The following is a 922746-nucleotide window of genomic DNA, read 5'->3' as shown; positions in this document are numbered from 1 at the left end:
GCAGGCCAGCGAGCGGTTGCGACAGGTTATTAAGCAGCGTGATGACGCCGACGGTCTTGCCGAAGTCCTGGGGTGGAATGACTTGTTGGCGCAGGGTGCGGAAGTAGACGTTGAACATTTTGTCGAAACCGACGATCAGCAAGAAACCGACGACGTAGCCCCCTGTGTTCGGGCTGAGGGCGGTGATGAAGGCGCCGACGGCGATCAGCGTGTAGGAGAGGGCCCCCAGCAGCTTCAACGGCAAGGTCACCCGGGCCAGGATAAACAGGATGACGATGGTGGTCACCGCACCGGCCGCCTGCAACCCGGCGTAATCATCCTTTCCAGCGCCGTAGTGGCCGATGACCATGGCCGCCGACGTGGCGAGGGTGACACCGATGATCAGGTTGACGCCCACCGCCAGGCTGATGATTTTTTTCAGTTCCGCCAGGTTGCGAATGTGACCGAAGGCAACGCGCAGCGGGTTCAGCCAGAGGTCGTGATGTTGCTCGAAGGCTTCCAGGGTGACCGAGCTGGTGCGTTGCCAGTACCCCATGGCCAGGTCCGCCAGCAGGAACAGCCCGGCAATCGCCAGCACCACCCAATGCCACGCCCACACTTCAAGCAGCAGCGCAGCGATCAGCGGGCCCAGCACCAAGCCGGTCTGGTCGGCGATTTGCGAGTAGGACAGGGTCTTGGTGTAGGTGTAGTGCTTGAAGATGTACGGCATCACCACTTCGCGGGCCATGATGCCTTGCGTGGTCAATACGCCGCACAGGGCCGAGAGCGCCACTATCCAATAGATGCCGCCGAAGACGCCATACAGCACGACCGCCACGCCGCAGGCCGCGGCGCGATAGACCTGGCTGATGTGCAGGATGCGAATCGGAGGGAACTTGTCGCACAGTGCGCCGCAGATCGGGAACGCCAAATAGCGTGGCAAGGATTCGACGAAAAAGGCCAGGCCTGCCCAGGCGACGCTGTTAGTGGTTTGGAAAACAATCAGCGGGACGATGAACAGCAAGATCTGGTCGGCCAACCGGGAGAGGAACATCGAGGCGAAAAAAGCCAGGTAATCCTTGCGCATGGCGCTCCTTGATTGTTGTGTTCTGGTGTCATCCGGTTCAGGCACGCGGCGCGCAGTGTGATATGGAACTAATATCACGGTGAGTCTCTATATCTTTACAGGGGACATCCCTTTTTTGAGAGAACTGCCATGTTCAAATCGCGCTCGTTGATTGCTGCAGTGACCTGTTTCGCCCTGGTGGCGGGCCCTGGCATTGTTGTCGCAGACCCGGGCAACGGCAAGGGAAACGCTCAATTCGATCAAGGCCCCGGTCATGGACAGGGAGGTAAAGGCGGGCAGGGCAACAAGGGCGGTCAAGGAAACCCCGGTAACAAGGGCAATCAGGGCGGCAAGGGAAACCAAGGCGGTGGCGGCGATTGGCATAACGGTCCGAGCATCGACCGTGGCGGTATTTTGGGTGTGATTGGTGGCTATCGCGATTATTGGAGCCCCGGTCCGGCATTGCCGCCGGGCATCCAGAAAAACCTCGCCCGCGGCAAACCGTTGCCACCTGGCATCGCCAAGAAGCTCGACGGCCGGTTGCTGGGGCGGTTGCCGCACTATGACGGTTATGAATGGCAGCAGGTTGGCACGGACCTGATCCTGGTGGCGATCGCCACTGGCATCATCTATGAAGTGCTCAATGGCGCGTTCGACTGACCTGGTGCTTCAATAAAAGGTAAAGGGTGGCCTCTTCGGAGTGGTGCCCGTCAGTGAAACGAACCTCCTGTGGGAGCGAGCCTGCTCCCACGGGTCTTGTATCAGCTTTCGAGTTGTCGCAGGCGCTTGTACAAGGTGTTGCGGCTGACCCCCAGTCGGCGCGCCAGGTGGGAAATATTGCCGCCCACTGCCTGCAATTGACGGTTCAGGTCTTCGGCATCGTTGAGGTCCACGGTCAGCGGCTCCGGTGTTTCCACCGGTTCCATTTCCAGGTCGACAAAAAAATCATCGGGCAGGTGCTCCGGGCGGATCGGCTGTTCCTCGGCCATCGCCAAGGCCACTTGCAGCACGCTGCTGACCTGTCGCAGGTTGCCCGGCCACGGATGGCGTTCGAACAGGTCCAGCACCTCACGGCTCAGGCCGGCCCATTGGGTCGGTTCGCGGTGGTGTTCCCACAGGCGTTTGAACAGCGCCTGCTTGTCGCTGCGTTCGCGCAGGGGCGGCAGCTCCAGGGTCAGGCCGCCGATGCGGTAGTACAGATCTTCGCGAAACCGCCCCAACTGCACCTGTTCACGCAGCGAGCGGTTGGTGGCGGAGATGATGCGGATGTCCACCGGGAACAGCTCGGCGCTGCCCACCGGTTGCACGCAACGCTCCTGCAGGACCCGCAGCAGTCGGGCCTGGGTCGGCAGGGGCATGTCGCCGATTTCGTCGAGGAACAGCGTACCGCGGTCGGCCTTGCGGATCAGGCCTATGCTGCCTTTCTGGTTGGCGCCGGTGAACGCGCCTTTTTCATAACCGAACAGTTCCGATTCCACCAACTCGGCGGGGATCGCCGCGCAGTTGACGGCAATGAACGGCTGTTTGCAGCGCGAACTGGCCTGGTGCAGGGCTTTGACGAACACTTCCTTGCCGACGCCGGTCTCGCCATGGATCAGCAGCGGAATGTCCTTCTCCAGCAAACGCTCGGCCTGGCGCACGGCTTTCTCCACACGGCTGTCACCGAAGTGCAGGGTGTTGAGGCTGATGGCATTGCTGGCGGGCGCCGGCGCAGGCGTCGCCTCGGTGAAGACGCGGGCCCTGATCGACACCTGGCTCGGGCGCCTGAGCAAGCACTGGAATCGATTGCTGCCGGACGCTTGCAGGGCGAACGGCAGGCCGTCGGGTTGGTTCAGCAGTTCCAGCAGCGAGACCTTGAACAGGCTTTCGATACTGACCCGTGACAGGCTCAGGCCCAGCAGGTTGTCGGCCCGGCGGTTGGCGGACAGGACCTGGCCGCTCTCGTCGAAGATCAGCAGCCCGGCCCACTGGCTGTCGAGGTTGTTCAAGCCGGTATTGAACGTCAACTGGAAGTGTTCACCGCGAAACAGGTTGAGGATCAGCCGGTTTTCCACGGTCTGGCTCATCATTTTGACCATGCCCAGGGTGTGGGACGGCGGCAGGTAGCTGTCGCTGGAGACGTCCAGCACGGCGATGACCTTGCGCTCGGCATCGAAGATCGGCGCGGCGGAGCCGGTCATGAAGCGGTTGGCCTTGAGGAAGTGTTCATCGTGTTCGATGTGCACCGCCTGTTCGCAGGCCAGCGCGGTGCCGATGGCGTTGGTGCCGGTACAGCGCTCCATCCAGCTCGCCCCGGCGCTGAAGCCATGGGCCAGTTTCGGCTCGATGAAGCGCTGGGTGCCCCAGGAGGTCAGCACCTGGCCCTGGTTGTCGGCCAGCATGATCAAGCAGTTGGAGTTGCTCAGGATGTTCTCGTAATACGGCAAGACCTCCTGATGAGTGGTCTGCACCAGCGAATGCTGGCTCTCCAGCAATTGGGCGATGCCTTGGGCGGGCACCTGATCGAAGGCCGGCACGCTCTGGTGATTCAGGCCAAAGGCGCGGCAACGGGACCAGGAGGCCTGGATGATGGCCTCGTGGGACAAGGCAGGAGCTGGTGCGGCCATGGGGCACTCTCGCAGGAGCTGTTTTTATTGTTGTGGCAAGTCTCGCACAGACTCCTTGTGCTGGGGCAGATCCAGGCACTACTTAATATGCACCGACCCTGTGGGAGCGAGCTTGCTCGCGATAGCGGTGGATCAGTCACATTGATTCAACTGACCCACCGCTATCGCGAGCAAGCTCGCTCCCACAGGTCCTATTCAGTGTTGTTCAAAATTGTTCATTGTCAACCCGCGAATTGTTCAGTTGTTCAGTCATGGTTGTTCACTTGTGTTCATCAACGAACGTATTTTTCTGAAGGATTTTATAAAAAACCAATAAGATCAAAGGCTTTTGATTTATGGCACGGCTTTCGCTTTTAGATTCGGGTCGCTTGACTCCAAATAATAAAAAGGCCGAGCCATGTCATTAAAGCTTGAGCACATCTGTCGCACCGTCGAAGGCCAGACCTGGATCGACGATGCCAATCTGAGTTTCGAACCCGGATCCTTCAACGTCCTGTTGGGCCGCACGCTGTCCGGCAAGACCAGCCTCATGCGCCTGATGGCCGGTCTGGACAAGCCCGACAGCGGCCGCATCCTGATGAACGGCGTCGATGTCACCAACCGCCCGGTGCGGTTGCGCAACGTGTCGATGGTTTACCAGCAGTTCATCAACTACCCGACCATGACCGTTTTCGAAAACATCGCCTCGCCGTTGCGCCAGGGCGGGGTGTCCGAAGAGGTCATCCAGAGCAAGGTCCTGGAAACCGCAAAAATGTTGCGGATCGAGAAATTCCTCAAGCGTCATCCACTGGAATTGTCCGGCGGCCAGCAGCAGCGCACGGCCATGGCCCGGGCGCTGGTCAAGGACGCCGAGCTGATTCTGTTCGACGAGCCACTGGTGAACCTGGACTACAAGCTGCGTGAAGAGCTGCGTCAGGAAATGCGCGAGCTGTTCCAGGCCCGCCACACCATCGCCGTCTACGCCACCACCGAGCCTAACGAAGCGCTGGCTTTGGGCGGCACCACGACGATCCTGCATGAGGGTCGGGTGATTCAGAGCGGCAAGTCGTCCTCGGTCTATCACCAGCCACAAACCGTGTTGGCCGCCGAGTTGTTTTCCGAACCACCGATCAACCTCATGCCAGGGCGTATCGCCGGCAATGAAGTCAGCTTCGCCAACTTTGTCCACTTTCCGTTGAACGTCGACCTGCGCCCGGTGGGCGAGGGTGAGTTCCGCTTCGGCGTGCGCCCCAGCCATATTTCCCTGGTGCCGAGCAACGATGACGACCTCGAACTGGCGGTGACCGTCGAGGTGGCCGAGATCAGCGGCTCGGAGACGTTCCTGCACGTGCGCAACGAGCATTTCCTGCTGGTGCTGCACTTGCCAGGGGTGCATGAGTACGACGTGGACACGCCGATTCGCATCTACATTCCGACCCATAAACTGTTTGTCTTCGACGCCCAGGGCAAGTTGGTCCAAGCCCCTGGCCAGCGTATCGCGAGGGTTGCCTGATGGCCGAAATTCGTTTGCAGAACCTCGCCCACAGCTACACCAGTACCCCGGCGGGCCCCGAGGACTACGCGATCCGCGAGATGAACCACATCTGGGAGCAGGGCGGCGCCTATGCGCTGCTCGGGCCTTCGGGCTGCGGTAAGTCCACCTTGCTCAACATCATTTCCGGCTTGCTCAGCCCCTCCGAAGGGCAGGTGATGTTCGACAGCAAAGTCGTCAACGACCTGACCCCGGAACACCGCAACATCGCCCAGGTGTTCCAGTTCCCGGTGGTGTACGACACCATGACGGTGTTCGACAACCTGGCGTTCCCGCTGCGCAACCAGGGCATGGCCGAAGCGCGGATCCACACCAAGGTGCAGGAAATCGCCGAGGTCCTGGACCTGCAGAACCTGCTGGACAAAAAAGCCCGCAACCTCACCGCCGATGAGAAGCAGAAAGTCTCCATGGGCCGCGGGCTGGTGCGCGACGATGTGTCGGCGATCCTGTTCGACGAACCGCTGACGGTGATCGACCCGCACCTGAAATGGAAACTGCGGCGCAAGCTCAAGCAGATCCATGAGCAGTTCAACATCACCATGGTCTACGTCACCCACGACCAGTTGGAAGCCTCGACGTTCGCCGACAAGATCGCGGTGATGTACGGCGGCCAGATCGTGCAGTTCGGCACGCCTCGGGATTTGTTCGAGCGCCCGAGCCACACCTTTGTCGGCTACTTCATCGGCAGCCCGGGGATGAACCTGATCGAGGTCACGGCGCAGCCCGGTGGCGTCGGTTTCGCCTCGACTCACTTGCCGCTGTCGGACGCCTTGCAACGGCGGGTCGCCGAAGCCGAAGGCAAAAGCCTGAAGGTCGGTATCCGCCCCGAGTTCGTGCATGTCTGGGATGGCCCTTACGACGACGCGATGCGGGCTGACGTGGTTCACGTCGAAGACCTGGGCACCTACAAGATCCTGACCCTCAACCTCGATGGCGCACCGCTGAAGGTCCGCCTGGCCGAAGACAAGCCGGTGCCCGAAGGCACGGCGTATATCAGTTTTCCGGCCCAATGGCTGATGGTCTATGCCGATGAGTATTTGCTGGAACCGTTGAGCGAGGTGCAGCCATGAACAAGGTGCAGAACAACAAGGCCTGGTGGCTGGTGTTGCCGGTGTTCCTGCTGGTGGCTTTCAGCGCCGTGATCCCGATGATGACCGTGGTCAACTATTCGGTGCAGGACATCTTCGACCAGTCCAGCCGCTACTTCGTCGGCGCCGACTGGTACAAGCAGGTGCTGCTCGATCCACGTTTGCACGACTCGTTGCTGCGCCAGTTCATCTACTCGGCGTGCGTGCTGCTGATTGAAATTCCCTTGGGCATCGCCATCGCCCTGACCATGCCGACCAAGGGCAAATGGTCGTCCCTGGTGCTGATCATCCTGGCCATTCCGCTGCTGATCCCGTGGAACGTGGTGGGCACCATCTGGCAGATCTTCGGCCGCGCCGACATCGGTTTGCTGGGCTCGACCCTCAACGGCCTGGGCATCAACTACAACTATGCGGCCAACACCATGGACGCCTGGGTCACCGTGCTGGTGATGGACGTCTGGCACTGGACGTCGTTGGTGGCGCTGCTGTGCTATTCGGGGCTGCGGGCAATTCCCGACGTGTACTACCAGGCCGCGCGGATCGACCGGGCATCGAACTGGGCAGTGTTCCGTCACATCCAGTTGCCGAAGATGAAGAGCGTGCTGCTGATCGCCGTGATGCTGCGCTTCATGGACAGCTTCATGATCTACACCGAGCCGTTCGTACTCACCGGCGGCGGCCCGGGCAACGCCACCACGTTCCTCAGCCAGACCCTGACGCAGATGGCAATCGGCCAATTCGACCTGGGCCCGGCGGCGGCGTTTTCCCTGGTGTATTTCCTGATCATTCTGTTGGTGTCCTGGCTGTTCTACACCGCCATGACGCACTCCGACGCCAACCGTTGAGGCCCGCACGATGAGCAAGAGAAAGCTGATTCCGTTGCTGATCTACATTCTGTTCCTGCTGGTGCCGATCTACTGGCTGCTGAACATGTCGTTCAAGAGCAACACCGAGATCCTTGGCGGCCTGACCCTGTGGCCGCACGATTTCACCTTCCACAACTACAAGGTGATCTTCACCGACCCGAGCTGGTACACCGGTTACCTGAACTCGCTGTACTACGTGAGCCTGAACACGGTGATTTCCCTGGGCGTCGCGCTGCCGGCGGCCTATGCGTTCTCCCGCTATCGGTTCCTGGGGGACAAGCACCTGTTCTTCTGGCTGCTGACCAACCGCATGGCGCCACCGGCGGTGTTCCTGTTGCCGTTCTTCCAGCTGTACTCGTCGATTGGGCTGTTCGACACCCATATCGCCGTGGCCCTGGCCCACTGTCTGTTCAACGTGCCGCTGGCGGTGTGGATCCTCGAAGGGTTCATGTCCGGGGTGCCGAAAGAAATTGACGAGACCGCCTACATTGACGGCTACAGTTTCCCCAAGTTCTTCGCCAAGATCTTCATTCCGTTGATCGGCTCCGGCATCGGTGTCACGGCATTTTTCTGCTTCATGTTTTCCTGGGTCGAACTGTTGCTGGCGCGCACGCTCACCTCGGTGAATGCCAAGCCGATCGCGGCGGTCATGACCCGCACGGTGTCGGCGTCCGGTATCGACTGGGGTGTGCTGGCGGCGGCGGGGGTGTTGACCATCCTGCCGGGCATGCTGGTGATCTGGTTCGTTCGCAACCACGTGGCCAAGGGCTTTGCCCTGGGCCGGGTCTGAGGAGTCGATGATGGAATGGATGAACTGGACCGGCCCGACGGCGGCTTTTTTTGCGGTCATCGCCTTGCTGCTGGCGGGCATGACCACCTGGGAACTGCGTTCGCCGAGCATCCCTCGGCGCGGTTTCCTGCCGATTGCCACCACCCGTGGCGATCGGTTGTTTATCGGTCTTCTCGGTAGCGCCTACCTGCATCTGCTGGTGATCGGCGCCACCGACTGGAGCATCTGGATAGCGTTCGCGTTGTCTTGGGTGTGGCTGTTGGCAGTGATGCGGTGGGGCTAGTCGCAAAGGTTCGACGAAAGCTCTTAAACCCAAACAGGAGGTCTCTATGTTCGATAAAAACAATAAGCTGCGACATAGCGTTTCATTGGCAGCCATGCTGGCACTCAGCGGGCTGAGCGCTACGGCCTGGGCCGACGCCTATGAAGACGCCGCTAAAAAATGGATCGGCAGTGAATTCAAGCCGTCGACCCTGACAGCCGAGCAGCAGCTCGAAGAACTCAAGTGGTTCATCAAGGCCGCCCAGCCGTTTCGCGGGATGAAAATCAACGTGGTGTCGGAAACCATCGCCACCCACGAATATGAATCCAAAGTGCTGGCCAAGGCCTTCAGCGAAATCACTGGGATCCAGCTGACCCACGACCTGCTCCAGGAAGGCGACGTGGTGGAGAAGCTGCAGACCCAGATGCAATCGGACAAGAATATCTATGACGGCTGGGTCAACGACTCGGACTTGATCGGTACGCATTTCCGCTACGGCAAGACCGAATCGATCACTGACCTGATGGCCAATGAAGGCAAGGATTACACCTCGCCGACCCTCGACCTGAAGGATTTCATCGGCATTTCCTTCACCACCGCGCCGGACGGCAAGATCTATCAACTGCCTGACCAGCAATTCGCCAACTTGTACTGGTTCCGCGCCGACTGGTTCGAGCGTGCGGACCTGAAGGCCAAGTTCAAGGAGAAGTACGGCTACGAGTTGGGTGTGCCGGTGAACTGGTCGGCTTATGAAGACATCGCCAAGTTCTTCTCCGAAGACGTCAAGGAGATCGACGGCAAGCGCGTCTACGGTCACATGGACTACGGCAAGAAAGACCCGTCCCTGGGCTGGCGCTTTACCGATGCCTGGTTCTCCATGGCCGGTGGCGGCGACAAGGGCCTGCCCAACGGTTTGCCGGTGGACGAGTGGGGCATTCGCGTCGAAGACTGCCATCCGGTCGGTTCCAGCGTGACCCGTGGCGGCGACACCAACGGTCCCGCGGCCGTGTTCGCCACCACCAAATACGTGGACTGGATGAAGAAATACGCGCCACCGGAAGCGGCGGGCATGACCTTCTCCGAGTCCGGTCCGGTGCCGTCCCAGGGCAACATCGCCCAGCAGATCTTCTGGTACACCGCTTTCACTGCCGACATGACCAAGCCGGGCCTGCCGGTGATGAACGCCGATGGCACGCCGAAATGGCGCATGGCACCTTCGCCACGCGGTCCGTATTGGGAAGAGGGCATGAAGCTGGGGTATCAGGACGTGGGTTCCTGGACGTTCATGAAGTCCACGCCTGAGAAGCAAAAACTCGCGGCCTGGCTCTATGCGCAGTTCGTGACGTCCAAGACCGTGTCGCTGAAGAAGACCATCGTGGGCCTGACGCCGATTCGTGAGTCGGACATCAACTCCCAGGCGCTGACCGACCTGGCGCCGAAACTCGGTGGCCTGGTGGAGTTCTACCGCAGCCCGGCCCGCGTGCAATGGACCCCGACCGGGACCAACGTGCCGGACTACCCACGCCTGGCGCAACTGTGGTGGAGCCACATCGCCGAAGCCGCCAGTGGCGAGAAGACCCCGCAGCAGGCCCTCGACGGTTTGGCCAAGGATCAGGACGCGATCATGACCCGTCTGGAACGCTCCAAGGCCCAAGCCACTTGCGCACCTAAGATGAACCCTGAGCGCGACGCGCAATACTGGTTCGATCAACCGGGCGCACCGAAGCCGAAACTGGCGAACGAGAAGCCTAAAGGCGAAACCGTGAGCTACACCGAGCTGTTGAAATCATGGGAGGCGGCACGCAAGTAAAGCCCCGAATGTGAAAACGAACGGCACCGAAAGGTGCCGTTTTTTTGTCTGGGCTTACCGCGGCAGACAGACCGCCGCCATCGCGAGCAAGCTCGGCTCCCACAGGGTTTTGTGGCGAGCATAGAGGTTGTGTACCCCCTGGCCCCCTGTGGGAGCGGGCTTGCTCGCGAAAGCGGTGTATCTGTCACTGGGAGGCTGAATGTACCGCCGCCATCGCGGGCAAGCCCGGCTCCCACAGGGTTTTGTGGCGAACATAGAGGTTGTGTACTCCCTGGTCCCCTGTGGGAGCTTGCTCGCGAAAGCGGTGTATCTGTCACTGGGAGGCTGAATGTACCGCCGCCTTCGCGAGCAAGCCCGGCTCCCACAGGGTTTTGTGGCGAGCATAGAGGTTGTGTACCCCCTGGTCCCCTGTGGGAGCTTGCTCGCGAAAGCGGTGTATCTGTCACTGGGAGGCTGAATGTACCGCCGCCATCGCGGACAAGCCCGGCTCCCACAGGGTTTTGTGGCGAGCATAGAGGTTGTGTACCCCCTGGCCCCCTGTGGGAGCGGGCTTGCTTGCGAAAGCGGTGTATCTGTCACTGGGAGGCTGAATGTACCGCCGCCATCGCGAGCAAGCTCGGCTCCCACAGGGTTTTGTGGCGAACATAGAGGTTGTGTACCCCTGGTCCCCTGTGGGAGCGGGCTTGCTTGCGAAAACGGTGTATCTGTCACTGGGAGGCTGAATGTACCGCCGCCATCGCGGGCAAGCCCGGCTCCCACAGGGTTTTGTGGCGAACATAGAGGTTGTGTACCCCTGGTCCATTGTGGGAGCGAGCTTGCTCGCGAAAGCGGTGTATCTGGCACTGGGAGGCTGAATGTACCGCCGCCATCGCGAGCAAGCTCGGCTCCCACAGGGTTTTGTGGCGAACATAGAGGTTGTGTACCCCTGGTCCCCTGTGGGAGCGGGCTTGCTCGCGAAAGCGGTGTATCTGTCACTGGAAGGCTGAATGTACCGCCGCCATCGCGAGCAAGCTCGGCTCCCACAGGGTTTTGTGGCGAACATAGAGGTTGTGTACCCCTGGTCCCCTGTGGGAGCGGGCTTGCTTGCGAAAACGGTGTATCTGTCACTGGGAGGCTGAATGTACCGCCGCCATCGCGGGCAAGCCCGGCTCCCACAGGGTTTTGTGGCGAACATAGAGGTTGTGTACCCCCTGGTCCCCTGTGGGAGCGGGCTTGCTCGCGAAAGCGGTGTATCTGTCACTGGGAGGCTGAATGTACCGCCGCCATCGCGGGCAAGCCCGGCTCCCACAGGGTTTTGTGGCGAACATAGAGGTTGTGTACCCCTGGTCCCCTGTGGGAGCGAGCTTGCTCGCGATGGGGTCGGCAAGCCATGCACATAAACCAGCAGACAAAAAAAAACCGGCGCAACCGAGGTCGCGCCGGTGGTGGTGCCAGTGGCTGCGCGGATATTCGTGGGTCCGTGCAGCCACCGTTGTACCCGTGTCGGTTATGCTCGCTCCAGTGCCAGGGCCACGCCTTGGCCGCCGCCGATGCACAGGGTCGCGAGGCCTTTCTTGGCGTCGCGCTTGATCATTTCATGCAGCAGCGACACCAGGACCCGGCAACCCGAGGCACCGATAGGGTGGCCCAGGGCGATGGCGCCGCCATTGACGTTGACCTTGTTCATGTCCCATTTCAGTTCCCGGGCTACGGCCAGCGACTGGGCGGCGAAGGCTTCGTTGGCTTCGATCAGGTCAAGCTGCTCCAGCGACCAGCCAGCCTTGTCCAGGCAGCGACGGGTGGCCGAGACCGGGCCAATGCCCATGATGGCCGGGTCGACGCCGGCATTGGCGTATGCACTGATTTTCGCCAGGACCGGCAGGCCGAGGGCCTTGGCTTTTTCCGCGCTCATCAGGATCACGGCGGCGGCGCCATCATTCAGCGAGGACGCATTACCCGCAGTGACGCTGCCGTCCTTCTTGAAGGCCGGCTTGAGCTTGCCCAGGGATTCAGCGGTGGTACCGGCGCGCGGCTGTTCATCCGTGGCGAACGCCACGGGATCGCCTTTGCGCTGGGGAATCAGGATCGGCGTGATCTCATCGGCGAACCGACCGCCTTCAACGGCGGCGACGGCTTTCTGCTGGGACGCGGCGGCGAAGGCGTCCTGCTCCTCGCGACTGATCTCGTACTTGTCCACCAGGTTCTCGGCGGTGATGCCCATGTGGTAATCGTTGAAGGCATCCCACAAACCGTCGGTGATCATGCTGTCGATCATCTTCGCGTGGCCCATGCGCAGGCCGGTACGGGCGACCGGCAACACGTACGGAGCCAGGCTCATGTTTTCCATGCCGCCAGCGATGATGACCTCGGCATCGCCACAGCGGATCGCCTGGGCGCCCAGGTGCAACGCCTTGAGCCCTGAGCCGCAGACCTTGTTCAAAGTCAGCGCCGGCACGGCGTGGGGCAGGCCAGCGAGGATCGACGCCTGGCGCGCCGGGTTTTGCCCAGAACCTGCGGTCAGCACCTGGCCAAGAATCACTTCATCGACCTGCTCGCCGGACAAACCGGTCTGCTCCAGCAGGCGACGAATCACCGCCGCACCGAGTTCCGGGGCGGGAATGGCAGCCAGCGAACCCTGGAAGCTGCCGATGGCGGTACGGGTAGCGGCGACAATCACGACTTCTTGCATCGAATCTCTCCTCACTGGGCAGCGAACTGCATTTCAGGCACGTGGTCCGGCACGATCAACTTGCCGGCGGTCTTGGCGACGATTTCCTCGACGCTGACGCCTGGAGCGCGTTCTTTCAGGATGAAGGCGCCGTCCTGGATTTCCAGGTAGGCCAGGTCGGTCAGCACGCGCTTGATGCACCCGGCACCGGTCAGCGGCAGGCTGCAGCGCGGCAGCAGTTTCGACTCACCGTCCTTGGACGCATGGGTCATGGTGACGATGATGTTCTCGGCACCGGCCACCAGGTCCATCGCGCCGCCCATGCCCTTGACCAGCTTGCCGGGGATCATCCACGAGGCAATGTTACCTTCGACATCCACCTCGAATGCGCCGAGCACGGTCAGGTCGATGTGGCCGCCACGGATCATGGCAAACGATTCGGCCGAAGAGAAGATCGACGCGCCGATGCGTGCGGTGACGGTCTGCTTGCCGGCGTTGATCATGTCAGCGTCGACTTCGGCTTCGGTGGGAAACGCGCCCATGCCGAGCAGGCCGTTTTCCGATTGCAGCATGACTTCCATACCTTCGGGAATGTAGTTGGCGACCAGGGTCGGAATGCCGATGCCCAGGTTCACGTAGTAGCCGTCCTGCATTTCGCGGGCGACGCGTTGAGCCATTTGTTCGCGGGAAAGTGCCATGTTCTTATTCCTTCATTCGGGCCGGGGGCAGGGGGTCACTTGCGCACGGTGCGCTGTTCGATGCGTTTTTCGAACGTGCCGCAAATGACCCGGTCGACGTAGATGCCAGGGGTGTGGATCTGCGTCGGGTCCAGCTCGCCGGGTTCGACGATTTCTTCGACTTCCACCACGGTGATCTTGCCCGCTGTGGCGGCCAGCGGGTTGAAGTTCTGGGCGGTGTGGCGATAGATCACGTTGCCGAAATGGTCAGCCTTCCAGCCTTTGACGATGGCGAAGTCGCCAGTGATGGATTCTTCCATCAGGTACTGGCGGCCATGGAATTCACGCACTTCCTTGCCTTCGGCCACGGGGGTGCCGACGCCGGTGGCGGTGAAGAAGGCCGGGATGCCTGCGCCACCGGCGCGCATTTTTTCGGCGAGGGTGCCTTGGGGGGTGAGCACGACTTCGATTTCGCCGCTCAGCAGCTGCTTCTCGAACAGGGCGTTCTCGCCCACGTAGGAGGCGACCACCTTGCGGATCTGCCGGTCTTCCAGCAGCACGCCGAGGCCGAAACCGTCCACGCCGCAGTTGTTGGACACCACGGTGAGGTCGCGGATGCCCTTGCGCTTGATCTCGGCGATCAGGTTTTCCGGGATACCGCACAGGCCGAAGCCGCCGGCGATGACGGTCATGCCGTCCTTCAAGCCTTCCAGCGCTTGCTCATAAGAGCTCACGCGTTTGTCGAAACCTGCCATAGACACCTCTTTTATTCTTGATGGGGTCGCAATGGAATGCAGTGTTGCGCCAAGTCATATATTTGTTAAGTTGATTTTTAGATTGAATTAATTGATAAAACTCAATAGTTGCCTCCTTCCGTAGGAGCTGTCGAGTGCAACGAGGCTGCGATCTTTCCAATAACGCGTGAATCTCAAGCGAAAGATCAAAAGATCGCAGCCTTCGACAGCTCCTACCCAACCGGACACAAAACGACCATGACCCTCAAGCAAGTTCGCGCCTTCCTCGCCGTGGCCCAGAGTCTGAGTTTCGCCGTGGCCTGCGAGCGGCTGCACCTCTCCCAATCGGCCCTGAGCTTGACCATCAAGGCCCTGGAAGAAGGCCTCGGTGGCCGCTTGTTCAGCCGCAATACCCGCAACGTGGCGTTGACCCCCGAAGGTGAGTCGCTGCTGCCCCTGGCCCGCCGACTGGTGGCCGACTGGGACAACGCCGAGGACGAAATGCGCCAGCGCTTCACCTTGCAGCGCGGTCGCGTGACGCTGGCGGCGATGCCTTCGTTTGCCGGCAACCTGTTGCCGCCGATCCTCAAGACCTTCCGCGCCCGCTATCCGAATGTCAACGTCACGGTCAACGATGTGATCAATGAACAGGTGCTGGAAATGGTCCGTGATCGCCATGTCGAACTGGGCGTGGCGTTCGAGCCGATGCAGGGTTCGTCTTTGGCGTTCACGCCTTTGTACCTCGATCGCTTCGTCGCGGTGGTGCCGCTGGACTCACCGTTTGCCCAGCACGACGAAATCCACTGGGAAACCCTGCTGGAGCAGCCCTTCATCACGCTGCAACGGCCCTCCACCGTGCGGGTGATGTTGGAAGAGCATCTGCAGGCCCGAGGGATGAAGCTGCCCGTGGAGTTCGAGAGCCACCAGTTGGCGACCGTCGGGCGGATGGTCGCCAGTGGGCTGGGGGTGAGTGCCGTGCCGGCGCTGTGTGTCGGGCAGATGCATGAGCTGGGGGCCCGCTGCATCACCTTGAGCGATCCGGTGATCGAGCGAGCCATCGGGGTGCTGACCAAGCCGGGGCATGAACTGTCAGCGGCGGCGCAGGCGTTGTTCGATACGCTCAGGGATCAGGATATAGGGGCGCAGTTGACCGCGAAGTAGCCACAATTCCTGTGGGAGCGGGCTTGCTCGCGAAGGCGTCGGATCAGCCAGCATGGATATTGACTGACACACCGCCTTCGCGAGCAAGCCCGCTCCCACAGGGGGATTGCGTGGTGTCAGATCAATAGCGGTAACAGTTTCTCACAGGGTTCTTCCAGCTTGAGGTCCAACAGCTCATCAGCCCGGGTCTTGCCTCGGTTGATCGCCAGCAGCGGCTTGCCCTGGTCCTTGATGGCCCGGCACAGGCGAAACGCTGAATACGCCATCAGCGACGAACCCACCACCAGCAGGCCGTCCGCGTGCTCGACGGCTTGCATGGCGCGGGTCGCGGTGAGGGGGGCGACGTTCTCGCCGAAAAACACCACGTCGGGTTTTAACCGCTCGCCGCCGCAATGGGGGCAATGGGGGACTTGGAAGCGCGCCTCGAACGCGGGGTCGAGCAGGGTGTCGCCATCAGGTGCCTGTACCGCATCGACGCCGGCCAGGTAAGGGTTTTGGGTTTCCATCAATCGCTGAATCTGCTGTCGCTCGCTGCGCTGGCCGCAATCCAGGCACAACACGCGATGCAGGCTGCCGTGCAGTTCGATGACGTCCTGGCTGCCGGCCTGGTCATGCAGGGTGTCGACATTCTGGGTAATCAGGCCGGTGATGCGTTGCTGCGCCTGCAACTCGGCCAAGGCTTCGTGAGCGACGTTCGGCCTGGCCTGCCTGACCCGTGGCCAGCCCAGCATCGCCCTGGCCCAATAGCGCCGTCGTGCCTCGGCCTGGGCGAGGAACTCCTGGTACATCATCGGCTGTCGACCCCGACGCACGCCGTCGCTGTCGCGATAATCGGGGATGCCCGAAGGGGTGCTGATGCCGGCGCCGGTGAGCACGAGGAAGCGGCGCCCGGCGGTGTACGCCAGTAACTGATCGATGGGGGCTTGGTGAAAGTCGTCGGGCATGGAAGGTGTCTGCGCTGGCCTTGAGCCGTTGAGGTTAGCACCTGGAGCGAGCAGACGCCTTTCGTCGCCCTGGCTGCTGGTTTGTTCAAACTTTCCCCCGCGCCGCGATATCCACCTTTATGTGCGGTATTTCAGAACCGTCGCGCTGCGCCGCAGTGGCGACCAGGGCTAAGGAGAAGGAAATGGCAACGCCTAAAGAGAACCTGTTGGATTGGCTCAACGATGCCCATGCCATGGAACAGCAAGCGGAAAAAATGCTCAAGGCCCAGGCCGCGCGGCTCGAGCATTACCCGGCGCTCAAGACCCGGATCGAACAGCACCTGGAAGAGACGCTCGGGCAGCAGAAGCTCGTGGAGCAATGCATCCAGCGCCTGGGCGGCAGTACGTCGACGCTCAAGGACCTGGCCGGCAAACTCATGGCCTTTGGTCAAGCGGTGGGCGGGATGACGATGAGCGACGAAGTGGTCAAGGGCGCCATGAGTGGCTACGTGTTCGAGAACCTCGAGATTGCCTCCTACACCGTGTTGATCGAGGCCGCGAAAATGGCCGGCGATGTGGAGACGCAACGGGCCTGCGAACAGATCCTGCCACAGGAAATCGCCATGGCCGATTGGTTGCGCGACCACCTGCCGCAGATTACCGCGGCGTTCCTGGAGCGTTCGGCTACCCCACATACCGAAGCCAAACGCTGAGCAGCAAAGAGCGGTCGGCCCTGTGGTGTGGCTGCTCCTGAAACTGCCGAGAGAGGAAACGTATGAAGCGGACCCAGGGTGAAGTACGGGCCATCAATCGAGAGAGCTCAATGGTGGGTGTGTATGTGAAGCAAGAGGACCGCCATACGGTGCTGAAGCTGAGTTCAGCCAATGACATCGATATTGGCGACATTCTGGCGTGGGACAGCGGCACGGCCCTGGGCACCCAGTCCTATCACAACCTGACCAAGGGCTGGACTGCCGATGTGTATGTGGCCAACCACGGTGTAGCAACGGCGAACCTCGATGTCCAGTTTTGACGGCGCCTTCAACCCGTTACCTCGGGAGAAAGAGCATGAGCAAAGTAAAGTGCGGTTGCCCCGATTGCCAATGCGAGGTGGATCCGCAACGGATGTTCAACCACGACGGCGAGGCGTATTGCAGCCAGGCCTGCGCCGAACAACATCCCAACGGTGAACCTTGTCCTTCACCCGATTGCCATTGCGAGCGCAGCGGTAAGGTGGGGGATCGGAATGTCACCAACAACCAACTGGACGACGCGCTGGAGGAAACGTTTCCGGCGAGCGATCCGATTTCACCCTGAGCATTCTTGAATCCGGGTATCGGCGACAGGGTATCCGGACGCCGCAAGCCGGTCAGTGCGGTGGTGCAGGACAACACCGGCAGCCCGCGAGTTTTGGCTTCCTGGAACGGCGCGAGGCCAGGGTGACGAGACCGGTGCAATGGGGTGCCGGCGTGGCCCGGCCTTTGGCGGACAGCGTGGAAAGACACGCACTGTTTTTCCGTAGATCCATGTGGGAGCAAGCTTGCTCGCGATAGCGATCAATCACTCACTATCACTATCGCCTGATACACCGCTACCGCGAGCAAGCTCGCTCCCACAGGTTTTTCGTTGGATGAAGTTTTAGCGTTAAGACTGTTAATCGGTCGCCGCTTGTTTAATAGCCTGTTGCAATAAATATCAAGGGTACAGGTGTAAATAGAAGCGTTGACCATTCGTCGCCGTTTGCCGCGTTTCCTTAAAACCTTGGCGGCGTCATGTTTTCCGAATAAGACGAGTCAGCAAGATTCGTTGATATCAATTTAACGAGGTGAATGAAATGGCTAACACAGGTAATAACAACCCTGGCAATTTCGCTAACGATCGTGAAAAGGCATCGCAAGCCGGGAAAAAGGGCGGCCAGGCATCAGGTGGTAATTTTGCCAATAATCCTGAGCGCGCTTCCGAGGCTGGGCGCAAGGGTGGCCAGGCCTCGGGCGGCAATTTTGCCAACGACCCGCAACGCGCCGCAGAAGCCGGACGCAAAGGCGGACAAGCCTCGGGGGGTAACTTTGCCAACGACCCTGAACGGGCTTCTGAAGCCGGCAGAAAAGGTGGTCAGGCCTCGGGCGGCAACGTTACCAACGACCGGGATAAAGCCTCTGAAGCCGGCAAGAAAGGCGCTGAAAACAGCCGCGGTGGCGGTCGTAATTCGTAATGTTTCGCGGTCTCGCAGGTCCCGTGCCATTGGGCAGGGACCTGTTTCGGCGGTGATATTAAGTCGGGTATTCATGCCCGACTTCGCTGATGGATTTTATTGTTTGAAAATAAGCGAGTGTGCTTGAGTTGCAATAGACCACTCGTCCTCTGTTCTGAATAAAAACTAAATTTTATTCGTTTAACTTCTTCAGACTTTCATGGGCCTGCCGTCGGCAGTGTTCTCATGCCGTGTACCTGAACGAGGAGTTCAATCATGTTTTTACATAACAAAAGATTGCAGTACACCGTGCGTGTCGCTGAGCCTAATCCTGGCCTCGCCAACCTGCTGCTCGAGCAGTTCGGTGGGGCCCAAGGGGAACTGGCGGCGGCGTCGCGTTATTTCACCCAGGCCTTGTCCGAGGACGATCCGGGCCGCAAGGATCTGCTGATGGACATCGCCACCGAAGAGCTCAGCCACTTGGAAGTGATCGGTTCGATCATCGTGATGTTGAACAAGGGTGCCAAGGGCAGGATGGCCGAAGGGGTGGAGAAGGAAGGGCAACTGTACCGGGACATCAACGGTGCCGGTAACGACTCTCACATCACCAGCCTCTTGTATGGCGCCGGCTCGCCGCTGACCAACTCTGCCGGTGTGCCCTGGACTGCCGCCTATGTCGACACCATCGGCGAACCTACGGCGGACATGCGCTCTAACATCGCCGCCGAGGCCCGGGCGAAAATCATCTATGAACGGCTGATGAACCTCACTGACGATCCCGGCGTAAAAGAAGCACTGGGCTTTTTGATGACTCGTGAAATCGCGCACCAGTTGTCGTTCGAAAAAGCCCTGCATTCGATCCAGCCCAATTTCCCCCAAGGCAAATTGCCCGGTATGCCAGAATTCAGCCATGTGTATTTCAACATGTCCCAAGGCGAACCTTCCGTGCGCGGTCCATGGAACCAGGGCGACGATTGGGAGTTCGTTGAAAACCCAACGCCCGCCGTGGACGGCGGCGATGGGCTCGCCAGTGTACAGTTGAGTAAAAAAGACGAAGCGTTGTTGATGGACATGAAGGCACGGACGATGTCCAACCCCGATAGCGACCCCACCACAGGTGCCGACTTGGGTTCAGGGTTACAAGGTGACAAACTTTAGGAAACCGGCGAGGGGGCTTGGCTCCCTCGCCTGAACATTGCGTTTGATCGTTCAAGCCGTGGCGCGAACGACCAGACTTGGCCTGGCTAACCCCAGTAAGGACATTCGATGGACCAGCCCACCTCCCGGATCCGGTCGCCCTGGCGTACCTGGCTGGATCCTGTGCAAAACAATCTAGTGCTAGGGGTGACCTTCTGGCTGGGGCTGGCGGTGATTGCCGGGCTATTGCTCTACAGCGGTTACAACGCACTGGTGGGAGCAGACCGGCAAAACCTGGGCTACGCCGTGCTGGGCGGTACATCGGGTTTTGCCGCCACCGCCTTGGGCGCGTTGATGGCAGTGGTATTGCGGGACATCTCGTCCCGAACCCAGGACATCATGCTGGGTTTCGCCGCGGGCATGATGCTCGCAGCCAGTTCATTCTCACTGATTTTGCCGGGGATCGAGGCTGCACAGGTCATTTGTGGCAATCAATTGCTCGCCGCGTTTGTCGTCGTGGTCGGCCTGGGGTTGGGCGTCGCCTTGATGATCGGCCTCGACCGTTTCGTCCCCCATGAGCACGAGTTGAGTGGTCGGCGCGGCCCGCAAGCCGAGCGCATCAATCGCGTCTGGCTGTTCGTGCTTGCCATCACCTTGCACAACTTGCCGGAAGGCATGGCCATCGGCGTCAGTTTTGCCGATGGCGATTTCAAGGTCGGTTTGCCCCTGACCACCGCCATCGCCATCCAGGACATCCCCGAGGGCCTGGCCATCGCCATGGCGCTGCGCGTCACCGGCATCAGCACCTTGCGTGCTGCGCTCATCGCGGTCGGCTCGGGGCTGATGGAGCCACTGGGGGCGGTGATCGGCCTGGGCATGTCGTCGGGTGTGGCCGTCGCGTACCCCATCAGCTTGGGGCTGGCGGCGGGGGCGATGATCTTCGTGGTCTCCCACGAGGTGATTCCCGAGACCCATCGCAATGGCCATGAAACCCCGGCCACTCTGGGGTTGATGATGGGCTTTGCGGTGATGATGTTTCTCGACACGGCGTTGGGTTGAAGGCCTGCCAGATACCTGTTGGATTAGATCCTGTGGGAGCGAGCCTGCTCGCGATAGCGGTGGGTCAGTAGCGTTGATAGCAACTGATACACCGTTATCGCGAGCAAGCTCGCTCCCACATTGGTTTTGTGTGTTTAACCCGGATCCCTGTTCCTCACGACCTATACTCAACCCCGTGGATCACATGAATCCGGGGTGGCGCGACTGTGCTGCGTTCGCTGATGTTGGCCGTTGTGCTCGTTCTGGCGGGGTGCGCCGCGCCACAGCGCGGTCAATCGGTCGCCACGGTAGTGATTGCCCAGGACACGTGGCGGCAGGTGGACCAACAGATCATCGCGGCATCGAAAAGCGCCGTCGAACAGGCGGCACTCTACGCCCGTGGGTCGATGGAGCATTGGCGCGTGTTGGTCTACGAGCGCACCGAGGTTGAATTCATCCCCTGGTTCAGCAGCTATTGGACCCAGGAGTGGCTGGCGGTGAAGGTCAGTTGGTATGCCGCCAGCGCCGAAGGCGAGGCGGATTCCTCGGCCAGGCGCCTGGCGGTTTACCTGCAGGAACAGTATCGCGATCAGGTGCTGGAACCGGTGGCGGTGGAAATCGATCCCGAAGCGATCAGGGCCAACGCAATGGACTACTACCTGCGCCAGCTCAATCAGCAGGTCCAGGTCATCGCCCTGCGGCATCGCATCCCGAACGAACTGATGAACCGGCGCCTGCACGGCATCCCGGCCATCCGCCTGGGGCCGCCGGCGGCGCGTGACGCTTCGTTGTACGAGATGGTCCACACCGAACCGTTGACCACCCTGCCGGCCTATGCGGCCCTGATCGATCACGTCAACAAGGCTGCAACCACAGGTGCCGGGCCATCGGAGGCAGTGATCGCCACGGTGGCGCAACGCACCAGCGAAAAAATCGAGGCCCAGTTCGCCACGCGTGGGGCAACCGGTGCGGCGGCGGCCGTGGCCGGGAAGGCGGCCGGGGCGTTGATCTCGGTGGGCGTGGCGGGTATTCGCGCGATCATCCATGAGGGCGAGCGGCCGGAAATGGAGGCGCAGATCCGCAAAAGCCTGAGCGCTGCGTTCGACGAGGCGTGGTCCAAGTCACTCAAGCATCCCCTCAGCGGGGTGATGGCACCGGTGTACTACCTGGACGAAGAAATAGGGGGCAGCCTGGTGGAGGCTGACCTGGCCAATCGGGCGGTGGCACTGCCGGACATCAAACCGTGACGGGCCGGTTCATTCTGAGCCGAGGGTGACGCGACAGCCCTTGCGATGGCGGATCTGCTCGTCCGATGGACGTTCCTTGATGAATTCGAAACGTGGCTCGCCTTCGCTGTAGATCACCAGCCAACCCCATTCCAGCTCGCTTTCATCCTGCCCTGGCTTGGGCGGCGAGGCCCACCAGGGTTCTTTTTGCATGATCTGACGCATCGTCTGCTCCTGCCGATTGATCCTTTGAACTATAGACCGCTCGATTTGATGACCAGCGCCCATGAAAACGCTTGCTCCCACAAAGTCTGCACCCACAGATCCCCTTGCTACAGGGTTGTATGCCTGAAGCTTGATAATCAGTGTGCTCTGACCCCGTCCACCAGCGTCTAGCGTCTGTATCCCCGCACTCGAACGGGGAGTGACTGGACCCCGCGCGTATGCAAGCACTGTTGAACGAGATCCTCGATGCGGTTCGCCCCCTGATTGGTCAGGGCAAGGTAGCCGATTACATTCCTGCCCTGGGCACCGTGGTGCCCAACCAGTTGGGTATTGCCGTGTATGGCAATGATGGCGAGTTGTATTGCGCTGGCGACGCCGACACAGCGTTTTCGGTGCAGAGTATTTCCAAGGTGTTCAGCCTGGTGCAGGCCATCGGGCATTCCGGCGAAGCGATCTGGGAACGTCTGGGCCATGAGCCATCTGGCCAGCCCTTCAATTCCCTGGTGCAACTGGAGTTCGAGCGTGGTCGGCCGCGTAACCCGTTCATCAATGCCGGCGCGTTGGTGATCTGCGATATCAACCAGTCGCGTTTTGCGGCTCCGGCGCTGTCGATGCGTGATTTCGTGCGCCGTCTGTCGGGTAACCCGCAGGTGATGGTGGACGGCAAGGTCGCCGAGTCGGAATACCAGCACCGCGCCCGCAACGCGGCGATGGCGTACCTGATGCAATCGTTCGGCAACTTCCATAACGACGTGGAAGCCGTGCTGCGCAGTTATTTCAGCCACTGTGCCTTGCGGATGAGCTGCATCGACCTGGCGCGGGCATTCTGCTTCCTGGCCAACGATGGGTTCTGCAAGCACAGCGGCGAACAGATTCTCAGCGCCCGGCAGACCCAGCAGGTCAATTCCATCATGGCCACCAGCGGCTTGTACGATGAGGCCGGCAACTTCGCTTATCGCGTCGGCCTCCCGGGCAAGAGCGGTGTCGGTGGCGGGATTGTCGCCGTGGTGCCAGGAAGGTTCACCGTCTGCGTCTGGTCGCCCGAACTCAACGTCGCCGGCAACTCCCTGGCCGGCATGGCGGCGCTGGAAATGATGAGCCAGCGAATCGGCTGGTCGGTGTTCTAGTTTCCGGTCTCACAAAAAAGGGCCCGCTCCTGATCCAGGAGCGGGCCCTTTTGTTAGGGGATATCAGCAGAGGCGGTCGATGACCCGGACCTCGGACGTGTTCTGCATCGACTGCCAGGCCTGGGTCAGCGTTTGCAACACGCGGCCCATGAAGTCTTTGTCAGCGGCGGCCTTCTTGCCAACGTAGCCCTGGCCACGGCGGTACATCTTCAGCCGGGCACACAGCTCTTGCGTGTTCTTTTCGAACTCGTCTTCTTGGGTGTAGGGCGACAGGCAGTCCATGTGGACCTGGCCAGTCTTGCTGATCCACAGGATATGGCTGTCGAGTGTGTCCTTGTGTGCGGCGAACATGCGAGCCAGTTCATCAATAGATGGTTGATTATTCAGATTCATGTGTAAGCCCCTTGACCATTTGGTTGATCTGTCTGGTGGTTCGCAAAAACTTCGCTACTCGGTAAGTGCCTGCCTGCTACCGAAACCAGGCCGTCAGCGTTCGTCCGTCGAACTTCGACGGGGTCGTGCATCGGTTGTGTAGTGTTATCGAAGGGCTGCTACGCAAATGCGCTACAACGAAGAGAAACAGCGAAGAATCATCAGGCAGTGTCAACTTTCGAGGGTCGACCACGCGCGTCATGAGGATCTTCGCCGACGTTTCTCGTCCTTGTTACCGGACGGTCATGCCAGGTCAGCACCTTCAATCTGCCTTGTGGGCAGTCCCTTATCCATAAAACAGCTCGGCGGTCAGACGAGCTTGCTCAAACAGTTGCCTGTACTCCCGATCGGGGAGACGTCTGCATCATGCAAGGGCAAATCGGAGGCGTCAACGGTTTTGTAGTGATTATTTTTGCTCACTACATATTGTCGGACAAAATGGTTTGGGTATGAAGATTTTCAGTCAGACCTCGTCAATGTGGGAGCGAGCTTGCTCGCGATAGCGGTGGATCAGCCAACAGATAATTGACTGACACGCCGCTATCGCGAGCAAGCTCGCTCCCACAGGAGGAATCAGGGTGGGCCTGATTTTTGTTCAGGTGGCCTTGCTCGCCTTGCGCGGTGCGCCGCCGGTCTTGCGCTTGGCCGGCTTGCGTTTGTTTTTCCATGGCGTTGCGCCACGCCCGGCGGGGCTGGCCGGGCCGCTGATGGTCAGGCTCATGCCCTGGCAGCGGGCGACGTGCTTGCTCATCCAGGCGGCTTGCCGGGTGACGAACTCTTCAAGGCTCATTTCCCCGCTCTGCACCATGTCCAGGGCTTGCTCCCAGATGGCGGTGGTGCCCGGGTCGGCGATGGCCCGGGGCACGGCGTCGATGAGGCTGAAGGCCGCCGGTGTGGCGGACAGGGCCTTGCCGTTTTTCACCAGGTAACCGCGGTCGAGCAGCCCCTGGATGATCGAGGCTCGGGTCGCTTCGGTGCCGATGCCGGTGGTGTCCTTGAGCTTCTGTTTGAGCAACGGGTCTTCCACTAGCTTGGCGACGTTCTTCATCGCCTTGATCAGGTCGCCTTCGGTGAACGGCTTGGGCGGCTGGGTCCACAGGTCTTTGGGTTTCACCTCGTCCACCGCGCAATCGCGACCTTCGGCCAGTGCCGGTAAGGTTTGCGGCGCCGGTGCTTCACGGCCCTTTGCCGGCGCCAGAGCTTCGGGCAGGGCGCGTTTCCAGCCGGGTTCGACGATCTGCTTACCCACGGCACGCAGCGCCTGGCCGGCACAGTTGAAGTCAGCCTGGGTCCGGTCGTATTCGTGGTTGGGCAGGAACTGCGCCAGGTAGCGCGCGCGAATCAACGTATAGACCGCACGCGGCTTGCCGGTGAGTTTGTCGAGGTTCTTGGCGGCTGCGGTGGGAATGATGCCGTGGTGAGCACTGACCTTGGCGTCGTTCCAGGCCCGGGATTTGCGCTGCGGCTGCAAATGTTCGCGCAGCGGCGCCAGGCTTGGGTCGGCCTGGGCGAGTGCGGCCAGGATGGCCGGTGCTTCGCTGTGCTGGCTCAAGGGCAGGAAACCGCAATCGCTGCGGGGGTAGGTGATGAGCTTGTAGGTCTCATAGAGCGACTGGGCAATGTCCAGGGTTTCCTGGGCGCCGAGGCCGAGTTTCTTCGAGCAGACTTCCTGCAGGGTGCCCAGGTCGAAGGGTAACGGCGCCGCTTCGCGCAGGCGCTCGGTACGCACCTTCAGCGTCCGGGCGGTGGCGGCGTTGCTCATGGCCTGGGCGGCGTCCCGGGCCAGGGCCTGGTTCAGGCAGCGTTCCTGGTCGTCGCAGGCATCCGGGTCGGCGCGCCACTGGGCAGTGAACGCCGTGCCTTCGTGGCTCAGTTGCACGTCGATGGCCCAATAGGCCACCGGCACGAAGTTGGCGATGCTGCGGTCGCGGTCCACCACCAGTCGCAGCGTCGGTGTCTGCACGCGGCCTACCGGCAACACGCCTTGGTAGCCGGACTGGCGCCCCAGCAAGGTGAACAGGCGACTCATGTTCATGCCGATCAGCCAGTCGGCCCGGGAGCGCCCCAGGGCCGAGTGATACAGGTTGAAGGTTTCGACGCCCGGCTTGAGGGCGGCCAGGGCCTTGCGGATCGACGCTTCGTCCAGGGCCGACAGCCATAGCCGCCGGATCGGTCCGCGATACCGGCAATGTTCCACCAGCTCCCGGGCGATCATTTCGCCTTCGCGGTCGGCGTCGGTGGCGATCACCAATTCCTTCGCTTCCCCCAACAGGCGCTTGACCGCCTTGTACTGGCTGGCGGTTTTCGGCTTGACGGTCATTTTCCATTGCGCGGGCACGATGGGCAGGTCGGCCAGGACCCAGCGCTTGTAACGCGCGTCGTAGGCGTCGGGTGGGGCGGTTTCCAGCAGGTGGCCGATGCACCAGGTGACCGTGACGCCAGGGCCCAGCCAGCAACCGTCGCCACGGCGCGTGGCACCGAGCACGGTGGCGATGTCCTTGGCCTGGGACGGCTTTTCACACAGGTACAGCTGCATAGCGCCCTTTTCCTGAGCAGATTTCTTGGGGCTGTAGCATGGTCATAGATGGGCGCCGGGGCAAGTTTTATCTGTATGGATATACAGATAAAAGCGTTGCGCTGCGTTGCCAAGGAGGGGGCTGGCGTGACATTCGGCGGTCTGTCGGCACGCAGAATGAATTTCTCGCAGGGGGATGGCTCATAACTTCAAGGCGGTTGAAACCGCAAAGAAAGTTTATGAGGTCAAGGAGAGTCACTTTCATGAATTCGATGCCAAATGGCAACGGCCAGGCGACTACACGTTTGATTCTCGTGGTGGAAGATGATCCAACTATCCTGGAATTTCTCTGTGAAATCCTTGAGGAAGAAGGATTTGTCGTGGAGCCTCAGAAAAACGCTGATGATGCCTTGGAGTTCCTCGAAAAGAGCGCCCATTTCGTCGATCTGTTGCTCACCGACATCACCATGCCCGGCAAGATCGACGGCGCGGACCTGGCCAACCTGACCGGAGACCGCTGGCCGCAGATCCCGCTGCTGATCATGTCCGGCTTCGAGACGCCGGAAAGCGCCGGGATCAAGCACCACGCGTCGTTCATCGCCAAGCCCTGGGCCCTGGGACAGATGCTGGATCTGGTTGAGAGCACGGTGAAAAATCACGCCATCCACTAAAGTGATGCCAGAGGATGGAGGCGGCCGGGCACGTTTGGGTTGCAAGCGGCGATGGGCTCTATGACAATGCGAGTCATTATCAGTCGCGAATTATTCCATTGCCATGCCCGCCCACGATCTGTCCCTACGCAGTGCTGTCGACGTTCTGTACAGTGATCATCACAGTTGGCTCCAGGGCTGGTTGCGCAAGCGCTTGGGCAACACGTTCGATGCCGCCGACCTGACCCAGGATACGTTTGTGCGGGTCATCAAGGCGCGCACCGCGCTGGATATCCGTGAGCCGAGACCGTACTTGTCGATGATCGCCAAAGGGCTGCTGATCGACCTGTTTCGTCGGCGCTCGCTGGAGCAATCCTACCTCGAAGCCTTGGCCGCCATGCCGCAAGAGCAGCACCCATCGCTGGAAGAGCAGGCGATCCTGCTCCAGGCCCTGATGGAGATCGACCGTCTGCTCCAGGGGTTGGGGCCGCGCGTCAGGCAAGCGTTCATCCTGTCGCAGTTCGATGGCTTGACGTACCCGCAAATTGCCGAGCGCTTGGGCGTCAGCGTCCGCACGGTCAACAATCACATGGCCAAGGCCATGGAACATTGCTGCCTGATGCAGATTCAATTGCAGCTTTCATGAACCTGCCGCCCGAAGAGTTGCAAGCCATCCGTGTGGCGGCGCGCTGGTACGCCCGGCTGCATTCCGGCATTACGACCGACGCGGACCGGGCCGACTGGCGCGCCTGGCTCGCCGCCGATCCGTTGCACGGCCAGGCCTGGCAGCGCATGGCCGCGGTGGCCGAGCAGATGGCGAGTGTGCCGGGCGCCCTGGCGGCACCGACCTTGAGCGACACCCACCAGCGATCCCGGCGGCAGGTGCTGCGCAGCGCCTTGCTGCTGACGTCCGCCGGCGGCCTGGGCTGGTTGGGTTGGCGCAGTCAGGCGACGCAGAACCTGCTTTGCGATTACCGCACTGCGGTGGGTGAGCGTCGCGAGTTTCAGTTGGCCGATGGCAGCACGCTCATGCTCAACACCGACACCTCGATCAATGTTCGTTTCGATGGGCAGCAGCGGCGTCTGGAACTGTTGCGCGGTGAGGTGCTCGTGACGACGGCGGTCGATCCCTTGCGACGTCCGTTCAAGGTGGTCACGGGGCCGGCCGAGGTGCTGGCGCTGGGCACGCGTTTCATCGTCCGTAGCCAGGCGCGGGGCGGCGAAGTGGCGGTGCTGGAGAAAGCGGTCGAGGTGAGCCTGCCGGCGAGTGGCTCAAAGATGCGGGTCGAGGCCGGCCAGCGCCTGGATTTCAATGAGCGGTCGTTGGGGGCGCTGCGCGGCAACGATGTGTCGGTGGGTGCCTGGCAGAAGGGAAGCATCATCGCCATTGACCGGCCTCTGGCAGCGCTGCTGGGTGAACTGTCGCGCTATCGACCCGGTGTTCTGCGCTGGGATCCGGCGATTGGCGACTTGAAGGTGTCCGGTGTGTTTCCCGTCGATAACACCGATCTCGCCCTGGCCGCGCTGGAAAGTGGCTTTTCGTTGCGGGTGACCCGCTACAGCCGCTTCTGGGTCCAGGTCTCCGCTGGCGTCGGTGGTAATGCTGCGTAATAAAAAAACCAGCCCCTGCACTTTTCATCCTCATCGTTCGGCTCTTCCTCAGTGAGTTTTTATCGACCGTTTGGGGGAGGGGAAGTATGACGTGGGTGAGCGCGCCAGGCCGTCTGGTGTTTGCAGTGAAAATCGGTTTGCTGGCGGTCACGACTGCCGGTGCCACGGTCGTGAACGCCGGGTCGGCTCCAACGGCTGTGGCGCAGCAGCGTGCGGTGCAGGCCTACGATATCGGCGCCGGTAGCCTGGTGGATGTGCTGACCCGTTTCTCCAGCGCCGCCGGTGTCGCCATTTCGTTTGATGCCCGGCAACTCGAAGGTTTGCGATCGCCCGGCCTGAAAGGTTCTTTCGGCGTGGGCGACGGCTTTGCGCGCATTCTGGGGGGTAGCGGTCTGCAAGCTGCCCTCCAGGCTAACGGCACGTACGTGCTGCGCTCCGTGCCGGTCAGCGGTTCGGCACTGGAGCTGGATGCCACCACCATCGAGGCTCAGCGACTCGGGGCAACCACTGAGCAGAGCAATTCCTACACGACGGGCGCGGTCACCATCAGCAAGGGTGCGCACTCCCTGCGTGAAACGCCGCAATCGGTGACGGTGATCACTCGCAAGATGCTCGATGACCAGAACCTCAATACCATCGAACAGGTCATGGAAAAGACCCCCGGCATCACCGTCTACGACTCGACCATGGGCGGCAAGTATTTTTACTCCCGCGGGTTCCGCATGTCTGGCCAGTATCAATACGACGGCGTTCCGCTGGACATGGGCAACAGCTATGTCCAGGCCGACAGTTTCAGCAGCGACATGGCCTATTACGACCGTGTCGAAGTGCTGCGCGGCGCCGCCGGGATGATGAAGGGGGCGGGCGGCACGTCCGGCGGCGTCAACTTCGTCCGTAAACGGGGGCAGACCACGGCCCAGACCGAGCTCAGCCTTTCGGGCGGCACCTGGGACAACTACCGTGGGCAGGTCGATACCGGTGGCCCGTTGAATGATTCTGGCACCGTGCGGGGCAGGGCGGTGATCGCCGAACAGAGCCGGCATTATTTCTACGACGATGCTCGGCGCAAGGACCAGATCTATTACGGTGCCCTGGACTTCGATCTGTCGCCCGACACGACGCTCGGCTTGGGCATCGCCTATGAAGACGTCGATGCCAGCCCCTGCTGGGGCGGCCTTCCTCGCTACCGGGACGGCAGTGATCTGAAACTCAGTCGCTCCACCTGCCTGGACCCCTCGTGGAACACTTGGCGCAGCCAGCGGACCACGGTGTTCGGCGATATCGCGCATCAGCTCAATGACGACTGGGCCGTGAAGGTCGCCGGGGTCTATACGAAAAATACCCAGGACATCAAATACGCCTTTGCATCGGGCTCGGTGGCGCCCGGCACCTCGACCACCAACATGCTGGGCAGCATGTATGACTATGACCAGGTCGATTACGGCCTCGATGCCTACCTGGACGGCAAGTTCGACGCCCTGGGGCAGCAACATGAGTTGATCATCGGTTTTAACGCCAGTCGTTCGGACAAGGATGATTTCTTCTCAGTGGCACTGCTGCCACAGAAGCAGAATGTGTTCGATCCGGACCGACATATTCCCGAACCGGACGACAGTTACTTCATCGAAAACTCGACGCGCGGTGGTCCGGTCAAGACCGTGACCGAGCAGCAAGGGATGTATTCGACCCTGCGCCTGAAACTGGCGGACCCGTTGACGTTTGTCGTGGGCAGCCGGGTGAGCTGGTACAGCTCCAAGACCGACTCGGTGTTCCTCACCGGCGGTACGGAACACGCCAAGAGCACGGAGACGGGGCAAGTCACGCCGTTTGCCGCGGTGTTGCTGGACCTCAATGAGCACCTGACCGCCTACGCCAGCTATTCGGATATCTTCACGCCCCAGGGCAACTATCGCTCCGCAAGCGGCTCGGCGCTCAAGCCCCTGGTGGGCGAGAGTTATGAGCTGGGGATCAAGGGCGAGTGGTTCGAAGGACGCCTGAACAGCGCCTTCAACCTGTTCCGCACGCTGCAGAAAGACCAGGCCCAGACTGATTACTTCTCCAGTTGTGCGTCCTCGGACGGTTTTTGCTATGAGAACGCCGGCAAGGTGCGCGCCCAGGGTTTCGAAGCCGAGATCAGCGGTGAAGTCATCGAGCGTCTGCAACTGCTGGCCGGCTATACCTACACCCAGACCAAGACCCTCAACGACATTGATACCAGCCTCAACGGCGGCTCGTTCAACAGCTACGTGCCGCGACATGTGCTGCGCCTGTGGGGCGATTATGCCCTCGGCGGGGCGTTGGAGCGGTTCAGTGTCGGTGCCGGGGTCAATGCCCAAAGCGACAACTTCCGGGTATCGCCGGCGACCGGCGAGAAGATCACCCAGGCCGGTTATGCCGTGTGGAACGGTCGCGTTGGCTACCGCATCGATGACACCTGGTCGGTGGCCCTCAATGGCAACAACCTGTTCGACAAGCGCTACTACACCACGATTGGCACCGAGAGTTTCGGTAACTATTACGGTGAGCCGCGCAACTTCACCATGACTGTGAAGGCGCACTTCTGAGGCAGTGGCGAGGGCGCCAAGGCCCTCGCCACGGTGTTGCCCTCAGTTGGTATCCAAGTCCACGTTGCGGGTTTCCCGCAGGCAGATCATGCCCACCACCAAGCTCACCCCGGTAATCACCACCGGGTACCACAGCCCGTAGAAAATATCCCCGGTGTAGACCACCAGGGCGAACGACACGGTGGGCAGGAAACCGCCGAACCAGCCGTTGCCGATGTGGTAGGGCAGGGACATGGAGGTGTAGCGGATCCGGGTCGGGAACAGTTCGACCATCAACGCCGCCAGCGGTCCGTAGCACATCGCCGAGATGATGATCAGCGCCACGATCAAGGCCACGATCATCGGCCGGTTGATCTGCTGGGCGTCGGCTTGCTGCGGGTAGCCGGCCAGGGTCACCGCACCGCGCAGGGCGGCTTCGTCGTACCCTTCGAGTTTCACGTCACCGACGCTGATCTGTACCGTGCTGCCGGCCGGAGCCGCGACGCTGCTGTAGGGCAGGCCTTGCTTGACCAGGAAGGTCTTGACCTTGTCGCATGGGCTGTCGAAACGCGCCTTGCCCACCGGGTCGAACTGGAAGGTGCAGGTGGCCGGGTCGGCGACCACGGTGATCGGTGCCTGGCGGCTTGCTTGATCGATGGCCGGGTTGGCGTAGTGGGCCAGGGTCTTGAAGATCGGGAAGTACAGGGCGGTGGCCAGCAGCAGGCCGATCATCAGCACCGGTTTGCGCCCGACCTTGTCTGACAGCCAACCAAAAAAGATAAAGAACGGCGCGCCGATCACCACGCTGACGATCAGCAGGCTGTTGGCCAGGGCTGGGTCCATCTTCAGGAACTGGGTGAGGAAAAACAGCACATAGAACTGCGCGGCGTAGAAGGTCACCGCTTGCCCGGCGTTGATGCTGAACAGGGCGATCAGCACCACCTTCAAGTTTTCCCATTTGCCAAACGACTCGCGGATCGGCGCCTTGCAGCACTTGCCTTCCTCTTTCATTTTCAGGAAGGCCGGCGACTCATGCAGGCTCAGGCGAATCCAGGTGGAGATGCCCAACAGCAGGATCGACAGCAGGAACGGAATGCGCCAGCCCCAGACTTCGAATTGATCGCCGGTGAAGTAGCGGCAGCCCAGCACCACCAGCAGCGAGAGCAACAGCCCCAACGTGGCGGTGGACTGAATCCAACTGGTATGGAAACCGCGCTTGCCCATTGGCGCGTGCTCGGCCACATAAGTCGCCGCGCCACCGTATTCACCGCCCAAGGCCAAGCCCTGGAGCATGCGCAACACCACCAGGATGATCGGCGCGGCGATGCCGATGCTGGCGTAGTTGGGCAGCAGGCCGACGCAGAACGTCGCCAGGCCCATGAGGATGATGGTGGCCAGGAACGTGTACTTGCGCCCGATCATGTCCCCCAACCGACCGAACACCAGGGCCCCGAACGGCCGCACGATGAAACCGGCGGCGAAGGCCATCAGGGCGAAGATAAACGCGGTGGTGTCGTTGACCCCGGCAAAGAACTGCTTGCTGATCACCGCCGCCAGGGCGCCATAGAGGAAAAAGTCGTACCACTCGAACACCGTCCCCAGGGACGAGGCGAAGATGACTTTCTGGGTTTCCTGGCTGGTGCCGGCGCTACGCGTGGCTTCCAGGGGCTGAACATGCTCGGACATAGCGGTATCCCTCACAGTGATTGTTTTTGTTGTTCCACTGCGACGCCGGGGTGGCGTCTCCTGATTTGATACGTTCCTTTTGCTTACACATTTCCCCCTGTGGGAGCGGGCTTGCTCGCGAAAGCGGTGCGCCAGTCGACATCATCGTTAGCTGACACACCGCCTTCGCGAGCAAGCCCGCTCCCACAGGGGGGCTCTGTTGTTTTTCAGACCGTGGCAGGCTCCTTTTGGGGCGTGGTGATTCTTGTGTCCGCCTCAAGCATCATCTGCGCTGCCTTCTCGGCAATCATCAGCGTCGGCGAGCAGGTGTTGCCCGAGGTGATGCGCGGCATGATCGAGGCATCGGCGATGCGCAGGCCCTTGATGCCGTGGACGCGCAGTTGCGCGTCCACCACCGCGTCGCGATCCTGGCCCATGCGGCACGTGCCCACCGGGTGGAAAATCGTCGTGCCGATGCGGGCGGCGGCCTGGTGCAGTTCCTCTTCGGTTTGCAGGCCGGGGCCCGGCAGGTATTCCACCGGTTTGAACGCGCTCAGGGCCGGGGCCGCGACGATGCGCCGGGTCAGGCGGATGGCGTCGGCGGCGACCCGCAAGTCTTCGGGGTGGCTCAAGTAATTGGGTTGGATCAGCGGCGCTTCGTGCGGGTCGGCCGAACGAATGTCCACCCGACCACGGCTTTGCGGGCGCAGGTCGCAGACCGACGCGGTGAAGGCCGGGAAGCTGTGTAGCGGTTCGCCGAAGCGTTCCAGGGACAACGGCTGCACGTGGTATTCGAGGTTGGCCGAGGTCTGCTCCGGGCCCGAGCGGGCGAACGCGCCGAGTTGGCTGGGGGCCATGGACAGCGGGCCGCTGCGGTCGTACAGGTAGCGCAGGCCCATGCCCATCTTGCCCCACAGGGTGCCGGCGATCTGGTTCAGGGTGCGGGCGTTTTCCAATTGGTAGATCAGCCGTAGTTGCAGGTGATCCTGCAAGTTGCCACCGACACCGGGCAGCTCATGGGTCACGCCGATGCCCAGGCGTTGCAGCAGGCTGCGCGGGCCGATCCCGGAACGTTGCAGGATCCCCGGCGAGCCGACGGCCCCGGCGCACAGGACAATTTCCTTGCGGGCCTTGAAGGTCATGCCCTTGCCTTGCCAGCGCGCGCTGACGGCGTGGGCGCGGTCATCACGCAGCAACACGCGGTCGACCTCGACGTCGGTCAACACCGTGAGGTTGGCGCGCTGGCGAACCGGCTTGAGGAACGCCTTGGCCGCGTTCCAGCGCACCCCGGCTTTCTGGTTGACCTGGAAGTATCCGCAGCCTTCATTGTCGCCGCTGTTGAAGTCGTCGACGTTGGGGATGCCGCTCTGCTCGGCGGCGCTGCGGAAGGCATCGAGAATCGGCCATGACAGGCGCTGGCGTTCGACCCGCCATTCGCCGCCGGAGCCATGGAATTCGGATGCGCCGGCAAAGTGGTTTTCGCTCTGGCGGAACAGCGGTAGCACGTTTTCCCAGGCCCAGCCGGGATTGCCCTCGGCGGCCCAGCCATCATAGTCCGCGGCTTGGCCGCGCATGTAGATCATGCCGTTGATGGAGGAGCAACCGCCCAGGACCTTGCCGCGCGGATAGCTCAGCGCGCGCCCTTGCAGGCCTGGTTGTGCTTCGGTCTTGAAGCACCAGTCGGTGCGCGGGTTGCCGATGCAGAACAGGTAGCCGACCGGGATGTGAATCCACGGATAGTTGTCGCGCCCGCCGGCTTCGAGCAGCAGCACCCGGTGTTGCGGGTTGGCCGACAGTCGATTGGCCAGCAAGCACCCGGCAGGGCCGGCGCCCACGATCACGTAATCGTATTCATCGACGACAGGTTGCATTCGCGACCTCATTCTTGTTGTTGTGGGATCCATCCTAGTTGTTAGTTTTCGTCAAAAGAATGTTAGTTTTTGCGCAGCTGCTGTGTGTTTATAAACAGTCATGCCTTTCAGGCGTGTTCAAGGATCGCCTCATGTTCGACTGGAATGACCTGCGCTATTTCCTGGAACTGCAACGCAGTGGGCGTCTGTTGACGGCTGCACGACGGCTGAACACCACCCACGCCACGGTGGCCCGGCACATCGAGGCCATCGAGAAAAGCCTGGGCACCGCGTTGTTCGTCCAGCATGCCCAGGGTTATGAACTGACCCCTGCCGGCGAGACATTGCTCAAGCACGCCGAAGCCATGGAGAACGTGGCGTTGCTGGCCCAGGAGGACATCACCCAGTCCAGTGCGCCCTTGGGCAAGATCCGTTTGGGGGTGACCGAAGGTCTGGGCATCATGTTTCTGGCCAGTCGCATGGACGGGTTGTTCCAGCGTTATCCGGGGCTGGAGGTGGAACTGGTGGCGGTGCCGCGCTTTGTCAGCATCCTCAACCGTGAGGCGGAAATCAGCATCCACCTCGAACGCCCGGCGGCCGACCTGCTGGTGACGCGAAAACTCACCGACTACAGCCTGGCGCTGTACGCCAGCCAGGTCTACCTGGACCGCTCGCCAGCCTTGCGCAGCCGCGAAGACCTGGCCCGCCACGCCTGGATCGGTTATGTCGACGACCTGCTGTTCAGCCAGGAACTGATGTTCCTCAACAGCTTTTGCCGCAATCCCCGGGTGGTGTTCCACAGCACCAGCGTCATCGCTCAGCAGCAGGCCGCGCGCTCGGGCCTGGGGATCGCCGTGTTGCCGTGCTACATGGCCAGCGGGGACCCGACGCTGGTGCCGTTGCTGCCGGACGAAACCATCCGCCGCAGCTACTGGATCAGCACCCGCCGCGAACTGCACAAATCCGTACGCCTGCGGGTGTTGTGGGATTACGTGGTGCAGTTGTGCGAGCGCGAGCAGGGGTTATTACTCCCCTGAGCACGCAATGCCCGTGTGGCGAGCCGCTCTGGGGGAACAAGGCTCTGTGGGAGCAAGGCTTGCCCGCGATGAAGAACACACGGTCTATCTGTAACCGAGTCGCCTGCTTCGCGGGCAAGCCTTGCTCCCACAGAACCCATAGAGCCCACAGATAAAGCCCCTCGCCACAAAGGTCATTGATAGGCCGGCAACTGGCCGCCCAAGCCCCCTTTTCTGGCCCCCAATGACCTCAAGCCGACGTGCTGGCGTGCCTTAGTGTTGACCCACAACAAGAAAAGCGCAGCCAAGAGGGCCCCATGCCGGCAACGACACCTTCCACCTGGCTCAACCCAGCCGTCATCCTCCTGCTTGGCACCTTGCTCGCCGGCTGCGGCGAAGAAGCCAAGCCGCCCATGCCCACGGTGTTCACGGCCATGCCCAGCGATGCGGCACTGGCCCAGGTCTATGACAGCAGCTGCAAGCTCTGCCACGCCAACCCCAGCGCCGGGGCACCGTTGACCGGCGACACGAACGCCTGGGCCCCGCGGATCGCCCAGGGCGCCGAGACCCTGCTGGACCATGCGATCAACGGCTACAACGGCATGCCGCCGATGGGCCTGTGCATGCACTGTTCCGAAGAGCAGTTCCTGGCCTTGATCGCCTTCATGTCCGGTCAACACTTCCAATAATGAATACGGGTACTACGGCATGACGATGGACTACTCACGGCGTCGGTTGCTGCAACAGGCCGGCGTTGTCGCCGCCTTCACGGCGCTGGGCAGCCAGGGCGCCCTGGCCGAGCTGATGCGTGCGCCGCGGTTGATCCCGTGGCGCAACTGGTCCGGTGCGCAGAGTTGCCTGCCGGCGGCGCGGCTGGCGCCCAAGGACCTCGATGAACTGGTGCAGGTGGTGCGCCGCGCCGAAGGGCGGATTCGCCCGGTGGGTTCCGGTCATTCCTTCAGCGCCCTGGTGCCCACCGATGGCACCTTGTTGTCGCTGAGTTTTTTCAGTGGCCTGCTGGATCACGACGAGGCCAGCCTGCAAGCCGAGTTTGGCGGTGGCACGCCTATGTCCCGCATGGGCCCGGCGCTCAAGGCCATCGGCCAGGCGCTGCCGAACATGGCCGACGTGGATTACCAGACTCTGGCCGGAGCTATCGCCACCTCGACCCACGGCACCGGCAAGGCCTTTGGCTCGTACGCGTCCCAAGTGGTCGGCCTGCAACTGGTGACGGCCAGCGGCGAGGTGCTCGATTGCGATGCCCAGCGTCATTCCGACGTGTTCAAGGCCGGCCGGGTGTCCCTTGGCGCGCTGGGGCTGGTGACCCGCGTGCGCCTGCAGAACCGCGCCGCCTATCGCTTGCGCGAGCACCAGTGGGTGGCGAAGACCGAGGAGTTGCTCGAGGACGTAGACGCCAACACCCGGGACAACCAGCACTGGGAGATGCAAGTCGTCACCCATTCCGACTATGCGCTGTCGATCACCCTGAACGAGACCACGGATCCGGCCACGCCGCCGATCAGCCCCGAGGAGGAGGGCGGCAACGAATTCGTATCCCTGATCGAAAACCTCGACAAGTACGGCAGCGATTTTCCCGCGATCCGGCGAGCGCTGCTCAACAGCCTGCGGCTGGTGGCCGATTTCGATGACCGCGTCGGGGATTCCCATGACATCTACGCCAACGCCCGCACCGTGCGCTTCAACGAGATGGAGTACTCGATGCCGGCCGAACACGGCCCGGCGTGCCTGCGGGAGATCCTCGCACTGATCCGCGACAAGGACCTGCGTACGTGGTTTCCCATCGAATACCGCTACGTGAAGGCCGACGACATTGCCTTGAGCATGTTCGAAGGCCGGGACAGTTGCTCGATCTCGGTGCACCAGCATTACCAGATGGACCACCACAATTTCTTTGCCGCTATCGAGCCGATCTTCTGGAAGTACCAGGGCCGTCCGCACTGGGGGAAACTGCACTCCCTGAACGCCAAGGCCCTCCAGGTGCTATACCCGCGCTGGACTGAATTCATCCAGGTGCGCCAGGCGCTGGACCCTGGTGGCAAGTTCCTCAATGGGCATCTTTCATCGATTCTGGGGGTGAGCTGATTGGCTTCGATCGTCGCGGGTCGAGCGCTGGCTGGCCTGCAGCTGATGCATTTCTGTCAAACACAAAACCTGTGGCGAGGGGACTTATCTGTGGGAGCAAGGCTCTGTGGGAGCAAGGCTTGCCCGCGATGAAGAACACACGGTCTATCTGGAACCGAGTCGCCTGTTTCGCGGGCAAGCCTTGCTCCCACAGAGTGGCTCGCCACAGGTGCTGTGAAACACTCTAGAACGCAAACGGAATACTGATCTTGGCCCAGAGCATCTCGCCTTCGGGGCGGTTTTCCACGTCGAACTCCTTGGCCCAGCGAATTTCGGCGCTGGCGTACTTGAGGAAGGTGAAATGCAGCGCCGGACCTATGGCGAAGACCTGGCCGCGTACGCCATCGTCCACGTCCTGCCCGGCGAATTGCACGTTGCGACCGTACTGTTTGTCGTCGGTGGTCTGCTTGAGGTAGTAGCCGTTGAGCCCCAACCTCAGGTTGTCGGTCACGCGGTAGCTGGCGGAATAGTCGAAGTGGAAAATCTGCCCCGAACGGTAGTCGGTGTCCTTGTTCTTGCGGTTGAAGCTGTAGGTGCTTTTCATCGACACCTCGGTGTCTTCCGTGGGCAACCAGGTGAAGGAGAACAGCGGCTTGTAGGTGTAGAAATTGTTGCTGGTGTTGGCCAGTCGATCGGTGCTGTATTCGCCGGTCGGTACGGTGATTTCCACCGCCGCGGCCAGGGTCAGATTCTTGCCCATGTCCCAGAGCACGATGGGCGAAATGGTGGTGTCGCCCATGCCCTCGCGGGTGTCATGCAGGCCGAACACCGAAACTTCCTGCTTGATCCAGGGCTGGGCGATGTAGATCCCCGCGCGCCCACCGGCCACCCGCAATGGGCTCAGGTAATCGATACGCGGGACCACTGCCGTGGATTCGATTTCGACATCCGGCAGCTCGCCACCCAACGAACTGATGTTGAATTTCCGGGCTTTGTAATGGTTGTAGTAGAGGTTGAACGCGACCATGTGGTCGGGAAGGCTGTCGACTTCCAGCGGCAATACGAAAAAGCCGTCGGTGCCGGGGCCGATGTTGTCCACCCCCGATTCGGTAGCCAAGGCGGGCAGGGCATAGCCGCAGGCCAGGCCGAGGGTCAGTTGCAAGGCGAATTTCGTGCGGATCGGGTTCATGGGAGGGCTCATTATTATTGTTGGAAATGCACCGGAGGTCCGAGTCATACAAATAAGCCGTTCGCCGCCGACAGGGCAGGGTATTGGCGGCCAGACAGGGGACTTGGGCGGCCAGATTTTTATGCCTCCCAACCCAGCGGCTCATGCTAACTTTGTGAAATAACCGGTTACAAAAACGCCACCTAACGTGCTCCGGAATTCGCCCCATGCAGATGAAAGTCATCGACCCCACCTATGAATTGGCGCTGGTATCGCCCTTCCTGCTGCAAACCCTGGCCGAGGTGGTGGCGAACAAGGGTTTCGATGCCGCCAGCCTGTGTCGCGGCCTGGGCTTCGACCTCGATGACCTGCAAGATCCCGCCCAGCGCATTTCCTACCGCCAGGCCGTGGTCATGATCCAACGGGCGCTCAAGCTGTTGCCCGACCAAGGCCTGGGGTTGTGGGTGGGTGACCGCAACGTGCTCGGCACCCTCGGCCTGCTGGGCCACGTCTTGTCGTTGTGCGAAACCCTGCGCGATGCCTTCGCCCTGGGGGTTCGTTACCAGCACACCACCGGCGGCATCGCCGTGACCCGGGTCGAAGAAGCCACTGACCGGATCATGGTCGAGGCCACGTGCCGCCTGCCTTTCGCCGAGATCCAGGTGTTTGCCGTGGAAGAATTCTTCGCCAGCCTGATGGTCTACGGCCGGGCGCTGGCAGGCCCCGATTTCAAACCCAAGGCCGTGGAGTTCATGCACGCTGCGCCGTCCTATGCCCAGGAATATCAGCGGATCTTGGGACCGGATGTGCGTTTCGGTTGCCGGCACAACCGCATGCTGATCGATGTGCGTTGGCTGGATATGCGCCTGCCCAATCATCATCCGTTGGCCCTGCGCCAGGCATTGGCCTTGCTCGAGCAGGAGGCCTGCGAGGTCCACCAGAAGATCGACCTGATCCAGACCGTGGAACGGGCAATTGCCCGGGACCTGACCCGGGGCAGCCACATCGAGAAAATCGCCGGTGACCTCAACATGAGCAGCCGCACCCTACGTCGACGCCTGACCGAACACAGCCTGACCTTCGAGGCCTTGCTCGAACAAGTGCGCCGCGGCCGCACCCTGAACCTGCTGGCCAACCCAGAGCTGTCCATCGAGCGCATTACCGAAGAAGTCGGCTACAGCGATGTGCGCAGTTTCCGCCGGGCGTTTCGGCGCTGGACAGGCATGAGCCCGAGCGCGTTTCGCAATGAGAGTGCCGACGCTCGGCTCTAGTATTTCTCAAGCTGGGTCGGCTTCCCTAAGGTCCCGTCCTAACTCGTTATGACAAGTGATAAGGCCATGCCCGACAACGTGCTTTCCCTCAGCAGCGTGCCGCTGCACACGCAACTGCGAGACGTGCTGCGTGCAATACCCTCAAGGCAGCCAGGTGCCCTCGGAAAGCAAGCTCGGTGCGCTGTTTAGTGTCAGCCGTACAGACCACCATAGGGATTGGTGATGGGCTCTGAGTCTGTGAACTGACTGGCGGCGCTTGTCAGAAAAATCCCGGAAGAGTACAAATGTACTCCATGACGACTCTCACGCCCCGCCGTACCGCCATCCTGACTTTTATCCGCGAACGCATCGCTGATCAGGGTCAGCCTCCCAGTCTCGCTGAAATCAGCGAGGCGTTTGGTTTTGCCTCCCGCAGCGTGGCGCGCAAGCATGTGCTGGCGTTGACCGAGGCTGGTTTCATCGAAGTCAATCCGCACCAGGCCCGGGGCATCCGGCTGCTGAACCAGCCGCCACGGCCCGAGTTGCTGGACGTGCCGGTGCTGGGGCGAGTGGCGGCGGGCCTGCCGATTGGCGCCGATGCCGAGGTCCACAGCCGCCTGATGCTGGACCCGGCGATTTTCACCAAGGCGCCGGATTACCTGCTGCGGGTCCAGGGCGACTCGATGATCGAGGACGGCATTCTCGACGGTGACCTGGTGGGCGTGCAGCGCACCCCCCAGGCTGCCAACGGCCAGATCGTCGTGGCGCGCCTGGACGGTGAAGTCACCATCAAGCGCTTCGAGCGCATCGGCGAGCGGGTGCGTTTGCTGCCGCGCAACCCGGCCTATCAGCCGATCATCGTCGAGGCCGACCAGGACCTGGCGATAGAAGGGGTGTTCTGTGGCTTGGTGAGGCAAGGGTGATGGGCGCTGTTGTTGCGCTGGATACGCTGTTCAACGGCGGCCAGGTCTGGAAGGGCCGGCCTGCGCCGCCCGCCGCCAGTCCGCAACCCACTGGCCATGGAGCACTGGACGCGGCGTTGCCCAGTGGCGGTTGGCCGGAAGCGGCGTTGACGGAGCTGCTCATCGCTGCGCCGGGCGTGGGCGAGTTGCAATTGGTGTGGCCGACCCTGGCGCGGCTGTCGGCGGCGGGGGAGCGGATCGTGCTGGTGGCGCCGCCGTTCGTGCCTTATCCCCAGGCCTGGCAGAACGCGGGTATCGACCTGCGTCAGTTATCGGTGATCCGCGCCGATGAGCGCGAGGCCCTGTGGGCCACCGAACAATGCCTGCGTTCGGGCAGTTGTGGCGCGGTGCTGTGCTGGCCCCGACAGGCGGACGACCGGGCCTTGCGCCGTTTGCAAGTGGCGGCGGAAACCGGCCAGACCCTGGCGTTCGCCTGGCGCTCCATCCAGGAAGCCATCAACCCATCGCCGGCGGCCCTGCGCATTGCCATCGATACCCGGCCTGCGCAGTTGCGTGTGCTCAAGTGCCGGGGCGGGCTGGCCCGTTCGGCGCCGATTGCCTTTGCCACGCTCGCCCCACAAACCGGGCATTGAGGTTGCGATGCGCTGGGTCTGTATTCTCTTCCCGCAATTGGCGCTGGACGCCGCGCTGCGTCAGCGCCCCGATCCCGACCAACCCCTGGCATTGCTGACCGGCCCGGCCCAGCGTCGGGTGCTGCAAGCGGTGAACGCGCCGGCCCGGGCCCTGGGCTTGCGGCCCGGCCAGACCATGACCGCCGCCCAGGCCTTGAGCAAAGGCTTTGCCACCGCCGAATACGACGCGGCGCAGATCGAACATTGGCAACAGTTCCTGGCGGCCTGGGCCTACCGTTTCAGCTCCCAGGTCAGCGTGCATTACCCGCGAACGTTGCTGTTCGAGATCGAGTCGAGTCTGGGCCTGTTCGGACCCTGGCCGGTGTTCGAGGCGCGCTTGCGGGCCGAGCTGACCGAGCTGGGCTTTCGTCATCGCATCGTCGCCGCTCCCAATCCGGTGGCGGCACGGGTGTTGGCCAATGCCTATGACGCCCTGGTGGTGCCCGATGTCGAGACCTTGCAACAGTACCTGGGACACATGCCCGTGGAGCGAGTCGGCCTGGAGCCCGATGTCGCCACGGCGCTGTCGCGCATGGGCCTGCGCCGCCTGAGCCAGGTCCAGGCCTTGCCCCGGCAGACCCTGGCACGGCGCTTCGAGGCCCAGGTGCTCAAGCACCTCGATGCGCTGACGGGCAATCGCACCCTGGCGCTGTCGTTCTACCTGCCACCGGACCGTTTCGATGTGCGCATCGAACTCAACTATGACGTGCAATCCCACCAGGCACTGTTGTTCCCGTTGCGTCGCCTGACCGGTGACCTGTCGGCCTTCCTCTGCGGGCGCGACAGCGGCGTGCAGCGCTTCGACCTGCACCTGGAACACGCCGGGTTGCCGGATACCGTGATCAAGGTCGGTCTGCTCAGCGCCGAACGGGACCCGGCGATGCTCTTCGAGCTGGCCCGCGGTCGCTTGGAACAGGTGCAGGTCGAGGCCCCGGTGCGGGGCTTTCGCTTGTGTGCCGAAGACTTGCCGAGTTTCGTGCCCCAGCGCATGGAGCTGTTCGACGAACGCCCGCAACAGTCATTGCCCTGGGAGCAATTGCGCGAACGTCTGCGAGCCCGGTTGGGGGATGACGCCGTGCAGGGCTTGGGGTTTCGCGACGACCATCGGCCTGAGTGCGCCTGGCAGATGACGTCCCAACCCAAATCCCAGACGTGTCCGGTGCGCGACGGCGTGCAGCGTCCCGGTTGGTTGCTGGATGCGCCCCAGGCATTGGCGCAAGGCCAGGCGCAGATCCTCATGGGCCCCGAGCGTATCGAGACCGGTTGGTGGGACGGTGCGGATGTGCGCCGCGACTATTACCTGATCGAAACCCGTAGCGGGCAACGGGGCTGGGCCTATCGACCGGTGGGCGAGGGCGGGCCGCTGTGGCTGCAGGGTTGGTTTGCATGAGCATTGAGTATGCCGAGCTGCATTGCCTGTCGAACTTCAGCTTCCAGCGCGGCGCCTCCAGTGCCCTGGAGTTATGCCGTCGCGCCAAGCAGCAGGGCTATCAGGCCCTGGCGATCACCGACGAATGCACCCTGGCCGGGATCGTCCGGGCCTGGCAGGCGGCCAAGGAACTGGCGCTGCAACTGATCGTCGGCAGCGAAGTCCAGGTCGAGAACGGTCCGAAACTGGTGTTGCTGGTGGAGAACCTGGACGGTTATCAAACCTTGTGCCGGTTGATCACCCGCGCCCGGCGTCGCAGCGAGAAGGGCCACTATCGCATCGTGCGAGAGGACTTCGACCAACCCTTGCCGGGGCTGCTGGCCTTGTGGGTCGCCGAGGGCAAAGACGCCGAGGAACACGGGCGTTGGCTCCAGCCGATCTTTGCCGGGCGCCTGTGGCTGACGGTCCAGTTGCATTGCGGGCAGGACGACCGTCACCGGTTGGCAGAGTCGTTGGCGCTGGCCGAGTGCTTGGCTCTTCCGGCCGTGGCCAGCGGCGACGTGCACATGCACGTGCGTGGCCGTCGCGCCTTGCAGGACACCATGACCGCCATCCGTCATCACGTCACGGTGGCCGAGGCCGGCCAGCGCTTGCACCCCAACGGCGAGCGCCACTTGCGCAGCCGCAAGGATCTGGCCGAGCTCTATCCGCGGGCCTTGCTCGATGAAACCCTGGACATCGCCCGGCGCTGCACCTTCGACCTCGGCCAACTGCGCTACCAATACCCCCGCGAGCTGGTGCCCGAGGGGCATGACCCGGCGTCCTGGCTGCGGGAACTGACCGAGCGCGGCATGCGTGAGCGCTGGGACAAAGGTGTACCAGACAAGGTCCGGGTGCAGATCGACAAGGAACTGAGCCTGATCGCCGAGTTGGGCTATGACAGCTATTTCCTCACCGTGCAGGACATCGTCAGCTTCGCCCGCAGCCGCCATATCCTTTGCCAGGGGCGCGGCTCGGCGGCCAACTCGGCGGTGTGCTACGCCTTGGGCATCACCGAAATCGACCCCAGCCTCACCAGCCTGTTGTTCGAACGCTTCCTGTCCCGGGAGCGCAACGAGCCGCCGGACATCGATGTCGATTTTGAACATGACCGTCGCGAGGAAGTGCTGCAGTACGTGTTCCAGCGCTACGGTCGTCATCGTGCGGCCTTGACGGCGGTGGTCAGCAGCTACCACGGCGCCGGGGCGGTGCGCGATGTGGCCAAGGCCCTGGGCCTGCCACCGGATCAGGTCAACGCCCTGGCCGATTGCTGTGGCCGTTGGAGCGACGAAGCGCCGCCGGTGGAGCGTTTGCGTGAAGGCGGTTTCGACCCGGACAGCCCGGTGTTGCGCCGGGTCCTGGGCCTGACCCAGCAATTGATCGGTTTTCCCCGGCATTTGTCCCAACACCCTGGCGGTTTCGTGATTTCCGAACAGCCCCTGGACACCCTGGTGCCGGTGGAAAACGCCGCCATGGCCGAGCGCACCATCATCCAGTGGGACAAAGACGACCTGGATGCGGTGGGCTTGCTCAAGGTGGACATCCTGGCCCTGGGCATGCTCAGTGCGATTCGCCGGTGTTTCGACTTGATCGAGCAGTACCGGGGGCAGCGTTATGCCTTGGCGTCGTTGCCCAAGGAGGATCGGGCGACCTACGAAATGATCAGCCGCGCTGACACCATCGGTGTGTTCCAGATCGAGTCCCGGGCGCAGATGTCGATGTTGCCTCGGCTGAGACCCGAGACGTTCTACGACTTGGTCATCGAAGTGGCGATTGTGCGGCCCGGGCCGATCCAGGGTGGGATGGTGCATCCGTACCTGCGGCGTAGAAACGATGAAGAGGCGGTGACTTATCCCTCTGAAGCATTGAAGGAAGTGCTCAACCGAACCTTGGGTGTTCCCTTGTTCCAGGAACAGGTCATGCAGATCGCCATCGTCGCGGCCGACTACACCCCGGGTGAAGCCGACCAGTTGCGGCGTTCCATGGCCGCCTGGAAACGTCACGGCGGGTTGGAGCCCCATCGGGAGCGCCTGGCGCAGGGGATGAAGAACAACGGCTACACCGCTGAGTTCGCCGCGCAAATCTTCGAACAGATCAAAGGCTTCGGCAATTACGGTTTTCCCGAATCCCACGCCGCCAGTTTCGCCTTGCTGACCTACGCCAGCAGTTGGCTCAAATGCCACGAACCGGCGGCGTTCGCCTGTGCCCTGATCAACAGCTGGCCCATGGGCTTCTACAGTCCGGACCAGATCCTCCAGGATGCCCGCCGGCATCAACTGTCGATCCACCCGGTGGACGTGCGCGCTAGCGCTTGGGAGTGCAGCCTCGAGCCCATGGACGGCCGGCAACCGGCGATTCGCATGGGCCTGCGCCTGGTCAAGGGCTTTCGCGAAGAGGATGCCCGCCGTATCGAAGCGGCGCGCCGGCATCGACCCTTCAGCGACGTGGCCGACCTGGGCGAACGCGCGCAACTCGATGCCCGGGCCCAGGCGCAACTGGCCGACGCGGGGGCCTTGCAGGGCTTGGCGGGGGATCGCCATCGGGCCCGCTGGGAAGTGGCCGGGGTGCAGAAACAACTGGGCTTGTTCGCCGGTTTGCCCAGCCAGGAAGAACTGCCCGTGGCCTTGCCCGAACCCACGCTGGGAGAAAATCTGTTTGCCGATTACGCCACGCTGGGCACGACACTCGGGCCTCATCCGCTGGCCCTGCTGCGTTCCGAGCTGCGCGCCCGGCGCTGTCGCAGCTCCCGGGAATTGCAGGACGTGGAGCATGGCCGCAACGTCAGCGTCGCCGGGCTGGTCACCGGCCGCCAACGTCCGGGCACGGCCAGCGGCGTGACCTTCGTCACCCTGGAAGATGAATTTGGCAACCTCAACGTGGTGGTCTGGCGCGACCTGGCCGAGCGCCAACGCAAGACCCTGGTGGGCTCGCAATTGCTCAGGGTCGACGGGCGCTGGGAAAGCGTCGGCGAGGTCCGTCACTTGATCGCCGGGCGCTTGAGCGACCTGACTGAATTGCTGGCGGGTATCCAGGTGCAGAGTCGCGATTTCCGTTGAGCTCGCAAATCCTGTTTGGATCCGGGACATGATTCCTGTGGCAAACAAAGAACTCTGTGGCGAGGGGATTTATCCCCGCTGGGTTGCGAAGCAGCCCCATGTTTCATCAGCCACAGTGATGTGCCAGGCAGGACGCAGGGGGTTGCTGCGCAACCCGGCGGGGATAAATCCCCTCGCCACAGGTCATTCCTTTTGCCCCAGAAAGCATGTCCCCAGTCCAGACAGGTCGTCATCATGACCTCACCATGAAACCAAACGCCAACCCGGCGCTCGAAGCTCTGATCGCAAGGGGTTTGTGTAGGCCGATTCCCTGCAGGCATTTTGAGGTTCAGAGTCGACCATGGAGTTTCTATCCCAGAATCACGGCTGCCCTGGATGGGGCGGTGAGATGGCCGGGCGTATCCGGGCGTTCGATTGGAGCCGGACCGAGTTAGGCGCCATCGAGCACTGGTCCGCCAGCTTGCGCAGCGCTGTCCAATTGTTGCTGGCTTCGCCCCTGCCGATGGTGATGTTGTGGGGCCGCCAGGGCTTCATGATTTACAACGATGCCTATGCCGAGTTCGCCGGCGGCCGCCATCCTTACTTGCTGGGGTGCGCGGTGGAGTTGGGCTGGCCGGAGGTCGCCGAATTCAATCGCCATGTGCTGGACGTCTGTCTGGCCGGCGGCACCTTGTCCTACCGCAGCAAAGAGCTGGTCCTGCTGCGTGATGGCAAGCCTGAAGACGTGTGGATGGACCTCTACTACAGCCCGGTGCCCGATGACGACCAGTCCCCGGCGGGCGTGCTGGCGATTGTGGTGGAAACCACCGAGCACGTATTGACCGAGCGCGCCCGGCAAGCGGCCGAACGCAGTTACCGCGCGGTCAATGAGCGCATCCAACTGGCGCTCTCGGCCGGGCCCTTGCTGGGGTCGTTCGTCTGGGACATCCAGGCCGACACGCTGTCGGGGGATGAGCGTTTTGCCCGCACCTTCAACTACCCACCCGATTGTTCGCTGGACGCACTGCCCATCGAGATTGCCCGCCAGGGCATCCACCCGGATGACCTTGACGAGGTCAACCAGCGGGTCGAACTGACCGTGCGCACAGGCACGCCTTACAGCGCTGAGTATCGGGTGCGCCGCCTGGGCGGTGACTACCGGTGGGTGCTGGCCAGCGGTCGATGCGAGTTCGACGGGACGGGCCGGCCCCTGCGGTTTCCGGGGGTGTTGATTGATATCAACGAGCGCAAGACGGCCGAAGCTTCGCTGCTCAAATTCACTCGCGACCTGGAACAACGGGTCGCCAACGAGGTGCAGGCGCGGTTGGCTGCGGAAGAGCAGTTGCGCCAGTCGCAGAAGCTCGAGGCCATTGGCGGCCTCACCGGTGGCGTGGCCCATGACTTCAACAATTTGCTGCAGGTGATCGCCGGCAACCTGCATTTGCTGGCCCGCCACGAACGGGACAACGCCAATGTGCAACGGCGGGTCAGCGCCTCCATCGAAGCCGTAGAGCGGGGCGCAAAATTGTCATCGCAGTTGCTGGCTTTTGCCCGGCGTCAGCCATTGTCACCGGCGGTCTACAACCCTCGGCGCATCTACGAGGGCATGGGTGAACTGCTGCAACGGGCCTTGGGCGAAACCATCCTGATTGAAGTGAGCCTGCCCCAGGAGCCTTGGCGCATTCACGTCGATCGCAATCAACTGGAAAATGCCTTGTTGAACCTGGCGATCAATGCGCGTGATGCCATGGGCGGCGAGGGCACCATCCATCTGATTGGCGAGAACATTGTGCTCGATGACGCGTTCTGCGCCGGCAAGGGGATCCCGGCCGGCGATTATGTCCGGCTGTCGGTGATCGATCGCGGTGCCGGCATGCCGCCCGATGTCCTGCAGCAGGTGTTCGAACCGTTTTTCACCACCAAGACCGATGGCCAGGGCACCGGGCTTGGATTGAGCATGGTGTTCGGGTTCGTCAAGCAGAGTGGCGGCCATATCGAGGTATCCAGTGACCTGGGCGAGGGCACGCGAGTACGGATGTATTTCCCTCGAAGTCTTGCACCCGAAGTAGGGGAAGCCGAGCAACACGACGCGCTTCAGTCCGGTCGGCAAGAGACGATTCTAGTGGTGGAGGATAACGACGAGGTGCGCAGCGCGTCGGTGGAACTGCTGGAACAGTCCGGCTATCGGACCCTCACGGCCGCCAACGGTGATGAGGCGATGAAGTTGCTGCTGGACGGCACCTCGGTCGACCTGATCTTCACCGACGTGGTCATGCCCGGCCTGATCAAGAGCTCCGACCTGGCCGCCTGGGCCAAGGTACAGAATCCGCCGGTCCCCGTGCTGTTCACTTCGGGGCACACTCGGGACATCATTTCCCGGAACCATCAATTGAGCCCCGACACCCATTTGTTGAGCAAACCCTACGGCCCGGACGCACTCGCCCGGATGGTGAGGAGCGTGCTGGGCGGTTGAGCGCGACGCTGCAAACAAATGGAACCGAAGCCGTCGCGTCACCTTCGAATGATCAAGACCGGTCATCCATCCGGCCCTGCCATGAACGAGGTGCCCATGAACGACGATCCCGCAAACACTCAGCAACAAGGCCAGGCACAGACGCCATCCCCGCGTAACGATCCGGCCATCGATCCCCAGGTCCCGGGCCAGCCGTCGAGCGCCGAGCCAGCCAGTCCCGCCGGGGCGGATCAGGCTGACAGCGCCGCCACTGAGGTCGATCAGAAGCAGCATCATCAGGACAATGACAACACCTTCAGCCCTGGCTTCAAGCCTGACCCGGACCGGCCGAAATCCAGTGACGACACGGATGCCGATATCGATACCGATGGGGGCTAGCCTGTTTGCCAAAGCGGTGGGGTAGCTTTAATCGATGTTGATTGTGCCGCCGTCATCGCGAGCAAGCTCGCTCCCACAAGGGTACTGTGGTGGATGCAAAACTCATGAGCTTCCAAGATCCCTGTGGGAGCGAGCTTGCTCGCGATAGCGGTGGGTCAGCCTGTTTATTCAGCCTTGAAGCAATAAATGGCATAGCAGCCCTTGATTACAAAGTCTGTGCTGACAGGAAAAAGTCCCTCTGATTGCAACGCCGTTGACTTCCGCGACTCCGTCCCAGTAGTCCAACAGCTGTGTTGCAGTCCGGTGCCCTTGGCCAGGCGTGAAGGGTTTCGGCTGTATCGATGGGCGTAAAGCAGTACTCTCAAACCACGGCCCAGGTTTGGGCTGCCTAAGCTAATGCAGTCCGGCTCAGGATGGATTCGAAACCGATGATAAACAGTACCGAGCACTTATCGTTGAGACAGGATGTGATTGCCAGCGGGAAGTCACTTCAGCGTTCACTTCATGCGGTTCTATTGAATCGGGTTCGCAATGGCGCGCTGGATTCGATACAGGCGCATGCGAGTGCCCTGGAGACTGCCCGATGGACCTTGAAACAAACATTGGAAACGCCACGTGCGTTACCAGAGGCCCTGGCGCCCAGTTTGTCCCAGGCACTCAATGTTGCACCCAGAACCCACCCGCATCTCGTGTCGATACTGGATGCGTTGAGCACACTCTTGCCCCATCTCACCTGGATAAATCGCCAAGCCCGGGCTGACCAGGACAGCGCTTTCGTGGAGCGGCATCGTCACGGGATGATCACCGGCCCCGAAGGGCTATTTGAGTGTCCCACCTTGACCTTGGGATTGGCGCTCATGCTGCCCGAGACCTGCTACCCCTACCACCAACACCCGCCTGCCGAGTTCTACCTCGTTCTGTCACCGGGCGAGTGGTATCGGGAGGATGTGGGGTGGTGGAGTCCCGGGCCGGGGGGCCTTGTATTCAATCCGCCGTCCTGTGTCCACGCGATGAAATCGAGGCAGGCTCCATTGCTGGCGTTGTGGGGCTTGCTTCATTCAGAAGCTGAGTTATGTCGGTAACAACACTGGGTATCAAATTGGATGAGCAAACGCGTGCCAGGCTGAAGTTGGCATCGGCAAAGTTGGATCGCACCTCAAACGGGTTCAGAAAGGGTAGTTGCGGGTGTCGATCTAGCCGCGAGCCGTCCCTGGCCTCGGCTATACCGCTTAGAACTTGAAGCGCCCAACCAAACCCTTGAGCTGCCCGGAAATATCCGTCAAACGCCCCGAACCGGTCTGCGCCGAGTGGGCGTATTCCTCCACCAGCTGTGCATCGGTATGGATCTGCGCGATGTGCCGGTTGATGTCTTCGGCCACTTGGTGCTGTTCCTCTGCCGCCGTGGCGATCTGGGTGTTCTGGTCGCGAATCGAGTCCACCGAGTTGCGGATCTTGTCGAAGCTGTCACGGGCTTGCTGAATGCGCTCGACGCTGGTGTGCGACACCTGCAGGCTGCTTTGCATCTGCTGGGTGACTTCCTGGGTGCGCCGTGCGAGGTTACCCAGCAGGCTGTCGATCTCGCCGGTGGAGTCGGCGGTACGGCGGGCCAGGGCCCGCACTTCGTCGGCCACCACGGCGAACCCACGACCTTGATCGCCGGCCCGTGCGGCTTCGATGGCGGCGTTGAGAGCCAGCAGGTTGGTCTGTTCGGCAATCGAGCGAATGGTGTCGAGGATGGTGTTGATGTTCTTGCTGTCCTGCTCCAACGCCTGCATGGTCTGGGTCGACTTTTGCAGGTCCTCGCTCAGTTTCATCACGCTGCCGGTGGCTTCACCGATGTGATGCTGGCCGTCGTGCACGTCGCGGTAGCCTTCGTCCGCACTGGAGGCGGCCTGGCTGCAAGAGCGGGCCACTTCGTTGGCGGTGGCGACCATTTCGTTGAATGCCGTGCTCACCAATTCAACGGCCTGGCGCTGGCGTCCGGCCGCATCGTTCATGTTCTGGGCCACGTGGCTGGTATCGGCCGCGGCGGTTTGCAAGTCGGAGGAAGCGCTGCCGATGCGCTGCATCAGTTGCGCGATCATGCCCAGGAACTGGTTGAACCAGCCCGCCAGGGTGGCGGTTTCGTCCTTGCCTTGCACCGAGAGCTTACGGGTGAGGTCGCCTTCACCTTCGGCGATTTCCTGCAGGCCATTGGCAACACCACGAATCGGCCGCACGATGACGCTGGCGAAACTGGCGCCCACCACGGCGAAGACCACGGCCAGCACGGCAGCGATGGCGGCGATCAGCCAAGTCAGGCTCGAAGCCTCGGCCATCACTTCATCGCGCTTGATCAGGCCGATGAAGCGCCAGCCCAACCCTTTGGAGCTGACCACGTTGGCCATGTAGGGCACGCCGTCGATTTCGATCTGGGTCACGCCATCGCTGCTTTTGGCCAGCTCGGCATAGTTGGGGCCCAGGTCGGCCAGCGGCTTGAAGTTGTGCTTGGCATCGGCAGGGTCCACCAGGACGTTGCCGTTGGCTTCCACCAGCATCAGGTAGCCGCTCTCGCCCAGCTTGATGTTCTTGACCAGTTCGGTCAGTTGTTTGAGCGACACGTCCAGGCCGACCACACCCACCAGTTTGCCGGCGGCGTCTGAAACCGTATGCACGATGCCGATCAGTGACACATCATCTGGCGCCCAGTAATACGCGTCTGTGCGCACGGTGGTGCCCGGCGCGGCGATGGCGGCCTTGTACCATGGACGCACCCGTGGGTCGTAGTTGGAGATTTTCGGGTCGTCCGGCCAACTGGCATAGCCGCCGTCGGCCAGGCCTACGGAAAGATAGGCGGTGGTCGGATGGCTCTTGGCGAATCTGTCGAAGATCTCCAAAAGCTGTTTGTTGTTCTCGGGGAGAGGGATTTGTGCGGCGTCGGCACCCGAGTAGTTTTTCAGATCCTTGGCGGCGACGATCCGTGGATCCTTGGCGAAGAATTCGACGTTCTGGCTGATCCCGTCGAAAAACTGCTTCATGCCGTTGTCGATCTGGCGGATTTCACGGCCGCTGCTGTCCAGGAAGTTGGCCTTTGCGGCGTCGCGCAAGTTCAGTACGACAAGCACCGCCACCAGGATAACCGGGAGGCAGGCGATGGTCGCGAACGCCCATGTCAGCTTCTGTTTGATATTCATGACTTCTCCCGCGGAATATTTTAAGTGTTGGAACGGCGGAAACAGCAGTGGTTGGCGTTGCGAGTCTCTGGAAGGGAAAAGCGCCCATGCCTACTGCCAGTGTATCGACCAAAGTCGTAGGCACTTGAGGCTTGCCATTTTGGCGCGGGACGATCGGTAGACGGCGCAGGCGCGATTGCAGCCGGCTTGACTAGTCTGGAAGATAGCGTGGTTTGCCCTGGGCCTTCGCCCTGGGGTTCAGGGCACCCACGTGCAGCAAATCCTCATCGTCTTTAATGTATTAACGAGGCCCTATGCCAAGCGCATTCGAGAGCGTACTCAAAAACAAGAACATGGCTTATCGCCCGCTCGGCGCGGCGCCCGCCAGCCAGGCGCCGATCCGCGTCGCGTTCGTATTGATGGACAACTTCTCGATGATGTCCTTCACCGGCGCGGTGGACGCGCTGGTGACCGCCAACCTGATGAGCGACATGCCCCTCTATGAGGTGCTGACGGTGGGGGTTTCAGGTGGGCAGGTGACGAGCGACCTGGGCATTGTCATCTCGACGGACATCGAACTGGCGCAGATGCCGGAAAACCACGACGTGCTGATCGTCGCAGGGGGCTTTCGAGTGAAGTTGCAAGGCCATCCCTTGCTGCGCCGCAAGCTGCGTGCGAATGCGGCGTCCGGGGCGATCCTGGGCGGGTTGTGGAACGGTGCCTTTTTCGTGGGCCGATGCCAATCTGCTGGATGGTTTCGAGTGCGCCGTCCACCCGGAAAGCCGCGCCATGATGGCGGAGGTGTTTCCTCATGTGAAGGTGTCCAGCCGGGCCTATGTGGTTGACCGGGAGCGGGTCAGTTGCGCCGGCGCCAACAGTTCGCTGCGCATGATGCTCCAGTTGATTCGCCAGACGGGCGGAGCGGCGCTGGTGGGGGCCATCGAGGAAATTCTGCGTTGCGATGAGTCAGGCGACGATGCGACGGACTTGCCGCCGGTTTTCGTCGAGACCGACCCGACGCTGCCGGAAAGCCTCAAGTTGGCGTTGGAGCTGATGTGGCAGAACGTAGAGGAGCCTTTGACCATCGATGAGCTGGCGGCGTGCGTGAAGATTTCCAAGCGCCAGTTGGAGCGACGGTTCTGCAGTTTTCTCGGCGCGACCCCCAACGCGCTATTACCTGGAGCTGCGCCTGACGCGTGCGCGCCAACTCATCCAGCAAACCAATCGGTCCGTGACCGAAATCGCCGTGGCGACAGGCTTCGTCAGCTCGCCGCACTTCCAGCGTCGTTTTCGGGATTTCTTTGGTGTGCCGCCTGGCAGTTACCGCTCGAAATCGGAGCGCAAACAAGCCTTGCGATAAAACCGCTGTTCGATCAGGGATGAGTTTTTAGGGCGGGGAGAGGCGTTGCCGCCGCGCTATAGCGCGGGACCTGTGTGGGAGCAAGCTTTGCTCCCACACAGGTCCCGCGTCAGCTGTTATCGTCGGTTTGTGCTTCGGTGGGCAGGTCTTCAGTCTGCGGAGCGGCTTGCGACGCGGTCAAGGTCGTCTCCTTGCACAGCACCTTACCTACTTCATCGGCTATCGAGCCGTCGATGATTCGCCCTTGCATCTGGTCGAACTCGGCTTTCTCCACCCCAGCGAGACTGTTGTACATCCCCATGTGCCGTACATTGCGACTGGTGCAGTCGAGTTCCAGTTTCGTGTAGTTGGTGAAGTAGGTGCCCGTTCTCTGCACGGTGGCCTGGATGGCTGAACCGCTGTGGACAGACGAGACGATGGAGTACACGGCATCCGAATCATCGTAAAGGTATTTGATGTTCTGGACATCCGCGGCCGCACTGCACGCAATCGAGATTAAAGCGAGGGATATGACGGTTTTCATGCTTTCTTCCGTGAATAAGCAAGTCAGGAGAGAATTAATGGCAAAGTGAGATCATTTTGCCTAGGCTCTTGCGTCGGGTCAATTTGCTTCAGGCGGTATCAATGACCGTCGGTCAGAAACGAAATCCTTTCGGGAACTTTATAGATTGACCCGCCTCGTGGCAACAGATGAGCGCATTTCAGGTGCGCAATGAGCCTGCCCGAGGCGCGTCGCAGCTCCATTAGATCAAAGCTTGAATTTGACCAAACGCCTGACTTTTTTTAGAAGTTTTTCGTCTGAGTTACCTTCGTAATCATGACTTCAAGACTTTCGAGCGACTGTTACCCATGAATGGGAAATCGAGCAGCATTGAACAGTGCCGAGTAGGCAAACCCGGCCACTGCCTGGAAGGTGGCGAACAATGAGTGAAGCGCCGGGGGCGGCCACCCATTCAATGTGGAGGCTCCGTTGTGAAAGACCCACTATTAAAAATCCATTGTGGGAGCGAGCTTGCTCGCGATGGCGGAGTGTCAGCTACATGAATATTGGCTGACCTGAAGCCATCGCGAGCAAGCTCGCTCCCACAGGGTTTACAGGTAACTTCATAGCATCTGTGACAGTTTCTCCCACAGAGGTTAAAGGGTGCTTCATGGCATCTGTGGCAGTTCCTGCGGCCGCAGATCGAACACCAGTACCTCGGCATCCTGGCCATTGCTTAAGTTCAGGACCTGCTCCTCGCGCACCCGCACGCCAATCACCTTCGCGCAGTTGCACGCCGTTGAGCTCGACAGCGCCTCGGGCCACGTGCACGTAGGCATAACGATCCGGTGGCAGGGTCAGGGTGGCGCTTTGCTCGCCATCGAATAACCCGGCGTAGACCCGCGCATCCTGGCGCACCTGGAGCGAGCCGTCGGCGCCGTCCGGGGAGATGATCAATTGCAGGCGACCCTGTTTCTGCTCGCGACGAAAGTGCTCCTGTTGATAACGGGGGGTGGCACCGCTGACGTCGGGCACGATCCAGATCTGCAGGAAGTGCACCGGCTCGTCCGCACTGTGGTTGAACTCGCTGTGGGCCACGCCGCTGCCGGCGCTCATCAATTGCACGTCACCGGGGCGAATGACCGAGCCCGTGCCCAGGGTGTCCTTGTGTTCCAGCGCCCCTTCGAGCACATAGGAAAAGATCTCCATGTCCCGGTGGGGATGCTGGGCCGAAACCCTTGGCGGCGGCGACCCGGTCGTCGTTGATGACCAGCAGGTCGGAGAAACCCTGCTCGTTGAGGTCACGGTAACTGGCGAACGAGAAGGTGTGGAACGAGGTCAGCCAGCCGTGACGGGCAATGCCGCGGTCCGAAGCTTTGCGAAGGGTCAGCATGATGAGTTCTCCTGATATTCAAGGGCGGCGGCTGGGGCCGTTCGCCGGGTTCAGAAGAAGGTTAATGGTTATCCGTAGGTTCAATAAGAAGATGAAAAACGAAAGACTGTCCGTTTTGAGTGGACAATGCTCAAATGTCACCAGCAGTCGCTTCGCTTCGCCATAATGCTGAGGCGTTTACGCTACACAACACCTGTGGGAGCGAGCTTGCTCGCGATAGGGGATGCCAGTCACCTTGATGCTGGCTGATCCAACGCTATCGTGAGCAAGCTCGCTCCCACAGGGGGCATTTACAGTTTCTGGATTTTTTGGCGTCTTTTTTAATGAAAACCGTTGCAATGGTGCTGTTCCCGGATTTTTTGCTGCTCGACATGGCCGGGCCTCTCGAAGTGTTTTCCATCGCCAATCGTTACCTCGAACCGGACCTGCGTTATCAACTGCTGACCCTGGGCACCGATCGCGGGCCGTTGCGAGCGTCCAACGGCGTGTCGGTGCAGGCTGATATCCATATCGACCAGGCGTGGGCGGCGTATGACGTGTTGCTGGTGCCGGGCGGGCCGGGGGCCTATAACAACCAGCATCCGGGGTTGTACACCTGGCTGCGGGCCGCGGCGCAGCGGGCTACACGCTATGGTTCTATCTGCACCGGTGCCTTTATGCTCGGTGAGGCGGGCTTGCTCGACGGTTATCGCGTCACCACCCACTGGCATTACACCGAACGCCTGATACAACGTTTCCCCAAGGCCCTGGTGGAAACCGACAAGATCTTCCTGCAGGACCGCCGCCTGATCACCTCGGGCGGCGTCACGGCCGGGATCGACTTGGCCCTGGCCATCGTCGCCCAGGACCATGGCCGCAAAGTCGCGTTGGACGTGGCCAAGGTGCTGCTGGTGGTGATGAAGCGCCAGGGCGGACAAGCGCAGTTCAGCCCCTTGGTGGCGGCGGTGTCGACGCAGGAATCGGCCATTACCCGGGTGCAGAACCACGTGATGGAGCATCTGGAAGAACCGTTCACCATTGAGCGCATGGCTGCCTTGGCCGCCATGAGCGCGCGGCATTTCGCCCGGGTCTTTGCCCGTGAAGTGAAGATGACGCCTATGGAATTCCTGCAAGGCGCGCGCATCGACCGGGCGCGTCATCTGCTGGAAACCACCGATCTGCCGCTCAAGACCGTGGCGTTTCGCAGCGGTTTCGGCAGTGTGCGGCACATGCGGTTTTTGTTCGGTGAAAAGCTCGGCCTGACCCCGGTGCAATATCGTCAGCAGTTCAGTTGAGCCGTCGGTGTCCGTCCAGGGCACCGTGATGTCCGTGGCGCTCCCAGTGCCAGCATTGTCCTGAAGCCTGTGCCTGCCAAGATAACGGCGAACCCTTTGGAAAGGATGCGCAGGAGCCAGGGCAAACGTGTTCGGTGATCCGCACGCTGACGCCCGCACCGGTTATCCGGCGCTGGATCGCATGAATAGTTTCGTCAAACCCGATAGTGAGCCGGCGGTGAGCTTTGGTCCGTTCGCCTTCTACCGCCAGCAGCGGCTGGTCACCCGTGACGGCCAACCCCTCGCGCTGGGTGGCCGGGCCCTGGATGTTCTGCAGGTGCTGGTGGAGCACGCCGGCCATTACGTCAGCAAGCAAACCCTCATCGCCCACGTCTGGCCTGACAGCGTCGTGGAAGCCATCAACCTGCGGGTGCACATCGCGGCGCTGCGGCGGGCCTTCGGCGACGGGCGGGACGGCGCTCGTTATATCCTCAACCATCCGCGACAAGGCTATTGCCTGGCGATGCCCCTGGTGGTGCAAGGAGGCGTTGAGTCGCCTTTCAGACCCAGGGCCGAGCGACACAACCTGCCCACGCGCTTGAGCCCGGTGGTCGGCCGCGACAGAGTCCTGGGACGGCTGTTGGCGCAAGTGCCCCGTCAAGCCCTGACCACCGTGACCGGCCCGGGCGGGAGCGGCAAGACCACCGTGGTGTTGCGGGTGGCGGAGCTGCTGCTCGAGCACTTTGAGGACGGGGCCTGGTTTGTCGACCTGGCGGCCGTCAGTAATCCCTCGCAGGTGACGGCGCAGGTGGCCAGCACGCTGGGCCTGGAACCCGGTTCGTTGGGCCGGCGCCTTGAGTCCTGCCACCTATTGCTGGTGCTCGACGGGTGCGAGCACGTCCTCGATGCCTGTCGGGAGTTGGCCCAGGCACTGGCTACGGCAGCGCCGGGGGTGGCGCTGTTGTGCAGCAGCCGCGAGCCCCTGGCCCTGCCGGGCGAAAAAATCGTGCCGCTGTCGGGCCTGGCCGTGGCCTCGCCCCTGGAGCCCGAGCACCAGATCGTCGCGTGCCCGGCGGTGCAGTTGTTGGTCGAGCGGGTGGGTGCCCGGCTGCAGGGGTTCCAGCCCCATGGCCGCGACTGGCTGATCCTGGCACAGATCTGCCAGCGCCTGGACGGCTTGCCGTTGGCGTTGGAACTGGCGGCGGCCCAAGTCGACGCCTTGGGGCTGGCCGGGGTCCTCGAACAATTGGATTACGGTCTGTCACTCTTGAGTCACGGGCGGCGTACGGCGGTGGCCCGGCATCGAAGCCTGGAGGCCGTGCTGGATTCGAGTGTCGAGCGTTTGAGCGCTGACGAACAAACCGCGTTCCAGCGCCTGGCGGTGTTCGAAGGGTCGTTTACGCTCAAGGCGGCGCTGGCAGTGATCAGTTGCGCTGAACTGAGTGTCGGGCAATTGCCCTCGTTGCTGTCGCGGCTGGCGAGTGTGTCATTGCTGATGGTCGAACCGCTGGCCGAAGGAGGGCGTTTTAGACTGCTGCACACCACGCGCGCCTATGCCATGGACAAGCTGCGGCGCAGTGGTCAGTGGCCTACGTTCCATCGGCGTTACGTTCTGCAAGGTGCTTGGGGGGCGCGTCACTCAAGGCCCCAACCGGTAACTCAGCGCCTGGAGCAGGGCGCCGGCCTCCAATAAGTCGGGGGTGTCGAACCCCTCGCTGAAGCGTCGATAGACCGGCCCGAGCAGTTCCTGCGCGGCGTGCACTTGCCCGCGACGTTGCCACAAGCGGGCCAGGGACGTGGCGCTGCGCAGTTCCCAAGCCAGGGCATGCTGACGACGGGCGACGTTCAGGGCGGCCAGCAGTTGCGCTTCGGCGGCGTCTTCCAGGGAGGGTTCGTTCCGGGCCAGCCAGGTTTCGGCGCCGGCTCGCAGGATCTCCGCCGAACACCAGCCTGCGGCGCCACTGCGGGCCCGTTCCAGTTGCGCCGGGCTGACGAATTCCGGGCGCAGGGTGACGGCGATGTCCTGGATCAGCCCGTTTGTCGGGCTCATCTCCAGGGGCTGGCCATTGAATGCGCTGTCGTAATGGCAGGCCCAGTCATGGAACAGCATCACCGAATGTTTCTTGGCCTGCTGCTTCAACAGGTCGAGCCTTTCCCAGGCGGTCGGATGATCGCCGTTGTAGTGGGCGATCACGCAACCGGTTATCGCCAGGGTGTAGCAGATCGAAATGCCGTGGTTGATCTGCAAGGCGATCTGCAACGCCAGGTTGGCGGTGCGCCGGGCTTTCTCGGCGAACCCTTGCAGCCAGAGGATGCGCGCCAGAATCGTCAGTGCAGCCACGCTCTGATCGTATTGCACACCGAAACCGTGGCTGAAGCGGCTGAGGTGGCCGCTCTGGGCCAGGCGCTGGATCACCTGTTCGGCTTCGCGCCGCGCCGCGCCCTGGTCGCCGGTGAAGTGCAGCGCCAGCACCCGCAGGCGTTGGGCGCTCAAGGACAGGGTCGGGTCGCCCTGCAAACCCAGCCGGTCGAAATCCAGGCTGTGTGCCAGGGCCTGTTGGTAGTTGCCGCAGCTGAGGTCGACCGTCATTTGCCCGGACACGGCCCGCAGTTCGCTGGCCAGGTCTTGGCATTGCCGGGCCCGTTGCCGGGCGGTGGCGAAGGCTCGGACCGTGGCCGGCGTGCCGCCCTCGGTATGGTAGTTGAAACTGGCGTGGGCCAGTTCCAGGGCCAGGGTCAAGCGTGGGCATGGCATGGGGCTGGCCTGCAACCATTTCAGCGCCTTGTTGACGTAGAGGCCGTGCTCCTTGAGCAGCGACAGTTCCTGCCAAAGGGGCAGGGTGCGGGCGGTCAGGCGGATCGCCACGGCATGTGAACCCTGCGGGCCCAGGCCTCGGTCGAGTGCCGCACGGATGTCGTCGCGATAGTCGGCGTAGCGGGCGATCCACAGTCGGGTGGGGGTGTTTTCCCAATCATTTTCCGCTTGCCCCATGAGCGCCAGGCAGCGTTCGGCGTGGCGTTCCTGGCTGGCCGCCAGTTCCCCGGCTTCGGCCAGTTTTTCCAAGGCGTAGCGGCGGGTGGTGTCCAGCAGGCGATAGCGCACCTCTTCATCGCCGATCTCGACGTTGAGCAACGATTTGGCGACCAACTGGCTGACCGACACCAGCACCTGTTCGGGCGCGACATTCTGGCCGACGATCACCGCCGCGGCCGAGGCCAGGTTGAAACTGCCCATGAACACCGCCAGCCGCCGCAGGCAGGTTTGCTCGCAGGCCGTGAGCAGCGCGAAGCTCCAGTCCAACGTGGCGCGCAGGGTCTGCTGGCGCGGAGCGGCGTCGGTGTCGTTGTGAAGCAGGGCGACGCTGTCTTGCAGTTGCCGGTGCAGTGCTTCGAGGTTGAAGCGGCCGAGTTGTCCGGCAGCCAGTTCGATGGCCAGGGGAATGCCGTCCAGGCGCTGGCAGATGTCGACCACCAACGGCACCTCGCGGTCGGTCAGTTCGAAGTCGTCACGGTTGGCCATCGCGCGTTCGGCAAACAGTTGCAACGCCGGGTACTCCAGGGCGGGATAACCCTCGACGGGCATTTCCCGGGGCGGGAATGCCAGGGCGTCCAGGCGTTGCACGTGTTCGCCTTCGGCGCGCAGGCCTTCGCGGCTGGTGGCCAGGATGTGCAGGTGAGGGGCGCCGCGCAGCAAGGTTTCGCTGAGCTGGGCGATGGCGTCGATCAGGTGCTCGCAGTTGTCGATCACCAGCAGCAGATGCCGCTCCCTGAGTTGCCGGGCGATGGTGTCCGGCTGGTCACCGTCGTGCAGTGGCAGATCCAGCACTGCGCATAGGTTGGGGACGATCATGGCCGGATCGTTGAGCGATGCCAGGTCCAGTAGGTAAGTGCCGTCGTAGTAGTGGCCGATCAACCGTTCAGCGACCCGCAGGGCAACGGTGGTCTTGCCGATGCCGCCGGTGCCGACCAGGGTAATGAAACGCTTTCGCGGCAACTGGGCCACTAGGTTGTCCACCAGGGCCTGGCGTCCGATCAGGCGCGTGCGCTGCAGTGGCAGGTTGCGCGCCAGGGATGGATGAGGGATGCGCGCCAACGGGTCGAGGGATTCGAATGACAGTGGCGCGACAAAGCTGTAGCCGCGCTGCGCCACGGTGACGATGTAGCGCTGCCCGGCCTGGCCGTCCCCGAGAGCCTTGCGCAGGGCCGCGACGTGCACGCGCAGGTTGGTGTCTTCCACCACGCTCCTGGGCCAGACCCGGGCGATCAGTTGCTGCTTGCTCACCACTTCGCCGGCGTGTTCGAGCAACACCAGCAGAATCTCCACGGCCCGCCGTCCCAGGCGCAACGGTTGCTCGCCCTCCAGCACCAGGCGCTGGCGCGGATGGACTCGGTAAGGGCCGAAATGCACCGTCTGTTCGACGGGCAGGCTGAGGTATTGGCTCATGGTGCTCTCAATGTTCTGGTCCCGATGCCTGGGCTTTACCCGAGCATATTCCTCAGGTTTGGCTTCAAGCGCAACGGCGCAGGCTCTACTCCCAGCCTTCCAGCCGCCGAGCTCTGTGGCGAAGGAGCTTGCTCCCGCTGGGTCGCGAAGCGGCCCCAAAAGGTTTCCAGCCCAATCAATCTGGCACACCAAAGTGACAGTCCTGGGGCTGCTGCGCAGCCCAGCGGGAGCGGGCTCCCTCGCCACAAAAGCACGCCAGTTCCAAAAAAATTAACAACGTTTAACTCACGCAAATGCTTCCTCTGACCGGACCATAAAGCGATCCACCCATCTCAAGGAATCCTGTCATGAGCACCTTCATCACCCGCGACGGCACCGAGATCTACTACAAGGATTGGGGCAGTGGTCAACCAGTGGTCTTCAGCCACGGCTGGCCGTTGAACTCGGACAGTTGGGAGGCGCAGATGATGTTCCTGGCGTCCAACGGCTATCGGGTGATCGCCCATGACCGCCGTGGGCACGGGCGTTCCAGTCAGCCCTGGGACGGCAACGACATGGACACCTACGCCGATGATCTGGCCGAGCTGATCGAACGCCTGGACTTGAAAGAGGCGGTGCTGCTTGGTTTCTCCACCGGCGGTGGCGAAGTGGCGCGCTACATCGGCCGTCATGGCGCCGCCCGTGTCGCCAAGCTCGGCCTGATCTCGGCGGTGACGCCGCTGATGGTCCGGACCGCGGCCAACCCTGGCGGCTTGCCCATCGAAGTGTTCGACGGTTTCCGCCAGGCCTCCCTGGCCGACCGTTCTCAGCTATACAAAGATGTGGCCAGCGCGTTTTTCGGCGCCAACCGTCCGGGCGCCAAAGTCTCCCAAGGCATGATCGACTGGTTCTGGATGCAGGGCATGCTCGCCGGCCACAAGAACACCTACGACTGCATCAAGGCGTTCTCGGAGACCGACCTGTCCGAAGACCTGCGCAACATCGACGTGCCGACCCTGGTGGTCCACGGCGATGACGACCAGGTGGTCCCCATCGAAACTGCCGGCATCGCCGCCGCCAAGTTGCTGAAGAATTCGCAGCTGCTGGTCTACCCGGGTGCGCCCCATGGCCTGACCGACACCCACAAGGATCGGCTGAACGCCGACCTGTTGGCGTTCATCCAGGGTTGATCAAGCACTAACCTGTGGGAGCGAGCTTGCTCGCGAAGAGGCCGGTACAGCAAACATCAATGCCAGCTGACCCACCGCTATCGCGAGCAAGCTCGCTCCCACAGGACCGATAGGACTCACACCCATGAACCGCAACGATTTACGCCGTCTCGACATGAACCTGCTGGTGATCTTCGAGGCGCTGATGTTCGAGAAAAACCTGACCCGCGTCGCCGAAAAGCTGTTCATGGGCCAGCCGGCGGTGAGCGCGGCGCTGGGGCGGCTGCGGGACCTGTTCGATGATCCGTTGCTGATCCGTCACGGTCGTGGCATGGAACCGACCCCGCGTGCCCTGGCGATCCTGCGAGAGCTGCAACCGGCCATGGACACCATCTCCGGCGCGGTCAGCCGGGCCAAGGCGTTCGACCCCTCCACCAGTTGCGACGTGTTTCGCATCGGGCTGTCCGACGACGCCGAATTCGGCCTGTTTCCTCCATTGTTGAGTCAACTGCGCGAAGAGGCGCCGGGGATCATCGTGGTGGTGCGACGGGCCAATTTCCTGCTGATGTCATCGCTGCTGGCCAGCGGTGAAATCAGCGTCGGCGTGAGCTACACCACCGATCTGCCGGCCAACGCCAAGCGCAAGAAACTGCGGGACATTCCTTGCAAGGTCTTGCGTGGCGACAAGCGCCCGGGGCCGCTGACCCTGGACGAGTACTGCTCGCGGCCCCACGCCATGGTTTCGTTCTCGGGTGACTTGAGCGGCAACATCGACCTGGACCTGGCCCGCATCGGCCGCAGCCGCAAAGTGGTGTTGGCGGTGCCGCAATTCAGCGGCCTGCGGGCCTTGCTGGCCGGCACCGAACTGATCGCCACCGTGCCCGACTATGCCGCCTGCGCGCTGGTGGAAGGCTGCGCGCTGCGTGCCGAGGACCCGCCGTTCGAGATCAATGCCGCCGAACTGTCGATGGTCTGGAGCGGCGTGCATGACAACGACCCGGCCGAACGCTGGCTGCGCTCGCGCATTGCCAGCCACATGTCCCAACCATTGCCGGCCGAAGCCTCGGCCGCCCCGGAAGGAGCCCACCGATGAACATGACCGATGAGCGCCCATTGCAGGACCTGGGCTTGTTGTTCCTGCGCCTGAGCGGCGGGTTGTTCCTGCTGTGGGTTCATGGGCTGCCGAAGCTGTTGCACTACAGCGTCGAGCTGACCCGCATCGAAGACCCGTTTCACCTCGGCGCGGCGCCAACCCTGATCCTGGCGATTTTCGCCGAAGTGCTGTGTCCGCTGCTGATCATGGCCGGTGTGCTGGTGCGCCTGGCGTGCCTGCCGATCCTGTTTTTGCTGGCCGTGGCGCTGCTGGTGGTGCACCCACAGTGGAGCCTGGAGGAAGGCCAGTTCGGTTGGTTGCTGTTGATTGTATTTACCAGCGTGTTCATTGCCGGGCCTGGGCGCCTGGCGCTGAACGCGCGTTTTGATGGAGTGCTGCGCCATGCCTGAATCTCAAGCTGTTGAATCCACCGCGAGCCCATCCCGGCCCGGCTTCGACGAAATCGTCACCCTGGTGGTCAAGCACCGGATCAAGGCCGGACAGGACGGTGCCTATGAAGCCTGGTTGCGGCGCATTGTCAGCGTGGCTGGCCAGTGGCCGGGCCATCTGGGGGTGGATGTGGTGCGGGGCAAGCAGGGTGGTTTGTCGCTGTTCACCTGTGTGCTGCGGTTCTGCTCCACCGAGGCCATGCAACGCTGGCTGGATTCGCCCGAGCGCCGTGAGCTGGTGGAAGAGGCCGCGCCTCTGCTGGCCGACGGCGACCAGACCGAAGTCGCCTCGCACAAGGAGTTCTGGTTCGCCCCGCTGGCCGATGCCGCCACGCCACCACCGCGCTGGAAGCAATCGGTGGTGACGCTGCTGGTCATCCTGCCGCACACCTTGCTGGTGCCGTTGCTCTGGGGCCCGCTGCTGCAACTCCACGCGTTTCTGTCCAACTATGTGGTCGCCACGTTTCTGATCACCGTGACCATCGTGCTTTCGGTGGTGTACGTGTGCATGCCGCTGGCGACCCGTCTGTTCGCGCCGTGGCTGGAAGCGTCCAAGGCTCATGAACACCTGGAGTCCGGCCATGGCCAATAAGGACGATCCAACCGATCCGCTGCGCCGCCAGTTGCTGGCCGCCGGCTCCTTGCTCAGCGCCGCCGCGGCTTTCTGGCCACGCCTGTCACTTGCCTCTTCCCATTCAGAAGGAAATCCCATGAACGCCGATCTGATTCTGTTCAATGGCCAGTTCCATACCGTCGACCGTGAGAAACCCCGCGCCAGCGCAGTAGCCATCAGCCAGGGGCGCTTCGTCGCGGTAGGCACCGACGCCGAGGCCATGGCCCTGCGCGGCAGCGGCACCCAGGTCATCGACCTCAAGGGCCGCACGGTCATTCCCGGCCTCAACGACTCGCACTTGCACCTGATTCGTGGCGGCCTGAACTACAACCTGGAGCTGCGCTGGGAAGGCGTGCCGTCCCTGGCCGATGCCTTGCGCATGCTCAAGGACCAGGCCGACCGCACACCGACACCGCAGTGGGTGCGCGTGGTGGGGGGGTGGAATGAATTCCAGTTCGCCGAAAAACGCATGCCGACCCTGGAAGAACTCAACCAGGCGGCCCCCGATACGCCGGTGTTCGTGTTGCACCTGTATGACCGAGCCTTGCTCAACCGCGCCGCGCTGCGGGTGGCAGGTTACACCCGCGACACGCCGAACCCGCCAGGTGGCGAGATCGTGCGGGACAGCAAGGGCGAGCCCACCGGCATGCTGGTAGCGCGGCCCAACGCAATGATCCTTTACTCGACGCTGGCCAAAGGGCCGAAGTTGCCACTGGAGTACCAGGTCAACTCCACCCGCCAGTTCATGCGTGAACTCAATCGCCTGGGCCTGACCAGCGCCATCGACGCTGGCGGCGGTTTCCAGAACTACCCGGACGACTACGCGGTGATCGAGCAGTTGGCCCGCGAGCAGCAGTTGACGGTGCGCATCGCCTACAACCTGTTCACCCAGAAGCCCAAGGAAGAACTCAGCGACTTCAAGAACTGGACCGGCAGCGTCAAGCTGCACCAGGGCGACGACTTCCTGCGGCACAACGGTGCCGGGGAAATGCTGGTGTTCTCGGCGGCGGATTTCGAGGACTTCCTCGAGCCACGTCCGGACCTGCCACCGGGCATGGAGCAGGACCTGGAGCCGGTGGTCCGGCACCTGGTGGAGCAGCGCTGGCCATTCCGCCTGCACGCCACCTATGACGAATCCATCAGCCGCATGCTCGACGTGTTCGAGAAGGTCAACCGCGACATTCCGTTCAACGGCCTGCCGTGGTTCTTCGACCACGCCGAGACCATCACGCCGAAGAACATCGAACGCGTGCGGGCGCTGGGTGGCGGCATTGCGATCCAGGATCGCATGGCCTTCCAAGGCGAATACTTCGTCGACCGCTACGGTGCCAAGGCCGCCGAAGCCACGCCACCGATCAAGCGCATGCTGGCCGAAGGCGTACCGGTGGGGGCTGGTACCGACGCTACTCGGGTGTCGAGCTACAACCCCTGGACCTCGCTGTACTGGATGGTCAGCGGCCGCACGGTCGGTGGTCTTTCGTTGCACGAAGAGGGCCTGCCGCGCCTGACCGCGTTGGAATTGTTCACCCATGGCAGCGCCTGGTTCTCCTCGGAGCAGGGCAAGAAAGGCCAGATCAAGGTCGGCCAACTGGCGGACCTGGCGGCCCTGAGCGCGGACTTCTTCAGTGTCGAGGAAGAAGCCATCAAGTGGATCGAGTCCGTGCTGACGGTGGTCGACGGCAAGGTGGTGTACGCCGCTGGCGACTTTGAAAAGCTAGGGCCGGCCAGTGTGCCGGTGCTGCCGGACTGGTCACCGGTGGTCAAGGTCCCGGGGCACTGGCGTCCGACATCACCGTTGCAGGCCCAGGTCCACCAGTGCAGCGGTCCGTGCACGGTGCACTCCCACAGCCATGAACGCGCACGACTGTCGAACGTCCCGGTCAGCGATTTCCAAGGTTTCTGGGGCGCGTTTGGCTGTTCCTGTTTTGCTTTCTGACTAACGCACCGATTTTCTCCTGTGGGAGCGAGCTTGCTCGCGATGGCGGCGGAACATTCAACATCGCCTCCCCCTGACATTCCGCTATCGCGAGCAAGCTCGCTCCCACAGGGTTTTGTCACAAACCATCCCAAAGGAGTCATCCCATGAGCAACGTTCCCGCTTACAACCGTCTGAACAAAGACGACGCGGTCGTCCTGCTGGTCGATCACCAGACCGGCCTGATTTCCCTGGTCCAGGACTTCTCGCCCAACGAGTTCAAGAACAACGTGTTGGCCTTGGCCGACCTGGCGAAGTTCTTCGAACTGCCGACCATCCTGACCACCAGCTTCGAACAAGGCCCCAACGGCCCGATCGTGCCGGAACTCAAGGAAATGTTCCCGGACGCGCCGTACATCCCGCGTCCAGGCCAGATCAATGCCTGGGACAACGAAGACTTCGTCAAGGCGATCAAGGCCACCGGCCGCAAGCAATTGATCATCGCGGGCGTGGTCACCGATGTCTGCGTGGCGTTCCCGACCCTGTCGGCGCTGGCTGAAGGTTTCGACGTGTTCGTCGTGACCGACGCTTCGGGCACGTTCAACGAAACCGTGCAACAGGCCGCCTGGGTCCGCATGACCGCTGCCGGCGCGCAGATGATGAACTGGTTCTCGGTGGCCTGTGAGTTGCACCGCGACTGGCGCAACGACATCGAAGGCCTGGGCAACCTGCTGTCCCAGCGCATTCCGAACTACCGCAACCTGATGAACAGCTACTCGGCGTTGACGGCCAAGTAAGCGGTTCATGCTGGATGGCGCCCGCCTTGTGCGGGCGTTTTTGTGTCTGGCATTAGGTTTTTGCAAGCTGTACCGCCGCTATCGCGAGCAAGCTCGCTCCCACAGGGTTCCCGGTGATTACAAGATTCGAGTACACCCACGAACCTTGTGGGAGCGAGCTTGCTCGCGATGGCGTCGGCACATTCAACAGCTAGGCAATCAGACTCATCAAGACCACAATGCCCAACTCATCCCCCTGACTGTCCACCCCAGGAATGACAATGAACCCCTTCGAAGAAATGCGCATCTTTGCCCAGGTCATGGAGTCAGGCAGTTTCACCGCCGCGGCGGATAAGCTGGGGCTGTCCAAGCAGTTTGTCAGCCGCAAGCTCATGGCCTTGGAACAACGCCTGGGCGTGCGCCTGCTCAACCGCTCGACCCGCCGGCTGGACGTCACCCCGTTGGGCCAGCGCTATTACGAAGCGGCGCTGCGCCTGCTCAATGACGTCGAACAGGTGGAGCAGGGCATCAGCGGCCAGACCAGTGAGCCCCGCGGTACCGTCCGGCTCAGCGCGCCGCTGTCTTTCGCCGTGGCGCACTTGGGCAGCCTGTTGCCGCTGTTTCTGCAGCGGTATCCAGGCGTCAGCGTCGAAGTGGACCTGAGCGACCGTTCGGTGGACTTGCTGGGGGAGGGCTATGACCTGGCGCTGCGCATCGGCGTGCTGGAGGATTCGACGCTGATTGCCCGGCGCATCGCGGCCATCGAGCGGGTGTACTGCGCCAGTCCCGCCTACCTGGCGCAAAAAGGCCCGCCCACGCGACCTGAAGACCTGCGCCATCACGACTGCCTGCCCTATGGTCACAGCCGCCAGGTGCAATGGCGTTTCGCAGGCGCCGGCAAACCGTTGACCCTGGAGGTCACGGGACGCATGCGCGCCAATAACGGTGATTTGCTCAGGGACGCGGCCATTGCCGGGATGGGGATCACCTACTTGCCCACCTTCATCCTCGGCGATGCCTTGAAGGACGGTCGGTTGATCCAGGTGTTGGCGGGGTTTGAAACCGAGCCCTTGGCGTTGTCGGCGGTCTACCCGCAACATCGCCAAGGCTCACGCCCTGTGCAGGCGTTCGTGGAATTCTTGCGTGAACACATGCAGTAAAGCGTTAAAGCGTCGCAACGCATTCAGCCGTCACATGACGGCTGAAGCATCCACGGCGCTTTGATCAGGCGGCGAGATTGGCGCTGCTCAGTTCTTTTTTGTACTGCGCTTTCATGGCTTCCATGTCCGCACCCAAGGCGTCCAGTTTGGCTTTGCCCAGCAGTTTTTTCGCTTGGGGGAACATTTCCTTTTCTTCCTCCTCGATGTGGTGCTCAAGCAGCTCCTTGACCACTTTCACGCGACCGGCGAACTCCGGCTGGGTCGGATCGGTGGTTTTCAGATCCGGCAGCACCAGCGAGTCGACGGTACGGTGTTCTTCCTTGGCCTCGTAATACATTTCGGCCTCGTCTTTTCCGCCTGCTTGTTTGAAAGCCGGGTACAGAATCTCTTCTTCCAGGCGGGTATGGATGGAAATTTCCATTTCAAGTTTCGCCAACAGGTCGGTGCGTTTTTTCACGGCGCGGTCGGTCGACTCGCTCAGTTGAGTCAGGATGGCTTTGACACGTTCGTGGTCGGCTTTCAACAGATCGATGGCATTCATGTGTAGCTCCTCGGCAATTCACGGATGCGGGCAGGCTTTGAGCGCCGACGCCGCGTAAAGGTTGAATTGCATCAGCCGTGCCAGCCGAGACGGGTTTTAAAACTCTTTAAAAACAATGGGTTGAGACGCTCAGGATTTTCAGTGTCGTGCAAGCTGCATGAGCCGGGTAGGAAACGCGTTGCACTTTGCGCTGATGGTCTGCGGCGACGCTTCACTCTCGAGACTCATCTGAGCGGATCTGCGGATGGAAAAAGCCACTGCGCTTTGGCAATCAGGCGGGTCGAGCCGAAGTTATCGATCCCCGCTGAGACTATCGGCCCAAGCCTGGACTGCCTGGTGGTCAATCACTCGGCCAGCGTCAACATCGGCCAAGGCTTCATGAGTCAGGAGACTTGCGCTTGTTTGACGATCCAGTCCCTGGAGCGCCCAAGGTTCTCGGTCATCAGATCGACTTTTTCGGCCAGGTGCACCGGGACCTGAACGGTGACGGACCGAGTTTTTGCGAGGGTTGTCATGACGGATTTCTCCTTTGGCAATTGGCAATGCTAGCCAGTCTTCTAAAGCAGTCGCTTCTGAGCGGTGATTCGTTCTGGCCCTCAGGGCAGCAAAATAAATCATATTGAATAAGGTGCTGCGCCGGGGATTTATCCCACCCCTTGTGAGAGCAAGCCGTGCTCCCACAGATAGATCCTCTCGCCACAATGGCTCAAACATCAGCCAGGGTTGGTAATTTAATCGGCAAAAAAAATGCCCGTATCTCGCGATACGGGCATTCTCAGTGGTTACAACGCTTGGACGATCAACCCGTCAAGCCAGCCTGCTGGACCAGGGTCAGCAACGGCTGCGGGTACACACCGAGGAAGAACGCCAATACGGCGATGGCCAGCAGCATCACGCCGCCTGCTTTCTGTTCCCAGTGCAACTCGGCATCGTGGCGACGCAGGTTCGGTTCCATCAGGTACAGGGTGACCATGACGCGCAGGTAGTAGAACACGCCGATGGCACTGCCCAGCACCAGGGAGCCGACCAGCCACCATTGGTGGGCCTCGACGCCGGTGGCGATGATGTAGAACTTGCCGATGAAGCCAGCAGTCAGCGGGATGCCGGCCAGGGACAGCATCATCACGGTCAGCACGGCGGTCAGGTACGGACGGCGCCAGAACAGGCCGCGGTATTCGTACAGGGCGTCGGCGTCGCGGCCGTTGTACGGCGAGGACATCAGGGTGATCACGCCGAAGGCGCCGAGGCTGGTGATCACGTAGGTGACCAGGTACACGCCGATGGCTTCCACGGCCAGGCCTTTACTGGCGATCAGGGCGATCAGCAGGTAGCCGAAGTGGGCGATGGACGAGTAACCCAGCAGACGCTTGAGGTTGCTCTGGGTCAGTGCCAGCAGGTTACCGAACAGGATCGACGCGATGGCGATGATGGTCAGCACGTTGCTCAGCACACCGCTGCTGGCCACGGGCGAGATCTGGAACAAACGCACCATGACCGCGAACACCGCCACTTTCGACGCGGTGGCCAGGAACGCCGCCACTGGCGCCGGGGCGCCTTCGTAGACGTCCGGGGTCCAGAGGTGGAACGGGACCAGCGACAGCTTGAACGCCAGGCCGATCAGCATCATGCCCAGGCCCAGTTGTGCGATCGGGCTAGGCAGGCCGGTGGCCGCCAGGGCCTGGCCGATGCCGATGAAGCTCAGGGTGCCGGCTTCGGCGTAGAGCAGGGCCATGCCGAACAACAGGAACGCGGAACCGGCCGCCGACAGCACCATGTACTTGATGCCGGCTTCCAGGGAGCGCTTGTTGAAGAAGGCGTAGGCCACCAGGCCGTAGACCGGTACCGACAGCAGTTCCAGGCCGATGAACAGGCTGGCCAGGTGCTGCGCGCTGACCAGCACCAGGCCACCGGCGGCGGCCATCAGGATCAGCAGGTACAGTTCTTCGCGGTTGCCCGGGTAACCCGAACCGCCATCGCCGAGGTAGGCGTGGGCGAGGGTGACGCAGGCCAGGGTGGCGACCAGGATCAACGCCATGTAGAGGCAGGCGAAGCTGTCCACCTGCATCAGCGGCGTGACCGCCAGTGGCGCGACTTTCAGGGCCGGCAAAATCGACAGCAAGGCCAGGTTCAGCCCTGCCACCGACAGCAGGAAGGTCTGCGAGTGATTGCGCCGCCAGGCGATCGCCAGCATCACCACGATGATCGTGGCGCTGGTGATCAACAGCGGCGCAAGCGCGATAAAGTGTTGAATCGTGAATTCCATAGCGCTCTTACCGGGCCGAAGCGAGTTGAGAGAAGGCGGTGCCGAGCCACTGCTGCACGCCATGCATCGTGGCGGCAGAGGTGTCGAGGAACGGTTGCGGGTACACGCCGAGGTAAACCAGCAGCACCGCAAGGCCGAGCACCATGATCAGTTCGCGACCGTCCATGCCACGCAACACTTCATCCGACTTGGTCGGACCGAAGTAGGCGCGGTGGATCATGATCAGCGAGTAGACCGAACCGAACACCAGGCCGGACGTAGCGATCGCCGTGATCCATGGCGCGCTGACGAACGAGCCGATCAGGATCAGGAACTCGCCGACGAAGTTGCCGGTGCCCGGCAGGCCCAGGGAAGCGGCCGCGAAGAACAGGCTGATGGCCGGCAGGTAGGCGATGCGCGACCAGATGCCACCCATTTCACGCATGTCCCGGGTATGCAGGCGCTCGTACAACTGACCGCTGAGGATAAACAGTGCGGCGGCCGACAGACCGTGGGCGAGCATCTGGATCACCGCGCCTTGCAGGGCGAGCTGGCTGCCGGAGTAGATCCCGATCAGCACGAAGCCCATGTGCGAAACGCTGGAGAAGGCGATCAGGCGCTTGATGTCGGTCTGGGCGAACGCCAGGAACGCACCGTAGAAAATCCCGATCAGGCCCAGGGTCATGGCGATCGGCGCGAACTCGGCCGAGGCATTCGGGAACAGCGGCAGGGCAAAGCGCAGCAGGCCATAGGCCGCAGTCTTGAGCAAGATACCGGCCAGGTCCACGGAACCGGCGGTCGGCGCCTGGGCGTGGGCGTCCGGCAGCCAGGAGTGGAACGGCACCACCGGCAGCTTCACCGCGAAGGCGATGAAGAAGCCGAGCATCAGCACGTACTCGGTGGTCTTGGACATCTGCACTTTCAACAGGTCGGCGTAGTTGAAGGTGATCACGCCGGTGTTGTTGAAGTTGACCAGTACCAGACCGAGGATCGCCACCAACATGATCAGGCCGGACGCCTGGGTGAAGATGAAGAACTTGGTCGCCGCGTAGATCCGGGTTTTCTTGCCGTCCGAAGAACTGTGACCCCAGAGCGCGATGAGGAAGTACATCGGCACCAGCATCATTTCCCAGAAGAAGAAGAACATGAACAGGTCCAGCGCCAGGAACACGCCGACGACACCGCCCAGGATCCACATCAGGTTCAGGTGGAAGAAACCGACGTGACGCTGGATCTCTTTCCAGGAGCAGAGGACCGAGAGGATACCCAGCAGGCCGGTCAGCAGGATCATCAGCAGCGACAGACCGTCGAGGGCCAGGTGCACGCTGATGCCAAAGCGCGCGATCCAGGCGTGCTTGAATTCAAGCGCCCAGGTCGGATCGGCGCCAGGGGCCGGAGCGAATGAATAGTCGCCGGTCGCCCACAGCCAGAGGCCGAGCGCGAGTTCCAGGGACATGGTCAGCAGCGCAATCCAGCGCGGGAGCGTGGAGCTGGAGCGCTCCGCGATCCAGCACAGCAGGCCGCCGATGAAGGGGATCAGGATTAGCCAGGGCAGAATCATGACGGGCTCGTTTCCTTTCGCAAGTTCGCAAGGTTCATATCAGACCGCTACCAGCACGATGGCGCCGATAACCAGCACGGCGCCAGCCGCCATGGAAGCCGCATACCAACGCAGTTGACCGGTCTCGGTACGGCTCAGGGCAGTGTGGCCGCCCTTGGCCATGCGCGGGATCAGGCCAATGGTCTGGTCGAGCGGGTCTTTGCGCAGAATGTGGCTGATCGCAAGGTATGGCTTGACGAACAGTTTGTCGTAGATCCAATCGAAGCCCCAGGCGGCGAACCACCAGGCCGAAAGGAAACGCCCGATGCCGCTGTTGGCGATCGCCGTGACGAAACGACGCTTGCCCAGGAACAGCAGGGCGGCCAGCAGGATACCGGCCAGGGCGATGGCACCCGAGGCGATTTCCAGGCTGTGCTTGGCTTCGCCGCCGGCATGGCCGACGCTTTGCGGCAGTACATCGGCCAGCGGTGGGGTGATCAGGGCGCCGACGAAGGTCGACAGCACGATCAGCACCGACAGTGGCAGCCAGTGGGCAATGCCGTGGCCGGCGTGGGCTTCGGTCTTGGCCTCACCGTGGAACGCGATGAAGATCAGGCGGAAGGTGTACAGCGAGGTCATGAACGCACCCACCAGGCCGGCATACAGCAGGCCTTGGTTACCGCTGGCGAACGCTTCCCAGAGGATTTCGTCCTTGGAGTAGAAACCGGCGGTGACCAGTGGCAGGGCCGCCAGGGCCGCGCCGCCGACGATGAAGCTGGCATAGGCCAGCGGCAGTTTCTTCCACAGGCCGCCCATCTTGAAGATGTTCTGCTCGTGGTGGCAGGCGACGATCACCGCACCGGAGGCAAGGAACAGCAGGGCCTTGAAGAAGGCGTGGGTCATCAGGTGGAAGATCGCGCCTTCCCAGGCACCGACGCCCAGGGCCAGGAACATGTAGCCGATCTGGCTCATGGTCGAGTAGGCGAGGATGCGCTTGATGTCGGTCTGCACCAGGGCGGCAAAACCGGCCAGCACCAGGGTCACACCGCCGACGATGCCCACCAGGTGCAGGATGTCCGGCGCCAGGGCGAACAGCCCGTGGGTACGGGCGATCAGGTAGACACCGGCGGTCACCATGGTCGCGGCGTGGATCAGTGCCGAGACCGGGGTAGGGCCGGCCATCGCGTCCGCCAACCAGGTTTGCAGCGGCAGTTGCGCGGATTTACCGACGGCACCGCCCAGCAGCATCAGGGTCGCCAGGACGATCCAGAAGTCGCCGACCTTGAAGTGCTCGGGTGCCTTGACCAGCAGTTCCTGGATGTTCAGCGTGCCCAGTTGTTGGAACAGGATGAACAGGCCGATGGCCATGAACACGTCGCCGATCCGGGTCACGATGAACGCCTTGAGTGCGGCGTTCCCGTTGTTGCGGTTGCTGTAGTAGAAACCGATCAACAGGTACGAGCACAGGCCCACGCCTTCCCAGCCGAAGTACAGGAACAACAGGTTATCGCCGAGCACCAGGAACAGCATGCTGGCGATAAACAGGTTGGTGTAGGCGAAGAAGCGCGAGTAACCGGCTTCACCACGCATGTACCAGGAGGCGAATAGGTGGATCAGGAAACCCACGCCGACCACCACGCCGAGCATGGTCACCGACAGGCCGTCCAGATACAGGGCGAAGTTCGGCGTGAAGCCTTCCACCGCCATCCACTGCCACAGCACCTGCACGTACCGGCCACCTTCCGGCGGGGCGACGTTGAATTGCCAGATCACGTAGGCCGTGACGATGGCAGACAGGCCGATGGAGCCCACGCCAACCAGGGCCGAGAGGTTTTCCGACCAGCGTCCACGGGAGAACGACAGCAGCAGGAAACCGACAAGGGGAAATATGAAAGTCAGGAAGAGAAGGTTCATCCGCGCATCTCGCTGGCAGCGTCAATATCGAGAGTGTGGAAGCGGCGATACAGCTGCAACAGGATCGCCAGGCCGATACTGGCCTCGGCGGCTGCCAGGCTGATCACCAGGATGAACATGATCTGTCCATCCGGCTGTGCCCAGCGAGCGCCCGCGACGATGAAGGCCAGGGCGGAGGCATTCATCATGACCTCCAGGCTCATCAGCACGAACAGAATGTTGCGGCGGACCATCAGGCCGACCAGACCGAGACAGAACAGGATGCCGGCAACCGCCAGACCATGCTCGAGAGGGATAGCAGGCATGTGATTACTCCTTCGCCTCGTTACGGCCCAAATGGAACGCCGTGACGGCTGCGGCAAGCAGCAGCATCGAGGCGAGTTCGACCACCAGCAGGTACGGACCGAACAGGCTGATGCCCACGGCCTTGGCGCCTACGGTGGTGTGGCCGATGGCCTGGCCGCTCTGGTGAGCGAACAGCACATACAGCAGTTCACCCAGCAACAGGGCGGACAGGATCACCGGCCCCGCCCATATGCCGGGCTTGAGCCAGGAGCGTTCCTGCTGGACCGCGGCCGGGCCGAGGTTGAGCATCATCACCACGAACACGAACAGCACCATGATGGCGCCGGCGTAGGCGATCACTTCCAGGGCACCGGCGAACGGCGCGCCGAGGGCGAAGAAGGTCATGGCCACGGCGATCAGCGAAATGATCAGGTAGAGCAGGGCGTGCACAGGGTTGGTGTTGGTGACCACACGAAGCGTGGACACCACCGCGATACCCGATGCGAAATAGAAAGCGAATTCCATCTTTCTTCCTTAAGGCAGCAAGCTCTTCACGTTGATCGGTTCGGCTTCGTTCTGCGCGGCGCCTTTTGGCTTACCGGCAATGGCCATACCTGCAACACGATAGAAGTTGTAATCAGGGTTTTTACCGGGACCGGAAATCAGCAGATCTTCTTTCTCGTACACCAGGTCCTGACGTTTGAACTCGGCCATTTCGAAATCCGGCGTGAGCTGGATCGCGGTGGTCGGGCACGCTTCCTCGCAGAGGCCGCAGAAAATGCAGCGCGAGAAGTTGATGCGGAAGAAGTCCGGGTACCAGCGACCGTCTTCGGTTTCAGCTTTCTGCAGCGAGATGCAACCCAACCGGGCACGCCACGGCGCACAGGTTGCAGGCCACGCAGCGTTCTTCGCCGTCGGGGTCGCGGGTCAGGACGATGCGGCCACGGTAGCGGGGCGCCAGGTAGACCGGCTCTTCCGGGTATTGCAGGGTGTCGCGCTTGCGAAAGCCATGGCCGAAGATCATGACCAGGCTTCGCAGTTGGGTACCGGTACCCTTAACGATGTCGCCAATATATATTTGAACATGGGTCAAATCCTCACTGAACCGCGGCCGCAGGCGCGTTCATCAAAACGATCGCAGCGGTCACCAGCATGTTGATCAGGGTCAGCGGCAGGCAGAATTTCCAGCTGAAGTCCATCACCTGGTCGTAGCGTGGGCGCGGGATCGAGGCGCGCAGCAGGACGAACAGCATGATGAAGAACGCGGTCTTCAGGGCGAACCAGACGAAGGACAGTTGCGGCAGGATGCCGAACGGACCGTGCCAGCCACCGAAGAACAGCGTCACCAGCAGTGCCGAGATCAGGATGATGCCGATGTATTCACCGACGAAGAACATGCCCCATTTCATGCCGGCATATTCAATGTGGTAACCGTCGGCCAGTTCCTGTTCCGCTTCCGGCTGGTCGAAGGGGTGACGGTGAGTCACGGCCACGCCGGCGATGAAGAAGGTACAGAAACCGAAGAACTGCGGAATGATGAACCACAGGTTCTGGGCCTGGTACTCGACGATGTCGCGCATGTTGAACGAGCCGGCCTGGATCACGATGCCCATGAGCGCCAGGCCCATGAACACTTCGTAGGACACGGTTTGGGCCGAGGCCCGCAGGCTGCCCAGCAGGGCGAACTTGTTGTTGCTCGACCAGCCGGCGAACAGCACCGCGTACACCGACAGGCCGGCCATGGCGAAGAAGAACAGCAGGCCGATGTTCAGGTCCGCCACGCCCCAGGTCGGGGTGATCGGGATGATCGCGAAGGCGATCAGCAAGGCGCTCATGGCCACCACCGGTGCCAGGGTGAAGATCACCTTGTCGGCAAACGGTGGTGTCCAGTCTTCCTTGAAGAACATCTTGATCATGTCGGCGGCGATCTGGAACATGCCGAACGGGCCAACGCGGTTCGGACCGTAGCGGTCCTGCCACCAGCCCAGCAGGCGACGTTCGACGAAGCTCAGCAACGCGCCGCAGACCACCACGGCCAGCAGGATCACGATGGCCTTGAGGACCGTCAGGATCACATCGATCACTTCAGGGGTGAACCAGCTCATTGCGCTGCCTCCTGCAGACCGTCGACGGTTTTGCCGAAAATCGCCGGTGGAATACCCGCCAGGCCAGCCGGCAGGGCCACCAGGCCAGCGCCCAGTTCTTCATTGATGCGCAGCGGCAGACGCAAGGTCTGGCCGGCCACGTTCAGGCTCAGCAGGGCGCCGTCGTTGACGCCCAGGCGATCGGCTTCGGACTTGGCCAGCGCCACGTAGGCGGCCGGGATACGTTCCTGCACCGGTGCGGCCTTGGAAGAGTTCTCTTCGCTGCCGAACAGGTGATGGAACGGCACGACCTGCCAGGTGCCCGGTGCCGGGTTGAAGGCGCGTGGCACGCTGGCGAACCAGCTCAGGCCATCGCCCTGGCTTTCGATCAGGCGGGTGCCCGGATCACCGGCACGCAGGTGACCACCGACTTCGTCCTGGAACTTGTTCCAGGCCTGCGGCGAGTTCCAGCCCGGCGACCAGGCGAACGGCACTTGCGAGCGCGGTTCGGCGGAGCCCGAGTAACCTTCCATGGAGAACGAGAACGCCGTGTCGTTGTCCTGGGAGGTCCGTGGTTCGTGGACGCTGATGTTGGCGCGCATGGCGGTGCGACCGGAGTAGCGCAGCGGTTCGCGCGCCAGTTTCAGGCCCTTGATGCGGAACGCGGCCGATGGCGCGGCATCGACGATGCGCGCCAGTTGCGGGCTGCTCGAAGCGACGGCGGCGGTGACGTGGTCCAGTTGCGTCCAGTCGATCGGCTGGTCCAGCAGGGTGGCGCGCAGGGCATGCAGCCAGCGCCAGCCTTCGTGGACCAGGATGCTGGCGTCCAGGTAAGTCGGGTCGAACACCTGGAAGAAGCGTTGGGCGCGACCTTCCTGGCTGACCAGCGTACCGTCGCCTTCGGCGAAGCTTGCCGCCGGCAGCACCAGGTGGGCGCGGTCGGTGGTGGCGGTTTTCTGATGGTCGGCGACGATCAGCACTTTCGCGGCGTTCAGGGCGGCGTCCACCCGGGCTTTGTCGGTGCGGGTATAGAGGTCGTTTTCCAGCACGACGATGGCGTCGGCGCTGCCGTCGATCACCGCTTGCAGGGCCGCGTCCAGCGATTCGCCACCGAGCATGGCCAGGCCGAGGCTGTTGGCTTCCGGCACGATCAGGCTGATGGAACCGTTCTTCTCACGCAGCTTCAAGGCCTTGGCAATGTTGGCGGCGGCTTCGATCAAGGCTTTGGAACCCAGGGAGGTGCCGGCGATGATCAATGGGCGCTTGGCCGCCAGCAGGGCGTCGGCAATGCGTTGGGCGAGGGCGGCCGCTTCGCTGTCCAGGCCGTCGACGGCCGGGGCGCTGGCGTCCAGGGCGTGGGCCACGGCGAAACCGATGCGGGCCAGGTCGTCCGGGGCGGCGTGGACACATTCTTCGGCCACGTCGTCGAGCTTGGTTTCAGCGAGGCTGGCGATGAACAGCGGGTTCAGTGCGTCCTGGCCGATGTTCTTCACGGCGGCGTCGAGCCACGGCTGCACGCGCATGGCGTCGGCCATGTCCTCGGCCTTGCCCTTGACCGACTGGCGCAGGGCCAGGGCCATGCGGGCGGCGGTCTGGGTCAGGTCTTCGCCAAGGACGAACACCGCGTCGTGGTCTTCGATGTCGCGCATCGTCGGCACGGGCAGCGGGCTGTCCTTGAGCACTTGCAGCACCAGGCGGATGCGTTCCAGCTCGCCGGCTTCGATGCCACTGTAGAAGTGCTCGGCGCCGACCAGCTCACGCAGGGCGTAGTTGCTTTCCAGGCTGGCCCGTGGAGAACCGATGCCGACGATGTTGCGTCCGCGCAGCAGCTCGGCGGCCTTGTCCAGCGCTTCGTCCAGGCTCAGCTTGGCGCCATTGGCCAGCAGCGGTTGGCGTGGACGATCGGTGCGGTTGACGTAGCCATAGCCGAAACGGCCACGGTCACACAGGAAGTACTGGTTGACCGAACCGTTGAAGCGGTTTTCGATGCGCCGCAGTTCACCGTAGCGCTCACCCGGGGAGATGTTGCAACCGCTGGAGCAGCCATGGCAGATGCTCGGCGAGAACTGCATGTCCCACTTGCGGTTGTAGCGCTCGGAGTGGGTCTTGTCGGTGAAAACACCGGTCGGGCAGACCTCGGTGAGGTTGCCGGAGAACTCGCTTTCCAGGGTGCCGTCTTCAACGCGACCGAAGTACACGTTGTCGTGGGCACCGAACACGCCCAGGTCGGTGCCGCCGGCGTAGTCCTTGTAGAAGCGCACGCAGCGGTAGCAGGCGATGCAGCGGTTCATCTCGTGGGAGATGAATGGCCCCAGTTGCTGGTTCTGGTGGGTGCGCTTGGTGAAGCGATAACGGCGCTCGTTGTGGCCGGTCATCACGGTCATGTCTTGCAGGTGGCAGTGGCCGCCTTCCTCACAGACCGGGCAGTCGTGAGGGTGGTTGGTCATCAGCCATTCGACGACGCTGGCGCGAAACACTTTCGCTTCTTCGTCGTCGATGGAGATCCAGCTGCCGTCGGTGGCGGGGGTCATGCAGGACATGACGATCCGACCACGCTTGTCGTTTTCGTCGGTGTACTGCTTGACCGCGCATTGGCGACAGGCGCCTACGCTGCCAAGGGCGGGGTGCCAGCAGAAATAAGGAATGTCGAGGCCCAGGGACAGACATGCCTGTAACAGGTTGTCTGCGCCATCGACTTCGAGCTCTTTGCCGTCTACGTGGATAGTGGCCATGGTTCAAAGTTCTTCGTTGGCCCGGTGTCAGCGGGCGTGGCTAATGGAATCTTGTTGTTCGTCCGAATCCAAACAGCCTGGGTAAAAGGCGTCATCGGACGAAAGGCGAAGGGCACGGACCCTTCGCCTTTTAAAGCGTCATTACGCGCCGACCATGGTCGGCGTGACCACCTGATTGAGGTCGCCCGCGCGGGTTGGCGCGATGCCGGCCTCGAATTCAGGGCGGAAGTATTTGATCGCGCTGCCCAACGGCTCCACGGCACCCGGTGCGTGAGCACAGAAGGTCTTGCCTGGGCCGAGGAAACCCACCAGACCCAGCAGGGTCTCGATGTCGCCGGCCTGGCCTTCGCCGTTTTCAATGGCTCGCAGCAGCTTGACGCTCCACGGCAGGCCATCGCGGCAAGGGGTGCAGAAGCCGCACGACTCACGGGAGAAGAACTCTTCCATGTTGCGCAGCAACGAGACCATGTTGACGCTGTCGTCTACCGCCATGGCCAGGCCGGTGCCCATGCGGGTGCCGACCTTGGCGATGCCGCCGGCGTACATTTGGGCGTCCAGGTGTTCCGGCAACAGGAAACCGGTACCGGCGCCGCCGGGCTGCCAGCACTTGAGTTTGTAGCCGTCGCGCATGCCGCCGGCGTAGTCTTCGAACAGTTCGCGGCCAGTGACGCCGAATGGCAGTTCCCACAGGCCGGGATTCTTGACCTTGCCGGAGAAGCCCATGAGCTTGGTGCCCATATCTTCGCTGCCGTCGCGGGCCAGGGATTTGTACCAGTCCACGCCGTCGGCGATGATCGCCGGTACGTTGCACAGGGTCTCGACGTTGTTCACGCAGGTCGGTTTGCCCCACACGCCGACGGCGGCAGGGAAGGGCGGCTTGGAACGTGGGTTGGCGCGTCGGCCTTCGAGGGAGTTGATCAGCGCGGTTTCTTCACCGCAGATGTAGCGCCCGGCGCCGGTGTGGACGAACAGCTCGAAATCAAAACCGGAGCCCAGGATGTTCTTGCCCAACAGGCCGGCGGCCTTGGCTTCTTCCACGGCACGGTTCAGGTGCTTGGCGGCGGTGGTGTATTCGCCGCGCAGGAAGATGTAGCCACGGTAGGTCTTCAGCGCACGGGCGCTGATCAGCATGCCTTCGATCAGCAGATGGGGCAGTTGCTCCATCAGCATGCGGTCCTTCCAGGTGTTGGGTTCCATTTCATCCGCGTTGCACAGCAGGTAGCGGATGTTGATGGATTCGTCCTTGGGCATCAGGCCCCACTTCACGCCGGTGGGGAAGCCCGCACCGCCGCGACCCTTGAGACCGGAGTCTTTCACGGTCTGGACGATGTCGTCGCCGGCCATGTCGGCGAAGGCCTTGCGCGCGGCGGCGTAGCCGTTCTTGGCCTGGTACTCGTCCAGCCACACCGCTTCGCCGTCGTCACGCAGACGCCAGGTCAGGGGGTGGGTTTCGGCCGAACGCTGGATGCGGTTGGCGGGCCCGAAGGAAGTCAGGGTCATACGTAGCCCTCCAGCAGTTTGGCGACGCCGTCAGGCTGGACGTCACCGAAGGTGTCGTCGTCGATCATCAGCGCCGGTGCCTTGTCGCAGTTGCCCAGGCAGCACACCGGCAGCAGGGTGAAGCGGCCGTCGGCGGTGGTTTGGCCCAGGCCGATGCCCAGCTTGCCTTGGATCTCGCTGACGACAGATTCGTGGCCGCCGATGTAGCAGACCATGCTGTCGCAGACACGAATGATGTGACGGCCTACTGGCTGGCGGAAAAACTGGCTGTAGAAAGTGGCGACGCCTTCGACGTCGCTGGCCGGGATGCCGAGGATCTCGCCGATGGCGTAGAGCGCGCCGTCGGGCACCCAGCCACGTTCCTTCTGGACGATCTTCAGGGCTTCGATCGACGCCGCGCGCGGGTCTTCGTAGTGATGCAGCTCGTGCTCGATGGCCGAGCGCTCGGTTTCGCTCAGGGCGAAACGGTCAGTCTGGATAAGCGTGCTGTTCATGCTTAGCGGTCCACGTCGGCCATAACGAAATCGATACTACCCAGGTACGCGATCAAGTCCGCGACCATGCTGCCTTTGATCACGGAAGGGATCTGCTGCAGGTGCGGGTAGCTTGGGGTGCGAATCCGGGTGCGGTAGCTCATGGTGCCGCCATCGCTCGTCAGGTAATAACTGTTGATGCCCTTGGTCGCTTCGATCATCTGGAAGGACTCGTTGGCCGGCATGACCGGGCCCCACGAAACCTGCAGGAAGTGCGTGATCAGGGTCTCGATGTGCTGCAGCGTGCGCTCTTTGGGCGGCGGCGTGGTCAGCGGGTGATCCGCCTTGTACGGGCCTTCCGGCATGTTGCGCATGCACTGGTCGATGATCTTGATGCTCTGGCGCATTTCCTCGACGCGAACCATGCAGCGGTCGTAGGCGTCACCGTTGGCGGCCAGTGGTACTTCGAATTCGAAGTTCTCGTAGCCGGAGTAAGGACGCGCCTTGCGCAGGTCGAAGTCGCAACCGGTGGAGCGCAGGCCGGCACCGGTGACGCCCCATTCCAGGGCTTCCTTGGTGTTGTAGGCGGCGACCCCGATGGTACGACCCTTGAGGATGCTGTTCTGCAGGGCGGCCTTGGTGTATTCGTCCAGGCGCTTGGGCATCCACTCGACGAAGTCCTTGACCAGCTTTTCCCAGCCGCGCGGCAGGTCGTGGGCCACGCCACCGATGCGGTACCAGGCCGGGTGCAGGCGGAAACCGGTGATGGCTTCGATCACCGTGTAGGCCTTCTGACGGTCGGTGAAGGTGAAGAACACCGGGGTCATGGCGCCGACGTCCTGGATGTAGGTACCCAGGAACAGCAGGTGGCTGGTGATACGGAAGAACTCGGCCATCATGATGCGGATGACGTCGACCTTCTCCGGGACCTTGATCCCGGCCAGTTTCTCCACCGACAGCACGTACGGCAGGTTGTTCATCACGCCGCCGAGGTAGTCGATACGGTCGGTGTACGGGATGAAGCTGTGCCAGGACTGGCGCTCGGCCATTTTCTCGGCGCCACGGTGGTGGTAGCCGATGTCCGGCACGCAGTCGACGATCTCTTCGCCGTCCAGCTGCAGGATGATGCGGAACGCACCGTGGGCCGAAGGGTGGTTCGGGCCCAGGTTGAGGAACATGTAGTCCTCGTTGGCGCCCGAGCGCTTCATGCCCCAGTCTTCAGGCTTGAAGCGCGCGGCTTCTTCCTCGAGTTGTTGCTTGGCCAGGGACAGGCTGAACGGGTCGAACTCGGTGGCACGGGCCGGGAAGTCCTTGCGCAGCGGGTGACCTTCCCAGGTCGGCGGCATCATGATGCGGGTCAGGTGCGGGTGGCCGGGAAAGTCGATCCCGTACATGTCCCACACTTCACGCTCGTACCAGTTGGCGTTCGGCCAGATGCCGGTCACGGTCGGTACGCTGAGGTCGCTCTCGGACAAGGCGACCTTGATCATCACGTCACTATTACGTTCGATCGACATCAGGTGATAGAACACGGTGAAGTCGACGCCGTCGGGCAGCCCTTGACGCTTGGTGCGCAGGCGCTCGTCCACGCCGTGCAGGTCATAGAGCATGACGTACGGCTTGGGCAGGTTGCGCAGGAAAGTCAGGACTTCGACGAGTTTGGCGCGGGCGACCCAAAGCACCGGCATGCCGGTACGGGTCGGCTGGGCGGTGAACGCCTCGGGGCCAAAACGGTTGTTCAGTTCGACGACCACATCCTGGTCGTCTGCCTTGTAAGGCGGGATGTACAGAGCACTGCCTGTAGTCATGGTTATTTATCGCTTTCGGTCAACGTAAAGAATGAAGCCAGGTTCTCGTTTCTTGTACAGAAGCAGAGCTGGATCAGACTTCGTCGGGGCTGCGCAGGTTGGTGACTGCGATACGCTGTTCGCGGCGCTGTTCCTTTTGCGAGGGCATCTCGGCGCGATAGACGCCTTGATCGCCAACGACCCAGGACAGAGGGCGACGCTCCTGGCCAATCGACTCCTGCAACAGCATCAAGCCTTGCAGGAACGCTTCAGGGCGAGGGGGGCAGCCGGGCACGTAGACGTCCACGGGCAGGAACTTGTCCACCCCTTGAACGACAGAGTAGATGTCGTACATGCCACCGGAGTTGGCGCACGACCCCATGGAGATGACCCACTTGGGCTCGAGCATTTGCTCGTAGAGACGCTGGATGATCGGCGCCATCTTGATGAAGCAGGTACCGGCGATAACCATGAAATCCGCCTGGCGCGGCGAAGCCCGGATCACCTCGGCGCCAAAGCGCGCGATGTCGTGGGGCGCCGTGAAGGCGGTGGTCATTTCCACGTAGCAGCACGAAAGGCCGAAGTTGTACGGCCACAGGGAGTTCTTGCGACCCCAGTTGACCGTGCTGTTCAGCACGTCTTCGAGCTTGCCCATGAAGATGTTTTTGTGGACTTGATCTTCTAACGGATCGGCGACGGTTTCCCGTTCGCCAATCGGATACTGCTCGTTAGGAGCATCGGGGTCGATCCTGGTGAGATTGTATTGCATTGCCAAAGCCTCATTGTTTCAGCTTCGCTTGCCGCTTGCGCCGAGCTTCCGGAGCCCAATCAAGTGCCCCCACCCGGTAAAGGTAGACAAGACCTGCCAACAGAATTGCTATGAAAACGAGAGCTTCGACGAATCCGGTCCAGCCGCTTTCGCGGACGGACACAGACCATGCAAAGAGAAAGAGGGCTTCGATATCGAAGATCACGAACAGCATCGCGACCAGATAGAATTTGGCTGAGAGCCGCAAGCGGGCGCCACCGGTAGGCAGCATGCCGGACTCGAACGGTTCATTTTTGCTGCGGCCCCAGGCTTTTGACCCAAGCAGGCTCGAAACGCCGAGCATGAAAGCACACAGGCCAACAACGCCCAGAAGGAAAATGGCAAAGCCCCAATTGTGGGCCATGAGTCCTGTCGCTTCGGACATGCTGGAAATCCTTAACAGAGAGCAAAGGTCTCTGAGCTTGAATGAAATAACGCAGTGACGATATGTCGCAGCAATCAATCGCGGTGATTTTATGGCTAAACACCGGGCAAGTAAAATTCCTATAGCGAAATTATTTATTGGAATAAGGACATAGCGCTCCCCCAGGCCCCTGCGGCCCCGGCCCCGTGGGCGTTGGCCGGCTATTGATCAATAATATTTCGTGCGGATGTAACAATGATAATGACTTCCAAATGATAATTATTGTTATCTGTGGCGGCTTTTCTGCGCTGCACTTAGTGTTGTGTCTTAAGGGCTGTCTTACATCGCCGCTACTGCAATTGTCAGCGCCGCACGTTTTACTCCTTTTCGGACTGCCCAATACTGCGTTCGATCAATTTTTCTATCCATGCGCCGAAGTTTTGTGGGGAAGGTCTTGATGAAGGTTGGATTGGCATGAGGGCTGCTCCTGTGGGAACCAAAGCTTGCTCGCGATGCCGGCAAAGCGGTCCCGAGGCAGACTGCCTTATCGTTCATCGCGGCCAAGCCTGGCTCCCACAGGTGCAGCCTTGCTCTTACAGAGTAGGTCGCTTCAAAAAAAACGGGTGAAAAAACCAAGGGTCGTCAGCTCAATGTCGAACGGTCAAGTCAACCACAGAACCTGTGGCCAAGGGATTCGCGTTTAGGCGACACCCGCCTTGCGAGCAAAAATCGGCACGAGGCCAGGCTTAAAGCCTTGAAGGATTGATGGCAAATAGCTATCTTTGCGGCTCATTCATCTAATCATATATATCAATATTGATTGGATTCTCGCCCCTTCTCAGATAAACCGCGTCAGTTTTCATCGTTCGCGGCTGATAACCAAAGGAATGTCATGAACTCTTGGATCGCGAATATGAGCGTTATGCTCAAGCTGGCTTTGGGTTTTGCCGTTGTGCTGATTCTGACCGCTATCCTCGCCGCGACAGGCTGGTTCAGCCTGGGAAAAATGATCGAGCGTACGGATCGAATGACCAGCATTACCGAACTCGGCAACCGTCTCGATCACTTGCGCAGGGCTCGCTTGCAATACCAGCTGGACAGGGGCGATGAACAAAAGGGGGCAATGATCCAGGCGTCGCTGGAGCAGTTTGTCGCCAAGCAAAAAAGCCTCGCGAACGAGTTGAGAAAACCTGAAAACCAGAAAAAACTTGCGCTGATCGAGCAGGCCAGCACGCAGTATCAAGTGGCGCTGAATACGATGCGCGAGGCTTATCGCAATGACGCAGCCATGCGCAAGGAGATGGGCGTCAATGCGGTCAAGGGCGCTGCGCTGATTGCCAAGGTCATCAGTGACGTAGAAGCGATGCCCGCTTCGGATGAGCGCCGCTTTGACCTTTATAAGCTAATCCTCAAGGCCAAAGAGGACGTGGCGCTGGTGCGTTATGAAGTGCGTGGCTATACCGGCAACCCCAACAGCACCACCGAACAAGCCGCCACCCGCCAGCTCGAAAATGCGCTCAAGAGCATCGAAGCCCTCAACAACGCTTTCGGCTCGACCTATGCCGACACCATCCAGCAGCTGGAAACCGCGCTGACTGCTTACCGCCGTTCGGTGCAGGACTTCACTGCCAGCAATCAGGCCATTGGCAAGGCCGTGCAGGACACTGTCGATTTGGGTGAAACCATCACTCGTCTGTCTGACGAAATGTATGCCAGCCAACTGGTCTCCCGGGATGAAGACAGCGCCCAGGCTCGCATCCTGCAGCTGAGTTGTACGGCCTTGGCGATGTTGTTGGGGATTTTTGCCGCCTTGATCATCACCCGCCAGATTACACGGCCGTTGCAGGACACATTGGCTGTGGTCGATCGCATTGCAGCAGGCGACCTCACGCAACACATGATCGTGACCCGTCGTGATGAGCTGGGTGCCTTGCAGCAGGGTATTCAACGCATGGGCATCACCTTGCGCGATCTGATCGGTGGCATCCGCGATGGCGTCACCCAAATCGCCAGTGCCGCCGAAGAGCTATCGGCTGTCACTGAGCAGACCAGTGCCGGGGTCAATAGTCAGAAGACCGAGACCGATCAGGTGGCGACTGCCATGCACGAAATGTCGGTCACCGTGCATGAAGTCGCGCGTAATGCCGAACAAGCTCGCGCAGCCGCATCGGAGGCCGATGCACAGGCCCGTATTGGCGACCAAGTGGTCGCGCAAGCCATCGTTCAGATTGAGCGCTTGGCCAGCGAGGTCGGGCGCTCGGTCGAGGCCATGAACGAGCTGGAACAAGAAAGCGGGCGCATCGGCAAGATCATGGACGTGATCAGGGCGGTGGCTGAGCAGACCAACTTGCTGGCCCTTAACGCCGCCATTGAGGCCGCTCGCGCGGGTGACGCCGGGCGCGGTTTTGCCGTGGTCGCCGACGAAGTACGCGGGTTGGCCCAGCGTACCCAGCATTCCACCGAAGAGATTGAAAGCCTGGTGGCGGGCTTGCAGAACGGCACGCGCCAGGTATCGACTATCATGCAAAATAGCCGCGAGCTGACCGACAGCAGCGTGGCGTTGGCATCCAAAGCCGGCACATCTCTGGGTAGCATCACCCAGGCGGTTTCTGGCATTCAGGCCATGAACCAACAGATTGCTGCCGCCGCGGTGCAACAAAGCTCGGTGGCCGAGGAAATCAGCCGCAGTATCCTGAGCGTGCGCGATGTATCCGAGCAGACCGCCTCAGCCAGCGAAGAAACCGCAGCCTCCAGCATCGAGCTGGCGCGCCTGGGCAACCAGTTGCAGCAGTTGGTCAGTCATTTCAAGGTGTAAAAAGCGAACCGGGTAAAGGCGGCAAAAAAAAGCCCCGAACCAGTCGGGGCGTCAGATCGTCGGCTTTGCGGTTAGCTTTTATTCGGTCCGCAAGGGCCGTTTACCTCAAGGATCAGTGGAACTGTTCTTCTTCGGTGGAGCCGGTCAGTGCGGTCACCGACGAAGTGCCACCCTGGATCACGGTGGTCATGTCGTCGAAGTAGCCGGTGCCCACTTCCTGCTGGTGAGCCACGAAGGTGTAGCCCTTGGCGGCGTCAGCGAACTCCTGCTCTTGCAGTTTCACGTAGGCGGTCATGTCGTTGCGGGCGTAGTCGTGCGCCAGGTTGAACATGCTGTGCCACATGTTGTGAATGCCGGCCAGGGTGATGAACTGGTGCTTGTAGCCCATGGCGGACAGTTCGCGCTGGAACTTGGCGATGGTCGCGTCGTCCAGGTTTTTCTTCCAGTTGAAGGAAGGCGAGCAGTTGTACGACAGCAGTTGGTCCGGGTATTCCTTTTTGATCGCTTCGGCGAAGCGACGGGCTTCGTCCAGGTCCGGCTTGGCGGTTTCGCACCAGATCAGATCGGCGTACGGCGCGTAGGCCAGGCCACGGGCGATGGCCTGGTCGAGGCCGGCGCGCACCTTGTAGAAGCCTTCCTGGGTGCGGGTACCGGTCACGAACGGCTGGTCGTACGGGTCGCAGTCGGAAGTCAGCAGGTCGGCGGCGTTGGCGTCGGTACGGGCCAGGATGATGGTCGGTACACCGGCAACGTCGGCGGCCAGGCGAGCAGCGGTCAGCTTCTGCACGGCTTCCTGGGTTGGAACCAGTACCTTGCCGCCCATGTGGCCGCATTTCTTCACCGAAGCCAGTTGGTCTTCGAAGTGAACGCCGGCGGCGCCTGCTTCGATCATGCTCTTCATCAGCTCGTAGGCGTTCAGGACACCACCGAAACCAGCTTCGGCGTCAGCCACGATCGGCGCGAAGTAGTCGATGTAGCCTTCGTCGCCCGGGTTCTTGCCGGCTTTCCACTGGATCTGGTCGGCGCGACGGAACGAGTTGTTGATGCGCTTGACCACGGTTGGAACCGAATCCACCGGGTACAGCGACTGGTCGGGGTACATCGATTCGGCGGAGTTGTTGTCCGCGGCCACTTGCCAGCCCGACAGGTAGATCGCCTGGATGCCGGCCTTGACTTGCTGCACAGCCTGGCCGCCGGTCAGGGCGCCCATGCAGTTGACGAAATCTTTCTCGGGACGGAAGGCTGGCTTGGCGCCCTGGGTGACCAGGTTCCACAGCTTCTCGGCGCCCATTTTCGCAAAGGTGTGCTCAGGTTGAACCGAGCCACGCAGACGGACGACGTCAGCAGCGGAATAATTGCGCTTCACGCCTTTCCAGCGCGGGTTTTCAGCCCAGTCTTTTTCAAGGGCTGCAATTTGCTGTTCGCGTGTCAGTGCCATGGAGATAAACCTCGTCGCATAGGTCTTGGTGGAAAATTCCTGCTCCTGCCGACCAGGGGTTGGCGTACAAGTCGGTTCAGGCGGGGCGGCGACGGGAAGAACGATGGGCTCGAGGGGAAAGTGAGCAGGTAGGGGCGAACTGCGGGCGCATTCGGGCGTCGTGGGCCTTGATACGAACTCAGAGTGATGCCGGGTTACCTAGTTACGCTTCCGTCCCTCGGGACAACTTCGTTCCAGTCGCAACCTCGTCAAACACACCTTGTGGGCGGTACAGACACGAATCGGCTCGCAGGGTAGTTGCAAGCGTCGACCCGAAGGCCCTTGCCAGGGCCCCTGATTAGCGGGAGCGAGGCCATCATGCCTTCGGTTTTTTGGCTCGTCAAACGTTTTGTAGTGCTTTTTTTATAGCACTACATCTTTGGTCTAATACGACTCATCAGTCAGTTTTTGGTGCTTCAGTTCAGGGTGTCGACCTTGACCCGCAAAATCATGTCATCGCGGCCCTGGGTCGAGTAGCTGCGGGTCAGGCCTTGTTTGTCGGCCTGAGTCTGGCGATTCACGCCGGCCAGGGTGATCCATTCGCCCAGGCGTCCGCTGACAGTTGTGTCGGTACTCTGAACGTTCACTACATCTGGACGTTCCTGGCTCATACGGTCACGGTTGGTACTGATGCTCAGATGAACGGTCTCGCCGGTGACGCTGGCCGTGACATAGAAACCTTGGGTGACGTTGCGGTATTCGGTCTGGCTTTGCATGCGCCCGTAGTTGTCGGTCTGGTTGCTGGTGAACGGCACGCTCTGGCCCACCTGGATCAGCGCTGGCTGGCCCTCGCTGGCCTGCACCTGCTGCACGCCGCCGTCACGGCTGGCGGTGCTGCGGTTGATGATGCGGGTCTGGCTGGGGGCTGCACCGTTGACCGAGTAACCCTGGTTGCCCTGCAGGTTGTTTTCGTTGGTGTCGACCGTGATCAGCAGGCGCTTGGGGGCGGTGTCCAGTTGGGCGAGGAATTGCCGGAGTTCTTCGATCTTGCCCGGATCGGCATTGACGATCAGTTGGTTGCCGTAGGCGCTGACCTGGCCGTCCTTGCCGATGAAATTCTGTGCCACCGGCAACAGGTCGGCGCTGGTGCGGTAGTTCAGCGGCACGATTTGCGTGTCCGCCATGACCGACAGGCTGCAGCCGAGCAGCAGGGTGGTCAGCAGGGTGCGTAAGGACATGTCCATTTCTCCGCGAGACAAAGGCTTGATATTGCCAGTTTGTCGGCCTGGGGTGGGGCAAGTTGAATGGTAGACGGCAAAACGCCCCGGCATCGGAGGATGGCGGGGCGTTTTGTGGTGTTCTTCAGGGCCTCATCGCGAGCAAGCTCGCTCCCACATTGGAATAGTGATGTACACGAAATCTCTGTTCACCGCAGGTCCCTGTGGGAGCGAGCTTGCTCGCGATGGCTGCGCTGCGGTGTCAGGCCGAATGGCGAACCATGTCCACATGAGGAATTCCGGCTTCCAGGAACTCCTCGCTGACCACCGCAAACCCCAACCGCTCATAGAACGGCGTGGCATGCACCTGGGCGCTGAGCATCTGCTGCTGGAGCCCACGCTTCTCGGCTTCTGCGATCACCGCATGCATCAGCGCATCGCCCACCTTCAGGCCGCGCCAGTCCTTGAGGACCGAGACTCGGCCGATGTGGCCGTCGGTCAATAGACGAGCGGTGCCAATGGGAAAATCGCCTTCGAACGCCAGGAAATGCACTGCGCTCTGGTCATCGGCATCCCATTCCAGCTCGGGCGGAACGGACTGCTCGGCGATGAACACGGTCTCACGAATGCGCCGGATCTCGGCGTTATCCTTTTGCCAGTCTGCGACACGAACGTGAATTTTATTCATCGGCGAACCCCAGGCTGCCTTGCTTGACCAGCTCGCAGACCAGGCCGCGACCGTCTTCGTCGGCCAACCACGGGCCAAGGTTCTCGATGTGCAGGGCGTCGGCGGCACAGATCATCTTCAGCAATTCGCGCAGCTTGCCCGGCAGGTAACGGCTCTGGCCGCTGGCGAACAGCAGCAGGTCATCATCGACTTCCGACCAGGCAAGGCGCGCGCTCGGGTTGCGGATGATCACGGCGCCTTGTTCCAGGCTGGCCAGCAGGTCGTCTTCTTCCAGTTCCGGGCCCACCACCAGTTCCGGGTAGCGCGGCTCGGTCATGAACTGGCCGAACCAGGTCAGCAGCAGGCGTTCGTCGCTCATGTGCTCGGCCAGCAGGCCCTTGAGGCGGTCGAGGGCGTCGTGCTGGATCTGGTGCGGGTCGGCCACCGGGCGCGCGTCGGCATCGGTGTAGCGTTCTTCGTCCGGCAGGAACTGGCTGAGGAAGTCGGTGAAGTGGGTCAGCACTTCGGCGGCGCTCGGCGCGCGGAAGCCTACCGAGTAGGTCATGCAGTCGTCCACGGCCACGCCGCAGTGCGCCAGGCGCGGCGGCAGGTAGAGCATGTCGCCCGGTTCAAGGACCCACTCGTCGGTGGCTTCGAAGTCGGCGAGGATGCGCAGGTCTGCGTGCTGCAGCAGCGGGCTTTCGGAGTCGCACATCTGGCCGATCTTCCAGTTGCGCTGGCCATGGCCCTGCAGCAGGAACACGTCATAGTTATCGAAATGCGGACCCACGCTGCCACCCGGGGCGGCGAAGCTGATCATCACATCGTCGATGCGCCAGCTCGGCAGGAAACGGAAGTTCTCCAGCAGTTCGCTGACTTCCGGCACGAACTGGTCGACCGCCTGCACCAGCAGGGTCCACTCGCGCTCCGGCAACTTGCTGAATTCGTCTTCGGCGAATGGGCCGCGACGCAGTTCCCAGGGACGCTCGCCGTGCTCGATCACCAGGCGCGATTCGACTTCTTCTTCCAAGGCCAGGCCAGCCAGTTCATCGGCATCGATCGGGCTTTGGAAGTCAGGAATCGCCTGACGGATCAGCAGGGGTTTTTTCTGCCAGTAGTCGCGCAGGAACTCCCGTGCCGTGATGCCGCCCAGGAGTTGCAGAGGAATATCAGGATTCATGTGTAACCTATTGAAAAAATATACTTTTCAGACGCGAATAAAAACGCCCGGCGCGGCCGGGCGTCTCAAAGGTAAAGCCGTGGATCAGATGCGCTTGGCTTGTGCCGCCGCGTTGCCGATGTAGCTGGCCGGCGTGAGCTTCTTCAGCTCCGCCTTGGCCTCGGCAGGCATGTCCAGGCCATCGATGAAAGTCTGCAGCGCTTCAGGGCTGATGCCCTTGCCACGGGTCAGCTCTTTCAGCTTTTCATACGGGTTTTCGATGTTGTAGCGACGCATCACGGTCTGGATCGGCTCGGCCAGGACTTCCCAGCAGGCGTCCAGGTCGGCGGCGATCTTCTGCTCGTTCAGTTCCAGCTTGCTGATGCCCTTGAGGCTGGCTTCGTAGGCAATGACGCTATGGGCAAAGCCCACGCCCAGGTTGCGCAGCACCGTGGAGTCGGTCAGGTCACGCTGCCAGCGGGAGATCGGCAGTTTGCTCGCCAGGTGCTGGAACAGCGCGTTGGCGATGCCCAGGTTGCCTTCGGAGTTTTCGAAGTCGATCGGGTTGACCTTGTGCGGCATGGTCGAGGAACCGATTTCGCCGGCGATGGTGCGCTGCTTGAAGTAACCCAGGGAGATGTAGCCCCAGATGTCACGGTCGAAGTCGATCAGGATGGTGTTGAAACGGGCGATTGCATCGAACAGCTCGGCGATGTAGTCGTGCGGTTCGATCTGGGTGGTGTACGGGTTGAAGCTCAGGCCCAGCTCGTCTTCGATGAAGGCGCGGGCATTGGCTTCCCAGTCGATGTCCGGGTAGGCCGACAGGTGGGCGTTGTAGTTGCCCACGGCGCCGTTGATCTTGCCCAGCAGCGGCACGGCGGCCACCTGGGCGATCTGGCGCTCCAGGCGATAGACCACGTTCGCCAGCTCCTTGCCCAGGGTGGTCGGCGATGCCGGTTGACCGTGGGTGCGCGACAGCATCGGCACGTCGGCGAAGCGGATCGCCAGTTCGCGGATGGCCTGGGCGGTCTGGCGCATCAGGGGCAGCATCACTTCATCACGGCCTTCGCGCAGCATCAGGGCGTGGGACAGGTTGTTGATGTCCTCGCTGGTGCAGGCAAAGTGGATGAACTCGCTGACATTGGCCAGCTCCGGCAGCTTGGCCGCCTGCTCCTTGAGCAGGTATTCGATGGCCTTGACGTCGTGGTTGGTGGTGCGCTCGATCTCTTTGACGCGCTCGGCGTGTTCCAGCACGAAGTTTTCGGCCAGGGCGTTCAACACCGCGTTGGCTTCGGCCGAGAACGCCGGCACTTCGCCGATGGCAGGGTGGGCGGCCAGGCGCTGGAGCCAGCGCACTTCAACCAGGACGCGGGCACGGATCAGGCCGTACTCGCTGAAAATCGGGCGCAGGGCCTGGGTTTTGCCGGCGTAGCGGCCGTCAACAGGGGAAACCGCAGTGAGCGAAGAGAGCTGCATAGGGTGTTCTCGGACAGTCGGGCAACGAAATGGGGCGCGTATCATACATGAAAACAATCGCCGGTCCGTCGCCAACTGACCGGCGTGTTACGCGTAACAAGCTAAAAAATGGGTTGAGGCGACTTATTCGTTGCGCATCAACGGGTAAAGCTCTTTCAGCAATTTGCGTCGGCTGATCACCAGTTGCCAGCGATGGCCACCCAACTGCCGCCACAGCCGTGCCGAGCGAATCCCGGCCAGCAGCAGGGCGCGGATCTTCGAGGCATTGCTCGGCTGTTGCAGGTTGCGCATGTCGCCATGCACCTGGATGCGCTGGCGCAAGGTGCTCAGGGTGTCCTGGTACAGCGAACCGCAGGCCGCGACGACGTTTTCGTGAGCCGGGCCGAAGTGCTCGACCTGGGACTGGATCTGCGGCAAGCGTTTGCCGATGGTCTCCAGCAGGTCGTCGCGCTTGGCCAACTGGCGCTCAAGGCCCAGCATCGACAGGGCATAGCGCAGCGGCTCGCGTTGCAAGGCGCTGGGATCGCGCTCCAAGGCGCCGATCAGCGCACGATAGCCTTCGCGCAGGTTCAGGTCGTCGCCGCCATAGACTTCCAGTGTGTCCTTGGGGTCGCGAACCAGCAGGCTGCCGAGCATGCAGGCCACGCCCGCTTCGGTGGCCTGGCCGGTCTTGGCGATCCTGTCCACCAGCACGGCGGCGAGAAACACGCCGCCCAATGCCGTCAGTTGTTCCTGGATGGGGTTCATGCCTTGCTGCTCCAGGGCTCTGCGACTTCGATCACGCCGCCGCCCAGGCAGATGTCGCCGTCGTAGAACACCACCGACTGGCCGGGTGTGACCGCCCGCTGCGGGTCGTCGAAGGTGGCACGGTAGCCTGTGGCGGTTTTTTCCAGGGTGCAGGGCTGGTCGCTCTGGCGGTAGCGAACCTTGGCCGTCAGGCGGCGTGGTTCGCTGAGGTCGACCGGGTTGACCCAGTAGATGTCGGAGGCGAGCAGGGCACGGGAAAACAGCCAGGGATGGTCGTTGCCCTGGCCGACGATCAGCTCGTTGTGTTCCAGGTCCTTGACCAGCACGTACCACGGCTCTTCCCCAGCGTCTTTCAGCCCACCGATGCCCAGGCCCTGGCGCTGGCCGATGGTGTGGTACATCAGACCATGGTGACGGCCGATGACTTCACCTTCGGTGGTCTTGATCTCGCCTGGCTGGGCTGGCAGGTATTGCTTGAGGAAATCGCTGAAACGGCGCTCGCCAATGAAGCAGATCCCGGTGGAATCCTTCTTTTTGGCGGTGGCGAGCTGGTGTTTCTCCGCAATTGCGCGCACTTCGGGCTTTTCCAGTTCACCTACCGGGAACAGTGTCTTGGCGATCTGCTCGCCGCCGACGGCATGCAGGAAGTAGCTCTGGTCCTTGTTTGGGTCCAGGCCCTTGAGCAGTTCGGTGCGGCCGTCGATGTCGCGACGGCGCACGTAGTGGCCGGTGGCGATTAGGTCGGCGCCGAGCATCATGGCGTAGTCGAGGAACGCCTTGAACTTGATTTCGCGGTTGCAGAGGATGTCCGGGTTCGGCGTGCGCCCGGCCTTGTATTCGGCCAGGAAGTGCTCGAACACGTTGTCCCAGTACTCGGCGGCGAAGTTGGCGGTGTGCAGCTTGATGCCGATCTTGTCGCACACGGCCTGGGCGTCCGCCAGGTCATCCATGGCGGTGCAGTATTCGGTTCCGTCGTCTTCTTCCCAGTTCTTCATGAACAGGCCTTCCACCTCATAACCCTGCTCGATCAGCAGAAGGGCGGAAACGGAAGAGTCCACGCCGCCGGACATGCCGACAATGACGCGCTTCTTGGGTGTGTCAGAAGGGGCTGGATCACGCATAGGAATTCAATGAGTGTCTTGAAAAAGGACGCGATTCTATCAGGCCCGGGCGCGCAAGGCTAAAGAGAAGGACGGATCAGCGTCAGACTGTGGTGGTGGCCGTCCAGATAATCGTCGATGCAGCGGATGATCAGCTCGCTGCGCCAGTGCTCGCGCTGTTCGAGCAGTTCGTCGCGGCTCAGCCATCTGGCGCCCAGGATGCCGTCGTCCAGTTGATACTCAGGGTGGTGTTTCAAGGCCTTGGCGGCGAAACAGACCCGCTGGTACGTCACGCCGTTGCTGGGGGCGGTGTACAGATAAATGCCCACCACGCCGGTGGGCTCGACGTCCCAGCCGGTTTCTTCCAGGGTTTCGCGCACGGCGGCTTCGATCAGCGTTTCGTTGGGGTCCAGGTGTCCGGCGGGCTGGTTGAGCACCGCGCGTCCGCCTTTGGATTCTTCCACCATCAGGAAGCGGCCGTGGTCTTCGACGATGGTGGCGACGGTGATGTGGGGTTGCCAGTCCATGGGGTTCTCTATTTTCAGATTGGAATATGGGCCACTGTGGGAGCGAGCTTGCTCGCGATGGCGGTGGATCAGTCGATATTAAATGAACGATGGATCGCCGTCCCGAGCAAGGGCCCCTACAGGCAATTACGTCCTCCTTTTCAGCGAGGCTGGTCTTGAACGTAAATTGCAGTAGCCCTTCGCAGGCCTGTGCGGGTTCTGATCATCCTTAAAGAGCAATGCATATCGCATTCGGAAATGGTTTGTTGCTGAGTGAGAAGTCTCGGATGTCACAAAGCTTGCTCGTAAATGATTCGATTGTCATGGTGACCTGTTTTTTTGATGCGTCGTGGTCAAATTTGACGATGGCGGTTGCCTCCGAAAATCCATTTTTTATCGTCAGGGTTGTGACTCCTGGTGGATAACCCTTTTCCGGTGTGAGGTAGCAGTCGGTAGATGCCCCAGCTCGTTTGTCAACTTTGTGCATTTCACCTGGAGGGAACTCTTGGTATACATCGCAGCCCGAGAAATAGAGGTTGACATTGAATAGCAGCGAGAATTTATCTGTGTTTTTGATAACGACTTGTGAGGCCTTTTTTTGCGGAGCAGGATGCACGGGGTCGTTTGAAGCATATTGAAGGACCTGATCGTAAGTCTGGGCCTCGAGTCGCCTGTTGGTCTTATCTGTCTTTCGGTCGGCCTTTGTACCTGGCTCACGCATTTCAAGCTGAATTTTCATGGAGAAGTCATCGAAAATCCAAGGATTGGCCGTGACGCTAGCACCTGGAGAATTGGTTGAATAGGTGACCTGGTTTCCAAATTTGTTCAAATTGAATCTGTATTCGGCATGTGCGCTTTTAAATAGAAGCTCCTGGGAAGCTGTGATGTAGTTGTATCTCTGTCCGTGGTCGTTGTGGCGAACATCTGTAGAGCAGTAAAGGGTATACGTATCGGTGAATTCATCTATTTTAGGATATTCAAAAGGCTCGCCCTGGCCCTCTCTCTTGTATAGGGCGGGAGCGCCTAGCAGCTGTTGATTGTCGATATTTGCAATGCTGAAAGGCATTTGAGCGGTCATAGTAATTTGCGCATTCTTCTTCACAATGTGGACCCTCAGTGTATGAGCTGGGTGCTGAGTTTTAAGCATGTGTTGCTCGCTGAAAAACTCAAACCCTGGACAAGGATTGCTATCGCTACGTAGCGGATTCAGCAACCCGGTTTCGCTCCGCTTGAGGTCGCTACATCTTTAGGTAATCAGGATGACACCTGATCCGACGCTCTCTCGTTCTCTTGCCGAGACATCCCGCATCCCAAAAGGCTGAAAGGAGCGTGTTTGGGTCACGCCGGGGCCTTCAATCTTCATGGTCTATTTCATGCGCCTTCAGTGAAGAGGGCGTACTTAGAACGATGCTGTCAAGCCTAGGCTGCCTCCTGATTCTGTCAAGCTGATGCCGCGCACAGGAACAATGCCCCTATCTTGCTATGCGTTGGCCGCCACCCGTCTGCCGTTGCATCCACGTCATCTGAAAACGGCCTTGGTCCTCAGCGAGGGGGGCGGTAATGTGGGATTGCCAGTTCATGGGGGCCTTTATTTCTCAGATTGGAATTGGGCCATTGTGGGAGCGAGCTTGCTCGCGATAGCGGTGGGTCAGTCGATAATGAATGACCACTCGCCGTCCCGAGCAAGTCCCGCAGGCGGGTGCAAGATCCGGAGATCCTTAAAGCGCGATACATATCGCATTGGGAAAGTATTGTTCGAGGTATGAAAAGTCTCGGATGTCACACAGTCTGCTGGTGAACGATTTGATGGTCACGGTTACCTGTTTATTGAATGTGTCGTGATCGAACTCGACGACAGCCGTTGCTTCCGAGAACCCGTCTTTTATAGTAAGAATTGTGATGCCAGGGGGATAGCCCTTGTCCGGTGTGAGGTAGTAATCGGTGGCCGCGCTGGGATTGCCCTCGCCGTGTCGGTCAACCTTTTTTATTTTTTCTGGCGGATATTCTTGGTATACATCGCAGCCCGAAAAATAGATATTTACATTGGATAAAAAAGAAAATCTATCCGTGTCTGCGATAACGATTTGTGACACCTTTTTTTTAGGAGCGGGATGCACAGGGTCCCCTGTAGAACATTGAATGATCTGACCGTTGAGCTGAACTTCGTACTCCCTGTTGGACTCATCTATTTTATGGTCGACGGGATCATCTGATTTACGCATCGTAAGTTCAATCACGCGTAGAAAATCATCGAAGATCCAATAAAAAGCTTCGACGGAGGCGCCCGGTGAGCTGGTTGAGTAGGTGACTTGGTTTCCGAATTTGTTCGCATTGAATCTGTATTCGGCAGATGCGCTTTTAAACAGTAATTCATGGGAGGCGGTGGCGTAGCTGTATCTCTGGCCATGGTCATTGGTGCGAACATCTGTAGAGTATCTTCCACCCGAAGAGCTAAGCTTATTTATTTCGCGATATGCAAAGGGTTCGTTGTCGCGATCTCTAGCATATAGGGTTGGGGAAACTGTCAGCTCCAGAAAGCTCCAGTTCCCAATAGAGAAGTGCCGTTGAGCAGGTATGGTTACTTGCGCTTTTTTTTCCATTACGTGTTTCCTCAATGTACGCGAGTCAGGTGATGAGTTGTCAGCGCTTGTTGTTCGTTGAAAAAACTCAAACCTTGTTCACGGATTGCTATCGCTACGTAGGCGATTTCAGCAACCCGGTTTCGCTCCACTTGAGGTCGACACTGCTGCAGGCCCTTCCAGTTTCAGAATGACACCTGATCCGACGCTCTCTCGTTCTCTTGCCGAGACATCCCGCATCCCAAAAGGTGAAAGGAGCGTGTTTGGGTCACGCCGGGGCCTTCAGCCTTCATGGTCTATTTCATGCGCCTTCAGTGAAGAGGGCGTACTTAGAACGATGCCATTGAGCCTAGGCTGCCTCCTGACGCTGTCAAGCAGTCTCTCTAACGCACGGTCCGTGGACAGCAAGTGTCCTCGATTCAATAGTCAAGCACGGTCAACTGTGGGAGCGAGCTTGCTCGCGATAGCGGTGGGTCAGTCAATATCAATGTTGAATGCTACATCGCTATCGCGAGCAAGCTCGCTCCCACAGGGTCGGGTTCTGTCTGATGAATGGTGTAAATGCCAGAAACACAAACCCCGGCACAAGGCCGGGGTTCGTGGTGCTTCCTTACAACTTTATACCAGCGCAGCGATCGCCGCGTTGAAGGTGTTGCTTGGGCGCATGGCCTTGCTGGTCAGCTCCGGGTTGGCGAAGTAGTAACCGCCGATGTCCACGGGCTTGCCTTGGACGGCATTGAGTTCGGCAACGATTTTTTCTTCGTTGTCGGTCAATGTCTTGGCCAGGGTCGCGAACTGGGCCTTGAGGGCTGCGTCGTCGTCCTGGGCGGCCAGTGCCTGGGCCCAGAACAGGGTCAGGTAGAAGTGGCTGCCGCGGTTGTCGATGCCGCCGACCTTGCGCGATGGCGATTTGTTGCGGTCCAGGAACTCACCGGTAGCCTGGTCCAGGGTCTTGGCCAGCACCAGGGCTTTCGGGTTGTTGTAGGTCACACCCAGGTGCTCGAGGGACGCGGCCAGGGCCAGGAACTCGCCCAGGGAATCCCAGCGCAGGAAGTTTTCTTCCAGCAGCTGCTGGACGTGCTTGGGTGCCGAGCCGCCGGCGCCGGTTTCGAACAGGCCGCCGCCGTTCATCAGCGGCACGATCGACAGCATCTTGGCGCTGGTGCCCAGTTCCATGATCGGGAACAGGTCGGTCAGGTAGTCACGCAGCACGTTGCCGGTCACCGAGATGGTGTCCTTGCCTTCGCGGGTGCGGCCCAGGGTGAACTTCATCGCGTCGACCGGCGACATGATGCGGATGTCCAGACCGCTGGTGTCGTGGTCCTTCAGGTAGGTCTGGACTTTCTCGATGACCACGCCGTCGTGGGCGCGCATCGGGTCCAGCCAGAAGATCGCCGGGGTGCTGCTGGCGCGGGCACGGTTGACGGCCAGTTTGACCCAATCCTGGATCGGCGCGTCCTTGGTCTGGCACATGCGGAAGATATCGCCAGCCTCGACGTTCTGCTCCAGCAGAGTGCGGCCGTTGCTGTCGGAAACGCGCACCACGCCGTTGGCCTTGATCTGGAAGGTCTTGTCGTGGGAACCGTATTCCTCGGCTTTCTTGGCCATCAGGCCAACGTTCGGCACGCTGCCCATGGTGGTTGGGTCGAAGGCGCCGTGTTGCTTGCAGTCTTCGATCACCGCCTGGTAGATGGTGGCGTAGCAGCGATCCGGGATCACAGCCTTGGTGTCGTGCAACTGGCCATCGGTGCCCCACATCTTGCCGGAGTCACGAATCATGGCCGGCATCGAGGCGTCGACGATCACGTCGCTCGGCACGTGCAGGTTGGTGATGCCTTTGTCGGAGTTGACCATCGCCAGGGATGGGCGCGCCGCGTAGACCGCCTGGATGTCGGCTTCGATCTGCGCCTGCTGCTCGGCCGGCAGGGCCTTGATGCGGGCGTACAGGTCGCCGATGCCGTTGTTCAGGTTGAAGCCGATCTGCTCCAGCACTTGAGCGTGCTTGGCCAAGGCGTCTTTATAGAACTCGGCAACGATCTGGCCGAACATGATCGGGTCGGAGACCTTCATCATGGTGGCCTTGAGGTGAACCGACAGCAGCACGCCTTTTTGCTTGGCGTCTTCGATTTCAGCGGCGATGAAGTCGCGCAGGGCGTTTTTGCTCATCACTGCGCAGTCGAGGATCTCACCGGCTTGTACGGTGGTTTTTTCCTTCAGGACAGTGGCGGTGCCGTCCTGGGCGATCAGCTCGATTTTCACGCTGCCGGCGGCGTCGATCAGGGCGGCTTTTTCGCTGCCGTAGAAATCGCCGGTGCTCATGTGGGCCACGTGGGACTTGGAGTCCGCGGCCCAGGCGCCCATCTTGTGCGGGTGCTTGCGAGCGTAGTTCTTGACCGACAGCGGCGCGCGACGGTCGGAGTTGCCTTCGCGCAGGACCGGGTTCACGGCGCTGCCCTTGACCTTGTCGTAACGGGCGCGTGCATCTTTCTCGGCATCGCTGGTCACGGTTTCCGGGTAGTCCGGCAGTGCGTAGCCCTGGGCCTGCAATTCCTTGATCGCGGCCTGCAGTTGCGGCACCGAGGCGCTGATGTTCGGCAGCTTGATGATGTTGGCTTCTGGCGTAACGGCCAGGTCGCCCAGTTCGGCGAGGTGGTCGGCTACGGCTTTGTCACCCAGTTGCTCGGGGAAGCTGGCCAGGATGCGCCCCGCGAGGGAGATATCGCGGGTTTCCACGGCGATATCGGCCGAAGCGGTAAAGGCTTCGACGATCGGCAGCAGCGAATAGGTGGCGAGGGCAGGCGCTTCGTCGGTGAAGGTGTAGATGATCTTCGAGCGGGTGGGCATATTCGGATTAACTCTCTTCTTTGCTAAAGCATGCGCAGAAACTCGAGGGGCGCCGGGTAAGCGCGTTCGTTCAAAGTCATCCGTGAGCCGAATGTCGAGGTTTCTTCGCGGTGATGTTGGGTGCATCAGTCGAGCGTCAAGCGGTCGGGCCGCGGTAACGGTCCGGCTTTTAAGTTGGCGGAAAGTCCTGTGATAGAGCCGTCAGCCGTCGTGACCCTGTGGTCAGCGGCGGCATTATACATAGGTAGCTGGCGATCTGCCGATGGTTCATAGACTTCCGTACACGTCCATTGGTCTAAACGTCGCAGTACTCCTGGGGCAAACTATGCTCATGTTTGGCGCTTTTCCCTTGGTTTTCGCAGGTTGTACGCGGCGAAGTGCAAGACTTTGCCGCTGATGGGCCTAACGTAGGGTTTGCGCGCCGATTCAACTGGGGTACGCTCGAACGCAGCCAGATGTTCAATCCAAGCAATGGAGTTCAGCATGGGGTATCAAAAGATTCAGGTTCCAGCCGTCGGTGACAAAATCACCGTCAATGCAGACCATTCTCTTAATGTTCCCGACAACCCGATCATCCCCTTCATCGAAGGCGACGGCATTGGCGTCGATATCAGTCCGGTCATGATCAAGGTTGTGGACGCTGCGGTTCAGAAGGCCTATGGCGGCAAGCGCAAGATTTCCTGGATGGAAGTCTATGCCGGTGAGAAAGCGACCCAGGTCTACGACCAGGATACCTGGCTGCCCCAGGAAACCCTGGACGCGGTCAAGGACTACGTGGTGTCCATCAAGGGCCCGCTGACCACGCCGGTCGGTGGCGGTATCCGTTCGTTGAACGTAGCGCTGCGCCAGCAGCTCGACTTGTATGTCTGCCTGCGCCCGGTGCGCTGGTTCGAAGGCGTGCCAAGCCCGGTCAAGAAGCCTGGCGACGTGGACATGACGATCTTCCGTGAGAACTCCGAGGATATCTACGCCGGCATCGAGTGGAAGGCCGGTTCGGCCGAAGCCACCAAGGTCATCAAGTTCCTGAAAGAAGAAATGGGCGTGACCAAGATCCGTTTCGACGAGGATTGCGGCATCGGCGTCAAGCCGGTTTCCAAGCAGGGCACCAAGCGCCTGGCTCGCAAGGCCCTGCAATATGTGGTCGACAACGATCGCGATTCGCTGACCATCGTGCATAAAGGCAACATCATGAAGTTCACCGAAGGTGCCTTCAAGGAATGGGCCTACGAAGTGGCGGCCGAAGAGTTCGGTGCGACCCTGCTCGACGGCGGGCCGTGGATGCAGTTCAAGAACCCGCGGACCGGCAAGAACGTCATCGTCAAGGACGCCATCGCCGATGCGATGTTGCAGCAGATCCTGTTGCGTCCGGCTGAATATGACGTGATCGCCACCCTGAACCTGAACGGTGACTACCTGTCCGACGCTCTGGCGGCGGAAGTGGGCGGTATCGGCATCGCGCCGGGCGCCAACCTGTCCGACACCGTGGCGATGTTCGAGGCCACCCACGGTACTGCGCCCAAGTATGCCGGCAAAGACCAGGTCAACCCGGGCTCGCTGATCCTGTCGGCGGAAATGATGCTGCGCCACATGGGTTGGACCGAAGCGGCCGACCTGATCATCAAGGGCACCAATGGCGCGATTTCGGCCAAGACCGTGACCTATGACTTCGAACGGCTGATGGAGGGCGCCAAGCTGGTGTCGTCCTCGGGCTTCGGTGATGCCCTGATCTCGCACATGTAAGCGAATCGGCGCTCAGCGCGAATGCCCGGCTAGAGTGATCGAGCCGGGCATTTTCATATCATGCAGGGCGGTGATGATCGGTCAATGGGGCTCGGTGACCCTGGCATGGGTATGAACAAGGGGGGCGGCGTCTTCGACGACGATTACCTTGATGTTGGTGGCGTGCAGGCCCTTGGGTCCCTGGATGACTTCGCAAGTCACCGGCTGCCCGGCTTTCAGGGTTTTATAGCCCTCCATCTGGATGGTTGAGTAATGGGCGAAAAGGTCTTCATCCACCCCGTCGACGATAACGAAACCAAAGCCCTTGGCGTTGTTGAACCATTTAACCCTGCCATTCTTGACGAGCGACATAACCCATTTCCCTCTGCAACGCACTCCATCACTGGAGTATCATCCAGTCCATCCGCAGGCTAATCTTGTTAACAGGATAGATTCCACGGACCTTTTTAACCCACGATGGGCTCTATTGGTTGTAACACCGTTTTCCCGATAGTCAAGGTGGCTCCGGTGGTCGTGGTTGAAATCGCCCACAAGCGCCCCCATCACTGTATTCGCCAACTAAACGAACCTTTCTTTCCATGCATGCAGTCAGCCAGATTCGACTAACATTCAATCAGGATCGCCCGGATCTACACGACGACGATTCCGCAGGCATTGCTGTTCAGGAAGCAAAGCCCGCATTACAGGCGCCACCGATGTACAAGGTGGTTTTGTTCAACGATGACTACACACCGATGGATTTCGTCGTCGAAGTGCTCGAGGTGTTTTTTAACCTGAATCGTGAGCTGGCGACCAAGGTCATGCTGGCCGTCCATACAGAGGGACGGGCAGTATGTGGAGTGTTTACCCGCGACATCGCCGAGACGAAGGCCATGCAGGTCAACCAGTACGCCCGGGAAAGCCAGCATCCGCTACTCTGTGAAATCGAGAAGGACGGTTAACGCCGACCACTTGGGTATGAGGTGAAGCTATGTTAAACCGCGAGCTCGAAGTCACCCTCAATCTTGCCTTCAAGGAGGCTCGTTCGAAGCGTCATGAATTCATGACCGTCGAACACCTGCTGCTGGCCCTATTGGATAACGAGGCTGCCGCCACCGTTTTGCGTGCCTGCGGCGCGAACCTCGATAAACTCAAGCATGATCTGCAGGAGTTCATCGACTCCACCACGCCATTGATCCCCGTGCATGACGAGGATCGCGAAACCCAGCCAACCCTGGGCTTCCAGCGTGTCCTGCAGCGTGCTGTCTTCCACGTACAGAGCTCGGGCAAGCGTGAAGTCACCGGCGCCAACGTGCTGGTTGCCATCTTCAGCGAGCAGGAAAGCCAAGCGGTGTTCCTGCTCAAGCAGCAGAGCGTTGCGCGTATCGATGTCGTCAACTACATCGCCCATGGCATCTCCAAGGTGCCGGGGCATGGCGATCATTCCGAGGGTGAGCAGGATATGCAGGACGACGAGGGCGGTGAGTCTTCTTCTTCAGGCAACCCATTGGATGCCTATGCCAGCAACCTGAACGAACTGGCGCGCCAGGGGCGGATCGATCCGTTGGTCGGGCGCGAGGCGGAAGTCGAGCGCGTGGCCCAGATCTTGGCCCGACGTCGCAAGAACAACCCATTGCTGGTGGGCGAGGCAGGCGTGGGCAAGACCGCGATTGCCGAAGGCCTGGCCAAGCGCATCGTCGACAACCAGGTGCCGGACCTGCTGGCCAACAGCGTGGTGTATTCCCTTGACCTGGGTGCCTTGCTGGCCGGTACCAAATACCGCGGTGATTTCGAGAAGCGCTTCAAGGCGTTGCTCGGCGAACTGAAAAAACGTCCGCAGGCGATCCTGTTTATCGACGAAATCCACACCATCATCGGTGCCGGGGCGGCGTCGGGCGGGGTCATGGATGCGTCGAACCTGCTCAAGCCGCTGCTGTCCTCGGGTGATATCCGTTGCATCGGCTCGACCACGTTCCAGGAATTCCGCGGGATCTTCGAGAAAGACCGTGCCCTGGCCCGGCGTTTCCAGAAAGTCGATGTGTCGGAGCCCTCGGTGGAAGACACCATTGGCATCCTGCGCGGCCTGAAGGGGCGTTTCGAGCTGCACCACAACATCGAATACAGCGATGAAGCCCTGCGCGCGGCGGCTGAACTGGCCTCGCGCTACATCAACGATCGGCACATGCCGGACAAGGCCATCGACGTCATCGACGAAGCGGGTGCCTACCAGCGCCTGCAACCCGTGGAGAAACGCGTCAAGCGTATCGAAGTGCCTCAGGTCGAGGATATCGTGGCGAAAATCGCGCGGATTCCGCCCAAGCACGTCACCAGTTCCGACAAGGAACTGCTGCGTAACCTGGAGCGTGACCTGAAGCTGACGGTGTTCGGCCAGGATGCGGCCATCGACTCGCTGTCGACCGCCATCAAGCTGTCCCGCGCCGGTCTCAAGTCGCCGGACAAGCCGGTGGGCTCGTTCCTGTTCGCCGGTCCTACCGGTGTCGGCAAGACCGAGGCGGCGCGGCAATTGGCCAAGGCGATGGGCATCGAGCTGGTGCGCTTCGACATGTCCGAGTACATGGAGCGCCACACCGTATCGCGTCTGATCGGTGCGCCTCCGGGCTATGTCGGTTTCGACCAGGGCGGCCTGTTGACCGAAGCCATCACCAAGCAACCGCACTGCGTATTGCTGCTCGACGAGATCGAGAAGGCGCATCCGGAAGTCTTCAACCTGCTCCTGCAGGTGATGGACCACGGTACGCTGACCGATAACAACGGGCGCAAGGCGGATTTCCGCAACGTGATCGTCATCATGACCACGAACGCCGGTGCCGAAACCGCGGCTCGCGCTTCGATCGGTTTCACCCATCAGGACCACTCGTCCGATGCGATGGAAGTGATCAAGAAGAGCTTCACGCCTGAGTTCCGCAATCGCCTGGACACCATTATCCAGTTCGGTCGCCTCAGCCATGAAGTCATCAAGAGCGTGGTGGACAAGTTCCTTACCGAACTTCAGGCGCAACTCGAAGACAAGCGTGTGTTGCTGGAGGTGACCGATGCGGCCCGCAGTTGGCTGGCCGAAGGTGGTTACGATGTGACGATGGGCGCGCGGCCGATGGCTCGCTTGATCCAGGACAAGATCAAGCGTCCACTGGCGGAGGAGATCCTCTTTGGCGAGCTGGCCGAACATGGCGGTGTGGTTCACATCGACATCAAGGACGGCGAACTGACCTTCGACTTCGAAACCACGGCCGAAATGGCCTGACCGTTAGTTGCAATAAAGCAAAAGGCGCCGAAAGGCGCCTTTTTGCTGTTCCAGACTCACGCCAATCGCCCCCTTGTGGGAGCGAGCTTGCTCGCGATGGCGGCGGCACACTCAGCATCGATGCAAGCTGACCCACCGCTATCGCGAGCAAACTCGCTCACAGTTTGTTTGGGTAAGGCACAAGATTGGCGTTCCACCGCCAAGTCCCTGTGGGAGCCGAGCTTGCTCGCGATGGCGTCGGTTCAGTCGACATCGATGTTGTCTGATGCTCCGCTATCGCGAGCAAGCTTAGCTCCCACAAACAAAAACGCCCGGCATCAGCCGGGCGTCTTGTATTGACTTGTTAGCGAGCGCGGTAAGTGATGCGCCCTTTGCTCAAGTCATAGGGCGTCAGCTCGACGCGCACTTTGTCACCGGTAAGAATACGAATGTAGTTCTTGCGCATCTTGCCGGAGATATGCGCGGTTACGACGTGCCCATTTTCCAACTCCACACGAAACATGGTGTTGGGCAGGGTGTCGACGACAGTGCCTTCCATTTCGAAGCTGTCTTCTTTCGACATGCAGTAAAGCCCTCGGTATCCAGTGAATGGCCCGGTGCAACTGCGCCAGGCAAAAGCGGCGTGCATTGTGCCCGAAAAAGGGGGGGCAAGCCAAGGGGTTCTAGCTTTTAAGCCGAAGGGTTCTAACTCAGGACGACCCATCGCTGGTTAATCAGCAATTCAATCGGGCGATATTGGGTCTTGTAGTTCATTTTCTTGCAGTTCTTGATCCAGTAGCCCAAGTACACCGCTTCCAGTCCCAGGCGCCGGGCTTCGTTGATTTGCCAGAGAATGGCAAAGCGCCCCAGGCTGCGCCGTTCTTCTTCCGGCTCATAGAAGGTGTACACCGCTGAAAGGCCGTTGGGCAGCAGGTCCGTCACGGCGATGGCGACCAGTCGCCCCTCCAGCCGGAACTCATAGAAGCGGGAAAACGGCAGGTCACGCACCAGGAACGTCGAGAACTGATCCCGACTTGGCGGGTACATGTCGCCGTCGGCGTGGCGTTGTTCGATGTAGCGTTGGTACAGGTCGAAGTATTCTTCGGTGAACTGCGGCTTGGCCGGGCGCACCTGAAGGTCGGCGTTGCGCTTGAAAATGCGTTTCTGCTGGCGATTGGGTAAAAATTGCGCCACGGGAATGCGCGCCGGGACGCAAGCGTTGCAGTGTTGGCAATGGGGCCGATAAAGGTGATCGCCGCTACGACGAAAGCCCATTTCCGACAGGTCTGCGTAGACATGCACATCCATGGGCTGGCTCGGGTCGAGGAACAGCGTCGTGGCCTGCTCCTCCGGCAGGTAACTGCAAGAGTGGGGCTGAGTGGCATAGAACTTCAAACGCGCCAACTCGGTCATGATCGACCCTCGGGATAAGCTTTGAATTTAATTGTAAGCCAGGAGCGCGAATGTCGCTCAGCAAACCCATGTCGCATGGTTGGGTTGGTCCAGATGTGCCTTTAGATAATCGGCAAATTCACTGCGTGGGATCGACCGTGCACCCAGGCTGTGCAGGTGCTCGGTGGGCATCTGGCAGTCGATCAGCACGAAACCGGCGGCCTTGAGGTGTTGGACCAGAGTGGCGAAGCCGAATTTCGACGCATTGTCGGCCCGGCTGAACATGGACTCGCCAAAGAACAGCTGCCCCATGGCCAAGCCATACAAGCCGCCCACCAGCACCCCCTGGTCCCAGACTTCCACCGAATGGGCAAAGCCGCGTCGGTGCAGTTCCAGATAAGCGGTTTGCATGGCGTCGGTGATCCACGTGCCGTCGGCATAGTCCCGCGGCGCGGCGCAGGCCTGGATGACCGCGGCAAAATCCCGATCGAACGTCACTTTATAGCGCTGCTTGCGCAACAGTTTGCCCAGGCTGCGGGATACATGCAGTTCGTCGGGAAACAACACCGTGCGTGGGTCCGGCGACCACCACAGGATCGGTTGCCCCTCGGAAAACCACGGGAAGCAGCCGTGGCGATAGGCCTGGATCAGACGGTCGGCGGATAGATCGCCACCGGCGGCCAATAATCCGTTGGGATCGCGCATGGCTTTTGCCAGTGGCGGGAATTCGAGGCTGTTGCGTTGTAACCAAGTCAGCATGAGTGTCCGGCTTGTAGAAGGGGAGGGCGGCGGATGCGGGTCTCGCCCGTCAGCGAGTACCCGCCGGGAAGGTTAACCGTCAAACGGCAGGGATGTCATCGAGATACTTCTCCGCGTCGAGTGCGGCCATGCAGCCGGCGCCGGCGGAGGTGATCGCCTGGCGATAGACATGGTCGGCCACATCACCTGCGGCGAATACGCCCTCGATAGCGGTCGCGGTGGCGTTGCCTTCGCTGCCGCCGCGCACGCGCAGGTAGCCGTCGCGCATCGTCAACTGGCCCTGGAACAGATCGGTGTTGGGTTTATGGCCGATGGCAATGAACACCCCGGCGAGGGACAAGGTGCTGGTTTCGCCGGTCTCGCTGTGCCGCAGGCGCGCGCCGGTCACGCCGCTGGCGTCGCCCAGGACTTCATCCAGGTTCTGGTTCCAGTGCAGCTTGATATTGCCGCTGGTGGCCTTTTCGAAGAGTTTGTCCTGGAGGATTTTCTCGGCGCGCAGCTTGTCGCGGCGGTGGATCAGGTGCACTTCCCTGGCGATGTTCGACAGGTACAGGGCTTCCTCGACCGCGGTATTGCCGCCGCCGACCACCGCCACCACCTGGTTGCGATAGAAAAAGCCATCGCAGGTCGCGCACGCGGAAACCCCTTTGCCGGCGAAGCTTTCTTCCGAGGGCAGCCCCAGGTACTGGGCCGAGGCGCCGGTGGCAATGATCAGCGCATCACAGGTGTAGGTGCCGCTGTCGCCGATCAATTCAAACGGGCGCTGCTGCAACTTGGCCGTGTGAACATGGTCGTAGACGATCTGCGTGTCGAAACGCTCGGCGTGCCGCTGCATGCGCTCCATCAGAACCGGGCCGGTCAGGCCTTCGACATCGCCGGGCCAGTTATCGACTTCCACGGTGGTGGTGAGCTGGCCACCGGCCTGCACGCCAGTAATGACTACGGGTTTGAGGTTGGCGCGGGCGGCATAGACCGCCGCGCTGTACCCCGCGGGGCCGGAACCGAGAATGATCAGGCGTGAATGCTTCACTTCGCTCATAAAAAACACCTCATAAGCCTTTGTCACAAAAGAGAATGCATGGTCCAATTGGCGCTTGTGCACCCTGTATCCGGCGATGCTGTCACTCAGCGAGCGGGCAATGCCTTGGCGTCGACAAACCCGTACAATGCTTGGGTTTTGAACGCAGGATGGGCTAAAGATCAAATTTTCGGCCACGCCTGCAGTTTTCTGGATGCACCTCACAGTGGTAAAAGTAGTACCGGTTGTGCACATTCACTTTTTTACCTGCTCGTCATGGGCAGTTTTTTATAGTCATTCAACAGATGGACGCGCCATTGGCGCAGGAAAAGAAGCGTTTTGAAGAAATCCACCGCAGCACCTAAACCAGTCGTTCCGCTCTGGCGCCAGCAATTGCACTACCGGCTCAAGGAAGGTGCATTGATCGCCATCGGTGCCCTGTGCCTGTTCCTGATGATGGCCCTGCTGACCTACGGCAAGGACGATCCGGGCTGGAGCCATAACAGCAAGATCGACGACGTGCAGAATTTCGGCGGTCCGGCCGGTTCCTACAGCGCCGACATCCTGTTCATGGTGCTGGGCTATTTCGCCTACATTTTCCCGTTGCTGCTGGCGATCAAGGCCTACCAGATCTTCCGTCAGCGCCATGAACCGTGGCAGTGGAGCGGCTGGCTGTTCTCCTGGCGCCTGATCGGCCTGGTGTTCCTGGTGCTGTCGGGGGCCGCGCTGGCCCATATCCATTTCCATGCGCCCACCGGCTTGCCGGCCGGGGCGGGCGGGGCGCTGGGGGAAAGCCTCGGCGACCTGGCCAGGAACGCCCTGAACATCCAGGGCAGCACGTTGTTGTTCATCGCCCTGTTCCTGTTCGGCCTGACGGTATTCACCGACCTGTCCTGGTTCAAGGTCATGGACGTCACCGGCAAGATCACCCTCGACCTGATCGAACTGATCCAGGGCGCCATGAACCGCTGGTGGGCGGCGCGCACCGAGCGTAAGCAACTGGTGGCGCAACTGCGTGAAGTCGACGACCGGGTCCACGACGTGGTGGCCCCGACTACGCCGGACAAGCGCGAGCAGGCCAAGGTCAAGGAGCGCCTGATCGAGCGTGAGCAGGCGTTGAGCAAGCACATGTCCGAGCGCGAGAAGCAGGTGCCGCCGGTCATCACCATGGCCCCGGCCAAGCCGCCGGAGCAAAGCAAGCGCGTACAGAAAGAGAAACAAGCGCCGCTGTTCGTCGACAGTGCGGTGGAAGGCACCTTGCCGCCGATCTCGATCCTGGACCCGGCCGAGAAGAAACAGCTCAACTATTCCCCTGAATCCCTGGCGGCCGTCGGCCATTTGCTGGAGATCAAGCTCAAGGAGTTCGGCGTCGAGGTGTCGGTGGACTCGATCCACCCGGGCCCGGTGATTACCCGCTACGAAATCCAGCCGGCCGCCGGCGTGAAGGTCAGTCGCATCGCCAACCTGGCGAAGGACCTGGCGCGTTCCCTGGCCGTGACCAGCGTGCGGGTGGTGGAAGTGATTCCCGGCAAGACCACCGTGGGTATCGAGATTCCCAACGAAGACCGGCAGATCGTGCGCTTCTCTGAAGTGCTGTCGACGCCTGAGTATGACAACCACAAATCGCCGGTCACCCTGGCCCTGGGCCATGACATCGGCGGCAAGCCGGTCATCACCGACCTGGCGAAGATGCCCCACCTGCTGGTGGCCGGTACTACCGGTTCCGGTAAGTCGGTGGGGGTGAACGCGATGATCCTGTCGATTCTGTTCAAGTCTGGCCCGGAAGACGCCAAGCTGATCATGATCGACCCGAAAATGCTCGAACTGTCGATCTACGAAGGCATTCCGCACCTGCTGTGCCCGGTGGTCACCGACATGAAGGACGCCGCTAACGCCTTGCGCTGGAGCGTCGCCGAGATGGAGCGCCGTTACAAGCTGATGGCGAAGATGGGCGTGCGCAACCTGTCGGGCTTCAACGCCAAGGTCAAGGAAGCCGAAGAGGCCGGTACGCCATTGAGCGATCCGTTGTATCACCGCGAAAATATCCACGATGAAGCGCCGCTGCTGCACAAGTTGCCGACCATCGTGGTGGTGGTGGACGAATTCGCCGACATGATGATGATCGTCGGCAAGAAGGTCGAAGAGCTGATCGCCCGTATCGCCCAGAAGGCGCGGGCGGCCGGTATCCACTTGATTCTCGCCACGCAGCGGCCGTCGGTGGACGTGATCACCGGCCTGATCAAGGCCAACATCCCGACCCGAATGGCGTTCCAGGTGTCGAGCAAGATCGACTCGCGGACCATCATTGACCAAGGCGGCGCCGAGCAGTTGCTCGGTCATGGTGACATGCTCTACATGCCGCCGGGTACCAGCCTGCCGATCCGTGTCCACGGTGCGTTCGTTTCCGACGACGAAGTGCACCGCGTGGTGGAGGCCTGGAAGTTGCGCGGCGCCCCTGAATATAACGACGATATCCTCAACGGTGTCGAAGAAGCCGGCAGCGGTTTCGAGGGCAGCAGTGGCGGCGGTGACGACGATGCTGAAACCGATGCGCTCTATGACGAAGCGGTGCAGTTCGTCCTGGAGAGCCGCCGGGCCTCGATTTCCGCCGTTCAGCGCAAGCTGAAGATCGGCTACAACCGCGCCGCCCGCATGATCGAAGCCATGGAAATGGCCGGGGTGGTGACGGCCATGAACACCAACGGCTCGCGCGAAGTACTGGCGCCGGGCCCGATGCGCGACTAATGACCCGGGCGGCCTGCTGAAGCGCCGCTCGACCCCCCACGACTTCATGAGGACTCCCATGCGCCTGATTCGCATGTTGCTGTTGCCCGTACTGGCCCTGACCACCTTGTCGGCCCACGCCGATGAAAAGGACGTGGCCCGCCTGACCCAGTTGCTGGAGCGTTCCCAGACCCTGACGGCACGCTTTTCCCAACTGACCCTCGACGGCAGCGGCACCCAGTTGCAGGAAACTGCCGGCGACATGGCCCTGCAGCGTCCAGGCCTGTTTTACTGGCACACCGATGCACCGGCCGAACAACTGATGGTGTCCGACGGCAAGAAAGTCTCGCTGTGGGACCCGGACCTGGAGCAGGTCACCATCAAGACCCTCGACCAGCGCCTGACCCAGACCCCGGCATTGCTGCTCTCCGGTGACGTTTCCAAGATCAGCCAGAGCTTCGACATCAGCTCCAAAGAGGCGGGCGGCGTGATTGACTTCACCCTCAAGCCCAAGACCAAGGACAGCCTGTTCGACAGCCTGCGCCTGTCGTTCCGCAATGGCCTGGTCAACGACATGCAACTGATCGACAGTGTCGGCCAGCGCACCAATATCCTGTTCACCGGGGTCAAGGCCAACGAGCCGATCGCCGCGTCCAAGTTCAAGTTCGACATCCCCAAGGGTGCGGATGTGATCCAGGAGTAAACCCAAGCCCCCTGTGGAGCGAGCTTGCTCGCGATAGCTGCATCACATTCAACATCTCCGTTGATTGACACACCGCTATCGCGAGCAAGCTCGCTCCCACAGGGGAACTGTGTTGTTCGTTGTTTAACTGATCGGCAACAGGACCCAGCGGAGGTTTTGTAGTAATCATGGACCTGTTTCGAAGCGCCCCGATTGCCCAGCCATTGGCCGCCCGCCTGCGCGCGACCAACCTGGATGAGTACGTCGGCCAGGAACATGTGCTCGCCCGCGGCAAGCCCCTGCGCGAAGCGCTGGAGCAGGGCGCGCTGCATTCGATGATCTTCTGGGGCCCGCCGGGTGTGGGCAAGACCACCCTGGCGCGACTGCTGGCGGAAGTCTCGGACGCCCACTTCGAAACGGTGTCGGCGGTGCTGGCCGGGGTCAAGGAAATCCGCCAGGCGGTGGAAGTGGCCAAGCAGCAGGCCGGCCAGTACGGCAAACGCACCATCCTGTTCGTCGACGAAGTGCACCGCTTCAACAAATCCCAGCAGGACGCCTTCCTGCCCTACGTCGAAGACGGCACGCTGATTTTCATCGGCGCCACCACTGAAAATCCTTCGTTCGAACTCAACAACGCCTTGCTCTCGCGGGCGCGGGTCTATGTGCTCAAGAGCCTCGACGAAACGGCGATGCGTAAGCTGGTGCACCGTGCGCTGACCGAGGAACGCGGCCTGGGCAAGCGGCAGTTGAGCCTTAGCGATGAAGGCTTCCAGATCCTGTTTTCCGCCGCCGATGGCGATGGCCGGCGCTTGCTCAACCTGCTCGAAAACGCCTCGGACCTGGCCGAAGACGACAGTGAGATTGGCGTCGAACTGCTGCAAAGCCTGTTGGGCGATACCCGCCGGCGTTTCGACAAGGGCGGCGAGGCGTTCTACGACCAGATTTCGGCGCTGCACAAATCCATCCGTGGCTCCAACCCCGACGCGGCCTTGTACTGGTTTGCGCGCATGATCGACGGCGGCTGCGATCCCCTGTACCTGGCGCGCCGGGTGGTGCGCATGGCCAGCGAAGACATCGGCAACGCCGACCCCCGGGCCCTGAGCCTGTGCCTGGCGGCGTGGGACGTGCAGGAGCGCCTCGGCAGCCCGGAAGGTGAGCTCGCCGTGGCCCAGGCCATCACTTACCTGGCCTGCGCGCCGAAGAGCAATGCGGTGTACATGGGCTTCAAGGCGGCGATGCGCAGCGCCACCGAGCACGGTTCCCTCGAAGTGCCGCTGCACCTGCGCAACGCGCCGACCAAGCTCATGAAGCAGTTGGGCTATGGCGAAGAATACCGTTACGCCCACGACGAGCCGGACGCTTATGCCGCCGGCGAAGACTATTTTCCTGATGAACTTGAACCCCAGCGCTTCTATCAGCCGGTGCCTCGTGGCCTTGAGCTGAAGATCGGCGAGAAGCTCAACCACTTGGCGCAACTGGACCGCTTGAGTCCACGGCAGCGGAGAAAACCTTGATCCCCTTGATACTGGCTGTTTCCGCTGGCGGCGTCGCCGGCACGTTACTGCGTTTCGCCACGGGCAACTGGATCAACGCAAATTGGCCCCGGCACTTCTATACCGCGACGCTGGCCGTTAATATCGTGGGCTGTCTGCTGATCGGCGTTCTATACGGTCTGTTTTTGATTCGCCCGGAAGTGCCCATCGAGGTACGCGCGGGGCTGATGGTCGGCTTTCTCGGCGGCCTGACGACTTTTTCATCCTTTTCACTGGATACGGTGCGCCTGCTGGAAAGCGGGCAGGTGCCGCTGGCCCTGGGCTATGCGGCCATCAGCGTATTCGGCGGGCTGCTCGCCACGTGGGCCGGCCTGTCCCTGACCAAACTTTGATAACGAGAGACCGACATGCTCGATTCCAAACTGTTACGTAGCAACCTTCAGGACGTAGCGGACCGCCTGGCTTCCCGTGGCTTTGCCCTGGACGTCGCGCGCATCGAAGCGCTGGAAGAACAGCGCAAGACCGTCCAGACCCGCACCGAAGCCCTGCAGGCTGAACGTAACGCGCGCTCCAAGTCCATTGGTCAGGCCAAGCAGCGTGGCGAAGACATCGCGCCGCTGATGGCCGATGTCGAGCGCATGGCGGGCGAATTGAGTGCCGGCAAGGTCGAGCTGGACGCGATCCAGACCGAGCTGGATTCGATCCTGCTGGGCATCCCGAACCTGCCTCACGAATCGGTGCCAGTCGGTGCAGACGAAGACGGCAACGTCGAAGTGCGCCGCTGGGGCACGCCGACAACCTTCGATTTCCCGGTGCAGGACCACGTGGCCCTGGGCGAGAAGTTCGGTTGGCTCGACTTCGAAACCGCCGCCAAGCTGTCGGGCGCCCGTTTCGCCCTGCTGCGTGGGCCGATCGCCCGTCTGCATCGGGCCCTGGCGCAGTTCATGATCAACCTGCACGTCACTGAGCATGGCTACGAAGAAGCCTACACGCCGTACCTGGTCCAGGCCCCGGCGCTGCAAGGCACCGGCCAGTTGCCCAAGTTCGAGGAAGACCTGTTCAAGATCAGCCGCGACGGCGAGGCTGACCTGTACCTGATCCCGACCGCCGAAGTCTCGCTGACCAACATCGTCGCTGGCGAGATCGTCGACGCCAAGCAACTGCCGATCAAGTTCGTCGCCCACACGCCGTGCTTCCGCAGTGAAGCCGGGGCGTCGGGCCGTGATACCCGCGGCATGATCCGCCAGCACCAGTTCGACAAAGTCGAGATGGTCCAGATTGTCGAGCCTTCGAAGTCCATGGAAGCCCTGGAAAGCCTGACCGCCAACGCCGAGAAAGTCTTGCAACTGCTGGAACTGCCGTATCGCACCCTGGCGCTGTGCACCGGCGACATGGGCTTCAGCGCAGTCAAGACCTACGACCTGGAAGTCTGGATCCCGAGCCAGGACAAATACCGCGAGATTTCCTCGTGCTCCAACTGCGGCGACTTCCAGGCCCGCCGCATGCAGGCGCGTTTCCGCAACCCGGAAACCGGCAAGCCGGAACTGGTCCACACCCTCAACGGTTCCGGCCTGGCGGTGGGCCGGACCTTGGTGGCAGTGCTGGAAAACTACCAGCAGGCCGACGGTTCGATCCGGGTACCCGAGGTGTTGAAACCCTACATGGGCGGCATCGAGGTCATCGGCTAAATGGACTATTTGCCACTGTTCCACAACCTGCGCGGCAGCCGCGTGCTGGTGGTTGGCGGCGGGGAGATTGCCTTGCGCAAGTCCCGCCTGCTGGCCGATGCCGGCGCGTTGCTGCGGGTGGTCGCACCCGACATCGAACCGCAGTTGCGGGAGCTGGTCAGTGGCAGCGGCGGCGAGTGTGTCCAGCGCGGTTACCTCGAGACGGATCTGGACGGGTGCGGGCTGATCATTGCCGCCACCGACGACGAACCGCTCAATGCCCAGGTCTCGGCCGACGCCCACAAGCGTTGCGTGCCGGTCAACGTGGTGGACGCGCCGGCCCTGTGCAGCGTGATCTTTCCGGCGATTGTCGACCGCTCTCCATTAGTGATCGCGGTGTCCAGCGGCGGGGATGCGCCGGTGCTGGCGCGGCTGATCCGGGCCAAGCTGGAAACCTGGATTCCATCGACCTACGGGCAACTGGCCGGGCTGGCGGCGCGCTTTCGCAATCAGGTCAAGCAACTGTTTCCCGATGTCCAGCAGCGCCGGGCGTTTTGGGAAGAGGTGTTCCAAGGCCCTATCGCCGACCGCCAACTGGCCGGGCAGGGCGGCGAAGCCGAGCGCTTGCTGCGGGAAAAGATCGACGGCCAGGCGCCGAACGCGCCGGGCGAAGTCTACTTGGTGGGAGCCGGGCCGGGGGATCCGGACCTGCTGACCTTCCGCGCCTTGCGCTTGATGCAGCAGGCGGACGTGGTGCTGTACGACCGCCTGGTGGCACCGGCAATCCTCGAACTGTGCCGGCGCGACGCTGAACGCATCTACGTCGGCAAGCGCCGCGCCGACCACGCCGTACCCCAGGATCAGATCAACCAGCAATTGGTGGACCTGGCCCGCCAGGGCAAGCGTGTGGTGCGATTGAAGGGCGGCGATCCGTTCATCTTCGGCCGTGGTGGCGAGGAGATCGAAGAGCTGGCGGCCCATGGCATCCCGTTCCAGGTCGTCCCGGGCATCACCGCCGCCAGTGGTTGCGCGGCCTACGCCGGGATCCCGCTGACCCATCGCGACTACGCCCAGTCGGTGCGTTTCATCACTGGCCATCTCAAGGACGGCACCAGCGACTTGCCGTGGGCCGACCTGGTGTCGCCGGCGCAGACGCTGGTGTTCTACATGGGCTTGGTCGGCTTGCCGATGATCTGCAACGAGCTGATCAAGCACGGTCGCGCGGCGGATACGCCGGCGGCGTTGATCCAGCAGGGTACGACGTCCAACCAACGGGTGTTTACCGGCACTTTGGCGGACTTGCCACGGCTGGTGGCCGAGCACGAGGTGCATGCGCCGACGCTGGTGATCGTTGGGGAAGTGGTGCAACTGCGCGAGAAACTGGCGTGGTTTGAAGGGGCTCAGGGGCAGGTCTAGAAAGACCGTGTCGCCTCCAATCGCGAGCAAGCTCGCTCCCACAATTGATCGTGTTCAACCATGAATCTGCGGTTGCACACAGTCCACTGTGGGAGCGAGCTTGCTCGCGATGAGGCCCTCAAATACAGCGAAAATCCCGGATCAGCCCCTAACCCCACGCCAAATCCCTTTCCCACTCAACCTTCCCCGATCATGGGCGAGCGTAAAGTCCTGCTTCGGCCCCTTGGGCACGATCCCATTGGGGTTGATGGTCTTGTGGCTGCCATAGTAATGGCCTTGGATGTGGGTGAAATCCACGGTCTCGGCAATGCCCGGCCACTGGTACAGCTCCCGCAGCCAGTTCGACAGGTTCGGATAATCGGCGATGCGCCGCAGGTTGCATTTGAAGTGACCGAAGTACACCGCGTCGAAGCGGATGATCGTGGTGAACAGGCGGATATCCGCCTCGGTCAGGTATTCGCCGGCCAAGTAGCGCTGGGTCGCCAGCAAGGCCTCCAGCCGGTCCAGTTCGGCGAATAAACCGTCGAATGCTTCTTCGTAGGCCGCTTGGGTCGTAGCGAATCCGGCCCGGTAGACACCGTTGTTCACCGCCGGGTAGATCCGCTCGTTCAGCGCGTCGATATCGCGGCGCAGGTGCTCGGGATACAGGTCCAGGTCGTTGCCGGTCAAGCCATCGAAGGCGCTGTTGAACATGCGGATGATTTCCGCCGATTCGTTGTTGACGATGCGCTGTTGCTGTTTGTCCCACAGCGCCGGCACGGTGACGCGACCAGTGTAGTCTGGCGTGTCGGCGGTGTAGCGCTGATGCAGGAATTGCAGATCGTCGAGTTTGTCGCCTGTGGAGCCGTGGGCCTTGTCGAAGGTCCAGCCATTTTCCAGCATCAGGTAGCTGACCACCGAGACATCGATCAAGTCTTCCAGGCCCTTGAGCTTGCGAAAGATCAGCGTGCGGTGGGCCCAGGGGCAGGCCAGGGAGACATACAAATGGTAGCGCCCGGCCTCGGCGGCAAACCCGCTCTCGCCCGAGGGGCCGGCACTGCCGTCGGCGGTGACCGAGTGACGGCGCTGCGCCTGTTCGCGCTGGAAGGTGCCGTCCTTGCTTTCATACCACTGGTCCTGCCAGCGGCCCTCGACTAACAAACCCATCTCGATCTCCTCGGCCAATAAACGTTGGAGGCGAGTCTATTCCGATAGGTTCGAACTAAAAGCGCAAAGGTTGGGCGTTAATGATCGGTTAAATCGAACGGTCTCGGGCATCCCAATACTGCCGGGCTTTGTCGAACGCTTCGTCGCGGGTATCGCCCAGGCCACGCAGGGCCAATGCCATGGTGGCGATCAGCGCCAGTTGCGGGTAGCTGTCCTCGACCTCACCACGCCAGATCGCCTTCAAATGCTCGGGGTCGAGGCTCTCCGGTTTGACATGGCGCTGTTCGGCCAGGCGCGGCCATTCTTCGTCCCAACTGGCGCCGCCAGTGGTGCCGTACAGGTGACTGTCGGCGTCCGGGTTGATCTCGATCTCGCCGCCGTCGCCCTTGATCACGATGGCGGTGTCACCGAGCAAGCCGCTGGCATCGCGATGCACGGCCTGGTAGCCCGGGTGGAAGATGCTTTGCAAGCCGCAACGGGCGGCCAGTGGGTTGAGGATCCGCGCCAGGGAGTGGATCGGCGAGCGCAGGCCCAGGGTGTTGCGCAGGTCGATCATGCGCTGCATCTGCGGCGCCCAGTCCACCAGCGGCATGAAGGCCAGGCCGCCGTTGTCCAGCGCACTGCCGACCTGCTGCCAGTCCCGGCATAGTGGGATCTGCAACAGGCCCAGCAATTGTTCGGTGTAGAGGCGACCGGCGGTGTGGGCGCCGCCGCCGTGCATGAAAATCCGCACGCCGTTCTGCCCCAGGCACTTGGCCGCCAGCAGGTACCACGGCAAATGGCGCTTCTTGCCGGCGTAGGTCGGCCAGTCGAGGTCCACCGTCAACGTCGGGACCACCAGGCGTTCGCGCAGGGCTTCGGTGAAGCCGGCCATTTCCTCGGCGCTTTCTTCCTTGTGCCGCAGCAGCATCAGGAAGGCGCCCAGCTGGGTGTCCTCAACCTGTTCGTCGAGCACCATGCCCATGGCTTCGCGGGCCTCTTCGCGGGTCAGGTTGCGGGCGCCGCGCTTGCCTTTGCCAAGGATACGCACGAATTGGGCGAACGGGTGTTCGGCCGGGGTCTCAAGGGTCAGTGCTGGAAAGTCGGTCATAAGCAATTCGTCGGTTTGGGCAGGCCCGCCAGCTTGGCGGCGAGTTTGGCGGGAGTGCCTTTGAACAATCGGTTCAGGTGCAGGCTGTTGCCTTTGTCCGCCCCCAGTTTCAACGCCGTGTACTTGATCAGCGGCCGGGTCGCGGGGGAGAGCTGGAATTCGTCGTAGAAACCGCGCAGCAGTTCGAGGATTTCCCAGTGTTCGGGACTCAACTCGATGTCCTCGGCGGTGGCCAGGGCCGTGGCGACTTCGGCCGACCAGTCGTCCAGGTCGGCCAGGTAGCCGTCCTTGTCCAGCGCGATGGCGCGGTCGCCCACGTTCAGCGTGTTCATAGCCAGGTGTTGACCTTGTCGTGCTCGATCGATAGCTCGACGAAACCTGAGTAGTTGATGGCTTCGGCCCAGTCTGGCGTGTCCAGGGCGCGGGCCTGGAGGTCTTCGGCGAGCACGAACAGGTTCACGCCGGCGGCCTGCAGCACTGCAAACGGTGGGCTGCCCGGCTGCAACGCATACGTCGCGTCGCCGCACAGCAGCAGCGCATCCTGATTGCCCAGTACTCGTAGGCAACTGGCGAGGCGGTTATCGCCGAAGGGCGAATGAGACAACACATGCAAAGTCGACATCAGAGGGTGATCACCTGGTCGTAACGGTCGATGAGCGCGGCGATGTCCGGCGCGTTCAGTACTTTCACCTCGCCCAGCGCCAGGGCAGCGCTGGCAACGCCACGTTCGGCGGCGCTGTCGGCGCAGAGGAACAGTTCCTCGACGCCGAACATAGGCAATGCCTGCAGGTTGGCGCTCAGGTCCTTTTGCTGGACTGCCTTGGCGTTTTGGCCGGCGCTGAGCTGGAACACCCCGTCATCGAGAAACAGCAGGCCGATGGGCAGGTCGAACGCCCCGCCGGCGAGGACGATGTCCAGCGCTTCACGGGCACCCGGGCCCGACCAGGGGGCCTGGCGGCTGATGAGTAATAAAGACTTGGCCATCACGCGCCTCCAAAACAGATCAAGCGGTCGGCGTCCTGGATCGCATCGTGCAACTGGCCCAGTCCGGACAAGGCCCAGGGCGCTTCGACGCTGGCCGCCGAACGCTGGTAGCGCTGGGCTTCTTCCTCGTTCAACACGCCACGACGCAACGCCGCCGCGATGCAGACCACGCCGTCGAGCTGGTTTTCGCTGACAAAGGCGCGCCATTGTTGGGGCAGGTCCTGTTCGTCCTGGGGCGTGACGACACTGGCGCAGGCGTTATAGACGCCGTCCTGATAGAAAAACAGCCGCACGATCTCATGCCCACCCGCCAGCGCCGCTTGGGCAAACAGCAAGGCACGGCGCGAGGAGGGCGCATGGGCGGCGGAAAACAGCGCAATGGCGAACTTCATGACAGACCCGATCAGCAAAACTGCGGCCATGATAAAGCTTTATGGGCGGGGGGGCGATTGTGTATGCCTGTGTGGGAGCAAGGCTTGTGCAGCGAGGTCTGTGTGGGAGCAAGGCTTGCCCGCGATGAGGGCCATGCGGTCTCCGGAAAACCGAGGCGCCTGTATCGCGAGCAAGCTTTGCTCCCACAGATGGGCGTGTGATCAGGCTACTGCTTGAGGCCATGCAACTCGCAATACTCCACCCATTCCATCCCGGCCATTTCCGCCACTTCCCTGTGCACCTCCAGGCGCTGGGCCTGGTACTCCTCAGGCGAGGCGGCGGTCAGTTGCAGGGTCAGTTCCCAGGCAAACAGGCCCAGGCGCTCGGCCTCGGCTTCGAACGCTTCATGCAAGCGCTCGGCACGGTACTGCGCGGTGGTCTCGCCCTTGGCCTGGGCCAGCAGTGGGTTGAGGTGGTCCAGTTCGAGGCGCAGTTCGGGGCGCTCATCGAGAAACATTTCCAAGGCCCGTTCGTGTTGCTGTTCGGTTGCCGCCATGGTCACTCCTTGGGAGACGAGGACTGTTTCTTGCTGGCCTTGGCCGCAGCCGCCAGGCATTCGAGGGCGAATTGTTCGGTGTAGGTCATCTGGATCGGCGTGGTTTCGCCCTTGACGGTACGTTCGCCGTCGAGGATGTAGCGAATCCGTTTGTCGGTGACGCCGATTCGCTTGGCGATCCAGGAAGGTGTCTGGCCGATCTGGCTGATCAGTTTGTCGGCATATTCCGGGGTGGGCTTGTAGAACTCGGCGTTGGGGGTCATGGGGTGTTCCGCGTGGCTGGTGGCAATGGCGCGACAGATTGCGTGAATCGGTGCTCGCTGTCGCGGGTAAATTTCAGTAAAGCAGCACGATGGCTTGGGCCGCAGTGCTACAGTCCGTTTTTTTCTCGATGAGTGATCGCAATGCGAATGTTGACGGTGGCCCTGGCCGCCACTTTGCTGGCCGGCTGCGCGGGCTCGGCGATGAACGAGGCTCGGACCCAGGCCCCTTACAAGACCCTGACCTCGGACAAACCGGAACAGGTCGTGGCCCAGTGTGTGCAATTTTCCTGGCAGGACGAAGCGGTATTCGGTGTCGATGCCGGCGCCTACCTGCAAACGGGCAAGAAGGGCGGCTCGACGGTCTATACCCGCTCCGCCGAGTCGTTTGTCGACTTGCACGCCGGTGCGACGGGCACCGAGTTGAGCTATTACGCCAAACATGACGACTTCGTGGCCAAGCGCCGGTTGGCGGCGTTGGCGACGTGTCTATAAGCAACTCGAGTTGAACACCGGATCGAATGTGGGAGCGGGCTTGCTCGCGAAAGCGATTAACCATTCAACATTTTTGTCGACTGATGCTCCGCTTTCGCGAGCAAGCCCGCTCCCACACTGGTCCTGGGTGGCCGAAAGATTGCCATCCACCGCAATCCCCCTGTGGGAGCGAGCTTGCTCGCGATAGCCATCCTACAGTCAACATGTCTGTCGACTGACCCACCGCCATCGCGAGCAAGCTCGCTCCCACAGGGGTTGGGTTTCAGTCAGAGGGCGTCAGGCGTTTCTGGAAGAAGAAGCGCTGGTGGCCCGGCGGGTAGTCGTCGATCTGGCCGCACTCGATGAAACCGTGTTTGCGGTAGAACTCCGGGGCCTGGAAGTCGAAGGTGTCCAGCCAGATGCCCACGCAGTTCTTCTCCCGGGCCAGTTCTTCGGCCATCTGCATCAGGGTCGAGCCGGTGCCCTGGCCCCGGGCCTGCTCTGGCACCACCAGCAGCTCGATATACAGCCAGCGAAAAAACACTCGGCCGTAGAGCCCGCCGACAATTTCGCCCTGTTCATCCCGGACCAGCCAGGCCACCAGTTCTGGTGCACTTCCACCGGTTTGGGCCGTGTTATAGGCGCGTAGCGGGGCGAGGATGGCTTGGCGTTCTTCGTCGGTGGGCGTGTCGGTGCGTTCGATTCGTAGCGTCATCGGCGATGTCCTTATGCGTTGAGGGATGAACCGCAGGAGCCTATCCCAAAGGTTGTCGTGACGTCATCCGGTCGACGAGCGAACAGGCGCATTACGCAAATCGGGCCATACTGCCTAATGCTTTTGAAGCGATCCCTATCCCTAAAAACAAGAAGAGACCGACTCATGAAGTTCGAATCCTTAGCTCGAACGCTCATCGCTACGTCATTGACCCTCGGTTGCTTATCGACGTACGCCGCTTCCCAAGCGCCGGTGGCCGCCGAGAACGGCATGGTGGTCACCGCCCAGCACCTGGCGACCCATGTCGGGGTCGACGTGCTCAAGAACGGCGGCAATGCCGTGGATGCGGCGGTGGCGGTGGGCTATGCCCTGGCCGTGGTGTATCCGGCGGCGGGCAACCTGGGTGGGGGTGGTTTCATGACCCTGCAACTGGCCGATGGTCGCAAGACGTTCCTGGATTTCCGCGAAAAAGCCCCTCTGGCCGCTACCGCCAACATGTACCTGGACAAGGACGGCAACGTCGTGCCCGAGCTCAGTACCCGCGGCCACCTGGCGGTAGGCGTGCCCGGCACCGTGTCCGGCATGGAACTGGCGTTGAGCAAGTACGGCAGTAAACCCCGGGCGGAACTGATCGCCCCGGCCATCAAGTTCGCCGAGGAAGGCTTCACCCTGGAACAGGGCGATGTCGATCTGCTGGAAACCGCCACCGATGTGTTCAAGAAGGACATGCGCGACTCCGGGGCGATCTTCCTGAGCAACGGCGAGCCCATGCAGGTCGGCCAGAAGCTGGTGCAAAAAGACCTCGCCAAGACCCTGCGGGAAATCTCCGCCAAGGGCGCCGACGGCTTCTACAAGGGCTGGGTCGCCGATGCCCTGGTCACCTCCAGCCAGGCCAACAAAGGCATCATCACCCAGGCCGACCTGGACAAGTACAAGACCCGCGAGCTGGCCCCGGTGGAGTGCGACTACCGCGGCTACCACATCATCTCGGCACCGCCGCCCAGTTCCGGCGGGGTGGTGCTGTGCCAGATCATGAACATCCTCGACGGCTATCCGATGAAGGAGTTGGGGTTCCACTCGGCCCAGGGCATGCACTATCAGATCGAAGCCATGCGCCACGCCTACGTGGACCGCAACAGCTACCTGGGTGATCCGGACTTCGTGAAGAACCCCATCGACCACCTGCTGGATAAAAACTATGCCGCCAAGCTGCGGGCCGCGATCGAACCGCAGAAGGCCGGCGACTCGCAGAAGATCAAGCCCGGCGTGGCGCCCCACGAGGGCAGCAACACCACCCATTACTCCATCGTCGACAAGTGGGGCAACGCCGTTTCGGTTACCTACACCCTGAACGACTGGTTTGGTGCCGGCGTCATGGCCAGCAAGACCGGGGTGATCCTCAACGATGAAATGGACGACTTCACCGCCAAGGTCGGCGTGCCCAACATGTATGGCCTGGTGCAGGGCGAGGCCAACGCCATCGCGCCAGGGAAGGCGCCGCTGTCGTCCATGAGCCCGACCATCGTCACCAAGGACGGCAAGACAGTCATGGTGGTGGGCACCCCGGGCGGCAGCCGGATCATCACCGCGACGTTGCTGACCATCCTCAACGTGATCGACTACGGCATGAGCCTCCAGGAAGCAGTCGATGCGCCGCGTTTCCATCAACAGTGGATGCCGGAGGAGACCAACCTGGAGACGTTCGCGGCCAGCCCTGATACCCAGAAGCTGCTGGAGAGCTGGGGGCACAAGTTTGCCGGCCCGCAGGATCCCAACCACATTGCCGCGATTCTGGTTGGAGCGCCGTCATTGGGCGGCAAGCCCGTGGGCAAGAACCGCTTCTATGGCGCCAACGACCCCCGTCGCAACACCGGGTTGTCGCTGGGTTATTGAGGGAGTGCGCGGCTCCAACACGGTTTGAAGAGGGAAGGTCATGAACACCGCATTGCTGATCATCGATGTCCAGAACGCGCTGTGCAGCGGCGAAGAGGAGTGCTTCGACAGCCAGCGCATCATCCGGACCATCAGTGACCTCGGTGCCAGGGCCAGGGCGCTCGGCCGGACGGTGATCCTGATCCAGCATGAAGAGCTGGAAGGGGCGCTGACCCATGGCGCTGTCGGCTGGCAACTGGCCGACGGCCTGTCGACTGCGGTGGATGACCTGCGGGTGCGCAAGACCACGCCCGATGCCTTCTACCAGACAGACCTGCAACCCTTGCTGCAGGCACGAGGCATTGACCGCCTGGTGATCTGCGGGCTGCAAACCGACTGTTGCGTCAACGCCACCGTGCGCCAGGCCCATGCCCTGGGGTACGACGTGGTCCTGGCGGCCGACGCCCACTCCACCGTGGACAATGGCAGCATGGCGGCCGAGCAGATCATCGCCAACCACAACAACCGGCTGGGGCGGCTGAGCAGTGCGGTGTCGCGGATTGATGTTATGCCGGCTGCTGAGATCCGCCTGTAACCGATTACCCACAGCCTGAGTGCGGCGCAGGTTTGGGCTGGGGCAAGCCTGTGGCGAGGGAGCTTGCTCCCGCTCGAGCGCGAAGCGGTCGCAAATGCCTTGGGCCTGCTTCGCAGTCCAGCGGGAGCAAGCTCCCTCGCCACAAAGGTTATCGTTCATGAATGACGAGATCACCACGGCAGCGCAAGCATTGGCAGCGGGCGATCCCGTGGCCGCGCTCAATCGCGTGGCCTTGCGCAACGATGCCCCGGCCCTCGCGCTTCGCGGCATCGCCATGGCGCAGTTGGGCGATCTGGCCAAGGCCCGGGCCCTGATGCGTCGGGCGAGCGCGGCCTTCGGGCCCAAGGAGGCCGTGGCACGGGCGCGCTGTGTAATCGCCGAAGGCGAGATTGCCCTGGCGTCCCGCGACCTGACTTGGCCGATGAAACGCCTCGACGCCGCGCGGGCGGTGCTCGAAACCCACGGCGATCGAGCCAACGTCGCGCATGCCCGCACGATCGAAATCCGCCGGCTGTTGTTGATCGGTCGACTTGACGAGGCCGAGCTCAAACTCGTCGAGCTGGATATTGCCTGCCTGCCCTTGGCATCACGGGCGGCTTGCGAGTTAGTGGCCGCGGGAATCGCCATGCGGCGGTTGCAAACACAGACCGCCCACGCCGCCCTCGAACGGGCCGGGCACGCCGCACGGCAAGCGGGAATCGGCGCGCTGAGCGCCGAAATTGACAGCGCCTGGCAACTGCTGCACACGCCCGTCGCGCGTCTGATCGCCCGAGGCGAAGAGCGTTTGCTCGTGCTGGAAGAGGTACAAGCGCTGTTGGCCGGGACGGCGCTGGTGGTGGACGCATGCCGCTATGGGGTCAGTGGCGCTGGCATTCAGCTCAACCTGTCCCGGCGCCCGGTGTTGTTCGCCCTGATATGTGGGCTGGCGCAAGCTTGGCCCGACGATGTGTCGAGGGCAGCGCTCATGGCCCAGGCCTTTGGCTTGAAGCTGACGGATGAGTCCCATCGCGCCCGGCTGCGGGTCGAGATGGGCCGGTTGCGAGCGATGCTTCGCCCGTTGGCGGAGGTGAAGGCTACCCCGCGCGGTTTTACCCTGGTGCCGCGGCAGGCCGATGAGGTCGTGGTGCTCACGCGCCCCGTCGAGGAACCCTACGGGGCGGTGTTGGCGTTGCTGGCCGACGGCGAAGCCTGGTCCAGTTCGGCCCTGGCGTTGGCCCTGGACATCAGCCAGCGTAGCGTGCAGCGGGCCTTGGAAACCCTGGCCGCCGCCGGCAAGACGCAGTCGTTCGGGCGCGCCAGGGCCCGGCGCTGGATGGCGCCACCGATGCCTGGATTCGCGACGGTATTGTTACTCACTGCACTGCCATCCGATGGCTAGGATGCACTCAACCCCCACCGATGAGGCGAGTGAGATGAAACGTTCAGAGGCACAAATCCTGCGTGAATACGGCCCGTTTCCGGGCGTTGATTGCGTGCACGGCGTGAGCCATGACGGCGAGCGCGTCTGGTTCGCGTCGGGCGACAAACTGCACGCGCTCGATCCCGCCAGCGGCCAGACCGTGCATTCCCTCGATGTCCCGGCGAATGCGGGCACGGCGTTCGATGGCGAACATCTGTTCCAGATCGCCGGTGACAGCATCCGCAAGATCGACCCCCGCACCGGCCAGGTCTTGGCGACGATCCCGGCCCCCAACAGCGGGGACGATTCCGGCCTGGCGTGGGCCGAAGGGTCGCTCTGGGTCGGTCAGTACAAAGCGCGCAAGATCCTGCAGATCGATCCCGCCGACGGCAGAATTCTGCGCACTATCGAGTCCAACCGCTTCGTCACGGGCGTGACCTGGGTCGATGGCGAGCTTTGGCATGGCACCTGGGAAAACGACGAGAGTGACCTGCGGCGCATCGATCCGCAAACGGCGCAAGTGCTGGAAAGCGTGACGATGCCGCCAGGGATCGGTGTGTCGGGACTGGAGTCCGACGGGGCCGATCGGTTTTTCTGTGGCGGCGGTGGCAGTGGCAAGGTGAGGGCGGTGCGTCGGCCGGCGTGAATGCTGGCAGATTTGTCATAGCCCCCCTGTGGCGAGGGAGCTTGCTCCCGCTCGAGCGCGAAGCGGTCGCAAATGCCTTGGGCCTGCTTCGCAAGCCAGCGGGAGCAAGCTCCCTCGCCACAACAGCCGATGGCTCAACAGCGGGAATGGTTTTTCATGGCGCGCCAAGCACCATCGTCCAGTACACCCCCGCATCGCTGCGTGAATCGCTGGCGGACGCTGCGCCCATCTGGGTGAACATCGGGTTCATCAGGTTGGCGCAGTGCCCGGGGCTGGCGAGCCAATCGTGCAGGGCCTGGCTCGGTGAGCGTTGGCCGGCGGCGATGTTTTCGCCCAATTTACGTCCGCGAAAGCCGGCGCTCTTGGCGCGATCGGAGGTGGAACGCCCGTTCGGGTCGCGATGGGCAAAATAATTGTCCCGTGCCATCGACCGACTGTGGGCTTGGGCAGCGGTGCCCAACGCGGCGTTCCAGCTCACCGGCCGAGTTGCCGCAAAGCGCTGGCGTCCGCACATCCGGGGCTTGGCCCTGGCGGCATTGACCTGGGCCAGCAGCGTCTTGTCCGCCGAGCTCACGTCGCTCATCCGCGTGCCGCCCATGGGCTGCGCCAGCACCACGCGCCATTCATCACCGACTCGATTGACGCCGATGTCGGCGTATTGGTTGTCCAGCAGCGCCGCGCAATGCTGGTCGGCCAGCATCTCGAAGGCCTCTTCGGCATCCCGCGCATCGGTCAGGCGGATGCTGCGCACGGCCCGGGCTTGATAGCCGGCGTCGTGCAAGGTTTCCCGCAGGCCACCGCGAAAGCCGATCGGCAAACCCAGGCTCGAACGCAGCACCAGCGGCGGCGTGGCCCGCACCGTGCGCCATTCACAGCGGCGGGACTCACTACGGAAGTCGTTGATAGCCTCCACCAACTGCCCTTCGCCACGGGCATGGGCGGGGCTGGTGAATAGGGGAAGCAGGGTCAGCAGGCACAGCGAAACGAAACGGCAAGAGCGAACAGGGTGGCGCATGGGACGAGCGGCTCAAGAGGGGGAGTTGCTTTAGCGCCAGGCTTGGCGCCGATCAGCTGGAAAACCCGTGGCTGCAGGTTGGCGAGGTTTTCACGGCTGGGGTAGGACTGTGGGGTTGGGAACAAGTTTCAGGACGGTGAAGACTTAATCCTCAACTGCGCACGGGGCTATCTGGGAACCATGACAGGGCGGACGCTGGGGCACGGACTGAACACACCCTTGTGGCGAGGGAGCTTGCTCCCGCTGTGCCTGCGGAGCAGGCCCAAGGATTTGCGACCGCTTCGCGCTCGAGCGGGAGCAAGCTCCCTCGCCACAAAGGCGTTCAGTCAGTTCAGTTCGCCGTTTCAGCCACAGACGCCTTGACCCGCTCAACCTTGCGATAGGTCAGCAGCACGATGCCCGTCACCACAATCGCACCGCCCATCACCTGGCCCGGGTTGAGCATCTGGTCCAGTACCAGCCAGCCGATCAGCAGCGTCGCCAGCGGTTCGATATTCATCACCGGGGCGTTGCGCGGCATGTCCAGGCGGGGCACGGAAATGAACAGCACGATGAACCCGGTGCCATAGAGCACCACCAAGGTCGCCAGGGCGATCCACCCGGTGCTGCTGGCCGGCAGGTCGAAACCGCCGGGCAGGGCACCGGTCAGGCCGGCGAGGTTGACGCTGCTGAATACGATGAAAATCGTCAACAGGCTGCGTACCGAACCGCGCACTTGGGACAACTTGTGATCGGTGATCCACAGCGCGCAGGCGAACACGCAGGCGGCGCAGAACGCCAGGCCCACCCCGAGCAGCCACTGCGGGCCGACGTCCTGCCCGGACGATAAGCGTGTCGGCACTTCCAGCACGAACACCAGCCCCACCAGGATCATGCCCATCAACGCGGCGGTGCGAGCCGTCGGGCGCGGCCCGCCTAGCGCCCAGGTCAGCAGGGCCAGCAGGATCGGAAACACGTTGCCGACCAACAGCGCCAACGCCACCGGCACTCTCGCCACGGCGGAGTACAGGCACAGGCTCTGGGCGCCGATCAACAGCCCCAGGGTCAATTGCCAACGCCACGCGCCGGGCGGCAAGCGCAGGCTCTGTCGCTGCCAGAGCACCATCGCCGCCAACACCAGCAGCGTCCCGCCCGAACGCAGCAGGATCGCCAGCAGCACCCCGGCACCGTCGTCGAAGGCGGCCCGGGCGGCGACATGGTTACCTGCGAAGGCACAGCCCATGCACAGCAGGACGAGCACCGCGAGGTGGCGGGGTAACGGGGTGGGGGTATCCGGTGTGGCAGTGGAACGGGTCATGGCAGGTGTCTCGAAGGCGGCCGCCAAGGCAAAAGGCCTCGGATCAGCTATTTTATAGTTATAGGTTGTCGTACAACTTTAAGGTTTCTGCCTCATGGGTTGCAAGGGATAAGGTCTGCAGGCCTGTACGCTGTGTTGCAGCGGTGCCGTCACCTCGCAATATCTACACGAGGCGGCCTTATAGCCGATCTGGTTCTTGATGAGACCGCGTGTCCCCTGTGGGAGCGAGCTTGCTCGCGATGGCGGTGGTTCAGTCACATGGATGTTGGGTTTGCTGGCCTCATCGCGAGCAAGCTCGCTCCCACAGGTTTTGCGGTATACATAAGTTTTGTGTCTGCTGAAGATCCAATGTGGGAGCGAGCTTGCTCGCGATGGTGGTGGCTCAGTCACATCGATGTCGGCATGTGTCCCGCTCTTGCTCTTGCTCTTGCTCTTGCTTTGGATCTTGATCTGGACGCCCCGTTAACCACGCTGGCCGAACGCAGGCATTGCGCAGTGGGCATCCCGGCATGGATGCCGGGATAGCCGCGCTGGGCCATGGATGGCCCTTCGCGGCGGGCCCACGGAGCAATGCCGGAGTGAGGGCATGCCGAGCCTAGGCGAGGCACCAAGTGGTGGGGCAAAAGCGTTTTGGTTACTTTTGCGCTTTTCAAAAGTGACCCGCTGTAAGAGCGGAACCCTAAGCAGCCGTTACCGCAGAAACGGATATACACACCAATCCAACTAAAAACGACGCCACTCGAAACGGAAAATCAAAACCATGGTAAGCACCTTAAGTGAACAGCATTCCGCACATTGCCCAGCGCTTTGCTGTACAACAATCTGACCCCTGTGTCGTTTACAGCCTTACCCTTCCAGCGGAACCACTCATGCGCCTGGCTGATTTCATTCTCGACAATATCGAGCCGATTCTTCAGGCGTGGGAAGACTTCGCCAAAACCATCACCCCCGCATCCATTGGCATGGATTCCGTGGCCCTGCGCGACCACGCCGAGCAGATGCTGCGCACCATCGCCGCTGACCTGTGCACCTCGCAAACGCGCAAGGAGCAGATTGCCAAGTCCCACGGGGAGGCGCCGGCGGCTGATGCCGAAACCGCCGCCGAAACCCATGCGGTCATCCGTCAGTCCTCGGGTTTTACCGTGGAGCAAATGGTTTCCGAATATCGGGCCCTGCGCACCAGCGTGCTCATGCTCTGGATGCCGCACACGCAGCTGGATCACAAGCAGGTCATGGACGATCTGATTCGATTCAACGAGGCGGTGGACCAGGCCTTGGCCGAGTCCGTCGTCAGCTACTCGGGGGCGGTGGATGCGTCGCGCAACATCTTTCTCGGGATTCTCGGGCACGATCTGCGCAGTCCCTTGGGCGCGATCCTGCTGAGTTCCGAGGTGCTGCTGCGGGCGGGGGACCTGCCCGCCAAAGCCACCAAGATCACGTCGCGCATCTACACCAGCGTCAAGCGGGCCAACAAAATCGTTGGCGATCTGCTGGATTTCACCCGTACGCAACTGGGCTCGGGCATTCCGGTGCAGCGCTTCAACGGCGATCTGGTGGCCGCCTGCGAAGGCATGGTGGAGGAGGCGCGGGCCTATCACCCGGAAAACAGAATCCTCTTTGAAACCACCGGTCCCTTGGAAGGGTTGTTTGACCAGGCACGCATGGAGCAGGTGTTCTCCAACCTGATCGGCAATGCCGTCCAGCATGGTACCGAGGGCACGCCGATTACCGTTTCGTTGAGCGCTGAAGAGGATATGGCAGTGATTGCGATCAACAACCAGGGCAAGCCTATCGAGAAAGAGGCCATTGCCAGCATCTTCAACCCGATGGTCCGAAATCTGCGTGAAACGCAGTACGGTTCCACGGCCGGGCTCGGACTGGGCCTGCACATCGCTTCGGCAATCGTATTGGCCCATAAGGGCACCATCGAGGTGCATTCGAAGGCGCGAGTTGGCACGACCTTTACCGTTCGCATACCGCTGCACCCGGACTGATTGACTGTACGGATGGACCATTTCATATGCTTGTACGATGTCTTATCACGGAGTAAAACTGTCGTCCCGTCCAATAATAATTAACGGAGACGCACGATGGATGCTTCGCAATCTGCAACCGCCGCCGATCAGGGCCGCCGGGTGTTCCTGAAAAAATCCCTGGTGGTCTCGGCCGCCGCCGCCACCCTTGGTAACTTGCCCGGGCTCGCCCAGGCCGAGCCCTTGAGCCAGCGTTACCCGGACCCACTGATCAATATCCTTGACCCCAGCTTCATGGACTTGCGCCTCTTCAACGCCAGCGTGGAGAAGCTCGCCACCGGCCTGCGTTGGCCGGAAGGGCCGGTATGGGTCGGTGATGGGCGTTACTTGCTGGTCAGTGATATTCCCAACAACCGCATCGTGCGCTGGGATGAAATCACCGGCGGCCTGTCGGTGTACCGCGAGAACTCCAATTTTTCCAACGGCATGTGCCGCGATCGCCAGGGCCGATTACTGGTGTGCGAAGGCTCCACCACCGCCAGCGAGGGCCGGCGCATTACCCGCACCGAGCACAACGGCACGCTCACCGTGCTGGCGGACAGTTTCGAGGGCAAGCCTTTCAACTCGCCCAACGACATCGTCTGCAAGCGGGACGGTTCGGTCTGGTTCACCGATCCGCCGTTCCAGACCGGCAACAACTACGAAGGGCACAAAGTCACACCGGTCCAGCCCCACGCGGTGTACCGCATCGACGGCGAAACCGGCAAGGTCAGCCGGGTGATCGACGACCTGGCGGGGCCGAACGGGTTGTGTTTTTCCCCGGACGAGAAAACCCTCTATGTGGTCGAAGGCCGGGCCAAGCCCAACCGCTTGATCTGGGCCATCGCCGTCAAGGACGACGGCACCCTGGGCGAGCGGCGCAAGCACATCGAGGGCCTGGATTACGCGGCGATCGACGGGATCAAGTGCGATGAAAGCGGCAACCTGTGGTGCGGTTGGGGCGGCAATGGCGACCCCAAGGCCGACCTGGAAAAGCTCGACGGCGTGCGGGTGTTCAACCCCGAAGGCAAGGCCATCGGGCACATCTCTCTGCCGGAGCGCTGCCCCAACGTCTGCTTCGGCGGCCGGGAAGGCAATCGGTTGTTCATGGCCGGCAGCCACTCGTTGTATTCACTGTTCGTGAATACCCGAGGGGCGACGTTTGCCTGAGTGAATAACTGATCTTCAGGTTGTTAACCATTGTGGCGAGGGGATTTATCCCCGCTGGGCTGCGAAGCAGCCCTAAGCTCAGTCAACCTCATGAGCCTGACACACCGAGATGTCAGGTTTTAGGGCCGCTTCGCAGCCCAGCGGGGATAAATCCCCTCGCCACAGATGCGTCAACTCTTTGGTGATTCACAACCCCACAGTTCCACGGTCGGCCCGCCCGCCGTCGGCGGCCCCAACCAATGGCTCATCGGCCGACAACCACCTTCGAAACACAATTGATAATCGCCAGCCTGGGGCGTGCGGCCCAGTTTCAGCGGTTGCAGGGGCGGCACCTGGCGCCGATAGTGCCAGCTGCCATTCTCCAGCCGGGCATTGTCGGGAATCTCCATGCCCGCGCCATTGCCTTTGACCCTGGCTTCACCCAGGACCAGCCCCTGTTCGGTCACGCGATAGTCCTCCTCCCAGCGGACCTTCTCGATGGTGTGGTTCCACGCCAGCGTGAAATCGGCAACCGCAAGCTGGGCCCAGACCACGCCGGACAGGCCCAGGCACAAGCCGATCACGCCAAGGCCCGCCCATTGCGTCGCGCGCGCCAGACGTGCTGGACAATCAGCAGCCCACCCAGCACGAAGCCAATCTCATCAGTCAGGGGCAGGGCAACCACCAGCAATGCGCCGGCGGCAAAGCACAGCAGGCGTTCCCAAACCGGCATTTTCTGTTGCAGGTAACCGGTGGATGCCATCCCCCAGAGTCCAACCGCCAACAACGTCTTGATCAGCATGTACGCCGTCATCCACAGGTTGTCGCCCTGGAGCATCAGGGCCGGGTTATAGACCGTCATGAACGGAATGACGAAGCCGGCGAGGGCGATGCGCACCGCCCAGAAACTGATTTTCAGACCACTTTCCCGGGCAATGGGGGCGGCGGCGAAACACGCCAGTGCCACCGGTGGTGTCAGGTCAGCGAGGATGCCGAAATAGAACACGAACATGTGCGACACGATCAGCGGCACGCCCAGTTCCAACAGGGCCGGCGCGGCGATGGAACTGGTGATGATGTAGTTGGGAATGGTCGGGATACCCATGCCCAACACCAGGCAGGTGAGCATGGTGAGGATCAGCGACAGCAACAGGTTGTCCCGGCCGATGGCGAGGATGTAGCCGGCAAAGGTGGAGGCCACGCCGGTCAGCGAGACCACCGCGATGATGCTGCCCACCAGGGCGCAGGCGATCCCCACCGGAACGGCGTGACGCGCGCCGTCCACCAAGGCATGCAAGCAGATGACAAGGGTTTCCCGTGTGCCTTGCATGAACCAGCAGGCCACCACCAATACGCCGATCACCGCAAACACCACACCGATGCCCAGCCGGAAAAAACCGACGCACAGTAGCCCCAAGGCGATCCAGAAGGCACAGCGCAACGCGTAGTTCGAGACCTTGAAAATGATCGCCGAGCCGAGAATCACGATGGCCGTCAGCGCCAGGCCCACCATGCCGGAAAACAGCGGTGTGCGTCCGGAAAACAGCAGATAGACCAACACCCCGAGTGGGATCAGCAGGTACCAGCTTTCCTTGACCGCGCCCCAGGCGCTGGGGCACTGGTCCTTGGGCAGGCCTTTGAGGTCGGAGCGCTTGGCCTCCAGGTGAACCATCCAGAACACCGAGCCGAAGTACAGGCACGCCGGTATCAGCGCCGCCTTGGCGATTTCAACGAACGGCACATTGATGGTTTCGGCCATGATGAACGCCACCGCGCCCATGACCGGCGGCATGATCTGGCTGCCCATGCTGGACGTGGCTTCCACACCGCCGGCAAACGCCGCCTTGTAGCCGAAGCGCTTCATCAGCGGGATGGTGAATTGCCCGGTGGTGACCACGTTGGCGATGCCCGAGCCGGTGATGGTGCCCATCAGTGCCGATGACACCACGGCCACTTTCGCCGGCCCGCCCAGTTTGTGACCGAACAGGCCCATGGCGAAATCGGTGAAGAGCTTGATCATGCCGGCCTTCTCCAGGAAGGCGCCGAACAGGATGAACAAGAAGATATAGGTGGCCGACACGTAGGTTGGCGTGCCGTACAGCCCTTCGGTGCCGAACGACAGTTGGTTGATGATTTGATCGACGCCATAGCCGCGATGGGCCAAGTCGCCCGGCAAGTATTCGCCCAACAGGCCATAGGCCAGGAATACGCCACAAATGATCGGCAGCGCGATGCCCATCACCCGTCGCGCGGCTTCGAAGACCAGCACCATCAGGACCACGCCAATGATCATGTCGGCGGTGGTCAGGTCGCCGGAGCGCTGGATCAGGTCGGCTTCGAACACCCATTGATAGAGCGCCGTCGCCACGCCCCCCAGGCTCAAGACCCAGGCCAAGGGTTGCCAGGGACGCTGCTTGCCATAGGCCGGGTAGCTGAGGAATACCACCCACAGCAGGAAGCCGACATGCACCGCCCGCAGCACGATGCTGGAGACCGGCGAAAACGCGGCGGTGACGATCTGAAACACTGAAAACAGCAAAGCCACGTAGAACAATGTCTTGGGCCAGTCTCGCGGGTTCGTGGCGATACCGTGCGGGTCTTCACTCATGAGGTGCCTGCCTTCTGTTCACATTCAAGGGGCGAAAACACGACCCATCAACGGCGCCATGCGCCGTTGATGGGTAGGGGTTACAGCGCGCCCACTTCCTTGTAGTAGCGCTCGGCACCGGGGTGGAGTGCGATCGGCAGGTTTTTCGCGGCGTTTTTCAGGCTGATGTCCTTGGCCGCTGAATGGGAGGTGCCCAGGCGAGTGAGGTTCTCAAACAGCAGCTTGGTCATCTGGTACGCCACCTCATCCGGGACATCTTCGCGGGTGACCAGGATGTTGGTGATGGCTACCGTGGGTACGGCGTCGGTCTGGCCGTCGTAGGTATTGGCCGGAATTATTGCGCTCTGGTAGGCCGGGTTACCGATTTTCTCCACCACATCGGTGGGCACCGCTACGTAGCTCAGCGCCATGGTCGAGGCCAGGTCACGAATGGCCGCCATTCCCAGGCCCGAGGATTGAAGCGTGGCGTCCAGTTGGCGGTTCTTGATCAGGTCCACCGACTCGGCGAATGGCAGGTACTGGACCTTCATGTCCTGGTAGGTCAGCCCCGCAGCCTTGAAGATTGCCCGGGCATTGAGCTCGGTGCCGGATTTTGCCGCGCCGACGGAAACGGTCTTGCCTTTGAGGTCGGCTAATGTCTTGATGCCGGACTCCTGGCTGGCGACGATCTGGATGTAATTGGGATAAGCGCCAGCGATGGCGCGCAACTTGGTCAATGGCGCCTTGAAACCGGCGTCTTCCACGCCGTTCTTGGCATCCGCCACCGAGTCGCCCAAGGCCAGGGCCAGCTCCCCACGCCCGGCTTGCAGTAGATTGAGGTTTTCCACCGAGGCCTTGGTGGCTTGTACCGAGGTCTTGGCGTCCTGGATGCCGGTGCTGTAGATCTGTGAAAGCCCGACCCCGATCGGGTAATAAACGCCGCTGGTGCCTCCCGTCAGGATGTTGATGTACACCGGGCCTGCTTGGGCCGCAGTCGTAACCGCCAAGGCTGCCGCAGCGGCCAGGAGGGTGAAGCGCTGGTTGACTCGCATGGGGAACTCTCCGTCTTGTTATGGCTTTATGCAGAGTCCTTCCACTGTAGTTCAAACGCGGGTGATGGCGAGTCGAGCGGCCGTAAAGGCTTTTTGTGGCAAGGGAGCTTGCTCCCGCTGGGCTGCGCAGCAGCCCTGAAACCAGGCAGCCCGGTATGTCTGTTTGATTCAATCAGCTTCATTCGGGACCGCTTCGCGCCCCAGCGGGAGCAAGCTCCGGGTTCCATTCACTGTCTGGCTCTAGGGGCCGTACTGCCACGCACCGTCAACCCAAACGGCAACACTACATGGCGTTCGGCAATCGGCTTCTTCTCGATCAGGGCGATCAGCATCTCCACCGCTTTTTGACCAAACGTTTCGGCAGGCTGTGAAATGGTGGTCAGGGGTGGGTCGCAGTAGGCGGCGAACGGGATGTCGTCAAAACCCACCAGGGAAATATCCTCGGGCACCCGCAGGCCCATTTGCTTGATGCGCCTGAGCGCGCCGATGGCCATTTCGTCGTTTTCACAGAACAGCGCGCTGGGACGGTCGGCCAACTCCAGCATCGCGCCGGCGCCGTCGTCACCGGCCTTCAAGGTGAAGTCGCCATGGCAGATCAGGCTGGGGTCGACGGCGATGCCAGCCTGGCGCAGGGCATCCTGGTAGCCGGCCACGCGGTCCAGGGTCAGGGGGCTGCTGCGCGGCCCCTTGATGATGCCGATGCGGCGGTGGCCGAGGCCGATCAGGTGCTCGGTCATGGCTTGAGCGGCGGCCCGGTTGTCGAGGCTGATGGTCGGGTAGGGGGCACCTTTGACCACTTCGCAGGCGTTGACCAGCGGCAGGCTTTCGGCGCCCGTGGGCATCGATTCGAAAGGATCGCTGGCGCGCAACTGGATCACCCCGTCGGCCTGGTGGGCGTAGACCAGGGCGGCGAATTCCCGCTCGATCTGCGCCCGGCCCTGGGTGTCGCACAGCAGCAATCGATAACCTGCTGCCTGCGCGGCCTGCTGCGCGCCACTGATGACCCGGGCGAAAAACGTGTTGGCAATGGCCGGCACCAGGATCACCAGGTTGCCAGTGCGGCGGGAGCGAAACTGCACCGCCATCAGGTTGGGCCGATAGCCGGCCTGTTCCACTGCCGCGTTGACCTTGTCCCGCGTCTCGGGAAGCACCCGCTCGGGCGATTTCAGCGTTCTGGACACCGTGGCCACCGAAACACCCGCCAGCCGGGCCACTTCACGAATGTTGGACAAAATCACCTCAGGGGACAGGGGTTACGGTGGGGGAGCTTACCGCAGGTTGAGCGCCTCACAAATATTGCGCGGTGAACCCTTTGGGTTTGACACGCGGGAAAACTGAGCCTAGATTTCCGCCATGATGTAACCGGTTACATCATCATTCTGACAGGAAGAGAATCGCGATGAATCCTGTAGCACCGAAAATAAGAATGGGCTTCGTCGGCGGTGGAGAGGGCGCGTTCATCGGCCAGGCCCACCGTCAGGCCGCGGGCCTGGACGGCGGTTTCGAACTGGTGTGCGGTGCGTTCAGCCGCGACGCCCACAACAATCGGCAGACCGGCGCGGCCCTGGGCCTGCCAGCGTTCCGTTGCTACCACGACTGGCAGCAGATGCTCGACACCGAAGCGCTGCTGCCGCTCGACCAGCGCATGGAACTGCTGGTGATCGTCACCCCCAATCATCTTCATGCACCCATCGCCAGCCAGGCCTTGAAAGCCGGTTTCCATGTGTTCAGCGAGAAACCCGCCGCACTGGACCTCAACGAGTTGCTGGCCTTGCGGGAGGTGCTGCAAGGCAGCCGTTGCCTCTACGGCCTGGCTCACACCTACCTGGGCTATCCCATGGTGTGGCAGGCCCGGGACATGGTGCGTTCGGGCGTGATCGGTCAGGTGCGCAAAGTGCTGGTCGAGTACCCCCAAGGCTGGCTCAGCCAGGATGTCGCGGCCCAAGGCAATAAACAGGCCGAATGGCGCGACGACCCGGGGCAGTCCGGGTTGGGCGGTTGCATTGGCGACATTGGCACCCATGCGTTTTCCCTGGCCGAGTTCGTCGCGGACCAACCGATCCAGCAGCTCTGCGCCACATTGGGCACCCACGTCCCGGGCCGGCAATTGGATGACGATGCGGCGATGCTGTTCAAGATGGCGGGTGGCGCCAGCGGTGTGTTGATCGCAAGCCAGGTCTGCACCGGCGAAGAGAACCCGCTGAAGATTCGCGTCTACGGCGACAAGGGTGCCTTGGAGTGGCGCCAGGAAGAAACCGGCGAGCCTGATCCATCGCGCCTTCGATCAACCCCTGCACATCCTGCGTAGCGGTGTCGGCCAGCCGTGGCTGTGCGAGGCGGCCACGCGGCGCATGCGCCTGCCGGCCGGGCATCCCGAAGGTTATCTGGAAGCCATGGCCAACCTCTACGGCGATTTCGCCCAGGCCATTCGCAGCCATATCGAAGGCCCTGACGCCCCAGGCGTACCCGGCATCGAAACCGGCTTGCGGGGCATGGCGTTCATCGAGGCCGCCATCCTCAACCACCGTGGCGACGCGAAATGGACCGCCGTGCAAACCGGAGCATCCTTGTTGTGAATACCTCCAATAAAACACCGAGCGGCCTGCGCGGCCCGGGCATTTTCCTGGCGCAGTTCATGTCCGCCGAAGCCCCGTTCGACACTCTGGCCAACATCGCCCAATGGGCCGCTTCACTAGGCTACAAGGCCATTCAACTGCCAACATCTGGCACCCAATACATCGACCTGGCCCGGGCCGCCGAGAGCCAGGCTTATTGCGATGAGCTCAAGGCCACCTGTGCCCAGGCCGGTGTCGAAATCAGCGAACTATCGACGCACCTGCAAGGCCAGTTGGTGGCGGTGCACCCGGCGTTCGACGCGCTGTTCGACGACTTCGCCCCGGCCCATCTGCGCGGCCAGCCCCAGGCGCGGACCGAGTGGGCGGTCGAGCAACTCAAGCTGGCCGCCCGCGCCAGCCAGCGGCTGGGGCTGAAGGCCCATGCGACGTTTTCCGGCGCGCTGCTGTGGCCGTATTTCTACCCCTGGCCGCAGCGCCCGACGGGCCTGGTGGAACAGGGTTTCGCCGAACTGGCGCGGCGCTGGTTGCCGATTCTCGAATGCTTCGATGCGGCCGGCGTGGACCTGTGCTACGAAATCCACCCCGGCGAAGACCTCCACGACGGCGCCTCCTTCGAGCGTTTCCTGGAGGCGGTCGATCATCACCCTCGGGCGGCGATTCTCTACGACCCCAGCCATCTGCTGCTGCAACAGATGGACTACCTGGGCTTCATCGACCGTTACCACGAACGCATCCGCATGTTCCACGTCAAGGACGCCGAATTCCGCCCCGATGCCCGTTCCGGGGTGTACGGCCGGCTACCAGGGCTGGGTCGATCGCCCTGGGCGGTTCCGTTCGTTGGGCGATGGCCAGATCGATTTCAAATCGATCTTCAGCAAGCTGACTCAATACGATTTCAGCGGGTGGGCGGTCCTGGAATGGGAATGTTGCCTGAAGGATTCGCAACAGGGTGCGGCAGAAGGCGCGGCGTTCATCCAGCGGCACATGATCAGCAAGACCGGCAAGGCGTTCGATGATTTCGCCAGCGTTACGGCGGATGAGGACTCCAACCGGCGGTTGTTGGGTTTGTTGAGGTAGCTGGCGCAAAGCAAACCCCTGTGGCGAGGAAACTCATTGTGGGAGCAAGGCTTGCCCGCGATGAACGAATACGCGGTTCAAACTGTGAGACGGCGGCGCGGCCATCGCGGGCAAGCCTTGCTCCCACAGTTGAGGTCCCTTTGTAACAAAAGCGGTGCGGCTTTTTTTCACAAGAACAACAATAAAACGGTGACTGTCATGACCACGATGAACGCACGCCTCAGCGTGATGATGTTCTTGCAATTCTTTATCTGGGGTGGCTGGTTCGTCACCCTCGGCACCTTTCTGTCCAGCACCCTGGGCGCCAGCGGTGGGCAGATCGGCATGGCGTTCTCCACACAATCGTGGGGGGCGATCATTGCGCCGTTCGTCATCGGCCTGATCGCCGATCGCTTCTTCAACGCCGAACGGATCCTGGCGGTGCTGCACCTGCTGGGTGCGGTGTTGCTGTATCAGCTGTATTCGGCGGCGGATTTCAGCGTGTTCTACCCGTACGTGCTGGTGTACATGGTGGTTTACATGCCGACGCTGGCGCTGGTCAATTCCGTGGCGTTCCGGCAGATGCGCGACCCGGCGCTGGAGTTCTCCCGCATCCGGGTGTGGGGCACCATCGGCTGGATCGTCGCCGGCGTGGTGATCAGCTTCGTGTTCGCTTGGGATTCGCGCGAAGCGATCGCGGCAGGCGGCTTGCGCAATACGTTCCTGATGGCGGGCATCGCGTCCCTGGTCCTGGGGCTCTACAGCTTCACGCTACCGGCCACGGCACCGCTCAAGGAACAGGCCGGCACGGGCGGCGTCAAGCAACTGCTGGGGCTGGACGCGTTGGGGCTCCTGAAGGATCGCAGCTACCTGGTGTTCTTCATCGCCTCGATCCTGATCTGCATTCCCCTGGCGTTCTATTACCAGAATGCCAACCCGTTCCTGGCCGAAACCGGGATGACCAACCCAACGGCGAAGATGGCCATCGGGCAGGTCTCGGAAGTGTTGTTCATGCTGCTGTTGCCGCTGTTCATCCAGCGCTTCGGCATCAAGCTGGCACTGTTGGTGGGTATGGCGGCGTGGGCCTTGCGCTACCTGCTGTTCGCCTACGGCAATAACGGCGACCTGGCGTTCATGCTGTTCACTGGCATCGCCTTGCACGGTATCTGCTACGACTTCTTTTTTGTCTCGGGGCAGATCTACACCGATGCCAAGGCACCGGAGCGCTTTCGCAGTTCGGCCCAGGGCCTGATTACCCTGGCGACCTATGGCGTGGGGATGCTGATCGGCTTCTGGTTGGCGGGGCAGGTGACCGATCACTTTGTCGTGGCTGGCGGTCATGACTGGCAGAGCATCTGGTTGTTCCCGGCCGGTTTCGCGTTGCTGGTATTGGTCTGCTTCCTGTTTACCCTTCCGTGGCCAGCAGGCGCTCGTTGCGCCGTCAAAGGCCTGAAGCAGCGCCGGGCGTCAGTCATTTGTGGCTGACGTCCAGTTTGGTGTAGGTCACTTTTCCGCCTTCGTTGGAATACCCCTTGTTATCCAGCGTGTAGACGCCGGCCTTGAAGTAGAAGTTATAGCCGTACCAGGACGGGTCCAGCTTCACCTGTTTGCCCGTGCTGCCGATCAGCACCGAGAGCTTGCCTTGCTTGTCCATTTGCAGCGAGTAGGAGAAGGCCTTGTTCAGCGGCACGTTTGGCACGGTGTAGATCACCGGGCTCTTTTTGTCCTTGGGTTTGACCCGGTATTCCACGTCGATATTGCCGGTGCCCTTGGCGTAGCGGTACACCAGCTTCAAACAAAGGCGTGGGGGCGTCCTTGGCGTGGATCTGCGCCACCACCACGCGGCCTTCGGAAGGGACCTGGTTCACCGCCAGGGTGCCCTTGAGGGTGTTGGTGCCGCTGTTGTAGCGCCAGTTGCGCAGCTTGCCGTCTTTACTGGTTTCCCGCAGCTCGGAGCGCGGGTATTCGCTTTTGCCGGTATGGGAGCCGGTGACCGGCGCCCAGAAGACGATCCGCTGGCCGTTATTGTCGAAATACTTGTTTTTCAGGGCCGGCATGGCTTTGGTCGCCACGACCTGCGCCGGCGTTTGCACGGGCAGGGTAATGTTCCAGACAGTCAGGTCAATCATGATAAAAACCCTCCAACGGGACCGGCCGTTACCTAGCGGCCGTCAAGACAAGAACTGCCTTCCGTGGCGCAGTTTTCATGTTATCGACGAGGGGCTGTTTCGCTGGAGGTGCACCTGACGGATGGCTCTGCGATGAGCCTTTGAGGCACTGAATCGGGCGGATTATGGTGTGTCAATTTATTGCTGATCGGTTAGAGTACGCGCCGCCCGAGAGACGGATCCCGGGCGTCTTCCTATGGAGCTTCAAATGAATCACATCAGCAAAGTTGTTGCCTGCGCCCTGTTTGGTCTGGCCCTGGCGGGTTGCACCGGCACCCCGATGAAAACCCAGCAATACGACAGCACCCAATACACTGTTGTCGGCCACAGTGAAGCCAAGGCCACCGGCCTGCTGCTGTTCGGCCTGATCCCGATCCAGCAGAACAACCGTTTCGTGCGCGCCCAGACCGCCGCGATCAAGGCCAAGGGCGGCGACGCCATGATCAACACCCAAGTCCAGGAAAACTGGTTCTGGGCCTGGGTCCTGACCGGCTACACCACCTCGGTGTCCGGTGATGTGGTCAAGCTGAAAAACGTTCAGTAACACCCTGCTTGAAAGGCAAGCCTGCCGGTTGTAAAGGCGCTTGTCTGTGGCGAGGGAGCTTGCTCCCGCTCGATCGCGCAGCGATCGCAAAAGGGGCCGCTTCGCAGCCCAGCGGGAGCAAGCTCCCTTGCCACAACAGCCCCGATCATGCCTGACCCTCGATTACTGTCCTCCCACCACCATATGCGTGAACGGCGCCACATACGCCTGCAACGTCACCAGCCCGCCCACCAGAATCGCCAGCACCACCGAGTGGAAAAACACGTAGCGCAGGATTTCGCCTTCGTGACCGTACCAACGGGTCGCGGTGGAGGCGACCACGATCGACTGGGCGTCGACCATCTTGCCCATGACGCCGCCGGAGCTGTTGGCCGCGGCCATCAACACCGGGCTGATGCCCAACTGTTCCGCCGTCACCCGTTGCAACCCACCGAACAACACGTTGGAGGCCGTATCCGAGCCGGTCAGCGCCACGCCGAGCCAGCCCAGCAGGGTGCCGAACATCGGATAGAAAATGCCCGTGGCGGCGAAGGCCAGGCCCATGGTCGCGTCCAGGCCTGAATATCGCGTGAGAAATCCCAAAGCCAACATCGCCACGATGGTGATCAGCGAGTAGCGGACCACCCACAGCGTTCGCAGGTAGTGGCGCACCAATTGCGGGATGGAATAGCCCATCAGCAAGCCACCGAGAATCGCCGCCAGGAAGATGCCGCTACCGGTGGCGGTGAACCAGTTGAATTTGTAGACCGCTTCCTCGGTTTTAGGTTGGGGTACCACGGGCGGGACTTTTTCGATCTGCTGGTGGATGGTGCCGAAGGTCACCAAGGGCGAGAAGATCGGATTGGCCTCGCGCATTGGCTTGCCTTGGGGGTCAAGCTTGGCCGATTGAGTTTGTGGGTCCAGCGCCGGACGGGTGTCGAACAGATTCTTGAAGCCCTGGGTGCCCCAGGCGAATACGAATACCGTGAGGATGATCCATGGCATCCAGGCCCGTAGCACGGCGGGGCGGTTGTCGCTGCCGAAAGCGCCGGTGGTGACCGGTTGTTGTTGCTCGCTCGCCTCGATCTTCGAGTCATCGTGCCGACCCGTCAACGCCGCCGACGTATGCACCGTGGCCGGTTTCCAGACCTTGAGGAAACCGGTGAGGCAGGCCATGGAAATCAGCGCGGCGATGACGTCCACCAGCATCGGCCCGTGGTAGTTGGACACCAGGAACTGCGGGATGGCGAAGCTGACGCCGGCCACCAGGATCGCCGGCCAGACCTCCAGCATCTTGCGCCACCCGGCGAAGGCCCAAATCAACCAGAACGGCACCAGCACCGAGAAAAACGGCAACTGCCGACCGACCATCATCGACAGCTCCATTTCATCCAGCCCGGTGACTTTGGCCAGGGTGTTGATGGGTGTACCCAGGGCGCCGAAGGCCACGGGCGCGGTGTTGGCGATCAGCGCCAGGCCCGAGGCGGCCAGGGGCGAGAAGCCCAGCCCGATCAGGATCGCCCCGGTCACCGCCACCGGCGTGCCGAAGCCCGCCGCGCCCTCGAAGAATGCGCCGAAGCAAAACGCGATCAGCAGCAATTGCAGGCGCCGGTCGTCGGTGATGCGGGCGAGGGAGTCCTGCAGGACCTTGAACGAACCGTTCTCGGTGGTCAGCCGGTGCAGGAAAATGATGTTGAGCACGATCCAGCCGATGGGCAGCAACCCATTGGCCGCGCCATACAAAGCCGCAGAACCGGCCATGTCGGCCGGCATGCCGAAGGCGAAAATCGCAATGAGCAACGCCGAGGCCAGGGCGTACAACGCCGCCAGGTGCGCTTTGACATGAAAGAAGGCGAGGGACGCCAGCATCACCACCACCGGAACCGCCGCCAGGAGCGTCGACAGCACCGCATTACCGAAGGGATCGTAGACTTGTTGCCAGACCATGTTCCACCTCTGCTTTTTATTGTTGGAAGTGCAGGCCCCCAGGGGGATTGGCAGAGAAGTATAGGCGGGGATTGGGGAAGGGGATTGGGACCTTATGGCCCTGGTAACCAAGTGTGGGAGCGAGCTTGCTCGCGATAGCGGTGGGTCAGTCAGCATTATCGGCAACTGACCCACCGCTATCGCGAGCAAGCTCGCTCCCACAGGTTTTTTGTGATGAGGGCTAGCGTGCTTCGACGTTGTCCAGCGCGCGGTTCGCCAGCATTGCGCTCAGTTCGATCAGTTGCTGGATGCCCAAGGCAATGTGACGCCTGGGACCTTCCAGGTCGAAGGCCAGGTCATTGACCATGGCATTGGCCGAGGCCAGGTTTTCGCTGAGGTTGGCGAGCAGGGTTTCGGTATCGACGCCATGGGCGACGGTGAACAGTTGGCCCGGATCGGCCTCGGGTTTGTTGGGTTTGGGCTTGAGGTAGTGATCGAGGATGCGGTCGGCGGCTTTGTCGAATGCTTTTGAGTTGGCTGGATCGGTGTCCGGTGGGTTGGGTGTTGGTTTGAACATAGATGAAACTCCAGATAAGAAATTGGAGCCATCACTCTCGCTACCAAACGAAGGGTGGTGGCCATACGAAGGTTGGTAGACCGGTTACCTGGCAACCCGGCGCGTCCGAGAACGCCCTGCGCATGACCACCATAAAACAGAGGACGTAGAAGTCCCTTGCATCAGGATTGCACGTGCGCCAGGAAACCGGGCTACCAAACCCGATCGCTGATTCGTCAGCGACCCGGAAACGATAGAGCCCGGCCCCCAGGCGCACAAGCCGGCGGATTCTGGCGCAGTTGTAGGGAATGGCGCAAGACAACGTAGCCCGATCCTGAACGCTCCTACACCGGGATAAACACAGTCATTTGAATAAACACAATCCCCCTTGTGGCGAGGGAGCTTGCTCCCGCTGGGTCGCGAAGCGGCCCCAAAATTTCTGCATTGAGCAAAAAACCTGGGCCTGCTTCGCAGTCCAGCGGGAGCAAGCTCCCTCGCCACAAAAGCGCTTACTCAGGCCAACAGAGCAGCGCCCCCGTTCAGCCCTTCGCCGCCATCGCCGTCACTTCCACTTTCATTCCCTCGACCGCCAGCGCGGCCACGCCCACCGCTGCACGAACCGGCCAGGGCTTGGCGAAGAAGCGTTTGTAGACTTCGTTGAACGCGGCGCGATCGGCCATGTCGGTCAGGTAGATGGTCAGGTGCAGGACCCGGTCCATGGAACTGCCGGCGCCCTCCAGGGCGGTCTTGAGGGCTTGCAGCGTGCATTCGCTCTGCAACGTGATGTCGCCCAGCTCCAGGCTGCCATCGGCGCGGGTGGGGATTTGCGTGGAGACCAGCAGGCCGCCGAAACCGGCGACGTCGGAGGAAATGGAATCGGCATCTGGATCTGGAATAAACGTGATGTCTGGGTTGCTCATGCAAAGCCTCATGCAGGAAAAGTAAAAAGACCGCCGCAGTTTACCGTCCCTTGCTGCGCTGTTCCTGCATTCCTTTGGCCGTGCGCTTCCAGTCCGCTGTTCCCAGCATCAAAGCCCTTGGGCCGGACGTTGGGTTGTCATCGTCGGTTCAAGGGGCGGTTGCGCGCCGTTCAGGCGGGCGGCCAGTTGTTGTGCCTGCTCCCATCCGAGCTCGGGCGCCAGCCAGTCGAGTGCCTCTTCGGCGCTGAAGGCCAGCACCCGCTGTTGCTGGTTGGCGATGTCGCCGTACGTGATCAGAGCCAGGCCGTCACAGCCAAACGGCGTCTCGCTGGCCTGGGCCAGGGCGGCCAGGAAGATCGGGGTCGACTGCCGGGCGGTGGTGTAGGTGAGGCGTTGCGCCTGGGAGGGCGAGGAGGACGCTTGCGCCTCATACCAGCCCTCCACGGCGACCAGTACGCGGCCTTCGTGCTTGATGGGATCGAAGACTTTGGAGCGCATGACCAGATGCAAGGGCAGATGCGTCAGTGGCGGCATCGTTCCCACCGACCAGATCGGCGACCAGCCCCAGCGAACCTTGATGCACTCCAAGTGCCCGCCGCGACGGCGAATGGCACTGACCTGCATGTTTGGCTTGATCAGGCTGTGCTGCTCCTGGGTCTTGGGCGGCGTTGTCACGCACAGCTCCAGGGGCGTCACGCTTGTACCGAAACGGCTGCCGGGCGAGTCTCGTTGGGCGAAATACGCCAGGGAGTCTTTTGAAGAACCGTGTTGAACAAGACCGTCACACATAACGAAAACTCCCGGCAGTGAAGCGCAAAGAAGCCTTGATCTACCCGCTGTTCAAGCCATGACGTAGAAGCGCGTCAGCGTGGCTTTCAGCGGTGTCATGTAGGTCCGAACCGTGGCGAAACGCTTGGTTCGAAAATCCTCGTGGTGGGGAGACGAGCGGGCCATTGGGGTGGATGCACTACCGCTATCGCGAGCAAGCTCGCTCCCACAGAGATTTGTGGTGGGCGGGATTTTCAGCTACACCGCCGAACCCTTGTGGGAGCGAGCTTGCTCGCGATGGCGGTGTGTCAGTTTACAAAGATGCCGGCTGTGCCGACGCCTTCGCGAGCAGGCTCGTCTCCACCCCGTTGTGCATGGATGAAGTCCACGAAAGCCCTCAACGGCGAGGGCAGGTAGCGGCGGCCGGGGTAGTAGAGGAACGGCCCGGTAAAACGCTGCCACCAGGGTTCGAGTACCGGTTCGAGGGCGCCGCTGTCCAGGTGGGGCCGTAGCCAGTCCTCGAACAGGTGGACAACGCCCAAGCCATCCACCGCGGCCTGTACCGCCAGGTCCATCGCACCGCCGATGCGCACGATCAACGGGCCGCTCGGGTCGACGCTCACGGTTTCGCCGTCACGTTCATATTCCCACAGGGGCAGGGCACCGCTGGGAAACTTGCCCGTCAGGCAGGCATGCCCCAGCAGGTCCCGTGGATGTTCGGGCCGGCCCCTGACATCAAGGTACGCCGGTGCCGCGGCCGTGGCGAAGCGCTGGAACCGGGGGCCGATGGGGATGGCGATCATGTCCTGCTCAAGGCGCTCGTCGTAGCGAATGCCCGCGTCACAGCCGGCCGCGAGCATGTCGACGAAACTCTCTTCGGTGACCACTTCCAGGCGGATGTCGGGATAGCTTTTCAGGAACGGCGTGATGATCGCCGGCAACACCAGCCGAGCCGCGCTGACCGGCACATTCAACCTGAGGGTGCCGGAAGGACGGTCGCGAAAATCGTTGACCACGTCCATCGCCGCCTCGACTTCGCCCAGGGCCGGGACGATGCGTTCCATCAACCGGGCACCGGCCTCGGTCGGTACCACGCTGCGGGTGGTGCGGTTGAGCAGGCGCACGCCGAGCCGGCTTTCCATCCGGCGTACGGCATCGCTGAGGCTCGACGCGGACTTGCCGCTCACCCGCGCGCCTTCACGAAAGCCCTTTGCATTGACCACGGCCACAAAGGCCAGCAAGTCTTGAATATCCGTCGCCATTGTTCTCTCCCCCGTACAACCCGTGCTGATTGCACCTGATTATCAAGGAAATGGTCAACGCCTATAGTCGGCCCACTTACATTGATCCGAGGGCTACGAGATGAACATTGCAGGCAAGGCGGGCAGTTTTTTACTGGGTGATCGCACGGTCAATCGCATGGGGTATGGCGCGATGCAGTTGGCGGGGCCCCAGGTCTTCGGGCCGCCCAAAGATCCGGTGGCCGCCGTCGCCGTGCTGCGCGAAGCATTGGCGAGCGGGGTCAACCACATCGACACCGCAGACTTCTACGGGCCCCATGTCACCAACCAATTGGTCCGCGAAGCGCTGCACCCTTATGCCCAGGATCTGGTCATTGTGACCAAGGTCGGTGCCGTGCGCGGTGTCGATGCGTCCTGGAACCCGGCCCACAGCCCCGCCGAGCTGACCCGTGCGGTCCACGACAATCTGCGCAACCTCGGCGTGGAGGTTCTGGACGTGGTCAACCTGCGGGTGTGGGGCGACCTGCATTCGCCTTCGGAGGCTTCCATCGAGGAATCGTTCACGGCACTGGCCGAGTTGCAGCGCCAGGGCCTCATCCGCCACCTGGGCCTGAGCAACGTCACGGCCACGCAGGTCAAGCAGGCCCAAGGCATCGCCCAGGTGGTCTGCGTGCAGAACCACTACAACCTGACCCATCGCGACGACGAGCAGCTCATCGCCGACCTGGGCCGGCAGGGCATCGCCTACGTGCCGTTCTTCCCCCTGGGCGGCTTCACACCGCTGCAATCGGAAACCCTTTCCAGCGTGGCGGCGCGCTTGCAGGCGTCACCGCTGTGCGTGGCCCTGGCGTGGTTGCTGCAACGTGCGCCGAATCTCCTGCTGATTCCCGGTACATCGTCCCTGGCGCACCTGCGTGAAAACCTCTCGGCCAGTGAGCTGAAGATCCCGGCGCCGATGCTCGCCGAGCTGGACGCATTGGTCTAGGCCGCCTGGAAAACCAACGTCTCGCCATCTTCCGGTATCAACAACCGGCCCCCAACACCGCCCTTCACGGCGGCTGCAGCCAGGGCCTGGCGTGTCGTCGGGCAATGGCTGATCGCTTCCAGGTGATTGGCCACCACGGTCACGCGGGACAAACGGGTGAATTCCAGCGTCTCGTCGATGCCCATGATGATGTCGCCGCCGATATCGAACCGTGCCCCACCGGCCGGCACCACGCTGACCTGCGGCTGGTGACGCAAGACGAACTCGCACACGGTGGGGGTGAGCACGGTGTCGCCGGTGAGGTAGACACTCGGTTCGCCGGGCAGCTCGATCAGGTAGCCGACACCGTGCTCCATCAACTTGCCCACCAGGCCCAACCCATGGGTGCATCGGACCGAGCGAATAGTGCCGCCCAGAAACGGGTGGGGTTGATCATGGGCCTGGGCAAGCGCCTGGACATTCAAACCACGCTTGGCTAGGTACGGGGCGTCATGGGGTGTGCAGATGACCGGGATCTGTTTTTCCCTCAGCCACCGCTTGGCCGCGCGGTCCAGATGGTCGAAATGGCCTTTCTGGCAGTGGGTGATCAGGCAATGGGTGACGGTCTCGAGGGCCTGCGCTGTCGAGGCCGGAAGCGCCACCAGCGGATTGCGTTGTGTGGCGCCAAACAGGCGAAGCGGCGGCAGCGTGCCCTTGCCAGCCAGCATCGGGTCGACGAGCACGCGATACGGGCCGAATTCAAGAATGATCGTGGCGTTACGGATCTGCTGGATGTTCATGAGGCGTTCCTGTTGAGCGAGCGCTTCATGGTGCCGATCCGGCTCCGTGTGCATAATGGCCGGATCTGACATCTTTGATTCGTTTCAAGCCATGATCAAAAAACTTCGAGTCGGTCTGCTCCTGTTTCCCGGCTGCATGCCTGCGGGCCTGTTCGCCTTCGCCGATCTGCTGCATGCCGCCAACCGCAGGAGAGGGCAGGCGCTGTTCGAGGCGCGCTACATCGCCTTGCAGGCCGGCCCCGTGGTGTGTGCCCATGGCGTGACCTTGCACGCGGAAGCGGCCTTGGGCAGCACCAGGCTGGATGCCGTTCTGGTTCCCGGTTTCTGGGCCGAATCGGCGGAGCAGGTGAATGCGCTGCTGGCTGATCAGGCAGCCCTCGTGAGCGCGCTGTCGAAGCCTGCCCGAGCACTGAAGCTCTGGTCCTACTGCACCGGCGTCTGCCTGCTGGCCGCCAGTGGCCGCCTGGACGGGCAGGGCGCGACGGTGACCTGGTGGCTGGCGCAAGCGATGCAGCAGCAGTATCGAAAAGTCCTTTGGCAAAGCGAGCAGAACTGCGTGTTCAATGAACGCACGGCGACGGCGTCCGGGGTGAACGGCTACCTGCCCATCGCCGAAAAACTCATCGAGCGCAGCGTCAGCAGCGACGTCCTGCGGGACATCACCCGGCTCATGGTGCTGCCGCGCCCGGCCATTGCCCATGTGGCGTTCCAGGGCAGCACGCTGATCGAGCAACCCAGTGGATGGTTGCGACAGTTGCATGGGTTGATCGAACAGATGCCGGCCGAGGGGATCACCGCCCAGGTGCTGGCCAGCGCGCTGGCGGTGTCCGAGCGCACCTTGGCGCGCAAGGTTAGCCGTGAAACAGGTCAGCCCGTCGCAGCCTATGCCCGGCGCATCAAGTTGAATCAGGTCAGCGAGCGCCTGATGTTGACGGCGCTGCCCCTCGCCAGCATCGGCGCCGAGCTGGGTTTCAGCAGCAGCTCCAACTTGCAGCGGATGTTCAAGGCACTGACCGGACTGACGCCGATGGAATACCGGCGCAAGTTCGGGCGTGTATGACGCCGGTCAACTCGGCGTCTTGTCGGTTTCGTTGCGATGGTGTTCCGGCCAGCTGTCGACGGGGTGGGCACGGTCTTCGTTGAACATCTCCGTGAGCAGCGCATTGGCGCGGCGGTAGGCGTCGTGGCGGAACTTGAGGTCGTCTTCCGGCTGGGCGACGATTTCCTCCAGCATCTTGAGGTTCAGCCGCCGGAACTGATCCGCCCGCTCACGGGCTTCGTAAGCCCCGACCCCCATGCGTTCCAGCGCACTGCGACCCAAGGACAGCGCGCTTTCGAAGGTTTCGCGCTCGGCCGCTTCCACGCCCATCTGCCGCAGGGTGATGAGGTGCCCCATGTCCCGCGCCCGCACGATCAACTGCAACGCGGGGAAGTGTTCCTGGGCCAGCCGGGTCAGCGTGAGGTTGTCTTCCTGATTGTCGATCGCATTGATCAACACCACCGCTTGGGCCGCACCGGCCGCATGCAGCAAGTCGAGGCGCGTGGCATCGCCATAAAAGACTTTCACGCCGAACTTGCGCAGCGTCTCGATGTTGTCGGGGTCGTGATCCAGTACCACCACCTCGACGCCGCAGGACATCAGCAGGCGTCCGGCGATCTGCCCGAAGCGGCCGAACCCGGCGATGATCACCCGTGGGTTCTGCTGGTCGACGAGGTCGGATTCGCGTTTGTTTTTCCGGGTGACGGACTCGAAGCGATCCAGCAGCAGGATCAACAAGGGCGTCAGGCACATGGACAAGGCCACTGCCAGGGTCAGGCTCTTGCCCCATTGATCGGTCAAGATGCCGGCCACGGTCGCCGCGCCAAACACCACGAAAGCGAATTCGCTGCCCTGGCCCAGCAACACCGCCTGCCAGGAACGCTGGCCGGCGGGGACGTTGAGGAACCGGCCCGCCAACTTGATCACCAGCAGCTTGATCAGAATGAAGCCCAGGGTCAGGGTGATGACTTTGAGCGGGGCGTTGACCAGGGTGCCGAAATCGATCGACATGCCGACGCCGATGAAAAACAGACCCAACAGTAGGCCCTTGAAGGGCTCAATGTCGCTCTCCAGGGCATGTCGATATTCAGAGCTGGCGAGCAACACCCCGGCGAGGAATGCGCCCATGGCCATCGACAAGCCGGCTTCCTCCAACAAGAAGCCGAAGCCGAACACCAGGAACAGCGCGACGGCACTGAAAATCTCCCGCAAGCCTGAGCGGGCGGCGAAGCGCAGCAGTGGTCGCGTCACGTAGCGGCCCAACAGCACGACGATGGCGATGGCGGCGACGATTTTGCCAATCGATAGCAACAGCGCGGTGCCCGAAGGCGTGTCGCCGTGGGCCGACAACAGCGGGATCATCGCCACCAGGGGAATGGCCGCGATGTCCTGGAACAGCAGCACGGCAAAGCTGCTGCGGCCGACGGCGGTGGCGGTCAGGTTGCGTTCGCTCATGGCCTGCATGGCGATGGCCGTGGAGGACAGGCTCAGGGTCAGGCCGACCAACAGCGCTGCCGTCCAGTTCAGGCCCAGGGCTGTGCAGAACAAGCCAATGGCGGCGCCACAGGCGAGCATCTGCAGGGCTCCGCCACCAAATACCATCCGGCGCAGGGCCCAGAGCCGTTTGGGGTCGAGCTCAAGGCCGATGATGAACAGCATCAGGACCACGCCGATTTCAGCGAACTCCAGGATCGCCTTGACGTCGGTAATCAGCTTCAACCCCCACGGGCCGATGATGCACCCGGCGAGCAGGTAACCCAACACCGGGCCAAGGCCAAACCGAACGGCAATCGGTACGATCAGCGTCGCTGAGGCCAGGTAGATGAGCATTTCAATCAGGCTGTGAGTCTCCATTTCAATCTTCCTTCCAGGCGGCCAGGCGTTCGCCGTAATGTTCGATTTGGGTGCGTTGGGCCTCGGACTCGGCGGCATACGCGCCATGCACGACTACGGGTTCCAGCCAGCGCATGCCGCAATAAATGGCCGTGGCGTGGAGAGGTTGGGCCAACGCCGAAAAGCCCGGGTAGGCGCCGATCTGGAAATGATCCTGTTCGCCGCCGGTGGTCACGGCCCACAACAAGCTTTTTCCCTTGAGGACCGTGGCGCCTTTACCGTAGGCCCAGCCGTGGGTGAGGACTTTATCGATCCACAATTTCAGCAGGGGCGGGGTGCTGTACCAGTACATCGGGTGCTGGAGGACGACCAGCTCTGCTTGTTCCACCGCACGCTGTTCCGCCTCGACGTCGATATCGAAGTTGGGGTAAAGCGCGTAGAGCGAACGTATGACGACGTCCGGGTTGCTGGATGCTTGCGTGAGCATCTGCTGGTTCACCCGCGATTTGTCGGGGTAGGGGTGCGCATAAATGATAAGAATCATCGGTGAATTCCTTGGTTTGGCTCCGTCGATTCTTGTCTGTCGTGAGCGCGAACGATGGCGCTTGGAGCCGAGCGATACAAACAAGAGCGCCTTCCCGGGACAGGGTCGAGGCCGGAAAGGCCGGACATCCTACCGAGGAAGGCGCGGATTGTTTAGCGCGGATCGATACATCCGGGGCTTCAGTCAAGCGGCAAGGAGATTCTGGCCTCCAATCCGCCGTCCTTTCGATTCCTCAGGGTCAGCGTCCCGCCATGTTCCAGCACCGTCGCCCGGGCCGCCGACAGGCCCAGCCCGACGCCGCCGGTGTGCTTGTTGCGCGAGCCTTCGATGCGAAAGAACGGCGTGAAGACCTGCTCAAGGTATTGGGCGGCGATGCCCGGTCCGCGGTCCAGGATGCGAATGTCCACACGGTGGGCGTCGGCTTTGAGTCGAACCGTCGGCTCGCCGCCGTACTTGATCGCGTTGTCGATCAGGTTGACCAAGGCGCGCTTGATGCCGATGGGCCGACCAACATAGACGAAACGCTGGGCGCCTTCGAACCCAACCTCGATGCCCGCGTCCTTGAGGTCATCGACGATGGTGTGCAGCAGCTCGGCCAGGTCGAACGCGGTGGCATGTTCAAGCCGGGTATCGTCGCGGAAGAATTCCAGGGCGGAGTTGACCATCGCCTGCATCTCGTCCACGTCCCTGAACAAGCGCGATTGTTGCTCGGCATCCTCGATGAACTCCCCGCGCAGGCGCATGCGGGTCAACGGCGCGCGCAGATCATGGGAGATGGCGGCGAGCATCTGCGTGCGATCCTGCAGGAAGTGCTTGAGCTGGGCCTGCATGGCATTGAAGGCGAGGCTCGCCTGGCGGATTTCGTGGGGGCCGATGACCGGAATCGGCGGCGCCTGGTGGTCGACGCCAAAGCGCCGGGCGCCTTCGGCAAAGCGCTCCAGCGGCGCGGCCAGGTGCCGGGTGGCGATCAGCGCGACGATCAATGTCGAGAGCAGGATCAGCGCGATGATGATCCCGTTGCGCGCCCATTCGCTCAGCCCCCAACTGCGCGAAGGCACGGAGAAGATCACCCAGGAATGGTCAGCCAGTTCGATGACCACGGCGTAGCGCGCATCCGGTGGGTCGGCCGGCCAGTCGCCCGGTTCGTAAGCCTCGATCCTGGCGTCCGGTCGGCCTAGTTGCTGGCGCAGGAACGCCGAACCTTCACGGAACTCCGGGTCGTCGATCATTGGCAAGCGCGCCTCTTCACGACGCTTCAACCATTGCGCGTTGAACGCCTGGTCGCTGGCGGCCGCGGCAATCGCCGGGCGTTGTGCGGGGGCGACGGAGTCGATGATGCGGGTGATGGCGGCGGCCTTTTCCATCAGGCCGGTCTCCATCAGGGGAGGGCGTGCCCAGGCACCGGCCAGCAGGCTGAACAGCTGGTTGAGGGCCAGTAAGGTCAGCATGGCGATCAGGGTGGTCAGGGCGATCCAGCGCGCCACCGTGTCCCGAGGACGATGAGTGCCCGAGCGCGAGGGCTTCATCGCTTCACCACGTGGGGGCTGAACAGATAGCCGCTGTTGCGCACGGTGCGGATCATCGAGGCGCCGGTGATGTCGGTCTCCAATTTGCGCCGCAGGCGGCTGACCTGGACGTCGATGCTTCGGTCGAACGCCTCGAAGGTTTCGCCACGGGCCAGGTCCAGCAACTGCTGGCGGGTCAACACCCGACGCGGATGTTCGGCAAACACCAGCAGCAGTTCGAACTCGCCGGTGGACAGCGGGATCATGACCTTGTCCGGCGAGCGCAGCTCGCGGTGGGTGACGTCCAGTTGCCAGTTTTCGAACTCCAGGATCGGCCGGGAGACGTCGGTCAATGCGCTCCTGGCTTCACCGGTGCGCCGCAGCACGGCGCGTACCCGGGCCAACAGCTCCCGCGCATCGAAGGGCTTGGTCAGGTAGTCGTCCGCCCCCAACTCCAGACCGACGACGCGGTCGCTCAACTCGCCCATGGCGGTGAGCATGATGATGCCGACCGTGTGCTCGGCCCGCAGCCGTTGGCAGAGCACCAGCCCGTTGTCGCCCGGCAACATGACGTCGAGGATGATGAGGTCCGGCACCTGGCGCGCCACCGCCTGCCAGAGCGCGTTGCCGTCGGCCGCCACGTCCACGCTATAGCCATGTTGTTCGAGGAACTTGCGCAAGAGGGCGAGGACTTCGAGGTCATCGTCCACCAGTAATAAATGGCTCACGGTGGGCACGCAGGGTAATGAATACAGGAGGGGATACTAGGGTCAATCCAGGGCCCGCGTCATATATTTCAACTCGGTAATAAAGTTGCCGGCGGGCAATATTCTGGAAATCTGCGGGCAAAAAAACGGCGGCAGGATGGCCTTGATGTCGGTCAGTTAAAAACAAGTCAGCCCTGCACAACCTTTGTGGCGAGGGGGTTTCTGTGGGAGCAAAGCTTGCTCGCGAAACAGGCGCCTCGATGTTTGAAAGTCCGCGTCGCCTGCATCGCGGGCAAGCCTTGCTCCCACAGCAAGCATCCCCCTCTTCACAAGAGCTGTGTCCGGCACCGTTTATTTAGCTGATCGGCAGCCTCCCATTCCTCGCCGAGATAACCCTGTATGCCGATCACCAAGCCCGCTCCGTTGTTCGTTCGATCCACCGTCGTGGTTGTATTGGCGGCACTCGCCAGCGGTTGCTCCAGCACACCCGCTGCAAAACCAGGCTCGTGTGAACGCGCGACCTACACCGTTTACGATCCCGCGGAACCGGTCAACCGTGGCATTTTCGCGTTCAACCGAACCGTGGATGACTATGCGCTGGCCCCGGTGGCCCGGGGTTATCGCAAGCTGCCAGAAATGTTCCAGGCCGGCGTCCACAATTTCGTGGCGAACTTCGGCGAGCCCAAGGTGTTCATCAATGACCTGCTGCAAGGCAACGCCCAACGCTCGGTCAACACCCTGGGCCGTTTCGTCATCAATACCACAGCGGGCATCGTCGGCCTGATCGACGTGTCGGGCAAGCTGGGCATTGAGCGCCACAAGGCCGATTTCGGCCAGACCTTCGGCGTCTGGAACCTCGCCCCCGGGCCCATCGTGGAACTGCCGCTGCTGGGCAGTGCCAACCTGCGGGACGCGACGGGTAAAGTGCTGAGTTCTGCGGTCGACCCGTTTGGCGACAACAGCAGCACCGTCGACACCCTGGGCACGATCAACACCGTCGGCGGCATTGTCGATGGCCGCGCCGAGGCATTGCCACTGACAAACGAGTTGCAGACCGAACCGGATTACTACGCGGCGCTTCGCGATGCCACGGCGCAGCGGCGTGCCGATCTTGTCGCCCAGGGCAAGTTGGGAGCAGTGGTGGAGGACGCCCCGCAGTGCCAGGATGGAGCCGCTGCCGATGAATAACCAAGCGTTGGTCTTGCATCGACGAATGCGCTCGCTCCAGCCGGATGTCCTGCACTGTCGTGAAGTTGAATTGCGCTTGGCCGAGGATGGTCGCCATGTGCTGCTCAACCGTTACGTCGAGCTGTATCGCCATGAACAGGTCAGTTGGTGCGCCATCCAGCAGCATCGGGTGCCGTTGGCGCGGATGGTGCGCTGGCTGGTCGATAACGGCGAACCTTTGAGGGATTAGTGGCAATTTGCTCCTGAGGACAGCGGTATCTCGGGAGCGGATACCCTTGAAACATTTTTACATAATTACGCATTAATTATGGTTGTACGACGTCGTATCTAATATGTTCGACTGTGGCCGTTTCTCACAAAAAAAATAAACGGAGACTCCATCCATGACGAGCATTCCTTCCGTTGAAGGCAAGGTTGCGGCGCCCGTGCAAGGCCGTTTCGTGCGCCTGCTCAAGCTTCTCGGTCCCGGCATCATCGCCGTCCTTTCCTGGCTGGGTGCCGGCGACCTGATCACCTCATCCGTGGCCGGGGCGAACTACGGCTACGCAATGATGTGGGTGCTGGCGATCTCTCTGCTGCTGCGCTACCTGATCGTCAACATCATCGCGCGCTTCCAGCTCTGCAATAACCAGGGCATGACCATCCTGCAAGGCTATGCCCAGCTCAATCCGTTTTTCGCCTGGTTCCTGCTGGTGTATGCGCTGCTCATGGGGCACCTGATGAATGCCTACATGATCAAGGGGGCCGGTGAAGCCTTAGCCATGTTGCTCAAGATTGACTATCCACTGCTGTGCTCGGTGGCGGTGGTCTTGGCGGTGTGGATGCTCGTCGGGCGCAATATCTATTCGATGATCGAGGGCGTGATGAAAGGCCTGCTAGCGATCATGACGCTGGCGTTCCTGGCCCTGGCGGTGATGTCCGGCCCGGATGTCGCGGGCATCGTCAAGGGCACCATCGGCTTCAGCATTCCGCCCGATGAAGGTGTGCACGGTGCGTTGCTGGTGGCCGTCTCGGTGATCGGTGCGGTGGCCGGTTCCATTGCCAACTTCGTCCATCCGTATGTCATGCGCCAGAAGGGCTGGGTGGGGCCTGAACACAAGCGTATCCAGCGTAACGATCTGCTGTTCGCGGTGTTTGTCGGGATCATCATCAACCTGGCGATCTGGATCGTCGGGGCGGAAATCCTGCGACCCAACGGTATCGAGGTCAAAACCCTGGGCGATCTGGGCAAGGCCCTGGAAATGTTCTTCGGCTCGATCGGTTGGTACGTGTTCTTTATCGGCGTGTTCGCCACGCTGTTCGCCAGCATCTCCGGCAAGACCACAGCGTTTCCGATGCTTATCACCGATGCCTTCCAGCACGTGCGGCCCGAGCGCCGGGAGCGTTACGGCAAGGAATTCCACCATGATCCGATGCACAAGTGGTTCATGCTGTTCATTCTCGTGACGCCGCTGATCTGGTCGCTCCCCGGCATGCCGGACTTTGTCACGCTGACCATCGGCGTCAACGCGCTGAACATCATCGGCTTGCCAGTGATTTCCCTGGGCCTGCTGATCATGTCCAACCAGAAGTCCCTGCTGGGCAAGGAGTATCGCAACAACCTGTTCGAGAACATCGCGCTGATGTTTGCCACGGGCCTGGCGTTGTGGGTCGCGTTCCAGTTGGGCGTGGATCTGTTTACCTGAGGTCGGGTCATCTGCAACTTTTGGGGGGACTGCTAGACTTTATCGTCCAGTCCCTTTCGGAGAAGCGGAATGAATAATAAAAACAGGATCTGCCTCTGGTACGACGGCAATGCGCAGGAAGCTGCGGAGTTCTACGCCAAAACGTTTCCCGACAGTGCGGTGAACGCCGTCTACCAGGCCCCGAGCGATTATCCGTCGGGCAAGCAGGGCGATGTGATCACGGTGGATTTCACGGTGATCGGCATCCCTTGCATCGGCCTCAACGGCGGGCCGGTGTTCAAGCACAGCGAGGCCTTTTCATTCCAGATTGCAACGCAAGACCAGGCCGAAACGGACCGCTTGTGGAACGCGATCATCGACAACGGCGGCCAGGCCAGCGCCTGTGGCTGGTGCAAGGACAAGTGGGGCTTGTCGTGGCAGATCAGCCCGCGTGTGTTGCTTGAAGCGGTCGCCAGTTCCGATAAAGCCGCCGCCAAGCGGGCCTTCGAGGCGATGATGACCATGACCAAGATCGACATTGCCGCGATTGAAGCGGCGGTCAAAGGCTAGCCGGCGAAAACCACCACCATCCCTTGTGGGAGCGAGCTTGCTCGCGATGACGACGGCACAACCGACTTCGGTGCAAGCTGACCCACCGCTATCGCGAGCAAGCTCGCTCCCACACTTGATGGGTGGTGACTTCGATTTTTCGACCTGTCCAAATCCCCTGTGGGAGCGAGCTTGCTCGCGATGACGGCGGCACAACCAACTTCGGTGCAAACTGACCCACCGCTATCGCGAGCAAGCTCGCTCCCACACTTGATGGGTGGTGACTTCGATTTTTCGACCTGTCCAAATCCCCTGTGGGAGCGAGCTTGCTCGCGATGACGGCGGCACAGTCAACACCGATGAAGCTGACCTATCAGTCGGCCTCGGGCAACCTGGCAATCACCTTGATCTCGAACTGAAAACCATACAGCCACGTCACGCCCACCGCCGTCAGTGTCGGATGCGGCGCGCTGCCCCAGAACTCGGGCACGACGCTCCAGATCCGTTCGAAAGTCGACTGGGGATCGACCATGAACACCGTGACGTCCACCACATCGTCAAAACTGCAATCGGCTGCGGCGAGGATCGCCTTCAGGTTGTTGAACGCCAACCGCACCTGAGCCTCCAGGTCGGGCTCTGGTGAACCGTCGGCGGTGCTGCCGACTTGCCCCGAGACGAACAGGAAACCATTGGAACGAATCGCCGGTGAATAGCGATTGCGCTCATACAGTGCCTGGCGTCCAGGCGGGAAAACCACATCGCGCTGTGTCACGACTACCTCCATCAAAGAGTGGGTTTGAAACGATGAACTCACTCTAGGGGCTTGTGTCCTGGCGATAAACGAGCAACCTTGGCGATCACTGTTTGTAGAATCCAAACAATCGGATCGATACCCGAGGCAGAAATGGATCGTTTTGATGCGATGCAAGCGTTCGCGCGAGTCGTGGAGGCGGGCAGCTTCACCAAGGCGGCGGAGACCCTGCACATGAGCAAGACCACCGTGACCCAACTGGTGCAGCAGCTCGAGGCACGGTTGCGGGTCAAGTTGCTCAACCGCACCACGCGCAAGGTCAATGTCACCGCCGACGGCGCCGCCTATTACGAACGGGTGATCCGCTTGCTGGCCGACATGGACGATGCCGAGACCAGCCTGTCCAGCGCCCAGGCACGACCCCGCGGTCGCCTGCGGGTGGACGTGCCGAGCCCGTTGGCGGCGATGATCCTGGTACCGGCCTTGCCAGCGTTTTATGAACGATTCCCGGACATCCAGATCGACATGGGCGTCAGTGATCGCATCGTCGACATGATCGATGAAAGCGTCGACTGCGTGGTGCGCGGTGGTGAGCTGACAGATCAGTCGATGGTCGCCCGGCGCGTCGGCGATCTCGCCCTCGGTGTCTTTGCTGCACCGAGTTACCTGGCACGATTCGGCCGTCCTGCGCATCCGCAGGAACTGGAAGATTCGCACCATCGCACCGTCGGCTTCCTGTGGGCACGCACCGGTAAATCCTTGCCTTACGCCATGCGCCGTGGCAGTGAGCGGCTTCACGTCAAAGGGCGCTACGCCCTGGCCATCGACGACGGCAACGCCTACCTCGCCGCCGGTCTGGCGGGGCTGGGCGTGCTCTGGTTGCCCGAGTACATGTCCCGGCATCACCAGGTGAAAGGCGAGTTGGTGCCGCTGTTCGAAGACTGGCACCTCGACCCGATGCCGCTCTACGTGGCTTACCCTCCGAACCGCCACGTCAATGCCAAGCTGCGGGTGTTCATCGACTGGGTCGTGGAGCTGATGGCGCAGCATGCGCCAATCATGAGTCGACCTGTTTCGTGAAATCTGGCTGTTCAGTTGTAGAGGAGATACACCATGGACCGATTCACCGGCGGTTGCCTGTGCGGCAATGTTCGACTTGAAGCCTTGGGGCGCCCGTATCGCGTCGGCCTTTGCCATTGCCTCGATTGCCGCAAGCATCACGGGGCGCTGTTCTATGCGGCGGCCGTGTTCCCTCAGGAGGCGGTGACGATCGAGGGCGAGACACGGGATTACGCCGGGCGATTTTTCTGTCCCCGCTGCGGCTCGTCGCTGTTTGCCCGCTCTGGCGACGAAATCGAAGTGCACTTGGGAATCCTGGATACCCCCGATCAACTGATGCCCACCTACGAAAGCTGGACCGTGCGCCGTGAGTCCTGGTTACCGGCGTTTCCGTTCACCCGATGCTATGAGCGTGATCGTGAGGGTACGGGGCGGTCTGAGGAATAGATGCAACCTGTTTCATCGCTATCGCGAGCAAGCTCGCTCCCACGGTTTGATCTTGGGTGTACGCCAATTTTGGATTCCCAACCAAACCCCTGTGGGAGCGAGCTTGCTCGCGATGACGGCGGCCCATTCAACACTGATGCAAGCAGGCCCGCCGCTTTCGCGAGCAAGCCCGCTCCCACAAATGATGTGTGTATTTATTCCTTGAGGAATGTCAGCAGATCCTGGTTCAGCCGGTCCTTGTGGGTCTCGGTCAAGCCGTGCGGTGCGCCAGGGTAGACGATCAGTCGAGCACCCTTGATCAGCGCTGCCGAGGCTCGGCCTGCGGCGTCGATAGGCACGATCTGATCGTCATCGCCATGGATGACCAAGGTTGGCACGTCGAACTTCTTCAAGTCGCCGCGGAAGTCCGTCGCCGAGAACGCCGCGATCGAGTCATAGGTGTTCTTGCTACCACCCTGCATGCCCTGCACCCAGAATGATTGGATCAGCCCTTGGGATGGCTTGGCACCTTTGCGGTTGTAGCCGTAGAACGGGCCTGAGGCGATGTCCAGGTACAGCTGCGAACGGTTCTCCAGGGACGCCTTGCGCAGGCCGTCGAACACTTCGATAGGCAAGCCGCCGGGGTTGGTTTCCGTCTTGAGCATCAACGGTGGCACCGAAGAAACCAGCACGGCTTTTTTCACCCGGCCGGTACCGTGGCGACCGATATAACGCGCTACTTCACCGCCCCCCGTCGAGAAGCCCACCAGCGTCACGTTCTTGAGGTCCAGCGCTTCAATCACCGCCGCCAGGTCGTCGGCATAGTGGTCCATGTCGTTGCCTTCCCAAGGCTGGCTGGAGCGACCATGGCCGCGACGGTCGTGGGCAATCACCCGATAGCCTTTCGAAGCGAGGAACATCATCTGGCCTTCCCAGCTGTCGGAGTCCAGCGGCCAGCCGTGGCTGAAGGTCACGACCTGGCCATCGCGCGGGCCCCAATCCTTGTAATACAGCTGCACGCCGTCCTTCGTGGTGATGTAGCTGGCAGACTGGATCACGCTGCCGACAGCGGACGCGCTGGCAGGGGCTTGGACCAGCGAAGCGGCCTCGGCGCTGAGGCTGGCCAATGCCAGGGTCGCGACAGCCAGGGTGCGGTTGAAGGTGTTCATCGTGTTTCTCTCCATAAGGTCGGTTTGATCTGCGGCGGCCGTCATCGATCGCGTTGGTGGGCAGATTAGAGAGAGAGGACGATGGCGAGAACGGCGCGGGTATCGATAGCAACTATGGGAAAAACCGATAGCTGCGTTTCGCTTCGGTTGCGGGTGAGTATTCGTGGCGAGGGAGCTTGCTCCCGCTGGGTGGCGAAGCCGCCCCAAACGGATCGATGCGTGTCTTCCAGGCAGAGCTCATTTGGCCGATTTACGACGGCTGCGCCGTCGAGCGGGAGCAAGCTCCCTCGCCACGATGGGTTTTCAAGTGCTCTGGAGCCATCCTCAACCAAAAGAAGGCATCGGCCCCAACGAGTGGAATATCCACATGACCGCCGCCACGGCGGCCAGCACCGCGACCACAAAACCGATCAGCACCCATTTCAGGATTTTCCACCCTTTCGACGGCTGAGACCTTGGCGCGAGCGTTTCTACCGTGAACGTCATCCCCCCGTCGCATCGCTGGCAAACAGCAGTGTCGTGAGGAAGGAGGGACCCGCATTGATCACAGTTTGTCATGTCGTCACTTCGAGGCTCAAAGGAAGGGTAGCCTTTATGGGCTGGTAAAAGCACAGGGCGCCAGTCGCTTAATATTTATAGACGATGCCCAGCCTTCCCATGATCTCCAGAGCGTTGACCAGGCCCAGGCCGTTCATGGGCAGGCAGGCGAAGGCCTGGTACTCATCGAAGTGCGTGCCGATGGCCAGCAACTTCAAGTCATGGGCCTCCAGCTGTGCGTTGAAATACTGCAGGAGCGCGCGTTCCCAATCGTCGGCGCGGTTGACGGCCTCGATGGTTTCACGTTCAGGCGCAGTGATTTCAATGCCCAGTTGCCGCAGCGGGGCCAGGGCATTGACCGCATCGACGCCGCAGGACGCCCACTCCTTCCATTCGAACCCCGCCAACTGATTGGCCTCGGTGAGCGCTGACTCGATTTGCGTCCAGGCCCAATCCCACTGTCCGCCAGGCGCCGGCAGGTTCTCAATGAGGGCTTGCGCGTGTGCCTCGTCGAACAGGCTCTCGAACAGATCGGCCAGGGTATCGGCCAGATCGGGCTGTGGCCCTTGCCCCTGGGTATCCAGGTCGTGGCTCAAGCGCTGCCAAAGGCTGCCCAGCTCGTCCCAATCCTCGTCATCCATGTCGTCCTCGATCACCTGGGCCTTGTGGCCGCGCAGGTAATTATCCAGCCGCGTCTTGCGCACACGCACGCTGCCCTCGGCGAGATCGACCTCATAGCTGCGGTAATCCAGGTAGTTGGTCTGGAACACGATGCGATCAGGGAACACCTCATGGGCGAGGCTTTCCTCCACATCGAAATACGCCGCCCCTTCGAAATTGCCATGGGCGGTGATGATGCGTTGCAACGACAATGGATCGATTGGATTCATATGGGCTGGGTCACAGGGAGGAGGGCGAAAGGGGAGCGCCGCGTATCTGGTTCGCGCCGATCCTACACCAAGGTCCAGAGGTTGCTAAGGGGCGGAATGTGGACTGCGTCAACTGTCAGGCAAGTGTTTGGGTCTATGCTTACCTTGCCCTCTTGAATCAGGCCTACCCATGCACGAACACCGAACGGTCCACAGGGAGTACGCGTGAGACATTCGATACCGGCTGCAGCACTGCTTTGTCTATTGCTCGGCACGGTCGCCAGGGCCGAGCAGTATCAAATCGTCACCGAAGAATGGGCACCGTACAACTATCAGGAAAACAACCGGCTCACCGGCATGACCACCGAGATCGTCCGGGCCATCATGGCGCTGACCGGGGATGACTTCGAGGTGGTGCTGCAACCCAGCATGCGGGCCACCCAAGTACTCAAGCATCGTCCCAAGACCATCATGTACTCCCTGTTTCGCACGCCGGAACGCGAGTCGTTGTACAAATGGGCCGGGCCGATCGTGGAAGAATCCATCCACCCCTATCAACTGGCCAATGCGCCGCCGCTGAGCTCCCTGGAGCAACTCCTGAACGCCCCGCAGATCACCACGCGCCACGCCGGCCTGGTGCCCCAGATGCTGCAGTCGCTGGGCTTCAACAACCTGGACAAAAGCGCCACCGAGAGCAAGCTGCTCTACCGCATGCTGCTTGCCGGACGCACCCAAGTCATCGTCGGTGACACTGATGCGGGGGTGGCCTACTACAGCCGCCAACTGGGCATCGCCCCGGGCACCCTGCGACGGATACCTATCGAGCTGTATCGCTCATCGTTGTACATCGCCTTCAGCCCTGACAGTGAAGATGAAGTGGTGGCAGCGTGGGCCCGGGCGTTGGAGCAGTTGCGCCGTTCTGGGGAGTTGGCGCGGATTCAGCGGCGGTATGAGGGAGGTGATCGGCAATGAGGTCATTCATAAGGCATATTGAGTGCGAGCCGCACGGATTGTCGTTAGCTGCCAACGCTCGGGTTTGTACTTGCTGCCGTGAGAAAAACGGACCAGTTCATGTATGAATCTTGTCCTTTACCGTCCTCAGGTAAGCCGCAGGTACCGACGCCACAAGCCAAACGCCATTGTCCGCCTGAAAGAAACGAATCCCTGCCTGTCTCATGCCCTGCACATCAACAGCGAGTAGTACAGGTTGTCCATACCGCTTGCCGACGGCTATTGCCGTTTCGGGACTTTCAGTCAGATGGACATGGTGCCGACTGCCTGGGATCAATCCCTGCGCCTCGATGGAGGCCATGAAGCGGCCGGCGGTTCCATGATAGAGCTGGGCAGGTGGTGTTTTTTCGACGTGCTGCACCTGGACCTGCCCAGTGCTATGGCCTTGTGCGGCTCGAATGCGTTGGCCATCTTCGGAGAGTGTGAAACGCTTCTTTTCGTTGGTCTCGACCACCTCGTGCAGCATCTGGTAGTCGAAGGTATGGCCATATTGGTTAGCTTTGCGTATCAGATCCTCAATGTCGGCCCAACCGTCGCGGTCCAGGACGAGTTCCATGGATTCGGGAGCGTGGCGTAGTACGTAGCTGAGGAGTTTGCTGATGTCGTCGCGTTGTTTCTTGTTCAAGGAAAGGTCCTTTTTCATTGGCTAGTTGCAGAGAGTACGGTGCTTAGCAGTATGGAGGCACTAAACGAACGTTACCCACAGGCCGAGCAGGCTCACTCTGAGTGATGTTGAGTTGATATCACTCAGCTGCATTGCTACCATCCGTGGCGGAGTAGTTGAGCATAGGTAGGCTCACCCGCCCTTTACTTAAGCTTCGGCTTTACATTATCCGCGGGGGAGAAGCAGTTTTTCTCCATGCCGGTTCGAATCCGGCCTACTTCACGTTAAGCAGCAATATGACGAACACTATAATTTTACGTACGCGAGCTTTGAAGCTGTTCCGTACCAAGCTTGGCAATCCGGTGCGAAACCTGAACAGTGTCGTGATCGGCTTATGCGGGGTCGGTGCAGGGATCGCGTTGAAACCCAAGGATCTTGCTGTTAGCTGGGCGCCTGGAGATCTCATCCAGGCTGAGCGTGAGGCAAGAGGGTTTGCAATAAAGTCTTTGATGGTAACAGCCTGTGATGCTCTGGATCATTACCTTGAGGACCTAGGTGTTGGTCCGAGCCCACTGGCTGATATGACTTTACGTTCAGTGCTGAGAAAAGAGCCGCAGATTATCCAAAAGGGCCAGGCGCTCACGTCAGCTGGCATATCAACACTCGAAAAACGACTGAATGAGGTCATTGATCGCCCATCCGAGATCAAGTCTGTCCTGCGCGACTTTTCGGAAAAATTCTGTGGCAAACAAAAAACGCTATCGTTGAATGCTCGTTGTGGTGGGCTTTTTTCCCACGCTCAAACCTTGAACGGAGCTGCCATTTCCGCAATTTCCCTAAGACCGTCCTATCATTCGGCTGTGGTTCTATTGGTTGCATGGCGCAATGTACTCGTACACGACATGGATACGGATCCGCTAGATCCCAAGGTCGCTTCGGACTTGATCGCGGACAAGGAGTATCTGGCGGCAGAGCATGCCGGTATAGACTTCGAAAAAACCCTTGAGCGATACAGTTCTAAGAGCGAGCCGTCTCTTAAGGATATTTCTACACTCGTGTCCATACTCATGCGGTATCTAGCCGCAATTGATGCTCGGCTAATCGCATCCTGTGATCTTGGTAGGTTTGTTCAAGAGGCGGTTTGTGAGGAGCTGAACTTGCGTGGTGCGCCAGAAGCTACCCTTCGGAAGTGGGCAGGTAAGAGCTATCCTGAGCGTATCTCAAAGGCGCTTAGAATGGTCGGTAACCATGGCTTCGTTTCCACAGCTTTTGAAAGAAAGAAAAAAAGCTATCCTGGACGCATGATCGCGAAGCAGGATATGAGTTTTCTTGATGCTAATAATTTCAAGGAACTTTCAAACTTGGTTTTTCCAGATATTTTGTAACGGCAACTAGATCCTGCAAAATCGCATAGCTGGGTCAGTCCATGGTTGTCATATTGTGGTCTGGTCCTGATTTGCTGCTGAGGAATACGCCTCTGCTTGCTGGAGGCCAGTTCAATTCTGGACATGTAGGCAAGACATAGCCAGGCGCCTGATGAAGTCAAGGGTGGCAGGCTTTCTACCGCTCTTGATAGAGCTCCGCTCTACGCTTGGCATTTTCCCGCTGCATGTCTTCAAAATGCTTGCGTTCTTCCCGCTCCCTCTCTTCATGGCGTTCGCGGTGTTTCCTGTTTTCTGCTCTATTCATTTCCTGTTGGCGTTCCCAGTAGCGCCTGTTTGCCTCTTGATAGTCCTTGTGCCGATCACCGGCAAATGCTCCCACTGAGCAGAAGCCAATCCAGGTGAGTACAAAAATGGCAGCCATTTTCATATGATTTTGCCTCTGGTGGGGATGGGGTAGGTGATGCCGTTGGCGGCTTCCGGTAGACCATAAGAATGATCGTAAGTGCATGCTTTAGACGGAAAGGGGGCGTTCCATGTCATGCCCCCTTTTGCCTGTTTTTTTTCTAGAAACTGTACTTGGCGGTCAACATCATATTGCGCGGGCTGCCGTAGGCATCACCGCCGTAACTCACGGAGTTGGCGATGGTCGAGTAGTAACTGCGGTCGAAGATGTTGTTGGCGTTGACCTGCACGTCCAGGTTCTGGCTGACCCGATAACCGGCCATCAGGTCCGTGACAGCGTAGCTGCCTTGCTTGAGCCGGTATTTATTGCCATTAGCCAGCGAGATGTCGTTGTACATGCGGCTCTGCACCGAATTCACGCCAGATGAACAATGTCAGCTCCGCGCCATCGGTAAATGTCTGGATGTTCTCTTGAGTCCCAAAGGTCTCCAGCAGTCGGTACCGCGCATCTTTCCAGAACAGCTCTTCGACCCAGTCGTACACCGGAATGAAATGGAAGTGGATGGGGTAGCGGGGATCGTGGCCGAAACGGCTGATGTAAAGCCATTTGGGGTTCAGTTGTGTTTCAAGAACGCTCTGGATGTTTGCCATTAGGCCACCCAGCTCTGCGAGTGCAGGTCCGGGCAATTGGGCCAGTGAGTTAACGTGGTGTTTGGAACCGAGCATGAGGTAGCCGGGCAGGGCGGATGCCAGGTGGTGGTTGACTACCCAATGGGGCGTTTCATCGAGGATGAAGTCGGGGGTTATTTCCAATGTTGACTCCGTGTTAATGATTGGAATCTTCGTTAGGTTCTGTACGAAATCCTTTGAAACCGCCGCCACCGCCGCTAAACACAAACATTCGGTAGAGTTCGTGCCCATCGAAGGCAGGAGGTCACGATGGTGAAACGTTACGAATTCCCGATGCAGCCTGGGAGCTGGTGGTTGATCTCGTTGAACAGCCTCGGCGCAATGATGACTGCTCGCCACGTCTGATCATTACACTCAAGGCCCTCTCGCACGGGGTTATTGGAATCAGGAACCTCTCTCTGCAGACACGTTCGCAAAGCGTTTATCAGGCGACATTCAACCGGCTTATTGACGTACAGGAGACCTTGGTTTTATTCACCAAGGAGAGCTACATGTGACAGGCCGAATAAAGACATGATATCGAGCACAACTGTTTTGTTAATGCCAGGCGAACTGCTGAAAACCACACAAATGCCTACTATAAGGATGAATTCATGGAAGATTTCGCTGCAAGCAATCCCGACTTCGACAAGCACGTCCAACGCGCAGTACTCAGTATGCCAGCAGCGCAGTTGCTGGGGTTTCATTACAATTATCTGAAGCCAGGTCATTGTGAAATCGAACAGCCAGCGCGCAAAGAACTCACTCAGCATAATGGCTACTTTCAAGGTGGCATCGTCGGAGCATTGGCAGATTTTGCTGGAGGCTCGGCCGCTGGGACTCTGCTGCCGCCTGGCTGGATCAATATGACCACTGATTTCACCGTCAAATTAATTGCCCCGGCTGACGGTGAAAAACTACTAGCCAGGGGGAGAGTCATCAATGCGTCGAACAACACCACGGTTGCGGCTGCCGATTTATTTGCCGTGAAACAAGGTAAGGAAACCCTCTGCGCCACGGCGCTGGTGACGATGCGAAATATTCCCTTGAAAGCATGAAATAGCTATTGCATAGCGCCGCGAACACGGCAGAGTCCAGATGACCGACAATGCCCCGTTGGCATTGTTGGTGGTCCGGCGTCGATACGGAGCTCGTAGAAGAATCATCACAACTCACTCCCAATGAGTCCCCGATACAATTCCCTGCGCCTTGAACCCATCAAGCGCCGCCGCCTCCACCGGCATCAGCTCCCGCTTCGACATCCTGTCGCCTCGGCCAACGCAACCAAATGCTCCCTCCCACTGCGCCGAGGCGGCTGGGGATGGTTACGCTCCGAACTCCGTTTGCAGCATGGTCAGAAACGCCTCTCTGGCAGGATGTCTCCCGGCGTTTTCATGCCAGTAGAAAAGGTTATCAATCCCCGTCAGCTCAGGAAACTCATACCCCGTCCAACCAGCTCCTTGGCGGTACTGCTCATAAATCCCCCGGGGCACCAGAGAGACGCCTGCACCCGCACTGACACAACCAACAATGGCGCCATAACTGGCAATGCTGGTGATCGGTTGCACTTGGTCATGACGCAGCAGCCACTGCTCCAGCGCCAAGCGGTACGGACAGCCCGTGGGCCACATGAAGATCGCCTTGCCTTGCAAATCGGCGGCGCTACGCAGCGGACCGTGGGACTCGGAGGCGATGAGCACCAGGTCTTCGCGGTACATCACGGCTCGCTTGAGTCCAGGCCGTTCGATGTCCACCGCTACGATCACGCCATCGAGCCGGTGATGTTGGATATCGTCCAGCAACTGCGCCCAGGTGCCGGTGCTCAGTTCCAGCGACACCTGCGGATACTGCGCGTGGTATTTGGCGAGCAACTGAGGCAGACGCCCGGTGGCGCTGGACTCGATCGCGCCGATGCGCAGTGGGCCGCTCGGTGCGCGGGTGGGAGCGACTGCGCGGCGGGCTTCTTCCGTCAGGCTCAGTATTTTTGTCGCGTACTCCAGAAACACTTCGCCCGCCGGGCTGACCCGCAGCCCACGACCTTCGCGGAAAAACAGCGGCGTGCCGAGTTCCCGTTCCAGGGACTTGAGGCGAACAGTGATGTTGGACGGCACACAGTGCAGCACTTCGGCGGCGCGGGCGATGCTGCCGGTGTCGCAGACCGTCTTGAGCATGCGCAGTTGAGACAGTTCCATGGCTCACCAAAAGTGAATGATGGGCTGAGTTTAAGTCACTTGTGCTGAGGTGGGGTGGTTTCGATACTTCGAGGCAAATCGGCCAGTGAGCAGGAACTCTAGATGGAAACGCGTTTTGCGCTGGTTGAAGGTTCCTCCGGCAAAACCGGTGTGAAGGTTATCCTGGCGACGCTGTTGGTGATCGTTTGCTGGGCCTATTCGCCGATTGGTATTCGCATTGGCTTGCAGGCTTATGAACCCGGTCAACTGGCGCTGATGCGTTTTCTCATCGCTTCAGTGTTCATGGCTCTTGTGGCGATGGTGAAGGGGATTTCCTGGCCGCGACTCAGGGATTTGCCGTTGCTGGCGGTATTGGGTTTCTTTGCCGTCAGCCTGCACCACATCGCCCTCAATTACGGTCAGCGGGGCGTCAGCGCCGGGGCAGCCAGTGTGCTGGCCCAGTCCACGCCTTTGTTCAGCACGCTACTGGCGCATTTTGTCTTCAAGGACCGGGTCAGCGGGTGGCAGTGGGGGTGTGTGCTGTGCGGCTTGCTTGGCGCTGGCGTGGTGGTCGCGGGGGATCGTGGCTTGGGTGACCTGGACGCCCATGGACTCTTGATCCTGTTGGCGGCGCTGTCCTGGAGCCTGTATTTTGCTTTGCAGAAGCGCCATTGCCATCGTTATGACGGTTTGACCCTGGTTTGTTACACCGTTTGGTCGGGCACGGTTCTGTTGTTCATTTTTGCGCCGGGCATGTTGAGCGCGGCGCGACAGGCTTCGGCTTCGGTGAATTTGGCGGTGTTGGTTCTCGGTATTTTTCCCAGCGCCCTGGCGTACCTTGCTTGGGCTTACGTGCTGGCGCACAGCAACGTGAGTCGCGCTTCCATGGCGCTTTACCTGATACCGCCCACGGCGATGTTGATGGCTTCTTTGGTGCTGGCTGAGCGCCCGTCAGTGATGGTTGTTGTTGGGGCGGTGATTGTGTTGATGAGCGTGCTGGCGTTGAGGCTTGAGCCGGGGAGTGGGGCAAGAGTCAGATGATTCTGTCGTGGGTTTAGACAATGAGGTTGGATGTTGTAGCGGCTTTTTTTGGGGCTGTTGCGCAGCCCAGCGGGGATAAATCCCCTCGCCACAGGTTGCGTTGTGCCTACAACTTTTTCCATCCTCGGCCATCGCTCGTGCGGTAGGTTCCCCCAGTGGCGCAGCATCCACCGGCTCCAAATGCCATACGCCCCAGCTCAACCGTGACAGTCTCCTTTCCCTTACTCAGCGACTGCCGCGAGCAACTGGTGAAAAAAGGGTAGGGCTCCGTTTCCAGCACCACGGCCCACGTCATGGCTTTCGCAGACTGGCCTTCGATCTTGTAAACCGCACAATCGTGAACAACCAGGTGAGCAAATTGCCCTGCAAGCAGACCCTTGAAAACGAGCTCAGGTGGAGCGTCCAGCAGGGCGTTTTTCAGCGGGTCCGGCTCCGCACCGTATTCGCAAGCCACAAGCATGCACATCGCGAACAACAGGCACGTTACCCGGACACGCTGCCTCATTACTTCTTGACCGAGTAATCCTGCCCCCACATCCGTACCGAACTGACCGCTTCGTTCATGCCTTCAAAAACAAACTTCTGGCGCACGGCGGTCTTCGGCGGAATGGTGACTTCGTCCGGGTTGTCCAGGCCGGTGAGGCGGTTGGAGTAACCCGCCTGGTCGATGGCCAGCAGCGCGCCGGTCTGGCCGAGGTTGACTACGCGCAATTGGGTGTCGGTGCTGTTCTTGAAGCCGAGGGTGATGCTGACGTTGTCGTCGCTGGGTTCGAGCTTCAACACTTCAACGGCGATGCGATCTTTCATTTGCTCGGCGGAGGAAATGATCGCGGCACCATCGGTGCCTTGGGCCGATTCGCGGCCATCGAGCACGCCCTCGCTGACGCCACCCAGCAGGTTCTTGCCAGCGGTGATGAACGTTGAAACGGCTGCCTTGGTCGAGTCCTTGATGAGGCTGCCGTCCGTCGGTTCGCCTTCGGCAAAGCACAGGGAGCTGAGCAGGAGGCTGGAGACGAAGAGGGTGGAGCGTGACGGCAGAAAAGTCATACATGAATCCTTGAGGGGGGCCTGCGACATCGCCTGTCATAAGGGCGAGCGGCAATGATAGCCGTGATCGAGGCCCGTGAGCGATATACCTCCTTGAGTATTTCCGGCCTTGTGTCGTTCCCGGTCGCGGAGCAGGCACTGGTTGCATTGAGCGAGTCCTGTGCTGGCCTGGGGGCGTTCGTCTGATCCGTAGTTTCCTGCGTCAGGTGCCACTGTCACGAACCCGCGCCCCACCCTCAGAATAGCCACACGGTGAGCCTATCGGGCGGGCTGTGTACTGCAATTTTCTAGTCCAGGAGTGCGCATGACGAAGATGGCGATTTTTTTAGGTGGGTTTTTGGCACTGACCCTATTGATCGGCGTACTGGCGACGATTTCGCCGGTATAGGCAACGGATGTTGGCGCTTTCTCCTGGCGACCGACATGACGATTTCATTGAACACTGCGGTGCTCATAACGACTAATCCCCAACAGGCCACTTGATTTGCGCGATGGATCAAGCGGCGTTTTACCTGCCGCGGCTGCGTTCCCCATGCGCAGCCGCAGGACTTCAAGGGGTAAGCGATGATTGAGGGATTCGAGGGTTTTTTCACCGGGTACACGTTGCTGGGTATTTCGTTGGCTAGCTGGATCCTTGCATTTTGCGCTGCTGTGCTCAGCTACGTGTTTGCAAGAACCGCGATCCGGTTTGTTTTCAGGAGAATCCAGGCAAGGGCGAGTGCGGGCAATGGTCATCTTAGCTACATTGCCAGCCAAGTGCTGTCAGCCACCAGCAACACGCTGCTGTTATTGGCGTCGATTCTGGTCGGGATAGGCATACTGGATTTGCCTGAGCGCTGGCTCAGTCGTGTCAGCAGCCTTTGGTTTGTGGTGGCCGCGTTGCAGGTCGGCTTATGGACGAACCGAGCGTTGGCGCTTTTGCTGCATCGCTATTTCTCTGTCCATGGCGCGAATGGGACATTTCAAGCCAGTGCCTTGGCGACCCTGAGTCTGTGGGGCGCAAGGGTGCTCCTATGGGCGGTGATTTTACTCGCAATGCTGTCGAACGTTGGCGTTAACATCACGGCCTTCGTGGCGAGCCTTGGCGTGGGTGGTATCGCTGTGGCACTCGCGGTCCAGAATATTCTTGGCGATGTGTTCGCCTCGCTGTCGATTGCCGTCGACAAGCCATTCGAGGTGGGCGATTTCATCGTTGTGGGTTCGCTTGCCGGTACGGTGGAGCACGTTGGCCTGAAGACGACCCGCATACGAAGTCTGGGGGGCGAACAAATCGTCATGGCGAACGCCGATATGATCGGAAGCACGATTCAGAATTACAAGCGGTTGCAGGAGCGTCGGATCGTGTTCGAGTTTCGCCTGACTTATGAATGTTCAACCGAACAGATCAGGCAGGTTACGCAACGGGTTGAAGCCATCATCAGGGATGAAGACCAGGCGCGGTTCGATCGGTGTCATTTCAAGAGTTTTGGCCAGAGCGCCCTGGAGTTCGAGACGGTCTACATCGTCCTGGACGCCAGCTATAACGTCTACATGGACGTCCAGCAGAGGATCAATCTGAAGATCATGGAAGCGGTTGCCGAGCTGGACACGAAATTTGCTTTTCCGTCACAGACCGTCCATGTCGCTTCATTGCCCGACTCCGTAGCACTTCGCCCGGTCACGCAGCATTCATCGCGCGCCGGGCATGCTTGATGTCACGCCCTTGTTACCGATGCAAAATCACCTGCGCAATCTCCTGCAACCCCATCACCCGTTGCGCCGCATTGAGTTTGATCGCTTCCTTGGGCATGCCGAAGACCACGCAGCTGGCTTCGTCCTGGGCCACGGTGCTGCCGCCGGCGTCGAGCATTTCCTTCAGGCCGCGGGCGCCGTCGTCGCCCATGCCGGTCATGATGATGCCGGTGGCGTTGCGGCCGGCGAATTTGGCGACTGAGCGAAACAGCACATCCACCGACGGGCGATGGCGGTTGACCAGCGGGCCGTCCACCACTTGCACGTGATAGAACGCGCCGCTGCGGGTCACCATCATATGTTTGCCGCCCGGGGCGATGAGCGCCAGGCCCGGGTGGATGCGGTCGTTGTTGCGGGCTTCGCGCACTTCGATCTGGCACAGGCTGTTGAGCCGGGCGGCGAACGAGGCGGTGAATTTTTCCGGCATGTGCTGGACGATAACGATGCCCGGGCACACCCGTGGCAGGGCGGTGAGCACCGCTTCCAGGGCCTGGGTGCCGCCGGTGGAGGTGCCCAGGGCGACGATGCGCTCGGTGGTCTGCGCCATGGCGTGGCCATTGGCGGCGGGCAGCATGGCGTCGGCGGTGAGTTTGGTGGCCGGGGTCAGCGCGGCTGGGGCGGGGCGCTTGCCCAGGTTGCGGACGTTGACCTGGGCGGCGGCGCGGATCGCCGAGACCAGCTCCGGCGCCGACTCCAACAGAAAACTCTTCAGCCCGGTGGTGGGCTTGGTGATGATTTCCACCGCGCCGGCGGCCATCGCCTGCAATGTGGTTTCCGCGCCCCGAGGCGTCAGGGACGAGCAGATCACCACCGGTGTGGGGCGCTCGCTCATGATTTTCTTCAGGAACGTGATGCCGTCCATGCGCGGCATTTCCACGTCCAGCACGATCACGTCGGGCCATTCCTTGGCCAGTTTGTCCATGGCGAAAATCGGGTCGGACGCCGCGCCCATGACGTGGATGTCCGGTGTCTCGCTCAGGATCGCCAATAACACCTGGCGAACCACGGCAGAGTCATCCACCAGCAGTACATTGATCTTTTTTGACATGGTCAGTGCCGGGTCCTTATGGGTTGGTGCCTGACCCACACATCGCCGCTGCACAGGTCGAAGATGATGCTGCGGTGGCCGGTGCTGCCCATGTCCTGGGCGATCAGGTCGAGGCGATAGAGGGCGGCCATTTCCAGCGCGGCGTTGACGTTCAGCCGCGCCACATCGCCGTAGGGCACATGGCGTTGCAGCTCGGGGAACATCTCACCGCCGCCGAACAGCTTGAGTTGGTAGTCCTCGGGTTCGGTGCGGTGGGCCCGGGCCTGGCGGATGAACAGTTCGATGGCTTCGTCGGCGTAGAGGCCGTTCAGTGCAGTGGAGCAGCGCACCCGACGGGGCAACATGAAGTGGCACATGGCGCCGATCCGGCGTTCGGGGTGCCACAACGTGATCGCCACGCAAGAGCCGAGAATGGTGCGCAGGCGAGTCGGGCAGGTGGCGAAGCGAAACTCCCCTGGCGCCAGGTACTCCTCGGCCACTGCCCTGATGGCGGCGCTCATGGTTTGCGGTAAATCGAGGGCGCCACCAGTTTCAAGGCATCGGACACGCCGTTGAGGCTTTCCGAGTGGCTGACGATGAAATACCCGCCGGACTTGAGCCGGGGGATCAAACGGGCAACCACTTTGCTTTTGGTGGGTTGGTCGAAGTAGATCATGACGTTGCGCAGGAAGATCACGTCGAACTCCCCCAGCTCCGGCAAGGTGTCGTTGAGGTTGACCTGGATGAAGTTGACCCGGTTGCGCAACGCCCGGTCGATGAGGAACGTGCCTTGCTGGCTGCCGGTGCCCTTGAGGCAATATTTCACCAGCAGTGGCTGGGGCAGGGTGCGGGCACGTTCCATCGGGTAATGCCCGGAGCGCGCCTTGGCCAGCACCTGGCTGCTGATGTCCGAACCGATGACTTCCCAGGGCGTGGTGCCCAGCCCTTCGGCCAGGGTCATGGCCAGGCTGTAGGGTTCTTCCCCGGATGAGCTGGCCGCGCTCCACAGGCGGAAGGTCTTGCCCGGTGTCGCATGGGGCAATACGTGTTGGCGCAGGAAATCGAAATGCTTGGGCTCGCGGAAAAAATAGGTCTCGTTGGTCGTCAGCAGGTCCAGCGCCACCTGTAGCTCATCGGTGCGCTGGCCGTTCATGATCAGCTTGAAATACTCGCCGTAGCTGTCCAATCCATAGTGCTTGAGGCGCTTGAATAAACGCCCGGCCACCAGGGCTTTCTTGGCCTCGGACAGGCTGATGCCGGCGGCCTGATAGAGCCAGGACTGGAACTGGCCGAACTCTCGGTCACTGAGCGCCAGCGAGCTCGCCGTGCGTTCCTTGCAGGTGTCGGCGTTCACGGGGCATCCACTTCCAGCACGTTCGGGCTGGCTTCTGCGAGTTGAGACATTTCGTCGATGGACAACACGCGGTCCACCTCCAGCACGATGACGAACTTGCCATCGACCTTGGCCATGCCACTGATGAAATCGGCGCGGATCTTCGCGCCGAAGCTCGGTGGCGGCTCGATCTGCGAGGCCGGGATCTCCAGCACCGCCGACACCGTGTCCACCAGCAGGCCAATGTCCTGGGCCTGCCCGTCGGCACTGGCCGCCTCGATGATCACCACGCAACTGCGGCGGCTGATCGCCGAATTCGGCCGGCCGAAGCGAGCCGAGAGATCGACCACCGGCACGACCGCGCCCCGCAGGTTGATCACCCCGCGCACGAAGGCCGGCATCATCGGCACCACGGTCAGGTTGCCGTACTCGATGATTTCCTTGATGCACAGGATGCCGATGGCAAACATCTCCGTGCCGAGCATAAACGTCAGGTATTGCGCTTCTTCCTCGACCGCGAGGGCGGTTTGACGTGTGGTCGCGATGGCGCCCATTGCTTTTTCTCCTTTAAGCAAGCCAGTGGAACCGGGCCATCAGAACCGGGTGAATTCCGACTCGTCCGGGGCGCTGGCCATGTTGTAGGCAAACGCTTTGGGCATGATCGGTGCCGGTGCCCGCGCCGGTTTGCGGCCGGACGGACCTGGGGTGTTATCGACCCTGGCAACTTGCACAGCGGACTTGGGCGGCGTGTCGAGGGTGAAGAAGCTCATGGCCTGTTGCAGCTGTTCGGCCTGGCTGCTCATTTCCTCGGCGGTGGCGGCCAGTTCTTCGCTGCTGGAGGCGTTTTGCTGGGTCACCTGGTTGAGCTGGGTCATGGCGGTGTTGATCTGCGCCACACCGGCGGCCTGTTCTTCGGAGGCGGCGCTGATTTCCTGCACCAGGTCCGAGGTCTTGTTGATCGAGGGGACCATCTCGTTGAGCAGGTTCCCGGCCTTTTCCGCCATGTCGACGCTGCTGGACGACAGCTCGCCGATTTCCTGGGCGGCCACCTGGCTGCGTTCGGCCAGCTTGCGCACTTCGGCGGCGACCACGGCGAAGCCTTTGCCGTGTTCACCGGCACGGGCTGCTTCGATGGCGGCGTTGAGCGCCAACAGGTTGGTTTGATAGGCGATGTCGTCGATGATGCTGATGCGCTGGGCGATTTTCTTCATCGCCACCACGGTCTGCTGCACCGATTCGCCGCCGTCGGTGGCTTCCTTGGCGGCCTTGCTGGCCATACCGTCGGTAACCTTGGCGTTCTCGGTGTTCTGGTTGATGCTGGCACTCATCTGCTCGATGGACGCACTGGTTTCCTCAACGCTGGCCGCCTGCTCGCTGGTGGCCTGGCTCATCGATTGCGCGGTGGCGCTGACTTCTTCGGAGGCGCTGGCGAGGTTGTCCGCGGCGTTACGCACTTCGCCGATGATGTGCGAGAGCTTGCCGACCATGTTCTGCATGGCATTGAGCACCATGCCGGTTTCGTCCTTGGAGCCATTTTCGATTTTCGCGTTCAGGTTGCCTTCGGCCAATTGTTCGGCAACGGTCGCGGCCAGTTTCAAGGGGCGGGAAATGATGCGCGAGATGAACAACGCCAGGCCCAGGCCTACCAGTAGGGCGGCAGCCAGTACGGCAATGATCGACAGGCGTGCGTTTTCAAAAAGCTCGACGCCGTGTGCACTGGCTGCGTCCGCGCCAGCAGCGTTGAGCTCGACAAGTTTTTGCAAGTCGCTGGTCACCAGATCGAACCGACGCTTGGACTCGCCCTTGAGCATCGCATGGGCCTGCTCGGTCAGATTCTGCCGGGACAGCGCGAGCAGGTCTTTGCTGATTGCAAGGTAGGCTGCCCAGTCAGTGCGAGTGGTTTCGAAGACCTGACGATCCTCAGCGCTGGAGAGCAGTTTTTCGTAAGTGTCCAGGCGCGTTTCGAAGGCTTTTTTGGCTTCGTCGGCTTCTTGCTCCAGGCCGACGCGCTCCTGTTCGGAGTCGGCGGCAATATGGCGGTTTTCCTTGAGGCGATAGTTCGCCGCATAGAAGCGCATGCCCGAGGCGGCGCGCATGGACGGCATCCAGTTTTGACGAATGTCGAGGGCGGTGTCGTTCACCTGGCCCAGTTGAATGATCGAGAACACCCCCATGACGGCGGTCAGCGCCAGCACCACAAGAAATGAAGTGATTAGTTTGGTGGCGATTCTAAGATCGTAGAACCATTTCATTGGGAATTACCTCTCCATGGAATTGCTAAAGCGTCAGCGAGCGTTGGCTTGTTGTAATTGCGTCGGGTTGTAGCGGTTTTCGGTCTGGGCGATCTGGGTGAGCAGCGCCGGTACGTCGAGAATCAACGCCACGGCGCCACTGCCCAGGATGGTCGAGCCACTGATGCCGCGAAGGGCGCCAAACAGCTTGCCCAGCGGCTTGATGACGGTCTGAAACTCACCCAGCAAGTCATCCACCACTAGCCCGGCCTTGAGTTCGGCGTAGCGCACCACCACCACGTTCTGCCGGCGCGCGGCCGGGCCTTCGTGGCTGAAGTGATCGCGCAGGTAGACCAGCGGCAGCACCTCGCCGCGCAGGTCGAGGTAGCCTTGTTCGCGACTGGCGAGTCCATCGTCTTCGCTCAGCTCGATGCATTCCTGGACCATGTCCAGCGGAATCACATAGGTCGACTGACCGATGCCCACCAGGAAGCCATTGATGATCGCCAGGGTCAGCGGCAGGCGAATGCGCACCACGGTGCCCTTGCCGGGCTGGCTGTCCAGGTCGACGGTGCCGCGCAGCAGGGTGATGTTGCGCTTGACCACGTCCATGCCCACGCCACGCCCCGAAAGGTTGGTCACGGCCTGGGCGGTGGAAAAGCCGGGTTCGAAAATCAGGTTGTAGATTTCCTGGTCGGTGGGGCTGGCACCCGGCGGCACCAGGCCACGTTCCTGGGCTTTTTCCAGGATCCGGTCACGGTTCAGGCCGGCGCCGTCGTCGGCGATTTCCAGCACGATGCTGCCGGAGTCGTGATACGCGTTGAGGTGCAAGTGCCCCTTGACCGGTTTGCCGGCCGCCAGCCGGGCCTCGGCGGTTTCAATGCCGTGGTCCATGGCGTTGCGCAGCAGGTGCATGAGCGGGTCGCCGATTTTTTCCACCACGGTCTTGTCCAGCTCGGTCTCCGCGCCGCTGATGATCAGGTCGATGTCCTTGCCCAGTTCCTGGCTGACATCGCGTACCACCCGACGGAAGCGGTTGAAGGTTTCGCCGATGGGGATCATGCGCAGGCGCAGGGCGCCGTCGAGGATTTCTTCCACCAGCCCGGAGACTGACGAGGTGGCTTCCTGCAACGGGTCGTTTTGGCAGGTACGGGCCAGCAGGCTGGCACCGGCGCTGGCAATGACCAGTTCGCCCACCAGGTTGATCAACTCGTCGAGCTTGTCCGCATTGACCCGCACATAGGTGCCGTCCTTGCCCTTGCTGTCGCTGGTCACCGCTTGTTTGTCAGTGGCGATCTGGGCGGGCATGCGCGGCGTCTTGCGCTGGTCGGACAGCAACTCGCCGGTAGCGACCAACGCGGTGCTTTCCTCGGCCGGTTCCGGCGACGTGGTGACCAGGCCGGTGTTGGCCGCAAGCGTGATGTCGTCATCCTGGGCAACGATCTCGATCTCGCAGTCTTCGCGGACGAAATCGAACACTTCGTTGATCGCCCCGTGGCTGGCGGCCGAGCGAAACTCGATGTCGAAGCCCAGGTAACAGGACTCGGCGTCCCAGGCGTCGGCGGCGGGCAGGGCGTCAGTCAGGGTGGTGATCTCGACGATTTCACCCAGGGTTTGCAGGTAGCGCAGGAACGACAGCGGGTCCATGCCGTTGCGGAACACGTCTTGGCCGAAGCGCAGGGAAAGGTGCCAGAGGCGCGTTTCGCCGGATTCGTGGGGGGCGGTCTCCTGCGTAGGCGTCGGCGCCGCGGTCGGCGAGGGCGCCTGGTATTCCTGAAGGATCTGACACAGCTCCACTTCCCGTTGCAGAGCCGGCGGCGGCAGTGATCCGCCCTGGTTGGCGGCCACGTTGATCAGTTCCAGCATGTGGTCGCTGGACTTGAGCAGCACCGCGATCAGGCTGGCGTCCACCTCGACGCTGCCGTTGCGCAGGCGGTCGAGCACGTCTTCGACGATGTGGGTGAAGCTGACGATCGGTTCCAGGCCGAACAGCCCGGCCGACCCTTTGATCGTGTGGGCCGCCCGGAAGATCGCGCCGATGGCGTCATCGTCGCCGGGGTCGGTTTCCAGTTGCAGCAGCGATTCTTCCATCGCCTGCAACTGTTCCCGTGCCTCGACGATGAAGGTCTGTTGTGCCTGATCGAGATTGATGCTCACGCTCATTTCCTTTGTCGTGTCCGACGTATTGCGGTCCTAGGCAACCAGGTTGCACAGGGCAAGTGTCTCCGTGACGGCCTTGCTTTGGCCGGTCAGTGTCAGTTGGGTCCCGGCCCTGGAGGCCTCGCGCTGCACCATCAGCAGCAGTTGCAGGCCGGCGCCGTCCATCTCGGTGATCTGCGACAGATCGAGGGCCATTCGCGGCGTTGCCCCCAGGTGCGGCAGCCACTGCACGGCCAGCTCGGCCGCGGTGTAGATCGTCAGCTCGCCGTCGATGTGCACCTGGGCGGTGTCATCCTGTGCTTCGTATTGCAACGGCATTGGAGCCTCCGGCTATCAAGGAAGAATCAGCTTGGACACCGCCGCCAGCATCTGCGCCGGCTGGAACGGCTTGACCACCCAGGCCTTGGCCCCGGCGGCCTGGCCTTCCTGTTTCTTCGATTCCTGGGATTCGGTGGTGAGCATGATGATCGGCGTGAACTTGTAGCTGGCCAGCTTCTTGACCTCCTTGACGAAGGTGATGCCGTCCATGTTGGGCATGTTCACGTCACTGATGATCAGGTGCACTTTCTGCCCATTGAGCTTGCCCAGCGCGTCCTTGCCATCGCTGGCTTCGATCACGTCGTAGCCGGCACTTTTCAATGCGATGCCGACCACCTGCCGAACGCTCGCGGAGTCGTCGACAACCAATACACTTTTAGCCATGAGCGGCTCTCCTAAAAGAAGGTTATTTCCTGTGAAGTCTGTTGCGCGCTCGAGTCGCCGTGATGATTGCGGCGTTGCTCGTCGGTGGCGTAAGTGGTTTCCATGCGTGCCAGCCATTGGCGGGCATCGATGGAGACAGCCTCGTCGGGCGACTGACTGGCCTGCTGCATATGCACGTGCAGGTCCTCGATGTTGTCGCGCACGTGGCTGAGGATCTGGCTGACCCGATCCTGGAACTGCAGGCTGACCAGCACCTCGGTGAGTTCATCGCGAATGCCGAAGCTTTCCCGTTGCAGCATGTCTGCCGAGTCGGCCAGGCGGCCGGTGACACTCTTGAAGCGCTCCAGTACCTGCTGGATGCTTTGCTCGGAGGCACTGACCGAATGGCTGTCCTGGTCCGCTCCGCTGGACGCGGCATGCACCAATTGGGTGATGGCGGTGTTGATGATGTCGACCTTGGCCGACATCTGCTGGCCGGTCTCGCTGGACTTGCTCGAGAGGCTGCGTACGGCGTCGGCCACCACGGCAAAACCACGCCCGGCCTCGCCGGCACGGGCGGCTTCGATGGCGGCGTTGAGGGCCAGCAGGTTGGTCTGCGCGGCAATCGCCGCGACGTCGGCGGCCATGGTCCGCAGCTCGCCGGTATAAGCCGTCAGGTTGCGCACCTGGGCCAGGGTTTCGTCGCGGCTGGCCTGGGTGGCTTTCAGGGAATCGATGACCTTGACCAGTTCGCCTTCGCTTTGGGCCAGCACCTGCACGGCGCCGCCACTGCTGCTGCCAGCCAGTTCACCAGCGGCCAGTTGCGAGGCTTGCACGGTATCTTCCAGGCGTGACGAAATGCCGGTGAAGCGGCTGGTCAGGGAGACGATCGCGGTCTCGGTCTGTTGCCGGGAGCTTTCGACCTGCTTGGCCCAGATCGGCATGGCACCGAGGATGACTTCGTTGAGTTGTGCGTTTGTTTTATGGGCCAGATGCTCGTTGCCTTGCAGGTCGTGGCGAGCAATGGCGGCGGCGACGGCGCTGTCGAACTGCTGGCGTTGCGAGCGCGCACCCCATACGCCGGCCCCGACGCCCAAGGCCAGGATCGCCACGCTCAAACCGATGTTTTGCCCACTCGCGCCATTGAGCGCCAGCACGCCAATGCTCGCGGCAATGGCCACTAGCACGGCACTCCAGAGGATGCGTGGTTTTGATGGGGAAGGGGAATGACCGTGAGAATACGACGTCATGGTTCGGTCCTTGAACAGTGTTGCCAACAGGTTATTTGCGAATAACTGGTTATCTGCCAAACCGACCCGGTCTTGAGGACCAATCGTCCGGTTTCGATAAAAATAATGGCACAGTGCTATCTAAGGATAGACGAGATTGGAAAATTGTCGAGATGGCCTGACCTGTGGAAGTCCCGTGGCGCGGGCGCTTGCTCCCGCTGGAGCGAGAAGCGGTCCCAAAAATGGCTGGGGCGGTTAGCCTGATACATCGCGTGTTCAGGTATTGGGGCTGCTGCGCAGCCCAGCGGGAGCAAGCTCCCTCGCCACAGGAGCGGTTTGAGCCGAATCTTCTGAAACGATTTGTATGGATTGAGCTAAATTACCCCGCATCGGATTTTCGAACCTGCCATCAGAGTCCCCATGCCGACCCAGCCCCTCTGGAAAACCTATCTCCTGTTCCTGATCCCCATGGTTCTGTCCAACTTCCTGCAGTCCATGTCCGGCACGTTCAACAGCATCTACATCGGCCAGATGCTCGGCACCCAGGCATTGGCGTCGGTGTCGGGCATGTTTCCCATCGTGTTTTTCTTTATCGCTTTGGTGATCGGCCTGGGCGCGGGCGCGGGGGTGCTGATCGGGCAGGCCTACGGTGCCGGCGAAACCGGCACGGTGAAGGCGATTGCCGGTTCGACGTTGTTGCTGGGGGCGATTATCGGCCTGATGGCGGCGGTGCTGGGCAGTGTCTTTGCGCGTCAGGCGTTGCAAGGGCTCGGCACGCCGGCCGATGTACTGGAGGATGCCGTTGCCTATGCCCGGGTCATGCTGTGGATCCTGCCGATGTTGCTGGTTTTCGTGCTGTTCACCCAATTGCTGCGCGGGGTGAGCGATACGGTGTCACCGATGTTGGCGCTGCTGGTGTCCACCAGTGTCGGGTTGCTGCTCACGCCAGCGTTGATTCGCGGCTGGCTGGGGTTGCCGCAGATGGGCATCCAGAGCGCGGCATGGGCGGGGCTGGCGGGGACGACGTCGGCGATGCTGATGCTGGCATGGCGCCTGAGTCGCCGCCAGCATGCCCTGGCGCCGGACCGCGCGTTGTTCGCGGCGATGCGCCTGGACCGGGAAATTCTTGGCAAGGTGCTGCGCATTGGCCTGCCCACGGGGTTGCAGATGGTGGTGATCTCGTTGTCGGAGTTGGTGATCCTGGCACTGGTCAATCGCCATGGCTCCGAGGCTACGGCGGCCTACGGCGCGGTGACGCAGATCGTCAATTACGTGCAGTTTCCGGCGCTGTCGATTGCCATCACCGCCTCGATCCTCGGCGCCCAGGCCATCGGTGCCGGCCGCCTGGAGCGCCTGGGGCCGATCCTGCGCACGGGGCTCGCGATCAATCTCTGGCTCACCGGTGGGCTGGTTCTGCTGGGCTATCTGTTGTCCCACTGGCTGCTGGGGTTGTTCATCACCGCCCCGGCGGCCCGGATCCAGGCCGAACACTTGCTGCATATCATGCTCTGGAGCTTGCTGGTGTTCGGCTTCCAGGCGATCGTCGGCGGCATCATGCGTGCCAGCGGCACGGTGCTGGTGCCGGTCGTCATCTCGATTTTCTGCATCGTCGCCGTGCAAGTGCCGGCCGCGTATCTGCTGGACGCGCACTTCGGGTTGCAAGGGGTATGGATGGCGTTCCCGGTGGCTTACTTGAGCATGCTGCTGTTGCAGACGCTGTACTACAAGCTGGTCTGGCAGCATCAGCCGATCGAGCGCCTGGTGTAACCGACCCACCACTAAACCCTGTGGGAGCGAGCTTGCTCGCGATAGCGGTGGGTCAGCTTGCATTGATGCTGAATGTGCCGACGCTATCGCGAGCAAGCTCGCTCCCACAGGTTCGGTGCCTGGCGATGTTACAGTGGCCATCACCCGCCACGCCGCCACCGAGGATCCGATGCCTGCCAGTCTCCCCACTCACATCGCCTACCGCGCCTTCCTGTTCGACATGGATGGCACCCTGCTCAATTCCATCGCCGCCGCCGAGCGGATCTGGACGCGCTGGGCCCTGCGCCATGGCGTGGACGTGGCGACGTTCCTGCCGACCATCCATGGCGTGCGCGCCATCGACACCATCGCCCGCCAGCACCTGTCGGGGGTGGATGCCCAAGCGGAAGCCGAGCAGATTACCCGCGAAGAAATCGAAGACGTCGAAGGGGTGGTGCAAGTGCCCGGTGCGCTGGCTTTCCTGGAAAGCCTGCCGCCAGAGCGTTGGGCAATCGTCACCTCGGCGCCCATGGCGTTGGCCTTGCGCCGGATGGAAGCGGCGGGGATCCCCCGTCCCGGTGTGATGGTCACCGCCGAGGATGTGAGCGACGGCAAGCCCAACCCCACCTGCTATCGCCTGGCCGCCGAGCGCCTGCAAGTGGCGCCCCAGGACTGCCTGGTGTTTGAAGACGCCGAGGCCGGAATCCGGGCAGGCGAGGCTGCCGGGGCTGACGTGATGGTGGTAACGGCAACGCACACGCACCCGGTGGTCAGCCGTCATCCGCAGATCAAGGATTACCGTGGACTGGGCCTTGAAGTGGATGGCGCCGGCTTGATGCGAATTCTGTAGCCACCGCAAATCCCCTGTGGGAGCGAGCTCGCTCGCGATAGCGGTGGTTCAGCCTGCATCAATGCTGAATGTGCCACCGCCATCGCGAGCAAGCTCGCTCCCACATTGGATTTGTGGCCCTCAGATAGGTCAGGTCACCACGCGATAGCACGGCACATACGCCGCGCCGCCCGGCAGTTTCATGCGGTGTTGGGCGACGAAGGCCTGGAGCAGGCGGTCGAGGGGTTCCATGATGGCGGCGTCGCCGTGGATCTCGTAAGGGCCGTGCTCTTCGATCAGGCGGATGCCCTTGTCCTTGACGTTACCGGCCACGATCCCCGAGAACGCCCGGCGCAGGTTGGCCGCCAGTTCGTGGGCGGGCAGGTCGCGGCTCAGGCCCAGGCTGGCCATGTTGGCGTGAGTCGGGTCGAACGGGCGCTGGAAGCCCTCGTCGATCTTCAGCAGCCAGTTGAAGTGGAAGGCGTCGTTGCGTTCGCGGCGGAACTGCTTGACCTCCTTGAGCCCCTGGGTCATCTGCCGTGCCACTTCGGCCGGGTCGTCGATGATGATCTGATAGTGCTTCTGCGCTGCTTCGCCCAGGGTCGCACCGACAAACGCATGCAACTGGTCGAGGTACGGCGCGGCGCTTTTCGGCCCGGTGAGAACAACCGGGAAGGGCAGGTCCTGGTTGGCCGGATGCATCAGGATGCCCAGCAGGTAGAGGAACTCTTCCGCCGTACCGGCGCCACCCGGGAAGATAATGATGCCGTGGCCGACACGCACGAAGGCCTCCAGGCGTTTCTCGATGTCCGGCAGGATCACCAGCTCATTGACGATCGGGTTTGGCGCTTCGGCGGCGATGATGCCCGGCTCCGTCAGTCCCAGGTAACGGCCGCCATGGATGCGCTGCTTGGCGTGGGCAATGGTGGCGCCTTTCATCGGGCCTTTCATCACGCCTGGGCCGCAACCGGTGCAGATGTCGAGGCTGCGCAGGCCCAGTTCGTGGCCGACCTTCTTGGTGTATTTGTATTCTTCGGTGTTGATCGAGTGACCGCCCCAGCACACGACGATTTTCGGCTCCACGCCAGGGCGCAGGGTACGGGCGTTGCGCAGCAGGTGGAACACGTAGTCGCTGATGCCCTGGGACGAGCTGAGGTCGATGCGCTGGCTGTCCAGTTCGTTCTCGGTGTAGACGATGTCGCGCAGGGCGCTGAAGAGCATTTCTCGGGTGCTGGCGATCATTTCGCCGTCGACGAACGCATCGGCTGGCGCGTTCAGCAGCTCCAGGCGTACACCGCGGTCCTGCTGGTGAATGCGGATCTCGAAGTCCTTGTAGGCTTCCAGGATGGTCTTGGCGTTATCGACATGGGCGCCGGTATTGAGGATGGCCAGGGCGCACTGGCGGAAGAGGTCGTAGATGCTGCCGGAACCGGCTTCGCTCAGTTGTTGGACTTCGCGCTGGGACAAGGTTTCCAGGCTGCCCTTGGGGCTGACCGAGGCGTTGATTACATGTCTTTGAGTCATTCAGCTTTCCTTGAAAACGATGCCATGCACACAACGACGGCATCTTGAAAAAAACGTCCACACCGAAAGATCGCACGATCCTTGCACTATCGCCATGGACTTTGTTCCTCGCCCGGCGAGTCGGTAGCGATACAAAATGAGCCCCAGCATAGCTAAATCGACCGGGCAGGCGATAATGCGTGACTCTTTTGATGCCGTACAAGGAAATTGCGCCGCGATGTTCGAGATCAAACCGTGGGATGGCGACACCTACCGCAGGCAGACCCGCCGCAGCACCCTGATCATCGCGGTGGTGTTCCTGGCCCTGGCGATGCTGCTGTCCAGCCTGGCCGTGATGCTGTTGGGGACGCCCGGAGGCGATAACTTTCGTTTCAACCTCGGTGGGGTGATTGTCGCGGTGCTGGCGATGGCTGTGCTGATGCGCCAGTATTTCTGGTCGCAGCCGTGGATGGCCGCCGCGGTGTACGGCTGGCAGCTCAAGCGCAGCCTGATGAAAATCACCAACGTGATGCACCAGGTGACGGCTGGGGTGCAGGCCCAGGACCCCGCTGCCATGAAGCTGCTGCGCTTTTATCACCTGGGGCTGGCCCAGATGCATCAGCTGGACGCCAACTCCAGCGCCCAGGGTTCCCTGGCGCGGGAAGCCGACGCGCACCTGGCGAACATGCAGGCGCTGGGCCTGGACAGCGAACAGTCGCGCCTTGACCCGAGTTGGATCGAGACGGTGAAGCAGGCCTATAGCGCCGGTTGATCGGTCAGAGGCGGCCGATGCGCGCCGTTCGTCGGTAGGCCGTCAGGAAAATCAAACCCGCCCCAGGCACTGTCTTTCTCATGATCAGTCATGCAAAGGAGAGATGACATGCCTGATCGAAGTGTTTATGGCAGCTGGAAATGGCTATGGGCAGCGGTTTTTGGATTGACCGGCTGCGCGGGCGGCACGAGCGATTCGCCTGTGGATGCGCCAGGCGCCGCGAAGACCCCGACCACCGCGACGCTGGAAACCGGGGCGCGGATCCTGCAGGACAAACCGCCGTTGCGGGCCCTGGACACCTATCTCGATGGTTTTCATTTCTATAACGGGCGCATGTCCGGGCAGATGGAAGCGCATCACTACTGCTCGGCGCTGAACGAGGAAGTCTTTCAGTGCGCCATCTTCGACGGCAATACCTCCAGTGCCAAGCTGATGGGCGTCGAGTACATCATCAGCCAGCGCTTGTTCGAAGGTTTGCCGGCCAGTGAAAAACAGCTGTGGCACAGCCATGTGCATGAGGTGAAATCCGGGCAGTTGATTGCGCCCGGGATTCCCCAGGCAGCGGAAACCCGGTTGATGAAAAATCTGATCGGCACTTACGGCAAGACCTGGCACACCTGGCATACCGAACAGGGCAATGCACTGCCTTACGGGGTGCCTCAGTTGATGATGGGGTTCACGGCCGATGGGCAGGTTGACCCGCAGTTGGTACGCGAGCGGGACGCTCGGATGGGTGTCGACAGCGAAGCGAAAAAGCGTGCCCGAGCGGGTATCGACACGCCGGCGATTGATCCGGGTGCCGATGCTTGGCAGAAAGGGCAGGTGTGGCAGATCAAGGATCCGACTGGCGAACACGCACATTGAAGGGGGAAATACTAATTTGTGATAAGGGATTTATTTGTGGCGAGGGGATTTATCCCCGCTGGGCTGCGAAGCAGCCCCATCTGACCACTTTGGTGGAGCAGGGAAATCCGGGTTGCTTCCATAAGGACTGCTTCGCAGCCCAACGGGGATAAATCCCCTCGCCACAAGAGCCCTTTGCCACAAAGAAAGGTGCGAAGTGCTTGTGATGATATAGGAGAAGTACAACTACGGCTGTTTGAAATGCCCAGGCACACCATGCTCTTTTTCATTGGGCCTGGTTTTTTTCTGAACTTGCACATCGCTGAGTTCAACCTCCTTGAGTTCATTGAACGTCGCCCTCAATAAGGCTTCGGCTTCGCTGACACTCAATGTCTCGGAGTTGGCCTCGACCACGCGATTGTCGGGTTGGCCATTGCTGATGAAACTGATGATGAATCGATCCTGGCTGCTCATGGGCGACCTCGGTACGGTTAAGCGCCAGGGCGCAGCGTGCCTGCGCCCCGACGGTTTTCCAGGTTACGATTTTCTGCCGCCGCCTTGGCTGCGTCCGCCACCTTTCCTGCCGGCTTCAGAGGCTTTTTCCCGGTCGTTTGCAAAATTATTGCCGCCCGAAGCTTGGCCGCCTTTCTTCCCGGCTTCCGATGCTTTTTCACGATCATTTGCGAAATTACCTGGGTTCTTGTTTCCGGTGTTAGCCATTTTGAGAATCCTCATTTCGGTTAAGCGAGCAACGGCCTCGCTTAATTGTGAAAGAAAATGCCCGAGGGAAGTTTAATGAAAAAGCTTCGTTAGCGACGAACGGTGATCCGAGCAAATAACGCCATAAAAAACTTGTACAGCCGCTTCGCTTGAAAGTTGTACAGGATTACTGGAGTTTATTAAGGGGGGGCATCGGAATTTTATTTATTAATGCCTGGGTTTAATCTTCGCCGCCGCTGACTTTCCAATGTTTGGCTTCCACAGGGAACACGACTTGTTCGACCCGATGGGCGATACCAAAGGCCAGGGAATTTTCGGCCGGAATCACCCGTTCCTCGGCGCACAGGCATTTGAAGATATCCAACTGGGTCGCGGCGCCGGCGGTTTCCTTGACGTAGATCTCCACGTACCGCGCCACGTCGTTGTCCAGGCTGGACAGGTACTCACGCAAGCGTGAATGGTCCACGGATTTCTGGCCGAAATACCAGTTCATCGGATGAATCAGGAAACGCGAATGCGGCGTGGTGGTACGGTCGCTGGCCGCCAGGAACATGATGATGCCCATCGATTCGATGTTGCCGGCATTGACCGCACGCACCGGCACTGGGAGGGACTTGATGAAGGTATAAAGCGTAAAACCGAAGTTGGTGCTGCCGCCGACGGTGGAGAGGTTGAGCATCAGCGAGTCGGCGCCTTTCTCGATGGCTTCCAGGCAGTTGTCGCGAAAGCGTTCCGTGGTTCCCTGATCGATCTGGCAATGAAAATGGACAATGTGTTCGGACATCTGAAACTCCTGTCGATTTCACCCTTTTAAGTCTGCGCAGTGGCCGTGCCGTAAAGTTGGGAGTCCGGTGGTCTGCGGATGTTCCGCCTCCTTGGCTCGCTGCGGGTGAATCGCGTCAACCCGATTGTGCCTGTTCGCACGCCTCGGCGGCTCGTGTCATACGCTGCAAGAATAGCGTCAGTCCGGCTTCTTCTTCGCTGAGGCCTTTGCGGGCCCGGGGTTTGGGCAATGCCTTCAGCGCGCCGAGCAGAAAGCCTTCCACCACCGCCGGGTGGATGTAGCATTTACGACAGACGGTCGGTGTGTTGCCCAGTTGTCGGGAGACCTGCCTGACCATCTCGGTGACGTGCCTCTTGGCTTCGGTCTCGGTTTCCCAGCGCAGCGCCCGCAGCCCGGCCAGAGCGGCTGCGCTGCCAGCCCAGGTGCGGTAGTCCTTGGCGGTGAAATCGGCGCCGGTGAGGGTTTTGAGGTAGGCGTTGATGTCCGAAGAACTGATGGAGTGCCGCTCGCCGTGTTCGTCCAGGTACTGGAACAGGTTCTGCCCGGGAATCTCCTGGCAGCGCTTGATGATCCGTGCCAGGCGCCGGTCTTTCACGGTGATTTGGTGCTCGACGCCGCTTTTGCCGCGAAACTGGAAGGCGATGGCGCTGCCGTTGATCTCGACGTGTTTGTTGCGCAGGGTCGTCAGGCCGTAGGAGTGATTGGCGCGGGCGTATTGGGGGTTGCCGACGCGGATCAGGGTTACGTCCAGCAGGGTGATAACCGTGGCCATGACTTTGTCGCGGCTGAAGCCGGGCGTGGCGAGGATTTCTTCCAGGCGTTTGCGCAGGCGCGGCAGGGCACGTCCGAATTCCAGCATCCGTGAATACTTGTCCGCATCGCGCACCTCACGCCAGCGCGCATGGTAGCGGTACTGCTTGCGCCCGCGGGCATCGCGGCCAGTGGCCTGGAGATGACCACGGGGGTCGGTGCAGATCCAGACATCGGTATAGGCCGGCGGCACCGCCAGGGCATTGATGCGCTGGATCTCGGCCGCGTCGGTGATGCGTCGGTCCAGCGGGTCGAAATAACAGAATTTGCCCCGCAGCTTTTTACGGGTGATGCCTGGGGCCGTGTCATCGACGTAATGCAGGTCGGCCGGCAGTGCATCCGGTGTCAGGGTGTCGGGCATGAAAAAAATCCTTGGCAACGAATCCGGGGGCCTGTGAATTCATTGACCGCAGTCCGTTGTGGTCGTGCCAAGATTCTGAGGTTGCCGCAAAACCTGTGGGAGCAAACCTGTAGGAGCAAACCTGTAGGAGCAGACCTGCAGGAGTAGACCTGTGGGAGCAAGGCTTGCTCCCACAAGTTCCCACAGTGTGATCCGCTGGTTACGGGCCCTAAGCCAACACCGCCACCGCCTTGATCTGCGCCCACAACACCTGCCCCGGCTGCAGATTCAACTGGTCCCGGGAATAGCGGGTGATGCGCGCCAGCAGCGGGGTGCCGGCGGCGTCCAGGCGCACCAGCACATGGGCAGCGTTGTCGGCGGCCTGTTCGCTGATCACGGTGACCGGCAGGCGGTTGAGGATGCTGGTCTGGGCATCGTTCGCCAGGCTGAGGCTGACGTCCCGGGCCTGGACCTTGAAGCGCAGCGGCTGGCCGAGGGCCAGGGACGTGTGGGCCACACGTACGTTCAGTTGGCTGTCGGGCAGGTTCAGGGTCAGCAATTGATACGCCGGGTCATAGCCGCTGACCTTGCCCTCGATCACCACCCCGGCGTCATCCCCCAGGGCTAACGGCAGGTCGAGCCGGGCCAGGGTTTCGCCGATCGGCCCACTGGCCAGCGCGCGGCCAGAGTCGAGCAGCACGATGTGATCGGCCAGGCGCGCCACTTCGTCCTGGGAATGGCTGACATACAGCACCGGGATGTCCAGCTCATCGTGGAGACGTTGCAGGTACGGCAGGATTTCGTTTTTGCGCCGGCTATCGAGGGCCGCCAGCGGCTCATCCATCAGCAGCAGTTGCGGGCTGGTGAGTAAGGCGCGGGCGATACCCACCCGTTGGCGTTCGCCGCCGGAGAGGTTGTGCGGCTGGCGATCGAGCAAGTGCCCGATGCCCAGCAGATCGGTGGCCTGGTCCATGTCCACCCGCCGTTGTGCCGGAGCAATACGCTTGAGGCCGAACGCCAGGTTGGCCCGTACCGACAGATGGGCGAACAGGCTGGCCTCCTGGAACACATACCCCACTGGCCGCTTATGGGGCGGCACGAACACAGCGTGCTCGCTGTCCTGCCACACTTGGCCATTGACCTCGATAAACCCCCGGGCCGGTCGCTCCAACCCGGCGATGCAGCGCAGACAGGTGGTCTTGCCGGAGCCGGAAGGCCCGTACAGGGCGGTCACGCCACGGCCTGGCAGTTGCACATCCAGGTCCAGGGAAAAAGCCCCATGGTCGAGCTGAAAACGCGCGTTGATCATTGATCAGCTCCAACCGGCACGGGTTCGGCGGCTGGAGTACAGCGCCAGCAGCACCAGGAATGAAAACACCAGCATCGCCGCCGCCAGCCAATGGGCCTGGGCATATTCCAGGGCTTCGACATGATCGTAGATCTGCACCGACACCACCCGGGTTTTCTCCGGGATGTTGCCGCCGATCATCAGCACCACGCCGAATTCGCCGACGGTGTGGGCGAAGCCAAGAATTGCTGCGGTGATAAAGCCGGGGCGGGCCAGGGGCAGGATGACGCTGAAAAACGTATCCCAAGGCCCGGCCCGCAAAGTGGCGGCGACTTCCAGCGGACGACTGCCGATGGCGGCAAAGGCGTTCTGCAACGGTTGCACCACAAACGGCATGGAATAGATCACCGAGCCGATCACCAGCCCGGTGAAGCTGAAGGTGAGAGTGCCCAACCCGAGGGCCTGGGTGAGCTGTCCGATCCAGCCGTTCGGCCCTAATGCCAGCAACAGGTAAAAGCCAATCACCGTGGGCGGCAGCACCAAGGGCAACGCCACCACCGCGCCCACCGGCCCGCGCAGCAAGGAGCGGGTGCGCGACAGCCACAACGCGATGGGCGTGCCGATGAGCAGCAGGATCACCGTGGTCAGGGACGCCAGTTTCAGGGTCAGCCAGATGGCGGCATAGTCGGCGCTGGTCAGGGGCATTTAGCGTTGGTAACCGTAGGCTTGGATGATGGCGGCGGCTTTTGGCCCCTTGAGGTAATCCACCAGGGCCACGGCGGCGGGGTTGTCCCGGCCCTTGGTGAGGATCACCGCGTCCTGCTTGATCGGGTCGTGCAGTTCGGCCGGGACGATCCACGCCGAGCCGCCCGTCACCTTGCCGTCCTTGTACACCTGGGACAAGGCGACGAAGCCCAGTTCAGCGTTACCGGTGGAGACGAACTGGTAGGCCTGGGTGATGTTCTGGCCTTCGACGAGTTTGCTTTTGACTTGGGCGGTCAAACCCAGTTTGTCCAGCACCTGGGTCGCGGCCAGGCCATAGGGTGCGGCTTTCGGGTTGGCGATGGACAGGTGTTGGAAATCGTTGTGCTTGAGGACTTGGCCCTGGTTGTCGACATAACCGGCCTTGGCCGACCACAGCGCCAGGGTGCCAACGGCGTAGGTGAAGCGTGAGCCCTTGACGGTGTCGCCTTCGCTTTCGAGCCGGGCCGGGGTGGTGTCGTCGGCGGCGAGGAACACCTCGAAGGGCGCGCCGTTCTTGATCTGCGTGTAGAACTGCCCGGTGGCGCCGTACGCCGCCACCAGCTTATGCCCGGTGTCTTTTTCGAAATCGGCGGCAATGGCCTGGATCGGCGCAGTGAAATTGGCGGCGACCGCCACCTGCACCTCGGCGGCCTGGACGGCGCCAATGGCCAGGCACGGGATCAACAGCAACGGCGCGAAGCGGGTGAGGCGCATAGGTGAGGCTCCGAGGGCAGATTCGCTATATACCGGAATATATAGCGAATGACTGACAAACGGAACGCGGCATTTTGCCTGGGGAGCGAGGGTGCAAGGGCTGGCCCCATCGCGAGCAAGCTCGCTCCCACATTGGATCCGTGGCGAACCTACATCTTGCTACCACACCAGAACCCCTGTGGGAGCGGGCTTGCTCGCGAAGACGGCGGTATATTCAACATTCCTGTCGACTGACCCAGCGCTTTCGCGAGCAAGCCCGCTCCCACAGGTACAGTGGCGTCACCCAATGTCGTGGTTGCCAGCAATCCCCCTGTGGGAGCGAGCTTGCTCGCGATGGCGTGCTAACGACCGATGATGACCATCAGGCTCGACCCAGGCGATTGAGCCGAGCCTGCGCCTCTTCAGCCAACCGCCGGGTCAACTCGGCCGTCGACAGCTCGCGCCCCAATGGGAAGGCCTGGCCGGCCCAGAGGTTGCTGAAATCCTCTTCGCCCTTGGCACGCAACGGCATCAGCGCACCGCCCGCCAAGGGAAAGGCCGGAGCCAGCGGGCTCATCGGGCCCACTTCGCGCATCACCCGGTTGACGATGCCTCGGGCCGGGCGACCGGTGAACAGGTTGGTGACAGCGGTCTGGCTTTCCTTGGCCGTACGCAACGCCCGGTGATGGGACGCGCTGATCTTCGCCTCAGGCGTGAACAGGTAAGCGCTGCCCAATTGCACCGCCGAGGCACCCAAAGCGAACGCTGCGACAATCCCGCGTGCATCGCCAATGCCACCGGCGGCGATCACCGGCACCTTCACCGCATCCACCACCTGCGGCAGCAAGGCAAACAGGCCGACCTGGGTATCGAGGTCGTCGCTGAGGAACATTCCACGATGACCACCGGCTTCATAGCCCATGGCGATGATCGCATCGCAACCGTGCTGTTCGAGCCAGATGGCTTCCTCGACGGTGGTGGCTGACGAGAGGATTTTCGCGCCGGTGGCCTTCACCCGATCCAGCAAGGATTTTTCCGGCAGGCCAAAGTGGAAACTGACGACCTTGGGCCGCATCTCTTCCAGCACCCGGCAGGCAGCATCATCGAAGGGCGTGCGGTTGGACACCGGGGTCGGTGCGTCGAAATCGACGCCCAGTTCCTGATAGTACGGTTTGAGCCGTTGCTTCCAGGCCTCGGCCCGCTGTTCGTCGAAGGCCGGCGGCTGGTGACAGAAGAAATTCACATTGAACGGCTTGTCGGTCTGTTCGCGGATGGTCGTCAGTGCCTGGCGCAACTGCTCGACATCGAGCATCGCCGCCGGCATCGAACCCAGCCCGCCGGCATTGCAGGTCGCAACCACCATGGCCGGCCCGGTCACCCCGGCCAGCGGCCCCTGGATGATAGGCAGCTCGATACCGAGCAGGTCAAGAATGCGGGTGTCTGGCCACTGGCTCATGTGCGGGGTCTCCGACGGCAGAAGGAAACAGCGTTTTTAGCAGGTGTGAGCCGGCAAGGGCCAGTCGAGTTTTTCAATCGGGCGCTGCACCTTGATCCCCATGGCGGGAGGGTTACCATGCGGGCTCCATACATCAAGGAGCCTGACTCATGGAAGTGAAACTCAAGACCGTCAAACCCTTCACCGTGGCCGGTCTGCAGGTGCGCACCCGCAACACCGACGAGCAGCGACTCGACACGGCAAGGATCGGTCCGATGTGGCAGCAGTTCTTCACCGAAGAGCTGTTCGACAAAATCCCGGCCCGGCAGTCGGAGTCGTTCGTCTACGGGGTGTATTCCAATTATGAGTCCGACGCCACCGGCCACTTTGACGTAACGGCCGGGGTGCAGGTGTATGAGGCCAGCGCAGGCTACCCCGCCGTGGACATCGAAGGCGGGGAATACCTGGTGTTTTCGGCCAAGGGGAAGATGCCCGATTGCGTGATCCAGGCCTGGGGCCTGATCTGGGCGTACTTCGCGGATAACCCGCAGACACTGCGCCGCTTCACCACCGATTTCGAGGTCTACAGCGCCCCCGAATCCGTGGCGATCTACATCGGCGTTCAGTCCCCGGCCGAGCGCTCCAGTTCCAGCAACTGACGCTTGCGCTCCACCCCCCAGCGATAGCCCGACAGGTTGCCGTCGCTGCGCACCACCCGGTGGCAAGGGATCGCCACCGCCAGGCTGTTGGCGCCGCAGGCCTGGGCCACGGCGCGCACGGCCTTGGGCATGCCGATGCGCTGGGCGATCTCGGCATAGCTGGCGGTACTGCCGGCGGGAATGTCCCGCAACGCTTGCCAGACCCGCTCCTGAAAGGCAGTGCCGCGCAGGTCCAAGGGCAGGTCCAGGCCCAGGGCCGGCGCTTCGATGAAGCCCACCACCTGGGCGATCAACTGCTCGAATTCGCGGTCGGCACCGATGAGGTTGGCCCGGCGGAATTTGTCCTGCAGGTCGCGCACCAACGCATCCGGATCGTCGCCCAGCAGGATCGCGCACACGCCACGCTCGCTTTGCGCCACCAGGATCGCCCCGAGGGAGCATTGGCCGACGGCGAAACGGATGTCGGTGTTCTGCCCGGCAGCGCGGTAGTCGGCGGGCTTCATGCCCAACACTTTGTCGGCCGCCTCATAGAAACGGCTGTTGGAATTGAAACCGGCGTCGTACAGCGCCTCGGTGATCGTGCCGCCATCGGCCAGGCGTTCGCGTACCTTGCGTGAGCGGTGAGCGGCGGCGTAACCCTTGGGGGTCAGGCCGGTGACCGCCTTGAAGACCCGGTGAAAATGGAAGGGACTCAAGCCCGCGCTGGCTGCCAGTTCATTCAGGCCTGGCAGTTCCTCGGCGGCTTCGATCTGCCGGCAGGCGGCCGCGACCCGTGCCGCTTGTTGGGCGGCGATCTGGGTCTGGTCCCGGGCCACGCGCTTGCTGGGCCGGTAGCCGGCGGCCTGGGCCTGTTCCGGCGTGTCGAAAAATTCGACGTTGCGCGGGTTGGGCAGGCGCGACAGGCTGCTGGGGTGGCAGTAGATGCCGGTGGTTTTCACGCCATAGACGAATTGCCCATCGGCGCGTGGATCGCGGGCGAGTACGGCGGCCCAGCGCGGATCCAGTTCAGGGGCGAGATTGTTCGAAGTGCTGTTCATGGTCGTTATGTCCATTGGCCCGTTTTGTCTACAGTAGCGAGCCTGTGGGGTGGCAGCACTCCGGGTCTTGCGGTTGAATTCTGCATCTTCATCCGGCGGTGCGAAACGTCAGGTTGATCCGCTGCGCGCCCAGGCGCGGGTGCTGTCCTTCCTTGAGCGGCAGTACGCCGTGGTAACGCAACCGATCCACGCCGCCCCAGACCACGATGTCGCCATGGAACAACGGGATGCGCAGGCTCTTGTCGCTGCGCTCGAACCCGCCGAACTGGAACACCGCCGGCAAGCCCAAGGACATCGAGACGATGGGGGCGGCGAGGGAGCGTTCGTTCTTGTCCTGGTGCAGCGACATCCGGGCGCCGGGCACGTAGCGGTTGATCAGGCAGCTGTCGGGCTCGAAATGCTCGAACTGTGCCTGCCGGGCGGCGGCCTGGGCCAGTTCGCGAAACACCGCCGGCATGTCGGGCCAGGGCTGGCCGGTCTGCGGGTCATGGGCGGTGTAGCGATAGCCGCTGCGGTCGGTGGTCCAGCCCAGCGCGCCGCAACTGCTCAAGGCCACCGACATGGTAAAGCCGCCGGGCGTGACCATCTGCCGGAACGGCGCAGCCTGCAGGACACTTTCCAGCGCCGGCAGCAAACGCTCGAGCCAGGGCAGGGTGAAGCCGCGCAGCACGAAGGATTGTTGGCCAATCTGTTCGATCTGGCCGGGCGGATTGGGCGCTTGGTCGGCGAACAGGTCCAAGGTGATCGGTATGTCATTACTGCGCATCATGAAAAATGATTCCCAAGGTGTGCCGTCTGCCGCCGTGCACGCGGCTGACGCCATGGCGCATGTTCACTCGATAATAACCGCGAACGCCTTTGACCGGCCGTTGGTGCACGGCAAATACCACGGCGTCGTCCTGTTTCAGATCGATGACCTGAGGCCGCGACTGCATGCGCGGGCGCTGTTCGGTGAGGACAAACTCGCCGCCGGTAAAGTCCTGGCCCGGTTCCGACAGCAGGATCGCGACCTGCAGGGGGAATACCTGCTCGCCGTACAGATCCTGATGCAGACAGTTGTAGTCCTGCGGTCCGTATTGCAGCAACAGCGGTGTAGGACGCGATTGTCCGGCAGCGTGACAGCGCTGGATGAACTCGGCGTGTTCAAGGGGGTACCGCGCCTCCAGGTCCATGCATTCATTCCAGCGGTTCGCCAGCGGCACCAGCATCGGGTACAACGCCTGACGTAGCTGTTGGATGAGGTCTGGTAGCGGATAGCGAAAATACTGATACTCACCGCGCCCGAATCCGTGGCGGGCCATGATCACTCGGGAACGAAAAAGTCCGCTATCGGCGTACAAATCACCGAGCAGCCGGCATTGCGCTGGCGGCAGCAGGTTGCGAATGATTGCACAGCCGTCCTGGTCGAGGCTTTGCGCCAGGGCGGGCCAGTCCAGGTCGTGTATGCATTGGATCAACGAGGGCGGGGACACGATGACAATCCTTGGTAGAAAGGACTGGTCAGTCTGGGGAGCGCTTTGACGGCTGGCACTCCGGATCTTGCGGTGTGTCGACGCCCGAGCGCTCACCCATCCTGACTGACACACCCGTCACCCTGTGGCGAGGGACTTATCTGTGGGAGCAAGGCTTGCCCGCGATGCAGGCAACGCGGTCTGGCGGGATGAACGAGGCGCCTGCATCGCGGGCAAGCCTTGCTCCCACAATGGAAATAAATCCCCCACAAAAAAACAGTCGGGGTGAGCTGTTACAGCGCTTTGCTGACCTTGAGGTCGCTGATCACATCGTCGGTTTGGCCATGCAACGCCTGCAACGCAGCCTTGGCTTCTTCCTCGGTGCCATTTTCCAGTTGCGCGAACTCGAAGCGGCGTTCGCCGTTGAGCTTGTACTTGATGACGTATTTGGTCGTCTGGGCCACGGTCTTGCCTTTCTTGAAAGGGGCGATGCTCAGCTCAGTTTCGAGCTGGAACGCCGGATGATTTTGATCTTGTGAGTCAGGGTCGGCTTGCGCGTGACGCTGATTGCACGGCGGTTGACGGTGTCGATGGTGATATTCCAGAAACCGGTGCTCGGTGCCGTGATCCTGGCCGGGAAAGTGTCGAACGCGCCACCGTGATACGTGTGCCGGCCGCCGTTCTTGAAGCTGCGGAAGTTGGCGTCGTTCATCAAACGGATGTTGCACATTTGGGAGCATTCGATGACGACAATGTCGTCTTCGTTCAGGTGCTCGCGCTGGTGAATGAATTTCATGGGCGCCTCCAGAAGGGCTTTTTCTACAAAATCAAAACGATAGCAAGGGGCAATGAGGCGCAGTTTATCAGCCCCGAGTGTTAATATCCGGCCCGCGCTCCAGGCTTTGTTCATTTATCGCAGGTGGCGGGGAAAAAAAGCGGTGCGGCACCGGAGCAAAACGGTGTTTGCACTGTCGGAGGATCTTTATTGGAGGAAACATATGAAGCGCAGCGTGTGGGTGTTGGCATTGGCATTGGCCATGAGTGGATGTGCATCGGTATCGGACATCAACCAGACGCCTCCCACCATGAGCGTCATCTCCGGAAAGAAACCTCACGAATATGCCAAGTGCGTTGCCGACAAGCTGGCCAGCAGCCGTGGCTCGCTGCAAATGGAGCCGCACAAGAATGGCGTGCGGCTGATCGTCCCGGGCAAACTGTCGACCCTGCCGGCGGCGGTGTTCGACATTGACGAGCGCTCCAGTGGCAGCAGCATCAAGCTGCACGAAAGCATGTCCAACGTGCCGGTGCGTCCTGGCGATGTGCAGGATGCGGCCAACGCTTGCATTTCCGGTTGAACACCGTCAGCGCCTGACGAGCGGCCCGGCCATCGGATAGACTGGCGCCCTCGACAAAAAATGCCGCCACGGTCAACGTTGGCGGCATTGTCATTCATGGAGTCAGTCGATGAAACGCGAGCAGGTGCGCGAGCGCCATGCAGAAGGCCTTATCTGTGCCACCCACGTGATCCAGAACCCGGCGAGCCCGGGCGAATGGATCGTGTTCTTCAAGAAAAGCGCCGGGCGCAGTTTCTTCCTGGTGGATGAGCAGGACGAAGTCGAGTCCTTCAGCCGGCTCGACGATTTGATCGAGACCATACGTGGCTTGGGGATCAAGTTCGCCGAGATCCACATGTAGGGTTCTGTCTCGCGAACACCGAAAGACAGGACACGGGCTCTTATTTGCACACGACCAGGACGCTGCGGCTGGTGTAGTTGCCGACATCGACACCTAGGGTCTTTTCACTTTCCTTGGCTTGCGGCGTCCCATCGGTGCCGACGATGCGGTAGCCAGTGCCGGCACAGGAGGCATCGGCCTTTTCATAACAAGTGGCCCAGTCATTGGCTTCGCCGGAGCAGTCGATGGTCAGGCCTTGCTCGCCATTGTTCAGGTAGGTTTTTTCGGCAGAGGCACAGCCCGCCAAGGCCAGGACGGCAAACAGCGCCAGCAGTGTTTTCATGGAGTCGTCATCAAGAAGGGAGGGGCAGGCGCGAGAGTATAGCGAATGGCCATTCCGGTACAGAGAAACAAAGCCCCGTTCAATGCCGGGCGTCATTTACTTGGGGCTTGTCTGTTTATTTCTTGCGGCGGGGGCTGCGTGCGGGGGCGCTTTCGCGTTCTTTCGTCGCCGGGGCAGCGCGTTCGTCCTGGAATACCGCAGCCACTTCTACCGCCATGGCCTTGCTGGGCAAAGGACCGGCGACCTGCTCGCCGTGGTAGTTGATAATCCACCACTGGCCGTCCTTGCCCTGGCTGACCGAATAACCGTTTGCGTTTCTTGCCGACATCTAACTGCCTCAATTGGCGTGATCAAGAGCGCCATGATACGTCAAATGCTCGCAAACAGTGCTCACTGGCGTACAGTGGACCGCTGCAGCCATCGAAACGAAAGGCGATTGAACTATCCGCCGTTTTTTATTTCTCTATGATGGCACCGGTTGGCCAGTGCGGGCATTGTAAGGTGCCCGTCGCCTGATTAGACTGCGCCGAAACTCGTACACACCGCCTTTTCAAGGACTTATATGATCAAGAAATGCTTGTTCCCAGCAGCCGGTTACGGTACTCGCTTCCTGCCAGCGACTAAAGCCATGCCCAAAGAAATGCTGCCGGTGGTGAACAAGCCACTGATCCAGTACGGCGTCGAAGAAGCCCTCGATGCGGGCCTGACTGAAATCTCCATCGTGACTGGCCGTGGTAAACGCGCGCTGGAAGACCATTTCGACATCAGCTACGAGTTGGAAAACCAGATCAAAGGCACCGACAAGGAAAAGTACTTGGTCGGCATCCGCAAACTGCTGGATGAGTGCTCGTTCTCCTACACCCGCCAGACCGAAATGAAAGGCCTGGGCCACGCGATCCTGACCGGTCGCCCACTGATCGGTGACGAACCGTTCGCGGTGGTCCTGGCGGACGACCTGTGCGTCAACCTCGAAGGCGACGGCGTCCTGACCCAGATGGTCAAGCTGTACAAGCAGTTCCGCTGCTCCATCGTGGCGATCCAGGAAGTCGATCCGCAGGAAACCAACAAGTACGGCGTGATTGCCGGCGAGATGATCCGCGACGACATCTACCGCGTTCACAGCATGGTTGAAAAACCAAAGCCTGAAGACGCGCCGTCGAACCTGGCGATCATCGGTCGCTACATCCTGACCCCGGACATCTTCGACCTGATCGAACAGACCGAGCCAGGCAAGGGCGGCGAAATCCAGATCACCGACGCCCTGATGAAACAGGCCCAGAACGGCTGCGTCATGGCCTACAAGTTCAAGGGCAAGCGTTTCGACTGCGGTGGCGCCGAAGGCTACATCGACGCGACCAACTTCTGCTTCGAGAACTTCTACAAGACCGGCAAGGCTTACTGATAGCCTGCGCCACGCCTTGAAAAACGCCCCGACTGGTTCGGGGCGTTTTTTTGTGTGGAACAGTTGCTCGCAGATCACTCAAGCAACCCCCCTGTGGGAGCGAGCTTGCTCGCGATGGCGGTGGGGCAGCTTGCATCGATGCTGAATGTGCCGACGCTATCGCGAGCAAGCTCGCTCCCACACTGTATCTTCAACAGGCATAAATTTTGTGCTCACCGCTCCACAGGTTTTGGGCCTGACCGATCGACATGAGCCGGTCCAGCTGGCTTTTCCGTTTTCCGCCCCCATAACCATCGCAACGCTGCCTCAGGTGAAAAACAGCAGGTATGCTGATGACCTGCCGAAGGAGATAGAAAATGGCCTACGATTTTGACTTGTATGTGATTGGCGCCGGTTCCGGTGGTGTGCGGGCTGCGCGGTTTGCCGCCGGTTTTGGGGCCAAGGTGGCCGTGGCGGAAAGCCGCTACCTGGGCGGGACCTGCGTCAACGTGGGCTGCGTGCCGAAAAAACTGCTGGTCTACGGCGCGCATTACGCCGAAGACTTCGAGCAGGCACCGGCCTTTGGCTGGACGGCGGGCGAGGCGAGTTTCGACTGGGCCACGCTGATCGCCAACAAGGACCAGGAGATCAATCGCCTCAACGGCATCTACCGCAACCTGCTGGTCAACAGCGGCGTCGTGTTGCACGAAGGTCACGCCAGGCTGACCGGCCCCCATGAGGTGGAGATCAACGGCCAGCGCCACACCGCCAAGCATATCCTGATCGCCACCGGCGGCTGGCCGGTGATCCCGGACATTCCGGGGCGCGAGCACGCCATCAGCTCCAACGAGGCGTTCTTTCTCAAGGACCTGCCCAAGCGTGTCATCGTGGTGGGCGGTGGCTACATTGCGGTGGAGTTCGCCGGGATTTTCCACGGCATGGGCGCGCAGACGTCGTTGCTGTATCGCGGTGACCTGTTCCTGCGCGGCTTCGACGGTGCGGTGCGCAAGCACCTGGCCGAAGAACTGACCCGACGTGGCCTGGACCTGCAATTCAACGCTGACATCAAATCCATCGAAAAACTGGACGATGGCAGCCTGAGGGTCGAGCTCAAGGATGGCAAAACGTTGATCACCGATTGTGTGTTCTACGCCACCGGCCGGCGACCGATGCTCGACAACCTTGGCCTGGAAACCACCGGCGTCACGCTGGATGAGAAAGGTTTCGTGAAGGTCAACGAAAAATACGAGACCACCGAACCGTCGATCCTGGCCATTGGCGATGTGATCGGTCGCGTCCAGCTCACCCCCGTTGCCCTGGCCGAAGGCATGGCGGTGGCGCGGCGTCTGTTCAAGCCCGAGCAGTATCGGCTGGTGGATTACCGGATGATCCCCACCGCCGTGTTCAGCCTGCCGAACATCGGCACGGTGGGCCTGACCGAAGAGCAGGCCCGGGAAGAGGGGCATAAGGTCGAGATTTTCGAAAGCCGCTTCCGCCCAATGAAGTTGAGCTTGACCGACTGCCAGGAGCGCACCCTGATGAAACTGGTGGTGGATGCCCAGACCGACAAGGTCCTGGGTTGCCACATGGTTGGTCCGGATGCCGGTGAAATCGTCCAAGGCTTGGCCATCGCCCTCAAGGCCGGCGCCACCAAGCGCGACTTTGACGAGACCATCGGCGTGCACCCAACCGCCGCCGAAGAGTTCGTGACAATGCGTACGCCCGTCGCCTCCTGACTACCCGGCGGATAGATGGCGAGCCAGCCTGCTCGCCATCTATATTAAGTTTTCTTCTATCTATTTAGCGGCTGATAGCCAAAACCAATCATTCACATCAGGTTTGCCAATGAGCCAGCCTGGGGATGAGTGGTTAAGATTCCCTCCATCAACTTTTCAACCCTGATGGAGAAACATCGATGCCTATCATCAACAGCCAAGTTAAACCGTTCAACGCTACCGCCTTCAAAAACGGCGAATTCGTCGAAGTATCGGACGCCAACCTGAAAGGCAAGTGGTCTGTCGTGTTCTTCTACCCGGCTGACTTCACCTTCGTTTGCCCAACCGAGCTGGAAGACCTGGCTGACAACTACGCTGAATTCCAGAAGCTGGGTGTCGAGATCTACAGCGTTTCCACCGACACTCACTTTGCCCACGCTGCCTGGCACAACACTTCGCCAGCCATCGGCAAGATCCAGTACACCATGATCGGCGACCCGACCCACGTCATCTCCCGCAACTTCGACGTGCTGATCGAAGAAGTTGGCCTGGCTGACCGCGGTACTTTCGTGATCAATCCAGAAGGCCAGATCAAGATCGTTGAAATCAACGACGGCGGCGTAGGCCGTGACGCTTCCGAGCTGCTGCGCAAGATCAAGGCCGCTCAGTACGTTGCCGCTCACCCGGGCGAAGTCTGCCCAGCCAAGTGGAAAGAAGGCGAGGCCACCCTGGCGCCGTCCCTGGACCTGGTCGGCAAGATCTAAGTCTGTGAGTCATCCGAGGGCGATCCGCTCTTAATCAAGTAAGCCGCTTCGCCCCAAAAAACGCCCGGGCGAGATTCGCTCGGGCGTTGTTTTTTCTGAAATTCAAAAAATGGAAATCGCCCGTATGTTGGACGCCAATCTTAAAGCTCAGTTGAAGTCATACCTGGAACGGGTCACCCAGCCGATCGAGATCGTCGCTTCCCTCGACGACGGTGCGAAATCCCAGGAAATGCTCGCGTTACTCCAAGAAGTTGCCAGTCTTTCCCACCAGATTACTTTGCTCGACAACGGTACCGATGCGCGCAAGCCGTCGTTTTCGTTGAACCGCCCGGGCGCCGATATCAGCCTGCGTTTTGCCGGCATCCCCATGGGCCACGAATTCACTTCGCTGGTGTTGGCTTTGCTGCAAGTCGGCGGCCACCCTTCGAAGGCCAGTGTCGAAGTGATCGAGCAGATCCGCTCCCTGAAGGGTGAGTTCAACTTCGAGACGTATTTCTCGCTGTCGTGCCAGAACTGCCCGGACGTGGTCCAGGCGCTGAACCTGATGGCGGTGCTGAACCCGAACATTCGCCACGTCGCCATCGACGGCGCGCTGTTCCAGGCCGAAGTCGATGAACGCCAGATCATGGCTGTGCCAAGCATTTACCTCAATGGCGTGAACTTCGGCCAGGGCCGCATGGGCTTGGAAGAAATACTCGCCAAGATCGACACCAGCGGCATCGAACGCCAGGCCGAGAAAATCAGCGCCAAGGAAGCCTTTGATGTGCTGGTGGTCGGTGGTGGCCCGGCTGGCGCTTCGGCGGCGATCTACGCCGCTCGTAAAGGCATTCGCACGGGTGTGGCGGCTGAACGTTTCGGCGGTCAGGTACTCGACACCATGGCCATCGAGAACTTCATCTCGGTCCAGGAAACCGAAGGGCCGAAACTGGCCGTTGCCCTGGAAGAACACGTCAAGCAGTACGACGTGGACATCATGAACCTGCAGCGTGCCGACGGCCTGGTGCCGGACAAGGACGGAGGGCTGCATGAAATCAAGTTCGCCAGCGGTGCGAGCCTCAAGGCCAAGACCGTGATTCTGGCGACCGGTGCCCGCTGGCGTGAAATGAACGTGCCGGGCGAGCAGCAGTATCGCAACAAGGGCGTGGCGTACTGCCCGCACTGCGACGGCCCGCTGTTCAAAGGCAAGCGCGTGGCGGTGATCGGTGGGGGTAACTCCGGCGTCGAAGCGGCTATCGACCTGGCCGGTATCGTGGCCCACGTCACGTTGCTGGAGTTCGATGTGCAATTGCGTGCCGACGCGGTGTTGCAGCGCAAACTGCACAGCCTGCCGAACGTGACGGTGATCACCAACGCCCAGACCACCGAAGTGACAGGCGACGGCCAGAAGGTCAATGGCTTGCGCTACAAGGACCGTCCGAGCGGTGAGGTGCGCGACGTGGAACTGGAAGGGATCTTCGTGCAGATCGGCCTGTTGCCCAACACTGACTGGCTCAAAGGCACCGTCGAGTTGTCGCCACGGGGTGAGATTATCGTCGATGCCCGGGGTGAAACCTCGATCCCTGGCGTGTTCGCCGCCGGTGACGTGACCACCGTGCCGTACAAGCAGATCGTGATCGCCGTGGGCGAGGGCGCCAAGGCTTCGCTGAGTGCCTTCGACCACTTGATCCGCACCTCCGCGCCGGCTTAATAGTCGATAGCGGAAAACACAAAACCCCATGAGCCAATGGCTCATGGGGTTTTATTTTGGATCACCCATCACCCTGTGGGAGCGAGCTTGCTCGCGATAGCTGCAGCACATCAACACTGATGTGCCAGACAGACCGCTATCGCGAGCAAGCTCGCTCCCACAGGGGATTTGCGCAGGTAGAAAAATCGAAGTCACCGACAATCAAATGTGGGAGCGAGCTTGCTCGCGATAGCGATGGGTCAGCTTGCATCAATGCTGACTGAACTGCCGCTATCGCGAGCAAGCTCGCTCCCACGGAAGGCCGTGGTGAGTGTTAGAGCGGCGCAGGCTGGATGATTTCGACCCAGTAGCCATCCGGGTCCTTGATGAAGGCCAGGCTTTTCATGCGGCCGTCGGTCAGGCGTTTCTGGAAATCGCAGCCCAGTGCTTCGAAGCGCTCGCAGGCTGCGACGACGTCCGGTACCGAGATGCAGATGTGGCCGAAGCCGCGTGGGTCGGTGTTGCCGTTATGGTAGGCGAACGCCGGGTCGCTTTCGGTGCCGTGGTTGTGGGTCAGTTCCAGGATGCCAGGAATCGATTTCATCCATTCGGTACGCGCCGCTGCGTCCGCCGGGATCTGGTTCTTGTCCACCAACGCCAGGAAATACAGGCTGAATTCGGCTTCCGGGAAGTCGCGTTTTTCCACCAGCGAGAAACCCAGCACGCGGGTGTAGAAATCCAGGGACTTTGTGATGTCCTTGACCCGCAGCATGGTGTGGTTGAAGACGAACTGGGCGGTGGCGGCGTCAGGTTGTGCGGTGACGCCAGGGAAAGTATTGAGTTCGTGCAGGCTCATGGGCCCTCCGGAAAATAAGTGGGGCAAACGGCGTCGCAAGTGGGGTTGCGACGGTTCCTGGGCTTGCGTCAGACGGCTTCCTTGCAGGTGCGCCCATGATACGCAAGGGATGCGGCGGCGCCAAACCGCGCGTGGCTATTGCCTGGTTCTGCCTCGGGCTTCAGACTTCCCGATTCGTCCTTGGGTGGTGCCAACGCAATGATTCGACCGTTCCTTTCGCTGTTTGTCCTGCTGTTTACGAGTGTCGGCAGTGTCCTGGCGGCTGAACCGCAGGTGACGTGGCCTCAGGGCTGGGTTGTCGAACCGCTGCCTGCGGACGCATCGGCCTCGGCGGCACCGGGAACCCTGCGCCAACGAGCAACCAAGAATGATCCGGCAGGCAACGCCGTGATGGTCATGGAACTGACCACCACCCCCGTCGAGCCCGATCACCAGGTCAACTTGCAAGGCGTGTTGCTGGAAATGCGCAAATCAATCCAGAAGGATTTTTTCCAAGGTGGTTACCAAAGTGTATGCACTAAGGTCCATGCCTCGATGTTGGGCGGCGTAACTGCATTGGAAACCACTTGTACGATCACGCAAAACGGACGACATGTATTGTCTCAAGCACTCGTCGCGGCCCTAAATGAGGGCAAGGCTTATGTGCTGTCCTATGCAGGGCAGGCGCAGGTGTTTGTTGAAAGCCAGGATGAAATACAGTCGGTGCGAAACAGTTTGAAACTATGACGCCTTCAGCGTAATACGCCAAAGGGTTTAATCCTAAAGTTTAGCCCATAAAAAAGCCCTGAATGTGTTCAGGGCTTTTTTACATCACGGAGGCTGTCAACCACGAAGCCAGGAATCGACGGTCACTGCACCGTACTGTTCTTTCCAGGCTTTCAGGCCGCGGTGATTGCCGCCCTTGGTCTCGATCAACTCGCCGGTGTGCGGGTTCTGATAAACCTTCACCACTCGCGCGCGACGGGTCTTGGTGGGCTTGGTCGATTGCAGGCTTGCCTTGGACGGGTTCGGGTCGAGGATCGCGACGATGTCGCGCAGGCTCTTGCCGTAGGTTTTCATCAGTCCCTGGAGCTTTTCCTCGAATTCGATTTCCTTCTTGAGCCCGGCATCGTTCTTCAGTGACTCCAGCTGCTTGAGCTGTTCTTGAAGGGCCTTTTCGGCTGCACGAAATTCAGCGAGTCTGGACAAAATGATTACTCCAATCAAAATATTTGGCTGATACCAACCGCAAACAAAGCTATAAGCCAAGCGCCTTGAAGCGACTCGGTGTTAATGACCCTCTCCTGTTATGTTGCACAGGTAGAAAAATTGTAGTAGTTAATCCGTAAAGTGTAAATCGTAACTTTTTCGTTATGTAACAACAGCAAACGTTTTTATCAATTGGCAGGTCATCGTCAATAGACCGACGGCGGTTAACTGCCATTAGTGCTGTTCAAGGTCTCAACGAACGCCTGCCCGCTAATCGGTCGGCCAAATAGATAGCCTTGTAGAAAGTTCACCCCATGGGCGCTCAGGTAGTCGCTTTGTTCGACGGTTTCGACGCCCTCGGCAACCATGTCCAGGCCCAACTTGCCCGACAGTTCGATGATGCTGTCGAGGAGGTGGCGCGACAGGGCGTCGGCACCGATCATCGCGACAAAACTCTGGTCGATCTTCAGGAAATCCACGTTGAACTGGCGTAAGTACGCCAGGCTGGAGTGACCGGTGCCGAAATCGTCGAGGGCGATCTTCACGCCCAGTTCCCGCAGTTGGTCGAACAGTTGCCGGGTCACTGGCGTCGGTTCGATCAGCTCGCGTTCGGTCAACTCCAACACCAGGGTAATCGCCCCCGGCGCGAAGGCGCCGAGAAACTCGCGGCAATCGTCCACCAGCGCCAGATCCTGGCAGTGGCGGGCGGTGATGTTGATGCCGACATGAAACGGCGCTTCCAGTTGCGACGCGAGCGGCACCAGCAGGTGCATGGTTTGTTGCATCAGCGCGCGGGTCATCGGCACGATCACGCCGCTGTGTTCGGCGAAGGGAATGAATAGATCCGGGCGGACCAGGCCTTCCTTGGGATGGTTCCAGCGCATCAGCACCTCGACGCCGGCCCAGCGCTTGCTATCACTGTGCACGACCGGTTGCAGGTACGGCACGAACTCGCCGGCTTCCAGCGCCCTTTGCAATTCACGGCTGGGGGACGATGCGCGTTTTTGCAGCCAGTGCCCGAGCGTCCCCGGCCACAACGCCAAAGAAGATCAGCAGGCTGAACAGCGGCGGATATTCCCTGGCCATGTAGCGCCAGGTTTCACCCTCGTCGAATCCGGCTTCTATATTGAAGGCGTAGCGGGCTGAGCCCAGTTCGGTCGGGGCCACCGGCGACCCGGGCAGGGGGGCTGACCGGACCTTGCCGTCCGCCGCCAGCCAATTTGGCCCGACTTGCAGGCGCCGGGTCTGGCGGCCGATCAGGCGCAAGACGTTGGCCAGGTGATACCCATCAAGCGTGGCCAAGGCGCCTTTCTGGCCCTCATTGAGCCGGTAGATCAGCAACGCGGTGTCCGGCGTGATCGGGTTGCCGTTCATCAGCCACAGCGTGCCTTGGTGATAGTCGCTCGGGTTGACGCGCTCCTCGAAGGCCCCGAACAGCGAGCTGCAATAGAGGTTGTTGTCCCAGATCAGGTTGGTCGAACGGACAAAGGGCCGGCGCGTCACTTGTTCGCGTAAGGCCAGCTTCACCGCTTCGCAGGGTTGGCCGGCCAGGGACAAGAGTTCACGGGCCGCCAACGCGGTGTTGTCGAGCATCAGTTCGATCTGCCTGACCGACTCCTCGGCGGTCTGCCGGGTGTGTTGCGCCAGCGTCCGTTCGGCTTGCATGTACAAAATGGCCAGCCCTGACAGTATCGGCACCAGGGCGCACAGCAGGGTGACCAGGTAGCGGCGGGGCCGGGTGTGCGAGCGGGTGGCGGTCAAGGGCATCGGCACAACCTGGGGAAAAGGAAAGAGGGGAAGCGTTGGATGCCGACCATGATAGATGGCTTGGCGAGTGCTTGCTGACTGCAGGGTGACTGTGGGAGCGAGGTCTGTGGGAGCAAGGCTTGCCCGCGATGAACGATTATGCGGTCCAGCTGGAGAACCGAGGTGCCTTCATCGCGAGCAAGCTTTGCTCCCACAGGTTCAATGCCTGACTCCCCCAGGTTTGATGCCGGGCTCATGGCTGCCGGGCCAGTTCGATGAACGCCAGGGTGGCGGGCGAGGCCTGGCGGCTGTCCAATACCGCCAGGCCGATCTGGCGTGGTACCCGCGGCGACAAGGGTCGGGCGACGTAGCCGGGATTCTCGTCGTCCGGCAATGACCCTTCGGACACCACGCTCACCGCTTCGCCGCGCCTGACCACATCCAGAGTGCTGAGCAACTGCGAACAACGAAAACGCACGTTCGGTGTCAGCCGCGCGGTATTGAACAGGCGCGTGACCAGCTCCGACGATCCCGCCTCGGTGTGCACGAAGGGGTCGTTGCACAGGTCCTTGAGGCTCAGGCTGGCCTGGGCGGCGAGGGGATGTGAGGCGGGCAGCAGGGCGACCATCTGATCTTCCATCAGCATGAACGTATCGAAACGCTCCTCCGGCAGCACCACGAAACCGACGTCGATCCGCCGTTCGTCCAGCCACTGGATGACTTGCCTGTCCGGTCCTTCGTCGATGTGCACTTCGATCCCGGGATGCAAGGCTCGATAGCGCCGCAGGAGCTCGGGCAGCAATTTCATCGACGACGTCGGCCCGAACGAGCCGATGCGCAAGGTCCCTCGGCGCATGCCCCGGGCATCGGCGGCTTCCTGGCACAAGGTGTTGGCCAGCCCGAGCATCGCCCGGGCCCGTAGCAGTAACTGCTGGCCGATGTCGCTGAGCTCCACCACCGACTGATGGCGTCTGAACAATTCCACCCCCAACTCTTGCTCCAGGGATTTGATCGCGTGGGACACCGCTGACTGGCCAATGCCTAGACGTGTGGCCGCAGCGGTGAAACCCCGCAGCTCGGCGACCAGGGAGAAGATTTCGAGTTGGGTGAGGGTCATGAGGGATTGCTCATTTTACGATGATCGAACATGAGTCGAATAATGAGGCATCTGACCTGAATCAGAAAGCAGAGCCGCGCCGTTGTGTGGGAGCCTGTGGGAGCAAAGCTTGCTCGCGATGAACGATGACTCGGTTTACCTGCTGAATCGCGCCGCCTTCATCGCGAGCAAGCTTTGCTCCCACAATTAATCCCCCTCGCCACAGGTTCTGTGTTGTTCTCATTAGCGTGCCGTGGTGAAACCATGAAAACCCTCGAGCAAACCGTCCCAATCCCTTCAGACCTGCCGGTCTACCTGAAGCTCGCCATGGTCACCATGATCTGGGGCGGTACCTTCGTCGCCGGCCGGATTCTTGCCGATGCCCTGGCGCCAATGTTTGCCGCCAGCCTGCGGTTCCTGCTGGCGAGTATCGCGCTGCTGGCGTTTCTCGCCCTGGCCGGGATCCCGCTGGCCAGGCCCAGTGTGAAGCAAGGGCTGCAATTGGCGGCGCTGGGGTTCTTCGGCATCTTTTTCTACAACCTGTGCTTCTTCTATGGTTTGCAATACATCAATGCATCACGGGCCTCGCTGATCGTGGCGTTGAACCCGGCGGTGATCGGGCTGGCGTCCTGGTGGTTGTTCAAGGAACGGCTGAGCCGTTTGAAAGTGGCGGGCATCATGCTGTGCATCGGCGGCGCGGGTTTGGTGATCGTCAGTCGTGATCCGTCCTTGTTGCAAGGCGCGGCGCAGGGCTGGATCGGCGACCTGTTGATTTTTGGCTGCGTGCTGGGCTGGGGGATCTATTCGCTGTTTTCGAAAACACTCAATGACAGCCTCGGCCCCTTGCAGACCGTGACCTGGTCGATTCTGCTGGGCACGCTGATGCTGTGGCTGACTTGCGCGGCCGCGGGCGAGCTTCGACTCGAAGCCTTGCACGCGCTGGACATGGAGCAATGGCTGAGCCTGTTGTACCTCGGCGTGCTGGGCTCGGCCCTGGCCTATATCGCCTGGTATGACGGCATTCGTCGGATCGGCGCGACCCGGTCCGGCGTATTCATTGCGCTCAACCCGCTGACGGCGGTGCTGCTGGGGGCGCTGCTGCTGGACGAACGGCTCACGGCCTTGATGTGTGTGGGCGGGGGCGTGATCCTGGTGGGTATTTTCCTGTGCAACAAACCCCTTGCGCGATCGAAGGAAAAGGCGATTTGATACAGAAGGCGGACAAATCCGGTTACGCTGTGTAGAATCGATTTACGCATATAAGAATAACGTCTTCTGGCAGCAGAAGCCTCGCCCGCAAGAGCCTTGGGTCGACAATGAAGATACTTGGGTTTCAACTGATCTACGGCGATTTCCTCGCCCGCAGCGTTCGTGGCATTTCCTGCGCGCCGCCCCGTGCCCTCAGCACCGCCTGCAACTAACGTTTTTTGTTAATTGACCAGCATGATGAGGCGCCGACATGGCAGATCTATACGAAAACCCCATGGGCCTGATGGGCTTCGAATTCATTGAATTCGCATCCCCGACACCCAACACCCTGGAGCCGATCTTCGAGATCATGGGCTTCACCAAGGTGGCTACCCACCGTTCCAAGAATGTGCACCTGTATCGCCAGGGCGCGATCAACCTGATCCTCAACAACGAACCCCACAGCGTGGCCTCGTACTTTGCCGCCGAGCACGGCCCGTCAGTGTGCGGCATGGCGTTCCGGGTCAAGGATTCGCAACTGGCCTATAAGCGCGCCCTGGAACTCGGCGCCCAGCCGATCCACATCGAGACCGGCCCTATGGAGCTGAACCTGCCGGCCATCAAGGGCATCGGCGGTGCGCCGTTGTACCTGATCGACCGTTTTGGCGAAGGCAGCTCGATCTATGACATCGACTTCGTATTCCTTGAGGGTGTGGACCGCAACCCGGTGGGCGCGGGCCTGAAGATCATCGACCACCTGACCCATAACGTGTATCGCGGGCGCATGGCCTACTGGGCCGGTTTCTACGAGAAACTGTTCAACTTCCGCGAGATCCGGTACTTCGACATCAAGGGCGAATACACCGGCCTGACCTCCAAGGCCATGACCGCCCCGGATGGCATGATCCGCATCCCGTTGAACGAAGAGTCGTCCAAGGGCGCCGGGCAGATCGAAGAGTTCCTGATGCAGTTCAACGGCGAAGGCATCCAGCACGTGGCCTTCCTCACCGATGACCTGGTCAAGACCTGGGACCACTTGAAAAGCATCGGCATGCGCTTCATGACCGCACCGCCGGACACCTACTATGAAATGCTCGAAGGCCGCCTGCCGAACCACGGCGAACCGGTCGATGAACTGCAATCGCGGGGCATTCTGCTGGACGGCTCGTCCAACCCGGATGACAGGCGCCTGCTGCTGCAGATCTTCTCGGAAACCCTGATGGGGCCGGTGTTCTTCGAGTTCATCCAGCGCAAGGGCGACGATGGCTTCGGGGAGGGCAACTTCAAGGCGCTGTTCGAGTCCATCGAGCGCGACCAGGTGCGGCGTGGTGTGTTGGCGACCGAATAAGGCCTACCCCGTGAAAAAGCCCGCCCGGCAGTGATGCCGGGCGGGCTTTTTACTGCCGATGCAGATCCCTTTTGTTGCCAATACAGAACCAGTACCCCTTGTGGGAGCGAGCTTGCTCGCGATAGCGGTGGTTCAGCTTACATCCATGTTGAATGTGCCGCCGTCATCGCGAGCAAGCTCGCTCCCACAGGGGGGGCGGTGCTGCGCTTAATTCCGGCGCCGCTGCCGCACCAAGTGCTTGAAGCCTTCGAACACCAGCACCGCCACGGCCATCCAGATGGGGATGTAGGTCAGCCATTCACTGGCCTTGATGCTCTCGCCCAACAGCAGCGCAACGCCCAGCAGCAACACAGGTTCGACATAGCTCAACAAGCCGAACAGGCTGAACGGCAGCAGCCGGCTGGCGACGATGTAGGACACCAGCGCGCTGACGCTGATCAACCCGAGCAACGGGATCAGCCATGTCAGTTGCGGGTATTGATCGAACACGCTGAAACCCTGTTCACCGCTTTGCACGAACCACAGCGCCAGGGGCAGCATCAGGGTCATGTCCAGCCAGAGCCCGCCGAGGTTATCGGTCTTGATGCGTTTGCGCAGGATGAAATAGATCGGGTAGCCGATCACCACCAGCAAGGTTGCCCAGGAAAAACCACCCACCTGGTACAACTCGTTGAACACGCCGAGGGTGGCGAAGAACACGGCGACTTTCTGCAGGTAGGACAGGCGCTCGCCATAGACCATTCGGCCGGTCAGGACCATCGACAGCGGCAACAGGAAGTACCCCAGCGACACGTCCAGGCTGTAGCCGTTGAGTGGCGCCCACATGAACAGCCACAGTTGCGCGCCCATCAGGGCCGAAGAGGCGATCGCGGCGATCAATAGCCGTGGCGTGGCGACCAGGCGTTGGATCAGCGTCGTGACCAGGTGCCAGTCTCGCGTCGCCAGCAGGAAGGCGGTCATGCACGGCATCGTCAGCAGCATGCGCCAACCGAAGATCTCCACGCCGCTCAGCGGTGCGAGCAACGAGGTGTAGTAGTACATGACGGCGAACAGCGCGGAGGCCGAGACCGATAGAGCGATGCCTTTGGACACAGTGATTCTCTTGAGGGCGATCAACCAACACCCTACCTGTGGCAGGGGTGTTGATTGTGGGTGCGAGTCATGTGGGAGCAAGGCCTGCGGTAGCAAAACCTGTGGGAGCAAGGCTTGCCCGCGATAGCCACGCCGCGATTCAACAGGTGAACCGCGTTATCGTTCATCGCGGGCAAGCCTTGCTCCCACAGGCACGCGTCCCGGCACGAAATGACTCACATCATTGAACCCCGGCGTCGAAGCATGCCCAGGCGTCACCAGCGAATCGATAAAGGCTTCATCTTCCGCGCTGATCTTCACCGCCTGCGCCTTGGTGTACGAATCCCACTGCTCCTCGGTGCGCGGCCCGACGATGGCCGAGGTCACGGCGCTGTTGTTCAGCACCCAGGCGATGGCGAACTCGACGATGCCCACGCCCCGGCCCTGGGTATATTGCAGGATCTGCTGGGCAATGCGCAGGGACTCGACCCGCCATTCGGTTTCCAGGATGCGTTTGTCCTGGCGACCGGCACGGCTGTTGGCGTCCGGCGCCACGTCCGGCGCGTACTTGCCGCTGAGCACCCCGCGGGCCAAGGGGCTGAACGGCACCACGCCGAGGCCGTAGTTCTGCGCCGCGGTGATCTGCTCGGTTTCCGCCTGGCGGTTGACGATGTTGTACAGCGGTTGGCTGATCACCGGTCGGTCGATGCCCAGGCTGTCGGCGATCCGGATCACTTCGGCGATGCGCCAGCCACGGTAGTTCGACAGGCCCCAATAGCGGATCTTGCCCTGGCGAATCAAGTCGCCGATGGCCGACACGGTAACGTGCAGTGGAGTGTTATGGTCTTCGCGGTGCAGGTAATAGATGTCCAGGTAATCGGTGCCCAGGCGCGTCAGGCTGGCCTCGATACCATTGAATAGATGCTTGCGGCTCAGGCCGCTGCGGTTGGGCACGCCGTCCGGCGGGCCGAAACCGACCTTGGTGGCCAGCACCCATTCGTGGCGGTGACGGGCGATCGCCTCGCCGACGATTTCCTCGGAGCGACCGTTGGTGTAGACGTCCGCCGTGTCGATGAAATTGATGCCCTGGTCCCAGGCCTTGTCGATGATCCGCAGCGAATCCTCGGTGCTGGTCTGTTCGCCGAACATCATCGTGCCCAGGGTCAGCGTCGAGACTTGCAACCCGGAATGACCTAGCGTGCGGTAACTCATGACAAGATCCTTTTATCCATGGGAAAGGCTCAATCAAACCCCAGAACCACCGCCTGGATCAAACACAATTCTCAAACCACCTCCAAATCAACTGTGGGAGCGGGCTTGCTCGCGATAGCGGCGTGTCAGCTGACATAGGCATTGGATGTGGCGCCGTCATCGCGAGCAAGCTCCCTCCCACAGTTTGATTCGTGGCGTACGCAGGCCCTCGGTCCACAATTCCCCTTTTGGGAGCGAGCCTGCTCGCGATGGGGCATCACTTTCGAGCACAATCCTCTTGCCCACCCGATCTTTGTGAATTTGAACAATAATGCCCAGTGCATTTTGTGCGGCGGACCGGCGTCACGGCTGCGGTCAGCCGGCAGCCTGCTGTGCATCGGAACCGGAGAATAATATGAAAATAATCATCGCCCCCGACTCGTTCAAGGACAGTCTAAGCGCCCAGGGCGTCGCCGATGCCATCGCCCAGGGGCTGGCCGAGGTCTGGCCGGATGCGCAGTTGATCAAGTGCCCAATGGCCGACGGCGGGGAGGGGACGGTGGAGTCGGTGCTGGCCGCCTGCAACGGCCAGTGGCGTCACACCCGGGTTCGCGGGCCCTTGGGTGTCGCCGTCGAGGCGCGCTGGGGCTGGTTGGCCGAGAGCCGCACCGCGATCATCGAAATGGCCGAGGCCAGTGGTTTGCAACTGGTGCCGCCGGGACAACGCGATGCCTGTTCCAGAAGCACCTACGGCACCGGCGAGCTGATTCACGCGGCCCTCGATGCAGGGGCCGTCCGGGTGATCCTGGCGATTGGCGGCAGTGCCACCAACGATGCGGGCGCCGGTGCGATGCAGGCCCTGGGCGTGGCATTACTGGATGACCAGGGCCAAGCCCTTCCTCCCGGCGGCCTGGCCTTGGCGAACCTGGCGCGTATCGACCTGAGCGACCTTGATCCTCGCCTGGCCCACGTCAGTTTCGAGATCGCCGCCGACGTCGACAACCCCCTGTGCGGGCCCCACGGCGCGTCCGTGGTCTTCGGTCCGCAGAAGGGCGCCTCGGCCCAGCAAGTGCAGGCACTGGACCGGGCCCTGGGGCATTTCGCCGAACAGTGCGCCCGAGCGTTGAGCAAGGATGTGCGCGACGAGCCGGGCAGCGGCGCCGCCGGAGGCCTGGGGTTCGCGGCCAAGGGGTTCCTGGGGGCGCAGTTTCGTACAGGCGTGGACGTCGTTGCTCAGTTGACGGGGCTGGCCGAGGCGGTCAGTGGCGCCGACCTGGTGATCACCGGCGAAGGCCGTTTCGACGCCCAGACCCTGCGCGGCAAGACCCCCTTCGGCGTGGCCCGCATCGCCCGCCAGCATGGCGTACCGGTGGTGGTCATTGCCGGCACGCTGGGGGAGGGCTACCAGGCGTTGTATGAACACGGCATCGACGCCGCCTTTGCCCTGGTCAACGGGCCGATGACCTTGCAAGAAGCCTGTGCCGACGCCCCGCGCCTGCTGAGCGAGCGTGCCGGGGACATTGCACGACTTTGGCGGGTGGCGGCGCGGTAAATCCTGTGGGAGCAAGGCTTGCCCGCGATACAAGCGCTGCGGTCCCCCAGGAATCGAGTCGCCAATATCGCGAGCAAGCTTTGCTCCCACACGGTTGAATTTGAGATAGGGTTGAGGCTGGATATCGCGCAATCAGGAGAGATACATGCGCTTCTCAGTCTTGACCCAACGCATCACCGGCGAAGGTGCCGCCGCCTGGCAGATTCACGATCGGGCGCTGGCCATGCGCGAACAGGGCATGGATGTGTTGTTGCTGTCAGTGGGCGACCCGGATTTCAATACGCCGCGCGCTATTGTCGACGTCGCAGTGGGCAGCCTGCGGGCCGGCGACACCCACTATTCGGATATCCGTGGCCTGCACACCTTGCGGGCCAGCATTGCCCGGCGTCATCGCCTGCGTTGCGGCCAGGCGGTGGGGGCCGAACAGGTCGTCGTGCTGCCGGGCGCGCAGTGCGCGGTGTATGCGGTCGCGCAATGCCTGCTCAATCCTGGCGACGAAGTCATCGTCGCCGAGCCAATGTATGTCACCTACGAAGCGGTGTTCGGCGCCTGCGGCGCGAAAGTGGTGCCGGTGGCGGTTCGCCCGGAGAACGGTTTTCGGGTCGAACCGGCGGACGTTGCCCGTCTTGTGACCCCCCGTACCCGGGCGATGCTGCTCAACAGCCCGAACAACCCATCTGGCGCCAGCCTGCCGATGTCCACCTGGCAAGCATTGGCGCGGTTGTGCATCGAACATGACCTGTGGCTGATCAGTGACGAGGTCTACAGCGACTTGCTGTACGAAGGCGAACACATCAGTCCGGCCAGTCTGCCGGGCATGGCCGGGCGCACCGCGACGATCAACAGCCTGTCCAAATCCCATGCCATGACCGGTTGGCGCATTGGCTGGGTCATCGGGCCTGAACCCTTGGCCGAGCATCTGGCGAACCTGTCCCTGTGCATGTTGTTCGGCTTACCGGACTTCGTGCAACGGGCCGCCCAAGTCGCGCTGGAGCAGGATTTGCCGGAAGTGGCGCAGATGCATGAAGAATATCGTCAGCGCCGGGACCTGGTCTGCGCCATGCTCGATGACTGCTCGGGCCTCAAGCCGGTGCGGCCCGATGGTGGCATGTTCGTGATGGTCGACGTGCGCCAGACCGGCCTCGACGCCCAGGCTTTTGCCGAGCGACTGCTGGACGGCTACGGCGTGTCGGTGCTGGCCGGCGAGGCGTTTGGGCCCAGTGCGGCGGGGCATATCCGCATCGGGCTGGTGGTCGATCAACTGAAACTGGCGGATGCATGCCAGCGGATCGCCTCGTGTGCGGCGGATTTGCTGCGGGTCCAGGGGTAAAGTTTTGTAGAGGCTGTGTGAAATTGTGTAAGGGTTTTGCTCGTGGATGGGCGAGGGCGTATATCCTTGGCAGCTTGAGATTTTCTGCGCCAGTGAGATCGCCATCGCGAGCAAGCTCGCTCCCACAGTGATTTTGTGTCGTACCGAACATCCCTGTGGGAGCGAGCTTGCTCGCGATGAGGCCCTGCCAGGCGCCACAGCACTTTTCTGGAAACACCCATGCCCAACATCCTCCTGGTCGAAGACGACACCGCACTCTCCGAGCTGATCGCCAGTTACCTGGAACGCAACGGCTATCAGGTCAGCGTGCTCAGCCGTGGCGATCATGTGCGCGAACGGGCGCGGGTCGATCCACCGGACCTGGTGATCCTCGACCTGATGCTGCCGGGGTTGGACGGCTTGCAAGTCTGCCGCTTGCTGCGGGCTGACTCGGCGACCTTGCCGATCCTGATGCTCACCGCCCGGGACGACAGCCACGACCAGGTCCTGGGCCTGGAAATGGGCGCCGACGACTACGTCACCAAACCGTGCGAGCCTCGAGTGTTACTGGCGCGGGTGCGTACCTTGTTGCGCCGCAGCAGCCTCACCGAGCCGCAGACGGCCAATGATCGCATCCTCATGGGTAACCTGTGCATCGACCTGTCCGAGCGCACCGTGACCTGGCGCGGACAGCCAGTGGAGTTGTCCAGTGGCGAATACAACTTGCTGGTAGTGCTGGCCCGGCATTCCGGCGAAGTGCTGAGCCGCGACCAGATCCTGCAACGCCTGCGGGGCATCGAATTCAACGGTACCGACCGTTCGGTGGACGTGGCGATTTCCAAGTTGCGGCGCAAGTTCGACGACAACGCCGACGAAGCCCGCAAGATCAAGACCGTGTGGGGCAAGGGCTATCTGTTCAGTCGTTCCGAGTGGGAATGCTGAGCCAATGTGGAAGCTGCTGATTCGCCTGTACCTGGTTACCATCGTGTCCTACAGCGCGGCGATCTACCTGATGCCGGAACTGGTGGTCCGCCTGTTCCACGAGCGTTTCCTGACCTACAACCTCGATTACTCCCGGGGCCTGCAAACGTTGATGGTCAAGCAGTTCCGCGCCGTGCCCAGCGAACAGTGGCCAGCGCTGGCGGCGCAGATGGACAAGGAATTCGAGCCGCTGCGCATCGAACTGGCCGCTGTCGATGACGAGGGCTTCAGTACCGATGAGCAGGCGCGTCTCAAGCGCGGCGAGAATGTAGTGCGCCTCGGCGACTGGGCATGGCGAACCTTGGCGGCGGCGCCGCTGGACGAGGCGCACGGCGGTGAAGATGGTCGTGCCGCCGGACCCGGCCGACGTCAGTTGGTTGTACTGGAGCATCAACGTGTTGATCGGCGCGACGATGCTGGCCTGCCTGTTGCTCTGGTTGCGGCCGCACTGGCGCGATCTGGAACGCCTGCGGCGCACTGCCGAGCGTTTCGGTAAAGGTCACTTGGAGGAACGTACGCACATCGCTTCCAGTTCGAACATCGGTAGCCTGGCCCACGTGTTCGACACGATGGCGGGGGACATCGAGAACCTGCTCAACCAACAACGAGACCTGCTCAACGCCGTGTCCCACGAACTGCGCACGCCCCTGACGCGGCTCGACTTCGGCCTGGCCCTGGCGCTGTCCGATGACTTGCCGGCGCCCAGTCGCGAGCGTCTGCAAGGGCTGGTGGCGCACATTCGCGAGCTGGATGAATTGGTGTTGGAACTGCTCTCCTATAGCCGTTTGCAAAACCCGCAACGCTTGCCCGAACGGGTCGAAGTGGCGCTGGACGAGTTCATCGACAGCATCCTTGGCAGCATCGACGAGGACCTGGCGGCGCCGGACGTGGTGATCGACGTGCTGTTGCATGGAGCGTTGGAGCGTTTCGTACTGGACCCACGCTTGACCGCACGGGCGTTGCAGAACCTGCTGCGCAATGCCATGCGTTATTGCGAAAAGCGCATCCAGGTCGGTGTGCTGGTGGGTGATCAAGGCTGTGAGATCTGGGTCGACGACGACGGCATCGGCATACCCGACAGCGAACGCGAGCGGGTGTTCGAGCCGTTCTACCGTCTGGACCGCAGTCGCGACCGCGCCACGGGCGGCTTCGGCCTCGGCCTGGCCATCAGTCGCCGGGCCCTGGAAGCCCAGGGCGGCACACTGACCGTCGAGGCCTCGCCACTGAGCGGGGCACGCTTCAGGCTGTGGCTGCCCACCCCGCCCTGAGGCTGTTTGCTTGACGCGTGACCCTGTGGCGAGGGAGCTTGCTCCCGCTGGGCCGCGAAGCGGCCCCAATGCTCTTCACCCAAACAACCCCGCCGCAATATTGATCGAAAACCCCAGGATCGCCGTGTTGAACACAAACCCGATCAACGATTGCGCCAATACGATCTTGCGCAATTGCCGCGTGGCCACGCCCACGTCCGAGGTCTGCACCGCCACGCCGATAGTGAAAGAGAAATACAGGAAATCCCAATAGTTGGGCGTAGTCAGCCCTTCGGCAAACCGCAGCGCCGGCTCCTTGCCCTCCCAGGTGTAATACAACCGCGCGTAGTGAACGCTGAAAATCACCCCGATCAGCAACCATGAGCCGATCACGGTCATTGCCGTGAAACCGTAATGCAACAGCTTGCCGGCGGCTTGCAGGTCGCGGCTGCCGGCCAGCTCGAAGGTGATGGTCGCCAAGCTGGCCAAGGCCGCGATGCAGACCACCAGCAAGACCAGTCCGGCATTTTCATCTTCGATTTCAGCGATGCGCCTCACATCGGGCGCCTTGGCCCGCACGGTCAGCCACGACATCAGTACCAGGTAGGTCCAGACCCCGGCATTCCAGCCGATCAGGATTTTGCTGATGATCGAATCCACGGGAATCAGGATTCCCACCGCCAGGCCAAGGACCGTGGCGCTGGAAAGACGCGGGTGGGTGCGGGCGAGGAAGGGCATGGCGGCTCACTGTCCGGAAAGGAGATGCCTAGTATGAGCCATCAAGCGAAGGGGCGACCGTCTATTGCGCCGGACTCGATCAATTGCACACCCGCTTCCTGCATCCGCCGGATCGCCGCCTCCAACGAGCCATCCCTGTCAATGCCCCGGCAGGCGTCCAGCACCACAAACGCGTTGAACCCGGCCAACCGGGCATCCAGTGCCGAATACATCACGCAGAAATCCAGGGCCAGGCCCACCAGGTATACGGTGTCGATGCCGCGCTCCTTGAGGTAGCCGGTCAACCCGGTCGGGGTCTGGTGGTCCGCTTCCATGAAGGCTGAATAACTGTCGATGTCCGGGTTGCAGCCTTTACGAATGATCAGCTTGGCATGGTCAAGCTTGAGTGAAGGGTGCAGCGCGGCGCCGTGGCTGCCCTGTAGGCAGTGGTCGGGCCAGAGTGTCTGCTCGCCGTAGGGCAATTGGACGGTGCCGAAAGGTTGCTTGCCCGGATGACTGGACGCAAACGAAGCATGCCCGGCCGGGTGCCAGTCCTGCGCGAGGACGACGTGCCTGAATGAATGGCCGAGCTGATTGATCAACGGCACGATCTCATCACCGCCAGGCACGGCCAGTTGACCGCCGGGGATGAAGTCGTTCTGTACATCGATCACCACGAGTGCGGTGCTCAAGGCACGGTTGGCTGGAACGCCCATGATTGGAATCCTCCTTGAAGTGGTTCTTCGATGGTAGCTGAACGGCTCTGGGTCAGTGCGCAGGCTGACCCACCGCCATCGCGAGCAGGCTCGCTCCCACAGGGGATTTGGGTCGGGTACAAGTTTTATATTCACAGGAGATCCAATGTGGGAGCGAGCTTGCTCGCGATGACGGCGGCCCATCCAAGACCTGTGCAAGCTGACCCACCGCTATCGCGAGCAAGCTCGCTCCCACCGGGGATTTGGGTCGGGTACAAGTTTTATATTCACAGGAGATCCAATGTGGGAGCGAGCTTGCTCGCGATGACGGCGGCCCATCCAAGACCTGTGCAAGCTGACCCACCGCTATCGCGAGCAAGCTCGCTCCCACAGGGGATTTGGGTCGGGTACAAGTTTTATATTCACAGGAGATCCAATGTGGGAGCGAGCTTGCTCGCGATGACGGCGGCCCATCCAAGACCTGTGCAAGCTGACCCACCGCTATCGCGAGCAAGCTCGCTCCCACCGGGGATTTGGGTCGGGTACAAGTTTTATATTCACAGGAGATCCAATGTGGGAGCGAGCTTGCTCGCGATGACGGCGGCCCATCCAAGACCTGTGCAAGCTGACCCACCGCTATCGCGAGCAAGCTCGCTCCCACAGGGGATTTGGGTCGGGTACAAGTTTTATATTCACAGGAGATCCAGTGTGGGAGCGAGCTTGCTCGCGATGACGGCGGCATATTCGACACTGAAGCAAGCTGACCCACCGCTTTCGCGAGCAAGCTCGCTCCCACAATGGATCTGCGGTGAACAGATGATTGATGCTCTTCACAAAAAATATTCACCCTGCTAGGCGTAGTGTCTTTCGTCGAAAATATTCCAGGTTTGATGGCTTTTTGATATTTGGTTCGTGCGTCCCTGTCAGGATTCAGTACAATCGCCGGCCTCCACCGGGCATGGAAGCAGTCCGGTTCTCCAGTTACGAGAAAAAACCATGCTCATCGGCAGTTACTCCCCCGCCCTTGTTTCGATTTCCTTGTTTGTTGCAGTACTGGCTTCCTACACCGCGCTGGACCTGGCCGGGCGTATCGCGACCGCCCAGGGGCGTGCCGCGCATTTCTGGATGACCGGGGGCGCGCTGGCGATGGGGGTGGGCATCTGGTCCATGCACTTCATCGGCATGCTGGCGTTCACCTTGCCGATAGAGCTTGGCTACGATGTACCGATCACCGCGCTGTCACTGCTGACTGCCATTCTTTCCAGCGGTTTCGCCCTGTGGCTGGTCAGCCAGCCGCGATTGCCGGCGTGGCAACTGGCCTTTGGTGCGCTGATCATGGGCGCCGGGATCAGCGCCATGCATTACACCGGCATGGCCGCGCTGCGGATGCAGCCGGGCATCGATTACGACCCGACGTTCTTCGGGGCTTCCTTGGTGATTGCCGTCGGCGCGTCTGCGGCGGCGCTGTGGATTGCCTTTCGCCTGCGCCAGAACACCCCTCATGTGCGTCTGGCTCGCGCGGGCGCCGCGGTGGTCATGGGCATCGCCATCGTCGGCATGCATTACACCGGCATGGCCGGGGCGCGGTTCAGCGAAGGCAGTTTTTGTGGCTCGCTGGACGGCTTGAGCGGCAAGGGCCTGGATAATCTGGTGTTGATCACCACCCTGGCGGTGCTGGCCATTGCCTTGCTCACCTCGATTCTCGATGCGCGCCTGGAAGCCCGCACCGCCGAGCTGGCCCAGTCCCTGACCCGGGCCAACCGGGAATTGACCCAGTTGGCCCTGCACGATCCCCTCACCGGACTGCCCAATCGTGTGCTGCTGGCCGACCGGATCGACCAGGCCATGCATCGGGTGCAAGAGCAGGGCGGCTGCTTCGCCTTGATGTTTATCGACCTCGATGGTTTCAAGCCGGTCAATGATGCCTTTGGTCACCACATGGGCGATTTGTTGCTGCGGGACGTGGCCCTGCGCCTGCGCGAAGACCTGCGCAGCCAGGACACCCTGGCACGGATCGGCGGTGATGAGTTCGTGCTGCTGGTGCAACTGGCCGAGCCCGACGATGCCCTGCGACTGGCGGCACGCCAGGTCGGCTTGATCGGGCGCACGTTCCGGGTGACGGAGCATGACTTGCAGATATCCGCCAGCGTTGGCATCGCCCTTTACCCCGGCAACGGCCAGAGCGCCGAAGAGCTGCTGATGAACGCCGACGCGGCGATGTACCACGCCAAGGGCGCCGGCAAAAACGGCTACAGTTTTTTTGACGCCTCGATGAACAGCAACGCCCGCAAGCAATTACAGCTGCTGCAAGACTTGCGCTTGGCCGTCGAACAGCGCCAGTTCAGCCTGCATTACCAGCCCAAGTTCGACGCGGCCAATGGTCGTCCGGTCGGGGCCGAGGCCTTGTTGCGCTGGACCAACCCGACCCAGGGCTTGTTGATGCCCGACACGTACATCGACCTGGCAGAAAAGACCGGGTTGATCATCCCCATCGGCGAATGGGTATTGAACGAAGCCTGTCGGCAGATGCGCGAATGGTACGTGCTCGGTTATACCGACTGGCGCATCGCGGTGAACCTCTCGGCCTTGCAGTTCTGCCACGCCGGCTTGGTGCAGAGCGTGGCCAAGGCGTTGGAGACGCATAAGCTGCCGGCCAACAGCCTGACCCTGGAAATCACCGAGACCACCGCCATGAGCGATGCGGACGCGAGCATGACAGTGCTGCAGCAGCTCTCGGACATGGGCGTGGACCTGTCCATCGATGACTTTGGCACCGGCTATTCGAGCCTGATGTACCTCAAGCGCCTGCCGGCCAACGAGCTGAAGATCGATCGCGGTTTCGTGCGCGACCTGGAGCACGACAGCGATGATGCGGCGATCGTCTCGGCCATCGTCGCCCTCGGCCAGGCCCTGGGTCTGCGGATCGTCGCCGAAGGCGTGGAGACCGATGTGCAACAGGACTTCCTGACTCAGTTGGGCTGCGATTCGTTGCAGGGTTACCTGCTGGGGCATCCGCTGCCGGCCGAGCGCGTCCTGCAGGAGATTCGCCAGGCGAAAACCGTGGCGATGGCCTGATACACCCTCAGGAGACGATATCGAACGCCGTGCTCCCCAGCCGCTCGCCGTTGACCAACAGGTGCACGGCGTGCCGGCCCGCGTAGTGTTTGCGCGTGGTCAGCTCGCGAATGTATTGGGACCGACTGAGGTTGACGCAACCCAGGGCGGGCAGGTCGAAGGTCTTGAGCTTGAAGACCTTGGCCGAGGTGCCGCCCGAGGCTTTCACGTAGTCGATGGCGTAGTCGATCACCAGGCGCTGGCTCTGCTCGAGGGTTGATTGCACCGTGAAGGACAGCGTGACCTGTTCCCCCAAGCGAATCACCGCCGGCGTCACCTGCAAATCCAGCACCTGGACCTGCGCCTTGCCACCGGCGCCGATGACCCCCAGTGCCCTGGGGTTGCCTTGTTTGATCAGGCTACGCAGCGCATGCCGGGCAATCCATGCGGTGTGGCGGTCTTGCAGTGGCCAGCCTTCGATCTGGTCCAGTACCCAATCGGGATGCTGTTTGGTGACGTCGTTGAGGTGGTTGGCCACGGATTTGCGTACATAAAGGCTGTCGTCGGCCTTGAGCGTGTCGAGGATCGCGGCGGCCAGGTCGGGGTTGGCCTGGATCGGCTCCAGGTGAAACGACCACGGCAGGCGCGGTCGACTGCCTTCGCTGGCCAGGCGGCGCACGTGCTCGTTGGCGTCCAGGGCCCAGCTGTGCATGACCTTGAGGGTGCGCTCCAGGTCGTCGCGCAGGAAGTGCCGCACGGCGAACTCCGACGAGCCGAACCGGGTGAAATACTGGAGCGCGTCCAACGACATGTCGAAGTGATGTCGACCGTAAGACGCCACGTAGTGCGGCAGGAACATGCTGACAAACATGCTGTTCAGACGCGGGGCCAGGGCACGCAGCACCTCCAGCGACGCTTCATAATCGAAGGGCAGCACCGCGTGCAGGCACTCACTGACCCGGGCCATGCGCTGCATCACCGACAACTCGGCCAGGCCGTCGTTGGCCATGTGCAAGAACGCCTTGGCGTCGAATGCCGGGTACACCGCACGCATTTCGCCGGCGATGTGCTCCAGGCGGGCGTTGTTGAAGATTTCCTTGAGGGCAGGGGAAGAAGTGGTGGTGCTCATGGTGGGGCCGTCCGGCGAGTGTTGTAGTCCAGGCTTGTCACTATGCCATGCACGACCCGTGGCGAGGGAGCTTGCTCCCGCTCGACAGCTCCTACAGGGGCCACCAGGAACAAGCAGAGGAGAGTTTCCAGGAATTAAGGAATGATTTGCCGCCCGCGAAGTCCCAGTTTCAGTCCCTCGAATAACTGGAGTTTTTTCTATGCGCAAACCCACCCTGATCGCCAGCCTGGTCCTGATTGCCGGCCTCGGAGCCCTCGGGCCTGTTGCGCAAGCGGTCGAGAAAACCGGAGACGCCCTGGAGCATTCGCCGAGCAATGGCCGCAGGCTGGTGGAGAACGACCGGGTACCAGCGGACTACCAGCGTGCGGACCGGGCCATGAAAGACTGGAAACAGAAGAAGCTCGAACAGCCGACAAACGAGCAGCAATGGGTGCATATCGACGACAAGTACCTGCTGATCGAAACCGTGTCCGGCGCGATCGTCAAGATCGTGCCGGCCACGCGTTAGTTCAGAGCACTTCGCCTTTGTCCCCACAGGTGAACCAACTCGCCGGGTGCCTGGTCCTCGGGCACCTGCAGCACCATCTCGTCGTCCTGGTCGTTGGCGCGATAACGCACCTCGATCTGGAAAAACCGCTGGTCGCCGCGCCCGGGCGTGGAGGAGGTCAGCGGCAGGCAGCCCTCCAAGACCGAACAGATGCGGGTGCGCTGGTCGAGGTCGCACTGGGCGAACTCGATTTCCCGTGGCCGGGTCAGTGCATGGATGGCGGCCACGCCGCCCTGGCGCGACAGCCGTACCACGGCCTTGTCGTCGAGGTCTGGAAGGGTTTTCATCAGCTCTCCTGTGTCAGGTCGACGCCGACCTGGGCCCAGCCGTTCTGTACCGCCTGCACTTCCCGCGTGCCGAAGCGCTGGCGGGCGTGCTCGACGGTCAGGCGGGCGAAGGCGCTGAAGGACGCGTCGTTGGCCAGTCTTCGGTCGCACAAGGTTTCATACCAGATCCGGCCGGCTTTTTCCCCAGGCAAATCCGCCGAGTGTGGTCGCCACCAGATAAAAGGCCCGGTTGGGGATGCCGGAGTTGATGTGCACGCCGCCGTTGTCTTCCCGGGTAATCACGAATTCGCGCATGTGCGCCGGTTGCGGGTCCTTGCCCAGCAGCGGGTCATCGTAGGCCCTGGCTGCCGGGGTTGGACATGCTGCGCAGGCCGTCGCCGTTGATCTTGTCGGTGAGCAGGTCGGCGCCGATCAGCCAGTCGGCCTGGTCGGCGGTCTGTTCGAGCACGAACTGCTTGACCAGCACACCGAACACATCGGAGATGGATTCGTTCAACGCACCGGACTGGTTGGCGTAGACCAACCCGGCTTCGCTTTCAGTGACACCATGGGCCAGTTCGTGGGCAACCACGTCGAGGGAGCGGGTGAAACGCTGGAAAATTTCGCCATCGCCGTCGCCGAACACCATCTGCGCGCCGTTCCAGAAGGCGTTTTCATAGCCCTGGCCGTAATGCACGCTGCCCACCAGGGCGAAGCCTTTGTTGTCGATGGAGTCACGCCCCAGGACCTTCCAGAAAAAATCATAGGTGGCGCCGAGGGCATCGTAGGCCTCGTCCACGGCCGGGTCGCCACTGGCCCGCTGGCCTTCCAGACGCACCGGCTGGCCGGGCAGTTCCATGCTGTTCTGGGCGTCATGCACGCTGCGTTGCGGATGTCCGGCCTTGCCGGGCTTGGGCAGCGCCGCCGCGGCGGGCGGGGCGCTGGGCGGGCCAGGGTTGTGTCGCAGGCTGCGCACGTGGGTCAAGGTGCCGAGGGCGCTGGAGCGTTGCTGTTCGGAGCCGTGGGCGATGATGCGATTGAGGATGTACGGAGGAATGAAACTGTGGTGTGGACGAGAGTCGATCATCAGAAAATCCTTATCTGAAATGCAGGGCCGATACCCATGTGAACCGAAGAGGCCGTCGCGGTTCCCTGATGCGGGGCAGACAACGTTTGCCATGCGTGCTGATTTCTGCGAAAACCCCGCGCCAGGATCACACGAGGGATATGCCATGAATGAAGAACTGCAAATCATCGACCTGCAACAGGGCGACGGCAAAAGCGTAGTCAAAGGTGCGCTGATCACCACTCAATACCGCGGCACGCTCGAAGACGGCACCGAATTCGATTCGTCCTACAGTCGTGGCAAACCCTTCCAATGCGTGATTGGCACCGGTCGCGTCATCAAGGGCTGGGACCTGGGCCTGATGGGCATGCAAGTTGGTGGCAAGCGCAAGTTGTGGGTGCCGGCCCACCTGGCCTACGGTGAGCGGTCCATGGGCGCCCATATCAAGCCCAACGCCAACCTCATCTTTGAAATCGAGTTGTTGGAAGTCCTGACCCAGGACGATTGAGGGGGCTGGAGCGGGTCATGACCGCTCACTGAACAGCGGGATGCGTGCGTTGACCGAAGGGCGGTAGCGCCAGGTCAACCGCTCCAGTGGTGGTTCGCCCTCAAGGATCATCGCCAGGGTGGCGCGGGCGATGCCCATGGCCAGGGTTTGGCCTGGACATTCATGGCGTCCGCTGCCGAAGCTGAAACTGCGGCGGTTTGGGCGGTCGAGCAGCAGGACGTCCGGCTGTGTGTTGAGCTGCGGGTCGCGGTTGGCTGAGGCCAGTAGCACCAGGATCGTTTCTCCAGGGTTCAATGCGCTGCCGAGGAGTTCGCAAGGGGCGGCGACGAAGCGGCGGGTGTTTTGCACGGGCGCGTCGAAACGCTGGACTTCGGCCAGTAACGGGCCGACCTGTGCCGGGTCGTCCCGCAGTACCTGACGTAACGCCGGATCGCCGATCAGCGCCAGCAGCGCGTTGCCGATCAGGCCAGCGGTGGCTTCATAGGTTTGCGAGAGCAGGCCGATCAGGTTGGCGATTTTGCTGTCCGCGGCTTCGAAGCCTTGCCCCATGCGCATCAATAAAGGATTGTCCTGCGCCTCGATCCGCTCCTGGAACAACCTGGTCAGTTGCTCGCTGGCCCGGTGCGCGGCATCCAGTTGCGGCGCCTGGCTCAGGGGCGACAGGCAGGCGACGAAATCCCCGGTCAATGCGCTGATCAGGCGGCTGCCCGTCGGGCTGAAACCGAGCAATGCCGCGACCACGCTGGCCGGCCCGATGAATTGAGCCTGGTGCAGGCCTTCGGCGCCGTCCTGGAGGCGACGGGCCCTGACCAATGCTTCGATCTGCCGGGGGGTGGTGTCTTGCAACGCCGGCGCAATCGCCGCCCTCGGGCAACGCTGCCGTTCACCTTCGTTCATGCGCATCAAGTGCCCGAACACGTGGCCGGCCGGGCCCTCGGCAATGGCCTTGGGCACGGGCTCGTGGACCGGGCGCACCAGGCAGTCGGTGTGATGCAATACCGCGCACACGGCCTCGGCGCTGCTGGCGACCCACAGGTTCAACACAGGGTCGAAGGCCAGTCCGCCGGCAGCGCGCAGGGCGGCGTAGAAAGGGTAAGGGTCGGGATGTGTCGCGGCGGTGATCGGGTCCATGAAGCGCGGCCTTGTTCGTGAGGGCGAAAGTGTTGCTACTATCCCCAGTCGATGCATGGCTTGATTCGTCGGGGAGCGAAATATGAACGCAGAACAGCATGATCTGGGCGTGTCCCACGTGGCCGCAGCCATCGCCGAGCCGGCCCGCACCCGGATGCTGTGTGCGCTGATGGACGGCCACGCCCGCACCAGTACCGAATTGGCGAGCATCGCCGAGGTCAGCGCCTCGACCGCCAGCGCCCATCTGGCGAAACTCAAGCAAATGGCCCTGGTGCGCCTGCATGTCCAGGGGCGTCATCGTTATTACAGCCTGGCGGACCCGCGCGTGGCCCAGGCGCTTGAGGCGCTGATGGTGATCGGCCAGAGCGCCACGCCGACGTTCACGCCGCGCACACCGGATCGCCTGCAATTTGCCCGCACCTGCTACGACCACATGGCCGGCACCTTGGCGGTGCGCCTGCATGACCGCATGATCGAGGCCGGGTGGCTGGTGGACATGGAGGGCGAGGGCTATCGGCTGAGTGAATCCGGTGAGGCGGTGTTCGAGGGATTGGGCGTCGATGTCCAGCACCTCGCCACGCAACGCCGCCGATTCGCCTGTCCTTGCCTGGATTGGAGCATGCGCCGCCCCCACCTGGGCGGGGCCTTGGGCGCGGCGTTGCTGCAAGTGGCGATCAAGCGCAAATGGGTAATCCAGGACCTGGACAGCCGGGCGCTGGGGTTGACGGCCAGTGGCCGCAAGGCGATGGCGGGGCGGTTTGGGGTCAGTGCCGAAATCGATGCCAAACCCACTGGCGCTATCGCGAGCAAGCTCGCTCCCACAATGGAGCTGCGCTGAACACAAAACCCATGAACGCCCAAGCCCCCTGTGGAAGCGAGCTTGCTCGCGATGACGGTGGAACATTCAAGCCTTAGCAAACTGACCCACCGCTATCGCGAGCACCACCCACATCATCCAGCCATATGCCTGCGCCGATACTCATCCGGCGTGGTACCCATCATTTTGCGAAACATGCTGATAAACGCCGAGGCGCTGCTGTAGCCCAGGTCCAGGCCGATGGTTTCCACGCTCTGGCCACGTTCGAGCAGGGCCAGGGCCTCGATGACTTTCAGGCGCTGGCGCCATTCCACCAGGGACATGCCCAGGTCCCGTTGGGCCCGGCGCATCAGCGTGCGTTCGGTGGTGTTGGCGGCGCGGGCCAGTTGCGGCAAGGAACGCGGGTCGCTGGGGTTCGCCTCCAAGGCCCGCAGCACGGGGCCCAGCAGTGGATCATCCGAGGAGGGCAGGTAGCTGCCGGCATGGGGCGCCCGCGCCAGCTTGTCCACCAGCACCTGCAACAAACGCTGCTGTTCGGGCGTCTGTGGCTGGCTTGGCGGGTCGCTGCGCAGTTCTTCCAGCAACGCGCGAATCAGCGGGCTCAAGGTCAGCGCACAGGGCACGGCAGGCAGTGCGTCGCACAGTTCGGCGGCCAGGTACAGCGAGCAATGGCAGGCCTCATGCCGATTGAATCCAACGTGTTCCATGTCCGGTGGCAGCCAGATGCCGTACTGCGGTGGCGCCAGGTAATGATGTTGGGCGATCTCGATTTCCATCACCCCGCTGTAGGAGTAGACGAACTCACCCCAGGCATGCCGGTGCCGGGGGTAAGTCGCATGGGCCGGCATGCAGGCGCTGCGAAAGTAGATCGGCGAGGGCAGGGCTGCGTCGAACGGAGGAATCTTCAGATGTTGGGCTGGAGGCTGCATATCGACCGCAATGGCGGATTACCGGGATGGCTTGTCGGGTAATCACTATATCCAGCAAAGGTGTCAGGCAGACAATCCTTTCATCTCTTTCTGCCCAAGGACCTTTCCCATGACCACCCGCCGCGCCCTGGATGGCCAGGTCTGCGCCCTGATGACCGGCCTCTGTGCCATCTGGGGTTTCCAGCAAGTCGCGATCAAGGCCAGCGCCGTCGACATGGCGCCGATGCTGCAACTGGGCGTGCGCTCAGCCATCGCCGCGGTGCTGGTCTGGTTGTTGGTGCTGGTGCGCGGTGAACGCCTGTCCCTGGCCGATGGCAGTTGGCGCCCGGGCCTGTTGGTGGGGTTGTTGTTTGCCTTGGAGTTCGTAATGGTGGGCGAAGGCCTGCGGCATACGACGGCTTCGCACATGGTGATTTTCCTCTATACCGCGCCGATGTTCGCCGCCCTCGGCTTGCATTGGAGATTGCCGAGCGAACGCCTCAAACCGGCGCAGTGGTTGGGCATCGCGGTTGCATTCGGCGGGATCGTGGTGGCCTTCAGCGGAGGCTCGGGGGCGCCGAACGGCAGCTCGTTGCTCGGTGATGGCATGGGCTTGCTGGCCGGCGCGCTGTGGGGCGCAACCACGGTGACGGTACGCTGTTCGCGGTTGACGAATCTGCCGGCCAGCCAGACGCTGCTCTACCAACTGGTTGGCGCCGGGGTACTGCTGATCGGAATGTCGGTGGCTCTGGGGCAAACGACGATCACCCCCACGCCGCAACTCATCGCCAGCCTGGCATTCCAGGTGTTGCTGGTGTCCTTCGCCAGTTTCCTGATCTGGTTTTCCCTGCTGCGCCGCTACCTCGCGTCGCAATTGGGGGTGCTGTCGTTCATGACGCCGTTGTTCGGCATCGGTTTTGGTGTCTGGTTGCTGGATGAGCCGCTGGAGCCGAACTTCATCGTTGGCGCGGCTTTGGTATTGAGTGGGATTCTGCTGGTCAGCGGTTATGGATGGTTTCGCCAGCGTTGGGGGCGATGGCTGGTGTTGCGGCGGGAGTAACTGAACGAAATGTAAAAAAGCCACCCCTGCTGAAGCAGGAGTGGGCTTTTTTTTGAGGCCGCGCAATCTCTGTGGCGAGGGGATTTATCCCGCTGGGTTGCGAAGCAACCCCTAGTACTTGTGTGAGTCACAAAAACCAAGCGAGCGCTTCGCACTCGAGCGGGGATAAATCCCCGCGCCACAAAAAAGCCTTCAGGTGCCTGGAAGGGCTTGGATCAGACCTTGACGATCCAACCAGCCGGTGCTTCCACGTCGCCGGTCTGCACGCCGGTCAGCTCTTTGTAGAGCTTCTGGGTGATCGGGCCGACTTCGGTTTCGCTATGGAACACGTGCAGCTTGTCCTTGTAGCTGATGCCGCCAATCGGGGTGATCACCGCAGCGGTACCGCAAGCGCCGGCTTCCTTGAAATCCGAGAGCTTGTCGATGAGCACGTCGCCTTCGATCACTTCCAGGCCCAGGCGCGATTTGGCCAGTTCGATCAGCGACAGGCGAGTGATGCCCGGCAGGACCGAAGGGGATTTTGGGGTAACGAATTTGTTGTCGTGGGTGATGCCGAAGAAGTTGGCCGAGCCAACTTCCTCGATTTTCGAATGGGTCATCGGGTCCAGGTAGATGCAGTCGGCGAAGCTGGCCTTCTTGGCCTGGGAGCCGGGCATCAGGCTGGCGGCGTAGTTGCCACCGACCTTGGCCGCGCCGGTGCCTTGTGGGGCGGCGCGGTCGAAGCTGGAGATCAGGAAGTTGTGCGGGGTCAGGCCGCCCTTGAAGTAGGCGCCGACCGGGATGCAGAAAATCGAGAAGATGAACTCGGGTGCGGTGCGCACGCCGATGTTGTCACCCACGCCGATCACGAACGGACGCAGGTACAGCGCGCCGCCAGTACCGTAAGGCGGGATGAAGCGCTCGTTGGCGCGGACCACTTGCTTGCAGGCTTCGACGAACTGCTCGGTGTCGACGTGCGGCATCAGCAGACGGGCACAGCTGTTCTGCATGCGGGCGGCGTTCTGGTCCGGGCGAAACAGGTTGATCGAACCGTCCTTGCAGCGATAGGCCTTCAGGCCTTCGAAGCACTGCTGACCGTAGTGCAGGGCGGTGGAGCCCTCGCTGATGTGCAGCACGTTGTCGTCGGTCAGGGTGCCCGCGTCCCAGGCGCCATCGCGCCAGTGCGACAGGTAGCGCTTGTCGGTCTTGATGTAGTCAAAGCCCAGTTTGTCCCAATTGATGCTCTCGTTACCCATGACACCCTCTATTTCTTAACAACCGTCGAAACGGTTCAAGGCTTCTGACGTTTTTTGGATGGGGACAACAATACTTCATTCCGGGGTTGTTTCGCAGCCCGCACGATAAGGGGCAGGCAGATAAATGATGGTGTTCTTGAAAATCGCGAGCAAGCTCGCTCCCACAGGTGATCTCGGTCGTTCACGCGAACGCAATTCCCTGTGGGAGCGAGCTTGCTCGCGAAGGGGCCCTCACTCACACCACCAACTCCCCTGAATCACAGATGCAACGCATGCCCCAACGCCCGCAACGCCGCTTCCTGCACGGCCTCGCCCAGCGTCGGATGGGCGTGGATGGTGCCGGCGATGTCCTCCAGGCGCGCGCCCATTTCCAGGGACTGGCCAAATGCGGTGGACAGCTCCGACACGCCGACGCCAACCGCTTGCCAGCCGACGATCAAATGATTATCCCGGCGCGCCACGACCCGCACGAAACCGCTTTTCGATTCCAGGGTCATGGCCCGACCGTTGGCGGCGAACGGGAAGCTCGACACAATGCAGTCCAGCCCGGCCGCCTTGGCTTCGTCCGGCGTCTTGCCGACCACCACCAGTTCCGGATCGGTGAAGCACACCGCAGCGATGGCGGTCGGGTTGAATTCCCGGTGCTGGCCGGCTATCAACTCGGCGACCATCTCGCCCTGGGCCATGGCCCGGTGGGCAAGCATCGGTTCACCGCTCAGGTCGCCAATGGCCCAGACATTGCGCATGCTGGTCTGGCAACGGCTGTCGATTTTCAGCGCCGAACCGTTCATCGCCAGGTCCAGTGCTTCAAGGTTCCAGCCCTGGGTGTTGGGTTTGCGACCAACGGCCACCAGCACCCGGTCGGTGTCCAGGTTCAGCGTCTCGCCATTGGGATCACGCACTTGCAAGGTACTGGCCTGGGCATCGAAACCTTCGACGCTGTGCTTGAGGTACAGCTTCACGCCCAACTGCTTGAGCGCCTCGTGCACCCGGTTGCGTCAGCTCACCGTCGTACGCCGGCAGGATCCGCTCCTGGGCCTCGACCACGCTGACCTCGGCGCCGAGCTTGCGGTAGGCAATGCCCAGTTCCAGGCCGATGTAACCACCGCCGACCACCACCAGGTGCTTGGGCACCGAGGTGGGGGCGAGGGCTTCGGTGGAGGAAATGATCGGCCCGCCCACGGGTAACATCGGCAGGTTGACGCTTTTCGAACCGGTGGCCAGCAGCAGGTGTTCGCACTGGATGCGGGTATCCGACCTCGACTGTCTTGCCATCGATCACCTTGGCCCAGCCCTGAATGACCTGGACCTTGTGCTTTTTCAGCAATGCCGCGACGCCGGTGGTCAGGCGATCGACGATGCCGTCCTTCCATTCCACGCTCTTGTTGATGTCCAGCGTTGGCGCCGCCACGGTGATGCCCAAGGCCGAGCCCTGGCTATGGTGCCGGGTCTGGTGGAACTGTTCGGCCACATGGATCAATGCCTTGGACGGGATGCAACCGATGTTCAGGCAAGTGCCGCCCAGCGCCTGGCCTTCCACCAGGATGGTCGGGATGCCCAACTGGCCGGCGCGGATCGCCGCCACGTAACCGCCAGGACCGCCGCCGATGATCAGCAGCGTGGTGTTCAAAGTCTGCATGGCTTACTCCACAAACAAGGTGGCGGGTTGTTCGAGCAGACCACGCAGGGCCTGGATGAATTGCGCCGCGTCCATGCCGTCGACCACCCGGTGATCGAAGGAACTGGAGAGGTTCATCATCTTGCGGATCACGATCTGGCCTTTGATCACCATGGGCCGCTCGACGATTTTGTTCACGCCGACAATCGCCACTTCCGGCAGGTTCAGCACCGGCGTGCTGACGATGCCGCCGAGGGCACCGAGGCTGGTCAGGGTGATGGTCGAGCCGGACAGCTCATCGCGACTGGCCTTGCCCGTGCGGGCCGCCGTGGCCAGGCGTGAAATTTCCGTCGCGCTGTCCCACAGCGTACGGGCCTCGGCGTGACGCACCACTGGCACCATCAGGCCCACATCGCTCTGGGTCGCGACGCCAACATGCACGGCACCCGAACGGTGGATGACCTGGGCCTCGTCGTCGTAGCGCGCGTTCATCTGCGGGAAGTCCCGCAGGGCCACCACCAACGCACGGACCAGGAACGGCAGCAGGGTCAGCTTGCCGCGACTGGCGCCGTGTTTTTCATTCAAGTGAACCCGCAGCTCTTCCAGGGCTGTGACGTCGATTTCCTCGACGTAGCTGAAATGGGCGGCGCGTTGGGTTGCCTCCTGCATGCGCTGGGCGATCTTGCGGCGCATGCCGATCACTGGGATCTGCTGCTCGTCGTGGCGCTCGGCATAACCCGAACCGCCCTTGGCCGGGGTCGACGAACCCTGGGCCAGGTAGGCTTCGAGGTCTTCGTGCAGGACCCGTCCGGCGGGGCCGCTGCCCTGGACCAGGCGCAATTGAATGCCCAGGTCCAGCGCGTGTTTGCGCACGGCCGGCGAGGCCAATGGACGCTCGTCGGGATCGCGGGCCACCGGGGCTTGCGCAGCCGGGCGGGGCACGGCAATTTTTTCCAGCACCGGTTCAGGCGTGGCCACTGGCGCCGGCTTCGGTGCCTGCGCAGCCGCGGCGGCAGGAGCCGGTTGGGCCGATTCTTTCAAGTTACCCGCACCTTCGACTTCAATGCGGATCAGTTCACTGCCCACCGCCATGACTTCACCGGGCTCGCCACCCAGGGCGATGACCCGGCCATGCACCGGCGAAGGGATGTCCACCATCGCCTTGTCGGTCATGACATCGGCCAACACCTGGTCTTCGACCACCATGTCGCCGACCTTGACGTGCCACACCGACAGTTCAACTTCGGCGATGCCTTCGCCAATGTCCGGCATCTTGATAACGTGCGTGCCCATTCAGACCTCCATGACCCGTTTCAACGCCGCGCCCACACGGGACGGCCCTGGGAAATACGCCCACTCCTGCGCATGCGGGTAGGGGGTGTCCCAACCAGTGACACGCTCGATGGGCGCTTCCAGGTGGTGGAAGCAATGTTCTTGCACCAACGACACCAGCTCGGCGCCGAAACCGCAGGTGCGGGTGGCTTCGTGGACGACCACGCAGCGGCCGGTCTTCTTCACGGATTTGACGATGGTCTCAAGGTCCAGCGGCCAGAGGCTGCGCAGGTCGATGACTTCGGCGTCGATGCCGGTTTCTTCGGCCGCCACTTGGGAGACGTAGACCGTGGTGCCGTAGGTGAGTACCGTCACGTCCTTGCCCGGACGGGTGATGGCGGCGACGTCCAGCGGTACGGTGTAATAACCGTCCGGCACCTGCGCCGAAGGGTGTTTCGACCACGGCGTTACCGGGCGGTCGTGGTGGCCGTCGAACGGGCCGTTATACAGGCGCTTGGGTTCGAGGAAGATCACCGGGTCATCGTTTTCGATGGAGGCGATCAGCAGGCCCTTGGCGTCGTAAGGGTTGGACGGCATCACGGTGCGCAGCCCGCAGACCTGGGTGAACATCGCCTCGATGCTCTGGCTGTGGGTCTGGCCGCCATAAATGCCGCCGCCGCAGGGCATGCGCAGGGTCATCGGCGCGGTGAACTCGCCGGCCGAGCGATAGCGCAGGCGCGCCGCCTCGGAAATGATCTGGTCCGACGCTGGGTAGACGTAGTCGGCGAACTGGATCTCGGCCACCGGGCGCAGGCCATAGGCACCCATGCCCACCGCCACGCCGACGATACCGCTTTCGGAAATCGGCGCGTCGAACACCCGCGAGGTGCCGTATTTGTTCTGCAGGCCTTCGGTGCAGCGGAACACGCCACCGAAGTAACCCACGTCCTGGCCGAACACCACGACGTTGTCGTCGCGCTCGAGCATCACGTCCATGGCCGAGCGCAGGGCCTGGATCATGGTCATGGTGGTAGTGGTCATGGCGGTGTCCAACGCAATATTGTTGTTGTGATCGTTCATGTCAGATCCCCAACTGCTGACGCTGGCGCTTCAAGTGCTCCGGCATCTCTTTGTAGACGTCTTCGAACATGGTCGCGGCGCTTGGAATCTGCCCGCCAGCGAGGGTGCCGTACTGTTCGGCTTCCTTCTGTGCGGCGATCACCTCGGCTTCGAGTTCGGCGCTGACCGTGGCATGTTCCTCTTCGGACCAGTGGCCGATTTTCACCATGTGCTGCTTGAGGCGCGCAATCGGATCACCCAGCGGGAAGTGGCTCCAGTCGTCGGCGGGGCGGTACTTGGAGGGATCGTCCGAGGTGGAGTGCGGGCCGGCGCGGTAGGTGACCCATTCGATCAGCGCCGGCCCGAGGTTGCGGCGGGCGCGTTCGGCGGCCCACCGCGAGGCGGCGTAGACCGCCATGAAATCGTTGCCATCGACACGCAGGGAGGCGATGCCGCAACCGACGCCGCGTCCGGCGAACGTCGTGGCTTCACCACCGGCAATGGCCTGGAAGGTGGAGATTGCCCACTGGTTGTTGACCACGTTGAGGATCACTGGCGCCCGGTAGACGTGGGCGAAAGTGAGAGCGGTGTGGAAGTCCGATTCGGCGGTGGCGCCGTCACCGATCCAGGCCGAGGCGATCTTGGTGTCGCCCTTGATCGCCGAGGCCATGCCCCAACCCACGCCCTGGATGAATTGCGTAGCGAGGTTGCCGGAAATGGTGAAGAAACCGGCGTCCTTGACCGAGTACATGATCGGCAATTGCCGGCCCTTGAGCGGATCGCGCTCGTTGGACAGCAGTTGGCAGATCAGGTCCACCAGCGGCACCTCGCGGGCCATCAGGATGCTTTGTTGGCGGTAGGTGGGGAAGCACATGTCGTCGATGTTCAACGCCAGGGCCTGGGCGCTGCCGATGGCTTCTTCGCCAAGGCTTTGCATGTAGAACGACATCTTTTTCTGACGCTGGGCGACCACCATGCGGTTGTCGTAGATGCGCGTCTTGAGCATGGCACGCATGCCTTTGCGCAGGATCTCGACGGGGATGTCCGTGGCCCAGTCGCCTAGGGCATTGCCCTGGTCGTCGAGCACGCGGATCAGGCTGCGGGCCAGGTCGGCGGTGTCGGCGGGTTCGACGTCGATGGGTGGTTTGCGCACCGTGCCGGCATCGGACAGATGCAGGTAGGAAAAGTCGGTCTTGCAGCCGGGACGGCCCGAGGGTTCGGGGACGTGCAGGCGTAGCGGTTCGTACGCTGGGTTCATGGCTTTCTACGCTCGATCTTGTGAATTTCTTGTAGTGGGCGCGCTAGCTGACGAATTTCCCCGGGTACGGGAAATTGTCCTACAACAATCATAGGCTCGACGAAGAAGAATATTTTTCTCTGTTAGCTTGCTGTTCAGATCATTTGCAGATAAAAAATCTGCACAACGATAAAAAGCAGGATTATTTGTCTCATGCGTAAATTGGATCGCACCGACATCGGCATTCTGAACAGCCTTCAGGAAAACGCCCGTATCACCAACGCGGATCTCGCCCGTTCGGTCAACCTGTCGCCGACGCCGTGCTTCAACCGCGTCCGGGCGATGGAGGAGCTGGGGGTGATCCGCGAGCAGGTCACGCTGCTGGACGCCGACCTGCTGGGATTGCACGTCAACGTGTTCATCCATGTGAGCCTGGAGAAGCAGGTGGAAGAGGCGTTGCAGCACTTCGAAGAGGCCATCTCCGACCGGCCGGAGGTGATGGAATGCTACTTGATGGCCGGTGATCCGGATTACCTGATCCGCGTGCTGGTGCCGACCATCCAGTCGCTGGAGCGGTTCATGATGGACTTTTTGACCAAGGTCCCGGGCGTGGCGAACATCCGCTCAAGCTTTGCCCTCAAGCAGGTGCGCTACAAGACCGCGCTGCCGTTGCCGGCCAATGGATTGACCTTGGGAACCTGATCAAAAGACCAGTCCCTGAGGGAGCTAGCTGTCATTCAACAATGATGCAAGCAGACCCACCGCCATCGCGAGCAAGCTCAGCTCCCACAGGGATTTTCGGTGTTGCCGGGTACTGCGACCGCCGCCGATTCTTGTGGGAGCAAGGCTTGCCCGCGATGGCGGCGGCACATTCAATATCGCTGCAAGCAGACCCACCGCCATCGCGAGCAAGCTCGCTCCCACATGGGATTTGTGGTGTTGTCGGGTACTGCGTCCGCCGCCGATTCTTGTGGGAGCAAGGCTTGCCCGCGATGGCGGCGGCACATTCAATATCGCTGCAAGCAGACCCACCGCCATCGCGAGCAAGCTCGCTCCCACATGGGATTTGTGGTGTTGTCGGGTACTGCGTCCGCCGCCGATTCTTGTGGGAGCAAGGCTTGCCCGCGATGGCGGCGGCACATTCAATATCGCTGCAAGCAGACCCACCGCCATCGCGAGCAAGCTCGCTCCCACATGGGATTTGTGGTGTTGTCGGGTACTGCGTCCGCCGCCGATTCCTGTGGGAGCGAGCCTGCTTCACCTCCAACCTCCGCACAAGCAGACCCACCGCTGTGGTCAGAGATTGCTCCCGCTGGGCTGCGCAGCAGCCCCCAAGCATCTAGAGCTGGTTGATCGGAATCTTCAGGTAGGTCACGCCATTGTCCTCAGCCGGCGGCAGGTGCCCGGCGCGCACATTCACCTGGATCGCCGGCAACAGTAGCGTCGGCATGCCCAGTGTCTTGTCGCGCTGGGTACGCATGGCCACGAACGAGGCTTCATCGATGCCATCGCGAACATGGATGTTGTGCTGGCGCTGCTCACCCACGGTACTTATGCAGTGGGGCTCGCGCTCCTCCGGTGGATAGTCGTGGCATACATACAGTCGCACCCCGGCAGGGAACGCCAGCAGCTTGCGGATCGAGGCGTAGAGCTGATGGGCATTGCCGCCGGGGAAGTCGCAACGGGCGGTGCCTACGTCGGGCATGAACAGCGTGTCGCCCACCAGGATCACATCACCGTCGATCAGATAGGCCATGTCCGCCGGGGTATGGCCGGGCACGTGCAGGGCGGTGGCCTTGAGGTTGCCGATCAGGAAGGACTCGTCGGGCGCGAACAGGTGGTCGAATTGCGAACCGTCGACGGCGAAGTGCGGCTCCAGGTTGAACAGCGTCTTGAACACGTTCTGCACCTGGCCGATGGACTCGCCAATGGCGATCTTGCCGCCCAGCTCTCGCCGCAGATAAGGCGCGGCGGACAGGTGATCGGCATGGGCGTGGGTTTCCAGCAGCCATTGCACCGTCAGTTGATGTTCCTTCACGAAAGCGATCACCCGATCAGCCTGTTCGGTGCCGCTGCGGCCCGAAGCCGGGTCGTAGTCGAGCACTGGGTCGACCACCGCGCACTGCCCGCCGTCGTGTTCATACACGACGTGGGTATAGGTCTTGGAGGCGGGGTCGAGAAAACTTTGGATCTGCGCGGGCATGACAGCGGACCTGTGCGGGAAGAAGCGGTTGCTACGCTTGAGGTTACAACATATGGTCCGCAGCTTAGTGAGGGCCAAGGCGTCCTGCAAATGCGATCGCACCTGCCAACAGGTGTGCGCGGCTTGAGAGAACCTGAATGTTACTGGCAAGTTTTTTTGGTGTGGTCATGGGGCTGGTCCTGGGCCTTACGGGGGCGGGCGGCGGCATCCTGGCGGTGCCGGCGTTGGTGTTGGGCCTGGGGTGGAGCATGACCGAGGCCGCGCCGGTGGCGCTGTTCGCGGTGGGCAGCGCGGCGGCGGTGGGCGCCATCGATGGGCTGCGCCATGGCCTGGTGCGCTACCGTGCGGCCCTGCTGATTGCGTTGCTGGGCGCGGTGTTTTCGCCGATGGGCATCTACCTCGCCCATCAGCTCTCGGAAAAAATCCTGATGATGCTGTTCAGCCTGTTGATGGTGCTGGTGGCGGCGCGCATGTTGCGGCGGGAAACGCCACAAGCGGGGCCCAGCGATCATGGCGCGGCCAGTTGGGGCCAGAAGAATTGCATGCTTGACCGCGAGACCGGGCGCCTGGCCTGGACTGCCCGATGCACGGCCACACTGTCTGCATTGGGCGCGGTGACGGGCCTGGTCTCGGGGCTGCTGGGCGTGGGGGGCGGCTTCCTGATCGTGCCGGCGTTCAAGCAATTGACCGACGTACAGATGCGCGGGATCGTCGCGACTTCGTTGATGGTCATCAGCCTGATTTCGCTGATTGGCGTGGTCGGTGCGTTTCATGCCGGGGTGAGCATCGACCGGGTCGGGGCGGTGTTCATTGCGGCGAGCATCGTCGGGATGGTGCTCGGGCGGCGAGTGTCGACCAAGGTCCCGGCCCGGGCGTTGCAGGTGGGGTTTGCCGGGGTGTGCCTGGGGGTGGCGGTATTCATGCTGGTGCGGGCTTAGCTTCTCTACGCAGACCCTTTGTGACGAGCGCCCTCTCTGTGGGAGCAAGGCTTGCCCGCGATGAAGGTGACGCGGTCTACCGGGAAACCGAGGTGCCTGCATCGCGGGCAAGCCTTGCTCCCACAGGGATGTGGGCGTTAGAGCAACCGACACTGCATCGAAAACCCCAACGTCACTGACTGCCCTTGCTCCAGCAAACGCAGCCCCGGCCGTCCAGGCAGGTGATGGGCATTGACCGGATGGCTGACCGGTTCGATGCAGAAGAAATCCAGGCCTACGGGGCAGTACAGCAAGAAGTACGTGCTACCGCTGGCGCGGCATTGCAGTTCATACCCCAGGTCCGGTTGCTGGATCAGGCAATCGCCGTCCCAGCCACCGAAGCCATTGTCCACCAGTGTATCGGGCAGCGCCCGGGTCTCCTGGAAATCCCACTCGGCAGGAATAACACTCAGCTCCGTAGGCAGCTTGCTGGCATCGCATTTCCAGACTTCGCTCGCCCGGGTTTGCAGGCGCGTGCGGGCGGTGCGCGGAAAATACGGATGCAAGCCCAGCCCATGCCAGGCGGGCTGCTTCGCCATGTGGGTGACGAACATTGCGATCTGCAATTGGCCGCCGCTGAGGCGAATCCGCAGGCTGGCGCAATAGGCGAACGGGGATTGGCTGTTGAGTTGCAACAACACTTCCTGGGCGCTTTGCTCGATCACTTGCCACGGTTGCTGCCAGGCGCTGCCATGGATCGGGAACGGATCGTTAAGGCTGTTGGCGTTCAGGGCCAGCCAACCGCCGGGGCAGTCGAAACCGCCTTGGGCGATCCGGTTCGACCACGGGATCAACGGAAAGCAGCCGAGTTTGCCCGGCAGGCCGTTTTCCAGCGCTTGCGGCGCGGGCGGGCGCAGCAGGGGGGCGCCGGTGCTGCGCAATGTCCATTCAACCAGATTGGCGCCCAGGTGCGGGGCCAGGGTGAGGCGGGTGAAGTCGTCTTCGAGGTGGAGAAGGGGCGGCGTCATGATGGCCTTGTTTTGCAAGGTTGAAAAAACTGTTGTGGGGAAAGCCGGATTCCTGTGTGCGAACCCTGTGGCGAGGACTTGTGGGAGCAAAGCTTGCTCGCGATGCAGGCTCCTCGGTTTCCTGGGAGACTGCGTCATTTTCATCGCGGGCAAGCCTTGCTCCCACAAGGGGATCTATCCTTGTCTGTTACAACACCAGGTGCGGCAGCCACAGCGAAATGGCAGGGACGTAGGTCACGAGCATCAGCACCAGGAACAGCATGGCGTAGAACGGCAGCAGCGCCTTGACGGTGCTTTCGATGCTGACCTTGCCGATGGCGGAACCAACGAACAACACCGCGCCTACCGGTGGCGTGATCAGGCCGATACCCAGGTTCACCAGCATGATCATGCCGAACTGCACCGGGTCCACACCGATGCCCACGATCACCGGCATCAGGATCGGCGTCAGGATCAGGATCAGTGGCGCCATGTCCATCACGGTGCCCAACAGCAGCAACATGACGTTGATGCACATCAGGATCACGTAACGGTTGTCCGACAGTGTCAGGAATGCGGTGGTGATTTTCGCCGGAATTTCCATCAGCGTCATGATGTAGCCGAAGCTGGCGGCGAAGCCGATGAGGATCATCACGATGGAGATGGTGCGTACCGTACGGTGCATCAGTTTCGGCAACTCGCTCCACTTGTAGTCGCGATAGATGCACATGGTCACGAAGAACGCCCACACCACGGCAATGGCGGCCGATTCGGTGGCGGTGAAAACACCCGAGAGAATGCCGCCAAGGATGATGAACAAGGTCATCATGCCCCACATGGCTTCCCGGCAGATCTTCAACGCTTGCTTGAGGGGAATCACTTCGCCCTTGGGGTAATTGCGCTTTTTCGCGAAGACCAGGCACAGCGCCATCAGGCAGAGGTTCATCATGATGCCGGGGACGATGCCGGCCATGAACAGCGAACCGATGGAGACGGTGCCGCCCGCGGCGAGGGAGTACAGCACCGCGTTATGGCTGGGCGGTGTCAGCAGTGCTTGCACCGAGCCACTGACGGTGACGGCGGTGGCGTAATCACGCGGATAGCCGCGGCGTGCCATTTCCGGGATCAGCACCGAGCCGACCGAGGCCGTATCGGCCACCGAGGAGCCGGAGATCGCGCCAAAAAAACTCGAGGCCACGAGGTTGACCAATGACAGGCCACCGCGCACGAACCCCACCAGCACACTGGCGAATGCCACCAGTCGGCGGGACATGCCGCCCTCGGCCATGATCGCACCGGCCAGCACGAAGAACGGGATGGCCAGCAACGAGAATTTGTTCACCCCGCCCGTTACCTGGATCATCATGGCCTGGAACGGAATATCGATCCACCACGCCCCGATCAGGGCGGCAGCGCCCAGCGCGTAGGCCACCGGCATGCCGATCAGGATCAACAACAAAAAACTGCCCAGCAGAATCAGCGCGTCCATTAAGCGGCACCTTCGTTTTCTTCAACCAGATCGAACTGCACGACCCGACGCTTGCTTTGATCACCCAGCAATAGTTTTTCCAGGACAAAAATCAGGGTCAGGAAACCACCGATCGGGATCGGCATGTAGGTGATGCCGACGCGCAGGGTGGGGATGGCGCTCATGAATTGATTCCAGGTGGTCATGCACAGCTTGGTGCCCCAGATGGTCATGAAAATGCACACCGCCGCCATCAAGAGTTGGGTGAAAACCGAAGCCAAGGTTTGCCAGTGCGGTGGCAGGCGGCTGGTGACCATGTCCACGGCCATGTGCGAGCCGGAGCGGTAGCTGGCAGCGGCGCCGATGAAGGTAAATACGATCATCAGCAAGATGGCGGTGGGCTCCGGCCAACTTGAGCCAGTACCCAGTACGTAGCGGGCGAACACCCCCCACGGAATCATCAGTGCAACGGCGAGGACAGAAAGGCCGGCCACCCAGATGCAAGTCATGTAAATCGTGTCGTTGATACGCAGCAGCAAATTCTTCATCGGGTTCCACCGTAACCGGGCGCGCCTTTTAGCCGCGGGCGCGCCCAGCCTTTTCGTGAGTACAGATCGAGAGGTATTACTGGACCGCTTCGATACGCTTGATCAGGTCGGCATACGGCGCGCCGTATTTGGCCCGGATCGGTGCGGTGGCGTCGTAGAAAGGTTTCTTGTCGACGGTGATGAACTCGACGCCGGCGGCCTTGAGTTTTTCTTCACTGGCGGTGGATTTCTTGTCCCACAGCACGCGCTCTTCTGCCTGGGCGGCCTTGGCGGCTTTTTTCACCATGTCCTGCTGCTCTGGTGTGAGCTTGTTCCAGGTGATTTTCGACATCACGATCGGCTCGGGCAGGATCAGGTGACCGGTCAGGCTGTAGAACTTCGCATTCTGGTAGTGGTTGTGCTCAAGCATGGTCGGCGGGTTGTTTTCCGCGCCGTCGATCACGCCGGTCTGCAGGGCACTGAAGATCTCGCCGGTGTCCATCGCAATACCGTTGCCGCCCATGGCATTGATGGTCTCGATGAACATCGGGTTGCCTTGGACGCGAATCTTCATGCCCTTGAGGTCTTCGAGCTTGCGCACAGGCTTCTTGGTATAGAGGTTGCGCGTGCCGCCGTCCATCCAGGCCAGGGCCACCAAGCCGAATTCGGAGTTAGTGATCCGATCGAGGATCGCGTCGCCGACTTCACCGTCGATGACGGCGCGCATGTGGGCCTGGTCGCGGAAGATGAATGGCATATTGAATACGTTCACGTCCGGCACCACGGGGCCGACGATCCCCAGGCTGACCCGGGACATCTGGATCGCGCCGGCTTGCATCTGCTCGATGACTTCTTTTTCAGAACCCAGTACGCCACCCGGGAAATACTTGAACTTCAGCTCGCCGTTGCTCTCCTTTTCCAGGGTTTTACCCATGGATTCCTCGGCGACCACGGTCGGGTAGCCCTTGGGGTGGATGTCGGCGATCTTGATGTCGAGGGCATGCGCCGCCTGGGCCAGGAAGGCTAGGGGCAGGGCTGCGATCAGAAGCGTGCGTTTGAAATTCATGGTCAATCTCCAGTGTTGTTGTTTTTATGTCTATCGATGTGAAGCGGCAAAGCAGATCAATTCGTGGAGGGTTTCCGTCCTCCGAAAGCAGGTTCGGCCAGGCCCTTGACGCCGGGGTTGAGGGCGAACACACCACCGGCCAGGGACTGCGGGTCGCTGTCGTCGCCCGGGCGGATCGAGGTGACGAAGAGGGTGTCCAGGCGGCTGCCGCCAAAGGCGCACATGGTCGGTTTTTTCACCGGCACTTCCAGCGAACGGTCGAGACGTCCATCCGGGGTGAAACGGTGAATCAGCCCGGCATCGTTGGCGCAGATCCAGTAGCAACCGTCGGCGTCGACGGCCGCGCCATCCGGGCGACCGGCCAACGGCAGCATGTCGACGAACAGCCGCCGGTTGGACGGAGTGCCGCTGTCGATGTCGTAGTCGAAGGCCCAGATCTGCTGGACCAACGGATGCGAGTCGGAGAGGTACATCGTGCGGCCGTCCGGGCTGAAGCCCAGGCCGTTGGGTACAATGAAACCGCTCAGTTGTGCCTCGACCGGGCTGCGTTGCCCGGCCTCATAGCGGTACATCCGGCCTTCGTCGACGTTGGCGCCCATGTTCAAAACCATGCTGCCGGCCCAGAAGCGGCCCTGGCGGTCGCAACGGCCATCGTTGAGGCGCATGTCGGCGCGGCTGTGCTCAACGCTTGCACAGAGTTCGCTGTCGAGGCTGCCGTCATCATGGGGGTGCAGGCGGAAGAACCCGCTTTCCATGCCCGCGACCCAGCCACCGTCCTGGTGGCGGGCAATGCAGGCGAGCATTTCGGGGGCTTCCCAGCCCTGGATTTTTCCGCTGCTGGCATTCCAGCGTTGCAGGCCGCCGCTGGGGATGTTCACCCAATACAGGGCGTTTTCCTCGGGGACCCACACCGGGCTTTCCCCGACGGCGTTGCGTGCATCGACAATCAATTCGGCTTGCATGGCGATTCCTTGGTTCGTTCGTATCCCATGAACAACAGGCGAATCAGTCGTCGAACGGGCCGGCGGCGACAAAGGCACCGCCCTGGTAGATCCTGGCCGGGTCATCGGCGGCCGGCATTGGCTGCGCTTCGATCTTGTCGCGGAAAATTTCTGAGGTGTCCTTGGGCTGGTAGCCCAAGTGCGCGGCGTGGCTGTTGTCCCACCAGACGTCGCGGTTGGCGGACATGCCGTAGACCACGGTGTGGCCGACTTTCGGCGTGTAGAGCGAGCATTCGAGCAGTTGGGTGAGGTCGTCGAAGCTCAGCCAGGTGCTCATCATCCGGCGGTTCTGCGGTTCCGGGAACGACGAGCCGATGCGGATGCTCACGGTCTCGATGCCGTAGCGATCGAAGTAGAAACTGGCGACGTCTTCGCCGTAGGACTTGGACAGGCCGTAGTAGCCATCCGGGCGGCGAGGGGAGAGGGCGTCGAGGGTCTGGTCTTGTTTGTAGAAGCCGATGACGTGGTTGGAGCTGGCGAAGATCACCCGTTTTACGCCGTGCTTACGGGCGGCTTCATAGATATGGAACACGCCACTGATGTTGGCGCCGAGGATCTCCTCGAACGGGCGCTCCACCGAGACACCGCCGAAGTGCAGAATGGCGTCGACACCTTCCACCAGTTGGTGCACGGCCTGTTTATCCGACAGGTCGCATGGCACCACTTCCTCGCTTTCGTCGATGGCCGGAGCCATGTTGGCGATGTCCGACAGGCGAATGTGGCGGGCGTAAGGCTTGAGACGTTCGCGCAAGACTTTGCCAAGGCCGCCGGCGGCGCCGGTCAAGAGCAGGCGATTGAAGGGGTGGCGAATTTGTGTCGTGGTCATGGCATTACCTGAGCAAACAATGAGAGGTACAGTTGTTATAAGTTGTCGTACGACCGAGAGGGAATATCCTTATCCTTCCGCTACCTTGTCAACGTTTGATCGACGAACCGCTCTGGATCGGCGTCCTTGCCGCAGGTTGCCATGGGATGCGCTCATGGCAGTGGGTCCTGGTATTACAGCAGCGACAGCGGGTAGCTGATGAAGATACGGTTCTCGTCGAATTCATTGGTGCTGAAGTCGCGACGAATCGATGCGTTACGCCATTTCACGTTGAGGCTCTTGAGCGCGCCGCTCTGCACGGTGTAGGCCAGTTCGGTCTCGCGGCCCCATTCCTTGCCGTCGTCGACGGTGGCGGTGTGCACGTTGTCACCGCTGATGTAGCGGTTCATCAGGGTCAGGCCCGGCACGCCGACGGCGGCGAAGTTGAAGTCGTGGCGCAGTTGCCAGGATTTTTCCTTGGCGTTGTCGTAGCTGGAGTTGTAGCTGTCGTTCGCCAGGGTGCCGCCGCTGGTGCCGTTGACGCGCATCCAGGCGTCATCGCCGCCGACTTTCTGCAGGCCGACATAGAAGGTGTTGCCACCGTATTTGGCCGAGAGCATGGCGAACGCGGTTTTGTTGTCCAGGTCGCCGGCCAGCGCGCTGCCGTTTTCCTTGCCGGTGAAGTAGCCGAGGTTGGCGCCCAGGGTCCAGTCGCCGATGGGTTGGCTGTGAGTCAGGTTGAAATATTGCTGCTGGTAGATGTCGGACAGTTCCGCGTACCAGACACCGACCTGGGTGCGTTTTTCGTTGAAGGCGTATTCGCCGCCACCGAAGTTGAAACGGTCGGAGGTGAACGCGCCGCGGCCGTTCATCGACATGTCTTCCATGCTCGCGTCGTTGCGCGGGCTGTTGCCACGGAACTGACCGCCGTAGAGGCTCAGGCCGTTGATTTCGGTGGAGGTCACCTGGCCGCCACGGAAGGTTTGTGGCAGGGAGCGGCCATCGTCGGAACGCAGGATCGGCAGCACCGGCATCCATTCGCCGACCTTCAACTCGGTCTTCGATACCTTGGCCTTCAGGGCTACGCCCAAACGGCCGAAGTCATCGGCGGGGCGACCGTCGTCATGCACCGGCAGCAACTGGGTGCCGGCGGTGCCGCGACCGCCATCGAGCTTGACCGAGTACATGCCCAGGATGTCCACGCCGAAACCGACTGTGCCTTGGGTGAAACCGGACTTGGCGTCGAGGATGAAACTCTGGGTCCATTCTTCGGCTTTGCCTTGGGCGGCATTGTCGTTGACGAAGTTGCGGTTGAAATAGGCGTTGCGCAGGTTCAGCGTGGCCTTGGCGTCATCGACGAAGCCAGCGGCGCTGGCGGCCGTTGGCAGAAACGCGGCGAGACTGCTGCAACCCAGCAGGACCAGGGTGGGGCTGGCGTTGAGAAGGGTACGGCGGTTTGAACGGTGGTTGGGCGAAAAACGGACACGTGTGCTCACTATGACGCTCCCTACTTTTTTGTTGTTTTTATTTGTCATACGTCGTCGTACAACATGAAGTGATTATTTGGAAGCGGCTGCTCATTGTCAACTGGCCATTATCGGAATTATCCAACTCGGGGGTGCTTCAAAATGAGGCGCTGCAATGGTTGGCACGGGTCGAGGTCAAGATTGCAGGCCGTGGGGCCGGATAGATCCGAGGATTGAGGATAGCGGGGAGGGTGCCTGGTTATGCGATGACTGGTCTAAGACATTAGTCGAATGTTGGTGATCGGAAGGCTTAAGGGGCTCTTGTGGCGAGGGAGCTTGCTCCCGCTGGACTGCGAAGCAGGCCCCAGTTTTTTGTTCCAACGTAGAATTTTTGGGGCGGCTTTGCCACCCAGCGGGAGCAAGCTCCCTCGCCACAAAAGCCTTCCCACAGGGATCCCCAGTGTTTTCAGAAGTGGGTGAATGCTAGTCTTGACCAACGCTGTTGCCAGGGAGCCCTCATGGGCAATCACAAGATCGAGATTCGTCGCAGTAACGTCGAGAAAATCCTGTTGGCCGCCGAGAAGGTCTTCGCCGAGAAAGGCTTCGGCAGCACCGCCATGGCTGACATCGCCGCCGAAGTGCAATTGCCGCGTTCCAACTTGCATTACTACTTCAGCACCAAGAGCGAGCTGTACAGCGCCGTGCTGTTCGACCTGCTGGAAGTCTGGAAACAGGACGCCTTGTGCTTCGAAATGTTCGACGACCCCCGGGTGGTCCTCAGCAGCTACATCCGCGCCAAGATGAACCACTCCCGCAGCCGCCCCTACGGCTCCAAGGTCTGGGCCAACGAAATCATCCACGGCGCCCCGACCCTGGGCCAGGCGCTGGACGCCAGCCTCTATGACTGGGCCAAGATGAAGGAAGCGAAAATCCGCCAGTGGGTGGAGGACAAACGCATCCTCCCGGTAGAGCCTTCAAGCCTGCTCTACATGATTTGGGCCTCGACCCAGCATTACGCCGACTTCGATCACCAGATCAATATCCTTAATGATCATCAGCCGCTGTCCGACATGCAATTCGAACGGGCGGTGCAGACGGTGACCAGTGTGATTTTGCGGGGGATTGGGTTGGAGCCGTAGTTTTTGCACCAACGTAATGACGTCGGTAGCGTGAGGTTGAAAGTAAGTTTGTTCCCGATATTAATTGCTATTTTTTCACGTTGTATCTCTGATTTTTTTTAGATTATCGATTTTGAGTGCACGTCGGGCGGTTTGGAATTTTGACGCTGCATCCGTATATTCACTCCGATCACTCTGACCAGATTTCTTGTTGCGTTTTGTAGTTCTATAGCGTTTTCTGGTTGCTTTGAAATTTTCTCGAAGAACAGGATCTTCCACGATTGGAGGTATTTGCTCGTTTCTTGCGAGGATGTCGTAAGCGTATGCTTTATCCGCGCGACGCCTATGTATCATAGTTGTACCATTTACCTCGCCTGCGGCATCTGTTCTTTCCTGTATCCAAGGTCTACGACGTCCTTCGTAAGTAATTTTTTTAGGAATTGCCGGGGAAGGGGCGGACGTTGAGCTAGCTCCGACCCGGGGACTGGGGCCAGGCTGTTGTAGTAATTCTCTTAATCTGGGGGCAACGGGGGCAACGGGTTTGGGAGCAGCAGGTTGGAGAACAGCGGGGCTTAATGAAAGATCCAACACGCCTGGCATGTTTGTCGTCAGCCTGTTCCATGGCTTAAAGGCAGAAGTAATAAGAGTGATGGGATTATTCCCACTCGGATCATACCGATTAACCGGATCCCCCCCACAATACGCATACGCATTAATCCCCCCATCCCCAAAGGGACTGTACGCATCCGGACTATTAAACCGCATCAGCACCGGATTAAAAGCCCGGTTACCCTGTCCCAATAAATAATGCCCCGTTATCGGATCAGGGCGCTCACCATTGAACCCGAGCAAACTGCTCAAACCACTTTCCGCCGGCCGATGACCATAGGCGGTATAAGCCATACGCTGGGTATCGACGCCAGCCAGTGTCTGCATAACCGACCGTTGTCGGTCCGTTGCCAGCAGCGTCGTCTCGGTGACGTTGGCAACGTGCAGGCGTTGCGCCAGGGGCTGGGCTTCATGGCGAAGGATCGTGAGTTCTACCTGGCCTTCGATCTCATTGACCAACTCGTCGTTCTGGTAAAAACGCTGCGTGCCCACGTGTTCCGCAGGCTTCAAGCCTGTCAGGCGGTCCAGGGGGTCGTATTGGTAGCGGCACAGTATCTTCATCGTTGACGTCGACATGGGCTTGGCTCTTGCTGATTGGCTCGGCCGTGTCAGGCTCGGGTATTTTTCGGGGGGTGTCTACTAGCAGAACTGTTAGTCCGAGGGGGAGCCTTGAGATTTGTGTTGGGGCTGATGGCCTCATCGCGAGCAAGCTCGCTCCCACATTGGGTCTCTGGAGTACACAATATCTGTGAACGACCGGATCCCCTGTGGGAGCGAGCTTGCTCGCGATGGCGTCAGTCCAGACACCCCAACCCTCAAGCCGTTACATGATAGGGATTACGCGGATCATGGTTCCAATCCAGAAACGGCTTGCCAGTGTCCACCGTCACCATCTCGATGCAGTCCTGCACCGGGCAGGTGATCTGGCACAGGTTGCAGCCCACGCATTCCTCATCGATCACCTCATATACATGGGTGCCGTCCGCCTGCTTGAGGCTGGCGATGGCCTGGTGTGAGGTGTCTTCGCAGGCGATGTGGCAGCGACCGCAACCGATGCAGGCCTCTTGGTCGATCTTGGCGATGACCTGATAGTTGATGTCCAGATACTTCCAGTCGGTGGTGTTGCCCACCGCGCGACCGGAAAACGCCTGCAGGTTGGCGTGGCCCTGACTGTCCATCCAACGCGACAGGCCATCCTTCATCTCTTCGACGATGCGAAACCCATGCAGCATCGCCGCCGTGCAGACCTGCACCGCGCCGCTGCCCAGGGCGATGAATTCGGCTGCGTCGCGCCAGCTGCCGATGCCGCCGATGCCGCAGATCGGCAAGCCTTGGGTCTGCGGGTCGCGGGCGATTTCGGCGACCATGTTCAGGGCGATGGGTTTGACCGCCGAGCCGCAGTAGCCGCCGTGGGTGCTCTGGCTGCCGACGCTGGGCAGGGCGACCATGCGGTCCAGGTCGACGCTGGTGATGGAGTTGATGGTGTTGATCAACGACACCGCATCCGCGCCGCCCCGATGGGCCGCCCGGGCGGCGACGCGGATGTCGGTGATGTTCGGTGTGAGCTTGACGATCACCGGCAGCGAGCAATAGGTCTTGCACCAGCGGGTCACTTGCTCGACGTACTCCGGCACCTGGCCGACCGCCGCGCCCATGCCTCGTTCCGGCATGCCGTGGGGGCAACCGAAGTTCAGCTCGATGCCGTCGGCACCGGTGGCCTCCACCAGGGGCAGGATAGATTTCCAGGACTCTTCGACGCAGGGCACCATCAGCGACACGATCAACGCCCGGTCCGGCCAGTCCTTTTTCACCTGGGTGATTTCCCGCAGGTTGATCTCCAGGGAACGGTCGGTGATCAGCTCGATGTTGTTGATGCCCAAGACCTCGCGATTGGCCCCGTAATGGGCCGAATACCGCGAGGACACATTCACGGCTGCAGGGTCCTCACCGAGGGTTTTCCAGACCACGCCACCCCAACCGGCCTCGAAGGCGCGGACGACGTTGTAGGCCTTGTCGGTGGGCGGCGCGGAGGCCAGCCAGAACGGGTTGGGGGCTTTGATGCCGGCGAAGACAATCGACAGATCGGCCATTTACGCAGCCTCCACATTGAGCATCAGTTGAGCGTTGATCGCCTCGGCGGCGAGCTTGCCGTGCTGCACGGCTTGCACGGTGAGGTCCTGGTCCAGGCTGGTGCAATCGCCGCCGGCGTAGACCCCGGGAACGCTGGTGCGCAGGTGTTCGTCCACCAGAATTCGCCCGTCCTGGCGCTTGAGTTCCCGGGCCAGTGGGTCCACCAGCGCGTTGTCGTCGAAGGCCTGGCCGATGGCTTTGAAGATGGCGTCGGCAGGCAAGTCGAAGGTTTCGGCGCTGATGACCAGTCGACCGTTTTCCAGATGGGTACGGGAAAAGCGCATGCCGCGCACATGGCCGGCGTCATCGAGCAGCACCTGTTGTGGTTGGGCCCAAGTCAGCAGGCGCACCTGGTTGGCCTTGGCGATGTCTTGCTCGTGCAAAGTCGCGCCCATGTCCTCAAGGCCGCGACGGTAGACCAGGTTGACGTCCCGGGCGCCGAGGCGGGCCATTTGCACGGCCATGTCGATGGCGGTGTTGCCGGCACCGAGCACGATGCAACGGTCGGCCAAGGGCAACTGGCTGAGGTCGTCGGCCTGGCGCAGTTCGCGGATGTACTCGGTGGCGGCCAGCAGCCCCGGTGCTTGTTCGTCGCTCAGGCCCAGTTGTTTGCTGGCGGCCAGGCCGAGGCCGAGGAACACCGCGTCGAACTGCTGGTGCAGGTCGCTCAGGCTCAGGTTCTCGCCGAGTTTCTGACCATGGCGGATTTCGATGCCGCCGATGCCCAGCAGGAAATCCAGCTCACGTTGGGCATAGTCGTCCACCAGTTTGTACTTGGCGATCCCGTATTCGTTGAGGCCTCCGGCCTTGTCCCGGGCTTCGAAGATCACCACGTCATGGCCGTGCATCGCGCTGCGGTGCGCACACGACAACCCCGCCGGCCCGGCGCCGACCACGGCGATGCGCTTGCCGGTGGCGGCAGCCCGTTGGAACGGGTGTTCGCTGAAGTGGGCGTTGTCCACCGCGTAGCGTTGCAGCGAGCCGATCAACACTGGCGCGCATTCATGGGCGTTGTTACGCACGCAGGCTTGCTGGCACAGCACCTCGGTGGGGCAGACCCGGGCGCAGCTGCCGCCGAGGATATTGGCCGAGAGGATTTTCTGCGCCGCGCCTTGGACGTTGTCCTGATGGATGTTGCGAATGAACGAAGGAATGTCGATCTCGCTCGGGCAGGCGTTCACGCAGGGCGCGTCGTAGCAATACAGGCACCGGGAAGCTTCCAGGTGGGCCTGGCGCGCATTGAGCGGCGGCGCCAGGTCACTGAAGCGGGCGGCGAGGGTGGCCGGGTCTTCCTGGGAATGGGGGAGGTGATTCAAGGGCTGGATCATGGAATGGGCCTCACGGTGTTTGAGGTGCTGCCTCTGGTGGGCAGTGGTTTTTTCGGTGTCTGGACTGACGTCTTCGCGAGCAAGCCCGCTCCCACAAGGGATTTGCTACACACCACACATCTGCGTCTATCCCAGATCCAATGTGGGAGCGGGCTTGCTCGCGAAGGCCGAAGGCCTGGGTTTCAGCGTTTCACAGCAGTTGGCTTATTCAGCTCCGCCCGCTTACTCAGCAAATCGAACACCGCCGGATACGCCGGCCGTTCGATGTAGCGCCCGGCGCCGCGTTCGGCCCGCAGGTCGCCGTCGGCCCACACCAGCCGACCCTGGCTGATGGTGTGGCTGGGCACGCCGCGCACGGTCTTGCCTTCGAAGATGTTGAAGTCCACTTGCTGGTGGTGGGTCTTGGCTGAGATCGTGCGGCTGCCCTGGGGATCCCAGAGCACCAGATCCGCATCGGCGCCGACGCGGATCGCGCCCTTGCGTGGGTAGAGGTTGAAGATCTTCGCGGTGTTGGTGGAGGTGAGGGCGACGAAGTCTTGCATCGACAATTTGCCGCTGTTGACCCCTTCTTCCCAGAGTACGGCCATGCGGTCTTCAATCCCGGCGGTGCCGTTGGGGATCTTGCTGAAGTCATCACGCCCGGCGGCTTTCTGCTCGGCGCAGAAACAGCAGTGGTCGGTGGCGGTGGTGTGCAGGTTGCCGGACTGCAAGCCGTGCCAGAGTGCCTCTTGATGCCCGCGTGGGCGGAAGGGGGGGCTCATCACGTAACCGGCGGCGGTCTGCCAGTCCGGGTGGCGATAGACGCTGTCGTCCAGCAGCAGGTGTCCGGCCAATACTTCGCCGTAGACCGGTTGGCCTTTGCTGCGGGCGTAGGTGATTTCGTCCAGGGCTTCCTTGGTGGACACGTGCACCAGGTACAGCGGCGTGCCCAGGGTTTCGGCGATGCGGATGGCGCGGCTCGCGGCTTCGCCTTCCACTTGCGAGGGGCGCGACAGCGGATGGGCTTCGGGCCCGGTGATGCCCTGGGCCAGCAGCTTGCGTTGCAGGTGGTAGACCAGCTCGCCGTTCTCCGCGTGCACGGTGGGCACCGCACCCAACTCCAGGCAGCGCTCGAAGCTCGCGACCAAGGTGTCGTCGGCGGCCATGATCGCGTTCTTGTAGGCCATGAAATGCTTGAAGCTGTTCACCCCGTGGTGGCTGACCAGCTCGGCCATTTCTTCGCGGACTTGTTCGCTCCACCAGGTGATCGCCACGTGGAAACCGTAGTCACTGGCGCTTTTCTCGGCCCAGCCGCGCCATTGATGAAAGGCTTCCATTAGCGACTGCTGAGGGTTGGGAATCACGAAGTCGATGATCGACGTGGTGCCCCCGGCGAGGCCCGCTGCCGTGCCGCTGAAGAAGTCTTCACTGGCGACCGTGCCCATGAACGGCAACTGCATATGCGTATGGGGATCGATGCCGCCGGGCATCAGGTATTGACCACTGCCATCGAGCACTTCGACAGTGGCCGGAACATCCAGGTTGTCACCAATGGCCTTGATCACGCCGTCGGCGCAAAACACATCGGCGCGATAACTTTCATCATGGGTAATAACGGTGGCGCCACGGATCAACAGAGACATTCCGAGTTCCTCGCAGGCATGACCGACTGTTGCCGGTTCTTTATGTTTTATCCATCACGGTAGATAACGTCGTGCCGGTTTATATTCTTGTCACGACTGTCAGGATTAGACGCTAGCTGGAGTTTTTGAATTGAGCAAGATTATTTTTTATAAGCTTATGCGTTTATTAAATTATTGAAATTAAAAGATTAAATTTTAAATTCACCAAAATGGTGAGCCTGCTCACCATTTTGACGCACTTGACAGGATCGTTATTTGAGCGAGATTTATCATGGTAAATCAGCGGCTTGAAAGTGCTGAAAGTGCTGTCTAGACACCTCGCGTTGATCCGGGGTGCACCACTTTGAATCTCCCCCTCGACAAGGCGTGAAGGTCATCTAGCCTCAAGGGCGGTAAGCAGGGAGTGAAACAAGGTAATCACGTAGCTTTAAAACGTTAAACATCAAAAGGTTGAAAGGGTTATATCGATCATTCGATCAGCTCGACGCATTATCCGGCACGGTTATTGAGTGCCGTCGTGGGTCTGGCGGGGTGATCGGTAGCACGCGTGCAAGTACTCCGGCCATCGCCCGTCGATGAGCAAAAATAATGAAAACAGTGGAGCGGACATGACCAGATCAACAGTGACCGAGCGCGACGGATTGTTCGAGCTTGAAGCCGGCAGCGACGTCCTCGACAGCCCCCGTTATAACCACGACATCGCGCCGACCAAGGTGCACGAGCGAACCTGGAACAAATGGCACATCACCGCACTGTGGGTGGGCATGGCGATCTGCGTGCCGACCTACACCCTCGGCGGCGTGCTCACCGCCTATTTCGGCCTGACGGTGGGCGAGGCGCTGCTGGCGATTCTGTTTGCCAACATCATCGTGCTGATCCCCCTGACCCTCAATGCCTTTGCCGGAACCAAGTACGGCATTCCGTTTCCGGTGCTGTTGCGCTCATCCTTCGGTGTCATCGGTTCCAACGTGCCGTGCCTGATCCGCGCCTTGGTGGCGTGTGGCTGGTTCGGCATCCAGACCATGTTCGGCGGGCTGGCGATCCACCTGTTTCTCGGCTCGGTGTTCGACGGCTGGAAGAGCTTGGGCGGCACCGGTGAGGTGATCGGTTTCATGGTGTTCTGGGTCATGAACCTGTGGGTGGTGTTGCGCGGTGCCGAGTCGATCAAGTGGCTGGAAACCTTGTCTGCGCCCTTGTTGGTGCTGGTGGGGGCCGGGCTGTTGGTGTGGGCGTTGCCCAATGTCTCGTTGACTGAACTGATGGCGGTCCCGGCCAAACGCCCCGAAGGCGCCGGGGTGACCGGCTATTTCCTCGCCGGGCTGACGGCCATGGTCGGTTTCTGGGCCACCTTGTCGTTGAACATTCCGGACTTCAGCCGTTATGCCAAGAGCCAGAAAGACCAGATCGTCGGCCAGATCATTGGCCTGCCGTTGACCATGTTCCTGTTCGCTTCCCTCGGCGTGGTCATGACCGCCGCCTCGGAAAAACTGGTGGGGGTGACCGTCTCCGACCCGGTGAGCTTGATTGGGCACATCCAGAGCCCGGTGTGGGTGGCGCTGGCCATGGTGCTGATCATTGTCGCCACGCTGTCGACCAACACCGCGGCCAATATCGTTTCGCCCACTAACGACTTCCAGAACCTGGCGCCGAAACTGATCGGCCGCACTAAAGCCGTGATGTTGACCGGGCTGGTGGGGCTGGCGCTGATGGCTCACGAGTTGCTGAAGAAACTCGGCCTGATCGTCTCCGAGGTCAGCCTGGAGTCGGTCTACTCCAACTGGCTGCTGGGCTATTCAAGCCTGTTGGGGCCGATTGCCGGGATCATGGTGGTGGATTATTTCCTGATCAAGAAACAGCAACTGGACCTTGCCGGGCTGTACCGCGACGACATTTACCCGGCGTGGAACTGGAACGGTTTCATCGCCTTTGGCGTACCGGTGGTGCTGACGCTGTTGTCCCTGGGCAGCGATGCGTTCAGCTGGTTCTACAGCTATGGCTGGTTCACCGGCTCGGCGCTGGGTGGGGTGATTTATTACGGGTTGTGCAGCCTGGGAGCGAGCCCGTCCGTCGCTAAAACCGCGGTGTGAAGGAGGGCCTCATCGCGAGCAAGCTCGCCCCCACAGAGGATCCGCTGTGCACATGGATTTTGCACCCACCCCAATCCAGCGTGGGAGCGAGCTTGCTCGCGATAGCGGCCTCAAGACACCAAAAAAATGCCTGAAAAAATGGAGATCCCCATGAACGCAGCCATCGACGTCCTGCAATCGACCCATCAGCACATCAACCGCGACCGCCTGTGGCAATCGCTCATGGACCTGGCCCAGCTCGGGGCCACGGTCAAGGGCGGTGTGTGCCGGCTGGCCCTGACCGACCTCGACCGCCAGGCCCGCGACCTGTTCGTGCAATGGACCCAGGCGGCGGGCTGCACCGTCAGCATCGATGGGGTGGGCAATATCTTCGCCCGGCGCCCGGGGCGCAATCCGAACCTGCCACCGGTGATGACCGGCAGCCACATCGACACCCAACCCACCGGCGGCAAGTTCGACGGCTGCTTTGGCGTTCTGTCCGGGCTGGAGGTGCTGCGCACCCTCAACGACCTGAACATCGAAACCGAAGCACCGTTGGAGGTGGTGGTCTGGACCAACGAAGAGGGCTCGCGCTTCGCTCCATGCATGATGGGCTCCGGCGTGTTCGCCCAGAAATTCACCCTTGAAGAAACCCTGGCCAAGACCGACGCCGAGGGCATCAGCGTAGGCCAGGCGCTCAACACCATCGGCTATGCCGGCCCGCGCCCGGTCAGTGGGCATCCGGTGGGGGCGTATTTCGAGGCGCACATCGAACAGGGGCCGATCCTCGAAGACGAGGGCAAGACCATCGGCGTGGTGATGGGCGCCCTGGGGCAGAAGTGGTTCGACCTGACCTTGCGCGGCGTCGAAGCCCACGCCGGCCCGACGCCGATGCACCTGCGCAAGGATGCCCTGGTAGGCGCCTCGATCATCGTCGGCGCCGTCAATCGTGCCGCCCTCGGTCATCAGCCCCATGCCTGCGGCACGGTCGGTTGCCTGCAGGCCTACCCGGGCTCGCGCAACGTCATCCCCGGCGAAGTGCGCATGACCCTGGATTTCCGTCACCTGGAACCGGCGCGCCTGGATTCGATGATCGCCGAGGTCAAGCAAGTGATCGAGGACACCTGCCGTCAGCACGGCCTGACCTTCGATTTGAAACCCACCGCCGACTTCCCGCCGCTGTATTTCGATCAGGGCTGCGTCGACGCCGTACGCGGCGCCGCCCAAGGGCTGGGCCTGTCTCACCTGGACATCGTCAGCGGTGCCGGCCACGACGCGATCTTCCTCGCCGAACTGGGCCCGGCGGGGATGATCTTCGTGCCCTGCGAAGGCGGCATCAGCCACAACGAAATCGAAAACGCCGCCCCGGACGACCTCGCCGCCGGTTGCGCGGTGCTGCTGCGAGCGATGCTGGCCGCCTCCCAGGCGATTGCCGAGGGGCGCATGGCGGCGTGAAGGGCACGATGCACTATTGCAAACCCATGTGGTCGTAACTTTCAACGCATCCATGCTTGAACCCTACTGACCACATGGAGACCCAATGAATCAGCAAGTCCCGACCACCGATACCAACCGTCGTCAATTGCTGCAGATCATTGCCGGACTGTCCGACGGGGTGATGTTGATCGAGGTCGACCAGACCATCGCCTGGGCCAACGCAGCGGCCTTGACCATGCACGGGGTCAAGGACCTCAGTGAACTGGGCACCACGGCCAAGCAATACGCCGAGCGGTTCAATTTGCGTTACCGCAACAACCACCCGCTGACTGAAGACAACTACCCCATCGCCCGGGTTGCCCGTGGCGATGAATTCAGCGATGTGCTGGTGGAAGTCACGTCCCAGGCCGATCCGGATCGCACCTGGGTGCATCGGATCCGTAGCATGGTCCTGGCCGACCGCAACGGCGAGCCGGAACTGCTCGTGCTGATCCTCAGCGATGCCACCGAATGGGCCAGTGCCGAGCAGCGCTTCGAGAAAACCTTCGGGGCCAACCCGGCGCCGGCGGTGATCTGCCGCCTCAGCGACCTGCGCTACATCAAGGTCAATCCGGGGTTCCTGGAGATGACCGGCTACAGCCGCGAGCAGGTGATCGGGCGTTCGGTGTATGAACTGGATGTGCTTGAAGCCGCCGAAAAACGCGACCTGGCCATCGAGCGGCTGGGGCAGGGCGCGACCATTCCGCAAATGCAGGCCGAGTTGAAGTTGCCCGATGGCACTATCAAGCAGGTCATCGTCGCCGGCCAACCCCTGGACCTGCATGATGAAGATTGCATGCTGTTTTCCTTCATGGACATGGAGCCGCGCCGCAAGGCTGAAACGGCGCTGCGCCAGAGTGAGGAGCGCTTTGCCAAGTCGTTCCGACTGTCGCCTGTGCCCACCCTGGTGTGCAGCGCCGAACAGCAGTTGCTGGAAATCAACGAAGCGTTTCTCCAGACCACCGGTTACGCCAGCGAAGAGTTGTTGGGTAAAACCGTGGAGGAAATCGGCTTTCTCGACAAGGACGCCGGCGCCGCGCTGTTTGCCCGGCTGGAAAAGGCCGCCGCGGTCTCGAGTATCGACGTCAAGGTGCATAAGAAGGGCGGCGAACTCATCGACTGTGAGGTCGCCGCCGACACGGTGCTGATCCAGGACAAGCCCTGCTATCTGCTGGTGCTGATGAACATCACCGAACGCAAGCGCTCGGAGCTGGAGCTGGTGGCAGCGATCGAGGAGGTGATGAAAGACGCGTCCTGGTTCAGTCGGACCCTGATTGAAAAACTGGCTAACGTGAAGAGCATCAACGCCCAGGTGCCCAGCGTGTCATTCACCGAGCTGACGGCCCGGGAGCGAGACGTGCTGGGGCTGATCTGCGAGGGCCTGGCCGATAAGGAAATCGCCGCACGGCTGAAGCTTGCGCCCAACACCGTGCGCAATCATGTGGCGACCCTATATTCGAAGCTGGATGTCCATAGCCGCAGTGAGGCGATTGTCTGGGCGCGGGCACGGGGGTTATTCGCCAATGAATGGCGGATGAAGGCACCATGATAGCCAGTGCAAATGCACCTGATGGGCTGGTGCAAATTCGGGTTTTGCAGGGAGGGGCGGTTCCTTAGGCTGTCAGGGTGCGACATCGTCGGTGATGTCGCGTCCCCGACGAAACACTTAAGGAATACGCCGCGATGTACAGTGAACGAACCCAGTATGAGAGCGACAGGATGTCTATGCAGGCCAGGAGGTCGGAGCTGTCCACTGTTTATTTGCCTCCCCGGGGCTGAGGTGCATCACATGACCCATTTGGCTCCCTTGCGTACCCGCCTTGAAGAAAGTTTTACGCCGTTGGCCTGCGAATGCAGCCTCAATGGCGACGGCACCCTCACCGTGCGCCTGTATCACCGTGAAAGCGGTGAGGTGGACCTGGTGGTGAGCGGCATGAGTCTCGACAGCGTCCGCTCGGAAGAGAGCATTGCGAAGCTGATCGATGAGTTGCGTTATGAGCTGCATAACACCCCGCTGCATCGCAGTGATGCCTGATAGATAAAGATCAAGCACACCACACCCTGTGGCGAGGGAGCTTGCTCCCGCTGGGTCGCGCAGCGGCCCCGAAAACCTGCCGAATACGCGCGTCTGGTTTACGACTGCTTCGCAGCCGAGCGGGAGCAAGCTCCCTCGCCACAGGTGCTGCTCCAGCCCTATGACTACAACAACGTCCCCCGGCAATCGAGCACCAACCGCGCGCCGCCGTGTTCGCTGCTGTCCACCTCCAACGTGAACCCATGCAGATTGACGATCGCCGCGACGATCGACAGGCCCAGGCCGAATCCGCCGTGCTGGCTGCTGCCTTCGGCGCGATAGAAACGGCGGAACACGGCCTTGCGCTCTGCCTCGGGGATGCCGGGGCCGGAATCGAGCACTTCGATGCGCGTGCTGTCGCCCTGATCGACCCCACGCAGGATCACGGTGCCCCCCGGCGGGGTGAACTTGATGGAGTTGCTCAGCAGGTTCGACACCGCCTCGAACAGCAAGGCCCGGTCGCCGTTGAGCAGGGGCAGGGCGTCGGGAGCCTCCAGGATGAAGGTCAGTTCGCCTTCCTCGGCCAAGGGCAGGTAAAAATCATGCAACTCCTGCAATAACTGCAACGGATCGAGGCGCACGAAGCCCGAGCGCCGTTGCTGGTCTTCCAGTTCGGAAATCCGCAACAGACCACGAAATCGCGCCATCAGGGTGTCGGTCTCGGCGATTACCTGATCCATCTGCAAGGCCTCGGGGGAGCCGTCCGGCGCTTGCTGCTGGATGCGATAAAGTTGGGCACGCAGGCGCGTCAGCGGGGTGCGCAGGTCATGGGCGATGTTGTCGCACACGCCCTTGACCTCATTCATCAAGCGTTCGATGCGCTCAAGCATGGCATTGACGATCGCCGCCAGCATGTCCAGTTCATCGCGTCGGCTCGACAGCGGCAGGCGATGGGTCAGGTCACCGGCGACGATGGCTTCGGCGCTGGCCTGCAACTGGCGAATCCGCCGCAGCGGTCGGCGGCGCAACAGGTGCCAGCCAGCGATGCCTGGCAGGATGGTCAGCGATACCCCCCAGAACAGCGCGTGCAAGATGATCCGCGTCACCGCGAACAGCGAACCGTTGTCCCGGGCCAGGACCAGCCAACGGCCGTCCTGGGTCCGGGTCGCCACTGCGTCGCAGCTGTCGGAAGGCACGCCCGGTTCATCGGAGTCCACGCAGCCGCCAAGCATGTGGATCTTGCCGTCCAGCGGCAGGTCGGCGGGCACGCGCAGGATCGGTCCGCTCAAATGGCGCAATTGCGGATCGAACAGCCCATAGGCGTCGACACCGCGCTCGTCCAGCGTCAGGCTGGCCATGAGCGCATCTTCCAGTTGGTCGCCGTGGATCCGGGCGAACAGGTGCTGGCGCTGCATCAGGGAGTGCTTGGCCAGGCTGTCGAGGTAGCCAAACACTTCGTAATACATCACCCCCATCAGGATCGCGCTCCAGATCACGAACAGCGAACTGTACAGCGCCAGCAGGCGGCTGCTGGAGGAGCGCCAGCCCTTAGCGGGGTTCAGCAATGACATAGCCGGAACCCCGTACCGTGCGAATCAGCGGTTCCAGGCCCGGTGGGTCGATTTTCTTGCGCAGGCGGCCGATGTGGACGTCGATCAGGTTGGTGCCGGGGTCGAAGTGATAGCCCCAGACTTCCTCGAAAATCATCATGCGCGAGAGGATTTGCCCGCTGTTGCGCATCAGGAATTCCAGCAGCTTGTATTCGGTGGGCAGCAGGCTCAGCAGTTGCCCGTTGCGGCTGGCCTCGCGGCTGATCAGGTTCAGCTCCAGGTCGGCTACCCGTAGCGCGGTTTCCGGCTCGCGGGTGCCATTGTTGCGCCGTAGCAGCACTTCGACCCGGGCGGCCATTTCGTCGGTGGCGAACGGCTTGGTCAGGTAATCGTCGCCGCCGGCCCGCAGGCCACGCACGCGTTCATCCACATCGGAAAGGGCGCTGATCATCAGGATCGGCGTGGCCACGCCCATGGTGCGCAGCGTGGTGACGATCACCAGGCCGTCGAGCTCAGGCAGCATGCGGTCCAGCGTGATCAGGTCGTAGTCGCCGCTGACCGCCCGTTCCAAGCCTTCTCGGCCGTTGTCGACCCAATCGACGTCCAGGCCGTTGCGGGTCAGCTCGGCCACGATTTCACGGGCGGTCACGGCGTCGTCTTCGATGGTCAGGATGCGGTTCATGGGCGGTACCGTGTGGGGAAGTTGGAGCGATTGCGCAACATTCTGCCAAAAATTACCTGTCGGCTTTCTGAAAAAAAGTTCATGGACCGGCAGGCCGATTCGCTGGCCTGGATCAACACTTGGTCACAAATTATCCCTAACATGAATTTCGTGCGCACTATCATGTCGCGTCTGTTGCCCCGCTTCGGTGCGCTGTTGCCGGGTACCGACGCGAACCGGTGGATGTGTGCCGCAAGGAGCCGAAACCTCACTGAACCTTCAAGGAAGAGCAGCATGATGCAACCTCAAGACGTTCTACGCCGAACATTCGATATCCAGCCGTTGAGCCGCGCCGACATGACGGTGCGCCTGGACGGGCAAGTCGTCAACGCCGCCCACGGTGAAACCGTCCTCACCGTCATCCAGTCCCTGGGTCAGCGCCAGGTCGCCCGCAACGACCACGACCAGATCAGCGGCGCCTACTGCGGCATGGGCGTGTGCCAGTGCTGCCTGGTCAAGATCGACGGTCGCCACAAGCGCCGCGCCTGCCAGACCCTGGTGCGCCCTGGCATGCAGATCGAAACCCGGGCCAACCGCATGACCGAAACGGAGGCGCCATGAGCCTCGATCCGGTGATTGTCGGCGGTGGGCCGGCGGGTATGGCTGCAGCCATTGAACTGGCCTCTCACGGGGTGCGTTGCACCGTGCTCGAAGAGGCGCCGCGCCTCGGCGGCGTCGTGTACCGCGGGCCATTGCGCGATGGTGTCAGCCTGGATTACCTGGGGCCGCGCTACCGCGAAGCCCTGGAAAAGCTCCACGGAGAATACCAGCGCCACGCCGGGTTGATCGATGTGCGCTTGGGCAACCGTGTCATCGGTGCCGAAGGTTTCCGGGCGCTGATGCTGCTGGATGCCGACGAGCGCCTGGGCGAGGTCGCCTATTCCCATCTGGTCCTGGCGGCCGGTTGTCACGAACGCAGTGTGCCGTTTCCTGGCTGGACGCTGCCGGGGGTGATGATGCTCGGCGGCCTGCAATTGCAGATCAAGAGCGGCGTGGTCAGGCCGCCGAGCCCGGTGGTGATCGCCGGCACGGGGCCGTTGCTGCCGCTGGTGGCCTGCCAGCTGCACGCTTCGGGCGTGGCGGTGGCGGGTGTCTTCGAAGCCTGTGGGTTCAGCCGGATCGCCAAGGAAAGCCTGGCGTTGCTGAACAAGCCGCAACTGTTCCTCGACGGCCTGAGCATGCTCGCCTACCTCAAGCTCAAGGGCATTCCCGTGCGCTATGGCTGGGGTGTGGTGCAGGCGGACGGCGAGGGTGAGCTGAGCCACGTCACCGTCGCGCCTTATTCCAATACCTGGGAACCGGACCTGAAACGCGCCGAACAGGTCCCGGCCCAGACCCTGGCAGTCGGCTACGGGTTTATCCCGCGCACGCAATTGAGCCAGCAGATGGGCCTGGAACACGGTTTCAGCGAGGACGGCTATTTGCGGGCCGTGTCCGATGCCTGGCAACAAAGCAGCGAAGCGCACATTCACCTGGCCGGCGACATGGGCGGGATCCGTGGCGGTGAAGCGGCCATGCTCAGCGGGCGCATCGCGGCGTTGTCGATCCTGATGCAACGCAACGTGCTGGACCTGTCCACGGCCCTGGCCCAGCGGGATCGCTACCAAGCGCAACTGCAGCGGATCGTTCGCTTTCGCGCCGCCGTGGATCGCTACACTCAGCGTGGTGCCGGGCAAACCGCGTTGCCGGCCGCCGATACGGTGATCTGCCGCTGCGAGCACGCCACCCGCGCCGACATCGACCGGGCGCTGGAGCAAGGCGTGCAAGACATGGCCAGCCTGAAGATGCGCACCCGCGTGAGCATGGGCGATTGCCAGGGGCGGATGTGCGTCGGCTATTGCAGCGACCGCTTGCGCGAAGCCACCGGGCGCGCCGACGTGGGTTGGCTGCGGCCGCGTTTCCCCATCGATCCGATTCCCTTTTCAGCGTTCCAGAACGTCGGTACGGAGGCCGTTTCCCATGATTAAGGACTATGACGTAGTCATCGCCGGTGGCGGTGTGATCGGGGCCTCGTGCGCCTATCAACTGTCCAAGCGCAAACACTTGAAGATCGCCCTGATCGACGCCAAGCGGCCCGGCAACGCGACCCGCGCCTCGGCAGGTGGGCTGTGGGCCATCGGTGAGTCGGTGGGCCTGGGGTGCGGGGTGATCTTCTTTCGCATGATGTCGGCCAACCGCAAGCGCCAGACCCAGGGCGCCGCCGTGGCGGTGGATGCCAGCACGCCGCACATCCTGCCCCAGTCGTTCTTCGATTTTGCCTTGCAGTCCAACGCGATGTACCCGCAGTTGCACCGCGAGTTGATAGACAACCATGGCATGGATTTCAAGTTCGAGGAGACCGGGCTCAAGTTCGTGATCTACGACGACGAAGACCGTTTGTACGCCGAGCACATCGTCGCTTGCATTCCCCACCTGGCAGACCAGGTGCGCTGGCTTGACCAGGCGGCCTTGCGTGAGGCAGAGCCGAATGTGAGCCATGAAGCCCAGGGGGCGCTGGAGTTTCTCTGCGATCACCAGCTCAGTCCGTTTCGCTTGGCCGATGCCTATACCGAAGGCGCCCGGCAGAACGGCGTCGACCTGTTCTTCAATACTAACGTGACCGAGGTGCTGCGTTGCGGCACACGGGTGACTGGGGTAAAAACCGCCGAGGCGGGGACCTTCCAATGCCGGACCCTGATCAACGCGGCCGGTGCCTGGGCGGCGGACCTGAGCGAACAGGCCACCGGTGTGAGGATTCCGGTCAAGCCGGTCAAGGGCCAGATCCTGCTGACCGAACGCATGCCGAAAATCCTCAACGGCTGCCTGACCACCAGCGACTGCTACGTGGCGCAGAAAGACAATGGTGAAATCCTGATTGGCAGCACCACCGAAGACAAAGGCTTCGATGTGACCACGACTTATCCGGAGATCGAAGGGTTGGTGCAAGGTGCGGTGCGCTGTATTCCGCAGTTGCTCGACATCAACCTGAAACGAACCTGGGCCGGCCTGCGCCCGGGTTCGCCCGATGAGTTGCCGATCCTGGGGCCGATGCGCGGGGTGCAAGGCTATCTCAACGCCTGCGGGCATTTCCGCACCGGTATCCTCACCTCGGCCATCACTGGGGTGTTGCTGGACAAACTGGTGAACAATGAACCGTTGCCGCTGGACATCACGCCGTTCCTGGCGGATCGCTTCGAGGTCGCGCCGCCGGTAAAGCCCAAGGAAATGGAACTGGCCTGAGTGAATCCTGATGGGTGAGCCCTCATCCGGCGGTCACTCAGGAACCAACTGTAGGAGCCTGTGGGACCCTGTGGGAGCAAAGCTTGCTCGCGATAGCGCTGGATCATCCAGCAACAATGTTGACTGGTATACCGCTATCGCGAGCAAGCTTTGCTCCCACAGGTACTTTGGCTACCCCCAGGTACTTTGGTTGCCTCAGGATTTTTTGTTTACAGCCAGTTATTCCATCGGTGTGCTGACAAACGCCTCCAGCCCTTCGGCATAGGCGGTGAACGCGCTGATCGACGCAAATGACTTGCCCTGCACCTGGTCCGGCACCACCAGGTTGGTGAAGCTCCAGGCCACCGCCACGGTGATGCCTGCCTGATCGAGGGTGCCATCGGTGGCCAGGGGTTGTTTCACCAGTTCCTGTTCCAGCAGGCCATAGGCCGCCGCCAGTTGGCCTTCCACGCGTTCAACCCAGGGGGCGTGCTGGATTTCTGTCGGCCGCAGGTTGCGTTCGTAGTAGATCTGTACCGACTTCTCGCACGCCGCCAGGGCCAGGCCAATCACGCGCAGTGCGCGCAGCCGTTGCCCAATGTCCACCGGCATCAGGCTTTTGCCCGGCGCGGCCAAGGCCTCGAGGTAATCGATGATCAACGTCGAATCCATCAGCACATTGCCATCGTCCAGCACCAGGGTCGGAGCCTTGACCACCGGGTTGATGCGCTGGAACTGTTCGAAATGCCTGAACACCGAAACGGACTCGTGTTCCAGGGCAACCCCCAGGCACTTGGCGGAAATGGCGACGCGTCGCACGTAGGGCGAGTCCAGCATGCCGATCAGTTTCATGATGTCTCCTTCAGAAAAATCTTGCGGGCGTTAATCCTCGAACCCGACCTGTTCATGGATTTCATCGACTTTGAGTTCCAGCCGGTAAGCCACGGCGATGAACAACGCCTGGCACAGGCACAACGTGGCACTCAACGAACGGAAGGCGAACGAACTGCCTTCGTTCACCAGCAGCACCGCGTTGGCCCGCTTGGCCAGGGGCGAAAGGTTGCTGTCGGTGATGATCAGGGTCTTGGCCTGGTGATGCTGGGCAATGCGCAGGCAGTGCTGGGTTTCCTTGCCGTAGGGCGTAAAACTGATGGCAATCACCAGGTCGTTGGCCCGCACGCTGCGCATCTGCTCGCGGTAACTGCCCCCCAGGCCGGACACCAGGTGAATGCGTTTGTTGGTGTGTTGCAGGTTGTAGACCAGGTAGTCGGCGACCGCGAACGAGCGGCGCACACCCACCACATAGATGTTGTCGGCGTTGACCACCAGGTCCACGGCCTTTTCGAACGCCTGGTCGTCCAGCTCCAACCCCAGGCGCTCGATGCCCGACAGGGTCGCATTGACGCACTCGCGGGCCAGGTCGCCGCCGCTGGCTTTCTGCGACTTGTTGGCGATCATGCTGCGGATGCGCTGCTGGTAGTTCTGTACCGGGGTGGTCTTGTGGGTGTAGGCCTCGCGGAACAAAGCCTGCATTTCACTGAAGCCACTGAAGCCGAAGCGCTGGGAAAACCTGACGATGGCCGAGGGGTGCACTTCGCATTCCCGGGCGATGTCGCTGATGCGGTCGACCATGATCCGGTCGCTCTGCTGGCTCATGTAGCTGGCGATGCGTTTGAGCTGGCGCGGCAGGCTTTCGTATTCATCGGTGATCAGTTGCAGCAGACGCTCGGCATTGATCGGTGGGCTCGGGAGGGCGGGTTCGGACGCGCTCTCGGACGGCGCCGGCAGATCATCGGGGCGGGTCATAGAAAATCCTTCTGGCTTGTTCTTATAGGGCGGCCCGAACAAAGGCCGGCCCTCGACAATAGGTTGGCTGATCGCAGTCTACAGCGTAGGCGCAGGGAAAATCATGGGCGGACAAATGTTGCAGCAGCTGCTGAAACGATGCACTGCGTCTGGTTGGCTTCGGTCATAGCGTATTGGAAAAAATATTCCACGTAAAAAATTTATAGAATAATTATTGATTATTGCCCGCTGCTCGTTTTAGTCTGCATTCACCAACAGCGTTGGCGCCGGTGTCGGCGACCAGCGCAGGCTGATAAAAATAACAGGAGCCAGCATGGGCCAGACTCGTTTTGCCAGTGGGCGTCAATTGGATGTGATCTGCCTGGGACGCCTGGGCGTCGACCTCTACGCGCAGCAAGTCGGCGCGCGCCTGGAAGATGTTTCGAGCTTCGCCAAATACCTGGGCGGTTCCTCGGCGAACATCGCGTTCGGCACGGCGCGCCTGGGGCTCAGGTCGGCGATGCTGAGCCGGGTGGGCGATGACCACATGGGCCGCTTCCTGGTGGAGTCCCTGGCCCGCGAAGGCTGTGATGTCAGCGGCATCAAAGTCGATCCCGAACGCCTGACGGCCATGGTCCTGCTGGGGATCAAGGACCGGGAAACCTTCCCCCTGGTGTTCTACCGGGAAAACTGCGCCGACATGGCGCTGCGCGCCGAAGACATTGACGAAACCTTCATTGCCTCCAGCAAGGCCTTGCTGATCACCGGCACCCATTTCTCCACCGACGGCGTCTACCAGGCCAGTCTCCAGGCGCTGGACTATGCGCAAAAACATCAGGTCAAGCGGGTCCTCGACATCGATTACCGGCCAGTGCTTTGGGGCCTGGCGGGCAAGGCCGATGGCGAAACCCGTTTCGTCGCCGACCAGAAAGTCAGCCAGCACGTGCAAAGCATCCTGCCGCGTTTCGACCTGATCGTCGGCACCGAAGAAGAATTCCTCATCGCCGGCGGCAGCGAAGACCTGCTGACCGCGCTGCGCACCGTGCGCTCGCTGACGGCGGCGACCCTGGTGGTCAAGCTCGGTCCCCAGGGCTGCACGGTGATCCATGGCGCCATCCCGGCCCGGCTCGAAGACGGCGCCATTTACCCTGGCGTGCGGGTCGAAGTCTTGAACGTACTGGGTGCCGGCGATGCATTCATGTCGGGATTTCTCGCCGGCTGGCTGGAGGATGCCAGCGATGAACGCTGCTGCCAGTTGGCCAATGCCTGCGGTGGCCTGGTGGTGTCGCGCCATGCCTGCGCCCCAGCGATGCCGACCCGAGCCGAACTCGACTATTTATTCAAGAGTCCGGTGCCGATCACCCGACCGGACCAGGACGTTGTGCTGCAACGGTTGCACCAGGTCAGCGTGCCCCGCAAGACTTGGAAACAGCTGTTCATCTTCGCCTTCGACCATCGCGGGCAACTGGTGGAGCTGGCCCAGAAGGGTGGCCGCGAGTTGAGCAGCATCGGCGAACTCAAGCAGTTGTTCATCCAAGCCGTGGCGCGGGTCGAAGCTGACCTGCGGCGTCAGGGCATCGAGGCCGACGTCGGTCTGCTGGCCGACCAGCGCTTCGGCCAGGATTCGCTGAACGCGGCCACCGGACGCGGTTGGTGGGTGGCGCGGCCGGTGGAAGTGCAAGGTTCGCGGCCACTGGCCTTCGAACACGGGCGCTCCATTGGCAGCAACCTGATCGCCTGGCCCCAGGAGCAGATCATCAAGTGCCTGGTGCAATTTCACCCTGACGACGAACCGCTGCTGCGCCTGGAGCAAGAGGCGCAACTGATGGGGTTGTACAAGGCCGCCCAGGCCAGCGGTCATGAATTGCTGCTGGAAGTCATTCCGCCCAAGGATCATCCGTCACCGCACCCGGACGTGCTCTATCGCGCCCTCAAGCGCCTCTACAACCTGGGTATTTTCCCGGCGTGGTGGAAGATCGAAGCCCAGGGCGCGGATGAATGGCAGCAGCTCGATGAGCTGATCCAACAGCGCGATCCGTATTGCCGTGGCGTGGTGCTGCTGGGCCTCAATGCCCCAGCCGCCGCACTCGCCGAAGGTTTCCGCCAGGCCAGCCAGAGCGCCACCTGCCGCGGGTTTGCCGTAGGTCGGACGATCTTCCAGGAGCCGAGCCGGGCCTGGCTGGCCGGGGAAATCGATGATGAAACGTTGATCCGCCAGGTGCAGGGCAGGTTTGTGGAGTTGATCGAGGCGTGGCGTGCTGCGCGGGCGTGACAGACACCGCAGTCTCTATTTGGAATGCAGTCCAATGTGGGAGCGAGCTTGCTCGCGATGACGGTGAAACATGCAACATTGACGCGACTGTCAAACCGCTATCGCGAGCAAGCTCGCTCCCACAAGGTTCCGTGTCGCCTTCAATGGCAATGTAAAAACAATAAAAGGTGCAGCCATGCCCGCTATTCGAATTGGCATCAATCCGATTTCCTGGAGCAACGATGACTTGCCGTCGTTGGGCGGCGAGACGCCGTTGAGTACGGCGCTAAGTGAAGGCAAGGAAATCGGCTACGAAGGTTTTGAGCTCAACGGCAAGTTTCCCAAGGACGCCAAGGGCGTTGGCGATGTGCTGCGGCCCTATGACCTGGCGCTGGTCTCCGGCTGGTATTCCAGCCGCCTGGCCCGACGCTCGGCGGCGGAGGAAATCGACGCCATCGCCAGTCACGTCGAGCTGCTGGCGCAGAACGGCGCGACGGTGCTGGTCTACGGCGAAGTCGCCGACTCGATCCAGGGCCAGCGGATTCCGTTGGTCGAGCGGCCGCGTTTCCATACGGATGAAGCCTGGCAAACCTACGCCGACAAGCTCACCGAACTGGCGCGTTTCACTTTGTCCCACGGCGTGCGCCTGGCCTATCACCACCACATGGGCGCCTACGTCGAATCACCCGCGGACATCGACAAATTGATGGCCCTGACCGGTAGTGAGGTGGGCCTGTTGTTCGACTCGGGTCACTGCTACATGGGCGGCGGCGAACCGTTGCAGGTGCTGCGCAAACACATTGAACGAATCTGCCATGTGCACTTCAAGGATGTGCGCAAACCGGTGGTGCAACTGGCGCGCAACAACCTCTGGAGCTTCCCCGACTGCATCATCAACGGCACTTTCACCGTGCCGGGGGATGGCGACATCGACTTCGCCGCGTTGCTCGATGTACTGCTGGCTGCCGACTATCAAGGCTGGCTGGTGGTGGAAGCCGAGCAGGACCCTGCCGTAGCGCCGAGTTATGCCTACGCCAAGAAGGGCTACGACACACTGCGTGCCTTGCTGCAAGAAAGGAGTCTGGCATGAGCCTGTTGATCAAGAGCCATTCCAGCGGCCGAACCATGGTCCAGTTGCCAGCGGGTGAGCTGGAATACGTCGGGTTCGCCGCCTACCGCCTGAGCCTGGGGGAAACCCTGCCGGTGGCCGCCGCAGACAAGGAATTGTGCCTGGTGCTGCTCAGTGGTCGCATCAGCCTCAAGGGGGAGGCGCCGGGGCAGGGCGCCTTCGATTGGGACAACCTCGGTGATCGCCAATCGGTGTTCGAAGACAAGTCACCTTATGCCGCTTACCTGCCGCCCGGCAGCCAGGCCCAGGTCACTGCCCTGAGCGATGTGCAGATCGCAGTGTGTGCCGCACCGGGTTCGGCGGGTAACGAATACGGCCCGCGGCTGATCCGCCCGGACAGCATGAAGCGCAGCGTGCGCGGCAAGGGCGCCAACACCCGCTATGTCTGCGACATCCTGCCAGACAGCGAACCGGCCCACTCACTGCTGGTGGTGGAGGTGCGCACGCCGTCGGGGCACTCCTCGAGCTATCCGCCGCACAAGCACGACACCGACGACCTGCCGCACCAGAGCTTCCTGGAAGAGACCTATTACCACCAGGTCAACCCGTCCCAAGGCTTCGTGTTCCAGCGGGTCTACACCGACGACCGCAGCATCGACCAGGCCATGGCCGTGGAGAACAGCGACCTGGTGGTGGTGCCCAAGGGGTATCACCCGGTCAGCGTTCCGTACGGGTACGAGTCGTATTACCTGAATGTCATGGCCGGCCCGAAGCGGGTCTGGCAGTTCCATAACGACCCGCAGCACAGTTGGCTGCTCGACCTCTGAATTCCACTTTTCCCACGGAGACAAGAACAATGAGTGACGCCCCGGTAGTAGGCCATTACATCAGCGGTCGAGTGCAGGACAGCGACGGTGCGCGGTTCAGCAAGGTCTTTAACCCGGCCACCGGTGCGGTGCAGGCCCGGGTCGCCCTGGCCGAACCGGGCACCGTCGATGCGGCGGTGGCCTCGGCGCTGGCGGCGTTCCCGGCCTGGTCCGAGCAATCGTCCCTGCGCCGTTCGCGGGTGATGTTCAAGTTCAAGGAATTGCTCGACCGCCATCACGACGAACTGGCGCAGATCATCAGCCGTGAACACGGCAAGGTGCTGTCTGACGCCCACGGCGAAGTCACCCGCGGCATCGAGATCGTCGAGTACGCCTGCGGTGCGCCGAACCTGCTCAAGACCGATTTCAGTGACAATATCGGCGGTGGCATCGACAACTGGAACCTGCGCCAGCCTTTGGGCGTTTGCGCCGGGGTCACGCCGTTCAACTTCCCGGTGATGGTGCCGCTGTGGATGATTCCCCTGGCGCTGGTCGCCGGCAACTGCTTCATCCTCAAGCCTTCGGAGCGCGACCCGTCCGCCAGTCTGCTGATGGCCCGCTTGCTGACGGAAGCCGGCTTGCCGGACGGCGTTTTCAACGTGGTCCAGGGCGACAAGGTGGCGGTGGATGCGCTGTTGCAGCACCCGGACATCGAAGCGATTTCCTTTGTTGGCTCCACGCCCATCGCCGAGTACATCCACCAGCAGGGCACGGCGCACGGCAAGCGCGTGCAGGCCCTGGGCGGGGCGAAGAACCACATGATCGTCATGCCCGATGCCGACCTCGACCAGGCGGCGGATGCGTTGATCGGTGCGGCCTACGGCTCGGCCGGTGAACGCTGCATGGCGATTTCCATCGCCGTGGCGGTGGGGGATGTGGGTGATGAGCTGATTGCCAGACTGTTGCCGCGCATTGATCAGCTGAAGATCGGCAACGGCCAGCAACCCGGCACCGACATGGGACCGCTGGTCACCGCCGAGCACAAGGCCAAGGTCGAAGGTTTCATCGACGCTGGCGTGGCGGAAGGCGCACGCCTGATCGTCGATGGCCGTGGCTTCAAGGTGCCGGGGGCCGAACAGGGGTTCTTTGTCGGCGCGACGCTGTTTGACCAGGTCACCGCCGAGATGAGCATCTACCAGCAAGAGATTTTCGGCCCGGTGCTGGGGATCGTCCGTGTACCGGATTTCGCCACGGCGGTGGCGCTGATCAACGCCCATGAGTTCGGCAACGGCGTGTCGTGCTTCACCCGCGACGGCGGCATCGCCCGGGCGTTCGCCCGCAACATCAAGGTCGGCATGGTGGGGATCAACGTGCCGATTCCGGTGCCCATGGCCTGGCATTCGTTCGGTGGCTGGAAGCGCTCGCTGTTCGGCGATCACCATGCCTACGGCGAAGAAGGCCTGCGTTTCTACAGCCGTTACAAAAGCGTGATGCAGCGCTGGCCCGACAGTATCGCCAAGGGCCCTGAATTCAGCATGCCGACTGCCCAATAACGCATTTTCGAATGACTGCCGGAGGGAGAACAACAATGAACAAGCCCCTGCGTTTTGCTTTGAACCGAATGGTTGCCCCGCGCCTGTCACTGCCCGCGTTCATCGACTTGGCCCTGGCATTGAAAACCGATGCCATCGAGATCCGCAACGACCTCAAGGGCGTCGAGATCGAAGACGGCATGCCGCCGGCCCGCGTTCGTGAGCTGTGCGAGGCGCGCGGTATCAAGGTGCTGTCGATCAACGCCCTGTACCCCTTCGATGTGTGGAACGAAGAGCGCCGCGCCCAAGCCGTGCGCCTGGCTGATTACGCCCGTGAATGCGGCGCCGAGGGGCTGGTGATGTGCCCGCTCAACGACCGCGCCGACCCGCGCAGCGAGGCTGAACGGGCGGCGGGGCTGCGGACTGCCCTGAGTGAACTGGCGCCGATCCTGCGGGCCTTTGGCATCTACGGGTTCATCGAGCCCCTGGGTTTCGAAGAATGCTCGTTGCGGCGCAAACGCACGGCGGTGGAAGCGATCAAGAGCATTGGCGGGCTGGATGTGTTCCGACTGGTGCACGACACCTTTCACCATCATCTGGCGGGCGAGCAGGAATTCTTCCCTGAGCTGACTGGGTTGGTGCACATCTCCGGAGTCGAGGACGCCCAGGCACCCTTGGCTACCATCCGTGACGGTCACCGGGTGCTGGTGGGCGAGGCTGACATCCTCGGCAATGCCGCGCAGATCGAGGCGTTGCGGGTCGCAGGCTACGAGGGCTACTTGTCCTTCGAGCCGTTCGCCGAGAGCGTCCATGACCTGGCTGACATCCGCCAAGCGTTGGGGGCGAGCATGAACCATCTGCAAAGCTCCCAGGCCTGACCTGATTTCCTGAACGATGGAGCCCCCCTGTGGGAGCGAGCTTGCTCGCGATGGCGGCAGCACATTCAACACGTAAATCGCCTGACACACCGCTATCGCGAGCAAGCTCGCTCCCACAGAGGACTGAGCCAGCCGCCAAATTTTGCATTCCAGACAAGGTGCAAGCATGACCACAACACGACTGACCATGGCCCAGGCCCTGGTGAAATTCCTCGATAACCAATACATCGAGGTCGATGGCGTCCAGAGCAAGTTCGTCGCCGGGGTCTTTACCATTTTCGGCCATGGCAACGTACTGGGCCTGGGCCAGGCGCTGGAGCAGGACAGTGGCGACCTGGTGGTTCACCAGGGCCGCAACGAGCAGGGCATGGCCCACGCCGCCATCGGCTTTGCCAAGCAGCATCTGCGGCGCAAGATCTATGCGTGCAGCTCGTCGGTCGGCCCCGGTGCAGCGAACATGCTGACCGCCGCCGCCACGGCGACTGCCAACCGTATCCCGTTGTTGCTGTTGCCCGGCGATGTCTATGCCAGTCGCCAGCCAGATCCGGTGCTGCAACAGATCGAGCAGTTCCACGACCTGAGCATCAGCACCAACGATGCCTTCAAGGCCGTGAGCAAATACTGGGACCGCATCAACCGCCCCGAGCAATTGATGACCGCCGCGATCCAGGCGATGCGGGTGCTGACCGACCCGGCCGAAACCGGCGCGGTGACCCTGGCGCTGCCTCAGGACGTGCAAGCCGAAGCCTACGATTATCCGGATTACTTCCTGCAAAAACGCGTGCACCGCATCGACCGCCGCCCGGCCACCGAAGCGATGCTCGGCGATGCCTCGGCGCTGCTCAAGGGGCAAGCGCAAGCCGTTGATCATCTGTGGCGGCGGCGTGCGTTACCGGCGCCAACGCGGCATTGCAGGCCTTTGCCGAGCGCTTCGACATTCCTTTCGCCGAGACCCAGGCGGGCAAGAGTGCGGTGGTGTCCAGCCATCCGCTGAACGTTGGCGGCGTCGGCGAAACCGGCTGCCTGGCGGCGAACCTGCTGGCCAAGGAAGCGGACCTGATCATTGGCATCGGCACGCGCTATAGCGATTTCACCACCGCGTCGAAATGGCTGTTCCAGCACCCCGACGTGCAGTTTCTCAACCTCAACATCAGCCCGTGCGATGCCTTGAAGCTCGATGGCGTGCAATTGTTGGCCGATGCCCGTTCGGGCCTGGAGGCCTTGTCGGCCGCGATGGGTGACTATCGCGCCGAATGGGCCGGGCAGATCGCCGACGCCAAGGCGCAACTGGACGCGGAAGTGGACCGGGTCTATCAGGCGGATTTCCAGACCGAGGATTTCGTCCCGGAAATCAACGACCACATGGACCCAGCGGTGTTTCGCGAATTCATCGAACTCACCGGTTCCTGTCTGACCCAGAGCCGGGTGCTGGGCACGCTCAACGAAGCCTTGGCGGATGACGCCATCATCGTCGCCGCCGCCGGCAGCCTGCCCGGCGATTTGCAGCGCAGCTGGCGCAGCAAGGGCGTGGACACCTATCACGTCGAGTACGGTTATTCGTGCATGGGCTACGAGGTGAATGCGGCACTGGGGGTGAAACTCGCCGCGCCGGACAAAGAGGTCTACGCGTTGGTGGGCGATGGCTCGTACATGATGCTGCATTCGGAACTCGCGACTTCGATCCAGGAGCGCCGCAAGATCAACGTGGTGCTGTTGGACAACATGACGTTCGGTTGCATCAACAACCTGCAAATGGAACACGGCATGGACAGCTTTGGCACCGAGTTCCGCTTTCGCAACCCCGAGACCGGCAAGCTCGATGGCGCGTTCGTGCCGGTGGATTTCGCCATGAGTGCCGCGGCCTATGGCTGCAAAACCTACAAGGTCAAGACCCTCGACGAGCTGCACGCGGCCCTGACCGATGCGCGGCGCCAGAGCGTCTCGACGCTGATCGACATCAAGGTTTTGCCCAAGACCATGATCCACAAATACCTGTCGTGGTGGCGGGTCGGCGTGGCGCAAGTGTCCACCAGCGCCCGCACCGATGCCGTCGCCAAGACCCTCAATGAACGACTGGCCAAGGCCCGTCAATACTGATTGCCCCAACCCTACGAAAGGAGTTCCAAATGTCTTTGAAGCTGGGCGTCATCGGCACCGGGGCCATCGGCCAGGACCATATCCGTCGTTGCAGCCAGACCTTGCTCAGCAGCCAGGTGGTGGCGGTGACCGACATCAACCTGCAACAAGCGGCCAAGGTCGTTGCCGATCTCAAGCTGACCGCCGAGGTCTACCCCGACGGTCACGCGTTGATCAAGGCGCCGGACGTGGAGGCGATCCTCGTCACCTCCTGGGGCCCGAGCCATGAAGAATTCGTGCTGGCGGCGATTGCAGCGGGCAAACCGGTGTTCTGTGAAAAGCCCCTGGCGGTCACGGCCGAAGGCTGCCGCAAGATCGTCGACGCCGAAGTGGCCCACGGCAAGCGCCTGGTGCAAGTCGGCTTCATGCGCCCCTACGATGAAGGCTATCGGGCGCTCAAGGCGGTGATCGACAGCGGCCAGATCGGTGAACCGCTGATGTTGCACTGCGCCCACCGCAACCCGAGTGTGGGCGAGAACTACAAGACCGACATGGCGATCACCGACACCTTGATCCATGAGCTGGATGTGTTGCGCTGGCTGCTGGCCGATGACTACGTGTCGGTGCAGGTGGTCTTTCCGCGCAAGAGCAGCAAGGCCTTGGCTCACCTGCGGGACCCGCAGATCGTCCTGCTGGAAACCGCCCGGGGCACGCGCATCGACGTCGAGGTGTTCGTCAATTGCCAGTACGGCTATGACATCCAGTGCGAAGTGGTGGGGGAGACCGGTATCGCCAAGCTGCCGGAACCGTCCCAGGTACAGCTGCGCAGCGGCGCCAAGCTGTCCAATGCGATCCTGATGGATTGGAAGGACCGCTTCATCGCCGCCTACGACGTCGAATTGCAGGCCTTCATCGACGGCGTGCGCGCCGGGCAAGTGGGCGGGCCGTCGGCCTGGGACGGCTTCGCCGCGGCGGTGGCGGCGGATGCTTGCATTCAAGCGCAGCAGAGCGGGCAGATCGTCAAAGTCGAACTGCCCGAGCGGCCGCGTTTCTACGGTTAACCAAAATCCCCCTGTGGGAGCGTTCACCCAAAAGGTACTCGGTCAAATTGTGGGAGCGAGCTTGCTCGCGATAGCGGTGGGTCAGTCAACATAATGCAAGCTGATCCGACGCCATCGCGAGCAAGCTCGCTCCCACAGGGGCGCGCGGATGCTTCAGTTTCGCGGGCAAGCCCTACATACAGTCGACCGCGTTGCCTCTGAAGGTACTCGGTCAAATTGTGGGAGCGAGCTTGCTCGCGATAGCGGTGGGTCAGGCGACATCGATGCTGGCAGGCCTGGTGTCATCGCGAGCAAGCTCGCTCCCACAGGGGGGACGCGGGTGCTTCAGTTTCGCGGGCAAGCCCTACATACAGTCGACCGCGTTGCCTCTGAAGGTACTCGGTCAAATTGTGGGAGCGAGCTTGCTCGCGATAGCGGTGGGTCAGTCAACATAATGCAAGCTGATCCGACGCCATCGCGAGCAAGCTCGCTCCCACAAGGGGCGGCGTTATATTCAAACAAGGAGCTTTCATGCGAATCGGACTAGTGGGCTACGGCAAGGGTGGGCGATTCTTTCATGCGCCGCTGATCAGCAGTCTGCCGGGGGCTACGTTCGTCGGCGTGGTGACCCGGTCCGCCGAGCGCCGCCAACAACTGGCCAGCGATCACCCGCAGGCCCAGGCCTTCGACACCCTCGAACAGTTGGTGGCGGCCGGTGTCGATGCGGTGGTGGTGTCCACGCCTTTGGACGGTCGCCCGGCCATTGTGCTGCAGGCCATCGAACTCGGCGTGGCGGTGGTCAGCGACAAACCGTTCGCCCCCGACGCCGCGCAGGCCGAGGCAATGGTGTTGGCTGCCGAACGTCGCAACGTGCCCTTGAGCGTGTACCAGAACCGCCGCTGGGATTCGGATTTCCTGACCCTGCGCAAATTGCTGGCCTCCGGCGCCCTCGGGCAAGTCATTCGTTTTGAGTCGAGTGTCGAGCGTTATTCGCCAAGCTCGGTGGGCAAAGGCAGCGGTGGCGGGTTCCTGCGGGATTTGGGCAGCCACTTGGTTGACCAGGCGCTGCAACTGTTCGGGCCGGTGGTGCGGGTTTACGCCGAGCTGGATTACCGGCAGCCCGGCCAGGTGTTCGACAACGGCTTCTTCATGTCCTTGTCCCATGCCAGTGGCGTGATCTCTCACTTGAGCGGCAATTGCGTGCAAAACGCAGCGCGCCCGCGCTTTCGGGTCAACGGCAGCCAGGGTTGCTACACCGTCGAAGGCCTGGACGGGCAAGAGGCCCAGGCACTGGCCGGGTTGAGCCCGGCGACCGAGGGCGAACGCTGGGGGGCTGAAGAACATCGACGCTGGGGCTGGTTCGAACACGGCACCGAGCGCGAGCGGGTGACCTCGGAACGTGGCTGCTGGCTGGCGTTCTACCAACACTTGCAAACCGCGTTGCAGGGCGCTGGCCCGCTGCCGGTGGAAGCCCGTGATGCACTGGCGACCACACGCATCCTCGACGCGGCCAGGCAGAGTGCCGAGCAGGGCGAAGTGGTGCGTTTGTCCGTGTCTGTAGGGCATGGAATAAAAAACGAATAAAATTCTAAAATTAGTTGATATGGAAAATATTTTCCAATAAAGTCGAATCCAGGTTACCGACAACCCTGTCTGCCTCCCGCCAAGCCAACCTTGAACGGACGACAGACGAAACAAAAACAAGAAACACAGCTAGGTACCGTCGATGAAAACCTTCAGCCGTTCTGCGTTTCACCTGCCACGTCTGCCGCACCTGTCCGCAGTCCTTCCCCTGTTCGAATCCCTGTGTATCCAGCGCAACGGCGCCGTGGTCTGTTGCATGCCCGGCGCGCCCATCGTGCGCTTGCCCCGTTCCTGATCCGTCACGCCTTATCCATAAAACCAACAAAAAAGTGGAGAAAGACCGTTCATGAAGACCAAGACCCGTATCGCCTCGCTGGCCCTGTCGTTGATGCTCACCAGCGGCGCTGCCCTGGCGGACCTGAAAATCGGCGTCAGCATGTCCCAGTTCGATGACACCTGGTTGACCTACCTGCGCGAATCCATGGACAAGAAAGCCAAGTCCCTGCCGGACGGCGTCACCCTGCAGTTCGAAGATGCGCGCAGTGACGTGGTCAAGCAACTGAGCCAGGTGGAAAGCTTCATCAGCCAGAAGGTCGATGCGCTCATCGTCAACCCGGTGGACACCGCCGCGACTCAGCGCATCACCAAGGCCGCGGTGGCTGCCGGCATCCCCCTGGTCTACGTCAACCGCCGCCCGGACGAACCGAAGTTGCCGGAAGGGGTGGTCACCGTCGCCTCCGACGACCTCGAAGCCGGGCACATGCAGATGCAATACCTGGCCGACAAGATGGGCGGCAAGGGCAACATCGTCATCTTGCTGGGTGACCTGGCCAACAACTCCACCACCAACCGCACCAAGGGCGTCAAGGACGTGCTGGCCAAGTACCCGGGCATCAAGATTGAACAGGAACAGACTGGCACCTGGTCGCGGGACAAGGGCATGACCCTGGTCAACGACTGGCTGACCCAGGGCCGCGACTTCCAGGCCGTGGTGTCCAACAACGACGAGATGGCCATCGGCGCCGCCATGGCCCTCAAGCAAGCGGGCACCAAGAAAGGCAGCGTATTGATTGCCGGGGTCGATGGCACGCCGGACGGCTTGAACGCCATCAAGAAAGGCCAAATGGCGGTCTCGGTGTTTCAGGACGCCAAGGGCCAGGCCGATGGCTCGATCGACACAGCGGTGAAAATGGTCAAGAAGCAGCCGGTCGAGCAGGCCGTCTGGGTGCCGTACCGCCTGATCACGCCGGAAAACGTCGATCAGTTCAAGTGACGTTCAACCCGGTCCCACCACAACAATAAGCAGGCAAGGTTGCGACGCCGACCTTGCCGAGGGAGTACCTGATCATGTTCGCTTCAGCGACTGCTTCGAGCGCCCCGGCCATGACTTTCCAGCCGGATGTATCACTTGATGAGCCGTACCTGCTGGAAGTCGTCAATGTCAGCAAGGGCTTTCCCGGTGTGGTGGCCCTGTCCGATGTCCAATTGCGGGTGCGCCCCGGTTCCGTGCTGGCCCTGATGGGCGAGAACGGGGCGGGCAAATCCACCTTGATGAAGATCATCGCCGGCATCTACCAGCCGGACGCCGGCGAACTGCGCCTGCGCGGCAAGCCGGTGACGTTCGACACGCCGCTGGCGGCGTTGCAGGCCGGCATCGCGATGATCCATCAGGAACTGAACCTGATGCCCCACATGAGCATCGCCGAAAACATCTGGATCGGCCGCGAGCAGCTCAACGGCCTGCACATGGTCGACCATGGCGAGATGCACCGCTGCACCGCCCGGCTGCTGGAGCGCCTGCGCATCAATCTCGATCCCGAGGAGCAGGTGGGCAACCTGAGCATTGCCGAGCGGCAGATGGTGGAGATTGCCAAGGCCGTCTCGTATGACTCCGACATCCTGATCATGGACGAGCCGACCTCGGCCATCACCGAGACCGAAGTCGCCCACCTGTTCTCGATCATTGCCGACCTCAAGTCCCAGGGTAAGGGGATCATCTACATCACCCATAAGATGAACGAAGTGTTCGCCATCGCCGATGAAGTGGCGGTGTTTCGCGATGGCGCCTACATCGGCCTGCAACGAGCCGACAGCATGGACGGCGACAGCCTGATCTCGATGATGGTCGGGCGCGAGTTGAGCCAGTTGTTCCCAGAGCGTGAGGCCCCCATCGGTGAGTTGGTGCTGTCGGTGCGCGACCTGAGCCTGGACGGTATCTTCAAAGGCGTGTCCTTCGACCTGCATGCCGGGGAAATCCTCGGCATCGCTGGCTTGATGGGCTCGGGCCGGACCAACGTGGCCGAGGCGATTTTCGGCGTGACCCCGAGCACCGGCGGCGAAATCCTGCTGGACGGCCAACCGGTGCGCATCACCGACCCGCACATGGCCATCGAGAAGGGCTTCGCGCTGTTGACCGAAGATCGCAAGCTCAGCGGCCTGTTTCCGTGCCTGTCGGTGCTGGAAAACATGGAAATGGCCGTGCTGCCCCATTACGTCGGCAACGGCTTCATCCAGCAGAAAGCCCTGCGCGCCCTGTGTGAAGACATGTGCAAGAAGTTGCGGGTCAAGACCCCGTCGCTGGAACAGTGCATCGACACCTTGTCCGGTGGCAACCAGCAGAAAGCGCTGCTGGCGCGCTGGCTGATGACCAACCCGCGCATCCTGATTCTCGACGAACCGACCCGCGGCATCGACGTCGGCGCCAAGGCCGAGATCTATCGGCTGATTGCCTACCTCGCCAGCGAAGGTATGGCGGTGATCATGATTTCCTCGGAACTGCCGGAAGTGTTGGGTATGAGCGACCGGGTCATGGTGATGCACGAAGGTGACCTGATGGGCACCCTCGACCGCAGCGAAGCGACCCAGGAACGAGTGATGCAACTGGCCTCGGGCCTGTCCTGATGCCCGTCAGTCCAGATAAAAAAGGTAAGTGGCTATGAACGCGATATTGGAAAACAAACCCGCAGCAGCACCGACCCGGTCTCGGCGGCGGCTGCCGACGGAGCTGAGTATCTTTCTGGTGCTGATCGGCATCGGCCTGGTGTTCGAAATGTTTGGCTGGATCATGCGTGACCAGAGTTTCCTGATGAACTCCCAGCGCCTGGTGTTGATGATTCTGCAAGTGTCGATCATCGGCCTGCTGGCCATCGGCGTGACCCAGGTGATCATCACCACCGGTATCGACCTGTCGTCGGGTTCGGTGCTGGCGCTGTCGGCGATGATTGCCGCCAGCCTGGCCCAGACCTCGGACTTCGCCCGGGCGGTATTTCCCTCGTTGACGGACTTGCCGGTGTGGATACCGGTGGTGGCGGGGCTCGGGGTGGGGCTGCTGGCCGGGGCGATCAACGGCAGCATCATCGCCATGACCGGCATCCCGCCGTTTATCGCCACCCTCGGCATGATGGTCTCGGCCCGTGGCCTGGCGCGCTACTACACCGAAGGGCAGCCGGTGAGCATGTTGTCCGATTCCTACACCGCCATCGGCCATGGCGCCATGCCGATGATCATCTTCCTGGTGGTGGCGGTGATCTTCCACATCGCCCTGCGCTACACCAAGTACGGCAAGTACACCTACGCCATCGGCGGCAACATGCAGGCGGCGCGCACATCGGGCATCAACGTCAAGCGCCACCTGGTGATCGTCTACAGCATCGCCGGGTTGCTGGCGGGCTTGGCTGGCGTGGTGGCTTCGGCACGGGCGGCGACCGGGCAAGCGGGCATGGGTATGTCCTATGAGCTGGACGCGATTGCGGCGGCGGTGATCGGCGGCACCAGCCTGGCAGGCGGGGTGGGGCGTATCACCGGGACCGTGATCGGCGCGCTGATTCTCGGGGTGATGGCCAGCGGCTTTACCTTCGTCGGTGTCGATGCCTACATCCAAGACATCATCAAGGGCTTGATCATCGTGGTGGCGGTGGTCATCGACCAGTACCGCAACAAGCGCAAACTCAAGCGCTGATCCCCCCGAGGTTGCGACAAAGCGCCACGCCTGACCCGCGTGGCGTTGCCATTTGTCTTCTTAATACAGCTATTACACCGAATTTCTTGTTATAAACGCACTCCGATGACTGCTAAAAGCCTGTCAGAGAACATTTGAGGGGGTTGTCGGACATTTTCCCTATGTTTTCAGTTGCTGAGGCCTCGACTCGGCCTTAGACTGCCGCCCCTCGTAAATTGAGTGCCGGGTGGCGCTTGGAATAAACGGCGCCTTTCCCGATGAGCGTGGCAGCTGCGCTGCGGGACGCTCCATAATTCGCCTTAATGCACGTTTTTTTATAGAGAAATCAATGACAAAGGAAAAGTTGCTGGCCATGCCGGCGGATGACTACATGAATGCCGAGCAGCTGGCTTTCTTCACCAAGCTGTTGCAGAACATGAAGGTCGAAACCCACGAGCGCATCGAACAGAACCGAATCGCCATTGAGAGCCTGGACACCCCGGCCGACCCGGCGGACGCTGCTTCCGTAGAAGAAGAGCGTACCTGGCTGGTCAACGCCATCGATCGCGACCAGCGCATGCTGCCTCAACTGGAGCAGGCCCTGGACCGCATCAACGACGACAGCTTCGGCTGGTGCGACGACAGCGGCGAGCCGATCGGCCTCAAGCGCCTGCTGATCAGCCCGACCACCAAGTACTGCATCGAAGCCCAGGAACGTCACGAACAGATCGACAAGCACCAGCGTCAGGCCTGATTCGCGTTTTCCGAAAAAAGATCGCGACCTTTTGACGAAGGCCGCGATCTTTTGCTTTCGCCCGTGCGCGTTCGTCTGCTCCCGTTGATCTGCTGCAAGAACACGACTAATGGACCATGGATAATGGCTCGGTAGTGGCGTTTAATGCGGTCATAACAACGAGAGTGTGGGTGACGAACATGGCGACAGACGGAACGCTGGCGGGTGCGGTGCCGGCCTCGGTACCCGAAACGAAAGGCGCGGCGCGCTGGTTGACGCCGACCTTGCAGAGTCTCGCCCTGGCCTTGCTGCTGTGCGGCATGGCTTTGGGCGGCTGGTCGCTGTACCTGGGCCTGCCGCTGGTCATGCTCATCGTCTGGTTGCCGCGCCTGCGTTCGCGCGTGGCCGCGTCAGCCGCACCTCCCACCGACACGTTGGCCGAGCTGACCCGCGACCTGTCCTACACCACCAGCCATAACGCGCTGTCGGCAGCCGGTGTCGCCTATTCGGTCAAGCAACTGGCCGGCAAGGTCCAGTCCCAACTCGATGCGGCGGCGCAGATCGTCAGCAATGCCGAGTCGATGATCGCCACTGAACAAGCCACTTCGCAACTTAGCCAGCAGGCCCTCGGCGCCGCTAGCGAGGCCCATCGCAGCAGCGTAGCCGGGCGCAGCGAATTGGTGGAGTCCATCAGCCGCATGCACCAGCTCAGCCAGCGCGCCAATGACAGCCGTGAGTTGATCGAGGCCTTGAGCGTGCGCAGTGATGAAATCCAGCGGGTCAGCCTGGTGATCCAATCGATTGCCAGCCAGACCAACCTGCTGGCGCTGAACGCGGCCATCGAGGCGGCCCGGGCCGGTGAGCATGGCCGTGGGTTCGCGGTGGTGGCCGATGAGGTCCGCGGCCTGGCCGGGCGCACCGCCGCGGCGACCGGGGAAGTCGGGGTGATGGTGGCCGACATCCAGCAGCGCACGACCCAGGTGGTGGAGCAGATTCGTCAACTGGCCGCTGACCTGGACAGCGGCGTGCAGCAGGTCGAGCACACCGGCCAGCACCTGGAAAACATCGCCCGGCTCGCCGCCGGCGTCGAAACCCAGGTCAGTGCCATCGCCCAAGGCACCGACACCAATCGCGAACAACTCGACAGCCTGTTCCATGCGATCGAGCAGATGCGCAGCGACCTGTCCATCAGTGACCAGCAGACCCAGCGTCTGGCCGAGGCGGCGGTGCAGATGGAAGGCCAGGCCGAAACCATCAGCGAACGCCTGGCCGAGGTAGGGCTCGATGATTATCACCAACGGGTCTACGACCTGGCGCGGGAAGGGGCGAGCCAGATCGCCGCGCAGTTCGAGGCCGACATCGACCAGGGTCGTGTCAGCCTGGAGGACCTGTTCGACCGTAACTACCAGCCGATCCCCAATACCCAACCGGCCAAATTCCAGACCCGTTTCGACCGCTACACCGACCAGGTCCTGCCGGCGATTCAGGAACCGTTGCTGGCCCGCCACGAGGGCCTTGTGTTTGCGATTGCCTGCACCCAGCAGGGTTATGTGCCGACCCACAATAAGGTCTTCAGCCAGCCGCTGACTGGCGATCCCCAAGTGGATACGCTAAATAACCGCACCAAGCGCAAATTCTCCGATCGCACCGGGATTCGCTGCGGCAGCCACCAGCAGCCGGTGCTGCTCCAGACCTACACCCGGGATACGGGGGAGTTGATGCACGATCTTTCCGTACCGATCATGCTCAAGGGGCGGCATTGGGGTGGTTTGCGCTTGGGCTACAAACCCGAGAAGCCACGCTAGGTTTTATAGCACCGAGTGGCAAAGGCGCTTTTGTGGCGAGGGAATTATCTGTGGGAGCAAGGCTTGCCCGCGATGAAGGCGACGCGGTTTCATGAGGGATCGAGGCGCCTGTATCGCGAGCAAGCTTTGCTCCCACCAATCCCCTGGCCACAGGGGACTCATGGTTCCTGGCGTTACTTACCGTCGTGTAGGCGCACGTTCAGTTGATCCACCACCACCGCTTCTTCGCCGTCGGCGCGCATCCATTCCTTGAGCAGGACTCTCTGGTGTTCCTCCCAAAAATCGGCATCCACCAGCTTGATCTCCGGCGCCAGCGGGTGGGCCATGATGAAGTCGTCGATGGCTTTGTCGTCCGAGGGCAGGCCCAGTTGGTCGAAAAGGGTAGTGAGTTCGTAGGATGGTTGTTCCATGGGGGACTCCTTTGAGCGGGCGCCGTCATGGCGCCTCGGTTGCCTCTCTTTATCTGAGGCAAGCGATCATCAGGAGTTCGATTGGAATCAGGCTTTCAAGGCGCCTTCATCCACAGCGGTCTTCAACGCCCTGGCCGCTTCCCTGGCAGCCTCAGCCGCGAGCTGCGAAGTCTTGAACCAGCGATCCTTTTCCACTTGGTGGCAAGTGACGGTGGTCAACGGTGGCTTGGCACGCATCACGATGACGGCCTGGAACTCGCCTTCGACTTCTCTGGCCTCGCCCCGGATAAAAAACTCGCCAATATCAAATTCCGTCACGTCGCGCCTGCTCCTCGAAACCATTGTGGGTGCGCGATCCGCCGATGAACGACGGACTTCGCTGGGCGGGCAGTATGGCAGCAGTTGCCCGTCGGTGGCTGAGTTAAGTCATGGACGGGCAAATAGGCGGTCAGGCGCTGTGTTCCAGACGCCTGGCCAGGTAGCAGGCCTCGTTATGGTCGGTTCGGAATCCTCTTACACGTCCAGTCGATGTTTCTTCTATGTGAAAAAAACACTTGCCGGCCAAGACGACTCGATAACGCGGTTGAATCAACGAAATTGGCAGGCAATCGACCCCATCAATGCCGTTGGCTGTTTCAACGATGCAAGGTGCGACGGGGTGGGGCAGGGTGGTAAAAGTGGCCATAATGAATTCCTTTTCATGGTTTACCGACGAATTGCCGGGTACTTCGAGTAGTCTCCACGCCTTCCGCTGCTCTAGAATCGGCAGCGTCGTGTGGACGGTTGCGCCTATCTAAAGCAATTTTTTTTGGGCTCGATGTCAGAAAAATGCTTTTTTAAGTGAGAAATTTCCCTAAAGTTAGTCGTCCCAACTTTTCCGATGCTCAGAGTGGCGTTTTCCTTCAGCCTCTGGCGACCCCCCGGGAAAGACGGCGAGAGCGGCAACCTTTAGTCTGCTCTCGGCCCGGGACAGGGCGCGCCGTTCATTTCGAATTTCAGTGACAGGTCCATTACGACACTACAGTCGGTACGGGTTCTCGTGGTCCGTCCTTTGCGCAGGGCGGGTCTTTTTCAAAAATGGGGATGTTTCCTTGGCAGTAAGTAATCTCGACATGCATGCGTTATTTGTACTTGGTGACCTGCGGGCAAAACTGGTCAAGCAATTCCAGTCACGTTTCGTCTACATCACTGAGCAGACCGCCGAAGGTATTTATGTCGCCGAAATCGACACCGAGTCGGCCCTGGTGGTCGATGACAAGCCCAGGCTCGAGCTCAAGGTCGGTGATCATTTTCGCGCGGCAGTATTGCCCAGCCGCGAAGGTGGCAAGTTTGAAATCCGTTTTCGCGAAATCAAGCTGACGGTCTATGGCATTGGCGATTACGCCTTCGTCACGACCCCTGGTGGCCATGCCATCCTGTTCAAGGAAGGCCACAGCGTGGTGACCGTGTTCGCGGCCAACGAACAGTTGCAGGAAGGCTTGACCAAGACCTTGAAGGCGGTCACCGCCAAGGCCGCCAAGTGGCGCAAGGGCGAACTGGTGACTTTCAAGGCCAGTGAGTGACCGTTTCAGAGCCTGTGCGCCCAAACCGCTGACAGTTTCGCAAGGCCTCGCTGGAACCTCGGCTACAGTCAATTGACTGAATTATTCAAGGCTTGCGTTCGGTTACGCAGGGCCGTTCAGCGATTGCTGTATCTGGCATGAGGTGCAAAGCATGAAACGAGTTCGACAGTGGCTGGCCGCCTGGGCCACCTTCGCTGTGTTGGTTTCACCCCTTCCGGTGTCGGCCGCCACAGCGCCGATCCACTTTGCCGACTTGAACTGGGAAAGTGGCAGCCTGATCACCGATATCCTGCGAGTCATCGTCGAAAAGGGCTATGGATTGCAGACCGATACCTTGCCCGGGACCACCATTACCCTGGAAACCGCCCTGGCCAATAACGACATCCAGGTGATCGGTGAGGAATGGGCCGGCCGCAGCCCGGTGTGGGTCAAGGCCGAGGCCGAAGGCAAGGTGGTCGCCTTGGGCGATACGGTCAAAGGCGCGACCGAAGGCTGGTGGGTGCCCGAGTACGTCATCAAGGGCGATCCGGCCAAGGGCATCAAGCCCTTGGCGCCGGACCTGCGCAGTGTCGAGGACCTGGCGCGCTACAAGCACGTGTTCAAGGACCCGGAGAGCCCCGACAAGGGCCGCTTCCTCAACAGCCCCATCGGCTGGACCTCTGAAGTGGTCAACAAACAGAAGCTCAAGGCGTATGGCTTGTCTGACAGCTACGTGAATTTTCGCAGCGGCTCGGGGGCGGCGCTGGATGCGGAAATCAGCTCGACGATCCGCCGGGGCAAGCCAATCCTGTTTTACTACTGGTCACCCACGCCGCTGCTCGGGCGCTTCAAGCTGGTGCAGTTGCAAGAGCCGCCGTTCGATGCCGAGGCCTGGAAGACCCTGACCGACGCCGATAACCCCAACCCGAAGCCGACCCGTTCACTGGCCTCGAAGCTGTCGATCGGTGTCTCCGTGCCCTTCCAGAAGCAATACCCGGACATTGCCGAGTTCTTCAGCAAGGTCGACTTGCCCATCGAGCCGTTGAACAAGGCCCTGGCCGACATGAGCGAGAAGCGCACGCCACCCCGTGAAGCCGCCGAGGCGTTCCTCAAGGCCCACCCTGAGGTCTGGCAGGCCTGGTTGCCCAAGGAGGTCGCCGACAAGGTGTCCGCCGGTCTGTAGTGTCCCAGCGGGTTGAACGCTTGATCCTGGGCAATGAATCATTCACTGGAAACTGGCAACCTGCGCCCGTCCAGCAAAATGCCAAATTCGAGCTAGGATGATTGTTCAACCTTTTTCAGGAGGCTGGCGAATGACGCTTTTCTTGGCTCGGTCGCTGGTCGCAGTGTTTGCGACCATCAGCTTGATTCATTTGTATTGGGCCCTGGGTGGGCGGTGGGCGGCCCTGGCGGTGGTGCCCCAGGTACCTGTGAAGCAAGGGGAGGCGCTGCGACCGGCGTTCGAGCCCTCGGGCTGGCTGACCTTGCTGGTGGCCCTGGCACTGCTGATGATTGCGCTGCTGGTGTGCCTGCGGGTCGGCCTGCTGGCGCAGCCGGTTACCCATCGGGCGTTGCAGTGGCTGATCAGTGCGATCGCCTTGCTGATGTTCGCCCGGGCCATTGGCGAGTCGGAGCTGGTGGGCTTCTTCAAGGAGGTCAAGGGCTCGACTTTCGCCAGGCTCGACACCTGGGTCTATTCGCCGTTGTGCGTGGTGCTTGGGGCTGGGTTGCTGACGGTGGCGTGGGCCTGAGTTTCCAACTCACCCAGGGCTGCATGTAATTGCAGACAAACCCAGCCAACCGCAATCTTTGTGGCCAGGGAGCTTGCTCCCGCTGGGCTGCGCAGCAGCCTCAAAAAGGCCGAACACAAGTCAGCCTATCCGCCATAACAGTTCTCATAAATGGCTTTGGCTTTCCACCGGTCCGTATCCGTAAATTCATTCAGCATCGCAAAATGTCCCACCATCAGATCGTTGCAAACAAAAACCTTTTTTATGGATTGATCATGCTGGTAAGTGCAAATGCTGCCAAAACTATGGTTTCCTCTTGCAACCCCAGCAGGGAAGTCATAGATGTCAGAGCAGTCTTTTATGGCGCCTGAGTAGCCTTTGCGCTTCAAGCTTTTATTGAATGCTTCTGTGCGCTCGATCATTACTTTTGGATCTTCTATAGTCCTCACAACCGACGCATTCTCCTTCCACTCGATTTCTCGAGAAAAAACGCCAGTGGAAAACCCTGAAAGCATCAAAAAAGCAACCAAAAAGAATGATTTTTTCTCCATTGATCTTCCTCTGAGAGACTATCTTGCTAGGCAATTTTCCATGCTGTGCCTGAAGTGGAATGCGCCCTCTTTGGCCCCAAGATCCATGTAGTAGGGGCCGCTACCTTTAATGTCCACTATGAGTTGATGTGCTTCGGGCTGGAAAGTGACACGGGTTCTTAATCCAGTTGCATTAGTGTTTGGATAGTCGCCTGTTTCCAGTGTCCCGTCATGAACGTCCAGTCGAGTCACAGTCGTTTCCCATTTGGGATTCTTAACTGATAAAGCTTGAATGGTTTTTTGCGCGCATGACATAACTTCTTCGGTCGACACTCGTGAATCTGTCTCCCAGCTTGCTCGTGAATGTGGCTCGAGTTGGCTGCAACCGCTCAGGGCCAGCCCATATGTCAGCCAAACAATCATCCTCGTTAAAAAAGAAGTTCTCATAGGCGGACCTGTTATTGGCCGAGTGCTCCAGTTTGCCTGATGGGTATGACCTGAGCGGATGTACTTGGCACAAATGTTTGCCGCCCCAATATTAAGCGTTCCATTGTTACCGTTTCGAGTGTTGTCGCTGACTCTATTCATATAAGTAACGGAGGTTCTGGCGGTCAGCTATCGACCAAACCCGGCAGCTCAGAATTGCTGAACACATGTAAGCCTGACACACCGAAGTGGCAGGTCTCAGGGCTGCTGCGCAACCCAGCGGGAGCAAGCTCCCTCGCCACAAAAGCTGTACCGGCTCGAGATACCTGTCAGTCGGTTCGGCGGCTGCTCACTTCCGCCGGCACATCATCCCCAGCCATGCGTTTGCGGAACAAGGCCGCCCGGGCCAGCAGCAGGGTGGTCACCGGGACGGTGATCGACAGCAGGATCGGGATCAGCCAGGCATGCAACACCGGCCCGGACTTGAGCGCCGAGAAATAAATGATCGAGGCCAGTGCCACGCTCCAGGCACCCAGTGTAGAGGCCAGGGCCGGTGGGTGCATGCGCTGGAAATAGTCCTTCAAGCGCACCAGGCCGATCGCTCCGGCCAGGGCGAAGAGGCCGCTGAGCACCAGCAGGATCGCCACCGGGATTTCCACCCACATCGACAGTTCGCCGGTCATTCGATCACCTCGCCACGCAGCAGGAACTTGGCCAGGGCGAACGAGCCGACAAAGCCGAACAGGGCGATCAGCAGCGCCGCCTCGAAATAGGTGTCACTGGCATAACGGATGCCCAGCACCAACATCATCAGCATCGCCACGATGTACAGATAGTCCAGGGCCAATACCCGATCCTGGGCCGACGGGCCCTTGAACAGCCGCCACAGGGTCAACACCATCGCCAGGGAGAACAGGAACAGGCTCAACAGGATCGCATTGGACAGCAGCGGGCTCATTCGAAAATCTCCATCAACGGGCGCTCGTAGGTGGCCTTGAAATGCGCGATGAATGACGCCTCGTCTGCCAGGTCGAACACGTGCATCAACAGGATGCTGCGATCCAGGGCCAGTTCCGACCAGACGGTCCCGGGAATCACCGTAGTGATCATCGACAGCGCGGCCAGGCCGTTGGCATCGCGCAGGTCCAGTGGCACCTTGATGAAGCGCGAGCGAGGCGGGCGGCGCCCGGCGTTCAGCACGCCCCAGGCCACCGCCAGGTTGGACACCAGCACGTCGCGGCCCACCAGCAGGAACAAACGCAACATCACCCACGGCCGGCGAATACGGATGGGCCGCGGTCGCAACGGGCGCATCATCAATGGGGCGAGGAACCCCAGCGCGGCGCCCAGCAGCAGATGGCCGGCGCTGAGAGACACATTCAACACCAGCCACAGCACACACAGCGCCAGGGACAACCACGGGGCGGGAAACAGGCGCTTCATGGCTGCACCTCCCGCAACGCGGCGCGGGTTTCCGGGTTGGGCACGGCGCGGGTGGCGAGTACCGACATCACGTAATGTTCCGGGGTGTTCAGCGCATCGGCGGCGGATTGGGTATAGCGCAGCAACGGCTCGGCCTTGAAGGCCAGGGCGATGCCCAGGCCCAGCAGCACGATGATCGGCAGGCATTCGAACGGCCGCAGCAACGGTGACGGTCGCTCTTGCGGCGTCCAGAAGCGCTGGATGCCCAGGCGCGAGAAGGCGATCAACGAGGCCAATCCCGATAGGATCAGTAACGCCAACAAGCCCCACGCCTGGTTCGACACCGGTGCCCCGGCGCTGGCCTCGAGCCCTTGGGGATTGAGCAAGGCGCTCAGCAGGCTCAGCTTGCCGATGAACCCCGAAAGCGGCGGCATGCCGATGATCAACAGCGCACAAAAGATAAAGCTCAAGCCAAGGAAAGCCATGGTCCAGGGAATCACTTGCCCGACCACGGCTTTCTGCTCGTCATCGAGATTGATGCCCTTGGGCGGCTGCAAGGATTCCAGCGGTCTCGGCAAGGTGTCGAAGTCGTCGTCCAGGGACAGCTCGTTGGCCGAGCGCGAGCGTTCGATCAGCTCGGCCAGCAAGAACAGCGCGCAGAGCGCCAGGGTCGAACTCACCAGGTAAAACAGCGCCGCACCTATCAGGTTCGGTTGGGCGAAGCCGATGGCCGACAACAGGATTCCGGCCGAGACCAGGATGCTCAGGCTCGCCATGCGTTCCAGGCGTTGGGCCGCGAGAATGGCGATGGCGGCGCAGACGATGGTCGCCATGCCGCCGTAGACCAGCCAGTCGGCGCCGAAATACGCCGAGGCGCCGGCCTGGCCGGAGAACAGCAGTGTCCACAGGCGCAGGATCGTGTAGACGCCAACCTTGGTCATGATCGCAAACAGCGCCGCCACCGGTGCGCTGGCGGCGCTGTAGGCCGGCACCAGCCAGAAATTCAGCGGCCACATGCCGGCCTTGGCCAGGAACGCCACCGCGAGAATGCCTGCCCCGGCGTGCAGCAAGCCGCGGTCGGCCTCCGGCACCAGGGGGATTTTCAGGGCCAGGTCGGCCATGTTCAACGTGCCGGTGACGCCATAGATCAGCGCTGCGCCGATCAGGAACAACGACGAGGCCAGCAGGTTGATGGAAATGTAATGCAGGCCCGAGGATACCCGCGCCCGACCTGACCCGTGCAGCATCAAACCGTAGGAAGCTGCCAGCAGTACCTCGAAGAACACGAACAGGTTGAACAGGTCCGCCGTCAGGAAGGCGCCGTAGAGGCCCATCAGCTGGATCTGGAACAGCGCATGGAAACTGGCACCGGCGCGGTCCCAGCGGGCCGTAGCGAAGAGCAGGGCGCTGACGCCGATGATGCCGGTCAGCACCAGCATTAGCGCTGACAGGCGATCGACCACCAGGACGATGCCGAACGGCGCCTGCCAGTTGCCGGGCAGGTACACGCCAATGGAGGCAGGCAAGGCCTGGTCCTGGGTCCAGTACAGCAACAGCACGGCGATGCCCAGGCCCAGCAGGCTGGAAAACAGATTGATCCGGGCCTTGAGCGGGCGGTGTTTCTCGCCCAGCATCAGCATCAACGCGGCGGTCAGCAGCGGCAGCAGGTTGGGGGCGGCGATCAGATGGGGCGTCAATATCATTCCTTGGGCTCCCGACCGTCCACATGGTCGGTACCGGTCAGTCCCCGGGACGCCAGCAGTACCACCAGGAACAGCGCGGTCATGGCGAAGCTGATCACGATGGCGGTCAGCACCAGTGCCTGGGGCAGCGGGTCGGTGTAGTGCAGCAGGTCCTGGGGCACGCCGTCCTTGATGATCGGTTCCTTGCCGATGAACAAACTGCCCATGCTGAAGATGAACAGGTTGACGCCGTAGGACAATAGGCACAGGCCCATGACCACCTGGAAGGTCCGTGGCCGCAGCACCAGCCAGACACCGGAGGCGGCCAGTACGCCGATTGCGATTGCGATGACTTCTTCCATCAGGCGGTGGCTCCTTTGACGGGGGCGACGGGTTTGGCTTGCAGGCCCGGTTTATGGGCGCGCACCGACTGGTGAGCCAGGGCGGTGAGGATCAACAGGGTGGAACCGACCACCACGGCGTACACCCCGATGTCGAAGAACAGCGCGCTGGCCAGATGGATATCTCCCAGCAGCGGTAATTCGAAATGCCAGGTGTGGGTGGTCAGGAACGGATAACCCACGGCCATCGATCCCAGGCCCGTGGCGGTGGCGAACAACAGCCCGGTACCCATCCAGCGCAGCGGCCGCAGGCTCATTTGCGCCTCGACCCACTGGGTGCCGGCGACCATGTATTGCAGGATGAATGCCACGGACATCACCAGCCCGGCCACGAAGCCGCCACCGGGTTGATTGTGACCGCGCATGAACAGGTAGAACGACACCACCAGGGCAATCGGCAATAGCAGGCGCACCAGCACCGACGGCACCATCATGAAACCCAAGGCGGTGTCGCTGGCATGGCGCGGGTTGACCAGGTCGGTGACCACGTCCGGTGCCAGCAGGCGCTGTTGCGCCGGCAGTTGCATGCTTTCCTTCGGTGGGCGGAAACGCCGCAACAGGGCGAACACCGCCAGGGCCACCGCCACCAGCACGGTGATTTCACCGAGGGTGTCGAAGCCCCGGAAGTCCACCAGCATCACGTTCACCACATTGCTGCCGCCGCCTTCGGGCAGGGCGCGGCTCAAGTAGAACGACGAAATGTCGTTGGGCGTCTGCCGTGTCAGCATCGCATAGGACAACAGCGCCATGCCGCCGCCGACGGCGATGGACAGCAGCAAGTCCCGCAGGCGGCGGATGCGCGCGCGGCGCTCGCTGTTGGGCAGCGGCGAGACGTCCTCGATCCGCCGTGGCAGCCAGCGCAGGCCCAGCAGGATCAACACCGTGGTCACCACTTCCACCACCAGTTGCGTCAAGGCCAGGTCGGGGGCGGAGAACCAGACGAAGGTCACGCAGGTCATCAGGCCGCAGACACTGACCATGGTCAGGGCCGCGAGCCGGTGATACTTGGCCTGCCAGGCCGCCCCCAGGGCACAGGCGATCGCTAGCAGCCACAAGGTGACGAAGACGATGGAACCGGGGATCTTCGGTCGGTCGCCCCAGACCAGCGTGCTGTGCAGCATCGGGATCAGCCCGGCCAATACCGCCGCCAGCACCAGGAAAAAAAGTTGGGCTTGCAGGCGCCGGGTACTGATCTTGCGTTCCAATCGTCGGCCCTGGCGCATCATCAGTACCAGGCAACGTTCGAACAACCGCTTGCCGCTGAGCCGACCAATGAACGGCGGATGCTTGATGTGACCTAGCCGGAGTTGCTTGCGCAACAATAGGTACAGGACGATGCCGCCGGACATCGCCACCAGGCTCATGATCATCGGCGCGTTCAGGCCGTGCCAGATCGCCAGGCTGTAATCGGGCAGCGTGCCGCCCACCACCGGCAACGCGGCGGCCGCGAGCAACGAGCCGACCACCTGGGCCGGAAAAATCCCCACCAACAGGCAGGTGAACACCAGCAATTCCACTGGCGCACGCATCCAGCGCGGTGGTTCGTGAGGGGTATGGGGCAGGTCGGTGGCGGTGGGGCCGAAGAACACATCCACGGTGAAGCGCAGGGAATAGGCGACACTGAAGGTCCCGGCAATGGTGGCGATGATCGGCAACGCCAGCTCGACCCAAGCCGTGGCGGAAATGAACACCGTCTCGGCGAAGAACATTTCCTTGGACAGGAAACCATTGAGCAGCGGCACGCCGGCCATGGCCGCGCTGGCGACCATGGCCAGGGTCGCGGTGAACGGTATCAGCCGCACAAGGCCGCTGAGCTTGCGAATGTCGCGGGTGCCGCTTTCGTGATCGATGATCCCGGCGGCCATGAACAGCGATGCCTTGAACGTGGCATGGTTGAGGATATGGAACACCGCCGCCACGGCTGCCAGCGGACTGTTCAGGCCCAGCAGCAGGGTGATCAGCCCGAGGTGGCTGATGGTGGAGTAGGCCAGCAGGCCCTTGAGGTCGTTCTGGAACATCGCGCAGTAGGCGCCCAGCAACAACGTACAGGCCCCCGCGCCGCCGACGATGTAGAACCATTCTTCACTGCCCGACAGCGACGGCCATAACCGCGCCAGCAGGAACACCCCGGCCTTGACCATGGTCGCCGAGTGCAGGTACGCCGACACCGGCGTGGGAGCGGCCATGGCGTGGGGCAGCCAGAAGTGGAAGGGAAACTGGGCGCTTTTGCTCAGGGCGCCGATCAGGATCAGTGGCAACAGAATGGGGTAGAGGGCATGGGCACGGATCAGGTCGCCGGCGGCCAGGACCTTGTCCAGCTCATAGCTGCCCACCACATGGCCGAGCAGCATCACCCCGGCCAACAGGCAAAGCCCGCCGGCCCCGGTCACCATCAAGGCCATGTAGGCGCCGCGTCGAGCATCGGCGCGGTGGTGCCAGTAGCCGATCAGCAGGAACGAGAACAGGCTGGTCAGTTCCCAGAAGAACACCATCTGGATCAGGTTGCCGGAAATCACCAGCCCGAGCATGGCGCCCATGAACGCCAGGAAAAAGGCGAAGAAGCGCGGCACCGGATCGTCCGGCGACATGTAATAGCGGGCGTACAGCGACACCAGCGTGCCGATGCCCAGCACCAGCAACGAAAACAGCCAGGCAAAGCCGTCCAGGCGCAGCACGAAGTCCAGGCCCAGGCTGGGCAACCACTCATAGTGCTCGCGGATCACGCCGCCGTCGGCGATTTGCGGGTACAGCAAAGCCACCTGAACCGTGCCGGCCAGGGCTACGAGGCCGGCCAGCAGCGATTCGGCGTTACGGGCGTTATGCGGCAGCAGCGCCGCGACACAGCTGCCGATGAAGGGCAAAAGCAATAGAACTATCAGTGACATAGGCTTCTATTCGGCGGGAGGTTGTGAAGGATCATACGTGGCGTATTCCCGATCACCAACCGCGAGGGTGTCGCAGAATCCTACAAGGTTGGTTGAGTTTTCGGACTTTGCGTTGCTCGGGGGAGGGGAGATAGAGTCAGAGCTAGCCACAAATACCGCGTGATACACATCACCTGTGGCGAGGGGATTTATCCCCGCAGGTCTGCGCAGCAGACCCAAAGCAGGCAATTCCATAGAGCTGACACACCGCACCGGCAGGTTTCGGGGCCGCTACGCGACCCAGCGGGGATAAATCCCCTCGCCACAGGATTTTGCCCGCCGCTATTTCGCTGGTCCACCGGCCTCACTGCTCGCGCTCAAGCACCTCATCAACCTCGACCTCACCTTTGCTCCGGGTCTTCAGCTCACTGACAATCACCGCCGCCACGATCAGCGCCGCGCCGAACAAGGCAATGGCCGGCAGCCGCTCACCCGCCAGGCGTCCGGCAATGCCGGCCCAGACCGGTTCGCCGGCATAGATCAGCGTGGCGCGGGTGGGCGAGACGCTTTTCTGTGCCCAGTTCATCGCCACCTGGATCGCTGCGCTGGCGGCGCCCAGGCCCACGGCGCTGATCAGCAGCAACATGGAAAAATCCGGGATCGCTTCCTGGGTCGGCACCACCATCAGGAACGCCAGCACCGCCGTGCTCGCCAGTTGCACCACGGTCACCCGGCGCACATCGACCTGGCCGGCATAGGCGCTGATCAGGATGATTTCGGCGGCAATCGCGATGGCGCTGATCAGCGTGGCGATTTCACCGGGGCTGAAGTTCAGCGAGGCCCCGGCCGGGCCCGATACCAGCATCAGTCCGGTGAACGCCAGCATGATACCGAGGCTGGGCATCAAGCCCGGTCGACGGCCCAGCACCAGCCATTGCAGCAAGGGCACGAACGGCACGTAAAGCGCGGTGATGAACGCCGATTGGCTGCTGGGGATGGTTTGCAGGCCGACGGTCTGCAGGCCGTAACCGAGCATGATCGCCACGCCGATGAAGCACCCGGCCTTGAGTTCGAACAGGGTCAGGTCTCGCAGCTGCCGCCAGGAAAACAGCGCGACAAACGCGGCTGCGGCGGCGAAGCGCAGGCCGACGAAAAACATCGGCCCGCTGACCGTCATGGCATGCTGCACCAACAGGAAAGTCCCGCCCCAGATCATGGTAATCAGCACCAGCACGCATTCGGCCTTGCTGAACCTTGAGAAACGGGGGGAAGCTTGCGGGGAGTTCGCCGATGCCATGACCTTGCGCGCCACTTGAGGCGGACGCACAATGCGTCCGAAGTTGGGCAGTATAATGCGCAACCCAGCCATGTGAGCAATATAGTGCACAAAGAATCCGGCCAGCGGGCCTCCGTCCTGCAACACGTCAGCCAGAACGTCCGTCGTCTGCGGCATGCCGCCGAGCTCAGCCAGACGGCGCTGGCCGAGCTGTCGGGAGTCAGCCGGCGGATGCTGGTGGCTATCGAGGCCGGCGAAAAGAACGTCAGCCTGACCACCCTGGACCGGGTCGCCGAAGCCCTCGATGTCGCCTTCAGCGACTTGATTCAAGCGCCCGACGCCCGCGACCCGAGCCGCATCAACGAACTGGTCTGGACCGGTGTGATCCCGGGCAGCAAAGCTGTGTTGCTCGCCAAGGCCACCGCCAGCCGTGAGGTAGAACTTTGGGAATGGCGGCTGGAGCCGGGCGAGCATTACCATTCCGAGTGCGACGCAGATGGATGGAGCGAACAACTTTATGTATTCGAAGGCTGCCTGACGTTGCTGCTGGGCAGCGAAGAGCGCCGCATAGGCGTCGGTGAGTTCTTCATGTTCGCCAGCAACCAGCCCCATGCCTATCGCAACGATGGCTCGGTGGCGGCGAGATTCGTACGCAACGTGGTGATTTGATGCCTGGGGAGAGCGGTATGGACACAGCGCTGGAGCGACAGGGCGGCGGGCTCATCCGCGAAGCCGATATGCTGATCATCGGCGGCGGCCTGAGCGGTGCCATGCTGGCCGCGCAGTTGCTGCGCCTGCCGGGCCGGCGCGAGGTGCTGATCGTCGAGCCGCGCAGTGAATTGGGCCGGGGCGAAGCCTACAGTGCCGTGGAACTGGGCCACACCTTGAACGGCAACGCGGCGCGCATGAGCGTTGACCCGGACAACGCCGATGACCTGACTCAATGGCTCACCGCGTTCATCGAAGCCGGCGGCTGGCCCGAGTCGGATCAGCAGCACGTGCCCATCAGCGAGTTGTTCCCACCCCGGGGGATGTTTGGCCTCTATGTGCAGCAACGCCTGGCCGAAGCGCGCGAGAGGGGCGCACAAAACGGTTCGACCGCCGAGCATGTGCGTGGGGAGGCCGTGGACCTGCGGCTTGTCGACGATGCCGTGATGGTGACGCTGGACGATGGCCAAATCTTGCGTGGCCGTTTCGCGGTGCTGGCCACCGGCATGTTCCCGGCGGCGCGCACCCCGCAAACCGAATCCAGCGGCTTGAATGCCGCGGCCCTGGATCCCTGGGATGTGGCTGCGATGCGTCAGCTCGACCCGCAGTCCACGGTGCTGATCATTGGCTCGGGGCTGACCATGGTCGATGCCGTCGTGTCCCTGGAACAGGCCGGGCATCGCGGGCTGATCGAAGTGTTTTCCCGCCATGGCCTGCTGCCCCATGTGCGCCGCCAACCGCCGGCCTGGGTGGATTTCCTCGCCGAGGATCCCAGCCTGCGTTCGCCCCGCCAACTGATGCGAGCCCTGCGCGAGCAATGCCGCCAGGCCCAAGCCCAAGGGATCGATTGGCAGGCGCCGCTGGATACGGTACGCGCGCACATCGGGCGTTTGTGGAACCAGGCCAGCGATGTGCAGCGCCGACAGTTCGTGCGGCATGTGCGGCCATGGTGGGAGAGCCATCACCATCGCTCGCCACCGTTGAGTGCGGAGCTGGTGGCGCGTTTGCACGGGGAAGGGCGGTTGCGGATTCATGCGGCGTCGTTCAAGGGGCTGGCAACGTCTGCCGAAGGCTTAGTGGCCATTTGCATTCGCCGACGGAACGAGGCTGGACTGGAAGTGGTGCAGGGCGCCGCGTTGATCAACTCCAGCGGCATCGAATATGACTGGCGTCGCGTTGCCAGACCGTTACCGCAACAGCTATTGGCGCGAGGGCTGATCCAGCCGGGGCCGCTGGCCCTGGGCATCGCCGCGCGTGCCGATGGCGCGGTGCGGGATGCCCACGGCGAGCCGGCCAGCCGCCTGTTCGCCATGGGCCCGCCACTGCGGGGGATGTGGTGGGAAAGTACTGCCGTGACCGATGTGGCGAGCCAGGCCAAGGCGTTGGCGGCAAGGTTGGTTGAATTGCAAACCCAAGATTGAAGTTGGACACCCTCTGTGGCGAGGGGATTTATCCCCGCTGCGTGGGAGCAAAGCTTGCTCGCGATGCAGGCGCCTCGGTTCCCAGGGAGACCGCGTCATCTTCATCGCGGGCAAGCCTTGCTCCCACAGGTGGGGATAAGTCCCTTTCCAACGGTTCACAAAATGGGCACAAATGAGCGGTTATAGCTCACCTCACCTTGACCCAACGCTCCTCCCGCGCCGCCACACGAATCGCCGCCGCCAGCCGCTCCACTTCCCAGGCCTCGTCGAAGTCTGTCCCGCCGGCGCCTTCGCCAGTGAGGGCCATGATCAGCTCCTGCACCTCCAACGTCTTCAATTCGTTGTAACCCAACTGATGCCCGGCAGCCGGGCTGAACGCGGCATAGCCAGGCAAGTCTGGGCCCGCCAGCAGGCGCTGGAAGCCTGGCTGACCGGCGCGACACAGGCGCAGTTCATTGAGCCGTTCCTGATCGAACGCCAGGGTGCCGAGGGTGCCGCTGATCTCGAAACTCAGGTGGTTCTTGTAGCCGTGCTTGAGCCAACTGCTGCTCACCGTGCCGCGGGCGCCATTGGCGAAACGCAGCAGCCCGTGGAACTGGTCATCCACGGCGATGGCCCGTTGTTCGGCACTGCCGACGCTGGCAGGGCGCTGGTGGTGCACGGTCTGGCTGTCGGCGCACACGGCCTCGACATCGCCCAACAAGTGCCGGGCCATGGCCAGCAAGTGGCTGCCCAGGTCCGCCAGTGCGCCACCGGCGTGGGTCGCTTCGCAACGCCATGACCACGGCGAGGCGGGATCGGCCATGAAGTCTTCGCTGAACTCGCCCTGGAAACTGATGATCTGCCCCAGTTCGCCGCGTTGAATCATGTCCCGCGCCCGTTGGATGATCGGGTTGTGCTGGTAGTTGTAGCCGACCCGCGTCACCACCCCGGCGACCTTGGCCGCCTGGCGCATCTGCTCGGCCTGCTCCAGGGACACCGCCAGAGGCTTTTCACAATAGACCGCTTTGCCAGCCGCCAGCGCGGCCATGGCCATCGGGAAGTGCAGATGGTTCGGTGTGGTAATGGCGACCAGATGAACCTTCGGGTCGTCGATCAGCCGTTGCCAGTCGCTATGGGCCGTCTCGAACCCCCAGCTTTGGGCACATTGCCGGGCACGCTGCGGATCGGCGTCGGCCAGGGCCGTCAGTGTCAGGTTCAGGGGGAGGTCGAACACCGCTTTGGCATTGTGGAACGCCAAGGCATGGGCACGGCCCATGAAGCCGGTGCCAATCAGACCGATGCCGAGTTCGCGCATGAGAAAGAGCCCTTTGAATTTTTGTTTTCAGGAGGGCTCTTTATGGAATAAATATTCTTTAATTGCAAATGTTGGAATAAATATTCATTTCTGCGATCCCAGAGAATCTATTGTGGGAGCGAGCTTGCTCGCGATAGCGGCGGGTCAGCCAGTACTTGTATGACTGATGAAACGCTATCGCGAGCAAGCTCGCTCCCACAGGTGATTTCACAGGAATTCCATTAAGCCCGCCGTCAGGACAGGAACCCACCATCCACATTCAACGCCACGCCCGTGGTATAGCTCGACGCATCGCTGGCCAGGTACAACACCGCGCCGGCCATTTCGCTTGGGTCGGCCACGCGCTTGAGGGGGATCTGCGCCAGGGCGGTCTTCAGGATCGCGTCGTTCTTGACCAGCGCCGAGGCGAACTTGGTGTCGGTCAGGCCCGGCAACAGGGCGTTGCAGCGGATGCCGAACTGCGCGCATTCCTTGGCGAAGACCTTGGTCATGTTGATCACCGCGGCCTTGGTCACCGAGTAGATGCCCTGGAAGATCCCCGGCGAGATGCCGTTGATCGACGCCACGTTGATGATGCTACCGCCGCCGTTTTCGCGCATCAGCTTGCCGGCTTCCACGGACATGAAAAAATAGCCGCGGATGTTCACATCCACGGTTTTCTGGAAGGCACCCAGGTCGGTGTCCAGCACGTTGCAGAACTGCGGGTTGGTGGCGGCGTTGTTCACCAGGATGTCCAAGCGCCCGAACTGTTCGCGGATACCGGCGAACACCTGGCTGATCTGCTCCATTTCACCGATGTGGCAGGCGATGGCGGTGGCCTTGCCGCCGGCGGCGATGATCGCATCGGCCACGTGCTGGCAACCGTCGAGCTTGCGGCTGGATACGATCACATGGGCGCCTTGCTGGGCCAGCAGTTTGGCGATGGCTTCGCCGATGCCGCGGCTGGCCCCGGAAACGAAGGCGATTTTACCGTCGAGGTCGAACAACTGGGTCTTGGACATGCTGTTTCCTTGTTATGGGGGCGCTCAGAGCGTGGATTTACCGATGACCTGCAGGCTCATCTGCTCCAGCAGTGTGTTCATCTGAACGAACTGCGCGAAGCGTTTGTCCTGGGTCTGGCCGTGGAAGAAGCGGTAGTAGATCTGCTGGACGATCCCGGCCAGGCGGAACAGGCCGTAGGTGTAGTAGAAGTCGAAATTGTCGATGCGGATCCCGGCGCGCTCGGCGTAGTAATCGACGAATTCGCGGCGGGTCAGCATGCCGGGGGCGTGGCTCGGTTGGCGACGCATCAGTTGCACTGGCGCCGGGTCGTCGGCCTCGATCCAGTAGGCGAGGCTGTTGCCCAGGTCCATCAACGGGTCGCCGAGGGTGGTCAGTTCCCAGTCCAGCACACCGATGATCTGCATCGGGTTCTGCGGGTCGAGGATCACGTTGTCGAAGCGGTAGTCGTTGTGGACGATGCTCGACGTCGGGTGGTCGGCGGGCATCTTGTCGTTGAGCCAGGCCTTGACCGTCTCCCATTTCGGCGCATCGGGGGTCAGGGCCTTTTCGTAGCGGTCGCTCCAGCCACGGATCTGCCGGGCCACGTAGCCTTCGGGCTTGCCCAGGTCGGCCAGGCCGCACGCGTTGTAGTCGACGCGGTGCAATTCGACGAGCCGGTCGATGAAGCTCTTGCACAGCGCTTCGGTGCGGGCGGTGTCGAAGCCCAGCTCCGGCGGCAGGTCGGAGCGCAGGATGATGCCGTTGACGCGTTCCATCACATAGAACTCGGCGCCCATCACCGCTTCGTCGGTGCAATGCACGTAGGCTTTGGGGCAGTACGGGAACGCTTCGCGCAATTGGTTGAGGATGCGGAACTCACGGCCCATGTCGTGGGCGGACTTGGCCTTGTGGCCGAACGGCGGCCGGCGCAGGACGAATTCCTGTTCGGGGTATTCCAGCAGGTAGGTCAGGTTCGACGCGCCCCCGGGAAACTGGCTGATCCGCGGCAGGCCGGTCAGGCCGGGAATGTGGGCCTTGAGGTACGGGTCGATCAGGTTGGCATCGAGTTCTTCACCGTCGCGCACGCGGGTGGACTGATCAGTAAACGCCATGCTTATCCCTTCTGCTTATTTTGGAGGCCATCGATCATTGGCTAATCTAATGGCGCGTGGGAGGCGTCACAAGCACGCCAGGGTCTTATAGGTTAGCGTGTTGCCGGATAATCAGCGGGCTTGATGCATGGCGGCGTGCGCATCGGATGCGGGCGAGCTATGGTTTTGGATGAGTCGCTTTCAAAGGAGCCGCCGCGATGGGATGCCCGCAAGTCTGTGGCACCGCGACCTTGCAATGCAGCTTCGGCGCAGCCCCGGCGGTGCTCAATGTGCTGCCGGTCAATCGCCTGCTGACCGGCGGGATGCCAGCGGCGAACATCATGGATCACATCCCGCTGGTGAACATCACCACCTTCGGCATGTGCATGAGCCTGGCGAACCCCACCGTGGCCGCGGCCACCGCAGCGGCCCTGGGCGTGCTGACCCCCATGCCCTGCATCCCGGCCACCGCCGCCCCGTGGATCCCCGGCGGCGCACCGACCCTGTTGCTGGGCAACATGCCGGCCATCGATGCGAACAGCACCTTGATGTGCACCTGGGCGGGGGTGATCAAGATCGTCGTGCCGGGGCAGGTGCAGATGTTGATTCCCTGACGGTGACGGCTGCGAACAACCACAAGCTCCCAGTGGGCACAAATCCCTGTGGGAGCTCAGGGTAATTGTGATGCCTGCGGGCAACTCAAAAACTGTGGGAGCGAGCTTGCTCGCGATGACGGCGGCACAGTCAACATCACTGCAAACTGATCCACCACAGCAGGATCTGCGGTGGTCGCCCAATCTCGATCCAGTGCTTGGGCGACTCGGCCTCAAGCACTGGCGTGAGTCAGCCCGGTCAAGGTGTCCGCGATGGCCTTTGTGCGTTGTGCCGTGCCTTCGGTGGTACGGCTCGAGTCTTCCAGTGCATCGAGCATCTCGCGCAGGGCGCTCACGGCGACGGACTGGTCTTCGATCTGTTGGGCGACCCCTTGGATCTCCGTCGAGAGCAGGTCGATGTCCACACCTATTTCCGCAGCATTCTGGCGGGTGATTTCCGCGAGCTTGCGGACCTCATCGGCCACCACCGCAAACCCTCTGCCCATCTCACCCGCCCGCGCGGCTTCGATGGCGGCGTTGAGGGCCAACAGGTTGGTCTGTCCGGCGATTTGCTGGATGACCTGCACGATCGACTGAATACGCAAGCTCGAACTGGCGAGCGCTCGGGCACCGACCACGGCTTCACCCGCTTGCGTGGCCAGTTGCTCGACGGTCGTGCCGGCCTGCTCGGCGACGCTGTTTTGCCGGTCTATCGTGCCCGTCAGGTCATCCATCGACAGGTGAAGCTCGCCCGAGTAATGCTTGATTTGCGTTGCCATCTGCGCTTGCTGCTGGCTGGCCTGCGCCAACACCATGCCCAGGTCTGTCAGGCCGTCGAACACCGGCAGGATTGTCTGGTCCAGGCCGCGAGTGTCCAAGGCACTGCTGAAATCATTCATCTTGAAGGCCATGATCTGCTTGACCACGACATGGTTCAGGCCCGCCAATTTCTTGATCTGGCGGCGCAGGAAAAACGCCTTGAACTCGCCATAGTGGGCGATGAAGTTATCGACGTATTCATCGACAAAACCGGCGCCCTTGGTGACTCTGAAGAAGAAAATCGCCGTGAGCGTCTGGTTAAGGTTCAGGCCGAGGATTTCACCAAACGTCGAGAAGCCGGCCAAAGGCACATCCCCGAAAATGCCGGCCATGCTGCCCAGATCGCTGCTGTTGTTGAGCCGGCGCAGGATGCAATCGTTGAGAATAGCGGCCACCGGCCGACCACCTTTGCCCTTGAGGAATTTCTCGTAGTCGAGCCGGGTCGCCTCGCGCAGGGGCGTGCGCTTGACCATCACCAGCTCTTCGCCGGGCGCCACGTCGCAGAACAGCTGGATGATCTGCTGCTGATAGTCGATGCGGGCAATGGAACGGACGAACAGCTCATCACCCACGCGGATGGCGAATGAATAATCGGCCAGCTTCTTCTCCAGCGCCTGGGCACTGCACTCGAATGCCTCGCACAGCGCCTGGACCATGCTCTTGATGTTCCCGCGGCTGTCGATGACCTGGTCGATGGTGCGGTCCTCGACCGACGCGGTCAGCACGCTGAACGTCAACCCGGCCGGTTGGAAGTTCTGGCTCTTGAACACCCCGAAGCGCACGTCCGCCGCGGTTTTCAGGAAGACAATCTGCGCATGGTTCTGATAGCTGCGCTGCCCATCGCTGATCAGGGTCTTTTTGAAATCCGTCTTGCCACCGGCCGAGCCGCCGACGAACAGGCAAGGGAAGCGCCCCGATTCATAGAGCGCTTCCATAAAAAACGACTCGGAAGCCGAAAGGCCATCGAACACCACGTAGGCCAAGGTATCGCGATGGTCGATGGGCGTGCTCACCTGCGCCTGCTTGATGTTATTCACCAATCGGGTGATTCGCTCACGCATGGCCAAGCGTTTGCCGCCCCCGCGAATGTCTTCGCACTCCAGCGGCACCATCACCACCTCGGCCGACACAATCACACTGGCGTCAAACAGCTGCAACACCACCCGATCCCAGGTCTCGCCGGTCTGGCAATACAGTGTGTTTGCAGCGTTGCACAGCTCTCCCGAGGTTGTGCACAGGCTGATAGCGCTGTGGGAGAAGCGCTTCTTGATCTTGGTGGCGATCTGGTCGATGTCCAGGTGAGGGGAGACGAAACCGGTGATTAATACTGGGGTGATACGTACGTTGGCCAGCGCCTGGTCGAGTTCACCCGAAGTGCAGGCCACGCTGACCGTCCCTTGAGTGCGGGGTCGGGCTTGGTTGAAGAGGTTCGGTAGGTTCATGGCTGGACTCGGTTGAGCGCGACGTGATGCGTACGAGGGATGCGTGCGGGGTCCTTTCGCTGTAACGGTCACGGCTGAGGGGCTTGTGTGGGCGTGAGCTTGTGCTATTTGCGGGGGTGGTCCATAGGGGCTTTTGGTTGGGGTTTGCTCCGTCTGTTGGGCAGAGACTTTCGTATAGGTCTCGGGGAAACCTACGGAAGAACCAGTTCTTGCTGGACGGCAAAGACTCACCCGCTATGCTTCGACGATGGCGTCTTGCCATTCACCACAACCAACCCCAAGCGCGAAACGAGAACCTGCTCGTCATCGCCCAGAGACAATCCATGAATACATACAAAGCCATGTCGGGAGTTGCTTGGGGTGTTTTGTTGGGTTGCATCTGCCAGGCCAACGCTTTTCAGCTCTCGCCGGATGGCACCTTGGCTGAGCGGGAGATGGCCAAGAAATATGGGGTTTCCTATAAGGCGACGGTGCCTTTCGCCAGTTTTGCGCTGCATAACTTTTCCGATCCTGCCCATGAGGCGCTGACGCAGAAGATCTATGGATGTGACGGGGATTGGCAGGATTGCAGTAACCCCAACCTGGAGAATGCCGGCGCCTACGTTATTGCAGGGGTTCGCTGGAACGATGATCCGGTATTCATGCCGGGCGCGGAAGACGCCAAGACCAAGGGCTGCAATGGGCGTTACTCGGTTGGGTTTATTTCGCAGACGCGGTGTTGGGTCAATCTCTTCGAGAAAGCAGAGGCCATAAGCGTTTCCGATCCGATGGCGTTCATGGGAGCGGGGAACTACATCTCTCGTTCGCATTTTGGCGATCTGCAATTCTTGCATGCAATGGCGTCCCAAGAGGGCAACGCGCCGGAGAAGACCAAGCGTGAAATCATGATGTGGGCCGAGTTCGCCTGGGGGGTTGCCGATGGAACCTATCCCATCAATACCTATTTGAAAGACATCAAGATCGAAGGCTGGGAACAGCATTTCAATAACGGCCAGACCGTGCAGGATCTTTTTGCGGTGGGGCGTCCATGGTTGCGGGCGAATGTGAATCAGGTGGCGTTTGGCAGTTTGCTTCACCTTGTCCAGGACAGCTTTGCCGGGGGGCATGCGCAGCGGCGCGAAGAGGTGCTGGGTGACAAGTGCATGGGAGGCGCCGAGGCTGTGCTGGGGCGGATCGAGGAGTTTCATTCTTACGCGCGGCAGGATCATGCCAAGCACAAGGACGATGACGCCAGTTCAGTCGCCAGGCTCATGTTGATGGCGCATGAACCGGATGTTGTGGATGCCGGCAAGAAGCTGCGGGGGTTTATCGCCGATCGCAAGAAATGGGCAGATGTCAGGCCTTATCTGGATGAGTGTGTTTTTGCCCTGGCCACTGAAACGACTCCGGCGTCGGCGGGCGATGGGTACAGGCTGGAAGCCAACCGCTGAACACTTGACGAAAATTTGGGGAAAGAACTGTGGGAGCGAGCTTGCTCGCGATGGCGTCGGCACATTCAGCATTCAATGCCAACTGATCCACCGCTATCGCGAGCAAGCTTGCTCCCACAGGGGGACTGTGCCAGTCGAGGAGCCGAGGTTCACCATCCATCCAGTGTGGGAGCGAGCTTGCTCGCGATGGCGTCGATACATTCAGCATCCAATGCCAACTGATCCACCGCTATCGCGAGCAAGCTCGCTCCCACAGGGGGGCTGTGCCAGTCGAGAAATCGAGGTTCACCGGCGACCTTGCATGGGGCCTCAGCCCAAATCCCCAGCCTCATGCCGCTCCGGCACCTGGCTCGCCTCGTCACCCCACGTGCGATTGACCCGCTGTCCGCGCTGGACAGCTGGGCGCTTGGCAATTTCTTCTGCCCAGCGCTGCACATGGGTGTATTCGTGGGCACTCAGGAATTCGGCGGCGCCGTACACGTTGTTGCGCACCAGTTGCCCATACCAGGGCCAGACCGCGATGTCGGCGATGGTGTAGTCGTTGCCTGCCAGGTATTGGCTTTCGCCGAGGCGGCGGTCCAGGACGTCGAGTTGGCGCTTGGCTTCCATGGTGAAGCGATTGATCGGGTATTCGAGTTTCTCCGGCGCGTATGCGTAGAAATGTCCGAAGCCACCGCCCAGGTACGGGGCGGAGCCCATCTGCCAGAACAGCCAGTTCAGTGTTTCGGTGCGGCCCGCCGGGTCGGTGGGCAGGAAGGCGCCGAATTTTTCCGCCAGGTAAAGCAGGATCGAGCCGGATTCGAAGACCCGGATGGCGGGTTCCACGCTGCGGTCCAGCAGGGCCGGGATCTTGGAGTTGGGGTTGACCTCGACAAAGCCGCTGGAGAACTGGTCACCTTCGCCGATGCGGATCAACCAGGCATCGTACTCCGCGCCCGTATGACCCAGCGCCAGCAGTTCCTCCAGCAGGATGGTCACCTTCACGCCGTTGGGCGTGGCCAGGGAATAGAGCTGCAGCGGGTGCTTGCCAACCGGCAAGGTTTTGTCATGGGTCGGCCCGGCGACAGGGCGGTTGATGCTGGCGAACTGGCCGCCAGACGGGGCGTCGTTTTCCCAGACCTTGGGCGGAACGTAGGACGCTTTACTCATCGGGACATACCTCATCGTTGCTTGCGGTGTGATCCCCCAGAGTCTACCGCTGTTCGTTCATGATCCGTGCGACTTCACCGGACGCCTTGAGTTTTTCGAAAGCGAGTTGGGCCTTGGCGACGACGTCATCCGGCGTGCTCAGGCTGAAGGCCAGGTGGACCCTGTGGGGTTGTTCATCGAGGGTATAGACCTCTTCCAATGAAGTGAAATCCACTTGGGCATCTTGGCTCATCAGGCGCGCGGTGTTTTCCGGCATCGGCAGCAACTGGATCTGCCGATTCAGCAGTTTTTGAAAGTTGTCGTGGTTGTTGGCCGAGATGACCAACCGGGTAAACCCACGCTGTTGCAAGTAAATCTGCTTGGCGTCATTGCGCACCACACCGATGCTGTACTGCTTGGCCTCTTCGAGGTTGTTGACGGCGATATCTTTATTGTCACGCATTTTATAGAGCCGGCTCGCCACCCGATGTATTTCACCCACCCATTTGAACAATGCCTCGCGGGCCGGGGTGCGGTCCAGTGGGAAGATCAGCACGTTGGGCTCGTGCAATGCTTTTTCGTAGGCCCGAGCCCACGGGTACAGCGACAGGCTGTAATCGGTGAGCTGCGCGTTTCTCAGCGTCTCCTCGGCGATGAGAATGCCCGGCCCGACGACCTTGTTGTCACGCTGATAGGCGTACAGGGAGTCTTCGGTCACGACTTCGATTGCCTCGGCGTGGCTTTGCAGGCTGATCGAGGCGAGTAGCAAGCATGAGCAGAGTATCAGGCGAACGTGCATAGGCAGACCTCATGACGCGTGATGGTTGTTACAGGGCAACGCGGTCGCGTCCCTGGTGTTTGGCCCGGTACAGCGCCTGGTCGGCGCGTTGCAGCAATTGATCGAAATGGTCCATGGTTTCCGGGTCCAGCTCGGCGACGCCAATGCTCACGGTGACGAAAGGCGAGACCTTGGAGCCGCTGTGGGGCAGCTCACGTTCCGCCAGGCTGGTGCGAAAGCGTTGAGCCGCCTGACAGGCCTGGGCGGCGTTGATGTTGGGCAGGACCACGACGAACTCTTCGCCGCCTACGCGGGCGGTCAGTTCGCCAGAGCGGCCGAACACGCTGCGCAAGGTTTCGGCGATCTCTTTCAGGCACAGGTCGCCCTGCATGTGGCCGTAGGTGTCGTTGTAGATCTTGAAGAAATCGACGTCGCACATGAGCACGGCCAGCGGGGTGTTGTGACGGATTGCCCGGCGAAACTCGATTTCCTTCAATTCGTCGAAGTAGCGACGATTGGCCAGGCCCGTCAAGGCATCGTGACGGGACAGGGCTTCGAGGGATTGGTTGGCTGCTTTCAGTTCCGCGGTGCGTGCCTCCACCAGTTCGGCCATTTGATCGCGGCTGGCGGCCAGGGCCAGTTCATCCGAACGCTGGCGTTCGAGGTGGGCGCGCAGATTGTCCTGGAGTTCATTGACCTGGAATTCGAGCAGGCTCAGTTCGTCCTGGCGATGCACCGCCCGTTGCAGCTTGAGGTGACGCTTGAGGGTATGCGGCGCGAGTTCGCCCAGGTGACGGGCGATATGCACCACATGCACGGTCACCAGTCGGTTGAACATGGTCATGATCAACCCGGCCAGCAGCAAGGACTGGATGAGCTGGGTGATGACGATGCTGCGCGCTTCGCTCCAGAGGCGCTCCCACAGCAGGTTGTTGTCGCCTTCGATGGTCAGCTCACCGACTTTTTCATGGGCTCCGGCGTAGGGCTGGGCGATGAGCTGGCGATGCAGCACCGGCACCACGCCCGATTGATCGACGGCGTAGCGCTTGAGCTCGATGACTTCAGGCGCTTGCCCGGGGCGCAGGATGTTCAACACCACGCGACCCACGGGGGCTGCCCCGGCAACGCTGGTGATTTGTTGGTCGAGAGATTCGCGATCCAGTTCCCAAATGGCATGGGCCAGGGTGTTCTGGAACACCTGGTCGATCAGGGCTAGCTCCGAATTCATTTCCGCCAGGTTGTTTTCCCAGGCCAGCCAGGTGCGCCAGGTGACCATCGCCAGGGTAAAGAACAGGCAGAACAGCAGCGTTGCCAGCACCAGGCGTCGCCCCAGGGAGCTGAACGCCTTGGTCGGTGGTGGCTGGGAGGACGCCGTGCGGAAAGGGTCACCCATGTCATAACCATTTGCGCAGGATGGCGTCGTAGACCCCGTTGCGGCGGATGGTCTCAAGACCGGCGCGGAACTTCTCCACCGTCTCGGCCGGCGTCTTGCGACTGAAGGCCATGTTCAGGCCATCTGCGCTGCTCAGTTCGGGAAGCGCCAGGGAGCGGATCAGCACCTTGTCCGGGTCTTCGCCATTCTGGCGCGTCAGGTACAGCGCGTTGAGCTCGTTGGAAATCCACAGCTCGACGTGATCGACCTTGAGCTTGCGGTAGTTGTGTTCGTACTTGGTGCTCGACTGCAATTCCTCACCGATGCGAAACCCCTTCGAGACCAGGTATTGCTCGCCCACGTCCTGATTGACCGTGGCGATCTGGTGACCATGGGCGTCGGCCAGCGAGTCGAGTTTTACCGGCCGGTCCGCCAGCGAGTAGATATACCACTGCGTCGGGCCAATGGTGCCCACCCACTGGAAAAGCGATTCGCGTGCAGGCGTGCGGACGATCGAATAGATCAACACGTTGCTTTCATTGAGCGCCAGGTCGTAGGCCCGGGCCCAGGGCATCGGCTGAATGGGCGCGTCCATGCCGACTTCCTTGAGCACGGCCTGAACCACTTCGGTGCTCATGCCGGTCACGCGCCCGTTCTGCGTCATGTTGTAGGGCGGCAGCTCCTCCGTCACGATGCGCAGCGGTGTCTCTGCCGCGTAAGTGCTTGCAGCGAGGAACATCAGGACGCCCCACATCAGCAGGCGATTAAGCGGCAAACCCATTGATTATTACCCTATGCAACTGGCAGAGCCCGGCGAGGCCCTGGGCTGTTATTGATAGGGTTATCGGCTGGACTGACGCCTGCTTGAGTACGGCCCGTCGAAACCGACAGCCCAGCCGACGGATCAACCGTTCAACAACGTCATCGTCTGCGCCTGGTATCGGTCGCCCGCCACCACACCGTCGCCTGTGAAAATCCCATCCAGCTGGGCCAATTCGTCAGCGTTCAACGCCACCGAAGCCGCCGCCACATTGCTCTCCAGGTACTTGCGCTGCTTGGTGCCCGGGATCGGAATGACGTGGTCACCCTGGGCCAATACCCAACCCAGGGCCAGTTGCGAGGCGCTGATGCCCTTGTCCGAGGCCAAGGCCTTGACCCGTTCGACCAGCGCCAGGTTGCGCTTGAAGTTGTCGGCCTGGAAGCGCGGGTTGAAGCGGCGATAGTCATCGGCGGCAAAATCCTCCGGTGACTTCAGCTCGCCGGTCAGAAAGCCTCGGCCCAAGGGGCTGTAGGCGACGAACGCAATGCCCAGGCGTTTGCAGGTATCGAGCACGCCATTGTGTTCAGGTTCGCGGGACCACAACGAGTATTCGCTTTGCACCGCAGCCAGTGGGTGCACGGCGTGGGCTCGCTGGATGGTCTCGGCGCTGGCCTCCGAGATGCCGATGTGGCGGACCTTGCCGGCCTTGACCAGCTCGGCCATGGCGCCGATGGTTTCTTCGACGGGCACCTCCGGGTCGATGCGGTGCTGGTAGTAGAGGTCGAGGTAGTCGGTGTCGAGGCGCTTGAGGCTGCCGTCGATCGACTGTCGCACATATTCGGGGCGGCCATTGACGCCACGGGCATGGGGATCGCTGCTGCGCACCAGGCCGAACTTGCTCGCCAGGTACAGGCTTTCACGCTTGCCTCGCAGGGCACGTCCGAGCAGTGCTTCGTTGGTATGCGGCCCATACATGTCGGCGGTGTCGAACAGCGTCACACCCAATTCCACGGCGCGGTGCAGCGTGGCAATCGCTTCGCCCTCGTCCGTGCCCGTGGTGTAGAAGTCCGACATGCCCATGCAGCCCAGGCCGATGGAGGAAACGTAAGGGCCGCGATGGCCGAGTTGGCGGGTCTTCATGCTGATAGCTCCTGGAAATGAACGACCTGTGCAGTCTCCAGCAAGGGGTTTCCTGGATAAATACCCTATTATTGGTTTAACTATTCGGAATATCTAAATAATGAGGCGCGACAGTGGACCGATTACAGGCCATGCAAGTGTTCCGGCGTATCGTCGAGCTGGGCGGTTTTGGCAAGGCGGCCGATGACCTTGGCTTGCCCCGAGCCACGGTCAGCCTGTTGATCCAGCAGTTGGAAGCCCATTTGGGCGTGCAACTGTTGCAGCGCACCACCCGACAGGTGCGCGCAACGCTCGATGGCCAAGCGTATTACCAGCGCAGCGGCCAGTTGCTGGACGACCTCGATGACCTGGAAAGTTCGTTGTCGGCGCAACGGAGCCAGCCGCGTGGCACCTTGAAGGTGGACATGCCCATCGCCTTTGGCTGTACCTGGATCCTGCCGCGCCTACCGGATTTCTATCGCCGCTACCCGGCGTTGCAACTGGACATGGGTTTTCATGATCACCAAGTCCATCTGCAGCGCGAGGGCGTGGATTGCGCAATCCGCGCCGGCACTATCCTTGATCAAGGCTTGGTGGCGCGGCCCATCGTGCGCCTTCATCAGTTGACCTGTGCCAGCCCCGGCTACCTCGCTCGGGTCGGCACGCCTCGGCGGCTGGAGGATTTGCCGACGCATCAGGCCATTGGCTTTGCGTCGGGCAATGGACGGTTCTTCCCGTTCGAATTCGAGGTGGCGGGGCGGGTGCGGGAAATGCAATTGCCGAGTGAGTTGACCGTCAATAACGCCGACGCTTATGTGACGGCCTGTGAAGCGGGATTCGGCTTGATCCAGGTGCCGCGTTACCACGTGCAACGGCAGTTGGCCGAGGGCAGGCTGGTCGAAGTGTTGAGCGAGTACAGTGTGCCGGTGTGGCCGATCTCAGCGGTGTACCCGCCCCATCGACAGCTGTCGCCCAGGGTTCGGGTGTTTATCGATTGGGTGGTTGAGTTGTTGCAGGGTGAGGCGGATGTGCAGCCGGCGTTGATGGAGAGGGCGTAGAGCCATGGGAAAACTTTGTGGGAGCGAGCCTGCTCGTGAGGGCGGCACATTCAGCATTGATGCAAGCAGACCCACCGCCATCGCGAGCAAGCTCGCTCCCACAGGGATCGGCGGTGGACACTGATCTTATAAACGACCAAGAACCTGTGTGGGAGCGAGCTTGCTCGCGATGGCGGTGGTTCAGTCACATGGATGTTAAGCCTACCGCCCTCATCGCGAGCAAGCTCGCTCCCACAGGAAAAACGCGGTCCCCATCAAGAGCCAGATCGGCTATCAGGCCGCCTCGGGGTGGACGTTGATCTGGAGTGCCCCGTTAACCACGATGGCCGAACGCAGGCACCGAGCGGTGGGGCAGAAGCGCTTTGGTCACTTTCGCCTGGGCCGGCTTCCGGATTTTCGAAAGTGACTCGCCGTCAGGGCGCAACCCTAAGTGGCCGTTACCGCAGCAACGGATATACACACCAAAAAAACGATGCCTCTCGGAATGAAAGACCAGGATCTCGGGAAGGCTTTTATCGAACGTGTTGGTTTTACCCCAACACCTCAAGCCTTGACCCAACGCTGGCGACTCCAACCGCTCAACGTATCGACCGCCAAAACCAGCAACAGCATCGCCAGGATCACCGTGCTGCCTTGGGCTTCCTGGAACAGGCTGAGGCTGACGTAGAGCATTTGCCCCAGTCCCCCGGCGCCGACGAAGCCGAGCACGCTGGCCATGCGGATATTGTTTTCCCAGCGGTACAGGACATAGGCCAGTAGCTGGGGCAGGAGGTTGGGCAGCGTGCCGTAGCAGAACGCCAACACGGCATTGCCACCTTGCAGGCGGATGGCATCGGCCGGTTCGGAGGGGGTATTTTCCAGGGCCTCGGCGAACAGTCGGCCGAGCACGCCAGTGGTATGCAGGGCCAAGGCCAGGGTGCCGGCGTTGGGACCAAGCCCGGCGGCCAGGACCATCAGCGCCGCCCAGACCAGTTCTGGAACGGCGCGCAAGGCGTTGAGCACCAGGCGCGAAGCGCTTTGCAGCAGCCAGCCGAAGCGCCCGGCCGCCGGCAAGGCCAATAGCAGGCCGAACACCGCCGCAAGCAGGGTGCCAAGGGCGGACATGGCAAGGGTTTCCAGGGCGCCATGACCGATCGCCTTCAGATGGCTCGGGCTCAGGTCCGGGCTGAGAAAGCGCTGCGCATAAGCCGCCATCCGCTGCAGATTGCCGCTGTCGCCGAGCTCGCCCAGGTCGATGCCCAGGTAGATGAACGAAGCCACGACTGCCGCACCGATGCACAGGAGCATGACCGCGTTGAGCAGGCGATTCATGCCAGCCTCCAGCGCAGCAGGCGGCTGAGTTGATCGGCGAGCAGCACCAGTGCGAGGAACGTCAGCAGCAAGCTGGCCACTTCACCGCCGGCGAACATGCGCAGCGACAGGTCCATTTGCTGACCCAGCCCTCCGGCCCCGACGAAACCCATCACCACCGAGGCGCGGATCGCACATTCCCAGCGGTACACCGTGTACGACAACAGTTCCGCCGCGACATTGGGGAGGATCCCGTAGCAGAAGGCCGCAAGCCGGCTGCTGCCGGACTGCAAGAGGGCGTGGGCCGGACGCTGGTCGACCGATTCGTAGATTTCCGCATAGACCTTACCCAGCATGCCGCTGTAGGTAATGGCAATCGCCAGTACGCCGGCCGTTGGGCCGAGGCCTACGGCGCGCACGAAGAGCAAGGCCCAGACGATTTCCGGCACGCTGCGCAAGAAGATCAACACGCCGCGTACCGGCCAGCGCAGTAGTTGACCCCAATAACCCGGGTGCCCGGCGCGGGAGGCCGCCGACAGTGAGAGGGCGCGGCTGGCCAGTAGGCTCGCGGGCACCGCCAGCAGCAATGCCAGGGCCATGCCGGCCGTGGCGATCGCCAGCGTTTGCAAGGTGGCCTGCCACAGCAATTCAACGAATTCGTCGCCATGGGCGGGCGGCCAGAACGCCGCGACGAACCGGCCCATTTCGCTCTGGCTGTCGCTCGCCAGCAGCACGCCGAGATCCAGCTCGCTGAACCGGATGCCCGGCCACAGCAGCACAAGCGCCAGCAGACTGAGCAGCAGGCGCGGGCGGGTGGCGGGGTCTCGGGTATCGCGTGTCAGCATCGGGGAATCTGCACGCTCAAGGGCGCGTGGGGCGTTGTTGGCGAAGACTGCAGCTGTTCGTTGGCGTAGAGCGTGTCGAGCAACGGACGGTCGACCGCCTCGGTGGGCAGGTCGAAGAGGATCTGCCCGTCCCGAAGGCCGATGACCCGGGAAAAGTGTGCCAAGGCCAGTTCCACCGCGTGCAGGCTGGCGACCAGGGTGACGTTGTGTTCCCGGGCGTGACGGCACAGCACCGAAAGCGTGTGCTCGGCCAAGACCGGGTCCATAGCCGAAACCGGTTCGTCGGCCAGCAACACCTCCGGCGCCTGGTACAACACCCGGGCAATGCCCACGCGTTGCAGCTGTCCGCCGGACAGTTGCTGGCATTGCGCGAACAGTTTGTCCCCCAGGTCCAGCCGGGCCAATGCCGCCCTGGCGCCTGGAATATCCAGCGGGTGCAGCAGGTTCAACAAGCTTTTACCGATGCCCCACTGACCCAGTTTTCCGGCCAGGACCGCCGTCACCACACGCTGGCGTGGCGGCAGGGGCGGCGATTGGTGAATCAGACCGATGCGCGCGCGCAGGCGCTGACGCTGACGGGCGGACAGTTGCCAGGCGCGTTCGCCGAGCAACTGCAGCTCGCCGTTGCCCGGGCGCAGGGCGGTGGCGAGGAGGTTGAGCAGGCTCGACTTGCCCGCGCCGGACGGGCCGATGATCGCGACCTGTTCGCCGGCGCCGATGTGCAGGTCGATGCCCCGTAGCGCCTGGACGCCGTTGGCATGGGTCACGCTGACCTGGGTCAGTTGCAGGGTCATTTGAGCAGTTCGGCGGCGCGTGCGGCTTCCTCGATGCCCTTGTAGTTCTCAGGCTTGGTTTCGATGAAGCGACTGGCGGCTTGCAAGTCGAGGATTTCCTTGTCCTTCGGGTTGGCCGGGTCGAGGGCCAGGAAGGCCGCCTTGATCTTGGCCGCCAACGCCGGGTCGAGGGTTCCGCGCACCGTCCAGTTGTAGTCGAAGTAGGCAGGGGTGGTGGCGAAGACCTTGACCTTGGTCGTGTCGACCTTGCCGGCCGCAACCAGTTTTTCCCAGACGCTGGCGTTCAGCACCCCGGCGTCGACCTTGCCGGCTTGGACCCAAGCGACGGTGGCGTCGTGGGCACCGGAGTAGCCCACACGGCTGAAGTAGCTCTCCGGCTTGATGCCGTCCTGCAGCATGAAATAGCGCGGCATGAGGCTGCCGGACGTCGACGACACCGAGCCGAAGGCGAAGGTCTTGCCCTTGAGGTCGGCGAGGGATTTGACGGCGGGGTCGGCGGTGATGAATTTGCTGGTGAACTGGGCGTCCTGTTCGCGCTGGACCAGCGGGATGGCGTTGCCGGTTTTCAGGCGCGCCTGGACGAAGGTGAAGCCCCCCAGCCAGGCCATGTCGATGCGGTCAGTGGCCAGGGCCTCGACCACCGCCGGGTAATCGCTCACGGGGACGAACTCGACCTTCATGCCGGTTTGTTGTTCCAGGTAAGCACCCAGCGGCTTGAACTTGCGCAGCAGCTCGGTCGGGGCCTCATCGGGAATCGCGCTGACTTTCAGGGTGTCGGCGGCCTGCGCCAGAAAGCTGCAAAACGACAGGGCAACACCAGCGGCCAATGCCAGGGAAGGCTTGAGCATGGAAGATCTCCGGTACGGGAAGGCAAGGAAAGTTGAAGCATCACGCCCACAGGGATGGCGGTACGCCGTTCTGTGAGGGTAGACGAAGGAGAGGGATGTTAACCGTTTCTGGTTGTGAACTCACCCAATCCCCTTGTGGGGGCTTGCTCCGGGCGACGACCCGACGATAGCGATGGTTCATGTGGGAGCGAGCTTGCTCGCGATAGCGGTGTGTCAGTCACCAACCTTGTAACTGATCCTTCGCTATCGCGAACAAGCTCGCTCCCACAGGGGGCCGTGGCGGGCGGGAGAACCGAGGCCTCGTCAGGTGAGGCCTCGGCGAACAGGCGGTCAGAACAGCTTGGTGAACAACCAGTAGAGGCTGCCGGACAGCAGGATGGCGGCCGGCAGCGTCAGCACCCAGGCCATCAACAGGTTGCGGATGGTGCGCATCTGCAAGCCAGAGCCGTTGGCGACCATGCTGCCGGCCACGCCGGAGGACAGCACGTGGGTGGTGGACACCGGCAAGCCGAACATGTCGGCGGCGCCAATGGTCAGCATGGCGACGGTTTCGGCTGAAGCGCCTTGGGCATAGGTCAGGTGGGTCTTGCCGATTTTCTCACCCACCGTCACCACGATGCGCTTCCAGCCGACCATGGTGCCCAGGCCGAGGGCGATGGCCACGGCGATTTTCACCCACAGTGGAATGAAGCGCGTGGAGTTGTCGATCTGCTGCTTGAACAATTGCAATTGGGCGCTGGTGTCGGCGTCGAAGTTGCCGACCTTGTTCTTGTCCATCAGGCGAATGGTTTCGCTGGTCAGGTACATGTCGTTGCGCACGTTGCCCACGGCTTCGGCCGGTACCTTGGCCAGCGAGCCGTAGCCCTTGACCTCGGCGCCGATGCTGCCAGTCATGGCGGCCAGGGCCGGCACCAACTGCGGCGTCGCCTCCTTACTGCCAACGTAGGTGGTCAGGATCGCCCGCGGGTCCGTCGGGGCCGGCAGCGGCGAGTGCTTCACCAGGGCCTGCTGGGTGACTTGCGCCACGGCGGCGAATTGCAGGGCCTGGTCGGCGGGCATGGTGCGGTTCAGCGCATAGGCCATCGGCAGGGTGCCGACCAGGATCAGCATGATCAGGCCCATGCCTTTCTGGCCGTCATTGGAGCCGTGGGCGAATGACACGCCGGTGCAGGTCAGGATCAGCATGCCGCGAATCCACCAGGGCGGCGGGGTGTTGCCTTGCGGAGCCTTGTACAGCGAGCGGTTCTTGACGAAGGCCCGCAGCGCGAGCAGCAACAGCGCGGCGCAGCCGAAGCCTACCAGTGGCGAGAGCAGCAACGCGTAGCCGATCTTGGTCGCCTGGGCCCAGTCCACGCCGCTGGTGCCGTCACGCCCGTGCATCAGGGCATTGGCGACGCCGACGCCGATGATCGAGCCGATCAAGGTGTGGGACGAAGAGGCCGGCAAGCCCAGCCACCAAGTGCCCAGGTTCCATAGGATAGCGGCGATCAGCAGGGCGAAGATCATGGCGAAGCCGGCGGAGGAGCCGACTTGCAGGATCAGTTCCACCGGCAACAGAGCGATGATACCGAAAGCCACCGCGCCGCTGGCGAGCAGCACCCCGAGGAAGTTAAAGAAGCCCGACCAGGCCACGGCCACGTTCGGCGCCATGGAGTTGGTGTAGATGACGGTGGCCACCGCGTTGGCGGTGTCGTGGAAACCGTTTACGAACTCGAAGCCAAGGGCAATCACCAGGGCCACGCCCAACAGCAGGAACGGCGTCCAGGTGGTCACCACGGTGCCGAGCTCGTTCATGTCGTGCATCAGGCTGTAGGCGGTAAACAGCAGGCCACTGCCCAGTACCGCGAAAAACACCACCAGGGTGAGCACGCTTGGCTTGCGGTTGAGTTGCGGCCTTGAACTGGGGGCGATGGCACTCGATGAGTCCATGGCCAGGGTCTGGTTCGTCATGATGCAGTCCGATTCAGTGGGCAGTGAAAGTGGGGCTCGGTGCCGGGCGTCCCTGCCTGGCGGGTTTCAATAGAGCTGGGGCACGATGAGCTCCGGTGGCGTCGGACTGCGGGAGTAGTCTTCCTGTCGAACTCGCTGCGGCAGTTCGATGGTCGGCAGTTCCACTTCTTCGTAGGGCATTTGCCCTAGCAGGTGATGGATGCAGTTGAGCCGGGCTTTTTTCTTGTCGTCGGCGTGCACCACCCACCAGGGGGCTTCGCTGATGTGCGTGCGTTCGAGCATGATTTCCTTGGCCTTGGTATAGGCCTCCCAGCGCCTGCGGGACTCCAGGTCCATGGGGCTGAGCTTCCATTGCTTGAGCGGGTCATGGATGCGGCTGAGAAAGCGCAGATGCTGTTCCTGGTCGGAAATGGAAAACCAGTATTTGATCAATTGGATGCCGGAGCGGGCGAGCATCCGCTCGAATTCCGGCACGGTACGGAAGAACTCTTCGTACTGGTCGTCGGTGCAGAACCCCATGACTTGCTCGACCCCGGCGCGGTTGTACCAACTGCGGTCGAACAGCACGATTTCCCCCGCCGCCGGCAGGTGCGAAACGTAGCGCTGGAAGTACCATTGAGTCCGTTCACGGTCGTTCGGGGCGGGCAGGGCGGCGACGCGACACACCCGGGGGTTGAGCCGCTGGGTGATGCGCTTGATCACGCCACCCTTGCCGGCGGCGTCGCGCCCTTCGAACAGGATCACGACCTTGTGCCCGGTCTTGACCACCCAGCTTTGCAGCTTCACCAGTTCGCCCTGAAGGCGGAACAGTTCGCTGAAATACAATCGGCGGATTTCCTTCTCGCTGCCATCCGGGGCGTGTTCATCGAACAAGGCGTTCAGGTCATGCCCGTCTTCAGATAACTCCAGCTCCAGTTCTTCGTCATTGTGATCCAGCAGCTCGCGGTGGATGCGCTGTACCAAGGTGTCCTGGGTTGAAAACATGATGGAAAACTCGGTCGTGGGGGCGCGACCCACGCTAGTTGCAATTTGTTACATAGTAGTGACGGTCATCTGCGCTTCATGGGCCTGTCGCAGGCTAAAACAGGGGGTGTCATCCAGGTGTCATCGAACCCATGGCAGGATCCTCGCAAACCATCGTGGGATGCCCGCAGCGCTTGTGCCTGCTGGCTGATGAATCAAGGAACACCCCTATGAAAGGCGACGCCCCCCTGTTCGCGGCCATTGACCTGGGCTCCAACGCCTTTCGCCTGGTGATTGGCCAGTCGGTCAAGCGCAATCGACAGTTGGTGATCCAGGAAGTGAAAACCCTGCGCGAGCCGGTCCGATTGGCCGAGGGCCTGCAAGCCGGGGCTCTGGACGAGTTGGCACTGGATCGAGGCTGGCAGGCCCTGGCCCGCTTCGGCAAAAAGCTGCGTGGCTTTGAAGCCGGACGGGTACGGGCGGTGGCCACCAGTGCCGTGCGCGAAGCGGCCAATGCCCAACTGTTCCTGGCCAGCGCCGAGCGGCACCTGGGGTTTCGGATCGACGTGCTGTCCGGGCATGAAGAAGCCCGGCTGGTGTATGCCGGTGTGGCCCATGCGGTGCCCGGTGTCGAGCAGACACGACTGGTGGTGGACATCGGCGGTGGCTCGACCGAACTGATTCTGGGACAGGGCGCTCAGCCGTTGTTGACGGAGAGCATTGCCATCGGCAGTGGCACCTTTGGCGCGCGTTACTTTGCGGGCGGACGTATCACCGCTCAGGCGCTGCTGGAGGCTGAACGAGTAGCAGTCCTGCAGTTTGAAGAAGTGGCGGCGCGTTATCGCGCGCAGGGCTGGCAGCAGGTGATCGGCTCATCCGGTACGGCGCGGATGTTGGCCAAGGTGCTCAAGGCCAATGGTCTCAATGACGCTGGGCAAGGCGGTATTACCTACAGCGGGTTGTTGCGCCTGTCGTTGCGGCTGCTGGAAGTCGGGCATGTCGACCGCCTCAGGTTGGCCGGTTTGCAGAGCCATCGCCTGGGCATCCTGCCCGGTGGCCTGGCGATCATGCTGGCGGCGTTCAAGGTCTTCGGTATTACAGACATGCTCGCTTGCGAAGCGGGTCTCAGGTTCGGTGTGCTTCATGGCCTGATGCACAAGCACTGATCCCGAACGGTTGTCCCGCTGTGCCGAACATGCGCAACGGCTCAAGGTCGAGCATCGGCGCTCTGCGGTTACCCCCCTTTGTCAGATCATCCAGCATTTCGTCGCCTGGGCAGCCGGTATGTCCGGTGATCGCAAAGCGTCGGCCTGGATCAGGATGATTGCGCGAACGGGGCTTTTCGCTCTTTCGATCTGCAGTCAGTGAAGGCACAATGCGCATCCTTTTTTGGCTCGCCTTGCCCGGAGGCCTCGAAAATGATCAAAACGCCGTACTACCTCATCGACAAACAAAAGCTGCTGGCGAACATGCAGAAGATCGCCTATGTGCGTGAGCAGTCCGGGGCCAAGGCCTTGCTGGCGCTCAAGTGCTTCGCCACCTGGTCGGTGTTCGACCTGATGCAGCAGTACATGGACGGGACCACGTCGTCGTCGCTTTATGAACTCAAGCTTGGCCGGCAGAAATTCGCGGGCGAGACCCACGCCTACAGCGTGGCCTGGGCTGACGATGAGATCGAGGAGATGCTCGCCAACTGCGACAAGATCATCTTCAACTCCATCGGTCAGTTGCAGCGCTACACCGAGGCCTCGACCGGCAAGGTCCGCGGCCTGCGGGTCAACCCGCAAGTGAGCAGTTCCGATTACCTGCTGGCCGACCCGGCGCGACCGTTCAGCCGCTTGGGCGAATGGGATCCGGTGAAAATCGAGCAAGTCATCGAGCATATCTCCGGGTTCATGTTCCACAACAACTGCGAGAACGGCGATTTCGGCTTGTTCGACCAGATGCTGGGCACTATCGAAGAGCGCTTTGGTCACTTGTTGCATGAGGTCGAGTGGGTCAGCCTCGGTGGCGGCATCCATTTCACCGGCGAGGGCTACGCCCTGGACGCTTTTTGCGCACGGCTCAAGGCCTTCTCGCAGAAGTATGGCGTGCAGGTCTACCTGGAGCCGGGCGAGGCCGCGATCACCCAGAGCGCGTCGCTGGAAGTCACCGTGCTCGACACGCTCTACAACGGCAAGCACTTGGCCGTTGTGGACAGTTCCATCGAGGCGCACATGCTCGATCTGCTGATCTATCGCCTGGACGCCAAGCTGGCACCGAGCGAAGGCGAACACACCTACATGGTTTGTGGCAAATCCTGTCTGGCCGGCGACATCTTTGGCGAGTACAAATTCGATCGTCCGCTGTCCATCGGCGATCGGCTGTCGTTCATCGACGCAGCGGGCTACACCATGGTCAAGAAAAACTGGTTCAACGGCCTGAAGATGCCGTCCATCGTTGTGAAGCAACTCGACGGCAGCGTCGAGGTGGTTCGCGAGTTTGTTTACGACGACTACTTGTCCAGCCTCTCTTGAGCTGGCGGAAGGAGGAGAAATAAAGAAATTGAAGAAGAACGTACTTATCATTGGTGCAGGAGGTGTCGCCAAGGTGGTGGCCCACAAGTGCGCGCAGCACAACGACGAGCTCGGTCGTATTGCTATCGCGTCGCGCAACATCTCCAAATGCCAGGCCATCATCGACAGCGTCAAGGCCAAGGGTAGCCTCACGCAACCCGCCGACATCAAGGCCTTTGCACTGAACGCTCTGGATGTCGAAGCGACCAAGGCGCTGATTCGCGAAACCGAGTCGCAGATCGTCATCAACGTCGGCTCTGCTTTCCTCAACATGTCGGTGCTGCGTGCCTGCATCGATACCGGCGTGGCCTACCTGGACACCGCCATCCACGAAGAACCGGGCAAGGTCTGCGAGACGCCGCCCTGGTACGGCACCTACGAGTGGAACCATCTCCAGGAGTGCCAGGAAAAGAACATCACCGCCATTCTCGGCGTGGGCTTCGACCCGGGTGTGGTCAATGCCTATGCGGCACTGGCGCAACAACAGCATTTCGACCGCATTGATTCGATCGATATTCTCGACGTCAATGCCGGCTCCCATGGCAAATATTTCGCCACCAATTTCGACCCGGAAATCAATTTCCGCGAATTCACTGGACAGGTGTGGAGCTGGCAGGACAGCCAGTGGACCAGCAACACCATGTTCGAGGTCAAGCGCACCGACGACCTGCCAGTGGTCGGCTCGCAGAACCTGTACCTGACCGGTCACGACGAAGTGCACTCGCTGTCGAAGAACCTCGACGTGCCCAACGTGCGTTTCTGGATGAGTTTCGGCGAGCACTACATCAATGTGTTCACCGTGCTCAAGAACCTTGGCCTGCTTTCCGAGCAACCGGTCAAGACTGCCGAGGGCTTGGAAGTCGTGCCGCTGAAAGTGGTCAAGGCTGTGCTGCCTGACCCGAGCTCGCTGGCACCGGGCTACACCGGCAAGACCTGCATCGGTGACCTGGTCAAGGGCACCAAGGATGGCCAGCCGCGCGAAATGTTCATCTACAACGTGGCCGACCACGAGGACGCTTACGCCGAAACCGACAGCCAGGGCATTTCCTATACAGCCGGCGTGCCACCCGTGGCCGCGGCCTTGTTGGTGGCCCGTGGCGAGTGGGACGTGCAGCGCATGGTCAACGTCGAGGAGCTGCCTGCCGAGGCGTTCCTCGAGGCGCTGGACGTGATGGGCCTGCCGACGCGCATCAAGGACGAGCATGGAGACCGTCCCTGGAACCAGAACGCCTGAAGGACTCCAGGCAGGTTCCGCCCTGGCTCCCCCGATAGGAACTGTAGAGTCGCTCTGGACTCTGCAGGCGATTGAACCAGTCGCCTCACCGTTGCGTGAAGCCCTGGCAATCCGCGGGAAGCCTTGAAGAAATGCTCCGTATCGAAAGGTACGGAGCATTTTTCGTTCATGGCTCCCATCAAATGAACCCCGTGGCGAGGGAGCTTGCTCCCGCTGGGCTGCGCAGCGGCCCCCCAACAAAAGACCGCTCAAGCAGAAACCCTCGCCATGAACGATCACTCGACCTTACGATTGAGCTTCACGACCCAGGAGAAACAATCAGTGAAACCATTCAGGATCCGCGAGCTGGAAATGACCGATGTGCAAGCCCTGCTGGCCTTCGAAATCCATAACCGTGAATGGTTCGAATCGCAGATTGACCCACGGGACCCTAGCTTTTATTCATTGACGGGCGTCACCGATCACATTGAAAGCTATCTGGCCGATTTTGCCGAGGGCACTTGGCATCCGTTTGTGATCGAAGATTCCAGCGGGCGAATCGTGGGGCGGGCGAATTTGAAAGGCATCCATTCACCGCACGGTTGCGCCGAGGTGGGCTATCGCATTGATCAACGCGCGAGTGGGCAAGGGTTGGCAACGCAGGCCCTGAAACATCTGATCGAGGCGGCGCGGATACGTTGGGGGCTTACGCAATTGGTGACTTATGTCTATGAGAGCAACGTCGGCTCAAGGAAGGTCCTTGAGCGGTGCGGGTTTGTGCCTGGAGCGCTGTCGGGTGGCGAGGAGATCGAGGCTGGATGCCGCTTTGTGCTTTCGATCTAGAACTCGATCCACGCCGGACAGCGTCAGGTGTCGCTCGTACGTTTCCTCAATACTGAGCCTTCACCGCCGTGTTATAGCGCGATTGCAATTCGTCATAACCGGTCCGAGCGGCGGCGAGGTCCTGGTTCAGTTCATCGGCGTCGGCGCCTGAAGCCCAGTGTTGCTGCAAGCGCTCCAGAGCGCTGATCCATTCCTTGGCGGCGAAGCTGATGTGGGTCCACACGGGCCGGTTGCCGTTGGCCGAGCGCAACCGGGGCAGGGCCTGTATCAAGGTCTCGGCGTCCGTCCAACGGGTCGTGAGAGTCTGCTGCGCCGTAAGCAGTTGTTCCGGGCTCAGCGGTGCGCCTTCGGTCATGGCGTCGAGTGCATTGATAGTCTGACGTGCCAGGATCATGAAGCGCAGGGTCTGCCAATGCTGGTCACGGCCCAGGCGTGTTTCGATGGCCGCCAACTGTTGCTCGCGAACATGCAATTGCGGTTGCTCCAGGGCCTGGCGCAACGGTATCGCTTGGGCACGTACGTCTTGCAGGCCCAGGTTGAAGGCTTGTTCGAGTCGGTCGAGTTCGGGGGAAGGCAGTTCGTTCGACCGGTCCCCCAACCAACGCTCGATGGCCAGTGCGTCGGGCCGTAGGCGGTCATAGGCCTTGACGTAGTTTTTGGCCTGGGTGTTCAGGTCGGGATCGTCGCTATGGAACCAGGGTTTGCAGGGGGCCTGGGTCCTCAGGATATCGTCAGAGCCCATGCCGAACCCGACAAAGCCCCGCCAGGTCGGCCATACATCCTTGGACGGCGTAAGAACGGCGTGATAGTCGGCGTAGCGCTGTTCCAGCAGCTCCGCACCTTCCACCAGGCAAGTGTTAATGGCCTGGATGTCGGTCCAGGATGAAAGAGTTGCTTTGTCGACGGTTTCCGAACTGGAGACTCGCTGCACCAGCCAAGCCATCGTTAACAGGACGACAACCGCCGTGATAAAGGCGCGGGTGCTGATCATGGCTGTTTCGCCTGGGTGGTGTCGGGCTTATGCCACTGGGTGGCTGAAAGTTTGGAAGGACATGGCGAGTCCGTCAGTTGGCGGGCGGCGCAGGTACGCTGTGGCCAAGCCTGGAGTCCTTGATTTGCGGCAAGACTCGAGTGGTTGGCCAAGGCATTGCCCAGCATGACCAGGGGCACGAGTATCCCCAGGAACAGGCCGACCAGTACATCCCCGGGCACGCGCTCATAGGCGCGAGCCATAAAGGACTTGCCGTGTCGGGCGGCGGTGCGTCGGCTCAGGGCCGCGAGCGCAGCGAGGATCCCGAAATAAGTTGCAGCGGCGAAAGCACCTCCGGCCAGGTAGATGGGAACACCCAGCAACCCGACCCAGAGACTTTCACGAATCGGCAGGGGCGCAGGACGTCGCAGGCTCAGCCAATGACCAAAGCGCGTCTGGATCGATCGGTCGAGGCGCCAGGCACCGCGGCCCAGTGCTTTGCAGAACGCATGCAGGCCCCAGGCGACGACACCCAGTAGCAGCGCGCGCAGGAGCAGGTCGATCAAACTGGTGAGGAACGCGCCGCCCAGTTGATATTCCAAGGCCCAGCTCATGTAGGTCGAGGTGCCGAGCAGGGCCAGTGGCACGGCTAGCATCGGCGGTTCGCGACGCAACGGGCGCCATAGTTCCGGGGCCAGTTGAGGCATTTCGTCCAGTAGATGGGGATAGCGAAGCTGGACGTTGCGATACAGCGTTTCGCAAGCAGCCCAATCCTCGGCGCTGAAGCTCATGCTCAAGCCCATCCGGGCGTCTTCATCGAGCGAGCCAAACAGCATGCGTGCAGCCTGGGATTCGCTGCTGTCGGTACCCTGGGCGAGGCGAACCTGCTGCTGAAGGAACGTGGCGCAGTGGCTGCGGGCAAGCAGTTGACTCCACCAGGGTTCCGGACACGGGCTATGGTGGCCGGTCTGCTTCCAGCCCTGTTGCGCGCAGATGGCATCGAACAACTGCTCCGACCAACCCGGTGCTTGCAGGAGGGCCATGGCCAGGCAGCGGTTCAGCCATTGCCGAGCATCCAGGGTTTGTAGCCACGGGCTGGCGTCGAGCTGGCGGGCGAGATCGAGAAAGCGTTGGCTATCGTGGCAGGCCCCGGTCAGGCGGGACCATGCCAGCTCCATGAGCTTGCCGCGCAGTTGCTCGGTGCTGGCGCTGGGCAGGTCCTGGCGCTGCCAGGGGGTCAGCCAGTGCAACTGCGCAATGGCCGCTTCGGCCAGGTCGTAGGTATCTTCCTGCGTCAGGCAACGCTCCAGCAGGCCGTGTTCGAATTCACGTTCGCAGGCATAAAGACGCGCCTGCGTCAGGCGGCTGGCGAGGTTGGTCGCGTCTATCGCCTCCAGGCATTGCGCTGCCAGGCGCTGGCTGGGGGAGGGCCCTGTCGGTGCCTGCCTCGGGGCAGGCAGTTCTACGAGGGGCGGCTCGATGGGGACTGGCTGCTCGTCGTCGACCACCACTTCCTGCTGCCAGTCAGCCCACTCCAACGCCTGTTCGTAAGCCTCTCGCAGGCGCTGGAACCCTTCGGGATCTTCGTCTGGCCGATGCTGTTTGAGCAGGCTTGCATACTGGCGCTTGATGCTGCGCTTATCGGCGTCCTCCGGCAGCCCGAGTACCACCCAGCAGGTCATCGCCAGACACCTTCTTCCAGGCTGTCGAGCTGGGCGCTGATCTGCAGCCGGAGCGCCCGGATGTCGTGCAGTTCCTGGGTATCGAGCATCTGGGCGAAACGGGTCGCCAACTCATCGATCCGTTGGCGCAGATCACCGCGGCTTTCCTGGTAAAGACGTTCCAGCCGGGCGATCAGCAGGGTATTGGGTTGTTCGTCCCGTGGATGGATCTTCAGTGCTTCCAAGGCCTTGAGGCGCTGGCTGATTTCTTCGCTATTCAGCACGCCGGCGTTATTGGCGATCACCAGGTTGCGTCGCTCTCCAGTCTGGACGATCTGCGCATCGGCTTCCAAGAGGCCGTTGGTATCGTAAGTGAAGCGCACGTCGATCCCCACTTCCCCGGCAGGCATGGGCGGCACGGGAATTTCCAGTTCACCCAGGAGAATGTTTTCACTGATCCGACGGCTTTCGCCCTGATAGACCTTCAGCAGCACGACCTTTTGCTGATCCTGGAGGGTGAACACGCGCTTGACCTTGCTCACGGGCACCACGCAGTTGCGTTCGATGATCGGCAGGTAATGGCCGTTTTCGAGCTTGCCGCCATACTCGACCGCAATTTCGATGCCCAGGGAATAAGGGCAGACGTCGGTGAGCACGACTTCTTCAAGTGCCGCGTCGCGGCTCTTCAGCCCTGCCTGCACGGCGGCGCCCAATGCCACGGCTTCATCGGGGTTGAGCTGGATCGAGGGGAAACGTCCGAACAGGCTGGCGGCCAACTTGCGCACGAGCGGCATGCGGGTGGTGCCGCCCACCAGCAACACTTCGTCCAGCTCACTGGCGCGGATGCGGGCATCGCGCAAAGCGGTTTCGATAGGGGCTCGAAGGCGGCTGAACAGGGGCGCATACAGATCGGTCAGGCCGGCCTGGGTGTATTCGCGACGCCATTCGCGCTCGCCCTGGCGTACTGCGAACGTAGCGCTTGACTCCTGGCCCAGGGATTTGCGCACGCGTTCGGCTTCACGGCGCAGCCGACCGTAGAGCTGCGCGTCTTCGAGGGCCATCGGCCCCTCGGTGTTGCCCGCCTGTGCGGCAACGAAATCCTGGAGCAGCAGCGTGTCGAAATCTTCCCCGCCCAGGTAGTTGTCGCCGGCGCTGGCGCGAACTTCCATGATGCCTTCGAACAGCTCCAGGATGGACACGTCGAAAGTCCCGCCGCCGAGATCGAAAACCAGGAAGGTGCTGGCGCTATCGCGCTGATGCAAGCCATAGGCGAGTGCGGCCGCGGTGGGTTCGTTGATCAGTCGCTCGACCTTGAACCCGGCCAGCTCGCCGGCAATCCGCGTGGCCTTGCGCTGGGCATCGCTGAAATAAGCGGGGACGCTGATGACGGCCTCTTCCACCGGTTCGCCGAAATGCCGCTCGGCATCCTCGCGCAAGCTGCGCAGCACCATGGCCGAGAGCTCCTCGGCCCGGAACTGTCGATTGCCAAGCGTGGTGAGACGAGCGCTGCCCATATAGCGCTTGAAAAGCGAGGCGGTGACCTGGGGGTGGGTCTGCAGGCGCTCCAGGGCTGCGCGGCCGACCATGACCCGGCCCTCATCGTCCAGGCCGACCACGCTCGGGGTCAGCCACTCGCCCAATGCGTTGGGTACCAGTTGCGCCGCGCCGTCGCGCCATGCCGCGATCAGGCTATGGGTGGTGCCCAGGTCAATGCCGACAATCATGTCCGTTGGATCTCCTTAATCATTGCGTCGCAAGGGCGTACCCGCGAGCCGGTCAGTTTATCAAGCCTGTATCGGCGTATTCGTTGAAATCTTTGGGGCGATCATGGGCGAGTTTTGCATGGCGGATCAGCCCAACGTGTCGACCAGCCTCGGCAACCTGTGGGTCGCATCGCCCACCAGCGCTTTATCGGAAACGGTCTCTATCGGTTCGATATTGATAGGCAACGAGCGCTGGCCAGATCACTCTGGTTCCTTAAGTAATTCCAGTGTTCTTGAGTCGACACTCACCCCACCCTCCAGCGCCTGGGCATACACGGAGTGCTCGCCCGCGGCCGCTGCAAACAGCGTCATGCAGGACGCGAACTTCATGGCATCGAGGGTCCCCAGGAGTTTTTCTACCGCGACTTCCGAGTCCAGGACGGCGCGGGTTGCGCGTTCGAGTCGCGGTCCCAGAAGCGGGTGATGCAAATAATCGCGCGCCTCTTTCAGGCCGCGCAGGCCGTAGTAGGTGGCGTTCTCGCTGACACCCAGGCCGCGTAATTGCGGAAAGATGAACCACATCCAATGGCTTTCCTTGCGCCCGCGCCGTAGTTCGAGCAAAGCGCGCTCATAGGTTGCCGCTTGCGCCTGGACAAAGCGCTCCAGTGTTTCGGTCATACGAGCCTCTGATACGGTTTCAAGGCTGAAGAATGAAGCGCGTCCAGGCTCGATCCAAGTGGTGGCCTTATGATGTCATTGTCTGGCGCGTATCGGTAGTCCCGATCATCCCCCCCAGCCCGGACGAGGGCAAAGCCTATAGCACACTTGCGCTATAGCGCCGGTCGGCACTCGACCCTAACCTATGGGCGCTGTCGGGTTTTCGATCGATCGCAACGAGCCTATTTGAACAAGGATCTGTTTTTTGAAAAGTACACCTGCCAGAAAGTCCAACGCCGACACGGCTTACCGCATGCGTCTGGCAACGGTGTTCGCCGTCTCGGCCCTTGCCGCCAGTGGCTGGGGTTCTTTTATCGCCGAAGCGTCGGCTTCCACGGCCAGTGAGACGTCCTCCGCGGCTTGCACCAACGAAGCGGATTTTCAGGCCGGGACGGTGGTGGAGTATGAAAGTCGCGACAACCTGTCGCCAGCCACCAGTCGCGGCAAAACCGAGACGCTTGGGCGTGAGGCATTTGCCGGTGCCAATCCGGTTGCTTCGGTGCACACGTCGTTCTTGAATAATGTGCCGTTTTTCCTGACGACCACCTTCGCCGAGATCAAGGACGGTCGGCTGGTTCGTTACGGCGATCGCCATGGTGCCGGGGCATCGTTGGTGACCACCACCTACCAGCCTCCCGCTTCCACACCGATTGATCTGCAACCCGGGCAAACCGTCACCGTCAGCTACAAAAACAAAGCGGTGAGCGCCGGGGCAACGGTCGAGTTCGATGTCGTCGAGAAGCTGACGTATAACGGGCGTGAGACGCTCAAGACAGCCCTGGGTACGTTTGATACCTGCAAGTTCACCAATGAAATCTCCACGGGCCCGGCTTCGGCCGAGCAACCGAAACAGGTTGTCGTTGTCCAGAATTGGTTTCCCGCGGACGGACCTTATCGCGGTCAGTCGATCCGATCTGTCACGCCTCCCACCAATGGCGTTGCGCAGAGAATCGGTGAAGTCGTCAAGATGCAGTATACGTCGCGATAAGCGATGAGTTTCGGACCGAAAGATTTGCCGGATTGTCGTGGCAGACGCGATTGCGCAGAGCATGGCAACCGTCTACCACCCCTTCACACCGCTCATGTCGGGCAGCTTGTGAGCGATGCCTTTGTGGCAGTCGATGCAAGTCGCCTCGCCGTTGGCCAGTGATGTCGAGTGCATGGATGCGGCGCGTTTGCCCTGGCGGGTAAAATCCATGAACTCGAAGTTGTGGCAGTTGCGGCATTCGCGAGAGTCGTTGGCCTTGAGCCGGGCCCATTCGTGCTCGGCCAGCTCGCGTCGCAGAGCGAGGAATTTGTCGCGCGTATCAATGGTGCCGAAAATCTTGCCCCAGACTTCCTTCGACGCCTGCATCTTGCGTGCGATTTTATGGGTCCACTCATGCGGCACGTGGCAGTCCGGACAGCTGGCGCGTACGCCGGAGCGATTGGTGTAGTGGATCGTGTCCTTGAGCTCGACGAAGACGTTGTCGCGCATTTCATGGCAGGAGACGCAGAACGTCTCGGTGTTGGTGGCCTCCAGCGCGGTGTTGAAACCGCCCCAGAAAATGATCCCGGCGACAAAGCCCCCCAGCGTCAGGAAACCGAGGCTGTAGTACATGCTCGGACGACGAAGGACACCCCAGTAGTCCTTGAGCAGGGCGAACAGTGCTTTCATGTTGCCTCCTCAAGGCTTTTGCGCGGCGTTTGCGGCGTCTTGCAGAATTTTGTCGATGGTCTCGAAGCTGTTGTCCACCAAGGGTTTCACGTCGGCCTGCGGCACATGGCACTGGTTGCAGAAGTACCTACGCGGCGCCACAGCTGCCAGTGCCTGGCCGTCGCGGTCCATGTAGTGGGTGATGCTGATCATCGTTGCCTGGGTCCGTGCGCTGTTGGCGCGACTGTGACAGGACAGGCATTTGTTGCCGTTCTTGTCGATCTGATAGCCGCGGATGGTGTGCGGGATGGTCGGCGGCTGATCCGGGTAATTACGCTCGCGCTTGAGGTCTTTGTTTTCCTCATCGGCAACGGGTGGGGCAGGCATGCTCTGGGTCAGCGTGCCGCCGGGACGGCGCCCGTCTGGCGCGGGGGCATCGAGCGGGTAGTCGATATCAGCGGCGATCGCTAGGCCGATCACCGCGAGCAGGAGCAACGGCAGGATTCGAAAAAGCATCACGGTTCTCCTCAGGCCACGCTGACCAACTCGATGCGTATCGCGCATTTTTTATAGTCGGTCTGCTTGGAGATCGGGTCGGTGGCATCGAGCGTGACCTTGTTGATCAGCTTGTTGGCATCGAAGAACGGTACGAAAACCAACCCTTGAGGCGGCTTGTTGCGCCCGCGGGTCTCGATGCGCGCGCGGATTTCACCGCGTCGGCTGATCAGCTTCACCTCGCTGCCGCGCCGAGCCTTCAAGGCCTTGGCATCGTCGGGGTGCATATAGACCAGCGCGTCCGGCACGGCTTTGTACAGCTCCTCGACGCGCTGGGTCATGGTGCCTGTGTGCCAATGTTCCAGGACGCGGCCGGTGGACAGCCAGAACGGGTAGTCGGCGTCCGGGGATTCGGCGGGCGGCTCGTAGGGCAGGGCGAAGATGATCGCCTTCTTGTCCGGGTAACCGTAGAACTGCACCTCGCTGCCTTTCTCCACGTACGGGTCCAACCCCTCGCGATAACGCCAGCGGGTTTCCTTGCCCTCGACCACCGGCCAGCGCAGGCCACGTTCGCTGTGGTAGCGGTCGAACGTGGCAAGATCGTGACCGTGGCCGCGACCGAACTGGGCGTACTCCTCGAACAGGCCTTTTTGTGGATAGAAACCAAAGGCCTTGGCTTCATCATTCTTGTAGCCGGCTTCCATCTGCTCGACGGGGAACTGGTCGACCTGGCCATTCTTGAACAGTACCTCAAAGAGGGTCTTGCCCTTGAGTTCTGGGGCCTTGGCCAGTAATTCGGCAGGCCAGGTTTCATCGGTGGTGAAGCGTTTGGAAAATTCCATCAACTGCCACAGGTCTGACTTGGCATCTCCCGGTGCGCTCACCAATTGGTGCCAGAATTGCGTCCGGCGTTCGGCGTTGCCGAAAGCGCCTTCCTTTTCCACCCACATGGCGCTGGGCAGGATCAGGTCGGCGGCCTGGGCGGAGACGGTCGGATAGACATCGGAGACGATCATGAAGTTGTTCGGGTTGCGCCAACCCGGCAGGACTTCCTGCATGATGTTCGGCCCGGCGTGCATGTTGTTGCTGGCCTGGGTCCAGCAGACGTTGAGCACGCCGTCCTTGAGCATGCGGCTCTGTTCGACGGCATGGAAGCCAGGCTTTTCCTGGATGGTGCCGGCGGGCAGCTTCCAGATTTTCTCGGCGGTGGCGCGGTGCTTGGGATTGGTCACCACCAGGTCGGCCGGCAGTCGATGGGAGAAGGTCCCGACTTCCCGCGCGGTACCACAGGCCGAGGGCTGGCCGGTCAACGAGAAGGGACTGTTGCCCGGTTCGCTGATCTTGCCGGTGAGCAAGTGGATGTTGTAGATCAGGTTGTTGGCCCAGACGCCACGGGTGTGCTGGTTGAAGCCCATGGTCCAGAACGAGACGATCTTGCGCTTGGGGTCGGCATACAGCTCGGCGAGGTTTTTCAGACGCTCGGCGGGCACCCCGGTTTCCTTGGCGGTTCGCTCCAGTGTGTAGGGCTTGACGAAGGCGGCGTACTGCTCGAAAGAAATGTCCGTCCAGCTGTTGGCCTTGGCGGCATTGGCGGCTTTCATTTCCCGTGGATCGTCAGGGCGCAAACCGTAGCCGATGTCGTCGACACCCTTGGCGAACCGAGTGTGCTTGTTGATGAAGTCCTGGTTGACCGCACCGCTTTCAATGATGTGGTTGGCGATGTAGTTGAGAATCATCAGGTCGGTTTGCGGCTTGAACACCATGGGAATGTCGGCGAGTTCGAAGCTGCGATGCTCGAACGTGGACAGCACCGCGACTTTCACATGGGGCTGGCTAAGGCGGCGGTCGGTGACCCGGCTCCAGAGCACCGGGTGCATCTCGGCCATGTTCGACCCCCAGAGCACGAAGGCATCGGTGGCTTCGATGTCGTCATAGCAGCCCATGGGTTCATCGGCACCAAAGGTGCGCATGAAGCCCATCACCGCCGAGGCCATGCAATGGCGGGCGTTGGGGTCGATGTTGTTGGTGCGAAAGCCGGCCTTCATCAGTTTGTTGGCGGCATAACCTTCCCATACCGTCCATTGACCGGAGCCGAACATGCCCACCGACCGCGGCCCTTTGTCCTTCAAGGCCTGCTTGAACTTCAGCTCCATGATGTCGAAGGCTTTCTCCCAACTGACCGGCTGGAACTCCCCTTGCTTGTCGTACTGGCCATTTTTCATGCGCAACAGCGGTTGGGTCAGGCGGTCGACGCCGTACATGATCTTGGAAAGAAAATAGCCTTTCACGCAGTTCAGCCCACGATTGACTTCAGCCTTGACGTCGCCATGGGTGGCGACCACGCGGTTGTCCCGGGTCGCGACCATCACGCTGCACCCGGTGCCGCAGAAACGACACGGGGCCTTGTTCCAGTCCAGGGTGACCATGTCCGCTTCGGTCACCAGGTTGCTGGCGGACGTCACGATCGGCAGTCCGGCAGCGGCGGCCGCAATGGCGGCGGCCTGGGTCTTGACGAATGCGCGGCGGGTCAGGTTCATTCGGCATCTCCTTCGGAGTCGAGGCGTTCGTGATAGACCAGCGCGGCATTGAGTACGCCAGGCAGTTGGTTGATCTGTTCGATGCGCTGGAGGATCTGGTCTTCGTGTTGGGCTTCAAGCACCACCACGAGTTTTCCGGCCGCGCTTTCATGATGCAGTTCCAGGCCATCCAGCAGCCGCAGGTTGGCCTTGACCGCGTCGAACAACTCCGGTCGGGCGAGTACGATGAGACTGGCAATATGCAGGGCTTCGTCCATGAACAAGCTCCAATGGCCTTCAAGAAAACGCTATTCGCTAGTTGGGAGGACCGGGTGGGCCGTACAGCATCTGGAAAAACCAGACGAGGAAACCGTAGCCGCCAACGATGGCGACCGACAGCAACGGAAAGAGACAGACGACAAGGAAAAGGAACAGCCGGGTTTCTTTGCGGCGTCCGGGTTTGCGTTCTTCAGCCAACGACATGGGGAATCTCCAGCCGAACCTGGATTGATACTAGACCACGAATTTTGTAGGGCCTTTCTGGTTGGGGAGATCCCGACCAGTGGTTACTTCGGACACTTTGCAGGGCTGATTTCCTCGATGATCGATCAAACACCCTGCGGACTGGCGCCTGCCCAAGGCCAGGCACCGATCCGTCTAGCGCTTACAACCAATACCGCAAACCAAGCATCAAGGACTGGGCGTTGTACTCCGTTTGCACATCGCCCTGGGGCAGGCCCTGGATGTTGCCGAAGTGCGCTTCGCTGGTCTTGAAGTAGCGATAATCCAGGGACATGGACCAATGCTCGCTGAGTTCGTAAGCGACCCCGGTGCCGAGTTGCCAGGCCGAGACGGTGTCGCGATGGGTGTCGCCGAACTCGACGCCGCCGGCTTCCAGGCCGGTGATGGTCAGCACGGCGTAGCCCAGGCCACCACCCACATAAGGGGTGAACCGGCTCAACGGGTCTGGCAGGTTCGTGACGTCATACCAGAGGTTGGCCATGAGGCTGGTGGCTTCCTCTTCGCCTTTGCCGTCGATACTGCCACCACCTTCGTAGACCCGATGATTGAACTGGGTCAGGGTGTTGCGACGGTAGCTCAGTTCCACTTCGGGTCTTAGCCCGACCGGGAACCGCCAGCCCAATGCCAGGCCGGTGGCGAAGCCGGAATGCAACGGTTGGTTGAATTCCATCTCGACGAAGTCAAGGTCGTTCTGGTTAAGGTCCTGCTCAGCGACCCAGTTCACGCCGCCCATGCCACTGACATAGGGACCGAGGGTGTCGGCGAAACTCGAGGCTGGGGCGATGACACCCAGGCCCATGACGCCCATGACGAGATAGTGGGTGTTTTTCTGTAGGTTCATGCTTGGTCCGAAATGTTGCTGTTATCGATAAGTAGGCGAAGCGTCTAATGCCAGTCAGCTAAGCGAAATAAAGCCGGGCAATCATCCTGTGGCAAGGGAGCTCGCTCCCGCTGGGCTGCGCAGCAGCACCAAAACAGGGCCGCTTCGCGACCCAGCGGGAGCAAGCTCCCTCGCCACGGTTTGTGTATCCCTGTGACATCCAATTAACGGATCGGAATTGGGCGAGGCGTCGCGGTTCTTTCGCGCACCGATGCGCCAATGGCCCGCTGTTCAGCCAGCCTGCACAGGTTGTCCAGGGCGGTGGTCATCGCCGTGGCCAGCGCTTTACGCAGCAGCCCGCGGTACAGGAAACTCAACGGCCCCGAGATCTTCGCGCTATGGATGACATGGGTTTCATCGGCAGAGAGCCTGCGCATCCGATGATCGAATTCGAGGTCGATCCAGAGCAGCCGGGCGCTGTTGCGATAACTTTCATACGGGCTCACGGCATCCAGTTTCAGGGGCATCGTCAAGCCATTCTTGAGGACACATCGGCCGCGGGTTCCCGCCTGGAACGGACCGTCGAGTTGACACTGGCGGACGTCGGTATCCCAGAGCGGCGCGTCGGGAAAATTGCTCCAGAGCTTCCAGATTTCGGAAGGGGGCGATTTGACTATGACTTGCACGTTGACATCGTTCACGGCGACACCTTGGTTGTGGGGGGCACGGTCATGCGGGGTGGGCAGATCCATTCAAGGCTCAGGCTGCCGGCGCCGATTGACTCAGCACCTGGGCGGTAATACTGGCTTGACCGATTTTTTCGCCCCGGTTGAACAGGTCGATATAGATGCGGTTGGTCTTGAAGGCCTGGAGCGCAGTATCGAAACCGGCTTGCGGCGCCAATGACAGCGGGCTGTTCCTGGGGATGGGCCGATCCAGGGTGAAACTCAAGGCCAGCAGGTTCATCGGGGTATTGAGCGGGATCCGCAGGTGGCTGTGGGCGATCTGCATGTAGCACTGGCGAGCCACTTCGAGGAAATACACCATCGAATAGTGCTGGGGATCGCCTGCCTGGAAGAAGTGCTCCGGCGGCAGTTTCACGGTGTCCACGCTCAGGCCCTGGGCGACGCTGCTCATGTCACTGACGATGACGTTTTGCGCCCTGGCCTTGTGCAGCAGGGCCTTGTCGCGGCAGGGCGTGGCGCTGAATTCGCCGGCTGGTGAGGTCTCGAACGCGGAGCTGTAGGCCATGGTGAGGACGCAGGTGCACATCACTTTCCCGGCCTGCATGACCTTGGCATTGAACACCTGGGAATCCTGGCCTTGTTCGACGTGCAGATCGACCGTGCCCTCCTTCTGTACGTAGTGCTGGAACTTGATCGTCAGGGTCTTGATGTAGGCGACCCGTCCGCTCAGCGGCGGCATGGCCAGTTCGAGCAGTTGCAGCACGCCTTCCAGTAGCAAGATGCCCGGGATGTGGTCCAGCGGATGATCGAAGAAGTACGGGTGCGCTTCATTCACCACCAGTTGGGCGTGCAGCGACTGAGGGTTGCGCTGGGCGTTGGCGATCACGCTATGTTCCGCGCTGCGCTGCCAGGGTGACGGGCGCTGGGCGGTATCGCCACGGTGCAGGGCGAACAGGCTTTCCATGGCGCGTACCCGAACCCGCAGCCCGGAGAGCAGGGTGCTGGTGAGCATGTCGCTGAGCTGCTGCACGTCGACGCCATCGTTCTGCGGCTCGCGAACCAGGCTGACAGGCGTGATGACCTGTTGAAGTTCCTGGGATGACGAATGGGCAAAGCGCAACATGAACGGATGCTTGATGGGCGAGCTGACCTCGGTCGTGGGCGGGCTCCATTGGCGAAGCTGCTCGGTAAACAGCCACATCACCGCCTTGCCGGCGTCGCGCACTTCGATCACTGTATGGGACGCGCCCCGTAACATCACTGCCAGCAGGGTTTCGATGCCACTGGCTTCAGCCAGGAAACCGGTGATCTCTTGCAGCGATCCGCTGGCAGGCGTCGTCACGGGCTGCAACTCGCAGACTTCAACGTTCGGATAGTCGCTCGGTGCTTTGCCCAGCCGTTGGCAAGCCTCTTCCAACGAGTCGGCAGCGTGGGCGAGGACCGCCGCGCGGATCACCAGCAAGGGTTTTTCAGTGGCCTGCGGTTGATAGCGACGCAGCGCAAGCAACCCCAGTCCTTCACCTTGCTGGATCGCGCTGTACCGAGCGCGCTCGACCTCGATTTCGCCGCTGAAAAAACGCCCGGCACCGAGCAGGAGCGTGGTGATGCCGTTGTCGAACCATTGCGGCGAGGCCAGCAAGGTTTGCCAGAACAGACCCGCGGTGCCGACCAGGGTCTGATGGAAACCCTTGAAGTCAAAAATCTGCGCCGGGTAGCCGGACAACATGTTCGGCAACATGGTCGCCACGTCAGTCACCTCGACGCCCGGCGCCGCGCCTTGCGTCCGGGAGTAGAAGTTGTGGGCGCTGCTATAGGCGTTGCTGAAGCGCTCGCCGCCCATGTTGCAGCACATCACCATCGCGGTGCCGGACGAACCGGCCACGCCGGGCAAGCGTCGCAGCAAGTGATTGACGCGATCGGTGATCAACAGCTTGAACGGATCGACATGGGCCAGCGGCTTGGGGCCCATGCCGAAACCGTCGATATCGATGACGTGGTCCTGGGCGAGAAATTTGCCCAGCAAAGGCTGACCGGGCGCCGGGGTGTAATCAACGAAGCGCCCATAAGGAAACATGACCGAGGGGGCGGCGGGTTGCTCGAGCTGCTGCTGGAATGCTTGCAACGAGCGATGGCTGCCCAGCGCTGCTTCAGCCTCGACAATGGCAAGGTCCAGCATCAGCACGCCGCAAGTGGTTGCGGGGGCTGCGGCGGGGTGGTCGTCGGGCCGGTATTCGTCCACCACCAGGTGCGCGTTGGCGCCACCAAAACCAAAGCTGGAAATGCCAATCCGGATTGCCGACGGACGCTCTTCCAAGGGCTGCACTTGCTGGGTGGCAAGTCGCAGGCAGGTGTCGTCGACCTTTGTGCTGGGACGGTAGCCAGGCTGCGGTGGAATGCCTTTGTGGCGCAGTATCATCAAGGCCTTGGCGAGCGAAGCGCCGCCGGCAGCGGCCAGGGGATGGCCGATGACCGACTTGATCGAACCGATGGTGATTTTCTCGCCGTCCGGGCGATGGGGGGCGAAGAAGCTGTTCAGCGAGGCCAGCTCCGTCGCATCCCCCAGCGGTGTACCGGTGCCGTGGGTCTCGATGTAGTCCACGTCCCTTGGATCGAGGCCGCGATAGGCACGTTGGTAAGCCGAATACTGGGCCTGTTTGCCGGGGGCGAATACCGAGCCCTCGGCGCCGTCGGCGGACATGCCCAAGGCGCGCAAGACGCCCAGGGGACGGCGCTGCGCCGTCAGGGCCAGGGCGACGGGTTCGACCAGAAACGCGACCGCACATTCGCCCGGCACGATGCCGTCGGCGTCCTGGCCGAAGGCTTCCATCCGCGCCCGGGCGGAAAACGCCGTCAACTGCGAGAACCCCAGGAACAGCGCCGGTGGCAGCACGGTGTTGAGGGCCATGACAATCGCGTTGTCCGCCTGGCCACTGTTGACCAGCGCCTGGGCCATGTCCAGGGCGTAGGGGAACGAACTGCAGGCCGTGTCCACCGATAACGCCGGCCCACCCAAGGCAAAGGCCGCAGCCAATGTCGCCACTTGTTCACCCGGTGTAAAGCCCGCCGATGCAGCGGTTTTTCCGGACAGGCCGGTGACGAAATAGCTCTCGTCACTCCAGGATGTCGCGACCACCAGCGCCGTGCGTTCGCCGCTCAGTGGCGAGCCTTGCGCGGCGAGTTGGCTCAACAGCGTCTGGAGCACTTTCTGGCCGATGGCGACCTGCCGTCCTTCGTGGCGGGAGGGGATCGAGGCGTCGTCGGTCAGGCAAAACGCGCTGTCCAGGTAGGTACGATCCTTCTCGCCGGCCTTGGTTGAATAGATCGACGCCTTGTCCACCTCCCAGCGTGTCGGCATCGATTCGATCGGTGCGATCTGCCCTTGGGCGAGCAACTGCCAGAGCGCCTCCGTTGACGGTGCCCCCGGAAACTCGCCCGCCATTGCGCTGAAGCAAAAATCGCCCGCTGTTGTTGCTGCGCCACTCATACCCTGTCTCCTGATCGCCAAAATGCTGGGTGACCTGTTTGTCACCCGGATTCCATTCCTATTGCTGCTGGGGTTAGCTCAGCCTGGCCAGCAGGGCCAAGGCATCCTGGGGCGTGCGACGGGACATCAGCGCTTCGCCGGCAAACTCGCTGGCCGAGCACCGTTGTGCCATGGATTGGCAGAGCGCTTCCCGGGCGAAGCCGTTGAGACCCAGTTGGGCGAAAGGCGTCTGGATATCGATCGACTGCGCGGCGTCGGGGATCAACGGCGACAGGGCGTTGAGCAGCAGGTTTTCTTCCTGTTCTTGGGGGGCTGTCGCGGCAGGTGAGGGCGCCGCTTGCGGCTGGGAATCGGCCAGGGCGGCTTGAATCAGCGCAATGGTTGCCTGCGGGAACTTGGCATTGGCCAGCTCGGAGCTGTGAGCCTTGAGCTGTGGCCACAGGGCGACGACTGATTCGAGGAAATCCAACTGCACCAGCGAATCCAGGCCCAGGCTTTCATAGCTGTGTGTTGGGTCGATCTGCTCAACCGTAAAGCCGGTGATCGCCGCCAGTTGATCCAATACCCACTCCTGGACATCCACCGCCGATGCCTGCGGATCGGCTTCCAGCCGTGCCAGCAGGGCGGTTGGGGTAGAGGCATCGAATAGCTGCGAGGTGAGGTCTTTCTTTTCCGGGAAGTGCTGGGCCAGGGATTCGAATATGTCCACCAGCCCCAGCGAGTCGATCCCCAGGCTTTCGAAACTTTGATCGAAGTCGATCTGTTGTGCCTGGAACCCGGTGACTGTGCTGATTTCGCCGCGCAACCATTGCCCGTAGCTGAGTGCGGCAGCCTGTTCGACGGTTTCGGTGGCAGGCACCGGGGCCAGGATTGTCGGGCTCGAGTGAACGGGCTCCAGCACAGCGACATTCTGGCTGACGGAGGTTTCGATCCCATGGGCATAAACACCCTCGAGAACTTGTTGATGAGCATTGAAATAGTGGGCAGTGACGGATTCGGCCTGTTCCAACACGCGCAGCAATATCGCTTCCTTGGCGATATTGGATTCGCACAATGAATCAATGATTTTTTCGGACAGAGAGAAATAGCTATGGGCTATTTTCCCATTGGACACAATGAATTCCTGCACCACATCGTTAAGTTGCACGCGCATAAGGTTCTCCTAACCAAGTCGGTCGATATTTCTATACAAAAGAAAGATCAAAAATCATGGCCCAGGACTGGGCCTTGTTTGTATCAGTGAAGTAAATCGGCCGTAGCCATGGAGCGACTTAAAGTTGGAGTTCCACTGCGTCGGTCTCGCAAGATATTGTTTTGCTGGCGCCCTTGAGCAACCCGGACCTTACGTTCAGATAAGTAACGAGTGTCATTGCATCCGCGCCCTGGAAAGCGATGTAGCCATCCGGACGAATCAGCATCAACGTGCCTTCCTTGGCCTGGTAGCGCTTGTGCAGCCGCCAATCGGGGTCCAGCAGTGTCGAGTGCCAGGCCGGCAAGCCGGCGCTGCTCAGGGCGTCGATCACGCAATAGGCCTTGATGCCTGGGTAGTCCTTTTCCACCGACTCGGCTAACGCGTAATAGCCCGGCAATAAAGGCGAAAACTGATCGGCCGCGCTGAAAATCAGCAGCGTGAACGTTCCATGGAACAGGTCGATCAAGCGTTTTGTGGGCATCCCTTGCAGTTGCCACAACTCGACATCGGGCGCCAGTTGTCCAGCGCGAGGCGCTGCGGTTTGGAACTGGGTTTTTTTCCCCTTTTTGTTCCAGTTGTTGCGCTGCTTTTTTGTCAGCGATTCTTGGATGTAATCACTTTTCTCGTAGTGATATTGATGACCGGAAATCATCGATGGCAGTTTGCGCTGGACCTTTTTCCGGTTGCTCAACAGCGGCAGGACATTGTCACGCAGCCAAACGAGGGCGCGCCGCCGGACGGTAATCAGCCCCGTCAGGCGGTGTGCGGTGTTTTCAACTTCCAAAGCAACCGGATAACGCTCTTCGTTGTAGCTGTCGAGCAAGGACGGATCCGCCAAGCCTTGATCGACATAAGCCATTTTCCAGGCCAGGTTATAGGCCTCGGAAACCCCCAGGTTCATCCACTGGCCACCGATGGGGCTGCCGATGTGCGCCGAGTCCCCCAGCAGGAACACCGAGCCTTGTTGCATCGATTGCACGCGGCGATGCTGGAACGAGGCGATGGTGGTCGATGAGATATTGGACAGCGTCATCTTTTGCCCACGTCCTTCGCACAGGCGCTGGAAGTTCTCCAGGCTCAAGGACGGGCGCTCACCTTCAGGTGGCAGGTTGTAGGGCATTTCGATGAATAGTCGATAACGGGACTGGGCGCTGATCGGCGCAACGGCCACGTAACCGTCCTGGGCACCCAGGAAGAACGCGCCTTCGTCCTTGCTTCCGGACCACTCGATATCGGCGTCGGCGAGCATGAAGAAGCGATCGTAGGACGAACCTTCGAAGGTCATGTCCAGGCGTTTTCTGATGTTGCTGCGAGCCCCGTCACAGGCGGCCACCCAACGACTGGTGAAGGTTTCGTCGGTGCCGTCGGCATGCTTGAGCGTCATGCGCACCGAGCTCGGCAGGTTTTCGATGTCCACCAGTTCGGTGTTCCACTCCACCTCTGCGCCCAGTTCCTTCAGCCGCTCCAGGAGAATCTTCTCGGTTTGCGGCTGTGGCAGGCTCAAGAGCAGGGGATAGGTCGCGTCCAGGTAGGAGAAGTTGTAGTTCAGCACCCGCTTGGCATTCGACTGCACGGAGAATTGGTTGATCGTGAAACCGTCGCTGATGGCTTGTTCGGCAACACCCAGGTCTCGGAAGATTTCCAGGGTGCGGGAATGGATCGCCATCGCCTTGGTCGCGGTCGAGGGGCCGGCGTTTTTTTCAATGATGCGAAACGCCACGCCCCATTTTTTCAGCATGATCGCCAGGGACAGGCCAATAGGGCCGGCGCCGACGATCATGACGGTGGGGGCGCTGCCGGGGCGCTTGAAATGCTTGGGGGCCAACGTGCTCAGCGTGTTCATCGATCAGTACCAGTTTCTGTAGAAGGGGGAGTTGGCAATGCCGAGCAGGGCATCGTCGCCTGATGAGTCGCCGTAGGCATAAATGTAAAAATCATCCAGGTTGTTCAGGCAGCCCTTGAGCCGCGTGACTTTCTCTCGCTCTACACAGTTGGTACCGGCTATCCCGCCAGTCAGTTTGTTCTTTGCCGTGGCCAGGCGCGTGCCGCACACATAGTCAAACCCTGCGGCCTGGCCCCAGGGGATCAGGTAGTTTTCCGGCGAGTTGCTGACCAGCGCGGTGATGTGCCCCATGGATTGATGCCATTGCAGCCGTCGCAACGCCTCGGGCCTGAGCCAGAGTGGCAGCTGTTCGCTGATGAAGTATTTGGCGTGCTCGCGTTCTTGCTCCACCGACAGGCCGCCCAGGTAACAGGCGATGAAGGCCAGGCGCGCTTGCATCAGCGGTGTGATGCCAAGGATCACGCTGAGCATCTTGGGCAGCAGGGGAATGATCCTGAGCCAGAACGAACGGGTGCCCACGATATAGCGCATGTAGCGCCAGAACGTGTGCCGGTCGGTCAATGTGCCGTCGAAGTCGAAAACGGCCAGGACCGGTTGGGTGCTGTTAGTGTGCATGCGCCTCTTCCTTGAGCGAGATGATCTCGATGGTCTTGGGCAGCTTGAAGCCCGATAGGTAGCGCGAAAGCAGGGTGCTCAGCGCGTTCTGGGTCAGCTCGCCGGTTCCTTCGACGCACAGGTGCAGCACGTTGACGTCCTTGTGGTCCGGGACGATATAGGCCCTGGCGCGCACCACGTCGGGGTGCTTGAGGGCGATGGATTCGATTTCCACCAGGTCGACCATCTGCGCCTTGATCTTCGAGATGCGCAGGCGTTGGCAAAAGAAAAACACATGCCCATCGTCGTCCCGCCAGACCAGGTCACCACTGTGGAACCAGCCATCGCGGAAGAACCGGGCATTGGTGTCCTCGGCATCGTGGTAGCCGTCGATCACCATCGCGCCGCGGATCAGCAATTCGCCGATGCGCCCGGGTGCCACGTCCTGGCCTTCGGCATCGACAACGCGCAGTTCCACGCCGCTGATCGGCTGGCCCATGGCGCCGCGGTGGACCGGGCCAATCGAGCTCTGGACGATCACCGGCATGCTTTCGGTCAAGCCGTAGCCCTGCAGTACCGGGTTGCAGCCCAGCAGCGTGCCCAGTTTCTCGGCTTCATCGGCCGGCAGGTGGCTGCCGCCCGAGTAGATCATCAGTTGCGGGTGCAACGGCAACCGCGCGCCTTTGCGTTTGGCCAGTCGTGTATTGAAGTAGCGAATGACGTCAGGCACCAGGCAGGCGAAGGTGACCTGATGCTCGGACAGGACTTCTGCCAGGTCCCGGTTGAGCAGGGTGTTGGTCATGAGCAGGGTGGCGCCCACGCTCAAGGGAAACACCATCATCACGGACAGGCCGAAGATGGCATACAGCGGCAGCGTCACCAGATGCACGGAGCCGACGCCTTGCAGGTGAAAGTGTTCGTGCAGCCCATCGCTCGATTGCGTCAGGTCGAGATAGCGGTGTGAAACAGCCAAGGGCCTGCCGAGGCCTCGATAGGTGAACTGCACCGAGACGATCGGATTGCCTTCGGGCAACAGCAAGGGTTCGAGCTGTTGAGGCAGTTGAGAGGCGGCCGTTGCATTGGCGGGCAGGGGCGATGACGGTTCGCTCCCACCGTCCAGCACCAGGGCGTGCTTGACGCCGTTGTCCGGCTGGAATACCTCGCGGTGTTGCACCCATAGCGCTTCGGTCGTGACCACCAGGGTCGGCCTGGCGAGGCTGACCACACTGTTCATTTCAAAAGGGGTCAACTTGTAGTTGAGGATGACCGGAATGGCACCCCGCCCGATAATCGCCAGGTAGTAAGCGATGAACGCCACCCCGTTGGGCAGCACCAGCGCTACTTTATCGCCTGGCAATACCCCGAGCGCCGTCAGGGCACCGTTGCAGGCTTCGGCCTTGATGCGCAGCTCGCGATAAGTGACGGTATCCTCTTCCGTGTCCAGGTGCCGGATAGCAACTTGCTCGGGGAACGATTCCGAAAAACCGACAAAACGATGCAGAAAACCTTCTTTATATGAAAGGCTTTTCATTTACCAACCTCTTTCAATCCTTGGATATAGAACGCGTCAAAAAAATTACTACAGAGGCAGGCTTTATATGAATTGTCTCAATCAAGCATCTGTGTAGTTGTTGTTTCGATACCAGTCCAGGGTATCGGTCAGGGTTTCAGCGACGGGGCGGAACTGGCATTCCAACTCCCTTGAACTTTTTTTGTGGCTGAAATGCGTACGGCCTTGTTCCTGCGCCATGAGCTTGACTGTGGAAGTACTGATGAGTACCGGTTTCTTGGTAATCCGGTAATAACCTTCATAGATAAGCGCGATGATTCGTAGCATGAGCAAGGGCACTTTTCGTTCCGGGGCTTTTACGCCGCTGACGCTGGCCAGCGCCTGGAAAATGCTCTTCATATCCATGTGATTGCCGGCGGCGAGGTAACGCTCTCCGGACCTGCCACGGGTGATGGCTGCGATTTGATGTTCGGCCACATCCCGGGCATCGACGACGGAAAAGCTACCGGGGAGTACGCCGGGCAGTTTTTGTCCGACAAAGTCGAGCAGGAACTGTCCTGAGGAAGTGGGGCCGATATCCCCCGGGCCGAACATCCACCCTGGCAATACCATGGCAATGAACATGTCCGGGTGCTGCGCCAGGAATTGTTGGACCTTTTGTTCGGACAATATTTTGCTCAAGTAGTAATCGTCAGCCTCCTGTTCACTGCGAGACATGGTTTCATCGATCACTTGATCTTTATTGCCCTTCAACACGGCAATGGAAGAGGTGTGGACGGCGCGACGGATACCGGCGGCATAGGCGGCTTGCAACAGTCGCTCGGTGCCGGTCACATTCGTGTCATACAGTTTCTGCCAGTGTTTCCCGCCTTTGTAACTGTCGCGGAAATAGGCCGCCGTATGAAACAAGGCGTCGCACCCTTGCAAGGCATGACTGAAGGCATCGACATTGAGCATGTCGCCTTCGATCCATTCGACGGGCAGGCCGCCGAACTGTTTCTTGGCTTTCTCTGCGGAACGAACCAGTGCTTTTACTTTGATGTTTCGTTTTAACAGCGCACGAACGACATTATTCCCGAGCAGGCCAGTAGCGCCTGTAACGAAGGCATATTCCATTAAAATACCGCTCCTGTGAGATGACCTGCCATTGCATCGAGATCCGTGTCACGGACGCGATGCCAGGGGCAGGCGTTGGGCTTCACCAACGGCGCAATTAAAAACCATTCGGTATTTGAGAATCAAGCGGTATTTAGTATTGATCTCGAATTGATGGCTCTGAACGGGGGCTCACGCAGGTTTTTCCACGCTGCCGCGGGTTGTGGAGTACCGGGAAATGCTGCTTTGAGGAAGCCCGGAACGGTTCCATCCAGCTCGCCAGGCAATGGACCTTGACGGTTTGGGCTCACCTGTCCCTGGGCGAAAAAGGTGACTGCATAATCCATCTCGCATCTTGCCAGGCTGTTCCGGTTACATGGCACATACATGGCACTTGATGAAAGTTAAAATGTAAATCATTGAGCGAGGCGCGTATAAGATATGATGGCGAAAATGGATTCCATACAGTGAGTAGCCGCTTCGTCGCATTTAGATAGGTGCATATTTTGACTGGCCAAAGGAGCCGAGGGCGTGATCAAAAAGAGACTAGGTCGAGAAGAGAGCCAGCAACTAACAAGAGACAAATTATTCGACACCGCCACTGAGCTGATGATCCGCAAAGGCTTTCATGCCGCCAGCGTCAACGTCATTGCCGAGGAGGCCGGCTTTTCCAAAGGCGCCTTCTTTTCCAATTTCGCCAGTAAATCGGACTTGCTCCTGCAACTGACTCAACGCTTCAAGCGCGTTGAAATCGACCGATTGAGTACGACCCTGACGTCGGGGTACTCGTCGGAGCAGTTGAGCCATGGCTTGAATGCCTATATCGACACCCTGAAGAACAATACCCGCTGTGCGATCCTCGATGCCGAGTTGCAACTGATCGCCCTGCGTGACGAAGAGTTCTCACAGCATTACTACGACTTGCATGAGGAAAACAGCGAGGCCTTGGGCAAGTTGATTACGATCATATTCAACCATGCAGGCAAGAAGCCGCCGCTGGAACATGCCGCGCTTGCGAAGACCTTCACTGCCTTGGCCGAAGGCTTGATATTACAAGGGCATGAAGATCCGGCGATTGAAATAAAGCTGGTGTTGAACTCGCTCATCCAGACCGCGGAACCTCTGTAGTTTTCCGCCATCATTGCTGACTGGTCAGCGACTGGCGTCCCGCATTTGATTCAGCGCTGCCAGGATCAACGGCCCCATGAATCGATGTTGACTATGCAACCGTCATCGCGAGCAAGCTCGCTCCCACGATGGTCCAGTGCTGAATACAAAATTCATGAACACCCCGATCCCCTGTGGGAGCGAGCTTGCTCGCGATAGCGGTGGTTCAGCTGGCAGCGATGCGGGGTCAGGACCGAGCCTGGTTGCTCAACTACCCGGATAGGGTTTGAAGACCCCACTGAGAACGAAGGCATAGCGTTCCGGGCGGATGGAAAACGTCGTGTGGTCGCAACAGCGGCCGTCGGTGAAACAGGACGTGCGCTCCATGACCAGTAGCGCGGCATCGGGGTGTGCCAGGTTGATCCCGTCAGCTTGGTTTAGGGGCGCTTCGCACCCCAGCGGGAGCAAGCTCTGGTCACGGTTTGCCGAACAGCACTTTTCGGAAAAGATGGACGACACCTTGACCACCGGCCGGGCTGCGCACCCGGCCGGTGTCGCTGTCAGAGCTGCACCCGACGAAGCCTGCCGCTTAACGGCACCACGCGTTCATCGGGCGTGGGCAAGGGGCGTCCGACCAGGCCCATGCCTTCGCTGACCAGTACCGCATCGGGTAACAGGCACAGGTTGGACGGGGTATCCAGGCCGCGGGCGAGCACCGTGACCTGGGCTGTTTGCATGTCGCAGCCCAAGAGTCGCCCGCTGAACCGGGTAAAGCCGCCATGCAGTGGTTCGCCGTGCCAGTCGGAGAGCAGGGGTTGTTGCAGGTGCTCGCACAGTTCCAGCACCAGCAACTGGCCGTTGGGACGCAGCGCCAGCCCGGTGGGCAGTTGCAGGCCGCGAATCAGGATGTCGATCTCGGCGCTGGCGGGCCAGACCCGAATCACCTGGCCTGCCTTTTCGGCAAAGTCGATGCCCTTGCGGCTCGGGTCGCCGTGCAGTTCCCCCGAGAACAGACTGATCAGCACCGCGTCTGTCGCCGGTTCGTACACCAGCGTCACGGGAACGGCTTCCTGGCCTTGATCCAGCTCGGGCAGTTGGGCCAACACGTGCTCTTCCTGGCCCGTGGCGAACTCCACCAACTGATTGGTATCGGGCTTGACGGCCAGCCAACTGCGGCGGGTCGGGTGGTAGCACAGCGCATTCAGGTTGCCGCGGCTATGGAAGACCGGCTCGGGCGGTGTGAATTGCAGGTCCAACAGTTTGGAGCCCGCGACGTAATCGGTCTGGCTGACCAGGCAGCGTCCGTCACCCCAGGCGATGTCCGACACCCCCATGATTTCATCGCGCAGCATGCGCGCCTGCATGTTCATGGCGCGAAACCCTTGCGCCAGAGTTTCGCGGGGCAGGTAGGCACCGGGCCGCTGCGGATCCGGTCGCAATCGACTGATACGGCCGCTGAAGGGCTGGTCGGGCAGCCCCGAGCCTGCTTCGGTCAGCAGCAGGCTGCCATCGGCTTGCAGGCAGAGGCCGCGAGGGTTTAGCAGGTCCTCGGCGATGAGGGTGCTGGGGCGCAGGTTTTCCCCAGGGTGTGCGGGGATCTGAAGGGGAGCGGGCATAGGTTCTCTCCGTGAACAAAATCCGTGAGCAAAAAGGGGCGCGGTCATTGCGGCGGTTGCCACGGTTCGCCGGTGAGATAGGCCCGCAGCAGCGCCCGCTGACAGGGCGACATCGAGCGCACCACTGGCATGAACAGCGTGGTGCCTTTGTAGGCATCCGAGGTGCGGGCGAGGATGGGGTTTTTGGCACCCATGATGGCGTCGGGCTGATTCAGCGGGATATAGCGCGACATGGCGGGGAACGCCAGGTAGTGAAAGCGCAGCACGTTGGGGTACATCAGCGGCCAGGTGATGGTGGTGCCCTGGGGAATGCCGAAGTCGGTCTGGGCGTATTTGCGAAAGTTGGTGAAGTAAGCACCGCTGTCGAGGCCATTGGCCGTGCAGGTCAAGGCGACAAAACCCGCCTGGGCGGTGCTACCCGGCTTGAGGGTGACGGAAAAACTGACAGAAAGCTGGCCACTGCTGACGGTCAATGAGTCAGGGAAGTCGAGAAAGTCCCAGTACTGCGGTTGATCATAGACAGCGGGAGCCGCTGCTTTTAGGCCGATTTCGGTGGTGCAGGGGACCGCGCCGCCCAGGTACCTGACTTGCAGGGTGATCGACAGGCCGTTGGGGTAGTCCTCCAAGTAGACGTTGCGCTGGTCGGCATAGATCCGATAGGTCGACTCGGTGGCTTGCAACGTGGTCCCAGCGACCTTGTCCGGCGCATTGATCGCCAAGGCGTTGGTCCGCACCGCCTGTTGCTGGTCGACGGTCAGGGGCAGGTCGACGATGCCGCCATACACGTAGTAGTCCAATAAAAAAAGGCTGGTCGGCTCCAGGGTCGTCAGGGTGGTGGTGCCGGCGCTGATGGTCACAGTCCCGTAATTGGCGTTGGGGCCGATCGGGCTGGTGATGTCGTCCCTGACCGCCCGGAAGGTTTCCTTCGGGATGACGTTCACCATGTCGATGCTCAGGTAACCGGTATTGTCCAGGTCGGCATAGCCGGCATTGCCCGTGCTCTGGTTGACCAGTTGCCGGCCCGGCTGGCAGTTCAGCGGCTCATCGGCGAAGGCCGGGGCCAGTGTGCCGATGACTCGGCCGATGCTCGGGTTGGGGGTGTACTTGCCGGCGGCGTAGTCGGCGTCCAGCTGTTCGGTGGTCATCGTGGGGCACATTTCGAACATGACGAAACGCAAGACGATGCCCGTCGCGCCCGGTGCCTGGATGATCGAGCGCAGGCCGCTGCTGTTCTGGTTCCAACTGACAATGCTGCTCAAGGGGAAGGTCAGTTGAAACGTGCCGCTGGCATGGAAAGAGCCCGGCGCGTCCATTTTCTTCGGCAACAGCACACGTCCCGCCACGTCGAAACTGCTGCACACGGTGTCGCTGTGGATCAGCAGTTGGATGTTGTCATTGCCCCCGATTTGCAGGCCGCCGACGAAGATCTGAGTGGTCGTCGAGGCGGTGGGGTCCAGGTCTACCATCATCGGGCCGGACACCGGTCCCTGGCCGGTCACCGGGTCCACCGAGCCGAGCAGGTAGACGGCCTGGCCCACCAGGTCGCCGGTGGTGCTGATACTGCCGGGTTTGCCTTGGGAGCTGATCAAGGCGTTCTGCATGTCGACGACATGTTGCCCGTAGTGATTCCAGCCACCGGCGGTGTAGTAGTTGCCGGTGGGGGCGTTGATCATGTTGTTCAACTGGTCGTCGGTGTAGGGCTGGGCGCCTGGTGCCAGGGTCGAGGTGGTCAGGTCGAAGAGCGGCCACTCATCGTTGCCATCGTAGGGAATGGTCGGGGAATTGTTCGGCAGGCTGACGTCGGTGCGGATGCCGCCCCAGAAATTCAGCCGTGGTCCGTTCAGGATGCTCATGAGTTATTCCTCGTCCTTGATGGTCTTGCCGACAGGCGCGTTGGCAAATTTGAACAGGTAGGAGTAATCGGATTTGTAGGGACTCTTGACCGGTGTCGCCATGGAGTGGCAATTCATGCAACTGCTGTTGGGCTGGATGTAGCTTTCCATGGTCACGTTGGCCGAAAGGGCGGGTGTCGGCTGTCCCAGTGGGTTGCTGGGGTTGTCCGGCATCAGCGGACGCTGGGTGGTGATGAGTTGGTAGTACTTCAACACGCTGCGTTGCAGGCCTGGGTCGCTGCGGTAGTGGGTGTTGACCTGGTTGGTGACCTCGGCGATCGGCGTGACGCGGTTCAACGGGTTCGGGGTCTGGAAGGTCGTGCCGGGTTTGGGCACGCAGACCAGGTGCGCGCCCTGGGTTTGCCAGTCGCAGGGTGACTGGTTGAGGGTGGCTGCCGGCGCGCTGGGGTTGAAGTAGGAATAGGTCGTGCCGGATGCCGGCTGGTCGACCCACACGCCGTTCACCTGCACTTTGGGTGGAACGTTGTCGATCTGTTCGAAGGTCGACCAGATCCACTGCGGATAGCCGTTCACCTTGGTGATGATATGCAGCCCCACCAGGCCCAGGTAGGCCTCGGTGACGCCGCTGCGCTGGCCTTGATCGTCGAACGTGGCTACACGGGCGAGCAGGGTCAGGTAGCGGCTGGCGTTGTCATGCGTGGTGAGGATGCGCCAGCTCGATTTGACCTCGATGACCCCGTAGGGAAAGAGGATGTTGTTGGCTTTGGAAACGACATCGGCGTTATAGAACTGGTTGGCGACGATGTAGTTGTAGGAGGTTTCGTTGGCCGAGATGTCGTAGTAGGTCGGGTTGCCAGCCTGGTCGATCAGCCAGCCGCCGACGGCCTGGTCGACGGCATTCACCTGGGAGCTGTTCTTCAGCGCGGCGATGTTGATGATGCCCAGGCTCTTGGCAAGTAGCGGGCTGTTCCAGGGGCCTGGATCTGCCCCCCGTGGCAGGAAGGTTTCTTCTACGGTCTTGTAGGTCTGCCAGACGGTGTAGCCAGGGTCCCCCGGTTGTTTGCTGCAGTCGGGATCACCTCGCTGCCCCGCCTGGGCGGGCCAGTTCACGGCGATGAACAGCTGCCAGCTGTATTGATCGAACAGATCCTGGCTGGCGTTGGCTGCCGGTGCCGTGCTGGGAGGCTGGCAATTGAGGCGGGTGGCTTGTGTCGACGGCACGGCCTGTCCCTGGGGTTGTTCCAGGGCGAGGGCTGAAAGATTGACCAGGCCCAGTAGCACCATGGTGAAACGAAGTGAAGTGTTCATGGCGATCCTTCCACGTAGGTGAGGACAACACTAATCAAATGTGGGAGCGGGCTTGCTCGTGAAAGCGGTGGGCCAGTCAACATTGAGTCGACTGACATTCCGTTTTCGCGAGCAAGCCCGCTCCCACATTCAGGGTTTGCGCTGCATGAGCTTGTTCCACTGCGCCTTTTGGCCGTTGCTCTGGGAAGCCGGTGGCTCGAACAACTGGCAGGGCGGCGGATTCGCCGGGCACATCGCGGCCACCTGGGCCCAGGTCTGGGCCGGGTCCGGTTTGGCGATGCGGAAGTTGGTGTAGTTCTGGCTGACAATCGGCGCATTGGCGACGCTGGTGTCACCGGAGAAAAAGAACGACTGGGGTTGGCGGTAGGGTGGTTGTCCCGTCATCTTTTTGTAGAAGGCATAGCCAAACAGGATCGGACCCTGTGGCGATTGAAGGTCCAGCGCATAGGCCTGCACGCTGGCGTTGAGGTTCTGGCTGCGCTCGGCGCTGTAGGGCAGGTGCTGGATGAAGTCCTGCCGAGGTGGATGATTCATTGGCGAGAACATGCAGCAGGCCGGCATGTCTTTCGGACGATCCTGCGGGTAGGTCAGGAAGTAAGCCTTGTTGCCCAGGGACACGAAGGAGCAGGTGTAGTTGTTGTTCTTGATCGGGAAGATCGGCAGGCAGTACTTCTCATAGTGCTCCATCATCGCGCCAAAGCCGTCGCCATCGGCCGGGATATACGCCGTGTCGTAATAGCTGGTCCCCCGGGAGACGGTGTAGTCCGCCGGGGTGAGGGTGGTGGGGGGATTGCTGTAGGGCGGCGGGTTCTTTTCGTAGTTGTGCATCACCCGGTACATGGTCCAATCGCTGATCCAGAACGCTGGGAAAAACGGATCGGAGGGCTCGCCCGGGATGCGTTTGGCGATGCAGTTGCCGTTCTGTTCGTTGCAGCCCTCGGTGTTGTGCACGCCCATGGTGAAGTACACGGCACCGCTGTCCTGGGCGAACAGCGATGGGCTGAACAGCAGGATCAACAGCAACAGCCGGTTCAAGAGACTGGTTTTCATAGGTCATTCCTTTGAAAAGTACCGGGTGACACTGTGGGAGCCTGTGGGAGCAAAGCTTGCTCGCGACGAACGATAACGCTGTCATTCGAAAGACCGCGGTGCCTTCATCGCGAGCAAGCTCAGCTCCCACACAAGCTCGCTCCCACAGTGGTTTATCCTCCTTGGGTAAACAGCGTTCCGGTCAGAGGTTGTCGTAATCGCTCATCTTGAGTTGTTGTGGCGGATAGTTGCGCTTCACCAGCTTCTTGGCCCACAGCTCCAATACCGCGCGGCGGCTCTGGGACATGTCACGGGTGATGGGCATCGAGAGCGTGCTTTCTTCCTGGTAGGGCTTGCTGATCAGCACAATCAGCTGGTCGATGGCGCTTTCGACGCGCGCCTGGGAGTTGAGCGGCATGTACTTGTTCATGATGGGGTACAGGTAATAGAAGGTCTGCAGGATGCGTGGGTAGAGGAAACCCTCCCACAACTGCGTGGCGGCGTCCTTGTCCTTGTAGACGGTGTTCCAGTAGTTGATGAAGTCCTGTTGCAGTTGCACGTCCAAAGGCAGGACGCGCAGCGGGGCGAGGAAGTCGATGTAGGCTTGGGGAAGCGGGAAGCTGAAGGGAATGACCGGATCGCTGTCGCCTTCCTTGACAAAAAAACGCAAGGTCGGGAAGCCCGGAGCCACGGCCCTGAAGCTTACCTGGGCGATGCCGTTGGCGTCGGTGGTGGTGGTTACATAGGAGTAATCCACCGGGGTGGCCTGATAGTCGTTCAGTGTCCCGGTGACGTAGACGCCGGCGTCGAATGCCAGACAAGGGCGCAAATTGACCGCAATCGGTTTGCTCTCGCCGTTCAGGAAATCCTGATACCCGACCGGGGTACTGGTCGGCCGATGCACGTTTTGCAGGGCGGTAAGCCGGCGGCCGCTGCCAGTGGCCAGGTAGTTCGATACGGGGGGCGCATCATTGAACTGCGGCAGATTGGCATGGTTCAAGTTGCGGTCCGTCGGGTCGTCGTAGAACAGCGTGAAGTTGGCGGCGTTACTGAACGCCAGGTAGTAATCGCTGGTGGTCACCATGTAGGGGTTGCCATATTCCGCTACCCACAGCGTGGTCTTGGCGGCTGGCACACCATTTTTCTGCACCATGATGGTCAGCGTCTTGTGGTCGCCCACGTCGATGAAACTGCCGCTTTCTATGACCTCGGCGGTCCAGGTCTGCTGGGTGGCGGCGATCTTCGGCGCATCCTGGGCCGGGGGTTGTACTTGCAGCGCCAGCGGGCCGGACTGCAAGGTTGTCTTGTCGGCGTCGGTCAGGGTGAAGTCCAGCAGGCCGGAACGTTTGTCGAAGGCGGCCTGGTTGTATTGGTCGAAACCGAAGCTGACCACCGGATTGAACTGTTGATTCTGCAGAACCCCCAGTTTGTAGTCGCCGGCCTGGAATTTTTCGGCGGTCAGGATATCGGCCTTGGGGAGCACCGGATAAAACGGGAAAGTGTTAGCCAGGTCCAGCGACAGGGTGTTGTCGGTAATCTGTGCCGACACCACGCCCAGTGTGGCGCTTTGGGGATCCTTGCCTGGTTGAGAAACCGCTACAGGTTGCGCGGGCACCAGGCGAAGGCCGGCGGGGGCGGTAGGGTATTCGTCAGTGAGCCAGAGGCCCAGGGTTGCGGCGGTGCGGCTGTAGGCGGGGTTGAAGAAAATATTGGAAACGTTGTCCAGGCCCTTCTGATACATCGCTTGCACACGATCCGTATCCGTGGGGGCATTGGAGTGGGTGTTGACGTACGGGAAATCGTTGAAAACACCGTTTCTGTCGTAGCACGTCAGGTAAGTGGAGAACCGAAACATCAAGCCCTGTACACCTTGCTGCGTCATCTGCTTTTGAAGGTTGCTCAACAGCGCCGAATCGCCGATGACCCATTCCAGGTTTTCCTTGGGAAAGCAGGTCTGCCAGGTGGTGGTGACATACACCAGGCCACCAAAGGCACCCCAGTTGAAGTTCAGGAAGCGATCCATCATCCGATATTGGCGCTTGAGGGTCAGGCCACACGTGGCATCTCCCAGTATCAGCTTGTCGAAATACAACGCAGTGAAGGTGTTCTGCCACGGGCTGACATCCACGAAGCGCGCGGCAGTCGGAGTGTTGCTGCCAAAGGGATTGCCGAGCAGTTGGTAGTCCCTGCCGACCAGCGCATCCTGGGTGATGTAGGTGTTGGCCTGCAGCTCGCCACCGATGATCGTTGAGCGAGTGCCTTTGTAGCTCACCGTGCCGCAGGCATTGTCGCCAAACAGATCCCATTCGGCGGGCATGTACGGGTAGGTCTTCGGGTTGGCATTGGTCGGTACCTGCAGCACATAGGTCGGCAGCTCGTTCATTGCCAGGGGCTTGATGGCCCAGGGCATCAATTTGGTGGGGGCGTTGGTGGACGTGATGTCGAAGTGGCTCATGAACGGCCAGTTGATGTCCATGTTGACCGCGTCATACAGCGGGAACACATCATTGTTGTTGGCCGTGGGTGGGTTCCAGAACATATGGCCGTTGAGGTAGATACGGGGGAAATTCAATACGCTCATGTCATGCTCCTTAGCGTTGCCACTGGGCGCGTTTCAGCGACCAGACAAAGTCCAGTTTTTTGTAGCCGTCGAAGTCTGAGGCTGGCAGCGGGGCTGTCGGGTAAACAATGCCGTCCCCCTTGTTCAGGGCGAAATTGAAGTAGCCGTCGTCGTTCGAGTAGGCGGCAGTGCTGTGGCAGGCCAGGCAGGACGAGGTGTTCTGGAACGCCGATTCCAGCTGCGAGTTGGCCAGTACCTGGGTGATGGGTTGGAACTCGACTCCGATCAATTCGTATTTCGACAGGCTCGGGTTATTGGCCTGGAAGCTGACATTGACCGGCTTGGCGGCCGGAGTCGGCCCGGTGGTGTTGGTCATCGGCGCGGGTGTTGGCGCATTGGTCACGGTGTACTTGCTGTTGTTGATGTTTTCGAAGGTGGTCCAGACCCAGTTGCTGTCCAGCTTATTGACGACATGCAGGCCACTCAGTGCCGCGTAGCCAACCTGGTATTTTCCGTCCTGCTGGTAATAGGCCTGGGCAATGTAGTAGCCGTCGTTGACCAGGGTTTGTCGGTAGGTTGTGTCTGAGCCGATCCACAGCCATGCGGCTTTCAACTCCCAGGCGGTGGGCGGAAAGTTCAGGTCATTGGCCAGGGCGGCCTGGCCATTCACGTTGTAGACCTGGTTCTTCACGATGTAGTCGAAGGTGTCCTTGCCCATCAGCAGTTGAAAGCGTACGGGGTTGCCCTGTTGGGCGTCGGGCACGGCACCGCCCATTTGCAGGATCAAGCCGTCGACCTGTTGGGTGGCGTTGAGGTTATGGAAGGCACGGGACAGGTTCATGCCTTGCGCCTTGGCTTGTGTCACCACCTCGGCCGGCAGCGGTGCGGAGGTGTCATAGGCCCCCGGCGGGGCGCCATCGGGCAGGTAGACCTGGTCCGAGGGCTTCATCGTCTCCCACACGAGGTTGCTGCTCTGTGCCGTGCTGGGCTGGTTCAGGCAGGCGAACCAATTCCAGGCCATGGTCTCGGGGCTCTGGGCAAACGCGGTCCGGGTCTTGTTGATGTCGGCTCCAAACTGCAGGAAATTGCTGCAGTCGAAGTTGTTGGGGTCCTGTGCCTGGGCCAAACCGGCCAGGGCACTTAGAACAGTGATGGAAATGGCTCGCCGCATGGAAGCTCCTTGGCATTCGCCGTATCGGCATGAGGGTGCCCCTGGAAGTGTTCCAGGAGCAGTTGCTTCACCGCCGTGACCGCAAGGTGCTGCGGCAACGACAGATCACAATTGGTGATGAGCAGCGGGCCGGTCTTCGTGCTCTCCGGCAGCCGGCCGTGGCTGCCGCGGACCAGGCGGGTGTCCAGCGGAATCAGGTCCATGTAGTAGCGAAAGCCGAGCTTTTTCTGCAGCAGGCGGCGCGCCACTTTCAATTTTGGGAAGCGAATGGCTGGGTCGATGAACAGCTCAAGCGGGTCGTAGCCTGGCTTGCGATGGATGTCCACGGTGCGGGCAAAGTCGGGGGCCTTGCGATCGTCGAACCAGTAGTAGTAATCGAACCAGTAATCGGCGGCGGCCACGGCCACCAGCTCGCCGCTGCGGGGGTGATCCAGTTGCCAGGCCCGTTGTTCGGTTTTATCGAGCACCTGCTCGATGCCGGCCTGGCGTTGCAACAGTGCCTTGACCCGAGGGATGTCGCGCGCCTGCTTCACGTAAATGTGCGCGATCTGATGGTCGGCCACCGCAAACGCCGCACTGGCACCGGGATCGAGCAATTCCCAAGTCAGCGATTGGCGTACCTGCAACAAGCCTTCGGCACGTAACAACCGGTTGATGGAAACGGATTGGGTGACGGCTTCGATCCCGTATTCGGACAGCAGCATCACCGCCGCGCCTTGCGCTTGGGCAAAGGCCAGCAGACGTCCCACTTCGCTGTCGATGGCCCGTACCTCGTTGGCAATCGACGGGTGCTCGGGGCCCAGGCGTTGCAGGCTGTAGTCGAGATGGGGCAGGTAGATCAACTGCAGGTCGGGTCGATTGAGCTGGAATTCGGCGATGGCGCAATCGACGATCCAGCGGCTCGAGGCGATGCCGGCCGCCGGCCCCCAGAAACCTGGAAAGGGAAATTCGCCGATCTGCTGCTCGATACGCTCATGCAACGAGGCCGGCGTCGAATACAGGCCGAACATTTTTCGGCCATCGGCCGGGTAATGGGGGCGTGGGGTAATCGCGGCATCCACGTCCGCGTACATGTTGTACCACCAGAACAATTGGCTGCAGCGAAACCCGGGGTATTGACGCTTGAGTGTCTGCCAGACCTTTTCCCCCTGGATCAGTGCGTTGGGTTGCAGCCAGAAGCGGACTTCGGCCTGATCGCGAAAATACCAGCCGTTGCCGACGATGCCGTGTTCCGAGGGTGGCTGGCCCGTGAGGATCGAAGCCTGCACGGTAGAGGTGACCGCCGGGAACACCGGTTGCAGCGTGGCCATCCTGGCCGTTTTCAGCAGCGCATTGATGCAGGGCGTCGCGGCGCCCAGCAGCGCGGGGGTCAGGCCGACCACGTTGATCAGCAACAGCGGCTGGCGCGCAGGATCAGAGGGCATCGGCGCAGGCCTCCAGCGCTTGGGGTTGCAGCAACTGGCGCTGTTGCAACTGAGCCTCGACCCAGTGCAATTCCGCCGCGATGCCCTGGAGTTGGGCGTGCTCGGTCGTGGGCCGCAACTGGCTGGGCAGGACGCCCCAGCTGTAGGTTTCCACTTCCAGAACCGGGCGAAAATCCCCATGGTCGGCCAGAAAGTCGAAGGTTTGCGCCAGGGCGACCTGGCTGCCGCTGAGTTCAGGCAACAGCAGGTGTTCGCTGAACAACGGAATGTGGAAGTGAATCCTCAGTTCGGGATGGGCGGCGCCGTTCTGCTCACAGTCATCCAGCGCCGCAGGGAGGTCGGCCCAGGCCGATAACCGCGCCTGCCCGTCGTGGGCTTTCACTTGATGCAAGTAGGTGGGTTCGGCAAAGCCTGCCAATGTCTTGAGCACCTGTTCGCGCCGCGACTCGTCCTCCGGCAGGCGACAAATCAGCGCGTTGGATAGCTGGATCTTGCCGATGGGGATCCGGGCCCGACGCAATCGGTCCAGTGACTGATAGCAGTCTTCAAACATCACGGCCTGGTGACAGACGTCAAAACACAGCGCCAGGTACTCATGGTGCGGGTCCGTGGCTTGCCAGTGGTGGAAGAAGGCAATGGCTTGGTCGGTGTTTTCCAGCACGCAATCAGGTTCCATCTCCAGGCAGATCACGATCTTCTTGCTCGTCTCCCGTTGCAGCCGGGCCAGCGCGGCGGTGAGCTCGCGCAATTGACGCTCGGCACGTTGCTGTAGCGTCGGGTTCCAGTGCGCGGCATAACCCAGCGGCACGCTGGAAATCACCCCCTGGGCACAATCCGCCGGCAAGGCCTGGGCGAGAAACCGGGCCAGGTCCAGGCTGTACGTCAGTCGCTGTGGATCGGCCCAACTGGGCAGGTAGACGTCGGCTTTTACCGCGCCCTGGTGAAACTGGCCGTAGGGAAAACCGTTGAGCGAGGTCAGGCGCAGCCCGCTGCGTTGCAGCAGGTCGAGAAACTCCCCACGGGCCTGCGCCTGCTGGAGTTCGGCGGCAGCTACGGCGCTGATCCACAGGCCGCTGTCCTGGGTGTCCAGCCCGCGCAGGGTGCGTACGGTCTGGAAATGCCGTTCGACGGATGCGCGCAGCCCGCCCAGGTCACGGGTCGGGTGCACGTTGCTGCAATAGCCGATCTGCGTGGCCGTCCAACCCGTGCGGGCACTCATTTGATCACCGGCTCCTGGCCCCGCAGGGCGGAGTTGTCCTGCCACTGCCGCCGCTGATCGATGGGCAGGGGTGTGCTGACCAGGGTTTTGTCCAACTGGCCGCTCTGGGCGAAAAAGTCCACCGGGTTGTGGAACAGCACTTGTTCGACCTGGGTTTCACTGAAGCCGGCGGCCAGCATCGCCTGGCCGGTCTTGGGCACCTTGAGCGGGTCGCTGATGCCCCAGTCGGCGGCGCTGTTGACCACCATTTTTTCCGTGCCGTACTGCTGCAGCAGCGCGACCATGCGCTGTTCCGACATCTTGGTGTTGGGGTAGATGGAATGGCCGCGCCAGCAGTCGCTGTCCAGCACCAGGGGCAGGGTCAGTTCGTTGAGGTGGTCGATGATCACCAGGTGTTCGGAAATGCCGACCTCGCGGATGACCGCGAGCGTGCGTTTGGTGCCACCGATCTTGTCGCGGTGCGGGGTATGCACCAGCACCGGTAGATTGAATTGCCTGGCCAGCTCCAATTGGGCGGCGAGAAAGCGATCTTCTTCCGGGGTGATGTCGTCGTAACCGATTTCACCCACCGCCACCACGCCATCTTTCACCAGGTAGCGCGGCAGAATCTCCAGCACTTCATTGGCCACCGACAGGTCATTGGCCTCCTTGGGGTTCAGGCCAATGGTGCAGAAATGATGGATGCCAAACATGCTGGCGCGAAAACGCTCCCAGCCCAACAGTGTGTCGAAGTAGTCGATAAAGCTGCCGACGCTGGTCCGGGCCTGGCCCTGCCAGAAGGCCGGTTCGATCACGCCGGTGATGCCAGCGGCCGCCATGTTCTGGTAGTCGTCGGTGGTGCGGCTGACCATGTGGATATGCGGGTCGAAGTACTTGAGCATGGTGAATCCTCGTCAAAAAGGCAGGGGGGGGCGGGTGGGCATCAGTTCGGCGAAGCGCCGCCCAGGTGCGCGTGCCATGGCGGCGGCAAGCGTTGTTGCTGGGCCAGGCCGGCCAGGCGCTGACGTTGCGCCGGGCTCAGCAGGGTGAAGGCAATCACGTGAGGCAGGCCGACGGACACCGTTCGTTCGGCGGCGAGTTGTTCGTCCAACAGGTCGAGGGCCAACTGGTTGAGGGTGACGCTGTGGCGTTGCGTCAGGCCGATCAGGCGTCGCACGTCGAGGCCCATGCCCAGCGCCTTTAACACCAGTTGGCTGAAGGCCCGTTCGTCGTAGTGACGCGACGGATAGGCGGTGTCCAGGGCGAGGGCGGCGAACACCTGACTGTTGCTGGTGCGCCCGGCCTGAAGGGCAAGCTCGACACACAGCCCTCGGCTATCGAGCCAGTCGAGGGCCTTCAAGGTGGCGATTTTTTCCTGGTCGTCGCCCCACAGGAACAACTGGCGCAGCAGGGGCACCTGCTCGGCGCCGGGTTGTTGCTCCAGGACCTGGGCCAGCAGCAACGCCCGCGCGAGCTGGACATTGCTCCAGCCGTCAGTGCCGGGCTGGGCACGCTCCTTGAGGTTGCGCTTGCACTGGCCGCTCAGGAGCGCCGCGGTGTTGGCGTCCGGGTGTTGGGCAAGTTGCGCCTGTGCCAAGAGCCACCATTGCCGTTCGCTTTCATCGAGTGACGGGATGAAATTCCGGCGTTGTTCGTTCAGGCAGTCGTGGCGCATGTCGAGGGCCGCCGATGCCGGTGCAGTAACGTCCGTGTTCATGTTGGTTTGATCCAGCGTTGGAAATGAGGAAGCAGGAAAAACACCAGGACACATAACAGGCTGCCCAGCGGCTGGTTGGCGACGGCCAGCACCAGGGCATCGAACAGCGGCAGGGCGGCCAGACCTGCACCGATAAAGGCGCGAACCTTCCGTTGCCGCGGGTTGGCCAGGTTGCGCCAGTAGTGCCAGCCCAACCAGCCAAGCCATATCAGCAGGACCGGCCAGAACCAGGCGTTGTCTGCGTAGATCGCCAACGCCAGTGGGCTCAGCATCAGCAGCAGAGGGAGGCGGCTGATCAGTTGGTTGCGGTGTTCCTGGCGGGCCAGGTAGGTCAGGCCGCTGATGTAGACGCCGAGTAAAATGGCGCAGAGCCAGATCGGTTCGGGTGGCATCGCCAGGCTGGCCGCCGCGGTGAGGTAGAGCGTCGAGCGGCAGGCACCCATCAGCCAGACGCTGTGGGCATATTTTTTGTGCAGCAGGTTGTAGCCGAGAATGCAGCCCACCAACAGGGTGGCGCTGCCCAGCAACCAATGCGGCTGCTCGATCAGCCGGCTCAGCCCCAGCAGCGCGACTGCGGCCAGCACCAGCAGCAGCGCCGTGGCCAACCGCACTTGCTGACGGCTGACCAGGCCCAGGGTGATGGGGCGGGGATTATGGTGTTGTTGGTCCCAGTCGGCGTCCAACAGGTCATTCAACAACATGCCGGCCAGGTACAGCAGCGACAGGGCCGCCAGCAACAGGAGCCACACCAGGGACGACGGCGGTGCCAGGGCGCCGGCACTGCTGGCGAGCAGGGCGGCGGCCAGGGTGTTGGTCCATACCGTGGGCAGGTTGGACACGCGGCCGAGGGTCATCCAGGTCTTGAGGTCCGGCGACGACGGGTTCATTGCACGCAGCTCTGGTTCAGGGTGGGTGCAAGCTCGAGCTGGGTGGACAGCCGCTGCAAGGCTTGCTCCATTCGTGCGGTATCGATTTCGTGCAAGTCCACCGACTCGCCGATCCGGCTGAGCATGGGGATGGAAAGTTGCCCGCCCAAATGCTGGCGGAATTCTTCCAGCCCGAGCAGAACCTGCGAGCGTCCCTGTGTATCTTTCAAGGTCAGCTCCGGCGGGTTCAGGCAGAAGCCGAGCTTGAGCAGCAGGCGCAGCACCCGGTCGCTGTCGACGTCGCTCAACAGCCCCAGGGCATTGGCATAGAGCCCATCCAGGGCCATGCCCACCGCGACGGCTTCACCATGGCGCAGTCGATGGTGGCTGAGGTTTTCCAGTTTGTGGGCGGCCCAGTGCCCGTAGTCCAAAGGCCGCCCATTACCGCGCTCAAAGGGGTCTCCGGCACCGGTGATGTGCGCCAGGTGCAGTTCGGCGCAACGGCGGATCGCGTAGCGGCTGGCTGCATGATCGAACTGGGCGAGGGCGTCGGCCTGTTGCTCCATCCACTGGAAAAACGCCGGGTCCTTGATCAGCGCCACTTTGACCGCCTCGGCCAGCCCGGCGATCTGATCGCGCCGGGTCAGGCTGGTCAGCAATTGAAAGTCGTTGATGACCGCGGTGGCGGGATAGAAAGCCCCGAGCAGGTTCTTCTGGCCAAAGGCGTTGATGCCGTTTTTCACACCGATCCCGGCGTCGTTCTGGGCGAGCACGGTGCTGGGGATGCGAATCAGGCGAATGCCGCGGTGGAAGGTGGCGCAGGCGTAGCCCACCGCATCGAGCACCGCGCCGCCACCGAGGGCCAGCACATAGCAATGCCGGTCCAAGCCATGTTGCAGCATGTCGCTGTACAGCTGCTGCAACACCTGTGAATCCTTGCTCGACTCGCCGGCCGGGACCGCGATGGGCGGTGCCTGCAAATGCAGGTCCGGAAAATGACTGGCAAAGTAGGCATTGATTTGTTCCAGCAGGTGCGGGGTGCTGTGCAGCAGTTGTTCATCGGCGAACACCAGCACCGTGACCTGGCCCCGGTGCCCGGTCATGAGCTGGCGGTGCAAACAGGGATTGAGCGGGTCGAATACATGATCGGTGAACACCACCGGGTAGTCGTAGCTGACCTTGAAACGCCCGTGCAAAGGCGGCTCCGCGCCGTGCCGGCGAATGCTCTTGAACAGGCTGTACCCGGCGATGAACAGCCCAGGCAATACCATGCTGGCGAGCAGCGTCACCAACAGCGCGTTCTGTTCGACGAGGAAGGTGCCGATGGCACTGTAGGCCAATGCGAGGCCGGCATTGGCCAGGGTGGTGACCAGGATGAATGCGCGTAATGGATAACGTTGCATGCCGGCGGCGACGACCGAGGTTTCCGCCAGTACCGGGACGCCGCGCAGGCAGATCAACGACAGCGTGCCCAACCGGTAGGCCAGTTGCCCCGGTTGGCGTTGATGCAGGCCCAGGCGGCCGGACAGCAGACGGAAGTAGCCGGCCCCCAGCGCATAACCCAGCCCGGCGCCCAGGCACAGGCCGACGAAAATCACCAGGTAACCCCCCAGGCTGCCGAGCATCGCCACGGCCAGCAGCGCGACCATGCTCGACGGCACCGGCAGCACCACGTCCAGCGCCAGCAGGGCAATCAGCAGCAAGGCCAGGTTGAGTTTCTGCGCGGGCGTCGAGGGCAGGTACAGGTTGATATGGGTCAGCAAGCCCTGGATCTGTTGTTCGAATAACAGGAAGCTGGCGATCACCAGGCCTGAAAAGCAAACCAATGACAGCCAGAAATGTACGGCTGGTCCTTTTTGCGAGAGCAAACGATACCCACGGCCATGCTTCATCAAGCATCCCTCTTGTTGTTATGACTGATTCCGTGTCAGTAATTAAAAGCAACGCCAAGTGTGTTTTTCAGGCCAATAGACGCTCTCGCCCAAGGGGCTGTCAGGTGTGGTTGAAGATGTGGTTGGAGACAGGTTTGAATCTAGACGGCCAGGGTATTTTTGCAAGGCGATCTGATGGCAATTTGATTGGGGGGACTTCGCCCTTCAGCTGACCCGCATCAGCCGCTTGTGCTGCGCATTCAGGGCCTCGAATACCCGCGCGCAACTGCGCCGGGCTGACGCCAAGGCGTTGCTTGAACAGCGTGGTCATGTGCGCCTGGGAATTGAAGCCGCAGGTGTGCGCGATGTCGGTCAGCCGGGCGCTTGAATCACGCATCAGCGCCCGTGCCTTGGCGAGGCGTCGGTCGATCAGGTAACTGTGTGGGCTTTTGCCGGTTGCCTGCTTGAAGGCCCGCATGAAATAACCCTCGGACAAACCCAGTAGCCCAGCCATTTCCTTGACTCCCAGCGGACCGCCGAGATCGGCGTCGATGAATTCATCGAGCAGGCGCATCCGGTTGCCCGTGATGGAACCTTGAGGGCGTGCCGAAAAAAACGTTTTTTGGTCTTTCACCCGTTCAGCCAGCCCGAGCGCCCAGGCTTCCCAATCGCCCTCTGTCGTTGCACGCAGCAGTGCGCTGCGCATGCTCAAGGCGAGGGTGATGGCCTGCGGGTCAATACGATTGTTGAACGCATGTTCTCCCGGCAACGTCATGCCGTCGGTGCGCGCCACTCGCAGGTATTCACCGCCCCTGGGGGATTCGGAGAACACGTCGCATCCGGCGGGGACGAATGCCAGGCCGTTGGGTAGCGCCTCGAAGGGCAGCACACGATCACTGCCGATGGCGTGCATGCCGCGCTGGCTGTCGAAGGCAAAACCGATCGCCGACTGGGTCGCGACATAGCGGGTCGCGTAGGCGCAACCGGGCAGCAATTCGATCGCCCAAGGCCCTGCCTCGATACGACGGACCGATTCAGTTTGGGGCGGTGGTTGGCGGTTTCGCGGGTTCATGAGCAGCATAGTAGTGAAGAGCGGGCCCGAAAGTCAGGTCAGTTTTCTGAAAGCCCGCCGCTGGCGCGCTGATTAGACTGGGCAAAACCTGGAGGCCCATCATGCACACACTGACCCGCGACGACATCGAACACGCTGCCCGCCATCTCTACCAGTTCATGCCCGCCACTGCCCAATACGCCTGGCCGTTGCTGGCTGAACGGTTGGGTTGCACGGTGTGGGTCAAGCACGAGAATCACACCCCGACGGGGGCCTTCAAGGTGCGCGGTGGCCTGACCTTCGTGCGCTGGCTCAAGCGCGAGCACCCCGAGGCGAAAGGCATTGTCACAGCGACGCGCGGCAACCATGGCCAGAGCCTGGCGCTGGCGGCCACTGCACTGGGTTTGAAAGCCTTGATCGTTGTGCCGCAAGGTAACTCGGTGGAGAAGAACAATGCCATGCGTGGCTTTGGTGGCGAAGTGGTCGAGTATGGCCGCGATTTCGATGAGGCCCGGGAAGAGGCTGCACGCCTGGCCCATGCACAGGGGCTCTACCTGGTGCCGCCGTTCCATCCGGAGTTGGTCAAGGGCGTGGCGACCTATGGGCTTGAGCTGTTCAAGGCGGTGCCGGATCTCGACACTGTCTATGTGCCGATAGGTTGTGGCTCGGGGATCTGCGCAGTCATCGCGGCTCGCGACGCCTTGGGGCTGAAAACCCAGGTGGTGGGCGTCGTGTCCACCGAGGCCGTCGCGGCGAAGTTGTCCTTTGAAACGGGAAGGCTGTGTGAGACCCCTTCGGCGAATACCTTTGCCGACGGTTTGGCCGTGCGTAGACCCATTCCCGAGGCCTTTGCCATCTACGGAGCCGCTGCGGCGCGGATCGTCGCGGTCAGCGACGGGGAAATTGCCGAGGCCATGCGGGTGTATTACACCGATACGCATAACCTCGCCGAGGGAGCAGGCGCCGCGGCCTTGGCGGCACTCATGCAGGAGCGTGAAACAATGCGGGGGAAAAAAGTGGGGGTGATTCTGTCCGGTGGGAATATTGACCGGCCGGTGTATGCCCGATTGATTGGCTGAGCCATGGGGGCGGGAGATTCCTCGTCCGACTCTCGAACTTACAGGGAACACCACCATGATGAACGCCATGCCGATGCCGATGATGGTCTGCACCTGCTGATTTGTTGCTAAGGACGGTGTGTATATCCGTCTCTGCGGTAACGGCCACTGACGGAAAACCTGTGGGAGCGAGCTTGCTCGCGATAGCGGTGGGTCAGCTTGCGATGATGTTGAATGTGCCGCCGCCATCGCGAGCAAGCTCGCTCCCACATTGGATTTTCAGCAGACACAAAACTCATGTACACCGCAAACCTGTGGGAGCGAGCTTGCTCGCGATAGCGGTGGGTCAGCTTGTAATGATGTTGAATGTGCCGCCGTCATCGCGAGCAGGCTCGCTCCCACCGTTTTCAAAGACGGATGTCCTCGGGCCCACGGATCGGCGCTTCAATCCTCGTCCCGGTCAGTCGTTCTTCGTTGGAGAAGCCGTCATAGTCAGCCAAGCCGGCAAAGCGGATACCGGTCAGCGCTTCGATTTGATCGACGCTGCGCCGGTAGGTCTTGAGTGCCCCGAACACCAATTCCAATTGTTCCAGCTCCTGGCGCTGGTCAATCATGTAGGCACTGGCCGAAGGTTTGCCGTCGTCACCGAGAAAGGCCACGACTTTCCAGAAGGCGGTGGGGATCTGTACGCCTCTGTACGTTTGATCATCGTCCCGGAACAACGGCCCGGTAAATATCGTCGCCCTGGCTTTCCACCGGCGTGTGTTATCGAGGATGTAATCCTCAAGTTCAAGCCAGGTTTTCTGATTGAAGGCTGCCATCTGCGGCGAGCAGTTGGTGAAGTGGAAGGTGTCGTTGTTGGCGGTCTGTGCGTCAGGCCCCCAATTGGGATCCTGTCGTCTGACCAGATGACCGCGATCCAGTAAATTGCCGGCGTACAGCGCTTCGCCAATCTGGGCGTCGCTGGGGATTCGACCGTCGTAGGCCCAGGCATCACGACGCCGGTCGATCTCGACGCTGCTGGCGCCATCGATGTTGACGCCCGCCACCAGGGCCAGACGTCGCCGTCGCGAAAGCATGATGGAGAAGTGCTGATAATCCAGGCGATTGTCGGCGGTGCCGGTCGGGTAGATGTCATCGACCAACGTCGCTTCCACGCTCGGCCAAGGCACTATGAAGTCGCCCAGAAAGCCGCTGTCGTATCCCTGCCGGTCTTGCAACTGCACCGCCGGCGTGACGGTGGGCTCTGCCTGTTTGCGCAGGGTGCCGGACACGCGCCTGGCGGTTTCCTGCAGCGGATGCAGATCGGCAAGCCGTGGTCGGTGGGCGAAATCCACCTGGAGTCCTTGCGGTGGCATGATCCTACCTCGCTGAATGGGAACGAAAGTAATCAGCAAACCTAGCGATCATGCTCCGGCACCATGAAATTTTTATGATGCTGCGTGGGAACAAAACACCGCGCAGCGAAGTTGATCGTCGACCTGTGGTTATGCCGCCTCCGCTGCCATCGCCGCCCGAACGCTGGGGCGTGCTGCGATTCGGGCCATGAACGACGCCAGCACCGGCCAGTCCCCGATCTCGATATTGAACAACGGCAACCAGCTCAAAACGGTGAACAGATAGCCATCAGCCAGGCCGAAGCGGCCCATCAGGTAGTCCTGTCGTGCAAGGGCCTGGCTGAGGTAGTCCAGACGCTTGAACAGTTTTGCCCTGAAGATCGCTTTGCTTGGTTCGGCAATGTCGGCGTTGAACAGCGGGGCGCAACCGCTGTGGATTTCGGCACTGATGAAGTTCAACCACTCCTGCAGGCGAACCCGCTCCCAGGTGCCATTGGCCGGGGCTAGCGTGTTTCCGGGCACCAGGTCGGCCAGGTACTGGACAATGACGGGCCCCTCGGTCAACACGCTGCCGTTATCCAGCACCAAGGCGGCCACGTAACCCTTGGGGTTGATGGTCAGAAAGTCGAGCGCGTCGGCGGTGCGCTTGGTCTTGTTGTCGACCCGGATCAATTCAAAAGGCAGGCCCAATTCTCGCAGCACGATGTGCGGGGACAATGAGCAGGTCATGGGGGCAAAGTACAGTTTCATGGTTTCCTCACAGACGGGGAACGGGCCGCCAGAATCGGTGAGGCTCGGAACATTTTCAAAGGACATCTTCAGTGCTAGCGTATGACAAAATCTCATGAGCACAGCAAACCTCCATGGCCAGCCGAATCCCTTCTCTCAACGGCCTGAAAGCATTCGAGTCAGCCGCCAGGCACATGAGCTTTACCCAAGCCGCAGCAGAGCTGAACGTCACTCAAACAGCCATAAGCCATCAGATTCGCCGGCTCGAAGAGGAGTTGGGCGTGCGCTTGTTCCTGCGGCTCAAGGACGGTCTGGCCCTGACCCGTGAAGGTCAGGCCTATTTCCCAGGCGTTCGGTCGGCCTTCCATGAACTGCGCTATTGCACGGAGACGTTGCTGGAAAGCCGCAACAACAGCGTCTTGACGATCAGTACTCTGGTTTCGTTTGCCTCCAAATGGTTGCTGCCGCGGCTGGCGTCCTTCCAACAAGCGTTCCCGCATATTGATGTGCGTGTCACCGCATCCACGGAACGGGTGGACTTTCGTAAGGGCGGCGTCGATGCGGCCATTCGTTACGGCGTCGGTGACTGGAAGGGTGTGCGGGCCGACTGGCTGATGGCCGACGAAATCTTCCCGGTGTGCAGCCCCAGGCTGCTGCAAGGTCCCGCCCCCTTGCAGGACCCTGGCGACCTGGCCCAGCACACCTTGTTGCAGGTCAGCGGGGTGACCAGTGGCGACTGGGCTTCGTGGTTGAGTGCCGCTGGCCAACCGAAAAGACTGGCCGAAGGCAGCCGGCTGACCTTCGACCTGGCCATGATGGCCGTACAGGCGGCGGTTGATGGCCTGGGGGTGTGCATCGGCCGTTCAACGTATGTCGAGGATGACCTGAAGGCGGGACGCTTGGTTGCACCCTTTGATCTGCGGTTGAAGGATGGCCTGGGCTTTTACTTCGTCACCCCCCACGAACTGGCCGATGCGCCAAAGGTGCAGGCCTTTAGAACCTGGTTGATGGATTCGGTGAGTTTTGGCGCCGAAACATGATTACAGATACCGTTCAGTCCCCAGCCAACCAGCCGATATACACATAGAAGGTCCGGTTGTTTTCAGGGTTCACCGAGGGTACGTCATGTTTAATAAAAAACTAAAAAATGAACTGACGGCTAGGACGGCCGAATTGGCAACTTACAAAGGACTGGTCGGGGCCTTGGATAGGTCGATGGCTGTTATCGAGTTCAGCCCCGACGGCAAGGTCCTTCGGGCGAACGAGAATTTCCTGAGCACGATGGGGTACCGTGCAGAACAATTGGCCGGCCTGTCCCATCGGGATTTCTGCACCCCTGCGCTGGCGGGCAGCGCCGAGTACCGCGAGTTCTGGAACCAGTTGCGCGCCGGTCAATTCGTGTCCGGCACGTTTCAACGCCGCAGCGCCTCAGGCCAGAACGTGTGGCTGGAAGCCAGCTATAACCCGGTGGTGGACGAGCAAGGCCGCGTCGTGAAGGTGGTCAAGTACGCACTGGATGTCACCGTCAGGGTGGCCAATGAGGCCGAGACACGTGGCCGGCTGGCGGCCCTCGACCGGGCCATGGCGGTTATCGAGTTCGACCTGGACGGCAACATCCTGACCGCCAATGACAACTTCATGAATGTCATGCATTACTCACTCGCTGAACTCAAGGGCAAGCACCACCGGATGTTTTGCGAACCGAGCCTGGTGGGCAGCTCGGAGTACAGTGATTTCTGGCGTCGTCTCAACGCCGGTGAGTTTTTCAGCGGTCAATTCAAGCGCCTCGGCAAAAACGGCAAAGTCGTCTGGCTGGAAGCCAGCTACAACCCGGTCTACGACGCCGAAGGCAAGTTGTGTAAGGTTGTGAAGTTCGCCAGCGACATCACCGAACGGGTGGAGAAATTCGAAGAGGATTCGCGCGGCGCCTCCCGTGCGTACCACATCTCCGCCGAAACCGAACGCGTGGCCGAGCAGGGCGCCCAGGTGATCCACCAGACCGCCAAGGAGATGCGTGAGATCGCCGACAACATCGGCGCCTCCGCACGCCTGGTTGGACAATTGGGGGCTCGTTCGGAAGAGATCACGGCCATCGTCAACACCATTCGCGGCATTGCCGACCAGACCAACCTGCTGGCCCTCAACGCGGCCATCGAGGCGGCGCGGGCCGGCGATCAGGGAAGGGGGTTCGCGGTGGTGGCCGACGAAGTCCGGCAACTGGCCGGGCGTACCAGCCGCTCCACCTCGGAGATTGCTGAAATGATCGGCATGATCCTCTCCGAAACCCGCGATGCCGTCGCGAGTATGAACGTGACCCATGAGGGCGCCTTGCGCGGCGTCACCCTGGCAGACCAGGCCGGATCGGTCATCGTGCAGATCAGGAACGGGACCACCGACGCCCTCGATGCGGTCAGCATGTTTGCGTCCAAGCTCGACGAGTCCGAGGTGATCCCCAAGACGGCTATCGGCTGGGTGGGTTGAAGTGAGCTGAGTCCATGCCCTGGCGATCCATGTGCTTGACCCGTTCAAGCAGTACCGCTCGCAGCTCTGGCGGTCGCACGGGCTTGGCCAGCACCGAGATGTTCAGGCTGTGCAGCGATTGGCGTATCCGCTCGATCTCATGCCCGGTGATGACCAGCGCCGGGACTTGCCAGCCGCGCTGCTCGCGTATCGCGGCGATGCATTCGGAGCCGGAAACCTTCGTACCCAGGTCGAAGTCGGCAATGATGATGTCGCAATCGCTGGTCAGCCCTTCGCCGTCGCTGTGGGTTTCCACCTCGCAGCCCCATTTTTCCAGGAGCGCCGATGTCGCCATCAGGACGTTGGCGTCGTCTTCCACCAAGCACACCCGTAATCCGTCCAAGCGATGCTGGACGGGTAACACCTTGGGCTCCATGGCCCTTGGCGCCGCCAGTTCCAGGCCGCTGATCGCCACCTGGGTGCCTTGTCCTACGGTGGAACGGATATGTATATCGACACCGAGTATCTGGCTGATGCGCTTGACGATGGACAGGCCCAGGCCAAGGCCCTCGACATCCTTGTCGCGCACATGGCGCACGCGGTAGAACTCCTTGAACACTTCGGGCAAATGTTCGGCGGCAATGCCGCGCCCCTTGTCGTAGATCACCACGGCCAGGCGCGTGCCCTGGCGCCGCACACCGATCAGCACCGGTTGGCCGGGCGCGTATTTGAGGGCGTTGGACAGCAGGTTCTGGACCATTGTGGTCAGCATGCCTGGATTGACGCTGACCCAGTAAGGACAGGCGCGCAGGCGCAATTCGACCCCGGCCCAGCGAGCCGCCTCGGTGTTCTGCTTGACGACGTCCTGCAATAACGCTCCCAAATGGACGGTGTCCGCCTTCGGCATCAGTTGGCCGTGGTCCAGGGTGTAGATGTCGAGGATCGAACGGAACAGCTGCGATACGGTGTGCAGCGAACGGTCGATGTTGTCCACCAGCCGCAATTCTTCCAGGCCCAGCCTGGCGTCACGCAGGCAGGCGGTGAACAGGCCGATGGAAGGAATGGGTTGGCGCAGGTCATGGCTGGCCTGGGCCAGGAACCGTGATTTCTCCTGGTTGGCCGCCATGGCTTCTTCGGAGGCAATGCGTGTGCGCTTGAGCAAAATGTGTGCGTAGGCGGGCACCACGATGGTGGTGACGATCACCATCAGGAACATGTAGGGCTGGGTGTGCCAGAATGGGTTGAGCCAGAAAACCAGCACCAGGGTCGACAGCGCGATAACGGTTGCCAGTGCCAGGTAGCGCGAGCCGAAGCGCATGCCATTGCCCAAGGTAACCCAGAGCAGCGCGGCGTAGATCGGCAGTGCGCTTTCACCGCCCAGCACCATGGCGAAAGCGATGCCTGTGTAGTCATGCAGCATCGAGAAGAGGCGTCGCCAGAAGAAGTGTCCCGGCCAACGCTTGATGATCATGCGCAGGAATACCGAGGCGACGATAAACGTCACGATGTAGACGATGATGGGCACGTAGCTTGTGGCATCACCGGGATGGAGACTGGCCAATACGACGATATACAACAGCGCACAGGCGCTGACGGTCAGGCGTAAAGTCGCCTGGTCGAGTTCACTGTTCTTTTCCACTGGCTTTGGCATCTCATGATCTCTGATGCCTCCAAGCGTAGCGGCTAGTCTCGGTGAGGGTTGGGGACAGGCGTGATGCTGTCCCCAATGGACGAGCCATTGCGTCAGTAGACCCTGTAGTACTTCACGACGTCATCGACGAAATAAATGGTCAATACCGAGCCTTGGGTCTGGCTTTGGCCCGTTCTCGTGCCGGTCGCGCTGCTCATGTCATTGGCCACGGTCTGTACCTTGGACAGTTGTGCCGAGGTTTCATACATCTTCAGGCGCGTCTCGGGCGACACGTACTTATGGGCCAGCTTCATGTATTTATCCAGGCCCTCATCACCCTTTTCATAGGTCCAGTTCGACTCGTTGCTGGTGCTGGTCGAATTGAGTTCTTCATTGCTCGGCACGCCGAACATTTGAGTGATCTGGCCTTTTGTCGTCTTGCCCGGAATGATCGTTTGCTTGAGGTAAGCGACGTCGTATTTTTGCGCACCCTGATTCAAGGTGCTCATCAAATTACCCAAGTCAGCGGTGTTTGCACAGCCGTTGAGTACGCCCGCCAGCACGCACAGTGACAATCCGTTTCTAAGTGTTTTTCCATATACGAAGGACATGATGACTTTCCTTGAGTTAATGTCAGGACCCTTCCACTTCAACCGGGCAGTCGGTGAAGTTGACCCAGCATTGCGCCGCCTTTGGGTTTATTTAATCCATAGGCTTTGCACGCCATAACGTTTCGATAGGCACAGTGATACCGCATGGCGAATGGCGCGTTGGCTTTCTTTATGTTTGGCTGTTTGAACAGCCTTTTTAGGGAGCGTCCACAGCTTAGGGGGAGAGTACTGAGCGACGCTATAGTACAAGTGTGCTATCGCCTCGGAGGCGAGCAAGGAGGGTAATGCTCAATGAGTATTGACGGCTGTTACACATTTAATTGTCTGGTTTTTCCGACCATCCGCTATTGCTTGGGAAGTTGGAAAATTGCGCCGCAGCCGCTGCGCGCGTGGGGACACCCAGGGATTTGAGCAGGCTCGAGACATGGATGCGCACCGTGAACGGGGAAATGCCCAGGTCCCGGGCTATCTCCTTGTTGGTCTTGCCGGCCGCGATCAAGCCAAGTACCTGTCGTTGACGCGCAGTCAGTTGGGAAAACGCATCGTCCTGGACCGCGTTTTCGGCTTGATACTTCACCACCACTTCGCCTTCGCGTATTGCCATGATGGCGTCGGCAATGCCGGCGGGATCGATATTCTTGCCGATGAAACCGTCAGCCCCCAGGGCCATCACCTGGGAAATAACATCGATGTCATCCATCATTGAAACCACAATAATGGAAGTCCGTTTGAACTCACTGCGCAACTGGCCGATGACGTGCAGCGATTTGATCCCGGGAAAGCGCAGGTCGAGTATCAGGGAGTCCACTTCCACCCCGGAACGCGCCAGCGTCAATACTTCCTCCAGATTGCCCGCTTGTTCTATGGTGGCTGCCGGCAGAAGCCGTTCGAGGGTTCTCAACATACCTTCACGAAACAAAGGATGGTCATCTGCCACAATGACTCTGCATGTCATGCTTCAGATCCTTCTGATTACAAGTTCGCGCATCGTAACCTAAACGGCCCTTCGGGTTTCAGTTTGAAACAAACTTTCATGTTGGAATAAACCTGTGAATATGACGGAAAAGAATAGCGAGCTTGATCAGGCCACATTGAGGTTGACGGTCGGGGCATGTACTGCGCTGTACATCATTGTGGTGGCCTTTCTGGCCAGTGACTTCGAAACCTATGTACCGATCCTGTGGTACATGGTCTTTTTCTTCGGCACCGCGATCCCGCTACGCATGGCGGTCAAGCGCTGGCCTGGGCACTTCTTCCTGCGTCGTCTTTTTGCCATGACACTGGATTACGCAAGCCTCGCCTTCGCCTTGATCGTGGGCGGGGAGGGCACGCTGCCGGCGTACGCGGCATTGCTCTGGGTAACGTTGGGCAATGGCATGCGTTTCGGCTCGCGCTACCTGGCGCTGGCAACCGGTATCGCGCTGTCGACCCTGGGGGTGATTTTCCTGCTCACACCGTTCTGGCGTGGCCAGCCCTACCTGTTCCTGACGTTGATCGTCACCACCATCGTGGTGCCTGCCTACGCGCATATCCTGCTGACCCGTACCCGCATCGCTTCGCAAGAGGCGATTGCCGCGAACCAGGAAAAATCCCGCTTCCTGGCCCAGGCCAGCCATGACTTGCGCCAACCCATTCATTCCATCGGCCTGTTCACCGCCTGCCTGCGTGACGCCAGGCTGGGCCAGGAAGAGTTGCGACTGGTGGACAATATCGACCGTTCGCTGCACATCGTGTCGCAGCTGTTTCGTTCGATCCTGGACATCTACACTCTCGATAACGGGCAGCTTGAACCGCAGGCCGAACCCGTGCACCTGGGGGCGCTGCTCCAGGACGTGGTCAAGCAGAACACCGAAGCCGCCCGCTGGGCCGGTGTCGAGTTGCGCCTGCGCGCCTGTCCTTACTGGGTCAGCGTCAATCCAGGCATGCTGACCACAATGGTCCAGAACCTGCTGTCCAACGCCCTCAAATACGCGCCCGGCCAACCGGTGCTGATCGGTGTGCGGCGCCAGGGCACGCGCCTGGCCGTGGTGATCTACGACAAGGGGCGCGGCATTGCCGCCGAACATCTGCCTGATGTGTTCAAGGAGTTTTATCGGGTACGCCACGTCCGTGACAAGGACGTCGAGGGTCTGGGTCTGGGGTTGTCTATCGTCAAGCGAATCAGCCACCTGATCCATCTGGACATCCAGCTGGACTCCCGGCTCGGCCAGGGCACACGTGCCATGATCCAAGGGCTGGAAAGGGTCGCGCCAAGGGTGGTGATAGACAGACCGCTGCCCACGCAAAGCCGCTTGCAGGGCTTGCGGGTGTGCCTGGTGGAGGATGACGACAATGTGCTGATGGCGACGTCTGCGCTGTTGGAGAAGTGGGGATGCGAAGTGGAAACCCACAGCGACGGGGTGGGCGTGACCAGTGACTGCGACATCATCATTGCCGACTTCGACCTGGGTACGAAGGTCTCGGGGGCCGAATGCATCGCCGCGATTCGCGAACAACGGGGCTGGGAAGTCCCCGCCATGATCATGACCGGCCATGAGATCGAAAGAATTCGCCACGCTTTGCACCACATGAATATTTCGATCCTCCCCAAGCCGGTGCGACCTCCGGAGTTGCGGGCGACCTTGCTCGAATTGACCAAGCATTTCGCCAGTGTCAGGACCTGAGCCCACCATTCCATTTTATGAAACGGTGGATTGCAGTTTGTGCGTATTCCTGCGCAACCGCTTTGGGCAGAAGATGACTCCAGCCACTTGCATACCCATGCAGAAGGTGGCGGAGAATCCCTAACCGTAGCGCACTGGCGCAGGCGTTCATGCTGCGAGCGCGAGGAGTAGCTGATGGACGAAGCCTTGCAAGCAAAAAACTCGCCCTGGCACGAAGGAGAGCTGACCTTGCAGCGCTCCGTCGGGGCCGTCGACATGATGGCCGGTGTCGGCCAACGGCAACTGGCGCGTACGTGGATGCCGGACCAGCACCGGGAGTTCTACGCCCAACTGCCGTTCGTGGTGCTGGGGGCGGTGGATCGGCAAGGCGATGTGTGGGCGACCCTGCGCGCGGGACAACCGGGGTTCATGAGCTCGCCCGATCCGCAGACCCTTCACATCAACCTTGAGCCCGAGCCGAACGACCCGGCCCAGGAAGGCATGGGCGAGGGGGATGCCATCGGCATGCTGGGGATCGAGTTGCACACCCGTCGGCGTAATCGCATGAACGGCGTCGTGCGCCGTCAGCTTGCCCCGGGGCTGGAGATTGCAGTGAGCCAGGCCTATGGCAACTGCCCTCGCTACATCAACCTGCGCCAGTACCAATTTGTCGACGCGCAGGCCGCCGCACCGCGTCAATTGACCGTGTCAGACCCGCTGGTCCGTCGCCTGGTGACAGAGGCCGATTCGTTCCATATCGCCACCTACGTGGTGCGCGATGGCGAGCGGCAGGTCGATGCTTCCCACCGTGGCGGCAAGCCGGGGTTCGTGCGCATGGATGAAGACGGATCGCTGACCATTCCGGATTTTTCCGGCAACCTGTTCTTCAATACCTTGGGCAACATCCTGCTCAATCCACGGGCCGGGCTGGTGTTCGTCGATTTCCAGACCGGCGATCTGCTGCAAATGAGCGGCTCGGCGCAAGTCCTGCTGGACGATCCCCAGATCAATGCCTTCCAAGGCGCCGAGCGGCTGCTGCGCTTCACGCCGCAACGCATCGTCTATCGCCCGGCCGCCATCGCGCTGCGCTGGAAGGACCAGGACGAGGGCGATTCCCCCAACTCGTTAATGACCGGCAGCTGGGAGCAAGCCGCCGAGCGCTTGCAGGCCGAGGCGCTGCGTAGCCGCTGGCGTTCGTTGCGGGTCGAGCGGGTGGTGGATGAGAGCCACAACATTCGCTCGTTCTACCTGCAGGCGAGCGATGGCTTGGGTTTGCCTCGGTTTGAAGCCGGACAACATTTGCCGGTGCGAATCCAGCTGGAGGGGCAGAAAGCTCCGTCGATCCGGACCTATAGCGTCTCCAGTGCGCCGTCGGATGATTTCCTGCGCATCAGCGTCAAGCGCGATGGATCGGTGTCGTCCCACCTGCATGAGCAGGTGCGGGCGCTGCAGGAGATCGAAGCGCGGGCGCCCCAGGGTCATTTCACCGTCCAGGCCACCGAGCGGCGTCCATTGGTGTTGCTGGCAGCGGGGGTGGGTATCACGCCGTTGTTGTCGATGTTGCGTGAGGTGGTTTACCAGGGACAACGCATCAGTCGTATGCGTCCGGTCTGGTTGCTGCAAAGCGCCCGCTCGGTGGCCGACCTGGCGTTCCGTGAAGAGATCGACGAACTGGCCGCCCGTGCCGGCGACAAGCTCAAGGTCGTGCGCATGGTCAGCCAACCGCCCACTGAGGGAGGGGGCGCGGAAGGCTATGACCTGGCGGGCCGGATCGATGTGGAGTTGCTGAAGAAACTGCTGCCTCTCAATGACTACGACTTCTATTTGTGCGGGCCGGGCAGCTTTACCCAGGCCCTGTACGACGGGCTGCGCAAATTGCGCATCCCTGACGATCGCATCCATGCGGAAACCTTCGGTCCCTCCACCCTGGTGCGTGATCTGGAAGTCAGCATGTCGGCGCCCCAGCAAGTGCCGGCCGCGACTGAAGCGGTAAAGGTCTTGTTCGCCAGTTCCGGCAAGGAGGCCCGTTGGGAGCCCGGCGGTGGAACGCTGCTGGAACTGGCCGAAGCGCGCGGCCTGAACCCGGAATTCAGCTGCCGCGGCGGTTCCTGCGGCACCTGCAAAACCCGCTTGAGCCGCGGTCAGGTGCATTACCTGAGCCAGCCGGCCGAACCGGTTGGCGAAGGTGAAGTGCTGATCTGTTGTGCGGTGCCGGCCCAGGGGAGTGAGCCGTTGGTGCTCGAGGTCTAGGGTTTCTGATCGTTTCACCAGGTGAAATGCTGGATTGTAAAAGCTGGTTATTCCGCTGTCCGGAGCAGGAGCGGAGGATAGCGCCATCGACGCGATCACCGCTTCGAGCCCAAACCACATGGAGTACGTCATGTCTGAGAACGCGATCAAACTTTATCGCCACCCGTTGTCGGGTCACGCCCATCGTGTCGAGCTGATGCTCTCGCTGCTGGGTCTGCCGACCGAGCTGGTATTCGTGGACTTGATGAAAGGCGAGCACAAGACCCCGGAGTTTCTCGCCATCAACAGCTTTGGGCAGGTGCCGGTGATCGATGACAACGGTGTGGTCCTGGCCGACTCGAACGCGATCCTGGTCTACCTCGCAGCCAAGTACGGCAAGGGCCGATGGCTGCCCAGCGATCCGCTCGCCCAGGCTCGGGTGCAGCGCTGGCTTTCGGTGGCCGCGGGCCAGATCAACCAGGGGCCGGCCAATGCCCGGTTGATCACCGTGTTCGGTGCCGGCTATGACGCCGAAGACGCCATCAAACGTTCCCATGTCCTGTTGAAGGTGATGGAGACGGAGCTAGGGCAAAGCCGGTTCCTGGCCGGTGAGCAACCGACTATTGCTGACGTGGCCGCGTACACCTACGTCTCCCATGCGCCGGAAGGCAACGTCGCGCTGACCGACTACCCCAACGTCCGGGCCTGGCTGGGCAGCATCGAAGCCCTGCCGAATTTCGTCGGCATGCAGCGTACCGCCAAGGGCTTGCAGCAAGCCTGAGTCAAACGCAGGAGCTTGCCGGGACGCGTCCTCCGGCAAGCCTCCAGACATAGCAAGTATGTTCAATCTCCCTCAAGCAAGGCTGGATCCCATGGATCGCTTTCAGGAAATGCAAATTTTCATGGTGGTGGCCGAAGAGGAGGGGTTCGCCGCTGCCGCCCGGCGCCTGCGCATTTCGCCACCGAGCGTGACACGGGCCATTGCGGCGATGGAAGAACGGATCGGCACCCAGCTGTTGTCTCGCACCACCCGCAATGTGCACCTGACCGAAGCGGGGCAACGCTACCTGGAAGATTGCCGGCGGATCCTGAGTGAACTCGAAGAGGCCGAGGAGGCAGCCGCCGGCAGCTACTCGATCCCGTGCGGGTATCTGACGGTCACCGCGCCGGTGCTGTTCGGCGAGTTGTACATCGCACCTTTGTTGACGGATTACCTGGATCAATTTCCCTCGGTACACCTCAACGCCTTGTTGGTCGACCGCGTGGTAAATATTGCGGACGAGGGCATCGATGTGGCGATCCGCATCGGCCATTTGCAGGAAAACAATCAGCACGCCATCAAGGTCGGTGAGGTACGCCAAGTGATCTGCGGTGCCCCGGCCTATTTCCAGCGCCATGGACGGCCAACCCATCCTGGCGAGTTGAGCAAGGCCAATATTGTGATGTCTTCGGCCAGTCATCTGCTGAGCCACTGGCAGTTCATGGACGCCGCAAACTCGCTGAGCCTGCGCGTTGAGCCACGCCTGGTGGTGACCGCGAATCAGGCCGCGATCAACATCGCCCGCCAGGGCTGGGGCGTTACCCGGGTATTGTCCTATCAAGTGGCCCGGCAGGTCGCCGAGGGTGAACTGGAAGTGGTGCTCAAGGCCTTCGAACCACCGGCGTTGCCGATCCACGTGGTGTATCAGAAGAGCAATCGAGTGCCGGCCAAGGTGCGCACGTTCGTGGACTTCCTCGCGGATCGGCTGGGAGGCGACGTCACGCTCAAGCCTGTCGTAAAAGGCGCCGGCTGATGGCGCGCCACCAGGAAATGCTGATATTCCACGCGCTGTCGCAGTGCCCCAGCCTCGCCTCGGCCGCCCAGCGCCTCAACGTTTCCGGACCCACCGTGATGCGTGCGGTCGCTCGGCTGGAGGCGCGACTGGGTGTGCAGTTACTGTCACGAAGCACGCGCGGGGTGGTGTTGACGGAAGCCGGGGTCGGCTTCATGGCCGATTGCTCACGCATTCTCAAGGCCGTCGACGAGGCTGAAGCATCGGCCAAGGGTTGGCATGTCCAGGCGCAGGGCAATTTGACGATTCTGTTGCCCGCGTTGTTCAGCCGTTATGTCATGGCGCCGGTGTTGGCCGGCTACATGGATCTCTTTCCCGAAATCAAGGTATTTGCCCACTACCATGATCGTTTCCCGAACATGCATGACGAGGGGCTGGATGTGGCGGTGCTGGTGGGGCCTCTACCCAGTTGCTCATTGATCGCACGACCTGTCGGCAGCGTTCGCTCGCTCGTCTGCGCCAGTCCTGGTTACTTGGCGATGCAGGGTGAGCCGGTTGTGCCGCAGGATCTGCACGATCATCGATTGATCGCCACGCAGGCCAACCAGGATTGGGTCCAGTGGTCTTTTCAACAACAGGGCGAGGCCAACTGCGTGAAGGCACGCACGCGGCTCAGTTGCGCCACGCTACAGGCGGCCATTGACGCTGCGGCTCATGGGGCCGGGTTGACGCGCTGCTTGAGCTATCCGTTGTACGACTATCTGAGCAGCGGACGCTTGCGCAGGGTCTTGAAAGCCTATGAACCGCCCTCGATACCCGTGCATGTGGTCTACCGTGAAAGACGCAAGGCGCCGATGCGCGTGCGCAGTTTCGTGGACTACATCGTCGAGCACCTGCGCGCACACCCGGCCCTGCGAGCGGATAGCGCTTGATGGTCAACGCGTGCTTGGGGCTTGAATCCCACGGCGCACCCGCCCTGGCGCCTCGCCGTAGATTTCCTTGAATTTCTTGCTGAATGCAGCCTGGGATTGGTAGCCGACCTGTACGGCAATATCGCTCAGCCCCAGGTGTGAGTGGCTGAGCAGGCTGAAAGCCAATTCCATTCGCACTTGCGTCAACAGCACCCACGGCGAGACACCGGCCACCTTGACGAATGCGCGCATGAAGTTGGCCCGGGACATGCTCGCGAGGTCCGCCAGGCCTTGAATGGTCCACTCGTGCGCAGGGTCCGCCAGCATCGCCTGCCAGGCCCGGCCCAGGCGCTTGTCACTGAGCAGGGCCAGCGAGCCGCTGTCCTGGCCGTGGCTCGCCAGGTGTGCACGCAGAATCAGGGTGAACAGCGCCTGGGACAAGGCGTCGAGCAGGAAGCGCGCGCCGGGCTGGTCCCCATCCGCTTCCCCGCGAAGGATCTCCACCAATGCCGGCAACGGCCCGTTGGCCGGTAACGCGCCGCTGGGAATCACCAGGTATTCGGGCAGGGCGCTGAACAGCAACGAAGCCCGGTTGAAGTGAAAACCCCCGCAAAGCATGTCCAGCTCCGCGCTGGCACCGCCAATGCGATGAATCGGCAGGGTGCCTCCGGTCACGATCCGGGGTGAGGTCGGCGTCACCGTTTTTCCAGGGCTGTGCATGAGGTGCGGGGCGCCTCGCGGCAACAGCAGGATGTCACCGGCGCGCATGGGCAAGCGCTTCCCATCGGCAAACTCCACACGGCATTCGCCGGCCAGCACGATGTGATAGGGCGCCGTGCCCAGGGCTTGCTGCCCGTGATCCAGGGCCCAGTCGCCCTGGAACTGACAGCGCAGGTCCAGGCTGCCGCGAACGTTGGCCAGGCTGATGAGTTTATCGATCGCATTCATTTGAGCGTTTCGCCAAAAAAACTGAGCGGATTGAGCAAAACCGAGTGGCGCCAGGGTGAAAAACTGAGGGCGTCAAAACAGTACACCCAACCCACTCAGGAGTTAATGCCATGTTCAATAACTGGTCCGAATTATTACCCACCATCCAGAAAGCGTTTGGCGCGCTGGGCCGCAGCAACCCGAAAATGGTCAAGGCCTATATGGCGCTCGGGGAAGCCGCCAGCGAAAACAATGTGCTTGATGCCAAGACCCGCGAGCTGATCTCGATCGCCATCGCCGTGACCACTCGTTGCGATGGCTGTATCGCGGCCCACACGGATGCGGCGATCAAGGCGGGGGCGAGTCGTGAGGAGGTCGCTGCAGCCCTGGCAACCGCGATCTCGTTGAATGCGGGGGCTGCCTATATCTACTCGCTGCGGTCGCTTGAGGCGTATGACATGCTGAAAGCATCGGCGTGATTGGTGTGCATATCCGGTTCTGCGGTAACGGCGGCTTAGGGTTCCGCCCTTACGGCGGGTCACTTTTGAACAGCCCGGAAGCCGGCCCAGTCAAAAGTAACCAAAACGCTTCCTGCCCCACCACTCGGTGCCTCGCTAAGGCTCGGCATGCCTGAACGAAGGCATTGCTCCGTGGGCCGCCGCGAAGGGCCATCCATGGCCCAGCGCGGCTAACCCGGCATCCATGCCGGGTTGCCCACTCCACAATACCTTCGTTCAGCCATCGTGGTTAACGGGGCGTCCGAGATCAACGTCCACCGCGAGGCGGCCTGATAGCCGACCTGATTCATGGTGGGACCGCGTTTCTCCTGTGGGAGCGGGCTTGCTCGCGAAGCGGAGGGTCAGTTTCGGTTATGGTGGATGTGCGGGCCCCGTCGCGAGCAAGCCCGCTCCCACAGGTGATCTTGGGTGTTCACGAATCTTGTGTTCACCGCAGGCCGACTGTGGGAGCGGGCTTGCTCGCGAAGCGGAGGGTCAGTTTTCGGTGATGGTGGATGTGCGGGCCCCATCGCGAGCAAGCTCGCTCCCACAGGTGATCTTGGGTGTTCACGAATCTTGTGTTCACCGCAGGCCGACTGTGGGAGCGGGCTTGCTCGCGAAGCGGAGGGTCAGTTTTCGGTGATGGTGGATGTGCGGGCCCCATCGCGAGCAAGCTCGCTCCCACAGGTGATCTTGGGTGTTCACGAATCTTGTGTTCACCGCAGGCCGACTGTGGGAGCGAGCTTGCTCGCGATGGCGGTGGGTCAGTTTGTATGGATATTTGGATGTGGACCACTTCGCGAGCAAGCCCGCTCCCACAGGTGATCTTGGGTGTTCATGAATCTGGTGTTCACCGCAGGCCGACTGTGGGAGCGAGTTTGCTCGCGATGGCGGTGTTTCAGCCACATGGATATTGGGCTGCTGGCCCAATCGCGAGCAGGCTCGCTCCCACAGGAGAAACGCGGTCTCACCAAGAACCAGGTCGGCTATCAGGCCGCCTCACCGCCAGTGGCCGTTACCGCAGCAACGGATATACACACCAAAAAAACGACGCCTCTCTGAACGGAAAATCAAAACCCCGCAAACAGCATTACAACGCCCCCGGGACTTTTAGTGCTACCCGGTGCGATTGTTTCATGTGGCGCAATCAAGTCATGAGATTCCTGGGCATTCTCTAAAAACTGTCCGCCAGTGAAACTGATCCCAGAAGCGATCGACCGTTTCGGGCCGTCGCAGCGTTCTCCATTCTCCAGGAGATTTCCCATGAACGACGTTACCTGCACCGGCAACCCTTGGCCGGACACCGCTGTCGCGATTCACCAGGAGCACGAAAGCGGATTCCTGCTGCCCCAGTTGATGGGCGCCCTGGCCAACGAGTCCGTAGCGCCTGTTTCGAACGACCTGTGCCAACAACACACCGGCGGCGTATTGCTGGCGAAGGCTGGCGCCTTTGTAATGCGGGCTCTGAGGCGAATACCGATCAGCTAACGTAGAACCTGTGGCCTGATGACCACCACCGAATAACCAATCACCTGAGCGGCAGAAAGAGTTCCGTAACGGCTTCGTTCTCAGCAACGTCCGGAAAGAACGTTATGCGCTGGCAGTAGAGCGGAAAGTCCCTAGGCTCCTCACCGCTGGCCGGCAGCCAGTCCCTGTACAAGTACAGTGCAGCGGGCTCGAGGTTGTCTGCGCCCCCTTCGACCCGCAGCACTGCACAACGCCCGGCGGGGATACTGCCGGCCTTGATCGCTTCGTCGTTCGGCACGATGGGCTGCTCCGTCCCTGCGCATAGATCCAGGCGATAGTCTTCTGGTGGCGTCGTGCGCGGGTCGGTGTGAAATACATTGAACGTCGAACTGATCGACGGGATCAGGCCGACACTCCGCCGCCAGGCAATGAAGCGTTGGAGGGTCGTACCGATTGTCGAGGGATCGCCTCGGTGTTCCATGATGGCGACGGGTGTCGCGGGAACTGTGCGGATCTGTACGTCACTGGGCTGATAGAGCGTGGGCATGAGGCGGTTCCTCGCAGTGTGCAATGGCGTGAACGTGGTGTTCCAACGCTGCCAGTCGGGAGACGTACGGAAGTTCGAGGGTGGTTGCCCCACGCGCTGTCGAAATGCACGGGCGAAGGCGTCTGGCGCTGCGTAACCGGCGTCCATGGCGATCTCGGTAATCGTTTCATGTTGGCGAAATGCCAGTTTGTAGGACGCGCGTTTCAGGCGGGCGAGCTGGACATAACGATTCAAGGGCAAATTGAACGTCGCCATGAACTGCCGGTGAAAATGGTATTTCGAAAAAGCCGCAACGCCGCTCAACGTATCCAGGTCCAGGCAGTCATCAAGATGCTCGTCGATGTAATCGAGCACCTTCTGCATCCGGGACGGGTAGTGCTTTTGTGTGTCGGTCATGGTTTTCCCCCGTGAGGACACCAGCATGAGGCCGACAAGCAAAATGCGCTCGACCGATCTTGCTAACTTGAGCGCCCCTCCTGGTGACAGGCCATGCATTACGTCTTGGCCGGAGAGTCGATCAGCCGGCAAGTACCCAGGAAATAAAACATACCACCGGCAACAATGAAGAGCGCGAGCATGTAGAAGATGTAGTGAGGCGGCTGCGTCGCCAATACCAGGCCACACAGCACCGGTCCGGAGGCGGCGCCGAGGTTGCCAAGATTTTGCGCAGCGTAGTACATGCCTCGCAAGTGGTCGGGAGCGATGTTGTCGATGAACATGTATTCGGCGGGGAAGACGATGATCTCTCCGAGCGTGAACACCGCCATGGCGATCACCCACAGCACGAGTGTGTCGGCCAGGGCAAAACCGGCCAATCCGAGGATGAACAAGCTCAACCCCGCCGCCAGCCACAGGTTTAGATGGCGGTGGGATATCTTTCGGCCAATGGCGTACTGCAGGCTGATCACCATCAGCGCGTTGGTCGTCACCATGGCACTGATGATGCGGTAGGTGAACTCCGCTGTTGTCGTGACCACCAGGTATTGCGAGAGATAGGCCGTGAACTGGCCGAAGACCACCGCGCTGAGCAGGCCGCCGAGGGTGAAGCACACTAAGCGGTAATCCCGCAGCAGAAGCTTGCCCACGGCCAGGAAAGGCACGGGTTTGTGGCTCGCATCGACGACCGCCAGGTCCCTGTCGCCCCAGACGAAATACACCAGGCAAAACCCGGCCCCCAGCATGCTGGACAACAGGAATGGCAGGCTGATGTCCAGCTTGGCCATTCCTGCCCCGAGAAACGGCCCAACGGCATAACCGATATTAGTCAGCGTGTATTTGATCGAGAACGCTTCGCTGCGATCGGCAACTGCAAGCAAGCTGCCAAATCCAGCCTTGACCGCGATATCGATGACGGCATAAGCCAGGTTGATCAGTATCAGGCAGCCGTAGAACAGCCAGAGTTCGCGAGCCAGGAACGTGCCGAGAAACCCTGCTGCGAACAGGCCGCTAAACCCCAGGATGAGTCGGTGACTGGACATATTGTCCACGAGAAAGCCGCCATAGAGGCTCAACAGGGAGCCGATGATCAATGTGCTGCCGATCACCAGGCCGATGTCGGCAACGTTCAATCCAAAGCTGTCCGACAGGTAGATCACCAGGTAGGGCAGTGTGATTGCCCGGGCCAGCGTCAGGATAAGTGACGCCGAAAGCAGCAAATTGACTGACGTGGGATAGCTTTTGAGGGTGGCGAGCATCCTTGCCTCATACGACCGGAGATGTTTATAGGGGGGGCAGCGTCGTCTCGCGGACGGATACGCAGCTGCCAAGCTTACTGAGGAAACCAGTTCTGATTTATGATGTTTTTTCTCGTCTTGATTGAATCCAGTTCATGAATGAAGGATGTCCATGTTTTCCTCGGAGCGTTTGAAGGGCATCGATGTATTCGTCTGCGTCGCCGAAACCGGCAGCTTCAAGGCCGCCGCTGAGCGGATGAATCTCACGGGTTCTGCCATCAGTAAAAGCATTGCTCGCCTGGAGAGTCGGCTCGGCGTTCGACTGTTCGAACGTACGACTCGACGTATTTCGCTGACCGATGCAGGCGTCGCTTTTCTTCGCACCTGCACCGGCGTGCTGGCCGACCTCGAAGAGGCCGAGCTGTCGCTACAGGCTGAAAACGCCGAACCCCATGGCAGGGTTCGGATCGACCTTCCCGGTGCTTTTGGCCGTTCCCAGGTACTGCCTGTCGTCTTGCGATGCCTGGAGCAATACCCGCAACTGGTACCGCACATTTCGTTCTCCGACGGTTTCATCGACGCCGTGCAGGAGGGCGTGGATATCGTTATCCGGTTGGGAGGCGCGGAGGTTTGGCCGGATACGCTGGGGCATCGGTACCTTGGCAGGGAATGGCATATTTTCTGCGCATCACCTGCGTATCTGGCCAGGCATGGCACGCCCCTGACTGACCTTGATCTGGAGCAGCACCGGTGCATCGCCTACGGTTGGCGGGATGGAAATGTCAGCCCCTGGAATTTCGCCGGGCGCCATCGGGGCGAAACGCTCAGGAAACAGGTGTCGCCAAAGCTGGTGGTGGGCGATGGCGAGGGCTTGGTGGCTGCGGTATTAGCGGGTTGCGGTATTGCCCAATTGCCGTCCTGGTTGGTCCAACGGCAACTGGACGAAGGGACATTGGTTGAAGTGTTGCCCCAGTTGGCAACCGATGGGATGGCGATCAGTCTTGCCTGGCAGAAAAGCCGTGAGATGCTTCCCAAGGTCGCTGCTCTACTGGACGTGCTGACGACCAGTTTGGCTCAGGCAGCAGGAGGGCCGGCACAACGGTTATAGAGGTTCTTGCCCGTGGTGCGACGACTACGTCGACACCGAATCATGGCAACAGACGCAAAGCTTGTTGCCATCGAGATCCCGAAAGTAGGCGCCGTAATAATCGGGATGGTAGTGGGGTCTCAAGCCGGGTTCTCCCTCACACGTCCCGCCCAGCGCCATCGCTGTTGCGTAGCTGCTCCTGACAGTTTCCCGGCTGGCGGCAAGCAGAGCCACCATCTGTCCGTTGCCGGGTTCGCTTGCCTTGCCGTCAAACGGTTTGCCAATCACGAAGATCGGGCGAGGCGAGTTTTCGGCAATCCAGCCAGCCCAGCCTTTCGTGGCGTCGCAAAATTTCAAGGTAAGCCCCAGTTCGGCCATGAGTTTTGAATAGAACACGAAGGCGCGATCAAAATCGGCGATACCTAAAAAGACGTGGGAGATCATGATGGCTACCGTTTTGTCTGTGGGCGCGAAGGGGTGTTTTGACATCCAGCGTACGCTGCCACAGGTATCATCGCGCTGCCAAGTTCGGGCTGTTAAGACTTTCGCCCAGACGCTTGAGGCCTGGCCTGCCGCGCTTCGGTACCGACGACCAGCCAGATGCCCACCCCGGACACCGCCATCCCGACCACCATCTGCCAGGAAAGCGGTTCGTCGAACATGGCCCAGGCCCAGAGCATCGTAATGGGCGGGCTGAGGTACAGGGCGCTGGCGACCCGGGTGGCCGTCGCGCGGCGCAGGCATAGCCAATAAAGGCCGTAGCCGCCCATCGTCGACAAGCCTGCGGTCCACAATACGCTCAGTGCAAAGCCTGCGCTGGGTAGTGGGGCCAGGCTGCCATGGACGCCCTCGACCAGGGCGAAGGCCAGGCCCGACACGCAACACTGCAGCCAGAGGTTGGGTAGCAGGCCCAGCGATTGTTCGGCGGGCAGGTATTTCTGCCACAGGGTCGCGACGGCGAGCGAAAGCATGCCCAACAGCGGCAGGCCATAGGCCCACAAGGGCGCGTTACCCCACGCCAGCGCGCCTTGGGTCACCAGCATGACGCCGAGCAGGCCGATAAGCAGCCCCGCCCAGACCTGCCAGGCCAGCCGTTGTCGGAGTACGCCGGCGGCCAGCAGTGCCAGGCCCATCGGCAACAGGTCGGCGACCAGCGCGGCCAAGCCCGCAGGCACACCCAGGGCAATGCCTTGGGTGATACCGCCCAGATAGCCCGCCATCGCCAGGAGGCCGATGCCCGCGTTCTTCAACAGCACGGCGGGAGAGGTCCGGCGTAGCGACCTGGCGACGAAGGGAAGCAGGACGAGCGTGACCACGACGCACCGCCAGAACACCACCAGCAGGGCCGGCGCGTAATCGATGGAAAAGCGCGCGCCGACGAAGCCGGAACTCCACGACACAAGCAATGCCGCTTCGAGCAACGGCAACGGAATCAGCCAGTACCAGGCAGGCCGGGGCAGGGAAGTGCAGGTCATCGATTTATTCGGGTTCATGCCCACAGGCTACGAAACCCGGCTAATCTAATAAATCAAAATGTAATGCATCAGTTGTTCACGAAGATTGAATCATGACGGCCATACTCGAGATCGACTTGATACGTACTTTTCATGCGGTGGCACGAATCGGGAAATTCAGTGCGGCGGCAGAGCAACTGCACAAAAGCCCGGCGGCGGTCAGCGTGCATATCCAGCGTCTGGAAGCGGTCGCTGGCGGGCGGTTGCTCAACCGGGACAATCAGTCGGTGTCCCTCACCGCGTTGGGCAAGCGTCTGCTCGTGGCGACGGCGGAGCTGCTGAGCACCCATGACCGGGTGCTGGCCGACCTGCACGGAACCCGTTTGGCGGGACGCATCACCTTGGGGGTGCCGGATGAATACGCAGACCATGTCATCCGCGACATCCTCCCGACTTTCGCCGCCGCGTGGCCCAACGTGGTGCTGGAGCTCAAGACCGCGCCAAGCTATGCGCTACGGGACCTGGTGCGGCGCGGCAAGCTCCAGGCGGCGGTTGTTGCCCAACCGAAGGGACAGATGAGTGCAGAGGCGCAAGTACTGGTGTCCACCACCCCGGTCTGGGTCGGGCCGGCCCACACGATGGCGGCCTCGATGGAGCCGCTGCCGCTGGCGGTACATGCGGCGCAATGCCCTTATCGGCAAGCGATGATGGAGGCCCTCAGGCAAAGTGGGCGCAAGACCCGCATCGTCCTGGAAAGCCCCTCCAACCAGGCCGTCAAGGCCTGCGTGGAGGCTGGGCTGGCGATCAGCCTGATAGACCGGGCGCGGGTGACGGATGCCATGCGGATCCTCGAAGGCCTGCCGGTGATCGCGGAGCATGAGGTGGTGTTCATGCGAGACCAGGCGTCACAGGGTGACGAAGCCGTGAGCCTGCTTGCCCGTGCCATGCAGCAGTATTTCCGGCTCTAGAACCGGTCAAGGGACTGCTGCGCAGTCCAGCGGGAGCAAGCTCCCTCGCCACAAAAGCCCGCAGGTGCAATACCCGAGGGCAATTGTGGCTAGGGTGGCGTTTGAATGGTCCACTCTGTCACCCAGCTGAACCCCTGTGGCGAGGGAGCTTGCTCCCGCTGGGCTGCGCAGCAGCCCCAAGACCAGCCCCAATGACCGGATCAAGCCGACAACGGCGGTGTCCGAGGCGGGACCAGGCGCTTGGAGCCAATCGACTCGAACGCCGACGCCAGTTGCAACAGCTTCGAATCATCATAGGCACGCCCGGCGAATGTCAGCCCGACGGGCATGCCGATGTCTGCCATGACGCCCATTGGCACGGTGACAGTGGGGACGCCCAGGTGGCGGATGGCGAGGTTGCCATTGGCGACCCAGACTCCGTTGCTCCAGGCGATATCGGCAGATTCCGGATTGATATCCGCATCCGCCGGCCCGACGTCGGCGACGGTCGGGAAGATCACCGCGTCCAGGCCCAGCCGCTCCATCCAGTCTTCCAGATCGATCCGGCGGGTCGCTTCAAGCCCCCGCAACCCGTCGGGCAGTGTGGGGATCTGGTCCCAGGGCGTGATGCCACGTTGGGCCATGTTCACGTATTCATCCATGCCGGCGGCCAGATCGTCCTCCCGGTTGGGCAGGGTGCCGGGGTCGTGGGGAAAGATCTTCGGTCCGTCGACATCGGCCAGGCAGTTCAACGTCGGATCACCGTTGGCCCGCAGGAAATCATCGAATGCCCAGGCCGACAGGTCCCACAGTTCATGGTGCAGGAACTCCTTGGACACCAGGCCGCGGGTGAACACCGTCGGTGCGCCGGGACGATCGCCCTCGCAGTTGGACACCAGCGGGAAATCCACCTCGACCACTTCGGCGCCACAAGCCTCCAGGGCCTTGCGGGCTTGTTCCCAAAGGTCGATCACCGAGGCGCGGGTGATGATTCGCTGCCCCGTCGGGCCGCCGATGCCGGGGGCCTCGGCCGTGCCGGCTTCAGGGTCAGCGTTGATGTACATCCGTGGCACGCCGAACCGAATGCCGGCCAGCGCCCCCGGGTTGCTGGCAAGGCTCGGATATGAGGCGGGACGAACCGAGTCGACGCTCGGAATCGGCACCCAGGGTTGCAGGCGCCACAGGTCGCCACGGGTGTCCGGGTCCTCGGCGACCACCACGTCGAGCACTTCGAGCAAGTCGGCCATGGTCCTGGCGAAGGGCACGACGACGTCCATGGTCGGCGTCAACGGCCAGTTGCCGCGCACCGAAATCACCCCACGCGACGGCGTGTAGGCGCACAGGCCGTTGTTCGACGCCGGGCCGCGTCCGCTCGACCAGGTTTCTTCGGCAAGGCCGAATGCCGCGAAACTGGCGGCGGTTGCCGTGCCTGCACCGTTCGAGGAGCCGGAGGCAAAGGGCGCTGTGAGGTAGTCGCCGTTGTACGGGCTTTCCGCACGGCCATACACCCCGCGCTGCATCCCGCCGTTGGCCATGGGGGGCATGTTGGTCTTGCCCAGGCAGATGGCTCCGGCGGCGCGCAGCCGTTCGATGGTGAACGCATCGCGATAGGCCACCAGGTCCTTGAACGCCGGGCTTCCGGAAGCGGCGGTGAGCCCCTTGACCAGATAACTGTCCTTGGCCGTATAGGGAATGCCGTCGAGCGGGCCGAGGGTCTGGCCGCTGGCCCGACGGGCATCGGAGGCCTGCGCTTCCTTCAGCGCATCCGGGTTGCGCACCACCACCGCGTTGAGGGCGGTGGGCGTGTCGGGGCCGTCGTAGGCATCGATCCTGGCGAGGTAGGCCTGGACAAGCGCTACCGCCGTGGTCTGGCCCGATTCCAGCGCGGCGCGCAGTTGGGCAATGGAAACTTCGGTGATGTCGATCATGCAGTTACCGCCGCGGTGGAAGGATGACGGGGGTGTCCGGGTCCATTGACGGTGGGGCCTGGCACTTCAGGTCATCTCAAGGTGGATATTTATCGGGTTTTGCTTACTGTACTACGGAAGAACGAACAAGGGCAGCCCATGTTTGATCGGACTTTTTTTCAAGCGTGCGCAAACTTCCCATCTTCAGACTTCGTTAAGAAACGGCCTCGATACTTCTCCCCAATAGCCCGAGGGAGAACGTTGCGCCATGCCCGATTTTGACTGGAATATTCACTTGCCGCTGGTCTTCGGTGACGCCGGGCTGCCGGCTCGCCATTTGCACCGAGCCTTGCCGGGACAACCTCGGCGGGCTGAGTTCGAAGCGTTCATCCAGCAGCGTTTTCGCCACGTCCATGGCGCCGACATTCGTCACTTCATGCCAGAGTTGTTCGGGCTCGACGATGTGCACGGCACGCTCTGCGCTGCGGCTGGCGTGCGCCGGGCCGCCCAGGGACCGCTGTTTCTCGAGCGTTATCTGGACAGCCCCATCGAGCCTTTGATCAGCGCCGCCGCCGACCGGCCGGTGGACCGCGCCGCCATCGTCGAGGTCGGCAACCTGGCCGCCAGTGACACGGGCAGCGCCCGGCTGAGCATTATCGCGATCACTTATCTGTTGGCCATGGGCGGCCTGGAGTGGGTTGCGTTCACCGGCAACGTCGGTCTGGTCAACAGCTTCCACCGCCTGGGCCTCAAGCCCGTGACCCTGTGCCCGGCCGACCCGCAACGCCTCGGCGAGGACCGTCACCTTTGGGGTCGTTACTACGAAAGCCAGCCGTGGGTTCATGTCGGAAACATTCGCGCCGGTTTTATTCATCTGCGCAATACCGGCTTGTTCAATCGACTGGGACTGCCCACGGACCTCGGAGAAACCAGCCATGTCGCCTGAGGTGGAACGGTTCAAGCGCACCTTGCGTGGGCATGCCGAGCGCAGGGGCCACGCTATTGCGTTGTGGGGCGACGGTTCGCAGCTCGACTACGCAACGCTTTACTCCGAAGTGGTGTACCGCCAGCAACGCCTGCGCGATGAACACATCAGCGTTGTCGCCCTGGCCCTGGACAACGGCATCGAAGCGATGCTCTGGGACCTTGCCGCGCTGTTTGAAGGGCTGGTCTGCGTCATCCTGCCCGGTTTTTTCAGCCAGGCTCAACGTCGCCACTGTCTGGAGCAGAGCCAGGCCGAGCGGGTGATTGCCGAGCCTGCGTTCGAAGCGGAACTGCAAGCTGCCGGATACCAGCACAGTGGCGAGTTCTGGCGGCGGCATTTCGACGGGCCGAGTCGTCTGCCGGCAGGCACCGCCAAGTTGACGTTCACCTCCGGTACCACCGGCACGCCCAAAGGCGTCTGCCTGAGCGCCGACAGCCTGTTGCGGGTGGCCCGTGAACTGGAGCAGGCCAGCCAACCGGTCGAGGCCAGGCATCACTTGGCATTGCTGCCCCTGGCGATTCTGCTGGAAAACCTTGGCTGCTACGCGGCGCTGTATGCCGGTGCCATGCTGAGCCTGCCCAGCCAGAAGAACCTCGGCATCCAGGGCGCGAGCGGGGTCGATTCGACGCGCCTGCTGGGATGCCTGGCCGAGCGTCGGGCGCAGAGTCTGATCCTGGTTCCGCAACTGCTGTTGATGTTGGTCACGGCCGCTGAGCAGAGGGCGTTCAACCCGCACATCGTGCGATTCGCCGCCGTCGGCGGGGCACGGGTGTCCCATGATTTGTTGCAACGGGCCCAGCGCGTCGGCCTGCCGGTGTTTGAGGGTTATGGACTGTCGGAATGCGCCTCGGTGGTGTGCCTCAATCGGCCACAGGCTCATCGTGCCGGCAGTGTCGGTCAGCCGCTGCCCCATGTGAAGGTCCGCTTGGCCGATGACGGCGAAGTCCTGATCAAGGGCTCGACGCTGCTCGGTTACCTGGGTGAGCCACCGCACGCCAGCGAATGGTGGCCCAGCGGCGACCTGGGCGAGTTTGACGCAGACGGTTTCCTTTACCTGCGCGGTCGCAAGAAACACCAATTCGTGACCAGTTTCGGTCGCAACGTGAACCCCGAATGGGTGGAAGCCGAACTGACCCAAGGCGGTGACGTCGCCCAGGCCTTCGTTTATGGCGAAGCCTTGCCGCACAACCATGGGTTGCTCTGGCCCGCCCGCGCCGACTGTACGGATCAAGCGCTCGAACTGGCCGTGGCCAAGGCCAACGACACGCTGCCCGATTACGCACGGGTCCATCGCTGGACACGTCTGGACCAACCCTTCAGCACTGCCAACGGCATGCTCACCGCCAATGGCCGGCCACGCCGGGAAGCCATCGTGGAGCGGTACCGGGCGCAGCTCACTTCACCTGTCTTGTCCGAGGAATCCCCATCATGAGTTTTTTTGACACGTTGCAAGCAGCTACCCAGCAAGAGCGTCAGACCCTGTTCAATCTGCCGATCATCCGTGACGCTCTCAACGGCCAGGTCAGCCTGAATAGTTATCGGGGTTTCCTGGTCCAGGCGTATTACCACGTGCGCCATACGGTGCCGTTGATGATGGCGTGCGGAGCGCGCCTGCCAACCCATCTGGAATGGCTGCGCAAGGCCGTGTGCGAATACATCGACGAAGAGTACGGCCACGAGCAATGGGTGCTGGATGACATCGCCGTGTGCGGTGGCGATCAGGACGCGGTGCGCAACGGCCAGCCATCGTTGCCCATCGAATTGATGGTCAGTTACCTCTACGACTTGATCGCCCGAGGCAACCCGGTCGGCCTGTTCGGCATGGTCAATGTGCTGGAGGGAACCAGTATCGCCCTGGCGACCCATGCCGCCGACAGCATCCGCCAGCGCCTGGAGTTGCCAGCCACGGCGTTCAGTTACCTCAGCTCCCATGGTTCGCTGGACATCGAGCATATGCAAACCTATCGCGGCTTGATGAACCGGTTGGACGCTCCGGCGGACCAGGCTGCGGTGATCCATGCCTCCAAGGTGGTGTACCGGTTGTACACCGACATGTTCCGGGGCTTGCCTCGTGACGGGGAGCATGAACATGCGCCTATGTGATGCGCGTGTCGTGCTGACGGGCGCCAGCGGTGGAATCGGCCAGGCCATCGCCGCCGCCCTGTGCGCCAGTGGCGCGCAGGTACTGGCCGTGGCCAGGCATCGCGAAGCCTTGCAGCCGTTGCTGGAACGTTATCCGCAGCACTTGAGCTGGGTCGAAGCCGACCTGACCTTCCTCGCCGACCGACGCAAGGTACTGGCCGCCGCCGAGAGCCAGGGCGGCATCAATCTGCTGATCAATGCCGCCGGCGTGAACCACTTCGCCATGCTCGAACAACTCGACGACAGCGAGATCAACGCCATGCTGGCGCTGAACATCAGCGCGCCGATCTGCCTGACCAAACTGTTTTTGCCGCGGCTCAAGCAGGCCGACAGTGCGATGGTGGTGAACGTCGGTTCGACCTATGGATCAATCGGCTACCCGGGCTATGCCAGCTACTGCGCCAGCAAGTTTGCCTTGCGCGGTTTTTCCGAGGCCTTGCGCCGGGAGTTGGCCGACACCCGCGTCGGGGTGCTCTACGTGGCGCCCCGGGCCACCCGTACCGCGATGAACAGTCCGGCGGCCGACGCGCTCAACCAGGCCCTCAAGGCCAACGTCGACGACCCGCAAACCGTGGCGGCGGCGGTGGTCCACGCCATTATCGGCGACCGGCGCGAGCTCTATCTGGGCTGGCCCGAACGTTTTTTCGTCGGCCTCAACAGCCTGCTGCCCAACCTGGTGGACCGTGGCCTGCGCAAGCAATTGCCACTGGTGCGCCGGCTCAGTCACAAACCCGAAAACGAGCACCTCAAACCATGAAAAGAATCCTCGCTTGCCTATTGATCGGCACCTTGAGCCAAAGCGTCTGGGCGTTGGAGGCGGCCGACCAGCAACGCCTCAGCGACATCCAGCAGCGCTGGGCCCACATTCAATATGAAGTGCCCGAAGGCCAACGCGCCGATGCGTTCGAAAAACTCTCCGTCCAGGCATCGGCGTTCAAGCAGGAGCGCCAATCGGTGGCCGAAGCGTGGATCTGGTCCGGCATCGTCAACAGCAGTTGGGCCGGCGCGAAGGGTGGGCTCGGCGCACTGGGCAAGGTCAAGGAAGCCAAGGGCGACCTGGAAAAAGCCCTGGCCCTGGACCCCAAGGCCCTGCAAGGGTCGGCCTACACCAGCCTCGGCGCACTCTACGACCGGGTGCCGGGCTGGCCCCTGGGTTTCGGCGATTCGGACAAGGCCGAGCAATTGCTCAAGCAAGCCTTGCAACTCAACCCGAACGGCATCGACAGCCTGTACTTTTGGGGCGATCACCTCTACCGTCAGAAGCGCTATAGCGAAGCCAAGGCGGCGCTGCAAAAAGCCTTGCAGGCAGCGCCGCGGCCGGGTCGGGAAACGGCCGATGCCGGGCGCCGCAAGGAGATCGACGCGTTACTGGTGGATGTGAACAAGCAACTGAGCGGACAGGAGCGCGTGTGCGTTTATTACTGATCGAGGATGACGTGGCCTTGGGCGAAGGTATCCATCAGGCCCTGAGCCGCGAAGGCTATACCGTCGACTGGTTGCAGGACGGTAGCAGCGCCTTGCATTCGCTGCTCAGTGAAACCTTCGACCTGGCGGTGCTCGATCTTGGCCTGCCACGCATGGATGGCCTGCAAGTGTTGCGGCGTTTGCGTGACAGTGGCTCCAACTTGCCGGTGCTGATCCTCACCGCCCGGGATGCCACCGAGGATCGCATCGCCGGGTTGGACGCCGGGGCTGACGACTATCTGGTCAAGCCCTTCGACCTGGCGGAGCTCAAGGCCCGGCTCAGGGCCCTGCTGCGCCGCAGCGCTGGCCGTGCCCAGGCGTTGATCGAACATGCCGGCATCAGCCTGAACCCCGGCACCCAGCAAGTCAGTTACCAGGGCAAGCCGGTGGCCCTGACGCCCAAGGAATATCAACTACTCCATGAACTGCTTTCGCCGCCGGGTCGCGTCATGACCCGTGATCATCTGATGCAGTTGCTCTACGGCTGGAGCGAGGAGGCCGAGAGCAACACGCTGGAAGTGCATATCCATCATCTGCGCAAGAAATTCTCTACCGACCTGATCCGTACCATTCGCGGTGTCGGTTACCTGGTGGAGGAGCGTCGATGAGTTCGATCCGGCGTCGCACCCTCACATTGATTCTCGGCCTCTTGTTCCTTGGCTTGTTGATCATCACGGTATTTAACCTGCATGACAGCAACCACGAAATCGCCGAGGTCTACGATGCCCAGCTGGCGCAGAATGCCCGGCTGCTGCAGGGCGTGATGCGCATGCCGATGGCGAGCAAGGAGCACGCCGAGCTGTATCAGGCGTTCAATGCGGCGTTGGGGCAGGCGGTGCCTAAAGTCGACGGTCATCCCTATGAAAGCAAGATCGCTTTCCAGGTCTGGAGCTCACAAGGTTCGTTGCTGGTTCATACCTCCAGCGCACCGTCGTTCACCTCACCGCCGAGTTCGCCCGGTTTCAGTGAGATCGTGGACCAGAAGAACCGTAAGTGGCGGGCGTTCGTCCTGGACGACGCGCAATACGGCTTCAAGATCTGGGTGGGCGAGCGTGACGACGTGCGTGCCGACTTGGTCGACCGCATTGTTCGTCACACCGTCGTGCCCAACCTGATCGGCAGCGTGGTGCTTGCCGCAGTGATCTGGCTGGCCATCGGTTGGGGGCTCAAACCCCTGGTCGATATGGCGGCAAAGTTGCGCGCCAGGCATCCCGGCTCACTTGAACCCCTGCAGATGATGCCACTCCCTACGGAGCTTGAGCCCATGCAGGCGGCCCTCAACCGCGTATTGGCGCAGATCCAGGAGGTGATGGGCCGTGAGCGGCGTTTCATCGCCGACGCCGCCCATGAAATGCGTACGCCCTTGGCCGTGCTGCGGGTGCACGCACAGAACCTGATGGAGGCGGGAAGCGAGCAAAGCCGTCGCGAGTCCCTGGAACATCTGATAGCCGGGGTCGACCGCACCACGCGCTTGGTCAACCAACTGCTCACCATGGCGCGGCTCGAACCGCAGGCAGGTGTTCCGACGCCCGCGGTCATCGACTTGCCTGCTACGGTTCGTGCGAGCCTGGTCCAGATGACCCCTTGGCTGTTGAGCAAGGGGCTCGAACCGGTGCTCGATGTCAGCGATGACATCGGTCCGGTTCGAATCGACCCGGTGGCCATCGACATCGCCTTGAACAACCTGGTGACCAACGCGGCCAATTTTTCTCCGGCCAATGGCACGATCACCGTACGGCTGGCCAGGAAGGGCGATCACTACGAACTGTCCGTCGAAGACCAGGGGCCGGGTATTGACGAGGCCGAGCGTGAGCGGCTCTTTGAGCGTTTCTACAGCCGTGGCAATGACCAGGGGGCCGGCTTGGGATTGACGATAGTGCGCACTATCGCCGATCGCCTGGGTGGCCAGATCCGGCTAGAGAACCGGGCCGAAGGCGGGCTGTGCGCGACCTTGGACATAGAGCGCTTTTAATCAACGTTCCCGGCGTCATGACAGTTTGCCGGTCTGGGTGGGTGGTTCAAGCGGGCGAATCGGCGGTGGATGGTTCGGTGAGCAAAGCGACTATCTCGCCGACCGTGCTGCGTGCGGTGCGTGTAACGCCGATCAGCGTGGCTGAAGCCGATCCCGTCCACTCGCCGTAGCCGACCAGCCACAGCCTGGGCTCTTGTATCGAGCGAGTACCCTCGACCTCCACACGGCCGTCGTCGTTGAGCACTCCCAGCGCATCCAGATGCTGCAGGGCGGGCCTGAATCCGGTGCACCAGATCACCACGTCCACGGCCGATTCGCGGCCGTCGGCCCAGATCACGCCGTTGCGGGTAAAGCGCTCGAAAGGCCTGACGGCCTGAAGGACGTTGCGTTCACGGGCCTCGACAACCGGTGGCACCATCACGATGTCGCCCAAACCTCCCACGGGTTGGCCAATGACGCGACCTTCCTGCTCGGCCTTCCAGCGTTCGGTGGCGCGCTCGAACAACACGCGCCCATCCACGTCGTCGGGAAGGAACAGCGGCTCGACGGGAGTAACCCAAGTGGTCTCGGCGACTTTCGACACCTCGGCCAGAATCTGCGCCCCTGAATTGCCGCCGCCCACCACCAGGACTTCCTTGCCGGCGAAAGGGGACGCCTCGACATAGTCCGCCGAATGCAGTTGCTGACCAGCGAACAAGGCCGCATCAGGGTAATGAGGGATGTAGAGGTTGCTCCAGGTGCCCGTTGCGCTGACCACGACCCGGGCGTCCCAGTGCCTATCCGGGGCATGTACTCGCAAGCCCGTTTCGGTGTGTTCCACGCGGGTGACCTGCACGGGCCGCTCCACTGGAAATCGATAGCGCTGTTCGTACTGCTTTAGATAGTCGATCACATGGTTTCGCGACGGATAGCCATCCTGCGTGGGGGGCATCATCCAGCCGGGGATCGAACTCCAGGTCGCCGGGGAAAAGAGTCGTAGCGAGTTCCAACCATGGCGCCAGGCACCACCGGGTTCTTCCTGGGCGTCGAGGATGACGAACGAGAGAGGCGTGCGTCGCAGGAAATAGGCCACCGCCAAGGCCGCTTGGCCGCCACCGATGATGACTACGTCAAATGTATCGGGGTGTGAGCGGGACATGAGGCTGAATCCTTTGGTTAAGACAGGAAGAGAGTCCGTTGCAGGACTCCCAGGGTTCCCATGTTGGTTTTCATGGCAATCTCCCGATCAATGGTTGCGCCGGGTTTCCAGCGCGGTGAACAACAACATGCCCGCCAACATGGCCAGCATGAACACAAAGGCTTGCCAGTGCCCGGTCAGCATGATGGCCACGGCGGGGCCGGGGCAGATGCCGGCGATGCCCCATCCGATACCAAACACCAGGCTGCCACCGATCAGGCGTAGGTCCAGTTCTCGCTTGAGCGGCAACTGCATGGAGCCGCCCAGCAGCGAATGAGTCTGTTGGCGCGCCCAGGCCAGCGGGACAATGGCGGTGCCAATCGCGCCGATCATCACCAACGCCAGAGACGGATCCCAGGCACCGGCCAAGTCCAGGAAACCCAAAACTTTTTTCGGATCGGTCATGCCTGCCAGGAGCAGGCCGAAGCCAAAGAGCAGGCCTGCGATGAATGCCGTCAGTTTGCGCATGTTCAAACCCCTATCACGTGACGCCGCAGGACAAATACCGTGGCGAAACCGCTGAGGATGAAACACGCCGTGGCGACAATCGAACGCGGTGAAAGGCGTGATAGACCACAGACACCATGGCCACTGGTGCAGCCCGAACCGTAACGAGTGCCGACCCCCACCAACAGGCCCGCGACAGTGAGGCCGAACCAGCCGCTCTGAAACTCGATGGGTGGCAACGTCGCAAACACGCCCCATGACAGCGGCGCGACGAGCAGGCCAAGGAGAAACAGAGCCTTCTCGCCCAGCCCTTCGCTACCACGCTGCAGTAGGCTGCCAATCAGCCCACTGATGCCGGCGATCCGGCCGTTGGCGACCACAAACAGGCTGGCCGCCAAGCCAATCAACATACCGCCGGCAAGGGATGACCACGGCGTAAAGTTGAGCCAGTCAATATTCATCAGCGTTCTCCGGGGGGAGTGATCGTCACGGTTGACGATCGGACTCGGTTAAACGCAGTCGAAGCTGTTTTTCAATTTCGATGATAGCGAACAGCGCAATGCCCACCGCGATGATCAGCAGTCCGTCCTTGAAGGGGACCGGTTGGGTTGCGAACACAGCTTGCAGCGGTGGCGCGTAGGTGATGGCGAACTGGGCTACGGTCACTACCGTGACGGTCGCCCACACAACCTTCGTACCTCGAAGGCCCTTCCAGGTCAGCGACGTGCCGTAGAGATTGCGGATAAAGAACAGATGGAAAATTTCCATCACGACCAAAGTGTTCATCGCCAGGGTGCGGGCCAGTTCGACGGGGTAGCCTCGGTCCAGGGCATAGGTAAAAATGCCGTAGACGCCGCACAGGAACAGAATGGAAACGAGCACCATATGCCAGACCAATGCACCGCTGATCAACGGCTCCTGTCGTGAGCGCGGCGGCCTGCGCATGGTGTTGTCTTCGGTCGGTTCGAACGCCAGCGCGATACCCAGCGTGATGGCGGTGATCAGGTTGATCCACAGGATCTGTATCGCTGTGACTGGCAATGTAAGGCCAAACAGCAGCGCGACAATCAGGGTCATTGTCTCGCCCGCATTGGTGGGTAACGTCCAGCTCAGTACTTTCTTGATGTTGTCATAGACCGTCCGGCCTTCACGCACAGCGGCCACGATGGAGGCGAAGTTATCGTCCGCCAGTACCAGGTCCGCGGCTTCTTTGGCTGCTTCACTGCCTTTGCCGCCCATGGCGATGCCCGCGTCGGCGCGTTTGAGCGCTGGCGCGTCGTTGACGCCGTCGCCGGTCATCGCCACGGTCATGCCGTTGAGTTGCAGCGACGTCACCAGCCGCAGCTTATGTTCGGGGCTGGTACGCGCGAAGATGTTCACTTGCTTGAGCGATTCCCTGAGGGTGGCATCGTTCATGGTGTCCAAGTCGTTGCCGGTCAGTACCTTGTCGGGGTTGTCCAGGCCGATCTGATCAGCGATGGCGCAGGCGGTGCCGGCGTGGTCCCCTGTGATCATTTTCACGACAATGCCGGCCGCCTGGCATTGCTTGATCGCCTGGATCGTTTCCGGGCGGGGCGGGTCGATCATTCCCACCAGGCCCAGCAAGGTCAGTGTCCCTTGCACATCGGCAAATTCCAGGATGGCGTGTTCGGGCGGGACGGACCTGACGGCGAGCGCCAACACGCGTTGGCCTTTGCGGGCAATGGCATTGGCCTGCGCGTGCCAATAGTCGGCATCGAGCGGTGCCGTTGCCCCCGTGCTGCTACGTTGGCATTTGCACATGGTCAGAATCTGTTCCGGCGCGCCTTTGACATAAATCGCGGCTTGGCGCTCATGGTTGTGATGCAGCGTCGCCATGAAGCGGTGTTTGGCGTCGAACGGAATGGCATCGGTGCGGGGCCAGGTGCCGCGTTCCTCTTCGCCGTTGATGCCGGCCTTGGCGCAAAACACCAGGAGTGCGCCTTCCATGGGGTCCCCTTCGACTTTCCAGGTGTCTTCGTGCTGCCTCAAGCTTGCGTCATTGCACAGGCTGGTCGCGCGCCCCAGTTCGGCCAGCACCGGGTGATGGGAGGTATCGATCAACTGATCGGCAAGGTTCATGTTGCCCGAAGGCTGATATCCGACACCGTCGACCATGAAGGTCAGGTCACTGGTGACGACGGACGCCACCATCATTTCGTTACGGGTGAGGGTGCCGGTCTTGTCCGTACAGATGACCGATACCGAGCCCAGGGTTTCGATGGCCGGCAGGCGCCGAACGATGGCGTTGCGATGGGCCATCGCCCGCACGCCCACCGCCAGGGTGATGGTGAGTACGGCGGGCAATCCCTCGGGTATGGCTGCGACCGACATACCCACCACGACCATGAATATCTCGCTGAAGACGTAGCCCCCGATAAAGTGGCCATAAGCGAGTAGCAGGCCGGCGATCAGCAAAATCAATAGCGTCAGCCAGCGGGCGAAGACATCCATTTGCTGTGTCAGGGGCGTTGTCAGTGGCTCCACTGCCGACAACAGGTTGCTGATGCGCCCGATTTCAGTCGATGTTGCGGTGGCGACAACGACCCCTGTTGCTTGTCCGCAGGTCACCAGGGTGCCACTGAATGCCATGCAGGCACGATCACCCAGGGCCGCTTCGATGCGCACCGGTTCGATATTTTTTTCAGCCGGAGCGGATTCTCCGGTCAGGATGGCTTCCTGGACCTGTAGCCGATTGGCATGCAGCAGGCGCAGATCCGCCGGGACTTTGTCGCCGGCCTCCAGCAAGACGATATCGCCGGGTACCAGTTCCTCGCCTGCGATGCCCAGGCGTTCGCCGGCACGTATCACCGTTGCACGGGGCGCGAGCATGTTGCGGATGGCATCCATGGCCTGTTGGGCCTTGCCTTCCTGGACATAGCCAATGATTGCATTGGCCACCACGACAGCGAGAATGACCACCGTGTCCCACAGGTGTTGCAGCGTTGCGGTGATAGCAGCGGAACCCAGCAGCACATAAATCAGGATGTTATGAAACTGCAGCAGAAATCGCCGCCACGCTGGCCGCCGGGCTGACGCTGACAACCGGTTGAAACCCGTACGCTCAAGCCGGGCCTGGACTTCGGCGATGTCCAGCCCGGCTTGCCCATCGACACCAAGGTGTTTGAGTGCCTGTTCGGCGGGCAATGTGTACCAGGCCAGGCCCTGCGAAGGCATTGTCGGGTGCGCCGCTGGTATATTGCTCGGTCGGTTCATCAGCCACGTTCCTGTGGGTAGGGAGCGGTTGTTCTACAGGCCATCGACGCAGGTCTGCCTCAGCCAACCTGCTGCGGCGCAATTACCCAAACGCTGCAGGGCATCTTGTACAGTAAGCCTTCCACGGTGCTGCCGATCAGCTTGTCCAGGCTGCCGTAGCGCACGCGCCCCATGACGATGACATCAATGTCGTGGGACGCGGCGTAGCTCGCCAACACCTTGGTCGGGTCACCCATGATCATGCGTCGCTGGTCCGGGGCGATGCCATTGCGTTCGGCCAGTGCATCGAAGGCCGCACTCTGAGACTCGTAGAGCTGGCGGGCCAGGGTGGAGGAGAAGAACATCGAACCGTTGCCAAAACCGTATTCAGCGGCGGTAATGGACGAAAGATCGTAGGCGTAGATGACTTCCAGCGTTGCATCGCAGCGGGTGGCCAGCTTGTTGGCTTCGCTCAGGATCCGGTCATTGAGGCCTTCATAGCGTCCGTCCTGATGAAACGGGTCGACAGCCGCCAGGATCTTGCGCGGACGCGCGTGGGCGGCCTTGTTGACGAAGTGCAGCGGCACTTCGCATTCGCGTAGCAGATGCACGTCCAGCGGCGTGAACATCAGTCGGGAAAACCACGACTCAGGGTCCACTGACTTGATCAGTGCATTCATCGGCGCTTCCTTGAGGTGGACCAGGATCTCTTGCAAGGGACGCTCCACCCACGTCACTTCTGTTGTGACCTCGATACCGAGTTTACGCAGGGGCCTGGCCTGTTCCTCCAGCCACTGCCGATGGCGCTCGATGTAGCCCAGGCGCATCTGTTCCAGTGCTTGCTCGTTGACCAGGCCGGCCGTGGCCAGGCCTTCGAGGTAGTCAAAAGCGACAATATGCAGCGCCGCGCCTTCGGCCTTGGCCAGTGCGGCCGCCCGATCGAACGCCGGGCTGTGTTCCATCAGTGGCGAGACCACCAGCATCAAGCGTGATTGCGTAGACATGACAAACCTCCCGGGCAAGGACCTGTTGGTGCCGGGCGACGTTTCGCGCGGCGTAGTGTCTGTCATCGATCATGAGCGTCATGGAGCCCGGTAACTTGATTTGCATCAAACACACTTCAATGCGTTGCATCGGGGGACAGCGGCGGCGGGGTAATCGCGCTATGTTTGAGCATGATCCGTCGTCCCAGGGCATGAGTGCAGCCGGCTCGGGCGGCCCTGGATTCAGCTACAACCGCAGGCCGCGCAGAGAGCCGTTCCTATGACTGAAACCCTGGCCTTCGCCAATGCCGCCGCCGCGCTGGGAATCGGCCTGCTGGTAGGGCTTGAGCGCGAACGCCGCAAAGGCGAGGGCGACCGGCGCGACTTCGCCGGCCTGCGCACCTTCGCCATCACGTCGGTGCTCGGCTATCTGGCGATCCAGGCGGGCGGTCCCCTGTTGCTGGGCGGCATGACCCTCGCCCTGGGCGCCTTGGTGACCGTGGCCTACTGGCGAAATCTCGACAAGGACCCGGGAATCACCAGCGAAGTGGCCTTGTTTGCGGTACTGGCACTGGGCGCGCTCTGTGCGAGCGCTCCGGGCCTGGCGACCGCCATTGGGGTGGTGATGGCCGGGCTGCTCGCCAGCCGCCAGGCGTTGCACCACTTTGCCCGCAAGCAGTTGACCGCTACCGAGATGCGCGATGGCCTGGTGCTGTTGATCGCCGCGCTGGTCGTGCTACCGCTGGCACCGGACCGCTTCCTCGGACCTTATAACGCAATCAACCTGCGCACCCTGTGCACCCTCACCGTCATGCTGATGGCGGTGGGGGCGTTGGGGCATGTCGCGGTTCGCACCCTGGGGACTCGCTACGGCTACGCCCTCAGTGCGATTGCCTCTGGGTTCGCCTCCGCCACGGTGACGGTCGCGACCATGGGCGGCATCGCGGCCAAAGAACCGATCAATCTCAAGGTGGTGAGCGCCGCGGCAGTGTTATCCAACCTGGCGACAGTGGCGCAGATGGGGCTGATCCTCGCGGCCGTGGACCCCGTGCTGCTGCGTTGGATGTGGGGGCCATTGCTGTGCGGGATGCTGATGGTATTGCTCTACGCCGGCGTGCTGATGTTTCCCCGCCCAAGGGCGCGGGCCGATGAACCGATCAAGCACGGCGGCGCCTTCAGCCTCAAGCTGGCGTTGACGGTGGTCCTGGCGATGACCGGTATCACCGTCCTGTCGTCGGCGATGCTCGATGCGTTTGGCCAGTCTGGGGTGACCGTCACTGCGATTTTCAGCGGGTTGCTCGACGCCCATGCCTCGACAGCCTCCATTGCGTCCCTGGCCAAGGGCGGGTTGTTGCCCTTCGACGGTGTCGCCGTGCCGGTCTTGATGGCGCTGAGCAGCAACTCCCTGAGCAAATGCGTCGTCGCCTGTCTCAGTGGCGGGCGAAGGTTCGCCGGCTATGTGATTCCCGGCCAGGTGCTGATAACGCTGGCAATGTGGGCGGGGCTGTTGCTTCCGAGTTTTCCAGCCTGAATGAATGATGGCCGCTTGATGAAGATCAAGTCCTGTCTCTGGCAGGCGTCCATTCTGGAATCCTCAATCCCCTAGGTGGCTGTCGCCACGTGCCGAGGTGTTCCATGTCCCAGACTCAACGTTTGTTGCTATTGGCGCCTGACGCCATGATCCGTACGCCGGCGTTCGACCGCGCCACCGAGTTGGCCCTGGCGCTGGATCTGCCCCTGCACATCGTGGCGATCGACTACCTGGAGTTGCTCTCGGTGGCCGGTCTTTTTGCCCCGGAGCAGGTCAAGCAAGCGCGTGAGGGCTATCTGGAAACCCATCGGCATTGGCTGTGGCAGCAGGCCGAACTGGTGCGTCGGCACGGCGTCGAGGTGACCTGCGAGGTGGTTTGGAGCAAGGATGCCTTTCAAGCCTTGCAGCAGTACGTCAAGGAGATGCCGATGGCGTTGATCATCAAGGACGCGCAGCCGGAGCCGGTGATGAAACGGGTTTTTTTCACACCCCTGGACTGGCGCTTGCTGCGTGACTGCCCGGTGCCGGTGCATCTGGTCACGGATTCGAGTCACCCGCGGCCTCGGCGGGTCCTGGCGATTGTCGATGTGCTGCGCAGCGAGGAGCAGGACCTGGTGTTCAACGACCAGATCGTCGACGCTGCGGTCAAACTGGCGGAACAATGCAACGCCCAGGTCGAGTTGCTGCACGCCTTCGATTGGACGGCTGTCTACGCCTCGGACATGGGCATTGGTGCGCTGCCTCTGGCCACCGGGCTCTATGAAGCACTGGGCCAGGCACAACATGAGGTGTTCGAGTCCCTGGCCGAGCGGCATGGGGTCGCACCGCAGCTGCGTCACTTCATCGAAGGGGCACCGGTAAACAGCATTTGCACGTTCGCCACCGATCATCAGATCGATGTCATCGTCATGGGGACCACGGCACATCGTGGCCTGGACAAACGCCTGGGCACCACCGCCGAGCTCCTGCTGCAACGGGCGCCTTGCAGCGTGTTGGCGATCAAGCCGCAAGCGTGACGCAACCAACGCTGGCGTGAAGCCTTGGTACGGCCTCGCGCCAGCGTCCCGGGCTAGATGTAGAGTCGGTGGATGACCTGCCGGGTGTCGTCGGGATCGCTGTGGGTTTCAAAACCCAGGCTATGGGCCAAGTCGCGCATCGGGGCATTGCTGGCCGCGTCGACGGAATACATCTGGCGATAGCCATTTTTACGCGCGGTGTCGATCAGGTGCTCCATCAACAATGTCCCCAGCCCCAGGTGCTGCCAAGGGTCGGCGACGGTCACTGCACACTCGCATTCGTGTTCCTGGGTCGCGCAATAGCGGCTGACACCGATCTCGATCAACTCGCCGTTGTCATGGACCAGGGCGATGTAGGCCATGCGCGTCTTGCAGTCGACATCCATCAGATTATCGAGCAGCGCCGCGCCTGGCTCATTGATCTGCGCCAGGAAGCGCATGTGCCGGGACTCCGGTGACAGGCGCATGATGAAGTCGTATTCGCGCTGGCGATCCTGCTCCCTGAGTGGCCGGATCAAGACATGCCGGCCGTCCTTGAGTGCCTGGATCCAGTGCTTGCCACTGATGCTGGCATACAGGGCAGCGGCGCGTTCGTTGTGGTCTTTGACAGTGAGCATGGTGCGATCCTCCCTCGGATGTGCACGTGCGGTGCGACGAAAAGCTACGCATTCGATACTGTTCTACGCCCCGTCACGGCGACCGAATCTGATCTGGATCAGTGCTTACGTATCCGTCTGTCGATTGCCCTGTCTTGCCGTAGATCAGATGTCATGCGAAGCAGGCATTACAGTTCCGCATGACGATGGCAATCCGCGACTTTTTGCTTGAGGCCGGGCAAGTCCAGAATGGTGATAGTGCGCCCATGCATGTCCACCAGTTCCTCCTGGTGCAGGTGGGCGATGCCCCGGCAGATGGGCCAGTTTTTCCAGGATTCCATCCCGACATTGTTTGATCAGAACGGCCCCAGCTTGAGCGGGTACTGGACGACGATATACAGCCGGTCGATGTCATCGCCGCCCTGGCTGCTGTTGGCGCGATGGGTGACATGGGACAGTTGTAGCGACAGGTCCTTGGCCGGGCCTGACTGCACGATGTAGTGCAGGTCCAGGTCGCGCTCCCAATGGCGTCCGCCGTCCCCTTGTTGTGGACGGTAGCTGCCGGTATCCGCATCGAACGGGTTGTAGGCACCGCCTTGGGGGGCATGGCTGCCGTCTATCCCGCGTCCAGTCACATAGCGGGCCATGAAGCTCAGGCCGGGGATGCCCAAGGTGCCCAGGTCGAGGTCGTAGCGTGCTTGCCATGAGCGCTCGCCCGGGCCGTTGAAGTCGGCATATTTGATCGAGTTGGCCAGGTAGATGGAGTCGCCGCCGACGAAATCGAAGGGCGTGTCGCCGTTGATTTTCTGATAGGCCAGGGTGAACGCCTGGGCATTGAGCCGGTATTTGCCACTCAGGCTATAGGCTGTGGTGTCGATGGCCCCGGCGACGGCCTTGCCATAGTCGCGGGTGTGGTAGAGGTTGCCGTCGAGGAACAGATCGCCAAGGGTGGTATGCAGGTTGGCGTAGTACTGGCGCCAGGTGTCACTCAGTTCGGAGGCGTAGAGCGCACCGCCCAGGGCTTGGCCGGTGAGCAGGTCGGCGCCAATGAAGTCGATGGCGCCGTTGCGCGTCGTCGCCCCGTAACCGGAAAAGTCACCCTTGCCGGTCGAGGCATCCTGATTCTTGAACGCGCTGAAGTGACCCGCCTGCAGGTCGACCCCTTCGAACTCGCGGCTGGTGACCAGCAGGCCGCTGGCGTATTCCGGTTGCAGGCGCTTGTCTGCGGTGTCGAATACCGGACTTTCCACGGTCATTTCGCCGATGGTCAGGGTGGTGCGTGAGGCGTTGAGTTTCAGCGCGCCACCCGCGCTGGAATACTGGTCTTCGCTTCGCCCGTCCTCATCCAAGGGCAATAATCCCGTTCCGGAGTGCCCCTTGCCGCCGTCCAGCTTCAACCCCAGGAAACCGTGGACATCAATACCTACGCCGATCGTGCCCGGGGTGAAGCCGGACTCGAACGAGGCGATGAAGCCCTGGGCCCATTCCTGTTTGTAGCTTTTGCCGGCCGGGGTCGGGGAGCGATTGTCATTGTTGAGGTAGAAGTTGCGGCTGAGGACTTCCAGCGTTGCCCCGTCGAGAAAGCCAGGCGTGCTTTGCGCGAGTTCCGCTGCCATCGCCGGTGCGGCGCTGCCTGTGAGCAGGGCAAGCAGCCAGATCGGCTTCAGGGCGACGGTTGAGTGGTGGGGTGCAGACAACATGCTTCATTTCCATGTGAAATTAGGCGGGCAATGCCCGACGCACCGTGCGGTGGGGCAGCAGCTCCCGCTTGAAAAAACAGCTCTGAACAGAGGGCTTCATTCTTGGGCGTGCAGCGTGGGCGTGCGAGTTAAACGTTGTTAATTGCGTTCAGCTGCAGGGCCGGGCATTGCCCCAACGCAGTGCGGGCTTTATCAACGGACAGCGAAGGTGCCGATGAACGAGTGAAATTCAATGGCTTGCGCTGTTAAAAACAGGCGTTGCCTCGCTGCTGGAGACCCTTTGTCAATCAGCTAGCCTGCGCATTCTTGACAAGCAATCGACCTTCAGCAAATACTTGCCTGCATATTCATATATATGACTAGATAACAAGGTGAATAAGGTCAATGAAATCTCTCTCCAGTGATGTCCGCCTGCCGCTGTATCAACGTCTGCGCGACCAATTGGCTGAACAGATCGCCAATAACCGCTGGCGTCCGGGGGAGGCGATTCCTACTGAGGCGGTACTCTCAGCCGAATACCAGTTGTCGACCGGTACGGTGCGCAAGGCCATCGATGCGCTGGTCAGCGAGGGCGTCCTGGAGCGTCAGCAGGGGCGCGGCACCTTCATTCGTCGACCGCAGTTTCAATCGTCGCTGTTCCGTTTCTTCCGTTTTCAAAGCGCTTCAGGCGAACGCCGGGTTCCCGAGAGCCGCATCTTGTCCGTGGAACCGGTGGCCGCGCCTTCGGCGGTAGCCCAGGCGCTGGGATTGCCGGTGGATGCGCCAGTGATCCGCCTGGTGCGGGTGCGTCTGCTGGACGTGAAGCCGGTGCTCGCCGAAGAAATCTGGTTGCCCCGTAATCGCTTCCAAGCCTTGCTCGAAATCGACCTGAGTCAAAAAGGCCCGTTGCTTTACCCCATCTATGAAGAAGTCTGCGGCCAGGTTGTTGCCTATGCCGAAGAAACCCTCACCGCCGAATCGGTGAATGAGGTGCATGCAAGATTGCTGCAGGTGCCGGTCAACAGCCCTGTGGTGGTGATCGAGCGCCTGGCGCGGGACTACGCCGGCAACCCTCTGGAGTGGCGACGCTCTCGCGGGCATGCCGAGCACTTCCGCTACAGCGTGGAAATTCGCTGACGCAGCCCGGCTAGGGGCGTTCAGCGGCGAGTCGGTCGCCGCTGTCCTTATCGTTTTTTGTTTGCCATGACTGGCCCTGTAGCGGCGCGGTTCGCTCTCGGCTGCCTTTCGTTCCACTTACAAGGATAAGAAGCATGTTCAGTTGGTATCGCCAAGTCACTGCGCGGGAGCGCAAAACGTTTTGGGCCTGTTTCGGCGGATGGTCGCTCGATGCCTTGGAAGTACAGATGTTCGGCCTGGCGATACCGGCGTTGATCGCCGCGTTCGCCCTGACCAAGGGCGATGCCGGGTTGGTCAGCGGCGTGACCTTGGTCACTTCGGCCATTGGCGGTTGGGTCGGCGGGACGCTGTCGGACCGCTACGGTCGGGTGCGCACGCTGCAATGGATGATCTTGTGGTTTTCGTTCTTCACCTTCCTGTCGGCGTTCGTCACCGGCTTCCACCAACTGTTGATCGTCAAGGCCCTGCAGGGCTTCGGGATCGGCGGGGAATGGGCCGCCGGCGCGGTGTTGATGGCCGAGACCATCAACCCCAAGTACCGCGGCAAGGTCATGGGCACCGTACAGAGCGCCTGGGCGGTGGGTTGGGGGCTGGCGGTCGGCGTCTTCACGCTGATCTACTCCCTCGTACCGCAGGACATGGCCTGGCGGGTGATGTTCGTCGTGGGTCTGCTGCCGTCGTTCCTGATCATCTGGGTGCGCCGCAACGTTGAAGAGCCCGACAGTTTCCAGCGCCTGAAAAAAGACAATGTCATTCCGCAGAGTTTCTTCAAATCCCTGGCCGGCATCTTTCGTCCCGAGTTGATCCGTGTGACCTTGTTCGGCGGGTTGCTGGGCCTGGGTGCGCACGGCGGTTACCACGCTGTGATGACCTGGCTGCCGACCTTCCTCAAGACCGAGCGCAACCTGTCGGTGCTCAACTCCGGCGGCTACCTGGCGGTGATCATCTTCGCCTTCTGGTGCGGCTGCGTGGTCAGTGGCCTGTTGATCGATCGCATTGGTCGCCGGAAAAACATCGTGTTGTTCGCGCTGTGCTGCGTGGTCACGGTGCAGTGTTATGTGTTCCTGCCGTTGAGCAACACCCAGATGCTGTTCCTGGGGTTCCCGCTCGGCTTCTTCGCGGCCGGTATTCCGGCGAGCCTCGGGGCGTTTTTCAACGAGTTGTACCCGGCGGATGTGCGCGGCGCCGGCGTGGGGTTCTGCTACAACTTCGGCCGGGTGCTCTCGGCGGTGTTCCCGTTCCTGGTCGGCCACATGAGCGACTCCATGTCCTTGGGCTCGGCCATTGGCATCGACGCCGGGATTGCCTACGGCGTGGCGGTGATCGCAGCGCTGTGCCTGCCGGAAACCCGTGGCCGCAGCTTGGAAGCCACGGCTGCATCGGCGCCTGTGGTTGAACGTGACAGCCAGGGCGCCCGGGCCTGATTTTCCTTATTGTCGATAGATGAGCCTCATGCCTGATACCTGTACTAAACCGATCACCGGCATTGACTGCCACGCCCACGTGTTCAGTCGTGATCTGGAACTGGCCGCTGTCCGGCGCTACACACCCGGCTATGACGCCACGCTCGCTCAATACCTGAGCCACCTGCACGCCCACGGCTTGAGCCATGGCGTGTTGGTGCAGCCGAGCTTTCTCGGCACCGATAACCGCTACCTGCTGGCCGCGCTACGGCAAGCACCGGAGCAGTTGCGCGGGGTCGTGGTGGTGGAGCGAGACGTCAGCCGCGCCGAGCTGGACGACATGGCCCGGCTGGGCGTGGTCGGGGTGCGCTTGAATCTGATGGGCAAGGCCCTGCCTGATTTTCGTGACGCCGCCTGGAACGGTTTTTTGGGTCACATCGCGGAACTGGATTGGCATGTCGAGTTGCATGCCAACCTGGTGGACTTGCCGGGGTTGATGGCTCAGCTGTTGCCATGGGGCCTCAAGTTGGTGGTCGATCATTTCGGTCGCCCGGATGCGCGTTTGGGGCTGGATCAACCTGGCTTTGCTCAATTGATGGCGCTGGGGCAGGGCGGGCAGGTGTGGATGAAGGTGTCCGGTATCTATCGGTTGGGCGCAACGGCCCCGCGCAACCTTGAATTCGCCTGCGCCTCGTTGGCCTTGCTGGAGCGCAGTTTCGGCCCCGAACGGCTGGTGTGGGGCAGCGATTGGCCGCACACCCAGCATGAAGAACATGTGGGCTTCGAGACGGTCATGGCGCAGTTGCGCGCGTTGGAGTGTTCGGCGTCGCTGATGCATGCGTTAATGGTCCAGGCACCCCAGGCACTCTTCAAGTTTTGAGGCGCGAAGGTCATGGCGTCGATTTTCCTGAACTCGTCCGATGAATAGCGATCTAGACTCCATTGAAGCCCTGTGAGCAGTCGCCGTATCGGCCTTTAAAAGGGATTCTGCGAGCTGAAACCACCGACCCGGGCGATGGCCCTGGCGCGAAGGACAGCGAGGGTGCTTCAGCCAGGCGGTTTGAGGATGACTGATGTCGAACATTGAAGAGCTACCCACGCAAACACAGGCGCCGAGTGAGTACGAAAGCTTGATCGCGATGGGAATGAGCGCGCTCGATGCCATTCCCGGTGCGGTGTACCTCTGCGATCGTCAGGGGTGGCTCGTGCGGTACAACAGCGAGGCGGCGGAGCTGTGGGGCAGGGCGCCAGCACTCGGAGAGAACGGCGCCCGTTTTTGCGGCGCCCATCGATTGTTCCAGGCCGACGGTACGCCGCTGGCATTCGAACACTGCCCGACGGCCTCGGCGCTCGATACGGGCGTTGCGTCGCGCAACCAGGAAGTGATCATCCAACGTCCGGATGGCTCGCGGTTCGTGGCGCTGATGAACATCCGCGCTCTCAGGGATCGTTGGGGCGTCATTCAAGGGGTGATCAACTGCTTCCAGGATGTTTCGGCACACCATGCCATGGCCGAGGAACTTCGGCGCAAGAGTGCCGACCTGGAAGACTTCTTCGAAAACAGTGCGGTGGGCCTGCATATCGTCAGTGGCGAGGGCATCATCCTGCGCGCCAACAAGGCGGAGCTGGCGCTGCTGGGCTATCGCGCAGAAGAATACATCGGGCGGCACATCACTGAGTTTCATGTCGACGAACCTGTTATTGGCGACATCCTCACCAAGCTGGGCAGTGGCGATTGCCTGGAGAGCTATCCGGCGCGCCTGAGGGCCAAAGACGGCTCGATCAAACATGTCACGATCACTTCAAACGGACGCTTCGAGGACGGAAAACTCTTCAACACCCGTTGTTTTACCATCGACAGAAGCTGCGTCCATGCGGCCGAGGCGGCGCGCCAGGAGAGCGATGACCGGCTTTCGGCGACCTATGAGGCGGTGACCATCGGGATTTCCGAAGCCGATACCGACGGTCGCTTGCTCCGGGTGAACGACGCCCTGTGCAACATGCTGGGCCGGTCGCGGGAAGAGCTCCTGTCGATGACATTCCTGGACTACACCCACCCGGACTGCATCCCGCAGGATGCGCAGTTGTACGCCCGCCAGGTGGCCGGTGAACTGGATAACTACGTGCTGCGCAAGCGCGCTCTGAAGCCCGATGGCGAGGTGGTCTACCTCGACATCCACAGCTCGTCGGTGAGGGACGCCAACGGTACGTTTCGTTATGGCGTGCGGGTGCTGCAGGACGTCACGCTGGCGCGGCGGATGGAAAACCAGATCCGCGAAAGCGAACGGCACATGCGCAATCTGCTCGAAGCATTGCCTGCCGCGGTGTACACCACCGACGCCGAAGGGCGCATCACGTTCTACAATCGCGCCGCTGTCGAACTGTCGGGGCGCACACCGCAATTGGGTGACATGTGGTGTGTGACCTGGAAGCTGTTCAATACCGACGGAACCGCACTGCCCCACGATCAATGCCCGATGGCGGTGGCGCTGAAGGAAAACCGGCCGATACGCGGCGTCGAGGCGATCGCAGAACGGCCCGATGGCAGCCGTGTACCGTTCACGCCGTTTCCCACGCCTTTGCATGATGCCGATGGAAACCTGGTGGGTGCCATCAACATGCTGGTCGATATTTCCGAACGAAAGCAGGCGGAAAGCCGGCAGAAGACGCTGATCGATGAGCTCAATCACCGGGTCAAGAACACCCTGGCCACGGTGCAATCGCTGGCGGCCCAGACCGCGCGCAATGCCGAGGATGCGAAGGACGGCTACAGGCGTTTCGAGGCAAGGCTTTTGGCGTTGTCGCGGGCACACGACCTCTTGACCAAGCGCCATTGGGGCCAGACGCCGCTCGACACCCTGGCCCATGAAGTGCTGCTACCGGTCTTTGGGCGTGAGCCGGGCCGTGTCGTGATCGAAGGGGCGGCCGTGGACGTCGGCACTCGCGTGGCGCTCAACCTCACGATGACCCTCAATGAATTGGCGATCAACGCGCTCAAGTACGGGGCCATGTCGGTCGAGACGGGGACGCTAGCCGTCACATGGCACCTGCAAACTCAAGCGGACGGGACGCTGCTTACTCTTGACTGGCACGAGCGTGGAGGGCCGCTGGTCTCCCCGCCGGAGCGGGAAGGGCTGGGTTCGCGCCTGATGAAACGCTGCATCGAGCGCGACTTGGGCGGCACGTTTGACCTTACCTACGCCCCACAGGGCGTTTGCTGTCGCTTTGCGTTCCTGATTGGAGCGGCTGGGGCATGATCCCATTGGCTGGAACCAGGGTGCTGGTCGTCGAAGACGAAGGCGCGATTGCCCTGTTGATCGAGGAGATGCTGGAGGAATTCGGGTGCGAAGTGGTGGCCTCGGTCGCCCGGCTCGCGACTGCATGTGAAATCGCCGGCTCGGTGCAGGTGGACCTGGCGATCCTGGACGTCAACCTGGCCGGCGAGCGCGTGTACCCGGTGGCCGACATTCTTCGCGGTCGCCAAATCCCCTTTCTATTCAGCACCGGATACGGCGCTAGCGGGCTGCCAGCGGAATACGCCGGGTGCCCGGTCCTGCACAAGCCGTTTTCGGAGAACCAATTGCGGCAGAAAATCGCCGTCACGCTGAAGAAAACCCGTGAAAGCGGCCTGGCATCCAGCACTGATGCCAACTGACCCGCCGCCATCGCGAGCGAGCTCGCTCCCACAATGACCGGCGGTGGACAGTGACTGAGTGACCACCACAAATCCTCTGTGGGAGCGGGCTTGCTCGCGATGACGGTGGCACAGGCAATACATCACCCACTGATACAACACCATTCCCAGCAAGCCGAGCCCTGACCTTCAAGCAGGCCTACGAGACGTTGCCGCTGGACTGTGCTAAATCTCTTACCGGCAACCCACTTCTCCAAACCCATTCAAGGAGTGAACATGAGTCTCCACGGTCATTACGATCCACAGAACATCTTTGCGCTGATCCTGCGCGGCGATGCGCCGTGCTACAAGATTTACGAAGACGCCGATGTGCTGGCCTTCCTGGATCTCTTTCCGCAATCGCGCGGCCATGTCCTGGTCATCCCTAAAGCCTCCCAGGCGCGAAACATCCTCGAAGTCGAACCCGCCGTCCTGGGCGCGATGATGGCTGCCGTGCAACGCCTGACGCGGATTATCGTGGACGAGTTGCAGCCGGACGGGGTCCAGGTCGCGCAGTTCAATGGTGCGGTGGCCGGGCAAACGGTCTATCACATTCATGTGCACATCATCCCGCGCTGGGAAGGTGAGGAGGCGGGCGTGCATGGCCGGGGCAAGGCCGATCCCGAGGAGCTGGAAAAACTCCAGGCCCGCCTGGTCGAACGTATCCGCTCAGAGGCCTGACGCCGGGCAGAGCAAGCTCGCTCCCACGGGGATTTCGGATGGATAGACAATGGCGGTTGTCCCGGTTTCCAGTGTGGGAGCGAGCTTGCTCGCGATAGCGGCAGTACATCCAACATTGATGCTAACTGACCCACCGCTTTCGCGAACAAAGGTTGTGCACCCCACCACAAAACCCATCAACAATTCGCCACCCAATTCCTTTTCCAACCGCTACCATTGCGCGCGGACCTCCCGACACCCCCGGACTTCACTTCCATGAAATTGCGCTTTCTGACCGCTGCCTTATTTTTTACCTGCACCTTGGTTAACGCCGCTGAACCGAAACCCGTTCCAAAAGCCCTGGAAGAACAGATTGGGCACCTGGTCGCGCTCATCAAGGACAGCTATGCCACCGGCTATCCCGAAGCGACACTGATGCAGACCCTGGACACCGGCGAGGACAGTCAGGTCACCCTTGCGGTTTTCACCATCGAGGGTTTCGGCATGGGCAACAACTACAGCCAATACCTAGCCGCCTTCACGCCCGAGGAGAACGAAGAGGGCGTGCCGCACTACAGCCTGCTGGACGTGATGCGCATCGGTGGCGACAGCTGGCGGGCCATCGACAACCTCGATGCCAAATTGGTCAGCGACCCGACCGGTGAGCAGACCCTGATCGACATTCCCGTGATGGAGAACACCGATGAGGATGCGCCGAATTTTCCGAGCCGGGCCGCCGTGATTCACCTATCCCTGGACGGGTCACAGGCAGTGCGATTGGTTGAGATTAAGTAAAGCGGTACGTCCGATCGGATTTATGCGATTGCGATAGGAGTTGTGATCTCTCCGGAAAGGGCGTTAGAGCTGGACAAACGTTGCAACCTGTTTCGGTGGTGGAACGGTTAAACGAGTTTGTAGGAATTGACGGAGCGAATATTACCCATTGACTTGCAGGACATTTCCTAGAAAATTCCAGTCCCTTGCGCCTGCTGATTTCGGTACCTAGTCTTTGTCCACCGCTGCCAATTCAGCGGTCGGGTTTAGTCGCTCGGTATCTCGTTAGGCGCAAGGTCTCCTTGAAGTCAGGCCACGATTTTCTCGCTGATTTTATGGTGGCTGTGCGCAGGGCACTTTCGGGTGCGCCGGTTTCCTAACGTCCCGGTCGACTAACCTGCGCACAGCCGCCACCCCACTTCGTTTAGTCGCGAGCAGTGGCGGACCCGACTGACGTTAGCTGGATGTCATCGACCCTAGGTAAGCGTCCGGTGGAATAGATTCCATTTTCCCCAAGATGGATCGGGTCGGAAGCGAAGGGCTGCTTCCGACCCATTGCGGCCCTTCATGGCAGTCAATGATTGGTCAATAACTTGCCCATTTTTAGGCACCGAGCACGAAATGGACAATTAGCGCATCCAGGCACGAATAGCTTCGAATTCAATTGGGTTCGGATGGCGCAGTCGGGCGGCTAGAGATTCCTCTTCTTCTTGAGAAATAAAGGCTTGGACAGTTTTCGGAGTACTTCGAGGCCCAGCCTGGTAGTTCATAGCCACACACTGCCCGACTGAACAGGGCCTCAAGAAGTGAATAATCTGCGGGTAGTAGGGCGGCTTGGATTAATGCTACTTCACTTCAGTGCAAAACTGAAGTCTGCTTTAGGCGGTAGCCAAGATAGATCCCTAGCGACGCGCACGTACTCCCTTGTCACGAACGAAGAGACATCGCCGTAGGCCAATGAGGATGGCTGTGCAAAATGAAGTACTTGAGCAATCCCCGAAGCGCCGTTTTCCAATCGCACCACGCAGTAAGGCTCACCGCCGCCTGTAGCCGCAAAGGGAAGAAAGGTTCGACCTTGCTGGTCATCAGGATTAAGCCACTCATTGATTTCTCGCCCGGCCTGTTCGGCATCAAGCCATAGAAAATCTTCAAGGCTACTCAGTGATGCCGTTCCTGTATGTGCAATTCCCATTAGAGTCGCGAGGCGCTCTGGAAACTCAATGCCAATTGATTGCGCAAGCCTTTGAAAGGCCTCAACAACTGCAACATCTTGTCCATAACTCAAAGTGACAGATTCTCCGTATCAGATAGTAGGGCAGTCAAAGGTTTGGAGTTTTTCGCAGCTTTCCGGCCGTTTAAAAACGTATCTTAAGCTGGTTTAGACGAGTGTCAACACGCGAGAGACTGCCGATTGTCGATGCCAATCACTCTGAACTGAATGTCTGCTCCTGGCCGAAAACTGCCGTTCCCAACGGGTCGCGTTTTGCTCGAAGATGGCCCTGTAAACCATCTCTCATTCAATCGGGATCCATTCACATGCCTGTCTTGATGGCGCGAATGGCTGCCATGTAAGCGCTGGTTCCGATGCCGACCTGACCCCAGACTTCACGGCTTTCTCCTCCTTGGCGGTCATATTGTTCATCCGCATCCCATAGCGTCAGGATTTGGTTTGGAAACAGGTATTCATAGGATGAGAATTCGTGCTGGCCGGAATTGTCCGAAGCAGCCATCACTGAAAATACATGTGTGGCAGAGTTCGCAAAGATATCGACTCCCTTGAACATGAACGTGACGTTCGGGTTTCCGGAGACACCAATGAAGCGTACTTCATCGTTCGGCCCGTGGGAAACCTGCACGCAGGACTCGCAAAAATAATCGACGCGGTCCTGGGAATGCTCGAGAGGGAATCCGATGGCAGCCATTTTTTGCCTCGCTGTAGCGCGTGCAGCGCCAAGACGAACAGGACCAATAGCCTCGAGCGGTAAAATTTCAAAAACCTGCATTTCCTGGGCTCCATGGGTGAATGGCTAGCCAACCGCTCCGCTATGTAGGGCGCGGAAGTTGTGCTTTAGATTGTCCGAGAGCGGGCACCTCGGTACGCTGTCGACCTTATCCGATATGGAAATGCTTAACATGGATCCGCACGCTGTGATCGCAAGAAATTTCGTTGGGAGCGAAGCATACGAAGACGCCTCGTTCATCGGACGATTACACGAAGCGGGACTCTGGGATCGTGAAGAATACTGGCTGCTGGAGTGGGCACTCTATAAAATCGCAACAGAAACAAGCTTCAGTCAGGCACTCTCACATAGGGTGTTCGAGATATTCAGCTACAGTTCTCTGCTATTCGGTTGCCACTTTGATCGGAAGGATCGCTTCAAGATCCGAAACCTGAAAAGAAAGCAGATCTACGATTTCCGCGAGAGATTCCACTTGGTGTTTGAGGGTTTCTTCGCTGGAAAAATGGCGACACCGGCTCGCTTTGACGAACCCAATCCGTGGCTCGTAGGTGGCCCGTAATCTGACCGGACGGGGTTAATGATCGCTGATGTCAATCAACCGCTCCTCGGCCAGCCTTGCGCGTGCCGAGAATAAACATCTAGAGCCTTTCATAGACTACTTCAAACTCGGCACCTAGCTCCTCTTGGATAGCCGCAAGCAGAGCCTCGGCAGCGTCGTCAAATTCCGTATATTCGGCCGCATTCCAAGGACTTGGATCTGGTGGGTATTCCCAGTTCAAGGCGGTGTCGTGCCAGCGTGTCATTACACTCAGCCTCTCGAGAGTAGTGGCGCTCAATGGCAGTTTCTCTTCGATTGATCCCACCGAGAATCTTGCTAAAGCGACCTGATTCCCGCACCACAATGCACCGCCTCCCCACTCAAACATCAACCGTATGCGAAACCGTTCAGCCATGTGCACTCCTGACATCCAGCGAGAAGAATCAGACCCTGGGTCATTATGGCTTTTTTGGCTCTTCGTTTGGGCTGAAAGGCAGCTTCGGGTCGAAAGCGCTCATCCACGTCCGGCAGCTATCGACCCATAACGGCCTTTCGCTTTTGACAATCTGAAAGTTTATGTAACCTTGCGAAGTCCGTTCGCAAATTCGTTGTGTTACCCGGGATACGTTTATGCAGACTGCTCAAACCAGGCTACTCGCGCTTGCACTAATAGAGATCAGGACGTTGCTTGCTGATTATCTGGGCAGTGATGTAGATGCTCCAATGAGCGTCCGTGTCGCGGCCCATATGGCCTATGCGCTCCACAATGAGGCGGAGGCTGCATACGGCAACGCTGACTTTCAACTCGAGTGTGCGACCCAGAAAATATGTGCAATTGATCAGATTCTTGGTGTTTCGGATGGAGCCGCATTGTTGAGTAGATTTGACGTCGAAGACAAAATCAATCCGGATAACGCTCAACCTAGATGACCGCTTATGGCCGATTGCTGCCAGTCACTAAGGGCGGCAGTCGAACCAAAGCGGACTGGGTCTCCCCAGCCCGCAAACTAGGATCAGCTTTGGCAGAACCGAATTCGGTTGCCGAATGGGTCATACACTTCCAGAACTTGGCCCCAGCCCTGTTGAACAATATCCGGACGTCCGTATCCGTATCGTTTGCTCTGTAATTCGTCCCGGAGCAGTTCGATGTTTTGCATCGGGACAAATATCGTCGATCCCGGGCTAGCATCGCCATGATGTTCGGAAAGATGGACCTGCAGACCGTTTCGGCTGATACCTAGGTACAGCGGTAGATCAGCTTCGAATCGGTGCTCGAATTCGACGCTGAAACCAAGAAAATCAAGATAGAACTCGCGCGCCTTGGTTTCGTCAAACATCCGCAATATCGGGATGGCTTTGTCGAATGTAATGGCGGGTTGGGTATCTTCCTGGGAAAGCATCGCTGACGCAGTGTTCCAGTCCTTGTAGCCCAACTGGTGCGCTACTGTTTCCAGAGCCGTGGAGTGAGTCAATGCTTGATTGCGCGACTCTAGCGAGGCACGCAGCCTCTTGGCCATCTGCTTGGCTTGTTCGATTGAAAACATCGTTCCTCCTGTAGTCGAGGCATTTTGGTGCTCGCGTTGCCAAACCTCGACTCTCAAGAGATGCGATAGGATCTGGGAAGAGAAGAAATGCTTTCACCTTTCCTTTCGGAAGCGAGCGGCGGGCAGCATCAGCCCGCGCTGATGATACACAGCGGCTCCCGCCAGCGAAAGTTCTCCCGGTTGCAAGTCTCCGGTGCGAATCATCCGTCCGCTTTTGGCCGAAAGCTCCCCGTTGTGAAGGACAACTGACGACCCAAAGCATCCACCTGCAGATCACTCCAGGCCATCCACGCTCATACCTGATCCATCGCCTCGCTCACCCACCGATCCTCACCCAGGAACCCGCCACTCTGATGGTGCCACAGCCGCGCATAGATACCGTTCTTGGCGAGCAATTCAGCGTGGGTACCCTGTTCAATAATGCGTCCATCATCCATGACGATCAGCCGATCCATCGCCGCAATCGTCGACAGTCGATGAGCAATGGCGATGACGGTCTTGCCTTGCATCATTTCATCGAGGCTTTCCTGGATGGCCACTTCGACTTCCGAATCCAGCGCGCTGGTCGCCTCGTCAAGGAGCAGGATCGGAGCGTTCTTGAGCATCACTCGGGCAATCGCGATGCGTTGGCGCTGGCCGCCCGACAGCTTGATGCCGCGCTCGCCCACCAAGGTGTCGTAGCCGCTGTGACCTTGTCGGTCGCTCAGTTGACTGATGAACTCATCGGCCTGGGCATTGGCCGCGGCACGGCGAATTTGTGCGTCGCTCGCATCGGGTCGGCCGTAGGCGATGTTGTCGCGAATGGAACGGTGCAGCAGGGACGTATCCTGGGTGACCATGCCGATGGCGCTGCGCAGGCTGTCCTGCGTCACGTGGGCGATGTCTTGGCCGTCAATGCGAATCTGCCCGCTGTCGACATCATAAAAGCGCAGCAGCAAGTTGATGAGCGTGGATTTGCCGGCGCCGGAGCGGCCCACCAGGCCGATTTTCTCGCCCGGGCGAATGTTCAGGCTCAAGCCATCGAGCACCTGGCGTTCACCGTTGTAGTTGAAGCTCACATTGTCGAAGGTGACCGCTCCGCCAGAGGTCACCAGCACCCCGGCGTCCGGCGCGTCCTGCACCTTGGGGCCGCGGGTCAGGGTGTCCATGCCATCCTGCACGGTGCCGATGCTCTCGAACAGCGAGGTCATCTGCCACATGATCCAATGCGACATGCCGTTGATGCGCAACGCCATGGCGGTGATCGCCGCCACCGCACCGGCGCCGACATCGCCCTGATGCCACAGCCAAAGGGCATAACCGCCTGCAGCCATGATCAATCCCACTACCAATGCTTGGTTGACGATTTCGAACTGGCTGACCAGGCGCATCTGGCGAAAGCCGGTCTGTTTGAAGTCCTCCATGGCCGCGCGCGCGAAGTGCGCTTCACGATTGGAGTGGGAGAACAGCTTCACGGTCGTGATGTTGGTGTAGGCGTCCGAGATACGCCCGGTCATCGAGGAGCGCGCATGGGCCTGTTCCTGTCCGACTTTCCCCAAACGGGGCACGAAGTAGAGCATGGCCAGTCCGAACAACACGATCCAGGCCAGGAAAGGCAACATCAGTTTCAGGGCGAAGCCGCCGGCCAAGGCGATGATCGCAATGAAATACACGCCAATGCCGGGTGCGATCTCGATCAGGGTGAACAGCACGTCACGCACGGCCAGTGCCGTCTGCATCACCTTGGTGGTGACCCGACCAGAGAACTCATCGGAAAAAAATGAAAGGCTTTGCCGCAGCATCAGGCGGTGAAAGTCCCAACGCAGCCGCAACGGCAGGTTGATGGCCAATATCTGGTGCTGAACCATGGTGCGCAACGCCACCAGCCCGATGCTTGCCACCATGACGATGCCCATGCCCCACAGCACGCGACTCTCCTGCGCCGCCGCCTCACCCCCGGCCTGCCAGGTCGAGAGCAGATCCACGACCTGGCCGAGGAAGGAAAACAGCCAGGCTTCGTAGATCGATACACCGGCGCTGAGCAGCGCGAATGCAAGGATGTAACCGCGGGCGCCCCGGGTGCAGGCCCAAAGAAACCGAGCCAGGCCTTCGGGTGGCGGGGGTACTTCGTCGGGTGGGAAAGGGTCGAGTCTTTGTTCAAATACGCGAAGCATGGGGGTCTCCGAAAGATCGATTACGGGGATTCTGCCATTTAAAGACTGCTTTGAGGGTTATATGAAGTGTGGATATGGCTCTATTAGCGTGTTGCCCAGGATGTTGGGGGGCTGCAGGGGGGGACAAAACAGGGTATTGACATATCGAAAAATCTCGATATTCTCGGGGCATGGAATTGATCGAAATATTCAAAGCGCTCTCGAACCCTACACGCCTGGAAATCTTGAAAGGCTTGAAGGATCCCGCAAAGAACTTCCCTCCGCAGGATGAAGGTGACGTTCTCACGGTTGGAGTCTGCGTCAGCAGTATTCAAGAAGGTATCGGCCTGTCGCAGTCAACGGTGTCTGGTTACCTTGCAACGCTGCAACGAGTGGGCTTGGTCGAAGTCCGGCGTATCGGTCAGTGGACCTACTACAAACGCAATGAAGCAACCATCAGCGCGCTTGCCGAGGTCATAGGGAAAGAGCTGTAATTTTTTACTGTAAAATATCGAGATATCTCGATATTCCTTTTTTCTAGATTCGAGGGTTTTGCAATGAAAGCAATGGTACTTAAATCATTCGGTGGGTCGGGATCGTTCGAACTCCGCGATGTGCCCAAGCCTGTACCGCACACCGGACAAGTCTTGGTGCGAGTGCACGCAACCTCCATCAATCCGTTGGATTACCAGGTTCGACGGCGACTATCCCGACTTGGTGCAACTGCCGGTCATTACCGGACACGATGTATCGGGCGTCGTCGAAGAGGTTGGGCCAGGCGTGACCACCTTCGCTCCAGGAGACGAAGTCTGGTACACCCCGCAGATATTTGACGGGCCAGGCAGTTATGCCGAGTACCACGTTGCCGCCGAAACCATCATCGCGAAGAAGCCTTCCTCGCTGAGCCATCTTGAGGCGGCAAGCCTGAGCTTGGTTGGTGGGACGGTATGGGAAGCATTGATCGTGCGTGCGGCGCTCAGAGTGGGGGAAAGCATCCTGATTCACGGCGGCGCGGGGGGCGTCGGTCATGTGGCGATCCAGGTGGCAAAAGCCATGGGGGCAAGGGTGTTCACGACCGTGCGTGAGTCAAACGCTGGGTTCGTGCGAAGCCTGGGAGCCGATGTGGTCATCGACTATGAAAAGGAGGACTACGTCGACGCCATCATGCGGGACACGGGTGGTCGCGGAGTGGATGTTGTGTTCGACACCATCGGCGGCAATACCTTGTCGCGCAGCCCCGACGCGCTGGCACAGCTTGGCCGCGTTGTCTCGATCGTGGACATTGCGCAGCCACAAAACCTTGTCCAGGCCTGGGGCAAGAACGCGAGTTATCACTTCGTTTTCACAAGGCAGAACCGCGGCAAGCTCGATGAGTTGAGCGCATTGGTCGAGCGAGGTCAGCTGCGGCCACACGTTGGCGCCGTCTATTCGCTTGCCGACATTGCGCTCGCCCATGCCCGGTTGGAGAGTCCCAACAACGGCGTTCAAGGAAAAATCGCGATAGCAGTCGAGCCATCGCTCATCGCGTAAGTGCGCACTTTTAACCGTTCAAGTCATTTTCGAGGAACGCCATGATTTATGAGATCGCTCTGCTCCCCATTCACAAAGAACGCATTGAACTGTTCAGGCGTGCATTTGCCGAGGTCGCTCCCTTGCTCACCCGCGCAAAGGGTTACTGCGGTCACCTACTAGCGCAAGGGATTGAGACCCCCGAGCAATTCAACCTGATCGTGCAATGGCAGTCACTCGAGGATCACACGCCGGGTTTCGAAGAGAGTGAAGACCATCGGCTGTTCATGATGGGCTTGGAGGAATATTTTTCGGAAGAACCGAGGGTCTACCATATCGAGGGAGCAGCTTCCTGTTCACCGTTTCTGACCGAGCGGCGGCCGAATTGACCACCTTCAGGGATTGGAACTCATCCGGCCCCGGATCGCCATGTGCAGACAACCCCAGGCGATGAGTCCGATGATCAACACCTCGGCCATGCCCACCAGCATGTTGAATGAGAAGGTGAGCGGTTGCTCGGCCCAGTAGAAGGTGGTCGTGCCCGTTCGACCGCCGACACGCAGCCGTCCGGCAAACAGAGCGGGCACCAATGCGATGACGTGACTCAGCTCCAATAGTGCCAGGAAAACACCCATGAGAAGGAGCAGGGCGCGTGCGGGCGTGCCGAGTTTTTCGGTGGACTCATGGGAAGGTTTGAGCCCCTTGGTTTTGCGCTGTCTGGCTTCCCTCACCGCTTTACCGCTGGTTGGGGCTGGAGCGCGCCTGTAGGTTGCCTTCTTCACAGCCGCCGCCGAGCCCACCACGACTTCAGTGGGCACTGCCACGTTCAGGTAGTCGGCCAGTTCACGCAGCCACATGTCGGTGCGTTGACTTCCCGGCACTACCGGAACGTTGTCAGTAGTCAGGCGGTGCTCGGTGCCATCGCGCATCACCAGCCACAGCTGGGTGTAGGCGGGCTCGGCATCTGGGGGGCGGCGAAGTTCGAGGTAGTTGGGGGTATCGATTCTAAAGACCGAATGAACACGCTCGCGACGCCCAAAAAAGTTTCGGGTGCGGCGCTTGCCTTCACCGTCGCGTCGCGATAACAGCAAGGTCTCGCGGATGCCGGTGTACACCATCAGGAGTAGGCCGAGTGCAGGAATCAGCAATAGCCCGAGCACGAACAGCAGTGAAGTCAGCGGATCCAGGTCAGTCAGGGGCGAGCCTTCATCCGCGATCACAAACACGGCGAACGCCACCGGCAAAATGAAGGCAAGCGCGCCTGTCAGCAGCACGAATGCGCTCTGCACCAGATTGCGCGAATGGATGTGCAGGTCATCCTGCGCGGTGCGCTCGAACCGATGTCCAAACAACATGCAAATCTCCTGATGCACCGTCTTTCAGGACCATTCGAGGGGCCTTGACAAGCGGTTGCACCCCCGCAGGCCTGGATCGTGTTTTTACGCCGCGCAGAATACCTCATGCCCAGACAAAATTACTGCGCACTCAACTCCCACAACACATCCAGCACGTGTTGCGTAGGCCGTTCGATGTCTTGACGGCGGTGGGCAATCCCCAGTTGACGCCACAACAAGGGCTTTATTGGCCGCATGACGATCCTGGTATCGGGCAATGGCGTGGAAGCCTCATGGGGCAACAACGTCGCCCCATATCCCGCCGCCACCAGGCTCTTGATCGCATCGTTGTAATTCAATTGAATGCGCGGCACAGGCTGTCGACCGTCACTGGCGAACCACTCCGACGTCAAGCGCGAAAGGCGAGTGCTGGTGTCGTTCAAAATCAGCGGCTGGGCGGATAGCCAACCGGGCGTCACGGTAGCCGGGCATTCCCAGCGAGCCGGCAAGAAGGCCATGACCGGGTCCCGTCGCCACGGCTCGATCCGCAAGCCCTTCACCGGCGGCTGCGGCAGCGCGACCAGACCGATCTCCAAGGAGCCCTCGGCAAGCTTCTTCAGGGTTTCCTGGGAGGTGAGCACCGCGACGTGCACATCGATCGCGGGGTGGCGTTGGTTCAACGTCTCCAAAGCGTTCGGCAGCAACTGTGCGATGGCCCCGGTGGACGCGCCTAGCCGCACACGCCCGGCCAATCCCTGTACCTGACGTTCCACTTCCTCAAGCGCCTGCTCCGCGTCCGCCAACAGGCGTCGCGCGCGTTCCACCAGCGTGTTCCCTATCGCTGAAGGCTGAACGCGCCCACGGGTGCGCGACAACAGCTTGCCGCCCAGCCGTGCCTCCAGGTCGGCGATATGCAGGCTGACGGTGGGTGGCGCGAGGTGCAGCACACGCGCTGCTTCGGCAAACGATCCCAGGTCGGCAATCGCCACCAACGTGCGCAGACGGTCCAGGCTGATTTCCCGCATAAGTGCGTCCTTATTCAGAAAAACTGAATTACAGCGTTTATAAATTCAACTTTTCCTATCTTAGCGCCTCGCTGAACATTGGGACTCCTGATTTCCACTGTTCGAGAGCATGCCCATGGCAAGTCCCCTTGTATTCATCGATGGCGACCAAGGCACCACCGGGTTGCAAATCCATCAACGTCTGCACGACCGGAGCGATCTGCGGCTGCTCACCCTCAGCGCCGAATATCGCAAGGACCCACAACGTCGCGCCGAAGCCATCAACCGCTGCGACATCGCGATTCTGTGCTTGCCCGACCAAGCCGCGCGCGACGCTGTAGCGTCCATCGAAAACCCCCTCGTTCGGGTGATCGATGCGAGTTCGGCGCACCGTACCCATCCAGACTGGACCTATGGTTTTGCGGAAATGAATCCGCAGCAGACCCAGCGCATTGCCACCGCGCGACGGGTCAGCAACCCTGGTTGCTATCCAACGGGGGCGATAGGCTTACTGCGCCCATTGCTGGAGGCCGGACTAGTGCCGAGGGATTACCCGATGAACATTCATGCCGTGTCGGGTTATTCCGGAAAAGGGCGGGTGGGCGTGCAAGAGCATGAAGGGGCGGGCGCAGCACAGGCGTCGGCGTTTCAGGTCTATGGGCTGGAACTGGCACACAAGCATATTCCGGAGATTCAGCAGCAAAGCGGACTGACGGAGCGGCCGATGTTTGTGCCGGCCTATGGCGCTTTTCGACAGGGAATCGTGCTGACCATACCTGTGCAAACCCGGTTGTTGGCGCCAGGCGTGAGCGCGATGCAGTTGCATGCGTGTCTGACGCAGCACTACGCCGATGCGCGCCATGTACACGTAATGTCGATGCAGGAAGCCAAAGCGCTGACGACCCTTGATCCTCAGGCGCTTAACGGGACTGATGATTTGCGGTTGTCGGTGTTGGAGAATGATGAGACCGGGCAGGTTTTGCTCGCTGCGGTGTTTGACAATCTTGGGAAGGGCGCCGCTGGCGCGGCGGTGCAGAATCTGGACTTGATGCTAGCAGGCGCGTGACAGCGCCAAGCAGCCTGACGCCCTGACTTCAATGGGTTGCGGGAACATTCTGTTTTGGCATGAAAAATCGAGCAAACAGCTCTGATTGTGACTTGATGTTTAATTTTGCGTAAATGTTGCGGCGGTGGACTTTTATGGTTTCCGCCGAGAGGGACAGCTTCCCGGCTATTTCTTTATTGGAAAAACCGCTGAGTAATAAGCGCAGTACGTCACTTTCCCGTGCTGTTATTTGTGTGCCAAGCTGGTTGACCGTTTCTGGCCACAGAGGCGGCTCGGTCAGCGTTTTCTCTACGTCACTTTCAAACCCCATGCGCTGATGCATCAATGCAGTTACCCACGGTTTGATGATGTCGAGCAGGGTTATTTGTTCCTGGTTAAAACGGACTTTGCTGCCGATGGAAATGCATAAGGTTCGGTCGGGGTCGAGCTGGACATTGTACTGTGCCTCATCCATGGAGATGTATTGTGCAAAATACTTGTGGTAGTACTCGGTTTCAAGAAAGTATTCCGGTGCAATGTCCAATAGGTGGAAGAAGCCACTCTGTGGGTTTTCTCGATGAGCGATATAAACCGGATCCAGCAAGTAAAGACCTTTCACGTAGCGATGAATGAATGCGTCAACTTCTTCCGCATCCGCTACTTCAGGAAGGCTGACGACCTGCACGTGTTGATTGCTGAAGATCAATACAACCCAATTATCGATCTGTACATATTCATTTAATGTGCGAACCAGTGAACTCCAGAAGTCTGGACGATTCAACTGCATGATCAGCTTCCCAATCGATCGATGCCAAGCCAGGCTATGGAGGTCAAACGGCATTTTCTACCCCTTTAGGGTTAGGTAGTCGCAGGTCAAAGGTAAGTATTCGTAGGTATTTACTATTCAGTAACACTCGGTATATTCGCTGCTAGGGTTTACGATGGCCATGAGGGCGTATCGTCTTGACAAGGATGTTGCATGAGAAAGTCACATTTGCGAACCATTTTTTCGGCCTCGCTTCTCTGTGCGGGGATAAGCACATCTGTGGCGGCTGTAGAACCGGGGATGTATTTGTATAACTGGTTCGGGTTGCTTGCGCCGGAGACGCCAAAGGAATTTGAGCAGGAAACTGGCACGGGCGTGCATATGGATGCGTTCGACAGCGCCGAAATCATGCAGAGCAAAGTCATGGCCGGTCGCACCGGGTACGACGTGGTGGTGGCGACCTCCAATGTGTTGCCAAGCCTGATCCAGGCGGGAGTTCTTCAGCCTTTGGATCGCAATCAACTGAGTAACTTTTCACATATCGATCCTGATATCTTGTCCCAACTCGCGGTCAATGATCCTGGTAACCGCTACGCCGTACCCTATTTGTGGGGCACTACCGGCATTGGTTATGACGTTGACAAAGTCAAAGCAGCATTGGGTGATAATGCTCCGGTGAATAGCTGGGACCTGATCTTCAAAGAAGAAAACATCAGTAAGCTCCAGTCGTGTGGCGTGGCAATGCTTGACTCTCCAAGTGAGATCATTTCGATTGCCTTGAACTACCTTGGGCTCCCTAGCAATAGCAAGAACCCGGATGATTACCAGAAAGCTCAAGCCCTACTGTTGAAAATCCGTCCTTACATTCTTTATTTCGACTCGTCCAGAATCGACGCCGACCTGGCTGACGGCAATATTTGTGCAGTGGTCGGATGGGCCAATGGTGCCCTTGCTGCACAGGCCATCAACGAGAAGTCCAACACGGGACGCAAGATTAACTACAGTCTTCCTCGCGAAGGCGCGCTGTCCTGGTCGGAGAACCTGGTACTGCTAAAAGATGCGCCCCATCCCAAGGCAGGCATGGCCTTCATTAATTACATGTTGCGACCAGAAATTATCGCCAAGACCTCAAACCACACGCTATACCCCAACGCAAACAAGGATGCCACCGAGTTTGTCGAGCAGAAGCTGCGAGACAATCCTTGGATTTATCCAGACAAGAAGACCATCGCTACACTTATTCCACTTGAACCACTGCCCTTGAAACTGGAGCGAATCCGCACACGGATCTGGACCAAAGTGAAGAGTGGTGTGTGATCTGGCTTTGAGTTGTATGTCTGGAAAGTAAGCTGTAAACGCCGATATACGGGGGCGCAGGGCTGGTTATCTGCCAATTCATCAGTCCGGTGTCTTCCGGTCCATTGCGCCGCCTTATGTAAAAAGAGAACAGCGGATGTTCACCCCAGCCAATCAAACGCAGTTCAGTTTGACCATCAACGGTTTCGAACACGATTTTCAAGTGCTCGCATTCACTGGAGAGGAGGGGATCAACAGGCCTTACCTCTTCAACGTGGAGTGTGTGAGTGAGCGGTCTGATCTGGATCTCGAAAGCCTCTTCGACAAAGAGGCTTTTCTGACGTTAGACGCGAAGAACAACGGCATTCATGGACGGGTCTACCACATTGCACAAAGCGGTCATGGCCAGCGTTTGACACATTACCGCTTGGCCCTCGTACCGCACCTGTCCTACTTGCGTCACCGTATCAACCAGAGGATCTATCAACGGTTCTCGGTGCCGAAAATCGTTGCCTTGATATTGGAAGAACACGGCATCCTGGGTGACGCCTATCGGTTTCATCTGGAAGCGACCTACCCTCAGCGTGATTACTGCACCCAGTACGACGAAACGGATTTGCACTTTATTCAGCGCTTGTGCGAAGAAGAAGGTATCCACTTTCACTTCCAGCACAGCACTCAAGGCCACGTGCTGGTCTTTGGTGATGATCAGACGGTTTTCCCCAGGATTGGGCAACCCACTGCCTATGGGCAAGAGCACGATAGGTTGGCCAACGAGCCACTGATCAAGCGCATCAACCTGCGTCTGGGACAGCTCACCCGTCGTATCTCGCACTACAACGATGATGTCGAGCAACAGCTGGACATTGAAGACGATGGCAGGCCGGAGCGTTTCACCGGTCATGAACACGGCAAGCAGATACGTCTTCGTACCAGGGAGCGCCGCCATGCGGCTTATCGCCAAGCTGAAGGGCAGAGTGACCAGACTCGTTTCGTCAGCGGCCATGTAGTGGAAATCTCAGGCCATCCGCGCGAGGAGTGGAACGCCCCATGGCTGTTGACCCAGGTCATCCACGAAGGCCGGCAACCACAGGTATTGGATGAGCACGTCGCCGGTGGCAACACTGACAACGAAGATGACGTTCATCAGGGCTACCGCAACCGCTTTATCGTTCTTCCATGGAATGTGTCCTATCGTCCGTCGTTGGCCCACAAAAAACCTCGGATGCCAAGCGACCAGAGCGCTGTAGTCATCGCGCTGGAAGACGAAGAGATCCAGAGTGATCGGCGCTTCGCAAGGATCAAGGTCAGATTCCCCTGGGACGGCGAAGACAGATTTGATGACAAGAGTTGTTGTTGGTTGAAGGGGGGCTCCGATTGGCGTTGTGAGATGGGACCGCCCCGGACGGGCATGGAAGTGGTGGTTACATTTTTTGAAAACGACCCTGATCGGCCGCTGATCAGTGGGTGCTTGTGTTGTCGTTAAGGCGTCCAGCCGCTGCTTTGCTTAGGGGCACTGTGGGTACTGCTGAGCATCTGCTTTTGGGCCAGACTCCATCATTCCAACCGGACGCCTTCGGCCGATTCTTTCAGGGACGGATCGCTCCAGTTGACCGGCTCATCACCCGGTACTTCGCGCTGCCGACTCGCATCCGCCTTGATGATGCTGGCGTCCACAGCAAAGCCTTCGCCTTTGACCAGGCCTGCGTCCATGCAGCGACGCAGCACTTCATTGAACAACCAGCGAAACAGATCGCCGTCCCCAATCGGGCTATAGAAGTCGGCGAGGTAATGGCGCAGATCGCTCAGATCAAGACACTGATCAATGCTGTGCAGAAGGTGATTAGTTGGGATGTGATCTTCGAGATTGAACGAGTAAAACAGCCGTTCCTGTCCACTCGATAACTGTCCCTTCATGCTGTGTGCTTCCCTGCTGGCCGATGCGAAGATTTTGCACGCAGGCCAGACAGGGGAGCTACTTTTTCAACAGAATCGGCCAAGAGCGGACGTCTAGAGCAGAGAAACAAATCTGCTCTCTTTTCCCAATGGACGTCACCGCGGCGTACGCAGGGCTACCGCGTGGTGCGCGCAGCGCTCTCTACAAAGGCACCTGAGCACTTGGCGCCGCGCAATGAGGCGAAGCATGGACTTCGCGTACGCTAACGTTATGCCTGAGCCAATGCATTAAAGAACCGCTCGTAGAGTGCCTGTGGGTGGTATTGGGGAAAATACGCAACTAGCACGGTTGAAGTTACAAGCACCAGCACCACCAACAGCGCGGTAAGTAGCTTTACCAACGTCGAGAGAGGTGGATTGGGCGGGCCGTATTTATTGATCGCTTTACGCCCCGGCAGCATGACGAGCGGAAGCGTTATCACAAAGCCGATAACAGGGAACACGAAGAGAATTCCCCATATCATCGGACTCCAGCCTAGATCACGTGCCCTGCGCACCAGTAGAGACACGTCGAGCAGGATGGCAGGAACGACAACGGTGACACCGACTATCAGCAAAACCACCAGTTGATGGCGCAACCCCACCATAAAGAACCACAGCAAAATGCACGGAAGAACCAGCACCAAGGGCACACGAATCAGCCAGAAGCGCGCCAGAGAAATACGCCCGGAAAAATCAAGAATCTTGGGTTTTGAAAACGTGACAACCTCGTCGTCAATCAGTTGGGCGTCACCCGGTTGGTATGGGTTTTCGATTTCGCTGCTGATGCTGCCGAAAACGGGTTCTATCCTTGCCATTTAGTGCTACTCCCCTGTGTTTTATGGTGCTATTCACGTCACAACGTTTACGCCTCATATCTAATCGAAGGCCGGCATCAAACTCAAGAGAAGACGCTATCGTGTAAGGGGGGCTGTGTGCACCACAGCATGTGTGGGTCTGTCGCATGGTGCGCGCAGTACACCTTATGAAGTGTTTTGCCGCTAGTAAGAAGGCGGGTCATGTCCCTGAGGGATCCCTTAATTCCGCGCACTTCCCCCTCAGTAATTCTCCGGATTGAGTTGCCTGGCCTCATGGGGCGACCTTCCGCTCCAATCCTTGAAGGCGCGAGTGAAGGCGCTGTGCTCCGAATAGCCCAGCAGCATGGCGATATCCACGATTTGCAGGCGTGGATCGCGCAGGTACGACAGCGCCAGTTCGTGGCGGACCAGGTTCAGTTCATGGCGAAAGCTGGTGCCGGCTTCTTGTAGACGGCGCTGTAGCGTGCGTGAGGAGATGCGCAGTTGGGGGCTTATCCGCTCTATGTTCGGCTCACCTTCGCGCAAGGCACGGGTGATGGCCTTGCGCAGCTGTTCTACGATCTCATCCTGCTGTGGCAACTGGGTCAGCAGGCGATCCGCATGTTGTTCCAACAGGGAGACCAGCGCCGGGTCGGGACTTTTAAAGGGCAGTTCAATCAGTTGCGCGGAGAAGCGCAGGACCGCCTCGGCCTGACCGAAGCGTACCGGGCAACCGAAGAAGGCTTCGTACGGGCTGATGTCGAGGGGGGCAGGATGATTGAAATCAATCCGCAACGGGTTGGCCGTGCCGCGCACTAGGGCACGGCAGAACTGCACTATGGCAACCATACCGGTTTCGTTCACCAAGGGGCCGGGCTGGTACTGGCTGACATCCCAAGCCAGTTCGAACCAGCCGTCGCCGTCGCGGCGAGTCATGGGAATGACGTCGTACACCAGGCGAATGTAGCGCTCCAGGCGTTGCAGAGCTGTACCGAGATTTCCGCAGGCCAGCAGCACCGATCCGAGCACACCGATATGCCGCGCGCTGATGGTTTGACCGAGGTGCAGCCCTAACAGTGGATCGCCCAACATTCGCGCCGCTGTCACCAGCAGGCGATCCCAGCATTCCACGTCAACGCCGCCGCCACCCTCTTGGGCAGGTGTGGGCCAGGGCTGGCCAAGTACCGACTCGGGCTCATGACCGAGCGCCTCCAGGTATTCATAGAGCAGTTGCACGTAGGTCTCGGGCACCACTCGCCTATACAAAGGCTGGCTCATCGGGCCTCTTTGGGTGGGTTGGCCTTTTGTTGTTTGGCGCAAAGTGTCAAGCGAGTCGTCGGATACCGTCAAGTCTTTCTAACGGCAGCGGCCGAAAATGACGGCACTCCAGCCATTGCAGCGGATGCCGTTCATGAACACGATCACCGATCTTCTGGCACCAACGATCATCCAGTTCTTCTCCAGCGGCTCGCGTTGCGTTGCCGACTTTTACCGCCCACTGGGTGCCGGACCTTTCCCGGTGGTGGTGATGGCGCATGGGCTTGGCGGGACGCGCAAGATGCGTCTGCCTGCCTTTGCCGAACGCTTCGCCGCCGCCGGCTACGCCTGTCTAGTGTTCGACTATCGCCACTTCGGCGATAGCGAGGGCGAGCCACGCCAACTGCTGGATATCAACCGCCAGCTCGACGACTGGAAAGCCGCGATAGATCACGCCCGCAGCCTCGCGGATGTGGACCCGCAGCTGGTGGTTATCTGGGGCACCTCGTTCGGTGGCGGCCACGTGCTGGCCACTGCCGCCGACGATGCCAGGGTGGCCGCTGTCATCTCCCAATGTCCCTTCACCGACGGCCTGAGCTCCAGTCTTGCCTCCGAACCGCTGGTGTCACTTCGCCTCACCGTGCTGGCCTTGGCCGATCGTATCGGCTCGTGGTTCGGCGCCAAACCCATTCTGGTGCCGCTTGCCGGTCAACCTGGCGATACGGCATTCATGACTTCGCCGGATGCCTGGAGTGGCTATAACGGGCTGATCCCTCCAGGTACGCGTATCCGCAAAGAGGCCGCCGCGCGCTTTGCCTTGGACATCATTTGCTACTACCCCGGGCGCAGTACGCCCCGTATCCAGGCCCCCGTGTTGTTTTGCGTGTGTGATCCCGACAGCGTGGCACCGGCGAAGCGGACGCTGCGTCACGCTCGGCGCGCGCCACGCCATGAGATCAAGCGCTATGCCCATGGGCACTTCGATATTTATGTGGGCGAAGCCTTCGAGCAGGTGGTGGGTGACCAACTCGACTTCCTCAAACGCAACGTGCCAAGCATCCCAACCAAGAGATAAGAATATGTACGACCTTCAAGGCAAAGTGGTGCTGATCACCGGCGCAGCGGGCGGAATTGGCGCCGCCAGTGCACGCGAACTGTATGTGCAGGGCGCCAGCCTGGTGTTGACCGATACCTCGCAGGACGCGGTGAGCAAGCTGGCCCAGGAGTTCAACAGCCAACGCGTGTTGCCGCTGGCGTTCGACGTCACCGACGCCGAGGCGGCGAAGGCAGTGGTACGCCAAGCAGTCGAGCGCTTCGGCCGTCTCGATGTGGCCTTCGCCAATGCCGGCATCTCCTGGCGGGGCGTACCGGCGACCCTACGCACCTGCGACGAAACGGAGTTCCGCCGCATCATTGAGGTGGATCTGTTGGGTGTGTGGCACACGATGCGTGCCGCACTGCCGGAGGTCGTGCGCAACGGGGGCCAGGTGCTGGTCACGTCATCGACCTATGCCTACTTGAACGGCATGGCCAACGCCCCCTATGCCGCGAGCAAGGCGGCGGTGGAGTCGCTGGCCCGCTCGCTGCGCGCCGAGTTGGGTGCGACCGGGGCCAGCGCCAGCGTGCTCTATCCCGGCTGGACGGCGACCGCCATCGCCAAAGTCGCCTTCGGCGGCAACGCTATCGCCACCCAGATGAACGAGACCCTATTGCCGGCTTTCCTGCACCGGGCGATTGCACCGGAACAGGTGGCATGTGGCGTGGTGCGCGGTCTGCAAAAGCGCCAGCCGCGCATCGTTGTACCGGCTCGCTGGGCGCCCATCTCCCTGATGCGCGGCCTGTTCAACGTTTTCACCGACTGGCATCTGGCACGCCATGCCAGCCTGCAACGGTTGCTCCACCAGTTGGAAGAGGCTGTTCGCAACCAGACCCCAGGTTGATGCCCCACTACTTGCTTAAGGTTCACCCATGAAAAACTATTCACTGAACGACCGCGTCATCGCCATCACTGGTGCCACCGGTGGTCTCGGCAGGGCCGCCGCGCAGGCCCTGCGCGACAAAGGCGCGAAGCTGGTCTTGCTGGATCTCGATCCGGATAGCCTGAATGCCATGGCTGTCACCCTGGGCGGGCCCGATGTCGCTGCCGGTTGGGTGGCCAACGTGCGCTCAATTGAGAGTCTGGAAACAGCGCTGAAGGAGGCCGCGCAGCATTTCGGCGCAATTGATGTAGTGGTCGCCGGTGCTGGTGTTAGCTCGGTGGTCGCCCTGGAGTACATTGACCCCGCCACGTTTGAGCGGGTCATCGATATCAACCTCAACGGCGTGGCGCGCGCCTTCCGCGCTGCGCTGCCCTATGTGAAGGCGCGCCAGGGCTATCTACTGGCCATCTCGTCCATGGCGGCTTTCGTCCATTCGCCGTTGAATACGGCCTACACCGCCAGCAAGGCCGGAGTCTGGGCCCTGTGTGACAGCTTGCGCCTGGAGCTTCGTCAGCATGGCGTTGGCGTCGGCTCGTTCCACCCGACTTTCTTCCAAACGCCGATGATGGAGGCGGTCATCGATGGGCCGTCTTCTACCCTGGTTTGGAACAACCATCGGGGGATCTGGCAGTTTGTTGCGCTGGAGCAGGTGGTAGCCGCCCTGGTGGAGTGCATTGAGCAGCGGCATGATCTGGTGACGGTGCCAAGAAGCCAGGGGCTGGTCGCGAAAGCCCCGGGCTTGCTGCGCCGGCTTATCGAGTGGATCGGTTTCGACCCTAGAAAAGTCGCGGAAGCAGTGAGGCTCAGCGATGAAGGCAAGACCTGGAGCGGCCTGAACGAATGACCGCTTCTGGCCGAAAACCACCAAATGCCCCCAACAGCGCAAAGCCGTTCATATGGCTCACCCACCACTCTCGCTCGGCTTCAGCGAACAGCGGACGGCCTCGACTGACGACTTAACCCAGGCGTCTTGCCCGTAATGCGCTTGAATGCGCGACTGAACGCGGCCTGAGAGGTGTAGCCCAAGCGCTGCGCCACCTCTTCAATCGGCAGCCTTTCGAGCGTCAGCCACTGGCTCGCAAGCCGCATCCGCAGTTCGGTGACGTAGCGCAGCGGGGCCATGCCAATCGTCACCTGGAAACGGTCCGCGAAGACCGAGCGCGAGGTATTGCATTGCTCCGCCAGTTGCGCAACGGTCCAGTCGCGCCCCGGTTGTTGATGGAGCGCGAGAAGCGCACCGGCCAAGCGTGGATCGCGCAATGCGGCGACCAGGCCAGAGGCATTACCGCAGGCGCACTCCACCCAGCCGCGGACGACCATGGCGGCCACCACGTCGGCCAGACGCGCGAGGATGCCGGCGAAGCCGATACGTGCGGCGCTGACCTCGCGTTCCATGGTGGTCAGGATTGGCACCAGCCCGGGATAACGCTGGCCGCCGGCATCGATCAGCATCAGACCCGGCATCAGCCGGCCAAGGCCATGGATACTGCCCAGTTCAAATTCCATGCAGCCACTGAACAAAAGGGTGCTCGGCGTGGGGCCTGCATCGGCTCCGGTCTCCACCGCGCTGACGGCATCACCGAGGGGGGCGCCATCCAAACGGTCGACGTCCTGAACAGGCACGTCCGTATGGGAAAGCAGTTGGTGAGCCGCGCCATGGGCGATGAATACGGCGTTGCCGGCAGACAGCGCGTACGTTGTCCCGTCCTCCATCCGCAGCACTGCATTGCCGACCGCCAGGAAGTGGAACCACGCATGCCCGGGTTTGTCAGCGAAGCCCAGGCCGAAGGCTGGACCGGCTTGGATACGTCGGTATTCGACGCCACGCAGGCGCATACCGCGCAGCAGCTCATTGATGAGATCCGAGGAGAGGGCAAACTGATCGGTAGGCATTGTTCAGGTGTTTCAGTCAAGAAATCGAGGTTTTCGATCATAGATCATCCAGATTCCCGCGCCTAGACTGCGGGTCGCGATTAAGATTGGGAGATCCTTGCAATGACTGACTGTGTTTGTAATGCCGTATCTGACAGCCGGCCCGGCGTCGGGCTGGATGCAGAGCCTGCAACCCCTGCGTGGATGGCAGTGTTCTCGTTGGCAATGGGTGTGTTCGGATTGCTCACCGCTGAGTACCTTCCGGCCAGCCTGTTGACGCCGATGGCTACCGATCTGGGCGTGTCCGAAGCGCTGGCGGGACAGGCGGTAACGGTGACAGCCGTGGCACTGTTCGCGGGCTTGTTGGTGCCAGGCCTGACCCGCGGTATCGACCGCCGCTGGGTGCTGCTGGGTTTTTCCACGTTGATGATCGCATCCAATCTTCTGGTCGCCGTTTCCTCCAGTTTCGCGGTGCTATTGGTGATGCGTATCTTGCTGGGTATCGCCCTCGGCGGATTCTGGAGCATGGCGGCAGCGGTGGCGATGCGCTTGGTACCGGGGGCGTTGTTGCCCCGAGCGCTCTCGATTATTTTCAGCGGCATTGCCGTCGGGACGGTGGTTGCGGTCCCGCTGGGCAGTTACCTGGGCGGCTTATATGGCTGGCGCAGCGCGTTCTTTGCAGCGGCGGCGGTCGGTGTGGTGACCCTGGCTTTCCAGTCGTTCACGCTGCCGCGCCTTGCGCCGCGCACGCCGGCACGCCTGCGCACCGTACTCGAAGTGTTGCGACGCCCGGGCATCGCCATGGGTATGTTCGGTTGTGTGCTGGTGCACAGCGGCCATTTCGCGATGTTCACCTATGTTCGGCCATTCCTCGAGGGCACTACCGGCATCGGCCCGCAAGGGCTGTCACTGATGCTGCTGGGGTTTCGGTGTGGCGAACTTCGGCGGCACGCTGTTGGCCGGGTGGCTGCTTGAGCGTCATCCTCTGGCCACCTTGGTGTTGATGCCCGCGCTGGTGGGCGTTGCCGCACTGGCGTTGGTGCTGTTGCCGGCCTCGGTGCCGGGGCAAGTGGTACTGCTGGCGGTCTGGGGACTGGCCTTTGGTGGTGTGCCGGTGGCGTGGTCGAACTGGGTCGCCAGCGCAATACCTGATCAGGCGGAAAGCGCCGGGGGGATGGTGGTGGCCTCTGTGCAGTCGGCCATCGCAACAGGCGCCGCCGCTGGCGGTGCGATGTTCAGCCTCGGTGGCAGCGCGGGCGTATTCGTAGCGGCGGCCGTGCTGATGCTGCTGGCCGCGTTGCTGATTGCGTGGCGTGTCCGGGTTCCTTCTGCTGGTGGCGGTGCCCAGGTCAGGCCGGCGCTGCACATTTGATCCGGCTTTGTATATTCAGTAACGATTAGCTTTCCTTCAATCGGTGAATTGAATCGAAGATGCCATTCGGCGATATCTGAACACATCACACCTGAAGGGATACGAGGACGGATGTCTTCTGCGGCTTTATTGCCTGAAATAGGTCGCCAGCCAGATCCGACAAAGGAACCCTATGAAGAGGGCCTGGTCGCGTATGTTCGAAGCCTCGCAGAGTTATTCCAAAAATCCGAAGTCTGAACACAATCAAAAACGGGCGATGGCGGTTTTCAGCCTTATGGCCGGCACGCTTCAAATTGCCAGGGCAGTAGCTGATCCACTGCTAGCTTGCTCCCCTGGCTCTGGTTGCAACGACGCTCGCTCGGTGAGGAGATGTTCCATGCGCTGCTACGACCGTTGATCGATGCGCCATATCCCCTGGTGTACGAACAGTCGGGAGGCGAATGGCAGAGGCGCCTTGTTCGTATTACTGTCTTGGGCGAGCAAATGCTGCGCGGACATATCAACTGGCTCGATTACGCGCCAGCAGAGCGTTGGGTCGGCGGGGTGCGTATTCTTGCTGATCAATCACCTTGGGTGGTGAGCGATGACGGACGGGTGTGGCGTCGCTGAGCAAGCCGGGTGCGTTCGTGTCCAGGCAAACCTTCATGCTTTTGGCCGAAACCGCCGCCTGATCAAACATTCGATCCGCATCTGAATCGATACCATTCACCTCACGATCACACCCCCACACCCATTACGACCAAGGAGCCCCCCAATGCCTACCGTCCATGTCTTCATCGCCACTAGCCTGGATGGCTTCATCGCCCGGCCCGACGGTGACATCGACTGGCTTCTACAGCGCGACGACCCCTCCGAGGACCACGGCTATTCAGCTTTCATTGCCGACAAGGACGTCATCGTGATGGGCCGCGGGAGCTATGAGAAGGTGCGGACTTTCGACACCTGGTTCTACGACCGGCCCGTGGTGGTGCTGTCCGAACAGTTGGCCGAATCGCCGGTGCCCGAGGCGTTGAAGGGCAAGTTGCGTTTTTCCAACCTGGCCCCCAAGGAATTGCTGACGGAGCTGGAGGGCCAAGGCGTGCAGCGTGTCTATGTAGATGGTGGGCGGGTGGTGCAGTCGTTCCTGCGCGAAGGGGTTGGTCACCGATATGGTGCTCACTACCATCCCCGTGTTGATTGGCTCAGGGCGGCCATTGTTTGGCGGGCTTGAGCGGGATCTGGATTTGAAACTCGTATCCAGCCGCAGCTTTCCTTCGGGATTGGTGCAATCCACCTACCGAACCACCGGTGGGACTTGACAGCCCTGGGATACTGGACGTCGCCGCATCCATCGCGGTACATCCCATCACGACGAAAAGGAAGGTGCTCCATGCGCGATGAAGAACTCAAGGCCTTATTCGACCAGCAGGCAGCCGGCTACGATAAGCAATGGGCGGGGATGGCACCCATTCGTGACGCCCTGTACACCTTGCTTGATGCTCTCTTCGCTGAGTTACCGGAAAATGCCCGGATTCTCTGTGTCGGCGTGGGCACCGGTGCGGAACTGGCCCACCTGGCCAAGCGCTGCCCCGGTTGGCATTTCACTGCCCTCGACCCCTCGGGCACCATGCTCGATATCTGCCGGCAGAAAGCGGTACAAGGAGGCTTCCTTTCGCGTTGCAGCTTTCACCAAGGTTACCTCGACTCGCTGCCTGCCGAGCCTGGCCATGACGGTGCTACCTGCTTTCTGGTGTCTCAGTTTTTGCTCGAGCCACAAGCACGCATCGCGTTCTTCCACGAGATCGCCCGTCGGCTTAAGCCGGGCGGAGTACTGGCATCCGTCGATCTCGCCGCTGACATCGATTCACCGGCGTATGAGGCGTTGTTACGCAACTGGATGACATTGATGTCCTCTGCAGGCGTCGAGCCGCAAATGCTGGAGAGAGCCCGTGCTGCCTACGCCCGAGACGTGGCTATACTGCCGCCACAGCAGGTCGCCGCCCTCATCGAGACGGCCGGGTTCGAGGCTCCGGTGCAGTTCTTCCAGGCGGGGCTGATGCATGGGTGGTTTTGCCCGCGCGAGGCAGACATGGTCTTGAGTTAGCCGTGACCTTCCGGCACAGCGGCCCAGCCCCTGCTTTTTTTTGGCTGGTGCAGTCCACCTGACTTTCAACGCACGCGATCGCGGCTTTGCGCAGCCAAATCCAGGGCCTTTTGCATGTCCAGTCGCGCCGAGCGGCCGACGTCTTTATCGTTGAGTTGGTAACGACGTTCCGACGGCAGGATGGGCGCGGTGAGGTCTTCGGCGTCCATCTGTTCGAAATCGTGGTTATCGCCGATGGTCATGGCGCTGCGGCGTAGCAGCATGCGCAACTGCTCGGGTTGCAGTTGCGGGTTGATGGACAGCATCGCCGCCAACAGGCCCGCGACCATGGGCGTGGCGTAGGACGTGCCGCAGTGCACGGCGCTGTCCTGGCCGGCGTTGGTCGTCGAGGCGTGGGCGCACGCGGCGGCGGTGATGTCGACGCGCATGTCGATGTTCGAGGAGCTACGTTTGACCGCATAGGCCGGGTCGTCGACGGAGACGCCGGTGTGATCGCTGCGCTGGTGTCCGCCGACCACCAGCAATTGTTCGGTAATGAAGGAGGAGGGCAGGCGGTATTCATCGCTGCCCGAGAACGAAGATCCATTGCCGGCGGAATTCACCACTATGACGTCGGGATGTTCCTTGCGCAGCCAAAGGAAAAACTCTTCCAGCAGTTCTTCGTAGCCACCCATGGCGAGGCCCGAGCGTAGCAACGAGTCGACGTCATCGCCTTTGATATCCTTGGCGCCGACGCGGTGGATGCCCCAGCTCCAATTGAGCACGCGTACGCCATCTTCCACGAGGTTGACCGAGGCGGCGATGTTGGCGGTGATCCCGGCATCGGAATTGCGCTCGACGATGACCTCGAAGCCACCGCTGGCCTTGTCCAGGCCACGGAGAAAGCCGGTGTTGCCGCTGTCGTCCCAGCGTGCGGCAAGGATGCCGGCGACAGTCGTGCCGTGGTTGTCCGGTTTGTTTGCATCACGGGCGTAGACACAGGTGCGCGGTGGCGAGCAGGCACCGAGGTAGTCCGCGAAATCCGTCGTGTCGAAGTCCACATCGCGCTCGATCAGGCCGATGCGCACCGGTTGCGGCTGGATGGGCGGTTGTCGTCCGGGAATGCGTCGTTGGTAGTAGTTCACCGCATCGAGAAAGCGGTTGGCGGCCCATTCGTCGGAGTCCAGGGCCGGTTTCTTCGGTTCTTCAGGCTGGGCAGGGGCCTGTTCGGTTTCTTCGGCCGAGGACTCCTCGATGACCACGGCATCCACGCTGGTCTCGCTGCCCAAACGCAGCACCAAGGCGTCACGCTGCACCAGATCCTTGGCCGGCAGGCGGAGCTGGTACAGGTTCAGGGGCGCGATGCTGCCGACCACTTTCGCGCCGTACTTGTGGGCCAGGCGCTCGGCTTCCTGACGGCCATCTCGGTCTTCCTCGATCAGCACGCTGACCAGGTCGACGTAGGTGGTCAGGCCGTCCATGTTCTTCGCCACTTCGTCCGGCCCGGCGGCCAGTACGTGACTGTTGCGCAGGGTCAGCCAGGCGGCATTGCTGGTACGTGGACCGTCCTCCAGCCAAAGCGGGCCGCTTTGGTAATCGGCGGTGTCCAGGCGCACGCGCAGGTTTTCCCCTTCGCGCTGGACCGTGTCTGCGGGTATCGCCTTTGCCCCTAGCTTCAGTTGCGGCGCTCCATCGCCCATTCCGCGCGCTGTCAGGCACCAGTCCTGGTGCTGGCTTTGCAGCAGGTCGCCGCAGCGTTTCAGACTTTCCAGGCGCAGCGGTTCCGGCGCCGCGGTCGCCGTGCCGACAGCCAAGGTGAACAACGCAGCGAGGGCAGTGGATCGTAGGAGCATGGCCAGGTTTCTTTGCCGAGGGTCTTGTTGCTCCGACTGTTACGTGGCTCGCTTCGTTCAGCGGGATAACGCTACTCAGCGAAGACCCGTTCCGGTTCAGAAGCTCTCGAGGCGCACTTCAACACCTGCCTGGCGTGCAAGTTCGATCATGGCTTCGACCTGGTCCGCATCGGCGATGAACCCGACATATTCATCGCCACCGGAGTCCAGGTGCAGGTAGCGTTTGTCGAATGCCACCAGCCATTGGTCGAAACTCGCCAGCGTCTCCGACATCGACAGAGTGCCCTCATAGCGGTAGGGATAAACTTCTTTTACCCCGCTGGCGCTGACCAGATAGGGCACCAGATACTCGAAACCATCAAAGCCTCTCCAGTCGACACCTAGCAAAGCCAGGTGTTCGAGCTTCTGGCCCCGGTCTGCATCCAGCAATCCTTCCACCAGCGCAGTAGCCGGCTCTTGGCCCGAACCGTATAGGCGCATCACACGCCTGACCAGCCTGGCGCGTTCGCCTTCTGGCATGCGGGCCAGTATGGTTTGAACAAGTGTCTTGAGTTCGGCGCGATAGGGATGCAGCTCCCGCATGATCGCCGCGTCGCTGACAGTTGTTTCCTCCGGTGGCGGCAGGGTAAAGCGGCCGCCGAACAAGCGATCAAGAATGCCCATTTCCTTTCCTTGGTTTGTCCATTTCCTTCAGCCTACCGTTATACGCATTCCACGTGAACGCGATACCTGATATCCCGATCAAAAGGATCTTCCGGGTTTTCGTAAGCTTCCAGTGTTTCCAAGAATCCCGTCCGCTCAAGGCTCACCAGATCCTCAAGGGTCCAATCAAAGGGGAAGTCGCTTGAAAAGCTTTCACCCTGGTATTCAATCCAATGAAAAACCGGGAAGGGCAGATAACCGAGCCACTCTGATCGATAGGTGATCTCGTCGGATTCGTTACTCGTCACCACGGCGCGGATCTTGTTCTTGATGGCTGCTTGGCGTTCATCCATGGTGTTTCGATCCCGGTTGATGATTGATTGCGTATCCTGTGTAGAATCCGTTTTTCCAGATTTCAAAGGATTGAGCCTGTGATCACTTGCCATGTCCGGTACGTTATTGACCCTTACCAGATCCCTGCTTTCGAAAGCTACTCGCGCCAATGGATTGAAGTGGTGACTCGAATGGGGGGAAACCATCATGGCTACTTTCTCCCCGCCGAGGGCGCCAACAATATCGCCTATTGCCTGTTCAGCTTTTCCAGCTTGGCCGAATATGAAAAATATCGACGGGAAGCTGAATTGGATCCGGCGTGCGTCGAATTGGTTCGCCAGGCGACGGAACAGCGATTCATTCTGAGCTATGAGCGTAGTTTCCTGCGCCCTGTCCTTGAGTGAGCGGTTGACGCTTGAGTTTCGCATCACCCTAAACGGACATCACAACGACAAGGAGTGTCACACCATGAAAACCATTGATCGTGCTTTGCTAGGCTGCGGAATATTGATTCCCTTCTGGCTGTTTTTGGGTGTCGCACTGACCGCGCGGGCCTACCCAGGCTATAGCCATCTGGATCAAGCCATGAGCCAACTAGGCGCTGTTGGAGCCCCAACCCACAGCTTCTCTGCCTGGGTGAACAATTTTCCACTGGGTGCGATGTTCGTGCTTTTCGCAATAGGCGTGGCGAGACGGTTCAAGGCTTCGCGGATGGCCTTGCTTAGCGCAGCCCTGATTTTCGTCCATGGGTTGGCAAGCTTCACGGCCGGCTATTTTCCCTGCGATCAAGGCTGTGCGCCGATTGAACCGTCGGTCTCGCAACAGAGCCACAACCTTGCGGGGCTGGTGATGTTCATCTCGCTTACCCTGGCGGGTGCGCTGTGGATGCGCCTGGGCAAGTCGCTGCTGTCGTCGTCCAAGTTTGCCATGTTCTCGGCGAGCTGCGTCATCCTGGCCATCGTGACGGTTATGCTGATGGTGACGGCACTGGCCGACGGTCATCTGTTCGGCTTGTACCAGCGGTTCAATTACGGGGTTTCGGTGGTCTGGATTGGGTCCTTGGCCGTCGTTGCCCTAAAGGATAAGGCTGATATGAAGGCCGCGCGCGTCCGATAAAGCATAAGGGAAATGTATATTCGTATTTCCATATTTATCGAGAACCGCAACTGGCTGACCATGCAAAATTCTGCCGATGGAAATCGTTATTCCTTATGGGAATGCCGGGCATAAAATTAATGAATTTTTATTATTTCCAAGCGAGGCGTAGCTTGATTCCAGAACACGGAGAACTGCGCTTTGAAATCATCCTCGTTTAATTCAGCGGAAAAATTTGATACTTCACGGGCTAATGAGTACGCCCGGCAGAGCCGCATTGCGCTCGCTGGGTACGACGCCTGTCAGGACCTGGCGGCGTGCATGCTGGCGGCGACCCTTGGAAACGTGAGCTCGGCGAAAATACTGGTGGTGGGCGCCGGCGGTACGGCGCAGGAGATCATTGCAATGGCCAAGCTTGAACCGGGCTGGCATTTCACTGCCGTCGATCCGTCCGGGCCTATGCTGGAGGCCGCGAAGCAGCAGTTAGTCGCAAACAACTTGCTTGAAAGAACCGCCATGCATCTTGGGCATGTGGAAGACTTGGTAGCAAACGGGTCGTACGATGCTGCTACCTTGATCGGTGTACTCCATCATCTCGATGGGGATGAAGCTAAGCTGAAAATATTACGGTCCATCCAGGTACATCTGAAGCCGGGCGCGCCGCTGATTGTCGCCGCAAACCAATATGCGTATGCCAGCCAGCCGTTACTCCTCGCGGCCTGGGGGCAACGGTGGCGACAGCATGGCGCCAGCCCGGAAGAAGTGACGGTCAAGCTTGGGAAAATTCTTCAAGGTGCCGATCCTCCACATTCCGAGGCCGCAGTTCAAAAACTGTTGAGTGATGCAGGATTCGGCAGTGCTACCCGGTTCTTCAGCAGTCTTTTCTGGAGCGCCTGGTTAACGTGTAAAACGGCCTGAGGATGGAGCTTAAGCGACGTGGATCAGCTTTCCGGGAGCGTGATGGGCGCGTCACTGGTTTCAGCCGCCAGTTTCAGTCGGTCGGCTTTACTGATGTACTGATTCTTGCTTTTGGGTGCCAGCTTGGCACTGGCCTTTTTGGCGTTAGCCTTCAATAACTGGTTTATTTTCTTGCGGCGATTCATGTCGTTCTGCTCAGCGTGTCAATGTTTGGATGGTATCAGCTTTCGGTTTTCTCAGGATTTTTCCTGATGTTGGCAACGGGCTTCACCCGGCGCTCGATGATGATCGAGTCATTTGGAATCTCCAACCGGATCGCCGTTTCTTCGGTGCGCATTTCAATGAGCGTCGAGTTGCCCACGCCTCGGAAAATCACCGTCGCATTTTCAAAGCGTTTGTAGTTTTCCAGCGGGGAATCCTTAGGGGCTGGCAACAGGTTGGCGTAAGGCGGTTTCACCAGAATCGTGGCCCTTTCTATGCGTATTTGCGCGAAGCGCATGGCCGCTTGCAGCAAGTCCGAGGTCACGCCACCCATGAGCATGGGCGTCAGGAGGATGACACAGACAATCATCGCCCTGGTTTTTTTCAAGGGTTTCATTTCTGCGTGGGGCTTGTGCTCATGATGTTCCGAACCGCCGACCTCAAGCGCTGCTTTTATTTTCTTGTTCTGCTCCAGATAGGCTGAGTAAACGATGTACTGAAAAACGGGCAGAAGGATAAGCGGGATGTGTTCCAAGGGGCTTCTGCGGGTAAGGAGATAAATGGTCACTGCGCCGCATATTCCAAAAAACACCGAGAGGAATGTAATTTTCGGTCGTTTGAATTCCAGTATGGTTTTTTTACGGGTGACTTTTCCATGTAGCCAGGCGAAGCCTCTAAGCGCGGGAATGAAGAACGGGGAAAGCAACACCCCGGCCGCGGTGACGGAGACTGAAAAATAAACACACACCAGCCCAAAGCAAAACGCCGCGACCAGAAATAACATACTGTCTCCAATGGAGACGCCCTGTGGGTAATGGCCGTTGCCCAAGAGATAACTGACAATGCACGTGCCGCCAATCAGTAATCCGATTTTGGCGCAGAGGGAGAGCAGTTTTGTTGCAACATCGATCTGCTTTTCGAGTCCAGTGGTTGCTTCCTGCATCATCCCGTCTCCTTGATAGAACGCATCGGCTGGTCGTTCCTGACTCATCGCCCTGATGGGTAGCATAGTGATGATTTGGCGCCTTGTGGCGTGACGGCAGTCGAGGCTTGTTGTGGGAATGGATCAGTGGACTGGCCCCTGTTCTTCGGCCGCGCTATCCCACGTAATACTTATCCCAGAGCTTGTTCCGGAATCGCTTCTGCGGATCGAACCGTGCTTTGAGTGCGAACAATCGTTGTGCGCCGGGATAGGCCCGGGAGAACTGTTCTCGTGTTGCATGCAACTGATAGGGCAGGTAGTAGGTGCCCCCAAACGCCAGGGCAATATCGATCAGTTCGCGTGTCCATACGCTGACCTTCTCGCGGTCAGCCACGCCAACGTGTTGCCAGTAATAAAGTTCGAATGAAAAAACTTCCTCCCGTGCCCAGGACAGGCACGAGTCAGGGGCAGGTGGCGCATGCCGGATGGAGACGTTGATGGCATCGACGTCATGGGCCTTGAGTAGATCGGCCATTTGTATGACAAATGCGTTGAGGTGGGCCACCGGTACAAAATATTCCTGCAACGCGTAGGTGCTGTTGCGTGTAGCGATCGGTCCGAGGGAGGCGACGTCCCGACTAGCCTCGTAATTACGGCGTACCACCGGGTGGCTGAGGTAGCGCAATGGATCGACCACATCCTTGCGAATCAACGGGCCGCCGGGGAGTCTGGCCACGCCCCACAGGATGGTTTGATCGAATGTGTACGATTGCCCTGGTGCAACCAGTCGATCTTCGACGGTCAGCGCTTTTTCCGTGGTGCACCAGGTGATGGCGGTGGCTTGGTCAAAATAGGGCGGCGCCAGATCGGCGTTGTGCAGGATTGCCTGGTCGTTTCCGCGGATCTGGTCATTGAAGAACTTGGGGTAATCGGCAACCGGCATGTGGTGTACCTGGCGCTCCATCGTGACGTTGGATGCCAGGTCCAATTCGATTTCGGTGATGACGCCCATCGCGCCATAGCCACCGATGGCTGCGTGAAACAGGTCGGTATTTGTGCTGCGAGAGGTTTCCACGACTGAACCGTCGGCGAGCACCAGTTGCAGGGCGCGTACCGAGTTGCTCATCGGGCCGGCACCGACGTAACGCCCATGAGCGTTGACTGACAACGCCCCACCGACGGTGAAGTTGGCATAGCTCTGCATGATCTTTACCGAAAGATCGTCCGGGTCGATGACGGTCTGAAGGTCGCGCCAGCGCATCCCTGACTGTACGCGTATGACCTTGTGCTCAGGCGAATAGCGGATGACTTGATTGAACTGACGCATATCGAGGTGCAGGCTGTCTTCGGTGGCAATCTGTCCACCCATGCTGTAGCGGCCACCACCGATGCTCACCGGGCCTGCCCACAGGGCCAACGCCTGGCGGATCTCATCGGTGGTGCGCGGAGCCAGCAGGCGATTCACCCAGACCGGGTTGAGCAGTGTCACATCGTTGACCAGGACGCCCGAAGAGGCTGCCCAGGACGACCAAGGCGACAGCACGCCGAAGGCAACCCCGGTCATGCCTGCCTGAAGCAGGCTGCGCCGGGTGAGACAGGGCGACGATCTTGAAGGGTCAAACACCTGTGCATCGTTGGTCATGCGGTGTCACTCAGTTGTGAATCGAAAATGACACGCACGTCCGGGCTTTGAAGCAGGCTGGCCGGCGTGACGGTACGACGTTGCCAAGGAACTCGGCCGAAATACCAAAGCCGCCAGAAGGCCAGGTTCGGATCGGCATTATCTTGCAGCAAGGTCGCGAACGTCTCCACCTCACCGAGCTGGATGTTCGTCGCTTCATCGATCACCTCACGCACGAAACGAGAGCAGAACTGGCGCCGCGAGCTTATGTTGAAGCCGGTGTCATAGAACGTACCCAGCCGATGATCGGCGGCGTTCTGAAGCGCCTTGCGTTGCGTGTCGGTGAGTGGCTGCGTGAGCCTCGCCACTGTGCAGCGTCCATGCTCGGAGCGCTTGATAAACCGGGTGAGCGAGGTGGTGCGCGAAAGCGGAAACGTGCTTTCTGCAATCAACGGCTCACCGCCATGGTTGTCGACCACCACGCCCACATGGTTCGTCCACGAGTTCGTCGCGTTGGCGACCTCCAGGAAGGGGCGCGCGGTGACCCGGATGAACACCATATCGCCAATCTGCAGATCGCCCATGGAGGGTCCGCCTGATGTTGGAGAAACGTGCGCTGCATTTTTGCTGAACATGCTGACCTCTCGGCTCTGTTGAGCTTCAAGCATGGGGAGGGGGTTGCGTAATTCGCAACTTGTTCGTGCGTATTTCGCTAAGCTGATACCAACGGTATCGGATATCAATACTTATGACCCAGATTGCTCAACTCATCTCCACCCTGAAGCAACGCCTCAAGGCCGCCGGCATGACCTATCGGGACGTTGCCCAAGCGCTCGACCTGTCGGAGCCCAGTGTTAAGCGTCTGCTGGCCAGCGGTCGCCTGACGCTCGAACGCCTTGCCCAGTTCTGTGATTTGCTGGGCCTGACGATGGCGGAACTGCTTCAGGAGGCAGAGCGATCGACCCCGCGCCTGCACATGCTGACACGTGAACAGGAAGCGCAACTGGTCTCAGACGAAAAGCTGCTGCTGGTGGCGGTGTGTGCGCTGAATCACTGGTCACTGGAAGACATGGTGTCTGCCTACTGCGTGTCAAAAGCCGAGTGCATCAAGCATTTGTTGGTGTTGGAGCGGATGGGCCTGGCCGACCTGAAGCCGGGAAATCGCATCAGGTTGCTGGTCGCGCGGGATTTCGATTGGCTACCGGACGGCCCTATCCGAGGGTTCTTCCTGCGCCAGGGTTTGCCGGATTTCATGGCGAGCCGATTCGACGCCCCCGATGAAACCCTGCACTTTGCCCATGGCATGCTGACCAAGCCCGCTTACGCCCAGTTGCAAGTCGAAATCCACAAGTTGCGCAGCAAACTGGCGGCGCTTCACAACGAATCGTTGAGCGCGCCGCTGTCAGAGAAACGTGGGACTGCGTTGTTGCTGGCGATGCGAGTTTGGGAGCCGCAGGTGTTCAGGAAGCTTAAGCGAGGGTAGATGGATAGGTCATTTCGGCGTGGGTATTCTGGTCAGGATGTGTTGCTTTGTGGCGAGGCGGAAGTTCTTTTTTCTTGGCGATCCATGGGCTGGTAAGAACTGCTGCTGCGTTGAAACCGGGCGCTCAAATACCTCTAAAGAAACGTTACGGCTTGGGGCAAGCCGTAACGTTTAGTAACTCACATGCTAGCCTTTATGAGAACCTCGATATCCACCAAGTTATATAGGTTTCAAGGTAATTGTTTGACCATGATATGTATTTCAATCCTTGGTGGTTGGTCAGGTGTTTTACAGTCAGTGCCTCGGATTTACTTGCTGGATGCCTTTCGAATACGGCGTCTGATGCTTTCGGAAAGTAGGAGATGGCAAATAATCGTCCATTTATAAAGCTGAATTGCGCAGGGCCGGTGCTGTTATCTATTTTGTAGTTGGGTACTTCAAATATTTTTAAAGAGAATTTTTTTCGCAGAAGACCACTGTTTTTTTCTGAGTTTTCTAGAATTACAAGCTTGTAGCCTTCCGTTTCAAGGAGGCTCAAAGTCTGATCAACAAAGCTGCAGCTATTGAAGTTGTTTATTAGCAGGGGTGGAGAGTCCGCGCAAGCCCGTTCAATGTTCACGGGTTCTTGGTATCTGAGTCCAATGGTAGCAAAAACCACAGTCACCAGAGCAATCAGTGCTGCTGATGTTTTCGAGAGTTTAAGAAAGGTATTAATAGTATGCACCTTCAGAGCTTGCCTCTGTCCTTAAGATTCCATTGTTAAGAAATGTCATGCAGTTTTGGGGGCAGTTTTCAGGAGAGTTGTTGCCCTTGGCTGCGCATATGCCCGCTTGGTTGTTAAAGTCATCCATGGCTCTTTCGCTGGGATTTTGCCCGAAATTTGATATTTCATTTGCCCAGCCTGCTAGCTGACTTACCGTTTCTCCCCAGTTCGATGAGGCAATCATGCAGGATGCAACACAATGTCTATATGCATCTTGAGGCCCATTGTGCATGCCAGGCAATTTACTATTTTGCGCTTCGGTTTCAGCTTTTGCGGACCACTCAAAAATAGATTCCAAACCTAACGGGTCAACGTATTTCAGCGGGTTGCCATTTACATAACTGTAGGTGTTAAGCCCACCCGCCAAACCAATCGGATCGCTCTGCATGTAGCGTCCAGTTTTCGGGTTGTAATCACGAAAATAGTTATAGTGGAGTCCAGTCTCGACGTCGTAGTACTGACCGGGAAAGCGCAGGTTGATTTCCAGTTGTCCGCTGGCTTCCTTTGTACCAAATGCATCGGAAACCCACTCCCATATCTTTGTTCGCGCCGCGTTCGTTGCGATTCGCGGTGTGTTGAGGTGGTCGCTATGGAGGTAGAACGCGGCGCTGTTTGCTGGCGCGCCCGTTGCACCGTAGCTCACACTGATCCCGCCCAAGGGCACCCCTTCGAGCCAGATATAAAACTGACTGCTCAGCTTCTTGCCTTGGTTATCGAATACGTGCGCGCCAAGAAGTTCACCACTCAACCCGTAGATAAATGTTGTAGTGCCTTGGGAGGTGATTTTTTTGGTTCGTTGGCCGAAAGCGTTGTAGCGGAACCGAGCCTTGACAGCACCCTTGATTTTCACTTTGCTCAGGCGATTCTGCTCGTCGTAGGAAAACTGACGATTGGCGCGGTCTGCGGTCAGGTTGCCTGCCGCGTCGAAGTCTACCGAGTGGGTGCCTGCCTGCGTCAACCGATTGTTGCTCGCCCCATATTGATAAGACGTGCCAGCGGTGACACGCAACTCGCCGTCAATCAACGTGCTGAGCGCTTTTCGGGTGCGGTTACCCGCGGGATCATAAACGTAAGTCATCCGGTTGAAAGCAGTAGATTCTCCTATCAGGCGATCCAGCGGGTCATAGCTGTAGCCATGGTTGTCGACTGAGTCGCGTTGCATTTGAGTCATGTTTCCCTGGCCGTCGTAGGTATAGGCGTTGCTCTGGCCTGCAACGGTTTGAGCGGTCAGCCGGTGGTCCAGATCGTAGGTACGTTGAAGCGTAGTCCCGTTGGCCCAGGTCAGGTTTTTAAGCGGACCGAAAGGTTGATACGTGATGTTGCTGGCGAACGCGGCCGGCTGCCCCGTGCCCTGCCGAATTTGTACTTGGCTGATTTGTCCTGTGGTGTTGCGCGAGTAGACGATGCTGAAACCTGTTGGATAATCGATCCTGCTCAACCGATTGGCGACATCGTATCCATAGCCGATTTGTTCTGGCTGAGTCGCTGTGTTTGCGGGCGCTGTTTGCCGCTGGGCTGTAACGTTGCCTTGGGCGTCGTAGGTGTAATTCAGTACCCCGTTGACGTCCTCCACGGCTGTCAGTCGGCCGATGCCTTTGTTACCGGCGGCAATCGAATCGTAGTGGAACTGAACGTCCAGTGCCGGGTTCGTCGGATAGCGGCGGGCGGTCAGGCGATTGAGCGCATCGTAGGTAAAAGTCGTGACCACACCACGCGCGTCCACCTGTTGCGTCACGTTGCCTGCGGCATCGTGCTGGTAGTGAGTGGCGCCGCTGTCAGGGCTGTTCACCCGCGTCAGGTTTCCCAGGCCGTCGTATTGATATTGAGTGGTTACACCACGTGGGTCGCGGACTTGCGTGAGGTTATCTTGAACGTCGTACTCAAGTTGAGTGATGCCATTAAGCGGGTCAGTATTCGTCACCCATCGGTTCAGTGAGTCAAAGGCCCGTTGATGGCTGTGATTGCGAGGATTGGTCAGCGCGATCGGATTATCGTTGAGGTCGTACTGTGTCCGGCTTGTGTGGCCGGCAGCACCCACTGAACGCAGCAAGCGCCCCAGTTCGTCATACACCCATTGATGTTGTCTGGTCAGATGACCGGCCTTGTCCTTGATCCGTACCGCAGTCCGGTTCCCCATCGGGTCGAGATCAAATTCGATCTGTTCCCCTGCGTTATTGGTCACTCGAATGAGCCGCCTTGCGTCGTCCCAGGTGTAAGTCGACCAGCTATTGTCTGCGCGAATGATCTTGGTGATGTCGCCCACGGCATTGTGTTCAAGGCGAACAGTGCCGGTAGCGGTACTCAGCGACCTCACCCAGCCTTGTGGTGCATAGGTCAGGTTTGTAATAACACCATTGGAATCGACAACTGTCTTAGGGTTGCCGGCGGCGTCAAAGTTGGAAAATGTGGTGGTATGCCCGAGCGCGTTGATAATGCGTGCCAGATGTCCTTTGGCATCGTATTCATAGCGGGTAATGTCACTTACATCTGTTCGGGGCCCATCTGACGACCCCAGCTGCCCCTGGGTATTATAGGTGAACGACCAACCACGTTCGGCAGCTTGGCAAAGAGGAAGGGTGGTAATGGTTCCGCCCAAAGCGAGAGCGAACAGAGCAACCTTGCCTGTCAATGTATTCATATTCAGATCCTTCTGAATTAACGTGAAATGATTGTTTTACTGAGCTGGCGCCCTTGAGTGTCATAGGTGTATTGAATGGAGCGATCCGCTTCGTTGATGCGCACTGGGGAATACAGCGTCGGGTGCCATTCGGTGGTGATCGTTCTTGCTTGAGAAGTGCCGCTCGCTTCCGTGCGAGAGATCTCCAGGCCTCGGTCGTTATAGAGATAGGTGGTTATATTGCCATTGTTGTCTGTTTTTGTTGTCAGCCGACCGCGGGTGTCGTAGGTGAAAGTTGAGTTGCTATCGGGACAGTTGGCCGATGGAAGACCTGCAATAGATTTTATGCGTTTGACACCTTGAATCAATTCGAATTGATATCGTGTTTCTTTACCCAGTGCGTTGATTACCGTCGATGACCCGTCAGGGTTGTAGCCGACAGAGATTTTTTCTATACCCGTCGCGTGTTCACTCGTAATGGCGCGCCCTTGAGCATCATAAGTCCATGTGGCATAACGTACCCCGCGCTCATCAATAATGCCGGTCAGCAGTCTGCTATCTTTCGGGTCCTCGTAGAGGTATTGTTTATTCTCCGTATGGGTCGGATAGGTTTTGGTCATGGAGGTTAGCTGTTTGTAATTGTTGTAGGTATAGCTAATGCTTACGTCGCCCGCAGTAACGATAAGAGGTTGTTTTAACGTGTCCTCGGTAAATTTTAAGGTTTTGCCGAAGCCATCAGTGACGGTCGCAATGTTGTCTAAATAGGCAATGCTCAGCTCGCTACCTGATTTAATAAGCGCAATTAACCTTCCGTTACTATCAAATTCAAGTGAGCGATTATTGGGGGCGTGATAGCTCCAACGGTCCGACTGATAGACGAGCGTTCCTGTTTCGGGTGGCCTAGCCTCATAAGACGTTCCCTTTTTTTCAAAAAAGGATCGACTTCCATCAAGATTAATAAGCGTGATCAAGTTTTCTTCGAGGCTGAGCCTAGACGAATAACTATGCCGCCATACTCCATCAACGCTTCTGTAGAATCTTGAAAAATCGAGTGGATTTGCGCTTGGGTGTGAATGCACAGTTGAGTAATCGTTTTCTGTTTGTATTTTGTAGCCTGTCGCGAAATTTATTGGGTTTCCCGCCAGGCTCAAGGGGCAGCCACTGTCGACGCCTTGAGCCTCGCATTGGCCTGAGGTCTTATTGAATTGTTGGTTTTCGCTACATGTGTTGCCGCTGCGGAGAATGGCTACTGCGCCATAAGAGTCGTTTAACGGATCCTTGCCATATATCATGTGGCAATGCCAGATGTGATCGTCCTCCGTGGCTACCGCAGGTGTGTAATTCCAGATTTCTTCATACTCTTCATGTAACCATCTACAAGCCAATTCGGGTGAGGGCTGTCGCTCTTGGAGGTGTTCCGGGATTTGCTGAATCGTCCAATAGTATTCTTCTGCCAAGGTATGGAAGTTTGCTGTAAGTGATAAGAGCAGTAATGAGTACGTTAAAAGCTGCTTGCGTAGCATTCCAGGATTCCTTCTGGTGTCAGGTTGTTGTCCTCCTGAATCATGGCGAGATTGATCGCTGTAAAACGATACATATATATAGTGTTGTAACCTTATGTTGTGATCCAGCAAAGCACTCGCCACGCTGGCAGTCAGGAAAACGGCCAATAGCCACCGATCGCTGCGCGTCGCCTACAATCACTTGTGTATTTCACCTCCCGCGGACACAGAACAACTTTTTACGCCTAGTCGCTTTCAGAACACGTTTCGTCGTCCATGTGCAATCGCCAACCCCCGGGAGTGGCAAGCTGTGAGGATGCCCCGGACCAAGTGCGCCAAGACACTGGCCGGAGAGCGAGAATGGCGATCGGATGTGCCACGCTACCGTGACGTGGGCCGGACGCCGCAGCCAAGACTCCGGACGGCTGCCGCTATGCGGCGGTGGCGTTCGAGATGCCGAGGTACTTTATGCCCGATGAGACGCTTCACCTGCCTTTGATCCATAGCGTGCTAGCGCGCGAAAAGGACACCCCCGGTGCCTTGCTGCCTATTCTCCATGCCATCCAGGCAGGCTGCGGGTATGTCCCCGACAGCGCGGTCCCGGAGATCGCCCACGCCCTGAACCTCAGCCTGGCTGAAGTGCGCGGGGTCATCAGTTTCTACCACGATTTTCGCACTACGCCGCCGGCGCGCCATACCCTGCGCCTGTGCCGGGCCGAATCCTGCAAGAGCATGGGCGCCGAAGCCCTGGCTGCGCAGTTGCGCGAGCAATTGGCGCTGGACGACCATGGCACCAGCGCCGATGGGAGCATCAGCCTGCGGCCGGTCTATTGCCTGGGCGCCTGCGTCTGCTCGCCGGCCCTGGAACTGGACGGGGAGTTGCATGCCCGGATCACGCCCGAGCGTCTGCGTCAGTTGGTGAATGACTGCATGGAGGAGGGCGCATGCTGACGCTCTGTATCCCCCGCGATTCGGTGGCCCGTGCCGTGGGCGCGGACAAGGTGGCTGATGCATTGGTCCGTGAGGCTGAACGTCGCCAACTGCCGCTGACGGTGTTGCGCACCAGTTCCCGTGGCCTCTATTGGCTGGAGCCGCTGGTGGAGCTGGATAACGCCGGCGTCCGGCTGGGCTTCGGCCCTGTCACGCCGGCCGATGTGCCGGGCCTGCTGGATGCGCTGGCAGGCGATCCCGGCAGCCATCCGCTGGCCCTGGGGCCGGTGGAGGAAATTCCTTATCTCAAGAGCCAACAGCGCCTGTTGTTCGCTCGCGCCGGCATTACGCAACCACTGTCCCTGGACGACTACCGTGCCCGGGGTGGCTTCTTGGGCCTGGCCCGGTCCATCCAGATGGATGGCGCGGATGTCGTCGCCAGCGTGCTGGATTCTGGCCTGCGCGGCCGGGGTGGCGCGGCGTTCCCGGCGGGCATCAAGTGGCGCACTGTGCGCGATGCTCAGGGGCCGCAGAAGTACGTGGTCTGCAACGCCGACGAAGGCGACTCGGGCACGTTTGCCGACCGCATGCTGATGGAAGGCGACCCTTTCCTGCTGATCGAAGGCATGATCATCGCTGGCATCGCCGTAGGCGCGACGATGGGCTATATCTATGTACGCTCGGAGTACCCGGACGCGGTCAGTACGCTGAACGACGCGCTGCACATCGCCCGTGAGGCCGGTTACCTGGGGGCGAACGTCGGCGGCAGTGGTCACACCTTCGAGCTGGACGTGCGGGTCGGCGCCGGTGCCTATATCTGTGGCGAAGAGACGGCGCTGCTGGAATCCCTCGAGGGCAAGCGCGGCACAGTGCGCGCCAAGCCGCCGCTGCCGGCGCTGCAAGGCCTGTTCGGGTTGCCGACGCTGGTGCATAACGTGCTGACCCTGACTTCGGTGCCGATCATCCTGGAGAAGGGCGCGCAGTTCTATCGCGACTTTGGCATGGGCCGCTCCCTGGGCACGATGCCGTTCCAACTGGCCGGCAACGTCCGTCACGGCGGCCTGGTGGAACGCGCCTTCGGCCTGAGCCTGCGAGAGTTGGTGGAAGGTTACGGCGGTGGAACCGCCAGCGGTCGGCCGCTGAAGGCCGCGCAAGTGGGCGGGCCGTTGGGCGCCTGGGTGCCACCTTCGCAATTCGATACGCCGCTGGACTACGAAGCGTTCGCCGCCATGGGCGCGATGCTCGGCCACGGCGGCGTGGTGGTTGCCGACGACAGCCTGGACATGGCCCGGATGGCCCGGTTCGCCTTGCAGTTCTGCGCCGAGGAATCCTGCGGCAAGTGCACGCCGTGCCGGATCGGCTCCACCCGTGGGGTGGAAGTGGTGGATCGCCTGATCGCCAGCACCGAAGCCGGTGCCCGCCAGGAACAGGCCCTGCTGTTGCAGGACCTGTGCGACACCCTGCAATACGGTTCGCTCTGTGCCCTCGGTGGGATGACGTCCTACCCTGTCGCCAGCGCCCTCAAGCATTTCCCCGCCGACTTCGGTCTGGCGACCACGGAGGCCGACCAATGATCACCATCTTCGATCCCAGCACCGATATCGACCTGGGCACCCCGGCGCGTGAAAGCGACGTGCAGGTCAGCCTGACCATCGACGGGCGCGAAATCAGCGTCGCCTCCGGCACCTCGGTCATGCGTGCCGCAGCCTTGCTCGGCACCACCATTCCCAAGCTCTGCGCCACCGACAGCCTGGAAGCCTTCGGCTCCTGCCGCATGTGCCTGGTGGAAATCGACGGCATGCGCGGTTATCCCGCGTCCTGCACCACGCCGGTGACCGAGGGCATGGTGGTGCGCACGCAAACCTCCAAGCTCGCCACACTGCGCCGCAACGTGATGGAGCTGTACATTTCCGACCACCCGCTGGACTGCCTGACCTGCTCGGCCAATGGCAACTGCGAATTGCAGACCGTGGCGGGGCAGGTGGGCCTGCGTGAAGTGCGCTATGGCTACGAAGGTGCCAACCACCTGGACGAGACCAAGGACGTTTCCAACCCGTATTTCGATTACGACCCGAGCAAGTGCATCGTCTGCAGCCGCTGCGTGCGTGCCTGTGAGGAAATCCAGGGCACCTTCGCCCTGACGATCACCGGGCGCGGCTTCGATTCCCGGGTGGAAGCGGCCGGCGGTGACAACTTCCTCGATTCCGAATGCGTATCCTGCGGCGCCTGCGTGCAGGCGTGCCCGACGGCGACCCTGATCGACAAGAGCGTCGTCGAGATCGGCCAGCCGGAGCGTAGCGTCATCACCACGTGCGCCTACTGTGGCGTGGGTTGCTCGTTCCGTGCCGAGATGAAAGGCGAACAACTGGTGCGTATGGTCCCGGACAAGAACGGCCAGGCCAACCACGGCCACTCCTGCGTCAAGGGCCGCTTCGCCTGGGGCTACGCCACGCACCCGGACCGCATCACCAAACCGATGATCCGCAAGCACATCAATGATCCGTGGCAGGAAGTCAGCTGGGACGAGGCGGTCACCTACGCCGCCAGCGAACTGCGCCGGATCCAGCTCAAGTACGGGCGCGACTCCATCGGCGGCATCACCTCCAGCCGCTGCACCAACGAAGAAACCTACCTGGTGCAGAAACTGGTGCGCACCGCGTTCGGCAACAACAACGTCGACACCTGTGCCCGTGTCTGCCATTCGCCGACCGGTTACGGCCTCAAGCAGACCCTGGGCGAGTCCGCCGGGACCCAGAATTTCGACTCGGTGATGAAGGCCGACGTGATCATGGTGATGGGCGCCAACCCCACCGACGCGCACCCGGTGTTTGGCTCCCAGCTCAAGCGGCGCCTGCGCCAGGGCGCGCGACTGATTGTCATCGACCCACGGCGCATCGATCTGGTGGATTCGCCTCACGCCCGCGCCGAGCTGCACTTGCAACTACGCCCCGGCACCAACGTGGCGATGCTCAACGCGCTGGCCCATGTCATTGCCACCGAAGGCCTGATTGACCAGCCGTTTGTCGAGGCTCGCTGCGAGGCGACGGACTTCGCCCGCTGGCGCGATTTCGTCAGCCAGCCGGAAAACTCGCCCGAGGTACTGGGCCCGGTTTGCGGTGTGCCTGCCGAGCAGATCCGCGCCGCCGCACGGCTCTACGCCACCGGCGGCAACGCAGCCATCTACTACGGCCTCGGCGTCACCGAGCACAGCCAAGGCAGCACCTCGGTCATGGGCATCGCCAACCTGGCCATGGCCACCGGCAACATCGGTCGCGAAGGTGTCGGGGTGAACCCGTTGCGTGGGCAGAACAACGTCCAAGGCTCCTGCGACATGGGCTCGTTTCCCCACGAGCTGCCTGGCTACCGGCACGTTTCCAACGACGCGGTCCGTGCCGAGTTCGAGCAGGCCTGGAACGTCACCCTGCAACCCGACCCGGGCCTGCGTATCCCGAACATGTTCGAAGCGGCGCTGGACGGCACCTTCAAGGCGCTTTATTGCCAAGGTGAAGACATCGCCCAGAGCGACCCCAACACCCAGCATGTGACGGCTGCGCTGTCCGCGTTGGAATGCGTGATCGTCCAGGACATCTTCCTCAACGAGACCGCCAAGTTCGCCCACGTGTTCCTGCCGGGCAGCTCGTTCCTTGAGAAGGACGGCACCTTTACCAACGCCGAACGCCGCATCTCCCGTGTTCGCAAGGTGATGGACCCATTGGCCGGCAAGGCCGACTGGGAAGCCACCATCGCCCTGGCCGATGCCCTGGGCTACAAGATGCACTACAACCATCCTTCCGAAATCATGGATGAGATCGCGCGCCTGACACCCACATTCACCCGCGTCAGCTACGCTGAACTGGAGCGCCACGGCAGCCTGCAATGGCCTTGCAACGATGCCGCGCCGGACGGCACGCCGACCATGCACATCGAGCAGTTCGTGCGCGGCAAGGGCCGCTTCATGCTCACCGGCTACGTGCCCACCGAGGAGAAGGTCAACAACCGCTATCCGCTGCTGCTGACCACTGGCCGCATCCTCAGCCAGTACAACGTTGGCGCCCAAACCCGGCGCACCGAAAACGTGGCCTGGCACGAGGAGGACCGCCTGGAAATCCATCCGACCGATGCCGAGAACCGCGGGATCGTCGACGAAGACTGGGTCGGTATCGGCAGCCGTGCCGGGCAGACTGTACTGCGCGCGCGGGTGACCGAGCGGGTGGCACCGGGTGTGGTCTACACCACGTTCCACTTCCCGGAATCGGGCGCCAACGTGATTACCACCGACAACTCCGACTGGGCCACCAACTGCCCGGAATACAAGGTGACAGCGGTGGAGATCGTGCGGGTCAGCCAGCCTTCGGAATGGCAGAAGCGTTACCAGGCCTTCAGTGATGAACAAGGCCGCCTGCTGCGCGAGCGTCCGTCAAGCCGAGAAAGCCGAGGTACGCCGATGAGTTCTGACAGCTTGATCAAGATGGCCAACCAGATCGCGCAGTACTTCTCCAGCGAACCGGACCATGCGCTGGCGGTGAATGGCGTGCGCCAGCATATGAAAAACTTCTGGACGCCGGGCATGCGCCGGGAGCTGGGGGGATGGCAGGAGAAACATCCGGAGGCTGTCCTGCACCCCCTGGTACTGGCTGCGTTGGTGGAGCCGGAGGGGACGAGCTAGCGCAATTTACTGGCGCCAAGTTATCTGCGTTGCGCTTATCAGGTGGCTGTCCTACTCTCCGAGACAAGGCATTGTGCCCAGTAACGACTAGGGGAAAGGGATGTTCACCGAAAACGCACCGGTTCAGGTTGCCAAGGCATTGTGCTCAGCCGTCAGCGCTCGATTCGCATTGGTATGCGGGCTTTCACTCTTCATCGCGGGTTGCGCCGTTCCAACAGGGACGGCGCATCTTTTTAAGGTTCAGCCCACTCGTCCCGCGACGGACGTCAATAAGTTTGAGGCTGCGGAGAAACTGAAGGACGATTGGGAAAGCGCCCAGCAGGCTCAGACAGACGTCGTGAAAAAGAAAGGGGTGACAGCCGCTGAAATTGATGCCGCCAATACACACACGCTCCAAGCCAAAAAGAAATTCGAAAACGCCATTCGCGATTGGAAAGCCGACCGCCTGCGCATTGATGGTGAGATTTTCAGCACCGATAAAGCCGGTGCCATTCGTAGACCCGACGGTAGTGGTAACGGTGGCGATGTGTTCGCTATCTATTTGACGGATGCTTACTTTAAATACCTCAAGGATCTCGGCGGGGTGAACGAAGTTGTGATCGTTGTCGAGTTCACAGAAGTGGGGGGCGAGGATAAAAGCGCAACGGTGACCAAAGTACTCGGGCCTTACCTCGGGGTTGCCGATAACTCCAAGCCGAATTTGCTGAATAAGTTGTTGTACGGACCCAAAAAGCTCGAGTCCGATCACCTGTCGATGAAACTGACCGTGTTGGAGTACGACCAGGGCGAGAACGAAGACTCTGCTGCTTTCCTAGACTTTATCGGATCGGCCAGCAAGACATTGTCCTTGGCCAACCCGATAACAGCCGCTGAACAGGTGTTTGCCAAAGAAGTCGCCAAAAGTCTGTTAGCTCTCAACAAAGATGATGTTGTGTTGGAGATCGACGTGGATATGGTGGCAGGCCCTGACGATGAGGCCGTGGAAGGTAACGGTTCGATACTGACGCTTAAGCCTGGGAATTACGTGCTGATTAACCAGGAGCGCTGTGCTCCCACCAACTGCTATTTTTATTTGACCAATCGGGGCAATAAAGAGAATCCGTTGGCTTGGCTGGGGGACACATTGATGTTAGTGCCTACCGCCATGCGGCGCGGTTGGACTGACACGCCAGACGGTACATCGTTGAAGGACATCCAGGCTGGCGAGATCGAGTACGCGAATCATGGTCTGCAACAGCGCGGCAAAAACGAGACGTTCGTTGACAAGACTTGGTTGTCGTTTGCGGTCCACAAGGGTGGCGATGATGTGCTCTGGGGGCGGCGACGTGCGTTGATCGAGGCAGAAAAAGCCGTCCAGTACATCAACAGGCAAGAGACGAGTGCGCTGTTGAAGAGTGCCGACTATGAGCGTGCCAGGACGGCACTGGATGCTGCCCAGCAGGCCGAGCAGGAGAGCCGGAGTGGGATAACCTTTGTTTCACCGTTGGATGCCAAGGGACGATTCGCGCCTTCAGTCCAGAGTGATTCATTTTGCCTTACGCACGCTAAGCCGGTCAGCACCCCCAAATACTCGCTCTATCGATTAAACGAGGCTGCTGCACCCACGCCGATCGATAGCGTGGCTATTGTTCCTGACAAGTCCACATCCAGCGTATCGTGCTTCAGCTATACCGCAAACGAATTGAAGTCTGGCAAGTATCAATTGGTCGTGACCACGCCCGGGGAAATGATCCCGGTGACCCAGACTGCGGTATTTGAGATGTTGCCATGAGTGAGGGGGAGTGAAACCGGTTCGATAGGCAACCCTGACCGGCATCGTCATGGCGAATAGCAAGCCGGCCAGGGTTGTTTACAACTCAGCGGACAGTCAATTGACCGTGATGTACGGGTCCCACGTGTTGGTCGGGCCAATCTGGTTCAGGTCACGATCCAGCAGAACGAAGTAGATTTGGTACCAGAGCTTTCCTGGGCTCAGCGCCGTTGATTGCCACATGGTGTACATCACATCAGTTTTGGAAATACCGCCGGGGGCAGCCTTGTTCAGATAGGGCACCACGCCGGGGATGTTGAAAGAATTAGGTTTCGAAATGGTGCCCTTGTAATCACCTCCCTGGTGGGGGTCGCCGATCTCGACGTCCTTGATCAATGCGATGCGGTCGAAGTTGCGCGACAGCGTGGTGGCGCGCCAGCGAATGATGTCACCGGGATTTACGTCGAACCACAACTCGTTGCCGCCTTCGCCTTCGCCGGTATTGATGTTGGCATGGCTGTCGACGGCACTGCGGGTCACCAGCATGGCAATCGCGCCGCCTACATCGTTGGGGTGGGCGAGCAGGTAATCGGCGTCAACGTTGACAAGCACGTCAATGGTTTGGGTCGCTCCAGACATTTTGTTGCTCCTTGAGGGGAATGACATTGACGACCGCGCCTGCAAAGGCGTCCGGGCCACCCGGTCCCTGGGTGCGGTCTCGAGAGGAACGATAGGTGATGGCTTTGTAGTGTCAAATTTCGAATTCTTGACGCTGGTGAAGCCGAGCGAAGCGCAACACAACCAAGGCTTTGATTTACCTGTGGCGTGGTCAATCACTCAATGGGTTTTGTCTGGTTTGCGGGTGGTATCAGTAGCCAAAGGCGCACGGACGTTGTCGGCGATTGCTCCCGATCTCGCCGAAGACTAGGATGGTGGCCAGGGGGTAGATGCCCTTGCCCGCGAAGCAGGAAAAATCAGTTCGGGGCTTGATCGGCCGCCCACTGCTTCCATTTCTTCGGCAATGAAGTGGTTCACCAGGGCGCTGTACATCTTTTCGATGGCATCCGGGCTCAGGCCCTCGGCCTCGGCCCATTCCCGCCATGTCGCGAGCATGGCCTTGAAACGCTCCGGCGCCCGTACCGACGTGGCCGAGCAAGGCTTGGCTGACACAGCAAGTCTGATGGAGATGGAGTTTATTCAGCATGGATAGCGGTGTTTTTGGCGGGCTTATGGTCATGTTGTGCTGGGGGATTTCAGACTTTATTCAAAGCCTGATGATTCGCCAGTTAGGTACCGCAAAAACAATGCTGGTGCGCAATATATTCACCTTTGTGGTGGCCTCCCTCTTGGGGGCCTATTTGATCATTTCAGACCAGCTCAGGTTCGACACCCACGCCGTGTTGATCATCACTTGCAGCTCTGCCGCCTACGTATCAGGGTATTATTTCTACATGCGAGGGTGCGAAGTCGGCAACTTATCCCTGGTTTCTCCGATTGCTTCTACCTACAGCTTGGTCACTATCCTTTTTTCCATCATTTTCCTACAAGAAAGATTGGCCCCGGTTGCCTGGATTGCCGTATCTATTATTTTTATTGGTATTGTCATGACCTCCGGCAATATCTTCCGGTCACTGCGTGGTGGCTCGCAAGGTTTCCTTCAGGCTATCTTGGCCATGGTTGGCTTTGGCGTGGCCTTTTTTATTCTTGGTTTTTCCGCTAAAGCACTTGATGTCACGAATGCTTTCTTTTACTCGGCATTAACCCAGGCTGTTCTTTTTACTTCATTGGCGCTGACCAGGAACGGCAAGCTGGAGAAAGGGGACGTGACTCAGCGTCGCGGATGGATTTTCTTCGCGCACTCTTTGTTGGTCAATGCAGGCTGGGTGTTTTATATATTCGCCTCCAAGATGGGTGACCTGTCGTTAGTGACGCCTATCAGTTCGGTGTACTCCGGTGTGACTGTGTTGTTAGCTATCGCGATCTACAGAGAAATAACGACAGTAGTACAGAAGGTTGGGATAGGTACTGTTCTTGTTGGCGTATTTCTACTAAGTTACAAGTAATCGAAAATTATCCAGTAGGCACTCCTTGCTTTAAGGGATGGCTAATATTGTTGTGTTGAATGCATCAGTTGGTCATTTAGTACTGCATGCATAGCCCGTTTAAGTTTTATGTACCGATCACAGTAGAGGGATGCGGTGTGTTTGGCGAAGCGGGTGGCCGGTTTGGGGCTGCCTTGCAACCCCACGTGGCGGTGCGACGTTTTGCTAAATCCTCTCGACCCCCAGAGAGGTGACGATCAGGTGTCGGATTGCCGGGCCGTCCAGTGTTTCATCTCTTCGGCAATGAAATGATTCACGAGGTCGCTGTACATCTTTTCGATGGCATCCGGGCTCAGGCCCTCGGCCTCGGCCCATTCTCGTCGTGTCGTCAGCATGGCCTTGAAACGCTCTGGCGCCCGTACCGAGGTGGCCGAGGTCTTGAACTTCGAGGCCGCGAGTACGTATTGAAAACGCTTGCCCAGCAGTTTGATGACCGCTTGGTCGAGGGCATCGATTTCGCCTCGGATGTCCTCCATGTTGACGCACTCCGAGGGTTGTAGCCGATTGCAGACTTCCATGTAGATCACTCCATTGGTTTGAGCGGGATCGGCCCAGCCTGGGCCGATGTGTTGATGGGGGTTAAAAATACCAATCCTCGGCACGAACGACCCGGCAAAAGGGGCCGGCCAGCGTTGCGTTGTGATGGGCGATGATCACTGGCGCCTTCACGTCCGGCGTGTCGGCGCACGTATGACCATCGGCGATCAGCACGGCATCGAAGCCCAGGTCCCGGGCGGCGCGGCACGTGCTGTCGACACAATACTGGGTTTTCATGCCTGCGATAACCACGCCCTCGGCGCCACGGGCCTTCAGTTGCTCGACCAGATCCGTCATGGCAAACGCATTGGGGCGGTTTTTTTCGAAGATTACCTCATCGCCTGTTAGCCGCAGTTCCGGCAGCAGTTGTACCAATGGACTTCCCGGTTCGATAGGCGAGCCAGGCGGACCGACATGGCGAGCCAGGAAGATAGGGGCACCAGCGCTACGAGCCTTGGTCAACAGGTTATTTAACCTATCCAGCAGTGCTTCACCTGCCCAGGGTTTATCCGGGCCGTGAAACAACCCAACTTGCATATCGAGAATCAACAGTGCGTGCATCGTGCTTTCCTTGCGTGTGGGCCAGCGACGCAAGGGCAAAAGAAAAGGCCCTTACCATCACTGGCGGGCCTTTGAGATTCGTGGGTTTATGCGCTCACGACACCTCACAACCCGCCTGGGCGGTCGTGGTTGTGGTGGTCGAGGTGATCATTGGGCGATTCATGGTGCTGACAATATCGGCACTCCATCGGGTTTGGCAAGTGTGGGAGCTTGCTTGTGAAAGCGGTCGTTCAGCTTGCAGAGAGGTTGGCTGTGCTGCCGCCATCGCGAGCAAGCTCGCTCCCACAGGTGGCTTGGGCTGGCCCGCAAATCGAGCCGCGCCACCGATCAAACTGTGGGAGCGAGCTTGCTCGCGATGGCATTTGATCAGTCAACCAAAATCTCAGAACCGCAGGTCTAGTCGTCCATATCTTCCGGCTCCAGCGCTTGCAGCCAGCGGTTCTCCGAACGGCTCAGATGCTGGCGCATCGAGGTTTGGGCGCCGAGTACATCCTTTTGGGCTACAGCGCGCAGAATCGCCTCATGTTCGACGACCGCAGCTTCCCACGTCAGGGCGTTCTCCGAGTGTTTGCTCAGGTGAGCCGAAATCGGGTTGTGTCGTTCATCGAACAGGGCAGTGATGATCCGCACCAGGGCGCAGTTGCCGCTCATCTTGGCCAGGCGCTGATGGAATTTACGGTCATCCTCCAGCGGAGGCAGGCCGTTGGCGATGCTCGCGCGCATGGCATCGATGCAGTCCTGCAGGTAGCGGTAGTCGCTTTTCTTGCCATGCAGACACGCCAGGATCACCGACTCGCCTTCGATCAGCGCACGCGCCTGCATCAGTTCCGAAGGGCTCTCGCCCAAAGTCATGCTCGGGGTTTTTCCGTCCTTGGACCGGGCTCGCACATACACGCCGGAGCCCATCTTGATCTCGATGTCGCCGTCTATTTCCAGGGCGATCAGCGCCTCGCGAAGCGACGGTCTGGATACCCCCAACAGTTGGGTCAAGTCGCGCTCGGGAGGAAGCCTGGAGCCTGCTTTGAAATCCCCCTGGGCGATGTAGTTGCGCAGTTGATCGGCGATTTTCTGGTAGGGCTTGCGTTCAGCTGCGTTGATCGGTGAGACCATGGGTGGAAGTCCATCGGAGAGTGCGCAAAGGCTACCATAGGCGCTTGATGGTGGGAGCTTGCTCGCGAAGGTGGTGGGTCAGCTTGCATCAATGCTGAATGTACCGGCGTTTTCGCGAGCAAGCTCGCTCCCACAGGAGAAGGGGGGGAATGACTCCTTTGTTCACATCACCGCACCGATTTGCCAAGGCAGGAACTCGTTATCGCCCAAGCCGTTTTCCTCGCTGCAGGTGCGATGCCCGGATGCGGTCGCGAGCATCAGTCGGAATAGCCGCTCACCCGCTTGGGCCACCGATTCCAGGCCGTCGACAATGCCGCCGGCGTTGAAGTCCATGTCCAGCTCCATGCGTTGAAACAGCCGGGTATTGGTGGCGATTTTCAACGAGGGCGTGGGCTTGCACCCGTAGGTCGAGCCGCGGCCCGTGGTGAAGCAGATCAGGTTCGCGCCACCCGCCACCTGGCCGGTGGCCGACACCGGGTCGTAGCCGGGGGTGTCCATGAACACCAGGCCCCGGGCATCGACCGCTTCAGCGTATTGGTAAACGCCCATCAGCCCGGTCGCACCGGCTTTCGCCACGGCGCCCAGGGATTTTTCCAGTATGGTGGTGATGCCCCCGGCCTTGTTGCCCGGCGAAGGGTTGTTGTTCATGTCACCGTCGTTGTGGCGGACGTAGGCTTCCCACCAGTGGATGCGCGCCATCAATTTTGCTGCGATGTCAGTAGACGCGGCGCGGGCCGTCAGCAAGTGTTCGGCCCCATAGATTTCCGGGGTTTCCGAAAGGATCGCCGTGCCGCCCTGTTGCACCAGCAGGTCCACGGCCGCGCCGAGTGCCGGATTGGCCGTGATGCCGGAGTAGCCATCCGAGCCGCCGCATTGCAAACCGACGCATAAGCGACTGGCGGCAACGGTCGTCCGCTGGCATTGGTTGATGAGGGGCAGCATCGCTTCTATGTGGGCGATGCCACGTCGCACGGCGTCGCGAGTACCCCCTTCGTCCTGGATGACCAGGCGGGCCTTGAGTGCCGGGGGGCGATCGCCCAGTTCATTCATCAATGGGGTGAGTTGATTGACCTCGCAACCCAGGCCGATCAGCAGCACACCGGCGAAATTGGCGTGGTCGGCATAGCCGCGCAGGGTTCGCTTGAGGATGTCGATGCCTTCACCCTGGGCGCCCATGCCACAGCCGCTGCCATGGGTGATCGCAACGACGCCGTCGACGTTGGGGAAGTCTTTCAAGCGCTCGGCGGAAAAGGCGTTGGCGATCTGCTTGCAGACGGTTGCCGAGCAGTTGACGCTGGAAATGACCCCGATGTAATTGCGTGTGCCGACGCGTCCATCGTCGCGGACGTAACCTTCGAAGGTCGCGGGCTGCTTGCTCAACGACGTTGGGACATAAACGTTCCGTACGCGGTGTTCAGCCGTGCTGGTTGGCATGTCCAGGTTGTGCACGTGGACGTGGTCGCCAGGCTCGATGGCCTGGGTTGCCTGGCCGATGGTCTGCCCGTACTTGAGCACCGGCTGGCCGGCCAACACCGGGCGCAGGGCGATCTTGTGGCCGGACGGAACCGCCTGCCGGGCGATCAGGCTGATGCCGTCGGCACTCACTGGCTGACCTTCGGCGATATCGCCTCGGGCCACTGCGACGTCATCGCCGGGTGTTAGAACAAGCAAAGAAGAAGGCGGGTTCATGGGGCGTCCTCTGATGCCTAGCACTCGATGATTGCCTTGACGACACCTTGCTTGGGGTCGAGCAAGGTGGCGAACGAATGGGGCACGTCGACCAGTGTCAGTCGGTGGGTGTTCAGGGCTGCATCCGGAATCAAGCAGTCGCGCAAACATTGCTCGACGTGCCGGAAGTCTTCCCTGGGTGGCGTTGCGGCTGCCCATCAACGTGGCTTCGCGCTTGTGGAATTCAGGGTCGGAGAAGGTGATGGAGTCCCGAACCACCGAGATCATCACATAGGTGCCGCCGTGGGCGATGAACTCGAACCCACGCTCCATGGCCCGGGCATTACCGGTGGCGTCGAACACCACGTCGAAAAAATCTCCTTCGGTCAGTTCGGCCAGGGCTTGCTTGTCGCCTTCGCCGATGTGCACCGCCGCGTGGATATCCAGGTGTGCCTTGCAGAACGACAGGCGATCCTCGCGGGTATCCAGGACGGTGACTTTCGCACCGCGCAGGCTGGCGAAGATCGCCGCCGCCATGCCGATTGGGCCGGTGCCGACCACCAGGGCGTGTTTCTGCGCCTGGATGTTCGAGCGCCGCACCGCGTGAGCACCGATCGAGAGGAATTCGATCATCGCAGCCTGGTCCAGGGAAATCCCCACGGCTTTGTGCACGAACGCATGGGGAATGCTCAGGTATTGGTGAAAGCGCCGTCGCAGTGAACCCCCAATACCTGGATACGGGTGCAGCAGTTGGTCTTGCCCTGACGGCAGGCGATACAAGTCCCGCAGGACAGGTACGGCATCACATAGACGACATCGCCGACAGCCAGGTCGCTGGCCTCGTCGGTGTCCTCCACGACGCCGGAGAACTCGTGGCCCATGACCCGCGGACATTCGAGGTACGGTTGATTGCCGGTGAAGATATGCAGGTCGGTGCCGCAGACCCCGACGCGCTTGACCCGGATAAGGATCTCTCCCGGTTTCCTGAGGGGGTGTTCACGTTCGATGGCGGTGAGCGAGCCGGGTTCGTTACAGATGACTGTCAGCATGGCGATGCTCCTTGGCTGGCCTACGGACAGTGGCTGCCTGCAGGCGGGAGGAGGGTTGTGAGCGTGCGGCTGCCGGGACCGGGGCTCTCTTTTTTGTTGTAGGCGAGCGGTGACCTGCACCCATGACCTGGGTCCGAAACTACAGGCCAAGAAAAATATTGGCAAGACCAATTAATAAAAAATAAAGATTGGACTGACCAGTGTGTGGCCTGGGCGCCGCCCGGCACTGCATCATTTAGTGAACCCAGGTCCATCCCGACGGGTCACTCGTTTGTCAGGAACGAAAAACAGGATGGATCCTCTGATGCGACCTATCGATCTCGCCAGCCTCTCCTTTGCCACGCTGCTGTGCGTGGCGTGCTCAAGCCAACCGCCCGCGACATGGAGCTACGCCGACGCCCAAGGGCGAGCCAATCTCCCCCCCGACCAGGCCTACCCCGAGCTCTTTGAAGCGGTGCAGCGTGGGCAAATGTTCACCGACCAGAAGCATTTCGTGGACGCATTGCCCAACCGTGATCCGGCGCAGATCCGCGCCGATTACCTGGTCCAACGTGGCCGCGACGGTTTCGATATCAAGGCCTTCGTGAAAGGCAATTTCATTGAATCCGGCGAAGCCGAAAGCCCGGCACCCAAGCCCGGTGCTCCGATCAAGGAACACATCGACAGCCTCTGGCCGGTACTGAGTCGGTCCTACAGCCAGGTGCCGGCCTACAGCAGTTTGCTGCCCTTGCCACAGCCTTATGTGGTGCCCGGCGGACGCTTTCGCGAGATGTACTACTGGGATTCGTATTTCACCATGCTGGGGCTTGAGCAGAGCGGCGATAAGGCCCAGGTCCGCCAGATGACCGATAACTTTGCCTACATGATCGATACCTACGGCCACATTCCCAACGGTAATCGAACCTACTACCTGAGCCGGTCGCAGCCACCGTTCTTTGCCCATATGGTGGAGTTGCAGGCGCGCATCGAAGGTGACCAGGCGTATGGGCGATACCTGCCACAGTTGCAAAAGGAGTATGCCTATTGGATGGAGGGCGCCCAGGCACTCAAGCCCGGTGCGGCCGATCGGCACGTGGTCAAACTCGCCGATGGCAGTGTGCTCAACCGCTACTGGGATGCCAGCCCGACGCCGCGGCAGGAATCCTGGCTGCAAGATGTCAGCACCGCCGAACAGGCGCCGGAGCGGCCCAAGGAGGAGGTCTGGCGTGACCTGCGAGCCGGCGCCGAAAGCGGTTGGGACTTCAGCTCGCGCTGGCTGGACGATGGCCAGCACCTGGCGAGCATTCGCACCACGGCCATCGTGCCCGTGGACCTCAATAGCCTGATCTATCATCTGGAACACACCATCGCCAAAGCCTGCGAGACGGTGCAGAACAGCCCCTGCGTCCAGGCTTACGGCCAGCGCGCCGAACGGCGCCAGCGGGCCATCGAGCAGCATTTGTGGAATGCCGACAAAGGTTTCTATGTGGACTACGACTGGCAGCGCAACCAGCAACGCCAACAGCTCACGGCCGCGACGCTTTTCCCGCTGTACACCGGCCTAGCCACCACCGAGCATGCCAATCGCACCGCCGATGCGGTCCGTGACGGCCTGTTGCGTGCCGGCGGTCTCGCCACCACCCAGGTCAGCAATGGCCAGCAGTGGGACGAACCCAACGGCTGGGCACCGCTGCAATGGATCGCGGTGGAAGGGCTGGCCCGCTACCGGCACACCGCATTGGCGCAGCAGATAGGCAGTCGCTTCCTGCAGCAAGTCGAGAACCTTTACCGCAAGGAAAACAAGCTGGTGGAGAAATACGACCTGTCCGGACGCGGCGACGGCGGGGGAGGTGGCGAATACGAATTGCAGGACGGCTTCGGTTGGACGAATGGGGTGACGCTCAAACTGTTGGATAAATATGGCGGAACGTCCCCAGCCCTTGTGAGTGAGTGAATGCAACATACATCCCCTGTGGCAGCGAGCTTGCAAGCGATGGCGGCGTGTCAGTCGCCCTCAATGCTGCTGAACCGCCGCTATCGCGAGCAAGCTCGCTCCCACAGGATTTGGGGTTTGCATTCAATCTCGCCATCACCCGAATGGAGAGCTCTTTGATCGTTCCCACGCAGGATGCGTGGGAACGATCGAACTCCACCCACCACTAGGCCTTAGACTGAAACCGTGGCGAGGGAGCTTGCTCCCGCCGGGCTGCTCAGCAGCCCATGAGCTCCCTTCACCACAATGAACCCGCCCAGTCTCAAGTAAGCGCCATCGCACCATTCGGAACATCACCCTCCGGCAACACCACGTGCGGGCTGCCTGGCGTCAAAATGACCTTCCTGCAATCCTCCTGCTTCTTGTCGAAAAGCTTGTAGCCCTCGGCGGCCTGCTCCAGCGACATCCGGTGGCTGATGATCACCTCAGGGGACAAGCGACCGGTCTCGATATGGCCAAGCAGTTCGGGCAGATAACGCTGCACGTGAGTCTGGCCCATCTTGAAGGTCAGGCCTTTGTCGAACGCATCGCCGAACAGAAAGCCGTGGATGAAGCCGGCATACACCCCCGGCACGCTCACCACACCGCCGCGCCTGACTGCCGCAATGCATTGGCGCAGCGCCTTGCCGCTGCTGCCTTCGAGCTTGAGCGTGGCCAGCACCGTTTCGGTGGTGCTGCCCTTGGCCTCGAAACCCACCGCATCGACCACACCGTCCACGCCGCGCATGCCTCTGGTCTGACGAATGATCGTGTCTGCAGGGTCGTCGTCTTCATCGAAGTTGATTGGTATCACGCCGTAGGTTTGCTGCGCGTAGGCCAGGCGATAGGGATGATGATCGACCATGAAGATCTGGTCGGCGCCCAACATCCGCGCGCAAGCGGCACTCAACAGACCGACGGGCCCTGCGCCGTAGATCGCGATACTTGAACCCTTGCCGATCCCGGTGTTGGTGACCGCTTGAAACGCGGTCGGCAAGATGTCCGAGAGGAACAGTACCTTTTCGTCCGACAGGGTTCCCGGCACCTTGAACGGCCCGGTGTTGGCCTTTGGAACACGTACGTACTCGGCTTGGCCGCCCGGTATGCCGCCGTACAGGTGGCTGAAACCGAAAAGCGCCGCGCCCGGTGGGATGGCCTTCTTGTTCAGGATCGCGCCACGCCCGGTGTTGGTGGTTTCACAGGCGGCAAACAGATCCATCTGGCAGAAAAAGCAGCTGCCGCAGGCGATCACGAACGGAATCACCACACGATCGCCAGGTTGCACCGCGGTCACCGCTGAACCCGTTTCCTCGACGATCCCCATGAACTCATGTCCGAAGATATCGCCGTGCTCGACGGCGGGGATTTTCCCGCGATAGAGGTGCAGGTCGGAACCGCAAATCGCCGTTGCCGTAACCCGCAGAATGATGTCGTCGCTGTCCACCAGGACGGGGTCGGCGACCGTATCGACTTTCACACTGTGGGCACCGTGATAGGTGAGTGCTCTCATGACGTCCTGCCTCTCTTGATAGTGGGTAAAGGGCAGAGGGGCAATTCTGGACGGAAGTTCAGAGAGATGATGGGGCGTGGGACTAGCGGTCGTTCTGTGTCGCGAGGGTACTCTTGGACGGGGTCCGGTAGCGCTGCCTGTGTCCTATCGTCGGCTTGTCCAATACCGGACGACAGCTCCCTCGCGTCCCTGCACCGGATCCCTCTCGGGAAATGGCAGGGTGGCGATCTTCGCCAGTTGGGCTTCGTTCGGTGCTTCGCGGCAGATGTCGGCTTGTTGACCGGGAGGGTAGGCGCCGACTACCAGGAAATTCTCGCTGGCGTGCAGGTTGCAGTGGCCTGTACCGGCGGGGAGCAGCAATACGTCACCGGCTTTCACCTCGAGGACATGTCCCTGCGGCCCGCCAATCATCAAGCGCGCCTGGCCACTGGCGACGCCCAGTACCTCATGACCTTCGGTATGGTAGTGGTGGTAGCTGTAAATCCCATAGCGCCATTGCGGGGGCCAACCATTGGCGCGAAAAGTCTCTTCGATCAACGCCGCCGCATCGCCGTCTCGAACGGCGATGGCGCCGGGGTAGACGAGCACGGGCAGGCGCGGGTTGTTGGGGACCCAGTCGTTGCGCTCCAATATCAGAGCCTGCACGGAATCCGATCTTGCGTTAAATGTGCTCATCGAACAATCTCCGCAGGCTAAACCTGCTCGTACACCGTCACCCGATTGCGCCCGGTCTTCTTCGACGTATACAGCGCCTGGTCGGCCCTGGCGATCAGGTCGGCGTGGTCGTTCGAGGGCTGGCTCAGGTCGGCCACGCCCAGGCTGACGGTGAAGCGGATAGTCTGGTCGTTGAACTGCACTTGCAGCGCTTCGACAGCCTTGCGCAGGCGCTCGGCGAAAATCTGTGCGCCGGCCTTGTCGGTGTCCGAGAGCACCACGCCGAACTCTTCACCGCCATAACGCCCGGCCACGTCGGACTCGCGCACATGCTCGTGCAGCAGCCTGGCGACGTGCTCGATGACCTTGTCGCCGGCCTGGTGACCGTAGGTGTCGTTGACCCGCTTGAAATGGTCGATATCGAGCATCACCAGGCTCAACGCATGACCGTAGCGCTGGTGCCGGGCGTAGGCGGCTTTCAGGTTGCTCTCCCAATGACCGCGGTTGTACAGCCCCGTCAGCCGATCGGTGCTGGAGAGTTGCTGCAGCTGTGCGTTGGCGGCCTGGAGTTGATGCCGGTTGGTGGCGACGTCGGTGACGTCATAGATCACCAGGCAGATGTGCTTGATGGTGTTGTCGGGCGAGCGCAGCGGCAGCAGCGTGGTGTTCTGGTACATGAACGCCTCCTGGCCGGTGATCGGCTGGTAACTCTTGAAGCGCATCAAGTACGGGCGCTGCTCCCAGACCGTGAATGCGGGCGTGCCCAGGGTCGCGACGCTTTCCACCTTGCGGCTGAACCATTGGTGATCGATTTCAGGGAACAGGCTGAAAAAATGCTGGTTGTGGGCGTCCTTGGGTTGCACCCCGGAGCGGTTCTCCATGAAGGTGTTCCAGACTTGCACGCGGTACTCGCGGTCGAGCACCACCACGCCGACGTCGATGCTCTGAACGATGGCCAGCAACCAGTGGAATTCGTTCAGATCGATGGATTCACTCATGGCTCAGTTCATCAGGTAGGCGAGTTTGTGGGTCAACCGTTCGATGGAGTCCTCCGTGAACAGCAGCAACAGGTCGAAACGAATATCGTGCCCTTCCAGGCTGTAGCTGATTTCCACCGCCAAGGTCTTTTTCCAGTGCTTGCTGTTGTCCCGGATCAGTTCCTCGATAGCCGCGTGCTGGCCGAGAATCTGCGGGTGGCCCTGGGAAAACACCACGTCGATCTGTTCGGCAATGCTGCTCAGGCACGCGCCGATCAAGACGCTGGAAAGGTCCAGCAACATCTCCAGGTCCGAATAGTCGGCGCTCTGGCGCTGCATCAATTGCGCGATGTCGGCGACTTCCGAGTCGTGAAAGATCAGCAGGGCTTCGCCAGCAATGCCGCTGCCGATAAAGCCCTGGCAAATTGCGGTGAGTTGCTGGGAGCTGCCGACGTCGTTCAGTGCCATGTGCAACTCACCGACCTCAAGGAGGTTCACGTTCGGCACCGGCAACTGCACAAAGACCCCCAAGACCTTGGCAATCAGCGCCGCCGCCCGACCGATGGCCACGTTGACCGTCTCGCGGAACACATCGTGAAAACCGATGGCCGTGTTCGTGGTCGAACGATTCTGGACCGGCACCTGACCGGGCTGGGCCAGGAGCCCCAGCCGCGCCAGTGTCTGGCGCAAATCGTTTTCGTCGAACGGTTTTTTCAGGAACGCCAGCGCGCCCAGCTCAAGCACGCGGCGCACCGCCTCATCCTGGACGTCACCGGAAATCACGATGACCTGCGCCTTCAATCCCTCGTCGCGCAAGGCGCTCAACACCTGGTAGCCATCCATTTCCGGCATGGTCAGGTCCAGCAACACCACATGCCCCAGGCCCTGGCGTATGGCGTCCATGGCCTGGCGCCCGTTGACCGCCTCGGTGACCGAGACCGGCCAGTCTGCCGGCAGGGCCCGCAACACCTGTTTGCGCGCCATGTTGGAGTCGTCACATACCACCAGGGGAATCAACGACACAGGGATGTCCATCGACATTCAACGGCAGGGGAGGAGGCGCTACTGCGTACGTCATTCATAGGCTTGCAAGGACCCTTTGATTAACAACCGGGTTTATCAAGCTTAGCGTCCTGTCCGAGAATTGCAGGGCACGGTTGTATTAAAAACTGGACCAATAAGTCAGGGCCGTCAACTGCACTTCGTCACTCACACCCCACGCAAAGCCACGGTCGGCGTGCGATTGGCGTGGCAGGCACGGTTTGTGGTCTATAGTTTTCAGCAGACCCGGAATCCTTCCGTGCCGGCGATCAGGGACGACGCACGCCCGCGCCGTAGCTGCATCGGATACCCGCAGGCCGTCAGCAGTGGACAATGCAGGGAGCAGACCATGGCGATCCAACGGGCGAGTGTAATGACGTCGACCCCGGGTATCGTTCATCGTGAAAACGCCCTGGCCGATGGGACGAACAATTTGCTTGGGCGCGGCTTCGACCAGGCCAGGGAAGCCTACATCCTGTTTCCGCTGCTGGCCGTTCTGCTGTTGCTGGTCATCTGGGCTGGCACCTTGTACCTGATCAAGGTCGAACAGATCCGCGCGCAGCAGGAGATCGCTGAGGCGAGCCTGGAAATCGGCGCCACCTACGAAGCGCAGATCCTGCGGGCGATGCGTGAAATCGATCAGACCCTCAAGCTGGTCAAATACGCCTACGAGTCCGAGCGCGAGCCCAACCCGCTGCCCAAGCTCAAGGCACGCGCCTTGCTGCCTTCGCCTTACTTGTTTGACGTCAGCGTGGTAGACGCCAGCGGCCGGGTCGTCGCCAGTACCCAGCCGAACGAAGCCGGAAGCCAAATGGCCAAGGATGAGCTGCAGACACTAGGGCCGGACACGGCGCTGTCGATCAGTCGCCCGTGGAAAAGCCCGGTGACGGGGGAGTGGAAGTTGCGGTTCAGCCGACGGCTCGATGGGGGCGATGGCGCGTCCGCCGGGATCGCCATGGTCGAGGTCGATGCGGCCTATTTCGTCAGCAGTTATGACGCCTCGAAACTCGGCAATCACGGCTTGCTCGGCCTGTTGGGAGTTGACGGCATCTTCCGGGCACGGCGCAGCGGGGAGGACGTATCGGCCGGTGACTCGATCGATTACGCCACCGTGGTACCGGACACGGAAAACACCGAAGCCGTACGCGCGATCGATGCAGGGGACGGTGTGCGGCGCTACACCAGTGCCCGCCAGCTCTACGACTTTCCACTGGCGGTGATCGTCGGGTTGTCCGAGGAGGAGCAACTGGCCGCGGTGAACCAGCAAGCGCGTACCTACCTCTGGCGCGCCGCGGGCGGCAGCCTGGTGCTGGTGTTGCTGGCGGGGTTGCTCGCCCGGATGAGCTGGCAACTGGCGCAAAGCCGCTTGCGTGCCGGCGCAGCGAAAATTGCCTACGCGCAAAGTGTCGAGTACCTGGCCTATCACGACGGCCTGACGGCGTTGCCCAATCGCAGCCTGTTCAGCAAGTTGTTGAGCCAGAGTATCAGCGAGGCCAGCCGTTACGATCGGCAACTGGCGGTGCTGTTCCTTGACCTCGACCGCTTCAAGCAAGTCAACGATACGCTGGGGCACGATGCTGGCGATCAACTGCTCAAGGAGGTGGCGCTGCGCCTTGAGGCGTGTCTGCGCGGCAGCGATACGGTGGCCCGATTGGGCGGCGACGAATTCGTGATCTTGCTGCCGGAGTTGTCGCAGGACAACGACGTGGCGACCACTGCGCAGAAAATCCTGACCTCCATTGCCCGGCCTTTCAACCTCCAGGGCCAGGAGTTCCGGGTGACCGCCAGCGTCGGCATCAGCGTGTTTCCACAGGATGGCCTGGACGAGCAGACACTCACGAAAAACGCCGATATCGCGATGTACCAGGCCAAGCAACGTGGCAAGAACAACTTCCAGTTTTACTCCGCGAAGCTGAACGCGGACTCACTGGAACGGCTGACGCTGGAACTGAGCTTGCGCCACGCCCTGGAGCGCCACGAGTTCCAGTTGCATTACCAGGCCAAGCGGGACATTCGCAGTGGCCAGATCACCGGCACGGAAGCGCTCCTGCGCTGGAATCATCCCGACCTGGGGATTGTGGCACCCATGCAATTCATCCCGGTGGCGGAAGAGACCGGTTTGATCGTGCCGATCGGCAAGTGGGTGCTCAAGACTGCCTGCCAGCAAAACGTTGTCTGGCAACGACAAGGGCTGCCGCACCTGGGCGTCGCCGTGAACCTCACGGCACGGCAGTTTGCCGATGAGAACCTGCTGACGGACTTGGCCGAGATACTGGCCGAAACCGGCATGGATGCGCGCCTGTTGGAACTGGAGATCGCCGAGAGCCTGCTCATGCAGGACGTAAAAAGGGCGTTGAGTGTGTTGACCGGGCTCAAGCGCTTGCAGGTCCGCATCGCCATCGATGATTTCGGGATCGGTTATTCGTCGCTCTCCGCGCTAGAGCAGTTTCCGCTGGATGTCATCAAGATCGACCGCTCGTGTATCTGCGATACCAGCAGCGTGTCGGAAGACAAAGCCCTGACCGAGGCCATCATCGCGATGGGCCGGACCCTCAGCCTGACCGTGGTGGCCCAAGGCGTGGAAACCAAGGAGCAGGCCGATTTCCTGCGGGACAACGCCTGTGATGAGTTCCAGGGTTTCTACTTCAACAAACCGGTGCCCGCCGATCAGTTCAAGCTGTTGCTGCAAGCCCAGGCGGCTGACACGGGGCTCGGCACGTAAAGTAAAGCCCCGTTGATACGTAAAGCCTCGTACTCATTGCGACTCAAGCGGCAGTGCCCTGACGCTGCCGTCCAGCTCCCGTGCCTCGATATAGCCGATGGTGTCGGGGTTCTCTGCAATACGTTTCTTGACCTCCGCCCCGCTTGAAACCGCCTGCGGCGGCTGGCCCCGGCCGGTGAAGATGATCTTCGACCAATGCGCCTTGAGCTGGGCTGCGGACTTGCCGGTGAACGTTGTGTAGAACTCATCACGGGTCGGTGAATCTTCTGTCTGGTCAATGGGAATCGCCTGTCCGCCGCCGGGAAAACGACTGGCCTTGCCCAGGAAAATATCCGCCACCTGATTGCGCGCGAGTGTCTTCACCGGGCTGGACGTGGCGACGACCACCACCACCTCGGCCTTGACGGCAACGCTGGTGGTGCTCAGGGCGAGCCCAGCCATCGCGAATCCGATGAGTCTCACAACCCACATGACCTGCTCCATCAGAAGACAAAATCCACAGCCAGGCTGATGACGTTGAGCGAGCCCCCCGACCTGAAGTCCGGTTGGGGATTGATCAACGGACCGACCGAGTTGCCCTTGAAACGTGTGTGATCGAATTGCACTTTGGCGTCCATGTTCTTGGTGAAATCCCAGCGCATGCCAAGGGAAAGGGTCTGCTGGCCTTCGTTCGAGCCCAGGACGCTGTTGAGCGCACCGTTGAGTTCGGCGGCCGTGCCCGCCAGGGCCGGAGGCAAGGCCGCTATCGTCAGGCCCGGGCTGGAGACTTCTGTTTCGGTCCTGGAGCGCGCGTAGGTGACATAGGGGGTGAACGCTTCGATGCGGTACCCGCCGCTGATGTACCAGGCGCTGGTCCTGCCCAGGCCGGAACGGCTGTCGAGACGGCCCCATTCACTCATGACGAACCAGTCACCCGGATCGTAGCTGGCGCCCACGCCGATGAAGTCGACGGGGGTGTCATCGGAGTCGTAACGATCGGCGATGGCGATGCCCTCCGGACCGAACGCCCTGAACGTGTCGAAGAGTGAGTTGAACTGTTCCAGGGTCAGGTCGGCTTTCATGTAGGTGATTCGTGTGGTGAGAACGTCGAACTCGGTGGTGTTGGTGACACCCCAGAGATTTCTCGTCAAAACCTTGCCTGCACCGTCGGGTTGACGGGTGTCGTTCTGGCCGTAGTGCGCCTGCACGGTGTTGGTGATTGCATCGACACGAAACCGGTAGCTGCCATCGATGCCGTCGCTGCTGGAAATCGGCATCAGGCTGTAGACCTCCATGGGCGCGCGCACCCAGGGCAGTGTGTAGCCCACTTTGCGGGTGTCGGAGACCAGGAACGTCGGCAACACGGTACGGCCAATACGGGCGTTTAAATCCGGGGTGAACTGGTACTTGATGTTGGCCCACTCGACGAAGGGCCGGTAACTGTTGTCGTAGCGCTGTTCGGAAATGACCTGCACCACGGCTGAAAGCTGTGGGGTGAAGGTGGCGGTCAGTTGCGCGCCTATCAGGCTGTCGACGTCGGCGCTCCAGTTGCGCGAATGCCCGGCGCCGTTGGGCTTGAAGATACTGGAGGTGAAGTCGGCTTTCTTCTCGCTGGAATGGACAATCCCCACCGTGCCGAAACTGCTTAGCGAGAACATGTCGGCCGCGTCAGCATTGGCGCCGCCGGCGTACAGCGTCACGACTACCAGGGCCAAGGTCTTGGGCTTTTTCACCATGGGGTCAAGGTAACCTCGTTGCGTGGATCGCCATTCGTCTGTTCCTTGTAACGTTGGCTGAAGCTGCGCGTTTACCACGCACTCTAGATTGCCAGTTTGAGCGTGAAGGTCGCGCCCGTTCCCGGGCCGTCGCTGTGGGCCTCCAGCGAGCCGCCCATCTCCATGGCCGCCAGGACGCAGCTGTGCAGGCCAAAACCATGGCCGTCCTTGCGCGTGGTAAAGCCGTGGGCAAAGATCCGCGTCAGGTTCTCGGGCGCTATGCCTTCGCCGTTGTCGATGACCTTGATGACCAGGGTGTCTGCTTGGGGGATCTCGCTCTGAAGGATGATCTGGGGGGTAAGCTCCGGCCGATCACCCATCGCCCTGCTGGCGTTTTTTATCAGGTTGATCAGGATCAGCAGCACCCGGTGCTTGTCCAGTTGCAGCAAGGGCGTTTCGGCCAGGTCCCGCACCACGGTGATCCGATGCGCCGCGATGATGCCAGCGTTCATGCGTAGGGCATCCTCGATCAATTCCTTGACCTGCACGGTTTCGGCAAGGCTGGATGGGCCTGCGTAAGATTGCTGGGCGGCGACGATTTCCTTGATGTGATCGACGCTTTTGCTCAGTTGGCCGAGTTCTTCGGTCATGCTCTGTTGCTCGACCGCAAGCGCGTCCACCAGCTGGTTCAGGTAGCCGGGCAGCAGCTTGCCTTTCTCGTCGTGGGCGATGAAGTCGCCGAGGTCATCGGCGTGCTCGTTCATCATTTGCACCGCCTTGCCGAGCCCCAAGGCCTTGCTGGTGCGCAGTTTGCGGGTGACCAGGTCGGCGGAGATATTCACGCTGTTAAGCACATTGCCCACGTTGTGCAGGACGTTGGTGGCGATTTCGGCCATGCCGGCCTGGCGAGCGGCGGCGGCCAGTTGGGCCTGGGCTTCGGCGGCGCGCAAACGGCTTTGCGCCAGTTGCCAGCTCATCCGGGCGAGCACGCCCACCAGCAACACCAGCAGCAGGCTGCCGCCCGCGGCGCGCCAGAGGTAGGTACGCGCTTGCTGGTTCACCGCGGCCAGTTGCTCCTCCTCGGACAACCCGACGATCACCGCCAGTGGAAAGTCGTAGAGCTGGCGGGCACTGGTGTAGCGCCGCACACCATCACATGCATTGACCGAGAGCACCGCCGCGGTGTTTTCAGCGTCCGGCACCACGGCCGTGTACTCGACCGTATCGCCGGCCAGTACCGTTTCTCCGGTGCGCCGTACGCGGAAGAGGCCGTCCGTGCCCAGCAGTCCGAGCGCCCCCTGTTCGCCGAGTTTCGAGGCGTCGTAGCTGCTGACGAAATAGGCCGCATCGACCTCGACCCTGGCGATCCCGGAAAGCCTGCCATCCACAGCGTCGAGTCGTCGGCTGAAGCGCAAGCGCCATTCTCCGGTGACCGGGCTCTTCCACGGGTGACTGATGGACAACGAGTCGCTGCGCCGCAGCGTTTGCTGCTCATCCAGGTCAGCGATGTTCTCCCGGTCGTTGACCCGCGTACTCGCCACGAGCCGGCCGTCCGGATTGACCACACTGACGTCAAACACCAAGGCCGGCGGCAACAAGGCCCGCTCCTGGAGCCGGCGCAGGGGATTGGGTTCGCCCTCGGTCTCGTAGGTGTATTTGACCAGCTTAAGGGTCTGATCGATTTCATGGATGGCACGCAACATTTGCGCTTCGTAGGTGGCGCCCATTTCCAGGCTGGCCCTCGCGGCGCTCTGCTGCGCGCGAAGGTGTTCGACCTTGATCAGGTAGAGGGTAGCGCTCCAGATGGCCAGCAACAGCAGAGCGGCCAGCAGCGGGAACAGGATGTAGGCTTCCTTGGCCTGGCCGAAGGCGCGCCGAAGCACGCCGGCTTCGGTGGCGCCATCGGCCTCTGCACAATGAGCAGTGCCAGGGGCCAACCTCAATGTCTCAGGCCGCTGGATCGGCATGGTGTGCTCCCTGCATGGTTCGACCGAAGGCTGGTGGGCATCCGACACGGTACGGCTCGAGGGGGTGTAGCTCCTGAGGGCTCGAGCGAAAGATCCTGGGATCTGTCAGGAACTATAGACCACAAACTCTGTATGCCAATGAACGAATGGCGCCCCGATTGATGGGAGCACGGGAGACTTTTGTGGCGAGGGGATTTTGTGGGAGCAAGGCTTGCCCGCGATGCCCGCGACGCGACTTCAGGAGGACCGCGTCGCATTCATCGCGGGCAAGCCTTGCTCCCACAACTCCCTCGCCACAGGTTATTCAGTGTTTGCGTTATCGGGGCTCACACCGCTTGCTTGACCTTGCGCTGCACCCACTGCGCCTCGTCCTTCAGCTCAAGGACTTGCCAGTGGAAGTGCTCCAGGGAGGCGCTGTGGCCGACGCTGATCAGGATCGTGTCCGGCAGCGTTTGCCTGAGCAGCTGATAGCAGCGCGCTTCGTTTGCCGCATCCAGCGCCGAGCTGCTCTCATCGAGGAACAGCACCGTGGGCCGGGCCAGCAAGGCCCTGACGAACGCACAGCGTTGCTGTTCGCCGACGCTGAGGGTCTGCGCCCAGTCCCGCTCCTGCTCCAACTGATTGGCCAGGTGTTGCAGGCCGACTTGCTCCATCACCTGGCGCAGCGCGGCATCCTCTTCGGGACGGGCTGGGTTGGGGTACCAGAGCGCTTCGCGCAGGCTGCCCAGCGGCAGGTAGGGTTTTTGCGACAGTGTCAGGGCGTGCTCACGGTCATAGCTGCTCGAACCGCGCGCGTGATGCCAAAGCCCGGTAATCGTGCGGATCAGCGTCGACTTGCCGTAGCCGGATGGCGCGCTGATCATCAGGCTGTCACCGGGCTTGAGTGAGAGGTTGAAGCCTTTGAACAACGGCCGGCCGTTGGGCAGCCAGATGTCCAGGTCCTTGATGTCAAGGCCGTGGGCCTGCTGCTGGTGGCGGACCTGGGACGTGACCTCGACATTGTCCAGGCGCTCCTGGAAACCAACCAAACGGTCGATCACCGACTTCCATTCCGACAGTTCCGGAAACACGCTCACCAGGTAGGCGATGGCCGCGTGCACTTCGCCGAAGGCCGCGCTTATCTGTGTCAGGCGGCCGAGGGGAAAGGCGCCGGCAAAAAACTGTGGCGCCATGATGAACATCGGGATGACCGTTGCGCTGCGCAAATAGAAGGTCGAGTAACCCATGATCAACTTCTGTTTTTTCACCAGCGCCCAGAAGTTCTCCAGCGCTGCGTCGAGCCGATGGTTGAAGCGTTCGTTCTCCACGACTTCGCCGCGGTATTGAGCCACTGAGTCAGCGTTCTCCCGCAGACGGATAAGCGAGAAACGAAAATCCGCTTCACGCCGCTGTTGCATGAAATTGAGGCTGGGCAGTGCTCGTCCCAGCCAGAAGGCCAGGCCGGTGCCCAGGGGCATACCCAGAGCGACCACACACAAGACGACCCCACCCACAGACCCGTATCTACGACTCCTCGTTGAACGGCACGCTGACGAGGCTGGAGGCCTGCCAGAGGATATGCAGGAAGGAAAACAGCGACACCACTGACGTCAACAGGCCCAGGCTCAACTTCAGCGACTTGACGATAAACAGGTCGATGTCCTCGGCGATCCGCTGATCGGGATTGTCGACGTCGGTTTCGGTCAGTTTCAGCTTCTGGTAGCGCTGGCTGTCCAGCCACTGATCGAGCATGTTGCGGGTCGCCCAGCGCCGCCAACGGATGGTCAGCTTTTGCTGGAAGTGAAACGCACCCACGGTAAAGGCGGCCGTGCCGATCTGCAGCAGGATGAACTGCAGGCTGCCGATCAGGAAACCGTGGTAGTCCAAGGCCTGCAAGGCGTTATAGAAGTGCAGGTTCCAGAAATTGGTGAGGATGTTGACACCGACCAGGCACAGGGTCATCAGCACGGTGGCCAACAGCAGCAACAAGGCCGGGTACTTTTCTTCGGAAGCCCAGAAGGGCCGCGCGAGACGCCAGAAATTGCGAAGTGTGTGCATGGGGTCTTGGTGAGCCTGGTCGCTAACGACGTTGAGTTTGCAGGGGAGGGAGGATAGGATCAGCCAATGCTAATCGTTTGCATTAATTAGGGAAAGCCACGGGAGCCCCGTTATCGAATTTCCAGAATGGCTTAACCAGGCCTGGCCGCCGATACAGCGGGTCATCCGGCAGGCACCTGGCGATCAGCCTTCCATCGCGTTGAGCCAGCTTGCCGATCCTGCCGCGCTGCAACCCTTGCTGGCCCGATTCGCCCTGCGTTACCCGGGGGTGAACCGCGCCGCCGTGGTGTCGCAGTGGTCGATGAACTACATGAGTATTGTCCTGCCGGCCACCCTGGCCTGCGTGTTGACGCGTCATTGCGCCATCGAGTTCTGGGGCGAGGACGCGCTGCTGTTGCACGACGACGGCCAACCGTCGGCGTTGGGCCTGGCCGCCGGGCTGTCGGCCTTGGATGCGGATGACCGCGGGGCCTATTGGTCGCGGCTGGTCCACGAGCACTTGGCGCCCCTGTTAGGCACATTGGCCGCCGCCGGTGGCCTGGCCCCGAAAATACTGTGGGGCAATTTCGTCGCCATTTGGGACGGTGCCTTCGCCAGGATGGACCCGGACCTGTCCAGGGACGGCTTCGCCGAGGCGCACCAGTGGCTGGAGCCGGTCACCGTGAACAACGGCCGCTTGAAGCTGCGGGGCCTGCAACGCATGGTCGAGTCACCGGCGCCGCAGATTTGCCCCTGCTTGCCTTTGCGTCGGCATTGCTGCCTGCATTATCAACTGCACGAGCCGGTCGAAGGTCAACCGCCGGTGCTCTGCGAATCCTGCCCCAAGCTGCACCGCCTGCCGGTGGCGGAGCAGGTGAGCTATCTGCATTACATCTATGAGTAGGCTTGAGCGCGGGTAGGGCCTTTTCTGGCAACAGCCAGTCCCCGTGGGAGCGAGCTTGCTCGCGATAGCTGTGGCTCAGCTTGCATCAATGCTGAATGTGTCGACGCCATCGCGAGCAAGCTCGCTCCCACAATGGGGCTGGGGTTGCCCTGGCATTATGGGCGTATTCTCAAGTGGACAGCATTTCGGCCACGGGCATCGCATCAGCCTGCGGGGCGACTTCGCTGAGCTTGCCCTGTTCGATGCGGATCAACCGGTCGGCCAGGCCGAAGTAGGCATCGTCATGGGAGATGACGATCAGCAATTTGCCGCGCTCGCGCAGGTCCGGCAGGATCCGAGTGTAGAAAAAGTGCTTGAACACCGGGTCCTGGTCGGCGGCCCATTCATCGAACAGGTAGCAGGGACGATCATCCAGATAGGCACTGAGCAGCGCCAGGCGCTTGCGTTGCCCGGTGGACAGCGCCAGCGTGGTCAGCTTGCCTTCCTCGATTTGCACCTTATGGTCCAGTTGCAGGTGGACCAGGTAGTCCTGCGCCTGCTTCACCAAGTGCGGATCGTCGCCATCGAACAGGTTCTCGAACAGGCAGAAGTCGGTGAAGATCGCCGAGAAGTGCTGCCGGTAATGGTGGTTGTCGTTGCTCGAGGACACCTGCTCGTCAAGCATGATCTCACCGCTTTCCGGCCGGTACAGGCCGGTCAGCAACAAGGCCAGGGTGGTCTTGCCGCTGCCGTTGCCGCCGGTGATGAACACCACTTCGCCGGCATTGAGGGTGAGGTCGATGGGGCCCAGGGTGAAATGCCCGTCCTCGCGCTCGCGGTAGTAGGTGTGGGTGACATGGCGGCACACCAGGCTGCGCACCTGGGTCGGCGAAATGGTGTCGCGGGTCTCGTCGGCGGTTTGCATCTCGCCTTCCAGGGCGCGGATCTTGTTCAGGGCCACACTGGCCCGGCCGAGGGTCGGCAAGGCGTGCATCAGCTCCGACAACGGCGTGATCATGTAGAGGATCGCCAGGATATAGCCGGTGACCAGGCTCGCGCTCAAGTCGATGAAATGCGGCGCGGCGAACAGCACCACACCGATCAGCATGTAGAACACAGCATTGCCCCAGTTCAATACCAGGGCGTAGATGCTCATGCCCCGTACAAAATCGCGGCGGTATTGCTGGCTCACCGGTATCAGCAGGCGGGTGAAGAAGTGCTGTCGGCGGGGATGGTTGAGTTGCAGCTCCTTGCTGCCATCGGTGAGCAGGCGGTATTGATTGAACAACTGGTCCTTGAGCTCGCGAGCGCGGGAGATCGAGGTCAGTGCCCGGCGTTGCGGCCAGTGGAAGCTCAGGCTGCCCAAGGCGATCAGCAGCAGCGTCAGGCCCAGCAGTGGCAGGCTGAGCCAGCCCAGGTAAGCGAGGCATGCGGTGATGATCCCGACGTTGACCAGCAGGATCGGCACCAACTCCACCGCCTGGCTGATGGTCTGCGTATCGTCGGTGAGCATCGCGAGCAGGCGATGCTTGCCCAGGCGCTGCAATTGCGCGTAGGGCGTGTCGATCAGCTTGGCGCTCAGGTGCAGGCGCATGTCGTTGACCGCGGCCTGGCCCAGGCGCAGCAGGCTGATGTCGGAGATGATCCGCGACACCGCGACCAACACCACCAGGCCGGCGAAGAGCAGGCCATCCACCGGGCGCAGTTTATCGAACACCTCCAGGCTGTGGTTGATGTTGGCGATCAGGCCGGCCGCTGCGAGGCCGCAGGTCAGACCCGTGAGGGTCGCCACCAGCAGTGCCCGCCAGGAGCGTTTAGCCATGAGTAACAACAGATCCATTTCAAACCGCTCCGTGTGTAGCAGTGGCTGTGAGGCGCGCCGCCAATTGTTCGTGCAAGGCGCGTTGCTCAAGGATGGTCAGGTGTTGCGCCGAGATGACCTCGCGGGTCAACGGCCCACTGCTCAGGTCTTCCCAGTGCGGGTCGGCGAACTCAGCCTGGGCCAGGGTATCGCTGGCCCACCAGACATGCACCGGGCAGTTCAACCGTACGGGCTTGAACGTGGCCAGCAGATGTTGCGTATGCTGCTGGTAGTTTAGCCGCGTCTGCAGGTGCTCCCAACTGTCGCCATCGAGTTGCAGGCCTTGTTGCCGTGCCCACTGGACCAGTTCCGGCAGGCGTGCCGCCGGGGGCAGGGCGCCCAGTTGCTCCAGCAACGCGGCCATGATCGGCGGCGGCAACTGGCGCAACACGGCCTGGCTGTCCGGTGTCAACGCTTGGGACGCCGACTCCAGCAGCGCCTCGACACTGTCTTCCGGCGCCTGATGCTGGTATTGCGAATCGATGATACCGAGAAACGCTACTTCTTCGCCCTGGCTTTCCAGGCGCGCGGCCGCGGCAATCGCGAGCAGGCCGCCGAGGGAGAAGCCCAGCAGGTGATAAGGCCCCTGTGGTTGCTGTTGGCGCAGGTGCTCGACATAGCATACGGCGAGACTCTCGATATCGCCGCCCAGCGTCGTGCTATCGTCGGTCAGGTACGCCGCCTGCAAGCCCCACAGATGCCAGCCCGCAAGCGGCGCCAGCAGCGTGCGGTAATCCTGCACGTGGCCGGTGGAGGGGTGGAAGCAGAACAGATTGGCGGTTTGTACGGCATCGACGGTGGGCGCCGACAATCGCACCAGCGGCGAGAGCTTGAGCTCGGCCTGCACCAACGCTGCAAACGCCGAGACGCTCGGGGCGTTGAACACCGCATTGACTGTTACCGGTGCCGACAGCGCGGTCTGCAAGCGACTGGCAAGCGTCACCGCCGCTAGGGAGTGGCCGCCCAGCTCGAAGAAGTCATCGTCGATGCCCACCCGCTCCAGGCCCAGCACCTGTGCCCAGACCTCGGCGAGCAGGGCTTCCAGAGGCGTGCGCGGCAAGGCGCTGCCGACCGTGTCGAGGACTTTGTCGGCCCATTGCTGCAAGGTCTTGCGGTCGAGCTTGCCGTTGCCCATCAGCGGCAATGCCTCGACGATCCGCAGGGTGGGCAGCATGTAGTCCGGCAAGCAATCCTGGGCCTGGCCATGCAGCCGGGCGACCGTGGTCGAATGCCCGGGCGCCAGGGTCATGAAGGCGAACAGTTGCTGGCCGAGCTCGCCCCGGGGAATGCATTCCACCGCGGCCTGGGCCACGCCGGGAAGGCCGGTCAGCTGCGCCTGGATCTCGTCGAGTTCCACGCGGAAACCGCGGATTTTCACCTGGCGATCCGCGCGCCCGGTGATCTCCAGGCTGCCGTCATGGCGATAGCGGGCCATGTCGCCGGTGCGATAGAGACGTTCACCTGGCCGTTGTGCCAGCTCGATAAACCGCCCGGTATTTTGCTGTGCGTCCAAGTAACCGCGGGCCAGTTGGGGGCCGGCGATATACAGCTCGGCGCTTTGCCCGGGAGCGGCCGGCGCTTGCTGCTCGTCGAGCAGGTACAGGCGCATGCCGTCGAGGCGGTCGCTCAGGGGCAGGCGGCGATAGTCCATGGTTGGTTCGGCTTTGTGCATCACCACCCCCACCGTGGTTTCGGTCGGGCCGTAATGGTTGAAGACCGTGAGCGCCGGCGCGAGGCTGCGAATGCTTTGCAGCAGGCGCCGCGAGCAGCTTTCGCCGCCGAGGATCAATTGCTTGCGCGGCAACACGGCAGCGCTTTGGGCGTGGATCAACCAAGCGTCGAGCAACGACGGCACGACCTTCAGGTGGTCGATCGGGTACTGCGCCTGCCAGGCTGCCCAGGCTTGGGCGTCCATGGCTGTTTCCTTGTCCAGCAGGTGCAATTCGCCGCCGCTGAGCAGCGCCGGGAACAGCAGCGTGTAGCCCAGGTCGGCCGCCAGGGAAGTGACCACCGCGCTGCGCTCACCCAGCCCCAGCGTCAGGCGTCGGGACACGCTGGCGACATAACTGGCGAGCTGCCGATGCTCGACGATGACACCTTTGGGTGTGCCGGTGCTGCCGGAGGTGAACAGCACATAGGCCGCGTCCTGCCCTTGGATCTCGACGTCGGTTGCCGTGGCAGGTGCTTGCTGCCAAGTCGCTTCATCACGCAGGTCGAGGCTGCCGATGCCGGGCAAAGCGGGGGCGCTGCCGGCCGAACCACTGAGGACGAAGACCGGCTGGGCCTGTTGCAGGATGGCCAGGGAACGTTGCGCCGGTTGATGCACATCCAGGGGGACGAATGCCGCGCCGCTCTTGAGCACGGCGAGCATGGCCAGGACCATCTGCGCGGAGCGATCCAGGTACAACGCCACGCGATCTTCGCAGCCCACACCCTGGGCGCGCAGGTAATGCGCCAATTGGTTACTGCGGGTCTGCAATTGGCCGTAGCTCAGCGGTCCGTGGTGGTCGCGCAGGGCCAAGTGTTCGGGGAACTGTGCGGCGCAGGCATCGAAACCGGCCGGCACGCTGGCAAACGGCGGCACTGGGACGTCGTCCTGCAGGGCGGCCAGCGTCGCGGTGAAGCTCGGCGCTTGCAAGGACAGCTCGGTCAGGGGTTTGCCTGGGTTGGCGAGGGCATCGAGCAGCAGCGATTGGAACTGCTCCAGCAGGACCCACGCAGCTTGTTCGCTGTAGCGGCCGGGCAAATGACAGAGGTTCAGGCGATAGCCGCCAGCGGTGGTTTCGGCCACCAGCAGCAGCTCCATACCCGCGGGAATGGCTTGTGCATCCAGCACCGTGAGCGTCGACGCCATGCTGCCCAAGGTGTCGAGCCGATCGGGCAACTGCCCACCCCACTGGAAGCCGTACTGCAAAGTGTCGGCCGGCAGTGCAGCGCTGACGCCGCAGTACTCCTGCCATTCGGTGGCTTGCTCGCAGAGCACCTGCAGGTTTGCCAGCGCCTGGGCAAAATGGCTGTCCGCCGTCGGTTGCCAGCGCAGGGGCAGGGGCTTGGCGAATAATCCCCAGCAGTCGGCGAGCTCTTCATAGTCGTCGCGGCAATCGTGGACCCAGTTCAAGGTCAGTGCCGGGTTGTCGCCGGTACTCAGGCGCTGCAACAGTACGCCCCAGGCTGCCATCAGGACCTGCTCGGGCGAGGCGTCGTGACGTTGGCAAAAAGCCTCAAGGGCCATGCTCAACTGTGGCGTGGCGCTCAGGCGAGTGGTGACCGGGGCGTCGGGGCGGTCGCTGCGTACCTGGCGGTAGAGCAGCTCGCTGACGGCCGGCTCGTCCAGGGCCTGGCTGGCCCAGAAGCGCCGGCCATCCTCGGCGTCTTCATCGGCCTGCAATTCGTAGAGCCAGGCGCTGTACTGGGTATAGGTCATGGCCTCGTCATCCGCCGTCGGCGCATCCGTCGAGGCCAAAGCCTGCGCCAGGCGCAGCAAGGTCCCGCGATCGGCGCTCAGCGCCGGCAGTTGCAGCGTCACCCGGTGCCGATCGTCACCGACCGCTTGTACCTCAATGCTGATGGCGTCCGCGGCCATGACCGTGGGTTCCACCATCTGCAACGGCATCAGCAGGCCCGGCTCAGGCCGCACCCGCAGGCGCAGGGCCTCGTGACATGCGCTTAGGGCGACGAGCCGCTGCTGCAGGCGCTCCATGGTCAACGGGCCTTTTATTTCCAGTTCCAGGCGCACCGCGGGCAACCCTGCCAGCCACTGACTGCGTTGTTGGGGCGAGAGGGCGAAGGCTTCTTCACGTTTCTCGAAAGCGCTCATGCCTGCACCTCCGCAACCGGCGCCGGCGGTGCTTCGGGCAGGCAGCCGGTCAGTTGTTCGCGGCGCATCATCTGGCCCATGGCGACACAGATCTTGCGCTCACCCTCGAAGGGATCGCGGGCGTGGGCCACCAACATATTGTCCAGCATTACCATGTCACCCTTTTGCCAACTGAAACGTACCGCGCAGTCTTCATAGGCCTCGCCAATGACGTGCATTACCGCGTCTTCGATCACGCTGCCGTCGCCGTAGTAGACGTTGCGGGGCAGGTGCCCAGGGCCGAACAGGCTGATCAGGTTGCTGCGCACTTCCGGCTCCAGGCAGGCGGTGTGGTGCAGTTGCACCTGGTTGAAGAACGACAACTCACCGGTCTCGGGATGCGCGACGATGGCCGGGCAGTGCTGGGCGATCCGCAGGTTGTCGGGGCCCAGCCATTCCCAGCGCATACCCGACGCCAGGCATTGGCGCTCGACTTCCTCGCGCTGTTCGGTCTTGAAGAAGTCCTGCCAGCGCACATCCAGCTTGTCGGTGAAGTGCCGCACGTAAAGCAGCCCCAGGGCCTGGAAGCGAGCGACGATGTCCTCGGGCAAGCGCGCCAACACCTGCCGGCAATCGACGATGGGCGTGCAGCCGCCACGTGGTGCCGGTGTTTCGCAATAGAACCACTGCTTGCGTGGCCACTGCGGCAGATGGGAGCTCTCGTTGTGGAAGAGAATCATGTGCTGTTCCGGGTACGGCGTGGAGTGGTAGATGTTCTTGCCCGAGGTGTTTTTCGGCAGGTCGCCGTAGGTCCCGTAGAGGTCGGGCTCGATGGCCTGGGCGAACTGTTCGAAGGCGCCGGCATCCGGCAGGTTGAAGCCCCGGAACAGCAGGCCGCCGTGGGTCAGCAGCTGTGCATTGATCCATTCCCTGGCTTGCAGCGCCCAGTGCACCGGGTCCAGGTCGCCGAGCAACGGCTCGATCACCAACGGCAAGGCTTGCCCGACGTTGAGGGTGCGGGTACGGACCTGCTCGTGGGCCACCTGGCTTACGGCGGTTGCACGAGTCTGCTTGAGCTTGCTCAGTTTCGACTGCTTGCGCGCGCTGCGGGCCGTGGCCTCGTCGAGCGACGAGTCAGGCTGTGGCGCGGCGTCGGCGGCGGTGCCCTCAAGGCGCCACGACCAGTTGTCCAGCGCCTGCGCCGGGGCTGAGACGATCTGCTCCAGCAGGTGCTCGAAGCCTTGTTCGAGGCGCTGGATGGTCTGCGCCTGCAACACGCTGGTGCGATACACCCAGCGTACGTTCAGGCCTTGTTCCTCGTCCTCTTCGACGAACACGGCGAGGTCGAACTTGCTGCTCTCCTGGGGCGATACCAAGTGCTCCACCTCAAGGTCCGGCAGGCTGGCATTGCCGCTGGGCGTGTTCTGCATGACGAACAGCACCTGGACCAGTGGGTTGACCCCTGGCGTACGCGGCGGCTGCAACTCCTCGACCAGTTTGTCGAACGGCACTTGCTGGTGCTGGAACGCCGACAGGCAATCCTCGCGCAAGCGTTGCAGGCGGGCGTCAAAGGTTTCGCCCTCGTTCAGGCGGGCACGGATCGGCAATACGTTGACGAAGAAGCCGATGAGGTGTTCCAGGGCCGGATGTTCGCGGTTGGCCAGGTCGGTGCCGACGATAAAGTCGGTGGCCCCGGTGGCTCGCTGCAACAGGCTGTTGAAGGCATTGAGCAAGACCATGAACAGCGTCGCCCGTTGTTCCTGCGCGTAGGCCTTGAGCACCTGCGTCTGGACCGCAGTGAAGCGTTGCTCGAGGGCCGCGCCCTGGTAGTCGGGGCGAGCCGGGCGTGGCTGGTCAAGCGGCAGCGGGATCACCGTGGGCGCGCCGTCGAGCTGGCGGCGCCAGTAGTCGATGGCCCTTGCCAGCAGACGTTGTTGCGCTTCGCTGCGTTGCCAGTAGGCATAGTCGGCGAATTGGATCGGCAACACCGGCAGCACCGGTGTCGAACCACTGGTGCGCGCCTGGTAACCGACAATCAGCTCTTGCATCAGGATACCCATGGACCAGGCGTCGGTGGCGATGTGATGCAGCACCAGTTGCAGCACATGATCGTCGCTTCCCAGGCGCAGCAGGTTGACGCGCAGCATCGGCGCCTGTTGCAGGTCGAACGGGCGCCCGGCCTGTTCATCGATCAGGCGCTGCAGGGTTTGCGTCTGTGCTTCGCTGTCGAGGTGACTCAGCTCGGTCGGCGTCAAGTCGACCATCGGAGCCGGGCTGATGACCTGGCAAGGCTGGTCGCCGTGGAGGTGGAACGCGGTGCGCAAGGACTCATGGCGTTCGAACACCGCCTGCAAGGCCCCTTGCAGCGCGGCGATGTCCAGCGCGCCACGCAGCCTGACGGTGGTGGTCATGTTGTAGGCGGCGCTAGGGCCTTCGAAGCGATCCAGGAACCACAACCGTTGTTGGCTGTAGGACAGCGGCAACGGCTGGTTGCGCGGCGCCAGGGCGATCTCGGTGTCGCCGTCGGCCTCGGTCTGGGCGTCGCGCTGTTGATCGACCGCTTGGGCCAGTTGTTCGAGGGTGCCACGTTCGAACAGCGTGCGCAGCGGCAGGTTCACGTTCAACCGTCGGCGAATCCGCGACAACACCTGGGTGGCCAGCAGCGAGTGACCGCCGATGGCGAAGAAGTCGTCGTGCACACCCACGTTGTCCAGGCCGAGAATCTCTTGCCAGAGTTCGGCCAAGACGTGTTCGGTTGGTGTGCGCGGTGCCATGGATTGCGCCTGCGCCGTCTCGTCCTGGGGCACGCCCAGGGCGGCGAGGGCGCGACGGTCGACCTTGCCATTGGCGTTCAGCGGCAATTGCGCAAGGCTCAGCCAACGAGCCGGGACCATGTAGCTTGCCAGTTGCTCGCCCAGGTACGCGCTCAAGACCTGTTGCGCGGGCTCGCCGTCCAGGTCGGCCGCTTCGTCGAGCACATACCAGGCCAGCAGTTGCAACGCGCCACGGGCGTCGGGCAGCGCCAGCACCGCCGCGCTGTCCACCGCCGGGTGCTGCATCAGGCGGTTTTCGATCTCGCCCAGTTCGATGCGGTGGCCACGAATCTTCACTTGCTGGTCGCGACGGCCGAGGTATTCGATCACGCCATCGGCGCGCATCCGACCGATATCACCGCTGCGATACAGGCGCGCATCGGCCTGGAACGGATGCGGGACAAAGGCTTCGCGGGTGCGTTGCGGGTCGCGCAGATAACCGCGTCCCACGCCGACACCGCCGATGCACAATTCTCCGGGTACACCGACAGGGACCAGGCGCAGCGCCGAGTCGAGAACGAACACCTGGTTATTGGCGGTCGGCTTGCCGATGGGCATGTGCAGGCAGTCGTCGGCGGGGGCTTGGGTGATGGGGTAGAAGGCGACGTCGTCCGAGCATTCGGCGGGGCCGTAGGCGTTCATCAACGGGATCGCCGGGAAGCGCGCGAACCAATCCCGGGCCAGGGCCGGCGGCAATGCCTCGCCGGTGGGCAACAGCCAGCGCAGGCTCGCCAGGGAGTGGTGCGCCTGGCTTTCCTGGAGCATGCCGCGAATCAGCGCCGGTACGGTTTCCAGCAGCGTCAACTGCTGTTCTTGAACGGCGTCGAGCAGGGCCACAGGGTCGTGGGCCTGGGCATCGGGAAGAATGTGCACGGTGGCGCCGAACAGCGGCGCGGCGAGGAATTGCCAGACGCTGATATCGAACGCCGCCGAAGCGGTCTGGGCAATGCGGTCGTGCTCACCCAGGCCCAGGCTCGGGACTTTGCCGAACATGTTGTTGAGCATCCCCCTTTGTTCGACCATCACGCCTTTTGGCGTGCCGGTGGAGCCCGAGGTGAAGATCACATAGGCCAGTTGATCGGGGTTATGTGCATAGCTCACCGGCGGCTGCTCGCGGCCTTGCCAGAGCGCCTGGGCGATCAGGCAGGTGGGTTGCTGGCGCATCTGTGGCAGGACATTGTCCAGTGCCGAGGTCGCGTGCTCGCACGCCAACAAAAGCGGCGCTTCGCCGAGGTTCAGCACCTCCGCCAGGCGGGCGTGGGGCTGTTGGATGTCCAAGGCCTGGAACGCCGCGCCGACCTTGAGCGTGGCGATCATCATCGTCAGCAAGGCCAAGCCTCGCTCAGCGAACAGCGCCACCAGGGTTTCCGGACCGGCACCGGCGGCTTGCAGCGCATGGGCGATGGCGTTGGCGCGGCGGTCCAGTTCGGCGTAGGTCAGCGATTGTCCCTGGCATACGGCAGCCAGGTGTTGCGGGCGGCTGCGTACTTGCTCGGCGAACAGCGCCGCATAACCGCGCTCCAGCGGGAAGTCGACGTCGCTGCGGTTGCAGTCGATCTGCAACTGCCGACGTTCCGCTTCGGGCAGCATGTGCAGGCTGCCCAGGGGCGCCTGGGGCGTTTCCAGCATGCCCGAAAGCAACTGCACCAAATGCCCGAGCATGCGCTGTACGGTGTCAGTGCTGAAGCGCTGGCTGTCGTAGGACAGGCGAATGCCCAGGCGGTCGCCGGGGTACAGCACCACCGTCATCGGGAAGTTGGTGTGCACGCGGTCTTCATAGATGTCGATGCTGAAGGCGTCCAGTTGCACGCTGCTGATGTCCAGCGGCGCGTTCTCGAACACCACCAGGCTGTCGAACAACTGCTGGCCGCGCGGCACTTGGCTGCAACGCTGGATGTCCACCAGCGAGGCGCTTTCGTGTTCGCGCAATTGCGCGTTGTGGGACAGCAGCGCCTGCAACCAGTCGGCCACTGGCGCCTCTGGGTCGACATCGATGCGCAGTGGCAGGCTGTTGATGAACAGGCCGACCATTTCTTCTACACCGGCCAGGTCAGTCGGGCGACCGGCCACGGTCACGCCGAACAACACGTCGCGGTTGCCGCTGTAGCGCGACAGCAACAGCGCCCAGGCGCCCTGGATCCAGGTGTTGGGTGTCAATTGATATTGCTGGCACAGCTGCTGCAGGCGCTGGGTCTGGGCGATGCTCAGGGTCTGGTCGAAGTCGCCGACCTGTTCCGGTGCCTGCTCCGGACGGGCCACGGGGCTGTCCACATGCAGCGGCGTTGGCTCGCTGAAACCGGCCATTTCGGCCTGCCAGAATGCGTGGGCGGCGGCCATGTCATGGCGTTCCAGCCAGCTCATGTAGCCGCGGAACGAGCGCAGGCGCGGACGGGCCACCGGCTCCTGGCGCACGATGGCCTGGTAGATCGCCAGCAGGTCTTCCATCAGCAGGCCGAAGCACCAGGCGTCGGTCAGGATGTGGTGGAAGCTGCGCACCACGGCGAAGCGTCGCTCATCGAGTTGGAACACCCGTAGATGGGTCAGCGGCGCACAAGCCATGTCGAAGCCTTGCAGGCGTTGTGCTTCGAGGGCCTGATCCATCGCCAGGCGCTGCTGCTCTTCGTCGAGATGGCGCAGGTCCTGCCAGTCGAACGCCCGATGGGTCTGGCGGTACACGCATTGCAGCGGCTCATGGTCGTCTTGCCACCAGAAGGCGGTCCGCATCATGGGGTGGCGCTCGAGGAACAGCTGCCACGCGGCTTCCATCGCCGGGCGTTGCAATACTCCGTCCCAGCTGTAGCGTTGTTGCATCAGGTAGATGCCGCTGTGGGGCTGCAACAAGGTGTGCAGGAGCATGCCCTGTTGCATCGACGACAGCGGGTAGACGTCTTCGATGTTCAGCCAGTCCAGCGGTTCGGCGGCCAGGGTCGCCGCTTGCTTGTGGCACAGCGGGAATGCCTGGCTGGCAGGACGCAACTCGGCTGCGGTGACGAGCCCGGCGAGGTCGTTCAGGCGTTGGGCCAGGCGCGGCGCCCAGTCGGCGGCGAGGACACCGTGGCTGCGCAGGTGCAGGCAATCGCCCTGCCACCAGGCGTCCAGGGTCAGCGGGCAAGTCGATGCCGTCGATGGGCTTGCGGCTTCGACCTGGGCCAGGATGCCGCGTTCTTCGCGATGGCTGTCGAGGTTGCCCAGCCAGCGAATGGCGACCGAGGCCGCCGGCAGCTCACGCAGCGGTTCTTGCAGGTAGGTATTGTCCGACAGGTAACGAAGGGCGCCATAGTCGACGCCGTGTTGCGGGTAGGCGCGCATCTGCGCGACCAGTGCCTGCAAGCGTTGCAGCAGGCTGTCGCCTTCGGGCTGGAGGAAGTACGGCACCGCCAGGGCCAAGGGCCCCATGATGCGCGCCGGGTCGAGGTCGGCCACGGCAATCGGCGCATCGACCGGCAAGCGCTCGGCGCTCGGCCGGGCATCCTGCACGCTCAGCGCGACCCGGCCGTTGCCGCACAGTTCACGGCACTGTTCGGTCACGGCAGCGGCCAACAGACTGTTCCAGTCCAGTTGCAGCACCTCGCCCAGGCGCTTGAGTTCGCCTGAAGTGGTGGCTGGCAAGGTTTGTTCGGCCACGCTGGCCGGCTGCTGGCTGTCAGGCAGTTGCAGCGGTTCCAAGCCTGCATATTGCAGCCAATGTTCCCAGGCGTCGTCCAGGGCGTCACCCTGAGCGTGGGCCTGCTGGTGCCGCGTCCATTGGGTAAAGTCGCCCCCGGTGTAGGACAGGCGCACCGGCCGCTGATAACGCAGTTGCGCCAGGGCCAGATTGAGGTCGGTCAGCAGCAGCGACCAGGACGCCTCGTCCAGGCACAGCGGATGAGCGGCCAGCAGCAGGGAATACTTGCCGCCGACCTCCAGCAGGCTGGCGTGCAGGGTTTGGCCTGCGTCCAGTTCCAGCGCGTCGACCCCGGCCTGGGCCAAGGTTTGCAGTTGCGCCGGGGCGCAGGTCTCCAGTTTTTCGGTGGTGATGACCGGGGCCTTGGCCGCGACCAGCACCCGTTGCTGCCACTCGCCGTCCGGCAGGGCCTTGAGCGCCAGGCGCAGGGCCTGGTGGTGTTGCTGCAACGCGGCGATGGCCTGGGTCAGCAGCTCGCTATCGATGGCCTGGGTCAGCGCCACGCAACGCCAGGTGGCGTGCAACGGCCCTTGTTGCAGGCGTGCTCGTTGCCCGGCGGCCAGTGGCAGGTCATAGCCATCGGTAATCTCGTGTGCCACGCCATGGCTGGCATCGGCGCCGAGCACCCGGGCGATATCAGCGATGGTGCGGTTTTCGAAGAGCTGGCGGGGCGTGAGTTTCAGCCCTTGCTGGTTGGCGCGGGCGATGATCTGCAAGTTGATGATCGAGTCGCCGCCCAGGGCGAAGAAGTTGTCATGCACGCCGACACGTTCAAGCTTCAGGACGTCCTGCCAGATAGCCGCCAACTGCGCTTCGACTTCATTGCGCGGGGCAACGTGGGTGGCGCTGTCGTCCGTGGTTTTTTGCGGGAGCGGCAAGCGTTGCACATCGACCTTGCCGTTACGGGTCAGGGGCAGTTCGTCGAGGGTGATGAAGTGCGCCGGCACCATGTAGTCCGGCACCCGCGCCGCAAGGTCGTTACGCAGTTTCGTGGCGGACAGCGACTGGCTGGCGACCAGGTAGGCCACCAGGCGCAGGCTGCCGTCCAGTTCCACGGCACGGACCAGTGCCTGTTCGATCAGCGGCGACAGGCGCTTGAGCTGCGCTTCGACTTCGCCCAGCTCCAGGCGGTTGCCGCGGATCTTGACCTGGCTGTCGACCCGACCGAGGAACGCCAGTTGGCCGTCCACTTGCCAGCGCACACGGTCGCCGGTGCGATACCAACGTTGCTGATCGGCGTCGAGGTGAAAGCGTTCGGCGGTCAGGTCCGGGCGGTGCAGGTAACCCCGGGCCAGGGCGCCGTTGATCAGCAGTTCGCCGGATACCCCGGTGGGCACCAGGCGGCCGTTGGCATCCACCACTTGCAGTCGGCGGTTCGGCAGCGGCCGGCCGAGGGCGATGCTGCGCAGGCCCGCCGGCAACTCGGTGGCAATCGCCCCGACTGTCGCTTCGCTCGGCCCATAGTGGTTGAACACCCTGAGCCCTGGCGCCAGGCGGTTGACCTGTTCCAGCAGCGTCGGGCTGAGGGCGTCGCCACCGAAGACCAGCAGGGCGCGGGGCAGCAGGCGGGCATCGGGCAACGCCTGCAACAGGCCGGCCAGATGGCTTGGGGTGATCTTCAGCACATCCACCGGGTGTTGGTCGAAGAGTTCGGCCAGTGCCAGAGGGCTGAAACCGCTGTCTTCATCCACCAGCAACAGGCTGGCGCCGCTGCACAGGGCACCGAATAACTGCGTGTGGCCGAGGTCGGCGGCGATGCTCGACAGCAAGCCGTAGCGGGCCATCGGTGGCGGGTTGAGGACCGCGTGCACCGCCGTCAGGTAATCGACGATGGATTGGTGCTCGACCACCACGCCCTTGGGGGTGCCCGTGGAGCCCGAGGTGTAGATCACGTAGGCGGCGTCAGTCGGGCTGTGGTCCACGGCCGGTGGCGTGTCTGGCTGGGAGGCTATGGCGTCGGCCTGTTCCGCCAGCCACAGCGTTGGCGTGTGCTCGGCGAGGCCTTTGAGCAGCGGTGAGGCGGCAGCGCCGATCAGCAGCGCGGCGCGGCTGTCCACCAGCACGTCGGCCAGGCGCCCGGCAGGCTGTTTGAGGTCCAGCGGCAGATAGGCGGCGCCAGCCTTGAGGGTGGCCAGCAGGGCAACCACGAACTCGGCGCTGCGTTCCAGGGCCAGTGCCACGACGCTGTCGTGGCCGATGCCCTGGGCACGCAAATACTGGCTGAGGCGGTTGGCTTGCTGGTCCAGTTCACGGTAAGTCAGGGCGACCTGAGGGTCGCGGACCGCCAGGTGTTCCGGATGGGCGGCCACCTGTTCTTCGAAGCGCTGGTGCAGGCACGCAGAAGGCACTGGCAGTTGCACGCCACGACCCTGCACGAGCAGTTGCTGGCGTTCTTCAGGGCTCAGCCACTCCAACTCGCTGACCCGGCACTGCGCTTGCGCCGTCATCGCCAGCAGGATGGCGCGCAATTGGGCCGACAGCACCGAGACCTCGGCATCGCTGAAGCGACTGCGGTCGTAACTGATCAGGTAGTGCAGTTGTTTGTCCGGCACCACGATCAGCGACAACGGGAAGTGGTTGCGGCCTTGGGTGAGGGTGATGCCGTCGGCCTGCTGGTCGTTGCTCGGGGCACTGAAACTCAAGCCGCCGGTGTCCTGGTTGAGCGCGTCGGTGACCGGGAAGTTTTCGAACACCAGGATAGAGTCGAACAGCGCCTGTTCAGCGGCGATGCGCGTCATCGACTTGAGCTTGCCCAGCGGCAAATAGGCGTGGTGGCGCAGATCGCTGTTGGCTTGCTGCAAGTGTTGCAGCCAGGCCACCAGCGTCGACGCATCCGCCCATTGCACGCGCAGCGGCAAGGTATTGATGAACAGCCCGACGGTGCTGTCCACCGCCGCCAGGTTCTCTGGACGCCCGGCGACGGTGACGCCATAGACCACGTCGTCACGCCCGGCGTGCTGGCCCAGCAGCAGTGCCCAGGCGCCCTGGATCAACGTGTTGATGGTCAGGTCGTTGTGGCGGGCGAAATGTGCCAGTTGCTCGGTTTCGCTGGCCGTCAGCAGACTTTCCCGCTCGGCGAACGGCGCCCCTGCCGGTGCCGGCTGGCGTGCGGCGAAGGTGGGCAGCGGGGTCGGCTCGCTCACGTCCTGCAATTGCTCGCGCCAGAAGCCTTCGGTGGCGGCCATGTCCTGTTCCGCCAACCAGGCGATGTAGTCCCGGTAAGGACGGGTCGGCGCCAGGTCGGCGGGGCGGCCATGAGCCTGCTCGTAGTACAGCGCCAGCCATTCCTGGACGGCGATGCCGACGCTCCAACCGTCCATGAGGATGTGATGGAAGGTCCAGATCAGGTGCCAGCGTTCGGGTGCCAGGCGCACCAGGCACACGCGCATCAGCGGCGAGTCATTGAGCTCCAGGGGTTGCGCCCGCTGCTCCAGTGCCAACTGTTCCAGCGCGGCCTGGGGCTCGGCGCGGTCTTGCCAGTCCAGTTCGGTCAGGGGCAATGGCACTTCCTGTTGCACCACCTGATAGGCATCGTCCAGCTCTTCCCAGAGAAACGCACTGCGCAGCACGGCGTGGCGCTGCATCAGCGCCTGCCAGGCGCCGCGAAACGCGCTCAGTTGCAGCGGGCCGTTCATGTCCAGGCTCAACTGCTGGTAATAAACTCGCGAATCCGGTTCATAGACGCTGTGGAACAACAGGCCGTGCTGGGTCGGCGAAAGGGAGTAGATGTCTTCGATGTTGTTCATGCTTGCTTGGTCCATTTCAAAGTCTTGAAAACTCAAGTGAGTCGATCAAGGCGCCTGCGCAGGCGCCGTGTCGCTCGCTAGCTTTGGGAATTGGGTTTGGTCTTGAGCTTGCCCAGCAGCTTGTCCAGGGATTTCTGGTTCAGCGCCTTGGCCAGCGGGAAGTCCGCAGGCATCAGCGAACCGGCCTGCGGGTCGAGGCAGTGTTCGACCAGTGCCTGCAAACGTTCCAGCAGGCGAGCGGGCAAACGGCTGTCGGCGTTCGGCGTGACGCTGTGCCATTGCACACGCAATATGCCGTCCTCCAGCCAAGCCACCACTTCACGGGCATGGGTCACTCGGTTCGCCGAGGCCACCTCCGGCGGCGGGGTCAGGCTGCTGGCGCGTAACCAGCCCGCTGGCGTTTGTTCATGCCCCAGGTAGTTGAACAGCACATCGCCGTGGCTGGCCGGCAACTCGCCGCGCTGGCGCAGCAAGCCGTAGCCCAGCCCCAGGCCGGGTACATCGCGCAAGGCTTGCTTGGCGTTGCGCACCTGATCACCCGCAGCGCCGCGGGCGTTCACCCGCAGTGGGTAGAGGGTGGTGAACCAGCCGACGGTGCGGCCGACGTCCAGCCCGGCAAACGGGGCGTCACGCCCGTGGCGCTCCAGGTCCACGACGATGTCGCTGCGCTGTTCGACCTCGGCCAAGGTCGCGGCGAGGGCGGCGATCAGCAGTTCTTCCGGTTGTGTGCGGTAAGCCGCATGGGACTCGGTCAGCCATTGGTGCGTGCGGCGGGCATCCCAGCGGGCCGAGAGGGTCTGGCGCTCGGCGACCGTGGCCATGGGCGGCGGGTTTGCAGAGGTTTGGGCACTCCAGTAGCGATGCTCGGTAGCAGCCTTGGCGGCATGGGCTTGCAGGTGCTCGGCCCATTGGCGATACGAGGTGGTTTTCGCCGGCAACGTCGGCTGCTCGCCACGTTCCAGGGCGCAATACAACTGTTGGAAGTCTTCCAGCAGCGGCGTCCAGGACACCGCATCGACCACCAGGTGATGGGCCACCAGGTACAGGCGCTGCGGTGTGCCTTCCAATAGGGCCGCGGCAAACAGCGGGCCGTGTTGCAGGTCCAGGCTTTGCGCGACGTGCAGCAATTGTTCCGACTGCTCGCAGCAGGTCAGTGGGGCCGGTGCCACCGGCGCGATGTGTGCCTGCCATTGGCCGTCGACGTGGGTGAAACGCAGGCGCAGGGCGTCGTGGTGGGCGACCAGCCGATCCAGTGTGGCTTGGACAATGGCCGGTTCCAGGCGACGGTCGCTGTCGGCGAGCACCGATTGGTTCCAGTGCGCGGCCTGGACCTGCTGCTGGTCGAAAAACCACTGGTGCAACGGCATCAGCGGCATCGGCCCGGTCACGTCGCCTTGTTCGGCCTGGGTCAGCAGGGCCGTGGTCACGTGGGCCAGGGCCGCCGGGGTCGGCGAACGGAACAGGTCCCGTGGCGTGAGCGAATAGCCCTGTTCCCGCAAGCGCGAGATCAGTTTCAGGCCAAGAATCGAGTCACCGCCCAAGGCGAAGAAACTGTCCGAGGTGCCGATTTCGCGGCCGCCGGTCAAGGTTTCGCCGAGTAGTTCGCCGAACAACTGACAGAGCAGGCGTTCCAGGTCATTGCGCGGTGCCGCGTAGTCTTTCTGGGTGTTTGGCAAGGGCAGGGCGGCCAGGGCCTTGCGGTCGATCTTGCCGTTGGTGCTCAGGGGCAGGGCCGGGATTTGCACCCACACCGCCGGTACCATGTAGGCCGGCAGCTCGGCCGCGAGCTGAATGTCGAGGTCCGACTGCGCGGTGCTGCTGCTGTAGAACGCCACCAGGCGGTTGTCGATGACCAGGGTGCAGGCGCCGGTGATGGCCGGCAGGTTCAGCAGGGCTGAGTCGATTTCCCCCAGCTCGATGCGCTGCCCACGCAGCTTCACCTGATGGTCGAGACGCCCCAGGTACTCGATGTTGCCATCGGCCAGGAAGCGGCAACGGTCACCGGTGCGGTACAGGCGATCACCGTCCACGAACGGGCTGGCGAGGAAGCGTTCTTCGGTGAGGTCCGGGCGTTTCAAATAGCCGCGAGCCACGCCGACGCCGCCGATGTACAGCTCGCCGATGCTGCCAATCGGTAGCGGTTGCATGGCTTCATCGAGGATGTACAAGCGCAGGTTGGCGATGGGCTTGCCGATCGGCACGATCGTGTCGTTGGCCGAGCAGCGCCAGACCGAGACGTCGATGGCCGCTTCGGTGGGGCCGTACAGGTTGACCAGCGCCGCCGGATGTTGGCCCATGAAGCGCCGCACCAGGTCCACCGGCAAGGCTTCGCCACTGGCGAATACCTGGCGCAGGCTGTGGCAGTCGGCCAGGCTCGGCTCTTCGACAAAGGCCCGCAGCATCGACGGCACGAAGTGCAAGGTCGTGACCCGTTCCTGCTGGATCAACTGGCTGAGGTAGGCCGGGTCGCGATGACCGTCCGGACGGGCAACCACCAGGGTTGCGCCGGTGATCAGTGGCCAGAAGAACTCCCACACCGACACGTCGAAGCTGTACGGGGTTTTCTGCAGCACACGGTCGTTCGGGCCAATCGGGAAGGCCTCCTGCATCCAGTGCAGGCGGTTCATCAAGGCGCCGTGTTCGTTCATCACGCCTTTGGGTTGGCCGGTGGAGCCGGAGGTGTAGAGCACGTAGGCCAGGTCATTGGCCTGGACGCTGATCGGTTCTGCGACTTCAGCGTTTGGCAACGCATCCAGCGTCCAGGCTTGATGAGCGGCTGGCAGGCGCGACAGCCATTGCGCTTGAGTCAAGGTGACCTTGGCGTCGGCGTCTTCGATCAGGAAGGCCAGACGCGTGGCAGGCAACTCCGGATCCAGCGGCAGCCACGCGGCGCCGGCATGGACGATGCCGAGCAAGGCCACGACCATCTCCACGGAACGCTCCATGCACAGCGGCACGATGCTGTCGCTGCCTACGCCGACGGCGCGCAGGGCCCGGGCGACGGTTTGCGCCCGCTGGTCCAGTTCGGCATAAGTCAGGCGCTGGCCTTCGAACACCAGCGCCGGGGCGTTGGGGCTCAGGGCTGCTTGCTGGCTCAGGGCGGTGTGCAGGTTGGTTGGGCCGCTGTAATGACGTTCGGTGGCGTTCCAGCAGTCGAGTTGCTGCTGGTCCTGCTGTTGCGGGAACAGTTCGACCAGGGTGCGCCCAGGGGTTGCCACCAGGGCGTCGAGCAGCGCGCACCACTGCGCGCTCCAGCGTTGCATCGTCGCTTCGTCGTACAAGGCCGATTGGTATTCCAGCGCCAGCGTCATGTCGCTGCCGTCGTCCTGGACTTCCCAGCTCTGTTCAAACTTGGCGTCGATCACCGGCAGCATCTGCTCTTCGACGTTCAGCCCCGGCCATTGGCTGCTGTCGACGCGGCCGTAGTTGAGGGAGAACAGCACTTGGAACAACGGCGTGCGGTTCAAGTCGCGGTTTTGCGCGATGGCTCCGACCAGGGTGGCGAAAGGCAGGTCGGCGTGGGCCTGGGCGGCGCGTAGGTCGGCCTCGAGGCTGGCGAGCAGTTGCTCGGCCGGGGCCCGTTGGTCGACGTCACTGCGGATCACCAGGGTGTTGACCAGGCAGGCCAGCAGCGTCTGGGTTTGGGCGTGGTCACGTTGGTCCGCCGGGGTGCCGAGGCGAATCTCCCGCTGGCCGCTGTAGCGGGCCAGCAGCGCGCTCAGGGCTGTGGCCAGCACCACGTAGGTGGTGGTGCCGCGCTGACGGGCGAACTGTCGGATGGCTTCGGCGCGCTGGCTGCCCAGGCGGACAGTCAGTTGCTGGGCGCGACGGTCGGCTTCGGCGCCGCGTGGATGGTCGATGGGCAGGTCGAGTTGATAGTCCTCCTGGCCCAGATGGTTTTTCCAGTAGTCCAGGCTGTCGCTGCGCCGGGCTTGGGTGTCCGGGTGCTGTTGCCACAGGGCAAAATCGACGTAGTCGATCTCCAGCGGCGTCCAGGCAGGCGACTGCCCGTTGAGGCCGGCGGCGTAGGCCTGGGTCAGTTCGTCGATGAGCAACTGCATGGCCCAACCGTCGGTGGCGCTGTGGTGCAGGCACACCAGCAACAGGTTTTCGTCGCTGTCCTGGCGTTGCAGCAGGTGCGCACGCCAAGGCGCGGCGGAGGCCAGGTCGAACGGTGTCATCAGTTCGTCCTGGGCGTTGGCGCAGGTCGCTGCCCAGTCCTGGGTCGCAACGCGAGTGACCGCGAGCGCCGGCCCGTGGTCGTCGATCAGCAATTGCGGTTCGCCGTCGACGTCGACGATCCGGCTGCGCAGCACCAGGTGGCGCTGGCTGACTTGCGCAAAGGCCTCGCGCAAGACCTGGACCTGCAACTCGCCGCGCAAGGTCAGGGCGAACGGCATGTGGTATTCGCGGGACTCCGACACCAGGCGGCTGAGCATCCAGAACCGGCGCTGGGCCAGACCCAGGGGCAATTGCGCCGGGCGCGGTTGTGCGCTGATCGATTCACCGGGCGTCGCCGCGCACAGATGCTCGGCCAGGGCCACGACTGTCGGTTGGGCGAACACCAGCGGCAAGGGCAGGGACACCCCCAGGCGCTCACGGACCCGACTGACCAGGCGGGTGGCCAGCAAGGAGTGGCCGCCAAGTTGGAAGAAGTGGTCCTCGATGCCGACGTCTGAACAGCCCAGCACCTCGCTGAACAGTTCGCAAAGCACGGTTTCAGTGGCATTACGCGGCGCGGTGCGTGGCTGGTCGCTTTGGCTGTGTGGCAGCGGCGTGGCGGCCAATGCCTTGCGGTCGAGCTTGCCGTTGCTGTTGAGCGGCAGGCGGTCGAGCTGCACGAACACGCCTGGCTGCATGTGCCCGGGCAGGCTGTCGCTCAAGTCGGCACGCAGGGTCGCTTCATCGGCGTCACCGCACCAGAAACTCACCAGGCGTTGGTCGAGCAACAAGGTGGCGGCGTCGCGAACACCGGCCTGGGCCAGCAGCGCAGCATCGATTTCACCCAGCTCGATGCGCTGCCCACGCAGCTTCACCTGATGGTCGAGACGCCCCAGGTACTCGATGTTGCCATCGGCCAGGAAGCGGCAACGGTCACCGGTGCGGTACAGGCGATCACCGTCCACGAACGGGCTGGCGAGGAAGCGTTCTTCGGTGAGGTCCGGGCGTTTCAAATAGCCGCGAGCCACGCCGACGCCGCCGATGTACAGCTCGCCGATGCTGCCAATCGGTAGCGGTTGCATGGCTTCATCGAGGATGTACAAGCGCAGGTTGGCGATGGGCTTGCCGATCGGCACGATCGTGTCGTTGGCCGAGCAGCGCCAGACCGAGACGTCGATGGCCGCTTCGGTGGGGCCGTACAGGTTGACCAGCGCCGCCGGATGTTGGCCCATGAAGCGCCGCACCAGGTCCACCGGCAAGGCTTCGCCACTGGCGAATACCTGGCGCAGGCTGTGGCAGTCGGCCAGGCTCGGCTCTTCGACAAAGGCCCGCAGCATCGACGGCACGAAGTGCAAGGTCGTGACCCGTTCCTGCTGGATCAACTGGCTGAGGTAGGCCGGGTCGCGATGACCGTCCGGACGGGCAACCACCAGGGTTGCGCCAGTGATCAGCGGCCAGAAGAACTCCCACACCGACACGTCGAAGCTGTACGGGGTTTTCTGCAGCACACGGTCGTTCGGGCCAATCGGGAAGGCGTCCTGCATCCAATGCAGGCGGTTCATCAAGGCGCCGTGTTCGTTCATCACGCCTTTGGGTTGGCCGGTGGAGCCGGAGGTGTAGAGCACGTAGGCCAGGTCATTGGCCTGGACGCTGATCGGTTCTGCGACTTCAGCGTTTGGCAACGCATCCAGCGTCCAGGCTTGATGAGCGGCTGGCAGGCGCGACAGCCATTGCGCTTGAGTCAAGGTGACCTTGGCGTCGGCGTCTTCGATCAGGAACGCCAGACGCGTGGCAGGCAACTCCGGGTCCAGCGGCAGCCACGCGGCGCCGGCATGGACGATGCCGAGCAAGGCCACGACCATTTCCACCGAACGCTCCATGCACAGCGGCACGATGCTGTCGCTGCCTACGCCGGCGGCACGCAGGGCCCGGGCGACGGTTTGCGCCCGCTGGTCCAGTTCGGCATAAGTCAGGCGCTGGCCTTCGAACACCAGCGCCGGGGCGTTGGGGCTCAGGGCCGCTTGCTGGCTCAGGGCGGTGTGCAGGTTGGTTGGGCCGCTGTAGTGACGTTCGGTGGCGTTCCACTCGATCAGTTGGCGATGACGCTCGTCCGCCGGTAGTGGTGTCCAATCACCGAGGCGGGTTTGTGGCGCTTCGAGCATGGTTTCCAGCAGTTGTTGCCATTGTTCCAGCCAACGCCGAGCGGTGGTTTCGCTGAACAGCGCGGCGCGGTATTCCAGCAACACCGACAGCACCTCGCCGTCGTGCACTTCCCAGTTCAGGTCGTACTTGGTGGCCTGGGCGGTCACCGCGCGTTCACTGACCTGCAACTGCGGCCATGGCTGGCTCGACGAGTCGGCGTTTTGCATGGCGAACAGCACTTGGAACAGCGGCGTCTGGCCGAGGCTGCGCGAAGGCTTCAAGTGCTCCACGACCTGGTCGAACGGCACGTCCTGATGCTGTTGGGCATCCAGCACACGGTTGCGCACCTGGCCCAGCAAGCCTTCGAAGTCTTGCGCCGGATCCAGGTCGGCGCGCATGACCACGGTGTTGACGAAGCAGCCGATCAGCGGCTGCAGCTCGGCGAATGGCCGCTGGGCCACCGGGCTGCCGATTCGCACGTCGCGTTGGTTGGCGTAGCGGCCCAAGAGCAGTTGCGCGGCACCGAGCATGAGCATGTACAGGGTGGCACCGCGTTGCTGGGCAAACTGCCGCAGGCGTTCCACCAGGGCAGGGGGCAATTGCAGTTGCACGGCGCCGGCCGCCGGGGCGAGCTCGTTTGGACGGCCCTGTTCGGTCGGCAGGTCCAGCAGGTAGTCGCCGTCCTCCAGTTGGTTGCGCCAGTATTCCAGTTGGCTGCTGAACGCAGTCTGTTGACCGGGCTCGCGCTGCCAGAGGGCGTAATCGGGGTATTGCAGCGCCAGCGCCGGCAGTGCCGCCGGAGTGCCCAGGCACTGGGCGGTGTAGCACTGGCGCAGTTCATCCAGCAGGTTCTGGCTGGAGGCGTCATCGGTGGCGCAGTGGTGCACGCTGAGCAACAGCAACGACTGGACGCCGCCGCTGCGTTGCAGCAACGTGGCCCGGACCGGCACTTCGGCGGCGAGGTCGAAACGGCGGCCGGTTTCTGCGTGGATCGCCGCGTCGGTCAGTTGCTGCCACTGCTCGTCGCTGGTCGCCTGCAGTGTCGTCACCTGTACGGTGAGATCGACCTTCGGTTCGATGATCAACGCCAGCTCGTCATCGGTATCGCGCACGATGCGGCTGCGCAGGATCTCGTGGCGTTGGACCACGCTGTTCAGGGCTGATTGCAGGGCCTGGACGTTGAGTTCGCCGTCCAATTGCACGGCACTGACCACGTTGTACTCGCCACCACCGGCACTCAGTTGTTCGAGGAACCACAAGCGTTGCTGTTCGAACGACAGCGGCAGGCGCGCCGGACGTGCCGCCGCAACGAAGGTCGCCGCCGGGGCTTGCAGGGGATCGCCCAGTAGTGCGGCCAAGGCGTCGAGGGTCGGGTGTTCGAACACCGCCCGCAACGGTGGCACGGTAGAGAACTGTTGGCGCAGGCGGGCAAACAGCGCCGCCGCCAGCAGCGAGTGTCCGCCGAGGTAGAAGAAATGGCTGTCACGGCCGATCTGCGACGATGGCACGTTGAGCAACTCGGCCCACAGGACGGCCAGTTGTCGTTCGGCGGCGCTGCGCGGCGGGTCAAGGGCGTCTGGCGCGGCTTGGATGTCCGGGGCCGGCAAGGCCTTGCGGTTGAGTTTGCCGTTATCGGTCAGCGGCAGTTCATCGAGCAGCACGAATGCCGAGGGCACCATGTAGTCGGGCAGGGCGGCGCCAATGGTTTTGCGCCAGGCGTGGATGTCGGCCTGCTGGTCGCACGTCACGTAGGCCACCAGGCGCTTGTCGCCGGGCACGTCTTCACGGGCCAGCACCACGGCCTGGCGTACGCCCGGTTGGGCGCCGATCAAGGTTTCGATTTCCCCCAGCTCGACACGGAAGCCTCGGATCTTCACTTGATGATCCATGCGTCCCAGGTATTCGAGCTGGCCGTCGGGCAGCCAGCGTACCAGGTCGCCGGATTTGTACATCCGTGCGCCGGGCAGCGACGAGAACGGGTCTTCGATGAACACCTTCGCGGTCTGTTCGGCACGGTTGAGGTAACCCAGGGTCACGCCGGCACCACCGATGTGCAGTTCCCCCGGGACGCCCACCGGCATCGGGTTGAGGAAGGCATCGAGCACATAGGTGCGCACGTTGGCGATGGGCCGGCCGATGATCGGCCGCTGCGGGAAGTCATCCACCGCGCAACCGGTGGCATCCACCGTGCATTCGGTCGGGCCGTAGGTGTTGAAGAAGCGGCTGCCGGCAATTGACGGCAGGCGTTGCCATAGCTGCGTATCCACCGCATCGCCACCGAACAGCACGAAGCGCGGCAGGTACACCTCGCCACGGCGAACGCCGTCGCTTTCGAGCAGGGCCTTGAGCTGGGCCGGGGTGCATTCGAAGGCGTCCAGGCGGGTGTCGCGGAAGAAACCGGCGAGGGCCTCGGGGTCGTAGCGCACGTCTTCCGGGGTCAGGTACAGGCTGTGGCCGTCCAGCAGCAGGATCAGCTCGGCCACCGAACTGTCAAAGGCGAACGAGTAGTTGAAGCTGGTGCGCATCGGCTGGTCGGTGTAGCGGCGATACAAGCCATGGATGCGCGCCCAGGCCAGGTTGACCACCGAACCGTTGGTCACCAGGGTGCCCTTGGGCTTACCGGTCGAACCGGAGGTGTACATGATGTAGGCCAGGTCTTGCGGCCCGGCGAGCGGGGCCGGATTGCTGTCCGGCTGGAGGGCGAACAGGGCCGGGTCGCTGTCCAGGTGCACGCGTGGCAGTTCAGTGCCCAGCTGTTCCAACAAGCCCTGCTGGCCGAGGAACAGTGCCGGTTGCGCGTCTTCGAGCATGTACGCCAGGCGATCCGCCGGGTAGGTCGGGTCCAGCGGTACATAGGCGCCACCGGACTTGAGAATGCCCAGCAGGCCGACCAGCAGCTCCAGCGAACGCTCGACACACAGCGCCACCGGGCGGTTGGCAGCGACGCCGCGGCTGCGCAGGTAATGCGCCACTTGGTTGGCCCGACGGTTCAGTTCGCCGTAGCTCAGGCTGCGGCCTTCGAAACACAGGGCGTCACGCTCCGGGGTACGCTCGGCCTGTTGTTCGAACAACTGGGCGAAGGTCAGGTGCGTCGGCACCGCCATCTCGGTACGGTTCCACTCGACCACGGTGCGTTGCCATTCCGCGTCCATCAGCAGTGGCAAGGCGGCGACTGGGCGCTGGGGCTCGGCGAGCATGTGCTCGAGCAGATGTTCCAGGCGGGCGAGGGTCTGGCGGGCGCTGTCGGCGACGAACAGGTCGAGGGCGAACATCAGCTCCAGCTGGATCGGCGCATTGGCCGGGCACAGCACGTGCAGGTCCAGATCGCATTCGGAGTGCCGCAGTGGCGTGTCCAGGGCTTCGAATTCCAGCCCGGGGAAGCGCAACCGCGACTCCATGGCCAGTTGCTGGGCGACCATCACCTGGTACAGCGGTGCATGGCTGAGGCTGCGTGGCAGTTGCAGGCTGTCGACCAATTGTTCGAACGGCAGGTCCTGATGCAGCAAGCCATTGCGCAGACGCTCGGCCACTTGTTTGACCAGGGCGGTGAAGTCGGCTTGCGGCTCGAAGTCCGCGCGAATCGCCAGGTTGTTCAACAGAATGCCCAGCAGGCCTTCGGTGCTCGGTTGTTCCCGATGGGTGACCGGGGTGCCGACCAGCACCGTGGCATCGCCGCTCAAACGGTGCATCAACACGGCGAAACCTGCGAGCAGGACGGTGAACGGCGTGGTGCCGAGGCGACTGGCAAAGGCGTGTACCCGGCCACTGAGGTCGGCGCTGAGTTCTCGCTGCACGATCCCGGCGCGGTAGCTTTGCACCGAAGGCCGTGGATGATCGGTGGGTAAGGCCAGCAGTGGGCTGGCGTCGCTGTCGCGCCGGTCCAGGGTGGTGGTCCAGTAATCGAGCTGGCGCTTGAGTTCGGCGCCTTGCAGGTGTTCGCGCTGCCAGAGGGCGAAGTCGGCGTATTGCAGTGGTAGGGCCGGCAGTTCGGCCGGTGCGCCGTTGCAACGGGCTTCATAACCCAGGGCCAGTTCGCGCAGGGCGATGGTGGCCGACCAGGCGTCCGAGACCAGGTGATGCAGGGCGATGCCGAGTACGTGCTCGCCCGGCGCCAGGCGCAGCAAACGCGCACGCAGCAGCGGTGGGCAGGTCAGGTCGAACGGTTGCTCGAAGGTGTCTTGCAGGGCATTGAACTGCGCGCCGGCGCGGGCGGTGGCGGTCAGGCTCGACAAGTCTTCGAAGGGCAGCGCGATGTCCAGTGCTGGGCTGATGCGCTGGCATGGCACGCCGTCGGTGCTGTGGATGCCGGTGCGCAGTATTTCGTGGCGCACCAGCAGGTCGTTCAGGCTGGCGTGCAGCGCTTCGACATTGAGTTCACCCTTGAGATGCAGGGCGAACGGGATGTTGAACAGGGTGGTGCCCGGCGTCAGTTGCTCGATGAACCACAGGCGCTGTTGCGAGAACGACAGCGGCAGCAACGTCGGGCGTGGCTGGGCCTTGGGCATTCTGAACGCATTGGCTTGCGGTGCGGCGGCCTCGGCCTGGCGGGCGGCGATGGCCACGGCCAGCAGGGCCACGGTCGGTTGTTCGAACAGCACCCGCAGCGGCAGGTCCAGTTTGAACTGGGTACGCAGGCGAGCGACGATCTGGGTCGCCAGCAGCGAGTGTCCGCCAAGGGTGAAAAAGTTGTCTTCCACGCCTACCGTGTCGCGCCCCAGGACCTCGGCCCAGATGGACGCCACCGTAGTTTCCAGCGCGTTGCGCGGGGCGATGCTCTGCTGGGTGTCGGCCTGCCAGCCCAGCTCGCGGGCGGCGAGGGCCTTGCGGTCGACCTTGCCGTTATTGTTCAGGGGCAGTTTGTCCAGGCCGACGAAGGCTGCCGGCACCATGTACGGCGGCAGTTGCGCCCGCAAGTGTTCGCTCAGGCCGTCGCTGCCCTGGGTCTCGTCATGGGCCGACCAGTACGCCACCAGCCAGGCTTCGCCGACGGTGTTTTCCCGCAGCAGGACGGCGGCTTCGCGCACGTTCGGGTGCTGGGCGAGACGGTGTTCAATTTCCGTCAGTTCGATCCGGTGCCCGCGCAGCTTGACCTGCTGGTCGCGGCGGCCGAGGTATTCGATCACCCCGTCCGCACGCCAGCGTCCCAGGTCACCGGTGCGGTACAAGCGACCTTCGAGTTGAGGGTGGTCGATAAACGCCTCGGCGGTGCGTTGCGGGTCGTGCAGGTAGCCGCGGCCGACGCCGACGCCACCGACACAGATTTCCCCGGCCACGCCCACCGGCACCGGGCGCAGGGCTTCGTCCAGCACATACAGGCGGTTGTTGGCGGTCGGCTGGCCGATGGGCATGTGGCTGACCTCGGCCCCTGGTGCTTTGAGGATCGGCTGGAAGGCCACGTCGTCGGCGCATTCGGCCGGCCCGTAGGCGTTCATCAGGGCGATGTCGGGGAAGCGGGCGAACCAGTCCCGGGCCACGGTCGGCGGCAGGGCTTCACCGGTGGGCAGGACCCAGCGCAGGTCCGGCAGTTGCAAGTCGCACGGGCACAGCGCGAGCACGGTGCGCATCAGGCTCGGGACGATTTCCAGCACGTTCAAGCGCTCGCTGGCGAGCTCTTGCAGCAGGCGTTGCGGGTCGTGGGCGACTTCATCTGGAAGAATGTGCACGGTGGCACCGAGCACCGGCGCGGCGAGGAACTGCCACACCGAAATGTCGAACGCCACCGAAGCGGTCTGGGGAATCCGGTCGTCGGCGCTGAGCCCCAGGGCCGGCACCTTGCCGAAGATGTTGTTGAGCATGCCGCGCTGTTCGATCATCACGCCCTTGGGCGTGCCGGTCGAACCCGAGGTGAACAGCACGTAGGCCAGGCTATCGGGGCGGGCGAGCACCGGCAGTGGCGCGTCGTTGCCAGATGCCCAGCAGGCCTCGGCGAACAGCGCCGCGGGCGCTTGGTCGAGGTCGCTGAGCAAGTGATCGAGCAGGCCGCTGCAGACTTCGCTGGCGACCAGCAACGGGGCGCGGGACAGTCCGAGGATTTCCCGCAGGCGCTCGGGCGGGTGATTGACTTCAAGGGGCAGCATCGCCGCGCCAGCCTTGAACACCGCCAGCATCATGGTCAACAGCGCCAGGCCACGAGGGGCCGCCAGCGCGACCAGTTGATCTTCACCGGCACCGGCCTCGCGCAGGGCATGGGCCAGGCGCGTGGAACGCAGGTCGAGCTCGGCGTAAGTCAGCGACTCACCGGCGCAAATCGCGGCGACCTGATCACCGCGCTGGGCGACCTGGACGGCAAACAGCTCGGCGTAGCTTTGATCCAGCGGAAAATCGTGGGGGTTGAGCGCCCATTCGCCCAGCAACTGCTGGCGTTCGTCGGCGGCCAGCAGTTCGAAGCTGGCCAACGACGCGTCGGGGGCGGCGAGCATGCTGCGCACCAGGCTGGCGATGTGGCCCAGCAGGCGCTGCACGGTGGAGGCCGCGAAACGTTCGCGGTCATAGGACACGCGGATGCCCAACTGTTCGCCCGGCAGGATCACCACGGTCAAGCCGTAGTGAGTGTGCACGCTGTGGTCCATGCCTTCGAGGCTGAACTGGAAACCGCCTTCGAGGATCTGTTCGTCGATGGGCGCGTTTTCGAACACCAGGATGCTGTCGAACAGGGTCTCGCCCCGGGGAAAATCGCTCCAGCCCTGGATGTCGGTCAAGGGTGTGTGCTCGAAGTCGCGCATGTCGACGTTGAGCTTCTGCAGGTCGCCCAGCCAATTGCCGAGTGAGGCGTTCGGGTCCACGCAAACCCGCAGCGGCAAGGTGTTGATGAACAGACCGATCATTTCCGCGACGCCGGTCAGGTCGGCCGGACGCCCGGCCACGGTGACACCGAAGACCACGTCCTGTTGCCCGCTGTAGCGCGACAGCAGCAACGACCAGACACCCTGGAAAAACGTGTTCGGCGTGATCCGGCGACTGCGGCAGAACGCCGCCAGCGCTTGGGTTTCCTGCGCGTCGAGGTGAATCAGTTGGTCGTCCACCAGCACCGCATCGGTGTAGCGGTCGCGGGTCACGCCGTTGTCCACGGTCAGTGGCGTTGGGGCGTTGAGACCTTGCAGCTGGCCGCGCCAGAATTGCTCGGCCTTGCTCGCATCCTGGCGTTGCAGCCACTGAATGTAATCGCGAAACGGTCGAGGGCTTTTCAGTTCCGGCGTACGGTCGTTGCACAGCGCTTCGTAGACTTTGAGGAAGTCCACGGTCACCAGGGAAATGCACCAGGCGTCCATCAGGATGTGGTGGAAGCTGCGAATGAATTCGTAGGACTCGTCAGCCAGGCGCACCAGCCGGAAGCGAATCAGCGGTGGCTTGGACAGGTTGAAGCCGACTTTCTGCTCGTCTTCCAACAAGGTGCGGATCCGCGCTTCCTGCTCATGGGGGGCTAGCCCGCGCAGGTCGAGAGTATCCAGCGGCACCTTGACCTGGCGGTGGATCACCTGCACCGGTTGCTTCTGGCTTTTCCACTGGAAACTGGCACGCAGGGAAGGGTGCAGCGCCACCACCTGGCGCCACGACTCGAGGAACGCCCCTTCATCGATGGCCCCACCGATGCGGTAGCGATCCTGCATCAGGTACACACCGGAGTCTTCGTGCAGCAAGGAGTGGAACAGCATCCCTTGTTGCAGCGGCGACAGCGGGTAAATGTCTTCAATCGGGTTGCCGGTGGTTTTTTCGGTGGTCATTGAAAGCGTCCTGCGTAAAAAGGGGCAACGGTGACGGCGGGGCGACGGGAGGAACCGTTCACAGGTCGGCCTCGTTCAGTTCGGCCATCAGTGCTTGCATTTCGTCATCGGATAGGCCCGAAGCGCTGAACTCGGTGCTGTCGGCTTGGGGCTCGGCGGCGTTCGGATCCAGCGGTTGCGCGACCTCGGCCATGGCTGCGATGGTCTGGCGTTCGAAGACTTGCTTGGCCGACAGCGCAATGCCTTGCTCATGGGCCTGGGCCACCACTTGCAGGCTCAGGATCGAGTCGCCGCCGATGGCGAAGAAGTTGTCGGTGACGCTCACCGTCGAGAGCTTCAAGACCTTGGCGACGATCGCTTGCAGGGTGGTTTCCATGGCGTTGCGCGGCGCCACGTGGGTGCTTTCGTCGAACTGGTCCGGGTCGGGTAACTGGCGGGTGTCGAGCTTGCCGTTGGGCGTGCGCGGAAAGCTCGCCAAGGTCAGCACCAGGGCCGGCACCATGTACGATGGCAGGCGTTCACCGAGGAAGCGCTTGATCGCTTCCGAATCCGGCGCGTAGCCATGGGCGGCCAGGACGTAGGCGAGCAGGCGTTTGCCAGCGGCCTGTTCCTGGACGATCACCGCGGCTTCGCGCACGTCGCTGTGGCTGCACAACTGGCGCTCGATTTCGCCCAGCTCGATGCGGTAGCCACGCACCTTGACCTGATGGTCCTTGCGCCCGAGGAACGCCAGGCGCCCGTCGGCCAACCAGCACGCCAGGTCACCCGTGCGATAGGCACGGGTGCCGTCGGCCAGGGTGACAAAGGCCTTGGCGGTTTCTTCGGGCTTGTTGCGATAGCCACGGGCCAGGGTCGGGCCGGCGAGGACGATTTCACCCGGTTCGCCAATGCCGCAGGCGCTGTCGAATTCGTTCAGCAGGCGCAGGTCCATGCCGGCAATGGGGCGGCCGATGCTGACGTTCCGGCCCGGCTCCAACACCTCATAGGTGGCCCAGACCGTCGCTTCAGTGGGACCGTATTCGTTCACCAGCCGGGCGTGTGGCAGGGTCTTGCTGTGTTGCGCGATCAGTGACGGTGGGCAAGCCTCGCCGGCGACGATCCAGCAGGCGAGGCTGTCGGTTTCCCCGCTGCGCTGCAATTGATCGAGTAGGGCCTGGTACAGCGACGGCAAGGATAGGCCATGGCTGACCTGATGCTGGGCAATCAACTGCGCCAGGCGGGCCATCTCCAGCTCTTCACCCGGGGCGGGCAACACCAGGCGTCCGCCTTGGGCCAGGGTCCAGAAAATCCCGGCGACCGAACTGTCGAAGGCAAACGACGACAACAGCAGGTAGGCGCGCACCGGCGTCTCGTAGGCTGCCATGCGCACCTGGGTCGAGAAACTCAGCGCGCCGTGGCTGATTTCCACAGGCTTTTGGCGCACCGGTCGAGCCCGAGGTGTAGATCAAGTAGGCGAGGTCGTTCGCGTCTGGCAACGGCAGTGTTGGCAAATCGCCGAGGTCCGGCGTTGCCAGGTCATCCAGCACGAAGCGTTGCAGGTGGGCCGGCACGCTGTCGGCCAGTTCGGCGCTGACCACGATGTTGGCGATGGCGCTGTCGGCGAGCATGTAGGCGCGGCGGTCGGCGGGGTAGGTCGGGTCGATTGGCACGTAGGCGCCACCGGCTTTCAAGACGGCGAGCATGGCGACAATGGCCGCGTTGCTACGGGCGAACAGGATGCCGACGGGCACCCCGGGACCGATGCCGGGCGGCGACCAGTCGATGGGCCAGCTGCGTGGCGCAGGCGTCGAGGCGGCCGTAGCTCAGGTCGCCGTCCTGGTCGCTGAGGGCGATGGCGTTCGGTTGCTGGCGAACCTGGCGGGCAATCAACTCCACCAGTGTCACTGGTTCGATGGACGGTACGCTCGCGCCAGCGCCGATCAGTTGCGCTTGCAGCGCGCCACCCAGGGGCAATTGGGCCCAGGCCCGTTGCGGTTCGGCGAGGGCGCCTTGCAACAGTTGCAGCCATTGCTCGGCGAGGCAACCCGCGGCTTCGGTGCTGAGGGCATGGCGGTCGTAGACCAGCTGCGCGTGCAGGCTGTCGGGCAATTGGCGGACGTTCAGGCACGCTTTCAGCGGGTTCATCACCGCACTGGCCTGACGCTCCCGGGCATCGCCCGAACGCCAGGCAAAGGCGTATCCGGCATCGAGGGTGCCAGTGTAATAGTCCTGCCAGCCGACCGCCCGTTCCAGGGTGGCGGCCACTTGCGTGCTTTGCTCCAGCAGGGTCGCCTGGGCATCCAGTGCGATGCTCACGGGCAGGCATTGCTCGAACAGACCCAGGGTGTTCTCCAGTTCCGCGCCGCGACTTTCATGGATCAGGGTGAGCGGCACCTGTTGCTGGCCGGCCAGTCGTCCCAGCACCGCTGCCCATGCCGTCAGCAGCAGCTCCGGGGTCAGGGCCGGGTGGCGGGCGAGGTCGGCCGGCAGCGCCAGGTCCAGTCGGGTCGGCGCAAACCGGCCTTCGAGGGTCGCTTCGAGGGGCAGTTGCAGGGTGGCCTGTTCGGTTTCGTCCGAGGGTTTCCAGAAGCTCACGCCCGGATGGTCCGGCGCGTCTTCAACCAGGCTCCAGCGCCATTCGGCGTAGTCGGCGTATTGCAAGGTGTCGGACAGGTCCGTGGCGTTGTCTTGCAGCAATGCACCGGCCAGCCATTTCAGGCTGGCGAGGTCGAAGTGGCTGCTGGCTGCCGCCAGGTCCAGGACCGTTTGTTCATCGGACAGGCGTACCAGGGTCACGCACAGGGGCGCCGTCCAGTCGCGGGGCTGGTCGACGAGCCGGGTCAGCGCGACGTCCTGGTCGGTGCGGCTGTGTTGGCGCAGGTCCTGGAGGTTCACCGCCAACGCAGCGGTTTCATCGATCACCTGCACCGGGTGGCGCAGGCCGGGCACGGGCATCAGGCGCGTGCGCAGGATTTCACTGCCGGCCACCAATGCCTGCAGGCGCTTGTTCAAGGCATCGACGTCCAGCGGTTGCGACAGCGACCATTGCAAATGGCAGCTGAACGGGTGCTCCGCCGCGCCGTTGATGTGGGGGTAAACCGATGCCTGTTGCGGCGAAATACGAAAACCTTGAAGTCCGCTCATGTTCATCTCGACTGGAAAAGGGCTTGAGCCTGATCACCGCACAGACGCCGGGCTTGCTGGACATGGGTCGGGCAAGCCTCCTGCGAACGGCGGGTGGCCTCGTTGAATGTCACACGGCAACGTCGCTCGACAGCAGGGCTTCGGCCATGCCGGTCATGATGGCGCGCTTGCCGGTGAAGGGTTCACGACCGTGCACAGCGAGCATGTTGTCGATGAACAACACGTCCCCCTGTTGCCAGCTAAACCGCACCAGCGAGTCGAGGTAGGCCGCGCGTAGCGATTCCAGGACCTGCGGTTCGATGGGGTCGCCGTCGCCATAAAAAGTGTTGGTGGGCAGGTCGAGGTCGTTGAAGTTGCTTTGCAGAGAATCGCGGATCCGCCCGGGCAGGGTGCTGATGTGGAAGAACGTGGCGTGGTTGAACCAGACCTCTTCGCCAGTGCGCGGGTGGCGCACCACGGCCGGCCCGCGTTGGCGGGTGCGCAGGCGATTGTTGTCTTTCCATTCCACTTCGATGCCGACGCTGGCGCAGTAGGCTTCCACTTCGCCACGGTCCTCGGACTGGAACACGGTCTGCCACGGCAGGCCGAAACCGTCGCCGTAGTTGCGCACGTACAGCACGCCTTTTTCCCGGAACCGCGCTTCGATCTGCGGGCTGATCCTGGCCTTCACGGCGCGGGTCGAGCCAATGGGTGTTTCACCACCGGTCTCGGACGGCAGTTGGCAGTAGAAGAACAGTCGCAGCGGGAAGCGCGGCGAGTAGGAGTGTTCGTTGTGGGGGAAAATCATCTGGTCGGCCGGGTAGTCGGTCGAGGTGTAGATGTTGCCGCCGACCCGGGTCCGGGGCGAGGCGCGGAACATGTATTCCAGCGCGCCGGGAGAGAGGGCGGCGATCACCTGGTCGAATTGTTCCACGGACGCGACGTTGAAGCCGCGAAACAACAGGGCGCCGTATTGCAGCAGTTTCTTTTCCAACGACTCGCGTTCCCGGGCCGCCCAGGCGACCAGATCGACACCACTGACCGCGGGCTCGATCACCAGGGGCAGGGCGTGGTCCGGGCTGAGCAGGCGCTCGGTCACCAACTGTTGTTCCGAGACGTTCATGGCTTTGCGACGCACTGCACCGAGGGCGCGTGGCGATGGGGGCACGATAGACATAATTGCATCCGACTCGGTTAAAGGGACAAGGAGCGACGTTTGGCTTGCATCATCTGGCTGCGACCGGCCAGCGCCTGGGACTGTTGTCGCTCACGGGCAAAGGCTTGGTCCCAGCTGTCGATGCGCTCGGCCAGCGCCGGCAACGGCTCGTCCAGCAGCGTGTGTAGTTGTTCCAGCAGGCACGTCCACAGGTGTTGCAGACGCAAGGCTCGGCCCTGGTCGAAGTATTCGCCGCGATACTTGAGGGTCGCGGCGAGGCCATCGCTGCCGTGCACGAGGTCGAGCACCAGGTGGAAATCCCCCGGTGCCTGGGCCACGTCCAGCGCGCTCAACTGCGCGCCGGCGATGGCGGTCGGCGCCACCCGTGACGGTTGATAGTTGAGCTTGACTTGGAACAGCGGCGAGTGACCGGGCCGGCGCTGCGGCGCCAGAGCCGAGACCACCAGGTCGAAAGGCAGGCCTTGATGGGCATAGACCAGGCGCGCTTCATCGCGAACCCGCTCCAGGAAACCAGCCAGGGTCGGTTCGCCGCGCAGGTCGCAGCGCAGGGTCAACTGGTTGACGAAGAAACCGATGACGTCGTTGTGCTCTGCCAGTGGCCGGCCGCTGACGTCGGTACCCAGCAGGAACTGCTGCTGGCCGCCCAGTTGCTTGAGCACCAGTTGGTAACTGGCCAGCAACAGCATGAACAAGGTCATGCCTTGCTCGCGGGCCAGCGCTGCCAACTGTTCGCAGCTGGCCTGGGGCACGTTGAAGTCCAGGCTGTGCTCGCCCGGGGCCTGGCCGCTGCCACCCAGTTCCAAGGTTTGGGGCAGGCCGGCCAGGTGTCCGTGCCAGAAGTCCTGCTCGGTGGCGATCTGCTGTTCGCTCCAGTGCCGGGCTTCCCATTGAGCGAAGTCGAGGTATTGCCCTGGGAGCGCGGCGTCCGCCGACCCCGCCAGTTCCGCCAACAATAGTTGCGCCGAGCGCCCGTCGAAGGCGATGTGGTGCAGGGTCAGCAGCAGGTCATGCTGTTGGTCATGGCGACTGAGCAACTGTGCCCGCAGCAGCGGGCCGGCTTGCAGATCGACCGGGGTGGCGTGTTCGTCGGCCAAGCGTTGGCTCAGCGCTTGTTGTTGCTGGGCTTCATTGTGCTCACGCAAATCATGATGGACCAGCGCTACCGCTGTGGCCGGCAATACCTGTTGTTGCGGGCCATCGACACCATCGCGGTACACCGTGCGCAACACGCCATGCCGCTCGACCAGCGTGTTTAACCGCAGGGTCAGCGTCTCGATGTCCAGCGGACCTTGCAGGCGCAGGTGCAGCACCAGGTTATGACGGGTGTCGTCCGGGTTCAGTTGGCGCAGGAACCACAGGCGACGCTGGGCGAACGATTGATGCCCCTGGCTGAGGTTGGCCTGCTCGGTCGAAGCCTCGGCCGTCGGCACCGCCTCATTCAGGAAGCTTTGCAGGGCCAGTGCCCATTGCCCGAGGGTGGTGTCCCCGAACAGGCTTTGGGTATCGAGGTTCCAGCCCAGGTCCTTGTGCAGGCGCGCGGCAAAGTCGGCCACGCCGATGGAATCCAGGCCCTGGCCGATCAGGCTGAGGTCGAAGTCGGCGGAAAAATACGGGTTGACCTCGCGCAGCGTCTGTTCCAGCCATTGGCGGCAGGCGGCTTGGGCCTGTTGCGACTTTTCGGTCGCCAGGTGCTTGAACTCGGCAAGGTCAAGGGCTTCGCCGTTCGAGGCGAGCGTTCCACCGCTCTGGGCGATGATGCTCAACGTGCCTGCGGCGAGCTGTTTGCGTGCACCTTGACGGGCGATCTTGCCGCTGGTGGTCATCGGGATGGTGCCGGCTTGCACCAGCACGATCTGGTCGATGCCGCAGTCGGCGGCTTCGCGCACGGCGTTTTGCATCGAGGCGAACAGCGCCGGGTGATGCGCCGGGTCGACGAACTTGCGTTGCGGCTCGGCGACAATCACCAGCTTCTCGCGGCCCAGTGCCGGGTCCATTTCCGAGAAGGCGGCGATGCGCCCGGTGCGGATGCCCGGCTCGGCGTCGGTAATGGCGAATTCGATGTCGTGGGGGTAGAGGTTTCGCCCATTGAGAATCAACAGGTCCTTGAGCCGTCCGCAGATGACGACCTGGCCTTGGTGCATGAAGCCCAGGTCGCCGGAGCGCAGGTAATGTTCCGATGAACCGGCAATCCGGGCTTCAAAGGCTTCGCGAGTGGCCTCGGGATTCTTCCAGTAGGATTCGGCGTTGCTCGGGCCTTTGAGCCAGACTTCGCCGATGCGATCGGCGGCGCATTGCTCGAAGGTCTGTGGGTCGACGATGGCGATGCTGTGCAAGGCTTGCGGGTAACCACAGGCGACGAACTCCACGGCGGCGGCATCGGTCGCCGCCAGCGCCACGCGGCCGGTTTCCAGCACGGCCTTGTCCAGGCGCAGCACCACCGGCAGCGCGTCGGCCGGTGTGGCGCTGACACACAGGGTCGCTTCGGCCTGGCCATAACCGGGGCTGATGGCCAACGGGTTCAGGCCACAGGCGGCAAAGCGCTGGGCGAAGGCTTCCAGGGTGCCGGGGTGGATCGGTTCGGCGCCGTTGATGGCGTGTTTCCAGGCGCTCAGGTCGAGCTGCGCGATCAGGTTGTCGCTGACCACGCGGTTGCACAGGGCATAGGCGAAGTTGGGAGCGAAACTGGCGGTGGCGCGGTAGCGACTCAACGCTTGCAACCAGGTCGACGGCGCATTGACGAAGGTCTGGGAGGCCATCAGGTAGCACGGCATGCCGCTGTAGAGCGGGGCCAGCATACCGCCGATCAGGCCCATGTCGTGGTACAGCGGCAGCCAGTTGACCATGGCGCCGTGCTCGTCGAAGGCGTAGGCCTGGCGCATCAGTTCGACGTTGGCGATCAGGTTGCGCTGACGCACCTCGACGCCTTTTGGCGAGCCGGTAGAGCCCGAGGTGTATTGCAGGAAGGCCACCGTTGAACCATCGATGGCCGGACGCTGCCACTGGCTTGCCGGTGGCGTGCCCAGGTCCTGGACGGTCAGCACATCGACCCGGCCCTCCACCAGTTCCAGCAAACCTTCGCGATAATCCGCCGGGGCGAAAATCAGCGCCGGTTCGGCATCCACCACCACGTTGCGGACGCGGTCGAGGTGGCGCGGCTTGCGCGACGGTGGCGGAAACAATGGCACCGCGATCAGGCCCGCGTACAAGCAGGCACAGAAGGCGCGGGCGTAGTCGAGGCTGCTGGGCAGCATCAACAGCACCCGATCACCCGGGGCATAACGCGCTTGCAACGCGGCCGCCAGCGAACGGGATTGCTCGTGCAGTTGGGCAAAAGTCAGGGTTTCGCCGATCTCTACGCCGTCCGGTAGAAAATGCAGGGCGGCACGCTGAGGGAAGTGCTGGGCGTTGGCTTCCAGCACGTCGATCCAGTGTTCGAAAGAAAACATGTGCAATTCACGCCATGGCCACGATGACTTTGCGGTCACCGGTGAAAGGATTGCGACCGTGTGCCACCAGTCGGTTGTCGAGCATCAGGATATCGCCGGGCTGCCAGGGAAAACTGATGGCCGTCTCGCGGTAGACCTCGCGCACGGTGTCGAGCATGTCGTCGGCAATCGGCGAGCCGTCGCCGAAATAGACATGGCGCGGCAGGTTCTCTTCGCCCACCGCCGCCAGCAGGCTGGCGCGTACGCTGGGTTCGATGGCCGAGACATGGAACAGGTGCGCCTGGTTGAACCAGACCCACTCACCGGTTTCGGGATGCTGCTGCACGGCGGCGCAACGCTGGCGGGTGCGCAGGTCGCCATCGGCTTTCCATTCCCACTCGATGTCGTTGTCCTGGCAGTAGCGTTCGACCTCGGCACGGTCCTGAGTGTTGAAGACTTTTTCCCAGGGCAGGTCCAGGGCGCCGCTGTAGTTGCGTACATAAAGCAGCTCGCGGCTGGCAAACAGCTCGCGGATCTCGGCAGGCATGCGCTGGTAGATCAGGCGGCTGTCGGCAATCGGGGTCTCGCCGCCGGTTTCGCTGGCCTTGATGCAGTGGAACCAGATGCGCGAAGGCCAGGGGCGGGTGTAGGCCTGTTCGTTGTGCAGCGGAATGAATTGATGGGCCGGGTACTCGGTGGAGCTATAGACCCCGGCGAAGACTTTGCTGCGCGGCGTGGAGCCGAATTCGTAGCTGGCCAGCGGCGCGCCGAAGCTGGCGGCGAAGCGCTTGAAGTCGATGGGGGTGGCGACGGTGAAGCCACGGAACAACACACCGCCCACCGTAGTCAGGACCTGGGCCAGGCTGTCGCGAATCGAAGCGTCCAGGTCGTGGATCGACTGTCCCGACGTCCCCTGCACCAGCACGGGTAGCGATTGGGCGCTTGCATCCGTGGGCGCCATTGAAAAAAGCTCGGAACGCCCGTTCAGGTGTTCGATTGAGGTCATCCTTGTGCATCCTCTTATAGCGTCTTCGACCAGTCACACGACCATGAAAGCAAGGCAGCGGTCAGCGATGTAGGACTCGTCTGTAATGTATGTAAGGCAATACAAGACGACATACTAGGTACAAATGAGATGGATTATCAATACTATTTATTTAATTTTTTTTTTGGATTAGACTCCGCTCCGCTGGCGCCAAACAGCCTTCGGCCAGCTCAAAAAACCAAAAATATCTGTCGCAGGGGAGCGGGGCGTGAATTTCAAAAAGAACACAATTGCGTTGGCTGTAGGGTCGGCCATCGGCCTGAGCAACGGTGCTTGGGCGGCTGAAGAAGCCGGCAAGATGGAGATCGCTCCAATCACCGTAACCGGTGAAAAGATCGACCGTACCCTTGATAAGACCCAGTCCAGCGTCGTGGTCGTCACCGACAAGAACCTGCGTGAGCACGGCGACAAGGACCTGGTGGATGTGTTTGCCCGCACGCCCGGCGTCTATAGCCAGGCCGGCAATGAGAACTGGGGTATCCGTGGCGTGCCGGTGTCCGGTTTCGACGACCAGGGCCCGGCGGCCCTCAACGGTGCGGTGTCGGTGTATGTCGACGGTGCCGTGCAGCCGAACCGCGCGCTGACCCTCAGCCCGGTCCCGCTCTGGGATGCCGAGCAGGTCGAGGTTTTCCTGGGCCCGCAATCCACCACCCAAGGCCGTAACTCCCTGGCCGGCGCGGTGGTTATCCGAACCAAGAACCCAACGTTCGAACCGAGCTTCTCGGCGCAGACCAACGTGGGCAACTACGGTGAACACGGCGCGGCCGTGGCCGGTGGCGGGGCCATTGTGGATGACAAGATCGCCGGTCGTATCGCCGTGGATTATTCCGACGGTGACGGCTACATCCGCAACACCACGCTCGATAAAGACGCCAACCCGCATCGCACCAGCAACGCCCGCGGTAAATTGCTGATCCTGCCCAATGACGACACTGACGTCTTGCTGACTTATGCCCATAACGAACATCGCCAGGGTGACCGCTCGACGATGCGCGGCGCCGATGGCAAGCCGAGCTATTACGACATCGCGTCCAATACCGAGGCCTTCGACAACCTCAAGCAGGACACCCTCAGCGCCAAGGTGGATTACCGCCTGAACGATGCCTGGTCGCTGACGAGCATGACCGCCAATACCAGCACGGACTACAGCAACCGTTTGGACTTTGACCAGACAGCGGTGGACAACGAGGTCGTTCTGCGTAAGCAGGACGGTAACCTGTTCAGTCAGGAGTTGCGTCTGAATTACGACTCGGACACGGTGAAGAGTTTCGTCGGTGCCTACTATGGCCATAACACCAACGCCTTCCACGACCGGTTGTTGTTCGATGACGTGCTGGTTCGTACCGTCAAAGGTGATACCAAGATTGAAAACAAGGCGGTGTTCGGTGAAGTCAACTGGACGTTCGCGCCGCGTTGGACGTTGATCACCGGCCTGCGTTACGACCACGAGACCAACGATACCGACATTGAGGCAGACGGCCGCTTCGTTCCTGAGAAAATCAAAAAGTCGTTTGATGCCGTACTGCCGAAGCTCGGCATCGACTACGAACTGGCAACGGACCAGTACCTCGGTTTCACGGTGCAGAAGGGCTATCGCGGTGGCGGTGTCAACCTGCGTTCCGGTAGCGGTCACCAAGCCTACGACCCGGAATACACCACCAACTACGAGCTGTCCTATCGTGGTTCGTTCTTCGACAAGACCCTGCGTACTCGCGCCAACCTGTATTACACGGATTGGAAAGATCAGCAGGTCAGCGTGCGCCAAGCCGGTAGCAACGTCATTGATATCTACAACGCTGGTCGCAGTGACATCAAGGGCCTGGAAGTCTTCGTCGAAAAAGACATCACCGAACAGCTGACCCTGAATGTCGGTGGCGCCATTACCGATAGCAAATACAAGGATTTCGTTGCTGACAATGGTCAGGACAGAAGCGGCGAGGCGTTCCTCTACGCGCCTAAATACAAGGCCTCGGTGGGTGGTGTCTATCGCTTCGACGATCGCCTGATCTTCGGCACGGACATTGTCTATCAGAGCACCGCGCCTTCGGAGTACGAGTTCGACGCAAGCGGCAAAGTCACTGGTGAACGTAAGAGCGACGCCTATGTGCTGGTGAATTTCAACACCGAGTACAAAGTCACCAAGAACGTCGCGGTATCCGCCTACGTGAAGAACGCGTTCGACAAGGAATACGTCACCAACAACCGCAACGACGACATCATCGACGTTGGCGCACCGCGCACGGTGGGGATGATCCTGCGCTACGACATGTAAACCCATGGGCGCGGGGAGGCAATCTCCCCGCGCCTGTCCTGCAACATTTCGGATGTTTGTTTCCAGGCTGTTCGTTCCCTTCCAAACCCAGCCTCCATGGAGGAAATCATGAGTGCTTTTTCGAATGTCACAGCAGGTGGCGCGCAACAGCTACGCCTGTTGCACACCGGTCTGTCGAGCCCCTACTGCCTCGACTCGACGCCGCTGCTGGAGCGTCAGCAACAGCAGGAGTCCAACGCCCGCAGTTACCCGCGACGCATTCCTCTGGTGCTTGAAAGGGCCCATGGCATTTATGTGCAGGACAGCCGAGGGCAAGTGTTCGTCGATTGCCTGGCCGGTGCTGGAACCCTGGCCCTGGGGCACAACCACCCGGTGATCGTCGAAGCCATCACCCAGGTCATGGCGGCCGGTGTGCCGATGCATACCCTGGACCTCATGACACCTGTGAAGGACGCATTCGTCCAGGAAATTTTCGCGTGCCTGCCCAGCGAGTTCGCTCGTCACGCGCGCATTCAATTCTGCGGCCCGAGTGGGGCTGATGCGGTCGAGGCCGCGCTCAAGTTGACCCGTACCGCCACCGGGCGGCATTCGGTCCTGGCGTTCGAAGGGGCCTATCACGGGATGACCTTGGGCACGCTGGCCATCAGCGGCAACCTGTCGCCGAAAAATGCCCTGGGCGCGTTGATGCCCGGGGTACAGCGCCTGCCGTTCCCTCACGATTATCGTTGCCCGTTCGGGGTGGCCGGCGATCAAGCGGTCACGTTGAACGTGCGTTACCTCGAACATTTGCTCAACGACCCGGAAAGCGGGGTGACCGCACCGGCGGCGATGATCCTGGAGCCGATCCAGGGCGAGGGCGGAGTGATTGCCGCGCCGGACCGTTGGCTGCAGGAGCTGCGCCGGTTGACCCAGGCCCACAGCATTCCGCTGATCGTCGACGAGATCCAGTGCGGCATTGCCCGCAGCGGCCGGATGTTCGGCTTCGAGCAATCGGGCATCACCCCGGATGTCATCACCCTGTCCAAAGCCATTGGCGGCGGGTTGCCGCTGTCGGTGATGGTCTACCACGAGTCGCTGGACGTCTGGCAGCCGGGTGCCCACGCCGGCACGTTCCGTGGCAATCAGTTGGCGATGGCGGCGGGTACCGCGACCTTGCGCTTCATCCGCGATCAAGGCTTGGTCCAGCACGCCGAAACGGTGGGGGCTCACCTGCAAAAGCAATTGCAGGCACTGCAAAACGAGTTCGCCTGGATCGGCGATGTGCGTGGACGTGGCCTGATGCTCGGCATGGAAATCGTCGACCCGCAGGGCACCCCTGATGTACAGGGTCATCCGCCGGTGGACACGGCCCGGGCCAAGGCTTTCCAACAGGCGTGCTTGAAGCACGGACTGATCGTTGAACTGGGCGGCCGCCACGGCGCGACCGTGCGCTTCCTGCCGCCGTTGATCATCACCGAGCAGGAAATCGATTTCGTCGGGAAAATCCTGTTCCAGGCCGCGAGCACGATCAACGAGCGGCCCGCACGCTGATCATCGGGTTAGGACCGGCGTCCGGTTTGGACGCTGGCCCCGCCTCGAAGCGTAATCAGTAGTCCCAATAGGCCGCAACCCAGCGAAAGGCGTCACCGTCGACCGCCACTCGGCCAACGGAGGGGAACGGCAGGTGAGTGGCGACCAGCAGCTCACCGGACGCCGCCGCTTCTTGCATCAGGCGGACCCGAACGCGGACCGATTCTTCAGGGTCATGTTCAAAGCCGTTGTGCCAGTCGGGGTGGTCGAAGGCGACCGGGAACAAGGCATCGCCGGCGAACGTCAACCGCTCCTCGCCGCAGGTCACGTGGACCACGCTGTGCCCCGGGGTATGGCCGCCGGTGCGCTTGACGACCACGCCCGGCGCGACCTCGTAGGTTTCCTCGAATGTGCACAGTTTGTCGTGGTACTCGTGCATGAATTGCTCGGCGGTGGCGCGCAGCACGTCCGGTACCGGCGAGGGCATGACGGTGTGGGAGAAATCCGGCGCCGCCCAAAACGCTACCTCGATCGCCGCGACATGGATCCGTACGTCCGGACGCAGCCGGTGCTTCACCTCATCGACCAGCAGCCCGCCAATGTGGTCCATGTGCATGTGGGTAATCACCACGTCGGTCACCGAGGCGAGATCGATACCGGCGGCAGCCAGGCGCTTGGGGAACTGCCCGGCCCGTGGGAAACCGGGGAACTGGCCGCCAAGCCCGGCATCCACCAGTATGGTTTGTTCGCCGCTGCGCACCACCAGCACGTTCAGCGCCCAATCGAAGGCGTCCGGGCCCAGGAACATGTCCTTGAACCAAGCCGCGCGGGCGGCTGGGTCGGCATTGGTGGACATCGTCGAGGTCGGCAGCGGCAATACCCCATCGCTGACCACCAGCACGTCGATCTCACCAATCTTCAGCGCATAACGCGAAGGGACCAACTCCTCGTACGCAGTCGCGTGCACGTTCATGTTTGAATCCGGATGCATTCCGTCCTTTGCAGCAGGGGTGTTCAAATGGGTGGTCATGGTCGTTCTCCGATGGCTTGGCTCAGGGACTTGGCGAAAGCCGCCTCGCTCGACATGAGAGAGTAGGGATCGCCTGGAGAATGAGTCTGCATCGCGCCGGACCGCGTTCGATACCATACGTGGGTATGTTGCGCAGGCGCTTTAGCGTGATTGACCCCAGCAAAAGGTATGGGCATTTCAGTGAGCCGGGGAGACGGTGGCACAGGCACCATCTATGCAAACTGACGCACCGCCATCGCGAGCAAGCTCGCTCCCACAGGGGATCTGGGGTGTTCAGGTGTTTTGCATTCAACGCAGGGCCATTGTGGGAGCGAGCTTGCTCGCGATGGCGGCGGCACCGTCAACATCAATGCAAGTTGACACACCGCTTTCGCGAGCAAGCCCACTCCCACAGGGGATCTGGGGTGTTCAGGCGTTTTGCATTCAGCACAGGGCCATTGTGGGAGCGAGCCTGCTCGGATGGCGGCGGCACCGTCAACATCAATGCAAGCTGACACACCGCTTTCGCGAGCAAGCTCGCTCCCACAGGGGATCTGGGGTGTTCAGGTGTTTTGCATTCAGCACAGGGCCATTGTGGGAGCGAGCCTGCTCGCGATGGCGGCGGCACCGTCAACATCAATGCAAGCTGACACACCGCTTTCGCGAGCAAGCCCACTCCCACAGGGGATCTGGGGTGTTCAGGTGTTTTGCATTCAGCACAGGGCCATTGTGGGAGTGAGCTTGCTCGCGATGGCGGCGGCACCGTCAACATCAATGCAAGCTGACACACCGCTTTCGCGAGCAAGCCCACTCCCACAGGGGATCTGGGGTGTTCAGGCGTTTTGCATTCAGCACAGGGCCATTGTGGGAGCGAGCTTGCTCGCGATGGCGGCGGCACCGTCAACATCAATGCAAGCTGACACACCGCTTTCGCGAGCAAGCTCGCTCCCACAGGGGATCTGGGGTGTTCAGGCGTTTTGCATTCAACGCAGGGCCATTGTGGGAGCGAGCTTGCTCGCGACGGCGGCGGCACCGTCAACATCAATGCAAGTTGACACACCGCTTTCGCGAGCAAGCTCGCTCCCACAGGGGATCTGGGGTGTTCAGGCGTTTTGCATTCAGCACAGGGCCATTGTGGGAGTGAGCTTGCTCGCGATGGCGGCGGCACCGTCAACATCAATGCAAGTTGACACACCGCTTTCGCGAGCAAGCCCACTCCCACAGAAAAGCTGGGGGCATGCTTAAGCGGGGTCATTCCAGCGCCTGAACCACCAACGCAGCCGGGAGATCGGTTTACCCTCGGCGTCCAGTGGGCGGCCGTCTTCGGCGTAGGCGTGGGGCGGTTCCAGCAGTTGGCCGTTGAGGTAGCGGGCTTCTACCGCCGGGTTGCCGTTGGGGTGCAGGCGGCGGTAGCGACCGTCGCGCACGCCGTCGCGATAGACCTCGGCTTCGGCCAGTTGCCCGTCGGGGAAGTAGTTGTTCGCCTCACCGTGCAACAACCCGCGGCGGTAGGTGGCCTGGCGTTGCAGGCCGCCTTCGGCCGCGTAGAAGCTCGCCACGCCCTGTAATTTGCCCTTCACGAACGGCAAGACCGCCGAGACCTTGCCATTGGGGTGATACAACGTGCTGGTGCCTTGCAGTTCACCTTGGCTGTAGTTGAGTTTTGCTTGCGGGCGTTGCGCTTCTTCGATCTGCAGTGGGCCGTCGAGCCGGCCATCGACCAGTTCCCCGTCCAGCCGACTGTCACCACGTTCCACATCCAGTCTTTTCGTGGTCATCGTTGTGCCCCTGTCAGTTGACCTTCACCAGGCCACCCTTGATGGTCAGCATGCCGCCGCCGTCCACGGTCTGTTCGGCGGCCGCCTTGTTCACCAGGCTGATGCCGGCGTCGTTGGTGAGGGTGGTTCCGGCCTTGTTTTCCAATGACGTCCCGGCCTGGTTGCTCAGGGCCGTGCCGGCTTTGTGGCTGATGGAGGTGCTGGCCTGGGCCGCCAGGTCCGCGCCGCTCTTGATGGCGAAGCTGCCGCCGCTTTGCAGGGTCAGGGTGCCGCTGACCTTGATGGTCAGGTTGCCATCCACCGTCAGGCTGTAGTTACCGGTGACCTTGTGGTCGTAGTCGCCACCGGTGCTGTGGGTCTGGTCCGAGCCCACGGTGACGGTGCGGGTGTCCTTCACATCGAGGCTGTCGCTGCCGGTCTGGATGGTCACGCTGCGCTTGCCTTTCTCCAGGGTGACGGTTTCGTCGCCATCCTTCACCGTGCGGGTGCGGGCATTCTGCACCGTGAGGGTTTCGTCGTGGCCGACGGTGGCGGTGGTGTCGTTGAGCACGTTGATATTGAAGTCCTTTTGCGCCTGGAGAAACACCTCTTCGGCGTCCTTCTTGTCTTCGAAGCGCAACTCGTTGAAACCACCGCCACCCTTGGACGAGTTGGTCTTGATTCCGGATTGGGTCTGGTTCGCCGGCAGCGCGTAGGGCAGGGCGTTGTCGCCGTTGTAGACGCAACCGGTGACCAGGGGACGATCCGGGTCGCCGTCGATGAAGGTCACGATGACTTCCTGGCCGATGCGCGGCACGAACTGCATGCCAAAGCCTTTGCCGCTCCAAGGCAAGACCACGCGCACCCAGCAGGAGGAAGTCTCGTCGTTCTTGCCGGTGCGGTCCCAGGGGAATTGCAACTTGATCCGGCCGTATTCATCGGTCCAGATTTCTTCGCCGGCCTTGCCCACCACTACGGCCGTCTGGGTGCGCATGCGCGGTTTTGCCGTGACGCGGGCCGGTCGATAAGCCGTGGCCTTGGGGATCGCTTCGAAGCGGTTGCGGTAGCTGTCGTGGCTGGCTTCATGGTTGACCGACGTCACCACCCAATCGATATTCAACGTCGTATCTTCATGGCCGGCGAGGGTGAACCAATACCCTGGCACCAGCCAGCGGCAATCGCTTTCGCCGACAAAACGTTTCTCCTGGCTGCGCAGGCCATCCACTCGCTGCTTGGTCAACGCATCGCCCTGCGCCTTGGCGGTATAGCTGCCCGGATGCTCATACATCGAACTCGGCCCGGCCACGGCTTCGGCCTGGCTGAAGAGCGAGGTGGTCGGCGTGGTGAACTCATAATCGGTGGCCTGGTAAACCCCGGCCACCGCTTGCAGGCACACTTGCCCTGAGCGGATGCCGTGCAGCTCTCGCTCCCCCAGTTTCTGTCCGAGATAATTCACCGTCGGGCCATTGGGGATGGGCACGAAGGCGTCGTTGCTGTCGGCCAGTATCAGTGTGTGCTTGCCGTCTTCATGGCTGAAGAACCAGAAAATCCCGTCTTCCTCCAGCAGGCGCGAGACGAAGGCCAGGTCGGTTTCGCCGTATTGCACGCAGTACTCGCGGGGTGTGTAGCTACCGCTGAGCTTGAGTTGGAAATCGGTGAAACCGTGGGCCTTGAAAATCGTGGTGACGATGTCCGAGGTGGCGAGGTTCTGGAACACGCGGTTGTTGCTGGCCAGGCTCAACCACCAGAGCCAGGGCCGGAGCAAAAGCTGATAACGCTCGGCGGTGGCATCGGCCGGCAGTTGGCGAATCTCGGCCACCAGCCAATCCAGCGGGCGCAGCAAGGCGTCCTGGTGCAGCGTGGTGGTCACATGGCTGGCGACGGCCGTCGTGAGGTCCAGCGAGGCGCCGTCGTTGATGCCGTTGAGGGTGTGCGAGCCCAAGGCGTTGAGGCGTTCTTCGCCGGACAGCGAATCGGGGTACAGCGCCGACAGCGAGCTGGCGGTGAGGGAAAGGGTGGTGTTGCTGTCGGTGGAGCGGGGCATCAAGCGTCCTCGGCAGGGCGTGGAAAACGGCGACCGTTGTCGTTCAGCTCGTCACATCGAAGAGGATGGGGCGGTGATCGGGGCCGGACATATCGAACACCTGGGCAAGCCCGGTGATGTCGACCGGCACGACCTTCACGTCCGCCGATGCCAGAACCCAGTCGAGAATGCCGCCCTTGCTCTGGGTCTGCTGGCCGTTCCAACACTCATAGGCAAGCCCCGCCGTATCGAGCTGTCCGACGTTTTGATAATCCAGATTAAGGTCACCTGTCGCGACCCATTTACCGCCCAGGGCCGTACAGGATTTGAGCTGGCTCTTGGTCACGCCATTCTGGCCGGACTTGAAGTGTGCGAGGAACACGTAGCCGGTATAACCCTTCACACCGTTGGCCTCCACCGCAATCAAGTCCCTGTTCAGGGTAAACAGGCTGCCCTGGCTGATCACTTGCAATTGCTCAAAGCTCTTGACCATGACGATGTAGGCGTTCGAGTAGCCGCCAGTAAACGCATGGACACTGTAGTTCTTGTAGATGGCCGCCAGGTTTGAGCGGTAGTTGTCGATTTGTGCCGAATGTATTTCGCACAAAAAAATGATGTCCGCGTCCCAGTAGTTACTGGAGCAACAGTTGTAGAGAAAGATATCCACCTGGGTTTGCTTTTCCAGGGTGGAAGACTTGCCGTTTTTTTCAACGTTGAAGCTGCCGATTCTCATGAGTCCTGTACTCCTTACTCCAGTACCCACTCCGCCAATTTTCCCGTCACCTGCGTCATCAACACATTCTCGACGTCCCGTGCCCCCGCCGCGCTGCATTTGGCCAACACGGCCTTGACGATCCCGGCATCGAACTCGAACTGTTTGCCGGTCGCGGCCTTGTAGCGCCCGCGCAATTTCTCCAACTTCGCCAGCACGATGCCTTCCAGCGTCGCTTCATCCAGCGGCCGGTACGCGACCACCGTCATGCGCGCCAGGAACGCCGGGCGGAACGCTTGCAGCAGCACCTTGTGCAAGGCTTCGTTGAAGTCGTCGCTGCCCACTTGCGCCACTGGCGTGTCCAGCAGCAGTTCGGCGCCGACGTTGCTGGTGGCGAGCATCACGGTGTTCTTGAAGTCCACCACCAGGCCGGTGCCGTCTTCCATCAGGCCTTTGTCGAAGACGTTGTAGAAGGCTTCGAGCACGTCCGGGTGGGCCTTTTCGATTTCATCCAGCAACACCACGGAGTAGGGTTTGCGCCGCACCGCTTCGGTGAGCACGCCGCCGCTGCCGTAGCCGACGTAGCCGGGCGGGGCGCCTTTGAGTTGGCTGACGGTGTGGGCTTCCTGGTACTCCGAGAGGTTGATACTGATCAGGTTGCGTTCACCACCGTACAGAGCATCGGCCAAGGCGTAGGCGGTTTCGGTCTTGCCCACGCCGGTGGGCCCCACCAGCAGGAACACGCCGACCGGTTTCTGTGGGTCGGTGAGGCCGGCGCGGTAGGCTTGCAGGCGTTGGGCGATGGTGTTCAGGGCCGTGCCCTGGCCCATCACCCGCTGGCCCATGCGCTGGCCGAGGGTGCGCACGGCGTGGGCTTCGTCGGCGAGCATCTTGCCGACTGGGATGCCGGTCCAGCCGGCGATCACCGCGGCGACGGTCTTGCTGTCCACCTGTTCGGGCACCAGCGGATCGTCCTGGCGAATGGCATCGAGGCCGGCTTCCAGGCGCAGCAGCTCGGCGGCCAGGTGGTCGATGCGGTTATCGATCTCGGTGTCGGCTTTTTCACTGTCGGCACGTTCGCTCAGGGCGAGCAGTTCGCGCCGGGTGTCGAGCAGTTCGCGCACCGCTTCGCGCTCTTCGCCCCAACGGGTTTCCAGCTCGCGGATGGCTTGTACGTTGCTGGTCGATTCGCTCTCCAGCAGGGTGATGCGTTCGCGGTGATCGAGCCCGGTGGCCTGTTCGCGACGCAGGCGTTCAACTTCATCCTTGAGGCTGTTCTGCCGGTGGCGCAGGCTTTCCAGCGGCGGCGGTACGTCGTGCTGGCCGAGGGCGACTCGGGCGCAGGCGGTGTCGAGCACGCTGATGGCTTTGTCCGGCAACTGGCGCCCGGAGATGTAGCGGTGGGACAGCTTCACTGCCTCGTGGATGGCGGCATCCAACACCTGCACGCCGTGGTGCTGCTCCAGTTTGCTCGCCACGCCACGGAGCATTTCCACGGCGGTGAGTTCGTCCGGCTCTTCGACTTGCACCAACTGGAAGCGGCGGGCCAGGGCGGGGTCTTTCTCGAAATATTTTTTATATTCCAGCCAGGTGGTGGCGGCCAGAGTGCGCAGTTCGCCCCGGGCCAGGGCCGGCTTGAGCAGATTGGCCGCGTCGCTGCCGCCTTCTGCACCGCCCGCACCGATCAGCGTGTGGGCCTCGTCGATGAACAGGATGATCGGTTTTTCGGCGTTGCGTACCGCATCGATGACGCCCTTGAGGCGTTGCTCGAACTCACCCTTGACGCCCGCGCCGGCCTGCAACAGGCCCAGGTCCAAGACGCGCAGGGTGACTTCCTGCAACGATGGCGGCACATCCCCGGCGGCGATACGCAGGGCCAGGCCTTCCACCACGGCGGTCTTGCCGACGCCCGGCGCGCCCACCAGGATCGGGTTGTTCTGCCGGCGTCGGAGCAGGATGTCGATGCACTGGCGAATTTCCCCATCGCGGCCGACGATGGGGTCGATGCGGCCGTCCCGGGCGTCGGCGGTCAGGTCCTGGGTGTACTGGTCGAGCACCGGGTCCTGTTTCTGTGGTGCCTCGCCGGGTTTGGCCGAGCGCACGCCACCGACATGCTCGCGGGAGCTTTCGGTCCATTCCAAGAGATGGGCGCGCAGGGCGTCGCGAGGAATGCGCAGCAGCGACGAGGCGCTGTTGAGCAGCAGGCTGCGGCGTTCATCACGGTCCAGCAGTGCCAGGAGCAACAGCCCGGAGCGGATGCTCTCCAGACCCAGCACACTGGCCTGGACCACGGCGTCTTCCAACAGGCCGATGGTCTGCGCCGACAGGGCGGGTGTACGAGTGCTGCCGGACTTGAACAGGTCCAGGGCCTTGTTGGTTTCCGCGGCCACCGCGTCACGCTCCAGGCCGAAACGCGGCAGCAGGCAGGCGAAGTCACCGCCTTCGATGTCGAGCAACTCCAGCAGCAGGTGTTCGATTTCCACATAGTGATGGCTGCGCTGCATGCAGCGTTGCGCGGCCCGTTCCAGGGCGCGGCGGTTGTCCGGGTTGAGGCGCCCGATCAGGCTGGCCAGTTCCATTTCAGGCGATCTCCGGCTGACGAAGGCGGGTTTCGATCCGTTGCACGGCCAGGCTCGACTGGCGTTGCAGGCCGCCGTTCCAGTTCAGCCGTGGCGCTGCCTGACGGCCCAGTTGCAGCGGGCCGGCGCCGCGGACCAGCAGCACCAGGGTGCAATCCAGGTCAGGGCCGAAATACAGGGCGTAAAGGCTGGCGAGCAGCGGATGAGTCTCGCCGGTGGGCAGCAATCCGCTGGCCTGGGCCGTGCTCAGTGGGCCGAGGGTCAGGCGCACGCCGGCGTGTTCGTCCCAGACCCGGGTGCCGGCCACCGCGTTGCGGCCCAGGCGCAGGTTGCGTCCGCCCGGTTGCAAGCGGCTACGGCTGGCCGGTGGGATTTCACGCCAGCCCCCTTCATAGGCACTCAGCTCCACGGGCAAGCCGAACTGTTCACGGACAATCGCCGCGAACCCGTCCAGGGAGCGCCGGCCATCGGCGTACAGCGCGGTGCAGGCCAGGACCGCCGAGTCGGGCGCGGCCTGGCGTTCCTGCAAGGCCTTGGGCAGCAGGCCGGTCAACGCGCGCAGTTGCGCGTGTACGGCGGACGCGCCTGGGGCGGTGAAACCGAGGGCGATGCGATGCTTGCGCATCACCTTGTAAAGCAGGCTGAGCAGGCGATGCTGGAATAGGTCGAGGAATTCCGCCGGGGCATGATCCTTCGCCCGCGCCCGTTGTTGCAGCCATTCCTGGTAGGCGTAGGGCAACGGGCCGTCCGGGCCGCCGAGGCCGAAGATCGGTGTGATCAAGGTCGGTGGCAGACCGGGTTCCTGGCTCAGGCTCTCGACTTCACTGGCGGCGAACAGCGGCGTCAAGGGCCCGCGCAGGCGCAAGGCTTCGGCGTGCGGCGCGGTGCCGCTGCCCAAGGGTTCGGCCTGGGGGTGTTCGCGTTCGAGCAACAGCAAGGCCTGGAGCCATTCGAAGCGTTGCGGGTCGCGCCGCAATCGCTCGTTCAGGTTCAGAGCACCAGGGGTTTGCCGGCTTGGGGTTGCCATGTCTTCACCTCCTTGTCGGACTGGACCAGTACGGTGCGCACGAAGCGATTGGCGGTGGCATAAAGGGAAAAGAACTGCGCCAGTACGCCGGAAAAGAGCACGGCGCTACTGCCGACAAAGTGTTGCGGATCCAGTTGCAGGCGTACCTCCAGGCCGTTTCGCCAGCCGCGCCAGGCGTCTTCGCCGACATGGGCGATGACGCGGTCGCAGCTCAGCCCCGATACTCCTTCGATCTGGCGATGGGCGCTGGCCTCGTCCCGCAGGTTGTGCAATTGGAGAATCTCGCGCAGTGCGTCCAATGCCTGGGGGCCCTCGACCAATGACAGATGGTTGAGGGTCAATTGCGACACCAGCCGCCAGCGCGATTCACCGTCCAGGCGCGGCAAGCTTTGCGGGCTGGGTGGGTTGCGCAAGCGCGCCCAGGCCACCGGCCCCGGACGCTCGAAACCCAGCGGCGTACCGGCCGGCAGGCTTTGGGCCAGGTGGCGGTTGGTGCACAGCAGTTCGGCGGTGAGGCTGTAGTCGCGGGTGTCGGCCAGCGGGTCGAACTGGGTGTCCACCAGGCTGACCATCACGTCGGTGCCCAGCCGGTTCGGGCTCATGCCGCTGACCCGGCGCGCATGCCAGTAGCAGGTTTGGTCGTTGCCATGCTGGCTGCCGTAGTAGGCCGGCACTTTGCGCACGCCCTGGCCGGAGATGGCGCGCATGCCCCGGATGCTATGGATCTCGACGCTGTTTTCCCGATGACTGTCGGCCACCAGCCGGTACTCGCTGCGGGTGCCGTCCGGGCGCAGGGGTTCGGACGTTCGGGGGAACAGGTTGATCACCGGGGTGCAGCCCAGGGCAATGTCGCTGGCCTGGAGCGGCAGGCGGCTGGTGGGGGCACGGTCGAACACGATGTACAGGTACAAGGACTGGCTGTCGCTGGTGGCGCCGGCCAGGGGCAGGTCGAAGAAGCTGAATTTATCCGGGAAGGCAAAGTATTCGGCCAGCAGGCGCATGCCAGGGTGCACGCCGTCCTCGTCCGGCAGCAAGACCTGATCGCTGGCGAAGCCGACGATCTGCGGCAGGCCAGCCAGTGGCTCGGGTACGCTGCCCGGCGCGCCGGCCAGGACCTTGATGGCGTGAGCGCCCAGCAAATCGTATAGCCCGGCGTTGATCATCGGTGACGCCGCCAGGTGCACCCGTAGCGAGTCGATCCCCAGCGTCGACCACTGGCTTTCCCCCAGGCAACGCAGTTCCAGGCGCAAGGCCGAGCGGGCCTGGACCACCCCGGTCAGCGCCTGGGCTTCATCACTGCCCAACAGCAGTGCTTCGCCGATGTGTACTGGCCACAGATGCACGGCGGCCGTAGTGCGAAAATGAATGCTCTGGCCTGTGTCGGTGGTGACGAACAGCGGCGTGTCGCGAGGCAGCGGATAGCCCTCGTTCAAGTTGCCTTTGCTCGGGTCGGGCTCGAACTGCACGATGGCGCAGGACGGCAAGGGCCGCATGGCCAACGGGTAAAGCTGTTCGAGCAGGGCATCGCTGAATTCGGCGTAGTCGTCATCCAGCCGCCGTTGCAAGCGCGCGGCCAGTAGGGCGAACCCTTCCAGCAGGCGCTCGACGTGGGGGTCGGGGCATTCGCCGGGAGACAACGCCAGGCGCCGGGCGACCTTGGGGTAACGCTCGGCGAACAGGCTCCCGGCGTGGCGCAACCAGGTCAGCTCGCGTTGGTAATAGTCCAGCAGTTGCGGATCAATCGAGTCGCTCATGGCGTACCTCCAGGCCGTCGCCGGCGGGCTCGATAACAAAGGCCACGGGCCAGGCGTGCAGGTCGCCGCGCAGCTCGCCCGACAACCGTATGCACAGTTGCTGCGGCTGGCCCGGCACAGGGCAGACCTCGACCTCACCCAGGCGCAGGCGCGGTTCGAAGTGGGTGATGGCCTGGCGAATTTCCCGGGTCAGTTGACGGCGGTCATCGCTGCGCTGCTGTTGCAGCGCGGTCCAGTCGGCGATGCCATAGTCCAGGATGCTCGGTGGTTCGGTCAGTGCCCGTGGGCCACGACGGGTATTGAACAGGCGCGACAGTTCGGCATGCACCGAGTCTTGCAACGCCTGTCGGTCGAACGCCCGCCCGGGATCGTCCGCCAGGCTGGACAGGCGTTCGAACAGGGGCGGGCGCAGCCCGAAGCCAGCCATGGGCGCGGCTGCCTTACTTGGTCATTTTGTTGGCGGCCAGGTCCCAGGTCGTGCCCGCCGTGCCTTCCTTGGTACCGTCGTCTTTCTGCGCGGTGAGCTCCCATTTGATTTTGGTGAAGTTCAGCGACAGGGTTTCCACTGGCTTGCCGCCAGTGCCGCCGCTGACACTGACGTTGGACAGCACGACGTTGGTCAGGGTGTAGATGATGAACGGCATGAGTTTGCCGCTGCCTTCGGCGGCGTTGCGGCCGATGGTGATGACGGCTTGCGGGATTGGCTTGCCGGCGCAGCAATACTCATTGAGGGTGGGGGTGGAGCTGTCGACGAATTTGGTCAGGGTGAATTCGCCGATGTGGGGCCGGCCGGAGGTGCGTTCCGAGTTGCTGACGTCGTTGGTGACCTGCATTGCCACGTTATGGCTGTAGGACATGACCTCGATCTTGTCCGTGAACCCTTCCAACAGGCTGTCGCCCTTGATGTCGCCGCCGAGGTCGAGAATGATTGCATCCATTGTGTGGAACTCCTGAAGTCGAGTGGATTGTTACCCGATACCGATCCGTTAAAGACGAACGCCGAACCTGTGGCGAGGGGATTTATCCCCGTTGGGCTGCGCAGCAGCCCTAAGCAGTCAGCTCAACTTGCCTGACACACCGGGTTGCTGGTATTCAGGGCCGCTTCGCGCCCCAACGGGGATAAATCCCCTCGCCACAACAAGCCCTCTCGCCATAGGTTTTTATTGATCAGGCCGCCACTGGTGGCGGCAGGGTCGCCACCAGGCGGATCGAGGCAGTCAGTTCCTCCAGCTGGAAGTGCGGCCGCAGGAACACCGTGGCCTTGTAGGCGCCGGGCTTGCCGGCCACTTCCGTCACGTCCACCCGTGCTTCACGCAATGGGTACTGCGCCTTGATCTCTTGCGGCGCGTTGTCGTTGATCAGCACATAGTCGGCGATCCAGTTGTTGAGGTAGGTCTGCACGTTGTCGCGGGTCATGAAACTGCCGACCTTGTCGCGCATGATCACCTTCAGATAATGGGCGAAACGCGAAGCCGCCAGCACATACGGCAACATCGCCGAGATCCGCGCGTTGGCGTTGGCCTCGTTGGTGTTGTAGAGCTTGGCCTTGTTGGTGGTCTGGCCGCCGAAGAACACCGCCACGTCGCTGTTTTTCTTGTGGCACAAGGAGATGAAGCCCAGATCGTTGAGCTCTTTTTCACGACGGTCGGTGATCGCCACTTCGGTCGGGCATTTGAGCGACAGGTCCCCGGAACTGGTGCGGAAGGTGTGGGCCGGCAGGCCTTCGACCGCGCCACCGCCTTCGGCCCCGCGAATCGCCGCGCACCAGCCATATTTGGCGAAAGCTTCGGTGATCCGTTGCGCCAGCGTCCAGGCGGCATTGCCCCACAGGTATTTGCTGTGGTCGGTGCCGTTGACGTCTTCGACGTAGTTGATGCCTTCCACCGGCAGCGTGTCCGGACCGTACGGCAGGCGCAGCAGGAAGTGCGGCAACACCAGGGACACGTAGCGCGAGTCTTCGCTTTCGCGAAAGGCGCGCCACTTGATCAGTTCCTGGCTCTCGAAAATCTTCGACAGGTCTCGGGGGATCGCCAGTTCGGTGAAGCTGGTCATGTCGAACAACCGCGGGCTGGCGGCGGCAATGAACGGGGCGTGCGCGGCGGCGGCGACGTTCGAGAGTTTTTCCAGCAGGCCGATGTCCTGCGGATGCCGGCCAAAGGTGTAGTCGCCCACCAGCAGGCTGAACGGGTGCCCGCCGAAGGTGCCGTATTCTTCCTCGTAGATCTTCTTGAACAGCGCGCTTTGGTCGAATTCGACGGCTTTTTCCAGGTCGTTCTGCAGTTCTTTCTGCGTGACGTTGAGCAGGCGCAATTTCAGCCGGGTGCTGGTTTCGGTGTTCTGCACCAGCAAGTGCAGGCCGCGCCAGGAGGCTTCGAGTTTTTGCAGGTCGGGGTGGTGCAGCACTTCGTTGAGCTGGGCGCTGATCAACTCGTCGATCTGGCTGATGCGGTCGTTGATCATTGCCACCGTGTCCTTGTCGATGGCCATGCCTTCGTCGAGGACCTGGGTAGCGAATTCGGCCAGCATGTCGCGGGCGTAGTCTTGCTGGCTGTCGTCGTGGGCCATGCGGCCTTCGGCGATGATCTTGTCCAGCAAGGACAGGGTCTGGGTCGTGCTCTCGCTGGTTTGAGCGCTGGATGAAGCAGGCATGGCGTTATCTCTCCCTTGAATGATGCGCGCGATCAGGCCTGTGGTTCGGCCGGGGCAGGGTCATCGTTGGCGGCGACGGTCGGCAGCTCTTGCGTGGCGTCCTGGGGCCGGGCCGACTTGATCTCCTGCAGACCTTCGGTGTTGGCGATCACGTCACGCAGCAATTTGTCCAGGTCATCGTTGCCGTCGAGCTTGGTCAGCAAGTCCCGCAGGCGTTGGCGCGCTTCGAACAACCGGCGCAATGGCGTGACCTGCTCGACGACCTTGACCGGGTCGAAGTCGTCGATGTGGCGGAAGTTGAGCTCGATGTTGAGCTTGCTGTCGTCGCCGCTGAGGGTGTTGTTCACCTGCAGCGTGGCTCGGGGGGAGATGGAGGCGAGCACCTCATTGAAATTGTCCCGATCGATTTCCGTGAAGCGCCGCTCGGCGAGCTTGGGCAGCGGATCCAACGGCTTGCCCGAGAGGTCGGCCAGAATGCCGACGACTAGTGGCAATTCTTTTTTCTCGATGGCGTTGCCGATTTCCACGTCATAGGTGATCTGGACGCGGGGAGGGCGGACTCTGTCGAGCTTGTGCTGGGTACTTTCTGCCATGGCGGCCGACTCCGATGCATGTAGGAAGCAATGCATCGGGCGGCCCGCTCATCGCATTCCCTTGCTGATCCGCAGGTTGCAAATGGAGGGCAGAAAACCTGTCATTCCCTTGACGAACCTGGTCCATTCGACCGTGCTGGTCGAACTATCCAAGACGCTAGAACAGGTCTATAAAAATGCAAGCGAAAACAATTTTTGACCGCTGAGAAAAGGAAGATTCATTTTGCGTGTCTTTTTTTCCGGATTTTTTTTGAGCCTGACGCTCACCGGTTGCTCGCTTTTTGCCCCCAGTGTCGATCTGGACAGCCTGACCCTGGACGTCGCGCCCCGGGCCAATGACGACACGCCGATCGCGGTGGATTTCATCGCGGTGAACGACCCGGACCTGCTCAAGCAGCTGTCAGGCATCACCGCCAGCCAATGGTTTGCCGAGCGCGAACAGTTCCAGCGCGACTATCGTCAACTCATGGCGGTGTGGGGGCTGGAGCTGGTGCCGGGGCAATTCATCGACCGCCAACCCTTCCCATTGGAGGGCCGGCGCGCCGCTGGACTTTTGGTCTTCGCCAGCTATAACACTCCCGGAGCGCACCGGCTTCGGCTGGACGATCAGCGCAAGGCCTGGCTGAAGTTCGACAGTCGCGAGATGACCCTCGTCAACGATGGCCAGCGCGACGACAGTCAACCTTGAGTAAACCGCGGGCCGCCCTGCGCGGCGACACTGGGATGTCGAAGGGAGTCGTATGAGTCTGTTACCTGACGCGGTGTGCTGGCATGAGGGCATGCAATTGCTGCCCCAGCATTTTCAACTGCAAGGGCTGCGTGCCGAGGCCCTGGCCGCGCATTTCGCCGGCGCCTGCAATCCTTGGTTCTGGGGCGTCAGCCAGTTGGAAGTCGACCCGTCGGCCCTCAGCGCCGGGCAGGTACGGCTGCTGCAACTGCAAGGCACCTTGCCGGACGGCTTGCCGGTCAACCTGCAGGCGGGCGTCGGGCCGTCCCTGGAGCTGGACATCACCGAGGCCATCGACAAGACCGCCGATGCCACCGTGACCATTTACCTCGCCGTCAGCCCCCCTGTGGCGCGCCGGGCAACTGCTGCCACTCAAGGGCCGTTTGCAATCGGTGGTCGGCGAGGCGTTGCCGGACCTGACCAGCGGTGAATTTCCCGAGTCGATCACCGTCTGGCGACCCAATCCGAGGCTGTGCACGCAATTGAGCAAAGCCGATTCGATCTGCCTGCCGCTGCTGCGCATCCGCAAGGAGGGCGGTGGTTTCTGGCGCGTGCCCTACACGCCACCGACGCCAATCCTGTTGCCGGAGTCGGCCCTCGGTCGACGGGTCGCCGGGGTGTGTGCCCGGGCCCGGGAAAAATGCATGTTTCTCGCCGGTCGCTTGCGTCAGGCCCCAGGCGGCCGGCAACCAGGACGATGCCATGGAGATCCGTCGGCAGTTGACCGCCTTGTGGGCCCGCTTGCCGGAAGTCGAGGGCGCACTGAACACCCGCGTGGCGACGCCCCAGGCACTCTACGGTTTGCTGCTGGGGCTGGCCGGGAGCTGGTCGGCCCTCGATCCGTTGGCGGGCGTCCCGGCCTTCGCACCGCTGGATTTCCTTGAGTTGCAGCGGGGCTACGAGCCGTTGCTGGACTGGCTGGAAACCACCCTGGAACTGGTTCGCGCCGGCTATCGCAGCCTGGCCTTCGAGCGCAACGAACAGGTCTTCTCGATCCAGTTGCCGGACGATCAGCCGGATCAACGCCTGGTGATCGGTCTGCGCATGCCCAACGGTGCCAGCGAGCAAGCGGCGGCCGACTGGTTGCGCGGGGCGATCATCGCGTCGGCGCGGCACGTACCGCTGCTGAGCCGGCAACGCATGAGCGGTTTGCCCCATCAGGCCATGAGCCGCAACGAACAGGTGGCCTACAGCGTCGGCGACGACACCCGTTTGTTCGTGGTGGCTGCCAGCGGGCAATGGTTCGACGGGCAGTTGCCTCTGCACATCGTGGCGCCGGCATCGGCCCAGGCCAGCAGCCCGTGGCAAGTGGTGTTGTTCGTGGCGCAAGCCAGTGAAAGTGCCTGATCGCAAAAGGGGAGTCGTATGCCTGACGGAAGTGGCGGGGCGGTTCGGAGTCTGCATGAGGCGCCGCTGAGCAGCGCTTTTCGCCAAGCCTGGTTGAAGTGGTCCCAGGAGTGGCAAGACTTGCCCAAGGACAGCGACCCCGCAGTATTGGTCAATCGGGTGGTGGAGTTTTCCGGGCGCAGCGCCCAGCGCCTGTGGCGGGTAGCCTTCGCCACCGTCGGCGATGCGGCCACCGAGCAGGTCAAGGCGCTGGTCTATTCCTTCGTGGCGCTGGTGGACGAAACCCTGCTGTTCAGCCCCTGGCCCGGGCAACTGGCCTGGCAGCAGCACCCCCTCGAATCACGCATGTATGCCAGTCGCCAGGCGGGCGAGCGCTTGCCGGCGGCGATCAAGAAATTGCTGGACGAGCAGATGCCCGGTACCCGGGACCTGGCGAATGTCTACTTGCAGTGCCTGATCCTGGGGTTCCAGGGGCGACTGCGTGGCGAGCCCGGCCAGCTCCAGCAGGCTAAATGGCGCGCGGCGCTATTCACCTTTGCCTGGCAACACGACCCCGATTACGTCGATGTCAGCCAGCGTCTGGCGTTGGCTGCGGCGGCACCGCCGGTGCGCATGCCGGTGCAGCAGTCGTTGCCGGACGGCTTGCGCCTGGGGCTGGCGATCCTGGCAATGGTGTTGTTGCTCACCGGCCTGGGGCAGGTGTTCTGGCGTGACATTCGCCTGGAGCTCGAACCGGTGCTGCAACTGGGCGAATCAGTGGTTCAGGAGCAGGATTCATGAGCACCTTGAACATCGTCGTCCTGGTGTTGCTCGCCATCGTCGTGGTGTTGTCGGTCGCGGCCCTGATCTGGTGGCTACGGACCCAGGGCGGGGCGGCCATCCGCAGTTTCTATGGTGCGGTGCGTCACATGGAGCAGGAGCAGGGCACCCGCGACCGCTATCAGATGCCCTGGCTGATGATGCTCGGCAACGAAACCGACGGTGCCCAACTGTGTACCCAGTGGCGCTTGCAACCGACCGACAAGGTGGCCTGGTTCGGGCGTTGGTTTTGCGATGCCGAAGGCGCGGTGCTGGTGGTGCCCCAGGCGCTGTTCCTGCCCGATGAAGGCATGAACCGGCAGCGGGGCAACTGGTGGCGCCTGCTCGGGCTGATGTTGCGCTTGCGCAGCAAGCGGCCATTGGATGCGGTGATCTGGACCGTGCCGTTCAGTACCCTTGATGACATCGAGCACACCACCGAGCTGAGCCTCAAGGTCCGGCGCTGCTTCATCGACCTTCTGCAACGCTTCGGCCTCAGCCTGCCGGTGTATGTGGTGATCACCGGGATGGAAGAACTGCCCGGGTTCCAGGAACTGGTCAGCGCGCTGCCCGCCGAGGCGCGGGAGTCGATGCTGGGCTGGTCGTCGCCGTATTTGCCGGACGCGGCGTGGCAGTCGCAGTGGAGTGACCAGGCGCTGGACCAGGTCAACGCGGCACTGTCGCAGTCGATCATCGAGATCGGTGCGCTGTCGGGACAATTGGGCACCGATCTTTATGGCTTGCCGGAGCGTTTCGAAAGCTTGCGGCGGGCCTTGCAGATCCTGCTGGAACCGGTGTTCCAAGGCAACGCCCAAGGCGAAGCGCCGCGTTTTCGCGGGGTGTATTTCACCGCCAGCCAGGCGCCGGCCGTCAGCGGCGACGGCTTGACCGCCGCCGACAGCGCCCAGCGGCAAACCGTGTTCGCCCGGCAGTTGTGGTCGCGGCGGCTGGTGGCCGAACGTGGCCTGGCCCAGCCGGTGCCACGGCTGTTGCGCTTGCGCCAGCGCGGGCATCGCTTGGCCGCGGCGGCGGCGTTGGTGGTGGGCCTGGTCTGGCTGGGGAGCATGGTCTGGGTCTGGCACGATTCGGTGGAAGAAGCCGAGGGACTGTCGCGGTTGATCCTCGGCGCCCATAAGAACCACCTGGTGGTCGACCCTGACGAACCGCAACTGGAGCCGACCCGGCACAACGTGCAGAACTACTGGAACGTGCTGGAAAAAGCCCCACGCTGGCGCTTCGTCTCGGTGGTCTTTCCCACCTCGTGGTTCTCTTCCGTGGACACGCAACTGGAGAATGGCTTGCGCCTGACCGCCCGGCATCATTGGATATTGCCGTTGCGGGATTTGTTGAACGCCGACCTGGAACAGCTCAAGTCCATCCGTAACACCGAGCGGCGGGGCAACGTCGAGAGCGAAGACCCGGCGCAATGGCAGAGCTACGTGAAGGCCAAGGCACTGGTGGACCTGGCGGTGCGCCTGGAACAGCATAACCAGATGTTCAGCCAGGTGGTGAACGATCCCAAGGCGCCGCTGGACGAACTGGTGCAACTGAGCAATACCGCGTTGTCCCTGGGCCTCAACACCGGCACCTTGAGCCGCGCCCATTTCTACAACCGGGTGCTGTTCGATGCCCAGAACAGCGATTTGAAAGGGCTGGACCTGAACGCCGCGCGCCCGGTGATCGCCGATAACTTCACCGGCCTGATGCAGCGCTGGCTGGACCATTACTTTCTGGCGGACAACTTCGTGCGCCAGGCCGGTTATCTCAAGCTGCACCTGCAACAGCTGGAGGCCGGCAGCGGCAATTCCTTGAGCGAACTCGAAGACCTGATGGCGCTGATCGACGATTTGCAGACGCTGGTCAGCCTGACCAATTCGGCCTGGGGCCGAGGCAAGGGCCAGGATTTGGTACCCGGCTACAGCCAGATGCTGGACAAGGTCAGTCACAGCGCTTTGCTGGGGCCGGATATCGAGCAGGACCTGGAGAGCCAGGCGGCGAAGTTGCAGCAGAGTTTTCGCGACCAGTGGATCGTCCAAACCGGTTCTCGAGACAACCTGCTGGTGCAACAGGGCAGTGGCCTGCTGGTCCTGCAGGATCATGTCACGGCACTGGACGGTGCGGTGCAGGCGTTGTTCAAGCGCGACTTCGTGGCGTTGGCCCTGCAGAAGGCCCCGTCGGACAGTAACCCCGATGCGATGGGCCAGGGTAATGGCGGCGATGATTTCAGCGTCGCGCTGAACTACTTCGCCAGCTACAAGAGCTATGCCAGTGAAGAACTGCCGCGCATTCCGCCGGATTACCGTGACGCGCTGATGCAGGCCGCCGAAGGTGCCGCCGCACAGGCCATGTGGTTGAGCCTGGATGAAAGCGAGGAGTCGTTGCCCGGCATGGGCTTCAACGTGCAAACGGCCCAGGCCGTGGCGTTGCAAAAAGCCTTCATGGATGTGCACCGCGGCGACCTGGCGATCCGTTTCCAGCGTCTGCTCAATCGCCGGGCATTGGCGCAGATCAAGAGTGGCCTGGACGAAATCGATGCCCAGCCGCTGTTCAGCCAGCGGGCCGATATCCAGCGCTGGGATGGTTCGAAAAACTTCGGCTTGCAGCTCTACGGTGCCAGCGATCCACAAGACTTGAAGCTGAGCCTGAGCCAGCAATTCGGCGTGATGCTGCAGGTCGCCGAGCAACGAATGCCTGCCCTGGAATGGCTGATCGTCCAGCAGGACAACCTGTCGGCCCTGGAGCACGATCAGGTGGCGCGCTTCATGGCCCTCAACGATGAGTTGCTCAAGTACAAGAACCAGAACCCTGCCAGTTCGGCGGCCCAGTTGGAGCAATTGGTGAGCCGGGATTTTATCGCCATGGACACCACCTCCTGCGCGCAGATCTTGCAGACCTCCAGCCTGCCCAGCGGGCGCGGTGACCTGGCCCAGCGCACGATCGCCTTGCAGCAGGGTGCCCTGCAACGCTGCCTGTACCTGCAACAGAACCAGGCGGCGACCGCCTGGAATGACCTGGCCAACTATTTCAATCAGTACCTGGCCGGGCGTTTTCCGTTTGCCCAGGATGCGCGAGCCAGCGATGCCGACCCGGCGCGGGTCCAGCACCTGCTGGAGCTGATCGACACGCGCCTGCCTCTGGCCCAGGCCGGGTTGGCGTTGAGCCAAACGCCGGAGCGGTTGGCGGCCGAGGATTTTCTCAACCGTTTGAAACAGGCCGGCACCTGGCTCGGGCCGCTGTTCGTGCGTGACAAGAGTGGCATTCTGGGCGTGGAGATGGACGTGCGCTGGCGCACCGATCGTGATGAAGAGCGCGGCGCCGACCAGGTGATCGCCTGGGGCCTGAACGCCGGCAACCAGCAGATCAGCTACCCCGGAGGCAGCCAGCAGAACCTGCGCTGGATGGTGGGTCAGCCCGTGAGTCTGACCTTGCGCTGGGCCCGTAACGGGTACCAGCGTCCGGCCAACGACCCCTTGCAACCGAACCTGGTGGTGCGCGACCTGGAGGCCGGTTGGCAGTACCAGGGGCCCTGGTCATTACTGCGCCTGATGCGCTCGCTGGGGGCGGCCCAGCGCCAGCCGAATGTCGACTACACTGATTTTCCCCTGGCCCTGCAACTGCCGGTCACTGCCCAGACCCAGGCCCGCACGGCGGAGCGGACACTGATGTTCGTGCGCCTGTCGTTGATGAGCCAGGGCTCCAAGCTGCCGTTGTCGATCCCGCCGCTGCCGACGCGGGCACCCCGTTCACCTTTCATGGCGACCGCATCGAGCCCCGCCATCGCCACCCGTGAGGAGGGCCTGTGAGCTTGCCGATATCGCCTTTACCGGAGCTGGTTACTCAGTTGCTCGAGCCGATCAGCGCCGAATCCCCCTGTGGCCAGGACCTGCGCTACGAACCGGAATACGACCAACTGCGCGAATTGCGTCGGGAGGACGACACCAGCTTGCCCACCGGTGTGTGGCAGTCTTCGATCAAGCGCGCCCTGTGGCCGGACCTGGAACGGCTCGCGACCACGCTGCTGTTGGAGCGCAGCAAGGACTTGATGATCAGTGCCTGGCTGGGGGAAGCCTGGTTGCATAGGGCTGGGCTGGAGGGGTTGCCGGGCAGCCTGGCGCTGGTGGCGGGGTTGTGTGAACGTTATCCGGAGCAGTTGCATCCCCAGGCCGATGAAGGCGACCAGTCGTGGCGGGTGACCCCGTTGGAGTGGCTGGCCCGTCGCTACAGCGAAGTGTTGCTGACGCGGGTGCCGTTGCTCGATGGCCGGGACCCGGCGTTTACCAGTTTCTGCCTGGACGACTGGCAACGCTTGCAACGTCAGCAAGTGTTGGTCAACGACAGCAAGAACGCCAAGGCCTCGGCGGAAGCGGCGCGCAACGAGCAAAAGAAACTCAGCGAACTGATTCGCAGCACACCCTTGTCGTTCTGGTTGCATCGCCAGGGCAGCCTGATGTTGAGCCTGCAGCACCTGCAACGGCTCGAAGCCTGGAGCGACGCTTACCTGGGCAACCTGGCGCCGGGTTACAAATCCCTGCAGGACGTGATGCAGGCGTTGTTGACACTGGTGGAGGAGTTCATCGCGATGCACCCACAGCAACCCACCGCCGTGCCGGTGCAAACGTCCCCGGCGGCTACGACGCCGACGTCCGAGCCGCAGGCGGCACCTGCCCAGGTCTTCCAGGAGCCGGCCAATCGTGAAGAGGCCTACCGACAGCTATTGGTAATCGCCGGTTACCTGGCTCGTACCGAGCCCCACAGCCCGGTGCCCTACCTGATCCGGCGCGGCGTGGAGTGGGGCAACAAGCCGCTGAGCGAACTGCTGGGGGAACTGATCAGTGCCGATGCCGAATCCCGGCGGTTGTGGACGTTATTGGGCGTTCTCTAACGCTCCTCATCGGGCCACGGCACAGGCGTTAGCACCGGTTTGCCGGAAAAGAACGCGGTCAGGTTCTGGCCCACCAGCTCTACCATTGCGCGGGTCGCTTCCGGCGACAGCCCGGCCACGTGGGGTGTGAGCACGACGTTGGGCAGGTTTTTCAGCGCCTGCGGCACCTCGGGCTCGTGATCGAACACATCCAGGGCCGCTCCGGCAATTCGCCGGTGCTCCAGGGCGCTGATCAGATCGGCGGTGGCAACCACGCTAGCCCTGGCGACGTTCACCAGAAACCCCTTTGGGCCGAGTGCATCGAGGGTCTGCTTGTTGATCAACTGCCGGGTATCCAGGCCGCCTGGCGTGGCGACGACCAGGAAGTCCGAGACCCGCGCCAGTTCCGTGGGCGTGGCGCAGAAGGTGTAGGGCACGTCATTGCGTACCCGGCGATTGTGATAGCTGACACTCATGTCAAAGCCAAGGGCTGCCCGTTTGGCGATCGCCATGCCCACCGCGCCAAGGCCCAACACGCCTAGCCGCTTACCGGCCAGGGATGGGCGCGCACTCCTCGGCCATTCGCCCCGTCGCAGGGCGGCATCGCAATGGGGTATGTCGCGCACCAGCGCCAGCAACAACGCCATGGCATGGTCGGCAACCGACGACGCGTTGACCCCGGCGCCATTGGTCACCACGATGCCCCGCTGGCGCGCGGCCTGCAGGTCCACCTGCTCGTAGCCGGCGCCGATCACGCAGATGATCTGCAGGTTGGGCAGGGCGGCGATTTCTTCCGCCGTCAAACCCAGGGGGCCACGGGTCAGTACCGCGCTGAAGCGTTCACCGTGTTCGAAAATCGCTGTCTTGCGTTCGGCTGGCGTGGGTGCCAATTCCAGGTGGTAACCCTGCCGCTCAAGAATCGGCAGGTATTCATTGACGGTTTCAACCAGTACCAGAACGGTTGCGGTCATGCTGGGCTCCTGTGGGCGCTGGACGATTGCGGTATTCAACCTGATTGTAGGAGTCGGGGGCAGGGGGCTCTGGGTTTTTATGTGCATTTCGGATTTTGTTGACGGGTACATATCCATTGCTGCGGTCACGGCTACTTAGGGTTCCGCCCTGACGGCGGCTCACTTTTGAAAAGCGCAAAAGTAAGCAAATGTATGGTCAGCCCATCTCCTGCAACCACGGGCGATGAGCGGTAAAGCATGCTTGCACTAATGTATCCGGGCTCCTAGTCGGCAATTTGCCGCCTGGCCCTTGATGAGTAGTCGCTCCTGCCTGTCCTTGAAAAACGCTTCAGCTTCGAAAGCTGTTTTGCTTACCAGGTTCTCAGGCAGGATTTGAGCTGTTTATCGTCATCATCGCTGTCGTCGCAAAAGCCGGTAGTGTGGGTTTCGGTCAAGCCCTGGACTGGGTGTTGTAGCTTCCTCCGTGAACTAAAACGGCCCACACGATTCTTGCCAACTTATTGGCTAGGGCGCAGGCGACCTTGTTTGGATGTTTTCGTGTCAGCAAGTCCCTGCACCAACTTCCCAGAGCATCATTGCGCTTGTCGATGCGCACCAGGACCGCCCGAGAGCCTTGAACCATCAGCTTTCGAAGGTATTTATCACCTCGCTTACTGATGTTCAAAAGGACTGTTTGATCACCCGTTGAATACTGCCTCGGCACCAGGCCCAATGAAGCGGCGAAGTCTCGCGCTGAGCGAAAATTGGAAGCGTCCCCGATGTCGGCCAGCAGCGCACTAGCGATGATTGGGCCGATGCCGGGGATGCTCATCAGCCGGGTTCCCGCGTCATCAGCACCCACCTGCTCTTTAATCGTACGATCAACCGCCTTGATTTCGTCGGTGAGCCGTTTGGTCTCTTCTGCCAAATGCTCAATGAAGTCCTTCAACTGTTGCGGCAAGTCTGCGGCCGGGTCGTCCAAAATTTGATGAATCTGATTCATCGCAGCTTTTGTCGCAGGTAACTCAATTCCGAACTCAAGCAAGAACCCGTGAATGCGATTGATTGTTTGAGTCCTCTGGACGATTAAGGCTTCGCGAAGACGATGTTGCGTCGATAGAAGCTGTTGCTCAACAGTCTTGATGGCAACGTAGTGTGTCCTGGGACGGGAGGCAGCTTCGCAGATGGCCTCAGCGTCGATGTAGTCGTTTTTATTGCCTCTGACGTAGGGTTTCACATGCTGCGGGGCAATCAATTTCACTTGATGGCCGAAGGATCTGAGCTTCCTTGCGAGCCAGTGTGAACCGCCGCATGACTCCATCACTATGGTGCAGGGTTCGAGCTTTGCAGCGAACTCAAGTAGCCGCTTACGATTGAATTTTTTGCGTAGGACTTCCTTGCCTTTGGCGTCGTGCCCTACGAGATGGAAGGTGTGTTTCCCGATATCCAGGCCGATTAGCTTCAAGGGTTCCATGAGAGGTCTCCTTCAGGTAAGTGAGAGCCCCGGTCAGTTTAGATTTACCGGGACTCCCACACGGGCTGACCATCTCATTAACGCTTTCTGCCCCACCACTTGGCACCTCGCTTAGGCTCGGTGTGCCCTCACTCCGGCATTGCTCCGTGGGCCCGCCGCGAAGGGCCATCCATGGCCCAGCGCGGCTATCCCGGCATCCATGCCGGGATGCCCACTGCGCAATGCCTGCGTTCGGCCAGCGTGGTTAACGGGGCGCCGAGATCAACGTCCACCGCGAGGCGGCCTGATAGCCGACCTGGCTCTTGGTGAGACCGCATTCCCCCTGTGGGAGCGAGTCTGCTCGCGAAGACGGCCTGGCAGCCGACCTGGTTCTCCGGTCGTACTCCGATCCAACTGTGGGAGCGAGCCTGCTCGCGAAGGCGGCCTGACAGCCGACCTGGTTCTCCAGTCGTACTCCGATCCAACTGTGGGAGCGAGCTTGCTCGCGATGGCGGCCTGACAGCCGACCTGTCTCTGGCGGTTGTACTTCGTTCCAACAGGGAATGCAGGGTAATACAGGACAATTCTCATGGCAGTGATCTGATCCGCATAACCACTCCTCAGCTAAGTCTTTGCTTCTGCTCGTGAATCCCGGACAATCGCGCCCCTGTTTCGGCCAGGGCGCTGCCTGTCGGGGTTTTCCGACTCGTCCTGGCCGGGTGCATGTGACCGGAAAGCGGAGATCCGACCGGATGAATGATCAGGCCAATAGCGTCGAAGAGCGCTTTGAAACGACAGTCCCAGCCACCCTCAGTCAATGGAGTCGCCACGACACCACCTGGATGCTGGGTCTGTTTGGCACCACCGCCATCGGGCACTCTGTTCTTACCCATCAACGCGGGCCTGGGCGGTTTTTGGCCGTTGCTGATCCTGGCGTTGCTGGCGTTCCCCATGACGTTCTATGCGCACCGTGGCTTGACCCGCTTCGTGTTGTCCGGTCGCGACGGCGCGGACATCACCGAGGTGGTGGAAGAACATTTCGGCCTCAAGGCCGGTGCGCTGATCACGCTTTTGTACTTCTTTGCCATTTTCCCGATCCTGCTGATCTACAGCGTGGCACTGACCAACACGGTGGGCAGTTTCCTGGAGCATCAGTTGCATATCCAACCACCCCCTCGGGCGGTGTTGTCCTTGGTGTTGATCCTGGGCCTGCTGGCGGTGGTCCGCTGCGGTGAGCAGGCGATCGTCAAGGCCATGAGCCTGATGGTCTACCCGTTCATCGTTGCACTGCTGTTCCTGGCGGTGTTCCTGATTCCCCACTGGAGCGGTGGCATCCTGAGCACGGCGTCGACGCCGCCTGCACCTTCGGCGTTGTTGCATACCTTGTGGCTGGCGATCCCGGTGATGGTGTTCTCGTTCAACCACTCGCCGATCATCTCGGCGTTTGCGGTGGATCAGAAACGTCGCTATGGCGATAACGCCGAGGAGCGCAGTTCGCAGATCCTGTCGCGCGCCCATGTGTTGATGGTGGTGATGGTGCTGTTCTTCGTGTTCAGCTGCGTGCTGACCCTGACCCCGGCGCAACTGGCCGAGGCCAAGGCGCAGAACCTGTCGATCCTGTCGTACCTGGCCAATCACTTCAGCAACCCGACCATCGCTTTTGCGGCGCCGTTGATTGCGTTCGTGGCGATCTCCAAGTCCTTCCTCGGGCACTACATCGGTGCCAGCGAAGGCCTCAAGGGCCTGATCGTCAAGAGCGGCCGTCGTCCGGCGCCCAAGACCCTCGATCGCCTCACCGCGGCGTTCATGCTGGTGGTGTGCTGGATCGTCGCCACCCTCAACCCGAGCATTCTGGGCATGATTGAAACTCTGGGCGGGCCGGTTATCGCCGCTATCTTGTTCCTGATGCCGATGTATGCCATCCGCAAAGTCCCGGCCATGGCCCGTTATTGCGGCCAGGCGTCGAATGTCTTTGTTGTGTTGGTGGGGTTGGTGGCGATTACAGCGTTGGTCTACTCCTTGATGGCCTGACAACACAGGCCCCTTTTGGAAGAACGGTTCAGCCGGCATGGATGTCGGCTTTGCCACCGCCATCGCGAGCAAGCTCGCTCCCACAGGTTTTTTTTGGGTGTTCACAAAACTTGTATCCATGCTCAATTCCCTGTGGGAGCGAGCTTGCTCGCGATAGCGCTGGCTCAGCACGCCTCGAAATAGACAGGCATAAAAAAACGCCGCCCCTCGCAAGAAGGGCGGCGTTTTCAGTCAGGCGTTTTAAGCTTTAGGCTTGAACGACCGGGATGTTGGCATTTGCAGCCGCTTCACGGAACTCGGCGATCTGGTCGAAGCTCAGGTAGCGATACACGTCCGCTGCCATGCTGTCGATCTTGCCGGCGTATTCCATGTACTCCTCGACGGTCGGCAGGCGACCCAGGATCGAAGCCACGGACGCCAGTTCGGCCGAAGCCAGGTAGACGTTCGCGCCGTCACCCAGACGGTTCGGGAAGTTACGGGTCGAGGTCGACACCACGGTGGAGTTCGGCTCGACGCGTGCCTGGTTACCCATGCACAGCGAGCAGCCTGGCATTTCCATGCGTGCACCGGCCTTGCCGTAGATGCCGTAGTAGCCTTCTTCGGTGAGCTGGTGAGCGTCCATCTTGGTCGGCGGCGACAGCCACAGACGGGTTGGCAGCTGACCCTTGACCTGCTCCAGCAGTTTACCGGCAGCGCGGAAGTGACCGATGTTGGTCATGCACGAACCGATGAACACTTCGTCGATCTTCTCGCCGGCAACGCTGGACAGCAGACGGGCGTCGTCCGGATCGTTCGGCGCGCAGAGCACAGGCTCGTTGATGTCGGCCAGGTCGATTTCGATGACTTCGGCGTATTCGGCGTCGGCATCGGCTTCCATCAGTTGCGGGTTGGCGATCCAGGCTTCCATCGCTTGGGCGCGGCGTTCCAGGGTACGTGCATCACCGTAGCCTTCGCCGATCATCCAGCGCAGCAGGGTGATGTTCGATTGCAGGTATTCGGTGATCGACTCTTTCGACAGCTTGATGGTGCAACCGGCAGCCGAACGTTCGGCCGAGGCGTCGGACAATTCGAAAGCCTGTTCCAGGGTCAAGCCTTCCAGGCCTTCGATTTCCAGGATGCGGCCGGAGAAGGCGTTTTTCTTGCCTTTCTTCTCGACGGTCAGCAGACCGTTCTGGATGGCGAAGTACGGAATGGCATGAACCAGGTCACGCAGGGTGATGCCAGGTTTCATTTTGCCTTTGAAACGCACCAGGATCGATTCCGGCATGTCCAGCGGCATGACGCCGGTGGCAGCGGCGAACGCAACCAGGCCGGAACCGGCCGGGAACGAGATGCCCATCGGGAAACGGGTGTGGGAGTCACCACCGGTACCGACGGTGTCTGGCAGCAGCATACGGTTCAGCCACGAGTGGATGATGCCGTCGCCCGGACGCAGGGAAACGCCGCCGCGGGTCATGATGAAGTCAGGCAGGGTGTGGTGGGTGGTCACGTCGATCGGCTTTGGATAGGCCGCGGTGTGGCAGAAGGACTGCATCACCAGGTCAGCCGAGAAGCCCAGGCATGCCAGGTCTTTCAGTTCGTCACGGGTCATTGGACCGGTGGTGTCCTGGGAACCCACGGTGGTCATTTTCGGTTCGCAGTAGGTACCAGGGCGCACGCCTTGGCCTTCCGCCAGACCGCAAGCCTTGCCGACCATCTTCTGCGCCAGGGTGAAACCCTTGGTGCTTTCAGCAGGTGCTTCAGGCTTCTTGAACAGATCGAACGGTGGCAGACCCAGTTCGGCACGTGCCTTCTCGGTCAGGCCGCGGCCGATGATCAGCGGAATACGGCCACCGGCACGGACTTCGTCCAACAGGACCGGGGTCTTCATTTCGAAGGTGGTCAGGACTTCATCGGTACCGTGCTTGCAGACTTTGCCAGCATGCGGGTACAGGTCGATCACGTCGCCCATGTGCATGTTGGACACATCGAATTCGATCGGCAGGGCGCCGGCGTCTTCCATGGTGTTGTAGAAAATCGGGGCGATCTTGCTGCCGAAGCAGAAGCCGCCAGCACGCTTGTTCGGAACGAAAGGAACGTCGTCACCGAAGAACCACAGCACCGAGTTGGTCGCCGATTTACGCGACGAACCAGTACCGACCACGTCGCCGACGTAGGCGATCGGGAAGCCTTGGCCGCGCATTTCTTCGATCTGCTTCATCGGGCCGGTCTTGCCTTGCTCGTCCGGAACGATGCCGTCACGGGCCATTTTCAGCATGGCCAGGGCGTGCAGTGGGATGTCCGGGCGGGACCAGGCGTCCGGGGCAGGGGACAGGTCGTCGGTGTTGGTTTCACCGGTGACCTTGAACACCCGCAGGCTGATCTTGTCGGCCAGCACCGGGCGCTTCTTGAACCACTCGCCGTCAGCCCAGGATTGCAGCACGGCCTTGGCGTGAACGTTGCCGTTCTTGGCTTTCTCAGCCACGTCGTGGAAGGCATCGAACATCAGCAGGGTGTGCTTGAGTTCTTCGGCGGCGACGGGCGCCAGCTCGGCGTCGTCCAGCAGCTCCACCAGGGTCACGATGTTGTAGCCGCCCTGCATGGTGCCGAGCAGTTCAACGGCACGCTTCTTGTCCAGCAGAGGGGATTGGGCCTGGCCCTTGGCCAGGGCGGACAGGAAACCGGCCTTGACGTAGGCGGCTTCGTCGACTCCAGGCGGAACGCGATTGGTGATCAGGTCAACGAGGAAAGCTTCTTCGCCAGCCGGAGGATTTTTCAGCAGCTCGATCAGGCCTGCGGTTTGTTCGGCGTTAAGCGGCTGGGGAACGATACCCAGGGCTGCACGCTCTTCGATATGTTTGCGGTAGGCTTCAAGCACAGTTATTACCCTCATCAGTGGTCCCAAATGGGTGTCCGGGACGCTCATCCAGAAACCCACGGTACTCATGCGCGTCTGAGGCTTTTTGAGCCACTACGCCAGAGTTTCCGGGGTTCCTCACAGAAGCTGCTTTCAAAGTTTTACGCCTGCAGAACGGGAGCTGATGAGGGTTGGCGTTGGGCTTTCCCCGCTGGAAAGACCCTTCGCCAACACCGCTCTGAAGGAACGACTGTGCTCGTGACGCTTTGAAAACAGCTTCTAACGGACATTGGCGCCTTAAAAGGCTGGCTGATTCTACGGGAAAAAAAAATTAAAGGTAAGTTGGGCGCTCAAGTTTGAGGGGTGATCAATCTTAGACAAAGGGCTAACATGCCGGTCTGTCCTGCTTTTGCGTGTGCTTTTTCTTATGCCCAACCAGCTCATCAAGACCCCCTGCGTCGGCCTTTGCTCCACTGTCTACGGTGACCTGGTGTGTCGCGGCTGCAAGCGGTTCCATCATGAAGTGATTCACTGGAACGGCTACAACGAGGACGAAAAACGCGCGGTGTGGATGCGGCTCGAGCAGTTGTTGGTGCAGGTGATGGTGGCCAAGTTGGAGGTTTTCGACCCTGGGTTGCTGCGCCAGCAACTGGAATCGCGCAAGATCCGTTTTGTGCCGCACCAGTCGGAATACTGCTGGGCCTACCAGTTGATTGCCCGAGGCGCGCGGGTGATCAACAACCTGGAGGCCTATGGCATGGTGTTGATGCCGGAGTTTCGCGATTGGGACCTGCCAGACCTGCGCGATGCCATTGATCGGGAGTTTTTCCTCCTGTCCGAAGCCCATTACCAGCGCTACATCGCGCCCGGGTTCCTGAAGGATGCGATCGGCGGCTGACAGCTTTTGTGGCGAGGGGATTTAGCAAAACGTCGCACCGCCCCGCTGTGGGAGCAAAGCTTGCTCGCGATGCAGGCGCCTCGGTTCCAGAGAGACCGCATCGTTTTTATCGCGGGCAAGCCTTGCTCCCACAGATAAATCCCCTCGCCACAGGTTGGCGTGTCAGTCCTTGACCGCCAACTCCACCAGATGATCCTCGACCTCCTGAGGCTTGAGCACCAGCACATCGCTTTCCAGCGTATCGAGCACGGCCTCGGCGGTGTTGCCGATCAGCACCCCGGACAACCCCGAGCGAGCCACGGTACCGATTACCGTCACCGCCGCCTGCAGCTTGCGCGCCATGTACGGAATCAAGACATCCGCCGGGCCTTCTTCGATGTGCAGGTGCTGGTCATCGATGTCGAATTCGGCCTGGAACGCCCGGCATTGCTCGCGATACCGGGCCTCGATGGTTTCCTTGAGCTGGAACGTCGGGTCGGCGGACGAGAGCATCGGCGCGGGGTGGGCGCTGATCACATGCAGGTGCGCCTTGGCGAGGAGGGCGATGTCATAGCCATGGTCGATGATGGTGGAATGCAGGTGGCGGTGTGAATCGTCGGCATTGCCAACGTCGACGGCGGCCAGGATCACCTTGTCTTTCCAGGAACCGGCGGTTTTCACCAGCAGCACCGGGGTTGGGCAATGGCGTAGCAGTTTCCAGTCCGCCGGGGTCAACAGGGCTTTTTTCAGCGGGCTGTCGGGGAAGTGCTGTTTGATCACCAGCCCGCAACCTTCAGCCTGCTGCACGTCGATGATGGTTTCGTAGAGGCTTTCGTTCCAGGCCTGCTCGGTGGTGACGCTGTAGCCGTCGGCCAGCAGTGCGCTCTTGAGTACGCTGAGCAGGCCGGCATGGTCATGCTTTTTGTCGCACACCAGCAGGTGCAGGTGGGCCTGGGTCACACCGGCGATCAGTTTGGCGCGCTTGAGCGCCAGGCTTTCCGAATGTTCGGGTTCAATGACCACCAGGATGCTGCGAATGGCTTGCATGATCGGCGTTCTCCTGCAATGAAAAGGCTGGCGTTGCTCAACTATAGTTGTTGTGGGGCAGTCTAGTTGCTGTGGGTGAGTCGTCGACTTGATGCATATCAATAGCGGTGGCTGGTGGTCTGGGGGCAGGCCGGTATAATCGGCGCCCTTCGCTCGATTACCTTTGCCCGTGAGCCCCATGAATCTTCCCGAAATCCACGAATTCCTTGGTTGCCGCACCCCCGATGCCTGGGTCCAGGCCGCGCTGGCCGACCAGGAAACATTGCTGATCGACCACAAGAATTGCGAATTCAAGGCCGCCAGCACTGCCCTGAGCCTGATCGCCAAATACCATTCCCACGTCGACTTGATCAATCTGATGTCGCGCCTGGCCCGGGAAGAGCTGGTGCATCACGAGCAGGTCATGCGCCTGATGAAGAAACGCAAGATCGGCTTGCGCCAGCTCTCTGCCGGGCGTTATGCCTCGGGGCTGCGCAAGGTGGTGCGCAGCCACGAGCCTGTCAAACTGGTGGACACCCTGGTGGTCGGTGCCTTCATCGAAGCCCGCAGTTGCGAGCGTTTCGAGGCCTTGGTGCCGCACCTGGACGAGGAGCTGGGCAAGTTCTATTTCGGCTTGCTGAAAAGCGAAGCCCGGCATTTCCAGGGTTACCTGAAACTGGCCTACCAGTACGGCGACGCCAAGGACATTGCCCAGGTGATCGACAAGGTCCGTGAGGCCGAGCGGGAGCTGATCGAATCGCCGGATGTGGAATTTCGGTTCCACAGTGGTGTGCCAGTTGCGGCCTGAATTGTTAAAAACTCTTAAAAACATGAAACTTCTCTGAAAACCGGCCCTTGAGGCCGGTTTTTGCTGCCTGCGTTACACGCCCCGTCGTAGGTTGACGCCATAATGCGGCCCTTCATTCATGGGTTGGCGGGCGGTTGGTATGGATAACCTGGGGTCGGGCAAAGTGTTGCTGGTGGAGGATGACGAACGGCTCGCCGGGCTGATCGCGCATTTTCTCTCCCAGCATGGCTTCGACGTGCGTATCGAGCACCGAGGCGACGTGGCGCTGGCGACGTTTCTGGCATTCGAGCCGAAAGTGGTGGTGCTCGACCTGATGCTGCCGGGGCAGAGCGGGTTGCATGTGTGCCGTGAGATTCGCAACGTTGCCGACACCCCGATCGTGATCCTGACTGCCAAGGAAGATGATGTGGACCATATCCTCGGCCTGGAATCCGGTGCCGACGACTACGTGATCAAACCCGTCAAGCCAGCGGTACTCCTGGCGCGCCTGCGGGCGCTGCAACGCCGTCAAGCGCCAGACACTACGGTGCGCGGTGCCCTTGAGTTCGGCCGATTGACCATCGACCGCAGCAGCCGGGAGGCGCGCCTGGCCGGTGACGTGGTCGAGCTGACCACCATGGAATTCGAACTGTTATGGCTGCTGGCAAGCGCGGCAGGCAAGATCCTTTCCCGCGACGACATCCTCAACCGCATGCGTGGCATTGCCTTCGATGGCCTCAATCGTGGCGTCGATGTCTATGTCAGCAAGCTGCGGGCCAAGCTCAACGACAACCCCAGGGAGCCGATGCGGATCAAAACCGTCTGGGGCAAGGGGTATCTGTTCAATCCGTTTGGGTGGGAGCTTTAGATGCTGCGGTTGTTCCTGGGTTTGTTCCTGGCCATGACGATTGGCCTGGTGCTGGCGCTGCAAACGGTCGATCGCACGTTCGATGCGCTGCTCGACGGCGAGATGCAGCGTTACAACCAAGAGGCGGTGCGTGGTCAGGCTTGGTCGTTGGTCGAGCAGTTGCGTGGCCTGGACGGCCCGGCGCGAGAGCGGCAGTTGGAAAGCGTGCGGCCTCACTACGGCTTGGGCCTGGCCCTGGTTGAGCGCGATCAATTGGCCCTGACCCCCCAGGAGCAAGCCGAGTTGATCCAGGGGCGCGTGGTGATGCGTGAGCAGTACACGCAGTTCATCTCGCGCATTGACGACGGCTCGCAGCTATTGAGCATCCATTTGCCGGCGGAGCCGAGCCTGATGCCGTTCTATATTGCCGTGGCTTACCTGATGATCGCGATCATGATTGGCTTCGTGCTGCTTTTCTGGGTGCGCCCCCACTGGCGCGACCTGGAAAAGTTGCGCCTGGCGGCCGAGCGCTTTGGCAGCAACGATCTGTCGGCGCGTATCCAGTTGTCCAGGCGTTCGAACATTCGCGACCTGGCGGAACGCTTCAATTTGATGGCGGCGCGCATCGAGGGCCTGATCGCCAATCAGCGCGAGCTCACCAATGCGGTGTCCCACGAGCTGCGCACGCCCATTGCACGGCTGTCATTTGAACTGGATCAACTCAAGCAGCAGTCCGATCCGAGCCAGAACCGCGAATTGATCGCCGACATGTACGCCGATCTCGGCGAGTTGGAAGAAATGGTTTCCGAGCTGCTGACGTACGCCAGCCTAGAACAGGGCGCCACGGTGATTGTGCGGGAAGACATCCAGGCGCGCGATTGGCTCGACAGCGTGGTGGGCAGCGTGGCGCTGGAGGCGGAGGCCGCGGGGGTGCAACTGTTGATTGTCGAGTGTCCGGCCGGGACGGTTCGTATCGAGCCCCGCTTCATGGCTCGTGCGGTGATCAATTTGCTGCGCAATGCCATTCGTTATGCCGATGAGCGGGTGCACGTGTCATTGACGCGTGCGGGGGATCATTATGAAGTGCGGGTCAACGACGACGGCCCAGGTGTGCCACCGGGCGGACGGGAGAAAATTTTCGAACCGTTCGCGCGCCTGGACGCCAGCCGCGACCGTCGCACCGGTGGTTTTGGCCTGGGCCTGGCGTTAGTGCGACGGGTGTCTCAATCTCACCGAGGGCACGTGGAAGTAACGGACTCGTCCTGGGGTGGGGCGTCGTTTCGCATGACCTGGGCGCACCTCGATTAGATCGGGCAGCGTTCGTCCGGGCGGGCTTCTTTCAGAAGGTATACACCACCTGCCCAGCCAGTGACGCTTGCATCCGCCGCGCCACAATCGGGCTGCTGGCGGCGTCGCCAGCCAGGTACTGCACGGCCAATACCGTTGTGACACTCCATTGGTCATTGAACGGCAGTGACCAGGTCAAATCCGCTCCGCGACTCACCAGCCCGCCATGAGTGTCATGGGCTCGCAATTGACTGCGCGAAGCCTGGGCAGTGCTGACGCCGTACCAGGTCCGGACGTAGTCGCCGTCGCCGAACTGACTGTTGAGGCTGCCGATGAGCGTGCCATGGTTGCCCTCGTACAGCGGCGTGCTGATGCTCAGTTTCAGGCGGTTCCAGGCCGAGCCGGTGTCACGGTTGTCGTCGTCTTCCTCCAGCGCATGCTCGAAGGTGGCCTCAAGGGTGATCGGGCCCATTTGATAGGTTCCATCCAGGCCCAGCACCGGTCTGGCCTTGATCGAGCCCATGCCGTTGAGCTCATCCGAGCCCTTGAAGCCACTTTTGCGATCCTTGCGCACATCGCTGGCGCCGATGTACACGCTCAAGCCGAAGTCTTCTTCGTCAAACGCCCAGCCCAGACCCTTGTCGGTGTCGAGAAAGATGCCATAGGGGCTGACGACCTCCAGGCCCAACGCGGGCGCCACGACCCGTTCGTCGCTGCCACTGTAGCGTGGCACGCTGGCGGCGCCGGCCCGTAAGCTGTAGCGCCAGTCTTCGGCCTGCAATGAATCGCAGAGCAGAAGCAGGCCGCATGAAGACAACGACAGACACAATGAACGGAACATGGGAGCACCCGGATACGAAGTTGGATGCGCCCATGCTAGGTGGCGACCGGCGGGCAATCTTTGGCAGCTTTGTCGGGAAATTGTCAAAGACTGTGAAGCGGCCTAACGGCTCAGATCCAGGCGTTCATGCCACTGGGCAATCGACTCTTCGGGGTAAACATCGAACTGCTGGTCCCCCGGATGCGTCTCGACCTCCACCCACGGCGCCTTGGAACCAAGCATCAGGTGAGTGTGCTCCGGCGGTACGGGCAGTGGCGTGTCGATGGCCGAGGCAAAGGGGTGAATCAGCTCCGGCCATTCAGGGCTGAATAGCCATAGCCCCGAACCGCACAGGGAACAGAAATGCCGTTCGGCACTGCTGCGGTGGGCGCGTTTATCGCCTTCGTCCTTGAGCCGCGCATGGTAGATCGAGATGTGCTTGCGACCGTGCACCTTCAGGCTTCGGGCATCGCCCCCCAGGTTGATCGCAAAACCGCCGCCGCCCTGGGTCTTGCGACAGATCGAGCAGTAGCAGCGTTGATAAGGGTAGGGGTGGGCACAGGCCAGGCTGAACGACACGGCGCCGCAGTGGCAGGATCCTTCGAGCTGCATGGGAACCTCCGATTGGGGACTGTCATGACTCTGGACAGCCCGGATGGCCCGATGTTCTGGACAGCTGAACTCATGACTGACGTGCGGACGCCATCGCGAGCAAGCTCGCTCCCACAGGGGATATTTTGTGTAGATACAATTTGTGGACACTGAGGATCAACTGTGGGAGCGAGCTTGCTCGCGATGAACGATGACACGGTCTAGCGAGCGGGCACCCGCCACAAATACCACGCCGCCACCGTCCGATAAGGGCTCCAGGCCAGACCGATCTCGACCATCTGCTTGCGGCTGGGTTGTTGCGCCAATCCCTTGAGCCGGCGATACCCCTCGCGCACTCCAAAGTCATCGGCCGGCAGGATGTCCGGTCGCTCCAGGCTGTAGATCAGCAGCATCTCCACGGTCCAACGCCCGACGCCGCGCAAGCTGATCAAACGCTCGATCAACGCTTCATCCTCCATGGCCAGTGCCGTGGCGTAATCCGGCACCACCCCGTCCAGGGCCGCTTGGGCGATGCCCTGGATGGTTGCGATTTTGTTGGCGGAGAACCCACACCTGCGCATTTGCGCAAAGTCCGTCGCCAGGAGCTGTTCAGGCCTGGGGAAGGTCAATGCCGGGAACAGCGCCAACAGTCGACCGAGGATCGCATCGCCTGCCTTGGCGTGCAGTTGCTGGTAGGCGATCGCCCGGACCAGAGCCTCATAGGGATCGCGGGCCGGCTTGGGTTGCAGCAGGCAAGGGCCGATCGTCTCGACATGCCGTCGCCAGTCTTCGTCGAGATTGGCCAGGAAGGCACTGGCGTCGTGGTAGGGCACAGGCATCAGGTGTTCGTTCTCCGGAGGCATTCAAAACGCCAGGGGCAGTGACACCTGCACCGCGGCTTTTTCCAGCCGCAACAGAAACGCCTTGCGCGGCTGGCCGCCACCATAACCGGTCAACGAGCCATCCGCACCGATCGCCCGGTGGCAGGGAATGACGATGGCCAGGCGATTCTGCCCGTTGGCCAGGCCCACGGCGCGGCTGGCACCGGGGCTGCCAAGGGCTATGGCGACGCCGCTGTAGCTGCGAGTTTCGCCGTAGGGAATCTTTTGCAACTCGGCCCAGACCCGCACGGCAAAGGCGCTGCCGGGCATGTGCAGCGGGACCTCGAACGTGGTGAGTTTGCCGGCGAAATAGTCGGCCAGTTCGGTTTCGATCTGTTGCAGGTGAGCGTTATGCCCCGGTGCAACTGTGTAGCCGTAGCGTTGCTGCAGTTCTTCCAGCTCCTTGGTCAGGGCCGGGCGGTCGAGGAATTCCAGTAGCACCAGGCCCCGTCGTTCGGCCATGGCCAGCATCGGCCCCAATGGCGTGGTCAGGCGGGTGAACAGCAAGGGCTCGCTGAAGGCGGCGCGGCCCGGCGTGATGTGGAAGGACTTCACAAAGGCATCTCGAAAACCGCTCAACGACTCATAACCGGAATCGAACGCGGCATTGTCGATGGAAATGCCGTCCTTGATGCCGCCCAAGGCGATGCCCAGGCGACGGGTGCGCAGGTAGGCGTGAAAGGTCATGCCGAAATGTTGCTTGAACCAGCGGCGCAATTTCAGCGGTTCGATGCCTTGCTCCAGCAGCAGGGCGTCAGTCCAGCGCAGGTCGGGTTCGGCGTCCACGGCTTTGAGCAGCGCCTGGATCCAGTCCGGCGCAATGGCCGCGGCATCCAGCGGCTTGCAGCGCAGGCAGGCGCGGTAGCCGGCCGACATGGCTTCGTCGGCGTGGGCGAAGAACTCCACATTCTCCGGCTTCGGCTTGCGCGCGGTACAACTGGGGCGACAGAAAATGCCGGTGGTCTTGACCGCAGTGAAGAACACCCCCTCGTAGGCGGTGTCTCGTTCGAGCATGGCGCGGACCATCTCGGTGTGGGGCGGGAGCAGCGAGTCTTGTCGGTTCATGGGGCAGAGCATAGAACCGTGTCCGGGACGACTCCACCGAAAAATCGACAGTGAATTTTCCGCGCACTCGGTCGGATGCTCACGAACAAAAATTGAATCTTGAGTCTTAAAGGTTCACCCGCTGTTTTTGTCTTTCGCAGACATCATGTCGCCAAGAACCGTGATACGCACGGATCAATACCTCCAGAACACCGGCGTGAACAACACGAGCACGGTCAGGATTTCCAGTCGACCCAGCAGCATGCCAATGGTCAGCAGCCATTTGGCTGCGTCCGGCAAGGTCGAGAAGTTGCCGGCCGGGCCGATGATGGTGCCGAGCCCCGGCCCCACGTTGCACACGGCGGTGGCAGCGCCGGTCAGGGCGGTTGTCCAGTCCAGACCGATCAGCGCCAGACCCAGGGCGATGGCGCCAATCGTGATGGTGAAGAAGAACGAAAATGTCAGCAGCGAGCGGACGATTTCTTCATCGATGGGGTGGTTGTTGTATTTTTTCCGGATCACCGCCCGGGGGTGGATCAGTTGTTTCAAACTGCCCATCAGCAGTGCCCCGGCGACTTGAAAGCGAAAGATTTTCAACCCACCGGCCGTAGATCCCGAACAGCCACCCACGAACGTCAAGTAGAAGAACAGCAACAGTGCGAAGCTGCCCCACAATGTGTAATCACCCAGCGCCACGCCAGTGGTGGTGACGATAGAGGTGACGTTGACGGCCACGATGCGAACCGCGTCCCACCACCCGTGGTCGCTGTTCAGGCTCAACCAGGTGCCGACCACGAGCCAGGTAATCACCAGAAATCCGACGAAACCCCGAACTTGCTGATCCTTGAACAATGCGCGCCTGTTTCCCCTCAATGTCGCTACATACAGCGTAAAGGGCAGTGATCCCGCCATCATGACAACGACGGATACCCAATGAATGGCCGGTTGAGGCCAGTGCGCCAGGGACGCATCGGAGGTTGAGAAGCCGCCGGTGGAAATCAGCGACATCGCATGATTGATCGCCTCGAAGGGGGTCATGCCGGCCAGCCACAGCGCCAAGGTTGCGAAGGCGGTCAATGTGACGTAAATCCACAGGATGTAGTTGGCCGCGACGTGAGAGCGCGGCGTGACTTTCTCCGACCAGTCCGATGATTCAGTCTGGAACAGGCGCATGCCGCCGACCCGAAGCAACGGCAGGATTGCCACGGCCATGCCGATAAAGCCGATGCCGCCGAGCCAATGCAACATTGAGCGCCAGATCAGCAGGCCGGGAGACGTGGTATCCAGCCCGGTCAGGATGGTCGAGCCCGTGGTCGTGATGCCCGACATGGTCTCGAAAAACGCATCGGTATAGCTGATGTGCTGGATGAACACCATCGGCAGGGCGGCGAAGGCGCACACGAACACCCAACTGGCGGTGGTCAGCAGGTACATCTCCCGGGGGCGCATCTGGACGTGGTCCGGTCGTCCACGGGCGACCAGTGCGATACCGCAGACGAAGGTAATCAAGCTCGACCAAAGAAACGCCGACAAGTCATCGTTGCGCTCGTAAAGCATCAGGGTGAACAGCGGAATCGCCATGCTGATCGCCAGGGTAATCAGGAAAATGCCGAGTATGAAACCGATGAGACGCAGAACCGCAATGGACATGAATAACGCCTGATTCAATGAGCTGCACAGTATCGATAGGGGCAATGGGGCATTGCGTAAAATTTGCGTAAAAAAATTGAGCAATAGACAAGGCAGTTTTCTTCAATACCCGCAGAGGAGGCCCCTTTACCTTGGGGCCTCTTTCCTTGAATGAAGAAGGTCTGTGATGAGCTTGATATTTTCCATGGCGGCCTTTGCCTTGGTGGCCTCCATTACACCGGGGCCGGTCAATATCGTCGCCCTCAGTTCCGGGGCGCGGTACGGGTTTCGGGCCACATTGCGCCATGTGGCCGGCGCGACCCTGGGGTTTGTGTTGTTGCTGGTGCTGATGGGGCTGGGCTTGCATGAAGTGTTGCAGCGCTGGCCGGGGATGACCCGAGTGGTGCAACTGGCGCGGCGTGGCGTTCCTGTTGTTCATGGCCTGGAAACTGGCGATGGATAACGGGCACTTGGGCGGCGAAGACGAGGGGCGGGCGCCCTCGATGTTCCATGGCGCGCTGATGCAATGGCTCAACCCCAAGGCCTGGTTGGCCTGCGTGGCGGGGATGGGGGCATTCGTGGCCGACGGCGAGGCGCGGCTGGTGTGGCAGTTTGCGGCGATCTACCTGGTGATTTGCTACGTCTCGGTGGGCTGCTGGGCCTATGCCGGCAGTTTCCTGCGCACATGGCTGGGCAATCCGGCGACCTTGCGCCTGTTCAACCGGGCGATGGCGGTGTTGTTGGTGGCCAGTGCGGTGTATCTGTTGTGGCCTTGAGCTGAAGTGGGCGGCAACCTTGCATCTGAGAAGAAGCACTGTTGTGGCGGCAGTCCGCGCTTTAGAGGCGGGAATGCTGTTGTGGCGAGGGCGCTTGCTCCCGCTCGACTGCGCAGCAGTCGCCCAGAATCGAGGGCTACTGCGTAGCCCAGCGGGAGCAAGCTCCCTCGCCACAGAGGGCCCCGAGCCCCCGATTCATGCGGTATCAGCCGCGATATTGGCCGGGCGTAGCCGCCAGGTGTTGCTTGAACGCCCGCTGGAAGTGCGCCTGGTCGGCGAACCCGCTGTCCAGCGCCACGTCGGCGATCAGCTTGCCCTCGCGCAATTGGTGGCGGGCAAACTGGATCCGGCGGTTGACCAGGAAGGCGTGGGGCGTCATCCCGTAGTGGCGCTTGAAAGCTCGGCTCAGGTAGGACGGCGACAGCTGCGCGGCGGTGCAGATGTCTTCGAGCTTCAAGGCTTCGCTGCAATGGTCATGGATAAATTGTGCCGCACGCATCAGCCCCGGATGACTGCCCCGGTCCGGACGCCCGGCAGGGTTGAGCCGTTGTTGCAGGTCAATGAAAAACGCCTCGGCGGCGGTGTGCTTGTGGGCCGTGTCGAGGTGCTCGTCTACTAATTGGCCATACAACCTTCCCAGGGCGGCAAATAGCTCCACGTCGCGGCTATGAGTGGTGGCGAAACCCTGGAAATCCAGGCTTTCGTCAAAACCGATACGGCGCTGCAAGTCCCTGAGCCACAGGGTGTCGACGTACAACATCACGTAGGACCACGGCTGATCGTCGATCGGGTTGCAGGCGTGGACGTCACCGGGGTTCATCAGCACCACCGTGCCGCTTTCCACCTGGAAACTCGAGCGCTCGTGGATGTAGGTACTGCGCCCGGCGGTGATCGCGCCGATGGAGAAGTGATCATGGGAATGACGCGAATAGCAGACTTTGCGTCCATCGTCGATGGCCCGGGCTTCGATGAAGGGCAGGGCCGTGTCGCGCCAGAAACGTGGGGCGGCGTCAGGGTTGGCATGCTTCATCGGTCGGCGTCCTCGTCTTGAACCTGAGTGGCAGTGTATTAGCCTTGGCCGGCAAATGCCCATTGGATTTAGCCGTTCGGCTCCAAGGGCGGTGGTCCTGGACTAGACTTCATGAAGTCCCGCCCATGGAGTTCCCGATGCTTGCGCCAGGTAAACCGGACAACGAAGCCGTTCGCCTCAAGAATCTGCACTCGCTCAAGCTGCTCGATACCGCACCCGAAGAGCGGTTCGACCGCCTGACCCGCCTTGCCCGGCGTCTGTTTGACGTGCCCATCGCCCTGGTGTCCCTGGTGGACGCCAACCGGCAGTGGTTCAAGTCCAGCGCCGGCCTGGATGCCAGTGAAACCCCGCGGGAAGTTTCCTTTTGTGGGCATGCGATTTTGCAGGATCAGATCCTGGAGATATGCGACGCGGAACAGGACGAGCGCTTCCACGACAACCCGCTGGTCACGGACAAGCCCGGCATTCGTTTCTACGCCGGGCATCCGCTGGGGCTGGAAGATGGCAGCAAACTCGGCACGCTGTGCCTGCTCGACACCAAGCCGCGCCAGCTCAATGACGAAGAGCGCGAACTGCTGCGCGACTTGGCGCGCATGGCCGAGCAGGAAATGGTCGCGGTGCAGATGGCGAGCATGGACGAGCTGACGCTGTTGTCCAATCGGCGCGGCTTCAGGACGTTGGCCCAGCATGCGTTGAATGTGTGTGATCGCTTGTCGCGACCGGCGACGCTACTGTTCTTCGACCTCAACGACTTCAAGCCGATCAACGATCGCTATGGGCATGCCGAGGGCGACAGCGCACTGAAAACCTTCGCCGACGTGCTGCGTATCGCCTTTCGCGAAAGTGATGTGGTCGGTCGCCTGGGCGGAGACGAGTTCGTGGCGCTGCTCACCGGTTCTTCCCATGTCGAGACAACGACGATCATGGCGCGCCTCAAGGAAATCCTCGATGAGCGCAATGCGATGTTGCAGCGTGGCTACGACATTCGGTTCAGCGTCGGCCAGATCGAGTACGACGCCCAGCGCCATCGGTCAATCGACAACCTGCTGGCGGACGCCGATGCGGCGATGTATGCGCACAAACAGGCGCTTCGCAGCTAGCACAGGCCAACCGCCGATCCAATGTGGGAGCGAGCTTGCTCGCGAAGGCGGCGGCACATTCAACTTCAGTGCCAGCAGATCCACCGCCATCGCGAGCAAGCTCGCTCCCACAGGGAATGCGGTTCGCTTAAGGCCGCCGACAAGCCCGTGGCGAGGGAGCTTGCTCCCGCTGGGTCGCGGAGCGGTGTAGTGGGCATAAAAAACGCCGCTTGGCCTTTCCAGGGCAAGCGGCGTTTTTGCTGCAACGTGAAGATTACTCTTCGATGTTGCCCATGGCGGTGGTGTTGAAGCCGCCGTCCACGTACATGATTTCACCGCTGATACCCGACGCCAGGTCCGAGCACAGGAAGGCACCGGCGTTGCCGACTTCTTCGATGGTGACGTTGCGACGCAGTGGGGTTTGCGCCTCGTTGGCGGCCAGCATCTTGCGGAAGTTCTTGATGCCGGAAGCGGCGAGGGTGCGGATCGGGCCTGCCGATACGCAGTTGACGCGGGTGCCGTCCGGGCCCAGGGAACCGGCCAGGTAACGTACGCCGGCTTCCAGGGACGCCTTGGCCATGCCCATGACGTTGTAGTTCGGCATGGTGCGCTCGGCGCCCAGGTACGACAGGGTCAGCAGGCTGCCGTTGCGGCCTTTCATCATTTCGCGACCGGCCTTGGCCAGGGCCACGAAGCTGTAGGCGCTGATGTCGTGGGCAATGCGGAAACCTTCGCGGGTGGTGGCTTCGGTGAAGTCGCCGTCCAGTTGGTCGCCCGGGGCGAAGCCCACGGAGTGCACGATGCAGTCCAGGCCGTCCCACTTCTTGCTCAGCTCTTCGAAGACCTTGGCGATTTCTTCATCGCTGGCCACGTCGCATGGGAAGCACAGCTCAGGGCTCGAGCCCCAGCCTTGTGCGAACTCTTCGACACGACCCTTGAGTTTGTCGTTCTGATAAGTGAAGGCAAGCTCAGCGCCCTCGCGATGCATGGCGGCGGCGATGCCGGATGCGATGGACAGCTTGCTGGCGACACCGACGATCAGTACGCGCTTACCGGCGAGAAAACCCATGTGTTGCTCCTCTTTTCAGGTTATTCGGCAGTTGTTGGGGCCAGGAAGGCGGCCTCCAGCAACTGCTGTGTATAGGGGTGCTGCGGCGCGGCGAATATGCTGCGGGCATCACCTTGTTCGACCACTTGGCCATGCTTGACCACCATCAGTTGGTGGCTCAGCGCTTTGACGACAGCCAGGTCATGGCTGATGAACAGGTACGTCAGGTTGTACTTGGTTTGCAACGACCGCAACAGCTCCACCACTTGGCGTTGCACGGTACGGTCCAGGGCCGACGTTGGTTCATCCAGCAGAATCAACGCCGGCTTGAGCACCAGGGCCCGGGCAATGGCGATACGCTGCCGCTGCCCACCGGAAAATTCATGGGGGTAGCGGTTCCGGGTCTCCGGGTCCAGGCCTACCTCCTTCAATGCCGCGATTATCGCTTGTTCCTGCTCGGCCGCGGTGCCGATCTTGTGAATCCGCAGGCCTTCGCCAACGATCTGGCTCACACACATCCGTGGGCTCAGGCTGCCGAACGGGTCCTGAAACACCACTTGCATCTCCCGGCGCAGCGGTCGGACCTGTTGCTGCGTCAGGCTGTCCAGCTGTTTGCCTTCGAAGCGGATCCCGCCCTGACTGCCGATCAACCGCAGGATTGCCAGCCCCAGGGTGGATTTGCCGGAACCGCTTTCGCCGACGATGCCCAGGGTCTGGCCTTGGGGCAGGCTGAAGCGGATGCCGTCCACGGCCTTGATGTAGTCTACCGTGCGTTTGAACAGGCCTTTCTTGATCGGGAACCAGACTTTCAGGTCCTCGACCTGCAACAGCGGCGGGCCGACGACGTTGGTCGCCGGGGTGCCGCTGGGTTCGGCGCCCAGCAGTTCCCGAGTGTACGGATGCTGCGGCGCGCGGAACAACTCTTCGCACGATGCCTGTTCGACGATGCAACCGCGCTGCATGACACATACGCGATGCGCAATTCTTCGCACCAGGTTCAAATCGTGGCTGATCAGCAACAGCGACATGCCCAGTCGCGCCTGCAATTCCTTGAGCAATTGAAGGATTTTCAGCTGGACGGTGACGTCCAGGGCGGTGGTCGGCTCATCGGCGATCAGCAGTTCCGGCTCGTTGGCCAGGGCCATGGCGATCATCACCCGCTGGCGCTGGCCGCCGGACAGCTCGTGGGGCAGGGCCTTGAGACGCTTGTGGGGCTCGGGGATGCCGACCAGCTCCAGCAACTCAAGCGTCCGACGGGTCGCGACCTTGCCACTCAAACCCTTATGGATGCCGAGCACCTCATTGATCTGTTTTTCAATGCAGTGCAGCGGGTTGAGGGAGGTCATCGGCTCCTGGAAGATCATCGCGATCCGGTTGCCGCGGATATGACGGATGGTTTTTTCCTTCAATCCCAGCAAATCCTGGCCGGCGTATTGGATGGTCCCGGTGGGGTGATGGGCCAGTGGGTAGGGCAGCAGGCGCAGGATCGAGTGGGCGGTGACCGATTTGCCCGAGCCGCTTTCACCCACCAGGGCCAGGGTTTCGCCGCGCTTGATGTCGAAGCTGACGCCCTCGACCACGCGCTGGCGGCGTTCGCCGACAACGAATTCCACCGCCAAGTCGCGCACTTCGATCAGATTGTCCTGGTTCATATCACTTCCTCGGATCGAAGGCATCGCGAGCGGACTCGCCGATGAACACCAGCAGGCTCAGCATCAGGGCCAGCACGGCGAACGCGCTGATGCCCAGCCACGGCGCCTGGAGGTTGGATTTGCCTTGGGCCACCAGCTCGCCCAGGGACGGGGCGCCCGGCGGCAGGCCAAAGCCGAGGAAATCCAGGGCGGTGAGGGTGCCGATGGCGCCGGTGAGGATGAACGGCATGAACGTCATGGTCGAGACCATGGCGTTGGGCAGGATGTGGCGGAACATGATCGCGCCGTTCTGCATGCCCAGCGCCCGCGCGGCGCGCACGTATTCCAGATTGCGCCCGCGCAGGAACTCGGCGCGGACCACGTCCACCAGGCTCATCCAGGAAAACAGCAGCATGATGCCCAGCAGCCACCAGAAGTTGGGCTGCACGAAGCTGGCCAGGATGATCAGCAGGTACAGCACCGGCAGCCCCGACCAGATCTCCAGGAAGCGTTGGCCGGCCAGGTCCACCCAGCCGCCATAGAAACCCTGCAGCGCACCGGCGATCACGCCGATGATCGAGCTGAGCAGCGTCAGCGTCAGGGCGAACAGCACCGAGATGCGAAAGCCGTAGATGACCCGGGCCAGGACATCGCGGCCCTGGTCGTCGGTGCCCAGCCAATTGATGGAAGAAGGCGGTGCCGGTGCCGGGACCTTCAGGTCGTAGTTGATGCTCTGGTAGCTGAACGGAATCGGTGCCCACAGCACCCAGGCGTCCTTGGCCGCCAGCAGTTCACGGATGTACGGGCTCTTGTAGTTGGCTTCCAGGGGGAATTCGCCGCCGAACGTGGTTTCCGGGTAGCGCTTGAGGGCCGGGAAGTACCAGCCGTCGTCGTAATGCACCACCAGCGGCTTGTCGTTGGCGATCAACTCGGCGCCCAGGCTCAGCCCGAACAGAATCAGGAACAGCCACAGCGACCACCAGCCACGCTTGTTGGCCTTGAACAGTTCGAAGCGACGACGATTGAGAGGGGACAGGTTCATCTCAATGCTCCCGGCTTTCGAAGTCGATGCGCGGATCGACAAAGGTGTAGGTCAAATCGCCGATCAGTTTCACCACCAGCCCCAGCAAGGTGAAGATGAACAGGGTGCCAAACACCACCGGGTAATCGCGGTTGATGGCCGCTTCGAAACTCATCAGGCCCAGGCCGTCGAGGGAGAAGATCACTTCCACCAGCAGGGAGCCGGTGAAGAAGATCCCGATGAACGCCGACGGGAAACCGGCGATCACCAGCAGCATGGCGTTGCGGAAGACATGGCCGTAGAGCACCCGATGGCGAGTCAGGCCCTTGGCCTTGGCGGTGACCACGTATTGCTTGTTGATTTCGTCGAGGAAGCTGTTCTTGGTCAGCAGGGTCATGGTGGCGAAGTTACCGATCACCAGGGCGGTCACGGGCAAGGCCAGGTGCCAGAAGTAATCGAGGATCTTGCCGCCCATGCTCAATTCGTCGAAGTTGTTGGAGGTCAATCCGCGCAACGGGAACCAGTCGAAATAGCTGCCGCCGGCAAACACCACGATCAGCAGGATGGCGAACAGGAACGACGGGATCGCGTAGCCGACGATGATTGCCGAACTGGTCCACACATCGAAATGGCTGCCGTGGCGCGTGGCCTTGGCGATCCCCAGCGGGATCGACACCAGGTACATGATCAGGGTGCTCCACAGCCCGAGGGAGATGGACACCGGCATCTTTTCCTTGATCAGGTCGATGACCTTGGCATCGCGGAAGAAACTGTCGCCGAAGTCCAGGTGGGCGTAGTTCTTGATCATGATCCACAGGCGTTCGGGGGCTGACTTGTCGAAGCCGTACATGTGCTCGATTTCCTTGACCAGCGCCGGGTCCAGGCCTTGGGCCCCGCGGTAGGAGGAACCGGCCACCGACACTTCGGCGCCGCCGCCGGCAATACGGCTGGTGGCGCCCTCGAAGCCCTCGAGCTTGGCGATCATCTGTTCCACCGGCCCGCCGGGCGCGGCCTGGATGATAACGAAATTGATCAACAGAATGCCGAACAGGGTCGGGATGATCAGCAGCAGTCGCCGAAAAATGTAAGCCAGCATTTCGTTACTCCACGCTCGCAGGGGCGGCGATTTGCTGCTCGATGACCTGCTTCTCTACTTCATCGGCCGGCTTGACCTCCGGCTTGACCCACCAGGTGGTGGTGCCGATGTCATAGGTGGGCGTGATTTTCGGATGGCCGATGTGGTTCCAGTAGGCCACGCGCCAGGTCTTGATGTGCCAGTTGGGAATCACGTAGTAGCCCCATTGCAGGACCCGATCCAATGCCCGGGCATGGGCCACCAGGCTCTTGCGCGAGTCGGCGTTGATCAGTTGCTCCACCAGTTGGTCCACGGCCGGGTCCTTCAGGCCCATGGTGTTGCGGCTGCCAGGCTTGTCGGCGGCGGCGGACATCCAGAATTCGCGCTGTTCGTTACCCGGCGAGCTGGATTGCGGGAAGCTGCCCACCACCAGGTCGAAGTCCCGGGAGCGTACGCGATTGATGTACTGGGACACGTCCACCCGGCGGATCACCAGGTCGATGCCCAGGTCGCTCAGGTTGCGTTTGAAGGGTAGCAATATCCGCTCAAACTCGGTCTGGGCCAGCAAAAACTCCAGCACCACCGGTTTGCCTTGGGCGTCGACCATCTTGTCGTCGACGATGCGCCAGCCGGCTTCTTGCAGCAGTTGATAGGCCTTGCGCTGCTGGTCGCGAATCATGCCGCTGCCGTCGCACACCGAAGGTTGGAAGGCTTCGCTGAAGACCTGCTCGGGAATCTTGCCGCGCAAGGGCTCGAGAATCTTCAGTTCGTCTTCGCCGGGCAGGCCGGTGGCGGCCATTTCCGAATTCTCGAAATAGCTGCGGGTGCGGGCATAGGCACCGTTGAACAGCTGTTTGTTGGTCCACTCGAAATCCAGCAGCAGGCTCAAGGCCTTGCGCACCCGAACATCCTGGAAGACCGGCCGGCGCAGGTTGTAGACAAAGCCCTGCATGCCGGTGGGGTTGCCGTTGGGGATCTGCTCCTTGATCAGCCGGCCTTCGGTCACGGCCGGGATGTTGTAGGCGTTGGCCCAGTTCTTGGCGGTCATTTCCAGCCAGTAATCGAACTGCCCGGCTTTCAATGCCTCGACCGCGACGGTGTTGTCGCGGTAGTAGTCGGTGACCAGCACGTCGAAGTTGTAGAAACCGCGATTGACCGGCAAATCCTTGCCCCAGTAGTCCTTCACCCGCTCATAGCGGATCGAGCGACCGGCCTTCACTTCGGCGACTTTGTAGGGGCCGCTGCCCAGGGGGATCTCCAAGTTACCCTTGTTGAAGTCGCGCTCGGCCCACCAGTGCTTTGGCAAGACCGGCAATTGGCCGAGGATCAACGGCAGTTCGCGGTTATTGGTGTGCTTGAACTTGAACAGCACCTTGAGCGGGTCTTCGGCGATGACGTCGGCAACGTCGTTGTAATAGCCGCGGAACATCGGTGCGCCGTCCTTGGTCAGGGTCTGGAAGCTGAAGACCACGTCTTCGGCGCGTACCGGATGGCCGTCGTTGAAACGGGCTTCGGGGCGCAGGTAGAAACGCACCCAGCCATTGTCCGGAGCTTTCTCGATTTTTTCGGCGATCAGGCCATATTCGGTGAAAGGTTCATCCAGGCCCTGCTTGGCCAGGGTGTCGTAGATCAGGCCGATGTCATCGGCCGGCACACCTTTGCTGATGAACGGGTTGAGGCTGTCGAACCCCCCAAAGCCGCCCTGGCGGAAGATACCGCCCTTGGGCGCGTCCGGGTTGACATAGTCGAAATGCTTGAAGTTGGCCGGGTATTTCGGCGGCTCGTTGTACAAGGTCACGGCATGCTGCGGCGCAGCGCAGGCCAGTCCGGCGAATAGCAGGCAGCTGGCCTGCAGGAGCAGGGCGCGTAGAGGCTTCATTGATCTTTCTCCGAAGATTTCAGCCACCAGGAGCTCAGGCCCAGGGTGTAGGGCGGCGTGGTGACGAAGGCGAACCGGTTGCGGTACGCCAGGCGATGATAATTGAGATACCAGTTGGGAATGCAGTAATGCTGCCACAGTAGTACGCGATCCAGGGCCTTGCCGGCGGCGACCTGTTCGTCGCGGGTCTGGGCGGCGAGCAGTTTTTCCAGCAAATGGTCGACCACCGGGTTGGCGATCCCGGCGTAGTTCTTGCTGCCCTTGATCCCAACTTGGCTGGAGTGGAAGTACTGCCATTGCTCGAGGCCCGGGCTGAGGGTCTGGCCAAGGGTCAGCAGGATCATGTCGAAGTCGAACTGGTCCAGGCGCTGCTTGTATTGGGCGCGGTCCACCGTGCGCAGCCGGGCTTGGACGCCGATGCTGGCGAGGTTTTCGACGTAGGGTTGCAGGATACGCTCCAGGTTCGGGTTCACCAGCAGGATTTCGAAGCTCAGGGGCTGGTGCTCGGCATTTAGCAGGCGTTGGCCGTTGAGGTTCCAGCCGGCTTCCTTCAAGAGCCCCAATGCCTTGCGCAGGGTTTCCCGGGGAATGCCGCGCCCGTCGGTCTTGGGCAAGCTGAAGGGTTCGGTGAGCAGTTTGGGCGGCAATTGATCCCGGTACGGCTTGAGCAGCAGCCATTCATGGCCCACCGGCAGGCCGGTGGCGGAGAATTCGCTGTTGGGGTAATAGCTGAGGGTGCGCTTGTAGGCGCCGCTGAACAGGGTGCGGTTGGTCCACTCGAAATCGAACATCAGCCCCAGGGCTTCGCGCACCTTGACCTCGGCGAACGTGGCGCGCCGGGTGTTCATGAACAGGCCTTGGGTCTGGGTCGGAATCTGGTGGGGTATCTGCGCCTTGATCACATCGCCCCGGTTGACCGCCGGGAATTGATAGCCGTTGGCCCAGTTCTTGGCCTGGTGTTCGATGTAGATGTCGAACTCGCCGGCCTTGAAGGCTTCGAAGGCGACTTCGCTGTCACGGTAGAATTCCACGTCCATGCGGTCGTAGTTGTACTTGCCGCGATTGACCGGCAGGTCCTTGCCCCAGTAGTCCTTGACCCGTTCGAACACCAGTTGGCGGCCTGGCTGCACTTTGGTGATGCGATATGGCCCGCTGCCCAGGGGCGGTTCGAAGGTCGTTGCCTTGAAGTCGCGGCCTTTCCAGTAATGCTGGGGCAACACCGGCAGCTCACCCAGGCGCAGGATCAGCAAGGGATTGCCCGCGCGCTTGAAGACAAAGCGGATTTTCAGCGGGTTGAGGATGTCGACTCGCAACACTTCCTGCAGGTTGGTGCGGTATTGCGGGTGGCCGTCCTTGAGCAGCGTCCGGTAGGAGAACGCCACGTCATAGGCAGTGATGGGCACGCCATCGTGGAACCGCGCCTCGGGGCGCAGGTTGAACACCACCCAGCTGCGGTCTTCGCTGTATTCCACTGATTGGGCGATCAGGCCATAGCTCGACGTCGGTTCATCACCGGACGGTGCGTACTGGCCAGTGCCGACCATCAGCGGTTCGTTCAGCTCATTGATGCCGTACTGAAGGAAGTTCGGCGTGGAAACCGGGCTGCTGCCCTTGAAAGTGTAGGGATTGAGCGTATCGAAGGTGCCGAATGCCATGACCCGCAAGACTCCGCCCTTGGGCGCTTGCGGGTTGACCCAATCGAAGTGGGTGAACCTGGCCGGATACTTGAGCGTGCCGAACTGCGCATAGCCATGGCTTTCGCTGATGGTTGCGCTGGCGGGAGCGCTCAAGGCCAGGCTGATCAGGAGCAGGAGGAGGGGACGTATCAAGTCTGAGATTCGATCCAGGCGGCTTGGGCTTTTATGGCCTGTACAGTAACAGCTTGTATCGGCAGGAAAAAGGCGGGGTTTAGAGGGGGACAGTCGGCTAAGCGGATACCGGCCGAGCGCAGAACCTTTGGTGAGGGGATTTATCCACCTTGTGGGAGCTTGACCTGTGGGGGCAAGGCTTGCCCGCGATGAACGATGTCGCGGTTCAACTCTTAAACCGCGTGTGGCCATCGCGGGCAAGCCTTGCTCCCACAGATGAATCCCTCACCCTACAAAGCTCCCCGATCACTTTAGTGCGGGGAGTAGACCGTCAGCATCTGCCCAGGCTTGAGTGCCTTGCCCATCCGCGGGTTCCAGCGCTTGAGGTGCTGCATTTCCACGTTGAAGCGCTTGGCGACGACATACAACGAATCGCCCTGTTTGACCTTGTACTGGGTCTGCTTCTTCTGGTTCTTGCTGTTGGCGGCCACCACGGTGCTGATGCGCTTGCCGGTGCTCTTTGTGGGCTTGGTGTCCTGCATCACCAGGGTCTGGCCGACCTTGAGCTTGTGGCCGCTGAGTTTGTTCCAGCGCTGCAGGTCCTTGGTCTGGACCTTGTTGGCCTTGGCAATCTGGGCCAGGTTGTCGCCGCGCTTGACGCGGTAGGTGCGCCTGGCACCTTCCACTTCGCTGTCGTCGACGTTTTCAAAGACCGGTTTGAGCGCGCGCTGGCTGATCAGCTCTTCCGGGCGCATGGTCGACAGGCTGGCGGTCAGCAACTGGGCCTTGGACGTCGGCACCAGCAGGTGCTGGGGGCCGTCGATGGTGGTGCGCTGCTTGAAAGACGGGTTGAGCTGGAACAGCTCGTCTTCGTCGATGTTGGCCACCGCCGCGACCTTGGACAGGTCCATGCGCTGGTTGATCTCGACGACCTGGAAGTAGGGTTCGTTGGCGATCGGGTTGAGGTTCACGCCATAGGCGTCGGGCGCGAGCACCACTTGGGACAGCGCCAGCAGCTTCGGCACATAGGCCTGGGTCTCGCTGGGCAGCGGCAGGTTCCAGTAGTCGGTGGGCAGGCCCAGCTTCTCGTTGCGCTCGATGGCGCGGCTAACCGTGCCTTCACCGGCGTTGTAGGCCGCCAGTGCCAGCAACCAGTCGCCGTTGAACATGTCATGCAGGCGCGTCAGGTAGTCCATGGCGGCCGTGGTGGAGGCGGTGATATCGCGTCGCCCGTCATAAAAGCGGGTCTGGCGCAGATTGAAGTAACGCCCCGTGGACGGGATGAATTGCCACAGCCCCACCGCGTTGGCCCGGGAATAGGCCATGGGGTTGTAGGCACTCTCGATCACCGGCAGCAGCGCCAGTTCCAGCGGCATGTTGCGTTCTTCAAGACGTTCGACGATGTAATGGATGTACAGGCTGCCGCGCTCACCGGCGTTTTCCAGAAAGGACGGGTTGCTGGCGAACCACAGGCGCTGTTGTTCGATACGCGGGTTGACGCCGGCCGTTTCCTGAAGCTGGAAGCCCTGTCGCATGCGTTCCCAGACGTCCTGGGGCACTTGGGGGCTGGGTTTCTCGGTGAGCCATACCGGCTTCTGTTTGGCGCGAGCGGCGATATTCGGGGTGTGCACCGCGTCGGTCTGCGGCAGCTGGCTCGTGCTCTGGCAGCCCGCCAGGGTGGCGGACACAGCCACCGCGATGGCTTGAGCCAAGCGGGTCAATGTGTCTGACTGGACGGACCTGCATATAGATGACGACATTGGCTGGAAGTAAGTTCCGGGCAAAAATGTCGGCCGATTCTAGGAAGCGCACCCCAACAGGTCAACCTTTCAGAATTTTTGTATCAATCGATAGCTGCCTTAGAACGTATCTTTCCAAGCCCTCAAGGCCGCAAAAACCTCACTCGGCGTCTGGTTTCGCTGGCCGTTCCGTTCGTCTGCTTTTTGTTTAACGGATGTTTCAGCGGTGCGCAGGAATGGATTGGTGAGTTTTTCCAGGGCCAGGGTCGAGGGCAGTGTCATGATGCCTTCGCTGCGTTGGCGGCTGACTTTTTCCAGGCGGGCGGCAATGTCCGGATTGCCTGGCTCCACGGCGACCGCGAACTTCAGGTTGCTGAGGGTATATTCATGGGTGCAGTAGACCAGGGTATCTTCAGGCAACGCGGCGAGGCGACCCAGGGAATGGTGCATCTGCGCAGGCGTGCCTTCGAAGAGCCGGCCGCAACCGGCGGCGAACAGGGTGTCGCCGCAGAAGAGCAAGCCATGGTGGTAGTAGGCAATGTGCCCCAGCGTATGGCCCGGAACCGCGTAGACGTCGAAGTCCCAGCCGAGCACGCTGATTTGGTCGTTGTCATTCAGGGCCTGGTCCCGCGCCGGGATGTTTTCGCTGGCGGGGCCGTAAACGGTGGCGTTCGTCGCATTCTTCAGCGCCTGGACGCCGCCGACATGATCATGGTGATGGTGGGTGATCAGGATGTCGCTCAGGACCCAGTCCGGATGGGCGTCGAGCCAGGCCTGCACGGGGGCGGCATCACCCGGGTCGACCACGGCGCAGCGCTGGGTGGAGTGATCCTGTAACAACCAGATGTAGTTATCGGTGAACGCGGGCAGGGCACTGATCTGTATCATCGCGGAATTCGCCAAGCGGAAAACAAAGGCGCATCTTAGAACTTCCTGACGCGTTGGAGAATGCAATGACCGATGAAGCGTTCGCTCAGGCTGATCCTGACTGGCTGGCGTTGATCAGCGCCGCCCGTGAATGGCTGTCCGGCCCTGTCGGGCAATTTTTGCTGGAAGAAGAACGGCGCATGCTCGAAGACGAGTTGGGCCGGTTCTTTGGCGGTTACCTGGTGCACTACGGGCCTTCGGCGCAAACGCCGCCGTCGGCGCCGCAGGTCCAGCGCAACGTACGCCTGGGCGCGCCGTTGCCTGGGGTGGAAATCGTCTGCGAGGAGCAGGCCTGGCCGCTGAGCGAGCATGCCGCCGACGTGGTGGTCATGCAGCACGGCCTGGATTTCTGCCTGTCGCCCCACGGTTTGTTGCGCGAAGCCGCCAGCAGCGTGCGCCCCGGCGGGCATCTGTTGATCATCGGGATCAACCCCTGGAGCACCTGGGGATTACGGCATGTGTTTGCCCACGACGCCCTGCGACAGGCCCGCTGCATCTCGGCATCGAGGGTTGGCGACTGGCTCAACCTGCTGGGCTTCGCGCTGGAGAAACGCCGCTTCGGGTGCTATCGTCCGCCGCTTGCGTCACCCAAGTGGCAGGCTCGCCTGGCCGGCTGGGAGCGCAAGGCCGGCGACTGGCAGCTGTCCGGCGGTGGTTTCTACCTGCTGGTGGCGCGCAAGATCGCGGTCGGGCTGCGCCCAGTGCGACAGGCGCGACGCGAGCCGATGGGCAAGCTGATTCCCTTGCCGATGGCCAAGGTCAATCGCCGTCACATCGAGCCGTAACCTTTTTCTGAGGGTTCTTGTCGGCATTGGGCTGTGGATGTTGTCGGGCCCGATGGGCGGGCCTTTGCATTTTTTCTGGATAGATTGGCATGAGCGATAGCGTAGAACTCTTCACTGATGGCGCCTGCAAGGGCAACCCCGGCCCGGGTGGCTGGGGCGCGTTGCTGGTGTGCAAGGGCGTGGAGAAGGAACTCTGGGGCGGCGAAGCCAATACCACCAACAATCGCATGGAGCTGATGGGGGCCATCCGTGGCCTGGAAGAGCTCAAGCGGTCTTGCGATGTGCTGCTGGTGACCGACTCGCAGTACGTGATGAAAGGCATCAACGAGTGGATGGCCAACTGGAAGAAGCGCGGCTGGAAGACGGCGGCGAAGGAACCGGTGAAAAACGCCGACCTGTGGATGCTGCTGGATGAGCAGGTCAATCGCCACAACGTCACCTGGAAATGGGTGCGCGGCCACATCGGCCACCATGGCAACGAACGGGCCGACCAGTTGGCCAATCGTGGGGTGGATGAGGTGCGGGGCTACAAGCAGGCTTGATTCAGCCGGATGTACCTCCTGTGGCGAGGCGCTTATGTGGGAGCAAAGCTTGCTCGCGACACAGGCGCCCCGGTTTTCCTGAAAGACCGCATGATCTTCATCGCGAGCAAGCTTTGCTCCCACAGTGTTTGCTCTCGCTCATCACTTGCTTCCACGCGCCTGGCTCCCAGGTAAATCCCCTTGCCACAAGAGCGTGTTAAGATCCGCGCTTTTGCAAGACTGCCCGTTGAGAGCTGAACACTGATGGCCAACAGATCTGTAGTACTGGATACCGAAACCACCGGCATGCCGGTGACCGATGGTCACCGGATTATTGAAATCGGTTGTGTCGAGCTGATCGGCCGGCGCCTGACCGGTCGCCATTTCCACGTTTACCTGCAACCGGACCGCGAAAGTGACGAGGGCGCTATCGGCGTCCACGGCATTACCAACGAATTCCTGGTGGGCAAGCCGCGTTTTGCCGAAGTGGCCGATGAGTTCTTCGAATTCATCCAAGGCGCGCAGTTGATCATCCACAACGCGGCGTTCGACGTGGGGTTCATCAACAACGAATTCGCGTTGATGGGGCAACACGACCGGGCCGACATCACCCAGCATTGCACCATCCTCGACACCCTGATGATGGCCCGGGAACGGCATCCGGGGCAGCGCAATAGCCTCGACGCCTTGTGCAAGCGCTACGGCGTCGACAACTCCGGCCGTGAACTGCACGGCGCCTTGCTCGACTCCGAGATCCTGGCCGACGTCTACCTGACCATGACCGGCGGCCAGACCAGCCTGTCCCTGGCCGGCAACGCCTCGGACGGCAACGGTACCGGCGAAGGCTCCGGCAACCAGGCCACGGAAATCCGCCGTTTGCCCGTCGACCGCCAGCCCTCGCGGATCATCCGCGCCAGCGAAAGCGACCTGGCCGAACATGCCGCGCGTCTGGAAGCCATCGCCAAGTCCGCGGGTGCTCCGGCATTGTGGACACAACTGGCCGAGTCGCAGGCCGCTTCGCACGGATGAACCCTTCCTTGTGGGAGCGAGCTTGCTCGCGATAGCGGTGGTTCAGCTTGCATCATGATCAAATGTGCCGCCGCCATCGCGAGCAAGCTCGCTCCCACAGAGTTATCCATCGTTCATTTCTCGCCACAATCGCCACGACCTTCTAACCTGAGGTAACGGGCAGGCTACGGATCCCGCTTGATGTGTGAAGATTTGAAAGACAAGGGCAATGGATGGCACCACGCCGTTGGTTGCTTCAAGGAATGAGGACCTTCCCCAGTATGCAACCGGTCATGAATCCCAAGTACCCCGGACTGTCGGTGCGCATCGTCGATGATGGCTTTGCCGCCTATATCTGGGGCAGTGATTTCAGTTTTGAAGTCAGCGACTACGCGACGGCGCAGATCGGCCGTCCCGTCAGCCAGTGGCCGGTGACGCCCATTGTTCCCTATCGCAAGTGCTATGGCATCGACCCCGAGGAGTTCAGCAGCTTTCGCGATGCTCCGGACAGCGAGATCTTCATGGCCTATCTCGATGACCAGCCCGTAGGGCATCTGGTGGTCAGTACCAACTGGAACGGCTATGCCCACATCGACGAGTTGGCGGTGCACGCCCCGGCCCGTCGCCACGGGGTGGCCAAGGCGTTGCTCGATGTCGCCCAGTTCTGGAGCCGCAAGAAAAAGCTGCCGGGCATCATGCTTGAGACCCAGAACAACAATCTGGGCGCCTGCCGGCTCTACGAGCGTTGTGGTTACGTGCTCGGCGGTATCGATCACCTGCGCTATCGCGGCATTGACCGGCATACCGCCGAAGTCGCGCTGTTCTGGTACCGGCTGTTCGACGACCCGCTCGGTATGTCGATCAGTGGCTCAGCAACGCCTCGGCTTGTTCCGTAACCCGTTCCAGCAGCGATTGAAGGGCGGGCGAGGAGGGCGCGCCGTTGAGGCTCAAGGCATAGAGGCCAATCGCGATGGCGGGCGATACCGGGCAGACGTCCAGGCCCCCGCCCTTGGCGCCCGAGGCGGTGAAAGGGTCGACAATGGCAAGGCCTTCGCCGGCCTCGACCATGGCGCGCATCATCTGGTGGGTCTGAACGCGGATCTGGATCATGGGTGCGGGACGCAGCGCCGCCAGTTTATGCTCGAACGCAGGGCTCAGCGGGTCATGGCCATCCAGACCCACCAACGGCTGGCCCGCCAGGTCCTGAAGCGAAATGTATTTTTGCCGGGGTTGCAGCCAGCCGTGGGGCGCGAGCAATTGCAGTTTGCCTTGGGCGATCATCTGGCAATGGATGTCGGGGTGTTCGGGGTCGTGCAGGCTCAGGCCCAGGTCGCTTTCGCGCAACAGTAGGCTGTGGACGATGTCCCGGGTCGGTCGACTGAGCAGGGTGCACGGCACATCCGGATGGCGCCGACGCAAGGCGGCGATGCTCTGGGGTAGCAACTGCTGGGCCAGCGGTGGAGTGCAGATAATGCGCAAGGGCGTTGCCTGATGATGTTTCAGGCTGCTGGCCAGGCGCTGTACCGGTTCAAGGGTGTCGTACACCCGCGTGATGCCGTCGCGCAATTCAAGGGTTTCCCGGGTGGCCTGCAAGCGCCCGCGCACGCTGGCAAACAGCATGAAGCCCAACTGGGCCTCGGCATCGCGCAGGATCGCCTCGACCTCCGCCACCGGCAGTTGCAGCCATTCGGCCGCCGTGCCGAGGTGGCCGGTCTGCAGCAGCGCCTGAATCACTTCGATGTGGCGTAAACGCATGCAAGAAGTCCATGTTCGGCGGGTGAGCCATTGAGTGGCTGAATCCTAACCCAAGTCCGGGCATGACTTCTGCTCATAACCAACGGTTATGAAGCTATTTGCGTTTCAGTGGGCGTCTGAGTTGGCAGTGGCGTTTCCGGTTCGCGCGTCAATTCGATTTGAGATTGCACCAGAATAAATTTGTCGTCGTCGAGTTTGCTGACTCGATCACCGATAGCCAATTTATAGGTAGTGACAGGCTCCTTGCCGTTTCCGTCGGGCGACGGGGTCGATTCCTGGAACTCATGCACCGAATAGACGCGACCTTCGGCGTCCCGCGCATGAAATTGTCCGACAAGTACTGCTGCCATTGCTTAGAACCTCTGGAAATAAATCACTCGATTTGCGGTTCTGTAGACCTTGGTCAAGCGCGGTAAGTTTTCCTACATGAAAAAAATAGTCCAGCCGGCCGATTTTTGTCGCTCCGCTGGTCCAATTGTCACCCCGATCATCTATAACTACAGGCTCCTTTGAGCCGACAGTCGAGAAGCCTCTCATGAGTAATGTCTACAAAGTGGCCGTTTTGGTGGGCAGCCTGCGCAAGGCATCGATCAACCGCAAGGTCGCGCTGGCACTGGAGGACCTGGCGCCCGCCAACCTCAAGCTGGATATCATCGAGATCGGCGAGTTGCCGCTCTACAACGAAGACATCGATGTTTCCCCTCCGGCAGCCTACAGTACTTTCCGTCAGCAGGTGGGCGCGGCCGACGCCTTGTTGTTCGTCACGCCGGAGTACAACCGTTCGGTGCCGGCACCGTTGAAAAATGCCATTGATGTGGGCTCGCGTCCCTACGGCCAGAGTTGCCTGAGCGGCAAACCGGGTGCGGTGATCAGTGCTTCGCCGGGCGCCATTGGTGGGTTCGGTGCCAATCATCATCTGCGCCAATCGCTAGTGTTCCTTGACGTTCCCTGCATGCAGCAGCCAGAAGCCTACCTGAGCGGCGCCGCGACGGCGTTTGACGAGGCGGGCAACCTGTCGGAGTCGGTACGGCCGTTCCTGCAGAAATTCATCGACGCCTATGGCAAGTGGGTTGAGCAGCACAAGAAGGCCTGAAGGCCCTCTGGAACTTCAAACTAAGCATTTGTGGCGAGGGGATTTATCCCCGCTGGGGCGAAGCGCCCCCATTCAAATTGTCTGACACTCCAGGTGTTGGGTTTGGGGCTGCTTCGCAGCCCAGCGGGGATAAATCCCCTCGCCACACATGCATCTGCATCGGCCATTCAATCCGCGCTTTACTGGATATTCGAAACTTCCCTATATTCGCCCCTTCGCTCCACCAGCCGTCCTTCGTCATGTGCGAATCCGCGATCGCGTCGATGCCTTCAGGTTGAACGCCATGGCTGATTTTCCGCTCACACGTTGCTGCTGATTTCCTCTTTTCAATCTTTTCAAGGCTGTTGCGCATGTTGATCGCGTCGTTGATTTTCCTGCTGACCATTACGTTGGTGATCTGGCAGCCCAAGGGGTTGGGCGTTGGCTGGAGTGCGACGCTGGGCGCGCTGCTGGCTTTGTTGAGCGGGGTGGTGCAGGTCGGTGACATTGCGCTGGTCTGGCAGATCATCTGGAACGCCACCGGTACATTTGTCGCGCTGATCATCATCAGCCTGCTGTTGGACGAGGCGGGGTTCTTCGCCTGGGCGGCCCTGCATGTGGCCCGTTGGGGCAAGGGCAGCGGACGCAAGCTGTTTGCGTTCATGGTGCTGCTGGGGGCGCTGGTGTCGGCGTTGTTTGCCAATGACGGGGCGGCGTTGATCCTGACCCCCATCGTGATTTCGATGCTGCTGGCGTTGCGGTTTTCCCCGGCGGCGACCCTTGCGTTCGTGATGGGGGCCGGCTTCATTGCCGACACCGCGAGCTTGCCGCTGGTGGTGTCGAACTTGGTGAACATCGTCTCGGCGGACTTCTTCGGCATTGGTTTCAACCGCTATGCGGCGGTCATGGTGCCGGTGAACCTGGTCAGCGTGGCGGCCAGCCTGGCGATCTTGCTGTGGTTCTTTCGTCGCGACATCCCGCGGGACTATGACCCCGATCAACTGGATGACCCGGCGACGGCGATCCACGACAAGGCAACGTTTTATGCCGGTTGGGTGGTGCTGGTGATCCTGCTGCTGGGCTGCTTTGCCCTGGAGCCGCTGGGGATTCCCATCAGTGCGATTTCGGCGGTGTGTGCTGCGTTGCTGTTGGCTGTTGCGGCCTATGGTCACAAGATTTCCACCCGCAAGGCGATGAAGGAAGCGCCCTGGCAGATCGTGATTTTCTCCCTCGGTATGTACTTGGTGGTCTATGGCTTGCGCAACGCCGGGCTGACCGGTTACCTGGCCCAGTGGCTCGACGGTTTCGCCGAATATGGCGTGTGGGGTGCGGCCATGGGCACCGGTGTGCTGACGGCGCTGCTCTCGTCGGTCATGAACAATTTGCCAACGGTGCTGATCGGCGCCTTGTCCATCGACGCCAGCCAGGCTACCGGAGTGGTGAAGGAGGCGATGATCTACGCCAACGTCATCGGCAGCGACCTGGGCCCGAAAATCACCCCGATTGGCAGCCTGGCGACCTTGCTGTGGTTGCATGTGCTGGCGCGCAAGAACATCCAGATCGGCTGGGGGTACTACTTCAAGGTCGGGATCGTGCTGACGGTGCCGGTGTTGCTGGTGACGTTGGCGGCGCTGGCTTTGCGGTTGTCCTTCTAGACCGAGTTGGCTTCATCGCGAGCAAGCTCGCTCCCACAGGGTTATGTGCAGATCATCAATGCTGCAAGCAACACAAATCCACTGTGGGAGCGAGCTTGCTCGCGATGAGGCCCTGGCAGCCAGCACAAGGCTCAGCCATTACCCGGCACATTCGGCCAAAGATCCGCCACCAGGAACACCCGCTCGGCTTCTTCCCATTCGCCCTCGGCATTTTCGCTCAGGCGCACCATCAACTGTGCCGGCGCCATGGGGTCCAGGGCCATTCGCCAGGCGTCTAGTTGCGCGGTGCTCCAGGTCTGCTCGGCTGGATAATGCGCCGGGGCCAGCCAGGCGGCGCGGGGCAGGGGTTGCCAGCGGCCCGGCGGACGTTGGGTGATGAACCCCGGCCAGTCCCGTTGATGCAACCAGCGACCGCGCAAATGCCTGGGGTGGGCACCGGCCGGGGGGGCGGCCTGGCCCGGCCAGGGGTACAGCAAGTACCCGCCCAGCCAGAGTTCGGAGCGAAACAGTTCGAGGCCCGAGGGCTCGATCCCCAGTGCCGCCAGGGCCTCGCGGCTTTCAGGGCGGGCCGAGATCGGCAGTTGGTGCTCGCGCAGATGCGCCAGCTTGCGGTCGAGCCGGTCATGGCAACCCGGGCCCAGCCATTGCGCGGCGTCCAACCCGTTTCCGTGCTGGGGCCCGAGGTACAACTTGATGGCCAGTTCCAGGTGGTGGATGCCGTCGCGATCGCGCAGCAACAGGTCCAGTTCGCCCAGGGTATGGCCTTCGCGTCGGATCGGCAGGTTCGCGGCGATCAATTCGATGCCCGGGGCGTGCTGCGCGGCAAACTGCCACAGCCTTTCGTAATACAGGCCCAGGCGTCGCGTTCGTCCTTGGGACAGGCAGTGCAGCAATGGGTAGCTGTCGCGGTCCAGTTGCCGCAGCCAGTGTTCCAGTTGCCCAGGCTCCTGTACCCAATCACTGCCGGCCAGGGGGTGGCGCTGGGGCCAGGGCGTGTCGATGAGCATCGGCGGGGCGATGATCGCCCACGCGAGGTCGCGCACTTCGGGATGGTGCAGGCGTCGGGGCAGGTCCAGCAATTCAGGGAACAGGATCATCTTGCGAGCATAGCCTTTGCGCTGAAGGCTTAAAGGATTTTGTCTACGGCGCGCTTTCGCCCATAATCGTGTTTTTCGCCCGCCGCAGACCTTCGCAGGAGCCTCATGGAGCAATTTCGCAATATCGGCATCATCGGTCGCCTGGGCAGTTCGCAGGTGCTGGACACCGTTCGCCGTCTCAAACGTTTCCTCCTGGAGCGGCACCTGCATGTGATCCTCGAAGATACCATCGCCGAAGTGCTGCCGGGCCATGGCCTGCAGACGTCGTCGCGCAAGATGCTCGGCGAAGTCTGTGACATGGTCATCGTGGTCGGCGGCGACGGCAGCCTGCTGGGGGCCGCTCGGGCTCTGGCGCGGCACAATATCCCGGTGCTGGGGATCAACCGCGGCAGCCTGGGGTTCCTCACCGACATCCGCCCTGACGAGCTGGAGATCAAGGTCGCAGAGGTGCTGGACGGCCACTACCTGGTGGAGAACCGTTTCCTGCTGCAAGCCGAGGTCCGTCGTCACGCCGAAGCCATCGGCCAGGGCGATGCCCTCAATGACGTGGTGCTGCACCCCGGCAAGTCCACGCGCATGATCGAATTCGAGTTGTACATCGACGGTCAGTTTGTCTGCAGCCAGAAAGCCGACGGCCTGATCGTCGCCACCCCCACCGGTTCCACCGCCTATGCGCTGTCGGCCGGCGGGCCGATCATGCATCCCAAGCTCGACGCTATTGTGATTGTGCCCATGTACCCCCATACCTTGTCTGGGCGACCGATTGTGGTCGATGGCAACAGTGAGCTGAAAATCGTCGTGTCCAAGGATATGCAGATCTACCCGCAAGTGTCCTGTGACGGCCAGAACCATTTCACCTGCGCGCCAGGTGACACCATCACCGTCAGCAAAAAAGCGCAGAAGCTGCGCCTGATCCATCCGCTGGATCACAATTATTATGAAGTCTGCCGGACCAAGCTCGGCTGGGGCAGTCGGTTGGGGGGTGGAGGCGACTGATGCTCGATCCTGCGCGCAGTTACGATTTGATCGGTGACGTGCACGGATGCGCCCTGACCCTGGAACACCTGCTGGACCGACTCGGTTACCAAAAGCAGGGCGGGGTCTGGCGGCATCCGTCGCGCATGGCCGTGTTCCTGGGGGACATCATCGACCGTGGCCCGCGGATTCGCGAGGCGCTGCACATCGTCCACGACATGGTCGTGGCCGGCCAGGCGCTGTGCATCATGGGCAACCACGAGTTCAACGCCCTGGGCTGGAGTACACCGGCATTGCCGGGCAGCGGCCAGCGCTACGTGCGCGAACACACGCCGCGCCATGCCCGACTGCTCAACGAGACCCTGACCCAATTCGAGCAACATCCCGGTGACTGGCATGACTTTCTCAAATGGTTCTATGAGCTGCCGTTGTTTGTCGACGCCGGCCATTTCCGGGTGGTGCATGCCTGTTGGGATGCGGGCCTGATCGAACCGCTGCGCGGCCTGTTCCCGGACGGTTGCGTCGACGAGCATTTCCTCCAGGCCTCGGCGCAACCGGGCAGTTTTGCCTGCACGGTGTTCGATCGTTTGCTGCGTGGCACGGACATGCGCCTGCCCCATGGCCTGACGCTGACCGGTGGCGATGGCCTGACCCGTTCGTTTTTCCGCACCAAGTTCTGGGAAGACAACCCGCAGACCTACGGCGACATCGTGTTCCAGCCAGACGCCTTGCCGGAGCCGGTGGCCCGAACGCCGCTGTCGCCGGATGAAAAAAACAACCTGCTGCGCTATGGCGTCGATGAGCCGCTGTTGTTCGTCGGCCACTATTGGCGCAGCGGCAAACCCGCGCCGATCCGCCCGAACCTGGCCTGCCTGGATTACAGCGCGGTGCTCTACGGCAAGCTGGTCGCCTATCGCCTCGACCAGGAAACGCGCCTGGATCCGCACAAGTTCGTCTGGGTCGATGTCGAGCGGCCGGAGGTGGTGCAATGAGACTGTCTGTCACGCGAACGCATTGTTTGAGGAAGTGCCATGGATGATTCGACGTTCGACCAACTGGAGGCCGCGCTCCTTGTTGCGCCCGGTAACGTCGCGCTGCTGACACTGTTGCTCAACGCCAGTGTCGAGCGCGGCGAGTACGAGCGCGGGCTTGAGTTGCTGCCTGCCGATCTTGAGCAATGGAGCGATGCCCAGGCCTTGAAAATGGCCGCTGCCGGGTTATGTATCGCCGCGGGCCAGGCGCAACGGGCGCTTGGCCTGATTGAAGGCGACGAGCCTGCCGCGCGGATGCTCAGGGCGCGCGCCTTCGCGGCCCTGGAGCGGATGAAGGAGGCCCAGGTGGAGTACCGCGCCGCGGTGGATGCCAACCCGGCCCTTGAAGACATGGCGCTATGGCGTCGATTGAACGTATCCGTGACTGACTTTTCCGCAGCACAAGGGCGTCCGCGCTTGCGCGTGATCTCCAATGACAACACCGACCAGACCGAGGTCCGTCGCCTGTTGGTGCCGGAAAAGGAAGTCCTGTCCTTCGATGACATTGGCGGCCTGGACGAGCTGAAGAAAACCATTCACAAGAAAATCATCCTGCCTTACCAGAAGCCCGGCCTGTTCCAGCGCTTTCGCAAGCGGGTCGGTGGCGGCGTGTTGCTCTATGGGCCTCCGGGATGTGGCAAGACCATGCTGGCCCGGGCCACGGCCGGGGAGTGCAAGGCGACATTCTTCAACGTGGCTATTTCCGATGTCCTGGACATGTACATCGGCGAATCCGAACGCAAGTTGCACGCGCTGTTCGAGCAGGCTCGTGCCCAGGCTCCGGCAGTGATGTTTTTCGATGAAGTCGAGGCCTTGGGTGGCAAACGTTCCAATACCCGGGATTCGACGTCTTCGAAGCTGGTCAGCCAGTTTTTGTCCGAGATGGACGGTTTTACCAAGGACAACCACGGCGTACTGATCCTCGCGGCAACCAACGTGCCTTGGTCGGTGGACTCGGCTTTCAGGCGCCCGGGGCGTTTCGACCGGGTGTTGTTCGTGCCGCCGCCCGACCGGCCGGCCCGGGAAGCCATGCTCAAGTTGATGATGGCAGGCCGTCCGATGGCCGAGGATATCGACTTTGCCTTCCTGGCGAAAAACACGTCGGGCTTTTCCGGCGCGGACCTGGGTGAGCTGGTGGAAACCGCCGCTGACGAAGCGATCGAAGAGTCCATCAGCGACGCGAGCGAACAACCGATCTGCGATCGGCATTTCAAGCACGCCCTCAAGGAAGTGCGGGCAACCACCCTGGAATGGCTGACCACGGCGCGCAATTACGCGCGTTATGCCAATGAAGGCAACCAGTACGACGAGGTGCTGGCCTTCCTCGACAAACATGGGAAGGGTCGTTGATGGCGCAGTACGGTGGTTATCGCATTGAAGACGAACCGCGTCCCGGCGCCCTGGCCAAGTGGGCCGTCTCGCCTTTTTGGCCGTTGCTGGGGCTGATGCTGGGGGGCGCCTGGCTTGGCTTGCCGTGGTTTGTCTTCAACGCCATCGCGGTGGGCAGCCCGACCCGCGTACGTGAGTGGCTGCTGGCCGGCCTTTGCCTGGTGGGCAGCCTGGTCATCGGCGCGGTGCTATTGCAACTGGTGGGCGCCGGTTACATCCAGAGCCAGGCACAGATCCAATACGCCTTGTTGACCCTGGTGGTGTGGAAACTTGCCATCGGCTACCTGCTGTTCATGCAGCAAAACGCGACCATCGAGATCTACCAGTACTACGGTGGCGTGCTGAACCGCTTTGGCTTGCCTGTCGTGCTGGTTGGCGCGTTTGTGCTCAAGGGCATGGTCATCAAGTGGGTGCCTGCCACTCTCTGGTATCTGGTGGTGAGCTGATGAATACCGATTATCTGCTGCAACTGGCGTATCAACGCTTGCAAGCCGACCATTACGACGGTGCCATCGACGCGCTGCGCCAATTGCTGGCGAGCGATCCGGGTTCGGCCGAAGCCCATGCGTTGCTGGCGGTCTGCCTGATCAATATGCGCCGTGTGCATGCCGCCAGGCGCGAGGTGCAGTTGGCGCTGGTGGCCGATGCACAATTGCCGATTGCCCATTACGCTGCCGCCCAGGTTGCCATTGCCCTGCGCAAGTTCAAACTGGCCCAGGAACACTTGACCCAATTGCTGGACATGGAACCGCTCAATCCGGTCAATTACCGCACGCTGGCCGATCTGTACCAATTGACCGGCCGCCAGGAGCAAAGCCGCGAGCCGTTGGAAAAAGCCCTGGAGCTGGGCCCCGACGATGCGTCCAACCTGGTGGCCATGGCCCAGTTTTATCGTGCCAGCGGCGACTGGGGGCAGGCGCATCAGTTTGCCCGCCAGGCCTTGCAGTCCGAACCGGGGCATACCGGGGCCGTGGTGGTGCTTGGACATCTGTTGTTGCGCGAAGGTGACGTCGAGGGCGCGCGTGAGCACGCCATCTGGGCCTTGCAGGAAAACGCCAATGACCGCGCCGCGCTGCACTTGCTGACTGCCGTCAAGGCCCGCAGCAGTCTGTTTTTAGGAGCATGGTGGCGATTCAACAGTTGGATGAGCGAGCGCAGCGCCAGTCGCGCCATCGTGGTGCTGTTGCTCATGTTCGTGGTCTATCGGGTAGTGGTTATCACCCTGACGGCCCAGGGCTATCCGCAGGTGGCCCAGGTGATTGATTGGCTATGGCTGGGGTTTGCCGTGTACACCTTTGCCGCGCCACAGATATTCAGGCGCTCCCTGGAAAAAGAGCTGGCCCAGGTCAAGCTGTCCAGAGAGTTCTAAATAGTGGGTGGCCACACGGCGGTCAGTCGTGCCTTGCCTTGGAAACCCACGACATTATTGGAGATTGCTTAACATGTCGTCTTTTGCAGAAATGATCAAGAACATCACCCCCGACATCTACCAGAGCCTGAAACTGGCGGTGGAAATCGGTAAATGGGCCGATGGTAACAAGCTCACCGCCGAGCAGCGCGAGCTGTCCCTGCAGGCGATGATCGCCTGGGAAATCCAGAACCTGCCCGAAGACGAGCGCACCGGCTACATGGGCCCGCAGGAATGCCAGTCGAAGTCCACCGAAGTGCCGAATATCCTGTTCAAGTCGGACGCCATCCATTGATCGAGATTGGCCGCGGTGCAATCAGCAAGATGTCGGCGCGCCTTGACGGGCCGACCGTTCAATACGCCTTCCGCCTGGACGAGGTCGAGGTGCCGGTCAACCCATTGATTGGCAGTACGATTCGCCTGGAGTTTCTCGGTGCGATCCACTGCACCCATTGCGGACGCCGGACCAAGACCAGTTTCAGCCAGGGTTATTGCTACCCGTGCATGACCAAGCTGGCCCAGTGCGACCTGTGCATCATGAGCCCCGAGCGTTGCCATTTCGACGCAGGCACTTGCCGTGACCCGGCCTGGGGTGAGCAATTCTGCATGACCGATCATGTGGTCTACCTGGCCAACTCCTCGGGCGTGAAAGTCGGCATCACCCGCGCCACGCAATTGCCGACCCGCTGGCTGGACCAGGGTGCCAGCCAGGCGCTGCCCATCCTGCGGGTCGCCACCCGTCAGCAGTCAGGGTTTGTCGAAGACCTGTTCCGCAGCCAGGTGGCGGACAAGACCAATTGGCGTGCCTTGCTCAAGGGCGACGCCGCGGCGGTGGACCTGCCGGCAATTCGCGACGCGCTGTTCGAAAGCTGCGCCCAGGGATTGCAGGGCTTGCAGGAACGATTCGGCCTGCAAGCGATCCAGACCATAGCGGACGTCGAGCCCATCGAGATCCGTTACCCGGTGGAGCAGTATCCGACCAAGATCGTCAGCTTCAACCTGGATAAGAACCCGATTGCCGAAGGCACGCTACTGGGGATCAAGGGCCAATACCTGATTTTCGACACTGGCGTGATCAACATTCGTAAATACACGGCCTACCAGCTCGCCGTGCATCAGTAGAAGGATTCGACCCATGCGCACCGAACAACCGAAGATGATTTACCTCAAGGACTATCAGGCCCCCGAGTACCTGATCGACGAAACACACCTGACCTTCGAGTTGTTCGAGGACCACAGCCTGGTCCATGCGCAACTGGTGATGCGCCGCAACCCCGAGCGCGGCGCCGGGCTGCCGCCATTGGTGCTCGATGGCCAGCACCTGGAGCTGGTCTCGCTCAAGCTCGACGACGCCGACCTGGGGCAGGGCGAATACCAGTTGGACGACAGCCACCTGACCGTGCACCCCAAGGCCCAGGCCTTCACGGTCGACACCACCGTCAGGATCCACCCGGAAACCAACACCGCCCTGGAAGGCCTGTACAAATCCGGCAGCATGTTCTGCACCCAGTGCGAGGCTGAAGGGTTCCGCAAGATTACCTATTACCTCGACCGCCCGGATGTGATGAGCAAGTTCACCACCACCGTGGTGGCCGAGCAGCACAGCTATCCGGTGCTGCTGTCCAACGGCAACCCGATCGCCAGCGGTCCCGGCGAAGACGGCCGGCACTGGGCGACCTGGGAAGACCCGTTCAAGAAGCCGGCCTACCTGTTTGCCCTGGTGGCCGGTGACCTGTGGTGCGTCGAAGACACCTTCACCACCATGACCGGGCGTAATGTGGCGCTGCGCATCTATGTCGAGCCGGAAAACATCGACAAATGCCAGCACGCCATGACCAGCCTGAAGAAGTCGATGCGCTGGGACGAGGAGGTGTACGGGCGCGAGTACGACCTGGACATCTTCATGATTGTCGCGGTCAACGACTTCAACATGGGCGCCATGGAGAACAAGGGCCTCAATATCTTCAACTCCAGCGCCGTGCTGGCCCGCGCCGAAACCGCCACCGATGCCGCGCACCAGCGGGTCGAGGCGATCGTCGCTCACGAATACTTCCACAACTGGTCGGGCAACCGCGTGACCTGCCGCGACTGGTTCCAACTGTCGCTCAAGGAAGGTTTCACGGTGTTCCGCGACGCCGGGTTCTCGGCCGACATGAACTCCGCCACCGTCAAGCGCATCCAGGACGTGGCGTACCTGCGCACCCACCAGTTCGCCGAAGACGCCGGCCCCATGGCCCACCCGGTGCGTCCGGACAGTTTTATCGAGATCTCCAACTTCTACACCCTGACCGTGTACGAAAAGGGTTCGGAAGTGGTCGGTATGATCCACACCCTGCTGGGGCCTGAGGGTTTCCGCAAGGGCAGTGACCTGTACTTCGAGCGCCACGACGGCCAGGCCGTGACCTGCGACGATTTCATCAAGGCCATGGAAGATGCCAACGGCGTCGATCTGGCCCAGTTCAAGCGTTGGTACAGCCAGGCCGGTACGCCACGGCTGGCGGTGAGCGAGTCTTACGACGCCGCCGCCAAGACCTACAGCCTGACCTTCCGCCAAAGCTGCCCGCCGACCCCGGACAAGATGGAAAAGCTGCCGTTCGTGATTCCCGTGGAACTGGGCCTGCTGGACAGCCAGGGCGCCGAGATCCCGTTGCGCCTGGCCGGTGAAACGGCGGCAAACGGCACGTCCCGGGTGATCTCGGTGACCGAGGCCGAGCAGACCTTCACCTTCGTCGACATCGCCGAACAACCCCTGCCTTCGTTGCTGCGTGGTTTCTCGGCACCGGTGAAACTGAGCTTCCCGTACAACCGCGACCAGTTGATGTTCCTGATGCAACACGACAGCGACGGCTTCAACCGCTGGGATGCCGGCCAGCAATTGTCGGTGCAGGTGTTGCAGGAACTGATCGCCCAGCATCAGCAGGGCGCCAGCCTGACGCTGGATCCGCGCCTGGTCAGTGCGCTGCGCAGCGTGCTGTCGGACGAATCCCTGGACCAGGCCATGGTCGCGGAAATGCTCTCGCTGCCTAGCGAAGCCTACCTGACGGAAAATCAGCGAAGTGGCCGACGTCGAGGCGATCCACACCGCCCGTGAGTTCGCCCGCCAGCAGTTGGCCGAGAACCTGTTCGAAGCCCTGTGGCTGCGCTATGCCGCCAACCGCGATCTGTCGAAGAAAACGCCATACGTGGCTGAGGCCGAGCATTTCGCCCGTCGCGCGTTGCAGAACATCGCGCTGTCGTACCTGATGCTCACCGGCAAGCCTCAAGTGGTGAGTGCGACCCTGGAGCAGTTCGACACCGCCGACAACATGACCGAGCGCCTGACCGCACTGGCAGTGCTGGTCAACTCGCCGTTCGAGACCGAAAAGGCCAAGGCCCTGGAAGTGTTCGCGGAAAACTTCAAGGGCAACCCGCTGGTCATGGACCAATGGTTCAGTGTCCAGGCCGGCAGCCCGTTGCCGGGCGGCCTGGCGCGGGTCAAGGCGCTGATGGAGCACCCGGCGTTCAATATCAAGAACCCGAACAAAGTGCGGGCGCTGGTGGGGGCATTTGCCGGGCAGAACCTGATCAACTTCCACGCGGCCGACGGTTCGGGTTATCGCTTCCTGGCGGACTTGGTCATCCAGCTCAATGGCTTCAACCCGCAGATCGCTTCCCGGCAACTGGCCCCGCTGACCCGCTGGCGCAAATACGACAGCGCCCGCCAGGCGCTGATGAAAGCCGAACTGGAACGCATCCTGGCGTCCGGCGGGCTGTCCGCCGATGTGTTCGAGGTGGTGAGCAAGAGCCTGGCGTGACCTTGAAGGCGCGCGGTCTGCCTGGCGGACCGCGGTGCCTTCATCGCGAGCAAGCTCGCTCCCACAGTAGATCTTCAGTGAACGCATATTTTGTGATCAGCCTGGATCCCCTGTGGGAGCGAGCTTGCTCGCGATGGCGTCAGACCCGCCACCGCCTACAGAAAAATCCCCCGAACGCCCGGTCCGGTTCAATGGTGAAAGGGAGTGTGTACTCAGGGTTTGTACAAAAAAGATCAATTGTTGAGAGATAAAAGCCAGGTTGCGAATACGCTGAGGTTTATCGACTTTATCGGCGTGGCTCATGAGTGATTCGGTTAAATGCTTATTTTAGAAAAGTTAAGTTCTTTTCCAGAGCCAAGAATGGCCAGTGCGTAGAAACTTTCACTCGTTGTATAGTTCCTGGCAAGTAGAATGTTCAGGCTGAGGGCATTGACCAAGGCTTCTTCTTTTTCTGGTGCTGGATCATCTGTTTCTTTAATAAATTCGGTACTTAAGAATCTAAGGTCATCATGGAAGGTAACGCTGGCGGAATATTTATTGCTATGTCCGATACTCCCCATTACTTTGTAATTTATAAAGGTGGCACCCCTGTATTTTATTGGTGAAAATGAATGATGGCAGATTCATGTCCCATGAGTGCCCTGTGCCTTCCAGCAGCTTTCTTACGGTAGGGGTATCCATGATGTAGGTGTTGTAGGGTTCTACGTCGAAGCTTTTTTCGTTATTAATATTTTTAGTGGTTGTCATGATATTCGCTCCTCGTGCGATTGTTGATTTAATATTGCGAATGGTTTATCTGTCGGAGGTCACTGCGCGGTGTGGCGAGTGTCGATTAGGAAAGGAAAGAGGGCTACTGTCAGAAATAACAGGGTTTTATATTGATTTTGAATTAGCCATATAGGCGGTCGTTGTAATGGCTGTCTTGTGCTGGAGGCAGGTGTCCTCGTCATCACCCTACCGAATACCCCGCCATTCACCCCCAGCGCCAACCCCCGTGGTTAACAAAAGATAACGCGGCGTCGATTGTCAGACCTTTCGAAAGCCCGATAGGATAGGTCAGCTTCCGAAGTGGCTCTAGATTGCAGGTTTCAGGACTATGCTCCAGGACTGGCAACGTACCAAGCCATAACAATAATAATGGGGGAAAGGTCTATGAATGAGCCTGTCACGGCTGTGGGCCGCTGCCGGCCGCCGATGCTGCGCAGAATCGCGTTGCTGGCGGCTTCGGCGCTCTCGCTGCTGGGCTCTGCGCTTTGTCGGCACCGGTGATGGCGGTCGCGGCGTCGACGTCCGATGTCATCTATTCCGTTGAATCGGCCAAGGCCAGCAAAACCTGATGCTCGATGTGGTCCATGCCGGCCAGCGCCTGGTGGCGGTCGGTGATCGTGGGCACATTGTCTATTCCGACGATCAAGGCACGTCCTGGACCCAGGCCAAGGTCCGACCCGACAACTGCTCACGGCGGTCTTTTTCGTCGACGACAAGCACGGCTGGGCCGTGGGGCATGACGCGCAGGTCCTCGCCAGCGACGACGGTGGCAGCACCTGGACCAAGCAATTCGAAGACCTCACCCGTGAAGCACCGTTGTTGGATGTCTGGTTCAAGGACGCCAGCAGTGGTTTTGCCGTGGGGGCGTACGGTGCGCTGTACGAGACCACCGACGGCGGCAAGCACTGGGAAGACGCCAGCGATCGCCTTGATAACGAAGACCAGTTCCACCTCAATGCGATAGCCGCCGTGAAAGACGCCGGGCTGTTCATTGTCGGCGAGGCCGGCAGCATGTTCCGCTCTGCCGACTGGGGCCAGACCTGGGAGAAGGTCGAAGGCCCGTATGAAGGCTCGCTGTTCGGGGTCATCGGTACTGCCCAGCCTTCGACGCTGCTGGCCTACGGCTTGCGCGGCAACCTGTATCGTTCCACCGATTTTGGCGGCACCTGGGAGCAGGTCGTGCTCAAGGCCGCCCGGGGCACCCTGGAATTCGGCCTGTCAGGCGCCACGCTGTTGGCGGACGGTTCCATCGTGATTGTCGGCAACGGCGGCAGCGTGGTGCGCAGTACCGACGATGGCGAAAGTTTCAGCGTGTTCAACCGCCCGGACCGAATCTCCGTGGCGGCCGTCACGGCGGCAGGCAACGGCAACCTGATCCTGGCGGGGCAAGGCGGCGTGCGCGCCACCACGTCCACCGGCGCCGAACTGAGCAAATGAGTCAGGCCTGCAAGACGGGCATAAAAACAAGAAGGCGGACCCCATGAGCAGTCATCACCAAGACAAGGCGACGTTCCTCGAGCGCCTGATTTTCAACAACCGCCCGGCAGTGATCGTCATTTGCCTGCTGGTCAGCGTTTTCCTGTTCTGGCAGGCCACGCTGATCCGCCCCTCCACCAGTTTCGAAAAAATGATCCCCCTCGAGCACCCCTTCATCCAGAAGATGCTCGAGCACCGCAACGACTTGGCGAACCTGGGCAACACGGTGCGCATTTCCGTGGAAGCCACCAATGGCGACATCTTCTCCAAGGAATACATGGAGACCCTGCGCCAGATCCACGACGAGGTCTTCTACATCTCTGGTGTCGACCGTTCCGGGCTCAAGTCATTGTGGAGCCCGAGCGTGCGCTGGACCGAAGTGACGGAGGAGGGCTTCGCCGGCGGCGAGGTGATCCCCCAGAGCTATAATGGCTCGGCCGACAGCCTCGACCTGCTGCGCAACAACGTGCTCAAGTCCGGCCAGGTCGGGCGCCTGGTGGCCAACGACTTCAAGTCGAGCATCATCGACATTCCGCTGCTGGAGTCCTATCCCGACCCGCAGGACCAGGGCAAATTGCTCGCCCTCGACTATCGGAAGTTTTCCCACGAGCTTGAAGACAAGATCCGCAACAAGTTCGAAGCCCAGAACCCGAATGTGCAGATTCACATCGTCGGCTTCGCCAAGAAAGTCGGTGACCTGATCGACGGCCTGGTCATGGTGGTGCTGTTCTTCGGCGTGGCCTTCGTCATCACCCTGATTCTGTTGTACTGGTTCACCAACTGCATGCGCAGCACCGTGGCGGTGCTGACCACCACCCTGGTGGCGGTGGTCTGGCAACTGGGGCTGATGCACGCGGCCGGTTTTGGCCTGGATCCGTACTCGATGCTGGTGCCGTTCCTGATCTTCGCCATCGGCATTTCCCACGGCGTGCAGAAAATCAACGGTATCGCCTTGCAGTCCAGCGAGGCGGACAACGCCCTGACGGCGGCACGCCGCACCTTCCGCCAATTGTTCCTGCCGGGGATGATCGCGATTCTGGCGGACGCCGTGGGCTTCATCACCTTGCTGATCATCGACATCGGCGTGATCCGCGAACTGGCCATCGGCGCCTCCATCGGCGTGGCGGTGATCGTGTTCACCAACCTGATCCTGCTGCCGGTAGCGATCTCCTACGCCGGCATCAGCAAGCGTGCGATCGAGCGCAGCAAGAAAGACGCGACCCGCGAACATCCGTTCTGGCGCCTGCTGTCGAACTTCGCCAGTGCCAAGGTCGCGCCGGTGTCCATTGCCCTGGCGGTGATCGCCTTTGGTGGTGGTCTCTGGTACAGCCAGAACCTGAAGATCGGCGACTTGGACCAGGGCGCGCCGGAACTGCGTCCGGACTCGCGCTACAACCAGGACAACAACTTCATCATCAGCAATTACTCCACCAGCTCAGATGTGCTGGTGGTGATGGTCAAGACCAAGGCCGAAGGCTGCTCGCGCTATGAAGCCATGGCCCCCATCGACGAACTGATGTGGAAGATGCAGAACACCGAGGGCGTGCAGTCGGCGATTTCCCTGGTGACCGTGTCCAAGCAAATGATCAAGGGCATGAACGAGGGCAACCTGAAGTGGGAGACCTTGTCGCGCAACCCTGACGTGCTGAACAACTCCATCGCCCGGGCCGATGGCCTGTACAACAATAGCTGCTCCCTGGCACCGGTGCTGGTGTTCCTCAACGATCACAAGGCCGAGACCCTGGACCGCGCAGTAAAGGCGGTGCAGGACTTCGCCAAGGAAAACAACCGTGATGGCCTGGAATTCATCCTCGCCGCCGGTAACGCCGGCATCGAGGCGGCCACCAATGAAGTGATCAAGGAGTCGGAACTGACCATCCTGATCCTGGTGTACATCTGCGTGGCGACCATGTGCATGATCACCTTCCGTTCCTGGGCAGCAACGCTGTGCATCGTGCTGCCGCTGGTGCTGACGTCGGTGCTGGGCAACGCCCTGATGGCGTTCATGGGCATTGGCGTGAAGGTCGCGACCCTGCCGGTGGTGGCCCTGGGCGTGGGGATCGGCGTGGACTATGGCATCTACATCTACAGCCGTTTGGAAAGTTTCCTGCGGGCCGGGTTGCCGTTGCAGGAGGCTTACTACCAGACGCTGAAATCCACCGGCAAGGCGGTGCTGTTCACCGGTTTGTGCCTGGCCATCGGCGTGTGCACCTGGATCTTCTCGGCCATCAAGTTCCAGGCCGACATGGGCTTGATGCTGACGTTCATGTTGCTGTGGAACATGTTCGGTGCGTTGTGGCTGCTGCCGGCGCTGGCGCGGTTCCTGATCAAACCTGAAAAACTGGCGGGGCAGAAGGGCAATTCGTTGTTTGCGCATTGATCGAGAGCGAACCCGTCCAGCACAGCCCTAGTGGCTAAACCAATGTGGGAGCGAGCTTGCTCGCGATAGCGGTGTGACAGTCAATGAAGGTGTTGAATGTCTGTCCGCCATCGCGAGCAAGCTCGCTCCCACGGGTTTTCCGGCCAAACACGACCCTGTGGCGAGGGAGCCCCTCGCTTGAGGTGAAGAATCAAGGCGCCAACGGCAAGAACTTGTCCTGGGCCAAGGACTTGCCGATCTGTCCTCGATGCACATTCACCACCGCGTAGGGGCTCTGCGCCTTGGCGATCAGCGAGTGGTAGTGCTCCCGGCGTTGCTCCTTGGTTTTCAGGTGCGCGACGCTGTAGTCGGCTTTTGGTGTGTCGACCGTTGCATAGTGGAAGTGCGCATACCAGAGGGGAAACCCGTCATGGTCGTTGATGGCGTATTCCTGGAGGAAATCCTTGCGCTCGCCTTTCAAGGCCACGCGTTCGCCGAGCAGCGCGACCTGGATCAGGTTCTTCTCGAACAGGAACCGAAGGTTGCTATCAGTGGGCGGCAATTGCAGGCTCAACTCGGTGCGCAGGGCGCTGCCCTTGAGCGTCAGCCTGGTCATCGCGTCCGACAACTGCTTGGCCAGCGCCTGATCGGCCGGCGTGCGCGTGGTTGGCGATGCGCTGAAGGCCCGGTCGAGTTCGGCGGCGAGGGCGCGGAAGCGGTCCGCCTCATTGTTCATGATTTCCTCGATTTCCTGAGGATGGCGGCAGTGCTTCTTGTAGCTTTCAGCGTGGCGTAGGCGGCCTTCCAACTCATCGAGGATCTTTCGCGCATCGGCCTTGATCGCCTTGAGCGATCGCGTCTTGGGGGCCGGCGTCGGTCGGCGTACCTCGACCACGTCCCAGACGTCGTCATGGCGCGAATAGGTGGCGATCACCTCGTCATTGGCTTCGGAGCGCACTTCGACGACTTCAATCGGCAAGGTCGTGCCGGCGGGTTTCAGGTCGCCAATCAAGACACCACTGTGGCGGGTCTTGATCACCTTTTTCTGCGGACGCCCGGCGGATAGCTTGGGGTGCTTGGGTGCACGCTTGCGTGGTTTGGGCTCGGGTTTGAGTTCCGCAGCCAGTCTCCCGGACGCGTCCTGGTAAAGGCTGTCGACCAGTTTGATCAGCCGGTCGAAATAGCCTTCGTTGAGGTCGTCGGCGTAGAGGACCTTCAGCCCCTGCAAGCCGTCCAAGGCCTTGCCATAGTGCTCGGTCAGGCTTTCCAGTACCGCCAACTGCTCCGAGGGCGACAGCTCGTAAAGGCGTAGCTCAGCCTGGGAACGCATGTGTTCCCCCAGTGGTTTGACGATGCGCAGCAGGCTGTCGGTAAAGTCGGAGACGGGGTGTTTGACCGACAGGAGCGGCAGAGTGCCCAGCAGCAGGACTCTGCTGCCGGTGACATTTCTTTCATCCAGCGGGCGGTCTTTGGTCAGCCGTTCGAACGCTGCCGCGCCAGCGTCATCGAGGTTCAACAGCCGATCCAAGTAGTCGTCCTTGAGTTTCAGCCAATGGACCGCACGCTCGTGGATGTCACTCAACGTATCGAGGAACTGCAAGTAGCTCTCGAGGTGATCGGTGAGCGCCGCTTCCACGTTATCTTCTCCTAGGAAACGGGGATGGGCGTCATTGGTGGCGATGTAATCCCTTTGCGTCACCAGGAAGGCTTTACGGGCATTGTTCACCACGTTTTCCAACAGCCCAAGCATGAATTTAGGCGCCAGCGCGATACCCAGGCCGGCCCGTTCGGGGGCGCTGTTGACCAGGCTCATATACAGGTCGGTCTGCTCCTGGAGCAGGTCATAAAAGACTTTGCGTTTCGGCGCGCGCTGGGCCTCGGTGTAGGGGCCTTCGTCAAGGCGTGTCATGACTTGCTGGGCGACGTCCACGGCTTTTTGCAGGTCGGCGTCCTGGGCAATGCGTCGGTTCAGTTCCGCGGTCAATTCGAAGCTGCGCTGGGTATTCAGACGACTCAATGCCGCCACGCGTTTGGGGGGCGCACCGCCCAGCAGGCGCAAGCGCAGGTCCAGGGACCAGTGGCCTTGGGTGTCCGATTTGAGCGCCGGACCGTTTTTGCTCGGGTCGAGCGGGTCGACAATGGTCGCGCTGCCGTCCTCTTCCGGAGTGACTCGATACAGGACGCCGTCGACCTCGGCGTGCCAGGTGTTGTTGATCACGTAAAGGCCCTTGTAAGGCCCGTAGGTCACCGGGTCGGGCAGTGCTGCCGGGCGCGTTGCCTGCAAGCGCAGCAGGCGGGTGCGTTGTTCCGGCGTCAGGCGCTGACGCGGGCTGGCGAAACTGAAGTCCAGGACCCTGCTGGCGGCTTCGGCGTGGGCGCCAGGCAAGGCAACGGGGCCTTCGACAAGGCTGGGCAAGGCCGGGGCGGGCCATAGTCCGGGGATCGCGCGTGGTACCGGGGGACGCATCGCCTGGGCCTTGATCGATTCGGGTAGCGCCGCGCGAACAGGCACGTGGACGGCGGGAAACTGGCTCACCAGCAGGGCCAGGTTGACCAGCAGATCGACAGTGGCGAGTTCCCGTGTCACCGGGTCTTCGCTGCCCAGGGCCGGGATGTCGTTTCGGGCGCTGGCCATCAGGTTCCACAGCCAGACGGTGGTCATGGCCGGGCCACGCAGCAAGGGGAACAGCAGCGTGTTGAACAACAGGCTGCCACCCTCGAGCAGCACCGCCCAGCGGCTCTCGCTGTTGGAGACCGAGGCCCGGTCGGCCTGGGTAACCAGGGCCTGAGCGTTGCAGCCGTAGAGGTACTGCATGAGTTGGCCTTTTTGCAGCGATTGCAGCAGATCGTCGTGGCTGTCGTCGTTGGCGAGGGTCGCCGGGGCGGGCTTTTCAGGCTGCTCGAACTCGTCACCCGGGAAAAACCGCACGATGTGTGGCTCCAGGAAACCACCGTTGGCATACACCGGGCGTGCGGCATCGGACAGCCAGGTCAGGACGCTGTCCTGCAGCTCCCCGGCACTGGCGATGGCCTGCATCAGCGCCTGGCGCGTGGGGAATTCCCGCAGCGTCGGCGCATGCAGCGGTCGGTACAGCACGTGCGGGCCGGTGGTGATGTCTTGCGGCTCGACAATGAACATGTTCATCACGACATCGGCTTGGGCTTGGGGCTTGCGCAGCAAAGCCAGGTGGCGCATGACCACCGGGCGGCCATCGACCTGTTGGTCGTGGGGGTCGGTTTGCAGGACGGCTTCCATCAGCCGCAGTCCTTTGCGGGTCATGCCGTTTTCCTTGGCGAGCACCTGCTTCAACGTCTCCAGCGCCAGTTGCGCCGGGATCTGTTCGGCGAACATCTGTCGACGCCGCTGCGCCTGGGGCGAATCGCCAAGCAACTTGTCTTGCAGGTAGTGCGGGTAGGTGGTGCCAATGTCGATCTGTTCGATCAACCCGTCCCGGCGGGTGATGAACTCCGGCGTCAACCATGCAGGCAGCGCCAGGCCCAGGCGATGGCTGATCGTCAGGCTGCCGCTTGGCCGGGCGACGAGGTTGCGGATGGCCAGGTCGGTCAGGCTCATCTTCCTTTTTTCGCTGATACCGGCGGTGCCGGGATACCCCGCGGACACGGTGAAGATCAGCACCACATCGTCGGGTTGGTAGTGGTTGGACGGCACCTTGTCCGGGCTGCTGTCGTTGGTTTGCTGCATGCGCTTGAACAGGGCGTCGGCCGTGAAGGCCTTGATGTCCTTGATGTCGCTGAGAAAGGTTTGGCCGTGGTGCCGTTTTTTGGCGCTGGCCAGTACCAGGCTGTGGTGTTGGAACGTTGTTTGGTCGACGACGGAGGCCTGTTGCAGCCATTTGGGCAACAGTGGTTCGAGTTGAGCCGACGTTTTAGGCGTGAGGCGAGGGGCATCGAGCAGAGCGCGGGCCGGGTCGCTCAAGTCGTTGTAGAGCTTTTTCAGGTTTTGCAGGCCGATCCGAGCGGGCAGTTGTACGGTCTTGAGGTCGGCCAGTTGCTGTTCCAGCAGCATGGCTGCCTGGATTTCGAAGGTATTGCCGCTGATCTCGTAGCGCTGGCAGGTGACGGTGTCGACCACGTACCGACTGGCGATCCGTTCGCGCCAATGTTGGTTGAACGCCTCCAGGGAGGTGAAGGCGTGCACCGCGCTGCCGGGGCTGCACAACAGGAAGACGGTGGCGTCTGTGGTAGCGCGGGTCAGGAGGATGTCGCTGCCGATCAGCACGGTGCTGGTCGTGCCTTGGGTGACCAGGGTCTCCAGGCTGTAGGCGTATACCGGCGCCTGGCGGTTGTCACGCAAGCGTCTGTCACGGTCCGGCCAGCGGATCACTTGGTCCAGGGCTTCACGTGCCGGGTCGGTGAGCCCCGGTTGTTGCAGCCCACGGATATGCAGCATGTTCTTGAAGGTGTCGCTGAGCCATTGCCAGCGGCTGATAGGGCTGTTCGCCTCGGTGGGTGGGCTGGCATCGAGGTCGTCGCTCCAGTAGCGGGACAGCGCCTCTTCCAGCCCGATGGGTACGCTCCAGGACAGCTCACGCAATACCTTTTCGATGACCTTCATGTCCAGCGTTTGATTGCCTGACCAAAGACGGTGGGGAACGCTGTCGGAAAGGTAGTAATCCAGATTGCCCTGTGGGCTCAGATCCAGGGGGGTACCAAGCGCCAAATAGTTGAGGACCCATGCCATGAACGATTGAAAGTGCCAACCGCGCCCGACCACGTCCGGTGTTGCCAATTGGGTCTTGGCGAGGTCGAGGGTCAGCCAGGGGTATTTGTCCTTGAGGGCTTGCTCAAGCATGCGCTGGGCGACCTGTTCGAAGGTCGGGCGGCTGGCGAATTGCAGGCTGACCCGTTGTGCCAATGCGGCGGCGGTGTCAGCCGTGGGGAGGGCGGTCATGAGAAGTCCTTTTCATAAGTGCCATGGCCGTCGGAATGACGACCAGAAAAGTATCGACTTCGCTGTTCCGGGTGGGTGGTATATACATACCACCCTGTCGAATGCGGGTTGTGGCAGGTCTCGCCCCAGCCCGCAAAGCTGAGCCCTTGATCTTGCGCTGTGATCAGGGCACCAGCGGCAGGAACTTGCTTTGCGCCAAGGATTTGCTGAGCTGTCCTCGATGTACGTTCACCACTGCGTAGGGGCTATCCGCCTTGGCGAGGAGTGAGTGGTAGTGTTCCCGCCGTTGCTCCTTGGTTTTCAGGTGCGCGACGCTGTAGTCGGCTTTGGGTGTGTCAGCCTTTTCGTAGTGAAAGTGCGCATACCAAATGGGAAAACCGTCACGGTCGTTGACGGCGTACTCCTGGAGAAAATCCTTGCGATCGCCTTTCAAGGCCTGACGTTCGCCGAGTCGGGCGATTTGTATCAGTTGTTTTTCGAACAGGAACCGAAGGTTGCTATCGGTGGGCGGCAATTTCAGGCTCAATTCGATGCGCAGGGCACTGCCCTTGCTCCTCAGGCTGGAAACAGCGTCTGACAGTTGTTTGCTCAGTGCCTGGTCCGCGGGCGTAGGCGAGGTTTGCGCTGCGCTGAAGGCTCGGTCGAGTTCTCCGTGGAGCGCGCTGAATCGACTCGCCTCATTGTTCACGATTTCCTCGATTTCCTGAGGGTAGCGGCAATATTTCTTGTAGCTTTCAGCGCGGCGTAAACGTTCGGCCAACTCGTCCAGCAGCTTTCGCGCATCAGTCTTGATGGCTTTGACCGACCTCGTTCGGGGGACGGGGGCGGGTACCGGCACCGGAGGCCGCACGTCAACGACATCCCAGACATCGTCGTGGCGCGAATAGGTGGCGATCACCTGGTCACTGGTTTCGGAACGCAGCTCGACGACTTCAATCGGCAAGGCCGTGCCGGCCGGTTTCAGGTCACCAATCAAAACACCGCTTTTGCGGGTCCTGATCACCTGTTTCTGCGGGCGCCCGGGCGCTGCCTTGGGGCGCCTGGGCGCACGCCTGCGTGGTTTTGGCTCGGGTTTGATTTCAACCGCCAGTTTCCCTGACACGTCTTGGTACAGACTCTCGACCACCTTGATGAACCTGTCGAAATAGGCTTCGTCGATATCGTCGGCATAGAGGGTTTTAATGCCCTGCAAGGCATCCAGGGATTGGCCATAGCGTTCGGTCAGGCTCTCCAGTACCTCCAGTTGTTCCGAAGGGAGTAGCTCGTAGAGCCGCAGCTTGCAATGAGAAATCATGTGTTCTCCCAGCGGCTCGATGATGTGGGACAGGCTCTCGGTCAAGTCGGAATCAAGGTCCTTGATCGCCAGTACGGGAAGCGTAGAGAGCTGCAAGGATTTGGTGCCTGTCGCATCTATCCCGCCTGGTGGGAACTCCGTGGTCAGGCGTTCAAACGCTTGGGCTCCGGCTTCATCCAGGTTCAATAACCTTTCCAGGTAGTCGTCCTTGAGTTCCAGCCAATGAATCCATTGATCGGTGACATCCGTCAGTGTGTCGAGGAACCTTCTGTAGCCCGGCAAGTCATGGGTCATGGCCGCCTCTATGTTGGGTTCCGCGTATTGGGGATGGGTGGCCCTGATGTTCGTATAGTCTCTTTCTGTGATCAGGGAAGCTCTGCGGGCATTTCTGACCACGTTTTCCAGTAGCCCGCGCAAGTATTCGGGCGCAAACGCGATACCCAGGCTGGCGCGTTCGGGCGCGCTGTTCACCAGGTGCACATACATCTCGGTCTGCGCCTGGAGCAGGTCATAGAACACTTTGCGCTTCGGTGCGCGCTGCGCCTCGGTGTAGGGCCCTTCCTCGAGTCTTGCCAGCACTTGGAGGGCAACAGTCATGGCTTTGTGTCGATCGGGCTCTTGCGCGATGAACTGGTCCATCTCCTCGATCAATTCCTTGCATCGTTGGCTATTGAGACGACGTTGTGCAGCCACGCGCTTGGGCGGCGCCCCTCCCAGCAGGCGCAGGCGCAGGTCCAGGACCCATTGGCCCTGGGTATCGACGCGTAACGGCGGACCTTTTTTGGTCGAGTCGAGCGGGTCGACGATGGTGGCGCTGCCGTCCTCTTCCGGGGTGACTCGATACAGCATGCCCTTAACCTCGGCGTGCCATTTGTTGCCGATCACGTACAGGCCCTTGTAGGGCCCATAGGTGATCGGTTCGGGCAGTGAAGCCGGGTGTGGTACTTGCAGGCGCTGCAGGCGGGTGCGTTGTTCCGGCGTCAAGCGATGGTGGGTGCTGGTGAAGCTCAAGTCCAAGGTCCTGGCAGCGGTTTCAGCGTGGGTGCCCGGCAAGGCAATGCTCCCCTCGATGATGCGCGGCGAGGACGGCGCGGGCCATTGCTCGGCAATGGCGCGTGGCGCTGGCGGGCGCATGGCGTGTTTCTTGATCGATTCGGGTACGGGGGCATGAGCAGGGATGTGGCTAGAGGGGAACTGGCTCACCAGCAACGCCAGGTTGACCAGCAAATCGACGGCCGCCAGCTCCCGAGCCACCGGATCTTCACTGATCAGGGCCGGGATGTCGTTTCGGGCGCTGGCCATCAGGTTCCACAGCCAGACGGTGGTCATGGCCGGGCCACGTAGCAAAGGAAACAGCAGCGTGTTGAACAACAGGCCGCCGCCCTCGAGCAACACCGCCCAGCGGCTTTCGCTGTTGGAGACCGAGGCCCGGTCGGCCTGGGTGACCAGGGCCTGGGCGTTGCAGCCGTAGAGGTACTGCATGAGTTGGCCTTTTTGCAGCGATTGCAGCAGATCGTCGTGGCTGTCGTCGTTGGCGAGGGTCGCCGGGGCGGGCTTTTCAGGCTGCTCGAACTCGTCACCCGGGAAAAACCGCACGATGTGTGGCTCCAGGAAACCACCATTGGCATACACCGGGCGTGCGGCATCGGACAGCCAGGTCAGGACGCTGCCCTGCAAGTCCCCGGCAGCGGTGATGGCCTGCAACAGGGCCTCACGGGTCGCAAATTCCTGTAGGGCAGGCGCGTACAGCGGTCGATACAGCAGGTGCGGGCCGGTGGTGATGTCTTGCGCCTCGATGATGAACTGGTTGGCCACCACATCGGGCTGGGCCTGGGGTTTGCGCAGGAACGCCAGGTGCCGCATGACCACCTGACTTCCGTCGACCTGCTGGGCGTCTGCCGCGGGTTGGAGGACGGCTTCGACCAGGCGCAGGCCTTTGCGGGTCATGCCGTTTTCGTTGTCGAGCAGCTGTTTCAATGCCTCCAGCGCCAACTGCGCCGGCATCTGCTGGGCAAACATGTGTTGACGCCACTGTGCCCGAGGCGAACTGCCGAGCAACTTTTCTCGCAGATAACGAGGATAGTTCGCGCCTATGTCGACCTGTTCGATCAACCCGCCTTTGCGGGTAATGAAATCCGGCGTGATCCAGGCCGGCAACGTCAGGCCCAGGCGATGGCTGAGCTTCAGGTTCCCACTTGGCCGGGCGACGAGGTTGTTGATGGCCAGGTCGGTCAGGCTCATGTTGCGCTCTTCGCTGATACCGACGGCCCCGGGATAACCCGCCGAGACAGTGAACGTCAGGCGCACATCGTCGGGCTGGAAGTGGCTGGAGGGCACCTTGTCCGGGCTGCTGTCGTTCGTTTGTGTCATGCGGTTGAGCAAGGCGTTGGCGGTAAAGGCCCTGATGTCACTGGTGTCACTGAGAAAGGTCTGGCCCTGGTTGCGTTTTTTCGCGCTGGCCAGGGTCAGGCTGTAGCGCTGGAACGCGGTCTGATCTGCGATGGAGGCTGTTTGCAGCCATCCGGGCAATAGCGGTTCGAGTTGCGCCGACGTTTCAGGCGTGAGACGTGGGGCGTCGAGGAGGTAGCGGGCCGGGTCGCTCAAGTCGTTGTAGAGCTTCTTCAAGTCTTGTAGACCGATCCGAGACGGCAGTTGTACAGCCTTGAGGTCGGCCAGTTGCTGTTCCAGCAGCATCGCCGCTTGAATCTCGAAGACATTGCCGCTGATCTCGTAGCGCTGGCAGGTGACGGTGTCGACGATGTACTCGCCGGCGATCCGTTCGCCCCAATATTCATTGAAGGTTTCAATGGATGCAAAGGACTGCACGGGACCACCGGGGCTGCACAACAGAAGTTCGGTGGCGCTGCGAGTGGGCCAGGTCAAAAGGATCTCGGTGCCGACCAGCACGGTGCTGGAGGTGCCTTGAGTGATTCTGGTTTCCAGGCTGTAAGCGTACACAGGCGCCTGATTGTGGCGACTGAAACGCAGGTCACGGTCCGGCCAGCGGACGATCTGGTCCAGGGCCGCACGTGCCGGATCGCTGAGGCCCGGTTGTTGCAGCCCGCGGATGTTCAGCGTGTTCCTGAGCACATCGCTGAGCCAGCCCCAGCGGGTGACGTTCGTACCGGTTTGGCCGCTGGTGTCGAGGTCGGTGCTCCAGTAGCGGGTTAGCGCATCTTCGAGTCCGATCGGCAGGCTCCAGGCCAGTTCAAGGAGCAATTTTTTGATGACTTTCATGTCCGGTTTTTCGTTGCCTGACCAGAGGCGGCGGGGAATGCTGTCGGAAAGGTAGTAATCCAGATTGCCCCGTGGGCTGAAATCCATGGGGGTGTCCGAGGCCAGGTAATCGAGGACCTGAGGCATGAACGGTTGGAAGTGCCAACCGCGCCCGACCACGTCCGGCGTTGCCAATTGGGTCTTGGCGAGGTCGAGGGTCAGCCAGGGGTATTTGTCCTTGAGGGCTTGCTCAAGCATGCGTTGGGCGACCTGTTCGAAGGTCGGGCGGCTGGCGAATTGCAGGCGGACCCGTTGTGCCAATGCGGCGGCGGTGTCAGCCGTGGGGAGGGTGGTCATGAGAAGTCCTTTTCATAAATTTCATTGCCGTCGGAATGACGGTGAGAAAAGTATCGACTTCTATGTTCCGGGTGGGTGGTACATACATACCACCCGGTTGCGGGCGGGGTGTGGGTAGGCGCTGCCGAAGGCTGCGATCTTTTGATCTTGATCTTGGTCCTTCGCTTTGGACTCAATGGTCTGCGTAAAGATCGCAGCCTCGTTGCACTCGGCAGCTCCTACAGGGGATGTCAGGCGGGATCGCTGCCCAGCACCACATTCAGCGCGCTGCGGGCATCGTCCAGCTGCACCAGCGTGGCATGGCGGGCGCCGAGGGCGTCGCGGTTCTCGATGGCGGTGAGGATCGCCTTGTGTCGCGGCATCGCCAGCTCATGCAGGTTGGGCCGCTGGTTGGAGTGCTTGAGCGCTTCGGCGATGGCCACCGACAACATGTTGCAGAGGTTGGCGAGCAGGTCGTTGTGGGTGGCGTCGGCGATGCGGCTGTGGAAGTCCAGGTCCGGTTGCAGCACGGCCTCGGGGGTCGGGGCTGCCTCCATGCGTTGGTAGGCTTCACGGATGGCGGCGATGTCGGCTTCGTCGGCGAACTGGGCGGCGAGGGCGGCGGCGGCTGGCTCGATGATGCTGCGCACACTGGTCAGCAGGTTGAAGAATTCATTCTGCGGGCTGCTCTGCATCAGCCAATGCAGCACATCCGGGTCGAGCATGTGCCATTCCCGCCGGGCCTTGACCACCGTGCCCACGCGCGGACGCGAATACACCAGGCCTTTGGCGACCAGCACCCGCGTGGCTTCGCGCAGCACCGGGCGGCTGACCGCATACTCTTCGCACAACAGGGCTTCGGCGGGCAGTTTATCGTCCGGTTTGAAACGCCCGGAGACGATCTGCATGCCCAGTTCCTGGACGATGCGCGCGTGCATGCTTTTGCGGTCGGAGGGTTTGCGGTAATCCATGGGACGCGGCGCGATCCTGTGCGAGGGGAATGTTGCGCATGATAGCAGGCGCGGCGATGGCGGGTCGCTAATGCGATTTTTTGAGGTGGATGCAGACCCCATTGTAGGAGCTTATGTGGGAGCTGAGCTTGCTCGCGATGAGGCCCTTCCAGTCAATATCTCTGTTGTCTGGTGCACCGCAATCGCGAGCAAGCTCAGCTCCCACAAAAGCTTGCATCCCACAGGGGGATGCCACAAGGGGATGGGTGGGGTCAGTGGGAGTGGCGTGGCACCTCGGCGCCGCGGCAGCCGACCAGGAAGTCGAAGTCACAGCCCTGGTCCGCTTGCAGGACGTGGTCGATGTACAGCTGGCGATAGCCCCCCACGAGCAGTTGCTGCGGTGGCACGAGGTCGGCCAGGCGCGCGGCGAGTTCAGCGTCCGGGATGTCCAGATGCAGGCGGCCGCTGGCGCAATCGAGTTCGATCCAGTCGCCTTCCTTCACCGCCGCCAGGGGGCCGCCAGCGGCGGCTTCCGGTGCCACGTGCAGCACCACTGTGCCGTAGGCGGTGCCGCTCATGCGTGCGTCGGAAATCCGCACCATGTCCGTCACGCCCTGGGCCAGCAGCTTGGCCGGCAAGCCCATGTTGCCGACTTCGGCCATGCCTGGATAACCCTTCGGCCCGCAGTTCTTCATCACCAGGATCGAGCTGGCGTCCACGTCCAGTTCCGGGTCATTGATCCGTGCCTTGTACTCGTCGAAGTTCTCGAACACCACCGCGCGACCGCGATGCTGCATCAGTTCGGCGGTGGCGGCGGACGGCTTGAGCACCGCGCCCAGTGGCGCCAGGTTACCGCGCAACACGCAGATACCACCGTCGGCGCGGATCGGATTGTCCAGGGTGCGGATGACTTCGTCCTGGCCGTAGATCGGTGCGTCCTTGGTGTTTTCGCCGAGGCTCTTGCCATTGACGGTCAAGGCGTTCGGATGGGGAATCAGGTTGGCTTCGCCCAGACGCCGCAGCACGGCGGGCAGGCCGCCGGCGTAGTAGAACTCTTCCATCAGGAAGCGCCCGGACGGCTGCAGGTCGACGATGGTCGGCATGCCGCGACCGATGCGGGTCCAGTCGTGCAGGTCCAGTTGCACGCCGATGCGTCCGGCAATGGCCTTGAGGTGGATCACCGCGTTGGTCGAGCCGCCGATGGCCGCGTTGACGCGAATGGCGTTTTCGAAGGCTTCCTTGGTCAGGATCTTCGACAGTTTCAGATCTTCACGGACCATTTCCACGGCGCGCATGCCGGACATATGGGCCAGCACATAACGCCGTGCGTCCACGGCCGGAATCGCCGCGTTGTGGGGCAGGGAGGTACCGAGGGCTTCGGCCATGCAGGCCATGGTCGAGGCCGTGCCCATGGTATTGCAGGTGCCCGCCGAGCGGGACATGCCGCCCTCGGCCGCGAGGAAATCATCGATGGTGATCGTGCCGGCCTTGACCTGTTCGCTCAATTGCCAGACCACGGTGCCCGAGCCAATGTCCTGGCCCTTATGCTTGCCGTTGAGCATCGGCCCGCCGGTGACGACGATGGCCGGGACGTCGCAACTGGCGGCGCCCATCACCAACGCCGGGGTGGTCTTGTCGCAACCGGTGAGCAGCACGACGCCGTCAATCGGGTTGCCGCGAATCGCCTCTTCCACGTCCATGCTCGCCAGGTTGCGGGTCAGCATAGCGGTGGGACGCAGGTTCGATTCGCCGTTGGAGAACACCGGGAATTCCACGGGGAAGCCCCCGGCTTCGATCACGCCGCGCTTGACGTGCTCGGCGATCTGCCGGAAGTGCGCGTTGCACGGCGTCAGCTCCGACCAGGTGTTGCAGATGCCGATGATCGGCTTGCCGTGGAACTGATGGTCGGCGATGCCCTGATTTTTCATCCAGCTGCGGTACATGAAGCCGTTTTTGTCGGCGGTGCCAAACCATTGGGCCGAGCGCAGGGAGGGTTTCTTATCAGACATGATCGATTCTCTTATTGTATGACTATATTGTTCTAGCTGAAGCGTAACATAAGCGCAATTTGTGCGGTTTGGAAGTGTTGTTGGGTAAATAGTATTACTATATAGTCCGATTCAACGGAGGGGTTGTCCTGGCGGTCATTCGCGAGAGAAATCCCCCGAGGTTCCATAACAACAACAATCGGAGACCGGTCCCATGAGCCAGGAATTGCGGCTTATTCGTCGCATCACGCTGAAACTGATTCCCTTCCTGATCCTGCTGTACCTGATCGCCTACGTGGACCGCTCTGCAGTGGGCTTCGCCAAGCTGCACATGGGCGCCGACCTCGGCATCGGCGACGCCGCCTACGGTCTGGGTGCCGGGCTGTTTTTCATTGGTTATTTCCTGCTGGAGATCCCCAGCAACCTGATGTTGGAGCGCTTCGGTGCCCGGCGCTGGTTTGCCCGGATCATGATCACCTGGGGCGCCATCACCATCGGCATGGCCTTCGTGCAGGGACCTCACAGTTTCTATGTGATGCGCTTTTTGCTGGGGGCGGCCGAAGCCGGGTTCTTCCCGGGCGTGCTGTACTACATCACCCAGTGGTTCCCGGTGCGCCATCGCGGCAAGATCCTCGGTCTTTTCATACTTTCCCAACCCATCGCGATGATGATCACCGGCCCCGTGTCCGGCGGCTTGCTGGGCATGGACGGGATCCTTGGCCTGCACGGCTGGCAGTGGCTGTTCATCGTCATCGGCCTGCCGGCGGTGCTGTTGACCTGGCCGGTGCTACGTTACCTGCCGGATGGCCCGCAACAGGTGAAATGGATGGACCAGGCCGAGAAGGACTGGCTGACCGGTGAGCTGAAAAAAGACCTGCAGGAATACGGCCAGACCCGTCACGGCAATCCGCTGCATGCCCTCAAGGACAAGCGTGTCTTGCTGCTGGCGCTGTTCTACCTGCCGGTGACCTTGAGTATCTATGGCCTGGGCCTGTGGTTGCCGACGCTGATCAAGCAGTTCGGCGGCACCGACCTGGTGACCGGTTTCGTGTCGTCGGTGCCGTACATCTTCGGCATCGTCGGCCTGCTGATCATTCCCCGCAGTTCCGACCGTTTGAACGACCGCTACGGTCACCTGGCCGTGTTGTACGTGCTGGGCGCCATCGGCCTGTTCCTCAGCGCCTGGTTGTCGGTGCCGGTGCTGCAACTGGCGGCGCTGTGCCTGGTGGCGTTCGCGCTGTTTTCCTGCACGGCGGTGTTCTGGACCTTGCCGGGACGTTTCTTTGCCGGCGCCAGTGCGGCGGCGGGCATTGCGCTGATCAACTCGGTGGGCAACCTGGGCGGCTACATTGGTCCGTTCGTGATCGGTGCGCTGAAGGAGTACACCGGTAACCTGGCCTCGGGGCTGTACTTCCTGTCGGGCGTGATGGTCTTTGGCCTAGTGCTGACCGGCGTGGTTTACCGGTTGCTGGAGCGCAAGCATGTGCTGCCGGCGGATCAGTTCGCGGCCAGCGCCCGGGGGGCTACGCGTACATAAATGTGGGGGGCGACCCCGATCAAACTGTGGGAGCGAGCTTGCTCGCGATTGCGGTCTTACATTCACCCATGATGTCGACTGTCAGACTGTAATCGCGAGCAAGCTCGCTCCCACAGGGATCAGTGTGTCATTCAAGTGATGTTTGCAGGGAGAAGAATATGCGTTTAGTTCAGTTCGAATTGAGTAACGGCGAACGCCGCGTCGGTGTGGTCGAGGGCGATCAGGTGCGCGAAGTGCAGGGCGCCGGCACCGTGCGCGAGCTGGCGCTGGCGGCCATCGAAGCGGGCGTGAAGCTTGAACAGCAGGTCGGCAGCCTGGGCCTGGGTGCGAGTCATGACTATGCGCAGTTGCTCGATGAGCTGCGCATCCTGCCGCCGCTGGACCACCCGGACCCGGCGCACCTATTGGTCAGCGGCACTGGCCTGACCCACCTGGGCAGCGCCTCGGCTCGGGACAAGATGCACCAGCAGGCCGGCGACGAAGCGACCATGACCGACACCATGCGCATCTTCAAGTGGGGCGTGGAGGGCGGGAAACCCCAGGCCGGGCAGGCCGGCGTGCAACCGGAATGGTTCTACAAGGGCGACGGCAGCATTGTGGTCCGCCCGGGCCATCCGTTCCCGCTGCCACCCTTTGCCGAAGACGCCGGCGAAGAGCCGGAAATCAGCGGCCTGTATGTCATCGGCCACGACGGCAAGCCCTATCGCCTGGGCTTTGCCGTGGGCAACGAGTTTTCCGACCACGTGATGGAACGCAAGAATTACCTGTACCTGGCCCATTCGAAATTGCGCAGTTGCAGTTTTGGTCCGGAACTTCGCGTGGGTGAACTGCCTCAACATCTGTCCGGGACCAGTCGTATTCTGCGCAACGGCGAAGTGCTGTGGCAGAACGAGTTCCTCAGTGGCGAGGCGAACATGTGCCACAGCCTCGAAAACCTGGAATTCCACCACTTCAAGTACAGTCAGTTCCTGCGCCCGGGGGACGTCCACGTTCACTTCTTCGGCACCGCGACCTTGTCGTTCGCCGATGGCATCCGCACGCAGCCGGGGGATGTGTTCGAAATCAGCCAGGCTGAATTCGGTGTACCGCTGGTCAACGGCATTGCCCCGGTGGACGCAGTGTTCAACCCAGGTACTATCGGCACACTTTAAAGGAGACTTGCGATGACCCAGATCCTTGGCCACAACTACATCGGCGGGGCGCGCAGCGCGGCCGGCCAGACTCGCCTGCAAAGCGTCGACGCCAGCACCGGCGAGGCCTTGCCCCATGAATTCATCCAGGCCACGGCCGAAGAAGTCGACGCCGCCGCCAAGGCCGCCGCAGCGGCTTATCCAGCCTATCGCAGCCTGAGCGCGGTGCGCCGGGCCGAATTCCTCGAGGCCATTGCCGATGAATTGGATGCCTTGGGCGATGATTTCGTGGCCGTGGTCTGCCGTGAAACCGCGTTGCCAGCGGCACGGATCCAGGGCGAGCGCGGTCGCACCAGCGGCCAGATGCGCCTGTTCGCCAAGGTCCTGCGTCGCGGTGATTTCTACGGCGCGCGCATCGACCGGGCATTGCCTGAGCGCACGCCGTTGCCGCGTCCAGACCTGCGTCAGTACCGCATCGGCCTGGGGCCAGTGGCGGTGTTCGGCGCCAGTAACTTTCCTCTGGCGTTTTCCACGGCCGGTGGCGACACCGCGTCGGCCCTGGCCGCCGGTTGCCCAGTGGTGTTCAAGGCCCACAGCGGCCATATGGCGACCGCCGAGCACGTGGCCGATGCAATCATCCGCGCGGCTGAAAAAACCGCGATGCCGGTCGGTGTGTTCAACATGATCTACGGTGGTGGCGTCGGCGAATGGCTGGTCAAGCATCCTGCGATCCAGGCCGTGGGTTTCACCGGTTCCCTCAAGGGCGGGCGTGCCCTGTGCGACATGGCGGCCGCACGGCCGCAGCCGATCCCGGTGTTCGCCGAAATGTCGAGCATCAACCCGGTGATCGTATTGCCGCAGGCGCTGGAGACCCGCGCCGAGAGCATCGCTCGCGACCTGACCGCTTCGGTGGTGCAGGGCTGCGGTCAGTTCTGTACCAACCCGGGCCTGGTGATCGGTATTCGCTCGCCGCAGTTCACTGCTTTCACCCAGCAAGTTGCTGCGCTGATCGGCGACCAGGCGCCCCAGACCATGCTCAACGCCGGCACGCTGCAAAGCTACGGCAAGGGTCTGCAGAAACTGCTGGCGCACTCGGGCATCGAACGCCTGGCCGGGCGCGAGCAGCAGGGCAGCCAGGCCCAGCCGCAGTTGTTCAAGGCCGACGCCAGTCTGTTGATCAACGGTGATGAGGCGCTGCAAGAAGAAGTGTTCGGCCCGACCACGGTGTTTGTCGAAGTCGCCGACCAGACGCAACTGACCGCCGCGCTGAACGGCCTGCACGGCCAACTGACGGCCACGATGATCGGCGAGCCGGCGGACTTCGAACGCTTCAGCGAACTGACGCCGCTGCTGGAACAGAAAGTTGGCCGCATCCTGCTCAACGGTTATCCGACCGGGGTGGAGGTGTGTGATTCGATGGTGCACGGCGGGCCTTACCCGGCGACATCCGATGCCCGTGGTACGTCGGTGGGCACATTGGCGATCGATCGTTTCCTGCGCCCGGTGTGCTTCCAGAACTACCCCGACAGCCTGTTGCCCGAGCCGCTGAAGAATGCCAACCCGCTGGGGATCCTGCGGTTGGTGGATGGGGTGCCGGGGCGCGAGGCGCTCTGAGGGTTGCGGGGAGGCCGTTGCATTAAAGTTGAATGTGTCGGCCTCATCGCGAGCAAGCTCGCTCCCACATTTTGATCTTCAGTGGACACAAAATTCGTGTTCAACACAGAACCGCTGTGGGGGCGAGCCTGCTCGCGAAGAGGCGGGCCCATCCAACATTTTCCTCGACTGGGACGCCGTCTTCGCGAGCAGGCACACCGAGCCTAAGCAAGGTGCCGAGTGGTGGGGCAAAAGCGATTTGCTTACTTTTTCCTGGGCCGGCATTCCGGCTTTTCAGAAGTGAGCCGCTGTAAAAGCGGAACCGCCAGTAGCCGTCTCACAGCTGCTTCGACCCCCCGCCAATCTGCCAGACATAAGGCGGTTCCGTCCCGTTGATTTCCCAATCACCAATAATGCGCTCCTTGTAGATCAACGGATTGTGCGAGGCCGCGGTGCGGGCATTGCGCCAGTGGCGGTCGAGAGCCTTGCTGGTGCTGGTGGCTGAAGCACCGAGGGCATTGAACAGGTCGCTGGTGGCACGTAATACCAAGTCGGAGATGACCACCTGGGCCTGGGCCGACTCCAGCTCGGCGGCGATGTTGGCGGTGTGTTCGGTCTCGGCGTTCTGGCTGAAGCGGCTTTCATAGGCGCGTTGGGAGGCGCTCGCGGCTCGCAGGGCGGTGGCTTCGGCGGCGTAGACCTGGGCCGATGCCCTGCCGACCACTTGTTGCACCTGCACGTCCTGGCTCACTTCGCTGGCATTGCCGGTGCTGAAGACCCGCGTGCGTTTGCGCACTTGCTCGGTGATGTCGTGGACCGCAGCGCGGCCGGCGCCGGTCAACACGGCCAGCAACACCAATTGATAAAACGCGGTCTGGTATTTGAAGCGGGTGGAGAAGTCGATGAGGTTTTCCACCTCGACCAACGCATTCTCGAACAGCGACGTCCCACTGCCAGTGGTGCGTTGGCCGAAGCCGTCCCAGTCATCGTTTTGCTTGACGCCCGGCTGGTGCACGCGGACGGCGGCAATCACGTCGGCGCCGTTGTCGTCGCGCTGGGCATACACGTCGATCCAGTCGGCGAAAATACTGCCGGTGCTGTAGTACTTGGTGCCATTGACGACCCATTGATCCCCCAGGCGGGAAACCCGAGTAATGACCTCGCCGATTTTCACCGTGCCGACTTCCGTCCAGGCGTTGCCCACCAGCTCACCCTCGACAAAGCGCTTGAACCAGGTGTCCTGTGGGCTGCTGGCGTGGGCGTTGAGGCGGTCTTCGACAAATGCAAAGTGCCCGCGCAAGGCCTGGGGCAGGTTGGAATCGGCTTCGGCCAGTTCGATCAGCAATTGCAACAGCTGCGGCAACGAGGCCCCGGCGCCGCCATATTCGACCGGTACGCGGATGGCGCCAAAGCCGGCTTCCTTCAGCCATTTCACCTGTTCAAAGGGCAGGCTGCGCGTCTGCTCACGCGCCAGGGCGCCGGCCTGGATGCGCGCAAAGATCGGCCGGAAGCGTTCGGCCAAGGGTTCATAGTCGGCGCCCGTGGAAAGGATCGGCGGCAGGTGTTGTTGCTGTGCGGTCATGTTGATGTTCCTTCTGGATGGCGAGTAGGCGGGCAGGGTGAAAACCTGCCGGTGCCCAAGGCCATTGCACAGTCCATGCCCGGGGCCCGACGCCCGTAAATGCGGGGTCTTTAGGGCATTCATCGATGAAAGGCTGTGCTGGCTGCGGACAATCTGTTGCGCAACTGTGTGCCGGGCAACAGTTGCCGCGACGGGCATCGGCAGGCCAGGTGTTCGCCAGGCAACAGCGGACCAACAGCTTGCCCGTCAGGCGACAGTGCAGTGGTTCGATGATTCATGTAATCCATTGATTATTAAGGTGATATTCAACTGGCACGGTTGCTGCTCTACACCTCATGCAGACGCTGAGGTGGCGTCTCCAGGCATGGGGTAAACGATGAGCAAGCAATTCAAAGTGGTGGCGGTGTCAGGCAGCGTGCAGTACCCGTCACGCACCCTGGCACTGCTCCAGGCGTTGGTGGACCGGCTCGGGCAGCAATTGCCGATCGAGGTGCGCTTGATCGAACTGGCCAAGGTCGGTCCACAGTTCGCCGGGGTGTTGCGTCGCGAGGCGTTGCCGGCTGCCGTGCAGGAGGATCTGCATGCCATTGAATCGGCCGATCTGCTGATCGCCGCCAGTCCGGTGTACCGAGCGTCGTACACCGGCCTGTTCAAGCACCTGTTCGATTTCGTTCATCACGAAGCCCTCAAGAATGTACCGGTGCTGTTGGCCGCGACAGGGGGCTCGGATCGCCATGCCTTGATCATCGATCACCAGTTGCGGCCCCTGTTCGGTTTCTTCCAGGCCTTGAGCCTGCCGGTGGGGGTCTATGCCAGCGAAACCGATTTCAGCCAGTACCGAATCTCCAATGCGCAGGTGCTGGAGCGCATCGAGCGCGCCGTCGAGTCGGCGTTGTTGAGCCTGGACCCGAATGCCCAGCGCAACGCCAATGCCGCCTGATCCATTTTTCCTTTCAAAACGAGCCGTGGAGTACATGCAATGAGCCAGGACACGATCAAATTTGCCTACTGGGTGCCCAACGTCAGTGGCGGGCTGGTGGTCAGCAAAATCGAACAACGCACCGACTGGGGCATCGACTACAACCGCAAGCTGGCCCAGATCGCTGAGGCGGCCGGCTTCGACTACGCCCTGTCCCAAGTGCGTTTTACCGCCGGTTACGGCGCCGAATACCAGCATGAGTCCGTGGCGTTCAGTCATGCCTTGTTGGCCGCCACCACGCGCCTGAAAGTCATCGCCGCGGTGTTGCCGGGGCCGTGGACGCCGTCGGTGTTGGCCAAGCAGATCGCGACCATCGATCACCTGACCGGCGGCCGTGTGGCGGTCAACATCGTGTCGGGCTGGTTCAAGGGCGAATTCACGGCCATTGGCGAGCCGTGGCTGGAGCACGATGAGCGCTATCGCCGTTCCGAAGAATTCATCACTGCGCTCAAGGGCATCTGGACCACCGACAACTTCACCTTGCGCGGTGACTTCTACCGCTTCCACGACTACACCCTCAAGCCAAAACCACTGCAACAGCACCCGGAAATCTTCCAGGGTGGCAGCTCACGTGCGGCTCGGGACATGGCTGCTCGGGTATCGGACTGGTACTTCACCAATGGCAATACCGTGGAGGGCGTCAAGGCGCAGATCGATGACCTCCAGGCGAAAGCCGCGGCCAACCACCACAAGGTCAAGGTTGGCGTGAACGCCTTTGTCATTGCCCGCGACACCGAAGAAGAGGCCCGTGCGGTCCTCGCCCAGATCATCGACCAGGCCGATCCCGAGGCCGTCAATGCCTTTGGCGATGCGGCGAAGCAGGCCGGCAAGTCCAGCCCGGAAGGCGAGGGCAACTGGGCCAAGTCCAGCTTCGAGGACCTGGTGCAATACAACGATGGCTTCAAGACCAACCTGATCGGCACACCGCAGCAGATCGCCGAACGCATCGTCGCCCTCAAGGCCGTGGGTGTGGATTTGATACTCGCCGGTTTCCTGCACTTCCAGGAAGAAGTCGAGTATTTCGGCCGCAAGGTCCTGCCGCTGGTGCGTGAGCTGGAGCAACGCAAAGTGGCGGCCAAAACGGCGGCGGTCGCTTAAGCGCGGGAGGCAGCATGGGCACGTTCACCGAAACACTCGACGCGGTCCCGGCCAGCTTGCCCCAGTGGTTGCAGCGCCAGGCGCATCGGCACGGCATGGACGTCGCGCTGCGCCATAAGCACCTGGGTGTCTGGCAGGAGCGAACCTGGGCGCATGTGGCGGACGAGGTGCGTCGTTTGGCGAGTGCCCTGCAAACCCGTGGTTTTGCGGCGGGCGCGACCCTGACGATCATCAGCCGACCCAGGCCGCAGGCGCTGCTTGCCGCATTGGCTGCGCAGTGGCTGGGGGGCGTGGCGAGCCTGTTCGACCCGCTGGACGCAGCGGCCGAACAGGTGCAACGGCTCGCCACGCTGCAACCGGGTTTCGTCCTGGTCGAAGGCGTGGAAGAAATGCGGCGTCTGCATGCGGCGCGGGTGACCGTGGGAGTGTGGGTCTACCTCGACAAGCGTGGCCTGTCGGATTCAGCGCCATTTGCGCAAGCGCTGGATTACGCCACGCTGGTTGCCGAGCGGCCAATCGATGGCCTGGCGCCGCAAGGGCGAGTGCTGCAAACGGCCTTTGTCTTTTATCGCGGGGCCGGTCAGGCGATTGAGGAGCAACGCGTCAGCCACGCCGAGCTGTTGCAGGAGGGCCAGCGGTTGGTGACGCGTGAAGGCCTGGACCGGCACGAAGAGGCATTGGCCGCACGGGCGTTCGCTTCGGGCGGGCAAGCTCGCTACCTGCTGGCGCCTTGGTTGATGGCCGGTTTTCGGCTGAACTTCCCTGAGAACCTGGCGACCCGTGATCGCGACCGGCGCGAGCTGGGCCCGACATTGGTGGCCGGGACGCGGGAAACCTACGAGCGCTTGTACCGTTATGCGTTGGAGCGTTTGCCGGAGTCGGGCAGTTGGCCGCGCCGGCTGGTGGACTGGGCGTTGGCAACGCAACCGGTGCCGCTGCAACGGCACCTGGGGGACTGGCTGGTTCGCCGGCCTTTGCGCGACGTGCTGGGCTTTTCCCGGACTCGTGCGCCGTTGCTGGTGGGCGATGCTTTGCCGCCCGAAACCCAGGCCTTTTTCCAGGTATTGGGTATCAGGGTTCGCCAGTGGGAGGACGCGGCCCACTGGGAAGCACCGTCGAACCTGGTGCAGCACACCACCGATGACTGGAGCGGACTCCAGTCGCAACTGGCCTGAGAGGAGACGCCCCCATGACCGAGACGGCCGTCACGCATTTGCTGGAGCTGGAGCATATTTCGCTGTCATTCAAAGGCGTCAAAGCGGTCACGGACATCAGCTTTCGCGTCGCCACCGGTGAGATCTGCGCCTTGATCGGCCCCAACGGCGCCGGCAAGAGTTCGCTGCTCAATGTCATCAGTGGCGTGTACCAGGCCCAGGATGGGCACATCCGTTTTGATCGACAGGAGCGGCGCCGGATGCGCCCCCACGACGTGGCGGTCCGTGGCATTGCCCGGACATTCCAGAACATCGCGCTGTTCAAGGGCATGAGCGTGCTCGACAACGTGCTTACCGGACGCAACCTCAAGCGCCGCAGAACCTGGATCGAGCAGGCGCTGCGCATCGGTCGCGCCCGGGCCGAGGATGACAGCCAGCGCGAAGCGGCCGAACGGGTCATTGCGTTCCTGCATTTGCAGCCTTGGCGCGACGTCCTGGTGGGCACGCTGCCCTATGGTTTGCAGAAACGGGTGGAGCTGGCCCGCGCGCTGGCGGCGGAGCCCCGGCTGTTGCTGCTGGACGAGCCCATGGCCGGGATGAACGCCGACGAGAAGCAGCAGATGAGTCGCTTCATCGTCGACATCAACCGTGAGCTGGGCACGACGGTGGTGTTGATCGAGCACGATATCGGCGTGGTCATGGACATCAGCGACCACGTGGTGGTGCTCGATTACGGTCGCAAGATCGGCGACGGCTCGCCTGAAGACGTACGGCAGAACCCTGAGGTCATTTCGGCCTACCTGGGCACTCGCCACTGACACCGGATATTCGACGCCTTCCCGTCAGGGAGGGCAGGCAAGTTGCGCCCGCCGAATAGGAGCGACGATGGAATTTTTCTTTGAAGTATTGATTGGCGGATTGTTGGCGGGGGTGATGTACGCCTTGGTGGCCATCGGTTTCGTGCTGATCTACAAGGCCTCCGGGGTGTTCAATTTCGCCCAGGGCGCGATGGTGCTGTTCTCGGCGCTGACCTTCGTCAGCCTGCTGGAGCGCGGTGTGCCGTTCTGGCTGGCGTTCGTCATCAGCCTGGCGGCCATGGTGCTGATCGCCGTGGCGGTGGAGCGGGTGGTGCTGCGGCCCTTGGTCAACCGTTCGCCAATCACGCTGTTCATGGCCACCCTCGGGCTGTCCTACGTCATTGAAGGCTTCGCCCAGGCACTGTGGGGCGCCCAGGTGCATGGCCTGGAACTGGGTATCAGTGATGAACCGCTGGAACTGGGCGGGATGTTGTTGTCGCAGTTCGACATTTTTGCCGCATTGACTGCGGCGTTCCTGGTGCTGCTGTTGTCCTGGTTGTTCAACAAGACCCGGCTCGGATTGTCGTTGCGGGCGGTGGCCGATGACCCACTGGCGGCGCTGGCCGTGGGCATTCGTTTGCAGCGGGTCTGGGTGGTGGTGTGGGCGGTGGCGGGGTTTGTCGGGTTGGTCGCCGGCCTGCTCTGGGGCGCTCGCCTCGGGGTGCAGTTCTCGCTCTCGCTGGTGGTGCTCAAGGCCTTGCCGGTGTTGATCATCGGCGGCTTCACCTCCATCAGCGGGGCGATTGTCGGCGGCCTGATTATCGGTGCTTCGGAGAAGCTGGCGGAGGTTTACCTCGGGCCCTTCATCGGTAGTGGCATCGAGAACTGGTTTCCCTACGTGCTGGCGCTGCTGTTTCTGCTGGTGCGTCCGGCGGGGTTGTTTGGCGAACGGGCCATCGAACGGGTTTAGGGGAGCGCATCATGTTTTATCGAGAAGCAGGCCAGTTCAACACCCGTTATGCCCAGGACCGCCGGGTCTTCGCCCTGCGCCAAGACCGTCACGGACTGGCCGCGTTGCTGCTGTTTGCCTTCGTCGGGGTGCCCTGGTTGGGTAACGACTACTGGTTCAGTGCGATTCTGATTCCGTTTTTGGTGCTGTCCCTGGCCGGGTTGGGGCTCAATTTGCTCACCGGTTATGCCGGGCAGCTGTCCCTCGGTTCAGCGGCGTTTATGGCGGTGGGAGCCTTCGCCACCTACAACCTTGAAATACGGGTCACCGGCTTGCCGTTGTTGTTCAGCATCGCCCTGGGCGGGTTGGCGGCGGCGCTGGTGGCGGTGCTGTTCGGCCTGCCGAGCCTGCGCATCAAAGGTTTCTATCTGCTGGTCTCGACCCTCGCGGCACAGTTCTTCGTGACCTGGGCGCTGACCCGGTTCAGTTGGTTTTCCAACAACAGCGCCTCGGGCGTGATCAGCGCGCCGCGCCTGGATGTGTTCGGGGTGAATCTCGACGCGCCGGCTGGCCGCTATCTGCTGACCCTGAGCGTGGTAGTGGTGATGTTCTGGCTGGGCAAGAACCTGGTGCGCAGCGAGTTGGGGCGCAATTGGATGGCGGTGCGCGACATGGACACGGCCGCCGCGGTCATCGGCATTGCGTTGGCGAAAACCAAACTGCTGGCGTTCGCCATCAGCGGCTTTTTCCTCGGAGTGGCCGGCGCGCTCTGGGCCTTCGCTTACCTGGGGACGGTGGAACCCCATGGTTTCGACCTGAATCGGTCGTTCCAGATCCTGTTCATCATCATTATCGGCGGCCTCGGCAGCCTGCTGGGCAACTTCCTCGGCGCGGCTTTCATCGTGCTGTTTCCGGTGTTGCTTTCGAACCTGGTGTCGCTGCTGCCCGGCGGGCTGGTGGACGCCGGCCAGGTGGAGAACCTGCAGAAGATGATATTCGGCGCCCTGATCATCCTGTTCCTGATCAAGGAGCCAGAGGGCCTTGCGCGCCTCTGGCAGAGATTTCGCCAGCGCGCACGGCTGTGGCCGTTGCGCTACTGAGCGATGCGCACAGCGCGGGTTTGCAGTTCCATTTTGTTGGCTTATCCATGGCTTCATAACAAGGAAAATCCGATGTTCAAACGATCATTCGCCAGCAGCCTGGCACTGGCCCTGAGCCTCACCGCCGCGGCCTTCACCGTTCAGGCGGACAACGAACAATACTTCCCGCTGCAAAGCTATCGCGTCGGCCCTTATGCGGCCGGCGGCACTGGTTTCTTCGGCGGCTTCATCGACTACCTCAAGTACGTCAACGCCAACGGCGGGGTGAACGGCGTCAAGCTGACCTGGAGCGAGTGCGAAACCGAATACGTGGTCGAGAAAGGTGTCGAGTGCTACGAACGCCTGAAGAAAGGCTTGAACGGCGCGCCGGCGGCGGCCACCAACCCGCTGTCGGTGGGCATTGCCTACGCCACCCTGGAGCGCTCGACGGCCGACAAACTGCCGCTGATCACCATCAACCATGGGCGTACGGATTCCACCGATGGCAGCGTATTCCCCTACGTTTTCCCGTTGCAGTTGAACCCGTATTCCGAGGTCTCGGCGATCATCAACTACATCGGTCAGCGCGCCGGCGGGTTGGACAAGCTCAAGGGCTTGAAGATCGTCACCCTGTATCACGGCTCGCCCTACGGCAAGGAAACCAACGAGGTCCTGCAAACCCTGGCCGACAAGTATGGCTTTGCGCTGACCTTGCTGGAGGTGCCGCACCCGGGCAACGAGCAACAATCGCAATGGCTGAATATCCGTCGGGAAAAACCCGATTGGGTGATCCTGCGCGGTTGGGGCGTGATGAACCCGGTGGCGCTGAAAACCGCGCAGAAAGTCGGTTTCCCGGCCGACCACATCATCGGCAATATCTGGAGCAACTCCGAAGATGATGCCGCGCCGGCCGGTGCCGCGGCCAAGGGTTTCATCGCAATCACCACGCACCCTTCGGGCACTGACTTTCCGGTGCTGCAGGGCATCAAGCAGCAAGTGGTCGACGCCGGTAAGGGCGACCTGGCCGATCCCAAGCGGTTCGGCACCGTGTATTACAACCTCGGCGTGGTCAACGGCATCCTCAACGTAGAAGCGCTGCGCATTGCTCAGCAGAAATTCGGCAAGCAACCCCTGACCGGCGAGCAGGTGCGCTGGGGCTTCGAAAACCTCAAGCTCGACGACGCGCGACTCAAGGAACTCGGGGCGTTGGGCCTGGTGCAGCCGTTGCAGTTGTCGTGCTCGGACCATGAAGGCGGCGGCGCGGTGCGCTTCCAGCAATGGGACGGGACCCAGTGGAAGCTGATCAGTGACTGGGTGCAGGCCGACCGCGCCCTGTTGCGGCCGATCATCGAAGCGTCTTCGCACCAATACGCCCGGGAAAAAGGCATTACCCCGCGTGATTGCAGCAAGGAATCCTGAGGCATCGCGGCGACCGGGCGCACGCGTCCGGTCGCTATCTGAAAAGGCGAAACAGTATGGCGACGAACGTGCCGATCCTGCAGATCGACGACATTGAAGTCCTCTACGAACAGACCATCCTGGCCGTGCGCAGCGTGTCGCTGAAGGTGGCGAAAGGGCAGGTCGTGGTGCTGCTGGGCGCCAACGGCGCGGGCAAAAGCACCACACTGAAGGCGGCTTCCAACCTGGTGCGCGCCGAACGGGGCGACGTGGTGCGGGGGCGGATTGTCTACCAGGGGCGCGAGGTGACCCACAGCGCGCCTCACACCTTGGCGGCGAACGGCCTGGTGCAAGTGCTGGAAGGTCGGCATTGCTTTGCCCAGTTGACCGTGGAGGAAAATCTTCTGGCCGGCGCCTTGACGCGACAAGTGCCGCGGCGCCAGTTGCTGGCCGACCTGGAGTTGGTCTATGGCCATTTCCCGCGCCTGAAATTGCGGCGCAAAAGCCTGGCCGGCTACACCTCGGGCGGTGAGCAACAGATGATCGCGATAGGCCGCGCGCTGATGGCCAGGCCGCAACTGGTGTTGCTGGACGAACCGTCGATGGGCCTGGCGCCGCAGATTGTCGAGGAAATCTTCGAGATCATCCGCCAACTCAATCAGAACGATGGCGTCAGTTTCCTGATCGCCGAACAGAACATCAACATCGCCCTGCGCTACGCCCATTATGGCTATGTGTTGGAAAGCGGTCGTGTGGTCAGTGAAGGCAGCGCCGAACAACTGGCGGCCCGTGGTGATCTCCAGGATTTCTACTTGGGTGCGCGGACGCGGGACCAGCAAGCGGCTGGGATGGAAGCACAGCGCTCCCCATAAAAGAGCCCTCGCCGAATCGCTTTTGTGGCGAGGGAGCTTGCTCCCGCTGGGCTGCGCAGCAGCCCCAAAGCCAGTCACCACGTTGTATCAGGTGGATGTCATCAGCTTGATTGGGGGCGCTTCGCACCCCAGCGGGAGCAAGCTACCTCGCCACGGGGGACTCAGGTCGACAGGTTGACCACCTGGCCATCCCGCGTGTCCAGTGCCGGGCGGCGTCGATTGACCACCAGCTCGCCAATCCTGATCAGCAATGTGCGGGTGACGTTGCGACTCAGGCCCAGCAGGCTGGCGGTATGGACCTGATTGCAATTGGCGTATCGGTAGGCGGTGCGCAGCAACTCGGCCTCGACCTTTTCATACACATCGCCATGCTCCTGCTCGAGCAGTTTCTCAAAGGCTTTGTGCAAAAGAGTGCTTCTGCGCTTTGAGGGGCCGCCTCCGGTGGGGTTGTCCTGGCGTTCGATACGGAGGTTCGACAGGTGCAGGTCCTGCGCGCCAATCACTTTGTTGCGGCAAATCAGCAGCGTGTGATGAATGACGTTTTCCAGCTCGCGGATATTCCCCGGCCAGGAGTAATCGAGCAACTTGCGTTGCGCCTGGGCGTCCAGCGTCACCTCGCCGTGACCGAGCCTGTGGCTGTACTGCGCAATGAAGTGGTGTATCAACGGCAGGATGTCGCCGGGACGTTCGCGCAGCGGCTTGAGCGCCAGGCTGACCACGTTCAGGCGGTAATAGAGGTCTTCGCGAAAGTGCCCGGCATTGATGGCTTTTTCCAGCTGTACGTTGGTGGCCGCCAACACACGCACGTCGATCTTGATGCTCTTGCGCGACCCCAGCCGGACCACTTCGCGTTCCTGCAACACCCGGAGCAACTTGACCTGGATCGGCAACGGCAAATCACCGATTTCATCGAGAAACAGGGTGCCGCCGTCCGCTTCCTCGAACCAACCGGCCTTGGCCGTCAACGCGCCGGTAAAGGCGCCTTTTTCATGGCCGAACAGCTCGGCTTCCACCAGAGTCTCGGAAAACGCTCCGCAGTTGACCGCAACGAATGGCTTGTGGCGACGGGCGCTGAGGTTGTGGACATGGCGCGCCACCAGCTCCTTGCCGGTGCCGGTCTGGCCGATGATCAACACGCTGGCCTCACTGGGCGCCACTTGTTGCAGATGAGCCAGCAAGGCGCGGGAAGTGGGGTCTTCGAAGACCTGGGCAGTGGCACGAATCGAGGTGGCCAGGCTGGGGAAGGGAGGTAGTGTTAGAAGCTGCATGACGGTGGCCCGTTAATGAGATTGCCGTGACTGAAGGTGGGGAGTGCCAACGCTCCTTGATGGCAGCACCGCGGGAAGCCATTGGGCTTAAGACTTAATCTAAATGATCTAAAAAAATGATAATAAATAACTTTAAGTTATTTGCTTAGGACTGAGCCTGCACATCGAATCGGTAACGAGGGGATTCACTGTTGGGTTCTGTAGGAGCTGGCGAAGCCTGCGATCTTTTGATCTTCGCTTGCGATTCAAGTGTCTGGGGAAAGATCGCAGCCTCGTTTCACTCGTCAGCTCCTACAGAACCCAGCTCGTCACAAAAGCCCTGAGGTATTTATCCGTCAGTACGGATCTGTGGGGTAACGGACATCCCCACGCGCAGTTTCGCCGCCGCGGGCTGGTCGGGGTCGATGCGAATGCGCACGGGCAAGCGCTGGACGATCTTGGTGAAGTTACCGGTAGCGTTGTGCGGCGCAATGGCCGAGTAGCTGACGCCGCTGGCTGGCCCCAGGCTTTGCACGGTGCCGGCCAGCGACTCGCCCGGCAACGCATCGACCGTGATGTCCACGACCTGGCCCATCGCGACGCGTGCCAGTTGCGTCTCCCGGAAGTTGGCGGTGATGTAGACGGCGTCGAGCGGCACAATCGCGAGCAAGGGTTCCCCGGTATTCACGAACGCGCCGATGCGCACGGACTTCTGCCCGATCGTGCCGGCTATCGGCGCCGTGATGCGGGTATAGGACAGCTTCAGTTCCTCGATGGCCTGCGTGGCCTGGGCGTGGGTGAGGGTGGCCCCGGCTTTTTCCAGATCGGCCTTGAGGACATCCACTTGCTGCCGGGCCGCCTGTAGACCCGCCTCGCTCCTGTTGCGGCGCGCGAGCTGAATGCTCAATTGCGCCTCGGCCTGTTGTTGCGCTTGCACGGTGCCCGAGCCGTCGTTGGCCAGATTGCGATACCGCGCCTGGTTGGCACTGGCCAGCTTGAGCGCCGCTTCATCCGCAGCCACCGCCGCTTGTGCCTGGGCAATGGCGGTCTGCTGTCGGCTCAGGTGCGCTTGCAGGCTGGCGATGCTGGCCCGGGCACTGGCGACCTCGGCTTTGGCTGCGGTCACCGCGGCGACGAAGTCACGGTCGTCAAGTGTCGCCAACAGGTCGCCTTTCTCGACCCGCTGATTGTCTTCGATCAACACCGTCTCTACCGTACCGGATACTTTCGGCGCGACCGCGGTGAAGTCGGCGTGGACATAAGCATCGTCCGTTGACTGGGTCGAGGCATTGGATTCGGGGCGATTGAGGTAGAGCACCCCAGCGACTGCCACGGCGAGCAGTACGACACTGACGATTTGGGCTTTTTTCGGTAAGGCCATGATGAATTACCCCTGTGAGGAGGAAGATGAGGCGGCCTGCGTGACAGGTGCCGGGATGTAGGCCAGCCGAAGCACGAGGGGAATCAACAGCAGTGCCAGTAGGGCCAGCGCGTGATAGGCATCGGCGATCGACAACACCATCGACTGCTGGCCGACGATTCCCAGCAGGTGTGAGGGCTGCGGCGCAGAGGCCAGGGCATTGCTTGCCAGGGCCGCCTGGTCCAGCAACATTTCCCCATGGAAGCGGCTGCGCACCACCACGAACTGTCCGACCAGCGCCGCGCCGAACAACGACCCGAAGGCGCGCAGGGTGTTGATGGTGCCGGACACATAAGGGCCTTCGGCAGGCTGTACCACGCTGGTGATCAGAAACAGCATCGACACCACTGTCATTGGTTGCCCCAGGGCTTGCAGCGTTTGCGCCACGACGAACTGGTCGCGGTTCCACTCGCTGGTCAACTGCGCGCCGCAAAGGCAGGCCAGGGCGATCAGGCACAGCCCCAAGGCGAATACGAAGCGCGCATCGACCCATTTCTGGTAGAGCAGCAGCGCCACCAAGGCTCCGAGGATTAATTGCGGCAGCGCGACGATCAGCCCGATCGAGGCCATCTGCAACGGGCGATAGTCTTGCAGCGGCCCCAGGTAAATCGCCGGCAGCAGCGAGCTGGACATCAGCACCACCAGCAGCGATACGAACAGAATGCAGCCCAGTCCCAGGTTGCGGCGCCCCAGGATCTGCAACTTGATGAACGGCGAGGGATGAAACCACTCGGTCAACAAGTAGACCGCCAGCAAGGCTAGGCCAGCGACCATTGACGAGGTGATCAACGGCGAGTGAAACCAATCCAGCCGTATGCCTTGATCCAGGGCGACGGTCATCAGGCCAAGCGCCGGGACACCGCAGGCCATGCCGGCCCAATTGGCCTGGCGAAAGCGTGGGCGCTGAACCGGTTCCCTTGGCAGCCCCCAGGCGATCAGGCCGGCAGCGATCAGGGCCAGGGGGATGATCTGCCAGTACACCCAGCGCCAGTCCTGCAGTTCATCTGTCCACTGTCCCGCCAGCCAGATGGCCAGGTTGGGCGCGAAGGTCGCGGTCATCGCGTACATCGCCAGACCGTACAACCGAATGGGCGGCGGCAGGAATTTCAGGGCCGCCATCATCAGCAGCGGGATCGTCGTGCCGCTGGCGACGCCTTGTATAAAGCGCAGGCTCAGCAGCAGGTCGAGGTCGTGGATGAACGGCAGGAGCAGCGCCAGCGAGGTACAGGTGGCGAGCATCCACAGCTCGAGGCGCCGGACCGAGAGCGTCAGGGCAAACCACGCCGAAAAGGGCATGGCGATCAGCTCCCCGGCGCTATACGCCGTGGTGAGCCAGGATGCATCGTCCAAGCCAAAGCCCAACGCGCCTCTCACGTCCGCCAGCGCCAACGCACCGACACGGGTGTTCAGCCCAGCCATCATGGCCGCGAGGAAGATGCCGACCAGGCCAACCAGCGGGCGTTTCGAAGACTGGGTCAAGGGGGCTTCTCGGGGCGCGATCTGCGCGGGCGACAAAGCGAGGCTGTTCATGGATGCAGCTCCGGGTCCCAGCCGCCACCCAGGGACTTATAGAGATTGACCACCGTCAACGTGGCGTTGGTGGCGCTGCTATTGAGGTTGGTTTGGCTGGCGAGCAGGTTCAGTTGCGCCGTGAGGACGCTCAGGTAGTCGGCTGCACCCTGTTGGTAGCCGCGTTCGGCTGCGTGTAGTGCTTGCTTGTTCTGCTCATACGAAACCCGCAACTCGTCGTGTTGACGCTGTTGCGCGGCCCAGGCGTCCAGGGCGTCGTCCACTTCGTGCCAGGCGCGCAATACGGTTTGCCGATAGGCAAGGGCGGCGGTTTTTTGCCGTGATTCGTTCAGGGCCAGGCGTTGCATCAAGCGACCGCCCTGGAAAATCGGCAGATAAACTGTTGGCCCGACGGAAAAGAAGCGAGAGTCCCAACTACTCAGATCACCGCTATCGAACGCTTCCACGCCGATTCGCCCTTTCAAGCCGAGGCGTGGGTAGAAATCCGCCTTGGCCACGCCGATGGCCGCGGTGGCGGCGTGGAGCTGCGCTTCGGCGCGCAGGATGACGGGGCGCCTGTGGGCCAGTTCCGACGGTATCCCGACCGGAACCCGGGTGGGCAGCGAGGGCAGGGGCATGGCTTGGCGCAGTTGTGCATCGAGTGCGCGGGGTGGTTCACCCATCAACAGCGCAAGGGCATTCATCTGGGCGTTGCGACGCTGGGCCAGGTCGGGAAGCAGGGCCTTGATCGTCGCCAGCTGTGCGCGAGCGGATGCGGTTTCGAAGCGTGTCGCCACGCCATTGCGCTCGCGGCTTTCGGCCAGGCCCAGGGTACGCTCGGCGATCGCCCGGTTCTGTTGGGCGATGTCCAGTTGCGCCTGGGTGCCACGCAGTTGCAGGTAGGTCCGTGCCACTTCGGCGGACAGGGCAATCCGAGCGGCTTCGCGATCATAGACTGTCGCCTCCAGGGTCGCCGCCGCACTTTCGCGCGCGCGACGGGCCCGGCCCCACAGATCGATTTCCCAACTGGCATCGAAGCCCAGCTGCCAAAAATTGCTGGGGGCCGTGGGAGCGCCCAGTGCGGCGAACTTGCCATGTTCGCTGAGCGCCTCCCGGGCGTAGCTGGCGTTGGCACCGACGCTGGGCAGCAGTTGCGAAGCGGTAATCCCCAGTTGCGCCCGGCTTTGATCGATGCGATCGGCGGCCATCTGCAAATCAAGGTTGCGGGCTTGTGCCCGTGATTGCAGTTGGGTGAGCAGCGGGTCGTTGAACAGTTGCCACCATTGGCTGGGGACGGCGGCAGGGAGCAGGGCAGTGTCGCTCCCGTGCTCGGGTCGGGGCGTCAGTTGTGCGGCGTCAAGTTCGCTCTCGGGCTTCATGAAGTCGGGGCCCACCGCACAGCCGGTGAGGAGGAGTGGGGTGAGCACGATCATGGGTTTCAAGCAGCGTTGAAGTAACTCGAAAAAAACCGACATGGGCAGTTCCCCGCAAGGTTGCAGCGCAGCTGCGCGAGCGTGCGCCTGGGCTCAATCGATCCTGGATAGCGAGTCGTCCGCTGTGGGGTCATGGTATTGAGCGATTGCGGCGAGGGCACTTCTACATCGGTTCAGCCAAGCCATACCTCAGTGGTGGGGATGTATACGAAGGTATGTGTTGGACCGGGGGGCAGGGTGTTCAGCCATCGTGGTTAATGGAGCACCGAGATCAATGTCCTGCGCGAGGCGGCCTGACAGCCGGCCTGGTTTTTGCGAACGCATTTAGCCTTTGGGAGCGAACCTGCTCGCGATGAGGCCAGCAAGCCCAACATCCATGTAACTGAGCCACCGCCATCGCGAGCAAGCTCGCTCCCACACTGGATCTCCAGTAGACACAAAACTCATGAGCACCACAAAACCTGTGGGGGCGAGCTTGCTCGCGATGAGGTCAGCAAGCCCGATATCGATGTGACTGAGCCACCGCCATCGCGAGCAAGCCCAACATCCATGTGACTGAACCACCGCCTTCACGAGCAGGCTCGCTCCCACAGGAGAAACGCGGTCTCACCAAGAACCAGGTCGGCTCTCAGGCCGCCTTGTGGCCCCCGGAGCAATGCCTTCGTTCGGGCATGCCGAGCCTAAGCGAGGCAGAAGCGCTTTGGTTACTTTCGTGCTTTCAGTGTGTCGGACGCAGCGCCACCTCGATGCAGTCCAGCAGCTTGTCGGCATCACAGGGTTTAGGCAGGCAGGCGACCAACCTCGGTATGTGTGCACCAAGGTCCGGGTAAGCGGTAATGAAAATGGTGGGGATCCGCAACCCCATGGCACCGAGCCGTTCATGCAGCTCAACACCACTCATGCCCGGCATCTGGATGTCGGAAATCAGGCAGTGCGTGCCTGCCGGGGCATTGGCGTCAAGGAACTCGATGGCACTGCAATAGGTTCGAACCTTGTAACCACTGGAACGCAACAGGCTATCCAGGGCTGTCCGAACGGATTCGTCATCGTCAACAACGGCGATAGTTGTCGTGTTGCGCATCTGCGTGGCTTGCGTCATAGGGGTCGCTCGTAACAGCGCCTGTCGTGACTACACGATACGCGGTCCCATAAGGCGCAGAAGTATACCTACGTATAACGCGCTAAAACCAAAGGGTTGGCGCCGGGTGCCGGGTATGTCGCCCGGCCACGAAAAAATTGTGAAGGGCTTTCGTGAAGCGCTAATCTAGAGGGCGCAACACGCCCCGTCCTGGATCCCGGCACACGCTTCACCTTCAGGCATCCAGCGCAGCCACGGAAGTCGCCTCCAGGCGACGACATCGGCAAGTGCGACATGACACTGGACGACAGCCGACGGCAAAGTGCGGCAGAACAGACAATAGTGTTCCTGTGCCGATGGAATAACAGCATGCAAATATTATGGGACGATGGTGAGCGTATCTTCTGTCGAGAATTGCGCTCGGGTACAGACGGCGACAACACGGTCCTGGTGGCCCGGCCCGCCACCGAACAACCTCGCCCCGGCTGCCTTGAGCGGCTCACCCATGAGTTCGGCCTGAAGGATGAACTCGATCGCGCCTGGTCGGTGCAACCGCTCGACATGGTGCGCGAAGGGCCCCAGGTGCAACTGGTGCTCGAGGATCCCGGTGGCGTGCCGCTCGTGCAACTGCTGATCGCACCGATGGAAACGGCGACGTTCCTGCGTCTTGCGGTGAGCATTGCCGTAGCGCTGGGCAAGCTCCACCAGCGTGGCATCGTCCATAAAGATATCAAGCCCAGTCACATCCTGGTGAACTGCGCCGATGGCCAGGCCCGACTTACCGGGTTCGGCTTGGCCTCGCGACTGCTGCGGGAACGACAGGCCCCCGAAACCCTGGCTGGCACGCTCGCCTATATGGCCCCCGAGCAGACCGGCAGGATGAATCGCTCGATCGATTCGCGCAGTGACCTCTATTCCCTCGGTATCACGCTGTACCAGATGTTGACCGGCTCGCTGCCGTTCACCGCGTCCGACCCGATAGAGTGGGTTCACTGCCATATCGCAAAAAAGCCCTTGGCGCCCAGCGTGCAGGTCGAAACCATCCCCGAGATGCTGTCCCGGATTGTCATGAAGCTGCTCGCCAAGACCGCCGAGGAGCGCTACCAGACGGCCGCGAGCGTCGAACATGATCTGCGCCGTTGCCTGGCGGAGTGGACGCAATCGCGGCACATCGAGGCCTTTGCGCTGGGTGAACAGGGCGCATCCGATCGGCTGTTGATCCCCGAGAAGCTCTACGGCCGTGAGCGTGAAGTCCAGACGCTGGTCACGGCGTTCGGTCGGGTGGTCGAAACCAGCGCGCCGGAACTGGTGCTGGTGACCGGCTACTCCGGTATCGGCAAGTCCTCGGTTGTCAATGAATTGCACAAGGTCCTGGTGCCGCCGCGGGGACTCTTCGCCAGTGGCAAGTTCGATCAATACCGGCGCGACATTCCTTATTCGACCCTGGTGCAGGCCTTCCAGAGCCTGGTGCGCACATTGCTGGGCAAGAGCGACACGGAGCTGGCGAGTTGGCGCGATACGTTGTTGGAGGCGCTGGACGTCAACGCGCGGCTCATGACCGATCTCATCCCCGAACTCAAACTCATCATCGGCGAGCCGCCGGCGGTCCTGGCCCTTGACCCTCAACAGGAACAACGCCGATTCCTGTTGGTGTTCAGGCGTTTCATCGGGGTGTTCGCCCGCGCGGACCATCCGCTCGCCCTGTTTCTCGATGACCTGCAGTGGCTGGACGCGGCAACGCTGGACCTGCTGGAGGATCTGCTGATCAGCGCCGATGTGCGGCACCTGATGCTGGTGGGCGCCTACCGCAGCAACGAGGTGGATGCCTCGCACCCGCTGACGGGCAAGCTCAAGGCCATTCGGAATGCGGGGGGCAAGGTCAGTGAGATCACTCTGGCGCCCCTCGCCAAGGAGCATATCGAGCAGTTGATCGCCGAAGCCCTGCATGACGCGCTTCATCGCATCGAGCCGCTGGCGCAACTGGTGCTGGACAAGACCGCAGGCAATCCGTTCTTCGTGATCCAGTTCCTGCAGGCCCTCGCTGACGAGCGATTACTGACCTTCGACCACGAGGTCCGGCAGTGGTGGTGGGATCCGCAGCGCATTCACGCCAAGGGCTACACCGACAATGTCGTCGACCTGATGGTCGGCAAACTGGCCCGCTTGCCGGCCGACACGCAGCAGGCGCTGCAGCAACTGGCCTGCCTGGGAAACGTGGCCGGGCTCAAGGCGCTTGCCACCGTTTTGGACATCCCCGCGGCGCAAGTCCGGGCGGTGCTGTGGGAGGCGGTTCGCCAGGAACTGGTCGAGTGGCTCGACGATGCCTATGGATTCGTTCACGACCGTATTCATGAGGCCGCCTACTCGCTGATTCCCCAGGCCGCGCGTGCCGAGACGCACCTGCGCATCGGACGGCTGCTCACGGCGCAAACGGGCGCGCAAGCGCTTGAAGAGACGATTTTTGAAATCGTCGGCCAGCTCAATCGCGGCGCGGCATTGCTCACCGACCGGGTTGAGCGGGAGCAGTTGGCTGAATTCAACCTGATGGCCGGCCAACGGGCCAAGGCCTCGACGGCCTATGCTTCGGCACTCAACTACCTGGCCACTGGTGCGCAGTTGCTGGATGAGGATTGCTGGACATGTCGTCATGAATTGATTTTCGCGTTGGAATTGAACCGGGCCGAATGCGAGTTCCTTACCGGGCAACTCGGTGCCGCAGACGAACGCCTGAAGGCCCTTGCCGATCGCGCCTTGACGGTGATCGAACGGGCCAACGTGGCGTGCCTGCTGATGGACGTCTACCTGCTCCTGGATCGCAGCGATGGTGCGGTGGCTGTCTGTCTCGACTATCTGCGTCATGTGGGGATCGAGTGGTCGGCCCATCCGAGCGACGACGATGTGCGAGACGAGTACGACCGCATCGGCGAACTGCTGGGCGACCGGGCCATCGAGGACCTCATCGATCTGTCGTTGATGAAGGACGCGACGTCCCTGGCGACGCTCAACGCACTGGGCAAGCTCTTTGCGCCGGCGTTGCAGAGTGAAGCGAACCTGGCGGACCTGTTGATCTGCAAGGCGGTCACCCTGAGCCTGGAGCAGGGCAACTGCGATGCGTCCTGCGTGCTGTACGCCAATCTGTTCCGGGTCGCGGGCCGGCGGTTCGGGGACTACCAGCTAGGGTTCCGCTTCGGCCAGCTCGGTTGCGACCTCGTTGAAAAACGCGGCCTGAGGCGATTCGAGGCCAGCACTTATCTGTGCTTTTCCTGTTTTGCCGTGCGTTGGATGAAGCCCGTGGGGCAGTGCCGGGACCTGTTGCGTCGGTCGTTTGCGGCGGCGAACCGGATCGGCGACCTGCCGTACGGAGCGTATGCGGGCAATAACCTCACCGCCGATCTGCTGTTCGCTGGCGAGCCGTTGGCCGATGTACAGGGCGAAGCGGAGCGGGGCCTGGCCTACGCCAGGACGGTGCACTTCGGGCTGGTGACGGACTTTATCATCGCGCAGTTGGCGCTGATCCGGATGCTTCGCGGCGTGACGCCTGACCTTCGGCAGCCTGGACGATGGCCAGTTGAGTGAGCCGATCATCGAAACCCATTTGTCCAGCAACCCGGACCTGGTGCTGGCTGAATGTTTGTACTGGGTCCGCAAACTGCAGGCCCGCTACCTGGCTGACGATCCTGAAGCGGCCCTGGCAGCGGCGGCAAAGGCCCAGGGTCTGCTCTGGGTTTGCCAGTCGTTCTTCGAGGAGGCCGAATACCATTTCTACGGCGCCCTGGCGCGAGCTGCCTGTTGCGACCGTGTGCCGGTGGATGAGCGCGAACCTTACTGGGTAGCGATGGCGGTCGATCACCGTCAACTCCAGACGTGGGCGCAGCAATGTCCGGAGAACTTCGCCAGCCGCACCGCATTTGGTCGGTGCTGAAATTGCCCGGGTCGAAGGGCGTGTCATCGACGCCGAGCTGCTGTACGAGCAAGCTATCCAGGCCGCACAGGACAGCGGTTTCGTCCATATCGAGGCGTTGGCCAATGAACTCGCGGCGCGCTTCTATGCCGCCCGTGGCTTCGGCAAAATCGCCCGTCTCTACCTCCAGGATGCCCGCTACGCCTACCAGCGTTGGGGCGCCGACGGCAAGGTGCGACAGCTGGAGAACACCTATCCGTCGCTGAGGACCGAAGCGGCTGTGCCCGGTCCAACGACGACGATGACGACACCGGTCGAGCACCTGGATCTTGCCACCGTGCTCAAGGTCTCCGAGGCGGTGTCCGGTGAAATCGTGCTGGATAAGCTGATCGACATGGTCATGTGCACGGCGATTGAACAGGCCGGCGCCGAGCGCGGGTTATTGATTCTGTCGAACGAAGGCGAGCACCGTGTCGCGGCGCAGGTGACCACCGGCAACCACGCAACGCAAATCCACAATGCCCCGGTGAGCGCGGCACTGTTGCCGGAGTCGATTCTCTACCACGTCCTGCGCACTGGAGAGAGCGTTTTTCTTGACGATGCCCAGATCGCGGCGCCGTTTGCCGCAGACCCCTACATCCGCCAGCAGCATGCCCGCTCGATTCTCTGCGTGCCGTTGCTGAACCAGGCCAAGCTTGTCGGCGCGCTCTACCTGGAAAACAATTTGGTCGCCCATGTATTCAACCCAACCCGGATCGCCGTGTTGAACCTGTTGGCATCCCGTGCGGCCATTTCGTTGGAAAATGCCCGTTTGTACCGTGAGGTCGCCGGGCGTGAAGCGAGGATCCGGCGCCTGGTAGACGCCAACATCATTGGGATTCTGTTTTGGAACGCCGATGGCGACATTATCGAAGCCAACGATGCCTTTCTGCGCATGGTCGGCTACGAGCGCGAAGACTTGGCCTTGGGCCGCCTGGGCTGGCGGGACCTGACGGTGCCGGAATTCCGGGAACTGAGCGAACGCTCCTTGGCCCAGGCGCTGCTCACCGGGCACGCCCGGCCCTATGAAAAGGAATATTTTCGCAAGGACGGCAGCCGCCTGCCGGTCATCGTCGGCTTGGCGCTGTTCGAGCCCAACAGCCGGGAAGGGGTCGCGTTCGTGTTGGACCTGACCGAACGCAGGCAGGCCGAAGAAAAAATCCGCGAAAGCGAGCGACGTTATCGCGAGGTGCAAACCGAGCTCGCTCACGCCAACCGTGTCGCGACCATGGGCCAGTTGGTGGCTTCGATCGCCCATGAAGTCAACCAACCGATTGCCGCAACGATCCTCAATGCCGATGCCGCGCTGCGTTGGCTGAACACCCAGCCCCCTGAAATCGAGGAAGTCCGCCAGGTGCTGGGGCGTCTCATCTTCGACGCCAATCGCGCCGCGGACGTGCTGGGCCGGATCCGTGGGCATATCCGCAAGGCGCCACCGCAAAAAGGCCCAGTGGACATCAACGGTGCCATTGGCGAAATGATCGAGTTCACCCGTGGCCAGATCATCAAGCGTGGCGTCTCGATCCAGACGCAATTGGCCTCCGGCTTGCCGCTCATCGAGGGTGATCGGGTCGAGTTGCAACAGGTGTTGCTCAACCTGATCATGAATGCGCTCGAGGCGATGAGCAGCGTCAACGAGGGCGAACGGCAGTTGTGGGTCTGTGCAACGTTGGCGGAGGCCGGTTGGGTACTGGTGAGCGTGAGCGATTCGGGGCCGGGGTTCGCCTCGGAAAATGTCGATCAAGTGTTCACTTCGTTCTACACCACCAAACCCACCGGCCTGGGCTTGGGGTTATCGATCTGTCGTTCGATCATCGAGTCCCACGGCGGCCGCTTGAAGGCCAGTGCCAACCAACCCCGTGGCGCTACCGTTCAATTCACGTTGCCCATCGTCCAGGGGCAAATGCATGCCTGAGGTCTGGACAGCGTCCGATTCATACTTAGGTTTAAAAGCCGCATATCAATAGATCACCGGCACCACTCCCACGTACAAATGCAACTGCGCAACCCCGGCGATAGATTGGCCTCAAGGGTTGCGGAGTATGCGCCATGATCGATTTAACTCACCGGGCAATGGATGGACTTTCTGCGCTTCGTTCGATCGCGCTGATTTTCATGACGCTCGTGACGTCGAGCGCTTTCTATCGCCTGGGGACGCCGATGCTTGACGGGCAGATGTGCGCAGCGGCCTGCAACCGCGGCCTGTCTGACATGGCCTTGAAGTGGGTGCATGTCGAACAGGCGGGGGACACGTTGCCGATCGGCGCGCACCTGATCAGTCCACGCGGATTCTACCTGCATCACGGGATCTACCTGGGCGGCGCGAAAGTCGCTCACTACTCCGGGTTCAGCGGTTCGCTGAGATCCGGCCCCATCGAAGTGATCGAGCTTGAACATTTCGCCCATGGCAAACCGGTCTGGATAGCGCAAGAGCCGTATGAATATTCCAACGATGAAGTCGTCAAGCGGGCGCGTTCACGGCTCGGGGAAAACCAATACCGGATCCTGTCCAACAACTGCGAGCACTTTTGCAACTGGTGCATCAGCGGAAAACACTACAGCGCCCAAGTCGATGCCTACTTCCAGCGTCCCCGTTATCTTTTCGCTTTTATTTCGATGTTGGAACCGCATCTGATTGCCTAGTTTCTCCCCAGGGCACGGGGCAAGTCACGCAAGGTCGCTGTGCTACACTTTTTTTCGTTTCACTCGTCGGAAGGGGCGTGAATGAACGGTAATTCTTCATCCAATGAGCCGGGTTTCAAAGGTTCCATTGTGTTCGTGGTGGATGACGATGCCTCCATGCGCGATGCGTTGAGTAACCTGCTGCGCTCTGTCGGGATTCGCGTCGAGACATTTGCTTCCACGGCGGAGTTTCTTCGGCAACCAAAGACCGAGTGCCCCAGTTGTCTGGTCCTCGATGTGCGACTGCAAGGCGCCAGTGGCCTTGACTTCCAGGCGCAGTTGGCGGAGTCGGATTCGAATATCCCGATTATTTTCATCACCGGCCACGGCGACATCGAGATGTCAGTCAAGGCGATGAAGGCCGGTGCCGTGGATTTCCTGGCGAAACCTTTCCGTGAACAGAATCTGTTGGATGCAGTGTCCGCCGCGCTTCAGGCGGATGTCCGGCGGCGGCAAGTCGAGCAACAGTTTTCCGATTTGCATGCCCGCTACCAGACACTCACCGTGCGTGAAAAAAGAGGTCATGGGTTTTGCGGTCACGGGGCTGATGAACAAGCAAATTGCCGGGCAGATGAACCTGAGCGAAATCACCGTGAAGATCCATCGCGCCCACGCCATGAAAAAAATGTGTGCCAAGTCGTTTGCGGACCTGGTCCGGATGGCCGAAGCATTGGGCACGGGGCAGAGTCGATGAGGGTTCACGAATTGAAGGCTGATAAGTAATGTAGATAAAAAGTTTTATTGACTAAAAAATTACATCGGGTAATTATTCCCCTGCATCTGCTTTCACGCAGAGTCATTTCGCAGGGGCAACCCAATGAATCAGAACACCGTGCCTTCACTGGCCAGTCTTTACGTCGAGACTCACGAATCGCCCTCTGACGCGCGCCTGGCGCCTTCGCTCATGCAAGGCTTTCCCGCCGACCCCCACCACCGTGTCACCTGGCATAACTGGATGAGCCCACCCTTCAACCAATGGGGCTTCCGCAATCTGGCGCGCTTGCGCCCCTCCATCGACGTGCAGGCCGGCACCGGGCCGGTCAGTGCATTCAAACAGGCGCTCCAGCCGCTGGATGCGCTGCACTTCGACAGCGAGTGTGGCTTGAGCATCAGCGTGATCGATCACCTGATCGCCAGCCAGACCGATGCGTTCCTGGTCCTCAAGGGCGACACCGTCCTGTTCGAGCGCTACTTCAACGGCCAGCGCCCCGAGGACCGGCACATCATGTTTTCGGTGACCAAGTCGCTGATCGGCACCCTGGGCGAGCAACTGGTCTGCGAAGGCTTGCTGGACCCGACGTTGACGGCCGCTCATTACGTACCGGAACTGACGGGCAGCGCCTTCGGCGATGCGACCGTGCGCCAGCTGTTCGACATGGCCGTGGCCGTCGATTACAGCGAGGTCTATGAGGACCCTGATTCAGAGAGTTCCCAATACGGCTACGCCTGCGGTTTCCAGCCAGCGCCGGCGCAGTACACGACGTTCGAATCCCTGTACCAATACTTGCCGTCATTGAGAAAGCGCGGCAGTCACGGTGGCTTTTTCCATTACGTGACGGCCACCACCGAGGCGTTGGCTTGGGTCATGGAGCGGGCGTCTGGCAAGGCGTGTCACCAATTGCTGCAGGAGATCTGGAGCCAGTTGGGCTGTGAGCGTGACGGCTACTTCCTGGCCGATCCCTGGGGCCGTAGCGTGGCCGGTGCCGGGTTCAGCGCGACCTTGCGGGACATGGCGCGGTTAGGCTGCTTGCTGGCCAACGATGGCCGCCAGGGCGGGCGACAACTGCTCTCGGCCGAGGCGCTTGCCGGTATCGCCGCCGGGGCCGATCCCGCGATCTATGCCGCCTGCGCCGACTTCTCGAGTTGGACCCCCGGCGCGTCCTACCGCAGCCAGTGGTATGTCTTCAACGACCACAGCCAGGCGCTCATGGCCGGTGGCATCCACGGCCAATACCTGTTCATCGACAAACCGTCCGGCGTGGTGATCGTCAAGCAGTCGTCCCTGGGCGAAGCCGTGAGCCCGTTCGACGGTGACAGCGTGCGCATGCTGCGTGCCATCGCGGCGCAACTGACGCCCTGAGTTCATCCGATAAACACAACAATTTCGTTCCGTTCACCTGGCCCGGCCAGGTGTTGGCGCGGGTTTGCGCCGCCATTCACTGCCCTGTAACAACAATAATCAACAGGAGCTTCATATGGTTTCCATGACGCGTTTGTCCCGAACGTTCCTCGTGCTCGGTTTACCCTTGACCGCCCAGGTTGCCTGGGCGGGCTACACCTTCGAGGAGGGCAACCTCAAGGGCGAGGTCAACTTAACGGCCGGTGGCGCAGCCGTGTCCACCCGCAACGTCAACTTTGGCGGCGGCGTGGTGGACATGCGCAGCGGCAAGAATGGCGGCACGAAAATCGACTGGCAGGAGTTCTACGTTAAGCCGGGCATCAAGTTGGAATACGCCGTACAGCCGGATTTCAGCCTGCTGGCCGGCGGCTCCCTGGTGGGAGCGACCACCTTCGGTGATGGCGATGCCGGTGGCTTCACCCGCAGTTCCGACGGCAAGGTGTCGACCGAAGAGTTCTATGGCGGTTTCCGGGCCGGCGAGTGGACGGTCACGGGTGGTCGCCAGAATTACATGATCGGCAACGGTTTCATCGTGATGGATGGCAACCTCGACCAGTTGAACGACGGCGCCTATTGGCTCGCCCCACGCACCGCCTTCAAGGATTCGGCGGTGGTCGCCTGGGACCATGGCGCGTGGAAGGTCCAGGGCTTCAGCCTGGGGACCGACAGCGACCTGGGTGACTTTCGCATGAGCGGCGTGAACCTGGACTACAACCTCGACGACCAGGTGACGCTGGGTGCCACCGCGTTGAAGGTCAAGGCCATGGGGCCCAAGGGCAGCACGTTGCCGCGTCGCCGCGATGGCATGCTGGTGTACAACGTCAGGGCGTTGGGCGCCAAATTCCCGGGCATCCCGGACCTGACCCTCAATGCCGAATATGCCTTGGAGCGAGGCAGCGGCGAAGGCGTGGACTACGACGCCAAGGCCTGGTACGGCCAGGCGGATTACACCTTCAGCACGCTGCCGTTGACCCCGGTGATCGGCTACCGCTACGCGAGTTTTTCCGGCGACGACAACCTCACCGACAACCGTCAGAAAGCCTGGGATCCGTTGAGCAAGGGCTTCGTCGACTGGAGCACCTGGCTGATCGGCGATGTCGTCGGCAACTACCTGATGTTCAACAGCAACGAAAACGTCCAGCAGTTCTCACTCAAGACCCACCTCAACGAAACCCTCACCCTCGGTGCGATCCACTACCAGTTCTGGCTCGACGAAAAAAACTACATGGGCACCGCCGTCAGCGACAAACGGTTTGCCGACGAGAGTGTAGTCTTCCTGGATTGGGCGCCGTCGAAGTCGTTGTCCACCTCGCTGTCGTATAACTGGGTCAAGCCCATGGCAGCGGCCAAACAGGTCTTCGGCGACGACCGGAAATTCAGCGCGCTGGAACTCTACTTCACCTATCGCTATTAAGTGCCGCGAGCCTTCGCGGCCGCGCTGGAGTGTTTGATCATGAACATGTTTTTGCGCAACACCTTGCTGGGCGCTGTCGTTTCGATGCTGGTCAGTGGCGCGAGCCTGGCCGAAGAGCGGACGGTGCGAATCTACAACTGGATCGAGTACCTGCCACCGGAAATCCTCAAGAGTTTCGAGGAGGAAACCGGCATCCGCCCCATCTATGACGTCTTCGACAGTGTCGAGACATTGGAGTCCAAGCTGCTGACCGGCAACTCCGGGTATGACGTGGTCTACCCGAGCAGTTCCAACGTCAGTCACCTGATTGCCGCCGGCGCCGTCCAGCCCCTGGACCGCAGCCAGTTGCCGAACTGGCAGCATCTGGACCCCGAGTTCATGAAGTCGCTGGAGGCGGTGGGTGATCCGGGCAACCGCTATGCAGCGCCGTACCTGTGGGGCACGACCCTGATCGGCTACAACGTCGACAAGGTACGCCAGGTGCTGGGGGCCGATGTGCAAATGAACACTTGGGACATCCTCTTCAAGGAAGAGAACATGGCCAAGCTGGCCAGTTGTGGCGTCGGCCTGCTGGACGCCGCCAACGAGATCGTGCCCATTGCCTTGCACTACGAAGGGCTGGACCCCAATAGCCAGAAACGTGAGGACTATGCAAAAGCACAGGCGGCCATGCTCAAGGTTCGCCCCTATATCACCTACTTCAATTCGTCGCGCTATGGCATGGACCTGGCCAACGGCGAGATCTGCGTAGGAGTGGGTTGGTCCGGTGGGGTGGCCCTGGCCAAGCGACTGGCCGAAGACGCAGGGAAGGGGGTCAAGGTGGAAATGGCGTTGCCCAAGGAAGGCGCGCCGATGTGGTCGGATGTCATGATGGTGCCCACCAACGCCCCTCATGCCAAGGAGGCCTACGCGTTCATCAACTACATCTTGCGTCCGGATGTCATTGCGCGAATCAGCAACAAGATCGGTTACCCCAACCCGAACAAGGAGGCCACGGCGTTGGTCAATGCCGACATTCGCAATAATCCCGCCATGTATGTGCCGGACGAGGCGCGCAAGACTCTGTTTGCCTTGGAGCCGGTGCCAGCCGCCGTGGAGCGGATCCGCACCCGCACCTGGACTGGCATCAAGACTCATCGCTGATCAGCGTGACCCGGCGTTGCGGCGCCGGGTCCGTATCGGTGGGTGACGCCCTCAGGCGCGCATGCCCAGGAAGAGCAATTCGGTGATCCGCCGGACCTGGGTGGAGTGTGCCTCAATGTCCGGTTGTTCCTGGTTGACCAGCCTGAACAGCTGCAAGTGCGAATAGTCGTTCAGCAGGAACGCGGCAAGGTCGACGTCCAAGTCGGCGCGCAGTTTGCCGGCCTGTTGCAATTCCCTGATCAGCCCACTGATTTCCGCCCTGAGCGCATCGTTCATGGCGCGATACCCCTCCGGCAGCCCGTTGTCGCCACCAAACAGGATCAGCGGCAGCAACTCGCGCCACAGGCTCGGGTGCATGACCTCCAGTGCGTAGCCGGTCAACAGCCGCTCCAGATAACACAACGCCTCGACCGGGTCTTCGATTTCAGGCATCTGGCTGCGGGTATCCGTGAGCGCGCGCTGGTCGGCGTCGTGGAGGATTTCCAGGATGATCTCCTGTTTGTTGCCGAAGTACTTGAACACCGTGGGCGCCGATACGCCGGCCTGGCTGGCGATCTGTTCGATGGTGGTGTTCTGGAAACCCTGACGCTCGAACAGTTCGACCGCCGCCTTGCTGATGGCTTGCCGGCGTTCGGCTTTTTGACGTTCACGCAGTCCGCTCACGGGAGGTCCTTGTTGGAAGAAGAGGTTAAGTGCCTTGGCGCAGCAACCCTGTGGGAGCGAGCTTGCTCGCGATAGCGGTGGATCAGTTGCATTGAAGTTGACTGAAACACGGCCATCGCGAGCAAGCTCGCTCCCACAGGATTGCTGGTTAAGTACAGGCCGGGTGTAGGCATGCAAAATACTTAACCCAGTAAAGTTTTTAAAGGGTTTATTTCATTACTGCCCCCATAGACTCGGCTGAATGCCGCGGTCCAGACGCCTGGCAGGAGGCAAAACGCCATGCCCCACATGGCGAAATCAGGCACAGAGATGGCGCGTTCAGGTAACTAACTCGGGAGGGAAGGCAGGTAACGTGGCGCGACTTTTCACCGCAAGCGCGCACGTCCGCCCTGGGTGGATCAATACAACCAAGCGGTGCCGCTTCCAGGAGGGCGGCAAACCAGCAACACCGACTGTCCCTGCGCGCGTCTCAATGTTCGATCACAAGAGAATAAGAAAATGACCAGCCCCAGCTTCAAGGACTCGAACGGCCATCTGGCACAGGGCTCCAAGCCTCGTCACGTCACCATGTTGTCCATTGCCGGCATCATCGGTGCGGGTCTGTTCGTGGGATCGGGCCATGCCATTGCCGCCGCCGGCCCGGCGGTCATGCTGGCTTATCTGTTTTCCGGATTGTTGGTGGTCCTGGTCATGCGCATGCTGGGCGAGATGGCGGTCGCCAATCCGGACACCGGCTCCTTCTCGACCTATGCCGACCAGGCTATCGGACGCTGGGCCGGCTTCACCATCGGTTGGCTCTACTGGTGGTTCTGGGTGCTGGTGATTCCCATCGAAGCGCTGGCCGCCGGTCATGTTCTCAACCAATGGTTTCCCGCCGTCGATGCCTGGGTATTCGCCTCGGTGTCGATCGTTCTGCTGGCGGTGACGAATCTGTTCAGCGTGTCGAAGTACGGTGAGTTCGAGTTCTGGTTCGCCATGGCCAAGGTCGTGGCGATCATCGGCTTCATCTCCCTGGGGTTCGCGGTGCTGATGGGCTGGATTCCCGAGCGCGAAGCCAGTGGCCTGAGTCGGTTGATGGAGGAGCACGGCGGGTTCGCCCCCAACGGCCTGTCGGCGGTGGTGGGCGCGTTCATCACCATCATGTTCAGCTTCATCGGCACGGAGGCGGTGACCATCGCCGCCGCCGAATCCGATAACCCCGCGCAGAACATTGCCAAGGCCACGCGTTCGGTGATCTGGCGTATCGGTGTGTTCTACCTGCTGTCGATCTTCGTGGTCATTTCCGTGGTGCCCTGGAACGATCCGCTCCTGGCTTCAGTCGGTTCCTACCAGCGGGCGCTGGAGTTGATGAACATTCCGCACGCCAAATTCCTGGTGGATGTGGTGGTGCTGATCGCCGTGGCCAGTTGCATGAACTCCTCCATCTACATCGCCTCGCGGATGTTGTATTCCCTGGGGCGTCGTGGCGATGCGCCAAAGGCCTTGAAAGTGACGTCCTCGGCCGGTGTCCCGCGGTCGGCGGTGATTGCCAGTACCGTATTGGGCGCGGGCGTCACCTTGTTCAGCTACTTCATGCCCGCCGGCCTGTTCCAGTTCCTGCTCGCCAGCTCCGGCGCCATCGCCTTGCTGGTGTACCTGGTGATCGCCATCTCGCAACTGCGCATGCGCCGGATGTTGCAACGGCAGAATATCGAGCTGCCTTTTCGCATGTGGTTGTTCCCCTGGCTGACCTGGTTGGTCATCGTGTTCATCTCGGCGGCGTTGGCGGTCATGATGATCACGCCCGAGCACCGCAGCGAGGTCAGCACCACCTTGGGCCTGGCGCTGATCATTTCCTTTATCGGCCTGGCGACGTCGCGGCATCCGCCTCAACCCGAGCGTGTCGCTTCCCTCGGCTAGCTCCTCATTTTTTCCTGTTGACGCCACGTTACTGGCGTCAACAAAACTGCCTTTCAAGCCCATTCAAGAGGCAAAAACCGCCTTCTTGAAGCGCGGCCCTTCCGCCTGTCACCCACTTGCAAACCCAGCCTTGCGAAGCGGCACTAACCCGTGGCCGCGTTGTCAGTAATGGGCGCCTGTAGGGATGAGGATCGTCCCTGGTATCGGCACATCGGCTGAATAGTTTTTTCTCGAGCCTCCTCGGGAAAAAGAGCCTCGCGACGGATTGCGTCCTAGACCGACAATTTCTCTTGCAGGCTATTTCCCATGGGGTTTCTACTCGATCCGCGTCATGACATCGATGCTGCCTTATTGAGCTACCGCCGGGTGTTCTGGGCCCTGGCGCTGTTCAGTGGCGTGATCAATCTTTTGGTGCTGGTGCCGTCGCTGTACATGATGCAGGTCTACGATCGGGTCCTGACCAGTCGCAACGAAACCACCTTGTTCATGCTCACCTTGATGGCCCTGGGACTGTTCATGTTCAGTGCCCTGATCGAATGGGTGCGCGGCGAGGTGATGATTCGCATGAGCGCGGGGCTGGACGACGCCTTGGGCGAACGGATTTTCGACGCCGCCTTCGCCCGCAGCCTGCGCGAACACAACGCCAACCCGGCGCAGGTGCTCACCGACCTGGCGACGTTGCGGCAGTTGATCACCGGGCAGGGTTTGATCGCGTTGCTCGACGCCCCCTGGCTGCCGATCTTCCTGCTGGTGGCGTTCATCTTTCATCCCTGGTTCGGCGTGCTAACGGTGGTGCTCGCCCTGGTGCTGATCGGCTTGGCGCTGTGGGGCGAACTGGCGACGCGCACGCGCCTGGGCGAAGCCAATCGCCTGGGGGTGCAGTCGTCGATCTACGTCAACAGCACGCTGCACAACGCTGAAGTCATCCAGGCCCTGGGCATGCTCGGGCCGTTGCGCCAGCGCTGGAGCCTGTTGCAGCAACGCATCATTGCCGCCCAGGCCCATGCCAGCGACCGCGGCGCGCGCATCACCTCGGCGACGCGTTTCGTGCGGATCTCCGGGCAGTCCCTGGCCTTGGGGCTGGGCGCCTTGCTGGTGCTCGAAGGCCAACTGTCGGCGGGCATGATGATTGCGATGTCGCTGTTGCTGGGGCGAGCCCTGGCGCCCGTGGAAATCGCCATCGGTTCGTGGAAGCAGTTCAACGCCGGGCGCCAGAGCTACCAGCGCCTGAGCCAATTGCTGGCCCAGCACCCGCGCGAACGCCTGCGCATGCCGTTGCCGCCGCCCACCGGCGCGGTGCGCCTGGAACAGTTGTATATCGGCCCACCGGGTGCTTCGCAGCCGATCCTGCGCGGGATCAATTTCAGCCTCGCCAAGGGCGACGTGCTGGCCGTGGTCGGGCCCAGCGCCAGTGGCAAATCGACGTTGGCCCGGGCCCTGGTCGGGGTCTGGCCGGCCATGGGCGGGTCGGTGCGCCTGGACGACGCCGAGATCAGCCAGTGGTCCCACGACGCCCTGGGCCCGCACCTCGGCTATCTGCCCCAGGACATCGAGTTGTTCGACGGCACGGTCGCCGACAACATCGCTCGTTTCGGTGAGCAGGACGCCGACCAAATCATCGCCGCCGGACGCCAAGCCGGTATCCACGAAATGATCCTGCGGTTTCCCAAGGGCTACGACACGCCGCTGGGCCCTGGCGGGCTTGGCTTGTCCGGTGGACAGAAACAACGCCTGGGCCTGGCTCGCGCGCTCTATGGGCGACCGTCGCTGATCGTGCTCGATGAGCCTAACTCCAATCTCGATGACGCCGGTGAGCTGGCATTGGTCCAGGCGATCAATGCACTCAAGGCGGCCGGCAGCACTGTGGTGTTGATCACTCACCGGCCCAGTGTGCTGGCGGTGGTCGACCACATCCTGGTGCTCAAGGACGGTACTCAACAAGCGTTCGGCCCTCGGGACCGAGTGCTCAAGGCATTGATGCCGGGGCCGCGACCGGCTGCGGTCAGGGAGGCTGGCAAAGATGCGTGATCTGATCCCTGAGGCACACACTTACAGCGAGCAGGGGCTGAGCGTACGCAGCACCACGGCCTTGCCCAGTGCCAGGACCGACGCCGGGAACGCGGCGCGTTATGGCGTGGGGTTTCTGGTCCTGACGCTGGGCGGCTTCCTGCTCTGGGCCTGCCTGGCACCACTCGACCAGGGGGTGGTGGGCAGCGGCACCGTGGTGGTGGCGGGGGAGCGCAAGGCGGTGCAGTCGTTGGTCGGCGGGGTGGTGGAAAAGCTGCTGGTCAGCGATGGCGACCGCGTCACCCAGGGGCAATTGCTCGTGCAGCTCAACACGGTGCAGGCGCAGTCGCAACTGGACGTGACCCTGGGCAAGCTGCTCAACGATCGCAGCATCGAGGCGCGCTTGATTGCCGAGCGCCTGGGCAGTGCCGAGATCCAATGGCCCGCCGAACTGCTGGCCCACGCCGACGAGCCGCGAGTCAAGGCAGCCATGGCCTTGCAGAGCCAGTTGTTCATCACCCGACGCGCGGAGTTGGGCAGTCGCTTGCAGATCATCGAGCACGAAGTCGCGGCGTTGCAGCAACAGCTACTTGGCTACGAAGGCGTCAAGCGCAACTACGACGCGCAGATGCGTTTCCAGCAACAGGAGCTTGAAGGCCTGCGTGATTTGGCCCGGGAAGGCTACGTCCCTCGCAACAAACTGTTCGAGGCCGAGCGCAACGCGGCCCAATTGGCGGGGCAGATCGCCTCTGGGGTGGGCGATGTCGGCAGGACCCGGCAGGCGATCAACGAAAGCCGGCTCAAGGCCTTGCAGGCGCAGCAGGAATTCCGCCGCGATGCCGAAACCCAGCTCAGTGAAGTTTCGGCCGAGGCGGCCGGTTATGCCGATCAGATTCGGGCCTTGCAGTTTGAAGTCGACAACGGTGCGATCCGTGCGCCAGTGGCCGGGCAGGTCATGGACGTGAGCATTCATACGGTCGGCGGTGTCGCGCAGGCCGGGCAGACCCTGATGCAGGTGGTGCCGCTGGATGCGCCGATGGCGATCACCGCCCGCTTCGAGCCGCTGATGGCCAACAAACTGCGCCCGGGTCTGCCGGTGCACGTGCATTTCACCGCGCTGCAACGGGTGGATACGCCGACGGTCACCGGCACCGTGACGACGGTGTCGGCGGACCAGTTGATCAATGAACAGACGCACCAACCGTACTTCTCCGCCAAGGTCGAGATTCCTGCCGACACCGTGGCCGCGTTGCAGAGCGCCGGCCTGCTGGTACGCCCCGGCATGCTCGCCGATGTCACGGTGGTGACGGGCGAACGCACCTTGATGAATTACCTGATGAAACCTTTGCGTGAACGCTTGCTGGCAGCCTTCAAAGAGGAATGAGCATGGTCGACCGTTGCCGCTACCGTTGGCGTGTGTTGCTGGGCCTGTATACCGGTTGGGCGGTGATCAATCCGCTGTGGGCCGCCGAGGCTGGCCTGAGCCTGACCGCCGCCTACGACGCCTCGCGCCTTAACGATCCGACCGTGCAATCGGCGGCCCACGCTTTCGAAGCTTCGCGGCATGAAGAAGACATTGGCCGTGGTGGCCTCTACCCGCAAGTGTCGCTGACCTCACGCTACGGCTATGGCGGGCGTACCGACGGCGGCGATGACAGCACTTACGTCAACAGCAACGATTACCAGGCGAACAACGTCACCCTGGCGGCGCAACAACCGCTCTACGACAAGGCCCGCTGGGCGGCGTACCAGGAAGGCAAGGCGCGTGGGCAACTGGGCACCCAGGTGTTCGACGTGGCCGGTCAGACCTTGTATGACCGGGTGGCAAAGGGGTATTTCGACGTCGCCCGGGCCGAGAACGAGATCAAGTTGATCGCTCAGCAAAAGGCGGCCATCCAAGGCTTGGTCATCCAGAGCAAAAAGCTTTATGAGGGTGGCCAGGGCGCGATCACCGATATCGATGAGGCCCAGGCGCGGCTCGACCTGGTGCACGCCCAGGAGGCCGAAGCCCAGGCGCGCCGCGTGGCCGCCTTGCGGGCCTTGTCCGGACGGGCCAGCATGCCCATCGATGACATCCTGCCGATGCGCGAGGAATTGGCCGCCGGCAGCCCGATCCCGCCGGAGCAGGATTTACCGTACTGGACGGCGATTGCCCGCCAAGCCAGCCCCGAGCTGGCCGCCCGGCTGGCGGCGGTCAAAGTTGCTGAAGCTCAGGCCGACAGCCAGCGTGCCGGGCATTATCCGACCCTGTCGCTGACCACTCAGTTGACCCGCCGGGAAACCCGTCAATACCAGGAACTCGACCCGCGCCAGGACACCTATTACGTGGGTGTGCAGCTGGACATTCCGTTGTATCGCGGCGGTGCGGTGCGGGCCTCGGTGGCCAAGGCCGAAGCGCAACTGGCCGGCGCCCAGTCCGACTACGATGTGCAGCGCCAACAACTGGCCGAGGATATCGAGGCCGATTATCTGGGCGTCGTCGCCGGGTTTACCAAGAGCAAGGCCATGCAGCGGGCGGTGGAGTCCAACCAGCGAGCACTGGCCTCGACGGAGAAAGGCTTCCAGGGTGGCGTACGTTCTACGGTGGATATTCTTGACGCCCAGCAGCGGCTGTTCCAGGCCCGTCGAGATCTGCTCAACACTAAGCTCGACATGCTACAAAGCTATGTGAGCCTGCACACCCACACCGGCCAGATGAACCGCGCGGTGCTGGAGCAGGTGCAAAGCCTGTTCTAGACAATCCAGGGGGCAAGTTTGCACTTACCCCTGTGGTGAGGGGGTGGCCGCCGCGTCTTCGACGCTGCGCTGTCGCGCAGTGAACTTGACCCTGTGGCGAGGGGATTTATCCCCGCTGAGCTGCGCAGCGGCCCTAAAGCAGTGAACTCAATCTTCCTGGCGCACCGAGTTGGCTGGTTTGGGGGCTGCTGCGCAGCCCAGCGGGGATAAATCCCCTCGCCACAAAAACGGTCAGACCCTGTGCTTGCCTTCAACCTTTCAGGTACAACACGACCCCCCCTGTGGGAGCGGGCTTGCTCGCGAAAGCGGTGGTTCAGTCAGCATCTTTGTTGGAGGTGCCGACGCCATCGCGAGCAAGCTCGCTCCCACAGTTTGATCTGCGGTTGACCTGGATTTTTCAGGCACAGCACTGAACCCCCTGTGGGAGCGAGCCTGCTCGCGAAAGCGGTGGGTCAGTCAACATCAATGCTGACTGAACCACCGCTTTCGCGAGCAAGCTCGCTCCCACATTTTTGATCTGCGGTTGACCTGGATTTTCTGGCACAACACGCTCCCTGTGGTGGGTTTCAAGCCCCCTAGTGGGGGCTTGATTCAGGCGGTGAAGTCGCTGGCGTGCAGCTCCTTGACGCCGACCAGTTCGAATTCGAACTCGGGGGTGGCGTCGGCGTTAGTGCTGCCGGAGAGGATGCCATCGACGAAGCGCAGCTCGCCGGTGGCGTTGGTGGCGTCGAAGGCGTTGCTGCCGATGAACGTGAAGGCATCGACCGTGGCGGTCAACGGGTTGGCATCCAGGCCGGTGAGGTCCAATTTGTCGAACTCCGCGCTCTTGAAGCCGTTGATCACATCGCGCAAAGCCCCGACGCCCATGTCCGACAGCGCACCAAACGCGTAGGTGTCCGCGCCGGTGCCGCCGGTAAGGTTGTCGGTGCCCGCGCCGCCGATCAAGCGGTCATCGCCGGAACCGCCCACCAACGTATCGTTGCCGGCCCCACCGTCGAGGACGTTCGCCGCACTGTTCCCCGACAGCGTGTCGGCGTAGACACCTCCTTTCAGGTTCTCGATGAATTTCAAGGTATCGAGCCCGGACCCCACGGTGTTTTGTTGCGCAGACGTCGAGAGGTTGACGGTGACGCCGGACAGCGCGCGTTCAAAGCTGGCTGTGTCAATGCCATCGCGCCCATCCAGGACATTGTTGCCGGCACCGGCGAACAGCGTATTGCCCAACGCGTTGCCGATGCCATTGGCGGCACCGGTACCATCGACATACAGGTTCTCGACGTTGTTGCCCAAGGTGTAGGTCGCCAGACTGCTGTGCACGCTGTCGATCCCGCCCGTCACCGTATTGCTGTTGGTCTCGATCACGCTGTCATCGGCATTGTCGACAAAGTAACTGTCGTTGCCATCGCCACCGCTCATGCTGTCGGCCCCCGCGGCGCCGTCGAGCACGTTGTTGGCGGCATTGCCGGTGATGAAGTTGCGCCGTTCATTGCCGGTGCCGTCGATGTCCGAAACCCCGGTGAGTACCAGGTTCTCGAGATTGGCCCCCAGCGTCCAACTGACCGAGGCCTGCACCGTGTCGATCTGTGAGGTCGAAGTGTTGGTTTCCACCACGCTGTCGAAGGCGTTGTCGACCACGTAGATGTCGTTGCCATCGCCACCGGTCAGGGTGTCCGCGCCGAGGTCGCCATCCAGGGTGTCGTTGCCCGCGCTGCCCACCAGGGTGTCGTCCTGGTCGGTGCCGGCGATCATCCCGCCCTGGTTCTGGCCTTTGTCGAAGATGTCCTGCACGCTGTTGTTGTCGTTGGGGTTGCCTTGGAAGCCCAGGTCATCGGCGATGTAGTCCGCCAGGCGCTGGCCGACGATTTCCGCCGATTCTTCGTGCAGGTGCCAGACGTCATCGGGGTACACCAATGGATCGACTTCATAGCGCAAGGGCAGGTCGGTGTAGTCCACCGCCAGCTTGACGTCGACGCGTTCTGCGGCCATGGCTTCCTGGGCGGCGCGGACATAACCGACGCCTTCGACGATGGCAGCGATCTTCTCTTCCGAGTAACCCCGGGCCCGGGCCGCGTCCTCTGAGTAATGACCGGTTTCCATCAGGTACACGCTGAAATTGCCGAATTGGGCATGCAGGTAATCGAAGACTTTCAGGGTCGCGGCCTTGTACGCCGCCGCAGCTGCGGCCTTGTCCGTGGCGCGGGCGATTTCCTGGGCGGCTTCCTCGCCCTGACCCCAGATGATGCCCATGGTGACGTTATCGATCGACTGCAGTTCGGTGCGCTGGTCGCGCAGCAACGTCACCGCCCGCAACAGCGCCTGCCCCGGTTGGTTGGTGTCGGTCAGCCACCAGCACAGCTTGAGTTCCTCGGCGCTGAGCGTGGACAGGCCGTTGACCGTGCTGCCGCCGACCGCGATGTCGATACCGTTGCCATCGGCATCGGTGAACTGGCTGCGCACGTCGTAGGTGGTGTAGCGGCTCAGGTCATTGACCAGCATCGAGGTGCCGGATTGGTTGTCGTCCTCGGTCATGCGCAGCAAACGCGCATTGGATTGGCCGAGGGTCGGCAGGTAGAGAATGTCCTGCTGGGCACGCTCACCGAAGACGAAATCGTTGGCGGTGAGGGTGTTGAGGTAGTTGCCGTTGAGGGCGATCTCGAAGCGATTACCATCGGCGTCGGCTTCGGCGGACTTGACGTAGGTCTTGTCGCCGGCAGCGTTCAGGGTCATGTACAACGTGCCGTTGCTGCCATCGCCGAGGCCGAGCAAGCCCAGCCCCGAAACGTCGATTTTGTCGACGCCGACGGTGAAGTCATAAATCGTGTCGGTGGCCGTGACACCCCCGGTGTCGTAGTCGCGGTAGCTGTCGGACAGGTTGTTGTAGCGAAACGTGTCGGCGCCATCGCCACCGTACAACGAATCCCGTCCGGCGCCGCCGTCGACGATGTCCGCACCGGTCCCGGCCTTGATCGTGTCGTTGCCGCCGAGGCCGAGGATCAGGTCCGCTCCCGTCGTGCCGTTGAGGGTTTCGGCGTTGTTGGTGCCGGTGATGGTATTGGCGGGCGCATCGGCCACCACCAGGGTGAAGTTGTCGCTGACCGAGGCGCCCGAGGGATCGGTGGCCTTGACCAGGACGTCGTAGTTGCCCGCCGCGGTGCTGGTTGGCGTGCCGCTGAAGGTCAGGTTGGTGGCATTGAAACTCAGCCAGGCGGGCAGGGCGTTGCCGTTGGCGAGGGTCGCGGTGTAGGTCAGCACATCCTGGTTGGCGTCGGTGAAGCTGTTGCTCGCCACGGTGTATTGGAATGGCGTGCTTTCACTGGCGTTCTGGTCCAGGAGTGGGGTGGCCACGACTGGCGCCACGTTGGTGGGGTTGGTCTGGTCGGCGAAGACGAAGTGAGTGGCCGTCAGGCTGCTGACCAGGTTGCCCGCTAGCGACACTTCGAAGCGATTGCCGTTGGCATCGACCGTGAGGTCCTTGAGGTAGGTGCGGTTGGTCGACGAACTGTAAGTGACCTGCAGGGTGCCGTTGAGCCCGTTGCCCAGGCCGGTATAGCCCAGGGCTGACACATCGATCTTGTCGGCGGCCACGTCGAAGTCGAGGATCTGGTCACTGGCGCTGGTGGAGCTGGTGCGGTAGCTGTCGAGTTTCGAGGTGTAGCGGAACACGTCGGCCCCGGTGCCACCGGTGAGTTTGTCGACCCCGGTGCCGCCGACCAGGATGTCGTTGCCGGCGCCTCCATTAAGGGTGTCGTTGCCCGCGCCACCGAACAGTTGCTCATTGGCCGCGGTGCCGGTCAGCGTGTCGTTGTTCGGCGTGCCATTGATCACAATGGCGGCGGGGACGTCCTGCACGGCGAGAGTAAAACTGTCGCTGACGGTGGCGTTGCTGCCGTCGGTCGCCGTGACCTGGATCGAGTAGGTGCCCGACGCGGTGTCGGGCGGCGTGCCGCTGAAGGTGCGGGTGGCGGCATCGAAGATCAGCCAACTGGGCAGGGCGCTGCCATTGGCGAGCTTGGCGGTGTAGCTCAGGCTGTCGTTGTCCGGATCGGTGAAGCTGGTGGCCGGCACCACGTAGCTGAACGGGGTGTTTTCGCTGGCGTTCTGATCCACCAGCGGCGTAGCCAGCACCGGCGCCTGGTTGGTCGGCGACGTGGTGGCGAAGACGAAGTTGGCGCTGGTCAGGGTGTTGAGGTAATTGCCGTCCAGCGCCACTTCGAAGCGGTTGCCATTGGCGTCGGCCTCGAGGGATTTGATGTAGGTCTTGGTGCCGGCACTGTTGAGCACCAGGTACACGGTGTTGTTCTTGCCATCTCCCAGGCCGGTGAAACCCATGGCCGAGAGGTCGATCTTGTCGGCGCTGACGTTGAAGTCGGTGATCAGGTCGCCCAGGTTGGCACCGCCGGTATTGTAGTTACGGTAGCTGTCCAGGCGATTGGCGAACACAAAGGTATCCGCCCCAGCGCCGCCGGTGAGGGTGTCCATCCCGGCGCCGCCGTCGAGCTTGTCATCGCCGGCGCCGCCACTGAGGCTGTCGTTGCCCGCCAGGCCGAGCAAGGTGTCGGCCGCATCGCTCCCCAGCAGCGAGTCACTGCCGCTGGTGCCGGTGATCACCCGGTTGAAGATGAAGTTGTTGGCGGTCAGGGTACTGGCCAGGTTGCCCGAGAGGATCAGCTCGAAGCGATTGCCGCTGGCATCGGCGTCGAAGTCCTTGATGTAGGTGCGGTTGCTGCTGGCGTTGTAGCTGACTTGCAGGGTGCCGCCACGGCCATTGCCCAGGCCGGTGAAACCGAGGCCGGCGAGGTCGATCTTGTCCTGGGTGACGTCAAAATCGGTGATGGTGTCATCGAAGCTGGTGGTCGCGTTGCGGTAACTGTCCGACTGAGCGACGAAACGGAACGTATCGGCGCCGGTGCCACCGGTGAGTTTGTCGACGCCCGCGCCGCCTACCAGGATGTCGCTTCCGGCCCCGGCGTTGATGGTATCGTTGCCCGCCGCGCCATAGAAAATCTCGCTGGCGCTGGTGCCCGTAAGGATGTCGTTGCCGGCCGTGCCTTGCACGGTGGTCATGGGCACCGTGGCGCTGACGTAGCTGCCGTCGCCATAGACCAGCGTGGCGCCCTTGCTGGTGTGGCTGATGGTGTTGGCGATGATGGCGTTGCGGTCGGTGCCGTCTTCATTGCGCTCTGCAACACCGTAGGTCGACAGGTCGCTGCCGCTGATGATGTTGCCCTGGATGAGGTTGTCGCTGCCGTTGAAGTACTTGCCGGACACGCCCAGGGTGTCGTCATAGGACTGGATGATGATTTCCGGTACGGCACTGCCCAGTGCGTTGTTGTTGAGGGTGTTGTCGATGACCTCGACGTGGTTGCTGCCGTAGATGCGGATCCCGGCGCTGGCGTTGTCATGGATATCGATGCCCGTGACGGTCACTTCGCTGGAGAGCTTGATCAGCACGCCTTCGGCGCCGTTGCCATACACCTCGCCGCCGGTGATGGTGATGTTGCTGGGCGAGGGGATGTCCTCGCTGCCACGCTGGACCACGATGCCGTTGCCGCCGTTGTCGTAGGCGACGTTATTGGTCATGGTGAAGTCGTGGGTGCTGGTGACGACGTTGAAACCGTGGCGGTCGTTGTTGTAGGCGATGTTGTTTTCGAAGGTGCTGTCGCTGAGGAAGTCGGCGACGAAACCGTCCAGGCCGTTGCCGTGGGACACGCTGTTCTTGATGACCATGTTGACGGTTTGCTCGTGGGGGTCGAAACCGTACCCGGAGCAATCCTTGATCTCGACGCTGTCGAGGGTGACGTTGGAGTCGTAGCCTTCTTCGCCGGGAATATAGCCGTTGAACCAGCCGTCGACCTTGCCGGTGGTGCTGTCGCGGTTGCCGTCGATGGTGAGGTTGCTGACGCCGAAATCGTGGGTTTCCTCGCCATACGCCGAGCGGATGATGCCGGTGATCTTGGTGTCGGAGCCATCGGCCAGCTTGACCGTGGTGTCACCCATGCCGTCGCCGTACAGGTAGACGTTGCTCTTGAGCATCAGGCAGCCGTCGGAAGGTTCTTCGCCCCCCGAAACGATGTAGGTGCCGGTCGGCATGTACACCTGGCCTCCGCCGGCCGCAGCCGCCGCATCAATCGCACTCTGAATGGCTGCCGTGTCGTCGGTGATGCCATCTCCTTTGGCGCCAAAATTTTGTACGTTGAAAATCATGAGCTTATCTCCGTATCAGGCTTAAACCTCGGTAGACGCCAATATTCCATCGACGACCTCGGTGTTATGACCCAACGGAGCGCAAAAGTTGTGACCGCATATCGGGGAAAGTGTCAAAAAGCCGGACTAACTGATCAGCGGTTGTTTGGGGATGGGCAGGAACAACGTTCCGTTGACGCTTTCTTAACGCTGACGACGCCCTTTGTGGGAGCGAGCTTGCTCGCGATAGCGGTGTATCAGTCGCTATTGATGCCACTGAACCGACGCTATCGCGAGCAAGCTCGCTCCCACAGGGTTTGGTGGTGGGGCGGACATACGGTTTCCTTGATTGGCATCAACCCCGCTTCAGGGACCGCGCGATACCCTCGACTAAACCATCGCCCCGCTGAACAGGGGCGGCCGAGGACGCTCATGAGTTATCCGCTGTTTCTGACCTTGCATCTGTTTGCCGCGCTGGTGTTCATCGGCACGGTGTTCTTCGAGGTCCTGTTCCTGGAAAGCATCCGCAAGCAACTGCCCGCCAAGGTCATGGTGTTGCTGGAACAAGGCATCAGCCGGCGCGCCCGGCAGTTGATGCCGTGGGTGCTGCTGGTGTTGTTTGGCGCAGGCGGTGGCATGGTCTGGTTGCGCTATTGGCCGGCGTTGTCGGCACCGTTGCAGTCGTCCTTCGGTGTGCTGCTGGGGCTGAAGATCCTGTTGGCGGGCAGTGTGCTGGGGCATTTTCTCTGGGCCATGTGGCTGTTCAGGCGCGGGCGAATGAACGCCCGTTACGTGCACATCATCCATGTCAGCGTGTTCCTGCATATGGTCGCGATCGTGCTCCTGGCCAAGGCCATGTTCTACGTCACCTGGTAAGCGCTGGCGGGGGCGAGGCGCTTGATACAGGTCAAGGTGGCCCGGCGGGTTAGCGCGCAAACTGCCCCCGCACAGCTACTCGGAGATTGTCATGTTCGACCCGTTCCATACCCTCGGTGAGCGACCCTCGGAACGTGTCCCTGTGGTGGCTGATTTCGATTGTCCGGTTGGCACGCGCAGGTTCCATAAAGGTATCGGCTCCCTCGACCTGCTTCGAGGGTTGCGCACCAGTCGCCAGAAACGACGGCCCCTATCCGTGGCGGTGCACTTGCCTTCGCGCTTGCGGCTGGCGTCATGTTCGCCCCTTGCCAGCGACTGCCGATGCGGCGAGATCGAAGGCTATCTGCAACGCCTGGCGTATGAGATGGGCCTGGTCGGTTGCCACCTGGGGGCAGGGCGGCGGGTCGAGCAGTTCTGCCTGACCGGCGGCACGCCGGTGATCGCTCATTTGCAGAAGCTGATGAGTGATCTGCGCAAACGCTTCGACTTCAGCGAGTACGACGGCGCCGATCACAGCATCGAGGTGGACCTGCATCACACGGACTGGTCGACCATGGGGCTGATCCGTGACCAGGGTTTCACCCATGTCAGCATCGGCGTGCCCGACATTGGCGTCGACAGCGAGCTGCCAGTCGATTGCTACCAGAATCCGGCGCCGATCCATTCGCTGATCGATGCGGCGCGCACGTTTGGTTTTCGCTCCATCAACATCGATTTGGGCTACGGCCACGCCTGGCAGACGCCCAGCAGTTTTGCCCTGAAGCTGGCAACGTTGATCGAACTGGAACCGGACCGGTTGCACGTTTTTGACTATGCCCGCGCGCCTTATCGTTATCGCTCGAAGAACGCTGGGGTGGCCGGTTCCTTTTGCAGCCCGGCCGACAAGGACGCCATGCGGCGCATCTGTTGCGAACAGTTGATTGGCGCCGGTTATCACTACATCGGCCTGGGCCAGTTCGTCAGGGCCGACGATGACTTGGCGGTGGCCCAGGAGCATGGACGCCTGCACCGCAATTGTCAGGGGTTTACCCGTCACGGTTGCTGTGATCACGTGGGCTTCGGTTTGTCGGCCATCACTCAGATCGAGCACCTGTACGTACAGAACACCGACGACCTGCTGCACTATTGCCAGCAACTGGACGCCGGGCAATTGCCGGTGTGTCGCGGCTGGCGCTGTGAAGCGCAGGATCAGGTCAAGGCGAGCGTGACCGAGCAGCTTTCCTGTGATCTGGAACTGGATATACCCGCCATCGAAGCGCGTTTCGGCCTGGTGTTTCGCGAGCACTTTGCTTCCGTCTGGCCGTCGCTGGAAGCGTTGCAAGATCAGGGATTGATCGAACTGTCGAGCCGGTTTATCGGCATCCTGCCCGCCGGACGCTTGAGCGTGGATGCGATCTGCGATCTGTTCGATTCAGCGCCGGATGACGCAAGCCCACCCGTTTTTGAAAAGTTGCCCCCATCATGAAAACTGCTTCCGGTTTCAATCGGGCCCTGGTGGAGAAATACGACCGCCCGGGACCGCGCTACACCTCCTATCCGACAGCCCCGCAGTTCCACCAGGCCTTCGCCATGGACGAATACCGCCAGGCCGCCCAGCGCAGTCACGAGGCTGCGCTGCCCAAGCCGTTGTCGGTGTACATCCACATCCCGTTCTGCCAGAGCCTCTGCTATTACTGCGCGTGCAACAAGATCATCACCCGCAAGACCCATCGCGCCGTGGAATACCTGGCCTATCTCAAGCGTGAAATAGCCCTGCAGGCCGCCTTGTTCGACCGCGCGCGCAAACTGACCCAGTTGCATTTGGGCGGGGGCACGCCGACTTACCTGACCCATGAGCAACTGGCCGACCTGATGGACTGCCTGCACCAGTCGTTCGATATGGACGACAGTGATGCCCATGAGTTTTCCATCGAGGTCGATCCGCGGACCATCGATGGGCAACAGATCCAAGGCCTGCGCCAGTTGGGGTTCAATCGCCTGAGCTTCGGCGTCCAGGACTTCGATGCCCAGGTGCAGCTCGCTGTCAATCGGGTGCAAAGCGAGGCCCAGGTCGTCGAACTGGTGGAGGCCGCGCGCCGGGCGCGCTTCAAGTCCGTCAGCGTCGATCTGATCTATGGCCTGCCGTTGCAGACCGTCGCCAGTTTCGATGTCACCTTGAGCAAGATCATCGCCCTGCGTCCGGACCGGATCGCGGCCTACAGCTATGCCCACCTGCCGCAACGGGTGCGGGCGCAGCGGATGATACGGCCCGAAGACATGCCGCCGCCCGAGCGCAAGCTGGAGCTGCTGGAGCTGACCATCAATCGCCTGACCGAAGCCGGCTATGTCTACATCGGCATGGACCACTTCGCCCTGCCGGATGACGAACTGGTGCGCGCTCGCGCCCAGGGTACTTTGCAGCGCAATTTCCAGGGGTATTCCACTCATGCCGATTGCGATCTGATTGGTCTGGGGGTGTCGTCGATCGGCAAGGTCGGTGACAGCTACAACCAGAACGTCAAGGAGCTTTCCCAGTATTACGCCCGGCTGGACCAAGGCCTGCTGCCGGTGCAGCGCGGCTATCGGTTGAGTGACGATGATCGACTGCGGCGCGAGGTCATCAGCGAACTGATGTGCCATGGGCGCATCGACTTCGTCCGGATCGACAACGCCCACGGCATTCGATTCGGCGAATACTTCGCCGATGCCCTGGACCGGCTCCAGGAGCTGGTACGCGATGGGTTGCTGGAGATTCGCGACGCCGAGCTGGTGTTATTGCCCCAGGGACAATTGATGATGCGCAACGTGGCGATGGCGTTCGACGCGTACCTGGGGGCGGACCAGACGGTTCAGTATTCGCGTACGGTCTGATGTCCGAACCGCTCTTGTGGCGAGGGAGCAAGCTCCCTCGCCACAGAGGTCGATTTTGTCCCGCCAGGACCATCCTGTATCCGGCATCTGGGAGATGGACGATGAAAGTTTGACCACCATCGTCTTGCCGCCGCAGTGTAAAGTGCGCGTTGTAAGCGGCGCTGGGGCTGCAGTGGTGATGGATTGACCTGCCCCTGAACGTTCGCCGTGCAGGTTTCTGGTATGGAAAATTCTATGGATTATGTTGCGCTTTCGTTGTTGGCCGTATTGTTGGTTCCGGGGCCGACGAACTCATTGTTGTTACAAGTCGGTGTGAGTCGAGGGCTCAATGCGCGCTCGATGCGTTTCGTCGCAGCCGAATGGTTGGCGTACGTTATCCAGACGACGATGTGGGGGGTGTTCATTGATCTGCTCATTGCGGAACACTCGTGGGTGGTGACCGCCACCAAGATTTTTGCCGTGTGCTTCTTGTTTCATATTTCCCTCAAGCTTTGGCTCTCGGTAAAAAATGACGCGCCTGGCGCAACTGCGGGTATTGCCGTTGCGGATCTGTTTGTGGCAACGCTGACCAATCCCAAAGGGTTGTTTTTTGTTTCCTTCGTTGCGCCGGCGGGTACGTTCTTGTCGCTGGATAACTGGCTGTCATTCATGTTGCTGTTTTCAGCCATTGTTTTTCCGGTAGGGCTTGTGTGGATTGCGGCTGGCGCTTTTTGTGGCCGAAAATTTCACGCGATTGTGTCTGGACGATTTTTGAATCGAGCCATCTCTGTGGTGATTGGGTTGTTCGCTTGCAGCATGCTTTTCAATATCGCATCCCAGGTACATTTCGCCTGAATCTGGGCCGATATCGACGCCAGGGCGCCTGACAATTCGGAGTTGGACCTTCAATTTTCAAGCTGCAAAGCCCTTTCCAGGAACCCTGCCGTTCGACTCTCCCGGCATTTCGCTACAGTCTCCGGAGCCCCGCAAACCACCACGTTTCCGCCCTGGGTGCCAGCCCCCGGGCCGATATCGATGACCCAGTCACTCTGCGCCACCACTCGCATGTCATGTTCCACCACAACCACCGTATGACCTTCTTCCACCAGGCGATTCAACTGCACCAGCAAACGGTCTACGTCCTGGGGATGCAACCCGTTGGTCGGCTCGTCCAACACGTACAAGGTTGCGCCACGAGCCTTGCGCTGCAGTTCTGTCGCCAGCTTGATCCGCTGGGCTTCGCCGCCGGACAGCTCCGTGGCCGGTTGGCCAAGGCGCAGGTAGCCCAGGCCGATATCTTGCAGCACTTGCAACGAACGCCTGGCCGCCGCTTGTTCGGCAAACACCTCGAGGGCCTGGTTCACGGTCAGTTGCAACACCTGGGAAATGTCCAGGCCCTGCCAGCGAACTTCCAGGGTCTGCGGGTTGTAGCGCGCGCCGTGGCAGGTGGGGCAGGGGGCGTACACGCTGGGCATGAACAACAACTCCACGCTGACGAAGCCTTCACCTTCGCAGGTCTCGCAGCGCCCCTTGGCGACGTTGAAGGAAAACCGCCCGGCATCGAACCCCAGCGCCTGCGCCTGCTCGGTCGCGGCGAACAGTTTGCGCACGTGATCGAACAGCCCGGTGTAAGTGGCGAGGTTGGAGCGCGGGGTGCGGCCAATGGGTTTCTGGTCCACCTGCACCAGCCGCTTGATCGCGTCGAGCCCCGCAGCAACGCGCCCAGTGCTGGTTTGCACGGGTTCGTCTTCCAGGCTTTGCTCATCGGGTTCGGCGTTGGGGCTGGCTTGACCCAGGTGGGCGCCGACCAGATCCAGCAGGGCCTGGCTGACGAGACTGGATTTGCCTGAGCCAGAAATGCCGGTCACGGCGGTGAAGCAGCCCAACGGGAAGGCTGCGCTCAGATTGTCGAGGTTGTTGCGGGTGATGCCTTCCAGGCGCAGCCAATCCTTGGGTGCTCGCGGGCTGCGTGTCGCGGCGTGTGCTTCGCCAAACAGGTAGGCGCGGGTGCGTGATTCAGGCACCTGGCCAAGGCCTGCCGGCGGGCCGCTGTAGAGGACTTTCCCACCTTGTTCGCCAGCGTCCGGGCCCACGTCGATGAGCCAGTCGGCGCGGCGCATGGTATCGAGGTCATGTTCGACCACAAACACCGAGTTACCCGCTGCCTTGAGGCGTTGCAGGGCACCAAACAACGCTTCGCTGTCAGCCGGGTGCAGGCCGGCGGAGGGTTCGTCCAGCACGTAGATCACGCCGAACAGTTGGGAGTTGAGCTGGGTCGCCAGGCGCAGGCGTTGCAGTTCGCCGGAGGAAAGCGTCGGCGTGCTGCGCTCCAGGGCGAGGTAGCCGAGGCCCAGGTCGATCAGGGTGGTGATCCGTTCCAGCAGCTCGGCGGCGATGCGCTGGGCGGCCAGGCGTTTTTCCAGGGACAGATTGTGGGTGTGGCGTGCATCAGGCCCACCGACGTGGGGATTCTCGCCCCGGGCCGCGCGTTGCTCGCGGGCATCGCGGGTTTGCTGGTGGGTGAGGGTTGTTCCCGGTTCCTCGGTTTGCGCCAGATAATCGGGGGCGGCAACGCCCTTGAGCACCTCGGCCAGTTCCAGCAACGGCAGGTGGGACAGTTCGGCAATGTCCAGGCCGGCAAAGGTCACCGTCAGAGCCTGGCGCTTGAGGCGTTTACCTTCGCACACCGGGCAAGGGCTGGCGCGCATGTATTGCGCCACGCGCTTGCGCATCTGGGCGCTTTGGGAGTGCATGAACGTGTGCAGCAGGTAGCGTCGGGCGCCGCTGAACGTGCCCTGATAGCTGGGCTCGAGCTTGCGCTTGAGGGCGGTGCGGGTCTGGGCCGGCGTCAGTCCGGCGTAGACGGGAACGGTAGGGGTTTCTTCGGTGAAGAGAATCCAGTCCCTTTGCTTTTTCGGCAGGTCGCGCCAGGGGATGTCGACGTCATACCCCAGGGTCACCAGAATGTCCCGCAGGTTCTGGCCCTGCCAGGCCATGGGCCAGGCAGCCACGGCGCGTTCGCGGATGGTCAGCGATGGGTCCGGCACCATGGACGCTTCGGTCACTTCATAGACCCGACCCAGGCCGTGGCATTCCTGGCAGGCGCCCTGGGGCGTGTTGGGCGAGAAGTCCTCGGCGTAGAGCATCGGTTGGTCGGCCGGGTAGCTGCCGGCGCGGGAGTAGAGCATACGAATCAGGCTCGACAGGGTGGTGACGCTGCCCACCGATGAACGCGCACTGGGGGTGCCGCGTTGTTGCTGCAAGGCGACTGCTGGGGGCAGGCCTTCGATGCTGTCCACGTCCGGCACGCCCACCTGGTCGATCAGGCGCCGCGCATAGGGCGCGACGGATTCGAAGTAGCGACGCTGGGCTTCGGCATAGAGCGTGGAAAAGGCCAGCGACGACTTGCCGGACCCCGACACGCCGGTGAACACCACCAAGGCATCGCGAGGGATGTCCACATCGACATTCTTGAGGTTGTGTTCGCGGGCGCCACGCACCCGGACGAAACCGGTGGCTTGCGGCAATGAAGAGGCGGTGGCGGGGCCAGAGCTTGCGGGCATGGAGCGTTCCTTGTGGGCGTCTGCTTAACGCATTGAGGCTTTCAGGTGAAACGGCGTCACGGAGAGAATGGAACCTGGGTCACAGCGTTGACAATTATGCGACCGGGTTCGTCCATGCTCGTGCGATAAAAATTTACTCCGGACAAAAGAGATGAGAAAAGCTTCGCAGTTTTCCCCCGGATACGGACCTCCCCATGCCTCGTTCAAAACTGCTTTCTAGATTATTTGTCGCCCTGCTGGCCGGCGCGGCGCTGTGGTACATGTGGATGCTCACCAGTGCCAAGCTGGAGTGGGGTGGTGCCAGCCCCCGATCAGCAGCAAGTGGGCGTCGTGAAGGATACCCGCTTGCGCGCGATGACCCAGTATTGCACGGGCGTGACGGTGACACCGCAGGGGACTTGGCTGGTGGGACGCCTGGAGGACGAGGCCCAAGCGCTTGAACCGTCCACTGATGTGGTGGACCTGGATGCGCTGGTCTATGGCAAGCCCGCCGAGCCTGAAGAACCGGAGATGCCCGGGACGTTTGCCCATTTGTTCTCTCGTCCCGAAACGGAAACCTCGTTCATTTCCCGCCTGGATGCCCAGGGGCAATTTCAGTTCGTGGCCCATGTCAGCGGCGCCGCCTGCCTGGTGGCGAGTCCGGACGGGAGCAGTGTGTTCCTGCTCACCGGCCTTCGTCGGCGGCCTGAAACGGCGAATACCCATGAGCCCGATCAAACCGTAGTCTTTCGCAGTGATGACCAAGGCCAGCGCTGGACGTGGTTGACCCAGGGGTGGTTTCCCGAGGCCGATTCGTTGGCCTGGAGCCTGGTTCCCTATTTCCATGGCGCGAATGAAGTCTGGGCCGTGGGCAGGCCGGACGTGGTGGACACCGATGAAGAGAAACCGAGTGCCGTTTCCACTGGCGTCTTTTATTCGGCTGATCGCGGTGCGCACAGCTCGCCGATCATGGGCCCCGAGTCGTTGCTGGTGTCCGCCGAATACGCCCACGGCAAACGTCCTGACATCACTGAGTGGGGCACGAGTGCAGGTGAACACGGGGACATCCAGACCAGTGTCCTGCAGCTGGATGCACAGACGGCCTTTATCTGGGTGTCCCAACGCTTCTGGGGCGGCCATCCGGATGACGTCAGCCACAATGTCGCGGTCAACGTCACGACACGGGCCCGGTTGCAAGCCCAGGCAGGGCAATGGCAGGTGGTGGATAGGCAGCGTGACGACAACCTGTTCGTGAGCAAGCTGCTACAGAACGATGCCGGGCGGGTGATGGGGCTGATTGACCAGGGGGACCGCGGGCAAAATGTGGTCGCCGAACTGGATACCGCCGCGCTGACCTGGACGCTCTTGGGTGACCTGCCCAGTGTCTTTGCACCTTTGGCATCGGATACCCAGGTGCGTGGCAGCAACGTCTGGATGGGGCAAAACACCCTGCTGATCAACACCACCAGCGATCACCAACCACCGCGCTGGCTCTACTGGTGGTCGGACGCGAACATCTCCGCCGATGGCGTGTTCTATTCCAAGGATTGGGGCCGCTCCTGGCAACGCCTCGCCATCGGCGGCTACCTGGGCATTCTTGGCTTTCAACCGGCGCAGGACCGGGTGTTCTGGGCCAACGGTAACTGGTACGACAGCAATGACGGCCGCATCTATTCCTATGGGTTGCGCTGAGTACCGGACCGCGCATTATTATTTGAATTGACACCAACTTGTGGCGAGGGGATTTATCCCCGCTGGGGTGCGAAGCGCCCCCAATGAGGCTGATCAGGATCAACCTGACAAACCGCAGGGACGGGTTTTGGGGCTGCTTCGCACCCCAGCGGGGATAAATCCCCTCGCCACAGACTTTTTGTGAGTCGGGTTTAGTCTTCCCAAGTTGATTTCAATCAAGGGCCCAAGCCAGGGGCGGCCCCCACAATGATCGCCAAGATCCTGCCTCCAAGCCCTGGCGCTCATGACCCCTCCCTTTGTGATGCTGCACCTATCCCGCTCCTGGCTCCCCGGGCTGTTCGTTCTACTGCTGATGTTCGCCGCAATCGTCCAGGCCAAGGACTACGGTGACCTCCCGCAACAGCGCATCCATCATGTCCTGAGTCCGGTCGATTCGATCTCCGAGCCCGACGGTTCCTTCAAGGTCCGCAAACTGTCCGCCGCCGGCAAGGTCGTGGGTTATGTCTTCCAGAGCTTGGACGTGGTGGACATTCCGGCGTATTCAGGCAAGCCGATCAATGTCCAGGTGATCCTCGATCCTGCCGGGGTGATCCTCGATGCCTACGTGCTTGAACACCACGAACCGATCCTGCTGATCGGCATCGCCGAAGAAAAACTCCACGCTTTCAGCGCGCGCTACAGCGGCATCAAGGTCAACCAGCGGGTGGTGGTTGGGCATTCCAGCGACCCGAATGCGGTGACTGTCGATGCGATCGCCGGCGCCACTGTGACGGCCATGGTGGTCAACGAAGTGATCATGCGCGCCGCTCACGATGTCGCGGTGTCCCTGGGCCTGGTCAAGGGTGACGCAGGGTTGGCCGTGGCGCCGGCCCGGGTGCGCGAGGATATCTACCAACCTGCCGACTGGAAGACCCTGACTGGCAACGGCGCTGTCCGTCGCCTGCACCTGACCCGTGGCCAAGTCGATGCGTCCTTCAAGGGCACCGAAGCCGAGCAGGTCGAAACCGCCAGCGGCGAGCAGGTGAATGACACCTTCATCGACCTCTACGCCACCCACCTCAACCCTCCCACCATTGGCCGCAGCCTGCTGGGCGATGCGCAGTACCGCGCGCTGATGAGCGAGCTCAAACCCGGTGAACACGCCATCGCGGTGATCGGCAGTGGGCGTTATTCCTTCAAGGGGTCGGGCTACGTGCGTGGCGGCATCTTCGACCGGGTGCAGCTGCGCCAGTCGGGCGACACCATCAGCTTTCGCGACCTGGATTTCCAGCGCCTGAATGATGTGGCCCTCGACGACATGCCGGACTTCGACGAAATGGCGATCTTTATCATCCGCGCCTCCCACCGTTTCGACCCCGGCTCGCCCTGGACCCTGGAGCTGCTGGTGCGCCGCCAGACCGGCCCGGTCAGCGGCACCTTCAGCAGTTTCGAACTGGCCTATCAACTGCCCGAACCCTACCTGGAACGGCCATTGCCAACCGCCGAGCAACTGGCGGCCGCCGAGGAAGCCAGCCGGCCAATGTGGCTGACGCTCTGGTATCAGAAAAGCGTCGAGATCTCCGTACTCGCAGCGGCGCTGCTGGCGCTCACGATGATCCTGTTTTTCCAGGACTCACTGGCCCGGCGACCGAGGCTGCTGCATTGGCTGCGTCGCGGTTACCTGTTGTTCACCGTGGTGTTCCTGGGCGGCTTTGCGCTGGCGCAACTGTCGGTGGTGAACGTGCTGACCTTCGTCCACGCCTTGTTCGAAGGCTTTCGCTGGGAGCTGTTCCTCACCGATCCGCTGATTTTCATCCTCTGGGTGTTCACCGCCGCCAGCATTCTGTTGTGGGGGCGCGGGGTGTTCTGCGGGTGGTTGTGTCCGTTCGGCGCGTTGCAGGAGTTGCTCAACGAACTGGCGCGCACGCTCAAGGTGCCGCAATACGAGTTGCCGTTCGCCGTCCATGAGCGGCTGTGGGCGATCAAGTACATCATCTTGCTGGTGCTGTTCGGCGTCTCGCTGGAGTCGATGTCCAGCGCCGAACGGCTGGCCGAAGTGGAGCCCTTCAAGACCGCCATCACCCTCAAGTTCGACCGCCAGTGGTGGTTCGTGGCGTACGCGGTGGGCCTGCTGCTGATCAATCTGTTCACCCGCAATGGTCCTGTATTCTGCGCCGCGCTTCCTGTCGACTGCTTTGGCTCAAGCGCCGCAAGGAATGTGGCAACCCCTGCCAACTGTGCGCCAAGGAATGCGAGATCCAGGCGATTCACCCCGATGGCCGGATCAATGCCAACGAATGCCATTACTGCCTCGACTGCCAGATGACCTGGCACAACGAAAACAAATGCCCGCCGCTGATCAACAAGCGCAAGAAGCGCGGCAAGGCGAGCGTGACCGATGCGCAACTGATTCCCGTGGTGCAGGTGAACCCGGCGCCTTGAGGCACCCCAATGGCCTGTCCCTTGACCGTTTCATTCTTCATGGAGCACACAGCATGAGCGACAAAAAAGACCAAACCCCTGGCGCGGTGGAAGAACCCCGGGGTTTCAGCCGGCGCAGTTTTCTCGGCACCGGTGCGGTAACGGGGGCGGTACTGGCCGGCGCGACGGCGCTGGGGGCCGGGACGTTCACCCGTGAGTCCTGGGCCGCGGCGGCCAAGGAGGCCAAGTCCAAGATCCACGTCGGCCCAGGTGAACTCGATGAGTATTACGGTTTCTGGAGCGGCGGCCACCAAGGCGAGGTGCGGGTGCTGGGCGTGCCGTCGATGCGCGAGCTGATGCGCATCCCGGTGTTCAACGTCGACTCGGCCACCGGTTGGGGCCTGACCAACGAGAGCAAGCGCATTCTCGGCGACAGCGCCAAATACCAGAACGGCGACTGCCACCATCCGCACATCTCCATGACCGACGGCAAGTACGACGGTAAATACCTGTTCATCAACGACAAGGCCAACTCCCGGGTCGCGCGCATCCGCCTGGACATCATGAAGTGCGACAAGATCCTCACCGTGCCCAACGTGCAAGCCATTCACGGCCTGCGATTGCAGAAGGTGCCGTACACCAAGTACGTATTCGCCAACGCCGAGTTCGTGATCCCGCACCCCAATGACGGCCACACCTTCGACCTGCAAGACAAAAACAGCTTCACGATGTTCAACGCCATCGATGCCGAGAAAATGGAAATGGCGTTCCAGGTGATCGTCGACGGCAACCTGGACAATTCCGACGCCGACTACACTGGCAAATACGCCGCCAGTACCTGCTACAACTCCGAGAAGGCCTATGACCTGGGCGGCATGATGCGCAACGAGCGCGACTGGGTGGTGGTGTTCAACATCCCGCGCATCGAGGCGGCGATCAAGGCCGGCAAATTCATCACCCTGGACGGCTCCAAGGTGCCGGTGGTCGATGGTCGCAAGACCGATGGCAAGGACTCCGAGTTTACCCGCTACATTCCAGTGCCGAAGAACCCCCATGGGCTCAATACCTCGTCGGACGGCAAATACTTCATCGCCAACGGCAAGCTGTCGCCGACGGTCTCGATGATCGCCATCGACCGCCTGGACGACTTGTTCGCCGACCGCTTCAAGGACCCACGCGAAGTGATCGTCGCCGAACCGGAACTGGGGCTGGGGCCGCTGCACACCACCTTCGACGGGCGTGGCAATGCCTATACGACGTTGTTCATCGACAGCCAGGTGGTGAAGTGGAACATGGACGAGGCCATCCGCGCCTACAAGGGCGAGAAGGTCAATTACATCAAGCAGAAACTCGACGTCCAGTACCAACCCGGCCACAACCACGCGTCCCTCACCGAAACCAGTGAGGCGGACGGCAAGTGGCTGGTGGTGTTGTGCAAATTCTCCAAGGACCGTTTCCTGCCCACCGGCCCATTGCATCCGGAGAACGATCAGTTGATCGACATTTCCGGTGATGAAATGAAGCTGGTGCACGACGGGCCGGCCTTCGCCGAACCCCATGACTGCATTCTCGCGCGGCGCGACCAGATCAAGACCCAGAAAATCTGGAACCGCAATGATCCGTTCTTTGCCGACACCGTGGCCCTGGCGAAGAAGGACGGCATCAACCTGGAAACCGACAACAAGGTCATCCGCGACGGCAACAAGGTGCGGGTGTACATGACCTCGATGGCGCCGGCCTATGGCCTGACGGAGTTCACCGTCAAGCAAGGCAACGAGGTGACGGTGACCATCACTAACATCGATCAGATCGAAGACGTGTCCCACGGCTTTGTCATGACCAACCACGGCGCCAGCATGGAGATCAGCCCGCAACAGACCTCATCCATCACCTTCACCGCCGACAAGGCCGGCTTGCACTGGTACTACTGCAGTTGGTTCTGCCACGCCCTGCACATGGAAATGGTCGGGCGCATGCTGGTTGAAAAGGCCTGAGTCGGTTCATCAAGGAGACAGGTGCAATGACCGGGAAAAAGCCGCAACACGCCCGCCAACCGGTCATTGCGCTGGTGCTTTGCCTGTTATCGGGCGGGGCGTTCGGCGCACCGCAGCCGATCACCGATTTGCCTTTGCAGGCCGAGGGCACCCAGCAATGGCGCCTGCCTGCGGGCCACTACCGGGGCTCGTTCAGCATCGACCAGCCCATGACCCTCACGTGCGCGCCGGATGCAGTATTCCAGGGGCAGGGCGAGGGCAATGGGTTGATCATTCGCGCCCCGAACGTCCAGGTCCAGGGCTGTACCTTCCTGGACTGGGGCCACGACCTCACGGCCATGAACGCGGCCGTCTTCATCCAACCGGTCGCCCAAGGGGCCGTGGTTCGTGGGAACCGGATGCAGGGCCAGGGCTTCGGTATCTGGGTCGATGGCACGCGGGACGTCAGCCTGATCGACAACCACATCCAGGGCGACCCCAGCCTGCGCTCCCAGGACCGCGGCAACGGCATCCATTTGTATGCCGTACACGGCGCCCGGGTCATCGGCAACCAGGTGCGCGAAACCCGCGATGGCATCTACATCGACACTTCCAGCGGCAACCTGCTCCAGGGCAACGTCCTCGAAGACCTGCGCTACGGCGTGCATTACATGTTCGCCAACGATAACCGCCTGCTGGATAACGTCACCCGGCGTACCCGCACCGGTTATGCCTTGATGCAAAGCCGCCAGTTGACGGTCATCGGCAATCGCTCCGAACAGGATCAGAACTACGGGATCCTGATGAACTACATCACTTATTCCACCCTGCGCGACAACTTCGTCAGCGACGTGCGCGACGGGTCCACCGGCGACACCATGATCACCGGTGCCGAGGGCAAGGCCCTGTTCATTTACAACTCGTTGTTCAACCGCATCGAAGGCAATCATTTCGAGCGCAGCGCCGTGGGTATCCACCTGACGGCCGGCTCGGAGGATAACCGCATCGCCGGCAATGCCTTCGTCCATAACCAGCGCCAGGTCAAATACGTGGCCACGCGGTTGCAGGAATGGTCGGCGGATGGGCGTGGCAATTACTGGAGCGACTACCTGGGCTGGGATCGTAATGGTGACGGTATGGGGGATGTGGCCTATGAACCCAACGACAACGTCGATCGCCTGCTGTGGCTGTATCCCCAGGTGCGATTGCTGATGAACAGCCCGGGGATCGAACTGCTGCGCTGGGTGCAGCGGGCCTTCCCGGTGATGAAATCCCCCGGGGTGATGGACAGTCATCCGCTGATGCAAACCCCTGTCCAGCCCCCGTCACGCAACAGTACCCAGGAGGACGCGTCTTGAACGTCGTCGAGATCGAAGGGGTCAGCCAGCGCTATGGCGATGTCACCGTACTGCGCGGGCTGGACTTGAACCTGGCCCAAGGCGAGGTGCTCGGGCTGTTCGGGCACAACGGCGCGGGCAAGACCACCACCATGAAGTTGATCCTCGGTTTGCTGCGGGCCAGTGAGGGCGAGGTGCGTGTCTTCGGCCGCGCGCCCAGCGACCCGGGCGTGCGACAGATGCTCGGTTATCTGCCCGAGAACGTGATGTTCTACCCGCAATTGAGCGGGCTGGAAACCTTGCGCCATTTTGCCCGGCTCAAAGGCGCGGCACCGGAGCAGGTCGAGCGTTTACTGGACGAAGTGGGGTTGGCGGGCGCTGCTCAACGGCGGGTAAGGACCTACTCCAAGGGCATGCGCCAACGCCTCGGCCTGGCCCAGGCCCTGCTTGGCCAGCCGCGCCTGTTATTGCTGGACGAACCGACCGTGGGCCTGGACCCCATCGCCACCCAGGACCTCTATCAATTGCTCGACCGCCTGCGTTGGCAGGGCACCAGCATCATTCTCTGTTCCCACGTCTTGCCTGGTGTGGAAGCGCACATCAACCGCGCCGCGATTCTTACCCAAGGTCGCCTGCTGGCCCTGGGCAGCCTGGCTCGGTTGCGGGAGGAGGCGGGGCTGCCGACGCTGATCCGAGCCTCGGGCCTGTCACGGGCCGATTGGCTTCGCCAGCATTGGCGCAGCGAAGGGCATGCCACCCAGGGTTGGGGGGCGGAAGGGGTGCAAGTGTGCGCGCCGGACGGCAGCAAACTGAAATTGCTGCGCCAGTTACTGGCCCAGGACGACCCGACGGATGTCGAGATCAAGCCGCCGTCGCTTGAGGATTTGTACCGTCATTACATGCTCCGTGCCGCGGCCGAGGAGGTCAGCCTATGAATCCGGTCTGGAACATGGCCCGCAAGGAGTTCAGCGATGGCCTGCGCAATCGCTGGTTGTTGGCGATCAGTTTGTTGTTCGCGGTGCTGGCGATTGGCATTGCCTGGCTCGGCGCTGCGGCGTCCGGTCAACTGGGGTTTACCTCGGTGCCCGCGACGGTGGCGAGCCTGTCCAGCCTGGCGACCTTCCTGATGCCGCTGATTGCCTTGCTGCTGGCCTACGACGCGATTGTCGGCGAGGACGAGAACGGCACCTTGCTGCTGTTGCTGACCTATCCGTTGGGGCGCGGCCAATTGCTGCTGGGCAAGTTTGTCGGCCACGGCTTGATCCTGGCCCTGGCCACGTTCATCGGTTTTGGCTGCGCCATGCTGGCCATCGCCCTGTTGGTGGATGATGTCCAGTTGAGCCTGCTGCTCTGGGCTTTCGGTCGCTTCATGCTGTCCAGCACGCTGTTGGGCTGGGTGTTCCTTGGGCTGGCCTATGTGCTGAGCAGTTTGTCGGCAGAGAAATCCACCGCGGCCGGGCTGGCGCTGGGGGTGTGGTTTTTCTTCGTGCTGGTGTTCGACCTGGCGTTGCTGGCGCTGCTGGTGCTGAGCGAGGGGCGCTTCAGCCCGCAGCTATTGCCATGGCTGCTGTTGTTCAACCCTACCGATGTCTATCGGCTGATCAATCTGTCCGGATTCGATGCGGTGTCCAGCGGCGCCGCGGTGCTGACCTTGGGCAGCGACCTGCCGGTGTCGGGGCCTTGGCTCTGGTTGTGCCTGGGTTTATGGATGGCGGTCCCGTTATGGCTGGCCTATCGGTTGTTCAATCGCCGGAGCCCGTGAATTTCAATCTTGATAAGGGAGCATGCAACGATGAACAAGGTGTACCTCAAGGGGAGCCGCCTCCTGGCCGGGTTATTGATGTGCCTGGCGCTGGCGGCTTGCGACAAAGCCGAGCCACCTGCGGCCAGCGAGGCGGCGCCGGGGTTCCATCCCAGTGACGAGTGTCATGTGTGCGGCATGATCATCACCGATTTTCCCGGCCCCAAGGGTGCGGCGGTCGCGGCGAGCGGCGTGAAGAAGTTCTGCTCGCCGGCGGAGATGCTGGGCTGGTGGCTGCAGCCGGAAAACCATCGGTCCGACGTCAAGCTGTATGTCCACGACATGGGCCGCAGCCATTGGGACACGCCGGATGACGCCCACCTGATCGACGCTCGTAGCGCCTACTTCGTCATCGGCAGTGGGCTCAAAGGCGCCATGGGCGTGGTCCTGGCTTCGTTCTCCGATCCCCAGGCGGCACAAAAACTGGCGAGCGATACCGGCGGCCGGGTGCTGCGCCTGGAAGACATCGACCAGAAACTGCTGGGGCAGGCGAGCGCCATGGCGCCGATGAACCACTGATACTGCCTGCACGCCGAACGGCTCTTGTGGCAAGGACGCTTGTGGGAGCAAGGCTTGCTCGCGATAGAGGCGCCTCGATTCTGCCAGACCGCATCGCCTTTATCGCGGGCAAGCCTTGCTCCCACATAGCGGGAGCAATCTCATCCCATGGAAGCGTCCACCCGCTACCCAAGTAGCATTCGTCGACCCGGCGCGGCTTCGTACACTCAGGGTTCCTATCACGCACCCGCCGGAGGCGACGATGCAGCAGGCCCAGAGCGAAGGTGTGGTGAGCGCCATGTCCCAGGCGACCGACGTCCAGCAGGTGGCCCAGGCGCTGGCGCGGCAGTTGTTGCACCCGCACCTGGGGTTCGTGCTGTTTTTCTGTTCCGCCGAATACGACTTGCCGGCCCTGGGCCAGGCGCTGTCCCAGAGTTTCGGCGGGATTCGCCTGGTGGGCTGCACCAGCGCCGGGGAAATCACCTCCCAGGGCTACGGTCGCAACTGCGTGACGGCGGTGGGGTTCGATCATCGGCACTTTTCCATCGCCGCCGAGTTGATCGGCGAAATGGAACACTTCAGCCTGATCGACGCCCAGCAAATGGTCGAGCGCCTGGCCAGCGGCTGTCGCAGCAACGCCTTGGCGCCGATCAAGGGTCACAGTTTCGCCTTGACCCTGCTCGATGGCCTGTCCAGTCGCGAGGAAATGGTGCTGGCGGCCTTGAGTGCCGCGTTGGGGGACATCCCGCATTTCGGCGGTTCGGCCGGCGATGACAACTACCTGACCCACACCCACGTCTACTTCGAAGGCCAGTTCCACAGTGGCGCCGCCGTGGTGCTGTTGATCAACACCTGGCTGGAATTCGAAGTCTTCACCACCCATCACATCCTGCCCAGGGAAGAGAAACTGGTGGTGACTGGCGCCGACAGTGCTTCGCGGCGGGTCTATGAGCTCAACGCCGAACCCGCCGCCGAGGAATACGCCCGGCACATCGGCGTGCCGGTGAGCGCCCTCGACTATCGGGTTTTTGCCGCCCATCCACTGGCGGTGCGCATCAACGACCAGTACTACGTGCGGGCGATCCAGCAGGTGCATCCGGACCTGAGCCTGAGTTTCTACTGTGCGGTGGAGAACGGCATCGTCCTCACCGCGATGACCCCCGGTCCCTTGCTGCACAACCTGCAAACGCTGTTCGAGGGCTTGCAGGCGCGCCTCGGCGATTTGCTGCTGACCATCGGCTGCGATTGCTTCCTCAGGCGCCTGGAGTTGGAAGATCGCGGCGGCCTGGAGCAGATCGGCCAGTTCCTGCGCGAACAACGGGTGATGGGGTTCAACACCTATGGAGAACAGTTCAATGGCATGCACATCAACCAGACGTTCACCGGAGTTGCCATTGCCCGACATCGCGTCCCCGGCCATCGCTGACCTACAGGCCCAGCTTGCCAGCCTGCAACATGAAAACCGCAAGTTGCGGCGCATCAACGAGGCGCTGATCGAGCGGGTGGAGTCCGGCGCCACCCGGGGCAACGACCCCTATGCGGCGTTCCAGCACTCGGTGGTGTTGGCCGAGCAGGTGCGTGAGCGCACCGACGCCCTGAACCAGGCCATGGCTGAACTCAAGGCCGGCAATCACTTGCTGGGCGAGGCGCGGCTGCGGGCGGAAACCGCCCACCGACACCTTATCGACGCCATCGAAAGCATCTCCGATGCATTTGTGCTGTTCGATGAGCAGCAACGCATCGTCCTGTTCAACAGCCGCTTCAAGGCCTTCTGGGCCAACAGCCGGGTGCGCATCATCGCCGGGATGCGCCTTTGCGAGGTCAAGCGCTTGATGACCGCCAACGGGCTGTTCAGCGAAGAACCCCGCGGCCAGGCCGACGAGCACGTGTTGTATCGCTTGCAGAACGGGCGCTGGCTGCAAGTCAGCGAGCGGCCGACCCAGGAAGGCGGGCGGGTGATCCTGTTTACCGACATTACCGACGTCAAGCTCAGCGAAACCGTGCGTCGCGAGCAGGCCATCGCGCAGAAATCCCACCTGTTGCAGCGGGCAGTGGACAACCTGTCCCAAGGCGTGGCGATGGTCAACGCCCAAGGCGTGCTGGAGCTGTGGAACCGGCGCTTCCTCGAACTCAGTGGCCTGGCACCGGTGGCGGCCCATCGACCATTCAATGAGGTGATCGGCGACAGTGAGTTGCAGCTGCTGACCCCGGCCAGTCGCGACAGCAACGGCCGGCTGGTCCACGAATGCGAGCAGCGCCTGTCCGATGGCCGGGTCCTGGAGATTCGCACGCATCCGTTGCCCACCGGCGGCTACGTCAACACCTTCACCGACATCACCGAGCGCTACCAGCACGCCGAGGCACTGAGCGAAAGCGAGCGCTGGATCCGCCTGATCACTGACCATGTGCCGGCGCTGATCGCCTACCTCAACGCCGACCTGGTCTACGAGTTCACCAACAAGGTCTACGAGCAATGGTATTGCTGGCCTCGTGGCGTGATGCTCGGCCAGAGCCTGCGCGAAGCCCATAGCGAGCAGCATTACCAGCGCCTGGAAGCCTATGTGGCGCGGGCGTTGGCGGGGGAGAGCGTCACCTTTGAATTCGCCGAGACCAACATCAACAACCAGGAGCGCTACATGCTGCGCTCTTACGTGCCTAACCGTTTGGCCAATGGCGAAGTGGTGGGGATTTTCGTGCTGATCCGCGACATCACCGAGCGCCGCCGCACCGCCGAAGCACTGCACCAGGCTTATCAGAACCTGGAACAGCGGGTCCAGGAACGCACGGCCGAACTGACCACCCTCAACGACCAGTTGCTACGCGAGATCGACGAGCGCAGCCGGGTGGAGTTGCGCCTGCGAGAGGCGAAGCGCGAGGCCGAGCAGGCCAACCTGTCGAAGACCAAATTCCTCGCGGCGGTCAGTCATGACCTGCTGCAACCGCTCAACGCCGCCCGGTTGTTCACCAGTGCCTTGCTTGAGCGCCGCGAACCGGTCGCCAATGCGCAACTGGTGCGCAACGTCAGCAACTCGCTGCAGGACGTGGAGAACTTGTTGGGCACCCTCGTGGACATCTCCAAGCTGGACGCCGGGGTGATCAAGGCCGATGTCGCGCCGTTCGGCCTCAGCGAGCTGCTGGACAATCTGGCCGCCGAATACGCTCAGATCGCCCGCAGCGAAGGGCTGGAGTTGCACTTTGTCGGTTGTTCGGTGCTGGTGCGCAGCGACATGCAATTGCTCGCGCGGATATTGCGCAACCTGCTGAGCAATGCCATTCGCTACACCCCCAGCGGCCGGGTGGTGCTGGGCTGCCGCCGGCATCGCCAGCGGGTGTCGATCCAAGTCTGGGACAGCGGCATCGGCATTGCCGAGAACCGCCTGGAGGAAATATTCCAGGAGTTCAAGCGCGGCGACGTCCAGCGTCCGAACCAAGACCGTGGGTTGGGCCTGGGCCTGGCAATTGTCGAGAAAATCGCCGGGATCCTCGGGCACCGGATCCAGGTGCGCTCCTGGCCGGGCAAGGGCTCGATGTTCGCCATCGACGTACCGCTGAGCGCCACCGCGCCCAAGCCGTTGCCGTGCCTGGACATGAGCGAGCCGATGCTCGAACGTCTGCGCGGGGCGCGGGTCTGGGTGCTGGATAACGACGCGGCGATTTGTGCGGGCATGCGCACCTTGCTGGAGGGTTGGGGTTGCCAGGTCGTGACCGCGTTGTCGGAACAGGACCTGGCCTGCCAGGTGGACAACTACCACGCCGAGGCCGACCTGCTGATTGCCGACTATCACTTGGACCATGATCAGAACGGCATGGACGCGGTGGCCCGGATCAATGCCCGCCGGGCTTCACCGATCCCGGCCATGATGATCACCGCCAACTACAGCAACGAACTCAAGCAGCAGATCCGCGAGCGCGGGCACACCCTGATGCACAAGCCGGTGCGGCCGATGAAGCTCAAGATCGCGATGAGTCATTTGTTGGGCCAAACCCAGAGTCATTGAGCCGAATGGCTTTTGTGGCGAGGGAGCTTGCTCCCGCTGGGCTGCGAAGCAGCCCCCAGGGTCTGTCTGGCATATCGAGTTGTCAGGGTTTAGGGCCGCTTCGCGCCCCAGCGGGAGCAAGCTCCCTCGCCACAGGGAGATGCGTTGGTTATTCAACGCCGCAAATAAGCCCCGAAATCAATATCCCCGGCACTGAGGATAGCCTGTACCCGGTTGTGCACATTGAGCTTGCGCAGGATCGCCGAGACGTGGGCCTTGACCGTGGTTTCGGCGATGTCCAGGGTGTAGGCGATCTGCTTGTTCGACTCGCCCTTGGTCATGCGTTCGAGCACCAGCAGTTGCTTGCGGGTCAAGGCCTGGAGCAGTTCCGGTGGGAAGGCCGGGGTTTCGTTCAGGCGGCGGCCCATCGGGCTTTTCTGCGTGCGGATGATGTCGGGCGGCAGGTACACGTTGCCGTTGAGGATCTGCTCGATGGCGTCGGTCATCTGCGAGCGTGGCGAGGATTTGGTGATGAAGCCCACCGCGCCATAGGTAATGGCTTGCAGCACCACTTGTTTGTCTTGCTCGGCGGAGACGATCACCACGGGGATGGTCGGTGCCTCGTTGCGCAGGTTGATCAGGCCATTGAGCCCGTGCATGCCGGGCATGTTCAGGTCCAGCAGGATCAGGTCCAGGTCGTCGTGCTCGGCGGTCAATGCCAGGGCACTGTCCAAGTCGGCGGTCTCCATGACCTCGCTGCCCGGAAAACCGTCGCTGATGACGTTGTGGATGGCTTCGCGAAACAGTGGGTGATCGTCGGCTATCAGGATTTTATACATGGCCATTCACCTCGTTATTGTCGTGTGGGGCAGGGCAGTTACGCGCATTTCTGTGCAAAATCAGGGAAAGGGTTCGGGCCGGGCCGCTTGCAGGGGCAGGTTGGCCGCCTCCCAGGCATCGAGGCCATCGCGGTACCAATACAAATGCTTATAGCCCATGGCAGCGGCGCGTTTTACCGCGTTCCAGCTTAACCAGCAATCGGCGCGGCAATAAAAGACCAGCGGTCGATCCAACCGCCCGTCGGTGGCCGTGCGCAGGTGATGGCTGAAGTAGTCCTGCCAGGTCGGGTCGAGATCGCCGTCTCCGGTATTGGCCAGCCATAAGCTGCCGGGGAGGTTGGCATGGGGTTCGTTGTCGATGAAACGCCCCTGGAGCCACGGGCGACGATAAACGTCGATCAGCTGGGGGGGTTGGGCTTGGTCGAGCAGGCGTTGCAGGGCCTGGGTGTCGAGGGTCTGGGCGCCGTCGACCGTGGCGGGCGTCGGGCTGCGGTATTGGGCGATGCGATAGCCTTGCGCCGAAAACAGCACGGTCTCGGCCTGGGCGACATTCAGCGCCAGGCCCAGCAAGAGGATCGCCAGCAAACGGGGCATAGGATTTATCCTTTTTGTTATGCGCCCATTACATGCCAGGGTCGAGGTCTTGTGAATGCGACCATAGACAGGAAAACCGGTACTAAAGTAGTAATTTGAGCCATGGGCCCTGCGCAGAACCCTTGTGGATACCCATGTGGGAGCGAGCTTGCTCGCGATAGCGGTGTGTCAGTCAACATCATTGCTGAATGATCCGCCGCTATCGCGAGCAAGCTCGCTCCCACAGGTCTTTACCCACAGGGATATTGGGATGGGGCAGGTTCAATTGGCCTTGCGCAACGCCGCATGCTGCGGATTGAACGTCCACACCGCCAACAGCGCGAACACCAGGGTCAACCCCACGCACACCACCATCGCCAGCAGGTTGAACTGCTCATACAGCGCAAAACGCACCAATTCCACGCCATGGGTGAACGGGCTGACCGCGCAGAGCCAATACAGCCACGGGCTGGCTTCCTGCATTTTCCACAGCGGGTATAGCGCCGAAGACAGGAAGAACAGCGGGAAAATCACGAAATTCATCACCCCGGCAAAGTTCTCCAGTTGCCGGATGGCATTGGACAGCAACAAGCCCAGGGCGCTGAGCATCAGGGCCACCAGCAGCAGGGCCGGCAAGGCCAGCAGCAGGCCCATGGCCGGCGGTTGGATGCCGTACAGCCAGGCGATGGCGAGAAAGGCGTAGACCTGCAACAGCGAGATCAGCGACGTCGCCAGCAACTTGCTCGCCAGCAGGAAAGCCCGCGGTAGGGGGCTGGTGAGCAGGACGCGCATGCTGCCCATTTCCCGGTCGTAGACCATCGACAGCGAGCCCTGCATGCCGTTGAACAATAGGATCATGCAGGCCAGCCCCGGTACGATGTACACCTCGTAGGGGATGTAGGTGTCGTAGGGCGCGATGATGGCGATGCCCAATGCCGCGCGAAAACCGGCGGCGAACACCAGCAGCCACAGCAGTGGTCGGACCAGGGCGCTGAGCAGCCGGGTACGTTGCAGCACAAAGCGCAGCCATTCGCGCATGACGATGCCGCTGAAACAGTGCCAATACGCGTTCATGGCCGGACTCCCGAGGCGGTCAAATGGGTGAAGGCCGAACCGAGGGTGCCACCGTGTTCCAGGCTCACCGCATCGGCCTGGCCGCTGGCGACCAAGCGGCCCTGGTGCACGATCAACAGGTCGTCGCTGGGCTGCACTTCGTCCAGCAGGTGAGTGGTCCAGAGCACACTGATGCCCTGTTCGCTGCACAGTTGCCGGATGTGCAGGCCCAAGGCGAGGCGGCTGGCCGGATCGAGGCCGACGCTGGGTTCGTCCAGCAGCAACAGGCGCGGCTCATGGAGCAGGGCGCGGGCGATTTCCACCCGGCGCCGATGCCCGCCATTGAGGTCGCGCACCCGCTCGTGGCGGCGCTCGATCAGGTGCTGGCGGGTCAGTTCGGCATCAAGACGGACGCTGCCCTGGGGCCGGGAAAAACCATGCAGCGCCAGGTGATAGCGCAGGTTCTGGTCGATGCTCAGGTCCAGGTCCAGGGTGCTCTGTTGGAACACCACGCCCAACTGGCGCAAGGCCGGGCGCGGTGATTTTTGCAGGGAGTGACCGCCGACGCGGATGTCACCGCGTTGCAGGTCGTACAGGCGCGTGAGCAGGGCGATCAGCGTCGACTTGCCGGCGCCGTTGGGCCCCAGCAGCGCTGCGAAACGTCCGGCGGGCAGGCTGAAGTTCATTTGCTTGAGGGCTTCGCGTGCGCCATAGGCAAAGCTCAGGTCGCTGACTTCCAGGGCGTTCATGGCGTGACCACCACGCCCCAAGGGTAGCGCCCGACTTTCACCGACTTCAGGACTTTGCGGCTCTCTACATCGATCACCGAAACATCGCCGCTCACGCCATTGGTCGCCAGCAATTGCTTCTGGTCCGGGGTGAACGCCAGTTGCCAGACCCGTCGACCCACCAGCAGGTAATCCAGTACTTCGAAGGTCTTGGCGTCGATCACCGCCACATGGTTGGCCGGGCCCAGGGCGACGAACGCCAGCTTGCCGTCAGCACTGAGCTTGATGCCCACCGGCTGCACTTTGTCCGGGTGCACACCCTTGATCTGGAACGTCAGGGTCTTGAGCACCTGGCGCGTGGCGACGTCGAGAATGGTCAACGACCCGCCGATCTCCGCCGAGGCCCAGAGCTGCGTGCCGTCGCGATTGAATTCGACGAAGCGCGGCCGTTGGTCGACGAGGGTGTTGTCGGCCAGGGTCTGGGTGCTGGTGTCGATCCAGTGCAACATGTTCGTGGTTTCACTGGTGTTGACCGCCCACTTGCCGTCGGGGCTGACGGCCATGCCTTCGGGCTCGACACCCACGCCAATCTGGCCCAGCACTTCGGAGGTCTGGGTGTCGATCACCGTGACCAGGGCGTCGTCTTCGTTGGACACGTAGAGCCAGCGGTCGTTGGGGTGCAGGGCGAACTGCTCCGGGTCCTTGCCGGAGGGCAGTTCCTTGATGATCTTGCGGGTGGCGACGTCCATCACCTGGACTCGGTCCGAATCGCTGGCGCAGATGTACAGCAGGCGACTGTCGTGGGACAGCAACAGACCCCGGGGACGCTGGCCCACCGGCAGGGTCTCGATGACTTCCAGGCTTTGCATGTCGATCAGGCTGAGGCTGTTGTCTTTCTCGTTGGACACCCAGGCGATGCTGGCGGCCGCGGGGCCGGCGGCGAGCAACGCAGCGCCCAGGGCGAGGGCTTTGCACAACTGGGCCGGTTGGAGCAGGGAGCGGCGCATGGCGGTTTTCCTTATTGTTGTTATCGATCAGGGGTAACGGCAGCTCACTTCGGGCCGGTCATGGCCCAAGCTGTCCATTTCATTGGAAGGGTGCAGGAAACCGTCCTGGGGCGAGGTGCTCACCAGTGCCCGGGGCTGGACCAGGGGAATCGGCTGGCGCAACTGGCCGTTCCACGGCCGGTAGCTGAGCTTGCGACCCTTGAAACCGTCCAGGGGCAACTGGTCGCTGAGGGCCAGTTGGCGGATGGCGAACGGGTCGTCCTGACGCAGTTTGCTCACGGCGGCGGCGATGCTGCGCACGGCGATCCAGGCGGCGAAGTCACGGTCGTTCATCCAGCGTCCGGCCAGGGCTTCGAAGCGTTTTTGCAATTGCGCCGCGCCGTAGGTTTCAACGGTCTTGTGCCAGCCGGTGGGCGTCAGCCCTTGGGTGCCGGCCACTGGGCGCGGGTACCAGGTCTGGTAGGGCAGGTATTCGCCGAAGTCGCCGCGCTCGTCGGCCACCAGCACCACATCGTACTCGGCAGTCTGGGTGAACAGCGGCATGTCGGCCTGGGCGCTGCGGCGCTGGTCGTTGTCGAACTGCCAGGCTTTCTCGGCGACGATCTTCATGCCGAAGCGTTTCATGGCTCGGCGCAATGCGGCGGCATAGGCCTGGTCCTCGGGCGTCTGGCCAACGATCAGCAAGGTCCGCTGCCATTTGCGCACCACGCTGAACTGCACCAGGGCATCGGCAAGCATGGCGCGGTCGGGCAGGCTGTGCAGCACGTTGCCCAGACAGTCGGTGGTGCGCAGGCTGTCGTCGGGGCTGCCGGCGTTGAACAGCAGGCTGTCGGGCAGGGCGGCGCTGAGCTGGCGCAGGCTGGCGGCCGGTGCGTTGACCACGAACAGCCGCAGGCCCTGGTCGTGTTGGGCACGGGCGGCCTGGAGCAAAGCTTCGGGACTGTCGACGCTGGCGCTTTCCAGGCGGTAGTCGTGCTTGAGAAAACGCCCAGTGCTGTTGCTGTCGACGATCGCCAGCTCAGCGCCGCGCAACCCGGCATCGGCCGGTTCGGCAATGACGTTGGAGAGCAGCGGGCCCGCGGTCGGGACGATAACCCAGGTAGCCGATGCGCACTTGCAGCGGCGTGGCCTCGCCTGCGTGAGCGGTTGCCGCTGCCAGCAGAATAACCAGGGCGTAACTGACGAGCCGGCGCATGACGTCCTCCATTGCGGGTAGCGCCAGCATAGGAAGGCGATGGCCCTGGGGAAATATGCAGAAAGTACCGCCGGGGCAGTACCAAGGTAGTAACCTCGCCGTGGAGGCCGGGGTTTTAGGATGCAAGGCAATCGTCATTGACCAGGAGGGGACAGACCATGCGGATTCTCAAGACCCTGCTGCTGCCGTTGCTGCTGATCCTGAGTTTGATCGGGGTTGACCGTCCCAAAACCTGGAAACCCCCAAGCCCCCCTGTGGGAGCGAGCTTGCTCGCGATGACGACGGCACAGCCAATACTGAGGCCGACTGAACCACCGCTATCGCGAGCAAGCTCGCTCCCACAGGGGGTAGGTATCAATTCAGGGGTGGAACGCTAGCCATGTCAGCCCTCTGGCGTATCAACCTCTGGGTGTCAGCCTTCTTCGCCCTGGTCACCCTGGCCTGTGCCGTCCTGTTGTTGCATCAGGCCACGGCCGATGTGAAACGAGAGCTGCAATCGGCCGAGTCGGTGGTGCATTACCTGCGCGAAACCGCCGAGCGCGACCCAGCCAGTCTCCAGCCGCGGTTGACCGGCAGCCTGCGTCATGTGCGGGTCCGTTGGCTGGCCCCTGGGGAGCGGTTCCGGGCGGATGAAGACGGGATGAAGGCCTGGTTCGGCCGCCGTCTACTGGACGACGGCCCCGCAGCCCAGGTGGTGGAGTTGCCTGACGGTCGACGGGCGTGGATTGCGGTCGATCCACGGGACGAAATCGACGAGATTATCGATTCGTTGGTGCAACTGTTGTATGTCTGCGCCTTGGCGTTGTTGCTCAGTTTGCTGGTGATCCGCTGGGCGGTCCGCCGGGGCATGCGTCTGCTCGATGAGTTGCTCCATGCGTTGCGTCAGGTGTCTGCCGGGAACCTGCAGGTGCGCCTGGGCACTGACGGTCTCCCGGAAGCGCAGCAGCTGGCAGGGCATTTCAACCGCATGACCGCTGCCTTGGCCGAGGCCCAGGCCGATAACGCCCGGCTCACCCAGGCCTTGCTGGCCGTGCAGGAGCAGGAGCGCACCCGGCTGGCCCAGACCCTGCACGACGACCTGGGTCAATACGTGGCCGGCATTCGTGCCCGCGCCTGCCTGTTGCGGCTGGTGATGGATCAGCCATCGGCGCTGGAGCAGACCGTCCGCCAGCTCGAAGACCATTGCGAGCATTTGCAACACGGTTTTCGGGCACTGGTGCATGACTTGTACCCGGTGGTGTTGCAGCACCTGCCATTGTGCGAGGCCATCGGGCTGTTGGCCGGGCAATGGCAGGCAACCCAGGGCATCGCCTGTCAGCTGCGGATCGACGAAGCCCTGCCGCCTATGTCCGGGGCGGACAAGACCCACCTGTATCGCTTGTTGCAGGAGGCGCTGACCAACGTTGCCCGGCATGCCGGTGCCACCCAGGTGCGGATTCGCCTGCAACATCGCGCCGGGCGCCTGCGGTTGCTGGTGCGCGACAACGGCCGCGGTGCGACACAACCATCGCGCGCCGGTGTGGGCTTGCACTCGATGTCCGAACGGGCGCGCAGCCTCGGCGGTGAGTTGCGCATCATCAGCCAGCCTGGCGCCGGTTGGGCGCTGGCTTTGAATATTGCCCTGGAGGCGTGATGAATATTTTGTTGGTGGATGACCATGCGGTGGTTCGGCAAGGCTACGCCAGCCTGCTGCGGGTGCTGATGCCGGACCTGCAGGTCCGCGAAGCGGCCAGCGGTGAAGAGGCGCTGAGCCAGGTGCAGGAACAGGTGCCTCACCTGGTGATCATGGACTTTGGCCTGCCCGGTATCAGTGGCCTGGAAACCACCCGCCGGCTGCGCCAGCGTCTGCCGCAATTGCGGGTGTTGTTCTTCAGCATGCATGACGAACTGCCGCTTGTGCGCCAGGCATTGGACGCCGGCGCCGCGGGCTACCTGACCAAGAATTCGGCGCCCCAGGTGCTGGTGGAAGCGGTACGCCGGGTGCTGGCCGGCCATGCCTACATCGAACAGTCCCTGGCCACGCAACTGGCCTGCGCCAGCTCCCGGCAGGCTGTCGACCCGCGCCTGCAATGCATGACCCAACGGGAGTTGGAGATATTCGTCATGCTCGCCAAGGGCACCCCGGCCCGTACCATCGCCGAACAGCTATGCATCAGCGCCAAGACCGTGTCCAACCACCTGACGCTGCTCAAGAGCAAGTTGCGGGTCAGTTCCCATGCCGAATTGGTGCATTTGGGGATTGATATGGGGGTGGTGCGGGTGGCCGGTTGAAACCCCTCATGCCCAGGCGATGACGATCCACTGTGGCGAAGGAGCTTGCTCCCGCTGGGGTGCGGAGCGCCCCCAAAACCCGGCACCTCGGTGTATCAGGTCCATTGAGTTGACCCTATTGAGGACTGTTTCGCAGTCCAGCGGGAGCAAGCTCCCTCGCCACAGGGTTTATGTGATCCAGAGCCTTCACTGATCCCAGGAAGACGGGCACCCCGTACAGCCTTGCATATTCGCATCCTGGAAATTCCCATAATGCTGGCGAGAACCGCTCAAGTTGGCCTGTTCCAGGTTGCTTTCGCCGAGCTTGGCTTCCTGCAGGTTGGCGTCGCGCAGGTCGGCGCCCTTGAGGTCGGCCTTGCTCAGCCAGGCCATTTCCAGGTCCGCCGCCTGCAGATTGGCCTCGTGCAGGCGGGCGCCGGACAGGCGGGCAAACTGCAGGTAGGCCGCCGTCAGGTCGGCACGCTGGAACTGCGCGCCCTGGGCGAACAGGCCCCAACCCTGGATTGCCGTGAGCTTGGCACCGCTGAAGTCCGCCAGGCGCAGGTTGCTTTGCTGCAGGCTGGCACGGGTCAGGTTGGCGCCCTGTAGCTGGGCTTTCTCAAGGTTGGCCAGGTCCAGCCGCGCGTGCCGCAGGTCGGCATCACGCAGGTCGGCGCCGCTGAGGTTCATCTTGCGCAAGTCCTGGTTCGCCAGTTTTGCGCCCCGCAGGTTGGCGCCGGGGCATTGGCTGGATTCGGCGATGAGGCAGCCGTTGATTGTCAGCGGGGTGTCGGGGTCATCGGCATTGGCAAAGGCGCCGATGAACAGAAGCAGCAGTGGTAATGATTTCATGGCATGAACTCAGGCAATTGTGGGGCGGGCTTGCTCGCGATGGCGGTGTGTCAGTCAACATCATTGCTGAATGAGTCGCCGCTATCGCGAGCAAGCTCGCTCCCACAGGAGAGGGTGTTTTAGCTCAGTTACTTCTGCGCTGTGGCCTTATCCCAGCTCGGAATCTTGAACACCCAGAACGAGCCACCCTGGGCCACGGGTTTGGTCAGTTCGGCCATGTCGCCGCCCCACAACGGCACGGCGCCGCCATAGCCGACGGTTACGCCGATGAACTGCTCGCCGTCCTGTTCCCAGGTGATGGGCGGGGAGACAATGCCGCTGCCGGTCTGGAATTTCCACAGCTCCTTGCCCGTTTTCGCATCGAAGGCCTTGAAGAAGCCGTCGCCGGTGCCGGTGAACACCAGGTTGCCCTTGGTCGCCAGCACGCCGGCCCACAGCGGCAGCGGTTCCTTGTGCTCCCACACCACTTTGCCGGTGGTGGGGTTCATCGCCCTCAGGCTGCCAACGTGATCGTCGTACATGCGTTTGATACGGAAGCCCATACCCAGGTAAGCCGAGCCTTTCTTGTAGTTCACTTCCTCGGTCCAGTATTCCTCTTTCCACTGGTTGCCGGGGACGTAGAACAGACCGGTGTCCTGGCTGTAGGCCATGGGGTTCCAGTTCTTGCCGCCGAGGAAGGGCGGCGAGACTTCCACCGGCTTGCCCTTGGTCTCACCGGGCAATGGCTTGGCTGGACGCTGGCCGGGGTTTTCCACGGGGCGGCCGGTCTTCAGGTCGATGTGGCTGGCCCAGGTGATGTTGTCGACGAAGGGGAAGGCGTTCTGCAGCTTGCCGTTGTTGCGGTCGACCACGTAGAAGAAACCGTTGCGGTCGGCGTGGGCGGTGGCCTTGACCACCTTGCCGTCCTTGTCCTTGTAGTCGAACAGCACCAGCTCGTTGTTGCCGGAGAAGTCCCAGGCGTCGTTGGGCGTGTGTTGGTAGAACCACTTCACCTCGCCAGTGCTTGGGTCGACACCGACCTGGCCCGAGGTGTAGAGGCTGTCGTAATCGTGAGGGTTGCCGTCCTTGGCCGTGCGTGCCCAGGTGTTCCATGGGCCGGGGTTGCCCGCGCCGACGATGATGGTGTTGCTCTCGGGATCGAAACTGGCGCTCTGCCAAGGTGCGCCGCCACCGTGGCTCCAGGCCTCGACCTTGCCGGTCTCGGTGGTTTTGTCGTCGGGCCAGGAGGGTGCCTTGACGTCGCCGGTCGGCGTGCTGTCCTTGCCGTTGAGGCGGCCCATGTGGCCTTCGACGAATGGGCGCATCCAGACTTCTTCACCCGTGTCCGGGTCGCGGGCGAACAGTTGCCCGACCACACCGAATTCGTCACCGGAACTGCCGTGGATCAGCAGGACCTTGCCACTGGTCTTGTCCTTGATCAGCACCGGGGCGCCGGTCATGGTGTAGCCGCCGGCGTGGTCGCCGAATTTCTTGTTCCACACCACCTTGCCGGTGTTTTTATCCAGGGCGACCACCCGCGCGTCGAGGGTGCCGAAGTAGATCTTGTCGCCATAGATGGCTGCGCCGCGATTGACCACGTCGCAGCACGGGCGAATGTTGTCCGGCAGTCGGTGGTTGTAGGTCCACAGGCGCTTGCCGGTCTTGGCGTCGAGGGCGAACACCCGCGAGTACGAGCCGGTGACGTACACCACGCCGTCGCTGACGATGGCCTGGGATTCCTGGCCGCGCTGTTTCTCGTCGCCGAATGAGTAGGACCAGGCCGGGGTCAGCTTGAACACATTCTTGTCGTTGACCTGGGCCAGCGGGCTCCAGCGCTGGGCGTTGGTGCCCATGCCGTATTGCAGCACGTCCTGGGTGGTCAGGTGATCGTTGGCGATGTCTTCCCAACTGACCCCTGATGCTGCGGCGTTGGCCAAGGGGCTCAGCGACAGACTGCCGGCCAGCAGCAAGGCAACGGTCAGGGCGGAGAGGGCGGGTAGCGTTTTTATTCTCATGGTGGCAGTTCCCAGTGAAAGGTTTTGGCCTGACTAGGTTGGGTCGCGCCGGGGCCCGCCGATACGGAAAAAGTCCCGCCTTTGCCGGGAAAACTTCCCGAACCGCCTGTCTTTGCGACTTGCGTCGGATGGCCTGCTACCAAGGAACTAGACCCCGGCCACCAAAGCAGCATTCGGCTGGTGGCACAGGGTTCCTAAGATGACGGCACGGCCTCTGCCAAGAGGTCTTGCGTGCAATCCAGAGGGCATAACAATGACAACAAAACGCAACGCCATCATCGCGACCGCATTACTGATGGGGCTGACCGGCGCAGGCTCCGCATGGGCCCATGGCAACGTAGTGCCCCAAGCAGTGGAAACCAAGGGTCTGACTCCGATCAAGGACACCAACTTGCCGTTGGATGCCGATGGATGGGCTGCCCAGAACCCGTATCGCAATTCCCCCGAGCGTGACAAAGCCGTGGAAATCGGTGCCTCGGCCTACAATCAGAACTGCGCGGCCTGCCATGGCCTGGAGGCCAAGTCCGGCGGGATCGCCCCGGACCTGCGCATGCTCGACGCCGCCGAAGCCGGCGATGAGTGGTTTGTCGAGCGCGTGCGCCACGGTGCGGTGCGCGACGGCCGGGTCTACATGCCGAAAATGGCCGACTACCTGAGTCAGGAAGCCTTGTGGGCGGTGCGCACCTATCTCGACAGCGTGCACGTCGAGGAGTGATCGCCATGCGCCTGTTCGCGTGGGTAATCTGCAGCCTGCTGCTATGTGTCCAGGCGGTGCAGGCGCAGGTGCGCAGCTACGACCAGATGATCGCCGCTGGTGAGTTGAAGGTCGCGGTTTACAAGGACTTCGCTCCCTACAGTTTTGAAGACCAGGGCCAGCCCCGGGGTGTTGATGTTGAATTGGCGCAGGCTTTGGCCAAGGCCATGGGCGTGCGTCTGAAACTGATGTGGGCACCGCCCGGCGAGAAGCTCGATGACGATCTACGCGACTACATCTGGCGCAGCAGCCCGCTGCACGACCGACAACTGGCCGACTTGATGATGCGTGTGCCGTACGATCACGACTACGTGCAAAAACGCAACGATATCGGTGAGCTGGAAAATGCCCAGGTGGTGATGTTCGGGCCTTATCAGCAGGAGTGCTGGCAGGTCGCGTATGACCGTCGTCGACTGGATTCGGTGGGCAGCGTCGCGGTGTTCCAGCAACACCCCATCGGGGTGGAAGTCGACAGCGTGCCGTCGTTCTACCTGACCTCGGTGTTCAATGGCATGCTCAGCGCCAGGACCCGCCATTACCCCAGCGTTGCCAAAGCCTTTGGGGCCATGCAGGCCGGGGAGGTCGACGCTGTCATGGCCATGCGCGGGGAAGTCGACTGGCAAGTGCATGAGGCGGCCGATCCGCAACTGGCACTGGCGGAGAATGCCTATCCGAACATGGGCAAGCAACGCTGGGAAATCGGCATGGCGGTGCATGAAAGCAACCGTCAGTTGGCCTATGCGGTGGAAGAGGCGCTGGAAGGCTTGATCCGCGACGGCAGCCTCAAGGCAATGTATGCCCGCTATGGCCTGCGCTACGAAGTACCCGAGATGTACCAATAGGAGCGCAGGGATGAACTGGCGAGCGTATGGCCTGCTGTTGTGGTGCCTGCCGTGGCTGGCGATGGCGGTCGAGCCAGGGAAGGATCCGGTGCCGTCGGTGATGTGGGCCTTTTATCACAAACAATTGCTGGGGGACGCGCCGTTCGTGTTCGACGACCGGGTGCGACTGCTGGCGCCACCCTTTGCCGAAGACGCGCGCCAGGTGCCGCTGGAAATCGATGCCCGGGCATTTACTGGCGACGTTGTGCGGGTGCTGGCCTGGGCGGAGCTGAACCCGTTGCCGAAAATCGTCGACTTCCAACCGGGGGAGCGGGTGCTGCCCTGGCTGTCGATCCGCATTCGCATCGAACAGGCCACGCCGTTGCGCGCCGCCGTGCAGACCCGCGATGGCCTGTGGCACGTCGGTTCGACCTTGATCGACGCGGCGGGTGGTGGCTGCACTGCGCCCAGCGTGGTGCGCACCCAGCCGGGTTGGGAGGAACACTTGGGCGAGGTGCTGGGCGGTCGTTATCCGCGAGGGGATTCGAGTCGCTTGCGCCTGCAAATTGCCCATCCGATGGACAACGGCCTGGTGAGCGGCATCCCGGAGTTCTTCATCAACCAGGCGCAACTGCTGGACGCTGACGGTCAGGTGTTGGCGCGCCTGGAGCTGTTCCCGGCGGTCAGCGAAAACCCCAACCTGGGCTTCGACATCCAAGGCCTGGGACAGACCCGCCTGGTGCTGCGCGACAACAGTGGCAACGCGTTCGAGGCGGCCATTCCCTGACCAGAAGGAGCGCACCATGCGCTGGCTGTTACTGATCTGTCTTGGCCTGTGCCTGCCGGCATGGTCCGCCACCGAGTATTCACTCAAGCCCCGGCAGATCGCCGAAGGCACCTGGCTGCTGGAAGGCAGCACCGAGAACTTTGCCAAGGCCAACGGCGGCAATATCGTCAATACGGCGTTCATCGTCACCGATGTCGGTGTGGTGGTGATCGACACCGGGCCGTCGAAGCGCTACGGCGAGGCGCTGCGCCAGGCCGTTGCGGCGACCACCGATAAGCCGGTCATCCAGGTCTTGCTGACCCATCATCACCCCGACCATGTATTGGGCAACCAGGCGTTCAGCGACGTGCCCATCGGTGCCTTGGCGGGCACCACCGATCTGCTGCGACAACAGGGTGATGCGCTGGCGGAAAACATGTATCGGCTGGTGGGCGATTGGATGCGTGGCACTGAAGTGGTATTGCCGACCCAGGCGCTGGCGGCCGGGACGCTGACGGTGGGCAATCACTCGTTGCGCTTGTTGCAACTGGCCGGGCACACCGGGGCCGACCTGGCGATTCTCGACGAAACCACCGGCGTGCTGTTCGCCGGCGACCTGGTGTTCTACGAGCGCGCCCTGACAACCCCCAACAGCCCGGGGCTGGAGGTCTGGCTCAACGACCTGGACACCTTGCAGGCGTTGCCCTGGAAGCAGATCGTGCCCGGCCATGGCCCGGTTGCGACCAACGCCCGGCCTTTCTCGCAGATGCGCGACTACCTGGGCTGGCTCGACCAACTGATGCGCGACGGCGCGGCGCGGGGCGACGACATGGCCGAGATGATCCGCAGCCCCATCCCCGAGCGTTTTGCCGGGATCAGTTTGAGTCGCTATGAGTTGATTCGAAGTGTCAGTCATCTTTACCCGCGGTATGAGCGGGCGGGGATGAAGCGGGTGGACACCCAACCCGAATGATTCCCGTGGCGAGGGAGCTTGCTCCCGCTGGGCTGCGCAGCAGCCCCTGTATCAGTCACCCCGGCTATCAATATTGACTGGGCCATTTTCAGGGCCGCTGCGCGCCCCAGCGGGAGCAAGCTCCCTCGCCACGGGGGGGCGCTGCTCCTCCACATGTACCAAGGAACTAGAAAACTCAACACAGCGGGCAATTGTTGGCGACGGCCCCGAGGCCAAGAATCTGTGGCAGACCGGGAAAATTTCCCGGGTATAACAATAACCGCAGAGGTAGCCGTCATGAGTCATCCCGCACGTCGCCAACCCTTCGCCGTGAGCCTGCTGCTCAGTGCCATGCTGCTGTCCGGTTCGGCCCTTGCAGCCGTGACCGATCAGGAAATTCTCCAGGACCCGAAAAACCCGCAGCAGGTCGTGACCAACGGCCTGGGCGTCCAGGGCCAGCGCTACAGCCCGCTCGATACCCTCAATGTCAATAACATCAAGGACCTGCGGCCGGTCTGGGCGTTCTCCTTCGGCGGCGAAAAGCAGCGTGGCCAGCAGGCCCAGCCGATGATCAAGGACGGGGTGATGTACCTCACCGGTTCCTATTCGCGGGTGTTTGCGGTGGATGCGCGCACCGGCAAGAAGCTGTGGCAATACGATGCGCGCCTGCCCGATGACATTCGCCCTTGCTGCGACGTGATCAACCGCGGCGTGGCCTTGTATGGCGACCTGGTGTTCTTCGGCACCCTCGACGCGAAACTGGTGGCTTTGAACAAGGACACTGGCAAGGTGGTGTGGAGCAAGAAGGTGGCCGACCACAAGGAAGGTTATTCCATCAGCGCCGCACCCATGGTGGTGAACGGCAAGCTGATTACCGGGGTGGCCGGGGGCGAGTTCGGTGTGGTCGGCCAGATCAGCGCCTACGACCCGAAAAATGGCGAACTGCTGTGGACCCGTCCGACCGTGGAAGGCCACATGGGCTACGTCTACAAGGACGGCAAGGCGGTCGAGAATGGTATCTCCGGTGGCGAGGCCGGCAAGACCTGGCCGGGCGATCTGTGGAAAACCGGCGGTGCCGCGCCTTGGCTGGGTGGCTACTACGACCCGGAAACCAACCTGCTGCTGTTCGGCACCGGCAACCCGGCGCCCTGGAACTCCCACCTGCGCCCTGGCGACAACCTCTATTCGTCGTCGCGCCTGGCCCTGAATCCTGATGACGGCAGCATCAAATGGCACTTCCAGAGCACGCCTCATGACGGCTGGGATTATGACGGCGTCAACGAACTGATCTCGTTCAATTACAAGGAAGGCGGCAAGGACATCAAGGCGGCGGCGACCGCTGACCGTAACGGCTTCTTCTACGTGCTCGACCGCACCAACGGTAAATTCATCCGCGGTTTCCCGTTTGTCGACAAGATCACCTGGGCCACTGGCCTAGACAAGGAAGGGCGGCCGATCTACAACGAGGCCAGCCGTCCGGGCGCGCCGGGCAGCGAAGCCAAGGGCAGCTCGGTGTTCGTCGCACCGGCCTTCCTCGGCGCGAAAAACTGGATGCCGATGGCCTACAACCAGGACACTGGGTTGTTCTACGTGCCGTCCAACGAATGGGGCATGGACATCTGGAACGAAGGCATCGCCTACAAGAAAGGTGCGGCGTTCCTCGGGGCCGGTTTCACCATCAAGCCGCTGAACGAGGACTACATTGGCGTGCTGCGGGCCATCGACCCCAAGACCGGCAAGGAAGTCTGGCGCCACAAGAACTTCGCGCCGCTGTGGGGCGGGGTCCTGACCACCAAGGGCAACCTGGTGTTCACCGGCACGCCTGAAGGGTTCCTGCAGGCGTTCAACGCCAAGACTGGGGAAAAGGTCTGGGAATTCCAGACCGGCTCCGGCGTGCTCGGCTCCCCCATCACCTGGGAAATGGACGGCGAGCAATACATCTCCGTGGTTTCCGGCTGGGGCGGCGCGGTACCGCTGTGGGGCGGCGAGGTGGCCAAGCGCGTGAAAGACTTCAACCAGGGCGGCATGCTCTGGACCTTCAAGTTGCCGAAAGAGTTGGTGGCCAAGCGCTGAGCCAACCTTGGCAAATGTAGAACCTGTGGGAGCGAGCTTGCTCGCGATGGGGCCAGAACATCTTGCATTGATGTTGACTGATCCGCCGCCATCGCGAGCAAGCTCGCTCCCACATAAAAGCTCCGGTTCATCCCCGGATCGCGGCAAAACCTACGACCAAATAACGAGAGTCCCCCCTGCCAACGACGCATTCGTCCGGCTGGCGGGGCTCTCTACCATCGGCCTATCGCCTGTCCCGTGACAGGCATCGACCAGGCAGAGGCCCCATCATGATCTACGCACAACCCGGAACCCCAGGCGCCGTCGTTTCCTTCAAACCGCGCTATGGCAATTTCATCGGCGGCGAATTCGTCGCGCCGGTCAACGGCGAGTACTTCACCAACACGTCCCCGGTCAACGGCGAAGTCATTGCCGAATTCCCGCGTTCCAGCGCCGCCGACATCGACAAGGCACTGGATGCCGCCCATGCCGCCGCCGACGCCTGGGGCAAGACCTCGGTGCAGGACCGTTCCCTGGTGTTGTTGAAAATCGCCGACCGCATCGAGCAGAACCTGGAAATCCTCGCCGTCAGCGAAACCTGGGACAACGGCAAAGCCGTACGCGAAACCCTCAATGCCGACGTGCCGCTGTCGGCCGACCATTTCCGTTACTTCGCTGGCTGCATCCGCGCCCAAGAGGGTGGGGCGGCCGAGATCAACGAACTGACCACGGCCTATCATTTCCACGAGCCGCTGGGCGTGGTCGGGCAGATCATCCCGTGGAACTTCCCGCTGCTGATGGCGGCCTGGAAACTCGCCCCGGCCCTGGCTGCGGGGAACTGCATCGTGCTCAAGCCGGCGGAGCAAACACCGCTGTCGATCACGGTCTTCATCGAGCTGATCGCCGACCTGCTGCCACCCGGGGTGTTGAACATCGTCCATGGTTTCGGTCGCGAAGCTGGTGAAGCCCTGGCCACCAGCAAGCGTATCGCCAAGATCGCCTTTACCGGATCCACGCCGGTGGGTTCGCACATCATGAAGTGTGCGGCCGAGAACATCATCCCGTCCACCGTGGAACTGGGCGGCAAGTCGCCGAACATCTTCTTCGAAGACATCATGCAAGCCGAACCTGCCTTCATTGAAAAGGCCGCCGAAGGCCTGGTGCTGGCGTTCTTCAACCAGGGCGAAGTCTGCACCTGCCCGTCCCGGGCGCTGGTGCAGGAGTCGATCTACGAATCGTTCATGGCCGTGGTCATGAAGAAGATCGCCAAGATCAAGCGCGGCGACCCGCTGGACACCGAGACCATGGTTGGCGCCCAGGCGTCCCAGCAGCAATTCGACAAGATCCTGTCGTACCTTGAAATTGCCCAGCAAGAGGGCGCCGAACTGCTCACCGGCGGTGCTGCCGAGCGACTCGAGGGTGATTTGTCGAGCGGCTATTACATCCAGCCGACCCTGCTCAAGGGCCACAACAAAATGCGCGTGTTCCAGGAAGAGATCTTCGGCCCGGTGGTGGGTGTGACCACCTTCAAGGACGAAGCCGAAGCCCTGGCGATCGCCAACGACACCGAGTTCGGCCTGGGTGCCGGCCTGTGGACCCGCGACATCAACCGCGCCTACCGTATGGGCCGGGCGATCAAGGCCGGTCGTGTGTGGACCAACTGCTACCACCTGTACCCGGCCCATGCCGCGTTCGGTGGCTACAAGAAGTCCGGCGTGGGGCGTGAAACCCACAAGATGATGCTCGACCACTACCAGCAGACCAAGAACCTGCTGGTGAGCTACGACATCAATCCGTTGGGGTTCTTCTAACCCGAGACCACAGCACCACCCCCTGTGGGAGCGAGCTTGCTGTGGGAGCAAGGCTTGCCCGCGATACAGACGACTCGGTCAGCCGATCAGGCCGAGGGCGATTCATCGCGAGCAAGCTTTGTTCCCACAGCAGGCCCCACATTTGAATATGTATGCCCCTGAATTGATACCAACGCACCCCACCCACCGCTTCGAAAGTAGCATTCGAGCCCCAGGCTTGGCGTGCATTAATGACCTTGCCGGAATCGCCCGGTACAAGAAGAGGAAAGACCCATGTGGACTAAACCCGCGTACACCGACCTGCGTATCGGCTTTGAAGTGACGATGTACTTCGCTAACCGATGAGTGCCGGCCCGGCCTGGGACGTTCAGGCCGGGCTACCCCATTGGTCTGATTGCATTCACAGCGGGATGCTTTAGGCTCAAGGTATCCCCTGACAATAACAACAGGCTTACCGATGAGCCACGTAACTGAAAAGATGAGCCTCAGCCCGCTGCGCAAGTTCGTTTCTCCTGAAATCATGTTCGGTGCCGGTTGTCGGCACAATGTCGGCAACTACGCCAAGACCTTCGGCGCACGCAAAGTGCTGATCGTCACCGACCCCGGGGTCATCGCCGCCGGTTGGGTGGCGGACGTCGAAGCCAGCCTCCAGGCCCAAGGTATCGATTACTGCATCTACAGCGCGGTCTCGCCCAATCCGCGGGTCGAGGAAGTGATGCTCGGGGCCGACCTGTACCGGGAAAACCATTGCGATGTCATCGTCGCGGTGGGCGGTGGTAGCCCGATGGATTGCGGCAAAGGCATCGGCATTGTCGTTGCCCACGGCCGCAACATTCTCGAGTTCGAAGGTGTCGATACCCTGAACGTGCCCAGCCCGCCGCTGATCCTGATTCCCACGACGGCGGGGACGTCGGCTGACGTGTCGCAGTTCGTGATCATCTCCAACCAGCAAGAACGCATGAAGTTCTCCATCGTCAGCAAGGCGGCGGTGCCGGACGTGTCGCTGATCGATCCGGAAACCACCCTGAGCATGGACCCGTTCCTGTCCGCCTGTACCGGCATCGATGCGCTGGTGCATGCCATCGAGGCCTTCGTGTCCACCGGTCACGGCCCGTTGACCGACCCCCATGCACTGGAAGCCATGCGCCTGATCAATGGCAACCTGGTGCAGATGATCGCCAACCCGGCGGACATCGCCCTGCGGGAAAAAATCATGCTGGGCAGCATGCAGGCCGGGCTGGCGTTCTCCAACGCGATCCTCGGGGCTGTGCACGCGATGTCCCACAGCCTGGGCGGTTTCCTCGATTTGCCCCATGGCCTGTGCAACGCGGTACTGGTGGAGCACGTGGTGGCGTTCAACTACAACTCGGCACCGGAGCGTTTCAAGGTGATAGCCGAGACCCTGGGCATCGATTGCCGAGGGCTCAACCACCAGCAGATCCGCGGCCGCCTGGTGGAGCACCTGATTGCCCTCAAGCACACCATTGGCTTCCACGAGACCCTGGGCCTGCACGGCGTGAGCACCTCGGACATTCCGTTCCTGTCGCAACATGCGATGCACGACCCGTGCATCCTCACCAATCCTCGGGAGTCGAGCCAGCGGGATGTCGAGGTCGTCTATGGCGAAGCCCTCTGACGAGCAGCAAAAAGCCCTGGAGGGGCTGCTGGGACTGGGCAATCACTCGACGCGCAAGAGTCACTATCCGGAGCTGACGGCGCGCCTCGATGAGCTGGAACAGGCCCGGCGACACCTGCAACAGCTCAATGACCAACTGGAGCAGCGGGTGGCCGAGCGCACCGATGCGCTGTTGGAAGCCAACCACAACCTGCAGCAGCAGATTGCTCAGCGCGAGCTGGTTGAACAGCAATTACGCGACGCTCGGGACGTCGCCCAGGCCGCCAACCGCAGCAAGGACAAATACCTGGCCGCCGCCAGCCATGATCTGTTGCAGCCCCTCAACGCGGCCCGTCTGCTGATCGCCACGTTGCGTGAGCGCCAACTGCCTGCCGCCGAGCACGTGCTGGTGGAACGCACCCACCAGGCGCTCGAAGGCGCCGAAGACCTGCTCACCGACCTGTTGGACATTTCCCGGCTGGACCAGGCAGCGGTCAAGCCCGACCTGGCGCCATATAGGCTGGATGAGTTGCTGGGGCCACTGGTATCGGAGTTTCAATCGGTGGCCGGTGCCGCCGGGTTGGAGCTGCGGGCGCGGTTTGGTGACGAAGCGGTGCTGACCGACCTGCGGTTGATCAGCCGTATCCTGCGCAACCTGCTGAGCAATGCCTGCCGCTATACCGACCAGGGTGGCATTCTCCTGGCGGCCCGGCGGCGGGGAGGGCGCTTGAGCCTGGAAGTCTGGGACACGGGGCGCGGCATCGCAGCCGATTGCCTGGAGTCGATTTTCCTCGAATTCAACCAACTGGACGTCGGCCGGGCGGCGGATCGCAAGGGCGTGGGCCTGGGGTTGGCGATTGTCGAACGCATCGCCCATATCCTCGGCTATCGGGTGCAGGTGCGTTCGCGACCGGGGCGAGGCTCGGTGTTCAGTATCGTGGTGCCGCTGTCGGATGAAAAACCGCTGCCCATGGCGCTGGCCCCGGTACAGGCGGTCGCCGGCAACCCGCTGCCGGGGCGGCGCTTGTTGGTGATCGACAATGAGCTGAGCATCCTGCAAAGCATGGCCGCGCTGTTGGGGCAGTGGGGCTGCGACGTGTTGACCGCCACCGACGAGGCGGGTGCCCTTGACGTGCTGCAAGGCCGTGCGCCGGAGCTGATCCTGGCGGATTTTCACCTGGATCATGGGGTCGTGGGCTGTGAAGTGGTCAAGCACCTGCGCGAGCATTTCCACCAGGCGATCCCGGCGGTGATCATCACCGCCGACCGCAGCGACCAGTGCCGCCGCGCCCTGCGCAAGCTGGATGCACCGCTGCTCAACAAACCGGTCAAGCCTGGCAAGTTGCGGGCGGTGTTGAGTCAGATGCTTGGGTAGCGCCACTCCCGGAAATCCCATCAACCCTGAACCCCTGTGGGAGCGAGCTTGCTCGCGATAGCGGCCGATCAGTCAACATCATTGTTGAATGTTCCGGCCTCATCGCGAGCAAGCTCGCTCCCACAGGAGGTCTGCATCGGGCAAAGGGGATTGATATCAGGCTCACTGCCGACCAGGGCCATTAAAATGCCGTCATTTGGTCGGCGTTTTTGCCCAGAATGTAAAAATGCGCTTCGGTCTGTTTATTTCCTTATGTAAACTCCCCCCGCTGCGACAATCGGGCACGGCCACGTCAGGCCCGATGAGCACCGTTTGCAGCGTCCCTCACCCAGCTGAAGCCAAGACCTACAAGAAGTCAGCGCCGGAGAGACATAAACGAGAGGTCGACGAATGTGCTCGGCCCTGTAGGTCCATCCTCCAGTCCGTCTCGATCCCATCCCCCTGGCGTTGCTGGCCGTGGATGTGGTCTATCCTTGATCAGGACCGGTGGATGGAATGGCGTTCATCCTAGGGATACACACATGTTGAAGAAAACACACACGGCGCTACTGGGCCTGGCGATGGCGATGGGTCTTGCGACCACGCACGCCGCCGAGCCAAAAAAAGTGGATGTCTTGCTCATCGGTGGGGGCATCATGAGCTCGACACTCGGCGTCTGGCTCAATGAGCTGGAGCCGGGCTGGACCATGGAAATGGTCGAGCGCCTGGACGGTGTTGCCGAAGAGAGCTCCAACGGCTGGAACAATGCCGGTACCGGTCACTCTGCGCTGGCCGAACTGAACTACACGCCGGAAGACAAGAACGGCAAGGTTGATATCTCCAAGGCCATCGAAATCAACGAAGCCTTCCAGATCTCCCGCCAGTTCTGGTCCTGGCAGGTCAAGAACGGCGTGTTGAAGAACCCGCGTTCGTTCATCAACTCCACCCCGCACATGAGCTTTTTGTGGGGCGACGAGAACATCGCGTTCCTGAAGAAGCGCTACGAAGCCCTCCAGGCCAGCCCGTTGTTCGCCGGCATGCAGTATTCCGAAGATCGCGAGCAAATCAGCAAGTGGGTTCCGCTGATGATGCAAGGGCGTGACCCGAGCCAGAAAGTCGCGGCTACCTGGAGTCCCCTGGGTACTGACGTGAACTTCGGCGAAATCACTCGTCAATTCGCGGCTTACCTGCAAACCAAGCCGAACTTCTCCCTCAAGCTGTCCAGCGAAGTGGAAGAGATTACCCGCAACGAAGACGGTACCTGGCGCGTTTCGTACAAGAACCTGAAAGACGGTACCGAAACCGAGACCGACGCCAAGTTCGTGTTCATCGGCGCTGGTGGCGGTGCGTTGCACCTGCTGCAGAAGTCCGACATCCCGGAAGCGCGTGAATACGCAGGTTTCCCGGTGGGTGGTTCGTTCCTGGTCACCGAAAACCCGACCGTCGCCCAACTGCACCTGGCGAAGGCGTATGGCAAGGCTTCGGTGGGCGCTCCGCCGATGTCGGTTCCACACCTGGACACCCGTGTGCTCGATGGCAAGCGCGTGATCCTGTTTGGCCCGTTCGCAACGTTCTCCACCAAATTCCTGAAGAACGGTTCGTACTTCGACCTGCTGACCAGCACCACCACCCACAACGTGTGGCCGATGACCAAGGTCGGTATCGAACAGTACCCATTGGTCGAATACCTGGCCGGCCAGCTGATGCTGTCGGATGAAGACCGCTTCAACGCCCTGAAAGAGTACTTCCCGGAGGCCAAGCAAGAAGACTGGCGCCTGTGGCAGGCCGGCCAGCGCGTGCAGATCATCAAGCGTGACGAAGAGAAGGGCGGCGTCCTGAAACTCGGCACCGAAGTGGTCGCGTCCCAGGACGGCAGCATCGCCGGCCTGCTGGGTGCCTCGCCTGGCGCCTCGACCGCTGCACCGATCATGCTGACCGTGCTTGAGAAGGTCTTCAAGGACAAGGTCGCAAGCCCAGCCTGGCAGGAAAAACTGCGCCAGATCGTGCCGAGCTACGGCACCAAGCTCAACGAAAGCCCTGAGCGCGTAGCCCAGGAATGGGCGTACACCAGCGAGGTCCTGCAACTGGACCCGCCACCGGCGATCGGCAAGCCAGGCGCCCCAGCGGCACCGGCCAAGCCGGGCCCAGCCCCTGAGGCCAACCCAGCGGCTGACATGGCGCTGTAAGCCGGACGCTGTCTGGTGAGGCATAAAAACGCCGCTCATTGAGCGGCGTTTTTTTTGGGGTTCGGTAAACCCTGTGGGCGCGAGCCTGATCGCGATGACGGTTTACCTGAACAGGTGATGTTGAATGTGCCGGCGCTTTCGCGAGCAAGCTCGCTCCCACAATGTTCCCGGCTGTCTGCGAGTTTTGTATTGGCCACCGACCCCTTGTGGGAGCGAGCTTGCTCGCGATGATGCACGGTCAGTCAGCATCAATGCTCGATCTGCCCCCGGTGCGTCAGATCATCTGTGCTTGTTCCGCCTATCTCCCTGAACCGCGCATCAAAATCCTCCGCCAACTGCGCCAGGGTAATCGCCCCCAAACGCTTGAGCAGCAACGCCTGGGCCTCATCGAACGCATCCGTCAACGCCGCATTCACCGCTTGTTCCACCAGGCATTGCGGATGATCGGTGGACAGGCCAATGGCAAAGATCGACGTGCTGCCCAAGGCCTGGTGGATATCCAGCAACGTCATCTCCGACAACGGTTTGCTCAGGGTCCAGCCGCCGCGATGGCCTTTCTCCGAAGTGACATACCCCTGTTCCTTGAGCAGCGCCATGGTCCGGCGCACCACCACCGGGTTGGTGCCCAGCATCTGCGCGAGGGTGTCAGACGTGGCCGATTGTTGGTGGCGATCCATGTGGATCAGCACGTGGAGCATGCGGGACAGGCGGGTGTCGGTTCTCATGAGCGTTGCAGTGTTTTGTGGTGGAGACGGGCGTGAGTATCGCCTGTAATTGCAAAAGTTACGAGATCGTTGACAGCGGCTTTTCAAGGAACTTACGATGTGTCGAGACTTTTTCGATTCCGCCAAACCACCTTGGAGATTGATCATGCGCTACGACGTCATCATCGCCGGCGGCAGCTACGCCGGTATGTCCGCAGGCTTACAACTGGCCCGTGCCCGCCGCAACGTGTTGGTGATCGATGCCGGCCAGCGGCGCAACCGGTTCGCGGCCAGCTCCCATGGTTTTCTCGGGCAGGACGGTCGTGCCCCCGGGGACATTGTCGAAGAGGCCCGTCGCCAGCTATTGGCCTATCCGACGGTGGAATGGGTATCGAGTACCGCGATCGCGGCCAGCCAGGAGGCGGGAGGGTTCGCCGTGGAAACCGTCGATGGGCAACGCTACAGTGCCCAATGCCTGTTGCTTGCCTGCGGTGTCATCGATGAATTACCAGACGTGGAAGGGTTGACGCAGCGCTGGGGCAAAAGCGTCTTCCATTGTCCGTATTGCCACGGCTACGAGCTGGAACAAGGCCCCATCGGCGTGTTGGCGACCTCGCCGATGTCGCTCCACCATGCCTTGATGCTGCCCGACTGGGGCCCGACGACGTTCTTCACCCGTGGCGTGTTCGAACCCGATGCAGAACAACTGGAGAGCCTGGCGCGACGCGGCGTGGTCGTGGTGCCGGAACGTGTCGAACGTCTTGAAGGCGAACGGGCCGATGTGGTGCTGGCCGACGGACGTGTGGTCGCCATTGACGGCCTGTTTGTCTTGCCGCGTATCCAGGTGGCCGGCTCACTCGCGGCGTCCTTGGGTTGCGCGCTTGAAGACGGCCCGTTCGGGGCGTTCATCCAGGCCGACCCGATGACGCGTGAAACCAGCGTCCGGGGGGTATTCGCCTGTGGCGATGCGGCGATGCCGTTCGGCTCGGTGGCGTTGGCGGTCGGCGATGGGGTGAGGGCGGGATCAGGCGTACATCGATCGTTGATCTTCGGCGCGCACTGAGGGCATCCATGCTCCCACAGGATAGTGGCCTGTGGGAGCGAGCCTGCTCGCGATGGCGTCGCTACTGCTGAGTACCAAACATCGCCGTCCAATAGATCCCCGCATCGCTTTTCGGATCGGTCGCATACCCGGCGCCCAATTCGCGAAACTGTGGGTTCATCAGGTTGGCGCAGTGCCCCGGGCTGGCCAGCCAGCCGTCCACCACCTTGAGCGCAGTGTCTTGTCCGGCGGCAATGTTCTCGCCGATCAATTGGCCCAGATAGCCGGCCAGTTCGGCGCGGTCGCCCGGCGTGCGGTTGTCGCGGTCCTTGTGGTCGAAGAAGTTGTTGTTGGCCATGGCCCGGGTGTGAGTGACGGCGGCCAGGGCCAAGGTGGCGTTCCAGGCCAGCGGCGTGGTGGCGGCGAAGGCTTCGGTGCCGCAGCGACGCGGCTGGGCGCGGGCACTGTTGATCAGCTTCAGCAGTTTCTGGCCCTCGGTTTGCCAATCACCCAGGCGCGCCGACAACAACGGGCGCGCCAGCACGATGCGCCATTCGCGATCCAGGCGGCTGACGCCGATGTCGACGAACTGTGGGTCGAGCACCACCTGGCAGAAGCTTTCCTGCACGGCTTTCATGGCCGATTGGGCATCGCGGGGCCCGGACAGGCTGATGGCTTGCACGTTGACCATGGGATAGGCCGCCCGCGCCAGCGCCTGTTGCAGGTCGCCGATGCCATTGGCCGACAGGATCAGCCGGGAGTCCATCGCCAGCGGCGGCAACTCCAGCGAGGCCTGGCCGGCACAGCTTTGGGATTGGCTGCGGTAAAGGTTGATGGACTCGACCAGTTGCGTCTCTTCGGTGGCCGTGGCATTGCTGGCGAACACCAGGCCCAGCGACAGCACGACAAGACCCATGACGGATGAAATGGCACGCATGTAAATCTCCCTTGAGCGGACGGCGCCTATGATGCGCAATTTTTGCCCCGCTGGGGCAACGGTATTCACGCTCTCTTGAAATCCCTTGAAACGGTACCGTTGGGTACCGTTCGGGACAATCCTCAAGTAGTGGGATCAATTTTTAAGCGAATAAGTCCATTTCCGTCGTTTCAAGGCCATAAAAACACAGATTATTAGCTCATCCAGTTACCGCCATCGACGTTATACGTCTGCGCCACCACGTATTCGCTCTCGGCCGAGGCCAGGAAAATCGCCATGCCGGTGAGGTCCTCCGCGGTGCCCATCCGGCCATAGGGTACCTGCTGCCCGACCTGGCGCTTCTTTTCCCCCAGCGGCAGGTTTTCGTGGCGGGCGAACAGCGCGTCCACGCCGTCCCAATGCTCGCCATCCACCACGCCGGGGGCGATGGCGTTGACGTTGATCCGGTGCTTGATCAGATCCAGCCCGGCGGACTGGGTCAGGCTGATCACCGCCGCCTTGGTGGCGCAATAAATCGCCACCAGGGCTTCGCCACGCCGGCCGGCCTGGCTGGCCATGTTGATGATCCGGCCGCCATGGCCCTGGCGGATCATCTGCCGGGCTGCCGCCTGCAGCGTGAACAGCGTGCCGGCGACGTTGATGGAAAACAGCCGCTCGTAGCTCTGACGGGTAATCTCCACGATGGGCGCCAGGTCGAACAGCGCGGCGTTATTGATCAGGATATCCAGCTTGCCCGCCCGAGCCACCACTGCTTCGATGGCCTGGTCGATGGAGGCCTGGTCGGTTATGTCCATTTTGACCGCGTAGGCACTGTCGCCCAGTTCGGCGGCGGTGGCCTGGGCCCGCTCAAGGTCGATATCGGCGATCGCTACTGTGGCCCCTTCGTTGATATAGGCCTGTGCAAACGTCCTGCCGATACCACGGGCGGCGCCGGTCACCAGGGCACTTTTTCCTTCCAGTCGTTTCATGGGTTGGTCCTCTTGGAGTGAAATCAATAACGAGAGAGCGCTGATATCTTTTGTGGCGAGGGGATTTATCCCCGCTGGGCTGCGCAGCAGCCCCAGACCAGGCAATTGGTGTGTCAGGTTGATCAAGTCGCGCTTTTTTGAGGGCTGCTGCGCAGCCCAGCGGGGATAAATCCCCTCGCCACAGAGCGGGTACCAATCGTTATTGCTTTGGATACCCAGCCCGCTTCATCTCCTGCTCGGTACTCGATTGCGCCGAGGCCAGTGCCTGGTCGACAGTGATCTGTGGTACGCCGATTACAGCAGCGCCCGTGGAGGCCGACAAACGCAGGGAGGATCGCGGGCTGGTACTTTTTTAACGCCCTTGAGTGCGCCAGGTGTGGGTTAAAAAAGTATCGGTGGGCGGTCAGGCCGAGGCTGGCGAAACGCTGCGCACTCGGCGTAAGGTGCCCCCTATAACGATAAAAGAGGCGCGACATGCCTGATCACCGAACGCCCCTGTTCGAGCAGCGACCGGCCGAACTGGAAGTCATCCTGCCCGAGCCTGAACACAGTTTTCGCTGGTACGAGCATGACTACCCGTACCCGCTGGCGCGCTGGAACCATCATCCTGAATTTGAAATCCACCTCATCCGCCAGGGCAGCGGCAAACTGTTGGCGGGCGATTACATCGGCCCGTTTGGCCCAGGCAATGTGGCGATGATCGGCCCGGACTTGCCCCATGACTGGATGGGCGACCTGGCACCGGGCGAGTATTTGGCGGGGCGCGACGTGGTGTTGCAATTCGACGGCGCCACGCTGCTGACCTTGCGCCGCACCCTGCCTGAACTGGGGGATCTGCAGGGGCTGTTCGAACGCGCGCGCCGTGGCCTGGCCTTCGCTGGCAATACAGCGCAGCAAGCCGCGCACCTGCTGGAAGCCATCGGTCCGGCCCAGGGGCTGGCGCGGTTGACGCTGTTCCTGGAGCTGCTCCACATCCTCAACCAGGCTCCCGGCGACGAGGCCCTGAGCCTGGCGAGCCCTTGCTACGCGCCGATCCTGGATGCGCGCAGTTCCGAGCGCATCCATAAAGCATTCGAGTACCTGCAAGCCGAACTCACTGGCGACCTGCGCCTGTCGGTGATCGCCCGCCAACTGGACATGAGCGAGCCGGGCTTCTCGCGGTTCTTCAAGCGCATCACCGGGCACGGTTTCATCGATTTGATGCGCAAGCTGCGGGTCCAGCGTGCCTGCCGTTTGCTGTTGCAGAGTGAAATGCCGGTGACTGACGTCTGTTTTGAAGTGGGCTACAACAACCTGTCCAACTTCAACCGCCATTTCCGCATCGAAATGAACCAGACCCCCAGCGAATATCGGCGGGGGGCTTTTGCCCTGCCTGACGGAGCCTGCCATGTTGACCGTCGTTGAACAGGCAGCCAGCGCATCCCTGCGCCAGCGAATGGAAAAGGCCGGGTGCGCCTTCGAATTCCTGGTGCTCGCGCCCGAGGCGAGTGAGGCGGTTGACGAGGCGCGCCATCGCCAGGCCGTGGGCCTGCTGTTCCAGCACATCGAGGCGCAATGGCTGGAGCGTCACCGTCAACTGACCCTGGACCCTCGCTATGTCGAGGCTGCGCCCCCGACCATGGATTGGGATTTGAACAAGGCTATCGCCAAGCCGTTGAATCGGGACGAAGTGACCCGACTCATGCGCGTCGACAAAGATGATCAGCAGCATACTTATGCCTTGTACGCTGCCTTCTGCGAACCGCCCTATGGCACTCGCTTCGCCGACGACACCCCGCAAGCGCTGTTCAAGGAATGGCTCGACCTGCTCGGGCTCGAAGACGACGCTGATGTCGTGGTGTTGAATTGGGTCGACAACTTCAACGTTAACTGGACCGCCAGCGACGAGCACGATTCAGCACGGGAGCCCTGGAGCGATTATTTCGAAGATGGCCTGGAGTGGTGGGGCGTCTGGTGCCTGAGCATCTGGAACCCCAAGCGCCGAACGCTTGCTGTGCTGGCGGCGAGCACGACGGATTGAGCGGCTTGGACACATACCTTGCAGTCACCCAGAAACCAATGTGGGAGCGAGCTTGCTCGCGATGATGTCAGCACAGCCAACCTCAATGCGAACTGACCCACCGCCATCGCGAGCAAGCTCGCTCCCACAGGGGACTTGTGGTGGATACAGACCTTGCAGTCGCCCGGAGACCCGTGTGGGAGCGAGCTTGACACAGACCTTGTAGTCACCAAAACCAATGTGGGAGCGAGCTTGCTCGCGATGATGTCAGCACAGTCGACATCAATGCCAACTGACCCACCGCCATCGCGAGCAAGCTCGCCCCACAGGGGACTTGTGGTGTGGATACAGACCTTGCAGTCGCCCGGAGACCGTGTGGGAGCGAGCTTGACACAGACCTTGTAGTCACCCAGAAACCAATGTGGGAGCGAGCTTGCTCGCGATGATGTCAGCACAGTCGACATCAATGCCAACTGACCCACCGCCATCGCGAGCAAGCTCGCTCCCACAGGGGACTTGTGGTGGATACAGACCTTGCAGTCGCCCGGAGACCCGTGTGGGAGCGAGCTTGACACAGACCTTGTAGTCACCCAGAAACCAATGTGGGAGCGAGCTTGCTCGCGATGACGTCAGCACAGTCGACATCAATGCCAACTGACCCACCGCCATCGCGAGCAAGCTCGCTCCCACAGGTAATATTATTTACTTAAGGCCGTCGACAAACCTGTGGCGAGGGAGCTTGCTCCCGCTGGGTCGCGAAGCGGCCCCAAATTTTGCAGCATTCCCCCTTGGGTCGGTGTTTACTCTGGGACACCCCGTTGATGCTTCTTCAACCGATACGCGAACTGCGCCCGGCTCAGTCCCAACGAGCGCGCGGCCGCCGCCAGGTTGCCGCTGCTCAGTTGCAGAGCTTCGTTGATCAGGCGTGATTCCAGGCCGTCAATGGAGAAGTCCGAGTCCAGTTGGCTGAGGGACTGGAGCAGCGCCGGTTTTTCTGCGGCATCGTTGGCGGCCAGGCCCATCGGCGAGAGGCCGCCGAGGTGGTCCACGGAGTACGCATCCACCGGCAATTGCTCATTGCGAAACAAGTGGACCAGGTCAATCGCCTGGCCTTCCTCGCTGGCGATCAGGCCCCGTTCGATGAGGTTCTGCAATTCCCGCACGTTGCCCGGAAAGTCGTAGCGCAACAACACCTTCAACGCACGCATGGTCAGGCCCATCGGTGTGCGGCCGTATTCCTGGCAAAAGCGCGTGAGAAAGGCATTGATCAGCAACGGTATGTCATCACGGCGCTCGCGCAGGGGCGGCAGGGCGATGGGGTAGACGTTGAGCCGGTAGAACAGGTCTTCACGGAACGCGCCGTCCGCCACTGCCTTGCGCAGGTCGATGTTGGTGGCCGCCACGACCCGCACGTCGACCTTGATGCCGTGACCGCCGCCGACCCGTTCGATTTCCCGCTCCTGCAAGGCACGCAGCAACTTGCTTTGCCCGGCCAGGCTCAGGCAGGTGATCTCGTCCAGGAACAACGTACCACCGTGAGCTCGCTCGAAACGACCGGGGCGTGAATGGGTGGCGCCGGTGTAGGCACCGCGCTCGACGCCGAACAGTTCAGCCTCGATCAGATTGTCGGGGATGGCCGCGCAGTTGAGGGCGATGAACGGGCCGTCACGGCGCCGGCTCAGTTGGTGCAACTGGCGGGCGAACATCTCCTTGCCCACGCCGGATTCGCCGCTGACCAGCACGGTGGCTGGGGTCAAGGCCACCCGTTGCAAAGCCTGGGTCGCGGCGTTGAAGGCGGCGCTGGCACCGATCAGCGGCTGTTCGCTGTCCGGCAGCAGGGCGGCTCCGGCCACACTGTCGGACTGAGTGTCGGCGCGCGCGACGACCGTCGGCGGGGAGGCGTTGAGGTAATTCAGATCCTGCTCGATGTCACCCCATTGTTCGGCGGTCTTGCCGACGACTCGGCAGCGTTCGTGGCCCATGCCCCGGCATTCCACTTCGCGAAAGACCACCAGTTGCCCGAACAACCCGCTGACGAAACCGATGGCGTAGCCCAGTTCGGTCCAGCACACCGGATCCTGCCCGATGCCATAGGCGGCGACATGCTCGTCGGCCTCGCAGGAGTGATGCCAGAGAAACTCCCCCTCATAGAAGCCCGAGTCGGCGTCGAACTTGAAATGCAGCGGCTCGACCTTGGTCATGCCTTCAAGGGTATGCAGATGCGTGCCGGCGCGGAACACCGCCGCGGCATCGGCGTGAGGCCAGCGTTCACGAATCAGCCGGGCATCCCGGGCGCCGGAGGAATAGCCGGTGCGGGTGAGCATGCCTCGGGCCTGCTCCAGCCCCTGGCGTTCGATGATTTCCCGGCGTAACGCACCGAAGGATGAACTGTGCAGCAGCAACATGCGTTGGTCGTTGAGCCAGATACGGCCATCGTCGGGGGAGAAAAACAGGCACGCGGTGAGTTCTGCCGTTGTGGGCGAACTGCTGTCGCTCAGCTCGTTGCTGTCACCCCGTGGATGGTAATGCTCGGTGGTGATCCGGTGATCCGGCAACTGGCAGTGGGGATTATTCATTGTTATGCCCCTGATGACGGGATGATCGAAATGATCACCTGGCGAGATAGTTATTAAGCATAACTTTATCAAATGAACAAGCGGCAGCTGGCCAACGGCCAGGTTGGCGCAGGCGTCCTGTGCGTCATACCTGGCGAAGAACCTTGAGCCAGAGCCTTTCGCCAGGTTTATCAAGGCCTGCGGGCAAAACCGGCACAGCGCTTGCTCAAGCACTTGCACGGCGTTTGCGTCGATACCTTCCAGGTGCGCCAAACGATGACAACCAACAAAGAGCCGGGAGTGTTAAATGTCTGCACCCAAAAGCCACCTGCTCCCAGGTGATCGAATCGGAATGTGTCTTCAACGGGGATTGGGTGCCTGCCTCGGGCCCGCTGCAATCGATCATCGAGCCGGCTACTGGTGAGCGACTGATGCGCTGTGCCACCGCCGACACCGCCGACATTGCCAAGGCCAGTCGCGACGCCGCCCTGGCCCAACCGGCATGGGCGGCCCTGGGCCCGCGGCAACGGGCGGCGATCTTCCGCAAGGCCGCCGACGTGGCCGAGCAGTCCTTCGATGAGCTGGCGCTGTACGTGGCGCGGGAGACCGGTGCCGCGCTGTTCAAAGGCCAGCACGAAGTGCGCGAAGCCATCGTGCTGTTGCATCAGGCCGCCGGCCTGCTGTCCCAGGCCCATGGGGTGGTCCTGCCCAGCGAGGCGGGGCGTCTGTCCTTTGCGCGGCGCCAACCCCATGGTGTGGTCGGAGTGATTTCGCCCTTCAATTTTCCCCTGGTACTGTCCATGCGCTCCGTCGCGCCGGCCCTGGCGGCGGGCAACGCGGTGGTGCTCAAGCCGGATCCGCAGACCCCGGTGAGTGGCGGTTTCCTCATCGCCCGGTTGTTCGAAGTAGCAGGCCTGCCCAAGGGTTTGCTGCAAGTGTTGCCCGGCGCGGCGGATGCTGGTGAGGCGCTGTGCCGTGACCCTAACGTGCGCATGATCGCCTTCACCGGCTCCACCGGCGCGGGTCGCAAAGTTGCTGAGGTGGCCGGGCGCAACCTGAAGAAGGTCGCCCTGGAGTTGGGCGGCAAGAACCCACTGATCATTCTCGAAGACGCCGACCTCGACCTAGCCGCCCGAAACGCGGCGTGGGGCGCCTGGCTGCATCAAGGGCAGATTTGCATGGCCACCGGCTTGATCCTCGCCCATGAATCCATCGCCGCCGAGCTGACCCGCAAACTGGTGGAAAAGGCCCAGGCCATGACCGTCGGCAACGCCGCCCGGCAAGAAGCCGCGATGGGGCCGCTGATCAACCAGCGGCAGTTGCAACGGGTCCACGACATCGTCAGTGACACCGTGCGCGCCGGAGCCCGGCTGGAAGCAGGCGGCGACCATGATCGGCTGTTCTACCAGGCCACCGTGCTCAGCGGCGTGAAGCCGGGCATGCGCGCTTTTGACGAGGAGGTCTTCGGGCCGGTGGCAACGGTGGTCAGCTTTGCCACCGATGACGAAGCCATCGAGTTGGCCAATCGCACCGAGTACGGTTTGGCGGCGGCGATCATTTCACCGTCGGTGGGCCGGGCCATGGCCATTGGTGAGCGGTTGCAGTGCGGCATGTTGCACATCAATGACCAGACCGTCGCCGATGAGTGCGTCAACCCGTTCGGTGGGCGCGGCGCTTCGGGCAATGGTGGCAGCGTCGGCGGCCCGGCGGACTGGGACGAATACACCCAATGGCAGTGGGTGACGGTCAAGGATACGGCGCCGGTCTACCCGTTCTGACAGGTCGGTTTTACCGGGCCCGATGAGCTGAGGGCCCGTGGGTACACAAAAATAATAAGAGGACTCAACATGAAACTCGACAACAAGATTGTGCTGGTGACCGGTGTCTCGTCGGGTATCGGTGCCGCCACCGCGAGCCTGCTGCGCGCTCATGGCGCCCAAGTGATTGGCGTGGACCTCAAGGCGCCCCACATGACCCTGGACGGTTTTGTGCAGGGCGACTTGAGTAGCGCCGAGAACATCGATCGGTTGCTGCCACAGCTGCCCGCACGGCTCGACAGCCTGTGCAACATTGCCGGCGTGCCGGGCACCGCCAACCCGCAACTGCTGGCGCGGGTCAACTACCTTGGGCTGCGTCACTTGAGCCATGCGCTGCTGCCACGTATCAGCGCTGGCGGCAGCATCGTCAATATCGCCTCGATCCTCGGCGCCGAATGGCCGTTACGCCTGGAACAGCACAAGGCGCTGGCGCGCATCGACGATTTTGCCGCCGCGCAAGCCTGGCTGGCCGACCACCCGGTGGCGAACCAGACCTGCTACCAGTACTTTAAGGAAGCCTTGATCGTCTGGAATTACCTGCAGGCCCAACCCTGGTTCCTTGAGCATTCGGTGCGCATGAACAGTGTCGCCCCAGGCCCGGTATTCACGCCCATCCTCGACGACTTCGTGAGCATGCTCGGCGAGGCCCGGACCCAGGCCGATGCCCACCGCATGAAACGTCCCGCTTACGCCGATGAGGTGGCGGCGGTGATCGCTTTCCTGTGTGCCGACGAATCGCGCTGGATCAACGGCGTCAACCTGCCGGTCGATGGTGGATTGGCCTCTACCTACATCTGAAATGCGCACCCGTAGAAAGCGGCGCAAGCCGCGACCTGAGCGTGTTGGCTGCCAAAGCCATGCCCAAAAATAACAATAATGAGAAGCGTCCATGGATAACCTCAAAGATAGCTTTCGTTTCAAGCATTGCGCCCTGTTCCTGGCGTTATGCAGCACCGGTGTGATGGTCGATCGGGTCGAGGCCATGCAAATGGACCTGGGTGACTCCGATTGGAAATTGCGCTGGGACAACACCATCAAGTACAGCCAGGCCTGGCGCTTGCAGGGGCAGGACAGCCGCTTGGTCAACGCGCCAACCGCCAACGGCCTGTACCCCTCGATCCAGAGCCAGGGCGATAAGAACTTCAGCCGTGGCCTGGTCTCCAACCGCCTGGATCTGTTCTCCGAAATGGACCTCAGCCGGCAAAACTATGGCCTGCGCGTGAGCGGCGCGGCCTGGTACGACGATATCTATAACCAGGACACCGACAGCAACGAGCAACCGCACTTCCTCAGCGAAACCCGCAAGCTCCACGGTCGCGACGCGGAAATTCTCGATGCCTTCGTGTTCTTGCGCGGTGACCTCGGTGAAGACTCCCAGGGCGTGGCGCGCCTGGGCCGACACAGCCTGATCTACGGGGAAAGCCTGTTCTATGGTGGCAACGGCATTGCCAATGCCCAAGGCCCGACCGACGTCGTCAAGTTGCTCAGCGTGCCGGGGACTCAGTTCAAGGAGATCCTGCGCCCGGTCAATCAAATCTCCGGGCAGTTGCAGATCAACCCGCAGCTGTCGGTGGGCGCTTACTATCAGTTTGAGTGGGAGCGTTCCAACCTGCCCGGTGCCGGCAGCTACCTGAGCGATGTCGATGCCATCGGTTACGGCAGTGGTCCGTTGCGCGAAGTGTTCGGTAACGACACGGTCAATGGCGGCGATCTGAAACCGCGCAATTCGGGGCAGGGCGGCATGCAGATTCGCTACAAGCCGAGCGGCACCGAACTGGAGCTGGGTTTCTACGCGGCCCAGTATCACGACAAGGCGCCGATCGGGTTGTACGCGTACTTGGACGGTCCGGCGGCAGCGGCCACCGGCTTGCCGATCCTGGGTTCCTATCGGCAGGTCTACGCCGAAGATATCAAGACCGCCGGCGTCAGTTTCTCCACCGCCTACGGCCCGTTCAACTTTGCCGGTGAAACGTCGGTGCGCTGGAACGCACCGCTGGTGAGCAACCTGCAAGTGGTGACCCCCGGCATGGAGGCCGATGGTGGCGACAATGAGTTGTTCGCCAGGGGCAAGACCGCCCATGCCAACCTGTCGGCGATTTACCTGTTATCGCCCACCGCGTTCTGGGACGGCGGCTCGGCCCTGGCCGAACTGGCTTGGAACCGCACCTTGAGCGTGACCAAGAACGCTGCCGCGCTGGATTCCAACACCACCCGCGATGCCACGGCGCTGCGGGTATTGATCGAGCCGGCGTACTTCCAGATTGTCGACGGGATCGACCTGACCGTGCCGATTGGCATGGGGATAGTGCTCGATGGGCGTTCATCGGCGGTCAACAAATCCGGCTTCGGCAACACCCATTCCGGTGACTGGAGTGTCGGGCTCAAAGCCACCTATCTGCAACGCTGGGATGTCGGCCTCAACTACGTGAACTTCTTCGGCGCACCGAAAGCCGGGCTGCGCGAGGACGGCAATTTCAGTTACGGACAGTCGTTGGCCGACCGCGACTTCGTCTCGCTCTACGTGAAAACCTCATTCTAATAAGGTGGATTCGCCATGCAGAACACAGCTTTCCTGAACACCTGCGTCCTGACCCTGGCCCTGGCCGGCATGGGGCTGGCGCAGGCGGCCGTATCGCCTGAACAGGCCGCACGTTTGAAAACCGATCTGACCCCCCTGGGCGGCGAGCGTGCCGGTAATGCCGATGGCAGTATCCCGGCGTGGCAGGGCGGTTACACCCAGGTCACGCCCGGCTACAAACCGGGAGACAAGCGCCCCGATCCATTCGCCAGCGAGAAACCGCTGTATTCGATCAAAGCCGCGAACATGGAGCAGTACGCCAACGAACTGGCCGAAGGCACCAAGCTGCTGCTCAAGAAGTACCCGGACTATCGCCTGGACGTGTACCCGACCCATCGTTCGGCCGCGGCGCCGCAATGGGTGTATGACAACACCAGCAAGAATGCCACCCGCGCCACGCTGGACGTGGACAGCGAGAAGGTTTCCAACGCCTACGGCGGCATCCCGTTCCCGATCCCGGAAAACGGTGCGCAGGTGCTGTGGAATTATCGTTTGTCGTGGCAGGGCGGCGACACCATCAGCTCGCCTTTCGATACCTGGCTGATGACCGCCGGCGGCAAGAAAGTCCAGGCGACCCGGGCCCAATACACCTACCAGTTTCCCTACTACGTCGAAGGCGGCAGCCTGGAAAACTATTCGGGCAAGTACCTGCTGGGCAAGCTGTTCACAGAGTTGCCATCGTCCAAGGCCGGCGAAGGCCTGATGACTCATTGGGACCTGGACCCGGCCAATCGGGCGGCCTGGCAGTATCTGGTCGGCCAGCGCCGGGTTCGCCGGGCGCCGAACATTGCCTATGACACGCCGGACTTCGTGACCTCCGGGGTTGGCCTGTTCGACGAGGCGTTCATGCTGTTCGGGCCGACCGATCGCTATGACCTCAAGCTGGTGGGCAAGAAAGAGTTGATCGTCGGCTACAACAATAACCGCGCCGCGCTCGCCAAGAGCGACGACCTGGTCAAGGCGAACTTCCTCAATCCTGATCTGGTGCGTTGGGAGAAGCATCGGGTCTGGGTGGTCGAGGCCACGCTCAAATCCGGCAAGCGCCATGTCGTGCCGCGTCGGACCTACTACGTCGACGAAGACTCCTGGCAGATCCTGATGGCCGACGGTTATGACGCCCAGGGCAAACTCGGCCGGCAGATGTACTCGCTGACGCTGCTGGCACCTGATCTGCCGGCCCTTACCGCACAGGTCATGTGGGGCAGCTACAACCTCGACACCGGGGCCTACTTCCTCAACTCATCGAGCAACGACCTGGCGGTTCAGTACCAGAAGGTCGCGAAGCCTTCGGCGTCCTATTTCACCCCAGATGCCATGGCCAACGAAAACATGCGCTGAACCTGTGGTGGCCGTGGCGAGGAGGAGGTTCGCCACGGTCGCTTACGATTTTCCAGGCGGAATAACGATATGAACGTTGAAAAAATCTTTGCGCGCCGCGGTTCGCTATGGGGTGCTTGCGCCCTGGTGGGGTGCTTGTTGGCAAACGTGCCCTGGGGCGCACAGGCCACGACATTGGCGGTGTTGCAGCAACCGGCACTGCCGACGGCCAAGGCCCCGCGCGCGGTATTGCTTGGGCTGGCCCGGGCCGGCGAACGCCTGGTGGCGGTGGGGGAGCGTGGGATCGTGCTGCTCTCCGATGACGCTGGCGTGAGTTGGCGCCAGGCCAAGGTACCGGTCAGCGTCAGCCTGACGGCGGTGCAATTCGTCGATGCCGAGCAGGGCTGGGCGGTCGGTCACCTGGGCGTGGTGCTGCACACCCAGGACGGCGGGGAAACCTGGCAAAAGCAACTCGACGGTGAGCGCGCCATCGCCCTGGCGGTGCAGGTCGCTGAGCGCGATGCCAATCAACCCGGCGGTGCCAGCCACCTGGCACAGGCACGGCACATGCTCGATGACGGACCGGACAAACCGTTTCTCGACCTGTATTTCAGTGACCGCCTGCACGGCTACGTTGTGGGTGCCTACAACCAGATCTACCGTACCGATGACGGCGGGCGAAGCTGGCAACCGTGGATGCGGCATGTGGAAAATCCCCAGGGTTTGAACCTGTATGGCATTCGCGCCGTGGGCAAGGACCTGCTGCTGGTGGGGGAGCGCGGCCTGCTGTTGCGTTCGACCGATGCCGGGCAGTCATTCCAAGCCTTGAAGTCACCTTATGAGGGCAGCTTTTTCGGCCTGCTCGGCACCCGCGATGGGGCCTTGATCATCTATGGCTTGCGCGGAAACGCCTGGTGGTCCGATGACCGTGGCGGCAGTTGGCGACGCCTCGATACCGGTATCGAATCAACCCTGGCGAGCGCCCTCGAACTGCGCGACGGCGGCCTGTTGCTGGCCAGCCAGAGTGGCGAGCTTCTCTTCAGTCATGACCAGGGCCGCAGCTTTGACAAGCGTCAGAGCCGCAGCGGCGGGACCGTCGCTGCCATGCAACAGGCGGTCGACGGCAGCCTGGCCAGCGTCGGTTTGACCGGCGTGGCCGCTGACCAGGATCCGCGGGCCTCCGGTCAACCTTGAAACTTCACGGTGTAGCGCTATCGGGCCACGGCTCGTGCAACAGGAGTCAAACTTGAAAGACGAAAGAATCCAAACCGTGATCGGCCGCCAGGAAGACTTCGACCGGGCGTCGGGCAACTTCGCCGAGCGGGCGATCTTCAACCATCGCCCGCTGGTGATCCTGCTGTGCCTGCTGGTGACCTTGGTGCTGGGTTGGCAAGCCACGCGCATCGGCATCAATGCCAGCTATGAGAAGACCATTCCCACCGGGCATCCCTACGTCGCCAACTTCCTTGAGAACCGCAGTGAATTGAGCGGCCTGGGCAACTCGCTGCGCATTGCCGTGGAGGTCAAGCAGGGGAGCATTTTCACCAAGGACTACCTCGATACCCTGGCCAAGCTCAACGACGAGCTCTATCTGCTGCCGGGTGTCGACCGACCCTACATGAAATCGTTATGGACCCCGACCACGCGCTGGACCGCCGTGACCGAGGAAGGGCTCGACGGCGGCACGGTGATCCCTGACGACTACGACGGATCGGCCGCCAGCATCGAGCAGGTGCGGACCAATGTGGCCCGCTCCGGGGAAGTCGGTCAATTGGTCGCCGGCAACTTCAAGTCCAGCGTGATCTTCGTGCCGTTGCTGGAAATCAATCCGCAGACGGGCAAGGTGCTGGACTATGGCGAGTTTTCCCGGCAACTGGAGGCGTTGCGCGACAAGTACCAGACCGATGACCTGCGCATCCATATCACCGGCTTTACCAAGATCGTCGGCGACTTGATCGAGGGCATGACCCAGGTTCTGCTGTTCTTCGTGGTGGCCGTACTGGTGACGGTATTGGTGCTGTTTGGCTACACCCGTTGCGCGCGCAGCACCCTGGTGGTGGTGACCTGTTCTCTGGCGGCGGTGCTTTGGCAACTGGGGCTGCTGGCCTTGCTCGGTTATGAGCTGGACCCTTACTCGGCACTGGTGCCGTTCCTGGTGTTCGCCATTGGCATGAGCCATGGCGCGCAGAAGATGAATGGCATCATGCAGGACATCGGCCGTGGCACCCACCGGGTGGTCGCCGCGCGCTACACCTTCCGCCGACTGTTCGCTGCCGGCATCACCGCGTTGCTCTGTGACGCGGTCGGTTTTGCGGTGTTGCTGCTGATCAATATTCGGGTGATCCAGGACCTGGCGATCACCGCCAGCCTCGGCGTGGCGGTGCTGATCTTCACCAACCTGATCCTGCTGCCGATCCTGCTCAGCTATATCGGCGTCAGCCCGGCGGCGGCGCAACGCAGCCTCAGTGCGGAAACCACCGAGCAGCAGGCGCAGATCAAAGCATCCACTGTGGCGCGTGCTCGATCTTTTCACCCAACGCCGTTGGGCCATGGGTGCCATGTTGGCGGGCTTGCTGTTGGCCGCGTTTGGTTTTGCCGTGAGCCTGCACCTGAAAATCGGCGACCTGGACCCCGGCGCTCCAGAGTTGCGTGCCGACTCGCGCTACAACCGCGATGCGTTGTTCATGACCCAAAACTACGCGGCCAGCTCGGATATTTTCGTGGTCATGATCAAGACCCCAGAAGATCAATGCACCCGTTACGCCAGTCTGTCCGCGGTAGATGCGCTGGCTTGGCAACTGGAGCAATTGCCCGGCGTGGAATCGACCACCTCGATGGCGGCGCTGAGCAAGATTGCCACGGCCGGGTATAACGAAAGGCAACTTCAAATGGTATGAACTGATCCCCAATGACGGCGCGTTGGGTGCCGTGCAAACCCGTGCACCGCGAGAATTGTTCAACCAGGGTTGTTCGATGCTGTCGCTGTATGTCTACCTGGCCGATCACAAGGCTGACACGTTGAACCGGGTGGTGGAGGCCAGCGAGCAATTCATCGCCGGCCATCAGATGCCGGAGGTCAAGTTCATGCTGGCGGCCGGCAGCGCAGGGATCGAAGCCGCGACCAATATCGTCGTGAAGAAGTCCATGCGCGAGATGCTGTTCTGGGTCTACGGTGCGGTCAGCCTGCTGTGTTTGCTGACCTTCCGCAGCTGGCGGGCGACTCTGTGCGCGATGCTGCCGCTGATGCTTACCTCTATCCTGTGCGAGGCGCTGATGGTAGGGCTGGGCATGGGGGTGAAAGTCGCAACATTGCCGGTCATTGCATTGGGTGTGGGTATTGGCGTCGATTATGCGCTCTATGTGTTGAGTGTGATCCTGGCGCGGATGCGTGCCGGCGACACCTTGGCCCAGGCGTATTACCAGGCGCTGCTGTTCACCGGCAAGGTGGTGTTGCTGACGGGTATGACATTGGCGGTGGCGGTGTCGACCTGGGCGTTTTCGCCGATCAAGTTCCAGGCTGACATGGGGGTTTTGCTGGCCTTTATGTTTTTGGTGAATATGCTTGGGGCTTTGATTCTGCTGCCGGCCTTGGCTTGGTTGTTGCTGCCGCAGAGGGTGTTTTTAAAAAAGCCTGAGTTGAGTCGGCAGGGGCGGTGGGTTCGGGGGTGATGGCATTTTTTGTGGGGGGTGAATATCCGTTATTTAGGTAACGGCTGCTTAGGGTTCCGCCCTTACGGCGGAACCATAAGTCGCCGTGACCTAAACAACGGATATACGCACCAAAATCAGGAATTCCCCACAACCGACTTCGCCGCACCCAACCGCGGCCCGGCCGAATAACGAATCACACTAAGAACAGCCAACGTAGCAACCACCAACCCCGGGGAAGTCGCCAGCAATACAGCAGTGGTCCCACCCCCGGCCGCGAGGATCTGCCCGGCGGCCAAAGGCCCGGCCACCGACCCCAGGCGCCCGATGGCCACCGCTGCACCCACCCCCGTCGCACGCACGGCCGTCGGGTAGGAGGGCGGTGCCAACGCATAGAGCACCAACTGTGCAGCCATGACAAACAACCCGGCGGCAAACCCGGCAATGGCCATGGGCACGATACCAACGGACAACCCGACCCCGGCCAGGGCACTCAGCAGACCGGCATAGACGAACAGCACCACCTTGATGCCATTGCAACGGTCCAGCAACAGCCCCCCCAGCAACGAGCCAAGGGCGCCACCGATGTTGAACAGCATCTGCACCAGACCAGCCTGGGGTTTGCTGAAGCCCTGTTCCAGCAGCAATGACGGCAGCCAGTTGAGCAACATGTACATCACCGTCAGGGTGAAGAAATAACTCAGCCAGAGCGCCACCGTGGTACGGCCGCGACCTTCACCAAACAACGCCTGGGCGGTGGAGCCCCGCGAGGAGCCGCCATCCCGGGCCTGGCGAAAGGCACTGGATTCGGGAAGCCACAGAAGCATCAGCGGGACTACCAGCAAAGGCGCCAACCCACCGATGAAAAACGTCATCTGCCAATGCTCGCCAAACAGCATCGCGACCACGGCGGCCAACGCACCGCCCAACGGCACCCCCGCATACATCACGCTGATGGCCGTGCCCCGGCGCTGTTCGCCCACGGCTTCGGCACACAGGGCAATGAGGTTGGGCAGGGCGGCGCCCAGGCCCAGGCCGGTCATGAAGCGCACCAGCAACAGGCTGGAGAAGTGTTCGACATAAGCGGTACTGAGGGAAAATACGCCGAACAGCAAGACAGCCGCGATGAGGATTTTCTTGCGACCGATGCGATCGGCGATCCAGCCACCAAAAAACGCCCCCGGTAGCAACCCGATGATGCCGGCGCTGAACACCCAACCCATCATTTTCGGGTCAAGGGCAAACGTCTGCCGTAGCCCTGCGGCAGCGGTACCGGCTGACTGCAGGTCGAAACCCTCGATCAACGCAACGATGAAACACAAGGCAATGGTCAGCGTCGCACGACGCGCCGGACGGTCCATGGCAAATCCTCTTATTGTTTTTGTGAGGGACACCGGCTCGGAGGAAACCGGGCGGGGTACTTTTAAGATTAACAAAGCTAACTAAAAAATGAAGGGTGCCAGGAGGACGTCAATATGCGGCCAGTTCATGATGAAAATCAGGTGCTTGGCAACAATCCATGGATTAATTAGTAAATTAGTTAATTATATTAATGTTCGATTATCGGACGTTCGTGATTGACGAAGCGCCCGTGCCGTTTCCATTCTTTGTCCGCACGGCCCTCCATCGCCAAGGCAGGGTCGATCAAAACAACAACAATAAATGGACACCGAACATGCCAAACCTTGCTCGGGACACGCTGACGGCGCGCCCTGTTTCATCTCTCGTCCCTCTGCTGGCCTGTCTCGGGCTGAGCCTCGGTTCCCCCGTATTGTGGGCGGAAGGCTTCATCGACGGCAGCCACGGTACCCTGACCCTGCGCAACTACTACATGGATCGCGACTACAAGGACAACGGCGCCAAAACCGCAGCCCGGGAATGGGCTCAGGGTGTGTTCATGAATATGGAGTCGGGGTTCACCCCGGGCACGGTCGGGTTCGGCCTGGATGTCAGGGGATTGCTGGGCATCAAGCTGGATTCGTCGCCGGATCGCAGCGGCACCGAACTGTTGCCGGTCTCCAGTAGCGACAAGCGTGCGGCGGATGAGTATTCGCGCCTGGGCGTGACCGGCAAGCTGCGTTTCGCTCAAACCACGGTGAAGACCGGCGATGTGTCGATCTTCCTGCCGTTTGCCTTTGCCAGTCCGTCGAGGTTACTGCCGCAGACCTTTCGCGGGACGACGCTCAGTTCCAAGGATTTCGACGGTTTGACGTTGAACACCGGTTATATCGATCGCATCGCCCGGCGCGATTCCACCGATTACCAGCCGATGAGCATCGCCTCGCCCAACCGCCGATTCAACGGCGCGGCGACTTCTTCTCATATGGCGTATGTAGGCGGCGACTATCAGGTCAACAAAGACCTCAGTCTGCGGGCCTACCACGCTGAAGTGGCGGACCTGTACCAGCAGAACACCCTGGCATTGCTGCATAACCTGCCCCTGGGCGACGGCGTCCTGACCACCGACCTGCGCAGTTTTTTCAGTGACGAAGACGGCGCGGCCAAGGCCGGAAAGGTGGATAACCGCAATGTTTCGGCGCTGGTCGGCTATCGCCTGGGCGGGCATCGCGTGAGCCTGGGCTACATGCACGCCAGTGGCGATACGGCCACGCCGTATGTGTCCGGCACCGAGTTGATGGGCTTGAGTGAAATGACCATGAGCTCGGACTTTCTCAACGCCAAGGAGCGCACCTGGCAGGCGATCCATGACTACGACTTCGCCGCCGTGGGCGTGCCGGGCCTGAGGACTCGCCTGCGTTATGTGCGTGGCGATCACATCGAGCTGGCGGCCCTGAATGCCGAGGATCGCAAGGAGCGTGAGTTCCAGATGGAGCTGGGGTACGTGATCCAGAGCGGCCCATTGAAGAACGTCGGGCTGCTGGCGCGCAAGTCGATCTATCGCAACGACTTTCCGGGCACGGCGGCGTTTCGCGATGAGAACCAGACCCGATTCCTGGTGACGTACAGCGTGCCGATCTGGTGACTTTCGAGTGGCCTGGCTAGCTTTTGTGGGAGCAAGGCTTGCCCGCGATGAACGCACTGCGTTTTTTCAGAAATCGAGGTGCCTTCGTCGCGAGCAAGCTTTGCTCTCACATAGCGGGAGCAAGCTCCCTCGCCACAGGGGGAGCGGTGTTCTGTTACTGGTAAACCTTCTTCAACAACCGCAACAACTCCTCACGCTCAGCCCCTGAGAGGGCCACGGTGGAGTCAAGGTCGCTCTGCGCGGCGATTTGCTTGAGTTCCTTGAGCAGGGTTTCGCCGGTCTTGCTCAGGAAAATCCCATAGGAGCGCTTGTCCGGCTTGCAGCGCACGCGCACGGCCAGTGCACGGCTTTCCAGTTTGTTCAGCAGCGGCACCACTTGCGGCGGTTCGATCGCCAGGGCCTTGGCCAGGTCGGCCTGCATCAGCCCGGGGTTCTGGTCGATGATCGCCAGGGCCGAGAACTGGGCGGGGCGCAGGTCGTGGACGGCGAGCCGGCCGATCAGGTTCTGGAACAGTTTCAACTGGGCGCGGCGCAGGGCATAGCCGATCAGGTCGTCCAGCGCGGAGTCCAGCGGTGCCTGCGCGTCGGTACCGGCGACCAGGGGCTCGGCGGGTTCGGCAAGCTTGGAAGACTTGGCCATCGAAGTGAGCTTCCTCAAGATAAGTGATTAACAAGGCTATCCAGTTTGCCGGGGTTGCGGCGCCGTGGCTACGGGCTTGTGCATATTCGAATTTTTTAACCTTCGACCCAGCCCCGGAAAAATACAGATAAACAGATTAATAGTTAATTGACATAACTAAATTTCCGGTTTAATTTTTGATCATCTTCAGCCAAGAACAAGAGAGCACGCATCATGAGCAATTACGAAGGTCGCTGGAAAACGGTCAAGGTCGATATCGAGGAGGGCATCGCCTGGGTCACCCTCAATCGCCCGGAAAAACGCAACGCCATGAGCCCGACCCTCAATCGCGAGATGATCGACGTGCTCGAGACCCTGGAGCAGGATCCAGCCGCAGGCGTATTGGTGCTGACCGGGGCCGGCGATGCCTGGACCGCTGGCATGGACCTCAAGGAATATTTCCGCGAAGTGGATGCCGGGCCGGAAATCCTCCAGGAAAAAATCCGTCGCGAAGCGTCGCAGTGGCAGTGGAAATTGCTGCGCATGTACGCCAAGCCGACCATCGCCATGGTCAACGGCTGGTGCTTCGGTGGCGGTTTCAGTCCGCTGGTGGCATGTGACCTGGCGATCTGCGCCGACGAAGCGACCTTCGGTCTCTCGGAAATCAACTGGGGCATCCCGCCGGGCAACCTCGTCAGCAAGGCCATGGCCGATACCGTGGGCCATCGCCAATCGCTGTACTACATCATGACCGGCAAGACCTTCGGCGGGCAGAAAGCCGCTGAAATGGGCCTGGTCAATGAGAGCGTGCCTTTGGCGCAGCTGCGTGAAGTCACCGTGGAACTGGCGCGCAACCTGTTGGAAAAGAACCCGGTGGTGCTGCGGGCGGCCAAGCATGGCTTCAAACGCTGCCGCGAACTGACCTGGGAGCAGAACGAGGATTACCTGTACGCCAAGCTCGACCAGTCGCGCCTGCTCGACACCGAAGGTGGCCGCGAGCAGGGCATGAAGCAGTTCCTGGACGACAAGAGCATCAAGCCGGGCTTGCAGACCTATAAGCGCTGAATCGACCGGCGAATGGCGGGCCGCATCCCGCTGTTCGCTGCCTCGCCCTGGCGCTACTGTTACACCACTGCGATGTATTCCCGATAAAGACAAAAAAGAGGAATCACCATGCTGGACGTGCCCCTGTTGATTGGCGGCCAGTCGTGCCCGGCCCGCGACGGCCGGACCTTCGAACGCTGCAACCCGGTGACGGGTGAGGTGGTGTCTCGCGTGGCCGCCGCCACCCTGGAAGACGCCGATGCCGCCGTGGCCGCCGCCCAAGCGGCGTTTCCCGCCTGGGCCGCGCTGGCGCCCAACGAGCGCCGCACGCGTCTGTTGCGTGCGGCCGAACAGTTGCAGGCCCGTAGCAGTGAATTCGTCGCTGCTGCCGGCGAGACCGGTGCCATGGCCAACTGGTACGGCTTCAACGTGCACCTGGCGGCGAACATGCTCCGCGAAGCGGCGTCGATGACGACCCAGATCAACGGTGAAATCATTCCTTCGGACGTGCCTGGCAGTTTTGCCATGGCCCTGCGTCAGCCCTGTGGCGTGGTGCTGGGCATCGCGCCATGGAACGCCCCGGTGATTCTCGCCACCCGTGCCATCGCCATGCCCCTGGCCTGCGGTAATACCGTGGTGCTCAAGGCTTCCGAGATAAGCCCGGCCGTGCACCGGCTGATCGGCCAGGTGTTGCAGGACGCCGGGCTGGGTGACGGCGTGGTCAACGTGATCTGTAACGCACCGGCGGATGCGCCGGCCATTGTCGAACGGTTGATCGCCAACCCGGCGGTGCGCCGGGTCAACTTCACCGGTTCGACCCACGTTGGGCGCATCGTCGGCGAACTGTCGGCGCGCCATCTCAAACCGGCTTTGCTGGAACTGGGTGGCAAGGCGCCGCTGCTGGTGCTGGACGACGCCGACCTGGATGCAGCCGTGCAAGCGGCCGCCTTCGGGGCCTACTTCAACCAGGGCCAGATTTGCATGTCCACCGAGCGCCTGATCGTCGACGCCCGGGTGGCGGATGAGTTCATCGCCCGGCTGAGCGCCAAGATCGCCACCTTGCGTGCCGGTGATCCGGCGGCAGGTGATTCGGTGTTGGGCTCGTTGGTCGATGCCAGTGCCGGCCAGCGCATCAAAGGGCTGATCGACGATGCCTTGGCCAAAGGCGCAACGCTGGTCACCGGTGGCCAGTTGGAAGGCAGCATCCTGCAGCCGACTTTGCTCGACGGCGTCACTGCGCAAATGCGCCTGTACCGCGAAGAATCCTTCGGGCCGGTGGCGGTGCTGTTGCGCGGTGACGGCGATGAAGAACTGCTGCGCCTGGCCAACGATTCCGAGTTCGGCTTGTCGGCCGCCATCTTCAGCCGCGACACGAGTCGTGCGCTGGCTTTGGCCCAGCGGGTCGAGTCGGGCATTTGCCACATCAACGGGCCGACCGTGCACGACGAGGCGCAGATGCCCTTCGGCGGGGTCAAGTCCAGCGGTTACGGCAGCTTTGGCGGCAAGGCGTCCATCGAACATTTCACCCAGTTGCGTTGGGTGACCCTGCAGAACGGTCCGCGGCATTACCCGATCTGAAACCCGTTGCATCACGGGCGGTCGAGCCTTGAAAGCCGTCGCCCGGATGCAGGCCAGAATAACAATGACAAGGCCGCAGCCCAGCGCTGCCACGCTCCGCTCGCATCGCGACCCGAGTGTGCCTTGGTGGAGGAAATGTACGTGAGTTCCGAGTCCAGATCGTCCTCCCGACCCGAGGCCGGGCGGTATCGCCAGGTGTCGATTGGTCACCCTGCCGTCGAAGTCCGGGAAGAGCACGGCATCTTGCACATGCGCTCCCTGGAACCCCTGGCTCCGTTGCCGGCGCGTTTGCTAGAGCGCCTGGTGCACTGGGCCGAGGTGCGCCCACAGCAGACGTTTATCGCGGCCCGTGAAGCGGGCGGTGACTGGCGCCGGGTCAGTTATGCGCAGATGCTCGACAGTGTCCGCGCCATAGCCCAAAGTTTGCTCAGTTACGGTTTATCGGCGGAAAAACCCCTGGCGTTGCTCTCCGGCAACGACATCGAACACCTGCAAATGGCCCTCGGCGCGATGTACGCCGGCATTCCCTATTGCCCGGTGTCGCCGGCTTATTCATTGCTGTCCCAGGATTTCGCCAAGCTGCGCCACGTCTGCGATCTGTTGCAGCCGGGGTTGGTGTTTGTCAGCGAAGCCGCACCGTTCGAGCGGGCGATCAATGCCGTATTGCCGGCGGACGTTCCCTTGATCACCGTGCGTGGAGAGATGCCGGGCCGGTCGAGGACAAGCTTCGCCAGCCTGCTGGCCCAACCCGGCGGCGCGGAGGCCGAGCAGGCGTTCGCCGCCACCGGCCCGGACAGTATCGCCAAGTTCCTGTTTACCTCCGGCTCCACCAAGTTGCCCAAGGCCGTGATCACCACCCAGCGTATGTTGTGCGCCAATCAGCAGATGCTGCTGCAGACCTTTCCAGTGTTCGGTGAGGTGCCGCCGGTGCTGGTGGACTGGCTGCCGTGGAACCACACGTTCGGCGGCAGCCACAACCTCGGCATCGTGCTGTACAACGGCGGCACGTTCTACCTGGACGACGGCAAACCCACCGCCCAGGGCTTCGCCGAGACCCTGCGCAACCTCAAGGAAATATCGCCCACCGCCTACCTGACCGTGCCCAAGGGCTGGGAGGAACTGGTCAGCGCCCTGGAGCAGGACGGTGAATTGCGCGAGCGTTTCTTCAAGCGCATCAGCCTGTTCTTCTTCGCCGCGGCGGGTCTGTCGCAAACTACCTGGGACCGGCTCGACAAGGTCGCCGAGCAGCATTGTGGCGAACGTATCCGCATGATGGCGGGCCTGGGCATGACCGAGGCGTCGCCGTCCTGCACCTTCACCACCGGCCCCTTGTCCATGGCCGGCTACATCGGCCTTCCGGCCCCCGGGTGCGAGGTCCGCCTAGTGCCGGTGGACGGCAAGTTCGAAGGGCGTTTTCGTGGGCCGCACATCATGCCTGGCTACTGGCGTTCGGCGCAGCAGACGGCCGAAGTGTTCGATGAGGACGGTTTCTATTGTTCAGGGGATGCGATCAAGCTGGCCGATGCCAGCAATCCGCAACTGGGGCTGATGTTCGATGGGCGAATTGCCGAGGATTTCAAATTGTCTTCCGGTGTCTTCGTCAGCGTCGGGCCGTTGCGCAACCGGGCGGTGCTGGAAGGCACGCCCTATGTTCAGGACCTGGTGATCACCGCACCGGATCGCGAATGCCTGGGCGCGCTGGTGTTTCCACGGCTTGCTGAATGCCGACGCCTGTCTGGCCTGGGTGCGGAGGCCAGCGACACCCAGGTCCTCGCCAGTCCGCCGGTACGCCAATGGTTCGCCGACTGGCTGCAACGCCTGAACCGCGAAGCCAGCGGCAACGCCAGTCGCGTGGAGTGGATTGCCTTGCTCGATGAACCGGCGTCCATCGACCGTGGTGAAATCACCGATAAGGGGTCGATCAACCAGCGAGCGGTGTTGCAGTGGCGGGCGGGGAAGGTCGAGGCGCTGTACCGCGGGGAGGATGCTTCGATCCTGCGGGCGGGGCCTGTGGCTTAAGGCAAGACCTTGTGCGGGTTCACACAGTACCTGTGTCACTCACAAATCCCTGTGGGAGCGAGCTTGCTCGCGATAGCGGTGGTCCAGCAGCATTGATGTTGCCTGACATACCGCCATCGCGAGCAAGCTCGCTCCCACAGTTTTAACCACTCATAAAATCGCAGTGAGGGTTCTGGGGCAGTTGTTTAACGCCGTCCCAGCAGCAACCCCACCACCAGCCCGAACCCAGCGGAAATCGCCACGGTCTGCCAGGGATGGCCACCAATATAGACTTCAGTGGCATCGACCATGGGACGAGTGCGCTCCCGTGCGCTAGTGACCGAGTCGCGCGCCTGTTGCAGTTTCTGGGATATCTGGCCTCGCAGGTTCTCGGCCTCTTCGCCCACCAGCGAGGCACTGCTCTTGAGCAGCTTTTCCGATTCTTCAATCAGCGCCGTCAATTCGCTGAAGGCTTGATCCTTGATTTGCTCTCCGTTCGCTTGCACGGTGCCTTTACGGGCCATGGAAGTACTCCTTGTGTGAATGATGGCATTGAACAATGGAGTGCTGCGGCTCTAAAAAAGTTGCAGCGCTGGGCGCTGGCAGGGCAGTCCATCGCAAATCGTGGTTAAGACGTTTCCCAGCAAGGTGTAAGATGGCGCCTATTTACGCAACAGGTAATTCCCATGAGCTTCAATCTGGCTGACAAGCCCCTGGCCGAGCGCGCCGCGCTGGAAGACGAAAAATCCCGACTCTTTGAACTGTGGCAAAACAACCTGGGCAAGGCCAAGGGCGATGCCGCCCGCCTGTTCGGCGAGCGCTCCAAACGCAAGGGCAAGTGGGCCGAGTGGGTGCGTGCCGAACTGGACGGTATGTCGCCGCCGGAATACGCCAACATGGTGCGCAGTGAAGTCAATCGCCTGATGGCCGCCAACAAGTAAACCTCAGGCAAACGTCGCGGTAATGGCCTCGCGTACCTTGAGCACTGCCGGATCCATTTGCGTGTGGGTCCGCCAGCCCAGTTCGATGGGGTAGCGGGGCAAGGCCAGGGGGCAGGGCAGCAAGGCCAGGCCGCTGAGGGCGGCGATGGCCCGGGCGGCATGGGCCGGAATCGTCGCCACGGCCTGGCTGCCCTTGAGCAGGAACGGCAACGCGGCAAAGTGAGTGGTCGAGGCACAGACTCGCCGACTCAGGCCAAGCCCGGCCAGCCCCTCGTCGGTGATACCGATGAACCCTCCCGAAGACACCAGCAGATGCTCACGGGCCACGAACGCCTCCAGGCTGAGGGATTGCTGGTCTTGCGCCAGGCTCGCCGCGTCCAACAGGCAAGCGTAATCGCCTTCGCCCAATACCTGGCGGCTGAGCAAGCGCTGCGCGAAACCGCCCGCCGTGATCGCCAGGTCGAGGTCGCGCTCCATCAGGGCCCGGCCGACGATCTGGCTGTGGGTCTGTCGGAAAATCAAGCGCAGGCCGGGTGCGCGGCGGGCCACCTCCTCGATCAGGCGGCGCCCATGGGCAATCTCGAAATCGTCCGACAGGCCGACGATGACCGAGCGGCCCTCGTAATGGCTGGCATCCGGATCGACCATCGCCAGGCTCTGGCGGCATTTGTCCAGTGCTTCGCTGATCACCGGCTTCAGCTGGTTCGCCCGTAGCGTCGGCGCCAAGCCCCGGCCCGTGCGCACGAATAATTGATCGCCGTATAAATCGCGCAGCCTGCGCAATGCGGCACTGATGGCCGACTGGGTCACGCCCAGGCGCACGGCGGCGCGGCTGGCGCTGGATTCGTCGTGCAGGGCTTCGAAGGTCTTGAGCAGGTTGAGGTCGATGTCGGCGATATTCATTAGGCTCATATCATTTAGCAGCATTTTGGGCTTTATTCATGATCGGCCGCTCCTTGAGAATCAGCAACACCTGATGATCAAGGAGTTGAAAACCATGCCCAAATCCATTGTGGCTGCCCTGCAGATCGGTTCGTTGCCTGGTGGCAAGGGCGAGACCCTGGCGCAGATCCTTTCCTATGAAGACGCCATTCGCCAGGCTGGCGCACGCCTGGTGGTGATGCCTGAAGCGTTGCTCGGTGGTTATCCCAAGGGCGAGGGGTTCGGCACTCAACTGGGTTACCGGTTGCCGGAGGGGCGCGAGGCGTTTGCCCGTTATTTTGCCAATGCTATTGACGTGCCCGGCGTTGAAACCGAAGCGCTGGCCGGACTGTCGGCGCGTACGGGGGCAAGCCTGGTGCTGGGCGTTATCGAGCGTGTCGGCAGCACCCTGTACTGCACCGCGCTGTATTTCGAACCCGATGCGGGCCTGGTGGCCCGGCACCGCAAGTTGATGCCCACCGGCACCGAGCGGCTGATCTGGGGCAAGGGCGATGGTTCGACCTTGCCGGTGATCGACAGCCAGGTTGGTCGGGTTGGCGCGGCGGTGTGCTGGGAAAACATGATGCCGCTGCTGCGCACCGCGATGTACGCCAAGGGGGTGGACGTCTGGTGTGCGCCAACGGTGGATGAGCGGGAGATGTGGCAGGTGACCATGCGCCATATCGCCCACGAAGGGCGTTGTTTTGTGGTCAGTGCCTGTCAGGTCCAGGCCTCGCCGCAGGCCCTGGGCATCGACGTTGCGCACTGGCCGGCCGAGCGGCCGCTGATTGCCGGTGGCAGTGTGATTGTCGGGCCCATGGGCGATGTGCTCGCCGGGCCGCTGAAAGACACCGCTGGGTTACTGACCGCCGAAATCGACACCGATGACCTGGTGCGGGCGCGCTACGATTATGACGTGGTCGGACATTACGCCAGGCCGGACGTGTTCGAATTGGTGGTGGACGAGCGCGCCAAGCCCGGCGTGCGCTTCACGGCGTGATTCACCACGTCGCCGCGGAACCCGGCAGTTCGAGGGTCCCGCGGTCGACGAAGCGCATCGTGCCGAACACGCCGCCGGCGAGCTTGCCCTTGAGCACGTAGGGCAGGTTGTCCAGGCTTTGGGTCTGGCTCAGGCCCAGGGTCTGGCGCAGCACGGAAAACGCCGAAATACTCACCGGCACGCTCAGGATCGCTTCGGAGAAGCGCGGGATCGAGCCGGTTTGGTCACTGACCCCCGTCGCCAGCGTACGGCCGTTGACCTCCAGGTCCAGCGCCACACCGTTGTAGTCGATGGCGGTTTCGTTGGGGTTCTGCACGCGCAGCTTCACGGCGAAGCGCACTTCCAGGCCCTGGTTGGGCAGCGGTTCGATGCCGACCACGTTGATGTTCAGCGGATCGCGGTGGGGGAAGAGGGCGCAGGCGCTTAGGCTGAGCAGCATCAGGAAAACGGAAAGGCCGAGGATTCTGCGCATGGATAAACTCTCAAGGAATGAAAAAACCGGCAGCGATTGAGCACGATACCCCACAGCGTTCCGACGACAACCGTGCCCTGCTGTGGGAGCAAGGCTTGCCCGCGATGAAGGTGGTGCGGTCTTTCAGGAACCGAGGTGTCTTTTTCGCGAGCAAGCTTTGCTCCCACAGTCTTGCGAGGCTCTCGGTCCTAACAAGGCTTATGGCTCCTGACAGTTTCTGACACCAGCCTCTGCTAATCTGCGTCATCTTTTTTCTTCCCGGACAGACCATCGTGTCGCGTACCACTCGGCTGCTCACTTTGCTGCAAGTCTTGCGGGGCAAGCGTTGCCCGGTCACCGCTGCGACATTGGCGGGCGAACTGAACGTTTCCGAGCGCACCTTGTACCGCGATATTGCCGAACTCACGGCCCTCGGCGCGCCGATCCAGGGCGAGGCAGGCATCGGTTATGTATTGCGCAGCGGCCTGTTCCTGCCGCCACTGATGTTCACCGCCGATGAAATAGAGGCCATTGTGCTGGGCTTGCGCTACGTGGATCAACGCGCCGACGAGGTGCTGGGCAAGGCCGCCGCCGACGCCCTGGCGAAGGTCGCCGCGGTACTGGCCCCGGATGTGCGGGATGCTCTGCGCAACCCCACGGTGCTGCCTGGCCCGCCGGGTTATGGCTATCCGCAGAACACCGTGGAATTGAATGTGTACCGCCAGGCCATTCGCGCCCAGGCCAAGCTGTACATTGACTACGCCGACGTGAACAAGACCCCGAGCCAACGCCTGATCTGGCCGCTGGCCCTGGGCTTTTTCAATGAAGCGCGGGTGGTGGTGGCCTGGTGCGAGTTGCGCGGCGCCTACCGGACCTTTCGCACCGACCGGATTGCCTCGGCCACCGAGCAGGGCGAGCGGTATCCGGGCCGGCGCAGCGATTTGTTGCGGGACTGGTTTGCGCTGATGAAGTTGGACGAAACCGGGCGTTTCACTCCTGACAAAAACTGACACAACGCTGTTCTAGCATGGTGCCAGATCGATAAAACAAGGAGCCGTACCATGTCCAATCCCGTCTCTTCCCTGGCCCCGGCCATCGCCGGCTACATCGCGGCTGCCAATGCCCGTGACAGTTCGGCGGTGACGCGTTTCTTCGCCGAGGATGCCAACGTGTTCGATGAAGGCCAGCACCGCGTTGGCACCCAGGCCATCGCCCAATGGATGGAAGACACCGCCCAGCGCTTCCAGCCGCGGGTGGAGGTCCTCAATGTGCAGCAGCGCACTGGCAAGGTGTTGGTGCAGAACCTGATTTCCGGGACGTTCCCCGGTAGCCCGCTGGAGTTGCGCTATACCTTTCGGCTCGATGAGCAGGGTAAGATCAGTCGGTTGGATATCTCGGTTTAAAGTTCTGCACTCAGGTCTGTGGGAGCAAGGCTTGCCCGCGATGAACGATAACGCAGTTTGGCTGTTAGACCGCGGCGCGACTATCGCGGGCAAGCCATGCTCCCACAGGCCTTGCTTCCACAGATAAACCCCTTGCCAGGGTTCTGTGCAGGGTTTCTGCAGTCGCCCGCCATGGCATACTCCCCACCTTCGTTTTCCGGACCCGGGCCGTATGACTTTCGACTCCCCCTTGACTGCCTGGCAGCATGCCATCGAACACCACGGCTTCGTCCAGGACGAAGCCCAGGAATTGGCCATCATGGCGCTGGAGCAGTGCCACCAGGCGTTGCACGAGCACGAGGGGCGCAAATCGATCAAGGGTGTTTATCTCTGGGGCCCGGTGGGGCGTGGCAAGACCTGGCTGATGGACCGCTTTTATGAAAGCCTCAAGGTGCCGGCGCGCCGTCAGCACTTCCATCATTTCATGGCGTGGGTGCACCAGCGCTCGTTCCAGCTCACCGGCACGCCGGATCCTTTGCAAGCCTTGGCCCGGGAGTTGAGCGCGGAAGTACGGGTGCTGTGTTTTGACGAACTGTTCGTCAACGACATTGGCGACGCGATCATCCTCGGGCGCTTGTTCCAGGTGATGTTCGAACTGGGCATGGTGATGGTGAGCACCTCCAACCTGCCGCCGGAAGAACTCTATGCCAACGGCCACAACCGTGAGCGCTTCCTGCCAACCATCACCGCGATCAAGCAGCACATGCAGGTCGTGCCAGTGAACGGCTGGCAAGACCATCGCCAGCACCCAGGCCAATTGGCGCAGCGTTATTGGTTGCGCGATCCCGGGCAACCCGATCCGCTGGCCAATGTCTTCAACCAATTGACCGCAGGGCAAGCGTCGAGCAGTGCACCGATTGAAGTCGGCCACCGTCTGCTTGAACCGGTCCAGGCCAGCGATACCGTGCTCTGGAGCCGCTACGCCGACCTGTGCGAGCAACCGTTCTCGGCGTTGGACTTCATGGCGCTGTGTGACCGCTTCAGCGTCATCCTGCTCAGTGACGTGCCCTGCCTGAGCGCCGAACAGCGCGAAGGGCGCATCGCCCGGGGTACTGAGGACGGCGTTGAACGGGTCGTGGCCGGTGACCGTGAACTGCCACAGTTGTCGGTCCACGACGACGGTGTGCGGCGGTTCATCGCTCTGGTCGACGAATGCTACGACCGCAAGGTACCGTTGTGCCTTTCGGCTGCGGTGCCGATGGATGAGTTGTACACCGAGGGCTATCTGCAATTCCCGTTTCGCCGTACGCTCAGTCGCCTCCAGGAAATGCAAATGCAACGTTTTGGTCAGCCTGCCTGACCTGTATCCCGCCGACGGCGTCGAGCCGCCGGTACTACCGAAGTGAGATGGAAGGTCATGGAAGAAGCCAAGGACATCCTTGTTCTGCAAGCCAGCTACACCAACCCGGTCCACGCCGAAGCGATCTGTCATGTGCTCAACGGCTATGCGCAGGACCCGATGGGCGGGGGACATCCGTTGTCGGCCGAGGTGCTGCTGCACCTGCCCGAGGAACTGGCCAAGCGTCCTCATGCTTTCAGCGTGCTGGCTTTCGTCAACGGCGAACCGGCGGGGCTGGTCAATTGTTTCGAAGGTTTTTCAACCTTTGCCTGCCGGCCCTTGGTAAATATCCACGACGTGGCGGTCATGCCGGAGTTTCGTGGCCTGGGGTTGAGCCAGAAGATGCTGCAGAAGGTCGAGGACATCGCCCGCCAGCGTGGTTGCTGCAAGATTACCCTGGAAGTGCTCGAGGGCAATGCCGTGGCCCAAGGCAGCTACGCCAAATTTGGTTTCGCCGCCGGCATGTTCGACCCGGCTCACGGTCATATGCAGTTCTGGATCAAGCCCCTGTAAAAGCGGGCTTCTGATCGGGTTCGGTTATTTCTGCACGACTTCAGCCAACGGCGCCTTGGGTTTCATCAGGCTAAAGTCGATCAAGGCCTTGCGCTGGGTTTGATACGGATCGCCGATCAGCAGCGGACGGGCCTTGAAGTCATCGCTGACCAGGCTTTTGCTGTGGTCCAGCTCATCAAAACTCAAGCCGGCCAGGTCCGCCCAGGTGTGAATCAGGTGCGAGCTGCTGTAGGGCCGGGACAGGTCGCCCGCAAAGTTCCAGTCATGGTTTTCCCGCCACTTGGGCGAGGCCCAGGCCATAAAGGGAATGGTGTACATCGGCGCGGTCGGCTTGCCTTCGTTCCGGCCAAGCGTGCCGTGACCCTGCGAATCGAACACGTCTTCACCGTGGTCCGACAGGTACAGCAGGAAGCCGTTGGGGTCGGTCTTGGCGTAATCCTTGATCAGGCTGGACACGACGAAGTCGTTGTACAGCACCGCGTTATCGTAGCTGTTGTAGGTCGGGACCTGATCATCGCGCAGGCCTGCCGGTACACCCTGGCGGTCAGTGAACTTGTTGAACGTCGGCGGATACCGGTACTGGTAGCTCATGTGGGTGCCGAGCAGGTGCACCACGATCAGCTTGCGTGGGGCGCTGTCGGCCATGGCCTTGTTGAACGGTTCGATCACGTCGCCATCGTACTGCGCGGCATTCTGGTTGCGGTTGTTGTTCAGGTACACCTGCTCATCGGCCTGTTGGGAAAAAGTCGTGAGCATGGTGTTGCGCTTGGTCATGGTCTGCTGGTTGGTGATCCAGAAGGTCTTGTAGCCGGCCTGCTTCATCATGCTCACCAGCGATGGCGTACTCAGGTACAGGTCTGGATTTTCCTCGTCGGCGAACGTCAGCACCTGTTGCAGCGCTTCGATGGTGTAGGGGCGCGGGGTGATGACATTGTCGAACACCGAAAGCTGGTCCTTGAGCTTGTCCAGCTCCGGCGTGGTTTCTCGCGGGTAGCCGTAGAGGCTCATGCGTTGGCGATTGGTGGATTCGCCGATCACCAGCACCAGGGTAGCCGGCTGTTCCGCCATGGCATCCTTGAGGTTGCTCAGAGGGGGAATCTTGCTGGCGCTGTGGAGCATGCCTTGCATGTTCTCCAGTTGCTCACCGTAGCGGCGGTAGGCCACCAGCATCTGCCACGGCACCGCCGGTTCGATGCGATTTTCGAATTTCTCCAGGCCACCGGCGAAGCTGCCGGTGCGCAGGGTCTGCTTGACCAGCGGATAGCCGACCACGGCGAGCACGAGAACAGTTGCCGCCACAAAGGCCTGGCCCCGGGGCAGGTATACCGGGCGCAGACGGGTCCAGAGCCAATAACCAACGGCGGTATGGGCCAGGAACGCCGCCACCATCCACCAGGCAAAATACTGGGTCAGGTACTCGCCGGCTTCAGACACGTTCGATTCGAACATGATGAAGATGACGCTCTGGGAAAATTCCTGCTGGTAAATGAAGAAGTAGCCCAGGCTGGCCATGGAGCAAGCCCACAGCACCACACCGATCAATGCCGCGAGCAAGCGTGTGCGGGCGGGGAAGAGCAGCAGGGGCGCAAGCCACACCGCACTCATCACGAACGCCTGGCGAAAGCCGGTGAAACCTGAGGTGTCGCTCAGCAGGATGAGCAGTTGGGTGATACCCGAAAAGTACCAGAAGAACAGAAACAGCCAGCCGAATCCGGCCCAGTCAAAACCTTTCGCAGTCGTTTTGCTGCGTTTGAACAAGCTCATCAAGCGCTCCAGCCTTTGTCGACGAAGCTGCCGGCACCGGATTGGTGACCGCAGGCTTGCGTCGAGCAACCTTAAAGGCGGGGAGTATTACGAGCCGGTTGTGAAAACTTTGTGAGTTTTTCGGATACAAAATGCAGATCAGATGCGAATGCACCTGGGGTAAGGAGGGATCTGTGAAAGCGAGGCCTGTAAGAGCATGGCCAGTGGGAGCAAGTCCTGTGAGAGCAAGGCCAGTGGGAGCAAGGCTTGCCCGCGATGAACGATAACGCGGTTCAGCTATTCGACCGCGGCGCGGCTATCGCGGGCAAGCCTTGCTCCCACAAAATGACACCGGTCTGGCCAGTGTCATTTCCCGACGCTATGTCTCAGGGGCGGTTACCGAGCCAGGGACTGGCTCTGATGGGACAGCTGTGAGTGTTGCAGCTGCATGCGCAGTTGCGTCACTTCATCGAGCAGCAGATCGCGTTCTTCCTTGAGTAGGCGCAATTCATCGCGACGAATGGTCACATAAAGGGTTTGGGGAGGACGTGCGGTAACGACAGGGCCCATTGCTCACCTCGCAAATGGCGTACATCAACTATAGAGATGTCGCCATGATTTGGTCGACACCTCTACTATCGGCGCCGATTCTGATTTCTTTTGCTTGTGATTGGAACTTTTTTATTTTTCATGGTCGCTGTGTCTTTGGCCGGATCTTGAGCGTTATCCCTTGTGATCGCTCGAATTACCCGGAAACTATGCAGCAATGCTCTGGACTAACCTCCTTTAGTCGATAGTGTTAAATCTTTGACACACCTTTATTTGTAGTAGGGAGCATCAGCACATGCAACTCGGGATCATTGGACTGGGCCGCATGGGCGGCAATATTGCGCGGCGCCTGATGCTCAATGGGCACGCCACCGTCGTCTATGACCGCAATGCCGCTTTTGTCGAAAACCTGCGCCAGGAAGGCGCCACGGGCGTCGCGGACTTGCCGGCGCTGGTCGCCGGCCTGGAAAAACCACGGGCGGTCTGGGTCATGCTGCCGGCCGGCGCGCCCACCGAAGACACCATCAACGTTCTCAGCGAGCTGCTCGAGCCGGGTGACGTGATCATTGACGGCGGTAACACGTATTACAAGGACGACATCCGTCGCTCACAGGCCCTGTCGGAAAAAGGCCTGAGCTACATCGATGTCGGCACCTCCGGCGGCGTTTGGGGCCTGGAGCGCGGTTACTGCATGATGATCGGCGGCGAGGCCGAGGTGGTGAAGCGCCTGGACCCGCTGTTCGACAGCCTGGCGCCGGGCATGGGCGACATCCCGCGCACCCGTGACCGCAAATCCGACGATGACCGTGCCGAACGTGGCTACATCCACGCGGGCCCAGCGGGTTCGGGGCATTTTGTGAAGATGATCCACAACGGCATCGAATACGGCATGATGCAGGCCTTCGCCGAGGGCTTCGACATCCTCAAGACAAAATCCAGCGAAAGCCTGCCCCCCGAGCAGCGTTTCGACCTGAACGTGGCCGATATCGCCGAAGTCTGGCGTCGTGGCAGCGTAGTCTCGTCCTGGTTGCTGGACTTGACCGCCGACGCGTTGGCCAGCGATCCGAAGCTGGACGGCTTTTCCGGTGAAGTTGCCGACAGCGGTGAAGGGCGCTGGACCATTGAGGCCGCCATCGAGCAAGCGGTGCCGGTTCCGGTCCTGTCCAGTTCGCTGTTCGCCCGTTTCCGCTCGCGTCAGCAAAGCACCTACGGCGACAAAATGCTCTCGGCCATGCGTTTCGGCTTTGGTGGCCACGTGGAGACGCCGAAAAAATGACCTCGATCGCCAGCAAATCCAAGGCAGAACCCGCGCCGCCGACCACGTTGTTCCTGTTTGGCGCCCATGGCGATCTGGTCAAGCGCCTGCTCATGCCGGCGTTATACCACCTCGGTCGCGACGGTCTGCTGGGCGATGGGCTGCGCATCATTGGGGTTGACCACAACGCCATCAGCGATGTGGATTTTGCCAAGAAACTCGAGGACTTCATCCGTAATGAAGCGGCGAGCAAGGGTGGTGATGCCGACCGCGCGCTCGACCCGGCGCTGTGGGCCAAGCTGGCCCAGGGCATCAGCTACGTTCAGGGTGATTTCCTCGATGACGGCACCTACCAGGCGCTGGCGGCGAAAATCGCCGCCAGCGGCACCGGCAACGCGGTCTTCTACCTGGCGACCGCGCCGCGCTTTTTCAGTGAAGTGGTCAGCCGCCTCGGTGCGGCCGGGCTGCTTCAGGAACAGGAGGGGGCCTTCCGGCGGGTGGTGATCGAAAAACCCTTCGGTTCCGATCTGCACACCGCCGAAGCACTGAACGCCTGCCTGCTCAAGGTCATGAGCGAGAAGCAGATCTATCGCATCGACCATTACCTGGGCAAGGAAACGGTGCAGAACATTCTGGTTAGCCGTTTTTCCAACAGTCTGTTCGAGGCGTTCTGGAACAATCACTACATCGACCACGTGCAAATCACCGCCGCCGAAACCGTCGGCGTGGAAACCCGTGGCAGTTTTTATGAACACACCGGTGCCCTGCGGGACATGGTGCCCAACCACCTGTTCCAACTGCTGGCGATGGTGGCCATGGAGCCGCCAGCGGCATTCGGGGCCGACGCCGTGCGTGGGGAAAAGGCCAAGGTCGTCGGGGCGATCCGGCCCTGGTCGGTGGAACAGGCCCGCGCCAACTCGATCCGCGGCCAGTACACCGCCGGCGAGGTCGGCGGCAAGTCGGTGACCGGCTATCGCCAGGAAGCCAACGTCGCCGCCGACAGCAACACCGAGACCTACGTCGCCCTCAAGGTCATGATCGATAACTGGCGTTGGGTGGGCGTGCCGTTCTACCTGCGCACCGGCAAGCGCATGAGCGTGCGGGACACGGAGATCGTCATCTGCTTCAAGCCGGCGCCTTACGCGCAGTTTCGCGACACTGAAGTCGACGAATTGCAACCTACATACTTGAGAATCCAGATTCAGCCCAATGAAGGCATGTGGTTCGATCTGCTGGCCAAACGGCCTGGGCCAGCGCTCGACATGGCCAATATCGAGTTGGGTTTTGCCTATAAGGACTTCTTCGAAATGCAGCCGTCCACGGGTTACGAAACCCTGATCTACGATTGCCTGACCGGTGACCAGACCCTGTTCCAGCGTGCCGACAACATTGAAAACGGCTGGCGCGCCGTGCAGCCGTTCCTCGATGCCTGGCAGCAGGACGCAACGGTCCAGCCCTACGAGGCCGGTGAAGATGGCCCGGCCGCCGCCGATGACTTGCTGGCCCGCGACAATCGCGTCTGGCATGGCCTCGGATGAGTGATCCGGTGAAGCGTCCCATCCGGTTTTTACTCAGCGACATGGACGGCACCTTGCTGCTGCCTGATCACAGTCTCAACCAGCGCACCATCGAAGCGGTTCGCGCATTGCGGGAGGCCGGGGTGCTGTTCAGCCTCGCCACTGGGCGGCCGCCACGGGCCATGTTGCAGCAGATCGAGGCCCTGGGCGTCGACCTGCCCACGGCGGCGTTCAATGGCGGCACGCTGGTTCATCCCGACGGCAGTTTCCTCGCCGTCCATTACCTGCCACCCGAGGCTGCATTGGCCACACTGGCGCTGTACGCCGATCAGCCTGGCATCGAAGTCTGGGTATTCGCCGATGGCGACTGGCTGGTGCGCGACGCCAACGGTCCGATGGTGCCGGTGGAGACGAGAGGCCTGGGCTACCCGCCGGTGGAGGTCGAGAGTTTCGAGCCTTACCTGGAGCGGATCGACAAGATCGTCGCCACCAGCGCTGATACGGACTTGCTGGTGGAGCTGGAGGCTCGGCTGCATCCGTTGCTCAAGGGGCAGGCCCAGGTGTCGCGTTCACAACCGATCTACCTGGATGTGACGGCGATGAAGGCGAACAAAGGCGAAGCGCTGTCGACCCTGGCCGCTTTCCTCGACGTGCCGCTGGAGCAGACGGCGGCGATGGGCGACGGTGGCAACGATCCGGCGATGTTTCACCGGGCGGGATTGTCGATTGCCATGGGCCAGGCGGAGGAGGCCATCAGGCGCCAGGCGTATGTGGTGACCGCCGCCGTGACCGAACACGGCGCGGCATTGGCGATAGATCGTTACATCCTGTTGAGGTAATGCGATTGCGAATCCTGCGCAAGGCTGCTTTCTCCGTAATCCTCTTCGATCTGAACGAGTTGTAAGACAACTACTACAGCTCGTCCAAGTATTGGGTAGAATCCAGGCCTGATCGGATTATGGGAGGAAATGATGGGGAACACTTCAACTCAGGGCGGTAATTCGCGCAAGGCCACGCCACTGGAGCGCTTCATGCAAGCGGAGTCCTCTGGCGGCATCGTGCTCATGCTTTCGGCGCTCGCTGCGTTGATCGTGGCTAACAGCCCGCTATTACCCACTTATACCGGTGTGCTGCATTCGTCCTTTTGGGGAATGTCACTTGAACATTGGGTCAACGATGCGTTGATGGCGGTGTTCTTTCTGCTGGTAGGCCTTGAAATCAAGCGAGAAATGCAAGTGGGGGAACTGGCCAAATGGAGCCAGAGAGCGCTGCCGGGGTTCGCTGCGCTGGGAGGGATGATCGTGCCCGCCCTCATCTATGCCTGGGTCAACAGAAACTCTGCCGAAACGTTGGCGGGTTGGGCCATTCCGGCGGCCACCGACATCGCGTTTGCGCTCGGAGTGCTCTCGCTTCTGGGCAGCAGAGTGCCGATATCCCTGAAGGTTTTCCTTTCCGCGCTTGCCATTCTCGATGACTTGGGCGCGGTCGCTATCATCGCCGTGTTCTATACCTCCGGCCTGGATGTGGCCATGCTTGCCGCCTCCGCCGCTGTGATCGCTGTGTTGTTCATCATGAACAGGGCCGGAGTCACTCGGTTGTTGCCTTATCTGGTGCTGGGTGTGGTGCTCTGGGTACTGGTGCTTAAATCAGGCATACATGCGACCTTGGCGGGTGTCGCCCTTGCTTTTTGCATCCCGTTGAACAAACACCTCGACGAAGCGCAGTCCCCGCTGCTCAGACTCGAACAGCGCTTGTCGCCGTGGGTTGCGTTCGTTGTCATGCCCATTTTCGGCTTCGCCAATGCCGGTGTTTCTCTGGCAGGGGTGTCCCTGAGCAACCTGCTTGATCCTGTGCCGCTGGGTGTTGCTGCCGGGTTGTTGCTGGGTAAACAGATAGGCGTCTTCACCTTCGCGCTGGTAGCGATCAAGACAGGGCTGGCGCAAATGCCGACCCACAGTTCGTGGCGACAGGTGTATGGGGTGGCGTTATTGTGCGGCATCGGCTTCACGATGAGTTTGTTCATAGGCAACCTGGCATTCCCCGGCGCCCAGTTGTTGATCGATGAAGTGAAGGTCGGCGTATTGGCCGGTTCTACCCTGGCCGCACTCGCGGGCATCCTGGTGTTGCGGTTCTGCGCCTCTTCGAGAACATGATTGAAGCCCGCCTGATGGTGGGCTTTTCAGTTATGCAAGCTTCAATAGAGGCATACGCCGCTCAATAGTGCTGAACCGGGGGACATTGCTCAGGCCCAATACCGCGCAACCACCGCCCGATAATGCCCCTGGAGCGAGTAGCCGCCCACCAGGATTCTACCGTCATCCTGCACAGCCAGGACGGTGGCGGTGTCCAGGCTGTAGCCGAGTCGCGTGCGGACCCAGCCTTTGCCTTCACCGAAATCCGGATCGAGGCTGGCATCCGGCAAATGCCGGGCAAGCACAAAATCGGCTTCGATACCACCGATGGTGGCGCCGGCGGTCACCAGCTTGCCGTCCGGTTGAAGCTGGGCGGCGGTCCATTGGCTGGCGTTGCGCCCGATTGCCATGAGCTGGCATTGGCCCTGGTTGCAATGACGATCCGGCTTGCCGTCCGGTCGCACTTTCAGCGACAGGCTATGCATCGGGTCGCGGCTGCTGCCGAACGCCTGCAGATCACCGTTCGCATCCTGGACGATCTGGCTGACCATCGCGCTATGACCCTGCGCCAGGATGGACAGGAAGCCCTCTTCGCCGAAGCTGTCGTCGAGCTTGCCGCTACTGTCATAGCGGGCGATCAAGCCATGCTGGGGCAAGTCGATGGCGCCGCCGACGACAATATGCCCGTCAGCCTGGAGCATCAGGCAGCCGAGCCAGGTATTTTTCAACAAGCGTCGGACCATCACGAAACCACGGCCGTTGAATGAGGTATCCAAGGCGCCGTCCGGCAGGAGCCGGATCAGTACACCGACATGGTCGGACAATTGATAGTGATGGTTGGCGAGCAAGAGGATCCGGCCATCGGCCTGTACTTGCATGTCGCAGGCCTCAAGTCCCGGCACGCCGGGCGGCAGCCAGGGATCGCGCAGGCCTTGGGAGAGATTGCCGCAGAGCCGGATGATGTGCCTGCCCGCGTTGCCGAAGCTCTGGACGGCACGGCCCTGCTGATCGAACAGCGCCAGGGCAGGAAGGGTGTGTTCGTTGTTTTCGTAGTGCAGGCCGGACAGCAGGATATGCCCGTCGGGCAGCTCGATCACTTTACCCGCCGTCGCTTCGAAGCCCTGTTCGAACGCGCCGATCACGCAGCCGCGGCTGCCGAAACCCGGATCGGTCGAACCGTCATGGTTGAGTCGCGCCAGCCCGAACCGGCTGCCATGGGCGGTCTCGATCCTCGCCGCGACCAGAATTCGGCCGGCGCGGTCGAGGGTCAATCCGGTGATCAGGCTTGAGGTACTGTCTTCGAAATGCACCCAGGCTTTGCCGTTGGCGGCAAAGCCTGGGTCAAGTTGCCCGGCGTGGGCCAGGGGCTTGGGAAGTACGAACGCGAACTGATCGAGCATGCCAGCCTCTCCTTGCGTGTCGATCGGCCCGAACGGGCGATGACTGCATGAGGGCAACATTCAATCCCTGAATGTGACAATGCACAACTGTCAGGTCCTGTAGTTACAGGGGCGATGCGTGCCATAACAATGGCTTTACAACCCAATGCCAAGCCTGCAATCGATAACAGGCTCTACCGGCGTTTTATTCAGGCATCGACCAGGATTGCAAGGTGTAGCCTTCCTGGCTCAATTCAGCACGGGCTTGTTTCAACAGATCAGCCAGTTGGACCGGGTCGGTATAGGCGCTGCTTGGAATCTGAGTGCGACCAATATGAGTATTGGTACGGTCGATGACGGTCAGGCTAAGTTCGCCGTTACCGTCCTGTGGAGCCCAGGCCACGCATTGGAAGGGACGGAATGCGCGGTCGGCAATCAAAAGAGCTTCGTTGATACGGAGCGGGGCGTTCATGGCGTTTTCTCTTAAGTGTGCCCAAACAAATGATGTGCCGTCGGTTGGGCGTACCGTGCGGCTGGTTACTTGTACTGATGTCCCGAACCCGTAGGCGGGTCACACATTATTTAAATAAATTTCGATTTTCTTTCAGACCAGGCTTTTGGACTTTTGTTTGAAAGTGCCGTGAAAGAAAAGCGTCCGCGATAACTAACGAAACCGTCGCTTATAACCAGTTTGAGATGATCTCGATAATCAATTGATACAAGGGCGCGTCAACTTCTTGCTACTGTTACATGCAGGTTAGCCAAACGACTGTTTCTACTCACATTTCTTTATTTTGGCGCCAAGGATCAGTCATGATCGAAGCCAGTACGTCACGTCGTCTGCTCGTGGTTGATCCCTGCGACGATTGTCATCGCCTGTTGCCAGGGCTGCGCACCATTGGGTGGGAGGTGGACAGTTGTGCCCTCGAACACGCCGGTGATCGGAGCTGTGACGTCGGCCTGTTGCGCTTGCAACCTTTTCACCTGGAGCGCCCGGAAGCGGTCAAGGAGTTGATCAGTCGCAGCGGCACTGAGTGGATTGCTGTGCTCAACCAGGAAGTCTTGCGCCTGCAGAACGTCGGTGATTTTGTCTGCGAATGGTTTTTCGACTTCCATACCTTGCCCTTCGACGTGTCCAGGGTCCAGGTGACACTGGGCCGGGCATTTGGCATGGCGCGCTTGCGGGGACAGGGCTCGATTCACATCGATCAGCCCGAACATGAACTGCTGGGCGACAGCAAGCCGATTCGCGAACTGCGCAAGTTGTTGAGCAAGTTGGCGCCTGCCGAGTCGCCGGTGTTGATTCGCGGTGAGAGCGGCACCGGCAAGGAGCTGGTGGCGCGTACCCTGCATTGTCAGTCTCACCGGCGCAATAAGCCTTTCATCGCCATCAACTGCGGTGCGATTCCGGAGCACCTGATCCAGTCAGAATTGTTCGGTCATGAGAAGGGCGCATTTACCGGTGCTCACCAACGCAAGATCGGACGGATCGAGGCGGCTCATGGGGGCACGTTGTTTCTCGATGAAATTGGCGACCTGCCGTTGGAGTTGCAGGCCAACCTGCTGCGTTTCCTGCAGGAAAAACACATTGAGCGGGTCGGTGGCAGCCAGCCGATTGCGGTCGATGTGCGGATCTTGGCGGCCACCCATGTGGACCTTGAAGCGGCCATCGAGCACAAGCGATTTCGCGAGGATCTGTATTACCGCTTGAACGTATTGCAAGTGGCGATGGCACCGCTGCGCGAGCGCCATGGTGACCTGGCGATGCTGGCCAGCCACTTTTCCCATTTCTACAGCCAGGAAACCGGCCGCCGTCCCCGCAGCTTCAGCGAGGATGCGTTGGTGGCGATGGGCATGCATGACTGGCCCGGCAATGTGCGGGAGCTGGCCAACCGCGTCCGTCGTGGATTAGTGCTGGCCGAAGGGCGACAAATCGAAGCCCGGGACCTCGGCCTGGCCAGCCAACAGGGCGTTGCGGCGCCGATGGGCACGCTGGAGGATTACAAGACCCGCGCCGAACGCCAGGCCCTGAGCGATGTGCTCAACCGGCACAGCGACAACCTGAGCGTGGCCGCCAGGGTGCTGGGCGTGTCCCGGCCGACGTTCTATCGTCTGCTGCACAAGCATCAGATCCGCTAGAACTGCCTACACAACCCATTGTGGGAGCGAGCTTGCTCGCGATGAGGCCCTTTCAGTCAGCACGGATGTTGAATGGAAGACCGCTATCGCGAGCAAGCTCGCTCCCACAGGGGTTTTTGTTTTGCAGTGCCTTCAGGGATAGGTGCCTATCACCTATCCCTGAGAACATCAGAAGTAATACGGGAATTTCAGGCTAAAGGTGAAATCCGGCGCATCGTCGGTCAGCCCTATGGACAGGTTGGGCACGATGGTCAGGTTGTCGGACGCGGCGACGGTCATGCCGATGTTGAAGTAACCGGCGTTGGCGTCGCTGGAGGTCACCGACTCCCAGTCGCCACCGTCCTGTTTGAGCTTGCTTTTCTTTTGGATCAGGTCGGAGACCGAGAACGACATGCTCATCTTCTCGTTCAAGGCAAAGGCAATACCCGCGCCGATCTGGAAACTATCGCCGATCCGCACTTTGCCCGGGACCTTCTGGTTGACCGTGGAGCTGATGTCGTCGAACGATTCTTCGAAGTTATGGGTGTAGGAAAGGGTGCCGAACAGAACGGCCGGGTCGAAGGTCTTGACCAGCGAGAGCCCAGGCGTGATCGACCACACGCCGTTGCCGGTGGGCAGGTCGTCAGGTACGAACAGATTGGTGTTGGCCTGGGACTGGCGCAGCTTGATGCCGAACGGGTCCTTGCCGGTGGGGGCCTTGACTCGCAGGGTGACCACCGCGTCCGGAGAGTTGATCGACTCATCCATGAACTTGTAAGCGATGCCGAAGTTGACGTCGCCAATGGTCGGGTCGCGTGTCACGGTTTCTTCGCTGGTGACACCGGCCGCGCCGCTGTTCGCGCCGCCTGACTGGTACGTGGATTCGCGGTAGACCACCGGCACGTTGAGGTCGAACTGCCAGCGATTATCGAAGTTGTAGCGGCCGGTGAGGTCCAGCGTCCAGGTGTCGGCCTTGATCCGGTCGAGGTTGATGTTGCCCAGGAAAATCGAATCCAGGGCCAGGAAACCGTTGAGGATCAGTTGACGCGTGTCGTAGCGCGAATAGGTCACGCCAGTCTCGAAACTGAATTTACCCCCGCCAAAGAAACCGCTGGCCTCGTCATAGAGGTTGGAGACGCTCTGGGCCGGTTGGGAATCATCGGCCAGGGACTGCCCGTAGCCGCTGCCACCAGCCGTTGCCGTGCCACCGCCGGCCACGGTCTGGTTGCCTTTCATGTCGGCCGGGGATTTGGCCAGGCGCTTGGGCGGCGGCGCGGCGGGTTGGTCCTCCACCTGGCGAACCCGTTGTTCGAGCACCGCCAGGGCCTTTTGCTGGACCTCGTATCGTTGCTTGAGCTCGAGAAGTTCCTGTTTCAGTGCTTCGATATCGGCATCCGGGGCCGCCTGCAACACGGCCGCCGGGAACAACGTGCTTAAACAGATCACAGCGCGCAACGATACGGATCGATACATGAAATATGCCGTCCCTATTTGCCCAATGGTCGGAAATCAGCGTAGTTCAATAACCGAGGTTACGGAGGCCGCGCAGTTGGGTCAGATTGCAGTCCAGTGCCCCGACACTGGCGCCGTTGTTGTTTAGCACCACATTGAGTTGCGTCATGTTGTTGACCAGATTGCTGTTGCCCAGCAGGCGGGTGTTTTGCAGCAAGCCGCCCTGGGCCACTTGTTGCAGGCTGCCGCCCTGGTTGTGGCTGGCCTGGATCGCCATTTGTACGCCGCTGCCGGTGGCGGTGACCGCGACGCTGCCGGCGGCGTTGCTGCCGCTGATGGTCTGGCCCTTGGTCAACAGTTGGCCCTGGGAGGGGACGAGCGCCGGTGCCTGGCTACTCTCCTTCACATTGATGTTGACGTTGTTGTAGGCCGTGTTGCCGTCGCCGGCGGCACGCACGCTCTGGGTCACGCCTTGGCTCGTGCCAAGGCCGGCACCACCGGTAATGTTGCCGCTGCCCTGTTCCGGGACGCTGCCGTTACCGGTCTGCTTGATGGTGGAGACATAGAACTCGGGTTTGACGGTGGCGGCCTGGATCTGCATGGTGCTGGTGGCGCCGATCAAGTCGCCGCTGGCGTTGCGCCAGGTACTGCTCATGACGATGCCGAAGCTGATGACTCGGCCCGGCATGACATAACGACCGCGCAGCTCGGCGAGCTCCTGGTCCTTGACTTCGATGGGTTTGAAGCCGGCATGGGCATAGCCCGAGGCGGTCGCGAGCAGGCAGGCCAGCGACAGCCAGTGTGAAGTTCTCATGTGCTGCTCCCGGAGCGTCCTGCTCCTTTTGTACTTATTGTTGGCAGTGGTCGGCGATTAGAAAAAGTCGCTCTGTATGAAGCCGAAATCCATCAGTTCCGCATCCCTGACCGGGTTGAAACCGTCCAGCTTGTTACGGGCTGTCAGGGGTTGAGGAGGGCTGCGTAGCGCATTGGTCTTGTCATAGCCCGGGCCGACGATCGCGAAGACGATGCCGTTCCAGCCTTTGACGAACTCATCGTGGGAGTAGCGCTTGTGGCCCAGCACCGGGTCGCCGATGTAGACCCATCGCTTGTCGGCCCGCTGCAACACCACGAAGTGCTTGTAGCCGCGTATTTCCATCAGGACCACCACCGGAATTGTCACCGCTTCGAGTTTCTCTGGCGGTATCCGGTAGCCTCGGGCGCGCATGCCGATGGTCTCCACGTAGCGCTTCATGTCCAGCATGGAAAACCCCTGGGTGCGAACCAGGTTCTGGTCGGCATTGACCAGCATGCCTTTGATGACGTGCTCTTCATCGACGTCAAGCCAATAGGCCTGGCGCAGTACCGTGGCCAGCGCGGCGGCGCCGCAACTGAAATCGGTTTTCTGCTCGACAATGTCGCTGAATTTGCGCTCGCGTACGCTTTGCACCGGTTTGTAGACCAGCATGCCGCCAGGCAGGGCGGCGACCGGCATCTGCGCCGCTTCGGCCACACAGGCCAGGCAGAGCAGCAGGGAAACGGCAGTGACACGCATGATCGATACGCCTAATGGACATCCGGGAAAAAAGCCCCGTTTCCAAGCCACACCCTTTGTAAAGCGTTGAAATGAGTCCGTGGCGAGGGAGCTTGCTCCCGCTGGGCTGCGAAGCAGCCCCTTTTTTGTGAGTGCGATGCACTCAAGCGGGAGCAAGCTCCCTCGCCACAAGACTCATCCCAACCCTAGGTGAACAGCATTGCTGTTGCCGGGGCTTCGTTTCATGCACGCTTACATGCAAGCCCTGCAGCCGGCCGCAATGGACAGCGAGTTGCTTTGCTGGTTGCCCACGCCCGCCGACACGTTGGCGCCGCCGTTACCGGAGAAGCCGTTCATGGAGTTGGTCATGGTGGCGTTGTTGATCACAGGGTTTTTCCAACCGTCGCGGGTCAGCACCTGCTGGGTGTTGCTGCCGGCCAGTTCGAAGGACCCCACGGCGGAGAACTTGAACTTGTCGTCATCGTGACCGCCGCCGTATCCGCCTTTGTTGCCCCAGCCGCCATGATCGTTGTCTTCGACGGTGCCGGTGCCTTTGGCCTTGAACGTGCCAGAAGCGGCGTAGGTGTTGGTAAGCGTGTCGGTTTTGTAAGTCCGTACGCCCTTGTTGTCGACCACAAGGCCGGTGGAAGACTGGTCAGCCGAGGCAGAGGCCTGTGCGACACGGCCCCCGGATACGGCGATGGCCAGGTTGTTTTTCTGCTGGTTGAAGTTGCCGGCGGTCACGTTGATGCCAATGTTACCGGAGCCATCGTTGCCGGCATTGGTGAGCGAGGCATTGTTTTGCGTGGAGTTGTTTTTGACGTAGTTGTTGTTATTGACTTGCGTGGCGCTGGAGACAGCGACAGCCGAACCGAAGATGAAGCTCTCGTCAGCGGTGGCCAGGGCGGCGGCGTTGTCTTGCTGGTTACCGTCGCCGGCCGCGATGTTGGCGCCCATGTTGCCGTTGCTGCCATTGAGCGAGTCAGTGGCCTCAGCGGTGTTGCGGGTGGCTTGGTTGGTCACGACGTTGCCGTCGCTGTTCTGCACATCCAGCACGGCCGCGCCAGCCCCAGCGGTGATCGAGAGCAGTTGCTCGAACGACGGACCTCTTGGGCCTTGATTGCCGTGGCCGTTACCGTGGCCGTTGCCACGCCCGTTACCGTCGGCCTGTGCAGCCATTGCCATGACAGCGGCGAGAGCGAAAACCAATGGTTTGAGTGCCATTGTAGGTTTCATGGTGTTTCTCCTTGCGTGTCGTTGGTTAAGTGTCGGTACTTTCTTATGTAGCCCCCGGATCAATCAGCGACCCGGATGCTCAGGGTGTTAGCCATGCGGTTCCCCACCCCGGCACTCTGGTTCACCTGGATTACCCCTCGGCTGCCGGTGAAGGCCTGGTCGCTGGTAACGACCTGGCGACTGCCGGTTGGGGTGCCAGTTGCTCCTGAGTTCGGTAGCAGCGCCACGTTCTGTTGGGACAGGGCGCTGTCGTCCATGCTCTGCGGATGGGCACTGATGCCCACCCGCATGACATTGGCCATCTGGTTGTTGGCCCCGGCGGACTGGTTGACGCCCAGCACGCCGTTACCGTTGCTGAAGGAGTGGCCACCGATGCGGGCGGTGGCGTTCATGGAAGGGTTGGCCTGGGTGTCGACACGTTGCTGCACGTGGGTGCTGGCCTGGGCGTGGCTGCCAATGGCGATGGCCCGGGTGTTGGTTTGCTGGATCTGGTCGCCGGCCGCCTGGTTGACGTTGAAGTTGCCGGTGTAATGGCTGCCGGAATCCTGCAGGTTGGCGCTGCTGACCACCGCGACACCCGAATCGGCAAATACGGTGAAAGAGCTGAGCAGCGAAAGCATGAGCAGGGTGAGTAGAAACAGGACGGGCTTCATGTCACTGGCCTCCCGCCAGCCGGCCCAGCGGGGCCAGGCCGGAACTCAGCGAGCGGTTGATGGTGCCGGAGATCGCGCCACCACTACCGCCACCATGACCGGCATTCATGCCCGGCATGCCGTTGGGGTTGGTGACCACGTTCAGGCCCTGCACACCGGTATTCGGGCTGACGATGTTGCGGATCGACGAGCCGCTGGCCACGCTGGCGAACTCGCCATCGCTCAGTTCGGTGCTGGCGGTCGCCTGGTTGATTCGTTCGGAGGGGTTGGCATTGACGGTGGTCGGGTAGGGATCTTTGCCGCCGTTGCGACCGATTGCGATGGGCTGCACGTCACGGCTGAGCACGATGACGCCGTTGCCCTCGGCCTGTGCTGGCAGGCTGAGCGTTGCGCTGGCGGCGCAGCCGATCATGAGCAGACAGGTCAAACTTCTTTCGAAAGTCCCCACGGCATCGATTCCTTCTTCGGTGGGCTGGCCTTGGTCCAGCGTTGCGAAATGGGGAAGAGCAGGTGTTGTGCCGTGTTTTGAAATACCCGGCAATTCAATGGGTTGGATTAAGCCAGGGGGCGTCGAGGAGGGAACCTGTTTCAGCGTTGAGACAGGGCGGATGACGATCAAATGGCCACCAACCGTTGCAGGGCTCTGGCTCCAGGCTTTTGGGAGGGTGTTTCAGCAGCGTGACAGTCTTGATGACAAGGACATGAAACGTGGTTGAATCCGGGTTTGCTGCGAGTGCGTTGTTTCAGAAGTGAAACAAATCAAGCGGCGGTCAGGCTTCAAGCAGTTGGGTAACGGTTGCAAACACTTGCGTCCGGCGTTGCACCCAGTTGCCCTGAATGACCTGGAAAGGTTGCCGATGTTGGCTCAGCCAAGTCTCGATCGCCTGGAAAAACGTCAGCCGCTCTGCTAGCTCGGGCTGGCAACGCAAACCGTCGCCGGTCCATTCGACCTCCTCGGGACTCAACAACAGGTGCAGGTCGTAATGGCGGGCCAACAACGCCGGCTCGAGCCAGTCCGGGCAATCGCCGAACAGGGTCTGGCTCCAGAGAATGTTGCTCAACAGGTGAGTGTCGAGGATCAACAGCGCCGGTCGGCCGGCACGTGCCTCGTCTTCCCAGGCCAATTGGCCGGAGGCGATGTCGGTGATGTCGGCCAGGCAGGTATCGCGTTGGGTCTGTTCCATGAAATGGCGCACATACTCGTCTACCCGCACGCCACCGAAATGCGCCTGCAATTGCGCCGCCAACCAGCTCTTGCCGCTGGATTCCGGGCCGGTCAGTACCACCACCTTCATGCGCGCAGGGCCGGGTCGGCGCGCCATTCCCGCCAGCCTTGCACGGCGAGCAGGGTGAACAGGGCGTAGAGCGCGGCGGTCAGGTGCAAGCCTTTGTAGATGAACAGGCCAACGAAGATCACGTCAAGGGCGATCCACAGCGGCCAGCATTGCACGCGTTTTTGTGCCATCCACCACTGGGCCACGAGGCTGAACCCCGTAAGCGCGGCGTCGAGCCAGGGCTGGGCGGCGTCGGTCCAGTGAGCCATGGCAGCGCCCAACAGCAGGCTGCCCACCGCGCCGATGGCCAGGCCGAGCAACACCGACGGCCCACCGAGGCGACTGACCTGACGCCCATCATGATTGCGTCCGGCACGGGTCCATTGCCACCAACCGTAGAGTTGCAGCACCGCGTAGACAACCTGCAGCAGCATGTCCGAGTACAACTTCACCTCGAAAAAAATCCAGCTGTACAGCAACACCATGACCAGGCCGATTGGCCAGCACCAGGGGTTCTGCTTGACGGTCAACCAGACGGCGATCACGCCGAGGGCTGCGGCAAACAGTTCAAGCCCGGACATGGCAGTTCCTTGGGGAAAGAGGAGAGGGCGGCGATTGTAAACGCTATGGTGTGGAGAGCTCCAATACCAATGTCGTAAATGGGCTGGCGCTATCGCGAGCAGGCTCGCCCCCACCGCGGTTTTGCGTTGGTCTCTGGTTTGGTACTCACCACAAGTCCCCTGTGGGAGCGAGCTTGCTCGCTCCCACAGGGTTGGCTACCGATCTTTAGACTCGGAATTGCTTGAGCAACCCATTCAACTGTTCACTCAACGCCTTGAGGCGGCTGCTTGCCTGGCTGGACTGTTCGGCGGCCATGGCGGTGCTATGGGACAGGCCGGCGGCCTGGGTGACGTTCTGGTTGATGTCTTCCACCACATGGGCCTGTTGCAGGGTGGCGCTGGCGATGGAGGCGTTCAGGCTGTTGAGGTTGCGCAGGGCCTGGCCGATGGCGTTGAGGCTGGCACCGGCGAGGCCGGCCTGTTCGATGGTCAGTTGCGAGGCGCGGCTGCTGTCGCCGATGACTTTCACGGCGGCTTCGGAGTGGGTTTGCAGGCGCTCGATCATCGCCTGGATCTCGGCGGTGGATTTCTGCGTGCGCTGGGCCAGCAGCCGCACTTCATCAGCAACCACCGCAAAGCCCCGGCCTTGCTCGCCGGCGCGGGCGGCTTCGATCGCGGCGTTGAGGGCCAACAGGTTGGTTTGTTCGGCGATGGAACGAATCACCTCCAGCACACTGCCGATCTGGGTGCTTTCACTCGCCAGGGTGCGAATCACTTCCACGGCTTGATCGATGGTCTGGGACAAGCGGTCGATCTGCTGCAAGCTCCCATCGATGTTGACCTGGCCTTGCTGGGCCTGGGATTCGGCGTCGCGCATCTCACTGGCCGCGTGCTCGGCGTTCTTGGCCACGTCCTGCACGCCATAGGTCACTTCGTTGATCGCGGTGGCCACCAGTTCCATTTGTTGCGACTGTTGCTGGCTGCGTTCCTGGGCTTGAGCCGCGTCGTTGCCCAATTCGTTGGAAGATTGCCCCAGCTCGCTGGCCGAGGCCTGCAACTGGCTCACCACCTGGCGCAATTTGGCGGTAAAGGCGTTGAAATGCCGGGCCAGTTGCGTGACTTCGTCCTGGCCGTGGGTGTCGAGGGTGCGCGTCAGATCGCTCTCGCCGCTGGCGATATTGGCCATGGCGTTGACGGTTTCTTGAAGCGGGCGGACGATGCTGCGCACGATCAGAGTCAGCAGAAGGCCCATGACCAGGGTGATCGCCAAGCCAATCAGCGAAGCCTTGATCAACTGGGACTGGAACTCTGCCTGGACGTCGTCCACGTACACGCCGGAACCGATGATCCAACCCCACGGTTCGAACAGTTTGACGTAGGAAGTCTTGGCGACCGGCGCTTCGGCGCCCGGCTTGGGCCAAAGGTAATCGATGATCCCGGCACCCTTGGCTTTGGCGATGGCGACCATCTCGTTGAACAGCGCAAAACCGTTCGGGTCGCGGATCGCCGAGAGGTTCTGGCCTTCAAGCTTCGGGTTGGTCGGGTGCATGACCATGACCGGCGTCAGGTCGTTGATCCAGAAGTAATCGCTCTGGTCATAGCGCAGGCCTCGCACGGCGCTGAGGGCTTGCTTCTGCGCTGCCTCGCGGGTCAGGGTGCCGGCGGTTTCCAGCCCATGGTAGTAGCTCAGTACACCACTGGCGGTCTGCACCACATGCTGGGTCTTCTGCACCTTGGCCTGATACAGGTCCGTGTGGATCTGCTTGAGCATAAAGGCGCCTAGCGTGAACAACATCACGATGGCCACGACCAGGATGAGCCACAAGCGTCGGCTGATCGACACACTGCGCAAGCTATTCATACGCTGTCACTCCGGTTTCTTATTCTTGTCATTAACGACGGCCGGCACTTTAGCGCCCGGCGGCTATCCATGATTGACCTGGGGTCATAACGCGGCAGCGTTATCAGGGCTTGTCTGATAGGATTTCGGCCCCGCAGCGCAAAACCTGAGTCTGTTCTGATTTTTTCATTGGTTTTTTTTGAAAGGTCGCGGTTATCGTGCAGCCGCTGCGTGTACCTGCATGACACTTGAATATTGATAAGACCTGCTTGAACAGCGTCTTTTTTGGGGGATGAATGGATTTGTGGACGGCCTTTTCGGCATTGATTCTTGGCGTAGTGGAAGGCTTGACGGAGTTTCTGCCGATTTCCAGCACGGGGCACCAGATCATTGTCGCCGACTTGCTCGAGTTCGGTGGCGAACGCTCGATGGCATTCAACATCATCATTCAGCTGGGCGCGATCCTCGCGGTGGTCTGGGAGTTCCGGCGCAAGATCTTCGACGTGGTGCTGGGGCTGCCGACGCAACCCAGCGCTCGCCGGTTTACCGCCAACCTGCTGATCGCCTTCCTGCCGGCCGTGGTCTTGGGCGTGCTGTTTGCCGACTGGATCCACCATTACCTGTTCAACCCGATCACCGTGGCCGCCGCGCTGGTGGTGGGCGGTCTGGTGATGCTCTGGGCCGAGAAGCGTCAGCACCAGGTGCACGCCGAGACGGTGGACGAGATCTCCTGGAAGGACGCACTGAAGGTTGGCCTGGCCCAATGCATAGCGATGATCCCGGGCACCTCCCGTTCCGGCGCGACCATCATTGGTGGCTTGCTGTTCGGTCTGTCGCGTAAAACCGCTACCGAATTCTCGTTCTTCCTGGCGATGCCCACCATGGTCGGCGCGGCCGTCTACTCGGGCTACAAGTACCGCGAACTGTTCGTCCCGGCGGATTTCCCAGTGTTCGCCATTGGTTTTGTCACGGCGTTCATTTTCGCCATGATCGCGGTCAAGGGCCTGCTGCGGTTCATCGCCAGTCACAGCTACGCCGTGTTCGCCTGGTATCGAATCGCTTTCGGCCTGCTGATCCTGGCCACCTGGCAGTTCGGCTGGGTGGACTGGACCGCCGCCAAGCCATGAACGATTCAGGCAACCGCAAACGTGCCGGGCGCAACGCCGACGGCGCCGTGCAGCACCTGCGGCTCAAACTGACGGTGTTTGCCCTGGTCTGTGCCTTGCCGCTGTTCGGTTCGCTGCTGTTCGGGCTGCGGGCGGTGTCGTGGGTGCCGATGGGGGCCTATGGCGTCGTCAGCGTGGTGGCGTTCCTGCTGTACTGGAGCGACAAGCGCAAGGCGCGCGCCGACGCCTGGCGTACCCCGGAGAATGTGTTGCATGCGGTAGAGCTGGCCGGCGGTTGGCCCGGCGCCTTGCTGGCCCAGCAGCTGTTTCGCCACAAGACCCGCAAAGTCTCATTTCAAGTGGTGTTCTGGTTCATCGTGCTGTTGCACCAGGTGTTCTGGATCGACCAGTTGTTCCTGGGCGGTTATCTGTTGGCGTTGTCCTAGTGGGGGAGCGAGCTTGCTCGCGATAGCGGTGGTTCAGTCGCTGCCGCCACTACAGCAATAACCCAACCTGGGTACGCTTCGGTAACTTGCTGACCACCAATTGATGAGAGCGGCGCAGCAAATTGCGCAGCTCTTCAGCCCCCAGCGGGTAGGGCACCTGCATGATGACCCACTGGGCCCGCGCCAGGTACGGCGCGGGGTGAATGCCCGGGCGGTCGCAATGACCCAGGAACAGATCCTTGTCGACCTTGAACGCCAACGAGTCGCCCCGCAGGCCCTGGAGGGCGAACATTTTGTTCCCGGCAATGGAAAATACCCGCACGCCACCCCATTTGTAGTCTTCCCTGGCACCGGGCAAGTCCAGGCAAAACCGCGCGACATCCTCTTCGCTCAAACTCATAGCGTTCTTTCTCCACAGCCCTCGAAGGCTTCCACCAAATGATCGATCCAGGCACGCACCGCCGGCAACATGCCGCGCCGATGCGGGTAGACCGCCTGGAGCCAGCCGTCGGGCAATGACCATCCAGGGCAGCAGCTCCACCAGTGTGCCGTCACGCAATTCCTGCTCGCAATACATGCTTGGCAATAAAGTGAAGCCCAGGCCGGCGAGGGTGCAGGCCCGACGCACAATGAAGTCGTCGATGCCCAGGCGGGCCTCCAGGCTCAGTTCGGCCTGCTGCCCATCGGCCTTGACCAGACGCAGATGCACCAGGCGATCGGCTTCCAGCGCCCCGAGCACCGGCAACGGCTTGAGATCGTCCGGGGTCTCGATCCGTCGCCCTTCAACAAACGCCGGGCTGGCCACCAGCATCAGGCGTGCCCGGCGCAAACGCCGGGTCATCAGCAGTGGGTCTTCGTCTCCCAGGTCGCGCACGCGCAACGCCACGTCGATGCCTTCGCCGATCAGGTCCACCCGGCGGTTGAGCAGGGTCATTTTCCAGCTGTACCAGGGGGTATTTCACCAGGAAAGTTTCGATCACCACCGGCAGGAACTGATGGGCCAGGCCCACCGGGCTCGACACCCGCAAACGGCCACGGGGCTCGCTGGACATGCTCGCCACCGCTTCGTCGGCCATCTCGGCCTCCAGCAACATCGCCTGGCAATGGCGCAGATAAGGTTCGCCGACTGCGGTCAATTTCAACTGGCGGGTGGTGCGCTGCAGCAGGCGGGCGCCGAGGCGTTCTTCCAGCTCGGCGATACGCCGCGACAGTCGCGACTTGGGAATGCCCAGCAAGCGCCCGGCCGCCGCGAATCCGCCGGCTTCGACGACTTTGGCGAAGTAATACAAGTCATTGAGGTCTTGCATGTTGAACTCGATTGTCCTGTCAGTAGGACAAACTATCGCATTTATGCCGACTTATCGATCATTGGCTTCATCGATAGGATGGTCGCCAATTGATCGCCTGGTGCGGTCCTCACTTGGAGAGCACTCACATGAAACTGCTGCACATCGATTCGAGCATCCTCGGCGACAACTCCGCTTCCCGCCAATTGAGCCGTGAAGTGGTTGAAGCCTGGAAAGCGGCCGAGCCAGGTATCACCGTCACCTATCGTGACCTGGCCGCCGACGCCATCAGCCATTTTTCCGCCCAGACGCTGGTTGCCGCAGGTACCAGTGCTGAATTGCGCGACGCCGCACTCAAGTACGAAGCGGACCTTAGCGCCGAGACAATGGCAGAGTTTCAGGCGGCGGATGCGCTGGTTATCGCCGCGCCGATGTACAACTTCAGCATTCCGACCCAACTCAAGGCCTGGATCGACCGCATTGCCGTGGCCGGCCAGACGTTCCGCTACACCGAAGCTGGCTTCGAAGGCCTGTGCGGTGGCAAGAAGCTGGTGATCGTTTCCACCGCCGGTGGTTTGCATGCCGGGCAGCCTAGTGGTGCAGGCCATGAGGATTATCTGAAAGTGATGTTTGGTTTCCTGGGCATTACCGAGATCGAATTTGTCCGTGCGGAAGGGCTCGCCAAGGGCGACGACATGCGTAGCAAGGGCATGAGTGAAGCCCATGCGCAGATCGGCGAACAATTCGCCGCTGCGTAAAACCTGCGTAAAGGCACCAAGTGCTTCGGGCAACCTTCGCAAAACCCTGTATTCTCGTGGTCATTGGATGGCCGGGATGCAGGGTTTTGCTGCATTCGGCGCCGGGGATTCTGGCGCAGGTTATGCACGGCCAAGGCGACGAGCGACGGAGCCTTCCCGTGCGCTGGTGAAGGTGGACGATTCGATGACACGTTTTGGTGCAACGCTGCTGCTTTGCTTGTTTGCCAGTCTCGGTTCCGTGCAGGCCGCACCGGGGCCGCATCCGCATTGGAGCGCTGGCTTCCATGAGCTGAGCTTTCTCGATCCGCTGGATCAGCAGCCGATGCACGCTATCGCCTTCTATCCGTCCATCGACCGGGAACAATCCAGCCTGCTAGGTGGCTACCAGATCGACGCCGCGCCGGACGCCCAGATCGCCATCGGCCGCTTTCCGCTGTTGATGTTGTCCCACGGCAATACCGGCACGCCGCTGGCCCTGCATGACTTGGCCACTTCGCTGGCGCGCAAGGGATTTGTCGTGGTGGCGGTGATTCATCCCGGCGACAATGCCCAGGATCACAGCCGGCTTGGCACCCTGAGCAACCTGTATGGGCGGCCGATCCAGATTTCCGAAGCCATTACCGCAACGCTCAATGATCCGATGCTGTCGCCGTTCGTTAACGCCGGGCAGGTCGGGGTGATCGGCTATTCGGCCGGTGGCGAAACCGCGCTGATCCTGTCCGGCGCGACGCCGGACCTCAATCGCTTGCGCCGTTACTGCGTGGAGCGGCCGGACGACCGTGATGCCTGCAACACCCAGGGCGAACTGATCGCTGACCGCGATGACCTGCAACCGGTGGCCGATCCCAGGGTCCGGGCATTGCTGCTGATGGCGCCGTTGAGCCTGAAATTTGGCCGTCACACCCTGGCCGATGTCCATGTGCCGGTGCTGTTGTACAGCGGCGATGGCGACAAACTCGTGGCTTTCGACAAGAATGCCGCCGCTTTGGCCCGCAAGCTGCCCACCGCACCGGATTTCAAGACCTTGGCCGGCGCTGGCCATTTTGTCTTCCTGGCGCCGTGCACCGACGAGCAGATTGCCGCGATGCCAGCGCTGTGCACGGATGCTGACGGGGTCGACCGCAAGGACATCCACCGCACCATGATTTCCGAGGCCGGCCGCTTCTTTGGCGAGGCCTTGGGCAAGCCAACCCGGGCGGGGATGAGGACGGCTGATCAATGAGGATGACCGATCAATTAGGATGGTGTGTATATCCGTTGCTGCGGTAACGGCGGCTTAGGGTTCCGCCCTTACGGCGGGTCACTTTTGGAAGAGCCGGGAGCCGGACCAGCCAAAAGTAACCAAAAGCGCTTTGCCCCACCACTCGGCACCTCGCCTAGGCTCGGTGTGCCCTCACTCCGGCATTGCTCCGTGGGCCCGCCGCGAAGGGCCATCCATGGCCCAGCGCGGCTATCCCGGCATCCATGCCGGGTTGCCCACTCCACAATGCCTGCGTTCGGCCAGCGTGGTTTAACGGGGCGTCCAGATCAAGATCAAGATCAAGATCAAGAGCCAAAGCAAGAGCAGGCCGGCATCTAGGTGGCTGAACCACCGCTATCGCGATCAAGCTCGCTCCCACAATGGGCCTGTGGTGAACACAAGACTTATGAACGCCCAAGATCACCTGTGGGAGCGAGCTTGCTCGCGATGAGGCCAGCAAACCCAACATCCATGTGATTGAACCACCGCCATCGCGAGCAGGCTCGTTCCCACAGGAGAAACGCGGTCACCCAGAACCAGGTCGGCTATCAGGCCGCCTCGTGGAGGACGTTGATCTCGGGCGCCCCGTTAACCACGATGGCTGAACGAAGGTATTGCGCAGTGGGCAACCCGGCATGGATGCCGGGATAGCCGCGCTGGGCCATGGATGGCCCTTCGCGGCGGCCCACGGAGCAATGCCTGCGTTCAGGCATGCCGAGCCTAGGCGAGGCACCGAGTGGCGGGGCAGAAGCGTTTTGGTTACTTTTGCGCTCTTCAAAAGTGACCCGCTGTAAGAGCGGAACCATAGGCCGCCGTTACCTAAATAACGGATATACACACAAGAACAAGTAAATACCGGACCTTCTCAAAACAAAAACGGCAGTGAACAGCATTACGATCAATAAGGTGCATTTGTGGCCCGGCGACGCAGCAGCAAAGTCAGCCCCAGTCCGCTGACCGACAGCAACGCGGCACAGAAGAAGATCGACGAATAACCCAAGTTCAATGCCACCGCGCCCATCAGCGGGCCGGCAATCGCCAGCGCCAGGTCAAAGAACACCGCGTAGGCGCTCAAACCCGCACCACGGCTGGTGTTCGGCACTTGCTTGATGGCCTCCACCCCCAGCGCCGGGTACACCAACGACAGCCCGAAGCCGGCCAGCCCGGCACCGACCAGGGCGAACGGGGTGGACGGCGCCAGCCACAGCAATACCAGCCCGAGGGTTTCGATGCTCATGCAGGCAATGGCCGAGTTGAAGCCACCGAAGCGGGCGATGCTGGAAATGAACACCAATCGCGCGAGGATGAAGCAGATGCCGAAGACTGTCAGGCACCACGCCGCGCCGGTCCAGCCGCGGCTGATGTAAAACAGTGTGATGAACGTGGTGAGCGTGCCGTAGCCGATCGACGCCAGGCTCAGGCCCGCGCCGTACGGCGCAATGCGCGCAAACACCGCCCAGAAAGGCAAGCGCTCGCCGCGAATGACCGGCACCGACGGCTTGTTGCGAATCATCAACAGTGCAGCACCCGCCAGCAATGACAGGGCGATGCCCAGGCTGGCAAAACCCAATTCACTGACCATCACCACCCCCAGCGGTGCGCCAATCGCGATAGCCCCGTACGAGGCGATGCCGTTCCAGGAAATCGAGCGGGCCGTGTGCTCCACCCCCACCTGACCCATGCACCAACTGATGGTGCCCACGCCAATCAGCCCCTGGGCCACGCCGAGCAGCAGGCGGCCGGCGATCAGAATCAACAGGCTGGTTAGCGCAAAGCTTTGCAGCAAGGTCGAGACCAGCGTCAGCACCCCGCTGAGCACAATCCCCGACAACCCATAGACGATGGCGCGCTTGGTGCCGAGGCTGTCTGAGAAGCGCCCGGCCATGGGGCGGCTGAGCAGGGTCGCCAGGTACTGTGAACCGATGGTCAACCCGGCCACCACCGCGCTGAAGCCCAGCTGTTCGTGGACATACCCGGGCAACACGGCAATCGGCAGGCCGATGCAGAGAAACGCGATGAAGGTGTAGAAAACGATGGAGACGATCTGCAGGGTGATCGACAAGGAGCTGGGAGCAGAGGAGGGCGTGGGCATGGGCTCGTTCGCGGGCAGCGGTAAGAGAGCCTCATCATGGCGCGAGGTGAGGATAAAAGAAAGCAGGCTAACTAAATGTCTTGGGGAGACTGGGTGTTCAGGCTGGATTGATGCTGTGTGTGCTGACGCCATCGCGAGCAAGCTCGCTCCCACAGGATTTTGTGGCGTACACAAATGCTGCGTACACCCCAAATCCAGTGTGGGAGCGAGCTTGCTCGCGATGGCGGTGGGGCAGGCAATACGATTGTCAGGGCCTCATCGCGAGCAAGCTCGCTCCCACAGGTTTTTACCCTTGGAATACGCAAAAAGCCCTGTCGCAATGGACAGGGCTTTTCACTTGCAGCGTGCAGCTAAGGGCTCTATTTAGAACACCACACCCTGGCTACGCAGGTAGTCGTCATAGGTGCCGCTGAAGTCGACCACGCCGTCGGCGCTCAGTTCGATGATGCGGGTGGCCAGGGACGATACAAACTCCCGGTCATGGCTGACGAAGATCAGCGTGCCCGGGTAGTTTTCCAGCGCCAGGTTCAGCGCTTCGATGGATTCCATGTCCAAGTGGTTGGTCGGTTCATCCATGACGAGCACGTTCGGCTTCTGCAGAATCAGCTTGCCGAACAGCATGCGACCCTGTTCACCACCGGAAATGACCTTGACCGACTTGAGGATCTCGTCGTTGGAAAACAGCATGCGGCCCAAGGTGCCACGAACCAGTTGTTCGCCGCCCTGGGTCCACTGGCCCATCCAGTCGAACAGGTTGACGTCGTCTTCGAAGTCATGGGCGTGGTCCTGGGCGTAGTAGCCCAGTTCCGCGGCGTCGGTCCATTTCACGGTGCCGGCATCCGGTTCCAGTTCATTGACCAGGGTGCGCAGCAAGGTGGTCTTGCCGATACCGTTCGGGCCAATGATCGCAACGCGCTCACCGGCTTCGACGGTGAAGCTGAAGTCCTTGAACAGCGGCTTGCCGTCAAAACCCTTGGCCATGCGTTCGACAATGACCGCCTGGCGGTGCAGTTTCTTGGTCTGCTCGAAGCGGATGAACGGGCTGACGCGGCTCGAAGGCTTGACCTCGGCCAGTTGGATCTTGTCGATCTGCTTGGCGCGGGAGGTGGCTTGCTTGGCTTTCGAGGCGTTGGCCGAGAACCGGCTGACGAACGACTGCAGTTCGGAAATCTGGGCTTTCTTCTTGGCGTTGTCCGACAGCAGTTGCTCGCGGGACTGGGTCGCCACGGTCATGTACTCGTCGTAGTTGCCCGGGAACAGGCGCAGCTCGCCGTAGTCCAGGTCCGCCATGTGGGTGCAGACACTGTTCAGGAAGTGACGGTCGTGGGAGATGATGATCATCAGGCTCGACCGCTGGGTCAGCACGTTTTCCAGCCAGCGGATGGTGTTGATATCCAGGTGGTTGGTCGGCTCGTCGAGCAGCAGCACTTCCGGGTCGGAGAACAGCGCCTGGGCCAGCAGCACACGCAGTTTCCAGCCTGGCGACACTTCGCTCATCGGGCCGAAATGCTGTTCGATGCCAATCCCCAGGCCCAACAGCAGTTCACCGGCGCGGGATTCGGCGGTGTAGCCGTCCATCTCGGCAAATTCGGTTTCCAGCTCTGCCACGGCCATGCCGTCTTCTTCGGTCATTTCCGGCAGCGAATAGATGCGGTCGCGCTCGGCCTTGACCTTCCACAGCTCTTCGTGACCCATGATCACGGTGTCGATCACGGTGAATTCTTCGTAGGCGAACTGGTCCTGGCGAAGTTTACCCAGGCGCACGTTCGGCTCGAGCATGACCTGGCCGCCGGAGGGCTCGAGGTCGCCGCCGAGGATTTTCATGAAGGTCGACTTGCCGCAACCGTTGGCGCCGATCAGACCGTAGCGGTTACCCGCGCCGAACTTGACCGAGACGTTTTCGAACAGCGGCTTGGCGCCGAACTGCATCGTGATGTTAGCTGTAGAGATCAAAGGTTTATCCTGCGGAACATTCAGAGTAGCTAAGGGTGCGGCAGTACCTGTTCAGTACCTGTTTGCGCACGTTCCGACCGCGCAAAGGCGTCGTGGTCGCAAGCGCAAGGGTCCATCCGGCATAAGAGGACAGCAGCATACGGAGCGCCTGGCCCGGGTAGACGTGCGCCGAAACCGTGATTTGCGGTATCGGCCAAAGGGGGCGCGTGATAATTGGCGGCGATTGTACTGATCTGGCCGGATAAACGATAGGGTATTGCCCGGACAAGACAGTTTTTCACAACTTCAGGATAACTTTTGGTTACAAACTGTGGCTAAAATGCCACCTCACCCCATGCCATCTCCCTTGCCGCTTGGCTGGCCCGGAGACGCAGCCTGTTCACTCCTGCATTGTGACGGACTTTCGTGAAGCTCATCATTGTCGCGATCTACCTCCTCTCCATTGGCTACGTTCACCTGCGCGGGCGCGTGCGGCATAAGATCGGACGCCAGTTGAGCGATCATTCATCCTTTCTCGCACCGATCAATTGCCTGCTTTACCTGTGCTCGAAACTGCCCAACAGGCCCTTCCTGAGCCCGGCGCAGTTCCCCGACCTGAGTCCGTTGCAGGCCCATTGGGAAGAAATCCGGGCCGAAGGCCAGAGCCTGCTGCACGCGGGGGAGATCAAGCGTTCCAATCAGTACGACGACGTGGGCTTCAACTCGTTCTTCAAGACCGGCTGGAAGCGTTTCTACCTGAAGTGGTACGGCGACAGCCATCCGTCGGCCATGAAACTGTGCCCACGCACCACCGAACTGGTGCAGAGCATCGGGTCGATCAAGGCGGCGATGTTTGCCGAGTTACCGCCGGGCTCGAAGCTGGTCCGCCACCGTGACCCGTATGCCGGCTCCTATCGGTATCACCTGGGCCTGGAAACGCCCAATGATGCCGGCTGCTACATCAATGTCGATGGCGAGCCGTATCATTGGCGTGATGGCGAGGCGGTAATTTTCGACGAAACGTTCATCCATTACGCCGAGAACACCACCGCCCACGACCGCATCATTCTGTTCTGCGACGTGGAACGGCCGATGAAGTTTCGCTGGGCCACCGCATTCAACCGCTGGTTCAGTCGCACCGTAATGGCGGCGGCCGGTGCGCCCAACGACGCGGGCGACAAGACGGGCGGTCTGAACCGGGCCTTCTCCAAACTCTACAAGATCCGCTTGCAAGGCAAGGCCCTGAAGAAGCGCAACCGCACGCTGTATTACCTGCAGAAGTGGGCTTTTTTCGGCGGTTTGCTGGCGATCTTCGTCTGGATCTGAACACTGCACTCATCCTTGTGCCTCGGGTTTTTGCGCATCCAGTTGCTCCCACATCTTCGCCGTAATCCGCTGGCGGTGGTTGTAGCCTTCCCAAGGGGCGGCGTCCAAGCCCTTGGCCCGTTCCAGCGCGGTATAGATGTCCCATTGCTGGGCGTTGCGCAGGGTCTGCAGCTCGTCCCGGGCAATCGGCACCGAGACTGGCAGGCCTGGCCTGGCGCGTACCGAGTAAGCGGCCACCGTGCTGGCCCCGCGGGCGTTGCGCAGGTAGTCGACGAATATTTTTCCGACGCGGTTCTTCGGTCCCATGGTGGCGGTGATGCGCTCGGGCATTTGCCGGGCCAGGAACTGGGAGATGGCTTTGGCGAACGCCTTGATGGTGTCCCAACCTTCATTTCTCGCCAAGGGCACGATCACGTGCATGCCTTTGCCACCGCTGGTCTTGAGGAAGGCCTGCAAGCCCAGTTCGTCGAGCACCGCCAAAGTCATGCGGGTCGCCTCGATCATGGCGCTCCAGGGCAGTGACGGGTCCGGGTCCAAGTCCAGGACAAACAGGTCTGGTGTCTCGATCCGGTCGTGGGTCGCGGCCCAAGTGTGCAGTTCCACCGTGCCCATCTGCGCCGCGCCGACCAGCGCGTGGATATCATCGATTTCCATCAGGGCTGCATGGCCTGGGTCCAGTTGCGGATCCAGCTGCTTGATGTGGGGGATCTCCAGGCGCTCGGCGTGTTTTTGAAAGAACAGTTCTTCGCCGATACCGTCCGGTGCCCGCAGCAGTGCGACCGGGCGCAACTTGAGGTGCGGCAGGATCCAAGGGGCGATGTCCAGGTAATATTGCGCCAGCTCGGCCTTTTGCACGCCGCTGACACTGTCGATGACCCGCTCGGGGTGGGTGATCGTCACCCCGTCGACTTTGGCCGTGCCGGCTTTTTTGCGACGCTGGGGTTTTAGCGTGGTGGGCTTTATCGGCAAGGGCTGCTCACGAACCACCTTGCTGGCGGACTTATTGGTCGGCAAGCCCAGGAAAATAGCCTGCCGCACCTGACTATCGCGGGTCCACTCGGTGGACTCGACTTCACAGGTCAGGGTCGGCTCGACCCATTGCACGCCGCGTCCCTGCGCCCCCTTGAGCGGCGCAGCCAGCGGCGAGGTCTCGCGCTGCTGTGCACACAGTTGCTCATGCAGTTGTTTGATTTGTACCTGGCTGAATCCTGTGCCGACCCGGCCGGCATACACCAGCCCCATTGGCTCGTTGACAGCCAGCAGCAGCGCGCCGAAACCCGCTGCGCTTGCCTTGGGGGCGGGTGAACCCGACGATAACGAAGGCTTGGCGCAACCGGCACTTGAGCTTTACCCAATCGGCGCTTCGCTGGGACATATAAGGGCTGCCCTGGCGTTTGCCGACCACGCTGTCCAGTGACAGCGCGATGGCGCTTTCGAACATATCGTGCTGGCTGGCGGAAAACGATTCGGAAAAACGCAGGCGCTTGCTGGCGTTGTTGCTGAGGGCTTTTTTCAGCGCGGCGCGGCGTTCCTCCACCGGTGCCTGGCGCAGGTCTACGCCATTGAGAAAGGGCGCATCGAACAGGAAATACACCATGTCGACCGTGCGGCTGATTTCGAACGCCTGGCGCAGGGCCGCGAAATCGGAGTGACCGGTTTCATCGAGCAGGACCAACTCGCCGTCCAGCCAACTGTCCCCCAGACCCAATCCGGCCACGGCGTCGGCATGCAGCTTCAGTCGATCCGTCCAGTCTTGGTGGTTACGGTTGTATAACCGGACTTCGCCGTGTTCGATGCGGCTTAGCAGTCGATAACCGTGGAATTGGACTTCATAGCGCCATTCACCGGTGGGTGGCTCCTCCACGGGCGTCGCCAACTGCGGCGCCAGGCGTTCGGGCAGGCGGTTGCCAGGGGCTGCCGTTCCCCCTCGGCCAGGATTGCGGGGCGTCGTTGCGCCCGATTCGGCATTGGATAAACGAGCAGATTCACTCTCGGCGTTGGCCATGACAGATTCCCTTGTATAGCACGCGCCAGGGTTTTAGCCCTGGGAGGCCTTGGTGGCTTTTTTGGCAGGAGCGGATTTGCGGGGTTTCGCAGGTTTTGCAGGCGCCTTCCCGGCGGATTTGTCGTTGGCCTTGCCCTTGCCGCCCAGGCTGCGCTTGAGCAGCTCGGTCAGGTCGATGACATCGGCGGTCTTGCGTTGTTCTTCGCCTGGATCGGTCTCCACGGCTTCGAGGCGGCCTTCGTTGGCCTTTTTCTCCACCAGCTCCATGATCTTGTCTTCAAAACTGTCCCGGTACTCTTGCGGCTCCCAGTCGGCGCTCATGTCCTGCACCAGGCGCTTGGCCATTTCCAGCTCGCCCTTGGCCAGGGTCGGGTTCGTGACTTCGTCACCCAGTTCCAGGATATCCAGCTCGCGTACCTCCGCGGGCCAGCGCAGCATCACCAGCACCAGGGCCGATTCCAGGGGCATGAGGGCGGCCAGGTGCTGGCGGGTATGCAGCACGACGTGGGCCAGGGCTACTTTGTTGGTCTTGACCAGGGTTTCACGCAGCAAGGCGTAGACTTTGCCGCCACGCTTGTCGGGAGCGAGAAAGTAAGGCGTGTCGATGTTTTGCAGGGGGATCTTCTCGCTGTCGACAAAGGAAAAGATATCAATGGTCTGGGTGGACTTGGGGTGGGCGGAGCGGATTTCCTCTTCGCTGAGTAGCACGTACTGGCCTTTCTGGTACTGGACGCCCTTGACGATGTCTTCCTTGGTCACTTCCTTGCCCGTGACCTTGTTGACCCGCTTGTAGCCCACCGGGTCCATGCTGCGTTTGTCCAGCCAGTCAAAATCCACACCCTGGGAAGAGGTGGCCGACACCAGCGCGACAGGAATGTGGACCAGCCCGAAACTGATTGCGCCTTTCCAGATTGCCCGAGCCATGGTGGTGTTTTCCTTGCCTGTGGATGTCTCTCTGGTGACCTTCGCGCTTCGGGAAAAGTTTCCATCATTCACTGCCTGCTTCACTGTGGGAGCGAGCTTGCTCGCGATAGCGGCGGTACAGACGCTATGGGGGCAGGCTGATCCATCGCCATCGCGCGCTCGCTCCCACAATGGTTCGGAGACTCTTGGTTACATCTTCACCGGGATATTTCGCTTAACAAGGGCGAACCTGCGGCGTAGCGTGCTTTCGATATGCCTGAACCCAAGAGGTGCCCCAATGAACAGGCTGATGCTCGCCATCATGACGCTATTGCTGACTGCCGCTGCTCAGGCCGCCACGCCCAGCGCAGGCCCAATGGTCCTGGCCCAGAACCTGCCGGGCAACAACAATCCCTATAACAGCCCGACGCGCCGGGCCAATCCCAACAGCATGCAGGGCACCCGGCCCAACGTGCCGACGATTCATAACAACCCGACAGTGCCGGTACCACGACCGCCGACCCTGGAAAACGGCGGCATCGGCAATGGCTATCCCCGGTCCGGCCAGCCGTCGAGTTCGCCGCGACCGACCATCGAGTCTCCCACGCCACCCAGGAACAGCCAGAATGGCAACCGCTAGGCGCTGGAGCCCGTCGTTCTCTTTCAACACCGCAGAAGGAAATGTGCATGTTGCGTAAAACACTCCTGGCCGCGTTCTGCGCCAGCGCTGTCCTGACCCTTGCCACGCCGACCATCGCCGCGCCAACCCAGTCTTTCAAAAGCGAAGAGGGCACCCTGGAAGTGACCACCGTGGTCAAGGGGCTGGAGCACCCTTGGTCCGTTGCATTCCTGCCTGGCCAACAGGGCCTGTTGGTGACGGAGCGAGGGGGCAACCTGCGCATGGTCAGCCCCGACGGCCAATTGTCCGCGCCCCTGAGCGGCGTGCCCGACGTGTGGGCCAAGGGGCAGGGCGGCCTGCTGGACGTGGTGTTGTCGCCGGACTTCAAGCAGGATCGCACCGTCTACCTGTCTTATGCCGAGGCGGGCGCAGACGGCAAGGCCGGCACCGCCGTGGGACGCGGGCAACTGTCCGAAGACCTCAAGAGCCTGAAGAATTTCGACGTGGTCTTCCGCCAGCAACCCAAGCTGTCCACGGGCAACCACTTTGGTTCGCGACTGGTCTTCGACCGCGACGGCTATCTGTTCATTACCCTGGGGGAAAACAACGACCGGCCCACCGCCCAGGACCTGGACAAGCTGCAAGGCAAGGTCGTGCGCATCTACCCCGACGGCAAGGTGCCCGACGACAACCCGTTCGTTGGTCAGAAAGATGTCCGTCCCGAGATCTGGTCCTACGGCGTGCGTAACCCCAAGGGCGCCGCCCTCAATCCTTGGAATGGCACCCTGTGGGAGAACGAGCATGGACCCCGAGGCGGCGATGAATTGAACATCATCGAGCGCGGCAAGAACTACGGCTGGCCACTGGCGACCCACGGCATCAATTATTCCGGCGCTCCGATTCCCGAAGCCCAGGGCAAAACCGTCGAAGGCGCCCTCGACCCTTACCACGTCTGGCAGGTCTCACCCGGGCTCAGCGGCATGGCGTTCTACGACCATGAGCGTTTCAAGGCCTGGCAACACAGTGTGTTCATCGGAGCCCTGGTGTCCGGGGAACTGATTCGCCTGCAATTGCAGGACGACAAGGTCGTCCATGAAGAGCGCCTGTTGGGCGAGCTCAAGGCGCGAATCCGCGATGTTCGCCAGGGTCCGGATGGGTATCTCTATGTGCTGACGCATGAAGATGACGGGGCCTTATACAAAGTTGGACTCAAGTAATTGGAGAAAAATGTGGGAGCGAGCTTGCTCGCGATTGCTATGGGTCAGCTGACATTGATGCTGACTGACACTCCGCTATCGCGAGCAAGCTCGCTCCCACAGGCCATGCTGCTCACTTAAGGTCACTGCGGCGAATATCAAATGGCACTTGATTTGCCCATTGACTTGCCGCCACCGCACCGCTAATTTCCAGGCATGAATTCAATCGTACTGCGCAGCCAGCCAAGCATTATTACCGCCATTCCTTATTTGGCGGGCTAGCTGACGGCTGCACCGAACCCGCCCTCGAGGCGGTTTTTTTCTTTCTGTCTCCTGGGCTCCGACCGAACCAGGAGATCGCCATGACCGCTGCCCACGCCGAGCAAACCCTACTCGAGCACTATGTAAAGAGAATCCTCGCCGCGCCGGTCTACGAATTGGCCGTGCGCACGCCACTGCAAGCGGCGCCCGCACTGTCCGAAGCCCTGGGCAACCGGATCCTGCTCAAGCGCGAAGACTTGCAACCGACCTTTTCCTTCAAGGTCCGCGGTGCCTACAACAAGCTCGTGCACCTGACCCCGGAGCAGCGGGCCCGTGGCGTCATCACCGCGTCAGCCGGTAATCATGCCCAAGGCGTCGCGCTGGCGGCACGGGAGCTGGGTATTTCGGCCAGCATCGTCATGCCCGTGAGCACCCCGCAACTGAAAGTGCTGGGCGTGCGCAACCGCGGCGCCGAGGCGTTGCTGCATGGGGAAAGTTTTCCGTTTGCCCTGGCCCATGCGCTGGAACTGGCGGAGCAGACCGGGCGGGAGTTCGTCTCGCCGTTCGATGACCCGGACGTGATTGCCGGCCAGGGCACCGTCGCCATGGAAATCCTGCGCCAGCATCCTGGCCGGCTGGACGCGATTTTTGTCCCGGTCGGCGGCGGTGGGTTGATCGCCGGGATCGCGGCCTACGTCAAGTACCTGCGCCCGGAGGTACGCATCATCGGCGTCGAGTCACAGCACTCGGCCTGTCTCCAGGCCGCGCTGGCCGCAGGGGAGCGGGTCACCTTGCCCGAGGTGGGAACCTTCGCTGACGGCGTGGCCGTGGCGCAGATCGGTGCCCATGGCCTGGATATCTGCCGTTTCTGTGTCGACGAGGTAATGACCGTGACCAACGACCAACTGTGCGCCGCGATCAAGGACATCTATGACGACACCCGTTCCATCACCGAACCGTCAGGGGCATTGGCGGTGGCGGGCATCAAGCAATACGTGGCGCGCACGGGCGCGCGAGGCGAGACGCTGGTAGCGATCGATTCGGGTGCCAACATCAATTTCGACAGTTTGCGTCACGTGGCGGAGCGGGCGGCGGTGGGCGGTCTTTGAGCTTTTTTACGCGACGTCACACTTTTTTTGAACCAGGCGACGGATGCCCGCTTGCTCCTTCGCATTAGGGGCTACTCTAGGTTGCGAACAGGATCAAAGCGATTGCACTTTGCATGGAAAAAGCATCGTTTCCTTGCATTTTGCACGAGCCCTGTGGCGCAGGACGGAGCTAAGCGCTTGATTCATATCAACCCGGAAGGTCGTCAATACAGGCATAATTTTTGCGGGATGATTCAGGAGTTCGCTTGACGAACTCGTTAACTGAAAACGCCAAAGAAAGAACGAACGGCACGGTATTCGTAGTCCCAGTCCGCAGGGAAGAAAACGGACGAAAATACCGCCGTCGTGAACATAAATTGGCCGCCTCAACAGGAGAGAGTCGCCATGTTTCTATCTGCCCTCGAAATGCGAAACATCATTGAAAGCAGTTTGCTGCCCAAGCGCTCGCAATGCACCTTGTCACCTGAGTTGGTGATGACGATCAAGATCTTCGATGACCACAGGACCGATCATGCGGCCCTGGTTAAAACCGGCATCGATGCCAGCAAGCTTACCGGTTGCCGGGCCATCAACGACCTGATCGCCGAGCTGCGTACGGAGCTTGACCATAACCCCGCCGCTGGCAATCACTTTCATCAGCAACATCATCGAATGACCGGGCGCTGATTACGGCTTTGTCCTGGATTAATCCGACGCTCGGGTCCGGCGATGTCCGAACCCGGCGTCCAGTTTTTCAACTGTGGCGCGCACTCAGGCCAGTTGCTGCCGGTAGGGCAGGTCCGGGCCGGTTTTGCCGCACGTCAGGGCCGCAGCGCGAATGGCGAATTCCAGCATGGCGCTGATCTGCTCACGGGTCAGCGTCTGCAGGCCCTCGATCGAATCCAATTGTTGTTCAGTCAGCCAGGCAATCAGCGCGGCCTGGAAGGTGTCGCCTGCCCCCACGGTGTCGGCGATCTTCACTGGGCACGCTGGCAGGGACCATGTGCCGTGCTGGCGACTGAAGACCGTGGCGCCCTGGCCGCCGCGGGTCAGGAAAACCAACTGGCAACGGTGCTTTAGCCAACCGTCGATGACCGCCTGGGGTTCGACCTGCGGGTAGAGAGCAGGCTCAGGTCTTCATCACTGACCTTGATCAGGTCGGCATATTGCACCAGTGTCGCGATCCGCGAGCGCCACAACTCAATATCCGGCTGCGGGTTGAGTCGTACGTTCGGGTCGAGGCTAATCAGGCGCCGGCCGCTCTCCCGTTGCACCAGGGCCAGCAGTGTGTCGGCAATGGGCTGGACCACCAGCGAGAACGAGCCGACATGCAAGCCATGCACTTCAGGACCGAGGTCCGGTAGATGGGCCAGGCTCAGTTGCCGGTCGGCACAATCTTCGCCGCGAAAGCTGTAGTGGGGTGAACCATTGGCGCCGACGGCGACCATCGCCAGGGTGGTCGGCGCGTCGACGTCCAGCAGGTATTGGCTGCTGACACCTTCGTTGAGCAATACCTGCTGCAGGCGACGGCCCAGGTAGTCGGTGGACAGCCCGGTAAACAGCGCCGATTCAACACCCAGGCGGCGCAACCCCACCGCCACGTTGAACGGCGAGCCGCCGGCAATCGCCTTGTAGTTCACCTGCGAGGCAGGGCCATTTGCCTCGGTTTCACTGAAAAAATCAAACAGCGCTTCACCACACACCAAATACATAGTTGCCCGCTCTCAAAGGGTTGCGACGTGTTGTCGGTAACGTTCATACGCCTGCTGGGACGCCGCGACGTGTGCGGCCACTGGCCAGGTTTCGCTGGCCGGGTCGAGCTTGACGCAGCGCTCGCACAGTTCGGCCAGACTGTCTTGCGCGCCTGAATGGCACCACGCCGCCTGGATCGCCGCACCCAACGCCGCCGCTTCGCTTTGTTCGGTGCAGATGACCGTGGTGTCCATGATGTCGGCGACGATCTGCCGCCACACCGGGCTCTTCGAGCCGCCGCCGATCAGGCGAATGCTCTGGGCCTTGAGTCCGTTGGCCCGCAGCAGGTCCAAGCCATAGCGCAAACCGAAGGTCGTGCCTTCGACCACGGCGCGGCACAGATTGGCCCGGGTCAAGTTGGTGGTGGTCAGGCCCAGCAGGCTAGCGGTGGCATGGGGCAGGGCAGGCACCCGCTCGCCGTTGAGGAACGGCAGCATGCACACACCCTCGGCGCCAATCGGGGCCTGGACCACCTGGGCGTTGAAAGCGTCGATGTCCAGGTCCAGCAACTCGCGAATCGCCCCGGTGGCGTTGGTCAGGTTCATGGTGCAGATCAGCGGCAGCCAGCCACCGCTGGAAGAGCAGAACGTCGCCACTGACGGTTGCGGGCTGACCGCAGGTTCGGCGGCATAGGCATAGACCGTACCGGAGGAGCCGAGGCTCATGGTGATCACGCCGGGCTGGATATTGCCGGTGCCGATGGCGCCCATCATGTTGTCGCCGCCGCCACTGGCTACCACCGCGTTGGGGTTGATGCCCAGGTGCGCGGCAATGGCGGGCAGGATGCGCCCGACCGGCTGATGGGCCTCGATCAGCTCCGGAAGCGCCATTAGCAGGCGTTCGCCGGGATCGATATGTCGCAACAACTGCACGTCCCATTGACGGGTGCGCACGTTGAAGTAGCCGGTCCCCGAGGCGTCGCCGTATTCGCTGCAATGGCGGCCGGTGAGCCAGTAGTTGAGGAAGTCGTGGGGCAGCACGACGCTGGCGATGCGTTCGAAAACCTGGGGATGCTGCTCCCGCGTCCAGAGCAGTTTGGAAACCGTGTAGCCCGGCGCGATCACCACGCCGAGGCGTTCGAGGCTGCCGTCTTCACCGCCCAGGTGCGCCAGGAGCCGATCGTTTTCCGGCGTCGTCTCGGTGTCGCACCACAGCTTCGCGGGGCGCAAGACCTGGCCTTGCTCGTCAAGCAACACCAAGCCGTGTTGCTGGCCGGACACGCCGATGCCGAGGATCGCCTGGCCATCGACCCCGGCGGCAGCCAAGGCCTGATGGGTCGCCTGGGTGAATGCATCGAGCCATTGCTGGGTGTCTTGCTCACGGCGACCGTTGGCCCCGCTGATCATGCTGTGGGCAGCTGCGCCCTGGCCGAGTACCTGGCCGCTGAGCGCATCCAGGATCAGCGCCTTGGTGCCTTGGGTGCCGCAGTCGATGCCCAGGAACAGTTGTTGGTTTGCCATAAAAATCCTCGGATCTAAGAACAAAACACAGGGCCTGTGGCGAGCGCCTTATCTGTGGCGAGGGGATTTATCCCCGCTGGGCTGCGAAGCAGCCCCAAATGCATCTGCTACTGCGATGTATCAGGCAGTACGTTGGGGGCCGCTTCGCGCCCCAGCGGGGATAAATCCCCTCGCCACAACAGTGGTTCGCGGTCGGGCCTTAGTTCGCCTCGGTCAGTACCCGCTCAAGTGTTCGCGTAACCCCGTGCTCGCGCAAGCTGTTGCAGCACCATTCGAAGGCTGCCACGAATTCTGGCGAACGGGGGATCGCGGTGCCAAAGATTTCTTCCACCTCCAGCAGCCGCTGGGTCACCAGCGCATCGTCAGCCACCAAGGCCTGGCAGAACGCCGCCCGTGGGTCCGGGATCGAATACGTCACGCCGTTCTCGTCCACACCCTTCAGGTACACCGCCCAGGCCGCCACGACCAGCGCCGCACGGCGGGTTTCGCCGCCGTCGGCAATCAAACGATTGATGGTCGGAACGGTGAATTTTGGAAACTTCGACGAGCCGTCCGAACAGACCCGCTCCAACTGGTCGGCAATCGCTTGGTTGGAAAAGCGTTCCACCAGGGTGTTCTTGTAGTCGGTCAGGTCGATGCCCGGCACCGGTGCCAGCTGCGGCGTCACGTCCAGGTCCATGTAGGCGCGCATGTAACGCACGAACAGCGGGTCGTTCATGGTTTCGTGGACGAAGCGATAACCCTTGAGAAAGCCCAGGTAGGTCAACGCCAGGTGACTGCCGTTGAGCAGCTTGATTTTCATCTCTTCATAGGGAGAAACGTCATCGGTGAATTGCACGCCGACCTTTTCCCAGGCCGGGCGACCGTTGACGAACTTGTCTTCCAGCACCCATTGCACGAACGGTTCGCAGACCACCGGCCAAGCGTCGTCGATGCCGTGTTCGTCATGCAATTGCAAGCGATGGGCGCTGCTGGTCATCGGGGTAATGCGATCGACCATGGCATTGGGGAAACTCACGTTTGCGTCGATCCATTGACCCAGTTCCGGGTCGCGCAGCGCGGCAAACGCCAGCAGCGCCTTGCGAGTGACTGCGCCATTGTGGGGCAGGTTATCGCAGGACATCAGCGTGAACGCCGGGGTGCCAGCCGCGCGGCGCTTGGCCAGGGCGGCACAGAGGAAGCCGAAAACCGTTTTCGGCGCCTCGGGATGGACCAGGTCATGCTGGATCTGCGGCAGGTGGGCCATGAACTCGCCATTGCTGTCGTCGATGCAATAGCCACCTTCGGTGATGGTCAGCGAAACGATGCGGATTTGCGGGTCGGCCAGTTTGTCGATCAGCGTCTGGGTGTCATCTTCGGCCAATAGCATGTCGGCGATGGCGCCGACGACGCGGACTTCGGTGTCGTCGGTGTCGCCCAACTCATAAAGCGTGAACAAATAATCCTGGCCGGCCAGGTCATCCCGGGCGCGACGGTCTTCGGGTCGAAGTCCTACGCCACAAATGGCCCAGTCGAGTCCTTCGCCGGTGTTCATCAACGCATCGGTGTAATACGCCTGGTGCGCACGGTGGAAACCACCCACGCCGATGTGGGCGATGCCCTGGCGACGGTCGCCCAGGTTATAAGCGGGCAGGGCGACCTCGGCGTTGAGGTTGTGCAGGTTCTGTCGGTTGAGTTTCATCACAAGTCTCTACAATCAGGCGGCAGCACGCAGCGCGCGGGAGACCGCTACGCCTTCGGCATCGAATAAATGGCAGTGTTCAGCGTCCAGGTGCAGGCTCAGTTGCTCACCGAAACGGCTCGCCAGGTCGCCGCGAACCCGCATGGTCAAGGCTTCGCCGGACGTCGTGACGACGTGACAGAAGGTGTCGCTACCCAGTCGCTCACTGACGTCGGCGGTGACTTGCAGGGTGCAATCGCCCGGTTGCGCCAGGTTCAGGTGTTCCGGACGAATCCCCAGGGTCACCGCGCCGCCGACGCTCAGGTTGGCACCGCTCAATGGCAGGCTGATACGCGTGCCGGCGTCCAGCAGGACTTCACAACCCTGGCTGTCCAAGGCGGTGACCTTGCCTTTGAGAAAGCCCATTTTCGGCGTGCCGAGGAACCCGGCGACAAACAGGTTGGCCGGCTGGTGATACAGCTCCAGCGGCGAGCCAACCTGTTCGATGCGCCCGCTATTGAGCACCACCACCTTGTCGGCCAGGGTCATGGCTTCGACCTGGTCGTGGGTCACGTAGATCATCGTCGCCTGCAGCTCCTTGTGCAGGCGTGCCAGTTCCAGGCGCATCTGCACCCGCAGGGCGGCGTCGAGGTTGGACAAGGGTTCGTCGAACAGGAAGATTTTCGGGTTGCGCACAATGGCCCGGCCGATTGCCACGCGCTGGCGCTGGCCGCCGGACAGTTGCTTGGGCTTGCGCTCGAGCATCGGCCCCAATTCGAGGATGCGCGCCGCTTCGTTGACCTTCTTCTCGACTTCAGCCTTGGGCACACCGGCCAGGTCCAGGGCGAAAGACATGTTCTTGCGCACGCTCATGTGCGGGTACAAGGCGTAGGTCTGGAACACCATCGCCAGGTCGCGCTTGGCCGGGCTGACTTCGGTAATGTCCCGGCCATCGAGTTCGATGGTGCCGTCGCTGACCTCTTCCAAGCCGGCGATCAGCCGCAGCAGCGTGGACTTGCCGCAGCCCGATGGGCCGACGAAGACCACGAACTCGCGGTCGTTCACCTCAAGGTCGATACCCTTGATGATGGAGAAGCCTTCGAAACCCTTTTGCAAATTCTTGATTTTCAGGTTGGCCATGATGATGGGCCTCCACTTCTGATAATGGTGTAGGGCGGGTTATTTCACCGCGCCGAAGGACAAACCGCGCACCAGCTGTTTCTGGCTGATCCAGCCAAAGATCAGGATCGGCGCGCAGGCCAGGGTCGAGACGGCCGATAATTTGGCCCAGAACAAACCCTCCGGGCTGGAGTAGGAAGCGATCAACGCCGTCAGGGGCGCGGCCTTGGAGGAGGTGAGGTTCAGCGACCAGAACGCCTCGTTCCAGCACAGGATCAGCGACAGCAGCACGGTGGACGCCAGGCCGCCCTTGGCGATGGGCAGCAGCACGCGGACCATTTCCTGCCAGAGCGTGGCGCCATCCAGGCGTGCGGCCTCGAGGATGTCGCGAGGAATGTCCTTGAAGTAGGTGTAAATCATCCAGACCACGATGGGCAGGTTGATCAGTGTGTAGATGATGATCAACGCGATACGCGTGTCCAGCAGGCCAAACTGCTTGGCCAGCAGGTAGATCGGCATCAGTACGCCCACCGGTGGCAGCATTTTGGTGGAGAGCATCCACAGCAATGTGCCTTTGGTGCGCTGGGTTTCATAGAACGCCATGGAGTAGGCCGCCGGCACCGCGATCAGCAGGCAAAGGGCGGTGGCGCTGAAGGAAATCACCACCGAGTTCCAGGCAAAGCTGAAGTAATTGCTGCGCTCGTTGATGTGCAGGTAGTTCTCCAGGGTCGGCGCGAAGATGAACTGCGGCGGTGTGGCGAACGCATCGATTTCGGTCTTGAAGCTGGTCAGCACCATCCAGAAGATCGGAAAGAAGATCAGGATCGCGATGGCCCAGGCCAGCGTGCCCAACAGCAGGCTTTGCAGGCGACGGGATTGTTGAAGAGTCATGGCGACGGCCTCATTGCTTGTCGGTGAGGTTTTTGCCGATCATCCGGACGAGGATGATGGCGGCGATGTTGGCAATGACCACGGCAATCAAGCCACCGGCCGAAGCCATGCCGACGTCGAACTGCACCAGCGCCTGGTTGTAGATCAGGTACGCGAGGTTGGTGGAGGCATAGCCGGGGCCACCGTTGGTGGTGGTGAAGATCTCGGCGAACACCGACAGCAGGAAGATGGTTTCGATCATCAGCACCACGGCAATCGGGCGGGCCAGGTGCGGTAGGGTCAGGTGCCAGAAGATCGCGATGGGGCCGGCACCGTCCAGGCGGGCGGCTTCTTTCTGTTCCTGGTCCAGCGACTGCATGGCGGTCATCAGAATCAGGATCGCGAAGGGCAGCCATTGCCAGCTCACGATGATGATGATCGACAGCAGCGGGTAATGGGCCAGCCAGTCCACCGGCTGGGCGCCGAACAGCTTCCACACCGAGGCGAGGATGCCCGAGACCGGGTGGAAGATCAGGTTTTTCCAGATCAGCGCACCGACGGTGGGCATGATGAAGAACGGTGAGATCAGCAGCACACGAACGATGCCGCGACCGAAAAACTCACTGGCCTCCAACAGCGCGCTGATCAAACACCCCGAGGACGATACTGATCAGCAACACGCTGCCCACCAGCAACAGGGTATTGGTGGCGCCGGGCATGAAACCCGAGTCGGTGAGGAAATAAGTGAAATTTTCCAGTCCCACGAATTCGTTTTCGCCGGGATAGAGCAGGTTGTAGCGGATCAGCGAGAAATAGACGGTCATGCCCAGCGGCACGATCATCCACAGCAGCAATAAGGCGACCGAAGGGCTGACCAGGAACCAGCCCGGGTTGGCCAGGCGAAGCTTGCGCGCCGGTGGGGCGATCTCGATGGGTGCTTTGGCGGTTGTCGTTGAGCTATTCATGGCATTGAACCGATTTTTGCGGGCCTATGAAGATCCACTGTGGGAGCGAGCTTGCTCGCGATAGCGTCGTGTCAGTCGCCCGTGATAGTGGCTGGGAGGCCCTCATCGCGAGCAAGCTCGCTCCCACAGGAACCGGGAGCGGGCCTCAATGAGTTGACTACTTGGGATACCCAGCGCGTTTCATCTCGCGTTCGGTGGTGGACTGCGCGGCGGTCAACGCCTGGTCCACGGTCTGCTGGCCGGTCAGCGCGCCCGAAAAGAACTTGCCCACTTGGGTGCCGATGGCCTGGAATTCGGGAATGGTCACCAACTGGATGCCGATGTAGGGCACGGGCTTGAGGGTAGGGGCTTTCGGGTCGGCGACTTTCAACGATTCCAGGGTCACCTTGGCAAACGGCGCGGCCTTCATGTACTCGTCGCTGTAGGTCGAGGTGCGGGTGCCTGGTGGTACGTTGGCAATGCCGTCGGTCTTGGCGACCAATTGGTTGTATTCCTTGGACGTTGCCCAAGTGGTAAAGACCTTGGCGGCGTCCTTGGCTTTGGAACTGGCCGGGATGGCCAGGGACCAGGAGTACATCCACGAGGTGCCCTTGTCGGTTTTTTCGTGGGGAGCGAAGGTGAATCCGACGTGATCGGCCACCTTGCTCTGGGTCTTGTCGGTGACAAACGAGCCGGCGACGCTGGCATCCACCCAGATCGCGCATTTGCCGCTGTTGAACAGCGCGAGATTTTCGTTGAAACCGTTGCTGGAAGCCCCCGGCGGGCCGGATTTTTTCATGTTGTCGACGTAGAAGTTCAGTGCATCCTTCCACTCCGGGCCATTGAACTGCGGCTGCCACTTCTCATCGAACCAGCGCGCGCCAAAGCCGTTGGCCAGGGTCGTGATCAGCGCCATGTTCTCGCCCCAGCCCGCCTTGCCCCGCAGGCACAGGCCATACTGTTCCTTGGATTTATCAGTGAGCTTTTCTGCGAACTCACCAATCTGGGTCCAGGTCGGGTGTTCGGGCATGGTCAGCCCGGCGTTCTTGAACAGGTCCGTGCGGTAATAGGTGATCGAGCTTTCGGCGTAGAACGGCAGGGCGTACAGCGAGCCTTTGACCGACAAGCCATCGCGCACGGAAGGGAAGACGTCATCCAAGTCGTAGGAGGCCGGCAGGTCCTTCATCGGTTCCAGCCAGCCCTTAGCGCCCCAGAGTGCAGCTTCGTACATGCCAATGGTCAGCACGTCGAACTGTCCGCCTTGGGTGGCGATGTCGGTGGTCAAGCGTTGGCGTAGGACGTTTTCTTCGAGCACCACCCAATTCAGCTTGATGTCCGGGTGCTCGGCCTCGAAAGTTTTCGAGAGCTTTTGCATGCGGATCATGTCGCTGTTGTTGACCGTGGCAATGGTGAGGGTCTCTGCGCCGAAGCTGACGCTGCTGAGGGTCATGCAGGTGGAGACAAGCAGAGCTTTTACCGAAGGTTTCATCGCGCACTCCTTTTCCGCGCCCGAAGGCTGCAGAAGGACAGTTATTGTTTTTGTGTCTTCCGGATGAAGGGAAGAATGTGCGCTGATTACAGCCTTCAATGGGCGGCGTGACAAATCATCCGTCGCACTTGTGCTGATACTTTTTTGCACTGCATGGGGTGGCGATGGAAATTATCTGTGGGAGCAAGGCTTGCCCGCGATGAAGTTGACACGGTCTTCCGGGGAACCGAGGCGTCTGCATCGCGGGCAAGCCTTGCTCCCACATAAATTCCGCCACAGAAATGAGCCGAGATTCAGCCCTGGTTCTGCTCGGTCAACCGCTGCACCGCCAACCGCCGGTAGTGGGAAGGCGTCATGCCCTTGAGCTGTTGGAAACGCCGGTTGAAATTGGAGATGTTGTTGAAGCCGGATTCAAAACACACATCCGTCACCGGCTTGTCGCCATCGGCCAGCAATTCGCAGGATTTGCTGATGCGCAGGCGATTGACGAATTCGATGAAGCAGCGGCCGGTGGCCTGTTTGAACACCCGACTGAAATAGGTGGGCTTCATGCCCAGGTGCTCGGCGACTTCTTCCAGGGGCAGCTCCCGGGCGTAATGGGCAAAGATGTAGTCCACCGCGCGGTTGGTGCGGTCGATGCTGTGTTCGTCCGCCGTTTGCGGGGCGGTCGCGCCGGACAGCAGTTGGTAGTCATCCGTGGCGGCCAGCAGCTCCATCAGGATGAAAAAGTGCCCCAGTCGGCTCATGCCCTGGGAGTCGGCGATGCGCTGCATCAGGGTCATGGCCTGGCGGATGGTGCGCTTGCAGCGGAACTCGATGCCGTATTGGGCGCGTTCGAGCAGCGGTGCGACCGTCTTGAGTTCAGCGAATACCTGGTGGCCGCTTTCGAACAACTCGTCGGTGAAGTTCACCAGCATGTCGCGCTTGGGCACCACTTCGTCCTCGGCCACCTGGCTGATCCAGTTGTGGGGCAGGTTGGGCCCGGTGAGAAACAGCGACTGGGGGTAGAAGTTACCGATGTAGTCGCCAATGAACACCTTGCCGGAACTGGCGACGATCAAGTGCAGCTCGTATTCCTTGTGGAAATGCCAGCGCACCAGCGGGCAGGGAAAACCATGCTGGCGGTAGATGATGGACAGCCCGTTATGGTCGTCCATCAACTCATAGGAGGGGTCGGTGACTCTGGCTGTTCGGGTCATGGGCCTGGCGCTTTTATTGTTATCGCCGTTGGATAATGCCCCCTTCGCCAGGCGGGTGCCACTCTGACGTCTAACCGTTGCGATTTTTTTCTTCGATCCACTGGGACATGTATTGGGTGCTTTTGTGCTGGTGGTGACGCAGCATGCTGCCGGTGAAATTGTCCCGGCGTCGTTGCTCCAGGTCCGCCCGGCAAGCGTTGATGCTGTCGATCAGCGCCGGCCCATGCACCTGTTGCTGGTAGCGGCTCTCCAGCAGCGCCAGGCCTGCCTCCTGGGCCTGGGTCCAACGTGCCTGGTCGCTATACAGCTGCACTGCCGCGCGGGCGATGTCTTCGGCGCTCTGGGCTATCGACCCGGGCCAGGGCATGTCGCCATGCATGGCTTCGGCCCCCACAGGCGTGGTGACATTGGGGGTGCCGCAGAGCATGGCGTCGATCAGCTTGCCCTTGATCCCGGCGCCGAAACGCAACGGCGCCAGGCAGATGCGTGCGGCCGACATGACCTGCAAGGCGTCCTCGGCCCAGTTCATGATGTGGAAGCCCTGGGCCGGGTTATGCAACGCGGCGGCCTTGGGCGGGGTGTAGGCGCCGTACAGGTGCAGTTGCGATCCGGGCAATTGCTGGCGGATCAGCGGCCAGATGGCGTTTTTCATCCAGAGCACGGCGTCCCAGTTCGGCGCATGGCGGAAGTTGCCGATGCTCAGGAAATGCGCCCGATCCGAGAATGGCACCGGCGGGCCGCTGGGCAGGTCCAGCATCAACGGGCACCAGTGCAGCAGGTTGCGGGGCAGCTTGAAGTGCTCCACCAACAGTTCGATTTCAACCTCGGACACCATGAGGTTGAGGTCGCAGCGGTACAGGGCGGCGATTTCCCGCTTGGCCAGGTCGGTGTCGGCCATCCGTTGGAACTCCTCGCCCAGGGCCGGGGCGAAGAGGTCGCTGAAGTCTTCGCTCGCCTCATCGTGCTTCAGGCGCTCCTTCAGGCGTTGAGGCCGGGCGTGACGCAGGCTTTGCAGATCGGAGGTCTCCAGCACTCGCAGGGCGCCGGGGCAGTGCTTTTCGACGCGCCAGCCGAACTGTTCCTCCATCATGAACTGGTCGAACAGCACGATGTCGGGCGCAAGTGTATGGATGAACGCGTCGAAGCTGCTGTTATTGAGTTCGATGGGCACTTCGCGGATGCCCAGCGCGACCAGGTCGGCGCGCTGCTCGCCCGGGCCAGCCGGGCTGCTGAAGGTGATGTCCCAGCCTTGGCCGAGGAAGGTGTCGAGGATTTGCATGATGTGCCCACTGGCCGCCGATGAACGCGGCTCGGGCCAGACATAGCCGATAACCAGGACTTTGGTGGCGGTGGGGTGACGCATGGGCAGGGGGTTCCTTGGCGCGAATCAGGCGCCATCGGCGCGCGGGGCGCCGATAGTGACCAAGAATGCGATCCGGCTCAAGCAAGAATGCGTTTGACCTTGTCCCGCAACTGATCGATGGAGAAGGGCTTGCCGATCACCGACATGCCCTCAGGCACATCGATGCTTTCTGCGTAACCGCTGGCAAACAGCACCGGCAGTTGCGGCCGCTCGAGTCTAGCCCTCTTGGCCAGTTCCCGCCCGTCCATTATCGGCAGGCCAACGTCGGTCATCATCAGGGCGATGGGCTGATGGTGGTCGGACAAAAACTCCAGCGCCTGCTTACAACCGTCCGCCTCCAGCACCTGATATTCCAGCTCTTCCAACACGTCAACGATCAGCATCCGTACAATATCGTCGTCTTCGACTACCAGGATGGTGGGTTGGGTGGCGGCAGGGGCGGTGGACATAATAGACATTCTCGAAAGATGGGAGCGGGAAGGGCACGGAAAAAAACTGGCCTCATTCATGAGCCTCTTTTATGAGTAAGCGCCAAGGCGGCACAAGTTCCGTAGGTTGTACAAGAAAGGATCTATAGTACAAGAGCTGACAAGGATAGTCGCTTCCCTGCTACAAGACGGATCGTCGTGGGATTTGCGTCTTTGACTTGTCAGAAAATGTGGATCCAAGCGCGTTTTTTCGGGCAAACTCCACCGATTTCAACTGTCCACCAAGGCCCTTTCCATGACTCCTTCGTCTTCGGTCGACGAGCAAAGTTTTCGCAAGCTCCTGAGCCGCAACATCAGCCTGCCGCTGGGCATAGGCGCCCTCAGCGCGGTGTTTTTCATCATCCTTATCACGTATCTGCTGTCGGTGATCCAGTGGGTCGGCCATACCGACAGGGTGATCAATAACGCCAACGAAGCACTCAAGCTGAGCGTGGACCTGGAAACCGGCATGCGCGGCTACCTGTTAAGTGGGGACGAGCACTTCCTCGACCCCTACGAAGTGGCCAAGCCACGGATCGCCGTGGCGCTGGACACATTGCTGGAATTGACAGCCGATAACCCGGTCCAGACCGACCGCCTGCACAAGATTCAAGCCCTCCAGACGGAGTGGGCCAATTACGCCCAGAGCATGATCGACCTGCAACGCAGCAGCGGTGATTACCGGGGCGCGGTGAAGGCCGGACGCGGCAAGCGCCTGACCGACGAAATTCGCCAGTCCTTCGAAGAAGTCGTCGAGACCGAGCAGCAACTGCGCGCGGCGCGCAACGAGGAAGTGCGTACCACCACCGTCTGGAGCATTGCCCTTTATCTATTGTTCGTCGCCGCGGTCAGCGGGTTGCTGGCCTACGTCGGTCGCCGGGATCTGTTGAACCTGTCCGAAAGCTACAGCGCCAGCCTGAAAGTCCAGCAACGCAGCGCTTTGCACCTGGAGAAGCAGGCCTGGTTGCGTAACGGCCAGACGCTGCTGGCCGAGCAGGTCCTGGGGCAACTGTCGCTGAACCTGTTGGGTCGCAACATCCTTCAGTTCTGTGCGAAATACCTGGACGTCGCTGTCGCTGCGCTTTATGCGCGGGAAGAAAATGGTGTCCTCAAGCGCGTCGCCAGCTACGGCCTGTCCCGGGAGGATGAAGAACAACAACAGGTGATCGTCGCCGGTGAAGGCATCGCGGGTCAGGCCGTGCAGCAGGGGCGGCTCATTCGTCTGGATGACGTGCCGAGCGATTACCTGAAAGTCAGCTCCGGATTGGGGCAAGGCCTGCCCAACAGCGTACTGGTGGTGCCCACCAGTGACGATGACCGGATCAACGGTGTCATCGAACTGGGTTTCCTGCGGCCATTGACCGAGCGTGACATCGAGCTGCTGGAGTTGATCGCCGGCAATATCGGCACCTCCATCGAAGCCGCCCGTTATCGCCAGCGCTTGCAGGAAGTGCTGGCCGAAACCCAACAGTTGAACGAAGAGCTGCAAGTCCAGCAGGAAGAGCTCAAGACTGCCAACGAAGAGCTGGAAGAGCAGTCGCGCATTCTCAAGGAATCCCAGGCCCACCTGGAAACCCAGCAGCAGGAGCTGGAGCAGACCAACGAACAACTGGCCGAGCAGCGCGACGCCATGGACCAGAAGAACAGCGAACTGAACCTGGCCCAGATCCAGTTGCAGGAGCGCGCCGAAGAGCTGCAGCGTTCAAGCAAGTACAAATCCGAGTTCCTGGCCAACATGTCCCACGAGCTGCGAACGCCGCTCAACAGCTCGCTGATCCTGTCCAAGCTGCTGGCGGAGAATCCGCAGCAAAACCTCAGCGAAGAGCAGGTCAAGTTTGCCGAGTCGATCTACTCCGCTGGCAACGACCTGTTGAACCTGATCAACGACATTCTCGACATCTCCAAGGTCGAGGCCGGAAAACTGGAAGTGCGTCCAGAAAACACCAGTGTGCAACGTCTGGTGGAAGGGCTGCGAGATATGTTCAAGCCGCTGGCGGCCGACAAGGGTTTGAGTTTCGAGGTCCAGGTGCTGCCCGACGCGCCGGCGGTGCTTTACACCGATCGCCAGCGCCTGGAACAGGTGATCAAGAACCTGTTGTCCAACGCCGTGAAGTTCACCGAGCGGGGCTCCGTCAGCCTGTCCGTGGCAGGCCAGCCGGGCTCCGGCATCGCGTTCATGGTGCGCGACTCCGGGATCGGCATCGCCGCCGATCAGCAACAAAGCATCTTCGAAGCGTTCCGTCAGGCCGATGGCACCACCAACCGTCGTTACGGTGGCACGGGCCTGGGATTGTCGATTTCCCGGGACCTGGCCACGTTGCTGGGCGGCTCGATCTCCGTTTCCAGCGAGCCAGGGCAGGGCAGTGTGTTTACGCTGGTATTGCCTGAGCGTTACGTCGAACCCGGGGATGCGCCGATAGAGCCGATGACGTTCACCCCGACGGCCACCGCGCCGGCTCCCGTAACCCCCAAAGCCGCGCCAGCGCCGCTGATCGCTGAGGTGGATATGCCGATTGCCCGATTCGCCGACGACCGCGACAGGGCGCCGTTCGACACCCGGTGCATCCTGGTGATCGAAGACGAGCCCAAGTTCGCCCGGATTCTGTTCGACCTGGCCCACGAGCTCGGTTACCAGTGCCTGGTGGCGCACGGTGCCGACGAAGGCTTCGACCTGGCGTTGCAACTGGCTCCCGACGCGATCCTGCTGGACATGCGCCTGCCGGACCATTCCGGGCTGACGGTGTTGCAGCGGCTCAAGGAGCAGGCCGAAACCCGGCACATTCCGGTGCACGTGATTTCCGTCGAAGACCGCGTTGAAGCCGCCATGCACATGGGCGCCGTCGGCTATGCCGTCAAGCCGACCACCCGCGAAGAACTCAAGGACGTGTTCGCCCGCCTGGAAGCCAAGCTGACCCAGAAGGTCAAGCGGGTGCTGCTGGTGGAAGATGACGACTTGCAACGTGACAGTATTACTCGCCTGATCGGCGACGATGACATCGAAATCACCGCCGTTGGCTTCGCCCAGCAAGCCCTGGACCTGCTGCGCACCAACGTCTACGACTGCATGATCATCGACCTCAAGTTGCCGGACATGCTTGGCAATGACCTGCTCAAGCGCATGTCCAGCGAAGACATCTGCTCCTTCCCGCCGGTGATCGTCTACACCGGGCGCAACCTGACACGGGACGAGGAAGCCGAGCTGCGCAAATATTCACGCTCGATCATCATCAAGGGCGCCCGTTCGCCAGAGCGCTTGCTGGACGAGGTGACACTCTTTCTGCACAAAGTCGAATCCCGGTTGTCCCATGAACGACAGCGGATGCTCAAGACCGCCCGCAGCCGCGACAAGGTGTTCGAAGGCCGCAAGGTGCTGCTGGTGGACGACGATGTGCGCAATATCTTTGCCCTGACCAGCGCCCTTGAGGCGAAGGGTGCGGTCGTTGTCATCGGCCGCAATGGCTTGGAGGCGATCGATCGCCTGAATGAATTCGACGACATCGACCTGGTGCTGATGGATGTGATGATGCCGGAAATGGACGGTTTTGAAGCCACCGCGCTGATCCGCAAGGATCCACGCTGGCGCAAGCTACCGATCATCGCCGTGACGGCCAAGGCCATGAAGGACGATCAGGAACGCTGCCTGGCGGCGGGTTCCAATGACTACCTGGCCAAGCCGATCGATCTGGATCGTCTGTTCTCGCTGATTCGCGTGTGGTTGCCGAATATGGAAAGAATTTAGTGGAACGTGACACTGACATTGAACTTCGTTTGTTGATCGAAGCGATCTACCTCAAGTACAGCTACGATTTTCGCGATTACTCCGGCGCCTCCATCAAGCGCCGGGTCCACCATGCATTGAGCCAGTTCGAGTGCAAGACCATTTCGGCCTTGCAGGAGCGCGTGCTGCATGACCCGGGTGCGTTCATGCAATTGCTGCAACTGCTGACGATCCCCGTCAGCGAGATGTTTCGCGATCCCTCGCATTTCCTGGCGATCCGCGAGGAAATCGTGCCGCTGCTCAGGACGTACCCTTCGATCAAGATCTGGATCGCCGGTTGCAGCACGGGGGAGGAGGTCTACTCCATGGCGATCCTGCTGCGCGAAGAAGGCCTGCTGGACCGCACGTTGATCTACGCCACCGATATCAACCCGCGCTCGCTGGAAAAAGCCAAGCAGGGGATTTTCTCCCTGGAAAACGTGCGCACCTATACCCAGAACTACCAGAACGCCGGAGGACGGCGCTCGTTTGCCGATTACTACACGGCCGCCTACGATTATGCGATGTTCGATAAAACCCTGTGCAAGAACGTGACCTTCGCTGATCACAGCCTGGCAACCGACAGTGTTTTTTCAGAAACTCAATTAATTTCATGTCGCAACGTATGGATATATTTCAATAAAAAACTGCAAGATCGTGCGTTTGGACTGTTCCATGAGTCCCTCTGTCACCGTGGTTTCCTGGTTTTGGGCAGTAAGGAGACACTGGATTTTTCGGCTTACGGTCATCGATTCGAGCCGTTGGTCAAACAGGAACGGATCTATCGCAAGTTATGAACCAGACGAAGGACAGATCCAACCCGCCCATCGAGGCCATTGTCGTCGGTGCGTCGGCCGGCGGCGTCGAAGCGTTGCTCAAGGTGTTCGGACACCTGCGCAAAGGCTTTGGCCTGCCCATCCTGGTGGTATTGCATTTGCCGGATGAGCGCGACAGTCAACTGGCTCCTGTGTTCGGTCATCGTCTGGCGGTGCCGGTGGAGGAAGCTCGGGACAAGCAAGACATCGTGCCGGGCACCTTGTACGTCGCCACGCCCGGCTATCACTTGTCGGTCGAGGCTGATCGTAGCCTGTCGTTGAGTCTGGAGGAGCCAGTACACCATTCGCGGCCGTCCATCGATGTACTGTTTGAATCGGCCGCCGATGTCTACGGCCAGAAATTGCTGGCCGTGGTGCTGACCGGTGCCAACAACGATGGCGCCCGGGGCTTGGCGAAGGTCAGTGCGCTGGGTGGGATCACCGTGGTGCAAGACCCCGCTGAAGCCCAGGTCTCGACCATGCCCGAAGCGGCGCTGGCCCTGCACGAGCCCGACCATATCCTTACTTTGCAAGGCATCGGCCAATTGCTGGCCGGGCTGGAATGAACCACATGCCAAGAGATATTCAAGCCAAACTGCTGATCGTCGACGATCTGCCTGAGAATCTGTTGGCCCTGGAAGCGTTGATCAGGGGGAACGACCGCGAGGTCTTCAAGGCCCTGTCGGCGGACGAAGCGCTATCCCTGCTGCTGCAACACGACTTTGCCTTGGCCATCATCGATGTGCAGATGCCTGAGATGAACGGTTTCGGGCTGGCCGAGCTGATGCGCGGCACGGAGAAGACCCGCAGCATCCCGATTATCTTCGTCAGCGCCGCCGGTCGTGAGCGTAACTATGCCTTCACCGGTTATGAAAACGGCGCGGTGGACTTCTTGCACAAGCCGCTGGACACCCAGGCGGTCAAGAGCAAGGTCAATGTGTTCGTCGAGTTGTATCGCCAGCGCAAGGCCATGAAGGAGCAAGTCGTGGCCCTTGAACAGAGTCGTCGCGAGCAGGAGGTCCTGTTGCAGCAACTGGAGGCCACCCGCGCCGAGCTGGAGCAGGCGGTTCGCATGCGTGACGACTTCATGTCCATCGTCGCCCATGAGGTGCGCACGCCCCTCAATGGGCTCATTCTCGAGACCCAGTTGCGCAAGATGCACCTGGCCCGGGACAACGCCGCGGCCTTCAGCCTGGACAAGGTGCGGGCGATGGTCGAACGCGACGAGCGCCAGATCAAGAGCCTGATCCGGCTGATCGAGGACATGCTGGATGTGTCGCGGATTCGTACCGGCAAGCTGTCGATCCGTCCGACCCGCTTCAACCTGACGGCATTGGTGGAAAACCTGCTGCGCAACTTCCAGCCGCAGATCGCCGTCGCCGAATGCTCGTTGACCTGCATGGCCGAGCCGGCGGTGGAGGGGCTTTGGGATGAGTTCCGTATCGAGCAGGTGGTGTCGAACCTGTTGACCAATGCGCTGCGCTACGGCGGCAAGAGCCCGATCGAAGTGCGCGTCTTCAAGACGCCCGAGCATGCCTGCATCGAGGTCCAGGACCACGGCATCGGCATCAGCGAGGAGAACCAGAAACGCATCTTCCAGCAGTTCGAGCGCGTATCGTCCAAGGCGGCTGCTTCAGGCTTGGGGTTGGGGCTGTTCATTTCCGAGCAGATTGTCTCGGCCCATGGCGGGACGATCACGGTCGACAGTCGCCTCAATGAAGGCGCGTTGTTCCGTGTTTGCCTGCCCTTGCAGAAAACTGTCTTGGACAAAACCGCCGAACAGACGCAACCTCTGAGAGACCCTAAGGTCGTATCAGCAGCTATTGATCGAACAAAGGCTTCTCATGAGTGAAGATGCGCAAGATGTTGTATTGATCGTCGAGGATGACCCGTCGATCCTGATGGTACTGTCGGCTTATCTGTCGGGCGAGGGGTACCGGGTGCTTCAGGCCGGAAACGGTGAGCAGGCGTTCGAGATCCTGGCGAGCAAGCCGCATCTGGACATGATGATTACCGACTTCCGCCTGCCGGGCGGTATCTCCGGGGTGCAGATCGCCGAGCCCGCAGTCAAGCTGCGACCCGAACTGAAGGTGATCTTCATCAGTGGCTATGCGCAGGAAGTGCGCGACACCGATAGCCCCATTACCCGCAAGGCGCCGATCCTGGATAAGCCGTTCGATCTGGATGAATTGCAGTGCATCATGCGCACAATGCTGTCCTGAATGGGTGAGGAATACTCATAAGCCCAACAGGACGCGTTGATCCTCCATAAGGTAACTGAACACCGCATCGGCGGAAGGGTTTTGTGGGAGTTCGAGCTTGATAATCGGCACGCCTCTCCCGCTTTGATTGAAATAGTCCATTTGATCCCGTTGCGCTCTGGCCAAGCCGTCGTTTGTATAGAAAAAGGCTTCGAGGGGAACAGGGGTAGGGTTGTCATGCTGGGGCCAGGTGGCGACTACTAATTCAATGTAGTCAAACGTTCCGGCAAAGAAGTTACCGAGGTTATGAGCCCGAATCGTTTCCTTAAATCCGCTAGTAGCCATTTCATTCATGTCATCGCTGACATCAAAGCCGCAGAGGTTCCAAGCATATTCCTGCCGGTTCGCTATCCATTGTTCTGCAGTTGTCACCCCAATGGTCTGGCAACGACGGCTTCGATCAAGTGCATACGGATGGGCGCCACACCCGGCCTGGTCCCTGTTATTGGTTGCACCGTCCGAAGGGTAGGCACAAAGCACTTCCACCTGAAACGTATCCGCCGGCCTGGTCAATACAGGGTAGAAAATAAATCCGCTGTTTTGCCCATAAACCAGCCCTGAGAACTTGGCGTCTTTCCTGAGGAAGGAAAACGCAACGCCGCCGCTGGTGCGTGAATAGGGGCTGGGGTTCCAGGTGAAATAGCCGTCACCGGGAATCGTCGAGCGCAACATCACACCGGTACACAGAAAACTGGGCATCGAAGGGCTGCCGCAGTCATCCCGGATATCGTTGTAGCGTTGAGTGAGTTCGGCTGCGATTTGTACACCGGAGCGCAGTCGCTCGAGGGAGAGTGCCTGCTGGCTTACGGTGGCTCCGGCCAATACAAGCATTACCCAGAGGATGAGAGTTTTCATGATGACCTCAATGCCGATTGATGCCCATGCGGTTAACACTGGACTGCGCATTGAGTTTCGGTCTGAAAAGTAGCCCTGAATAGCTGTCAAGTCTGACAGCTATTCAGGGCTATAACGGTACTTTATGCTCCGAGATTTCGTCATGCTCTTATCATCTCCCGCACCTTGGCCGTCAACAAATCAAACGTGAACGGCTTGGTGATCATCTGCATCCCCGGGTCAAGGAAACCGCCGCGTACCGCTGCATGTTCCGCATAGCCGGTAATGAACAGTACCCGCAGGTCCGGACGGATCTGCCGGCCGATTTCCGCCAGTTGCCGACCATTCATGCCGGGCAGGCCTACGTCGCTGATCAGCAGGTCGATGCGTTGGCTTGACTGGAGGATCGGTACGGCGCCATTGGCGTCGGCCGCTTCCACAAAGGCATAACCCAGTTCGCTCAACACCGCGCTCACCAGTACCCGCACCGCTGGATCGTCCTCGACGATCAGCACGGTTTCGCCGTCCTGCGCATGGGGCGCGTGCTGGGTGGTGACCTGGGGCTCGTGTATTTCTTCACCGCGAAAGCGCGGCAGGTAAAGGTTCACGGTGGTGCCCTTGTCGACTTCGCTGTCGATGGTCACATGGCCACGCGATTGCTTGCTGAAGCCATAGATCATCGACAGGCCCAGCCCGGTGCCCTGGCCGATCGGCTTTGTGGTGAAGAACGGGTCGAAAGCGCGATTGATGACCGCTTCGGGCATGCCGCAACCGCTGTCCTGCACACTCAGCACCACATAGTCGCCGGGCGCCAGGTTGGTGTAGGCATCGGTGAAGTCGGCGTCCAGGTGCCGATTGCTTGTCCGCACCACCAGGTTTCCGCCGTTGGGCATCGCATCCCGGGCGTTGAGCACCAGGTTGAGCAGGGCGCTCTCCAGTTGGTTGGGGTCGGCCTCGGCGACCCAGAGTTGTTCGTCCAGCTGCATGTCCAGGCGAATGCTCTCGTTGAGGCTGCGTTGCAGCAACTCGCCCATGGACAGCACCAGCGTATTCATCTGGACGGCCTTGGAGTCCAGCGATTGCCGTCGGGAAAACGCCAGCAGGCGATGAGTCAGGCCGGCGGCGCGGTTGGCCGAGGTCACGCCCAGGTCGATCAGGCTGTCCAGGTCCTCGGTACGGCCCCGGGCCAGTCGACGACGCAGCAGTTCGAGGCTGCCGATGATTCCGGTGAGCATGTTGTTGAAGTCGTGGGCAATGCCACCGGTCAACTGGCCGACCGCTTCCATTTTTTGCGACTGGCGCAGCGCTTCTTCGTTGTGGCGCAACTGGGCGGTACGCTCTTCTACCTGCTGCTCGAGGGTTTCAAGGGTCGTTTGCAGGCGCAGTTCGCTGTTGCTCAGGTCGATCAGGCGGTCGCGGGCATCGTACTGCCTTCGCCGCCCACGCAGGGCAGTGGTCACCAGGCTGATCAGGGTCACAGGGTGGAAGGGGCGTTCGAGGAAGGTGACGTTACCCAATTGCGCACCGATACGTGCCGCCGGATTCTGTTCCGGGCCGCCGTGATGGGTCAACAAGACAATGGGCAGGTCGGACCAGGCCGGCTGCTGCTCGATTTGCAGGAACAGTGTTTCCAGGTCTGGCCCCATCAACGCTTCCGAAGAGATCACCAACAGGCCCGCGCCGTCTTCCAGTTCTTGGCACAAATGGCCCAGATGACGGCAGATGAGGCCGGCAAACCCGGCTTCATTGAGGATCATCAAGGCGATCTGGCTGTCTCGTCCCAACGGCGCGAGGATCAGTGCCCGCTCCGACAGGGGCTCCGTCAACGTCACTGGAGATCATCCTTGAGCAGCGGATGGTCCGCTCCCATGTAGGTCGGTACGCCACGCAAGACACCTTGGAAGGCCTCCAAAGGTTCGCCAATGGTCATGCCCTGGCCGCCGATGCGGTATTCGCGGATGGTCGACTCGTGGCTGCCGGTGCGCTTCTTGATAATGGAAACCGCCCGGCGAACCTTGCCCAGTGCTTCGAAATAACGCAACAGAATCACCGTGTCGGCCAGGTAAGTGATGTCCACGGGCGCCTGCATGTCGCCGACCAGGCCGTGCTGGGCGACGGTCATGAAGGTCGCCGCGCCCTTGCGGTTGAGGTAGAGCAGCAATTCATGCATGTGCAGCACCAGGGCGTTCTCTTCCGGCATGGCCGCCTGATAGCCGTTGATGCTGTCGATGATTACGGTCTTGATCTCGCCCTCGTCGACACAACGGCGCACGCGGTGGGAGAACTCACCGGGGGACAACTCGGCGGCGTCCACTTGTTCGATCATCAGGTTGCCGGTTTTTTGCAGGGCATGCAGATCGATGCCGATGTTTTTCATGCGCTCGAACAACAAGCCCAGCTCTTCATCGAAGATGAACAGCGCGGCCTTCTCACCGCGATGCACGGCGGCTGCGGCAAAAATCAGTGCAATCAGCGACTTGCCGGTGCCCGCCGGGCCCAGGATCAAGGTGCTGGAGCCGGTCTCGATACCACCGCCCAGTAGCGCGTCCATCTCGCCGATGCCGCTGGAGAGTTGCTTGCGCTGGTATTGTCCGCGGTGTTCGGCGGCCACCAGGCGCGGGAAGACATGTACACCATCGCCCATGATGGTGAAGTCATGGTAACCGCCGCGGTACTTCTGCCCGCGATACTTGACCACCCGGACGCGCCGCCGCTCGGCGCCATAGTTGGGGGTCAGTTCTTCCAGGCGAATCACTCCGTGGGCGACGCTGTGCACGGTCTTGTCCAAGGATTCTGTGGTCAGGTCGTCGAGCAACAGGACCGTGGCGTCGTAGCGCACGAAGTAATGCTTGATTGCCAGGATCTGGCGACGATAGCGCAGCGAGCTTTGCGCCAGCAGGCGGATCTCCGACAGGCTGTCGAGCACGACCCGGGTCGGCTTGACCCGTTCGACCACTTCGAAAATCTGCCGCGTCGCTTCGCCCAGTTCCAGGTCCGAGGAGTACAGCAGGCTCTGCTGGTGCTCGGCATTGAGCAAGCTTTCAGGCGGGGTCAGCTCGAAAATATGAATGTTGTCGTCCAGGGTCCAGCCGTGGGAGGCGGCGCCCTGACGCAGTTCACGCTCGGTTTCCGAGAGCGTGATGTACAACGAGCGCTCGCCAGCCTTGGCGCCGGCCAACAGAAAATGCAGCGCGACCGTGGTCTTACCAGTCCCCGGTTCCCCCTCAAGCAGGAACACATGGCCGCGGGACAAACCACCGGAAAGGACATTGTCCAGTCCTTCGATACCGGTGGCAGCTTTTGCACTGATCAACCCGTTAGATGTAGACAAAAATAGCCCTCTCATGACTAGGGAAGTGGGCAGCAGGCGGGGTAACGCCTGAAATGAACTGCCTGAATACTTGACCTTTGGCGGTGATGGCGGTTCCGCTTACATCTACAAAACGCGGTGTAGTGCACAACTTTTTTAGGCGCTGTCGAGCGAAGCGACGCGGCGATCTTTACCAAGCCAATTGAGTCACAAGTGAGCGCTCAACTCATCAAGATCAAAAGCGGCAGCTCCTACAGACCCTGTTGCAGTGCCGGGTCATCGGGGTTCAGTTGTTCAAGTTGCGCCAACAGGATTTGAACGTTCTGCAACTGACCGGTTTCCTTCCAATAGTTGATCAGCAACACCCGGGCCTTGCGGTCGGCGGGGTAGCGCTGGACGATTTCCTGTAGCTGTTTCTGCGCGGCTTCCACTTCCTGCTCGGCATGCAGGGTAGTTGCCAGGTCATAGCGGTAATGCCGGTTCTCGGGCTCCAGTTCCACGGCTTTGGCCAGGCCGAGCACCGCATACTCGCTCTGGCCATGTTGCAGCAGCCACATGCCCAGCGCATGTTGCAGATAAGCCGAGGCTGGCTGGGTTTGCAACTGTCGGGCGAGCAATTGTCGTGCGGCTTCGCCCTGGCCTTGTTTGTCCAGCACTTCGATCTGCATGACCAACGCCGGGAGATTGTCCGGTTGCAGGCGCAAGGCCTGCTCAAGGGCCAGTTGGGCTTTCTTCAATTCGGCATTGTGCAGGTGCAGCCGGGCGAGCTGGTAGTGGGACTCCGCGGTTTTCGGACCGTCCTCGAGCACCTGCTCCCAGGTGTCGATGGCGATCTGCATCGCACCGAAATACAAGCCGAGGTCATCCGGCGACAGGCCCAGCAGCGCATTCACGGCCGCGAACCGGACGTTCGGGTCGTCATCATCCAGAAGCGGGCCGAGCAACAGGCTGCGCTGCCCCGTCGGCACCAGCCCGACCACGCTGCCGATGGCGGCCCGACGCACGTCCGGTGATTCGCTGTGCAGGTCCGCGTCCGCCAGTTTCAGGGCTTGCGGGCTGGGGTAGTTGGGCAGTTCTGCGTGCAGCCACACACGGCGCTTGGGCGAGAGGTCCGGACGCCCCAGTTGCTGGTAAAGCATCCGCGCCGCCCCCGGCTGGCCGTTGCGGGCGTTTTCCAAGGCTTCGCTGTAGCCACGCTTGATCGCTTCGGGGATTTGCGGGGTGGTGCTGCGCAGCCACACCGCGACAAGACCGATCAACAACAGTACACAGAGGCTGAGGAGCAGATAGCGGCGGCGAGGCGAGGGCATGCAGGGAATCCATTACCAGAAGCGTGAAATGTCGCAAGCTTCGGTCAGGTGGGGGCCTGAGTCAAACCTTGTGACACATCTCACGCGCCCTGGGTAAAGCTTGCCCAAGTCAATGTGGGAGCAAGGCTTGCCCGCGATGAGGGTGGCACATTTAGCATCAGCGCAACTGACCCGTCGCTATCGCGAGCAAGCTTTGCTCCCACAGGGCTCTCCCACAGGAGGAGGTGGAGGTCAGCGGCAAGCGAAAAAAAAGCCCCGCGTCCATGAGACGCGGGGCAAAAATTTGGCTGGTTGCGGCCAACCAAAGGAGCTCGGTTGAGCAGGACAGTGTCAGTTGCTGGCGACGGTTTCCGGTTTCCAGCCGCCACCCAAGGCCTTGTAGATCGCGACGATGCCGCGGTACAGGTCCACTTCGGCCTGGGCCTGGGTGTCTTCGGCGGCCAGGCGTTCACGTTGGGCGTCGAGCAGCACGAGGAAGTCCACGGTGCCTTCGCGGTAGCGAATCTCGGCCAGGTCGGCGGCGGCGCGGCTCGATTCACTTTGACGGATCAGCGAAATCAGCCGTTGCTGGCGCTTGCCGTAGTCGCTGAAGGCGTTTTCCGATTCTTCCAGGGCCAGCAGCACTTGCTGTTCGTAGGTCGCCAGGGCGCCATCGGCTTCGGCGTCGGCACCGCGCAGGCGAGCTCGCACACTGCCCAGGTCGAAAGCCGCCCAGGTAATGCTCGGGCCTAGCGCCCAGGCGTTGGCGGCCGAGGAGCCAATTTGCGAACCGCGTCCAGCCGTGAAACCGAGGAAACCGCTCAGGCTGACCCGTGGGAACAAGTCGGCCTTGGCCACGCCGATGCGCGCCGTGGCGGCGGCCAGTTGGCGTTCGGCACTGAGAATGTCCGGGCGCCGTTGCAGCAGTTCACCCGGATCGCCGATGGGCAGGGCTTTGGCGATGGCCGGCAACTGTTTCGGGCTCAGATCCACGCTGAGTTTGTCCGGGCGTTCACCCAGCAGCGTGGCGATGCGATTGCGTTGGCGCACCTGTTCGGCCTGCAGTTGCGGCACGCTGGCTTCAACCGAGGCCAGGCGCGCATCGGCACGGACCACGTCGAGCTGGTCACCGACGCCGGCATCGCGCAGGCTTTCAGTGATCTTGCGCGAATCCTGCTGGTTCTTGAGGTTCGCCAGGGCGATCTTTTCCCGCAGTTGCGCGCCGCGCAATTGACCGTAGGCGTCCACCAGTTCGGCGATCATCGTCACCTGCAACTGATAGAGGTCGGCTTCGACGGCCTGCTGATCGGCATTGGTGGCTTCCAGGTTACGCCGGATGCGTCCGAACAGGTCCAGCTCCCAGGCCATGTCCAGGCCCAGGTCATAACGCTCGGTGTTGACCCGGTCGGTGGTCTGCCCTGGAATCTGGCCTTTGCCCAGGTCGCTGCTCGCACGGCTGGTGATGGTCGGCATGACGTCATTGCTGGCGTCATCGCGAATCGCCCGGGCGGCCCGCAAGCGGGCGAAGGCCACGCGCAACTCGCGGTTGCCTTCCAGGGAACGGGTCACCAACGCATTGAGGGTCGGGTCGTCGAACTGCTGCCACCAGACACCTTCGAAACGGGCGCGGTCGAAATTCTTCTGGCCGGCGGCGCCGTCGGTGGCGGTGGTGATAGTCGCCGCCTCCGTTTGTGGTGCCTTGTAGTCCGGGCCCACGGCGCAGGCACTCAGTGCCAACACCAGCAAGCTCGGCATGAACGCTTTCAAACTCATTGTTGCGCCTCCAGTTTCAAAGCCCGGGCCGCCTTGCGGGCCTCGCTGCGCTCGACGAAGTTGCGAATCAGTACATAGAACACGGGGGTGAGCAGCAGGCCGAAGAAGGTCACGCCGAGCATCCCGGAGAACACCGCCACACCCATGGCATGACGCATTTCCGCACCTGCGCCGCTGGAGAACACCAGGGGCACCACGCCCATGATGAAGGCGAAGGAGGTCATCAGGATCGGCCGCAGACGCAGGCGGCACGCTTCAAGGACCGCCGCCAGCGGGCTCATGCCTTCAAGCTGTTTATCCTTGGCGAACTCGACGATCAGAATCGCGTTCTTGCAGGCAAGCCCCACCAGTACGATCAAGCCGATCTGGGTAAAGATGTTGTTGTCGCCACCGGAGAGAATCACCCCGGTAATCGCCGACAGCAGGGTCATCGGTACGATCAGGATCACCGCCAATGGCAGGCTCCAGCTTTCGTATTGTGCTGCGAGCACCAGGAACGCCAGCAATACGCAGAGCGGGAACACGAACAGCGCGGTGTTGCCCGAGAGGATCTGCTGGTACGTCAGGTCGGTCCACTCGTACGTCATGCCGTTGGGCAGTTCGTCCTTGAGCAGTTTCTCGATGGCCTTTTCAGCCTGGCCGGAGCTGTAGCCCGGGGCGGCAGCGCCATTGATTTCAGCGGTGATGAAGCCGTTGTAGTGCATCACGCGATCGGGGCCCGAGGTGTCGCTGACCTTGATGAAGGTCGCCAGCGGGATCATCTCGCCACGGTTGTTGCGCACCTTGAGCTGGCCGATCTGGTCCGACTCGAGGCGGAACTGTTGCTCGGCCTGGACGTTGACCTGGTAGGTGCGCCCGAAGCGGTTGAAGTCGTTGGCATACAGCGAGCCCAGGTAGATCTGCAGGGTGTCGAAGATGTCGCTGACGGCCACGCCGTGGGTCTTGGCTTTTTCACGGTCGATGGCGGCATCGACCTGGGGCACGTTCACGGTGTAGCTGGTGAACAACCCGGCCAGTTCCGGCACGCTGTGGCTCTTGGTAATGATGTTCATGGTTTCTTTGTACAGCTCGTCGTAGCCCAGGTTGCCCCGGTCCTCGATTTGCAGGCGGAAACCACCGATCGTGCCCAGGCCCTGTACCGGCGGCGGCGGGAAGATCGCCATGTAGGCTTCCTGGATTTCCGAGTACTGGCCGTTCAAGGCACCGGCGATGGCGCCGGCCGACATGCTCGGATCCTTGCGCTCGTCGAAGGGCTTGAGGGTCACGAACACGATGCCGGCGTTCGGGCTGTTGGTGAAACCGTTGATGGACAGGCCCGGGAACGCCACCGCGCTTTCAACACCCGGTTGCTTGAGGGCCAGGTCGGACATGCGCTTGATCACGTCTTCGGTACGATCCAGGCTCGCGGCATCCGGCAGTTGGGCGAAAGCCACCAGGTATTGCTTGTCCTGGCCGGGAACGAAACCGGTCGGCGTGTTGGAGAAACCGAAGAAGGTCAACACCATCAAGCCTGCGTAAACAATCAGGGCAATCCCGCTGCTGCGGATCACGCGGCCCACGGTGCCCACGTAGCTGTGGCTGGCGCGGTCGAAGAAACGGTTGAACGGACGGAACAGCCAGCCACCGAAAATCTTGTCCAGGAACCGCGAGAAACGGTCCTTGGGCGCGTCATGGCTCTTGAGCAACACCGCCGCCAGGGCCGGCGACAGGGTCAGGGAGTTGAAGGCCGAGATCACCGTCGAGATGGCAATGGTCAAGGCGAACTGCTTATAGAACTGTCCGGTCAAGCCACTGATGAAGGCCGCGGGCACGAACACCGCACACAGCACCAGCGCCGTGGCGATGATCGGTCCGGTCACTTCGCCCATGGCGCGTTTGGTGGCTTCCACCGGTGTGAGTCCCAGGCCAATGTTTCGCTCGACGTTCTCCACCACCACGATGGCGTCGTCCACCACGATACCGATCGCCAGGACCAGGCCGAACAGCGACAGGGCGTTCAACGAGAAGCCGAACAGGTGCATCACCGCGAACGTACCGATCAGCGAAACCGGCACCGCCACCAACGGAATGATCGAGGCGCGCCAGGTCTGCAGGAACAGGATAACGACCAGCACCACGAGAATCAGGGCTTCGAACAGGGTGTGGACCACCGCTTCGATGGAGCCCCGGACGAAGATCGTCGGGTCATAAACGATGCTGTAGTCCATCCCGGCCGGGAAGCCTTTCTTCAGCTCGTCCATCTTCTCGCGAACGTCGTTGGAGATCTGGATGGCGTTGGAGCCTGGGCGCTGGAAGATCGGGATCGCCACCGCCGGCTGGTTGTCCAGCAGTGAGCGCAGGGCATATTGGCTGGAACCCAACTCCACCCGGGCGATGTCTTTCAGGCGAGTGATCTCACCGTTGGCACCGGAACGGATGATGATGTTCTCGAACTCTTCCTCATTCACCAGGCGACCCTGGGTGTTGATCGAGAGCTGGAAGGCCTGGGCGTTCGGCGCCGGCGGCGCACCCAGGGCACCGGCGGCGACCTGGCGGTTCTGTTCACGGATCGCGGTGACCACATCGGTGGCAGTCAGGTTGCGCGAAGCGGTCTTGTTCGGGTCCAGCCAGACCCGCAGGGAGTAGTCGCCCATGCCGAACAGTTGCACGTCACCCACGCCGCCCAGGCGCGCCAGCTCATCCTTGATGTTGAGCAGGGCGTAGTTGGACAGGTAGAGCATGTCGTAGCGTTTGTCCGGCGAGGTCAAGTGCACGACCATGGTCAGGTCGGGCGATGCCTTGTCCACCGTGATGCCGATCCGGGTCACTTCTTCCGGCAGCTTGGGCTCGGTCCGGGTGACGCGGTTCTGCACCTGCACCTGGGCGTTGTCCAGGTCGGTGCCCAGTGCGAAGGTGATGGTCAGGGTGATCTTGCCGTCAGCGGTGGACTGCGAGGACATGTACAGCATGTTCTCGCGACGCCAGTGATGGCTTGTTCCAGGGGCGCGGCCACGGTTTCGCCGATGACCTTGGGGTTGGCGCCCGGGAAGTTGGCGCGTACGACCACGGTCGGCGGCACGACTTCCGGGTATTCGCTGATCGGTAGCTGGAACAGCGAGATGGCACCGGCGATCAGGATCAGCAGCGAAAGCACCGCTGCGAAGATCGGCCGCGAAATGAAGAACTGGGAAAATTTCATCTTGGATTCAGTCCCTTAACCGCGTGGGGTCGCAGCGGCCAGTTTGCCTGCCGAGCTTGACGCAGCCTTGGATGGCGCGACTTGGGGCAGGTTGCTGGCTTCGAGCGCTTTACGTTGTTGTGCCAGGGCGGCAATGGTTTCGTCGCTGGCCATCGGCACGGTTTCAGGCGTGACCGGTGCGCCCGGACGAGCCCGTTGCAGCCCCTTGACGATGATGGTGTCGTCCTTGCTCAGGCCGCTGCGCACGATGCGCAGCCCTTCGATCTTCGGCCCAAGCTCGACGGCGCGGTAGGCCGGCTTGTTGTCGGCGTCCATCACCAGCACGAACTTCTTGCCCAGGTCGGTGCCCACGGCTTCGTCGTTGATCAGCACGGCGGCGTAGGTGCCGCTGCCCACCAGCTTCAGGCGGGCGTACAGCCCAGGGGTGTAGGCGCCATCCTTGTTGTCGAACACGGCGCGACCACGGATGGTGCCGGTTTGCGGGTTGACCTGATTGTCGACGAAGTTCATCTGGCCCAGGTGCGGATTGCCGTCCTCGTTGGACAGGCCCATGTAGACCGGCGTGGCCTGGCCGCGCTGGCCCTGGCGGGCGAGTTGGGTGTACTTGAGGAAGACACGCTCGTCGGCGTCGAAGTAGGCGTAGACCTTGTCGGTGGACACGACGCTGGTCAGCGGCGTGACATCGGCGGTCACCAGGTTGCCGGCGGTGATGGCCGCCCGGCTGACGCGACCACTGATGGGCGAGGTGACACGGGTGAAGCTCAGGTTCAGCTTGGCCAGATCCAACTGCGCCTGGATGGCCGCGGCGGCGGCACGGGCCTCCTGGGCGGCGCTGGTGCGCGAATCCGCCAGCTCGGCGGAAATGGCGTTGCTCAAGCGCAGGCGTTCACCACGCTGGGCTTCGTTCTCGCTGCGGGTGGCGGTGGCGCGGGCTTGGGCCAGTTGGGCTTCGAGACGACGGACTTCAGCCTGGAAGGGGCGTGGGTCGATCTGGAACAACAGGTCGCCTTTCTTGACCAGCGCGCCTTCGGTGAAGGCCACTTCGTCGATCTGCCCGGAAACCCGCGGGCGGATCTCGACGGTTTCTGGCGCCTCGAGGCGGCCGGTGAACTCATCCCATTCGTTGACAGGCTGCTCCAACACCTTGGCCACACTGACTTTGGCCGGCGGCATGGACGCTGCCGTGTCAGGAGTCTTGCCGCAGGCGCTCATCACCAGCACCGCCAGCAGCGCGAGGGGAAAACGCAGTTTTGAAAGTGAATGTTCCATGGATAGCATCCGCCAATGTATTGAGAATGGGCGGATGATGCGTGGCGCAAGAGACAGGAACGAATCGAATGAAGCAAAGGTAACTATCATTCAGAATGATATAAGCCATCGATGAGGGCTCTAGTCCGGGCAATAATGCTCACTTTGGAGCATCGATGACCCTGTGGCGAGGGAGCTTGCTCCCGCTTGAGCGCAAAGCGCTCACAAAGAAGGACTGCTACGCAGCCCAGCGGGAGCAAGCTTCCTCGCCACAATGACCCCGCCAGTCTTGGGTGAGTGCTTGGATTGAGTGAGGGTCTTGATTCTTTTCCATCAAATGTATTGATGGTTGCGTTCTATTGCGGCAAATAAAGGTCATGGACCCGCTTGACGGTCCCATCCGCCCGAAGCGCTTCAACCGCTTCGCGCAAATGCTCGACCATTTTCGGCGAGCATTGCTTTGAACAGGCCAGGTAAAGGTCGGCGCTGCTGCCAACCGTGCTCATGAGCAGCTTGCGCTTGGACACCTTGGGCCAGATGTATCGACTTTCCGGCACGCCGTTGAACCAGGCATCGATACGCCCCATCAACAGCATCTGGGCGGGGTTGTCACCGATGGCCAGTGGATAGATCTGCTCATCGCTGAACCCTTCGCTGCGCAGGATATCTTCCTGTGCACTGCCCAGGCCGACACCGATCTTGCGGTAGGTTTCTTTCGCTTGGGTAAAGCTGCTCACCCGCCGTTCGAGGCTGAAAAAGGCTCGCTCCATGGGCATGATCGAGGCGATCCAGGTGAAGCGATCCTCACGAGAGGGGATGCGCGAGAGGGGGGTGATCAAGTGATCATGTTCTTCACTGACGTGTTTCTGTGCCCGGGCCCAGGGAAGCACATGGATTTTTACGGTGTATCCGGCCTTGGTCATGGCCGCCACGGCGACATCGCCCACGATTCCGTGGCCCCTGGGGTCGTTGACGAATGTCAGCGGCGGTGCGTCGAGAATGTGCAGTTCAATTTCCAAGGGTTCAGCGCCCGTGTTGTGCACAACGAGCAGCGGTATCAATAGACAAAGCCTGGATAGCGCCTTAGTGGGAACATTCAAAACGCGTTTGCTCGGGCTCATGATCGATACTTCAGGCATTGGGACAGTGGGGCGCATTCTACGGGGCGGCGCCGGGAACAGCGTGCTGCAGGCCGATTTTATGTGATGCAGCGCACCTAAAGCGGGGGCGCCACAGTCGTTTTATCTGGACACGCCAACCTGTTGCCTTGGCCTGACTGCGTGTACCTGAAGGTATAGATCATCCCGCCGACAAAAGCCTTGAGTCTTGCAAGTTGATGCTGGATTACGGCGGTCAATTTCAACGATGGTCAACGCTTGGTTGTGGTAAAGAAGACAGGGGCCAACGCTGCGAACTATGGGGTTGGCCCACCGTTGACCCGAGCGTGCTCCGCAATCAGCTGCACCAGGATCCCCGCCGGTTCGGCAACGCTCTGTCGAGTCCGATGGACGAGGCCGACCTCACGGTGGAAGGTATGCTCCGCGAGGTCGAGCGCGCGAACCCCCGTCGGCCATTGGTGATGGGTTGCGGTTTGCGGCACCAGGGCCACACCCACGCCGTTTTCAACCAGCTTGATGATGGCCTCCAATTCATCCAGCTCGCTGACTTCATGCAAGGCAAAGTGCATCTTGCGCAGGAAGCGATCCACCTGCCGACCACCGAACGAGGCGCGGTCATAACGAATGAAGGGTTGGCTACCAAGCAGTTCGGCCCAGTCTTCGCCCGGTAGCGCGCTCGGCACGATCAGTCGATACGGCTCGAGTGCCAGGGTCATCCAGCACAAATCGTTTTGCAGCGAGAAAGGCGGGCGGATGATGGCGGCCATGTCGATTTCACCGGCATCCACCAGGTTGATCAACTCCATCGACACGCCAGGCAGCACCCGCGTGCGGCACTGCGGACACTGTTGGTGAAACCGGGCGAGGGTGTCAGGCAGGTAAGAGCGTTGCACCGAAGCGATGGCGCCAATGTTCACCAGAACGTTGGGGGCAAGTCCGGCTGGGCTTGCGCCAAGATTGTCGTAGAGGCGTAGCAACTCTTGCGCCTGCAAGAGTATTTGGTGACCCATTCGGTTGAGGTGGGCCGAGCGTCCTTTGCGGTCGAAGATCTCGAAGCCAAGTTCGGCCTCCAGGCGCTGGATCTGCGCGCTGACAGCTGCCTGGGTGAGGCCGATTTTATGCCCGGCGGCAGCGAAAGTACCTTCCCGGGCCACGACGATAAGGGTCTTGAGTTCTTTGATCATTCACAAATATTAATTGTGCTCATGAGAAATATATATTGATTTTATTGCTGCGAGCCCGGCCTTACGATGACCCGGTCCTTACAAAAGCAACAGGAGCCGTGATGAGCCTTTCTCCCTTCCACCTTGCAATCCCTGTTTACGACCTTCCAGGCGCCCGGGCCTTTTACGGCGAAGTCTTTGGATTGCAGGAGGGCCGCTCCAGTGCCCAGTGGGTCGACTTCAACTTCTATGGTCATCAGTTGGTCATCCATGAACAGCCAAAGACCGCTGCCCAAGAGAGCGTGCACAGCAACCCGGTAGATGGGCACGACGTGCCTGTTCCTCACTTCGGCATCATTTTGGGCTGGCAGGAATGGGAGGCGCTGGCCGAACGGCTGAAATCCTTTGGTACCGAGTTCGTCATCGAGCCGTACATACGTTTCAAAGGGCAGGTGGGGGAGCAGGCCACGATGTTTCTGTTCGATCCCTGCGGTAATGCCCTCGAATTCAAGGCGTTCAAGGATATGAGCCAGCTCTTCGCTAAATAAAAGGAAGGGTATACCGGTGGCTTGGTAGCGCTCAGGTTGTGACGCTATTGCAGAGCGGTCACAAGTTGTCAACTATCCTCAGGATGCGTAAGCTGCCTCCATGAACCAGCCATCCTTACCTTCGCCCAGTACCCGCGGCCCAGCCGATCATGACATTCGCAACCAGATTGTCGCGGCGGCCAACGAGCATTTCAGTCAATACGGTTATGGCAAGACCACGGTCTCCGACCTGGCTAAGGCCATCGGGTTTTCCAAGGCCTACATCTACAAGTTCTTCGACTCCAAGCAGGCGATCGGCGAGGCCATCTGCAGTCAGTGCCTGGCCGAAATCGTCGCGGCGGTGGAACAGGCCATCAGCGAAGACGGCCTTTCAGCGACGGAGCGCTTTCGCCGTCTGGTCAAGGCCCTGATCACCACGGGCGTGAACCTGTTTTTCAATGACCGCAAGCTCTATGACATTGCGGCATTTTCCGCGTCGGAGCGTTGGCCCAGTTCGCAGGTCTATAACGAGCGGATCAAGAGCTTCGTACTGCAGATCGTGCGTGAAGGGCGGGAACTTGGGGAGTTCGAACGCAAGACACCATTGGACGAAACCGTCGACGCGATCCATCTGGCGCTGCGGCCGTTCGTCAATCCCCTGTTGTTGCAGTACAACCTCGATTACGTCGAGGAGGCTCCCACGCTCACCTGCAATCTCATCTTGCGTAGCCTCATGCCTTAAGCTTGCTCACCGACTCACATTTCTATTCTTGCGGCCTGATGGCCGCTTTTATTTATCTGGATTGTGACTGTTGACATAAATGGTCACATGAATAAGCATGGCGCATCTGCTCTTAGCCTGGGGCGTCGGTATGACGAGCTTTGCCAAATTGCTGCAGCAATTCGATCCGGACGCAGCCTTTGTGGCTCCGCCCAACTGGCAGCAGGGTCGTACCATGTTTGGTGGCTTGTCAGCGGCTCTGTCGCTGCAGGCGGTCTTGCGGGAACGTCCGGCGGATTTCCCTCCGTTCAAGTCCGCGCAGGTGTCGTTCATCGCGCCGGTGACGCAGGCCCAGACTTTCGCAGTAAGCGTGTTGCGCCAAGGACGCTCAGTCACTTCGGTATCCGTCGACTGCCTGTCAGGCGATGATCTTGCCTTGCGCTCGGTTCTGCTGTTCGCCCAGCCACGGGCGAGCAGGATTACTCATGACGCCTGGGGCCGGCCGTTTGTGGAGGGACCGTCCCGCTACGCCACCCTGGCGCTGGACAGCAAGATTGCTCCGGCTTGCGCCTATAACTTCGAGATGCGTCCTGCAGGCGGTTCGCTGCCGGTGTCCGGTGCTGACAGTCCTGAACTATTGATGTGGGTACGTCATCTGGATGCCCAGGGCGTAGACCCGGCAGTTGCCTTGATCGCGCTGGCTGACAGTTTGCCGCCGGCCGCGATGACCTGCTTTACCGAACCCGCTGCCATCAGCTCCGCGTCCTGGATGATTGACCTGCCGCAGCCAGCCGTTGCCGGTGAATGGTTTCTTGTCAGCTCTTTCAGTCAGCAGGCGCTGGAAGGGTACTCGCTACAGGACATGGAAATATGGGACGAAAGCGGCCGCCGCGTGCTTTGGGCGCGTCAGACGGTGGCCATTTTTACCTAGCACAAACAAGCCTTATCCAGACAGCCGTTCCCAGAGTCCCAAATAATGAAAAAAATAATGCTAAAGGCCCCCGTGGGCCTCGCCGTTGCGTTCGCCACTTCTCATGTGTTCGCGAGCGGTTTTGCCCTCAATGAACAGAGCGTCAGCGGGATGGGGTCCGGGTTTGCCGGTCGCTCATCGTCGGCCGAGGACGCAAGTACCGTTTTCGGTAACCCCGCGGGTATGTCTCGCCTGAAATCAGAACAGGTCAGCCTGGGGGCAGCGACGCTTTTCGCGAAGAATGACATCAGCCAGACCCGCAGTACCTTTGGCGGCCAGGAAGACGGCGACGTCGTGCCCACGACTACGGTGCCCATGGGTTACTACGTCAAGCCCATCGATGAACATTGGGCGTTCGGCGTGGGTTTCTATGTGCCGTTCGGTCTGATTACCGATTACGGCAGCGACTTTGCCGGGCGCTACTACGGCAACAAAAGCGAGGTCACGACACTCACGTTCCAGCCCACTATCAGTTACGCCTTCAATGACCGGATTTCGATCGGGTTCGGCCCGACGATCAACCGTATCAGTGGCGAGATAACAGGCACCGTGCCCAACCCACTGAGCCCGGGCCGCAATGACGGAAAACTCAAAAGCAACGGCGACGACACCGCGCTCGGTTTCAATGCCGGTGTCCTGGTGCAGGCGACGGATCGAACCCGTGTGGGATTGACCTACCATTCCAAGGTCAGTTACCACTTGGATGCCAAGACCAAGGTCAGCAATGGCATCTTCAGCGTGATAGGGCTCAGCGGTCGCAGCTATGACGCTTCGCTGGATGTGGACACCCCGGAGTCCGTGGACCTCTCGGTCACTCACCAGCTTGACGATGATTGGACCTTGTATGCGGGCAGTACCTGGACACGCTGGAGTCGCTTCAAGGAGTTGACCATCGAGAACAGCGGCTTGCCGCCTTTATTGAGCGGCTCGCTGGGCACCATTACCGAAGAGCAGAACTGGCACGATACGTGGGCTCACGCGATTGGTACGTCGTATCAGTTGAATAATCAGTGGGTGCTGCGCGCAGGCTTCTCGGTCGACCAGTCGCCCGCCAACAACAGCAACCGTGGGCCACGTATTCCTACCGGCGACCGAAAAATTGTCAGCTTCGGTGCCGGCTGGACGCCAATGGACGATGTCACGATCGATGTTGCTTATTCTTATCTGTGGGAAGAGAGCGTACGGGTCAACGAAACCTCGCCGGCCAGAGGTGCCTACAGCGCTAAGTACAAGAACAGCGCGAGCGGTTTTGGTACTTCAGTCAGTTATCGCTTCTGATCGATTGTCGCTCTAAAGGTCGGGAGAAGGGTAATGCTGTCACTTAAGGATGTGGAACGTTAGTTTCGACCAATTGGATTGGGTACATATCCGTTACCGCAGCAACGGATATGTACCCAATCCAACCCCAAAAAAAGCAGCGCCCCCCTCGGAAATGCGGCCCTGACGTTTCCAGGGTAAAGCAGTTTCTCCGCCCGCTCAGACACCCATGATGCGTGCCATCAGGCCCTGGTGAAACCAGCGCGGCGTGGCCCAGGTCAAGACGGTGATTGCCTTGTTGCCAAGCCCCGGAACGACGCTTATGCGTCCGGCTTGCAGCGCGCGGATGCCTGCGCGCACAACAGGCTGGGGTTGCATCATCACCCTTTTCAAAACCGGTGTGATTTTTTGTCTGGCGCTTTCTGCAAATCCGGTGTCCGACATGCCCGGGCAAAGAGCTGTCACGGCGATGCCATCGCTTTTGAGTTCGCGATGAAGCGCTTCAGAGAAGCGCAGCACGTAGGCTTTTGCGGCAGAGTAAACGGCGAAGTTCTTTACGCCCTGAAAGGACAGCAGGCTCGCGACCATAAGGATGTGTCCACGTTGCCGAATTCGCATGTCAGCTGCGAAGAGGTGGGTCAGGGCTGTCACGCTGGCAATGTCCACGGCGATCATCGCCAGCGAGTGGTCCAGGGACTGAGCCAGGAAAGGCCCCTGTAAGCCATGGCCTGCATTGTTGATGAGCACATCGATCACGATATTGCGCTCTTTCAGTCGCGCATGCAGTTCGATGATCGCGGGGATCGAGGACAGGTCTACTTGTTCGACGAGCACATCAACGTGGAAACGTTCGCGCAACTGCGCTGACAATGCTTCGAGCCTATCCAACCGGCGCGCCACCAGGACGAGTGATTTTCCCTGTGCTGCGTATTGCCGCGCAAACTCTTCGCCAAATCCGCTTGAGGCGCCGGTGATGAGCACCCAAGAGCGTTCGTTAGGTTTCATATCGTTGGTCTCGGGTTAGTCAACTGAAAGAGAGGGGAACAACGTTGTGTTTGGTCTAGTCAGCGAGTCGCCACCGACTGGGGCTCGGAAGGTTGCCAGCCACCGCCCAGCGCCCTGAATGCCGCCACTGCCGCCCGTGCCGATTCCGTGCGTGCTTGCGCCCGGGCATCGGAGACTTGCAACAGGGTCGCGTCGGCATTCAAAACATCGATCAGGCTGGCTGCGCCTTTCTGATAGCCAATGAATGACGATTGGCGAGCTTGGGCCAACGACGTTTCGCCCTGGGTGAGGGTGCTCGCCTGGGATTCTCGATTCACCAGCGCGGAAAACGCGTTCTCGACGTCCTCGGTGGCGCGCAGCACGGACTGGCGGTAAGCCGCCAGCGCTTCGGCTTCCTTGCCCTTGGCCTGGTCGATTTGCGCGTTGATGCGGCCAAAGTCGAAGAGTCTCCAACGCAAGCCCAGCGCGCCCGCTGCCTGGCTGGCATCACCGGTGAAAAGGTTGCCGGCGGAAACCGCCGTGGCACTGCCCAGCAACGCGCTGAGGGAAAATTTCGGGTAGTACTCGGCGACGGCCTCGCCGATACGCGCATTGGAGGCAACGAGACGGCGCTCGGCGACGATCAGGTCTGGTCGGCGGCGCAGCAGATCGGCGGGGGTTCCCATGGCGGTTATCTGGGGCGCCAGAGGAACGCCGTGCCCATTTTTCAGTTGACTGCGATGAGTGCCGGGCGCCGTGCCAAGCATGACATCCAGGGCATTCATGGCCGCATCCAGGCCGGTCTGCAGCACGGGCACCGTCGCCTGGACCTGCGAAAGGGTGCCCTCGACCTGATGAACCTGATAGTTGGCGGCGAGGCCCTTGCTGTAGAGCAACTGGACTTTTTCCAACAGATCCTGCCGTGTCCTGACTTGTCGGTTGGCAATGTCCAACCGCGCCTGCAATCCACGGGCAGTGATGTAGAGGTCGGCGGTCTGCGCGGCGACGGCCAGGCGTGTGGCCGCGACACCGGCCTCGCTGGCCTGGTACTCAGCCAATGCCGCTTCGCGTCCGCGGCGCATGCCGCCAAAGAGGTCCAGCTCCCAACTGGCGCCCAGATTGAGCTCGTAGGCGCTACCGTAGCGATCATATCCAGGCGTCGAGTCCAGCACCTGGCCAAGGGGCGTTTCCACGGACTGGTAGGCACGCGCAGCCTGGCCGTTGATGTTTGCGGAAGGCAACAACGCGGCACTGGCGGCACCCAGGCCAGCCCGTGCCTGGGTGACGCGAGCCGATGCCTGCGCCAAGTCCAGATTTTGCTCAAGTGCCTTGGCAATCAGCTCGCTGAGCACTGGATCGGCAAACCCTTCCCACCACATGGCGAGGTTGGCTGATGTCGCGGCGGACCTCTGTTCGACAGACGTCTGGCCCAGGTAACGATGGGTGAGCGCGGTGTCCGGACGATGGTAATCCGGACCGACCGTACAGCCTGCCATCAAGCTGAGGCTCACCAACCAGATAGCGGGGCGTAGGGGCGACATTGGGACTCCTGGAGTCATGTTGGGGTTTGTGACCATATTATATTGTAGTCACTATCTGTCAATGGTCGTTCACCAGGTGAAGCTGTAGGAGAGTTTAAGAGATAGGGGCAGATGGTCTTGATGTAAGGCATGAGTTGTTTTGTGACCATTGACAGTAATGGTCACGAGACTGAGAATGCGGCTTCTGTCCTCATCTGCCCAAAAAGGGAACCTATGCGCCGGCTCCGACCTGTCACCTTTGCCGCTTGCTTGTTGCCGCTCGTCCTGACGGCGTGTGGTGATTCTTCCACCGCTAAAGATCCGCGCACGCTTGCCCCCTTGGTGCGGGTCGCTGAAGTCCAGGGTTCGTCCGACGCCTCGCGTTCTTTTACCGGCGTCGTGGCGGCGCGTGTCCAGAGTGACCTGGGCTTTCGGGTGTCGGGCAAAGTGCTCGAGCGTCTGGTCGATACCGGGCAGGCCGTTAAGCGTGGTCAGCCGCTCATGCGTCTCGACCCCATCGATTTAGGGTTGCAAGCACGAGCGCAGCAAGAAGCTGTCGCTGCCGCCAAAGCTCGAGCCAAACAGACCGCCGATGACGAGGCGCGTTATCGCGACCTGGTTGCTGCCGGTGCCATTTCCGCCTCGGGCTACGACCAGATCAAAGCCGCCGCCGATACCGCCAAGGCGCAACTCAGCGCCGCGCAGGCGCAGGCTGACGTGGCCCGCAACGCGTCCGGCTATGCCGTGCTGCTCGCCGATGCCGACGGTGTAGTGATGGACACGCTGGCCGAGCCCGGGCAAGTCGTCAGTCCCGGGCAAACCGTGGTTCGACTGGCGCGGGCGGGGCAGCGCGAAGCCATTGTGCAATTGCCCGAAACCCTTCGGCCCGCCGCAGGCTCCACCGCCCAGGCGACGCTTTATGGCGCCACCGGGGGGGCTGTGACCGCGAAACTGAGGTTGCTGTCGGATTCGGCCGACCGCGTGACGCGCACCTTCGAGGCGCGCTATGTGCTCGAGGGCGCGTTGGCCAATGCACCGTTGGGAGCGACCGTCACGTTGCGTATCGCCGAAGGCACCGCGCAGCGGCAGACGCTGCAAGTGCCGATCGCCGCCATTTATGACGCGGGCAATGGTACGGGTGTATGGGTCATTGACGGCGAGCCGGCGAAAGTCACCTGGCGCCCTGTGCAAGTCCTGGGGCTGAGCGACGACGCCGCGCGAGTCACCGGCCCTCTCAATGTTGGCGAGCGTATTGTCGGGCTCGGCGCCCATCTGTTGCGTGAAGGTGAGGAAGTGCGGCTGGCGCAACCGGGTGATGTGAAGGTTGCCGGGGGCCGTCCATGAGCCTCAACCTGTCGGCACTCGCCGTGCGCGAGCGCTCCATTACCGTGTTTCTGATTTTCCTGATTGCCGTCGCGGGGACCTTGGCGTTCTTCCAGTTGGGGCGTGCCGAGGACCCGCCGTTCACGGTCAAGCAGTTGACCGTCATCACCGCATGGCCGGGCGCGACTGCTCAGGAGATGCAGGATCAGGTTGCCGAGCCTCTTGAAAAACGCTTGCAGGAACTGAAGTGGTACGACCGCACGGAAACCTACACCCGTCCCGGTCTGGCCTTCACCATGGTGTCGCTGGTCGATCGCACGCCACCTTCGCAGGTGCAGGAGGAGTTCTATCAGGCGCGCAAAAAACTCCAGGACGAGGCGCTCAAGTTGCCGGCGGGCGTCATTGGGCCGATGGTCAATGACGAGTTTTCCGATGTGACGTTCGCGCTGTTCGCCCTGAAAGCCAAGGGGGAGCCGCAACGGCTACTGGTGCGTGATGCCGAAGCGTTGCGCCAGCGCCTGTTGCACGTGGCAGGGGTGAAAAAAGTCAACATCATCGGCGAGCGGGCCGAACGCATCTTTATTTCCTTCTCCCATGATCGGCTGGCCACCTTGGGCGTTTCTCCCCAGGACATCTTCGCGGCGTTGAATAGCCAGAACGCGCTCACGCCCGCCGGATCGATCGAAACCAACGGACCGCAGGTCTTCCTGCGGGTCGATGGCGCCTTCGATAAATTGGCGAAAATTCGTGACACGCCCCTGGCGATTCAGGGCCGCACCCTCAAGCTCTCGGATGTGGCGACCGTCGAGCGCGGTTATGAAGATCCGGCCACGTTCCTGGTGCGCAATAACGGCGAAGAAGCGCTGTTGCTGGGTGTCGTGATGCGTGAAGGTTGGAACGGCCTGGACCTGGGCAAGGCCCTGGATGCGCAGACGACCAAGATAAATGAAGGCATGCCACTGGGCATGACGTTGACCAAGGTCACCGATCAAGCCGTGAACATCGACTCGGCTGTCGGTGAGTTCATGGTCAAGTTTTTTGTCGCGCTGCTGGTTGTAATGCTCGTTTGCTTTCTCAGCATGGGCTGGCGTGTAGGTGTTGTGGTCGCAGCCGCCGTGCCGTTGACACTGGCGATAGTGTTTGTGGTGATGGCGGCCACCGGAAAGAACTTTGACCGCATCACCCTTGGGTCGCTGATCCTGGCGCTCGGGTTGTTGGTGGACGACGCCATCATCGCCATCGAAATGATGGTGGTGAAGATGGAGGAGGGCTACGACCGGATCAAGGCTTCCGCCTATGCCTGGAGCCACACGGCCGCACCGATGCTGTCCGGTACGCTGGTGACGGCGATCGGATTCATGCCCAACGGCTTCGCGCAATCGACCGCCGGTGAGTACACCAGCAACATGTTCTGGATCGTCGGCATTGCGCTGATCGCTTCCTGGGTGGTGGCGGTGGCGTTTACCCCTTACCTGGGGGTGAAGCTGTTGCCGGATATCAAGCAGGTCGAGGGCGGCCACGCCGCCATCTACAACACTCGCCATTACAATCGTTTTCGCCAGGTCCTGACCCGCGTCATCGCCCGCAAATGGTGGGTAGCCGGCACGGTGGTGGTGACATTTGTCGTGGCGATTCTGGGCATGGGCCTGGTCAAGAAACAGTTCTTCCCGACCTCCGACCGCCCGGAGGTGCTGATCGAAGTGCAAATGCCCTATGGAACCTCCATCGAGCAGACCAGCGCCGCCACCGCCAAGGTCGAGGCCTGGCTGCAGAAACAGGACGAGGCGAAAATCGTCACGGCCTACATCGGCCAGGGCGCGCCTCGCTTCTACCTGGCGATGGCGCCGGAACTGCCCGATCCATCGTTCGCCAAGATCGTGGTGTTGACCGACAGCCAGGAAGCACGCGAGACCCTCAAGTTCCGTCTCCGCGAGGCGGCGGCCGAGGGGCTTGCCCCGGAAGCGCGGATCCGGGTGACGCAACTGGTGTTCGGTCCGTATTCGCCGTTTCCGGTTGCTTACCGAGTGATGGGGCCTGATCCGTCGAAACTGCGCGAGATCGCGGAGCAGGTCCAAGGCATCATGCAAGCGAGCCCGCTGATGCGAACCGTCAATACCGACTGGGGACCACTGACGCCGACATTGCATTTCACCCTGGACCAGGATCGGTTGCAGGCGGTAGGCCTGACCTCAAATGCCGTTGCGCAGCAATTGCAGTTTCTGCTGGCGGGCGTGCCGATCACGGCGGTTCGCGAAGACATCCGTTCGGTGCAGGTGGTTGGTCGTGCGGCCGGTGACATTCGTCTCGATCCGGCCAGGATCGAGGGCTTTACCTTGGTGGGTGCGGCGGGCCAGCGCATTCCTCTGTCCCAGGTGGGTGAGGTCGATGTACGCATGGAGGATCCGATTCTTCGTCGGCGTGACCGCACCCCGACCATGACCGTACGCGGCGACATTGCCGAAGGCTTGCAGCCACCGGACGTCTCGAGCGCGATCATCAAGTCTCTGCAACCGGTCATCGACGCGCTGCCGGGCGGCTACCGGATCGAGCAGGCGGGCGCCATCGAGGAGTCAGGCAAGGCCGGCAAGGCGATCGTGCCGCTGGTGCCGATCATGGTGGCCCTGACCCTGCTGATCATCATCGTGCAGGTGCGTTCGATCTCGGCGATGATCATGGTGTTCCTCACCGCGCCCCTGGGCCTGATTGGCGTGGTGCCGACGTTGCTGATCTTCCAGCAGCCGTTCGGGATCAACGCCCTGGTCGGTCTGATCGCACTTTCGGGCATCCTGATGCGTAACACGCTGATCCTGATCGGGCAGATCCATCACAACAAACAAGAGGGGCTGGAGCCCTTCCAGGCGGTCATCGAAGCCACGGTGCAGCGGGCCCGTCCGGTGCTGCTGACGGCGCTGGCGGCCATCCTGGCCTTTATTCCGCTGACGCACTCGGTGTTCTGGGGCACGCTGGCCTACACACTGATCGGCGGCACGTTCGTCGGCACCATCATGACGCTGGTGTTCCTACCGGCGATGTATGCCATCTGGTTCAAGATCCGTCCCGACCGTCCAACGCACATCCCGGCAGCACCGTTGGCGTAAGCCAGCACTTTAAACGTCGATTGAGCAACGAAGAGGTTTGAAATGATGACTTCCCAAGGTCAAAAACGCATAGTCGTCACCGGCGTGGGCATTGTCGGTCCGCTGGGCTGTGGCGTGGAAGAGGTCTGGCAGCGGTTGTTGGCCGGGCGCTCGGGCATTCGTCTGCTGTCTGGTGATATCACCGAGGGGACGGGTGTGGCCGTGGGCGGCCAGGTGCCGTCGCTGGAGGAGGACGCCACCGCCGGTTATGACCCGGAGCGCACCATCCCGGCCAAGGATCGCAAGAAGATGGACCGCTTCATCGAGTTCGCGCTGGTGGCGGCTGAAGAGGCGTTGCAACAGGCCGGCTGGCAACCGACCGATGCCCAAGACCAGGAGCGGACGGCGACCATTATTTCCTCGGGCGTGGGTGGCTTTGGCACGATTGCCGATGCCGTGCGCACCACCGATGCCCGTGGTCCGCGCCGATTGTCACCGTTCACGGCACCGGCCTTCCTGGCGAACATGGCGGCCGGGCAGGTGTCCATTCGGCACGGTTTCAAAGGGCCGCTCGGCGCGCCGGTCACCGCCTGTGCCGCCGGGGTGCAAGCCATTGGCGATGCGGCCAGGCTCATCAGGAGCGGTGAGGCCGACATCGCCGTATGCGGAGGGACGGAAGCGGCGATAGACCGTGTGACCCTGGGGTGTTTTGCCGCCGCTCGGGCCTTGTCCACTGGGTTTGCCGAGCGCCCGCAAGAGGCCTCGCGTCCGTTCGATCGTGATCGCGATGGCTTTGTCATGGCCGAGGGGGCGGGGTTGCTGGTCATCGAGTCCTTGGAGCACGCCCTCGCACGTGGCGCCAAGCCCCTGGCGGAGTTGGTGGGTTATGGCACCAGCGCCGATGCTTACCACCTGACGGCAGGCCCGGAAGACGGCAACGGCGCCCGGCGCGCGATGGAGCAGGCGCTGCGCCAGGCCGCGGTCAGCCCTGCCGATGTGCAGCATATCAATGCCCATGCGACGTCGACTCAAGTTGGCGATAACGGTGAGCTGGCGGCGATTCGCTCGGTGTTCGGGCGCGATTCCGATGTGGCGATCACCTCCACCAAGTCCGCCACCGGGCATCTGTTGGGGGCGGCTGGTGGTATCGAGGCTATTTTTACGGTGTTGGCGCTTCGGGACCAGATCGTTCCGCCTACCCTGAATCTGGTTCATCCTGATGAGGCGGCTGCGGGGCTTGATCTGGTTGGCCTGGAGGCGAGGAAGATGCCGATGACCCATGCGCTTTCCAATGGGTTCGGGTTTGGTGGGGTTAATGCCAGCGTGTTGTTTCGGCGTTGGGAGCCTGTGGTTTGAGTGGGGGCTTGGGAGCGGTGTGTATATCCGTTTTTTGCGTAACGGCTGCTTATGGTTCCGCTCTTACAGCGGGTCACTTTCGAAAAGCCCGGAAGCCGGCCCAGTCGAAAGTAACCAAAGCGCTTTTGCCCCACCACTCGGTGCCTCGCTAGGGCTCGGCATGCCTGAACGAAGGCATCGTGGTTAACGGGGCGCCCGAGATCAACGTCCTCCACGAGGCGGCCTGATAGCCGACCTGGTTCTGGGTGACCGCGCTCCTCCTGTGGGAGCGAGCCTGCTCGCGATGAGGCCGGCACATCCAACATCTTCATTGACTGAACCACCGCTATCGCGAGCAAGCTCGCTCCCACACTGGATTTTCAGTAGACACAAAGTTTCATGTACGCCTGGCTTTCCTGTGGGAGCGGGCTTGCCCGCGAAGAGGCCGGCACATCCAACATCTTCATTGACTGAACCACCGCTATCGCGAGCAAGCTCGCTCCCACACTGGATTTTTAGACACAAAGTTTCATGTACGCCTGGCTTTCCTGTGGGAGCGGGCTTGCCCGCGAAGAGGCCGGCACATCCAACATCTTCATTGACTGAACCACCGCCATCGCGAGCAAGCTCGCTCCCACACTGGATTTTCAGTAGACACAAAGTTTCATGTACGCCTGGCTTTCCTGTGGGAGCGGGCTTGCCCGCGAAGAGGCCGGCACATTCAACATCTTCATTGACTGAACCACCGCCATCGCGAGCAAGCTCGCTCCCACGCTGGATTTCAGTAGACACAAAGTTTCATGTACGCCTGGCTTTCCTGTGGGAGCGGGCTTGCCCGCGATGAGGCCGGTAGGCCCAATACCCATGTGACTAAACCACCGCCATCGCGAACATGAGCTTTGGGGGGGCGCTGCATCGGGTCACTTCATGTCCCTGACCTGCACCCACAGCACCGCGTCTTGCGACAGGGGTTTGCCCTTGTGGGTTTTCGTTGCGCCGATGTCGAGCGCCGCAATGCCCCACCAGCCGGCCCGGGGCAGGCCGATGGTCACGATGCCTTGGGCGTCCGAGTAGGTACTCTGGGCTTTGAATGAAGCTTGGGGGGCCGTGACGTAGTCTTGTCCGCCGAAGGCGTTTTTCTCGAGATCAACGGAATGGTTGACGTATTCGATTTCGATTTCGGCGAACGGCACAGGTTTTCCGCCGGCCAGTACCACGGCGCGGAACACACCGCCCGTCCAGTTGGCATAAGGCTTGTTCAATGGCTGGATCTCAACCGGCAACCCTTGTGGTTCTGCCCAGTTGCTGGGGACTCCGCCCACGTTCACGATCAGCTTGGTGAACTGCTGGATGTAGATGTCTTCCTCGGTTTCCAGGTAGGGCTCGGGTTCGAGTACGAAGATATGGTCACCCAATGTACGCACCAACTCCTTTGGAATCGAGGCACGATAGGCCCTCGTTCGGTTGTCGCGACTCTGCCATTCGACGGGGCGCAAGTATTTGCGCAGATCTATTTTTTCCTCGCCGTGGGCGCTGGTGTGGCTGAAGGCGCGAGGTTCATCCATGGTCATGGTGGGGCCGCCGGAGAAGGGGTGGGTGAACACCAGCGCGAACTCGAGTTTTTCCGCGCGCTGCAGCGCCGTTTCCTCAAGGTAGAGCATCTGGAAATGGGCCTGTGCAGCGCCGGTCAAACCAGTGAATGTGGTCGCGGCCAGGGCCTGGAGCAGTTTGCGTTTGAACGTCATGGTCGTTTTCACCTTGAAATGTCGGAAGACTGAATCGTGATCTCATGGCCGGCTCCGCCGAAGAACACCACGGAGTAGCTCCCAGCGGGAGGCTGGAATGTGTAGGTGTTGTCCTTGTCGACCTCGCCTTGGAGCAACACCTTGTTGCTCGGGTCCTGGACATGGATTTGCCTGCCGGCGGCCGAGCTGCCGTCGGTGAAGCCCGCCTCGCACGTCACCCGGTTATCGCCCTCGATGTAGCAATCGAAAACGGGGCCGTGGGCGAAGGCTGCCTGACAGAACATCAAGGCGCCTGCCATCGGTATTCGCAGTATTGAACCTATGGGTTTCATAACGTCTCGCCGTCAAAATCGATCATTGGGGAAGGGGCTGACCATCGCCCCTCGTACTGTCATTGCCAGTCGTGGTGAAGGCCGTCAGCAAGGCCTCCAGGTTCGAACCCATGAGTGTTTCGTATCCGTTGGCCGTGTCGGCGAGCATTCCCGGGTTGCCCGTATCGAGGATCAGCAGCCGTGCGCCCCCGTCCTCGATGGCCTTGGCAATCCGGGCGTCCGGTGCCCACTTGTGGACCACCACGCGGATGTCACGCTCGCGCAGGTAGCGGGTCAGCGCGGCGCGATCGGCGTCGCTCCAGTCGAGGTCCTGGCGGACGAACCAGCCGTCGACAAAGATGCCGAACTCGCCGAACAGGTAGATGAACTCATTGGCCAGCGACAGCACGCGCAGATCCGGCACCGCCGTCAATCGGGTGCCGTAGTCGGCCTTGAGTTGGCGCAAGCGGCCTTCAAGTGCAGCGAGGTTGCGTTCTATCCGTGGCGCATCGGCGGGAGCCAGGCGTGCCAGGTCGGCGGCGATCAGCGCTGACATGCGCATGGCGTTGACGGGGCCGAGCCAGGCGTAGGGTGACGGGCCCTCATCGACATCGCCCGCGGCGGCCCAGGGAATGTCGTTCACTGGCGCGTGGGCCACGGCTACGCCGGGCTTGACGGTGTCCCATGAGCGCGAAGCATCGATCTCGACGATCCGCAGGTTGTGGCGGCGTGCCGTCGCATACAGCGGATCTGCGCGCCAGAGGCTGCTGAGGGTGACCACGGCTTCGGCCTGCTGGAACACCGCGGCGTCGAGGCGCGACAGCGCGTTGGCCTGGCTTTCCATGGGCACGGCTGCGTCCTTCGGAACACGGACGATCTCCAGGGACGTGCCGGCGCTGAGTACCGAGGTGAGCGCATACACAGCAGGCAATGCGACAAGCACGTGCTGCTGGCCGGTATCGGCAGCGGTCGAAAACGGGATGCCCAGCAGCAGCGCCAGCATCGTCAGCCAGGACCTATAGACCCCTTTTCTATTCATACGCTGGCCCCCCTGAACCGGGATGCGGTAGCGCGCATGACGGTGGTGGCGATGAACACCAGGGCGGCGACGATCACGATGGCGCCGCCCGTTGGTACGGGGATGTGGAATTGCATGGGGGCCAGGATGCCCACCACGCAGGAAAAGGTCGCAATCAGGACGGCTCGTGCGACCAGCCCCGGCAGCGACCGGCTGATGTTGCGTGCTGCCGCGGCCGGTATGAGCAGCAGGGCTTCGACGAGCACGGCACCGATGATCTTCAGGCAGGCAACCGTCACCAGGGTGACCAGCACGACAAACAGGTATTCGACGCTTCGCACCCGCACGCCACGCGCATGGGCCAGACTTGGATTGAGGCTGGCCAACAGCATGCCGTTGTACAGCGGCAACCCAAGCAGCGCGCACAGCGCCGTTACGCCAAGCAGCACGTTCATGTCGGTGTGGTCCACCGCCAGGATGGAACCGAACAGCACGCTTTCCATTACGTGGGTGTTGATCTTCGCCGACACGAACAGCAACAGCGAGGCCCCGACCGCCAGGGAGATGGACAGGAACACGCCGATCAGCGTGTCATTGGCCAATGTGGTGCGGTGCTGTGTGTACTTCAGCGTCAGGGCGAAGAGCAAGCAGAAGCCGAACATCGAGAAGTAGGGGGATGTGTAGGATTCGCCGATCAGCACGCCAATGGCGACGCCGGTCATCGCTGCATTACCGACGGACTGACTGAAGAACGCCATGCGCTTGATCATCACCATCGAGCCCAGTACGCCCAGCAGCGGGCCGATGAGCACGGCGCAGAGCAGCGCGTTGATCACGAACTCGTACTCGAACGGTTGCGACAGCAAGCTACTGGCGGCGAGCGCCTGCAGGTGGCTGCGAATGAAGTCGTATAGGGCGTTCATTGGGCGCCCTCCAACGAATGGGCGACCTGGTCGGGGGCGCCATGGAACAATACCCGCCGGTTGATCACGGTCACTGATTGGGCGATGCGCCGGACCTGTTCCAGGTCATGGTTGATCCACAGGATGGTGACCCCACGACCGTGCAATTCGGCCACCAGCGCCTCCACCAGCCGCACGCCCGGCTCGTCGATGCCAGCGGTCGGTTCGTCGAGAATCAACAGCCAGGGCGCCGGACTGATCGCCTGGGCCAGCAGCACGCGCTGGCGCTGGCCACCGGACAGGCTGCCAAAGGCTTTGGTGCCCATTCCGGCCACGCCGGTACGCGCCAGGGCCTCGGCATTGGCCGCCTTGGCGGCTCGGCTGGCGCCCAGGAAGGCCGGCCGGCGCTGACCAAGAAGCGCCATGAGATCGTTGACCGTCATCGGCAGGTTGCGGTCGAAGTCCGGCAATTGCGGGACATAGCCCATGGGTGTCGTCACCTCGCCCTCGAAGCGGACCGTCCCTGAATGCGGCATCTGGCCCAGCAGTGCGCGCACCAGTGACGTCTTGCCGCCGCCATTGGGACCGACGAGGCAGTGCAGCGCACCGGCTTCCACCCGAAAGCTGACGTCGTCGAGCACTTGCGTACCGCCCAGTTGCAGGGAAACGTGATCGAATACGATGGCGGGACCGCGCATGACTTGTTCCTCTTTCATCGCTGCGTAAACTCAACGGCTTCGGCCAAGGTCTCGAGGTTCTCGCGCATTGCCACCTCGAATTCCTCCGCGCTGTAGGCTGTGCCGGTGATGTGCGACAGCGCGAAGACTTTCACGCCGGTGGCGGCTTCGATCGGCTTGGCGAGGTCGAGTGAGAAGTTTTTTTCGGCGAACAGCACCCGAACATTGGCCTTCTTGATCGCGTCGAGGGTGTTGGCCAACTGGCGCGCCGTGGGTGCGACGCCATGACGAGGTTCGATCACGGCGCTCACGAACAGGCCGAACTCCTGCATCATGTAGTCGTAGCCGGCATGGGTCGTCGCACAGCGGAACGATGACAGATCCAGGGCGGCGAAGCGGGTCATGAAGCCGGCCCGTAATGCTCGGATGCGTGCGGCATAGGCGAGGGCGTTTTGTCGATACGCCGCAGCATTGTCCGGGTCCAGTTCCCCCAACCGGCGAGTGATCTCGAAGACCTGCTGTATCGCTGCCGTGGTGGATACGAAGGTGTGCGGATTGACCACCTTGGCGCCGCCCTGGTCACCGCCGATGGGAATCAGGGCCACTGAGGCATTGGCCTGGATGATCGGCAGCGTCGCCCCACGACCGGCAGCCTTGACGATCTGGAAGGCCCATTCATCGTGCCCGATGCCATTGACGACCAGGGCATCGAGCGTCATCGCGCGGGTGATGTCGTCCGGTTGCGGTTGATAGTTGTGCGGATTCGCTTGTGCCGGGATGAGCGCAACGACCTCGGCCCGATCACCGACGATATTCGCCACGAAACTGTAATAGGGGTGCAGGGTGACGCCGATCTTGAGCTTCTTGCCCAAGGGGGGCGTCGAGTCGGCGAGTGCGATGGCGGGTATCAGCACCAGCAGTGTCAGGCAACGGCGCCACAGTGTGCGGTATTTCGTAGAAACGGTCATGGCTGGTTTCCTTTAACGCGTTCGACTTCGCTGGCGCCGTCGTAAGGAATGACCTGACGCCAACCTTTGCCGACCAGCGATTCGGGCTTGACGATCCCGGGGTAGGGCGCATTCGGGTCGGGGTGGACCCAGATCGTTGCCTGGTTGGCCCACATGACGCCGGCATGGGCGTGTCCAATGACGAGCAGGTAGGCGCTCTGGCCGGGCGCGCGGCCGGCGGCGCCGTAGTAGACCGTCGCGCCCTGGCCCTGGGTGGCTTGCGACACTTCGTTGGTGGCCGGGGCAGCAGCGTCGTCTTCGTGCTCATCGACGGAACCGGCATGGGGCAGGTGGCCGCCAGGCAGGATCAACTGCCAATGCACCTCGCCGTTGGTCTTCCAGAAGGCGTCCCGGTAGAAGGGCGGCAGCAAAATTTCCTGGGCACGCTCCAGGGTGATCCAACCGCCGGTGTCGTTGTTGTTCCAGATGATTTCTTCACCGGCAGGCAGCAGGGCGCTGTGGATGGCCTGGTCGACCGCACCCAGGCCATCGAAGGAACGCACCTGCCAGCTCAAGGGCGTCGGCGGTCCGGCGTGCTGTGGGCGTAGCAGCACATAGCCTGTCACGCTGGCGATGATTGCCAGGGTCGCTAGTACCAGGGCCAGCGATTCCCAGTGGCCGGAAGCCGGGCGCACGACCTTGGTCGCGCCGTTGGCGTCAGCGCCGGGCCAGGTTCGCGACAGGCGCGCCATCAGACGAACCCGATCCAGCGGCCAAGGCCTATCACGCTCACCCACAGCGCCAACGAGCAGAATCCAGCGACACGGGCCTGGCCGGGAGGCGGCAGAGTCGTGTCCCATTCCTCGATTCGGCGATAGGCGCCCAAGTGGAAGATCCCCATGTTCAGGCCCGCCAGCACTAACACGCCCATCTTCCACAAGAACACGCTGTTTTGCGCATAGGTGGTGGCATTGGAAACGAACATGAGCAGACCGGTGATCACGCAGGCTGCGAAGGCAACCCAGGTGTAGGGCAGCAGTTCCTGGATCAGCCGGAGCGCGCTGCGACGATGGGAGGCGATGCCGAGCAGGCGCAAGTCGACAACGGCGATGGTCCCGAACACGAGGGCAATGCCGATCACGTGCACTGACTCCAGGTTTGGAAAAATGGAACCCGACTCTCTGATCTGGGCGGCGACAAAGGTGTCCTCGAGGGCTTGCAATATCGATTGGATGTCCATGGCAAATACCTGAAAAAAACATTGAAAACGCTGGGATCAGTAGGCAATCCAGCGACCACAGAAGATCACGACGCACCACAGGGCGATCGACAGCCAGGCCAGGGCCTTGATGGGCGGCTTTTCGTCGGCGCCTTGTGCAGGGCCGACAGCGCGCAGCAACGGACGCCGGACCGACCAGGTCAGCGTGAACACGGCGACGACCAGGAACATCTTCAGCCAGAACGTTGTGTTGACGAGCACCCGATCGGGCTCGCCGATGACCATGACCAATCCGCTGAGGAGCAGGACGATGAGCGCCGCGCGCATCCATGGGAAGTAACGGCGCACGACGCCGCCCATGGGTTCGTCGGTAGCGAACACGCCCGCGAGCCTGAGGTCGGAGATGACCGCAGCGCCGAAGATCACTGCGATGGCGACGATATGAACGCTCTGGACGGTGGGCACGACCCAGGACATGTCCCTGATGGCCGTGCTTAACGGTGACGCGTAGATCCAGGCGATGATGAGTTCTGATGACATCTGCTTTGCTTCCGCGTTGAGTTAGAAGTCTTGAGGTTTCGCGATCGGACGCAGGCCCGTTGCGTCCTCCGGGAGGAGATAGCCTTGCTTGATCGAGAGGCGCTTGGCGTCTTCGAATGCCTGTGCGTAATGGCTGAAACTGCCATAGCGCTGGCCAAGCACGTCCTTGGCGTAGGGCACCTTGGTGTCGTAGATCAGGCCGCAGCCGGTCTCCTGGTCGGTGAGGTAGGTCGCGCTGGGCACCTGGATCCAGGGCGGGCGCACGCCCCCTTGCAAGTTGCCGGTAGCGGGGTCGCGCACGGCGGCCTTGCCCTCGCGTACGACTCGGGGGGCCTTCGGCATGGCTTTGCCCTCGCGCACCCAGTGGTCCATGCCATCCAGGAGGGCCGAGACGACCAGTTCCGCCGGCTCGTCGTACAGCGTCCGGCACCGTGGGTCGTCGCCCTTGCCGACGTCGTTCGCGAACAGTTCGGTATGTTCCGTACCGAGGTCGGCCAGCCGCAGATGGGGCATGCCGGTCACTTCGTAATAACGAAGCTGCGGGCTGTCGGTGTCCGGCGGCAGGTCGATGCCTTCGATCACGTCGTGCATCAGTTCGGACTGGCTGTAGACGGTCACGAACGGCACGCCGTCGGGCATCTGCCGCGGCAGCCGGATCACGTCGCCGCCCACCTCGCCATAGGCCATGCGCCCCGTCATATAGGCATCGATCAACGGTCGTGCGTCGGGCATGCGCCATTGCTGGTGCCGGCCCTGGTCGAGGTAGTCCATCCAGACTTGCGCGGTCACCGCCCAGCTGTTGACGTAGACGCGATGCACATCCAGGCCGGCCAAAGGGCCTTGCGCTGCATTGGTTTTGAGCAGTAACGCCAGCTGCGCCGCGATCCCCTGTGACTGTGGCACGAACGGGTCAGGACCTTCACCACGGGTGAAACGCTGTGGATCGTAGTAGGTGCCCAGCGGCGCATAGCGCGCGTAGTCGAAGCGGCGCATGAACTCGAAGTTCACGATCCGTCCGTACTGGGCAATTTGCTCCGCTTCGGCGGCCGGGGTATCCGCGATGAACTTGGGATCGACGGCCGGCTTGTTCATGTTCAGCGTGTAGCCGACGTACGCGTAGCCGCGCCGCAGCAAGTAGTCACGGGTCAGGATCCATCCTGCGCCACGCTCGCCAAACCAACTGAACGGCTCGATCACCACCGTGCCATTGAAGCGCGCCGGGTCTGTTGGTTTACGCACCAGGATGCGCGTGGTGTAAGGCGCCTCGAAGAGGGTTTTGCCGGCGGCGGTAATGGCTGGGGCGACGCCTTGCAGGTAAAACTCCTCCTCGACGTAGCCGTACTTGGCGAGATCGCTGTGCTCCGTGCCCGGCCGTTTCGCCGACGACAGCGGTGGCTCGCTGGAGGGCGGTATGGCGATGGCCGTGGGCATGCGCGGCACCTCGGCGAACGTGTTCGAGGTGAGGATCAGCGAGAGCATGACCCCTGGCAGCATCGGCCGTAGAAGGCTGATAGTTATTGGTCGTTCCATCCGGTCATCTCCAAGGGAGCAACGTCAGCCTGGTTTGGGGGCGCTTCGCACCCCAGCGGGAGCAAGCTCCCTCGCCACGGTTTTGCGTTTGGCTGGGCAGTGCTGTGGGGTAATCAGATCCCATTACGTTGCCCGCCAACCTGTGGCAAACGCCGCCTTTTGTGGCGAGGGAGCTTGCTCCCGCTGGGCTGCGCAGCAGCCCCAACACTGTCTTGATCCAATAGGGGCTTCACTCACGGCTGAGGGACGCCTTGCCCTCGCTGTCGATCACGATCTGGTTGTTCTCGCAGACATATTCTTGAATGGCGTAGTTGGAGCGCTTGTAGTCGAACGTGAAGCGATACGGGGTGTTGAGCACCTGTGGGTCTTCGATCACCACCTGGTTCTGCAAGTGGTCTGGCCCCTTTAGCCTGATGCGTTCGGTGATCTTCATCGCCTCACCGTGGGGAACGTCATAGAACGTCACGTCGGTTCGCACGCGTTGCGTCTCCACCACCAGCGTGTCGCCTTCCCAGTGGCCGCGGGAATGGCCCTGATATTTGGGGTCGAGCTTCTCTTTGGGCGGCATGGCTTGGTTCAGGAGAATCCGCCGCACCTGCTGGAGGTACTCGCCGAGGACAATCACCTGCTTGTCGTCGTGAATGATCTGGATCGGAAACAGCGCCGCCATCATCGTCGGCATGCCTTCGGGCAGGCACCTGGAGCTCGTTGTGGCCAATGGCGCGCCGGCTTCATTCGCGGCGGCTTGTTTCTTTTTCAGTGCGGCGTATTCGCCAGCGTAGGGTTCCTTCAGGTCCATAGGGCCGCCAGGGTGCACCGGATCGTCCGGGTTCTCACCGAACCAGTCGTCCGGGGTTCTTTCCCAGGTGCCGCTGATGTCCGGGCGCGGGTTGTTCTGGGATTTGGACGGCGCTGCGTGGCACACCCCGACGACCGTCGCGAGGATGACGCCGAAGAAGATTGTTGCTGCGCTCAAGGTTCGTACCGGTTTCATTGAAACGTCTCCACGCTGCTGGCTGGCTTGTTCGGTTTGGCTCGGTGGCCATGAAGCTGGGAAGGAGCCAACTTCTTATCCGCCGCCCGTGAGCACGACGTCACCGATTTTGATCTCCACCAGCAGGCCGCCCGGATCACCGTTTTTCAGCGGCCTGAAGGACACCTCGGCGCTCTCGCCGGCCTTGATCGAATCAGCGCTCCAGCCAGCACGCTGCAACGCGTTGACGCTGCCCGTCTCGATCTTGAATCGCTGGGGCGGCGGGCCGGGGGTATCGAGGTAGATCGTGATGTGCGGATTGGTCCAGGCAAAGCGCTCGACGACGCCCTTGACTGTGACGGTCTTGGTCTGGTCGAACAGTGCGAATGAATGGTGGGCAGTGGCCAGGGACGGCAGGGCACTGCAGGCGACGATGGTCAGTAGGCAAAGCCCCTGACGTAACAGCGGTATTGGGGTCATGACGGGTGCCTCATTCTTATGCGTTCTTATGGCCCCAGCATAGGGGCGACGCCTGGGCATGCCGTAGCCCAAAACGGCAACCGTTCAAGTCTCTGGAAATGTTTTCCGGCGGGCAGGGGGACGCTGAGAAAAATGGGTCGCCGGTCCTCCCACATGCTGATTTGGGCTACCGCAGGGGCGACCCGAATCGGAACACTCATGACTCGCCTCATAAATATAAAAACAGGAGAGACGTCATGCGCACCCCCCATTACGCCCCATTGCTTTCGCTGGTTGCACTCTGCGCGTTCGAGCCGCAGGCACAGGGCTACGAGCTGTACAACGAAAACGACGGTGGGACCGTCCTGAACGCCGAGCTGTGGGCGGGATTTGGTTGGTTCGGCAGCAGCGAGAACTACCTCGGCGACCCACAACGGGAGCCCGGCAGCATGCGGTGGCAGGAAGGGTTCGCCAAGTATGGTTTGAGCGGCACGACGGATCAGATCGCCGCCGGCTCGATCTACGGCGGGTTCAGCATGATCAGTACCGGGTCATGGGGCGATGGCGATGCGGGAGCGCTCACCGCCGGAAACGAGAGAGAAACCGCCGTGGAAGAGGCCTATCTGGGCTGGAAGTCAGCTGATTTGATTCCGGCGTTGGGCACGGACGGCGTTGATTTCTCTTTTGGCCGACAGATCGTGACGGTGGACGGCTTTCTGATCACCGACGATGGGTTCGCCCCCGGGAACGCCTTCAACCCCATCGAGGGTGTCGCGGATGGCCGGTTCAATCGCGGCGGTGCCTTTTACCTCGGCCCGCGCTTGGCGTTCGGTAATACGGCAGTCCTGAAGCTGGGCGGTACGCAGGGCCTTCATGGCAGCTTGATCTGGTTGAAGTCGGATAACCCCGGGCAGTCCAAGACCGAAGTGGCGGCCGCCACTGTCGACTACACGACGCCCATCGGCTCGATCGGTTCAACGTACGTGCGCGGCCTGGATGTCGAAGAGCGATACGTCTTCGGCGATCGGGGGGAGCGCAAGGGCATGGACATCTACAGCATCCGTGGCCAGGGCAATGCCGGCATCGAGAACGCCGATTTCGCATTCGAAGTGGCGCGCCAGGAAAAACGGTCGGGGTCGCAGCGGGCGATGTTCTTCGACGCGGGCTACACCTTCGCGGATGTCAAATGGCAACCGACGGTGAGCTATCGCTATACGCGCTATTCCGAAGGCTGGGACTTCCTGTTCCAGGGCGGTTTTCGTAAACGCTACCAAGGTGAAGTCGCAGTGAATTACGCAGGTTCAGTGACTTCGAACATGCAGATCAATGATTTGCTGCTCTCGGTCATGCCGACCGACAAGTTGACGCTTAACGCGATGGCCTTCGACTACCACCAGCTTTCCCGACGGGGGGAGCAGGACTTCAGCGCACGCGAGGTCGACTTCTTTCTGGATTGGATGGTGACGGACAACATCACGCTCTCACCCCTTGTCGGTTTCTACAAGCCTGAGAAGTGGCTCGGCAACGGTGGTAACCAAAGTGGGAGCGCATCGACGAACACCTACTTCCAGCTCATCGCCTGGGTGAGTTTCTGAGCGGCCATCCACGCCGCCACACACCGTGAGCGCATGCTGATTTGGGATATCTCCCCAACGGAGTGCTTGCGTATCGTCCCCTTGGAATAAACCACACCCACGCGCCTGGCACCGGCCGTCACGCACTTCAACGGTGGCGGTTTCCGGGATGTCAGTCACTACCAACGTGTAGAAAAAGACGCAGGTCATGCCTATGAAAATGCTCCCTCTTGCTCATGCAGTCATCGCGCTGCTGGCCATCCTGGCCGCCTCGGCGAATCCTTCGTTCGCCATCGCCGCAACGCCCAATGCAACCGCCAGCGCGGCCCAGCCGAAAGCCGCACCGCCCGACATCAGCGGGCTCTGGATGCCGGTGGGGAGTTCCGTAGACCCCCTCGTCAACAGCACGGGTGCCGATAACCCCGACACCAATATTGGCCCTCCATTCGGCACCACGCCGGAACTCAAGGGGGTCTACCTCGAGAGCGCCAGGAAACGCGCTGAAGCCCTCACCAAAGTGGGCAGCGAGTTCAAGACCTCGTGCAAGGTGCTGGGCATGCCAACGAACATGGTCGGGCCCTACGCGGTAGAGATCATGCAGACGCCGACGCAAATCAACTGGGCGCAAGAGTTCCTGCGCGAGACTCGTCGCATTTACCTCGATGGGCGCGCCCACCCCAATCCGGAGGAAGCTCCCCCGACGTTCGAGGGCCATTCAGTCGCACGCTGGGAGGGAAATGTGTTGGTCGTCGAGACGACCAACATCCGCCAGGAAACCACGTTGAGCGAGTATGGGCATGCCGACGACGCGCTGGGCCACGGCCCCCGCATGATCATCAAAGAGAGGATCTTCATCAATGACGAAGGCCTGCTGCAGGTGGACGGCAGGGTCGAAGACCCGGATGCGCTGGTCAAGCCATGGCAGTGGGCGCCGCTGACGTTCCGCCGTGCGCCCAAGGGGGTCGAATTCATGGAGTTCGTCTGCGAGGACAGCAATAACGAGTCGATCGATCCTGTGACGGGCGCGGAAATCACGACGATTCCCGAGCGACGGAACCTGAACCCAGCGGACAACAATAATCAAGGAGACACGAAGTGAATCTCAAATCCATTCTGTTCAGTTTGGCGTTCCTGGGCTTGTCGGCCCCGGCGGCTTTTGCCCACCATTCCTACTCAGCCTTCGACATGTCGAAGCTCGTCGCGATTGCCGGCACAGTGAGTGAGGTGCAGTTTAAAAACCCTCACGTTTGGTTGTTCGTCGATGTGCCGGTCGAGGACAAGACCGAGACCTGGGCGATCGAGGCCGGCGGCCCGAACATCCTGATGCGCCAGGGCTGGATGGCCAATACGCTCAAGCCGGGCGACAAGGTCGACCTGCAGCTCGCTCCGATGAAGGACGAGACGAAGACGGGTGGTGCCCTCCAGGCGCTGCGGTTGCCCAATGGGAAAACCATCGGAGCCTGGAAATGAAGCCCACGGGCAAGGTTCGGTTGCCCAGACTTTCCATGGCGGCTTTGCTGGTACTGACGACGGCTGCGCCCGTCGTCGCGCAAACGCCATCCATGCCGCAAATCTCCCAGGTGCCTCCCAGCGGTCAGTTACCGCTCGCGTCCGCGTCAAGGCACGGCACCGAGTATGTCGACCTGGAGAGGTTCGGGTATGTAGAGGAGGAGTACTACATGCTAGGGCTCGCGCCAGCGATCACCGCTTCTGGCGAGCATGTGTTCGACGCGCCCTACGTCACGCGCTTCCTTATCCGCAAACCCAAGGACCCTGGACGCTTCAACGGCACCGTCGTGATGGAACCGTTCAGTTGGATGGGCGAACGCGGCGCGGGCTGGATCCTCACCCGCAACTACCTGCTGCGCAAGGGGTATGCATTCGCCGGCTACACACTCAGCATCAATCGGCCGGCGAACGATCCCAAGACGCTGGATTGGGATCCTGAGCCCCGCAACTTGAATCTGGACTTCATGCGGCGCTACGACTACAAGCGCTATGCACCGCTCGGCAGCTACTACGACAGCGACCGGTTTCGACGCGGTGACGGTCCCGACCAGTACCCGCCCCAGGCGCAGGGCATTGCCGCGCAATTGGCCATGCTGCTCAAGTCAAACCTCGTACACGGCCCCACCCAGGGGCTCGACGTCAAGCGTATCTATGTCAACACCTGGGCAATCAATGGGCAGCTCTGGCTCGATTACCTCGATCAGGGCCGGCATCAGCAGTGGCGCATGCCGGACGGCAAGCCGCTGATCGACGCCTACATGACGGGGCACGTTGTGTATGGCGACCTGGGTGGCGAGGTACTCAGGGTTCCGCGCAAAATCCCCTCGGACGCGCCTTTCGTGACGGTCTACAGCCAGGCCGAGGTGGTACACGATGCCAACCAGGAGATCGCGCTACCGCCAGATACAGACCAACCGAAGCTGCGCTACTACGAGATCGCGGGCATGCCACACCTGCGTCTTGCCGATCAAGGCACCGACGGGACAGAGCCGCATCCGGCTGACGGTGACAAGCGCAACGATCCGCACTGCCAGTCCCTCTATGACGAGCCGGTGGAGACGGTCGTGTCGGCGATCCTCGACGCGATGGATCGCTGGGTGCGTGAAGGTACGCCGATGCCCAAGGCTGAACGGGTCGGTCGCGAGGGGAAGGGCGTTGCCCGCGATCCGCAGACCGGCAACATGCTGGGGGGTGTGCGTCCGCCGTGGATCAGGGTGCCAAGCGCCACCTACCTGACCGACCAGGAGACCGGCTGCGGTTCAGCCTACGACACGAAGGTGCCGTATTCCGCGCAGCGGCTGAAGGCGTTGTATGGCAGTCATGCAAATTATGCGAGTCGTTTCGAGGCCGCCAAACAACAGGCGATCAAGGAGGGGTACTTGCTGCCGGAGGATGCGCGACTCGTCAAGCCAATCGCTTTGCCGGCGGACTTTACCGGGTCTCTGCGGTCCGAGCCGTGAGTGAAGGCGTTGGCATCTTTCGCCAACGCCTCATCACGTCACAGCATGCGGCGCAGGACATCGTTTCGCGGGTCGCGGTCATAGAACCGATGCTTGAGGGCGCCGGCGACATGCACCAGGATCAGGCCGAGCAGGGTATAGGCGAGCACTTTATGCAGCCATTGGAAGACGACGAACCAGTCGTCATTCTTGCCCAAGAGTTCCGGAAGATTCACCCCAAAGAAGAACACGCCGTCGCTCATCGTGTAGGTGCTCGACATCGAATAGCCCATCAACGGCACGATCACCAGCAGCGCGTACAAGGTACGGTGAGCGAGCCTTGACGAAACCCGCTCATACCGTGCCAGCGTCTCTGGCGGTTGCGGCAGCCTGGCCGTTCTCACCCGCAGGGCGATCTGGACCAGGACCACCAGGAATGCCAGCACCCCAAAGGATTTGTGCCACGGGTAATAGAGCTCGTATTTACTCGCCACTTCGTCATCCATCCCGGTCATGTGCCAGCCTGCCCAGAGGAGGCCTGCGATAAGTACTGCGCGCACCCAGTGCAAAAGCCGCAGGGACGTCGGATACCGATCAATTATTGTTTGATTTACCGGATTCATCACGGTCTCTCCATCGATCATCAGAGCATCGGAATGCACATTTGAACGACCACCTTCCATGGCACAGAGACTTGGAAGGTGGCCGGGTCAGTGCGGGTTTATTTTGCGCTGGGCAACAGTACGGTGATGACCTTCTCCTCGGTGTAGGCCAACGCACCGCTGAATCCTCCTTCTCGGCCAATGCCGCTGGCCTTGACGCCGCCCCAGGGCAGGTTGGCGTCCAGAGGGCTCCAGCAGTTGATGCCCACGGCACCGGCCTTTATCGCCGCCGCTACGCGGTGCGCTCGCGCCAGATCGCTCGTCCAGACCGTGGCCGCGAGGCCGTAGTTGGAGTCGTTGGCCAGTGCGATCGCCTCATCCTCGCTGTCGAACGTGATCACCGTGCCGACCGGGCCGAAAATTTCGTCCCGGGCGATCGCCATGTCGTTGCGGGCGTTGGCGAAGATCGTCGGCCGGACAAACCAGCCCTGTTCAGGGTTCGATACCCCGCCGGCCAGCAGCGAGGCCCCTTGGTCGATGCCCAGTTGGATGTAGCGGTTGACGCGATCCAATTGCGCCTTCTTGGCCACCGGCCCCATCTGCACGCCGGGTTGGCGAGGGTCGCCCACCTTGACGGCGCGTGCGGCATCGGCCAGCGCTGCGGCGAAGCGATCGGCGAGGTTGCGTTGGACCAGGATGCGCGAACCGGCCGCGCAGACCTGTCCCTGGTTGGCGAACAGGCCGAGGGAGCAGCCGAACAGCGCGTCGTCGAAGGAGGCATCGTCGAAGACAATCTGCGGGCTCTTGCCGCCCAGCTCCAGGGCCACGCGCTTGAACAGCACGCCGGCGGTGCGCTGGATCTCGCGTCCGGCTTCGGGGCTGCCGGTGAAGCTGATCTTGTCGACATGGGGGTGTTCGCACAGGGCGCGACCCACCTCGTTGCCGTAGCCGGTGACCACGTTGATCACGCCATCCGGGAAGCCCGCTTCCTGGGCCAGCGTTGCCAGGTGCAGGGCCGACTGTGGCGTCTCTTCCGACGGCTTGATGACCACGGTGCAGCCTGCCGCCAGCAACGCGGCGAGCTTCCAGACCGTGATCATCAGCGGTGAGTTCCAGGGAACGATGGCACCGACCACGCCCACCGGCTCGCGTACGGTGTACGAGAGGGACTTGGTGCCGAAGTAGCCGCCGGAGGGAATGGTCCGCCCTTCGAGTTGGTTGGCCCAGCCGGCGGAGGCGCGCAGGTTGGCGACCGCATTGGGCAGGTCCAGCCGGCGTGGTTCGATCGGCGAGCGGCCGATGGCGTCGGCGTCCATATCGGCCAGTACATCGGTGTCGCGCTCCACCAGGTCGGCCAGTTTCGACAGCAGTCGAGCGCGCTGGGCACCGTCAAGCTGGCTCCAGGCGCCCCGTTCGAGCTGGTTGCGTGCGGCCCCCACGGCACGGTCCACGTCTTCAGCGGTGCCGCGGGCGCAGCTGCCGTAGACCTGTTCTGTCACCGGGTTGACGAGGTTGATGCGGCGCCCGTCAGAGGCTTCGAAGGGCGTGCCGGCGATGAAGTGTTTCAAGTGCTCAGTCATTTTGAAGTCCATGGGTGATGGGCAGGAGTCGGGACATGTCACGCATCGAGGGAATCCAGGGCGTCGCCGAAGATGTCCAGGGCCTTGAAGAACAGCGCCCGTGAGATCGTCAGCGAGGGCATGACACGCATCACGTTGCTGTAGCGACCGCAGGGAATCATCAGCACGCCGTGGCTCAGCAGGTAACCCATGAGTTGGCCGATCTTTTCCGGTGCCAGTGGCGCCTTGGTGGTCGGGTCCGAGACCAGCTCGATCCCGATCATCAGGCCGCGACCACGGACCTCACCGACCAGTGGGCTGCCGAAGCCACGGATACGTTCCTGCGCTTCCAGCCCCAGTGTGTGGGCACGGTTGAGCAGATCGAGCTCCGGGTCCTGGAGGATGCTGATGTTGGTCAGCGCCACGGCCGCGGACAACGAGTTGGCGGCGAAGGTGTTGGGCATCGATCCGTCAGGAATCGCCGCCGCCAGGTCCGAGCGCATGATCAGTCCCGCCATTGGCAGGTCGCTGCCAATGCCCTTGCCGAAGGTGAGCATGTCGGGTTTCACGCCGGAATGCTCGACCGCCCACATCTTGCCGGTACGCCCCGCACCGGATTGCACTTCATCGACGATCAGCAGTGCGCCGCTGCGGTCGCAGGCCTTGCGCAACAGTTGCAGGAATTCTGGCGAGGGAGGCACGTAGCCGCCTTCGCCCTGTACCGGTTCCACGATCACGGCAGCCACGTCGTCGGCGGCGGTGTAGGGGGTGTTCAGTAGGTAATCCACGTACTCACCGGCGATCTGCTCGGCGCTTTTGTGCGTGGTGTCGAAGGGGAAACGGTAGGCATAAGGGTAGGGCGCGTGAATGACGCCGCCCATCTGGGCGCCATAACCTTTGCGATAGGCCGTGCCGGTCGTCAGCGCACCGGAAGCGTTCCACACGCCGTGGTAGCCACCGTGGAAGGCGATGATCTGGTGCCGTCCGGTGACGCGCTTGGCGAACTTGATGGCCGCCTCCAGCGCATCGCTGCCGCTTTGCGTGAAGAACGTGATGCAGTCGCCGCGCAAGCCGTCGGGCGCGATCTCCGAGAGTTTGGCGGCCAGTTCGGTGCGTCGGGTGCTATTGATCTCCAGTGCGTGCATCAGTACTTCGGACTGTTCGCGAATGGCCTGCACCACCTTCGGGTGGCAGCGACCCACGCTGCTGACGCCTACGCCAGCGGACAGGTCAATGTAGGTATTGTCATCGGCGTCCTTGAAGGTCGCGCCGAACGCCCCGGTCCATGGCCACGGGCATGCGTCCGCCGCCGCGTGCCATCGATTCGGTACGCGCCGACAACGCCAGGGCCTCGGTGGTCTTTGGGCCGGGAATGGTGGAGGTAATCCGCGGGGCATCCGCGAAGTGGAGGGCTTCAAGTTTGGCTTCACTCATGACGGTCTCTCAGGATGTCGGTTTCAGTGTCTCGATGATCCTCGTGGCCCGTTCCTGGCCGGTAGCCCGAATCGGCACATTGGGCGGGCCGTTCCGAGCGTCAACACCGAAGCGCTGACATTGCGCAAAGAAAATTTGCAGAATTCTCTTTATGTGAGAATATCGCTCGTGAAGGCGATCTAAAAACAAGAATATTGGCCGAGGCTTTCGTCATCATGAAAAATCAGAACATCAGCCACTTCCACGACATTCATGTCCACGCCGCCACCGTCCAGGAGTGGAGCCAGGACTACAACCAGTTAACCGCGGGTTTGGCTGAGAGCTCACTCATCCAGTTGACGACGCCGCGCTGCCACGTATTTCGCGAGCAGATCAATCAGCGTGTTGTGCAGCATGGCGTGGCCCCTCGGGGCAAGATGTGTTTCGCCGTGCCGATCACCGTCCCGGGTACGATACGGATGCAAGGGCGGGAAGTGGACGACAGCAGCCTGTTCTTTCTCCAGGGTGGCGAGGAGTTCATGTTCCACATGCCGCTGGGCATGGAACTGCTGGCGATCACCTTCGAGCGTGACTTGTTCGAGCAAGCGTTGGCGCAAACCGCGTCGGCCAAGGAAATCAGCCAATTGTTGCGTCAGCCGGTGATCAAGGTTTCCACTCAACGCTATGCCGAGGCTCGCCATCGAATGCTGGCGGCGTTCTCCCAGGCGCTCTTGAGTGAAGAACTCGACAATTCGCAGGACCGGGAAATGGCGCTGGAACAGACCATGCTCGGTGAGTTGCTGCAGTTGATGACCGATCCCGCCTGCGACAAGCAGCAGCGCACGCCAAGCTCCACGCGCAGTTACATTGTCGAAAAATGTCACCGCCTGGCGACCGCGCAATTGAACAACGTGCCCAGCGTGGACGAGTTGTGCCAGCGACTCCAGGTGAGTCGGCGCACCGTGCAGAACAGCTTCCGCTCGGTGACCGAGACGACACCGGTCAATTACCTGCGCTCGGTGAGGCTTAACGGTGTGCGCCGAACCCTGATGTCCACCCCCGCGTCGCGTCTTTCGATTGGCGATGCGGCGGCCCAGTGGGGCTTCTATCACCTGAGCCATTTTGCGGCGGAGTACCAGGCGCTGTTCGCAGAGTTGCCGTCCCAAACCGCCCGCGCTGCCATCGGCGGTTGTGCGCTTGCTTGAGCATTTGCCTGCACAAGGATGTAGAAAAAATGAATAGCCTTCGTCGCCTGCTCAGGGTTTTCGACTTGTTTCGCCCTGAACAGCCGGTCATCGATGTCGACGTCATTTGCCGGGAGCTCGGCTACACGCCCGCCACCGCCTATCGTTATCTGCGCGAGCTCGGCGACGCGGGCTTTTTGAAGCGATTGCCACGCGGCTACGCCCTCGGCCCACGTATCGTCACGCTTGAGCATCAGATGGCCCACTACGATCCATTACTGGCCGGCAGCCGGGGCCTGGTCGATAAACTGGTGGCTGACACGGGCCTGGATGCGCTGGTCAGCGAATGGCATGGCGACTCGGTGGTCAACGTGCTGATCCAGCGTGGTTCCGACGCCGGCCCGGTGGGGGGCGACCGAGGGCGCCCGATCGATCTTTTCCACAGTGCGACCGCTCGGGTCGTATTGGCGTATCTGCTGCCGCGCCAGATCCGCCGCATCTACGACGTCCACGCGAATTCCGCGCAAGTGCTGCATCAGAGATTGGAGTGGAAGCCGTTCACCAAGGGGTTGCTCGCCATTCGCAAGCAGGGCTACTGCATCAGCGAAAGCGAACTGCACCCGGGACGCAGTGGCGTCGCGGCGCCGATCTTCGACGAAAAACGGCGAGTGCTTGGGAGCATGACCCTGGTGGGGCGTAGCGAGCGGTTCCATGCGTTCCAGCAGGGCTACCTGTGCGACCTGGTCATCGGCGCGGCGTCGGAACTGACGGCGCGCATTGCCTTGCAATGAAGTGAGAGGGCCTCACGCCATAATGTCTAGTCAGTTAGGAGCAAACGGCATAAACCCTGTGGGAGCAAAGCTTGCTCGCGATTGCGGTAAACCAACCGACAACGATATTGACGATTCTGCCGCTATCGCGAGCAAGCTTTGCTCCCACAGGTTTGCAGCTTAACTGACTGGCATCAGCCCCACGCCAGGCTTTTTTGAGGGGACCGTGCCGATTACCGATTTGGGCTAATGGGGCGCTCAGGGAGAGGCATAGGATCGAATCCAGCGTGAAACAAGAACAATAACGCTATTCGGTGACGGTGTGCGTTTGACTGCACCGGTCCTACAGCGACTGCCTCATACAATAAGGTCAAGAAAACATGAGTGTATCTCTCCCGGTCAATAGCAACACGGAGCTCAAGCGTGGGGCCCTGGGTGTCGGCTTCATTATCTTCTTCGTGGTTTCGGCGGCGAGCCCCTTGAGCGTCATCGCCGGCGGTTTCCCCATTGGCATCATGCTGGGCAACGGCGCCGGCACACCGGCGTTGCTGATCCTGGCCCTGTCGGTGTTACTGGCGTTCTCGGTGGGCTACACCACCATGTCCCGACATGTGACCAACGCTGGCGGTTTCTATGCGTTCACCTCTCGCGGTTTGGGTGGCTTGGCCGGTGGCGCGGCGGGCGTGCTGGCGATGTTCGCCTACAACATCCTCCAGGTCGGGCTGTATGGCATGTTCGGGGGCGTGGTCAGCGGCACGATGGAAAGCGTCTTCGGTCTGGTATTGCCCTGGTGGTCGTACTCGCTGATGGCGATGGCCAGCGTTGCGATTCTCGGCTATCGCAAGATCGACCTGTCGGCCCGGGTGCTGTCGGTGATTGTAATCGCTGAATACCTGGCGATCCTGCTCCTGGATTTCGCCATTCTCAGGACTGGCGGCGATAGCGGCATCAATCTCGACGCGTTTGATCGCAGTCATGTGTTCAGCGGCACGCCGTCCATCGGCTTGCTGTTCTGCTTCGCGGCGTTCATCGGCTTCGAGGCCACCACTATCTACGGCGAAGAAGCCAAGAACCCGCAACGGACGATCCCGATTGCCACCTACTGTTCGGTGTTGCTGATCGGTGGTTTCTACGCGCTGTCGGTCTGGTCGATGGTGATCGGCGTGGGGGCGGACAAAATCGTCTCCACGCTCCAGGCCTTGCAGGACCCGACGACGTTTATCTATGGCATGTCCGACCACTTTGTCGGCCCGCACCTGACCCAGGTCATTCGCGTGCTGTTCATGGTCAGCATCTACGCCGGGCTGTTGGCGTTCCACAATGCCGCGGCCCGTTACTTCTACGCCATTGGTCGTGACGGCTTGCTGCCCAGCCGGCTGGGCACGACCCATCGCGTCCACCAGAGCCCGCACATGGGCTCGGCGTTGCAAAGCTTGATCTCCGCCGTGGTGGTACTGATTTTCGCCGCCATGGATGCCGACCCGATCCTGCAATTGTTCGCCTGGTTCTCCAACCTGGCGACGCTTTGCGTGATCTTGCTGATGGCGCTGACTTCCGCAGCGGTCTGGGTCTTTGCCCAGCGCCACCCCGAACTCAAGCTGGGGATCTGGCGTGGGCGGATTTTTCCTGGGTTCTCTTGCGTGGCGCTGTTGACGGTCCTGGTCATCGCGGTGGTGCATTTCGATGTGTTGACCGGCGCGAGCAAGGCCTTGTCGTATGGTCTCTGCGCCATCATTCCCGCGGCCTTGCTGGCGGGTGTGTTCCTGGCGGCGCGACTGCGCAAGGCGGCGCCGCAGCGGTATTTGGTGTTGGGCAGTCACAAGCTATAGGAGCCTGCGCAGTATCGATGGCGCTTGAAAAGGATAAGGCTAAGCTGATTGGGTTCCGCGTTCCAATGCCTCAGCGGCCGGTGTGCCGGGCTGGACCGTAAATAGCAGAGGAGTCTTGCGATGACACTTCCACAAGCGTTGGCATTTGATGTGTTCGGCACCGTTGTTGACTGGCATTCAGGCATCGCACGTGAGGCGAGTCCATTCGTGTCGACCTACCTGCCCGCGGTCAGCCCCGCAGAATTTGCAATGCAATGGCGCCGGTTGTATGCGCCAGCGCTGCGCGAGTGCATCAAGGGGCATGGGGGCTTCGTTGTCCTGGATACATTGCACTACGAGACGCTGGTCCAGTTGTTGACGACTTACGGCTTGGAAGCCGATCAGCTGGCCCCCGAGGTATTGCACACGCTTGCCCATGCCTGGCGTCGCTTGGACCCGTGGCCTGACGTGGCCGAGGGGCTGGCCCTGCTGCAACGACGCTTTGCGGTGGTGACCTTGTCCAATGCCAATGTGGCCTTGATGATCGCAATGAACCGGTATAACGGTTTGCAGTGGGACGCGCTGCTGGGGGCGGAATTTGCACAAACCTATAAACCGGATCCTGCCGCGTACCTGTCCACGGCAAGGGCGCTGGATCTCAAACCCAATGAACTCTGCCTGGTGGCCTGCCACCACAGCGATCTTGCGGCGGCCAGGAATTGCGGCCTGATGACGGCCTATATCGACCGGCCCATGGAATACGGTGGAGCACCTGCCCCCGACGCCGCCGACGCACAGGATTGGGATTGGCAGGCCGATAGTTTCATCGAGCTTGATCACAAGCTTGCGTGACGGCGCCCGTCAGCTTACCTCCGCAGCCTCATCAAACTTCAACCGGGCCGCTTCAACCTCAGGCAATTTGTCGAGCGTCCATTTATGCAATTCGCGAAATGGCTGCTGCAGTGTTCGACCCAGTTGAGTGATCTCATATTGGACCGCCACAGGCGAGAACGAAATGACCTTGCGCGAGACGAGGCCATTTCGTTCCAGGCGCCGTAGGCACTGAGTCAGTGCCTTCTGAGTGACGCCCTCCAGGCGACGCCTGATGGCGTTAAAGCGATGTGGCCCGTCATCCAGCACCGCCAGAACCATCATTGACCACTTGTCTGCGATCTGGTCGAACAGCGCCCCGGCTTGGGCACTCCGATGAAAAACATTGCGGCCTTAATTCCAGCATCGAAGTTTCCTCATATATACCTAGGCGACTCTAGGTGCCTAATTGACATTTGGTTTACAAAATATACTTATATGGCTTCCAAAAGCAAATGGGGAGTCCATTCAATGTCAAACCTTGATACCAGCGTTTTATTCCGTCCTTTTTCCATTCGGTCGCTTGAACTGAAAAATCGGATTGTCATGTCGCCGATGACGAGGCAATTCTCGCCGGAGGGCATCCCCGGTGAAGGGAGCGCTGCATACTACCGGCGGCGGGCTGAGGGGCGGGTCGGGTTGATCTTGTCAGAAGGGACCGTCGTTGATCGTCCCGCTTCACGTAACGGTTCCGGCATTCCTTTTTTCCACGGTGAAGCAGCACTCGCTGGATGGAAGAACGTGATCGATTCTGTTCACAATGCTGGGGGCCGTATGGGGCCGCAACTCTGGCACACCGGCGCAGTGCGTGACGTCAGCGGCTGGGAGCCTGATGCGCCGGTTGAAAGCCCATCTGGCCTCGATTCGCCAAACGACCGGCGCGGCGTGGCAATGAGCGGAGAAGATATTGCAGACACAGTTGCTGCTTTCGCCAAGGCCGCGGCGGATGCCAAACGACTGGGTTTCGACACCGTTGAGATCCATGGGGCTCATGGTTATTTGATCGACCAGTTCTTCTGGGCCGGCACCAATCAGCGCACCGATCGTTATGGCGGACCGACGATCAAAGAACGCTCCCGCTTTGCCGCAGAGATCGTGACTGCAGTTCGTCACGCGGTCGGGCCCGAATTCCCTATCATCATGCGCGTTAGCCAATGGAAGCAGCAGGACTTTAGGGTGCGCCTCGCCGAGACGCCTGCCTTAATGGAAGACTGGCTGCTACCGTTGGTCGAGGCGGGTGTTGATGTTCTGCATTGCTCGCAGCGACGCTTCTGGGACCCTGAGTTTCCCGAAATTGACGGTGAAAACGGGCTGAACTGCGCTGGCTGGGCGAAGAAAGTCACTGGAGCCACAACCATTAGCGTCGGCTCGGTCGGGCTGGATAATGATGTGACTCACGCATTCGCCGGCCAAGGCTCAACCCCGGCGAGCCTGGATCGGCTCGTCGAGCGCATGGAACGCGAAGAGTTTGATCTGATCGCAGTAGGACGTGTTCTGCTGAGTGACAAGGATTGGGCCGCCAAAGTGGAAAAGGGCGATTATGCGGATCTGAAGGGCTTCAATCCGGCATCTTTAGCCGAATTGGTTTGAGCCTGAGTGGAGAGTGTGACGTCACAAAGGTTTTAGCCTGAAGGTGTAAGCGGTCTGGCCTCGGATGTCGCGAGGCCGAGATTGCAATCTGTTGTTGAGTGCGCCATGACAGTTTCAATGACTGATGTGTTAAGGCCACTCAACATGGGGTTAACACTTTTTTCGGAGCTCGGTGGAATCTGTTACAGGCTATCCGGGTCGCCAAAAAACATCTGAATCCGCGAACGCAACCAGCGCTCCCCAGGATCATTGTCCTGAGAACCGCGCCAGGCCATGTGCAATTCGAAGCTGCGCACCGGTATGGGTGGGTCTTCGGCGCGTACGCCACCGGCGGCGGTCAGTGCGTCGGCGGTGTAGTCGGGCACGGTGGCGATGATGTCGGTGCCCGACAGCAGCGTGCTCAAGCCGTTGAACTGCGGCACGGCCAACACCACATGGCGCTTGCGGTCGAGTTTTGCCAGTTCTTCGTCGATGAAGCCGCTCAAGTCCCCTGCGAAGGAGACCAGGGCGTGGGGGCGGGCGCAGAATTCGTCCAGGGTCAGTCGTCCCGGCGCGGTGTCGGCCCGCAACACTTTGGGCAAGCTGCGCCGTAAGACTTTGCGCTTGGCGTTGGCTGGCAGGTCGTCGGTGTAGCTGACGCCGATGGAGATTTCACCGGAGGCCAGCAAGCCCGGCATCAGGATGTAGTTGACCCGGCGCACCACCAGCACAATGCCCGGCGCTTCGGCCCGAAGGCGCTTGAGCAGCATCGGCAGCAGGGCGAATTCGGCGTCGTCCGACAGGCCGATGCGAAACACCGAGGTGCTGGTGGCCGGGTCGAATTCCGCGGCGCGGCTGACGGCCGTGGAAATAGAATCCAGGGCCGGAGAGAGCAGGGCGAAAATCTCCACCGCCCGGGCCGAAGGTTCCATGCTGCGGCCGGTGCGCACGAATAGCGGGTCATCGAACAGGCTGCGCAGCCGCGACAGCGCGGCGCTGATGGCCGGTTGGCCTAGAAACAGCTTCTCAGCCGCGCGAGTCACGCTGCGTTCATGCATCAACGTTTCGAACACGATCAACAGGTTCAGATCGACACGCCGCAGGTCATTACGATTCATCTGGGGTCCTGGCAGATTCGGTAAGCTTGACGTGAACGGCCATATGGGAACAATGGCCGGCATGAATCTTACGGGGAAAGGCTGGTACTCTGCATCGGCTAATTGAGTTTTCTTAGGTAAGTCCTACAGGAGTGGTTGGTTTTTCTTGCTGCGGAATCAATGACAGGCATGTCGACTATTAATAGCCACTGATGGTCTTGGGTACAAAGCCCGGATAGAGTTCATGGCATTAGAGGTTACTTTGACGAGGTTTGCGATGTCCCGCACGATCCGTTTTCACAAGTTTGGTGGTGCCGAGGTGCTCAAATGCGAAGAGCATGCGGCGGCTCTTCCTGCGCCAGGAGAAGTGCAGGTCCGCGTCGAAGCGATCGGCATCAGTTGGTACGACACGTTGTGGCGCCAAAACCTGGCGTCCTCCCAGGCACGCCTGCCTTCGGGCCTGGGCCATGAAATGGCCGGCGTGGTAACCGCCGTCGGCGATGGCGTCGATGACTTGGCCGTGGGCGACAAGGTTGCCAGTTTTCCGGCCGAAAGCCCGAACGATTATCCGGTGTACGGTGAAGTCATCGTACTGCCCCGCACCGCCCTGACCCGTTATCCCGACGTGCTCAGCCCGATCGAAGCCGCCGTGCATTACACGCCGCTGCTGATCGCGTATTTTGCCTACATGGACCTGGCGCGGGTCAAACCGGGGCAATTCGCCTTGGTCACCGATGCCAGTCATTGCGCCGGACCATCCTTTGTCCAGCTGGGCAAGGCCCTGGGTGTGCGGGTGATCGCGGCCACCAAGACAGCTGACGAGCGTGAGTACCTGTTGTCGCTGGGTGCCGAGAAAGTCATCGTCACCGAAGAGCAGGACTTGCTGATGCAGATCAACAAGCTCACCGACAACCGTGGCGTCGACGTGGTATTCGACGGGCTCGGCGGGCCGCAGATGTCACTGTTGGGTGATGTGCTGGCGCCCCGTGGCAGCCTGGTGCTGTATGGCTTGCAGGGTGGCAACCAGACGCCGTTCCCGGCCTGCGCGGCGTTCCAGAAGAACATTCAGTTCTTCGTGCACTGCATCGGCAATTTTACCGGCAAACCGGAACTGGGCATCCTCCAGGACCAGGTGGCGTTGCAGCGGGCATTGCGTGATATCAATCAACTGACCGCCGATCACGTGTTGTTGCCACTCAAGACTCGGGTCTTCCCGTTCTCCGAGTTTGTCGAAGCTCACCGGTACATGGGTGAATGCCCTTGCCGTGAGCGCGTTGCCCTTCAGGTTGTCGACCCCGCCTGATACCTGTCTTGCGCAAGAGTCATCGCCGGGCTCTTGCGCTGTTCGGCTTGATCCCCATCCTTCCTTTCCCACGACACTGGCTGCCTGGCGGCGGTGCATTCGTGCCTCGCAAGCCCCCTCAAGTTGCCTGTCCCGGTTCGTTCAAGGCAGAAACGGTTTGTCGGTGAACATCTGAACTGGTTTTTGCCCTCAATCTGTATCTTCTAATCATTATTTAAGTCCTGATAATTGAACGCTGATTTCCATATCAAGGAAGAAGTCGTGGTGCGGTATAACTTTCTCGAAGGCGTTCATCCTTCAAGGCACATTCAAGCTGCAACGAGCGTTAATGGGGACGGGGCTATCTATCGATTCTGGCGAAAACAGAGTGGGGTAGAGGGTCAATTAAAGTTCGGCAAGTTCCTTATTTTGCGTACTCATTATCTGTGGGACGTTGTCGGAATTCTCCTAGGACGTGCGGCCCGCGCGGCGAGCCCCCCGGTTTTAAAGGCCCGCGGCGGGGGATGCCTAGCGCGCGAGGTGACTCGTTGTGTATGTATCAAATAATTACGACAAGCAACGCTTGAGCGTATTGCTAATACTCTTTGGGTACTAGAACGATCCTTTCAGATCAACACGTCGCGCGGTCACGTAGGTGCGGGTGCGGCGCCGATAGTTGAATTTCAGGTAAATGGCTATGAGTGCAATTCATGAGCAGGCAATGACTCACGTGTATCAACAGATACTGCAACGATTGTTGGGTTTTTATTCCCGGGCCGAACGGACTGCGTTGCAGCTTTTGATCCAGCGATTGATTGTCGCCGCCGGAGGCATCGACCGGATTGGCGATTATCGGGTGTTGACGGTCCAGAACGGCAGCCGGGAGGGCTTTTATGTATTAACCGCTTTGCGGGCCGCGCAGCTCAGCATCGCGGGCCGGCATCCGGTGACCTTCGCCTTGCGCGTCGCCACGCCGCGCTTGAGCGAGACCACCCAGGCGACGCTTGAAAACATCCATCGCTGCTACAGCGCGCTGTTTGTCTATGACGATCCCCGGGTTGAATTGCTGATGGCGGATAACCGCGAAGTGTTGCCGTTCAATCACCGGCAGCCCTTGTCGGTGGCGGGGCACGAGGCCAATCGCATGGACCTGTTGGCCCTGGGGCACCTTCGCTCGGTCGACAGCCCCCTGGAAATCGGGAGTGAGGGCTACCTGGCGATGACAGAATTCTATCGGCACATGGCCCGCTGGGAGTCTGGCGTGGATTCGATGGTCAGCAGCGATACGCCTCGCCAGCAAAGGCAGTTCATTTCAGGCCTTCGCCGCGCGGCCCGCAAGATCGGCCTGCCGACCGACAATATAGGCTGCTTCGACAGCCTTTTTGCGCATCTTGATACCTTGAACAACGATCTCTACGAGCATTTCTACGGTCCCGAGCGCCTTGGCGCGTGGAAACCCGAGGGGCATTACGAAGCCTGCCGGCGGATGAGTCACATCGGCATCGACGACCTGATCGTCGACCGCCTGGAAGGCACCAACTGGCCGCTTTTCAACGAATTCCTGCGGGTACAGACCGATGGTCTCATGCCTTCGGCGATCGAAAACGAATACCTTAGCCCGTTGCTGTTGGCTCATTTGCACGGCCTGCAGGCCTGTTACGTGCAAGGGCGCAGCTACGAAACGGGATACGGTGACTACGTGCAGCGGGCGATCATGCTCATGCATCGCAAGCAACTGCCGGAACACGCCTGCGAGCAGGCTCGGGCGCTGTTCGGCTCACCTTCGTCGATTCCCGAGCGCCGCGCCTACGCCGCCCTCGAAGCGCAAAAGATCCTGGGGCTCAGCGAAACGCAACTGGTGTGCATGCTGTTCGCCCCGTTCGTGGGGCAGGGCGCAGGCCTGGAACATTTCCTGCGCTGTTGCCATCCCGGCATGCTGGTGGCGATGCCGGACTTGCATAAAGCCATGCAGGGCGCGACGGTCGCTGATCAGATCGCGCAATGGATGGTCGACGTCAGTGGTCTGCCCGTCGGTGTCCTTGGCAAACTGTACCAGGCGAGCGTGGCATCGCCGGACCAACCGGAAACTGTTCCGGGAGGTGATCTGCAACAAGTCCTCGACGACGTCGACGTCGCAGAAACGGGGCAGGTCGCCGATGAGCCGCACGAACGCTCGGCAAGGCACTGAGGAACGAGGTTTGATGGACTCGTCTATCTCGTCCCTGGTCGTTGTGTCCGGCGTTGCGACCTGGCCGACGACAATTCGCTCTCCTGGCGTGATCCCATGAAAGGTTGCCGGGAGACAGACTTCGCCTACCAGGCGGTTTATCGCTACCTGACCACGCTGATCAACGAACTGGAGGTTGATGCGCGGGTGCGCCTGCCTTCGTTGCGGCAATTGGCCGAGCGTCTGAATGTGTCGATATCTACCATCCAGTACGCTTATTCGTTGTTGGAGAAGGAAGGGCGGGTGTACTCAATCGCCAAGTCCGGTTATTACGCGCTGCCGGCGCCCACCATGACTACCCTGGACGGTGGTGACGATTTGCTCGAAACCTTGTACGTCAATGCCCGGCGACCGGGCATGCGGGTGCTCAGTGCGGATGAGCCGGCATCGATGCAGCCGTTGGACAGCCCGATGTTGTTGCTCGAGCGCGAGCTGCTGCGCCAATACCCGCGCTCCTCGCAAACGCCCTCGCAACCTTGGGGCGAACTGGAGCTGCGCACCGCGCTGGCGGCCCGCTACACTTCGTCGCCGGCCCGTTGTTGGAATGCCGATGACGTCTACATCGGCGCCGACCTGCGGGGTGTCCTGGAGATTCTGATTGCCGTACTGGCACTCCGGGGCGCCACGGTGCTGATCGAATCGCCCTGCGACTGGGCCGTGTTGCGCCTGCTGCAGGCAGCCGACATCAACATCATCGAGCTGCCATTGCTGGCGAGCGGGGAAATCAACATCGAGCAGTTGGAGGAACTGCTCGAGAGCGAAACGGTACGCCTGGTGATGCTGTCCTCAGTCCTGAACATGCCCACGGGTTCGCTGGTACCTGAAGGGAACCGTCGCACCATCGCCCATTTGCTGGAACGGCACGGCACCTGGGTGTTGGAGAACGATAGCCATACAGATCTGGCGTTCGAGGCCGGGGCGACGCCTTTTCGGGACTTGCTCGACCCGGACCGGTTGATCGTCTATTCCACGTTCGAGAAGACCATCGGTCCAGAGGCGCCGTATGGCTACGTGTTGTCGCGCCAGTTGACCCTGCACCTGCAGCGACATTTCCTGCTGCGCGCGTTTCGCCTGTCACCCATTCGCCAGAAAGCCATCGCTCGGCTGTACAGCAACGGTCGGATTGATCAGCATTTGCTGGTATTGCGACGCCTGCTGCGCGAAAGCGCGGTTTCCACTACACAATTGCTGTGCGAGCGGTTGGGGGATAGCCTGCAATGGGTGGAGCCCCAAGGCGGCGCGACGATCTGGATGCGCTCGACGCGACGGGTTGACTTGCGGCGGGTTTTCCACCGGCTGCTGGCCCAGCGCATCGTCATCGCACCCGGGGGAGCTGTTCAGCCTTCATGGCCTGTATGGGCAACATATGCGTCTGACCCATGCGCTTAATGGGCCCCAGGACCTTGAGGCGGCACTCTGCGCGCTGGCCGATGCCCTGAGGCTCGAACAATCGTAATCGGCGGCGATGGATCGAACCCGTCGCGCCATGGTCGAACTGTCAGTAAACTGCACCCCATTTCCCGAGCCACTCCACTCAGAGGTTTTGCATGACAGTCAGTCCATTTGCGGGCAAGCCGGCACCGGCAGAGTTGTTGATCGATATCCCGCGACTGGTGACGGCCTACTACACCGGCCGACCCGATGCCTCGGTTGCGACCCAACGCGTGGCTTTTGGTACCTCCGGTCACCGTGGTAGCTCCTTCGACCTGGGCTTCAACGAGTGGCACGTGTTGGCAATCAGCCAGGCGATCTGCCTGTACCGCGAAGCCCCAAGGCATCGACGGGCCGCTGTTTGTCGGTATCGACACTCACGCGTTGTCGACTCCGGCGGGCGCCAGCGCATTGGAAGTGTTCGCGGCCAACGGCGTGACTGTCATGATCGCTGAAGGGGATGAATACACCCCGACGCCAGCGGTTTCCCATGCCATTCTCTGCTACAACCGTGGTCGCACCTCGGGCCTGGCGGACGGTATCGTTATCACACCGTCCCACAACCCACCGCAAAGCGGTGGCTACAAGTACAACCCCACCAACGGTGGCCCTGCCGATACCCATATCACCAAGTGGATCGAAGCCAAGGCCAACGAACTGCTGGCCAACCAGCTCGCCGGCGTCAAGCGTGTCAGCTACGAGCAGGCCTTGAAGGCCGATACCACCCACCGTCACGACTACGTCAACACTTACGTGGCGGACCTGATCAATGTCATCGATTTCGATGCCATCCGCGCCGCCGGGTTGCACTTGGGCGTCGATCCGTTGGGTGGTGCGGGCGTGCGCTACTGGCCGGCCATTGCCGAGCATTACCGCCTGGACCTGGACGTGGTGAACACCCACGTGGATTCCACCTTCCGTTTCATGACCGTCGACTGGGACGGGCAGATCCGCATGGACCCATCCTCCAGCCATGCGATGCAAGGGTTGATTGGCCTGAAAGAGCGTTTCGACGTGGCCTTTGCTTGCGACCCGGACCATGACCGCCATGGCATCGTAACGCCGTCCGGCGGCCTGTTGGCGCCGAACAATTACCTGGCGGTGTCCATCGACTACTTGTTCCAGAATCGCCCGCAATGGCGTGCCGATGCTGGTGTGGGCAAGACGGTGGTCAGCAGCGGCCTGATCGATCGCGTTGCCAAGCGCCTGGGGCGCGGCCTCTATGAAGTGCCGGTGGGCTTCAAGTGGTTTGCCGACGGTTTGTTCGATGGTTCCCTGGGCTTTGGCGGTGAAGAAAGCGCCGGTGCTTCGTTCTTGCGCAAGGATGGCGGTGTCTGGAGTACCGACAAGGACGGCCTGATTCCGGCGTTGCTGGCGGCTGAAATGACGGCGCGCACCGGTCGCGACCCGAGCCAGGCCTACCGTGCCTTGACCGACGAGCTGGGCGAACCGTTCTCGGTACGCGTCGATGCCAAGGCCAATCCGCAGCAGAAGGCACTGTTGAGCAAACTATCGCCGGATCAGGTGACGTCTACCGAACTGGCGGGGGAGAAGATCCAGAGCATCCTCAGCCATGCGCCGGGCAATGACCAGGCCATCGGCGGCCTGAAGGTCATGACCGAAAACGGCTGGTTCGCGGCGCGTCCGTCCGGTACCGAGGATATTTACAAGATCTACGCCGAAAGCTTCATTGGCGATGCGCACCTCAAACAATTGGTGGCTGAGGCGCAAACGTTGGTGGATGGGGCGATTACCAGCAAGTGATCCGTTAGCAAGTCTTGCTCCAACTTGTGGCCAGGTGATTCATGTGGGAGCAAGGCTTGCCCGCGATACAGACGATGCGGTATTTCAGAAAACGAGGCGCCTACTTCGCGAGCAAGCTTTGCTCCCACAACCCTCTCGCCACAAGATTAATCAAGCCAGGTCTACGAGCACGATTTCGCTGTCTTCGACCGCAGTCACCCGCAGAAGCTGTTCATCTTCAATCGCAACACCATCTCGAGCTTGTGCACGCAAACCATTGATTTCTATCAATCCTGTGGCAGGTACAAGATAGGCTCGTCGTCCGGCATCCAGTCGGTATTCCGCACTTTCACCCGCCTTGAGGTTGGCCGCTACCAGCCGGGCGTCGGCGCGAATTCGCAGGCTTTGGTCGTCGCCGGCCTTGCCACTGGCTAACGTCACGAAGCCTTCGCGCGAGTCCTTGGGAAACGGTTTAGCGCCCCATGACGGTGCCAGGCCTTCTTCATTGGGAATGATCCATATCTGGAAAATGCGCGTGGCCGTCGATTCCAGGTTGTACTCGCTGTGGGCGATCCCGGTGCCCGCGCTCATGACCTGGACATCGCCAGCCTCCGTACGGCCCTTGTTGCCCAGGTTGTCCTGGTGGCTGATCGCGCCTTCGCGCACATAGGTGATGATTTCCATGTCCCGGTGCGGGTGTTGAGGAAAACCGCTGCCGGGGGCGATGACATCATCGTTCCAGACGCGCAGGTTGCCCCAGTGCATGCGTTGCGGGTCGTAATACTCGGCGAACGAAAAATGGTGGTGGGCATCCAGCCAGCCATGGTTGGCGGCGCCCAAGGTGGCGAAGGGCCTGAGTTCGAGCATGTTCGTGTCCTTTTCGCTGGGAGCGAAAGCGAGGGTTGATGGGGCTATTTTGTCCAAGCAAACCATCGATAAAAAGCGTAAAAAACGCGTCAAAACTATCGCCTATTTAGATATTAAATCGTGAGCCAACTTTCACTTCATCGCCTAAACCTATGACTTAAAAGCTTTTGGGTGGAACCTGGCGGCAAATACAGACACCATAGCCGTCATGGTTCATGAACACCGGAGTCCCCAGCGTGTCGCAACACACTCCTGATCTTCCCCCTGAGCTTTTACCCCTGGCCCAAATGCCGTTGCTCAAGCGCCTGGCCGCTCGGTTATTCGGCCATGGCCTGACGCGCCTGCGCGCCCAGCACCGAGCGTCCTGGTTGCACGGCCAGGCCGATGGTTTTCGCAGCGGCCATACCGCCGGTTTCGACTATGGCTATAAGGAAGGCCGGGCCGAAGGGCTTGAGGAGGGCCGCCAGGTCCTGTTGATCCGTGATTCCCGCAGTACGGAGCATCCGGCACCGCAGGTCGATGATTTGCTGTTCGATGACTGGCGCCTGCCGCTGACTGCCGAGCTGAAGAAACGCATCAAGGCGGATGTCGCCCGATTGCTGCCAGCGCACGCACAACCAAGTGCTGCGCAATGGAAGATGATTTTCAGCGACACACCGTCTACCTCGGTGGTCGCCGGGGCGGGTGCTGGCAAGTCGACGACCCTGGTGCTGCGTATTGTGTTGCTGTCCCACTACTTGGGGTTCGAACTGGACTCAATGACCGTGGTGACATTCACCCGGGAATCGCGCAAGGACTTCATTCAGAAATTGATCGAAGTGTTTGCCCTGTGGGGGCGAACCGTCAGCCTCAAGGACGCCCGTGACTTGGTGCGCACGTTCCATTCGCGCATCTTGCCCATGGTCCGTAGCCTGCCCGGGTTCGAGCGCCTCCAGGCCTTCGAGACCCTGAGTCATCGCGCCGGAGCGGACGACGACGCCCAAGGCAATCCCTTTGAACTGCGTATCAACGATGTCCAGCGCCGGCAACTCAACGCCTGTTATTACAACCTTTACCAGAGGGACGCGCGTTTCCGTGAGCTGATCCAGCCATTGTCCCGTCACGCCCTGCAACTCAAGGAGCTGGAGCGCGATCACCCTGATGTGCAAAAACGGGTGGCCGTGACCGAGCTGGCGGCCCAGCGCGACGAGGAATTGTGCGACGCCGTCGAAGACCTGTGGTTTCGCGCCGGTGCCTGGCCAATCAAGGGCATCGAGCCAAAACGACAAACCTTCGAAATCAATGGTTCGACATTCCACTGCCATGGCTACGCACCCTCACTGGATGCCTGGGTGATGCTGGGGTTCGATCCGCGGGAAGATGCCCGGCTCAGTCGTCCGGGTGCCAAGTTGAGCATCCGCGCGGAGTGGGCGGTAAAGCGCACCTTGTTTCAAGCTTTCTGTCGTAAGCCGCTGATCTGGCTCGAAAGTTACGAAGTATCCAAGCGTGTAGTGGCATCCATGGCCGGCGACGCCAGCGCTGGTCCCGGGTTCGACTATAAGGTCAAGGGTGAGCTGGGTTCGGCGCCATTGCTCGACTGTTTTGTCGCGGCGGCGGGATTTATCGAGAACCTTGGCCTGGACGTTCCGGATGCCGTAGGCCGGATGTCTTTTGCCCAGGATGATCCCGACCGGTATTTCTTCGAAGCGCTGAGCCGCTACTGGCGGGCATTCGAAGACCATTTGCTTGATCAATCGCCACCGATCATGACCTACAACCGCATGTTCGCGTTGTTCAGCGAGCACTCGCCGGAAAATTTCAAGTTGCTGGGTGATGCCTTACTGAGGCCGCTTTCGCACCTGATGATCGACGAGTTCCAGGACGTGTCACCGCAGATCGTCTCCTGGCTTCGCGCCAGTCTTCGGGAAGTCCGCAGCCGTGGGCCTGTGCTGCACGTGGGGCGCGGCGCCCAGCGTTCTTCCTTGTTGTGTGTCGGGGACGATTGGCAATCGATCTATGGCTGGCGCGGCAGTTCGCCGAGCTACTTCATGGCGTTCAACAAGCAATTCCCGTCACCCGCGACAACCCGAGTCATGCTTACGGACAACTATCGCAGTCACCAACACATCATCGATGCGGCCGAGCACATCGTGCGCGCGGCTGCGGCTATTCCGGGCAAAAAAGCCAAGGCCAGCGGTATGCCTCGCTCGCTGAGTCCGGTCAATGTGTTGGATCGAGACGATGAAGGGCTGGCCCTGCGATTGGATGAACACTATCGCAAAGGTGATTCCATCCTGATGTTGTATCGAAAAAGTAGCGATAAGTTACTGATAGAAAAGTATATTCATCCAATAGTTAATGTTGATTCTAGCTTGCCGTACGATGCCCGGCGGCTCAGGCAAATGACTTACCACAGTGCCAAGGGGCTCCAGGCCGATGCGGTGTTTTTGTTGGGCGACTGCCAGCACCTGAGCAGTTCGCCTTACAAGAATCAGGTTTATCGGATGGCTGGGCTGGGGCAGGACGGAGATGCTGAGCCTTACGACACGGCGCAAAAAGATGAAATTTTGCGTTTGGCGTATGTGGGGATCACTCGTGCAGTGCAGCATTGTTATTGGTATGTCGATGGGCAGGATGGGCAGGCGGCCAATGGGCCGAAGGCTTCGGATCGTGTTGCGGCGGACAAGCCTTTTTTTGCTGACCACCGGCGTAAAGGATAAGGATGTGTACGGGTGCGGATATACACCCAAAACCCAAAACCCAAGCCCAAAAAAACGGCGCCTTCCACAAAAGAGGAAGGCGCCGCTTTTTAAATGATCAACATCACCCTTGTCAGGAAGCAAACCGCCGCAACCCCACCGGTGGCACAAACGCTTCCAGCTCGGCCTCTACCGCGCTCGATTATTCGCTCCACATCCGGCGCATTCATCACCGTCGCGCAGGGGATCCCCGCAATGGCGATCATCGTCTCGCCGCTGGCACGGTCAAACAACCGGGCAACCATACTGCCAGGCGCATCCATGCTCGCTTCGAATCCCATGGGATGGAAGTGCCAGCGCATCAACTGGCAAGCGTTGGGGAACGTAACCTTGCTGAAAGATCCTTTATTCATGTGTTGCCCGCCTTCTTCAATCGAGCGCTTCCTTTTGCTCATGTCAGGAAGGAAGAGCCATCATGGCTCTACCAGTGAGAACTAAAAATAGCACCTGAAAATGAAGCTCATGTGGATTTTTTCAGTCCGTTTTGCGATTGGTTCACTTTTTTTGATCCGGATCACGACTTAAGCGGCAATACTCAGAATGCCATCACACTTGGCTACGGGTGTCCTTGGCTTCGCCGAACTGCTCTGGCACGCGGTATTTCAAGGCGATGACCACGGCCAGGATCGCCATCGCCAGGGCGACGGCGAAGGTCGTGTGCAACCCGTTCGTCACGGCCTCGGGGCTGGCGCGGGTGATGTCATTTGTCGCCGCTACAGTCGCAAACACCGCGCCGAGCACGGAGGCTCCGGTGAAGAAACCCAAGTTGCGCGACAGGTTGAGCAGCCCGGCTATGACACCCCGCCTCTGGGCGGCCACATCGGCCATGACGGCCGTGTTGTTGGCCGTCTGGAAAAACGCGTAGCCCAGGGTCGTGACCACGATGGCGGTGATATAGCCGGCGATGCCAAGGGCAGGGGCAACCAGTGACAGCATCAGGCAGCCGAGGGCCATGGTCGCCAGGCCGGCGAGTCGCATGGGCTGCACGCCGAACCGGTCCGCCAGGCGTCCGGCAGGCACTCCGGCCAGCGCTGCGACGCACGGCCCTGTCGCCAGCACCAGCCCGACGAGGGCCGCTGGCAGTCCGAGGGCGATGGACAGGTAAAAAGGCCCGACCAGCAGCGTCGCCATCATGATCGTTGCGACCAGGGCGCTCGTCGCCAGGCCCGAAACCAATGACTTGTCGCGAAAGACTGCCAAGGGAATCAGCGGCGACACGGACCGGGACTGGACCCGAACGAACAGCCCGCCGCCCACCAGCGCGGCCAGTAACAACGCAACATTCAACCCGCCAAAGTTTCCGCGCCCGGAGGTCATGGCCAAGGCATAGGTGGCGAGCGTCAACGCCAACAGCACTGTGCCGGTGATATCGAAGCGAGTCGCTTCAGCCTTCGGCGGCACTTGCCGCATCGGTAGCGCGTACCACGCCAGCCCTAACGTCAGCAGGCCGAGGGGGAGGTTGACCAAAAACAAGGCCTGCCAACCGAACTCGCTGATCAGCAGGCCGCCGAAGGACGGCCCAAAGGCCGTGCCCACCGCCGACAGCGTGGCCAGCAGGCCCATGGCGCTGCCGGTTTTCTCCTGGGCGACTGTTTCGCCGACCAGGGCCAGGGTCAGCGTCATCATGATGGCAGCCCCCAGGCCTTGCAGTGCCCGACCCGCGACCAGCAACCAAAGCGAGGGAGCCAGGCCGCACAACGCCGAGGCCAAGGTGAACAGGGCGATACCGACCAATAGCAGCTTGCGACGACCCATCAGATCGCCCAAGCGGCCGACGCTGACAATCAGCGTGGTCATGGCGAGCAGATAGGCCAGCACCACCCATTGCACCTGTTGGAAAGAGGCATCGAGGACCTGGGCCAGCGTCGGCAACGCCACTGCGGCCACACTGGCGCCCAGGGAGGCCAGCAACGTTGAGAGCGCAAGGCTGGCCAAAGCCCAGCGAGGTGAAAAGAGCCGGTTTGCGGTTGCGGTTGCCGGCGGGTTTGGTTGCGTGTTGATGGGTTTCATCGTTTCACCTGTATCCGTGGCGCTCTAAACGGCGCTGTCAGAACATTACAGCTGGGCATAACATGGCGGAAGACGCAGCGTTTGCAGGTTATAGCTGCACCAGACGCCATCTACTCAACTTGAGACTCCGCCATGTCTTCGCCTGACCTCAATCTACTCGTCACCCTCGATGTGCTGCTCTCGGAAGGCAGCGTGGCCCGCGCCGCCCGACGGTTGCGGCTCAGCCCATCGGCCATGAGCCGGGCATTGGCGCGGTTACGCGAAACCACCGGTGACCCGCTGTTGGTAAGGGCTGGGCGAGGGCTGGTGCCGACACCCCGTGCACTGGAGTTGCGCGAGCAGGTCAGCCAACTGGTGCTGCAGGCCCAGGCGGTGCTGCGGCCAGTGGCGACCCCGGACCTTGGCCGGTTGAACCGTACGTTCACGCTGCGCACCCGTGAAGGATTCGTGGAAAACTTCGCCATCGACCTGATCGCCCGTATCCACGAGCAAGCGCCGGGCGTGCGGTTGCGTTTCGTGGAAAAGACCGACCGGGACAGCACGGCGCTTCGCGAAGGCACCGTGGACCTGGAGACCGCCGTGGTGGACAAGGACACCAGCCCGGAACTGCGAACCCAGGCGTTGTTCAGCGACCGTTTGATTGGCGTGGTGCGCACGGGTCACCCGTTGAGCCACGCGGCGGTGAGTGCCCCCGGTTATGCGGCGGGCGTGCATGTCGGCGTCTCGATGCGCGGCCTGGACCATGGCCTTATCGACCAGGCCCTGGCGGCGCTGGACCTGTCCCGGGAAATCGTCACCACCGTGCCAGGTTTCTCTTCGGCGTTGGGGCTGGCGCGCTCCAGCGACCTGATTGCCAGCGTGCCTGAGCGCTACACCACCAGCCTGCGGGTCGGTCTGCACAGTTTCGCGCTGCCGTTCCCGGTGCCTGGATTCACGATCGCCATGCTCTGGCATCCGCGAATGGACGCCGACCCCGTGCATCGCTGGCTTCGGGGCTGTTTGCGGGAAGTGTGCGCAAGTAAACCATAGTGGTCTTAGTAGATATTCATTAATAGCACTTCGCTGGCACTTAGTTGGCGAAAGTGCGGCGCCGTGCGCAAATGCCTAGTTATGGATATTTAATATTTAAATAGAGTTTTGTCCGACAATCTGTAACTCGGGCAGTTGAGCGTGCGCACTAAGAAGGTAGAAACCTATTGTTTCTGGGCGTTAAGGGAATCGACGTGAAATTGATCGAAAAAATTGCTAGACGTTTGATTTCAAATTGTGTCAGGTTTCTTGCGTCCTCATTGGGCGAGTGATAGGACGATCTCGCCAGAGATCGCCTGTCTGACTAAAACTGTTCCATTAGCAAACAAGGAAGTGTGTTTATGTCGAAAGTCAAAAACAGCGCTATTGATTCTGCCGAACAACTGCTCTGGGCTCCGCAATTGGCGGCGCCCAGTAATGCGTTCAACCAGATCAATAGTTTCAGCCATCAATACGACCGCGGCGGCAACCTGACCGTCAACGGCAAACCGTCGTACTCCGTCGACGAGGCGGCCACTCAATTGCTGCGCGACGGCGCGGCTTACCAGGACCGGGACGGCAGCGGCAAGATCGAGCTGACCTATACCTTCCTGACGTCTGCCTCTTCCAGCACCATGAACAAGCATGGGATCAGCGGCTTCAGCCAGTTCAGCGTCCAGCAGAAAGGCCAGGCCGCCCTGGCCATGCAATCCTGGGCGGACGTGGCCAATGTCACCTTCACCGAAAAAACCAGCGGTGGCGACGGTCACATGACCTTCGGCAACTACAGCGGCGGCCAGGATGGCGCCGCGGCGTTCGCTTATCTGCCGGGGACTGGCGCCGGTTATGACGGGACGTCCTGGTACCTGATCAACAGCAGCTACACCCAGAACAAGAACCCGGACCTGAACAATTACGGCCGCCAGACCCTGACCCACGAAATCGGTCACACCCTCGGCCTGGCCCACCCGGGTGACTACAACGCAGGTGAAGGCAGTCCGAGCTACGATGACGCCACCTATGGCCAGGATACCCGTGGCTACAGCGTCATGAGCTACTGGAGCGAAAGCAATACCAACCAGAACTTCAGCAAGGGCGGCGTCGAAGCCTACGCCTCGGGCCCGCTGATGGATGACATCGCGGCCATCCAGAAGCTCTACGGTGCCAACACCACGACCCGTACCGGCGACTCGACCTACGGTTTCAACTCCAACACCGGCCGCGATTTTCTCAGTGCCTCTTCGTCGTCGGACAAAGTGGTGTTTTCGGTATGGGACGCGGGCGGCCGCGACACCCTGGATTTCTCCGGGTTTACCCAGAACCAGAAAATCAACCTCAATGACGCCTCGTTCTCCGACGTGGGGGGCATGGTGGGTAACGTGTCCATCGCCCAAGGGGCAGTCATCGAAAATGCTATCGGCGGTTCGGGCAGCGACTTGCTGATCGGCAATGCGGTGGCCAACGAACTCAAGGGCGGTGCCGGCAACGATATCCTTTGGGGCGCCGGTGGCTCGGACAAGCTTTGGGGCGGCTCGGGTTCGGACACTTTTGTGTTCGCCGCCAGTTCCGACTCACGGCCGGGGGCGACGGACCAGATCCTCGATTTCGTCAGCGGCCTGGACAAGATCGATCTGACGGGCATCACCAAGGGTGCGGGCCTGCATTTTGTCAGCGCCTTCACCGGTGCGGCGGGGGATACGGTGCTGTCGACATCGGGTGGCAACAGCCTGTTGTCGGTGGACTTCTCCGGGCACGGCGTGGCTGACTTCCTGGTCAGCACCGTCGGCCAGGCAGCCGTTTCGGACATCGTGGCGTAATGCTGAAATCCCTGTAGGAGCTGCCGCAGGCTGCGATCTTTTCGCTTGAGACTCAAGTGCTAGGGGAAAGATCGCAGCCTCGCTTCGCTCGACAGCGCCTACAGGACCCAGCCAGGATCAAGCCAATGCGTAGAGAATCGATGCCCTGTAGCGTTCAGGCAACCGCCGGGTTGCTCGCTACGTTGATGATGTTTTGTGGAGAAGTCGCCATGGCGCGCAGCCTGTTGTTAGCAGAACCCTCGCAGTTGGCCGGTCAGTGGCAGGCCGTTCTGTCGAGCCCGCAGGACACTGCGCAAAGCCAGGCGATGCAGGACAAACCATCCAACACCTGCCTTGTCGAGCTCAAGGCGGACCAAACCCTGGGCGGACAAACCGAATGCCTGGGCCACTGGCTGGGGGATGAACCGGTCCATTGGTTTACCGAACCCGATGGTCTTTCCCTGATTGGCAGACAGAACTCTAGAGTGCACCTGGGGTTGCGCCAAGAACATCATTATCAGGTCACTTTGAAGTCCGGCCTGACACTCAGGCTTGAGCGGCCGATCCAGCGTTAACAAATTGTTACGATTGTCCCAGGGCGAGACGCGTATGTTCAATCAGGCGTGCGCATCGGCCGGGGCCGATTGAATAATTAAAGATTGGTAGTGCATAACAGCCGGATATCCGGCGAAGCCAACAGCAGGAAGATCCATGACTAAGAGCCGGGGCGCTGTCGCCGTGCCGTTGTTTAAAGCGCTGGGCGCTTATAAACACATTCTGATCAGTGTCGGTTGTTTTACTGCATTGATTAACGTCTTGATGCTTGCGCCGTCGATATACATGCTCCAAGTGTATGACCGCGGGTTGTCATCCCAAAACGAAACCACCCTGGCGATGTTGTCGTTGATGGTGGTCGGGTTCTTTGTGTTCATCGGACTGTTGGAAATAGTGCGCAGCTTCATTGTCATCCGCATCGGCAGTCAGTTGGAAAGACGCTTCAACCTCCAAGTGTACAAAGCTGCGTTCGAGCGCAATCTGTGTCAGGGCGAGGGCAATGCAGGGCAGTCCCTGGGCGACCTTACCCATGTTCGCCAATTTGTCACGGGACCTGCATTGTTCGCGTTCTTCGACGCGCCATGGTTCCCCATTTACTTGCTCGTGATTTATCTGTTCAACGTCTGGCTCGGTGTATTCGCCACCGTCGGCACACTGCTGCTGATCGGCCTGGCCTGCCTGAACGAAGCCATGACCAAAAAAACGTTGGGGCAGGCCAGTGTCTACTCACAACGGTCCAGCCAACTGGCCACCAGCCATTTGCACAATGCCGAGACCATCCAGGCCATGGGCATGCTCGACGCGCTACGCAGCCGCTGGTTCGCCGTGCACTCGCGTTTTCTCGGTCTGCAAAACCAGGCCAGTGACACCGGCGCGGTGATCAGTGCCTTGAGCAAGACTCTGCGTCTGTGCTTGCAGTCGCTGGTGCTGGGGTTGGGCGCGCTGTTGGTGATCAAGGGCGAGATGACCGCCGGAATGATGATTGCCGGCTCGATCCTGATGGGCCGGGTGTTGAGCCCCATCGACCAGTTGATTGCCGTGTGGAAGCAGTGGAGCGGAGCCAAGCTCGCCTATCGCCGCCTCGATGCGCTGTTGCAGGCTTACCCGTCACAGGATGATGCGATGGCGCTGCCGCCGCCCAAGGGCCAGCTGAGTTTCGAGCAGGTGAGCGCTGGCCCGCCGGGGCAACGCAATGCCACCCTGCAGCAGGTCAGCTTCAGCCTGGCGGCGGGGGAAGTCCTCGGGATTCTGGGGGCTTCGGGCTCCGGTAAATCCACCCTGGCTCGTGTGCTGGTCGGCGTGTGGCCGACACTGGGGGGAAAGGTGCGGCTCGATGGGGCGGATATTCATCGCTGGAATCGCGACCAGCTCGGCCCGTATATCGGCTATCTGCCCCAGGACATCGAGCTGTTCAGCGGCAGCATCGCCGAGAACATCGCCCGCTTTCGCGAGGCCGACCCGCAAAAAGTCGTCGCCGCCGCGCAACAGGCCGGCGTCCATGAGTTGATCCTGCGCATGCCCCAGGGCTACGACACCGTGCTGGGGGAAGACGGCAGCGGTTTGTCCGGCGGGCAGAAGCAACGGGTCGCCCTGGCCCGGGCGATGTACGACCGGCCGAGCCTGGTGGTGCTCGACGAGCCCAACTCCAACCTCGACACGGTTGGCGAGGCCGCGCTCGCCGGGGCCATTGCGCAGATGAAGGCCCAAGGCACCAGCGTCGTGCTGATCACCCATCGTTCCTCGGTATTGGCCCAGGCCGACAAGTTGCTGGTGCTTGATGAAGGTCGGCTACAGGCCTTCGGCCCGAGCCAGCAGGTGCTGCGGGCACTGTCCGGGCAGCCGGATTCACAGGGCAACGCGCCGCGCCATTCACCGCCAAACGGCCCCCCGGCGACCCCCAACGGACTGAGCATGAGTCGCCAGTACCAGGCAGTCGGCAAACCGGGTGGCGTATGAGCAAGGAGTGCGAGATGAATCTCGAATTGGCCCAGGACTTCGAGCGCCCGGAGCGCGACGCCCGTTTCTTCACTCGCATGGGCTGGGTACTGGCGTTGGTGGGGGCCGGCAGTTTTTTCACCTGGGCCAGCCTGGCGCCGCTGGACCAGGGCATCCCCGTGCAAGGCACCGTGGTGGTTTCCGGCAAGCGCAAGGCCGTGCAGTCGATGAGCGGTGGTGTGGTCAGCAGGATCCTGGTGCGCGAAGGCGAGGTGGTGAAGCAGGGCCAGCCGCTGTTCCGCTTGGACCAGACCCAGGCCGCCGCCGATGTGCAATCGCTGCAAGCGCAGTACCGGATGACCTGGGCCAGCCTGGCGCGTTGGCAAAGCGAGCGGGACAACCTGTTGCAGGTGAGCTTCCCGGCAGAGTTGAGTCGCGATCCCGATCCACGCCTGGCCCTGGTGCTCGAAGGCCAGCGGCAACTGTTCAGCAGTCGCCGCGAAGCCTTCGCCCGGGAGCAGGCGGCGTTGCGCGCCAACATCGAAGGGGCCACGGCGCAACTGGCAGGCATGCGCCGGGCCCGCAGCGACTTGACCGCCCAGGCTGACTCCCTGCGCCTGCAACTGGGCAACCTGCAACCCTTGGCGGACAACGGCTACATCCCGCGCAACCGCCTGCTGGACTATCAACGCCAGCTGTCGCAAGTGCAGCAGGAACTGGCGCAGAACAGCGGCGAAAGCGGGCGAGTGGAGCAGGGGATCGTCGAGTCGCGCCTGAAGCTGCAGCAGCACAACGAGGAATACCAGAAAGAGGTGCGCAGTCAGTTGGCCGAGGCCCAGCTCAAGAGTGAAACCCTGCAACAGCAACTGAAATCCGCCGGGTTCGAGCTGCAACACAGCGAGATCCTCGCCACCGCCGACGGCATCGCCGTGAACCTGGGGGTGCACACCGAAGGCGCGGTGGTGCGCCAGGGCGACACCTTGCTGGAAATCGTCCCCCAGGGCACGCGGCTGGAAGTGGAAGGGCATCTACCGGTGCACCTGATCGACAAGGTCGGCCCGCATTTGCCGGTGGACATCCTGTTTACCGCCTTCAACCAGAACCGCACGCCGCGGGTGCCTGGGGAAGTCAGCCTGATTTCCGCCGACCAGATGCTCGATGAGAAGACCGGCGCGCCGTACTACGTGCTGCGCAGCAGCGTCAGCGACGTGGCGATGGACAAGCTCAACGGCTTGGTGATCAAACCCGGCATGCCGGCCGAAATGTTCGTACGCACCGGCGAGCGCTCGTTGCTCAACTACCTGTTCAAGCCGCTGCTCGACCGAGCAGGCTCTGCGTTGACCGAAGAATAAGGAAGCCTGGCGGTATGAAGCGTTTCTATTGGGTGGCCGTGCTGGCCGTTTCCGTGTGCAACAACGCCTGGGCCATGGGGCCCTTCGAGTTCTATGAGCAGGCGCTGCGCAATGACCCGGCCTACCTGGGCGCGATCAAGGAGCGCGATGCGGGCCTGGAGAACCGCGCCATTGGCCGCGCCGGGCTGTTGCCGCATTTGGGCTATAGCTACAACAAGGGCCGCAACCAATCCAAGGTCACGTACCTCAATGACCGTGGTGCCAGCCAGCATGACGATCGCAACTACAGCAGCTACGGCTCCAGTCTGACGCTGCAACAACCCTTGCTGGACTACGAGGCATACGCGGCCTACCGAAAGGGCGTGGCCCAGGCGTTGTTCGCCGACGAAAGTTTTCGGGACAAGAGCCAGGCGCTGTTGGTGCGGGTGCTGGGCCAGTACACCCAGGCGTTGTTTGCCCAGGACCAGATCGACATTGCCCAGGCCAAGAAAAAGGCGTTTGAGCAGCAATTCCAGCAAAACGAACAGCTGTTTCGCCAGGGCGAAGGCACGCGCACCGACATCCTCGAGGCGCAGGCGCGCTATGAACTGGCAATCGCCGAAGAAATCGAGGCGAGGGACGAGCAGGACGCCGCCTTGCGTGAGCTCGGCTCGCTGATAGGCGTCCCGGCCCTGGATATCGGCGACCTGGCCCCGTTGCACGACACCTTCCAGACCTTTGTCTTGCAACCGGCCAGTTTCGACACCTGGCATGAGTTGGCCGTGAGCAATAACCCCAGCCTGGCGTCCCAGCGCCAGGCGGTGGATGTGGCGCGCTTCGAGGTCGAACGCAACCGCGCCGGACACCTGCCCAAGGTCAGTGCCTACGCGACGATGCGCCAGAACGAATCGGAAAGTGGCAACACCTACAACCAGCGCTACGACACCAACACCATCGGCCTGGAAGTCAGCGTGCCGCTGTATGCCGGCGGTGGGGTCTCGGCGTCGACCCGTCAGGCCAGCCGCAACATGGAGCAGGCCGAATACGAGCTGGAGGCCAAGACCCGCGAGACGCTGATTGAACTGCGCCGTCAGTTCAGCGCTTGCGTGTCGGGGATGAACAAACTGCGCGCCTACCAGAAGGCCCTCAGCTCCGCCGAGGCGCTGGTGGTATCGACCCGGCAAAGCATCCTTGGTGGCGAACGGGTCAACCTTGACGCACTCAATGCCGAGCAACAGCTCTACACCACCCGCCGCGACCTGGCCCAGGCCCGCTACGACTACCTCATGGCCTGGACCAAGCTGCATTACTACGCCGGCACTCTTGGCCCGCAGGACTTGGCGAAGGTGGACGAGGCGTTTGTGTCCCAGGGGGCAATTCAATGACCAGCGCGTTGCCTTTGTGACCAGGGATTGCTCCCGCTGGGTTGCGCAGCGGCCCCAAAAAGCCTGGGAGCGCTTCGCACTCCAGCGGGAGCAATCTCTGGCCACAAAAAGCTGTACCACCCGGTTCTAGCATTCCAACAACAAAAAGAGGGCAACAACCATGGGTATCTACGACTACAAGAACTTCGGCACCACCGAATCCAAAGCATTGGTCAGCGATGCGATGGCAATCATGCTGTATTCCTATCACAACCTCGACAACGGCTTTGCCGCCGGGTACCAGGACAACGGTTTCGGCGCCGGATTGCCGGCGACCCTGGTCACCGCGCTGTTCGGCGGCACTGATTCCCAAGGGGTGATCCCCGGCGTGCCGTGGAACCCCGACTCGGAAAAACTCGCCTTGGAAGCGGTGCAAAAGGCCGGTTGGACGCCCATCAGCGCCTCGCAACTGGGCTATACCGGCAAGGTCGATGGACGGGGGACGTTCTTCGGCGAGAAGGCCGGCTACACCACGGCGCAGGCGGAGATCCTTGGCAAGTACGACGCCGATGGGCATCTGACGGAAATCGGTGTGTCGTTTCGTGGCACCAGCGGCCCAAGAGAGAACTTGATCGTTGACTCCATAGGCGATGCGATCAGCGATTTACTGGCGGCCTTCGGACCGAAGGATTACGCCAAAAACTACGCGGGCGAAGCCTTCGGCAATCTGCTCGCAGACGTCGCCAAGTTTGCCCAGGCCCATGGCCTGACCGGCGCGGACGTGCTGGTCAGCGGTCACAGCCTGGGTGGGCTGGCGGTCAACAGTCTGGCGGACTTGAGCACCAGCCAATGGTCGGGCTTCTACGCCGATGCCAACTACATCGCCTACGCTTCGCCAACCCAGAGCAGTACCGACAAGGTCTTGAATATCGGTTACGAGAACGATCCGGTGTTCCGCGTCCTGGATGGTTCGACGTTCAACCTCGCGTCGTTGGGAGTGCACGATGGGCAACAGGAGTCGGCCACCAACAACATCGTCAGCTTCAACGACCACTACGCTTCGGCGGCATGGAACGTGTTGCCGTTCTCGATTCTCAACATCCCCACTTGGATTTCCCACTTGCCCAGCGGCTACGGCGATGGCATGGGCCGGATCATGAGCTCGGCGTTCTACGACCTCACCGAAAAAGACTCCACCGTTATCGTCGCCAACCTGTCAGACCCCGCGCGCGCCAATACCTGGGTGCAGGACCTCAACCGCAACGCCGAAGCCCACACCGGCAGCACGTTCATCATCGGCAGCGACAGCAATGACCTGATCCAGGGCGGCAAGGGCAGCGACTACCTGGAAGGCCGCGCCGGCAACGACACCTTCCGCGATGGTGGTGGTTACAACGTGATACTGGGCGGGCAGGGCAGCAACAGCCTGCAACTGCAGCAGTCGGTGAAGGATTTCAGCTTTGCCCATGACGGGGCCGGAACGCTGTACATGCGCGATGCCCATGGCGCGATCAGCATCACCCGCGACATCGGTACCTTGGTCAGTAAAGAGCCCGGATTATTCTGGGGACTGCTCAAGAATGAGGTGAGCCATAGCGTCACCGCCAATGGTTTGGTGGCGGGCGGCAATCTGACCGCGTATGCGTCTTCGGTCAAGGGCAGTGCGGCCAACGACACCCTGGTGGCGGGAGCAAAGGGGGACTGGCTGTTCGGTCACGACGGCAACGATGTGCTGGTGGGCGGCGCGGGTAACGACACCTTCGTTGGAGGTGCGGGCAACGACCTGATGCAATCGGGCGGTGGCAGCGACACCTTCCTTTTCAACGGTGCGTTCGGCCAGGACCGGATCAGTGGTTATGGGGCGGGGGACAAGCTGGTGTTCCTTGGCGTACCCGGCGCCGGGGCAGGCCACGACTACAGCGATTACCTGTCACAAGTGGGCAATGACACGCTGCTTAAGGTCGGCGACAGTTCCGTGACCCTGGTAGGGGTTGGTATCGGTCAGGTTGGCGGCGACGGGATCGTATTCGCCTGATATCGCTATCGCGAGCAAGCTCGCTCCCACAGGGGATCTCGGGTGTATGCAAGATTTGTGTTCACCCCCGAAGCTGTGTGGGAGCGGGCTTGCCCGCGAAGGGGCCTGAACATTCAACATCATTGCAAGCTGATCCACCGCTATCGCGAGCAAGCTCCCACAGGGGACTTCGGGTGTACGCAGTATTTGTGTTCACCACCGGTCTTTTGTGGGAGCGAGCTTGCTCGCGATGGCGGCCTACCAGGCGAATCACAGGGAATCAGTCTTCCTTGCGAATGGTCGCCACATCATCGGCGCGGACCCGGACTTTCCTGCCGGAAATGTCCTCGAACTCGTAGAAACCGTCGGCGGTGCGGGTGTTGGGGGTGTCCTTGGTCAAATACTGGGTACCGTTTTGCAAGGTCACTACCGTGGGCGACGCGCAGCCAGCCAAAGCCATAAATGCCACGGCGACCAGGGGCAGGCCCAGAAACCTGATGTTCATAACCATAACCTCTCAATCAAAAGGACACGGAGCAGCTGATTCGACCGCGCCATCACATTAGCTAACCGCCATTGGTCTCGCTTGCCGTAGGAAAGTTCATCGCTAGCTGAAGGATTTCACCTTAAATATAGGAGACCGTTCATCTTTTGCGGTTGCCTGAGTGGTTTACAGCTGTTATCTGTATGCATAACCAGTACCCCGACACCCCTTGGCGTTTCTTCCCGTGGCAACCCGTTCTCTCGACGATCCGTTTTATTACCTGATCAACTTCCAGCAAGTGCTCGCCTGGTTGACCCAGCGTTATACCGATGTGCTCAGCGGCGAAGAACAGCGCTTCATTGACGATTTCGCAATGCTGCCCCGTGCCTCCCAAGCCTTGCTGGTGCGGATGGTGATGCGCAAGGGGCTGCGGTTCCGTCATAGCAAGTTGAGTTACCCGGAAATCGGTGACATCGATGCCGCCGTCACGCCGCTGCTGGCGCTGGGTTGGGTTGAGGAACAGGCGCCCATCGGGCTCGTTGAACTGTTCGAAGTGCTGCTCAAGGCGGAAATCCTCCTGTGCCTTGGCCACTTGATTGAACACCCCAAGGCGAAAAAGACCGAATGGCTCCAGGCGCTGGATGATCACTCAAACCACTTTCAGCCGTTCCGGGCCTGGTGTCCGCAGCTCGACGACCGTTTGTACAGCCTGACGATCATGACTCTGTGCGACAGGCTGCGCTTGATGTTCTTCGGCAACCTTTACCAGGATTGGTCGGAATTCGTCCTGGCGGACCTGGGGATCTTCACCTACGAAACCGTTGAGTTCAGTGCCGAGTCACGGGGCTTGCGCAGTCGTGAAGACGTCGATGCCTGTCTGTTCCTGCACGACTGCCAGCAACGCTTCGAAGCCGGCGAGCCCCTGGAAGCTGTCGTCGCCCAGGTCAACGAGTTGTCCTTGGATAATCCCTGGCTGGAGCGGCGCCGGGGCAAGTTGTTGTTTCAGATCGGCCAGCACGGCGAGCGCATCGGTGATTTTGCCTTGGCCTTGTGCATCTATCGCGATTGCACCTACCCGGGCGCCCGGTTGCGAAGGGTCCGGGTGTTGGAACGTATCGGCGAGTTCGCCCTGGCCCTTGAACTGAGCGAGGCGGCGGCGCAGGCACCGCAAAGCGCCGCCGAGACCCAGGCTCTGCTTCGGATCGTGCCTCGCCTGCGGCGCAAGCTGGGCGGCCCGCCGGTGCCACGGGCCATGGCCCGGGAAGTGGAGCGTCTGGAACTGCACTTGTCTCGCGTCGATCCTAGCTTGTCAGTGGAATACCACGTCCAGGCCCACCTGCACGATGAAGCCGCGCCGGTGCATTACGTCGAGAACAGCCTGATCAATTCACTGTTCGGCCTGCTGTGCTGGCCGGCGATCTTCGCGCCGCTGCCGGGCGCGTTTTTCCACCCGTTCCAGCGCGGGCCGGTCGACCTGCTCAATGAGGATTTCCATGCTCGTCGCGCCGAGTTGTTCGTGGCCTGCCTGGCGGAGTTGGACGATGGCCGCTATCGGCAGACCATCTACCGCCGTTACGTCGAAAAGTGGGGCGTGCAATCGCCGTTCGTGTTCTGGGGCGCGTTGTCCGAGCCTTTGCTGGAGCAGGCTCTCGATTGCCTGCCGGCCGAGCATCTCAAGCATTGGTTCCAGCGCCTACTGCTGGACATCAAGGCCAACCGCGCCGGCATGCCGGACTTGATCCAGTTCTGGCCGCAGCACAAGACCTACCGCATGATCGAAGTCAAAGGCCCTGGCGATCGCCTGCAAGACAACCAACTGCGCTGGCTGGAGTTCTGTCACGAGCACCGGATGCCCATCGCCGTTTGTTATGTGCAATGGGCAGAGTCCCCCATCGCGAGCAAGCTCGCTCCCACAGAGGGTGAACCATCCCAGCACACCTGTGGCAGTGAGGTCGGGGACGAACCATCACCGATCATTTGTGGGAGCGAGATCGGGGACAAACCATCACCGGTCACCTGTGGCAGTGAGATCGGGGACGAACCATCACCGATCACTTGTGGGAGCGAGCTTGCTCGCGATGGGGCCCCATGAGCCTGGCACCCAGCTACAGCATCGCCGTACGAGCGCTGTGTGAGTTCACCGCCAAGGTGGGCGACCTCGACCTGCGCTTCACCCCCTCGCCGACAGCCCTGGAAGGCATCGCCGGCCATCGCACCGTTGCCTCGCGGCGAAACGAGGGTTATCAGGCTGAAGTGGCCCTCGAAGGTCACTACCAAACATTGACGGTCAAAGGCCGAGCCGACGGCTATGACCCCGTCCGCCAGTGCCTTGAAGAAGTGAAGACCTATCGGGGTGACCTGAGCAAACAGCCGGCCAACCATCGCCAGTTGCATTGGGCCCAGGCGAAGATCTATGGCTGGCTGATGTGCCAGAAGCTGCAGTTGCCGCACATCGACGTGGCCCTGGTGTATTTCGATATCGTCAGCGAAAAGGAAACCTGCATCACCCAAGGCTTTGAGGCGGCGCAGTTGCACACCTTCTTCGAAGGGCAATGCGCGTTGTTCCTGGCCTGGGCCGAGCAGGAAATGGCCCATCGACAGGCGCGCAACCTCGGCGCGCAGGCGCTGGTCTTTCCCCATGCGGGTTTCAGGCCCGGGCAACGGCACTTGGCCGAGTCGGTGTTCAAGGCGGTCAGTACCGGCCGCTGCCTGATGGCACAGGCGCCCACTGGCATCGGCAAGACCGTTGGCACCTTGTTCCCGATGCTCAAGGCCCTGGCACCGCAGCAACTGGACAAGGTGTACTTTCTCACGGCGAAAACCCCAGGGCGCAAGCTGGCCCTGGACGCGGCGCGCGTGATCACCGACAGCGCGCCGTCGATGCCGTTGCGGGTGCTGGAAATGATCGCCCGGGACAAGGCCTGCGAACACCCGGACAAAGCCTGCCATGGTGAATCCTGCCCGCTGGCCCGGGGTTTCTATGACCGCCTGCCGGGCGCCCGGGCAGCGGCGAGCCGGGTCACCTTGCTCGATCAGGCGGCGTTGCGCGAGATTGCCCTGGCCCATGAGGTGTGCCCGTATTACCTCAGCCAGGAAATGGCCCGTTGGGTCGACGTAGTGGTGGCCGACTACAACTATTACTTCGACTTCAGCGCCTTGCTCTTTGGTCTGGCCCAGGCCAACGGCTGGACCGTCGCGACCCTGGTGGACGAGGCCCATAACCTGGTGGAGCGCGGACGGCAGATGTACAGCGCGACCCTTGACCAGGCCACGCTGAGCAGCGTGCGCAAAACCGCCCCCGAACCGCTGAAGAAATCCCTGGAGCGGGTCAATCGCCAGTGGAACGCCTTGCACACGCCTCAGGTGGCGGCCTATCAGGCCTATGGAAAACTGCCGGAAAAGCTGCTCCAGGCTTTGGCCACCTGTACCACCACCATTGGCGATTATCTCAACGATCATCCCCAGGGCCTGGACAGCGGCTTGCAGGCGTTCTACTTCGACGCCTTGCAGTTTGGCCGGGTGGCGGAGACCTTCGACGAGCACTTCCTGTTCGACATCCACAAGCGCGAGCTCGGTCGCCAGCGAAGCTTGTCGACGCTGTGCCTGCGCAACGTGGTACCGGCCGCGTTCCTGCGACCCAGGTTGACGGCGGCCCGCAGCGCCGTGCTGTTTTCGGCGACTCTGAGCCCTCGGCATTACTATGCAGACTTGCTGGGGACGCCGGGCGACACGGTGTGGATCGATGTCGAATCACCGTTCAAGGCCGAGCAGTTGGACGTACAGGTTGTCAGCCGCATTTCCACGCGATTTACCCATCGCCAGGCGTCCCTGGAGCCGATTGTCACGTTGATGGCCCGCCAGTTCAGCGAGCGTCCGGGCAACTACCTGGCTTTTTTCAGCAGCTTCGATTACTTGCAGCAAGTGGCCGCGCTGTTGGCCGAGCGACACCCGCAGATTGCTCTCTGGACGCAATCGCGCGGCATGGGCGAAGCCCCTCGGCAGGCATTTCTCGAACGCTTCATGGAACACAGCCAAGGTATTGGCTTTGCGGTGCTGGGCGGAGCGTTCGGTGAGGGCATCGATTTGCCGGGCTCTCGCTTGATCGGCGCTTTCATCGCCACCTTGGGGCTCGCGCAGTTCAACCCGGTCAATGAGCAGATGAAACAACGCATGGCGGCGATCTTTGGCGATGGCTATGACTACACCTACCTGTACCCCGGGCTGCAAAAAGTTGTGCAGGCGGCTGGCCGCGTCATCCGCACCCAGCAGGATCGCGGGGTGGTGATGCTGATCGATGATCGGTTTGGCGAGGCCAGGGTGCAGCACTTATTGCCGCGCTGGTGGTCTGTCACTCAGGAAGCACACTCCGCCACCTGTGGGAGCGAGCTTGTTCGCGATAGCGGTCTGTCAGTGACGTGAAGGCTGGCTGAAACACTGCTATCGCGAGCAAGCTCGCTTCCACAGGGGAATTGAGTAGGACTTGGGTTGTGAGCAGTCTGAAGACTTGCTGATTCGCTCAATCATTTTTCCTGACGCCAGACTTGTTCCATACTCCGCAAAAAATCCATACGGATGCCCCGGCCAGATGCTTGAGAATGCCCCCAAGACCCCACTCATCAACGAGGAGCAGCGCTTTCGCCTGCTCATCGACGCGGTGGTCGACTACGCCATCTACATGACCGACCCGTCGGGCATCATCACCAGCTGGAACTCCGGTGCCAAGCGTTTCAAGGGTTATGATGAGTCCGAGATCCTCGGCCAGCATTTCTCCCGTTTCTACACCGATCAGGACCGCGCCGCCGGTCTGCCGCAACGGGCGCTGGACACCGCCCTGCATGAGGGGCGTTTCGAAGGCGAGGGCTGGCGGGTGCGCAAGGACGGCACGTTGTTCTGGTCTCATGTGGTGATCGATCCGATCATCGACAGCCAGACCGGCACCTTGCTCGGCTTCGCCAAGATCACCCGCGACCTGACTGACCGCAAGATGGCCGAGGAAATCCTCAAGCAAAGCGAGCAGCAGTTTCGCCTGCTGGTGCAAAGCGTCACCGATTACGCCATCTACATGCTCGACCCGCAAGGTCAGATCACCAACTGGAACCTGGGGGCGCAGCGGATCAAGGGTTATCTTCCGGTGGAAGCCATCGGCCGGCATTTCTCGATGTTCTACACCCCCGAGGATCGCGATGCCGGCGAGCCGCAGCGCGCGTTGAGCATCGCTGCCAGCGAAGGGCGTTTCGAGAAAAAAGGTTGGCGCATGCGCAAGGACGGCACACGCTTCATGGCCCATGTGGTCATCGATGCGATCCGCAGCGATACCGGTACACTGTTGGGGTTTGCCAAGATCACCCGCGACATCACCGATGCCACCCAGGCCCAGCAGGCCCTTGAGCAGGCCCGTGAGGCGCTGTTCCAATCCCAGAAGTTGCAAGCCATCGGTCAGCTCACCGGCGGTATCGCCCATGATTTCAATAACCTGTTGACGGTCATCCTCGGCAACCTGGAAATCTTGCGTAAGCGCATGCCCGGCGATCCGAAGCTCACCCAACTGCTGGATAACGCGACCCAAGGCGCGCTGCGCGGTGTTTCGCTGACCCAACGTATGCTGGCGTTTGCCCGCCGGCAGAAACTGACCTATGAATCGGTCGAGCTGTCGACCCTGGTGCAGGGTATCAGCGGCCTGCTGCAAAGCTCCCTGGGCCCGTCGATACACATCCAGACCCGTTTCGCCGAGGCGCTGTCGCCGGTGCTGGCCGATGTCAACCAACTGGAACTGGCGATTCTCAACCTGGCGACCAATGCCCGGGACGCCATGCCCCATGGGGGCCAGATCATCATTGCCGCCGATGAGCGGCAAGGATCTGATGCCGGGCTGGACAAGTCGATGGCTACCGGACGCTACGTTTGCCTGACGATTACCGATGAAGGCGAGGGCATGGACGGCGTCACGCTGGCCTCGGCCGTGGACCCGTTCTTCACCACCAAGGGCGTTGGCAAGGGCACGGGCCTGGGACTGTCCATGGTGCATGGCCTGGCGGAACAGCTGGGCGGCCGACTGATGCTCAAGAGCCAGAAAGGCCTCGGTACCACTGCCGAGTTGTGGTTGCCTGTGGCTGACGATCCGGCGGTTGGCAAGGCGGCAATCGAGGCGGCGGCGCTGCCGGTCCATGAGTTGAAAGTGCTGGTGGTCGACGATGACAGCCTGGTGCTGACCAGCACGCGACTGCTGATCGAAGACCTGGGGCACCGCGTCCTTTGTGCGCCATCGGGGGCTCAGGCACTGGAACTGCACGAGCGCAACCAGGACATCGACCTGGTGATCACCGACATGGCCATGCCGCAGATGGACGGCGCGCAGTTGGCGAAATTGTTGCGCGACCGCCAACCGAGCCTGCCCATCATCCTGGCCACCGGTTATGCCGAACGCTTGGAAGGGTTCGCCACGCAACTGCCTCGATTGATCAAACCGTTCAAGCAAATTGACCTGATGCAGATCATTGGGCAGACGATGAAATAGATACGGATCCCAGGTTGAATGCAGCTCCCCTGGCCACAGGGGTATATGCCTGCCCGCAAAGGAATGGGCTTATTCAGTGTTCTTTTTGAACCCCCGCAAATTCATCGCACACAAGCAGAACTGCAACACGATCAATGCATAGGCGTGGGTATGCAGCCCCCAGACCACCCACAAAATGTTGCTCGCGATAAAACAACTGAACCCCGCCACCCTGCGTCGGGGTTGGCGTGAGCCGATCAACCAGGCCGCCAGCACCGTGACGACCATCGCCGGCCATTGCACCCATCCAAGATAATCCACATAACCGTCCTCTTGCCCTTACATCCTAGAGACCCTGACGGTGGGGCAGCGTTTCCTCGGACTTCACTGCACCTGCGGTCCATTGGCTTGAACTTGCCGCGCATCGGGTTCTTCTAATGAGTTCGAATCATCACCGAGGCACGCCTGCGCAATGCCCAGAATACTCACCGGGCCGACCCCGGACGAAGAACTGACAGAACACAATGCCAAATTGTTTGGCTCGCCCAAGGAGCGATTGGATTTCTATCGCCGGGAGATCCAGTACGAAACCAGTATCCTGGCCAATCGAACCGATGCTTACCTGGCCGCCCAATCGTTCCTGGTGATCGCCTTTGCCTCATGCATGGCCAACCTGAACCCGGAGTGGGGCAAGTTGTTCACGCTGATCGTGCCGCCATTCCTGGCCTTGCTGGGATTCCTGAGTTCGCTCAACGCCTGGCCGGGGATCAAGGCGGCCTACGAAATCATTGATCATTGGCATTTCAAACAGAGCGAGTTATTGCGCGCCGAACCCTTGATGGGCCTGGCCTACGACGAATCGCCGCTGTTCAGCAAACGGGAGTCGACCCACAAGGGCTACCGCAAGTCGTTGCTGTTCTCGCTGCGTACACCCTGGATCTTCGCCACGTTCTGGGTGCTGCTGGGGGTGTATTCGGTCTTTATCCAAGTGAGCGATCCTGGCGGTTGAGACACACGCGTTGAAGTGGGACATCATTGTGGCGAGGGGATTTATCCCCGCTGGGCTGCGAAGCGGCCCCCTCATTCATCTGATACACCGAAGCGTCAGCTCCATGGGCCGCTTCGCGCCCCAGCGGGGATAAATCCCCTCGCCACAACAGCGTTCATCTCCTGCCACAGTGCCTTAATCCGGATGCTTACGGCGCTCGTACCATGCCAACGTGGGCTGTGTGGTGACGCCATGAACCAGAATGCTCAAGGCCACCACCGACAGGGTGAGGTTGATGCACAGTTGCGCCACCTCTGGCGGCAGGTCATGGTTCAAGGCGAAGAACAGATAAAACAGGCTGCCGATCCCGCGAATACCAAACCAGCCGATCAGCAGCCGTTGCGGTCCGTCGAGCAATCGCCCCCAGGGCACCACCAGCACACTCAGCGGGCGAATCACGAGAAACAGCAGGGCACCGATTACCAAGGCCCGCCAGTCCCAATGGTTGGCCAGCACGACCCCCAGCAGGGTCACCAGGAACACCTCCATCGACCGCTCCACCAAGCTGCCGAACGCCAGCATGTCGCTCATCATGACTCCGGCGGCCAATTGACCATCGTCCAGCGCCTCGGTATCGCCCAGAACAGCCTCTTGGGGATCGACGGTTTCGTGGCCCACCACCGGTTGCACCAGGTGTTCCGCCGGCGGTCCCGCTTCATCGGTGGACTTGACCTCGGCCTGGCGCAGGCCCAGTCCGGCGGCGAACACCGAGAGAAAACCGTAACCCTGGATCCACTCGGCCACGACGTAGGCCAGGGCAATCAGCGCCAGGGCCAGGTAATCGTTGGGGGACAGGGTGCTGTCGGCATTCCTGATGCGCATCGACAAGGTCAGCTTGCCAATTCCGCGGCCCATCCAGTAACCGACCAACAACCCGGCTGGCACGGCCCACAGGACGTCGCGCAGCAGCCATTCACCGAAAAAACCGCTGCCGTCTTCACGCAGCATCAACAGGCCCAGGATCACAAAGGGAAACGCCGTGCCGTCGTTCAGTCCCGCTTCACCCGACAGGCCGAACCGTACCCGGTCGTCATCCCGCGCATCATTGACCTGCACCAGCGCCGCCAACACCGGGTCGGTGGGCGCCAGTATCGCGCCAATCAGCATCGACACGCCCCAACTCAGGCCCAACAGATAGTGCAACGCCAGGCACAGGCCGGCGATGCACAGGATCATCACCGGCCCGGCCAGCCCATAGGCCACACGCCAGGTGCGGTTCTTGAGAGGCAGGCGCAACTTGAGGCCGCTGACGAACAGCGAAAACACAACCGCGACTTCCGTGAGGTGTTCCATCCAGACCGACGAGTCGCTGACGTCCAGTTTCAGTACGTCCAACCCCAGCGGCCCGATGGCGACGCCCAGCACCAGGCACATCGCTGAGGTGGTGACCGGCATCCAGCGCAGATAAGAGGAGGTCAGGGCCAGGGTCAGCAACACCGCGCCGAGTACCGCTACCCATACTGTGAACGTCATCGTTGCTCCTTGGATGCGCAACACTTTGCATGACCGCCAAGCACAATTGTGTGGCGAGGGGATTTAGCGAAACGTCGCACCGCCTCGCTGTGGGAGCAAAGCTTGCTCGCGATGCAGTCGCCTCGGTTCCAGAGAGACCGCGGTGTTTTTATCGCGGGCAAGCCTTGCTCCCACAGATAAACCCCCTCGTCACAAGGTGTTCACTTGCTGGTATTGGTGCACTTGTCACTCATTCGAGGCCCAGAGCGAAGCGAGGGTTCCCACCAATGCAGCAGACTCCCGTTTATCCGCCTGCCATTCAATCCAACGGAATTTTTCGCCGTTCCTGGCGCTCTGCAACAGAAGAGACGTTCTGATTCAGCGTCCGCCAAGAACCCGAGAGGCCCTTATGACTGCGCTGACACCCCTCCAATCCCAGCCGGCCACCGTGCACCCTGTTATCCATAACGGGCAGGTGCGCCAATGCTATGAACGGCTGTTCCAGGGCCCCGACGACGCTGACAAGCAAGACGTCGCCCAAGCGTTCCTCCAGCAATGCCTCACGAAGGCTGAGGCGCTCCCCCAGGAGATGCCTGCTGACCCCTCGGCGCTACAGGCCTGGGTCGAACAACACAGCGCCGGCGTGGCCCGGCAATACGCTGACTATCTGCAACGGCGCAAAACCGGCGGCCCGCGGGAGTTCTTCCGCAGCAAAGCCCACGCGCTGTACTTCCTCCAGGCGGTAGCCCCGACCAAAAGGGTCGACGGCGCCTGGCTGTATGGCGTGGTCAAGCACTGGCACGACCACCGTTTCGAAGGGTTGCTGTGCACCTACCTGGAAGAACTGGGGGACGGTCATCCCGCGCAGAACCATGTGGTGCTTTATCGCAAGTTGCTCGCCGAATACGACCTGGTGGACGCCCCGGACATCGACGACGACCTTTATCTGCAAGGCGCTGTGCAACTGGCCCTGGGCTATGCTGGCGACGAGTACTTGCCGGAGGTTATCGGCTACAACCTGGGCTATGAACAATTGCCCCTGCATCTGTTGATCAGTGCCTATGAGCTGAGCGAACTGGACATCGATCCATACTATTTCACCCTCCACGTCACCATCGACAACGCCAGCACCGGCCACGCCCACAAGGCCGTGCAAGCACTGCTGCAACTGATGCCGATGGAAGCGGACCGTGAGGCCTTCTGGCAGCGGGTCACGTTGGGCTATCGCCTCAATGACCTGGGGCAGGGCAGCCGGGCCATCATCGGCTCGTTCGACCTGGATCGCGAAGTGCTGGACATGCTCGAACGCAAACGCCCGTTCGGCCAGCACATGCATTCCGATTACTGCAAGTTCGAAGGCAAGACCGTCAACCAGTGGCTCGCGGCGCCGGGTCAGTTGGAAGGGTTCCTGGCGGCCATGCAGAACAAAGGCTGGATCAAGCGCCATGAAGACCCGCAAAACAGCCGCTTCTGGACATTGATCGATGGCGCAGGGGCGGCCATGTTCGGGGTGTTCAGCCCTTACGAAAAACAGCTGCTGCACGATTGGATTGCCGGTGACTGGCTGGACGAGGGCACGAAGTCTGGCGTGCGGCGTAGTCCGGTTGCCGCTTGCGAGGCCGCCACGCCGATGGACGATCCCGATGTGCAAAGCCTGCAACAGGCGCTGCAAGGCCGCACGCCGGACGAGCAGATGCAAGTCCTGATGCCCTGGCTCTGCGCCCGCTGCCACAGCCACCCGGCCGGGCTGCTGGCGACGCGCCGGTTCATCGAACTCAAATCCGCACTTCGCTAGGGAGCCCTGCATGAATGAAGAAGAACGCCTGTCCGAGCCGGACCTTGCGCTGTTGCAACTGGGCCGACGCCTGCAAGCCGACGGCTATCGTTTCATCACCCCGACGCCGTTGACCCATGAACGGGTCAACCAGCGACCCGGCAATGAGCGCGCCAAGACCTTGCGGGACGTATTTGGCTGGTCACGGCCGTTTGCGCCGGGGCTGATCAGCACCGACGAACAGCGGCAACTGCAAGACGCCCAGGTGCTGGAAGCACACGACGGCTTGTTGCGTAGCCGGGTGCGCTGGTCGAGCCTGGATGGCTTGCTGTTTGCCCATTCGCAGTTCCCCACGCAAGCCACCGACGCGGTGTTCTTCGGCCCTGACAGCTACCGTTTCGCCCAACTGATCCATACTCATCTACAACAGAACTTCACGGCCGTGCAGCGCGCCGTGGACATCGGTTGTGGCGCCGGTGTCGGCGCCATCGTGATTGCCCGCGCCCGCCGTGAAGCGCAAGTGCTGGCCGTGGACATCAACCCCCAAGCCCTGCGCCTGAGCGCCGTGAACGCTGCGCTGGCGGAGGTGGCCAACGTCGAGGTCGCCCGCAGCGACGTGCTGCAGGATGTGCCAGGCCAGTTCGACCTGATCGTCGCCAACCCGCCGTACATGGCCGACCCCTCCGAGCGCGCCTATCGCCATGGCGGCGGCACACTGGGCGCCGGGCTGTCGCTGCGCATCGTCGAGCAGGCCTTGCCCCGGCTTACACCGGGCGGCTCGCTGGTGCTCTACACCGGCGTGGCCATGGTGGACGGGCGCGACCCGTTCCTCGAAGCGCTGGGGCAATGGCGTGACTCGGCGGATTTCGGCTGGACCTACAAGGAATTGGACCCGGATGTGTTCGGTGAAGAACTGCTCACGCCGGGTTATCAGGACGTGGAAAGGATCGCCGTGGTGGCGTTGGTTGTAACCCGCATTGGCGCAGGTCTCGGCGGGGTTATCGGAGGGACTATCGATGAACAGACGCATGAAGTTCGGCGTTGAAGAGGAGTATTTCATCACCGACCTGAACACCCGGTGCATGCCGGGTGAGCCACCCGCGGAGGCTGTCGCCGCGTGCCAGGCCGAGCTGGGCAAGCATTTCGCCCATGAAATGTTTCAATGCCAGGTGGAGATGGCCTCGCCCATCTTTCGCAGCCTGCCCGAGGCCGCCGACTACCTCAGCCAGGTGCGTACGGGCCTGAACCAGCGGCTGGCGCCCTATGGCCTGGGCCTGCTCAGTGCCGGTTCACACCCAATGGCCACCCCTGTGCTGCAACCCACCGATGAGCTGCATTTCCAGCAACTGTTCGATGATTATCAGCGGGTGGCGCGGCGTAGCGTGCTCTCGGGCCTGCATGTACACGTGGAAGTCCCGGCCACCCAGGATCGGGTGCGGGTCATGAATGAAATCCTGCCCTGGTTGCCGATGTTCCTGGCCCTGAGCGCGTCATCGCCGTTCTGGAACGGTGGCTACAGCGGCTTCAGCAGCTATCGACAAGTGGCCTGCGATGAATGGCCGCGCATGGGCGTGCCGGAGTACTTCGAAGATGAGTCGGCGTTCGCCGGCTACGTCGACATGCTCATGCGCACCGGGTCCATTCGCCAAGCCAGCGATTGCTGGTGGGTGATACGGCCTTCGTCACGTTATCCCACGCTGGAGCTGCGCATCTGCGATGCCTGCCCTCGGGCAGAGGACGTCCTTTGCCTGGTCTCGCTGTTTCGCCTGATGGTGGCCCATGCCGTCGCGCAGCGCCGGTCCGGCGCCCACTACAGCCAGATGTCCCAGTGGATCCTCAAGGAAAACCGCTGGCGGGCCAAGCGCCACGGGATTCTCGCGGAGTTTATCGTCGAGGGGCAGGACCAACCGATGCTGATCGGTGAATGGCTGACCCTGGCGGAGCAGACCTTCGGTGAAACCGCGGCCCAACTGGGCGTCCAGGACGTGTTCAAGCAGGCCCGGCGGATCGTGCAGGAAGGCACCAGCGCCGATCGGCAAATCGTGCTCTACGAACAAGGCCTGCTGCTGGGCGATTCGGTCGAACAGGCCTTGAGCCGCGTGGTCGATCAATTGCTCGCGGAAACCGCCGGGATGCCGGTCGCCGACCCAGCCTTGCAACAGGTGGCAGGTGGTCCATGAGCAGCAAGACCCTGGATGACTACAACCGCATGCGAGATTTCGCCGCCACCCCGGAGCCGGCGGCGAAACGTTCGCGCAGATCGCCAAAGACCGCCCACGCCTTGCAGTTCTGCATTCAAAAGCACGATGCCTCGCGATTGCATTACGACTTCCGGCTGGAGCTGGACGGCGCGCTCAAGAGCTGGGCGGTGCCCAAGGGACCCTCCCTGGACCCGAAAGCCAAGCGCCTGGCGGTGCATGTCGAAGACCATCCGTTGGACTACGCGACGTTCGAGGGCAGCATCCCCGAAGGCCACTACGGTGCCGGTGACGTGATCGTCTGGGACCGGGGTGTCTGGATTCCCCAGGGAGATCCCCACGAGGCCTATGAAAAAGGCCGGCTCAAGTTCGAGCTGCAAGGCGAAAAACTCAGCGGCTTGTGGAACCTGGTGCGCACTCACATGCCTGGCAAGCAGGAACAGTGGTTCCTGATCAAGCATCAGGACCAGGCCGCCCGTGCCGAAAGCGAATACGACGTGGTCGAAGCCGAGCCGGACAGTGTGCTCAGCGATCGCACCCTTGTGCCCAAGCGTCGAGGCAAGGCCACCGCGGCGAAAGCGGTGAAGCAACCGGAAAAAGCCGCCCAGCCGAAATCGCCGAAACGCACCTCGAAAACCACCCTCAGCGGTGCGGTCGCTGGGCCGCTGCCGGAAACCCTCAAACCGGAACTGGCGACGCTGGTGGACAGCGCACCCGACGGCGATTGGCTTTATGAGATCAAGTTCGACGGTTACCGGGTCATGGCGCGGATCGAAAACGGCGACGTCAGGCTGTTGACCCGCAACGGCCATGACTGGACCCACAAGTTGCCAAAGCAGGCCGAGGCCTTGGCTGGGCTGGGGTTGGAATCGGCCTGGCTCGACGGTGAAATGGTGGTCGCCAACGATCAGGGCGTGCCGGACTTCCAGGCCTTGCAAAACGCCTTTGAGGTCGGCAGCAGTGGCAAGATTGCCTATTACCTGTTCGATATGCCTTATCTCAACGGCATGGATTTGCGCAAAGTGCCGGTGCAAGAACGCCGGGTGGCATTGGCCGCCGTGCTGGAACCCAATCAAAGCCCCTTGTTGCGGTTTTCCGATGCCTTTGAGGACCCCCCTGAAGCGCTGCTCAACAGTGCCTGCCAGATGCAGATGGAAGGGCTGATCGGCAAGCGCGTCGGCAGCGCCTATGTGTCCAGGCGCAGCAACGATTGGATCAAGCTCAAATGCAAGAATCGCCAGGAATTCGTGGTAGTGGGTTTCAGCGATCCCAAAGGTGCCCGCAGTGCCTTCGGTGCCTTGCTGCTGGGGCTGCATGACGCTGACAGCGGCCAATTGCGTTACGCCGGCAAGGTCGGCACCGGTTTCAACGAAACTACCCTCAAGAGCATCTACCAGCAACTGCTGCCCCTGGAGACGAAAAAGGCCGCCGTGGTGAACCCGCCCACCGGCTACGAAGCCAAGGGCGTGCACTGGCTCGAACCGACGCTGCTGGCCGAAGTGGCCTTTGCCGAAATGACCAAGGAAGGCTCGGTGCGCCATGCGGTCTTCCATGGCTTGCGCAACGACAAGCCGGCCAAGGCCATCACCCAGGAGCTTGCCAAACCCGTGAAAAAAACCACTGCGACGAAGAAAACCAGCAGCAAGGATGAACCTGACGCGAAACCGGACAAGAGCAAGGACAAGGCAAAGTCCCAGACAAAAGCCAAGGCGCCGGCCATGAACGGCAAGGTCCGCATCACCCATCCGGAGCGGGTCATCGACGCCAGCAGCGGCACCACCAAACTGCAGTTGGCCGAGTACTACGCCAGCGTTGCCGAATTCATCCTGCCGGAACTGAAGGATCGCCCGGTTGCCCTGGTCCGGGCGCCGGAAGGCATCGCCGGTGAGCTGTTTTTCCAGAAGAACTCCGAGCGCCTGGCGATTCCCGGCATCGTCAGCCTGGACAAGGAACTGACCGGGCAGCCGGTGATGATCATCAACAACGCCGAGGCGCTGATTGGCGCGGTGCAGATGAGCACGGTGGAACTGCACACCTGGAATGCCACCTCCGTCGACCTGGACAAGCCCGACCGCTTCGTCCTCGACCTTGACCCGGACCCGGCATTGCCCTGGAAAAGCATGGTCGAGGCGACGCAGCTCACGTTATCGGTGCTCGATGAACTGGGGCTCAAGGCGTTCCTCAAGACCAGCGGCGGCAAGGGCATTCATGTGGTGGTGCCGTTGACACGCAAACTGGGCTGGGATGAGGTCAAGGGCTTTAGTCATGCGATTGTCAGTCATATGGCCAAGCTGCTGCCGGACCGTTTTTCGGCGGTGTCCGGGCCGAAGAACCGGGTAGGGCGGATCTTCATCGATTACCTGCGTAATGGGTTGGGCGCCACTACCATCTGCCCCTACGCCGCCCGGACTCGGGAAGGGTTGCCGGTTTCAGTGCCGATCTTTCGTGAGGAGATGGCTGAGCTCAAGGGGGCGAATCTGTGGAATGTGCACAATGTTCATGAGCGTTTGGCGCAGGTGGGTCATGAGCCTTGGGCTGGGCTGAAGAAGACTCGGCAGAGTATTACGGCTGAGATGCGTCGGCGTATCGGCATGAGGAAGGCGTAAGGTGTTTGTGTGGTGGTGCATCTATCCGTTGCTGCGGTGACGGCTACTTAGGGATGCGCAGCCGACCTGATCGTGGGTGAACGCGTTTCTTCTGTGGGAGCGGGCTTGCTCGCGAAGAGGCCAGCACATTCAACATCATTGTCGACTGTAATGCCGCCTTCGCGAGCAAGCCCGCTCCCACAAATGATGCCGCACGCTCAGCCCACCGGAACACGCAGATATTCCGGCTGCAGGTAGTTGAACCATAGCAAGATCATTTCCACCAGAATCGTTACCAGCACCAGCAAGCCAACGCCCCAGACACTCGCCGAGTACAGCAGGCCCTGTTCTTTCTTGAGGCCCATGAACTTGGGCAGGCCGACAAACAGCAGGAATGTCGAGTAGGCCGATGCCAGCAACAAGGCCGTGACCGCCAACCAGCGACTCGGATAAAGCCCGAAGATCCCGGCCAGGAAGTACGGCGTGGCGGTGTAGGCGGCGAAACCGATGCATTGGTTGACCGTTGGGCGCACCTCGAAGGTTCGGGACATCCAGCGAATGAACAGTCCCATCAATGTGACGCCAACTACGATGGTCAGGTACAGCAGCACGCACAATTGCAGCGCGCTGGCGCGGCTGAGCCGTACCGTTTCGTTTTCAGCCAGGCTCCAGCCGGTCCAAGTGGTGCCGATGAACAGGCACACCACCGGAATCAATGCGAGCAACAGCAAGTGAACCAGATAATGAAGCGGATGCGCCTGTTCCTGCTCGCGGATGTCGGCCCAGGCAAATTCGGGGTGCGTGAACAGTTTGACGAAAGGTGCAGACATGACGACCTCCTGATCAGGACGGCCCCGCATGAGGCCCATGTAGATTTGAGGTACAGCAAGAGACAGGGGTTTCATTTATTTGCCGCCCCTTTGTTGGCTGGCCCAACACTGAGGCGCGATAAAGGGAATGAAACACAATGGCAGGGGTCAACCCATCAGCATCCCTGAAGGACCGCCTGCCATGACTGTTGCCCAAACCCTGGTTGATTATTTACGTGATCATGACCTGCGCCTGACCACGGCCGAATCCTGCACGGCCGGGCAGATCGTCACGTTGCTGGCCGAGGTGCCCGGCAGCGGTTCACTGATCGAAAGTGGCTATGTGGTGTATTCCCCGGAAGCCAAGCAGCGCTTGCTCGGCGTCAGTCCACGCACCATCGAGACTTTCAATCTCACCAGCCGAGAAGTCGCTGAGGAAATGGCCCTCGGCGCCTTGCACGATGCCGATGCCAACGTGGCGGTGGCGACCACCGGCCTGCTCGGGCCAGACGACAAGGACGGAATACCCGCCGGTACCGTCTGCTTTGCCTGGGCGTTCGATGTCAACGGCCAGCGAGCCTTGTTCAGTCGCTGCGTCCGGTTCTTCGGCAGTCGTGGCCAGGTGCAATTGTGGGCCGCCGAATACGCGTTGCAGCAATTGCCCAGCTTTCACCAGCGTGCCTTGGTCGGCGAGCGGCGATAGGGGACGGACCATGAGCGATCCATACGAGCAGGACGACCACCGTAGCCGCCAGTTTCCGGTACGCGAGGACATGGCGTTCCAACACAAGGTCTGGCGTTTTCGAGCGAGTCGGCTGGTACGTGCTGGTGCTGCTGGTGATCCTGACCTTGCTGGGGCTGTTTTCCCGTGGCCCGTTGAGCAGCCGGGAGCTGCACAGCAGCGACGGTAGCCTGAGCGTCGAATATGAGGCTTTCCACCGCAACGGCTCCAGCAACGCCGTGGTCATACGTCTGAAGGGCCAACCCAACGCCGTGCTGGAAGTCGAGTTGGGTGGCGACTGGCTGGAAGGGTTCGAGGTGCAAGCGTTGCAACCTCCACCGCTGCGCTCGGCGGGCGCGGGGCAGGGCATGACGCTTTGGGTCCAAGCGGATAAACAGGGGCAGGCCAGCCTGCATCTGTCATTGCTCGGCGAAGGCTTCGGGACCTATCACAGCCGCATCGCAACCGCCGGCGGTGCCGTGGTCAGTTTCAACCAATTCATTCTTCCTTAGGTGACCTATGGATTCGGTGCTGCGAGCCGCGGTGATGTATGCCGCATTGATGGTGTTGTTCAAGATCGCCGGGCGACGTTCACTGGCAGAACTCACCACTTTTGATTTCGTGTTGTTGATGATCATCGGCGAAGCCACTCAACAGGCGCTGTTGGGGGATGATTTCTCGATGACCAACGCGCTGATGGTGATCGTGACAATGATTGCCATTGATGTCGGCTTCTCGTTGCTCAAACTGCGCTCCCAATGGGTGTCGCGGCTGATCGACGGTGGCCCGACCATCATCGTCGAGGACGGCCGAATCCTGCGCGGCCGGATGCGTCATGCGCGGTTGGTGGAGGCGGACATCATGGAAGCGGCGCGCTCGAGCCAGGGCATCGAGAGCCTGGAACAGATCAAGTTTGCGATCATCGAGCGCAATGGGAAGATTTCGGTGATTGCCAAGGAGTAACCCCGAGTGCTGGCGAACTTCATTGTGGCGAGGGGATTTATCCCCTCGCCACAAAAAACAGGCTCAGCCGCCTTGATCACAACATCGGCTTGCCCCCGGTAACCCCATAACGGGCCCCGGAAATGTAGCTGCCTTCATCCGAGGCCAACAGCACGTAGATCGGCGCCACCTCAACCGGCTGGCCAGGGCGGCCAAGGGGTGTCTGGGAACCGAAATTCTGCACTTCTTCCTCGGGCATGGTCGCCACGATCAGCGGCGTCCAGATCGGTCCCGGCGCCACGCTGTTCACGCGGATGCCCTTGGGCCCGAGCAGTTGCGCCAGGCCGCCGGTGAAGTTGGCGATGGCGCCCTTGGTGGTGGCATACGCCAGCAGCGTCGGCTTGGGCATGTCGGAGTTGACCGAGCTGGTGTTGATGATCGAGCCGCCCGGTTTCATGTGCGGCACGGCGGCCTGGCAGATCCTGAACATCGCCGTGATATTGATATCGAAGGTACGCACCCATTCTTCGTCGGGAATCTCCTCGAGGCTTTCGTGAGTCATCTGGAACGCGGCGTTGTTGACCAGAACGTCGATATGCCCGAAGCGGGCGACAGTCTCATCGACGATTTTGCGGCACAGGCCTTTGTCCGCCAGGTCACCGGGCAACAGCAGGCATTGGCGTCCGGCCTGCTCGACCCAGCGCGCGGTTTCCTGGGCGTCTTCATGCTCGTCCAGGTAGGCAATCGCCACGTCCGCGCCTTCACGGGCGAAGGCAATGGCGACGGCGCGACCGATGCCGCTGTCGGCGCCGGTGATCAGGGCGATCTTGTTCGCCAGTCGTCCGGAGCCGGTGTAGCTCTGTTCGCCGCAATCCGGGTAAGGGTCCATGTTGCGCTGGGTGCCGGGCACCGGCTGGCTTTGTTTCGGGAAAGGTGGGAAAGGGTAGTCGACCATCGTCATTCTCCAGGCTGGATGTGGTTGATGGAGGGTGGACTTTGGGTTTTCGGGTAGAGTTCGGTTGGATTGCCCTGCCAGTCGATGAGCGTCACGGCAAGTCGTTTCGTCGGTGAATCGTCGGCTGTGGCGAATATGGGCGAGCCGGTATTCTCCAACGTCAGTACCGGTGTCGAAAGGAGCAGGATAATGTTCAGCCATATACAGATCGGCGCGCGCGACCTGCCGAAGATGGTCGCTTTTTATGACGCCGTCCTCGGCTGCCTGGGGCTGGAGCGTATCGAGGGCGAAAACGATTCGGGCCCGCCGGGGGAGGGTTGGCGTCAGCCCGGCAAGTATTGGCCGCAGGTTTTTGTCCAGTTGCCTTTCAACGGGCTGCCCGCGACCTGGGGCAATGGCATGCAAGTAAGCTTCGCCGCCGACTCCCCACAAACCGTCCGCGCCGCCTGGGAGCAGGCGATGGCGATGGGCGGTACTGACGAAGGCCCACCCGGTCCGAGGCCGCAGTATTGCGAAGGTTATTTCGGGGCGTATTGCCGTGATCCGGAGGGGAACAAGCTGTGTTTTGTCTATGCGCCGGATATGCATGAATAACGCATAAACCCTTGTGGCAAGGGCACTTGTGTGGCGAGGGAGCTTGCTCCCGCTGGGCTGCGGAGCAGCCCTCAGATTTCACCAATACTGGGTGCTCTGCTAGTTAGGGGCCGCTCCGCGCCCCAGCGGGAGCAAGCTCCCTCGCCACAAGGGATTGCTTCGCCTGCTGGATCAGCCCCTGGCTTTCAGGCTGCGCTCCATCCGTGCGATGCCTTCCTCCAGCAATGCCCGCGGGCAGCCGAAGTTCAGGCGCACGAACTGCCCGGCATCGTCAGCAAAATCCAGCCCGGCGCTCAGCCCGACCTTGGCTTCTTTCAAGAAGAACCCTTGAGGGTCATCCAGCCCCAATCCGGAGCAATCCAACCAGGCCAGGTAAGTGCCTTGGGGCACAGTCATGGTGACGCCCGGCAGGCGAGTGTTCACCGCCTCTACCAGGTAATCGCGGTTGGCTTGCAGGTACGCCTTCAAGGCCTCGAGCCACGGACCTGCTTCGCTATAGGCCGCACGGGTCGCTTCCAGGCCCAGGGCATTGACGCTGTCGACCATGCCGGCCCGGGCACTGTTGACCCGCTCGCGCAGCTTGGCGTTCTGGATAATGGCGAACGATGTTTTCAGCCCAGCGATGTTGTAGGCCTTGCTGGCCGACATCAACGTGATGGTGCGCTCGGCAATCTCCGGGCTGAGGGAGGCGGTCGGAATGTGCACGCGGCCGTCGAAGCACAGTTCGGCGTGGATTTCATCGGAGATGATCCAGGCGTCCTGCGCCAGGCAAATGTCGGCCACGGCCTTGAGTTCTTCGCGCTCGAACACTTTGCCCAGCGGGTTGTGGGGATTGCTCAGCAACAGCGCGCCGCCACCCTGCAACGCCTCGCGCAATGCCGCCAACGGCGTATGGAACTCACCGTTGACCGGGGTGAACGGCAACTCCACTTTATTCAACTGCCAATGATCGGGGGCGTGACGCAGCGGCGGGTAGTTGGGCACTTGCACCACGACATTCTGCTGGGGCTCCACGAGGGCATGCAGCGCCATGTTGAAACCCGGCTCGACACCGGGCAGGAACACGATCTGCTGGGGCTCGACGCGCCACGCGTATTTGTCCCAAAGATCGGCGACGATGGCCGCACGCAGATTGTCCTGGGCGACGCTGTAGCCCAGCATCGGATGTTCGAGGCGCTTGTGCAGCGCGTCGATGACCACCGGCGGGGCGGGGAAGTCCATGTCGGCCACCCACATTGGCAACACATCGGCCGGGTAGCGGCTCCATTTGGTACTGCCGGTGCCGTGGCGCTCCAATACGGTGTCGAAATCGAAAGTCATGGGGGTTCCATCAGTCAGTCATGAGATGGCGAACATCATAAAGCAAAGACCGCCGAGAAAAGCTTAGTGGCGTAGTGCTACTAATTGATGATAATCAGTTAAAGTTCTCACTCGACACGCCGCTAAGCCGTTTACGCCATTTTGGTAACGGACCTACAAGTCTTTGAAAAGGACGACCCCCATGACTTCGCCCGTGCGCTTTCACGATCACCACCGTAAAGCCGACCGCATCATGCTGGGGCTGCTTTGGCTCACGCTGCTGTATTCCCTGAGCCTGGCATTCCTGCATTCGACGTTCACCCAGGCGCTACTGGTGGGGGCGACCACCTGCGTGGCGAGCACCGCGCTTTATCGCGTTTTGGCCGGCACCCGGGCCATGCGCTGTGTCATCGCGGTCGCGCTGATGGTCATGGCGGCACTGCACATCAACCAGACCCACGGCGTGATCGAATTCCACTTCGGGATCTTTGTGCTGCTGGCCGTGCTGACGTTTTACCGTGACTGGCTGCCGATTGTCGTCGCCGCCGCCACCATCGCGGTTCATCACCTGGGGTTTCACTGGCTTCAACACCAGGGTTATCCAGTGTTCGTCATGGGTAGCCACGGTGGCTGGTCGATGGTCTTTCTCCACGCGTTCTACGTGGTGGTGGAAAGCGTGATCCTGATTTACCTGGCGAACCAAAGCCTGGCCGACGCCACGGAAAACCAGGAGGTACTCGACAAGGTGCTGGCGGCGGCCGCGCAGTTGAGCAACGACACCGGCAGGCAGCACAGCGATGGCGTCAAGGTCTCTTCGAGTGAGCGTTTCGATCATTTCCTCCAGCAGGTCACTCAACTGGTGGACGGCGTGGTACGCGACACCCGCAACCTTTCGGACCTGGGCCAGGACCTGTCCCAGGTTGGCCAGACCCTGGAAACCGGTGCCCGTCACCAACTGGATGAAGTGGCACAGATGAGCGGTGCGATCGGCCATCTGGTCCAAGCCATGGAAAACATTGCCGGCCATGTCGACCAGACCCTGCAGCGTGCCGGCCAGGCCAACGAGCAGGTCACCCTCGGGCGCAGCACGGTTGACCAGACCCGAGAAGAGATTGTCGAGCTGGCAGGGCGTATCAACCTGACCAACGAAACCGTGCAGGTCTTGGCCGAGCAGGCACAGCAGATCGGTCAGGTGCTGGATGTGATCAACGGCATTGCCGAGCAGACCAACCTGCTGGCCCTCAACGCCGCCATTGAGGCGGCCCGGGCTGGCGAACAGGGCCGTGGGTTCGCGGTGGTGGCCGACGAGGTCCGCACCCTATCACAAAAGACCTCGGCGTCTACCACCGAGATCCAGCAGATCATCGCCAAACTGCAGCAAGGCAGCCGCCAGGCCGCCGTCGCGATGCAAGACAGCCGCGACGGGGTGGAGCGCTGCGTGTCCGCCAGCCAACTGGCTTCGCAACTGTTGCACGCCGTCGTCGAAGACATTGCCGTGATCAACCATTTCAACGACCTGATCGCCAGCACCACCCAGGAACAATCCAAGGCATCGATGGGCATCAACCAGCGCCTGCAAAGCGTGCAGGCCGTGGCTGAGCGCAATGCGGACAACATTGGCATCCTGACTCGCAGCAGTCAGTGCTTGCCGCCGTTGGCGGAGCGCTTGGCGGTGTTGGGGCAGGCGTTTCACGGCAAGGGCGGGGCGGCCTGAGTCGAGCTCGGCTTTCACACTGGTTCTCGGGTCGAAAATCCAGCGCTCACCACAAATCCCTGTGGGAGCGAGCCTGCTCGCGATAGCGGTGGATGAGGCAACATTGATGTGAACCATGATCGCATCTCACCGCTCGGTCTGCTCGGCAGACCGAGCTTTTCCCGCACAAATGTATCTCTTTGTATCCAGCCCCCCTGTCGATACGGACTGTTTCTTTCAGGCCCGTCCGTGACATATCCGGGATACCTCACCGGCGTCAAATGAACCCATCGAGACCGCCCCCGCCGTCTCGGATCATTCGACGTTGGAGACAGTGTCATGAGCCGCAACCCCCAGCATCGCCCAGCGTATGCCACGCCTAGCCCTTGGCGCGGTAGCGGCCAACGCGCGGGACGGCGTGCCATCGCCAGTGATTTGTCCCGGCAACGATCGCCAGGCCTGTCGGCCATTTACTCAAGGAGATTCATCATGCCCGCAGCTTCGTCCTCTTCCGCCTGGCAGCGTTGCCTGGCTTCATCCGCCATCGGCAGTGTGCTCGGTCTCGCACTGCTGGCTGGAAGCAATGGTGCATGGGCGGCCACTGCGGTGGTCGACAACCCATCCTCCAGTACGGTACCAGCTCAATCGGAGGCCATTCGTCCGTATCGCGTTCACGTTGATGAAGCGAAGTTGGCTGATCTGCGCAAACGCATTGTCGATGCGCGGTGGCCGGATAAAGAAACCGTCAGTGATGTGTCTCAAGGTGTGCAACTGGCCCAAGTGCAAGAGCTGGTGAAGTACTGGGGCAGCGGTTACGACTGGCGCAAAGCCGAGGCCAAGCTCAATGCCTTGCCCGAGTTTATCACCACCATCGATGGGCTCGACATTCAGTTCATTCATGTACGCTCGCGCAACCCCAACGCCATGCCGCTGATCCTTACCCATGGTTGGCCGGGTTCACAGTTCGAGTTTCTCAAGACTATCGGCCCACTGACCGATCCGACCGCGTACGGCGGGCGTGCCGAAGACTCGTTCGACGTTGTGATCCCTTCTATTCCCGGTCATGGCTTTTCCGGGAAACCGACCGAATTGGGCTGGGGGCCCGACCGTGTGGCCAAGGCTTGGGACGTGTTGATGAAGCGCCTGGGCTACACCCACTACGTGTCCCAGGGTGGCGATCATGGTTCGGTGATCTCCGATGCACTGGGCCGCCTGGCGCCTCCCGGTTTACTGGGTATCCACTTGAATATGCCGGCGACCGTCCCACCGGAGCTGGTGAAACCGATCAACAGCGGCGATCCGGCACCGGCCGGGCTGAGCGATCCGGAACGCAGCGCCTACAACTCGCTGAGTACATTCTTCGGCCGCAATGCCGCCTACGGCGCAATGATGGTGACTCGGCCGCAGACCATCGGCTACCTGCTGGCCGATTCGCCCTCCGGCACAGCCGCGTGGATGTACGAAAAATTCGCCGCCTGGACCGACAGCGACGGCAAACCGGAACGCGTGCTGAGCCGCGATGAAATGCTCGATGACATCAGCCTTTACTGGCTGACGGACACCGGTGCGTCGTCCTCCCGTTTCTACTGGGAGAACAACAACAATAATTTCAGTGCGGCGGCGCAAAAGACGGCGGACATCAAAGTCCCGGTGGCCATCACCGTGTTCCCCCATGAGATCTATCGAGCCCCGAAAACCTGGGCCCAGCGCGCCTATCCATCGCTGTCCTACTACAGCGAAGTCAGCAAGGGCGGCCATTTCGCGGCCTGGGAGCAGCCTCAATTGTTCAGTGAGGAACTGCGCGAAGCCTTCCGGCCGTTGCGCACGGCTGCAAAAAACACGCTTGCCCAGACTGCTCGATAAACCTCTCCAAGCGGTTCCGAACGGGAGCCGCTCACCCGCCGTTCGCAAAGGAGATTCACCATGGACACGACTCTGTTGAACCACACATCCGCCGCGCGGCCTCGGCGCCTGTTCGGCCCATCTATCCTGATGTTCGCCATGATGCAACTGGGCGCCTTGGGACTGGCCTCGTCCCAGGCGAGCGCCGCGGATGTACCTGCCAGCACCATCGCCTCCATCACGCCGGGCAGTCACACCTCGTTCGGCCCGCTCAAGCACGTCAAGGCTGGCCTGCTGGACGTTTCCTATGCCGAGGTCGGTCCTGCCGATGGGCCGGTGGTCATCCTGCTGCATGGTTGGCCCTATGACATTCACAGCTACGCCGACGTTGCGCCGGCACTGGCCGAGAAGGGCTATCGCGTGTTGATTCCCTATGCCCGCGGTTATGGCGATACGCGTTTCCTGTCGGCCAAGACCCTGCGCAACGGCCAGCCTTCTGCGCTGGCAAGCGATCTGATCGACTTCATGGACGCGCTGAAGATCAAGCAGGCCGTGCTCGGCGGTTACGACTGGGGCGCCCGCACCGCCGACATCGTCGCGGCCCTGTGGCCGGAGCGGGTCAAAGCCCTGGTGGCGGTGAGTGGCTACCTGATCGGCAGCCAGGAAGCCGGCAAGACGCCGCTGCCGCCGGCCGCCGAGTTGCAGTGGTGGTACCAGTTCTACTTCGCCACCGAGCGTGGCCGTCTGGGCTACGAAAAAAACACCCACGACTTCGCCAAGCTGATCTGGAAACTGGCGTCGCCGAAGTGGAATTTCGATGACGCGACGTATGACCGAAGCGCCGCCGCTTTGCAGAACCCCGATCACGTCGCCGTCTCAATCTTCAACTATCGCTGGCGCCTGGGCCTGGTGAAGGGCGAGGCCAAGTACGACAAGCTGGAGAAGAAACTCGCGACCTTTCCGTCCATCAGTGTGCCGACCATCACCCTCGAGGGCGACGCCAACGGCGCACCGCATCCACCGGCCGAGGCCTATGCCAAGCGCTTCACCGGCCAATATGAGCATCGTCTGATCGACGGCGGTGTCGGCCACAACCTGCCGCAAGAGGCTCCGCAAGCGTTCGCCCAGGCCGTGATCGACGCCGATCACCTCCAATAGCGCCCAGGGGAGAACAACGATGAAACTCAAGCAACTGGCGGTCTCCGCTGTCATTGCAGTGGCTGCACTGACCGCGACCGGCATCGCCTTGGGCGACGCCGGCAGCGGCGAGGCGTCACCGATCTATGGCGTAAAGCTTCCTGATGGGTATCGCCAATGGGCGCTGATAGCCCCGGCCCAGGAGGCGGAACCCCTGAACGAGCTGAGAGCGGTATTGGGCAATGACCTGGCGATCAAGGCTTATCAGGATTCAACACTGCCGTTCCCGGACGGCGCGGTGCTGGTCAAGCTGGCCTGGAAACACGTCCAGTCGCCGGAGTTCGAGCCGGCTTCGATCCCCGGCGCGGCGACCACCGTGCAGGTCATGGTCAAGGACTCCAGCAAATATGCCGCCACCGGCGGCTGGGGCTTTGGCCGCTTTATCAATGGCAAACCCGCCGATGAGGCACAGCACCAGACGTGCTTCGCCTGCCATCAGGCGCGCGTGCAGAACCACGACTTCGTCTTCACCCGATTCGCCCAATAGCCCTGTCACCCAAGGAGTTTCCAATGAAAAAAGTCATGACCGCACTGGCGTGCAGCGCCGGCCTGTTCATCGCGGCCAACGCGTTCGCACAAACTGAAAAACCCACGGTCGTCCTCGTACACGGCGCTTTTGCCGACGCTTCAAGCTGGAATGGCGTGGTGAAGATCCTCGAGAAAGATGGCTATACCGTTGTCGCCGCAGCCAACCCGTTGCGCAGCGTGAAAAGCGATGGTGCTGCAGTTTCCGCCTTGCTGAGCAGCATCCAATCTCCCGTTGTGCTGGTCGGCCATTCCTACGGCGGCAACGTCATCAGCGAAGCGGCCAACGACCATGCCAACGTCAAGGCACTGGTCTACGTCAGCGCGTTCGCCCCCGAGGCGGGCGAAACCGTCGCCGGGCTCGCCGGCAAATTCCCCGGAAGCACCCTGGGGCCAACCCTTGCTCCACCTGTCGCACTGGCTGACGACGGAAAGGATCTGTACATCCAACAGGACAAGTTCCGCGACCAGTTCGCCGCTGATGTTCCCGCCGGGCAGGCGGCATTGATGGCGGCGACACAGCGTCCGGTCACTGAGGCGGCGTTGAACGAACAGGCCGGGACCCCGGCCTGGAAGCACATTCCGTCCTGGTACATCTACGGCGACAAGGACAAGAACATCCCGCCCCAGACCATGGCCTTCATGGCCAAGCGTGCCGAGGCCAAGGTCGTGAAAGTGGTCAAGGGGGCTTCCCATGTGGTGATGGTTTCCAATCCGGAGCCGGTCGCCCGGCTGATTGAAACCGCTGCTGCGGCGAAGTGATGGCGGGGCCTGTAAAAACTGGTCATAAGAGCAATAGTGCTTACTTAGGGACGTGAAATCCGTGGTGAGGAGTGGCCGGCGCAAGCAACCTCCCTCGCCACAACAGAGTTTCGTTTCAAGGGCCGGTTAGCGGAATTCACCTTGAATCGGGCAAACATGCCGGCGAATCCGGCAAACGAATCCGTTTCTCGCTCCACATACTTTCGCGCCCCTGGGGCTCTGCCACCGATGTATCCGCTCGAGGGCACATCGATGGTCGGTTGAAAACATGTGTGTGAGAGCTTGGTATGGAAAACAGCGCTATCCGATTTGCCTGCAACGGTTGCGGGATTTGCTGCAAGGGCCGCCTGATTCCACTGACGCTGAACGAGGCACGGCAGTGGCTCCAACGAGGGCATGAAGTGGCGGTCATACTGGAGGCGTTTGATGAAACGACTTGGGCTTCTGCGCCTGGGCAATTCACCCACAGCGCCCAGCGGGCCGTGGAGGTAACCAGCGGCAATGCGCAGATTCGAGTCGTTGCGGTATTGGCCGGCAATGCCCTGACGCAATGTCAGAACCTGGGCGACGACGGCCGTTGCGGCATCTATGAAGAGCGCCCCCTGGTCTGTCGAATTTACCCGATGGAAATTAATCCGTTCATTACCCTGCGCCCGGCCGATAAGATTTGCCCTCCCGAAGTCTGGGAGGCGGGGGATATTCTCTTCACGGACCGGGTCGTCGATCCGATCCTGGCCGATCAGATCGAACGCTCACGCCAGGCCGATAGAGACGATGCCCAGGCGAAAATCCAGGTATGTGAAGCCCTGGGAATGAATGTCGCGGCGTGGAAGGGCGACGCGTTGGCGGTGTACCTCCCAGACCGAACGCAGCTGTTCGAGGCGATCAGCCGTTACGACGGCGGGTCAGTGGCTCCGGCCCGTGCGGATTGGAAAGTCCGGGTCGACACGCCAGTTTTGCGCGAACAACTGGGCCAGGCAGGGGTAGCGTTGGACGATCAACCGTCCGCCCGCTACATCTTCCATAGACTTTAGGTGCCAGGCGAAGTCATCGCTTTGGGCATCCTTATTTTCTGAAACATCTTGTTATACTTGGATGTCAGGGTCTTCTGGCTCTGATGGCTCGTTGAATCGTGCAAGAAATTGCGCTGATCAGGCAAGCGAGCCGAACCACCGGCCCAGCATACTCCACCGTGGGCGGACTTGCGGTCAGAGCGAACCTCGTTCGCTGTGAGCCGTCCAGGCCTGATGTTTCCAGGAGTCGAATGTGCCAACCGATTTTTACAAGCGCCAAAACCCTCAGCGACATAGAACGTCTGGCCGATTCGGTCAGTCAACGGCTGCCCAGCGACGGCGACCAGATCACCGCCATACCCGGCTTGAGCCTGCATCGGCGCAAAGCGATCACTGCGCCCATGCACTGCATCTACGGCCTGGGTATCGGCGTCACCTTGCAAGGCCGTAAGCAAGCCATGGTGGGGGAGGACATCCTGACCTATTCACCCGGTCAGTCCATGGTGACCAGCGTAGATCTGCCAGTCATTTCACATATCTGCCAGGCCAGCGTCGCCGAGCCTTTCCTGGGCATGATGCTGAGATTCGAAAGCACCACGGTGATGCAAGTGGCCGAGCGCATGCGGCTGTCGCAACGCATGAGAGACGACGCGTTCAAACCCATTACCGTGCAGGCTTTGGATGCCGGTGTGCTGGATGCCCTGAAGCGTCTGGTCGAGCTGTTGAAGGAGCCGCCACTGCTTGAGACTGTGGCCCCGCTGATCAAGGAAGAGATCATCGCTCGTCTGTTAAGCGGTGCCCATGCTCCGCAATTGCTGCATGTCATCGCCGCAGGCTCACCCAGCCAACACATCGCCAAGACCCTCGCCTGGTTGAAACTCAATTTTCGCCTGACGCTGCGCATGGACGATCTGGCGGCACAGGCGCACATGAGTCCTTCTACCTTTCGCCAGCACTTTCGCACCGTGACCGGAATGAGTCCGCTGCAATACCAGAAACAGTTAAGGCTACAAGCCGCTCGGCATTTGATGTTGACCCAGAATGTCGACGCGAGCAGCGCAGGCGGGCAGGTTGGCTATGAAAGTGCTTCGCAGTTCAGCCGCGAGTACAGCCGCCTGTTCGGAGAGCCACCGCAGCGGGATATCAAGCGGATTCGCTTGTAACAGGGAGGCACGTCTGGCAGCGCAACTGCCAGACGGCCTCATGTTTCTGTCACGTCAACTTGAACGGCAACTCACGCAACGGCTTACCCGTCAGGCTCGCCACGGCATTGGCAAACGCCGGAGCCAACGCTGGCAAACCGGGCTCACCCATCCCCGTGGGTGGTTCGGCGCTGGGCACGATGTGGACGGCGAATTCCGGCATGTCGGTAATGCGCGGCACGCTGAAGTCGGCAAAATTGCTCTGCTGCACGACGCCGTCCTTCAGGGTGACGGCGCCACCTGGCAGGCACATCGACAAGCCCATCAGCGCAGCGCCTTGTACCTGGGCTTCAACGCTGCGTGGGTTGACGACCAGATTGCAGTGCACGCCGGCGGTCACCTGGTGCAGCACCGGACGACCATCCTGCACCGAGGCTTCGACGACGTACGCCACCACCGAACTGAACGATTCGTGGACCGCCACGCCCCAGGCACGGCCCGCCGCCAGCTGGCGCTTGCCATACCCACTCTTGTCCACGGCCAATTGCAGCGCTTCGCGATGCCGTGGGCTCTGGTCGCCAAACAGCTTCATCCGGTACGCCACCGGGTCCTGTTTGGTGGTGCGGGCGATCTCGTCGATCAGTGTTTCCATCACGAATGCCGTATGGGTGGAACCGACGCTGCGCCACCACAATACGGGGACGTTGAGTTTGGGGTGGTGGACTGTCAGGCGCATCGGCAGCGGATAAGGATTACGCATTCCCTCTGTTGCGGTGGCATCGATCCCGTTCTTCACCATCCCCTCGAACAGCGTGCCACTGACGATGGATTGCCCGACCAAGACATGGTCCCAGGCCAGCACCTTACCGCTGTCGTCAAAACCGATGCGCGCGCGGTGCAGGTGCATGGGGCGATAGTAGCCACCCTTGATATCGTCCTCACGGCTCCAGAGTGTGCGGATAGGAGCATCAAGCCCGGCGGCGTGCGCGGCCTTGGCCACCTCGCAAGCCAGCACGACAAAATCGTTGGTGGGCACGCCACGCCGGCCGAAACCTCCGCCCGCCGTCTGCACATTGACCTGGACTTGTTCGGGTTGCAGATTCAGGACCCGTGCAGCTGCCGCGCCATCGCCGCCAGGAAACTGGGTGCCGACCCACAACTGGGCGCGCCCCTGCGCGAGTTGCACGGTGCAGTTCAACGGCTCCATGGGCGCGTGGGCGAGGTAAGGGAACACAAACTCGGCTTCCAACTGATGCGGCGCGCTGGCAAGCGGTGTCATGTCAGCGTCGAATTGTCGTGGGCCGGGTTGAGCGGCCAGCTCCCGGTATTGGACCCCGTTGCTTTTCACTGTCCACTTTCTCGACGCTGGCCAAGTCCCATTCCAGCTTCAGCGCATCACGCGCCAGTTTCGCCTGCCAATAACCGTCCGCCACCACAGCAACGCCTTCAGCACCTCGGTCCAGCGGCACGCGAAACACAGCTTTCACCCCTTTGGTTGCCCGTGCCGCACTGTCATCCAAAGAGGCAATCCTGGCGCCGAACACTGGCGGACGTGCCACCACGGCTGTGAGCTGCCCCGGCAGATGCATGTCGATGCCAAATTCCTGCTGGCCACTGCTCTTGGCTTTCGCATCGATGCGCGTGGTGGCCTGGCCGATGATTCGGAAATCCTTGGGATCCTTGAGCGTGATCGTTTCCGGTACGGGCAGGGCCATCGCGGCCTCGGCCAGCTCGCCATAGCTCGCTTTACGCCCGGCGGGGCCGAGCACCATGCCGGCTTGGGTGCTCAGGCTCGCGACATCGACGTTCCAACGCGCGGCTGCCGCCGCAAGCAGCATGGCGCGAGCGCGGGCGCCCAGTTCGCGGTATTGGGTATAGCTGTTCTTGATCGAGTTGGAGCCGCCAGTCAGGTGTATGCCAAAGGCCGGGTCCATATAGGCGGCGTCGCTGTTACCGTTGCGACTGCGCACCAGGCTCCAGTCGGCATCCAGTTCTTCGGCGAGAATCATGGGCAGGGCGGTCTGCACACCCTGGCCGAACTCCAGGCGGTTGATGGTCACCGTTACCACGCCGTCAGGGGCGATCTGCACAAATGCGGAGGGCTGCTGAGTCGGGTTGAGCGGCGTTGGGACTGCGCCGTTGGTCTCCTGCGCCAGGGCCAAGTGGGGAAAAGCGCCGAGCGCCAGACCACCGATGCCGACAATCTTGAGAAAACTGCGGCGGGGCAGCGTAGCGGGGCCGTCGGCCTGATCGCGCTCCAGCGTGTGCTGCAAGGCGCGGGGCAACTCGTCGGGGAAAATCTCGTTCAACATGGTCGGCTCCGATCAGGCAAGGGCTTTGGCGGCATCAGCCACCGCGGCGCGGATTCGGGCGTAGGTGCCACAGCGACAGATGTTGCCGGCCATGGCCGAGTCGATCTCGGCCGCCGTGGGCTGCTTGCCCTTGGGCTGGGCCTTGAGGAAAGCCGTTGCGCTCATGATCTGGCCACTCTGGCAGTAGCCGCATTGCGCCACGTCGTGTTTGACCCACGCCTCGTGCACGGCACTGCCAACCGGGTCGCTGCCATCGGTTGCCGCTTCGATGGTGGTGATCTTCTTGCCTTCGGCGGCGGCGATGGGCGTCACGCAGGAACGAATGGCCTGGCCATCCAGGTGCACGGTGCAGGCACCACAAAGCGCCGCGCCGCAGCCGAACTTGGTGCCGGTCATGCCCAGCGTGTCGCGCAGGGTCCAGAGAATAGGGGTGCCAGGGTCGACGTCGACCGTGTATTCACGGCCGTTTATGTTCAGGGCGCTCATAGGGGGACCAGCTCCAGATGGTTTGGCTCTGATCAACTATAGGAAGGAATATTTGCGGAGGGTTGCACGATCCGGGCTGATGCTTGCCCGATCCTGCGAATCAATGTGCCCGGGAAGGCAACGCTGCTGTGTCAGTGCAACAGCGCGGTAGGCCCGGCGCCAGGGCAATGGGCATGCCTTGAAGGCGGGAGGAAAGGAGCCGCGGTGGGAGTGCTTCCGGCTCCTTCCTCCTGCACGGTTACATCAACGGAATGCTGTAGCTCACAAACAGGCGATTTTGATCCTGGTCGCGGGCGATATCGCTTCGCGACATCCCGTTGCGCCAGCCGAAACCGACGTTCTTCAACGTGCCGCTCTGGATCACATAGTCCAGGGAGATATCACGTTCCCATTCACTGGCGTCCCGGCCGCTGGCGGTCTGGATGTTGTCGCCCTTGAGGTACATCACCGAGGCCTTCAAACCCGGAACGCCAAGCGCTGCGAAGTCATAGGCATATTGCGCGAATGCCGTGCGCTCACCGGCCTGGATGAACGTCTGGATGGTGCGGTCGGTGTAGAGGTAAAGACTTGCGCCGCCTTCGCCTTTGCCCACCAGGCCGCCCTGGTTCAGTTGCGTAAAGTTGCTGTCTTCGGAAACACGCTGATAACCCGCGGTAATGGCATGGCCACCCAACGAATAAATGAACGCCGCGCTCCAGGTGTCGTTGTCGATCTCGCCGTTGCCATCCTTGGTATAACCGCCGAGTTTGTAACCACTGGCGCGACCGGCAGCGCTGCTGTTCTTGCCATCGGACGTGGTTTTGAAGTAACGCAGGTCGGTTTTCAACGAACCGTATTCACCCAACGGTAATACATGCAGCAAACCGGCGAAGTGCTGTTGATAGTAGTCTTCAAGATTGGCGTAGTAATACTGCGCGGTCAGATCCTTGGTCAGTTTGTAATCGCCACCGGCAAAGGTGAATTTATTGCTTTCCTGGGTGCCGCCCGCAACGGCCAGGCCGGCGCTGTCGCTGGACGCACGCCCTGTGGCGTGTTCCAACTGGCCAGCGGTGAACGTCAGGTTGTCGATTTCATTGCTGGTGACTTGCCCGCCCTCGAAGGTTTGCGGCAGCAGGCGACCATCGTTGGAGACCAGGATCGGCAACTTCGGTTGCAAGGTGCCGTACCGCAGCTCGGTCTTGGAGACACGCATCTTGGCCGTGGCACCGAGACGAGCCCATTGGTCCGCCGCCTTGTCGCCATCGTTGGGAAACATCGAGCCACCGACATGACGGCCGGCGCCACTGTCGAGCTTCAGGCCCAGCAGCCCCATGGCATCCAGGCCGAACCCGACGGTGCCGTCGGTAAACCCCGACTGATAATTGAGCATGAAGGCCTGGCCCCATTCTTCGGTCTTCGAAGGCGCGGCGGCTCCGTCACGGTTATCGTTATTGAAGTAGAAGTTGCGCAAGTTCAAGTTGGCCTTGCTGTCGCTGATAAAATCAGCCGACGCCAATGGGCTGAGGACAAGCGTCATACCACCCGTTAAAACACTCAGTACGTTAAATAGGACTTTCATCAGGGCGAACTCCACCGCGGAATCTCTGTTCCGGGCATGTTGAAAAGACAGCAGGAAGCGCTCGACCGATCAGATGATTGGCCGAGGCGTTAAATAACTCGTTGGAAAAACTTCAGTGCATTGAGTGGGGTAGGGGATAAATCTCCAAAGAACGGCATCAGTAAAAGTCCCTGGGGTTGTCAGTCGATCAATCCATGAGCGTCATAGAACGGATACGGCCCGGGATACTGGCCAAACACACCGTTATGGGTCACCAAACCCTGGTCATGCCAGTGATGCAGCAGGTATCCGGGTGGTTCCAGGTTGAAATGCGCGGGCGCGCTTGGCTGTAGATCCAGGACGATTTGATGTGAGGTGCCGGGGCACACGCAACTCAGGCTACCGCCGAAGCGCCGCTGCATCGGCCGATGCAAATGCCCGCAGAGCAAACGCTCTACCTGTGGATGGCGGGCGATGACCTGTTCCAGTGCCGAGGCGTTGATGAACGGCTCGCGGTCCATGTGGCCGATGCCGCTGATAAACGGCGGATGGTGCAGGACCAGCAGCGTTGGCACCTCGGGACGACGGGCCAACTGTTCATCGAGCCAGCGCAATTGGCTATCCAGTAACTGACCGCCATGACCGCCGGGAATGGTGCTGTCCAGGCCAATCAGGCGCAGCGGATGCTCCTCGACGACCCAATCCAAGGGGGCTCCAGCCAAACTTGGCAAGTAGGCGTGATCGGCAAATGCCGCCCGCAAATGTTCGCGGTTGTCGTGGTTGCCAGGCACCAGGTAGCAAGGCATGTGCAGGCGCGCCAGTTCGGGGTGCAATACGGCGTATTCATCAGGGCGACCGAAGTCGACCAGGTCGCCACTGATTACTACGATGTCGGGGCGCGGCACCTGGGTATTCAAATGATCGACGGCACGACGCAACGCGGCGAGGGTATCAACGACGCCATAGGTCAGTTTTTCCCCGGCCTTGAGATGCAGGTCACTGATCTGCGCAATGAGAAACGGATGATTCAAAATAAGCCCTCTGAAAACACGAAGATCACGATGACAGGGTGAACAGCACTTGCGGCTCGACGGCCAAGGCAATCAGGGCGCCGGTGGCGTGGATGACGTTGTCGGTGCTGTCCACCAGCAATGGCTGGGCGGCGCCGACGTCCACCAACAGGCGGCTTTGGGCCCCTTGGAAAAACTGGCCTACCAGGCGCCCGCGCAGATGCCCCTCGTTGTCCATCACCCGCAAATGTTCGGGCCGGCAGTAGACGGTGGCAGGCAGTCCGCCACCGCGCCACGGCAACTCTCCGCCACTGACTTTCAAGCCCAGGGGCGTGTGGGCGAGCACTGGAAAAGCGTTGAGGTTGCCGACAAAACTGGCGACGAACGTGTTGGCCGGTTGTTGGTAGATGTCCCTTGGGCTGGCCAACTGTGCGACGCGGCCGTGTTCCATGACCAGAATCCGATTGCCCAGGGCCATGGCTTCGCCCTGGTCGTGGGTGACGAACACCGCCGTAATGCCCAGATGGCGTAGCAACTGATCCAACTCGCTGCGCAAGCGTTCGCGCAACTGCGCATCCAGCGCCGCCAACGGTTCGTCAAGCAGCAATACCCGAGGCTTGGGCGCCAGGGCGCGGGCGAGGGCGACCCGCTGGCGTTGACCGCCGGACAGCTCGTGGATGCTGCGCTTGCCATGGTCCTGAAGGCCCACCAGTTCCAGCAACTCCGAGCAGCGCCTGTTCCGTTCAGCCGGCGCCATGCCGCGAATCTTCAAGCCATAAACGATGTTGCCGGCCACATCCAGGTTGGGAAACAACGCATAGTTCTGGAACACCATGCCCACGTCGCGTCGTTCGATGGGCAGGCGGGTGACGTCGGTGTCGCCAAAAAACACCTGCCCCGCATCCGGACGCTCAAGGCCGGCGATCAGGCGCAAGGTCGTGGTTTTACCGCAACCGGACGGGCCGAGGATCGCCAGGGTTTCTCCGGCATTGATGGTCAGGTCCAGGTCATGGACGGCAACGGTGCCGTCGGAGAACGCCTTGCGGCAACCTGCCAGGCGAATGGTGGTTCCGGTCATCGTTTTTCTCCACGGGAAAGGCGCGCGCTGATGGCCTGCAGCGCAATCAGCAGCGGCACGATCATCAGCAGGAATATGAGGGTGTAGGCACTGGCGACTTCCAGCCTGGCTGAGGCATAGCTGTCAGCCAGGCCTACCGGCAATGTTTTGGTCATTGGGGTGTGGAGCATCCAGGTCAGGTTGAACTCGCCCAACGACAGCGTGACGACCATCAGGACCCCAGCGAGGATCCCCGCCCGGCAGTTGGGTACCACCACACTGAAGAATCGTCGTAGCGGCCCGGCGCCAAGGCTGGCGGCGGCTTCTTCCAGGACAGGCAGTTGCTGACGTTGCATCACCGCCATTACCGGGCGCACCAGGAACGGCAAGGTGAACAGCACATGGCCGACGAGGATGAACAGCCAACTGCTGCGAAACCCACCGAATTGCCCATAGGTGAGCAGCAACGCCAGGGCGCTGGCCAGGCCAGGCATCGCCACCGGCAGCACCATCAGTTCCTCGAACGCACGGCTGAAGCGGTTGTTCATCCGCACCAACGCGTAAGCCGCCGGAACACCCACCACGCAGACGCACAGCGCACAGGCCACGGCCAGTTGCAGGGATAGCCAGACTGTCGGCGAATAGGCCTGCCAGACTTGCACCAGCCAATCGAACGTCAGGCCACTGGAGACGCCCTGGAAATAATTGCGCGTGAGCCCGGCCAGCAGTGACATCAGCACGGGCACCAACATGAACGCGCAGACCAGCAGGGTAAACACCAACTGGCCGATAAACAGCGTTGAGCGCTTCACAAGACGGTCCTCGAGTTTTTTGCCAGCCGTCGGGCCAGTAGCAGTACTGCCCACGTCAGCGCCCCCAACACCACCGACAGCGCAGCGGCCACGGCGAAATTGGCGTAGTTGGTGAACACGTTGTAGATCGCCACCGGGGTCACATTCAGGCGGGTGCCGAGGGTGAAGGCCGTACCGAACGCGCCCATGGAGGTCGCAAAGCAGATCGCCCCGCACGAGACCAGTGCCGGTGCCAGACCGGGGACGATGACATCGCAAACCACTCGCCAGTGGCCGGCGCCCAGGGAATGAGCAGCTTCTTCCAGGCTGCGATCGAGGCTTTCACAAGCAGCCATCACCGTGAGGATCACCCGTGGAATCGAGAAGTACAGATAACCGAGGCACAACCCCATCAGCGAGTAAGCGAAGATCCAGCGTTCACCCGCCAGCTCGAGGCCAAGGCTGGCGAACAAGCCTTGGCGCCCGGCCAGCAGAATCACCAGGAAGCCGACCACCACGCCGGGGAATGCCAACGGAAACGTTAACAAGGCGACCAGCAGCGAGCGGCCGAAGAAGCGTTGGCGGCTGAGAAAAAAACCACTGATGCCCCCCACCAAGAGCGCCGCCAGGGTCGTCGCCAAGGCCAGCAGGCAGGTCTGTACCAGACTGCCCAGGTATTGCGCACTGCTCAGTACCTGCCAATAGCCGCTTTCGCCGCCGTCGCGATTTTGCCCGCCCAGCACGATCAGATGCGCCAGTGGCAACAACCAGAACGCGAACAGCACCGCAGCCGCAGGCGCCAGGGCCCAGGCCGCGGTCAGCCGCAAACGCGGCGCTGTGGCCTGGCCCGAAGGGACTCCCCGGGCTTTTATTACCGAGGCGGTCACTTACTTGACCTCTTTCAGATAACGTGCAGAAAAGGCTTCCTGTGCCGCCGCCATCTGCTGGTAGTCGACCACGCCGGCCCGGGCGTAATCGCTGTCTGGCAGAAACTGCGCAGCGATGTCGGCAGGCATCTTCATCGCCCGCACCGGTCGCAGGTAGGCCTTGGCCCAGAGCGCCTGGCCCTGGTCGGACAGGACGAAGTCCAGGACCTTCTCGGCATTGGCCCGATGCGGCGCGTTGCCGACGATGCTCATGACGTAAGGCACGCTGATGCTGCCTTCCTTGGGGATCACGAAAGCAACGTTGGCCTTGTCCTTGTAACGTGCCCGATAGGCGTTGAAGTCGTAATCCACCAGAATCGGCAACTCCCCGGACAACACCCGTGCGTAAGCGGTCTGCTTGGGCACGATGGGTGAGTTTTTCGCCAGTTTCTGGAAGTAATCGATCGCCGGCGTGAAGTCATTGAGGCTACCGCCCATGGCCTGGTTGATCGCTACCGCGGAAACGTAACCGACGAACGCGCTGGATGGATCAAGGTAGCCGACCATGCCTTTGTACTCAGGCTTGAGCAGATCGCCCCAGCTTTGCGGCACAGGCAAGCCGCCCAAGGCATCGACGTTGACCATGATGCCCAGGGTGCCGGAGTGAATGGCGAACCAGTGTCCCTGCGGATCTTTCAAGCCTGCCGGAATCTGTTCCCAGCCCTTGGGTTGATAAGTGCCGACCACCCCGGCTTTTTGCGCCTGCAAACCGAAGGTCACGCCGTAATACACCACGTCCGCTACAGGCGCGGCCTGTTCGGCGACCAGTTGCGCCAGTGCCTGCCCGGAGTTCTTGTTGTCCAGCGGGACCTGCACGCCAGTGGTATCGGCAATGGCCTTGAGCTGTGTGCCCCAGTCGGCCCATTCCGGTGGGCAGTTGTAGCAAATCGCCGTTTCGGCGGCCTGGGCCAGGCTGGCAGCGCCGCATAGCAGCAACGTCGCCAGGGTTTTACGCAAGCGAATCATCAAGTGTCTCCTTGTAGGATTGAGTACTTTCGCCCGGCCGGATATGGCAGGGCAGGCAATGGGTAACCGGTGTGGCGCCGGCAATCTGCGCCAGCAATTGATCGATTACGGTGCAGGCCAAGGCCTCGATGGGCTGAACCACGCTGCACAATGTCGGGTGCATTTGAGTGCCGAGGGCGATGCCATCGAATCCCATGACCGAGAGCTGTTGGGGCACGTGCCAGTCGTTGCGACGCAGTTGTGCGATCAGGCTGATGGCCAACAGATCGTTGGAGCAAACCAGTGCGCTGAGGGCCTGCGGACCTTGCAGGAAGGGCGCGATGGCGGCGAAGTCCGCCTGGGTATGGGCCGGCATTTCAATCACCGGCAGGCTGTCGAGGCCGGCCTCGCGCATGGCGTCGCAATAACCGGCGTAACGCAGGCGAGCGCGGTCCGATTGCAGGGCCGGGCCGGCAACCATGCCAATGCGCCAATGCCCGGCTTCCAGCAGATAACGAGTGGCCAGAGCCATGCCGGCGCGGTTGTCCACCGACACGGCGCTGTAGTGCGGATTGCCCGGCTGGTGATAAGCCAGCACAAAAGGCGTGTCCTCGCTGTCCAGGCTTTGCAACACGCGGTTGCTCTCGGCGTCGGTGACCGTGAGGACCAGGCCATCGACCCGCTGGCGCAACAACTCCTCGACCACCACGCTTTCGCGCTCGCTGCTGTAGTCGGTCGTCGCCAGGAGCAGGTTGTAGCCGCGCAAACGCGCAGCGCGCTCCATGGCTTGGAATTGTTCGGCGAACACGGGATTGAGCAGGTTGGGGACCACCACACCGATCAGCTTGGTCACTTGCAGGCGCAACTGACGACCAAGACGATTGGGCCGGAAACCCAGCTGCCGTGCGGCGGCGAACACCTGCTCGCGGGTAGCCGGACGCACCACTTCAGGGGAGGCGAAGGTGCGGGCAGCGGTAGCTCGCGAAACCCCTGCCAGACGTGCCACTTCTTTCAAATCAGTCATTGTCACTCGCTTGAGATCGATCTCATTGGCGAGGACAGTAGCCAGCAATCGTGGCATTTCGGCGAAGAAGTGATGACAGTTTGATGTCAGTTGGCGGTGCCTACCTCGGACGGCTATTCCGGGCGCGCGATACCTGCTTGCAGGTCGGCATGATTGACGTGCCGTCGGCTAGCCTTTGTTGCAGGCGGTTACCGATGGGGCTGTTGCTACTTGCGAATCAAGGCTATGACGTATTCACAGACTTGCGGCGTGGCGTTTTCGAACGTGCAGGCTTCTTCAGGCAGTCCCAATTGCAAGCAGTCGCCTTGTTCCAGAAGGTAGGTGGTGGTGCCCTTGGTAAACGTCAGCGTACCTTGCGTGGCCCACACCTGCTGATGAAGGAACGCGTAAGCCGTGGCGGGATAGCTGATGCGCACGCCCGGGGGCAGTTGCACACTGATGAGTTCCAGTGGCCAGCCCTCCCGGGGTGAGACTTGCTGGCGCGCATAGCCGGTTTCCGGGTCTACCCAGCGCGGTTGCTCCGCCGCCCTTGAAAGAAGTCCCGAGCGCCCCTCGGCCCGATGCAGCAGGGTGGAGAGGGGTAAACCGAACGCACCTGACAACCGGCCCAGGATCGTTGAGGTAGGGCTGACCTGTGCGTTTTCAATTTTGCTGATCATAGCCTTTGATACGCCGGAGAGCTGGGCGAGCTCGCCGATGGACCATTCACGGGCGGTTCGCTCGGCTTTGATGGTCAGGGCGATGTCAATGGGTTGGTTGTTCACTATAGAAGACTTCCAGATCAGGGTAATTTAATTTCAGCTTAGCGGCTGGCGCGCATCAAGTCGGTGCAAAAAATAAATAATGCTCTATTTTTGTGCGTTAAAATTTTCTATGAAATTAAGCCTATGATTTTAATCAAAAATAATAATGAGTTTTTCATGTTTCAAAATAAATCTATTGTTTGAAGCATAGCCGATTGAAACTATTAATTTGTTTGCATGAGTCGCTTGTTTACTATCTGAAACGCGCAGCGACATTTCGTCACTGCCGTCCAAGCTACCTTATCGTATTTGGGGAAATCTATGCCGGCTCAGCAAATGGAACAAGGCTGTCTGACGGGTGAGCAAATCATCCATTCGATTAAAGGAATGATCACGGCTTCGGGGATCAACACCAATGCGTTCTACAAAACGTTTCGCCAGGCCCCGCTGCCCAAGGCAACGTTGAAGAAAGTGTTCCAGCAATACTTTTATTACATTCGTACGTTCCCCCAGATCCTGGCGGGTACCTCGCACCGCACCGACAGCGAAGTGATTCGGATGAAGTTGGCGCGCACGGTGGTGTCTGAGCTGGGCGATGGGGTAGGCGAGGCGCACTTCATTATGTTTGAGCGTGTACTCGCCGGCGTCGGCATCACATTGGATGACTGGAAGAAGGTTGAATACATTCCCGAAGCCAGCGAGTTGGTCGACGGCCTGCGTCGGATTTTCCTTGAGGGTTCGACAGAGCACGCCATTGGTGCTCATTACGTTATCGAAGAGTTCGGCTTTCCGATGATCGCCAACCTGTACGAAGGTTTCCGCCTGTACAGCGGGTGGAAGCACGAAGACTTCACCTACTTCTACCTGCACATGCTGGTTGAAACCGATCATGTGCAATGGATCAGTGACGCGGTCATGGAGGCCGCTCGAGACACTGACAACGGCAGCGATATTCTGGAAGGCGCTGGCGATGTACTGAACCTGTTGACCCGATTCTGGCAAGGACTCAACCGAGTGGCCACTCACGCCTGACCGATCAATACAAGGGGCGGGAAGTCATGGATGATTTGACATTGATTGGTCGAGTGGCGCCCTTCAGGGATGCCAGTGCCTATGCAGCATCCTCGGGGGCGTTGAACCTGTCGCAAGGACTTCCTGAACCCCTGTTTGACAATGCCATGAATGCGGCGTTGGCCCGCCAGGTGCGGTCGGGCTGGCAGTATGCCGACCCTCGCGGCGAAATGATTTTGCGCGAAAGCATTGCGGCCCACAGTGCCGGCTATGCGCCCGACAGCGAAGTGCTGGTGACCAGCGGCTGTACCGAGGCCTTGTACTTGGCCCTGTATGCCGCGTCCACGCAATACGGCAGCAGGGTCGCCTTTTTTGAACCCTTTTATCCCTATTACCCAGGAATGGCCACGTTGCTGGGGTTGGAGTTTGTTGCACTACCGTTGTCGGTGGGGGCGTCGATCGGCCCCGACTGGGCAATGTTCGAGCGGCAATTGCGTGCCGGTGTTCGCATATTGCTGCTCAATACGCCCCACAACCCGACCGGGTGGTGCATGTCCGCGGATGATTGGCAGCACTTGGTGGCGTTGGCAAAAAACCATGACTTCATGGTGATTGTCGACGAAGCCTATCGTCACTATCAGTACGACACCGACGCCCCGGCACAGTACCCCCACCAGCAGATTCCCATGATGGTGGCGGGCAGCGCTTCAAAGTTGTTGTCCATGACGGGAGTCCGGATCGGCTGGTTATGCGCGCAGGCAACCTTCATGGAGCGAGCCTACGCCCACCACCTGTACCTGAGCTATTGCCAACCCACCCCCATACAGGCCGCCGTTGCTGTTTTGCTTGATGAATTGACCGTCGGGCGACTTGATAGCTTGCGTGAGCACTACAAGCACAAACGTGATCGCCTGGCAGGTGCGCTGATGGCTGCCGGGTTGGATATCCGGTTACCGGCGGGCGGCCATTACATCATGGCCGACTATTCACGGCAGGCGCCTTCATTGTCTCCGGTTGAGTTCAGTCAACACTTGGCCATGCGTTGCGGGGTCATGCCATTGCCTGCGACGCCCTTCTACCTGGGGCAGTGCCCCACCTATGTCCGGTTTTCTTTCTCGGTAGCCAAACCCATTGTTGATCAAGCCTGTGCCCGCCTGGAGGATTTTTGAAATGGAGCAGCAAGTGTTCGACGTCATTGTCGTAGGCGGCGGTCCCGCAGGGCTTAGCGAGTGTATCCGGCTGATCGACCTGGGCCTGAAAGTCGCGGTCATCAGCGATGTATTCGGGGGGTGCATGGGCATGATGGGAGATCATCCATTGCAGTCATACTGCAATGAGCTGGAGATTGAAGGCGCTCCCTATCCCTTGCATCGATTCATGCGCAAGTTGTGCGTCAGCCCCACCGGTGAGGAATACGCAGCCTATATCCGTAGCAACTTCGAAGCCTTGCCTCTGGCCAAGATCCAGCAACGGGTGGTCACCGTAAGCAAGGTGCAGGGGGTGTTCGAGGTGAGCCTGGCCCCGGGCTCCCAGAGTCATTCCTTGCGCGCGCGGCAGATTATCCTGGCAACCGGGATTCGCCCGAAGGCGCCGCCCTTCGAAATGCCCAATGCCCGTTGGTTGAACTGCTTTGATATCTATCAAATGGTTGCGCGGGGGCAGGGCCTCCGTTTCCTGCAGCAGGATGTGGTCATCTTTGGCAGCGGTAACAGTGCGTTTCAGATCGCACTACTGCTTGCCCCGTTCGCCCGCAATGTGTCCATCCTGATCAAATCCTACCTGGGGCTGTATCCCCAAGAGACCGATGATCGTTTTGCCCTCAGGTCCCTGAGCCAGCGCACGCTGGAAATGATTGCCAAGACTTCGTCCAGTTCCTTTCAAGGGCCGCTCAACAGCGCCAATAGCACGGGCCGGGCCAATATCTGGCTGCATGCCTACAGCCGCATTCGCCAGGACGGCGACAAGGTCGTCTTGGACCTTCCGGCGTCGCTCAATGGCAATTCGTTGCTCCAGGCTTCTTGTCGCAAGGCTCAAGAGTCGGGCCGGCTGGTCGCTGCCCAGGCATCCGAGGGGTATGAGTTGCACTTGGATGTGTTGGCGAAGGACCAATGCCTGGTGTCGGCCATCGGCGTCACCGCACAACTCCCCGCTACCGACTGGCCACAACTGCTCAACCCGCAAACCGGCTTTACCTGCCACCAGGATGGGAAAAGCCCTGTCGCCGGCCTGTATTTCGCGGGCGCAGCTTCAGGTTATGCATCGATCAACACGATGGTGCCCGCAGCAGCAGAAATGAGTGCCACAACATCACTGCAAGAAGGACTGCGGTCATGGGCGTGAGGATGTTCCAGCCGCTGCGCCTGGACCTTGGCGATGTGCTCGGGCAGTCGCCAGCGGAGCTCAAACAAACCATCGCCGGGGCCAAGGTGCTGGTCATCGCCAACCAGGACGTCAGCGTTGCCCCCTATGTGCAGTTGATGCGCAGGCTGGGGGCACCTGTGCATCATGTGTTGGCCAAGTACTGCCTCGAGGACTATCGGGAAGTGCTGACCGTGACCAATCTCTATCGGGACGGCCAGGCCTTGGGTGTGCATGAGGGAGGAGGGTATTGGCACACCGACATGTCGTACAAATCGGCGAACACGGTGTTCACGTCACTGCTGTCGGTACGTGTACCGGACCAACACGGTGAGACTCAATTCATCGATTGTGTCGCAGGCCTGCATCAAGTTCGCCAGTGGCTGGATAGTCCAGATTGCCCGCAGCACCTGAAGGGCCTAGACCTGGAAAACCTGCGGATTCACCATCGGTTCGGCAATCGCGACACACTGCGCAATGCCGACGCTGCAATGCAACAACTCAATCCCCAGGAGGCTGGCGCACTGGAAGACACCGTGGTTCACCCCTTGGTGTTCAAACACCCAATCGCCGCCACGACGTCGCTTTATGCACCGGCCGCCACGGCCATGCAAATAGAAGGGGTAACGCCAGCACTGTCCCAGCGCATTCTCGACAGTCTGGTCGACTTCCTTGTCCAGAACGCGCCGCGCTATCGGCATGCCTACCGCCCAGGCGACATCGTGATCTGGGACAACCTCTCAACGCTGCATAAAGGTCCGCCAATCCCCAAAAGTGAAGGGGGCGCCGATGCGCGCCTTCTTTATCGCATGAACGTCGACTTCCAGTGAGGCATTACCATGATCAAGACCATCGTTTTCCTGACGCCCCATTACCTTAACTTCGCCTCCGAGAAGGCGCTGCGGACGCTGGGTCGAGAATGCCGGACAGTACTGATCGCCTATCATGCCGATGTCCTGCCGCCCACACTCGAGCGCAACGTCTCGCAGATTGCACGCGTCGATGCCGACCTGCAGCGCAACATTCGCCCGTTGCTGGATCATGACCAATGTCGAAGCATCATCAGCGATGAGTTGCGAGCCGTGCAGGGCAATACTTCGTCATTGCGTATTTTCTGCCAGGAAGAGTGCCACGTTGAGCTGGCGGCACAATTGCGCGAGGAGTTCGGATTAGAGGGCGATACACAGGCGATCGTGGCGAACTTTCGCGACAAGGTGCTGATGAAACACGCCGTCAGCGAAAAGGGAATACGCATTCCCGAGTTCGTGCCCCTGGATCACGTACGGCTATCGGCTGAGCCGCAGGCTTACTACGCCGAGCTGACGGCGCGATTGGGCTTGCCCCTGGTCCTGAAACCGGTGAACGCAGCGGGCAGTTTCGAGGTGTCGATCATTCGCAACGAGGCCGAATTCATCAAGGCCCGAGAACAAGTGCTGGCCTCACCGTATCATTTTGATTATGAGGTGGACGAGTTCATCGACGGTGACATGTTCCAGTGCGATTCGTTTGTGGTTGACGGTCAAATCCGCTACTGCGGCGTCCTGGAACTGGGCTGCACCAACTTCGACTTTGTCCAGGGCAAGCCCTTGAGCGTGATTCCCGTAGCCGATCCCACGCTCAAGGCGACCCTGGAAGCCTTCAACCGGGATGTTATTGCAGCCCTGAACTTTCGCAACGGTTCGACGCACCACGAGGTCTTCGTGGACCGCAAGCGCGGTTATCCGGTGTTCCTGGAAATTGCCGCACGCGTGCCTGGCGGTATCGGGGTGCCGTACCACGAGAAAAACAGCGATATCAACCTGATCGACGCCAATCTCTACCTCGTCGCCGGGGCCGCAGCGCTTGATGACATCAAGCCCAACGAGAAGAACAACGTGGTGTCCGCCTTGTTGCCCTTGCGCAAAGGTCGGATCAGCCAGCTCAACGAACCCCCCATTTCCAGTACTTACAGCATCGACTGGAGGGTCGCCCCCGGAATGGTGGTGGACTCCCGGTCCCTGGCCGATACCGCGGGCATCCTGACTTTGTATAACGCAGATCCAAAGGTGCTCCGCGCCGACTTCGAAGCCTTGCAGCACTACGTGCCAACCCAGGTGGAAGTGCTGGAGCCGGGAACCGCTTGATCAAATTCCGCGGGCGGCAAGCAACAGGTTCTTCTCAAGGAGCAGGCATGAAGACAGGAATACTCGGTGCCGTCAGCATGGCGGTCTACTGCATCTCGACGGCGCTCTCGGCCGTCTGGGTCATGGTGGCGTTCACCCGTATCAGTGGGGCGGCGCTGACATTCATTACCTTCCTGATGGCCTGGGCGGTATTTTTCCTGGTGCATACCTTGCGGGGGCATGACCCGTTTCGGCTACTGCGCGAGGAGTGGCGAGGCGTGCTGCTGCTCAATGTGCTGACACTGTTCAGTTGGTGGCTGATGTTCATGGCGTTGCAGCGTATCGAGGCTTCAGTGGAATCGGCCATCTATCAGGGGGCTGGATGCCGCTGGTGGTGGTGGTTTGTGAAATGCTGGTGGCGAGGTCCGCAGTCAGTCGTTCCCGGTGGTTGGGCGCGCTGCTGATCCTGTTGTCGCTGATGGCCCTGGTCCTTATGCGCCTCGCGCTTGGAGTCACGGCCCAGGTCAGTCTTGTCAACTTGCATGAGGGCATTGCCCTGGCCACTGTCGCCGGGATCACCGGTGGGATCTATGTGTTCTGCTCGGCTCGACTGAACCGTGACAGCAAGTACAGCGCCATGGATATTCTGTGCGTCAGGTTCTTCCTGCTATTGATTGTCACGGGCTGGGTCGGCCGGGAAAACTTGCACCAATTGCTCACGCTTGATACCGCCATGCTCGGTCAATTGATCCAGCTGGCGTTTGTCAGCGTGCTGATTCCGGTGTTCACCCTGCAGTTTGCCATTCAGCATTTGGGAGGCGGGCGGGTGTCCATTCTCACGCCGTGCGTGCCGGTCATTGCCTTGGCGGCCGAGTTCGTACTCTCCACCTGGCATAGCCCCTGGGTGCCAGTCCTGGTTACGCTGGTGTGCGTGGCGGTGTTGTTGTCCAACGTCTGGTTTTCGCGAGACAGGCGCGTTGTTCATTCAGGGCCTATGCCGGTCGCCCTTCAAAAATAGACTTCTGTTTGCTGGAGCATCCCATGACTCTTTCCTTGGCCTTTGCGCAGGGGGCGGCAGACGCTTGCTCGAATGACGGCCGCAGCGTGCTGGCACGCACGTTGGAGATCGCACGCACCTTGATTGGTTTCCCTTCGGTCAGCGACCGCTCCAATTTGGACCTTATCGAATGGGTGAGCGGGTACCTGCACGGCGTCGGGGTGCAGGCCCAAATTCTGCCGGACGTCTCCGGGCGCAAGGCGAACCTGTTTGCCAGTCTCGGCCCGCCGCGCCCCGGCGGCATCATCCTGTCCGGACATACCGACGTGGTGCCCGTAGCGGGCCAAGCCTGGGCGCAGGATCCGTTCAGCGCCCACCTGGACCATGGGCGGCTGTACGGTCGTGGCAGTTCGGATATGAAGGGGTTTATCGCCGTGGTGCTGGCGATGGTTCCAGAGCTGATGGCGTCTGCACGGCAAAGCTTTCACCTGGCCCTGTCCTATGACGAAGAGGTGGGCGCGATGGGGGCGAAACACCTGGCCCCATTTATCACGCAGGCGCAGTTGGAACCCGCCGGTTGTATTGTCGGCGAGCCGACTTCAATGGCGTTGGTGATCGGCCACAAAGGGCGTCATGAAATCAATTGCTGTGTCCACGGCAAGGTGGCGCACTCATCGTTGCCCAGCGAGGGGGTCAACGCGATCGACTATGCCGCGCGAGTACAGATGCAGCTTCAGCGGGTGGCCAGACGGCTGGCAAAGGGGCCGCTGGACAGTGGGTTTGATGTCCCGTACACCACCGTTCAGGTCTGCCGGGTCAACGGCGGTGTGGCAGGCAATGTCATTCCTGGCCAATGCAATTTTGACTTCGAGATTCGCTACCTGCCCGGGTGCGATGCCGAGCAGCTGTTGGTACAGATCAAGGAGGACGCCAGCCAGGCCATGCACAGTGAGATGAATGATCGCGCTGCGGGGGCGTCCATTGAGTTTTTCCACACGCTGCATACCCCGGGGCTGGATGAGAAGGGCAATCAGGCATTCGCGCAGTGGGTTCGCGAGGCGAGTTCAATGACCCATGGCCGACAGCGAGTGGCGTACAGCACCGAGGCCGGGTTGTTCCAGGCCGCTGGGATTCCCACGATCGTCTGCGGCCCAGGAAGTATCAAGCAAGCGCACAAGGCAAACGAGTATGTGGAACTGGCTCAGCTTGAGGCCTGTGAGCAGTTCCTGCGCCGCCTGGCGTGTTGTGAGCCATTGCCCCCACTTCCCGCCGGGGGTGAGCAATGAGCGCTACCGCCCTGGATAACCAGGGGCGCGAGCGCAGAAAGCTGGTGCTGGCGGTGAGTGTGGGCGCCGCGCTGGAATGGTTCGACTTCACCCTGTTTGCAATCTTTGCCTTGCAGATCGCGGCGGCGTTCTTTCCGGCTTCCGACCCATTGATGTCGTTGCTCGCTTCCTACCTGGCGCTCGCGGTCGGCTTCGTTGCCCGGCCGTTGGGGGCGCTGTTGATGGGGCGCTATGCCGATCGCCGGGGACGCAAGGCCGCGCTGACCCTGTCCATCATGCTGATGGGCGCCGGAACCCTGATTATTGCGGTCTGCCCGACCTATCAGGCCATTGGTTGGTGGGCACCGCTGAGCATTGTCGTCGCGCGCATATTGCAGGGGGTTGCAGCAGGCGGGGAGATTGGTGGCGCGTTGGCCTATCTTGTCGAAACGGCACCTGCCGACCGTCGTGGTCTATTTGCTTCCAGCCAACAAGTGGCGCAAGCCGGATCATTCCTGCTATGCGGTTTAAGTGCGAGTCTGTTGTCGAGCGCGTTGACGCCAGCCCAGTTGGATGAGTGGGGGTGGCGCGTGCCCTATGTCTTTGGGCTGCTGGTCGTGGTCGCCGGTCTGAAGATTCGCCGCAGCCTTGAGGAAAGCGAGCCGCTGCGCCGCTTTCTCGATGACCAGGCTAATCAAGCACTGCCAGGAAAGGGGACAAGCCTGCGCCCCTACCTGCCCAACCTCGTGATGGGGGTGTTGATCGTCGTCCTCTGGACTGTTGCGACACAATTGATCAATTTCATGCCGACCTATGCATCGATGGTGCTTGAGCTTCCGCGCAACGAGGCCTACCTGGGGTTGGTGCTGGTAGGCCTCATCACACTATTGTGTCCCTTGACCGCACTGCTATCGGACCGTATCGGGCGCTATACCGTCATGCTCATCGGTTCCGTGGGGGTCGCGCTCTGCGTATACCCAGGGTTCGTATGGTTGAACAACAGCCCCAGTCTCCAGACGTTGATCAGCTTCCAATGCGGGCTGGCAGTGCTGATGGTGCTTTACACGGGGCCGGCTTCGGCGGCCTTGGCCGAGCTGTTTCCGGTGCAAGTCAGGGCCCTGGGGGTCTCGCTGGCCTACGCCTTGTCGGTGACCCTCTTTGGCAGTTCCACGCCGACGCTGATTACCCTGATCTACCGACAGAGCGGGGATGCTCTGGCGGCAGCGCACTGGTTGTTTGCCGCAGCCTGCCTGAGCGCAATTCCGCTGGCCTGGGTAAGCCTGTCGAAATACCGGGCAAGCGCTAACCCTGGGTTGACTGCAGAGCACGAGACTTGAGCGAAGATGACCAACAATCGTCACTGAAGGCTTCGTGTAAACCCGCACTTGCTGGCAGACCACACCACCGCCAACGTCAGCAGCAGGAGAACGACCAGGACAGGCGCAAACGCAACGACCCCCAGGTGATCGAGCAGGACACCTCCCACGATCCCGCCGCCGGCAATGGCGAGGTTCCAGGCCGTGACCAGCATCGACTGGGCGAGATCCGCCGCCTCTGCCGCAGTCTTGGCGATGGCCGTCTGGAACAGTGTCCCAGCCCCTCCAAAAGCAACTCCCCAAGCGGCCACGGCGATATACACCGCTACAGGCCTGTCGCTCATCGCCCCCAGCATCATTGCCGAAAGGGCGAAGAGCACCGTGCCTGCCAGCGTCAACGCCCGTAGATGGCGATCGATCAGCACGCCGACGACCCAGATCCCCAGCAACGACGCGACGCCAAAGACCAGCAGGACCAGATCCGTCCGCTCGCCTAGGCCCACCGCCGTCAAAAACGGAGCGATATAGGTAAAGAGAATGTTGTGCGCCAGAACAAAAGCCAGCACCACAAACAACACCGAGCGCACGCCCGGCAGCTTGAAGACCTGGCTCAAGGCAAGGCGTTTGTGGGTGGTTTGCCCGGGAAAGTCAGGCACCTTGAGTCGTATCCAGACCATCAAGGCCACGGCGAACAGGCTCATGATGGCGAAACTCATCCGCCAGCCGATCAGGTTGCCGAGCAGCGTGCCGGCCGGTACACCCAGGGATAACGCCAAGGGTGCGCCCACCATGGCGATCGCAATCGCTCGACCTTTCTGGTGCTCGGGCACCATGCGGGCGGCATAACCGGCCAGCAAGGCCCACAGCAGTCCGGCCGATACGCCGCCCAGCAAGCGCGCGACCATCGTCAAAGCATAATGAGTGGACAGTGTCGTAACGGTATTGGCAACGGCGAAGCCGGCGATGGCCAGCAGCAAGAGCGGTCTGCGCCGCATGCCTTGGGTCACGGCCGTCAATGGAATAGCCGCCAGCAAGGAACCTATCGCGTAGACCGTTACCAACTGGCCGGCCAGGGCCTCGGAGATCGCCAGCCCTTCGCTGATCTGCGAAAGAAGACCGGCGGGCAAGGCTTCGGTGAGGATGGTCACGAACGCCGCCAGTGCGAGGGCAAACAGTGAACCGATGGGGAGCGGTGCAGTACCTTGAACAACCTCGGCCTCTGCGTCGATATGGGTGTTGGCAATCGTCATGTGTTACCTGCCTGGAACGCGCCTGACCCGCCGGAACGACGTGGTCAATCGCAGATTGATAAGTGTCGACTACGGTAGGTGCCCGTCTTTGTCGAGACAAGAATGCTAGAGTGCACAACACATCGGAAAAAATGTCCGCAATGGGAGCGTGGCGTGGAATCACTGAGCGGGATTGATTTTTTTGTGCGCGCGGCCGAAACCCGCAGCTTTTCGGAGGCGGGTAGGGCGCTGGGTATTTCGTCTTCGGCGGTGGGCAAAAGCGTCGCCCGGCTTGAGGCGCGGCTGGGTGTGCGGCTGTTTCATCGCAGCACACGCAGTATCACGCTGACGGCGGAAGGGACGCTGTTTCTTGAACGTTGCCGGCGCATTCTCTGCGAGGTCGAAGCAGCCGAACTGGAACTGTCGGAAACCCGCAAGGCGCCACGGGGCAAACTGCGTGTGAGTTTGCCCCTCGTTGCGGATTTGGTCATGCCGACGCTGATTGCCTTCATGCGCCGCTACCCCAGTATCGAACTGGACCTGGATTTTTCCGACAGACTGGTGGACATCATCGAGGAGGGTTTCGATGCGGTCATTCGGACGGGTGAGCCGAACGACTCCCGACTGATGTCCCGGCCGTTGGGCCCGTTCAAGCTCGTTGTGGTCGGTTCGCCCCGGTACTTCGCCGAGCACGGCACCCCGCACGCACCGGCGGACCTGCTGGGTCATGCCTGCTTGCTGTACAAGTTCCCCAGTACCGGCAGGATGCAAGTCTGGCCGGTAAACGGGGACGGAGAGCCGGAACTCAACCTGCCGGCGACCCTGGTCTGCAACACCACCGAGGCGTTGCTGCACGTTGTGCACGATGCGCTGGGGATCGCCTGTGTGCCGGATTTCACTGTGCGGGAGGCCATCGCTGCCGGTGAACTGGTCACCGTCCTGGACGACTTCAATCGGCATCAGAGCACCTTCCGCATGCTCTGGCCCTCAAGCAAACACCTGGCGCCGAAACTGCGGGTGTTCATTGATTTCATGAGCACCGAGTTGTTCAAGTGACTCACTGGGATATGTCCCACCTTCAATCTTCAGCAGACACAACATCCATCTCCACCCCAGCCCCCCTGTGGGAGCGAGCTTGCTCGCGATAGCGGTGGTTCAGTTACAGGGATGTTGGATGGGTGGCCCTCATCGCGAGCAAGCTCGCTCCCACAGGGGAAATAGGTTGGCCATGGAGCAAGTCGGCTGCTAGCCGCATCACCTCCGGCCCGCCGTAGTTGTGATAACGGATACGCTTCATAGCCGACGCTTACTCTGGATTGTTGCTCGCGGGAGTGTTCGACCAGCACCCCAATTTGCAAGTCATCAGCGCGCATTGGGGTGAAATGGTGCCGGTTTTCCTGCGGCGCCTGGAGGACGGTTACTGGCCTATGACGCGAATCGTGACGAATGCCTGGGGCGCACGTTCAGATCAAGGGGCCTTGTTCTCCACCAGACAGTTTCCGCCATCCACCACGATGACTTCGCCAGTGAGGTAGCTCGCTTCTGAAGACGCAAGGAAAGCAACCAGTGCAGCCACCTCTTCAGGCCGTCCCGCCCGACCCATCGGAGTGTGACCGGCCGCCTTGGCTTCTTCGGCAGTGGTCGAACCTGTGGTGATCCAGCCGGGCGCGACGCTGTTTACAGTGATGCCTTGCTGGGCGACTTCCAGCGCCAGGCTCATGCTCATGCCGACCATCGCAGCCTTCGCGGCGCTGTAAGCCGCTTCACCGGGGTTACTGCAGCGGGTGCCGGTCGTGGAGCTGATGTTGACGATGCGCCCGTAACGGCGTGCCCGCATGCCGGGCAGAACCGCCCGTGTAAGAAGAAAGGCCGTGGTGAGATTTCGCGCCAGCGTCAGGTTCCAGGTGTGCAGGTCCATGGTCGCCAAGTCGGAAAAAAACTCCGGACTGCCTTGCATCGCCATGCCCGCGTTGTTCACCAGAATATCGACCTGCCCCCCAGAGGGACTCTGCCCACAGCATAAACTCACGTACCTGGTTTTCATCGGTAAGGTCGAGGGCTCGCCCTTCGACGTCGAACCCTTCGGCACGCAGTTCTGCGACGCGCTCAAGGATGCGGGCACTGCTGGCGGTGATGATCAATCTGGCTCCCGCCGCGCCCAGCCTGCGCGCGATCGCCATGCCGATTCCGATCTCACTTCCAACCCCACTGATGAGTGCCACGGGGTTCTGTCCTATTGCGTTTGGCATGGTGCCTCCAGAGGGGGAATTGATTGCCGGCGTCGGCGCGCTATATATACACCCTGATCAACGCCCGAACACCGCTGTCATGCCCAATAACCGCTTTTGCCGCCAGGCCGGTGCGCTGGTCGGGAAGAGCGCCTCGTCGGGTCGAAAGCGGGCGAGACCGCAGGCGGCGGTGATGCGTTGGCGTTGCTGGCCGCGGACAAGGGCTTGCTGAAAACTGTGTTCGCTGTGCGCCAGTCCCAGCATATAACGCGTCCCCACCTGGAAGTGTCCACCATTGGCTTGCCACCAGCTTTCGATTGCCTGCGGGTCGGGCCAGGGCAGGTTTTCATCGGGGTCCATGGCGACATTGGGATCTTCAGGATTGTCGTTCGGGCCCGCATCGAACTCCGGCAGGGTCTGCAATTCCAGGTCGAGTAGCGCCAGGTCGGCGCCGGTGATCAGGCTGAAGGCTTCGCCAGCGACCCGGGCAAAGGGCAAGTCACTCATCTGCTGGATCAACCAGGGCACGCAGACCGGATCGCCCAGCAGCCCAAGGGCCTGGATACCGATGCGCCGATCCCTGGGATCTTGTACCCATTGGCGTATCCAGGCGATGCTGGGCTCGCGTTCCTGCCAGGCCAGCAACACACAGAGCGCGCGGTACTGGAATTCACCCTGTTGTTCGGCGAATGAGCGCAGAGGCTCCAAGGCCTGCTGATCGCCCATTTGGGTGGCGGCCCAGTTGGCCCAAAAGCGCGTGGCGGCGTCTTCATGCTGGCGGTTGGCTCGAAGCGCCGGCAGCAGGTCACGCCGGCGCAGCTCGCCCGTCGTGCGCGCAGCACGTGCCAGCACGCTGAGGTCGGCATCGGAAAGTCCGGCCAGCAGGGCGGGGCCTGGGTCGTGGCGATGCATGCCGCAGGCGGCGAGACCGAGGCGGCGGAACAGGGGCTCGGGGGAGGAGAGCATGCGTTCGATCCAGGGCGCGACCCGTTCCCAGTCAAGCCACCCCAAAGCCATCAGGTAGCCGCGTTCGGTTTCCAAGGCACTGCGCAAATGCTCGCTGAGCCGCGACAACACTTTTGCATTGGCCGCCTCGAAGGCCAGTACCACGCAGGCGAACATCTCTCCGATGGCGTGTGGGCCGAGCTGGGCCAGTAGCGTTTCCAGGCCGCCAGGGGCCGCGATTCGCAAGCCGTCGAAGTGGGCGTCGAGGCGGTTATCGAGTTTGTCGAGGTGCTCGATGTCGTAGTGCGGGGCGCGCAGGGCATAGTCGCGCAGGACGGCGAGGAAGCTGGCTTCTTCGGCGTGTTGGTCCAGAACAATGGAAGTTACCAGCATGATGAATATTCGCCTCCAGCGGTTCTTCTACAGGAACCTTCGAATGACTTGGCCTGCCCTTGGCACGCGTCACTTCATTATCGTTTGCCATTGATCATCGCGGATCAACCCAATCGTTCTCTCCGCGAAGGACCACACCCCTTCGGTGCTGCTTCGAAGCACTGTGAATTGGAGGTCTGCTTCTTCTATGTCCAAGGCGATCAGAGTCTGTCCGGCGACTTTGTCCACACCGGCCAAATGGGCTGCATATATTTGATCGTTATAGGCCGCCACCCCCCAGTAGCTTCTTTTCGTGTCAATCGGCTGAACAATGGACCATTGATCTGCAACGCCGATCAGTACGGTTCCATTCTTGCCAGCAATGGCATAGTGACCGTTGTCCAGCCGACAGATACTGGTAAGACTCGCGTTGCTTGGTAGATCAAGAACGGCCCAGCTTGTACCGTCGAAATGCGCAGCGTAACCATCGGAGGTTACAGCGACCATATCGCTGCGACTGCTTCCGGCGATATCCTCAATGGTCACATCCTGATTGCCAACGCTTAACTTCGGCAGCGTTTCGAACCTATCGCCGAGCAAGCGATAGACCTGGCCGACAGATCCTGCGCAGATCACATCATCACCTAGGATACGAATTCTACGCAGTGGTCCGATGTTACCGACGGCAGCGTTCGCGAAGGGCTTTCGCGAGGCTTTGAGCGCCTCTCTTGTTGTTGGCGATTTCCAGTCGAAACGCACGACTGAACCGTTCTCACCCAAGACGTAAGCGGAGCCGTCAGTCGCGGCATCAACCGAGAGAATAGCCTCTGCAGACAATCCGAACTCAAGCCAGACATCCTGCTTTCTAACGCCAATCCTGTTCTTTGGATTGTCATAGTCGTCGCCAATGGTACAGGCAGCGATGATGATACCCGCGACCGGACTAACACCCTCCTGAATAAAGGCCCCTTCAATAAACTCCGCATCTGATATTCCGTTCATCTTCATTAGATCCCGTGCTTGTTAATCGTCCAATACTATGGCGGCTGGTGGCTGTTTCGCCCTGGGCAGCGGATCGTTGGGTTTCACCGTCAATTCCATCTTCTGGTGACCATTGTCCAACTGCTTTTGCAGGCACTCCTTGTCACATCCTTTGGCTCCGGGTGGAGCATTGACTTTGCCAACCGCCGACTTCGCGCCTATCTCGCAACCGACGGCCAGGGTATAGGCCTTGCCTCGGTTGGCAGGATTAGCGAGCCAAGCATTTCTTTCGACGGTGTAATTGCACCCTACCTGCCCATGCTCGGTACGTTTTGAATGGCTATGGCCCTCCACACAGAGACAGGGGGCCTTGTCCGATTTATAGTTCGTCGTTGCGTCGGCGGAGCCTCGGATGGCATGTGCGACGAACTCATTGGATGGAAGCAGGTGGTGGCCTGTCATCGGTTTGCCATCCGCGCCGTCGCAACAACGGTTCGGGGTCTTCGGCATAAGCAGGCATTTTCGGCTGCTACAACACTTGTCGCTTTTGTCATTGGCACCAGAGCATTGGGTCTTAATATCGTTTGCCATTGGTTGGCAAGGATGACCAGCGGTATCCATCGCAATTGCATCTTGATAAGGCCAAGGGCCGGTGTTGCTTGTCGATCCGTGGTTATGGGTGGTCAGATCCATATTTCTCACGACGTTTTCAGCTTCAAACTTCACATTCATCGACCAGGCTGTGAAATAGACTTTCCCTTTGATCTTGCCGGTGATGATCCCCTTTTTTGGAGCGTTTCCAGCCTCATCCCCATAACTTGTCTTGAAATAGCTCTTGTCCTTGAGCATGGCCTCCTTGCCACTGATCTTCACCGTTCGCGTGCCCCTGGTGGTGTCCTTGGCCATGCCGGTGTTGGGGTAGGGGATGGGCACACCGAGCGGGGTGGGTGGGGCCTGGGGCGGGGTAAAGCAGACGTCCGGAAAGCAGGCAATCGACTTGCCGTCGGCCGCCTTGCAGGAAACCTCCATATTGTTGGCGTAGACCTCATTCGCCATTACGCAGCCCTCACAGTCTGGTAACTGAGCAATGCGACGGCGCGTTCGCCGGCGTCGTTGCCGAGGTGGCAGAAGATATTCGGACCTTCGCCGTAGCCCTTGCGACTGGCGGCCAACGCAACGGCGAGCATGGCCGGGCCGATGGCGGCGCCGACTTCGCCGATGCAGTCGGCCGGGTGCCAGAGATGGAAGAACTCCTTGCGCACGCGCAGGGTCCGGCTGAGGGCCAGGGAGGCTTCCTTGAAGTAGTACTGCTCGCCGGAGATGTCGGTGAGCCGATAATCCATTTGCTCCAACCCACAGCCGGCTTCGCTCAGGGCCGCCCGCACAGCTTGAGTCAGGCCTTCGGCGCGCAGGGGAATGCCTTCGGCCTCCACCGTGGCCTTCTCCATGCCGAACCCCAGGCCGATGCAAGCCAGTTGCGGCGTTGCGCTGGCAACCGGGGCGGCCAGTACCACGGCCGCAGCACCTTCGCCGGGAATAAAACCATTGGAGTTCTTGCTGGTCAGCAGACGCTCGCGTTCTTCGAAGGCTGCGAGGGTTGGTCCGCACAGAAACGAATCGACGCCGGCGACCAGCACGTGGCGATGGCCGCCCTGGTAGATCAGCGTACGTGCATTAAGCAGGGCCACGGCGGCGCTGACCCGGCCGCGGGCGATGATGTTGGAGTCCGGATGAAAGCGCAGGCCCAGTTCAGCTTCGATGTCCTGCAACAGTCTTTTATCGAGACCATCCAGACGGCCGGGACGCTCGGCTTCGGCCACCCCCAGCAGCAGCGGGGTCTTTTCCGGGTCGACCCCGGGGGTGCTCTGTAACGCTTCGGTGATGGCGCGGGCGGCCATCTTGATCAGCTTGGTGCGGCCGCGCCAGGGCTGTTCCAGAGGTACGCTGGCGGCCATCAGCCATTCTCCACCTTGGTCGATGAAGCGGGTCTCCTGGAAGTTGTCGATGGCGCAGCGGATCGCCGCGCAGCTCGCGGGTGCGCTGAGGCCGACAGCGCTGACCATGCCGGAGCCGATGATGCAAAGTGCGGTCACCCGTCCATCTCCTCGGGCGCCTGCTTGGCTTTAACCAGGGAGGAGAGCGACGGGTAGTAATCCTTGCCCAATTCACGGGCGCGCCACCACCCCGTGGACATTGTGCCGACCAGCACCTGGGCGATCTCGAACATATTGCGTCGCAGCGGACGGGAGACACGCCAGGTCAGCTGCACCTGGAGCGAATCCGTATCAATCAGCAGGGTGTCGATGACCGCCTGCACGGTCTCGTGGCCGCCTTTTTTCAGAAAGAAGGTCACCGGCACGTCCATTTCGGGGATGCGAAAGCTCGTGCGCTCCCGGGGCGTGAGGTTGAGCAGCAGCACCTCCTCGCCGCCACGCAGGTAAGCAATCTGCTGATCGTCAGGGGCGGCCTGAAAGTAGCGGCTGTCGAAATCCTGCGGCAGAAACGGAAAGCAGTCGGCCAACCAGGCCTCGTCGTAAGTACCGGCGAAACGGGCGCGTTGCGGCCAGCTACGGCCAAGGGGGCCGAGAGCCATGGGGCGGAAGTCGCCGGAGGGGCTGTCGATCGGCTTGCCCAGTTCCTCCGTATTCGGCATTGGCTTGTAAGCGACTTCAGCACTGTCGATGCTGCCTGGGAACCAACCGCAACCGCTTGGATTGTCCGGGTAGCAATGACGCATGTCCGGATTCTTGGCCATGGGATGGGAGCCTCCGTAGGCCTGGGCATAGGAGATGTCCTGCTCGGTAAAAGGTTGCGGTAAACCGGGAGAAACCCCCAGTAGCCCCGGTTGCCATTGGCGGGGGCCAAGGACGGAAAAGGCTTTGCTCATCTGACCGACACGAATGCCTGCGGCCAGCTGCGTCACGGGCCGCCCGCCTGGAGCATAGGCCTTGCCGCGTACCAGCACATCGCAGAATGGCTTGACCGGGGCGAAGTCCATTTCCTGCAGCGGAGCGCTGAGCCCCGGCTCGCCGAGGAAGGTATCGGCCATCAGCAGCGGTTGCTGGGTGTCGGCGAGGGTTGCCGCACGGCCGTCCAGCGGCAAATTGAAAGTGCCTTTGGCCACTATCACCAGGGATTCGCGGCCATCGGGCTCCAGGCCTTGGGTGTAGGCAGCAAGCAGTTTGCTGGCGTTGAGCAGCTCCATGAGTCGACTACCTGTCTAGTTGATCTGCACCGAACCGCCCTTGATACGGTTCACGCCGGAGGACCGGTTCGAGAGATAGGTCCCTCGAATCAGCACCTTGCCCTCGCGTGTGAGGGTGATGCTCGCCTTGCCGCAGCGCAGGACGATTTCCCGCTCTGCCGAAAACTCCAGACGCTCGCCGTCCAGGTGGGCGACGGCTGGTGTTGTGGTTTGCGGCAGGCGCTGGATGCGACCGATCACCAGCGGTCGGCTCAGGTTG

At 61.4% G+C, this 922746-nt stretch carries 729 protein-coding genes, 1 tRNA gene and 53 pseudogenes (2 of these 783 cut by a window edge); 367 read left to right on the top strand and 416 right to left on the bottom strand.

Annotation, left to right across the window (positions count from 1 at the left end):
- Nucleotides 1–1066 carry the 5' portion of an MFS transporter gene (locus PSH84_RS23125; RefSeq protein WP_305481854.1) on the bottom strand. It extends 146 nt beyond the left edge of the window, so 1066 of the gene's 1212 nt are visible here — the first part of the coding sequence; its start codon is at nt 1064–1066; its stop codon lies beyond the left edge, outside the window.
- Nucleotides 1067–1195: 129 nt separating this feature from the next.
- On the opposite strand from PSH84_RS23125, the gene PSH84_RS23120 reads away from it, so the two are divergent.
- Nucleotides 1196–1705 (top strand): anti-virulence regulator CigR family protein, encoded by a 510-nt coding sequence (locus tag PSH84_RS23120; protein ID WP_122568451.1) that lies wholly within the window; start codon nt 1196–1198, stop codon nt 1703–1705.
- 101 nt (nt 1706–1806) lie between these two features.
- Here the strand turns inward: PSH84_RS23120 and PSH84_RS23115 are convergent, their stop codons facing one another.
- The gene (locus PSH84_RS23115) at nt 1807–3651 is read right to left on the bottom strand and encodes a sigma-54-dependent Fis family transcriptional regulator (RefSeq protein WP_305481853.1); all 1845 of its coding nucleotides are present in this window, start codon (nt 3649–3651) and stop codon (nt 1807–1809) included.
- Nucleotides 3652–4048: 397 nt separating this feature from the next.
- Between PSH84_RS23115 and PSH84_RS23110 the strand changes: the two genes are divergently transcribed.
- From PSH84_RS23110 to PSH84_RS23085, 6 genes are read left to right on the top strand one after another with little or no spacing between them, the layout of a single operon-like run.
- Nucleotides 4049–5143 carry an ABC transporter ATP-binding protein gene (locus PSH84_RS23110; RefSeq protein ID WP_122568453.1) on the top strand — a complete coding sequence of 365 codons (1095 nt, stop codon included), beginning with the start codon at nt 4049–4051 and terminating at the stop codon, nt 5141–5143.
- Nucleotides 5143–6252: an ABC transporter ATP-binding protein gene (locus tag PSH84_RS23105; protein WP_305467671.1), complete on the top strand. Its 1110-nt coding sequence runs from the start codon at nt 5143–5145 to the stop codon at nt 6250–6252. The genes PSH84_RS23110 and PSH84_RS23105 overlap by 1 nt, the downstream gene beginning before the upstream one ends.
- A complete protein-coding gene (locus PSH84_RS23100; protein WP_030142069.1) occupies nt 6249–7115 on the top strand; it encodes a carbohydrate ABC transporter permease in 867 nt (288 codons plus the stop codon). The genes PSH84_RS23105 and PSH84_RS23100 overlap by 4 nt, the downstream gene beginning before the upstream one ends.
- 10 nt (nt 7116–7125) lie before the next feature.
- Nucleotides 7126–7926: a carbohydrate ABC transporter permease gene (locus tag PSH84_RS23095; protein ID WP_014337490.1), complete on the top strand. Its 801-nt coding sequence runs from the start codon at nt 7126–7128 to the stop codon at nt 7924–7926.
- Between the two features lie 10 nt (nt 7927–7936).
- Nucleotides 7937–8209, top strand: a complete 273-nt coding sequence (locus PSH84_RS23090) for a DUF2160 domain-containing protein (RefSeq protein ID WP_053184018.1) — start codon at nt 7937–7939, stop codon at nt 8207–8209.
- Nucleotides 8210–8255: 46 nt separating this feature from the next.
- The gene (locus PSH84_RS23085; RefSeq protein ID WP_122568455.1) at nt 8256–9998 is read left to right on the top strand and encodes an ABC transporter substrate-binding protein; all 1743 of its coding nucleotides are present in this window, start codon (nt 8256–8258) and stop codon (nt 9996–9998) included.
- Nucleotides 9999–11484: 1486 nt separating this feature from the next.
- On the opposite strand, the gene PSH84_RS23080 is transcribed toward PSH84_RS23085, so the two are convergent.
- Genes PSH84_RS23080 through PSH84_RS23070 form a run of 3 tightly spaced genes read right to left on the bottom strand, consistent with a single transcriptional unit; the run spans nt 11485 to nt 14077 of the window.
- The gene (locus PSH84_RS23080) at nt 11485–12666 is read right to left on the bottom strand and encodes an acetyl-CoA C-acetyltransferase (protein ID WP_305481852.1); all 1182 of its coding nucleotides are present in this window, start codon (nt 12664–12666) and stop codon (nt 11485–11487) included.
- An 11-nt stretch (nt 12667–12677) separates the two neighbouring features.
- Complete coding sequence (locus PSH84_RS23075; protein WP_003180355.1) at nt 12678–13343, bottom strand: CoA transferase subunit B; 666 nt, start codon at nt 13341–13343, stop codon at nt 12678–12680.
- A gap of 35 nt (nt 13344–13378) precedes the next feature.
- Nucleotides 13379–14077: a CoA transferase subunit A gene (locus PSH84_RS23070; protein ID WP_122568457.1), complete on the bottom strand. Its 699-nt coding sequence runs from the start codon at nt 14075–14077 to the stop codon at nt 13379–13381.
- A gap of 237 nt (nt 14078–14314) precedes the next feature.
- On the opposite strand from PSH84_RS23070, the gene PSH84_RS23065 reads away from it, so the two are divergent.
- The gene (locus tag PSH84_RS23065) at nt 14315–15217 is read left to right on the top strand and encodes a LysR family transcriptional regulator (protein WP_122568458.1); all 903 of its coding nucleotides are present in this window, start codon (nt 14315–14317) and stop codon (nt 15215–15217) included.
- Between the two features lie 116 nt (nt 15218–15333).
- On the opposite strand, the gene PSH84_RS23055 is transcribed toward PSH84_RS23065, so the two are convergent.
- Nucleotides 15334–16161 (bottom strand): NAD-dependent protein deacetylase, encoded by an 828-nt coding sequence (locus PSH84_RS23055; protein WP_305467666.1) that lies wholly within the window; start codon nt 16159–16161, stop codon nt 15334–15336.
- A gap of 182 nt (nt 16162–16343) precedes the next feature.
- Here PSH84_RS23055 and PSH84_RS23050 point away from each other — a divergent pair, with 182 nt between their 5' ends.
- From PSH84_RS23050 to PSH84_RS23015, 7 genes are all read left to right on the top strand, one after another.
- The gene (locus PSH84_RS23050) at nt 16344–16853 is read left to right on the top strand and encodes a ferritin-like domain-containing protein (RefSeq protein WP_122568460.1); all 510 of its coding nucleotides are present in this window, start codon (nt 16344–16346) and stop codon (nt 16851–16853) included.
- A gap of 62 nt (nt 16854–16915) precedes the next feature.
- Nucleotides 16916–17173, top strand: coding sequence for a hypothetical protein (locus tag PSH84_RS23045; protein ID WP_122568461.1), 258 nt, complete (start codon nt 16916–16918; stop codon nt 17171–17173).
- 35 nt (nt 17174–17208) lie between these two features.
- Nucleotides 17209–17457: a metallothionein gene (locus PSH84_RS23040; protein WP_305467664.1), complete on the top strand. Its 249-nt coding sequence runs from the start codon at nt 17209–17211 to the stop codon at nt 17455–17457.
- A gap of 517 nt (nt 17458–17974) precedes the next feature.
- Nucleotides 17975–18352, top strand: a complete 378-nt coding sequence (locus tag PSH84_RS29105; protein ID WP_439653623.1) for a con-10 family general stress protein — start codon at nt 17975–17977, stop codon at nt 18350–18352.
- A gap of 255 nt (nt 18353–18607) precedes the next feature.
- Nucleotides 18608–19489 carry a manganese catalase family protein gene (locus tag PSH84_RS23025; protein WP_122568464.1) on the top strand — a complete coding sequence of 294 codons (882 nt, stop codon included), beginning with the start codon at nt 18608–18610 and terminating at the stop codon, nt 19487–19489.
- Nucleotides 19490–19597: 108 nt separating this feature from the next.
- On the top strand, nt 19598–20527 hold the full coding sequence (locus PSH84_RS23020) for a ZIP family metal transporter (protein ID WP_122568465.1): 930 nt from the start codon (nt 19598–19600) through the stop codon (nt 20525–20527).
- A gap of 206 nt (nt 20528–20733) precedes the next feature.
- Complete coding sequence (locus PSH84_RS23015; RefSeq protein WP_305467661.1) at nt 20734–21753, top strand: hypothetical protein; 1020 nt, start codon at nt 20734–20736, stop codon at nt 21751–21753.
- Between the two features lie 9 nt (nt 21754–21762).
- Here the strand turns inward: PSH84_RS23015 and PSH84_RS23010 are convergent, their stop codons facing one another.
- Entirely contained in the window at nt 21763–21957 is a 195-nt protein-coding gene (locus PSH84_RS23010; protein ID WP_058545342.1) for a hypothetical protein, read from the bottom strand.
- Between the two features lie 218 nt (nt 21958–22175).
- Here PSH84_RS23010 and glsB point away from each other — a divergent pair, with 218 nt between their 5' ends.
- Nucleotides 22176–23084, top strand: a complete 909-nt coding sequence (gene glsB, locus PSH84_RS23005) for a glutaminase B (RefSeq protein WP_122568468.1) — start codon at nt 22176–22178, stop codon at nt 23082–23084.
- A 63-nt stretch (nt 23085–23147) separates the two neighbouring features.
- Here the strand turns inward: glsB and PSH84_RS23000 are convergent, their stop codons facing one another.
- Together PSH84_RS23000 and PSH84_RS22995 are read right to left on the bottom strand one after the other, a co-directional pair.
- Nucleotides 23148–23477 (bottom strand): hypothetical protein, encoded by a 330-nt coding sequence (locus PSH84_RS23000; RefSeq protein ID WP_060741484.1) that lies wholly within the window; start codon nt 23475–23477, stop codon nt 23148–23150.
- A gap of 634 nt (nt 23478–24111) precedes the next feature.
- Nucleotides 24112–26052 (bottom strand): DNA topoisomerase III, encoded by a 1941-nt coding sequence (locus PSH84_RS22995; RefSeq protein WP_305481851.1) that lies wholly within the window; start codon nt 26050–26052, stop codon nt 24112–24114.
- Between the two features lie 242 nt (nt 26053–26294).
- On the opposite strand from PSH84_RS22995, the gene PSH84_RS22990 reads away from it, so the two are divergent.
- The 4 genes from PSH84_RS22990 (at nt 26295) to PSH84_RS22975 (ending at nt 30856) form a co-directional block, all read left to right on the top strand.
- Nucleotides 26295–26702 (top strand): response regulator, encoded by a 408-nt coding sequence (locus tag PSH84_RS22990; RefSeq protein WP_122568470.1) that lies wholly within the window; start codon nt 26295–26297, stop codon nt 26700–26702.
- Nucleotides 26703–26805: 103 nt separating this feature from the next.
- Complete coding sequence (locus PSH84_RS22985; RefSeq protein ID WP_305481850.1) at nt 26806–27327, top strand: sigma-70 family RNA polymerase sigma factor; 522 nt, start codon at nt 26806–26808, stop codon at nt 27325–27327.
- Complete coding sequence (locus tag PSH84_RS22980; RefSeq protein WP_305481849.1) at nt 27324–28292, top strand: FecR domain-containing protein; 969 nt, start codon at nt 27324–27326, stop codon at nt 28290–28292. Before PSH84_RS22985 ends, PSH84_RS22980 begins: the two co-directional genes overlap by 4 nt.
- Nucleotides 28293–28378: 86 nt before the next feature.
- Nucleotides 28379–30856 (top strand): TonB-dependent siderophore receptor, encoded by a 2478-nt coding sequence (locus PSH84_RS22975; protein WP_305481848.1) that lies wholly within the window; start codon nt 28379–28381, stop codon nt 30854–30856.
- A 42-nt stretch (nt 30857–30898) separates the two neighbouring features.
- Here PSH84_RS22975 and PSH84_RS22970 read toward each other — a convergent pair whose 3' ends face one another.
- The gene (locus tag PSH84_RS22970; protein ID WP_305467655.1) at nt 30899–32521 is read right to left on the bottom strand and encodes an MFS transporter; all 1623 of its coding nucleotides are present in this window, start codon (nt 32519–32521) and stop codon (nt 30899–30901) included.
- Between the two features lie 206 nt (nt 32522–32727).
- Nucleotides 32728–34371 (bottom strand): GMC family oxidoreductase, encoded by a 1644-nt coding sequence (locus PSH84_RS22965; RefSeq protein ID WP_305481847.1) that lies wholly within the window; start codon nt 34369–34371, stop codon nt 32728–32730.
- Between the two features lie 131 nt (nt 34372–34502).
- On the opposite strand from PSH84_RS22965, the gene PSH84_RS22960 reads away from it, so the two are divergent.
- The 3 genes from PSH84_RS22960 (at nt 34503) to PSH84_RS22950 (ending at nt 37469) form a co-directional block, all read left to right on the top strand.
- Nucleotides 34503–35387, top strand: a complete 885-nt coding sequence (locus tag PSH84_RS22960; protein ID WP_305467651.1) for a LysR family transcriptional regulator — start codon at nt 34503–34505, stop codon at nt 35385–35387.
- Nucleotides 35388–35683: 296 nt separating this feature from the next.
- The gene (locus PSH84_RS22955) at nt 35684–36055 is read left to right on the top strand and encodes a c-type cytochrome (protein ID WP_305467650.1); all 372 of its coding nucleotides are present in this window, start codon (nt 35684–35686) and stop codon (nt 36053–36055) included.
- 115 nt (nt 36056–36170) lie between these two features.
- Complete coding sequence (locus PSH84_RS22950; RefSeq protein WP_305483193.1) at nt 36171–37469, top strand: D-arabinono-1,4-lactone oxidase; 1299 nt, start codon at nt 36171–36173, stop codon at nt 37467–37469.
- Between the two features lie 223 nt (nt 37470–37692).
- On the opposite strand, the gene PSH84_RS22945 is transcribed toward PSH84_RS22950, so the two are convergent.
- On the bottom strand, nt 37693–38637 hold the full coding sequence (locus PSH84_RS22945; RefSeq protein ID WP_305481846.1) for a SphA family protein: 945 nt from the start codon (nt 38635–38637) through the stop codon (nt 37693–37695).
- Between the two features lie 206 nt (nt 38638–38843).
- Here PSH84_RS22945 and PSH84_RS22940 point away from each other — a divergent pair, with 206 nt between their 5' ends.
- The 9 genes and pseudogenes from PSH84_RS22940 to PSH84_RS22900 all read left to right on the top strand — a co-directional run bounded on the left by PSH84_RS22940 (nt 38844) and on the right by PSH84_RS22900 (nt 49836).
- Complete coding sequence (locus PSH84_RS22940; RefSeq protein WP_305481845.1) at nt 38844–39887, top strand: AraC family transcriptional regulator; 1044 nt, start codon at nt 38844–38846, stop codon at nt 39885–39887.
- 66 nt (nt 39888–39953) lie between these two features.
- Nucleotides 39954–40086, top strand: a pseudogene (locus PSH84_RS22935) (GntR family transcriptional regulator); the annotation flags it as partial.
- 85 nt (nt 40087–40171) lie between these two features.
- The gene (gene lexA, locus PSH84_RS22930) at nt 40172–40789 is read left to right on the top strand and encodes a transcriptional repressor LexA (RefSeq protein ID WP_013692700.1); all 618 of its coding nucleotides are present in this window, start codon (nt 40172–40174) and stop codon (nt 40787–40789) included.
- Nucleotides 40789–41421, top strand: a complete 633-nt coding sequence (gene imuA, locus PSH84_RS22925; RefSeq protein ID WP_122568481.1) for a translesion DNA synthesis-associated protein ImuA — start codon at nt 40789–40791, stop codon at nt 41419–41421. Before lexA ends, imuA begins: the two co-directional genes overlap by 1 nt.
- Before the next feature lie 7 nt (nt 41422–41428).
- Nucleotides 41429–42850 (top strand): Y-family DNA polymerase, encoded by a 1422-nt coding sequence (locus PSH84_RS22920; protein ID WP_305481844.1) that lies wholly within the window; start codon nt 41429–41431, stop codon nt 42848–42850.
- Complete coding sequence (locus tag PSH84_RS22915) at nt 42847–45924, top strand: error-prone DNA polymerase (protein ID WP_305481843.1); 3078 nt, start codon at nt 42847–42849, stop codon at nt 45922–45924. The genes PSH84_RS22920 and PSH84_RS22915 overlap by 4 nt, the downstream gene beginning before the upstream one ends.
- A gap of 340 nt (nt 45925–46264) precedes the next feature.
- Nucleotides 46265–48376, top strand: coding sequence for a hybrid sensor histidine kinase/response regulator (locus PSH84_RS22910; RefSeq protein ID WP_122568484.1), 2112 nt, complete (start codon nt 46265–46267; stop codon nt 48374–48376).
- A gap of 96 nt (nt 48377–48472) precedes the next feature.
- Nucleotides 48473–48754 (top strand): hypothetical protein, encoded by a 282-nt coding sequence (locus PSH84_RS22905; RefSeq protein WP_163006849.1) that lies wholly within the window; start codon nt 48473–48475, stop codon nt 48752–48754.
- A 413-nt stretch (nt 48755–49167) separates the two neighbouring features.
- The gene (locus tag PSH84_RS22900) at nt 49168–49836 is read left to right on the top strand and encodes a dimethylsulfonioproprionate lyase family protein (RefSeq protein WP_369530554.1); all 669 of its coding nucleotides are present in this window, start codon (nt 49168–49170) and stop codon (nt 49834–49836) included.
- Between the two features lie 147 nt (nt 49837–49983).
- Here PSH84_RS22900 and PSH84_RS29100 read toward each other — a convergent pair whose 3' ends face one another.
- Together PSH84_RS29100 and PSH84_RS29095 are read right to left on the bottom strand one after the other, a co-directional pair.
- Nucleotides 49984–50688 (bottom strand): methyl-accepting chemotaxis protein, encoded by a 705-nt coding sequence (locus tag PSH84_RS29100; protein WP_439653615.1) that lies wholly within the window; start codon nt 50686–50688, stop codon nt 49984–49986.
- A 204-nt stretch (nt 50689–50892) separates the two neighbouring features.
- A pseudogene (locus PSH84_RS29095) lies at nt 50893–51771 on the bottom strand (cache domain-containing protein); the annotation flags it as partial.
- 449 nt (nt 51772–52220) lie between these two features.
- Between PSH84_RS29095 and PSH84_RS22890 the strand changes: the two are divergent.
- Nucleotides 52221–53266 (top strand): annotated as a pseudogene (locus tag PSH84_RS22890) (GlxA family transcriptional regulator).
- 109 nt (nt 53267–53375) lie between these two features.
- Here the strand turns inward: PSH84_RS22890 and PSH84_RS22885 are convergent.
- Both PSH84_RS22885 and PSH84_RS22880 read right to left on the bottom strand, forming a co-directional pair.
- Complete coding sequence (locus PSH84_RS22885; RefSeq protein WP_122568489.1) at nt 53376–53789, bottom strand: hypothetical protein; 414 nt, start codon at nt 53787–53789, stop codon at nt 53376–53378.
- Between the two features lie 626 nt (nt 53790–54415).
- Nucleotides 54416–55140 (bottom strand): annotated as a pseudogene (locus tag PSH84_RS22880) (pirin family protein).
- A gap of 323 nt (nt 55141–55463) precedes the next feature.
- Between PSH84_RS22880 and PSH84_RS22875 the strand changes: the two are divergent.
- Both PSH84_RS22875 and PSH84_RS22870 read left to right on the top strand, forming a co-directional pair.
- Complete coding sequence (locus tag PSH84_RS22875) at nt 55464–56414, top strand: GlxA family transcriptional regulator (protein WP_122568491.1); 951 nt, start codon at nt 55464–55466, stop codon at nt 56412–56414.
- 181 nt (nt 56415–56595) lie between these two features.
- Nucleotides 56596–58086, top strand: a complete 1491-nt coding sequence (locus PSH84_RS22870; RefSeq protein WP_439800568.1) for an ATP-binding protein — start codon at nt 56596–56598, stop codon at nt 58084–58086.
- Here the strand turns inward: PSH84_RS22870 and PSH84_RS22865 are convergent.
- A complete protein-coding gene (locus PSH84_RS22865; RefSeq protein ID WP_305481840.1) occupies nt 58033–60837 on the bottom strand; it encodes an ATP-binding protein in 2805 nt (934 codons plus the stop codon). The two genes, PSH84_RS22870 and PSH84_RS22865, sit on opposite strands and share 54 nt — an antisense overlap.
- Nucleotides 60838–61184: 347 nt before the next feature.
- Here PSH84_RS22865 and PSH84_RS22860 point away from each other — a divergent pair, with 347 nt between their 5' ends.
- The 7 genes from PSH84_RS22860 (at nt 61185) to PSH84_RS22830 (ending at nt 67991) form a co-directional block, all read left to right on the top strand.
- The gene (locus tag PSH84_RS22860) at nt 61185–62006 is read left to right on the top strand and encodes an alpha/beta fold hydrolase (RefSeq protein WP_122568493.1); all 822 of its coding nucleotides are present in this window, start codon (nt 61185–61187) and stop codon (nt 62004–62006) included.
- A gap of 124 nt (nt 62007–62130) precedes the next feature.
- The gene (locus tag PSH84_RS22855) at nt 62131–63078 is read left to right on the top strand and encodes a LysR family transcriptional regulator (RefSeq protein ID WP_122568494.1); all 948 of its coding nucleotides are present in this window, start codon (nt 62131–62133) and stop codon (nt 63076–63078) included.
- Nucleotides 63075–63488, top strand: coding sequence for a DoxX family protein (locus tag PSH84_RS22850; protein WP_122568495.1), 414 nt, complete (start codon nt 63075–63077; stop codon nt 63486–63488). Before PSH84_RS22855 ends, PSH84_RS22850 begins: the two co-directional genes overlap by 4 nt.
- On the top strand, nt 63481–64119 hold the full coding sequence (locus tag PSH84_RS22845; protein ID WP_305467634.1) for an antibiotic biosynthesis monooxygenase: 639 nt from the start codon (nt 63481–63483) through the stop codon (nt 64117–64119). Before PSH84_RS22850 ends, PSH84_RS22845 begins: the two co-directional genes overlap by 8 nt.
- Before the next feature lie 118 nt (nt 64120–64237).
- Nucleotides 64238–66076: an amidohydrolase gene (locus PSH84_RS22840; protein WP_003203401.1), complete on the top strand. Its 1839-nt coding sequence runs from the start codon at nt 64238–64240 to the stop codon at nt 66074–66076.
- Nucleotides 66077–66222: 146 nt separating this feature from the next.
- Nucleotides 66223–66852: an isochorismate family cysteine hydrolase YcaC gene (ycaC, locus tag PSH84_RS22835; RefSeq protein ID WP_014337664.1), complete on the top strand. Its 630-nt coding sequence runs from the start codon at nt 66223–66225 to the stop codon at nt 66850–66852.
- 260 nt (nt 66853–67112) lie between these two features.
- Nucleotides 67113–67991: a LysR family transcriptional regulator gene (locus PSH84_RS22830; protein WP_305467633.1), complete on the top strand. Its 879-nt coding sequence runs from the start codon at nt 67113–67115 to the stop codon at nt 67989–67991.
- Nucleotides 67992–68055: 64 nt separating this feature from the next.
- On the opposite strand, the gene PSH84_RS22825 is transcribed toward PSH84_RS22830, so the two are convergent.
- The 15 genes and pseudogenes from PSH84_RS22825 to PSH84_RS22755 form a co-directional block, all read right to left on the bottom strand.
- A complete protein-coding gene (locus tag PSH84_RS22825) occupies nt 68056–68532 on the bottom strand; it encodes a PA2171 family ribosome-binding persister protein (protein WP_122568498.1) in 477 nt (158 codons plus the stop codon).
- A 291-nt stretch (nt 68533–68823) separates the two neighbouring features.
- Nucleotides 68824–69047 (bottom strand): annotated as a pseudogene (locus tag PSH84_RS22820) (CopG family ribbon-helix-helix protein).
- A 284-nt stretch (nt 69048–69331) separates the two neighbouring features.
- Nucleotides 69332–70795, bottom strand: coding sequence for an NADH-quinone oxidoreductase subunit NuoN (gene nuoN, locus PSH84_RS22815; protein ID WP_305481839.1), 1464 nt, complete (start codon nt 70793–70795; stop codon nt 69332–69334).
- A gap of 7 nt (nt 70796–70802) precedes the next feature.
- Nucleotides 70803–72335 (bottom strand): NADH-quinone oxidoreductase subunit M, encoded by a 1533-nt coding sequence (nuoM, locus tag PSH84_RS22810; protein ID WP_122568499.1) that lies wholly within the window; start codon nt 72333–72335, stop codon nt 70803–70805.
- A 39-nt stretch (nt 72336–72374) separates the two neighbouring features.
- Nucleotides 72375–74228, bottom strand: coding sequence for an NADH-quinone oxidoreductase subunit L (gene nuoL, locus PSH84_RS22805; protein WP_122568500.1), 1854 nt, complete (start codon nt 74226–74228; stop codon nt 72375–72377).
- On the bottom strand, nt 74225–74533 hold the full coding sequence (nuoK, locus tag PSH84_RS22800; protein ID WP_003180046.1) for an NADH-quinone oxidoreductase subunit NuoK: 309 nt from the start codon (nt 74531–74533) through the stop codon (nt 74225–74227). Before nuoK ends, nuoL begins: the two co-directional genes overlap by 4 nt.
- Before the next feature lie 4 nt (nt 74534–74537).
- Nucleotides 74538–75038: an NADH-quinone oxidoreductase subunit J gene (gene nuoJ, locus PSH84_RS22795; RefSeq protein WP_003180049.1), complete on the bottom strand. Its 501-nt coding sequence runs from the start codon at nt 75036–75038 to the stop codon at nt 74538–74540.
- A gap of 9 nt (nt 75039–75047) precedes the next feature.
- Nucleotides 75048–75537, bottom strand: a pseudogene (gene nuoI, locus PSH84_RS22790) (NADH-quinone oxidoreductase subunit NuoI).
- A gap of 73 nt (nt 75538–75610) precedes the next feature.
- Nucleotides 75611–76618 carry an NADH-quinone oxidoreductase subunit NuoH gene (gene nuoH, locus PSH84_RS22785; protein WP_092196998.1) on the bottom strand — a complete coding sequence of 336 codons (1008 nt, stop codon included), beginning with the start codon at nt 76616–76618 and terminating at the stop codon, nt 75611–75613.
- Nucleotides 76615–79329 (bottom strand): NADH-quinone oxidoreductase subunit NuoG, encoded by a 2715-nt coding sequence (nuoG, locus tag PSH84_RS22780; RefSeq protein WP_305481838.1) that lies wholly within the window; start codon nt 79327–79329, stop codon nt 76615–76617. Before nuoG ends, nuoH begins: the two co-directional genes overlap by 4 nt.
- 141 nt (nt 79330–79470) lie before the next feature.
- Nucleotides 79471–80829, bottom strand: coding sequence for an NADH-quinone oxidoreductase subunit NuoF (gene nuoF / locus PSH84_RS22775; RefSeq protein WP_122568502.1), 1359 nt, complete (start codon nt 80827–80829; stop codon nt 79471–79473).
- Nucleotides 80826–81323, bottom strand: coding sequence for an NADH-quinone oxidoreductase subunit NuoE (gene nuoE, locus PSH84_RS22770; RefSeq protein WP_305481837.1), 498 nt, complete (start codon nt 81321–81323; stop codon nt 80826–80828). Before nuoE ends, nuoF begins: the two co-directional genes overlap by 4 nt.
- A gap of 2 nt (nt 81324–81325) precedes the next feature.
- Nucleotides 81326–83110: an NADH-quinone oxidoreductase subunit C/D gene (gene nuoC / locus PSH84_RS22765; RefSeq protein WP_057450016.1), complete on the bottom strand. Its 1785-nt coding sequence runs from the start codon at nt 83108–83110 to the stop codon at nt 81326–81328.
- A gap of 73 nt (nt 83111–83183) precedes the next feature.
- Nucleotides 83184–83858, bottom strand: coding sequence for a NuoB/complex I 20 kDa subunit family protein (locus PSH84_RS22760; protein WP_003180065.1), 675 nt, complete (start codon nt 83856–83858; stop codon nt 83184–83186).
- A 10-nt stretch (nt 83859–83868) separates the two neighbouring features.
- On the bottom strand, nt 83869–84282 hold the full coding sequence (locus PSH84_RS22755) for an NADH-quinone oxidoreductase subunit A (protein WP_003203367.1): 414 nt from the start codon (nt 84280–84282) through the stop codon (nt 83869–83871).
- Between the two features lie 871 nt (nt 84283–85153).
- Here PSH84_RS22755 and PSH84_RS29090 point away from each other — a divergent pair.
- Nucleotides 85154–86170, top strand: a pseudogene (locus PSH84_RS29090) (methyl-accepting chemotaxis protein); the annotation flags it as partial.
- Nucleotides 86159–87076 carry a methyl-accepting chemotaxis protein gene (locus PSH84_RS29085; RefSeq protein ID WP_439653613.1) on the top strand — a complete coding sequence of 306 codons (918 nt, stop codon included), beginning with the start codon at nt 86159–86161 and terminating at the stop codon, nt 87074–87076. The pseudogene PSH84_RS29090 and the gene PSH84_RS29085, both read left to right, overlap by 12 nt.
- A 112-nt stretch (nt 87077–87188) precedes the next feature.
- Here the strand turns inward: PSH84_RS29085 and aceA are convergent, their stop codons facing one another.
- The 11 genes from aceA to PSH84_RS22695 form a co-directional block, all read right to left on the bottom strand.
- On the bottom strand, nt 87189–88514 hold the full coding sequence (aceA, locus tag PSH84_RS22745; RefSeq protein ID WP_014337679.1) for an isocitrate lyase: 1326 nt from the start codon (nt 88512–88514) through the stop codon (nt 87189–87191).
- Nucleotides 88515–88969: 455 nt separating this feature from the next.
- Nucleotides 88970–89731, bottom strand: coding sequence for a secretin N-terminal domain-containing protein (locus PSH84_RS22740; protein ID WP_122568504.1), 762 nt, complete (start codon nt 89729–89731; stop codon nt 88970–88972).
- 241 nt (nt 89732–89972) lie between these two features.
- Complete coding sequence (locus PSH84_RS22735) at nt 89973–90398, bottom strand: GNAT family N-acetyltransferase (protein WP_018609216.1); 426 nt, start codon at nt 90396–90398, stop codon at nt 89973–89975.
- Entirely contained in the window at nt 90391–91557 is a 1167-nt protein-coding gene (locus PSH84_RS22730; RefSeq protein ID WP_122568505.1) for a ribosomal protein uL16 3-hydroxylase, read from the bottom strand. The genes PSH84_RS22735 and PSH84_RS22730 overlap by 8 nt, the downstream gene beginning before the upstream one ends.
- 84 nt (nt 91558–91641) lie before the next feature.
- Nucleotides 91642–93012 (bottom strand): adenylosuccinate lyase, encoded by a 1371-nt coding sequence (purB, locus tag PSH84_RS22725; RefSeq protein WP_053123194.1) that lies wholly within the window; start codon nt 93010–93012, stop codon nt 91642–91644.
- Between the two features lie 123 nt (nt 93013–93135).
- Nucleotides 93136–93759, bottom strand: coding sequence for a high frequency lysogenization protein HflD (gene hflD, locus PSH84_RS22720; RefSeq protein ID WP_060741554.1), 624 nt, complete (start codon nt 93757–93759; stop codon nt 93136–93138).
- A complete protein-coding gene (gene mnmA / locus PSH84_RS22715) occupies nt 93756–94880 on the bottom strand; it encodes a tRNA 2-thiouridine(34) synthase MnmA (protein WP_305481835.1) in 1125 nt (374 codons plus the stop codon). Before mnmA ends, hflD begins: the two co-directional genes overlap by 4 nt.
- Nucleotides 94881–94939: 59 nt before the next feature.
- Entirely contained in the window at nt 94940–95386 is a 447-nt protein-coding gene (locus PSH84_RS22710) for an NUDIX hydrolase (protein WP_122568507.1), read from the bottom strand.
- A gap of 208 nt (nt 95387–95594) precedes the next feature.
- The gene (locus PSH84_RS22705) at nt 95595–96467 is read right to left on the bottom strand and encodes a hypothetical protein (RefSeq protein ID WP_305481834.1); all 873 of its coding nucleotides are present in this window, start codon (nt 96465–96467) and stop codon (nt 95595–95597) included.
- 616 nt (nt 96468–97083) lie between these two features.
- Nucleotides 97084–97965 carry a hypothetical protein gene (locus PSH84_RS22700; RefSeq protein ID WP_305481833.1) on the bottom strand — a complete coding sequence of 294 codons (882 nt, stop codon included), beginning with the start codon at nt 97963–97965 and terminating at the stop codon, nt 97084–97086.
- A 597-nt stretch (nt 97966–98562) separates the two neighbouring features.
- Nucleotides 98563–100788 (bottom strand): NADP-dependent isocitrate dehydrogenase, encoded by a 2226-nt coding sequence (locus tag PSH84_RS22695; RefSeq protein WP_305481832.1) that lies wholly within the window; start codon nt 100786–100788, stop codon nt 98563–98565.
- Between the two features lie 483 nt (nt 100789–101271).
- On the opposite strand from PSH84_RS22695, the gene icd reads away from it, so the two are divergent.
- Nucleotides 101272–102528 carry an NADP-dependent isocitrate dehydrogenase gene (icd, locus tag PSH84_RS22690; RefSeq protein ID WP_053123183.1) on the top strand — a complete coding sequence of 419 codons (1257 nt, stop codon included), beginning with the start codon at nt 101272–101274 and terminating at the stop codon, nt 102526–102528.
- 81 nt (nt 102529–102609) lie between these two features.
- On the opposite strand, the gene cspD is transcribed toward icd, so the two are convergent.
- On the bottom strand, nt 102610–102879 hold the full coding sequence (gene cspD / locus PSH84_RS22685) for a cold shock domain-containing protein CspD (RefSeq protein WP_122568512.1): 270 nt from the start codon (nt 102877–102879) through the stop codon (nt 102610–102612).
- A 227-nt stretch (nt 102880–103106) separates the two neighbouring features.
- Between cspD and clpS the strand changes: the two genes are divergently transcribed.
- Nucleotides 103107–103469 carry an ATP-dependent Clp protease adapter ClpS gene (gene clpS, locus PSH84_RS22680; RefSeq protein ID WP_003180089.1) on the top strand — a complete coding sequence of 121 codons (363 nt, stop codon included), beginning with the start codon at nt 103107–103109 and terminating at the stop codon, nt 103467–103469.
- A 29-nt stretch (nt 103470–103498) separates the two neighbouring features.
- Nucleotides 103499–105769 (top strand): ATP-dependent Clp protease ATP-binding subunit ClpA, encoded by a 2271-nt coding sequence (gene clpA, locus PSH84_RS22675; RefSeq protein ID WP_024616766.1) that lies wholly within the window; start codon nt 103499–103501, stop codon nt 105767–105769.
- 343 nt (nt 105770–106112) lie between these two features.
- Here the strand turns inward: clpA and infA are convergent, their stop codons facing one another.
- From infA to trxB, 4 genes are all read right to left on the bottom strand, one after another.
- Nucleotides 106113–106331: a translation initiation factor IF-1 gene (gene infA, locus PSH84_RS22670; RefSeq protein ID WP_002553999.1), complete on the bottom strand. Its 219-nt coding sequence runs from the start codon at nt 106329–106331 to the stop codon at nt 106113–106115.
- Nucleotides 106332–106453: 122 nt separating this feature from the next.
- On the bottom strand, nt 106454–107161 hold the full coding sequence (locus PSH84_RS22665; protein WP_053123176.1) for an arginyltransferase: 708 nt from the start codon (nt 107159–107161) through the stop codon (nt 106454–106456).
- Nucleotides 107162–107218: 57 nt separating this feature from the next.
- On the bottom strand, nt 107219–107899 hold the full coding sequence (gene aat, locus PSH84_RS22660) for a leucyl/phenylalanyl-tRNA--protein transferase (protein ID WP_305467617.1): 681 nt from the start codon (nt 107897–107899) through the stop codon (nt 107219–107221).
- Between the two features lie 79 nt (nt 107900–107978).
- On the bottom strand, nt 107979–108938 hold the full coding sequence (trxB, locus tag PSH84_RS22655; protein ID WP_305481831.1) for a thioredoxin-disulfide reductase: 960 nt from the start codon (nt 108936–108938) through the stop codon (nt 107979–107981).
- 318 nt (nt 108939–109256) lie between these two features.
- On the opposite strand from trxB, the gene PSH84_RS22650 reads away from it, so the two are divergent.
- The 6 genes from PSH84_RS22650 (at nt 109257) to cysG (ending at nt 116899) form a co-directional block, all read left to right on the top strand.
- Complete coding sequence (locus PSH84_RS22650) at nt 109257–111662, top strand: DNA translocase FtsK (protein ID WP_063320491.1); 2406 nt, start codon at nt 109257–109259, stop codon at nt 111660–111662.
- A 58-nt stretch (nt 111663–111720) separates the two neighbouring features.
- The gene (gene lolA, locus PSH84_RS22645) at nt 111721–112344 is read left to right on the top strand and encodes an outer membrane lipoprotein periplasmic chaperone LolA (protein ID WP_122568517.1); all 624 of its coding nucleotides are present in this window, start codon (nt 111721–111723) and stop codon (nt 112342–112344) included.
- Between the two features lie 167 nt (nt 112345–112511).
- Nucleotides 112512–113837, top strand: a complete 1326-nt coding sequence (locus PSH84_RS22640; protein WP_122568519.1) for a replication-associated recombination protein A — start codon at nt 112512–112514, stop codon at nt 113835–113837.
- Complete coding sequence (gene crcB / locus PSH84_RS22635; RefSeq protein WP_018608522.1) at nt 113834–114208, top strand: fluoride efflux transporter CrcB; 375 nt, start codon at nt 113834–113836, stop codon at nt 114206–114208. Before PSH84_RS22640 ends, crcB begins: the two co-directional genes overlap by 4 nt.
- A 15-nt stretch (nt 114209–114223) precedes the next feature.
- A complete protein-coding gene (gene serS / locus PSH84_RS22630; RefSeq protein ID WP_122568520.1) occupies nt 114224–115504 on the top strand; it encodes a serine--tRNA ligase in 1281 nt (426 codons plus the stop codon).
- A complete protein-coding gene (gene cysG / locus PSH84_RS22625) occupies nt 115505–116899 on the top strand; it encodes a siroheme synthase CysG (RefSeq protein WP_305467612.1) in 1395 nt (464 codons plus the stop codon).
- A gap of 141 nt (nt 116900–117040) precedes the next feature.
- Here cysG and PSH84_RS22620 read toward each other — a convergent pair whose 3' ends face one another.
- From PSH84_RS22620 to PSH84_RS22585, 8 genes are all read right to left on the bottom strand, one after another.
- Nucleotides 117041–118045: a glutathione S-transferase family protein gene (locus PSH84_RS22620; RefSeq protein ID WP_305481830.1), complete on the bottom strand. Its 1005-nt coding sequence runs from the start codon at nt 118043–118045 to the stop codon at nt 117041–117043.
- Between the two features lie 88 nt (nt 118046–118133).
- A complete protein-coding gene (locus PSH84_RS22615; protein WP_122568523.1) occupies nt 118134–119135 on the bottom strand; it encodes a glycosyl transferase family protein in 1002 nt (333 codons plus the stop codon).
- Nucleotides 119132–119467: a TusE/DsrC/DsvC family sulfur relay protein gene (locus PSH84_RS22610; RefSeq protein ID WP_122568524.1), complete on the bottom strand. Its 336-nt coding sequence runs from the start codon at nt 119465–119467 to the stop codon at nt 119132–119134. The genes PSH84_RS22615 and PSH84_RS22610 overlap by 4 nt, the downstream gene beginning before the upstream one ends.
- Entirely contained in the window at nt 119464–119757 is a 294-nt protein-coding gene (gene tusB, locus PSH84_RS22605) for a sulfurtransferase complex subunit TusB (RefSeq protein ID WP_063320500.1), read from the bottom strand. Before tusB ends, PSH84_RS22610 begins: the two co-directional genes overlap by 4 nt.
- The gene (gene tusC / locus PSH84_RS22600; RefSeq protein ID WP_122568525.1) at nt 119757–120119 is read right to left on the bottom strand and encodes a sulfurtransferase complex subunit TusC; all 363 of its coding nucleotides are present in this window, start codon (nt 120117–120119) and stop codon (nt 119757–119759) included. Before tusC ends, tusB begins: the two co-directional genes overlap by 1 nt.
- Nucleotides 120119–120511, bottom strand: coding sequence for a sulfurtransferase complex subunit TusD (gene tusD / locus PSH84_RS22595; RefSeq protein ID WP_122568537.1), 393 nt, complete (start codon nt 120509–120511; stop codon nt 120119–120121). The genes tusC and tusD overlap by 1 nt, the downstream gene beginning before the upstream one ends.
- Nucleotides 120512–120717: 206 nt before the next feature.
- Nucleotides 120718–121047: a DUF6388 family protein gene (locus tag PSH84_RS22590; RefSeq protein ID WP_305481829.1), complete on the bottom strand. Its 330-nt coding sequence runs from the start codon at nt 121045–121047 to the stop codon at nt 120718–120720.
- A gap of 2 nt (nt 121048–121049) precedes the next feature.
- Nucleotides 121050–121310: a hypothetical protein gene (locus tag PSH84_RS22585; protein ID WP_060741573.1), complete on the bottom strand. Its 261-nt coding sequence runs from the start codon at nt 121308–121310 to the stop codon at nt 121050–121052.
- Between the two features lie 141 nt (nt 121311–121451).
- Here PSH84_RS22585 and PSH84_RS22580 point away from each other — a divergent pair, with 141 nt between their 5' ends.
- Nucleotides 121452–121802: a hypothetical protein gene (locus PSH84_RS22580; protein ID WP_122568527.1), complete on the top strand. Its 351-nt coding sequence runs from the start codon at nt 121452–121454 to the stop codon at nt 121800–121802.
- 262 nt (nt 121803–122064) lie between these two features.
- Here the strand turns inward: PSH84_RS22580 and PSH84_RS22575 are convergent, their stop codons facing one another.
- On the bottom strand, nt 122065–122496 hold the full coding sequence (locus PSH84_RS22575) for a GNAT family N-acetyltransferase (protein WP_305481828.1): 432 nt from the start codon (nt 122494–122496) through the stop codon (nt 122065–122067).
- Nucleotides 122497–122661: 165 nt separating this feature from the next.
- Between PSH84_RS22575 and ggt the strand changes: the two genes are divergently transcribed.
- The 4 genes from ggt to PSH84_RS22555 all read left to right on the top strand — a co-directional run bounded on the left by ggt (nt 122662) and on the right by PSH84_RS22555 (nt 127008).
- On the top strand, nt 122662–124389 hold the full coding sequence (gene ggt / locus PSH84_RS22570) for a gamma-glutamyltransferase (RefSeq protein ID WP_305481827.1): 1728 nt from the start codon (nt 122662–122664) through the stop codon (nt 124387–124389).
- A gap of 40 nt (nt 124390–124429) precedes the next feature.
- Nucleotides 124430–124963: a cysteine hydrolase family protein gene (locus PSH84_RS22565; RefSeq protein ID WP_122568530.1), complete on the top strand. Its 534-nt coding sequence runs from the start codon at nt 124430–124432 to the stop codon at nt 124961–124963.
- A gap of 157 nt (nt 124964–125120) precedes the next feature.
- Complete coding sequence (locus PSH84_RS22560) at nt 125121–126341, top strand: helix-turn-helix domain-containing protein (protein ID WP_305481826.1); 1221 nt, start codon at nt 125121–125123, stop codon at nt 126339–126341.
- Between the two features lie 34 nt (nt 126342–126375).
- Entirely contained in the window at nt 126376–127008 is a 633-nt protein-coding gene (locus tag PSH84_RS22555) for a Vgb family protein (RefSeq protein WP_122568532.1), read from the top strand.
- A 154-nt stretch (nt 127009–127162) separates the two neighbouring features.
- Here the strand turns inward: PSH84_RS22555 and PSH84_RS22550 are convergent, their stop codons facing one another.
- Both PSH84_RS22550 and PSH84_RS22545 read right to left on the bottom strand, forming a co-directional pair.
- Entirely contained in the window at nt 127163–128023 is an 861-nt protein-coding gene (locus PSH84_RS22550) for a CAP domain-containing protein (RefSeq protein WP_305481825.1), read from the bottom strand.
- A 331-nt stretch (nt 128024–128354) separates the two neighbouring features.
- On the bottom strand, nt 128355–129320 hold the full coding sequence (locus PSH84_RS22545; RefSeq protein WP_122568534.1) for an EamA family transporter: 966 nt from the start codon (nt 129318–129320) through the stop codon (nt 128355–128357).
- 869 nt (nt 129321–130189) lie between these two features.
- Here PSH84_RS22545 and PSH84_RS22540 point away from each other — a divergent pair.
- The gene (locus tag PSH84_RS22540; RefSeq protein WP_305481824.1) at nt 130190–131314 is read left to right on the top strand and encodes a sensor histidine kinase; all 1125 of its coding nucleotides are present in this window, start codon (nt 130190–130192) and stop codon (nt 131312–131314) included.
- Nucleotides 131315–131410: 96 nt separating this feature from the next.
- The gene (locus PSH84_RS22535; RefSeq protein WP_305481823.1) at nt 131411–132502 is read left to right on the top strand and encodes an SMP-30/gluconolactonase/LRE family protein; all 1092 of its coding nucleotides are present in this window, start codon (nt 131411–131413) and stop codon (nt 132500–132502) included.
- A 170-nt stretch (nt 132503–132672) separates the two neighbouring features.
- Here the strand turns inward: PSH84_RS22535 and PSH84_RS22530 are convergent, their stop codons facing one another.
- The 4 genes from PSH84_RS22530 to PSH84_RS22515 form a co-directional block, all read right to left on the bottom strand.
- Nucleotides 132673–133065 carry a DUF1850 domain-containing protein gene (locus tag PSH84_RS22530; RefSeq protein WP_305481822.1) on the bottom strand — a complete coding sequence of 131 codons (393 nt, stop codon included), beginning with the start codon at nt 133063–133065 and terminating at the stop codon, nt 132673–132675.
- The gene (locus tag PSH84_RS22525) at nt 133062–135089 is read right to left on the bottom strand and encodes a TRAP transporter permease (protein WP_305481821.1); all 2028 of its coding nucleotides are present in this window, start codon (nt 135087–135089) and stop codon (nt 133062–133064) included. The genes PSH84_RS22530 and PSH84_RS22525 overlap by 4 nt, the downstream gene beginning before the upstream one ends.
- 80 nt (nt 135090–135169) lie before the next feature.
- Complete coding sequence (locus PSH84_RS22520; RefSeq protein WP_305467600.1) at nt 135170–136120, bottom strand: TAXI family TRAP transporter solute-binding subunit; 951 nt, start codon at nt 136118–136120, stop codon at nt 135170–135172.
- 227 nt (nt 136121–136347) lie between these two features.
- Nucleotides 136348–137352, bottom strand: a complete 1005-nt coding sequence (locus tag PSH84_RS22515) for a LacI family DNA-binding transcriptional regulator (RefSeq protein ID WP_305467598.1) — start codon at nt 137350–137352, stop codon at nt 136348–136350.
- Nucleotides 137353–137519: 167 nt separating this feature from the next.
- Here PSH84_RS22515 and PSH84_RS22510 point away from each other — a divergent pair.
- From PSH84_RS22510 to PSH84_RS22500, 3 pseudogenes are all read left to right on the top strand, one after another.
- Nucleotides 137520–138696 (top strand): annotated as a pseudogene (locus PSH84_RS22510) (Gfo/Idh/MocA family protein).
- Nucleotides 138697–138755: 59 nt separating this feature from the next.
- Nucleotides 138756–139773: pseudogene (locus PSH84_RS22505) on the top strand (sugar phosphate isomerase/epimerase family protein).
- Nucleotides 139774–139971: 198 nt separating this feature from the next.
- Nucleotides 139972–141205 (top strand): annotated as a pseudogene (locus PSH84_RS22500) (nucleoside permease).
- 18 nt (nt 141206–141223) lie between these two features.
- On the opposite strand, the gene PSH84_RS22495 reads toward PSH84_RS22500, so the two are convergent.
- On the bottom strand, nt 141224–141538 hold the full coding sequence (locus PSH84_RS22495; protein WP_305481820.1) for a polysaccharide lyase family 7 protein: 315 nt from the start codon (nt 141536–141538) through the stop codon (nt 141224–141226).
- 76 nt (nt 141539–141614) lie between these two features.
- Nucleotides 141615–141881: pseudogene (locus tag PSH84_RS22490) on the bottom strand (polysaccharide lyase family 7 protein); the annotation flags it as partial.
- 247 nt (nt 141882–142128) lie between these two features.
- Here PSH84_RS22490 and PSH84_RS22485 point away from each other — a divergent pair.
- Nucleotides 142129–142464, top strand: coding sequence for a hypothetical protein (locus tag PSH84_RS22485; RefSeq protein ID WP_122566214.1), 336 nt, complete (start codon nt 142129–142131; stop codon nt 142462–142464).
- Nucleotides 142465–142626: 162 nt separating this feature from the next.
- Here the strand turns inward: PSH84_RS22485 and PSH84_RS22480 are convergent, their stop codons facing one another.
- The 5 genes from PSH84_RS22480 to PSH84_RS22460 form a co-directional block, all read right to left on the bottom strand.
- The gene (locus PSH84_RS22480; RefSeq protein ID WP_305481819.1) at nt 142627–144390 is read right to left on the bottom strand and encodes an L-lactate permease; all 1764 of its coding nucleotides are present in this window, start codon (nt 144388–144390) and stop codon (nt 142627–142629) included.
- A 220-nt stretch (nt 144391–144610) separates the two neighbouring features.
- On the bottom strand, nt 144611–144946 hold the full coding sequence (locus tag PSH84_RS22475) for a DUF6124 family protein (RefSeq protein ID WP_305467592.1): 336 nt from the start codon (nt 144944–144946) through the stop codon (nt 144611–144613).
- 518 nt (nt 144947–145464) lie between these two features.
- The gene (locus PSH84_RS22470; RefSeq protein ID WP_053189311.1) at nt 145465–145845 is read right to left on the bottom strand and encodes a RidA family protein; all 381 of its coding nucleotides are present in this window, start codon (nt 145843–145845) and stop codon (nt 145465–145467) included.
- A gap of 108 nt (nt 145846–145953) precedes the next feature.
- Nucleotides 145954–146634, bottom strand: coding sequence for an SOS response-associated peptidase family protein (locus tag PSH84_RS22465; protein WP_305467591.1), 681 nt, complete (start codon nt 146632–146634; stop codon nt 145954–145956).
- Nucleotides 146635–146921: 287 nt separating this feature from the next.
- Nucleotides 146922–147875, bottom strand: coding sequence for a LysR family transcriptional regulator (locus tag PSH84_RS22460; RefSeq protein ID WP_305467590.1), 954 nt, complete (start codon nt 147873–147875; stop codon nt 146922–146924).
- A 100-nt stretch (nt 147876–147975) separates the two neighbouring features.
- Between PSH84_RS22460 and PSH84_RS22455 the strand changes: the two genes are divergently transcribed.
- Nucleotides 147976–148839: an aldo/keto reductase family oxidoreductase gene (locus PSH84_RS22455; RefSeq protein ID WP_305467589.1), complete on the top strand. Its 864-nt coding sequence runs from the start codon at nt 147976–147978 to the stop codon at nt 148837–148839.
- Here the strand turns inward: PSH84_RS22455 and PSH84_RS22450 are convergent.
- Nucleotides 148836–149618 carry an MBL fold metallo-hydrolase gene (locus PSH84_RS22450; protein ID WP_305481818.1) on the bottom strand — a complete coding sequence of 261 codons (783 nt, stop codon included), beginning with the start codon at nt 149616–149618 and terminating at the stop codon, nt 148836–148838. The genes PSH84_RS22455 and PSH84_RS22450 overlap by 4 nt on opposite strands.
- A 91-nt stretch (nt 149619–149709) precedes the next feature.
- On the opposite strand from PSH84_RS22450, the gene PSH84_RS22445 reads away from it, so the two are divergent.
- Nucleotides 149710–150678 (top strand): GlxA family transcriptional regulator, encoded by a 969-nt coding sequence (locus PSH84_RS22445; RefSeq protein WP_305481817.1) that lies wholly within the window; start codon nt 149710–149712, stop codon nt 150676–150678.
- Nucleotides 150679–150684: 6 nt separating this feature from the next.
- Here the strand turns inward: PSH84_RS22445 and kefC are convergent, their stop codons facing one another.
- From kefC to PSH84_RS22425, 4 genes are all read right to left on the bottom strand, one after another.
- Nucleotides 150685–152511 carry a glutathione-regulated potassium-efflux system protein KefC gene (gene kefC, locus PSH84_RS22440; protein ID WP_122566220.1) on the bottom strand — a complete coding sequence of 609 codons (1827 nt, stop codon included), beginning with the start codon at nt 152509–152511 and terminating at the stop codon, nt 150685–150687.
- A gap of 1 nt (nt 152512) precedes the next feature.
- Nucleotides 152513–153034: a glutathione-regulated potassium-efflux system oxidoreductase KefF gene (gene kefF, locus PSH84_RS22435; RefSeq protein ID WP_305481816.1), complete on the bottom strand. Its 522-nt coding sequence runs from the start codon at nt 153032–153034 to the stop codon at nt 152513–152515.
- 179 nt (nt 153035–153213) lie between these two features.
- Nucleotides 153214–154560, bottom strand: a complete 1347-nt coding sequence (locus PSH84_RS22430) for an ATP-binding protein (protein WP_305481815.1) — start codon at nt 154558–154560, stop codon at nt 153214–153216.
- Nucleotides 154557–155267 (bottom strand): response regulator, encoded by a 711-nt coding sequence (locus tag PSH84_RS22425; RefSeq protein WP_305481814.1) that lies wholly within the window; start codon nt 155265–155267, stop codon nt 154557–154559. Before PSH84_RS22425 ends, PSH84_RS22430 begins: the two co-directional genes overlap by 4 nt.
- 378 nt (nt 155268–155645) lie before the next feature.
- On the opposite strand from PSH84_RS22425, the gene PSH84_RS22420 reads away from it, so the two are divergent.
- The 4 genes from PSH84_RS22420 to PSH84_RS29080 all read left to right on the top strand — a co-directional run bounded on the left by PSH84_RS22420 (nt 155646) and on the right by PSH84_RS29080 (nt 158668).
- The gene (locus PSH84_RS22420; RefSeq protein ID WP_305481813.1) at nt 155646–156434 is read left to right on the top strand and encodes an MlaA family lipoprotein; all 789 of its coding nucleotides are present in this window, start codon (nt 155646–155648) and stop codon (nt 156432–156434) included.
- A complete protein-coding gene (locus tag PSH84_RS22415) occupies nt 156427–156663 on the top strand; it encodes a hypothetical protein (protein ID WP_122566224.1) in 237 nt (78 codons plus the stop codon). Before PSH84_RS22420 ends, PSH84_RS22415 begins: the two co-directional genes overlap by 8 nt.
- A gap of 154 nt (nt 156664–156817) precedes the next feature.
- Complete coding sequence (locus PSH84_RS22410; RefSeq protein WP_122566225.1) at nt 156818–158119, top strand: Nramp family divalent metal transporter; 1302 nt, start codon at nt 156818–156820, stop codon at nt 158117–158119.
- A 69-nt stretch (nt 158120–158188) separates the two neighbouring features.
- Complete coding sequence (locus PSH84_RS29080) at nt 158189–158668, top strand: VOC family protein (RefSeq protein WP_122566226.1); 480 nt, start codon at nt 158189–158191, stop codon at nt 158666–158668.
- A gap of 352 nt (nt 158669–159020) precedes the next feature.
- On the opposite strand, the gene PSH84_RS22400 is transcribed toward PSH84_RS29080, so the two are convergent.
- Nucleotides 159021–159419, bottom strand: coding sequence for a RidA family protein (locus tag PSH84_RS22400; protein WP_122566227.1), 399 nt, complete (start codon nt 159417–159419; stop codon nt 159021–159023).
- A gap of 132 nt (nt 159420–159551) precedes the next feature.
- Between PSH84_RS22400 and PSH84_RS22395 the strand changes: the two genes are divergently transcribed.
- Nucleotides 159552–160478, top strand: a complete 927-nt coding sequence (locus PSH84_RS22395) for a LysR family transcriptional regulator (protein ID WP_305481812.1) — start codon at nt 159552–159554, stop codon at nt 160476–160478.
- 33 nt (nt 160479–160511) lie between these two features.
- The gene (locus tag PSH84_RS22390) at nt 160512–160904 is read left to right on the top strand and encodes a GFA family protein (RefSeq protein ID WP_305467578.1); all 393 of its coding nucleotides are present in this window, start codon (nt 160512–160514) and stop codon (nt 160902–160904) included.
- Between the two features lie 194 nt (nt 160905–161098).
- On the opposite strand, the gene PSH84_RS22385 is transcribed toward PSH84_RS22390, so the two are convergent.
- The 3 genes from PSH84_RS22385 to PSH84_RS22375 form a co-directional block, all read right to left on the bottom strand.
- Complete coding sequence (locus PSH84_RS22385; RefSeq protein ID WP_122566231.1) at nt 161099–162052, bottom strand: alpha/beta fold hydrolase; 954 nt, start codon at nt 162050–162052, stop codon at nt 161099–161101.
- 324 nt (nt 162053–162376) lie between these two features.
- Nucleotides 162377–162538 carry a hypothetical protein gene (locus PSH84_RS22380; protein WP_163006736.1) on the bottom strand — a complete coding sequence of 54 codons (162 nt, stop codon included), beginning with the start codon at nt 162536–162538 and terminating at the stop codon, nt 162377–162379.
- 140 nt (nt 162539–162678) lie between these two features.
- Nucleotides 162679–163479 (bottom strand): DUF6630 family protein, encoded by an 801-nt coding sequence (locus PSH84_RS22375; RefSeq protein WP_305481811.1) that lies wholly within the window; start codon nt 163477–163479, stop codon nt 162679–162681.
- 204 nt (nt 163480–163683) lie between these two features.
- Here PSH84_RS22375 and PSH84_RS22370 point away from each other — a divergent pair, with 204 nt between their 5' ends.
- The gene (locus PSH84_RS22370; RefSeq protein WP_305481810.1) at nt 163684–164430 is read left to right on the top strand and encodes a substrate-binding periplasmic protein; all 747 of its coding nucleotides are present in this window, start codon (nt 163684–163686) and stop codon (nt 164428–164430) included.
- 97 nt (nt 164431–164527) lie between these two features.
- Here PSH84_RS22370 and PSH84_RS22365 read toward each other — a convergent pair whose 3' ends face one another.
- A complete protein-coding gene (locus tag PSH84_RS22365; RefSeq protein ID WP_122566234.1) occupies nt 164528–165094 on the bottom strand; it encodes an RNA 2'-phosphotransferase in 567 nt (188 codons plus the stop codon).
- Nucleotides 165095–165242: 148 nt separating this feature from the next.
- Between PSH84_RS22365 and PSH84_RS22360 the strand changes: the two genes are divergently transcribed.
- Together PSH84_RS22360 and PSH84_RS22355 are read left to right on the top strand one after the other, a co-directional pair.
- Nucleotides 165243–165355: transfer RNA gene (locus PSH84_RS22360), tRNA-OTHER, on the top strand.
- A 47-nt stretch (nt 165356–165402) separates the two neighbouring features.
- Entirely contained in the window at nt 165403–166458 is a 1056-nt protein-coding gene (locus PSH84_RS22355; protein WP_305481809.1) for a hypothetical protein, read from the top strand.
- 175 nt (nt 166459–166633) lie between these two features.
- Here PSH84_RS22355 and PSH84_RS22350 read toward each other — a convergent pair whose 3' ends face one another.
- The 3 genes and pseudogenes from PSH84_RS22350 to PSH84_RS22340 form a co-directional block, all read right to left on the bottom strand.
- Nucleotides 166634–166885 carry a hypothetical protein gene (locus PSH84_RS22350; protein ID WP_122566236.1) on the bottom strand — a complete coding sequence of 84 codons (252 nt, stop codon included), beginning with the start codon at nt 166883–166885 and terminating at the stop codon, nt 166634–166636.
- Between the two features lie 136 nt (nt 166886–167021).
- A pseudogene (locus PSH84_RS22345) lies at nt 167022–167273 on the bottom strand (TonB-dependent receptor domain-containing protein); the annotation flags it as partial.
- Entirely contained in the window at nt 167233–167673 is a 441-nt protein-coding gene (locus tag PSH84_RS22340) for an HIT family protein (RefSeq protein ID WP_305481808.1), read from the bottom strand. The pseudogene PSH84_RS22345 and the gene PSH84_RS22340, both read right to left, overlap by 41 nt.
- A gap of 470 nt (nt 167674–168143) precedes the next feature.
- Between PSH84_RS22340 and PSH84_RS22335 the strand changes: the two genes are divergently transcribed.
- The gene (locus tag PSH84_RS22335; protein WP_305481807.1) at nt 168144–168587 is read left to right on the top strand and encodes a PaaI family thioesterase; all 444 of its coding nucleotides are present in this window, start codon (nt 168144–168146) and stop codon (nt 168585–168587) included.
- A 267-nt stretch (nt 168588–168854) separates the two neighbouring features.
- Here PSH84_RS22335 and PSH84_RS22330 read toward each other — a convergent pair whose 3' ends face one another.
- Nucleotides 168855–169721: a LysR family transcriptional regulator gene (locus PSH84_RS22330; protein WP_305481806.1), complete on the bottom strand. Its 867-nt coding sequence runs from the start codon at nt 169719–169721 to the stop codon at nt 168855–168857.
- Between the two features lie 102 nt (nt 169722–169823).
- Between PSH84_RS22330 and PSH84_RS22325 the strand changes: the two genes are divergently transcribed.
- Entirely contained in the window at nt 169824–170741 is a 918-nt protein-coding gene (locus PSH84_RS22325) for a DMT family transporter (RefSeq protein ID WP_305481805.1), read from the top strand.
- 504 nt (nt 170742–171245) lie between these two features.
- On the opposite strand, the gene PSH84_RS22320 is transcribed toward PSH84_RS22325, so the two are convergent.
- Nucleotides 171246–171788: a hypothetical protein gene (locus PSH84_RS22320; RefSeq protein WP_305467559.1), complete on the bottom strand. Its 543-nt coding sequence runs from the start codon at nt 171786–171788 to the stop codon at nt 171246–171248.
- Between the two features lie 54 nt (nt 171789–171842).
- Between PSH84_RS22320 and PSH84_RS22315 the strand changes: the two genes are divergently transcribed.
- Nucleotides 171843–171974, top strand: coding sequence for a hypothetical protein (locus PSH84_RS22315; protein WP_277343017.1), 132 nt, complete (start codon nt 171843–171845; stop codon nt 171972–171974).
- A gap of 378 nt (nt 171975–172352) precedes the next feature.
- On the top strand, nt 172353–173480 hold the full coding sequence (locus PSH84_RS22310; RefSeq protein ID WP_305467556.1) for a mechanosensitive ion channel family protein: 1128 nt from the start codon (nt 172353–172355) through the stop codon (nt 173478–173480).
- A gap of 13 nt (nt 173481–173493) precedes the next feature.
- Here the strand turns inward: PSH84_RS22310 and PSH84_RS22305 are convergent, their stop codons facing one another.
- The 9 genes and pseudogenes from PSH84_RS22305 to PSH84_RS22265 all read right to left on the bottom strand — a co-directional run.
- Nucleotides 173494–174567, bottom strand: a complete 1074-nt coding sequence (locus PSH84_RS22305) for a protein-glutamate methylesterase/protein-glutamine glutaminase (protein ID WP_122566248.1) — start codon at nt 174565–174567, stop codon at nt 173494–173496.
- A gap of 2 nt (nt 174568–174569) precedes the next feature.
- On the bottom strand, nt 174570–175067 hold the full coding sequence (cheD, locus tag PSH84_RS22300; RefSeq protein ID WP_305467554.1) for a chemoreceptor glutamine deamidase CheD: 498 nt from the start codon (nt 175065–175067) through the stop codon (nt 174570–174572).
- On the bottom strand, nt 175064–175900 hold the full coding sequence (locus PSH84_RS22295; RefSeq protein ID WP_163006739.1) for a CheR family methyltransferase: 837 nt from the start codon (nt 175898–175900) through the stop codon (nt 175064–175066). Before PSH84_RS22295 ends, cheD begins: the two co-directional genes overlap by 4 nt.
- Nucleotides 175897–176433: a chemotaxis protein CheW gene (locus PSH84_RS22290; protein WP_122566250.1), complete on the bottom strand. Its 537-nt coding sequence runs from the start codon at nt 176431–176433 to the stop codon at nt 175897–175899. Before PSH84_RS22290 ends, PSH84_RS22295 begins: the two co-directional genes overlap by 4 nt.
- Nucleotides 176434–176472: 39 nt before the next feature.
- Nucleotides 176473–178131, bottom strand: coding sequence for a methyl-accepting chemotaxis protein (locus PSH84_RS22285; protein ID WP_305467551.1), 1659 nt, complete (start codon nt 178129–178131; stop codon nt 176473–176475).
- 33 nt (nt 178132–178164) lie between these two features.
- Nucleotides 178165–180267: a chemotaxis protein CheA gene (locus tag PSH84_RS22280; RefSeq protein ID WP_122566314.1), complete on the bottom strand. Its 2103-nt coding sequence runs from the start codon at nt 180265–180267 to the stop codon at nt 178165–178167.
- Between the two features lie 36 nt (nt 180268–180303).
- Nucleotides 180304–180588: an STAS domain-containing protein gene (locus PSH84_RS22275; protein WP_122566252.1), complete on the bottom strand. Its 285-nt coding sequence runs from the start codon at nt 180586–180588 to the stop codon at nt 180304–180306.
- Between the two features lie 15 nt (nt 180589–180603).
- A complete protein-coding gene (locus tag PSH84_RS22270; protein WP_003203044.1) occupies nt 180604–180972 on the bottom strand; it encodes a response regulator in 369 nt (122 codons plus the stop codon).
- A gap of 11 nt (nt 180973–180983) precedes the next feature.
- Nucleotides 180984–181928, bottom strand: a pseudogene (locus PSH84_RS22265) (methyl-accepting chemotaxis protein); the annotation flags it as partial.
- Between the two features lie 672 nt (nt 181929–182600).
- Between PSH84_RS22265 and PSH84_RS22260 the strand changes: the two are divergent.
- On the top strand, nt 182601–183947 hold the full coding sequence (locus PSH84_RS22260; protein ID WP_122566254.1) for an MATE family efflux transporter: 1347 nt from the start codon (nt 182601–182603) through the stop codon (nt 183945–183947).
- 169 nt (nt 183948–184116) lie between these two features.
- The gene (locus tag PSH84_RS22255) at nt 184117–184776 is read left to right on the top strand and encodes an HAD family hydrolase (protein WP_305467548.1); all 660 of its coding nucleotides are present in this window, start codon (nt 184117–184119) and stop codon (nt 184774–184776) included.
- 129 nt (nt 184777–184905) lie between these two features.
- Here the strand turns inward: PSH84_RS22255 and ppnN are convergent, their stop codons facing one another.
- On the bottom strand, nt 184906–186279 hold the full coding sequence (gene ppnN / locus PSH84_RS22250) for a nucleotide 5'-monophosphate nucleosidase PpnN (protein WP_122566255.1): 1374 nt from the start codon (nt 186277–186279) through the stop codon (nt 184906–184908).
- Nucleotides 186280–186496: 217 nt separating this feature from the next.
- On the opposite strand from ppnN, the gene PSH84_RS22245 reads away from it, so the two are divergent.
- Together PSH84_RS22245 and PSH84_RS22240 are read left to right on the top strand one after the other, a co-directional pair.
- The gene (locus tag PSH84_RS22245) at nt 186497–187030 is read left to right on the top strand and encodes a DUF3087 family protein (RefSeq protein ID WP_305481804.1); all 534 of its coding nucleotides are present in this window, start codon (nt 186497–186499) and stop codon (nt 187028–187030) included.
- A 108-nt stretch (nt 187031–187138) separates the two neighbouring features.
- Nucleotides 187139–187894: an OBAP family protein gene (locus PSH84_RS22240; protein WP_305467545.1), complete on the top strand. Its 756-nt coding sequence runs from the start codon at nt 187139–187141 to the stop codon at nt 187892–187894.
- A gap of 225 nt (nt 187895–188119) precedes the next feature.
- Here the strand turns inward: PSH84_RS22240 and PSH84_RS22235 are convergent, their stop codons facing one another.
- From PSH84_RS22235 to PSH84_RS22200, 8 genes are all read right to left on the bottom strand, one after another.
- Complete coding sequence (locus tag PSH84_RS22235; protein WP_305467544.1) at nt 188120–188347, bottom strand: hypothetical protein; 228 nt, start codon at nt 188345–188347, stop codon at nt 188120–188122.
- Between the two features lie 63 nt (nt 188348–188410).
- A complete protein-coding gene (locus PSH84_RS22230; RefSeq protein WP_122566259.1) occupies nt 188411–188593 on the bottom strand; it encodes a con-10 family general stress protein in 183 nt (60 codons plus the stop codon).
- A gap of 220 nt (nt 188594–188813) precedes the next feature.
- Nucleotides 188814–189377, bottom strand: a complete 564-nt coding sequence (locus tag PSH84_RS22225; protein ID WP_092328079.1) for an ATP-dependent Clp protease proteolytic subunit — start codon at nt 189375–189377, stop codon at nt 188814–188816.
- 115 nt (nt 189378–189492) lie between these two features.
- The gene (locus tag PSH84_RS22220) at nt 189493–190548 is read right to left on the bottom strand and encodes a DNA topoisomerase IB (RefSeq protein ID WP_305481803.1); all 1056 of its coding nucleotides are present in this window, start codon (nt 190546–190548) and stop codon (nt 189493–189495) included.
- 208 nt (nt 190549–190756) lie between these two features.
- Nucleotides 190757–191836 (bottom strand): molybdenum ABC transporter ATP-binding protein, encoded by a 1080-nt coding sequence (gene modC / locus PSH84_RS22215; protein ID WP_305481802.1) that lies wholly within the window; start codon nt 191834–191836, stop codon nt 190757–190759.
- A 3-nt stretch (nt 191837–191839) separates the two neighbouring features.
- Nucleotides 191840–192520 carry a molybdate ABC transporter permease subunit gene (gene modB / locus PSH84_RS22210; RefSeq protein ID WP_305481801.1) on the bottom strand — a complete coding sequence of 227 codons (681 nt, stop codon included), beginning with the start codon at nt 192518–192520 and terminating at the stop codon, nt 191840–191842.
- Nucleotides 192521–193273, bottom strand: coding sequence for a molybdate ABC transporter substrate-binding protein (gene modA, locus PSH84_RS22205; protein WP_305467541.1), 753 nt, complete (start codon nt 193271–193273; stop codon nt 192521–192523). It abuts the gene before it with no gap.
- Nucleotides 193274–193634: 361 nt separating this feature from the next.
- Nucleotides 193635–194708 carry an NAD(P)H-dependent flavin oxidoreductase gene (locus tag PSH84_RS22200; RefSeq protein WP_305467540.1) on the bottom strand — a complete coding sequence of 358 codons (1074 nt, stop codon included), beginning with the start codon at nt 194706–194708 and terminating at the stop codon, nt 193635–193637.
- A gap of 149 nt (nt 194709–194857) precedes the next feature.
- Between PSH84_RS22200 and PSH84_RS22195 the strand changes: the two genes are divergently transcribed.
- Nucleotides 194858–195346 carry a GyrI-like domain-containing protein gene (locus PSH84_RS22195; protein WP_305481800.1) on the top strand — a complete coding sequence of 163 codons (489 nt, stop codon included), beginning with the start codon at nt 194858–194860 and terminating at the stop codon, nt 195344–195346.
- Here PSH84_RS22195 and ada read toward each other — a convergent pair.
- From ada to PSH84_RS22170, 5 genes are all read right to left on the bottom strand, one after another.
- Nucleotides 195310–196383, bottom strand: a complete 1074-nt coding sequence (ada, locus tag PSH84_RS22190; protein ID WP_122566266.1) for a bifunctional DNA-binding transcriptional regulator/O6-methylguanine-DNA methyltransferase Ada — start codon at nt 196381–196383, stop codon at nt 195310–195312. The two genes, PSH84_RS22195 and ada, sit on opposite strands and share 37 nt — an antisense overlap.
- A gap of 88 nt (nt 196384–196471) precedes the next feature.
- Nucleotides 196472–197152 carry a DNA oxidative demethylase AlkB gene (alkB, locus tag PSH84_RS22185; RefSeq protein ID WP_439800537.1) on the bottom strand — a complete coding sequence of 227 codons (681 nt, stop codon included), beginning with the start codon at nt 197150–197152 and terminating at the stop codon, nt 196472–196474.
- The gene (locus PSH84_RS22180; protein ID WP_305481799.1) at nt 197139–197855 is read right to left on the bottom strand and encodes a 2OG-Fe(II) oxygenase; all 717 of its coding nucleotides are present in this window, start codon (nt 197853–197855) and stop codon (nt 197139–197141) included. The genes alkB and PSH84_RS22180 overlap by 14 nt, the downstream gene beginning before the upstream one ends.
- Nucleotides 197856–198127: 272 nt before the next feature.
- Nucleotides 198128–198298 carry a hypothetical protein gene (locus PSH84_RS22175; RefSeq protein ID WP_305467535.1) on the bottom strand — a complete coding sequence of 57 codons (171 nt, stop codon included), beginning with the start codon at nt 198296–198298 and terminating at the stop codon, nt 198128–198130.
- A 29-nt stretch (nt 198299–198327) separates the two neighbouring features.
- A complete protein-coding gene (locus PSH84_RS22170; RefSeq protein WP_003182962.1) occupies nt 198328–198630 on the bottom strand; it encodes a DUF1883 domain-containing protein in 303 nt (100 codons plus the stop codon).
- 202 nt (nt 198631–198832) lie between these two features.
- Here PSH84_RS22170 and PSH84_RS22165 point away from each other — a divergent pair, with 202 nt between their 5' ends.
- Both PSH84_RS22165 and PSH84_RS22160 read left to right on the top strand, forming a co-directional pair.
- On the top strand, nt 198833–199189 hold the full coding sequence (locus tag PSH84_RS22165; protein ID WP_122566269.1) for a hypothetical protein: 357 nt from the start codon (nt 198833–198835) through the stop codon (nt 199187–199189).
- Between the two features lie 109 nt (nt 199190–199298).
- On the top strand, nt 199299–199529 hold the full coding sequence (locus PSH84_RS22160; protein ID WP_122566270.1) for a hypothetical protein: 231 nt from the start codon (nt 199299–199301) through the stop codon (nt 199527–199529).
- A gap of 40 nt (nt 199530–199569) precedes the next feature.
- On the opposite strand, the gene PSH84_RS22155 is transcribed toward PSH84_RS22160, so the two are convergent.
- Entirely contained in the window at nt 199570–199851 is a 282-nt protein-coding gene (locus tag PSH84_RS22155; protein ID WP_122566271.1) for a hypothetical protein, read from the bottom strand.
- Nucleotides 199852–199966: 115 nt separating this feature from the next.
- Nucleotides 199967–200179 carry a hypothetical protein gene (locus PSH84_RS22150; RefSeq protein WP_060741669.1) on the bottom strand — a complete coding sequence of 71 codons (213 nt, stop codon included), beginning with the start codon at nt 200177–200179 and terminating at the stop codon, nt 199967–199969.
- A 234-nt stretch (nt 200180–200413) separates the two neighbouring features.
- Between PSH84_RS22150 and galU the strand changes: the two genes are divergently transcribed.
- The 4 genes from galU to ahpF all read left to right on the top strand — a co-directional run bounded on the left by galU (nt 200414) and on the right by ahpF (nt 205398).
- The gene (galU, locus tag PSH84_RS22145; RefSeq protein ID WP_003182953.1) at nt 200414–201253 is read left to right on the top strand and encodes a UTP--glucose-1-phosphate uridylyltransferase GalU; all 840 of its coding nucleotides are present in this window, start codon (nt 200414–200416) and stop codon (nt 201251–201253) included.
- A 356-nt stretch (nt 201254–201609) separates the two neighbouring features.
- On the top strand, nt 201610–202968 hold the full coding sequence (gene gorA / locus PSH84_RS22140; protein ID WP_122566272.1) for a glutathione-disulfide reductase: 1359 nt from the start codon (nt 201610–201612) through the stop codon (nt 202966–202968).
- Nucleotides 202969–203147: 179 nt separating this feature from the next.
- Nucleotides 203148–203711, top strand: a complete 564-nt coding sequence (gene ahpC / locus PSH84_RS22135; protein ID WP_003202998.1) for an alkyl hydroperoxide reductase subunit C — start codon at nt 203148–203150, stop codon at nt 203709–203711.
- 124 nt (nt 203712–203835) lie between these two features.
- Nucleotides 203836–205398 carry an alkyl hydroperoxide reductase subunit F gene (gene ahpF, locus PSH84_RS22130; protein WP_122566273.1) on the top strand — a complete coding sequence of 521 codons (1563 nt, stop codon included), beginning with the start codon at nt 203836–203838 and terminating at the stop codon, nt 205396–205398.
- Nucleotides 205399–205711: 313 nt separating this feature from the next.
- On the opposite strand, the gene gloA is transcribed toward ahpF, so the two are convergent.
- Complete coding sequence (gloA, locus tag PSH84_RS22125) at nt 205712–206233, bottom strand: lactoylglutathione lyase (protein ID WP_122566274.1); 522 nt, start codon at nt 206231–206233, stop codon at nt 205712–205714.
- 198 nt (nt 206234–206431) lie between these two features.
- Here gloA and PSH84_RS22120 point away from each other — a divergent pair, with 198 nt between their 5' ends.
- Entirely contained in the window at nt 206432–206959 is a 528-nt protein-coding gene (locus tag PSH84_RS22120) for a DUF4946 domain-containing protein (RefSeq protein ID WP_122566275.1), read from the top strand.
- A 96-nt stretch (nt 206960–207055) separates the two neighbouring features.
- Here the strand turns inward: PSH84_RS22120 and PSH84_RS22115 are convergent, their stop codons facing one another.
- From PSH84_RS22115 to PSH84_RS22105, 3 genes and pseudogenes are all read right to left on the bottom strand, one after another.
- Complete coding sequence (locus PSH84_RS22115) at nt 207056–207421, bottom strand: histone-like nucleoid-structuring protein, MvaT/MvaU family (RefSeq protein ID WP_305481798.1); 366 nt, start codon at nt 207419–207421, stop codon at nt 207056–207058.
- 224 nt (nt 207422–207645) lie between these two features.
- Nucleotides 207646–209188 (bottom strand): annotated as a pseudogene (locus PSH84_RS22110) (EAL domain-containing protein).
- 232 nt (nt 209189–209420) lie between these two features.
- Nucleotides 209421–210284, bottom strand: coding sequence for a LysR family transcriptional regulator (locus PSH84_RS22105; RefSeq protein ID WP_122566277.1), 864 nt, complete (start codon nt 210282–210284; stop codon nt 209421–209423).
- A gap of 243 nt (nt 210285–210527) precedes the next feature.
- On the opposite strand from PSH84_RS22105, the gene PSH84_RS22100 reads away from it, so the two are divergent.
- Both PSH84_RS22100 and hppD read left to right on the top strand, forming a co-directional pair.
- The gene (locus tag PSH84_RS22100; protein ID WP_305481797.1) at nt 210528–211472 is read left to right on the top strand and encodes a DMT family transporter; all 945 of its coding nucleotides are present in this window, start codon (nt 210528–210530) and stop codon (nt 211470–211472) included.
- A gap of 250 nt (nt 211473–211722) precedes the next feature.
- A complete protein-coding gene (gene hppD, locus PSH84_RS22095; protein WP_122566279.1) occupies nt 211723–212799 on the top strand; it encodes a 4-hydroxyphenylpyruvate dioxygenase in 1077 nt (358 codons plus the stop codon).
- Between the two features lie 207 nt (nt 212800–213006).
- Here hppD and rarD read toward each other — a convergent pair whose 3' ends face one another.
- On the bottom strand, nt 213007–213891 hold the full coding sequence (gene rarD / locus PSH84_RS22090; RefSeq protein WP_305481796.1) for an EamA family transporter RarD: 885 nt from the start codon (nt 213889–213891) through the stop codon (nt 213007–213009).
- A 156-nt stretch (nt 213892–214047) separates the two neighbouring features.
- Nucleotides 214048–215082 carry an aldo/keto reductase gene (locus PSH84_RS22085; protein WP_060741678.1) on the bottom strand — a complete coding sequence of 345 codons (1035 nt, stop codon included), beginning with the start codon at nt 215080–215082 and terminating at the stop codon, nt 214048–214050.
- 394 nt (nt 215083–215476) lie between these two features.
- Between PSH84_RS22085 and PSH84_RS22080 the strand changes: the two genes are divergently transcribed.
- The 4 genes and pseudogenes from PSH84_RS22080 to PSH84_RS22065 all read left to right on the top strand — a co-directional run bounded on the left by PSH84_RS22080 (nt 215477) and on the right by PSH84_RS22065 (nt 220171).
- Nucleotides 215477–216613, top strand: a complete 1137-nt coding sequence (locus tag PSH84_RS22080; RefSeq protein WP_305481795.1) for a glycerate kinase — start codon at nt 215477–215479, stop codon at nt 216611–216613.
- 145 nt (nt 216614–216758) lie between these two features.
- Nucleotides 216759–217943, top strand: coding sequence for a pyridoxal phosphate-dependent aminotransferase (locus PSH84_RS22075; protein ID WP_305467523.1), 1185 nt, complete (start codon nt 216759–216761; stop codon nt 217941–217943).
- Between the two features lie 219 nt (nt 217944–218162).
- Nucleotides 218163–218864, top strand: coding sequence for a response regulator (locus tag PSH84_RS22070; RefSeq protein ID WP_122566285.1), 702 nt, complete (start codon nt 218163–218165; stop codon nt 218862–218864).
- 4 nt (nt 218865–218868) lie between these two features.
- A pseudogene (locus tag PSH84_RS22065) lies at nt 218869–220171 on the top strand (ATP-binding protein).
- A gap of 75 nt (nt 220172–220246) precedes the next feature.
- Here the strand turns inward: PSH84_RS22065 and PSH84_RS22060 are convergent.
- Nucleotides 220247–220888: a DUF1345 domain-containing protein gene (locus tag PSH84_RS22060; RefSeq protein WP_122566287.1), complete on the bottom strand. Its 642-nt coding sequence runs from the start codon at nt 220886–220888 to the stop codon at nt 220247–220249.
- Nucleotides 220889–220929: 41 nt separating this feature from the next.
- Nucleotides 220930–221583 carry a bifunctional nicotinamidase/pyrazinamidase gene (gene pncA / locus PSH84_RS22055; protein WP_305467522.1) on the bottom strand — a complete coding sequence of 218 codons (654 nt, stop codon included), beginning with the start codon at nt 221581–221583 and terminating at the stop codon, nt 220930–220932.
- A gap of 975 nt (nt 221584–222558) precedes the next feature.
- Here pncA and PSH84_RS22050 point away from each other — a divergent pair.
- The gene (locus PSH84_RS22050; protein WP_305481794.1) at nt 222559–224637 is read left to right on the top strand and encodes a putative bifunctional diguanylate cyclase/phosphodiesterase; all 2079 of its coding nucleotides are present in this window, start codon (nt 222559–222561) and stop codon (nt 224635–224637) included.
- A gap of 7 nt (nt 224638–224644) precedes the next feature.
- Here the strand turns inward: PSH84_RS22050 and PSH84_RS22045 are convergent, their stop codons facing one another.
- Nucleotides 224645–225745, bottom strand: a complete 1101-nt coding sequence (locus tag PSH84_RS22045) for a DNA alkylation repair protein (protein WP_305467520.1) — start codon at nt 225743–225745, stop codon at nt 224645–224647.
- A 199-nt stretch (nt 225746–225944) separates the two neighbouring features.
- Between PSH84_RS22045 and PSH84_RS22040 the strand changes: the two genes are divergently transcribed.
- Entirely contained in the window at nt 225945–226253 is a 309-nt protein-coding gene (locus tag PSH84_RS22040; protein WP_122566291.1) for an RcnB family protein, read from the top strand.
- Nucleotide 226254: 1 nt separating this feature from the next.
- Here the strand turns inward: PSH84_RS22040 and PSH84_RS22035 are convergent.
- Both PSH84_RS22035 and PSH84_RS22030 read right to left on the bottom strand, forming a co-directional pair.
- A pseudogene (locus PSH84_RS22035) lies at nt 226255–226579 on the bottom strand (protealysin inhibitor emfourin).
- Nucleotides 226579–227645, bottom strand: a pseudogene (locus PSH84_RS22030) (M4 family metallopeptidase). The pseudogenes PSH84_RS22035 and PSH84_RS22030 overlap by 1 nt, the downstream one beginning before the upstream one ends.
- 145 nt (nt 227646–227790) lie before the next feature.
- Here PSH84_RS22030 and PSH84_RS22025 point away from each other — a divergent pair.
- Nucleotides 227791–228132 (top strand): FKBP-type peptidyl-prolyl cis-trans isomerase, encoded by a 342-nt coding sequence (locus PSH84_RS22025; RefSeq protein ID WP_305467517.1) that lies wholly within the window; start codon nt 227791–227793, stop codon nt 228130–228132.
- A gap of 15 nt (nt 228133–228147) precedes the next feature.
- On the opposite strand, the gene PSH84_RS22020 is transcribed toward PSH84_RS22025, so the two are convergent.
- Entirely contained in the window at nt 228148–229263 is a 1116-nt protein-coding gene (locus PSH84_RS22020) for a cytochrome P450 (RefSeq protein ID WP_305467515.1), read from the bottom strand.
- 82 nt (nt 229264–229345) lie between these two features.
- On the opposite strand from PSH84_RS22020, the gene PSH84_RS22015 reads away from it, so the two are divergent.
- Entirely contained in the window at nt 229346–230101 is a 756-nt protein-coding gene (locus PSH84_RS22015) for an ArsR/SmtB family transcription factor (protein ID WP_305467514.1), read from the top strand.
- Nucleotides 230102–230214: 113 nt separating this feature from the next.
- Here the strand turns inward: PSH84_RS22015 and PSH84_RS22010 are convergent, their stop codons facing one another.
- Complete coding sequence (locus tag PSH84_RS22010) at nt 230215–231009, bottom strand: AraC family transcriptional regulator (RefSeq protein WP_122566295.1); 795 nt, start codon at nt 231007–231009, stop codon at nt 230215–230217.
- Between the two features lie 109 nt (nt 231010–231118).
- Between PSH84_RS22010 and PSH84_RS22005 the strand changes: the two genes are divergently transcribed.
- Nucleotides 231119–232048 (top strand): DMT family transporter, encoded by a 930-nt coding sequence (locus PSH84_RS22005; RefSeq protein WP_305467513.1) that lies wholly within the window; start codon nt 231119–231121, stop codon nt 232046–232048.
- Nucleotides 232049–232263: 215 nt separating this feature from the next.
- On the opposite strand, the gene PSH84_RS22000 is transcribed toward PSH84_RS22005, so the two are convergent.
- The 5 genes and pseudogenes from PSH84_RS22000 to PSH84_RS21980 all read right to left on the bottom strand — a co-directional run bounded on the left by PSH84_RS22000 (nt 232264) and on the right by PSH84_RS21980 (nt 238490).
- Complete coding sequence (locus PSH84_RS22000) at nt 232264–233283, bottom strand: branched-chain amino acid aminotransferase (RefSeq protein WP_122566297.1); 1020 nt, start codon at nt 233281–233283, stop codon at nt 232264–232266.
- A gap of 257 nt (nt 233284–233540) precedes the next feature.
- Nucleotides 233541–234922, bottom strand: a pseudogene (lpdA, locus tag PSH84_RS21995) (dihydrolipoyl dehydrogenase).
- A gap of 3 nt (nt 234923–234925) precedes the next feature.
- Complete coding sequence (locus PSH84_RS21990) at nt 234926–236194, bottom strand: dihydrolipoamide acetyltransferase family protein (protein WP_305467509.1); 1269 nt, start codon at nt 236192–236194, stop codon at nt 234926–234928.
- On the bottom strand, nt 236195–237253 hold the full coding sequence (locus PSH84_RS21985) for an alpha-ketoacid dehydrogenase subunit beta (protein WP_018605866.1): 1059 nt from the start codon (nt 237251–237253) through the stop codon (nt 236195–236197). It lies immediately after the preceding gene.
- Between the two features lies 1 nt (nt 237254).
- On the bottom strand, nt 237255–238490 hold the full coding sequence (locus tag PSH84_RS21980) for a 3-methyl-2-oxobutanoate dehydrogenase (2-methylpropanoyl-transferring) subunit alpha (RefSeq protein WP_305467508.1): 1236 nt from the start codon (nt 238488–238490) through the stop codon (nt 237255–237257).
- Between the two features lie 192 nt (nt 238491–238682).
- Between PSH84_RS21980 and bkdR the strand changes: the two genes are divergently transcribed.
- Nucleotides 238683–239171: a Bkd operon transcriptional regulator BkdR gene (gene bkdR / locus PSH84_RS21975; RefSeq protein WP_003202929.1), complete on the top strand. Its 489-nt coding sequence runs from the start codon at nt 238683–238685 to the stop codon at nt 239169–239171.
- Nucleotides 239172–239808: 637 nt separating this feature from the next.
- Here the strand turns inward: bkdR and PSH84_RS21970 are convergent.
- On the bottom strand, nt 239809–240672 hold the full coding sequence (locus PSH84_RS21970) for an MBL fold metallo-hydrolase (RefSeq protein ID WP_305467506.1): 864 nt from the start codon (nt 240670–240672) through the stop codon (nt 239809–239811).
- A gap of 137 nt (nt 240673–240809) precedes the next feature.
- On the opposite strand from PSH84_RS21970, the gene PSH84_RS21965 reads away from it, so the two are divergent.
- Nucleotides 240810–241610 carry a sulfite exporter TauE/SafE family protein gene (locus tag PSH84_RS21965; protein WP_305467505.1) on the top strand — a complete coding sequence of 267 codons (801 nt, stop codon included), beginning with the start codon at nt 240810–240812 and terminating at the stop codon, nt 241608–241610.
- A 137-nt stretch (nt 241611–241747) separates the two neighbouring features.
- Here the strand turns inward: PSH84_RS21965 and PSH84_RS21960 are convergent, their stop codons facing one another.
- The 7 genes from PSH84_RS21960 to PSH84_RS21930 all read right to left on the bottom strand — a co-directional run bounded on the left by PSH84_RS21960 (nt 241748) and on the right by PSH84_RS21930 (nt 248959).
- Nucleotides 241748–242617: an aldose 1-epimerase gene (locus PSH84_RS21960; protein WP_305481792.1), complete on the bottom strand. Its 870-nt coding sequence runs from the start codon at nt 242615–242617 to the stop codon at nt 241748–241750.
- 187 nt (nt 242618–242804) lie between these two features.
- Complete coding sequence (locus PSH84_RS21955; protein WP_305467502.1) at nt 242805–244085, bottom strand: TRAP transporter large permease; 1281 nt, start codon at nt 244083–244085, stop codon at nt 242805–242807.
- Entirely contained in the window at nt 244085–244612 is a 528-nt protein-coding gene (locus PSH84_RS21950) for a TRAP transporter small permease (protein WP_042730808.1), read from the bottom strand. Before PSH84_RS21950 ends, PSH84_RS21955 begins: the two co-directional genes overlap by 1 nt.
- Before the next feature lie 76 nt (nt 244613–244688).
- Nucleotides 244689–245657 (bottom strand): TRAP transporter substrate-binding protein, encoded by a 969-nt coding sequence (locus tag PSH84_RS21945; protein ID WP_305467500.1) that lies wholly within the window; start codon nt 245655–245657, stop codon nt 244689–244691.
- A gap of 56 nt (nt 245658–245713) precedes the next feature.
- On the bottom strand, nt 245714–246619 hold the full coding sequence (locus PSH84_RS21940; RefSeq protein WP_305467499.1) for an SMP-30/gluconolactonase/LRE family protein: 906 nt from the start codon (nt 246617–246619) through the stop codon (nt 245714–245716).
- Nucleotides 246620–246662: 43 nt separating this feature from the next.
- Nucleotides 246663–247484: an NAD-dependent epimerase/dehydratase family protein gene (locus PSH84_RS21935; protein ID WP_122566307.1), complete on the bottom strand. Its 822-nt coding sequence runs from the start codon at nt 247482–247484 to the stop codon at nt 246663–246665.
- 173 nt (nt 247485–247657) lie between these two features.
- The gene (locus PSH84_RS21930) at nt 247658–248959 is read right to left on the bottom strand and encodes an OprD family porin (RefSeq protein ID WP_305467497.1); all 1302 of its coding nucleotides are present in this window, start codon (nt 248957–248959) and stop codon (nt 247658–247660) included.
- 488 nt (nt 248960–249447) lie between these two features.
- On the opposite strand from PSH84_RS21930, the gene PSH84_RS21925 reads away from it, so the two are divergent.
- Entirely contained in the window at nt 249448–250068 is a 621-nt protein-coding gene (locus PSH84_RS21925) for a TetR/AcrR family transcriptional regulator (RefSeq protein ID WP_003202912.1), read from the top strand.
- 75 nt (nt 250069–250143) lie between these two features.
- Here the strand turns inward: PSH84_RS21925 and PSH84_RS21920 are convergent, their stop codons facing one another.
- The 4 genes from PSH84_RS21920 to hydA form a co-directional block, all read right to left on the bottom strand.
- Entirely contained in the window at nt 250144–251232 is a 1089-nt protein-coding gene (locus tag PSH84_RS21920; protein WP_305467496.1) for an RHS repeat-associated core domain-containing protein, read from the bottom strand.
- Nucleotides 251233–251471: 239 nt separating this feature from the next.
- Nucleotides 251472–252746 (bottom strand): NAD-dependent dihydropyrimidine dehydrogenase subunit PreA, encoded by a 1275-nt coding sequence (preA, locus tag PSH84_RS21915; protein ID WP_305467495.1) that lies wholly within the window; start codon nt 252744–252746, stop codon nt 251472–251474.
- Nucleotides 252747–254114 (bottom strand): NAD(P)-dependent oxidoreductase, encoded by a 1368-nt coding sequence (locus tag PSH84_RS21910; RefSeq protein WP_305467494.1) that lies wholly within the window; start codon nt 254112–254114, stop codon nt 252747–252749.
- A 182-nt stretch (nt 254115–254296) separates the two neighbouring features.
- A complete protein-coding gene (hydA, locus tag PSH84_RS21905) occupies nt 254297–255736 on the bottom strand; it encodes a dihydropyrimidinase (protein ID WP_122564675.1) in 1440 nt (479 codons plus the stop codon).
- 608 nt (nt 255737–256344) lie between these two features.
- Between hydA and PSH84_RS21900 the strand changes: the two genes are divergently transcribed.
- The 4 genes from PSH84_RS21900 to PSH84_RS21885 all read left to right on the top strand — a co-directional run bounded on the left by PSH84_RS21900 (nt 256345) and on the right by PSH84_RS21885 (nt 261313).
- On the top strand, nt 256345–257823 hold the full coding sequence (locus PSH84_RS21900) for an NCS1 family nucleobase:cation symporter-1 (RefSeq protein ID WP_122564674.1): 1479 nt from the start codon (nt 256345–256347) through the stop codon (nt 257821–257823).
- Nucleotides 257824–257973: 150 nt separating this feature from the next.
- Nucleotides 257974–259257, top strand: coding sequence for a Zn-dependent hydrolase (locus PSH84_RS21895; RefSeq protein ID WP_305481791.1), 1284 nt, complete (start codon nt 257974–257976; stop codon nt 259255–259257).
- 85 nt (nt 259258–259342) lie between these two features.
- A complete protein-coding gene (locus PSH84_RS21890; protein WP_122564672.1) occupies nt 259343–260827 on the top strand; it encodes a helix-turn-helix transcriptional regulator in 1485 nt (494 codons plus the stop codon).
- A gap of 240 nt (nt 260828–261067) precedes the next feature.
- Nucleotides 261068–261313 (top strand): DUF1652 domain-containing protein, encoded by a 246-nt coding sequence (locus PSH84_RS21885; RefSeq protein ID WP_122564671.1) that lies wholly within the window; start codon nt 261068–261070, stop codon nt 261311–261313.
- Between the two features lie 164 nt (nt 261314–261477).
- Here PSH84_RS21885 and PSH84_RS21880 read toward each other — a convergent pair whose 3' ends face one another.
- Entirely contained in the window at nt 261478–262863 is a 1386-nt protein-coding gene (locus PSH84_RS21880) for a sensor histidine kinase (protein ID WP_122564669.1), read from the bottom strand.
- On the bottom strand, nt 262841–263524 hold the full coding sequence (locus tag PSH84_RS21875) for a response regulator transcription factor (protein ID WP_053122824.1): 684 nt from the start codon (nt 263522–263524) through the stop codon (nt 262841–262843). The genes PSH84_RS21880 and PSH84_RS21875 overlap by 23 nt, the downstream gene beginning before the upstream one ends.
- Before the next feature lie 276 nt (nt 263525–263800).
- Here PSH84_RS21875 and hcnA point away from each other — a divergent pair, with 276 nt between their 5' ends.
- Genes hcnA through hcnC form a run of 3 tightly spaced genes read left to right on the top strand, consistent with a single transcriptional unit; the run spans nt 263801 to nt 266782 of the window.
- Nucleotides 263801–264124, top strand: a complete 324-nt coding sequence (hcnA, locus tag PSH84_RS21870; RefSeq protein WP_122564680.1) for a cyanide-forming glycine dehydrogenase subunit HcnA — start codon at nt 263801–263803, stop codon at nt 264122–264124.
- On the top strand, nt 264121–265530 hold the full coding sequence (hcnB, locus tag PSH84_RS21865; protein ID WP_305467492.1) for a cyanide-forming glycine dehydrogenase subunit HcnB: 1410 nt from the start codon (nt 264121–264123) through the stop codon (nt 265528–265530). The genes hcnA and hcnB overlap by 4 nt, the downstream gene beginning before the upstream one ends.
- Complete coding sequence (gene hcnC / locus PSH84_RS21860) at nt 265523–266782, top strand: cyanide-forming glycine dehydrogenase subunit HcnC (RefSeq protein ID WP_305467491.1); 1260 nt, start codon at nt 265523–265525, stop codon at nt 266780–266782. The genes hcnB and hcnC overlap by 8 nt, the downstream gene beginning before the upstream one ends.
- A 219-nt stretch (nt 266783–267001) precedes the next feature.
- Here hcnC and PSH84_RS21855 read toward each other — a convergent pair whose 3' ends face one another.
- Both PSH84_RS21855 and PSH84_RS21850 read right to left on the bottom strand, forming a co-directional pair.
- Nucleotides 267002–267613 (bottom strand): glutathione S-transferase, encoded by a 612-nt coding sequence (locus PSH84_RS21855; protein ID WP_305467490.1) that lies wholly within the window; start codon nt 267611–267613, stop codon nt 267002–267004.
- Between the two features lie 30 nt (nt 267614–267643).
- A complete protein-coding gene (locus PSH84_RS21850) occupies nt 267644–268567 on the bottom strand; it encodes a MurR/RpiR family transcriptional regulator (RefSeq protein ID WP_003202885.1) in 924 nt (307 codons plus the stop codon).
- Between the two features lie 313 nt (nt 268568–268880).
- Between PSH84_RS21850 and PSH84_RS21845 the strand changes: the two genes are divergently transcribed.
- The 14 genes and pseudogenes from PSH84_RS21845 (at nt 268881) to PSH84_RS21780 (ending at nt 286257) form a co-directional block, all read left to right on the top strand.
- Nucleotides 268881–270818 (top strand): bifunctional 5-dehydro-2-deoxygluconokinase/5-dehydro-2-deoxyphosphogluconate aldolase, encoded by a 1938-nt coding sequence (locus PSH84_RS21845; protein WP_305467488.1) that lies wholly within the window; start codon nt 268881–268883, stop codon nt 270816–270818.
- 175 nt (nt 270819–270993) lie between these two features.
- Nucleotides 270994–271887, top strand: coding sequence for a myo-inosose-2 dehydratase (iolE, locus tag PSH84_RS21840; protein ID WP_305467487.1), 894 nt, complete (start codon nt 270994–270996; stop codon nt 271885–271887).
- On the top strand, nt 271884–272693 hold the full coding sequence (gene iolB / locus PSH84_RS21835) for a 5-deoxy-glucuronate isomerase (RefSeq protein WP_122564662.1): 810 nt from the start codon (nt 271884–271886) through the stop codon (nt 272691–272693). The genes iolE and iolB overlap by 4 nt, the downstream gene beginning before the upstream one ends.
- 29 nt (nt 272694–272722) lie before the next feature.
- Nucleotides 272723–274225 (top strand): CoA-acylating methylmalonate-semialdehyde dehydrogenase, encoded by a 1503-nt coding sequence (locus tag PSH84_RS21830; protein WP_305467485.1) that lies wholly within the window; start codon nt 272723–272725, stop codon nt 274223–274225.
- A gap of 35 nt (nt 274226–274260) precedes the next feature.
- The gene (locus PSH84_RS21825) at nt 274261–275082 is read left to right on the top strand and encodes a TIM barrel protein (RefSeq protein WP_122564660.1); all 822 of its coding nucleotides are present in this window, start codon (nt 274261–274263) and stop codon (nt 275080–275082) included.
- Nucleotides 275083–275248: 166 nt separating this feature from the next.
- A pseudogene (iolD, locus tag PSH84_RS21820) lies at nt 275249–277179 on the top strand (3D-(3,5/4)-trihydroxycyclohexane-1,2-dione acylhydrolase (decyclizing)).
- A 29-nt stretch (nt 277180–277208) separates the two neighbouring features.
- Nucleotides 277209–278219, top strand: a complete 1011-nt coding sequence (gene iolG / locus PSH84_RS21815; protein ID WP_305467482.1) for a bifunctional inositol 2-dehydrogenase/D-chiro-inositol 1-dehydrogenase — start codon at nt 277209–277211, stop codon at nt 278217–278219.
- 510 nt (nt 278220–278729) lie between these two features.
- Nucleotides 278730–279782 carry a Gfo/Idh/MocA family protein gene (locus PSH84_RS21810; protein WP_305467481.1) on the top strand — a complete coding sequence of 351 codons (1053 nt, stop codon included), beginning with the start codon at nt 278730–278732 and terminating at the stop codon, nt 279780–279782.
- A 142-nt stretch (nt 279783–279924) separates the two neighbouring features.
- Nucleotides 279925–280077: a hypothetical protein gene (locus PSH84_RS21805; protein ID WP_163006706.1), complete on the top strand. Its 153-nt coding sequence runs from the start codon at nt 279925–279927 to the stop codon at nt 280075–280077.
- Between the two features lie 51 nt (nt 280078–280128).
- Nucleotides 280129–281055 (top strand): sugar ABC transporter substrate-binding protein, encoded by a 927-nt coding sequence (locus tag PSH84_RS21800; RefSeq protein ID WP_305467479.1) that lies wholly within the window; start codon nt 280129–280131, stop codon nt 281053–281055.
- Nucleotides 281056–281129: 74 nt separating this feature from the next.
- The gene (locus PSH84_RS21795) at nt 281130–282683 is read left to right on the top strand and encodes a sugar ABC transporter ATP-binding protein (RefSeq protein WP_122565852.1); all 1554 of its coding nucleotides are present in this window, start codon (nt 281130–281132) and stop codon (nt 282681–282683) included.
- Between the two features lie 34 nt (nt 282684–282717).
- Nucleotides 282718–283740, top strand: a complete 1023-nt coding sequence (locus PSH84_RS21790) for an ABC transporter permease (protein ID WP_305481790.1) — start codon at nt 282718–282720, stop codon at nt 283738–283740.
- 328 nt (nt 283741–284068) lie between these two features.
- Complete coding sequence (locus PSH84_RS21785) at nt 284069–284473, top strand: TraR/DksA family transcriptional regulator (protein ID WP_003202859.1); 405 nt, start codon at nt 284069–284071, stop codon at nt 284471–284473.
- 116 nt (nt 284474–284589) lie between these two features.
- Entirely contained in the window at nt 284590–286257 is a 1668-nt protein-coding gene (locus PSH84_RS21780; RefSeq protein WP_439653586.1) for a methyl-accepting chemotaxis protein, read from the top strand.
- A gap of 173 nt (nt 286258–286430) precedes the next feature.
- Here PSH84_RS21780 and PSH84_RS21775 read toward each other — a convergent pair whose 3' ends face one another.
- The 3 genes from PSH84_RS21775 to PSH84_RS21765 all read right to left on the bottom strand — a co-directional run bounded on the left by PSH84_RS21775 (nt 286431) and on the right by PSH84_RS21765 (nt 287352).
- Entirely contained in the window at nt 286431–286667 is a 237-nt protein-coding gene (locus PSH84_RS21775) for a DUF2789 family protein (RefSeq protein WP_122565849.1), read from the bottom strand.
- An 87-nt stretch (nt 286668–286754) separates the two neighbouring features.
- A complete protein-coding gene (locus tag PSH84_RS21770; RefSeq protein WP_122565848.1) occupies nt 286755–286985 on the bottom strand; it encodes a hypothetical protein in 231 nt (76 codons plus the stop codon).
- Between the two features lie 130 nt (nt 286986–287115).
- The gene (locus PSH84_RS21765) at nt 287116–287352 is read right to left on the bottom strand and encodes a hypothetical protein (RefSeq protein WP_122565847.1); all 237 of its coding nucleotides are present in this window, start codon (nt 287350–287352) and stop codon (nt 287116–287118) included.
- A 427-nt stretch (nt 287353–287779) separates the two neighbouring features.
- On the opposite strand from PSH84_RS21765, the gene PSH84_RS21760 reads away from it, so the two are divergent.
- The 3 genes from PSH84_RS21760 to PSH84_RS21750 all read left to right on the top strand — a co-directional run bounded on the left by PSH84_RS21760 (nt 287780) and on the right by PSH84_RS21750 (nt 289959).
- Nucleotides 287780–288229, top strand: a complete 450-nt coding sequence (locus PSH84_RS21760) for a hypothetical protein (RefSeq protein WP_305467476.1) — start codon at nt 287780–287782, stop codon at nt 288227–288229.
- A 151-nt stretch (nt 288230–288380) separates the two neighbouring features.
- Nucleotides 288381–289391 (top strand): ABC transporter substrate-binding protein, encoded by a 1011-nt coding sequence (locus PSH84_RS21755; RefSeq protein WP_122565846.1) that lies wholly within the window; start codon nt 288381–288383, stop codon nt 289389–289391.
- Between the two features lie 130 nt (nt 289392–289521).
- Complete coding sequence (locus PSH84_RS21750; protein ID WP_305481789.1) at nt 289522–289959, top strand: DUF3995 domain-containing protein; 438 nt, start codon at nt 289522–289524, stop codon at nt 289957–289959.
- Between the two features lie 125 nt (nt 289960–290084).
- Here PSH84_RS21750 and PSH84_RS21745 read toward each other — a convergent pair whose 3' ends face one another.
- The 8 genes from PSH84_RS21745 to PSH84_RS21710 all read right to left on the bottom strand — a co-directional run bounded on the left by PSH84_RS21745 (nt 290085) and on the right by PSH84_RS21710 (nt 298632).
- Complete coding sequence (locus PSH84_RS21745) at nt 290085–290489, bottom strand: hypothetical protein (protein ID WP_305481788.1); 405 nt, start codon at nt 290487–290489, stop codon at nt 290085–290087.
- Nucleotides 290490–291223: 734 nt separating this feature from the next.
- Nucleotides 291224–291577, bottom strand: coding sequence for a Na+/H+ antiporter subunit G (locus PSH84_RS21740; RefSeq protein WP_122565843.1), 354 nt, complete (start codon nt 291575–291577; stop codon nt 291224–291226).
- Complete coding sequence (locus PSH84_RS21735; RefSeq protein WP_003202841.1) at nt 291574–291852, bottom strand: K+/H+ antiporter subunit F; 279 nt, start codon at nt 291850–291852, stop codon at nt 291574–291576. Before PSH84_RS21735 ends, PSH84_RS21740 begins: the two co-directional genes overlap by 4 nt.
- Nucleotides 291849–292337 carry a Na+/H+ antiporter subunit E gene (locus PSH84_RS21730; RefSeq protein ID WP_122565842.1) on the bottom strand — a complete coding sequence of 163 codons (489 nt, stop codon included), beginning with the start codon at nt 292335–292337 and terminating at the stop codon, nt 291849–291851. The genes PSH84_RS21735 and PSH84_RS21730 overlap by 4 nt, the downstream gene beginning before the upstream one ends.
- On the bottom strand, nt 292334–294019 hold the full coding sequence (locus PSH84_RS21725) for a monovalent cation/H+ antiporter subunit D (RefSeq protein ID WP_305481787.1): 1686 nt from the start codon (nt 294017–294019) through the stop codon (nt 292334–292336). Before PSH84_RS21725 ends, PSH84_RS21730 begins: the two co-directional genes overlap by 4 nt.
- On the bottom strand, nt 294016–294360 hold the full coding sequence (locus PSH84_RS21720; protein WP_003202835.1) for a Na+/H+ antiporter subunit C: 345 nt from the start codon (nt 294358–294360) through the stop codon (nt 294016–294018). The genes PSH84_RS21725 and PSH84_RS21720 overlap by 4 nt, the downstream gene beginning before the upstream one ends.
- The gene (locus PSH84_RS21715) at nt 294360–297284 is read right to left on the bottom strand and encodes a monovalent cation/H+ antiporter subunit A (protein ID WP_305481786.1); all 2925 of its coding nucleotides are present in this window, start codon (nt 297282–297284) and stop codon (nt 294360–294362) included. The genes PSH84_RS21720 and PSH84_RS21715 overlap by 1 nt, the downstream gene beginning before the upstream one ends.
- Nucleotides 297285–297627: 343 nt before the next feature.
- On the bottom strand, nt 297628–298632 hold the full coding sequence (locus PSH84_RS21710) for a DMT family transporter (RefSeq protein WP_305483191.1): 1005 nt from the start codon (nt 298630–298632) through the stop codon (nt 297628–297630).
- A 12-nt stretch (nt 298633–298644) separates the two neighbouring features.
- On the opposite strand from PSH84_RS21710, the gene PSH84_RS21705 reads away from it, so the two are divergent.
- Both PSH84_RS21705 and PSH84_RS21700 read left to right on the top strand, forming a co-directional pair.
- Complete coding sequence (locus PSH84_RS21705; RefSeq protein WP_305481785.1) at nt 298645–299208, top strand: helix-turn-helix domain-containing protein; 564 nt, start codon at nt 298645–298647, stop codon at nt 299206–299208.
- Between the two features lie 17 nt (nt 299209–299225).
- A complete protein-coding gene (locus PSH84_RS21700; protein ID WP_305481784.1) occupies nt 299226–300668 on the top strand; it encodes an FAD/NAD(P)-binding protein in 1443 nt (480 codons plus the stop codon).
- 187 nt (nt 300669–300855) lie between these two features.
- On the opposite strand, the gene PSH84_RS21695 is transcribed toward PSH84_RS21700, so the two are convergent.
- The 3 genes from PSH84_RS21695 to PSH84_RS21685 form a co-directional block, all read right to left on the bottom strand.
- A complete protein-coding gene (locus PSH84_RS21695) occupies nt 300856–301965 on the bottom strand; it encodes a Gfo/Idh/MocA family protein (RefSeq protein ID WP_305481783.1) in 1110 nt (369 codons plus the stop codon).
- 233 nt (nt 301966–302198) lie between these two features.
- Nucleotides 302199–302966, bottom strand: coding sequence for an SDR family oxidoreductase (locus tag PSH84_RS21690; RefSeq protein WP_003180553.1), 768 nt, complete (start codon nt 302964–302966; stop codon nt 302199–302201).
- Between the two features lie 24 nt (nt 302967–302990).
- Entirely contained in the window at nt 302991–304058 is a 1068-nt protein-coding gene (locus PSH84_RS21685) for a phosphotransferase family protein (protein ID WP_122565836.1), read from the bottom strand.
- A gap of 197 nt (nt 304059–304255) precedes the next feature.
- Between PSH84_RS21685 and PSH84_RS21680 the strand changes: the two genes are divergently transcribed.
- Nucleotides 304256–304651, top strand: coding sequence for a DUF4280 domain-containing protein (locus tag PSH84_RS21680; protein ID WP_003202818.1), 396 nt, complete (start codon nt 304256–304258; stop codon nt 304649–304651).
- 212 nt (nt 304652–304863) lie between these two features.
- On the opposite strand, the gene PSH84_RS29075 is transcribed toward PSH84_RS21680, so the two are convergent.
- Both PSH84_RS29075 and PSH84_RS29070 read right to left on the bottom strand, forming a co-directional pair.
- Entirely contained in the window at nt 304864–305781 is a 918-nt protein-coding gene (locus PSH84_RS29075) for a methyl-accepting chemotaxis protein (RefSeq protein WP_439653610.1), read from the bottom strand.
- A 3-nt stretch (nt 305782–305784) separates the two neighbouring features.
- Nucleotides 305785–306891, bottom strand: a pseudogene (locus PSH84_RS29070) (FIST signal transduction protein); the annotation flags it as partial.
- Between the two features lie 323 nt (nt 306892–307214).
- On the opposite strand from PSH84_RS29070, the gene PSH84_RS21670 reads away from it, so the two are divergent.
- Nucleotides 307215–308321 carry a hypothetical protein gene (locus PSH84_RS21670; protein WP_122565875.1) on the top strand — a complete coding sequence of 369 codons (1107 nt, stop codon included), beginning with the start codon at nt 307215–307217 and terminating at the stop codon, nt 308319–308321.
- 309 nt (nt 308322–308630) lie between these two features.
- Here the strand turns inward: PSH84_RS21670 and yghU are convergent, their stop codons facing one another.
- From yghU to PSH84_RS21645, 5 genes are all read right to left on the bottom strand, one after another.
- Complete coding sequence (gene yghU, locus PSH84_RS21665) at nt 308631–309470, bottom strand: glutathione-dependent disulfide-bond oxidoreductase (protein WP_122565832.1); 840 nt, start codon at nt 309468–309470, stop codon at nt 308631–308633.
- A gap of 43 nt (nt 309471–309513) precedes the next feature.
- Nucleotides 309514–310248 (bottom strand): substrate-binding periplasmic protein, encoded by a 735-nt coding sequence (locus tag PSH84_RS21660; protein ID WP_122565831.1) that lies wholly within the window; start codon nt 310246–310248, stop codon nt 309514–309516.
- Between the two features lie 28 nt (nt 310249–310276).
- Nucleotides 310277–311620 carry a GGDEF domain-containing protein gene (locus PSH84_RS21655; RefSeq protein WP_122565830.1) on the bottom strand — a complete coding sequence of 448 codons (1344 nt, stop codon included), beginning with the start codon at nt 311618–311620 and terminating at the stop codon, nt 310277–310279.
- A 1-nt stretch (nt 311621) separates the two neighbouring features.
- Complete coding sequence (locus tag PSH84_RS21650; RefSeq protein ID WP_122565829.1) at nt 311622–312380, bottom strand: substrate-binding periplasmic protein; 759 nt, start codon at nt 312378–312380, stop codon at nt 311622–311624.
- Between the two features lie 123 nt (nt 312381–312503).
- A complete protein-coding gene (locus tag PSH84_RS21645) occupies nt 312504–313499 on the bottom strand; it encodes an aldo/keto reductase (protein WP_305481781.1) in 996 nt (331 codons plus the stop codon).
- 113 nt (nt 313500–313612) lie between these two features.
- Here PSH84_RS21645 and PSH84_RS21640 point away from each other — a divergent pair, with 113 nt between their 5' ends.
- The gene (locus PSH84_RS21640) at nt 313613–314536 is read left to right on the top strand and encodes a LysR family transcriptional regulator (protein WP_122565827.1); all 924 of its coding nucleotides are present in this window, start codon (nt 313613–313615) and stop codon (nt 314534–314536) included.
- A gap of 543 nt (nt 314537–315079) precedes the next feature.
- On the opposite strand, the gene phnE is transcribed toward PSH84_RS21640, so the two are convergent.
- The 6 genes from phnE to ppk2 form a co-directional block, all read right to left on the bottom strand.
- Nucleotides 315080–315847: a phosphonate ABC transporter, permease protein PhnE gene (phnE, locus tag PSH84_RS21635; RefSeq protein ID WP_305481780.1), complete on the bottom strand. Its 768-nt coding sequence runs from the start codon at nt 315845–315847 to the stop codon at nt 315080–315082.
- Nucleotides 315844–316671, bottom strand: coding sequence for a PhnE/PtxC family ABC transporter permease (locus PSH84_RS21630; RefSeq protein WP_305467453.1), 828 nt, complete (start codon nt 316669–316671; stop codon nt 315844–315846). Before PSH84_RS21630 ends, phnE begins: the two co-directional genes overlap by 4 nt.
- Nucleotides 316665–317465, bottom strand: coding sequence for a phosphonate ABC transporter ATP-binding protein (locus tag PSH84_RS21625; protein WP_305467451.1), 801 nt, complete (start codon nt 317463–317465; stop codon nt 316665–316667). The genes PSH84_RS21630 and PSH84_RS21625 overlap by 7 nt, the downstream gene beginning before the upstream one ends.
- Nucleotides 317462–318313, bottom strand: a complete 852-nt coding sequence (locus PSH84_RS21620; RefSeq protein ID WP_122565823.1) for a putative selenate ABC transporter substrate-binding protein — start codon at nt 318311–318313, stop codon at nt 317462–317464. Before PSH84_RS21620 ends, PSH84_RS21625 begins: the two co-directional genes overlap by 4 nt.
- Nucleotides 318314–318643: 330 nt before the next feature.
- Nucleotides 318644–320263: an inorganic phosphate transporter gene (locus tag PSH84_RS21615; protein WP_122565822.1), complete on the bottom strand. Its 1620-nt coding sequence runs from the start codon at nt 320261–320263 to the stop codon at nt 318644–318646.
- A 66-nt stretch (nt 320264–320329) separates the two neighbouring features.
- Nucleotides 320330–321247 (bottom strand): polyphosphate kinase 2, encoded by a 918-nt coding sequence (gene ppk2 / locus PSH84_RS21610; RefSeq protein WP_122565821.1) that lies wholly within the window; start codon nt 321245–321247, stop codon nt 320330–320332.
- A 209-nt stretch (nt 321248–321456) separates the two neighbouring features.
- On the opposite strand from ppk2, the gene PSH84_RS21605 reads away from it, so the two are divergent.
- The 4 genes from PSH84_RS21605 to PSH84_RS21590 all read left to right on the top strand — a co-directional run bounded on the left by PSH84_RS21605 (nt 321457) and on the right by PSH84_RS21590 (nt 325837).
- A complete protein-coding gene (locus PSH84_RS21605) occupies nt 321457–322392 on the top strand; it encodes a Ppx/GppA phosphatase family protein (protein WP_122565820.1) in 936 nt (311 codons plus the stop codon).
- Between the two features lie 252 nt (nt 322393–322644).
- Nucleotides 322645–323742, top strand: coding sequence for a carboxynorspermidine decarboxylase (locus PSH84_RS21600; RefSeq protein WP_305481779.1), 1098 nt, complete (start codon nt 322645–322647; stop codon nt 323740–323742).
- A 28-nt stretch (nt 323743–323770) separates the two neighbouring features.
- Nucleotides 323771–325015, top strand: a complete 1245-nt coding sequence (locus PSH84_RS21595) for a saccharopine dehydrogenase family protein (RefSeq protein WP_305481778.1) — start codon at nt 323771–323773, stop codon at nt 325013–325015.
- A gap of 321 nt (nt 325016–325336) precedes the next feature.
- Nucleotides 325337–325837 carry a GNAT family N-acetyltransferase gene (locus tag PSH84_RS21590; protein WP_305483190.1) on the top strand — a complete coding sequence of 167 codons (501 nt, stop codon included), beginning with the start codon at nt 325337–325339 and terminating at the stop codon, nt 325835–325837.
- A 46-nt stretch (nt 325838–325883) separates the two neighbouring features.
- Here PSH84_RS21590 and PSH84_RS21585 read toward each other — a convergent pair whose 3' ends face one another.
- The 4 genes from PSH84_RS21585 to PSH84_RS21570 form a co-directional block, all read right to left on the bottom strand.
- Complete coding sequence (locus PSH84_RS21585) at nt 325884–326828, bottom strand: DUF3829 domain-containing protein (protein WP_305467447.1); 945 nt, start codon at nt 326826–326828, stop codon at nt 325884–325886.
- Entirely contained in the window at nt 326825–328489 is a 1665-nt protein-coding gene (locus PSH84_RS21580) for a J domain-containing protein (protein ID WP_305481777.1), read from the bottom strand. The genes PSH84_RS21585 and PSH84_RS21580 overlap by 4 nt, the downstream gene beginning before the upstream one ends.
- Entirely contained in the window at nt 328486–330192 is a 1707-nt protein-coding gene (locus PSH84_RS21575) for a molecular chaperone HscC (RefSeq protein ID WP_305481776.1), read from the bottom strand. Before PSH84_RS21575 ends, PSH84_RS21580 begins: the two co-directional genes overlap by 4 nt.
- Nucleotides 330193–330432: 240 nt before the next feature.
- Nucleotides 330433–330849 (bottom strand): DUF1810 domain-containing protein, encoded by a 417-nt coding sequence (locus PSH84_RS21570; RefSeq protein ID WP_122565813.1) that lies wholly within the window; start codon nt 330847–330849, stop codon nt 330433–330435.
- Nucleotides 330850–331093: 244 nt separating this feature from the next.
- On the opposite strand from PSH84_RS21570, the gene PSH84_RS21565 reads away from it, so the two are divergent.
- The gene (locus PSH84_RS21565; RefSeq protein ID WP_305481775.1) at nt 331094–331876 is read left to right on the top strand and encodes a hypothetical protein; all 783 of its coding nucleotides are present in this window, start codon (nt 331094–331096) and stop codon (nt 331874–331876) included.
- Between the two features lie 72 nt (nt 331877–331948).
- Here PSH84_RS21565 and PSH84_RS21560 read toward each other — a convergent pair whose 3' ends face one another.
- The 13 genes from PSH84_RS21560 to PSH84_RS21500 all read right to left on the bottom strand — a co-directional run bounded on the left by PSH84_RS21560 (nt 331949) and on the right by PSH84_RS21500 (nt 347302).
- Entirely contained in the window at nt 331949–332545 is a 597-nt protein-coding gene (locus tag PSH84_RS21560; protein WP_163858287.1) for a cytochrome c3 family protein, read from the bottom strand.
- A 9-nt stretch (nt 332546–332554) separates the two neighbouring features.
- Entirely contained in the window at nt 332555–333040 is a 486-nt protein-coding gene (locus tag PSH84_RS21555; protein WP_305467439.1) for a nitrate reductase cytochrome c-type subunit, read from the bottom strand.
- A gap of 11 nt (nt 333041–333051) precedes the next feature.
- Nucleotides 333052–335556 carry a nitrate reductase catalytic subunit NapA gene (gene napA / locus PSH84_RS21550; RefSeq protein WP_305467438.1) on the bottom strand — a complete coding sequence of 835 codons (2505 nt, stop codon included), beginning with the start codon at nt 335554–335556 and terminating at the stop codon, nt 333052–333054.
- The gene (locus PSH84_RS21545) at nt 335553–335813 is read right to left on the bottom strand and encodes a chaperone NapD (RefSeq protein WP_305467437.1); all 261 of its coding nucleotides are present in this window, start codon (nt 335811–335813) and stop codon (nt 335553–335555) included. Before PSH84_RS21545 ends, napA begins: the two co-directional genes overlap by 4 nt.
- 37 nt (nt 335814–335850) lie before the next feature.
- Nucleotides 335851–336018 carry a periplasmic nitrate reductase, NapE protein gene (napE, locus tag PSH84_RS21540; protein WP_305467436.1) on the bottom strand — a complete coding sequence of 56 codons (168 nt, stop codon included), beginning with the start codon at nt 336016–336018 and terminating at the stop codon, nt 335851–335853.
- A gap of 181 nt (nt 336019–336199) precedes the next feature.
- Entirely contained in the window at nt 336200–336898 is a 699-nt protein-coding gene (locus PSH84_RS21535; protein WP_305467435.1) for an outer membrane protein, read from the bottom strand.
- 203 nt (nt 336899–337101) lie between these two features.
- Nucleotides 337102–337629, bottom strand: a complete 528-nt coding sequence (locus PSH84_RS21530; RefSeq protein WP_305467433.1) for an SRPBCC family protein — start codon at nt 337627–337629, stop codon at nt 337102–337104.
- Nucleotides 337630–337636: 7 nt separating this feature from the next.
- Nucleotides 337637–341047, bottom strand: coding sequence for a polyketide synthase family protein (locus PSH84_RS21525; RefSeq protein ID WP_305481774.1), 3411 nt, complete (start codon nt 341045–341047; stop codon nt 337637–337639).
- 73 nt (nt 341048–341120) lie between these two features.
- Complete coding sequence (locus PSH84_RS21520) at nt 341121–342200, bottom strand: acyl carrier protein (protein WP_305467429.1); 1080 nt, start codon at nt 342198–342200, stop codon at nt 341121–341123.
- 118 nt (nt 342201–342318) lie between these two features.
- On the bottom strand, nt 342319–344082 hold the full coding sequence (locus tag PSH84_RS21515) for an FAD-dependent monooxygenase (RefSeq protein ID WP_305481773.1): 1764 nt from the start codon (nt 344080–344082) through the stop codon (nt 342319–342321).
- A gap of 3 nt (nt 344083–344085) precedes the next feature.
- Complete coding sequence (locus tag PSH84_RS21510) at nt 344086–344697, bottom strand: HAD-IB family hydrolase (RefSeq protein ID WP_122565806.1); 612 nt, start codon at nt 344695–344697, stop codon at nt 344086–344088.
- Entirely contained in the window at nt 344687–346207 is a 1521-nt protein-coding gene (locus PSH84_RS21505) for a class I adenylate-forming enzyme family protein (RefSeq protein ID WP_122565805.1), read from the bottom strand. The genes PSH84_RS21510 and PSH84_RS21505 overlap by 11 nt, the downstream gene beginning before the upstream one ends.
- An 81-nt stretch (nt 346208–346288) precedes the next feature.
- Nucleotides 346289–347302 carry an SDR family oxidoreductase gene (locus PSH84_RS21500; protein ID WP_305481772.1) on the bottom strand — a complete coding sequence of 338 codons (1014 nt, stop codon included), beginning with the start codon at nt 347300–347302 and terminating at the stop codon, nt 346289–346291.
- Nucleotides 347303–347812: 510 nt separating this feature from the next.
- Between PSH84_RS21500 and PSH84_RS21495 the strand changes: the two genes are divergently transcribed.
- Nucleotides 347813–348409, top strand: a complete 597-nt coding sequence (locus PSH84_RS21495) for a TetR/AcrR family transcriptional regulator (protein ID WP_305467424.1) — start codon at nt 347813–347815, stop codon at nt 348407–348409.
- A 246-nt stretch (nt 348410–348655) separates the two neighbouring features.
- On the opposite strand, the pseudogene PSH84_RS21490 reads toward PSH84_RS21495, so the two are convergent.
- The 14 genes and pseudogenes from PSH84_RS21490 to PSH84_RS21425 form a co-directional block, all read right to left on the bottom strand.
- Nucleotides 348656–348790 (bottom strand): annotated as a pseudogene (locus PSH84_RS21490) (GntR family transcriptional regulator); the annotation flags it as partial.
- A gap of 158 nt (nt 348791–348948) precedes the next feature.
- Entirely contained in the window at nt 348949–350004 is a 1056-nt protein-coding gene (locus PSH84_RS21485; RefSeq protein WP_305481771.1) for a hypothetical protein, read from the bottom strand.
- Nucleotides 350005–350048: 44 nt separating this feature from the next.
- Nucleotides 350049–351857 (bottom strand): hypothetical protein, encoded by a 1809-nt coding sequence (locus PSH84_RS21480; protein WP_305481770.1) that lies wholly within the window; start codon nt 351855–351857, stop codon nt 350049–350051.
- A 3-nt stretch (nt 351858–351860) separates the two neighbouring features.
- Nucleotides 351861–353165: a hypothetical protein gene (locus tag PSH84_RS21475; protein WP_305481769.1), complete on the bottom strand. Its 1305-nt coding sequence runs from the start codon at nt 353163–353165 to the stop codon at nt 351861–351863.
- A 129-nt stretch (nt 353166–353294) separates the two neighbouring features.
- The gene (locus PSH84_RS21470) at nt 353295–354215 is read right to left on the bottom strand and encodes a hypothetical protein (RefSeq protein WP_122565798.1); all 921 of its coding nucleotides are present in this window, start codon (nt 354213–354215) and stop codon (nt 353295–353297) included.
- A 181-nt stretch (nt 354216–354396) separates the two neighbouring features.
- The gene (locus PSH84_RS21465; RefSeq protein ID WP_305481768.1) at nt 354397–356775 is read right to left on the bottom strand and encodes a hypothetical protein; all 2379 of its coding nucleotides are present in this window, start codon (nt 356773–356775) and stop codon (nt 354397–354399) included.
- A gap of 10 nt (nt 356776–356785) precedes the next feature.
- The gene (locus PSH84_RS21460) at nt 356786–357925 is read right to left on the bottom strand and encodes a hypothetical protein (protein ID WP_122565796.1); all 1140 of its coding nucleotides are present in this window, start codon (nt 357923–357925) and stop codon (nt 356786–356788) included.
- The gene (locus tag PSH84_RS21455) at nt 357895–359349 is read right to left on the bottom strand and encodes an alkaline phosphatase family protein (protein WP_305481767.1); all 1455 of its coding nucleotides are present in this window, start codon (nt 359347–359349) and stop codon (nt 357895–357897) included. The genes PSH84_RS21460 and PSH84_RS21455 overlap by 31 nt, the downstream gene beginning before the upstream one ends.
- Nucleotides 359339–360568, bottom strand: coding sequence for a metabolite traffic protein EboE (eboE, locus tag PSH84_RS21450; protein WP_305481766.1), 1230 nt, complete (start codon nt 360566–360568; stop codon nt 359339–359341). Before eboE ends, PSH84_RS21455 begins: the two co-directional genes overlap by 11 nt.
- The gene (locus PSH84_RS21445) at nt 360565–361449 is read right to left on the bottom strand and encodes a TatD family hydrolase (protein ID WP_122565793.1); all 885 of its coding nucleotides are present in this window, start codon (nt 361447–361449) and stop codon (nt 360565–360567) included. The genes eboE and PSH84_RS21445 overlap by 4 nt, the downstream gene beginning before the upstream one ends.
- Before the next feature lie 41 nt (nt 361450–361490).
- A complete protein-coding gene (locus tag PSH84_RS21440) occupies nt 361491–362264 on the bottom strand; it encodes an EboA domain-containing protein (protein ID WP_305481765.1) in 774 nt (257 codons plus the stop codon).
- On the bottom strand, nt 362261–363151 hold the full coding sequence (locus tag PSH84_RS21435; RefSeq protein ID WP_122565791.1) for a UbiA family prenyltransferase: 891 nt from the start codon (nt 363149–363151) through the stop codon (nt 362261–362263). Before PSH84_RS21435 ends, PSH84_RS21440 begins: the two co-directional genes overlap by 4 nt.
- Complete coding sequence (locus PSH84_RS21430) at nt 363148–365022, bottom strand: 3-dehydroquinate synthase (protein ID WP_305481764.1); 1875 nt, start codon at nt 365020–365022, stop codon at nt 363148–363150. The genes PSH84_RS21435 and PSH84_RS21430 overlap by 4 nt, the downstream gene beginning before the upstream one ends.
- Nucleotides 365023–365122: 100 nt before the next feature.
- Nucleotides 365123–366082 carry a helix-turn-helix transcriptional regulator gene (locus PSH84_RS21425; RefSeq protein ID WP_369530548.1) on the bottom strand — a complete coding sequence of 320 codons (960 nt, stop codon included), beginning with the start codon at nt 366080–366082 and terminating at the stop codon, nt 365123–365125.
- A gap of 92 nt (nt 366083–366174) precedes the next feature.
- Here PSH84_RS21425 and PSH84_RS21420 point away from each other — a divergent pair, with 92 nt between their 5' ends.
- Complete coding sequence (locus PSH84_RS21420) at nt 366175–367131, top strand: threonine dehydratase (RefSeq protein WP_305481763.1); 957 nt, start codon at nt 366175–366177, stop codon at nt 367129–367131.
- Nucleotides 367132–367517: 386 nt separating this feature from the next.
- Here PSH84_RS21420 and PSH84_RS21415 read toward each other — a convergent pair whose 3' ends face one another.
- Both PSH84_RS21415 and gstA read right to left on the bottom strand, forming a co-directional pair.
- Entirely contained in the window at nt 367518–368468 is a 951-nt protein-coding gene (locus tag PSH84_RS21415) for a DNA/RNA non-specific endonuclease (RefSeq protein WP_122565786.1), read from the bottom strand.
- Between the two features lie 129 nt (nt 368469–368597).
- A complete protein-coding gene (gene gstA / locus PSH84_RS21410) occupies nt 368598–369197 on the bottom strand; it encodes a glutathione transferase GstA (RefSeq protein ID WP_122565873.1) in 600 nt (199 codons plus the stop codon).
- Nucleotides 369198–369310: 113 nt separating this feature from the next.
- Here gstA and PSH84_RS21405 point away from each other — a divergent pair, with 113 nt between their 5' ends.
- The 3 genes and pseudogenes from PSH84_RS21405 to PSH84_RS29060 all read left to right on the top strand — a co-directional run bounded on the left by PSH84_RS21405 (nt 369311) and on the right by PSH84_RS29060 (nt 371657).
- On the top strand, nt 369311–370216 hold the full coding sequence (locus PSH84_RS21405; RefSeq protein ID WP_305467409.1) for a transcriptional regulator GcvA: 906 nt from the start codon (nt 369311–369313) through the stop codon (nt 370214–370216).
- An 85-nt stretch (nt 370217–370301) separates the two neighbouring features.
- Nucleotides 370302–371021: pseudogene (locus tag PSH84_RS29065) on the top strand (PAS domain-containing protein); the annotation flags it as partial.
- Nucleotides 371022–371042: 21 nt separating this feature from the next.
- Nucleotides 371043–371657 carry a methyl-accepting chemotaxis protein gene (locus PSH84_RS29060; protein WP_371128517.1) on the top strand — a complete coding sequence of 205 codons (615 nt, stop codon included), beginning with the start codon at nt 371043–371045 and terminating at the stop codon, nt 371655–371657.
- Here the strand turns inward: PSH84_RS29060 and PSH84_RS21395 are convergent.
- The 3 genes from PSH84_RS21395 to PSH84_RS21385 form a co-directional block, all read right to left on the bottom strand.
- Nucleotides 371638–373287, bottom strand: coding sequence for an ATP-binding response regulator (locus PSH84_RS21395; RefSeq protein ID WP_305481762.1), 1650 nt, complete (start codon nt 373285–373287; stop codon nt 371638–371640). The genes PSH84_RS29060 and PSH84_RS21395 overlap by 20 nt on opposite strands.
- Nucleotides 373288–373379: 92 nt before the next feature.
- Nucleotides 373380–373877: a hypothetical protein gene (locus PSH84_RS21390; RefSeq protein ID WP_122565783.1), complete on the bottom strand. Its 498-nt coding sequence runs from the start codon at nt 373875–373877 to the stop codon at nt 373380–373382.
- Nucleotides 373878–374193: 316 nt separating this feature from the next.
- Nucleotides 374194–374832: a response regulator gene (locus PSH84_RS21385; RefSeq protein ID WP_122565782.1), complete on the bottom strand. Its 639-nt coding sequence runs from the start codon at nt 374830–374832 to the stop codon at nt 374194–374196.
- 100 nt (nt 374833–374932) lie between these two features.
- Between PSH84_RS21385 and PSH84_RS21380 the strand changes: the two genes are divergently transcribed.
- The 5 genes from PSH84_RS21380 to PSH84_RS21360 all read left to right on the top strand — a co-directional run bounded on the left by PSH84_RS21380 (nt 374933) and on the right by PSH84_RS21360 (nt 381452).
- Entirely contained in the window at nt 374933–376540 is a 1608-nt protein-coding gene (locus tag PSH84_RS21380; RefSeq protein WP_122565781.1) for an ATP-binding response regulator, read from the top strand.
- A 174-nt stretch (nt 376541–376714) separates the two neighbouring features.
- The gene (locus tag PSH84_RS21375) at nt 376715–378769 is read left to right on the top strand and encodes a 2Fe-2S iron-sulfur cluster-binding protein (protein WP_122565780.1); all 2055 of its coding nucleotides are present in this window, start codon (nt 376715–376717) and stop codon (nt 378767–378769) included.
- 130 nt (nt 378770–378899) lie between these two features.
- Nucleotides 378900–379529: a glutathione S-transferase family protein gene (locus tag PSH84_RS21370; protein ID WP_305481761.1), complete on the top strand. Its 630-nt coding sequence runs from the start codon at nt 378900–378902 to the stop codon at nt 379527–379529.
- A 91-nt stretch (nt 379530–379620) separates the two neighbouring features.
- Entirely contained in the window at nt 379621–380541 is a 921-nt protein-coding gene (locus PSH84_RS21365; RefSeq protein WP_122565778.1) for a LysR family transcriptional regulator, read from the top strand.
- Entirely contained in the window at nt 380541–381452 is a 912-nt protein-coding gene (locus PSH84_RS21360) for a LysR family transcriptional regulator (protein ID WP_305481760.1), read from the top strand. Before PSH84_RS21365 ends, PSH84_RS21360 begins: the two co-directional genes overlap by 1 nt.
- Nucleotides 381453–381455: 3 nt before the next feature.
- Here the strand turns inward: PSH84_RS21360 and PSH84_RS21355 are convergent, their stop codons facing one another.
- Nucleotides 381456–382379: an AraC family transcriptional regulator gene (locus PSH84_RS21355; protein ID WP_305481759.1), complete on the bottom strand. Its 924-nt coding sequence runs from the start codon at nt 382377–382379 to the stop codon at nt 381456–381458.
- A gap of 110 nt (nt 382380–382489) precedes the next feature.
- Between PSH84_RS21355 and PSH84_RS21350 the strand changes: the two genes are divergently transcribed.
- Both PSH84_RS21350 and PSH84_RS21345 read left to right on the top strand, forming a co-directional pair.
- Nucleotides 382490–382837 (top strand): carboxymuconolactone decarboxylase family protein, encoded by a 348-nt coding sequence (locus PSH84_RS21350; protein WP_122565775.1) that lies wholly within the window; start codon nt 382490–382492, stop codon nt 382835–382837.
- Between the two features lie 1281 nt (nt 382838–384118).
- Nucleotides 384119–384343, top strand: a complete 225-nt coding sequence (locus tag PSH84_RS21345) for a hypothetical protein (protein ID WP_305467400.1) — start codon at nt 384119–384121, stop codon at nt 384341–384343.
- A 40-nt stretch (nt 384344–384383) separates the two neighbouring features.
- On the opposite strand, the gene PSH84_RS21340 is transcribed toward PSH84_RS21345, so the two are convergent.
- Nucleotides 384384–385265: an AraC family transcriptional regulator gene (locus PSH84_RS21340; protein ID WP_305467399.1), complete on the bottom strand. Its 882-nt coding sequence runs from the start codon at nt 385263–385265 to the stop codon at nt 384384–384386.
- Nucleotides 385266–385363: 98 nt separating this feature from the next.
- A complete protein-coding gene (locus PSH84_RS21335; protein WP_305481758.1) occupies nt 385364–386563 on the bottom strand; it encodes an MFS transporter in 1200 nt (399 codons plus the stop codon).
- A 151-nt stretch (nt 386564–386714) separates the two neighbouring features.
- On the opposite strand from PSH84_RS21335, the gene PSH84_RS21330 reads away from it, so the two are divergent.
- A complete protein-coding gene (locus PSH84_RS21330) occupies nt 386715–387650 on the top strand; it encodes a LysR family transcriptional regulator (protein WP_305483189.1) in 936 nt (311 codons plus the stop codon).
- A 24-nt stretch (nt 387651–387674) separates the two neighbouring features.
- On the opposite strand, the gene PSH84_RS21325 is transcribed toward PSH84_RS21330, so the two are convergent.
- Together PSH84_RS21325 and PSH84_RS21320 are read right to left on the bottom strand one after the other, a co-directional pair.
- Entirely contained in the window at nt 387675–388073 is a 399-nt protein-coding gene (locus tag PSH84_RS21325; protein ID WP_122565869.1) for a VOC family protein, read from the bottom strand.
- Nucleotides 388074–388165: 92 nt separating this feature from the next.
- The gene (locus PSH84_RS21320; RefSeq protein ID WP_122565772.1) at nt 388166–389122 is read right to left on the bottom strand and encodes a DMT family transporter; all 957 of its coding nucleotides are present in this window, start codon (nt 389120–389122) and stop codon (nt 388166–388168) included.
- A 74-nt stretch (nt 389123–389196) separates the two neighbouring features.
- Between PSH84_RS21320 and PSH84_RS21315 the strand changes: the two genes are divergently transcribed.
- Entirely contained in the window at nt 389197–390051 is an 855-nt protein-coding gene (locus PSH84_RS21315; protein ID WP_305481757.1) for a LysR family transcriptional regulator, read from the top strand.
- A gap of 200 nt (nt 390052–390251) precedes the next feature.
- On the opposite strand, the gene PSH84_RS21310 is transcribed toward PSH84_RS21315, so the two are convergent.
- On the bottom strand, nt 390252–391958 hold the full coding sequence (locus PSH84_RS21310) for an amidase (RefSeq protein WP_305481756.1): 1707 nt from the start codon (nt 391956–391958) through the stop codon (nt 390252–390254).
- Between the two features lie 247 nt (nt 391959–392205).
- Here PSH84_RS21310 and PSH84_RS21305 point away from each other — a divergent pair, with 247 nt between their 5' ends.
- From PSH84_RS21305 to PSH84_RS21275, 7 genes are read left to right on the top strand one after another with little or no spacing between them, the layout of a single operon-like run.
- The gene (locus PSH84_RS21305) at nt 392206–392883 is read left to right on the top strand and encodes a thermostable hemolysin (RefSeq protein WP_305467393.1); all 678 of its coding nucleotides are present in this window, start codon (nt 392206–392208) and stop codon (nt 392881–392883) included.
- A complete protein-coding gene (locus PSH84_RS21300) occupies nt 392873–394354 on the top strand; it encodes an AMP-binding protein (protein ID WP_122565768.1) in 1482 nt (493 codons plus the stop codon). Before PSH84_RS21305 ends, PSH84_RS21300 begins: the two co-directional genes overlap by 11 nt.
- Nucleotides 394351–395025, top strand: a complete 675-nt coding sequence (locus PSH84_RS21295; RefSeq protein WP_122565767.1) for an iron-containing redox enzyme family protein — start codon at nt 394351–394353, stop codon at nt 395023–395025. Before PSH84_RS21300 ends, PSH84_RS21295 begins: the two co-directional genes overlap by 4 nt.
- Nucleotides 395012–395821 (top strand): SDR family oxidoreductase, encoded by an 810-nt coding sequence (locus tag PSH84_RS21290; RefSeq protein ID WP_305481755.1) that lies wholly within the window; start codon nt 395012–395014, stop codon nt 395819–395821. Before PSH84_RS21295 ends, PSH84_RS21290 begins: the two co-directional genes overlap by 14 nt.
- Nucleotides 395818–396489 carry a tetratricopeptide repeat protein gene (locus tag PSH84_RS21285; protein ID WP_305481754.1) on the top strand — a complete coding sequence of 224 codons (672 nt, stop codon included), beginning with the start codon at nt 395818–395820 and terminating at the stop codon, nt 396487–396489. Before PSH84_RS21290 ends, PSH84_RS21285 begins: the two co-directional genes overlap by 4 nt.
- Nucleotides 396474–397136 carry a response regulator gene (locus PSH84_RS21280; RefSeq protein ID WP_122565764.1) on the top strand — a complete coding sequence of 221 codons (663 nt, stop codon included), beginning with the start codon at nt 396474–396476 and terminating at the stop codon, nt 397134–397136. Before PSH84_RS21285 ends, PSH84_RS21280 begins: the two co-directional genes overlap by 16 nt.
- Nucleotides 397133–398500, top strand: coding sequence for a sensor histidine kinase (locus tag PSH84_RS21275; protein ID WP_122565763.1), 1368 nt, complete (start codon nt 397133–397135; stop codon nt 398498–398500). Before PSH84_RS21280 ends, PSH84_RS21275 begins: the two co-directional genes overlap by 4 nt.
- 46 nt (nt 398501–398546) lie before the next feature.
- Here the strand turns inward: PSH84_RS21275 and PSH84_RS21270 are convergent, their stop codons facing one another.
- The 5 genes from PSH84_RS21270 to PSH84_RS21250 form a co-directional block, all read right to left on the bottom strand.
- Complete coding sequence (locus tag PSH84_RS21270; protein ID WP_305481753.1) at nt 398547–399638, bottom strand: ArsO family NAD(P)H-dependent flavin-containing monooxygenase; 1092 nt, start codon at nt 399636–399638, stop codon at nt 398547–398549.
- A gap of 87 nt (nt 399639–399725) precedes the next feature.
- Nucleotides 399726–400145 carry a DUF6691 family protein gene (locus PSH84_RS21265; RefSeq protein ID WP_122565761.1) on the bottom strand — a complete coding sequence of 140 codons (420 nt, stop codon included), beginning with the start codon at nt 400143–400145 and terminating at the stop codon, nt 399726–399728.
- 2 nt (nt 400146–400147) lie between these two features.
- The gene (locus PSH84_RS21260) at nt 400148–400585 is read right to left on the bottom strand and encodes a YeeE/YedE family protein (RefSeq protein WP_305481752.1); all 438 of its coding nucleotides are present in this window, start codon (nt 400583–400585) and stop codon (nt 400148–400150) included.
- A gap of 25 nt (nt 400586–400610) precedes the next feature.
- On the bottom strand, nt 400611–403358 hold the full coding sequence (locus PSH84_RS21255) for a cation-transporting P-type ATPase (protein ID WP_305481751.1): 2748 nt from the start codon (nt 403356–403358) through the stop codon (nt 400611–400613).
- A 59-nt stretch (nt 403359–403417) separates the two neighbouring features.
- The gene (locus PSH84_RS21250) at nt 403418–404341 is read right to left on the bottom strand and encodes a universal stress protein (RefSeq protein ID WP_305467385.1); all 924 of its coding nucleotides are present in this window, start codon (nt 404339–404341) and stop codon (nt 403418–403420) included.
- A gap of 259 nt (nt 404342–404600) precedes the next feature.
- On the opposite strand from PSH84_RS21250, the gene PSH84_RS21245 reads away from it, so the two are divergent.
- Nucleotides 404601–405851, top strand: a complete 1251-nt coding sequence (locus tag PSH84_RS21245; protein WP_122565757.1) for an MgtC/SapB family protein — start codon at nt 404601–404603, stop codon at nt 405849–405851.
- 104 nt (nt 405852–405955) lie between these two features.
- Nucleotides 405956–406867: a universal stress protein gene (locus PSH84_RS21240; protein WP_305481750.1), complete on the top strand. Its 912-nt coding sequence runs from the start codon at nt 405956–405958 to the stop codon at nt 406865–406867.
- A gap of 53 nt (nt 406868–406920) precedes the next feature.
- Here the strand turns inward: PSH84_RS21240 and PSH84_RS21235 are convergent, their stop codons facing one another.
- The 3 genes from PSH84_RS21235 to PSH84_RS21225 all read right to left on the bottom strand — a co-directional run bounded on the left by PSH84_RS21235 (nt 406921) and on the right by PSH84_RS21225 (nt 409163).
- Nucleotides 406921–407484 (bottom strand): GNAT family N-acetyltransferase, encoded by a 564-nt coding sequence (locus PSH84_RS21235; protein ID WP_122565755.1) that lies wholly within the window; start codon nt 407482–407484, stop codon nt 406921–406923.
- 167 nt (nt 407485–407651) lie between these two features.
- Nucleotides 407652–407804, bottom strand: coding sequence for a hypothetical protein (locus PSH84_RS21230; protein ID WP_305467382.1), 153 nt, complete (start codon nt 407802–407804; stop codon nt 407652–407654).
- 15 nt (nt 407805–407819) lie between these two features.
- Nucleotides 407820–409163 carry an OprD family porin gene (locus tag PSH84_RS21225; protein ID WP_305481749.1) on the bottom strand — a complete coding sequence of 448 codons (1344 nt, stop codon included), beginning with the start codon at nt 409161–409163 and terminating at the stop codon, nt 407820–407822.
- A 384-nt stretch (nt 409164–409547) separates the two neighbouring features.
- On the opposite strand from PSH84_RS21225, the gene PSH84_RS21220 reads away from it, so the two are divergent.
- The 7 genes from PSH84_RS21220 (at nt 409548) to PSH84_RS21190 (ending at nt 416810) form a co-directional block, all read left to right on the top strand.
- Nucleotides 409548–410279: a GntR family transcriptional regulator gene (locus tag PSH84_RS21220; RefSeq protein WP_122565748.1), complete on the top strand. Its 732-nt coding sequence runs from the start codon at nt 409548–409550 to the stop codon at nt 410277–410279.
- 134 nt (nt 410280–410413) lie between these two features.
- Nucleotides 410414–411703: an MFS transporter gene (locus tag PSH84_RS21215; protein ID WP_305467380.1), complete on the top strand. Its 1290-nt coding sequence runs from the start codon at nt 410414–410416 to the stop codon at nt 411701–411703.
- Between the two features lie 28 nt (nt 411704–411731).
- Nucleotides 411732–412562, top strand: a complete 831-nt coding sequence (locus PSH84_RS21210) for an amidohydrolase family protein (protein ID WP_305467379.1) — start codon at nt 411732–411734, stop codon at nt 412560–412562.
- A 193-nt stretch (nt 412563–412755) separates the two neighbouring features.
- Nucleotides 412756–414939, top strand: a complete 2184-nt coding sequence (locus PSH84_RS21205; RefSeq protein WP_305481748.1) for a PAS domain-containing sensor histidine kinase — start codon at nt 412756–412758, stop codon at nt 414937–414939.
- 20 nt (nt 414940–414959) lie between these two features.
- Nucleotides 414960–415337, top strand: a complete 378-nt coding sequence (locus tag PSH84_RS21200) for a response regulator (RefSeq protein ID WP_240998428.1) — start codon at nt 414960–414962, stop codon at nt 415335–415337.
- Nucleotides 415338–415592: 255 nt separating this feature from the next.
- Nucleotides 415593–416036: an HIT family protein gene (locus PSH84_RS21195; protein WP_122565743.1), complete on the top strand. Its 444-nt coding sequence runs from the start codon at nt 415593–415595 to the stop codon at nt 416034–416036.
- A gap of 255 nt (nt 416037–416291) precedes the next feature.
- Nucleotides 416292–416810, top strand: a complete 519-nt coding sequence (locus PSH84_RS21190) for a hypothetical protein (RefSeq protein WP_122565742.1) — start codon at nt 416292–416294, stop codon at nt 416808–416810.
- An 829-nt stretch (nt 416811–417639) separates the two neighbouring features.
- On the opposite strand, the gene PSH84_RS21185 is transcribed toward PSH84_RS21190, so the two are convergent.
- Nucleotides 417640–418074, bottom strand: a complete 435-nt coding sequence (locus PSH84_RS21185; RefSeq protein ID WP_305481747.1) for an SMI1/KNR4 family protein — start codon at nt 418072–418074, stop codon at nt 417640–417642.
- Nucleotides 418075–418321: 247 nt separating this feature from the next.
- On the bottom strand, nt 418322–418792 hold the full coding sequence (locus tag PSH84_RS21180) for a hypothetical protein (protein ID WP_122565740.1): 471 nt from the start codon (nt 418790–418792) through the stop codon (nt 418322–418324).
- Nucleotides 418793–418922: 130 nt separating this feature from the next.
- Here PSH84_RS21180 and PSH84_RS21175 point away from each other — a divergent pair, with 130 nt between their 5' ends.
- Nucleotides 418923–419309: an Imm41 family immunity protein gene (locus PSH84_RS21175; protein WP_163006704.1), complete on the top strand. Its 387-nt coding sequence runs from the start codon at nt 418923–418925 to the stop codon at nt 419307–419309.
- Nucleotides 419310–419388: 79 nt separating this feature from the next.
- Here PSH84_RS21175 and PSH84_RS21170 read toward each other — a convergent pair whose 3' ends face one another.
- Nucleotides 419389–419703: an immunity protein CdiI family protein gene (locus PSH84_RS21170; RefSeq protein ID WP_305467371.1), complete on the bottom strand. Its 315-nt coding sequence runs from the start codon at nt 419701–419703 to the stop codon at nt 419389–419391.
- Between the two features lie 215 nt (nt 419704–419918).
- On the opposite strand from PSH84_RS21170, the gene PSH84_RS21165 reads away from it, so the two are divergent.
- Nucleotides 419919–420218: a hypothetical protein gene (locus PSH84_RS21165; RefSeq protein ID WP_305467370.1), complete on the top strand. Its 300-nt coding sequence runs from the start codon at nt 419919–419921 to the stop codon at nt 420216–420218.
- 83 nt (nt 420219–420301) lie between these two features.
- Here the strand turns inward: PSH84_RS21165 and PSH84_RS21160 are convergent, their stop codons facing one another.
- Both PSH84_RS21160 and PSH84_RS21155 read right to left on the bottom strand, forming a co-directional pair.
- A complete protein-coding gene (locus tag PSH84_RS21160) occupies nt 420302–420832 on the bottom strand; it encodes a glyoxalase superfamily protein (RefSeq protein ID WP_122565736.1) in 531 nt (176 codons plus the stop codon).
- Nucleotides 420833–421125: 293 nt separating this feature from the next.
- Nucleotides 421126–422985 (bottom strand): ABC transporter ATP-binding protein, encoded by a 1860-nt coding sequence (locus PSH84_RS21155; RefSeq protein ID WP_122565735.1) that lies wholly within the window; start codon nt 422983–422985, stop codon nt 421126–421128.
- 170 nt (nt 422986–423155) lie between these two features.
- On the opposite strand from PSH84_RS21155, the gene PSH84_RS21150 reads away from it, so the two are divergent.
- The 3 genes and pseudogenes from PSH84_RS21150 (at nt 423156) to PSH84_RS21140 (ending at nt 424862) form a co-directional block, all read left to right on the top strand.
- On the top strand, nt 423156–423458 hold the full coding sequence (locus tag PSH84_RS21150; protein ID WP_122565734.1) for an ArsR/SmtB family transcription factor: 303 nt from the start codon (nt 423156–423158) through the stop codon (nt 423456–423458).
- Nucleotides 423459–423521: 63 nt separating this feature from the next.
- Nucleotides 423522–424494: pseudogene (locus tag PSH84_RS21145) on the top strand (zinc-dependent alcohol dehydrogenase family protein).
- A gap of 41 nt (nt 424495–424535) precedes the next feature.
- Nucleotides 424536–424862, top strand: coding sequence for an antibiotic biosynthesis monooxygenase family protein (locus PSH84_RS21140; protein ID WP_122565732.1), 327 nt, complete (start codon nt 424536–424538; stop codon nt 424860–424862).
- A gap of 6 nt (nt 424863–424868) precedes the next feature.
- On the opposite strand, the gene PSH84_RS21135 is transcribed toward PSH84_RS21140, so the two are convergent.
- Nucleotides 424869–425828 (bottom strand): hypothetical protein, encoded by a 960-nt coding sequence (locus PSH84_RS21135; RefSeq protein WP_305481746.1) that lies wholly within the window; start codon nt 425826–425828, stop codon nt 424869–424871.
- 119 nt (nt 425829–425947) lie between these two features.
- Nucleotides 425948–426832 (bottom strand): LysR family transcriptional regulator, encoded by an 885-nt coding sequence (locus PSH84_RS21130; RefSeq protein WP_305481745.1) that lies wholly within the window; start codon nt 426830–426832, stop codon nt 425948–425950.
- 115 nt (nt 426833–426947) lie between these two features.
- Between PSH84_RS21130 and argC the strand changes: the two genes are divergently transcribed.
- Nucleotides 426948–427877 carry an N-acetyl-gamma-glutamyl-phosphate reductase gene (gene argC, locus PSH84_RS21125; protein WP_305481744.1) on the top strand — a complete coding sequence of 310 codons (930 nt, stop codon included), beginning with the start codon at nt 426948–426950 and terminating at the stop codon, nt 427875–427877.
- A 28-nt stretch (nt 427878–427905) separates the two neighbouring features.
- On the opposite strand, the gene PSH84_RS21120 is transcribed toward argC, so the two are convergent.
- On the bottom strand, nt 427906–428697 hold the full coding sequence (locus tag PSH84_RS21120; RefSeq protein WP_305481743.1) for a response regulator transcription factor: 792 nt from the start codon (nt 428695–428697) through the stop codon (nt 427906–427908).
- 138 nt (nt 428698–428835) lie between these two features.
- Between PSH84_RS21120 and PSH84_RS21115 the strand changes: the two genes are divergently transcribed.
- Together PSH84_RS21115 and tssI (PSH84_RS21110) are read left to right on the top strand one after the other, a co-directional pair.
- Nucleotides 428836–429939, top strand: coding sequence for a polyamine ABC transporter substrate-binding protein (locus PSH84_RS21115; RefSeq protein WP_305467362.1), 1104 nt, complete (start codon nt 428836–428838; stop codon nt 429937–429939).
- Between the two features lie 136 nt (nt 429940–430075).
- Nucleotides 430076–431404, top strand: a complete 1329-nt coding sequence (gene tssI, locus PSH84_RS21110; RefSeq protein ID WP_305481742.1) for a type VI secretion system tip protein TssI/VgrG — start codon at nt 430076–430078, stop codon at nt 431402–431404.
- Between the two features lie 74 nt (nt 431405–431478).
- Here tssI (PSH84_RS21110) and PSH84_RS21105 read toward each other — a convergent pair.
- The 3 genes and pseudogenes from PSH84_RS21105 to PSH84_RS21095 form a co-directional block, all read right to left on the bottom strand.
- A pseudogene (locus PSH84_RS21105) lies at nt 431479–431835 on the bottom strand (IS5/IS1182 family transposase); the annotation flags it as partial.
- Nucleotides 431836–432083: 248 nt separating this feature from the next.
- A complete protein-coding gene (locus tag PSH84_RS21100; protein ID WP_305481741.1) occupies nt 432084–432671 on the bottom strand; it encodes a DUF805 domain-containing protein in 588 nt (195 codons plus the stop codon).
- 240 nt (nt 432672–432911) lie between these two features.
- Nucleotides 432912–433928, bottom strand: coding sequence for an AraC family transcriptional regulator (locus tag PSH84_RS21095; protein WP_305467359.1), 1017 nt, complete (start codon nt 433926–433928; stop codon nt 432912–432914).
- Between the two features lie 133 nt (nt 433929–434061).
- Between PSH84_RS21095 and PSH84_RS21090 the strand changes: the two genes are divergently transcribed.
- From PSH84_RS21090 to PSH84_RS21080, 3 genes are read left to right on the top strand one after another with little or no spacing between them, the layout of a single operon-like run.
- Nucleotides 434062–434982 (top strand): alpha/beta hydrolase, encoded by a 921-nt coding sequence (locus PSH84_RS21090; RefSeq protein ID WP_305481740.1) that lies wholly within the window; start codon nt 434062–434064, stop codon nt 434980–434982.
- 4 nt (nt 434983–434986) lie between these two features.
- The gene (locus PSH84_RS21085) at nt 434987–435847 is read left to right on the top strand and encodes an SDR family NAD(P)-dependent oxidoreductase (RefSeq protein ID WP_305481739.1); all 861 of its coding nucleotides are present in this window, start codon (nt 434987–434989) and stop codon (nt 435845–435847) included.
- A gap of 28 nt (nt 435848–435875) precedes the next feature.
- Nucleotides 435876–436730 (top strand): SDR family NAD(P)-dependent oxidoreductase, encoded by an 855-nt coding sequence (locus PSH84_RS21080; RefSeq protein ID WP_305467354.1) that lies wholly within the window; start codon nt 435876–435878, stop codon nt 436728–436730.
- A gap of 80 nt (nt 436731–436810) precedes the next feature.
- Here PSH84_RS21080 and PSH84_RS21075 read toward each other — a convergent pair whose 3' ends face one another.
- Complete coding sequence (locus tag PSH84_RS21075; protein ID WP_305481738.1) at nt 436811–437779, bottom strand: AraC family transcriptional regulator; 969 nt, start codon at nt 437777–437779, stop codon at nt 436811–436813.
- Between the two features lie 102 nt (nt 437780–437881).
- On the opposite strand from PSH84_RS21075, the pseudogene PSH84_RS21070 reads away from it, so the two are divergent.
- From PSH84_RS21070 to PSH84_RS21060, 3 genes and pseudogenes are all read left to right on the top strand, one after another.
- A pseudogene (locus PSH84_RS21070) lies at nt 437882–439130 on the top strand (MFS transporter).
- Nucleotides 439131–439884: 754 nt separating this feature from the next.
- A pseudogene (locus tag PSH84_RS21065) lies at nt 439885–440428 on the top strand (dihydrofolate reductase family protein).
- A gap of 71 nt (nt 440429–440499) precedes the next feature.
- Nucleotides 440500–441213 carry a class I SAM-dependent methyltransferase gene (locus PSH84_RS21060; RefSeq protein ID WP_305481737.1) on the top strand — a complete coding sequence of 238 codons (714 nt, stop codon included), beginning with the start codon at nt 440500–440502 and terminating at the stop codon, nt 441211–441213.
- Nucleotides 441214–441278: 65 nt separating this feature from the next.
- Here the strand turns inward: PSH84_RS21060 and PSH84_RS21055 are convergent, their stop codons facing one another.
- From PSH84_RS21055 to PSH84_RS21045, 3 genes are all read right to left on the bottom strand, one after another.
- A complete protein-coding gene (locus PSH84_RS21055; RefSeq protein ID WP_305481736.1) occupies nt 441279–443045 on the bottom strand; it encodes a S8/S53 family peptidase in 1767 nt (588 codons plus the stop codon).
- Nucleotides 443046–443141: 96 nt separating this feature from the next.
- Nucleotides 443142–443708 carry a DUF6630 family protein gene (locus PSH84_RS21050; RefSeq protein ID WP_305481735.1) on the bottom strand — a complete coding sequence of 189 codons (567 nt, stop codon included), beginning with the start codon at nt 443706–443708 and terminating at the stop codon, nt 443142–443144.
- Between the two features lie 38 nt (nt 443709–443746).
- A complete protein-coding gene (locus tag PSH84_RS21045) occupies nt 443747–444040 on the bottom strand; it encodes a hypothetical protein (RefSeq protein ID WP_122565710.1) in 294 nt (97 codons plus the stop codon).
- Between the two features lie 78 nt (nt 444041–444118).
- Between PSH84_RS21045 and PSH84_RS21040 the strand changes: the two genes are divergently transcribed.
- The 3 genes from PSH84_RS21040 to PSH84_RS21030 all read left to right on the top strand — a co-directional run bounded on the left by PSH84_RS21040 (nt 444119) and on the right by PSH84_RS21030 (nt 446033).
- Entirely contained in the window at nt 444119–444424 is a 306-nt protein-coding gene (locus PSH84_RS21040) for an NIPSNAP family protein (protein WP_122565709.1), read from the top strand.
- 64 nt (nt 444425–444488) lie between these two features.
- Nucleotides 444489–445136, top strand: a complete 648-nt coding sequence (locus PSH84_RS21035; protein WP_305481734.1) for a DUF998 domain-containing protein — start codon at nt 444489–444491, stop codon at nt 445134–445136.
- Between the two features lie 180 nt (nt 445137–445316).
- Nucleotides 445317–446033, top strand: coding sequence for a class I SAM-dependent methyltransferase (locus tag PSH84_RS21030; protein WP_305481733.1), 717 nt, complete (start codon nt 445317–445319; stop codon nt 446031–446033).
- Nucleotides 446034–446056: 23 nt separating this feature from the next.
- Here the strand turns inward: PSH84_RS21030 and PSH84_RS21025 are convergent, their stop codons facing one another.
- The 4 genes from PSH84_RS21025 to PSH84_RS21010 form a co-directional block, all read right to left on the bottom strand.
- Complete coding sequence (locus PSH84_RS21025; protein ID WP_122565706.1) at nt 446057–446218, bottom strand: DUF2986 domain-containing protein; 162 nt, start codon at nt 446216–446218, stop codon at nt 446057–446059.
- Nucleotides 446219–446253: 35 nt separating this feature from the next.
- On the bottom strand, nt 446254–447180 hold the full coding sequence (locus PSH84_RS21020) for a hypothetical protein (RefSeq protein WP_305481732.1): 927 nt from the start codon (nt 447178–447180) through the stop codon (nt 446254–446256).
- 151 nt (nt 447181–447331) lie between these two features.
- Entirely contained in the window at nt 447332–448798 is a 1467-nt protein-coding gene (locus tag PSH84_RS21015; RefSeq protein ID WP_305481731.1) for an FAD-binding oxidoreductase, read from the bottom strand.
- On the bottom strand, nt 448795–449361 hold the full coding sequence (locus PSH84_RS21010; protein ID WP_240998425.1) for a YebB family permuted papain-like enzyme: 567 nt from the start codon (nt 449359–449361) through the stop codon (nt 448795–448797). Before PSH84_RS21010 ends, PSH84_RS21015 begins: the two co-directional genes overlap by 4 nt.
- 164 nt (nt 449362–449525) lie before the next feature.
- Here PSH84_RS21010 and PSH84_RS21005 point away from each other — a divergent pair, with 164 nt between their 5' ends.
- The gene (locus PSH84_RS21005) at nt 449526–450260 is read left to right on the top strand and encodes a helix-turn-helix domain-containing protein (protein WP_305481730.1); all 735 of its coding nucleotides are present in this window, start codon (nt 449526–449528) and stop codon (nt 450258–450260) included.
- 193 nt (nt 450261–450453) lie between these two features.
- Here the strand turns inward: PSH84_RS21005 and PSH84_RS21000 are convergent, their stop codons facing one another.
- From PSH84_RS21000 to PSH84_RS20990, 3 genes are read right to left on the bottom strand one after another with little or no spacing between them, the layout of a single operon-like run.
- Entirely contained in the window at nt 450454–450984 is a 531-nt protein-coding gene (locus tag PSH84_RS21000) for a hypothetical protein (protein ID WP_305481729.1), read from the bottom strand.
- Nucleotides 450971–453661 (bottom strand): RHS repeat-associated core domain-containing protein, encoded by a 2691-nt coding sequence (locus PSH84_RS20995; protein WP_305481728.1) that lies wholly within the window; start codon nt 453659–453661, stop codon nt 450971–450973. The genes PSH84_RS21000 and PSH84_RS20995 overlap by 14 nt, the downstream gene beginning before the upstream one ends.
- A 17-nt stretch (nt 453662–453678) precedes the next feature.
- Nucleotides 453679–455163 carry a DUF6531 domain-containing protein gene (locus PSH84_RS20990; RefSeq protein WP_305481727.1) on the bottom strand — a complete coding sequence of 495 codons (1485 nt, stop codon included), beginning with the start codon at nt 455161–455163 and terminating at the stop codon, nt 453679–453681.
- Nucleotides 455164–455610: 447 nt separating this feature from the next.
- On the opposite strand from PSH84_RS20990, the gene PSH84_RS20985 reads away from it, so the two are divergent.
- From PSH84_RS20985 to PSH84_RS20965, 5 genes and pseudogenes are all read left to right on the top strand, one after another.
- Nucleotides 455611–456093, top strand: a complete 483-nt coding sequence (locus PSH84_RS20985) for a formate dehydrogenase subunit gamma (RefSeq protein WP_060741915.1) — start codon at nt 455611–455613, stop codon at nt 456091–456093.
- Nucleotides 456087–457646 (top strand): formate dehydrogenase beta subunit, encoded by a 1560-nt coding sequence (locus PSH84_RS20980; RefSeq protein WP_305481726.1) that lies wholly within the window; start codon nt 456087–456089, stop codon nt 457644–457646. The genes PSH84_RS20985 and PSH84_RS20980 overlap by 7 nt, the downstream gene beginning before the upstream one ends.
- Nucleotides 457643–460520, top strand: a pseudogene (gene fdhF / locus PSH84_RS20975) (formate dehydrogenase subunit alpha). The gene PSH84_RS20980 and the pseudogene fdhF overlap by 4 nt, the downstream one beginning before the upstream one ends.
- Nucleotides 460517–460738: a formate dehydrogenase subunit delta gene (locus tag PSH84_RS20970; RefSeq protein WP_122565699.1), complete on the top strand. Its 222-nt coding sequence runs from the start codon at nt 460517–460519 to the stop codon at nt 460736–460738. Before fdhF ends, PSH84_RS20970 begins: the two are co-directional and overlap by 4 nt.
- 100 nt (nt 460739–460838) lie before the next feature.
- Nucleotides 460839–462509 carry a hypothetical protein gene (locus PSH84_RS20965; protein WP_305481725.1) on the top strand — a complete coding sequence of 557 codons (1671 nt, stop codon included), beginning with the start codon at nt 460839–460841 and terminating at the stop codon, nt 462507–462509.
- 96 nt (nt 462510–462605) lie between these two features.
- On the opposite strand, the gene PSH84_RS20960 is transcribed toward PSH84_RS20965, so the two are convergent.
- Together PSH84_RS20960 and PSH84_RS20955 are read right to left on the bottom strand one after the other, a co-directional pair.
- The gene (locus tag PSH84_RS20960) at nt 462606–463127 is read right to left on the bottom strand and encodes an AidA/PixA family protein (protein ID WP_122565697.1); all 522 of its coding nucleotides are present in this window, start codon (nt 463125–463127) and stop codon (nt 462606–462608) included.
- A gap of 335 nt (nt 463128–463462) precedes the next feature.
- Nucleotides 463463–463664 (bottom strand): annotated as a pseudogene (locus tag PSH84_RS20955) (chorismate mutase); the annotation flags it as partial.
- A 26-nt stretch (nt 463665–463690) separates the two neighbouring features.
- Here PSH84_RS20955 and PSH84_RS20950 point away from each other — a divergent pair.
- Nucleotides 463691–464551 (top strand): DMT family transporter, encoded by an 861-nt coding sequence (locus PSH84_RS20950; RefSeq protein WP_122565695.1) that lies wholly within the window; start codon nt 463691–463693, stop codon nt 464549–464551.
- A 236-nt stretch (nt 464552–464787) separates the two neighbouring features.
- Here the strand turns inward: PSH84_RS20950 and PSH84_RS20945 are convergent, their stop codons facing one another.
- From PSH84_RS20945 to PSH84_RS28815, 5 genes and pseudogenes are all read right to left on the bottom strand, one after another.
- Nucleotides 464788–465108: an isochorismate lyase gene (locus PSH84_RS20945; RefSeq protein WP_122565694.1), complete on the bottom strand. Its 321-nt coding sequence runs from the start codon at nt 465106–465108 to the stop codon at nt 464788–464790.
- 61 nt (nt 465109–465169) lie between these two features.
- A complete protein-coding gene (locus PSH84_RS20940; protein ID WP_122565693.1) occupies nt 465170–465688 on the bottom strand; it encodes a cysteine hydrolase family protein in 519 nt (172 codons plus the stop codon).
- Between the two features lie 396 nt (nt 465689–466084).
- Nucleotides 466085–466798 carry a FadR/GntR family transcriptional regulator gene (locus tag PSH84_RS20935; RefSeq protein WP_122565692.1) on the bottom strand — a complete coding sequence of 238 codons (714 nt, stop codon included), beginning with the start codon at nt 466796–466798 and terminating at the stop codon, nt 466085–466087.
- 162 nt (nt 466799–466960) lie between these two features.
- Nucleotides 466961–468487: a UxaA family hydrolase gene (locus tag PSH84_RS20930; RefSeq protein ID WP_305483187.1), complete on the bottom strand. Its 1527-nt coding sequence runs from the start codon at nt 468485–468487 to the stop codon at nt 466961–466963.
- A 17-nt stretch (nt 468488–468504) separates the two neighbouring features.
- Nucleotides 468505–469515 (bottom strand): annotated as a pseudogene (locus tag PSH84_RS28815) (zinc-binding alcohol dehydrogenase family protein).
- 304 nt (nt 469516–469819) lie between these two features.
- Here PSH84_RS28815 and treA point away from each other — a divergent pair.
- A complete protein-coding gene (gene treA, locus PSH84_RS20915) occupies nt 469820–471448 on the top strand; it encodes an alpha,alpha-trehalase TreA (RefSeq protein ID WP_305481723.1) in 1629 nt (542 codons plus the stop codon).
- 301 nt (nt 471449–471749) lie between these two features.
- Here the strand turns inward: treA and PSH84_RS20910 are convergent, their stop codons facing one another.
- The 4 genes from PSH84_RS20910 to PSH84_RS20895 form a co-directional block, all read right to left on the bottom strand.
- Nucleotides 471750–472976: a zinc-dependent alcohol dehydrogenase gene (locus PSH84_RS20910; protein ID WP_122565688.1), complete on the bottom strand. Its 1227-nt coding sequence runs from the start codon at nt 472974–472976 to the stop codon at nt 471750–471752.
- 144 nt (nt 472977–473120) lie between these two features.
- Nucleotides 473121–473651, bottom strand: a complete 531-nt coding sequence (locus PSH84_RS20905; protein ID WP_122565687.1) for a cupin domain-containing protein — start codon at nt 473649–473651, stop codon at nt 473121–473123.
- A gap of 17 nt (nt 473652–473668) precedes the next feature.
- Nucleotides 473669–474628 carry a sensor domain-containing diguanylate cyclase gene (locus PSH84_RS20900; RefSeq protein ID WP_305467318.1) on the bottom strand — a complete coding sequence of 320 codons (960 nt, stop codon included), beginning with the start codon at nt 474626–474628 and terminating at the stop codon, nt 473669–473671.
- 3 nt (nt 474629–474631) lie between these two features.
- A complete protein-coding gene (locus tag PSH84_RS20895) occupies nt 474632–475642 on the bottom strand; it encodes a response regulator (RefSeq protein ID WP_122565685.1) in 1011 nt (336 codons plus the stop codon).
- Nucleotides 475643–476021: 379 nt separating this feature from the next.
- On the opposite strand from PSH84_RS20895, the gene PSH84_RS20890 reads away from it, so the two are divergent.
- A complete protein-coding gene (locus PSH84_RS20890) occupies nt 476022–478370 on the top strand; it encodes a bifunctional diguanylate cyclase/phosphodiesterase (RefSeq protein WP_305481722.1) in 2349 nt (782 codons plus the stop codon).
- Between the two features lie 33 nt (nt 478371–478403).
- Here PSH84_RS20890 and PSH84_RS20885 read toward each other — a convergent pair whose 3' ends face one another.
- The 4 genes and pseudogenes from PSH84_RS20885 to PSH84_RS20870 form a co-directional block, all read right to left on the bottom strand.
- Nucleotides 478404–478841, bottom strand: coding sequence for a type 2 periplasmic-binding domain-containing protein (locus tag PSH84_RS20885; protein ID WP_122565683.1), 438 nt, complete (start codon nt 478839–478841; stop codon nt 478404–478406).
- A gap of 11 nt (nt 478842–478852) precedes the next feature.
- On the bottom strand, nt 478853–480085 hold the full coding sequence (locus PSH84_RS20880; protein ID WP_305467313.1) for a porin: 1233 nt from the start codon (nt 480083–480085) through the stop codon (nt 478853–478855).
- 83 nt (nt 480086–480168) lie between these two features.
- The gene (locus tag PSH84_RS20875; RefSeq protein WP_305481721.1) at nt 480169–482031 is read right to left on the bottom strand and encodes an ATP-binding protein; all 1863 of its coding nucleotides are present in this window, start codon (nt 482029–482031) and stop codon (nt 480169–480171) included.
- Nucleotides 482032–482357: 326 nt separating this feature from the next.
- Nucleotides 482358–484068, bottom strand: a pseudogene (locus tag PSH84_RS20870) (ABC transporter ATP-binding protein/permease).
- Between the two features lie 199 nt (nt 484069–484267).
- Between PSH84_RS20870 and fhuF the strand changes: the two are divergent.
- Nucleotides 484268–484951, top strand: coding sequence for a siderophore-iron reductase FhuF (gene fhuF / locus PSH84_RS20860; RefSeq protein WP_305481718.1), 684 nt, complete (start codon nt 484268–484270; stop codon nt 484949–484951).
- Nucleotides 484952–485120: 169 nt separating this feature from the next.
- On the opposite strand, the gene PSH84_RS20855 is transcribed toward fhuF, so the two are convergent.
- From PSH84_RS20855 to PSH84_RS20820, 8 genes and pseudogenes are all read right to left on the bottom strand, one after another.
- Nucleotides 485121–486770 carry a cyclic peptide export ABC transporter gene (locus tag PSH84_RS20855; RefSeq protein ID WP_122565678.1) on the bottom strand — a complete coding sequence of 550 codons (1650 nt, stop codon included), beginning with the start codon at nt 486768–486770 and terminating at the stop codon, nt 485121–485123.
- A gap of 1 nt (nt 486771) precedes the next feature.
- A complete protein-coding gene (locus PSH84_RS20850) occupies nt 486772–490608 on the bottom strand; it encodes a non-ribosomal peptide synthetase (protein ID WP_305481717.1) in 3837 nt (1278 codons plus the stop codon).
- Complete coding sequence (locus PSH84_RS20845; protein WP_305481716.1) at nt 490605–500810, bottom strand: non-ribosomal peptide synthetase; 10206 nt, start codon at nt 500808–500810, stop codon at nt 490605–490607. Before PSH84_RS20845 ends, PSH84_RS20850 begins: the two co-directional genes overlap by 4 nt.
- A gap of 77 nt (nt 500811–500887) precedes the next feature.
- Nucleotides 500888–514834, bottom strand: coding sequence for a non-ribosomal peptide synthase/polyketide synthase (locus tag PSH84_RS20840; RefSeq protein WP_305481715.1), 13947 nt, complete (start codon nt 514832–514834; stop codon nt 500888–500890).
- Nucleotides 514835–514892: 58 nt separating this feature from the next.
- Nucleotides 514893–517957, bottom strand: a pseudogene (locus PSH84_RS20835) (non-ribosomal peptide synthetase).
- Nucleotides 517958–518066: 109 nt separating this feature from the next.
- Entirely contained in the window at nt 518067–519113 is a 1047-nt protein-coding gene (locus PSH84_RS20830) for a TauD/TfdA family dioxygenase (RefSeq protein ID WP_305481714.1), read from the bottom strand.
- A gap of 17 nt (nt 519114–519130) precedes the next feature.
- A complete protein-coding gene (locus tag PSH84_RS20825) occupies nt 519131–522559 on the bottom strand; it encodes a condensation domain-containing protein (RefSeq protein ID WP_305481713.1) in 3429 nt (1142 codons plus the stop codon).
- A 7-nt stretch (nt 522560–522566) separates the two neighbouring features.
- Nucleotides 522567–523544, bottom strand: a complete 978-nt coding sequence (locus PSH84_RS20820; RefSeq protein ID WP_305467295.1) for a TauD/TfdA family dioxygenase — start codon at nt 523542–523544, stop codon at nt 522567–522569.
- A gap of 247 nt (nt 523545–523791) precedes the next feature.
- On the opposite strand from PSH84_RS20820, the gene PSH84_RS20815 reads away from it, so the two are divergent.
- On the top strand, nt 523792–525855 hold the full coding sequence (locus PSH84_RS20815) for a TonB-dependent receptor (RefSeq protein ID WP_305467293.1): 2064 nt from the start codon (nt 523792–523794) through the stop codon (nt 525853–525855).
- A gap of 108 nt (nt 525856–525963) precedes the next feature.
- The gene (locus PSH84_RS20810) at nt 525964–527385 is read left to right on the top strand and encodes a diaminobutyrate--2-oxoglutarate transaminase (protein WP_305481712.1); all 1422 of its coding nucleotides are present in this window, start codon (nt 525964–525966) and stop codon (nt 527383–527385) included.
- Between the two features lie 55 nt (nt 527386–527440).
- Here PSH84_RS20810 and PSH84_RS20805 read toward each other — a convergent pair whose 3' ends face one another.
- The 11 genes from PSH84_RS20805 to tssB all read right to left on the bottom strand — a co-directional run bounded on the left by PSH84_RS20805 (nt 527441) and on the right by tssB (nt 541467).
- Nucleotides 527441–528394, bottom strand: a complete 954-nt coding sequence (locus PSH84_RS20805) for an MBL fold metallo-hydrolase (RefSeq protein WP_122565669.1) — start codon at nt 528392–528394, stop codon at nt 527441–527443.
- Nucleotides 528395–529614: 1220 nt separating this feature from the next.
- The gene (locus PSH84_RS20800) at nt 529615–530151 is read right to left on the bottom strand and encodes a toxin-antitoxin system YwqK family antitoxin (RefSeq protein WP_122565667.1); all 537 of its coding nucleotides are present in this window, start codon (nt 530149–530151) and stop codon (nt 529615–529617) included.
- A 13-nt stretch (nt 530152–530164) separates the two neighbouring features.
- Nucleotides 530165–532174 carry a type VI secretion system tip protein TssI/VgrG gene (gene tssI / locus PSH84_RS20795; protein ID WP_305481711.1) on the bottom strand — a complete coding sequence of 670 codons (2010 nt, stop codon included), beginning with the start codon at nt 532172–532174 and terminating at the stop codon, nt 530165–530167.
- A gap of 43 nt (nt 532175–532217) precedes the next feature.
- Complete coding sequence (locus PSH84_RS20790) at nt 532218–532886, bottom strand: endonuclease/exonuclease/phosphatase family protein (protein WP_122565665.1); 669 nt, start codon at nt 532884–532886, stop codon at nt 532218–532220.
- A gap of 14 nt (nt 532887–532900) precedes the next feature.
- Nucleotides 532901–535444 (bottom strand): type VI secretion system ATPase TssH, encoded by a 2544-nt coding sequence (tssH, locus tag PSH84_RS20785; protein WP_122565664.1) that lies wholly within the window; start codon nt 535442–535444, stop codon nt 532901–532903.
- Between the two features lies 1 nt (nt 535445).
- Complete coding sequence (gene tssG, locus PSH84_RS20780; RefSeq protein WP_305481710.1) at nt 535446–536471, bottom strand: type VI secretion system baseplate subunit TssG; 1026 nt, start codon at nt 536469–536471, stop codon at nt 535446–535448.
- A complete protein-coding gene (gene tssF, locus PSH84_RS20775; protein WP_122565662.1) occupies nt 536435–538225 on the bottom strand; it encodes a type VI secretion system baseplate subunit TssF in 1791 nt (596 codons plus the stop codon). The genes tssG and tssF overlap by 37 nt, the downstream gene beginning before the upstream one ends.
- On the bottom strand, nt 538209–538652 hold the full coding sequence (tssE, locus tag PSH84_RS20770; RefSeq protein WP_122565661.1) for a type VI secretion system baseplate subunit TssE: 444 nt from the start codon (nt 538650–538652) through the stop codon (nt 538209–538211). Before tssE ends, tssF begins: the two co-directional genes overlap by 17 nt.
- Before the next feature lie 13 nt (nt 538653–538665).
- Nucleotides 538666–539163: an Hcp family type VI secretion system effector gene (locus tag PSH84_RS20765; protein WP_046063980.1), complete on the bottom strand. Its 498-nt coding sequence runs from the start codon at nt 539161–539163 to the stop codon at nt 538666–538668.
- 229 nt (nt 539164–539392) lie between these two features.
- Entirely contained in the window at nt 539393–540874 is a 1482-nt protein-coding gene (gene tssC / locus PSH84_RS20760; protein WP_030142660.1) for a type VI secretion system contractile sheath large subunit, read from the bottom strand.
- 32 nt (nt 540875–540906) lie between these two features.
- Nucleotides 540907–541467, bottom strand: a complete 561-nt coding sequence (tssB, locus tag PSH84_RS20755) for a type VI secretion system contractile sheath small subunit (protein ID WP_122565660.1) — start codon at nt 541465–541467, stop codon at nt 540907–540909.
- 223 nt (nt 541468–541690) lie between these two features.
- Here tssB and PSH84_RS20750 point away from each other — a divergent pair, with 223 nt between their 5' ends.
- The 5 genes and pseudogenes from PSH84_RS20750 (at nt 541691) to tssA (ending at nt 549221) form a co-directional block, all read left to right on the top strand.
- Entirely contained in the window at nt 541691–542155 is a 465-nt protein-coding gene (locus tag PSH84_RS20750) for a type VI secretion protein (RefSeq protein ID WP_122565658.1), read from the top strand.
- A 52-nt stretch (nt 542156–542207) separates the two neighbouring features.
- Nucleotides 542208–543541, top strand: a pseudogene (gene tssK / locus PSH84_RS20745) (type VI secretion system baseplate subunit TssK).
- A gap of 18 nt (nt 543542–543559) precedes the next feature.
- A complete protein-coding gene (locus PSH84_RS20740; RefSeq protein WP_305481709.1) occupies nt 543560–544321 on the top strand; it encodes a DotU family type IV/VI secretion system protein in 762 nt (253 codons plus the stop codon).
- Entirely contained in the window at nt 544318–548142 is a 3825-nt protein-coding gene (locus PSH84_RS20735; protein ID WP_305467285.1) for a type VI secretion system protein, read from the top strand. Before PSH84_RS20740 ends, PSH84_RS20735 begins: the two co-directional genes overlap by 4 nt.
- On the top strand, nt 548139–549221 hold the full coding sequence (gene tssA / locus PSH84_RS20730; RefSeq protein WP_305481708.1) for a type VI secretion system protein TssA: 1083 nt from the start codon (nt 548139–548141) through the stop codon (nt 549219–549221). Before PSH84_RS20735 ends, tssA begins: the two co-directional genes overlap by 4 nt.
- Here tssA and PSH84_RS20725 read toward each other — a convergent pair.
- Nucleotides 549218–550171 (bottom strand): 2-hydroxyacid dehydrogenase, encoded by a 954-nt coding sequence (locus PSH84_RS20725; protein WP_122565653.1) that lies wholly within the window; start codon nt 550169–550171, stop codon nt 549218–549220. The two genes, tssA and PSH84_RS20725, sit on opposite strands and share 4 nt — an antisense overlap.
- Nucleotides 550172–550601: 430 nt before the next feature.
- Nucleotides 550602–551624: an IS110 family RNA-guided transposase gene (locus tag PSH84_RS20720; RefSeq protein ID WP_305470327.1), complete on the bottom strand. Its 1023-nt coding sequence runs from the start codon at nt 551622–551624 to the stop codon at nt 550602–550604.
- Nucleotides 551625–552355: 731 nt separating this feature from the next.
- On the opposite strand from PSH84_RS20720, the pseudogene PSH84_RS20715 reads away from it, so the two are divergent.
- A pseudogene (locus tag PSH84_RS20715) lies at nt 552356–553634 on the top strand (aromatic amino acid transport family protein).
- A gap of 247 nt (nt 553635–553881) precedes the next feature.
- On the opposite strand, the gene acnB reads toward PSH84_RS20715, so the two are convergent.
- Nucleotides 553882–556491, bottom strand: a complete 2610-nt coding sequence (gene acnB, locus PSH84_RS20710; protein WP_305471219.1) for a bifunctional aconitate hydratase 2/2-methylisocitrate dehydratase — start codon at nt 556489–556491, stop codon at nt 553882–553884.
- A gap of 406 nt (nt 556492–556897) precedes the next feature.
- Here acnB and PSH84_RS20705 point away from each other — a divergent pair, with 406 nt between their 5' ends.
- Entirely contained in the window at nt 556898–557368 is a 471-nt protein-coding gene (locus tag PSH84_RS20705; protein WP_060741956.1) for a DUF1289 domain-containing protein, read from the top strand.
- Nucleotides 557369–557530: 162 nt separating this feature from the next.
- Here the strand turns inward: PSH84_RS20705 and uspL are convergent, their stop codons facing one another.
- Entirely contained in the window at nt 557531–558394 is an 864-nt protein-coding gene (gene uspL, locus PSH84_RS20700; RefSeq protein WP_122565636.1) for a universal stress protein UspL, read from the bottom strand.
- Nucleotides 558395–558572: 178 nt separating this feature from the next.
- Between uspL and PSH84_RS20695 the strand changes: the two genes are divergently transcribed.
- From PSH84_RS20695 to PSH84_RS20685, 3 genes are all read left to right on the top strand, one after another.
- Nucleotides 558573–559181 carry a MiaE family protein gene (locus PSH84_RS20695; RefSeq protein WP_122565635.1) on the top strand — a complete coding sequence of 203 codons (609 nt, stop codon included), beginning with the start codon at nt 558573–558575 and terminating at the stop codon, nt 559179–559181.
- A gap of 139 nt (nt 559182–559320) precedes the next feature.
- Nucleotides 559321–560028, top strand: a complete 708-nt coding sequence (locus tag PSH84_RS20690; protein WP_305481707.1) for a winged helix-turn-helix domain-containing protein — start codon at nt 559321–559323, stop codon at nt 560026–560028.
- Nucleotides 560029–561315 (top strand): ATP-binding protein, encoded by a 1287-nt coding sequence (locus tag PSH84_RS20685; RefSeq protein WP_305467255.1) that lies wholly within the window; start codon nt 560029–560031, stop codon nt 561313–561315.
- Nucleotides 561316–561346: 31 nt separating this feature from the next.
- Here the strand turns inward: PSH84_RS20685 and PSH84_RS20680 are convergent, their stop codons facing one another.
- The 5 genes from PSH84_RS20680 to PSH84_RS20660 all read right to left on the bottom strand — a co-directional run bounded on the left by PSH84_RS20680 (nt 561347) and on the right by PSH84_RS20660 (nt 566280).
- A complete protein-coding gene (locus PSH84_RS20680; RefSeq protein ID WP_305481706.1) occupies nt 561347–562135 on the bottom strand; it encodes a MipA/OmpV family protein in 789 nt (262 codons plus the stop codon).
- Nucleotides 562136–562237: 102 nt separating this feature from the next.
- A complete protein-coding gene (locus PSH84_RS20675) occupies nt 562238–562726 on the bottom strand; it encodes a GFA family protein (RefSeq protein WP_122565631.1) in 489 nt (162 codons plus the stop codon).
- A gap of 200 nt (nt 562727–562926) precedes the next feature.
- Nucleotides 562927–563544, bottom strand: a complete 618-nt coding sequence (locus tag PSH84_RS20670) for a DNA-3-methyladenine glycosylase family protein (RefSeq protein ID WP_122565862.1) — start codon at nt 563542–563544, stop codon at nt 562927–562929.
- A 24-nt stretch (nt 563545–563568) separates the two neighbouring features.
- Nucleotides 563569–564651, bottom strand: a complete 1083-nt coding sequence (locus tag PSH84_RS20665) for a bifunctional transcriptional activator/DNA repair enzyme AdaA (RefSeq protein ID WP_305481705.1) — start codon at nt 564649–564651, stop codon at nt 563569–563571.
- 174 nt (nt 564652–564825) lie between these two features.
- Nucleotides 564826–566280, bottom strand: a complete 1455-nt coding sequence (locus tag PSH84_RS20660; protein ID WP_122565629.1) for a TrkH family potassium uptake protein — start codon at nt 566278–566280, stop codon at nt 564826–564828.
- A 166-nt stretch (nt 566281–566446) separates the two neighbouring features.
- On the opposite strand from PSH84_RS20660, the pseudogene PSH84_RS20655 reads away from it, so the two are divergent.
- A pseudogene (locus PSH84_RS20655) lies at nt 566447–567035 on the top strand (LysE family translocator).
- A 205-nt stretch (nt 567036–567240) separates the two neighbouring features.
- On the opposite strand, the gene PSH84_RS20650 reads toward PSH84_RS20655, so the two are convergent.
- Nucleotides 567241–568065, bottom strand: a complete 825-nt coding sequence (locus PSH84_RS20650; protein WP_305467247.1) for a helix-turn-helix transcriptional regulator — start codon at nt 568063–568065, stop codon at nt 567241–567243.
- Nucleotides 568066–568202: 137 nt separating this feature from the next.
- Between PSH84_RS20650 and PSH84_RS20645 the strand changes: the two genes are divergently transcribed.
- Entirely contained in the window at nt 568203–569165 is a 963-nt protein-coding gene (locus PSH84_RS20645) for a GGDEF domain-containing protein (protein ID WP_122565626.1), read from the top strand.
- 253 nt (nt 569166–569418) lie between these two features.
- Here PSH84_RS20645 and fabI read toward each other — a convergent pair whose 3' ends face one another.
- From fabI to gloB, 8 genes are all read right to left on the bottom strand, one after another.
- Nucleotides 569419–570213, bottom strand: coding sequence for an enoyl-ACP reductase FabI (gene fabI / locus PSH84_RS20640; RefSeq protein WP_003202751.1), 795 nt, complete (start codon nt 570211–570213; stop codon nt 569419–569421).
- Between the two features lie 20 nt (nt 570214–570233).
- A complete protein-coding gene (locus tag PSH84_RS20635) occupies nt 570234–571844 on the bottom strand; it encodes an ABC transporter ATP-binding protein (protein ID WP_122565625.1) in 1611 nt (536 codons plus the stop codon).
- Nucleotide 571845: 1 nt separating this feature from the next.
- Nucleotides 571846–572865, bottom strand: coding sequence for an ABC transporter permease (locus PSH84_RS20630; RefSeq protein ID WP_122565624.1), 1020 nt, complete (start codon nt 572863–572865; stop codon nt 571846–571848).
- 1 nt (nt 572866) lies between these two features.
- Complete coding sequence (locus tag PSH84_RS20625) at nt 572867–573940, bottom strand: microcin C ABC transporter permease YejB (protein ID WP_122565623.1); 1074 nt, start codon at nt 573938–573940, stop codon at nt 572867–572869.
- 4 nt (nt 573941–573944) lie between these two features.
- Nucleotides 573945–575798 carry an extracellular solute-binding protein gene (locus PSH84_RS20620; RefSeq protein WP_122565622.1) on the bottom strand — a complete coding sequence of 618 codons (1854 nt, stop codon included), beginning with the start codon at nt 575796–575798 and terminating at the stop codon, nt 573945–573947.
- Nucleotides 575795–577627: an extracellular solute-binding protein gene (locus PSH84_RS20615; RefSeq protein ID WP_439653585.1), complete on the bottom strand. Its 1833-nt coding sequence runs from the start codon at nt 577625–577627 to the stop codon at nt 575795–575797. The genes PSH84_RS20620 and PSH84_RS20615 overlap by 4 nt, the downstream gene beginning before the upstream one ends.
- Before the next feature lie 290 nt (nt 577628–577917).
- Nucleotides 577918–579366 (bottom strand): transglycosylase SLT domain-containing protein, encoded by a 1449-nt coding sequence (locus tag PSH84_RS20610; protein WP_305481704.1) that lies wholly within the window; start codon nt 579364–579366, stop codon nt 577918–577920.
- A gap of 99 nt (nt 579367–579465) precedes the next feature.
- A complete protein-coding gene (gene gloB / locus PSH84_RS20605) occupies nt 579466–580233 on the bottom strand; it encodes a hydroxyacylglutathione hydrolase (protein ID WP_305467243.1) in 768 nt (255 codons plus the stop codon).
- 65 nt (nt 580234–580298) lie between these two features.
- Here gloB and PSH84_RS20600 point away from each other — a divergent pair, with 65 nt between their 5' ends.
- The 4 genes from PSH84_RS20600 (at nt 580299) to PSH84_RS20585 (ending at nt 583482) form a co-directional block, all read left to right on the top strand.
- On the top strand, nt 580299–581057 hold the full coding sequence (locus PSH84_RS20600; protein ID WP_053119806.1) for a class I SAM-dependent methyltransferase: 759 nt from the start codon (nt 580299–580301) through the stop codon (nt 581055–581057).
- Nucleotides 581058–581146: 89 nt separating this feature from the next.
- Nucleotides 581147–581599 carry a ribonuclease HI gene (gene rnhA / locus PSH84_RS20595; RefSeq protein WP_122565618.1) on the top strand — a complete coding sequence of 151 codons (453 nt, stop codon included), beginning with the start codon at nt 581147–581149 and terminating at the stop codon, nt 581597–581599.
- Nucleotides 581600–581842: 243 nt separating this feature from the next.
- Nucleotides 581843–582607, top strand: coding sequence for a DNA polymerase III subunit epsilon (gene dnaQ, locus PSH84_RS20590; protein WP_122565617.1), 765 nt, complete (start codon nt 581843–581845; stop codon nt 582605–582607).
- A gap of 260 nt (nt 582608–582867) precedes the next feature.
- Entirely contained in the window at nt 582868–583482 is a 615-nt protein-coding gene (locus PSH84_RS20585; RefSeq protein ID WP_122565616.1) for a GNAT family N-acetyltransferase, read from the top strand.
- On the opposite strand, the gene PSH84_RS20580 is transcribed toward PSH84_RS20585, so the two are convergent.
- Both PSH84_RS20580 and PSH84_RS20575 read right to left on the bottom strand, forming a co-directional pair.
- A complete protein-coding gene (locus PSH84_RS20580; RefSeq protein ID WP_122565615.1) occupies nt 583448–584341 on the bottom strand; it encodes a LysR family transcriptional regulator in 894 nt (297 codons plus the stop codon). The genes PSH84_RS20585 and PSH84_RS20580 overlap by 35 nt on opposite strands.
- A gap of 86 nt (nt 584342–584427) precedes the next feature.
- Nucleotides 584428–584691, bottom strand: a complete 264-nt coding sequence (locus PSH84_RS20575) for a hypothetical protein (RefSeq protein WP_122565614.1) — start codon at nt 584689–584691, stop codon at nt 584428–584430.
- Between the two features lie 185 nt (nt 584692–584876).
- On the opposite strand from PSH84_RS20575, the gene PSH84_RS20570 reads away from it, so the two are divergent.
- Nucleotides 584877–585434: an NADPH-dependent FMN reductase gene (locus tag PSH84_RS20570; RefSeq protein ID WP_305467241.1), complete on the top strand. Its 558-nt coding sequence runs from the start codon at nt 584877–584879 to the stop codon at nt 585432–585434.
- Between the two features lie 43 nt (nt 585435–585477).
- Here the strand turns inward: PSH84_RS20570 and PSH84_RS20565 are convergent, their stop codons facing one another.
- Nucleotides 585478–585786 carry a hypothetical protein gene (locus tag PSH84_RS20565; protein ID WP_305467240.1) on the bottom strand — a complete coding sequence of 103 codons (309 nt, stop codon included), beginning with the start codon at nt 585784–585786 and terminating at the stop codon, nt 585478–585480.
- On the opposite strand from PSH84_RS20565, the gene PSH84_RS20560 reads away from it, so the two are divergent.
- Nucleotides 585785–587068: an arsenic transporter gene (locus tag PSH84_RS20560; RefSeq protein ID WP_122565611.1), complete on the top strand. Its 1284-nt coding sequence runs from the start codon at nt 585785–585787 to the stop codon at nt 587066–587068. The genes PSH84_RS20565 and PSH84_RS20560 overlap by 2 nt on opposite strands.
- A 131-nt stretch (nt 587069–587199) precedes the next feature.
- Here the strand turns inward: PSH84_RS20560 and PSH84_RS20555 are convergent, their stop codons facing one another.
- Entirely contained in the window at nt 587200–588165 is a 966-nt protein-coding gene (locus tag PSH84_RS20555) for a DUF1853 family protein (protein WP_305481703.1), read from the bottom strand.
- 105 nt (nt 588166–588270) lie between these two features.
- Here PSH84_RS20555 and PSH84_RS20550 point away from each other — a divergent pair, with 105 nt between their 5' ends.
- The 8 genes and pseudogenes from PSH84_RS20550 to pepN all read left to right on the top strand — a co-directional run bounded on the left by PSH84_RS20550 (nt 588271) and on the right by pepN (nt 596762).
- Nucleotides 588271–589161: an NAD(+) kinase gene (locus PSH84_RS20550; RefSeq protein ID WP_003180647.1), complete on the top strand. Its 891-nt coding sequence runs from the start codon at nt 588271–588273 to the stop codon at nt 589159–589161.
- Complete coding sequence (locus PSH84_RS20545; protein ID WP_305483186.1) at nt 589158–590132, top strand: metallophosphoesterase; 975 nt, start codon at nt 589158–589160, stop codon at nt 590130–590132. The genes PSH84_RS20550 and PSH84_RS20545 overlap by 4 nt, the downstream gene beginning before the upstream one ends.
- A gap of 39 nt (nt 590133–590171) precedes the next feature.
- Nucleotides 590172–591521 (top strand): AAA family ATPase, encoded by a 1350-nt coding sequence (locus PSH84_RS20540; RefSeq protein WP_305481702.1) that lies wholly within the window; start codon nt 590172–590174, stop codon nt 591519–591521.
- A complete protein-coding gene (locus PSH84_RS20535; protein WP_122565607.1) occupies nt 591521–592006 on the top strand; it encodes a hypothetical protein in 486 nt (161 codons plus the stop codon). Before PSH84_RS20540 ends, PSH84_RS20535 begins: the two co-directional genes overlap by 1 nt.
- Nucleotides 592006–592929 carry a tetratricopeptide repeat protein gene (locus PSH84_RS20530; protein WP_305481701.1) on the top strand — a complete coding sequence of 308 codons (924 nt, stop codon included), beginning with the start codon at nt 592006–592008 and terminating at the stop codon, nt 592927–592929. Before PSH84_RS20535 ends, PSH84_RS20530 begins: the two co-directional genes overlap by 1 nt.
- Nucleotides 592930–593002: 73 nt before the next feature.
- On the top strand, nt 593003–593263 hold the full coding sequence (locus PSH84_RS20525; protein WP_122565605.1) for a YeaC family protein: 261 nt from the start codon (nt 593003–593005) through the stop codon (nt 593261–593263).
- Entirely contained in the window at nt 593260–594090 is an 831-nt protein-coding gene (locus PSH84_RS20520) for a DUF2797 domain-containing protein (RefSeq protein ID WP_122565604.1), read from the top strand. Before PSH84_RS20525 ends, PSH84_RS20520 begins: the two co-directional genes overlap by 4 nt.
- A gap of 13 nt (nt 594091–594103) precedes the next feature.
- A pseudogene (pepN, locus tag PSH84_RS20515) lies at nt 594104–596762 on the top strand (aminopeptidase N).
- 96 nt (nt 596763–596858) lie between these two features.
- Here the strand turns inward: pepN and PSH84_RS20510 are convergent.
- Nucleotides 596859–597065: a hypothetical protein gene (locus PSH84_RS20510; protein ID WP_305467234.1), complete on the bottom strand. Its 207-nt coding sequence runs from the start codon at nt 597063–597065 to the stop codon at nt 596859–596861.
- 11 nt (nt 597066–597076) lie between these two features.
- Nucleotides 597077–597322, bottom strand: coding sequence for a hypothetical protein (locus tag PSH84_RS20505; protein WP_305481700.1), 246 nt, complete (start codon nt 597320–597322; stop codon nt 597077–597079).
- Nucleotides 597323–597914: 592 nt separating this feature from the next.
- On the opposite strand from PSH84_RS20505, the pseudogene PSH84_RS20500 reads away from it, so the two are divergent.
- Both PSH84_RS20500 and PSH84_RS20495 read left to right on the top strand, forming a co-directional pair.
- Nucleotides 597915–598967, top strand: a pseudogene (locus PSH84_RS20500) (WD40/YVTN/BNR-like repeat-containing protein).
- A gap of 43 nt (nt 598968–599010) precedes the next feature.
- Complete coding sequence (locus PSH84_RS20495; RefSeq protein WP_122565600.1) at nt 599011–601386, top strand: efflux RND transporter permease subunit; 2376 nt, start codon at nt 599011–599013, stop codon at nt 601384–601386.
- A gap of 190 nt (nt 601387–601576) precedes the next feature.
- Here the strand turns inward: PSH84_RS20495 and PSH84_RS20490 are convergent, their stop codons facing one another.
- The 4 genes from PSH84_RS20490 to PSH84_RS20475 all read right to left on the bottom strand — a co-directional run bounded on the left by PSH84_RS20490 (nt 601577) and on the right by PSH84_RS20475 (nt 614082).
- The gene (locus PSH84_RS20490) at nt 601577–606277 is read right to left on the bottom strand and encodes a dermonecrotic toxin domain-containing protein (RefSeq protein ID WP_305481699.1); all 4701 of its coding nucleotides are present in this window, start codon (nt 606275–606277) and stop codon (nt 601577–601579) included.
- A 163-nt stretch (nt 606278–606440) separates the two neighbouring features.
- Nucleotides 606441–611144: a dermonecrotic toxin domain-containing protein gene (locus PSH84_RS20485; RefSeq protein WP_305481698.1), complete on the bottom strand. Its 4704-nt coding sequence runs from the start codon at nt 611142–611144 to the stop codon at nt 606441–606443.
- Nucleotides 611145–611374: 230 nt separating this feature from the next.
- A complete protein-coding gene (locus tag PSH84_RS20480; protein ID WP_053119770.1) occupies nt 611375–612094 on the bottom strand; it encodes a FadR/GntR family transcriptional regulator in 720 nt (239 codons plus the stop codon).
- A 251-nt stretch (nt 612095–612345) separates the two neighbouring features.
- Nucleotides 612346–614082 (bottom strand): IlvD/Edd family dehydratase, encoded by a 1737-nt coding sequence (locus tag PSH84_RS20475; protein ID WP_305481697.1) that lies wholly within the window; start codon nt 614080–614082, stop codon nt 612346–612348.
- Nucleotides 614083–614275: 193 nt separating this feature from the next.
- Between PSH84_RS20475 and PSH84_RS20470 the strand changes: the two genes are divergently transcribed.
- From PSH84_RS20470 to PSH84_RS20460, 3 genes are all read left to right on the top strand, one after another.
- The gene (locus PSH84_RS20470) at nt 614276–615598 is read left to right on the top strand and encodes an MFS transporter (protein WP_305481696.1); all 1323 of its coding nucleotides are present in this window, start codon (nt 614276–614278) and stop codon (nt 615596–615598) included.
- Between the two features lie 158 nt (nt 615599–615756).
- Nucleotides 615757–616749, top strand: a complete 993-nt coding sequence (gene araD1 / locus PSH84_RS20465) for an AraD1 family protein (RefSeq protein WP_305481695.1) — start codon at nt 615757–615759, stop codon at nt 616747–616749.
- Nucleotides 616750–616761: 12 nt separating this feature from the next.
- Complete coding sequence (locus PSH84_RS20460) at nt 616762–618342, top strand: aldehyde dehydrogenase (NADP(+)) (RefSeq protein WP_305481694.1); 1581 nt, start codon at nt 616762–616764, stop codon at nt 618340–618342.
- Between the two features lie 316 nt (nt 618343–618658).
- Here the strand turns inward: PSH84_RS20460 and PSH84_RS20455 are convergent, their stop codons facing one another.
- Nucleotides 618659–619903 carry an acyl-CoA dehydrogenase family protein gene (locus PSH84_RS20455; protein WP_305481693.1) on the bottom strand — a complete coding sequence of 415 codons (1245 nt, stop codon included), beginning with the start codon at nt 619901–619903 and terminating at the stop codon, nt 618659–618661.
- Nucleotides 619904–620279: 376 nt separating this feature from the next.
- Here PSH84_RS20455 and msuE point away from each other — a divergent pair, with 376 nt between their 5' ends.
- From msuE to PSH84_RS20415, 8 genes are all read left to right on the top strand, one after another.
- Nucleotides 620280–620843 (top strand): FMN reductase, encoded by a 564-nt coding sequence (gene msuE / locus PSH84_RS20450; protein WP_305467224.1) that lies wholly within the window; start codon nt 620280–620282, stop codon nt 620841–620843.
- Between the two features lie 39 nt (nt 620844–620882).
- Nucleotides 620883–621980: a dimethylsulfone monooxygenase SfnG gene (gene sfnG, locus PSH84_RS20445; protein WP_122565589.1), complete on the top strand. Its 1098-nt coding sequence runs from the start codon at nt 620883–620885 to the stop codon at nt 621978–621980.
- A 14-nt stretch (nt 621981–621994) separates the two neighbouring features.
- Nucleotides 621995–623155: an AMP-binding protein gene (locus PSH84_RS20440; RefSeq protein ID WP_305481692.1), complete on the top strand. Its 1161-nt coding sequence runs from the start codon at nt 621995–621997 to the stop codon at nt 623153–623155.
- Nucleotides 623156–623169: 14 nt separating this feature from the next.
- On the top strand, nt 623170–623952 hold the full coding sequence (locus tag PSH84_RS20435; protein ID WP_305481691.1) for an ABC transporter ATP-binding protein: 783 nt from the start codon (nt 623170–623172) through the stop codon (nt 623950–623952).
- A gap of 67 nt (nt 623953–624019) precedes the next feature.
- Entirely contained in the window at nt 624020–624901 is an 882-nt protein-coding gene (locus tag PSH84_RS20430) for a branched-chain amino acid ABC transporter permease (RefSeq protein ID WP_122565586.1), read from the top strand.
- Between the two features lie 11 nt (nt 624902–624912).
- A complete protein-coding gene (locus PSH84_RS20425) occupies nt 624913–625980 on the top strand; it encodes a branched-chain amino acid ABC transporter permease (protein WP_305481690.1) in 1068 nt (355 codons plus the stop codon).
- A 72-nt stretch (nt 625981–626052) separates the two neighbouring features.
- Nucleotides 626053–627378, top strand: coding sequence for an ABC transporter substrate-binding protein (locus PSH84_RS20420; protein ID WP_122565584.1), 1326 nt, complete (start codon nt 626053–626055; stop codon nt 627376–627378).
- Between the two features lie 56 nt (nt 627379–627434).
- Nucleotides 627435–628229 (top strand): ABC transporter ATP-binding protein, encoded by a 795-nt coding sequence (locus PSH84_RS20415; RefSeq protein WP_305481689.1) that lies wholly within the window; start codon nt 627435–627437, stop codon nt 628227–628229.
- A 161-nt stretch (nt 628230–628390) separates the two neighbouring features.
- Here the strand turns inward: PSH84_RS20415 and PSH84_RS20410 are convergent, their stop codons facing one another.
- The 5 genes from PSH84_RS20410 to PSH84_RS20390 all read right to left on the bottom strand — a co-directional run bounded on the left by PSH84_RS20410 (nt 628391) and on the right by PSH84_RS20390 (nt 634937).
- Nucleotides 628391–629497 carry a sigma-54 interaction domain-containing protein gene (locus tag PSH84_RS20410; protein ID WP_305481688.1) on the bottom strand — a complete coding sequence of 369 codons (1107 nt, stop codon included), beginning with the start codon at nt 629495–629497 and terminating at the stop codon, nt 628391–628393.
- A 328-nt stretch (nt 629498–629825) separates the two neighbouring features.
- Nucleotides 629826–630857, bottom strand: a complete 1032-nt coding sequence (locus PSH84_RS20405) for an HlyD family secretion protein (RefSeq protein WP_305481687.1) — start codon at nt 630855–630857, stop codon at nt 629826–629828.
- Between the two features lie 6 nt (nt 630858–630863).
- Nucleotides 630864–632426: an MFS transporter gene (locus PSH84_RS20400; RefSeq protein WP_305481686.1), complete on the bottom strand. Its 1563-nt coding sequence runs from the start codon at nt 632424–632426 to the stop codon at nt 630864–630866.
- Nucleotides 632423–633880 (bottom strand): efflux transporter outer membrane subunit, encoded by a 1458-nt coding sequence (locus PSH84_RS20395; protein WP_305481685.1) that lies wholly within the window; start codon nt 633878–633880, stop codon nt 632423–632425. The genes PSH84_RS20400 and PSH84_RS20395 overlap by 4 nt, the downstream gene beginning before the upstream one ends.
- 676 nt (nt 633881–634556) lie before the next feature.
- Nucleotides 634557–634937 (bottom strand): response regulator transcription factor, encoded by a 381-nt coding sequence (locus PSH84_RS20390; RefSeq protein WP_122565578.1) that lies wholly within the window; start codon nt 634935–634937, stop codon nt 634557–634559.
- Between the two features lie 348 nt (nt 634938–635285).
- Here PSH84_RS20390 and PSH84_RS20385 point away from each other — a divergent pair.
- The 6 genes and pseudogenes from PSH84_RS20385 (at nt 635286) to PSH84_RS20360 (ending at nt 646214) form a co-directional block, all read left to right on the top strand.
- Nucleotides 635286–640771 (top strand): annotated as a pseudogene (locus PSH84_RS20385) (trifunctional serine/threonine-protein kinase/ATP-binding protein/sensor histidine kinase).
- 134 nt (nt 640772–640905) lie between these two features.
- The gene (locus PSH84_RS20380; protein ID WP_122565576.1) at nt 640906–641499 is read left to right on the top strand and encodes a lecithin retinol acyltransferase family protein; all 594 of its coding nucleotides are present in this window, start codon (nt 640906–640908) and stop codon (nt 641497–641499) included.
- 81 nt (nt 641500–641580) lie between these two features.
- A pseudogene (locus PSH84_RS20375) lies at nt 641581–642232 on the top strand (response regulator transcription factor).
- A 123-nt stretch (nt 642233–642355) separates the two neighbouring features.
- Complete coding sequence (locus PSH84_RS20370) at nt 642356–643618, top strand: serine hydrolase domain-containing protein (protein WP_305481684.1); 1263 nt, start codon at nt 642356–642358, stop codon at nt 643616–643618.
- A gap of 115 nt (nt 643619–643733) precedes the next feature.
- A complete protein-coding gene (locus tag PSH84_RS20365) occupies nt 643734–645071 on the top strand; it encodes an alginate export family protein (RefSeq protein WP_305481683.1) in 1338 nt (445 codons plus the stop codon).
- 39 nt (nt 645072–645110) lie between these two features.
- A complete protein-coding gene (locus PSH84_RS20360) occupies nt 645111–646214 on the top strand; it encodes a polyamine ABC transporter substrate-binding protein (protein ID WP_122565571.1) in 1104 nt (367 codons plus the stop codon).
- Between the two features lie 51 nt (nt 646215–646265).
- Here the strand turns inward: PSH84_RS20360 and PSH84_RS20355 are convergent, their stop codons facing one another.
- Entirely contained in the window at nt 646266–646877 is a 612-nt protein-coding gene (locus PSH84_RS20355) for a TetR/AcrR family transcriptional regulator (protein WP_060742654.1), read from the bottom strand.
- A gap of 498 nt (nt 646878–647375) precedes the next feature.
- Between PSH84_RS20355 and gabP the strand changes: the two genes are divergently transcribed.
- The 4 genes from gabP (at nt 647376) to PSH84_RS20335 (ending at nt 653519) form a co-directional block, all read left to right on the top strand.
- Complete coding sequence (gabP, locus tag PSH84_RS20350) at nt 647376–648776, top strand: GABA permease (protein ID WP_305481682.1); 1401 nt, start codon at nt 647376–647378, stop codon at nt 648774–648776.
- A gap of 306 nt (nt 648777–649082) precedes the next feature.
- A complete protein-coding gene (locus PSH84_RS20345; RefSeq protein WP_305467210.1) occupies nt 649083–650804 on the top strand; it encodes a type I secretion system permease/ATPase in 1722 nt (573 codons plus the stop codon).
- Nucleotides 650797–652167, top strand: a complete 1371-nt coding sequence (locus tag PSH84_RS20340) for an HlyD family type I secretion periplasmic adaptor subunit (RefSeq protein WP_305481681.1) — start codon at nt 650797–650799, stop codon at nt 652165–652167. Before PSH84_RS20345 ends, PSH84_RS20340 begins: the two co-directional genes overlap by 8 nt.
- Before the next feature lie 2 nt (nt 652168–652169).
- On the top strand, nt 652170–653519 hold the full coding sequence (locus tag PSH84_RS20335; RefSeq protein WP_305481680.1) for a TolC family outer membrane protein: 1350 nt from the start codon (nt 652170–652172) through the stop codon (nt 653517–653519).
- A gap of 591 nt (nt 653520–654110) precedes the next feature.
- On the opposite strand, the gene PSH84_RS20325 is transcribed toward PSH84_RS20335, so the two are convergent.
- Nucleotides 654111–659723: a putative Ig domain-containing protein gene (locus PSH84_RS20325; RefSeq protein ID WP_305481679.1), complete on the bottom strand. Its 5613-nt coding sequence runs from the start codon at nt 659721–659723 to the stop codon at nt 654111–654113.
- A 411-nt stretch (nt 659724–660134) separates the two neighbouring features.
- Here PSH84_RS20325 and PSH84_RS20320 point away from each other — a divergent pair, with 411 nt between their 5' ends.
- From PSH84_RS20320 to PSH84_RS20305, 4 genes are all read left to right on the top strand, one after another.
- On the top strand, nt 660135–660578 hold the full coding sequence (locus PSH84_RS20320; protein WP_305481678.1) for a CopD family copper resistance protein: 444 nt from the start codon (nt 660135–660137) through the stop codon (nt 660576–660578).
- A gap of 91 nt (nt 660579–660669) precedes the next feature.
- On the top strand, nt 660670–662043 hold the full coding sequence (locus PSH84_RS20315; RefSeq protein WP_305481677.1) for an oxygen-independent coproporphyrinogen III oxidase: 1374 nt from the start codon (nt 660670–660672) through the stop codon (nt 662041–662043).
- Complete coding sequence (gene hemN / locus PSH84_RS20310; RefSeq protein WP_305481676.1) at nt 662040–663428, top strand: oxygen-independent coproporphyrinogen III oxidase; 1389 nt, start codon at nt 662040–662042, stop codon at nt 663426–663428. The genes PSH84_RS20315 and hemN overlap by 4 nt, the downstream gene beginning before the upstream one ends.
- 222 nt (nt 663429–663650) lie before the next feature.
- Entirely contained in the window at nt 663651–664262 is a 612-nt protein-coding gene (locus PSH84_RS20305) for a LysE family translocator (protein WP_240998422.1), read from the top strand.
- Between the two features lie 50 nt (nt 664263–664312).
- Here the strand turns inward: PSH84_RS20305 and PSH84_RS20300 are convergent, their stop codons facing one another.
- A complete protein-coding gene (locus tag PSH84_RS20300) occupies nt 664313–666970 on the bottom strand; it encodes an excinuclease ABC subunit UvrA (RefSeq protein WP_305481675.1) in 2658 nt (885 codons plus the stop codon).
- Between the two features lie 297 nt (nt 666971–667267).
- On the opposite strand from PSH84_RS20300, the gene PSH84_RS20295 reads away from it, so the two are divergent.
- The 9 genes and pseudogenes from PSH84_RS20295 (at nt 667268) to nahK (ending at nt 680648) form a co-directional block, all read left to right on the top strand.
- Nucleotides 667268–668641: a hypothetical protein gene (locus PSH84_RS20295; protein WP_305481674.1), complete on the top strand. Its 1374-nt coding sequence runs from the start codon at nt 667268–667270 to the stop codon at nt 668639–668641.
- 301 nt (nt 668642–668942) lie between these two features.
- Nucleotides 668943–671062 (top strand): annotated as a pseudogene (gene nosR / locus PSH84_RS20290) (transcriptional regulator NosR).
- A 53-nt stretch (nt 671063–671115) separates the two neighbouring features.
- Entirely contained in the window at nt 671116–673035 is a 1920-nt protein-coding gene (gene nosZ, locus PSH84_RS20285) for a TAT-dependent nitrous-oxide reductase (RefSeq protein ID WP_305467194.1), read from the top strand.
- A gap of 26 nt (nt 673036–673061) precedes the next feature.
- The gene (locus PSH84_RS20280) at nt 673062–674372 is read left to right on the top strand and encodes a nitrous oxide reductase family maturation protein NosD (protein ID WP_122565558.1); all 1311 of its coding nucleotides are present in this window, start codon (nt 673062–673064) and stop codon (nt 674370–674372) included.
- On the top strand, nt 674369–675286 hold the full coding sequence (locus tag PSH84_RS20275; protein ID WP_305481673.1) for an ABC transporter ATP-binding protein: 918 nt from the start codon (nt 674369–674371) through the stop codon (nt 675284–675286). The genes PSH84_RS20280 and PSH84_RS20275 overlap by 4 nt, the downstream gene beginning before the upstream one ends.
- The gene (locus tag PSH84_RS20270; protein WP_122565556.1) at nt 675283–676113 is read left to right on the top strand and encodes an ABC transporter permease; all 831 of its coding nucleotides are present in this window, start codon (nt 675283–675285) and stop codon (nt 676111–676113) included. Before PSH84_RS20275 ends, PSH84_RS20270 begins: the two co-directional genes overlap by 4 nt.
- A 30-nt stretch (nt 676114–676143) precedes the next feature.
- Entirely contained in the window at nt 676144–676671 is a 528-nt protein-coding gene (locus PSH84_RS20265) for a nitrous oxide reductase accessory protein NosL (RefSeq protein WP_305481672.1), read from the top strand.
- Nucleotides 676672–676912: 241 nt separating this feature from the next.
- Nucleotides 676913–678076: a nitric oxide-sensing protein NosP gene (gene nosP, locus PSH84_RS20260; protein ID WP_122565554.1), complete on the top strand. Its 1164-nt coding sequence runs from the start codon at nt 676913–676915 to the stop codon at nt 678074–678076.
- Nucleotides 678006–680648, top strand: a complete 2643-nt coding sequence (nahK, locus tag PSH84_RS20255) for a hybrid sensor histidine kinase/response regulator NahK/ErcS' (protein WP_240998420.1) — start codon at nt 678006–678008, stop codon at nt 680646–680648. The genes nosP and nahK overlap by 71 nt, the downstream gene beginning before the upstream one ends.
- A gap of 152 nt (nt 680649–680800) precedes the next feature.
- Here nahK and PSH84_RS20250 read toward each other — a convergent pair whose 3' ends face one another.
- The 6 genes and pseudogenes from PSH84_RS20250 to PSH84_RS20225 all read right to left on the bottom strand — a co-directional run bounded on the left by PSH84_RS20250 (nt 680801) and on the right by PSH84_RS20225 (nt 686022).
- Nucleotides 680801–681466, bottom strand: a complete 666-nt coding sequence (locus PSH84_RS20250) for a response regulator transcription factor (RefSeq protein ID WP_053122521.1) — start codon at nt 681464–681466, stop codon at nt 680801–680803.
- Between the two features lie 60 nt (nt 681467–681526).
- Nucleotides 681527–682060 carry a PQQ-dependent catabolism-associated CXXCW motif protein gene (locus PSH84_RS20245; RefSeq protein WP_305481671.1) on the bottom strand — a complete coding sequence of 178 codons (534 nt, stop codon included), beginning with the start codon at nt 682058–682060 and terminating at the stop codon, nt 681527–681529.
- Nucleotides 682061–682321: 261 nt separating this feature from the next.
- Nucleotides 682322–683113 carry an ABC transporter permease gene (locus tag PSH84_RS20240; RefSeq protein WP_305481670.1) on the bottom strand — a complete coding sequence of 264 codons (792 nt, stop codon included), beginning with the start codon at nt 683111–683113 and terminating at the stop codon, nt 682322–682324.
- Entirely contained in the window at nt 683110–683841 is a 732-nt protein-coding gene (locus tag PSH84_RS20235; protein WP_305481669.1) for an ABC transporter ATP-binding protein, read from the bottom strand. The genes PSH84_RS20240 and PSH84_RS20235 overlap by 4 nt, the downstream gene beginning before the upstream one ends.
- The gene (locus tag PSH84_RS20230) at nt 683838–684827 is read right to left on the bottom strand and encodes a YVTN family beta-propeller repeat protein (protein ID WP_305467189.1); all 990 of its coding nucleotides are present in this window, start codon (nt 684825–684827) and stop codon (nt 683838–683840) included. Before PSH84_RS20230 ends, PSH84_RS20235 begins: the two co-directional genes overlap by 4 nt.
- A 27-nt stretch (nt 684828–684854) precedes the next feature.
- Nucleotides 684855–686022: pseudogene (locus tag PSH84_RS20225) on the bottom strand (ABC transporter substrate-binding protein).
- A 379-nt stretch (nt 686023–686401) separates the two neighbouring features.
- Between PSH84_RS20225 and PSH84_RS20220 the strand changes: the two are divergent.
- Entirely contained in the window at nt 686402–687655 is a 1254-nt protein-coding gene (locus tag PSH84_RS20220; protein ID WP_305481668.1) for a HAMP domain-containing sensor histidine kinase, read from the top strand.
- Complete coding sequence (locus PSH84_RS20215; protein WP_305467184.1) at nt 687655–688293, top strand: response regulator; 639 nt, start codon at nt 687655–687657, stop codon at nt 688291–688293. The genes PSH84_RS20220 and PSH84_RS20215 overlap by 1 nt, the downstream gene beginning before the upstream one ends.
- 186 nt (nt 688294–688479) lie before the next feature.
- Here PSH84_RS20215 and PSH84_RS20210 read toward each other — a convergent pair whose 3' ends face one another.
- Entirely contained in the window at nt 688480–689124 is a 645-nt protein-coding gene (locus PSH84_RS20210; RefSeq protein ID WP_305467183.1) for a pentapeptide repeat-containing protein, read from the bottom strand.
- 128 nt (nt 689125–689252) lie between these two features.
- A complete protein-coding gene (gene exaA / locus PSH84_RS20205; RefSeq protein ID WP_305467182.1) occupies nt 689253–691118 on the bottom strand; it encodes a quinoprotein ethanol dehydrogenase in 1866 nt (621 codons plus the stop codon).
- Nucleotides 691119–691371: 253 nt separating this feature from the next.
- Here exaA and pedF point away from each other — a divergent pair, with 253 nt between their 5' ends.
- The 10 genes from pedF to mqo all read left to right on the top strand — a co-directional run bounded on the left by pedF (nt 691372) and on the right by mqo (nt 703429).
- Nucleotides 691372–691833: a cytochrome c-550 PedF gene (pedF, locus tag PSH84_RS20200; protein WP_039588337.1), complete on the top strand. Its 462-nt coding sequence runs from the start codon at nt 691372–691374 to the stop codon at nt 691831–691833.
- A 5-nt stretch (nt 691834–691838) separates the two neighbouring features.
- Nucleotides 691839–692714, top strand: coding sequence for a substrate-binding periplasmic protein (locus tag PSH84_RS20195; protein ID WP_305467181.1), 876 nt, complete (start codon nt 691839–691841; stop codon nt 692712–692714).
- 10 nt (nt 692715–692724) lie between these two features.
- The gene (locus tag PSH84_RS20190; RefSeq protein ID WP_305467180.1) at nt 692725–693480 is read left to right on the top strand and encodes a quinoprotein dehydrogenase-associated SoxYZ-like carrier; all 756 of its coding nucleotides are present in this window, start codon (nt 692725–692727) and stop codon (nt 693478–693480) included.
- A 16-nt stretch (nt 693481–693496) separates the two neighbouring features.
- Complete coding sequence (locus tag PSH84_RS20185; protein ID WP_305467179.1) at nt 693497–694432, top strand: quinoprotein relay system zinc metallohydrolase 1; 936 nt, start codon at nt 693497–693499, stop codon at nt 694430–694432.
- Nucleotides 694433–694708: 276 nt separating this feature from the next.
- Nucleotides 694709–696484 (top strand): PQQ-dependent methanol/ethanol family dehydrogenase, encoded by a 1776-nt coding sequence (locus PSH84_RS20180; RefSeq protein WP_305467178.1) that lies wholly within the window; start codon nt 694709–694711, stop codon nt 696482–696484.
- Between the two features lie 269 nt (nt 696485–696753).
- Nucleotides 696754–698274, top strand: coding sequence for an acetaldehyde dehydrogenase ExaC (gene exaC / locus PSH84_RS20175; protein WP_122565536.1), 1521 nt, complete (start codon nt 696754–696756; stop codon nt 698272–698274).
- A gap of 273 nt (nt 698275–698547) precedes the next feature.
- Nucleotides 698548–698619 carry a pyrroloquinoline quinone precursor peptide PqqA gene (gene pqqA / locus PSH84_RS20170; protein ID WP_003243383.1) on the top strand — a complete coding sequence of 24 codons (72 nt, stop codon included), beginning with the start codon at nt 698548–698550 and terminating at the stop codon, nt 698617–698619.
- A gap of 133 nt (nt 698620–698752) precedes the next feature.
- Complete coding sequence (gene ercA / locus PSH84_RS20165) at nt 698753–699910, top strand: alcohol dehydrogenase-like regulatory protein ErcA (protein ID WP_122565535.1); 1158 nt, start codon at nt 698753–698755, stop codon at nt 699908–699910.
- Nucleotides 699894–701264, top strand: coding sequence for a hybrid sensor histidine kinase/response regulator (locus PSH84_RS20160; RefSeq protein ID WP_122565534.1), 1371 nt, complete (start codon nt 699894–699896; stop codon nt 701262–701264). The genes ercA and PSH84_RS20160 overlap by 17 nt, the downstream gene beginning before the upstream one ends.
- A gap of 521 nt (nt 701265–701785) precedes the next feature.
- Entirely contained in the window at nt 701786–703429 is a 1644-nt protein-coding gene (gene mqo / locus PSH84_RS20155) for a malate dehydrogenase (quinone) (protein ID WP_122565532.1), read from the top strand.
- Nucleotides 703430–703677: 248 nt separating this feature from the next.
- Here mqo and PSH84_RS20150 read toward each other — a convergent pair whose 3' ends face one another.
- Nucleotides 703678–704154 carry an Rrf2 family transcriptional regulator gene (locus tag PSH84_RS20150; protein WP_122565531.1) on the bottom strand — a complete coding sequence of 159 codons (477 nt, stop codon included), beginning with the start codon at nt 704152–704154 and terminating at the stop codon, nt 703678–703680.
- A gap of 145 nt (nt 704155–704299) precedes the next feature.
- Here PSH84_RS20150 and PSH84_RS20145 point away from each other — a divergent pair, with 145 nt between their 5' ends.
- Complete coding sequence (locus PSH84_RS20145) at nt 704300–705196, top strand: NAD(P)/FAD-dependent oxidoreductase (protein ID WP_305481667.1); 897 nt, start codon at nt 704300–704302, stop codon at nt 705194–705196.
- A 61-nt stretch (nt 705197–705257) separates the two neighbouring features.
- Here PSH84_RS20145 and PSH84_RS20140 read toward each other — a convergent pair whose 3' ends face one another.
- Nucleotides 705258–706112, bottom strand: coding sequence for a CAP domain-containing protein (locus PSH84_RS20140; RefSeq protein ID WP_305481666.1), 855 nt, complete (start codon nt 706110–706112; stop codon nt 705258–705260).
- 194 nt (nt 706113–706306) lie between these two features.
- Nucleotides 706307–707080: an L-iditol 2-dehydrogenase gene (locus tag PSH84_RS20135; protein WP_305481665.1), complete on the bottom strand. Its 774-nt coding sequence runs from the start codon at nt 707078–707080 to the stop codon at nt 706307–706309.
- A 474-nt stretch (nt 707081–707554) separates the two neighbouring features.
- On the opposite strand from PSH84_RS20135, the gene PSH84_RS20130 reads away from it, so the two are divergent.
- Complete coding sequence (locus tag PSH84_RS20130; protein WP_305481664.1) at nt 707555–708484, top strand: AraC family transcriptional regulator; 930 nt, start codon at nt 707555–707557, stop codon at nt 708482–708484.
- Entirely contained in the window at nt 708468–709100 is a 633-nt protein-coding gene (locus PSH84_RS20125; RefSeq protein WP_305481663.1) for a hypothetical protein, read from the top strand. Before PSH84_RS20130 ends, PSH84_RS20125 begins: the two co-directional genes overlap by 17 nt.
- Nucleotides 709101–709879: 779 nt before the next feature.
- On the opposite strand, the gene PSH84_RS20120 is transcribed toward PSH84_RS20125, so the two are convergent.
- Nucleotides 709880–711655, bottom strand: a complete 1776-nt coding sequence (locus PSH84_RS20120; protein WP_122565524.1) for a sigma-54-dependent Fis family transcriptional regulator — start codon at nt 711653–711655, stop codon at nt 709880–709882.
- A gap of 353 nt (nt 711656–712008) precedes the next feature.
- On the opposite strand from PSH84_RS20120, the gene PSH84_RS20115 reads away from it, so the two are divergent.
- The 6 genes and pseudogenes from PSH84_RS20115 (at nt 712009) to PSH84_RS20090 (ending at nt 721015) form a co-directional block, all read left to right on the top strand.
- Complete coding sequence (locus PSH84_RS20115) at nt 712009–713412, top strand: benzaldehyde dehydrogenase (RefSeq protein WP_305481662.1); 1404 nt, start codon at nt 712009–712011, stop codon at nt 713410–713412.
- Between the two features lie 69 nt (nt 713413–713481).
- Nucleotides 713482–714249, top strand: coding sequence for a coniferyl-alcohol dehydrogenase (locus PSH84_RS20110; protein WP_305481661.1), 768 nt, complete (start codon nt 713482–713484; stop codon nt 714247–714249).
- Nucleotides 714250–714340: 91 nt separating this feature from the next.
- Nucleotides 714341–715990, top strand: coding sequence for a DUF1302 domain-containing protein (locus PSH84_RS20105; RefSeq protein ID WP_122565521.1), 1650 nt, complete (start codon nt 714341–714343; stop codon nt 715988–715990).
- 15 nt (nt 715991–716005) lie between these two features.
- Nucleotides 716006–717367 (top strand): DUF1329 domain-containing protein, encoded by a 1362-nt coding sequence (locus PSH84_RS20100; protein WP_122565520.1) that lies wholly within the window; start codon nt 716006–716008, stop codon nt 717365–717367.
- A gap of 69 nt (nt 717368–717436) precedes the next feature.
- Nucleotides 717437–718540: a WD40/YVTN/BNR-like repeat-containing protein gene (locus PSH84_RS20095; RefSeq protein WP_122565519.1), complete on the top strand. Its 1104-nt coding sequence runs from the start codon at nt 717437–717439 to the stop codon at nt 718538–718540.
- 52 nt (nt 718541–718592) lie between these two features.
- Nucleotides 718593–721015, top strand: a pseudogene (locus PSH84_RS20090) (efflux RND transporter permease subunit).
- Between the two features lie 116 nt (nt 721016–721131).
- Here PSH84_RS20090 and mhpT read toward each other — a convergent pair.
- Complete coding sequence (gene mhpT / locus PSH84_RS20085; RefSeq protein WP_122565517.1) at nt 721132–722355, bottom strand: 3-(3-hydroxy-phenyl)propionate transporter MhpT; 1224 nt, start codon at nt 722353–722355, stop codon at nt 721132–721134.
- 314 nt (nt 722356–722669) lie between these two features.
- Between mhpT and PSH84_RS20080 the strand changes: the two genes are divergently transcribed.
- Nucleotides 722670–723977 carry an OprD family porin gene (locus PSH84_RS20080; RefSeq protein ID WP_122565860.1) on the top strand — a complete coding sequence of 436 codons (1308 nt, stop codon included), beginning with the start codon at nt 722670–722672 and terminating at the stop codon, nt 723975–723977.
- Between the two features lie 154 nt (nt 723978–724131).
- Here PSH84_RS20080 and PSH84_RS20075 read toward each other — a convergent pair whose 3' ends face one another.
- Complete coding sequence (locus PSH84_RS20075) at nt 724132–724617, bottom strand: MarR family winged helix-turn-helix transcriptional regulator (RefSeq protein ID WP_305481660.1); 486 nt, start codon at nt 724615–724617, stop codon at nt 724132–724134.
- A 213-nt stretch (nt 724618–724830) separates the two neighbouring features.
- On the opposite strand from PSH84_RS20075, the gene PSH84_RS20070 reads away from it, so the two are divergent.
- The 3 genes from PSH84_RS20070 to PSH84_RS20060 all read left to right on the top strand — a co-directional run bounded on the left by PSH84_RS20070 (nt 724831) and on the right by PSH84_RS20060 (nt 729237).
- A complete protein-coding gene (locus tag PSH84_RS20070; protein ID WP_003202420.1) occupies nt 724831–725661 on the top strand; it encodes a p-hydroxycinnamoyl CoA hydratase/lyase in 831 nt (276 codons plus the stop codon).
- 108 nt (nt 725662–725769) lie between these two features.
- Complete coding sequence (locus tag PSH84_RS20065) at nt 725770–727218, top strand: aldehyde dehydrogenase (protein WP_305467161.1); 1449 nt, start codon at nt 725770–725772, stop codon at nt 727216–727218.
- A gap of 141 nt (nt 727219–727359) precedes the next feature.
- A complete protein-coding gene (locus PSH84_RS20060; protein ID WP_305481658.1) occupies nt 727360–729237 on the top strand; it encodes a feruloyl-CoA synthase in 1878 nt (625 codons plus the stop codon).
- A 185-nt stretch (nt 729238–729422) separates the two neighbouring features.
- Here PSH84_RS20060 and PSH84_RS20055 read toward each other — a convergent pair whose 3' ends face one another.
- Nucleotides 729423–729740, bottom strand: coding sequence for an ElaB/YgaM/YqjD family protein (locus PSH84_RS20055; protein ID WP_122565514.1), 318 nt, complete (start codon nt 729738–729740; stop codon nt 729423–729425).
- 162 nt (nt 729741–729902) lie between these two features.
- On the opposite strand from PSH84_RS20055, the gene PSH84_RS20050 reads away from it, so the two are divergent.
- Nucleotides 729903–730157 carry a hypothetical protein gene (locus tag PSH84_RS20050; RefSeq protein WP_003181187.1) on the top strand — a complete coding sequence of 85 codons (255 nt, stop codon included), beginning with the start codon at nt 729903–729905 and terminating at the stop codon, nt 730155–730157.
- Between the two features lie 3 nt (nt 730158–730160).
- Here PSH84_RS20050 and PSH84_RS20045 read toward each other — a convergent pair whose 3' ends face one another.
- On the bottom strand, nt 730161–731069 hold the full coding sequence (locus tag PSH84_RS20045; protein ID WP_305467158.1) for a LysR substrate-binding domain-containing protein: 909 nt from the start codon (nt 731067–731069) through the stop codon (nt 730161–730163).
- 85 nt (nt 731070–731154) lie between these two features.
- Between PSH84_RS20045 and PSH84_RS20040 the strand changes: the two genes are divergently transcribed.
- Nucleotides 731155–732078 (top strand): carbon-nitrogen hydrolase family protein, encoded by a 924-nt coding sequence (locus PSH84_RS20040; protein WP_122565857.1) that lies wholly within the window; start codon nt 731155–731157, stop codon nt 732076–732078.
- 1 nt (nt 732079) lies between these two features.
- Here the strand turns inward: PSH84_RS20040 and PSH84_RS20035 are convergent, their stop codons facing one another.
- The gene (locus PSH84_RS20035; protein ID WP_305481656.1) at nt 732080–732550 is read right to left on the bottom strand and encodes an LEA/WHy family protein; all 471 of its coding nucleotides are present in this window, start codon (nt 732548–732550) and stop codon (nt 732080–732082) included.
- Between the two features lie 272 nt (nt 732551–732822).
- On the opposite strand from PSH84_RS20035, the gene PSH84_RS20030 reads away from it, so the two are divergent.
- The 4 genes from PSH84_RS20030 (at nt 732823) to PSH84_RS20015 (ending at nt 735823) form a co-directional block, all read left to right on the top strand.
- On the top strand, nt 732823–733539 hold the full coding sequence (locus PSH84_RS20030; protein ID WP_305481655.1) for a helix-turn-helix transcriptional regulator: 717 nt from the start codon (nt 732823–732825) through the stop codon (nt 733537–733539).
- Between the two features lie 51 nt (nt 733540–733590).
- On the top strand, nt 733591–733932 hold the full coding sequence (locus PSH84_RS20025) for a nuclear transport factor 2 family protein (RefSeq protein WP_122565511.1): 342 nt from the start codon (nt 733591–733593) through the stop codon (nt 733930–733932).
- 211 nt (nt 733933–734143) lie between these two features.
- Complete coding sequence (zapE, locus tag PSH84_RS20020) at nt 734144–735271, top strand: cell division protein ZapE (RefSeq protein ID WP_305481654.1); 1128 nt, start codon at nt 734144–734146, stop codon at nt 735269–735271.
- A 57-nt stretch (nt 735272–735328) separates the two neighbouring features.
- The gene (locus PSH84_RS20015; protein WP_122565509.1) at nt 735329–735823 is read left to right on the top strand and encodes a GNAT family N-acetyltransferase; all 495 of its coding nucleotides are present in this window, start codon (nt 735329–735331) and stop codon (nt 735821–735823) included.
- Between the two features lie 24 nt (nt 735824–735847).
- Here PSH84_RS20015 and PSH84_RS20010 read toward each other — a convergent pair whose 3' ends face one another.
- Nucleotides 735848–737587, bottom strand: coding sequence for a phosphoethanolamine transferase CptA (locus PSH84_RS20010; protein WP_122565508.1), 1740 nt, complete (start codon nt 737585–737587; stop codon nt 735848–735850).
- Nucleotides 737588–737962: 375 nt separating this feature from the next.
- The gene (locus PSH84_RS20005; RefSeq protein ID WP_163006701.1) at nt 737963–738136 is read right to left on the bottom strand and encodes a DUF6026 family protein; all 174 of its coding nucleotides are present in this window, start codon (nt 738134–738136) and stop codon (nt 737963–737965) included.
- Nucleotides 738137–738410: 274 nt separating this feature from the next.
- Between PSH84_RS20005 and gnd the strand changes: the two genes are divergently transcribed.
- From gnd to nhaA, 4 genes are all read left to right on the top strand, one after another.
- A complete protein-coding gene (gnd, locus tag PSH84_RS20000; RefSeq protein ID WP_122565507.1) occupies nt 738411–739391 on the top strand; it encodes a phosphogluconate dehydrogenase (NAD(+)-dependent, decarboxylating) in 981 nt (326 codons plus the stop codon).
- Entirely contained in the window at nt 739388–740908 is a 1521-nt protein-coding gene (gene zwf, locus PSH84_RS19995; protein ID WP_305467152.1) for a glucose-6-phosphate dehydrogenase, read from the top strand. The genes gnd and zwf overlap by 4 nt, the downstream gene beginning before the upstream one ends.
- Nucleotides 740905–741726, top strand: a complete 822-nt coding sequence (locus PSH84_RS19990; protein WP_305481653.1) for an HAD family hydrolase — start codon at nt 740905–740907, stop codon at nt 741724–741726. Before zwf ends, PSH84_RS19990 begins: the two co-directional genes overlap by 4 nt.
- Before the next feature lie 132 nt (nt 741727–741858).
- Nucleotides 741859–743040: a Na+/H+ antiporter NhaA gene (nhaA, locus tag PSH84_RS19985; RefSeq protein WP_122565504.1), complete on the top strand. Its 1182-nt coding sequence runs from the start codon at nt 741859–741861 to the stop codon at nt 743038–743040.
- Nucleotides 743041–743129: 89 nt separating this feature from the next.
- On the opposite strand, the gene PSH84_RS19980 is transcribed toward nhaA, so the two are convergent.
- Nucleotides 743130–744419 carry a hypothetical protein gene (locus tag PSH84_RS19980; protein ID WP_305481652.1) on the bottom strand — a complete coding sequence of 430 codons (1290 nt, stop codon included), beginning with the start codon at nt 744417–744419 and terminating at the stop codon, nt 743130–743132.
- Nucleotides 744420–744603: 184 nt separating this feature from the next.
- The gene (locus PSH84_RS19975; protein WP_013693488.1) at nt 744604–744870 is read right to left on the bottom strand and encodes a hypothetical protein; all 267 of its coding nucleotides are present in this window, start codon (nt 744868–744870) and stop codon (nt 744604–744606) included.
- Nucleotides 744871–745211: 341 nt separating this feature from the next.
- On the opposite strand from PSH84_RS19975, the gene PSH84_RS19970 reads away from it, so the two are divergent.
- Nucleotides 745212–746537: a sigma-54 dependent transcriptional regulator gene (locus tag PSH84_RS19970; RefSeq protein ID WP_122565502.1), complete on the top strand. Its 1326-nt coding sequence runs from the start codon at nt 745212–745214 to the stop codon at nt 746535–746537.
- 168 nt (nt 746538–746705) lie between these two features.
- Here the strand turns inward: PSH84_RS19970 and fapF are convergent, their stop codons facing one another.
- The 9 genes from fapF to PSH84_RS19925 form a co-directional block, all read right to left on the bottom strand.
- Nucleotides 746706–747989: a fibril amyloid transporter FapF gene (gene fapF / locus PSH84_RS19965; RefSeq protein WP_122565501.1), complete on the bottom strand. Its 1284-nt coding sequence runs from the start codon at nt 747987–747989 to the stop codon at nt 746706–746708.
- Nucleotides 747990–748035: 46 nt separating this feature from the next.
- Nucleotides 748036–748782: a fibril amyloid subunit FapE gene (gene fapE, locus PSH84_RS19960; RefSeq protein ID WP_122565500.1), complete on the bottom strand. Its 747-nt coding sequence runs from the start codon at nt 748780–748782 to the stop codon at nt 748036–748038.
- 57 nt (nt 748783–748839) lie between these two features.
- The gene (fapD, locus tag PSH84_RS19955; RefSeq protein WP_122565499.1) at nt 748840–749520 is read right to left on the bottom strand and encodes a fibril amyloid maturation endopeptidase FapD; all 681 of its coding nucleotides are present in this window, start codon (nt 749518–749520) and stop codon (nt 748840–748842) included.
- Nucleotides 749521–749751: 231 nt separating this feature from the next.
- A complete protein-coding gene (gene fapC / locus PSH84_RS19950; protein ID WP_305481651.1) occupies nt 749752–750735 on the bottom strand; it encodes an amyloid-like fimbrin subunit FapC in 984 nt (327 codons plus the stop codon).
- Nucleotides 750736–750794: 59 nt separating this feature from the next.
- The gene (fapB, locus tag PSH84_RS19945) at nt 750795–751388 is read right to left on the bottom strand and encodes a fibril amyloid subunit FapB (protein WP_122565497.1); all 594 of its coding nucleotides are present in this window, start codon (nt 751386–751388) and stop codon (nt 750795–750797) included.
- Between the two features lies 1 nt (nt 751389).
- The gene (gene fapA, locus PSH84_RS19940; RefSeq protein WP_122565496.1) at nt 751390–751836 is read right to left on the bottom strand and encodes a functional amyloid chaperone FapA; all 447 of its coding nucleotides are present in this window, start codon (nt 751834–751836) and stop codon (nt 751390–751392) included.
- 322 nt (nt 751837–752158) lie between these two features.
- The gene (locus PSH84_RS19935; protein WP_305471214.1) at nt 752159–752683 is read right to left on the bottom strand and encodes an AAA family ATPase; all 525 of its coding nucleotides are present in this window, start codon (nt 752681–752683) and stop codon (nt 752159–752161) included.
- On the bottom strand, nt 752680–753243 hold the full coding sequence (pnuC, locus tag PSH84_RS19930) for a nicotinamide riboside transporter PnuC (protein WP_122565495.1): 564 nt from the start codon (nt 753241–753243) through the stop codon (nt 752680–752682). The genes PSH84_RS19935 and pnuC overlap by 4 nt, the downstream gene beginning before the upstream one ends.
- 205 nt (nt 753244–753448) lie before the next feature.
- Nucleotides 753449–755083 carry a methyl-accepting chemotaxis protein gene (locus tag PSH84_RS19925; RefSeq protein WP_122565494.1) on the bottom strand — a complete coding sequence of 545 codons (1635 nt, stop codon included), beginning with the start codon at nt 755081–755083 and terminating at the stop codon, nt 753449–753451.
- A gap of 275 nt (nt 755084–755358) precedes the next feature.
- Between PSH84_RS19925 and PSH84_RS19920 the strand changes: the two genes are divergently transcribed.
- Nucleotides 755359–756189, top strand: coding sequence for an undecaprenyl-diphosphate phosphatase (locus tag PSH84_RS19920; protein WP_122565493.1), 831 nt, complete (start codon nt 755359–755361; stop codon nt 756187–756189).
- Nucleotides 756186–756614 carry a DUF1294 domain-containing protein gene (locus PSH84_RS19915; RefSeq protein WP_122565492.1) on the top strand — a complete coding sequence of 143 codons (429 nt, stop codon included), beginning with the start codon at nt 756186–756188 and terminating at the stop codon, nt 756612–756614. The genes PSH84_RS19920 and PSH84_RS19915 overlap by 4 nt, the downstream gene beginning before the upstream one ends.
- A 49-nt stretch (nt 756615–756663) precedes the next feature.
- Here PSH84_RS19915 and PSH84_RS19910 read toward each other — a convergent pair whose 3' ends face one another.
- Nucleotides 756664–757014: an MmcQ/YjbR family DNA-binding protein gene (locus tag PSH84_RS19910; RefSeq protein WP_122565491.1), complete on the bottom strand. Its 351-nt coding sequence runs from the start codon at nt 757012–757014 to the stop codon at nt 756664–756666.
- Nucleotides 757011–757921: pseudogene (locus PSH84_RS19905) on the bottom strand (LysR substrate-binding domain-containing protein). The gene PSH84_RS19910 and the pseudogene PSH84_RS19905 overlap by 4 nt, the downstream one beginning before the upstream one ends.
- Nucleotides 757922–758049: 128 nt before the next feature.
- Here PSH84_RS19905 and PSH84_RS19900 point away from each other — a divergent pair.
- Together PSH84_RS19900 and PSH84_RS19895 are read left to right on the top strand one after the other, a co-directional pair.
- Nucleotides 758050–758658, top strand: coding sequence for an FMN-dependent NADH-azoreductase (locus PSH84_RS19900; RefSeq protein ID WP_122565489.1), 609 nt, complete (start codon nt 758050–758052; stop codon nt 758656–758658).
- A gap of 184 nt (nt 758659–758842) precedes the next feature.
- A complete protein-coding gene (locus PSH84_RS19895; protein WP_305481650.1) occupies nt 758843–759880 on the top strand; it encodes an alpha/beta hydrolase family protein in 1038 nt (345 codons plus the stop codon).
- A 566-nt stretch (nt 759881–760446) separates the two neighbouring features.
- On the opposite strand, the gene PSH84_RS19890 is transcribed toward PSH84_RS19895, so the two are convergent.
- The 3 genes from PSH84_RS19890 to PSH84_RS19880 form a co-directional block, all read right to left on the bottom strand.
- On the bottom strand, nt 760447–760611 hold the full coding sequence (locus tag PSH84_RS19890; protein WP_305483204.1) for a nucleoid-structuring protein H-NS: 165 nt from the start codon (nt 760609–760611) through the stop codon (nt 760447–760449).
- Between the two features lie 185 nt (nt 760612–760796).
- Complete coding sequence (locus PSH84_RS19885) at nt 760797–761990, bottom strand: MFS transporter (protein WP_122567333.1); 1194 nt, start codon at nt 761988–761990, stop codon at nt 760797–760799.
- 363 nt (nt 761991–762353) lie between these two features.
- Complete coding sequence (locus tag PSH84_RS19880; RefSeq protein ID WP_003181279.1) at nt 762354–763943, bottom strand: ABC-F family ATPase; 1590 nt, start codon at nt 763941–763943, stop codon at nt 762354–762356.
- Between the two features lie 405 nt (nt 763944–764348).
- Between PSH84_RS19880 and lpxO the strand changes: the two genes are divergently transcribed.
- Nucleotides 764349–765248, top strand: coding sequence for a lipid A hydroxylase LpxO (gene lpxO / locus PSH84_RS19875; RefSeq protein ID WP_305481649.1), 900 nt, complete (start codon nt 764349–764351; stop codon nt 765246–765248).
- A gap of 9 nt (nt 765249–765257) precedes the next feature.
- Here lpxO and ligD (PSH84_RS19870) read toward each other — a convergent pair.
- Both ligD (PSH84_RS19870) and ku read right to left on the bottom strand, forming a co-directional pair.
- A pseudogene (gene ligD, locus PSH84_RS19870) lies at nt 765258–767253 on the bottom strand (DNA ligase D).
- A gap of 33 nt (nt 767254–767286) precedes the next feature.
- Nucleotides 767287–768177, bottom strand: a complete 891-nt coding sequence (ku, locus tag PSH84_RS19865) for a non-homologous end joining protein Ku (protein ID WP_305467143.1) — start codon at nt 768175–768177, stop codon at nt 767287–767289.
- Nucleotides 768178–768454: 277 nt separating this feature from the next.
- On the opposite strand from ku, the gene PSH84_RS19860 reads away from it, so the two are divergent.
- The 4 genes from PSH84_RS19860 (at nt 768455) to PSH84_RS19845 (ending at nt 772007) form a co-directional block, all read left to right on the top strand.
- Nucleotides 768455–768796: a hypothetical protein gene (locus PSH84_RS19860; protein WP_122567338.1), complete on the top strand. Its 342-nt coding sequence runs from the start codon at nt 768455–768457 to the stop codon at nt 768794–768796.
- 47 nt (nt 768797–768843) lie between these two features.
- Nucleotides 768844–769992: a PQQ-dependent sugar dehydrogenase gene (locus PSH84_RS19855; protein ID WP_305481647.1), complete on the top strand. Its 1149-nt coding sequence runs from the start codon at nt 768844–768846 to the stop codon at nt 769990–769992.
- 341 nt (nt 769993–770333) lie between these two features.
- Entirely contained in the window at nt 770334–771341 is a 1008-nt protein-coding gene (gene ilvA, locus PSH84_RS19850) for a threonine ammonia-lyase, biosynthetic (RefSeq protein ID WP_305481646.1), read from the top strand.
- A gap of 384 nt (nt 771342–771725) precedes the next feature.
- Nucleotides 771726–772007 (top strand): DUF1652 domain-containing protein, encoded by a 282-nt coding sequence (locus PSH84_RS19845; RefSeq protein ID WP_305467140.1) that lies wholly within the window; start codon nt 771726–771728, stop codon nt 772005–772007.
- An 84-nt stretch (nt 772008–772091) separates the two neighbouring features.
- Here PSH84_RS19845 and PSH84_RS19840 read toward each other — a convergent pair.
- The 10 genes and pseudogenes from PSH84_RS19840 to PSH84_RS19795 all read right to left on the bottom strand — a co-directional run bounded on the left by PSH84_RS19840 (nt 772092) and on the right by PSH84_RS19795 (nt 783625).
- Nucleotides 772092–773032: pseudogene (locus PSH84_RS19840) on the bottom strand (carbohydrate kinase family protein).
- 12 nt (nt 773033–773044) lie between these two features.
- Nucleotides 773045–774532, bottom strand: a complete 1488-nt coding sequence (gene xylB / locus PSH84_RS19835) for a xylulokinase (RefSeq protein WP_305481645.1) — start codon at nt 774530–774532, stop codon at nt 773045–773047.
- Between the two features lie 199 nt (nt 774533–774731).
- On the bottom strand, nt 774732–776213 hold the full coding sequence (locus PSH84_RS19830) for a mannitol dehydrogenase family protein (protein ID WP_305481644.1): 1482 nt from the start codon (nt 776211–776213) through the stop codon (nt 774732–774734).
- Between the two features lie 15 nt (nt 776214–776228).
- Nucleotides 776229–777332: an ABC transporter ATP-binding protein gene (locus PSH84_RS19825; RefSeq protein ID WP_122567345.1), complete on the bottom strand. Its 1104-nt coding sequence runs from the start codon at nt 777330–777332 to the stop codon at nt 776229–776231.
- 39 nt (nt 777333–777371) lie between these two features.
- A complete protein-coding gene (locus PSH84_RS19820) occupies nt 777372–778202 on the bottom strand; it encodes a carbohydrate ABC transporter permease (RefSeq protein ID WP_039590930.1) in 831 nt (276 codons plus the stop codon).
- 10 nt (nt 778203–778212) lie between these two features.
- Nucleotides 778213–779146: pseudogene (locus PSH84_RS19815) on the bottom strand (carbohydrate ABC transporter permease).
- A 157-nt stretch (nt 779147–779303) separates the two neighbouring features.
- The gene (locus PSH84_RS19810) at nt 779304–780614 is read right to left on the bottom strand and encodes an ABC transporter substrate-binding protein (protein WP_305467132.1); all 1311 of its coding nucleotides are present in this window, start codon (nt 780612–780614) and stop codon (nt 779304–779306) included.
- 293 nt (nt 780615–780907) lie between these two features.
- Nucleotides 780908–781813, bottom strand: a complete 906-nt coding sequence (locus tag PSH84_RS19805) for an AraC family transcriptional regulator (RefSeq protein ID WP_053119509.1) — start codon at nt 781811–781813, stop codon at nt 780908–780910.
- Nucleotides 781814–781883: 70 nt separating this feature from the next.
- Nucleotides 781884–783176, bottom strand: coding sequence for a glycosyltransferase (locus tag PSH84_RS19800; RefSeq protein ID WP_305481643.1), 1293 nt, complete (start codon nt 783174–783176; stop codon nt 781884–781886).
- A gap of 77 nt (nt 783177–783253) precedes the next feature.
- The gene (locus tag PSH84_RS19795; RefSeq protein ID WP_305481642.1) at nt 783254–783625 is read right to left on the bottom strand and encodes a response regulator; all 372 of its coding nucleotides are present in this window, start codon (nt 783623–783625) and stop codon (nt 783254–783256) included.
- Between the two features lie 274 nt (nt 783626–783899).
- Between PSH84_RS19795 and PSH84_RS19790 the strand changes: the two genes are divergently transcribed.
- From PSH84_RS19790 to PSH84_RS19770, 5 genes are read left to right on the top strand one after another with little or no spacing between them, the layout of a single operon-like run.
- Entirely contained in the window at nt 783900–787382 is a 3483-nt protein-coding gene (locus PSH84_RS19790) for a response regulator (RefSeq protein ID WP_305467127.1), read from the top strand.
- Nucleotides 787382–788197: a CheR family methyltransferase gene (locus PSH84_RS19785; RefSeq protein WP_305481641.1), complete on the top strand. Its 816-nt coding sequence runs from the start codon at nt 787382–787384 to the stop codon at nt 788195–788197. Before PSH84_RS19790 ends, PSH84_RS19785 begins: the two co-directional genes overlap by 1 nt.
- Complete coding sequence (locus PSH84_RS19780) at nt 788194–788781, top strand: chemotaxis protein CheB (protein ID WP_305467124.1); 588 nt, start codon at nt 788194–788196, stop codon at nt 788779–788781. Before PSH84_RS19785 ends, PSH84_RS19780 begins: the two co-directional genes overlap by 4 nt.
- Nucleotides 788782–788786: 5 nt before the next feature.
- Nucleotides 788787–790067, top strand: a complete 1281-nt coding sequence (locus tag PSH84_RS19775; protein WP_305481640.1) for a hybrid sensor histidine kinase/response regulator — start codon at nt 788787–788789, stop codon at nt 790065–790067.
- Nucleotides 790060–790437: a response regulator gene (locus tag PSH84_RS19770; protein ID WP_305467122.1), complete on the top strand. Its 378-nt coding sequence runs from the start codon at nt 790060–790062 to the stop codon at nt 790435–790437. The genes PSH84_RS19775 and PSH84_RS19770 overlap by 8 nt, the downstream gene beginning before the upstream one ends.
- A 15-nt stretch (nt 790438–790452) precedes the next feature.
- Here the strand turns inward: PSH84_RS19770 and PSH84_RS19765 are convergent, their stop codons facing one another.
- The 9 genes and pseudogenes from PSH84_RS19765 to PSH84_RS19725 form a co-directional block, all read right to left on the bottom strand.
- Nucleotides 790453–791331, bottom strand: a complete 879-nt coding sequence (locus PSH84_RS19765) for a halovibrin HvnA (RefSeq protein WP_305467121.1) — start codon at nt 791329–791331, stop codon at nt 790453–790455.
- 140 nt (nt 791332–791471) lie between these two features.
- Complete coding sequence (locus tag PSH84_RS19760) at nt 791472–793142, bottom strand: ATP-binding protein (protein ID WP_305467120.1); 1671 nt, start codon at nt 793140–793142, stop codon at nt 791472–791474.
- On the bottom strand, nt 793139–794641 hold the full coding sequence (locus tag PSH84_RS19755) for an ATPase domain-containing protein (protein WP_305467119.1): 1503 nt from the start codon (nt 794639–794641) through the stop codon (nt 793139–793141). The genes PSH84_RS19760 and PSH84_RS19755 overlap by 4 nt, the downstream gene beginning before the upstream one ends.
- Nucleotides 794642–794871: 230 nt before the next feature.
- On the bottom strand, nt 794872–795930 hold the full coding sequence (locus PSH84_RS19750) for a tetratricopeptide repeat protein (RefSeq protein WP_122567357.1): 1059 nt from the start codon (nt 795928–795930) through the stop codon (nt 794872–794874).
- A gap of 330 nt (nt 795931–796260) precedes the next feature.
- Nucleotides 796261–797682, bottom strand: a complete 1422-nt coding sequence (locus tag PSH84_RS19745) for an efflux transporter outer membrane subunit (protein WP_305467118.1) — start codon at nt 797680–797682, stop codon at nt 796261–796263.
- Nucleotides 797679–800860 (bottom strand): annotated as a pseudogene (locus PSH84_RS19740) (efflux RND transporter permease subunit). The gene PSH84_RS19745 and the pseudogene PSH84_RS19740 overlap by 4 nt, the downstream one beginning before the upstream one ends.
- Nucleotides 800861–800875: 15 nt before the next feature.
- On the bottom strand, nt 800876–802129 hold the full coding sequence (mexE, locus tag PSH84_RS19735) for a multidrug efflux RND transporter periplasmic adaptor subunit MexE (RefSeq protein WP_122567360.1): 1254 nt from the start codon (nt 802127–802129) through the stop codon (nt 800876–800878).
- 335 nt (nt 802130–802464) lie between these two features.
- Complete coding sequence (locus PSH84_RS19730; protein WP_122567361.1) at nt 802465–803229, bottom strand: substrate-binding periplasmic protein; 765 nt, start codon at nt 803227–803229, stop codon at nt 802465–802467.
- A gap of 293 nt (nt 803230–803522) precedes the next feature.
- Complete coding sequence (locus PSH84_RS19725) at nt 803523–804410, bottom strand: LysR family transcriptional regulator (protein ID WP_305481638.1); 888 nt, start codon at nt 804408–804410, stop codon at nt 803523–803525.
- A 101-nt stretch (nt 804411–804511) separates the two neighbouring features.
- Here PSH84_RS19725 and PSH84_RS19720 point away from each other — a divergent pair, with 101 nt between their 5' ends.
- From PSH84_RS19720 to PSH84_RS19705, 4 genes are all read left to right on the top strand, one after another.
- Nucleotides 804512–804937, top strand: coding sequence for a VOC family protein (locus PSH84_RS19720; RefSeq protein ID WP_305467113.1), 426 nt, complete (start codon nt 804512–804514; stop codon nt 804935–804937).
- 100 nt (nt 804938–805037) lie between these two features.
- A complete protein-coding gene (locus PSH84_RS19715) occupies nt 805038–805658 on the top strand; it encodes a TetR/AcrR family transcriptional regulator (protein WP_122567364.1) in 621 nt (206 codons plus the stop codon).
- Between the two features lie 97 nt (nt 805659–805755).
- Nucleotides 805756–806568 (top strand): thioesterase family protein, encoded by an 813-nt coding sequence (locus PSH84_RS19710; protein WP_305467111.1) that lies wholly within the window; start codon nt 805756–805758, stop codon nt 806566–806568.
- Between the two features lie 45 nt (nt 806569–806613).
- Nucleotides 806614–807885: an OmpP1/FadL family transporter gene (locus PSH84_RS19705; protein ID WP_305481637.1), complete on the top strand. Its 1272-nt coding sequence runs from the start codon at nt 806614–806616 to the stop codon at nt 807883–807885.
- Nucleotides 807886–808083: 198 nt separating this feature from the next.
- Here PSH84_RS19705 and PSH84_RS19700 read toward each other — a convergent pair whose 3' ends face one another.
- Both PSH84_RS19700 and PSH84_RS19695 read right to left on the bottom strand, forming a co-directional pair.
- Nucleotides 808084–808869: an SDR family NAD(P)-dependent oxidoreductase gene (locus PSH84_RS19700; RefSeq protein WP_305481636.1), complete on the bottom strand. Its 786-nt coding sequence runs from the start codon at nt 808867–808869 to the stop codon at nt 808084–808086.
- A gap of 59 nt (nt 808870–808928) precedes the next feature.
- On the bottom strand, nt 808929–810389 hold the full coding sequence (locus PSH84_RS19695) for an efflux transporter outer membrane subunit (RefSeq protein WP_305481635.1): 1461 nt from the start codon (nt 810387–810389) through the stop codon (nt 808929–808931).
- Between the two features lie 213 nt (nt 810390–810602).
- Here PSH84_RS19695 and PSH84_RS19690 point away from each other — a divergent pair, with 213 nt between their 5' ends.
- Genes PSH84_RS19690 through fabF form a run of 3 tightly spaced genes read left to right on the top strand, consistent with a single transcriptional unit; the run spans nt 810603 to nt 816124 of the window.
- Nucleotides 810603–811712 carry an efflux RND transporter periplasmic adaptor subunit gene (locus PSH84_RS19690; RefSeq protein ID WP_305481634.1) on the top strand — a complete coding sequence of 370 codons (1110 nt, stop codon included), beginning with the start codon at nt 810603–810605 and terminating at the stop codon, nt 811710–811712.
- On the top strand, nt 811709–814789 hold the full coding sequence (locus PSH84_RS19685; RefSeq protein WP_305481633.1) for an efflux RND transporter permease subunit: 3081 nt from the start codon (nt 811709–811711) through the stop codon (nt 814787–814789). The genes PSH84_RS19690 and PSH84_RS19685 overlap by 4 nt, the downstream gene beginning before the upstream one ends.
- A 42-nt stretch (nt 814790–814831) precedes the next feature.
- The gene (gene fabF / locus PSH84_RS19680) at nt 814832–816124 is read left to right on the top strand and encodes a beta-ketoacyl-ACP synthase II (protein WP_305467107.1); all 1293 of its coding nucleotides are present in this window, start codon (nt 814832–814834) and stop codon (nt 816122–816124) included.
- Between the two features lie 899 nt (nt 816125–817023).
- On the opposite strand, the gene PSH84_RS19675 is transcribed toward fabF, so the two are convergent.
- From PSH84_RS19675 to PSH84_RS19620, 12 genes are all read right to left on the bottom strand, one after another.
- Nucleotides 817024–817848: a DUF4198 domain-containing protein gene (locus tag PSH84_RS19675; protein WP_305481632.1), complete on the bottom strand. Its 825-nt coding sequence runs from the start codon at nt 817846–817848 to the stop codon at nt 817024–817026.
- An 8-nt stretch (nt 817849–817856) separates the two neighbouring features.
- Complete coding sequence (locus tag PSH84_RS19670) at nt 817857–818132, bottom strand: hypothetical protein (protein WP_305481631.1); 276 nt, start codon at nt 818130–818132, stop codon at nt 817857–817859.
- Between the two features lie 70 nt (nt 818133–818202).
- Nucleotides 818203–819198, bottom strand: coding sequence for a metal ABC transporter solute-binding protein, Zn/Mn family (locus PSH84_RS19665; RefSeq protein WP_305481630.1), 996 nt, complete (start codon nt 819196–819198; stop codon nt 818203–818205).
- Complete coding sequence (locus tag PSH84_RS19660) at nt 819195–820100, bottom strand: metal ABC transporter permease (protein WP_305481629.1); 906 nt, start codon at nt 820098–820100, stop codon at nt 819195–819197. Before PSH84_RS19660 ends, PSH84_RS19665 begins: the two co-directional genes overlap by 4 nt.
- The gene (locus tag PSH84_RS19655; protein WP_240998472.1) at nt 820097–820777 is read right to left on the bottom strand and encodes a metal ABC transporter ATP-binding protein; all 681 of its coding nucleotides are present in this window, start codon (nt 820775–820777) and stop codon (nt 820097–820099) included. Before PSH84_RS19655 ends, PSH84_RS19660 begins: the two co-directional genes overlap by 4 nt.
- A 14-nt stretch (nt 820778–820791) precedes the next feature.
- Nucleotides 820792–821724 (bottom strand): metal ABC transporter solute-binding protein, Zn/Mn family, encoded by a 933-nt coding sequence (locus PSH84_RS19650; protein ID WP_305481628.1) that lies wholly within the window; start codon nt 821722–821724, stop codon nt 820792–820794.
- Entirely contained in the window at nt 821721–822455 is a 735-nt protein-coding gene (locus PSH84_RS19645) for a DUF6162 family protein (RefSeq protein ID WP_305481627.1), read from the bottom strand. The genes PSH84_RS19650 and PSH84_RS19645 overlap by 4 nt, the downstream gene beginning before the upstream one ends.
- Nucleotides 822455–822943 (bottom strand): DUF6644 family protein, encoded by a 489-nt coding sequence (locus PSH84_RS19640; RefSeq protein WP_305481626.1) that lies wholly within the window; start codon nt 822941–822943, stop codon nt 822455–822457. Before PSH84_RS19640 ends, PSH84_RS19645 begins: the two co-directional genes overlap by 1 nt.
- A 36-nt stretch (nt 822944–822979) precedes the next feature.
- Nucleotides 822980–823462: a DUF6644 family protein gene (locus PSH84_RS19635; RefSeq protein ID WP_305481625.1), complete on the bottom strand. Its 483-nt coding sequence runs from the start codon at nt 823460–823462 to the stop codon at nt 822980–822982.
- A 21-nt stretch (nt 823463–823483) separates the two neighbouring features.
- The gene (locus tag PSH84_RS19630; RefSeq protein WP_305481624.1) at nt 823484–824992 is read right to left on the bottom strand and encodes an alpha/beta hydrolase domain-containing protein; all 1509 of its coding nucleotides are present in this window, start codon (nt 824990–824992) and stop codon (nt 823484–823486) included.
- A 229-nt stretch (nt 824993–825221) separates the two neighbouring features.
- A complete protein-coding gene (locus PSH84_RS19625; protein WP_122566941.1) occupies nt 825222–825986 on the bottom strand; it encodes a hypothetical protein in 765 nt (254 codons plus the stop codon).
- 75 nt (nt 825987–826061) lie between these two features.
- Complete coding sequence (locus PSH84_RS19620) at nt 826062–826445, bottom strand: DUF6152 family protein (protein ID WP_305481622.1); 384 nt, start codon at nt 826443–826445, stop codon at nt 826062–826064.
- Nucleotides 826446–826681: 236 nt separating this feature from the next.
- Between PSH84_RS19620 and PSH84_RS19615 the strand changes: the two genes are divergently transcribed.
- From PSH84_RS19615 to PSH84_RS19600, 4 genes are all read left to right on the top strand, one after another.
- Nucleotides 826682–828019, top strand: coding sequence for an alginate export family protein (locus PSH84_RS19615; protein ID WP_305481621.1), 1338 nt, complete (start codon nt 826682–826684; stop codon nt 828017–828019).
- 193 nt (nt 828020–828212) lie between these two features.
- Nucleotides 828213–829097, top strand: coding sequence for a hypothetical protein (locus tag PSH84_RS19610; RefSeq protein WP_305481620.1), 885 nt, complete (start codon nt 828213–828215; stop codon nt 829095–829097).
- A complete protein-coding gene (locus PSH84_RS19605) occupies nt 829094–829468 on the top strand; it encodes a DUF6152 family protein (RefSeq protein ID WP_305481619.1) in 375 nt (124 codons plus the stop codon). Before PSH84_RS19610 ends, PSH84_RS19605 begins: the two co-directional genes overlap by 4 nt.
- Nucleotides 829465–830967 carry an alpha/beta hydrolase domain-containing protein gene (locus tag PSH84_RS19600; RefSeq protein WP_305481618.1) on the top strand — a complete coding sequence of 501 codons (1503 nt, stop codon included), beginning with the start codon at nt 829465–829467 and terminating at the stop codon, nt 830965–830967. The genes PSH84_RS19605 and PSH84_RS19600 overlap by 4 nt, the downstream gene beginning before the upstream one ends.
- 38 nt (nt 830968–831005) lie before the next feature.
- Here the strand turns inward: PSH84_RS19600 and PSH84_RS19595 are convergent, their stop codons facing one another.
- From PSH84_RS19595 to PSH84_RS19585, 3 genes and pseudogenes are all read right to left on the bottom strand, one after another.
- Nucleotides 831006–831569: a cytochrome b gene (locus PSH84_RS19595; RefSeq protein WP_122566956.1), complete on the bottom strand. Its 564-nt coding sequence runs from the start codon at nt 831567–831569 to the stop codon at nt 831006–831008.
- Nucleotides 831570–831667: 98 nt separating this feature from the next.
- Complete coding sequence (locus PSH84_RS19590; RefSeq protein ID WP_122566935.1) at nt 831668–833128, bottom strand: aldehyde dehydrogenase family protein; 1461 nt, start codon at nt 833126–833128, stop codon at nt 831668–831670.
- A 38-nt stretch (nt 833129–833166) separates the two neighbouring features.
- A pseudogene (locus PSH84_RS19585) lies at nt 833167–834541 on the bottom strand (aspartate aminotransferase family protein).
- A gap of 215 nt (nt 834542–834756) precedes the next feature.
- On the opposite strand from PSH84_RS19585, the gene PSH84_RS19580 reads away from it, so the two are divergent.
- From PSH84_RS19580 to PSH84_RS19565, 4 genes are all read left to right on the top strand, one after another.
- Nucleotides 834757–835725, top strand: coding sequence for a helix-turn-helix domain-containing protein (locus PSH84_RS19580; RefSeq protein ID WP_122566955.1), 969 nt, complete (start codon nt 834757–834759; stop codon nt 835723–835725).
- 29 nt (nt 835726–835754) lie between these two features.
- On the top strand, nt 835755–836495 hold the full coding sequence (locus tag PSH84_RS19575) for an IclR family transcriptional regulator (RefSeq protein WP_305481617.1): 741 nt from the start codon (nt 835755–835757) through the stop codon (nt 836493–836495).
- A gap of 359 nt (nt 836496–836854) precedes the next feature.
- Nucleotides 836855–838303: an APC family permease gene (locus PSH84_RS19570; protein WP_305481615.1), complete on the top strand. Its 1449-nt coding sequence runs from the start codon at nt 836855–836857 to the stop codon at nt 838301–838303.
- A 120-nt stretch (nt 838304–838423) separates the two neighbouring features.
- Entirely contained in the window at nt 838424–839134 is a 711-nt protein-coding gene (locus PSH84_RS19565) for a haloacid dehalogenase type II (RefSeq protein ID WP_305481614.1), read from the top strand.
- Nucleotides 839135–839143: 9 nt separating this feature from the next.
- Here PSH84_RS19565 and PSH84_RS19560 read toward each other — a convergent pair.
- A pseudogene (locus tag PSH84_RS19560) lies at nt 839144–839519 on the bottom strand (winged helix-turn-helix transcriptional regulator).
- A gap of 104 nt (nt 839520–839623) precedes the next feature.
- Here PSH84_RS19560 and PSH84_RS19555 point away from each other — a divergent pair.
- Entirely contained in the window at nt 839624–840742 is a 1119-nt protein-coding gene (locus PSH84_RS19555; RefSeq protein WP_305481613.1) for an NADH:flavin oxidoreductase, read from the top strand.
- Nucleotides 840743–840924: 182 nt separating this feature from the next.
- Here the strand turns inward: PSH84_RS19555 and PSH84_RS19550 are convergent, their stop codons facing one another.
- A complete protein-coding gene (locus tag PSH84_RS19550; RefSeq protein WP_069970812.1) occupies nt 840925–841839 on the bottom strand; it encodes a LysR family transcriptional regulator in 915 nt (304 codons plus the stop codon).
- Nucleotides 841840–842095: 256 nt separating this feature from the next.
- On the opposite strand from PSH84_RS19550, the gene PSH84_RS19545 reads away from it, so the two are divergent.
- The 4 genes and pseudogenes from PSH84_RS19545 to pgm all read left to right on the top strand — a co-directional run bounded on the left by PSH84_RS19545 (nt 842096) and on the right by pgm (nt 848522).
- A complete protein-coding gene (locus PSH84_RS19545; protein WP_122566930.1) occupies nt 842096–843121 on the top strand; it encodes a zinc-dependent alcohol dehydrogenase family protein in 1026 nt (341 codons plus the stop codon).
- 676 nt (nt 843122–843797) lie between these two features.
- Nucleotides 843798–845288: a hypothetical protein gene (locus PSH84_RS19540; RefSeq protein WP_305481612.1), complete on the top strand. Its 1491-nt coding sequence runs from the start codon at nt 843798–843800 to the stop codon at nt 845286–845288.
- A 96-nt stretch (nt 845289–845384) separates the two neighbouring features.
- Nucleotides 845385–846783, top strand: a pseudogene (locus tag PSH84_RS19535) (aminotransferase class I/II-fold pyridoxal phosphate-dependent enzyme).
- A gap of 91 nt (nt 846784–846874) precedes the next feature.
- Nucleotides 846875–848522: pseudogene (gene pgm / locus PSH84_RS19530) on the top strand (phosphoglucomutase (alpha-D-glucose-1,6-bisphosphate-dependent)).
- 150 nt (nt 848523–848672) lie between these two features.
- Here the strand turns inward: pgm and PSH84_RS19525 are convergent.
- A complete protein-coding gene (locus PSH84_RS19525) occupies nt 848673–849368 on the bottom strand; it encodes a pirin family protein (RefSeq protein ID WP_122566926.1) in 696 nt (231 codons plus the stop codon).
- Nucleotides 849369–849604: 236 nt separating this feature from the next.
- On the opposite strand from PSH84_RS19525, the gene PSH84_RS19520 reads away from it, so the two are divergent.
- Nucleotides 849605–852067 carry a UvrD-helicase domain-containing protein gene (locus PSH84_RS19520; RefSeq protein WP_305481611.1) on the top strand — a complete coding sequence of 821 codons (2463 nt, stop codon included), beginning with the start codon at nt 849605–849607 and terminating at the stop codon, nt 852065–852067.
- Nucleotides 852068–852179: 112 nt separating this feature from the next.
- On the opposite strand, the pseudogene PSH84_RS19515 reads toward PSH84_RS19520, so the two are convergent.
- Both PSH84_RS19515 and PSH84_RS19510 read right to left on the bottom strand, forming a co-directional pair.
- Nucleotides 852180–852459, bottom strand: a pseudogene (locus tag PSH84_RS19515) (DUF1652 domain-containing protein).
- Between the two features lie 193 nt (nt 852460–852652).
- On the bottom strand, nt 852653–854116 hold the full coding sequence (locus PSH84_RS19510) for an MFS transporter (RefSeq protein ID WP_305481610.1): 1464 nt from the start codon (nt 854114–854116) through the stop codon (nt 852653–852655).
- A gap of 132 nt (nt 854117–854248) precedes the next feature.
- On the opposite strand from PSH84_RS19510, the gene PSH84_RS19505 reads away from it, so the two are divergent.
- The 7 genes from PSH84_RS19505 (at nt 854249) to PSH84_RS19475 (ending at nt 864140) form a co-directional block, all read left to right on the top strand.
- The gene (locus PSH84_RS19505) at nt 854249–855145 is read left to right on the top strand and encodes a LysR family transcriptional regulator (protein ID WP_305481609.1); all 897 of its coding nucleotides are present in this window, start codon (nt 854249–854251) and stop codon (nt 855143–855145) included.
- Between the two features lie 341 nt (nt 855146–855486).
- Nucleotides 855487–856941, top strand: a complete 1455-nt coding sequence (locus PSH84_RS19500) for a serralysin family metalloprotease (RefSeq protein WP_122566922.1) — start codon at nt 855487–855489, stop codon at nt 856939–856941.
- 125 nt (nt 856942–857066) lie between these two features.
- The gene (locus PSH84_RS19495; protein ID WP_354338954.1) at nt 857067–857495 is read left to right on the top strand and encodes an AprI/Inh family metalloprotease inhibitor; all 429 of its coding nucleotides are present in this window, start codon (nt 857067–857069) and stop codon (nt 857493–857495) included.
- A gap of 136 nt (nt 857496–857631) precedes the next feature.
- Complete coding sequence (locus PSH84_RS19490; protein ID WP_305481608.1) at nt 857632–859431, top strand: type I secretion system permease/ATPase; 1800 nt, start codon at nt 857632–857634, stop codon at nt 859429–859431.
- Nucleotides 859428–860762: an HlyD family type I secretion periplasmic adaptor subunit gene (locus tag PSH84_RS19485; protein ID WP_122566920.1), complete on the top strand. Its 1335-nt coding sequence runs from the start codon at nt 859428–859430 to the stop codon at nt 860760–860762. Before PSH84_RS19490 ends, PSH84_RS19485 begins: the two co-directional genes overlap by 4 nt.
- Before the next feature lie 14 nt (nt 860763–860776).
- Entirely contained in the window at nt 860777–862126 is a 1350-nt protein-coding gene (locus PSH84_RS19480) for a TolC family outer membrane protein (protein ID WP_122566919.1), read from the top strand.
- A gap of 160 nt (nt 862127–862286) precedes the next feature.
- Entirely contained in the window at nt 862287–864140 is a 1854-nt protein-coding gene (locus PSH84_RS19475; RefSeq protein ID WP_305467073.1) for a polyurethane esterase, read from the top strand.
- A 259-nt stretch (nt 864141–864399) separates the two neighbouring features.
- On the opposite strand, the gene PSH84_RS19470 is transcribed toward PSH84_RS19475, so the two are convergent.
- Entirely contained in the window at nt 864400–864624 is a 225-nt protein-coding gene (locus PSH84_RS19470; RefSeq protein ID WP_053119970.1) for a YgdI/YgdR family lipoprotein, read from the bottom strand.
- Nucleotides 864625–864847: 223 nt separating this feature from the next.
- On the opposite strand from PSH84_RS19470, the gene PSH84_RS19465 reads away from it, so the two are divergent.
- From PSH84_RS19465 to PSH84_RS19455, 3 genes are all read left to right on the top strand, one after another.
- The gene (locus PSH84_RS19465) at nt 864848–866695 is read left to right on the top strand and encodes a VRR-NUC domain-containing protein (protein ID WP_305481607.1); all 1848 of its coding nucleotides are present in this window, start codon (nt 864848–864850) and stop codon (nt 866693–866695) included.
- Nucleotides 866692–869022 (top strand): ATP-dependent DNA helicase, encoded by a 2331-nt coding sequence (locus PSH84_RS19460; protein ID WP_305481606.1) that lies wholly within the window; start codon nt 866692–866694, stop codon nt 869020–869022. The genes PSH84_RS19465 and PSH84_RS19460 overlap by 4 nt, the downstream gene beginning before the upstream one ends.
- A 166-nt stretch (nt 869023–869188) precedes the next feature.
- Nucleotides 869189–871117 (top strand): hybrid sensor histidine kinase/response regulator, encoded by a 1929-nt coding sequence (locus PSH84_RS19455; RefSeq protein ID WP_305467069.1) that lies wholly within the window; start codon nt 869189–869191, stop codon nt 871115–871117.
- Nucleotides 871118–871186: 69 nt separating this feature from the next.
- Here PSH84_RS19455 and PSH84_RS19450 read toward each other — a convergent pair whose 3' ends face one another.
- Nucleotides 871187–871417, bottom strand: a complete 231-nt coding sequence (locus PSH84_RS19450) for a hypothetical protein (protein WP_122566914.1) — start codon at nt 871415–871417, stop codon at nt 871187–871189.
- A gap of 151 nt (nt 871418–871568) precedes the next feature.
- Here PSH84_RS19450 and PSH84_RS19445 point away from each other — a divergent pair, with 151 nt between their 5' ends.
- The gene (locus PSH84_RS19445) at nt 871569–872105 is read left to right on the top strand and encodes a hypothetical protein (protein ID WP_122566913.1); all 537 of its coding nucleotides are present in this window, start codon (nt 871569–871571) and stop codon (nt 872103–872105) included.
- Nucleotides 872106–872279: 174 nt separating this feature from the next.
- Here the strand turns inward: PSH84_RS19445 and PSH84_RS19440 are convergent, their stop codons facing one another.
- A complete protein-coding gene (locus PSH84_RS19440) occupies nt 872280–873617 on the bottom strand; it encodes a cation:proton antiporter (protein ID WP_305467067.1) in 1338 nt (445 codons plus the stop codon).
- 388 nt (nt 873618–874005) lie between these two features.
- On the opposite strand from PSH84_RS19440, the gene PSH84_RS19435 reads away from it, so the two are divergent.
- Genes PSH84_RS19435 through ligD (PSH84_RS19420) form a run of 4 tightly spaced genes read left to right on the top strand, consistent with a single transcriptional unit; the run spans nt 874006 to nt 880174 of the window.
- Nucleotides 874006–875391, top strand: a complete 1386-nt coding sequence (locus PSH84_RS19435; protein ID WP_305467066.1) for an iron-containing redox enzyme family protein — start codon at nt 874006–874008, stop codon at nt 875389–875391.
- A 10-nt stretch (nt 875392–875401) separates the two neighbouring features.
- The gene (locus PSH84_RS19430; RefSeq protein ID WP_122566910.1) at nt 875402–876415 is read left to right on the top strand and encodes a methyltransferase; all 1014 of its coding nucleotides are present in this window, start codon (nt 875402–875404) and stop codon (nt 876413–876415) included.
- A complete protein-coding gene (locus PSH84_RS19425; RefSeq protein ID WP_305467063.1) occupies nt 876387–877550 on the top strand; it encodes a carboxylate-amine ligase in 1164 nt (387 codons plus the stop codon). Before PSH84_RS19430 ends, PSH84_RS19425 begins: the two co-directional genes overlap by 29 nt.
- Nucleotides 877547–880174 carry a DNA ligase D gene (gene ligD / locus PSH84_RS19420; protein WP_305481605.1) on the top strand — a complete coding sequence of 876 codons (2628 nt, stop codon included), beginning with the start codon at nt 877547–877549 and terminating at the stop codon, nt 880172–880174. Before PSH84_RS19425 ends, ligD (PSH84_RS19420) begins: the two co-directional genes overlap by 4 nt.
- A 197-nt stretch (nt 880175–880371) precedes the next feature.
- On the opposite strand, the gene PSH84_RS19415 is transcribed toward ligD (PSH84_RS19420), so the two are convergent.
- Nucleotides 880372–880983 carry a Yip1 family protein gene (locus PSH84_RS19415; RefSeq protein WP_122566907.1) on the bottom strand — a complete coding sequence of 204 codons (612 nt, stop codon included), beginning with the start codon at nt 880981–880983 and terminating at the stop codon, nt 880372–880374.
- 181 nt (nt 880984–881164) lie between these two features.
- Between PSH84_RS19415 and PSH84_RS19410 the strand changes: the two genes are divergently transcribed.
- The 3 genes from PSH84_RS19410 to PSH84_RS19400 all read left to right on the top strand — a co-directional run bounded on the left by PSH84_RS19410 (nt 881165) and on the right by PSH84_RS19400 (nt 882646).
- Complete coding sequence (locus PSH84_RS19410; RefSeq protein ID WP_122566906.1) at nt 881165–881665, top strand: CinA family protein; 501 nt, start codon at nt 881165–881167, stop codon at nt 881663–881665.
- A gap of 119 nt (nt 881666–881784) precedes the next feature.
- Nucleotides 881785–882195 carry a hypothetical protein gene (locus tag PSH84_RS19405; protein ID WP_369530546.1) on the top strand — a complete coding sequence of 137 codons (411 nt, stop codon included), beginning with the start codon at nt 881785–881787 and terminating at the stop codon, nt 882193–882195.
- A 7-nt stretch (nt 882196–882202) separates the two neighbouring features.
- Nucleotides 882203–882646, top strand: coding sequence for a DUF421 domain-containing protein (locus PSH84_RS19400; protein ID WP_305481604.1), 444 nt, complete (start codon nt 882203–882205; stop codon nt 882644–882646).
- A 76-nt stretch (nt 882647–882722) separates the two neighbouring features.
- On the opposite strand, the gene PSH84_RS19395 is transcribed toward PSH84_RS19400, so the two are convergent.
- Nucleotides 882723–883580 carry an SDR family oxidoreductase gene (locus PSH84_RS19395; RefSeq protein ID WP_305467060.1) on the bottom strand — a complete coding sequence of 286 codons (858 nt, stop codon included), beginning with the start codon at nt 883578–883580 and terminating at the stop codon, nt 882723–882725.
- A gap of 189 nt (nt 883581–883769) precedes the next feature.
- On the opposite strand from PSH84_RS19395, the gene PSH84_RS19390 reads away from it, so the two are divergent.
- Entirely contained in the window at nt 883770–884174 is a 405-nt protein-coding gene (locus tag PSH84_RS19390; protein WP_122566902.1) for a VOC family protein, read from the top strand.
- 171 nt (nt 884175–884345) lie between these two features.
- On the opposite strand, the gene PSH84_RS19385 is transcribed toward PSH84_RS19390, so the two are convergent.
- Nucleotides 884346–885494, bottom strand: coding sequence for a MalY/PatB family protein (locus PSH84_RS19385; protein ID WP_305467059.1), 1149 nt, complete (start codon nt 885492–885494; stop codon nt 884346–884348).
- Between the two features lie 181 nt (nt 885495–885675).
- Here PSH84_RS19385 and PSH84_RS19380 point away from each other — a divergent pair, with 181 nt between their 5' ends.
- From PSH84_RS19380 to PSH84_RS19350, 7 genes are all read left to right on the top strand, one after another.
- Entirely contained in the window at nt 885676–887187 is a 1512-nt protein-coding gene (locus PSH84_RS19380) for a methyl-accepting chemotaxis protein (protein ID WP_122566900.1), read from the top strand.
- Between the two features lie 468 nt (nt 887188–887655).
- Nucleotides 887656–889029: an epoxide hydrolase family protein gene (locus tag PSH84_RS19375; RefSeq protein ID WP_305467058.1), complete on the top strand. Its 1374-nt coding sequence runs from the start codon at nt 887656–887658 to the stop codon at nt 889027–889029.
- 60 nt (nt 889030–889089) lie between these two features.
- Complete coding sequence (locus tag PSH84_RS19370) at nt 889090–890166, top strand: alpha/beta fold hydrolase (protein ID WP_122566898.1); 1077 nt, start codon at nt 889090–889092, stop codon at nt 890164–890166.
- A gap of 19 nt (nt 890167–890185) precedes the next feature.
- Nucleotides 890186–890692, top strand: a complete 507-nt coding sequence (locus PSH84_RS19365) for a cytochrome P460 family protein (RefSeq protein ID WP_305467056.1) — start codon at nt 890186–890188, stop codon at nt 890690–890692.
- Between the two features lie 23 nt (nt 890693–890715).
- Nucleotides 890716–891492, top strand: coding sequence for an alpha/beta fold hydrolase (locus PSH84_RS19360; RefSeq protein ID WP_122566896.1), 777 nt, complete (start codon nt 890716–890718; stop codon nt 891490–891492).
- A 287-nt stretch (nt 891493–891779) separates the two neighbouring features.
- Nucleotides 891780–892526 (top strand): YkgJ family cysteine cluster protein, encoded by a 747-nt coding sequence (locus PSH84_RS19355; protein ID WP_305481602.1) that lies wholly within the window; start codon nt 891780–891782, stop codon nt 892524–892526.
- Between the two features lie 230 nt (nt 892527–892756).
- On the top strand, nt 892757–893668 hold the full coding sequence (locus PSH84_RS19350; RefSeq protein WP_305481601.1) for an AraC family transcriptional regulator: 912 nt from the start codon (nt 892757–892759) through the stop codon (nt 893666–893668).
- A gap of 49 nt (nt 893669–893717) precedes the next feature.
- Here PSH84_RS19350 and PSH84_RS28810 read toward each other — a convergent pair.
- The 10 genes and pseudogenes from PSH84_RS28810 to PSH84_RS19295 form a co-directional block, all read right to left on the bottom strand.
- Nucleotides 893718–895959: pseudogene (locus tag PSH84_RS28810) on the bottom strand (xanthine dehydrogenase family protein molybdopterin-binding subunit).
- A gap of 12 nt (nt 895960–895971) precedes the next feature.
- Nucleotides 895972–896445, bottom strand: a complete 474-nt coding sequence (locus PSH84_RS19335) for a (2Fe-2S)-binding protein (protein WP_122566892.1) — start codon at nt 896443–896445, stop codon at nt 895972–895974.
- 238 nt (nt 896446–896683) lie between these two features.
- Nucleotides 896684–898003, bottom strand: coding sequence for an OprD family porin (locus tag PSH84_RS19330; protein ID WP_305481598.1), 1320 nt, complete (start codon nt 898001–898003; stop codon nt 896684–896686).
- 179 nt (nt 898004–898182) lie between these two features.
- Nucleotides 898183–899013 carry a phosphodiesterase gene (locus tag PSH84_RS19325; RefSeq protein WP_122566891.1) on the bottom strand — a complete coding sequence of 277 codons (831 nt, stop codon included), beginning with the start codon at nt 899011–899013 and terminating at the stop codon, nt 898183–898185.
- Between the two features lie 25 nt (nt 899014–899038).
- A complete protein-coding gene (locus PSH84_RS19320) occupies nt 899039–900070 on the bottom strand; it encodes an ABC transporter ATP-binding protein (protein ID WP_305467051.1) in 1032 nt (343 codons plus the stop codon).
- The gene (locus PSH84_RS19315; RefSeq protein ID WP_122566889.1) at nt 900067–900861 is read right to left on the bottom strand and encodes an ABC transporter permease; all 795 of its coding nucleotides are present in this window, start codon (nt 900859–900861) and stop codon (nt 900067–900069) included. Before PSH84_RS19315 ends, PSH84_RS19320 begins: the two co-directional genes overlap by 4 nt.
- A complete protein-coding gene (locus tag PSH84_RS19310; protein ID WP_305483185.1) occupies nt 900858–901712 on the bottom strand; it encodes an ABC transporter permease in 855 nt (284 codons plus the stop codon). Before PSH84_RS19310 ends, PSH84_RS19315 begins: the two co-directional genes overlap by 4 nt.
- A gap of 15 nt (nt 901713–901727) precedes the next feature.
- Nucleotides 901728–902732 (bottom strand): ABC transporter substrate-binding protein, encoded by a 1005-nt coding sequence (locus tag PSH84_RS19305; RefSeq protein ID WP_122566888.1) that lies wholly within the window; start codon nt 902730–902732, stop codon nt 901728–901730.
- The gene (locus PSH84_RS19300; RefSeq protein WP_122566887.1) at nt 902716–903735 is read right to left on the bottom strand and encodes a LacI family DNA-binding transcriptional regulator; all 1020 of its coding nucleotides are present in this window, start codon (nt 903733–903735) and stop codon (nt 902716–902718) included. Before PSH84_RS19300 ends, PSH84_RS19305 begins: the two co-directional genes overlap by 17 nt.
- Before the next feature lie 206 nt (nt 903736–903941).
- Nucleotides 903942–904499 carry a helix-turn-helix domain-containing protein gene (locus PSH84_RS19295; protein ID WP_122566886.1) on the bottom strand — a complete coding sequence of 186 codons (558 nt, stop codon included), beginning with the start codon at nt 904497–904499 and terminating at the stop codon, nt 903942–903944.
- Nucleotides 904500–904865: 366 nt separating this feature from the next.
- Here PSH84_RS19295 and PSH84_RS19290 point away from each other — a divergent pair, with 366 nt between their 5' ends.
- The 9 genes from PSH84_RS19290 to PSH84_RS19250 are packed head-to-tail and all read left to right on the top strand — an operon-like array spanning nt 904866 to nt 913548.
- On the top strand, nt 904866–905510 hold the full coding sequence (locus tag PSH84_RS19290; protein WP_240998397.1) for an iron-containing redox enzyme family protein: 645 nt from the start codon (nt 904866–904868) through the stop codon (nt 905508–905510).
- A gap of 26 nt (nt 905511–905536) precedes the next feature.
- Nucleotides 905537–906658 carry a pyridoxal phosphate-dependent aminotransferase gene (locus PSH84_RS19285; RefSeq protein ID WP_122564847.1) on the top strand — a complete coding sequence of 374 codons (1122 nt, stop codon included), beginning with the start codon at nt 905537–905539 and terminating at the stop codon, nt 906656–906658.
- 1 nt (nt 906659) lies between these two features.
- Nucleotides 906660–907829 (top strand): FAD-dependent oxidoreductase, encoded by a 1170-nt coding sequence (locus PSH84_RS19280; protein ID WP_305481597.1) that lies wholly within the window; start codon nt 906660–906662, stop codon nt 907827–907829.
- Nucleotides 907820–908677 (top strand): TauD/TfdA dioxygenase family protein, encoded by an 858-nt coding sequence (locus PSH84_RS19275; protein ID WP_305467047.1) that lies wholly within the window; start codon nt 907820–907822, stop codon nt 908675–908677. The genes PSH84_RS19280 and PSH84_RS19275 overlap by 10 nt, the downstream gene beginning before the upstream one ends.
- Before the next feature lie 9 nt (nt 908678–908686).
- Nucleotides 908687–909970, top strand: coding sequence for an ATP-grasp domain-containing protein (locus PSH84_RS19270; RefSeq protein WP_122564844.1), 1284 nt, complete (start codon nt 908687–908689; stop codon nt 909968–909970).
- Nucleotides 909971–910017: 47 nt separating this feature from the next.
- Nucleotides 910018–910413: an EamA family transporter gene (locus tag PSH84_RS19265; RefSeq protein ID WP_305481596.1), complete on the top strand. Its 396-nt coding sequence runs from the start codon at nt 910018–910020 to the stop codon at nt 910411–910413.
- Nucleotides 910414–910442: 29 nt separating this feature from the next.
- The gene (locus tag PSH84_RS19260) at nt 910443–910967 is read left to right on the top strand and encodes an EamA family transporter (RefSeq protein WP_305481595.1); all 525 of its coding nucleotides are present in this window, start codon (nt 910443–910445) and stop codon (nt 910965–910967) included.
- A gap of 23 nt (nt 910968–910990) precedes the next feature.
- Entirely contained in the window at nt 910991–912232 is a 1242-nt protein-coding gene (argE, locus tag PSH84_RS19255; protein WP_305481594.1) for an acetylornithine deacetylase, read from the top strand.
- Entirely contained in the window at nt 912229–913548 is a 1320-nt protein-coding gene (locus PSH84_RS19250) for an MFS transporter (protein ID WP_305481593.1), read from the top strand. The genes argE and PSH84_RS19250 overlap by 4 nt, the downstream gene beginning before the upstream one ends.
- Nucleotides 913549–913568: 20 nt before the next feature.
- On the opposite strand, the gene PSH84_RS19245 is transcribed toward PSH84_RS19250, so the two are convergent.
- Complete coding sequence (locus PSH84_RS19245) at nt 913569–914777, bottom strand: MFS transporter (RefSeq protein ID WP_305481592.1); 1209 nt, start codon at nt 914775–914777, stop codon at nt 913569–913571.
- Between the two features lie 153 nt (nt 914778–914930).
- Here PSH84_RS19245 and PSH84_RS19240 point away from each other — a divergent pair, with 153 nt between their 5' ends.
- A complete protein-coding gene (locus PSH84_RS19240; protein WP_305481591.1) occupies nt 914931–915812 on the top strand; it encodes a LysR family transcriptional regulator in 882 nt (293 codons plus the stop codon).
- A gap of 412 nt (nt 915813–916224) precedes the next feature.
- Here the strand turns inward: PSH84_RS19240 and PSH84_RS19235 are convergent.
- From PSH84_RS19235 to PSH84_RS19205, 7 genes and pseudogenes are all read right to left on the bottom strand, one after another.
- Nucleotides 916225–917005 (bottom strand): annotated as a pseudogene (locus tag PSH84_RS19235) (SDR family NAD(P)-dependent oxidoreductase).
- Nucleotides 917006–917062: 57 nt separating this feature from the next.
- A complete protein-coding gene (locus PSH84_RS19230) occupies nt 917063–918322 on the bottom strand; it encodes a TIGR02270 family protein (RefSeq protein WP_305481590.1) in 1260 nt (419 codons plus the stop codon).
- A gap of 69 nt (nt 918323–918391) precedes the next feature.
- Complete coding sequence (locus PSH84_RS19225) at nt 918392–919303, bottom strand: hypothetical protein (protein WP_305481589.1); 912 nt, start codon at nt 919301–919303, stop codon at nt 918392–918394.
- A 21-nt stretch (nt 919304–919324) separates the two neighbouring features.
- Nucleotides 919325–920338, bottom strand: a complete 1014-nt coding sequence (locus PSH84_RS19220; protein WP_305481588.1) for a PAAR-like domain-containing protein — start codon at nt 920336–920338, stop codon at nt 919325–919327.
- A complete protein-coding gene (locus PSH84_RS19215; protein WP_305483184.1) occupies nt 920338–921345 on the bottom strand; it encodes a beta-ketoacyl synthase N-terminal-like domain-containing protein in 1008 nt (335 codons plus the stop codon). Before PSH84_RS19215 ends, PSH84_RS19220 begins: the two co-directional genes overlap by 1 nt.
- Before the next feature lie 26 nt (nt 921346–921371).
- Entirely contained in the window at nt 921372–922487 is a 1116-nt protein-coding gene (locus tag PSH84_RS19210; protein ID WP_305467037.1) for a DUF2169 family type VI secretion system accessory protein, read from the bottom strand.
- A gap of 15 nt (nt 922488–922502) precedes the next feature.
- Nucleotides 922503–922746, bottom strand: the 3' portion of a protein-coding gene (locus PSH84_RS19205; RefSeq protein ID WP_305481587.1) for a DUF6484 domain-containing protein. Its footprint extends 215 nt past the window's final position; the window shows 244 of its 459 coding nt (coding positions 216–459); its start codon lies off the right edge, out of view — the gene reads right to left on this strand; its stop codon occupies nt 922503–922505.

Origin of the sequence: Pseudomonas beijingensis (assembly GCF_030687295.1) — a bacterium.
Classification (GTDB): Bacteria; Pseudomonadota; Gammaproteobacteria; order Pseudomonadales; family Pseudomonadaceae; genus Aquipseudomonas; species Aquipseudomonas beijingensis.
The sequence above is the reverse complement of the archived record's forward strand: the minus strand, read 5'-3'. Positions and strand labels throughout refer to the sequence as shown.

Coding starts and splice junctions, on each gene's coding strand:
- lolA (WP_122568517.1), top strand. CDS start 111,721: ATGCGCCTGATTCGCATGTTGCTGTTGCCCGTACTGGCCCTGACCACC.
- PSH84_RS21250 (WP_305467385.1), bottom strand. CDS start 404,341: ATGTCTACGCAATCACGCTTGATGCTGGTGGTCTCGCCACTGATGGAA.
- PSH84_RS21475 (WP_305481769.1), bottom strand. CDS start 353,165: ATGAACACTTCACTTCGTTTCACCATGGTGCTACTGGGCCTGGTCAAT.
- PSH84_RS20425 (WP_305481690.1), top strand. CDS start 624,913: ATGTTTTATCGAGAAGCAGGCCAGTTCAACACCCGTTATGCCCAGGAC.
- PSH84_RS22010 (WP_122566295.1), bottom strand. CDS start 231,009: ATGCAGCCTCCAGCCCAACATCTGAAGATTCCTCCGTTCGACGCAGCC.
- PSH84_RS22695 (WP_305481832.1), bottom strand. CDS start 100,788: ATGCCCACCCGCTCGAAGATCATCTACACCTTCACCGACGAAGCGCCT.
- PSH84_RS19220 (WP_305481588.1), bottom strand. CDS start 920,338: ATGGCGAATGAGGTCTACGCCAACAATATGGAGGTTTCCTGCAAGGCG.
- iolB (WP_122564662.1), top strand. CDS start 271,884: ATGAGCCTGTTGATCAAGAGCCATTCCAGCGGCCGAACCATGGTCCAG.
- PSH84_RS22840 (WP_003203401.1), top strand. CDS start 64,238: ATGAACGCCGATCTGATTCTGTTCAATGGCCAGTTCCATACCGTCGAC.
- PSH84_RS21210 (WP_305467379.1), top strand. CDS start 411,732: ATGCCTGATACCTGTACTAAACCGATCACCGGCATTGACTGCCACGCC.
- PSH84_RS20180 (WP_305467178.1), top strand. CDS start 694,709: ATGAGTCATCCCGCACGTCGCCAACCCTTCGCCGTGAGCCTGCTGCTC.
- PSH84_RS20990 (WP_305481727.1), bottom strand. CDS start 455,163: ATGCTACGCAAGCAGCTTTTAACGTACTCATTACTGCTCTTATCACTT.
- fapD (WP_122565499.1), bottom strand. CDS start 749,520: ATGCGTGTCACTGCCGTTTCCCTGCTGCTCTGCCTGGCCTGTGTGGCC.
- PSH84_RS21735 (WP_003202841.1), bottom strand. CDS start 291,852: ATGAGCCCGCTGCTGTCCAATGCGATCCTGTTGAGCCTGTTCCTGTTC.
- nosZ (WP_305467194.1), top strand. CDS start 671,116: ATGAGCGACAAAAAAGACCAAACCCCTGGCGCGGTGGAAGAACCCCGG.
- PSH84_RS29075 (WP_439653610.1), bottom strand. CDS start 305,781: ATGGCCGGCATTTTCGGGGATGTGCCTTTGGCCGGCTTCTCGACGTTT.
- PSH84_RS19490 (WP_305481608.1), top strand. CDS start 857,632: ATGACTAAGAGCCGGGGCGCTGTCGCCGTGCCGTTGTTTAAAGCGCTG.
- PSH84_RS22240 (WP_305467545.1), top strand. CDS start 187,139: ATGCCTGATCGAAGTGTTTATGGCAGCTGGAAATGGCTATGGGCAGCG.
- PSH84_RS20365 (WP_305481683.1), top strand. CDS start 643,734: ATGGTTTCCATGACGCGTTTGTCCCGAACGTTCCTCGTGCTCGGTTTA.
- tssB (WP_122565660.1), bottom strand. CDS start 541,467: ATGGCAGAAAGTACCCAGCACAAGCTCGACAGAGTCCGCCCTCCCCGC.
- PSH84_RS20950 (WP_122565695.1), top strand. CDS start 463,691: ATGGATAGCGGTGTTTTTGGCGGGCTTATGGTCATGTTGTGCTGGGGG.
- PSH84_RS19305 (WP_122566888.1), bottom strand. CDS start 902,732: ATGATTCGCTTGCGTAAAACCCTGGCGACGTTGCTGCTATGCGGCGCT.
- PSH84_RS19730 (WP_122567361.1), bottom strand. CDS start 803,229: ATGAGCCCGAGCAAACGCGTTTTGAATGTTCCCACTAAGGCGCTATCC.
- PSH84_RS21890 (WP_122564672.1), top strand. CDS start 259,343: ATGAATCAGCAAGTCCCGACCACCGATACCAACCGTCGTCAATTGCTG.
- PSH84_RS21340 (WP_305467399.1), bottom strand. CDS start 385,265: ATGACCGACACACAAAAGCACTACCCGTCCCGGATGCAGAAGGTGCTC.
- PSH84_RS20630 (WP_122565624.1), bottom strand. CDS start 572,865: ATGAACCTGTCCCCTCTCAATCGTCGTCGCTTCGAACTGTTCAAGGCC.
- PSH84_RS19825 (WP_122567345.1), bottom strand. CDS start 777,332: ATGGCCAACCTGAAAATCAAGAATTTGCAAAAGGGTTTCGAAGGCTTC.
- PSH84_RS19355 (WP_305481602.1), top strand. CDS start 891,780: ATGGAAAACAGCGCTATCCGATTTGCCTGCAACGGTTGCGGGATTTGC.
- tssI (WP_305481742.1), top strand. CDS start 430,076: ATGTTCACCCCAGCCAATCAAACGCAGTTCAGTTTGACCATCAACGGT.
- PSH84_RS19620 (WP_305481622.1), bottom strand. CDS start 826,445: ATGACCCCAATACCGCTGTTACGTCAGGGGCTTTGCCTACTGACCATC.
- PSH84_RS23065 (WP_122568458.1), top strand. CDS start 14,315: ATGACCCTCAAGCAAGTTCGCGCCTTCCTCGCCGTGGCCCAGAGTCTG.
- PSH84_RS23085 (WP_122568455.1), top strand. CDS start 8,256: ATGTTCGATAAAAACAATAAGCTGCGACATAGCGTTTCATTGGCAGCC.
- PSH84_RS20840 (WP_305481715.1), bottom strand. CDS start 514,834: ATGACCACCGAAAAAACCACCGGCAACCCGATTGAAGACATTTACCCG.
- PSH84_RS21875 (WP_053122824.1), bottom strand. CDS start 263,524: ATGAACCGCATCCTGACCATCGAAGACGACGCCGTGACCGCCCGTGAA.
- PSH84_RS19410 (WP_122566906.1), top strand. CDS start 881,165: ATGACTGTTGCCCAAACCCTGGTTGATTATTTACGTGATCATGACCTG.
- modC (WP_305481802.1), bottom strand. CDS start 191,836: ATGATCAACGCGCGTTTTCAGCTCGACCATGGGGCTTTTTCCCTGGAC.
- PSH84_RS20305 (WP_240998422.1), top strand. CDS start 663,651: ATGGAAAATTCTATGGATTATGTTGCGCTTTCGTTGTTGGCCGTATTG.
- PSH84_RS20055 (WP_122565514.1), bottom strand. CDS start 729,740: ATGGCCCGTAAAGGCACCGTGCAAGCGAACGGAGAGCAAATCAAGGAT.
- PSH84_RS21045 (WP_122565710.1), bottom strand. CDS start 444,040: ATGGATGAACGCCAAGCAGCCATCAAGAACAAGATCCGCGCCGTGGTG.
- PSH84_RS21605 (WP_122565820.1), top strand. CDS start 321,457: ATGAAAGGCGACGCCCCCCTGTTCGCGGCCATTGACCTGGGCTCCAAC.
- PSH84_RS20790 (WP_122565665.1), bottom strand. CDS start 532,886: ATGAGAATCGGCAGCTTCAACGTTGAAAAAAACGGCAAGTCTTCCACC.
- infA (WP_002553999.1), bottom strand. CDS start 106,331: ATGTCGAAAGAAGACAGCTTCGAAATGGAAGGCACTGTCGTCGACACC.
- PSH84_RS21830 (WP_305467485.1), top strand. CDS start 272,723: ATGAGTGACGCCCCGGTAGTAGGCCATTACATCAGCGGTCGAGTGCAG.
- PSH84_RS21220 (WP_122565748.1), top strand. CDS start 409,548: ATGAAATCTCTCTCCAGTGATGTCCGCCTGCCGCTGTATCAACGTCTG.
- PSH84_RS20965 (WP_305481725.1), top strand. CDS start 460,839: ATGTTCACCGAAAACGCACCGGTTCAGGTTGCCAAGGCATTGTGCTCA.
- ahpC (WP_003202998.1), top strand. CDS start 203,148: ATGCCTATCATCAACAGCCAAGTTAAACCGTTCAACGCTACCGCCTTC.
- PSH84_RS23110 (WP_122568453.1), top strand. CDS start 4,049: ATGTCATTAAAGCTTGAGCACATCTGTCGCACCGTCGAAGGCCAGACC.
- PSH84_RS19555 (WP_305481613.1), top strand. CDS start 839,624: ATGTCAAACCTTGATACCAGCGTTTTATTCCGTCCTTTTTCCATTCGG.
- PSH84_RS21625 (WP_305467451.1), bottom strand. CDS start 317,465: ATGACCCTGCAACTGACCCAGGTCAGCGTGACCCATGCCAACGGCGTC.
- PSH84_RS19705 (WP_305481637.1), top strand. CDS start 806,614: ATGAAAAAAATAATGCTAAAGGCCCCCGTGGGCCTCGCCGTTGCGTTC.
- PSH84_RS21585 (WP_305467447.1), bottom strand. CDS start 326,828: ATGATCAGCACCCGCGCCTTTATCACGGCGGTTGTCGTCCTGTTAACG.
- gloB (WP_305467243.1), bottom strand. CDS start 580,233: ATGATACAGATCAGTGCCCTGCCCGCGTTCACCGATAACTACATCTGG.
- PSH84_RS22120 (WP_122566275.1), top strand. CDS start 206,432: ATGATTCGACCGTTCCTTTCGCTGTTTGTCCTGCTGTTTACGAGTGTC.
- PSH84_RS19685 (WP_305481633.1), top strand. CDS start 811,709: ATGAGCCTCAACCTGTCGGCACTCGCCGTGCGCGAGCGCTCCATTACC.
- PSH84_RS19275 (WP_305467047.1), top strand. CDS start 907,820: ATGGGCGTGAGGATGTTCCAGCCGCTGCGCCTGGACCTTGGCGATGTG.
- PSH84_RS21465 (WP_305481768.1), bottom strand. CDS start 356,775: ATGAGCGTATTGAATTTCCCCCGTATCTACCTCAACGGCCATATGTTC.
- PSH84_RS19440 (WP_305467067.1), bottom strand. CDS start 873,617: ATGACGTTCACAGTATGGGTAGCGGTACTCGGCGCGGTGTTGCTGACC.
- PSH84_RS22525 (WP_305481821.1), bottom strand. CDS start 135,089: ATGAGTGAAGACCCGCACGGTATCGCCACGAACCCGCGAGACTGGCCC.
- PSH84_RS20210 (WP_305467183.1), bottom strand. CDS start 689,124: ATGAAATCATTACCACTGCTGCTTCTGTTCATCGGCGCCTTTGCCAAT.
- PSH84_RS23020 (WP_122568465.1), top strand. CDS start 19,598: ATGGACCAGCCCACCTCCCGGATCCGGTCGCCCTGGCGTACCTGGCTG.
- kefF (WP_305481816.1), bottom strand. CDS start 153,034: ATGATTCTTATCATTTATGCGCACCCCTACCCCGACAAATCGCGGGTG.
- PSH84_RS19630 (WP_305481624.1), bottom strand. CDS start 824,992: ATGGAACGACCAATAACTATCAGCCTTCTACGGCCGATGCTGCCAGGG.
- PSH84_RS22540 (WP_305481824.1), top strand. CDS start 130,190: ATGCGCCTGGCTGATTTCATTCTCGACAATATCGAGCCGATTCTTCAG.
- mexE (WP_122567360.1), bottom strand. CDS start 802,129: ATGGAACATTCACTTTCAAAACTGCGTTTTCCCCTCGCGCTGCTGGCG.
- PSH84_RS19270 (WP_122564844.1), top strand. CDS start 908,687: ATGATCAAGACCATCGTTTTCCTGACGCCCCATTACCTTAACTTCGCC.
- PSH84_RS20245 (WP_305481671.1), bottom strand. CDS start 682,060: ATGCCCCGTTTGCTGGCGATCCTCTTGCTGGGCCTGGCGCTGAATGTC.
- modA (WP_305467541.1), bottom strand. CDS start 193,273: ATGCGCCTCACCCGCTTCGCGCCGTTGCTGTTGATCCCGTGCCTGGCC.
- PSH84_RS21180 (WP_122565740.1), bottom strand. CDS start 418,792: ATGCAGGTTTTTGAAATTTTACCGCTCGAGGCTATTGGTCCTGTTCGT.
- PSH84_RS22025 (WP_305467517.1), top strand. CDS start 227,791: ATGAATGAAGAACTGCAAATCATCGACCTGCAACAGGGCGACGGCAAA.
- PSH84_RS19980 (WP_305481652.1), bottom strand. CDS start 744,419: ATGCTCGATCAGTTCGCGTTCGTACTTCCCAAGCCCCTGGCCCACGCC.
- PSH84_RS20765 (WP_046063980.1), bottom strand. CDS start 539,163: ATGGATGCAATCATTCTCGACCTCGGCGGCGACATCAAGGGCGACAGC.
- PSH84_RS21140 (WP_122565732.1), top strand. CDS start 424,536: ATGATTTATGAGATCGCTCTGCTCCCCATTCACAAAGAACGCATTGAA.
- PSH84_RS21255 (WP_305481751.1), bottom strand. CDS start 403,358: ATGAACCGACCGAGCAATATACCAGCGGCGCACCCGACAATGCCTTCG.
- PSH84_RS21170 (WP_305467371.1), bottom strand. CDS start 419,703: ATGGCTGAACGGTTTCGCATACGGTTGATGTTTGAGTGGGGAGGCGGT.
- PSH84_RS21155 (WP_122565735.1), bottom strand. CDS start 422,985: ATGCTTCGCGTATTTGAACAAAGACTCGACCCTTTCCCACCCGACGAA.
- PSH84_RS20845 (WP_305481716.1), bottom strand. CDS start 500,810: ATGAACAACATCGAAGACATCTACTCCCTTTCGCCGACCCAGCACGGC.
- PSH84_RS21630 (WP_305467453.1), bottom strand. CDS start 316,671: ATGCTGACACGCGATACCCGAGACCCCGCCACCCGCCCGCGCCTGCTG.
- PSH84_RS19710 (WP_305467111.1), top strand. CDS start 805,756: ATGGCGCATCTGCTCTTAGCCTGGGGCGTCGGTATGACGAGCTTTGCC.
- PSH84_RS20335 (WP_305481680.1), top strand. CDS start 652,170: ATGGTCGACCGTTGCCGCTACCGTTGGCGTGTGTTGCTGGGCCTGTAT.
- PSH84_RS22450 (WP_305481818.1), bottom strand. CDS start 149,618: ATGAACATCCAGCAGATCCGTAACGCCACGATCATTCTTGAATTCGGC.
- PSH84_RS23120 (WP_122568451.1), top strand. CDS start 1,196: ATGTTCAAATCGCGCTCGTTGATTGCTGCAGTGACCTGTTTCGCCCTG.
- exaA (WP_305467182.1), bottom strand. CDS start 691,118: ATGAGAATAAAAACGCTACCCGCCCTCTCCGCCCTGACCGTTGCCTTG.
- PSH84_RS22415 (WP_122566224.1), top strand. CDS start 156,427: ATGAATAACCAAGCGTTGGTCTTGCATCGACGAATGCGCTCGCTCCAG.
- PSH84_RS21945 (WP_305467500.1), bottom strand. CDS start 245,657: ATGAATTTCAAACGCACGCTTCTGATCGCAGCCCTGCCCCTAGCCTTC.
- tssI (WP_305481711.1), bottom strand. CDS start 532,174: ATGCCCCGCTCCACCGACAGCAACACCACCCTTTCCCTCACCGCCAGC.
- PSH84_RS22195 (WP_305481800.1), top strand. CDS start 194,858: ATGGAAGTGAAACTCAAGACCGTCAAACCCTTCACCGTGGCCGGTCTG.
- PSH84_RS20825 (WP_305481713.1), bottom strand. CDS start 522,559: ATGTTTTCTTTCGAACACTGGATCGACGTGCTGGAAGCCAACGCCCAG.
- PSH84_RS20360 (WP_122565571.1), top strand. CDS start 645,111: ATGAACATGTTTTTGCGCAACACCTTGCTGGGCGCTGTCGTTTCGATG.
- PSH84_RS20800 (WP_122565667.1), bottom strand. CDS start 530,151: ATGACCACGAAAAGACTGGATGTGGAACGTGGTGACAGTCGGCTGGAC.
- PSH84_RS22330 (WP_305481806.1), bottom strand. CDS start 169,721: ATGGAACTGTCTCAACTGCGCATGCTCAAGACGGTCTGCGACACCGGC.
- PSH84_RS20660 (WP_122565629.1), bottom strand. CDS start 566,280: ATGTCCATTGCGGTTCTGCGTCTCATCGGTTTCATACTCGGCATTTTC.
- PSH84_RS22255 (WP_305467548.1), top strand. CDS start 184,117: ATGCCTGCCAGTCTCCCCACTCACATCGCCTACCGCGCCTTCCTGTTC.
- PSH84_RS19430 (WP_122566910.1), top strand. CDS start 875,402: ATGAATGAAGAAGAACGCCTGTCCGAGCCGGACCTTGCGCTGTTGCAA.
- PSH84_RS20675 (WP_122565631.1), bottom strand. CDS start 562,726: ATGCAGCTCGAAGGATCCTGCCACTGCGGCGCCGTGTCGTTCAGCCTG.
- PSH84_RS21560 (WP_163858287.1), bottom strand. CDS start 332,545: ATGAAAGCACTGTTCGCCCTGCTCAAGGACTACTGGGGTGTCCTTCGT.
- PSH84_RS22015 (WP_305467514.1), top strand. CDS start 229,346: ATGAACGCAGAACAGCATGATCTGGGCGTGTCCCACGTGGCCGCAGCC.
- PSH84_RS21645 (WP_305481781.1), bottom strand. CDS start 313,499: ATGAAGACCCGCCAACTCGGCCATCGCGGCCCTTACGTTTCCTCCATC.
- zwf (WP_305467152.1), top strand. CDS start 739,388: ATGACCTCGATCGCCAGCAAATCCAAGGCAGAACCCGCGCCGCCGACC.
- PSH84_RS21055 (WP_305481736.1), bottom strand. CDS start 443,045: ATGCTCCTACGATCCACTGCCCTCGCTGCGTTGTTCACCTTGGCTGTC.
- PSH84_RS22905 (WP_163006849.1), top strand. CDS start 48,473: ATGAACGACGATCCCGCAAACACTCAGCAACAAGGCCAGGCACAGACG.
- PSH84_RS19595 (WP_122566956.1), bottom strand. CDS start 831,569: ATGAATCCGGTAAATCAAACAATAATTGATCGGTATCCGACGTCCCTG.
- PSH84_RS19510 (WP_305481610.1), bottom strand. CDS start 854,116: ATGAAACCCATCAACACGCAACCAAACCCGCCGGCAACCGCAACCGCA.
- PSH84_RS19805 (WP_053119509.1), bottom strand. CDS start 781,813: ATGACCCGAACAGCCAGAGTCACCGACCCCTCCTATGAGTTGATGGAC.
- PSH84_RS22920 (WP_305481844.1), top strand. CDS start 41,429: ATGCGCTGGGTCTGTATTCTCTTCCCGCAATTGGCGCTGGACGCCGCG.
- PSH84_RS21750 (WP_305481789.1), top strand. CDS start 289,522: ATGACGCTTTTCTTGGCTCGGTCGCTGGTCGCAGTGTTTGCGACCATC.
- PSH84_RS20220 (WP_305481668.1), top strand. CDS start 686,402: ATGTCAGCCCTCTGGCGTATCAACCTCTGGGTGTCAGCCTTCTTCGCC.
- PSH84_RS20065 (WP_305467161.1), top strand. CDS start 725,770: ATGCTGGACGTGCCCCTGTTGATTGGCGGCCAGTCGTGCCCGGCCCGC.
- pncA (WP_305467522.1), bottom strand. CDS start 221,583: ATGGGCGTTCCAGCCAACCGTGCCTTGAGCACCGCACTCGTGGTGATC.
- PSH84_RS20890 (WP_305481722.1), top strand. CDS start 476,022: ATGACGTCGACCCCGGGTATCGTTCATCGTGAAAACGCCCTGGCCGAT.
- PSH84_RS21135 (WP_305481746.1), bottom strand. CDS start 425,828: ATGTTGTTTGGACATCGGTTCGAGCGCACCGCGCAGGATGACCTGCAC.
- PSH84_RS23025 (WP_122568464.1), top strand. CDS start 18,608: ATGTTTTTACATAACAAAAGATTGCAGTACACCGTGCGTGTCGCTGAG.
- PSH84_RS19445 (WP_122566913.1), top strand. CDS start 871,569: ATGCCCAGAATACTCACCGGGCCGACCCCGGACGAAGAACTGACAGAA.
- PSH84_RS22395 (WP_305481812.1), top strand. CDS start 159,552: ATGGATCGTTTTGATGCGATGCAAGCGTTCGCGCGAGTCGTGGAGGCG.
- ligD (WP_305481605.1), top strand. CDS start 877,547: ATGAGCAGCAAGACCCTGGATGACTACAACCGCATGCGAGATTTCGCC.
- PSH84_RS20805 (WP_122565669.1), bottom strand. CDS start 528,394: ATGACCACCCATTTGAACACCCCTGCTGCAAAGGACGGAATGCATCCG.
- PSH84_RS20650 (WP_305467247.1), bottom strand. CDS start 568,065: ATGAAGCATGCCAACCCTGACGCCGCCCCACGTTTCTGGCGCGACACG.
- PSH84_RS20390 (WP_122565578.1), bottom strand. CDS start 634,937: ATGACGCAAGCCACGCAGATGCGCAACACGACAACTATCGCCGTTGTT.
- PSH84_RS21360 (WP_305481760.1), top strand. CDS start 380,541: ATGGCGCGCCACCAGGAAATGCTGATATTCCACGCGCTGTCGCAGTGC.
- PSH84_RS23105 (WP_305467671.1), top strand. CDS start 5,143: ATGGCCGAAATTCGTTTGCAGAACCTCGCCCACAGCTACACCAGTACC.
- PSH84_RS23040 (WP_305467664.1), top strand. CDS start 17,209: ATGAGCAAAGTAAAGTGCGGTTGCCCCGATTGCCAATGCGAGGTGGAT.
- PSH84_RS22200 (WP_305467540.1), bottom strand. CDS start 194,708: ATGAGCCAGTGGCCAGACACCCGCATTCTTGACCTGCTCGGTATCGAG.
- PSH84_RS21695 (WP_305481783.1), bottom strand. CDS start 301,965: ATGCGCGAACTCGGCATCGGTCTGATTGGCACCGGCTTCATGGGCCGT.
- PSH84_RS19485 (WP_122566920.1), top strand. CDS start 859,428: ATGAGCAAGGAGTGCGAGATGAATCTCGAATTGGCCCAGGACTTCGAG.
- PSH84_RS21515 (WP_305481773.1), bottom strand. CDS start 344,082: ATGAACACGCTGAGCACGTTGGCCCCCAAGCATTTCAAGCGCCCCGGC.
- PSH84_RS22760 (WP_003180065.1), bottom strand. CDS start 83,858: ATGCAATACAATCTCACCAGGATCGACCCCGATGCTCCTAACGAGCAG.
- PSH84_RS22740 (WP_122568504.1), bottom strand. CDS start 89,731: ATGTCCTTACGCACCCTGCTGACCACCCTGCTGCTCGGCTGCAGCCTG.
- ada (WP_122566266.1), bottom strand. CDS start 196,383: ATGAACAGCACTTCGAACAATCTCGCCCCTGAACTGGATCCGCGCTGG.
- PSH84_RS19635 (WP_305481625.1), bottom strand. CDS start 823,462: ATGTCATCAGAACTCATCATCGCCTGGATCTACGCGTCACCGTTAAGC.
- PSH84_RS21295 (WP_122565767.1), top strand. CDS start 394,351: ATGAGTTTTTTTGACACGTTGCAAGCAGCTACCCAGCAAGAGCGTCAG.
- hcnA (WP_122564680.1), top strand. CDS start 263,801: ATGCAACCTCAAGACGTTCTACGCCGAACATTCGATATCCAGCCGTTG.
- PSH84_RS20910 (WP_122565688.1), bottom strand. CDS start 472,976: ATGAGAGCACTCACCTATCACGGTGCCCACAGTGTGAAAGTCGATACG.
- PSH84_RS21215 (WP_305467380.1), top strand. CDS start 410,414: ATGTTCAGTTGGTATCGCCAAGTCACTGCGCGGGAGCGCAAAACGTTT.
- PSH84_RS21950 (WP_042730808.1), bottom strand. CDS start 244,612: ATGAAGAATTTGCTGCTGCGTATCAACGACACGATTTACATGACTTGC.
- PSH84_RS20455 (WP_305481693.1), bottom strand. CDS start 619,903: ATGACCGCACAGCAACAACACCTGCCGCCGATCCTTTCCACGGGCGCC.
- PSH84_RS23000 (WP_060741484.1), bottom strand. CDS start 23,477: ATGAATCTGAATAATCAACCATCTATTGATGAACTGGCTCGCATGTTC.
- PSH84_RS23070 (WP_122568457.1), bottom strand. CDS start 14,077: ATGGCAGGTTTCGACAAACGCGTGAGCTCTTATGAGCAAGCGCTGGAA.
- PSH84_RS22465 (WP_305467591.1), bottom strand. CDS start 146,634: ATGTGTGACGGTCTTGTTCAACACGGTTCTTCAAAAGACTCCCTGGCG.
- PSH84_RS20970 (WP_122565699.1), top strand. CDS start 460,517: ATGAGTTCTGACAGCTTGATCAAGATGGCCAACCAGATCGCGCAGTAC.
- PSH84_RS22000 (WP_122566297.1), bottom strand. CDS start 233,283: ATGGGTAACGAGAGCATCAATTGGGACAAACTGGGCTTTGACTACATC.
- PSH84_RS21395 (WP_305481762.1), bottom strand. CDS start 373,287: ATGCCAAAGCCAGTGGAAAAGAACAGTGAACTCGACCAGGCGACTTTA.
- PSH84_RS19545 (WP_122566930.1), top strand. CDS start 842,096: ATGTCCCGCACGATCCGTTTTCACAAGTTTGGTGGTGCCGAGGTGCTC.
- PSH84_RS21880 (WP_122564669.1), bottom strand. CDS start 262,863: ATGTCATTGCTGAACCCCGCTAAGGGCTGGCGCTCCTCCAGCAGCCGC.
- PSH84_RS21230 (WP_305467382.1), bottom strand. CDS start 407,804: ATGGAATCCTGGAAAAACTGGCCCATCTGCCGGGGCATCGCCCACCTG.
- PSH84_RS19690 (WP_305481634.1), top strand. CDS start 810,603: ATGCGCCGGCTCCGACCTGTCACCTTTGCCGCTTGCTTGTTGCCGCTC.
- PSH84_RS22335 (WP_305481807.1), top strand. CDS start 168,144: ATGGAAGATTTCGCTGCAAGCAATCCCGACTTCGACAAGCACGTCCAA.
- PSH84_RS22470 (WP_053189311.1), bottom strand. CDS start 145,845: ATGAGCAACCCAGACATCACGTTTATTCCAGATCCAGATGCCGATTCC.
- PSH84_RS22965 (WP_305481847.1), bottom strand. CDS start 34,371: ATGCAACCTGTCGTCGATGAATACGATTACGTGATCGTGGGCGCCGGC.
- PSH84_RS21760 (WP_305467476.1), top strand. CDS start 287,780: ATGCATGCGTTATTTGTACTTGGTGACCTGCGGGCAAAACTGGTCAAG.
- PSH84_RS20810 (WP_305481712.1), top strand. CDS start 525,964: ATGAGTGCTTTTTCGAATGTCACAGCAGGTGGCGCGCAACAGCTACGC.
- PSH84_RS22520 (WP_305467600.1), bottom strand. CDS start 136,120: ATGCGAGTCAACCAGCGCTTCACCCTCCTGGCCGCTGCGGCAGCCTTG.
- PSH84_RS23115 (WP_305481853.1), bottom strand. CDS start 3,651: ATGGCCGCACCAGCTCCTGCCTTGTCCCACGAGGCCATCATCCAGGCC.
- tssG (WP_305481710.1), bottom strand. CDS start 536,471: ATGGCAACCCCAAGCCGGCAAACCCCTGGTGCTCTGAACCTGAACGAG.
- PSH84_RS21955 (WP_305467502.1), bottom strand. CDS start 244,085: ATGGACGCGCTGATTCTGCTGGGCAGTTTTTTGTTGTTGATCCTGATC.
- mhpT (WP_122565517.1), bottom strand. CDS start 722,355: ATGGACCGTCCGGCGCGTCGTGCGACGCTGACCATTGCCTTGTGTTTC.
- PSH84_RS20485 (WP_305481698.1), bottom strand. CDS start 611,144: ATGACCACCCTCCCCACGGCTGACACCGCCGCCGCATTGGCACAACGG.
- tssF (WP_122565662.1), bottom strand. CDS start 538,225: ATGAGCGACTCGATTGATCCGCAACTGCTGGACTATTACCAACGCGAG.
- gstA (WP_122565873.1), bottom strand. CDS start 369,197: ATGAAACTGTACTTTGCCCCCATGACCTGCTCATTGTCCCCGCACATC.
- PSH84_RS20130 (WP_305481664.1), top strand. CDS start 707,555: ATGCCTGATCACCGAACGCCCCTGTTCGAGCAGCGACCGGCCGAACTG.
- PSH84_RS20930 (WP_305483187.1), bottom strand. CDS start 468,487: ATGAACCCGCCTTCTTCTTTGCTTGTTCTAACACCCGGCGATGACGTC.
- PSH84_RS21225 (WP_305481749.1), bottom strand. CDS start 409,163: ATGTTGTCTGCACCCCACCACTCAACCGTCGCCCTGAAGCCGATCTGG.
- PSH84_RS21190 (WP_122565742.1), top strand. CDS start 416,292: ATGAAATTGCGCTTTCTGACCGCTGCCTTATTTTTTACCTGCACCTTG.
- PSH84_RS21480 (WP_305481770.1), bottom strand. CDS start 351,857: ATGAGCATCCTGAACGGACCACGGCTGAATTTCTGGGGCGGCATCCGC.
- PSH84_RS21120 (WP_305481743.1), bottom strand. CDS start 428,697: ATGCCGTTTGACCTCCATAGCCTGGCTTGGCATCGATCGATTGGGAAG.
- fapF (WP_122565501.1), bottom strand. CDS start 747,989: ATGTATCGATCCGTATCGTTGCGCGCTGTGATCTGTTTAAGCACGTTG.
- PSH84_RS22870 (WP_439800568.1), top strand. CDS start 56,596: ATGAATAGTTTCGTCAAACCCGATAGTGAGCCGGCGGTGAGCTTTGGT.
- PSH84_RS20370 (WP_305481684.1), top strand. CDS start 642,356: ATGAATCAGAACACCGTGCCTTCACTGGCCAGTCTTTACGTCGAGACT.
- PSH84_RS20480 (WP_053119770.1), bottom strand. CDS start 612,094: ATGGATTACCGCAAACCCTCCGACCGCAAAAGCATGCACGCGCGCATC.
- PSH84_RS21015 (WP_305481731.1), bottom strand. CDS start 448,798: ATGACCAACGATGCACAGGTGTTTGACCCTTCAAGATCGTCGCCCTGT.
- PSH84_RS19885 (WP_122567333.1), bottom strand. CDS start 761,990: ATGCCCACGCCCTCCTCTGCTCCCAGCTCCTTGTCGATCACCCTGCAG.
- PSH84_RS19285 (WP_122564847.1), top strand. CDS start 905,537: ATGGATGATTTGACATTGATTGGTCGAGTGGCGCCCTTCAGGGATGCC.
- PSH84_RS19250 (WP_305481593.1), top strand. CDS start 912,229: ATGAGCGCTACCGCCCTGGATAACCAGGGGCGCGAGCGCAGAAAGCTG.
- PSH84_RS20875 (WP_305481721.1), bottom strand. CDS start 482,031: ATGCCGATCCAGCGGCCTGAGACATTGAGGTTGGCCCCTGGCACTGCT.
- PSH84_RS22165 (WP_122566269.1), top strand. CDS start 198,833: ATGAAGCGCAGCGTGTGGGTGTTGGCATTGGCATTGGCCATGAGTGGA.
- PSH84_RS19480 (WP_122566919.1), top strand. CDS start 860,777: ATGAAGCGTTTCTATTGGGTGGCCGTGCTGGCCGTTTCCGTGTGCAAC.
- PSH84_RS19745 (WP_305467118.1), bottom strand. CDS start 797,682: ATGAGTTTGAAAGCGTTCATGCCGAGCTTGCTGGTGTTGGCACTGAGT.
- PSH84_RS22485 (WP_122566214.1), top strand. CDS start 142,129: ATGAATCACATCAGCAAAGTTGTTGCCTGCGCCCTGTTTGGTCTGGCC.
- PSH84_RS20420 (WP_122565584.1), top strand. CDS start 626,053: ATGTTCAAACGATCATTCGCCAGCAGCCTGGCACTGGCCCTGAGCCTC.
- PSH84_RS22850 (WP_122568495.1), top strand. CDS start 63,075: ATGAACATGACCGATGAGCGCCCATTGCAGGACCTGGGCTTGTTGTTC.
- PSH84_RS22040 (WP_122566291.1), top strand. CDS start 225,945: ATGCGCAAACCCACCCTGATCGCCAGCCTGGTCCTGATTGCCGGCCTC.
- PSH84_RS19365 (WP_305467056.1), top strand. CDS start 890,186: ATGAAACTCAAGCAACTGGCGGTCTCCGCTGTCATTGCAGTGGCTGCA.
- PSH84_RS19725 (WP_305481638.1), bottom strand. CDS start 804,410: ATGATCAAAGAACTCAAGACCCTTATCGTCGTGGCCCGGGAAGGTACT.
- PSH84_RS19790 (WP_305467127.1), top strand. CDS start 783,900: ATGACTCCTTCGTCTTCGGTCGACGAGCAAAGTTTTCGCAAGCTCCTG.
- PSH84_RS21175 (WP_163006704.1), top strand. CDS start 418,923: ATGGATCCGCACGCTGTGATCGCAAGAAATTTCGTTGGGAGCGAAGCA.
- PSH84_RS20725 (WP_122565653.1), bottom strand. CDS start 550,171: ATGACCGCAACCGTTCTGGTACTGGTTGAAACCGTCAATGAATACCTG.
- PSH84_RS21805 (WP_163006706.1), top strand. CDS start 279,925: ATGAAAACCTTCAGCCGTTCTGCGTTTCACCTGCCACGTCTGCCGCAC.
- PSH84_RS20600 (WP_053119806.1), top strand. CDS start 580,299: ATGACCGATGAAGCGTTCGCTCAGGCTGATCCTGACTGGCTGGCGTTG.
- PSH84_RS20300 (WP_305481675.1), bottom strand. CDS start 666,970: ATGCCCGCAAGCTCTGGCCCCGCCACCGCCTCTTCATTGCCGCAAGCC.
- PSH84_RS19900 (WP_122565489.1), top strand. CDS start 758,050: ATGAAACTGCTGCACATCGATTCGAGCATCCTCGGCGACAACTCCGCT.
- PSH84_RS21310 (WP_305481756.1), bottom strand. CDS start 391,958: ATGATCGACATCACCGAAGTTTCCATTGCCCAACTGCGCGCCGCGCTG.
- PSH84_RS22960 (WP_305467651.1), top strand. CDS start 34,503: ATGTTCGACTGGAATGACCTGCGCTATTTCCTGGAACTGCAACGCAGT.
- PSH84_RS21505 (WP_122565805.1), bottom strand. CDS start 346,207: ATGAAAAGCCTTTCATATAAAGAAGGTTTTCTGCATCGTTTTGTCGGT.
- PSH84_RS20620 (WP_122565622.1), bottom strand. CDS start 575,798: ATGAAGCCTCTACGCGCCCTGCTCCTGCAGGCCAGCTGCCTGCTATTC.
- PSH84_RS20005 (WP_163006701.1), bottom strand. CDS start 738,136: ATGGGCCCTGTCGTTACCGCACGTCCTCCCCAAACCCTTTATGTGACC.
- PSH84_RS20880 (WP_305467313.1), bottom strand. CDS start 480,085: ATGGTGAAAAAGCCCAAGACCTTGGCCCTGGTAGTCGTGACGCTGTAC.
- PSH84_RS21090 (WP_305481740.1), top strand. CDS start 434,062: ATGAACACGATCACCGATCTTCTGGCACCAACGATCATCCAGTTCTTC.
- PSH84_RS20555 (WP_305481703.1), bottom strand. CDS start 588,165: ATGATCCTGTTCCCTGAATTGCTGGACCTGCCCCGACGCCTGCACCAT.
- mnmA (WP_305481835.1), bottom strand. CDS start 94,880: ATGCGTGATCCAGCCCCTTCTGACACACCCAAGAAGCGCGTCATTGTC.
- PSH84_RS22615 (WP_122568523.1), bottom strand. CDS start 119,135: ATGACCGACTTTCCAGCACTGACCCTTGAGACCCCGGCCGAACACCCG.
- PSH84_RS22285 (WP_305467551.1), bottom strand. CDS start 178,131: ATGAAATGGTTCTACGATCTTAGAATCGCCACCAAACTAATCACTTCA.
- PSH84_RS21375 (WP_122565780.1), top strand. CDS start 376,715: ATGGACGAAGCCTTGCAAGCAAAAAACTCGCCCTGGCACGAAGGAGAG.
- cspD (WP_122568512.1), bottom strand. CDS start 102,879: ATGTCGCTCGTCAAGAATGGCAGGGTTAAATGGTTCAACAACGCCAAG.
- PSH84_RS20140 (WP_305481666.1), bottom strand. CDS start 706,112: ATGCGTGCCATTTCATCCGTCATGGGTCTTGTCGTGCTGTCGCTGGGC.
- PSH84_RS20635 (WP_122565625.1), bottom strand. CDS start 571,844: ATGAACCAGGACAATCTGATCGAAGTGCGCGACTTGGCGGTGGAATTC.
- PSH84_RS20185 (WP_305467179.1), top strand. CDS start 693,497: ATGCGCTGGCTGTTACTGATCTGTCTTGGCCTGTGCCTGCCGGCATGG.
- PSH84_RS19565 (WP_305481614.1), top strand. CDS start 838,424: ATGACACTTCCACAAGCGTTGGCATTTGATGTGTTCGGCACCGTTGTT.
- PSH84_RS22830 (WP_305467633.1), top strand. CDS start 67,113: ATGAACCCCTTCGAAGAAATGCGCATCTTTGCCCAGGTCATGGAGTCA.
- PSH84_RS20850 (WP_305481717.1), bottom strand. CDS start 490,608: ATGAGCGCTTTCGAGAAACGTGAAGAAGCCTTCGCCCTCTCGCCCCAA.
- PSH84_RS20885 (WP_122565683.1), bottom strand. CDS start 478,841: ATGTGGGTTGTGAGACTCATCGGATTCGCGATGGCTGGGCTCGCCCTG.
- PSH84_RS21960 (WP_305481792.1), bottom strand. CDS start 242,617: ATGACGCCGCCCCTTCTCCACCTCGAAGACGACTTCACCCGCCTCACC.
- trxB (WP_305481831.1), bottom strand. CDS start 108,938: ATGAGCGAAGTGAAGCATTCACGCCTGATCATTCTCGGTTCCGGCCCC.
- PSH84_RS21970 (WP_305467506.1), bottom strand. CDS start 240,672: ATGCCCGCGCAGATCCAAAGTTTTCTCGACCCCGCCTCCAAGACCTAT.
- PSH84_RS19990 (WP_305481653.1), top strand. CDS start 740,905: ATGAGTGATCCGGTGAAGCGTCCCATCCGGTTTTTACTCAGCGACATG.
- PSH84_RS21620 (WP_122565823.1), bottom strand. CDS start 318,313: ATGCTCAAGCCTTCCCTGGCATTGGCCGCTGGTGTTGCCCTGTCGTTT.
- PSH84_RS21020 (WP_305481732.1), bottom strand. CDS start 447,180: ATGATGCAGGAAGCAACCACTGGACTCGAAAAGCAGATCGATGTTGCA.
- PSH84_RS19550 (WP_069970812.1), bottom strand. CDS start 841,839: ATGAATCGTAATGACCTGCGGCGTGTCGATCTGAACCTGTTGATCGTG.
- PSH84_RS22535 (WP_305481823.1), top strand. CDS start 131,411: ATGGATGCTTCGCAATCTGCAACCGCCGCCGATCAGGGCCGCCGGGTG.
- clpS (WP_003180089.1), top strand. CDS start 103,107: ATGCATGCAGTCAGCCAGATTCGACTAACATTCAATCAGGATCGCCCG.
- PSH84_RS21415 (WP_122565786.1), bottom strand. CDS start 368,468: ATGCCACCGCAAGGACTCCAGGTGGATTTCGCCCACCGACCACGGCTT.
- PSH84_RS20010 (WP_122565508.1), bottom strand. CDS start 737,587: ATGAGCTTGTTCAAACGCAGCAAAACGACTGCGAAAGGTTTTGACTGG.
- preA (WP_305467495.1), bottom strand. CDS start 252,746: ATGGCCGATCTGTCGATTGTCTTCGCCGGCATCAAAGCCCCCAACCCG.
- PSH84_RS19385 (WP_305467059.1), bottom strand. CDS start 885,494: ATGACTTTCGATTTCGACACCGTATTGGAGCGCCACGGCACCGGCAGT.
- PSH84_RS21005 (WP_305481730.1), top strand. CDS start 449,526: ATGACCCAGATTGCTCAACTCATCTCCACCCTGAAGCAACGCCTCAAG.
- PSH84_RS21150 (WP_122565734.1), top strand. CDS start 423,156: ATGGAATTGATCGAAATATTCAAAGCGCTCTCGAACCCTACACGCCTG.
- PSH84_RS22855 (WP_122568494.1), top strand. CDS start 62,131: ATGAACCGCAACGATTTACGCCGTCTCGACATGAACCTGCTGGTGATC.
- modB (WP_305481801.1), bottom strand. CDS start 192,520: ATGCCCCTGACCAGCGCCGACTATGCCGCCATCTGGCTGACCCTGAAA.
- PSH84_RS19335 (WP_122566892.1), bottom strand. CDS start 896,445: ATGAGCGCCCTGAACATAAACGGCCGTGAATACACGGTCGACGTCGAC.
- PSH84_RS20240 (WP_305481670.1), bottom strand. CDS start 683,113: ATGAACGCGTATTGGCACTGTTTCAGCGGCATCGTCATGCGCGAATGG.
- PSH84_RS20075 (WP_305481660.1), bottom strand. CDS start 724,617: ATGGCCAAGTCTTCCAAGCTTGCCGAACCCGCCGAGCCCCTGGTCGCC.
- PSH84_RS21025 (WP_122565706.1), bottom strand. CDS start 446,218: ATGAATCGCCGCAAGAAAATAAACCAGTTATTGAAGGCTAACGCCAAA.
- PSH84_RS21535 (WP_305467435.1), bottom strand. CDS start 336,898: ATGAACCTACAGAAAAACACCCACTATCTCGTCATGGGCGTCATGGGC.
- PSH84_RS20315 (WP_305481677.1), top strand. CDS start 660,670: ATGTTCGACCCGTTCCATACCCTCGGTGAGCGACCCTCGGAACGTGTC.
- rnhA (WP_122565618.1), top strand. CDS start 581,147: ATGAGCGATAGCGTAGAACTCTTCACTGATGGCGCCTGCAAGGGCAAC.
- PSH84_RS20905 (WP_122565687.1), bottom strand. CDS start 473,651: ATGAGCACATTTAACGCAAGATCGGATTCCGTGCAGGCTCTGATATTG.
- PSH84_RS21240 (WP_305481750.1), top strand. CDS start 405,956: ATGTCCCAGACTCAACGTTTGTTGCTATTGGCGCCTGACGCCATGATC.
- PSH84_RS21985 (WP_018605866.1), bottom strand. CDS start 237,253: ATGAACGATCACAACAACAATATTGCGTTGGACACCGCCATGACCACT.
- PSH84_RS19800 (WP_305481643.1), bottom strand. CDS start 783,176: ATGCGTCACCCCACCGCCACCAAAGTCCTGGTTATCGGCTATGTCTGG.
- PSH84_RS21100 (WP_305481741.1), bottom strand. CDS start 432,671: ATGGCAAGGATAGAACCCGTTTTCGGCAGCATCAGCAGCGAAATCGAA.
- PSH84_RS21670 (WP_122565875.1), top strand. CDS start 307,215: ATGAATACATACAAAGCCATGTCGGGAGTTGCTTGGGGTGTTTTGTTG.
- PSH84_RS19470 (WP_053119970.1), bottom strand. CDS start 864,624: ATGAACATCAGGTTTCTGGGCCTGCCCCTGGTCGCCGTGGCATTTATG.
- PSH84_RS21305 (WP_305467393.1), top strand. CDS start 392,206: ATGCCCGATTTTGACTGGAATATTCACTTGCCGCTGGTCTTCGGTGAC.
- PSH84_RS21520 (WP_305467429.1), bottom strand. CDS start 342,200: ATGCGCGTGCAACTTAACGATGTGGTGCAGGAATTCATTGTGTCCAAT.
- ppk2 (WP_122565821.1), bottom strand. CDS start 321,247: ATGTTTTCAACCCAGGACACCTTGGTACAGCGCATCCACCGCGAGCTG.
- PSH84_RS20410 (WP_305481688.1), bottom strand. CDS start 629,497: ATGCAGCTTCTAACACTACCTCCCTTCCCCAGCCTGGCCACCTCGATT.
- nuoL (WP_122568500.1), bottom strand. CDS start 74,228: ATGAACCTTCTCTTCCTGACTTTCATATTTCCCCTTGTCGGTTTCCTG.
- PSH84_RS20195 (WP_305467181.1), top strand. CDS start 691,839: ATGCGCCTGTTCGCGTGGGTAATCTGCAGCCTGCTGCTATGTGTCCAG.
- PSH84_RS22875 (WP_122568491.1), top strand. CDS start 55,464: ATGAAAACCGTTGCAATGGTGCTGTTCCCGGATTTTTTGCTGCTCGAC.
- PSH84_RS22640 (WP_122568519.1), top strand. CDS start 112,512: ATGGACCTGTTTCGAAGCGCCCCGATTGCCCAGCCATTGGCCGCCCGC.
- PSH84_RS19390 (WP_122566902.1), top strand. CDS start 883,770: ATGTTCAGCCATATACAGATCGGCGCGCGCGACCTGCCGAAGATGGTC.
- PSH84_RS19640 (WP_305481626.1), bottom strand. CDS start 822,943: ATGGACATCCAATCGATATTGCAAGCCCTCGAGGACACCTTTGTCGCC.
- PSH84_RS21425 (WP_369530548.1), bottom strand. CDS start 366,082: ATGCTGCTCATGAACCCGCGAAACCGCCAACCACCGCCCCAAACTGAA.
- PSH84_RS22980 (WP_305481849.1), top strand. CDS start 27,324: ATGAACCTGCCGCCCGAAGAGTTGCAAGCCATCCGTGTGGCGGCGCGC.
- PSH84_RS21035 (WP_305481734.1), top strand. CDS start 444,489: ATGAAAACCATTGATCGTGCTTTGCTAGGCTGCGGAATATTGATTCCC.
- fapC (WP_305481651.1), bottom strand. CDS start 750,735: ATGAAACCTACAATGGCACTCAAACCATTGGTTTTCGCTCTCGCCGCT.
- PSH84_RS22545 (WP_122568534.1), bottom strand. CDS start 129,320: ATGACCCGTTCCACTGCCACACCGGATACCCCCACCCCGTTACCCCGC.
- fabI (WP_003202751.1), bottom strand. CDS start 570,213: ATGGGTTTTCTCGCCGGTAAGCGCGTACTGATCGTCGGTGTCGCCAGC.
- kefC (WP_122566220.1), bottom strand. CDS start 152,511: ATGGAGACTCACAGCCTGATTGAAATGCTCATCTACCTGGCCTCAGCG.
- PSH84_RS22580 (WP_122568527.1), top strand. CDS start 121,452: ATGCGAATGTTGACGGTGGCCCTGGCCGCCACTTTGCTGGCCGGCTGC.
- PSH84_RS20490 (WP_305481699.1), bottom strand. CDS start 606,277: ATGACCGCCCTCCCCACGGCTGACACCGCCGCCGCATTGGCACAACGG.
- PSH84_RS22305 (WP_122566248.1), bottom strand. CDS start 174,567: ATGTCAAAAAAGATCAATGTACTGCTGGTGGATGACTCTGCCGTGGTT.
- lexA (WP_013692700.1), top strand. CDS start 40,172: ATGTACTCCATGACGACTCTCACGCCCCGCCGTACCGCCATCCTGACT.
- PSH84_RS21390 (WP_122565783.1), bottom strand. CDS start 373,877: ATGTCCTTCGTATATGGAAAAACACTTAGAAACGGATTGTCACTGTGC.
- PSH84_RS19910 (WP_122565491.1), bottom strand. CDS start 757,014: ATGAGTTTGAGCGAAGAGGATGTCGCGCGGTTTTGCCTGGACTTGCCC.
- PSH84_RS21580 (WP_305481777.1), bottom strand. CDS start 328,489: ATGACCTGCTGGGTGGTACTCGGGCTGCCGGAGGACGCCGATAAGCGC.
- PSH84_RS21510 (WP_122565806.1), bottom strand. CDS start 344,697: ATGCACACTAACAGCACCCAACCGGTCCTGGCCGTTTTCGACTTCGAC.
- PSH84_RS21720 (WP_003202835.1), bottom strand. CDS start 294,360: ATGGAAGAAGTCATCGCAATCGCAATCGGCGTACTGGCCGCCTCCGGT.
- PSH84_RS21650 (WP_122565829.1), bottom strand. CDS start 312,380: ATGGGTTTGCCGCTTAATCGCCTGCTGATGTGGGGCGTCCTGATGTTC.
- PSH84_RS19475 (WP_305467073.1), top strand. CDS start 862,287: ATGGGTATCTACGACTACAAGAACTTCGGCACCACCGAATCCAAAGCA.
- PSH84_RS22260 (WP_122566254.1), top strand. CDS start 182,601: ATGCCGACCCAGCCCCTCTGGAAAACCTATCTCCTGTTCCTGATCCCC.
- PSH84_RS19280 (WP_305481597.1), top strand. CDS start 906,660: ATGGAGCAGCAAGTGTTCGACGTCATTGTCGTAGGCGGCGGTCCCGCA.
- PSH84_RS20415 (WP_305481689.1), top strand. CDS start 627,435: ATGGCGACGAACGTGCCGATCCTGCAGATCGACGACATTGAAGTCCTC.
- PSH84_RS22910 (WP_122568484.1), top strand. CDS start 46,265: ATGGAGTTTCTATCCCAGAATCACGGCTGCCCTGGATGGGGCGGTGAG.
- PSH84_RS21825 (WP_122564660.1), top strand. CDS start 274,261: ATGAACAAGCCCCTGCGTTTTGCTTTGAACCGAATGGTTGCCCCGCGC.
- PSH84_RS21810 (WP_305467481.1), top strand. CDS start 278,730: ATGCGAATCGGACTAGTGGGCTACGGCAAGGGTGGGCGATTCTTTCAT.
- PSH84_RS20215 (WP_305467184.1), top strand. CDS start 687,655: ATGAATATTTTGTTGGTGGATGACCATGCGGTGGTTCGGCAAGGCTAC.
- PSH84_RS20570 (WP_305467241.1), top strand. CDS start 584,877: ATGAGTAATGTCTACAAAGTGGCCGTTTTGGTGGGCAGCCTGCGCAAG.
- PSH84_RS22275 (WP_122566252.1), bottom strand. CDS start 180,588: ATGCCGTTGCAATACGAAGCACAGGATGACACCGCCCAGGTGCACATC.
- PSH84_RS20050 (WP_003181187.1), top strand. CDS start 729,903: ATGAGCTTCAATCTGGCTGACAAGCCCCTGGCCGAGCGCGCCGCGCTG.
- PSH84_RS19580 (WP_122566955.1), top strand. CDS start 834,757: ATGAAAAATCAGAACATCAGCCACTTCCACGACATTCATGTCCACGCC.
- PSH84_RS20040 (WP_122565857.1), top strand. CDS start 731,155: ATGCCCAAATCCATTGTGGCTGCCCTGCAGATCGGTTCGTTGCCTGGT.
- PSH84_RS20405 (WP_305481687.1), bottom strand. CDS start 630,857: ATGGCCTTACCGAAAAAAGCCCAAATCGTCAGTGTCGTACTGCTCGCC.
- PSH84_RS19415 (WP_122566907.1), bottom strand. CDS start 880,983: ATGTCTGCACCTTTCGTCAAACTGTTCACGCACCCCGAATTTGCCTGG.
- PSH84_RS21800 (WP_305467479.1), top strand. CDS start 280,129: ATGAAGACCAAGACCCGTATCGCCTCGCTGGCCCTGTCGTTGATGCTC.
- PSH84_RS23100 (WP_030142069.1), top strand. CDS start 6,249: ATGAACAAGGTGCAGAACAACAAGGCCTGGTGGCTGGTGTTGCCGGTG.
- PSH84_RS19695 (WP_305481635.1), bottom strand. CDS start 810,389: ATGTCGCCCCTACGCCCCGCTATCTGGTTGGTGAGCCTCAGCTTGATG.
- PSH84_RS22825 (WP_122568498.1), bottom strand. CDS start 68,532: ATGAATGCCATCGATCTGTTGAAAGCCGACCACGAACGTGTCAAAGCC.
- PSH84_RS20145 (WP_305481667.1), top strand. CDS start 704,300: ATGCGCTACGACGTCATCATCGCCGGCGGCAGCTACGCCGGTATGTCC.
- PSH84_RS20460 (WP_305481694.1), top strand. CDS start 616,762: ATGACCCAGATCCTTGGCCACAACTACATCGGCGGGGCGCGCAGCGCG.
- PSH84_RS21855 (WP_305467490.1), bottom strand. CDS start 267,613: ATGAAACTGATCGGCATGCTGGACTCGCCCTACGTGCGACGCGTCGCC.
- PSH84_RS22080 (WP_305481795.1), top strand. CDS start 215,477: ATGAAAATAATCATCGCCCCCGACTCGTTCAAGGACAGTCTAAGCGCC.
- nuoE (WP_305481837.1), bottom strand. CDS start 81,323: ATGAACAGCACGCTTATCCAGACTGACCGTTTCGCCCTGAGCGAAACC.
- PSH84_RS22940 (WP_305481845.1), top strand. CDS start 38,844: ATGCAGATGAAAGTCATCGACCCCACCTATGAATTGGCGCTGGTATCG.
- PSH84_RS19320 (WP_305467051.1), bottom strand. CDS start 900,070: ATGACCGGAACCACCATTCGCCTGGCAGGTTGCCGCAAGGCGTTCTCC.
- PSH84_RS21270 (WP_305481753.1), bottom strand. CDS start 399,638: ATGTCCCGCTCACACCCCGATACATTTGACGTAGTCATCATCGGTGGC.
- PSH84_RS20120 (WP_122565524.1), bottom strand. CDS start 711,655: ATGAATAATCCCCACTGCCAGTTGCCGGATCACCGGATCACCACCGAG.
- PSH84_RS21530 (WP_305467433.1), bottom strand. CDS start 337,629: ATGGATCTGCCCACCCCGCATGACCGTGCCCCCCACAACCAAGGTGTC.
- PSH84_RS19495 (WP_354338954.1), top strand. CDS start 857,067: ATGCGTAGAGAATCGATGCCCTGTAGCGTTCAGGCAACCGCCGGGTTG.
- PSH84_RS19915 (WP_122565492.1), top strand. CDS start 756,186: ATGAACGATTCAGGCAACCGCAAACGTGCCGGGCGCAACGCCGACGGC.
- PSH84_RS21685 (WP_122565836.1), bottom strand. CDS start 304,058: ATGGCGTTTACTGATCAGTCCACCCGCGTGCGCGACGGTGAAGAACTC.
- PSH84_RS21420 (WP_305481763.1), top strand. CDS start 366,175: ATGCACACACTGACCCGCGACGACATCGAACACGCTGCCCGCCATCTC.
- PSH84_RS21555 (WP_305467439.1), bottom strand. CDS start 333,040: ATGCTTTTTCGAATCCTGCCGTTGCTCCTGCTCGCGGTGATCGGCCTA.
- PSH84_RS22990 (WP_122568470.1), top strand. CDS start 26,295: ATGAATTCGATGCCAAATGGCAACGGCCAGGCGACTACACGTTTGATT.
- PSH84_RS22070 (WP_122566285.1), top strand. CDS start 218,163: ATGCCCAACATCCTCCTGGTCGAAGACGACACCGCACTCTCCGAGCTG.
- PSH84_RS20665 (WP_305481705.1), bottom strand. CDS start 564,651: ATGAACCGACAAGACTCGCTGCTCCCGCCCCACACCGAGATGGTCCGC.
- nahK (WP_240998420.1), top strand. CDS start 678,006: ATGGCATGCACATCAACCAGACGTTCACCGGAGTTGCCATTGCCCGAC.
- PSH84_RS22995 (WP_305481851.1), bottom strand. CDS start 26,052: ATGCAGCTGTACCTGTGTGAAAAGCCGTCCCAGGCCAAGGACATCGCC.
- PSH84_RS20575 (WP_122565614.1), bottom strand. CDS start 584,691: ATGGCAGCAGTACTTGTCGGACAATTTCATGCGCGGGACGCCGAAGGT.
- PSH84_RS22050 (WP_305481794.1), top strand. CDS start 222,559: ATGCTCATCGGCAGTTACTCCCCCGCCCTTGTTTCGATTTCCTTGTTT.
- PSH84_RS21080 (WP_305467354.1), top strand. CDS start 435,876: ATGAAAAACTATTCACTGAACGACCGCGTCATCGCCATCACTGGTGCC.
- PSH84_RS19855 (WP_305481647.1), top strand. CDS start 768,844: ATGTTGCGTAAAACACTCCTGGCCGCGTTCTGCGCCAGCGCTGTCCTG.
- mqo (WP_122565532.1), top strand. CDS start 701,786: ATGTTGAAGAAAACACACACGGCGCTACTGGGCCTGGCGATGGCGATG.
- PSH84_RS20995 (WP_305481728.1), bottom strand. CDS start 453,661: ATGAATACATTGACAGGCAAGGTTGCTCTGTTCGCTCTCGCTTTGGGC.
- hflD (WP_060741554.1), bottom strand. CDS start 93,759: ATGAACCCCATCCAGGAACAACTGACGGCATTGGGCGGCGTGTTTCTC.
- PSH84_RS20265 (WP_305481672.1), top strand. CDS start 676,144: ATGAACAAGGTGTACCTCAAGGGGAGCCGCCTCCTGGCCGGGTTATTG.
- PSH84_RS19675 (WP_305481632.1), bottom strand. CDS start 817,848: ATGACGTTCAAACGCAAACTGCTCCAGGCCCTGGCCGCGACCACATTC.
- PSH84_RS19290 (WP_240998397.1), top strand. CDS start 904,866: ATGATCACGGCTTCGGGGATCAACACCAATGCGTTCTACAAAACGTTT.
- PSH84_RS21320 (WP_122565772.1), bottom strand. CDS start 389,122: ATGAACCCGAATAAATCGATGACCTGCACTTCCCTGCCCCGGCCTGCC.
- hydA (WP_122564675.1), bottom strand. CDS start 255,736: ATGTCTCTGTTGATCCGTGGCGCCACCGTTATTACCCATGATGAAAGT.
- PSH84_RS21405 (WP_305467409.1), top strand. CDS start 369,311: ATGGCCAGCCGAATCCCTTCTCTCAACGGCCTGAAAGCATTCGAGTCA.
- gloA (WP_122566274.1), bottom strand. CDS start 206,233: ATGAGCCTGCACGAACTCAATACTTTCCCTGGCGTCACCGCACAACCT.
- PSH84_RS21660 (WP_122565831.1), bottom strand. CDS start 310,248: ATGCACGTTCGCCTGATACTCTGCTCATGCTTGCTACTCGCCTCGATC.
- PSH84_RS19400 (WP_305481604.1), top strand. CDS start 882,203: ATGGATTCGGTGCTGCGAGCCGCGGTGATGTATGCCGCATTGATGGTG.
- PSH84_RS19330 (WP_305481598.1), bottom strand. CDS start 898,003: ATGAAAGTCCTATTTAACGTACTGAGTGTTTTAACGGGTGGTATGACG.
- PSH84_RS22420 (WP_305481813.1), top strand. CDS start 155,646: ATGCCGATCACCAAGCCCGCTCCGTTGTTCGTTCGATCCACCGTCGTG.
- aat (WP_305467617.1), bottom strand. CDS start 107,899: ATGCTGACTTGGTTACAACGCAACAGCCTCGAATTCCCGCCACTGGCA.
- PSH84_RS21370 (WP_305481761.1), top strand. CDS start 378,900: ATGTCTGAGAACGCGATCAAACTTTATCGCCACCCGTTGTCGGGTCAC.
- PSH84_RS19830 (WP_305481644.1), bottom strand. CDS start 776,213: ATGAAACTCAACCGACAGAACCTGCACAACCTCAACGCCGAGGTCGCC.
- PSH84_RS21525 (WP_305481774.1), bottom strand. CDS start 341,047: ATGAGTGGCGCAGCAACAACAGCGGGCGATTTTTGCTTCAGCGCAATG.
- PSH84_RS21260 (WP_305481752.1), bottom strand. CDS start 400,585: ATGAATATTGACTGGCTCAACTTTACGCCGTGGTCATCCCTTGCCGGC.
- PSH84_RS21160 (WP_122565736.1), bottom strand. CDS start 420,832: ATGTTTTCAATCGAACAAGCCAAGCAGATGGCCAAGAGGCTGCGTGCC.
- PSH84_RS20475 (WP_305481697.1), bottom strand. CDS start 614,082: ATGTCTGATAAGAAACCCTCCCTGCGCTCGGCCCAATGGTTTGGCACC.
- PSH84_RS21965 (WP_305467505.1), top strand. CDS start 240,810: ATGTTACTGGCAAGTTTTTTTGGTGTGGTCATGGGGCTGGTCCTGGGC.
- PSH84_RS22075 (WP_305467523.1), top strand. CDS start 216,759: ATGCGCTTCTCAGTCTTGACCCAACGCATCACCGGCGAAGGTGCCGCC.
- tusC (WP_122568525.1), bottom strand. CDS start 120,119: ATGGCCAAGTCTTTATTACTCATCAGCCGCCAGGCCCCCTGGTCGGGC.
- PSH84_RS20270 (WP_122565556.1), top strand. CDS start 675,283: ATGAATCCGGTCTGGAACATGGCCCGCAAGGAGTTCAGCGATGGCCTG.
- iolE (WP_305467487.1), top strand. CDS start 270,994: ATGCCCGCTATTCGAATTGGCATCAATCCGATTTCCTGGAGCAACGAT.
- napE (WP_305467436.1), bottom strand. CDS start 336,018: ATGTCGTTGGCTGAAGAACGCAAACCCGGACGCCGCAAAGAAACCCGG.
- PSH84_RS22585 (WP_060741573.1), bottom strand. CDS start 121,310: ATGACCCCCAACGCCGAGTTCTACAAGCCCACCCCGGAATATGCCGAC.
- PSH84_RS20235 (WP_305481669.1), bottom strand. CDS start 683,841: ATGAACGCCCTGGAAGTCAGCGACCTGAGCTTTGCCTATGGCGCACGC.
- PSH84_RS21790 (WP_305481790.1), top strand. CDS start 282,718: ATGAACGCGATATTGGAAAACAAACCCGCAGCAGCACCGACCCGGTCT.
- PSH84_RS20045 (WP_305467158.1), bottom strand. CDS start 731,069: ATGAGCCTAATGAATATCGCCGACATCGACCTCAACCTGCTCAAGACC.
- PSH84_RS19670 (WP_305481631.1), bottom strand. CDS start 818,132: ATGTTCTGTCAGGCAGCCTTCGCCCACGGCCCCGTTTTCGATTGCTAC.
- PSH84_RS19890 (WP_305483204.1), bottom strand. CDS start 760,611: ATGCCTGAACGCAGGCATTGCTCCGTGGGCCGCCGCGAAGGGCCATCC.
- PSH84_RS19895 (WP_305481650.1), top strand. CDS start 758,843: ATGACACGTTTTGGTGCAACGCTGCTGCTTTGCTTGTTTGCCAGTCTC.
- PSH84_RS21845 (WP_305467488.1), top strand. CDS start 268,881: ATGGGCCAGACTCGTTTTGCCAGTGGGCGTCAATTGGATGTGATCTGC.
- PSH84_RS19970 (WP_122565502.1), top strand. CDS start 745,212: ATGATCGAAGCCAGTACGTCACGTCGTCTGCTCGTGGTTGATCCCTGC.
- PSH84_RS19505 (WP_305481609.1), top strand. CDS start 854,249: ATGTCTTCGCCTGACCTCAATCTACTCGTCACCCTCGATGTGCTGCTC.
- PSH84_RS19650 (WP_305481628.1), bottom strand. CDS start 821,724: ATGACCGTTTCTACGAAATACCGCACACTGTGGCGCCGTTGCCTGACA.
- PSH84_RS23080 (WP_305481852.1), bottom strand. CDS start 12,666: ATGCAAGAAGTCGTGATTGTCGCCGCTACCCGTACCGCCATCGGCAGC.
- PSH84_RS19810 (WP_305467132.1), bottom strand. CDS start 780,614: ATGAAACCTTCGGTAAAAGCTCTGCTTGTCTCCACCTGCATGACCCTC.
- PSH84_RS21690 (WP_003180553.1), bottom strand. CDS start 302,966: ATGTCCAAGACCCAGTTGTTCGACCTCGACGGTAAAATCGCCTTCGTT.
- fapB (WP_122565497.1), bottom strand. CDS start 751,388: ATGAAGCCCGTCCTGTTTCTACTCACCCTGCTCATGCTTTCGCTGCTC.
- PSH84_RS22325 (WP_305481805.1), top strand. CDS start 169,824: ATGGAAACGCGTTTTGCGCTGGTTGAAGGTTCCTCCGGCAAAACCGGT.
- PSH84_RS21700 (WP_305481784.1), top strand. CDS start 299,226: ATGGACACAGCGCTGGAGCGACAGGGCGGCGGGCTCATCCGCGAAGCC.
- PSH84_RS21780 (WP_439653586.1), top strand. CDS start 284,590: ATGGATAATGGCTCGGTAGTGGCGTTTAATGCGGTCATAACAACGAGA.
- nuoJ (WP_003180049.1), bottom strand. CDS start 75,038: ATGGAATTCGCTTTCTATTTCGCATCGGGTATCGCGGTGGTGTCCACG.
- PSH84_RS19575 (WP_305481617.1), top strand. CDS start 835,755: ATGAATAGCCTTCGTCGCCTGCTCAGGGTTTTCGACTTGTTTCGCCCT.
- PSH84_RS22985 (WP_305481850.1), top strand. CDS start 26,806: ATGCCCGCCCACGATCTGTCCCTACGCAGTGCTGTCGACGTTCTGTAC.
- PSH84_RS20070 (WP_003202420.1), top strand. CDS start 724,831: ATGAGCAATTACGAAGGTCGCTGGAAAACGGTCAAGGTCGATATCGAG.
- PSH84_RS21330 (WP_305483189.1), top strand. CDS start 386,715: ATGTTTTCCTCGGAGCGTTTGAAGGGCATCGATGTATTCGTCTGCGTC.
- PSH84_RS19700 (WP_305481636.1), bottom strand. CDS start 808,869: ATGAAACCTAACGAACGCTCTTGGGTGCTCATCACCGGCGCCTCAAGC.
- PSH84_RS21730 (WP_122565842.1), bottom strand. CDS start 292,337: ATGAAGCGCCTGTTTCCCGCCCCGTGGTTGTCCCTGGCGCTGTGTGTG.
- PSH84_RS20540 (WP_305481702.1), top strand. CDS start 590,172: ATGGATGATTCGACGTTCGACCAACTGGAGGCCGCGCTCCTTGTTGCG.
- PSH84_RS21325 (WP_122565869.1), bottom strand. CDS start 388,073: ATGATCTCCCACGTCTTTTTAGGTATCGCCGATTTTGATCGCGCCTTC.
- PSH84_RS21900 (WP_122564674.1), top strand. CDS start 256,345: ATGACCAGATCAACAGTGACCGAGCGCGACGGATTGTTCGAGCTTGAA.
- PSH84_RS22845 (WP_305467634.1), top strand. CDS start 63,481: ATGCCTGAATCTCAAGCTGTTGAATCCACCGCGAGCCCATCCCGGCCC.
- PSH84_RS19780 (WP_305467124.1), top strand. CDS start 788,194: ATGAACCAGACGAAGGACAGATCCAACCCGCCCATCGAGGCCATTGTC.
- PSH84_RS29085 (WP_439653613.1), top strand. CDS start 86,159: ATGATCGTGACCCGTCGTGATGAGCTGGGTGCCTTGCAGCAGGGTATT.
- PSH84_RS21115 (WP_305467362.1), top strand. CDS start 428,836: ATGAGAAAGTCACATTTGCGAACCATTTTTTCGGCCTCGCTTCTCTGT.
- iolG (WP_305467482.1), top strand. CDS start 277,209: ATGTCTTTGAAGCTGGGCGTCATCGGCACCGGGGCCATCGGCCAGGAC.
- PSH84_RS22170 (WP_003182962.1), bottom strand. CDS start 198,630: ATGAAATTCATTCACCAGCGCGAGCACCTGAACGAAGACGACATTGTC.
- PSH84_RS19350 (WP_305481601.1), top strand. CDS start 892,757: ATGTGCCAACCGATTTTTACAAGCGCCAAAACCCTCAGCGACATAGAA.
- PSH84_RS21095 (WP_305467359.1), bottom strand. CDS start 433,928: ATGAGCCAGCCTTTGTATAGGCGAGTGGTGCCCGAGACCTACGTGCAA.
- pedF (WP_039588337.1), top strand. CDS start 691,372: ATGACAACAAAACGCAACGCCATCATCGCGACCGCATTACTGATGGGG.
- PSH84_RS19375 (WP_305467058.1), top strand. CDS start 887,656: ATGCCCGCAGCTTCGTCCTCTTCCGCCTGGCAGCGTTGCCTGGCTTCA.
- gabP (WP_305481682.1), top strand. CDS start 647,376: ATGACCAGCCCCAGCTTCAAGGACTCGAACGGCCATCTGGCACAGGGC.
- cysG (WP_305467612.1), top strand. CDS start 115,505: ATGGACTATTTGCCACTGTTCCACAACCTGCGCGGCAGCCGCGTGCTG.
- PSH84_RS21335 (WP_305481758.1), bottom strand. CDS start 386,563: ATGCTCGCCACCCTCAAAAGCTATCCCACGTCAGTCAATTTGCTGCTT.
- PSH84_RS21765 (WP_122565847.1), bottom strand. CDS start 287,352: ATGGCCACTTTTACCACCCTGCCCCACCCCGTCGCACCTTGCATCGTT.
- PSH84_RS20550 (WP_003180647.1), top strand. CDS start 588,271: ATGGAGCAATTTCGCAATATCGGCATCATCGGTCGCCTGGGCAGTTCG.
- ggt (WP_305481827.1), top strand. CDS start 122,662: ATGAAGTTCGAATCCTTAGCTCGAACGCTCATCGCTACGTCATTGACC.
- PSH84_RS22020 (WP_305467515.1), bottom strand. CDS start 229,263: ATGGACCCGATCACCGCCGCGACACATCCCGACCCTTACCCTTTCTAC.
- PSH84_RS21655 (WP_122565830.1), bottom strand. CDS start 311,620: ATGGGTGACCCTTTCCGCACGGCGTCCTCCCAGCCACCACCGACCAAG.
- PSH84_RS22350 (WP_122566236.1), bottom strand. CDS start 166,885: ATGAAAATGGCTGCCATTTTTGTACTCACCTGGATTGGCTTCTGCTCA.
- PSH84_RS21355 (WP_305481759.1), bottom strand. CDS start 382,379: ATGAATGCGATCGATAAACTCATCAGCCTGGCCAACGTTCGCGGCAGC.
- PSH84_RS22710 (WP_122568507.1), bottom strand. CDS start 95,386: ATGGACTGGCAACCCCACATCACCGTCGCCACCATCGTCGAAGACCAC.
- PSH84_RS21460 (WP_122565796.1), bottom strand. CDS start 357,925: ATGCGGCGAGCCATTTCCATCACTGTTCTAAGTGCCCTGGCCGGTTTG.
- PSH84_RS22480 (WP_305481819.1), bottom strand. CDS start 144,390: ATGGTCTGGCAACAAGTCTACGATCCCTTCGGTAATGCGGTGCTGTCG.
- PSH84_RS19820 (WP_039590930.1), bottom strand. CDS start 778,202: ATGACTCTTCAACAATCCCGTCGCCTGCAAAGCCTGCTGTTGGGCACG.
- PSH84_RS19925 (WP_122565494.1), bottom strand. CDS start 755,083: ATGAATAGCTTGCGCAGTGTGTCGATCAGCCGACGCTTGTGGCTCATC.
- PSH84_RS20135 (WP_305481665.1), bottom strand. CDS start 707,080: ATGAAACGACTGGAAGGAAAAAGTGCCCTGGTGACCGGCGCCGCCCGT.
- PSH84_RS20895 (WP_122565685.1), bottom strand. CDS start 475,642: ATGGACATCCCTGTGTCGTTGATTCCCCTGGTGGTATGTGACGACTCC.
- PSH84_RS22735 (WP_018609216.1), bottom strand. CDS start 90,398: ATGAATAAAATTCACGTTCGTGTCGCAGACTGGCAAAAGGATAACGCC.
- PSH84_RS22390 (WP_305467578.1), top strand. CDS start 160,512: ATGGACCGATTCACCGGCGGTTGCCTGTGCGGCAATGTTCGACTTGAA.
- PSH84_RS21380 (WP_122565781.1), top strand. CDS start 374,933: ATGACGGAAAAGAATAGCGAGCTTGATCAGGCCACATTGAGGTTGACG.
- nuoF (WP_122568502.1), bottom strand. CDS start 80,829: ATGACCCTGACTTCCTTCGGGCCCGCCAACCGCATCCAGCGTTCGGCC.
- PSH84_RS19610 (WP_305481620.1), top strand. CDS start 828,213: ATGAAAATGCTCCCTCTTGCTCATGCAGTCATCGCGCTGCTGGCCATC.
- nuoH (WP_092196998.1), bottom strand. CDS start 76,618: ATGAGCTGGTTCACCCCTGAAGTGATCGATGTGATCCTGACGGTCCTC.
- PSH84_RS21745 (WP_305481788.1), bottom strand. CDS start 290,489: ATGGAGAAAAAATCATTCTTTTTGGTTGCTTTTTTGATGCTTTCAGGG.
- ercA (WP_122565535.1), top strand. CDS start 698,753: ATGAGCCTCAGCCCGCTGCGCAAGTTCGTTTCTCCTGAAATCATGTTC.
- PSH84_RS20150 (WP_122565531.1), bottom strand. CDS start 704,154: ATGAGAACCGACACCCGCCTGTCCCGCATGCTCCACGTGCTGATCCAC.
- PSH84_RS19935 (WP_305471214.1), bottom strand. CDS start 752,683: ATGAAGGTGGTGGTACTGACCGGCCCGGAATCCAGCGGCAAGAGCTGG.
- PSH84_RS20820 (WP_305467295.1), bottom strand. CDS start 523,544: ATGACCTCAATCGAACACCTGAACGGGCGTTCCGAGCTTTTTTCAATG.
- PSH84_RS19765 (WP_305467121.1), bottom strand. CDS start 791,331: ATGAAAACTCTCATCCTCTGGGTAATGCTTGTATTGGCCGGAGCCACC.
- PSH84_RS19225 (WP_305481589.1), bottom strand. CDS start 919,303: ATGAACGGAATATCAGATGCGGAGTTTATTGAAGGGGCCTTTATTCAG.
- PSH84_RS22575 (WP_305481828.1), bottom strand. CDS start 122,496: ATGACGCTACGAATCGAACGCACCGACACGCCCACCGACGAAGAACGC.
- PSH84_RS22430 (WP_305481815.1), bottom strand. CDS start 154,560: ATGAAGCCCTCGCGCTCGGGCACTCATCGTCCTCGGGACACGGTGGCG.
- hcnC (WP_305467491.1), top strand. CDS start 265,523: ATGATTAAGGACTATGACGTAGTCATCGCCGGTGGCGGTGTGATCGGG.
- PSH84_RS23045 (WP_122568461.1), top strand. CDS start 16,916: ATGAAGCGGACCCAGGGTGAAGTACGGGCCATCAATCGAGAGAGCTCA.
- PSH84_RS21680 (WP_003202818.1), top strand. CDS start 304,256: ATGGGATGCCCGCAAGTCTGTGGCACCGCGACCTTGCAATGCAGCTTC.
- PSH84_RS21795 (WP_122565852.1), top strand. CDS start 281,130: ATGTTCGCTTCAGCGACTGCTTCGAGCGCCCCGGCCATGACTTTCCAG.
- PSH84_RS20685 (WP_305467255.1), top strand. CDS start 560,029: ATGCTGCGGTTGTTCCTGGGTTTGTTCCTGGCCATGACGATTGGCCTG.
- PSH84_RS22560 (WP_305481826.1), top strand. CDS start 125,121: ATGAATGACGAGATCACCACGGCAGCGCAAGCATTGGCAGCGGGCGAT.
- PSH84_RS22220 (WP_305481803.1), bottom strand. CDS start 190,548: ATGCCCGACACCCTGACACCGGATGCACTGCCGGCCGACCTGCATTAC.
- PSH84_RS22410 (WP_122566225.1), top strand. CDS start 156,818: ATGACGAGCATTCCTTCCGTTGAAGGCAAGGTTGCGGCGCCCGTGCAA.
- PSH84_RS22230 (WP_122566259.1), bottom strand. CDS start 188,593: ATGGCTAACACCGGAAACAAGAACCCAGGTAATTTCGCAAATGATCGT.
- nhaA (WP_122565504.1), top strand. CDS start 741,859: ATGGGGAACACTTCAACTCAGGGCGGTAATTCGCGCAAGGCCACGCCA.
- PSH84_RS22225 (WP_092328079.1), bottom strand. CDS start 189,377: ATGTCCGAACACATTGTCCATTTTCATTGCCAGATCGATCAGGGAACC.
- PSH84_RS21885 (WP_122564671.1), top strand. CDS start 261,068: ATGACCCATTTGGCTCCCTTGCGTACCCGCCTTGAAGAAAGTTTTACG.
- PSH84_RS21615 (WP_122565822.1), bottom strand. CDS start 320,263: ATGACGAACCAGACCCTGGCCATGGACTCATCGAGTGCCATCGCCCCC.
- PSH84_RS20160 (WP_122565534.1), top strand. CDS start 699,894: ATGGCGAAGCCCTCTGACGAGCAGCAAAAAGCCCTGGAGGGGCTGCTG.
- PSH84_RS21345 (WP_305467400.1), top strand. CDS start 384,119: ATGAACGACGTTACCTGCACCGGCAACCCTTGGCCGGACACCGCTGTC.
- PSH84_RS21600 (WP_305481779.1), top strand. CDS start 322,645: ATGATCAAAACGCCGTACTACCTCATCGACAAACAAAAGCTGCTGGCG.
- PSH84_RS19460 (WP_305481606.1), top strand. CDS start 866,692: ATGAGCCTGGCACCCAGCTACAGCATCGCCGTACGAGCGCTGTGTGAG.
- PSH84_RS22950 (WP_305483193.1), top strand. CDS start 36,171: ATGCGTGCGCCGCGGTTGATCCCGTGGCGCAACTGGTCCGGTGCGCAG.
- gorA (WP_122566272.1), top strand. CDS start 201,610: ATGGCCTACGATTTTGACTTGTATGTGATTGGCGCCGGTTCCGGTGGT.
- tusB (WP_063320500.1), bottom strand. CDS start 119,757: ATGTCGACTTTGCATGTGTTGTCTCATTCGCCCTTCGGCGATAACCGC.
- PSH84_RS19920 (WP_122565493.1), top strand. CDS start 755,359: ATGGATTTGTGGACGGCCTTTTCGGCATTGATTCTTGGCGTAGTGGAA.
- PSH84_RS21575 (WP_305481776.1), bottom strand. CDS start 330,192: ATGATTGTCGGCATTGACCTGGGCACCACCCATAGCCTGATCGCGGCA.
- PSH84_RS23095 (WP_014337490.1), top strand. CDS start 7,126: ATGAGCAAGAGAAAGCTGATTCCGTTGCTGATCTACATTCTGTTCCTG.
- PSH84_RS20400 (WP_305481686.1), bottom strand. CDS start 632,426: ATGAACAGCCTCGCTTTGTCGCCCGCGCAGATCGCGCCCCGAGAAGCC.
- cheD (WP_305467554.1), bottom strand. CDS start 175,067: ATGAGCGCCGCCATCAGGGCAGTGGCCGAGGAGTACCTGGCGCCAGGG.
- PSH84_RS21445 (WP_122565793.1), bottom strand. CDS start 361,449: ATGCTCAAGTACTTCGACCCGCATATCCACATGGTCAGCCGCACCACC.
- PSH84_RS20585 (WP_122565616.1), top strand. CDS start 582,868: ATGCAACCGGTCATGAATCCCAAGTACCCCGGACTGTCGGTGCGCATC.
- PSH84_RS22455 (WP_305467589.1), top strand. CDS start 147,976: ATGAACATTGCAGGCAAGGCGGGCAGTTTTTTACTGGGTGATCGCACG.
- PSH84_RS20610 (WP_305481704.1), bottom strand. CDS start 579,366: ATGTCGTCATCTATATGCAGGTCCGTCCAGTCAGACACATTGACCCGC.
- PSH84_RS21315 (WP_305481757.1), top strand. CDS start 389,197: ATGACGGCCATACTCGAGATCGACTTGATACGTACTTTTCATGCGGTG.
- PSH84_RS20325 (WP_305481679.1), bottom strand. CDS start 659,723: ATGATTTTCAACGTACAAAATTTTGGCGCCAAAGGAGATGGCATCACC.
- ahpF (WP_122566273.1), top strand. CDS start 203,836: ATGTTGGACGCCAATCTTAAAGCTCAGTTGAAGTCATACCTGGAACGG.
- PSH84_RS20735 (WP_305467285.1), top strand. CDS start 544,318: ATGAGCACCTTGAACATCGTCGTCCTGGTGTTGCTCGCCATCGTCGTG.
- PSH84_RS22555 (WP_122568532.1), top strand. CDS start 126,376: ATGAAACGTTCAGAGGCACAAATCCTGCGTGAATACGGCCCGTTTCCG.
- PSH84_RS22700 (WP_305481833.1), bottom strand. CDS start 97,965: ATGGAAAAAAAAGCGCAAGTAACCATACCTGCTCAACGGCACTTCTCT.
- PSH84_RS19715 (WP_122567364.1), top strand. CDS start 805,038: ATGAACCAGCCATCCTTACCTTCGCCCAGTACCCGCGGCCCAGCCGAT.
- PSH84_RS19570 (WP_305481615.1), top strand. CDS start 836,855: ATGAGTGTATCTCTCCCGGTCAATAGCAACACGGAGCTCAAGCGTGGG.
- PSH84_RS20320 (WP_305481678.1), top strand. CDS start 660,135: ATGAGTTATCCGCTGTTTCTGACCTTGCATCTGTTTGCCGCGCTGGTG.
- icd (WP_053123183.1), top strand. CDS start 101,272: ATGGGGTATCAAAAGATTCAGGTTCCAGCCGTCGGTGACAAAATCACC.
- PSH84_RS19665 (WP_305481630.1), bottom strand. CDS start 819,198: ATGAATAGAAAAGGGGTCTATAGGTCCTGGCTGACGATGCTGGCGCTG.
- PSH84_RS19655 (WP_240998472.1), bottom strand. CDS start 820,777: ATGCGCGGTCCCGCCATCGTATTCGATCACGTTTCCCTGCAACTGGGC.
- PSH84_RS19435 (WP_305467066.1), top strand. CDS start 874,006: ATGACTGCGCTGACACCCCTCCAATCCCAGCCGGCCACCGTGCACCCT.
- PSH84_RS20105 (WP_122565521.1), top strand. CDS start 714,341: ATGGATAACCTCAAAGATAGCTTTCGTTTCAAGCATTGCGCCCTGTTC.
- PSH84_RS22755 (WP_003203367.1), bottom strand. CDS start 84,282: ATGTCCGAAGCGACAGGACTCATGGCCCACAATTGGGGCTTTGCCATT.
- PSH84_RS21725 (WP_305481787.1), bottom strand. CDS start 294,019: ATGATATTGACGCCCCATCTGATCGCCGCCCCCAACCTGCTGCCGCTG.
- PSH84_RS21940 (WP_305467499.1), bottom strand. CDS start 246,619: ATGCAAGCCGAATTGATTGTCGATGCACGCAACGCCGTCGGGGAAAGC.
- PSH84_RS21715 (WP_305481786.1), bottom strand. CDS start 297,284: ATGTCACTGATAGTTCTATTGCTTTTGCCCTTCATCGGCAGCTGTGTC.
- PSH84_RS20080 (WP_122565860.1), top strand. CDS start 722,670: ATGCCAAACCTTGCTCGGGACACGCTGACGGCGCGCCCTGTTTCATCT.
- PSH84_RS21485 (WP_305481771.1), bottom strand. CDS start 350,004: ATGCCCGCTCCCCTTCAGATCCCCGCACACCCTGGGGAAAACCTGCGC.
- PSH84_RS20940 (WP_122565693.1), bottom strand. CDS start 465,688: ATGCACGCACTGTTGATTCTCGATATGCAAGTTGGGTTGTTTCACGGC.
- hcnB (WP_305467492.1), top strand. CDS start 264,121: ATGAGCCTCGATCCGGTGATTGTCGGCGGTGGGCCGGCGGGTATGGCT.
- PSH84_RS20110 (WP_305481661.1), top strand. CDS start 713,482: ATGAAACTCGACAACAAGATTGTGCTGGTGACCGGTGTCTCGTCGGGT.
- PSH84_RS22375 (WP_305481811.1), bottom strand. CDS start 163,479: ATGAATCCAATCGATCCATTGTCGTTGCAACGCATCATCACCGCCCAT.
- ku (WP_305467143.1), bottom strand. CDS start 768,177: ATGGCTCGGGCAATCTGGAAAGGCGCAATCAGTTTCGGGCTGGTCCAC.
- PSH84_RS22045 (WP_305467520.1), bottom strand. CDS start 225,745: ATGAGCACCACCACTTCTTCCCCTGCCCTCAAGGAAATCTTCAACAAC.
- eboE (WP_305481766.1), bottom strand. CDS start 360,568: ATGAGTGCCCGCACGGGTTGGACGGCCACGCAGATCGGCTATTGCAGC.
- PSH84_RS21290 (WP_305481755.1), top strand. CDS start 395,012: ATGCGCCTATGTGATGCGCGTGTCGTGCTGACGGGCGCCAGCGGTGGA.
- nuoM (WP_122568499.1), bottom strand. CDS start 72,335: ATGATTCTGCCCTGGCTAATCCTGATCCCCTTCATCGGCGGCCTGCTG.
- pnuC (WP_122565495.1), bottom strand. CDS start 753,243: ATGTCCGGGCTTGAACTGTTTGCCGCAGCCCTCGGCGTGATCGCCGTC.
- PSH84_RS20345 (WP_305467210.1), top strand. CDS start 649,083: ATGGGGTTTCTACTCGATCCGCGTCATGACATCGATGCTGCCTTATTG.
- PSH84_RS20525 (WP_122565605.1), top strand. CDS start 593,003: ATGTCGTCTTTTGCAGAAATGATCAAGAACATCACCCCCGACATCTAC.
- fapE (WP_122565500.1), bottom strand. CDS start 748,782: ATGAGAACTTCACACTGGCTGTCGCTGGCCTGCCTGCTCGCGACCGCC.
- treA (WP_305481723.1), top strand. CDS start 469,820: ATGCGACCTATCGATCTCGCCAGCCTCTCCTTTGCCACGCTGCTGTGC.
- nosP (WP_122565554.1), top strand. CDS start 676,913: ATGCAGCAGGCCCAGAGCGAAGGTGTGGTGAGCGCCATGTCCCAGGCG.
- PSH84_RS19265 (WP_305481596.1), top strand. CDS start 910,018: ATGAAGACAGGAATACTCGGTGCCGTCAGCATGGCGGTCTACTGCATC.
- PSH84_RS20960 (WP_122565697.1), bottom strand. CDS start 463,127: ATGTCTGGAGCGACCCAAACCATTGACGTGCTTGTCAACGTTGACGCC.
- galU (WP_003182953.1), top strand. CDS start 200,414: ATGATCAAGAAATGCTTGTTCCCAGCAGCCGGTTACGGTACTCGCTTC.
- PSH84_RS21435 (WP_122565791.1), bottom strand. CDS start 363,151: ATGAACCCGTCGTCGCCGGACCTCAAGACCTGGATGACCCTCGGCCGC.
- PSH84_RS20740 (WP_305481709.1), top strand. CDS start 543,560: ATGCCTGACGGAAGTGGCGGGGCGGTTCGGAGTCTGCATGAGGCGCCG.
- PSH84_RS20560 (WP_122565611.1), top strand. CDS start 585,785: ATGTTGATCGCGTCGTTGATTTTCCTGCTGACCATTACGTTGGTGATC.
- tusD (WP_122568537.1), bottom strand. CDS start 120,511: ATGAAGTTCGCCATTGCGCTGTTTTCCGCCGCCCATGCGCCCTCCTCG.
- PSH84_RS22310 (WP_305467556.1), top strand. CDS start 172,353: ATGATTGAGGGATTCGAGGGTTTTTTCACCGGGTACACGTTGCTGGGT.
- purB (WP_053123194.1), bottom strand. CDS start 93,012: ATGCAGCTCTCTTCGCTCACTGCGGTTTCCCCTGTTGACGGCCGCTAC.
- xylB (WP_305481645.1), bottom strand. CDS start 774,532: ATGGCAAACCAACAACTGTTCCTGGGCATCGACTGCGGCACCCAAGGC.
- PSH84_RS20720 (WP_305470327.1), bottom strand. CDS start 551,624: ATGGAACCCTTGAAGCTAATCGGCCTGGATATCGGGAAACACACCTTC.
- PSH84_RS22100 (WP_305481797.1), top strand. CDS start 210,528: ATGAAAACCCTCGAGCAAACCGTCCCAATCCCTTCAGACCTGCCGGTC.
- PSH84_RS21195 (WP_122565743.1), top strand. CDS start 415,593: ATGAGTCTCCACGGTCATTACGATCCACAGAACATCTTTGCGCTGATC.
- PSH84_RS21740 (WP_122565843.1), bottom strand. CDS start 291,577: ATGACCGGCGAACTGTCGATGTGGGTGGAAATCCCGGTGGCGATCCTG.
- PSH84_RS19245 (WP_305481592.1), bottom strand. CDS start 914,777: ATGACGATTGCCAACACCCATATCGACGCAGAGGCCGAGGTTGTTCAA.
- PSH84_RS19645 (WP_305481627.1), bottom strand. CDS start 822,455: ATGGCGCGCCTGTCGCGAACCTGGCCCGGCGCTGACGCCAACGGCGCG.
- phnE (WP_305481780.1), bottom strand. CDS start 315,847: ATGAATCGCCTGCTCAACGCGGTCATGCTCCTGTGCATCGGTGCGGCA.
- PSH84_RS21060 (WP_305481737.1), top strand. CDS start 440,500: ATGCGCGATGAAGAACTCAAGGCCTTATTCGACCAGCAGGCAGCCGGC.
- PSH84_RS20645 (WP_122565626.1), top strand. CDS start 568,203: ATGCTTGCGCCAGGTAAACCGGACAACGAAGCCGTTCGCCTCAAGAAT.
- PSH84_RS22730 (WP_122568505.1), bottom strand. CDS start 91,557: ATGAATCCTGATATTCCTCTGCAACTCCTGGGCGGCATCACGGCACGG.
- PSH84_RS21850 (WP_003202885.1), bottom strand. CDS start 268,567: ATGACCCGCCCCGATGATCTGCCGGCGCCGTCCGAGAGCGCGTCCGAA.
- PSH84_RS22900 (WP_369530554.1), top strand. CDS start 49,168: ATGGATTCGAAACCGATGATAAACAGTACCGAGCACTTATCGTTGAGA.
- PSH84_RS21050 (WP_305481735.1), bottom strand. CDS start 443,708: ATGGGCATTCTTGATCGCTTGTTCGGCGGCCGCTTTACCCTGCCGCCA.
- PSH84_RS22665 (WP_053123176.1), bottom strand. CDS start 107,161: ATGACCGAGTTGGCGCGTTTGAAGTTCTATGCCACTCAGCCCCACTCT.
- nuoC (WP_057450016.1), bottom strand. CDS start 83,110: ATGACTACAGGCAGTGCTCTGTACATCCCGCCTTACAAGGCAGACGAC.
- PSH84_RS20340 (WP_305481681.1), top strand. CDS start 650,797: ATGCGTGATCTGATCCCTGAGGCACACACTTACAGCGAGCAGGGGCTG.
- PSH84_RS20230 (WP_305467189.1), bottom strand. CDS start 684,827: ATGCGCCGCTCCCTGCTCCAACCGGCCCAGTTGTGCAAAGCCCTCGCC.
- PSH84_RS19500 (WP_122566922.1), top strand. CDS start 855,487: ATGTCGAAAGTCAAAAACAGCGCTATTGATTCTGCCGAACAACTGCTC.
- PSH84_RS20095 (WP_122565519.1), top strand. CDS start 717,437: ATGAACGTTGAAAAAATCTTTGCGCGCCGCGGTTCGCTATGGGGTGCT.
- PSH84_RS19455 (WP_305467069.1), top strand. CDS start 869,189: ATGCTTGAGAATGCCCCCAAGACCCCACTCATCAACGAGGAGCAGCGC.
- PSH84_RS21755 (WP_122565846.1), top strand. CDS start 288,381: ATGAAACGAGTTCGACAGTGGCTGGCCGCCTGGGCCACCTTCGCTGTG.
- gnd (WP_122565507.1), top strand. CDS start 738,411: ATGCAACTCGGGATCATTGGACTGGGCCGCATGGGCGGCAATATTGCG.
- PSH84_RS19625 (WP_122566941.1), bottom strand. CDS start 825,986: ATGAAACCGGTACGAACCTTGAGCGCAGCAACAATCTTCTTCGGCGTC.
- PSH84_RS20280 (WP_122565558.1), top strand. CDS start 673,062: ATGACCGGGAAAAAGCCGCAACACGCCCGCCAACCGGTCATTGCGCTG.
- PSH84_RS20695 (WP_122565635.1), top strand. CDS start 558,573: ATGAATCTTCCCGAAATCCACGAATTCCTTGGTTGCCGCACCCCCGAT.
- PSH84_RS22610 (WP_122568524.1), bottom strand. CDS start 119,467: ATGAACACGCTGAACGTGGGCGACCGCGCCATCGCGCTGGACAAGGAC.
- PSH84_RS20670 (WP_122565862.1), bottom strand. CDS start 563,544: ATGCCTGTGCCCTACCACGACGCCAGTGCCTTCCTGGCCAATCTCGAC.
- PSH84_RS19770 (WP_305467122.1), top strand. CDS start 790,060: ATGAGTGAAGATGCGCAAGATGTTGTATTGATCGTCGAGGATGACCCG.
- PSH84_RS23010 (WP_058545342.1), bottom strand. CDS start 21,957: ATGCGTCAGATCATGCAAAAAGAACCCTGGTGGGCCTCGCCGCCCAAG.
- PSH84_RS22970 (WP_305467655.1), bottom strand. CDS start 32,521: ATGTCCGAGCATGTTCAGCCCCTGGAAGCCACGCGTAGCGCCGGCACC.
- PSH84_RS21365 (WP_122565778.1), top strand. CDS start 379,621: ATGGATCGCTTTCAGGAAATGCAAATTTTCATGGTGGTGGCCGAAGAG.
- PSH84_RS21710 (WP_305483191.1), bottom strand. CDS start 298,632: ATGGCTGGGTTGCGCATTATACTGCCCAACTTCGGACGCATTGTGCGT.
- PSH84_RS22915 (WP_305481843.1), top strand. CDS start 42,847: ATGAGCATTGAGTATGCCGAGCTGCATTGCCTGTCGAACTTCAGCTTC.
- PSH84_RS22160 (WP_122566270.1), top strand. CDS start 199,299: ATGAAACGCGAGCAGGTGCGCGAGCGCCATGCAGAAGGCCTTATCTGT.
- PSH84_RS22105 (WP_122566277.1), bottom strand. CDS start 210,284: ATGACCCTCACCCAACTCGAAATCTTCTCCCTGGTCGCCGAGCTGCGG.
- PSH84_RS19260 (WP_305481595.1), top strand. CDS start 910,443: ATGCGCCTCGCGCTTGGAGTCACGGCCCAGGTCAGTCTTGTCAACTTG.
- PSH84_RS19795 (WP_305481642.1), bottom strand. CDS start 783,625: ATGTCCACCGCCCCTGCCGCCACCCAACCCACCATCCTGGTAGTCGAA.
- PSH84_RS22005 (WP_305467513.1), top strand. CDS start 231,119: ATGACCACCCGCCGCGCCCTGGATGGCCAGGTCTGCGCCCTGATGACC.
- PSH84_RS20985 (WP_060741915.1), top strand. CDS start 455,611: ATGCCCGATGAGACGCTTCACCTGCCTTTGATCCATAGCGTGCTAGCG.
- PSH84_RS23055 (WP_305467666.1), bottom strand. CDS start 16,161: ATGCCCGACGACTTTCACCAAGCCCCCATCGATCAGTTACTGGCGTAC.
- PSH84_RS21235 (WP_122565755.1), bottom strand. CDS start 407,484: ATGCTCACTGTCAAAGACCACAACGAACGCGCCGCTGCCCTGTATGCC.
- fabF (WP_305467107.1), top strand. CDS start 814,832: ATGATGACTTCCCAAGGTCAAAAACGCATAGTCGTCACCGGCGTGGGC.
- PSH84_RS20025 (WP_122565511.1), top strand. CDS start 733,591: ATGTCCAATCCCGTCTCTTCCCTGGCCCCGGCCATCGCCGGCTACATC.
- PSH84_RS19615 (WP_305481621.1), top strand. CDS start 826,682: ATGCGCACCCCCCATTACGCCCCATTGCTTTCGCTGGTTGCACTCTGC.
- msuE (WP_305467224.1), top strand. CDS start 620,280: ATGAGCAAGCAATTCAAAGTGGTGGCGGTGTCAGGCAGCGTGCAGTAC.
- PSH84_RS21265 (WP_122565761.1), bottom strand. CDS start 400,145: ATGCGCAAACTGACGGCATTCATCGCAGGCCTGCTCTTTGGCTTCGGC.
- PSH84_RS21165 (WP_305467370.1), top strand. CDS start 419,919: ATGCAGACTGCTCAAACCAGGCTACTCGCGCTTGCACTAATAGAGATC.
- PSH84_RS19425 (WP_305467063.1), top strand. CDS start 876,387: ATGAACAGACGCATGAAGTTCGGCGTTGAAGAGGAGTATTTCATCACC.
- hemN (WP_305481676.1), top strand. CDS start 662,040: ATGAAAACTGCTTCCGGTTTCAATCGGGCCCTGGTGGAGAAATACGAC.
- PSH84_RS19845 (WP_305467140.1), top strand. CDS start 771,726: ATGTTTCTATCTGCCCTCGAAATGCGAAACATCATTGAAAGCAGTTTG.
- yghU (WP_122565832.1), bottom strand. CDS start 309,470: ATGAGTAAAGCGTCCTACGTTCCGCCCAAGGTCTGGGAAAACGACGCC.
- PSH84_RS21935 (WP_122566307.1), bottom strand. CDS start 247,484: ATGACCACGACACAAATTCGCCACCCCTTCAATCGCCTGCTCTTGACC.
- PSH84_RS22565 (WP_122568530.1), top strand. CDS start 124,430: ATGAACACCGCATTGCTGATCATCGATGTCCAGAACGCGCTGTGCAGC.
- PSH84_RS22955 (WP_305467650.1), top strand. CDS start 35,684: ATGCCGGCAACGACACCTTCCACCTGGCTCAACCCAGCCGTCATCCTC.
- exaC (WP_122565536.1), top strand. CDS start 696,754: ATGATCTACGCACAACCCGGAACCCCAGGCGCCGTCGTTTCCTTCAAA.
- PSH84_RS21440 (WP_305481765.1), bottom strand. CDS start 362,264: ATGAACACGGACGTTACTGCACCGGCATCGGCGGCCCTCGACATGCGC.
- imuA (WP_122568481.1), top strand. CDS start 40,789: ATGGGCGCTGTTGTTGCGCTGGATACGCTGTTCAACGGCGGCCAGGTC.
- PSH84_RS22085 (WP_060741678.1), bottom strand. CDS start 215,082: ATGAGTTACCGCACGCTAGGTCATTCCGGGTTGCAAGTCTCGACGCTG.
- PSH84_RS23090 (WP_053184018.1), top strand. CDS start 7,937: ATGGAATGGATGAACTGGACCGGCCCGACGGCGGCTTTTTTTGCGGTC.
- PSH84_RS21910 (WP_305467494.1), bottom strand. CDS start 254,114: ATGATCCAGCCCTTGAATCACCTCCCCCATTCCCAGGAAGACCCGGCC.
- tssC (WP_030142660.1), bottom strand. CDS start 540,874: ATGCCTGCTTCATCCAGCGCTCAAACCAGCGAGAGCACGACCCAGACC.
- PSH84_RS22270 (WP_003203044.1), bottom strand. CDS start 180,972: ATGGCTAAAAGTGTATTGGTTGTCGACGACTCCGCGAGCGTTCGGCAG.
- PSH84_RS21385 (WP_122565782.1), bottom strand. CDS start 374,832: ATGACATGCAGAGTCATTGTGGCAGATGACCATCCTTTGTTTCGTGAA.
- ilvA (WP_305481646.1), top strand. CDS start 770,334: ATGACCGCTGCCCACGCCGAGCAAACCCTACTCGAGCACTATGTAAAG.
- PSH84_RS19215 (WP_305483184.1), bottom strand. CDS start 921,345: ATGGTCAGCGCTGTCGGCCTCAGCGCACCCGCGAGCTGCGCGGCGATC.
- PSH84_RS19210 (WP_305467037.1), bottom strand. CDS start 922,487: ATGGAGCTGCTCAACGCCAGCAAACTGCTTGCTGCCTACACCCAAGGC.
- PSH84_RS22380 (WP_163006736.1), bottom strand. CDS start 162,538: ATGACGTTCACGGTAGAAACGCTCGCGCCAAGGTCTCAGCCGTCGAAA.
- PSH84_RS21570 (WP_122565813.1), bottom strand. CDS start 330,849: ATGACCGAAACACTGGAGCGCTTTGTCCAGGCGCAAGCGGCAACCTAT.
- PSH84_RS20100 (WP_122565520.1), top strand. CDS start 716,006: ATGCAGAACACAGCTTTCCTGAACACCTGCGTCCTGACCCTGGCCCTG.
- PSH84_RS20580 (WP_122565615.1), bottom strand. CDS start 584,341: ATGCGTTTACGCCACATCGAAGTGATTCAGGCGCTGCTGCAGACCGGC.
- PSH84_RS20945 (WP_122565694.1), bottom strand. CDS start 465,108: ATGGAAGTCTGCAATCGGCTACAACCCTCGGAGTGCGTCAACATGGAG.
- PSH84_RS22460 (WP_305467590.1), bottom strand. CDS start 147,875: ATGGCGACGGATATTCAAGACTTGCTGGCCTTTGTGGCCGTGGTCAAT.
- nuoK (WP_003180046.1), bottom strand. CDS start 74,533: ATGCCTGCTATCCCTCTCGAGCATGGTCTGGCGGTTGCCGGCATCCTG.
- PSH84_RS22865 (WP_305481840.1), bottom strand. CDS start 60,837: ATGAGCCAATACCTCAGCCTGCCCGTCGAACAGACGGTGCATTTCGGC.
- PSH84_RS20935 (WP_122565692.1), bottom strand. CDS start 466,798: ATGGTCTCACCGATCAACGCAGCTGAACGCAAGCCCTACCAGAAAATC.
- PSH84_RS21785 (WP_003202859.1), top strand. CDS start 284,069: ATGACAAAGGAAAAGTTGCTGGCCATGCCGGCGGATGACTACATGAAT.
- PSH84_RS21245 (WP_122565757.1), top strand. CDS start 404,601: ATGACTGAAACCCTGGCCTTCGCCAATGCCGCCGCCGCGCTGGGAATC.
- dnaQ (WP_122565617.1), top strand. CDS start 581,843: ATGGCCAACAGATCTGTAGTACTGGATACCGAAACCACCGGCATGCCG.
- ycaC (WP_014337664.1), top strand. CDS start 66,223: ATGAGCAACGTTCCCGCTTACAACCGTCTGAACAAAGACGACGCGGTC.
- tssE (WP_122565661.1), bottom strand. CDS start 538,652: ATGGCTGGCTTCGGGCTGCGCCCGCCCCTGTTCGAACGCCTGTCCAGC.
- PSH84_RS19300 (WP_122566887.1), bottom strand. CDS start 903,735: ATGACTGATTTGAAAGAAGTGGCACGTCTGGCAGGGGTTTCGCGAGCT.
- PSH84_RS21285 (WP_305481754.1), top strand. CDS start 395,818: ATGAAAAGAATCCTCGCTTGCCTATTGATCGGCACCTTGAGCCAAAGC.
- PSH84_RS20395 (WP_305481685.1), bottom strand. CDS start 633,880: ATGTCGGTTTTTTTCGAGTTACTTCAACGCTGCTTGAAACCCATGATC.
- glsB (WP_122568468.1), top strand. CDS start 22,176: ATGCAAGCACTGTTGAACGAGATCCTCGATGCGGTTCGCCCCCTGATT.
- argC (WP_305481744.1), top strand. CDS start 426,948: ATGGCAAGTCCCCTTGTATTCATCGATGGCGACCAAGGCACCACCGGG.
- PSH84_RS21075 (WP_305481738.1), bottom strand. CDS start 437,779: ATGCCTACCGATCAGTTTGCCCTCTCCTCGGATCTCATCAATGAGCTG.
- PSH84_RS22060 (WP_122566287.1), bottom strand. CDS start 220,888: ATGCCCTTCCTCGCCCGCACCCACCCGCGTCTTTCCAGCGCCACGGTC.
- sfnG (WP_122565589.1), top strand. CDS start 620,883: ATGAGCCAGGACACGATCAAATTTGCCTACTGGGTGCCCAACGTCAGT.
- PSH84_RS21500 (WP_305481772.1), bottom strand. CDS start 347,302: ATGGAATATGCCTTCGTTACAGGCGCTACTGGCCTGCTCGGGAATAAT.
- nuoG (WP_305481838.1), bottom strand. CDS start 79,329: ATGGCCACTATCCACGTAGACGGCAAAGAGCTCGAAGTCGATGGCGCA.
- PSH84_RS20535 (WP_122565607.1), top strand. CDS start 591,521: ATGGCGCAGTACGGTGGTTATCGCATTGAAGACGAACCGCGTCCCGGC.
- alkB (WP_439800537.1), bottom strand. CDS start 197,152: ATGATGCGCAGTAATGACATACCGATCACCTTGGACCTGTTCGCCGAC.
- PSH84_RS22150 (WP_060741669.1), bottom strand. CDS start 200,179: ATGTCGGCAAGAAACGCAAACGGTTATTCGGTCAGCCAGGGCAAGGAC.
- PSH84_RS20625 (WP_122565623.1), bottom strand. CDS start 573,940: ATGCTGGCTTACATTTTTCGGCGACTGCTGCTGATCATCCCGACCCTG.
- PSH84_RS19775 (WP_305481640.1), top strand. CDS start 788,787: ATGCCAAGAGATATTCAAGCCAAACTGCTGATCGTCGACGATCTGCCT.
- PSH84_RS20530 (WP_305481701.1), top strand. CDS start 592,006: ATGAATACCGATTATCTGCTGCAACTGGCGTATCAACGCTTGCAAGCC.
- PSH84_RS21470 (WP_122565798.1), bottom strand. CDS start 354,215: ATGAAAACCAGTCTCTTGAACCGGCTGTTGCTGTTGATCCTGCTGTTC.
- PSH84_RS21455 (WP_305481767.1), bottom strand. CDS start 359,349: ATGCCCTCTGATCCTGCGCGCCAGCCGCTGTTGCTGATCAACGTGGTC.
- PSH84_RS22620 (WP_305481830.1), bottom strand. CDS start 118,045: ATGGGTTTGTTAGTCGAGGGCCGCTGGCAGGACCAGTGGTATGAAAGC.
- PSH84_RS21430 (WP_305481764.1), bottom strand. CDS start 365,022: ATGAAGCATGGCCGTGGGTATCGTTTGCTCTCGCAAAAAGGACCAGCC.
- PSH84_RS20510 (WP_305467234.1), bottom strand. CDS start 597,065: ATGAGCCACGCCGATAAAGTCGATAAACCTCAGCGTATTCGCAACCTG.
- hppD (WP_122566279.1), top strand. CDS start 211,723: ATGGCAGATCTATACGAAAACCCCATGGGCCTGATGGGCTTCGAATTC.
- PSH84_RS22245 (WP_305481804.1), top strand. CDS start 186,497: ATGTTCGAGATCAAACCGTGGGATGGCGACACCTACCGCAGGCAGACC.
- bkdR (WP_003202929.1), top strand. CDS start 238,683: ATGCGTAAATTGGATCGCACCGACATCGGCATTCTGAACAGCCTTCAG.
- PSH84_RS19360 (WP_122566896.1), top strand. CDS start 890,716: ATGAAAAAAGTCATGACCGCACTGGCGTGCAGCGCCGGCCTGTTCATC.
- PSH84_RS21085 (WP_305481739.1), top strand. CDS start 434,987: ATGTACGACCTTCAAGGCAAAGTGGTGCTGATCACCGGCGCAGCGGGC.
- PSH84_RS19370 (WP_122566898.1), top strand. CDS start 889,090: ATGGACACGACTCTGTTGAACCACACATCCGCCGCGCGGCCTCGGCGC.
- PSH84_RS29080 (WP_122566226.1), top strand. CDS start 158,189: ATGAATAATAAAAACAGGATCTGCCTCTGGTACGACGGCAATGCGCAG.
- PSH84_RS20035 (WP_305481656.1), bottom strand. CDS start 732,550: ATGCGCAGAATCCTCGGCCTTTCCGTTTTCCTGATGCTGCTCAGCCTA.
- PSH84_RS20435 (WP_305481691.1), top strand. CDS start 623,170: ATGACCGAGACGGCCGTCACGCATTTGCTGGAGCTGGAGCATATTTCG.
- PSH84_RS22475 (WP_305467592.1), bottom strand. CDS start 144,946: ATGTTCAAACCAACACCCAACCCACCGGACACCGATCCAGCCAACTCA.
- zapE (WP_305481654.1), top strand. CDS start 734,144: ATGACTTTCGACTCCCCCTTGACTGCCTGGCAGCATGCCATCGAACAC.
- PSH84_RS21895 (WP_305481791.1), top strand. CDS start 257,974: ATGAACGCAGCCATCGACGTCCTGCAATCGACCCATCAGCACATCAAC.
- PSH84_RS22290 (WP_122566250.1), bottom strand. CDS start 176,433: ATGGGCGCCATCGCGACCACACGTCAAACCGCCCTCGCGGTCGAGGAA.
- PSH84_RS20470 (WP_305481696.1), top strand. CDS start 614,276: ATGAGCCAGGAATTGCGGCTTATTCGTCGCATCACGCTGAAACTGATT.
- PSH84_RS20705 (WP_060741956.1), top strand. CDS start 556,898: ATGCCCAACCAGCTCATCAAGACCCCCTGCGTCGGCCTTTGCTCCACT.
- PSH84_RS20015 (WP_122565509.1), top strand. CDS start 735,329: ATGGAAGAAGCCAAGGACATCCTTGTTCTGCAAGCCAGCTACACCAAC.
- PSH84_RS19525 (WP_122566926.1), bottom strand. CDS start 849,368: ATGCTCGAACTCAGGCCCTTCGCCACCTTGGGCGCCGCCAACCATGGC.
- PSH84_RS21775 (WP_122565849.1), bottom strand. CDS start 286,667: ATGGAACAACCATCCTACGAACTCACTACCCTTTTCGACCAACTGGGC.
- PSH84_RS22320 (WP_305467559.1), bottom strand. CDS start 171,788: ATGACTTTTCTGCCGTCACGCTCCACCCTCTTCGTCTCCAGCCTCCTG.
- PSH84_RS20505 (WP_305481700.1), bottom strand. CDS start 597,322: ATGGGGAGTATCGGACATAGCAATAAATATTCCGCCAGCGTTACCTTC.
- PSH84_RS19230 (WP_305481590.1), bottom strand. CDS start 918,322: ATGCTGGTAACTTCCATTGTTCTGGACCAACACGCCGAAGAAGCCAGC.
- PSH84_RS23075 (WP_003180355.1), bottom strand. CDS start 13,343: ATGGCACTTTCCCGCGAACAAATGGCTCAACGCGTCGCCCGCGAAATG.
- PSH84_RS29100 (WP_439653615.1), bottom strand. CDS start 50,688: ATGGTCGCCACCGCCAACGAAGTGGCCCGCTCTTGCAGCCAGGCCGCC.
- clpA (WP_024616766.1), top strand. CDS start 103,499: ATGTTAAACCGCGAGCTCGAAGTCACCCTCAATCTTGCCTTCAAGGAG.
- aceA (WP_014337679.1), bottom strand. CDS start 88,514: ATGGCACTGACACGCGAACAGCAAATTGCAGCCCTTGAAAAAGACTGG.
- PSH84_RS20250 (WP_053122521.1), bottom strand. CDS start 681,466: ATGTATAAAATCCTGATAGCCGACGATCACCCACTGTTTCGCGAAGCC.
- PSH84_RS22975 (WP_305481848.1), top strand. CDS start 28,379: ATGACGTGGGTGAGCGCGCCAGGCCGTCTGGTGTTTGCAGTGAAAATC.
- PSH84_RS21300 (WP_122565768.1), top strand. CDS start 392,873: ATGTCGCCTGAGGTGGAACGGTTCAAGCGCACCTTGCGTGGGCATGCC.
- PSH84_RS22235 (WP_305467544.1), bottom strand. CDS start 188,347: ATGAGCAGCCAGGATCGATTCATCATCAGTTTCATCAGCAATGGCCAA.
- tssH (WP_122565664.1), bottom strand. CDS start 535,444: ATGGAACTGGCCAGCCTGATCGGGCGCCTCAACCCGGACAACCGCCGC.
- PSH84_RS20680 (WP_305481706.1), bottom strand. CDS start 562,135: ATGTTCCGTTCATTGTGTCTGTCGTTGTCTTCATGCGGCCTGCTTCTG.
- nuoN (WP_305481839.1), bottom strand. CDS start 70,795: ATGGAATTCACGATTCAACACTTTATCGCGCTTGCGCCGCTGTTGATC.
- PSH84_RS29105 (WP_439653623.1), top strand. CDS start 17,975: ATGGCTAACACAGGTAATAACAACCCTGGCAATTTCGCTAACGATCGT.
- PSH84_RS22860 (WP_122568493.1), top strand. CDS start 61,185: ATGAGCACCTTCATCACCCGCGACGGCACCGAGATCTACTACAAGGAT.
- PSH84_RS22590 (WP_305481829.1), bottom strand. CDS start 121,047: ATGGCGGCAACCGAACAGCAACACGAACGGGCCTTGGAAATGTTTCTC.
- PSH84_RS19380 (WP_122566900.1), top strand. CDS start 885,676: ATGACTTCGCCCGTGCGCTTTCACGATCACCACCGTAAAGCCGACCGC.
- PSH84_RS22945 (WP_305481846.1), bottom strand. CDS start 38,637: ATGAACCCGATCCGCACGAAATTCGCCTTGCAACTGACCCTCGGCCTG.
- PSH84_RS19750 (WP_122567357.1), bottom strand. CDS start 795,930: ATGCCCTCGCCTCGCCGCCGCTATCTGCTCCTCAGCCTCTGTGTACTG.
- PSH84_RS23050 (WP_122568460.1), top strand. CDS start 16,344: ATGGCAACGCCTAAAGAGAACCTGTTGGATTGGCTCAACGATGCCCAT.
- PSH84_RS21545 (WP_305467437.1), bottom strand. CDS start 335,813: ATGGACGAAGCCCTGCATATTGCCAGTCTCATCGTACTCGCCCGACCG.
- PSH84_RS20440 (WP_305481692.1), top strand. CDS start 621,995: ATGGGCACGTTCACCGAAACACTCGACGCGGTCCCGGCCAGCTTGCCC.
- PSH84_RS21130 (WP_305481745.1), bottom strand. CDS start 426,832: ATGCGGGAAATCAGCCTGGACCGTCTGCGCACGTTGGTGGCGATTGCC.
- PSH84_RS20380 (WP_122565576.1), top strand. CDS start 640,906: ATGATCGATTTAACTCACCGGGCAATGGATGGACTTTCTGCGCTTCGT.
- PSH84_RS21980 (WP_305467508.1), bottom strand. CDS start 238,490: ATGAACCCAGCGTACGAACCGCTACGCCTGCACGTCCCCGAACCCTCG.
- PSH84_RS21010 (WP_240998425.1), bottom strand. CDS start 449,361: ATGGGCGATCTGCAGATTGGCGATATGGTGTTCATCCGGGTCACCGCG.
- PSH84_RS19540 (WP_305481612.1), top strand. CDS start 843,798: ATGAGTGCAATTCATGAGCAGGCAATGACTCACGTGTATCAACAGATA.
- PSH84_RS19975 (WP_013693488.1), bottom strand. CDS start 744,870: ATGAACGCCCCGCTCCGTATCAACGAAGCTCTTTTGATTGCCGACCGC.
- PSH84_RS20690 (WP_305481707.1), top strand. CDS start 559,321: ATGGATAACCTGGGGTCGGGCAAAGTGTTGCTGGTGGAGGATGACGAA.
- PSH84_RS22385 (WP_122566231.1), bottom strand. CDS start 162,052: ATGAACACCTTCAACCGCACCCTGGCTGTCGCGACCCTGGCATTGGCC.
- PSH84_RS20900 (WP_305467318.1), bottom strand. CDS start 474,628: ATGAGTGAATCCATCGATCTGAACGAATTCCACTGGTTGCTGGCCATC.
- argE (WP_305481594.1), top strand. CDS start 910,991: ATGACTCTTTCCTTGGCCTTTGCGCAGGGGGCGGCAGACGCTTGCTCG.
- PSH84_RS20190 (WP_305467180.1), top strand. CDS start 692,725: ATGAACTGGCGAGCGTATGGCCTGCTGTTGTGGTGCCTGCCGTGGCTG.
- uspL (WP_122565636.1), bottom strand. CDS start 558,394: ATGCAAGCCATTCGCAGCATCCTGGTGGTCATTGAACCCGAACATTCG.
- PSH84_RS19395 (WP_305467060.1), bottom strand. CDS start 883,580: ATGGTCGACTACCCTTTCCCACCTTTCCCGAAACAAAGCCAGCCGGTG.
- PSH84_RS21920 (WP_305467496.1), bottom strand. CDS start 251,232: ATGTCGACGTCAACGATGAAGATACTGTGCCGCTACCAATACGACCCC.
- PSH84_RS19590 (WP_122566935.1), bottom strand. CDS start 833,128: ATGACTGAGCACTTGAAACACTTCATCGCCGGCACGCCCTTCGAAGCC.
- PSH84_RS20495 (WP_122565600.1), top strand. CDS start 599,011: ATGAGCAGTCATCACCAAGACAAGGCGACGTTCCTCGAGCGCCTGATT.
- napA (WP_305467438.1), bottom strand. CDS start 335,556: ATGAACCTGACCCGCCGCGCATTCGTCAAGACCCAGGCCGCCGCCATT.
- PSH84_RS20125 (WP_305481663.1), top strand. CDS start 708,468: ATGTTGACCGTCGTTGAACAGGCAGCCAGCGCATCCCTGCGCCAGCGA.
- PSH84_RS19860 (WP_122567338.1), top strand. CDS start 768,455: ATGAACAGGCTGATGCTCGCCATCATGACGCTATTGCTGACTGCCGCT.
- PSH84_RS21205 (WP_305481748.1), top strand. CDS start 412,756: ATGTCGAACATTGAAGAGCTACCCACGCAAACACAGGCGCCGAGTGAG.
- PSH84_RS19720 (WP_305467113.1), top strand. CDS start 804,512: ATGAGCCTTTCTCCCTTCCACCTTGCAATCCCTGTTTACGACCTTCCA.
- PSH84_RS20830 (WP_305481714.1), bottom strand. CDS start 519,113: ATGTCTATCGTGCCCCCATCGCCACGCGCCCTCGGTGCAGTGCGTCGC.
- PSH84_RS22885 (WP_122568489.1), bottom strand. CDS start 53,789: ATGAAAACCGTCATATCCCTCGCTTTAATCTCGATTGCGTGCAGTGCG.
- PSH84_RS22315 (WP_277343017.1), top strand. CDS start 171,843: ATGATAGCCGTGATCGAGGCCCGTGAGCGATATACCTCCTTGAGTATT.
- serS (WP_122568520.1), top strand. CDS start 114,224: ATGCTCGATTCCAAACTGTTACGTAGCAACCTTCAGGACGTAGCGGAC.
- PSH84_RS20980 (WP_305481726.1), top strand. CDS start 456,087: ATGCTGACGCTCTGTATCCCCCGCGATTCGGTGGCCCGTGCCGTGGGC.
- PSH84_RS20855 (WP_122565678.1), bottom strand. CDS start 486,770: ATGGATCTGTTGTTACTCATGGCTAAACGCTCCTGGCGGGCACTGCTG.
- PSH84_RS21275 (WP_122565763.1), top strand. CDS start 397,133: ATGAGTTCGATCCGGCGTCGCACCCTCACATTGATTCTCGGCCTCTTG.
- PSH84_RS21990 (WP_305467509.1), bottom strand. CDS start 236,194: ATGGGCACGCACGTTATCAAGATGCCGGACATTGGCGAAGGCATCGCC.
- PSH84_RS21925 (WP_003202912.1), top strand. CDS start 249,448: ATGGGCAATCACAAGATCGAGATTCGTCGCAGTAACGTCGAGAAAATC.
- PSH84_RS19600 (WP_305481618.1), top strand. CDS start 829,465: ATGAAGCCCACGGGCAAGGTTCGGTTGCCCAGACTTTCCATGGCGGCT.
- PSH84_RS20565 (WP_305467240.1), bottom strand. CDS start 585,786: ATGCGCAACAGCCTTGAAAAGATTGAAAAGAGGAAATCAGCAGCAACG.
- PSH84_RS19660 (WP_305481629.1), bottom strand. CDS start 820,100: ATGAACGCCCTATACGACTTCATTCGCAGCCACCTGCAGGCGCTCGCC.
- PSH84_RS22550 (WP_305481825.1), bottom strand. CDS start 128,023: ATGCGCCACCCTGTTCGCTCTTGCCGTTTCGTTTCGCTGTGCCTGCTG.
- PSH84_RS22155 (WP_122566271.1), bottom strand. CDS start 199,851: ATGAAAACACTGCTGGCGCTGTTTGCCGTCCTGGCCTTGGCGGGCTGT.
- PSH84_RS22445 (WP_305481817.1), top strand. CDS start 149,710: ATGATCAAAAAACTTCGAGTCGGTCTGCTCCTGTTTCCCGGCTGCATG.
- PSH84_RS21350 (WP_122565775.1), top strand. CDS start 382,490: ATGTTCAATAACTGGTCCGAATTATTACCCACCATCCAGAAAGCGTTT.
- araD1 (WP_305481695.1), top strand. CDS start 615,757: ATGCGTTTAGTTCAGTTCGAATTGAGTAACGGCGAACGCCGCGTCGGT.
- PSH84_RS20430 (WP_122565586.1), top strand. CDS start 624,020: ATGGAATTTTTCTTTGAAGTATTGATTGGCGGATTGTTGGCGGGGGTG.
- ppnN (WP_122566255.1), bottom strand. CDS start 186,279: ATGACTCAAAGACATGTAATCAACGCCTCGGTCAGCCCCAAGGGCAGC.